The sequence below is a fragment of the Pandoraea vervacti genome, assembly GCF_000934605.2.
Lineage (GTDB): Bacteria > Pseudomonadota > Gammaproteobacteria > Burkholderiales > Burkholderiaceae > Pandoraea > Pandoraea vervacti.
The window spans coordinates 3,452,154-4,374,899 of sequence record NZ_CP010897.2 but is presented as its reverse complement, the minus strand read 5'-3'; the positions used below and the strand labels follow the sequence as shown (position 1 = coordinate 4,374,899).

The 922,746-nt window shown below is 63.9% G+C and carries 740 protein-coding genes, 14 tRNA genes, 3 rRNA genes, 9 pseudogenes and 5 riboswitches (2 of these 771 running past the window's edge); of the genes and pseudogenes, 418 read left to right on the top strand and 348 right to left on the bottom strand.

Translation table 11 applies throughout. The features are described from left to right. Window positions 1-909: the 3' portion of an exodeoxyribonuclease V subunit alpha gene (gene recD, locus UC34_RS18975; RefSeq protein ID WP_052811132.1), read on the top strand. It extends 1,365 nt beyond the left edge of the window; the window shows 909 of its 2,274 coding nt (coding positions 1,366-2,274); the start codon falls outside the window, past its left edge; its stop codon occupies window positions 907-909. On the opposite strand, the gene paeA is transcribed toward recD, so the two are convergent. After that, the gene (gene paeA / locus UC34_RS18970; protein WP_044456790.1) at window positions 857-2,218 is read right to left on the bottom strand and encodes a polyamine export protein PaeA; all 1,362 of its coding nucleotides are present in this window, start codon (window positions 2,216-2,218) and stop codon (window positions 857-859) included. The genes recD and paeA overlap by 53 nt on opposite strands. A 432-nt stretch (window positions 2,219-2,650) precedes the next feature. Here paeA and UC34_RS18965 point away from each other — a divergent pair, with 432 nt between their 5' ends. Continuing rightward, complete coding sequence (locus UC34_RS18965) at window positions 2,651-3,796, top strand: hypothetical protein (protein ID WP_157123239.1); 1,146 nt, start codon at window positions 2,651-2,653, stop codon at window positions 3,794-3,796. 136 nt (window positions 3,797-3,932) lie between these two features. Here the strand turns inward: UC34_RS18965 and thiC are convergent, their stop codons facing one another. Then, on the bottom strand, window positions 3,933-5,849 hold the full coding sequence (gene thiC / locus UC34_RS18960) for a phosphomethylpyrimidine synthase ThiC (protein ID WP_044456788.1): 1,917 nt from the start codon (window positions 5,847-5,849) through the stop codon (window positions 3,933-3,935). Between the two features lie 73 nt (window positions 5,850-5,922). Beyond that, window positions 5,923-6,021, bottom strand: a riboswitch (TPP riboswitch). Between the two features lie 171 nt (window positions 6,022-6,192). Next, on the bottom strand, window positions 6,193-7,896 hold the full coding sequence (locus tag UC34_RS18955) for a hypothetical protein (RefSeq protein WP_052811131.1): 1,704 nt from the start codon (window positions 7,894-7,896) through the stop codon (window positions 6,193-6,195). A gap of 229 nt (window positions 7,897-8,125) precedes the next feature. Between UC34_RS18955 and blaOXA the strand changes: the two genes are divergently transcribed. Beyond that, window positions 8,126-8,995 carry an OXA-62 family carbapenem-hydrolyzing class D beta-lactamase gene (gene blaOXA / locus UC34_RS18950; RefSeq protein WP_063389849.1) on the top strand — a complete coding sequence of 290 codons (870 nt, stop codon included), beginning with the start codon at window positions 8,126-8,128 and terminating at the stop codon, window positions 8,993-8,995. Between the two features lie 110 nt (window positions 8,996-9,105). Here the strand turns inward: blaOXA and wrbA are convergent, their stop codons facing one another. From wrbA to UC34_RS18935, 3 genes are all read right to left on the bottom strand, one after another. After that, window positions 9,106-9,738 (bottom strand): NAD(P)H:quinone oxidoreductase, encoded by a 633-nt coding sequence (gene wrbA / locus UC34_RS18945; RefSeq protein ID WP_044456787.1) that lies wholly within the window; start codon window positions 9,736-9,738, stop codon window positions 9,106-9,108. Window positions 9,739-9,893: 155 nt separating this feature from the next. Next, on the bottom strand, window positions 9,894-10,187 hold the full coding sequence (locus tag UC34_RS18940; RefSeq protein WP_044456786.1) for a hypothetical protein: 294 nt from the start codon (window positions 10,185-10,187) through the stop codon (window positions 9,894-9,896). A gap of 133 nt (window positions 10,188-10,320) precedes the next feature. Continuing rightward, window positions 10,321-11,241, bottom strand: coding sequence for a LysR family transcriptional regulator (locus UC34_RS18935; protein WP_044456785.1), 921 nt, complete (start codon window positions 11,239-11,241; stop codon window positions 10,321-10,323). Window positions 11,242-11,465: 224 nt separating this feature from the next. Here UC34_RS18935 and UC34_RS18930 point away from each other — a divergent pair, with 224 nt between their 5' ends. Both UC34_RS18930 and UC34_RS18925 read left to right on the top strand, forming a co-directional pair. Then, a complete protein-coding gene (locus UC34_RS18930; RefSeq protein ID WP_044456784.1) occupies window positions 11,466-12,560 on the top strand; it encodes a bile acid:sodium symporter family protein in 1,095 nt (364 codons plus the stop codon). A gap of 273 nt (window positions 12,561-12,833) precedes the next feature. Further along, window positions 12,834-14,321 carry a DEAD/DEAH box helicase gene (locus UC34_RS18925; protein WP_044456783.1) on the top strand — a complete coding sequence of 496 codons (1,488 nt, stop codon included), beginning with the start codon at window positions 12,834-12,836 and terminating at the stop codon, window positions 14,319-14,321. A 213-nt stretch (window positions 14,322-14,534) separates the two neighbouring features. Here the strand turns inward: UC34_RS18925 and gluQRS are convergent, their stop codons facing one another. The 3 genes from gluQRS to UC34_RS25215 all read right to left on the bottom strand — a co-directional run bounded on the left by gluQRS (window position 14,535) and on the right by UC34_RS25215 (window position 18,034). Continuing rightward, window positions 14,535-15,380: a tRNA glutamyl-Q(34) synthetase GluQRS gene (gene gluQRS, locus UC34_RS18920; RefSeq protein ID WP_044458400.1), complete on the bottom strand. Its 846-nt coding sequence runs from the start codon at window positions 15,378-15,380 to the stop codon at window positions 14,535-14,537. A 120-nt stretch (window positions 15,381-15,500) separates the two neighbouring features. Then, window positions 15,501-16,379, bottom strand: coding sequence for a sulfurtransferase (locus UC34_RS18915; protein WP_044458399.1), 879 nt, complete (start codon window positions 16,377-16,379; stop codon window positions 15,501-15,503). A 167-nt stretch (window positions 16,380-16,546) separates the two neighbouring features. Then, window positions 16,547-18,034: an anthrax toxin-like adenylyl cyclase domain-containing protein gene (locus UC34_RS25215; protein ID WP_052811129.1), complete on the bottom strand. Its 1,488-nt coding sequence runs from the start codon at window positions 18,032-18,034 to the stop codon at window positions 16,547-16,549. Between the two features lie 232 nt (window positions 18,035-18,266). Here UC34_RS25215 and dnaE point away from each other — a divergent pair, with 232 nt between their 5' ends. Continuing rightward, window positions 18,267-21,848 (top strand): DNA polymerase III subunit alpha, encoded by a 3,582-nt coding sequence (gene dnaE, locus UC34_RS18905; RefSeq protein WP_044458397.1) that lies wholly within the window; start codon window positions 18,267-18,269, stop codon window positions 21,846-21,848. Window positions 21,849-21,993: 145 nt separating this feature from the next. Beyond that, window positions 21,994-22,845 carry a glycosyltransferase family 2 protein gene (locus UC34_RS18900; RefSeq protein ID WP_044456782.1) on the top strand — a complete coding sequence of 284 codons (852 nt, stop codon included), beginning with the start codon at window positions 21,994-21,996 and terminating at the stop codon, window positions 22,843-22,845. 98 nt (window positions 22,846-22,943) lie between these two features. Here UC34_RS18900 and UC34_RS18895 read toward each other — a convergent pair whose 3' ends face one another. Both UC34_RS18895 and recQ read right to left on the bottom strand, forming a co-directional pair. Next, window positions 22,944-23,696 carry a glycosyltransferase family 2 protein gene (locus UC34_RS18895; RefSeq protein ID WP_044456781.1) on the bottom strand — a complete coding sequence of 251 codons (753 nt, stop codon included), beginning with the start codon at window positions 23,694-23,696 and terminating at the stop codon, window positions 22,944-22,946. Window positions 23,697-23,765: 69 nt separating this feature from the next. After that, window positions 23,766-25,577, bottom strand: coding sequence for a DNA helicase RecQ (recQ, locus tag UC34_RS18890; protein ID WP_044456780.1), 1,812 nt, complete (start codon window positions 25,575-25,577; stop codon window positions 23,766-23,768). 173 nt (window positions 25,578-25,750) lie between these two features. On the opposite strand from recQ, the gene msbA reads away from it, so the two are divergent. The 5 genes and pseudogenes from msbA to rfbC all read left to right on the top strand — a co-directional run bounded on the left by msbA (window position 25,751) and on the right by rfbC (window position 30,928). After that, on the top strand, window positions 25,751-27,502 hold the full coding sequence (gene msbA, locus UC34_RS18885; RefSeq protein ID WP_044456779.1) for a lipid A export permease/ATP-binding protein MsbA: 1,752 nt from the start codon (window positions 25,751-25,753) through the stop codon (window positions 27,500-27,502). 175 nt (window positions 27,503-27,677) lie between these two features. After that, window positions 27,678-28,259 (top strand): peroxidase-related enzyme, encoded by a 582-nt coding sequence (locus UC34_RS18880; RefSeq protein WP_044456778.1) that lies wholly within the window; start codon window positions 27,678-27,680, stop codon window positions 28,257-28,259. A gap of 30 nt (window positions 28,260-28,289) precedes the next feature. Continuing rightward, window positions 28,290-29,351 (top strand): annotated as a pseudogene (rfbB, locus tag UC34_RS18875) (dTDP-glucose 4,6-dehydratase); the annotation flags it as partial. Between the two features lie 77 nt (window positions 29,352-29,428). After that, on the top strand, window positions 29,429-30,316 hold the full coding sequence (gene rfbA / locus UC34_RS18870) for a glucose-1-phosphate thymidylyltransferase RfbA (protein ID WP_044456777.1): 888 nt from the start codon (window positions 29,429-29,431) through the stop codon (window positions 30,314-30,316). 63 nt (window positions 30,317-30,379) lie between these two features. Then, window positions 30,380-30,928 carry a dTDP-4-dehydrorhamnose 3,5-epimerase gene (gene rfbC / locus UC34_RS18865; protein ID WP_044456776.1) on the top strand — a complete coding sequence of 183 codons (549 nt, stop codon included), beginning with the start codon at window positions 30,380-30,382 and terminating at the stop codon, window positions 30,926-30,928. 86 nt (window positions 30,929-31,014) lie between these two features. On the opposite strand, the gene UC34_RS18860 is transcribed toward rfbC, so the two are convergent. The 16 genes from UC34_RS18860 to UC34_RS18785 all read right to left on the bottom strand — a co-directional run bounded on the left by UC34_RS18860 (window position 31,015) and on the right by UC34_RS18785 (window position 47,572). After that, window positions 31,015-32,352: a cation diffusion facilitator family transporter gene (locus UC34_RS18860; RefSeq protein WP_044456775.1), complete on the bottom strand. Its 1,338-nt coding sequence runs from the start codon at window positions 32,350-32,352 to the stop codon at window positions 31,015-31,017. A gap of 146 nt (window positions 32,353-32,498) precedes the next feature. After that, window positions 32,499-33,536 carry a methyl-accepting chemotaxis protein gene (locus UC34_RS18855; protein ID WP_044456774.1) on the bottom strand — a complete coding sequence of 346 codons (1,038 nt, stop codon included), beginning with the start codon at window positions 33,534-33,536 and terminating at the stop codon, window positions 32,499-32,501. Window positions 33,537-33,739: 203 nt separating this feature from the next. Then, the gene (rng, locus tag UC34_RS18850) at window positions 33,740-35,209 is read right to left on the bottom strand and encodes a ribonuclease G (protein ID WP_044456773.1); all 1,470 of its coding nucleotides are present in this window, start codon (window positions 35,207-35,209) and stop codon (window positions 33,740-33,742) included. Between the two features lie 42 nt (window positions 35,210-35,251). Then, window positions 35,252-35,896 carry a Maf family protein gene (locus tag UC34_RS18845; RefSeq protein ID WP_237165153.1) on the bottom strand — a complete coding sequence of 215 codons (645 nt, stop codon included), beginning with the start codon at window positions 35,894-35,896 and terminating at the stop codon, window positions 35,252-35,254. Window positions 35,897-36,021: 125 nt separating this feature from the next. Beyond that, window positions 36,022-36,807, bottom strand: a complete 786-nt coding sequence (gene ugpQ, locus UC34_RS18840; protein WP_044458395.1) for a glycerophosphodiester phosphodiesterase — start codon at window positions 36,805-36,807, stop codon at window positions 36,022-36,024. A gap of 5 nt (window positions 36,808-36,812) precedes the next feature. Continuing rightward, on the bottom strand, window positions 36,813-37,907 hold the full coding sequence (locus tag UC34_RS18835; RefSeq protein ID WP_044456771.1) for a sn-glycerol-3-phosphate import ATP-binding protein UgpC: 1,095 nt from the start codon (window positions 37,905-37,907) through the stop codon (window positions 36,813-36,815). Window positions 37,908-37,909: 2 nt separating this feature from the next. Continuing rightward, complete coding sequence (gene ugpE / locus UC34_RS18830; protein WP_044456770.1) at window positions 37,910-38,755, bottom strand: sn-glycerol-3-phosphate ABC transporter permease UgpE; 846 nt, start codon at window positions 38,753-38,755, stop codon at window positions 37,910-37,912. Further along, a complete protein-coding gene (gene ugpA, locus UC34_RS18825) occupies window positions 38,752-39,648 on the bottom strand; it encodes a sn-glycerol-3-phosphate ABC transporter permease UgpA (RefSeq protein WP_044456769.1) in 897 nt (298 codons plus the stop codon). The genes ugpE and ugpA overlap by 4 nt, the downstream gene beginning before the upstream one ends. A gap of 136 nt (window positions 39,649-39,784) precedes the next feature. Then, window positions 39,785-41,053 (bottom strand): sn-glycerol-3-phosphate ABC transporter substrate-binding protein UgpB, encoded by a 1,269-nt coding sequence (gene ugpB / locus UC34_RS18820; RefSeq protein WP_237165346.1) that lies wholly within the window; start codon window positions 41,051-41,053, stop codon window positions 39,785-39,787. 413 nt (window positions 41,054-41,466) lie between these two features. Continuing rightward, entirely contained in the window at window positions 41,467-41,937 is a 471-nt protein-coding gene (rlmH, locus tag UC34_RS18815; protein WP_044456767.1) for a 23S rRNA (pseudouridine(1915)-N(3))-methyltransferase RlmH, read from the bottom strand. 23 nt (window positions 41,938-41,960) lie between these two features. After that, complete coding sequence (rsfS, locus tag UC34_RS18810) at window positions 41,961-42,413, bottom strand: ribosome silencing factor (protein ID WP_044456766.1); 453 nt, start codon at window positions 42,411-42,413, stop codon at window positions 41,961-41,963. Window positions 42,414-42,476: 63 nt separating this feature from the next. Beyond that, complete coding sequence (locus tag UC34_RS18805; protein WP_072617506.1) at window positions 42,477-43,223, bottom strand: nicotinate-nucleotide adenylyltransferase; 747 nt, start codon at window positions 43,221-43,223, stop codon at window positions 42,477-42,479. A 13-nt stretch (window positions 43,224-43,236) separates the two neighbouring features. After that, window positions 43,237-44,172 carry an oxygen-dependent coproporphyrinogen oxidase gene (gene hemF, locus UC34_RS18800; protein ID WP_044456764.1) on the bottom strand — a complete coding sequence of 312 codons (936 nt, stop codon included), beginning with the start codon at window positions 44,170-44,172 and terminating at the stop codon, window positions 43,237-43,239. Window positions 44,173-44,319: 147 nt separating this feature from the next. Continuing rightward, entirely contained in the window at window positions 44,320-45,228 is a 909-nt protein-coding gene (locus UC34_RS18795) for a mechanosensitive ion channel family protein (RefSeq protein WP_044456763.1), read from the bottom strand. A gap of 339 nt (window positions 45,229-45,567) precedes the next feature. Then, entirely contained in the window at window positions 45,568-46,845 is a 1,278-nt protein-coding gene (gene purD, locus UC34_RS18790) for a phosphoribosylamine--glycine ligase (protein WP_044456762.1), read from the bottom strand. A 1-nt stretch (window position 46,846) separates the two neighbouring features. Then, window positions 46,847-47,572, bottom strand: a complete 726-nt coding sequence (locus UC34_RS18785) for a YebC/PmpR family DNA-binding transcriptional regulator (protein ID WP_044456761.1) — start codon at window positions 47,570-47,572, stop codon at window positions 46,847-46,849. Between the two features lie 473 nt (window positions 47,573-48,045). On the opposite strand from UC34_RS18785, the gene UC34_RS18780 reads away from it, so the two are divergent. Beyond that, the gene (locus tag UC34_RS18780; RefSeq protein WP_237165345.1) at window positions 48,046-49,539 is read left to right on the top strand and encodes a helicase HerA-like domain-containing protein; all 1,494 of its coding nucleotides are present in this window, start codon (window positions 48,046-48,048) and stop codon (window positions 49,537-49,539) included. Window positions 49,540-49,678: 139 nt separating this feature from the next. Continuing rightward, window positions 49,679-50,596, top strand: a complete 918-nt coding sequence (locus UC34_RS18775) for a DMT family transporter (RefSeq protein WP_044456760.1) — start codon at window positions 49,679-49,681, stop codon at window positions 50,594-50,596. 83 nt (window positions 50,597-50,679) lie between these two features. Here UC34_RS18775 and upp read toward each other — a convergent pair whose 3' ends face one another. Then, window positions 50,680-51,330 carry a uracil phosphoribosyltransferase gene (gene upp / locus UC34_RS18770; RefSeq protein ID WP_044456759.1) on the bottom strand — a complete coding sequence of 217 codons (651 nt, stop codon included), beginning with the start codon at window positions 51,328-51,330 and terminating at the stop codon, window positions 50,680-50,682. Window positions 51,331-51,544: 214 nt separating this feature from the next. Between upp and UC34_RS18765 the strand changes: the two genes are divergently transcribed. From UC34_RS18765 to UC34_RS18755, 3 genes are all read left to right on the top strand, one after another. Continuing rightward, entirely contained in the window at window positions 51,545-52,324 is a 780-nt protein-coding gene (locus tag UC34_RS18765; RefSeq protein ID WP_044456758.1) for an SDR family oxidoreductase, read from the top strand. A gap of 69 nt (window positions 52,325-52,393) precedes the next feature. Further along, a complete protein-coding gene (locus UC34_RS18760) occupies window positions 52,394-52,837 on the top strand; it encodes a methylglyoxal synthase (protein WP_044456757.1) in 444 nt (147 codons plus the stop codon). Window positions 52,838-52,871: 34 nt separating this feature from the next. Beyond that, on the top strand, window positions 52,872-53,846 hold the full coding sequence (locus UC34_RS18755; protein ID WP_044456756.1) for a quinone oxidoreductase family protein: 975 nt from the start codon (window positions 52,872-52,874) through the stop codon (window positions 53,844-53,846). Between the two features lie 97 nt (window positions 53,847-53,943). Here UC34_RS18755 and UC34_RS18750 read toward each other — a convergent pair whose 3' ends face one another. After that, entirely contained in the window at window positions 53,944-54,225 is a 282-nt protein-coding gene (locus tag UC34_RS18750; protein ID WP_044456755.1) for a YkvA family protein, read from the bottom strand. Window positions 54,226-54,639: 414 nt separating this feature from the next. Here UC34_RS18750 and UC34_RS18745 point away from each other — a divergent pair, with 414 nt between their 5' ends. Beyond that, complete coding sequence (locus UC34_RS18745) at window positions 54,640-56,205, top strand: gamma-glutamyl-gamma-aminobutyrate hydrolase family protein (protein WP_237165152.1); 1,566 nt, start codon at window positions 54,640-54,642, stop codon at window positions 56,203-56,205. A gap of 136 nt (window positions 56,206-56,341) precedes the next feature. On the opposite strand, the gene UC34_RS18740 is transcribed toward UC34_RS18745, so the two are convergent. Then, window positions 56,342-57,505 (bottom strand): porin, encoded by a 1,164-nt coding sequence (locus tag UC34_RS18740; RefSeq protein ID WP_044456752.1) that lies wholly within the window; start codon window positions 57,503-57,505, stop codon window positions 56,342-56,344. A gap of 889 nt (window positions 57,506-58,394) precedes the next feature. Continuing rightward, entirely contained in the window at window positions 58,395-59,663 is a 1,269-nt protein-coding gene (locus UC34_RS18730) for a sigma-54-dependent Fis family transcriptional regulator (protein WP_084070808.1), read from the bottom strand. A 182-nt stretch (window positions 59,664-59,845) separates the two neighbouring features. On the opposite strand from UC34_RS18730, the gene UC34_RS18725 reads away from it, so the two are divergent. Next, on the top strand, window positions 59,846-60,790 hold the full coding sequence (locus UC34_RS18725) for a LysR family transcriptional regulator (protein ID WP_044456750.1): 945 nt from the start codon (window positions 59,846-59,848) through the stop codon (window positions 60,788-60,790). Window positions 60,791-60,855: 65 nt separating this feature from the next. Here the strand turns inward: UC34_RS18725 and UC34_RS18720 are convergent, their stop codons facing one another. The 3 genes from UC34_RS18720 to UC34_RS18710 all read right to left on the bottom strand — a co-directional run bounded on the left by UC34_RS18720 (window position 60,856) and on the right by UC34_RS18710 (window position 64,604). Further along, window positions 60,856-61,611 (bottom strand): SDR family NAD(P)-dependent oxidoreductase, encoded by a 756-nt coding sequence (locus UC34_RS18720; RefSeq protein ID WP_044456749.1) that lies wholly within the window; start codon window positions 61,609-61,611, stop codon window positions 60,856-60,858. 95 nt (window positions 61,612-61,706) lie between these two features. Next, entirely contained in the window at window positions 61,707-63,569 is a 1,863-nt protein-coding gene (locus UC34_RS18715; protein WP_044458392.1) for a TRAP transporter large permease, read from the bottom strand. A gap of 15 nt (window positions 63,570-63,584) precedes the next feature. Further along, window positions 63,585-64,604, bottom strand: a complete 1,020-nt coding sequence (locus tag UC34_RS18710) for a TRAP transporter substrate-binding protein (protein WP_044456748.1) — start codon at window positions 64,602-64,604, stop codon at window positions 63,585-63,587. Window positions 64,605-65,314: 710 nt separating this feature from the next. Here UC34_RS18710 and UC34_RS18705 point away from each other — a divergent pair. The 4 genes from UC34_RS18705 to UC34_RS18690 are packed head-to-tail and all read left to right on the top strand — an operon-like array spanning window position 65,315 to window position 69,022. Continuing rightward, complete coding sequence (locus UC34_RS18705) at window positions 65,315-66,481, top strand: acetyl-CoA acetyltransferase (protein ID WP_044456747.1); 1,167 nt, start codon at window positions 65,315-65,317, stop codon at window positions 66,479-66,481. A 20-nt stretch (window positions 66,482-66,501) separates the two neighbouring features. Continuing rightward, complete coding sequence (locus UC34_RS18700) at window positions 66,502-68,079, top strand: acyl-CoA synthetase (protein ID WP_157123238.1); 1,578 nt, start codon at window positions 66,502-66,504, stop codon at window positions 68,077-68,079. Then, a complete protein-coding gene (locus UC34_RS18695; RefSeq protein ID WP_044456746.1) occupies window positions 68,076-68,612 on the top strand; it encodes a PPC domain-containing DNA-binding protein in 537 nt (178 codons plus the stop codon). The genes UC34_RS18700 and UC34_RS18695 overlap by 4 nt, the downstream gene beginning before the upstream one ends. Beyond that, window positions 68,609-69,022: a PPC domain-containing DNA-binding protein gene (locus UC34_RS18690; RefSeq protein WP_044456745.1), complete on the top strand. Its 414-nt coding sequence runs from the start codon at window positions 68,609-68,611 to the stop codon at window positions 69,020-69,022. The genes UC34_RS18695 and UC34_RS18690 overlap by 4 nt, the downstream gene beginning before the upstream one ends. Before the next feature lie 106 nt (window positions 69,023-69,128). Here the strand turns inward: UC34_RS18690 and alaC are convergent, their stop codons facing one another. Together alaC and rocD are read right to left on the bottom strand one after the other, a co-directional pair. Next, window positions 69,129-70,346 (bottom strand): alanine transaminase, encoded by a 1,218-nt coding sequence (gene alaC, locus UC34_RS18685; protein WP_044456744.1) that lies wholly within the window; start codon window positions 70,344-70,346, stop codon window positions 69,129-69,131. A gap of 113 nt (window positions 70,347-70,459) precedes the next feature. Further along, window positions 70,460-71,683: an ornithine--oxo-acid transaminase gene (gene rocD / locus UC34_RS18680; RefSeq protein WP_044456743.1), complete on the bottom strand. Its 1,224-nt coding sequence runs from the start codon at window positions 71,681-71,683 to the stop codon at window positions 70,460-70,462. A 217-nt stretch (window positions 71,684-71,900) separates the two neighbouring features. Here rocD and UC34_RS18675 point away from each other — a divergent pair. The 8 genes from UC34_RS18675 to UC34_RS18640 all read left to right on the top strand — a co-directional run bounded on the left by UC34_RS18675 (window position 71,901) and on the right by UC34_RS18640 (window position 79,017). Beyond that, window positions 71,901-71,977, top strand: a tRNA-Arg gene (locus UC34_RS18675). Between the two features lie 131 nt (window positions 71,978-72,108). Continuing rightward, the gene (locus UC34_RS18670) at window positions 72,109-72,435 is read left to right on the top strand and encodes an EthD family reductase (protein WP_044456742.1); all 327 of its coding nucleotides are present in this window, start codon (window positions 72,109-72,111) and stop codon (window positions 72,433-72,435) included. Window positions 72,436-72,539: 104 nt separating this feature from the next. Beyond that, window positions 72,540-73,442: a LysR family transcriptional regulator gene (locus UC34_RS18665; RefSeq protein WP_044456741.1), complete on the top strand. Its 903-nt coding sequence runs from the start codon at window positions 72,540-72,542 to the stop codon at window positions 73,440-73,442. A 178-nt stretch (window positions 73,443-73,620) separates the two neighbouring features. After that, window positions 73,621-74,634 carry a succinylglutamate desuccinylase/aspartoacylase family protein gene (locus UC34_RS18660; RefSeq protein WP_044458390.1) on the top strand — a complete coding sequence of 338 codons (1,014 nt, stop codon included), beginning with the start codon at window positions 73,621-73,623 and terminating at the stop codon, window positions 74,632-74,634. Window positions 74,635-74,654: 20 nt separating this feature from the next. After that, complete coding sequence (locus UC34_RS18655) at window positions 74,655-75,959, top strand: MFS transporter (protein WP_044456740.1); 1,305 nt, start codon at window positions 74,655-74,657, stop codon at window positions 75,957-75,959. Beyond that, complete coding sequence (locus tag UC34_RS18650) at window positions 75,956-76,867, top strand: MBL fold metallo-hydrolase (RefSeq protein ID WP_044456739.1); 912 nt, start codon at window positions 75,956-75,958, stop codon at window positions 76,865-76,867. The genes UC34_RS18655 and UC34_RS18650 overlap by 4 nt, the downstream gene beginning before the upstream one ends. 63 nt (window positions 76,868-76,930) lie before the next feature. Then, the gene (locus UC34_RS18645; RefSeq protein ID WP_044456738.1) at window positions 76,931-77,809 is read left to right on the top strand and encodes an RNA polymerase sigma-70 factor; all 879 of its coding nucleotides are present in this window, start codon (window positions 76,931-76,933) and stop codon (window positions 77,807-77,809) included. A gap of 254 nt (window positions 77,810-78,063) precedes the next feature. Further along, entirely contained in the window at window positions 78,064-79,017 is a 954-nt protein-coding gene (locus UC34_RS18640) for a LysR family transcriptional regulator (protein WP_044456737.1), read from the top strand. On the opposite strand, the gene UC34_RS18635 is transcribed toward UC34_RS18640, so the two are convergent. The 6 genes and pseudogenes from UC34_RS18635 to cobA (UC34_RS26135) all read right to left on the bottom strand — a co-directional run. After that, the gene (locus UC34_RS18635; protein ID WP_044456736.1) at window positions 79,010-79,489 is read right to left on the bottom strand and encodes a carboxymuconolactone decarboxylase family protein; all 480 of its coding nucleotides are present in this window, start codon (window positions 79,487-79,489) and stop codon (window positions 79,010-79,012) included. The two genes, UC34_RS18640 and UC34_RS18635, sit on opposite strands and share 8 nt — an antisense overlap. Before the next feature lie 166 nt (window positions 79,490-79,655). Beyond that, window positions 79,656-80,300, bottom strand: coding sequence for a 5,6-dimethylbenzimidazole synthase (bluB, locus tag UC34_RS18630; protein WP_044456735.1), 645 nt, complete (start codon window positions 80,298-80,300; stop codon window positions 79,656-79,658). Continuing rightward, a complete protein-coding gene (locus UC34_RS18625) occupies window positions 80,284-81,582 on the bottom strand; it encodes a cobyrinate a,c-diamide synthase (protein WP_044458389.1) in 1,299 nt (432 codons plus the stop codon). Before UC34_RS18625 ends, bluB begins: the two co-directional genes overlap by 17 nt. Then, the gene (gene cobO, locus UC34_RS18620) at window positions 81,582-82,184 is read right to left on the bottom strand and encodes a cob(I)yrinic acid a,c-diamide adenosyltransferase (protein ID WP_044456734.1); all 603 of its coding nucleotides are present in this window, start codon (window positions 82,182-82,184) and stop codon (window positions 81,582-81,584) included. The genes UC34_RS18625 and cobO overlap by 1 nt, the downstream gene beginning before the upstream one ends. Before the next feature lie 7 nt (window positions 82,185-82,191). Further along, entirely contained in the window at window positions 82,192-82,515 is a 324-nt protein-coding gene (locus UC34_RS26140; protein WP_335645764.1) for a cobalamin biosynthesis protein, read from the bottom strand. Window positions 82,516-82,596: 81 nt separating this feature from the next. Beyond that, a pseudogene (cobA, locus tag UC34_RS26135) lies at window positions 82,597-83,322 on the bottom strand (uroporphyrinogen-III C-methyltransferase); the annotation flags it as partial. 293 nt (window positions 83,323-83,615) lie between these two features. Next, window positions 83,616-83,919, top strand: a riboswitch (cobalamin riboswitch). Window positions 83,920-84,086: 167 nt separating this feature from the next. On the opposite strand from cobA (UC34_RS26135), the gene cobW reads away from it, so the two are divergent. The 5 genes from cobW to UC34_RS18590 all read left to right on the top strand — a co-directional run bounded on the left by cobW (window position 84,087) and on the right by UC34_RS18590 (window position 91,991). Then, window positions 84,087-85,190 carry a cobalamin biosynthesis protein CobW gene (gene cobW / locus UC34_RS18610; protein ID WP_044456732.1) on the top strand — a complete coding sequence of 368 codons (1,104 nt, stop codon included), beginning with the start codon at window positions 84,087-84,089 and terminating at the stop codon, window positions 85,188-85,190. 31 nt (window positions 85,191-85,221) lie between these two features. Next, the gene (gene cobN, locus UC34_RS18605) at window positions 85,222-89,025 is read left to right on the top strand and encodes a cobaltochelatase subunit CobN (protein WP_044456731.1); all 3,804 of its coding nucleotides are present in this window, start codon (window positions 85,222-85,224) and stop codon (window positions 89,023-89,025) included. A gap of 14 nt (window positions 89,026-89,039) precedes the next feature. Further along, the gene (locus tag UC34_RS18600) at window positions 89,040-90,161 is read left to right on the top strand and encodes a magnesium chelatase ATPase subunit I (RefSeq protein ID WP_044456730.1); all 1,122 of its coding nucleotides are present in this window, start codon (window positions 89,040-89,042) and stop codon (window positions 90,159-90,161) included. A 143-nt stretch (window positions 90,162-90,304) separates the two neighbouring features. Continuing rightward, window positions 90,305-90,862, top strand: coding sequence for a vWA domain-containing protein (locus UC34_RS18595; RefSeq protein ID WP_044456729.1), 558 nt, complete (start codon window positions 90,305-90,307; stop codon window positions 90,860-90,862). Between the two features lie 73 nt (window positions 90,863-90,935). Then, window positions 90,936-91,991, top strand: a complete 1,056-nt coding sequence (locus UC34_RS18590; RefSeq protein WP_044456728.1) for a HoxN/HupN/NixA family nickel/cobalt transporter — start codon at window positions 90,936-90,938, stop codon at window positions 91,989-91,991. Between the two features lie 126 nt (window positions 91,992-92,117). Here UC34_RS18590 and cobJ read toward each other — a convergent pair whose 3' ends face one another. From cobJ to UC34_RS18570, 4 genes are read right to left on the bottom strand one after another with little or no spacing between them, the layout of a single operon-like run. After that, on the bottom strand, window positions 92,118-93,845 hold the full coding sequence (gene cobJ, locus UC34_RS18585) for a precorrin-3B C(17)-methyltransferase (RefSeq protein WP_044456727.1): 1,728 nt from the start codon (window positions 93,843-93,845) through the stop codon (window positions 92,118-92,120). Beyond that, window positions 93,833-94,564 (bottom strand): precorrin-2 C(20)-methyltransferase, encoded by a 732-nt coding sequence (locus tag UC34_RS18580; protein ID WP_044456726.1) that lies wholly within the window; start codon window positions 94,562-94,564, stop codon window positions 93,833-93,835. The genes cobJ and UC34_RS18580 overlap by 13 nt, the downstream gene beginning before the upstream one ends. Further along, window positions 94,564-95,190, bottom strand: coding sequence for a precorrin-8X methylmutase (locus UC34_RS18575; RefSeq protein WP_044456725.1), 627 nt, complete (start codon window positions 95,188-95,190; stop codon window positions 94,564-94,566). The genes UC34_RS18580 and UC34_RS18575 overlap by 1 nt, the downstream gene beginning before the upstream one ends. Continuing rightward, window positions 95,187-96,656 carry a precorrin-3B synthase gene (locus UC34_RS18570; protein ID WP_237165151.1) on the bottom strand — a complete coding sequence of 490 codons (1,470 nt, stop codon included), beginning with the start codon at window positions 96,654-96,656 and terminating at the stop codon, window positions 95,187-95,189. Before UC34_RS18570 ends, UC34_RS18575 begins: the two co-directional genes overlap by 4 nt. 271 nt (window positions 96,657-96,927) lie before the next feature. Here UC34_RS18570 and UC34_RS25910 point away from each other — a divergent pair, with 271 nt between their 5' ends. The 7 genes from UC34_RS25910 to UC34_RS18535 all read left to right on the top strand — a co-directional run bounded on the left by UC34_RS25910 (window position 96,928) and on the right by UC34_RS18535 (window position 103,401). Beyond that, window positions 96,928-98,157 carry a bifunctional cobalt-precorrin-7 (C(5))-methyltransferase/cobalt-precorrin-6B (C(15))-methyltransferase gene (locus UC34_RS25910; protein WP_044458387.1) on the top strand — a complete coding sequence of 410 codons (1,230 nt, stop codon included), beginning with the start codon at window positions 96,928-96,930 and terminating at the stop codon, window positions 98,155-98,157. After that, window positions 98,157-98,927: a cobalt-precorrin-6A reductase gene (locus UC34_RS25905; RefSeq protein WP_044456724.1), complete on the top strand. Its 771-nt coding sequence runs from the start codon at window positions 98,157-98,159 to the stop codon at window positions 98,925-98,927. Before UC34_RS25910 ends, UC34_RS25905 begins: the two co-directional genes overlap by 1 nt. Beyond that, window positions 98,924-99,670, top strand: coding sequence for a precorrin-4 C(11)-methyltransferase (cobM, locus tag UC34_RS18555; RefSeq protein WP_044456723.1), 747 nt, complete (start codon window positions 98,924-98,926; stop codon window positions 99,668-99,670). The genes UC34_RS25905 and cobM overlap by 4 nt, the downstream gene beginning before the upstream one ends. After that, complete coding sequence (gene cobF, locus UC34_RS18550; RefSeq protein ID WP_044456722.1) at window positions 99,667-100,428, top strand: precorrin-6A synthase (deacetylating); 762 nt, start codon at window positions 99,667-99,669, stop codon at window positions 100,426-100,428. Before cobM ends, cobF begins: the two co-directional genes overlap by 4 nt. Before the next feature lie 33 nt (window positions 100,429-100,461). Beyond that, window positions 100,462-101,448, top strand: a complete 987-nt coding sequence (locus UC34_RS18545; protein ID WP_044456721.1) for an AraC family transcriptional regulator — start codon at window positions 100,462-100,464, stop codon at window positions 101,446-101,448. Window positions 101,449-101,655: 207 nt separating this feature from the next. After that, complete coding sequence (locus tag UC34_RS18540) at window positions 101,656-102,843, top strand: FAD-dependent oxidoreductase (protein ID WP_044456720.1); 1,188 nt, start codon at window positions 101,656-101,658, stop codon at window positions 102,841-102,843. A 99-nt stretch (window positions 102,844-102,942) separates the two neighbouring features. After that, entirely contained in the window at window positions 102,943-103,401 is a 459-nt protein-coding gene (locus UC34_RS18535; protein WP_044456719.1) for a YaiI/YqxD family protein, read from the top strand. A 42-nt stretch (window positions 103,402-103,443) separates the two neighbouring features. Here the strand turns inward: UC34_RS18535 and UC34_RS18530 are convergent, their stop codons facing one another. Together UC34_RS18530 and UC34_RS18525 are read right to left on the bottom strand one after the other, a co-directional pair. Further along, complete coding sequence (locus tag UC34_RS18530) at window positions 103,444-104,229, bottom strand: ankyrin repeat domain-containing protein (RefSeq protein ID WP_084070804.1); 786 nt, start codon at window positions 104,227-104,229, stop codon at window positions 103,444-103,446. Window positions 104,230-104,313: 84 nt separating this feature from the next. Further along, entirely contained in the window at window positions 104,314-105,186 is an 873-nt protein-coding gene (locus UC34_RS18525) for a LysR family transcriptional regulator (protein ID WP_044456717.1), read from the bottom strand. Window positions 105,187-105,501: 315 nt separating this feature from the next. Here UC34_RS18525 and UC34_RS18520 point away from each other — a divergent pair, with 315 nt between their 5' ends. Genes UC34_RS18520 through UC34_RS18510 form a run of 3 tightly spaced genes read left to right on the top strand, consistent with a single transcriptional unit; the run spans window position 105,502 to window position 111,493 of the window. Beyond that, on the top strand, window positions 105,502-106,788 hold the full coding sequence (locus tag UC34_RS18520) for an efflux RND transporter periplasmic adaptor subunit (protein WP_237165150.1): 1,287 nt from the start codon (window positions 105,502-105,504) through the stop codon (window positions 106,786-106,788). Between the two features lie 2 nt (window positions 106,789-106,790). Next, a complete protein-coding gene (locus UC34_RS18515) occupies window positions 106,791-110,033 on the top strand; it encodes a multidrug efflux RND transporter permease subunit (RefSeq protein WP_084070803.1) in 3,243 nt (1,080 codons plus the stop codon). Further along, window positions 110,030-111,493 (top strand): efflux transporter outer membrane subunit, encoded by a 1,464-nt coding sequence (locus tag UC34_RS18510; RefSeq protein WP_084070801.1) that lies wholly within the window; start codon window positions 110,030-110,032, stop codon window positions 111,491-111,493. Before UC34_RS18515 ends, UC34_RS18510 begins: the two co-directional genes overlap by 4 nt. Before the next feature lie 133 nt (window positions 111,494-111,626). Here UC34_RS18510 and UC34_RS18505 read toward each other — a convergent pair whose 3' ends face one another. Beyond that, on the bottom strand, window positions 111,627-112,226 hold the full coding sequence (locus tag UC34_RS18505) for a nitroreductase family protein (RefSeq protein ID WP_044456716.1): 600 nt from the start codon (window positions 112,224-112,226) through the stop codon (window positions 111,627-111,629). Window positions 112,227-112,386: 160 nt separating this feature from the next. On the opposite strand from UC34_RS18505, the gene UC34_RS18500 reads away from it, so the two are divergent. Continuing rightward, window positions 112,387-113,340 (top strand): LysR family transcriptional regulator, encoded by a 954-nt coding sequence (locus tag UC34_RS18500; protein WP_044456715.1) that lies wholly within the window; start codon window positions 112,387-112,389, stop codon window positions 113,338-113,340. Here UC34_RS18500 and UC34_RS18495 read toward each other — a convergent pair. Continuing rightward, window positions 113,240-114,415 carry an MFS transporter gene (locus tag UC34_RS18495; RefSeq protein ID WP_044458383.1) on the bottom strand — a complete coding sequence of 392 codons (1,176 nt, stop codon included), beginning with the start codon at window positions 114,413-114,415 and terminating at the stop codon, window positions 113,240-113,242. The genes UC34_RS18500 and UC34_RS18495 overlap by 101 nt on opposite strands. Before the next feature lie 217 nt (window positions 114,416-114,632). Between UC34_RS18495 and UC34_RS18490 the strand changes: the two genes are divergently transcribed. From UC34_RS18490 to UC34_RS18480, 3 genes are all read left to right on the top strand, one after another. Beyond that, window positions 114,633-115,526, top strand: a complete 894-nt coding sequence (locus UC34_RS18490; protein WP_044456714.1) for a LysR family transcriptional regulator — start codon at window positions 114,633-114,635, stop codon at window positions 115,524-115,526. A 147-nt stretch (window positions 115,527-115,673) separates the two neighbouring features. Beyond that, a complete protein-coding gene (locus UC34_RS18485; RefSeq protein ID WP_044456713.1) occupies window positions 115,674-116,441 on the top strand; it encodes an autoinducer binding domain-containing protein in 768 nt (255 codons plus the stop codon). 380 nt (window positions 116,442-116,821) lie between these two features. Beyond that, the gene (locus tag UC34_RS18480) at window positions 116,822-117,085 is read left to right on the top strand and encodes a DUF4148 domain-containing protein (protein WP_044456712.1); all 264 of its coding nucleotides are present in this window, start codon (window positions 116,822-116,824) and stop codon (window positions 117,083-117,085) included. 315 nt (window positions 117,086-117,400) lie between these two features. On the opposite strand, the gene UC34_RS18475 is transcribed toward UC34_RS18480, so the two are convergent. From UC34_RS18475 to UC34_RS18455, 5 genes are all read right to left on the bottom strand, one after another. Beyond that, window positions 117,401-118,870, bottom strand: coding sequence for an efflux transporter outer membrane subunit (locus UC34_RS18475; protein ID WP_174556772.1), 1,470 nt, complete (start codon window positions 118,868-118,870; stop codon window positions 117,401-117,403). A gap of 68 nt (window positions 118,871-118,938) precedes the next feature. Then, complete coding sequence (locus UC34_RS18470) at window positions 118,939-119,913, bottom strand: efflux RND transporter periplasmic adaptor subunit (protein ID WP_044456711.1); 975 nt, start codon at window positions 119,911-119,913, stop codon at window positions 118,939-118,941. Continuing rightward, window positions 119,910-120,119 (bottom strand): DUF1656 domain-containing protein, encoded by a 210-nt coding sequence (locus UC34_RS18465; protein WP_044456710.1) that lies wholly within the window; start codon window positions 120,117-120,119, stop codon window positions 119,910-119,912. The genes UC34_RS18470 and UC34_RS18465 overlap by 4 nt, the downstream gene beginning before the upstream one ends. After that, a complete protein-coding gene (locus UC34_RS18460) occupies window positions 120,116-122,116 on the bottom strand; it encodes an FUSC family protein (RefSeq protein ID WP_044456709.1) in 2,001 nt (666 codons plus the stop codon). The genes UC34_RS18465 and UC34_RS18460 overlap by 4 nt, the downstream gene beginning before the upstream one ends. 6 nt (window positions 122,117-122,122) lie before the next feature. Next, complete coding sequence (locus tag UC34_RS18455) at window positions 122,123-122,596, bottom strand: MarR family winged helix-turn-helix transcriptional regulator (RefSeq protein ID WP_044456708.1); 474 nt, start codon at window positions 122,594-122,596, stop codon at window positions 122,123-122,125. A gap of 211 nt (window positions 122,597-122,807) precedes the next feature. Here UC34_RS18455 and UC34_RS18450 point away from each other — a divergent pair, with 211 nt between their 5' ends. The 7 genes from UC34_RS18450 (at window position 122,808) to UC34_RS18420 (ending at window position 133,128) form a co-directional block, all read left to right on the top strand. Then, the gene (locus UC34_RS18450; protein WP_044456707.1) at window positions 122,808-123,974 is read left to right on the top strand and encodes an acyl-CoA dehydrogenase family protein; all 1,167 of its coding nucleotides are present in this window, start codon (window positions 122,808-122,810) and stop codon (window positions 123,972-123,974) included. Window positions 123,975-124,475: 501 nt separating this feature from the next. After that, entirely contained in the window at window positions 124,476-126,938 is a 2,463-nt protein-coding gene (gene nirB / locus UC34_RS18445) for a nitrite reductase large subunit NirB (protein ID WP_044456706.1), read from the top strand. A gap of 47 nt (window positions 126,939-126,985) precedes the next feature. Next, window positions 126,986-127,375 (top strand): nitrite reductase small subunit NirD, encoded by a 390-nt coding sequence (nirD, locus tag UC34_RS18440; protein ID WP_044458381.1) that lies wholly within the window; start codon window positions 126,986-126,988, stop codon window positions 127,373-127,375. A gap of 36 nt (window positions 127,376-127,411) precedes the next feature. Then, on the top strand, window positions 127,412-130,138 hold the full coding sequence (locus tag UC34_RS18435; RefSeq protein ID WP_044456705.1) for a nitrate reductase: 2,727 nt from the start codon (window positions 127,412-127,414) through the stop codon (window positions 130,136-130,138). 165 nt (window positions 130,139-130,303) lie between these two features. Next, on the top strand, window positions 130,304-131,080 hold the full coding sequence (gene cobA, locus UC34_RS18430) for a uroporphyrinogen-III C-methyltransferase (protein ID WP_044456704.1): 777 nt from the start codon (window positions 130,304-130,306) through the stop codon (window positions 131,078-131,080). A 272-nt stretch (window positions 131,081-131,352) separates the two neighbouring features. Then, window positions 131,353-131,928 (top strand): ANTAR domain-containing response regulator, encoded by a 576-nt coding sequence (locus UC34_RS18425; protein ID WP_044456703.1) that lies wholly within the window; start codon window positions 131,353-131,355, stop codon window positions 131,926-131,928. Window positions 131,929-131,937: 9 nt separating this feature from the next. Next, window positions 131,938-133,128: a CmpA/NrtA family ABC transporter substrate-binding protein gene (locus UC34_RS18420; protein ID WP_044456702.1), complete on the top strand. Its 1,191-nt coding sequence runs from the start codon at window positions 131,938-131,940 to the stop codon at window positions 133,126-133,128. Between the two features lie 111 nt (window positions 133,129-133,239). Here the strand turns inward: UC34_RS18420 and UC34_RS18415 are convergent, their stop codons facing one another. Continuing rightward, entirely contained in the window at window positions 133,240-133,500 is a 261-nt protein-coding gene (locus tag UC34_RS18415; RefSeq protein WP_157123236.1) for a hypothetical protein, read from the bottom strand. A 271-nt stretch (window positions 133,501-133,771) separates the two neighbouring features. Beyond that, window positions 133,772-134,113 carry a zinc ribbon domain-containing protein YjdM gene (locus UC34_RS18410; protein WP_044456700.1) on the bottom strand — a complete coding sequence of 114 codons (342 nt, stop codon included), beginning with the start codon at window positions 134,111-134,113 and terminating at the stop codon, window positions 133,772-133,774. Window positions 134,114-134,368: 255 nt separating this feature from the next. On the opposite strand from UC34_RS18410, the gene UC34_RS18405 reads away from it, so the two are divergent. From UC34_RS18405 to UC34_RS18395, 4 genes and pseudogenes are all read left to right on the top strand, one after another. After that, entirely contained in the window at window positions 134,369-134,776 is a 408-nt protein-coding gene (locus tag UC34_RS18405; protein ID WP_044456699.1) for a hypothetical protein, read from the top strand. Between the two features lie 426 nt (window positions 134,777-135,202). Continuing rightward, a pseudogene (locus tag UC34_RS26195) lies at window positions 135,203-135,577 on the top strand (IPT/TIG domain-containing protein); the annotation flags it as partial. Further along, complete coding sequence (locus UC34_RS18400; RefSeq protein WP_418303947.1) at window positions 135,572-138,829, top strand: autotransporter domain-containing protein; 3,258 nt, start codon at window positions 135,572-135,574, stop codon at window positions 138,827-138,829. The pseudogene UC34_RS26195 and the gene UC34_RS18400, both read left to right, overlap by 6 nt. Before the next feature lie 425 nt (window positions 138,830-139,254). Then, window positions 139,255-140,223, top strand: a complete 969-nt coding sequence (locus tag UC34_RS18395) for a bifunctional helix-turn-helix transcriptional regulator/GNAT family N-acetyltransferase (protein WP_044456698.1) — start codon at window positions 139,255-139,257, stop codon at window positions 140,221-140,223. A 54-nt stretch (window positions 140,224-140,277) separates the two neighbouring features. Here UC34_RS18395 and UC34_RS18390 read toward each other — a convergent pair whose 3' ends face one another. From UC34_RS18390 to UC34_RS18375, 4 genes are all read right to left on the bottom strand, one after another. Then, window positions 140,278-140,814, bottom strand: coding sequence for a cysteine hydrolase family protein (locus UC34_RS18390; RefSeq protein ID WP_044456697.1), 537 nt, complete (start codon window positions 140,812-140,814; stop codon window positions 140,278-140,280). 307 nt (window positions 140,815-141,121) lie between these two features. After that, window positions 141,122-141,958 (bottom strand): class I SAM-dependent methyltransferase, encoded by an 837-nt coding sequence (locus tag UC34_RS18385; RefSeq protein ID WP_044456696.1) that lies wholly within the window; start codon window positions 141,956-141,958, stop codon window positions 141,122-141,124. Window positions 141,959-142,352: 394 nt separating this feature from the next. Continuing rightward, window positions 142,353-142,429: transfer RNA gene (locus UC34_RS18380), tRNA-Met, on the bottom strand. 165 nt (window positions 142,430-142,594) lie between these two features. Then, window positions 142,595-143,323 (bottom strand): transporter, encoded by a 729-nt coding sequence (locus UC34_RS18375; RefSeq protein WP_044456695.1) that lies wholly within the window; start codon window positions 143,321-143,323, stop codon window positions 142,595-142,597. A gap of 339 nt (window positions 143,324-143,662) precedes the next feature. On the opposite strand from UC34_RS18375, the gene UC34_RS18370 reads away from it, so the two are divergent. After that, window positions 143,663-144,121 carry a metal-dependent hydrolase gene (locus UC34_RS18370; protein WP_044456694.1) on the top strand — a complete coding sequence of 153 codons (459 nt, stop codon included), beginning with the start codon at window positions 143,663-143,665 and terminating at the stop codon, window positions 144,119-144,121. A gap of 80 nt (window positions 144,122-144,201) precedes the next feature. Here UC34_RS18370 and UC34_RS18365 read toward each other — a convergent pair whose 3' ends face one another. Next, entirely contained in the window at window positions 144,202-145,212 is a 1,011-nt protein-coding gene (locus UC34_RS18365) for a serine/threonine protein kinase (protein WP_044456693.1), read from the bottom strand. 615 nt (window positions 145,213-145,827) lie between these two features. Here UC34_RS18365 and UC34_RS18360 point away from each other — a divergent pair. From UC34_RS18360 to rrf, 5 genes are all read left to right on the top strand, one after another. After that, window positions 145,828-147,360, top strand: a 16S ribosomal RNA gene (locus UC34_RS18360). Between the two features lie 64 nt (window positions 147,361-147,424). Then, a tRNA-Ile gene (locus UC34_RS18355) sits at window positions 147,425-147,501 on the top strand. A gap of 111 nt (window positions 147,502-147,612) precedes the next feature. Then, a tRNA-Ala gene (locus UC34_RS18350) sits at window positions 147,613-147,688 on the top strand. Window positions 147,689-147,980: 292 nt separating this feature from the next. Then, a 23S ribosomal RNA gene (locus UC34_RS18345) occupies window positions 147,981-150,858 on the top strand. Window positions 150,859-150,987: 129 nt separating this feature from the next. Beyond that, window positions 150,988-151,100: ribosomal RNA gene (gene rrf / locus UC34_RS18340) — 5S ribosomal RNA — on the top strand. The 16S, 23S and 5S rRNA genes sit together here with 2 tRNA genes alongside, the layout of an rRNA operon. A gap of 174 nt (window positions 151,101-151,274) precedes the next feature. Here the strand turns inward: rrf and UC34_RS18335 are convergent. The 12 genes and pseudogenes from UC34_RS18335 to UC34_RS18275 all read right to left on the bottom strand — a co-directional run bounded on the left by UC34_RS18335 (window position 151,275) and on the right by UC34_RS18275 (window position 165,493). Further along, the gene (locus UC34_RS18335) at window positions 151,275-151,523 is read right to left on the bottom strand and encodes a hypothetical protein (protein ID WP_157123235.1); all 249 of its coding nucleotides are present in this window, start codon (window positions 151,521-151,523) and stop codon (window positions 151,275-151,277) included. 727 nt (window positions 151,524-152,250) lie between these two features. After that, window positions 152,251-153,380 (bottom strand): annotated as a pseudogene (locus tag UC34_RS26190) (CMD domain-containing protein). Next, a complete protein-coding gene (locus UC34_RS18320) occupies window positions 153,377-154,732 on the bottom strand; it encodes an acyl-CoA thioesterase/bile acid-CoA:amino acid N-acyltransferase family protein (protein WP_044456690.1) in 1,356 nt (451 codons plus the stop codon). Before UC34_RS18320 ends, UC34_RS26190 begins: the two are co-directional and overlap by 4 nt. 15 nt (window positions 154,733-154,747) lie before the next feature. Next, window positions 154,748-156,325 carry an ABC transporter substrate-binding protein gene (locus UC34_RS18315; protein WP_044456689.1) on the bottom strand — a complete coding sequence of 526 codons (1,578 nt, stop codon included), beginning with the start codon at window positions 156,323-156,325 and terminating at the stop codon, window positions 154,748-154,750. Window positions 156,326-156,376: 51 nt separating this feature from the next. Then, complete coding sequence (locus tag UC34_RS18310) at window positions 156,377-157,375, bottom strand: ABC transporter ATP-binding protein (protein WP_044458379.1); 999 nt, start codon at window positions 157,373-157,375, stop codon at window positions 156,377-156,379. Window positions 157,376-157,461: 86 nt separating this feature from the next. After that, window positions 157,462-158,478 (bottom strand): ABC transporter ATP-binding protein, encoded by a 1,017-nt coding sequence (locus UC34_RS18305; RefSeq protein WP_237165149.1) that lies wholly within the window; start codon window positions 158,476-158,478, stop codon window positions 157,462-157,464. Between the two features lie 8 nt (window positions 158,479-158,486). Then, a complete protein-coding gene (locus UC34_RS18300) occupies window positions 158,487-159,368 on the bottom strand; it encodes an ABC transporter permease (RefSeq protein ID WP_044458378.1) in 882 nt (293 codons plus the stop codon). A gap of 89 nt (window positions 159,369-159,457) precedes the next feature. Then, window positions 159,458-160,432 (bottom strand): ABC transporter permease, encoded by a 975-nt coding sequence (locus tag UC34_RS18295; protein WP_044456687.1) that lies wholly within the window; start codon window positions 160,430-160,432, stop codon window positions 159,458-159,460. Beyond that, entirely contained in the window at window positions 160,429-161,940 is a 1,512-nt protein-coding gene (locus UC34_RS18290) for a flavin-containing monooxygenase (RefSeq protein ID WP_044456686.1), read from the bottom strand. The genes UC34_RS18295 and UC34_RS18290 overlap by 4 nt, the downstream gene beginning before the upstream one ends. Continuing rightward, window positions 161,937-162,917, bottom strand: coding sequence for a LysR family transcriptional regulator (locus UC34_RS18285; protein WP_044456685.1), 981 nt, complete (start codon window positions 162,915-162,917; stop codon window positions 161,937-161,939). Before UC34_RS18285 ends, UC34_RS18290 begins: the two co-directional genes overlap by 4 nt. A 294-nt stretch (window positions 162,918-163,211) precedes the next feature. After that, window positions 163,212-164,975, bottom strand: coding sequence for an exonuclease domain-containing protein (locus UC34_RS18280; RefSeq protein ID WP_084070795.1), 1,764 nt, complete (start codon window positions 164,973-164,975; stop codon window positions 163,212-163,214). Further along, on the bottom strand, window positions 164,972-165,493 hold the full coding sequence (locus tag UC34_RS18275; protein WP_044456684.1) for a DUF2471 family protein: 522 nt from the start codon (window positions 165,491-165,493) through the stop codon (window positions 164,972-164,974). Before UC34_RS18275 ends, UC34_RS18280 begins: the two co-directional genes overlap by 4 nt. A gap of 157 nt (window positions 165,494-165,650) precedes the next feature. On the opposite strand from UC34_RS18275, the gene UC34_RS18270 reads away from it, so the two are divergent. Beyond that, window positions 165,651-166,352, top strand: coding sequence for a glutathione S-transferase C-terminal domain-containing protein (locus UC34_RS18270; RefSeq protein WP_044456683.1), 702 nt, complete (start codon window positions 165,651-165,653; stop codon window positions 166,350-166,352). A 140-nt stretch (window positions 166,353-166,492) separates the two neighbouring features. Here the strand turns inward: UC34_RS18270 and UC34_RS18265 are convergent, their stop codons facing one another. Beyond that, a complete protein-coding gene (locus tag UC34_RS18265; protein ID WP_044456682.1) occupies window positions 166,493-167,671 on the bottom strand; it encodes a GGDEF domain-containing protein in 1,179 nt (392 codons plus the stop codon). A gap of 211 nt (window positions 167,672-167,882) precedes the next feature. Between UC34_RS18265 and UC34_RS25205 the strand changes: the two genes are divergently transcribed. Continuing rightward, window positions 167,883-168,425, top strand: a complete 543-nt coding sequence (locus UC34_RS25205) for a DUF4019 domain-containing protein (protein WP_052811126.1) — start codon at window positions 167,883-167,885, stop codon at window positions 168,423-168,425. An 81-nt stretch (window positions 168,426-168,506) separates the two neighbouring features. Here the strand turns inward: UC34_RS25205 and UC34_RS18255 are convergent, their stop codons facing one another. Then, complete coding sequence (locus UC34_RS18255; RefSeq protein WP_167370671.1) at window positions 168,507-169,145, bottom strand: GntR family transcriptional regulator; 639 nt, start codon at window positions 169,143-169,145, stop codon at window positions 168,507-168,509. Window positions 169,146-169,900: 755 nt separating this feature from the next. On the opposite strand from UC34_RS18255, the gene UC34_RS18250 reads away from it, so the two are divergent. Beyond that, on the top strand, window positions 169,901-171,016 hold the full coding sequence (locus tag UC34_RS18250; RefSeq protein WP_044456680.1) for an alpha/beta fold hydrolase: 1,116 nt from the start codon (window positions 169,901-169,903) through the stop codon (window positions 171,014-171,016). Between the two features lie 45 nt (window positions 171,017-171,061). Here the strand turns inward: UC34_RS18250 and UC34_RS18245 are convergent, their stop codons facing one another. After that, the gene (locus UC34_RS18245; protein WP_044456679.1) at window positions 171,062-171,610 is read right to left on the bottom strand and encodes a GNAT family N-acetyltransferase; all 549 of its coding nucleotides are present in this window, start codon (window positions 171,608-171,610) and stop codon (window positions 171,062-171,064) included. Beyond that, entirely contained in the window at window positions 171,610-172,200 is a 591-nt protein-coding gene (locus UC34_RS18240; protein WP_044456678.1) for a helix-turn-helix domain-containing protein, read from the bottom strand. The genes UC34_RS18245 and UC34_RS18240 overlap by 1 nt, the downstream gene beginning before the upstream one ends. Before the next feature lie 267 nt (window positions 172,201-172,467). On the opposite strand from UC34_RS18240, the gene UC34_RS18235 reads away from it, so the two are divergent. The 6 genes and pseudogenes from UC34_RS18235 (at window position 172,468) to UC34_RS18205 (ending at window position 180,049) form a co-directional block, all read left to right on the top strand. Beyond that, window positions 172,468-172,959: a GNAT family N-acetyltransferase gene (locus UC34_RS18235; RefSeq protein WP_044456677.1), complete on the top strand. Its 492-nt coding sequence runs from the start codon at window positions 172,468-172,470 to the stop codon at window positions 172,957-172,959. Window positions 172,960-173,402: 443 nt separating this feature from the next. Beyond that, window positions 173,403-176,521 (top strand): annotated as a pseudogene (locus UC34_RS18230) (xanthine dehydrogenase family protein molybdopterin-binding subunit). Then, the gene (locus tag UC34_RS18220) at window positions 176,518-177,210 is read left to right on the top strand and encodes a (2Fe-2S)-binding protein (RefSeq protein ID WP_084070789.1); all 693 of its coding nucleotides are present in this window, start codon (window positions 176,518-176,520) and stop codon (window positions 177,208-177,210) included. Before UC34_RS18230 ends, UC34_RS18220 begins: the two are co-directional and overlap by 4 nt. Window positions 177,211-177,383: 173 nt before the next feature. Continuing rightward, window positions 177,384-178,604, top strand: coding sequence for a cytochrome c (locus UC34_RS18215; RefSeq protein WP_044458374.1), 1,221 nt, complete (start codon window positions 177,384-177,386; stop codon window positions 178,602-178,604). A 181-nt stretch (window positions 178,605-178,785) separates the two neighbouring features. Next, window positions 178,786-179,469: a helix-turn-helix transcriptional regulator gene (locus UC34_RS18210; protein WP_044456676.1), complete on the top strand. Its 684-nt coding sequence runs from the start codon at window positions 178,786-178,788 to the stop codon at window positions 179,467-179,469. Between the two features lie 205 nt (window positions 179,470-179,674). Beyond that, window positions 179,675-180,049 (top strand): VOC family protein, encoded by a 375-nt coding sequence (locus UC34_RS18205; protein WP_044456675.1) that lies wholly within the window; start codon window positions 179,675-179,677, stop codon window positions 180,047-180,049. Window positions 180,050-180,162: 113 nt separating this feature from the next. Here UC34_RS18205 and msrA (UC34_RS18200) read toward each other — a convergent pair whose 3' ends face one another. The 3 genes from msrA (UC34_RS18200) to msrB all read right to left on the bottom strand — a co-directional run bounded on the left by msrA (UC34_RS18200) (window position 180,163) and on the right by msrB (window position 183,808). After that, window positions 180,163-180,960 carry a peptide-methionine (S)-S-oxide reductase MsrA gene (msrA, locus tag UC34_RS18200; protein WP_084071045.1) on the bottom strand — a complete coding sequence of 266 codons (798 nt, stop codon included), beginning with the start codon at window positions 180,958-180,960 and terminating at the stop codon, window positions 180,163-180,165. 71 nt (window positions 180,961-181,031) lie between these two features. Further along, window positions 181,032-183,017 carry a cytochrome c biogenesis protein DipZ gene (locus UC34_RS18195; protein ID WP_044456674.1) on the bottom strand — a complete coding sequence of 662 codons (1,986 nt, stop codon included), beginning with the start codon at window positions 183,015-183,017 and terminating at the stop codon, window positions 181,032-181,034. Window positions 183,018-183,187: 170 nt separating this feature from the next. Then, window positions 183,188-183,808, bottom strand: a complete 621-nt coding sequence (msrB, locus tag UC34_RS18190) for a peptide-methionine (R)-S-oxide reductase MsrB (RefSeq protein WP_084070788.1) — start codon at window positions 183,806-183,808, stop codon at window positions 183,188-183,190. 238 nt (window positions 183,809-184,046) lie between these two features. On the opposite strand from msrB, the gene UC34_RS18185 reads away from it, so the two are divergent. Both UC34_RS18185 and UC34_RS18180 read left to right on the top strand, forming a co-directional pair. Beyond that, on the top strand, window positions 184,047-184,790 hold the full coding sequence (locus UC34_RS18185; protein WP_044456673.1) for a response regulator transcription factor: 744 nt from the start codon (window positions 184,047-184,049) through the stop codon (window positions 184,788-184,790). Beyond that, window positions 184,787-186,277: a sensor histidine kinase gene (locus UC34_RS18180; protein WP_044456672.1), complete on the top strand. Its 1,491-nt coding sequence runs from the start codon at window positions 184,787-184,789 to the stop codon at window positions 186,275-186,277. The genes UC34_RS18185 and UC34_RS18180 overlap by 4 nt, the downstream gene beginning before the upstream one ends. On the opposite strand, the gene UC34_RS18175 is transcribed toward UC34_RS18180, so the two are convergent. Together UC34_RS18175 and UC34_RS18170 are read right to left on the bottom strand one after the other, a co-directional pair. Beyond that, a complete protein-coding gene (locus UC34_RS18175) occupies window positions 186,261-187,511 on the bottom strand; it encodes an RHS repeat domain-containing protein (RefSeq protein ID WP_044456671.1) in 1,251 nt (416 codons plus the stop codon). The two genes, UC34_RS18180 and UC34_RS18175, sit on opposite strands and share 17 nt — an antisense overlap. Before the next feature lie 135 nt (window positions 187,512-187,646). Next, entirely contained in the window at window positions 187,647-189,035 is a 1,389-nt protein-coding gene (locus UC34_RS18170) for a DASS family sodium-coupled anion symporter (protein ID WP_084070785.1), read from the bottom strand. A 463-nt stretch (window positions 189,036-189,498) separates the two neighbouring features. Between UC34_RS18170 and UC34_RS18165 the strand changes: the two genes are divergently transcribed. Both UC34_RS18165 and UC34_RS18155 read left to right on the top strand, forming a co-directional pair. Beyond that, entirely contained in the window at window positions 189,499-192,552 is a 3,054-nt protein-coding gene (locus tag UC34_RS18165) for a hypothetical protein (RefSeq protein WP_157123234.1), read from the top strand. A 179-nt stretch (window positions 192,553-192,731) separates the two neighbouring features. Beyond that, window positions 192,732-193,942, top strand: a protein-coding gene (locus UC34_RS18155) for an IS3 family transposase (protein WP_157123312.1) whose coding sequence is annotated in 2 segments (ribosomal slippage) — window positions 192,732-193,047 and window positions 193,047-193,942 — 1,212 coding nt in all. Because the reading frame shifts where the segments join, the coding sequence is not laid out codon by codon here. 83 nt (window positions 193,943-194,025) lie between these two features. On the opposite strand, the gene UC34_RS18150 is transcribed toward UC34_RS18155, so the two are convergent. Continuing rightward, window positions 194,026-194,229 carry a hypothetical protein gene (locus tag UC34_RS18150; protein WP_044456669.1) on the bottom strand — a complete coding sequence of 68 codons (204 nt, stop codon included), beginning with the start codon at window positions 194,227-194,229 and terminating at the stop codon, window positions 194,026-194,028. 712 nt (window positions 194,230-194,941) lie between these two features. On the opposite strand from UC34_RS18150, the gene UC34_RS18145 reads away from it, so the two are divergent. The 3 genes from UC34_RS18145 to groL (UC34_RS18135) all read left to right on the top strand — a co-directional run bounded on the left by UC34_RS18145 (window position 194,942) and on the right by groL (UC34_RS18135) (window position 200,678). Further along, window positions 194,942-198,511: an autotransporter outer membrane beta-barrel domain-containing protein gene (locus tag UC34_RS18145; RefSeq protein WP_157123233.1), complete on the top strand. Its 3,570-nt coding sequence runs from the start codon at window positions 194,942-194,944 to the stop codon at window positions 198,509-198,511. 182 nt (window positions 198,512-198,693) lie between these two features. Beyond that, entirely contained in the window at window positions 198,694-198,984 is a 291-nt protein-coding gene (gene groES, locus UC34_RS18140) for a co-chaperone GroES (RefSeq protein WP_044456668.1), read from the top strand. Between the two features lie 47 nt (window positions 198,985-199,031). Further along, window positions 199,032-200,678: a chaperonin GroEL gene (gene groL, locus UC34_RS18135; protein WP_044456667.1), complete on the top strand. Its 1,647-nt coding sequence runs from the start codon at window positions 199,032-199,034 to the stop codon at window positions 200,676-200,678. 116 nt (window positions 200,679-200,794) lie between these two features. On the opposite strand, the gene UC34_RS18130 is transcribed toward groL (UC34_RS18135), so the two are convergent. Next, a complete protein-coding gene (locus UC34_RS18130) occupies window positions 200,795-201,724 on the bottom strand; it encodes a LysR substrate-binding domain-containing protein (protein ID WP_044456666.1) in 930 nt (309 codons plus the stop codon). Window positions 201,725-201,825: 101 nt separating this feature from the next. Between UC34_RS18130 and UC34_RS18125 the strand changes: the two genes are divergently transcribed. After that, window positions 201,826-203,037 carry an MFS transporter gene (locus tag UC34_RS18125; RefSeq protein WP_044456665.1) on the top strand — a complete coding sequence of 404 codons (1,212 nt, stop codon included), beginning with the start codon at window positions 201,826-201,828 and terminating at the stop codon, window positions 203,035-203,037. A 113-nt stretch (window positions 203,038-203,150) separates the two neighbouring features. Here the strand turns inward: UC34_RS18125 and UC34_RS18120 are convergent, their stop codons facing one another. Next, window positions 203,151-203,765 (bottom strand): MarR family winged helix-turn-helix transcriptional regulator, encoded by a 615-nt coding sequence (locus UC34_RS18120; RefSeq protein WP_084070783.1) that lies wholly within the window; start codon window positions 203,763-203,765, stop codon window positions 203,151-203,153. 78 nt (window positions 203,766-203,843) lie between these two features. On the opposite strand from UC34_RS18120, the gene UC34_RS18115 reads away from it, so the two are divergent. Then, window positions 203,844-204,716 (top strand): EamA family transporter, encoded by an 873-nt coding sequence (locus tag UC34_RS18115; protein ID WP_044458368.1) that lies wholly within the window; start codon window positions 203,844-203,846, stop codon window positions 204,714-204,716. Window positions 204,717-204,828: 112 nt separating this feature from the next. On the opposite strand, the gene moaC is transcribed toward UC34_RS18115, so the two are convergent. After that, window positions 204,829-205,308 (bottom strand): cyclic pyranopterin monophosphate synthase MoaC, encoded by a 480-nt coding sequence (gene moaC, locus UC34_RS18110; RefSeq protein ID WP_044456664.1) that lies wholly within the window; start codon window positions 205,306-205,308, stop codon window positions 204,829-204,831. Between the two features lie 281 nt (window positions 205,309-205,589). Between moaC and UC34_RS18105 the strand changes: the two genes are divergently transcribed. After that, window positions 205,590-207,329 carry a M48 family metalloprotease gene (locus UC34_RS18105; RefSeq protein WP_237165147.1) on the top strand — a complete coding sequence of 580 codons (1,740 nt, stop codon included), beginning with the start codon at window positions 205,590-205,592 and terminating at the stop codon, window positions 207,327-207,329. Between the two features lie 75 nt (window positions 207,330-207,404). Then, a complete protein-coding gene (locus UC34_RS18100; protein ID WP_044456663.1) occupies window positions 207,405-207,674 on the top strand; it encodes a hypothetical protein in 270 nt (89 codons plus the stop codon). Window positions 207,675-207,678: 4 nt separating this feature from the next. Here UC34_RS18100 and UC34_RS18095 read toward each other — a convergent pair whose 3' ends face one another. The 5 genes from UC34_RS18095 to UC34_RS18075 form a co-directional block, all read right to left on the bottom strand. Next, window positions 207,679-208,320: a DUF2946 family protein gene (locus tag UC34_RS18095; RefSeq protein ID WP_044456662.1), complete on the bottom strand. Its 642-nt coding sequence runs from the start codon at window positions 208,318-208,320 to the stop codon at window positions 207,679-207,681. 43 nt (window positions 208,321-208,363) lie between these two features. Then, window positions 208,364-209,395, bottom strand: coding sequence for a YheT family hydrolase (locus tag UC34_RS18090; RefSeq protein WP_044456661.1), 1,032 nt, complete (start codon window positions 209,393-209,395; stop codon window positions 208,364-208,366). A gap of 16 nt (window positions 209,396-209,411) precedes the next feature. Beyond that, the gene (locus UC34_RS18085; RefSeq protein WP_044456660.1) at window positions 209,412-209,867 is read right to left on the bottom strand and encodes a nuclear transport factor 2 family protein; all 456 of its coding nucleotides are present in this window, start codon (window positions 209,865-209,867) and stop codon (window positions 209,412-209,414) included. 60 nt (window positions 209,868-209,927) lie between these two features. Then, a complete protein-coding gene (gene waaF, locus UC34_RS18080) occupies window positions 209,928-210,953 on the bottom strand; it encodes a lipopolysaccharide heptosyltransferase II (protein WP_044456659.1) in 1,026 nt (341 codons plus the stop codon). A gap of 134 nt (window positions 210,954-211,087) precedes the next feature. Beyond that, window positions 211,088-211,282 (bottom strand): zinc-finger domain-containing protein, encoded by a 195-nt coding sequence (locus tag UC34_RS18075; protein WP_044456658.1) that lies wholly within the window; start codon window positions 211,280-211,282, stop codon window positions 211,088-211,090. Window positions 211,283-211,755: 473 nt separating this feature from the next. On the opposite strand from UC34_RS18075, the gene UC34_RS18070 reads away from it, so the two are divergent. The 5 genes from UC34_RS18070 to fba all read left to right on the top strand — a co-directional run bounded on the left by UC34_RS18070 (window position 211,756) and on the right by fba (window position 217,146). Next, window positions 211,756-212,649: an AzlC family ABC transporter permease gene (locus tag UC34_RS18070; protein ID WP_084071042.1), complete on the top strand. Its 894-nt coding sequence runs from the start codon at window positions 211,756-211,758 to the stop codon at window positions 212,647-212,649. Further along, a complete protein-coding gene (locus UC34_RS18065; RefSeq protein WP_044456657.1) occupies window positions 212,646-212,969 on the top strand; it encodes an AzlD domain-containing protein in 324 nt (107 codons plus the stop codon). Before UC34_RS18070 ends, UC34_RS18065 begins: the two co-directional genes overlap by 4 nt. Before the next feature lie 86 nt (window positions 212,970-213,055). Further along, window positions 213,056-214,261: a phosphoglycerate kinase gene (locus UC34_RS18060; RefSeq protein ID WP_044456656.1), complete on the top strand. Its 1,206-nt coding sequence runs from the start codon at window positions 213,056-213,058 to the stop codon at window positions 214,259-214,261. 251 nt (window positions 214,262-214,512) lie between these two features. Further along, complete coding sequence (gene pyk / locus UC34_RS18055) at window positions 214,513-215,946, top strand: pyruvate kinase (protein ID WP_044458365.1); 1,434 nt, start codon at window positions 214,513-214,515, stop codon at window positions 215,944-215,946. Between the two features lie 135 nt (window positions 215,947-216,081). Next, window positions 216,082-217,146, top strand: a complete 1,065-nt coding sequence (fba, locus tag UC34_RS18050; RefSeq protein ID WP_042112359.1) for a class II fructose-bisphosphate aldolase — start codon at window positions 216,082-216,084, stop codon at window positions 217,144-217,146. 23 nt (window positions 217,147-217,169) lie between these two features. Here the strand turns inward: fba and UC34_RS18045 are convergent, their stop codons facing one another. Then, the gene (locus UC34_RS18045; RefSeq protein ID WP_157123232.1) at window positions 217,170-217,688 is read right to left on the bottom strand and encodes a hypothetical protein; all 519 of its coding nucleotides are present in this window, start codon (window positions 217,686-217,688) and stop codon (window positions 217,170-217,172) included. A 288-nt stretch (window positions 217,689-217,976) separates the two neighbouring features. Between UC34_RS18045 and UC34_RS18040 the strand changes: the two genes are divergently transcribed. The 5 genes from UC34_RS18040 to UC34_RS18020 all read left to right on the top strand — a co-directional run bounded on the left by UC34_RS18040 (window position 217,977) and on the right by UC34_RS18020 (window position 223,743). Beyond that, window positions 217,977-219,800, top strand: a complete 1,824-nt coding sequence (locus tag UC34_RS18040) for a hypothetical protein (RefSeq protein WP_157123231.1) — start codon at window positions 217,977-217,979, stop codon at window positions 219,798-219,800. 237 nt (window positions 219,801-220,037) lie between these two features. Next, window positions 220,038-220,928, top strand: coding sequence for a phosphoribosylaminoimidazolesuccinocarboxamide synthase (locus UC34_RS18035; protein ID WP_044458364.1), 891 nt, complete (start codon window positions 220,038-220,040; stop codon window positions 220,926-220,928). Window positions 220,929-220,945: 17 nt separating this feature from the next. Further along, complete coding sequence (gene purE / locus UC34_RS18030) at window positions 220,946-221,452, top strand: 5-(carboxyamino)imidazole ribonucleotide mutase (protein WP_044456653.1); 507 nt, start codon at window positions 220,946-220,948, stop codon at window positions 221,450-221,452. A gap of 41 nt (window positions 221,453-221,493) precedes the next feature. Further along, window positions 221,494-222,687 carry a 5-(carboxyamino)imidazole ribonucleotide synthase gene (locus UC34_RS18025; RefSeq protein WP_044456652.1) on the top strand — a complete coding sequence of 398 codons (1,194 nt, stop codon included), beginning with the start codon at window positions 221,494-221,496 and terminating at the stop codon, window positions 222,685-222,687. A 3-nt stretch (window positions 222,688-222,690) separates the two neighbouring features. Continuing rightward, window positions 222,691-223,743 (top strand): L-threonylcarbamoyladenylate synthase, encoded by a 1,053-nt coding sequence (locus UC34_RS18020; protein WP_044456651.1) that lies wholly within the window; start codon window positions 222,691-222,693, stop codon window positions 223,741-223,743. 132 nt (window positions 223,744-223,875) lie between these two features. Here the strand turns inward: UC34_RS18020 and UC34_RS18015 are convergent. Together UC34_RS18015 and dacB are read right to left on the bottom strand one after the other, a co-directional pair. Continuing rightward, window positions 223,876-224,703, bottom strand: a pseudogene (locus UC34_RS18015) (sterol desaturase family protein); the annotation flags it as partial. A 245-nt stretch (window positions 224,704-224,948) separates the two neighbouring features. Further along, a complete protein-coding gene (dacB, locus tag UC34_RS18010) occupies window positions 224,949-226,637 on the bottom strand; it encodes a D-alanyl-D-alanine carboxypeptidase/D-alanyl-D-alanine endopeptidase (protein ID WP_237165146.1) in 1,689 nt (562 codons plus the stop codon). A gap of 288 nt (window positions 226,638-226,925) precedes the next feature. Between dacB and UC34_RS18005 the strand changes: the two genes are divergently transcribed. Both UC34_RS18005 and UC34_RS18000 read left to right on the top strand, forming a co-directional pair. Beyond that, on the top strand, window positions 226,926-227,618 hold the full coding sequence (locus UC34_RS18005; RefSeq protein WP_044456649.1) for a response regulator: 693 nt from the start codon (window positions 226,926-226,928) through the stop codon (window positions 227,616-227,618). Continuing rightward, a complete protein-coding gene (locus UC34_RS18000; RefSeq protein WP_044456648.1) occupies window positions 227,618-229,042 on the top strand; it encodes an ATP-binding protein in 1,425 nt (474 codons plus the stop codon). The genes UC34_RS18005 and UC34_RS18000 overlap by 1 nt, the downstream gene beginning before the upstream one ends. 51 nt (window positions 229,043-229,093) lie before the next feature. Here the strand turns inward: UC34_RS18000 and UC34_RS17995 are convergent, their stop codons facing one another. Continuing rightward, window positions 229,094-229,483: a hypothetical protein gene (locus tag UC34_RS17995; protein WP_052811124.1), complete on the bottom strand. Its 390-nt coding sequence runs from the start codon at window positions 229,481-229,483 to the stop codon at window positions 229,094-229,096. A gap of 302 nt (window positions 229,484-229,785) precedes the next feature. Here UC34_RS17995 and UC34_RS17990 point away from each other — a divergent pair, with 302 nt between their 5' ends. Both UC34_RS17990 and UC34_RS17985 read left to right on the top strand, forming a co-directional pair. After that, the gene (locus UC34_RS17990) at window positions 229,786-231,339 is read left to right on the top strand and encodes a DegQ family serine endoprotease (protein ID WP_044456647.1); all 1,554 of its coding nucleotides are present in this window, start codon (window positions 229,786-229,788) and stop codon (window positions 231,337-231,339) included. Between the two features lie 101 nt (window positions 231,340-231,440). Next, window positions 231,441-231,890: a hypothetical protein gene (locus UC34_RS17985; RefSeq protein WP_044456646.1), complete on the top strand. Its 450-nt coding sequence runs from the start codon at window positions 231,441-231,443 to the stop codon at window positions 231,888-231,890. A 347-nt stretch (window positions 231,891-232,237) separates the two neighbouring features. On the opposite strand, the gene UC34_RS17980 is transcribed toward UC34_RS17985, so the two are convergent. Continuing rightward, a complete protein-coding gene (locus tag UC34_RS17980; RefSeq protein ID WP_044456645.1) occupies window positions 232,238-233,263 on the bottom strand; it encodes an XdhC family protein in 1,026 nt (341 codons plus the stop codon). A 492-nt stretch (window positions 233,264-233,755) separates the two neighbouring features. On the opposite strand from UC34_RS17980, the gene UC34_RS17975 reads away from it, so the two are divergent. From UC34_RS17975 to UC34_RS17955, 5 genes are all read left to right on the top strand, one after another. Further along, a complete protein-coding gene (locus UC34_RS17975; protein WP_044456644.1) occupies window positions 233,756-234,382 on the top strand; it encodes a CoxG family protein in 627 nt (208 codons plus the stop codon). After that, window positions 234,372-234,881 (top strand): winged helix-turn-helix domain-containing protein, encoded by a 510-nt coding sequence (locus tag UC34_RS17970; protein ID WP_084070782.1) that lies wholly within the window; start codon window positions 234,372-234,374, stop codon window positions 234,879-234,881. The genes UC34_RS17975 and UC34_RS17970 overlap by 11 nt, the downstream gene beginning before the upstream one ends. 251 nt (window positions 234,882-235,132) lie before the next feature. Next, window positions 235,133-235,768, top strand: coding sequence for a cytochrome b/b6 domain-containing protein (locus tag UC34_RS17965; protein WP_044458361.1), 636 nt, complete (start codon window positions 235,133-235,135; stop codon window positions 235,766-235,768). Between the two features lie 60 nt (window positions 235,769-235,828). Beyond that, entirely contained in the window at window positions 235,829-236,647 is an 819-nt protein-coding gene (locus UC34_RS17960; protein ID WP_044456643.1) for a molybdopterin-dependent oxidoreductase, read from the top strand. Between the two features lie 105 nt (window positions 236,648-236,752). Then, window positions 236,753-237,037 (top strand): hypothetical protein, encoded by a 285-nt coding sequence (locus tag UC34_RS17955; RefSeq protein ID WP_044456642.1) that lies wholly within the window; start codon window positions 236,753-236,755, stop codon window positions 237,035-237,037. A gap of 111 nt (window positions 237,038-237,148) precedes the next feature. Here the strand turns inward: UC34_RS17955 and UC34_RS25745 are convergent, their stop codons facing one another. The 5 genes from UC34_RS25745 to UC34_RS17935 form a co-directional block, all read right to left on the bottom strand. Then, window positions 237,149-237,442: a TOBE domain-containing protein gene (locus UC34_RS25745; protein WP_052811123.1), complete on the bottom strand. Its 294-nt coding sequence runs from the start codon at window positions 237,440-237,442 to the stop codon at window positions 237,149-237,151. Further along, window positions 237,414-238,292 (bottom strand): molybdenum ABC transporter ATP-binding protein, encoded by an 879-nt coding sequence (modC, locus tag UC34_RS17950; protein ID WP_052811122.1) that lies wholly within the window; start codon window positions 238,290-238,292, stop codon window positions 237,414-237,416. Before modC ends, UC34_RS25745 begins: the two co-directional genes overlap by 29 nt. Next, a complete protein-coding gene (gene modB / locus UC34_RS17945; protein WP_044456641.1) occupies window positions 238,282-238,980 on the bottom strand; it encodes a molybdate ABC transporter permease subunit in 699 nt (232 codons plus the stop codon). Before modB ends, modC begins: the two co-directional genes overlap by 11 nt. Window positions 238,981-239,004: 24 nt before the next feature. Beyond that, entirely contained in the window at window positions 239,005-239,865 is an 861-nt protein-coding gene (gene modA / locus UC34_RS17940; RefSeq protein WP_237165145.1) for a molybdate ABC transporter substrate-binding protein, read from the bottom strand. Between the two features lie 499 nt (window positions 239,866-240,364). After that, complete coding sequence (locus UC34_RS17935; RefSeq protein WP_044456640.1) at window positions 240,365-241,030, bottom strand: TetR family transcriptional regulator; 666 nt, start codon at window positions 241,028-241,030, stop codon at window positions 240,365-240,367. Between the two features lie 480 nt (window positions 241,031-241,510). Between UC34_RS17935 and UC34_RS17930 the strand changes: the two genes are divergently transcribed. The 8 genes from UC34_RS17930 to UC34_RS17895 all read left to right on the top strand — a co-directional run bounded on the left by UC34_RS17930 (window position 241,511) and on the right by UC34_RS17895 (window position 251,229). Then, window positions 241,511-242,743, top strand: coding sequence for an efflux RND transporter periplasmic adaptor subunit (locus UC34_RS17930; RefSeq protein WP_044456639.1), 1,233 nt, complete (start codon window positions 241,511-241,513; stop codon window positions 242,741-242,743). 15 nt (window positions 242,744-242,758) lie between these two features. Next, window positions 242,759-245,938: an efflux RND transporter permease subunit gene (locus UC34_RS17925; RefSeq protein ID WP_044456638.1), complete on the top strand. Its 3,180-nt coding sequence runs from the start codon at window positions 242,759-242,761 to the stop codon at window positions 245,936-245,938. A 3-nt stretch (window positions 245,939-245,941) separates the two neighbouring features. Beyond that, the gene (gene adeC / locus UC34_RS17920; RefSeq protein ID WP_044456637.1) at window positions 245,942-247,438 is read left to right on the top strand and encodes an AdeC/AdeK/OprM family multidrug efflux complex outer membrane factor; all 1,497 of its coding nucleotides are present in this window, start codon (window positions 245,942-245,944) and stop codon (window positions 247,436-247,438) included. A 505-nt stretch (window positions 247,439-247,943) separates the two neighbouring features. After that, complete coding sequence (locus UC34_RS17915) at window positions 247,944-248,207, top strand: acyl-CoA-binding protein (RefSeq protein ID WP_044456636.1); 264 nt, start codon at window positions 247,944-247,946, stop codon at window positions 248,205-248,207. Window positions 248,208-248,800: 593 nt separating this feature from the next. Continuing rightward, window positions 248,801-249,124, top strand: coding sequence for a hypothetical protein (locus UC34_RS17910; RefSeq protein ID WP_044456635.1), 324 nt, complete (start codon window positions 248,801-248,803; stop codon window positions 249,122-249,124). Further along, window positions 249,121-250,089: a PilW family protein gene (locus UC34_RS17905; RefSeq protein WP_084070779.1), complete on the top strand. Its 969-nt coding sequence runs from the start codon at window positions 249,121-249,123 to the stop codon at window positions 250,087-250,089. The genes UC34_RS17910 and UC34_RS17905 overlap by 4 nt, the downstream gene beginning before the upstream one ends. After that, window positions 250,068-250,709, top strand: a complete 642-nt coding sequence (locus tag UC34_RS17900) for a pilus assembly PilX family protein (RefSeq protein WP_044456633.1) — start codon at window positions 250,068-250,070, stop codon at window positions 250,707-250,709. Before UC34_RS17905 ends, UC34_RS17900 begins: the two co-directional genes overlap by 22 nt. Window positions 250,710-250,731: 22 nt before the next feature. Further along, a complete protein-coding gene (locus tag UC34_RS17895; RefSeq protein WP_052811121.1) occupies window positions 250,732-251,229 on the top strand; it encodes a GspH/FimT family pseudopilin in 498 nt (165 codons plus the stop codon). Window positions 251,230-251,339: 110 nt separating this feature from the next. Here the strand turns inward: UC34_RS17895 and UC34_RS17890 are convergent, their stop codons facing one another. From UC34_RS17890 to UC34_RS17880, 3 genes are all read right to left on the bottom strand, one after another. Continuing rightward, window positions 251,340-251,876, bottom strand: coding sequence for a DUF3318 domain-containing protein (locus UC34_RS17890; protein WP_052811120.1), 537 nt, complete (start codon window positions 251,874-251,876; stop codon window positions 251,340-251,342). 13 nt (window positions 251,877-251,889) lie between these two features. After that, window positions 251,890-252,273, bottom strand: coding sequence for a phage holin family protein (locus tag UC34_RS17885; RefSeq protein ID WP_044456632.1), 384 nt, complete (start codon window positions 252,271-252,273; stop codon window positions 251,890-251,892). 95 nt (window positions 252,274-252,368) lie between these two features. Continuing rightward, a complete protein-coding gene (locus UC34_RS17880; protein WP_044456631.1) occupies window positions 252,369-252,677 on the bottom strand; it encodes an ElaB/YgaM/YqjD family protein in 309 nt (102 codons plus the stop codon). Window positions 252,678-252,890: 213 nt separating this feature from the next. Between UC34_RS17880 and UC34_RS17875 the strand changes: the two genes are divergently transcribed. Then, on the top strand, window positions 252,891-253,529 hold the full coding sequence (locus UC34_RS17875) for a peroxiredoxin (RefSeq protein WP_044456630.1): 639 nt from the start codon (window positions 252,891-252,893) through the stop codon (window positions 253,527-253,529). A gap of 354 nt (window positions 253,530-253,883) precedes the next feature. On the opposite strand, the gene UC34_RS17870 is transcribed toward UC34_RS17875, so the two are convergent. Then, window positions 253,884-255,077 carry an acyl-CoA dehydrogenase gene (locus UC34_RS17870; protein WP_044456629.1) on the bottom strand — a complete coding sequence of 398 codons (1,194 nt, stop codon included), beginning with the start codon at window positions 255,075-255,077 and terminating at the stop codon, window positions 253,884-253,886. A gap of 163 nt (window positions 255,078-255,240) precedes the next feature. Between UC34_RS17870 and UC34_RS17865 the strand changes: the two genes are divergently transcribed. Then, a complete protein-coding gene (locus UC34_RS17865) occupies window positions 255,241-256,089 on the top strand; it encodes an IclR family transcriptional regulator (protein ID WP_237165144.1) in 849 nt (282 codons plus the stop codon). A 635-nt stretch (window positions 256,090-256,724) separates the two neighbouring features. Here the strand turns inward: UC34_RS17865 and kynA are convergent. From kynA to UC34_RS17840, 5 genes are all read right to left on the bottom strand, one after another. After that, entirely contained in the window at window positions 256,725-257,708 is a 984-nt protein-coding gene (gene kynA / locus UC34_RS17860; RefSeq protein ID WP_044456628.1) for a tryptophan 2,3-dioxygenase, read from the bottom strand. 16 nt (window positions 257,709-257,724) lie between these two features. Continuing rightward, a complete protein-coding gene (kynU, locus tag UC34_RS17855) occupies window positions 257,725-258,978 on the bottom strand; it encodes a kynureninase (protein WP_044456627.1) in 1,254 nt (417 codons plus the stop codon). A gap of 88 nt (window positions 258,979-259,066) precedes the next feature. After that, window positions 259,067-259,702, bottom strand: coding sequence for an arylformamidase (gene kynB, locus UC34_RS17850; protein ID WP_044456626.1), 636 nt, complete (start codon window positions 259,700-259,702; stop codon window positions 259,067-259,069). Window positions 259,703-259,962: 260 nt separating this feature from the next. Then, complete coding sequence (locus tag UC34_RS17845) at window positions 259,963-260,415, bottom strand: MarR family winged helix-turn-helix transcriptional regulator (protein ID WP_044456625.1); 453 nt, start codon at window positions 260,413-260,415, stop codon at window positions 259,963-259,965. An 8-nt stretch (window positions 260,416-260,423) separates the two neighbouring features. Next, the gene (locus tag UC34_RS17840) at window positions 260,424-260,942 is read right to left on the bottom strand and encodes a flavin reductase family protein (protein ID WP_150627150.1); all 519 of its coding nucleotides are present in this window, start codon (window positions 260,940-260,942) and stop codon (window positions 260,424-260,426) included. Between the two features lie 145 nt (window positions 260,943-261,087). Here UC34_RS17840 and UC34_RS17835 point away from each other — a divergent pair, with 145 nt between their 5' ends. From UC34_RS17835 to msrA (UC34_RS17790), 10 genes are all read left to right on the top strand, one after another. Then, window positions 261,088-262,134 carry a 2,5-dihydroxypyridine 5,6-dioxygenase NicX family protein gene (locus tag UC34_RS17835; protein ID WP_044456623.1) on the top strand — a complete coding sequence of 349 codons (1,047 nt, stop codon included), beginning with the start codon at window positions 261,088-261,090 and terminating at the stop codon, window positions 262,132-262,134. Beyond that, a complete protein-coding gene (locus UC34_RS17830; protein WP_044456622.1) occupies window positions 262,131-262,946 on the top strand; it encodes an alpha/beta fold hydrolase in 816 nt (271 codons plus the stop codon). Before UC34_RS17835 ends, UC34_RS17830 begins: the two co-directional genes overlap by 4 nt. A 57-nt stretch (window positions 262,947-263,003) precedes the next feature. Beyond that, complete coding sequence (locus UC34_RS17825; RefSeq protein WP_044456621.1) at window positions 263,004-264,248, top strand: acyl-CoA dehydrogenase family protein; 1,245 nt, start codon at window positions 263,004-263,006, stop codon at window positions 264,246-264,248. 66 nt (window positions 264,249-264,314) lie between these two features. Then, window positions 264,315-265,874 (top strand): class I adenylate-forming enzyme family protein, encoded by a 1,560-nt coding sequence (locus UC34_RS17820; RefSeq protein ID WP_044458356.1) that lies wholly within the window; start codon window positions 264,315-264,317, stop codon window positions 265,872-265,874. Between the two features lie 245 nt (window positions 265,875-266,119). Further along, the gene (locus UC34_RS17815) at window positions 266,120-266,866 is read left to right on the top strand and encodes an IclR family transcriptional regulator (protein ID WP_044456620.1); all 747 of its coding nucleotides are present in this window, start codon (window positions 266,120-266,122) and stop codon (window positions 266,864-266,866) included. A gap of 39 nt (window positions 266,867-266,905) precedes the next feature. Beyond that, complete coding sequence (locus UC34_RS17810) at window positions 266,906-267,643, top strand: transporter substrate-binding domain-containing protein (RefSeq protein ID WP_052811119.1); 738 nt, start codon at window positions 266,906-266,908, stop codon at window positions 267,641-267,643. A 150-nt stretch (window positions 267,644-267,793) separates the two neighbouring features. After that, complete coding sequence (locus UC34_RS17805) at window positions 267,794-268,462, top strand: amino acid ABC transporter permease (RefSeq protein ID WP_039396703.1); 669 nt, start codon at window positions 267,794-267,796, stop codon at window positions 268,460-268,462. Continuing rightward, on the top strand, window positions 268,459-269,241 hold the full coding sequence (locus tag UC34_RS17800) for an amino acid ABC transporter ATP-binding protein (RefSeq protein ID WP_044456619.1): 783 nt from the start codon (window positions 268,459-268,461) through the stop codon (window positions 269,239-269,241). The genes UC34_RS17805 and UC34_RS17800 overlap by 4 nt, the downstream gene beginning before the upstream one ends. Before the next feature lie 123 nt (window positions 269,242-269,364). Then, complete coding sequence (gene hutG, locus UC34_RS17795; protein ID WP_044456618.1) at window positions 269,365-270,321, top strand: formimidoylglutamase; 957 nt, start codon at window positions 269,365-269,367, stop codon at window positions 270,319-270,321. A gap of 293 nt (window positions 270,322-270,614) precedes the next feature. Further along, a complete protein-coding gene (gene msrA / locus UC34_RS17790; protein WP_044456617.1) occupies window positions 270,615-271,187 on the top strand; it encodes a peptide-methionine (S)-S-oxide reductase MsrA in 573 nt (190 codons plus the stop codon). Between the two features lie 37 nt (window positions 271,188-271,224). On the opposite strand, the gene UC34_RS17785 is transcribed toward msrA (UC34_RS17790), so the two are convergent. After that, window positions 271,225-272,187, bottom strand: coding sequence for a hypothetical protein (locus tag UC34_RS17785; protein ID WP_044456616.1), 963 nt, complete (start codon window positions 272,185-272,187; stop codon window positions 271,225-271,227). Window positions 272,188-272,249: 62 nt separating this feature from the next. After that, window positions 272,250-272,981 (bottom strand): hypothetical protein, encoded by a 732-nt coding sequence (locus tag UC34_RS25465; RefSeq protein ID WP_157123228.1) that lies wholly within the window; start codon window positions 272,979-272,981, stop codon window positions 272,250-272,252. Between the two features lie 112 nt (window positions 272,982-273,093). Here UC34_RS25465 and UC34_RS17775 point away from each other — a divergent pair, with 112 nt between their 5' ends. Together UC34_RS17775 and fabV are read left to right on the top strand one after the other, a co-directional pair. Further along, complete coding sequence (locus UC34_RS17775) at window positions 273,094-274,632, top strand: MFS transporter (protein ID WP_044458354.1); 1,539 nt, start codon at window positions 273,094-273,096, stop codon at window positions 274,630-274,632. 201 nt (window positions 274,633-274,833) lie between these two features. Further along, window positions 274,834-276,027 (top strand): enoyl-ACP reductase FabV, encoded by a 1,194-nt coding sequence (gene fabV / locus UC34_RS17770; protein ID WP_044456614.1) that lies wholly within the window; start codon window positions 274,834-274,836, stop codon window positions 276,025-276,027. Window positions 276,028-276,086: 59 nt separating this feature from the next. Here fabV and UC34_RS17765 read toward each other — a convergent pair whose 3' ends face one another. The 3 genes from UC34_RS17765 to pdxH all read right to left on the bottom strand — a co-directional run bounded on the left by UC34_RS17765 (window position 276,087) and on the right by pdxH (window position 279,263). Next, complete coding sequence (locus UC34_RS17765) at window positions 276,087-277,361, bottom strand: DUF72 domain-containing protein (protein ID WP_472462593.1); 1,275 nt, start codon at window positions 277,359-277,361, stop codon at window positions 276,087-276,089. Then, a complete protein-coding gene (locus tag UC34_RS17760; RefSeq protein WP_044456613.1) occupies window positions 277,292-278,503 on the bottom strand; it encodes an SAM-dependent methyltransferase in 1,212 nt (403 codons plus the stop codon). Before UC34_RS17760 ends, UC34_RS17765 begins: the two co-directional genes overlap by 70 nt. 112 nt (window positions 278,504-278,615) lie before the next feature. Then, window positions 278,616-279,263 (bottom strand): pyridoxamine 5'-phosphate oxidase, encoded by a 648-nt coding sequence (gene pdxH / locus UC34_RS17755; protein ID WP_044456612.1) that lies wholly within the window; start codon window positions 279,261-279,263, stop codon window positions 278,616-278,618. 155 nt (window positions 279,264-279,418) lie between these two features. Here pdxH and UC34_RS26005 point away from each other — a divergent pair, with 155 nt between their 5' ends. Next, a complete protein-coding gene (locus tag UC34_RS26005; protein ID WP_257786670.1) occupies window positions 279,419-279,544 on the top strand; it encodes a hypothetical protein in 126 nt (41 codons plus the stop codon). Between the two features lie 30 nt (window positions 279,545-279,574). On the opposite strand, the gene UC34_RS17750 is transcribed toward UC34_RS26005, so the two are convergent. After that, a complete protein-coding gene (locus tag UC34_RS17750) occupies window positions 279,575-281,686 on the bottom strand; it encodes an AsmA family protein (RefSeq protein ID WP_237165143.1) in 2,112 nt (703 codons plus the stop codon). Here UC34_RS17750 and tcdA point away from each other — a divergent pair. Then, complete coding sequence (gene tcdA, locus UC34_RS17745; protein WP_044456611.1) at window positions 281,685-282,521, top strand: tRNA cyclic N6-threonylcarbamoyladenosine(37) synthase TcdA; 837 nt, start codon at window positions 281,685-281,687, stop codon at window positions 282,519-282,521. The genes UC34_RS17750 and tcdA overlap by 2 nt on opposite strands. Before the next feature lie 291 nt (window positions 282,522-282,812). Here the strand turns inward: tcdA and UC34_RS17740 are convergent, their stop codons facing one another. Then, window positions 282,813-284,465 carry an AMP-binding protein gene (locus tag UC34_RS17740; protein WP_044456610.1) on the bottom strand — a complete coding sequence of 551 codons (1,653 nt, stop codon included), beginning with the start codon at window positions 284,463-284,465 and terminating at the stop codon, window positions 282,813-282,815. A gap of 397 nt (window positions 284,466-284,862) precedes the next feature. On the opposite strand from UC34_RS17740, the gene UC34_RS17735 reads away from it, so the two are divergent. Continuing rightward, window positions 284,863-284,939 (top strand) — tRNA-Arg (locus tag UC34_RS17735). 142 nt (window positions 284,940-285,081) lie between these two features. Then, window positions 285,082-285,158, top strand: a tRNA-Arg gene (locus UC34_RS17730). 145 nt (window positions 285,159-285,303) lie between these two features. On the opposite strand, the gene UC34_RS17725 is transcribed toward UC34_RS17730, so the two are convergent. From UC34_RS17725 to UC34_RS17715, 3 genes are read right to left on the bottom strand one after another with little or no spacing between them, the layout of a single operon-like run. After that, entirely contained in the window at window positions 285,304-286,797 is a 1,494-nt protein-coding gene (locus tag UC34_RS17725; RefSeq protein WP_044456609.1) for an efflux transporter outer membrane subunit, read from the bottom strand. A gap of 6 nt (window positions 286,798-286,803) precedes the next feature. Further along, entirely contained in the window at window positions 286,804-288,405 is a 1,602-nt protein-coding gene (locus UC34_RS17720; protein WP_044456608.1) for an MDR family MFS transporter, read from the bottom strand. After that, the gene (locus tag UC34_RS17715) at window positions 288,398-289,762 is read right to left on the bottom strand and encodes an HlyD family secretion protein (RefSeq protein ID WP_044456607.1); all 1,365 of its coding nucleotides are present in this window, start codon (window positions 289,760-289,762) and stop codon (window positions 288,398-288,400) included. Before UC34_RS17715 ends, UC34_RS17720 begins: the two co-directional genes overlap by 8 nt. Window positions 289,763-289,865: 103 nt before the next feature. Here UC34_RS17715 and UC34_RS17710 point away from each other — a divergent pair, with 103 nt between their 5' ends. Next, window positions 289,866-290,630: a CerR family C-terminal domain-containing protein gene (locus UC34_RS17710; protein WP_044456606.1), complete on the top strand. Its 765-nt coding sequence runs from the start codon at window positions 289,866-289,868 to the stop codon at window positions 290,628-290,630. 183 nt (window positions 290,631-290,813) lie between these two features. Here the strand turns inward: UC34_RS17710 and UC34_RS17705 are convergent, their stop codons facing one another. Next, window positions 290,814-292,280 (bottom strand): amino acid permease, encoded by a 1,467-nt coding sequence (locus UC34_RS17705; protein WP_044458351.1) that lies wholly within the window; start codon window positions 292,278-292,280, stop codon window positions 290,814-290,816. A 217-nt stretch (window positions 292,281-292,497) separates the two neighbouring features. Beyond that, the gene (locus UC34_RS17700) at window positions 292,498-293,586 is read right to left on the bottom strand and encodes a porin (RefSeq protein WP_044456605.1); all 1,089 of its coding nucleotides are present in this window, start codon (window positions 293,584-293,586) and stop codon (window positions 292,498-292,500) included. Window positions 293,587-293,853: 267 nt separating this feature from the next. On the opposite strand from UC34_RS17700, the gene UC34_RS17695 reads away from it, so the two are divergent. Both UC34_RS17695 and UC34_RS17690 read left to right on the top strand, forming a co-directional pair. Next, complete coding sequence (locus UC34_RS17695; RefSeq protein WP_044456604.1) at window positions 293,854-294,327, top strand: Lrp/AsnC family transcriptional regulator; 474 nt, start codon at window positions 293,854-293,856, stop codon at window positions 294,325-294,327. A 65-nt stretch (window positions 294,328-294,392) separates the two neighbouring features. Next, window positions 294,393-295,580, top strand: a complete 1,188-nt coding sequence (locus tag UC34_RS17690) for an alpha-hydroxy acid oxidase (RefSeq protein ID WP_044456603.1) — start codon at window positions 294,393-294,395, stop codon at window positions 295,578-295,580. A 172-nt stretch (window positions 295,581-295,752) separates the two neighbouring features. Here the strand turns inward: UC34_RS17690 and UC34_RS17685 are convergent, their stop codons facing one another. Beyond that, on the bottom strand, window positions 295,753-296,184 hold the full coding sequence (locus tag UC34_RS17685; protein ID WP_044456602.1) for a hypothetical protein: 432 nt from the start codon (window positions 296,182-296,184) through the stop codon (window positions 295,753-295,755). A gap of 119 nt (window positions 296,185-296,303) precedes the next feature. Continuing rightward, on the bottom strand, window positions 296,304-297,266 hold the full coding sequence (locus tag UC34_RS17680; protein ID WP_044456601.1) for a LysR family transcriptional regulator: 963 nt from the start codon (window positions 297,264-297,266) through the stop codon (window positions 296,304-296,306). Between the two features lie 324 nt (window positions 297,267-297,590). Between UC34_RS17680 and tcuC the strand changes: the two genes are divergently transcribed. The 3 genes from tcuC (at window position 297,591) to UC34_RS17665 (ending at window position 301,566) form a co-directional block, all read left to right on the top strand. After that, window positions 297,591-298,907, top strand: coding sequence for an MFS transporter (gene tcuC, locus UC34_RS17675; protein WP_044456600.1), 1,317 nt, complete (start codon window positions 297,591-297,593; stop codon window positions 298,905-298,907). Window positions 298,908-299,022: 115 nt separating this feature from the next. Continuing rightward, on the top strand, window positions 299,023-299,763 hold the full coding sequence (locus UC34_RS17670) for a substrate-binding domain-containing protein (protein WP_044458350.1): 741 nt from the start codon (window positions 299,023-299,025) through the stop codon (window positions 299,761-299,763). Window positions 299,764-300,012: 249 nt separating this feature from the next. Further along, complete coding sequence (locus UC34_RS17665) at window positions 300,013-301,566, top strand: amidase (protein ID WP_084070772.1); 1,554 nt, start codon at window positions 300,013-300,015, stop codon at window positions 301,564-301,566. A gap of 55 nt (window positions 301,567-301,621) precedes the next feature. On the opposite strand, the gene UC34_RS17660 is transcribed toward UC34_RS17665, so the two are convergent. The 9 genes from UC34_RS17660 to UC34_RS17620 all read right to left on the bottom strand — a co-directional run bounded on the left by UC34_RS17660 (window position 301,622) and on the right by UC34_RS17620 (window position 310,576). Continuing rightward, on the bottom strand, window positions 301,622-301,876 hold the full coding sequence (locus tag UC34_RS17660) for a DUF3820 family protein (protein WP_044456599.1): 255 nt from the start codon (window positions 301,874-301,876) through the stop codon (window positions 301,622-301,624). 131 nt (window positions 301,877-302,007) lie between these two features. Next, on the bottom strand, window positions 302,008-302,649 hold the full coding sequence (locus UC34_RS17655) for a LysE family translocator (protein WP_044456598.1): 642 nt from the start codon (window positions 302,647-302,649) through the stop codon (window positions 302,008-302,010). 252 nt (window positions 302,650-302,901) lie between these two features. Then, on the bottom strand, window positions 302,902-303,870 hold the full coding sequence (locus UC34_RS17650; RefSeq protein WP_044456597.1) for an ABC transporter substrate-binding protein: 969 nt from the start codon (window positions 303,868-303,870) through the stop codon (window positions 302,902-302,904). 109 nt (window positions 303,871-303,979) lie between these two features. Further along, entirely contained in the window at window positions 303,980-305,254 is a 1,275-nt protein-coding gene (locus tag UC34_RS17645) for a c-type cytochrome (protein WP_044456596.1), read from the bottom strand. 93 nt (window positions 305,255-305,347) lie between these two features. Beyond that, the gene (locus UC34_RS17640; RefSeq protein WP_084070771.1) at window positions 305,348-306,211 is read right to left on the bottom strand and encodes an ABC transporter ATP-binding protein; all 864 of its coding nucleotides are present in this window, start codon (window positions 306,209-306,211) and stop codon (window positions 305,348-305,350) included. Next, complete coding sequence (locus UC34_RS17635) at window positions 306,205-307,326, bottom strand: ABC transporter permease (RefSeq protein ID WP_418303946.1); 1,122 nt, start codon at window positions 307,324-307,326, stop codon at window positions 306,205-306,207. Before UC34_RS17635 ends, UC34_RS17640 begins: the two co-directional genes overlap by 7 nt. Before the next feature lie 79 nt (window positions 307,327-307,405). Then, a complete protein-coding gene (locus tag UC34_RS17630; protein ID WP_044456595.1) occupies window positions 307,406-308,449 on the bottom strand; it encodes an ABC transporter substrate-binding protein in 1,044 nt (347 codons plus the stop codon). A 105-nt stretch (window positions 308,450-308,554) separates the two neighbouring features. Then, entirely contained in the window at window positions 308,555-309,445 is an 891-nt protein-coding gene (locus UC34_RS17625; RefSeq protein WP_044456594.1) for a class II aldolase/adducin family protein, read from the bottom strand. Between the two features lie 33 nt (window positions 309,446-309,478). Then, window positions 309,479-310,576 (bottom strand): LLM class flavin-dependent oxidoreductase, encoded by a 1,098-nt coding sequence (locus UC34_RS17620; protein ID WP_044456593.1) that lies wholly within the window; start codon window positions 310,574-310,576, stop codon window positions 309,479-309,481. A gap of 251 nt (window positions 310,577-310,827) precedes the next feature. Here UC34_RS17620 and UC34_RS17615 point away from each other — a divergent pair, with 251 nt between their 5' ends. The 6 genes from UC34_RS17615 (at window position 310,828) to UC34_RS17590 (ending at window position 320,887) form a co-directional block, all read left to right on the top strand. Next, a complete protein-coding gene (locus UC34_RS17615) occupies window positions 310,828-312,099 on the top strand; it encodes an acyl-CoA dehydrogenase family protein (protein ID WP_052811118.1) in 1,272 nt (423 codons plus the stop codon). Beyond that, a complete protein-coding gene (locus UC34_RS17610) occupies window positions 312,096-312,761 on the top strand; it encodes a cysteine dioxygenase family protein (protein ID WP_052811117.1) in 666 nt (221 codons plus the stop codon). The genes UC34_RS17615 and UC34_RS17610 overlap by 4 nt, the downstream gene beginning before the upstream one ends. A gap of 54 nt (window positions 312,762-312,815) precedes the next feature. Beyond that, window positions 312,816-314,459, top strand: a complete 1,644-nt coding sequence (locus UC34_RS17605) for a rhodanese-related sulfurtransferase (RefSeq protein ID WP_084070769.1) — start codon at window positions 312,816-312,818, stop codon at window positions 314,457-314,459. Between the two features lie 151 nt (window positions 314,460-314,610). After that, window positions 314,611-315,795, top strand: coding sequence for a glycosyltransferase family 9 protein (locus UC34_RS17600; RefSeq protein ID WP_167370670.1), 1,185 nt, complete (start codon window positions 314,611-314,613; stop codon window positions 315,793-315,795). Between the two features lie 336 nt (window positions 315,796-316,131). After that, a complete protein-coding gene (locus UC34_RS17595; RefSeq protein WP_052811115.1) occupies window positions 316,132-318,393 on the top strand; it encodes an autotransporter outer membrane beta-barrel domain-containing protein in 2,262 nt (753 codons plus the stop codon). A 154-nt stretch (window positions 318,394-318,547) separates the two neighbouring features. Then, window positions 318,548-320,887, top strand: coding sequence for an autotransporter outer membrane beta-barrel domain-containing protein (locus UC34_RS17590; RefSeq protein WP_052811114.1), 2,340 nt, complete (start codon window positions 318,548-318,550; stop codon window positions 320,885-320,887). Window positions 320,888-320,990: 103 nt separating this feature from the next. Here the strand turns inward: UC34_RS17590 and UC34_RS17585 are convergent, their stop codons facing one another. From UC34_RS17585 to UC34_RS17575, 3 genes are all read right to left on the bottom strand, one after another. Continuing rightward, on the bottom strand, window positions 320,991-321,527 hold the full coding sequence (locus UC34_RS17585) for a hypothetical protein (protein ID WP_157123227.1): 537 nt from the start codon (window positions 321,525-321,527) through the stop codon (window positions 320,991-320,993). Next, on the bottom strand, window positions 321,524-322,402 hold the full coding sequence (locus UC34_RS17580; protein WP_044456591.1) for a transcriptional regulator: 879 nt from the start codon (window positions 322,400-322,402) through the stop codon (window positions 321,524-321,526). Before UC34_RS17580 ends, UC34_RS17585 begins: the two co-directional genes overlap by 4 nt. Window positions 322,403-322,506: 104 nt before the next feature. After that, complete coding sequence (locus UC34_RS17575; protein WP_044456590.1) at window positions 322,507-324,846, bottom strand: hypothetical protein; 2,340 nt, start codon at window positions 324,844-324,846, stop codon at window positions 322,507-322,509. A gap of 235 nt (window positions 324,847-325,081) precedes the next feature. On the opposite strand from UC34_RS17575, the gene UC34_RS17570 reads away from it, so the two are divergent. The 6 genes from UC34_RS17570 to UC34_RS17545 all read left to right on the top strand — a co-directional run bounded on the left by UC34_RS17570 (window position 325,082) and on the right by UC34_RS17545 (window position 337,748). Further along, window positions 325,082-328,474, top strand: coding sequence for a hypothetical protein (locus UC34_RS17570; RefSeq protein ID WP_044456589.1), 3,393 nt, complete (start codon window positions 325,082-325,084; stop codon window positions 328,472-328,474). After that, window positions 328,374-329,960 carry an RCC1 domain-containing protein gene (locus UC34_RS25640; protein ID WP_044456588.1) on the top strand — a complete coding sequence of 529 codons (1,587 nt, stop codon included), beginning with the start codon at window positions 328,374-328,376 and terminating at the stop codon, window positions 329,958-329,960. The genes UC34_RS17570 and UC34_RS25640 overlap by 101 nt, the downstream gene beginning before the upstream one ends. Window positions 329,961-329,975: 15 nt before the next feature. Next, window positions 329,976-333,533 carry an RCC1 domain-containing protein gene (locus UC34_RS17560; RefSeq protein WP_044456586.1) on the top strand — a complete coding sequence of 1,186 codons (3,558 nt, stop codon included), beginning with the start codon at window positions 329,976-329,978 and terminating at the stop codon, window positions 333,531-333,533. 102 nt (window positions 333,534-333,635) lie between these two features. Further along, window positions 333,636-335,318, top strand: a complete 1,683-nt coding sequence (locus UC34_RS17555) for a hypothetical protein (protein WP_052811113.1) — start codon at window positions 333,636-333,638, stop codon at window positions 335,316-335,318. 84 nt (window positions 335,319-335,402) lie between these two features. After that, a complete protein-coding gene (locus UC34_RS17550) occupies window positions 335,403-336,884 on the top strand; it encodes a hypothetical protein (RefSeq protein WP_157123226.1) in 1,482 nt (493 codons plus the stop codon). A gap of 180 nt (window positions 336,885-337,064) precedes the next feature. Further along, window positions 337,065-337,748: an acyl-homoserine-lactone synthase gene (locus UC34_RS17545; RefSeq protein ID WP_044456583.1), complete on the top strand. Its 684-nt coding sequence runs from the start codon at window positions 337,065-337,067 to the stop codon at window positions 337,746-337,748. Between the two features lie 78 nt (window positions 337,749-337,826). Here the strand turns inward: UC34_RS17545 and UC34_RS17540 are convergent, their stop codons facing one another. From UC34_RS17540 to UC34_RS17500, 9 genes are all read right to left on the bottom strand, one after another. After that, window positions 337,827-338,540, bottom strand: coding sequence for an autoinducer binding domain-containing protein (locus UC34_RS17540; protein ID WP_237165141.1), 714 nt, complete (start codon window positions 338,538-338,540; stop codon window positions 337,827-337,829). A 550-nt stretch (window positions 338,541-339,090) separates the two neighbouring features. Next, window positions 339,091-339,471 carry a DUF1801 domain-containing protein gene (locus UC34_RS17535; protein WP_044456582.1) on the bottom strand — a complete coding sequence of 127 codons (381 nt, stop codon included), beginning with the start codon at window positions 339,469-339,471 and terminating at the stop codon, window positions 339,091-339,093. 157 nt (window positions 339,472-339,628) lie between these two features. Further along, window positions 339,629-340,789 (bottom strand): iron-containing alcohol dehydrogenase, encoded by a 1,161-nt coding sequence (locus tag UC34_RS17530; protein ID WP_044456580.1) that lies wholly within the window; start codon window positions 340,787-340,789, stop codon window positions 339,629-339,631. A gap of 33 nt (window positions 340,790-340,822) precedes the next feature. Further along, window positions 340,823-341,464, bottom strand: a complete 642-nt coding sequence (locus UC34_RS17525) for a branched-chain amino acid ABC transporter ATP-binding protein (protein ID WP_044456579.1) — start codon at window positions 341,462-341,464, stop codon at window positions 340,823-340,825. Continuing rightward, the gene (locus UC34_RS17520; protein ID WP_044456577.1) at window positions 341,457-342,221 is read right to left on the bottom strand and encodes an ABC transporter ATP-binding protein; all 765 of its coding nucleotides are present in this window, start codon (window positions 342,219-342,221) and stop codon (window positions 341,457-341,459) included. The genes UC34_RS17525 and UC34_RS17520 overlap by 8 nt, the downstream gene beginning before the upstream one ends. 10 nt (window positions 342,222-342,231) lie before the next feature. Then, window positions 342,232-343,260, bottom strand: coding sequence for a branched-chain amino acid ABC transporter permease (locus tag UC34_RS17515; RefSeq protein WP_044456575.1), 1,029 nt, complete (start codon window positions 343,258-343,260; stop codon window positions 342,232-342,234). Next, window positions 343,257-344,153 carry a branched-chain amino acid ABC transporter permease gene (locus tag UC34_RS17510; protein ID WP_044456574.1) on the bottom strand — a complete coding sequence of 299 codons (897 nt, stop codon included), beginning with the start codon at window positions 344,151-344,153 and terminating at the stop codon, window positions 343,257-343,259. The genes UC34_RS17515 and UC34_RS17510 overlap by 4 nt, the downstream gene beginning before the upstream one ends. Before the next feature lie 133 nt (window positions 344,154-344,286). Beyond that, complete coding sequence (locus tag UC34_RS17505; protein WP_237165140.1) at window positions 344,287-345,579, bottom strand: ABC transporter substrate-binding protein; 1,293 nt, start codon at window positions 345,577-345,579, stop codon at window positions 344,287-344,289. A 114-nt stretch (window positions 345,580-345,693) separates the two neighbouring features. Next, window positions 345,694-347,142: an NAD-dependent succinate-semialdehyde dehydrogenase gene (locus UC34_RS17500; RefSeq protein WP_044456573.1), complete on the bottom strand. Its 1,449-nt coding sequence runs from the start codon at window positions 347,140-347,142 to the stop codon at window positions 345,694-345,696. A gap of 296 nt (window positions 347,143-347,438) precedes the next feature. Here UC34_RS17500 and UC34_RS17495 point away from each other — a divergent pair, with 296 nt between their 5' ends. Together UC34_RS17495 and UC34_RS17490 are read left to right on the top strand one after the other, a co-directional pair. Beyond that, on the top strand, window positions 347,439-348,299 hold the full coding sequence (locus tag UC34_RS17495; protein ID WP_084070768.1) for an IclR family transcriptional regulator: 861 nt from the start codon (window positions 347,439-347,441) through the stop codon (window positions 348,297-348,299). 420 nt (window positions 348,300-348,719) lie between these two features. Next, window positions 348,720-349,376, top strand: a complete 657-nt coding sequence (locus UC34_RS17490; RefSeq protein ID WP_052811111.1) for a flavodoxin family protein — start codon at window positions 348,720-348,722, stop codon at window positions 349,374-349,376. A 125-nt stretch (window positions 349,377-349,501) separates the two neighbouring features. Here UC34_RS17490 and UC34_RS17485 read toward each other — a convergent pair whose 3' ends face one another. Beyond that, window positions 349,502-350,218, bottom strand: coding sequence for a GntR family transcriptional regulator (locus tag UC34_RS17485; RefSeq protein ID WP_044456572.1), 717 nt, complete (start codon window positions 350,216-350,218; stop codon window positions 349,502-349,504). 185 nt (window positions 350,219-350,403) lie between these two features. On the opposite strand from UC34_RS17485, the gene UC34_RS17480 reads away from it, so the two are divergent. The 6 genes from UC34_RS17480 to UC34_RS17455 all read left to right on the top strand — a co-directional run bounded on the left by UC34_RS17480 (window position 350,404) and on the right by UC34_RS17455 (window position 357,985). Continuing rightward, entirely contained in the window at window positions 350,404-351,624 is a 1,221-nt protein-coding gene (locus UC34_RS17480) for a pyridoxal-phosphate-dependent aminotransferase family protein (protein ID WP_044456571.1), read from the top strand. Window positions 351,625-351,815: 191 nt separating this feature from the next. Further along, window positions 351,816-353,093 carry an MFS transporter gene (locus UC34_RS17475; RefSeq protein ID WP_044456570.1) on the top strand — a complete coding sequence of 426 codons (1,278 nt, stop codon included), beginning with the start codon at window positions 351,816-351,818 and terminating at the stop codon, window positions 353,091-353,093. Between the two features lie 221 nt (window positions 353,094-353,314). Next, window positions 353,315-356,425, top strand: a complete 3,111-nt coding sequence (locus tag UC34_RS17470) for an FAD-binding and (Fe-S)-binding domain-containing protein (RefSeq protein ID WP_044456569.1) — start codon at window positions 353,315-353,317, stop codon at window positions 356,423-356,425. 39 nt (window positions 356,426-356,464) lie between these two features. Beyond that, the gene (locus UC34_RS17465) at window positions 356,465-357,649 is read left to right on the top strand and encodes a DSD1 family PLP-dependent enzyme (RefSeq protein WP_237165139.1); all 1,185 of its coding nucleotides are present in this window, start codon (window positions 356,465-356,467) and stop codon (window positions 357,647-357,649) included. A gap of 170 nt (window positions 357,650-357,819) precedes the next feature. Beyond that, a tRNA-Ala gene (locus UC34_RS17460) sits at window positions 357,820-357,895 on the top strand. A gap of 14 nt (window positions 357,896-357,909) precedes the next feature. Next, a tRNA-Glu gene (locus UC34_RS17455) sits at window positions 357,910-357,985 on the top strand. 253 nt (window positions 357,986-358,238) lie between these two features. On the opposite strand, the gene UC34_RS17450 is transcribed toward UC34_RS17455, so the two are convergent. Together UC34_RS17450 and UC34_RS17445 are read right to left on the bottom strand one after the other, a co-directional pair. Next, window positions 358,239-358,535 (bottom strand): YciI-like protein, encoded by a 297-nt coding sequence (locus UC34_RS17450; RefSeq protein WP_044456568.1) that lies wholly within the window; start codon window positions 358,533-358,535, stop codon window positions 358,239-358,241. Window positions 358,536-358,576: 41 nt separating this feature from the next. Next, window positions 358,577-359,365 carry an AraC family transcriptional regulator gene (locus tag UC34_RS17445; RefSeq protein WP_237165138.1) on the bottom strand — a complete coding sequence of 263 codons (789 nt, stop codon included), beginning with the start codon at window positions 359,363-359,365 and terminating at the stop codon, window positions 358,577-358,579. 156 nt (window positions 359,366-359,521) lie between these two features. On the opposite strand from UC34_RS17445, the gene UC34_RS17440 reads away from it, so the two are divergent. Further along, the gene (locus UC34_RS17440) at window positions 359,522-360,442 is read left to right on the top strand and encodes a DMT family transporter (protein WP_063389894.1); all 921 of its coding nucleotides are present in this window, start codon (window positions 359,522-359,524) and stop codon (window positions 360,440-360,442) included. A gap of 101 nt (window positions 360,443-360,543) precedes the next feature. Here UC34_RS17440 and UC34_RS17435 read toward each other — a convergent pair whose 3' ends face one another. The 7 genes from UC34_RS17435 to UC34_RS17405 form a co-directional block, all read right to left on the bottom strand. Further along, window positions 360,544-360,858, bottom strand: coding sequence for a VOC family protein (locus tag UC34_RS17435; RefSeq protein ID WP_044456566.1), 315 nt, complete (start codon window positions 360,856-360,858; stop codon window positions 360,544-360,546). Between the two features lie 441 nt (window positions 360,859-361,299). Next, the gene (locus UC34_RS17430; RefSeq protein WP_044458333.1) at window positions 361,300-361,803 is read right to left on the bottom strand and encodes a hypothetical protein; all 504 of its coding nucleotides are present in this window, start codon (window positions 361,801-361,803) and stop codon (window positions 361,300-361,302) included. Between the two features lie 269 nt (window positions 361,804-362,072). Continuing rightward, a complete protein-coding gene (locus tag UC34_RS17425) occupies window positions 362,073-362,843 on the bottom strand; it encodes a 3-oxoacyl-ACP reductase (protein ID WP_044456565.1) in 771 nt (256 codons plus the stop codon). 153 nt (window positions 362,844-362,996) lie between these two features. Continuing rightward, window positions 362,997-363,731 (bottom strand): YoaK family protein, encoded by a 735-nt coding sequence (locus UC34_RS17420; protein ID WP_044456564.1) that lies wholly within the window; start codon window positions 363,729-363,731, stop codon window positions 362,997-362,999. 223 nt (window positions 363,732-363,954) lie between these two features. Continuing rightward, entirely contained in the window at window positions 363,955-364,848 is an 894-nt protein-coding gene (locus UC34_RS17415) for a hypothetical protein (RefSeq protein WP_044456563.1), read from the bottom strand. 53 nt (window positions 364,849-364,901) lie between these two features. Then, window positions 364,902-365,741 (bottom strand): hypothetical protein, encoded by an 840-nt coding sequence (locus UC34_RS17410; protein WP_044456562.1) that lies wholly within the window; start codon window positions 365,739-365,741, stop codon window positions 364,902-364,904. Window positions 365,742-365,829: 88 nt separating this feature from the next. After that, on the bottom strand, window positions 365,830-366,546 hold the full coding sequence (locus UC34_RS17405) for a hypothetical protein (RefSeq protein WP_044456561.1): 717 nt from the start codon (window positions 366,544-366,546) through the stop codon (window positions 365,830-365,832). Window positions 366,547-366,774: 228 nt separating this feature from the next. On the opposite strand from UC34_RS17405, the gene UC34_RS17400 reads away from it, so the two are divergent. Further along, complete coding sequence (locus UC34_RS17400) at window positions 366,775-367,296, top strand: DUF1993 domain-containing protein (RefSeq protein WP_044458332.1); 522 nt, start codon at window positions 366,775-366,777, stop codon at window positions 367,294-367,296. Window positions 367,297-367,413: 117 nt separating this feature from the next. On the opposite strand, the gene UC34_RS17395 is transcribed toward UC34_RS17400, so the two are convergent. Continuing rightward, window positions 367,414-367,944 carry a GNAT family N-acetyltransferase gene (locus tag UC34_RS17395; RefSeq protein WP_237165137.1) on the bottom strand — a complete coding sequence of 177 codons (531 nt, stop codon included), beginning with the start codon at window positions 367,942-367,944 and terminating at the stop codon, window positions 367,414-367,416. Further along, window positions 367,941-368,630 carry a type 1 glutamine amidotransferase domain-containing protein gene (locus tag UC34_RS17390; protein ID WP_044456559.1) on the bottom strand — a complete coding sequence of 230 codons (690 nt, stop codon included), beginning with the start codon at window positions 368,628-368,630 and terminating at the stop codon, window positions 367,941-367,943. The genes UC34_RS17395 and UC34_RS17390 overlap by 4 nt, the downstream gene beginning before the upstream one ends. 151 nt (window positions 368,631-368,781) lie before the next feature. Here UC34_RS17390 and UC34_RS17385 point away from each other — a divergent pair, with 151 nt between their 5' ends. Next, on the top strand, window positions 368,782-369,396 hold the full coding sequence (locus UC34_RS17385) for a glutathione S-transferase (protein WP_044456558.1): 615 nt from the start codon (window positions 368,782-368,784) through the stop codon (window positions 369,394-369,396). Window positions 369,397-369,564: 168 nt separating this feature from the next. On the opposite strand, the gene UC34_RS17380 is transcribed toward UC34_RS17385, so the two are convergent. The 3 genes from UC34_RS17380 to UC34_RS17370 all read right to left on the bottom strand — a co-directional run bounded on the left by UC34_RS17380 (window position 369,565) and on the right by UC34_RS17370 (window position 371,845). Next, window positions 369,565-370,326 carry an ABC transporter permease gene (locus UC34_RS17380; RefSeq protein WP_044456557.1) on the bottom strand — a complete coding sequence of 254 codons (762 nt, stop codon included), beginning with the start codon at window positions 370,324-370,326 and terminating at the stop codon, window positions 369,565-369,567. A gap of 8 nt (window positions 370,327-370,334) precedes the next feature. After that, window positions 370,335-371,264, bottom strand: coding sequence for an ABC transporter ATP-binding protein (locus tag UC34_RS17375; RefSeq protein ID WP_044456556.1), 930 nt, complete (start codon window positions 371,262-371,264; stop codon window positions 370,335-370,337). A 152-nt stretch (window positions 371,265-371,416) separates the two neighbouring features. After that, on the bottom strand, window positions 371,417-371,845 hold the full coding sequence (locus UC34_RS17370) for a VOC family protein (RefSeq protein WP_044456554.1): 429 nt from the start codon (window positions 371,843-371,845) through the stop codon (window positions 371,417-371,419). Between the two features lie 249 nt (window positions 371,846-372,094). On the opposite strand from UC34_RS17370, the gene UC34_RS17365 reads away from it, so the two are divergent. Continuing rightward, window positions 372,095-372,748 carry a TetR/AcrR family transcriptional regulator gene (locus tag UC34_RS17365; protein WP_044456552.1) on the top strand — a complete coding sequence of 218 codons (654 nt, stop codon included), beginning with the start codon at window positions 372,095-372,097 and terminating at the stop codon, window positions 372,746-372,748. A gap of 33 nt (window positions 372,749-372,781) precedes the next feature. On the opposite strand, the gene UC34_RS17360 is transcribed toward UC34_RS17365, so the two are convergent. Next, window positions 372,782-373,711 carry a LysR family transcriptional regulator gene (locus tag UC34_RS17360; RefSeq protein WP_044456551.1) on the bottom strand — a complete coding sequence of 310 codons (930 nt, stop codon included), beginning with the start codon at window positions 373,709-373,711 and terminating at the stop codon, window positions 372,782-372,784. Window positions 373,712-373,984: 273 nt separating this feature from the next. Here UC34_RS17360 and UC34_RS17355 point away from each other — a divergent pair, with 273 nt between their 5' ends. Next, entirely contained in the window at window positions 373,985-374,743 is a 759-nt protein-coding gene (locus tag UC34_RS17355; protein WP_044456550.1) for an SDR family NAD(P)-dependent oxidoreductase, read from the top strand. Between the two features lie 28 nt (window positions 374,744-374,771). Here UC34_RS17355 and UC34_RS17350 read toward each other — a convergent pair whose 3' ends face one another. Next, entirely contained in the window at window positions 374,772-375,710 is a 939-nt protein-coding gene (locus tag UC34_RS17350) for a DMT family transporter (RefSeq protein ID WP_044456549.1), read from the bottom strand. Then, window positions 375,703-376,215, bottom strand: a complete 513-nt coding sequence (locus UC34_RS17345; protein ID WP_044456548.1) for an Lrp/AsnC family transcriptional regulator — start codon at window positions 376,213-376,215, stop codon at window positions 375,703-375,705. Before UC34_RS17345 ends, UC34_RS17350 begins: the two co-directional genes overlap by 8 nt. A gap of 321 nt (window positions 376,216-376,536) precedes the next feature. Here UC34_RS17345 and UC34_RS17340 point away from each other — a divergent pair, with 321 nt between their 5' ends. From UC34_RS17340 to UC34_RS17325, 4 genes are all read left to right on the top strand, one after another. Beyond that, complete coding sequence (locus tag UC34_RS17340) at window positions 376,537-377,556, top strand: IS110 family RNA-guided transposase (protein WP_044456547.1); 1,020 nt, start codon at window positions 376,537-376,539, stop codon at window positions 377,554-377,556. Window positions 377,557-377,992: 436 nt separating this feature from the next. Beyond that, on the top strand, window positions 377,993-380,203 hold the full coding sequence (locus UC34_RS17335; protein WP_084070766.1) for a TonB-dependent siderophore receptor: 2,211 nt from the start codon (window positions 377,993-377,995) through the stop codon (window positions 380,201-380,203). Between the two features lie 158 nt (window positions 380,204-380,361). Continuing rightward, window positions 380,362-380,946 carry a TetR/AcrR family transcriptional regulator gene (locus UC34_RS17330; protein WP_044456546.1) on the top strand — a complete coding sequence of 195 codons (585 nt, stop codon included), beginning with the start codon at window positions 380,362-380,364 and terminating at the stop codon, window positions 380,944-380,946. 333 nt (window positions 380,947-381,279) lie between these two features. Continuing rightward, window positions 381,280-381,705 (top strand): organic hydroperoxide resistance protein, encoded by a 426-nt coding sequence (locus UC34_RS17325; protein WP_044456545.1) that lies wholly within the window; start codon window positions 381,280-381,282, stop codon window positions 381,703-381,705. An 80-nt stretch (window positions 381,706-381,785) separates the two neighbouring features. Here the strand turns inward: UC34_RS17325 and UC34_RS17320 are convergent, their stop codons facing one another. Continuing rightward, window positions 381,786-382,295: a DUF1439 domain-containing protein gene (locus UC34_RS17320; RefSeq protein ID WP_418303945.1), complete on the bottom strand. Its 510-nt coding sequence runs from the start codon at window positions 382,293-382,295 to the stop codon at window positions 381,786-381,788. A 312-nt stretch (window positions 382,296-382,607) separates the two neighbouring features. After that, window positions 382,608-382,823, bottom strand: a complete 216-nt coding sequence (locus UC34_RS17315; RefSeq protein WP_044456544.1) for a SlyX family protein — start codon at window positions 382,821-382,823, stop codon at window positions 382,608-382,610. 104 nt (window positions 382,824-382,927) lie between these two features. Here UC34_RS17315 and UC34_RS17310 point away from each other — a divergent pair, with 104 nt between their 5' ends. Continuing rightward, window positions 382,928-383,245: a YnfA family protein gene (locus tag UC34_RS17310; RefSeq protein WP_044458329.1), complete on the top strand. Its 318-nt coding sequence runs from the start codon at window positions 382,928-382,930 to the stop codon at window positions 383,243-383,245. Between the two features lie 92 nt (window positions 383,246-383,337). Here UC34_RS17310 and UC34_RS17305 read toward each other — a convergent pair whose 3' ends face one another. Beyond that, the gene (locus UC34_RS17305) at window positions 383,338-383,985 is read right to left on the bottom strand and encodes a helix-turn-helix transcriptional regulator (protein ID WP_335645747.1); all 648 of its coding nucleotides are present in this window, start codon (window positions 383,983-383,985) and stop codon (window positions 383,338-383,340) included. 86 nt (window positions 383,986-384,071) lie between these two features. Between UC34_RS17305 and UC34_RS17300 the strand changes: the two genes are divergently transcribed. Beyond that, window positions 384,072-385,559 (top strand): MFS transporter, encoded by a 1,488-nt coding sequence (locus tag UC34_RS17300; protein WP_044456542.1) that lies wholly within the window; start codon window positions 384,072-384,074, stop codon window positions 385,557-385,559. Window positions 385,560-385,576: 17 nt separating this feature from the next. Continuing rightward, window positions 385,577-386,692 carry a LysR family transcriptional regulator gene (locus UC34_RS17295; protein WP_052811110.1) on the top strand — a complete coding sequence of 372 codons (1,116 nt, stop codon included), beginning with the start codon at window positions 385,577-385,579 and terminating at the stop codon, window positions 386,690-386,692. On the opposite strand, the gene UC34_RS17290 is transcribed toward UC34_RS17295, so the two are convergent. Next, window positions 386,620-388,152, bottom strand: coding sequence for a sensor domain-containing diguanylate cyclase (locus UC34_RS17290; protein WP_044456540.1), 1,533 nt, complete (start codon window positions 388,150-388,152; stop codon window positions 386,620-386,622). The two genes, UC34_RS17295 and UC34_RS17290, sit on opposite strands and share 73 nt — an antisense overlap. A 74-nt stretch (window positions 388,153-388,226) precedes the next feature. Next, window positions 388,227-388,691 (bottom strand): Lrp/AsnC family transcriptional regulator, encoded by a 465-nt coding sequence (locus tag UC34_RS17285; protein WP_044456539.1) that lies wholly within the window; start codon window positions 388,689-388,691, stop codon window positions 388,227-388,229. Between the two features lie 268 nt (window positions 388,692-388,959). Here UC34_RS17285 and UC34_RS17280 point away from each other — a divergent pair, with 268 nt between their 5' ends. From UC34_RS17280 to UC34_RS25685, 5 genes are all read left to right on the top strand, one after another. Then, entirely contained in the window at window positions 388,960-389,589 is a 630-nt protein-coding gene (locus tag UC34_RS17280; RefSeq protein WP_044456538.1) for a LysE family translocator, read from the top strand. 511 nt (window positions 389,590-390,100) lie between these two features. Then, window positions 390,101-391,156, top strand: coding sequence for a ubiquinol oxidase subunit II (cyoA, locus tag UC34_RS17275; RefSeq protein ID WP_084070763.1), 1,056 nt, complete (start codon window positions 390,101-390,103; stop codon window positions 391,154-391,156). A gap of 15 nt (window positions 391,157-391,171) precedes the next feature. Then, a complete protein-coding gene (gene cyoB, locus UC34_RS17270) occupies window positions 391,172-393,151 on the top strand; it encodes a cytochrome o ubiquinol oxidase subunit I (RefSeq protein ID WP_044458326.1) in 1,980 nt (659 codons plus the stop codon). Between the two features lie 2 nt (window positions 393,152-393,153). After that, window positions 393,154-393,780 (top strand): cytochrome o ubiquinol oxidase subunit III, encoded by a 627-nt coding sequence (locus UC34_RS25690; protein ID WP_044456537.1) that lies wholly within the window; start codon window positions 393,154-393,156, stop codon window positions 393,778-393,780. Further along, the gene (locus UC34_RS25685; RefSeq protein ID WP_044456536.1) at window positions 393,781-394,146 is read left to right on the top strand and encodes a cytochrome o ubiquinol oxidase subunit IV; all 366 of its coding nucleotides are present in this window, start codon (window positions 393,781-393,783) and stop codon (window positions 394,144-394,146) included. A gap of 555 nt (window positions 394,147-394,701) precedes the next feature. On the opposite strand, the gene UC34_RS17260 is transcribed toward UC34_RS25685, so the two are convergent. The 3 genes from UC34_RS17260 to UC34_RS17250 form a co-directional block, all read right to left on the bottom strand. Continuing rightward, window positions 394,702-396,486, bottom strand: a complete 1,785-nt coding sequence (locus UC34_RS17260; RefSeq protein ID WP_044456534.1) for a peptidoglycan D,D-transpeptidase FtsI family protein — start codon at window positions 396,484-396,486, stop codon at window positions 394,702-394,704. A gap of 233 nt (window positions 396,487-396,719) precedes the next feature. Next, a complete protein-coding gene (locus UC34_RS17255) occupies window positions 396,720-397,535 on the bottom strand; it encodes a DUF3047 domain-containing protein (RefSeq protein WP_084071039.1) in 816 nt (271 codons plus the stop codon). A 30-nt stretch (window positions 397,536-397,565) separates the two neighbouring features. Then, the gene (locus UC34_RS17250; protein ID WP_044456533.1) at window positions 397,566-398,192 is read right to left on the bottom strand and encodes a LysE family translocator; all 627 of its coding nucleotides are present in this window, start codon (window positions 398,190-398,192) and stop codon (window positions 397,566-397,568) included. Window positions 398,193-398,579: 387 nt separating this feature from the next. Here UC34_RS17250 and UC34_RS17245 point away from each other — a divergent pair, with 387 nt between their 5' ends. Next, window positions 398,580-399,962, top strand: coding sequence for a hypothetical protein (locus UC34_RS17245; RefSeq protein ID WP_044456532.1), 1,383 nt, complete (start codon window positions 398,580-398,582; stop codon window positions 399,960-399,962). A 138-nt stretch (window positions 399,963-400,100) separates the two neighbouring features. Here the strand turns inward: UC34_RS17245 and UC34_RS17240 are convergent, their stop codons facing one another. Further along, window positions 400,101-400,631: a chromate transporter gene (locus UC34_RS17240; protein WP_044456531.1), complete on the bottom strand. Its 531-nt coding sequence runs from the start codon at window positions 400,629-400,631 to the stop codon at window positions 400,101-400,103. After that, entirely contained in the window at window positions 400,628-401,233 is a 606-nt protein-coding gene (locus UC34_RS17235) for a chromate transporter (protein ID WP_084070761.1), read from the bottom strand. Before UC34_RS17235 ends, UC34_RS17240 begins: the two co-directional genes overlap by 4 nt. A 156-nt stretch (window positions 401,234-401,389) precedes the next feature. Between UC34_RS17235 and UC34_RS17230 the strand changes: the two genes are divergently transcribed. Continuing rightward, entirely contained in the window at window positions 401,390-402,373 is a 984-nt protein-coding gene (locus tag UC34_RS17230) for a LysR family transcriptional regulator (RefSeq protein WP_044456530.1), read from the top strand. Window positions 402,374-402,441: 68 nt separating this feature from the next. On the opposite strand, the gene UC34_RS17225 is transcribed toward UC34_RS17230, so the two are convergent. Then, window positions 402,442-403,041, bottom strand: a complete 600-nt coding sequence (locus UC34_RS17225; protein ID WP_052811108.1) for a TlpA family protein disulfide reductase — start codon at window positions 403,039-403,041, stop codon at window positions 402,442-402,444. Window positions 403,042-403,114: 73 nt separating this feature from the next. Next, the gene (locus tag UC34_RS17220) at window positions 403,115-404,281 is read right to left on the bottom strand and encodes a transglutaminase-like domain-containing protein (protein WP_044456529.1); all 1,167 of its coding nucleotides are present in this window, start codon (window positions 404,279-404,281) and stop codon (window positions 403,115-403,117) included. 258 nt (window positions 404,282-404,539) lie between these two features. On the opposite strand from UC34_RS17220, the gene selD reads away from it, so the two are divergent. Then, window positions 404,540-405,619 carry a selenide, water dikinase SelD gene (selD, locus tag UC34_RS17215; protein WP_044456528.1) on the top strand — a complete coding sequence of 360 codons (1,080 nt, stop codon included), beginning with the start codon at window positions 404,540-404,542 and terminating at the stop codon, window positions 405,617-405,619. A 2-nt stretch (window positions 405,620-405,621) separates the two neighbouring features. On the opposite strand, the gene UC34_RS17210 is transcribed toward selD, so the two are convergent. From UC34_RS17210 to UC34_RS17195, 4 genes are all read right to left on the bottom strand, one after another. Next, the gene (locus UC34_RS17210) at window positions 405,622-406,443 is read right to left on the bottom strand and encodes an alpha/beta fold hydrolase (RefSeq protein WP_044456527.1); all 822 of its coding nucleotides are present in this window, start codon (window positions 406,441-406,443) and stop codon (window positions 405,622-405,624) included. Window positions 406,444-406,457: 14 nt separating this feature from the next. After that, the gene (locus UC34_RS17205) at window positions 406,458-408,029 is read right to left on the bottom strand and encodes a benzoate-CoA ligase family protein (protein ID WP_044456526.1); all 1,572 of its coding nucleotides are present in this window, start codon (window positions 408,027-408,029) and stop codon (window positions 406,458-406,460) included. A 211-nt stretch (window positions 408,030-408,240) separates the two neighbouring features. Then, window positions 408,241-409,824: a 3,4-dehydroadipyl-CoA semialdehyde dehydrogenase gene (locus UC34_RS17200; protein ID WP_044456525.1), complete on the bottom strand. Its 1,584-nt coding sequence runs from the start codon at window positions 409,822-409,824 to the stop codon at window positions 408,241-408,243. A 57-nt stretch (window positions 409,825-409,881) separates the two neighbouring features. Further along, the gene (locus UC34_RS17195; RefSeq protein ID WP_044456524.1) at window positions 409,882-410,352 is read right to left on the bottom strand and encodes a DUF4863 family protein; all 471 of its coding nucleotides are present in this window, start codon (window positions 410,350-410,352) and stop codon (window positions 409,882-409,884) included. Window positions 410,353-410,631: 279 nt separating this feature from the next. On the opposite strand from UC34_RS17195, the gene UC34_RS17190 reads away from it, so the two are divergent. The 5 genes from UC34_RS17190 to UC34_RS17170 all read left to right on the top strand — a co-directional run bounded on the left by UC34_RS17190 (window position 410,632) and on the right by UC34_RS17170 (window position 417,041). Further along, complete coding sequence (locus tag UC34_RS17190; RefSeq protein ID WP_044456523.1) at window positions 410,632-411,546, top strand: helix-turn-helix transcriptional regulator; 915 nt, start codon at window positions 410,632-410,634, stop codon at window positions 411,544-411,546. Between the two features lie 112 nt (window positions 411,547-411,658). Then, on the top strand, window positions 411,659-413,314 hold the full coding sequence (boxC, locus tag UC34_RS17185; RefSeq protein WP_044456522.1) for a 2,3-epoxybenzoyl-CoA dihydrolase: 1,656 nt from the start codon (window positions 411,659-411,661) through the stop codon (window positions 413,312-413,314). A gap of 143 nt (window positions 413,315-413,457) precedes the next feature. Beyond that, window positions 413,458-414,885 (top strand): benzoyl-CoA 2,3-epoxidase subunit BoxB, encoded by a 1,428-nt coding sequence (gene boxB / locus UC34_RS17180; RefSeq protein ID WP_044456521.1) that lies wholly within the window; start codon window positions 413,458-413,460, stop codon window positions 414,883-414,885. A gap of 37 nt (window positions 414,886-414,922) precedes the next feature. After that, complete coding sequence (gene boxA / locus UC34_RS17175; protein WP_044456520.1) at window positions 414,923-416,212, top strand: benzoyl-CoA 2,3-epoxidase subunit BoxA; 1,290 nt, start codon at window positions 414,923-414,925, stop codon at window positions 416,210-416,212. A gap of 247 nt (window positions 416,213-416,459) precedes the next feature. Next, window positions 416,460-417,041, top strand: coding sequence for a DJ-1/PfpI family protein (locus UC34_RS17170; RefSeq protein WP_044456519.1), 582 nt, complete (start codon window positions 416,460-416,462; stop codon window positions 417,039-417,041). A gap of 42 nt (window positions 417,042-417,083) precedes the next feature. Here UC34_RS17170 and UC34_RS17165 read toward each other — a convergent pair whose 3' ends face one another. Then, complete coding sequence (locus UC34_RS17165; protein WP_044456518.1) at window positions 417,084-417,602, bottom strand: 2-thiouracil desulfurase family protein; 519 nt, start codon at window positions 417,600-417,602, stop codon at window positions 417,084-417,086. 268 nt (window positions 417,603-417,870) lie between these two features. Between UC34_RS17165 and UC34_RS17160 the strand changes: the two genes are divergently transcribed. Then, window positions 417,871-419,289 (top strand): hypothetical protein, encoded by a 1,419-nt coding sequence (locus tag UC34_RS17160; RefSeq protein WP_044456517.1) that lies wholly within the window; start codon window positions 417,871-417,873, stop codon window positions 419,287-419,289. Window positions 419,290-419,365: 76 nt separating this feature from the next. Here UC34_RS17160 and UC34_RS17155 read toward each other — a convergent pair whose 3' ends face one another. After that, window positions 419,366-420,298 (bottom strand): LysR family transcriptional regulator, encoded by a 933-nt coding sequence (locus UC34_RS17155; RefSeq protein ID WP_044456516.1) that lies wholly within the window; start codon window positions 420,296-420,298, stop codon window positions 419,366-419,368. 160 nt (window positions 420,299-420,458) lie between these two features. On the opposite strand from UC34_RS17155, the gene UC34_RS17150 reads away from it, so the two are divergent. The 5 genes from UC34_RS17150 to UC34_RS17130 all read left to right on the top strand — a co-directional run bounded on the left by UC34_RS17150 (window position 420,459) and on the right by UC34_RS17130 (window position 431,614). After that, window positions 420,459-421,478, top strand: coding sequence for a zinc-dependent alcohol dehydrogenase family protein (locus tag UC34_RS17150; RefSeq protein ID WP_044458322.1), 1,020 nt, complete (start codon window positions 420,459-420,461; stop codon window positions 421,476-421,478). A 31-nt stretch (window positions 421,479-421,509) separates the two neighbouring features. Continuing rightward, a riboswitch (ZMP/ZTP riboswitch) is annotated at window positions 421,510-421,617 on the top strand. A gap of 99 nt (window positions 421,618-421,716) precedes the next feature. Continuing rightward, complete coding sequence (gene glyA / locus UC34_RS17145) at window positions 421,717-422,964, top strand: serine hydroxymethyltransferase (RefSeq protein ID WP_044456514.1); 1,248 nt, start codon at window positions 421,717-421,719, stop codon at window positions 422,962-422,964. 18 nt (window positions 422,965-422,982) lie between these two features. Continuing rightward, a complete protein-coding gene (gene nrdR, locus UC34_RS17140) occupies window positions 422,983-423,465 on the top strand; it encodes a transcriptional regulator NrdR (protein WP_044456512.1) in 483 nt (160 codons plus the stop codon). Between the two features lie 916 nt (window positions 423,466-424,381). After that, window positions 424,382-427,816 (top strand): autotransporter family protein, encoded by a 3,435-nt coding sequence (locus UC34_RS17135; RefSeq protein WP_157123225.1) that lies wholly within the window; start codon window positions 424,382-424,384, stop codon window positions 427,814-427,816. Window positions 427,817-428,716: 900 nt separating this feature from the next. Continuing rightward, window positions 428,717-431,614 carry an autotransporter family protein gene (locus tag UC34_RS17130; RefSeq protein ID WP_167370669.1) on the top strand — a complete coding sequence of 966 codons (2,898 nt, stop codon included), beginning with the start codon at window positions 428,717-428,719 and terminating at the stop codon, window positions 431,612-431,614. 130 nt (window positions 431,615-431,744) lie between these two features. On the opposite strand, the gene UC34_RS17125 is transcribed toward UC34_RS17130, so the two are convergent. Together UC34_RS17125 and UC34_RS17120 are read right to left on the bottom strand one after the other, a co-directional pair. Continuing rightward, window positions 431,745-432,809: a porin gene (locus UC34_RS17125; RefSeq protein WP_044456508.1), complete on the bottom strand. Its 1,065-nt coding sequence runs from the start codon at window positions 432,807-432,809 to the stop codon at window positions 431,745-431,747. Window positions 432,810-433,363: 554 nt separating this feature from the next. Then, entirely contained in the window at window positions 433,364-434,293 is a 930-nt protein-coding gene (locus UC34_RS17120; RefSeq protein WP_044456507.1) for a LysR family transcriptional regulator, read from the bottom strand. A 209-nt stretch (window positions 434,294-434,502) separates the two neighbouring features. Between UC34_RS17120 and UC34_RS17115 the strand changes: the two genes are divergently transcribed. The 4 genes from UC34_RS17115 (at window position 434,503) to UC34_RS17100 (ending at window position 439,862) form a co-directional block, all read left to right on the top strand. Then, a complete protein-coding gene (locus UC34_RS17115; RefSeq protein WP_044456505.1) occupies window positions 434,503-435,402 on the top strand; it encodes a VOC family protein in 900 nt (299 codons plus the stop codon). Further along, entirely contained in the window at window positions 435,363-436,394 is a 1,032-nt protein-coding gene (locus UC34_RS17110; protein ID WP_335645763.1) for an NAD(P)-dependent oxidoreductase, read from the top strand. The genes UC34_RS17115 and UC34_RS17110 overlap by 40 nt, the downstream gene beginning before the upstream one ends. A 139-nt stretch (window positions 436,395-436,533) precedes the next feature. Continuing rightward, on the top strand, window positions 436,534-438,048 hold the full coding sequence (locus UC34_RS17105) for an aldehyde dehydrogenase family protein (protein WP_044456503.1): 1,515 nt from the start codon (window positions 436,534-436,536) through the stop codon (window positions 438,046-438,048). 446 nt (window positions 438,049-438,494) lie between these two features. After that, window positions 438,495-439,862: a DUF3100 domain-containing protein gene (locus UC34_RS17100; RefSeq protein ID WP_157123224.1), complete on the top strand. Its 1,368-nt coding sequence runs from the start codon at window positions 438,495-438,497 to the stop codon at window positions 439,860-439,862. 124 nt (window positions 439,863-439,986) lie between these two features. Here UC34_RS17100 and UC34_RS17095 read toward each other — a convergent pair whose 3' ends face one another. The 3 genes from UC34_RS17095 to UC34_RS17085 form a co-directional block, all read right to left on the bottom strand. Continuing rightward, entirely contained in the window at window positions 439,987-440,568 is a 582-nt protein-coding gene (locus tag UC34_RS17095) for an EF-hand domain-containing protein (protein WP_052811107.1), read from the bottom strand. 158 nt (window positions 440,569-440,726) lie between these two features. Continuing rightward, window positions 440,727-440,993, bottom strand: coding sequence for a glycine zipper 2TM domain-containing protein (locus UC34_RS17090; protein WP_237165136.1), 267 nt, complete (start codon window positions 440,991-440,993; stop codon window positions 440,727-440,729). A gap of 184 nt (window positions 440,994-441,177) precedes the next feature. After that, window positions 441,178-441,621, bottom strand: coding sequence for a hypothetical protein (locus UC34_RS17085; RefSeq protein ID WP_044456501.1), 444 nt, complete (start codon window positions 441,619-441,621; stop codon window positions 441,178-441,180). A 789-nt stretch (window positions 441,622-442,410) separates the two neighbouring features. Between UC34_RS17085 and UC34_RS17080 the strand changes: the two genes are divergently transcribed. Together UC34_RS17080 and UC34_RS17075 are read left to right on the top strand one after the other, a co-directional pair. Continuing rightward, a complete protein-coding gene (locus tag UC34_RS17080; RefSeq protein WP_052811106.1) occupies window positions 442,411-443,130 on the top strand; it encodes a TetR/AcrR family transcriptional regulator in 720 nt (239 codons plus the stop codon). A gap of 10 nt (window positions 443,131-443,140) precedes the next feature. Beyond that, on the top strand, window positions 443,141-444,097 hold the full coding sequence (locus UC34_RS17075; protein ID WP_044456499.1) for a LysR substrate-binding domain-containing protein: 957 nt from the start codon (window positions 443,141-443,143) through the stop codon (window positions 444,095-444,097). Window positions 444,098-444,218: 121 nt separating this feature from the next. Here UC34_RS17075 and UC34_RS17070 read toward each other — a convergent pair whose 3' ends face one another. The 11 genes from UC34_RS17070 to UC34_RS17020 all read right to left on the bottom strand — a co-directional run bounded on the left by UC34_RS17070 (window position 444,219) and on the right by UC34_RS17020 (window position 454,231). Beyond that, on the bottom strand, window positions 444,219-444,578 hold the full coding sequence (locus UC34_RS17070; RefSeq protein WP_017234237.1) for a helix-turn-helix domain-containing protein: 360 nt from the start codon (window positions 444,576-444,578) through the stop codon (window positions 444,219-444,221). Between the two features lie 207 nt (window positions 444,579-444,785). Continuing rightward, window positions 444,786-445,496, bottom strand: a complete 711-nt coding sequence (locus UC34_RS17065; RefSeq protein ID WP_044456498.1) for an ABC transporter ATP-binding protein — start codon at window positions 445,494-445,496, stop codon at window positions 444,786-444,788. Further along, window positions 445,493-446,263: an ABC transporter ATP-binding protein gene (locus UC34_RS17060; protein WP_044456497.1), complete on the bottom strand. Its 771-nt coding sequence runs from the start codon at window positions 446,261-446,263 to the stop codon at window positions 445,493-445,495. Before UC34_RS17060 ends, UC34_RS17065 begins: the two co-directional genes overlap by 4 nt. Further along, complete coding sequence (locus UC34_RS17055; RefSeq protein ID WP_044458316.1) at window positions 446,260-447,234, bottom strand: branched-chain amino acid ABC transporter permease; 975 nt, start codon at window positions 447,232-447,234, stop codon at window positions 446,260-446,262. The genes UC34_RS17060 and UC34_RS17055 overlap by 4 nt, the downstream gene beginning before the upstream one ends. A 33-nt stretch (window positions 447,235-447,267) precedes the next feature. Further along, window positions 447,268-448,188, bottom strand: a complete 921-nt coding sequence (locus UC34_RS17050; protein WP_044456496.1) for a branched-chain amino acid ABC transporter permease — start codon at window positions 448,186-448,188, stop codon at window positions 447,268-447,270. Further along, window positions 448,185-449,057 carry an alpha/beta hydrolase gene (locus UC34_RS17045; protein WP_044456495.1) on the bottom strand — a complete coding sequence of 291 codons (873 nt, stop codon included), beginning with the start codon at window positions 449,055-449,057 and terminating at the stop codon, window positions 448,185-448,187. Before UC34_RS17045 ends, UC34_RS17050 begins: the two co-directional genes overlap by 4 nt. A 90-nt stretch (window positions 449,058-449,147) precedes the next feature. Continuing rightward, window positions 449,148-450,341: an ABC transporter substrate-binding protein gene (locus UC34_RS17040; RefSeq protein WP_044456494.1), complete on the bottom strand. Its 1,194-nt coding sequence runs from the start codon at window positions 450,339-450,341 to the stop codon at window positions 449,148-449,150. A gap of 212 nt (window positions 450,342-450,553) precedes the next feature. Then, on the bottom strand, window positions 450,554-451,549 hold the full coding sequence (locus UC34_RS17035) for an amidohydrolase family protein (protein WP_044456493.1): 996 nt from the start codon (window positions 451,547-451,549) through the stop codon (window positions 450,554-450,556). A gap of 60 nt (window positions 451,550-451,609) precedes the next feature. Continuing rightward, window positions 451,610-452,158, bottom strand: coding sequence for a 3-hydroxyanthranilate 3,4-dioxygenase (locus tag UC34_RS17030; protein WP_044456492.1), 549 nt, complete (start codon window positions 452,156-452,158; stop codon window positions 451,610-451,612). Window positions 452,159-452,208: 50 nt separating this feature from the next. Next, window positions 452,209-452,643, bottom strand: coding sequence for a RidA family protein (locus tag UC34_RS17025; RefSeq protein ID WP_044456491.1), 435 nt, complete (start codon window positions 452,641-452,643; stop codon window positions 452,209-452,211). A 115-nt stretch (window positions 452,644-452,758) separates the two neighbouring features. Continuing rightward, window positions 452,759-454,231: a 2-hydroxymuconic semialdehyde dehydrogenase gene (locus tag UC34_RS17020; protein WP_044456489.1), complete on the bottom strand. Its 1,473-nt coding sequence runs from the start codon at window positions 454,229-454,231 to the stop codon at window positions 452,759-452,761. Window positions 454,232-454,580: 349 nt separating this feature from the next. Between UC34_RS17020 and UC34_RS17015 the strand changes: the two genes are divergently transcribed. Beyond that, window positions 454,581-455,642: a hypothetical protein gene (locus UC34_RS17015; RefSeq protein ID WP_157123223.1), complete on the top strand. Its 1,062-nt coding sequence runs from the start codon at window positions 454,581-454,583 to the stop codon at window positions 455,640-455,642. Between the two features lie 12 nt (window positions 455,643-455,654). Here UC34_RS17015 and UC34_RS17010 read toward each other — a convergent pair whose 3' ends face one another. Next, window positions 455,655-456,221, bottom strand: a complete 567-nt coding sequence (locus UC34_RS17010; protein ID WP_044456487.1) for an SRPBCC family protein — start codon at window positions 456,219-456,221, stop codon at window positions 455,655-455,657. 309 nt (window positions 456,222-456,530) lie between these two features. On the opposite strand from UC34_RS17010, the gene UC34_RS17005 reads away from it, so the two are divergent. From UC34_RS17005 to UC34_RS16980, 6 genes are all read left to right on the top strand, one after another. Then, window positions 456,531-457,655 (top strand): LacI family DNA-binding transcriptional regulator, encoded by a 1,125-nt coding sequence (locus UC34_RS17005; protein ID WP_237165135.1) that lies wholly within the window; start codon window positions 456,531-456,533, stop codon window positions 457,653-457,655. Window positions 457,656-457,853: 198 nt separating this feature from the next. After that, entirely contained in the window at window positions 457,854-458,867 is a 1,014-nt protein-coding gene (locus tag UC34_RS17000) for an extracellular solute-binding protein (protein ID WP_044456486.1), read from the top strand. A gap of 64 nt (window positions 458,868-458,931) precedes the next feature. After that, window positions 458,932-459,756 carry an ABC transporter permease gene (locus tag UC34_RS16995; RefSeq protein WP_044456485.1) on the top strand — a complete coding sequence of 275 codons (825 nt, stop codon included), beginning with the start codon at window positions 458,932-458,934 and terminating at the stop codon, window positions 459,754-459,756. Between the two features lie 5 nt (window positions 459,757-459,761). Next, a complete protein-coding gene (locus UC34_RS16990; protein WP_044456484.1) occupies window positions 459,762-460,565 on the top strand; it encodes an ABC transporter permease in 804 nt (267 codons plus the stop codon). 65 nt (window positions 460,566-460,630) lie between these two features. After that, entirely contained in the window at window positions 460,631-461,674 is a 1,044-nt protein-coding gene (locus UC34_RS16985) for an ABC transporter ATP-binding protein (RefSeq protein WP_044456482.1), read from the top strand. A gap of 7 nt (window positions 461,675-461,681) precedes the next feature. Next, a complete protein-coding gene (locus tag UC34_RS16980) occupies window positions 461,682-462,509 on the top strand; it encodes a phosphodiesterase (RefSeq protein WP_044456480.1) in 828 nt (275 codons plus the stop codon). A 101-nt stretch (window positions 462,510-462,610) separates the two neighbouring features. Here UC34_RS16980 and UC34_RS16975 read toward each other — a convergent pair whose 3' ends face one another. The 3 genes from UC34_RS16975 to UC34_RS16965 form a co-directional block, all read right to left on the bottom strand. Then, complete coding sequence (locus tag UC34_RS16975; RefSeq protein ID WP_044456479.1) at window positions 462,611-463,813, bottom strand: globin domain-containing protein; 1,203 nt, start codon at window positions 463,811-463,813, stop codon at window positions 462,611-462,613. 194 nt (window positions 463,814-464,007) lie between these two features. Beyond that, window positions 464,008-465,744 carry a hypothetical protein gene (locus tag UC34_RS16970; protein ID WP_157123222.1) on the bottom strand — a complete coding sequence of 579 codons (1,737 nt, stop codon included), beginning with the start codon at window positions 465,742-465,744 and terminating at the stop codon, window positions 464,008-464,010. A gap of 87 nt (window positions 465,745-465,831) precedes the next feature. After that, window positions 465,832-467,103 carry a hypothetical protein gene (locus tag UC34_RS16965; RefSeq protein ID WP_157123221.1) on the bottom strand — a complete coding sequence of 424 codons (1,272 nt, stop codon included), beginning with the start codon at window positions 467,101-467,103 and terminating at the stop codon, window positions 465,832-465,834. A 126-nt stretch (window positions 467,104-467,229) separates the two neighbouring features. On the opposite strand from UC34_RS16965, the gene UC34_RS16960 reads away from it, so the two are divergent. Next, a complete protein-coding gene (locus UC34_RS16960) occupies window positions 467,230-467,904 on the top strand; it encodes a DUF1415 domain-containing protein (RefSeq protein WP_084070756.1) in 675 nt (224 codons plus the stop codon). Window positions 467,905-468,072: 168 nt separating this feature from the next. Here UC34_RS16960 and UC34_RS16955 read toward each other — a convergent pair. From UC34_RS16955 to UC34_RS16945, 3 genes are all read right to left on the bottom strand, one after another. Further along, window positions 468,073-468,148, bottom strand: a tRNA-Thr gene (locus tag UC34_RS16955). Between the two features lie 201 nt (window positions 468,149-468,349). Further along, window positions 468,350-469,363: a class 1 fructose-bisphosphatase gene (locus UC34_RS16950; RefSeq protein WP_044456473.1), complete on the bottom strand. Its 1,014-nt coding sequence runs from the start codon at window positions 469,361-469,363 to the stop codon at window positions 468,350-468,352. 182 nt (window positions 469,364-469,545) lie between these two features. After that, on the bottom strand, window positions 469,546-470,829 hold the full coding sequence (locus UC34_RS16945; protein ID WP_039402605.1) for an aspartate carbamoyltransferase: 1,284 nt from the start codon (window positions 470,827-470,829) through the stop codon (window positions 469,546-469,548). A 208-nt stretch (window positions 470,830-471,037) separates the two neighbouring features. On the opposite strand from UC34_RS16945, the gene UC34_RS16940 reads away from it, so the two are divergent. From UC34_RS16940 to UC34_RS16925, 4 genes are all read left to right on the top strand, one after another. After that, window positions 471,038-471,898 carry a LysR family transcriptional regulator gene (locus UC34_RS16940; protein WP_472462592.1) on the top strand — a complete coding sequence of 287 codons (861 nt, stop codon included), beginning with the start codon at window positions 471,038-471,040 and terminating at the stop codon, window positions 471,896-471,898. A gap of 187 nt (window positions 471,899-472,085) precedes the next feature. Next, a complete protein-coding gene (locus UC34_RS16935) occupies window positions 472,086-474,035 on the top strand; it encodes an aconitase family protein (protein WP_044456471.1) in 1,950 nt (649 codons plus the stop codon). 305 nt (window positions 474,036-474,340) lie between these two features. Next, window positions 474,341-475,759, top strand: coding sequence for an MFS transporter (locus tag UC34_RS16930; protein ID WP_084070755.1), 1,419 nt, complete (start codon window positions 474,341-474,343; stop codon window positions 475,757-475,759). A 45-nt stretch (window positions 475,760-475,804) separates the two neighbouring features. Continuing rightward, complete coding sequence (locus tag UC34_RS16925) at window positions 475,805-475,954, top strand: hypothetical protein (protein WP_174556771.1); 150 nt, start codon at window positions 475,805-475,807, stop codon at window positions 475,952-475,954. A 128-nt stretch (window positions 475,955-476,082) separates the two neighbouring features. Here UC34_RS16925 and UC34_RS16920 read toward each other — a convergent pair whose 3' ends face one another. Further along, window positions 476,083-477,006, bottom strand: a complete 924-nt coding sequence (locus UC34_RS16920; RefSeq protein ID WP_044456468.1) for a LysR family transcriptional regulator — start codon at window positions 477,004-477,006, stop codon at window positions 476,083-476,085. A gap of 136 nt (window positions 477,007-477,142) precedes the next feature. On the opposite strand from UC34_RS16920, the gene metE reads away from it, so the two are divergent. The 3 genes from metE (at window position 477,143) to UC34_RS16905 (ending at window position 481,182) form a co-directional block, all read left to right on the top strand. Continuing rightward, window positions 477,143-479,452, top strand: coding sequence for a 5-methyltetrahydropteroyltriglutamate--homocysteine S-methyltransferase (gene metE, locus UC34_RS16915; RefSeq protein WP_044456467.1), 2,310 nt, complete (start codon window positions 477,143-477,145; stop codon window positions 479,450-479,452). Between the two features lie 222 nt (window positions 479,453-479,674). After that, window positions 479,675-480,292 carry a hypothetical protein gene (locus tag UC34_RS16910; RefSeq protein ID WP_044456466.1) on the top strand — a complete coding sequence of 206 codons (618 nt, stop codon included), beginning with the start codon at window positions 479,675-479,677 and terminating at the stop codon, window positions 480,290-480,292. A gap of 281 nt (window positions 480,293-480,573) precedes the next feature. Continuing rightward, window positions 480,574-481,182: a hypothetical protein gene (locus tag UC34_RS16905; RefSeq protein WP_044456465.1), complete on the top strand. Its 609-nt coding sequence runs from the start codon at window positions 480,574-480,576 to the stop codon at window positions 481,180-481,182. 50 nt (window positions 481,183-481,232) lie between these two features. On the opposite strand, the gene pepN is transcribed toward UC34_RS16905, so the two are convergent. Then, window positions 481,233-483,962 (bottom strand): aminopeptidase N, encoded by a 2,730-nt coding sequence (gene pepN, locus UC34_RS16900; protein WP_044456464.1) that lies wholly within the window; start codon window positions 483,960-483,962, stop codon window positions 481,233-481,235. 278 nt (window positions 483,963-484,240) lie between these two features. On the opposite strand from pepN, the gene UC34_RS16895 reads away from it, so the two are divergent. Further along, window positions 484,241-484,831, top strand: a complete 591-nt coding sequence (locus UC34_RS16895; protein ID WP_167370668.1) for a DUF4136 domain-containing protein — start codon at window positions 484,241-484,243, stop codon at window positions 484,829-484,831. A gap of 120 nt (window positions 484,832-484,951) precedes the next feature. Here the strand turns inward: UC34_RS16895 and UC34_RS16890 are convergent, their stop codons facing one another. The 7 genes from UC34_RS16890 to xdhA form a co-directional block, all read right to left on the bottom strand. Then, window positions 484,952-485,509 (bottom strand): TMEM165/GDT1 family protein, encoded by a 558-nt coding sequence (locus UC34_RS16890; RefSeq protein WP_237165134.1) that lies wholly within the window; start codon window positions 485,507-485,509, stop codon window positions 484,952-484,954. Window positions 485,510-485,521: 12 nt separating this feature from the next. Beyond that, window positions 485,522-485,706: riboswitch (yybP-ykoY riboswitch) on the bottom strand. Between the two features lie 312 nt (window positions 485,707-486,018). Beyond that, window positions 486,019-487,359, bottom strand: coding sequence for a guanine deaminase (gene guaD, locus UC34_RS16885; protein WP_044456461.1), 1,341 nt, complete (start codon window positions 487,357-487,359; stop codon window positions 486,019-486,021). A 15-nt stretch (window positions 487,360-487,374) separates the two neighbouring features. Beyond that, on the bottom strand, window positions 487,375-488,823 hold the full coding sequence (locus UC34_RS16880; protein WP_237165133.1) for an NCS2 family permease: 1,449 nt from the start codon (window positions 488,821-488,823) through the stop codon (window positions 487,375-487,377). Between the two features lie 425 nt (window positions 488,824-489,248). After that, on the bottom strand, window positions 489,249-490,289 hold the full coding sequence (locus tag UC34_RS16875) for an adenosine deaminase (RefSeq protein WP_044456460.1): 1,041 nt from the start codon (window positions 490,287-490,289) through the stop codon (window positions 489,249-489,251). Between the two features lie 100 nt (window positions 490,290-490,389). Continuing rightward, the gene (xdhC, locus tag UC34_RS16870) at window positions 490,390-491,478 is read right to left on the bottom strand and encodes a xanthine dehydrogenase accessory protein XdhC (RefSeq protein ID WP_044456459.1); all 1,089 of its coding nucleotides are present in this window, start codon (window positions 491,476-491,478) and stop codon (window positions 490,390-490,392) included. Beyond that, window positions 491,478-493,817, bottom strand: a complete 2,340-nt coding sequence (gene xdhB / locus UC34_RS16865; RefSeq protein WP_044456458.1) for a xanthine dehydrogenase molybdopterin binding subunit — start codon at window positions 493,815-493,817, stop codon at window positions 491,478-491,480. The genes xdhC and xdhB overlap by 1 nt, the downstream gene beginning before the upstream one ends. Before the next feature lie 12 nt (window positions 493,818-493,829). Next, window positions 493,830-495,302, bottom strand: coding sequence for a xanthine dehydrogenase small subunit (gene xdhA, locus UC34_RS16860; RefSeq protein ID WP_044456457.1), 1,473 nt, complete (start codon window positions 495,300-495,302; stop codon window positions 493,830-493,832). 220 nt (window positions 495,303-495,522) lie between these two features. Here xdhA and UC34_RS16855 point away from each other — a divergent pair, with 220 nt between their 5' ends. Beyond that, entirely contained in the window at window positions 495,523-496,488 is a 966-nt protein-coding gene (locus UC34_RS16855) for a LysR substrate-binding domain-containing protein (protein ID WP_044456456.1), read from the top strand. 28 nt (window positions 496,489-496,516) lie between these two features. On the opposite strand, the gene UC34_RS16850 is transcribed toward UC34_RS16855, so the two are convergent. The 4 genes from UC34_RS16850 to UC34_RS16835 form a co-directional block, all read right to left on the bottom strand. Then, a complete protein-coding gene (locus UC34_RS16850; protein WP_044456455.1) occupies window positions 496,517-497,029 on the bottom strand; it encodes a disulfide bond formation protein B in 513 nt (170 codons plus the stop codon). 164 nt (window positions 497,030-497,193) lie between these two features. Next, window positions 497,194-498,582 (bottom strand): amidase, encoded by a 1,389-nt coding sequence (locus UC34_RS16845; RefSeq protein ID WP_044456454.1) that lies wholly within the window; start codon window positions 498,580-498,582, stop codon window positions 497,194-497,196. 2 nt (window positions 498,583-498,584) lie between these two features. Next, on the bottom strand, window positions 498,585-499,295 hold the full coding sequence (locus UC34_RS16840) for a GntR family transcriptional regulator (protein WP_084070752.1): 711 nt from the start codon (window positions 499,293-499,295) through the stop codon (window positions 498,585-498,587). 14 nt (window positions 499,296-499,309) lie between these two features. Then, window positions 499,310-500,005, bottom strand: coding sequence for a DUF2848 domain-containing protein (locus UC34_RS16835; RefSeq protein ID WP_044456453.1), 696 nt, complete (start codon window positions 500,003-500,005; stop codon window positions 499,310-499,312). Window positions 500,006-500,602: 597 nt separating this feature from the next. Here UC34_RS16835 and UC34_RS16830 point away from each other — a divergent pair. Next, window positions 500,603-502,390, top strand: coding sequence for a cation:proton antiporter (locus UC34_RS16830; protein WP_044456452.1), 1,788 nt, complete (start codon window positions 500,603-500,605; stop codon window positions 502,388-502,390). A gap of 171 nt (window positions 502,391-502,561) precedes the next feature. Here UC34_RS16830 and UC34_RS16825 read toward each other — a convergent pair whose 3' ends face one another. From UC34_RS16825 to UC34_RS16815, 3 genes are all read right to left on the bottom strand, one after another. Continuing rightward, window positions 502,562-503,140, bottom strand: a complete 579-nt coding sequence (locus UC34_RS16825; RefSeq protein WP_044456451.1) for a PaaI family thioesterase — start codon at window positions 503,138-503,140, stop codon at window positions 502,562-502,564. A 211-nt stretch (window positions 503,141-503,351) separates the two neighbouring features. Further along, on the bottom strand, window positions 503,352-504,068 hold the full coding sequence (gene ribB, locus UC34_RS16820; RefSeq protein WP_237165132.1) for a 3,4-dihydroxy-2-butanone-4-phosphate synthase: 717 nt from the start codon (window positions 504,066-504,068) through the stop codon (window positions 503,352-503,354). Window positions 504,069-504,165: 97 nt separating this feature from the next. Then, a riboswitch (FMN riboswitch) is annotated at window positions 504,166-504,342 on the bottom strand. A gap of 190 nt (window positions 504,343-504,532) precedes the next feature. Beyond that, window positions 504,533-504,733: a heavy-metal-associated domain-containing protein gene (locus UC34_RS16815; protein WP_044456450.1), complete on the bottom strand. Its 201-nt coding sequence runs from the start codon at window positions 504,731-504,733 to the stop codon at window positions 504,533-504,535. Between the two features lie 298 nt (window positions 504,734-505,031). Here UC34_RS16815 and UC34_RS16810 point away from each other — a divergent pair, with 298 nt between their 5' ends. From UC34_RS16810 to UC34_RS16795, 4 genes and pseudogenes are all read left to right on the top strand, one after another. Next, complete coding sequence (locus tag UC34_RS16810; RefSeq protein WP_044456449.1) at window positions 505,032-507,509, top strand: heavy metal translocating P-type ATPase; 2,478 nt, start codon at window positions 505,032-505,034, stop codon at window positions 507,507-507,509. Window positions 507,510-507,767: 258 nt separating this feature from the next. Continuing rightward, entirely contained in the window at window positions 507,768-508,574 is an 807-nt protein-coding gene (locus UC34_RS16805; RefSeq protein WP_084071037.1) for an endonuclease/exonuclease/phosphatase family protein, read from the top strand. Between the two features lie 7 nt (window positions 508,575-508,581). After that, window positions 508,582-508,971: pseudogene (gene cueR, locus UC34_RS16800) on the top strand (Cu(I)-responsive transcriptional regulator); the annotation flags it as partial. A gap of 492 nt (window positions 508,972-509,463) precedes the next feature. After that, window positions 509,464-509,604: a DUF3563 family protein gene (locus UC34_RS16795; protein ID WP_072617503.1), complete on the top strand. Its 141-nt coding sequence runs from the start codon at window positions 509,464-509,466 to the stop codon at window positions 509,602-509,604. A gap of 381 nt (window positions 509,605-509,985) precedes the next feature. Here the strand turns inward: UC34_RS16795 and UC34_RS16790 are convergent, their stop codons facing one another. The 3 genes from UC34_RS16790 to UC34_RS16780 form a co-directional block, all read right to left on the bottom strand. Beyond that, window positions 509,986-510,651, bottom strand: coding sequence for a DUF799 domain-containing protein (locus tag UC34_RS16790; protein WP_044456448.1), 666 nt, complete (start codon window positions 510,649-510,651; stop codon window positions 509,986-509,988). Next, a complete protein-coding gene (locus tag UC34_RS16785) occupies window positions 510,648-511,013 on the bottom strand; it encodes a DUF4810 domain-containing protein (RefSeq protein WP_418303907.1) in 366 nt (121 codons plus the stop codon). The genes UC34_RS16790 and UC34_RS16785 overlap by 4 nt, the downstream gene beginning before the upstream one ends. 153 nt (window positions 511,014-511,166) lie before the next feature. Next, window positions 511,167-511,907: a CsgG/HfaB family protein gene (locus tag UC34_RS16780; protein ID WP_084070749.1), complete on the bottom strand. Its 741-nt coding sequence runs from the start codon at window positions 511,905-511,907 to the stop codon at window positions 511,167-511,169. Between the two features lie 304 nt (window positions 511,908-512,211). Here UC34_RS16780 and UC34_RS16775 point away from each other — a divergent pair, with 304 nt between their 5' ends. Next, window positions 512,212-512,619, top strand: coding sequence for a nuclear transport factor 2 family protein (locus tag UC34_RS16775; protein WP_044456446.1), 408 nt, complete (start codon window positions 512,212-512,214; stop codon window positions 512,617-512,619). A gap of 90 nt (window positions 512,620-512,709) precedes the next feature. On the opposite strand, the gene UC34_RS16770 is transcribed toward UC34_RS16775, so the two are convergent. After that, window positions 512,710-514,020: an Nramp family divalent metal transporter gene (locus tag UC34_RS16770; protein WP_044456445.1), complete on the bottom strand. Its 1,311-nt coding sequence runs from the start codon at window positions 514,018-514,020 to the stop codon at window positions 512,710-512,712. A gap of 212 nt (window positions 514,021-514,232) precedes the next feature. Here UC34_RS16770 and UC34_RS25460 point away from each other — a divergent pair, with 212 nt between their 5' ends. The 4 genes and pseudogenes from UC34_RS25460 (at window position 514,233) to UC34_RS16750 (ending at window position 522,098) form a co-directional block, all read left to right on the top strand. After that, a complete protein-coding gene (locus UC34_RS25460; protein ID WP_052811105.1) occupies window positions 514,233-515,150 on the top strand; it encodes a hypothetical protein in 918 nt (305 codons plus the stop codon). Beyond that, entirely contained in the window at window positions 515,107-516,909 is a 1,803-nt protein-coding gene (locus UC34_RS16760; protein WP_052811104.1) for a Y-family DNA polymerase, read from the top strand. Before UC34_RS25460 ends, UC34_RS16760 begins: the two co-directional genes overlap by 44 nt. 169 nt (window positions 516,910-517,078) lie before the next feature. Beyond that, a pseudogene (locus UC34_RS16755) lies at window positions 517,079-520,582 on the top strand (error-prone DNA polymerase); the annotation flags it as partial. A gap of 166 nt (window positions 520,583-520,748) precedes the next feature. Continuing rightward, on the top strand, window positions 520,749-522,098 hold the full coding sequence (locus tag UC34_RS16750) for a hypothetical protein (RefSeq protein ID WP_157123220.1): 1,350 nt from the start codon (window positions 520,749-520,751) through the stop codon (window positions 522,096-522,098). Here the strand turns inward: UC34_RS16750 and UC34_RS16745 are convergent. The 6 genes from UC34_RS16745 to UC34_RS16720 all read right to left on the bottom strand — a co-directional run bounded on the left by UC34_RS16745 (window position 522,095) and on the right by UC34_RS16720 (window position 530,998). Continuing rightward, on the bottom strand, window positions 522,095-523,465 hold the full coding sequence (locus tag UC34_RS16745) for a nucleobase:cation symporter-2 family protein (protein ID WP_044456443.1): 1,371 nt from the start codon (window positions 523,463-523,465) through the stop codon (window positions 522,095-522,097). The genes UC34_RS16750 and UC34_RS16745 overlap by 4 nt on opposite strands. A gap of 598 nt (window positions 523,466-524,063) precedes the next feature. Beyond that, window positions 524,064-525,563 (bottom strand): HDOD domain-containing protein, encoded by a 1,500-nt coding sequence (locus UC34_RS16740; protein ID WP_052811103.1) that lies wholly within the window; start codon window positions 525,561-525,563, stop codon window positions 524,064-524,066. Between the two features lie 22 nt (window positions 525,564-525,585). Continuing rightward, window positions 525,586-527,367, bottom strand: a complete 1,782-nt coding sequence (locus tag UC34_RS16735; protein WP_072617574.1) for a putative bifunctional diguanylate cyclase/phosphodiesterase — start codon at window positions 527,365-527,367, stop codon at window positions 525,586-525,588. A 512-nt stretch (window positions 527,368-527,879) separates the two neighbouring features. Continuing rightward, entirely contained in the window at window positions 527,880-528,608 is a 729-nt protein-coding gene (gene cuyB, locus UC34_RS16730) for a cysteate racemase (RefSeq protein WP_044458301.1), read from the bottom strand. A gap of 85 nt (window positions 528,609-528,693) precedes the next feature. Then, entirely contained in the window at window positions 528,694-529,596 is a 903-nt protein-coding gene (locus tag UC34_RS16725) for a transporter substrate-binding domain-containing protein (protein ID WP_044456441.1), read from the bottom strand. Between the two features lie 145 nt (window positions 529,597-529,741). Next, complete coding sequence (locus UC34_RS16720; RefSeq protein WP_044456439.1) at window positions 529,742-530,998, bottom strand: D-amino acid dehydrogenase; 1,257 nt, start codon at window positions 530,996-530,998, stop codon at window positions 529,742-529,744. 244 nt (window positions 530,999-531,242) lie between these two features. Between UC34_RS16720 and UC34_RS16715 the strand changes: the two genes are divergently transcribed. Continuing rightward, window positions 531,243-532,202, top strand: coding sequence for a LysR family transcriptional regulator (locus tag UC34_RS16715; protein WP_044456438.1), 960 nt, complete (start codon window positions 531,243-531,245; stop codon window positions 532,200-532,202). Between the two features lie 88 nt (window positions 532,203-532,290). Here the strand turns inward: UC34_RS16715 and UC34_RS16710 are convergent, their stop codons facing one another. Both UC34_RS16710 and dbpA read right to left on the bottom strand, forming a co-directional pair. Further along, a complete protein-coding gene (locus UC34_RS16710; RefSeq protein WP_157123219.1) occupies window positions 532,291-532,905 on the bottom strand; it encodes a hypothetical protein in 615 nt (204 codons plus the stop codon). 45 nt (window positions 532,906-532,950) lie between these two features. Further along, entirely contained in the window at window positions 532,951-534,390 is a 1,440-nt protein-coding gene (dbpA, locus tag UC34_RS16705) for an ATP-dependent RNA helicase DbpA (protein ID WP_072617501.1), read from the bottom strand. Between the two features lie 212 nt (window positions 534,391-534,602). On the opposite strand from dbpA, the gene UC34_RS16700 reads away from it, so the two are divergent. Continuing rightward, window positions 534,603-539,672 (top strand): NAD-glutamate dehydrogenase, encoded by a 5,070-nt coding sequence (locus tag UC34_RS16700; RefSeq protein ID WP_044458300.1) that lies wholly within the window; start codon window positions 534,603-534,605, stop codon window positions 539,670-539,672. Window positions 539,673-539,813: 141 nt separating this feature from the next. After that, window positions 539,814-541,070: an MFS transporter gene (locus tag UC34_RS16695; protein WP_237165131.1), complete on the top strand. Its 1,257-nt coding sequence runs from the start codon at window positions 539,814-539,816 to the stop codon at window positions 541,068-541,070. A 132-nt stretch (window positions 541,071-541,202) separates the two neighbouring features. Here UC34_RS16695 and pdxR read toward each other — a convergent pair whose 3' ends face one another. Then, the gene (gene pdxR / locus UC34_RS16690; protein ID WP_044456435.1) at window positions 541,203-542,789 is read right to left on the bottom strand and encodes a MocR-like pyridoxine biosynthesis transcription factor PdxR; all 1,587 of its coding nucleotides are present in this window, start codon (window positions 542,787-542,789) and stop codon (window positions 541,203-541,205) included. 105 nt (window positions 542,790-542,894) lie between these two features. On the opposite strand from pdxR, the gene UC34_RS16685 reads away from it, so the two are divergent. Beyond that, window positions 542,895-543,620, top strand: a complete 726-nt coding sequence (locus UC34_RS16685; protein ID WP_044456434.1) for a GNAT family N-acetyltransferase — start codon at window positions 542,895-542,897, stop codon at window positions 543,618-543,620. Window positions 543,621-543,775: 155 nt separating this feature from the next. Here UC34_RS16685 and UC34_RS16680 read toward each other — a convergent pair whose 3' ends face one another. From UC34_RS16680 to UC34_RS16670, 3 genes are all read right to left on the bottom strand, one after another. Further along, window positions 543,776-545,068 carry an NCS2 family permease gene (locus UC34_RS16680; RefSeq protein ID WP_044456433.1) on the bottom strand — a complete coding sequence of 431 codons (1,293 nt, stop codon included), beginning with the start codon at window positions 545,066-545,068 and terminating at the stop codon, window positions 543,776-543,778. A gap of 103 nt (window positions 545,069-545,171) precedes the next feature. Beyond that, window positions 545,172-546,212 (bottom strand): porin, encoded by a 1,041-nt coding sequence (locus tag UC34_RS16675; RefSeq protein WP_044456432.1) that lies wholly within the window; start codon window positions 546,210-546,212, stop codon window positions 545,172-545,174. 368 nt (window positions 546,213-546,580) lie between these two features. Continuing rightward, a complete protein-coding gene (locus UC34_RS16670) occupies window positions 546,581-547,420 on the bottom strand; it encodes a metal-dependent hydrolase (protein ID WP_044456431.1) in 840 nt (279 codons plus the stop codon). Here UC34_RS16670 and UC34_RS16665 point away from each other — a divergent pair. The 4 genes from UC34_RS16665 (at window position 547,419) to UC34_RS16650 (ending at window position 553,262) form a co-directional block, all read left to right on the top strand. Further along, window positions 547,419-548,204, top strand: coding sequence for a TetR/AcrR family transcriptional regulator (locus UC34_RS16665; protein ID WP_237165130.1), 786 nt, complete (start codon window positions 547,419-547,421; stop codon window positions 548,202-548,204). The two genes, UC34_RS16670 and UC34_RS16665, sit on opposite strands and share 2 nt — an antisense overlap. A 37-nt stretch (window positions 548,205-548,241) precedes the next feature. After that, window positions 548,242-549,849 carry a Na/Pi cotransporter family protein gene (locus UC34_RS16660; protein ID WP_044456428.1) on the top strand — a complete coding sequence of 536 codons (1,608 nt, stop codon included), beginning with the start codon at window positions 548,242-548,244 and terminating at the stop codon, window positions 549,847-549,849. 498 nt (window positions 549,850-550,347) lie between these two features. Next, window positions 550,348-551,550: an arabinose transporter gene (locus tag UC34_RS16655; RefSeq protein ID WP_044456427.1), complete on the top strand. Its 1,203-nt coding sequence runs from the start codon at window positions 550,348-550,350 to the stop codon at window positions 551,548-551,550. A 401-nt stretch (window positions 551,551-551,951) separates the two neighbouring features. Continuing rightward, window positions 551,952-553,262: an MFS transporter gene (locus UC34_RS16650; RefSeq protein WP_052811100.1), complete on the top strand. Its 1,311-nt coding sequence runs from the start codon at window positions 551,952-551,954 to the stop codon at window positions 553,260-553,262. Window positions 553,263-553,472: 210 nt separating this feature from the next. Here UC34_RS16650 and UC34_RS16645 read toward each other — a convergent pair whose 3' ends face one another. Next, entirely contained in the window at window positions 553,473-555,713 is a 2,241-nt protein-coding gene (locus UC34_RS16645; protein WP_044456426.1) for an NADP-dependent isocitrate dehydrogenase, read from the bottom strand. A 631-nt stretch (window positions 555,714-556,344) separates the two neighbouring features. Between UC34_RS16645 and UC34_RS16640 the strand changes: the two genes are divergently transcribed. Then, complete coding sequence (locus tag UC34_RS16640; protein WP_044456425.1) at window positions 556,345-557,718, top strand: surface lipoprotein assembly modifier; 1,374 nt, start codon at window positions 556,345-556,347, stop codon at window positions 557,716-557,718. 196 nt (window positions 557,719-557,914) lie between these two features. Next, the gene (locus UC34_RS16635; protein WP_157123218.1) at window positions 557,915-559,057 is read left to right on the top strand and encodes a hypothetical protein; all 1,143 of its coding nucleotides are present in this window, start codon (window positions 557,915-557,917) and stop codon (window positions 559,055-559,057) included. 94 nt (window positions 559,058-559,151) lie between these two features. On the opposite strand, the gene UC34_RS16630 is transcribed toward UC34_RS16635, so the two are convergent. The 4 genes from UC34_RS16630 to UC34_RS16615 form a co-directional block, all read right to left on the bottom strand. Next, window positions 559,152-559,226, bottom strand: a tRNA-Val gene (locus UC34_RS16630). A 266-nt stretch (window positions 559,227-559,492) separates the two neighbouring features. After that, window positions 559,493-560,230 (bottom strand): DNA polymerase III subunit epsilon, encoded by a 738-nt coding sequence (dnaQ, locus tag UC34_RS16625; protein ID WP_044456423.1) that lies wholly within the window; start codon window positions 560,228-560,230, stop codon window positions 559,493-559,495. Between the two features lie 172 nt (window positions 560,231-560,402). Beyond that, window positions 560,403-560,849 carry a ribonuclease HI gene (gene rnhA / locus UC34_RS16620; protein ID WP_044456421.1) on the bottom strand — a complete coding sequence of 149 codons (447 nt, stop codon included), beginning with the start codon at window positions 560,847-560,849 and terminating at the stop codon, window positions 560,403-560,405. A gap of 11 nt (window positions 560,850-560,860) precedes the next feature. After that, complete coding sequence (locus tag UC34_RS16615) at window positions 560,861-561,727, bottom strand: methyltransferase domain-containing protein (RefSeq protein ID WP_044456419.1); 867 nt, start codon at window positions 561,725-561,727, stop codon at window positions 560,861-560,863. 14 nt (window positions 561,728-561,741) lie between these two features. On the opposite strand from UC34_RS16615, the gene gloB reads away from it, so the two are divergent. The 4 genes from gloB to mdtD all read left to right on the top strand — a co-directional run bounded on the left by gloB (window position 561,742) and on the right by mdtD (window position 568,665). After that, on the top strand, window positions 561,742-562,587 hold the full coding sequence (gloB, locus tag UC34_RS16610; protein WP_084070741.1) for a hydroxyacylglutathione hydrolase: 846 nt from the start codon (window positions 561,742-561,744) through the stop codon (window positions 562,585-562,587). A gap of 382 nt (window positions 562,588-562,969) precedes the next feature. Beyond that, complete coding sequence (locus tag UC34_RS16605; protein ID WP_044456418.1) at window positions 562,970-564,649, top strand: transglycosylase SLT domain-containing protein; 1,680 nt, start codon at window positions 562,970-562,972, stop codon at window positions 564,647-564,649. Window positions 564,650-565,107: 458 nt separating this feature from the next. Then, window positions 565,108-567,009: a propionate--CoA ligase gene (locus tag UC34_RS16600; RefSeq protein ID WP_044456417.1), complete on the top strand. Its 1,902-nt coding sequence runs from the start codon at window positions 565,108-565,110 to the stop codon at window positions 567,007-567,009. Between the two features lie 201 nt (window positions 567,010-567,210). Then, entirely contained in the window at window positions 567,211-568,665 is a 1,455-nt protein-coding gene (mdtD, locus tag UC34_RS16595) for a multidrug transporter subunit MdtD (protein ID WP_072617499.1), read from the top strand. Window positions 568,666-568,703: 38 nt separating this feature from the next. Here the strand turns inward: mdtD and UC34_RS16590 are convergent, their stop codons facing one another. Next, window positions 568,704-569,621 carry a LysR family transcriptional regulator gene (locus tag UC34_RS16590; protein WP_044456416.1) on the bottom strand — a complete coding sequence of 306 codons (918 nt, stop codon included), beginning with the start codon at window positions 569,619-569,621 and terminating at the stop codon, window positions 568,704-568,706. 319 nt (window positions 569,622-569,940) lie between these two features. Between UC34_RS16590 and UC34_RS16585 the strand changes: the two genes are divergently transcribed. From UC34_RS16585 to UC34_RS16545, 9 genes are all read left to right on the top strand, one after another. After that, window positions 569,941-571,338 (top strand): M20 family metallopeptidase, encoded by a 1,398-nt coding sequence (locus tag UC34_RS16585; protein WP_044458295.1) that lies wholly within the window; start codon window positions 569,941-569,943, stop codon window positions 571,336-571,338. Continuing rightward, window positions 571,335-572,702, top strand: a complete 1,368-nt coding sequence (locus UC34_RS16580) for an MFS transporter (RefSeq protein WP_044456415.1) — start codon at window positions 571,335-571,337, stop codon at window positions 572,700-572,702. Before UC34_RS16585 ends, UC34_RS16580 begins: the two co-directional genes overlap by 4 nt. Before the next feature lie 204 nt (window positions 572,703-572,906). After that, window positions 572,907-575,249 (top strand): bifunctional salicylyl-CoA 5-hydroxylase/oxidoreductase, encoded by a 2,343-nt coding sequence (locus UC34_RS16575; RefSeq protein ID WP_044456414.1) that lies wholly within the window; start codon window positions 572,907-572,909, stop codon window positions 575,247-575,249. A gap of 9 nt (window positions 575,250-575,258) precedes the next feature. Then, entirely contained in the window at window positions 575,259-576,098 is an 840-nt protein-coding gene (locus tag UC34_RS16570; RefSeq protein WP_084070739.1) for an SDR family NAD(P)-dependent oxidoreductase, read from the top strand. A gap of 205 nt (window positions 576,099-576,303) precedes the next feature. Then, complete coding sequence (locus tag UC34_RS16565) at window positions 576,304-577,167, top strand: enoyl-CoA hydratase family protein (RefSeq protein ID WP_044456413.1); 864 nt, start codon at window positions 576,304-576,306, stop codon at window positions 577,165-577,167. A gap of 2 nt (window positions 577,168-577,169) precedes the next feature. Next, window positions 577,170-578,354 carry an acyl-CoA dehydrogenase family protein gene (locus UC34_RS16560; RefSeq protein ID WP_044456412.1) on the top strand — a complete coding sequence of 395 codons (1,185 nt, stop codon included), beginning with the start codon at window positions 577,170-577,172 and terminating at the stop codon, window positions 578,352-578,354. A 184-nt stretch (window positions 578,355-578,538) separates the two neighbouring features. Further along, window positions 578,539-580,182, top strand: coding sequence for an AMP-binding protein (locus UC34_RS16555; RefSeq protein WP_044456411.1), 1,644 nt, complete (start codon window positions 578,539-578,541; stop codon window positions 580,180-580,182). Between the two features lie 171 nt (window positions 580,183-580,353). Further along, the gene (locus UC34_RS16550; RefSeq protein ID WP_335645745.1) at window positions 580,354-580,719 is read left to right on the top strand and encodes an acyl-CoA thioesterase; all 366 of its coding nucleotides are present in this window, start codon (window positions 580,354-580,356) and stop codon (window positions 580,717-580,719) included. A gap of 2 nt (window positions 580,720-580,721) precedes the next feature. Further along, a complete protein-coding gene (locus UC34_RS16545) occupies window positions 580,722-581,132 on the top strand; it encodes a RidA family protein (protein ID WP_044458293.1) in 411 nt (136 codons plus the stop codon). A 99-nt stretch (window positions 581,133-581,231) separates the two neighbouring features. Here the strand turns inward: UC34_RS16545 and UC34_RS16540 are convergent, their stop codons facing one another. The 3 genes from UC34_RS16540 to UC34_RS16530 form a co-directional block, all read right to left on the bottom strand. Continuing rightward, a complete protein-coding gene (locus UC34_RS16540) occupies window positions 581,232-581,783 on the bottom strand; it encodes an ureidoglycolate lyase (RefSeq protein WP_044456409.1) in 552 nt (183 codons plus the stop codon). 139 nt (window positions 581,784-581,922) lie between these two features. Then, a complete protein-coding gene (gene alc / locus UC34_RS16535; protein ID WP_044456407.1) occupies window positions 581,923-582,945 on the bottom strand; it encodes an allantoicase in 1,023 nt (340 codons plus the stop codon). Window positions 582,946-583,099: 154 nt separating this feature from the next. Then, entirely contained in the window at window positions 583,100-584,425 is a 1,326-nt protein-coding gene (locus UC34_RS16530; RefSeq protein WP_044456406.1) for a C4-dicarboxylate transporter DctA, read from the bottom strand. A gap of 466 nt (window positions 584,426-584,891) precedes the next feature. Between UC34_RS16530 and UC34_RS16525 the strand changes: the two genes are divergently transcribed. From UC34_RS16525 to UC34_RS16490, 8 genes are all read left to right on the top strand, one after another. Further along, window positions 584,892-585,659 (top strand): SDR family NAD(P)-dependent oxidoreductase, encoded by a 768-nt coding sequence (locus tag UC34_RS16525; RefSeq protein ID WP_044456405.1) that lies wholly within the window; start codon window positions 584,892-584,894, stop codon window positions 585,657-585,659. A gap of 1 nt (window position 585,660) precedes the next feature. Further along, window positions 585,661-587,274 carry an alpha,alpha-trehalase TreF gene (gene treF / locus UC34_RS16520; protein WP_218919549.1) on the top strand — a complete coding sequence of 538 codons (1,614 nt, stop codon included), beginning with the start codon at window positions 585,661-585,663 and terminating at the stop codon, window positions 587,272-587,274. Window positions 587,275-587,402: 128 nt separating this feature from the next. Continuing rightward, window positions 587,403-588,164, top strand: coding sequence for a FadR/GntR family transcriptional regulator (locus tag UC34_RS16515; protein ID WP_044456404.1), 762 nt, complete (start codon window positions 587,403-587,405; stop codon window positions 588,162-588,164). Between the two features lie 194 nt (window positions 588,165-588,358). Further along, entirely contained in the window at window positions 588,359-589,504 is a 1,146-nt protein-coding gene (gene carA / locus UC34_RS16510; protein ID WP_044456403.1) for a glutamine-hydrolyzing carbamoyl-phosphate synthase small subunit, read from the top strand. A gap of 46 nt (window positions 589,505-589,550) precedes the next feature. Beyond that, complete coding sequence (gene leuE / locus UC34_RS16505) at window positions 589,551-590,222, top strand: leucine efflux protein LeuE (RefSeq protein WP_044456402.1); 672 nt, start codon at window positions 589,551-589,553, stop codon at window positions 590,220-590,222. Between the two features lie 18 nt (window positions 590,223-590,240). Beyond that, a complete protein-coding gene (gene carB / locus UC34_RS16500) occupies window positions 590,241-593,483 on the top strand; it encodes a carbamoyl-phosphate synthase large subunit (protein WP_044456401.1) in 3,243 nt (1,080 codons plus the stop codon). Between the two features lie 306 nt (window positions 593,484-593,789). Continuing rightward, entirely contained in the window at window positions 593,790-594,266 is a 477-nt protein-coding gene (greA, locus tag UC34_RS16495; protein ID WP_044456400.1) for a transcription elongation factor GreA, read from the top strand. Next, the gene (locus UC34_RS16490; protein ID WP_044456399.1) at window positions 594,250-594,765 is read left to right on the top strand and encodes a DUF4149 domain-containing protein; all 516 of its coding nucleotides are present in this window, start codon (window positions 594,250-594,252) and stop codon (window positions 594,763-594,765) included. Before greA ends, UC34_RS16490 begins: the two co-directional genes overlap by 17 nt. A 169-nt stretch (window positions 594,766-594,934) precedes the next feature. Here the strand turns inward: UC34_RS16490 and yhbY are convergent, their stop codons facing one another. Next, the gene (yhbY, locus tag UC34_RS16485; RefSeq protein WP_044456398.1) at window positions 594,935-595,444 is read right to left on the bottom strand and encodes a ribosome assembly RNA-binding protein YhbY; all 510 of its coding nucleotides are present in this window, start codon (window positions 595,442-595,444) and stop codon (window positions 594,935-594,937) included. A 147-nt stretch (window positions 595,445-595,591) separates the two neighbouring features. On the opposite strand from yhbY, the gene UC34_RS16480 reads away from it, so the two are divergent. The 11 genes from UC34_RS16480 (at window position 595,592) to phoR (ending at window position 608,408) form a co-directional block, all read left to right on the top strand. Then, window positions 595,592-596,242 (top strand): RlmE family RNA methyltransferase, encoded by a 651-nt coding sequence (locus UC34_RS16480; protein ID WP_044456397.1) that lies wholly within the window; start codon window positions 595,592-595,594, stop codon window positions 596,240-596,242. 119 nt (window positions 596,243-596,361) lie between these two features. After that, entirely contained in the window at window positions 596,362-598,236 is a 1,875-nt protein-coding gene (gene ftsH, locus UC34_RS16475; RefSeq protein ID WP_044456396.1) for an ATP-dependent zinc metalloprotease FtsH, read from the top strand. 502 nt (window positions 598,237-598,738) lie between these two features. Beyond that, window positions 598,739-599,518 carry a dihydropteroate synthase gene (folP, locus tag UC34_RS16470; protein WP_237165340.1) on the top strand — a complete coding sequence of 260 codons (780 nt, stop codon included), beginning with the start codon at window positions 598,739-598,741 and terminating at the stop codon, window positions 599,516-599,518. Between the two features lie 133 nt (window positions 599,519-599,651). Further along, entirely contained in the window at window positions 599,652-600,995 is a 1,344-nt protein-coding gene (gene glmM / locus UC34_RS16465) for a phosphoglucosamine mutase (RefSeq protein WP_044456395.1), read from the top strand. Between the two features lie 500 nt (window positions 600,996-601,495). Beyond that, a complete protein-coding gene (gene pstS, locus UC34_RS16460; RefSeq protein WP_044456394.1) occupies window positions 601,496-602,530 on the top strand; it encodes a phosphate ABC transporter substrate-binding protein PstS in 1,035 nt (344 codons plus the stop codon). Between the two features lie 140 nt (window positions 602,531-602,670). Further along, window positions 602,671-603,645 (top strand): phosphate ABC transporter permease PstC, encoded by a 975-nt coding sequence (pstC, locus tag UC34_RS16455; RefSeq protein WP_044456393.1) that lies wholly within the window; start codon window positions 602,671-602,673, stop codon window positions 603,643-603,645. Window positions 603,646-603,647: 2 nt separating this feature from the next. Continuing rightward, window positions 603,648-604,544, top strand: a complete 897-nt coding sequence (gene pstA / locus UC34_RS16450; RefSeq protein ID WP_044458290.1) for a phosphate ABC transporter permease PstA — start codon at window positions 603,648-603,650, stop codon at window positions 604,542-604,544. Between the two features lie 71 nt (window positions 604,545-604,615). After that, window positions 604,616-605,398 (top strand): phosphate ABC transporter ATP-binding protein PstB, encoded by a 783-nt coding sequence (gene pstB / locus UC34_RS16445; protein ID WP_039397158.1) that lies wholly within the window; start codon window positions 604,616-604,618, stop codon window positions 605,396-605,398. A gap of 22 nt (window positions 605,399-605,420) precedes the next feature. Then, window positions 605,421-606,128 carry a phosphate signaling complex protein PhoU gene (gene phoU / locus UC34_RS16440; protein WP_044456391.1) on the top strand — a complete coding sequence of 236 codons (708 nt, stop codon included), beginning with the start codon at window positions 605,421-605,423 and terminating at the stop codon, window positions 606,126-606,128. Between the two features lie 53 nt (window positions 606,129-606,181). After that, a complete protein-coding gene (gene phoB / locus UC34_RS16435; protein ID WP_010805263.1) occupies window positions 606,182-606,883 on the top strand; it encodes a phosphate regulon transcriptional regulator PhoB in 702 nt (233 codons plus the stop codon). A 184-nt stretch (window positions 606,884-607,067) separates the two neighbouring features. Next, window positions 607,068-608,408 (top strand): phosphate regulon sensor histidine kinase PhoR, encoded by a 1,341-nt coding sequence (gene phoR / locus UC34_RS16430; protein ID WP_044456389.1) that lies wholly within the window; start codon window positions 607,068-607,070, stop codon window positions 608,406-608,408. A gap of 148 nt (window positions 608,409-608,556) precedes the next feature. On the opposite strand, the gene ppk1 is transcribed toward phoR, so the two are convergent. Next, window positions 608,557-610,671, bottom strand: a complete 2,115-nt coding sequence (gene ppk1 / locus UC34_RS16425) for a polyphosphate kinase 1 (RefSeq protein ID WP_044456388.1) — start codon at window positions 610,669-610,671, stop codon at window positions 608,557-608,559. A gap of 152 nt (window positions 610,672-610,823) precedes the next feature. Here ppk1 and ppx point away from each other — a divergent pair, with 152 nt between their 5' ends. Further along, on the top strand, window positions 610,824-612,374 hold the full coding sequence (gene ppx / locus UC34_RS16420; RefSeq protein WP_044456387.1) for an exopolyphosphatase: 1,551 nt from the start codon (window positions 610,824-610,826) through the stop codon (window positions 612,372-612,374). A 131-nt stretch (window positions 612,375-612,505) separates the two neighbouring features. Here ppx and UC34_RS16415 read toward each other — a convergent pair whose 3' ends face one another. Continuing rightward, a complete protein-coding gene (locus UC34_RS16415) occupies window positions 612,506-613,333 on the bottom strand; it encodes a GNAT family N-acetyltransferase (RefSeq protein ID WP_044456386.1) in 828 nt (275 codons plus the stop codon). 197 nt (window positions 613,334-613,530) lie between these two features. After that, window positions 613,531-614,007 (bottom strand): SixA phosphatase family protein, encoded by a 477-nt coding sequence (locus tag UC34_RS16410; protein ID WP_044458289.1) that lies wholly within the window; start codon window positions 614,005-614,007, stop codon window positions 613,531-613,533. Window positions 614,008-614,196: 189 nt separating this feature from the next. Here UC34_RS16410 and UC34_RS16405 point away from each other — a divergent pair. Beyond that, a tRNA-Pro gene (locus tag UC34_RS16405) sits at window positions 614,197-614,273 on the top strand. Between the two features lie 110 nt (window positions 614,274-614,383). Here the strand turns inward: UC34_RS16405 and UC34_RS16400 are convergent. Next, on the bottom strand, window positions 614,384-615,166 hold the full coding sequence (locus tag UC34_RS16400; protein WP_044456385.1) for an SDR family NAD(P)-dependent oxidoreductase: 783 nt from the start codon (window positions 615,164-615,166) through the stop codon (window positions 614,384-614,386). A 137-nt stretch (window positions 615,167-615,303) separates the two neighbouring features. Between UC34_RS16400 and UC34_RS16395 the strand changes: the two genes are divergently transcribed. The 10 genes from UC34_RS16395 to UC34_RS16350 all read left to right on the top strand — a co-directional run bounded on the left by UC34_RS16395 (window position 615,304) and on the right by UC34_RS16350 (window position 624,866). Further along, window positions 615,304-615,798: a MarR family winged helix-turn-helix transcriptional regulator gene (locus tag UC34_RS16395; RefSeq protein WP_052811099.1), complete on the top strand. Its 495-nt coding sequence runs from the start codon at window positions 615,304-615,306 to the stop codon at window positions 615,796-615,798. A 96-nt stretch (window positions 615,799-615,894) separates the two neighbouring features. Then, window positions 615,895-616,926: an ABC transporter substrate-binding protein gene (locus UC34_RS16390; protein WP_237165129.1), complete on the top strand. Its 1,032-nt coding sequence runs from the start codon at window positions 615,895-615,897 to the stop codon at window positions 616,924-616,926. 1 nt (window position 616,927) lies between these two features. Beyond that, window positions 616,928-617,845 carry an ABC transporter ATP-binding protein gene (locus UC34_RS16385; protein ID WP_084070736.1) on the top strand — a complete coding sequence of 306 codons (918 nt, stop codon included), beginning with the start codon at window positions 616,928-616,930 and terminating at the stop codon, window positions 617,843-617,845. A 136-nt stretch (window positions 617,846-617,981) separates the two neighbouring features. Next, the gene (locus UC34_RS16380; protein ID WP_044458286.1) at window positions 617,982-618,788 is read left to right on the top strand and encodes an ABC transporter permease; all 807 of its coding nucleotides are present in this window, start codon (window positions 617,982-617,984) and stop codon (window positions 618,786-618,788) included. A gap of 242 nt (window positions 618,789-619,030) precedes the next feature. Continuing rightward, complete coding sequence (locus UC34_RS16375) at window positions 619,031-620,365, top strand: LLM class flavin-dependent oxidoreductase (protein ID WP_218919548.1); 1,335 nt, start codon at window positions 619,031-619,033, stop codon at window positions 620,363-620,365. Between the two features lie 83 nt (window positions 620,366-620,448). Continuing rightward, complete coding sequence (locus UC34_RS16370; RefSeq protein ID WP_167370667.1) at window positions 620,449-621,489, top strand: ABC transporter substrate-binding protein; 1,041 nt, start codon at window positions 620,449-620,451, stop codon at window positions 621,487-621,489. 2 nt (window positions 621,490-621,491) lie between these two features. After that, complete coding sequence (locus UC34_RS16365) at window positions 621,492-622,301, top strand: ABC transporter ATP-binding protein (RefSeq protein WP_044456382.1); 810 nt, start codon at window positions 621,492-621,494, stop codon at window positions 622,299-622,301. Then, window positions 622,298-623,107: an ABC transporter permease gene (locus tag UC34_RS16360; protein WP_044456380.1), complete on the top strand. Its 810-nt coding sequence runs from the start codon at window positions 622,298-622,300 to the stop codon at window positions 623,105-623,107. Before UC34_RS16365 ends, UC34_RS16360 begins: the two co-directional genes overlap by 4 nt. After that, window positions 623,100-623,918: an ABC transporter permease gene (locus tag UC34_RS16355; RefSeq protein WP_052811098.1), complete on the top strand. Its 819-nt coding sequence runs from the start codon at window positions 623,100-623,102 to the stop codon at window positions 623,916-623,918. The genes UC34_RS16360 and UC34_RS16355 overlap by 8 nt, the downstream gene beginning before the upstream one ends. Before the next feature lie 33 nt (window positions 623,919-623,951). Next, a complete protein-coding gene (locus tag UC34_RS16350; RefSeq protein WP_044456379.1) occupies window positions 623,952-624,866 on the top strand; it encodes a sulfurtransferase in 915 nt (304 codons plus the stop codon). Window positions 624,867-625,006: 140 nt separating this feature from the next. Here the strand turns inward: UC34_RS16350 and ssuD are convergent, their stop codons facing one another. The 10 genes from ssuD to UC34_RS16300 form a co-directional block, all read right to left on the bottom strand. Further along, complete coding sequence (gene ssuD, locus UC34_RS16345) at window positions 625,007-626,137, bottom strand: FMNH2-dependent alkanesulfonate monooxygenase (protein ID WP_044456378.1); 1,131 nt, start codon at window positions 626,135-626,137, stop codon at window positions 625,007-625,009. Beyond that, window positions 626,134-627,348 (bottom strand): sigma-54 interaction domain-containing protein, encoded by a 1,215-nt coding sequence (locus tag UC34_RS16340; RefSeq protein ID WP_052811097.1) that lies wholly within the window; start codon window positions 627,346-627,348, stop codon window positions 626,134-626,136. The genes ssuD and UC34_RS16340 overlap by 4 nt, the downstream gene beginning before the upstream one ends. A gap of 10 nt (window positions 627,349-627,358) precedes the next feature. Beyond that, a complete protein-coding gene (locus UC34_RS16335; protein WP_044456377.1) occupies window positions 627,359-628,570 on the bottom strand; it encodes an acyl-CoA dehydrogenase family protein in 1,212 nt (403 codons plus the stop codon). Window positions 628,571-628,648: 78 nt separating this feature from the next. Continuing rightward, complete coding sequence (locus tag UC34_RS16330) at window positions 628,649-630,100, bottom strand: LLM class flavin-dependent oxidoreductase (protein WP_044456376.1); 1,452 nt, start codon at window positions 630,098-630,100, stop codon at window positions 628,649-628,651. A gap of 16 nt (window positions 630,101-630,116) precedes the next feature. Beyond that, window positions 630,117-631,418 (bottom strand): SfnB family sulfur acquisition oxidoreductase, encoded by a 1,302-nt coding sequence (locus tag UC34_RS16325; RefSeq protein WP_072617498.1) that lies wholly within the window; start codon window positions 631,416-631,418, stop codon window positions 630,117-630,119. 29 nt (window positions 631,419-631,447) lie between these two features. After that, window positions 631,448-632,725 (bottom strand): SfnB family sulfur acquisition oxidoreductase, encoded by a 1,278-nt coding sequence (locus tag UC34_RS16320; protein WP_044456375.1) that lies wholly within the window; start codon window positions 632,723-632,725, stop codon window positions 631,448-631,450. Window positions 632,726-632,762: 37 nt separating this feature from the next. Beyond that, window positions 632,763-633,425 carry a methionine ABC transporter permease gene (locus UC34_RS16315; RefSeq protein WP_044456374.1) on the bottom strand — a complete coding sequence of 221 codons (663 nt, stop codon included), beginning with the start codon at window positions 633,423-633,425 and terminating at the stop codon, window positions 632,763-632,765. Further along, entirely contained in the window at window positions 633,397-634,659 is a 1,263-nt protein-coding gene (locus UC34_RS16310; RefSeq protein ID WP_044456373.1) for a methionine ABC transporter ATP-binding protein, read from the bottom strand. Before UC34_RS16310 ends, UC34_RS16315 begins: the two co-directional genes overlap by 29 nt. 28 nt (window positions 634,660-634,687) lie before the next feature. Continuing rightward, window positions 634,688-635,503 carry a MetQ/NlpA family ABC transporter substrate-binding protein gene (locus tag UC34_RS16305; RefSeq protein WP_044456372.1) on the bottom strand — a complete coding sequence of 272 codons (816 nt, stop codon included), beginning with the start codon at window positions 635,501-635,503 and terminating at the stop codon, window positions 634,688-634,690. Window positions 635,504-635,976: 473 nt separating this feature from the next. After that, a complete protein-coding gene (locus UC34_RS16300; RefSeq protein WP_157123217.1) occupies window positions 635,977-636,915 on the bottom strand; it encodes an alpha/beta fold hydrolase in 939 nt (312 codons plus the stop codon). 175 nt (window positions 636,916-637,090) lie between these two features. Here UC34_RS16300 and UC34_RS16295 point away from each other — a divergent pair, with 175 nt between their 5' ends. Then, the gene (locus UC34_RS16295; protein ID WP_044458281.1) at window positions 637,091-638,023 is read left to right on the top strand and encodes a LysR substrate-binding domain-containing protein; all 933 of its coding nucleotides are present in this window, start codon (window positions 637,091-637,093) and stop codon (window positions 638,021-638,023) included. A gap of 98 nt (window positions 638,024-638,121) precedes the next feature. On the opposite strand, the gene UC34_RS16290 is transcribed toward UC34_RS16295, so the two are convergent. From UC34_RS16290 to UC34_RS16280, 3 genes are all read right to left on the bottom strand, one after another. Further along, complete coding sequence (locus UC34_RS16290; RefSeq protein ID WP_072617497.1) at window positions 638,122-638,319, bottom strand: hypothetical protein; 198 nt, start codon at window positions 638,317-638,319, stop codon at window positions 638,122-638,124. 158 nt (window positions 638,320-638,477) lie between these two features. Then, a complete protein-coding gene (locus tag UC34_RS16285; RefSeq protein WP_044456370.1) occupies window positions 638,478-638,897 on the bottom strand; it encodes an Hsp20/alpha crystallin family protein in 420 nt (139 codons plus the stop codon). A gap of 62 nt (window positions 638,898-638,959) precedes the next feature. Further along, complete coding sequence (locus UC34_RS16280; RefSeq protein WP_044456369.1) at window positions 638,960-639,400, bottom strand: Hsp20/alpha crystallin family protein; 441 nt, start codon at window positions 639,398-639,400, stop codon at window positions 638,960-638,962. Between the two features lie 194 nt (window positions 639,401-639,594). On the opposite strand from UC34_RS16280, the gene UC34_RS16275 reads away from it, so the two are divergent. The 5 genes from UC34_RS16275 to UC34_RS16255 all read left to right on the top strand — a co-directional run bounded on the left by UC34_RS16275 (window position 639,595) and on the right by UC34_RS16255 (window position 644,274). Continuing rightward, window positions 639,595-640,239, top strand: coding sequence for a hypothetical protein (locus UC34_RS16275; protein WP_044456368.1), 645 nt, complete (start codon window positions 639,595-639,597; stop codon window positions 640,237-640,239). 173 nt (window positions 640,240-640,412) lie between these two features. After that, window positions 640,413-640,730, top strand: a complete 318-nt coding sequence (locus UC34_RS16270; RefSeq protein WP_044456367.1) for a co-chaperone GroES — start codon at window positions 640,413-640,415, stop codon at window positions 640,728-640,730. 88 nt (window positions 640,731-640,818) lie between these two features. Then, complete coding sequence (gene groL / locus UC34_RS16265; protein ID WP_044456366.1) at window positions 640,819-642,441, top strand: chaperonin GroEL; 1,623 nt, start codon at window positions 640,819-640,821, stop codon at window positions 642,439-642,441. Window positions 642,442-642,595: 154 nt separating this feature from the next. After that, entirely contained in the window at window positions 642,596-642,850 is a 255-nt protein-coding gene (locus tag UC34_RS16260) for a hypothetical protein (protein WP_044456365.1), read from the top strand. Between the two features lie 248 nt (window positions 642,851-643,098). Beyond that, window positions 643,099-644,274 (top strand): MFS transporter, encoded by a 1,176-nt coding sequence (locus UC34_RS16255; protein WP_044456364.1) that lies wholly within the window; start codon window positions 643,099-643,101, stop codon window positions 644,272-644,274. Window positions 644,275-644,355: 81 nt separating this feature from the next. Here UC34_RS16255 and UC34_RS16250 read toward each other — a convergent pair whose 3' ends face one another. From UC34_RS16250 to UC34_RS16230, 5 genes are all read right to left on the bottom strand, one after another. Continuing rightward, a complete protein-coding gene (locus tag UC34_RS16250; RefSeq protein WP_044456363.1) occupies window positions 644,356-646,335 on the bottom strand; it encodes a tetratricopeptide repeat protein in 1,980 nt (659 codons plus the stop codon). Between the two features lie 475 nt (window positions 646,336-646,810). Next, on the bottom strand, window positions 646,811-647,098 hold the full coding sequence (locus UC34_RS16245; RefSeq protein WP_044456362.1) for a hypothetical protein: 288 nt from the start codon (window positions 647,096-647,098) through the stop codon (window positions 646,811-646,813). A 176-nt stretch (window positions 647,099-647,274) separates the two neighbouring features. Next, window positions 647,275-648,279 (bottom strand): AraC family transcriptional regulator, encoded by a 1,005-nt coding sequence (locus tag UC34_RS16240; protein WP_044456361.1) that lies wholly within the window; start codon window positions 648,277-648,279, stop codon window positions 647,275-647,277. Then, window positions 648,279-649,061 carry an SDR family NAD(P)-dependent oxidoreductase gene (locus UC34_RS16235; RefSeq protein ID WP_044456360.1) on the bottom strand — a complete coding sequence of 261 codons (783 nt, stop codon included), beginning with the start codon at window positions 649,059-649,061 and terminating at the stop codon, window positions 648,279-648,281. The genes UC34_RS16240 and UC34_RS16235 overlap by 1 nt, the downstream gene beginning before the upstream one ends. A gap of 261 nt (window positions 649,062-649,322) precedes the next feature. Next, window positions 649,323-650,480: a pyridoxal phosphate-dependent aminotransferase gene (locus UC34_RS16230; protein WP_044456359.1), complete on the bottom strand. Its 1,158-nt coding sequence runs from the start codon at window positions 650,478-650,480 to the stop codon at window positions 649,323-649,325. 32 nt (window positions 650,481-650,512) lie between these two features. On the opposite strand from UC34_RS16230, the gene UC34_RS16225 reads away from it, so the two are divergent. Continuing rightward, window positions 650,513-651,169 carry a GntR family transcriptional regulator gene (locus tag UC34_RS16225; RefSeq protein WP_044456357.1) on the top strand — a complete coding sequence of 219 codons (657 nt, stop codon included), beginning with the start codon at window positions 650,513-650,515 and terminating at the stop codon, window positions 651,167-651,169. A gap of 24 nt (window positions 651,170-651,193) precedes the next feature. Here the strand turns inward: UC34_RS16225 and UC34_RS16220 are convergent, their stop codons facing one another. Next, complete coding sequence (locus UC34_RS16220; protein ID WP_044456356.1) at window positions 651,194-652,135, bottom strand: LysR family transcriptional regulator; 942 nt, start codon at window positions 652,133-652,135, stop codon at window positions 651,194-651,196. A gap of 108 nt (window positions 652,136-652,243) precedes the next feature. On the opposite strand from UC34_RS16220, the gene UC34_RS16215 reads away from it, so the two are divergent. The 6 genes from UC34_RS16215 to UC34_RS16190 all read left to right on the top strand — a co-directional run bounded on the left by UC34_RS16215 (window position 652,244) and on the right by UC34_RS16190 (window position 659,004). Next, window positions 652,244-653,755 carry a CoA-acylating methylmalonate-semialdehyde dehydrogenase gene (locus tag UC34_RS16215; protein ID WP_044456355.1) on the top strand — a complete coding sequence of 504 codons (1,512 nt, stop codon included), beginning with the start codon at window positions 652,244-652,246 and terminating at the stop codon, window positions 653,753-653,755. A 255-nt stretch (window positions 653,756-654,010) separates the two neighbouring features. After that, window positions 654,011-655,114, top strand: a complete 1,104-nt coding sequence (locus UC34_RS16210; protein WP_237165128.1) for a mechanosensitive ion channel family protein — start codon at window positions 654,011-654,013, stop codon at window positions 655,112-655,114. 181 nt (window positions 655,115-655,295) lie between these two features. Next, the gene (locus UC34_RS16205; RefSeq protein ID WP_044456354.1) at window positions 655,296-655,943 is read left to right on the top strand and encodes a hypothetical protein; all 648 of its coding nucleotides are present in this window, start codon (window positions 655,296-655,298) and stop codon (window positions 655,941-655,943) included. A gap of 533 nt (window positions 655,944-656,476) precedes the next feature. Further along, complete coding sequence (locus tag UC34_RS16200) at window positions 656,477-657,661, top strand: porin (RefSeq protein ID WP_044456353.1); 1,185 nt, start codon at window positions 656,477-656,479, stop codon at window positions 657,659-657,661. A 496-nt stretch (window positions 657,662-658,157) separates the two neighbouring features. Beyond that, window positions 658,158-658,370, top strand: a complete 213-nt coding sequence (gene rpsU, locus UC34_RS16195; RefSeq protein ID WP_044456352.1) for a 30S ribosomal protein S21 — start codon at window positions 658,158-658,160, stop codon at window positions 658,368-658,370. Between the two features lie 160 nt (window positions 658,371-658,530). Further along, window positions 658,531-659,004, top strand: a complete 474-nt coding sequence (locus UC34_RS16190) for a WbuC family cupin fold metalloprotein (RefSeq protein ID WP_044458279.1) — start codon at window positions 658,531-658,533, stop codon at window positions 659,002-659,004. A 99-nt stretch (window positions 659,005-659,103) separates the two neighbouring features. Here the strand turns inward: UC34_RS16190 and UC34_RS16185 are convergent, their stop codons facing one another. After that, window positions 659,104-660,126: a hypothetical protein gene (locus tag UC34_RS16185; RefSeq protein ID WP_044456351.1), complete on the bottom strand. Its 1,023-nt coding sequence runs from the start codon at window positions 660,124-660,126 to the stop codon at window positions 659,104-659,106. A 224-nt stretch (window positions 660,127-660,350) separates the two neighbouring features. Between UC34_RS16185 and UC34_RS25455 the strand changes: the two genes are divergently transcribed. Continuing rightward, on the top strand, window positions 660,351-660,629 hold the full coding sequence (locus tag UC34_RS25455; RefSeq protein WP_157123215.1) for a hypothetical protein: 279 nt from the start codon (window positions 660,351-660,353) through the stop codon (window positions 660,627-660,629). Between the two features lie 101 nt (window positions 660,630-660,730). Here the strand turns inward: UC34_RS25455 and UC34_RS16175 are convergent, their stop codons facing one another. From UC34_RS16175 to UC34_RS16155, 5 genes are all read right to left on the bottom strand, one after another. Beyond that, the gene (locus UC34_RS16175) at window positions 660,731-661,258 is read right to left on the bottom strand and encodes a plasmid pRiA4b ORF-3 family protein (protein ID WP_472462591.1); all 528 of its coding nucleotides are present in this window, start codon (window positions 661,256-661,258) and stop codon (window positions 660,731-660,733) included. Window positions 661,259-661,314: 56 nt separating this feature from the next. Further along, window positions 661,315-662,859, bottom strand: a complete 1,545-nt coding sequence (tnpC, locus tag UC34_RS16170) for an IS66 family transposase (RefSeq protein WP_044456349.1) — start codon at window positions 662,857-662,859, stop codon at window positions 661,315-661,317. 51 nt (window positions 662,860-662,910) lie between these two features. Then, window positions 662,911-663,258 (bottom strand): IS66 family insertion sequence element accessory protein TnpB, encoded by a 348-nt coding sequence (gene tnpB, locus UC34_RS16165; protein ID WP_044456348.1) that lies wholly within the window; start codon window positions 663,256-663,258, stop codon window positions 662,911-662,913. Further along, window positions 663,255-663,692 (bottom strand): IS66-like element accessory protein TnpA, encoded by a 438-nt coding sequence (gene tnpA, locus UC34_RS16160; protein WP_044458278.1) that lies wholly within the window; start codon window positions 663,690-663,692, stop codon window positions 663,255-663,257. The genes tnpB and tnpA overlap by 4 nt, the downstream gene beginning before the upstream one ends. Window positions 663,693-663,912: 220 nt before the next feature. Continuing rightward, window positions 663,913-663,987 (bottom strand) — tRNA-Arg (locus tag UC34_RS16155). Window positions 663,988-664,375: 388 nt separating this feature from the next. On the opposite strand from UC34_RS16155, the gene UC34_RS16150 reads away from it, so the two are divergent. Continuing rightward, window positions 664,376-665,212, top strand: coding sequence for a site-specific integrase (locus tag UC34_RS16150; RefSeq protein WP_335645744.1), 837 nt, complete (start codon window positions 664,376-664,378; stop codon window positions 665,210-665,212). Between the two features lie 32 nt (window positions 665,213-665,244). Here UC34_RS16150 and UC34_RS16145 read toward each other — a convergent pair. Continuing rightward, a protein-coding gene (locus tag UC34_RS16145; protein ID WP_418303906.1) for an IS5 family transposase occupies window positions 665,245-666,053 on the bottom strand; the annotation gives its coding sequence in 2 pieces (ribosomal slippage) (window positions 665,245-665,705 and window positions 665,705-666,053; 810 coding nt in all). 417 nt (window positions 666,054-666,470) lie between these two features. Continuing rightward, window positions 666,471-666,752, bottom strand: a complete 282-nt coding sequence (locus UC34_RS16140) for a hypothetical protein (protein WP_044456346.1) — start codon at window positions 666,750-666,752, stop codon at window positions 666,471-666,473. 94 nt (window positions 666,753-666,846) lie between these two features. Between UC34_RS16140 and UC34_RS16130 the strand changes: the two genes are divergently transcribed. After that, window positions 666,847-668,045 (top strand): IS3 family transposase gene (locus UC34_RS16130; RefSeq protein WP_167370682.1). Its coding sequence is split into 2 segments (ribosomal slippage): window positions 666,847-667,162 and window positions 667,162-668,045, totalling 1,200 coding nucleotides; the frame shifts between segments, so codons are not numbered across the junction. Here the strand turns inward: UC34_RS16130 and UC34_RS16125 are convergent. Then, window positions 668,037-668,849: a hypothetical protein gene (locus tag UC34_RS16125; RefSeq protein ID WP_052811093.1), complete on the bottom strand. Its 813-nt coding sequence runs from the start codon at window positions 668,847-668,849 to the stop codon at window positions 668,037-668,039. The genes UC34_RS16130 and UC34_RS16125 overlap by 9 nt on opposite strands. A gap of 401 nt (window positions 668,850-669,250) precedes the next feature. Continuing rightward, window positions 669,251-670,237 (bottom strand): hypothetical protein, encoded by a 987-nt coding sequence (locus UC34_RS25450; protein ID WP_072617494.1) that lies wholly within the window; start codon window positions 670,235-670,237, stop codon window positions 669,251-669,253. Window positions 670,238-670,932: 695 nt separating this feature from the next. Between UC34_RS25450 and UC34_RS25890 the strand changes: the two genes are divergently transcribed. The 4 genes from UC34_RS25890 to UC34_RS16100 are packed head-to-tail and all read left to right on the top strand — an operon-like array spanning window position 670,933 to window position 672,903. Next, window positions 670,933-671,712, top strand: a complete 780-nt coding sequence (locus tag UC34_RS25890; protein ID WP_237165127.1) for a CBS domain-containing protein — start codon at window positions 670,933-670,935, stop codon at window positions 671,710-671,712. A gap of 13 nt (window positions 671,713-671,725) precedes the next feature. Further along, on the top strand, window positions 671,726-671,896 hold the full coding sequence (locus UC34_RS16110; RefSeq protein ID WP_072617493.1) for a zinc ribbon-containing protein: 171 nt from the start codon (window positions 671,726-671,728) through the stop codon (window positions 671,894-671,896). Next, the gene (locus tag UC34_RS16105; RefSeq protein WP_044456344.1) at window positions 671,893-672,261 is read left to right on the top strand and encodes a hypothetical protein; all 369 of its coding nucleotides are present in this window, start codon (window positions 671,893-671,895) and stop codon (window positions 672,259-672,261) included. The genes UC34_RS16110 and UC34_RS16105 overlap by 4 nt, the downstream gene beginning before the upstream one ends. Window positions 672,262-672,318: 57 nt before the next feature. Then, window positions 672,319-672,903 (top strand): hypothetical protein, encoded by a 585-nt coding sequence (locus UC34_RS16100; protein WP_044456342.1) that lies wholly within the window; start codon window positions 672,319-672,321, stop codon window positions 672,901-672,903. Window positions 672,904-672,979: 76 nt separating this feature from the next. Here the strand turns inward: UC34_RS16100 and UC34_RS16095 are convergent, their stop codons facing one another. After that, entirely contained in the window at window positions 672,980-673,606 is a 627-nt protein-coding gene (locus UC34_RS16095) for a hypothetical protein (protein WP_044456341.1), read from the bottom strand. Between the two features lie 115 nt (window positions 673,607-673,721). Between UC34_RS16095 and UC34_RS16090 the strand changes: the two genes are divergently transcribed. After that, window positions 673,722-675,044, top strand: coding sequence for an Nramp family divalent metal transporter (locus UC34_RS16090; protein ID WP_237165126.1), 1,323 nt, complete (start codon window positions 673,722-673,724; stop codon window positions 675,042-675,044). 28 nt (window positions 675,045-675,072) lie between these two features. Here UC34_RS16090 and aqpZ read toward each other — a convergent pair whose 3' ends face one another. Both aqpZ and UC34_RS16080 read right to left on the bottom strand, forming a co-directional pair. Continuing rightward, window positions 675,073-675,765 carry an aquaporin Z gene (gene aqpZ, locus UC34_RS16085; RefSeq protein ID WP_044456340.1) on the bottom strand — a complete coding sequence of 231 codons (693 nt, stop codon included), beginning with the start codon at window positions 675,763-675,765 and terminating at the stop codon, window positions 675,073-675,075. Window positions 675,766-675,987: 222 nt separating this feature from the next. Further along, a complete protein-coding gene (locus tag UC34_RS16080; protein ID WP_044456339.1) occupies window positions 675,988-677,211 on the bottom strand; it encodes a CaiB/BaiF CoA transferase family protein in 1,224 nt (407 codons plus the stop codon). A gap of 245 nt (window positions 677,212-677,456) precedes the next feature. Here UC34_RS16080 and alaS point away from each other — a divergent pair, with 245 nt between their 5' ends. The 5 genes from alaS (at window position 677,457) to UC34_RS16055 (ending at window position 684,249) form a co-directional block, all read left to right on the top strand. Next, complete coding sequence (alaS, locus tag UC34_RS16075) at window positions 677,457-680,081, top strand: alanine--tRNA ligase (RefSeq protein ID WP_044456338.1); 2,625 nt, start codon at window positions 677,457-677,459, stop codon at window positions 680,079-680,081. Window positions 680,082-680,590: 509 nt separating this feature from the next. Continuing rightward, the gene (locus UC34_RS16070; RefSeq protein ID WP_044456337.1) at window positions 680,591-681,835 is read left to right on the top strand and encodes a YbfB/YjiJ family MFS transporter; all 1,245 of its coding nucleotides are present in this window, start codon (window positions 680,591-680,593) and stop codon (window positions 681,833-681,835) included. Between the two features lie 92 nt (window positions 681,836-681,927). Next, entirely contained in the window at window positions 681,928-682,698 is a 771-nt protein-coding gene (locus UC34_RS16065) for a class II aldolase/adducin family protein (protein WP_044456335.1), read from the top strand. Window positions 682,699-682,834: 136 nt separating this feature from the next. After that, the gene (locus tag UC34_RS16060; protein ID WP_044456334.1) at window positions 682,835-683,023 is read left to right on the top strand and encodes a 4-oxalocrotonate tautomerase; all 189 of its coding nucleotides are present in this window, start codon (window positions 682,835-682,837) and stop codon (window positions 683,021-683,023) included. Between the two features lie 233 nt (window positions 683,024-683,256). Beyond that, window positions 683,257-684,249 (top strand): threonine aldolase family protein, encoded by a 993-nt coding sequence (locus UC34_RS16055; RefSeq protein ID WP_044458275.1) that lies wholly within the window; start codon window positions 683,257-683,259, stop codon window positions 684,247-684,249. Window positions 684,250-684,369: 120 nt separating this feature from the next. Here the strand turns inward: UC34_RS16055 and UC34_RS16050 are convergent, their stop codons facing one another. Continuing rightward, window positions 684,370-685,665, bottom strand: coding sequence for a chloride channel protein (locus UC34_RS16050; RefSeq protein WP_044458274.1), 1,296 nt, complete (start codon window positions 685,663-685,665; stop codon window positions 684,370-684,372). 281 nt (window positions 685,666-685,946) lie between these two features. On the opposite strand from UC34_RS16050, the gene UC34_RS16045 reads away from it, so the two are divergent. Together UC34_RS16045 and UC34_RS16040 are read left to right on the top strand one after the other, a co-directional pair. Further along, window positions 685,947-686,477 (top strand): NUDIX domain-containing protein, encoded by a 531-nt coding sequence (locus UC34_RS16045; protein ID WP_044456333.1) that lies wholly within the window; start codon window positions 685,947-685,949, stop codon window positions 686,475-686,477. Between the two features lie 88 nt (window positions 686,478-686,565). Beyond that, the gene (locus UC34_RS16040) at window positions 686,566-686,793 is read left to right on the top strand and encodes a sulfurtransferase TusA family protein (RefSeq protein ID WP_044458273.1); all 228 of its coding nucleotides are present in this window, start codon (window positions 686,566-686,568) and stop codon (window positions 686,791-686,793) included. A gap of 178 nt (window positions 686,794-686,971) precedes the next feature. On the opposite strand, the gene galU is transcribed toward UC34_RS16040, so the two are convergent. Together galU and UC34_RS16030 are read right to left on the bottom strand one after the other, a co-directional pair. Continuing rightward, window positions 686,972-687,859 carry a UTP--glucose-1-phosphate uridylyltransferase GalU gene (galU, locus tag UC34_RS16035; protein ID WP_044456332.1) on the bottom strand — a complete coding sequence of 296 codons (888 nt, stop codon included), beginning with the start codon at window positions 687,857-687,859 and terminating at the stop codon, window positions 686,972-686,974. Window positions 687,860-687,888: 29 nt separating this feature from the next. Beyond that, window positions 687,889-690,750, bottom strand: coding sequence for a valine--tRNA ligase (locus UC34_RS16030; RefSeq protein WP_044456331.1), 2,862 nt, complete (start codon window positions 690,748-690,750; stop codon window positions 687,889-687,891). A gap of 110 nt (window positions 690,751-690,860) precedes the next feature. On the opposite strand from UC34_RS16030, the gene UC34_RS16025 reads away from it, so the two are divergent. Further along, entirely contained in the window at window positions 690,861-693,179 is a 2,319-nt protein-coding gene (locus UC34_RS16025) for a UvrD-helicase domain-containing protein (RefSeq protein WP_044456330.1), read from the top strand. A 126-nt stretch (window positions 693,180-693,305) separates the two neighbouring features. Here the strand turns inward: UC34_RS16025 and UC34_RS16020 are convergent, their stop codons facing one another. The 3 genes from UC34_RS16020 to UC34_RS16010 all read right to left on the bottom strand — a co-directional run bounded on the left by UC34_RS16020 (window position 693,306) and on the right by UC34_RS16010 (window position 695,622). Continuing rightward, the gene (locus UC34_RS16020) at window positions 693,306-694,121 is read right to left on the bottom strand and encodes a BPSS1780 family membrane protein (RefSeq protein ID WP_044456329.1); all 816 of its coding nucleotides are present in this window, start codon (window positions 694,119-694,121) and stop codon (window positions 693,306-693,308) included. Window positions 694,122-694,152: 31 nt separating this feature from the next. After that, window positions 694,153-695,124, bottom strand: a complete 972-nt coding sequence (locus tag UC34_RS16015; protein ID WP_044456328.1) for a homoserine kinase — start codon at window positions 695,122-695,124, stop codon at window positions 694,153-694,155. Between the two features lie 126 nt (window positions 695,125-695,250). Beyond that, window positions 695,251-695,622 carry a hypothetical protein gene (locus UC34_RS16010; protein ID WP_150622049.1) on the bottom strand — a complete coding sequence of 124 codons (372 nt, stop codon included), beginning with the start codon at window positions 695,620-695,622 and terminating at the stop codon, window positions 695,251-695,253. Between the two features lie 355 nt (window positions 695,623-695,977). On the opposite strand from UC34_RS16010, the gene UC34_RS16005 reads away from it, so the two are divergent. Next, window positions 695,978-697,222 carry a YeeE/YedE family protein gene (locus UC34_RS16005; protein ID WP_052811092.1) on the top strand — a complete coding sequence of 415 codons (1,245 nt, stop codon included), beginning with the start codon at window positions 695,978-695,980 and terminating at the stop codon, window positions 697,220-697,222. Window positions 697,223-697,399: 177 nt separating this feature from the next. Here UC34_RS16005 and UC34_RS16000 read toward each other — a convergent pair whose 3' ends face one another. Beyond that, window positions 697,400-698,134, bottom strand: a complete 735-nt coding sequence (locus UC34_RS16000; RefSeq protein ID WP_044456324.1) for an LOG family protein — start codon at window positions 698,132-698,134, stop codon at window positions 697,400-697,402. Here UC34_RS16000 and polA point away from each other — a divergent pair, their 5' ends adjacent. From polA to UC34_RS15980, 4 genes are all read left to right on the top strand, one after another. Beyond that, the gene (gene polA / locus UC34_RS15995; protein ID WP_044456323.1) at window positions 698,135-700,873 is read left to right on the top strand and encodes a DNA polymerase I; all 2,739 of its coding nucleotides are present in this window, start codon (window positions 698,135-698,137) and stop codon (window positions 700,871-700,873) included. A gap of 233 nt (window positions 700,874-701,106) precedes the next feature. Then, a complete protein-coding gene (locus UC34_RS15990) occupies window positions 701,107-702,513 on the top strand; it encodes an NAD(P)/FAD-dependent oxidoreductase (protein WP_044458272.1) in 1,407 nt (468 codons plus the stop codon). 275 nt (window positions 702,514-702,788) lie between these two features. Continuing rightward, window positions 702,789-703,664, top strand: coding sequence for a dienelactone hydrolase family protein (locus tag UC34_RS15985; RefSeq protein WP_044456322.1), 876 nt, complete (start codon window positions 702,789-702,791; stop codon window positions 703,662-703,664). Window positions 703,665-703,883: 219 nt separating this feature from the next. Next, entirely contained in the window at window positions 703,884-704,723 is an 840-nt protein-coding gene (locus UC34_RS15980; RefSeq protein WP_052811091.1) for a ZIP family metal transporter, read from the top strand. Window positions 704,724-704,777: 54 nt separating this feature from the next. Here the strand turns inward: UC34_RS15980 and UC34_RS15975 are convergent, their stop codons facing one another. From UC34_RS15975 to UC34_RS15965, 3 genes are all read right to left on the bottom strand, one after another. Next, window positions 704,778-705,662: a sulfurtransferase gene (locus UC34_RS15975; protein ID WP_044456321.1), complete on the bottom strand. Its 885-nt coding sequence runs from the start codon at window positions 705,660-705,662 to the stop codon at window positions 704,778-704,780. A 45-nt stretch (window positions 705,663-705,707) separates the two neighbouring features. Beyond that, window positions 705,708-706,562 (bottom strand): DMT family transporter, encoded by an 855-nt coding sequence (locus tag UC34_RS15970; protein WP_044456320.1) that lies wholly within the window; start codon window positions 706,560-706,562, stop codon window positions 705,708-705,710. 260 nt (window positions 706,563-706,822) lie between these two features. Then, a complete protein-coding gene (locus UC34_RS15965; protein ID WP_044456319.1) occupies window positions 706,823-707,938 on the bottom strand; it encodes an aromatic ring-hydroxylating oxygenase subunit alpha in 1,116 nt (371 codons plus the stop codon). A gap of 228 nt (window positions 707,939-708,166) precedes the next feature. Between UC34_RS15965 and UC34_RS15960 the strand changes: the two genes are divergently transcribed. From UC34_RS15960 to folE2, 4 genes are all read left to right on the top strand, one after another. After that, on the top strand, window positions 708,167-708,436 hold the full coding sequence (locus UC34_RS15960) for an exodeoxyribonuclease VII small subunit (RefSeq protein ID WP_044456318.1): 270 nt from the start codon (window positions 708,167-708,169) through the stop codon (window positions 708,434-708,436). A 240-nt stretch (window positions 708,437-708,676) separates the two neighbouring features. Beyond that, on the top strand, window positions 708,677-709,573 hold the full coding sequence (locus UC34_RS15955; RefSeq protein WP_044456317.1) for a polyprenyl synthetase family protein: 897 nt from the start codon (window positions 708,677-708,679) through the stop codon (window positions 709,571-709,573). Between the two features lie 243 nt (window positions 709,574-709,816). Beyond that, window positions 709,817-711,730, top strand: a complete 1,914-nt coding sequence (dxs, locus tag UC34_RS15950; protein WP_044456316.1) for a 1-deoxy-D-xylulose-5-phosphate synthase — start codon at window positions 709,817-709,819, stop codon at window positions 711,728-711,730. 197 nt (window positions 711,731-711,927) lie between these two features. Continuing rightward, window positions 711,928-712,737, top strand: a complete 810-nt coding sequence (gene folE2 / locus UC34_RS15945) for a GTP cyclohydrolase FolE2 (protein WP_044456315.1) — start codon at window positions 711,928-711,930, stop codon at window positions 712,735-712,737. Window positions 712,738-712,837: 100 nt separating this feature from the next. Here folE2 and tsaD read toward each other — a convergent pair whose 3' ends face one another. After that, entirely contained in the window at window positions 712,838-713,869 is a 1,032-nt protein-coding gene (gene tsaD, locus UC34_RS15940) for a tRNA (adenosine(37)-N6)-threonylcarbamoyltransferase complex transferase subunit TsaD (protein WP_044456314.1), read from the bottom strand. A gap of 89 nt (window positions 713,870-713,958) precedes the next feature. Between tsaD and UC34_RS15935 the strand changes: the two genes are divergently transcribed. The 3 genes from UC34_RS15935 (at window position 713,959) to dnaG (ending at window position 718,063) form a co-directional block, all read left to right on the top strand. Continuing rightward, entirely contained in the window at window positions 713,959-715,215 is a 1,257-nt protein-coding gene (locus tag UC34_RS15935) for a BaiN/RdsA family NAD(P)/FAD-dependent oxidoreductase (protein ID WP_044458270.1), read from the top strand. A gap of 448 nt (window positions 715,216-715,663) precedes the next feature. After that, on the top strand, window positions 715,664-716,110 hold the full coding sequence (locus UC34_RS15930) for a GatB/YqeY domain-containing protein (protein ID WP_044456313.1): 447 nt from the start codon (window positions 715,664-715,666) through the stop codon (window positions 716,108-716,110). Between the two features lie 69 nt (window positions 716,111-716,179). Further along, entirely contained in the window at window positions 716,180-718,063 is a 1,884-nt protein-coding gene (gene dnaG, locus UC34_RS15925; protein WP_044456312.1) for a DNA primase, read from the top strand. Between the two features lie 14 nt (window positions 718,064-718,077). Here the strand turns inward: dnaG and UC34_RS25885 are convergent, their stop codons facing one another. Next, entirely contained in the window at window positions 718,078-718,629 is a 552-nt protein-coding gene (locus UC34_RS25885; RefSeq protein WP_044456311.1) for a hypothetical protein, read from the bottom strand. Window positions 718,630-718,660: 31 nt separating this feature from the next. On the opposite strand from UC34_RS25885, the gene rpoD reads away from it, so the two are divergent. The 4 genes from rpoD to UC34_RS15905 all read left to right on the top strand — a co-directional run bounded on the left by rpoD (window position 718,661) and on the right by UC34_RS15905 (window position 722,734). Next, window positions 718,661-720,766: an RNA polymerase sigma factor RpoD gene (rpoD, locus tag UC34_RS15920; RefSeq protein ID WP_237165124.1), complete on the top strand. Its 2,106-nt coding sequence runs from the start codon at window positions 718,661-718,663 to the stop codon at window positions 720,764-720,766. Window positions 720,767-720,794: 28 nt separating this feature from the next. Next, a tRNA-Ile gene (locus UC34_RS15915) sits at window positions 720,795-720,870 on the top strand. 303 nt (window positions 720,871-721,173) lie between these two features. Beyond that, window positions 721,174-722,412, top strand: a complete 1,239-nt coding sequence (locus UC34_RS15910; protein ID WP_044456308.1) for a hypothetical protein — start codon at window positions 721,174-721,176, stop codon at window positions 722,410-722,412. A gap of 43 nt (window positions 722,413-722,455) precedes the next feature. After that, a complete protein-coding gene (locus tag UC34_RS15905; RefSeq protein ID WP_044456307.1) occupies window positions 722,456-722,734 on the top strand; it encodes a hypothetical protein in 279 nt (92 codons plus the stop codon). Window positions 722,735-722,819: 85 nt separating this feature from the next. On the opposite strand, the gene UC34_RS15900 is transcribed toward UC34_RS15905, so the two are convergent. Then, on the bottom strand, window positions 722,820-724,175 hold the full coding sequence (locus UC34_RS15900; protein WP_044456306.1) for an MFS transporter: 1,356 nt from the start codon (window positions 724,173-724,175) through the stop codon (window positions 722,820-722,822). Window positions 724,176-724,452: 277 nt separating this feature from the next. Between UC34_RS15900 and UC34_RS15895 the strand changes: the two genes are divergently transcribed. The 5 genes from UC34_RS15895 to UC34_RS15875 all read left to right on the top strand — a co-directional run bounded on the left by UC34_RS15895 (window position 724,453) and on the right by UC34_RS15875 (window position 730,826). Continuing rightward, complete coding sequence (locus UC34_RS15895; RefSeq protein WP_044458269.1) at window positions 724,453-725,409, top strand: asparaginase; 957 nt, start codon at window positions 724,453-724,455, stop codon at window positions 725,407-725,409. Window positions 725,410-725,428: 19 nt separating this feature from the next. Then, window positions 725,429-726,139 (top strand): GntR family transcriptional regulator, encoded by a 711-nt coding sequence (locus UC34_RS15890; protein WP_084070708.1) that lies wholly within the window; start codon window positions 725,429-725,431, stop codon window positions 726,137-726,139. Window positions 726,140-726,395: 256 nt separating this feature from the next. Beyond that, window positions 726,396-728,288, top strand: coding sequence for a methyl-accepting chemotaxis protein (locus UC34_RS15885; RefSeq protein WP_084070706.1), 1,893 nt, complete (start codon window positions 726,396-726,398; stop codon window positions 728,286-728,288). A 240-nt stretch (window positions 728,289-728,528) separates the two neighbouring features. After that, window positions 728,529-728,885: a GFA family protein gene (locus tag UC34_RS15880; protein ID WP_044456304.1), complete on the top strand. Its 357-nt coding sequence runs from the start codon at window positions 728,529-728,531 to the stop codon at window positions 728,883-728,885. A gap of 333 nt (window positions 728,886-729,218) precedes the next feature. Next, on the top strand, window positions 729,219-730,826 hold the full coding sequence (locus UC34_RS15875) for a methyl-accepting chemotaxis protein (RefSeq protein WP_044456303.1): 1,608 nt from the start codon (window positions 729,219-729,221) through the stop codon (window positions 730,824-730,826). A gap of 242 nt (window positions 730,827-731,068) precedes the next feature. Here UC34_RS15875 and UC34_RS15870 read toward each other — a convergent pair whose 3' ends face one another. Further along, on the bottom strand, window positions 731,069-732,565 hold the full coding sequence (locus tag UC34_RS15870; RefSeq protein ID WP_044456302.1) for an acetyl-CoA hydrolase/transferase family protein: 1,497 nt from the start codon (window positions 732,563-732,565) through the stop codon (window positions 731,069-731,071). Between the two features lie 194 nt (window positions 732,566-732,759). Here UC34_RS15870 and UC34_RS15865 point away from each other — a divergent pair, with 194 nt between their 5' ends. The 3 genes from UC34_RS15865 to UC34_RS15855 all read left to right on the top strand — a co-directional run bounded on the left by UC34_RS15865 (window position 732,760) and on the right by UC34_RS15855 (window position 736,102). Continuing rightward, the gene (locus tag UC34_RS15865) at window positions 732,760-733,710 is read left to right on the top strand and encodes a LysR substrate-binding domain-containing protein (protein WP_044456301.1); all 951 of its coding nucleotides are present in this window, start codon (window positions 732,760-732,762) and stop codon (window positions 733,708-733,710) included. A gap of 290 nt (window positions 733,711-734,000) precedes the next feature. Further along, window positions 734,001-735,593 (top strand): EAL domain-containing protein, encoded by a 1,593-nt coding sequence (locus UC34_RS15860; RefSeq protein WP_044456300.1) that lies wholly within the window; start codon window positions 734,001-734,003, stop codon window positions 735,591-735,593. A gap of 242 nt (window positions 735,594-735,835) precedes the next feature. After that, window positions 735,836-736,102: a hypothetical protein gene (locus UC34_RS15855; RefSeq protein ID WP_044456299.1), complete on the top strand. Its 267-nt coding sequence runs from the start codon at window positions 735,836-735,838 to the stop codon at window positions 736,100-736,102. A gap of 216 nt (window positions 736,103-736,318) precedes the next feature. Here the strand turns inward: UC34_RS15855 and UC34_RS25445 are convergent, their stop codons facing one another. Beyond that, entirely contained in the window at window positions 736,319-736,996 is a 678-nt protein-coding gene (locus UC34_RS25445; RefSeq protein ID WP_157123212.1) for a hypothetical protein, read from the bottom strand. Window positions 736,997-737,752: 756 nt separating this feature from the next. On the opposite strand from UC34_RS25445, the gene UC34_RS15850 reads away from it, so the two are divergent. Together UC34_RS15850 and UC34_RS15845 are read left to right on the top strand one after the other, a co-directional pair. Next, window positions 737,753-739,108, top strand: coding sequence for an MFS transporter (locus UC34_RS15850; protein WP_044456298.1), 1,356 nt, complete (start codon window positions 737,753-737,755; stop codon window positions 739,106-739,108). A gap of 203 nt (window positions 739,109-739,311) precedes the next feature. Further along, on the top strand, window positions 739,312-740,526 hold the full coding sequence (locus tag UC34_RS15845) for a Bcr/CflA family multidrug efflux MFS transporter (protein ID WP_044456297.1): 1,215 nt from the start codon (window positions 739,312-739,314) through the stop codon (window positions 740,524-740,526). A 150-nt stretch (window positions 740,527-740,676) separates the two neighbouring features. Here UC34_RS15845 and UC34_RS15840 read toward each other — a convergent pair whose 3' ends face one another. Continuing rightward, window positions 740,677-743,055, bottom strand: coding sequence for a cytochrome P450/oxidoreductase (locus UC34_RS15840; RefSeq protein WP_174556770.1), 2,379 nt, complete (start codon window positions 743,053-743,055; stop codon window positions 740,677-740,679). Window positions 743,056-743,392: 337 nt separating this feature from the next. Between UC34_RS15840 and UC34_RS15835 the strand changes: the two genes are divergently transcribed. The 3 genes from UC34_RS15835 to UC34_RS15825 all read left to right on the top strand — a co-directional run bounded on the left by UC34_RS15835 (window position 743,393) and on the right by UC34_RS15825 (window position 747,424). Continuing rightward, a complete protein-coding gene (locus tag UC34_RS15835; protein WP_418303944.1) occupies window positions 743,393-744,337 on the top strand; it encodes an IclR family transcriptional regulator in 945 nt (314 codons plus the stop codon). A gap of 402 nt (window positions 744,338-744,739) precedes the next feature. Then, entirely contained in the window at window positions 744,740-745,579 is an 840-nt protein-coding gene (locus UC34_RS15830) for a 4'-phosphopantetheinyl transferase family protein (protein WP_157123211.1), read from the top strand. 231 nt (window positions 745,580-745,810) lie between these two features. Next, on the top strand, window positions 745,811-747,424 hold the full coding sequence (locus UC34_RS15825) for an ABC transporter substrate-binding protein (RefSeq protein ID WP_044456294.1): 1,614 nt from the start codon (window positions 745,811-745,813) through the stop codon (window positions 747,422-747,424). Between the two features lie 90 nt (window positions 747,425-747,514). Here UC34_RS15825 and UC34_RS15820 read toward each other — a convergent pair whose 3' ends face one another. The 4 genes from UC34_RS15820 to UC34_RS15805 are packed head-to-tail and all read right to left on the bottom strand — an operon-like array spanning window position 747,515 to window position 752,305. Next, a complete protein-coding gene (locus UC34_RS15820; RefSeq protein ID WP_044456293.1) occupies window positions 747,515-748,405 on the bottom strand; it encodes an NAD(P)-dependent oxidoreductase in 891 nt (296 codons plus the stop codon). Next, window positions 748,405-750,165, bottom strand: a complete 1,761-nt coding sequence (gene ilvD / locus UC34_RS15815; protein WP_044456292.1) for a dihydroxy-acid dehydratase — start codon at window positions 750,163-750,165, stop codon at window positions 748,405-748,407. Before ilvD ends, UC34_RS15820 begins: the two co-directional genes overlap by 1 nt. A 38-nt stretch (window positions 750,166-750,203) precedes the next feature. Further along, a complete protein-coding gene (locus UC34_RS15810) occupies window positions 750,204-750,983 on the bottom strand; it encodes an SDR family NAD(P)-dependent oxidoreductase (protein WP_044456291.1) in 780 nt (259 codons plus the stop codon). Then, entirely contained in the window at window positions 750,980-752,305 is a 1,326-nt protein-coding gene (locus UC34_RS15805) for an MFS transporter (protein ID WP_044456290.1), read from the bottom strand. The genes UC34_RS15810 and UC34_RS15805 overlap by 4 nt, the downstream gene beginning before the upstream one ends. Before the next feature lie 329 nt (window positions 752,306-752,634). Between UC34_RS15805 and UC34_RS15800 the strand changes: the two genes are divergently transcribed. Continuing rightward, window positions 752,635-753,591 carry a LysR family transcriptional regulator gene (locus UC34_RS15800; protein WP_044456289.1) on the top strand — a complete coding sequence of 319 codons (957 nt, stop codon included), beginning with the start codon at window positions 752,635-752,637 and terminating at the stop codon, window positions 753,589-753,591. 159 nt (window positions 753,592-753,750) lie between these two features. After that, window positions 753,751-754,311: a hypothetical protein gene (locus tag UC34_RS26025; protein WP_167370621.1), complete on the top strand. Its 561-nt coding sequence runs from the start codon at window positions 753,751-753,753 to the stop codon at window positions 754,309-754,311. Window positions 754,312-754,446: 135 nt separating this feature from the next. On the opposite strand, the gene UC34_RS15790 is transcribed toward UC34_RS26025, so the two are convergent. After that, window positions 754,447-755,256, bottom strand: a complete 810-nt coding sequence (locus UC34_RS15790) for an SDR family NAD(P)-dependent oxidoreductase (protein ID WP_044456288.1) — start codon at window positions 755,254-755,256, stop codon at window positions 754,447-754,449. Window positions 755,257-755,670: 414 nt separating this feature from the next. Between UC34_RS15790 and UC34_RS15785 the strand changes: the two genes are divergently transcribed. The 4 genes from UC34_RS15785 (at window position 755,671) to UC34_RS25435 (ending at window position 759,238) form a co-directional block, all read left to right on the top strand. Continuing rightward, window positions 755,671-756,618 carry a GlxA family transcriptional regulator gene (locus tag UC34_RS15785; protein ID WP_044456287.1) on the top strand — a complete coding sequence of 316 codons (948 nt, stop codon included), beginning with the start codon at window positions 755,671-755,673 and terminating at the stop codon, window positions 756,616-756,618. 391 nt (window positions 756,619-757,009) lie between these two features. Next, window positions 757,010-757,669, top strand: a complete 660-nt coding sequence (locus tag UC34_RS25700) for a hypothetical protein (protein WP_179950340.1) — start codon at window positions 757,010-757,012, stop codon at window positions 757,667-757,669. Window positions 757,670-758,092: 423 nt separating this feature from the next. Then, entirely contained in the window at window positions 758,093-758,896 is an 804-nt protein-coding gene (locus UC34_RS15775; protein WP_150622136.1) for a MetQ/NlpA family ABC transporter substrate-binding protein, read from the top strand. Window positions 758,897-759,076: 180 nt separating this feature from the next. Then, complete coding sequence (locus UC34_RS25435) at window positions 759,077-759,238, top strand: hypothetical protein (RefSeq protein ID WP_157123210.1); 162 nt, start codon at window positions 759,077-759,079, stop codon at window positions 759,236-759,238. A 53-nt stretch (window positions 759,239-759,291) separates the two neighbouring features. Here the strand turns inward: UC34_RS25435 and prpR are convergent, their stop codons facing one another. Continuing rightward, window positions 759,292-761,286, bottom strand: coding sequence for a propionate catabolism operon regulatory protein PrpR (gene prpR / locus UC34_RS15770; RefSeq protein ID WP_044458263.1), 1,995 nt, complete (start codon window positions 761,284-761,286; stop codon window positions 759,292-759,294). A gap of 445 nt (window positions 761,287-761,731) precedes the next feature. Between prpR and prpB the strand changes: the two genes are divergently transcribed. The 5 genes from prpB (at window position 761,732) to UC34_RS15745 (ending at window position 769,277) form a co-directional block, all read left to right on the top strand. Further along, window positions 761,732-762,622, top strand: a complete 891-nt coding sequence (gene prpB / locus UC34_RS15765; RefSeq protein ID WP_044456286.1) for a methylisocitrate lyase — start codon at window positions 761,732-761,734, stop codon at window positions 762,620-762,622. 27 nt (window positions 762,623-762,649) lie between these two features. Then, window positions 762,650-763,801 carry a bifunctional 2-methylcitrate synthase/citrate synthase gene (prpC, locus tag UC34_RS15760; RefSeq protein ID WP_044456285.1) on the top strand — a complete coding sequence of 384 codons (1,152 nt, stop codon included), beginning with the start codon at window positions 762,650-762,652 and terminating at the stop codon, window positions 763,799-763,801. Between the two features lie 137 nt (window positions 763,802-763,938). Continuing rightward, entirely contained in the window at window positions 763,939-766,536 is a 2,598-nt protein-coding gene (gene acnD, locus UC34_RS15755) for a Fe/S-dependent 2-methylisocitrate dehydratase AcnD (protein WP_044458262.1), read from the top strand. Window positions 766,537-766,547: 11 nt separating this feature from the next. Further along, on the top strand, window positions 766,548-767,741 hold the full coding sequence (gene prpF / locus UC34_RS15750) for a 2-methylaconitate cis-trans isomerase PrpF (RefSeq protein WP_044456284.1): 1,194 nt from the start codon (window positions 766,548-766,550) through the stop codon (window positions 767,739-767,741). Window positions 767,742-767,870: 129 nt separating this feature from the next. Next, window positions 767,871-769,277 carry a bifunctional 2-methylcitrate dehydratase/aconitate hydratase gene (locus UC34_RS15745; RefSeq protein ID WP_044456283.1) on the top strand — a complete coding sequence of 469 codons (1,407 nt, stop codon included), beginning with the start codon at window positions 767,871-767,873 and terminating at the stop codon, window positions 769,275-769,277. 144 nt (window positions 769,278-769,421) lie between these two features. Here the strand turns inward: UC34_RS15745 and UC34_RS15740 are convergent, their stop codons facing one another. Continuing rightward, window positions 769,422-770,573, bottom strand: a complete 1,152-nt coding sequence (locus UC34_RS15740) for a glycerate kinase (protein ID WP_044456282.1) — start codon at window positions 770,571-770,573, stop codon at window positions 769,422-769,424. Between the two features lie 534 nt (window positions 770,574-771,107). Here UC34_RS15740 and UC34_RS15735 point away from each other — a divergent pair. The 4 genes from UC34_RS15735 (at window position 771,108) to glpK (ending at window position 776,176) form a co-directional block, all read left to right on the top strand. Next, entirely contained in the window at window positions 771,108-771,614 is a 507-nt protein-coding gene (locus UC34_RS15735) for a hypothetical protein (RefSeq protein WP_044456281.1), read from the top strand. 233 nt (window positions 771,615-771,847) lie between these two features. Continuing rightward, on the top strand, window positions 771,848-772,687 hold the full coding sequence (locus UC34_RS15730) for a DeoR/GlpR family DNA-binding transcription regulator (RefSeq protein WP_044456280.1): 840 nt from the start codon (window positions 771,848-771,850) through the stop codon (window positions 772,685-772,687). A gap of 361 nt (window positions 772,688-773,048) precedes the next feature. After that, window positions 773,049-774,536: a glycerol-3-phosphate dehydrogenase gene (gene glpD, locus UC34_RS15725; protein WP_044458261.1), complete on the top strand. Its 1,488-nt coding sequence runs from the start codon at window positions 773,049-773,051 to the stop codon at window positions 774,534-774,536. A gap of 137 nt (window positions 774,537-774,673) precedes the next feature. Next, window positions 774,674-776,176: a glycerol kinase GlpK gene (gene glpK / locus UC34_RS15720; protein WP_044456279.1), complete on the top strand. Its 1,503-nt coding sequence runs from the start codon at window positions 774,674-774,676 to the stop codon at window positions 776,174-776,176. A 922-nt stretch (window positions 776,177-777,098) separates the two neighbouring features. Here glpK and UC34_RS15715 read toward each other — a convergent pair. Together UC34_RS15715 and UC34_RS15710 are read right to left on the bottom strand one after the other, a co-directional pair. Beyond that, window positions 777,099-777,803 (bottom strand): fumarylacetoacetate hydrolase family protein, encoded by a 705-nt coding sequence (locus tag UC34_RS15715; protein ID WP_044456278.1) that lies wholly within the window; start codon window positions 777,801-777,803, stop codon window positions 777,099-777,101. Window positions 777,804-777,907: 104 nt separating this feature from the next. Then, on the bottom strand, window positions 777,908-778,327 hold the full coding sequence (locus UC34_RS15710; RefSeq protein ID WP_044456277.1) for a VOC family protein: 420 nt from the start codon (window positions 778,325-778,327) through the stop codon (window positions 777,908-777,910). A gap of 137 nt (window positions 778,328-778,464) precedes the next feature. Here UC34_RS15710 and UC34_RS15705 point away from each other — a divergent pair, with 137 nt between their 5' ends. Together UC34_RS15705 and folE are read left to right on the top strand one after the other, a co-directional pair. Continuing rightward, window positions 778,465-779,397, top strand: a complete 933-nt coding sequence (locus UC34_RS15705) for a LysR family transcriptional regulator (protein WP_044456276.1) — start codon at window positions 778,465-778,467, stop codon at window positions 779,395-779,397. Window positions 779,398-779,673: 276 nt separating this feature from the next. Further along, the gene (gene folE / locus UC34_RS15700) at window positions 779,674-780,240 is read left to right on the top strand and encodes a GTP cyclohydrolase I FolE (protein WP_044458260.1); all 567 of its coding nucleotides are present in this window, start codon (window positions 779,674-779,676) and stop codon (window positions 780,238-780,240) included. Window positions 780,241-780,416: 176 nt separating this feature from the next. Here the strand turns inward: folE and UC34_RS15695 are convergent, their stop codons facing one another. From UC34_RS15695 to UC34_RS15670, 6 genes are all read right to left on the bottom strand, one after another. After that, complete coding sequence (locus UC34_RS15695) at window positions 780,417-780,995, bottom strand: YbhB/YbcL family Raf kinase inhibitor-like protein (RefSeq protein WP_044456275.1); 579 nt, start codon at window positions 780,993-780,995, stop codon at window positions 780,417-780,419. Window positions 780,996-781,005: 10 nt separating this feature from the next. Continuing rightward, window positions 781,006-781,188, bottom strand: coding sequence for a hypothetical protein (locus tag UC34_RS15690; protein ID WP_044456274.1), 183 nt, complete (start codon window positions 781,186-781,188; stop codon window positions 781,006-781,008). Next, complete coding sequence (gene cydB, locus UC34_RS15685) at window positions 781,172-782,170, bottom strand: cytochrome d ubiquinol oxidase subunit II (protein WP_044456273.1); 999 nt, start codon at window positions 782,168-782,170, stop codon at window positions 781,172-781,174. The genes UC34_RS15690 and cydB overlap by 17 nt, the downstream gene beginning before the upstream one ends. A gap of 32 nt (window positions 782,171-782,202) precedes the next feature. Then, window positions 782,203-783,684 carry a cytochrome ubiquinol oxidase subunit I gene (locus tag UC34_RS15680; RefSeq protein ID WP_044456272.1) on the bottom strand — a complete coding sequence of 494 codons (1,482 nt, stop codon included), beginning with the start codon at window positions 783,682-783,684 and terminating at the stop codon, window positions 782,203-782,205. A gap of 248 nt (window positions 783,685-783,932) precedes the next feature. Then, window positions 783,933-784,604, bottom strand: a complete 672-nt coding sequence (locus UC34_RS15675; protein WP_044456271.1) for a DUF1345 domain-containing protein — start codon at window positions 784,602-784,604, stop codon at window positions 783,933-783,935. 138 nt (window positions 784,605-784,742) lie between these two features. After that, window positions 784,743-786,566: a CPBP family intramembrane glutamic endopeptidase gene (locus UC34_RS15670; RefSeq protein ID WP_052811087.1), complete on the bottom strand. Its 1,824-nt coding sequence runs from the start codon at window positions 786,564-786,566 to the stop codon at window positions 784,743-784,745. A 536-nt stretch (window positions 786,567-787,102) separates the two neighbouring features. On the opposite strand from UC34_RS15670, the gene UC34_RS15665 reads away from it, so the two are divergent. Next, window positions 787,103-788,491, top strand: a complete 1,389-nt coding sequence (locus tag UC34_RS15665) for an MFS transporter (RefSeq protein ID WP_044456270.1) — start codon at window positions 787,103-787,105, stop codon at window positions 788,489-788,491. Between the two features lie 145 nt (window positions 788,492-788,636). Then, window positions 788,637-789,623 (top strand): LysR substrate-binding domain-containing protein, encoded by a 987-nt coding sequence (locus tag UC34_RS15660; protein WP_044456269.1) that lies wholly within the window; start codon window positions 788,637-788,639, stop codon window positions 789,621-789,623. Here UC34_RS15660 and UC34_RS15655 read toward each other — a convergent pair. Both UC34_RS15655 and UC34_RS15650 read right to left on the bottom strand, forming a co-directional pair. After that, window positions 789,607-790,407, bottom strand: coding sequence for a class II aldolase/adducin family protein (locus tag UC34_RS15655; RefSeq protein WP_044458258.1), 801 nt, complete (start codon window positions 790,405-790,407; stop codon window positions 789,607-789,609). The genes UC34_RS15660 and UC34_RS15655 overlap by 17 nt on opposite strands. Before the next feature lie 157 nt (window positions 790,408-790,564). Continuing rightward, window positions 790,565-791,389, bottom strand: coding sequence for an isocitrate lyase/PEP mutase family protein (locus tag UC34_RS15650; RefSeq protein ID WP_044456268.1), 825 nt, complete (start codon window positions 791,387-791,389; stop codon window positions 790,565-790,567). A gap of 384 nt (window positions 791,390-791,773) precedes the next feature. On the opposite strand from UC34_RS15650, the gene UC34_RS15645 reads away from it, so the two are divergent. From UC34_RS15645 to mnmH, 4 genes are read left to right on the top strand one after another with little or no spacing between them, the layout of a single operon-like run. Next, window positions 791,774-792,316, top strand: coding sequence for a cytochrome b (locus UC34_RS15645; RefSeq protein WP_237165339.1), 543 nt, complete (start codon window positions 791,774-791,776; stop codon window positions 792,314-792,316). A gap of 38 nt (window positions 792,317-792,354) precedes the next feature. After that, window positions 792,355-793,914, top strand: a complete 1,560-nt coding sequence (locus UC34_RS15640) for a glycosyltransferase family 2 protein (RefSeq protein WP_084071021.1) — start codon at window positions 792,355-792,357, stop codon at window positions 793,912-793,914. Between the two features lie 23 nt (window positions 793,915-793,937). Beyond that, window positions 793,938-794,591, top strand: coding sequence for a tetratricopeptide repeat protein (locus UC34_RS15635; protein WP_044456266.1), 654 nt, complete (start codon window positions 793,938-793,940; stop codon window positions 794,589-794,591). Next, window positions 794,588-795,691: a tRNA 2-selenouridine(34) synthase MnmH gene (gene mnmH, locus UC34_RS15630; protein WP_044456265.1), complete on the top strand. Its 1,104-nt coding sequence runs from the start codon at window positions 794,588-794,590 to the stop codon at window positions 795,689-795,691. The genes UC34_RS15635 and mnmH overlap by 4 nt, the downstream gene beginning before the upstream one ends. Here mnmH and UC34_RS15625 read toward each other — a convergent pair. The 8 genes from UC34_RS15625 to UC34_RS15590 all read right to left on the bottom strand — a co-directional run bounded on the left by UC34_RS15625 (window position 795,627) and on the right by UC34_RS15590 (window position 803,022). Beyond that, window positions 795,627-796,460: an AraC family transcriptional regulator gene (locus UC34_RS15625; RefSeq protein ID WP_044456264.1), complete on the bottom strand. Its 834-nt coding sequence runs from the start codon at window positions 796,458-796,460 to the stop codon at window positions 795,627-795,629. The genes mnmH and UC34_RS15625 overlap by 65 nt on opposite strands. Before the next feature lie 127 nt (window positions 796,461-796,587). Then, complete coding sequence (locus tag UC34_RS15620; protein WP_044456263.1) at window positions 796,588-798,954, bottom strand: acetamidase/formamidase family protein; 2,367 nt, start codon at window positions 798,952-798,954, stop codon at window positions 796,588-796,590. A 117-nt stretch (window positions 798,955-799,071) separates the two neighbouring features. Beyond that, window positions 799,072-799,263: a DUF1427 family protein gene (locus UC34_RS15615; protein WP_044456262.1), complete on the bottom strand. Its 192-nt coding sequence runs from the start codon at window positions 799,261-799,263 to the stop codon at window positions 799,072-799,074. Window positions 799,264-799,273: 10 nt separating this feature from the next. Further along, window positions 799,274-799,531 (bottom strand): XapX domain-containing protein, encoded by a 258-nt coding sequence (locus UC34_RS15610; protein WP_044456261.1) that lies wholly within the window; start codon window positions 799,529-799,531, stop codon window positions 799,274-799,276. An 11-nt stretch (window positions 799,532-799,542) separates the two neighbouring features. Then, window positions 799,543-800,571, bottom strand: coding sequence for an acetamidase/formamidase family protein (locus tag UC34_RS15605; protein ID WP_044456260.1), 1,029 nt, complete (start codon window positions 800,569-800,571; stop codon window positions 799,543-799,545). A 249-nt stretch (window positions 800,572-800,820) separates the two neighbouring features. Further along, window positions 800,821-801,312: a cupin domain-containing protein gene (locus UC34_RS15600; protein WP_084071020.1), complete on the bottom strand. Its 492-nt coding sequence runs from the start codon at window positions 801,310-801,312 to the stop codon at window positions 800,821-800,823. Window positions 801,313-801,423: 111 nt separating this feature from the next. Continuing rightward, window positions 801,424-801,855, bottom strand: coding sequence for a winged helix-turn-helix domain-containing protein (locus UC34_RS15595; RefSeq protein ID WP_052811086.1), 432 nt, complete (start codon window positions 801,853-801,855; stop codon window positions 801,424-801,426). 276 nt (window positions 801,856-802,131) lie between these two features. Further along, window positions 802,132-803,022 (bottom strand): LysR substrate-binding domain-containing protein, encoded by an 891-nt coding sequence (locus tag UC34_RS15590; protein WP_044456258.1) that lies wholly within the window; start codon window positions 803,020-803,022, stop codon window positions 802,132-802,134. Window positions 803,023-803,193: 171 nt separating this feature from the next. Here UC34_RS15590 and UC34_RS15585 point away from each other — a divergent pair, with 171 nt between their 5' ends. From UC34_RS15585 to UC34_RS15550, 8 genes are all read left to right on the top strand, one after another. Continuing rightward, complete coding sequence (locus UC34_RS15585; RefSeq protein ID WP_072617487.1) at window positions 803,194-804,258, top strand: ABC transporter substrate-binding protein; 1,065 nt, start codon at window positions 803,194-803,196, stop codon at window positions 804,256-804,258. 92 nt (window positions 804,259-804,350) lie between these two features. Continuing rightward, window positions 804,351-805,436, top strand: coding sequence for an ABC transporter ATP-binding protein (locus tag UC34_RS15580; RefSeq protein ID WP_044456257.1), 1,086 nt, complete (start codon window positions 804,351-804,353; stop codon window positions 805,434-805,436). Then, window positions 805,433-806,371 (top strand): ABC transporter permease, encoded by a 939-nt coding sequence (locus UC34_RS15575; protein ID WP_084070703.1) that lies wholly within the window; start codon window positions 805,433-805,435, stop codon window positions 806,369-806,371. The genes UC34_RS15580 and UC34_RS15575 overlap by 4 nt, the downstream gene beginning before the upstream one ends. Before the next feature lie 14 nt (window positions 806,372-806,385). Beyond that, window positions 806,386-807,201: an ABC transporter permease gene (locus UC34_RS15570; RefSeq protein ID WP_044456256.1), complete on the top strand. Its 816-nt coding sequence runs from the start codon at window positions 806,386-806,388 to the stop codon at window positions 807,199-807,201. A gap of 3 nt (window positions 807,202-807,204) precedes the next feature. After that, window positions 807,205-808,305 (top strand): NAD(P)/FAD-dependent oxidoreductase, encoded by a 1,101-nt coding sequence (locus tag UC34_RS15565; protein ID WP_044456255.1) that lies wholly within the window; start codon window positions 807,205-807,207, stop codon window positions 808,303-808,305. Next, window positions 808,283-808,591, top strand: a complete 309-nt coding sequence (locus UC34_RS15560; RefSeq protein WP_044456254.1) for a (2Fe-2S)-binding protein — start codon at window positions 808,283-808,285, stop codon at window positions 808,589-808,591. The genes UC34_RS15565 and UC34_RS15560 overlap by 23 nt, the downstream gene beginning before the upstream one ends. Continuing rightward, entirely contained in the window at window positions 808,588-810,027 is a 1,440-nt protein-coding gene (locus UC34_RS15555) for an FAD/NAD(P)-dependent oxidoreductase (RefSeq protein WP_044456253.1), read from the top strand. The genes UC34_RS15560 and UC34_RS15555 overlap by 4 nt, the downstream gene beginning before the upstream one ends. Window positions 810,028-810,083: 56 nt before the next feature. Then, complete coding sequence (locus UC34_RS15550; RefSeq protein ID WP_044456252.1) at window positions 810,084-810,440, top strand: RidA family protein; 357 nt, start codon at window positions 810,084-810,086, stop codon at window positions 810,438-810,440. Between the two features lie 123 nt (window positions 810,441-810,563). On the opposite strand, the gene panA is transcribed toward UC34_RS15550, so the two are convergent. Continuing rightward, window positions 810,564-811,136, bottom strand: a complete 573-nt coding sequence (panA, locus tag UC34_RS15545) for a pandorabactin biosynthesis sigma factor PanA (RefSeq protein WP_084070702.1) — start codon at window positions 811,134-811,136, stop codon at window positions 810,564-810,566. 386 nt (window positions 811,137-811,522) lie between these two features. On the opposite strand from panA, the gene UC34_RS15540 reads away from it, so the two are divergent. From UC34_RS15540 to fhuF, 4 genes are all read left to right on the top strand, one after another. Further along, window positions 811,523-812,248 (top strand): 4'-phosphopantetheinyl transferase family protein, encoded by a 726-nt coding sequence (locus UC34_RS15540; protein ID WP_052811085.1) that lies wholly within the window; start codon window positions 811,523-811,525, stop codon window positions 812,246-812,248. Between the two features lie 85 nt (window positions 812,249-812,333). Next, window positions 812,334-812,561 carry a pandorabactin biosynthesis protein PanC gene (gene panC, locus UC34_RS15535; RefSeq protein ID WP_044456251.1) on the top strand — a complete coding sequence of 76 codons (228 nt, stop codon included), beginning with the start codon at window positions 812,334-812,336 and terminating at the stop codon, window positions 812,559-812,561. After that, window positions 812,551-813,312: a thioesterase II family protein gene (locus UC34_RS15530; RefSeq protein WP_044456250.1), complete on the top strand. Its 762-nt coding sequence runs from the start codon at window positions 812,551-812,553 to the stop codon at window positions 813,310-813,312. Before panC ends, UC34_RS15530 begins: the two co-directional genes overlap by 11 nt. Next, on the top strand, window positions 813,309-814,214 hold the full coding sequence (gene fhuF, locus UC34_RS15525) for a siderophore-iron reductase FhuF (protein WP_052811084.1): 906 nt from the start codon (window positions 813,309-813,311) through the stop codon (window positions 814,212-814,214). The genes UC34_RS15530 and fhuF overlap by 4 nt, the downstream gene beginning before the upstream one ends. A 129-nt stretch (window positions 814,215-814,343) precedes the next feature. Here fhuF and UC34_RS15520 read toward each other — a convergent pair whose 3' ends face one another. After that, window positions 814,344-815,720 (bottom strand): lysine N(6)-hydroxylase/L-ornithine N(5)-oxygenase family protein, encoded by a 1,377-nt coding sequence (locus UC34_RS15520; protein WP_044458249.1) that lies wholly within the window; start codon window positions 815,718-815,720, stop codon window positions 814,344-814,346. A 325-nt stretch (window positions 815,721-816,045) separates the two neighbouring features. Between UC34_RS15520 and panG the strand changes: the two genes are divergently transcribed. The 5 genes from panG (at window position 816,046) to UC34_RS15495 (ending at window position 844,603) form a co-directional block, all read left to right on the top strand. Beyond that, entirely contained in the window at window positions 816,046-817,737 is a 1,692-nt protein-coding gene (panG, locus tag UC34_RS15515) for a pandorabactin export ABC transporter PanG (RefSeq protein ID WP_044456249.1), read from the top strand. A 79-nt stretch (window positions 817,738-817,816) separates the two neighbouring features. After that, entirely contained in the window at window positions 817,817-818,791 is a 975-nt protein-coding gene (panH, locus tag UC34_RS15510) for a pandorabactin biosynthesis dioxygenase PanH (protein ID WP_044458248.1), read from the top strand. A 123-nt stretch (window positions 818,792-818,914) separates the two neighbouring features. Next, window positions 818,915-832,228, top strand: coding sequence for a non-ribosomal peptide synthetase (locus tag UC34_RS15505; RefSeq protein WP_044456248.1), 13,314 nt, complete (start codon window positions 818,915-818,917; stop codon window positions 832,226-832,228). Between the two features lie 2 nt (window positions 832,229-832,230). Then, the gene (locus tag UC34_RS15500; protein ID WP_044456247.1) at window positions 832,231-840,300 is read left to right on the top strand and encodes a non-ribosomal peptide synthetase; all 8,070 of its coding nucleotides are present in this window, start codon (window positions 832,231-832,233) and stop codon (window positions 840,298-840,300) included. 91 nt (window positions 840,301-840,391) lie between these two features. Then, entirely contained in the window at window positions 840,392-844,603 is a 4,212-nt protein-coding gene (locus UC34_RS15495; RefSeq protein ID WP_052811083.1) for an amino acid adenylation domain-containing protein, read from the top strand. A gap of 126 nt (window positions 844,604-844,729) precedes the next feature. On the opposite strand, the gene UC34_RS15490 is transcribed toward UC34_RS15495, so the two are convergent. After that, on the bottom strand, window positions 844,730-846,952 hold the full coding sequence (locus tag UC34_RS15490) for a TonB-dependent siderophore receptor (RefSeq protein ID WP_044456246.1): 2,223 nt from the start codon (window positions 846,950-846,952) through the stop codon (window positions 844,730-844,732). Window positions 846,953-847,083: 131 nt separating this feature from the next. After that, the gene (locus UC34_RS15485) at window positions 847,084-849,795 is read right to left on the bottom strand and encodes a penicillin acylase family protein (protein ID WP_472462590.1); all 2,712 of its coding nucleotides are present in this window, start codon (window positions 849,793-849,795) and stop codon (window positions 847,084-847,086) included. Window positions 849,796-849,922: 127 nt separating this feature from the next. On the opposite strand from UC34_RS15485, the gene UC34_RS15480 reads away from it, so the two are divergent. The 5 genes from UC34_RS15480 (at window position 849,923) to UC34_RS15460 (ending at window position 855,753) form a co-directional block, all read left to right on the top strand. Continuing rightward, a complete protein-coding gene (locus UC34_RS15480; protein ID WP_084070694.1) occupies window positions 849,923-850,813 on the top strand; it encodes an ABC transporter ATP-binding protein in 891 nt (296 codons plus the stop codon). Then, window positions 850,803-852,908 carry an iron ABC transporter permease gene (locus tag UC34_RS15475; RefSeq protein ID WP_052811081.1) on the top strand — a complete coding sequence of 702 codons (2,106 nt, stop codon included), beginning with the start codon at window positions 850,803-850,805 and terminating at the stop codon, window positions 852,906-852,908. The genes UC34_RS15480 and UC34_RS15475 overlap by 11 nt, the downstream gene beginning before the upstream one ends. Then, window positions 852,892-853,923: an ABC transporter substrate-binding protein gene (locus UC34_RS15470; RefSeq protein WP_084070691.1), complete on the top strand. Its 1,032-nt coding sequence runs from the start codon at window positions 852,892-852,894 to the stop codon at window positions 853,921-853,923. The genes UC34_RS15475 and UC34_RS15470 overlap by 17 nt, the downstream gene beginning before the upstream one ends. Before the next feature lie 100 nt (window positions 853,924-854,023). Next, window positions 854,024-855,187 (top strand): GNAT family N-acetyltransferase, encoded by a 1,164-nt coding sequence (locus UC34_RS15465; protein ID WP_157123206.1) that lies wholly within the window; start codon window positions 854,024-854,026, stop codon window positions 855,185-855,187. Window positions 855,188-855,432: 245 nt separating this feature from the next. After that, complete coding sequence (locus UC34_RS15460) at window positions 855,433-855,753, top strand: hypothetical protein (RefSeq protein WP_150622243.1); 321 nt, start codon at window positions 855,433-855,435, stop codon at window positions 855,751-855,753. A gap of 289 nt (window positions 855,754-856,042) precedes the next feature. Here UC34_RS15460 and panV read toward each other — a convergent pair whose 3' ends face one another. Next, on the bottom strand, window positions 856,043-856,714 hold the full coding sequence (panV, locus tag UC34_RS15455) for a pandorabactin biosynthesis transcriptional regulator PanV (protein ID WP_044456243.1): 672 nt from the start codon (window positions 856,712-856,714) through the stop codon (window positions 856,043-856,045). Between the two features lie 351 nt (window positions 856,715-857,065). Between panV and UC34_RS15450 the strand changes: the two genes are divergently transcribed. From UC34_RS15450 to UC34_RS15420, 7 genes are all read left to right on the top strand, one after another. Further along, window positions 857,066-859,039 carry an AMP-dependent synthetase/ligase gene (locus tag UC34_RS15450; protein WP_044456242.1) on the top strand — a complete coding sequence of 658 codons (1,974 nt, stop codon included), beginning with the start codon at window positions 857,066-857,068 and terminating at the stop codon, window positions 859,037-859,039. 114 nt (window positions 859,040-859,153) lie between these two features. Beyond that, entirely contained in the window at window positions 859,154-859,960 is an 807-nt protein-coding gene (locus UC34_RS15445; protein ID WP_044456241.1) for an ABC transporter ATP-binding protein, read from the top strand. Window positions 859,961-860,026: 66 nt separating this feature from the next. Further along, window positions 860,027-860,941, top strand: coding sequence for a branched-chain amino acid ABC transporter permease (locus tag UC34_RS15440; protein ID WP_044456240.1), 915 nt, complete (start codon window positions 860,027-860,029; stop codon window positions 860,939-860,941). A 53-nt stretch (window positions 860,942-860,994) separates the two neighbouring features. Continuing rightward, complete coding sequence (locus tag UC34_RS15435) at window positions 860,995-862,071, top strand: branched-chain amino acid ABC transporter permease (protein WP_044456239.1); 1,077 nt, start codon at window positions 860,995-860,997, stop codon at window positions 862,069-862,071. Window positions 862,072-862,141: 70 nt separating this feature from the next. Then, window positions 862,142-863,467 (top strand): ABC transporter substrate-binding protein, encoded by a 1,326-nt coding sequence (locus UC34_RS15430; RefSeq protein WP_044456238.1) that lies wholly within the window; start codon window positions 862,142-862,144, stop codon window positions 863,465-863,467. 129 nt (window positions 863,468-863,596) lie between these two features. Beyond that, window positions 863,597-864,409, top strand: a complete 813-nt coding sequence (locus UC34_RS15425) for an ABC transporter ATP-binding protein (RefSeq protein ID WP_044456237.1) — start codon at window positions 863,597-863,599, stop codon at window positions 864,407-864,409. Window positions 864,410-864,531: 122 nt separating this feature from the next. Next, a complete protein-coding gene (locus UC34_RS15420) occupies window positions 864,532-865,770 on the top strand; it encodes a phenylacetate--CoA ligase family protein (protein ID WP_044456236.1) in 1,239 nt (412 codons plus the stop codon). A gap of 198 nt (window positions 865,771-865,968) precedes the next feature. On the opposite strand, the gene UC34_RS15415 is transcribed toward UC34_RS15420, so the two are convergent. The 10 genes from UC34_RS15415 to UC34_RS15370 form a co-directional block, all read right to left on the bottom strand. Further along, complete coding sequence (locus UC34_RS15415) at window positions 865,969-866,961, bottom strand: HEAT repeat domain-containing protein (protein ID WP_044456235.1); 993 nt, start codon at window positions 866,959-866,961, stop codon at window positions 865,969-865,971. Continuing rightward, on the bottom strand, window positions 866,958-867,824 hold the full coding sequence (locus UC34_RS15410; protein ID WP_084070690.1) for an ABC transporter ATP-binding protein: 867 nt from the start codon (window positions 867,822-867,824) through the stop codon (window positions 866,958-866,960). Before UC34_RS15410 ends, UC34_RS15415 begins: the two co-directional genes overlap by 4 nt. Continuing rightward, window positions 867,821-868,678, bottom strand: coding sequence for an ABC transporter permease (locus UC34_RS15405; RefSeq protein ID WP_063389844.1), 858 nt, complete (start codon window positions 868,676-868,678; stop codon window positions 867,821-867,823). Before UC34_RS15405 ends, UC34_RS15410 begins: the two co-directional genes overlap by 4 nt. 9 nt (window positions 868,679-868,687) lie before the next feature. Beyond that, window positions 868,688-870,097: an ABC transporter substrate-binding protein gene (locus UC34_RS15400; RefSeq protein ID WP_044456233.1), complete on the bottom strand. Its 1,410-nt coding sequence runs from the start codon at window positions 870,095-870,097 to the stop codon at window positions 868,688-868,690. Window positions 870,098-870,154: 57 nt separating this feature from the next. After that, on the bottom strand, window positions 870,155-870,400 hold the full coding sequence (locus UC34_RS15395) for a 4Fe-4S dicluster domain-containing protein (RefSeq protein ID WP_044456232.1): 246 nt from the start codon (window positions 870,398-870,400) through the stop codon (window positions 870,155-870,157). A gap of 9 nt (window positions 870,401-870,409) precedes the next feature. Further along, a complete protein-coding gene (locus UC34_RS15390; RefSeq protein ID WP_044456231.1) occupies window positions 870,410-872,167 on the bottom strand; it encodes a fumarate reductase/succinate dehydrogenase flavoprotein subunit in 1,758 nt (585 codons plus the stop codon). Between the two features lie 276 nt (window positions 872,168-872,443). Next, complete coding sequence (locus UC34_RS15385) at window positions 872,444-873,226, bottom strand: GntR family transcriptional regulator (RefSeq protein WP_044456230.1); 783 nt, start codon at window positions 873,224-873,226, stop codon at window positions 872,444-872,446. Between the two features lie 148 nt (window positions 873,227-873,374). Continuing rightward, window positions 873,375-873,989, bottom strand: coding sequence for a 3'-5' exonuclease (locus tag UC34_RS15380; RefSeq protein WP_044456229.1), 615 nt, complete (start codon window positions 873,987-873,989; stop codon window positions 873,375-873,377). 399 nt (window positions 873,990-874,388) lie between these two features. Next, window positions 874,389-876,974, bottom strand: a complete 2,586-nt coding sequence (gene acnB / locus UC34_RS15375; RefSeq protein ID WP_044456228.1) for a bifunctional aconitate hydratase 2/2-methylisocitrate dehydratase — start codon at window positions 876,972-876,974, stop codon at window positions 874,389-874,391. Between the two features lie 256 nt (window positions 876,975-877,230). Beyond that, window positions 877,231-878,034: a helix-turn-helix domain-containing protein gene (locus UC34_RS15370; protein WP_044456227.1), complete on the bottom strand. Its 804-nt coding sequence runs from the start codon at window positions 878,032-878,034 to the stop codon at window positions 877,231-877,233. Between the two features lie 118 nt (window positions 878,035-878,152). Between UC34_RS15370 and UC34_RS15365 the strand changes: the two genes are divergently transcribed. The 5 genes and pseudogenes from UC34_RS15365 to UC34_RS15345 all read left to right on the top strand — a co-directional run bounded on the left by UC34_RS15365 (window position 878,153) and on the right by UC34_RS15345 (window position 881,002). Beyond that, window positions 878,153-878,890, top strand: coding sequence for an aspartate/glutamate racemase family protein (locus tag UC34_RS15365; protein ID WP_044456226.1), 738 nt, complete (start codon window positions 878,153-878,155; stop codon window positions 878,888-878,890). Between the two features lie 132 nt (window positions 878,891-879,022). After that, on the top strand, window positions 879,023-879,682 hold the full coding sequence (locus UC34_RS15360; protein ID WP_044456225.1) for a carbonic anhydrase: 660 nt from the start codon (window positions 879,023-879,025) through the stop codon (window positions 879,680-879,682). A 24-nt stretch (window positions 879,683-879,706) separates the two neighbouring features. Beyond that, a pseudogene (locus UC34_RS15355) lies at window positions 879,707-880,048 on the top strand (ArsC/Spx/MgsR family protein); the annotation flags it as partial. A gap of 359 nt (window positions 880,049-880,407) precedes the next feature. Continuing rightward, window positions 880,408-880,674 (top strand): BrnT family toxin, encoded by a 267-nt coding sequence (locus UC34_RS15350; protein ID WP_044456223.1) that lies wholly within the window; start codon window positions 880,408-880,410, stop codon window positions 880,672-880,674. Further along, window positions 880,661-881,002 carry a BrnA antitoxin family protein gene (locus UC34_RS15345; RefSeq protein ID WP_044456222.1) on the top strand — a complete coding sequence of 114 codons (342 nt, stop codon included), beginning with the start codon at window positions 880,661-880,663 and terminating at the stop codon, window positions 881,000-881,002. The genes UC34_RS15350 and UC34_RS15345 overlap by 14 nt, the downstream gene beginning before the upstream one ends. A 42-nt stretch (window positions 881,003-881,044) precedes the next feature. Here UC34_RS15345 and UC34_RS15340 read toward each other — a convergent pair whose 3' ends face one another. Next, window positions 881,045-881,461 carry a DUF6088 family protein gene (locus UC34_RS15340; protein WP_072617486.1) on the bottom strand — a complete coding sequence of 139 codons (417 nt, stop codon included), beginning with the start codon at window positions 881,459-881,461 and terminating at the stop codon, window positions 881,045-881,047. Between the two features lie 535 nt (window positions 881,462-881,996). Here UC34_RS15340 and UC34_RS15335 point away from each other — a divergent pair. After that, window positions 881,997-882,245, top strand: a complete 249-nt coding sequence (locus tag UC34_RS15335; protein ID WP_044456221.1) for a hypothetical protein — start codon at window positions 881,997-881,999, stop codon at window positions 882,243-882,245. A gap of 45 nt (window positions 882,246-882,290) precedes the next feature. Here UC34_RS15335 and UC34_RS15330 read toward each other — a convergent pair whose 3' ends face one another. Next, window positions 882,291-882,470 (bottom strand): hypothetical protein, encoded by a 180-nt coding sequence (locus UC34_RS15330; protein ID WP_044456220.1) that lies wholly within the window; start codon window positions 882,468-882,470, stop codon window positions 882,291-882,293. A gap of 1,296 nt (window positions 882,471-883,766) precedes the next feature. Here UC34_RS15330 and UC34_RS15320 point away from each other — a divergent pair. The 5 genes from UC34_RS15320 (at window position 883,767) to UC34_RS15305 (ending at window position 890,401) form a co-directional block, all read left to right on the top strand. Next, a complete protein-coding gene (locus UC34_RS15320) occupies window positions 883,767-883,988 on the top strand; it encodes a DUF4224 domain-containing protein (protein ID WP_044456218.1) in 222 nt (73 codons plus the stop codon). Next, a complete protein-coding gene (locus tag UC34_RS25880; protein WP_237165120.1) occupies window positions 883,978-884,451 on the top strand; it encodes a hypothetical protein in 474 nt (157 codons plus the stop codon). The genes UC34_RS15320 and UC34_RS25880 overlap by 11 nt, the downstream gene beginning before the upstream one ends. Window positions 884,452-884,607: 156 nt before the next feature. After that, window positions 884,608-885,063 (top strand): tyrosine-type recombinase/integrase, encoded by a 456-nt coding sequence (locus UC34_RS25875; RefSeq protein WP_237165119.1) that lies wholly within the window; start codon window positions 884,608-884,610, stop codon window positions 885,061-885,063. 220 nt (window positions 885,064-885,283) lie between these two features. Then, window positions 885,284-885,985, top strand: a complete 702-nt coding sequence (locus UC34_RS15310) for a DUF4145 domain-containing protein (RefSeq protein WP_044456217.1) — start codon at window positions 885,284-885,286, stop codon at window positions 885,983-885,985. 639 nt (window positions 885,986-886,624) lie between these two features. Further along, window positions 886,625-890,401, top strand: coding sequence for a hypothetical protein (locus UC34_RS15305; RefSeq protein ID WP_044456216.1), 3,777 nt, complete (start codon window positions 886,625-886,627; stop codon window positions 890,399-890,401). Window positions 890,402-890,715: 314 nt separating this feature from the next. Here UC34_RS15305 and UC34_RS15300 read toward each other — a convergent pair. Further along, window positions 890,716-890,805, bottom strand: a tRNA-Ser gene (locus tag UC34_RS15300). A 325-nt stretch (window positions 890,806-891,130) separates the two neighbouring features. Here UC34_RS15300 and UC34_RS15295 point away from each other — a divergent pair. Beyond that, window positions 891,131-892,870, top strand: a complete 1,740-nt coding sequence (locus tag UC34_RS15295; protein WP_157123205.1) for an acyl-CoA synthetase — start codon at window positions 891,131-891,133, stop codon at window positions 892,868-892,870. Between the two features lie 142 nt (window positions 892,871-893,012). On the opposite strand, the gene hemW is transcribed toward UC34_RS15295, so the two are convergent. From hemW to rph, 3 genes are read right to left on the bottom strand one after another with little or no spacing between them, the layout of a single operon-like run. Next, window positions 893,013-894,233, bottom strand: a complete 1,221-nt coding sequence (gene hemW, locus UC34_RS15290; RefSeq protein ID WP_044456214.1) for a radical SAM family heme chaperone HemW — start codon at window positions 894,231-894,233, stop codon at window positions 893,013-893,015. A gap of 5 nt (window positions 894,234-894,238) precedes the next feature. Further along, a complete protein-coding gene (gene rdgB, locus UC34_RS15285) occupies window positions 894,239-894,856 on the bottom strand; it encodes an RdgB/HAM1 family non-canonical purine NTP pyrophosphatase (RefSeq protein ID WP_044456213.1) in 618 nt (205 codons plus the stop codon). Window positions 894,857-894,858: 2 nt separating this feature from the next. Further along, complete coding sequence (rph, locus tag UC34_RS15280) at window positions 894,859-895,587, bottom strand: ribonuclease PH (RefSeq protein ID WP_044456212.1); 729 nt, start codon at window positions 895,585-895,587, stop codon at window positions 894,859-894,861. A 213-nt stretch (window positions 895,588-895,800) separates the two neighbouring features. On the opposite strand from rph, the gene UC34_RS15275 reads away from it, so the two are divergent. The 4 genes from UC34_RS15275 to UC34_RS15260 all read left to right on the top strand — a co-directional run bounded on the left by UC34_RS15275 (window position 895,801) and on the right by UC34_RS15260 (window position 900,191). Further along, a complete protein-coding gene (locus tag UC34_RS15275; protein WP_044458240.1) occupies window positions 895,801-896,730 on the top strand; it encodes a YicC/YloC family endoribonuclease in 930 nt (309 codons plus the stop codon). Between the two features lie 5 nt (window positions 896,731-896,735). Further along, a complete protein-coding gene (gene gmk / locus UC34_RS15270) occupies window positions 896,736-897,413 on the top strand; it encodes a guanylate kinase (protein ID WP_044456211.1) in 678 nt (225 codons plus the stop codon). Window positions 897,414-897,503: 90 nt separating this feature from the next. Then, the gene (gene rpoZ / locus UC34_RS15265; RefSeq protein ID WP_039397582.1) at window positions 897,504-897,710 is read left to right on the top strand and encodes a DNA-directed RNA polymerase subunit omega; all 207 of its coding nucleotides are present in this window, start codon (window positions 897,504-897,506) and stop codon (window positions 897,708-897,710) included. Window positions 897,711-897,770: 60 nt separating this feature from the next. Next, window positions 897,771-900,191 carry a RelA/SpoT family protein gene (locus tag UC34_RS15260; protein ID WP_044456210.1) on the top strand — a complete coding sequence of 807 codons (2,421 nt, stop codon included), beginning with the start codon at window positions 897,771-897,773 and terminating at the stop codon, window positions 900,189-900,191. 91 nt (window positions 900,192-900,282) lie between these two features. Here UC34_RS15260 and greB read toward each other — a convergent pair whose 3' ends face one another. Then, window positions 900,283-900,840: a transcription elongation factor GreB gene (gene greB / locus UC34_RS15255; RefSeq protein WP_044456209.1), complete on the bottom strand. Its 558-nt coding sequence runs from the start codon at window positions 900,838-900,840 to the stop codon at window positions 900,283-900,285. Window positions 900,841-901,065: 225 nt separating this feature from the next. On the opposite strand from greB, the gene UC34_RS15250 reads away from it, so the two are divergent. Continuing rightward, on the top strand, window positions 901,066-901,965 hold the full coding sequence (locus UC34_RS15250; protein WP_044456208.1) for a pirin family protein: 900 nt from the start codon (window positions 901,066-901,068) through the stop codon (window positions 901,963-901,965). 123 nt (window positions 901,966-902,088) lie between these two features. Here the strand turns inward: UC34_RS15250 and UC34_RS25630 are convergent, their stop codons facing one another. After that, window positions 902,089-904,710, bottom strand: coding sequence for a cation:proton antiporter domain-containing protein (locus UC34_RS25630; RefSeq protein ID WP_052811080.1), 2,622 nt, complete (start codon window positions 904,708-904,710; stop codon window positions 902,089-902,091). 213 nt (window positions 904,711-904,923) lie between these two features. Between UC34_RS25630 and trxA the strand changes: the two genes are divergently transcribed. The 15 genes from trxA (at window position 904,924) to UC34_RS15170 (ending at window position 922,638) form a co-directional block, all read left to right on the top strand. Continuing rightward, window positions 904,924-905,775 (top strand): thioredoxin, encoded by an 852-nt coding sequence (gene trxA, locus UC34_RS15240; protein WP_044458238.1) that lies wholly within the window; start codon window positions 904,924-904,926, stop codon window positions 905,773-905,775. A gap of 34 nt (window positions 905,776-905,809) precedes the next feature. Beyond that, window positions 905,810-906,196 (top strand): cupin domain-containing protein, encoded by a 387-nt coding sequence (locus tag UC34_RS15235; protein ID WP_044456207.1) that lies wholly within the window; start codon window positions 905,810-905,812, stop codon window positions 906,194-906,196. Next, window positions 906,193-906,780 carry a P-loop nucleotide/nucleoside kinase family protein gene (locus tag UC34_RS15230; protein WP_044456206.1) on the top strand — a complete coding sequence of 196 codons (588 nt, stop codon included), beginning with the start codon at window positions 906,193-906,195 and terminating at the stop codon, window positions 906,778-906,780. The genes UC34_RS15235 and UC34_RS15230 overlap by 4 nt, the downstream gene beginning before the upstream one ends. 222 nt (window positions 906,781-907,002) lie before the next feature. Next, complete coding sequence (locus UC34_RS15225) at window positions 907,003-907,977, top strand: amino acid ABC transporter substrate-binding protein (RefSeq protein ID WP_167370665.1); 975 nt, start codon at window positions 907,003-907,005, stop codon at window positions 907,975-907,977. A gap of 98 nt (window positions 907,978-908,075) precedes the next feature. Continuing rightward, complete coding sequence (locus UC34_RS15220; protein WP_237165118.1) at window positions 908,076-909,092, top strand: amino acid ABC transporter substrate-binding protein; 1,017 nt, start codon at window positions 908,076-908,078, stop codon at window positions 909,090-909,092. A gap of 344 nt (window positions 909,093-909,436) precedes the next feature. Then, window positions 909,437-909,529 (top strand): K(+)-transporting ATPase subunit F, encoded by a 93-nt coding sequence (kdpF, locus tag UC34_RS15215; RefSeq protein ID WP_063389843.1) that lies wholly within the window; start codon window positions 909,437-909,439, stop codon window positions 909,527-909,529. Further along, window positions 909,526-911,331, top strand: coding sequence for a potassium-transporting ATPase subunit KdpA (gene kdpA, locus UC34_RS15210; protein ID WP_044456203.1), 1,806 nt, complete (start codon window positions 909,526-909,528; stop codon window positions 911,329-911,331). The genes kdpF and kdpA overlap by 4 nt, the downstream gene beginning before the upstream one ends. A 28-nt stretch (window positions 911,332-911,359) precedes the next feature. Continuing rightward, a complete protein-coding gene (gene kdpB / locus UC34_RS15205; protein WP_044456202.1) occupies window positions 911,360-913,486 on the top strand; it encodes a potassium-transporting ATPase subunit KdpB in 2,127 nt (708 codons plus the stop codon). A 78-nt stretch (window positions 913,487-913,564) separates the two neighbouring features. After that, on the top strand, window positions 913,565-914,149 hold the full coding sequence (gene kdpC, locus UC34_RS15200; RefSeq protein ID WP_044456201.1) for a potassium-transporting ATPase subunit KdpC: 585 nt from the start codon (window positions 913,565-913,567) through the stop codon (window positions 914,147-914,149). A gap of 145 nt (window positions 914,150-914,294) precedes the next feature. Further along, on the top strand, window positions 914,295-917,102 hold the full coding sequence (locus UC34_RS15195) for a sensor histidine kinase (protein WP_044458236.1): 2,808 nt from the start codon (window positions 914,295-914,297) through the stop codon (window positions 917,100-917,102). A 5-nt stretch (window positions 917,103-917,107) separates the two neighbouring features. Beyond that, window positions 917,108-917,818, top strand: coding sequence for a two-component system response regulator KdpE (gene kdpE / locus UC34_RS15190; RefSeq protein WP_044456200.1), 711 nt, complete (start codon window positions 917,108-917,110; stop codon window positions 917,816-917,818). 422 nt (window positions 917,819-918,240) lie between these two features. Next, complete coding sequence (sugE, locus tag UC34_RS15185) at window positions 918,241-918,558, top strand: quaternary ammonium compound efflux SMR transporter SugE (RefSeq protein ID WP_044456199.1); 318 nt, start codon at window positions 918,241-918,243, stop codon at window positions 918,556-918,558. A 271-nt stretch (window positions 918,559-918,829) separates the two neighbouring features. After that, on the top strand, window positions 918,830-919,426 hold the full coding sequence (locus tag UC34_RS15180; RefSeq protein WP_044458235.1) for a DUF4126 domain-containing protein: 597 nt from the start codon (window positions 918,830-918,832) through the stop codon (window positions 919,424-919,426). Continuing rightward, a complete protein-coding gene (locus UC34_RS15175; protein WP_237165117.1) occupies window positions 919,413-922,016 on the top strand; it encodes an ABC transporter permease in 2,604 nt (867 codons plus the stop codon). The genes UC34_RS15180 and UC34_RS15175 overlap by 14 nt, the downstream gene beginning before the upstream one ends. A gap of 178 nt (window positions 922,017-922,194) precedes the next feature. Then, window positions 922,195-922,638, top strand: coding sequence for a group II truncated hemoglobin (locus UC34_RS15170; RefSeq protein ID WP_044456196.1), 444 nt, complete (start codon window positions 922,195-922,197; stop codon window positions 922,636-922,638). 76 nt (window positions 922,639-922,714) lie between these two features. On the opposite strand, the gene UC34_RS15165 is transcribed toward UC34_RS15170, so the two are convergent. Continuing rightward, window positions 922,715-922,746, bottom strand: partial view of a hypothetical protein gene (locus UC34_RS15165; protein ID WP_044456195.1) — the 3' end only. It continues 907 nt past the right edge of the window; the window shows 32 of its 939 coding nt (coding positions 908-939); its start codon lies beyond the right edge, outside the window; its stop codon occupies window positions 922,715-922,717.

Genomic DNA, 922,746 nt, shown 5'->3' with positions numbered 1-922,746 from the left:
ATCGATGCGCGCAGGGAGTTCGCTGTCGCGCAGACCGAGCGCGTCGATGCCGACAATTTCGAGACGCGAGAGACGCTCGAGACGCGAGATGGCCCGCAGGCGAACCATGATGCGTCATCGCCCTCGGCGTCGGCAGATCGCGTGCTGCTCAGCGAGGACGGTGGCCTCCAGTTGTCGCCCCACAACCTCAATGTACTGGCTGACGGCTATGGCGAGTACGTCGAAGCGCTCGGACATGCCATCGCAACGATTCAGCAGTTGGGCGATCCGGCGGCGGCAACGTCGGCCGACGTCGCGATGGTGGCGCAGCCGGTGTTCGCTGCTTTTGGACGATTCAGGGTTCTGTGCGCGACGCGCGGTGGTCGGCGAGGTGTCGAGTTTCTCGGTGCGCAATTGACGGCCTTGCTGGCGCGTCGCGCGGGTGTGGCGCTTGGCGCCGGCGGTGGCGCATGGTTCGCCGGGCGTCCGGTGTTGGTGACGCAGAACGAATACGCGCTCAACCTCTTCAATGGCGATATCGGCATCGCACTGCCGCTTGGACCCGCCGGCTCGCTACGGGTTGCGTTTGCGACGCCGGACGGCGGCTACCGGCTGTACTCGCCGGCCAGTCTGCCCGCGCACGAGACGGCATTTGCGATGACGATCCACAAGTCGCAGGGCTCGGAGTTCGAACGCGTTGCGATCGTGTTGCCCGAGCAGGCGAGTCGCGTGTTGTCGCGGGAGCTAATTTATACGGGGGTGACGCGTGCCCGCAGGCAAGCGTGGCTGTTTGCGCCGTGGCAAGTCGTCGCGTCGGCCATTGCGCGGCCGACGCAGCGCGATGGCGGACTGACCGATCGGCTGACGGAGGTGCTGGCTACGATGTCCGATCCGACGCCGGGTTCGCCGCAGCCTTCGATGCCGCGATAGCCGCCTCGGCCACTGCCCCGATCCGGGTGACAAGCAACTGGTCGATCTTGTAATTGTCGATGTCGACCACTTCGAACTTGTAGCCGGCTGCCTCGGTGGCTTCGGACTTCTTCGGAATGCGCTTGAGCTGGTAGATCATGAATCCGGCGATGGTCTCGAACTCGCCTTCGCCGGGAAGCTCGTCGATATCCAGGGCTTTTTTCACGTCCTCGACGGACGTGACGCCGTCCACGAGCCACGAATGCTCGTCGCGCTGGACAATCTGATCTTCGTCGGCCGGATGCACGACATCGCCCATGAGCGCGCCCACGATATCGTTGAGCGTCACGACGCCGACGACCAGGCCGTACTCGTTGATGATGACCGCGAAGCCTTCACGCGTTTCCTTGAAGCGCGCGAGCGCTTCGGACAGATTGAGGGTGTCCGGGATGACCAGCAGCTTTTTTGCGTAGAGACGATCCAGATTGCGGATCACGCTCGACAGATCTTCGCTCGCGATGCGCTGGAGAAGATCCTTCGAGTCGACGTAGCCGAGCACATTGTCGATTTCGTCGCGGCAAACGAGATACTTGGAGTGCGGGCTTTCCGTGATTTTCTGGCGGATGCTGCGTTCGTCCTCGGCGATGGTGAAGTACACCACATCGTCGCGGAACGTCATGACCGAGCCGACGGTGCGCGACTCGAGCTCGAACACGTTCTCGATCAGATGCAGTTCCTGCTTGCGCAGCACGCCCGCTTGCGCCCCGGCGCCGACCATGGCGGCGATGTCTTCCGAAGTGATGTTGTCGATGGCATGCGTGGGCAGCTTGAACATGCGCAAAAACAGGTTTGCGACCCCGTTGAAAAGGTAGACGAGCGGGCGCAGGACCTTCAGGCAGAAAAGCATCGGGTCGATGATCGCCATCGCCACGCGCTCGGGGTTGACCATGGCGAGGCGCTTGGGAATCAGATCTGCGAACTGGATGAAGGCAATCGTGATGAACAGGAACGAGCCGATTCCTGCCAGACGTAGCGCCAGTGCCTGATTGGTGAAGGGCGACAGCCACTCGAACAGATAAGCGGTGAGAAAGCTCTCACCGAGCACGCCGCCGAGCACGGCGACCGCGTTCACACCGATTTGCACGACGGTGAAGAAGTTGCCTGGCTGCTCCTTGAGCGCGAGGACCTTGACCGCCTGTTCGTCGCCCTTTTCCATAAGCACCTGAAGCTTGGTGCGCTTGGCGGCGGTCAGCGAGATTTCAGATGCGGAAAAGAAGGCGCTTGCCAGCACCAGCAAGAGAATACTGAAAAGAAAACCGTAACCACTCATATTGTTGTCCCTGTAAGTGCGAGTGCGGATACATAGCCGCGACGCAGGCCGGACCGGTTCGCACGGGAGCGAGTCCGCAAGAGCAGGGAGACATTTCAAAACAAGGCCTGCCGGCCATCATTTTGAGATGCCTTCGGGCGAAAGCGCGGGCCGCATTAGCCGCGTCGGCTGTACCGCTGTCCGATAGCATGCCATAACTTTGGGGCACGCCGACAGCGCGTGCCTCGCGTGTCCGTCGCGCCCATGCGGCTGAGCTTGTCCACTCCCGGACGGTCGCGTGCACGAGTCGCGAGAGCCGGTGTGCAGAACCGAAAATTGCCGAACGACCGTTCGGGCATCGTGGACCCCGCTTTGACGTCGGGTCCAGACGGCGTCGAAGCCGTGGCTCACACCGCCACGCCTTTCCTTTTCCATTCTTCAAAGGATCTCCCGATGACCTTCGGTATCCAGCCATTGAACCAGCCGCCCGGCGCAGGCGGTCTTGCGTTCCTCGCCCCCGTTGCACTCAATCCGCAAGCCGGAATGGCCGACGCCGCCGGTATGCCCGTGGTGGAAATTGCCAATGTGGCGAACGTTCGCGCAGAGTCGCCGGTGCATCCGTGGCGTGTTCCCCGGCCATCTCTCGACATCGAGGCCACCGGTCGTGACCATGATGCGTTCGGCAAGTCAACACCGGAATTTCGGGCTGGGTTTGCGTCCGCATCCGCAGTGGCGTCGCCAAACGATGTGACCGACGAGACGGTTTTTGGCGCGTTTTCGCCTGCGCTGGCGGATGTCGATGCCGTCGACGTTTTCGACACCTCGCTGGCGACCGCCCGGCTGAGCGCGCCGCGCACCGCGCAGCCAGTGCTGTGCGCGGCATCGCTTGCGACGCTCCACGTCTGTGCGAGCGCCCAGAATGCCAACACGCGCGTCGTGGCCCTCGAAGGCCGGAATCACCCGGTCGTCATGCCGGACGGGCGCAGCGAGCGCGCCCAGATCTGTCGCGATATCGTCAACGGCTCGTTGCTGGGCACCGACGGCAGAAACGGCACGGTGCCCTTCGACACGAGCCGGACCGACGTGACGAAGACGGTGGCGGACACCGCACGTCGCTGGACGGGCAAGCCTTTGCTCGCCGGCAAGAAGGAGTGGACGACGGCGTGTCTGATGAATACGCCACCGGGAAAATTCGTTGGCGAACTGAACGACCGTCTGCACGCCGGCAAGCGGCTATTGCCGCCGCGCGAGAGCACCGAATGGATGCTTCGGGTAGGGTTTTCCGATGGGTTGCCAATGCATCAGGCGTTCGTGCGGGGCGATCTGCCGGGCACGGTCGGACTGGGAACGGACGAATGGGTCAAACTGGCCCTGGGCATCGAGCAATTGGGCGAGCGTCACTGGGATATGCGCCATGTCGAGGTGGTCGATGCCGCCGCCATGCCTGCAACGAACACCAGGGCGTTCACGGCACTGGCGACATCGTTGTCGTCGACAGCGCCGCATATCGCGACACAGCGTCTGCGAAATCAACTGACGATGCGCGGCATTCCGACCGTACCGGCAGAGGCGACGAGCCGGGCTCCGGACGTCGCTTGATCCTGCGCGTCCACGCCGGCGGGTAGTCGATTGCCGCTGGCCGACGCTGCAAAAAAACGCGCCCGGTGTGACCCGGGCGCGTTTGCTTTGCCTGTGCGTCGAATGCCGGCGCGGCATTCTCGGTTGCCAGGCGGCATCAGGTGCGGCGATAGATCTCGGCGCCGCTCTTGACGAACTCGACTGCCTTGACTTCCATGCCCTGTTTGAGCGCGGCTTCGTCCGTAATGCCTTGCTTCGCAGCGTAGTCGCGCACGTCCTGCGTAATCTTCATCGAGCAGAAGTGCGGGCCGCACATCGAGCAGAAGTGAGCCACCTTCGCGGAGTCCTTCGGCAGCGTTTCATCGTGGAATTCGCGCGCCTTGTCCGGATCGAGGCCGAGGTTGAACTGGTCTTCCCAACGGAATTCGAAGCGTGCCTTCGACAGCGCATTGTCGCGAATCTGCGAGCCGGGGTGACCCTTTGCAAGGTCGGCGGCGTGGGCGGCAAGCTTGTACGTGATGATGCCTTCCTTCACGTCGTCCTTGTTGGGCAGACCAAGGTGTTCCTTCGGCGTGACGTAGCACAGCATGGCGGTGCCGTACCAGCCGATGGTGGCCGCGCCGATACCGGACGTAATGTGGTCGTAGCCCGGTGCGATGTCCGTGGTCAGCGGTCCAAGGGTGTAGAACGGCGCCTCGTCGCAGTACTCGAGCTGGAGATCCATGTTCTCCTTGATGAGTTGCATCGGGACGTGGCCCGGGCCTTCGATCATCACCTGAACGTCGTGCTTCCAGGCAATTTGCGTGAGCTCGCCGAGCGTCTTGAGTTCGGAGAGCTGCGCTTCGTCGTTGGCGTCGTAGATCGAGCCGGGGCGCAGGCCGTCACCCAGCGAGAACGCAACGTCGTACGCCTTCATGATTTCGCAGATCTCTTCGAAGTGCGTGTACAGGAAGCTTTCCTTGTGGTGGGCGAGGCACCACTTGGCCATGATCGAGCCGCCGCGGCTGACGATGCCCGTCATGCGGTTGGCCGTCATCGGCACGTACGCCAGACGCACGCCGGCGTGAATCGTGAAGTAGTCGACACCTTGCTCGGCCTGCTCGATGAGCGTGTCGCGGAACATTTCCCACGTCAGATCTTCGGCCTTGCCGTTCACCTTTTCGAGCGCCTGATAGATCGGCACCGTGCCGATGGGCACCGGGCTGTTACGCAGAATCCACTCACGCGTTTCGTGGATGTGCTTGCCGGTCGACAGATCCATGACGGTGTCGCCGCCCCAGCGGATCGCCCACGTCATCTTGTCCACTTCTTCGCCGATCGACGACGTCACGGCCGAATTGCCGATATTCGCGTTGATCTTCACGAGGAAATTACGGCCGATGATCATCGGCTCGGATTCCGGGTGGTTGATGTTGTTCGGAATGATGGCGCGGCCGCGAGCGATTTCGTCGCGCACGAATTCCGGCGTGATCTCGGCGGGAATGCTCGCGCCGAAATGCTGACCCGGATGCTGGCGCGAGAGCAGCTTGGCCAGACGCTCGCCTTGCGGGCCGGCATTGCGCACGCTTTCGATGTATTCCTGACGGCGCAGGTTTTCGCGAATGGCGACGTATTCCATCTCGGGCGTGATGATGCCCTGACGTGCGTAGTGCATCTGCGTCACATTCTTGCCGGCCTTGGCACGGCGCGGCGTGCGATGCAGGCCGGGGAAGCGCAGATCGGCGGTCGCGCTGTCATCCGCGCGCTCACGGCCATAGGCCGAGGACAGGCCCGGCAGAGCTTCGGTGTCGCCGCGCTCTTCAATCCACTTCGCGCGCAGCGCGGGCAGACCGGAGCGGATATCGATGGTCGCGTTCGGATCCGTGTACGGGCCCGAGCAGTCGTAGACGTAGATCGGCGGGTTCTTTTCGCCGCCGAAGCTCGTCGGCGTGTCGGCTTGCGAGATTTCACGCATCGGGACCTGAATGTCCGGGCGCGAACCCTGTACGTAAATCTTGCGGGAATTGGGCAGCGGTGCGATCGCGGCTTCGTCCACGCGCGCGTTGGCTGAGAGGAACTTCGGATTGGCGTTCATGCAATGTCTCCTGGCGGGGCACGTGTTGACGCCGACAATTTCGGCGCAAAGCGGCTCAGGAGCATGAACGGGGGCGAGGAATTTCTACGCTCCCTGCGCTGGCATTATCCAGATCAGGTTCTAAGGGTATTTCTCACCCACAACTCACGTTGCAGGACCCCTGCGCTTAGCTTTGCGGCAACGATACACCGACATACCCGGCAAACACAAGCGCGATGTGTCCCGAAAAACGTGAACCGGACATGGTGCGGTGCGACATTCCCGCCATCGTCGAAAGCTTGTGCAGCCGCGGTTTCGTGGTGGTTTCGCACCCCGTGCGTGCGTCGTCGCCATGAATGAACGCCTACTGTTGCGCCAGGCGAACCTCGCGCTGAAACTCGCGCGGCATCAGCCGCAAGGCATCGCGGAAAAAGCGCCGGTCGGGCGGCGGGAGCATCGGCAGCACGCGCCCGAGCGACTGGGCGGCATGCAGCGCCTGAGGCGAGTCGCCGTCCTGATGCAGCGCAAACCACAACATCTCGAACCACAGGTTGGCGAGTTGTAACGGTTCGAAGCGCACGCGTCCCTCTTCATGGTCCGCCAGTGTCGTCATGATGACGTCGGTCCAGCGCAGAAACCCTTTGGCGCGGGAGAACGGGGCGCCGAACGGTTGCACCGCATCGAGAAAGGCGTCGACCGCCAGCGGCGTGCTCGCGCGCAGGGTCTCAAGGTCCGGGGCGCGCCGCACCGGGACCGCGCCGCGCGCGATACGCAACAGGAAGACGGTATTCCAGACCGAATTTCCGCCCACGCCGAAGCGGTCGCAGATCCACTCCGACAGGCCGATCCAGCGCAAGGCCTGACGCTGCACGTCGGCTGCGGCCAGACGCCTGCCGGGGTCGATGAGGGCGCTTTGCCAGAAGAGCCAGAGCGACAGGCCGATGTTCGCGGCGACGTGTTGCGCCAGTTCGATGGAATCGGCCTCGAAGGCGGCTTGCAAGGCGTCGGAAAATGCGGCCAGCGCGTCGGCGGCCGATTGCGCTCGTGCCGGCATCGGGCCGTTGCGTGCGGCGTGCGATTTATGCAGCAGCGCTTGCAGATTACGGCTCTCGAAGCGGATTCGCGGGTTGTAGAGGAGGCAGGGGGCGAGCGAGGCGTCGTCGCTGATACGTTGGAGGTGCGCCAACGCGCCTGCTTCGTCGCGCAACGCGTAAGCTTGCCAGCCCTGCACGATCCAGTGCATGGCGCGCAGCGTCGGCGACCCGGACGGGGTGGCGCCGAATGTGGCGGCGAGGGTAGCGAGCGTTTGCTTCGTGCGCAGGGCGTCGCCCATGCGCCGCCACACGATGGTCTCGGCGAGCAGCGCAATGCCGAGTTGCACGTCGTCTACCGCGCAGACCTGCGCTGCGTGAAACGACGGAATCGCCCCCGTACGATGGGCACGTCTGAGCTCGCCGGGCGAGGCGGCTGGCGGCGGCGCGAAGAAGACGCCGTCCTGCATGTCGCGCTTGCCCAGTGTCAGGTGATGCCAGAACGCGATGTCCTGCATGACGTAATCGAGTGCCGGCGTTCGCGTCTCGGGCGCCGCATCGTGGGGCAGACCCAGAAACGTGGCGATGGCCCGACGCGAATCGGCGGGGGTGGTGCCGCCGATCGTGACCTCGATGCGTGACGTCTCATGCGGCGCGAGCCAGAAAGGCCCCTTGCCGCGCCCACGTGTGGGGAGCAGGCGCACGTCCATCTGTCGATCGTCGCCCCATCCGACTGCGACGCCCCAGCGCGCAAAGTCCGAAAACGCGCGGCTGATGAGCATTCGCAGGTCGCCCGCAATGGCCGTCTGGCCAAAACGGACTTTCAGCGACGCCAACGAAACGGGGGCGGTTTCGTACCGCGCCGCGTAGTAGACGCGCATCAGCAACCACAGGCTTTGATAGCGCGCCGGGCGGCCATCGATCTTCTGCGGCGCATCCAGGCGGACGACGAGCGCCGGCGCCGCGGGGGTGGCGGAGGCAGCAGCAGAAGCGGGGGCGGTGTCGGCAGCACGCGGCGTAGCAGCGGTATCGGACATGGCGGGAGGGAAATCCAATCGCTCCGGGCGGGCGGACGACGTCCGCGCCATCCTCGGCATACTCAGAGGGGGCGTGCAGATGATACGGCGGTTACGTCGGTTACGGTAGCGCCGCTTTGCATCTGTCGAAACGCGCACTAAGCTGCAAACGCTCTCGACAGCAGGCGCCTGGCCAGTGCCATCGATACCTGGACAACGTGTTTGTCATTCATCCAATCAGGACTGCTAAATGAAAACAATAATTTCCCATTGGCGGCGCGTGGCATTCGTGGCGCGTCTGAGCGCTGCGCTCGTCTTGCCGGTCGTCTTCACGACGCCGGCGCATGCGGCCGATGTCGTGAAGACCGCACCCGCCGACATGCCCGCCCCCGTGCACATCACCGAGCGCGCCGACTGGGGCAAGTACTTCGCGCAGGAGAACGTGAAGGGCACGATCGTCGTGCTCGATGGAAAGACGCAAACGTATCAGGCGTTCGATTCGGCGCGGGCGGAGCGTCGCGTGTCGCCGGCGTCCACCTACAAGATTTTCAACAGCTTGCTGGCGCTCGAATCGGGGGCGCTCAACGATGAGCGCGAGGTGATTCCCTGGGACGGTAAGCCGCGTCGCACCAAGGCCTGGAGTGCCGCGATGGATTTGCGCACGGCGTTTCGCGTGTCGTGCCTGCCGTGTTACCAGATCGTGTCGCACAAGATTGCACGCGATTATGCGCAATCGAAACTCGACGCCGTCGGATATGGCAATCACACCATCGGTCGTGCAGCCGATGCCTATTGGGTCGACGACAGCTTGCAGATTTCGGCGCGTGAGCAGGTCGATTTCCTGCAACGTCTCGCGCGCGGCACGTTGCCGTTCTCGGCGCGCACGCAGGACATCGTGCGTCAGATGTCGATTGTCGAAGCCAACGCCGATTACGTGCTCCATGGCAAGACAGGTTGGTTCGTCGACAAGAAGCCGGATATCGGCTGGTGGGTAGGCTGGCTGGAGCGCGACGGCAATCTCACGATGGTCGCGCTGAACATGGATATGGGGGGAGACGCCGACGCGCCCAAGCGCGCACGCATCGTACGCAGTGTGCTCAAGGATCTGAAGCTGATCTGAGCGCGACGTGACGTCGTGCGCAGGCCCGCCCGGCGTGCGACGGCATTGATCATCGCGCGGTGCAGACGCCAGTGGCGGTGCAACCGCGCGATGAAAGCCCGGTCGAGCGCTTACAACGTGCGCCCGTGCTTGAGGGCAGCGGCGATTTCCGCCACGTGACGACCTTGTGTCTTCGCGATTTTCAGTTCGTTTTCGCTGGGTTGGCGCGAGCCGTCACCCGCCGCGAGCGTGGTGGCGCCGTAAGGAGTGCCGCCGGTAATCTCGGCCATGTTGGTGAGGCCCGGCTCGGTGTACGGTACGCCGACGATCACCATGCCGTGGTGGAGCAATGTGGTGTGAAAGCTCGTGATCGTCGTTTCCTGTCCGCCGTGCTGCGTGGCGGTGCTGGCGAACACGCTGCCGACCTTGCCGACCAGCGCCCCCTTGGCCCAGAGGCCGCCCGTCTGGTCGAGGAAGTTGCGCATCTGCGCGGTCATGTTGCCGAAGCGAGTGGGGGTGCCGAAGATGATCGCGTCGTAGTCGACAAGCTGATCTACGCGCGCGACAGGCACGTTCGCGAACGCGGCACGGGCGGCCTTGGCGCCGCTTTTTTCCAGGACGTCGTCGGGCACGAGCTCGGGGACTTGCATGATAGTGACTTCGGCGCTCGCGACGCTGCGCGCGCCTTCGGCAACCGCTTCGGCCATCTTGTAGATGTGCCCGTACATGCTATAGAACACCACTAGGATCTTGGCGTTGGCCATGTGAATCTCCTTAGGGGTCGAGAGGAGCCGGCGTTGCGCTCAGACGACTGCACAACGCAAGCCGTTCCATCATAGTCGACCCGTGTGACGAGACCCTGAAGCCGGTGTGCGAGACCAGAAGCCGGAGCGTGATCGCCCGGCAGTGTGCGGGTGGTTCAGCGCAAACGCGAACCGATGAGACAGCCGAGCGCGAGCGCCGCCATCAGCACGGTCACGCTCGCCGACACGCCGCCGGCCAGCGCCAGGCCGGTCGCTGCCAGACCATGCGCCATGACCGCGGCCGGCACGAGCAATACCACGCTCACCACACACCACCGCATGACGTAGCGCCACATGAAGCGGCTCACGATCTGCATACGCGCGTCGAGTTGATGCCGCTGCCAGAACGACAGATCGGCTGCCGCGTGGAAGAGCCACAGCGGGCTGAAGTATTTGATGAACAAGTCCATGACGCCGTACCGGAAACACAATGCCCGCAGGGCGCGGGCATGGCGTCGAGACATGAGGCGGGGCGCAAGCCCGACAGCGCCATCATGCATTTTGGGGGGGAGTCGACGCCCTCGTATTGTAGCAGGCGCTCACTTACTTTGTGGGCGAGCCTTGCGCGGCGGTGAGCTGTTGGATCAGTTCCCAGACCGATTGCGCGGCGGGGGAGAGTGTCCGGTTCTTGCGGCGTACGAGCATGATGGTGCGCTCGATCCGGGGCATCAGCGGCAGGGCGACGAGCCGCTCGCCCGGAGCCTTCAGGCCCGGCATGGTGGGCAACGCCAGCGCCGGCATGATGCTGATGCCGATGCCTGCCTCGACCATGCGGAAGACGGTGATCGCGTGTCCGACCTCCTGTGCGATCTGACAATACGCGCCATGCTCCGCCAGCGCCCGGTCGATCAATGGGCGGCTGCCGGACGCATAGTCCAGCAGCACGAGTTTCTCGCCGTTGAGTTCTTTCCATGTCACGTGTGCTTGCTTCGCAAAGCGATGTGAGCGGTCGCATACCACGAGAAACGGCTCGACCATGATCGGCTCGCCGACCAGATCATCGGTGCCTTCCGAGGCGACGATCACCCCGAAATCGACCTCACCGTGGCGCACGCTGTCGGTCGCCAGCGTCTGGACCTGGTCGCGCAGCATGAGCGTGATGTCCGGATAACGCGCCGCGCAGGCGGAAATGCACTCGGGCATCAGATTCGCGGAGATCGTCGGGGCGCTGGCGACGCGCACCCGGCCGCGCCGCTCCTCGGCCAGGCCGTGCGTGTCGCGCAGGGCGCTCTCTAATTCGTCGAGCACACGGGCGAGGGTGGCGGAGAGGCTAGCGCCCACTTCGGTGAGCGTGACCTCGCGGGTCGTCCGGTCTACCAGCTTGAGACCGAGTTCTTGCTCTAGCTCCCGGATACAGCGGCTTACCGCCGGCTGCGTCAGTCCAATATCCTCGCCAGCCCGGCTGAAACTGCCGTGCGCGGCCACTGCGAGGAACACTTTGAGCTGCCGGAGCGAGATATTCATGCGTCTTTGGTATGAATAAAATTTTTAAATGAATTTGTATTTTAACTACCCTTGCGCTCTAATACGTAAAAACCCGTAGCGCGAGCGCACACTTCGGGTCACCTTCCTGTCCTGAAATTCGGTAGGTGGCCCCGCTGACGGCCTTGCTGCCGTCGCATTCCCGTGTTCTGGCGGACGGGCTTTGGCATTTTTGGACGCATTCGAGACAGTATTTGAGATAGACGATGGCCAGACCGCGTTTCCTTCCCGACAATTTCACGTTGATGCTCATCGTCACGGTGGTGCTGGCGAGCTTCCTGCCGGCGCACGGCGAGGGCGAAGTGGCCTTCAACCTGCTGACCAACGTAGCGATTGCCGCTTTGTTCTTCCTGCACGGCGCGAAGCTCTCGCGTGAGGCCGTGCTCGCCGGCGCCACGCACTGGCGTTTGCACCTGCTGGTGTTCGCCAGCACGTTCGTCGTCTTCCCGATCGTGGGCGTGGCGCTCAAGCCCGTGCTCTCGTGGATGGTGACTCCCGAGCTGTATCTGGGCATCCTGTTCCTTTGCACACTGCCCGCGACCGTGCAGTCGGCCATCGCATTCACATCGATAGCGCGCGGCAACGTGCCGGCGGCCGTATGCAGTGCTTCGGCGTCGAGCCTGTTCGGCATCTTCATCACACCGGTGCTCGTTGGCCTGATCGTCGTGCATCACGACGGCAACGGCGGGGCTTCGCCGTTCGATTCCATCGGCAACATCATGTTGCAACTGCTGGTGCCGTTCATCGCCGGCCAGCTCTCGCGCAAGGCGATCGGCAAGTGGGTCGAGCGCAATCGCGGACTGCTCAAGGTCGTCGACCAGGGGTCGATTCTCCTCGTGGTCTACACCGCGTTCAGCGAAGCCGTGAACACCGGCCTGTGGCATCAGATTCCGCCGCTGGCGCTGCTTGGCTTGTTGGGATGCTGTGCGGTCATTCTGGCGCTCATGCTCGCGATTACGACGTATTCGGCCCGCTGGCTGGGCTTTTCGCGTGAAGACGAGATCACCATCGTCTTTTGCGGCTCGAAGAAGAGTCTGGCCAGCGGTATCCCGATGGCCAAGGTGCTGTTCGCGACCGGCCCGCTGGGCGCCATCGTGCTGCCGCTCATGCTGTTCCATCAGATGCAACTGATGGTGTGCGCGGTGCTCGCCCAACGCTATGCCAACCGTCAGCGCGCGGCGCAGGGAGCGCAGGCCGGCAAGGGCGCGAAGCTGGCCAAATCCACGCCTGGCAAGGCGGCAACCGATGCCAATCCCGGCAAGTCCGACAGTAAAAGCGCCAATGCCGGCGCGGGGCGCTGAGCGCTCATCCGGTGCGCGTCGGCCCGAGCACTTCGCCCGTCCGGGGTCGTTGTCACACGCCGGTCGTGCGCAAGTGCTAGAATTGCGTTTGTTTCGCTTCTTGACGACCACCCCGGTCCGGCGGCGCCCGACGCATCTGTCACCCGACAGGCCCCTCTCGCGCCAGCCCCGAGCATGGCGCGCAGCGCCCCTTGAATCTTCGCGAGTGAGCTTTGATGCGGAAACCCTTCCGCGTGGCGGCCCCCGTTTTTTTAAAAGAGATGTCCCTTCATCATGGCTGATGTAAATGCTGTTCCGACCCCCGGCTTCGATAGCTTTGGGCTGCATGCGGACATCTTGCGCGCCATTGCCGAGCAGGGCTACACCCAGCCGACGCCGATTCAGGCACAGGCCATTCCGGTCGTGCTGTCCGGTCGCGATGTCATGGGTGCCGCGCAAACGGGGACCGGCAAGACCGCCAGCTTCTCGCTGCCGATCATTCAGCGCCTGCTGCCCGACGCCAATACGAGTGCATCGCCCGCGCGCCACCCGGTGCGTGCGCTGATCCTCACGCCGACGCGCGAACTCGCCGACCAGGTTGCCGACAACGTGCGTCTGTATGCGACCCACACGCCGCTGCGCAACACGGTGGTGTTCGGGGGCGTCGACATGAATCCGCAGAAGGATGCCCTGCGACGCGGCGTCGAGATTCTCATCGCCACGCCGGGTCGTCTGCTCGATCACGTCGAGCAGAAGACGGTGAACCTGAGCCAGGTCAAGATGCTGGTGCTCGACGAAGCCGACCGCATGCTGGACATGGGCTTCCTGCCCGATCTTCAGAGAATTCTGAATCTGCTGCCCAAGCAGCGTCAGACGCTGCTGTTCTCGGCAACGTTTTCGAACGAAATCAAGAAGCTCGCATCGAGCTACCTCACGAACCCGGTCACGATCGAAGTGGCGCGTCGCAATGCGACGGCCGATACGGTCGAGCAGGTCGTCTACGAAGTGGATGAAGACGACAAGCGTGCTGCCGTGGTCCAGATTCTTAACGAGCGCGATCTCAAGCAGGTCATCGTGTTCGTCAACAGCAAGATTGGTGCTAGCCGTCTGGCACGCCAGTTGGAGCGCGACGGTGTCGTGACGGCCGCCATTCACGGCGACAAGTCGCAGAACGAGCGCATGCAGGCGCTTGAAGCGTTCAAGCAAGGCAACATTCGCGCGCTGGTCGCGACCGATGTGGCCGCGCGCGGCCTCGATATTTCGGATTTGCCCGGCGTGATCAACTACGATCTGCCGTACAACGCCGAAGACTATGTGCACCGTATCGGCCGCACGGGCCGTGCCGGCGCGTCGGGGGTTGCCCTGTCGCTGTGCGCGCCCGACGAGCGCAAGCAACTCGTGGAAATCGAGAAGCTGATCAAGCGCGAACTCAAGCGTGGCCAAATGGCGCTGGAGCGTCGTAGCCGTTCGCGCGACGATCGGGGCGATCGCTATGAGCGCGGCGACCGTGCCGAGCGCGGTGAGCGTAGCGAGCGCCATGGCCGTTCTGACGGTCTGCGCGTCGGTCGCAGCGGCGGCGCTTCCATGCCGCGTCGCGTGCGCCCGGAGGACGAGTTCTTCTACAAGCCGTACGAGCCGTCGCCGACGGCGAGCGAGTCGCAGCGCGACACACGTGCGTCGCTCGACGCCGGAGTGCCCGGCGCTTTTGGCGCGCCATCCGAGAAGGCGCCGAAGCGTCAGGTTGCCGCCTTGCTCGCAGGCTTTCCCCGCAAGGCCGGCTGAGGTCGGTTGAGGTCGGAGCGAAGTCGCGATAGCGCCACGTCGGATCGACGAAGTCAGACCGACGGAGTCAAACCGACGAGGTCAAACCGACGAGGTCAAACCGACGAGGTCAAACCGACGAGGTCAAACCGACGAAGTCAGGTCGACGAAAGAAGAAGCCAGCGTTTTGACGCTGGCTTTTTTGTCGTTCGTGCCAAGGAAGTCGTGGCGCGTTCAGCGTCCGAAACGTTCACGCCACGCTTGCGTGGCGGCGGCGTAAAAGTCGTCGCGATGGGCGATATCGCGTAGCGCCCCCGGTAATCCGAGATGGGAAGCCGCGTCCTTGAGCGCGGTGAGGACTGCCGCCGGCGTGTCCAGCGACAAGGGCGCGGCGCCATTTTGCTTGCTGAGCTTCTCACCGTCGTCTGCCGTGACCAGCGGCACATGCAGGTAACGCGGCGTCGGTGCGCCGAGACAGGCCTGGAGATAAATCTGGCGTGCTGTCGAGTCGAGCAGATCGGCGCCGCGCACGATGTCAGTGATGTCCTGTAACTGATCGTCAACGACGACCGCCAACTGATACGCCCACTGCCCGTCTGCCCGCTTGAGCACGAAATCGCCGACTTCCGTGGCCAGATCTTGCGATTGCGGCCCCATCCAGCGATCTTCGAAATGCATCAGCGCGGCGTCGCCGTCGGGCACCCGCAGACGCCAGGCGCGCGCAGTCTTGCCGTGCAGGCCATCGCGACAGGTTCCTGGATAAGCGAGCGTGCTGTGACGTGCATGGACTCGCGTGAGTGAGTCGGCGATTTCGCGACGCGTGCATCCACACGGATAGACGAGCCCGTGCGCCGTGAGCGAGGCGAGTGCGTGCTCATAGCGCGCGTGACGTTGGCTTTGCCAGACGACCGCTTCGTCGGAATGCAGGCCGAGCCGGGAAAGCGTGGCGAGAATGTCATCGGCGGCATCTGCCACGCAACGAGGTTCGTCGAGATCTTCCATGCGCACGATCCACACGCCGTCGTGCGCGCGCGCGTCCAGCCAACTGGCCAGCGCAGTGACGAGCGAGCCGCGATGCAGCGGCCCGGTCGGAGACGGCGCAAAGCGCCCACGATAGCGGCGTGCGAGTGACTGGGCTTCGCCACGCGATGCGCAAGGCGAACGGTCACTGCCTTGCCCGGTGGCCCGTTCCACCTGCGCTCAGGCCGCAGGCGTTGCGCTCACGTCATGCGAGACGGCCGCCGCCTGAGCGCCCCCTGCGCATGCCGGGCATTGCTTGCCTTCGATGTAGTCGGGACTGCGCTGTTCCTCGGCCGTCACGACAGCGCGGCACGCGAAGCACTGTCGGGTCGCCGACGGCGCCAGTTCGGGCGTGAGCGCGGTACGGTAGTCGAACACGAAGCAGTCGCCCTGATAGTGTGCGCCGCCCACGTCCTCGAAGTACTTGAGAATGCCGCCGTCGAGCTGATACGTATGTTCGAGCCCGATGTCGCGCATATAGATCGCCGCCTTCTCGCAACGAATGCCGCCCGTGCAGAACGACACAATGGTCTTGCCCTCGAAGTCTGCGCGATGTGCGGCGATGACGTCAGGGAATTCCGAGAATTTCGTAAGACGGTAGTCGATCGCGTTGTCGAACGTGCCCACATCGACTTCGAAGTCGTTGCGCGTGTCGAGCATCACGACCGGCCGACCTTCGTCGTCCTGCCCGGCATCGAGCCAGCGTTTGAGCGTGGCGGGGTCGACCCCCGGCGCGCGCCCGTCCGCCGGCTTGATGACCGGCATCTTCATCGTGATGATTTCTTTTTTCTGACGCACGAGCATGCGGCGGAACGGCTGGTCGTCCGAGAGGCTTTCCTTGACTTCGAGGTCGGCGAACCGGACATCGGCGCGCAGGCCGTGCAGAAAGCCGTCGATGGCCTCGCGCGAGCCTGCCAGAAACAGGTTGATGCCTTCCGGCGCGAGCAGGATGGTGCCCTTCAGGTCGAGCGCCTGGCAGCGTTCGAGCAGGGCCGGACGCAGGGTCGCGATGTCGTCGAGCGTGACGAACTTGTACGCAGCGATATTGACGATGGACATGGCAACGGGATTTCGCAAAAGCGTGAAGCAATAAACCGCCATTATCGCCGATTCGGTACAAGTTCGTGCTTGATTCAGGACAAAGTCGACCGAATGCGCCTATCGCGCCGCGTCCATCGTGCCGCTGCTGGCGCGTCGTTCATTGCGCTTCGATCATCGTGCTCCGCTCATCGCGCATACACGCTGAGCCGCGGGCTCAGCCTGGCGGCGTACCCGAGATCGCGCAACGCCCCCATGACTTGGCTCAGGTCGTCCAGGCTGGCGGCCGTCAACGGCTCACGCTGGCCGGGCACGAAGAATATCGGGGCGTCGGCAATCGAGAAGCCGGCAGAGAACGGGTTGCCATTCTCCGCGTTGTGCCAGAAGAGCTTGCCACCCTGGTAACCGTCCTGAGTCACGGCGGCGTTCAGCGCATCGACAACGGTGCGGTGAAATAACGGAATGTTGCCCATATTGGGGTCCTCAGGCCGCATTGCGTCGGCAGCAATGGCTTTCAGATACTGCGTCGCGAGATTGCGAGAGGGAGACTTCGGCCCGGCCACGACGTGCGGTTGCACGGGCATCGGCGCCTGATCGACATCACGCTGCCAGCGCGGGAACAGGCAGAACAGATCGTAGTCGGCGGTGATCGGCAGTGCGCTGGCCTGCCGTGTCTTGTCCTTGGCGAAGCCGTCGGGCAGTTCCGGGGGATTGGTCAGAACCTTGACGGGGCGGGCGCCAGCGTCGAGGACGTCAAACACCTCGACCCTATTCGATCCGGCGGGTTGCCGCGACGGTGCGAGCGAGAAAGCGAGCCGTCCGACGGGGAAATCGGCGGTGTAGTGCGTACCGCCGGTATGCGTCATGGCCCCCAGGGAGATCAACTCCGTCACCCGGTCAGGGCTGAGCCGCAGGTCGACGGCTTTGGCGCCCGCCTTCAGCGCGCTGGCGACGGATCTTGCCTGCTTTTCCCACTGCCGGACATCGACCTTGGCGTACCTCGGCTCGATAGGCACGAAACCGGCGGTCGGTCCCCTGTCGCTCGATTTCGCCTTGACGTGAAAGTTCTTGGTCGGAAAATCGTCGCGCAGCAGCGACTGGCCGAGTGCGTTCGGACGGCGCAAGCCGATCACGACCTTGTAAAGGTTGGCCACGCGCTGAATGGATTCGCTGAACAGCGGCATCGACGTGACATGGCGGTGAGCGGCCAACGTTCCGACCGCCTTGGCCGCGCTCGCCCTGGCAACGCCCGCTGCCTGACTTGCGTCATTCCTTTCGGACACCGGTCGCAACGTCGCATGAGGCGCACGGATATTGCTGGCATGGACCACGGTGCGGCGCAGGCTGTCGAGCGCAGGATTGCCGACGCGACATGCGTCCGGTTCGACGTCGTTATGGATGTCGTTATTGATGTCGCTATTGATGTCGTTATTGATGTGGTTACCGCTGGCGTCGCCGTCTCCGCTATCGATGCTGTGGTCGCTGTCGTAGCCCGAATCGACACGCACACGTGGCGCGTTGGCGGCCGGTTTGTTGGCCCAGTCGGCCGTTGATTCCTTCGTCGATTTGTCCTCGTGCGCCGGTGAAACCTCGGTTGAGGCGTCCGGCAATGCTCGTGGATGGGACGACGACCCGGCGGGCGTGGTGTGGGCCGCGTTCGGCAACGTCGTCGGCATGGACGTCCGGTGAGGAGATAACTGCATGTCTGGCCCCGTATATGAATTGGCATGATCTGGCCGGTCTGCCGCGTCGGGTGTGAGCGGTGCGTCGGCGTTTTCGACTGGCGCGAAAGTCTGCGCGAGCGCGAGTGAGGGCGATTCCCGGATTCGCTCATGCACAGGCGCCGCACCGACCCGGGGCGGCGTGCGGGCAACGAGAAGGCCATCAATCCGGGGAGGCCGCGTTACAATACGGCCCATGTCAGAACCTCGCTTCGTCCACCTCCGTCTCCACTCCGAATACTCGATCGCCGATGGCATCGTGCGGCTCGACGACGTCGTCAAGGCCGCCGCCAAGGATGGTCAGGGCGCGCTCGCGCTTACCGACCTGGCGAACATGTTCGGGGCCATCCGTTTCTACAAGGAAGCTCGCGGCAAGGGCGTCAAGCCGATCATCGGTTGCGACGCCTGGATCACGAATCCCGCCGATCGCGACAAGCCCTCGCGATTGCTGCTGCTCGCGCGCGACCGGGAAGGCTATCTGAACCTGTGTCAGTTGCTCTCGAAGGCATGGCTGACCAATCAGTACCGTGGTCGGGCGGAGATCGAGTCGTCGTGGCTCGCCGCTGACGGTCTCGCACGCGGCCTGCTCGCGCTGTCCGGCGCGCAGATGGGCGACGTGGGGGCGGCGTTGGCCGCCGGCAACCCCGATCTGGCGTTGCAATGCGCGAAACACTGGGCGAGCGTGTTCCCCGGTGCGTTCTACATCGAGCTGCAACGCACCGGCCAGCAGGGCATGGAATCGTATGTCCAGCAGGCGGTGCAGTTGGCGGCAAAGGCCGGTCTGCCGGTCGTCGCCACGCATCCGATCCAGTTCATGACGGCCGACGATTTCACCGCGCACGAAGCGCGTGTGTGTATTTCGGAAGGCGAGATGCTCGGCAACGCCCGGCGCGTGCGCCGCTTCACGCAGGACCAGAGCTTCCGCACGCAGGACGACATGATCGCCGCGTTCGAAGACGTGCCGTCCGCCATTGCCAACACCGTCGAAATTGCCAAGCGCTGCAATCTGACGCTCGAACTCGGCAAGCCGAAGCTGCCGTTGTTCCCGACACCGGACGGCATGTCGCTCGACGACTACCTCGTGCAGTTGTCCAAGGAGGGACTGGAGACGCGCCTCGCGCTGCTGTTCCCGGACGAAGCCGAGCGCGACAAGCAGCGGCCCGAGTATTACAAGCGTCTGGACTTCGAGACCGGCACGATCATCAAGATGGGCTTCCCCGGCTACTTCCTGATCGTGGCCGACTTCATTCAGTGGGCAAAGAACAATGGCGTGCCGGTCGGTCCGGGCCGCGGCTCGGGCGCCGGTTCGCTCGTTGCGTACGCACTGGGCATTACCGACCTCGACCCGCTCAAGTACAACCTGCTGTTCGAGCGCTTCCTGAATCCGGAACGCGTCTCGATGCCCGACTTCGACATCGACTTCTGTCAGGACGGTCGCGATCGCGTCATTCAGTACGTGAAGGACAAATACGGCGCGGACGCCGTCTCGCAGATCGCCACCTTCGGCTCGATGGCGGCGAAGGCGGCCGTGCGCGACGTGGGGCGTGTGCTTGACCTCGGCTACAACTTTGTCGACGGCATCTCCAAGCTGATTCCGTTCAAGCCGGGCAAGCACGTCACTATCGAGGACGCCCTCAAGGAAGAGCCACAGCTCGCCGAGCGCTACCAGACGGAAGACGAAGTCAAGCAGCTCATCGAGCTGGCGCAGCGCGTGGAAGGGCTCACGCGTAACGTCGGCATGCACGCGGGGGGCGTGCTGATCGCCCCGGGCAAGCTCACCGACTTCTGCCCGCTCTACACGCAAGGCAGCGGCGAAGACGCCAGCGGCGTGGTGAGCCAGTACGACAAGGACGACGTGGAAGCGGTCGGCCTCGTGAAGTTCGACTTTCTTGGCCTGACGACCCTCACGATCCTGAATTGGGCCGAGCGCTACATCAAGCGCCTGCACCCGGAGATGGCGGACTGGTCGCTCGATCAGGTCTCGCTCACCGATCCGGCAGCGTTCAGCATTCTGAAGAAGGCCAACACGGTTGCGGTGTTCCAGCTGGAAAGCCGAGGCATGCAGGGCATGCTCAAAGATGCCCAGCCCGACCGCTTCGAGGACATCATCGCGCTGGTGGCGTTGTATCGTCCGGGCCCGATGGACCTGATTCCGAGTTTCTGCGCGCGCAAGCACGGCCGCGAAAAGACCGAATACCCGGATCCGCGCGTCGAGCCGGTGCTCCAGGAGACCTACGGCATCATGGTCTACCAGGAGCAGGTGATGCAGATGGCGCAGATCATCGGCGGTTATTCGCTCGGCGGCGCCGACTTGCTGCGTCGTGCGATGGGTAAGAAGAAGGCCGAGGAAATGGCCGAGCACCGGGAGATTTTCGCCAAGGGTGCTGCCGAGAATGGACTCACGCGCGAAAAGTCGGACGAAATCTTCGACTTGATGGAAAAGTTCGCGGGCTACGGCTTCAACAAGTCGCACGCCGCCGCGTACGCGCTGCTCGCCTACTACACCGCATGGCTCAAGGCGCACCATCCCGCCGAATTCATGGCCGCCAACATGAGCTTGGCCATGGACGACACGGACAAGGTCAAGATTCTCTACGAAGATTGTCTGTCGCCGGCCAACGGACTGGGCGTGCTGCCGCCGGACGTCAATGTCTCCGCCTATCGGTTCGAGCCGGCGGACTCGAAGACGGTGCGCTATGGCCTGGGCGCGATCAAGGGCAGCGGCCAGTCGGCCATCGAGGAAATCCTTCGCGCCCGTGAGGACAAGCCCTTCACCGATCTGTTCGACTTCTGCGCGCGTATCGACCGTCGCGTGGTGAATCGCCGCACGATCGAAGCACTGATTCGTGCCGGCGCGTTCGACTCCATTCACGAGAACCGGGCGCAGTTGATGGCGTCCGTGCCGATGGCGATGGAAGCCGCCGATCAGGCGAGCGCCGCCGCCAATCAGGTCAGCCTGTTCGACCTTGGCGATGAAAGTCTGCAAGCGCCGCTCGAACTGGCGGACGTGCCGGCGTGGACCGACAAGCGCAAGTTGCAGGAAGAGAAGCAGGCGCTCGGCTTCTACCTGTCGGGCCACATGTTCGATTCGTACGCGGAAGAAGTTCGTCGCTTCGTACGCACGCGAATTCGCGACCTGTCCGAAGGTCGCGACCGGCTCGTGGCCGGTGTGATCTCCAGCATGCGCACCATGATGACGCAGCGCGGGAAGATGCTGATCGTGCAGTTGGACGACGGCACGGGCACGCTCGAAGTGACGATCTTCAACGAACAGTTCGAAGCGAACAAGCATCTGTTCAAGGAAGACGAACTCCTGATCGTGCACGGCAACGCGCGCCCCGACAGTTTTACGGGCGGGCTGCGCTTCACCGTGGAGAGCCTGATGGATCTCGGCCGGGCGCGGGCGCGATATGCGCGGGCGCTCAAGCTGTCGTTCAATGGCAACGCCGACTGGAATCGTCTGCGCGCCACGCTTCAGCCGCACTGCACGATGTACCGTGTCGCAGCGACGGCCGGGGCGGGTGGCGGCGGCTTTAATGGTGGCGGTGGCGGTGGCGGCAATGGCAGCGGCGGTTTCGGTCGACGCAATGGCAATGGCGATGGCGACGCAGACAAGCAGACCGGCTTGCCCGTGCACATCGTGTATCGCCGCCCCGACGCCGAGTGCGAGTCCCGTCTTGGCGACGACTGGAAGGTCCAGCCCGGCGATGAATTGCTCGGCGAGCTTCGCCAGTGGCTCACGACCGACTCGGTGCAGGTCATCTACTGATGCATTGGGGCATTGGGGCATGGGGGCTTGGGGGCGTTGGCCCGCCGGGTGCAGGCGATGACGCCGTTCGCCCTCGGCACTCTACCGTTCGCCGCCCGCCGTACACGGCACGAAGCTCGACGTTCGACACACTAAGGAATTCCGGATGTTCTCCATCATCGTTCCGACCTGGAACAACCTCGCCTTGCTGCAACTTTGTGTGCGCAGCATTCGCCAGAATTCGCGCCATGCCCACCAGATCATCGTGCATGTCAACGATGGGTCGGACGGCTCGCTCGACTGGGTCAGGGCCGAGGGCATCGAGCATACGGCGTCGCCCGACAACATCGGTATCTGCTACGCGGTGAATCAGGCGGCGGCGCTCGCGCGCGAGAAGTACATCGTTTATCTCAATGACGACATGTACTGTTGCCCCGGCTGGGACACGGCGCTGCTCGAACGCGCCGAGGCCCAGCCCGACAAGGCGTTCATGCTCTCGGGCACGATGATCGAGCCGGTCGACACGGGGAACCCGTGCGTGCTGGTGCATGACTTCGGGCGAGACGTGGACAAGTTCGACGAGGCAGGACTCCTTGCTGCGGTGCCGACCTACAACAAACCCGACTGGTTCGGTGCGACCTGGCCGCCGACGCTCGTGCACCGCGACTGGTGGTTCCTCGTTGGCGGCTACAGCACTGAACTGAGCCCGGGCATGAGCAGCGACAACGACTTCTCGATGAAGATGTGGGCGGCAGGCGCGCGACGCTTCGTCGGCGTTGGTGCGAGCCTTGTCTATCACTTCCAGTGCAAGAGCACGGGCAAGGTCGTGAAGAACGACGGGCGCACGCAGTTCCTGCGCAAGTGGGGTATGACGCAGTCGATTTTCGACCGCTACTACCTGCGTCGCGGCTCAGCGGTGCCGGCGGGCAGCGATGGCCGTCTGGCCGAACCGGTCGAAGACAGCAAGCTGCGCTGGCAGTTGTTCCGCTCGCGCATCAAGCGCGCGCTGGCCAAGTAGGGCAGTGCGTCGGTTGACTGACGCTCGATGAAGAACGGACGCCTATGGCGTCCGTTTTCGCATTTGCCGCCCGTGTGCGGAGGCTCCCGTGACCTTCCTCAGACGTCGCCACGCCGCAGCAACGCGTATTTGAGAAAGGCACTTCGGGCATTCATGTGAGCGATGGCCGCGCCGGTCGTGCCGTCGAGAAAGCCGCGTCGCAGCACATAGGTGCGAACGAACGCCCATCCGCCGTTGATCCACGGTTTGAGCGGCGACACCCGTTTGCCCCGCAACGCCATTTCTTTTGCACCGGCACGCGCATACCGCTGCACCTTGTCCTCGACCTGACGCGCTTCGGTATAGCTGTAATGCAGCAGATGGTGGGCGAGCGTGCCGATCTCGCCGTCGACGATCACGCGCTCATGCACGAGATTGTCGGAGAAGCGTCCGGCTTCCCGACGAAAGAGCCGCAGTACGTAATCCGGGTACCACCCGCAATGCCTCACCCAATGGCCGAGAAACTGCGACAGACGCGGCATGCGATAGCCCGTGTGTGTCCCCTGCGCGATGGCAGCGGCAATGTCGGCGGCCAGCGCCGGGGTCACGCGTTCATCGGCGTCGAGCGAGAGTACCCAGGGCTGCGTGGCATGCGACAGGGCGCGATTCTTCTGCGGGCCGAAGCCGGGCCAGTCGGGCGTGATGTGCACTTCAGCCCCTTGTGCGCGTGCGATGTCCGCCGTGCCGTCCGTACTCGCGTTGTCGAGCACCACGATCTGCGTGGCGATCGCGTTGACCGAGGCAATGCAGTCGGCAATGTTGTGGCGTTCGTTGCGCGTGAGAATCGTGACGGTCAGCGGCAGGCGTGGCATGAGCGGGCGAGGTATAAGCGGGCGAAGTATGAGCGGGCGTGAGTCAGTGTGCAATGGGCGTCAGGCAGATCACGCATTGAGCAGTTCGACGAGCGCTTCGCCATAGCGCTCGATCTTCGCTTCGCCCAGACCGGTGATATCCACCAGCCCCTCACGGTGGCGAGGACGGCGCTGCGCAAGCTCCCGTAACGTGCGGTCATGCAGGATAACGTAGGCCGGCACCGCTTGCGTCTTGGCCATGTCCTGGCGCCACGCGCGAAGCTTTTCGAACAACTGCTGGTCGGCAACGTCCAGTTCGATGGCCGGTGTCGACGCGTATCCAGCAAAGCGGCTCTTCTTGCCGGCGGTCGGCCGCTGTTGGCGGCGCAGCGACACCGTAGTTTCCCCCTTGAGTACGGGACGTGCTGCGGCATTGAGCGTGAGCGCGCCGTACTGGCTGCTGTCCGGCTCGATGATGCCGTGGGCGATCAGTTGACGAAACACCGCCCGCCAGCCCTGATCGTCCATTTCGCCGCCCACGCCGAAGGTCGGCAGGCTCTCGTGCCCGAACTGACGGATCTTGTCGGTGCTGCGCCCGCGCAGCAAGTCGACGAGATGCCCGGCACCGAAGCGCTGACCGGTGCGCAGAATGGCCGAGAGCGCCTTCTGCGCCGCGATGGTGCCATCGAAGACTTCCGGCGGATTGAGACACACGTCGCAGTTGCCGCACGGCTCGCTGGCTTCGCCGAAGTACGACAGCAGCACCGTGCGGCGGCAACGCGCGGCTTCACAATAGCCGAGCAACGCGTCGAGCTTCTGGCGTTCAATACGCTTTTGCAACTCGGACGCGTTCGATTCGTCGATGCGGCTGCGGTGCACCACGACGTCGTTCAGGCCATAGGTCATCCAGGCTTCGGCAGGCTCCCCGTCGCGTCCGGCGCGCCCCGTCTCCTGATAATAGGCTTCAAGACTCTTGGGCAGGTCGAGGTGGGCAACGAAGCGCACATCCGGCTTGTCGATGCCCATGCCGAAGGCGACGGTCGCCGCCATAACCAGGCCTTCCTCGCGCAGGAAGCGCTGCTGGTGCGTGCGACGCACCTCCGCGTCCAGCCCGGCGTGATAAGGCAACGCCGGAATCCCCTGCGTTTCGAGCCAGGCAGCGGTCTCTTCCACTTTCTTGCGCGACAGGCAGTACACGATGCCGGCCTCGCCGCGATGCCGCGCCAGGAACGCCAGCAATTGCTTGCGCGGGTTGTCCCGGTCGACGATTTCGTAACGGATATTGGGCCGGTCGAAGCTCGAGACGAACAGACGCGCTTCGGTCAGGCCCAGACGCGTCTGGATTTCCTCGCGCGTGGCAGTGTCGGCCGTCGCCGTGAGCGCGATGCGGGGCACCCGCGGGTAGCGCTCATGCAGCGCGGACAGCTGAATATATTCCGGACGGAAGTCGTGCCCCCATTGCGACACGCAGTGGGCTTCGTCGATGGCAAAGAGCGCCAGCTGAGCCCGCTCGTCGAGCCGATCCAGGAGGTTGAGGAAGCGCTCGGTCAGCAGTCGTTCGGGCGCGACATACAGCAGGTCGAGTTCGCCACGCGAGGCGCGACGCTCGATGTCGAGCGCTTCGTCGAAGGCGAGGCTCGAATTCAGATAGGCGGCGCGCACCCCGGCCTGAAGCAGGGCATCGACCTGATCCTGCATGAGTGCGATGAGCGGGGAGACGACAATGCCGATGCCCGGGCGCAACAGCGCGGGAATCTGGTAGCACAGTGACTTGCCGCCGCCCGTGGGCATGAGCACGAGTGCATCGCCCCCGTCGGCCACATGGTCGACGATGGCGGCCTGATCGCCACGGAATGCGTTATAGCCGAATACGGTACGGAGAACTTCGAGTGCGCTTGCCATGCGCCGGAGTATACCGGTTCCACCCTGCATTCGGCGCGCTGCGGGCCCCCGATGTCGGGCATCGTGGGGGGATCATGGAGATTTTGCGGTGGCGTCCGAGTCCGGTTCGGACACGTCCCGGCGGGAGCGCGCGGTACGTTAGAATAGCGGTTTTCCTGCCGTCCCCGACTTACATGAGCGCACCGCACAAGCCCGCCGGACCGATTCTGCGACGTCTGCTGGGCTATCTCCAGCCGTATTGGCACATGGGCCTGCTGGCCGTTCTCGCCATGGCGCTGGTCGCGGGGACCGAAGCCGCGATTCCGGCAGTCTTGAAGCCGGTGCTGGATAAAGGATTCTCCGGCGGCGATCCGTGGAAGCTCTGGTATGTGCCGGCGGCCGTGATCGGGCTGGCCGTGATTCGGGGGCTGGCGCAGTATTCGGCCAACTACATGCTGTCGTGGGTCTCGAACCGCGTGTTGCTCGATCTGCGTGTGCGCATGTTCGAGCGTTTGCTCCATGCTCCGGCGTCGTACTACCAGCGCGAGACGACCAGTACGCTGATCAATGCGATCGTCTACGAGGTCAATCAGGTGCTCGGCGTGCTGACCACCGTGCTCATCACGCTCGTGCGCGATTCGCTGACCGTCATCGGCCTGCTGGGCTATCTGTTCTATCTGAACTGGCGCCTCACGCTCGTCGTGGCCGTCATTCTGCCGTTCATCGGCTGGCTGGTCGGCAAGATCAATCGCCGCCTGCGCCGTCTGAACCGCGAGCAGCAGACGCTGACCAATGCGCTGTCCTACGTGGTCGAAGAGGCGGTCGGCGGCTATAAGGTCGTGAAGATCCACAACGGCGAAGCGTACGAAAAGTCCCGCTTCGACAAGATGACCAGCACGCTGCGCGGTTATGCCATGCGCGTGACGGTCTCGGGCGGTCTGGCACAACCGGTCACGCAGGCGCTGGCCTCGCTGGCGCTGGCGATCGTCATCACGGTGGCGATGATCGAATCGTCGTCCGGCGAGATGACCGTGGGCGGATTCACCGCTTTCGTCACCGCACTGCTGCTCGTCGTGTCGCCACTCAAGCATCTGATGGACGTGAACCAGCCGCTGCAACGCGGCGTGACGGCCGCCGAGCTGATCTTCGAAGTCATGGACGTGGAGGTCGAGCCGAGCGGTGGCGAACGCACGCTCGATCGCGCTAAGGGCCGTGTAACGTTCGATCACGTGAGTTTTCACTACGGCGCGAGCGAGCGCCCGACGCTGGACAATATTTCGCTGGACGTCGCGCCGGGTGAGATGGTCGCACTGGTCGGCCCTTCGGGCAGCGGCAAGACGACGATGGTCAATCTCGTGCCGCGCTTCTTCGACCCCACGGGCGGCCGTATTCTGCTCGACGGTATTGCGCTGACCGACCTGCGGCTGGCCGATCTGCGCCGTCAGATCGCGTTCGTGAGCCAGGATGTCGTGTTGTTCAACGACACCATCGCGGCGAACGTCGCTTACGGTCAGGAAGTCGATGCCGAGCGCGTGCAGGCCGCATTGCGCGCCGCCAACCTGGCCGACGCCGTCGCCTCGATGCCCGACGGCGTGAACACGATGGTGGGCGACAACGGCATGCGGCTGTCGGGTGGACAGCGCCAGCGTCTGGCGATCGCCCGCGCCATCTACAAGGACGCGCCGATTCTGATTCTGGACGAAGCGACGTCGGCACTGGATTCCGAGTCGGAGCGTCACGTGCAGGCGGCACTCGAGGTGCTGATGGAAGGCCGCACCACGCTGGTGATCGCGCATCGCTTGTCGACCATCGAGCGCGCGGACCGCATCGTGGTGCTGGAGCAGGGGCGTATCGTGGAGCAGGGCTCGCACCAGGAACTCGTGGCGCATAATGGCCTTTACGCCCATCTGCACCGCATCCAGTATGCGCAGCAGCAGGAAGCCTGACGTTTTGTCATTGCGACGTTTCGACAGGCCGATGGTGTGCCGGGCAGGGCGACGCACATGCACGGTGACGCCGAGCCCCGCATCCGACCGTGCGCAATGAGACCCATGAGGCTCATGATGCCCATGAAGCCCATGAAGCCAAGCCCATGAAGCCGATGAGACCGAGGAGATCACGATGAGCCAGCCGCCGATCAGCCGTTTTCCCGTGCCGGACCTTGCCTCGCTGCCGGCGGATATCCGCGCGCGTATCGACGAGGTTCATGAAAAGGCTGGCTTCATCCCGAACGTTTTTCTGACGCTGGCCCATCGCCCGGACGAATTCCGCGCGTTTTTCGCCTATCACGATGCGCTGATGCTCAAGGAAGGCAACTTGAGCAAGGGCGAGCGCGAGATGATCGTGGTGGCGACCAGCGCCGTGAACCAGTGCCTCTATTGCGTGGTGGCGCACGGGGCGCTGGTGCGCATTTACGAGAAGCAGCCGCTGCTGGCCGATCAGGTGGCTGTCAACTATCTGAAGGCGGACCTGACCGATCGCCAGAAGGCGATTCTGGCGTATGCGCTCAAGGTCTGCGAGCGTTCGCAGGACGTGAGCGACGACGATTACGCCACCCTGCGCCGCCACGGTCTGCATGACGAGGACATCTGGGACATCGCCGCGATCACGGCGTTTTTCGGTATGTCCAACCGCATCGCGAACGCGATTTCGATGCGGCCGAACGACGAATTTTTCCTGATGGGACGTGTGCCGCGCAAGTAAGGCCGCTCCCCCACTCATTTTGCATACCCCATGATCTTCGTGACTGGTGGCGCCGGCTTCATCGGCGCAAATTTCGTTCTGGACTGGCTTGCGCAACACGATGAGCCGGTGCTGACCCTCGACAAGCTGACGTACGCGGGCAACCTCGCCAATCTGGCGAGCGTGGAGCACGACGCACGTCACCGTTTCGCGCAGGTCGACATCTGCGACCGGGCGGCGCTCGATCGTTTGTATGCGGAGCATCGTCCGCGCGCAGTGCTGCACTTCGCGGCGGAGAGTCACGTCGACCGCTCCATTCACGGGCCGGGCGATTTCGTGCAGACGAACGTCGTCGGCACGTTCACGATGCTCGAAGCCGCGCGCGCGTACTGGAGCGCGCTCGAGGGCGACGCACGTGAGAGCTTCCGCTTTCTGCATGTGTCGACGGACGAAGTCTACGGCTCGCTGAGCCCGACCGATCCCGCGTTCACCGAGACCACGCCTTACGCGCCGAACAGCCCCTATTCGGCGTCCAAGGCGGGCTCCGATCACCTCGTGCGGGCGTATCACCACACGTATGGCCTGCCGGTGCTCACGACCAACTGCTCGAACAACTACGGTCCGTACCAGTTTCCCGAAAAGCTCATTCCGCTGGTCATCGCCAACGCACTGGCCGGCAAGCCGCTGCCGATCTATGGCGACGGCAGCAACGTGCGCGACTGGCTGTACGTCGGCGACCACTGTTCCGCCATCCGCGAAGTGCTGAGCAAGGGCACGCCGGGCGAGGTCTACAACGTGGGCGGCTGGAACGAGCAGAACAATCTGTCGGTCGTGAAGCACCTTTGCCAGTTGCTCGACGAGCTTTCGCCGCGTGCCGACGGCAAGTCATACGCCGATCAGGTGACGTTCGTCACGGACCGCCCCGGCCACGATCGTCGGTACGCCATCGACGCGCGCAAGCTTGAGCGCGAACTGGGCTGGCGTCCGGCGCACACGTTCGAGACCGGCATGCGCAAGACAGTGCAGTGGTATCTCGCCAACGGCGAGTGGGTGCGTCAGGTGCAATCCGGCGAATATCAGCGCTGGATCGAGACGCATTATCGTGAGCAAAGCGATGAGCAAGCCGGTGATCAAGGCGGGGATCAAACTCAAGGACGGGACGCCAAGGCCGCCCCGACGGGAGGTGCGGCATGACGACGAGACGCAAGGGCATCATTCTCGCGGGCGGGTCCGGCACCCGCCTGTATCCGGCGACGCTGGCGGTATCGAAGCAACTGCTTCCCGTCTACGACAAGCCGATGATCTACTACCCGCTCACCACGCTGATGCTCGCGGGCATTCGCGACGTGCTCGTGATCTCCACCCCGCAGGACACGCCGCGCTTCGAGCAGTTGCTCGGCGACGGCAGCCAGTGGGGGCTGAGCATCCAGTACGCGGTGCAGCCGTCTCCCGACGGGCTGGCGCAGGCGTTCCTGATTGGTGCGGATTTCATCGGCAACGATCCGTGCGCGCTCGTGCTGGGCGACAACCTTTTCTATGGCCACGATTTCGCGGCGTTGCTGAGCGCGGCAAACCAGCAGACCGACGGCGCGACCGTGTTCGCCTACCCGGTGAACGATCCGGAGCGCTACGGCGTGGTGACGTTCGACGACTCGGGGCGCGCGATCGAACTGATCGAAAAGCCCACGCAGCCGAAGTCGCGCTACGCGGTCACGGGCCTGTACTTCTGCGATAACGACGTCATCGAGATTGCGCGCACGATCCGACCTTCGGCGCGCGGCGAGCTGGAAATCACCGACGTCAACAACGAGTATCTGAAGCGCGGCAAGCTCAACGTGCAGATCATGGGGCGCGGTTACGCGTGGCTCGATACCGGCACGCATGAATCGATGCTCGAAGCGAGCACGTTCATTCAGACGATCGAATCGCGCCAGGGGCTGAAGGTCGCCTGTCCTGAGGAAATTGCGTACCGACGCGGGTGGATCGATGCCGCTGCGATCGAGACGCTGGCACAGCCGCTGGCGAAGACGGGCTACGGTCAGTATCTCCTCTCGATGTTGCGCGAGCGGGTGTTCTGATCGCTGCCTGACACGAACCCTGTGCACCCGTTGCTCGCCCCTTGATTCCTACCGGTAATTCCCATGCAAGTCACCCCTACCGCGATCCCGGCCGTGTGCGTCATCGAACCCAAGGTGTTCGGCGATTCGCGCGGCTATTTCTTCGAGAGCTTCAATCAGCGCAACTTCGACGATGCGCTCGGCGAAACGCTCACGTTCGTGCAGGACAACCAGTCGCGCTCGGTGCGTGGCGTGCTGCGCGGCCTGCATTACCAGATCAGGCAACCGCAGGGCAAGCTCGTGCGGGTGTTGCACGGCGAGATCTACGATGTCGCGGTCGATATCCGTGAGGGTTCGCCGACGTTCGGCAAGTGGGTGGCAGAGCGGATCAGCGCCGAAAACAAGAAGCAGTTGTGGATTCCGGCCGGTTTTGCCCATGGCTTCGTAGTGACGTCGGAGACAGCCGAAGTGCTCTACAAGACAACGGACTACTGGGCGCCGCAGTTCGAGCGTTGCATTCGCTGGGATGACCCGACGCTGGCAATTCCCTGGCCGCTCGACGGCATGACGCCGACCGTCTCGGACAAGGACCGCCAGGGCATGCCGTTCGCGCAGTACAAGCACGAGGACTGACGCTCGCGCACGCCGGTCGGGCCGTATTAACGTGATTTGACGGCACGCTGGCCGCAATGGCCGCTAGGGTCCCTTGTTCAGCGAGGTCAGCTAACGGAGGACGACCCGGCGGCCGACGTTTTTTCTACCCTCTGCGCGCCGCGGGTCGCGCTCGGTGATTCGGTGGCGACCGATGTGCCCGATGTGGCTGACGTGGCCGATGTGGCCACTGCCGTCGAGGTTTCCCCCGTCACCCGAAGCACACGTACGTAACGCAGCCCCAGTGGCTCGAAGCGGGCGGCGAGCGCATCGGCGACGGTTTGCGACGCGGCTTCCACGCCGCCATCGCCTGCAAGGTCCGCACCGGCACGCACCGGTTCATCCAGTCCTTCGACGATCACGTCGGCTTCCAGTCCGTTATCGAGGTAATGCAGCTTGACGTCATGCAACGCGAGCGCATTCGCCCGGCACAGCAGTTCGGCCGCGCCGACGACGACCGCGCGCGCAGGCCATTGTTGCAGCGCGGTGCCCTTGGTGTCGCTTTCCGGGTCAACGTGCACCAGTACGTCGAGAATCTGCGGCTCGCCCATGACGGCCGCGCGCGCCTGTTCTGCGATGTAGTGCCCTTCGGAGACCGACAGGCGCGCATCGACGAGGATATGCACATCCACCACGATTTCATCGCCCATGCGGCGCGTGCGCAGCATGTCGATGGCGCGCACGCCGGGGGTGTCGAGCAGGCGCTGACGGATGGAGACGGTGGTCGCGTCGTCGACACCACGATCGATCAGATCCTGAAGCGCGTTCCAGCCGAATTTCCAGCCGGTGCGTCCGATCATCAGGCCCACGAGCGCAGCAGCGAGCGGGTCGAGGATACGATAGCCCGCCAGATTGCCCAGAATGCCGCAGGCGACGACGAGCGACGAGAGGGCGTCCGAGCGCGCATGCCAGGCATTGGCGACGAGCATCGCGGAGCGCACGCGCTGCGCGGCGCGCAGCATGTAGCGAAACAGACCCTCCTTGCTCACGAGCACCACGACGGCGACGACCAGCGCGGTGACATGCACCTCCGGAATCTCTTCCGGATGCAGTAGCCGTTCGATGCCGCGCCACAGCATACCGGCGCCCACGGCGAGCAGGATCACGCCGAGAAAGAGCGACGCGGCGTTCTCGTAACGGCTGTGTCCGTAGGGGTGATCGGCGTCCGGCGCGCGGGCGCTGCCGCGTGCGGCGGCGAGCACCACGAAGTCGGAGACGATGTCCGAGAGCGAATGGATGCCGTCGGCGATCAGGGCCTGCGAACGGGCGAAGACCCCGATGACGATCTGCGCCGTCGTGAGCACCACGTTGACCCAGATACTGACCCAGGTCGAATGGCGTGCGACGGCGTGTTTGTCGAGCGCCTCGCTCGATGCTGCCAGATTGTCGTAGTTCGAATAGGGCATGGCCAGGACGTGCGCGTCGGGCGCGACGAAATCGGATCGATGTCGTATTGTATTGCGGTTGCCCGAATGTGCCAGCCGCGCCGTCCAGTGGTCGCGCCGTCCACCAGGTAGCGCGACCGATTCGCCGTCATCTTCCCCTCAAAGACTCACCGGTGCTGCTGACACACCACGCCGTACCATCCGAGTCCCTTGTAGGTTTCATAGCCGGGTGTCGCTGCGAACGCGACGGTCCTTCGTTTGACAGTGTCGGTATAGAAGCCGCTCGTCGCCCCGTCGGTGCGCAGATGAAAGGTCTCGCTGAGTACGCCTTGTCCGTCCGAGCTGGCAATCACGCGAAACGAGGAGTCCACGATCATGCACCGCGTGCGCGCCCATTCTTCGTCGCTCAGTCGCACGCCCTTGACGACCGCTTCGGCTTGCGGCGCCCAGTCGAAAAAGATGACCAGTGCGCCCAGCACGCGGCCATCGGCCAGTCCGTTCTCCCGAATGGCAGTCGAGTAGGTCGCGACCTGCGCGTGCCTGAGATGCGCGAGCGTCTGAACGTCGCTGGCGACGTAATCGGCGCCGCTGCGTGTCTTGAGCGCGGCCTTGAACCAGTTCGCGTCCGCGACATTGCTGCCCATTACCGGGTAGTCCGAGCGGCGGCCGTTGGCCACGACCATGCCTTGGGCATCCACCACCCAGAGATCCTTGTAGACGGTGTAGCTGTCCAGAATGACGCCGAGGCGGTCCGCTGCATGCGCCGCTGCCTCGGGATGCGGGTCCGTCAGGCACGTCACGACGGCCGAGTCGGTCGCCCACCAGCGCACGTCGCACGATCGTTCGTAGAGATTGCGGTCGACGACGTCGATCATGTTCAGCGCGAGGTCGGCACAGCGTTGACCGTCGTGCCCGCCCATTCGCTCGATCATGAGATCGCCGAGTTCCGTGAGTTCCTTGAGCGACCCGGTGAGCTCCTTGTTGAGCGAATCGGTCACCTCGCCGATGCGCTTCGAGACGAGCTTGACCTGGTTGGCCACGACGGCGAAGCCCTTGCCCGCATTGCCTGCACGGGCCGCTTCGATCAACGCGTTGAGTGCGAGAAATGTCGTCTCACGGTTGATCTCGTTGATGTCGCCGATCTTGCTGACTGCCAACTTCCTCACTGCGTGGGTCAGATCGACAATTGCTTTCGGATTCGCCATTTGTTTGCCCCTTTTTCGTCGTTATATTTAAGCGTTTAAACGCAAGAACCGGGCCACGTGGCGATCATGACCGGTTGTGGTGCAACAGGGACGATGAAAAGCAGGGAGGGGCGCAGGTGGGCGGGTTGGCATGCCCAATGAAGGTGCCTGCGCGCACCGGGAGAGGGAGTGGATACTCCCGGTGCTTTGGTGTCCTGACGTATTTACATCAGAATGATGTCGTACTGCTCCTGATGGAACGACGATTCGACTTGCAGCGAGATGGGCTTGCCGATGAAGTCGATCAGCATGGCGAGATGTTGCGACTCCTCTTCGAGGAACAGATCGACCACTTCCTGCGAGGCAATCAGACGGAACTCGCGCGGGTTGAACTGACGGGATTCGCGCAGGATCTCGCGCAGGATGTCGTAGCACAGGGTTCGCGGCGTCTTGACCTGGCCCTTGCCCTGGCACACGGCGCATGGCTCGCACAGCACGTGGGCGAGCGACTCGCGCGTGCGTTTGCGCGTCATTTCCACCAGCCCCAGTTGCGAGAATCCGTTCACCGTGATGCGGGTGCGGTCTCGCGCGAGCGCCTTCTTCAGTTCGGCGAGCACCGAGTCGCGATGCTCGGCGCTTTCCATATCGATGAAGTCGATGATGATGATCCCGCCGAGATTGCGCAGACGCAACTGGCGCGCAATCATCAACGCCGCTTCGAGGTTCGTCTTGAAGATGGTGTCGTCGAAGTTGCGTGCGCCGACGTAGCCGCCAGTGTTCACGTCGATGGTCGTCATCGCTTCGGTCTGGTCGATCATCAGATACCCGCCGGACTTCAGGTCGACGCGACGCGACAGCGCCCGCTCGATTTCCGTCTCCACGTTGTACAGATCGAACAGGGGGCGCTCGCCCGTGTAATGCGTGAGCTTGCCGAGCACCGCCGGCGTGTAGGTGGTCGCGAACTCGGCCAGCTTCTGATAGGTCTCGCGCGAGTCGACCAGAATCTTGCCCGTCTCCTCATGCACGAAGTCACGCAGCACACGCTGCGCGAGATTGAGGTCCTGATACAGCAGGGAGGGCGCCGGCACGCGCGTGCTCTGCTCGCCGATGGTCTGCCACGACTTGCGCAGATAGGCGATGTCGTTGGCCAGTTCGGCGTCGGCGGCGTCTTCTGCAATCGTGCGCACGATGAAGCCGCCTTTTTCATCGGCCGGCACCAGCGCCTGGATCTTGCTGCGCAACGCTTCGCGCTCGGCTTCACTCTCGATGCGCTGCGAGATGCCGATGTGCGGCTCCTGCGGCAGGTAGACGAGCGTACGCCCGGCAATGCTGATCTGTGTCGACAGCCGCGCGCCCTTGGTGCCGATGGGGTCCTTGATGACCTGCACCATCAGCGTCTGTCCCTCGAAGACGGTTTTCTCGATGGGCGGCTGCGGATGCGGCACGGACGTGTCGTTGCTGGTGCGCGGATGCCAGATGTCGGCCACGTGCAGGAATGCCGCGCGCTCCAGTCCGATATCGATGAAGGCCGACTGCATGCCCGGGAGCACGCGCACGACCTTGCCCAGATAGATATTGCCGACCAGGCCGCGCGAGAGCGTGCGCTCGATGTGCAGTTCCTGCACGGCGCCGAGCTGCATGAGCGCCACACGGGTTTCCTGCGGCGTGATGTTGACCAGGATGTCTTCGTTCATAAATTGTCGACCGGACTCGGAATGCTTGGGCATCGGTTTGCGTCAGAAGTCGACGCCCGCCTGGCGCAACAGCGCGGCGGTCTCGCACAACGGCAACCCCATGATGCCGGAGTAGCTGCCGTCGATGCGCATGACGAATTCAGCGGCCTTGCCCTGGATACCATACGCGCCGGCCTTGCCGCGCGGCTCTCCCGAGGCGACGTAGCGCTCGATTTCCTCCCGGCGAAGGGGGCGGAACCAGACGTGCGAAATGTTGACCGCCTGATGGATCTGTCCGTCCGCACATACGGCAACGGCGGTCAGTACGCGATGGCGGGTGCCCGACAGGCGCGCCAGCACGGCATGCGCGTCGGCATCGTCGAACGGCTTGCCGAGGATGGTGCCGTCCAGGCACACGGTGGTGTCGGCCGCGAGAATCGGGGCGCCCGGCAGCCCGGCGCGGGCCAGTCGGGCGACGGCGGCCTCCGCCTTGGCGCGCGTGACGCGCTGCACGTAATCGTCAGGCGGCTCCCCGGGCAGCACGGCTTCGAGCGCTTCGGCGTCCTCGTCGGCATGAGGCAACAACAGCTCGAAACGAACGCCGAGCTGCTGTAACAGTTCCTGACGGCGGGGGCTTTGCGACGCGAGATAGATGTACGGCATGGCGGCTTGACTTGAATTCGTCCAGCCCGGCACACGTCTTTGCATGGATTTGCAGCACGCGCACCGGGCCGCTGGATGGGCTGGGCGAGGGGAACGCCCTATTATGCCGCCTTGCGCCCGCCCCCGCCAGCGGGTGACGGGGGCGCGGCGTGCCGTTCATTGACGAGGGCTCAGCGCTCGTCGAGGAAATCCGCGCCGATCAGGTCGATGCGGTCGGTGCAGATGGCGTCCACGCCCCACGCCGCCAGCTCGCGAGCGCGTGCCGGTTCGTTGACCGTGTAGACCAGCATATGCAGGCCGGCCGCCTTGATCTGCGCGACTTGCGGACCATCGAGGTGCTTGTGGCTCGCGTGCAGCGTCACGGTGCCCAGCTTGCGGGCATCCTCGCGCCAATGGGGCGGCACGGCCTCGTACAACATGCCGCGCGGCAGTTCCGGCACGGCGGCGGCGGCCGCTTCGAGCGCCTCGTAAGAGAACGAGGAGAGCAGCGGCGCCTGCGGCCGACCCGCCCAAAGCGTTCTGACCGCCTCGGCCACCAACTTGCCGGTCTCGGCTTCGCGGCCCGGACATGGCTTGATCTCGACGTTGGCAGCCAGGCCCAGCGTCAGGCATCGCTCGGCGACCTGCGCGAGCGTGGGCATGACCTGTCCGGCGAAGCGGCCGTCGGCCCCGAACCAGCTGCCGGCGTCAAGCTTTTCGATTTCGGCGTAGGTCATTTGCGCCGCAGGACCCTGCCCGTTGCTGGTGCGATCGACCGTGTCGTCGTGCAGCAGGAAGACGACATTGTCTGCCGAGAGCTTGGCGTCGAACTCGACCATGCGCAGACCGAGCGATGCCCCCATCTCGAACGCCGCCAACGTGTTTTCCGGCGCGAGCTTGCCGCCGCCGCGATGCGAGACGATGCGCGGATACGGCCAGTCGCGCCACAAATGAGCTGTTGCCGAACTGTCGCTCATCGCGCTCATGCCTCGACTCGTTTGCCCGTCGACGGATCGAACAGGTGCAGGGATTTGGCCGAGATGGCCAGCGGCACGATCGTCCCGGCGCCCGGACGCAGTTCGTGGGGCAGGCGTACGGTCACCGGTTGCTCGCCCCAGCGGCCGTGCAACAGATTGTCGGCCCCGAGCAGTTCGAGCTGATCGACGTTGATGCTGGTCTGTGCGGCGAACGCCCCCAGACCGTTGTGCTGCTCGGCCGGCACCAGATGCTCCGGGCGCACGCCGAGCACGAGTTCGCGGTTCGCGTGCGCCATGCTCGTGGGCGGCAGGCGCAGCGCCGGGCCGCCTTCGATCTGGAAGGTGCGGCCTTCCGTGTCGACACGTCCCTTGAGCAGGTTCATTGCGGGCGAGCCCATGAAGCTGGCGACGAACAGCGACGCCGGGCGCTCGTAGACGTCCGTCGGCGTGCCGATCTGCTCGGCGTAGCCCTTGTTCATGACGATCACGCGATCGGCCAGCGTCATGGCTTCGACCTGATCGTGGGTGACGTACAGGCTCGTGGTCTTCAGGCGCTTGTGCAGACGCTGGATTTCCAGACGCATCTGTACGCGCAGCTTGGCGTCCAGGTTCGAGAGCGGTTCGTCGAACAGGAACACGGCCGGTTCGCGCACGATGGCGCGGCCCATGGCCACGCGCTGGCGCTGTCCGCCCGAGAGCTCGCGCGGCTTGCGCGCCAGCAGAGGTTCGAGTTCCAGAATCCGCGCGGCCGCCAGCACACGTTCGTCGATAGTCTTCTTGTCGATGCCGCGAATCTTCAGGCCGTACGACATGTTCTGACGCACGTCCATGTGCGGGTAAAGCGCATAGTTCTGGAACACCATCGCGATGTTGCGATCCTTCGGTTCCAGCTGGTTGACGACCTGCGAGCCGATGAGGATGCTGCCTTCGCTGACCGATTCGAGACCGGCGACCATGCGCAGCAGCGTCGACTTGCCGCAGCCCGACGGGCCGACGATGACCACGAACTCGCCGTCTTCGATGTCGATGTCGACACCGTGCAGCACGTAGTTCTTCTGGTCGTAGGTTTTCTTGACGCTATGGAGTTTGAGATTTGCCATGATTACTTTTCCGAATCGACCAGACCGCGCACGAACCAGCGTTGCATCAGCAGCACCACCGCCAGGGGCGGCAGCATGGCGAGCAGCGTGGCGCTCATGACGAGTTGCCATTGCGTGGCGGTATCACCACTGCCGATCATGCTCTTGATACCCACGACCGCCGTCGTCATCTCGGGCGCATTGGTCACGAGAATCGGCCACAGGTACTGATTCCAGCCATAGATGAACGTGATGACGAAGAGCGCGGCGATGTTCGTCTTCGACAGCGGCAGGACCACGTCGAAGAAGAAACGCATCGGACCGGCGCCGTCGATACGTGCGGCTTCGACGAGCTCGTCGGGCAGTGTCATGAAGAACTGCCGGAACAGGAACGTGGCCGTGGCCGACGCGATCAGCGGCACGGTCAGACCGGCATAGCTGTTGATGAGGCCGAGGTTCGAAATCACCTGCACCGTGGGGAAAATCCGCACTTCGACCGGCAGCATCAACGTGGCGAAGATGAGCCAGAAGAACAGGTTGCGCAGGGGGAAGCGGAAGTACACGATGGCAAAGGCCGACAGGATCGAGACCGAAATCTTGCCGATCGTGACGACCAGTGCCATGAACAGGCTGTTGCCGAGCATCATGCCGAACGGCATGGCGGCGTTGCCCGTGCCCGATCCCCACACCGTGGCGAAGTTCTCGAGCAGGTGCGTGCTCGGAATGAGCGACAGCGGAACGTTGAAGACTTCGCTCTCGTTCATGGTGGCGGCGACGAACGCCACATAGAGCGGGAAGACCACCAGCAACACGCCGATTATCAGCATGACGTGGCAGAAGATGTCCAGGCCGCGACGGTTCTCGATCATGCGTATTGCACCTTGCGTTCGATGAATCGGAACTGCACGACCGTGAGCACGATGACAATGGCCATCAGTACCACCGACTGGGCAGCGGAGCTGCCGAGGTCGAGCCCCTTGAAGCCTTCCGAGTAGATCTTGTAGATCAGCGTCATGGTCGATTGGCCCGGACCGCCGCCGGTCGCCGCGTCGATCACCGGGAAGGTGTCGAAGAACGAGTAGACGAGGTTGACCACGAGCAGGAAGAACGTCGTCGGCGAGATCAGCGGCAGCACCAGTCCGAAGAAACGCCGGATCGGCCCTGCGCCGTCAATCGCGGCGGCTTCCACCAGCGAGCGCGGAATCGCCTGCAAGCCGGCGTAAAAGAACAGGAAGTTGTAGCTGATCTGCTTCCAGATCGACGCGAGCACGACGAGGAACATCGCCTGACCGCCATTGAGCGCGTGGTTCCATTCGATGCCGAGCTTCGCGAGGCCATAGGTGACCAGACCGATACTCGGGTTGAACAGGAAGGCCCACAGCACCGCGGCAATCGCGGGCGCGACGGCGTACGGCCAGATCAGCAGCGTCTGGTAGGTGCGCTTGCCACGCGTGACACGGTCGGCCATGGCCGCGAGCAGCAGCGAGATGACCAGACCGCAGACCGTGACCAGTCCGCTGAAAATCATCGTGGTGCGAAACGATGCGAGATAGAGCGGGTCGCTCCACAGCGCAGTGAAATTGGCGAAGCCGACGAACTCGCTCGACAGCCCGAAGGCGTCTTGCGTGGATGTCGATTGCCACAGTGCCTCGCCCGCAGGCCACAGGAAGAAGACAACGGTGATGAACAGCTGCGGCGCTACAAGAGCGTAGGGCAGCCAGCCGGTGCTGAAGCGAGGGCGTTCTCTGGAGGTATGCGCCATAACATAGTGACCAAAAAAAAACCAACCCGGCCCGCATTCACGCGAGCCGGGGTGGAGTCATTGTAACGTCACGATTCGTGCGTCGAATGCAGGAAAAGCCCCGGCATTGCACGCGTAATCGCGCGTTCGCCGAGCCTTAGCTGCCTTGCTTCGCGAAGCGGGCCAGCAGGTCGTCGCCACGTTGCACCGCCTTGTCGAGCGCGGCTTTGGGCGTTTGCTTGCCGGCCCACACGCCTTCGAGTTCCTCGTCGACGACCGTGCGGATCTGCGGCATGTTGCCCAGACGCAGACCGCGCGTGTACGGCAGCGGATCCTTGTTGAGCATTTGCTTGATGGCCGTGTCGGCGCCCGGGTTCTTCGTGTAGAAACCTTGCTTTTCGGTCAGTTCGTAAGCGGCCTTGGTCACCGGCAGGTAGCCCGTGTCCTGATGCCACTTGGCGGCTACCGCAGGCGAGGCGAGGTAGTTCAGGAACTTGGCCACGCCCTTGTACTCGGTGGCCGACTTGCCGGCGAGCACCCACAGGCTGGCGCCGCCGATGATCGCGTTCTGCGGCGCACCCTTCACGTCGGCGTCGTACGGCATCATGCCCACGCCGTAGCTGAACTTGGCGTACTTGCCGATGTTGGCGAGCGCGCCCGAGGTCGTCATGGCGATACCGCAGTCGCCGCTGTAGAACTTCGAGGTCACTTCGTCCTTGCGGCCCACGTACGTGAACGAGCCTTCCTTGGCCATGTCGGCCAGGAACTGGATGTGCTTGACCTGTTGCGGGCCGTTAAAGGACAGCTTGGCATCGAGACCGCCGAAACCGTTGTCCTTCGTGGCGTACGGCAGGGCGTGCCACGCGCTGTAGTTCTCGAGCTGCGTCCAGCCTTGCCAGCCCATGGTGAAGCCGCACGACATGCCCGAAGCCTTGAGCTTTTCGGCATCGGCCTTCACGTCGGCCCAGGTCTTGGGCGGCTTGTTCGGATCGAGACCGGCCTTCTTGAAGGCGTCCTTGTTGTAGTACAGCACCGGTGTCGAGCTGTTGAACGGCATCGAGATCAGGTGGTTGGTCTTGCCGTCGGTGTAGTAGCCCGCGATGGCCGGCACGAATGCCTTCTCGTCGAACGACTCGCCGGCGTCCTTCATGACTTCCCACACCGGTTTCACGGCCTTCTTGGCCTGAATCATGGTGGCGGTGCCCACTTCGTACACCTGGAGAATGGCCGGGGCGTTACCGGCGCGGAAGGCCGCGATGCCTGCGGCCAGACCCTGCTCGTAGTTGCCCTTGTAGATCGGGACGATCTTGTAGTCGCTTTGCGACGCGTTGAAGTCGGCTGCGATCTGGTTGACGCGATCGCCGAGGGCCGATTCCATCGAATGCCAGAATTGGATTTCCGTGGCGGCGAGGGCCGACGTGCTCATGCCGAGTGCCAGTGCGGCGCCAACGCCGGCGAGGGCGAACGTGCGCAGGGAAGGTTGCTTCATACCAATCTCCGGGGGTTCACGAGAAGTCGAGGGTCCTTTTTTGTCGATGGACCCTGCTTGTTCGCGGTGCGAACTGAGTAGCGCCGCGTAGACTAACACGTCACTGTGATTTTTCCATTCGCGCTGCACAACGGGTGTTGCACGCGAGTGCAATGCGGGGATTGACAGGTGACGCCGTCGCCCGGCCAGCAACGCAGAGAGCGGCCTCGGCAACGCAATACAACGACGCATTGCGCGGCGCCGGCGCCTCGTGACTTATGGCTGTCTTATTGCGCTGTCATATAGAGAAGACGCATAAGACGGCATCAAGAAGACACCCCACAGGGCATCAATAAGATGCCGCATCCGTATCACACGCGATGGTAGGGGTGATTGGCATTGATGCTCCACGCGCGGTAGAGCTGCTCGGCGAGCAAGACGCGCACCATGCCGTGCGGCAGGGTGAGGCTGGACAGACGAATGAGCGTATCGGCGCGGGCCTTGAGCGCCGGGTCCAGCCCGTCGGCCCCGCCGATCACGAAGGCGACGTCACGCCCGTCCTGCTGCCAGGCGGTGAGCGACTGTGCGAGACGCATGGTCGTGAGATCCTGACCGCGTTCGTCCAGACACACGAAACGGCAGCCGCGCGGCAGTGCCGCGTCGATGCGCTGCGCTTCGGCGGCCATGACCGTCTCGGCGGTGCGGGAGTTGGAGCGTTGCTCCGGCTTGATTTCCTTGAGTTCGATGCGCAGCTCGGGGGGCATGCGCTTGGCGTACTCGGCGAAGGCGGTTTCGATCCAGCCGGGCATCTTGTGCCCGACTGCGAGAATGAACAGACGCATATCGGCGAAATCGCGCGGGCGTCTTACTTGCTGGCCTTGCGACGCGCGGGCGCCTTTTGCGCGGGCGCTTCGTCGCCATCGTCGTCCGCGTCTTCGCCGTCTTCGGCGGCGGCTTTCACGCCGGCCTTGGTGCCGGCGGCCTTCAGGCGCACGGGCTTCTCGCCCCAGATTTCTTCCAGGTTGTAGTACTGACGCAGCGCCGGTTGCATGATGTGCACGATGGCGTCGCCCGTGTCGACCAGCACCCATTCGCCCACGTCTTCGCCTTCCATGCTGACGATGTCGCCGCCGGCGGCCTTGACCTTGTCGCGCACGCTGGCGGCAAGGGCCTTGGTCTGGCGGTTGGAGGTGCCGCTCGCGATGATCACGCGCTCGAACAGGGCGGTGAGGTGTTCGGTGTTGAACACCTTGATGTCCTGGGCCTTGACGTCTTCGAGGGCGTCGACGATCAGGCGCTGAAGTTTACGAATATCCATAGTGCGTCTTTTGGGTGAAACAGGGGGCGCCGGACAGCGGCCCAGCCATGTCGTGGCGGGCCGTCAGGCGCGATACAGGTGTTGCGCGCGGATGTACTGCCACACGGGTTCGGGCAGGTTTGCCGGGGGCGTGGCCGCGTCTTGCGCGTGCGCCAGCGTGGCGCGCAACTCGGTGGCGGATATGTCGACGGCCAGTGAGTCGTCGATCAGGATGCCGCCGCATGGCGTGGATTGTACCCCGAGCGCGGACTTTTCCCGTTCGGCGAAGACTTCACGCAGTGGCGCAGACGCTGTCTCGCGGCTGAAACCGGGCCGCGCCGCCGCGCAGATATGGGCGTAGTCGAAGAGTTCGCGCCAGGCGTGCCACGTGTCGAGCCGCACGAGCTGGTCCGAGCCGATGAGCAGCGAGAGCGACGCTTCGGGGCCGAGGTCGCGCCGCATGTCGCGCAACGTATCGACGGTGTAGCTCGGCCCGGCGCGCTCGATCTCGCGGGTGCTGACGATCACCTGTGTCGAAGGATGAGAGACGGCCAGCTCGGCGGCAAGGCCCTGCGCGGCCAGACGCGTCATCGCCAGCCGGTGCTCGGCGGCGGTGCTGCCCTGCTTTTGCGGCTGCTGACCCGCCGGCATCAGCACCAGTTCGTCGAGCGCGAGCGTGCGGGCAAAGAGGGCGCCCAGCGCGAGATGGCCCGTGTGAATCGGATCGAACGTGCCGCCCAGCACGCCGATGCGTTGAACGGCGTGAGGCGGCGTGGCGGATTTCCCGGTCGTCCCGGTCGTCCCGGTCGTCGGAGCAGAAGTAACGGTCATGCGCTGCCGGCCTTCAGACCCACTCGCGACGCACGAGGAAGTCGGTGTAGAGCCTCGCCTCCGGCGTGTCGGGCTCAGGCTTCCAGTCGTAGTGCCATTTCACGACCGGCGGCATCGACATGAGGATGGATTCGGTGCGACCGCCCGATTGCAGGCCGAAATGCGTGCCACGGTCCCACACCAGATTGAATTCGACGTAGCGGCCGCGCCGGTGCGCCTGGAAGTCGCGCTCGCGCTCGCCGTACGGCATGCCGCGGCGGCGTTCCACGATAGGCACGTAAGCGTCGAGGAAGGCGTCGCCCACGCTCTGCATGACGGCGAAGCCCGTCTCGAAACCGCCGCCGGAGAAATCGTCGAAGAAGATACCGCCGATGCCGCGCGGCTCCTGACGGTGTTTCAGGTAGAAATAGTCGTCGCACCACGCCTTGAAGCGCGGATACCAGGTGGCATCGAACGGATCGAGCGCATCCTTGCAGGTCTGGTGGAAGTGCTTGCAGTCGTCTTCGAACGGATAGTACGGCGTGAGGTCCATGCCGCCGCCGAACCAGAACGCGGGCAGTTCGCCCGGGGCGGTGGCAATCAGGATACGCACGTTGAAGTGCACCGTCGGGCAATAGGGGTTGCGCGGGTGCAGCACCAGCGAGACGCCGAGGGCTTCGAAGCTGCGCCCGGCCAGCTCGGGCCGCGACGCGCTGGCCGAGGCGGGCAGCTTGTCGCCGATCACGTGGGAGAAGTTCACGCCGCCGCGCTCGAAGAAGTCGCCGTCGTCGAGCACACGGGTGCGGCCGTCGCCACGCAGGGGGCTATCGGCCGGGCGTTGCCAGTCGTCGACGAAGAAGCGCTTACCGTCGAGGCGCTCCAGCGTTTCGACGATCTTGTCCTGAAGTCCGAGCAGATAAGTGCGTACCGCAGCCGTGTCAGGCGCTTGCGCGGCGTCTTGCGCTGTCATTCTGTGACGTCCCTTGCGTGGTAAATGTGACGAATTTACCCGCGATTGTACCGGGACGGGGCCACAGGCGGGCGGCTGGCGTCTCGGCCGACGCCGCCCGGATGATCTGCGTCAAACGCCGACGCCCGACATCATGACCTCAGCACATCAGGACGCCGGTGCGTTGGGCAGCGTGCCTGCCGGGGCCGTGCCGCCCGCGCCCGGTACGATGGGCGGCACCGCGCTGGCGGCGCCGGCGGGTGCGCCGGGCACGCCCGGCGGCGGCATGAGGATCTGACGCGTCGCGGGCACCGGCCAGTGCGCCGTGCCGCCGACTTCGGCGATGGCCTTGTTGGTGTCGAAATACACCTGCCAGTAATCACGGTTATGGCAATACGGCCGCACCGCCAGCACCGGTCCGGACGGATTGAATTCAAGGATTTCCACGTCCACACCCGGCTTTTCCACCACGTTCGGAATCTGTGCGACGCGCGCCTTCAGCCGTGCGACGGCATCTTGCACGTCGACCGTATGGGCGAGCTGCGCCGTGAGATCCACCCGGCGGTACGCATTGGCGTCATACACCGTGATGTTGTCGCCGAAGACCTTCGTGTTGCCGACATACACGCGAAGGTTGTCTGCCGTGGTCAGCGTGGTGACGAACAGGCCGATCTCCTCGACCACGCCGGTCACGCCACCCGCGCTGATCATGTCGCCGGTCTTGAAGGGACGCAGCACGATGAGGAAGATGCCCGAGGCGAAGTTCGACAGGAGTCCGGACCATGCCGCGCCAATGGCGATACCGGCGGCCGCGAGCAGGGCGGCGAACGAGGTTGTCTCGATGCCGCAAACGCTGAGAATGGACAGAATGAGTGCGATGCGCAACGCAATGCGCAGCGACGACTCGGTGTAGCGAACGAGGGTGGGATCGATGTGGCGGCGGGTCATCGCGCCGCGCACGAGCCGCGCGACCAGATTGATGACGATGCCGCCGATGATCCAGATGACGACGGCCATCACGATCTTCAGGCCGAATGGCACCAGATAATCGTTGACCAGCTTATCGAGGTCGAACATGTAAGTCTCCGTCGAGCGAGGGGTCTGTCGGGAAAACTGCATGAATTCCGCCGGGGCTGGCCGGATGCGGGTCGCCGGGAAGTGAACTTCCAGTGTCACGCGACGCCAGCGTGCCAATTTGGCCTGCGCTTGTCAATCGCAGCGCGCAGCGGATGTGACGGTCCCCAACGCGTCCGGTTTTGCCGATCGCGCCCCGGCGCCCGCCCAAAAGACAACGGCCCGGAAGACGTGAAGTCCTCCGGGCCGTTGTCCTTGTCGCCGAATCGCGTCGCGGTGCATCTACCGACCGACGTTCACGCTCAGCGCGGCTTGTTCCAGCTTATTGCAGCGTGTTTCAGCTCATTCCGGCTTGCGCGCCAGGGCGCGGTTACCGATGTCGTGGCGATACTGCATGCCGTCGAAATTGATCTGGTTGACGGTCTGATACGCCACGCTTTGCGCGCCACGCACCGTATCCGACAGACCAACCACGCACAGCACGCGTCCGCCGGTGACCTGCAGCACGTCGTTATCGAGCTGGGTGCCCGCATGGAACGTCACGCACTCGTCGGTCTCCGCCGGAATCTCCGAGATGCGATCGCCCTTGCGCGGCGTGTCCGGGTAGCCGTGGGCGGCGAGCACCACGCCCAGCGCATAACGACGGTCCCAGTCGAGTTCGATCTTGTCGAGCGTGCCCGCGATCGCATGCTCGACCACCACCGAGAAGTCGCCCTTGAGTCGCGCCATGATCGGCTGCGTTTCGGGGTCGCCCATGCGGCAGTTGAATTCGAGCGTCTTGACGTTGCCGTCTGCATCGATCATCAGGCCGGCATACAGGAAGCCGGTGAAGCGAATGCCGTCGGTCTCCATGCCGCGCACGGTCGGCATGATGATTTCGCGCATGACACGTGCATGGATCTGCGGCGTGACGATCGGCGCGGGCGAGTAAGCGCCCATGCCGCCGGTGTTCGGACCCTGATCGTTGTCCAGCAGGCGCTTGTGATCCTGCGAGGTGGCCAGCGGCAGCACGTTCTTGCCGTCGACCATCACGATGAAGCTGGCTTCCTCGCCCTGGAGGAACTCCTCGATCACCACGCGCGCCCCGGCGTCGCCGAGCTTGTTGTCCGCGAGCATCATGTCCACAGCGTTGTGCGCTTCTTCGAGCGACATCGCCACGACCACGCCCTTGCCGGCGGCCAGGCCATCGGCCTTGATGACGATCGGTGCGCCCTTGGCGTCGATGTAGGCGTGTGCGGCAGCCGCGTCGGCGAAGGTCTCGTAATCGGCCGTGGGAATGCCGTGGCGCTTCATGAACGCCTTGGCGAAGTCCTTCGACGATTCGAGTTGCGCGGCTTCCTTCGTCGGGCCGAAGATCTTCAGGCCACGGGCGCGGAAGATATTGACGATGCCGGCGGCGAGCGGCGTTTCCGGACCCACCACGGTGAGCGCAATGCCTTCGCGTGCGGCGAATTCGGCGAGCACGTTCGGGTCGCTGATCGGCACGTTGCGCAGGCGCTCATCGAGCGCCGTGCCGCCGTTGCCCGGCGCGACATAGACCAATTGGATACGCGGCGATTGGGCAAGCTTCCAGGCCAGCGCGTGTTCGCGGCCACCCGAGCCCACAACCAGAATTTTCATCTTATTCCTCGATGACGGCGTTGGTGAATACGTCCTGCACGTCGTCGAGGTTTTCGAGCGCGTCGAGCAGCTTTTGCATCTTCACGGCGTCATCGCCGGTGAAGACCACTTCGGTTTGCGGCTTCATCGTGACTTCCGCGACTTCGGCCTTCAGACCCGCCGCTTCGAGCTTGTCCTTCACCGCCTGGAAATCGTTGGGTGGGCAGACGACCTCGAAACTGCCGTCGTCGTTCGTGATGACGTCGTCGGCGCCGGCGTCGAGCGCCACTTCCATCAGCTTGTCTTCCGGGGTTTCCGGCGAGAACAGGAACTGGCCGCAATGCGTGAAGAGGAATGCCACCGAGCCGTCGGTGCCCATGTTGCCGCCGAACTTCGAGAAGGCATGGCGCACTTCCGCCACCGTGCGAACACGGTTGTCCGTCATGGTGTCGACGATCACCGCAGCGCCGTTGATGCCATAGCCTTCGTAGCGGATCTCTTCGTAGTTCGCCCCGTCCAGACCGCCCACGCCGCGATCGATCGCGCGCTTGACGTTGTCCTTGGGCATGTTGGCGTCGGCGGCCTTTTCCACGGCCAGACGCAGGCGCGGGTTGCTGTCGGCGTCACCCCCGCCCAGACGGGCCGCGACCGTGATTTCCTTGATCAGACGTGTCCAGACTTTACCGCGCTTGGCATCTGCCGCTGCCTTCTTGTGCTTGATGTTGGCCCATTTGCTATGACCCGCCATGAATTTCTCCGTCGTGCCGCGCTGTGCGGCGAAGTATGCTCTGCCGGCCCGCGCAGTGCGGCGCGGCCAACCGTTGAAACGGGAGCGCCCGCCACCACTGGGGTCGCGGGCGCCGATTGTCCAGCCGCCCCGTCGCCTCACACGGATCCGGTCGATCTCAGGGGGCATTTCGGGACGGTGCAGTCCGAGCGGCGATACCTGCCGCTATAATCGGAGGCAATTTTATCATGCCGCCGCACCGTGCCACGGGTGTTTGCTGCGCCGTGTCACGAGCCGCGCCGCGTCTACCGCCGAGGTCTCGCATGCCCAAGAAGCCCGTGCCGTCGCAAGTGTCGTCTTCCGCGATACCCCCCGCCACGTCGGCGGCAGCCGTTGCCGAACCCGCCGTCGCCTCGGCGAGTCCAGTTCAAGATCCCGGTGAAAGGCTCGTGATCGCGCGCAACGCCCAGCATGTACTGGGATTGCTCCCCGCCATGGGCAACCGCCATGGGCTCATTACCGGCGCGACCGGCACCGGCAAGACCGTGACGCTCCAGGTCATGGCACAGGCGTTCTCCGACATCGGCGTGCCCGTATTCCTCGCGGACGTCAAAGGCGACCTGACCGGCATTACGCAGCCGGGCGTGGAGACGCCCAAGCTCAAGGAGCGCATCGCCAATCTCGGCTTCGATACGCCCGACTGGCATGGCAGCCCGGCCACGCTCTGGGACGTCTTCGGCGAGCAGGGCCACCCGGTGCGCGCCACGGTCTCGGACCTCGGACCGCTGCTGCTGGCCCGCCTGCTCGGCTTGAACGAGACGCAGACCGGGGTGCTCAATCTCGTCTTCAAGATCGCCGACGACAACGGCCTGCTGTTGCTCGACAGCAAGGACCTTCGCGCGATGCTCCAGCACGTGGGCGATAACGCATCGACCTTCACGACGCAGTACGGCAACATCTCGGCGGCCTCGGTCGGCGCGATCCAGCGCGGGCTGCTCACGCTGGAGCAGCAAGGCGCCGACAAGTTCTTCGGCGAGCCGATGCTCAACATCGAAGACTTCATGCAGACGGACGCGCAGGGGCGTGGCGTCGTCAACATCCTGGCGGCCGACAAACTGCTGGCGGCGCCACGCATCTACGCCACCTTCCTGCTCTGGCTGCTGGCGGAATTGTTCGAGCGCCTGCCGGAAGTCGGCGATCCGGACAAGCCGAAGCTCGTCTTTTTCTTCGATGAGGCGCACCTGCTGTTCAACGAGGCGCCCAAGCCGTTGCTCGAACGCATCGAGCAGATGGTTCGTTTAATTCGCTCCAAGGGCGTTGGCGTGTATTTCGTCACTCAAAATCCGGTCGACGTGCCGGACACGGTGCTCGGCCAGTTGGGCAACCGCGTGCAGCACGCCCTGCGGGCCTACTCGCCACGCGACCAGAAGGCGGTGAAGGTGGCCGCCCAGACCATGCGTGCGAATCCGTCGCTCGATATCGAGACGGTCATCGGTGAGTTGGGCGTGGGCGAGGCGCTGGTGTCGCTGCTCGACGAGAAAGGGCGTCCTGCGGTGACCGAACGCGCGTATGTCTCGCCGCCTGCGTCGCGCATCGGGCCGATCACATCGCAGGAACGCGCTGCGTTGATCGCGGCGTCGCTGGTCGCGGGCGTGTACGAGAAGGCGGTCGACCGCGAATCAGCCTATGAAAAGCTCGTCGGACGCACGCAGGCACGGCAATCGGACGGTTCGGTCGCGCCTGACGGCGGTGCGGCCACGTCCGCGCCGGGCGGTGGTGCATCCGGTGGAACCTCAACCGGCACATCGGGCGGCGGCTTGCTCGACGCGCTGGGCGGGCTGCTGGGAGGCAAGGGCGGATCGCGCAGCAAGGACACCCCCGTAGAAGCCATGGTCAAGAGCACGATGCGCACGGTCGGCAGCCAGTTGGGGCGCGAGATCGTTCGCGGCGTGCTGGGCAGTATTCTGGGCGGCAACCGGCGCAGGTAAGGTGCAGATAAGGCGCAAGCGAGGCACAAACAAAGCGCAGGTAGAGTGCTAGGCCGGACTCGGGTGATGCCGCGCCGCCGCCGGGCGCGTGCGGCATCGCCCGTAGAACAAAAATAGGAAAAGGATCCTCCCCCTGACGATGTCCCCGAAATCTTCGCTGGAGCCGGTGCGCACCGGTGTTGCTCACGATCCGCTATGGCTGCGCGCTGCGCCGCTCATCTTCCTGTTCCTGTGGTCGGTCGGCTTCACCGTCGCCAAGATCGGTCTGGACTATGCCGATCCGCTGACCTTCCTGGCGTTGCGCTATGGCCTCGTGCTCGTGCTGCTCGCGCCGCTGGCGATCGTCATGCGTCCCCCGCTGCCGAAGACGGCGGCTGCATGGGGGCATCTCGTCGTGATCGGTCTGCTGATTCAGGCGCTTTACTTCAGCATGACGTATCTGTCCCTGCGGCTCGGTGTGTCGGCGGGCAGCGTGGCGCTGATCACGTCGCTGCAACCGATTCTTGTCGCGTTGGCAGTGCCGCATCTGGTCGGCGAGCGCGTCAGCGGCATGAACTGGCTCGGGCTCGGACTGGGACTGGCGGGGGCGGCGCTCGTCATCGTGGCCCGCTCGGCGGTGGAGGCGACCTCGGCGCTGGGGTTGCTGCTCACGTTCGTGGCGCTTGGGGCGATCACGTGCGGCACGCTGTACGAGAAGCGCTTTGGGCTGGGCCAGCATCCAATTACGTCGAATCTGGTGCAGTACGCCGTGGGTTTTGCGGCGACGCTGCCGCTCGCATGGTGGCTCGAACCGATGCACGTCGACTGGACGTGGCAACTCGGGCTCACGCTGGTCTATCTGGTGATCGGCAATTCCATCGTGGCGATCTCGCTATTGCTGGCGATGATCCGGCGCGGGGAAGCGTCGCGCGTGTCGGCGCTATTCTTCCTCGTACCGCCCGCAGCGGCCCTCGCCGCGTGGTTGATGGTCGGGGAGCACATGCCCCCGCTGGCGTGGGGTGGGATGGCGCTGGCGGCCATCGGTGTGGCGATGGCCACGCGCCGCAAGGGCGCATGAACATGTCGACGACATCGGCGCGACGCATGGCGTCGTCCGGCCGCCCGAAATGAAAAGCCCCGGGAGACCGGGGGCGATTGTCGTCAGTTCTTGGTGCCGAACAGCCGGTCGCCTGCGTCGCCAAGACCCGGGATGATGTAAGCGTGATCGTCCAGACGCTCATCGAGCGACGCGACGTACAACTTCACGCCCGGGTGGGCGTCGTGCAACACCTTCACGCCTTCCGGCGCGGCCACCAGCGCGAGAAATGCAATGTTCTCCTCGGCCACGCCGCGTTTGACCAGCACGTCCACGGCATGGACGGCCGAATAACCGGTCGCCACCATCGGGTCGCACAGAATGAAGCGGCGATCGTTCACATCGGGCAGACGCACGAGATATTCCACCGGGCGGTGCTGTTCGTCGCGATACACGCCGATGTGGCCCACACGTGCCGAGGGCACCAGATCGAGCAGACCGTCGCTCATGCCCACGCCGGCGCGCAGCACCGGCACGATGGCGAGCTTCTTGCCGGCGATGACGGGGGCATCCATTTCCACCATCGGCGTATCGATGCGCTCGGTCGTGAGCGGCAGATCGCGCGTGATCTCGTAGCCCATGAGCAGCGTGATTTCGCGCAACAGGCCGCGAAACGTGCGCGTCGACGTTTCCTTGTCGCGCATGTGCGAGAGCTTGTGCTGGATCAGGGGATGATCGCAGATGAAGAGATTCGGGAAGCGGGTGTCTTGTTTCATGGCAGGCAATGTGAGGCTGGGCCACCGGATCGGAATGTCACGGTATAGCGCGCATGGCCGCGATTTTAGCCGATGCGGGCGACGCCGGTCCGGGTTTTGGTCCGCCGCAGCAAGTCCCGACACTCAGCGCCAGGCGCACGATTCCCTTAGAATCGCTGCAAGACGGCTGCACAGCAGCCCATTGCCAATGCATCACTTGTCTTGAAGGTTGACCATGGATCTGGGTATCAAGGGCCGCACCGCGCTGGTGTGCGGTGCGAGCAAGGGGCTGGGGCGTGCCTGTGCTCAGGCGCTGGCCGAGGCGGGCGTCAACGTCGTGATCGTCGCGCGCACGGTCGGCGCGCTCGAGGCCGCCGCCAGCGAGATCCGCACTGCCACGGGGGTGAAAGTCAGCGCCGTGGCCTGCGACATCACCACACCGGAAGGCCGCGCGCAGGCGCTTGCCGCGTGCCCGCAACCGGACATCCTTGTGACGAACGCAGGCGGTCCGCCGCCGGGCGACTTCCGCGACTGGCAGCGAGACGACTGGATCCGCGCGCTCGACGCCAACATGCTGACCCCCATCGAGCTGATCAAGGCCACCGTGGACGGCATGATCTCCCGGGGCTTCGGACGGATCGTGAACATCACGTCCTCGGCCGTGAAGGCCCCCATCGACATTCTGGGATTGTCCAATGGCGCCCGTTCGGGCCTGACCGGTTTCGTCGCGGGCATTGCACGCACGACCGTGGCGAACAACGTGACCATCAACAATCTTCTGCCGGGCGCGTTCGACACTGATCGGTTGAACGCGACCATGCAGGCGTCTGCGGCGAAGGCGGGCCAGAGCGTCGAAGACGCGCGCGGCCAGCGCGCCGCGGCAATTCCCGCGCGCCGCTTCGGGCAGCCGGAAGAATTCGGCGCGACCTGCGCCTTCCTTTCCAGCGCGAAGGCAGGCTACATCACCGGGCAGAACGTTCTCATTGACGGCGGCGCTTACCCGGGCACGTTCTGACCACGTGCGCTCGGTAACGCCTGCGTTCAACACTTACCTCACCCACATCAAGCTCAGGGAAGCGCATCAATGACGGTTTCAACGGTACCCAAAGTCCCCGCGGTTCGCATTGCTCTCATCGCACACGACAAGAAAAAGGACGAGATCCTGGCCGTCGCGCACGACTATGTCGACGTGCTGCGGCAATGCCGGCTTGTCGCCACGGGCACGACCGGCGGGCGCATTGCCAGCGAGCTGGGCCTCGACGTGGAGCGCATGCTCTCGGGCCCGCACGGCGGTGACTTGCAGATTGGCGCGCAACTGGCCGAGGGCCGCGTCGACATGGTGCTGTTCCTGCGTGACCCCATGACGCCGCAGCCGCATGAACCCGATATCAACGCGCTGGTGCGTGCGTGCGACGTGCACAACGTGCCTTGCGCGACGAACAGCGCGACGGCGCGTCTGTTGTTGGAACAACTGATCGTGCGTCTGGCAAGGGAAGCAACGGAAGCGACGGCGCAGCCATCCGCCTGACGATAAACACCACCCATCGAGGGAGAGAACGAGGATGACAAAAGCAATCCGTATCGAACAGAACGGCGGCCCGGAAGTGATGCAGTGGGTCGATGTCGATGTTGGCGAACCGGGGCCGGGCGAAGCGCGGGTGCGCCATAACGCCGTCGGTCTGAACTACATCGACGTGTATTTCCGCACCGGTCTTTACCCGCAGCCGCTGCCTGCCGGACTGGGCATGGAAGCGGCTGGCGTGGTCGAAGCGGTGGGCGAGGGCGTGACGCATGTGAAGCCCGGTGACCGGGTCGCGTACGCGAGCCGCCCGTGCGGCGCCTACTCGCAGGCGCGCGTGATGCCGGCGGCACCGCTCGTGCGCCTGCCGGAGAACGTCAGCGACGATCAGGCGGCGGCCATGATGCTCCAGGGCATGACGGCGCAGTATCTGCTGCGTCGCACGTATCCGGTCAAGGCGGGCGACACCATTCTGATTCATGCGGCGGCCGGCGGTGTGGGCCTGATCGTGTGTCAGTGGGCGAAGGCGCTCGGCGCGACGGTCATCGGCACGGTCGGCTCGGACGAGAAGGCAGCGCTCGCACGTGCGCACGGCTGCGATCACCCCATCGTCTATACGCGTGAGAACTTCGTCGAACGCGTGAAGGAGATCACAGGCGGCGAGGGCGTGCCCGTCGTCTACGACTCCATCGGCAAAGACACCTTCATGGGTTCGCTCGACTGCCTGCGTGCGCTGGGCATGATGGTGAACTTCGGCAATGCCTCCGGTCCCGTCGCGCAGATCAATACCAGCGATCTGGTCTCACGCGGCTCATTGTTTTTCACGCGTCCGACACTCTTCAACTACACCGCCAAGCGTGCCGATCTGGAAGCCACGGCGAAGGAGTTGTTCGAGGTAGTCGGCAACGGCACGGTGAAGATCGAGGTGAACCAGCGTTATGCGCTGTCCGACGTCGCGCAGGCGCACCGCGATCTCGAGTCGCGCAAGACCACCGGTTCGACCTTGCTCATGCCCTGAGTGTTTGGCCCGTCGGAAAGGAAAGACGAGAAAGACGAGAAAGACGAAAAAGGGACGCCTCGGCGTCCCTTTTTCGTCGCATCTAGCTTGCCCGATATCAGGCGCGCTGCGTGAAAACGTGAGCGCGCGCGTCCTCGCGCACCTCCATCGGCAACCGTTTGATGAGCCAGTGGATGACCATGCCGATCACGACGACATCGTCGAGCAACCCGAACACCGGCACGAAGTCGGGAATCAGGTCGATGGGACTGAGCAGATAGACCGCGAGCAGTACCACGGCAGGCAGGAGCCAGCGTGGACGTCGCGGGTCGCGGGCCGCATGCCACAGCACGCGGAAGTCATGACGGGCGATTTGCCACAGACGAAGAAAACGCTTCACTTGCAAACTCCTGGTGCCAATGGGCTCGCCGGTCGTGGCAAGCCATTTCTCGCAAACGAGGGTAACATCGCGCAAATTCCGGTGTATGTCGCGCAATTTTCTCGATTATACGCGTCGACGGCATGGTTCGCTGCGCCGGCCCGACCGGTGTCTGGCGAGTGTGCGATGCGTCCGTCGCGTAACAAAAATCTTCGACATTGGCCGGGTGAGAGGGTTTCATTGGCGTTTCATCGTTGATTCGGAGCCCGTCGGGCGACGCCGCTCGACGTGCCGGTGTGTGCCGGTGTGCGCCGGTGATGCCGGCAATGCGGTTGCGGCGGGATTGTGGCGGCGGGATAATTCCCGGGCCGACGTGGTCAATCCTTCTTTCCCCTTCGTCCTCACGATCTTTTCAGGACGCACTTCAAAGCCATCATGACCGACGCTCAAGATCCGAAATCGCAGCAGCCAAAGCAGCCGCCGCAGCCAATGCAGCCAACGCCCAAGCCCGAGTCCGACACGAGCAAGCCCACAGCGGCGCCGCCTGCTTCGGCGTCACCCACCCCGCCCGCCGCTTCACCGGCCTCCGGGCCGGAAGCCGGGAAGGCCAGCGGCTCGCCTGCGGATTCGCCTGCCACGAGCGAGTCGGAGTACGTCGAGCCGGCCACGCCGTCGACACCACGTCCGACCGCCAAGCCGGTTGCCGGCACGGCCGAAGGGTCTCCGGACATGCCGCCGAACCCCGATACACTGACACGTCCTGCGCCGCCCACGGAGGTGACCGGTTCGGCCGACGCGCGAGCGGAAAAGCCGACGGCGCCTGCCCCGGCGGCAAAGCCCGCGAGGCAGGGCTCTGCCGCTGAAGTGGCGTCTGATCGCAATCCGATCGGCTCGCCGGTGCCGAAGTCGGGCGACGACGTCAAAGCGGCAGGTCTCGGCAGCGCGGGTGGCAGCATCGGAGAAGCGGGAACGACCGGCGGTGCTTCAGGAACGGCGGGGGCGGCAGGGACGGGAGGGACGGGAGGGGCCAGTGGCGCGGGTGGCGGTGGTGAGCCGCCGCATCAACCGTCGTTCGGTTCGGGCGCACCGCGTCCCGGCAGTCCGGCCTCGATGGGCGGTCAGCCATCGTATTTGCAGGCGGGCGATTCGCCGTGGTCGGTTCTGCGTCGCATCATGTCGGCGCGTTTTCGCGCCTGGTACGACCGCGCCGGGCAGCGTATCACGCAGCGCACGCTGAAGATCGGGATCTCTGCGCGTATTTTCCACCCGGAACCGGGCTCAAAGGGGCTGCGCAGCAAGACGCTGCAATACCTCGAAGAGTCGATCGCCCACTGGGTGATGTCGCGCGACGTGCTGGTGTTCATGATCCCGACGGTCGATACGCAGGGTTTGCTGCATCCGAGCCACATCCGTCTGCACGATTACGCGAAGCACCTCGACGGTCTGGTCTTGCAGGGCGGGGCGGACGTCTCCCCGCTGACCTATTCGGAAGTCGCGACGCGCCACGAATGGCAGGGCGATCGTATGCGCGACATGTACGAGCTTGAGCTGTTGCACGAGTTCGTCGAGCAGGGCAAGCCGATTCTCGGCGTGTGCCGTGGGTGCCAGCTGATCAACGTCGCCTTCGGCGGCACGTTGCATCAGGACATCGCGACGGATTTGCCCGAGGCGATTCCGCACGTGACCGAAACGTATGAACACAACCGTCACACGCTGACGTTCCCCGAAGGCTCGTCGCTCGCGCAAATGCTCGCGCCGGTGGACGTGCCGATCGTCAACTCGATTCACCACCAGTCGGTAAAGACGCTCGGTCGTGATCTGAGTGTGGAGGCCGTGTGCGCGGAAGACGGCGTGGTCGAGGCGATTCGCTATCGCAAAGCGCCGTTCGTGATGGGCTTGCAGTGGCATCCGGAGTTCCACCGTGCGGGCGGTCCGGAGTTTCTGGATTGCACGCCGGTGCTGGATAACTTCCTGCGTGCGGCGCGCGAGACGCGCTTCTGACGTTATCGACTCGAGGGGCGGCGCGTGGGAAATGCGCCGCCGCTTCAAAATCCAGCGCAAAAAAATGGCAGCCGCGAGGCTGCCATTTTCGTGTCAGGAACACCGGAAGACATCTCCGGTGCTCACGCCGCCTGGATTAGAAGCGGTGACGGATACCCGTGCCGACGACGGTTTGCGAGCTGGTCGACGACATACCGCCGGCAGCGCCGACACCAGCCGCCAGGCCCGTGCCTTCGTTGTCGGAGATGTGCTGGTACGAACCCGTCAGGTACACATCGGTGCGCTTCGACAGACGGTAGTCAGCTTGCAGCGTAACGGTGTGGAACTTCGGCTTCTTGTCCGTCGAATCTTGCTTGGCCATCGTGTACACGTACGCGGCCGAAAGCGAGACTGCCGGGGTCAGCATGTAGCGACCGTTGACTTCGAAGTTGTCGAACTTCAGGCCGTCGTTAGCGAACGACACAGCAGTGCTGTTGTAGTTCAGGCCCGTCAGACCTTGCAGTTGGGTGTGGGTGTACACCAGGCCGACCGTTGCCGGGCCGAAGGCGTAGTTACCACCGATACCCCAGACGCGTTGCTTCGACGACTGGAACACCGAGTCACCGCTAGCCGACGTATCGACTGCGCCGGTGGCGTTGTTGTTACCCGGATTGCCTTGGCGCTCCAAGTAAGCAGCAGCGACCGTGAACGGGCCGTTAGCGTAGTTCACGCCAGCGCTGAACGCACGGTTGTTGGCGAAGTCGCCAGCCTTGTTCGAGAAGCCATACAGGCCGCCGAAGGTCAGGCCGTTGTAGTTGGCGCTCGAGTACTTGACCGAGTTGTTCACACGGAACGAGTTGTTCGTGTTGTCGTTGTCATACGGGTGCGAAGCGATCGTGCCGCCGAACGACGAACCGTTCAGGGTCAACGGTGCGAGGTAATCAACCAGCGAGTCGTACTGACGGCCGATCGTCACAGCGCCGAAGCGATCGTTCTGCAGGCCGACGAAGGCTTGACGACCGAACATGCGGTTGCCTTGCAGCGACGAGCCGTTAGCGATCGAGAAACCGTTTTCCAGCACGAAGATGGCCTTGTTACCGCCACCCAGGTCTTCCGAGCCCTTCAGGCCCCAACGGCTGCCGTTGACCAGACCGCTCGTTGCACGGAAGTTCTTCGAACCCGAAGCACCAACGGTGTTGGTCGAGTTGCTCGTGTAAGCGATGCCGGCGTCGATCAAGCCGTACAGGGTGACGCTGCTTTGTGCGTGCGCGGTCATCGAGAACGCGCCGACAACGGCCGCGGCAAGAAGAGTTTTTTTCATGGTTTAAGCTCCAGTAACGTGACACGAATCGCAGAATTCGCGTGTAAACAGAACGCGGCGAAACAGAACATGTCGAGGTGACGATGTGTCACTCGCGGACCCGAACAGCTATCGGCACTGCTCTGTTGACAGGGGGCAGTGTATGAGTCGATGTGACTCCCGCCTATTTCAGAATCCGCAAGAATCTATTTCAGATATGAAAAGAATCTGCGCGACGCGTTGTAAAGCATTGTCTGGCAAGGGATTGGCTTGATTAAGCGTAGGTGAGAAATCACCCTGCAAGCGAAGTTTGTTGCGCCCGGAACACAGTGTGCCGTGCAAGCGAAAGCGCGTGCGAAGCGTTGCCAGCACACGTTTTGCGCGCGACATGCATGTTTCGTTTTGGTTCCGTCGGTGACGAATCGCAACGGATGAGGGTGTCGCGCACATCGCGCATCGAATAAAAACGGTGTGTGAATGGCAATGCGAGGGCGGCATCGTTCGACAGGCCATCACCTTGGCGCAGCCCGTTCCGATACACGGTGTCGGTTATCGCTATACCAATGGCAACGTGAGAGATGTGCTGCGTCGTGTCGGTGCGCTGCCACGTCGCTGACATGTGACCAACGTACACGCGCGCAATGTGCCGAATCCGAGAAGTCGGCAAGCGTGTGAATTTCCTGCGTGCCAAAAAGTGCTTTATTGATGGGGTTTTACGGACTATTGCGAGTCGCCGAATAATTCATTGCGTCGAATGATGACAATGAATTCGAGAGGCAGACCTATACTACGTTCCGCGAGAAGTAGACTTTTGCGTTGAGTGAAAAGTCTCCAAACCTTGGCGCGGCCTCATCGGCCGCGCTTTTTTTTGCTCGTCATTTTCGTACGCCGGTGGATGGGGGATGTGGCGTCAGGCGTAGTGACCCGTCGTGAGTGCCTCGCCGCAATCGCGCACGTGCGGAATGCTCAACTGCTTGAGCTTCCGATACAGCGATGCACGACAGAAACCGAGCGTGCGCGCCGCCGCAGAAATATTCCAGCGATGTTGTGCGAGGGCCTGCAAAATGCGCTCGCGCTCCGAGTCCTGGCGGTCATCGTGCAGGCGATGGGTGGCGTGCAACGTATGAAGGCGCGTCGCACAGACCGTTTCCGTCTCACCTGCCTCGTCGTCGCGACGCAGGGTCGTCGCCACACGCAAGGGCGTTGCGTGCGGGGCGGCTGCCTGCAAAAACTCCGGCGGCAAATCGTTCACGCACAGCGTCTCGCCGCTCATTACCGCACACGCATAACGCAGCGTCGCGCGCATCTGACGCAGGTTACCCGGCCATGCGTGCATGAGCAGCCGCGAGAGGGCGTCGGGCGACACGCGCGTGAGCGCCTGATCGACGGATAGTCCGGCCCACTCGTCGCACAGCATGCGCGCGATCAGCTCGGTCTTGTCGTCGCGCTCGCGCAGCGTAGGCAACGTCAACACGCCCACGGCAATCCGGTAGTAGAGGTCTTCACGGAATGTGCCCTGTGCCACGGCGTCTGCAAGATCCTGGTGCGTCGCGCAGATCAGTTGCACGTCGACCGGCACCGGCTGGCTCGCCCCCAGCGGTGTCACTTCGCGCTCCGATAGCACGCGTAGCAGGCGCGTTTGCAAGGCAAACGGCATGTCGCCGATTTCGTCAAGAAAGAGCGTGCCGCCATCGGCTTGCTGCAACTTCCCTTTCATCCCGCCGGGCAATGCGCCGGAAAATGCGCCGCGCTGATAACCGAACAACTCGCTCTCCACGAGATGCTCCGGCAGCGAAGCGGTGTTGATCGCGACGAACGATTGCGCGCGCCGTTCGCTATAAGCATGCAGCGCGCGCGCCAGGAATTCCTTGCCGGTTCCCGTTTCGCCGAGAATCAGCACCGGCAGTCCCCGGTCGACGAAGCGCTTGCCGCGCGCGAGCAGATCGCGCATGCGCGCGTCGGTGCCGCAGAGATCGTCGATGTCGAGGTAGTCGGGGCGCCACTGACGTGCGTTTGCCGTCAGATGCGCCGTGGGGGCGGCCACAGGCGGCACACGTACGATGCGCTCGGCAAGCGCGGCAATGTTGCTGAACGGGGGATTGGGTTTGGCTGCGCCAAGGGGGCTGGCGTGGCCGACAGGTCGAGCGGGGGCGTGCGCTACAGCAAGGTGAGCGGGCATGACTTGTCTCCTTCTCGTATCGGTACGAAAGGGGCGCCGTCGGTGGCTTGTGGCCTGGCGATTCCTGACGTCTCTTTATGTCGCGACCGGCTCGGGTGGCCAACCGCCAAAGCAGGATACGACCGACGAGTCATAACATCCAATACAATATTGATGCGCCAATAATACCTTTGGGGTATCAAATGATCGAGTTGCGCCATTTCCAGTACTTCGTGGTCCTCGCCCAGACGCTTCACTTCGGTCGTGCAGCCCAGCAATTGCACATCTCGCAGCCGCCCCTGTCACGCCAGATCGCGTTGATGGAGGCCGAACTGGGCGTGCAGTTGTTCGAGCGGACGAATCGCAGCGTGCGGCTCACGCGCGCCGGCACGCGCTTCTATCAGGACGCGGTCGAAATCCTCAACTCGGTCGATCGGGCGCGCCGTAACGTGGTGGCGGCGAGTCGGGGAGAAGACGGGGCGATCACCGTCGGCTTCATGATGTCCTCGGCGTACAACATTCTCCCGGCGCTCACGCGCACGTATGCCGCAGCGTACTCGCGCGTCGACATGAAGCTGGCGGAGACCTTGCCCAATCTGCTCGCGGAGTCCGTGCGCGCGGGGCAGACCGACGTCGGCATCATGTATCGCCCGGAGGATTTGACCGGTCTCGATACGGCGACGGTCTTTCGCGAGGAGATGGTGGCGGTCATTCCCCGCACACACGCGCTGGCGAAGGTGCGGGTGCTCGACGCGGCGCAACTGGCCGAAGAATCGTTCGTGAGCATTCCGCGCGAGATCGCGCCGCTCGTCTATGACCTGATCGTCACGCACTGCCGTCGCTCGGGCTTTTCGCCGCACATCCGGCTCGAAACCAACTTGCAGCAGACGATCATCAACCTCGTGGGCGAAGGGCTGGGCGTGGCGATGGTGCCGATGTCCATGAGCAGCGCGAGCGCGTCGGGCAACGCCGTGTTCAAGCCGCTCAGGAACGCACCCGTGGCCGAGGTGGCGCTGCTATGGAGCCGGGATAACCACAACCCTTGCGTGGCGACGTTCGTGGACAATGCGCGCAGCGTGTGGCGCGAGATGCAGCGTGCGCCGGGGGCGCGACTGGTGCCGGACCTGCCGGACACCCGACTTCAATAGACGTTGGGGGAGCGGGGCGCAAGCGCGCAGGGGAAGCCGACGGCAGATACCGTCGGCGTGTGTCGTCAGATTTCCAGAATGCCGGCGGCGACGAAGCCGCCATCGACCGGCAGGATGTGCCCGGTCACGTACGACGCGTCGTCCGACGCGAGAAAGCTCACGGCGCCGGCAATCTCACCGGGCTGGCCGTAGCGTCCGAGCGGCGTCGTCTCCGTGTAGTGGCGACGCGAAACGTCCGAATGCAACACCTTCGTGAGCGGCGTATCGATGGGGCCCGGCGCGATCCCGTTGGCCGTGATGCCGAACGGCGCGAGTTCGATGGCCATCTGGCGCGTGAGCCCGATCACGGCCGCCTTCGAGGTGCCGTATGCCGTGCGCCCGGCGCTCGCCAGAATGCCCGCCACCGACGCCAGATTGATGATGCGCCCCCAACGCTGCTCACGCATGAGACGCGCCGCATGCTGGCCGCATAGCAGCGTGCCGGTCAGGTTCACGTTCATCACCTGATGCCAGTGGTCGAGCGGGTAGTCGAGAAACGGATAGGTCTTGGCGATCCCGGCGTTGTTGACGAGTACGTCGCAGCGGCCGTGCCGTTTCGCGATCTGCGCGAAGCCGTCGGCAATCGACGCTTCCTCTCCCACATTCATCCCCAGCGCCCACGCCTTGCCACCCGACGCGGTGAGCGCTGCGGCCGTCTCCGCGGCCGCCCCTTCGTTGAGGTCGGCCACCACCACGGTCATACCATCCTTTACCAATCGTTCGCAGATGGCGGCGCCAATGCCCATACCGCCGCCCGTGACTACTGCTACCTTCTCAGTCATGCTATGGACTCCTAAATTTACTGATAGCTACAACACGGGCTCCACCGCCCGCTGTGCGGCGGAGCCCGTCGATGAAAAGCGCTAAGTGACTTGCCTTATTTCAGGAAACCGATCGAGATCCAGGGGATGAACACCACCACGAGCAGGGCAACGAGCAGCGCGCCCATGTAGGTCCACATCCGGTTGAACACCTTGTCGGGCGATGTCTTGCCGATGGCGCACGCAGCGTAGAAGCCCACACCGAGCGGCGGTGCGAACAGGCCCATGCCCATCGACAGGATCACGACCATGGCGTAATGCACGTCGTGAATGCCGAGCGAGCGGGCGACCGGGAACAGCAGCGGTCCGAACAGCACGATGGCCGGAATGCCTTCGAGCACGCTGCCCAGCACGATGAACACGACCATGGAAATGAGCAGGAAGCCGACTTGTCCGCCCGGCACACCGTGCATCAGGCCGACCAGCTTGGCGGAGAAGCCCGATTGCGTGAGCGCCCAGGCCATGGCGGTGGCCATGCCGATAATCAGCAGGATCGCGCCGGACAGGGCCGCAGTCTCGGTCAGCAGCGGATAGAGACGCTTGAAGTTCAGGTGCTTCTTGAAGGCGTGAACGATCAGGCCGATGACGATCGTATAGGCAATGCCGATGGTCGAGACTTCCGTAGCGGTCGCCGCGCCTTCGATCACGGCCGTGCGGATGAGGACCGGCAGCGCGAGCGCGGGCAATGCCACGATGAACGTCTTGCCGATCACGCCCCACGGCGCACGACGCGCCGCATTCGGCGCTTCCTTGCGCGAACGCGCGAAGCACACCACGACGATGGCGAGCGTGGCGATCACCGCCGGCAGCAGGCCGCCGACGAATAGCGCGGTGATCGACACGCCGCACACGGCGCCGATGGTGATGAGCACGAGACTCGGCGGAATCGTCTCCGTCATGGCCCCCGTGGCGGAGAGCAGGGCGACGAGGTCTTCCTGCTTCGAGCCGCGACGCTGCATTTCAGGGAAAAGCGCCGGGGCGACCGCCGCCATGTCGGCGGCCTTCGACCCCGAGATACCCGAGACGAGGAACATCGCGCCGAGCAGCACATACTGAAGGCCGCCGCGCACGTGACCGAGCAGCGAGGCCATGAATTCGATCAGGCTGCGCGCCAGCCCGCTCATTTCGATGAGTGCGCCGAGCAGCACAAACAGCGGTACCGACAACAGCACGAGGCCGGACATGCCCTCGTCCATGCGGCTCACCACGATCTGCAAGGGGGCGTCGGTGACCAGCGCCAGATAGCCGAGCGTGGCCGAGCCGAAGGCGAAGGCGATCGGAATGCCGCCCGCCACACATGCCCCCACGATCAGCACGAAGAAGATGAGCAGGTTGTAGTTGCCCATGGCGATGAGCGCGGGGCGTCCGAGCCAGAGCGCTGCGCCGAGCGCCGCGACGAACAGCACGCCCAGACCGAACTGACGCAGGCTGGAGCAGCGCGCCATGCGCGAGATGGCCGCGATGAGCATCAGCGCCGCGCCTACCGGCAGGGCGGCCGCGCGTATCCCGTCCGGCACTTCGAGCGCGGGTGTGGTGATGTCCATCTGTTCGATGGCATGCGTGTAGGCCGGCATGATGATGAGCGCGACGAACACACATACCGTGAGCGCGGCCATGGTCTGGAACCAGTCGCGCCAGGCCGCAGGGAGTTTGTTGACGATGGCGGACAGACGCATGTGTTCGCCCCGGTCGAGGGCGAGCACGGCGCCGAGCATCGATAGCCAGATGAAGAGGATCTGCGCGAGCTCGTCCGACCAGGTGAGCGGATTGTCGAACCCGTAACGCGAGACCACGCCCGCGAGCAGGATGAAAGTCTCCGCCACCACCAGCAGCACGGCAGCCGCTTCGGTGACTTTCATCACCGCGCGGTTGACGTGGCAGAAGAGGCGGGCGAGCGCGTGCGTCGGCTCGGCCGTCATCGTCAACGTTTCCATTTACGCGAGCTTCCCTGTGTACTTTTCCAACATGGCCCATGCCTCGTCGCCGAACTTCTTGTGCCATTCGGCATAGAAGCCCGCCGCGCGCAGCTTGTCGCGGAATTGCTCGTTGTTCGGTGCGTTGAACACGAGACCCTTCTGCTTGAGCTCGGCGGTCACGCCTTCATTGAGCTTGCGCACGTCCTCACGTTGCGCCACGGCGGCAGCGTTCACGTTGGCGGTGACGATGTCCTGCAAGTCCTTCGGCAGCTTTTCCCACTTCTGCTTGTTGGCGAGGAACCAGAAGCCGTCCCACATGTGGTTCGTCATCGACACGTACTTCTGCACCTCGTACAGCTTGGCCGTGGTCAGCAGCGCGAGCGGGTTTTCCTGCGCCTCGACGATGTGCGTCTGCAAGGCCGAATACACTTCGGCGAAGTTGATCGATGTCGGCGACGAGTCGAACGCCTTGAACATCGAAGTCCACAACGGGCTGGTCGGCACGCGAATCTTCAGGCCTTTGAGGTCCGCGGGCGAGTTGATTGGGCGATTGCTCGTGGTGATCTGGCGGTAACCGTTCTCCCAGATCTTGTCGAACGCGAACACCGACGTCTTCGCGATCTGCCCGCGCACGTGCTTGCCGAGATCGCCGTCCATGGCCGCCCAGACCTGGCTGTAGTCCTTGAACGCGAAGCCCACGCCCGAGATCTGGGCGGCAGGCACGAGCGTGCCGAGAATCAGCGGCGAGAGCGTGAAGAAGTCGATCGCACCCGAGCGGATCTGGCTCAGCATGTCGCTGTCGGAGCCGAGCTGGTTGTTCGGATAGATCTGGAAGTCGACCCGGCCCTTCGACTGTTCCGCGATCTTCTGCGCCATTTCCTTGGCGCGAATGTTCATCGGATGGCTGACGGGCAGATTATTGGCGAACTTCAGCGTGAATTCGGCGGCGTGGGCTTGCGTCTGGTACAACCCCGTAGCGGCAGCGGCCGACGTGGCGGCCACGACCTTGATGAAGTGGCGGCGATCCATGGTGCTCATACTGCATGTCTCCTGATTATAGGTTTGGTGACTGCGTGTGAAGCGCGGGACAGGCAGGCGTGTTGCCTTGCAATGTTCCGGCCAGCTCGGAGGGCGATTCGCGAGAGTCTCGCTGGGTGTTGAAGGTTCGGCTCGCAAGCGGCTGGGTAATCTTACGCAAATCGAATGCCAGTTCGGGGCCCGAACGGGAAAACCCTTACGTTGTTAAGCACTAGTGAAATCCCGTGTTCCTCACGACACGGTTTTCACCAGATACAACAAGGCTTCGCGCCGCACAGACCGGCGCCCGCGAGTTTTGCTGCATGTGCGAAGCATGCTTGGCGTTCCGAAAGAAGGGGGTGTGACACCTGTCGCATTTGGCCGGTGGGCTGCGACACCTGTCGCATCGTGGTGCGCGCGCGGTGCGACAAGTGTCGCAGTCATTGCGCAATGCGAATTCTTGTTGCGGCACAGCAAAGGAAAGTCTCGCGGCATGCGGAAAAATTCGCTTGATGGGGGGGGGAATCCCGCTTTACGCTTGCGTCAATTGCGAATGCACCACAAGTGCATGAGACCTGACGAACTCGCAAGGGAACTCGCAACGACGACTGACCGAGCCGCCGATGTCGCCGACAACGCGGTGCAGCGCGCGTGTTGACGGTCGCTTTGCAGAACTGGCATCGAAATTGCTCACCGGAGTCTGGATGACCCCATTTTTCCGGAGACACTTCATGGTTGCTGCATGCCTTACCGGCTGGGCCCACTCCCAGTTCGGCAAACTCGATAACGTCGACGCCGAAGTCCTGCTCGCCGACGTCGCTCAGGCCGCATTGGACGACGCGGGCCTCTCGCCCGAGCAGATCGATTCGATCCACGTCGGCACGTTCAACGGCGGTTTTCTGTATCAGGACTTCCCGTCCTCGCTCGTCTTCAACCGCATTCCCGGCCTGCGCTTCAAACCCGCCACGCGCTACGAGAATGCCTGCGCCACGGGCTCCGCCGCCGTGCATGGCGGACTGCAATCCATTGAGGCAGGCAAGGCCACGCACGTGCTGGTGATCGGCTTCGAGAAGATGACCGAGCTGGCCACGCCGCAAGTCGGCGAGGTGTTGCTCAAGTGTTCGTATGCGCGTGAGGAAGCCGGCATTCCCGGCGGCTTTGCCGGCGTGTTCGGCACCATTGCGCAGGCGTACTTCGAGCGCTACGGCGACCAGTCCGACGCGCTCGCCCGCATTGCCGCCAAGAACCATCGCAACGGCAGTGTGAATCCGTATGCGCACATGCGGCGCGACTTCGGCTACGACTTCTGCCGCAACGTCTCCGAGAAGAATCCGTTCGTGGCCGGCCCGCTCAAGCGTACCGATTGCTCGATGGTGTCCGACGGCGCGGCCGCGCTCGTGATCTCCAAGGCCGACGTCGCCCGCACGATGCCCAAGTCGGTGGGTTTTCGCGCGGCCGTGCAGGTCAACGATTACCTGCCGCTCTCGCGCCGCGATCCGCTGGCGTTCGAAGGCGGTCAGCATGCGTGGCGTCAGGCGCTGGGCGTGGCCGGGGTGTCGCTCAAGGACCTTTCGCTGGTCGAGACCCACGATTGCTTCACCATTGCCGAGCTCATCGAGTACGAGGCGATGGGACTGGCCAAGCCCGGACAAGGCGCGAGCGTGCTGGCCGAAGGACTGACGGAAAAGAACGGCCTGCTGCCGGTCAATCCGTCGGGCGGCCTGAAGGCGAAGGGGCATCCTGTGGGCGCGACAGGCGTGTCGATGCACGTGATGGCCGCGATGCAACTGACCGGCACGGCCGGGGAGATGCAGATTCCCGGCGCGAAGCTCGCGGGCGTCTTCAACATGGGCGGCGCGGCAGTGGCGAACTACGTGAGCATTCTCGAAGCACGCTGAGTGCATACAGGAGACAAGAGATGCTCAAGAAGGTCATGAACCTCGGTCGTCTGCTGGCCGACGTCGCTCGCCGTCATCCGGACGAACCCGGCCTGATCGTCGGCGACAAGGTCACGACGTGGGGCGAGATCGACGCCCGCGTCAACGCCGCCGTCGACGCGCTGCGCAAGCTCGGTGTCGGCAAGGGCGACAAGCTGCTGGTGCATTCGCGCAACAACCTGCCGATCTTCGAGAGTGCGTGGATCGCCTTTCGCCTGGGCGCAGTGTGGGTGCCGACGAACTTTCGTATTACCGCCCCGGAAGCCGAGTATCTGGGCCAGTCGAGTGGCGCCTGCGTCATGATCTACGACGTGGGCTTCGAGGGCCATGTCGACGCGGTGCGTGCCGCGTCGCCGGCATTGCGGCATGTGATTGCGCTGGGCGCGCCGCGCGAAGGCGAACTGCATTACGAGACGCTGGTGGCAGAACATCTCGGGGCGCCGGGCTATGAGGCGGAGGTCGAGTACGAAGATCCGCTCTGGTTCTTCTACACGTCGGGCACGACCGGCCATCCGAAGGCCGGCGTGCTCTCGCACGGTCAGATGGCCTTTGTCGTCACCAATCACCTGGCCGACCTCATGCCGGGCATCACGTACCGCAGTCGTTCGATGGTCGTGGCGCCGCTCTCGCACGGCGCAGGCATTCACGCCATCGTCAACACGGCGCGCGGGGCGGCCAGCGTGCTGCTGCCGGGCGAGAAGATGGACGCCGCGCAGGTCTGGCAGGCGATCGAGCGTCATCGGGTGGACAACATGTTCACGGTGCCGACCATCGTCAAGATGCTCGTCGAAGACCCCGCCGTCGACCAGTACGACCATAGTTCCTTGCGCTTCGTGATCTATGCGGGCGCGCCGATGTATCGCGCCGATCAGAAATACGCGTTGCAAAAGCTCGGACGCGTGCTGGTGCAGTACTACGGCCTCGGGGAAGTCACCGGCAACATCACTGTGCTGCCGCCGTGGTTGCACACCGATGACGACGACGCGCCCGATGCCCGCGTGGGTACCTGCGGGTTGCCGCGCACGGGCATGGAAGTGGCGATCCTGGACGAGCAGGGGCAGCGTCAGCCTCCCTTCGCGTCGGGCGAGATTTGCGTGCGCGGGCCGGCGGTCTTCATGGGGTATCACAATAATCCGGACGCCAATGCCAAGGCGTTCAAGGACGACTGGTTTCACACCGGCGACCTCGGCCATGTGGATGCACAGGGGTTCCTGTACATCACGGGCCGCGCGTCGGACATGTATATCTCGGGCGGCTCGAACGTCTATCCGCGCGAGATCGAGGAAGCGCTGCTCACTCACCCGTGCGTGTCGGAGTGCGCCGTGCTCGGCGTGCCCGACCCCAAGTGGGGCGAGAGCGGGCTCGCGGTGGTGGTCGCCCGGGAAGGCATGGCTGCACAGGCCGATGAACTGCTCGGGCATCTCGAAGCGCGTATCGCACGCTACAAGTGGCCGCGTCGCTTCGTGTTCTGGAGTGCCATGCCCAAGTCGGGCTACGGCAAGATCGTGAAAAAGCAAATCAAGACGATGCTCGAAGAGCAAGGAGACTATCGACTATGAAACCTGCGCTTTCACGGGTCTATCGACATGCAGGCGTCCCCACGTTACCCCGTGTGGAAGACTGTGTGCTGAGCGGGCAGCACGAACTGCGCGTGACGATCCGGTCTGGTGCGAATCTCGGCGAGTCCATACGCGCGGCGTTATCCCGCTATGCGTACGGTGGCGGCGTCGGGCGTTTCTGTGCGGGTACCGCGCGCGGTCTGCGGTATCACATGATCGAGAATACGACGGATGCGGAGCGCCCGTTCGGGTACGGCGCGCCAGTCGACGAGCTGCGCGAGGTCGATCTGATCGGCGGCTCGCTCACCGTGGGCCGAACCTCCGACGGCGCGACGCTGCTGCATTGCCACGCGGGGTTCTCCGACCCTGGCGGGGAGTTGCATGGCGGGCACCTGATTCTCGATCACACCTGGGCCGGTGACGAGCCCGTGGTGATCCGTCTGTGTCTGTTCGAGCATGGTGGTTATGTGACGGGCGACGATGAGGAAACGCGGTTTCATCTGCTGCGTCCGGTGGCGGGAGATCTCTCATGAGCGTGGCGCTGGATGTTCCCGTAGCCATCGAGAATGGCACATTGGGCAGGTTGGTGGTGGCGCGTCTGAAGCCGAATCAGGATCTGACCGAGAGCATCGAGGCGCTGTGCGCCGAACATGCGATTGCGCGGGCCATCGTGCGCGGTGCGGTCGGCAGTCTGATCGATGCACGGCTGGCGTTCCGCTCGGGCGATGGCTGGCGCGAGCAACTGGTGAGCGGCCCCGGCGTCGAGATCCTCAACGTGTTCGGCGAGGTCGATGCGAGGCCCGACGCCGACAATGGGGTGCCGATGCTCCATGGCATGGTGGCGGACACCGAGGGCCGCATGTTCGCCGGACGCTTCGTGCGCGGCGGCAACCTGTCTTTCATCACCATCGAGGTGACGTTGCAGGAGTGGTTGCCGGCCTGAGTGTTGCGCAATGTCCCTGAAATCAGCGACCGGGCAGGTTGATGGCAATGGGGAGTCTGCGGACTCCCCATTGCTTTTTCGACGCCTGCCGTGAGCGGCTGGCCGGTTATGCAACGCTCGGCTGCACCAGCCCGTCTTCGCGGAACATGTGCTTGATACCGCGCACGGCCTGTCGGATGCGCGACTCGTTTTCGATCAACGCGAAACGCACGTACTCGTCGCCGTATTCGCCGAAACCGATGCCGGGCGAGACCGACACCTTGGCCTGCGCGAGCAGCTTCTTGGCGAATTCGAGCGAGCCGAGGGCACGATACGGCTCGGGAATACGCGCCCAGATGTACATCGACGCCTTCGGCAGATCGACGGACCAGCCCGCTTCCGTCAGGCCCTTGTAGAGCACGTCGCGGCGGCGCTGGTATTGCGCGCGAATTTCCTCGACGCATGTCTGATCGCCTTCCAGTGCGGCGATGGCGGCGACCTGAACCGGCGTGAACGTGCCGTAGTCGTGATAGCTCTTGATGCGCGCGAGCGCGGCGACCAGTTCCGGATTGCCGACCATGAAGCCGATACGCCAGCCAGCCATGTTGTAGCTCTTCGACAGCGTGAAGAACTCGACGCACACGTCCTGCGCGCCGGGCACCTGCATGATCGACGGCGCCTGATAGCCGTCGTACACGATGTCGGCATAAGCCAGATCGTGCACCACGAGAATGTCGTGCTTGCGTGCGAGATCGACGACACGCTCGAAAAATTCGAGTTCGACGCACTGCGCCGTGGGGTTCGACGGAAAGCCGAGAATGATCATCTTCGGCTTCGGATGGCTCTCGCGGATGCCGCGTTCGAGTTCGGTGAAGAAGTCGATCCCCGGCGTCATCGGCACGGAGCGGATGTTTGCGCCCGCGATGACTGCGCCGTAGATGTGAATCGGATACGACGGATTCGGCACGAGCACCGTGTCGCCCTGATCCAGCGTGGCGAGCATCAGGTGAGCGAGGCCTTCCTTCGAACCGATGGTGACGATGGCTTCGCGCTCCGGATCGAGTTCGACGTCGTAGCGATCCTTGTACCAGCGCGTGATGGCGCGACGCAGACGCGGAATGCCGCGCGAGGTCGAATAGCCATGCGTGTCGGGGCGTTGTGCGACTTCGACGAGCTTGCTGACGATATGCGGCGGCGTGGCCCCGTCGGGATTGCCCATCGACAGGTCGATGATGTCCTCGCCGCGACGGCGTGCGGCCATCTTCAGTTCGGCGGTGATGTTGAAAACGTACGGGGGAAGACGATTGATGCGCGCAAAGCTGCGCGAGCCCTGAGAGCTGGACATGATGAACCCTGGAACGTAAGCGCCCGGAACCGTCCGAGCGACGCCGGTGTGCTGGCCACACCGTGACGGCGACTGTAGCGCGACGCCGCTCGCTTGCGCAAGTGATTTTTACGTCACGTGCGACGCGACGACGTCGCCTCCGACTCGGCTTCCGCGAGGACGGCCTTGAGTGCCGAGATACACGTGTCGATCTCGGTGCGTTCGATGACGAGCGGCGGCGCGAGGCGCAGCACCGTCGAGCGCGTTTCCTTCGCCAGCACGCGACGGCGCAGCATGCGCAGCGACAGGTCGTGGGCATCCGCGCGTGCCGGGTCGATTTCGATCCCGGCCCATAGCCCGCGTCCGCGCACTTCCCGAATGAGCGGCGAATGCATCGCGTGCAGGCGGGACAGCAGATATTCCCCCATTTCCGCGCTTCTGCCCGGCAGGTCTTCGTCCGCCATGACGTCGAGCGCTTCGAGCGCGACGGCGGCGGCCAGTGCATTGCCGCCGAAGGTCGAGCCGTGGCTGCCGGGCTCGAACAGATCGATGATGTCGCGTCTCGCCACGAACGCGGACACGGGCAACAGGCCGCCTCCGAGGGCTTTGCCGAGCATGATGCCGTCGGGCACGATGCCTTCGTGCTGGTAGGCGAACCATCGACCGGTGCGCCCCAGCCCGGACTGAATTTCGTCGAGCAGCATGAGGACGTTTTGCGCCGTGCAGAGTTGCCGCAGCGCCTTGAGAAAGCCGTCGGGCGGCACGACGATGCCGCCTTCGCCCTGAATTGTCTCGAAGAGCACGGCGCAGGTGTTGGGCGTGATGGCGGCGCGCACAGCCTCGATGTCGCCGAAGGGCACACGCACGAAGCCGGGGGCGAACGGGCCGAAGTCGGCGCGATACGCCGGCTCGGAAGAGAAGCCGACGATGGTGGTGGTGCGTCCGTGGAAATTGCCGTCGGCGACGATGATTTCCGCCTTTTCCGCCGGAATGCGCTTGACGCTGTAACCCCAGCGCCGGGCGGCCTTGATGGCGGTCTCGACGGCTTCGGCGCCGGTGTTCATGGGCAGAGCGCCGCCGAGGGCGGTGAGGTCGCACAGACGCTCGAGAAAAGCGCCGAGCCGGTCGGTATGGAAAGCCCGCGAGACGACGGCGAGTCGCTGGGCCTGCGCGGTAAGCGCGGCCACCAGACGCGGATGCGCGTGACCGTGGCTGACGGCGGAATAGGCGCTCATCATGTCGAGATAGCGGTTGCCCTCGACGTCCCAGACCCAGACGCCCTTGGCATGCGAGAGCACAACGGGCAGGGGTGAGTAGTTATGCGCACCAAAGCGTTGTTCGCGTTCGATCTCGTTCATGAGCGCGTTCCTCCACGTATGGAGTCTAGATGCGAACGCGATGTCACGCAAAGGGGGACAACTCCCGAAGCCGGGTCGATGAAAATGGCATGCGCGTGCGCTATAATCGCCGATTCCTCGAATGCGACGTGAGTGTGCCTCACGGTGCCGGGGATTTCTCCGGCAGCGATATCCGATCGCCGCCACCGCTGCATGACGGTTGTTACTGAATTACGCACTGCCCATAGCTCAGTTGGATAGAGCATCGGCCTTCTAAGCCGACGGTCGGGGGTTCGAATCCCTCTGGGCAGGCCATCTACATCAGGCGCACCGCTTCACCCCATCTTCCGCCCCCATCGAAGACCATCGACCCGCGGGCAAAACGGATATCATCGGTTCACGGCAACGTTCCAGTCGCCAACCTGCTATCTCCGGGAGTCCAAGCAATGATCAAGGTCAACGTGATGTACCCGTACACGGAAGGCGCGCGCTTCGACCACACCTACTATCGCGACCAGCATATGCCACTGGTGAAGGCCAGACTGGGCGACGCCTGCGCCTACTACACCGTGGAAAAAGGTCTGACGGGCGGCGCGCCCGGCACCTCTCCCGCCTTCGTCGCCATGTGCGCATTCTTCTGCGAGTCGTTCGAAGCCTACGAGGCCGCCATACGCGAACACCGCGCAGAGATTCTGGCCGACATTGCCAGGTACACCGACATCGCGCCCGTACGCCAGGTCAGCGAGGTCGTCGTCGAACGCTCGGATCGCTGAACGGATCGCTGAACGTATCGTTGAACGTATCGTTGAACGTATCGTTGAACGTATCGGTGCGTGTCCGACGCAAGGTCGACTCAGGATTCATTCCAATATCATCCATGGAGCTACGCCACCTCAGGTACTTCATCGCCGTCGCCGAGGCCGGAAGTTTTCGGGTCGCAGCCGAGCGCATCCACATCACGCAACCCGCGATCACCCGACAGATTCACGACCTCGAAGCCGAAGTGGGCGTTGCGCTCTTCGAACGCAGTTCGACGGGCGTGGCCCTGACACCGGCCGGTGAGCATATGCTCAAGGACGCCCGGGCCGTGCTCGGCAAGCTCGAAGACTCGATACGCGCGGCCCGCCATATCGGGGCGGGACTTGCCGGAAGTCTTCGGGTCGGCTTTGTCGAGAACGTCAGTTGGGACGGTGTCGTGCCCACGGCGTTTGCGCGTTTTCAGGCGCAGGCCCCAGACCTGCAACTGCAATTGGTGCCGGCTAATTCGCCCGAACAACTTCGGCAGATCGAAGCCGATACGCTCGACGGCGGCTTCGTCTATGCGTTCGACGCTTTACCCGCCGGACTTCGTCTGCTGCCGCTGCAACACCGGCATGCCGTACTAGCGGTGCCGAAGCAGTGGGGCTGGCCGGAGGATCGGCGCGTGGCCGCGAGGTCGCTGCGTGAGAAGCGCTTCGTCTTGTTTCCTCGTCAAACCTATCCCGCTTACTACGACTACCTCATTCGCTGTTGCCATCGCGCGGGACTCACCCTCGACATCGTCCAGGAAGTCACCACGGAAGCGGCGATTCTCTCGCTCGTGTCCGCTGGCATTGGCGCGGCCATCGTCAATGCCAGCAACCGGAGTCGTCCACCCGACAGAGTGACCTTCCTGGATTTCGCCGATCTGAAGGTCAAGATTCCGCTAGGGTTTGCCTACGCCCCGAAAAATCGCAACCCGGCGCTCCTGCGTTTTCTCGAACTGCTTGAAGCGCTTAGCGCCGAAATGCCGAAAAGCTGACGCATTGACGCATTGACGCATGACGCATGACGCACGACGCGTAACGTCAGTCAGCCAGCCGCGCTGACATCCCGCGATGCCTAAAAGGCATCGACGACAAAGAAATCGGCATTGGCGCGTTTCTTTGTGCGTGTCCATCATGGAGTTCAGCAAAACGAACTCGACGATGGAGACGAACATGAGCTCGCAGCAATCGCGCATCACGACAAGCATCGACTTCGAGCGGGAGGGCTTTCAGACCGGTACGCTCAGAGTGCCGCACTCGGTCGATCGCTCGGGGTATGGTCATATCCCCATTCCGGTGGCCGTGCTCAAGCAGGGCAACGGACCCACCCTTCTGCTCACGGGCGGTAACCACGGCGACGAATACGAAGGGCCTGTGGCCTTGATGAAACTGCTTGGACGACTTCCCGGCATGCAGATCAACGGGCGCATCATCGTTGTGCCGGGCCTGAATTTCCCGGCGTATCTCGCAGGCAGGCGCACGAGCCCCATCGATGGCGCGAACATGAACCGGGTGTTTCCGGGCAAGCGCGACGGCACGATCACCGAGATGATCGCGCATTACGTCGACACGGAGCTGTTTCCGCGCGCCGACGTCATCTTCGACATTCACTCGGGCGGCCAGTCGTTCGATCACTTGCCGACGCTGCTCGTCTATCCGCCACAGGACCCGGGCACCCGTCGTCGCTACCTCGAACTCGTCGAGGCGTTTGCCGCGCCGAACGCCATGATCATGGATCTGCTCGGCGAGGACAGAACGTATGCCGCCGCCGTGGAGCGGCGAGGCAAGCTGTTCCTGTGTGGCGAGTTCGGCGGCTTCGGCACGTGTAATCCGAAGAACCTCCCCATCGTCGAAGGCGGTCTGGACCGGTTGCTTCAGGTGTTGGGCATCACGTCGGCGCCGTCACTCGACTTGCCGGGCGCGACCACGCGCTACTTGCAGGTGAACGGAGAACAACACTACGTGTTCACGTCGGTCGGCGGCGTCTTCGAACCGGCCGTGTCGCTGGGCGACGAGGTCCGTCAGGGCGATGTCGCCGCACGTGTCTTCAACCCGCATGCACCGTGGGCCGCACCGCACGAGTTGCGCTTCGCAGGCAGCGGGCGCGTCGTGTGTCTGCGCTCCTTCGCAGGTGTCGAACCGGGCGACTGTATCGCGGTGCTGGCAGCACCTGCGGACGTGCGCTGAGACAGGAGCGAACCGTGTCCATGACCACGCCGTTGATCGGCGAATCGAATCAGGACGGCCTGTATCGCAAGATATCGCTGCGCCTGTTGCCATTCCTCACCCTGTGCTACATGTTCGCCTTTCTCGACCGCATCAATGTCGGGTTCGCGAAATTGCAGATGCAGTCCAGCCTGGGCCTGTCGGATGCGGCCTACGGTTTCGGCGCAGGCATCTTCTTCATCGGCTATGTGCTATTTGAAATTCCCAGCAATCTGCTGTTGCCCAGGATCGGCGCGCGCCGCACCATGGCGCGCATCATGGTGTTATGGGGCCTGACCTCGGCGGCCATGATGTTCGTTCGCGACCCCGTCAGCTTCTATGTCCTGCGATTTCTGCTCGGCATGTTCGAAGCGGGTTTCGCGCCCGGCATGATTCTTTACCTCACGTACTGGTATCCCGGTGCGCGCATGGGAAAGACGATGGCGATCGTGATGGCGGCCGGACCGATCGGGGGCCTGATCGGCGGTCCGGTATCCACGATTGCCATGACGATGTTCGAGGGGGCTCACGGCCTTGCCGGGTGGCAATGGATGTTCGTCGTCGAAGGGTTGCCGTGCGTGTTGCTCGGCGTCGTTGCATGGTTCTGGCTCACGGACAAGCCGGAGGACGCGAACTGGCTGAGCGCCGAAGAAAAGGCCATCCTTCGCTCGACGACACCGGGCGTGGCGGGTCACGGCAAGACGTTTCGGGGATTGCTTCGCGCTGTCGCCGATCCGCGTGTGTTGGGATTGGCCGTGAGCAATTTCTGCGTGATTTGCGGCATTTACGCCGTCAGCTTCTGGTTGCCGTCGATTCTCAAGGCCGCAGGGCTGAGCGACACGCGCGCCATCGGCTGGTGGTCGTCGTTGCCGTACATTGCTGCGCTCGTAGCGATGTACGGGTTGTCGCTGAGTTCGGATTTGCGCGGCGAGCGCCGACGCCACTTTGCGCTCGCCAGTCTCGTTGGCGCGATCGCCCTGCTGGCGGCGAGTCGCTATGCTTCGCTGTTCGCGATCGCATTGCCCGCCATCACCGTGGCGACGGCGTCGATGTGGGCGGCTTACACCGTGCTTTGGGCCATCCCCGGCGAGTACATGGCTGCGGACGTGGCGCCCGGCGGCATTGCGTTGGTGAACGTGCTGGGGGTGCTGGGCGGGTTCCTTAGTCCGGTGTTGATCGGGCTGATTACGTCGACGACCGGGCGGCTCGAATCGGGACTGTTGCCGATGGTCGGCCTGATGGTGCTCGGTGCGTGTGTGATGTTGCTCAATCGCTTTCCCCAGTTTTCCCGGAGACTTCGAACATGAATAACGTCAGCCTGACCTTTCGCGTTGGCGATGCCACCGTGACCCGTATTGACGAGACGGCGTTCGCGCTTGCGCCCGACGTGCTGTTTCCCGACTGGAGCGAGCCGGCCGGGCACGCCTTGCAGGCTCACCTGTCGTCGGCGAGCCTGGACCTCGACAACGCGCGTGTGGCACTGCGCACGCACCTGTGGGTCGTCGAAGCGAGCGGCCTGACGATTGTCGTCGACACTGCGATCGGTAACGGAAAAGTCAGACCGTTCAGCCAGCTCTTCGACCGACTGGACAATCCTGTTGCGCAACGCTTCGAAGCGGCGGGGTTTCGGCGCGAGCAGGTCGATTACGTTCTGCTCACGCATCTGCACGTCGATCACGTCGGGTGGAACACCTACTGGCATGAGGGGCGATGGACGCCCTTCTTTCCGAATGCGACCTATGTGTTCACACAACGTGAGCACGACTTTTTCGCCACGCCGGCGGGCGAGGCGCGTCGCATGGTGTTCGACGACAGCGTTGCCCCGCTCATCGAAGCGCAGTGCGCGCGAATGCTGTCCGACGCCGATGCCACCGACGCAGGTTGGCCGTTGATCGACGGGATTCGATTTTTGCCGACGCCGGGGCACAGCGTGGGTCACGCCGCCATTGAGGTCGTCTCGCAAGGACAGATTGCGCTGTTTTCGGGCGACGTCATGCACAGTCCGGTGCAGGTGTACCGACCCGAGTCGAGTTCGAAGTTCTGCCTCGACCCGCATCAGGCACGGGCGTCGCGACAATGGCTGCTCGATTACGCGGCGACGACCGGCGCGACCGTCTTTCCGGCGCATTTCCCCGAGACATCGGCAGGCAAAGTGCGACGCACGGCGAATGGGTGGACGTGGGAATACGTCGAAGGTGAGGGGACGTCCTTGTAGCGCTTGACCCGCTGCGGCAAAATGCGGATTCCTTCGGACGTATTTCTCCGGCTTTGTCGCCCGATGACCGATTCCGCACAGCTTTTCGAACGTCACCGCGCCCGCCTGTATGCGATTGCGTATCGCATGCTGGGGGCTGTTGCCGAAGCGGAAGACGTGGTGCAGGAAGCGTGGCTGCGCTGGCACGGCGTCGATCAGTGCGCGGTGGAAAATCCCGAAGCGTGGCTGGTCACGGCCACGACACGCCTGTCCATCGATCGTCTGCGCGCGGCAAAGACCGAGCGCGAAGCCTATACCGGTGTGTGGCTGCCCGAGCCGATGCTAAGCGCCGAACCGGCGAGCCCCGAGCAACTCCACGAACTGGCCGACGACGTCTCCGTGGCGTTCCTTTTCACGCTGGAGCGACTCTCGCCGGATGCCCGCGCCGCATTCCTGATGCGCGACGTCTTCGATGCCGATTACGAGGACATTGCGCAGACGCTGGAGAAGACCCCGGCGGCCGTGCGCCAACTGGTGACGCGCGCCCGGCAGCAGCTACGCGAAGGCACGCCGCGCCAAGCCGTGCCGCGCGCCACGCTGCATCGCCTGGTGACGACCTTCGCCGACGCGATGCAACGCAGCGATTTTCAAGGCCTGCACGCTCTGCTGAGCGATCAGGCCGAACTCATCGGCGATGGTGGCGGCAAGATCCCGAGCTTTCGCAGTCTCGTGGGCGGCAAACGCCTCGCGCAACTGTTCTACGCCGGGAAACGACGCCACGGCGATGCGATGCGCATTGAAGTGGTGCAAGTCAATGGGCAATGGGCGCTGGTGCGCTACATCGACGGTCGGCTGGAATCCGTTCAGTCCTACGAGACGGACGGCCAACGCCTGACGCGGGTTCTCGTGCAACGCAATCCGGACAAGCTCGCGCGCATCGCTGCCGCCATGGCGCAACGCTGACGGCCATCCGTCGGCGGGCGACGACGTCGTTCGCTCGCAGCGGGCGTTTCACTGATGAGACGCCCATTTTTTTCGCGTTCGATGTCACAGAATGTAATCGCGGGCCGTCTTACGGGTAAGGTCAACCAAACGGGGGCTTTGCCATCATGTCGATTTCCCTTTCACCGCTTTCACCGCATTCACCACTTTCGCCGCTCGCGCCAGCATCGCGCCCTTCGTCCGTCACGTCGTGCGCATCGTCTGAAGCACCCACCTTGGCGGTGCGTCGTCCCGATTCGCTTGCCGACAGCTTTGCAACAAGCTACGCGGGCGTCGTCGCTTTTCTGGCCGTGGCCGCCGAAGGCAACTTTGCCAAGGCCGGCGACCGATTGGGCATCGGGCGTTCGGCGATCAGCCGCAGCGTACAAAAGCTCGAAGCGCAGTTGGGCGTGCGTCTGTTCGTGCGCACAACGCGCAGCACGGCGCTCACGGTCGAGGGGCAGCGCTTTTACGACCAGTGCCATCCTGGCGTCGAGCGCATCGTGCGCGCGCTGGACGACATGCGTGAATTGCGCGAGGGTCCGCCGTCGGGGCCGTTGCACGTGAGCTCGACGGTCAGCTTTGGGCGGCAGGTCGTCGCGCCCCTGCTGGCCGGATTTCGCGAATCCCATCCGCACATCTCGATAGAACTGCGGCTAGGCGACAGCCCCGTCGACCTTGTCAACGAGCGCGTGGACATCGCGTTTCGCAACGGTCGCATGGAAGACAGTCAGGTGATCGCGCGCAAACTGATTCCGATGCGGCGAGTGCTGTGCGCGTCGCCTGCCTATGTCGCGAGATATGGGTTGCCGCAAAGCATCGATGCGCTTGCCGAGCACCGATGTGTGAATCTGCGACTCGCATCGGGGCGACTGCACGAATGGGTATTCCGGTCGGAGGGGGAATGGCGCAAGGTCGTGCCCAACGCCATGCTGACCTTCAACGACGCCGATCTGGTGCTGCAATCGGTGCTCGACGGCCATGGCGTTGCGCAACTGGCCGATTATCAGGTGGTCCGGCATCTGCGCGCCGGTGCGCTGGTCGCCTGCCTGCCGCAGGTGGCGCCCGACGACTACGGCCACTATCTGTGTTTCCTGAGTCGTCGGCATTTGCCCGCCCGGATGCGCGCTTTCATCGACTACATGACCGCGCACATCCGCGCGTTGGACCTGCCTGATGCAATCAGTTGAGATTGGCTTTGTCCAGACCGTACGCCTTGTCCGCCGACCCGGGCTCGGTGCGGAAGCCGACGTTAAGGCGATTCCACCCGTTGATCGTCATGATTGCGAAGCTCAGGTCCGAGATTTCCTTTTCCGACAGTTCGGCGCGAACGGACGCGTAGACATCGTCCGGCACGCCGTGCGGGGGCAGGGTGGTCAGCGCTTCGGTCCACGCGAGGCAGGCGCGCTCACGGGTCGAGAAGAGCGGCGATTCCCGCCAGATCGCCACGTGATGCAGGCGCAGCTCGCGCTCGCCGCCGATCTTGGCCTGCTTCACGTGCATATCCAGACAGAAGCCGCAGCCGTTGATTTGCGAGGCGCGAATCTCGATCAGGTGGAGAATGGACGACTCGATGGTGCCGGACTTGAGCAGCATGCCGATCTCGACGAATTTCTTGAAAAGCTCGGGCGACTGCGCGAACGGGTTCAGACGTTGACTCATGGTGGCTTCCTCGATGATGTGGCCCCGGCCGGTCCGCCGGAGCGACGCAATGGAACGATGCCCCAATCGTAGTCGCGAAGCCGCGCGCGCAGAAGGCATTGCGTCGGGCACACCGTGTTGCCGGAAGGACAACAATGACGTCTGCTCGCTGACGCCCGCTAGTCCCTCACGCCTTTGGCCAACCGTTCTCGAACACGTAATCCTCGACGGCGGCGCGCTCGGCCCAGCCTTCCATCGCCAGCATGGGCGCGTCATAGAATTCGGCGACGTGTCCGAGGCAGAGAATGGCCACCGGCCGGGCGCCGTCGGGCATTTGCAGCAGGCGGGCGACGTCGTCCGGATCGAAAAGCGAAACCCAACCCATGCCGAGGCCTTCGGCGCGGGCGGCGAGCCACAGGTTCTGGATGGCGCACGACACCGAGGCCAGATCCATCTCCGGCATCGTCCTGCGTCCGAAGATGTGACGCTCGCGGCCGTCCATCAGCGCCATCACCACTATCTCGGCGCATTGCTGCATGCCCTCGACCTTGAGCTTCATGAACGCATCGCGGCGCGCACCCAGCGCGTCGGCCGTTTTCAGACGCTCGCGTTCCACCGCGTCGTGCAAGCGCTCGCGAAGCGCAGGCGATGTGATCCGAACGATGCGCCAGGGTTGCATGAAGCCCACGCTCGGGGCGTGATGGGCCGCGTCGAGCAGTCGCGCCAGAACGTGGGGATCGACAGGCGTCGGCACGAAATGACGCATGTCGCGCCGCTCATGGATCGCGCGGTAGACGGCGGCGCGCTCGGATTCGCTAAAAGGCTGTGCCATGAAAGAGGGCGGCAGTGAGCGCCGGGTTCGACGGCCAATAGCCATGCAGATAGGACGCAACGATTGCCCCTTCGCGAAACACCGGTTCGCCCCGCGTTTCGCTGCTCGGGCGCACCGCGTGACACACGGGCGTCATCGGGCTCGTCATGGTCGTGTAGTGGAACGTATGGCCCCGCAGCGTGCCGTGCGGTGTGTCGATCGCCTGCATGCCAAGGCCCGCGAGACGTTTTTGCAGTGTGGCATGTCCGGGCAGAACGCCCAGCATGGGCGTCGAGACGCCCGAGGCATCCGTGAGGCTCTCCAGCAGATACAGCATGCCGCCACATTCGGCGACGATGGGCTTGCCTGAGGACGCGTGTGCACGAAGGCTGTTTGCGCTGACCGTGTTCGCCGCCAGCGTCGCGGCGTGCAGTTCGGGATAGCCGCCCGGCAGGAACACGGCGTCGCATCCAGGCGGCAATGCATCGTTGGCCAATGGCGAAAAATAGGTCACATGCGCGCCGAGCGCCGTCAGCAGACGGATGTTCTCGGGGTAAAGGAACGAGAACGCCGCATCGCGCGCCACCGCAATCCGCTTGCCTTCGAGCCATCTCGGATGTTCGACTGACGGAGGGGCATCGAACGTGAGCGCCGGCGGCAAGTCGGCCAGTGCGGTGCCTGCGAGCGCCTGCGCTGCGGCGGCGATGCGCTCGTCGAGCCGGTCGATTTCATCTGCCTGATGCAAGCCGAGGTGTCGCGCCGGGAACGCCATGTGTTCGGACGTTCCCAGATGCCCCAGCCACCGAAGGTCCGGCGGCATGCCTTCTCGCAACAACTGCGCATGGCGCGACGAGCCAACGTGGTTGGCCAGCACGCCGTACATGGGCAGTCCCGCGCGATAGTGGGCGAGACCCGACGCGATTGCGCCAAACGTTTGCGCCATCGACTTCGCCGAAATGACCGTGACGACAGGCACGCCGAACGTCATCGCGAGGTCCGCACTGCTCGGCGTGCCGTCGAATAATCCCATGACGCCTTCGATGAGGATCAGATCGGCGCTCCGGGCGGCTTGCGCCAGCAGACGTCGGCACTGCGCCTCGCCGACCATCCACAGGTCGAGCGTTTGCACCGGCGCACCGCTCGCCCGTTCGAGAATTTGCGGATCGAGAAAATCGGGGCCGGTCTTGAAGACACGGACCGTGCGCCCCTGCTCGCGATGCAGCCGTGCCAGACCGGCGGTGACCGTGGTCTTGCCCTGACCCGACGCCGGGCCGCTGATGAAGAGCGCGGGGCACGCCATGATCAGAACTCGACGCCCTGCTGGGCCTTCACGCCTTGTTCGCGATACGGGTGCTTCACCAGACGCATCTCGGTGACGAGGTCTGCGGCCTCGATCAGTTCGTCCGGTGCATGACGGCCGGTGACCACCACGTGCTGCATGTCGCCGCGCGCGCGCAGAACGCCCAGCACTTCGTCGAGCGGCAAGTACTCGTACTTCAGCACGGTATTGAGTTCGTCGAGAATCACCATGCGGTAGTTGCCGCTCTCGATCATGTCGACGGCCGTTCGCCAGCCCTTGCGCGCCGTGGCGATGTCCGCGTCGCGGTTCTGCGTATTCCAGGTGTAGCCGTCGCCCATCGTGACGAAGTCGCATTGCGGGTGGCTGCCAAGGAAGTCGCGCTCGGACGTGTGCAGCGCCCCCTTGATGAACTGCACGACACCGATGCGCTGGTCGTGGCCCAGCATGCGCACCGCCATGCCAAACGCGGCTGTGCTCTTGCCCTTGCCGTTACCGGTATGCACGATCAGCAGGCCCTTTTCCGTCGTGGCGGCGGCCTGCTTCTTTTCATGCCCTTCGCGGCGTCGCTGGGTCATGCGCAGATGGGATTCGGTGTCGGTCTTCATCGTGTCGTTACTCCGTGGGCGCCCTGGTGGCGATGGCGACGGTGATGCCGTCGCCGGCGTATTTGCCTGCGAGCAGCGTGCTGCCGGGCGCGGCCAGCAGCGCGCATGGCTCGCATATGGCCTGCACGCCGGTGTGTTCGTGAACCGTGGCCGAGCGTGGCAGCAGAGGATGCTCGTCCAGACAGGCTTCGATCTGTGCGGGGGTGAATCCTGTCAACGCAATGCCGTGTCGCTCGCAGAAGGCCGTGAGCGCCGCGTCCTCGGCTTTCCGGTCGAGCGTGCCGATGACGGCGACATCGTCGAGCGAGTGCGTCCCCAATGCGGCACGCACTGCGGCGTCGATCCGTTCGACGCTCACACCCTGACGAAAGCCGATGCCGAGACTCAGCGGGCGCTCGGCGGCGTGTATGGGCGCTGTGTCGTCGGGCCGCGCCAGCGAGACAACGTCCCCGATCACGATGATCGATGGCGAACCGATGCCGGTCGCGCGGACCGCCGCATGCAGGGTGCGCAGCGTGGCGAGCACCTGCCGCTGAGAGGGCAGTGTTGCCGACTCGATGGCGGCGCAAGGCGTGTGCGGCGGCATACCGGCTTGCAGTAACTGGCGGGCAATGTCTTCGAGACGGCGAATGCCCATGTAGACGACGAGGGTGAGACGTGTGGCGGCGAGGGCCTTCCAGTCGGGCTCGTCCTCACCGGCGCCGTGGCCGGTCACGAAGATCGCGCCCTGGGCCAGTCCCCGGTGCGTGACCGGAATGCCGAGCGTCGTGGGGGCCGCAATCCCCGCCGTGATGCCGTTGATGATCTCGACGGGGATGTTCGCCGCTTGCAAGGCAAGCAGTTCCTCGCCGCCGCGTCCGAAAACGAACGGATCGCCGCCCTTGAGCCGAGCCACGCTGCGACCGGCGCGCAAATGGGTGAGCATCAGCGCAATGATTTCCCGCTGCGGGGTCGACGCGTGTCCGCCGCGCTTGCCGACGTGGACGACCTGCGCGTGCGGGCCGGCCATGTGCAGGACGTCGGGATTGACGAGGTCGTCGACCAGCACGACGTCTGCAACGGCAAGCGCGCGCATCGCCTTGACGGTGATGAGTTCTGCGTCGCCCGGTCCCGCCCCGATCAGCCAGGCACGGCTCATTGCCGACCTCGCGCGCACGAGGGAAACGTCATGCGCGACAGCGATGCCGGCAATGCCACAGATGTCGGCGCGACACCCGGCAGGGGACAGGGACGCGCCGCCGGAAGCGGGCCAGGACGATGACTCATAAGGCGGAACGACGGGGGGAGTGCATGCGTGCTCACGGCAGCCCGTTGCCGAGGCGGCTGCGTGAGCGACGCACGGCAACGTCTCTTAGAGGATGAAAAATTTGGTGGCGAGCATACCACAGGCGTTTGGCCGCTCGCTGCCTTGACGGGGCGGTGTCCGCCACCTACACTCGCGGCTAATCTGGTGCTCGCGCGCACGTTCCTGTGCGCGCAGTTAAACGGGAAACAGGAGGGCGGCGCGACCACGCCTCGGTCGTGCGACGCGACGCTCCAGCCTGTGCTGCCCCCGCAACGGTAAAACGAAGGTGTCGCAGTCATGCGGCGCCAGGCCGTCTTCAACCCCGCACATGTTTCATGTGACATGTGTTTCACGGGGCGAGACCACTGCGCGATAGCCTTCGATGGCGGCGTGGGAAGGTGAAGCGGCCATTTCGTCAGCCCGGATACCGGCCGGAGAAGACGATTGGCACTGCGGGTAGGCGGTGTGCAGTCAAACCCTCAGCTTTGCCACGTGTCCCCCGTTTTCCCGATGCGCCCGCCACCGGTGGCGCCGCCATGCCCTGCCGGGCAGGCAGCACGCCATACCGGTCAGGCATCGGAAGCGGCAGAAGCGTGCAACTACGCTTTGTCTTTTCCATGTCGACTTCCATGCGCAAGATCCCCGTGACCGTGATCACGGGCTTTCTCGGCAGCGGTAAAACCACGCTGCTGCGTCACATCCTGTCCAACAACCATGGCTTGCGCGTTGCCGTCATCGTCAACGAGTTTGGCGAGCTGGGCATCGACGGCGAAATCCTCAAGGGTTGCGGCATCGGCTGCGACGAGAACGGCCAGGAAACCGAAGGCCAGTTGTACGAACTGGCCAATGGCTGCCTTTGCTGCACCGTGCAGGAGGAGTTCTTTCCCGTGATGGAAGCGCTCAACGAGCGACGCGACCAGATCGATCACGTGCTCATCGAGACCTCCGGGCTGGCATTGCCTAAGCCGCTGGTGCAGGCCTTCAACTGGCCTTCGATCCGCAATGGATTCACCGTCGATGCGGTCATCACGGTCGTGGACGGGCCCGCCACCGCCAGCGGGCAATTTGCCGAAAACCCGGACGCCGTCGACGAGCAACGCAAGGCCGACCCGAATCTCGATCATGAATCGCCGCTGCACGAACTCTTCGAAGACCAGTTGAGTGCAGCCGATCTGGTCATCCTCAACAAGACCGATCTGCTCGATGCGGCAGCGCAGGCCAGTGTGACGGCGCTGATTCGCGAGGCACTGCCCGCCCACGTGAAGATCGTGCCCGCGAGCAACGGCAATCTCGACCTGAGCGTGTTGCTCGGGCTGGAATCGGCGTCCGAAGCGACCATCGATCAGCGGCCCGACCATCATGGCTCGGGGCACGACGCCGACCACCATCACGACGAGTTCGACTCGGTCATGGTGTCGGCGCCGCAGGCCGCAGCGCTCGCCCCGTTGACCCGCGACAAGGTCATCGCCGCATTGAGCCAGCTTGTCGAAAATCACACGATCTATCGCGCCAAAGGCTTTGCTGCCTTGCCCGGCGCGCCCATGCGTCTGGTCGTGCAGGGGGTGGGCAAGCGCTTCGACAGCTACTTCGATCGTCACTGGCGCGACGGCGAATCACGCGGCAGTCGCTTTGTGCTGATCGGGGAAGATCTCGATGCCGACGCCCTCCAGCGCGAGTTCGATGTGGCGCTTGGCGTCGTGTCGCCGGCCGCAGTGGCCTGAAGCACCCGGCCCAAACAGGAAGACGCTTCGCATGCACTTGTTACGCACGGTCCCCGGCGGCTTTGTCGACGACGCGGCAGGGGTAATCCGCATCGACCAGCAGCCTGCCGACATCGTCGTGCTCAGCTCGGCCGACACGACCTTGTCGTTGCTGGCGAGCGTGGTGGCGCGGCTCGGTGACGATTTCCCGAGTCTGCGGCTGGCCAATGTCACGTATCTTCGGCAACCGGCGTCCGTCGACTTTTACATCGAGGACGTCTTGCAGCATGCGCGCGTCGTCGTGGTCGATCATCTGGGCGGTGAAGCCTACTGGCCGTACGGAATCGAGCAGATCGTGGCGCTGGCGCAGCGTCGCGCCCAGATGCTCGTGATGTTCTCGGGCGACTTGCAGGAGGACCCGAATCTGACGGCGCTCAGCACCGCCAGCCCCGAGTTCTGCACGCGTTTGTGGCGCTATCTGCGCCAGGGCGGCCCGGCCAACGCCGAGGCGTTCCTGAGGGCCATTGCGTGGCAGGCGCTCGGTTGGGGGGGCGATCCGCCGCTGCCGGTGGCCGTGCCTAATGCCGCGCTTTACCATCCGCGCAGCCATCGACCGACGGTCGCTGACTGGCAGGCATGCTGGCACGCGGGGGCGCCCGTCGTCGCGATTCTCTTTTATCGTGCTCATCTGCAAGCGGCTAACACCGTCGTGTTCGACGCCCTGATCGACGCGCTCATGGCGCGCGGGCTGAACCCGCTGCCGATTGCCATCACATCGCTCAAGGACGCGCTCAGCCGCGATGTCGTAAGCCAGCTCTGCGAGGAGCACGACGTCTCGCTCGTGCTCAACACGACGGCGTTCTCGACGTCGACGCCGGAAGACCCCCGCCAGTCGCAGGTGTTCGGCAGCGACGCACCGGTGCTGCAGGTGATCCTGAGCGGCGGCAACCGCGACGATTGGGTCAAGGACAATCAGGGGCTGAACTCGCGCGATATCGCCATGCACGTCGCGTTGCCCGAGGTCGATGGCCGCATCGTCACCCGGGCGATCAGTTTCAAGGGGCTGGACTATCGGTGCGCGCGCACCGAAGTGGACGTGGTGCGTTATCAGCCAGATCGGGAGCGCGTCGCGTTCGTTGCCGAATTGAGCCGACGCTGGTGCCTGTTACGCACCCAGCCCAACGCGCAAAAACGTCTCGCGCTGGTGCTGGCCAATTACCCGGCGAGCGAAGGTCGTATCGGCAACGGCGTGGGACTCGATACGCCTGCGTCGGTTGTCGAGATCCTGACGCTGTTGCGCGACGAGGGCTACCGGGTCGACGAACTGCCGCCCGACGGCGACGCGCTGATGGCGCGCCTGACGAGCGGCGTGACCAACGACGCCGAGATGCGCGCGCTGCGACCGGCCTTCCAGAGCTATGCGCTCGAGGACTATCTGGCCGCGTTCGCCACGTTGCCTGCGCAAGTGCGCGACGCGCTCAACGAGCGGTGGGGACCGGCCGATCAGGATCCGACGATACGGCACGGTCGTTTCATGATCGCGGGCTGGCGGTGTGCCAACGTGTTCGTCGGCATTCAGCCGTCCCGCTCGCGCGTCGACGGCGACTACGCCAGCTATCACGACGCCGAACTGGTGCCGCCGCACGCCTATCTCGCGTTCTACTTCTGGCTGCGTCATGTGTTCGATGTCGATGCCGTCGTGCACGTGGGCAAACATGGCAGCCTCGAATGGCTGCCCGGCAAGAGCGTGGCGCTGTCCGACAGTTGCTGGCCCGATCTCACCCTTGGCCCGTTGCCGCATCTCTATCCGTTCATCGTCAATGATCCCGGCGAGGGAAGTCAGGCCAAGCGCCGGGCGCAGGCGGTCATCATCGATCACCTGATGCCGCCGCTCACGCGTGCGGAATCGTACGGCCCCATGCAGGATCTGGAGCGTCAGGTCGACGAATACTATGAAGCGCTCCTGGTCGACATGCGCCGCGCGAAATGGCTGCGCAGCACGATCCTCGAGACCATCGTTCGACATCGTCTGCACGAAGAACTCAGCCTCGATGCGCCGAACGGTCCGGACGCCGAGGACGAACTGCTCACGCGTGTCGACACGTGGTTGTGCGAACTCAAGGAGACGCAGATCCGCGACGGTCTGCACATCTTCGGTCGCTCGCCCAAGGGGCGAGAGCGTTGCGACACGCTCCTCGCACTGATGCGTTTCCCGGTGCGCGCCGGGCAGGGGCGTGACGCCAGCCTGATCGACGCGCTGGCGAAAGATTTGCAGATCGACATGCACTTCGATCCCCTCAGGGCCGAATGGTCGGCCCCGTGGGACGGACCGCGTCCGCCGATGCTCGCGTGCGTGAGCGACGCCCCGTGGCGTCATCAGGGCGATACGCGTGAACGACTGGAGTTGCTGGGCGCGAATTTGCTGCAAACGCTGGCAAGCGCAGATGTGGCGTCGCTCGCGGCCATGACGGCGGACCTGCCCGCCACGCGAGACGTGCTGGCGCGTGCCGGCGACGAGGTCCTGCCCGCGCTCGACGCGTGTGGCCGGGAGGAACTGCGTCATCTCAAGCGCGGTCTCGAAGGTCGCTTCGTGCCGCCGGGACCCAGCGGTGCGCCGTCGCGCGGGCGCCCCGACGTATTGCCGACCGGCCGCAATTTCTACTCCGTCGACACGCGTGCGATCCCCACACAGACTGCGTGGGCGCTGGGCGTGAAATCGGCGCGCCAGTTGATCGAGCGGCACATGCAGGATCACGGCGATTATCCGCGCGCCATCGGCCTGTCGGTCTGGGGCACGGCCACGATGCGCACCGGCGGCGACGATATTGCGCAAGCCTTCGCCCTGTTGGGCGTGCGGCCAAAGTGGGCTCCCGGCAGCCATCGCGTGACGGACTTCGACATCCTGCCGCCCGGCGGTATGGAGCGTCCGCGCGTCGACGTCACGCTGCGTGTCTCAGGCTTCTTTCGCGACGCGTTCCCCAATGTCATGCATTTGTTCGATGCCGCCGTGCAGGCCGTGGCCGAACTCGACGAGCCGGAAGACATCAACCCGATTCGCGCGCGCGTCGTGCACGAGCGCGACGCATGGATGGCGCGCGGGTTCGACAGCATCGAGGCCAGGAAGCGGGCCGGCTGGCGCGTTTTCAGTTCGCAGCCGGGCACCTATGGTGCGGGGTTGCAGGAGATGATCGACAACGGCCTGTGGCAGACGGACGAAGATCTCGCGCTGGCGTATGGACAATCCGGCGGCTACGCGTACGCACAGGCCGGCGCAGGCGAGCGGGCGCACGACGTGTTTGCGACGCGTCTGGCGAGCATCGACGTCGTTTTGCAGAATCAGGACAATCGCGAGCACGACATTCTCGACTCGAACGATTACTACCAGTTTCAAGGTGGCATGACAGCGGCCGTGCGGCACTTTTCAGGGCAGCAACCCGCGGTGTACCACGCCGACCATAGCCGTGCGGATGCCCCCCGGGTGCGTCCGCTGACCGAGGAAATCGCGCGCGTGATCCGCGCACGCGTCGTCAACCCGAAATGGCTCGATGGCGTGAAGCGTCACGGCTACAAAGGGGCGGCGGAAATTGCGGCGACGGTCGATTATCTCTTCGGCTACGACGCGACCGCACGCGTGATCTCGGACCATCAATACGGCATGGTGACGGACGCGTGTCTGAACGACGCCGACACGCGCGAATTCATGCAACGCCACAATCCGCACGCGCTGCGCGGCGTGTGCGAGCGGCTGCTCGAAGCGATCGGTCGCGGGCTGTGGCGCTCGCCCGGGGCGTACCGCGAGCAGATCGAACATCATCTCCTGGCCGCCGGGCAGGAAATCGAACGGAGAGCGTCTTGATCCCGACCACCGACATGGACGCCACTGCGCTGCCCCCGCCGTTTCCGCTGACGGCGCTCGTCGCTCAGACATCGTTACGCGACGCGCTGTTGCTCGTTGCGGTCGATCCGTCGATCGGTGGGGTACTCGTGAGCGGCCCGCGCGGGACCGCGAAGTCCACCGCGGCGCGCTCGCTTGCCGATCTGTTGCCCGATTGCCCGTTCGTGACCCTGCCATTGGGTGCGAGCGAGGCGCGTCTGATCGGTGCGCTCGATATCGACGAAGCCCTGCGCGGCGGCGGCGTGAAATTCTCGCCCGGGTTACTGGCGCGAGCGCACCAGGGCGTGTTGTATGTCGATGAGGTCAATCTGCTGGCCGATTCGCTCGTCGACGTGGTGCTCGATGTCGCCGCCAGCGGCGTCAATGTGGTGGAGCGCGATGGCGTATCGCACCGGCACGCGGCGCGCTTCATGCTCGTCGGCACGATGAATCCGGAGGAGGGCGAACTACGCCCGCAGTTACTGGATCGCTTTGGTCTCATGGTGGCGCTGGAGAATTGTTTCGATGCGCAGGTGCGCCAGCAGATCGTCAGGACGCGGCTCGCCTTCGATCTCGATCCGGTGGCCTTTCACGCGCGTCATGAGACGGCGCAGGCGGCGCAGCGTCAGCGCGTTCTCGACGCGCGTGCGGCGCTGGACGCCATCGAGATCGACGACGACGTGCACGATGAGGTCAGCACGCTGTGCATCGAGGCGCAGGTGGACGGCATGCGCGCCGACCTGATCATGCTGCGCGCAGCGCGCGCGCTGGCGGCGCTCGAATCATCGCCAGCGGTGACCCGCGCTCACGTCAGGCACGTGGCCGATCTGGTGTTGCGACATCGGCGGCGCGCCGCACCGCAGGCTGCATCGTCCGAGGGATCGAGCGCAGCATCGACTACCGCACCGACTACAGCATCGACTACAGCATCCACCGCAACATCGCGGCACGATACCGGTCACGAAGGGCGGACAGGGCGTGCGTCTTCGTCCGGTGACGAAACGGACACCACGACGCCTTCCGGCAACGAGGCAGCCGATTGGGGCTACCTGCCGCCGGAGGCAACCGGCACGACTCGCGTGAAGGGCGTCGTCCCGCTGTCGTCAAAAAAACGCTGAGCCATCGGGAGGACGCCTCCGTCGACGTGTTCGGCGGCTCCCGATGGTTCCGCGCGCTTGGCGACGCAGGGCAGCGAAGACGATCCAAACGGCGTGGCGAGACGCGCGAGCCGGGGCATGTCATCGCGTGGGAGGCGACGTTGATGTGCAAAGGTCCCTTGCCTCTCGGCAGGACGCATTTGCGTTACGCCGAAGACAAGGCGCCCGGTGGCGAACTGCATTGCTTCCTGCTCGACGGCTCGGCCTCGATGCTGGGCTGTCTCGCGCAAGCGAAGGGCTGGCTGCTCGATAGCTTCGACCGGCTCGCGCGCGAGCGCGCCGAGGCCGCACTGATTCGCTTTGGCGGAGATCGCACACAGGTGCTGTTTGGGCCTGCGGTGCCGCGCTGGTGGAACGAACGCTGGATCGAACCGATCGGCGGCGGCGGCGGCACGCCGTTGCCTGCCGGTGTGGCGGCCGCAGCGCACGTGCTGGACCGGGCGAAGCGTCGGCAGGCGTCGCAAATTCGCGTGCTCTGGGTACTCACCGACGGGCGCGTGCGCGAGCTTCCGCCGAAGCCCGACGCGGCGGACCGGGTGGTCGTGATCGACTGTGAGCCGCGCCGAGCGGGCCGTATCGCGTTGGGCGGAAGCGAACGTCTCGCGCGTGCGTGGGGGGGCGAGTGCGTGCCTCTGGACGACATCGCGCAGCGGGCGCAATGAGGTACATGTGGGGTATATGCAGCTAGCTGCGGGTGCCCGACGCAATGAACGATTTCTCTCGAGGATCGACCGTATGTCGCTTTCGCTTCAGGCTGGACCGTCCTCCGCACGCTTGCGCAATCGGGTGGGCGGTATGTACGCCTTGCTGGTCGCGTTCAATCTCGGTGCGTGGATCTGGGCGTTCATCGCCTTTCGCGGCGATCCGCTGCTGCTGAGCACCGGCGTGCTGGCGTGGGGCTTCGGCCTGCGGCACGCGGTGGATGCCGATCACATCGCCGCCATCGACAACGTCACGCGCAAGTTGATGCAGGACGGGCAGCGTCCCGTCTCGGTCGGCTTCTTCTTCGCGCTCGGTCACTCCGCCGTGGTCCTGCTCGTTGCGGCGGGGGTGGCGATTGCCGCCGTGGCGCTGCAACATCGCGTCGAGCAATGGCGAGGGGTGGGCGGCGTCATCTCCACGAGCATCTCGGCCACGTTCCTGTTCCTGATTGCCGCGATGAACATCGTCATCCTGCGCGGCGTGTGGCGGGCGTTCGACAAGGTGCGCAACGGCCTGCCGTACAACAACGACGACCTCGACATTCTGCTCAACAATCGCGGTTTCGTCTCGCGCCTGTTCCGCCCGATGTTCCGGCTGGTTTCGCATCCGGTATGGATGCTGCCGCTGGGGTTTCTGTTCGGCCTTGGCTTCGATACGGCAACCGAAGTGAGTCTGCTGGCGCTCTCGGCGAGTCAGGCGGCGCACGGCGTGTCGATCGCCACGGTGCTGGTGTTCCCGGCGCTGTTCGCGGCGGGCATGACGCTGGTCGACACGACCGACGGCATTCTCATGCTCGGGGCGTACGAGTGGGCATTCGTGCGCCCGATTCGCAAGCTCTACTACAACCTGACGATCACGCTGGTATCGGTGCTCGTCGCGGTGCTCATCGGCGGTATCGAGACGCTCGGCATGTTCCAGAGCAAGTTCGACCTCACGGGCGGGTTCTGGGACGTGATCGGAGAACTGAACGAGAACTTCAACAATCTCGGCTTCGTGATTATCGGCGTGTTCATCGTGTCGTGGCTGCTGTCGTTTCTCGTCTACCGGGCCAAGGGATACGACAAGCTCGGTCCTGCCGAGCCGGTCTGATCGGTCGTCGCGATCGTGTCCTTGTGCCCTCGTGCCAGCGCGCCAGCGCGCCTGCGGGCAGCGCCTGGCGCTCCCTGCGCTGCCTTCGTCCCCCAAGGACCGGCCGGGGTGCCGGGGGTTAGCGCCTCAGCGTCCGGGCGCTTCACCGTACCAGCGCGGCGTATAGATCCACTCGCCGTGGGGGCCGCCGTCGATCCCGCGCGTCGTCGACGAGCCGATGATGACCATCGTGCGCATGTCCACCTGCTCGGGACGTAGCTCGCCCAAGGTCGTGTTGGTCAGCGTTGCGCCGGGGCGTCCGATGTCGCGGCCCAGCACGACGCGGGTTTGCGGCGCACGCCACTGCCTGACGATATCGAGCGCTTCGCCAAGTTGCCAAGGTCTCGCCCGAGAGATCGGGTTGTAGAACGCCATGACAAGGTCTGCCTGCGCGGCATGTCGCAGGCGCTCGCAGATGACCCGCCACGGCTTGAGATTGTCGGACAGCGACAGCACGCAGAAGTCGTGGCCCAGTGGCGCGCCCGCCTGTGCTGCCGTCGCCATCGCCGCCGAGATGCCCGGCACGATACGCAGGTCGACTGTTTTCCACGCGGGGTCGTCGCTGCCGTCGAGCGCTTCGAACACGGCGCTCGCCATGGCGAACACCCCCGGATCCCCCGACGAGACGACCACGACCTGCTTGCCTTTGCTCGCCAGCGCGAACGCGTGGCGTGCGCGCGCGAGTTCCTCGCGGTTATCGGTCTCGTGCAACGTCTGGTCGTCGCGGAACGGGCCTGCCATCGCAACGTAAGTGGCATAGCCGAGAATATCGGTGGCTGCGCTCAACGCGGCGCTGGCCTCCGGTACGCGTAATGCGGTGTCACCCGGGCCGAGGCCGATGACGCTCAGCGTGCCGCGTGGCTGACCGATGGTCGTCGGATCGATGGGCGAGGCGGTGCGTGCGAGGGTGACGCCGTGCTCCCCCTGGCGGATATCGACGCCGCTGCCGAGCGTTGTCGTCAGCCAATCGCTCACCTGGGGGAATGCAAACTCGGCAAAACGCAACGGCACGCCGAGCGCATCGGCCATCGTGCGCAGGTCGGCATTGCCCATCAGGGCGCGCGGCGCCATCACGACGGCCAGCGCATGCGCCGAGAGGCCTTGCGCCGCGAGCATGTCCCGCACTTGCGTCGCCTGGTTCTCCCCGGTCCGGGTGATGGCGGCGAGCACGCTGCGCGGATGGATGACCAGCGCGTCGCGATGACCGTCGCCGACGAAGGGCGTGACATGAATCGTGCGCGTGGCATTGTCCGCCTGCGGCAGATCGCAGTCATCGAGCCACGGGGCGTCGCCTTCGATGCGCACCGTCTCTCCGGCCAGCAGGTCCGATACGAAATGCTTGCTCTGTGTCAGGTCGGCGAGCACATAGCCGTCGGGGGGATTCAGAAGACAGGTGCCGAATCGCAGTTCGCCGCTCGTGGTGATCGCAGGTGCGACGCCCAGCGTCCGGGCGATTTGGCGTGCCAATACGTTGACCCCCGCCAGCCCCCCGAGCAACGGCACGACCGCGCTGCCGTCTTCCGCCACGGCAAGTACCGGCGGCTCCGTCCCCTTGTTGTTCAGCACCGGCGCTACGCAACGAATGACGATACCTGCGGCGCACAGGGCGACGATCGGCGTCCCCGCAGCATAGAGCGCCTGAAGATGTTCGCCGAGTTGGGTGAAGCGCACGTCGGCGTCGTTGCCGACACGCGCGGCCAGCCCATGGACGGAGGCCTGCGGCAGGCCCGCCTGAAGGCGTCGCGCGGTGTCGAGCGCACTGCGCCCGAGCACGACGATGGCGGGAGCGTTCAACGTCGGATTCATCCCTGCCATTTCTGCCCCGGCACGACAAGCAGCGAGAAGTAGGGCGACGCGCTCGGATCGACCTGCGCGAGCGGCACGATCCGTTCGTTGGGCATCGTTGCCCGTTCGACGTACAGCGCACGCTCGGAAAGGCCGAGGTCGTCGAGTACGCGACGCACCTTATCGAAATTGCGGCCGAGCTTCATGATGACGGCCGCGTCCGTGTCGGCCAGCTTGCGTCGCAATTCGTCTTCGGGCAGCACGCCGGAGAGGATCGACAGACTCTGATTCCGGTAGACGAGCGGCGTGCCCAGCACGGCTGCCCCGCCGAGCATCGAGCACACGCCCGGCACGACTTCGGCGACGAACCGCTCGGCCAGACGGTCGTGCAGGTACATATACGAACCGTAGAAGAACGGGTCGCCCTCGCAGACGACGGCCACGTCGCGTCCGGCGGCCAGATGCTCGCCGATCAGGGCCGCAGCCGTGTCGTAGAAGTCAGCGATGATCGTCTCGTACGACAGGGGCGGCTCAAGCGCTTCCGTCGTCACCGGATAGACGAGCGGCATACGTGTCTGCGCGTCGCGCAGGTGGTCTTCGATGATGCCGAACGCATTACCCCGTTTTCCCTTTGCCACGAAGTACGCGACAACGGGAGCCGCTTGCAGCAGGCGCAGCGCCTTGAGCGTGAGCAACTCGGGGTCGCCCGGGCCGACGCCGATACCGAAGAGTTTGCCGGTGGTTGACATTATTCGGTCTCCGAAGCCAGAGCGTTGATGGCGGCGGCGGCCATGGCGCTGCCGCCACGGCGGCCCGAGACGATCACATAAGGCACGCCGCGACTGTCGGCGGCGAGCATCGCTTTCGATTCGGCCGCGCCCACGAAGCCGACGGGAAAGCCGAGGATCAGCGCGGGGGGCGGGGCGCCCCGATCGAGCATGTCGAGCAGATGGAACAGCGCGGTCGGCGCATTGCCGATGGCGACGACGCTGCCCGCAAGCATCGGACGCCACAATTCGAGCGCTGCCGCCGAGCGCGTATTGCCCATCGAGCGGGCCAACTCGGGCACGGCGGGGTCGGTGAGCGTGCACACGACCGGATTCGCAGCGGGAAGGCGCGCACGCGTCACGCCGTGGGCGACCATGTTGGCGTCGCACAGAATCGGCGCGCCGGCCGCGAGGGCACGACGCCCGGCGGCGCCTGCGCCGTCGGAGAAGTGCAGGTCGTCGACGATATCGACCATGCCGCATGCGTGGATCACGCGAACGGCGAGCTTTTCCAGGTCGGGGGGGATGCGCGAGAGGTCGGCTTCGGCGCGGATCGTGGCGAACGATTCGCGGTAGATGGCCTGTGCGTCGCGGACGTAATCAATCATGGCTGGGCAATCCGGTCTTGCGAGTTCAGTCGAAGCGCAATCGCTTCGAGGGGCATATCGGTGGCGATGCGCTCGCCGAAGCCGCCGAAGCGTTTGCCAACGCCGTCCCCCGGGCACTCGGTATCGTGCTTGGGAGGCAGGCGAGGCTGACGATGGCCGGGCGTGGGCTGCGCCGTGTCCGGCGCGGTCTGCCGGTACAGGTCGTATCGACCCGGACCGACGGCGAGCAGCGTCCACGGCGCGCAGTGGGCGGCGGCACAGGAGCGCGCGCAGCCGCTCAAGTGGGCCTCCACGCTCTGGTGCAGACGCGCTGCAAGTTCGCGGGCATCGGTCTTGGTGTCGGAGAGCGCTTTGGCGCATCCTGTGGCGCCCGCGCAAGCGATCAGGCGACCCAACGGCGTCTCGGGGCTGCGGATCATGCCGAGCGCATCGAGCGCCTGTTCGAGGGGCCGCACGGCGTGCGTCGGTACGTCGGTGAACATGACGCCCTGCCATGGCGTGATGCGCAACGTGCCCGATGCGTGCGCGTCGGCGAGTCGGGCGAGGGCGCGCAACGTCGTGGCGTCGATGCGCCCGAGCGGGGCTTGTGCGCCGACGTGCCACAAGCCACCGCGGCCACCGCGGCCACCGCTGCCATCGTCGCTACCGTCGCTACCGTCGCTACCGTCGCGCTGGGCCCAGGCGCCGAATCGACGCAGCGCGTCGGCCGGCGTGCGTCGCCACGCGCTCACAGCGGCGTCGCGGTATAACGTCACGCCCGCCATCGCTGCGGCACGCTCGGCCACGCCGCTCGCGCAGTGCACGCGCAACAGATCGCGCATGCGCTTGTCGTCAGCCGTTGCGAGATCGACGAACGTGCACAGCACCGAATGCACGAACGCGGGAATGTCCTCCGCCCGAACTGCGGCGAGTGCGCCGCCGGCGGTCGTGGTCGGATGTCCGGCGAAGCCGAACACGAACTTCGGCTGCGCCGCGCCTGCCGCGCACATCGACGACAGCCAGACGTCGTGCGGATGATCGAGGGCGGCGAGGTGTTCGCCGCCGTCGAGCAGAATCGAGAATTTGGGGGAGAGCGCTGCGAAGCAGGGTTCGTTTTCCAGGCGCGCGAGGATGGCGTCCGCCAGTGTGCGCGTGTCGTAAAGCGCTCCGGCATCGACCCCGGCGGTGGCACTGAGCATGAGGTTGCGCACATCGTCGGCAACGGCAATGCGCCCGAGGTCGTTCTCGCCCGGCATCGCATGCAGCATGCGCGGTCCCAGTCCGTCTTCGAGCAGACGCTGCGTCAGACTCAGGTCCGTCTGCGCGCGTGGTTGCACGCCGCGCAATTGAAGATTGGCCCGGTTCGTCAACTCGATCGTGCCGCTGGCGAAGGCCTCGGCAGCGTCGGCGATGGCAACGGCCTGCGTCGCGCTCAGTTTTCCGCCGGGCAGCTTCACCCGGCACAGCCCGCCGTCGCGGCTGTCCACGATGCGTCCGAGCGCAGGGCAGGCAGAGGGCCGTGGTGAAGGAAAAAAGGCGTGATCCAAGGTTCGATGAATGACGGGAGCGGCCGCGTTCGGTGGCATGTCGACGGTTCTGGCCGTCGAGTTGAGGCGACGCTCGGACCGCACAAGTGACCGACGTGGCGACAATCGCCCCGAGGGGCTTCAGCAAAGCGGTATTATGCCTGCTTTGCGCTTTTCGGCCCCGAATTTGCGGGTCGCGAACAGAGGATCGAGAATGACGAGCGGCGATGCGATGACGCCCTGGCTGACGGTGATCGGCATAGGCGAGGACGGGTTTGCCGGCCTGGGCCGAAAGGCTCGCCGGGCCTTGCTCGACGCGCAGATCGTCACCGGCGCGCCACGCCATCTGTCGATGCTGCCGGCGCGCCTTCGCGCACGGCGCGAACCCTGGCCCAAACCGTTCGATGTCGGGCATGTGGCGAGCTGGCGTGGCAAGCCCGTGTGTGTGCTTGCCAGCGGCGATCCGATGCTGTTCGGCGTGGGCGCGACGCTCGCCCGGCACATTCCTGCCAGCGAGATGCATGTGATCGGCGCGCCGTCGTCGCTCTCGCTCGCCGCTGCACGACTGGGGTGGGCGTTGCAGGACGTGCAGCCGGTCTCGCTGGTGGGCAGGTCGCTGGCCACGTTGAACGCGCATCTGCACGACGGCGCGAGACTGCTGGTGCTGAGCCGCGATGGCGCGTCGCCGGCGGAGGTTGCCGCCACGCTGTGCGCCAATGGTTTCGGCCAAACTCTCATGAGCGTATTCGAGTCGCTGGGCGGCACTCGCGAGCGTCGCATCGATGCCACGGCGCAGCAGTGGGGCGCGCAGCAGGTCGAAGCCCTCAACCTCATTGCCCTGACGTGCCGGGTCGATGCCGACGCGCGGGCGCTTCCGCTAAGCGCCGGGTTGCCCGACGACGCTTTTCTCAACGACGGCCAACTCACCAAGCGCGATGTGCGCGCGATCACCCTGTCGCGGTTGGCGCCGCATCCGGGCGCGCTGTTGTGGGATGTGGGCGCCGGGTGCGGTTCCATCGGTATCGAATGGATGCGCTCGCACCCGACGTGCCGGGCGATCGCCATCGAATCGTCGCCCGCACGTCAGGCATTCATTGGCCACAATCGCGACGCGCTGGGCGTGCCCGGGCTGGAACTGGTCGCGGGGCGCGCACCCGACGCCCTGCAAGGGCTGGCTGCGCCGGATGCCATCTTCATTGGCGGCGGCGTCACGGTGCCCGGCGTGCTCGATGCCTGCTGGTCGAGCCTGCGTCCCGGCGGGCGGCTCGTCGCGAACGCCGTGACGTTGCAAAGCGAAGCGGTGCTGGTTGCGTGGCGCGAGCGCCACGGCGGCACGCTCACGCGTCTGGCCATCAGCGAAGTTCAGCCGCTCGGCGGTTTCGACACGTGGCGTGCGGCATTGCCGATCACGCTGTGGGAAGTGACCCGAGCGCGAGTCTCCGACAGCGGAGCCACGTCGTGATGCGCGTTCTGCTCCTTGGCGGGACGGGAGACGCCCTGAAGATCGCTCGCCGTCTCGGTCAGTACGACGTCTACAGTTTGGCGGGCCTCGGCCGGGTGCCCGACGATCTGCCGTGCCGCGTGCGCGTTGGCGGCTTCGGCGGCGCCGAGGGGCTCGCGCGCTATCTCGAATCGGAAAGCATCGACTTGCTCATCGATGCCACGCACCCCTACGCCGCGCGGATGAGTGCGAACGCCGCTGCCGCCGGGCGACAGGTCGGCGTGACGGTGTGGTCGCTGTGGCGCGAGCCGTGGCAGCCCCGAGAGGGCGACGACTGGCGGTTCGTGCCGGACTGGCCTGCACTGTGCGAGGCGCTGGCAGGATTTTCTCGTCCGCTGTTCACCCTGGGACGAGCGCCGCTAAGCCATCTCGACGCGATTCCCTCGCATCAGCGCTGGGTGGTGCGCTGCCTTGACGATCATCCGGGCAACGCGCAGGCGACGGTGATCGGCGCGCGCGGTCCTTTTACCCATGAGAGCGAGCGCGCGTTATTTGTCCGGCACGACATCGACGTCGTCGTGAGCAAGCACAGTGGCGGCGCGGCAACAGAAGCCAAACTCGATGTCGCCCGTGAGCACGGTCTGCCGGTCGTGATGCTTGCGCGTCCGGCGGCGATCGAGACGGACCGCACGTTCGCGTGTGGCGCAACCTTGCTGGCGGCGCTCGACGCCTTGCGCGACACCGCGAGCGCGCATCACATTCAGACCGCCTCACGAAGGAACGAAGCATGACGGTTTATTTCATTGGCGCCGGGCCCGGCGACCCCGAACTGATTACGGTGAAGGGACAGCGTCTGGTCCGAAGCTGTCCGGTGATTCTTTACGCAGGCTCGCTGGTGCCTCAGGCGGTGCTCGCGGGCCATACCGCCGGGCAGGTCGTCAACACGGCGGACCTCGATCTCGACACCATCGTCGCGTTGCTGGCCCAGGCGCATGCGAAGGGGCAGGACGTTGCCCGCGTGCATTCCGGCGATCCGTCGCTGTACGGCGCCATCGGCGAGCAGATCCGGCGCCTGCGGGCGCTGGACATTCCCTACGAGATCGTGCCGGGAGTCACCGCCACGGCGGCCTGCGCCGCGACGCTCGGTTGCGAACTGACCCTGCCGGGCATTTCGCAGACGCTGATTCTCACGCGATACGCGACCCGGACATCGATGCCGGAAGGCGAAGCGCTGGGCGAACTGGCGCGACACGGCGCGACCATGGCGATTCATCTGGGCGTGCGGCACCTCGCGCGCATCGTTGCCGAGCTCCGGCCGCATTACGGCGACGATTGCCCGATCGCGGTCGTGTACCGCGCCAGCTGGCCGGACGAGACACGCGTGACCGGCACGCTGGCGGACATCGAAGCGAAGGTCGGGCAGACCGGTATCGAGCGCACGGCGCTGATTCTGGTGGGGCACGTGCTGGCAGCGGATGGTTTCGCCGACTCGTCGTTGTACGCGACGGCGCGGCATCTGGAGATCGGGCGATGAAGAAGATTCTGATCATTGGCATCGGGGCAGGCAACCCCGATTATTTGACCGTTCAGGCGATCGATGCGCTGAACCGCGCCGATGTGTTCTTCGTGATGGACAAGGGCGCGGCCAAGGAGAAGCTCGTCGCGCTGCGCAAGCACATCATCGAGCGGTTCGTGAAAGGTCGTGACTATCGCATCGTGGAGGCGGCGAGTCCGGAGCGCCGACGCGATGCATCGGACGACGACTACCGGGTGGCCGTCGACGAGTTGAACCGCGACAAGCAGCAGATCTTCGCGCGCCTGATTTCGGAATCGATGCGCGACGGCGAAGTCGGGGCGTTTCTGGTGTGGGGCGATCCGTCGTTGTACGACAGCACGATCCGGATTCTGGAGGCGATTCGTGCGCAGGGCGGCCACACGTTCGAGTTCGACGTCATTCCGGGGATCAGCAGCGTGCAGGCGCTCGCGGCGCAGCATCGCATTCCGCTCAATCAGATCGGCAAGTCCATCGAGATCACCAACGGTCGTGGCATCGTCGACGGCTTCCCGCAGGGAGTCGACACCGTCGTGGTGATGCTGGACGCGAAGCACGCGTACAAGCACCTCGCGCACGAAGACCTGGACATCTTCTGGGGCGCCTATGTTGGCACCCCGGACGAGATTCTCATCGCCGGGCCGCTGCGCGAAGTGATGGACGAAATCGAACGGGTGCGCGATGAAGCGCGCCGCACGCACGGCTGGATCATGGATACCTATTTGCTGCGTCGGCGCTAGAATCTCGCAGCCCCGCCGCCCATTTTCCCATCCATGCATTCCGGTCCTCGCGACGTTCTCAGTCAGATCCTCGGCGCATGCAAAGCCGAGCGTGCCGTGACGGCGAGCTTCCGGTTGCTTGCCCCATGGGCGTTGCACTCGTCGGGCACCGAAGGCGCATTGATCCGGATGTGCACGGGGCAGGGGTATTGGATTCGCGTCGACGGAGGGCAAGCGATGCAGATCGGACCGCGCGACATCGTCATGTTGCCGCGGGGAACGCCCCATACCGTGTCGTCGATGCCTTCGCCGAAGGCACACGATGTCGTGCCCTTTGCCGACGTGCTCAAGACCCACATGGTCGGACGCCATGGCGATCACCCCATTGCACTGACGTACGGGAGCGGGGCTGCCGATGCCGTTGCGACCCAGCTCTATTCGCTTCATCTATGGATGCCCGCGCTCGATGTTGCCAGCGTCCAGGCGGATTTGCCGTCGCTGATCGTGCTGCGTGGCGACGAGCATGCGTTGGCGCACACGCTCGCCGTCACGATGGAACTGCTCGTGCAGGACTCGCTGGCCCAGCGCCCCGGCTGGCAACTGTCGGCCGCACGTATGGGCGATCTTCTGCTGGTGCGCATTCTGGGCGAGCACCTGCGCACGGGCGCGCACACGACAGGGCCGAACGGGACGCCCGGCACGCTCGGAGCGCTCGACGATCCTGGCATCGCCCGGGCCATCGCCGCCATGCACGAGGCGCCTCAACGCGACTGGACCCTTCCCGAGCTGGCCGCCGTCGCTTATCTCTCCCGCACCGTGTTTGCCGAGCGCTTTCGCGCATTGATCGGCGTGCCGCCGATGCAGTATCTGAGCGCCTACCGGATGAATGTCGCGGCAGAGCGTCTGCGTCAGCCGCGAGTGCGCATTGGCGATGTGGCCGAAGCCGTCGGCTACGCCTCGGAAAAAGCCTTCGCCCGCGCGTTTGCGCGTTGGATCGGTGTGTCGCCGACGCAGTATCAGCGCGACGGCAACGGCGGTTGATGCCAGGCTACCCGCTGTGTTCCTCCGCGTGCGCCGGACGCCCCTGACGATCCGGACGATCCGGACGATCCGGACGATCGGTGCCCGAATCCGGCGTCCCGGAGGTTGAGCGCACCGCCCCCGAAGCCAATAATCCCGTCCATACGACGCCGGTATGGCGATAAGCCGTGGGTATCGGGCCTCAGGCGACAGGCAAAGGGAGGGAGCATGAAGCAGGGAAATCAGGGAAGGCGCGTGCTGATCGTCGGCGGCGGGATTGCGGGATGTGCGGCGGCCATTGCGCTGGCGCAGACGGGCGCGCGGGTCACATTGGTGGAGGCGCAACCCGAGTGGAAATTCCAGAGCTCGGGCATCTTCATCTACAGCAATGGCCTCGCGGCGCTGTCCGATCTCGGCGTGCTGCCCGAGATTTTGTCCGGCGGCTTCGCCATTGCCGACGGTCGCAATACTTATCTCGATCAGGATGGCGAGCCCATCGTCGAGACCTTCTATCCGTCGCAATATCCCGGCATTGCCCCCATTGTCGGCATTCGCCGTGCGCAGATGCATCGCGTGCTGGCAGCACGAATCGCGGCGCTGAGCGTCGATATCCGGTTGAATACGACCACGGTGTCCATCGACCAAAGTGCGCCCCACGCAGTAACGGTTGTGCTGTCCGACGGCACGATGGATTCCTACGACCTCGTCGTGGGCGCCGACGGTATCCGTTCGGAGATTCGTCGCCTCGTCGCGGGACCCATCGCACCGGCTTACACCGGGCTTGGCGTGTGGCGCAGCGTGCATCCGCGCCCAAGGGACCTTACCGCGAAAATCATGATGATGGGCATCGGGAAGCGCCTTGGCATCATGCCGATCAGCGACGACCGCCTGTACCTGTTCGGGACGATCGCGGAACCGCACGACGCCTGGTATGCGCGCGCCGAGTGGCCCGCGCTGATGCAAGCGCGCTTCGCCGAGTTCGGCGGCCCGGCGCGGCAGTTCCTCGACACGCTCTCTTGCGAGTCCGAGGTGCTTTACACGGGCGTCGAGGAAGTTGCCACACCGTTACCCTGGCATCGGGGCCGCGTGGTCATCATCGGCGACGCGGCACATGCGTCTACCCCGTTCATGGGACAGGGCGGCGCCATGGCGCTGGAAGACGCCGTGCTGCTCGCTCGAATGCTGGCGTGCAACGACGCCGTCGAACCCACCTTGCAGGCATTCGGTGAAGCGCGTTATCCCTTGTGCAAGTTCGTGCAGGACGTCTCGCGCGCCGTGGGCGAAGCGGGTGCGCAGGAGCATGCGGGCACATCGAGCGCGCGCCGCGATGCCATGCGACGCGAGGCGCAACACAAGGTCGACAGCTTCTATGCGCAGATGGAGGCGCTGCGCCGTTCGCCCGTTGCCGGGAAATGACGCTCATCGGCGTTTGCCGGTGCGCGTCAGGACGTTGCACGGCTCGCGCCTGAGCGCCTTGCCGTATCATGGTCGCCTCTTTCGCGGAAGTGACCTGAAATGCAAGTGCTTGTCGATGCGGACGCCTGCCCCGGCGTGATCAAGGAAATCCTGTTTCGCGCGGCCAATCGTGAGCAGATGCCGGTGACGTTGGTGGCCAATCAGTTTTTGCGCACGCCGCCGTCGCCGTTCATCAAGGCGATTCAGGTGCCCTCCGGCTTCGATGTCGCGGATGCGCGCATCGTCGAGATGGTCGGGGCAGGGGATCTGGTGATTACGGGGGATATTCCGCTCGCCGCCGCCGTCATCGAGAAGGGCGGCAAAGCGCTCGATCCGCGCGGGAGTTGGTTCACGCCGGAGAACATCAAGGAACGCCTGTCGGTGCGGGACATGATGGACCAGTTGCGCAATGCCGGCATCGAAACCGGGGGGCCCGCACCGTTCAGCCAGCGCGACGGCAAAGCGTTTGCCGGAGAACTGGATCGCTTTCTGGCGCGCCAGCGCAAGATGCCACGTTGATCGATTGAGCGATGTATCAGTCGGGGGCCACGCGAAGACGCCTCAGGCAGTGCGCCGAGCCGGCGCTTGCGCATCCGCCTGGCCTTTGATCCGCTCGCGCAACGCTTCGAGCATCGCGACGATATCGCTGGGCAATCGTCGCTCGCGGGCAATATCGACGCAATCGCGCCCACGATCGTCGACAATCGACGGATCGGCGCCGGCATCGATCAACAGACGCAGGGTTGCCAGTCGTTGCAGACGTGCCGCGTAGAAGATCGGCGTCTCGCCATGCGCGCGCAGATTCAGCGTGGGCGTGAATTCGAGAAGGGCGCGGCACATCGCGTCGTCGTCGCGCCAGACCGCGGCCCACAGGGAATGACTCGGATTGGCGCCGCGACGCAGCAAAAACTCCACCAGCGGACGATTCTCGCCGCGCGCGACCGCGTACCAGAGCGGTGTCGCCTGAACGTCGCCCGCGTCCCCGTCCATCGGGACGGCCTGCTCAAGCAGGGCGCCGGCTTCGAGCAACGTCTCCACCGTCTTCAGACCGTTCGGTTCGAGCAGACCGCCGGTCTCCGACGGGCGCACCGAGCAGGCCAGATGCAGCGCCGTGCGGTGTTTCGGATCGGTCGCGGCAATCAGGTCGGGGACATCTCCCAATATTGCGGCGACGGTGCCGCAATCCCACTTCTTTGCTGCATTGAACAACGCGGTTTTCGAGGGTTTTGCCATCACGGCCTCTCCATGCCGACGTCTTGCCGCACCCGGCGCCACAAGACGTGAGGCGCGTTGCGCAAATGCCGTCGTGAATCTATCCCGGTCACGTGGGCATTCGACAATCGGCATGCCTGACGGTTCGCATCGCTGGCGAGGTCGCGTCGTGACATGGCCGCCCGTTCGTCGATGCGACGCGTTCGCGTTACAACGCTGTCAGGCCTGTTCGGTGCTGGCGCGCAGGAGTTCGGCGAAACGCGCTTCGCACCAGCGCATGACGTCGTTCGGCTCGCGCCCGAAGCGCCATAACATCCGCACCGGGAGCTGGGGGAGTCCGAGGTCGTCGCAGCGCAGTTCGTGAAGATCTTCGTATTCCGCAATGTCGATGGGCAACACGGCCCAGCCGAGCTTGTCGACGACCATGCTGGCAATCACGTAAGAACTGTCCGCGCGCCAGATCGAGGGACTGAGTTGCAGTGGCGTGATGTCGTCCATTTGCAACAGAATCTGGCGATATTTGGCAAGGTCGCCCCGGGTGACCTGATCGCGGTAGGCCAGCGGATGGTCGCCTGCCACGAACACGCCCTGCACGGCAGCGCCGACGTACTTGTGACCCAGGGCCGACGAGATCGCGCCGCGGTCCACGTGAAAACCGATGTCGGCGCGCTGCTTCTCCACGTACTCGGCGACTTCCGTCGAGGTGCCGTTGAGCAGCGTGAGTTCGAGGTAAGCGAACTGGTAGGCGAGGTCTCGCACCAGTTCGCTCACGGCCTGATAGGGCAGCGCCTCGTCCAGCGCCAGCGACAATTGCGGCTGCTCGCCGAACGCCAGCGCATTGGCCCGGTGGTTCAGTCCTTCCGCCTGACGAAGCAACTCCTTGGCTTCGAGCAACATGACCTCGCCCTGGTCGGTCAGGCGTGCATTGCGCCGGCTGCGATCAAATAGTTCAAATCCCAAATCGGCTTCCAGCAAGGCGATCGCCGTGCTCACCGCCGACTGCGCTTTGCCCAGCCGGCGGGCGGCAGCAGATATCGAACCCTCTTCCGCGGCCGCCACAAAGTAGCGCAATTGTTCAATTGTCCAGTTCATTCATCCATTTTATAGATAGGTTCCAACTTTTTCTAACATGATTTTCGCGGCAGAATCGCGCTTCTCCAATCTAAAACGCCAGATTGAAACGCCAACATAGGCGAGGCGGCAGACGACCGGATCTCCCGGTCCGGTGGTCTCAGGCATAGACCTCCTACGCGCAACGCGCACCTGCCACCCATGGCGCCGCCTGGAGAGATGCGGGCCCCCGGTTCCCCCATCGCTGACGCCCTTTGCGCCAGCTCGCGCTCGACGCTGCGCACCGAATGCAGCTTCGACACCCCTGTCCGGATGTCGTAAATCAAACGTGCTTACATGTCATCGAAAATCGATTACCGAACCCGTTTCGGACTACTGACTGGTGTGTCCACCAGTCTGATTGCCAGCACTCTGTTGCTTGCCGCTTGCTCGGAGCGTGGCAAGAAAGAGACAGCCGACGCCACGCCGCAGGCCGTCGTGCGCACGGTCGAGCGCCGTGCCGAGCCGCTTACCATGCAACAACCGGGACGCTTGGAGGCTTACCGCAGCGCCGACGTGCGCGCGCGCGCCGGCGGCGTCGTCATCGAGCGTAAATACCAGGAGGGACAAAAGGTTGCCAAGGGCGACGTGCTGTTCCGAATCGATCCGCAGCCGCTATCCGCCGCCCTCGATGCGGCGCGCGGCGCGCTTGCCAAGGCGCAGGCCGAGCACGATTCGGCGCGCGACAAGGTCGAGCGCTATCGCGGTCTGCTCGAATCGCACGCCATCAGCGCGCGCGAAGACGCGGAATCGCGTGCCGCCGAGGCGCGCACGCGCGCCGACGTGCTGGCCGCGCGTGCGGAAGTGCGCAAAGCGGAACTCAATCTGGGCTACACGAGCGTGACATCGCCCATCGCAGGACGCGTGCGCCGCGCTGAAGTCACGGAAGGTGCACTGGTCGGACTCGACTCGCCCACGCTACTCACGCGCGTCGAGCAGATCGATCCGATTTACGTGAACTTCTCGCAACCGGCCGCCGAAGTCTACGCGATGACGCGTGATCTGCGCGCAGGCAAGTTGCAGCAGGGCAATGAGGCCGCTGCGCCGCAGGTCCATGTGACGTTGCCCGACGGTCGGGAGTATTCGCTGCCCGGCAAGCTGCTGTTCACCGATCTGGCCGTCGATCCCGGCACGGACACCATCGCCATGCGGGCGTTGCTGCCCAATCCGGACGGCGTGCTGCTGCCCGGCGCGTTCGTGCAGGTGCGCATGCAGGGCGCGGTGAATCCGAACGTCGTGCGCGTGCCGCGAGAGGCGCTCACCCGCACCGGTGAGGGCGCGATCGTTCGCGTCGTCGACGCGCAAGGCAAGGTGCACGACAGGAAGGTTCGCGCCGAAGCGATCGATGGTCGCGACTGGTTGGTGACCGACGGCCTCAAGGGGGGCGAACACGTCATCGTACAGAACGTCGCGCAGTTCGCCGACGGCATGCAGGTGAAGACCCGGGCGGATGCCACCGACACGGCGAATGCGGGCAAGACCGTCGCGCTTGCTGCCGCGCCCGCCCACGCGAAGACCCAGAACAACGCCGTACCGGTCGAGCCCGCGCGCGCCGGTCCGGCCTCCCAAGCGGAGACGCATTAACCATGGCTCGTTTCTTTATCGATCGCCCGGTCTTTGCCTGGGTGATCTCTCTGATGATTACGCTCGTCGGCGTGCTCGCGATCCGGGCGCTGCCCGTGGCGCAGTACCCCGATATCGCGCCGCCCATGGTCAGCGTGTGGAGCAGCTACCCGGGCGCTTCGGCGAAGGTCGTCGAAGATTCGGTGACCGCGATCATCGAGCGTCAGATGAACGGCGCACCGGGGCTGATGTACACGTCGTCCACGAGCGGCAACGGCGAGTCGTCGGTCAACCTCACGTTCCGTCAGGGCACGAGCCTCGATCTCGCGGCCGTGGAAGTGCAGAACCGCCTGAAGACGGTGGAGTCGCGCTTGCCTGAAGTGGTGCGCCGTTATGGCGTGAAGGTCGAGCGCGCCGCCGACAACATCCATATGGTCGTGACGCTCTCGTCGCGCAACCCCGCGATCAACGAGTTCGACCTGGGGGAGATTGCCGCATCGCAGGTGATGAACCAGCTAAAGCGCGTGCCGGGCGTGGGTCAGGTGCAGTTCTGGGGCACCGAGAAGGCCATCCGTATCTGGCCCGACGCGGCCAGGCTCGTCGCGCTCGATCTGACCGCCTCCGACATTGTCTCCAGGGTGCGTGCCTATAACGCACGCGTCACCATCGGCGACCTCGGCGCGGGGGCTACGCCCACGTCGGCGCCGATCAACGCGAACGTGGTGTCCGACAGCGCATTGTCCACGCCGGAAGAGTTCGCCAACATTCCGCTGCGCGTGCGCGCCGATGGCTCCGCGATCCGGTTGGGCGACGTGGCGCGAGTGGAGTTGGGGGCGTCGGACTACAACTACTCGGCGCGCGTCGACGCAATGCCGGCGACCGCCATGGGCATCAAGCTTGCCGCCGGCTCGAATGCGGTGGAGGTGATGAAGGCCGTACGCCAGGTCATGGACGAACAGGCCAGGCTGTTCCCGGCGGGTGTCGACTATCAGATGCCCTACGAGACCGCTTCGTTCGTGAAGGTCTCGATCCAGAAGGTCGTGAAGACCCTGCTCGAAGCCATCGTGCTCGTGTTCCTGGTGATGTATCTGTTCATGCAGAACCTGCGCGCGACGCTGATACCGACGCTGGTCGTGCCGGTCGCGTTGCTGGGCACCTTCGGCGTGCTGCTCGGGCTCGGCTATTCGATCAACACGCTGACGATGTTCGGCATGGTGTTGGCGATCGGCATTCTCGTGGATGACGCCATCGTCGTGGTCGAGAACACCGAGCGGATCATGGTGGAGGAGGGACTGTCCCCCTATGCGGCCACCGTCAAGGCGATGCGGCAGATCAGTGGCGCCATCGTGGGCATTACGGTCGTGCTGGTGACGGTATTCGTGCCGATAGCGTTCTTCTCGGGCGCCGTGGGTAATATCTACCGGCAGTTCGCCGTAACGCTGGCCGTCTCCATCGGTTTCTCCGCGTTCCTCGCCCTGTCGCTCACGCCGGCGCTGTGCGCTACGTTGTTGCGCCCGATCTCGGCCGATCATCACGAAAAACGCGGTTTCTTCGGCTGGTTCAACCGCACGTTCGCGGTGGGCACCGAGCGCTATACGCGCACCGTCGACAAGACCCTGCGCCGCCCGTGGCGTGCGATGCTGGTCTACGCGCTGGTGCTGGTCGCCGTACCGCTGGCGTTCATGCGTTTGCCCTCGGCATTCATTCCCGAGGAAGACACGGGCAGCTTCATGGTCATGGCGTCGGAGCCGCAAGGCGCCACGTTGCCGGAAGCCATGACGGCGCTCAAGCGCATCGAGCAGTATCTGATGCAAAACGAACCGGTCAAGCACGTGTTCGTGCTCGGCGGCTGGAACGAGTTCGGTGCGGGCCCGGGCGGCGGCATGTTGTACGTCACGCTCAAGGACTGGCACGAGCGCACGTCGAAGCACGACGGGGTCAATGCCATCGTCGATCGCGTGAACGAGAAGTTCACGGGGCAGCCCGATCGCATGATGATCGCGATGAACAGTCCGGCGCTGCCGGAACTGGGGTCTTCGAACGGTTTCAACCTGCGCTTGCAGGACCGGGGCGGGGTAGGCAAGGAGGTCTTTACGGCCGCCCGCGAAGATTTGCTGCACAAGGCGGCCAAGGACCCCGTGCTCAAGAATGTGATCTTTGCCGGACAGGGCGACGTGCCGCAGGTCGACGTGAGCATCGATCGTCGCAAGATGGAAGCGCTGGGCGTCGGCATGGACGATGTGAACACCACGCTGGCGACCATGTTCGGCTCCGACTACGTGGGCGACTTCATGCTCGGTGCGGAAAACCGTCGCGTGCTCGTGCAGTCGGACGGGCGTCAGCGTGTGACGCCCGAGGATGTGGGCAATCTTCGCGTGCGCAACGCCAATGGCGAAATGGTGCCGCTCTCGGCCTTTGTTGCACTGAAGTGGAAGCTCGGTTCGCCGCAACTCAAGCGTTACAACGGCTATCCGTCGTTCACGATCCAGGGCGAAGCTGCACCGGGCAAGAGCAGCGGCGAAGCCATGGCGCGCATGGAGCAGTTGATGGCGCAGATGCCGGCGGGCATCGGCCACGAATGGAGCGGGCAGTCGCTGGAGGAGCGTGACTCGGGCGCGCAGGCGCCGATGCTGTTTGCCTTGTCGGTGCTGGTGGTGTTCCTTGCGCTCGCCGCGCTCTACGAGAGCTGGGCGATTCCCGCGGCGGTGATCATGGTGGTGCCGCTCGGCGTGATCGGCGCGCTCGGCGCCGTCAGTCTGCTGGGCATGCCTAACGACATCTACTTCAAGGTGGGCCTGATCGCGACCATCGGTCTGTCGGCGAAGAACGCGATCCTGATCGTGGAAGTCGCGAACGATCTCACGAAGCAGGGCATGGGCTGGCTCGAAGCGGCGGTGGAAGCGGCGAGGCTGCGTTTGCGTCCGATCGTGATGACGTCGCTGGCGTTCGGCTTCGGCGTGGTGCCGCTGGCGATCGCGTCGGGTCCGGCGTCGGGGGCACAGCGTGCCATTGGCGTGGCGGTGCTTGGCGGCATCGTGACGGCGACCGTGCTCGCGATTTTCCTGGTGCCGTTGTTTTTCCTGATCGTCGGCCGCTTCGTGCGTCGGGCGCAGAAGGCAGGCACGGGTGGCAAGGGCGGTAACGACGGTGCCGAGCGTGGCCACGGAATGGACGGTAAGGCCAGTAAGGACGGCAACAACAACGGCAGCGATGGCAGCAATGGCAGCAACGGCCATCGCGGGCCGGTCGTCGAGGGGAAGGTATGACGATGTTTCGACCCCGCCTTCGCGGGACAACCATTGCCGCGGCGTGCGTTTTCGCGCTGCTCGGGGGGTGCACGTTGGCGCCGACGTACGAGCGTCCGGCAGCACCGATGCCGACGACGTACGAGGCTGCGCCGTCGGGCGGCGACGTGCCGCTGGCGCTCGCTGTGCCGCGCACGGCGGATGACGATTGGGCCGAGATTTTCACGGATCCGCAGTTGCAGGGCCTGATTCGCAAGGCGCTCGCGCAGAATCGCGATTTGCGTCTGGCGTCGTTGCGCGTGCAGGAGGCGCGCGCGCTATACGGTATCGAGCGCGCCAACCTGCTGCCGGGCATTCGGGCGGGCGGGGCGGTCTCCCGTCAGCGCTATTCCGGCTCTGCCGGTCTGCCCGACGGTGCGAGCGCCCTCCCAGACGGGTACGTCGCCAACGACGTGCGGGCAGCGGTGGGCGTGAGTGCGTTCGAGCTCGACTTCTTCGGACGCGTGCGCAGCCTGCGCGACGCCGCGTTGCAGGAGTATCTGGCGAGCGAAGAGGCACAACGCGCGGCACAGGTCAGCCTCGTGGCGGAGGTCGCGAGAGCGTACATCGGCCTGATCGCGGCCAATGAACAGAGCGCTTATGCGTTCAAGGTGCTGGCAGCGCGCGAGGCGGGCATGAAAGTCATCCGTCTGCGCGCCGAGCGAGGACTGATCGACGGCCTCGATCTCAATACGGAGACGACGCAGGTCGAGGTCGCGCGTGCAGCGCTCGCCGAGCGCGAGCGACAGCGCAGCGAGATCGTACATGTGTTGCAGGTGCTCACGGGCGATGTCTCGACGCGGCCGTACACGGAAACCACGCTCGACAGCGCGTTCGTCGTGCCGGTGGCGGCCGGGCTGCCGTCATCGTTGCTCATGCGGCGGCCGGACATTCGTCAGGCCGAAGCGAAGCTGCGGGGTGCGAACGCGAACATCGGGGCTGCGCGCGCGGCGTTCTTCCCCTCGATCCGATTGACGACGGACATCGGCACGGCCAGTTCGCGGTTTTCGGATCTGTTCACCGCAGGCACCGGCGTGTGGTCGTTCATGCCGCAGATTACCGTGCCCATCTTCGAGGGCGGGCGCAACATGCGGGGCCTGGATCTTGCGACCGTCCGCAAGGAGATGGCGGTGGTCTCGTATGAGCATGCCATTCAGACGGCGTTCGCCGAGGTCAACGACGCGCTCGCTGCGCAGCAGTGGCTCGCGCGACAGCTGGAGGCGCAAAAGCGCGTATCGGATGGGGAGCGCGAGCGGCTGCAATTGGCCGAGCGCCGTTATGCCAATGGCGTAGCGAGCTACCTGGAACTGCTCGATGCGCAGCGCAGCGCGTTTCAGGCGGAACAGCAATTGATCGACGTGAAGCAGCGGGTGCTGGTCAATCACGTGGCGCTGTATCGCGCGCTGGGTGGCGGCTGGACGCCGGAGGCCGAGACGTCCTGACGCCCCTGGGGGCTCAAAGTCGTCAAACAAAACCCCGCCGGATCGAGAGACCCGGCGGGGTTTTGTCATGCGATCGGTCAGATGGGATCGCGCATTGGCGAGCGATCGATGACCGAAGCGTGCCGCGTCCGGCTCAGAACGCGAATCGGCCTTCCGCGGCAATCTTGGCGAGCGGGTCGCGCGGGCTGGGCACTTCGCGCGCCCGCAGACCTTCCGGCAGCGTGTTCACATCGCCGCCCGGACGCCCGATGGCGATGGCCGCTTCGATCTTGTACTTCGGCGACAGATCCAGTTCATTGCGGATCTTGTCGTACTCGATGCCCGCCAGACCGTGCGTGGCCCAACCCGAGAGCGACGCCTGCAGCGCGAGGTAGCCCCATGCAGCGCCGGCGTCGAAGCTGTGCGTCGCGGCAGGCACTTCCGTGTCGCTGCCCGGCGGCGTGAGCGTCGACTTCGAAATCACGATCACGATGGCGGCGGCGTGTTTGGCCCAGCTCTGGTTGAATTCGTTGAGAAAGCCGACGAACTGGTCCCAGTGCGGCGTGCCACGGCGCGCGTAGACGAAGCGCCACGGTTGGGCGTTGAAGGCCGACGGGGCCCAGCGCGCGGCCTCGAAGAACGACAACAGGGTGGCTTCGGGAATCGTTTCATCCTTGAACGCGCGCGGCGACCAGCGTGCCACGAATTGCGCGTCGATCGGGTGGTCGGCTTGACGGGTGTTGATATCGGTCATGCGAGTGTCTCGTCGGCAAAAATACAGCGAAAAGTCTTTCGAATCGGCGGCCAATGAGCGCTCAGGGAGCCTCATCGGGCCGCTAGGATACCGTGAGCCTCGCGCGATCCCAACCAATATCGATGCACGTCCATATAACGGGGAGATATCATCCCGTGTCATGAACACCTTGAAGAATATGCGAATCTTCGTGCGCGTGGCCGACGGCGCGAGCTTTGCCGGGGCGGCCCGCGCGCTGGACATGACCACGCCGCAAGTGTCGAAGGCCATCTCCGAGCTTGAGGCGCATCTGCGCACGCGGCTGTTGCATCGCACGACACGCAAGCTCGCGCTCACCGACGCGGGCAAGCGCTATCTCGCCCGTTGCCGGGACATCATCGCGTTGGTGGATGTGTCGGAAGCCGAGGCGGGGGCCGCGAGCGCCGCACCCAGCGGCACGTTGCGTTTGCACGCGCCGGCGAGCTTCGGGCAGGTGTTCGTGGTGCCTGCGCTGGCGCGGTTTCTCGAGCAGTACCCGGATGTCGAAGCCGATCTGCTGCTGTCGTCTCGCGTGCCCGACCTTCTCGAGGAGAATATCGACGTCTCGCTGCGTCTGGCGGCCTCGCAACTGCCCGATTCCGGGCTGGTATCGGCACGGATCTGCCGTATGGCCTCAGTGCTGTGCGCCGCGCCGCAATACCTCGCCGCGCATGGTGCGCCGCGCTCGCTCGACGAGTTGGCGCAGCATACACGGGTGAGACTGCAGGCGCCGCACTACACCGTCGAACATTGGCTTTTCGACGGACCGGACGGCACGACGAAGCTGGCCATTCCCCCGGGGCGGCTGCGGGTCAATACCGCGGATTCGCTGACGGCGGCATTGGTGAGCGGATGCGGCGTCGCCCCGGTCCCCTTGCTTAGCGCGCTGGCGGCCTTGCGTAATGGTTCGCTGGTCCGTGTGCTGCCCGAATATGAGTTGCAGGGCACGAATGTGTACGCGGTCTACGCGTCGCGCCTGTATCTCGATGCCAAGGTCAAGACGTGGATCGAATTCCTTCGGGCGTTTGTGGAGCGAGTGCTGGCGGCGTCAGACGGTGAAGCGATAGCGCGGCTGCCGCGATCAGCAGACCGATGACCAGCGACACCCATAGAATTGCCGTCTCACCCCAATGTTCGCGCGCGAGCGCGTAACCCCACGGCGAGACGGCCGAGAGCGCGAACGCCGGACTCAGCAACGTGCCCAGCGCGCGGGCGTAAGCGTCGTGCGCGAAGAGCTCCAGCGGCAGGCTGGCCCGTAACAGCGTTGCCAGCCCATTCAGGGCGCCGTAGCAAAAGATGAAGACGCCGGCGCTCAGCGCATAAGACATACCGGCCAGACCCAGTACAAAGCACACCGGCAGACCGCAACCGACCACGACATTGAGCCTGAGCGCACTGGCCTGGCGCGGTTGCAGCCATTCCAGCCCTCGGGCGCACACTTGCCCGAGGCCCCACAGGGCCGCGAGCCCCACCGGCAATCCGCGCATGCCGAGCAGCGACGGCAGGTGCGCGGCCAGCCCCGACGACAGTATCGAGACCAGCGCCATGACGGCGCCATAGAGCAGGGCGGGCGCCACGGGCAGCGGGGCGCGCGAGCGGCGCGCCTCGCCGCGCGTCGTCACCCGAGGCGGCGTGGGCGGCAGGCTGCGCAGCAATGCCCAGGCCAGCAGGCCGATCGCCCCAAAGACAAAGACGCCGGTGCGCCATCCCCATCGCTCGCCCAGCCAGTTGCCCAGCGGCCAGAAGACGGTCGTCGCCAACCCGCCGATGAGCGTGATCTGTGTCATGGGGCGGCGCGCAGCGGCGCCGTATAGCGCGGCAAGGGTGGCGAACGCGGCGTCGTAGAGAGAGAGCCGCATGCCGACGCCCAACTGACACCATGCCGTGTAGTACTGCACCAATGTGGTGCTTGCGGCCATCATGACGCAGCCGACAGTGCAGATCAGCGTGCCGAGACACATGACCCGGCGTCCGCCCATGCGGTCGAGCCAACGGCCGGACATCGGGGAGACGACTGCCATCACCAGCATGGCGAGTGACGGCCCGGCAAACACCCACGTCTGCGCCCATCCTGTATCGCGCGCGATTCGCCATGCGAAGGCGCCGGGCAGATAGAAGTTCGCTCCCCAGGTAATGAGTTGCGCGAGGCCGAGGCGGATGACGATGGGCATGAAGACACGCGGGGGAAGTTGGCCAATACCGAATGCATCGAATGCATCGAATGCATCGAATGCATCGAACACACATCTCGCAGGCACCATGCAGGCGTGGACGATGTCGGCGCACAGGCGGGCGAGCGGGACGTCCGGTCACTCACAGCATGGTGCGCCGACGGCATCTCTTGGTAAAGTCTTGGCATCTTATCCGGTTCATAAGGAAAACTTTGAGATGCGCCGCCTGAATCTGGATCAACTGCACACCTTCTCCGAGGTGATCGACGCCGGCAGTTTTTCTGCGGCCGCCGCTCGCCTCGATCTGTCGCAACCGGCAGTCAGCCTTCAGGTTCGCCAGTTGGAGCAGCGGCTGAACGTCAGATTGATCGAGCGTGTCGGCAAGCGGCTCAAACCGACTTCGGCCGGTCTCACGCTGCTCGAACATGCGCGCCGCATCGAGGCGGCCGTGGAAGACGCCATGCAGGCGCTGACGAGCCACGCACGGGGTGTTGTGGGCGAAGTGGCGATCGGCACGGGCGCGACGGCGTGCATTCACTTGCTGCCCCCGATGCTGCGTGCCATGCGCAAGCGCCATCCGTTGCTCGATATCCGCGTGAGCACCGGCAATACCGACGACATTGTGGCTGCCGTCACGGAGAACCGGCTCGACATCGGGCTGGTTACGCTACCGGCTGCCGGGCGCAGCCTGCATATCACTCCGGTATTGCGGGACGAATTCGTGGCCATCGCACCGACCGGGGACCGTGAATGGGCGCAGGACGTCACGCCGCACACACTCGCCACCTCACCGATGGTTGCGTTCGAATCGGGCAGCAGTACGCGGATGCTGATCGACGAATGGTTCTTGCAGGCTGGACTTCGTGTACGCCCGGTCATGGCGCTGGGCAGCATCGAAGCCATCAAGGAAATGGTCGCTGCCGGCCTGGGGTACGGCATCGTGCCGCGCATGTCGGTCAATGCCGTCCATCACCGCCGCGGATTGCGTATGGCCACCCTGACACCGGCGTTGTCCAGAACGCTTGCGATTGTCATTCGGCAAGATAAACCGCTTACGCCGGGATTGCGAAAAGTCTTGTCGGCGTTGGAGGCGCTGGGCTGCGAGGTCTGAAATTCGGTGTGGAAATCTTTCGCACTCCATGTGAAATGTCATTGTTGTTTTATTGGGCAAAATTACTCCCCGCAAAATGCAAAGCTCAGACTACAATGCGCGAATATCGGCATTCCACCGGCAATTATTGAGAACGTGCAACTCGCAATGCATCACAATCTTTATCGATATGAGGGGCTGCTTGGTGCCCGCTCGGTCGAGGCGCTGGACGCCGAGTTTCAGAAACTGACGCAAACGCTGGAATACGATGCGTTGTTCTATGCCCCGCTATTGCCACGTCGTGAACGCGAGGCTGCTGCGTTTCAGATGGACGATCAGTTCATTTCTGCGCAGGGAATGCCCAGCCGCCATATCTTCACGACTTTTCCGCCCGCCTGGATCGAGCGCTATCAGAGTGCGGGATACGCGGAAGTGGATCCGGTGCTCGTGGCTGCGAATCTATCGCCGTTGCCGATCCTCTGGCGTACGTTCCTGACGCAAAAGCGACCGCATCCGATCTTCGCGGACGCGCGCGCGCATGGGCTCGGTTGCGGCGTTTCGATCCCGATTTACGGGGCGGCCGGCGAACGCGCGATCTTCAGTGCCGCCACGGCGAAATCGCCCGAGGACTCGGCCGAACTCGAAGCGCGCATGATCGGTGAAATCTACCTGAGCGCGTTGTATTTCCATCAGGCGATTCAACAACTCGACATGCAATGGGTGGCGAGTCGAAGCACCGGCAAGCTCAGCCCGCGCGAAATCGAGAGCCTGCTTTGGGCAGCGCGCGGCAAGACGGCGTGGGAGATCGGGTTAATCTTGAAAATCTCGGAACACACCGTGACGTTTCATATCAACAATGCAAAGCGCAAGCTCGGCGCCGTGAACCGGCATCAGGCAATCGCTGCCGCAATCAGTACCGGTTTGATTTCTCCCTGAATCGCTGTTGTTCATATCTTCGCCGTGAGCGCTTTTTCCCAGCGCTCACGCGTCTGGTCTTTTCCTTCCGGCTGCAATTGCCACATTCAGGAATTCTCCCGGGGCGCGCATCGTTTTTCGTCTAATGAAATAGCGCAGTCTTCGAGAGATCTGCGCTATTTCACATTTATCGCGGCATGGGATTAACGACCGTTTTCCGTCTTTTTCGAGACGTTTCGGCGTTGGATTCAGCCGATTTCACACCATTTCCGAAACAGTGTGTTGTCGGTTTGTGGCTGGTTCATTTCTAGGGGAAAACTATAATTTACTCAGGGCGAAAACTGATTGATTAGCGGTTTTCGCTCCCCTGAGCGAGATACGAACGATAAAAGGAGTTTTCCATGAAAAAGAACCTGTTGGCCGCCATCGCACTGGTCGGTCTTAGTGTTGCCGCCGGCGCTGCATTTGCCGCCGATCAGTCGAGCGGTGCAACCCGTGAGCATGTCCGTGCAGAACTGCAAGCCGCACGTGAGCTTGGTCTCTCGCCGGTGACGGAATTCAACTTCCCGTACACCTACGAGCAGTCGGTACAACTGCAAAAGCGCACGGCCGAAATCGAAGCCGCACAGCATGCCGCAGTCCCGCAGGCCCCGACGGCAAACTGATGTCGTGGCGTGTGACATCGGGCAACCGATCCGGTTGTCGATGCAGTCTCTGAAGTGTTGTACCGAAGCAGTACCGCGATTCGCCGACGGCCCGCCTGACGCCCGCCAGATTCATTAGCGAGTCTCGCCCGCGCCGCGCGAATCGTTCCAACGACGCCTTGCGCGTCATTTACCACAGCCCCGCCCGAGGATCCCCTCCCGACGGGGCTTGTGTGTTTCTGGAGCACGGCGTCACGAGGACGCGGCCCGTGGTGCGTCCCCGGTCGTCGCATCCCCGGTCGGTGCATCCCCGGTCGGTGCGCCGTCCGTCTCGATTCAATGTGTCTTGGTGGCGGTGTCGCCGTGCGCGGTACCCGAGTGGCTCGATTGCCACCCGCCGCCCAATGCCAGGAACAGGTTGATCTGATCCATCGCCACCTGTGTCTCGGATGCCGCCAGCGCCGCTTCCGCGTTGGCGTGCGTGCGTTCGGCGTCGAGACTCGTCAGGTACGGGGCGCGGCCCGCCTGGTAGAGCTTGTGATTCTGTTGGGCCGCCGCACGCGATTTGTCGCGCGCGGCGCGCAACGCGTCGTCGCGTTGCAGTTCGCGGGTGTAAGCGGAGAGCGACGTTCTGGTCTCCTGCACTGCCTTGAGCACGACGCCGTCGAAATGCGCGAGCGCGGCGTCGGCGCCGGCTTCCATCCCTTTGATGTGCGCGCGTACGCCGTTCGTCGGCAGCGACCACGAGACCATCGGCCCAAGCGTCCATTGTTCGGTGCGCCCCTGTCCGAAGTGTTCGAGCAGGCCGTTTGCCCCGATGGACGCGCCAATGCGAATCGACGGGTAGAGGTCCGCTGTCGCCACGCCGATTTTCGCCGTGGCAGACGCCAGTTCACGCTCAGCCTGGCGTACGTCGGGGCGGCGCTTGAGCAGCGCGGCGCCATCGCCGACCGGCAGGGCTTGGGTGAGTTGCGGAATACGCCGACACTGCGCCACGCTCGCGTCGAGCGTACCCGGCACTTTCCCAAGCATCAGCGCGAGCCGATAGTTGGCGGCTTCGCTTTGCGCCTGGAAACGAGGCAGCGCGGCGCGCAACGTGTCCGCCTGAGCCTGTGCACGTAGCAGATCGGTGGGCTGATCGCGTCCCGCGTCCACGAGCTTGCGGGTAATGGCGACGCTGCGTTCCTGCAACTTCAACTGGTCGTTGGCAATGTCGTATTCGTGATTGGCGGCGCAGCCCTGCACGTAGGCGCGCACGGTCTCGGCAGCCACGCTCACGCGGGCCACGTCGAGCGCGGCCTGACTGGCTTCGGCAGCCGCGAGCGCGGCTTCGTCCGCACGGGCGAGCTTGCCGAAGAAGTCGATCTGATACGAGATGCCCAGTGTGGCGACCGCGAGGTTTGCCACCGGCAGCTTTTCTTCCTTGAGGAAACTCTCGCCTGAAATCTGCGCGCGCAGCGCTTCAGCCTGCACGCCGCCCTGGGGCAGGTTTTCCGACTCCACCTCGTGGTACATCGCGATGGCGCGCTGCACGTTGGCCAGCGCGACGCGCACATTCGTGTTCGCCGCGAGCGCCTCCTTCACGAGCGCGTCGAGCTTGGGATCGTCATAGAGCTGCCACCAGTCCTCGGGCACCGCGTCGATGGCTACCGCGCGGTGCGAGCCATCGGCAAGCGCGCCGTTGGCATGCGGCGAGCGCATCGCCGCGTTATCCGGCAGACGGTAGTCGGGGCCAACGGTCGTGCAGCCGACCATGAGCGCGGCCGTCGCGGCCACGGTGCTCAGCACACGCAAGCCTGACTTCATTGGGGGCTTCATTGACGACTTCATTGACGACTTCATTGACAGCTTCATCAATGGCTTGCGTGGCGGCTTCACTGACGGCCTCCTGCCGTGGCGGTGGCCAGCGAGGTCGTGTTCGCGCGCTGCGATTGCGGGGTCTGCGAGGTCTGCGTGGGATGCGTAGGCTGACGGCCCTCGTCCTTGTCTTCCACCACGGTCACCGTTGCGGTGCGGCCTGCGACGAGGCGCATGTCTTTGGGGACGTCGTCGAGCGCGATACGCACCGGAATGCGCTGGGCCAGCCGCACCCAATTGAATGTCGGGTTGATGTTCGGCAGCATCGACGCGCCACTGGTGCGGTCACGGTCTTCGATGCCCGCGACGATGCTCTGCACATGACCGTGCAGCACGTGACGCTCGCCCATCAGGCGAATCTCGACCTTGTCGCCGATATGGATGCCGCGCATCTTGGTTTCTTCAAAATACCCTTCGACGTGCAGCGAGTTGGCGTCGACCATCGACAGGACGGGGCGGCCGGTACTCACGTAATCGCCCACGCGCGGCAGACGATCGTTCAGATACCCGTCGGCGGGGGCGAGTACGCGCGTGCGTTCGAGGTTGAGTGTGGCAAGACGCACGGCGGCGTCTGCCTGCGCAACGGCCGCCTCGGAGGATTCGACCTTTGCCTGACCGGCTTCGACCACTTCCTTGGCGACGACTTCCGTCAATTGATGATTGCGCGCGTTCTCGCGGCGCGCCTGCGCCAGCGTGGCGCGTTGTGCGGCGGCCGTGGCCTGCGCCTGTTGCAAGGCGAGCGTGTAGCGGTCGCGGTCGATGACGAACAGCAGATCGCCCCGGTGCACCGGCTGGTTGTCCTTGACCTCGACAGCGGTGATGAGCCCGGAGACATCGGGCGCGACCTGCACGATGTCGGCGCGAATGCGACCGTCGCGCGTCCAGGGGGCCACGGTGTAGTAGTCCCACAGATGCAGCAGCACGTAGATCGCAACGCAGGAGACGGCCAGCGTCAGGACGACGGGACCGAGAGAGCGAAGTTTCAGTTTCATGGTTGGCAGGCGCGCGCGATGGCGACGATGCCGCCCAGCGCGATGATGTACACAGCAAGGTTGAATAACGAACGGTGCCAGACGAGCCTGTAGAAGCCCAGGCGCGCCAGTACGAAGCGCAATGCGCCGGTCAGCACGAACGCCACGACCATCAGGGCCAGCAGCGTCGGCACGAATACGCCATAGATATCGATCTCGCCGCTCATTGGGCACTCCCGGTTGTCGTGACGGGGAACAGCGCGACGTGGATGTCCATGAGCGACGCCCGCGCACTGCGTGAGGCCTGATCGCTATGCGCCACCAACGAACGAACGGCGCCCAGCAATTTGTCTTGCAGCGGGCTGTCCGGCGCGCTCGCCTGTTGGTCGAGTCGCGCCTGATAGAAGCGCGCCACGTCGGTGAGCGCGGCTTCGACAGCACTGCGCTGCGCTGGATTCAGATGGGGCAGTTCGCGCTGCAAGGCCAGGGCCGAGAGTTCGACCCGGACTTCGGTGAAGCCGTCGCTCGACGTTTCGCTCTCGCTCGCCGCCAGGCGCGGCACCAGTTGCCCGAGTCGGTCGAGCAACCGCGCGCGCAGGCGGTTGTGCTCGCGCACCCAGCGCCCCACGGCGTTCCTGGCGATATCGCGCCAGCTCGAATGGATCAGACGACGCATGGCGACGCGTGTACCGAACGGACGCGTCTGCAAGGTCCACACCAACGCGAACAACACGCCGGCGAGCCCCGCGAGATTACTGTTGAAGAACGCCGGGAAGTCGGCGCTGTACCCGCCCTGAATGCCGACGAAGCTCGCGGTGTTCACGGCGACGAGCATGGCGACCATGGTGAAGCGCGGCTGCGGTATGAAGGTGCCCAGCAGCAGATACGGCACGGCAAAGAGCGCGACGAGCAGACCGAAATCGTGGGCGTTCGTCAAAATGAAGAATACGTACACGGCGGCGAACACCACACAGACGGCCGTTGCCCAGAAAAACGAGCGGATGAATGGCGCCGGTTCGTCCATCGCGGCGAAGAAGCAGCAGGCCACTGCGCCGAGCGAAACGGCGGCGGCGCCATCGTTCCAGCCCGTGTAGATCCACGCCATGCCCATGAGAAACGTGCACAAGGCGGCGGAGACTGTCGAGAAGAGCAACAGGCCGTGATCGTAGTGGCGCGCGCCGCCCAACTCCCAATAGGGGAACGCCGGTGTCCATTCGGGCGCATCGTCCGGCTGACCGAAGCGGCGTTGCAGCGAGGCGCAGTCTTGCCAGAGTTGCACCAGCGAGCGCAAACGGTCTTCCGTCGCGGCGACCAGCGCACCGTACCAGTCCGACGCTTCGCCGGCAGACTGGGGCGGCTTGAGCAGATGGGCGGGGGCGGGCGAAGGCGCGCCGCGACGCAGCCATGCCACGACCTCGGCCATCTTCGCTTCGAGCGCGTCGGGGGCGCCTTGCGGATGTCGACGCAATGCCTGCACGAGCGACGCCACGGTGGAGAGCACCGGCATCATCATGGTCATGCGTCCGCGCAATTCCTGCGCGTCGCGCACGCGCTCGGACGTATCGGCGTCATAAGACAACTGGCTGATCAACTGGTCGAGCGCCAGAATGTCCGCCGCCATACGGTGACGGCTCATGTGGCGCGTGGCCTTGCCCTCCGGATCGGCGGAGAGCATGTCGGTGGTCCAGCGTGCGGCATCGGTGAGCCAGCGGGTCGAGCGGTCGTGCAGCACCTTCGCGACGCTGGTCGGCAAAACCACGGCGCCGACCACGCTCGCACACACGATGCCCAGAATGATCTCCTCGGCACGCGCGACGGCGATATCGAAAATGCCCGATGGCGTATTCACGGCGGGCAGGGCGATGAGCGGCAGTGTGTATGACGCGAGCAGGAACACGTAGCTGCGCGGCGAACGATGCAGCAACGAGATGTAGAGCAGCGTACCCGTCCATAGTCCGACGGCGGCCATCAGCAATTCGGGCGTGTCGACGAGCGCCGGGACGAACGCGATCGACGCGGCCGCACCCAGCAGCGTGCCGAACACGCGATACAGCGCCTTGGAGCGTGTGGCGCCGGTGAGCGGATGCGACACGATGTAGACCGTCGCCATCGCCCAGTAAGGGCGCGGCAGACCGAGCGCGAGTGCAATGTAGAGCGCGAGCATCGAGGCGACGAACGCCTTGATCGAGAAAATCCAGTCGCGTGAAGATGGCCAGGTAAGCACGGTCTTTTACTTCTGCGGGAGCTCCATCGCGAGGATGGACCCGTCCGGGTCGGCCGCACGGTTAAGCGTTTCGAACACGCGCAACACCGCCTCGAAGTCGTCTCGGGGGATGTTCGCAAATACCTTGGCGCGCAACTGGCTGAGCTCCGATTCGAGCTTTTCGGCGAGGGCTTCGCCCGCCTGCGTGAGCCGCAGCGCGTTGGCCCGCCGGTCGCTGGCATCGACTTCTCGCACCACCAGACCGGCGGCGCACAACTGGTCGAGCAGGCGCACGAGCGACGCGCCTTCGAGCCCCACGTACTCCGCGAGCTCGACCTGACGCACACCCTGCCCGAGACGGCGGATGAACAACAACGGGCCTGCGCTCGCCGCGGAAATACCGTATTCGACGATCGCGCCCTGCGACAACTGGCGCCACTGTTTGCCCGCCAGCAGCAAATGGCTGGTAAAGGCAAAGCGGAGCGATTCTAGGGAGGTCATGGCGAAAGATTATATGTTAACTAATTATTAGGATGCTAGCTAATGGACTGTTGCGTGACCCGTGGAAATGATGGGAGGGCGCGGGCGACAACGCTTGCACAGCCACGTGCGGCGTGCCTTTGGACGATCTGCGCGGGTAAGATAGCGACATTCGCGGCGGGCGTCGCCCGCCCGGCAGACAAGTGTTACGACATATTTCAAGGGACGCCCGATGACATCGAAGGGACTGGATAGCGAATCGTTCGAGTTGCTGATCGCCACTGTGCAGCGCTTCATCCGCGAGCGGCTGGTGCCCGCCGAGAACGATGTCGAGGCGCACGACGAAGTGCCCGCGACCATCGTGGACGACATGAAGGCGATGGGCCTGTTCGGTCTGTCGATCCCCGAGGAATTTGGCGGTATCGGCCTGTCGATGGCGCAAGAGGTGCGCGTGGCCTATGAATTCGGACAGACGTCGCTCGCATTCCGTTCGGTGTTCGGGACGAACGTGGGCATCGGCTCGCAGGGCATTCTGATGGACGGCACCGACGCGCAAAAGCGCGATCTGCTGCCACGTGTGGCGAGCGGCGAACTGATCATGTCGTTCGCGCTCACGGAGCCCGATGTCGGATCGGACCCGGCCGCCCTCAAGACACGCGCGGTGCTCGACGGCGACACCTACGTGCTCGACGGCGTGAAGCGCTTCATCACCAACGCGCCGCGCGCGGGCGCCTTCACGTTGATGGCGCGCACCGGCGGCGAGGGCGCGGGCGGCATCTCGGCGTTCATCGTACCGGCCGACACGCCGGGGTTATCGCTGGGCGAACCGGACAGGAAGATGGGGCAGCGCGGCACCAAGACCTGCGATGTCGTGCTTCAGGGGGCACGCGTGCCGGCGGCGAACGTGATCGGCGGCGTGGCAGGCCGGGGCTTCAAGACCGCCATGAAGGTCCTCGACCGGGGGCGTCTGCATGTGGCGGCGCTGGCGTGCGGCATGGCGCAGCGCATTCTCGACGAGTCGGTGGCTTACGCGCGCGAGCGCAAGCAGTTCGGTCAGCGCATCGGCGACTTCCAGCTTGTGCAGGCGATGCTCGCCGACAGCCAGGCCGAACTGTATGCCGGATGGTCGATGGTGCAGGATTGCGCGTTGCGCTACGACGCAAAACCGGCGGGCTCGCGAGACGCCGACGTCAGCATGCGCGCCTCGTGCGCCAAGCTGTTCTGCACGGAGATGGTCGGGCGTGTGGCGGATCGCGGCGTGCAGGTGCATGGTGGCGCAGGCTACATCAACGAATACAAGGTCGAGCGTTTCTATCGCGACGTGCGGTTGCTGCGTCTGTATGAAGGCACCACGCAGATCCAGCAACTCATCATCGGGCGCGCGCTGATGCAGAACTGACGACCCTGGCACGCAAGGTGCCAGGCCCAACGTTTGCCGGACCCCTGAATGACGTCGATCAGCAATTGCCGTAAGGCGACGGGCAGCCACGATTTGCGATTGCACAAAAAGCGCGTGGATGCGGCATGGACGATCATCCCGGTGCGTTGTGCCCGACGGCGTCATTCTGGTGCGCCCGGCGCAAATATCTCGCACCTTGCACTGGTGCGGTGCAGCAGCGTTCGGCACAAAATCGGACTCTGCCCATAGACAAACGTCTATCTTCTCCTTGCTCCATGTGGCTTTACCGATGACGGAACGTTGCCTGGCACGCTTGTTGCGTTAGCCATAACGCCAGCGGCAAAGGCGTCGCCGGCAACGAATTCAGGTGCGACGTCCCGCATGACAGCGTGCGACGCACCCACAGGACAACGGCGTCCCTCTGTGCCCCGGCACGGATGGACGCCGTTTTGTTTTTCGGGCGCCGCGCGCGACGCGGGCACGGCAACAGGAGAAGACAGCATGCGCAAACCTCGTCTGGTCGTCGTCGGCAATGGCATGGCCGGCATTCGCACGCTCGAAGAGCTGCTCGAGATCGCACCGAACCAGTACGACATCACCGTGTTCGGCGCGGAGCCGCATCCGAACTACAACCGCATCCTGCTCTCGCCGGTGCTCGCGGGCGAGCAGGCGTTTCAGGACATCGTGCTCAACCCGCTCGACTGGTATGCGGAAAAAGGCATCACGCTGCATCTGGGCAAGGAAGTCGCGCAAATCGACCGGCCACGCCGCGTGGTGCGCTGCGCCGACGGCACCGAAGCGCCGTACGACCGGCTGCTGATCGCCACCGGGTCCAGTCCGTTCATTCTTCCGGTGCCAGGCAAGGATCTCGACGGTGTCATTACGTATCGCGACATTCGCGACACCGAGATCATGATCGAGACGGCGAAGGTCAAACGCCACGCGGTCGTGATCGGGGGCGGATTGCTCGGGCTGGAGGCGGCCAATGGTCTGAAGCTGCGCGGCATGGACGTGACGGTCGTCCATCTGGCGCCCACGCTGCTCGAACGTCAGCTCGACGCCACCGCAGGCAAGCTGCTGCAACAGTCGCTTGAAGCGCGCGGTCTCGCCTTTCGCCTGTCGCATCAGACGTCCGAGATTCTGGGCGACGAGCGCGGCGCCGTGCGCGCCGTGAAGTTCAGCAACGGTGAGGAAATCGCGGCGGATCTCGTCGTAATGGCGGCGGGCATTCGCCCGAACACCGCGCTTGCCGAGGCGGCCGGGCTGCACTGCGCGCGCGGCATTGTCGTGTCGGACACATTGCAGACGTACGATCCGCGCATCTACGCCGTGGGCGAGTGCGTAAGTCACCGCGGCGTGGCGTATGGGCTCGTGGCGCCCCTGTTCGAACAGGCGAAGGTGTGCGCGAATCACCTCGCGCTCATGGGCATTGGCAGCTATCGCGGCTCGGTGCTCTCGACCAAGCTCAAGGTCACCGGCATCGATCTGTTCTCGGCGGGGGACTTCCTGGGTGGCGAGGGCACGGAAGAGATCGTGCTGTCCGACCCGGCAAGCGGCGTCTACAAGAAGCTCGTGATTCGCGACGACAAGCTCGTCGGGGCATGCCTCTACGGCGACACCGCAGACGGCGCGTGGTACTTCAAACTGCTGCGCGAAGGGCGCGCGCTGGGCGAGTTGCGCGAGCGCATCATGTTCGGCGAATCGAGCGTGGGCGACGTCGGCACGCAAGGCCAGAACCGCGCGTCGGCCATGGCCGACAGCGACGAAGTGTGCGGTTGCAACGGCGTGTGCAAGGGCGCCATCGTTCGCGCGATCACCGAGAAGGGGCTGTTCACCCTGGATGAAGTGAAGAAGCACACCAAGGCGGCGAGCTCCTGCGGCTCTTGCGCCGGTTTGTGCGAGCAGATCCTGATGAGCACGCTGGGCTCGACGTACGACGCCGCACCGAAGCAAAAGGCGGTGTGCGGCTGCACGGACCTCTCGCATGCGGAAGTGCGTCGCGCGGTGCGCGAACATCGGCTCACCACGCACCGCGCCGCCTTCGACTTCCTGGAGTGGCGCACGCCGAATGGCTGTGCGACGTGTCGTCCCGCGCTGAACTACTACATGCTCAGCACGTGGCCCAAAGAGGCGGTGGACGATCCGCAAAGTCGCTTCGTCAATGAGCGCGTGCATGCCAACATCCAGAAAGACAACACGTTCTCCGTCATTCCCCAGATGAAGGGTGGCGTGACGAATGCGAGCGAGCTGCGCCGCATTGCGGACGTGGCGGACAAGTATCACATTCCGATGGTCAAGGTCACGGGCGGTCAGCGCATCGACTTGCTGGGGGTGAAGAAGGACGACCTCGTGAATGTCTGGCGCGATCTGGGCATGCCGTCGGGCCACGCCTACGGCAAGTCGATCCGGACGGTGAAGACGTGTGTGGGCAGCGAGTTCTGCCGCTTCGGCACGCAGAACAGTACGCAGATGGGCATCGATCTGGAGACGATGCTCGCGAACATGTGGTCGCCGCACAAGGTCAAGCTGGCTGTATCGGGCTGTCCGCGCAACTGCGCCGAGGCCGGTATCAAGGACGTGGGCGTGATCGCGGTCGACTCGGGCTGGGAGTTGTATGTCGGCGGCAACGGCGGCATCAAGACCGAAGTGGCGCAATTTCTCGTCAAGGTGAAAACGGCCGACGAGGTCAAGGAGTACACGGGCGCGTTCCTGCAGTTGTATCGCGAGGAAGCCTACTACCTCGATCGCACGGTTCACTACATCGATCGCGTGGGCCTCGACTACGTGAAGCAAAAGGTGGTGAGCGACGCGGCGAATCGCCGTGCGCTGTACGAGCGCCTGCTGTTCGCGCTCGACGGCCTGCAGGATCCGTGGCAGGCGCGCATCGACGGCGCTCAGGCCAATGAGTATCGCCCGCTCACGGTAGCGGGGACGACGCTCGCCACCGAAACCACGACTGTCTGAGGAGACGCCCCATGACCGCCATGACCGCCAAGACCGCCAAGACCGCTATGGAGCCATGCCAACCGACCTGGCTGCATGTATGCGACGTGAACGCGATTCCGCGCCTGGGTTCGCGTGTGCTCACGCATTCCAGCGGCGACATCGCGCTGTTTCGTACGGAGAGCGATAGCGTCTTCGCGTTGCGCGACCAATGTCCGCACAAGGGCGGCGCGCTCTCGCAAGGCATCGTGCACGGCGAGAAGGTCACTTGTCCGTTGCACGCCTGGAACCTCGATCTGAGGACGGGCGAAGCCTGCGCACCGGATGTCGGCTGTGCACAGCGCTTTCCCGTGCGAATCGATGCCGGCGAGGTGTATCTGTCGTTCGATGAGACGGGGCGCGACGATGCCGCTGAAACGGGTGGCCCGGCCGACGTGGCCGACGGGGTCACCGTCTGACGCACGTTCCTCGATAACCCCCGGCCGGAGTCCCTTATGACCACCATTACGCCAACCACCTGCTGCTACTGCGGCGTCGGTTGCGGCATGCTCGTCGAGAGCGACGGCGAGCGCATCGTCGGCGTACGCGGTGACCCGGCGCATCCGGCGAACCATGGGCGGCTGTGCAGCAAGGGAATGACGCTGCCGCTCACTGCCCAGTCGCTCGCCGGGCGTGTGCTGATGCCCGAGATGCGTGCGTCGCGCGATGCGGGGCGTGCGCCCGTGACGTGGGACGCCGCGCTCGAGGCGGTGGCGTCGCGTTTTGCCGATGTCATTCGCCATCACGGGCCGGACGCCGTGGCGTTTTACGTCTCGGGACAGTTGCTCACGGAGGACTACTACGTCTTCAACAAACTGGCCAAAGGGCTGGTGCGCACCAACAACATCGATACGAACTCGCGCCTTTGCATGTCGAGCGCCGTGAGTGCTTACAAGATGGCGCTCGGCGCCGACGGTCCGCCCACGTGCTACGACGACCTCGACGCCGCCCGCACGGTGATCTTCGCGGGCAGCAACATGGCGTATGCGCATCCGGTGCTGTTTCGTCGACTCGAGGCGGCGAAGGCCGCCGATCCGTCGATTCGGTGGATCGTCGTCGACCCGCGCCGCACCGATACCGCTGCCATGGCCGATCTGCATCTGCCGATCGTGCCCGGCACCGACGTCGCGCTATTTCACGGCATGTTGCATCACCTCATCTGGGAAGGGCGCATCGACCGTGGTTACATCGAGGCGCACACCGAGGGGTTCGACGCGCTCAAGCAAACCTTGCGCGCCTATGCGCCGCAACTCGTTGCGGACATCTGCGGCATCGAGGAGTCGGCGTTGCGCCAGGCCGCCGACTGGTTCGGTGAAAGTCCGGCGGCGCTGTCGCTCTATTGCATGGGCCTGAATCAGTCGAGCCATGGCACGCAAAAGAATCTGGCGCTCATCCATCTGCATCTGGCGACGGGGCAGATCGGCCGCGCCGGCGCCGGGCCGTTTTCGTTGACCGGCCAGCCCAACGCCATGGGCGGACGCGAAGTCGGCGCACTGGCGACGATGCTTGCTGCCCATCGCGAGATCGGCAACGCCGCGCATCGCGCCGAAATCGAGCAGCTCTGGGGCGTGACGAGCCTCTCGGACAAGCCGGGCCTGCCGGCGGTGGAGATGTTTGACGCCGTGCGGGACGGGCGCGTCAAGGCGATCTGGATCGCCTGCACGAACCCGGTGCATTCGATGCCCGACAGCGCACGCGTGCGCGAGGCGCTGGCCAATGCCGAGTTCGTCGTCGTCCAGGAAGCGTTTCATCAGACGGACACGGTGCCGTATGCCGACGTGCTGCTGCCCGCAGCCAGTTGGGGCGAGAAGGCCGGCACCGTCACGAATTCGGAGCGCCGGATTTCCCGCGTGCGCGCGGCGGTGGCCGCGCCCGGTGCGGCGCGTGCGGACTGGTGGATTGCGAGTGAAGCGGCGCGGCGACTCGCGCCGAAGCTCGGTGTGTCGCCCGAGCCGTTCTCGTTTTCGTCCATCGAGGCGATATTCGACGAGCATCGCGCGCTCACCGTCGGTCGCGATCTCGATATCGGCGGTATCGATTACGCCTTGCTGGACGCGCGCGGACCGCAGCAGTGGCCCTTCCCGGCGGGGGCGGCGCAGGGTGCGCCGCGTCGCTATGAAGATGGCGTTTTCGCGACACCCGACGGTCGGGCCAGATTTCATGCGTTCGACTACCAGCCGGTTGCCGAGCCGATCAATGCGCGGCATCCGTTGCGTCTGATTACCGGACGTTTGCGCGATCAATGGCACGGCATGAGCCGCACGGGGCGCATCGGGCAGTCGTTCGAGCATGCACCGGACCCGTCGCTGACGATGCATCCGGGCGACGCCGCGCGGCGTGGTCTGCGCGCGGGCGACCTCGTACGGTTATCGAGCCGTCGCGGCGAGCGTGTGCTCACGCTTGCCGTGAGCGACGACGTGGCATCGGGCACGGTGTTCGTCGCGATGCACTGGAGCGGCCAGTTCCTCGGCGGCGGCGGCGTGAACGACACCACGACGGGCGTTGTCGACCCGTATTCGAAGCAGCCCGAACTCAAGCACGCGGCCGTGCGCGTCGATCCGCTGACCTTGCCCTGGCGCGTGGCGGCCGTGCGGCGCGGCGATGCGCTCCGGCTGCACGCGGCGGTGCAGCCGCTGCTGGCCGAACGGCGGTTTGCGGCGGTGCGCCTCGAAGGCGACGACCGTCTGGTGGTGACGGTCGCTGACGACCAGCCGGATACGGAATGGCTGGAGCGTCTGCATACGGCGTTGGCGTTGCCGCGCGACGCGTCGTTGCTCGAGTATCGCGATGCGCGCCGTGCGATGACCAAGCGTGTGGCCTGGCGCGAGACGCTGATCGACGGCGTGCTGGTCGCGGGCAGCGAAGCGGATGTGACGGGATCGGCGTCGCTGCTCGCCCGTGTGCGCGAGGCATTGCCGTGGACGCGGGCGCGTCACGCCGTATTTGCGGCCGACAGTGGCCCGACAGCGCCGCGCGATCGCACCGTTTGCCAGTGCAATTCGGTGACGGCGTCGAGCATTGACGCGGCCATCGCGGCGGGCGCCGACGTCGGCCAGCTCAAGGCAACGCTCGGTTGCGGCACGGTCTGCGGTTCGTGCCTGCCGGAGTTGCAGCGCATGTGCGCGGCGTCTGCGTTGTCTTGCGCGCCGGCGTCGACGTCGATGGCAACGAGCGCAGCGTGAGTGCAAAGATGGTGACCGATGAGGTGGGTGTCGAGCGGGACGAGAGTGGCGTGAGTGGCGTGAGTGCCACGGAAGATGGCGATGCTTCAACGAACAGGCGGCTCGCGATGCGTCGAGCGAACGTGCGTGATATCGACAGGACTGAAGACGCAAGGGAGAACGATCATGAAACATGGGAAAGTCACGCTGCTGAGCGCCGGGCCCGGCGCACTCGACTTGCTCACGCTGCGCGCGGCGCGCGTGCTCGGCGAGGCCGATGTGTTGCTTGTCGACGATCTGGCCAACCCCGAGATCGCCACGCTCGCGCCGCAGGCGCGCGTGATTGCCGTGGGAAAGCGCGGCGGGTGTCGCTCCACGCCGCAGGCCTTTATCGAGCGGATGATGTGTCGCTTTGCGAAGTGCGGCGCGCATGTAGTGCGGGTCAAGGGCGGCGACGCGTTGATGTTCGGCCGCGCGGGCGAGGAGATGGCTGCGCTGCGGCGAGCGGGCGTGCCGGTGGAGATCGTCAATGGCGTGTCGGCCGCATTCGCGGCGGCGGCCGGTCTCGGCATGTCGCTCACGCATCGCGATCATTGTGCGGGTGTGACCTTCGTCACCGCGCACCGCCAGGACGGCAGTGCGCCGAACTGGGCGGCGCTCGCTGCGACGGGCACCACACTGGCGATCTACATGGGGCTGCACCGGGTCGAGGCACTGAGCGCGACATTGCTGGCGCATCTCGACGCCGACACGCCGGCCGGGGCGGTGCAGTGGGCGGGCACGCCGCAGGAGCGCCGAATGGTGACGTCGCTCGGACGGCTGGCCAGCGACGTGCGGGCCGAAGGCTTCGGCAGTCCCGCCATTCTGCTCGTGGGCGGCGCGGTCGGTGAGGCGGCAGTGAGTGCGCCGAGCGGAGATGCGCCGGCAGCGCCGGACGAGCGCGTCATCGCCAGAGCGGCATGAAGCGTTGTATCGTCAGTGTCTGTGCGGTGACGTCGTTAAAACGTCTCGAGCGCGCGAATCCACGGGGGAGCGGCGCCGAGGCCAGGTGGCCCAGGTGGCCGTCTTGCCGACGATGACCTGACCCTCGTCTCGAGTCGCGATTCTCATTGACCGGCCGACTGTGTCGGCCCTTACGAAACTTGCCAAAAACACCGGATGCCGGGGACATCGATCCACCGGCCGACCCTTCCCGCAAGACCCCGTCCCATGCGCATGCGCCGGGGGCGCAGGGCATGCTGCGCGTGCTGCTCGTCACGGACACCGACAAGCCGATCGGTGAGTTGCGGGCGGCGCTCGCGCGTCTGGGCTGCGAGATGCTCGCCGAGGTGGCCAAACCGCAGGCGTTACCGCGCGTCGTCGAAAACGAGCGTCCCGACCTGGTCATCATCGACACTGAATCGCCGTCGCGCGACACGCTCGAACAACTGGCGGTCATGAACGCAGCGGCGCCGCGTCCCGTGCTCATGTTCTCGGCCGACGGCAACCAGTCGCTCATACGTGCTGCCGTCGATGCCGGCGTGACGGCGTACTCCGTGGAGGGATTGGCGGCCGACCGGCTCGCGCCGATTCTCGAAGTGGCGCTCGCGCGCTTCGCACACGAGGAGAAATTGCGGGCCAGGCTGGCGAAGGCCGAGAGCGAGCTGGCCGACCGCAAGCTGATCGACCGGGCAAAGCGGTTGCTCATGGACCGGCGCAGGATTTCCGAGCAGGAGGCGTACGCCCTTTTGCGCAAGCGGGCGATGGATCAGGGCGAGAAACTCGTCGAGGTCGCGCGCCAGCTTGTCTCGATTGCTGAGTTACTGGGATAGACACCGTTCATGTCGACGTCATCATGGTTGGCTTCCGGCGCGCCGTCACCGGACCGTATTTCGGACGATGCGCCGGAGAAGCGTCATTTGCGCGTGGGGTTCATCGCGCTCTCGGATGCGGCGCCGCTGGTTGTGGCGAAGCGCCTTGAGCTCGGCCACGAGCATGGGCTGACGCTGGAGTTGAGTCGCGAGTCGTCGTGGGCGGCCATTCGCGACAAGTTGCTCACCGGCGAGCTGGATGCCGCCCATTCGCTCTACGGGCTGGTGTACGGGGTGCAACTGGGCATTGGCGGCCCGCGCGAGGACATGGCGGTGCTCATGGTGCTCAATCGCAACGGGCAGGCGGTGACGGTGACACCGGCGCTGGCCGACGCGATGGCCGATACCGGCGATCTGCGTGCCGCGCTGGCGTCGCTCGGTCGCAAGCCGGTTTTCGCGCAGACGTTCCCGACGGGCACGCATGCCATGTTCCTGAATTACTGGTTTGCGGCGCAGGGCATCGACCCGCTCACGGACGTCAACAGCATCGTGATTCCTCCCGCGCACATGGTCGCGGCGATGGAGGAGGGGGGACTGGACGGCTTTTGCTGCGGCGAGCCATGGCATGCGGTCGCGCAGGCGCGCGGGCTGGGACGCACGGTCGCGGTATCGAGCGACATCTGGCCGGATCACCCCGAAAAGGTGCTGGCCTGCCGACGCGATTTCGTCGCGCGCTATCCGAGAACGGCGCTGGCGCTCGTGCGCACCCTGCTCAGCGCGTGCCGATGGCTGGACATGCCCGGGCACCGCGCGGAGGCTGCGGGCTGGCTGGCCGAACCGGCCTGGGTCGGTGCGCCGCGCGATCTCATTGCAGCGCGGTTGCTGGGGGACTTCGGTCGTCTGTCGGGGCGGCACGCATTGCTGCCCGTGAGCTTTTTCGACGAGGGTGTGGTGAATTACCCGCATCCCACCGACGGCATGTGGTTCGTCTCGCAATATCGACGTTGGGGGATGGTCGACGATGAGGCGCTCGCGCACGCGGCGCAGACCGCGGCCGCGGTGAGTCAGACGGCCTTATTTGAGGCGGCGGCACGCGCCGAGGGCGTACCCGTGGTGTCGTCGGCTGCGAGCGAAACGCTGTGCGATGCGCGGGTCTGGGATGCGGCGAGTGCGAAGGATCTGCGTGCTTACGTCGAGGGATTTCCCATCCGGGCCCGATGAAGCGTCCCAGGCCTGAACCAGGCCTGAACCGGGCCTGAACGGGCAGGCGGCACGTTGGCGTGGTCGGTCTGCGGGCGCGGGGCGCAAACGAGGGGAGTGAAGGGCGTCGGATTACTGCGCGAAGGCGTCGCAATCGGCGCCGCCGCGGGCCAGACAGGCGTTCAGGGCGCGTTCGCGGTGGCGATGGTGCATGTTGAGGTGATAGACGAGCGCGAGCAGCACGACCTGTCGCGATACGTTGGCAAAGACGGGTTCGAGGCCGGCGGCGCGGGCCAGTTCGCGACGCAAGACAGGGTGCAGACAGGCGAGGGCGAGGACCGCGAAGGATCCGGGCACTGCGAGAAACGCCGCTAAAGCAATCTTCTTTTTCATGGCCGTCATGTGGGGTTTGGGCGTTTGCGAGGACGCACCTGCTGGAGACGGTTCGGGGTCTGAACGGAAACCGGCGCACGCCTGTGCGCCGGTTTTTTCTTGCTGGCGGGCGTCTCCTCCCGTCTCACTGCATGTGAGACAGTGTAGGGACCCGAAGGGATTCGATATACACGAGAAACGGAAAGCCTTTCTTGTGCAAAGTGAGGGGAATGTCGGCGTGCACGCCTGAGACGCTGGTGCCCGCCGGGGGATGACCCGGCGGGCGTTCCGGTTACACCTTCCGGACGAACTCCGTCTTCAGGCTCATGGCGCCGAAACCGTCGATCTTGCAGTCGATGTCGTGATCGCTGTCCACCAGACGGATGTTCTTCACCTTGGTGCCCATCTTGATCGTGCCGCCGCCGCCCTTGAGCTTCAGGTCCTTGATGACGGTGACGGTGTCGCCGTTTTGCAGGATCGCGCCAGTGGCGTCGCGATAGACGCGCTCGGTCGGCTCGCTCGCCGCTTCGGTCTGTGTCGACCATTCATTGCCGCATTCCGGGCAAATGCACATGCCGCCGTCTTCATACGTGAATTCGGAGTGGCATTTCGGGCAAGGAGGCAGTGTGCTCATCTGGAATTTCCCCTGAAGTGATGCGATGGCGTTAAGAGCGCGAGAGTATAACCCTTGTAGCAGTGGGGGTGTTCGCGTTGGCGCAGGCACGATGCGGGTATTGGGGAGGCGTCAGGTCCGAGCCGGGGCGACGTTGGGGCGGTTGAAACCCCTAATGGATGGGTGGCGTTACCCGGGCGATACTGGTTGCGTTGATAATGGGCGACCGCCTGTTCCCGAAACCTGCTAAACGCCCAACCCGGTGCTGTTCTCGTCATGGCCGCCGAGATCCAGATTGTCATTCGCACGGAGTGTCCGCCCGGTGCCTGCACCTGCGAGCGGGAAAGTCTCATGCAAGACCCGCATGGCGACCGGCGCATCCTGATGCTCACGCAAACCGAGGAGAAGCGGCTGATCGCGCGAATCGAGGCGATTTCCAGCTACCCCGAACTGAACCGCATCATTGGCCTGATGCATGCGCAACTTGGCATTCAGTTGCGAATTACCCCCAGCCCGAACGAAGTCAAAACAGTGCGCGGCATCATCATTCAACTGGACGCGCAGCCCGGGCTGTGTCGAAAGACCCGCTCCGCCATTCCCGCCGCCATTCGGCGCTGCCTCGATGCGCGCCCGGAGATCGCCTACGCGATTCTCGATTCGCACGATTTGTTGGGTGGGATTTGACGCTCCAGCTTGCACGCGTTCTGTCTTGTTACGTGGCAATGCCGCGATTTTTTTGAATAGTTATTGGCGAGAATGGTGCCGGGAATTGGCGAATTAAATGCGTCTTTCCGGCATTTTTTGGTTTTCTTGTCTGAAACGTTCGCAAGTGGTTTCTTGGGAGGTGGGAATAAGTGACTTAAAACGTAAGTAATTACCCTTGAATTTTTTTCTGTGTGTTTGACTTTTGTAAGTAGTCCTTGACATAAAATTTCATGTTTTTTACCTTTGCCCACGCGCTCGCAGGGTGTTTGGGGATGTCGGTAACGATTAATAAGAAGTACGGAATGGTGTGATGAATCGCTTTGGCGATTTTCTGGGTCGACACCGCTGCGATTGGAAAAAACAATGTGATCCCTGCGCGGCGTGTGTCAGGGATTCGGGGAAAACATGTCGTCCAGCATCCGCCTTCGCTACGGCGAGCCGCGCGCTCGTCCAGAACCTTCCACGCTTTGGATTTTATGGCTGAAGATCTTGCTGGTGATGGCGGCGTGCTTTGGTGGGTCGTCGGCGTCTGCCGCAGCGGACTTCGGTAACGTGCGCGTGACAGCGGCCGGCGGCACGAGTGCTGTGAGCGCGCCAACCGTGATCGGCGTGACGCCTAACATCGGCCCGGAGGCCGGAGGCGGACAGGTGACGATCAACGGCACAGGCCTCGACGCCGTGACCGATGTGACGTTCGACGGTACCAGCGCCGCATTCAATCTCGACACAGCAACGTCGATGACCGCAACGGTGCCTCCCGGGACGGCGGGGACGGTGGACGTCGTTGTCACGTCCCCGAGCGGGAGCAGCGCCCCGAATGCTGGGGACCGATATACCTACGTCGCAAAACCCACGGCGGTCACCATTTCGATGACCATCGCGTTCAACAGTCCAGCAACGCCGGTCAACGTCGATCTCTCGAACGGCGTCACCTCGGTGGCGGTCGACGCGCAGGCGTCCAACGGCACGGCCACGGCCGCCGGCACATCGTTGACTTACCAGCCGAATGCAGGATTCTCGGGCACCGATTCGTTCAAGTACACGTTGACGAACGCCGGCGGAACGTCGGCAGCGGGGACCGTGACGGTGACCGTTTCGGCTCCGGCGCTCACCTACGCGCCGACAGCGCCAGCGGCTGGCGCTGTCGGTGTGACCTACACGTCGGATTCGCTGAAGACGGCCTCTGGCGGCACGGGACCTTACGCGTACTCTGTTGTGGGCACGTTGCCACCGGGTCTGACCCTCGATCCGAGCGGCAGGTTGTACGGCACGCCGACGACAGTAGGCAACTACTCGTTCCAGGTGACGGCCAAGGACTATCTCTCGGCGGGCGGCCCGTACACGGTCACGAGCGGCACCATCTCCATGGCGGTGACGCCGCCGTCGATCACGTTCAACCCCTCGTCGCTGCCCGATGGTGTTGCAGGCGTCGGATATGCGCAGACGATTCAGGCGAGCGGCGGGGGCGGGCAGTACACCTATACCTTGACGACGGGCACCTTGCCCGCAGGGATCACCTGGAACCCCGCAACCGGCGTCATCAGCGGTACACCGACGCAGACGAACACCGGCGCAGCTTTCACCATTATGGCGACCGACCGCAACAATTTCTCCGCGACCTTGTCGCTGACGTTGCGCATTGCCCCGCCGGTACTCGACCTCAACCCGACGACGCTGCCCGCGGCGGTATTGGGGCAGGCGTATTCGCAAGTGGTCACAGGCATCGGGGGCAACGGTCCCTACACTTTCGCGGTGACGGGCCTGCCGAACGGGCTGTCGTTCGTGTCGGGGCCGGCCGGGGTCACGATCTCGGGCACGCCGACGGCTGCCGGCGCGTTCCCGGTCACCGTCAAGATCACCGACAGCACGAGTGGACCGGGCGCGCCGTTCTCCGTGAACAAGTCGATCACCCTGACGGTCAACACGTCGACGATGACGCTGAGCCCGACTACGTTGCCGACGCCGGTCGCCGGGCAGGCGTACAACCAGACGCTGACGGCAGCGAACGGTGTTGCGCCTTATCGCTACAACGTCACGACGGGCACCTTGCCCAACGGCCTGACGCTCGATCCGGCAACGGGGATCGTGTCCGGCACGCCGACCACGACCGGCAACAGCACGTTCACCGTCACCGCGACGGATTCGAGCACGGGGCCGGGCACGCCGCTCACCGCGACGCAGACCTACAACTTCAACATCACGGGCCAGGTGGCATCGGCTCCCCCCGTGCAAATGCAAACGCTCTCGAACGCACCCGTCACATTCCGGGCGACGGCCAATGCCGCGGGCGGGCCGTTCACGCGCATTGCGATTGCGACACCGCCGTCGAGCGGCACAGCGGTGGTCAATGGCGAGGACATCGTCTACACGCCGACACCGAGCACCAACGGCGACGTGACGTTCGCCTACACGCTGACGAACGCCATCGGCACCTCCGCGCCGATCAGCGTGACGGTGACGGTGCACGCGGTGCCGGTGACGGTCGCATCGCTCGAATCGTCCGTCGCGGCCAACGGTACTGCGGATCTGGACATTACGTCCGGTGCGACCGGCGGGCCGTTCACTGGCGCGAACGTCGTGTCGATCTCGCCGGCGAATGCGGGCACCGTGACCATCGTGAGCACGCCAGCCACGGTAGCGCCCGCAGCGGCTGGCACAGCGCGCTTCGCCCGCGCAGCCGCCGTCCCGACCGGCAACAACTACACGTTGCGCTTCGTACCGGCGGCAGCGTTCGCGGGTGTCGCGGTGATCACGTACACGATCTCGAATGCCAATGCGACGTCGGCACCGGGCACGGCGAGGGTCACCGTCGCGCCGCGTAAAGACCCGACGACCGACCCTGACGTCACCGGCCTCATCGGCGCGCAGGTCGAAGCCGCGCGACGCTTCGCCACCACGCAAATCGGAAACTACAACCAGCGTCTCGAAATGTTGCATGGCAAGGGGCGTGCACCGTCGAGCAACGGGTTGAACGTGGTGCTGCCATCGGCGGACCGTGGCGCGAATCGCGACCTGTCGCGTTGTCAGGACATTGCCGGTATTGCGGACCGCGACGCGTGTCTGCGCGGCGAGGCGAGCCCCACGGCGTTGCGTCAGGCCAAGCGCCTCGACGTGCGCGATAAGTCGGACAAGCATGCGGGCGCGAGCGGCGTTGCCACGGGCGATGGTCCCGACCTGCCCGGCGAAGGCGAGAACGGCGACCAGCGTTTCGCCTACTGGACGGCGGGTACGGTCGACTTCGGTTTCGCGAACACGGCGGCCCAGCGTTCGGGCTTCAAGTTCACGACCGGTGGCGTGACGATGGGCGCGGACTATCGCTTCTCCGACCAGTTCTCGCTGGGCGCGGGCGTCGGTTACGGACACGACTCGACCGACATCGGTAGTTCCGGTACGCGCAGCACCGGTGACAGCTACAGCGGTGCGTTGTACGCGAGCTATCGTCCGATTCCGACGCTCTTCGTCGATGCCGTCGCAGGCTTCGGCACGCTGAGCTTCGACTCGCGTCGCTGGGTCGTCGATGCGAACGACTTCGCGCAAGGCAAGCGCAACGGCCAGCAATTCTTCGGCTCGTTGTCCGCCGGATACGAATACCGCACCGATGACTGGCTGTTCTCGCCGTACGGACGTCTGACGGCGTCGCGTTCCACGCTCGATCAGTACAGCGAGACGGGCGCCGGATTGAACGCGCTCACGTACTTCAAGCAGAACGTAAATACGCTGTCCGGTACGTTGGGCGTGCGCGCGGGGTTCGCGAAGGCGACGGCCATCGGTACGTTCTCGCCCTACATTCGCGTGGAGTTGCAGCACGATTTCAACGGGCAGAGTCTTGCGGGGCTGGCGTACGCGGATATCGCGCAGAGCGGGCCGGTGTACTTCGTGCCGGGCAGTCCGTATGGCAGCGATCGCGTGCAGGTCGGCGCGGGCACGAAGCTGCGCACCGGTGTGCTCGTCTTCGGGCTGGATTACAGCGTGACGACGGGCATGGGCGGCCTGCAGCAGGGCTTCCGGTTGACGTTCACCGCGCCATTCTGAGTGCTGGCGTTGGCCAGTCCCGGGGGACCGGGCTGGTCGGTGTCATGGCCCGTCGATCGAGAGGTCGGCGGGCCATTGGCTTTTGCCCGGCCCATCATTGCTTCGTTGGTTCATTGGGCCTTTGTCAGTTGATGCATCAGCATCCACCAGGAGGGCGTCGTCACGAGCGCGAGACCGTCGCGGCATACCTGCGGCATATCTGCTGCAGACGTGAGGCATCGATGCGCCCGCCGAACACGTTTTTCTTGTCGGCGGGGCGCAGCAAGGCCTGGACGTGGTGGTACGAACGGCATTGCGCGCGGGCGACCCGACTGGTGGCCATCGCGCGAGGTCGTGCTTGCGTAAGTTGCGATGTGCAACTATATTGGTTGCGAATCGCAACTGATGTCGTGCTGAAATTCACCCCCTGCTCTGTGAGATGACCTATGGACATCGTCGACCTCCCCGGTAAGTCCCGCGATGCGGAGATTCTGGAACTGCGCGACTTTTCGCGCCGATTGGTTCGAGAACTCGGCTTCATGCGTAACACGCTGGCGGACAGCGGCCTCGCACCGTCGGCGGTGCACGCCATCATCGAAATCGGCGCAGCGCCCGGCATCAGCGCCAAGGAACTTGGCCATATTCTGCGGCTCGACAAATCGAATACCAGCCGCCAGGTTGCCAAGCTCGAAGCCAGCGGGTTCGTGCGCCGCACGACGGCGACTGACGACGCGCGTGCCTCCGAGCTGTATCTGACGGACGAAGGGCAGAAACTGCGTCGCAAGATCGATCGCTACGCGACGGATCAGGTCTCCAGTGCGCTGCGCCGTATCGTGCCGGCGGATCAGGAGGCGTTGGTCCGTTCGCTGGCGCTTTATGCGGACGCGCTGGCGCAGGACAACGCGTCGAGGCGCGATGGCGAGGCCGACGTTGCCGCGCAGATCACGCAAGGGTATCGGCCCGGATGCATTGGCGACATCGCGAGTCTTCATGCGCGCTATTACGCGGAGCATTGGGGGTTCGGTGCGTTTTTCGAGAAAAAGGTCGCAATGGGACTGGCAGAGTTTGCCGGCGCCTTGCCCGTCGATGGCAAGGCGTTGTGGCTTTACGTCGAGAATGGGCGCACGCTCGCATCCCTGGCGATCGATGGGAATCTCGAGACGGGTGTCGCGCATCTGCGTTGGTTCATCGTCGACGACGTGCTGCGCGGCACAGGTGTCGGGCGACGCCTCATGTCGACGGCCATGGAATATGTCGACGCGCGATTCCACGAGACGTACCTGTGGACGTTCAAAGGGCTCGATGCGGCCCGTCATCTGTACGAGTCGTTCGGCTTTGGTCTGGCCGAGGCATTCGAAGGCGATCAATGGGGCAGCAAGGTCACCGAGCAGCGGTTTGTCCGACGCAAGCGTTGATGCGCCACGGACTGTGGCGCGTCGCTATGTATTGCCACGTGCTGCCATCTGCTGCTACGTACTGCGTCGTTCGAGCAGGGGGAGCGCGTCGGATAACGACAGGACAGTCGTTCGCGAGTCGAATGCCGTGGCAAACAGCCGATCGTGCACGACGGGGTCAGGGTCGTAGCAGCAGTCTTTCACGGTGAATAAACGGTAGTCGGCGTCGCTCGCGTAGGCGACGCTTGAGAGCATCACGCCGGTCGAGGCAATGCCCGCCATGATCAGCGTGTCGATTCCCCTTTGGGCGAGTTGTGCCTGCAAGTCGGTGCCGAAGAAAGCGCTGGCGCGGTGGGCGACGACGCATGGCTCGTCAGCGCGCCGACCGAGCTCGGGGGATATCTTGTCGTGTACGAACAGTCCCAGGCGTTTGACGCCTTGTCCGTTCCGGTTCATCGGGCTGACTTCCGGATAACCTTCGCTGAAGTGAAATTTGACGAAGTAGACGGCAACGCCACTGGCGCGCGCGGCGTCGCACAGGGCCCGCGTATGGCTCAGCAGCGTTGGCGCAACCGATGGAAACAACGCGAGAATGTCCGTCTGGTAATGCATGACGATCAACGCGGTCTTTGCCGGGTCAATCGTCCTGCTGTATGCGTCGTACTCGCGGTCCGTCGAAGCCGCGATGGTGCCGTCGTTGGAAGAGGACATGAGCGGGAAGTCGTGGGAGTCGTGGGAGTCGTAGGGGTGATGGCGCGACTCTAGCACGAGGAGAGTCGAGGATTTGTCCACGCGCAAGCGGCGTCTGCCCGTCATCGCTTTGCCGTTGCGGTATTTCGTTACCCCGTTACCCCGTTACCCCGTTACCCCGTTACCCCGTTACCCCGTTACCCCGTTACCCCGTTACCCCGTTACCCCGTTACCCCGTTACCCCGTTGCGACGATGCGACGATGCGACGATGATGTGCGCCTGAATCTTCCCGCTCACTCGCCCGTAGCCATGCCGCGCGGAGATGGCGTTTGTGGCGGCGTCGGTCGCAAGCGACAGCGCAGCGGCGCCGCGCGCTTCGAGCGCATGGCGCAACGGCGTGCCGTGGCAGTAGGCGATTGCGGCATCGCGCGCCGAGGCGGCGACACTGGTTCTGGCTCGTGTTTCGATGTCGATCTGCGTGAAGCCGGCGCGCTGCAAGTCCTCCCGAATGCGCGCCGGGTCGTGGTATCCGTGTGGCGTGCGCGCCAGAAAGCGCGGCGGATCGTCAGGGAACAACGTGGCGACGGCGTTGGTGACTTCATCGGCAAATTCATTCGTCTCGATGCGGTCCCAGACACTGAAGATGAAGCGTCCGCCCGGTTTCATAACACGAAGGGCTTGTGCAAAGCCCTGCGTGCGATCGGGGAAGAACATCGCACCGAACTGACACACGACGACGTCGAAGGAGGCGGCGTCGAACGGCAACGCAAGGGCGTCGGCCTCTCGCCATTCGATGCGAACGTCTTCGGGTTGGCGACTGGCGGCGTAGTTGAGCATCGGCACATTGAGGTCGGTGACGACGTAACGTGCGTGCAAGACAAGTCTCGGGGCAAGTGCCCGCGTGAGCGCACCGCTGCCGGCGGCCGTTTCCAATACCGTGTCGGGAGAACTCGCTGCGACGAGTTGCGCCGTGTCCTCGGCATACGCCGCGAAGATCAGCGGCACCATCAGCGTGTCGTAGCACTTCGGGATCGAGCCGTCGAATACCTTGTCATGGTCGGACATCTTGCGCTCCCGGTGGGGCATGCCGTGGCAGTACTTCCTGAATTCTAGGTGCTCGGTGCGACGTTGGCGGTCCTGGGCAATCTGCGGGCGGTCGTAGCGGATGTAGCGGTCGTAGCGGTCGTAGCGGATGTCATGCTGTCCCGTGCTTAATATCCGACGGTACTTTTGAGTTCGGGATGCCGGATGTGGCGCTGGCGGTTGAAGGCAACCGTGTGATGGCTCGATCGCGCGGGACGCGGAGCGAAGCCTGCGAGACCGGCCTCCGGGAGGTGTGCCCCTCGACAATGCTTTCGGGGCGAGGGATAGGGAGGAAGGGCGGTCGCCTGGGGCGCTGCGGACGCCCAAAAGCAAAACGCCTTGATTTCGTCGTGAAATCAAGGCGTCAGCATGAAACTGGTTGCGGGGACAGGATTTGAACCTGTGACCTTCGGGTTATGAGCCCGACGAGCTGCCAGACTGCTCCACCCCGCGTCTGAGAAGAAGAATAATACGGGTATTCTGCGCATTGTGTCAAGCATTTATGACATTAAGTTTAATGCGCATCCGAAATTCATGCGCGACACATGCGCTATTCCGGCCTGAGGCGCGTGCGCCGACGCGCTGCGTACGTCCCGGCATTGCGTGACGCGACGGCGTTTACCAGCGAATCGTGACACCCGCCTGCACCGAATGCGCGAGCGATGCGGGATTCAGGCCGCGCTTGTAGCCGACGTCCAGATCGAGGTCCTTGGTCGGACTGTAGATAGCGCCGACCAGTGCGTAGGCAGGCTTGGTTTGCGAGCGGCTGTCGGGATTCGTGGCAAGGCCGACGTCGGCCACGAGCCGCAACTGATCCGTGACGCTGAACAGGACAGCCGTCGAGGCATTCCACAGACTTTGCCGATTGCCCACGCTATTGTTGTTCCACGTATAGCCGGCGTTGGCGAGGAACGTCCAGCGCTCGAGGTTGTACTGCATCAGCAGGTTGGCGCCCGTCGTAGCGCGTCCGTTGCCCAGGCCGCGCTCCTGGCTCGCGGTGGGAAGCGTGACGAACGGTTTCAGGCCGAGGCTCCATTGCTCACTTTCGAGAAAGCGCCATTTGGCCTGCAACAGCAGATCGGTGAAGCCGCTGGTCCAGCCGTCGCCGTCGGGGCGCGAGCGTTGGTACGGGGCCTGAATGGCGACGTCGAGCGTGGGAAGCACGCCGTAGGTCAGGGTGTTGGTCCATTGTTGCTGGCGCGACGTCGGAAACGTCAACCACTCGCTGTTGAGCTCAAGCTGCCAGTTGCCCGTGTCCTGCGTGCCGGTGTCATCCGTGACGAGCGGGTTTGCGGCGTGCGCGGCAAGCGGCGCGATCGCGGCGGCGAGCATCAAAAACTTCTTCATCGAAAACTCCTGCGGGGTCTTTGGCTTTTTGGTCTGCGGGCGTCATGCGACGAGCGTCGGCGATCATGTGATCAGGCGATCGGACGGCCAAGAGATCGGTCGGGCGGATCGTAAAGTCCGCGTGTGACAGCGTCAATCGAATCGTGCGCAAAGTGATACAGCCGTGACGGAACGTGTCGAATTTGCCGCTGTCTTTGCGATGTCTCTCAAATGGCGTTGCACATTTGTTCTTAATGTGGTGACGCGGTGCCCGGGCGTGACTCAGGCAGGCGGTGGTAGACTGCGCCGCCCTTTTTGCGCGAAGCCGAATCGCTATCGCGCGTCGACTCGAGTTTTTCAATGCAAGCCAGAAGTCATCTCATATTCGGCATTGGTGCGACTTGGCTGATGCATCGCACCGGCTGGGCGGCAAGCGTCCATGCGTGGCCGCTGACGCTCGTCGGTGCGTTACTGCCCGACATCGATCATCCGAAAAGTATGCTGGGGCGGCGCGTGGCGCCGCTGTCGCTTGCGATATCCGGACTGTTTGGACATCGCGGCATGACGCATTCGCTCATATTGCCCGTGCTTGCGATCGTCGGCTGTATTTACGGATGGGGTCACGTGCCGCCCTGGATGCTCGCGCTGTGCGCCGGATATCTGTCGCATCTGCTGGCCGATTGGCTGACACCCTCCGGTGTGCCGCTTTGCTGGCCGTTGCGCACGCGTTTTCGCTCGCCGCTTTTTGTGAGTACCGGGTCTGCCGCGGAGTGGTGCGTGGCGGCGGCGCTCGCTTTCGTCATGTGGCGATGGTGGTAACGGCGCGGCCATCGTCGCAGGGGGAGACGACGGATGGCGGCGATGTCTGCGTATGTCGGACGATTTGCGAGGCGTGACGCTCAGCGCCAGGTGAGGGGCGGCTCGTCCATCAGGGCGACTTGCTCGCGCAACTCCAGGATGCGGTCCTGCCAGTAACGCTGCGTGTTGAACCATGGGAAGGCAGCGGGAAATGCCGGATCGTCCCAACGTCGTGCGAGCCAGGCGCTGTAATGCAGCAGGCGCAGCGTGCGTAAGGCTTCCGTCAGATGGAGTTCGCGCGGATTGAAGTCGGCGAAGTCGACGTAGCCCGAGAGGACTTCGTCAAGTTGCATCGTCATTTCCGCCCGCGTTCCCGAGAGCAGCATCCAGAGATCCTGCATGGCCGGCGCTGTGCACGTGTCGTCGAAGTCGACGAAATGCGGTCCGGCATCGGTCCACAACACGTTTCCGCTGTGGCAGTCGCCGTGCACGCGCAGCAGGCGGATGTCGCCGGCGCGTTCATAGGCGCGCGCGATGCCATCCAGTGCGAGATCGACGATGCTGCGCCAGGCGTCGCGCAGGTCGGCGGGGATGAAATCGTTCGTCCACAGGTAATCGACGGGGACGCGGCCGTAGGTGTCGATGTCCAGCGTGAGGCGGTGGTGAAATGATTGCGTGGCCCCCTGGGCGTGAATGCGTCCGAGAAATCGGCCTAGCCAGTTGAGTGTGTCCGGGTCTTGGAGCTCGGGCGCGCGGCCGCCACGTCGGGGAAAGAGCGCGAAGCGGAAGCCCTCGTGGTGATGCAGGGTGCGCCCCTGGATCTCCAGTGGCGCTACGACCGGAATTTCGCACTCGGCGAGGGATTGGGTGAATGCGTGCTCTTCCAGAATGGCGTCGTCGGTCCATCGTTCGGGACGATAAAACTTGGCGATTAATGGAGGACCGTCCTCCATGCCTATCTGGTAGACGCGGTTTTCGTAACTGTTGAGCGCAAGCAGGCGCCCGTCACTATAGCTGCCGAGTTGCTCGATAGCGGTAATGACCGTGTCGGGCAGCAGGGCTGCGAAGGGATGTGAGTGCCCGGAGGCGTCGTGAGGCAGTTCTGTGTTCATGGCCACTATTGTGCCCAAACAGCGCGACGGCGGTGTAGGGGATGACACAAGCTGTCCTCTCTATCTCTATATATAAGAGACGCGTCGACTGGAACGGGACTGCCAGTCGGCCGAGATCCTTGGGCGTCAAAATAGTTTCACAAAGGGCTTGCGCGATTCGAGGAAGGTCATTAATATCTCGTCTCTCGCAACGACAGCGACGCAGCGAAAGCGGCGACGAGGTTGAAGCGAGGGGCTGAAAAGCCCGGTGGTTAGTGGTTTTGGAGCTTGTGAGTCGCTACGGCGACGAACGAAGAAAGCGAAAAAAACTGTTGACGACGACGAGAAGCTGCGACATAATCTCACTTCTCTGCTGCTGATGCAGCGACGCAGAAAACGAAGCGACGGCGCGGTAAGTAAGCGACGAAGCGAAGTTGGATGCGATTGATCTTTAAAAATTAAACAACCGATAAGTGTGGGCACTCGATGAATGGTGCGTCTGCTTCGGCAGATAAGCTTTAAATTTATTGAGGCTCACATAGTAATAGGTAAGTTAAGTAATTAACTTGTCAGCATACTTTGAGAGCGACCGGTTCTAGCGATTTATCGCGAAAAACCGAAAACAGTAACAGGTTTAAACTGAAGAGTTTGATCCTGGCTCAGATTGAACGCTGGCGGCATGCCTTACACATGCAAGTCGAACGGCAGCACGGGTGCTTGCACCTGGTGGCGAGTGGCGAACGGGTGAGTAATATATCGGAACGTACCTTGTAGTGGGGGATAGCTCGGCGAAAGCCGGATTAATACCGCATACGCTCTGAGGAGGAAAGCGGGGGACCTTCGGGCCTCGCGCTACAAGAGCGGCCGATATCAGATTAGCTAGTTGGTGAGGTAAAAGCTCACCAAGGCGACGATCTGTAGCTGGTCTGAGAGGACGACCAGCCACACTGGGACTGAGACACGGCCCAGACTCCTACGGGAGGCAGCAGTGGGGAATTTTGGACAATGGGCGAAAGCCTGATCCAGCAATGCCGCGTGTGTGAAGAAGGCCTTCGGGTTGTAAAGCACTTTTGTCCGGAAAGAAATCCTCTGGGTTAATACCTCGGGGGGATGACGGTACCGGAAGAATAAGCACCGGCTAACTACGTGCCAGCAGCCGCGGTAATACGTAGGGTGCAAGCGTTAATCGGAATTACTGGGCGTAAAGCGTGCGCAGGCGGTTTTGTAAGACGGATGTGAAATCCCCGGGCTCAACCTGGGAACTGCATTCGTGACTGCAAGGCTAGAGTATGGCAGAGGGGGGTAGAATTCCACGTGTAGCAGTGAAATGCGTAGAGATGTGGAGGAATACCGATGGCGAAGGCAGCCCCCTGGGCCAATACTGACGCTCATGCACGAAAGCGTGGGGAGCAAACAGGATTAGATACCCTGGTAGTCCACGCCCTAAACGATGTCAACTAGTTGTTGGGGATTCATTTCCTTAGTAACGTAGCTAACGCGTGAAGTTGACCGCCTGGGGAGTACGGTCGCAAGATTAAAACTCAAAGGAATTGACGGGGACCCGCACAAGCGGTGGATGATGTGGATTAATTCGATGCAACGCGAAAAACCTTACCTACCCTTGACATGTACGGAATCCTGCTGAGAGGTGGGAGTGCTCGAAAGAGAACCGTAACACAGGTGCTGCATGGCTGTCGTCAGCTCGTGTCGTGAGATGTTGGGTTAAGTCCCGCAACGAGCGCAACCCTTGTCCTTAGTTGCTACGCAAGAGCACTCTAAGGAGACTGCCGGTGACAAACCGGAGGAAGGTGGGGATGACGTCAAGTCCTCATGGCCCTTATGGGTAGGGCTTCACACGTCATACAATGGTCGGTACAGAGGGCTGCCAAACCGCGAGGTGGAGCTAACCCCAGAAAACCGATCGTAGTCCGGATCGCAGTCTGCAACTCGACTGCGTGAAGCTGGAATCGCTAGTAATCGCGGATCAGCATGTCGCGGTGAATACGTTCCCGGGTCTTGTACACACCGCCCGTCACACCATGGGAGTGGGTTTTGCCAGAAGTAGGTAGCCTAACCGCAAGGAGGGCGCTTACCACGGCAGGATTCATGACTGGGGTGAAGTCGTAACAAGGTAGCCGTAGGGGAACCTGCGGCTGGATCACCTCCTTTCTAGAGCATGCACTGGAAGTTGAGTGTTCACGCTTATCGGTTGTTGACTGCGTAGATCTAAGTCGGGTCTGTAGCTCAGGTGGTTAGAGCACCGTCTTGATAAGGCGGGGGTCGAAGGTTCAAGTCCTTCCAGACCCACCAACTCTTTCCACTGACGTCCGGTAGAAAGAAATCTGGCTGAGGCAAGGCACAAAGAGCCGCTGCATACATGGGTATGCAAGGTTTTTTGTAACGCTGAATCAGGCTGATTTTGGGGGATTAGCTCAGCTGGGAGAGCACCTGCTTTGCAAGCAGGGGGTCGTCGGTTCGATCCCGTCATCCTCCACCACTTCTTAGATCACATCGATGTCAGTCAAAAGCAAGTTATCTCAGTGGTACTTCTGAAGTAAATCCCTGAATGTGAATGCTTTTGAATGACAGCAATGTCATGCAGTATTTGTTCTTTAACAATTTGGAAGAAGAAGTAGTACAACGGAAGCGCGTTAGAGATGGCGCGTGGAAATTGTACGGGTTGTGATTGTATCAACCAGTATTTAAAGTGATCGAAAGATGACTTGGAATACGGCACAACGCTAATACTCAACCTATAAAGGATGTGTCGAGAGACGCACTCGTTATAGGGTCAAGCGAATAAGTGCATGTGGTGGATGCCTTGGCGATTACAGGCGATGAAGGACGCGATAGCCTGCGAAAAGTTGTGGGGAGCTGGCAAATAAGCATTGATCCACAAATGTCCGAATGGGGAAACCCGGCCTTTTAGGTCATCCTAGACTGAATACATAGGTCTAGCGAAGCGAACGCGGCGAACTGAAACATCTAAGTAGCTGCAGGAAAAGAAATCAACCGAGATTCCCAAAGTAGTGGCGAGCGAAATGGGACCAGCCTTCAAGATTTAGCACCGGTGTTATCAAAACGGAATGGAAAGTCCGGCCATAGTGGGTGATAGCCCCGTATGAGAAAACCCTGGTGTGGAACTAAGCTTGAGAAAAGTAGGGCGGGACACGTGAAATCCTGTCTGAAGATGGGGGGACCATCCTCCAAGGCTAAATACTCGTAATCGACCGATAGTGAACCAGTACCGTGAGGGAAAGGCGAAAAGAACCCCGGGAGGGGAGTGAAATAGATCCTGAAACCGCATGCATACAAACAGTCGGAGCCTCGTAAGGGGTGACGGCGTACCTTTTGTATAATGGGTCAGCGACTTACATTCAGTGGCAAGCTTAACCGAATAGGGAAGGCGTAGCGAAAGCGAGTCCGAATAGGGCGTTCAGTCGCTGGGTGTAGACCCGAAACCAAGTGATCTATCCATGGCCAGGTTGAAGGTGCGGTAACACGTACTGGAGGACCGAACCCACTAACGTTGAAAAGTTAGGGGATGAGCTGTGGATAGGGGTGAAAGGCTAAACAAACTTGGAAATAGCTGGTTCTCTCCGAAAACTATTTAGGTAGTGCCTCGTGTATCACCTTCGGGGGTAGAGCACTGTCATGGTTGAGGGGTCCATTGCGGATTACCTCGCCATAGCAAACTCCGAATACCGAAGAGTGCAATCACGGGAGACAGACATCGGGTGCTAACGTCCGGTGTCAAGAGGGAAACAACCCAGACCGCCAGCTAAGGTCCCTAAATATTGCTAAGTGGGAAACGAAGTGGGAAGGCTAAAACAGTCAGGAGGTTGGCTTAGAAGCAGCCACCCTTTAAAGAAAGCGTAATAGCTCACTGATCGAGTCGTCCTGCGCGGAAGATGTAACGGGGCTAAGCAATATACCGAAGCTGCGGATGCGAGCTTGCTCGCATGGTAGGAGAGCGTTCTGTAAGCCTGTGAAGGTGTCTTGTAAAGGATGCTGGAGGTATCAGAAGTGCGAATGCTGACATGAGTAGCGATAAAGGGGGTGAAAGGCCCCCTCGCCGTAAGCCCAAGGTTTCCTACGCAACGTTCATCGGCGTAGGGTGAGTCGGCCCCTAAGGCGAGGCAGAGATGCGTAGCTGATGGGAAGCAGGTTAATATTCCTGCACCGTCGTATGATGCGATGGGGGGACGGATCGCGGAAGGTTGTCCGGGTGTTGGAAGTCCCGGTCCCTGCAGTGGAGAAGGCGCTTAGGCAAATCCGGGCGCGTAATTCAAGGCTGTGGGGCGAGCGAACTTGTTCGCGAAGCAATTGGAAGTGGTTCCAAGAAAAGCCTCTAAGCTTCAGTCATACGAGACCGTACCGCAAACCGACACAGGTGGGCGAGATGAGTATTCTAAGGCGCTTGAGAGAACTCGGGAGAAGGAACTCGGCAAATTGGTACCGTAACTTCGGGATAAGGTACGCCCTTGTAGCTTGACTGGCCTGCGCCAGGAGGGTGAAGGGGTTGCAATAAACTGGTGGCTGCGACTGTTTAATAAAAACACAGCACTCTGCAAACACGAAAGTGGACGTATAGGGTGTGACGCCTGCCCGGTGCCGGAAGATTAAATGATGGGGTGCAAGCTCTTGATTGAAGTCCCGGTAAACGGCGGCCGTAACTATAACGGTCCTAAGGTAGCGAAATTCCTTGTCGGGTAAGTTCCGACCTGCACGAATGGCGTAACGATGGCCACACTGTCTCCTCCCGAGACTCAGCGAAGTTGAAGTGTTTGTGATGATGCAATCTACCCGCGGCTAGACGGAAAGACCCCATGAACCTTTACTGTAGCTTTGCATTGGACTTTGAACCGGTCTGTGTAGGATAGGTGGGAGGCTTTGAAGCAGGAACGCTAGTTTCTGTGGAGCCGTCCTTGAAATACCACCCTGGCTTGTTTGAGGTTCTAACCTAGGTCCGTAATCCGGATCGGGGACAGTGCATGGTAGGCAGTTTGACTGGGGCGGTCTCCTCCCAAAGTGTAACGGAGGAGTACGAAGGTACGCTAGGTACGGTCGGAAATCGTGCTGATAGTGCAATGGCAAAAGCGTGCTTAACTGCGAGACTGACAAGTCGAGCAGGTGCGAAAGCAGGTCATAGTGATCCGGTGGTTCTGTATGGAAGGGCCATCGCTCAACGGATAAAAGGTACTCTGGGGATAACAGGCTGATACCGCCCAAGAGTTCATATCGACGGCGGTGTTTGGCACCTCGATGTCGGCTCATCTCATCCTGGGGCTGTAGCCGGTCCCAAGGGTATGGCTGTTCGCCATTTAAAGAGGTACGTGAGCTGGGTTTAAAACGTCGTGAGACAGTTTGGTCCCTATCTGCCGTGGGCGTTGGAAGTTTGAAGGGGGCTGCTCCTAGTACGAGAGGACCGGAGTGGACGAACCTCTGGTGTACCGGTTGTCACGCCAGTGGCATCGCCGGGTAGCTATGTTCGGAAGAGATAACCGCTGAAAGCATCTAAGCGGGAAACTCGCCTTAAGATGAGACTTCCCTGGGAACTCGATTCCCCTTAAGGGTCGTTCAAGACCAGGACGTTGATAGGTCAGGTGTGGAAGCGCAGTAATGCGTTAAGCTAACTGATACTAATTGCCCGTGAGGCTTGATCCTATAACCAGTGTGTTTTTCCTGGTGTGAGTATCGCTGTGCCGATACACTCACAACCCACAAGTTGTTGTACTACGCTTCTTCCGAATTGGTTTTGTTGGGATACCCTCCCAGCAGAACATACAAGTTATGCCTGATGACCATAGCGAGTTGGAACCACCCCTTCCCATCCCGAACAGGACCGTGAAACGACTCCACGCCGATGATAGTGCGGATACCCGTGTGAAAGTAGGTAATCGTCAGGCTCCCCTTAAAAACCCCTTGCTACCCGGTAGCGAGGGGTTTTTGCTTTTGGGCGCGCATTCTTTGCGTAATCCGCGACCGCAGCCGCAAGCTGCGCCAAGGTTGATCTCGCGTCCACGCGCAGCGTAACGGTACTTCTAGGCTTCCGCTCTGCCCGCTCGACAGACTCGGACTGATCACGTCTCTAGACGCCAGACGCCAGACGCCAGACTCCAGACGCCAGACGCCAGACTCCAGACTCCAGACGCCAGACGCCAGACGCCAGACTCCAGACGCCAGACTCCAGACTCCAGACTCCAGACGCCACACGCCACACGCCACACGCCACACGCCACACGCAGGGCGATGCCGCGAGTAATGTCGGCAACGTCCGCCGTTCGCGCTGGTGCGAGGGCTGAGGAGCGACGATTCTTTTGTGCGCCCATCCATTTTCTACAGTGCAGTGCCCACAAACTCCGGTTGGGGCCCGCGCTAGTCGGCATCTGGCGATACAACGTCTGCGTTCGCGATCCTCCGTGCATCATCCCCGAGTAATCTCGTTGGGGTCTGCGCGCGCAGATCGCGCTGATTTTGGTTCTTCTTCCCCGGTGGGGGACCGACACCCGACAATGGTTGCGCAAACCGGTGTCGAGCCACTGACCCTTTCAGCGCCACTTCACTCCATCGCATGGCGAGTGCGTCAGGAGCGCTCTACCTCCCGAGGCCGTGCGCTCGCCTTTTGCGCCATGTCGCTGAGAGATTCGATCTTGGGAGACCGAGGCACTTGGGTTGTATCGTTGGGATCCGCTTTCTGTTTTGCGGCTTCCGGCCAGGCTGCATTCGTCGTCGGGGGTGCCCCTCCGCGCCAATCACTCAATGTTTTGACGCCACTTCGCTCCATCGCATCGCGAGTGCGTCAGGAGCGCTCTACCTCCCGAGGCCTTGCGTTCACCTTTGGCGCCATGTCGCTGAGAGATTCGATCTTGGGAGACCCAGGCACTTGGTTTGTATCGTTGGGATCCGCTTCCTGCTTTGCGGCTTTCGGCTACGCTGCATTCGTCGTCGGCGGCGCCCTCCGCGCCAATCACCTGATGACATAAAAAACGCGCTGCCCAGACGGACAGCGCGTTTTTTCGTGAAGCGTCACGTTGCTTATCAGAAGCGCTGCGTGGCTTACCCCGCCGATGCCTCCGGGAATACAGGCTCGCCCAGATTCAACATAAGACGGTTCGCCCACGCGAAGATGGCAATCGAGTGAATGAGGTCCAGAATCTCCGCATCCGTCAAACCCACGTCGCGCAACGCCTGCAACTGCTCCGCACGCACATCGCCCGGTTTTTCCGTCAACGCGATCGAGAACTGGGCGATCGCTTTTTCGCGATCGGTCGTCCCGGCCGTGCGGGGTTCGTCGAACACTTCACGGATCACATCATTGCGCTTCGCCAACTGCTCGAAACGCTGCGCATGCACCGACGCACAATACACACATCCATTGATACGCGAGACAACCGTCGTCGACAACTCACGCTCGGCGCGCGGCATTCCTCCCGGCGCGTACATGATGGCGTTGAACGCCGCCGAGCGTTGGCGCAAGATCTCGGGTTGATGCACGAGGAAGAGGTAATAATCCGATGTCTTGGCCTTCGGATGGCTTTCTTCCAATACCGCCACCTGCTCCGGCGTTGCCTTGTCGAGTTCGACGACGTCGAGCCACGCATCCCAGTCGAGCGACTCGTTGGTAAAGCCATGCGAACGAATGATGTCACTCATGCTGTCGTCTCCTGCGGAGCCAGTTGTTTGAGCGCTTGCAGACCCGCGACCAGACGCGTCTGGTACGACAGAAATGCAATCAGTTGTGCCAATGCAACGATGGCCGGCGTCGTCAGTCCAGCCGCCGGCAGCTTGTGCAAGGCTGCCTTGTCACCGGCGACGGGGTTCTCGATGAGCGTCTTCGTGAACGTCAGGATCGCGCGCAGACGCGCATCCGTCACATCCTCCGGCGAGCCGGCTTCGACGGCCTTCAACTGCGCCGCATCGACGTCGTGCTTGCCCAGTTCGCTCCGGTAGTGCGCCGCAAGCGCAGCGGACGGCGTCAGACGGCTCGCATACAACGCCACGAGCAAACGCTCGACGAGCGTAATGCCCGCGAGCGCCGGATCGAACAGTCCTTCGTAACTTCCCTGCGTCGCCGCAGCGACCTTGTCGCGTGCGTGACGCAACGTATGCGTTGCCGACCCCGGCGTCAATCCCGCTACGCGGTCGACGAGATCGCTGGCAATGTCGTATTGATGGCTGACAGTCATGATTGTCCTTGTGATTGGGCGCGCTCGGCCACCGCCTGCGCGAGGAATGCCTGCACGCCGGCCCACGAACGCTCGTCGGCGTACGCATTGGCTTCGGGGTCTCCACCACTGGTGCTGATCTTGCCGGAGACCGGATGCGCGTAGATCAACTGTGTTGTTGGCACGTACGGAAAGACGATGGCATGTCCCGCATGGTCGAAATCGAGATGCTCGACAGCATACGGATGGGAGTGGGCGGCGAGCCGCTGCGTCACCATCCGAGAGTAAAGGCTCGACGGCCAGGAGCCGTCATCCTCCGCCGAGAGCAACATCACCGGCCCGCGAATCTTCTCTACGGGGATACGGGCGCGTTCGACGGCCTGCGGGTCATCCAGCGCTGTGAGCATCGCCTTGGTGTGACGGTGCGGCGGCGGGCCTTCATCGAACGGCGCCCACGACGCAGTCCGATTGTTTTCCCAGATATGCGGCAGCGGCTTGCCATCCAGCAACCAGGTCGGACCTTCCCGTCCAATGGCCGGATCGCAGGCATTCTGCGCACTGTGAATCAATGCGCTCGGCACGTAACCGATCACCGCGGAGACGGCCTCGGGGAACGTCGCGCCGAGCAACAGCACCAACTCGCCCCCACGCGACTGGCCCGACAGCGCCACGAAGTCATGCGCCGGCTGCACGGTGCGCCGCAACCAGTCCATGCCGTTCTTGAAGTACTCGAGCGGCGTATTGGAGATGTAATCGGGCAACCCCGGACCCTTGAAGTATCCGAGCGCAAACGCCGCATAACCATGCGATGCGTACAACGCCGCACGGGGCTCGTTGATCCCGCCGCCCGACCCATTGAGGATCATGACGGCAGGGTGAGGCCCGTCGTCCGGCGGCAGATACAGCGTGCCGACGAGCCCGTCATCACGCACTTCGCGTCGCGTCACGCCCTCGGCGGCGAGTCGTTGGGTGAACGATACCGACGACGATTCCCCGCCGCCGGCCTGCGCCACCACCGTCGTCAGTAGCGGCGCCATGACCGGTTGCGGGAACACGTCGCGGCTCTTGCCGTCTTCCGGCACCTGAGACCAGACCAGACCCATCGCGGACACGCCGCGATAGCTGCCGCTCACCGGCGCGTCACGCGCGACGTCGACGACGCCGTCGGCGTCCGCGACAAAGGTCGCCTGTGCGTGCCAGACCACACCCCCCGCCCGCGCGGTGCGAGCGGTGAGCGTGACGTGCGCGCCGGGTGCCGCACCGCGCACCACGAGGTGGCGCGGCACGTCGATCAGCGCATCGGCGGGCGTCGCCGTTAATGTCAGCGACGAGGACAGAGACGAAGCGCGCGACGAAGTTTGCGATGACGTCATAACGTGGCGACCGGCTTACTTCGCCGCCTTGGTCACTTGCATCGCAACGGTGCGATCGCTCGTGAACGGCGTGACCTTCAGGCCCTTACGTGCGGCCCAGATGTTCTGGTAGTGATACAGCGGAATCGTGCCGACGTCGTCCGTCTCCACCTTCACCGACTGACGCAGGATCGCTTCGCGCTTGCCTTCGTCGAATTCGGCGGTCGACGCATCGAGCGCCTTGTCGATCGCCGGGTTGCTGTAATGCCCCCAGTTCGACGCACCGAGGCCCTTCTTCGGGTCGACGGTCGCCAGCACGTTCACCAGCGCGTAGCTCGCCTCGCCCGTGCCGTTACCCCATGCCAGCATCGTCACAGCGTACTCGTTCTTGTTCGCACGGCTCGAATACACCGCCCAGGGCACCACTTCCACTTGCGTCTTCACGCCGATGCGCGTCCAGAACTGCGCCACGGCCTGCGCCGTTTCCGGACCCAGCGGGTAGCGGTCGTTCGGCACGTGCATCGTCAGTTTGAACCCTTCCGGGAAACCGGCTTCGGCGAGCAGCTTCTTGGCCTGCGCGGCATCGAACGGAATGTCCTTCACGTCAGGGTTGTAGCCGAACGTATCCTTCGGCATCCACTGGTTGGCCACGCTGGCCGTGCCTTGCATGATGCGCGAGACGATGGCTTCGCGATTGATGGCGAGCGAAAGCGCACGACGCACGCGCACGTCGAGCAGCGGGTTTTTTGCCAGCGGCTTGCCCGCGTTATCGGTGATGTACTGGTTGGCGCCTTCGCGGAACGTCGGCTGGAGCAGCATCACGCGCAGACCCGGGTACGGATAGACCGTCACGTTCGGCGCCTTCTTCAGGCGCGGAATGTCCGACGCCGAGACCTTGTCGATCACGTCGACGTCGCCGGCGAGCAGCGCGGCGGTACGCGCCGCACCGTTGTTGATGTAGCGGTAGTCGACCTTCTCCCACTCCGACTTGCCCGCCCAGTAGTTGTCGTTGCGCACCATCTCCACACGGTCGCCCGGCACGTACGAGACATACTTGAACGGCCCCGTGCCGACCATCGCACGACCGGCGTTGTAATCGTCGGTATTCGACTTCTCACCCACATGCTTGCTGACGATATGCACCGAAGCGAGGTTGAGCGGCAGATCCGGGTTCGGGATCTTTGTCTTGACGACGAGCGTGAGCGGATCGGGCGAGCTCATCGTGTCGATGGTGCGCAGGTAGCCGGCGTACGTAGCCACGCTGCCCGGCACGTTGCGGGCGCGCTGGTACGAGAAGATGACGTCGGCCGCCGTAAAGGGCTGACCGTCTTGCCACTTCACGTTCGGGCGCAGCTTGAATTCCCATGTCTTCGCGTCGAGCGCCTTCCACGACACGGCCAGACCCGGCTGGAGCTTGTTCCACTTGTTCTCGACGAGCAGATCCCAGAAGTGCAGGCCGACGGAACGGTCGCCCGCATGATTGTTCAGTTGCGGGTCGAGCGAGGACAGCGGGTCGGCAAACGCGATGCGCAGCGTCTGATTGTTTTGGGCAGACGCCGCCGCGCTCGTCACGAGCAAGGCCGCCGCCAGAGAGGACAACAAGAAGCGTTTCATTATCAATCGATCCTGGTCGTTGGGGAGGAGGTGAAAAGTCAGTGACGTCGGTCACTGATCGTTAAGGTGACAAGCACTCACGTGATTGATGGCCACACCGCGCAGCGTGGGCACTTCCGTGCGGCATCGCGGCATGGCATGCGGACATCGCGGATGGAAGTGGCAACCGCTCGGCGGCGCGATCGGGCTCGGGATCTCGCCCCGGATCGCAGAAAAGGTCTTGTGACGCACGTCGATGCGAGGAATCTCGGCGAGCAACGCCTGCGTGTACGGATGGTTCGGGCGACGGAAGACTTCCTCGACCGGTGCGCTCTCGACGATGCGTCCCAGATACATGATGACCACGCGATCCGAGAGATGCTCGACCACGCCGAGGTCATGGCTGATGAAGACGTAGGTGAGCCGCAGTTGCTCGCGAAGATCCATGAAGAGATTCAGGATCTGCGCCTGAATCGAGACGTCGAGCGCGGCGACGGCTTCGTCGCACACCAGCAGATCGGGGTTGACCGCCAGCGCCCGGGCGATGCCGATGCGCTGACGCTGCCCGCCGCTGAACTGGTGCGGATAGCGATGACGCAACGCCGGATCGAGGCCCGCACGCTGCAATTGCGCGCTGACGTAATCGTCGAACCCGGCGCGGTCCGTGAGCCCATGCACGAGCGCGCCTTCGCCGACGATGCGATCGATGCGCAGGCGCGGGTTCAGGCTCGCGTACGGATCCTGAAAGATCATCTGGATCTTCAGACGCGCGTCGCGCTGTTCGTCCGCGCTCAGCGACTGCGCGGGGCGTCCATGAATCTGCACTTCACCGGCGGACGGCTTGAGCAATCCGGCGAGCATGCGCCCGAGCGTGGACTTGCCACAGCCCGATTCGCCCACGAGACCGACGACTTCGCCCGGCTTGACGATCAGATCGACGTTGTCGACCGCGCGCACGACGGCAGGCGGGTGCGCCAGTCCGACGCGCTCGAGCAGGCGCCCGGTCGCGCCGACCTTGCGCTCGCCGAAGCGCTTGCTCACGCCGCGCAGCGACACGATCGGCGCCGGCAGTGTCGCGCTCGGGCTCGTCGTCTTGCCGTAGCCGGCACCGGCCGGGTGGCCAGTCTGGCCCGACTGACCTTGGGGCAGCGGCGAATTCATACCCTCTCCTTTTGCAGCGCAGCGCCCGGATGGAAGCAACGCACGAGGCGGCCCGGCGACGTTTGCGTCATCTTCGGACGCTCGCCGCAGGCGGCCGTGGCATAGGCGCAGCGCGATGCGAACGCGCAGCCCGCCGGCATGTTCAACAGATTCGGCGTCATGCCAGGGATCTGACGCAGGCGCTGTCCACGCTTGTTCAGGCTGGGCAAGCTGCCGATGAGGCCCGCGGTGTAGGGGTGTTGCGGCGCGTCGAGCACGGCGTCGACCGCGCCTTGCTCGACGATGCGCCCGGCATACATCACCGCCAGCGTGTCGGCCAGACCGGCGACGACCGACAGGTCATGCGTGATCCAGATGAGCGCGGTGCCGTTCTGGCGCGCGAGCTTCTGCACTTCCGAAAGAATCTGCGCCTGAATCGTGACGTCGAGCGCGGTGGTGGGCTCGTCCGCGATGATGAGGTCGGGGCGATGCAGCATGGCAATGGCGATGGCCACCCGTTGGCGCATGCCGCCCGAGAGCTGGTGCGGATAAGCGCGCAAACGCTCGTCCGGGCTCGGAATGCCCATCATGCCGAGCGTCTCGCGAGCAAGATCGCGTGCCTGGGATTTCGACACCTTCCGATGCGCGCGCACCGCTTCGATCATCTGCGCATCGACACGCAGCACCGGATTGAGCGTCATCATCGGATCCTGAAGGATCATCGCAATGCGATTGCCTTGCAGGTGGCGCAACTCGCCAGCGGACATCTTCGTGAGATCGCGGCCCTGGAACAGCACTTCGCCGCCGACGACGCGACCCGGCGCATCGACCAGACCCATGATCGAAAAGCCGGTTACCGATTTGCCCGAACCGGACTCGCCGACGAGGCCCATGATGTGACCCGGCGGCAGCGAGAACGACACGTCGTCCACGGCGGGCAAGGTGCCGGCTCGCGTGACGAATTGTGTGCGCAGGTTCCGCACTTCCAGTGTGAGTGGCGACGATGCCGCTGCCGGGGTGGAGGGAGATGACACAGCGCCGCTCATTTCTGCAACCTTGGATTGAACACGTCGCGCAGGCGATCGCCCACGAGATTGATGGCGACGACGGTGACGAGCAGCGCCAGGCCGGGATACACGCTGATCCAGTATTCGCCGGAGAGCATCGTCTGATAGCCGTTGAAGATGAGCAGGCCGAGCGACGGCTCGGTGACCGGCACGCCGAGACCCAGGAACGAGAGCGTGGCTTCAAGCGTGATCGCGCGGGCGACCTGGAGTGTGCCGACGACGATCAGCGACGGCAGGCAATTCGGCAGGATGTGACCGAGCACGATGCGCCAGTTCGGAATGGCCTGGCAACGTGCGGCTTCGACATACTCGCGACGCGATTCGACCAGCGCCTGCCCGCGCGCCGTTCGCGCGAAATAGGCCCATTCCAGCACCACGAGCGTGAGCACCACGTTGCCAATGCCTTTGCCGACATAAGCGAGGATCATCAGCGCGACGAGGATCGACGGGAACGACAGCAGCAAATCGACGAGTCGCATGAGGGTGGCGTCGACGCGTCCGCCGGCGTAGGCGGCCACCAGTCCAAGGATCGTGCCGAGAATGCCCGCGATGAGCGCCGAGCCGACACCTACGCTGAGACTGATGCGCAGCCCGTAGATGATGCCGGAGAGCAGGTCGCGGCCCTGGCCGTCGGTGCCGAGCCAGTAGGTGTAATGGCCGTCGACGTTCTCCGTACCCGGCGCGAGACGCGAATCCAGAATGTTGAGCTGCCCCAGATCGTACGGGTTTTGCGGCGAGATCCATGGCGCGGCGAGGGCCGCAAAAATCAGGACCACCAGCATCGCGAGGCCAAGAATGGCGCTCTTCGAGCGCAGGAACTCGCGCAGCCCTTGCTGCCAGGGCGTTTCGCGACGCATGGGCACCGGATCCGTCACGAGCGCGGAGAGCGGATTGCCGGGATTACCGGGATTACCGGGGGTGCCGTTAGAAGATGGATTGAGCGACATCAGGCGGCGGCCTCCACGCGCACTCGCGGATCGAGCCATTTGTAGAGTACGTCCACGATGAGGTTGAGCGACACGAACAGGCACACCACGACGATGAGATACGCCACGATGACAGGGCGGTCGATCGAGTTGATGCTGTCGAGAATGAGCTTGCCCGCGCCGGGCCACGCAAACACGGTTTCCGTCACGACGGCGAAGGCGATGGTCGAGCCGAATTCGAGACCCAGCACCGTCACCAGGGGAATCAGCGTATTGCGCAGCACATGCATGAGGACCACGCGCAGCGGCGACAGGCCCTTGGCGCGTGCGAACTTCACGAAGTCCTGCGGCAGCACTTCCGTCACGCCGGCGCGGGTCAGGCGCAGCACCAGCGAGGTCTTGAACATGGCCAGGTTGATCGCAGGCAGAATCAGGTGGCGCAGCCCGTCGGCGGTAAGAAACGACCACTGCACCCCGAACAGACTCGCCGTCTCGCCACGACCGCTCGCGGGCAGCACGCCGAAGTGCACGGCGAAGACCATGATGAGGATCAGGCCCACCCAGAACGTCGGCAGCGAGAAGCCCACGATGCTGCCCGTCATCAGCAGTTTCGAGATCGGATTGCGGGGATAGAGGCCCGCGAACAGCCCCAGCGGAATGCCAACGACCACCGCGATGATGAGCGCGGCGAAAGCCAGTTCGAGCGTGGCGGGCAGGCGTTGCAGAATCAACTGGATCGCCGGGACGTTGTACACGTAGCTGTTGCCCAGATTGCCATGCAGGGCGCCGTTGAGGAACGCCAGGTACTGACGCCACAACGGCTGATCGAGACCGAGTTGCGCGATGATGCGCGCACGGTCGATCTGGTCGACGTCCTGACCGATGAGGATGTCGACCGGATTGCCGATCGCATGCAGGCCGACGAACACGATCAGCGTCATCAGCCACACCACGAACACCGCTTGCAGCGCGCGGCGCAGAATCCATGCGGTCATGATGCGAGGTGCTCCTTGTCCGCCGGGGCGGCGGCAGGCGCATCGCCTGTGGCCGTCACCGCAGGCGGTGGCGGCGCAGGTGTCCATTCGTCGCCATAGACTTCCGGCTCGGCATACGCCTCCATGTTGGCGTAGTGATGCGCCACATCCTCACGATAGAACGTGCCTGCGAGCCCTTGCGCCAACCGCTTCGCGCCTTCGCTTACCGCAGGAATATCGCCCGAGACGGCGCCGTGCGACAGCGTGGCCGGTGCGCAGAAGCAATGAATGCGTTCCAGTCCCGGGCAGGCGCCGGGCGTTTTTTCCTGAAACTCGAAGGTCGGGCCGAGGTCCGGCGAATCGGACAGCTCGACATCCTCGTCGCCCGGTGCGGGCGTGTAACGGTCGCTCCACTTGCGAACGAACTTCGAGAACGATGCGAACTCGGGGCGCCCTTCGATATCGATGCGAAAGCCCGTCGCGAAGACGAGGAAGTCGAGCACGAAAGTGCCCTTTGCCGTGCGCACGTGCAGGGCTTCGCCGACCGGGGTGACGTCGAGAATCGGTGCGCCAAGGTTGAAGCGCGCGTTTTCGTGACGGGACACGCGCAACGTGCTGCCACGCGGTGGCGGCACTTGCTGAACGTTGACGTAGTGACGGATGCGCCACTTCCATTCGTCCGGCAGATGGATGTGGCCGTGCGTCAGACCGGGGTTGCCGGCACCTTTGCCTTTGTTGACGCGCGGGATGTCGGCACGGCGAATCAGCAGGTCGACGCTTGCGGCGCCGGCTTCGAGCGCGGTGGCGGCGCTGTCCATCGCAGACGCCCCGGCGCCGACCACCCCAACGCGCTTGCCACGCAGCGTCGCGTAATCCATCACGTCCGAAGAGTGCGCCCAGAAGCGGCGCGCAAGCCCCCGGGCAAAGGCGGGGACCGTGGGGCCGCCAAGGCCGTCGCGGCCCGTGGCGAGCACAACGTGACGTGCGTAGACGATTCGATCGCCTTCTGGCGACGTCACCGACAGTTCGACAACACCGTCCGCCCCGAGCGGCGTGACGCTGTTGATGCGGTGGTCGTTACGCACGTCGATGGCGAGCACGTCGCGATACCAGCGCAGGTAGTCCATCCATTGCAGGCGCGGAATCTTGTCGAGCGCCTCCCATGCCTCTAGCCCGAACTGCGCTTCGAACCACGCCCGGAAGGTAAGCGCGGGCAGACCGAGCGCCGGGCCGGTGAGTTGCTTGGGCGAGCGCAGGGTTTCCATGCGCGCCGTGGTGACCCACGGCCCTTCGAAGCCGCGCGGCGATTGATCGAAGATCACCGCGCCGACCCCCAGGTGTGTAAGCGATGCGGCCGCTGCCAGACCGGCCATGCCCCCGCCGATGATGGCGACGTCGAGCACGGGCTGGCCGCGATAGGTGCGCTCCGGTACCCAGTGCCTGGCGGGCAGTTCGAGCCAGGCGAGGTCCTGGCGCAGACGCGCTTCGAGCGCGGGCAGGCCGGTGGCGATGGTCGGGGACGTGGTCATGACGACTGGGCTTCCTTGGGGGCGGGCAGGTCGCCGTAAAGCGACTGCAAGACTTGGGCGTGTTCGGTAGCGGCGCGCTGCACGAAGCCGGGCAGCAGGTCGCGCGCGGCATTGGCCAGCGCATCGACGAATGCGAGCGCGGCGGGCGACGGTTCGCGGGCGTCGCGGGTAATGACGCCAAAGAAAAACGGGATATCGGCATCGATCGGGCGCACGGCCACATCCGCGAGCGGCAGTCCGTACGCGGTGACGGGTTCGAGCACGGCCACGCCGAGCCCCGCGCGAACGGCGGTCATGGCATTGATCGACGCGTTGGTCTCGATGAGGCCGGCCGGCGCGACGCCTGCCTGCGAGAACGCCTGATCGAGGCGGCGGCGCAGGCGGTAGGGGTTCTGCATCGTGATGATGCGGCGACCGGCGCAGGCAGCCAGCGGCAAGCGTTCATGCGCGGCGAGCGGATCGTCGTTGCGCACGGCCGCGACGCACGCCGATTCGCCGATCCAGTGCACGACGATGCCACGGTGTTCCAGTGGCAGGCTCGTCACGCCGATGTCGGCGGCGCCCGTGAGCACGGCGTGCACGACCTGCTCCGGCGAGGTGCTGCGCATCTGGATCTGGTGCGTGTCGCGCGCGGGGCCTGGCAGGGCAAGTGCGGCGGGCACGAGCCCGGCGGCCAGTGCCGACGTGGCCGCGACATGCAACGGACGGGTCTGCCCGCGCGCGATTTCATCGGCGCGGGCGCGGATCTGCTGCAAACCGGCCAGCACATGCTCGACATCTTCGAACAGCAGGAAGCCCTGTTCGGTCGGTGTGACGCGCGGACCGCTGCGCGCGAACAGGGCGTAGCCGATCTCGGCTTCGAGCTCCTGAATCATGCGGGTGATGGCAGGTTGCGAGCGCCCGAGCAAACGCCCGGCAGCAGTGATGCTGCCGGTCGACATGACCGCCGCGAAGGCTTCGAGTTGGCGTAATTCCATCTGGCTCGGTGTGGGGACGAGGATATGGCGCGTACCCCACGCCCCAAACCCCCGGTGATCGACGCCGCTACGGCCGTCGAAGTCGCAATACCTGCTGTATTCGGATTGCGTATTCTTCGGCTACAAGCATGCGTCCTGCAAATACTTAATATTTATATGCTCATGACCCGAAGTGGATAGGAGGGTTTTGCCTAGGTGGCACAAGGCGGAAAGAAAATTAGTGCGGGGTGGGGAGTTGCGGCGGTTTCTCGCGTAATGAGACGGTGGCCGAACCCGGTGGATGCCCGCGTAGCGCTATGCGACGCGTCCGACGCTGTCCAGCGGCAGGCGCAACTGGTTTGGATCGTCGGGGCGCGGCTGGCGGCGGCGCAACAGTGCGACGCCGCGGGGCTTTTTTCTCAGCGTCGCGTCGTCCGGTGGCTCGACGTGACTCAGGCGGAACGCCGGGCGGGTCAGTTGCAACACGGTGAGCGGCGCGCACGGACGACGTGCGCTGCCAACCTTGGGCGGTTCGGCGAGGACAGTATTGGCGTCTGCCGCTCTGCCTGCTGCTTTGTCCGTCGGTTCGCCCGTCGGTTCGGCAGGCTGCGACGCCGCAAGACGCCTGCCCAACAACCGATAGATGTCGGGATCGAAACCTGTCGCGGCGGGCATGGTGTCGATGAAGGTGTCCAACGCCTCGCGCGAGGCCACGCTGCCGAGATACTGCCAGCGATCGATCACGTGGTACTCGACGTTGTGCCCATCGAGGTCGCCATGGGCGTTACCGTCGAGAGTGCCGCCGCCATGACCGATGACGCTGTCCTTCCCGTCGCCATCCTCGCGCATGCCGTGTTCCTCGATGGCGATCGGGCCGTCATACGGCCAGGTTTTCAGTTGCAGTGTCGCGAGCGCTTCGCGAGTCCGCTCGGTGTGTGCCGCGAGCGGGGTGTCGCCCACGCACACGCCATCGCAGCGCTTGACCTGATAGCCGAAACACGGACGCCCTTTGGCCGCCTTCTCCAGCCCCAGTTGCGCACAGCACAGACGGTGCTCGTCAGCCAGCGCGCGCAACGCGGCTTCTGCACTCGCGCGCGAGGAAAACGTGCCATAGAGCGCTTCGGCGCTGGCGAAGTCGACGGTTCTGGCGCTCACGAGCTGCGGCACATCGCTGTCCTGCGTCAGTTGCCAACTATAGAGACTCGCAGCGCGACGCAGCATACGGTTGTGTACCGGCTGCAATTGCTTGACGAGTTGCGATTCGCGCAGCAATGCCCCCAACTCGCCGACCGTTCGATGCACCTCGACCCGGCGAATCTCCTGAGAGATGCGCAAGTCCTTGGCCACCTGATGGTCGCTGGAGAAATGGGAGCGCACGCGGGCGCGAACATCCACGCTCTTGCCGACATACAAGAGTATGTCGCCTTCGCCATAGAACAGGTACACGCCGGGGGTGTCGGGCAGTGCATCGATGGCCTCATCCGGCAACTGCGGCGGCTGACTCGATCGCTTCGTGACTCGCTGTACCGCCTGTCCGATAAGGTCCGGCGTGTAGAGCGTATGAAGCTTCTGCCAGAACTGCCAGAGCAGATCGGCATCGGCGAGCGCCCGGTGACGGCCCTGCGGCATCAGGCCGAAGCGGGCGATCAGTGCATCGAGTCCGTGGCGGGCGGCCGACGGAAACAGCAGGCGCGACAGACGCACGGTGCACAGCACGTCCGCCTGAAACGCAATGCCGGCGCGTCGAAATTCGTTCTTGAGAAATCCGTAATCGAAGCGGGCATTGTGCGCGACGAAGAGTTTGCCGTGCAAACGCTCGGCCAGGCCCTGGGCTAGCGTGCCGAACGACGGCTGGCCCTTCACCATCTCGTTGGTGATGCCCGTGAGCTTCTGAATGAACGGCGGAATGGGTTCGGCCGGGTCGAGCAAGGTGCTCCATTGCTCCACGCCGTGGGGGCCGACCTCGACCACGCCAATCTCGGTGATGCGGTCTTCGAGCGCATTGCCGCCGGTCGTCTCCAGATCGACGAACACCATCGGGGCGGGCAGCGAACGGGCGAGCGCGTCGGGGTCGATCATCGCGGGGATGATGTCCCGGGTAGCATGCCACGTTGGCGAATCTGCGCCTTCGACCCCATTGTCGAACACTTCGACGGTGACGCCAGCATCGAAGCCCCCGCGTAGGCGCCGGCATCGTTTGCCGACGAGTCGTCGTTGGCGAAGGCGGCCACAATGGCGCGGAAAACCGCCGGCGCAGCCATGTCGGGCCATTGCAGATCGACCGCAGCGTCGAGCGACGGCAGTTCGCCGTCGCGTCGCAGGGCTTCGTCGCCGGGCAGACGCAGCAAGCGCGCAAGTACCCACGGCTCATGCCGCGCGTGAAGGCCGATATCCGCTTCCGCTTCGTCTGCGATGGCGATCAGCGTGCGCCAGTCCAGCGGTATGGCCGACACGTTGTCGCTCGCCTCCCACGCTGGTGCGCCATGGGGTACTTCGGGTGCTTCACGTGAGTAGCGTGCGGCGATCTCGCGCACGACGCTGGCCAGATCGCGCTCGGCGGCGCTTAGCGCCAGTTGATCCCAGTCGATGGTTTCCATGAGATGTTCCTCGATTGGGGTACATGATACTGTATAAAATCACAGTGCGCGAGTCACGTATGTGGTGCAGTGTGCGTCCCGACTGCGACGGACTCGTCGTGCCCGCTCGCGCGTGTAATACTCTGCGCCATTCTTCCCGCACAGGAGCGCGCGCCCGATGTTGACCCTGTATACCTTCGGCCCGGCGTTCGGGCTGCCTGACGCCAGCCCGTTCGTCGTCAAGGCGGAGATGCTGCTCAAGCTGGCCGGTCTGCCTTACCGTACGGATCGCGGCGGGTTTCGCCGCGCGCCGAAGGGTAAGCTGCCCTTTATCGATGACGATGGCGAGATCGTGCCGGACTCGACGCTGATTCGCCTGCACATCGAGCGCAAGTACGGGGTCGATTTCGACGCCGGACTCACGCCCGAGCAGCGCGGTGCGGCATGGATGTTCGAGAAGGCGCTGGAGGACCATTTCTACTGGCACGTGGTGCAGGCGCGCTGGTGCGACGACGGGAATTTCGCCAGAGGACCGGCGTCGTTCTTCAAGTCGATTCCGTGGCCGGTGCGCCCGGTCGCGCAAAAGGTGATTCGCCGCAAGATCCGTAACACGCTACATGGGCAGGGCACGGGTCGTTATCGGCCGCCGGAGCAGCAGCAGTTGCTCGCGCGCGGCACGCAGAGCGCCGCACAATTGCTGGGCGAGAAGCCGTACTTTTTCGGGGACAAGCCCTGTGGCGCCGATGCCACCGCGTTCGGTTTCATTTCGGGGGCGCTGACACCGAGTTTCGATCACCTGCTGCGTGATGAAATCGAAAAGCACGTGAACTTGACCGAGTACGTCGCCCGCATGCGTCGCGAGTTCTTTCCGGAAGTCTGAACGGATAGGTCGACAATGACGGCGCGCGCGATGGCTCGACGTCGCGCGTGACCCGTATCGCCCGACTGCCGGGCGTCATGGTCAATCCCCGTCCGCGTTCGGGTCCTTGCCGCGTTTGCGGCTTCGGGCCGTTGATCGCCTCAGCCTGCCTCTGACGCCGTTTCGTCGCTGGAGAGCACGTCCGAGAGCACGAGGTTGCGCCCGGAAATCTTGGCGGCGTACAGCGCACGATCGGCGCGGACGCAAAGGGCTTCGAGGCTCTCATGTTCGAGCCAGGTGGCCACACCGCCGCTCAGGGTGTAGTGGCAAACGCCAAACGGACCCGCCACGAGATGTCGGCTTGCCTGGGTGCGCAGGCGCTCGGCAATGCGAATCGCACCCGCCGTGTCGGTGCCCGGCAGCAGCACGGCGAATTCTTCGCCGCCCAGTCGCCCGAAGACGTCGCCCTCACGCAGGCTGTCGCGCACCAGTTTCACGAACTCTCGCAGTACCGTGTCGCCACCCGCATGTCCGTGGGTATCGTTGATCGCCTTGAAATGATCGAGATCGATGACGACGATCGACAGCGGCCAGCCGCGCGCCACCGCACGCGCCATCTCCTGACGCGCTAGCAGGTCGAAGTGCTTGCGCGAAATTGCGCCCGTCAGATAGTCGCGATTGGCGGCCTCTTCGGCGGTGGCGAGCATGGCGTCGTGAATCATGAGCACCGAGCCCATCGTCATGGCGGGCATGACGACTGCACCGATCGTGAGCATGACCGTATTGAACATCGTCGGTGCGTAGACCTCCGGGCCGGGCGCAGGGGCCCAACCAAACGCGACCCCGCGTACGATGTGCCCCACGGCAAAGGCGGCGGCCATGCCGGCCGTCAGCCAATAGTTGTAAGGGTGACGGCGCGGCGGGATATGACGAAGGATCAGCACCGAGATAGCGAGCAGCAGGCTCGCGTGGTATGCGGAGACGACCACGACACGCCGTTGCGGATTGTCGACGCCGTAGTGCCAGAACAGGATCGCGGCGGCGAGCACGCCCAGCGATGCCCCCAGCGCATGCCAGTGGGGCGGGCGTCCGAGAAAGCGCGCGCATCCGGCGTAATAGAGCAGCAAGCCGCCGGCCAGTGTCAGATTGGCCACCGGAATCGACAGAAAATCGGGTACGACGCCGCGCAGGGCAAACAGCGGCAGGGCAATCAGCACGGCGACGTTGGCGAAACACCATTCGCGCACCCCCGCCACGCGCGAGCGTAACAGCGAACCCACGATCAGCAGCATCATGAAGCCGAGGAGTGAGGTGATCGCGAGCAGAGACGTCGTCAACATGGCGTTGGCCAAGGGAAAGACTGACATGTGTTGAGCATTGTAATGTACTGCGCGATGCGCGTTACAGTCCTTCGAGTGTCACGCCAGTAAAATGGCCGGGTTGGCGAGTCGCGTCCTTCATGTCCTTCGCGTCATTCATGCGGTTCATGCGTCATGCCGCGTACGGACAGCGCGCATGGCTCGCCCCCTTCGATTCAAGGAGTTTTCGTCCATGTCGACGACCCGACCCAATTCGTCCCCTCGCTACCGCTTGCTGAACGCGGCAGCGCTTGCCCTGAGCATCGTTGCCGGCCTTGCTGTGTTGCCCGCACACGCGCAACAAGAGCCCATGCAGCGCCGTTCGGCGCAACCGCCGCTCTTTGCCGCGCCCGCGAGCAACGTCGCGGCCCCGGCCACCGACATCGATCGCGACGTGCGTCCGGCCCTCGAAGCGGCCGGTCTCTGGCTCGGGCTTGCCGATGTGAACCGCGCGCGGCAAAGCTGGGAGCAGGCCGCTCCGGTATTTCAGCGCGCTATTTCGGCTGACGACTGGGCGCGAAGCCTGCAAGACGCACGCACCCCATTGGGCAAAGTGAAGTCGCGCAAGACGCATGACGCGGTCTTCACCCGCTCGCTGCCTGGCCAGCCGGATGGGGAGTACGTGGTGATCCAGTACGACACGGTGTTCGAGCACAAGGCCGAGGCGCACGAAATGGTGACAATGGCGTTCGGCATCGACGGCCGCTGGCGCGTGGCCGGTTATCTGGTGCGGTGATGTGGTGAGGCAGTGACGCGGGAGGGAAAGGTGCGAGCGTGCAGCGGGGGACGGTCTGTTGCGCGCCCTGTGAACGTCGGCTTAGCGCGGCAATGCAGGTTCGACGATATGCATCGTCGTCTCGACGTGCGCGCGGGCAATCGCTCCGGCGAGCGCTTCGTCGCGGGCGCGCAGTGCGGCGAGCAGTTCCCGGTGCTGATCGTTGGTGGTCCGCAATTGCTCGTCGGAGAACATGACCGGCACGCGCAGCGCCCAGTAGTAAAACTGGGTACGTTCGTGAAATTGCGCGATGATGATGTTATCTGCCGCCTTCACGATCAGATCGTGAAATTCCGTGTTGAGACGATTGAGCGTCAGGCGGGGCAGGTTCGCGTTCGGCTCCATCTGGACGATGAGGGCGTCGAGCGCATCACAGATCTCGGGCGTGATCTTGCGGGCCGCCAGCCGGGCGGTTTCGGACTCGATGGCCATGCGGCTCTCGAAGATGGCGCGCACGGGAAGATGGTCGGCGCCTTGCACTTCCCAGCCTCGATTGCGGGCGATGAAGCCCTCACCCTGGAGAATCAGCAACGCTTCGCGCACTGGCGTGCGGCCCACGCCCAACAACTGGATCAGGTCGTCCTCGATGAGGCGCTGCCCGGGCTTGAGCTCCGAGGCGAGAATCATGCTGCGGATTTTGGTCCGCACTTCACCAGTAATCAGGTTGCTGGGCGCTTTCATCTGATGCTTGTCTTCCATTGAGCGGCGCGCGCGCCGTTTACTTCGACTTCGGCGAGAGGTATCCGCCGTGCCGGCGCTCTCGTGCATGCGGTGGCGTCGCCTATGTATGGGCGCCTGTCCGTGCCGCTGCGGATTTTACCGAGTTTCTCCGGACCCCCTGAAAACCGTTCCCAAAGCGTCAAAGTTGCTGCGAACCGGCACACAACGCAGGGTTGCCGTCGAATTTTGCGCAATTCTTTCGGCTTCCGAAGCGAGGACTCGCTTATACGCTCGTTTGAAGTCTCCGAAAAACACCATAACGCCCGAGCGGGCGGGGTTCGCGCTCACTCACTTGTGATGTGAGCACCCACCGCCTTAGCGTTGCGGGTACCGAAACATGCGCGGTGCGTTGGGCTTCGGGAAATTGGTAAAGATGTGAAACATGACGGGGGAATAACCCCTCATTTATGAGGGGCTTTGCTGGCGTGTCGCCAATGGATTCGCGTGCCTGGTTGATCTTTTGCGTTCCGCTTGCATTCCGTTGCATTCCATTTCCCGGCACACGGGATTCGGGTTGCCCGGAATGAGTGCGATTCGGGCGATTCATTCCGGAAATCCGGTCAATCGCAATAAATCGCTGTGATTGTTGTTGTCATCGGCGCAAACCGGTTGCCCGCGTCGGCGACGTCGCTTGCTGTTCGCAACGTCAGGGCGCGTGGCAGAATCTGGACATCCTCATTTGTCCCACTTTGCGTGCCGTGGCACGCCTACCTCCCATGCCGTCATCGCTATATCGGCGCATGCGCCGTATTTCGTATCGGGCCATCGTCGGTCTGAGCTCGCTGGTTGCCCTGGCGACGTTGCCCGGCGCGGCGCTGGTCTCGTCTGCTTACGCCGCGGATACCCCAAGCGCTCCCCCGCTCACCAGCGCGGCCGATACCGAGAGCAACGCCGGTCCGGCGTATGGACCGGAGTTGCAGGGCTTTGCATATCCGTATCCGGTGAACCGCTTCGACTTCACGTCGCAGCGCACGCCGTTGCACATGGCGTACATCGATGTGAAGCCAGCGCAAGCGAATGGCCGCACCGTGGTGCTCTTGCATGGCAAGAATTTCTGCGCGGCTACGTGGCAGGAGACGATCGATACGCTGGCAGGCGCGGGGTACCGTGTGATCGCGCCGGACCAGATCGGCTTTTGCAAGTCGAGCAAGCCTGCGCAATACCAGTACAGCTTTCAGCAACTGGCGAACAACACGCATGCGTTGCTGGCGTCGCTCGGCATCACAACCGCCACCGTCATGGGGCATTCGACCGGCGGCATGCTGGCCGTGCGCTATGCGCTGATGTACCCAAACGAGACGCAGCAACTGGTGCTCGTCAATCCGATCGGCCTCGAAGACTGGAAGGCACTCGGTGTGCCATCGAAGACGGTCGACGAATGGTTCGACCGCGAACTTCGCACGAGCGCGCCGGGCATTCGTCGCTACGAGCAGGCGACGTATTACGCCGGCCAGTGGAGCGAGCGGTATGAACCCTGGGTGCAGATGCTCGCGGGTATGTATCGCGGGCCGGGCAAGCGAATCGTGGCGTGGAACTCGGCGCTGCTCTACGACATGATTTATACGCAGCCGGTCGTGTACGAACTCGGCAGGATTCGCGTGCCGACACTGCTGATGATCGGCGACAGAGACACCACGGCGATCGGCAAGGACTTCTCGCCGCCGGAGGTCCAGGCGCGCCTCGGACATTACGCGGAACTCGCCAGGACGACGCAGGCTGCGATCCCGAACGCTTCGCTCGTCCGATTCCCCGAACTTGGACATGCGCCGCAAATGCAGGACCCGGCGGCGTTTCACAAGGCATTGCTCACCGGGCTGGCGGCGCTGCGTTGATGCTGCATGATGCAGCCCGACGCCGGGCGCTCGGCTATCCGCAGTTCAGAGGTGCTTGTAATAGAACGTGGTCGCGCAGAAGGCGCCGTCGGGCATGAGCGCAAACTTCGGCACATCGCCTGCGCGCTGCCAGCCGGCGCGCTGGTACAGACGCTCGGCATCGCCGCCGGTTACGGTGTCGAGCACCAGCACGTGGCGTCCATGCGCGCGGGCTACGTCGTCGACGGCTGCCATGAGTTGTTGTGCCACGCCCTGACGTCGTGCGCCGCGATGCACGAGCATTTTGGCAACGTCGGCGCGATGCGGCTGGTTCTCGGGCAGATCGAGGATCAGTTGGACGGTGCCGACGATGTCGCCGTGGCCATCGGCGCCGGGGTTTTGCCGACGTGCCACCAAGAGCGCGCGCTCGCCCCGGCCGACGCTCGCGGCGACCTTGCCCCAGAACGCCGTCGCTCGCTCGCGCGTGAGCGGCAGCATGAAGCTCACCGAGGCGCCTCCTTCGACACAATCGATGAGCACGTCGGTGAGCGCGTCGACGGCGGCGAGCGCCTGTGCGCCGTTCAGCGTTTCGAGCAGGATCGGGACGGAAGACATCAGGACATTCTCCTTGCGGCGACAAACGGCAGTGTCACGAGGCCGACGAGATAGCGGGCGGTGGCCGACGTGGGGTTATGAAAGCCGATGGGCTGATCGAGGCGCATGGCGAGGCAGTCGCCGGTGTCGAGCCGCCACGTGGTCGCGCCAAGCGTGATCTCGATGGCGCCTTCGATGACCCAGATCTGCTGCCAGACTTCGCTGTCCCTGGGGCCCGTGTCGTACGCAACGCGCTCGCCGGCGGGAAACCGCACTTCCACGAACTGCAGCGGTGATGGTTGTGACGGCGACAGGTTGCGCCTCACGTAGCCCGAGTCCGGATCGGTCCATACGGGCTGATCGGCATATCGCGACACAGGCGAGGGCAGGGCGTCCGTCTCGGGTTGTTCGTCGAAGAGCGATGCGAGCGTGACGTCGAGCGCCATGGCGAGCTTGTCGAGCACGTTCGCCGTGGGGCTCGTCTGTGCGCGCTCGATGAGCGAGATACTTGAGCGGCTCACACCGCTGCGCTCCGCGAGCGTGTCGAGGGAGTAGCCTCGCTCGCTGCGCAGATCGCGCACACGGCGGGCGATGCGTTCGTTGATGTCCATGGCATCCAGTTTACTGGAAAATAATTTCTAGTAAAATGGACGTCATGGCGACGGTGGCGGCGACGCACCGCGTCGTTGCGACGCTTGCCATCGCAGGCGCCACTCACGCCGTGAGTTTGCGGCAACTTAGCGATAACGCAGCGTTAACTTGTGCGCGGGATCTTCGACATGACTGCTCCATCTTCACCTTCTTCCTCATCGCCTTCGTCGCCTTCGTCGCCTTCATCGCCCGCACGTCCCGCGAATTCCTCCGCGCCGCGCGCTACGTTGACGATTCGCGACGCGACCGATGCCGATCTTCCCATCATCCGCGACATCTACAACGATGCCGTCGAGCACACGACCGCCATCTGGAACGACATCCTCGTCGATCTCGACAACCGTCGCGAGTGGCTGGCAGCGCGACACCAGCGCGGATATCCGGTGATCGTGGCCGAGCGTGACGGCACGACCATCGGCTATGCATCGTTTGGTGACTGGCGTGCGTTCGACGGTTATCGCCATACCGTCGAGCATTCGATCTACATCGACAAACGCGCGCGTGGCGCCGGCGCCGGCGAAGCACTGATGCGCGCGCTCATCGAACGGGCGCGCACGCTCAACGTGCACGTGATGATCGCGGCCATCGAAGCGCAGAACGCACCGTCGATTCGCCTGCACGAAAAGCTTGGTTTTCGTACGGTCGGCACGTTTGGCGAAGTGGGCACGAAGTTCGGCCGCTGGCTCGATCTCACGTGCATGGAGTTGCGTATCGACTAACCGACGCATGCGCTGCACAACGCATGCGATGCCGCTGTGTCCTGTTGGATATAGCGGCATTTCTTGTTTGGCATCGCCAACATCACGCAGCGCCAATACCATCGGCTCACGCCCGTCGCGCGGTGCGCAATGCGTTGCCTGTTCCCCGTGTTCTCACGCAGTGCGTCATGTCCAACCTTGTCATTCCGGGAGTCGGCGTGTAGCCTTGAGACGTCCGGTGTCACTCATGAAGCGTGCTCTTATCGAACTTCACGAGCGCATCAACGGCGCGCGCATGTCACGGATCGTGCCCCTTGCAATGCGAACACGCATCGTGGGTCCGCGACGACGCGAGCGTCGTGGTGAGCGCACGAATGTTGCCGTGCCGTTTTGTCGTTCGGGAGTTGCAGGTTCGTCTTCGTGATCGCGACACGTCCCCCCAAAACAAGACGGACGGAACGCTTATGCCGCGCCTGCCAAGAAAACACAGTCCAACCGCGGCAGTGTCGAGCGACGACGCTCGTCATGACGCCGCGTCCGTCACCTCCTCTCATCCCCCCGGCGGCCAGAGCCCCGATGCTTCGCCCGGCTTCGCGCTGACGCGTCGCGGGTTCCTCAAGGCGTCGGCGATCGCGGGCATTTCCGTGTACATCGCGCCGGTGGGCAGCCGCGCTTTCGCAGCGCTGTTCGAAGACAGGAATCTCACGCCGGTGGCGTGGGACGCCGCCAAGGGCCAGGCCAGATTCCGTATCGACGGCACCGCCAAGGTCACCGGCAGCAAGATCTTCGCCCGAGACATACGCGCACGCGACATGCCGGGCTGGCCGACGCAACAGGCACACGCGTTCGTCTTGCGCACGACGCTCGCCGACCGCCCGTACCTCGGCTTCGACCTCTCGCGTCTCGATGACGGTTTGCAGCCCGACCGTATCGTGACGGCCGACGATCTTGCACGCGACGGCATTGCCTTTCCCGAGTTCTACGGCGACGACATGTTGCTGCCCGCAGGCAAGACGCCAGCCTATCTCGGGCATGCGGTCGCCATCCTGATTTATCGCGACTTCCATCGTTTCCGCTTCGCGAAGGACAAGCTCAAGTTCCATGACGAGATCATTCGGTATGGCGACGTGAGCGGGCCTTTGTCGCGCGATCCGTGGGGCAGCTTCCGTTACGTGCGCGTGGGCGGCAAGACCGCTTATGACGATGACGTGTACTCCAGCCTCAAGGACGCACCGATTTTCCCGAGCATGATGCGCAAACACTTGCCCGTCTGGCCCGATGGAAACGATCACGGCAAGCTCGACGAGCAAGGCATGGCGTATGCCGCCAGGATCGGTGAGTCGCTGACACATCCGCCGGCAAACTGGCTGGTGATGTCGCGCGAGTACCGCACGCAGTCCGTCGACACGGCCGCGCTCGAGCCCGATAACGCCAACTGCTGGTACGACGCGGCAGCCCAAACGCTGCACATGGTCGTGCCCACGCAGTCGCCGTCCGAAGTGGCGGAGAACGCCGCCGCCATGGTGGCAAAGGGGCGCTTTCCTGTCAGACGCCTGATCGTGTATCCGTGCTACACGGTGGGCTACGGCTCCAAGGACCACTACAACATGCCGTTCTACGGGCTGGCCGCCGCGATGTATGGCGACGGCTTGCCGGTGCGACTCGCCAACGACCGGTACGAGCAGTTCCAGACCTCGCTCAAACGTCACGCGTTCACGATGCGCTATCGCATGGGCGTGGACAAGGAGACGGGCATGCTCCAGGCGTTCGCGGCGGACATGGAATGCAACGGCGGCGGGCGCATGAATTTCTCGCCATCCGTGGCGATGGTCGGCGCGACGGCCGCCCAGTCGATCTATTACTTCCCGCAAAGCGATCTGGCGAGTGTGGCGATTGCCTCACGTGCGATCGACGCGGGGTCGGCGCGCGGCTACGGCACCTTGCAGTCGATGGCGGCGACCGAAATGATGATCGACGAGATGGCTGCGCAATTGGGCGTCGATCCAATCGACTTCCGGCTCAAGAACGCCCTGCGCTCGGGCATGAAGAACACGCAGGGAGCGATTCCTGCCGGTGCCGTGCGCGTGGACGAAGTGCTCGCCCGGGCGAAGGCGCACCCCTTGTGGACGCAGCGCGACAAGAAGAAGGCAGAGTACGAAGCCGCGCACCCGGGGCGCCGTTACGGCGTGGGGTTCGCATGCGTGCAGAAGGACTTCGGCACGGGAGCGGAGACGTCGTTCGCGCGTGTTGAGTTCGACGAGACGGGCAAGATTTCCCTGTATCACACTGCGGCGGAGATCGGCACGGGAACGTCGACATCGCAGGCCGTTGCCGTGGCCAAATGGCTCGGCATGCCTGCCACCGACGTCCATATCGCCATCACCGACTGGCCCGAATTGCCGGTGCTCACCAGTGGCGATCCGTACCTGATGTCGCAGGCCGATCAGGACAAGCTCGCGGCCAATCCACGCTGGTCGCCGGGTTACGCCTCGCCGTCGAGCGCGACGAACTCCGCGTTCTATTTCACCCACAGCACACGCGAAGCGGCGCGGCTGGTCTTCTTGCAAGGGCTGTGGCCGGCAGCGCTGTCGATCTGGCGTCGCGGGTTGGGGGGCGGGCAGGCTGCGCCGCTCGTGGTGCGCGCCGAAGATGCGCGCTGGGTCGAGGGCAAGCTCACGGCGGCGGGGCTCGAAGCACTGCCGTTCGGCATGCTTGCCAAAACCGCGTACGACCTGGGGCTCGTGACGGGCGCGACCGTGCACGTGTTCAACCGCTGGCAGTGGGCCGAGGCCGATTGGGATCTCGGCGACGGGGCGACGCAGCGTCTGCCGGTCGACGGTATCGCGCTGCGCTTCGGCAAGGGCGGCACGCAGCCCAAGGCAGCGGTGGCAGCGCAGACGAACGCTACACAGACGGTGTCGGCCAGGACCGCGCATCGCAGCGGGAATGCGCCCGCAAAGTCGGCGTCGCCGGCCGTGGCGGCAGCTGCCGCGAACGGTGCGCGTGCCGCGAAGGGCGCACCCGCCCCCGACTCCGGGCACCCCGGCATGCAGGTCGCCGCGCCCGTGCCCGCGACCGGCTATCGCACCATTGACCGCAAGCGCGTGTATTACCCGCCCGTGCAGCGCAACAACGCAGCGGTGACTTACTACAGCGCAGTGGGCACGCTCGTCGAGTTGTCCACGAAGCGAGCGGCAAGGTCGAACTGCTCACGCATCACTCGATCATGGAATGCGGCAACCAGATCTCGCCGCAACTCGTCTCGGGGCAATTGCAGGGCGGTCTTGCGATGGGCATCGGTCATGCGTTGCACGAGTATCTGCCGCTGTACGAGGACGGCCCCGGCAACGGTACGTGGAACTTCAACCGCTACCACTTGCCGCGCGCGGTGGACGTCGCCGTATGGACCCAAACCGGAGAAGTGCTCCCGCCGATTTCCGAGACCGACGTGCCCAAGGGGATCGCCGAAGTGGTGATGATTCCCGTGGTGGGTGCGATTGTGAACGGCCTCGCCCACGCGATCGGCCATCGATTTACGGATTTGCCGGTGACACCGGAGAAGATCCAGGAGGTACTGGCATGACGGATACGACCCACGCGCCACAGACGGCCTCCGACGCGATGGCGCAACCGACGAACAACGCGAGCACGGTCGCTGCGCCCGATGCAGCAAGTGCGGCAAGTGCTGCTGCTGCGGCGTCGCCGGCACCCTCGAATGGCAGGCAGCCGTGGGAGACGCTTCCCGTCACGGTGAAGATCAACGGTGTCTCGCACGGCCCGATGGCGGTCCCCGCAGGGCTCATGATGATCGACTTCCTGCACGAGACGCTTGGCCTGACCGGCTCCCGGCTGGGCTGCGGGCAGGGCATCTGCCACGCATGCGTGGTCATCGTCGACCATGCCGACGGCGGTAGCGAAACGGTGCGCACCTGCATTACCGGAGCGAACTATTTCGACGGCAAGACGGTACGGACGGTGGAGGGCCTCGCGACCCGGGACGCCGACGGCAAGGTCACGCTCACACCGATTCAGCAGGCGTTTCTCGATCACTTCAGTTTCCAGTGCGGATACTGCACGCCGGGGTTCGTGAACGCGGCGACGGTGCTCATCGAGCGCCTGAAGCGCAAGCCGGTCGCGCGCGCGGACCTCGACGCGGCGATCACCGACGGGCTCAACGACCAGATTTGCCGGTGCACGGGCTACGTGCGGTATTACGAGGCCGTGCGCGATGTCATTCTCAAGACGCCCGGGTGCGTGAAGGACGCGAAATGAACGCCGCCGCCATGCCTTTGCATCGCGTCGTCCGGTGGAGCCTACGTGGCGTTTGCATCGCCGCCGTGCTGCTCGTTGCCGGCTGCAACGACTCGAACGCGCCGAAGCCGCCCGAACCGGTTCAGCCGCCCAAGCCCAAGACATCCCTGGCGCCGTCGCTCGTGGCGAGCGCCATGGCGGCCGACGCGCCTGCGCAGGCGAGCGGGGCAGCATCGGCTGCGCCCGCTGCCTCGAGTGCCTCTGCTGCACCGGCGCCGAAGGCGCCCACCGAACTGGTCGCGCGAGGCAAATATCTCGCGCGCGCCGCGGACTGCGCGGCCTGCCACACGAGTGCGGACGGCGCACCGTTCGCTGGCGGCGTGCCGCTCAAGTCGCCGTTCGGTACGTTCTACGGCACCAACATCACGCCGGACAAGACGCACGGCATCGGCGGCTGGACGGCCGACGACTTCTACCGCGCCTTGCATGACGGGGTGGCGCCCGACAAGGTGCTGTACCCGGCCATGCCCTACACGTCCTATCGTCAGATGACGCGTGCGGACAGCGACGCCATCTATGCCTATCTGATGTCGGTGAAACCGGCGGCAGTGCCCAACCGCAAGCACGACCTTTCGTTCCCCTACAACATGCGCTTCGCTATGCGAGGGTGGGACTGGATGTTCCTGACCGACACGTTGCCCGATGCGTCCCGCGGACAGTCCGCCGACTGGCTGCGCGGACGTTACCTCGCCAACGCGCTGGGCCATTGTGCGGAATGCCACACGCCGCGCGGCACGTTCGGCCAGCTCGACAAGGCCAGACCGCTCGGCGGGGCGGCGCTCGCCCGCATTGCCGCGCCGGACCTCACGCCGGAGGCACTGGCCGCACGCGGGTGGACGCTCAAGGATCTGCAGACGTTCTTCGGCACGGGGATCGCGCCGCAAGGCTCGGCGTTCGGCGAGATGTATCCGGTGGTGCATCTGAGCACGCAGTACCTCACGCCCGACGATCTGCGTTCGCTCTCGACGTACCTGTTGGGCGATGCGCCGCCCGCGCCGAAGCCGTTGCCGCAGATGCCGGATACGAGCCAACTGACGGCGGGCCGCAACCTGTATCTCGCCGTGTGCGCCGGCTGCCACGCGGCGGACGGCGCCGGCAAGCCGCACGTGGCGGTGTCGATGCTGGGCAATTCGACCGTGCGCCAGAAGGACCCGCGCAATCTGATCGTCACGATTCTCGACGGCGTCGAAGCGCAGAAATTTCCGGGACTCGAAGCGATGCAGGACATGCCGGGCTTCGACAAACGCCTCACCGATGCGCAGGTCTCCGAGTTGTCGAACTACCTGCGCGTCGCGTACGGTGGGCAGGCGGGCGATGTGAACTCAGAGGTCGTCAGGCAACTGCGTCAGAAGTGAGGCGGCGCTCGTAAGCTGGTCGGAACGTCGCCGCAACGTGGCGGTTGTCATGCGGCAGTCATTACGTAGCAGACATTACGTAGCAGTCGTAACGTAGCAGTCATAAAGCAGCAGTCATATAGCAGCAGGCGGTTCTGCCAACGCTGCGTCGCCCGGCGGACATGGCGCATAATGACGCGCCATGTCCCGCACACAACGCCTTTTCTCCCTGATGCAGTTGCTGCGCCGTCACCGCTACCCGGTGGCGGGGGCGGCGCTCGCCGCTTCGCTTGGCGTCAGTCTGCGCACGCTCTACCGGGATATCGCCGAATTGCAGTCGCAGGGGGCGCACATCGAAGGGGCGCCGGGATTGGGGTACGTCCTCAAGCCGGGTTTCATGCTGCCTCCGCTCATGTTCTCGGAGGAGGAGATCGAAGCCATCGTGCTCGGTTCGCGCTGGGTGGCCAGGCGAACCGATGGCGCGCTGGCCGATGCGGCGGCCAATGCGCTCGCGAAGATCGCTGCCGTGCTGCCTTCGGATCTGCGCACGTCGCTCGAAGCGTCCACGTTGCTCATCGGTCCGGGCGATCCGTTGCCGCCGATGATCGTGGAACTCACCGACATCCGCGAGGCCATTCGCGCCGAGCGCAAACTGCATCTTTCCTATCGCGATGAAGCCGGGCGAACGTCCGAGCGGGTCGTCTGGCCATTCGCGCTCGGCTTTTTCGACCGGGTGCGGATGATCCTCGCGTGGTGCGAACTGCGCGACGACTTTCGCAGCTTCCGCTGTGATCGCATCGAGGCGATGACCGTGACCGGCACGCGCTATCCCCGTGGGCGTCGTTCGCTGCTCAAGACGTGGCGCGAGACGACCGGCAAGGGCTGAGCGCCGCGCTTCTTCTGTGGGCGCGACCCGCGCCGAAACCTGCCCCGGAAGCGTTTCAATTCAGCGTTCGACTGCTGACAAAAGCTGACAGCATCCCTTCGTACGATGGCGTCACGACAACGCGCAACGGCGCTCGGCAATGAGCGATCGGTGCGTGTGCGTCCTTGAAAAATAACGTATCGATAACGAACGACAGGAGCTAGTCATGACGCATCCGAACATGATCAATCTGTACGTGGCCAGTCCGCCCGAGAGCGCCGGGTTTTATGCCGATCTGTTCGACGTGGAACCGGTCGAAGCGTCGCCCGGATTCGCGTTGTTCACATTTCCCTCGGGGCTGAAGCTGGGATTGTGGGCGCGCTACTCGGTATCGCCGACGGCGATCGCGCCGCCGGGCGGCAGCGAAGTGGTGATTCCCGTGACGTCGAACGCGCACGTCGATGCCACGTGGGAGGATTGGAGTGCACGCGGTATTACGATTCTTCAGGCGCCCACGACGATGGACTTCGGTCGCACGTTCGTCGCCTCGGACCCGGACGGTCACCGTCTGCGCGTGTACAAGCTGGCGGAGCCTCGATAGGCGGTAGTCGATGATCGATAGGCGATAGTCGAAAAGGAGGGCGGGCAAGGCGCGGGCGCTGCTGGGCGTCCAGCGCTAGCGACGCCCTCCGGGGCCACCTTGACGTCAATGACTTATCTGTCCGACGCCGTTTTCACCAACACCGGTGTGTCGCGATACAGCGCGGGGAAGAGGCGTTTGAGATCCCTTACTTTCGGCATATCGTTGATCACGATGTACGGATAGTTGGGGTGATCGGTCAGGAAATCCTGGTGATACGCTTCGGCCGCATAGAACCCCGTGTACTTCTCGACCTTCGTCGCGATCGGCTTGCTGTAGACACGCGAGGCGTCGAGTTGTGCGATGTAGGCGCTCGCTACCTGACGTTGTGCGTCGCTCATCGGAAAGACAGCCGAGCGATACTGCGTGCCGGTATCCGGTCCCTGGCGATTCACTTCCGTGGGATTGTGCGCCACCGAGAAGTAGATTTGCAGCAGCTTGCCGTAAGACACCTGCTGCGGATCGAACGTCACCTGAACCGATTCGGCATGGCCGGTCGAACCGGTGCTCACGGTTTCGTAGTCGGCCGTTTTGGCCGTGCCGCCGGCATACCCGGACTCGGCCTTCGTCACGCCCTTCACGTGCTGGAAGACGCCTTGCACGCCCCAGAAGCATCCCCCCGCGAATACGGCGGTTTCGGTGCGAGCGCCGGTCGACGGTTCGTCGAGCTTCGGTGCGGCGATGACCACGGCGTCCTGCGCGCCGAACGCGAATGCGCCGCTTTGCCATGCGAGCGCGCCGGCTGCGATCGCGGTGGCGCCCAGCAGGGCGCGTCGCACACGGGAGGCGGGCGGCGTCGTGCCGCGAGGTGCGACGATGTCATGTCCAGCGTGTTGCGATGCTTGCGGTGATTCCTTGTCGAGCTTGCTCATGTGAAGGCTCCCGGCGTCGACGGACGCCTCGATGACGATGTTGAGGGGGATGTTGATCGAATCCACTGCGATCAGCCGAACGTGAAGGCATAAGCCGATACGCCCGGATCGAGAAATTCGATGCGGAATGTCCGGTCGCGTATCTCCCCGGTCTGACGAACCAACTGGTACAGCCGCTGCGAGGTGACGGTGCCGGTGCCATCGGCGGCGACGTCGGTGCCGTGTGCGTCGCCGGGCGCCTGCGCGTCGAGCGTTACGCGAAAGCGCACGGGTTTGCCGCTGGCATCCGGGCCGAGCACGAGGTGCAGGTCGCGGGCGTGAAAGCGGTACACGATGCGAGCGCCTGCCTGTGTTGCGGTTGCCTGCTCCGGGCCGACCTTCCACTGCCCGGCAAGCGCCCAGGTGTTGAGTGCCGGAGGCGACTGGGGCGTTTGTGAGAGGACTGCGGACGGCGCGTGGTAATCGTTCGGGGCGTCTTTCACCACGCCGCCCGGCGAGCTGAAGTTCTCGGCACGAGCGTAGCCGATGTAGGTCTCCGGCGAACGAACGTCGCCCTTGTCGGCGGCTTGCTGAACGCCGCTGGCCTTCACGTCGGTGATGCCGTCAGCGACCTGAGCGGCGCCCGCTTCTCGCAGCAACTGCTGAATCACGCGCTCCGACTCGGTGTAATTGCCTTCGCCGAAGTGGTGATAGCGCACGCGACCCTGCGCATCGACGAAGTAATGCGCCGGCCAGTACTGGTTGTTGAAGCCGCGCCAGATCGCGTAGTTGTTGTCGATGGCCACCGGGTAGCGCACGCCCAGATCCTGCACCGCCTTTTTCACGTTGCCGATGTCGCGCTCAAAGGCAAATTCCGGTGCGTGCACACCGATGACGACGAGTCCCTGATCGCGATACCTCTCTGCCCAGGCCTTCACATAGGGCAGCGTGCGCAGGCAGTTGATGCAGGAGTAAGTCCAGAAGTCGACGAGCACGACCTTGCCGCGAAGCGCCTGTGCCGTGAGCGGCGCTGAATTGAGCCATTGCACTGCGCCGTCGAGCGAGGGGAGTTGGCCTTCGATGGGAAGCGGTGCGGATTCGCTCGATGCCGTGCGGACCATCGCCCGATTTGCGGCCGACATCGCTTGTCCGCTGCGCTCGGCGCTGTCTGCTGCCGCAGTCTCTTGCGAGGACGCGATGGCCGTATTCGCAGCGTTTGCCGCAATCGTAGCGTCAGGCGCGTCAGGTGCGTCAGGTGCGTTAGGTGCGTTAGCAGCGCCAGGTGTAGCGGGCGCAAGGACAGCATTACCGCCGGGACCGCCCGAATTCCGGCGGCCGCCCAACCGTTCGACCAGACGTTGTTCGATGCCGCCGGTCGATGCGCTCGAAAGCTGGGCGAGCACGCCGGTATCGAGGCCCAGCGCGATCGCGGCGACACCGGCGAGCATCAGGCCGCCGAGCCCGCGGCGAATCCATTCGCCCGCGCCCAGCGAGCGCTTCATGGTGGCAAAGACGCGTCCGCCGACGAGCAGCGCCAGCGCGAGCGATGTGGCGGCGCCCGCCGCATAGGCGAGAAGCAGCAGCGTGGTGCCCACGCTCGCCCCTTGCAGCGCAGCACCCGTGAGCACGAGACCGAGGATCGGGCCAGCGCACGGCGCCCAGAGCAGGCCGGTGGCGATGCCGAGCAGGAACGACCCGCCCGCGCCAGCGCTCCGGGCCTGGTGGCCGCTCGCGGCGCCGTCGCCTTGCGCGGACTGCGTCAGACGATTGCCCAGCGTCACGAGCGGATGCGTCAGGCGTTCCGCGAGCTTCGGGAACAGCAACGTCGCGCCGAAAACGGCGACGAGCGCGAGTGCCAGCCAGCGCCCGTACTGGTTGGCCTGCACGACCCAGTTGCCGCCCACGGCGGCGAGCGTGGCCACGAGGGCGAACATCAGGACCATGCCGGTGAGCATGGGCAGCACGCTGCGCGAGAACGACTGACCGGCACGCGAGAACACGAAGGGCAGCACTGGCAGGATGCAAGGGCTGACGATCGTCAGAATCCCGCCAAAATAGGCAAGGATGAGCAAAGTCATGAAGCACTCCCTGGGCGGCATCCGACACCGATGGTCGGATAACGCGAGTTTCGATTGCCGGGTGTCGTAAGGTCGGCCTGGAGCATCGGCGCACCCGGGGCACGGGGGGCGAGAAGCATGCGCTCCTGGTGCGCCCCTCATGGGCCCCTCATGCGCCGGTCACACGCCGATTAGGCGGCCTGCGGATGAAACGTCATCGCCAGACCGTTCATGCAGTAGCGCAGGCCGGTCGGTTTCGGACCATCGTCGAACACATGGCCCAGATGGCCGCCGCAGCGACTGCAATGGACTTCGGTGCGAACCATGCCGAAGGTCGTATCCCTGTGCGTGCCGACGGCTTTGTCGAGCGGGGTCCAGAAACTCGGCCAGCCCGTGTGGCTGTCGAACTTGGTGCGCGACGAGAACAGCGGCTGGGCGCAACCGGCACACGCAAAGGTGCCGGCACGATGCTCGTCGTTCAGCGGGCTGGAATACGGGCGCTCCGTGCCTTCCCGACGCAGGATTTCGTACTGGCCGGGCGTGAGGCGCTTGCGCCATTCGGCGTCGCTGTAAGCGACTTCGAAATGCTCGGGGGCACTGCCATGACGGCTATCGGCCGCCCGCGCCGGGCGCACCAGTCGCGGCGCCAGCCCGGCGGCGACGGCCGCCGCCGCAGCGGTGGCGCTTAGCAGAAACACGCGTCGGGCGCGCGCCGGAGCGTGGCCGGTGGCGCCCGCGCGGGCAGACTGCGCGGGCTTGAGCGGCTCATGCGGCTTGGGCGGCTTGGGCGGGTACAAATCGGACAATCTCATACATCCTCCGGTCAGTGGGACGATCCGGCGCGGGCTGGCCCCGCCGCAGCAAAAAACGGGGAGCGCGACGGCGGTGGTACGGCACAGCGGGGATCCACGCCGGATCGATGACTGAAGATTAGTGCGCGGGCGATGGCGAAGTCCTCACGTAAAATTAAACAATTCGTGATACCTCTGGCGGCGTGTTCTGCGCACAATGGGGGCCTTCAAGTCTCATTTTCCGGGAGTTGTTCGCCTGATGGAATCGCCGCGCCGTGTCCTGCTCGTCGAAGACGACGCGCATATCGCCGATCTGCTCACGCTGCATTTGCGCGATGAGCGCTTTGAAGTCGTGCATTGCGCCGACGGCAACGAAGGTCTGCGCCGTCTGGCCGAAGGCGGTTGGGACGCGTTGATTCTGGATCTGATGCTGCCGGGTGTGGACGGGCTGGAAATCTGCCGCCGTGCCCGTGAAATGACCCGCTACACGCCGATCATCATCACGAGCGCCCGCTCCAGCGAAGTGCATCGAATTCTCGGGCTGGAACTCGGGGCCGACGACTATCTCGCCAAACCGTTCTCGGTGCTCGAACTGGTGGCGCGGGTCAAGGCACTCATGCGCCGTGTCGATGCGCTGGCGCGCAACGCCCGGATGGAAGCCGGCAGCCTGGCGATCGCCGGGCTGTTCATCGACCCGATCGCGCGCGAAGCGTCGCTCGCCGGCAAATTGCTGGATCTCACGCCGCGCGAATTCGACCTGCTGTACTTCTTCGCCCGCCAGCCCGGCAAGGTGTTCTCGCCCATGGACCTGCTCAACGCCGTGTGGGGATACCAGCACGAGGGGTATGAGCACACCGTCAATACGCACATCAACCGGCTGCGCGCCAAGATCGAAGCCGATCCGGCGCAGCCCACGCGCATCCTGACCGTATGGGGTCGTGGCTACAAATTCGCGAACGACGGCGCGCCCGAGGCACAGGGCACCGACGTGGGAGCGGCATGATGCGTCGCTGGAATCTCACCCTGACGCAACGCCTGTCGGTCGTTTTCGCCGTGCTGCTGCTCATATGCAGCGGTACGTCCGCGTGGATGCAGGTGCAGGCGAATCGAATGCACGAGGCTGAAGTGATTCAGGGACTCTCGCGCGGGTTGGCCGAGCACATCGCCGCCAACGCACAGTTGATGGACGCGAACGGCATGAAACCGGATGCCGTGCGGCGTTTGTTCGGACAACTCATGGTGGTGAATCCGAGCGTCGAGGTCTATCTGCTGGATGCGCAGGGACGCATTACCGGACATGCGGCGCCGGAGGGGCGTCTGCGGCGCATGCAGGTCGACCTCGGGCCGGTACACAAGCTGCTCGACGGCGAGTCGCTGCCGATCTACGGCGACGATCCGCGCAACGCCGACGTCCGCAAAGTTTTCAGCGCGGCGCCGTTGCGCGTGGACGGGCGTGAGGTCGGCTACGTGTATGTCGTGCTGTTGGGCGAGGCGCACGACCGCTTCGCCGAGCGCGGCGCGACGAGTGCGGCGCTCAATACGGCGCTGTGGTCCATCGGGCTCGTGGCGGCGCTGTGTCTGGTCGCGGGGCTGGCGGCGTTTGCGCTCATCACCCGGCCGTTGCGACGTTTGACGGATACCGTGCGGGATTTCGACATGGATGCGGCGCCGCCGCCTGTGCCCGCCATGTCCGCCGATGCGCTGGCCGCGCAACAATCGCGACCGAACGACGAAATCATGGTGCTGGAGCGGGCGTTCCGTCAGATGGTCGAGCGGCTCGGCACGCAGTGGCGTACGCTCACACGTCAGGATCAGGAGCGCCGCGAACTCATTGCCAACATCTCGCACGATCTGCGCACGCCGCTCTCGTCGATGCACGGCTATCTCGAAACGCTCTCGCTCAAGGACGCGACGCTCACGCCCGAGGAGCGGCGGCGCTATCTGGGCATCGCGCTGGATCAGAGCCGCAAGGTCGGGGCGCTCGCGCAATCGCTGTTCGAGCTCGCACGTCTGGAGCATGGTTTCGTGCAGCCCGAAGCCGAGCCGTTCTCGGTGACGGACCTGATTCAGGACGTCTTCCAGAAATTCGAACTGAGCGCCGAGTCGCGCGGTGTGGCACTGCGTGCGCAGCTTGCACCGCAGATTCCGGCGGCGCGCGCGGATCTCGGACTGATCGAGCGCGTGTTCACCAATTTGCTGGAAAACGCGTTGCGTTATACGCCGTCGGGCGGGGAGATCACGGTGGCGGTCGCGCCGGTCGGCTCGGAGATCGAGGTGCGCGTGAGCGACACCGGGCCGGGCATTCCCGAGAGCGCAAGAGAAGGGTTGTTCGAGCGTCCCTTCACCGTGGGTGGTGCGCGTCGCGAGGGCGGGCTGGGGTTGCGGATCGTGCATCGTATCCTGCAGCTGCACGACCGGCGTATCACCTTGGTGGACACGTCCGGTCAGGCAGGGCAGGGCGCGACGTTCCGCTTTACTTTGCCGACGTGAGTTTGTCGGTCGAGGGCGATGTCGGGGGCGACGCAGCGTCAGGTGCGCCAGTTGCGTGAGATGCGTGAGATGAGGCCGAAGCAGGCGCGGTCGGCGCCGCCGCTGCCGTGGTGTCGAAGTACGTCAGCTTGCGCACGAAGACATTCGCGAACGGATCGACTTTGTCGCCCGACTTGTCGCTGGGCGATGTGATGACGATACGTACGATGTTGCCGTGACTGTCGTACTTGTAGTGATATTCGGACACATGATGCTCGCCGGTGGCCGCGTCGGTCCGGGTTACGCGCACCAGTTCGTGGCGCGGCGAATACTCCGATACCTCGTTGTCCCACGCCAGCGGGAGCCATTGGCCGTCGATGAAGGCGGCGGCACCGTTGTCGCGCACGATGCGGCTGCCATCGGGCTTGCGCTCGACGGTGGCGAACGTACGGTACGACACCATCCTGGGGGCCGGACGCGCACGGCCATCGGCCGTGATGACCCGACGCGCCTCGTTCGGGGCTTCCCACTGACGCGACAACGCGAAACACTCGTCGTCGAACTCACGCACCTGCACGGCCCCGGGGCGGCGCTGATGCAGGCCGCCTGAATTCGACACGACCGTGCGCGTCCATTCGAGATGCCCGTCTTCCTGACGGACCTGCTCCCGCCATGCCGGATGCCGCACGGCGTGCACGACCCAGGCGTCGGGAGTCTGCCAGTCGACACTCGCACCGTTGATGCTGTGCAGCCGTCCTTCGGCGTCGTAGGTGTAGCGGCCGCGGTCGGTGCTCGCGAGCAGGCGACCCTGCGCGTCGAACTCCATGACGATGCGATTGCCGTTATCGAGCGGGCCGACCTTGCCGGTGCTACGGTCGTAGCTCGCGATGAAGCGCGTTTCCTCGATCTTGCGAACGCCCACGGGAATGCCGCCGAAATTGCGCATCAGGTCGTCTTCTTCGCGCAGCGAGGCTTGCACGCACCACGGCAGCGGCGTGGCGGCTTGCGAGCCGCCGCTGGACGGAGCCGACGAAGCAGAGGCCGGTGAAGAAGATGCCGGTGAAGCAGGCGCGGCGCCGTTGGCGCTCGCGGCGACCGCAGCGTTGGCAGATTGGCGGCTGGCTGAATTGGTCGAATTGACCGAATTGACCGAGTTGGCCGGGGTGGCGCCCGGCGGCGTGCTGGCGCAGCCGGCCAGCACCGCTGTGAGTGTGGCGAGCGCCAGAGCGCCGCGCACGGGACGTAAGGAAAGCATGGACTGGACAGTTCGGGCAGGTGAAGCAGACATCATCGCAACGGATTGCCGGAGGTATTTTTTCACGATTGTACCGGCTCTGTGTGACGCGCCTGCCTCAGGGGCATCCCGGATGCATACCGGAGGGCGCAGCAGTTACTGCCACAACACCCATGCGAAGGCGGTAATCACCAGAATGCACACGACGTTGATGCCCAGCCCGGCGCGCACCATCGCGCGTTGCGGCACGCTGCCGGTGCCGAACACGATGGCGTTGGGCGGCGTCGCCACGGGCAACATGAACGCGCACGACGCGCCGATGCCGATCACCATCGTCAGGAGCGCTTCGGGCATGCCCAGCGACACGGAGATGGCGGCAAAGATCGGCACGAGGATGGCGGCGCTGGCGGTGTTGCTCGTGAGTTCGGTGAGAAAGACGATGAACGCTGCCGTGATGAGCAGAATCACCAGCGTAGGGCTGGTCGCAAAGGCGCTCGATACCCCCTGCGCGAGCACGACGCTCGCGCCCGAGTCGCGCAACACCACGCTGAGCGTCAGGCCGCCGCCGAACAGCAACAGCACGCCCCAGTCGGTGTGCGCCTGAATCTCTTTCCAGGAGGCGACGCCGCTCGTGGCGATGAGGATGGCGGCCAGCAGTGCAATTAGCGTGTCGAGCTGTTTTACGCCGCCCAGCCACGCCGAGATCTGCTGGCTGAAGATCCACGCGACGACAGTCGCCGCGAAGATGCCGACGGCGGCGATGCGCGGGCCGGTCCATGTCAGAGGCTCGGTGTCAATGACGACCGTCTGGTCCAGTCGCGGGCGCAGCACGACATAGGTCGTTGCAATCATGAGCGGCAGCAGCACGGCGACGAGGGGCACGCCGAACTTGGCCCACGTCAGAAAATCGATGCCGAGATGGGTGGCTACCATCGCGTTGGGCACGCTGCCGACAATGGTGCCGAGTCCGCCGATGTTGGCGCTGTAAGCGATGCCCAGCAGCAGGAACGTGACGGTCTTGCGGTCGCGGGTGGTATCGAGTTGGGACAGGATGCCGAGTGCGAGCGGCAACATCATCGACGTGGTCGAGGTGTTGTTCACCCACATGGACAGCAAGGCCGTGGCGACGAACAGCATGAGCGCAGCACGGCCCATGCGTCCGCCTGCCAGATGCAGGAGCCGGTTGGCGAGAAAACGGTCGAGCCCCTGAATGCGCATGGCGGTGGCGAGCGCAAAGCCGCCGAAGAACAGGAAGACGATCGGATGGGCGAATGAGGTGAGCGCGGCCGGTGTCTCCAGAATGCCGAGCACGACCGCGAGCACCGGCACCATGAGCGCGGTGGCCGTCAGATGGACGGCCTCCGACAGCCACAGCACGGCGATGAAGGCGGCCAGCGCCAGTCCGCGATTGGTTTTCTCGTCGAACGGCAGCACAACGATGAGCGCCACCATGAGGAGGGTGTTGGCCAGCAGGACCCAGGCGTCGCGGGCGGACATCGCCCAATGCCGGGTGAGGGTTCCAACGGTGCCAGCAAGTTCGTTCATCTCCTGATTTCCTCGATTTTCGATGGTTTTTCCCTCGGGCTTCCCATCTTGTTAGGGGGATGGGTGCGGGACGGGGCGGGATAGGGTACGGGATGGCCGCCGGGTGTCCATGCCGGTCGATCCGACGTGGAATGGACGGCGCGCCGTCCGTCATTCGCGCACCCGCTTTGATGCCACGGATTTCCGGGAGGTGCCTTAGGAAATCGCTCATACGTGAAGCCGGGACGTGGGAATTCGGCCGCGCGTGAAGCGGGGGCGTCGCGCGGGTGGGCGCCTTTGCCTGTCAACGTTGACAGTAGGCGGGCGTCGATTCGTGTGGCGAGATGGGGAGGCTGATGCCTGCTGCGATGCGTGGCAATGCCGATATGCCGCAGATTCCACGCATTCCACCGATCCCACGGATCCCACGGACATTCGGGATGTCGCGAAGCCTCAGCGCCCGAGTCATCTTCCGGAGGCCATCATGGATAGCCGAGATCCCCTTGCTCTAGAAGCGCCTGTTCCCGCGCAGGGCGCGCCGTCGTCTGCGCGGACCGTGGATACCGACCCGTCGAATGGCGATCGGGGCGGTGTCCTTGCCGAATTGACGGCACCGATCGTCGAAGGCGAAGTCAACGGCGAACTGGACCCTTCGCTGGTGCCGGACGGTCCGACGCTGCAAATCTTCGTGTGGCCCGATATGACGCCGGGCGACACGCTGACCTGGTTCTGGTTGGGGACGTCGGACGGTGGGCAGGCGACGGGCACCGAGACCGTGCTCACCGTCGATGGGATTACCGTCACGGTGCCGCGTGGCGTGATCGAGGCCAACGCCAACGGCGGCGATACCGTGACCGTGTTCTACATGGTCACAGGTGTCATTGGCACCGAAGTCCAGTCGGAACATGTCACGCTGCGCGTGCTGCCGTTGCCGTCCGGCATTTACGCGCCAGAGGTGCTGGAGGCCATCGACGACGTACTCGACCCGGATGACGCCGATCCGACGGCGACCGTACGGGTGAATCCCTATGAAGGCATGGCACGCAACGACGTGCTGACGATCCGTTTCGCCTTCGGTACACCGGACGAATACGTCAAGCAGATTCCGGTGTCGGACAATCTGGTGGGCCAGCCGGTGGACATGTTCGTGCCGCAGGAGGTCGTCGAGCGGGTTGAAGGGCAGACCATCACCGTGAACTACACGGTCACCAACCTTGCCGGAGAGAAAGCGTCGGACGATCTGCTGATCGAGGTGCGTCGAGCCGCGCTGTGGCTCAAACCGGTGGTAGAGGAAGCCGAAGGGCTTGAGGGCGATTACCTGCCCGAGGACGCCTATCTGAACGGTGCGACCACGATCGTGCGGGAGAACGACGACATGCGTCCGGGTGACGAAATCGATGTGTACTGGGGCGATGACGACGACCCGCAGCAGTATCACGACGGCGTTGGCATCGTGATCCCGATGGACTTCCCGTTCTGGGTCCCGAAGGCGGTGGTGGATCGCTGGATCAACGTCACGGTGCCGGTGTACTACACCATCACGCGCGGGAATCGTGTCTTCCGCTCCGACGTGCTGAACCTGCGCGTGGCGTTCGACCTGCCTGCCGTTGGCGCGCCGAGCGTGGAAGACGCGCCGGACGGGGTGCTCAAGCCGGTCGACGCGAAGCAGGGCGCAACCGTTCACGTCACGTACGACGGTATGCTGCCGACCGACTCGATTCAACTGAACTGGGATGGCGACGAGAGTTTCGCGCCGGTCGCGGGAGACGCGAGCGGCACGGTGAGCATCGTCGTGCCGCCGGCGAAGGTCGCGCCGACGGTCGGGCGCACGATTTCCGTGTCGTACACCGTGAAGCGCAACGATACGGACACGCCGTCCGGGGTGCTGTCGCTGACCGTGAGCGCATTTCTGCCGGGCAATTTGCCGATTCCGAACATCGTCGAATCGAAGAACGGCGTACTGAACCTGACGGAGTTCGACGGCGACGCCACCGCGCGGTTGACCCCATGGCCGTTGATGGCCGCAGGCCAGCGGCTCTGGTGGCGAGCCTTCGGCACGCAGACGACCGACCGGCCGATCACCTTTACGCTCGAGAGCGGGTATGCGATCACCGAGGAGGAAGCCGGCAGTCGACTCGACCGCCGCTTGCAGCGTGTGAATCTGGAAAAGCTCAAAGACGGCTCGACGTTGCGCATCGAAGCGAAGGTGACGTTCGACGGCAGCAGCGACGAAGCCGAAGCGGTGACGTTCCGGGAGCGGACGTTGCTGGTCTCGCACGGACTGTCGTTGCCCGAACCGCATGTGCTCGATGCACCCGATGGCGAGCTTGAGGCCATCGACGCGGTCGATGGGATGACGGTCCGTGTGAGTTACGAGGACATGGAACCGGGCGACATGATCGAGCTGGAAATCGACGCGAAGCCGGACTTCGGTCAGGTGCCGGGCGATGCATCCGGTTCGATCGACATCGAGGTGGCCCCCGAGGCCATCGTCCCTTTCATCGGCAAGACGGTGCCGGTGAGCTATCGCGTGTTGCGAAGGGGGCACTACAGTGCGTCCGGGATTTTGATGCTCACCGTCAACTCGTTTGAGGAAGGGCAATTGACGCCGCCCACCATTCCGCAAGCCACGAACGGCCAGTTAAGGCTCTCGTCATTCACTGGCGATGCGCAGGTCGATGCGGCGCCGTGGCCGGGCATTGCGGCGGGGCAGCGAGTCTGGCTGCGGTGTTATGGCACGCTACCCGGCGGGCAGGCCGACGTCATCGAGCTGGCGCTGGCGTCAGCGGTGACGCAGGACGAAGTGACGAAGGGTGTGAGCCGGAGTCTTTCGCGCGCCCGGCTCATGGCGTTACAGAACAACACGGCGCTGCGCGTCGAGTTGAAGGTAACGTTCGATAGCGAGAACGATGAGTCGAAGGCGATTCTCTTCCCCACACTCACCGTGTTGGTGCAACAGACGCCGGAGTTCGTGATTTCGCCGTCGCAGATGACGCTGAATGGTATGGCGGTCAAGAATCCGGACTGGCCACAATATGCAGACGCGACGGGCAATACGCAGACTCGCTCTGCGAGCGGTGGTGTTCCACCGTATTCCTATACGTCTAGCAGACCGACGGTTGCCAGCGTCAATGCAAATGGGAAAGTGGTCGGGGAGGGGAATGGGAGCGCCACGATTACGGTTCAGGACAGCGTTGGCAATAAGGGGTCGTTTCCCGTTGTAGTGAGTAATGTGTATGGCGTGGCGTGGAACAACACTGTTGGTCTGACGATTGCTCAGGCCTACGCATGGCGCGACAGTATTGGCGGGCGGGGAATCGCTTATGCCGAGGCTGCCGTGATCAATCAGACCCTTGTTGTGGGCAATTGGCAAGGAGGCTCTTATCCGCACTGGGGCTGCACGCCGTCAAACTGCGGGGCGGGAAAATCGGGAACCGCATATACGAGTCTTGTGGCAAATGAAATTGTCGTTGGGTGTCGGGGGCAAACTAACCCCAATGTGTCCAAGGCCGTGTGTCTGGTACCCAAGAATGGTTGATCGGCTCCTTCATCATCGGTCGGACTAACTTTGATTTGTGTCTGCCGAAAACCTGGCGCTGCGAGCCCTCCGCTCGCAGCGCGATTGGAGCGGCCCCATGAAACACCGGACACAGCGACCCACTTACAATAACGGGTAGGCATAAGACTGTGTTTTTGACTAACACCAAGCAGGAAGTGATGGAAGTATTGACGGGCCCAGAGCGCCGGCGTCGCTGGACGGCGGAGCAGAAACTGTCGATGGTTCGCGAGAGTTTCGAACCGGGAAAATCGGTTTCAATGGTCGCGCGCCATTACGGCGTGAACCCGAACCAGCTATTCCACTGGCGCAAGCTGTACCAGGACGGTAGCCTGTCAGCGGTCAAGGCTGGCGAAGAAGTGGTTCCGGCATCGGAGTTGGCTGATGCGCTCAAGCAGATTCGCGAGCTGCAACGGATGCTCGGCAAAAAAACAATGGAGAACGAGATTCTCCGGGAAGCAGTTGAATACAGCCGAGCAAAAAAATGGATAGCGCACTCGCCCTTGCTGCCGGAGGACGGCCAGTGAAACTGGTCTGTGAAGTTCTCGGCGTGTCGCGCTCGAACGTATCGGCACGACTGTCGCGTCCGGCGACGTGGCGCGATGGCCGGCAATCAAGGCCGACCGACGACGAAACTGTAGTCGAGGAAATCCGCCGTGTCGTCGGCGATTTGCCCAGCTATGGCTACCGGCGGGTTTGGGGCACGTTGCGCAACGAGCGCGTTGCAGTTGGACTGGCGCCGTTCAATGCCAAGCGCATTTATCGCGTCATGCGAACGCATGGGCTGCTGACGCAGCGCCGACCGATTGCGCCGCGAGCCCACCGTCGACATGATGGCAAAGTGGCCGTCGCGCGCAGCAATCAGCGATGGTGCTCGGACGGCTTCGAGTTCCGCTGCGACAACGGCGAGCCGCTGCGTGTGACGTTTGCGCTGGATTGCTGCGACCGAGAAGCGATGAGCTGGGCGGCGACGACAGCAGGCCACAGCGGCGACATTGTGCGCGACGTGATGCTGGCCGCAGTGGAAAATCGGTTCGGCAACGAGGTGCATACGCCGTCCGAAATCGAGTGGCTGAGCGACAATGGTTCGGGCTATACGGCTGACGATACGCGCCGGTTTGCGATGAACATCGGACTAAAGCCATTGACCACGCCCGTGTGCAGTCCGCAAAGTAACGGCATGGCCGAGAGCTTCGTGAAAACGATGAAGCGCGACTACGTCGCCTTCATGCCAAAGCCGGATGCTGCAACCGCTGCTCACAATCTGGCCATTGCATTTGAGCATTACAACGAGAAACACCCCCATAGCGCGCTGAAATACCGCTCGCCTCGCGAGTTCCGGCGCTCGATGGATTCAGCAACCTTAGTGTGATGGTGTGTCCGGTTTTACAGGGTCAACTCCAGCGATATTTTGTCCCCCCCTCCACCCCACGCTTACCGTCCCTCCAGCGGCACTTAGGCGCGCAGCGACTGTTCGTCGGCGATAAGTCCGGCAAGCATCCGCTTTGCACGCACGCCACCGCCGTCTCCGACGGTGAAGTTCGCGGTCGGTACATCGCCTTCGATGTCGAACTGACGCTGAATCGCCTCGATGATCGGCTTGTCTTCGCCGGTAAAGGTTTGCTGAAAGGCGTCGTTGATCGCTGATGTCAGGTGCATATCTACAGCATGGGATCGTACGACAGTTTCATTCCGAACCCGTGTAACGACAACGGCCTTGCCTATAAAGGCGTGTTCAACGGCCCGACGGTCGGGGCGGAGTACTCGACCGGTCGCGACTCGACGAGTTGTGCCGGCCAGACCGCAGGCATCTTTCTCGCGTGTCGGGAAATCTCGGCGATGCTCAAGTACAACGCGGCGAAATGGGGCGCCGCGGTAGCGTTCGATGAACAGCGCGGATGCCCGGCGTCCGGCGGATCGCCGCCCAATCCGGACGATCCTCGTCCGGGGACCGGGCCAATTTGTTCATGCCGCAGGGCATCAGCCAAACAGATTCTGAGCGTCGCGGGGCGGGCATCGCCTTGCCATCGGGCGAATTCGGCTAGCGAATTACCTTTCGTTGTATTACATTCGATTTCCGATGCATCGGGTGAACAGGTTGCATCGCCCCAGTGCTCAATCAATTCAAATCGAACGGCATCTCACAGCACTGGTGTTCGAGAACTGCCGTACTGCGGGGGAAAGGCCGAATCTTCTCGGTCGCCGGTCGCCATGCACGGCCCAATACGAGAGGATATTTGTGGTCTCACGCAAACTCAGGCGTGCTTCGCGCCGTGCCCAAAAGACGCAGTTCCCATCGACCTTCACGCTGGCATCGCCTGGCGCACACGGTGCGCCTATGTCGTTGGTCAGACGTCCGTTTGGTATGCGAATGGTTCGAACTGCTGGCAGTACGGCGGTCGCATTGGCGCTCGCCGGGACCGCGCCCGCGCTATGGGCCGCCGGGACATGCAGCACGGGGGACATCCGGGGCTGCGGCGCACCGGGGGGCGATGGTGGCTCGGCACGAGGCGGCGCAGGTGGCGTCGGCAACGGGCAGGGCGGCGGTTCGAGCGCGCTGGACGCCAACGGCGTGACGGTGCCGATTCCCGGCGCCTGGGGGCTACAGGGGATGGGGAGCACTGGCGCGTCCGGCGATAGTGGTGCGGCGTCGCCGGGATCTCCGACAAATGTCTACTTCTCCGACGGCATATCGATCAATGTCCCGACGAGCGGCCTCGACGGCAACACCGGCCCCGATGGCACCAACTTTGCCAGCGGTGGCAACGGCGGAAACACCGGTATCTACTATTTTGGCCGCGACATCAACGTGGCTGCGGCGATCACCGGCGGTGCAGGTGGCCACGGTGGCAATGCTGTCGGTGGCGTAGGCAATGGCGGCGGGGGTGGCGGCGGCGGGGCGGGGCTGATGTCTTACGCAGGATCGGCGTCGATCTCCAATTCGGGAGCAATTACCGGAGGGGCCGGCGGTGTGGGCGGCTCCGGCGCCTTTAGCGGTGGCGGGGGCGGGGGCGGCGACGGGTTGCTCGCGCTCGGTGGGCGCGCCAACATAACAAACCTCGGTACGATCTCGGGCGGTGTCGGAGGCAGCGCCGGTACCGCGACCGTCACCGGCGGGACGAGGGGCAGTGGCGGCATCGGCGTTAATCTCGCGGGAACGAACAACACGCTTGCCAACGCGGGAACCATCTCGGGCGGCGCCGGTTTGACCGGTGGTGTTGGCATCCGTACGGGCGGGAACGACACCGTTGTTAATGACGGCCTCATCATGGGCGGGATGAACAGCGGTGGCACGACACGCGCCGCGGCTATCGAGTTCGGTGGCCTGAACAACGCGCTGAATCTGCTATCCGGCTCGGCGATTCTCGGCGATCTGCTATTCGACGCAGGCGCAAGTGCCACCATAGCCGCCCTCAATTCCGGGCTGACGCTGAACAATGCCATTGTGCTGAGCGACGCCGCGTCGAACGTTATTTTCTCGACCGCGAGATCCGGAGTGACGATATCCGGCGTTGTGTCGGGCGCAGGCAAACTGACGCTCGACGGCACCAACTCGAATGTCCTGACGATGGCGTCGGTCAATACGTACACGGGCGCTACGACCATCGGCAGCGGCACGCTGGCGCTATCGGGCAACGCCAGCATAGCGGCATCGTCGGGCGTGACGGTGGCCGGTGTGGGCGGCGTGGGCGGTGTGTTCGACATTTCGGGCGTGACGGCTGGCACCTCGATCAAAGCGCTTGCCGGCGGTGGTGCCGTGCGACTCGGCAGCCAGACGCTATCGCTCACCAATGCGAGCGGGGCATTCGATGGCGTCATCGACGGCGCCGGTGGCATACACCTGGTCGGCGGCACGCAGACGCTCACCGGCGTGAATACCTATTCCGGCGCGACGACCATCGATAACGGCGCGGCGCTGGCCCTGACCGGCGCCGGAAGCGTTGCGTCGTCGAGCGGTGTGGCGAATAACGGCACGCTCGACATTTCCGCAACAACGACTGGCGCCTCACTCACGGCCCTGACAGGACTCGGGACGGTCTCGCTCGGGGCGCGAACGCTGACGCTGACGAAGGCGGCGGGCGTCTTCTCGGGCACGATCGCCGGTACAGGCGGCCTGACGCTGAACGGCGGCACGCAGACGCTGGCGGGCGTGAACACCTATACCGGCGCGACGACAATCAATGCGGGCACGCTCGCGCTCATCGCTGGCGGACGGTTGTCGCCGGCGACGACAGTGACGCTGGTCGGCAGTGACGCTACGTTCGATGCTTCCGCCGCCGGCGCGCTCACCCTCTCCGGCTTGTCCGGTGCGGCGGGCACGCGCTTCGCCGTTGGCACGAGCACGCTGACGGTCGATGCTGCGAGCGACGCCACCTACGCCGGCGACCTCACCGGCAACGGGGTTTTCGTCAAACGGGGCACCGGCATGCTGGTGCTCAATGGGACAAGCACCGCTTTTACCGGCACGACCACCGTTGCGGCGGGCACGCTGGAGATCGGCGACGCCGCGCACGCGCGCGCGGTGCAGGGCGGCGACGTCGCGGTCGGTTCCCTGGGCACGCTGCGCGGGCACGGCACGATCCTCGGCAATGTGACCAACGGCGGCATCGTGGCGCCGGGCGGGTCCATCGGTACGTTGAGCGTCGCTGGAAACTACGCGCAAGCGTCGAACGCTACGCTGGCGATCGAGGTCAGCCCGACGACAGCGTCGCTGCTCAAGGTATCGGGCAGCGCGACATTGAACGGCGTGCTGGCGATTACCTACGACCCGGGCACCTATCGGTCGACGCGATACACCTTGTTGAGCGCCGCGAACGGTGTGAGCGGGCGATTTTCCTCGGTGACCGAGGCGGTGTCGGCCGGTGCCGATCTTGGCAATCTGCGCTCCGCCCTGAGCTACGGCGCAAACGACGTGACGCTCGCGCTCAACGATCCGGCATCCGGCGGTCCGGGCGCTTCGGATCCGTCGGGGGGCGTGGTCGTTGCGCCGAAGAACACGAGCGTTTTTACTGCCCTGGGCACGGCAGCGGTGATGAACGCCCAGTCAACGACGGCAGCGGTGCTCGACCAGGCCACGAGGCGGTCCGCAGGGACGGGGCTGTCGAGCGGCGATGCGGTCGCGCACGGCCCCACGGTCTGGGCGAGCGCGACGGGACTTCACGGGCGTTTGTCGGGCGCCGATGGTCAGCCAGGGTTTCAGGAAAACCGTTACGGCTTCCTCGCAGGCGCGCACAAGCGCATGGGGGACAATACCGTCGGGTTGGCAGGCGGCTATTCCCACGCGGATCTCTCGGAGGCGGGCACGGCGAACTCAGGCACGATCGACACCCTGCGGCTGGCCGCCTACGGGAGTCGCGAAATCGGTCCGGTCGATGTTGCGGCCTCGGTAGGTTATGGCCTTGATTTCATGTCACAGAAGCGCCCCTTCGCGGGCATCGGCACAGCGCAAGGCGATCATATCGGGCAGGAGTTCACGGCCGCGGCACAGGCGAGCGCGCCGTTGTCGGTTGCCGGGGTGGCGGTTACGCCGCGTGTCGGCTTGCGCTACGCCTACTTCCACGCCAACGGCTTCGACGAAAGCGGGGCGGGCGGACAGAATCTGCGCGTTGCAACGGACAATACGCGCAGCCTTCAGCCGTTTGTGGGCGTAACGTTCGACAAGGCGTTCGGAGAGGCGTGGCGACCGATGCATGCGCAATTTCGCGCCGCCTATGCCTACGAATTGCTCGATGCAGGACGGGCCATCAACGTGGCCTCGCAGGACGGCACGATTTTCGTGGCCCCCGGCACTCCCCTGGCGCGCGGCTATCTGACGCTTGGCGCGAGCTTCGGCGTGACGCTCGCAAAGCATCTGGACGTCTCCCTCGCCTACGATGCGCTCGTCAACACCGCGCGCGCATCCGCGCAGGCGGGCAGCCTGAAGGTGCGCTACCGGTTCTGAAGTGCCCGCAGATCGAAGCGTTTTCGACATCCGGGAAAACCCCGCGTCTTGAAATCGTAAAACCCCGTCCCTATAATTAGCACTCGTTGGCGCAGAGTGCTAACAACGCCATGAATTCCCCAATATGCAAATGATTGCATATTTAGTTTTGACGATCTCACTGAGAGAAAGAGGAGCTTGTAATGAATCTTCGTCCCTTGCATGACCGCGTTATTGTCAAGCGCCTGGACAACGAAACGAAGACTGCTTCGGGCATCGTGATCCCGGACGCCGCCGCTGAAAAGCCGGATCAAGGCGAAATCCTCGCGGTCGGCCCGGGCAAGCGCGACGACAAAGGCGCGTTGATCGCACTCGACGTGAAGGTGGGCGACCGTGTTCTGTTCGGCAAGTACGCCGGCCAGAGCGTGAAGGTGGATGGCCAGGAACTGCTGGTCATGCGCGAAGAAGACATCATGGCTGTCGTGGCCAAGTAAGTCTGTCCCCCCAGACATCTACGTAAAGAATTCAAGGAGTTAATGCAATGGCAGCTAAAGAAGTCGTTTTCGGCGACGCCGCTCGTTCCAAGATGGTCGAGGGTGTCAACATCCTCGCGAACGCAGTCAAGGTGACCCTGGGCCCGAAGGGCCGTAACGTCGTGCTCGAGCGCAGCTTCGGCGGCCCGACCGTGACCAAGGACGGTGTGTCGGTCGCCAAGGAAATCGAACTCAAGGACAAGCTCCAGAACATGGGCGCGCAAATGGTCAAGGAAGTGGCTTCCAAGACCAGCGACAACGCCGGCGACGGTACCACCACCGCAACGGTGCTGGCCCAGTCGATCGTTCGCGAAGGCATGAAGTACGTTGCCTCGGGCATGAACCCGATGGACCTCAAGCGCGGTATCGACAAGGCCGTTGCTGCCGCCATCGAAGAACTGCGCAAGATCAGCAAGCCCTGCACCACCAACAAGGAAATCGCGCAAGTCGGCTCGATCTCGGCCAACAGCGACACCTCGATCGGTGACTACATCGCCAAGGCGATGGACAAGGTCGGCAAGGAAGGCGTGATCACCGTCGAAGACGGCAAGTCGCTGCAAGACGAGCTGGACGTCGTCGAAGGTATGCAATTCGACCGCGGCTACCTCTCGCCGTACTTCATCAACACCCCGGAAAAGCAAGTCGCGATCCTCGAGAACCCGTTCGTCCTGCTGTTCGACAAGAAGGTGTCGAACATCCGTGACCTGCTGCCGGTTCTGGAACAAGTCGCCAAGGCTGGCCGTCCGCTGCTGATCATCGCCGAAGACGTCGAAGGCGAAGCCCTCGCAACGCTGGTGGTCAACAACATCCGTGGCATCCTGAAGACCTGCGCCGTCAAGGCTCCGGGCTTCGGCGATCGCCGCAAGGCCATGCTGGAAGACATCGCCATCCTGACGGGCGGCCAGGTCATCGCCGAAGAAATCGGTCTGACGCTCGAAAAGGCAACGCTCGCAGAGCTGGGCCAGGCCAAGCGCATCGAAATCGGCAAGGAAAACACCATCATCATCGATGGCGCCGGCGAAGCTGTGAACATCGAAGCACGCGTCAAGCAGATCCGTGCCCAGATCGAAGAAGCGACCAGCGACTACGACCGTGAAAAGCTGCAAGAGCGCGTGGCCAAGCTGGCCGGCGGTGTTGCCGTGATCAAGGTCGGCGCTGCGACCGAAGTCGAAATGAAGGAAAAGAAGGCACGCGTCGAAGACGCGCTGCACGCGACCCGCGCTGCCGTGGAAGAAGGCATCGTCCCGGGCGGTGGTGTTGCACTGCTGCGCGCTCGCGTGGCTGTGTCGGACCTGAAGGGCGCCAACGCTGATCAGGACGCCGGTATCAAGATCGTGCTGCGCGCGATGGAAGAGCCGCTGCGTCAGATCGTCACCAACGGTGGCGAAGAAGCCAGCGTCGTCGTGGCCAACGTGGTCGCCGGCAAGGGCAACTACGGCTACAACGCATCGACCGGCGAGTACGGCGATCTGGTGGAAATGGGCGTTGTGGACCCGACCAAGGTCACCCGCACCGCACTGCAAAACGCCGCTTCGGTGTCGGGCCTGCTCCTGACGACCGACTGCGCCGTTGCCGAACTGCCGAAGGAAGATGCTCCGATGGCCGGCGGTATGGGCGACATGGGCGGCATGGGCGGCATGGGCATGGGCATGTAAGTCTCGCAAGAGACTGCATGACCGGGGTGCCGTAAGGCGCCCCACAGTGTCTGCCTCAGGGAACGGCAACTCAGTCTTCGGACCGGGTTGCCGTTTTTTTTCACCTGGCGGTTTGTTTATCCCTTGATGGGGGAGGGCTTCAGCGGCGCGGTGTTCGCAATTTCTTCCTGCATCCAATCCCAGAACGCGTGAATCGCGCGCTCGCGCGGATGATTTTCCCGCCAGTTCACGTGATATTCGAGGCTCGGCGGAATGCACACGTCACCGATTTGCACCAGATCGCCCGCAGCCAGTGCGTCGCGCACCAGCAAACTTCTTGCGGTGGCAACGCCGTGTCCCGCGAGGGCTGCCCGCAGCAGCAGACCCGAGTCGTCGAAAATCGGTCCGCGCGTCGGCTCGTGCGCTGGCAGGCCAGCGGCGACCTGCCAGTCGCGCCACGACCGGTAAGCGAAGCGCAGCATCGGTAATTTTGGGGTATCGGCGAGCGTGAAGCCCGGCACGCGAGCGATCAGATCGGGGCGGCAAACCGCGATCACGAAATCGTCGAGCAGCTTGCGCGTGACGAATCCCGGCTCCTCCACCCGCTGATGCCAGATGCCCACATCGACCGAATACGGATCGGGGGCGGCGATATCGGCGTGAATCCGTACCACGAGATCGATGCCCGGATGCAAGTCGCTAAAGCGCGACAGCCGCGGAATCAGCCATTGCGCCGCGAGATCGGTCATCACGCTGATCTCCAGACGGACGATGGCGGGCGTCGCATCGGGGGTGATGCCCGCTTTCGCCTCGGTCATCGCCTCGTCGAGTTCCGACATGCCGATGCGCACGCGCTCTGCCAGGCGCGCGCCCACGCTCGTCGGTATCATCCGGGCGCCTACGCGGCGAAACAGCGGGGTACCAAGTTGCTGCTCCAGCGAACGCATGTGATGACTCACGGCACTGTGCGTCAAATTCAACTCTTGTGCGGCGCGCGTGAAGCTGCGATGACGGACGGCCGCCTCAAGTGCACGTAGGGACTGGAGAGGAGGGAGGTGTGGGAACATGATGTCAAATTTTACTCACAATGCGAGCGCAAAGGTTTCGTTGGCCTCGACGGGCAGTTCCGCCGACAATCGAGCCCAGGCAATTTGCTAGGGTTGACTCCATGTCGAAAGCATTCAGAATTTTCGTGCTGTTCGCCTGCGGATACTTCGTCTCATACGTGTATCGCGGCGTGAATATCGGATTTGCGCCGTTCATGACGCGCGAATTGGGCCTTTCGTCCGCCGACCTTGGACTGCTCACGAGTCTCTACTTTCTCGGCTTCGCCGGCGCGCAGTTGCCGGCAGGGGTGTTACTCGACAAGTTCGGTCCTCGTCGCGTGGCGTCGCTCGTGTTGCTGCTGGCCGCCGCCGGCGCCGCATTGTTCGGTCTGGCGCAAGGCATAGCCGCGCTCATGGTCGGCCGTCTGCTCATTGGCGTTGGGGTGTCGGTCTGTCTGGGCAGTGCGTTCAAGGCGCTCGCGCAATGGTTTCCGGTTGCACGGTTGCCGTTGGTCAATGGTCTCGTGATGGCGGTGGGCGGCATGGGCGGCGTCGTCGTCGGAACACCGTTGAACTGGCTGCTGGGGCTGACGGACTGGCGCGTCCTGTCATTCGGCCTTGCGGCGCTCACCGTTTTCATGTCGGCCGCGTTGTGGTTCGGTGCGCCGGAGAAGCCGGGCGCTCACGCGCAGGGCGGGTTGTCGGAGGCGCTGCAAGGGGTGCGTCAGGTGTTGGGCAGCGCCATGTTCTGGAAAGTGACGTCGCTCTCGGGGATCACGCAAGGCGTGTTCTATGCGATGCAGTCGCTGTGGATGGCGCCGTTCATGCGTGACGTCGAAGGGCTGTCTGAGGCGCAGGCCGCCTCGGTGGTGTCGGTCGTCGGGCTCTCGATGATGGCGGGCAGCGTGGTGTTCGGCGCGGCGGCTCGCTCGCTGGAGCGGCGCGGTGTGAGCCTCTTCGCCTTCTCGGGCGTGGGCATGGTGCTGTTCGTCGTCGTGCAGTTGCTGCTCATGCTGCGAACGCCGATTCCGCCCGGCTGGCTGTGGGCCGCGTACGGGATCTTTGGCGGCACAGGCATTCTCTCGTACGCGGTGCTTGCCGAGTACTTCCACGGCACGCTGATCGGCCGCGTGAATACGTCGCTTACCCTCGTCATCTTTGTGCTGATCTTCCTGTGCCAGGTTGGTGTGGGTGCGATATTGGGGGCGTACGCGGCGCAAGGCGCGCAAGGTCACTTCGTCGCGTGGACGGTGCTGGTCGTGCTGCAAGTGATTGGGGCGGTGTGGTACTTCTGGCCGCAACGTCAGCGTGTTGGCAAGGCCGTTGCGGCGTGACCGACAGATCCGTTAATTTGGCTTGACGTCAAGAAACAGGGTCGCCATGGCGGCCCTGTTTCATTTTCAGCGTCGCTTTCGATGGGATGCCAACTCGCGACTTGCCCCGCGGCCTATGCGCCGCTTGTCTGCGACTTACTCGATTCGAGTACACGCAACCAGTCGCACAGCCCGGCATCGATTTGGGTGAGCGATGCCTTCGTGAGCGGCGCCAGCATGCGGTGCTCATTGGCGACGTGAGCCTCCACGGCGCGTTCGATCAGCGCGAACCCTTCATCCGTCAACTGGACAAGCGTGCTGCGCGCGTCATCCGGATTGGCCACGCGGATGATCCATCCCCGGCCTTCCAGGCGCTGTAACCGGTGCGTCATCGTGCCGGAGGTCACCATCAGCGTGGAGAACAGCGCCGTCGGCGCCAGCCGATACGGGGCGCCGGAGCGACGCAACGTCGCCAGCATGTCGAATTCCCAGCCGCTCATGTCGAATTGGGCGAACGTTGCGTCGAGTTGCTGCTGCACGAGCGCAGCGCAACGTTTGAGACGACCGATCACGCCCATGGGCGAGACGTCGAGGTCAGGGCGCTCGCGGCGCCACTGCGCAAGAATCGCGTCGACGGCATCGCCGTTCACTGGCGTGCGAGGCGGACTGCCCGTGCGACGCGCGCGTGCCGCGCCGTGTGTGTCCTGCGCTCGCTGCGTCGCTTCATCTTCTGTCGACCCGTTGGCCATACGTCCTCTCAAGTTGTCTTGACATCAAGATAAAAGGATACCAAACTCCAATTTATCTTGAATTGAAGATAAATGATCATGACAACGACGTCGCCCTCGAAAGGCACCTGGTTGGATATCGTGTTGACGGCGCTCGCGCCGGTCATCTGGGGATCGACCTACATCGTGACGACACAGATTCTGCCGCCCGAGCGCCCCTTCACCGCCGCGCTGATTCGCGTGTTGCCTTCAGGACTATTGCTGCTGATATATGCGCGACGGCGGCCTGCGCGTGGGGACTGGGGGCGTCTGCTGGTGCTCTCCGCGCTGAATATCGGTGCGTTTCAGGCGCTGCTGTTCGTGGCGGCGTACCGGTTGCCGGGCGGGCTGGCGGCGGTGGTGGGCGCCATTCAGCCGTTACTCGTGATGGCGCTGGCGTGGGGCGTGGAACAGCGGCGTCCGCTGGCGAGCACGGTCTGGGCGGCGGTGGCAGGGGTCGTCGGGATGGGGGTGTTGCTATTGTCCCCGGGCACGGTGTTCGAGCCGATCGGTATCGTTGCGGCGCTGGCCGGTGCGGCGAGCATGGCGACGGGTACGTATCTCACGCGTCGCTGGCGACTGAACATGCCAGTACTTGCGCTCACGGGCTGGCAGTTGCTGCTGGGTGGTTTGATGCTGGTGCCGGTGACACTGATGGTCGATCCGGCGTTGCCCTCGCTCACCGGCTTGCAGATCGCGGGCTACGCGTACCTCTCGATGGCCGGCGCGCTGCTGGCGTATGCGTTGTGGTTCCGGGGCATTGCACGTCTGGCGCCGGTGGCCGTGTCGTCGCTGGGACTGCTGAGTCCGCTCACGGCCGTCGTGCTGGGCTGGGTGCTGCTCGGGCAGGCGATCAGGGGCCCGGCATTCGTGGGACTTGCGATGGTGTTCGCGAGCATACTGGCCGTGCAGTGGACCGCGTCGCGAACCTGATCGGTGCTCGATCGGTGCTCCATCGGTGCCCCATCGGTACCCCATCGGTGCATGAAGCCGTCCGATGCCGGACGGCTTGCCGTCGCGTTTTCCCGCGAATTTTCCCGTGGGTTTATTCCGCGACGACCCAGTCACCCGACTTGCCGCCGTGCTTCTCGAGCACGCGAACGTCGGTCATGGTCATGCCGCGATCGACTGCCTTGCACATGTCGTAGATCGTCAGCAGGCCGACTTGCACGGCGGTGAGGGCCTCCATCTCCACGCCGGTGCGACCGATGGTCTCGACCTGCGCGCGGCAATGTACGGCGTTCTCGCCCTCGTCGATCAGAAACTCCACCGTAACGCGAGTGAGCGCCAGGGGGTGGCACAGGGGAATCAGGTCGGCCGTGCGTTTCGCCCCCTGAATGGCGGCGATACGGGCGATGCCCAGCACGTCGCCCTTTTTTGCCGTGCCGCTGCGAATCAGCGCCAGCGTGTCCGGCTTCATGCGGATGGTGCCGCGCGCGACCGCAATGCGATGTGTGCTGTCCTTGCCGCCGACGTCAACCATGTGGGCCTGTCCGGCGGTGTCGAAGTGGGTGAGTTCTGCCATGAGTCGATGCTGAGAAGGTGCTGGGATGATGACCGAAAGTGCGCATGAGCGCGCGTCGGATGCGCCGGATCTGCGAGGCGCGCAAGCGCGATTCGCTGATGCCCCGGACGTTCGGGCGATGGTGCGGAACGTGCACGTCTGGCTGCTATCATAGCAGCAGCCCAGAATGATCAGCGCCGCGCTGCGCCCCTATCCATGACGTTCTTGACGTCCATGAAGCCGATCACGTCAATCACGCCGACTACGTCGACCACGCTGCTCACGATGCTCCGGTCGCTCCGGTGGGTTACGCCCAGGCGTCACTCGCTGCGTTCGTCGCGATCCTCACGCGCGTGGTACGCCACGTGCTGTTTGTCCCGCGCGACATTCCCATCCCATTCGGTACGCTGGCGCCGTCTGCTTCAGCCACTTCAGGCGCCTTGCCTCGCATGATGCCCATGCCGACGCGCGCCCGACTCGCCAACACCGCCATCGCCCGCACGACCCACGTCGCGCGCTGGCGACGCACCGTCGCTTTGGCCATGTTGCCCGTGATGACGGCAATGACACTAGCGAGCGCCGTCGTGCCGACGCACGCCGCAGCGCAGGGACTGCCGACGCTGGGTCAGAGCTCGGCCTCGGACCTTTCGCCGGCGATGGAGCGCAAGCTGGGCGAGCGCGTGATGCGCGAGATTCGCGCCGACCCGGACTATCTCGCGGATCTGCTGCTCTCGGACTACGTCAATGCGCTGGGCAGCCGGCTCGTCGCGGCGACCCGCAAGGTCGGACTGGACGCCAGTCAGAGCTTCGAATTCTTCGTTGTGCGCGATGCGGCAATCAACGCTTTTTCGTTGCCCGGCGGGTTCATCGGCATCAACACCGGATTGATCGTGACGACGCGTACCGAGTCGGAGCTGGCGTCGGTGGTCGGTCACGAAACCGGCCACGTTCTGCAACACCACATCGCACGAATGCTCGGCCAACAGGCGCAGAACTCGTGGATTGCGCTCGGTGGGCTGCTGCTCGGGCTGCTGGCCGGTATCGGCGCGAGAAGCTCCGATCTTGGGATGGGCATCGCGATGGGCGGGCAGGGGCTGGCCGTGGACCGGCAACTGCGATTCTCCCGTGACGCAGAACGTGAGGCGGATCGGGTCGGTTTCCAGTTGCTGCAGGCGGCGGGCTTCGACACGTATGCCATGCCGACGTTTTTCGAGCGCCTGCAACGCGCCGACGCCATTAACGAAGCGGGGGTGCCGGAATACGTACGAACTCACCCGCTGACGACCGATCGCATCGCGGACATGCTCAATCGCTCGCGCGGCGCCGGTTACCGGCAGCCCGAGCAGTCGCCGGAATACGTGTTCGTGCGTGCCCGCTCGCTCGTATTGCAGCAAAAATCGGCCAGCGACTTCGCCGCGATTGCCGAGGCCCAGCGCACCGCCATCCGAACGCAGACCGCACCGAGCGTGGCCGGCGCGTGGTACGCCGTGGCGCTCGCCGAGTTCAAGCAGCGTCGCTGGGAGCCCGCGCGCGATGCGCTCGAGAAGTCGCGCTCGGCATTTGGTGGAACCGGGCCGGGCACACCCAGCCTTGCCGTACTTGGTTCGGACATCGCGCGCCTGTCGGGCAGAGCCGACGAAGCGCTGCGCATTGCCACGCAGGCACGTGCCGCCTTTCCGCTCTCGCAGGCGGCCGACATGGCCTATGCGGATGCCCTCGTCGCCAGTCAGCGCATTGCCGACGCCACGAAATTCCTGCAGTCGCAGGTCGAGCGCTATCGCAGCGAGCCGATCTGGTGGCGGGCGTTAGCCGGGGCGTGGGCTGCGGGCGGCAAGCGAGCGCGTCAGCATGAAGCGCTCGCGGAACAGTACGCGTTGCAGGGCCAGTGGATGGCCGCCGTCAGCCAGTTGAAACTGGCGCGCGACGCGGGAGACGCCGATTTCTACGAAATGTCGACCATCGACGCGAAACTGCACGAGTTCCAGCGTCGCTTCCGGGAAGACAAGGAAGACGAGAAGGACTTCAATAAGCAGTTCGGGTGAGGTTCGATTCGCTGCCTCCCCAAACCCGTAGTTGCTTTAACAAGCGCCACCCTGTTGACCGGACAATTGACGAGCATGTTGTCGTTCGCGTTTTATGGCACGTTTCATGGCACGTTGCATGGCGCGTCATATGCGTGGAGCAACACGTGGCGCGACGTGGGCGGGCCCTATGGTTGGTATGTCGGTTTGGCTTGCATCGCCGCGCTGGCCGCCTATTTCGCACGTGAGCCCTGGCGGTTGCTCAATCCGAATGACGCCCACGACGATATCGAGACGTTCTATATGCGCCGGTATCCCGACCTGTTCGATGAAAGTCGGCGTGTCCGGGGGCACACCGTTGTATAGCGCGTCAATCGTCGTGGTCGGTTTGCGGCTCGCGCTCAAAGCCGTATGTCTGCGGGAGCGTGCCCGCATGTACGGTGGAAAAGGGCAAGCTGTCGCCGTTCTTCCAGTGGAGATGGACGGCGGCGCGGGCATCGGCCGTGTCGTCGGATGTCTGCGCAATCTCGAACGCCTGTGCCAGATCCGATACCTGCGTGAGCAGGTCGATATCGTGGTCGTGAAGCAATGCCAGCGGTGCACGGGTGTCGCCATGGGCTGCGCCCGCAAACGCAACGCTGCCGTCCTCGTCGAGCAGGCATGCCTGCGGCACGAAGGGCTTGCCCAATTGATCCGTCAGCACCGGCGCGCCACGCCCTTCGTTCGCTGCGGCATCCCACGTCAACCGCACGACGAAGGGCGCATACGCGAGCGAAACATACACGCGTTGCGGACCGTTCTGGAAGTACCAGCGGCCGGCGTCGTCGCTGGCGTAGTTGCGTGCGATGAACGCGATCAGTGCCGTGTGACGAATCGGGTCGCCTGCAGCTCCCGCGGCTTGCGCGGCTTCGTCGCGCATGCGCCACTGCCCGCGACGATCCAGCGCGAGCCAGCCGTAGCAATGCGGCACGTTGGGCCACTTGGCCATCGCCTGTCGAACGATCTCATCCATTCGGAATCCTTAATATGTATCGAGCGCAAGCCGGCGCCTGTACTCAGGCGGCATTCGGCACGAACTGACGGAAATAGTCGACGACCGTGCGCGGCATCCACGTCAAGCCGCCCGGAAACGGGCCGCTCATGAAACCGACGTGTCCGCCGTGCGCCGGTTGCAGCAGTTTCACGAAGCGGCCGACGTCGTCTTCGCCAGGCAGGGCGCTCGCGGGCTGAAAGGGGTCGTTTCGTGCGTTGATGACGAGGGTCGGGACTTCGATGGCCGGCAGAATCGGCTTGCTGGACGCGCGGGTGTAGTAATCGAACGCGCTATGGAAGCCGTGCAGCGGCGCGGTCACCACGTGGTCGAACTCGCCCAGATCGCGCGCGGCCATCATGAGCGCACGGTCGTAAAGTCCGGGATACTGGTCGAGCTTGGCCAGCGCCTTCTTCTTGAGCGTGCCCAGGAAGTTGCGCGTATACACCATGTTGAAGCCGCGCGAGAGCGCCAGACCGCCGGCGCGCAGATCGAGCGGTGCGGAGATCGCGCAGGCGGCGCTCACGACCTGCGTGGCATGTCCCTCACGCTCGCCGAGCCAGCGCAGCAGCACGTTGCCGCCGAGCGATACGCCCGCTGCGAAGATCGGCCCTGACGCGCTGGCGCGCAGACGCTGGAGCATCCAGTCGACCTCGGTACTGTCGCCCGAGTGGTAGAAGCGCGGGGCGCGGTTCATGCGACCGCTGCAACTACGGAAGTGAGGGATGACGCCGCGCCATCCCTGCGCCTGGACTTCTCGCATGAGGGTGCGGGCATAGTGACTGCCCGAGCCGCCCTCGAGCCCGTGAAACAACACGACGAGCGGTGTCTCGATGAGCCCGTCGGGCGCGGGGGGAGACTTTTCCATGGCGGGCGGCGCCACCAGCCAGTCGACGTCGACGAAATCGCCGTCGGGGGTGTCCCAGGTCTCGCGACGGAATTCGATGAACGGGCGTCGGCCCAGCAGCGCCGGATAGATCGTCTGACTATGCCCGTCGGGCAGCCACCGGGGTGGCCGGTAATCCTCGGGAAGAAAGACGGCCGGGCGCGCTGTCATCCGGGCTCCGGATCGATCAGTGCAGCCCGTCCGGACGCGCGTGCATCATCAGGCTGAATTGCTCGACGGCATGCGGCGGCAGCGGGCTGGAGTGGATGTGGGCAAAGCGCCAGTCGCCTTGCTCGTGGACCAGCACGTAGGTCGTGTGGATGAGCTGGGCCGTGTTCTGTTTGGCGTCTTCGTTGCCGACGCGCATGGCCTCGGTCGCCGTGTGCACGACCGTGCCGACGGTGTCGTACTCGGTCGTATCGAGCGAATCGAGCAATACCACGCTCTGTGCGAACTGCGCGACGAGGCCGCCGCGGATCTGTTCGAGGCCATCCCAGCGGGTGCCGTCGGCGCGAATGTAGCTCACGAAATCCTCATTCGCCCAGAGCGCCATGGCGCGGTCCGTCTGGCCCCGGCGCAGTGCGTCATAAAAGGCCGTGATGGTTTCACTGGCGGCATCGAACAGACGGACGAAACGTGGCATGAGGATTTACCGTTGAGTGTTACCGGGATCGAACTGAGGCCTTTCGGTGTCTCGCTCGGTTCAGCGCTGCGTGAGCAGGATGTTGCGCAGATTCGCGAACACGTGCTCGGGCATCAGCTCGTTCAGGCAGCGCGTGTGTCCCAGCGGGCATTCGCGGGCGAAACACGGACTGCACTCCAATTGTAGCCACAGGACATGCGCCTGATCCGACAATGGCGGGGTGTGGCGCGGATCGGACGAACCGAACAGGGCGATCTGCGGGCGGCGCAGGGCGGCCGTCACGTGCATCAACCCCGAGTCGTTGCTCACGACGGCGTTGGCCCGTGCCAGCAACGCGCACGCTTCCGCCAGCGACGTCTGACCGCAAAGATTGCGCACGAACGGGGCGTCCGCAGCGATCTGCTGCGCGAGCGCGCCATCTTTGCCCGAACCGAGGGCAACGATCTGCGCGTACGGGAACGACCGGCGCACCAACTGGGCCAATTGGGCGAAATGGCCCGGCGGCCAGCGCTTGGCCGGACCGAACTCGGCGCCCGGGCAGAAGACGACCAGCGGCACGCGCAGATCGAGCCCGAAGCGCGCGAATACGCGGGCCGATTCGTTGAGGTCGGCTTCGATACGCGGCGTGGGCAGCGTCTCGGGCAGCTTGGCCCCTGGGGCGAACGCCAATGCCGCGTAGTGCCGCACCATCGGCGGACGCTCGTCCTTGCGCGGATTGGCATGGCGCACGTTGAGCAGGCCGTAGCGCTGCTCGCCCTTGTAGCCGATGCGCAGCGGAATGCGCGCGAGCCACGGAATCAGGGCCGATTTCAGCGAATTCGGCAGCACGTAGGCGGCGTCGTAACCCTCGTCGGCCAGCACGCTCGCGAGCCGGTAGCGCTCGAGCGGCTGCAATTTGCCGTGCGCGAGGTCGGTGGCGACGACGCGCGAAATCTCCGGCATGCGTTCCAGCACCGGGGCGACCCAGCCGGGCGCGATCGCGTCGATGGTCAGACGCGGATGCAGACGCTTGAGCAGGGTAAACAACGGCTGCGCCATCAGCGCGTCCCCAATCCAGTTGGGGGCGATCACCAAGGCTTTATGCATCGTGGCGGAGACTCTGTACGTTAAGCGTGACGATGAAGCGGACGGAACACGGGGTGGGCCATGCAGTCACGGCGCTTGCAGCGCGTCGGCTGCGCGCTGGCTGTGTCGGGTCCGTCTCGCGAGGCAAACAGCGGTCAGTGACCCTTGAGCACGGTGCCGGGCTTCAGGCGATAACGCGTGCCGCAATAGGCGCAGGCGGCTTCGCCGTGGCTGACGTCGATGTACACGCGCGGGTGGGTGCTCCACAAGGGCATCTTCGGATTCGGGCAGTGGACCGGAATTTCGTCGGCGCCGACTTCGACGACCGGCATTTGTTTGACTTCGCTCATGGGGTTCGGACCGTGATGGGTATTCGTTTGGTGTTGCGATTGGTCTTGCTATTAGTTTTGCAATTGGCGTAGCGGGCATCCGTCCGCTTACCAAAAGTCGCTATTGTAAAGCAGCAGCAGCCCTTTGCGGATGGCTCCCGGGTTCTGCGCGCAGGCGTGGTGCCGTATCAAGGGCACGGACGCTTACCCGTGCGCGTGCGCGTGGTGCGTACGCGACAACGGTCCGGTTGCGTCAGAAAAAACCGGCGGGCGACGGTGTTTTACCAACTAAGCAACCATTTACCGTGGCTATAATGGCCTGTCGTCCGCCGCCAAAGATGAACAACGTCAAGAGACACTCCGGCAACCCTGGCGGGCGCCGTGGCCCCTAGTGGCCATATCGGGCGTGCCGGGCGCCGTCGGGACCGCTTTGCCCCGCAATGCCAGACACCGCGTCGTTCGCCACGACGCTCGCCCCCCAGCCGACCATGTCAATGCTTCGTTTGCCTGCCGCTGAACGTGAAGGGTTCGCGGCCGGGTTTCGCATTATTTCGCCGCTTTTGCCCGCCATCTTTTCATGGGGCCTCGTCACCGGCGTCGCCATGAGCAAGTCGGTGCTCACGGTGCCGCAGGCCATCGGCATGAGCCTGATGCTCTACGCCGGATCGGCGCAGCTGGCGTCGCTGCCGCTGTTCGCCGCCGGCATGCCGCTTTGGACGATCTTGCTCACGGTCGGCATCGTCAATCTGCGCTTCGTCATTTTCAGCGCTGGGTTGCAGCCGCATTTTTCCTATCTGTCGCTGCCGCGGCGCATCGCCCTTGGCTACGTCAACGGCGATCTCGGGTTCGTGATGTTCATGAACCAGAACTTCGCGAACGGCTACGTGCCGGGCAAGGAGGGCACGTACTACGGCATCACGCTCAGCAACTGGGCGGTGTGGCACGTGTCGTCGATCCTGGGCATCGTGCTGGGCGCCCTGGTGCCCGACAGCTGGGGGCTCGGGTTCGCCGGCACGCTCGCCCTCATCCCCATGATGGTCCACACGATCAACAGCCGCTCCACGATGCTGGCCGTGGCGCTCGCGTCGCTCATCGGCGTGCTGGCGTTCGATTTGCCGTATCGCCTCAACCTCGTGCTCGGTGTGCTGGGCGCGCTCGCCGCCGGTATGGTGTGCGACGAAATGGCCGCGCGGCATGCCAGGCGGCTCGCGCTGGCCAATCCTGTCAGGGTGCCGATTGCGACGCCGCCCGGCGCCGGAGCGGAGGCGGGGGAGATCGTCGAGGCGCAGAAAGGGATGCAGAAAGGGATGCAGAAAGGGACGCAGAAGGAGGTGCAAAAAGGGGCCGTACATGAGGAACGTCGTACGTCGGGGGATCGTCGCGCATGAGCACCTTTGACATCTGGTTCGCCTTCGTGGCGATGACGGCCATCACCATCGTCACGCGCACCTTCTTCCTGCTCGCCGGCGACCGGGTCACGTTGCCGCAACGTCTGCAACGCGCACTTCGTTACGCGCCAGCTGCGGCGCTTGCCGTGATCGTGGTGCCCGAAGTGGTGCTGCTCGATCACCAGTTCGCAATGCACCTGGGCAATCACAAGCTCGCGGCAGCGGTCGCGGCGACGGGCTGGTTCATCTGGCGGCGCAACATGATCGAGATGATCGTGATCGGCATGATCGTCTACACGCTCGGGCGGTTGTTCCTGTAGGCGGAACGGCCAGCCGTGAAAATGGGCATCCGGTGGGTCGGATCAGTTAAAATGCATGTTTTTCCCACTATTTATTCCGGATTCTCATGGCTTCCGTCGTACGTCTTTCCGATTTGATCGCTCAGGGCCGCCTCGCGGGCAAACGTGTCTTCATCCGCGCCGATTTGAACGTGCCGCAAGACGATAACGGCCGAATCACGGAAGACACGCGGATCCGCGCCTCGGTGCCGGCCATCCAGATGTCGCTCGACGCCGGCGCTGCCGTGATGGTTACCTCGCACCTGGGCCGCCCCACCGAAGGCGAATTCAAGGCTGCCGACTCGCTCGCCCCCGTGGCGCAACGTCTGTCGGAACTGCTCGGCCGTGACGTGAAGCTGGTGGCCGACTGGGTCGACGGCGGCTTCGACGTGGCCCCGGGCACGGTCGTGCTGCTGGAGAACTGCCGGGTCAACAAGGGCGAGAAGAAGGACAACGACGAACTGGCGCAGAAGATGGCCAAGCTGTGCGACGTCTACGTGAACGACGCGTTCGGCACCGCCCACCGCGCCGAAGCCACCACGCACGGCATCGCCAAGTACGCACCGGTCGCCTGCGCAGGCCCGCTGCTTGCCGCCGAGCTCGAAGCGCTCGGCAAGGCGCTCAACGCCCCGGCGCGTCCGCTCGTGGCCATCGTGGCCGGTTCCAAGGTCTCCACCAAACTCACCATCCTCAAGACGCTGGCCGACAAGGTCGACCAGCTGATCGTGGGCGGCGGCATTGCCAACACGTTCATGCTGGCCGCAGGCCTGCCGATCGGCAAGTCGCTCGCCGAGGCCGATCTGGTCGAAGAAGCGAAGGCGATCATCGACGCCATGGCCGCGCGCGGCGCGTCGGTGCCGATTCCGACGGACGTGGTGTGTGCCAAGGAATTCAGTGCGAACGCCGAAGCCACCGTCAAGGCAGCAGCGGACGTGGCCGACGACGACATGATCCTGGACATCGGTCCGCAAACGGCTGCCAAACTGGCCGAGCAGCTCGGTCAGGCCGGCACCATCGTGTGGAACGGCCCGGTCGGGGTGTTCGAGTTCGACCAGTTCGGTCACGGCACCCAAACCCTGGCGCGCGCCATTGCGGCAGCCAGGGGTTTCTCGATCGCCGGCGGCGGCGACACGCTCGCGGCCATCGCCAAGTACGGTATCGCCGATCAGGTCAGCTACATCTCGACGGGCGGCGGCGCGTTCCTGGAATTCCTGGAAGGCAAGACGCTGCCGGCTGTGGACGTCCTGCAACAGCGCGCGGCGCAGTCGAACTGATCGCGCACGCTGCGCGAATCGTGCAAAGGCAGGTGGGGCGGGGCTTGCGAGCAGGTGGAACGGTCTGCAATGCGTTGGCGGACGGCGATTTCGGTCGCTTTATTGCGAACGTATGAGATCGAATCAAACGATTTCGTACTGACAATACGAACTTTTTGGTTAACCTGCGGCGGCCTAATTGCGTTACAAACCTCTAAGCGCCAGTAATGTCGAAAGCGCTGTTACCAAAAGAGGATGAAGAGATGGATGTAATGAACCGCTCCACCAAGATCGTCGCCACCATCGGTCCGGCATCGAGCACGCCGGAAGTGCTTTCGCGCATGATCGCCGCAGGCGTCGACGTCGTTCGCCTGAACTTCTCGCACGGCAAGGCGCAGGACCACATCGAGCGCGCCGAAATGGTGCGCGCGGCCGCCAGAGCGGCGGGCCGCGAAGTGGCCATCATGGCCGACTTGCAGGGCCCGAAGATTCGCGTCGGCAAGTTCGAGAACGGCAAGACGACGCTCGAAGCCGGCGCCCGGTTCATTCTGGATGCGAACTGCGAGCTCGGTAACGACGAGCGCGTCGGGCTGGACTACAAGGAACTGCCGCGCGACGTGCGCCCGGGCGACGTGCTGCTGCTCAACGACGGGCTGATCGTGCTAATCGTCGATCGTGTGATCGATCAGGAGATTCACACCACCGTGAAGGTCGGTGGCGACCTGTCGAACAACAAGGGCATCAACCGCCAGGGCGGCGGCCTCACGGCGCCGGCGCTGACCGCCAAGGACATGGAAGACATCAAGACCGCGATGGCGCTGGGCGCCGATTACGTCGCGGTCTCGTTCCCGAAGAACGCGACCGATATGGAAATGGCGCGACGTCTGGCGAACGTGGCAGGCGAGCCGTACGGCATCAAGCCGCTGATGATCGCGAAGATCGAGCGTGCCGAGGCGATTCCGGCGCTCGAAGAGATTCTGGCGGCGTCGGACTGCATCATGGTCGCCCGTGGCGATCTGGCCATCGAAGTCGGCAACGCGGCGGTGCCGGCGCTTCAGAAGCGCATGATCCGGCTCGCGCGCGAGATGAACAAGACGACCATCACGGCCACGCAGATGATGGAGTCGATGATCCACAATCCGGTGCCGACCCGCGCCGAAGTGTCGGACGTCGCCAATGCGGTGCTTGATGGCACGGATGCCGTGATGCTGTCGGCCGAGAGCGCCGCGGGCAAGTATCCGGTCGAGACGATCGAGACGATGGCAGCGATCTGCGTCGAAGCCGAGCGCTCGGAGACGGTGGAACTCGATCGCGACTGGCTGGACCAAACTTTTACGCGCATCGATCAAACGATTGCCGCCGGTGCGCTGTTTACCGCGTATCATCTTGGCGCGAAAGCCATCGTGGCGCTCACCGAGTCGGGCGCGACCGCGTTGTGGCTGTCCCGTCACAAGATCCACGTGCCGATTTTTGCCCTGACTTCGCAACTGAGCAGTCATCGCAAAATGGCGCTGTATCGCAACGTCTACGCCATGCGCGCGGACGCCGCGCACGACCGCGACAGCGCGCTCAAGCAAGCAGAACAACTGCTGCTCTCGAGCGGTGTGGTCAAGCGCGGCGACACGATCGTGCTGACGGTCGGCGAGCCGATGGGACAACCCGGTGGCACCAATACGTTGAAGATCGTCCAGGTGGGTCACGCATGACGAAGCAGGCCGCGCGGGGACGGCGGGGTGGGAGTGCCATCAGGCACACACCGCGCCGCGCGCGAGCTGTCGTCATGAGGGGCGCCTCTGGATCGAGGAAAGATTTGCTTAGTTTTTGATTCCAAGGAGAACATCATGCCCCTAGTCTCTATGCGACAGCTGCTCGACCACGCCGCCGAAAACGGCTACGGTCTGCCGGCCTTCAACGTCAACAATCTTGAGCAGGTTTCCGCGATCATGGCCGCCGCCGACGAAGTCGGTGCGCCGGTCATCATGCAGGCTTCGGCCGGTGCCCGTAAGTACGCTGGCGAAGCGTTCCTGCGTCACCTGATTTCGGCGGCCGTGGAAGCCTACCCGCACATCCCGGTGGTGATGCACCAGGACCACGGCCAGTCGCCGGCGGTCTGTATGGCCGCGATCAAGAGCGGTTTCTCGAGCGTGATGATGGACGGCTCGCTCGAAGCCGACGGCAAGTCGGTTGCCAGCTACGAATACAACGTCGAAGTGTCGAAGAAGGTCGTCGAGTTCTCGCATTACATCGGCGTGACGGTGGAAGCCGAGCTGGGCGTGCTGGGTTCGCTCGAAACGATGAAGGGCGACAAGGAAGACGGTCACGGCGCCGACGGCACGATGACCCGCGAGCAACTGCTGACCGACCCGGATCAGGCCGCCGACTTCGTGCAACAGACGCAGTGCGACGCGCTGGCCATCGCGATCGGTACCTCGCACGGCGCTTACAAGTTCAGCCGCAAGCCGACGGGCGACATTCTCGCCATCGACCGCATCAAGGAAATCCATCGCCGCATTCCGAACACCCACCTGGTGATGCACGGTTCGTCGTCGGTGCCGCAGGAACTGCTCGCCGAGATCCGTGAGTTCGGCGGCGACATGAAGGAAACGTACGGCGTGCCGGTCGAAGAGATCGTCGAAGGTATCAAGCACGGCGTGCGCAAGATCAACATCGACACCGACATCCGTCTGGCCATGACCGGCGCGATCCGTCGCTATCTGTTCGAAAACCCGAGCAAGTTCGACCCGCGCGACTATCTGAAGCCGGCGCGTGAAGCCGCCAAGCAGGTTTGCAAGGCGCGCTACCTGTCGTTCGGCTGCGAAGGCCAGGCAGGCAAGATCAAGACCGTCTCGCTGGAGAAGATGGCCGAGAAATACAAGAGCGGCGACCTCGCTCAGATCGTGAAGTAAGCAGACTCGGGCGGCGTTGCCGCTCAGGTCGCCGGCCCGGCTTTTGCCAGCACTCGCTGGAACAGAAGCCGGGCCTTTTCTTTGGGCAACTGCAACTGAAACTTGCCGCCGAGTTCCGAGCGGATCGTCGCGGTGAGCATCTCCACGCCATCGACGATCAACGTCATCGGCTCGTTCATGTGCTGCCGTGAAAAGTCTCGCATGCGCGAGGTCGCGCCGTCGCGCAGGCGCATCGTGATGACGACCTCCGTGTCCGGCGCGGCGTTGGCCGCTTGCGCCGGAAACTGCAAACCCAGCTGCTCGATGTCGCGTGCTGCGTAGAGCGCGAAGCGGGCGATGTCGTCATCGTTATCCGGCGGGGTGATGGCGACGAGGCGGGGCAGTGCAGGCCGTTCCGTGATGGCGGGCGGGGTGGTGGATGCCCCCGATGCGCCTGGTGCGCCTGGTGCGCCGGTGCCCGGGGCGGAGTGAGGCGTGGCGGCGCGATGCGGTGCCGGGCCGGGCGTGTGGGGGGACGGTTGGGACGCGCCGGTTTGCGCCATGAGGCCCGCGCTCGCCAACGTCAACGCCACCGCAAGCGATGCGTGGGCGACATCTCGTGATAGGCGTCGTGTGACGTTCGGCTGCCGGACATGGCTTGGTTTTGGCGTGGTTGTCATGGCAGCCCCTTGTTTGTCGGGTGTACGTTTTCATTCTAGGCAACATCCGTGGGCGTCGATGGCGGCCCGTGAAATCCCGGCCACGGGGCGTGCGCGGACGCGGGGCGATGCCCGGTGCCGACGTGAAACGACAGGCGTGCGGTCGATATCGCAAGTCCGGTGGCAAGGCGCGTGGCAGTCTCCGGGCCTCCCGCCAACCTGCCCATCATGGGCCACCCGGAGCTATCGATGCCGTTCACCCGCTTGCCAAAGTCCGTCACCCGGTGTCTTGGGCTGTCCAGTCCCGAGGCGTCGCCCCCGCCGTCCCGTACCAACGCCATGGGCGGTGCGCTGACAGGGGCCGCCAACCGCACGTTTGCGGTGCGGGGCGCCGGAGGCATTTCTCGCGCTGCGGCGTCAACTCCTCAAACGCAAGGCGCACCCGCCTCGGCAGCGATCCGTGCGGCGCCCTCGACAGACACGCCGGTCGACGCGCCGACAACTCTCCTCGACGGTGCACCGACCGACATGCCGATGACGCTGGTCGCCGACTGGAAAAATCCGGCCAGATCCCGCACGCGATCCGGCGCAAAGGCGGAGGTGCCGCCGATTCCTCTCTGGGGTTACGACGACCCGACGCCGGACTGGGTGTCGCCGACCCGCGCGATGGCGCAAGACTGGGCCGACCGATACGGCGTGAATACCGCACAACTCGTTCGCGTCGGCGGCGAATGCACGCGTTATGGTCTGCTGGAGTTGGGCGGGCACCGCTTCCTCGTCGGGCCGACGGCCGCCCCGGCTGAAGCGCGGGCGCTCACGCGTATGCTCAAGACGCACCCGCAAATCGGCGCGATCTTCTGCGTTGAGCCGGGCGCGATGCAAGCGCAAGGCGAGTCGGGAGGCGCTGCCGGTGGACCGGGCGGGAAGGAGGGCAAGGGCGTGCAGGGCTATCGGGAGCGACCGATCAGCGCCTATTTCTCCATGGTCGTGCGGCGAAACGCCGGGCGGTGGGACGCCATCAGTGCAACGAATGCACGGGATGCCGCGAATACAGCGAATACAGCGAATGCAGCGAATGCAGCGAATGCCGTGGCCGCAACCGATTCGACAACGCCGCCGACGCGCTCGCCATCGGCGTCCGGCGGCCCGCTCGACGGTGGCCTGTCGCACGTGCAGTTCATGGAATTCGAGGGCATGGAGCGCTTCGACACCCAAATCGACGGCGCAACGCTGTGGCGTGCGGGCAAAGGCGTTGCGGACTTCATGCGAAGCCACCCCGGCAAGATCGCGCTGGTGTGTTCCGAGCATGGCATCGCCCGGCCGTGTGCGGTGATCGCGAGTGCGGCGCTGCAACTTCGCGACGGCGACGCGCGGCTGCGCAGCCAGCTTGCGACCGAGGCGGTTCGCCAGCGCGCCGAAGCCAGCGATCACCATATCAACGTGGCGTCGCGTGCACTCGACCTCGTTGCCGAGTTGTCCCGCCTGACGGCCATGCTGCGGATGCCGGGGCGCGGCGATCCGCGCTGGGAGCGCAAGGTCATGCTCCTCAGGCAGCGTTTGCCCGAACTCTCGCCCGGTGCCGGTGTGGACTGGCAGGGCCGTGACGGGCGTCGCCAACTGGCGGGCGTCCTCGAGGCGAATTTCGACCGTGTGGCGCCCCTGCTGGCCTCGGGCGGCTTGCCACCGGGCACGGCGTTGCTCTGGTTTCGTCACGAAATCGATGTGCTGAGCGGCGTGCGCTTCCTCAGTCCGGGCTACGTCGGCACGCATATCGACCGCATCTCGCAGGACGACATCGATCCGCAAAGCCCGGATGCCGTGCGTCTCGTGTCGATCGACGATTACGGGCTGACGTGCGACAACAAGTATTACGACGTCGACTCGGTGGCGCGGTGGTTCCAGCAGTGCGAGCGTCATGGCACGTTCATGACGAACCCCGTCTCGCGCTCGACGGTCGTCGCCCTGCTCGTCAAGGACACCGAGAAAGCACGTCTCGCAAAGGTGTTCCGGCGCTGAGCGCCAGACGGCGGTCGGCCAGGGTGCGTCGTCGAGCCGTGTGCCGCCTCGGGCGAGGCGGCGTGTGCGGGACATGGGGCATGAGGCATGGCCGAGTCCATCTCCGGCGGCGCGTCGGGCAAGATGTCGCGCCCCGACGCCTTGCCCGACCGACATCTTCGTGAAACGCTCCCCGACGCGCGTATAATTACGCCTTTGCCCTTCCTGATATTGGGTCCCGCCGTGACTACCCCCGCTCTGAACGCCCTGTACGAATCCTCCCTCAAGAGCCTGCCGCTGCTCTCGCGCGGCAAAGTGCGCGATAACTACGCCGTTGGCGACGACAAGTTGCTGATCGTGACGACGGACCGCCTCTCGGCGTTCGACGTGATCATGGGCGAGCCGATTCCGGGCAAGGGTCGCGTGCTCAACCAGATGGCCAATTTCTGGTTCGACAAGCTCGCACACGTCGTGCCGAATCACCTCACGGGCGTGGCGCCCGAGACGGTCGTGTCCGCCGACGAAGTCGCGCAGGTGGCCGGGCGCGCGGTCGTCGTCAAGCGTCTCAAGCCGATTCTCGTCGAAGCCGTGGTGCGCGGTTATCTGGCCGGTAGCGGCTGGAAGGACTATCAGGCAACGGGCGCCGTCTGTGGCGTGAAGCTGCCGGCCGGTCTGCAAAATGCGCAGCAACTGCCGGAGCCGATCTTCACCCCGGCAGCCAAGGCCGAACTGGGCGAGCATGACGAGAACATCAGCTTCGAGGACATGGTGAGTCGCATCGGTCGTGAGCTGGCCGAGCAGATCCGCGAGATTTCGATCCGTCTGTACAAGGAAGCGGCGGCTTACGCGGCCACGCGCGGCATCATCATCGCCGACACGAAGTTCGAATTCGGACTGGACGACAACGGCAAGCTGCACTTGATGGACGAAGCGCTCACCGCCGATTCGTCGCGCTTCTGGCCGGCCGATTCGTACGCTGTGGGCAGCAACCCGCCGTCGTTCGACAAGCAGTTCGTGCGCGACTGGCTCGAAACCCAGCCGTGGGGCAAGACCCCGCCCGCGCCGGCGCTGCCGGCCGAAGTCGTCGAAAAGACGGCTGCCAAGTACCGCGAGGCGCTCGAGCGTCTGACCGGTCAGCAACTGGCTTGAGCGGGACGACTGAAGACATGAGCGATAAACAAGCCGTGGCTCCGCGCGTCGGCGTGGTGATGGGGTCCAATTCGGACTGGGAAGTGATGAAGAATGCGGCGGCCATTCTGGCCGAGTTCGGCGTGCCGTACGAAGCGCAGGTCGTCTCGGCGCACCGCATGCCGGACGACATGTTCCGTTACGCCGAAGCCGCACGCGAGCGCGGTCTGGTCGCGATCATCGCCGGTGCCGGCGGTGCCGCGCACCTGCCGGGCATGATCGCCGCCAAGACGACCGTGCCGGTCCTGGGCGTGCCGGTACCCAGCAAGTACCTGCGTGGCGAAGACTCGTTGCTGTCCATCGTGCAGATGCCCAAGGGCGTGCCGGTCGCGACCTTCGCCATCGGGGAAGCGGGCGCGGCCAACGCGGCGCTGTTTGCGGTCTCGATGCTCGCGGCCGACGACAAGTCGCTCGCCGACAAGCTCGAAGCGTTCCGTGCGAAGCAGACCGAAGCGGCGCGCGGCATGACGCTGCCTGCGCTGTAAAAGAAAACAACGTCCCCGCCACTGTCTGCGCTTTCACGAAGATGAATTCTGCCTCCGCTGCGCCTGTCCTTCCCGGCCAATGGCTGGGCATGCTGGGCGGCGGCCAACTCGGCCGCATGTTCTGTTTTGCCGCCCAGTCGATGGGTTACAAGGTCTGCGTGCTGGATCCGGACCCGCGTTGTCCGGCCGGCGCCGTGGCCGATCGTCTGATCGTCGCCGACTATCGTGACGAGGCGGCGCTCACCGAGTTGGCCACGCTGTGCCCGGCCGTCTCGACCGAGTTCGAGAACGTACCGGCCCAGTCGCTCGATTTTCTCGCCAAGACCACGACCGTGAGCCCCGCCGGGCGCTGCGTTGCGATTGCGCAGGACCGCGTGGCGGAAAAGCGCTTCATCGAAAGCTGCGGCGTGCCGGTCGCTCCCCATCTGGTGATCGAGTCGAACGACGCGCTTGCCGCCATTGGCGATGCGGCCATCGAAAGTGTGTTGCCGGGCATTCTGAAAACGGCGCGTCTCGGCTATGACGGCAAGGGGCAGGTCCGCGTCAACACCGCCGCCGAGGCGCGTGAGGCATACACCGCGCTGGGCGGCGTGCCGTGCGTGCTGGAAAAGCGTCTTGCGCTGGCGTTCGAAGTGTCGGTGCTGAGCGCACGCGGTGCGGATGGCGCGGTTGCCACCTATCCGCTTGCCCAGAACGTGCACATCGACGGCATTCTCGCCACCACCACCGTGCCCGCTCCCGATGCGGCGCCGGCCATCGCCGACGCTGCCCGTGCGGCGGCCGCGGCGATCGCGTCGCAAATGGATTACGTGGGCGTGCTGTGCGTCGAGTTCTTCATTCTGAAAGACGGCTCGCTCGTGGCGAACGAAATGGCGCCGCGCCCGCATAACAGCGGCCACTACACGATCGATGCCTGCGCATCGAGCCAGTTCGAACAGCAAGTGCGCGCCATGGCGGGGTTACCGCTGGGCGAAACGCGTCAGCACTCGCCGGCCGTCATGCTCAACGTGCTGGGCGATGTGTGGTTCGAGGGGCCCGCGAAGGATCAACCGCGCACGCCTGCATGGGGGGACGTGGTCGCGCTGCCGTCCGCTCGCCTGCACCTGTATGGCAAGGAAGACGCTCGCGTCGGTCGCAAGATGGGCCACATCACGTTCGCCGGCGCCTCGCTCGACGAAGCGCGCAATGCGTGCGTGACGGCGGCTGCCAGTCTCGATATTGCGCTGGAAGACTGAACGATGAACCCGCCCGACGTGCCGCGCATCGTCATGCCGCCGGCTGACGCGATTACGCAAGCTGCCGAACGACTGGCCGCGGGCGAACTGGTCGCGTTCCCGACGGAAACGGTTTATGGCCTGGGCGGCGACGCCGAGAATCCGGCCGCCGTGGCGGCCATTTACGCGGCGAAAGGGCGTCCGGCCAATCATCCGGTCATCGTGCACTTTTCGCCGGATGGCGATCCCGGCTACTGGAGCGACGACGTCACGCCTGCGGCGCGCAAGCTGATGGACGCGTTCTGGCCCGGCCCGCTTACCCTCATTCTCAAGCGCGCGCCGCATATCCCCGACGCTGTTTCCGGCGGCCAGGATTCGGTCGGCCTGCGTTGTCCGTCGCATCCGGTGGCGCAGGCGTTGCTGCGTGAATTCGAGCGCATCAAGGGCGGGCAGGGCGGAGTGGCCGCACCGTCGGCCAATCGCTTCGGTCAGGTAAGCCCGACCGCTGCACAGCACGTGCGTGACGAGTTCGCCGGCCTGCCCGGCGTGAGCGTGCATGTGCTCGATGGTGGCGAGGCCGCCGTCGGCATCGAATCGACGATCGTCGATCTGTCGCGTGGCTTCCCGGCGTTGCTGCGCCCGGGCCATATCACCCCGGCGCAGATCGCCGAGGTGCTTGGGCAAATGCCGCGCCTGCCGGGGCAGGACAACGATGCGCCGCGCGCATCGGGCACGCTCAAGGCGCACTATGCGCCACGCACGCCCCTGTATCTGTGCGACGCCGGCCAGTTCGCGGCAGCCCTCGCGGTACACCCGGCGGGTGAGCGTGTCGCGGTGGTGGCCTTCGCGCCCACGCTGGCGACGCTGCCGGCCGCCATTGCCGCCTCCGACGATGTCGTGAAGATCGTATTACCGGCCACGCCCGCCGCGCTCGCGACCGATTTGTACGCGATGCTGCGACGCCTCGATCGCGCCAACGTCACGCACATTCTGTTCGAACGACTGCCCGACACGCCCGAGTGGGCCGCTGTCGGCGACCGGCTCGGACGCGCCGCCGCCGCCTTCGAACGCGCCTGAGGCGCTCGTCAACGTCCCGATTCCGGCGCGCTTTCCCGCGCCGCTTTCGTGACTGATCGCGTCACGGCTTCCGACGCCGCTTCCGTCACCGCTGCCGGCATGGGTTCCGTCGCGCCCCTGCGTGCCCGCTCTCGCACGTCGCCACTCCGGTGGCCCGAACAGCGCCATCCCCTTGTTGCGCCAGCCCGGCATCGTGACGACGTCGCGTGCCATCGCACGCCATTCGTGAAACGTCAGCGTGATCGGATTGTGCGTATGAATCGGGTCGACGATGCCGAACTCGCAAGGCTCGGCGTCGCTCTCCTCGACGTAGGACCCGAACAGACGATCCCAGATGACGAGCACGCCCGCGTAATTCCGGTCGATATAGCGCGGATTGCGCGCGTGATGCGCCCGGTGGATCGAGGGCGTGTTGAGCACATACTCCAGCCAGCCCAGCTTCGGAATCGCCTGCGTATGCACGAAGAACTGAAAGGCGAGATTCAGGAGCACCACGCCCACGATCTGGACCGGCGTGAAGCCGATGAGCGCCATCGGTGTCCAGAACAGCCACATGCCCGCCACCGGATACATCAGGCTCTGTCGGAAGGCCGTCGACAGGTTCAGGCGCTCCGAGGAGTGATGCACCACATGTGCAGCCCATAACCAGCGGATGCGATGGCTTGCGCGGTGAAATACGTAGTAGAGGAAGTCCTGCACGAGGAACAGGAGCACGAAGCCGACCCATCCGGCGGGCATCGTGTAGACGCGGTAGTGATCGTAGAGCCACCCGTAGAAGGGCACGATGAGCAGCCATGCCAGCTTGTCCGCCCCCTGATGCATGAGGGCGAGCGTGGCATTGCTGAGCGTGTCGCGCAGACTGTACATGCCGGGGCGCCGACGCCGCCAATACCAGGCCTCGATGCCGATGCACAGCACGAATACCGGCGCGAGCGCCAGCAGAATCAACTCGACGTTCATGACCTCGCGTCTCCTCACGATGGGGTCATCTGAACCGGTGTCCCCGCATCTCGTTGGGCTGGCGCGGGTGACACCGGTGGAGCGTCTATTCTGACGCGAATGCGGGGTGTCGGCGTGGTGGTTAGAAGGAAACGTCAAATGTCCGGAGGGCGGGGCCTGTCCGCCCACCCCCGATCCTTGGTCACGATGACGTCAGGGAGAGGGGGGAGCTGGGGGAGAGGGGGGCATGGAGCCGTAAGACTTTGTCACGGGGCGTTTTCGTACACCCACGAGATGAGCGCGTCGTTGAAGCCGCGTGCGTTGCTCGCGCGGGGATCGTTGACCAGCGACACCACGACATACGTGCTGCCCGAGCGGGTGGCCACGTAGCCCGCGACCGCACTCACATCGTCGAGCGTGCCCGTCTTCACATGGGCGTTGCCCGCCACGTCGCGATTGGTCAGACGGTTGCGCATGGTGCCGTCCACGCCGACGGTCGGCATCGACTCGACGAGCACCTGCCCGGTCGGACTGTTGATGCCGTGTTGCAGCAGCCGCGCCAGCTCCATGGCGCTGATGCGTTCCACGCGCGAGAGTCCCGAGCCGTTCTCCACGACGAGGCTGGGCATGGCGAGATCGTTCTTGTCGAGCCAGCGACCGAGGACGTCGCGCGAGCGCGCGATGCTCGCCGGCGTCTTGCCGTCGGCGGCCAGTCCCAGCGTGAGGAAGAGTTGCCGCGCCATGACGTTGTTGCTGAACTTGTTCATGTCGTGCACGACTTCGGCCAGCGTCTGACCGCGATGCGTGACGAGCAGTCGCGCGCCGGGCGGCACGACCCCGGTACGCACATTGCCGTTGAACTGTCCGCCGGAGGCCTGCCACAAGGCACGAAAGCCACCGAGGAAGAAGCGGTCGCGATCGGGGGCGGCAATATTCCATCCCTTGTCTTCGCAAGACGCCGGGTACGGTCCCGAGAAGTGCGCGAGATAAGCGCCGTCGGCGGTCGTGCTCACGGAAGGATGGATGCGGGCCAGCCAGTCGCCGCAATTGCCGGCAGCTGCCGACGACATCTCGTTGGCGACCTGCAAGTTCGCCAGCGGCGGCAGCACACCGACGTCGACCGTGCCGTTGGGATTGCTCGTGAACGTAAACGACATCGCCTTGAACGAGTACAGCAGCGGGTCCGGCGCCACGTTGTAGGGACGATCGGCATCGCCATCGATCGGACCCTGCGCGCCGATATCCGCGCTGTAAGCCGAGCGGTCGAGCACGATGTCGCCGTTGAGGTTCGTCACGCCCGCGTTGTGCAGTTCCGCGATGAACTTCTCCATCTCTTCCGGCACCAGCTTCGGGTCGCCTGTGCCCTTGAAGTACAGATTGCCGTTGAGCGTGCGGCCGTCCGACTGACCGTCGGTGAACGCCTGCGTGCGCCAGCGGTAATCGGGACCCAGCATGTCCAGTGCGGCAATCGTCGTGACGAGTTTCATCGTCGAGGCCGGATTGCGAGGCACGTTGGGGTTGAGCGCGAGCATCGGGGCGGGAATCGCGCCGCGCGTCTGCAACGGATTGTCGACCTTCGCAACGATCACGCTGACATGCGAGGGCGGGACCTGGCTCGTGGCGAGCGCGCGCGCCAGCGGTGGCGGCAGCGGGGTGGCGTGCGCCGCAGTGACCGGCACCCTGGGGGCCTTCTTCGCAATCTTGGCCGGCTTGGCTTGCGCCGGCGCACTTACGGCCATAGCCACGGCCAGCGCTGCGCTCAGTATCGCCACTGTCGTCACGCCCGCACGCGCGATGCGAGTGGCATCGGCAAGCCCACCCATGGCGGCGCCGGTGCGAGACGAACCGGAGGCGGGAAGGAAGGGACGCGAGTCGGGGCGGGAGGTGCTGGATAGGCGGTAAAGGCGGTAAAGGTGGTAAAGGCGGTAAAGGCCTGTGAAGTGGGACACGCGCATGACGGGCGAATTTCTCCAGTGTTGCGCACAGCGAGACCGCAGGGCCGAATGCGCGAGTGGCACGCACATCCCTGGGCGAACGCGGCGACGCAGCAATCTTAAGCAATGAGGGCAGCCGCGCGTGCGTCTGAGCGCGCGGCGCATGCGTGACATTGTAAGTCCGGCCTGCAACGAACTGTCGCTACAATGAGGCGAATTCGGACGGAGTGTCACTCGAAGGCAACATCGTGCGAGATGGCATGGATTTTCGAAGACGTCCCGAGCAACGCATATAACGGTGCCTGATTCATGCGAATTCTGTTGGTGGAAGACGATGCGATGATCGCCACGGCCGTCGCGAAGGGGCTGCGTCAGGACGGTTGGACCGTCGACCATGTCGGTGACGGGCAGCGCGCACTCGATGCGCTCGCCGTCGAGACGTACGACGCGTTGTTGCTGGATCTCGGTCTGCCGCGTCGTGACGGCATCGACGTGCTACGCACCTTGCGTGCGCGCGGCCAGACGCTGCCGGTGCTGATCGCCACCGCGCGCGACGCGGTGGCCGATCGCGTCAAGGGTCTCGACGCGGGGGCCGACGATTACCTCGTCAAACCGTTCGATCTCGATGAACTCGCCGCACGCCTGCGCGCGCTCGTGCGGCGCCAGGCAGGGCGCAGCGAACCGCTGTTGCGTCATGGCGGGATCGTGCTGGATCCCGCTACGCGTCAGGTATCGTGCGACGGCACGCCCGTCGCGCTCTCCGCGCGCGAATACGCCGTGCTCGAAGCCTTGCTCAATCGTCCGGGGGCCGTGTTGTCGAAGACCCAACTCGAAGAGCGCATCTATGGCTGGGGCGAAGAGGTGGCGAGCAATGCCGTCGAAGTGCACATTCACGGCTTGCGCAAGAAACTCGGGCCCGATGCGATTCGTACCGTGCGTGGCGTCGGATACATGATGCCGGCCAAAACGAGTGACGCGGACAACGCCTCGGAGGCGAACTGATGCGCTCGATACGTCGCCGCCTTCTCGTTGGCCTGTTGCTGACGCTGACCCTCGCGCTGGTGCTCGCAGGCATCGCGATCTTCCGTCAGGCGCGCACCGAGGCCAATGAGCTGTTCGATTTCCAGTTGCAGCAGATGGCCTTGTCGTTGCCGGCCGAATCGTTTTCGAGCGTACCGGGCGAGCATAACGACACGGAAGGTCTCGTGATCCAGATATGGAGCCGCAACGGCGTGGAGCTGTATTACTCGCATCCGCGCACGCCGTTGCCGCCGCGCGCGGAACTCGGCTTCACCACCGTGCAGACCCCGGCGGGCGACTGGCGCGTCTACGCGGCGCGCGTCGGCGACAACGTCGTGCAGCTCGCGCAGCCGATGGTCATTCGCGATTCGCTTGCCGTCTCGATGGCGTTGCGCACCCTGCTGCCGCTGGTTGTGGCGATGCCGCTGCTCGGGTTGCTCGTGTGGATTGTGGTGGGGCGCGGACTGCGTCCGCTGCGTCGGGTGACGAAGGCGCTCGACGCCCGTGCACCGGGGGCGCTCGAAGCGTTCCCCGAAGCGGGACTGCCGGACGAAGTGCGGCCGCTCGTGCGCGCACTGAACAGTCTGCTCGGTCGGCTCGATGAGGCGCTGGTGCAGCAAAAGGCCTTCGTAGCGGACGCCGCGCACGAACTTCGAACGCCGCTGGCCGCGTTGCAGCTTCAGGTGCAGTTGCTCGAGCGCGCCGATACGGAAGCGGCGCGCGCCGAAGCGATGCGCGATCTGCGCGAGGGCGTGCGACGCGCATCTCACATGGTGGCGCAATTGCTGACGTTGGCGCGTCAGGAGCCTGACGCCGCGCGCGCTGCCGCCGCATTCGTCGATTTGCCGTTAGTGCCGCTGCTGCGCGACGTGGTGGCCCATCATGCGGCGCTCGCTGTCGCGCAAGGTATCGATCTGGGGCTCGATGCCCCGGATGCACTGGCCGCCGTCGCCCGCGTGCACGCCGATGCCAACGCGTTACAGACGCTCTTCGGCAATCTCGTCGATAACGCACTGAAATACACACCGCGCGGCGGGCATGTGGATGTGCGTCTGGTGTCGGCGCTGCCGTCGCCCGTCGTCGAAATCGAAGACACCGGTCCGGGCATTCCATCTGCCGAGCGAGAGCGGGTGTTCGACCGTTTCTTCCGCGGCGGGGCCGCGACGGCAGAGAACGCGCCGTCGTCAGCCATCTCATCGTCAGCTACCTCGTCGGTCATCTCTGCGTCGGCTCACGAGGAGGTCGCCGCGCCGCGCGCGCAAGGCAGCGGTCTTGGGCTTGCCATCGTGCGCAACATTGCCCGGGCGCATGGCGCGCACGTGGAGTTGTTCGATGCCCGCAACGGCCACGGGCTGCGCGTGCGGGTGAGTTTCGGTGGCGCGACCTCGGCGCCTCCCGCGCTTTGATTTCGGTGCCGGCGTCGCCACCGGCACCCCATTGACGGTTGGCCCAGACGCTTATCCGCGCGTGACTTCCGTCACCTTGTCGTGCTCGATGGTGAGCGTGCGGCGATCCGGGCGATGGTCGCGTGTGGTCGGCATGGCCTTGCCGTCTTGCATGCCGATGCGCCACGGGCATCCCCGCAGCATTGATTTCGCTTCCGTGAGCGACTTGCCCACGAGCGCCTGATCGGCAGGCGCATCGGTCGGGCAGGTGTTCTGCCCCTGCATCTGGCCTGACATCGGTCCCTGCGTCGGCATCGACTCAGCAGGGCCTTGCGTCCCCGTGCCGTTACCGTTGCCCGACGCCGCGTGTGCGGTCGTGACGAATGCCAGACACACGACGGCGCCGGCGGCCCCCGTCCAGCGGAGCATTCGGCAAACGTGACGATCGATTTGCATAGCCATAGCGACTTCTCCTGAAGACGAATACTTGCGGCGCGGGATTGCGCCACTACGCCACCGTAGGCAACGGTGGCCCTCATCCGCAAGGCGAACCACGCGAGTTGCGCCTTCAAACGCATGCAGTCGTCACGCATAGCGCGCAATGATTGCGCTTGTCCTCGCTCGATGCGTGACCTTCGCACGTCGACGCACGAAAGTGGCCGCGTGCAATGAATCTCGGCTCGGTGCGCTTCTTAAGGTTCTCTTAAGGGAGCCTCTCTACGATGGCAGTCATATTCAAACGTGGTTGTCGGAAGGAGAGACTCATGCGGACCTCGAAGCTCACTCGTACGCTGGTTGCCAGTGCCGTACTCGTCGCACTGACGGGCGGTTACGTCGCCGGACGTCAGCACTGGCAGGCGCCGCTCGCCTCGGAAATGGTCACCGACGCCAGTGCCGCCAGCGCTGCGACCGCGACCCCCGTGGCCAACGTTCAGAATGCCCCCAATGCGCCGAATACCGCGCCACGCATGCTTGTGCCGGACTTCTCGCAACTGGCGGAACAATACGGACCCGCCGTAGTCAACATCAGTGTGACGCACGATGGGAAACCTTCGGCGCAACGAGGCTCGGCGGCCAATCAACTGCCGCCGGGCATGGATCGGAACGACCCGCTGTTCCAGTTCTTCCGTCACTTTTATGGCGCGCCGGGCAACGATGGCGGCGACAACGATGACGGGGACGACAGCGGCGGGCCGACGCGCAGCCTCGGTTCGGGTTTCATCGTGAGTCCGGACGGCTATGTCCTGACCAACGCTCACGTCGTGGACGATGCGAGTCAGGTGACGGTGAAACTCACCGACAAGCGCGAGTACAAAGCCAAGGTGGTGGGCAGCGACAAGGCGAGCGACGTCGCGTTGCTCAAGATTGCCGCCACGGATTTGCCGACGGTGAAGATCGGCGATCCGTCGAAGTCGAAGGCGGGTGAATGGGTTGTGGCGATCGGCTCGCCGTACGGCTTCGACAATACCGTGACCGCAGGCATCGTGTCCGCGAAGGCGCGGGCGTTGCCGGACGAGAACTACACGCCGTTCATTCAGACCGACGTGCCGGTCAATCCGGGGAATTCGGGCGGTCCGCTGTTCAATCTGAACGGCGAGGTCATCGGCATCAACTCGATGATCTACTCGCGCACCGGCGGGTTCCAGGGATTGTCGTTTGCGATCCCGATCGATATGGCCATGAAGGTCAAGACGCAGCTTCAGCAGTACGGCAAGGTGAGTCGCGGCCGCATCGGCGTGGCGATTCAGGAAGTGAATCAGTCGCTGGCGAAGTCGTTCGGCCTACCCAAGCCCACCGGGGCGCTTGTGTCGTCCATCGACAAGAACGGCCCGGCGGCGAAGTCGGACCTGAAACCGGGCGATGTGATTCTCGCGGTCAACGGCACGACCATCGACGATTCGGTGCAATTGCCGGAAAAAATTGCGGATATGCGTCCGGGGCAGACAGCCACGCTCACGGTGTGGCGCAATGGCGCGAAGCAGGATGTGAGCATTAAGGTCGCGGCGCTCAACGAGACGAAGGACGTGGCAAGTGCGGACGATTCGGCGACGCACGGCCGTCTGGGACTCGCCGTTCGCGAACTCTCGCCGCAGGAAAGGCGCGCGGCGCAGGTCACGAACGGCCTGCTGGTCGCACGGGCCGGCGGTCCGGCGGCGCAGGCAGGTGTGGAGCAGGGCGACATCATCCTCTCGCTCAATGGCACACCGGTCACGAGCGCCGCGCAACTGAGCGAGAAGCTCAAGAAGGCGGGCAATAATGTCGCGTTGCTCGTGCAACGCGACGGGCAACAGATTTTCATCCCGGTCGATCTCGGCTGAGCACACGGCGCATGCCTTGCGCCTCGAGCCTCACGCCGACACGACCGCCATGGGATGCCATGGGCTTCCAGTATCGTGAATTCACGCAAGGGAGGTTGACTATGTGGCAGAAACAATGGCAACGCTGGACGGTGGCTGCGGCCACCGCCGCAGCACTGACAGGAAGTCTGGGCGGTATCTCCATCGCCCACGCGCAGGACGGCACGCTGCCGCCATCGATGCAGCAGGGCAATGTGACCTACGTCTCGGGCGGTATCGACAGTGACGAATCGGGCACCTTCAAACGCGAAGCCTCGCGCTGGCCGCTGTCCATCGAGATGGCCGCACGCGGCGACGGCAAGAACGAATACATTGCCGACGCACAGGTGCAGATCATGCAAGGCGGCACGACGGTGCTCGACACGCGCTCGAAAGGCCCGTACATGCTGGTGAGGTTGCCCGACGGCAATTACACCGTGAAGGTCACCTACAACGGCAAGCCCATGACGAAGGATGTGAAGGTGTCCGCCAAGGGGCACGCCGTCGCATCGTTCCTGTGGCCGCACGACTGATGTGCCGATCGGTCGGACGAGTGCAATACCACAGACGATGAGGTAACCCAGGCAATACCCAGGCAATACCCAGGCAATACCCAGGCAATACCCAGGCAATACCCAGGCAATACCCAGGCAATACCCAGCAGTAACACTCTGCAACGAGTGAGCGAGTTGCGCCGCCATGTTTATCGTGGCGGCGCTTTTTTTCGTGGATGCCAACGCGGCGCGCGATGCGCAGTAGGTCTGAGATGCGGCAGACGCGAGAGGTGCGAGCGGTGTGCGAGAGGTTTGCGAGAGGTTTGCGAGAGGTGCGACACGCCACGGCTTCAGCGCAGCAGGTGCGGCGTTCCCGTCGACGACGCTCAGGCCGCGCTACGGCACTCGTCGGCGGCTGCCTGCTCGGGGGACGCACGCTCGCCGGTGTGCATGGCGAACGTCTGCGTGACCGCGATACCGTTCTTGATAGCGGTCATTTCGGCGAGAATCGCGACCGCGATTTCGGCAGGCGTACGGGCGCCGAGATGCATGCCGACCGGGCCGTGCAGCCGCTCGATTTCGGTCGTGCTCAGATCGAATAGCGAAAGACGTTCGCGACGTCGCGCGTTGTTCACGCGCGAGCCGATGGCGCCGATGTAAAACGCCGGTGACTTGAGCGCTTCGAGCAGCGCCATGTCGTCGAGCTTCGGGTCGTGCGTGAGGGTGAGCACGGCACTGTGCGAGTCGAGTTGCAGACGCACGATGAGGTCGTCGGGCATCTCGCGGGAGAGTTCGGTGCCGGGCACCTGCCATTCGTCCGCGTACTCGCTGCGTGGATCGCACACGATCACGTGATAGTCGAGCGCGCTGGCCATGCTCGCGACGTACTTCGAGAGCTGCCCCGCACCGATCACGATCAGCCGGTGGCGCGGGCCATGCGATGTGATGAGCCGCTCGCCGTCGAATTCGACCGACGGCGTGTGGTGTCCCGGCGCCATGCGCACGGCGCCGGTCTTCATGTCCAGTTCGCGAACGACGAGACGAAACTTCCCGATGGTGTCGAGCAGCTCCTCGATGCGCGAGGTGTCCCGCACGGGTTCGAGCACCAGTTGCAGCGTACCGCCACAGGGCAGGCCGAAGCGATGGGCTTCCTCGGCGGTGACGCCATAGCGGGTGACCTGCGGGCGGTCCTGCGGCCAGTCGCCCGCGCGGATGCGGGCAACGAGATCGTCTTCGACGCAACCGCCCGACACGGAGCCGACCAGATGACCGTCTTCACGGATCGCGAGCATCGAACCCACGGGGCGGGGGGCCGAGCCCCAGGTGCGCACAACGGTGCCCAGCGTGACGAAAAAGCCTGCGCGGGTCCACTGTACGGCGGACTTCAGCACTTCCAGATCGACACTGTCCATAGCACTCGTTTCCTTCGCCAATTCGAGAACGGCCGTTGATCCAATCATTTTCGAGTCAATCCCGATGTCGCCTCGAAGCCGTCGGAGGACGCCGACCTCGTTGCATCGCGGATGCATGGGTTGCCCATAGGAGGCCACTCGATGTGATTCGGCGAGTATATCGCGCCTTGGCGTGCGCTGTATTCAAGCCGATATTCCGGTCATCGGGCCTCTCGGCTCTCTAACCACACACGGCCCACACGGCCCGCATGGGCCACACGGACCAGTGCGCCCACACGGACTACACAGACCACGCGGCCCAAACGGCGGGGTAAGCGTCGGACCGACAGCCTGTGCGCTGCTGGCGACCGGTCTCGTAATCTGACGAGCGGTAACTCATGTCACAATACTTCGATGTTCGAGACAACGCCGCATCACTCCACCGCTTTCCTTCACAATCGCGACAACGGTGCCCGTTCACAACGGACCTGAGCACGCCAAGGAGACGAAGCCATGGAACTACAGAGCAGTCGGCAACTTCCGGTCGCCCGGGACGTCGCGTGGATCGCGTTGAACGATCCGGGTGTTTTGCAGGGGTGCATTCCCGGTTGCGAGTCGATCGAGCGCGTGGACGAGACAACGTGGACCATCGTCATCGCCGCCGTGCTCGGCCCTCTCGCCGGGCGCTGGACCGGTCGTATCAAAATTACCGACGTCGTCGTGCCCACGGCCTACACCTTGGACTTCGACGGGCTGGGCTCGTCTGTCGGGCACGCGCGCGGCCGCGCTGCCGTTACGCTTCACGCGCAGGGACCGATGAGCACATTGCTCACATATGACCTCAAGGCGCAGATCGGCGGCGAAGCCGGAGATCGCGCCGGCCTCGATTCCCCCGCCATGGAAGCGGCAGCGCGCAAGCTCGCCGACGAGTTCTTTCGCCGCCTGACGGCGGCTGTCGCGCCGCATCACGCGCTGAACGACCCCGTTGCCGCCGACGGCGAGATCGCGGCAGCGCTCGCCACGCACGCCGCCACGCGCGACATGCCGTCGACACGCGGCAAGATGGCGCGCTGGTGGCCATGGGCCGTCGCGTTGCTGGTACTGATCTTCATCGTGATGTGGGGCAACCATGCCAGCTGAACGGCGTCAGGCAAAACCAACCCAAATCGTCGCTACGCCCGACGCGTCGCAAGACGCGCACGCCAGGGAATGGCTCGCGAGCGCGCAAGCGCTGGAAGCCGCCAGCAAGGCGCCCGGCGTCGCGGGGGCAGCGGGCTACGACGTTCGCGTACGTATTCGCGATGGGGAAACGCCGGTGTTCGGGCCCGGGCGTCTCACCCTGCTGCGCGCCATCGAGGCGAACGGCTCGATCTCGGCGGCGGCACGGCGCATGAACATGTCTTATCGACGCGCCTGGCTGCTGGTCGAGGCGATGAATCACGAGTTTCGCGAACCGCTAGTCACGCGTCATATCGGCGGCGTATCCGGTGGCGGGGCGCAACTTACGCCCTTCGCGCAAAATCTCGTCGCCCATTACGACACTCTCATTAACGAAATTCGCTCATTGCTCGACGCCCACGTGCCGACTTTCGACGCGTACCTCAAAAGCGGAAAGCCGGTCGATCCGGACGACGTCTGATCAACGTCTGGTCAACCTCTGATTCTCCCGATCCACGCCAGCTAAGGGTTCGCGGGCATCCCGCCCGCGAAACCGAAGGACTTTGCGCGCACACGCCGACGCATTCCCAGCGCATAGTCGACGCGGATTACCGCCCGAGATCCGAATATTTTTACGATCCTCACAAAAACGTTATTTTTTCGTGAGGACTTCGTCACTGGCCCGACGCAACACTAACTCCATCGAACGCAATCGCTGCGATGGAGATTCCGATGTCCACCTTGACGAAGACCGCACCCCCTGCGACACAGCCGCCCGCACGGCGTGCGCCCGTCCAGCCGGTATGGCTGCGCGTGACCCACTGGCTCAACGTGCTGGCGGTCGTCGTGATGGTCATGAGCGGCTGGCGCATCTATAACGCCTCGCCAATCTTCGCTTTCCGTTTCCCCAACGAGATGACCCTCGGCGGCTGGCTCGGCGGTGCGCTGCTATGGCATTTCGCCGCGATGTGGCTGCTGGCTGCCAATGGCCTGATCTATCTGCTCACGAACCTTGCGAGCGGACGTTTTGTGCGTCGTTTCTTTCCGCTCACGCTGCGTGGCGTGGTGAGCGATCTCTTCGCCGCTGCGCGGGGTCGACTTGCGCACGACGATCCCCGTCACTACAACCAGGTGCAGCGCGCCGCTTATCTCTTCGCCGTGCTCGATCTCGTGCTGCTCATCGCCTCGGGGCTTGCGATCTGGAAGCCCGTGCAACTCGGCTGGCTGTGCACGCTTTTCGGCGGATTCCAGGGCGCGCGTCTCGTTCATTTCATTGCGATGGCCGGGCTGGTGGGTTTTGTCGCGATTCACGTGGTGATGGTGGCGTTGGTGCCACGCACGCTGCGCACCATGCTTACCGGGCGCTGAGCGTCGACGTCACCCTCTGAATCGTTACGACGCGAGATCACACATCAGGACGGCACTGTCATGAGCCTTGAACGTAAATCCAACATCGTCACGCCCGATGCGCCGCTCGTTCGCGACGGCGACGCGATTCTCCACGAAGCCCGCGTGCTGATGACGCGTCGTGTGGCCGAACCCTCGCGCAGGGCGTTTCTCACGCGCACGTTGTCGCTCGGTGGTGTGGCGCTGCTCTCGGGCTGCTCGCTCGACGACAACGCGAGCGTGGAGTCGGCGCTGAACAAGATCTCGCGCTGGAACGATCGGGTGCAGGCCGCGCTGTTTCGTCGGAACGTGCTTGCCCCGACGTTTCCCGCGTCGGCGATCACGCGCCCGTTCCCGTTCAATGCGTTCTACTCGATCGACGAGGCGCCGGTCGTGGAAGAAGCCGACTACCGGCTGGAACTGTCGGGGCTGATCGCGGACAAGGCCCCGTGGCGGCTCGACGCGTTGCGCGAGTTTGCGGCGCCACGGGCAGCGGAGCAAATCACGCGCCACGTCTGTGTGGAAGGGTGGAGCGCCATCGGCCGCTGGGGCGGTGTGACGTTCGCCGATTTTCTGCGTCGCATCGGCGCGGACACGACAGCCAGGTACGTCGGCTTCAAATGCGCGGACGATTACTACACGAGCATCGACATGCCGACGGCGCTGCACCCGCAGACGCTGCTCGCGCTGACCTACGACGGCCAGACGCTGCCGAGGGAGTACGGCTTCCCCATGAAGCTGCGCATTCCCACGAAGCTCGGCTACAAGAATCCCAAACATATCCAAGCGATCTACGTGACCAACACGTACTCGGGCGGGTACTGGGAGGACCAGGGCTACAACTGGTTCGGCGGCAGTTGATGTGACAGCCGGGGCGGCCCGACCGACCCCGATGCGCATGGCTGCACGATCACGGGACGGACAGGAAACGTCTCACTAAAAATTCTCAATCTTGGAGTCATAGCAATGAAGACGCGATATCTGGCAGTGATGGCAATGGGTCTGGCGCTCGGCACCGGCGCAGCATTTGCGCAGGACGCCATGAGCAAGGGGGACGCGATGGGCAAGGGCGACGCCATGGCCAAGCCCGACGCCATGGGCAAAGGCGACGCCATGAAGAAGGGCGATGCGATGGCCAGGCACGATGCCATGGGCAAAGGCGACGCCATGAAGAAAGGCGACGCGATGGGCAAGGGCGATGCGATGAAGAAGGGCGACGCGATGGGCAAAGGCGACGCGATGAGCAAGTAAGCCATTGCAGCTGTGCAGTCGTGACGAGGCGTCGCAGCGCATTGCCGTTGCGACGCCTCGTGTTTTGCGCGATGGGTCGATGGGGACCCGGCGCATCGGCGCATGCGTGGACTACCGGGTCAGCGCAACCGATTTGATGAGCAGATAGACGTCATGGCCCGGTGCGAGGTGCAACTGATCGGCCGAGAATCGCGTGATGCGCGCACGAAGCACGGTAGGCGTACCGTCGCCATGCAACGTCGCACTCACTTCGACCGCGTCGCCCATGTCGCGCAGCGTTGCGACCCGTGCATGCAACACGTTGAGCACGCTGGTGTCGACCGGCGCCGAAGTGGCAACGGCGACGTCGCGCTCGCGAACGAGGATGCGGCAGACGTCACCTGCCTGTCCGCCCGCGCGCGGCACACGCAGGCGAACGGTGTCGCTGCCGCCTACGGCGAGTTCGGTGAGGCCATACCTTGCTGCCGCCTACGGCGAGTTCGGTGAGGCCATACCTTGCGTCGTGTGCGACGATGCGCGTCTCCAGCACCGTGCCGGGCGCCTCGGCAGCACTATCGAAGGCGTCACGATGCACGTTCAGAACGTCGGCCGGCGCCCCTTGGGAGATCGTGCGGCCGTCCTTGAAGAGCACCACCTGATCGGCCAGCCGCATCACTTCGTCGAGCGAGTGCGTGACGTACAGCACCGGCAATTTCAACTCGTGCCGGATGCGATTCAGATAGTCGAGCACTTCCAGACGCCGCGCATGATCGAGCGACGCGAGCGGCTCGTCCATGAGGAGCAGGCGCGGGCACGACAGCAACGCTCTGCCGATACCCACGCGCTGCTTTTCCCCGCCCGACAAGGCGCCCGGGCGCCGGTTCAGCAAATGAGCGAGGTCGAGCACGTCGACCACATGCGCTGGCGCGATGGCGCCGGTGCCCGCAGCCGCCACGTCGCGGCGTCGCAGCCAGCGACCGAAGAGCAGGTTCTGACGGACGGTGAAATGCGGCAGCAGGCGAGCGTCCTGAAACACGTAGCCGATGCGCCGGCGCCAGGGGGGCAGGGCAATGCCGGCGGCGCTGTCGAAGAGGACATCGTCGCCCACGACGATGCGCCCGGCGTCGGGCCTGAGCAGGCCGGACACCGCATTGACCACGGTGCTCTTGCCGCTGCCGGACGGACCGAACAGTGCGCTCACGCCCATGCCGACGGCGAACTTGGCGTCGAGGGTGAAGTCGCCGAAGCGATGTTGGAGGCGAACGTCAACCGTCATGACCGAGCGCCTTGCGATTGCCGAAGCGGATCATGACTTCGGAGAAGATGAGCGTGGCGACGGCCAGCACGACCGATATCGCGCACAGGCGCCAGACCATGGCGTCGCCGTCGGGGACTTGCGTGGCGGTGTAGATCGCGAGGGGCAACGTCTGCGTTTGCCCGGGAATGTTCGAGACGAAGGTAATGGTGGCGCCGAACTCGCCGAGCGCGCGCGCAAATGCCAGCACGAAGCCGTGCAGCACGCCGGTGGCCGTGAGCGGCAAGGTGACGGTAAGGAAGGTGAGCCAGGGGCCCGCGCCGAGCGTCTGCGCGGCTTGCTCCAGCTTCGTGTCCGACGCCTCGAGCGCCTGCCGGATGGCGCGCACGAGCAGCGGGAATCCCATCACGCCGGCGGCGAGCGCAGCCCCCGTCCAGCGAAAGGCAAAGGTGAAGTGAAACCACTCGCGCAGCAGTTTGCCGATGGCGCCTTGTGCGCCGAACAGCACCAGTAGCGCGAAGCCGACCACGACGGGCGGCAGCACGAGGGGCAGATGCAGAACGGCATCGAGCAGCGCCTTGCCGGGGAAGTGCCGGCGGGCGAGCAGCCAGGCGGCGGCGTAGGCGAAGGGCAGGCTGCAAAGCGTGCCCCACAGACCGACGCGCAGGCTGAGTTCGACGATGCCCCACTCGTCCGGGGTCAGGCCCATAACGGTAACTTCCTCGATGGGAGATCAGGGACGGCTGAAGCCGAAACGCTGGAACGTGGCCTGCGCCGTGGGCGTTTGCAGGAACTTGTAGAACGGATCGGCATCCGCGCGGTTGGCCTGCTTCGTCAGGGCAACCGGGTAGACGATCGGCGCGTGGCTGCTCGCCGGGAATGTCCCGGCGATGCGCACCCGCTTCTCGGCGTTGGCGTCCGTCTTGTAGACGATGCCGTACGGCGCTTCACCGCGCGCGACGAGCAGCAGCGCATTGCGTACGTTATCGGCGGCAGCGACCTTGCCTTGCACCTTCGACCAGACGCCGAGCTTTTCGAGCGCGGCCTTGCCGTAGAGGCCCGCGGGCACGTGCGCGGGGTCGCCCATTGCGAGTTTGCCGTTCGGTACGCTATCGAGCTTCGCCGCGAGGTCGGCGCCCGTCTTGAGATCGACGTCGCCGGTGGTCGTGGCCGGCGCAACCAGCACCAGTTCGTTACCCAGCAGATTGCGGCGCGTGCTCAGGTCGATCAGGTCGTGCTTCTGCGCGTAGTCCATCCAGTCCTGATCGGCCGAGATGAACACGTCCGCCGGTGCGCCTTTTTCGATCTGGCGGGCGAGCGTGGAGCTTGCTCCGTACACCAGCACCGGCTTCTTGCCTGTTTCCTTTGCGTAGCTGGCCGAGAGGTCGTCGAGGGCATCTTTCATGCTGGCGGCAGCAAATACCTGCTGGGCGGCGGCGTGTCCGGCAAACAACAGGCTGGCGCCCAAGGCGGCCACACTCAGCGCGCGCCGCAGCCCTTTGCCGGCAGCTTCGCTGGATTCGGTGGCTTCAGTGACCTGTGAGGCGGGGGACTTCGGGCAAATGTCGAGGGAAAAGGCAGCAGCGGCTTTCACGAAGCGGGTCTCCAGCGTGGGGTGGCAAGGCTCATTTGTGGTCCGGCAGCAACGATCCGTGGCAATCCAACGTGCCACAGCCTAACTGACGCGAGCGGCCGGACCGCCGGTCGCCCGGGGTGCGTCATGCGTGGCGCAGCGTTGTGTAGGATTATATATAACGGTGTGACGCTGTACAGGCATATGCCATATCAGGGCACCCGAATGGGCGTCGGTGCGGCGATTGCGCGTAAAGAAATGGAGATATCGGGACAGCGTGCGCACGCGAACGGCGCGGCGGCACGGAGGCACGGCGACGCGACGGGGCGAAGGGGAGCGGGAGAACGAGAGTACGAGAGAGTACGAGAGTACGAGGGGATGAGGGGATGCGGGGATGCGGGGATGCGGGGATGCGGGGATGCGGGGATGCGGGGCGCGGCCGTCCGTCACCCGCTGCGTGCCCGCTAATTAATATATGTAGTAAATGGCGGCGCGCGTCCGAAGCGAGGCCACCCGAGGCTCAGACAGTCACCGGCAATACCGGCTTGCCGCCCGGGTGCAACATTGCCGGGCTCGTGCGCAGCATATCGAAGAAGCCGTCGACCACGGCGTCGCACTCGGCCCCGAGGTCGTAGTCGGGCAGAAACAGCCAGTCGGACATCATGCCGACGACCAGCGCGTGCAGCATGATGGCCGCGCGCCGTGTATCGAGCGCTGCCGGCAACTGCCCACGCTCGATGGCGCGCTCCATGTCGCGCATGATGCGCTGCTTACCGTCGGCACAGGCCTCGCGCTGGCGCTCCAGCACCGAGAGCATCTCGTTCGTGTATTCGCACTTGTGGAACAGAATGTCGAGCACGCGGCGGCGGCGCTCGTTGCGGGCGGTTTCCTTGAGCACGAGCTTGCAGATCTCGTGCATGCGCTGCACCGGATCGCCGTCCTCCGGCTCGGCGCATTCTTCGTCGATCATGCGCTCCATCGGCAAGCGGATGCGATCCGTCATGGCGTTGAACAGGTCGATCTTGTTCTTGAAGTGCCAGTAAATGGCGCCGCGGGTCAGGCCGGCGGCTTCGGCGATGTCGGCAAGCGACGTGCGCGACACGCCCTTCTGAGCGAATACCGTCTCGGCGGTATCCAGCAGCAGATTGCGGGTCTCGATCGCTTCTTCTTTCGTTCTGCGGGCCATCGTCGTGTCACAGGGGCAGCGGAAATTGTGAAATGTGATGTAAACGGCGCCGCATTATGTTGCGACGCAATGTGATTTACATACATTCATGAATGTATCTATAATAGCAGCCGCTTGCTCTATTGCACAGGGACCATTTAAGCTGCCTCCTCTAGGGGAAACCTCCCTGACCGGGGAAAGCGAATTGGGGAAGGCGCGCCGCCTCACAGGATGTTAGGTGCGTATCTCAAGGTCGCCTGATGTCCCGGAGCCTGTTCGACGATCTCACTCGAGTGCCAGCGTGCGCGGTGACCACCGCGCCCGGGGACGTCTTGTTGGCCCGCCACACGGGCTTGTCTCCGATGGCCCGCACACCACGGGCCCTATTGGCACTTGCCGCCCGCCTTTGTGCGACGGGATTGCGGACCGGCCTTCGCCGTCGCAATCGTCGCAACGTATTCGTCATTTTGTTTGACCGCATTCCATTTATCGGGGGCGTATATGCACGTCAAGAGAAGTTCACTGGGGATGGTCACTGCCGTAGCATTCGCGGTATTGACCCTGGCCGCGTGCGGCAAGAAGCCGCAGCAGCCGCAGGGCATGGTGCCGGAAGTCGGCGTCGTGACGCTGCAACCCCAGAGCGTTACGCTGACGACCGACCTGCCCGGGCGTACGGCGCCTTTCCGCGTCGCCGACGTGCGTGCGCGCGTGGACGGCATCGTGCTCAAGCGCGATTTCACCGAGGGCGGTGACGTCAAGGCAGGCCAGCGTCTGTACAAGATCGATCCGGCAACGTATCAGGCCGCGTACGAAAACGCCAAGGCAACGCTGGCGAAGGCCGTGGCGAATCAGGCGTCGACCAAGCTGCTGGCCGATCGCTACAAGCAACTGGTCGCCGTCGAAGCCGTGTCGAAGCAGGACTACGACAACGCCGTCGCCGCTGCGCTGCAAGCCGATGCCGACGTTCAGGCCGGCAAGGCCGCCGTCGATACGGCGAGGATCAACCTGGGCTACACCGACGTGCCGGCCCCGATCTCGGGCCGCACCGGTCTGTCGCAAGTGACCGAAGGCGCGTACGTGCAGGCGGGCGCCGCGACGCTCATGACGACCGTGCAGCAGATCGATCCGATGTACGTGGACGTGACGCAATCGGCCGCAGACGGCCTGCGACTGCGCCGTGCGCTTGCCGACGGCAAGCTCCAGAGCGCCGGCAAGAACGCCGCCAAGGTCGAACTGACGTTGGAAGACGGCACGGCATACCCGCTCGAAGGCAAGCTCCAGTTCTCGGACATCACCGTCGATCAGTCGACCGGTTCGGTGACGGTGCGCGCCATTTTCCCGAACCCGAATCGTGAGTTGCTGCCCGGCATGTTCGTGCACGCCAAGCTCCAGGAGGGCGTGAAGGAAGGCGGACTGCTCGTGCCGCAACAAGGCGTGACGCGTGACCAGAAGGGCCAACCCACGGCGCTGATCGTGAACAAGGAAGGCAAGGTCGAGCTGCGTCAGCTCGTCACCGACCGTGCGGTCGGCGACAAGTGGCTGGTGAGCTCGGGTCTGGCGGCAGGCGATCAGGTGATCGTGTCCGGTCTTCAGAAGGTGCGCCCGGGCGCACCGGCGAAGGCAGTCCCGGCGCAGTTGCCGGGTGCCCAGGCGCAAGCCCCGGCAGGTGCGAGCGCACCGGCCGCCGCGAGCGCATCGCAGGCCGACGCCGCCTCTAGCGCCAAAGCCCAATAACGCGGAGCCTCATTCATGGCAAAGTTTTTTATTGATCGCCCGATCTTTGCTTGGGTGATCGCCATTGTCATCATGCTGGCCGGTGCGCTGTCGATTCTGAAGCTGCCGGTCTCGCAGTACCCGCCGATCGCACCGCCGTCCGTGCAGATCACCGCGACCTATCCGGGCGCTTCGGCGCAGACCGTGCAGGATACGGTCACGCAGGTGATCGAGCAGCAGATGAACGGTATCGACCACCTGGAATACATGTCGTCGACGTCGGACGGCTCGGGTACCGCTCAGATCACGCTGACGTTCGCGCAGGGGACCAACCCCGACATCGCTCAGGTGCAGGTGCAGAACAAGCTGCAACTCGCCACGCCGCTGCTGCCGCAGCAGGTGCAACAGCAGGGTATCAAGGTCGCCAAGGCGACCAAGAACTTCCTGCTGGTGATCGGCGCGTATTCCGATGACGGCACGATGACCGACATCGACCTGGCGAACTACATTGCGGCCAACGTGCAGGACCCGATCAGCCGTGTGAACGGCGTGGGGCAGGTCCAGCTCTTTGGTTCGCAGTACGCCATGCGCGTGTGGGTCGATCCGCAGAAGCTCAACGGCTACAACCTGACCGTCATCGACGTCTCGAACGCCATTCAGGCGCAGAACGTGCAGATCTCGGCCGGTGAGCTGGGTGGCGCGCCTGCGGTGAAGGGGCAGCAGCTCAACGCGACCGTGACGGCACAAAGCCGTCTGCAAACGCCGGAGCAGTTCCGCAAGATTCTGCTCAAGGTCAACAAGGACGGCTCGCAAGTGCGTCTGGGTGACGTGGCGCGCATCGAGCTGGGCGGCGAATCGTATCAGGTGGTGGCGCGTTACAACGCCAAGCCTGCCGCCGGTCTGGCCATTACGCTGGCCACGGGCGCGAACGCGTTGCAAACGGCGACCGCAGTCAAGCAGCAGGTCAAGGAACTCGAGCCGTACTTCCCGCAGGGCATGAAGGTCGACTATCCGTACGACACCACGCCGTTCGTGAAGATCTCGATCGAGGAAGTGATCAAGACCCTCATCGAAGGTATCGTGCTGGTGTTCCTCGTGATGTATCTGTTCCTGCAAAACCTGCGGGCGACGATCATCCCGACGATTGCCGTGCCGGTGGTGCTGCTCGGTACGTTCGGCATCATGGGCGCAGCGGGCTTCTCCATCAACACGCTCTCGATGTTCGGCCTGGTGCTGGCCATCGGTCTGCTCGTCGACGATGCCATTGTGGTGGTCGAAAACGTCGAGCGGGTGATGGCCGAGGAGGGGCTGAGTCCGAAGGAAGCGACGAAGAAGGCGATGGATCAGATCGTCGGCGCGCTGGTGGGTGTGGCGCTCGTGCTCTCGGCGGTGTTCGTGCCGATGGCGTTCTTCGGCGGCTCGACCGGCGCCATCTATCGTCAGTTCTCGCTGACGATCGTGGCGGCAATGGCGCTCTCGGTGCTTGTGGCTATCGTGCTGACGCCGGCCATGTGCGCGACGATCCTCAAGCCGATCAAGAAGGGCGAAGTCCACGAAAAGCGGGGTTTCTTCGGCTGGTTCAACCGCAAATTCGACAGCGGCTCGAAGGCGTATCAGGGACAGGTGGAGCGCATTCTGAAGCGCACCACGCCGTTCGTGGTCGTCTACGTGGTGATCGTGGCCGTGGTGGGCTTCCTGTTCGTGCGCATGCCGACCGCGTTCTTGCCGGACGAAGACCAGGGCTACTTCTTCAACCTCGTGCAATTGCCGCCGGGTGCGACGCAGGAACGTACGCTCGACGTCATGAAGCAGGTCGAGAAGCACTACCTCGAGAAGGAAAAGGATTCGGTTCGTTCGATCTTCACGGTGACGGGCTTCGGCTTTAACGGCCGGGGTCAGAACGTGGGTCTGGCGTTCACGATGATGAAGCCGTGGGAAGACCGCCAGGCATCCGACCTGAAGGTGCAGGCCGTGATCGCGCGTTCCTACCAGGCATTCGCCAGCGTGAAGGACGCCATGATTTTCGCCATCAACCCGCCGTCGGTGCCGGAACTGGGTAACGCGGGCGGTATCGACTTCGAGTTGCAGGATCGCGCGGGCCTCGGCCACGACGCGCTCATGGCAGCCCGGAATCAGTTGCTCGGCATGGCCGCGAAGAACCCGAATCTTGCGAACATGCGTCCGAACGGTCTGGACGATACGCCGCAGTACAAGGTGGATGTCGACGAGGAAAAGGCCGCAGCACTGGGTCTGTCGATCTCGGACGTGTACCAGACGCTCTCGGCATCGTGGGGTTCGTCGTACGTGAACGACTTCATCGACCGCGGTCGTGTGAAGAAGGTCTACGTGATGGCGGAACCGAAGGACCGGATGCTGCCGCAGGACATCAACAAGCTCTACGTGCGTAACAGCAGTGGAACGATGGTGCCGTTCTCGGCCTTCGCCACGGGCAAGTGGACGTACGGCTCGCCGCGCCTGGAGCGCTACAACGGCGTGCCTGCCGTGGAAATTCAGGGCATGCCTGCACCGGGCAAGTCGTCCGGCGACGCGATGAAGGCGGTCGAGGAAATCGCAAAGCAACTGCCGCCGGGCATCGGTCTGGAGTGGACGGGGCTGTCGTTCGAAGAGCGCATCTCGGGCTCGCAGGCGCCGGCGTTGTATGCGATCTCCATCCTGATCGTGTTCTTGTGTCTGGCAGCCTTGTACGAAAGCTGGTCGATCCCGTTCTCGGTGATTCTGGTGGTGCCGCTGGGGGTTCTGGGCGCACTGCTGGCTGCCACGCTGCGCGGATTGTCGAACGACGTGTACTTCCAGGTGGGTCTGCTCACGACGGTGGGTCTGTCCGCGAAGAACGCGATTCTGATCGTGGAATTCGCCAAGGATCTGCAGGAGCAGGGACGTACGCTGATGGAAGCGACGATGGAGGCGGTGCGGTTGCGTTTGCGTCCGATTCTGATGACGTCGATGGCGTTCATTCTCGGCGTGTTGCCGCTGGCGATTTCGAACGGTGCCGGCTCGGCGTCGCAGCACGCGATCGGTACCGGCGTGATTGGCGGTATGCTGGCCGCGACGTTCCTCGCGATCTACTACGTGCCGGTCTTCTTCGTGCTGGTGCGCAAGCGCTTCGCACATGAGGATCTGGACACGGTGGAGCATCCGGAGGCACGTCATGAAAACCCGGACGCAACCAACGGTCCCGCCAAGGAAGGAAACTGACCTATGAAGCACAAAGCATTGCCGATTGCCTTGGCGGCAGCGTTCCTGGCAGGCTGTACCCTCGCGCCGACCTATGAGCGGCCCGAGGCGCCGGTCGCCACATCGTTCCCCACCGGCCCGGCTTACAAGACGCCCGCCGCAGCGAACCAGAACGGCGCCACCGACAGCAATGTCGTGGCGGCCGAGCTGGGCTGGCGCGAGTTCTTTACCGACCCGCGTTTGCAAAAACTGATCGAGATCGCGTTGCAGAACAACCGCGACCTGCGCGTCTCGATGCTCAATGTCGAAGCGGCGCGTGCGCAGTACCAGATCCAGCGCTCGGCGCTGCTGCCCTCGGTGGGGGCGGCAGGTCAGGCGTCGGTGCAGCGCTCGCCGGCGGACTTGTCGTCGTCGGGACGTGCGGGCATCAGCCGCAGCTATCAGGTGGGCGTGGGGTTCACGTCGTACGAACTCGACCTGTTCGGTCGTATCCAGAGCCTGAAGGATCAGGCGTTGGAGACGTATCTGGCGAGCGAGGACACGGCCAAGGCAGCGCATATGACGCTCGTCTCGGAAGTGGCGACGGCCTATCTCACGTGGCTGGCCGATCAGGAGTTGCTCAAGCTCACGCAGGACACGCTCAAGAGCCAGCAATCGTCGTATGACCTGACCAAGCGCAGCTACGAGGTGGGCACGGCTTCCGGGCTGGATCTGCGTCAGGCGCAAACGCCGGTCGATACGGCGCGGGCGAACTTCGCGCAGTACACGCGTCAGGTGGCGCAGGACGAGAACGCGCTGGCGCTGCTCATCGGCCAGCCGTTGCCGGCCGATCTGCCGCCGGGGCGTCCGCTCGACGGGCAGGGCCTGCTGGCCGATCTGCCCGCCGGGCTGCCGTCGGACCTGCTCCTGCGACGTCCGGACGTGACGGCGGCCGAGCACACGCTCAAGGGCGCCAACGCGAATATCGGCGCAGCACGCGCGGCCTTCTTCCCGTCGATTTCGCTGACGGCGAGTGCAGGGACCGCGAGCGCGTCGCTGAGCAACCTGTTCAAGGGCGGGCAGGGCGCCTGGTCGTTCGCGCCGACCATTACGTTGCCGATTTTCGCGGGCGGGCAGAACATCGCCAACCTCGATCTGGCCAAGGTGCAAAAGCGTATCGAGATCGCCAACTACGAGAAGTCGATTCAGACGGCGTTCCGCGAAGTGTCCGACGGGCTGGCCGCACGCGGCACGCTCGATGATCAGATCGCGGCGCAGGAGTCGCTGGTCAAGGCGAGCGACGAGAGCTACAAACTCTCGGACATGCGTTACCGCCGGGGCGTGGACAGCTATCTGAACGCGCTTGTGGCACAGCGCTCGCTGTATGCGTCGCAGCAAACGCTGATCGCGACGCGTCTGGCGCGCTGGACCAATCTGGTCACGCTGTACAAGGCGCTCGGCGGCGGTTGGGAAGAGCACAGTGTGCCGGCGAATGCCGGCGGTGCATCGGAACCCACGGCGTCGGCGGCATCGTCGTCGTGATGTCGTGATGTCACGGCGGGAGGGGGCGAGCAAGTCCGTTGCCCCCGAGCCTCCCGCAGTGATGTGAGCTTTGCAAATCGGAACGCCCGGCGTGTCACTGCGCCGGGCGTTTTGCATGGTGCGTGATGTCTGGCCGACGTTCGCGTTATGGTGTCGCAATGGGCTCGCTATGGACTCGTTACGGTCTCGATATGGGCTCGAGATGGGCTCGAGATGGGCTCGAGATGGGCTCGAGATGGGCTCGAGATGGACCCGTTATGTTTGCGCGGTTTTGTCTCGTCGCTTTGCGGTCGTGTTCACTGAAAAATCGGCTCAGTTCCCAAGAGGTTTAGACGCGGGGTTCTACGCTGGCCCCTACCTTGCTCAAGCCATCGTCGCTATCCTTGATTGCGTTGTATTCGCAACACCCCGAGCGTCGACGCCTCTGCCACCAATGTTCTTCTGACATCGCCTGGTCGTCGCGCGGGTCACTTATAAGCTGACAGTTTTTCCAGGGAGAGACACCATGAGCGATCTTCAAGCGCGTTTCGACGAAGCGGTAGCCCAATCCAAGACGCTGCCCGAACGCCCCGACAATCTCACGTTGCTGCGCATTTACGCGCTGTTCAAGCAAGGCACCGAAGGCGACGTGACCGGCTCCCGCCCCGGCGCGATGGATTTCGTCGCGCGCGCCAAGTTCGATGCCTGGGACGCGCTCAAAGGCCAGTCGAAAGAGGAAGTGCAGGAGGCTTACGTCGCGCTCATCGAATCGCTGAAGGTCAAGGGCTGACGATGCGCGCGGTGTTCGCATTGAGTGAGGCCTGAGCGCTGCGCATGTCTCGTGAGGCATGGTCGCGCAACATGCCAGGAACGGCGACTTCGGTCGCCGTTTTTTTATGGGCGAGCGCGTCGTTGCGTCGGCCTTACGTCATGTTCCGGCATATGGCATACGGCGTGCGGCATGCAGTGTGTGAAGAGTGAGGTGGCCGATAACGGGGGCGGTTTTGCGGTGTCGTCCGATTGGCGTGGTGATGGTGGTGCGCGACGATGGGCACGTCGTCAACGATCAACGAGATGAGGACTCGCACCATGCAACAGGATCGCCACCACGTGATGCACATGACCGGCCAACATACGGCGCGCGACACGCGCGCCGCAGTGCGGATGAAACGCGCGCGACCGCTCGAGTCACGAGTGCTCGGCGCGCCGGGGAGGCCCGGAGGGGCGTTTCAGGGGGCGGGGCAACGGCGGGGACCATTGGGCGTGACGCGCGTATGCACATCGTCGCGCAAGACGTCGTGCGACACGTCTGTCTCGCGGGTTTGCTGCGCACGGGAGGCGCCCGGCCGACGTCGTACGCGAGGGGCGGCGTTGCTTGATGTGATGTTCACGCTGACAGCGCTGATGGCCGGGGCACAGGGCTTCGCGCACTGGCAGGCCGCCGGCGGCATGTCGTCTGCGGCGCTCGTGGCACGGCCGCAGGCGATGACGATGGCGATGCCACCGGTCTCCGTCGGCGAAGGCGCTGCTCAGGGGCATGATGGGCGTGATGGGCATGATGGGCGTGATGGGCGTGACGGGCGTGATCGCTCGCGCTCGCCTGCCGATTTGTCGGTGGCGTCGATGATCGTCGATGGTCACCAGGGCGAGATCACGATGTCGTCGCTCGGGGCTGAGGTGATGCCGGTGATGGGGCGTCGTTCATGACGACATTGCACAGGCGCATTCGCCGGGCAACGCCAATGCGCGACGCCAGTGGTTTTACGTTACTCGAATGGGTGATCGCCATGCCGTTGGGGCTGCTGATCGTCATGGCGGCGACGGCGATTTATCTCGCCGGCATTCGGTTGTGGCGGGTGCAGGCCGAGCGATACGACGTGAACGAGCGTGCCATCTTCGCGTTGACGCAACTCGGGCGCGCGGTCGGCATGGCGGGCTACCGGAACTGGGATCCGGCAGAAGGGTTGATCCGCGCACTGGACGACGACGGCAAGCGTGACTGGCCGTCGCTGCGAGCGAGTGCCGAGTGCGCGAGCACGATCGACACATGTCCGAAACGCGGTTGGCAGGGCAGTTCGATCCTTGAGGTGCAATTCCACGGTGCAGGCTTTGGCGACGACAACGGCAACGGCAGCGGCGCCGTGCAGAACTGTGCGGGCATCAACGTGCGCGCGCGCAGTGGTGGTGATAACCGCAATCTCAGCATCTTCTACGTGGACAAGGGCGAAGACGGCATTCCGTCGCTATTTTGCCGTTACGGCGAACGTGCGGCGCATTTCACCGATCTGCATCCCGCCCAGGCGTTGGTGATCGGTGTCGAGGCGATGTACGTTCGCCTCGGGATTCGGGCAAATGGCACGGGGCCGTTACGTTGGGTGGCGCCGCTCAAGAGTGCGCGACGCAAGCCGCCCAATGCGCCAGTCGGCTCGGGCGGTTGGGAAAACGTCAGTGCCGTAGCGTTCTCGCTGGTGCTGCGTGGTGCGCCGCGTGCAGGCGGCAAGCAGCGTGCGGGCCGCACGGTGGAAGTGTTCGACAAGGCGACGGGAGGCCGCGAATACAAGTGGTTCTCCAATGCGGGCAATGTCCACCTGCATGTGTTCAATGCAGTGGCTTATCGCCGCAATGACGGTGGTGTCGGCCAGGAGGCACGATGGTTGGCGTCTTCATCGTGATGTGGCTGGCGGCGCTTATGGCGCTGGCGGCTTCGGGCATGCAACATCGGCAGATGGCAACGCGCTTCGTCGCGTACACGAACGACCGGGTCGAAGCGTTCACCGCTGCCGACCGGGCACTTCTGGTCGCGCGCGACAGGCTCGTGAACGGCGACGAAGCCGCCGACATTGCGGCATTGTCCGAGTTCGACGCCGGGCCCCACGGCGTGATCGCGGCGAGCTATCGCGACAGCGCCCGGGTGCCGAATCTCGCGGCGGGATGGGGGAAGGTCGACTGGAACGGTCATGCGGTCGTTGCCGTGGATAACGCACGGTACTTCATCGAGCGAATTGCCTTTACCGGCGTTTTCCCCGATGCCGCGCTGGCAAAGATTGCGAGGGAGTCGTCGATCCGCCGTTATCGGGTAAGTGCGATGGGATGTGGCAAGTTGCCCGGAACGCGCGTGTTTTTGCAGGCCGTCTACGAGGTGAGCGCGTCACGCACGCGTGCGGGTCCCCGTGGTGCGAGCGCTAACGCATTCTCATCGCGGATGCTGAACTGGCGAGAGGTCGTGGCCTGGCACGACAGCTCGATCGTCAATGCCGAACCCGGAAGGCGTCGCGAGCGTTGCGATGTGTGAGCGGCGGCGCGGGTATCGTCCAATGCGCGGCCTCACCTTGATCGAATGCCTTGTCGCAATGGCGATACTGGCGATTGCGTTGCTGGCGGTTGCGCCGTCGATAGAAGCGGTGCGTCGCCGGGTCAGCGTGGACGTGACAGCTCGGGCGTTTCTGGCAACGATGCAGTGGGCGCGCGCCGAGGCGTTGGGGCGGCACCGGCGCATTGCGATCGCGCCGCACGACGGCGCCAGCCTGAGCGGCGGCTGGGTGACGTTCGTCGACGAGAACCGGAATCATCGGTTCGACGACGGCGAATTGCTGTTGGCGCGGCATGCCCCCTTGCCGCAAGGGGTGTCGGTCGAGGCGAAGTGGGGCTTGTATTACACCGAGGGACTGGCGTTCTCGGAAAGCGGATTCATACGAACGGAGGCGCGTAAATGGCTGTCGGGGACGGTGCGTATTACCGGGCACGATCGACGCGTCTGCTTCACCATCAATGCCTACGGTCGGGCACGTGTGGCGAAGCGCTGCGATGCGTAGCGAGCGGCCGATGACCGTGGGCGGCGATGGACGACAGCGGTCTGCGGTGGTTTGCTGCGGTCTGCGGTCAGCTAGTGGGCACGATGACCCACTGAGCATGACCTGGATCGTTACATCAACGGCGGGGCGCCGCGATCGTCCCTTTTGGATTCGGGCGTAGGCGTCGTGCCCGAAGCGCGCGGCACCGAGGGAGCGCTGCTACCGGGCGCGTCGCTCGGCTGGGGCGACGACTTCGTCGATTCCTGCCAGAGCTTGATGCCTTGCCAGGCGAGCACGCCGAGGCTGCCCCACTTGAGGCCCCGTCTTGCGAGGCGTCCGACAGGGGTATGCGACAACCCGGTCAGGGCGATCGATGCCACCGAACTCACGAGCGGATAGCGCTCGAGCAGGCCGCCGAGTTTGAGGCCCGAACTGGCGAGTCCGCCGAGGCCGGTGATGTTGGAAAAACCTCCGGGCAGCAGATAGCGAACCCAGCGGAAGTTGCGCAGACGTTCGCGCGTGACATGTGACGCCTGAATCAACTCGGCGCGTTCGACGGCGATACGCGTGAGCACGAGTTCCTTGCGAATGGCGAGGAGTTCGTGACGCGAGCGCCGCGACTGCCGAGGGCGACGCGGACGTTGAGAGCGGTTCGGTTCCAGCGGCACGGGCAGATCTCCTTCAGTCCGGACGCAAGGCGTCGCGGTCCTTTTCGAATTCGGCCAGTGTGGCTTCGAACGGCATTGGCGCATCGCGCAGGATATTGCGCGCGCGCATCGCACACCAGCTCGCGAGCAGCAGATACACGATGAAAACGCCGGACATGGCCTGGAGGCGGTAGGTGTCCCAGAAAATCACGATCACCAGCGCGGTCAGCGACACCAGGGCGAGAGCGCCGAAGAGCATTGCGGCAAGGCCGAGAAAAGCCACGCCCATCAGGCGTTCCTTTTCTTCGGTCAGTTCAACGCCGATGAGTTCGATGCGCGACTGTACGATCTCGAGCAACGCACCGGCGAGGCGCCGCAGCGAAGGCCGCGGCGGGGTCGTGCGATCATTGTCGGTCATGGGCTGAGCTGGGCGGCCCGCCTGACCCGTCGCACTGGTCAGGCAGGCTCCGCCTCGGGCAAAGTAGGCGAGAGAGTGACTTGCGTCGGCGAAGCTTACTTGCGATTGAGCAGCAGGCCGATCACCACGCCGATGCCGGCGGCGATGCCCACGGCCTGCCACGGATGATCATGCACGTAGTCATCGGTTGCGCGAGCGGCCTGCTTGCTCTTTTCCACAACGACGACCTGAACGTCCGAAGCCTTTTCCTTGGCTTGCTTGAGCAGCGCGAGGGCCTTGTCGCTCAGCTCGGAAGCGCGCTCGCCAGTCGTATTGGCAGCTTGCTTGAGCAGGTCTTCGGCGTCGGCGAGTACGGATTTGATATCGGTCATGAACTTCTCCTTGTTGGTATGCACTTGCGACATAGTCGTTACCCGGTTCGGGGAGGAAAATGCGTAAGGAATGTGCGGTATACGGGGCTTATCGTACCGCTTTCAACGCGTCGTTGCCAGAAAACAACACCCGGTTCACGGTATATTTCGAATGGTTATTTGGAACAAATTTTTTATTCGTTCTGACTAAGCTTAGCATCCTTTAGTCTTGATCCCACTGAGTTTTAGGTTCTCAAGGAGACCGTAATGACATTGCGTTTGGGTGATATCGCTCCCGATTTCGAGCAAGATTCGTCGATCGGCACGATCAAGTTCCATGAGTACCTTGGCGATGGCTGGGGCGTCCTTTTCTCGCACCCGGCCGATTACACGCCGGTGTGCACGACCGAACTCGGTCTGACCGCCAAACTCAAGGGCGAGTTCGAAAAACGTAACGTCAAGGCCATTGCGCTGTCGGTGGACGACGCCGAGTCGCACAAGGGCTGGATCAACGACATCAACGAAACGCAGAACACCACGGTCAACTTCCCGATCCTGGCCGACAAGGACCGCAAGGTCTCGCAGCTGTACGACATGATTCATCCGAACGCCAGCGAGACCGTGACCGTGCGTTCGTTGTTCGTGATCGATCCGAAGAAGAAGGTGCGTCTGATCATTACGTACCCGGCCAGCACCGGTCGTAATTTCGACGAGATCCTTCGCGTGATCGATTCGCTGCAACTGACCGACAATTATTCGGTCGCCACGCCGGGTAACTGGAAAGATGGCGAAGATGTCGTGATCGTGCCCTCGCTCAAGGACGAAGCGGTGCTCAAGGAAAAATTCCCGAAGGGCTACAAGGCAGTGCGTCCGTACCTGCGCCTGACGCCGCAACCGAACAAGTAAGCCGTTGCCCGACGCTTGCGCGTTGGTCAATAGAGAAAGCCAGCTCCGATGGGCTGGCTTTTTTGTTTGGTACGCGCCGTCACTCGTGGGATTGACGGCCCGCGGCATGCGGCTCGAGAACGACGCGTACCAGACAAGCGCATTGAAGGACTAAAGGGCTGAAGCACTCAAGCACTCAATCACTCAAGCACTAGAGCACCAGTGCACTAGTACACCGGTGCGCCACTGCAACGAAGTCTCGATACGTCGAACCGGGGCGCTTGTGACGGCGTGGGCGCGCTCAATCCCTCACGGTGCTATCGCCGTACGGCGTTCCGGTCCAACGTACCGCTTCCCTGCGGTGACGGTCTTCGATCAGAAGAACGCCTGAATGCCGGTTTGCGCGCGTCCGAGGATCAGGGCGTGAATGTCGTGGGTACCTTCGTAGGTGTTCACCACTTCGAGGTTCACGAGGTGACGGGCGATGCCGAATTCATCCGAGATGCCGTTGCCACCGAGCATGTCGCGTGCGAGACGTGCGACGTCGAGCGCCTTGCCGCACGAATTGCGCTTCATGATCGACGTGATTTCGACGGCGGCCGTGCCTTCGTCCTTCATGCGGCCCAGACGCAGGCAGCCCTGAAGACCCAGCGTGATTTCCGTTTGCATGTCGGCCAGCTTCTTCTGGATCAACTGATTGGCCGCCAGCGGACGACCGAACTGCTGGCGGTCGAGCACATACTGACGTGCCATATGCCAGCAGAATTCCGCGGCGCCCAGCGCACCCCAGGCAATGCCATAGCGCGCGGAGTTCAGACACGTGAACGGCCCCTTCAGGCCTGAGACGCCCGGCATCAGGTTCTCTTCGGGCACGAACACCTGATCCATCACGATTTCACCCGTGACCGACGCGCGCAGACCGACCTTGCCGTGAATGGCCGGTGCCGACAGACCCTTCCAGCCCTTCTCCAGAATGAAACCGCGAATCTTCTCGTCGCCGTTTTCATCGGTGAGCTTGCCCCACACGACGAAGACATCGGCGATGGGCGAGTTCGTGATCCACATCTTGCCGCCGCTCAACTCGTAGCCGCCGGCGACCTTCTTGGCGCGCGTCGTCATGCCGGCCGGGTCCGAGCCATGGTTCGGTTCGGTCAGACCGAAACAGCCGATCCACTCGCCGCTCGCGAGCTTCGGCAGGTATTTCTGCTTCTGTGCTTCGCTGCCGAACTCATAGATCGGCACCATGACCAGCGACGATTGCACCGACATCATCGAGCGATAACCCGAGTCCACGCGTTCGACTTCGCGGGCGATCAGACCGTAGGCCACATAGTTCAGGCCGGGGCCGCCGTATTGCTCGGGAATCGTGGGGCCCAGCAGGCCGATCTCGCCCATTTCGCGAAAGATCGACGCGTCGGTGCGCTCGTGACGGAACGCTTCGAGCACGCGCGGGGCGAGCTTGTCGTTCGCATACGCCGCGGCAGCGTCGCGAATCATGCGCTCGTCGGTGGTGAGCTGTGCGTCGAGCAACAGCGGATCTTCCCAGTGAAACTGTGCATTGCCTGCCATGACCCATCTCCTCCGTTCAACTTGACGAAAGTTCCGCAATGCGGAACAATGTTCTGAAATCGAAGTTAGTTTAACACTAAAGTTTTTTGCCCGGCAACGACCGATGTGTGCTTTGGCGTGAGCCGATTGTCGGGCGGAAGCGAAACGAGTTGCGGAGCGCGCGATGGCTGTGATCAAAACGTCCCTGTCTTCCCTGACCGGTGCACCGGCGCATGGGGTGCCACCGTCGCACGATGAGCGCAAGTTCGTAACTGCGCTCGCACGCGGACTGGATTTGCTGCGCGCGTTCGGGCCGGACGACGTGTTGCTCGGCAACCGCGACTTTGCGGCGCGCACGGGATTGCCGAAAGCTACCGTCAGCCGGCTGGCATATACGCTTACCGAACTCGGCTATCTGCGCTACGACGCGGAGCTTGGCAAATACGCGCTCGATGCCGGTGTACTCGCGCTGGGCTACGCCTTCCTTAACGGCACGGACTTGCTGACGCTTGCCCGCCCGCACATGAGGGCTCTGGCCCGGGAGATGGGATGTTCCATCTCGCTGGGTTGCCGCGAAGGCATCGACATGATGTATCTGGAGACGATCCGCAGCGACTCGGCGCATCTCACGCTGGGTCTTACCGCAGGATCTCGTCTGTCGATGTTGACCAGTTCGATGGGGCGCGTCTACCTCGCGGCCATGACGCCGACGGAGCGCGAGACCATGCTCTTGGACCTGCACGATGCCTACGACGCGAATCCGGCCGCATTGCGCAATGTCGGATGGGATGTCTTGCAATCGGGCGTCGACAAAGGCATCGAGTCATACAAACGGGAAGGATGCTGTTACTCGTTTCGCGAGTGGCACGAAGGGGTGAACGCGGTCGCGGTGCCGCTAAGAGACGTGCGGCAGAATCGCTGGCTGGCGATTAGTTGCAGCGGGCCGTCTTCGTCAATCCCCGACGCGGTGTTTCGCGATGAGATCGGCCCCCGTCTCAAACAACTGGCTGCGCGGCTGAGCGGGCAAGCCTGATCGGATCGAGTGGCCTGATCTGTCCGTGCTTGCTGTCCGCAATGTCCGTGGTCAATCGGCTCGGGTGTCGCCCGCGGCGCTCCACTGCCTTTTAAGTCGCACCGCGGGCGACACCCGAGCCGATCCGCAACCGCCATCGATGCGACGACACCCACCGAACAGGACAATGGATGGCGGTGATTGTCCGGCCCCTGACGTAGCGACTTAACAAGCATTGGAGCGGAGTCAGGGGCCGGGCAAGCGCCGCTGCCCCGGGCAGGAGATGAGGGCGTGGGACGCGTCTTTGCGAAGGTTTCCCGACGAGCGCAACGAGCTTAACCGACGCGGCCTGAGGTCAATCGGCTCGGGTGTCGCCCGCGGCGCTCCACTGCCTTTTAAGTCGCACCGCGGGCGACACCCGAGCCGATCCGCAACCGTCATCGATGCGACGACACCCACCGAACAGGACAATGGATGGCGGTGATTGTCCGGCCCCTGACGTAGCGACTTAACAGGCATTGGAGCGGAGTCAGGGGCCGGGCAAGCGCCGCTGCCCCGGGCAGGAGACAAGGGCGAGGGCGGCGTCCACACGAGGGTTTTCCAACGAACGAGCGCAGAGGCACCGACACACGCCCCGGCCAAGGGCGCGAGTCAAGTCACAGCAACGTCCGCACGTGCCACAACTCCGGGAACAACACGACATCGAGCATCTTGCGCAGATAAGGCGCACCGTTCGTGCCGCCCGTGCCCTGCTTGAAGCCGATGATGCGCTCGACGGTCGTCACGTGACGGAAACGCCATTGACGGAAGGCGTCTTCGAGATCGACCAGTTCTTCGGCCATCTCATAAAGCTCCCAGTACTGCGACGGGTTGCGGTACACCTCCAGCCAGGCCGCCTCCACCGTCTTGTCGTGCGGCGTCGGCTTCGTCCAGTCGCGCTCCAGGCGTTGCGGTGCGATCGCAAAACCGCGGCGCGCGAGAAGGCGGACCACTTCGTCGTAGAACGAGGGCGCCTTGAGCGCCGCTTCGACCTGCTGGTACAGATCGGGACGATGCGAATGGGGCGCGAGCATCGCCGCATTCTTGTTGCCCAGCATGAACTCCAGAATGCGGTACTGATACGACTGAAAACCCGACGAGCTGCCCAGCGACGGACGCATCGACGAATACTCCGACGGCGTCATCGTTGCGAGCACACTCCACGCCTGCACCAGTTGTTCGAGAATGCGCGATACGCGTGCGAGCATCTTGAACGCGGGCGGCAGTTCGTCGTTGTGCACTGCCGTGCGTGCGGCCTGCAACTCGTACAAGGCCAGCTTCATCCACAGTTCGCTCGTCTGATGCTGAATGATGAACAGCATCTCGTTGTGATCGGTCGAGCGCGGATGTTGCGCGTTCAGAATCGGATCGAGCGACAGGTAGTCGCCATAGCTCATGCTCTTCGAGAAATCGAGCTTGGCGTCATGCCATTGTGTCGCGTTGGCCGACGTCGCAGAAGTCTCCTGGGCTGCCGGCGCCCCGCCCGGTACCCCGGGCGTGTCGTCGCTGCGATGACCGAACGGGCACCCACCCTGTGCGGGCGTGGCGGACTCGCCGCCCGGCAGCGAGGTGTTGGAGGACGTGGGGGATGTCTTGCTCATGCTGACCACTCCTTGCTCAGGTCACCGCACCACGGCGATGGAACTCCGGCTTGTCCCACGACTCCGTGCTCAGCACGTCGCGCAGAATCTCGACCGAATCCCACACGTCGGCAAAGCTCGTGTAGAGCGGCGTCATGCCAAAGCGCATGATGCGCGGCTCGCGATAGTCGCCGATGACGCCGCGCGCGATCAGCGCCTGAATCACGGCAAATCCTTGCGGATGCTCGAAGCTCACCTGCGAGCCACGCGCGGCGTGGTCGCGCGGCGTCACGAGCGTGAGCGGGAATTGCGCGCAACGCGCTTCGACCAGTTCAATGAACAGATCCGTGAGCGCCAGCGATTTGCGACGCAGCGCCTGCATCGACGTCTGCGCGAAGATGTCCAGACCGCATTGCACCAGCGAGAGCGAAACGATCGGCTGCGTGCCGCACAGATAACGACCGATACCGTCGTCCGGTGTGTACTCCGGCGTCATTGCGAACGGGGTGCGGTGGCCCCACCAGCCCGACAGCGGCTGCCAGAACGTGTCCTGATGCTTCTTGTTGACCCACACGAATGCGGGCGCCCCGGGACCGCCGTTGAGGTACTTGTACGTGCAACCCACCGCGTAGTCTGCGTTTGCGCCGTTCAGATCCACCGGCACCGCGCCTGCGGAGTGGCACAGATCCCACACGGCCAATGCGCCCGATGCGTGAATCTCGGCAGTGCGCGCGGCCATGTCGTACATCGCGCCCGTGCGGTAGTTCACATGCGTGAGCAGAACCACCGCCACGTCGTCGCCCAGCGCACCGGGCAAATCGTCCGGTGAATCGATCAGGCGCAGCGAGTAGCCGTCGTCGAGCAGACGCGTGAGGCCCTGCACGATGTAAAGATCGGTCGGGAAGTTGCTGCGCTCGGAGACGACAACCTTGCGCTGCGGGGCGCGCGTGCGTTGTGCGTCGAGCGCTGCGGCCATCACCTTGAACAGGTTGCTCGACGTGGTGTCCGTGACCACCACTTCGCCCTTGCCCGCGCCCACGATCGGGGCGAGCGCGTCGCCCAGCGTGCGCGGCAGCGCGAACCAGTCGGCTTCGTTCCAGCTGCGAATGAGGCCGACGCCCCATTCGGCCGTAATCACCTCCTGAGCGCGTTTGGCCGAAGCGATCGGGCGGGCGCCCAGCGAGTTGCCGTCGAGGTAAATCACGCCCGGCGGCAGGTCGAACTGCGCGCGCAGCGGCGCAAGCGGATCGGCCGCGTCGAGGGCCAGACAATCGTTGCGGGAAGACGTCATGGTTTGCGTTGTCGAGTAATGGAACTGCAATGAAAGGAAAGGCAATGGAAAGGCGGAAAGGCTTTGAAGCGCGGTGCAGGCGCGAGGCTCAGAGCGAACGCAGCGCGGCGCGCACGGGGCTCGCGTCGAGCCGCATGAACTTCAGCGGCAGCGCGATGAGTTCGTAGTCGGCGGGCTCGATGGCGTCGAGCACCAGTCCTTCGAGAATCGCCATGCGGTGGGCGCGAATCCGGTGATGTGCGTCCATCGTCTTGCTCTGCTGCGGATCGAGCGACGGCGTGTCGATGCCCACGAGCGCCACGCCGCGCGAGGCGAGCAGATCGATGGTTTCAGGTGCGACAGCGCAGAACTCGCTGTCCCAGCGGTCCACAGGCGCTTGCGCATACGTACGCAGGAGCACTCGCGAAGGCACATCCGTCAGATAAGGCTCGACCATCTCGGGAGTGACGAGTGGCGACGCGCCGAGGCAATGAATCACGCGGCACGGACCGAGATAGGTCTGGAGATCGACTTCGCCGATACACACGCCTTCGTCGTCGTAATGACGCGGCGCGTCGGCATGCGCGCCGGTGTGCGGCGAGAGCGTGATCCGACCGACGTTGACGGGGCAGCCCGGACCGATCTGCCAGACGGCTTGCTCCGTGAAGGGCGTATCGCCGGGCCACACGGGCGTGTCGGCGCTCAGTGGTGCGCTGATATCCCACACGCGACGCTCGCGAGTCATGGAGGTATCTGCGGTGCTAGCCGCAGCGTTCGAAACGTTCATACGCAAGCGCTTTGTGAGGGCGAATCATGGAAGGAGAAATCCCAGATAGTGTAGGAAATTCCTCGCCGCAGGTGCTTGCGTATTCGAAGGGCGTGAAACGCTAAATTGAAATTCGGAAGGCGATTTTGCCGATTTCTCGGTGGATTATTTTAATTTTCGTGAAATTGATCGAATTCGATGCGAGTTCGTCGGAACTTGAAGCCGGGGGGCGAAAACATCTACGGCTGGCGGCAATCCGTCATCTGGTGGATGAGTTCGCGCAGCGCGTCCTTGAGTTGCGCCGATTGGGTCTGGCCGAAGCGGGCGAGCACACGCGCTTCGTGGCGGCGGGCGCTGTCGAGCAGTGGCTTGACGTGAACGATGCCCGCCCCCGTGAGCGAGACGAGCGACTGGCGTCGATCGGTCGCGCTCTCCCCCCTGAGAACGTAGCCCGAGGCTTCGAGTCGATCGATGACCTTGGTGACGGTCGGTTGCTTGGCAAGCACGATGTCCGCCAGTTGGTTGACGGTGCGTGCCCGGTCGTCGGAGAGCGTGGCGAGCACGCGCCACTCCAGCACGCCGAGACCTGCCGCGGCGACTTCGCGATGGAATTCGTCCGAGACCAGTGCGCTCGCGCGCGCGAGCAGGTACGCCAGATAGTCGTCGACGAAGGGCGCGCTCGCAGCAGACATGATGCGTCTTAGCCCAGCGATTGGGGTTTGTGGAAACTGCCGCCGTGGAAGACGAGCGGCGTACGATCGCCTGCCTGCGCATGCACGCCGCACCGCTCGACTTCGCCCACGAAGATCACATGATCGCCTTCGTCGTAACGGCTGCGGTTGTGGCACTCGAACCACGCCAGCGCACCGTCGAGCACAGGCGTGCCCGAGGCGGACAACGTGTACGGTACGCCCGCGAACCGGTCGCCCTTCATCGTCGCAAAACGCTTGCAGATGTCCAACTGATCGGCGGCCAGCACGTTCACCACGTAATGCGAGTTTTCACGGAAGACGGGCATGCTTCCGGCGCGCGTGGCGAGACTCCACAGAATGAGCGGTGGCGTGAGCGAGACCGAATTGAATGAGCTCGCGGTGATGCCGATGAGCGAACCGTCTTCGGCTCGCGTGGTAATCACAGTGACCCCGGTCGCAAACTGACTGAGCGCATTGCGAAAAGCCGTGCTGTCGAAATCTGGCGTTGCGGCGCGTTTGGCGTTCACTTTCCCTGCACTCCCGTCCGGCAAATTTGATCGGGTTGATTTGTATGAATATTCATATACTATGGCACGAACAACAGATCGACAAGACGCGTGATGGCCAACGGAGCCCCGCAGGGGCGCAAGGGTCAGACGCTCAGGAGACGATATGCTGATCGAGCGAATCGAGCATAAGTGGATCGACGTATTTGCCGAGACTTTGCGGCGCTGCGACATACGACCCGGTGATGTGGTGGCGATTGTAGCCGAAACGCAATCCCGGCCTGTCAACGTGGAATTAGCGCAACTGGCCGCCGAGTCGCTTGGCGCAAGGCCTTTCCGGCTGATCGTGCCCAGCCCGCGACTGGCCGCGCCGGTGCCCGTGCGCTCGACCGGCGCAAGCGACGCGTTGGGGCAATTGGCCCCGGTCGTCGCCGCGCTGAAGACGGCAACGCTCGTTGTCGATTGCACCGTCGAAGGCCTGCTGCACGCCCCCGAACTGCCGGAAATTCTCGGCGGCGGCGCACGCGTGCTCATGGTGTCGAACGAACATCCCGAGATTCTGGAGCGCTGCGCCACCGATCCGGCAATGGAGCCGAAGGTGCGCGCCGCCATCAAGCGTTTGCGCGGCGCAGCGCAGATGCACGTGACATCGGCCGCCGGGACCGATCTGCGCATCGGACTGCGCGACGCGCGCGTCGGCGGTGTGTGGGGCTGGTGCGCCAAGCCCGGCCAGGTGGCGCACTGGCCCGGCGGCCTGGCGCTGGCGTTTCCCGCCGCGCACAGCGTGAACGGTCAACTCGTGCTGGCGCCCGGCGACATCAACCTCACCTTCAAACAATACCTGCGCGACCGTATCGCACTGACCGTCGAGGATGACTACGTCGTGGCCATCGACGGCGAGGGCGTCGACGTGGATCTCATGCGCGATTATTTCGCGGCATGGGGCGATCGCGAGGCGTATGCCGTCTCGCACGTCGGCTTCGGCCTGAACCCGCGCGCGCGCTGGGATGCACTCGCCTGCTACGACAAACGCGACTGCAACGGCACGGAGCAACGTGCCTTCGCCGGCAACTTCCTCTACTCGACGGGCGCCAATGAGGTCGCGGGACGCCATACGCTGGGTCACTTCGACCTGCCGCTGCGCAAGTGCACGATCGCGCTCGATGGCGATGTCGTGGTGCGCGACGGGCAACTGCAAGGCGAATTCGCATGATGGCGTGCACCACGCTTGCCTGCCCCTCCTGTCGCGTGGAAGGCGACGGCCCGCTCACACTCGTGCTGCTGCACGGCATCGGCGGCAATCGCAACGTCTGGCCGGCGCAGTTCGAGACATTCGTTGCGGCGGGGTATCGCGTCGTGGCGTGGGACATGCCGGGGTACGGCGAGAGTGCGATGCCCGCCGCGCCGACGATGGCGGCCCTCGCGGACAGTCTGCGTACCTTGCTCGACTCGCTCGCGCCGTCGCGCTTCGTGCTGGTCGGTCACAGCATGGGCGGCATGGTGGCGCAGGAGTTGATGGCGCGTGGCGAACCCTTCACCCGCGATGTCGCCGCGCTCGTGCTTTGCGGCACGTCGCCCGCATTCGGCAAACCGGACGGCGACTTTCAGCGGGAGTTCGTGCGACAGCGCACCGCGCCGCTCGACGCGGGCAAGACACTGCGCGAGATGGCCGACGCCATCGTGCCGGGCATGCTGGGCGAGCCTGACGACGCCGCGCGCGAAGCAGCGCACGCGCTGGCCGTGGAGGCCATGGGCGCGCTCACGCCCGAAGCTTACCGCGCCGCCTTGCAGGCGCTGGTGGGGTTCGAACAGCGCGCAGCGCTGGCGCGTTTGTCCGTCCCCGTGTTGCTTGTCGCGGGCGAGCACGACAACAACGCGCCGCCGAAAGTCATGGCCCGCATGGCCGAGGTCATTCCGAACGCCCGCTACGTTTGCCTGCCGGGCGCCGGCCATCTGATGAATCTCACGCACCCCGCGGCCTTCGACGCCGAGGTGCGAGCGTTCCTCGCCGATCTGCGAGCCTGACTGCACGCCAGTCCTCCCTCACTTCCGTCCATCCCCAGAACACATCAGGAGACAACCGTGGCCTATCAGCCCCCTTCGATCGTCGGCGAGCACTATCCGCTCACGGACAAGCAACGGCGCCTGCTGGCGCTGGCAGAACAGGTCGGGCGCGAATCGCTCGCGCCGCGCGCCGCGCGCTGGGATCGCGAAGCGTCGTTCCCGTTCGAGAACTACGACGACATGCGCGCCGCCGGATTGCTGAAGTTGTGCATCCCCGAGGCGGAGGGCGGTCTGGGGGCGGACTTCGCGACCTATATGATGGTCTCCGCCGAACTGGGCCGTCATTGCGGCGCCACGGCGCTCACGTTCAACATGCACACGTGCTCGATGATGTGGACCGGCATTCTCGCCGACGATCTCGACATGACGCCCGAACAACGCACCGAACACGCGGGCTATCGCAAGCATCACTTCGCACGTGTCATTCAGGATGGCGCGATCTACGCCCAGCCCTTCTCCGAGGGCAGCGCGGCCGCCGCCGGCAAGGCGCCGTTCGGCACCACCGCGACGAAGGTCGACGGCGGCTGGCTGATCAATGGTCGCAAGATCTTCGCGTCGCTCTCGGGCGCCGCCAATTACTACGGCGTGCTGTGCACGGAAGACAAACCCGAACTGTCGATGAAGGACACGTTCTACATCGCGGTGCCGGGCGACGCCCCGGGCGTGACCGTCACCGGCGACTGGGATCCGCTGGGCATGCGCGGTACCGTCTCGCGTACGTTGCTCTTCAAGGACGTGTTCGTGGCGGACGAGCTGCAACTCATGCCGCGCGGCGTCTACTATCAGGCCGCCAGCCGCTGGCCGCACATGTTCATGACGCTCGCGCCCACCTATATGGGCATTGCGCAGGCAGCGTACGATTTCACCGTTCGCTATCTGCGCGGCGAAGCCGAAGGCATGGGGGCGCCGGTCAAGCGTCGGATGTATCCGACCAAGCAGATCGCGGTCGCTCAGATGCACATCATGCTGGAGCAGACGCGGGCCTTGTTCCTGCGCGCATTGCAGGACGGTCGGGCCGACCCGGGCAAGGAGGCGCGGCTGCGCGCGTACGCGGCGCAGTACACGATCATGGAGAACGCCAACGAGTTGTGCCGCCTCGCGATTCGCACCTGCGGCGGGCAGTCCATGCTCAAGACGCTGCCGCTCGAGCGCATGTATCGGGATTCGCGTTGCGGCGCGTTGATGCTGCCGTGGACGGCGGAGTTGTGTCTCGATCGTATCGGCCGCGAAGCGCTCTACGAACCGGGCGAGCGCGACGAGTAATGCGCGGCGTGGGCGGTATGGGGAGGTAGGAGGGTATGGGTGGTGAGTAACGTCACGGAGACCAAGTTGACGCCTTTTGTAGAAGCGCTCGCCCGTCACGCGCGCGCCACGCCCGAGCGGCTGGCGCTGCGGTGCGGTGTTGGCGAGCAAGCCCTGACGATCGACTATGCCGCACTTTGGCGACGCATCGAGCGCGTCGGCGGCCATCTGCGTGAGACATGGCGTATTGCGCCGGGGGATCGCGTCGCCTGTCTCGGTCTGAACGACGAACTGCAACTGGCGCTGCTCTTCGCCTGCGCACGTGCCGGTGCCATTTTCCTGCCGCTCAATTTCCGCCTTGCCGTGCCGGAGCTCTCGGCGATTGTGCGCCATGCGGGGGTGCGCGTGCTGTGGTTCGATGCCATGCATCGCGATACGGCGCGCCAGATCCGCGACACGCTGGAGCACGATCCGATTACCGATCTGCCACCGCCGGCCATCGCGCCTATCGACGGGCTGATCGCGGTGCCGTCCGTCAAGCCGGTCGCGTACCCCGACGTGCCTGCCGACGCGCCGGTGCTGCTGGCCTATACGTCCGGTACGACGGGCGAGCCGAAAGGCGCGCTTCACACGCAAGCCGGACTGCTCGCCAATGCCGAAGCCAGTTGGTGGTCGCACGAGATGCGCGCCGACGATCATGTCCTGTCGACCTTGCCGATGTTTCACGTCGGCGGGCTCTGCATTCAGACGCTGCCCGCGTTGCTTCGTGGAGCGAGCGTCACGCTGCACCCGCGCTTCGATCCGGCGGCGTGGCTGGCGGATGTGGCCAGACACCGTCCCTCGCTGTCGCTGATGGTGCCTGCGACCCTGCGCGCGGTGCAGATGCACCCCGCGTGGGCGACGACCGATCTCTCCTCGCTGCGCGGCGTGATGGCCGGATCGAGCGTGGTGCCGATGTCCGCCATCGATGCGTTTCATGCCCGCGGCATTCCGCTGGGACAAGTCTACGGCGCGACGGAGACCGGACCGGTGTCCATCGCGCTGCGTTTCGGCGAAGCGAAGGCCCATCCGGGGGCGGTCGGGCGTGCCTGCCCGGGCGTCGAAGTGCGATTGGTCGACGGGGCGGGGCACGACGTTGCGCCGGGCGAGGTCGGCGAGATTCTCGTGCGCGCGCCGAACGTCATGCGGGAGTATTGGCGCACTCGGCACGCGCCCGGGAACCTCGGCCTCGAGGACGGCTGGTTTCGTTCGGGCGATCTCGCGCGGCTTCGCGACGACGGATGCTTCGAAGTCGTTGGCCGGAGTAAGGACATGATCATCTCGGGCGGCGAGAACATTTATCCGGCGGAGATCGAAAACGCGCTGGTCGATTGCCCGGGCGTGCTCGAAGCGTCGGTGGTAGGCGTGCCCGACGAGCGCTGGGGAGAGGTGCCGGTGGCGGTGGTTGTACCGACGTCCGATGCTCCGGCCACGCCGCAGGCCGTTCTCGACTTTCTTGCGACCCGCATCGCGCGCTTCAAACTGCCGCGCCGGGTCGTCATCTTCGACAGCCTGCCGAAGAGCGCACTTGGGAAAGTGCAGAAACCGATTCTCATCGAGTGGCTATCGACCGCCTCGGATTCGCAAATGGCTACCAATATTCGGTAATCAGAGTCTTTATTCGGTTTTTGCTTAAAAACGCCGATACCCTTTATTCATAAGGGTTTCGGCGTTTTTTTATGCCTCGATTCCGCGGTGCATAAGGGAAAGTCCCTATGCGTAATCTCCCAATTTGTTACCATCCGGTAAGAATCGCATTTTTTACTTTGGGAATTGCATCGCAAGATAGCGCCCATGTCGTCATCAGCGGCACATTCCGCTGATTTTTTTGCTTTCTTTGGTTTTTGAAGACGATGGACACCACCGAAGCTCATTCGGTCTCCGAGCGCGTTCTGCAAGTCCTTGTGACTGTGGCGCGTCATGGACGACCGATCGCGGCACGCGAGATCGCCGCGCAAACGAGCCTGCCGCTCTCCACGGTTTACCGCCACCTCGTGCCGCTCAAGAAGTGGGGCCTGGTGCAGGAGCACGCCCATGAGGCGCTCTACGAACCTGGTCCGGTTGGCGTGCAATTGGCGTGGGGTTTCGACCACAACTCGCATCTAGTTACCCAGGCACGCGAAGAAATCGACGCCCTCGTGCAGCGCACCGGCGAGACCGTTGGTCTGCTTGTGGCCGCGAACGGCCAGGTCGTTTGCCTCGACATGCACGAGAGCGAGCAATCGCTGCGTTGCTCGTTCGCCAAGGGACGCGCACACCCGCTGGTGCACGGCGCATCGGCCAAGGCCTTGCTCTCCTTCCTGCCCCAGACCACCCGCGACAATCTGATCGGGCGCCAATTGGCGGGTCAGCCGGTTGCGCAGGAGCGTCTCGTCGCGCAGGTCGAAGAGATTCGCAAGCAGCGCTACGCGGTGTCCGAGAGCGAAGTGGATTTCGGCGTCTGGGGCGTGTCGGCTCCCGTCTTTGCCGCGAAGGAACGTCTGGAAGGCACCATCACCCTGATGGCGCCGGCCGTGCGTGTGGCGCAGCGCCACGAAGAGCTGATCCGTCTCACGGTGGCGGCAGCCGAGCGTATTTCAAATCGATTGCAGTACTTTTAACCGGTTTTTCCGAACCGAGACTACACGAAGGAGTACCAGATGAAATTGCGTCACATCCTGTTCACGATGGCGCTGGCCGTCACCTGCTCGACCAAAGTTTTCGCTGCCGACGACGTGCTGCGTGTCGCGACCGACGCGACCTTCCCGCCGTTCGAATACGTGGAAAACGGCAAGCGCACGGGCTTCGACGTCGAAATGATCGAAGCGCTGGGCAAGGCCATGGGCAAGAAAGTCGAGTGGACGGATATCGATTTCAAGGGGCTGATCCCGGCCGTGCTGTCCAAGCGCGTCGACGTGGCCGCTTCGGCCATCTACATCACGGACGAGCGTCTGAAGGCCGTGAACTTTACGCACCCGTACTACACCGGCGGTCTGGCCATCATGGTCAAGGCGGATAACACCAGCATCAAGGAACCGGCCGATCTGAACGGCAAGAAGGTCTCGGTGCAGGTCGGCACGAAGTCGGTGCAGTTCCTGACGGAAAACTATCCGAAGGTCTCGCGCGTGGAAGTCGAGAAGAACGACCAGATGTTCGAACTCGTGAAGATCGGCCGTGCCGACGCCGCCGTGACCGGTAAGCCGGCCGCACTGTTGTACGCCAAGGCCAACCCGTCGGTGAAGGTGCTCGACAAGACGCTCACGATCGAGCGTTATGGCTTCGCCCTTCGCAAGGAAGACAAGGCGCTGACCGAAGAAATGAACAAGGCGCTGGAGAAGGTCCGCGCCGACGGCACCTACGCCGCGCTCGTGACCAAGTACTTCGGTACCGCGAAGTAAGGCATTCGCGAACGTCGTCTCGGCGCAGTCCCGAGCGACGTCGGGCAATACCAAAGCAAGACCGGGCGGGCTGGCCGTCACCCTGATACGGGGGACGTCGTCCGCCCAAGTAATAAGCAATAGCGCAGTAGAGCAACTGACGGAGTACGCATGGAACTCGATTTTTCGCCGGTGTGGGCAAACTGGACGGATCTGGCGCGTGGCGCGCTGGTGACCGTTGAAGTGACTGCCTGCGCCCTGGCCCTGGGCTGTGTGCTGGGTTTGCTGGTCGGCATGGGCCGCCTCAATCCGGCGAACCGCATTCGCTACGGCATCTGTACCGCTTACGTCACGTTCATTCGTGGCACGCCGCTGCTGGTGCAGCTCTTCATCCTGTTCTTCGGCCTGCCGCAGTTCAACATTCTGCTGCCGGCGTTCGTGTGCGGCGTGCTGGGCCTGGGCATCTATAGCGGCGCCTACGTGTCGGAAATCGTGCGTGGCGCCATCCAGTCGATCGAACGCGGTCAGATGGAAGCCGCCCGTTCGCTGGGCATGCCCTATGGTCAGGCCATGCGCTCGGTCATTCTGCCGCAGGCGGTGGTTCGCATGATCCCACCGCTGGGCAATGAATTCATCGCGCTGATCAAGAACTCCGCCCTCGTGTCGCTGCTCACGATTCATGACGTGATGCACGAAGGCCAGAAGATCATCAGCGTGTCGTATCGCTCGCTGGAAGTGTATCTGGCGATTGCTTTTGTTTATCTGATTCTGACCGGTGTGACCACGCTGTTGCTGCAGCGCGCCGAGAAGTCCCTGCGTGCCGGAGGTGCCGTGCAATGAGCGAAGTCAAGAAAGTCACCGGCGCCCCGATCCTGAAGATCGAAGGGCTGGGCAAGGCCTACGGTAGCCATCAGGTGCTCAAGGGCATCGATTTCGAAGTCGACGCCCGTCAGGTCGTCGTGGTCATCGGCCCGAGCGGGTCGGGCAAAAGCACGTTCCTGCGCTGCTGCAACGGTCTTGAGACGGCAGAGCAGGGCACCATCGAGATCGTGGGCAAGAAGCTCGTCGATCACGGCAAGATGATGGGCGAGAACGCGCTCAACCATTTGCGCACGGAAGTGGGCATGGTGTTCCAGTCGTTCAATCTTTTCCCGCATCTGACGGTGCTCGACAACGTCACGCTCGCACCGCGCAAGCTGCGCGGCATGAAAAGCGCCGAGGCCGACAAGCTCGCACGCGAACTGCTCGCCAAGGTGGGCCTGGCGGCGAAGGCCGACGTCTACCCGGGCACGCTCTCGGGCGGCCAGAAGCAACGTGTGGCAATTGCCCGCGCATTGGCGATGCAGCCGCAGGTCATGCTTTTTGACGAGCCTACCTCCGCACTCGATCCGGAACTCGTCGGTGAAGTGCTGCAAGTCATGAAGGCGCTCGCGAACGACGGTATGACCATGCTCGTCGTGACGCATGAAATGGGCTTTGCTCGCGAAGTGGCCGACGTGGTGGTCGTGATGGATCAGGGGCGCATCATCGAAGCCGGTCCGCCGGACCAGATTTTCACTGCGCCGCGCGAAGCGCGCACGCGTGAATTCCTTCAGGCGGTGCTCACGCGATCCGCGTGATCCCGTGTGAATGGTGCCTGCGCGCGAGACATGCGAGACATGCGTTAGCGAGATTTAGCAAGATTTAGCAAGCGCATGCGCAGGCATTCGGTAACGATCAGGTAAGGCAAGGCAGGAATACGTATGACAATCGATCGAGCGGTCTGGCAGGGCCGCGTGGATACCGGCGAAGCGGGCCATACGCTGCGCCTGCATCAGGTGCTGCGTGACTACGACGCCTGTGAGGCGTCGGAAGTCGCAGGCGGCGCTGTAGTGCTGGGCTTTTGCAGCGACGAGGGCGTGCGCCGCAATCATGGCCGTCAGGGCGCCGTTGCCGGCCCCGACATGCTGCGTCGCGCGCTGGCGAGTTTGCCGGTGCAAGGCACGCCTGCTGTGTTCGACGGCGGCAACATCGTTTGCGCCGACGATCGCCTCGAAGCCGCTCAGGCCGCGCTGGGGCATCGTGTGGCCGAAGTGCTGGCTGCCGGCGCGCGCCCCGTGGTGCTCGGTGGCGGGCATGAGATCGCCTACGGCACGTTCCTCGGAGTGGCGGAACATTTCGGCGATCGCCTGCGCGACGAGCCGATGCTGATTCTCAACTTCGACGCGCACTTCGATCTTCGCGCCCAGCCGACGGCCAGCTCGGGCACGCCGTTCTGGCAGATTTCGCAGTTGCTGGCAGGGCGCCAGGCACCGTTCCATTACGCGTGTCTCGGCGTGAGCCGTTACAGCAACACGGAAGCGCTCTTCGAGCGCGCGACGGCGCTGAACGTCGACTATTGGCTCGACGAGACGATGCTCGCGCACCGTCTGCCGCAGATGTGCGAGCAGTTGGAGAAGACGCTCGCGAAAGTGAATCACGTCTACCTGACGATCGACATGGACGTGTTGCCGGGCGAGAAAGCGCCGGGCGTTTCGGCACCGGCCGCGCACGGCGTGGCGCTCGAAGTGATCGAGGCGCTCATCGGCGTGGTGCGTCGCTCCGGCAAGCTGCGCGTGGCGGACATCGCCGAGTACAACCCGACGTATGACCGCGACGGCCTGACGGCGCGTGTGGGTGCACGTTTGCTGCATCCGCTGATCACGCAACTGGACGTCTGACGTTTGCCCGGGAAGTCCGGGCTGCGAGTCGGATCAGTGACGAGACGGCACGGGACGGCTACGAGCACTTGAAACTTCTGGGCTTTGATGCCCCAGAGCCTCGGCGCCTGGGAGTGTCAGCGTTTCAGAGGGGCTGGGGCAGTGACACGGTGCAACAGGTAATTTGCGCCGTTCGCGAGACTTCTGCGCGACAATAGGGCGGGCGATCGACCATCGATCGCCCGCCCTATTGGTTTGGTGCGGTGCGACACGCGTTTGCGCGCGCATCAACGCAGTCGACAAGCGAGGTCAAGATGACAGAGCAGACGAAATCCCCGAGCGATACCCGTACCGAAGTCGCCACGCTGGCCGGTGGTTGTTTCTGGTGTCTCGAAGCCTGCTATCAGCAACTGGACGGCGTGAAATCCGTCGTCTCCGGCTACGAAGGCGGGCATGTCGACAATCCGACCTACGAGCAGGTTTGCGAAGGCGATACCGGTCATGCCGAAGTCGTGCAGGTGACCTACGATCCGGACGTCGTCACGTTCGAGGAGATTCTGGTCGTGTTCTTCCAGATCCACGATCCGACCACGCTCAATCGTCAGGGCAACGATATCGGCACGCAATACCGCTCGGCGATCTTCTATCACGACGAAGCCCAGAAGACGGCGGCGGATCATCTCATCGCCGAGTTGATGGCCGAGATGACGTATCCGCATCCCATCGTCACGCAGGTCGTGCCGACGCAAACGTTCTGGCCTGCCGAGGCCTATCACCAGAACTACTTCCGTCAACATCCGGACCAGGGCTACTGCGCTTATGTCGTCGCCCCGAAGCTCAAGAAATTCCGCGAGAAGTTTGCGCGTCGACTCAAGCCTGCAGCCTGAGGGGGACCACGGATGGGACGGCCGACTTGTCGGCCGCTCAGAGCAGTGTGCAGTTGTAGAGAATGTCGTGCTGCGGCGAGAGCGGGTAGGGCGGTGGCTCGACTTTCGTCTTGCGGCGCGAACGCTGAGCGTCGACGTTCTGAGGAATCGGGATGCGCCCTTTGGCCCGCGTGGGCGTGCGCGTGGGCTCGACGCGCTGCTGACATCGCGCCAGATGTTCGATGAATGTGCCGATTCGCGGCTCGGGACCCTCGTGAGCGCCTCGACTGTTGTCGCTCGCGCGTTTCACATGTTTCACATCGCCGTCGTGGAACTCCCGGTCTTGTTTCTCCCACGTCGTGACCCCCGCCGCGCCGTAGTGAAAATCGAGAATTCGCTTGTGATCGAGTGCGACCTGCGCCGCGTGCGGACTCTCGCCATTCAGATAAGACAGCTCCCGTTCGCCTGCCGCATGCAAGGCCAGGTCGTCCGGCGCGCCAAGGTTTGCCAGATCGGGTAGTTTGCTTCGCCCGATGGCCACGATTCGAGACCCGACATCGTACCGAAGGGCTTCCAGCGTGCCGGGCCGATATTGCGGTTCGTCGCGAAGCAGCGAGGGCAGTCCCAACGCCTTGAGTCTCGCTTCGAGCAACGCGTCGCCGTCGTCCGGGTGGAGTGCCAGTGCGATGGCGACCGAGGTGCGCAAATCGGCATTGCGCGTGTAGCGACGAGACGCACATCCGTCCTGCGGCGTAACCAAGGCCGTGAGCACGTTGTGCGTGAAGTCGTCGACATGAACGCTGCGGCATTCGCGACCCGACGCCATGACTTCGGCGACCTCGGCGACCTCTGCTTGTGTGTTCATCGATGCCATCCGAATCGTGTGCCCCTCGGGCAGCCGGTTCCGGATACTCGTGAACGTCGCCGCGGCATTCTGGCCGGCGGAGACCTCGCCCGCCCTGACTTGCCAGTTCGACAGTTGCGGCCAGTAACCGGGTAGCGGTTGGGATGGAACGTGCATGCAATGACTCCTTGGGGCACCTCGGGCGCCGTCCGAACGAATGGTGGGAACGTGACAAACCATCAGCCTGCAACACTGACGGGGCCGCCAGGGTGTGCGGCGTACAGGATCAGGCACGGCGCTTCGGCATCTGTTGCGTGTCCATATGCGGCGTCGAGATGATCGAAGTAAAACGCTTCGTCGGCGGTTTCCACCGACTGCGTGACGATGGCAAAGCGCTGGTGATCGAACCGGATGTCGAGATAAGCCCGGCGTAGAGGGAACCAGACGACATATCCGGCAAACGGCAAGGTCGGCGGAAGTTCGGGCCGAGCGAGCGTCGCCGGGTCCCGGGCCTGCCCATGTGCCGATGCGGCGCCGTGCTGTGCGTCCAGCCAGCATCGATAGTCTTCGCGCACAGGGCGATGTTTCATGGGCGGGTCTCCAGATAAGTGACGATGACGCTTTTCACAGCGTCGAGCGATGGTGCGGCTGTTGTTCGGATGCGGTTTTGGCGAATGCGCCCGGGATTGAGGCATTTGCTTCGATGCGCGGCGATGGCGATGGATATGGCGATGGAAAGATGATGCCCGGACGGGCCGGGCATGGGGTTGAGGTGCGTCCGAAAGGGGTATCGGATAACGCCCGATTTCGCGGGATCGGTACATCACGGCCACGCGCGCGATCGCATCGCGTTGAGTAATTTTTAGGCCGCCGTTGAAAATTCGTATCAGTCGATTCGTTGTCGGATCAAGCATTGCGGACCGGCGCACGGCAAGGCATTCGACGCGGTTTCGCCGGAGAATGCGCGCCACGCATGAACGTTCATATATTCATTATTTTTCGCATAGAATGGCGGCTCCCCTCCATGAAGTCTTCAGGTAGTCCGCCGTGCGCCCCCTGCCTTTTCGCGATGCGTTGATGGCCATGATCGGCATCGCGCTCGTCAATATGCTGGTCGCTCTCGACCAGACCGTCGTCAGTACGGCACTTCCCTCCATCGTCGCCGAGCTCAAGGGTTTCGAGTACTACGCTTGGATCGCGAGTATCTATCTGCTGGCGTCCGTTGTGACCGTGCCCGTGTTCGGGCGGCTTGGCGACTACTTTGGCCGACGTCGCTTCGTCATCGCCTCGGTGCTCACGTTTACCTTCGCCTCACTGTTGTGCGGACTGGCGCCCAACATGCCATTCCTCGTGTTCGCGCGCGGCTTGCAGGGCATCGGCGGGGGCATGATGGTCGGCACGGCGTTCGCTTCGGTTCCTGACCTCTTTCCCGACGCCCGCTCGCGCGTGCGCTGGCAGGTGGTCATCACCACGGCGTACGGCATCGGCACGGCGGCGGGGCCGTCGCTGGGCGGATTGCTCTCGGAGCACTTCGGCTGGCGCTCCACGTTCTTCGTCAATCTACCGGTCGGTCTGGCGGCGCTGTATTTCGTTTGGCGTTATCTGCCGAAATTTCCGCCTGCCCACAAGGGCGACGTGCGCGTGGACTGGCGCGGTGCGCTGTGGATCGCGGTGGTGCTCGGCGGATTCCAGGTCTTTATCGAGAATGTGCCGTCGCACGGCGCGTCGTCCGGCAACCTGCTGCTGATCGTTGCAGTCGCGCTAGGGTTTTTCGCGTTGCTGCGCACCGAACGCCGCGCAACGCATCCGATCGTGCCCCTCGACATGTTCCGTCACCCGCAACTCGTGGTGCTGTTCACCCTCTCGGTACTAATCGGTTTCGTGATGTATTCGCTGATCTTCTTCGCGCCGCTGTTGCTGCAAGGGGGATTCGGGCTGAGTCCGCAGGCGGCGGGCCTGATCGCCACGCCGATCGCCGCATGCATTGCGCTGGGCAGCTTCATCAACACGCCGATCGTTGTGCGCCTGGCCCGGCCGACCAACATGCTGGTCATCGGGTTCTGCCTGCTGGCGGTTGCGGCGACGGGGGTGGGGCTGTCTCATCGCGACACCCCGCACGGTCTGCTTGCCATGGCGATGGCCTGCGCGGGGATCGGCATCGGCTTCATCCTGAACAATATGAACGTGTTCGGTCAGGAGATTGCCGGGAGGGAACGGTTCGGCATTACGACCGCGTTGCTGCAATCGACCCGTATGGTTGGGGGCATGTTGGGTACGACTATCGTGGGCACGCTGGTCAATCACTGGTATGCGCGCGGCGTGGCCGGGGCCGTGTCGGGTTTCGACGGCACGCTGGCATCCCACGCCGTGGCGCGCGCGCTCGACCCGCGTATTCTCATCGATCCCGCCCTTCGCGCCGATTTGCTGACGGATCTGCGGGCGATGGGCATCGACGGCATGCCGCTGGTGGAAACCGCACGTCAGACGCTCGTGAGCGCCGTCCATGCCGGCGTGTTGCTCACCGGTGTTGGCGCCATCGTCGCGGCACTGCTGGTGCGCCGTATTCGGCAGATTCAGTTTCCGAAACGCATCGACCGCACGGTCGTCGTTGCGCCGGAATAGTCCGGCCGCGACACCGGGCAGACACCGGGCAGACGTCGGGCAGACGTCGGGCAGACGTCGGGCAACCAACGAGCAGACATCGAGCCCACGGGCATCGCACCTACGACGGGCGCAAAATGCCGGCCCGCGCCCGACCTCGTTTACAATGCGCGGTGTTTGCCGGGTGAGCCGGCATCATCGAATTTTGTGAACGAGGTTTCCATGATCATCAAGCCACGCGTGCGCGGCTTCATCTGCGTCACCACCCATCCCGTCGGCTGCGAAGCCAACGTCAAGCAACAGATCGATTACGTGAAGGCACAGGGGCCGATCGCCAACGGCCCGAAGAAAGTGCTCGTGATCGGTGCCTCGACCGGGTATGGTCTTGCCGCCCGCATCACGGCGGCGTTCGGTAGCGACGCTGCCACGCTCGGCGTGTTCTTCGAGCGACCGGGCACCGACACCAAGCCCGCAACGCCGGGCTGGTACAACACCGCCGCCTTCGACAAATTCGCCACGGAAAAGGGCCTGTACGCCAAGAGCATCAACGGCGATGCCTTCTCCAAGGAAATCAAGGCAAAGACCATCGAGACGATCAAGCACGACCTCGGACAGGTCGATCTGGTCGTGTACAGCCTGGCGGCGCCGCGTCGCACGCACCCGGAAACGGGACAGGTGTTCAATTCGGTGCTCAAGCCGGTGGGCAAGTCGGTGACGTTGCGCGGCATCGACACGGACAAGGAAGTGGTCAAGGAGTCCGTGTTCGAGCCGGCGTCTCAGGAAGAAATCGAGAACACGGTCGCTGTCATGGGCGGCGAAGACTGGCAGATGTGGATCGACGCGCTGGCCGATGCCGGTGTGCTCGCCCCGGGCGCCAAGACGACCGCGTTCACGTATCTCGGCGAAAAGATTACGCACGACATCTACTGGAACGGTTCGATCGGCGCGGCCAAGAAGGATCTGGATGAGAAGGTGCTGGGCATTCGCGCCAAACTCGCCGCAACCGGTGGCGATGCCCGCGTGGCCGTCCTCAAGGCGCTGGTCACGCAAGCCAGTTCGGCCATTCCGATGATGCCGCTCTACCTGTCGTTGCTGTTCAAGGTCATGAAGGCCAAGGGCACGCACGAAGGTTGCATCGAACAGATCTACGGTCTGTACAAGGACAGCCTCTACAACGTCTCGCCGTTGCTCGACGAAGAAGGCCGTGTGCGTACCGACCAGAAGGAGCTCTCGCCGGACGTGCAGGGCGAGGTCTCGGCACTGTGGGACAAAGTGACCAACGAGAACCTGTATGCGCTGACGGACTTCGCAGGCTACAAGCACGAATTCCTGCGACTGTTCGGCTTCGAGATCGAAGGCGTGGACTATGAAGTGGACGTGAATCCGGACGTCGCGATTCCCCACCTCGTGGCGTAAGCTTCGCGCCCTCACCGGCGCGCGAATGACGATGGCCTGAGTTCGGCTTGCCCGCCGGCTCAGGCCATCGTCGTTTCCGGAGGCATGTCGTCGAGGGGCGCTTCCTTGTCCGCTTCCCCGTTGCTTTCCCCGGATGCCGCCGACAACGCCGAGATGCGCTCGGCGAGCGCGTGACAGGACAGCGGCGAGGAGCCCTCCGCCTTATTGTTCACGATGACGAAGACGGGGTGGCCTGCGAGCGCGTAGTGGGTGGCCAGCGCGGCGAGCACCTCGCGCGTGGTGGGATCGGGATCGACGATCTTGTCGAACGGCGCGTATTTCGCTTTCGCCTGTTCGTACTTGTGACCGCTGTTCAGGTTCCAGCGCACCACGAGCGGCCCGGCGCCCGTCTCATCGAGTAACGCCAGCGCTGCGGCCTGACGTTCCACGTGCGGCATGCGTGCATGCAGACCGATGCAGTAGCGCACCCCCAGTTGCCCCAGCGCACGCATGAGACGCGGTGTGAGCAGCGCGCCGTCGCGTATCTCGAGCGCGTAACACGGACCGGGGGCGACCGTGCCATCGGGCAGCGCTTCGCCAAGCGGTAGCGGCGGGAGTGCCGAGAAAAACGCTTCGATTCGCTGGATCAGCGCCGGTACGTCGCGCAGCAACGCCACGGGCAGCGGCGAGATCTGGAACACCAGCACACCGGCCTTGGGGCCGAGTCCGGCAAGGCAGGGGGCAATGAACTGTTCGTCGGCGATCCGTGCGTCGAGAAAACAAGGATTCGCGCTCAGCCCTTCGCCCTTGTCTCCACGCACGACGGCATCCGTCACGACACTCGGCGCCTTGACCAGAAAGCGGAAATCGCGTGGGACCTGTTCGGCGTACTTCTGGTACTCGACAATCGACATCGGCTTGTAGAAAGACCGGTCGATCCCGACGCAACGCAGCACCGGATGACTGGCGTAAGCGGTGAGTCCCTGCCGTGAGAGTTTGGTGTCGCTGTAGTCGTCGTCCCAGACGATGCCCCTCCAGCCGGGAAACGACCAGGATGACGTGCCCAGACGAACGTTGGCGGGCAGCCGCTCGCCGAGCGCGCGGGTGGCCGGCGCGATGTCGGCGGCGCCGACGCCACGGCGTGAAGCACCGCTGCGGCGGGAGGTGTCGGCGTCGTCCTGAGCCGCCTCGTCGGAACGGGAGGCGGCCGACTTGCCATCGACCTGCCTGGCACGTCCGCCTGGCGCAGGATCGTCAGGCGGCGTGCCAAACAGATCGAACTGGCTCATCGATTCTCGTACATGTAACGGCGCGACCAGGGCAGTTGCTTGGCCGATTGCCCCGCCTTGCGGCAAACGATTTGATAGATCGAGACGTGATCGTGCTCGAACGCATACGCGCAACCGGCGAGATACACGCGCCATACGCGGAAGCGCTCTTCGCCGGCCAGCTCGCGCAGACGCGGGGCATGGGCTTCGAAGCGCTCCGACCAGAGCGTGAGCGTGCGCGCATAGTGACGACGCAGGCTTTCGACGTCGCTCGCCTCCAGTCCGCCGCGTTGCATCGACTCCAGCGCCAGGCTGATGTGCGGCAATTCGCCGTTCGGGAACACGTACTTGTCGATGAATTCACCGCCGCCCATCGCCGTCTCGCCGCTATCCGGATCGGTCGACGTGATGCCATGGTTCATGGCCACGCCGTCGTCCTTGAGCAGCGACGCCATCTTTGCGAAGTAGTCCTTCAGATGCTTGCGGCCCACGTGCTCGAACATGCCGACGCTCGTGATACGGTCGAACTGACCTTCGACGTCGCGGTAATCCTGAATGCGAATCTCGATCTTGTCTTCCAGTCCGAGCTTGCGGACCCGCTCGGTGGCCAGATCGAACTGGTTCTGCGAGAGCGTGACGCCCACACACTTCGCGCCGAATTTCTGCGCGGCGCGAATGACCAGCGCACCCCAGCCGCAGCCGATATCGAGCAATGTCTGCCCGGGGCGAAGGCCGATCTTCGTGAGGATGTGATCGATCTTCTTCTCTTGCGCCGTATCGAGATCTTCGTCGCCATTCTCGAAATAGGCACACGAATAGACCATGTTCTTGTCCAGCCAGAGCTGGTAGAACTCGTTCGACACGTCGTAGTGAAACTCGATCGAGCGTTTGTCGGACTTCTTGCTGTGATTGAAGTGGCGCACGGCACGCTCCAGCGGGCCGATAGTCGTCAGACTGCTACCGGCGAGCGCATAGCTCATGTCGATGACGTCGGCGAGCTTGCCCTCGACGTCGATTTCGCCCTTCACGTACGCCTCGCCGAGATTATCGAGGCTGGGACTGAGCAGGCGCGTCATGGCCGCAGGGCCGTTGATGCGCAACGTTACGCTGGGATTGTCGAAGGCGCCGAAATCGTATTGCTGTCCATTCCAGAGCGCGAGGCGGATGGGCAGGTTCGACGATGTCTTGACACCGCTTACCCAGTTTTCGAGTTTTTTCTCCCACAACATGGATGTGCTCCAAGTGTCACCAAAAAAACTGCAATCCGTACCGTCGGCACGGTGACGTCTCCTCGTCAAAAACGGGCGGGCAGGCGTACCGCGTCGGCGTAGCCGACAACGTTCAGGGGGACAGGCGCGCAACGCGCCAGGCGCCATCGGCAAGCCGGAAAAATTTGATGCGATCGTGCAGGCGCGATTCGCGACCCTGCCAGAACTCGATGGCATCCGGCACGAGCCGGTAGCCACCCCAGTGTGGCGGGCGCGGCGGGGCGTCGCCAAACTGGCGCCGGAACTCCGCTTCGCGTTGCTCGATGATGGTTCGGTCCGCCACTTCGGCGCTTTGCACCGAGGCCCAGGCGCCCAGACGGGAGCCTACCGGGCGCGAGTGGTAATAGGCGTCGCTTTCCTCTGCACTCACTTTCTCGACACGCCCCTCGATGCGCACCTGACGCTCGAGCTCGATCCAGTGAAACAGCAGGCAGCCGTAGGGCGTTGCCGCCAGTTCCTGCCCCTTGCGCGATTCGTAATTCGTGAAGAACGTGAAGCCGCGCTCGTCCACGCCCTTGATCAGCACGATACGCGCATCCGGGCGGCCCTCAGGCGTGACGGTGGCGAGCGTCATCGCGTTCGGCTCGGCCAGTTGGGCCGTGAGCGCTTGCTCAAACCAGAGTCGGAATTGGTCGAACGGGCTGGACGCCACGTCGGTCTCGGAAAGGGAGCCGAGGGCGTAGTTTTTGCGCAGGTCCGCGAGAGAAAGCGTCTGAGTCACGACGATCGTAGTCGGTCTGTAGCGGTTGGGGGTTGCGACACAGTATAGCGAAGAGTCGGCAAATGTGCGCACGTGACGATTTGTCGCGTCGGCCGAATATCAATCCTCCGAATGCCCCGTGGTTCGGGCGTTTCGCGCTATGTGCTTGATATTTAATGAGTGAAGTAATCGGGTGGCGTGCCGTTGTCGTTCCGAAAATCGCTCGCAGCGACAACGGCAAATCCATCACGTTGGCATGGGCATTGCTTTGCCAGTTGCAGGCAACGAGCGACGCCACGTGAGTGGGGGCGCGATGGTTCAGGACCCAGGGCTCAGGGTTTTTCGCGGCCGTGGTCGACGCCCGATGCTGCTGCGGCCGCTGCGGGCCGGCTCGCGCGTCCCGTGGCGCCGGAGGCGGGGCCTTGGCCGGTACCGGCGCCCGTGCCGTTGGCGTCCGGCACGGGTTTGACAGTGGCCGGGTTGCGGCTCGGCGGATGTTGCAGGCTAGCGAGCAGCTCGCCACACGGGCTGTCCTTGCCGGGACCCAGTTCGAGCAGCGGCACGAGCGCGGTGTACGGAGCGAGCACGCCCAGGGCTACCGCGCCGCCCGCGCGCGCGACGAGGGTCGGTACGTTCACGCCCACGTCCGGGTGCTTGAACGTTCCCTTCACATACAGCGGCGAGCGCAAGGAGAGCAGGCCGAAGTGCTTCGGCTCCGGGCGGATGGTCAGGTTGAAATGCTCTCGCTTGAGATCGACCTGACCGGTCACGCCAATGCTCGTATCGTCGGTGTCGATCACGAACGTGCGGGTATCCATGACCCCGTCGCGCACCGCAAAATCCGCCGCTGCGCAGCGCATCTCGACCTGCTTGTCGCCAAAGAGCTTGGTCAGCACGATGTTGCCCACGTTCAGCCCCATGTATTGCAGCAGCAGCTTGCTCACGGATCCCCGGTCGATCAGTGTCTTGATCTCGCCGTTGGACGAGCCCGCCAGCGCGGCAATCGAGTTGCCGGTCGCGGTGAGCGCCGCGTCGCCATTGACTTCGCCCACGCTCGTCTTCATCAGGTCGACTTCGGGCAGCAATTGCTTCATCTTCAGGTGTCGCAGCGAGACCTGCGAGTCGACCTTCATCGGTTCGGTCTGCCCGTTGAGCACCAGTGTCGACGTGATGCGCCCGCCTGCCACGCCGAATTCCAGTGGACGCAACGAAAGCACGCCGTCGTCGAGCACGAGGTGGGTGACGAGATTGTCGATCGGCAAACTCTTGTCCCTGATGATCTTGCGGCCCGTGAATTGCACGTCCGCGTCGATGGCTCGCCAGCGGTCGGTCTTGAACGGATCGACCGGCAAGACCTTGTCGGACGGCGGCGCTTTCGGCTTGCCCGACAGATCGCTGCCGCCGGACGGATTCTGGCCGCCAATGGCCGGGCCGAGATCGGCGAGCCGCAACTGATTCGATACGACGGCGCCTTGCAAAACGTTGCGCGGGGCTCGCTGACGGAAGACGAGTGTGCCCGACAGATCGCTTTGACCAACCTTGCCCTGGAAGCGCTCGTAGCGCCACACGCCCGCCGTGTGCAACAGATGGCCGTTGGTCTCGTAGGAAGGGGTTTCCGGCAACAGCACCCCGGTGATCGGATACAGGTCGGCCATGGTCGGGCCGGCCAGACGCAGATGCATGTCGAGGGCCGAGAGCGTCGCCGGATTCGTGAACGTGCCGTTTGCGGCGATCTGCGTGCGCCCGATGCGCACGCTCGCGTCAAGCGGATAGGGCTCACCGGCGTCTTCCAGCGAGAGCACATCGCCTGCGCGCGCCTTGCCCGTGACAGCGACTTTTCGGAACGTGCCCTTGAGCGTGACGCCAATGCCATACGGCGCCTGACCGTCGATCGTGGCGATGTTGGCGCTCAGGTCCAGTTGCTGCGGCACGAGATTCGCGCGTATCACACCGTCTTCGAGGATCAGACGACCGATGCGCAGCTTCCAGGGCGATGGCTTGCCGTCGCCCTTGGTAAACGTCCAGTTGTTTTGTCCGTCGGCCCGTTGCTCGACGATCACCTTCGGCGCGGACAGTGCGACTTCGGGCAAGACGACGTGCTTTTCGAGCAACGGCAGCCATTCGAGCGAGAAGGTGAGCCGGCCGACCGAGATCATGTTCGGCGCATCGCTCCACGCGACGTTGCCTAACACGATATCATTCGCGATCAGGCGAGGCCGCGGTAGCCAGCGCCCCAGACCTGGGGCCTGTGCATTCGGGGCCAGCCAGTGCAGCGAGAGGTCGCCCCGAATTTCGAAGGGGCGCCCAGTCGCGGTGCTCACTTCCCGGTTAATGAAGGGCCGGGCGTAGTTCCAGTCAAACCACGTGATGAACGCCGCGAATGCCAGCACGATGGCGACTATCGTGATCGCCAGCCATTTCAAGGACGTTACCCATCGCATCATGAACAGTACCCCGTCGATCGTTGTTGCTCCGGTGCCTGCCACGCCATCGGAGGTGGATTATGACGCGAACCGCCGTTTCGGCGGTCTCGCGCGTTTGTACGGTGACGACGGTCTCGCGCGTTTGCGTGAAGCCCACGTGGCCGTCATCGGTATCGGCGGCGTAGGTTCGTGGGTGGCCGAAGCGCTGGCGCGAAGCGCCGTGGGACGGCTCACACTCATCGATCTCGATAACGTCGCCGAAAGCAATACCAATCGTCAGGTGCATGCCCTCGATGGCAACTACGGCAAACCGAAAGTTGCCGCGATGGCCGAACGCATCGTGGCCATCAATCCCGGTTGCCAGCTTACGCTCGTCGAGGACTTCGTAGAACTCGAAAATCTCGACGCCCTGTTGGCCGGCGGCTTCGACTGGGTGGTCGACGCCATCGACAGCGTTCGGGTGAAGACGGCGCTCATCGCATGGAGCGTGGCGCACAAGCAGCGCCTGATCACCGTTGGCGGTGCGGGCGGTCAGATCGATCCGACACGGATTCGTATCGATGATCTCGCCCGCACGATTCAGGATCCGCTGCTTGCGAAAGTGCGTGCGCAATTACGCAAGCAACATGGTTTTGTCCGTGGCCCGAAAGCCAAGTTCAACGTGCCGGCCGTGTACTCGGACGAACCTTTGCACTATCCGGAAGCGGCGTGCGCGCCGGGGGAAGCGCCCGAAGCCGCTGCGGGCCCACAAGGTCTGAATTGCGCCGGTTTCGGCTCGAGCATGTGTGTCACAGCGACATTCGGCATGGCAGCCGCCGCTCACGTTTTAAAGCAGGTAACGAAGGTCGGACGTTGAGAGGGCACTCACGTGCCCGAGATTTTCCCGCGCCTTGCGCGCGGCGTCTGTAACCAAAAGTTACGAATTGGGTGGTCGGTAGAACAAGCGAATTGCACGGGGGCGCCGATCCGGCCTCATCCGAACGCACCGCTGCGGGATCCATCGACGTCCAAAACAACAACGGCCGGGAGTGTCCCGGCCGTTTCATGTTTACCGTTGTCGTTTCGACGCGCGATGTGTCGTTATGCATGCCGAAACATCGGACGGGCAACGCGTTGGGGTGAGCGCCGTTAGCGCATCCCCCCAGACTTACCGCAATTCGCGGCGCAACACCTTGCCGACCGGCGTCTTGGGCAGCTCGGTGCGGAACTCGATCACGTGCGGCACCTTGTAGTTCGTCAGATGCTGGCGGCAGAAGTCGATGATGGCCTTCTCGTTGAGATCCGGCGACTTCTTCACGATGACTGCCTTGACCGCTTCACCGGTGCGCTCGCTCGGCACGCCCACCACGGCGGATTCGAGCACGCCCGGACACATCGCGAGCACGCTCTCGACTTCGTTCGGATAGACGTTGAAGCCGGACACGATGATCATGTCCTTTTTGCGGTCGGTGATGCGCACGTAACCCTGGTCGTCCATGGTGCCGATGTCGCCGGTGCGAAGCCAGCCGTCCGGCGTGATGGTCTTGGCGGTCTCGTCGGGACGGTTCCAGTAGCCCTTCATGACTTGCGGGCCGCGGACACAGATTTCGCCTTCCTCACCAAAGCCCAGCGCTTCGTTGGCATCGTTGCGGATGCTGACTTCCGTCGACGAAATCGGCAGCCCGATGGAGCCGTTGAACTCGCTGCCCAGCGGGTTGATACACACGGCGGGCGACGTCTCGGTCAGGCCGTAGGCTTCGATCAGCGGATGCCCGGTAACCTTCTGCCAGCGCTCGGCCACAGCACGTTGCACGGCGGCGCCGCCGCCCAGCGCACACTTGAGCGCACTGAAATCGAGCTGGTCGAATCCCGGCGTATTGAGCAGTCCGTTGAAGAGCGTGTTCACCCCTGTCATGAACGTGAACTTCCACTTGCCCAGTTCCTTCACGAAGCCCGGCATGTCGCGCGGATTGGTGATGAGCAGATTGAGGGCGCCGAGTTGGAGAAAGACCAGGCAGTTCGCCGTCAGACAGAAGATGTGATACAGCGGCAACGCCGTAACGATGATCTCCTTGCCTTCTTCGAGTCCCGAGCCGATCCATGCCCGCGCCTGCAGCATATTCGCGATCATGTTGCGATGCGTGAGCATGGCGCCCTTGGCCACGCCCGTGGTGCCGCCGGTGTATTGCAGGAACGCGATGTCGTCGTGCCCCAGTTGTGCTTCCTGCAACTTCGCGCGCGCGCCCAGCGCCAGGGCGGTGCGCATCGGTACCGCGTGCGGGATGTTCCACTGCGGCACCATCTTCTTCACGTGACGCACGACGTAGTTCACGATCCAGCGCTTCGGCGCGGGGACCAGATCGCCGATCGCCGTCGTGATGACATGCTTGACCGGCGTATTGGGCAGCGCCTTTTGCAGCGTGGCGGCGAAGTTCTCGATCACGAGAATCGCCGCGCAGTCCGCATCCTTTAACTGGTGTTCGAGTTCGCCCGCCGTATATAGCGGATTGACGTTCACGACGACCATCCCTGCGCGCAGAATGCCGAACACGGCAACCGGATATTGCAGCAGGTTCGGTGACATGATTGCAACACGCGAACCGCGTTGCAAACCGGGCAAACTTTGCAGATACGCGGCGAAGTCACGCGACTTACGTTCGAGCTCGGCGAAGGTCAGCGTGACACCCAGATTGGTGAACGACGGACGGTTCGCGAACTTCTGGCAGCTTTGCAGGAACAGGTCGTTCAGCGAACGATACGTGTTGACGTCGATCTCGGCCGGCACGCCGGGCGGATAGCTCTTGAGCCAGACTTTTTCCATGAGCGCCTCCTTGAGTGTGGTTTTTATCGCATCGTGAGCGCCGGGGGAAGAGCGGGGGCGGCTCGATGCGTCGTTTCATCGCATGTCGTGTGGGGGCGCGAGCGGGGCGTCTCCTTGCCCGATTCTGTCTCGCGGCGCAGCGGGTGCGCCATTCGATGCGTTGCAAAAAGCCGTAGCATACCGTGCCGTATCCGGGCCGAGCACATGGAAAGCCCTGATTTGATGCGGGTTTGCGTGGAGTAATTGTTCTAGCGGCAAAGGCTTGCCAGTGAGGGCGATTCCGCGCTAATCCCGCATGGAAAGCCGGATGCGGCGGGCAAATCGGGGATATGACAAAAGAATTGCAAAAAACACTTGCGTGGCTCGTTGGTTTCTTACATAATTCTGTTCTCACAGCGCGGCTGTAGCTCAGTTGGATAGAGTACTTGGCTACGAACCAAGGGGTCGTGGGTTCGAATCCTGCCAGCCGCGCCACCTATTTCGAGGGTCTCCTCACGGAGACCCTTAGTTTTTCGGGAGAGTCCTTCCCAGTGACGTGCCGAGTGTCTTGCACCGGTGGCGTTGTCGAGAGGGATAAGTCGACAGATTCGTCTGATCGGCATCTCGTGCAGTAAGTGCGGCTGTAGCTCAGTTGGATAGAGTACTTGGCTACGAACCAAGGGGTCGTGGGTTCGAATCCTGCCAGCCGCGCCAACTCAGTTGGCAAAAACGCTCCAGAGGCGAAAGCTTCTGGAGCGTTTTTCGTTTACCTCTTGCCTCTTGCTTCTTACCTCCTGCGGGGAAGCGGGGCGCCGTGCTTGAGATGCCCGCCGTTCCCGCGCGACTCACGCAACGAACCTCAACCTGTCTTCGACTCAGTTGACCCGGTTGAGCCGGTTGAGCCGGTCGAGCCGGTTGACTCCGTCTGCCATCCCAGGCCCAGCGCCTTTTGCAGCGTCACGAACGACTTGAGCAACTGGGCGTCGCCGGCGATGCGGTCCTGCTCGGCCGAAAAGCGCGTGCGTTCGGCATCGAGCCAGTCGAGCGTGCTGGCCGTGCCTGCGCGATAGCGTTGACGCGTCAACGTCGCTGCGCGCGATGCGGAGCCCTCCACGCTGCGCAGACGATAGACGTTCTCGCGCTGATGTCCGTAACGGGCAAGCGCCACGTCGGCATCGCGCAGCGCGGTGAGTACCGCACTTTCGTACTTCGCCTGCGCCTGATCGCGGCCTGCTTTCGCACCGTCTACGCCAGCCTGCACACGGCCGAAGTCGAGTACGTTCCATTGCAGTCGCGGCAACGTCATCCAACTGAAGTTGTCCTTGCGCACGAGATGGCCGGGGTCCAGCGCCGAATAGCCGAGCTCGCCCATGATCGAGAGCTTGGGAAACCAGTTTGCCGTCTGCACGCCGATTTGTGCGTTCTGCGAAGCCAGGCGCCGCTCGGCCGCCCGAATGTCCGGCCGGGCTTGCAGCAACGCAGACGGATCGCCGATGGCGACCTTCTCGGGCACGCTCGGCAGCGCCCTCGGTGTCTTGAGTTCGTCGTCCAATGCTCCCGGTGCGCGGCCGGTAAGCAGCGCCAACTGATCGAGCGATTCGATGACGTCTGCCTCCAGTGGCAGCACGCGCGACTGCGTTTGTTCGACTTGCGTGAAGATTCGCTCCACATCCAGTTCCGAGGCGACGCCGCCTGCACGTCGTTGGCGCGTCAGGTCGAGCATTTCGCCTTCCAGTTTCGCCGAGTCGCGCACCAGCGCAAGGCGGGCCTGCTGATCGCGCAGCGCGACATAGGTCTGTGCCACTTCGGCGGCCAGTTGCACGTGGGCATCGGCCAGATCTTCGGAGGCGGCGTCGGCATCCGCGCCCGCCGCTTCGACCGCTCGACGCGTGCCGCCGAACAGATCGATTTCCCAGCTCGCGTCGAAACCCGCGATGTAAAGGTCGATCGGGCCGCGCCCACCGCCGCCGCCATTGCCGGTCAGTGCCCCGAGATCGGGCGAGCGCGTGCGCAGGGTGGCAAGGTCGACGGTCGCCTTCGGCAGCAGATCGGCCTGATGGCTGCGCAGGCTCGCTCGCGACTGACGCACCTTCGCCTGCGCCGCACGAATATCCGGGCTGTGGGCGATGGCGTCGTCGATCAGTGCAGTGAGTTGCGGATCGTTCAGTGCCGTCCACCAGCGTGCGACACCGGGCGCGTGCGGCTCGACGCCTTCACCCGCGTGGGCAAACGTGCCTCCGGTGCGAAGGGCGTTGCTCGCAACCTCGGGCGCGCCGCGATAGTCGGGGCCGACGGTGCAGCCTGCAACGAGAAAAGCGGCCGCAACGGCCAGCGTTCTGAAATGAAAAGTCATGATCGATCAGTGCCCGCCGGAGGAGAAGCCGGCCGGTTGCTTGAGCATCAGGGCGAGCGGCACGCACAGCAGCAGCGCAATACCCAATGCGTAGAAAGTCTCGGAAAACGTGATCACGCTCGCCTGTCGCGCGATCTCGGCAGCAAGCTGCGCGCTGGCCTGCAACTGCGCATGCACCATGTCGCCGGTTTGCGCGAAGAAGCCTGCGGCATTCGCAGACAAATGCGCCTGTCCCATCGGATTGTTGGCGGTGAGCGACTCGCGAAGGACGGCGTCGTGGTAGTCGGTACGACGGTCGATGAGCGTGCCCAGCAGGGCAAGCCCGACCGAGCCGCCGAGGTTGCGCGCCATGTTGTAGAGTCCGGCGGCGTCGCCGGCATCCTGCGCGTCCACGGCCGCCATCGACGCCTGATTGAGCGGCATCATCGCGAGCATCTGCCCGACACCCCGCAGCAGTTGCGACAAGGTGAAGTCATGCCCCACGCTTTGCGCCGTCAGATCGATGTCGAGCATGCAACTGGCGAAGAAGCTCAACAGCCCGAGAATCACCAGCAGACGAATGTCGACGCGGCTGATGAGGCGCGGCAGGAAGGGCATCATCAGAAACGCCGGTAGCCCGGAGAGCAGCATGATGTTGCCCGACTGCTGCGCGTTATAGCCCGCAATGGTCGCGAGGAATTGCGGCAGCAGATAGGACACGCCGTACAGTCCGGCCCCGACGGTGAACACGATGTAAATCACGCTCGCGTAGTTCTTGTTGCCGAGCAGCGAGAGCTTGACGATGGGCTTCTCGGCGGTGAACTGCGCGACCAGCATCATGCCGATGCCGATCACCGACAGCACCGACAGCCAGACGATCATGTGCGAGTCGAACCAACGCTCGCGCTGGCCTTCTTCGAGCACGACGGTCAGCGAACTCAGGCCGATCGCCAGGCCCACGATACCAAGCCAGTCGGCCTTGAAGAACGCTTCGAGGTTGGTCGGCTCGCGCTTGAGGCCGAGCATGAGCAGCGCCACGATGGCGACCGAGAGCGGCAGGTTCAGAAAGAAGCACCAGCGCCAGTTCGCGTTTTCCGTCAGCCAGCCGCCGACCACCGGTCCGAGCAGCGGGCCGAGCAACACGATCAACCCGAACATCGCCATGCCGACGCCCATCTGGTGGCGAGGCAGACGCGTGCGAATGATCATCTGTGCCGTGGGAATCATGGCGCCGCCGGCAAACCCTTGTCCGATGCGCCCGACGACCATTTCCGTCAGACTGCCCGACGCACCGCACATCATCGAGAACAGCGTGAAGAACACGGCGTTGAGCATCAGAAAACGCCGCAATCCGAGCACGCGCGTGAGCCACGCCGCGAGCGGAATCATGACGATTTCCGACATCAGATAGCCGGTGGAAATCCACGTGCCCTCGGTGCCGGAAGCGCCGATCTGTCCCTGAATCTGCGGCAGCGCCGAGTTCGTGATCGAGATGTCGAGCGTAGCCAGCAATGCGCCGAGCGCCCCGGCAGCAACCGCAATCCAGTCCGAGGCCGATGCGTTGGCCGGGGTGGCTGCGCGAACCGGGGTAACGTGCCTGGCGTCGTCGGCGGCGTCCGACCTAGCCATGGCGGACTCCCATACGCGATGCGGTGGCATCGGCGTTCGTCGGGGCATTCATGACCGGACCCACGCCGAAGCCCAGCGGCGCGCTCAGCGAGAGTTGTGCCGGGGTGTCCAGCGGCATGGTCGCGTGTTTCGCTGGCGCTGTTGATATCGGCGATGCCAGGGATGCCGGAGGTGCTGTTGATGCCGAGGATGCCGGGGATGCCGCAGCACCATGCGTGTCGACGTCTGCCGTTACCGAGAGACCCGGCAACAGTACCGCGCGCATCGATTCCGGCGCTTCGAGTCGAATGCGCACCGGCACGCGTTGAACGATCTTCGTGAAGTTGCCCGTCGCGTTCTGCGCGGGCAGCAGCGCGAACTGCGATCCCGTGCCGGGCGACAGCGAATCGACGACACCGTGGATCCGCTCGCCAGGCAGGGCGTCGACATGAATCGTGACCGGTTGACCGGGGCGCATGTGGCCGACCTGTGTTTCCTTGAAGTTTGCCGTCAGATAGACGTTCTGCACCGGCACGACCGTGAGCAGGCGCGTGCCCGGCTGGGCAAACTGGCCCACACGTACCGCGCGATCGCCAACGCGTCCGGCCAGCGTGCTCTTGACGACCGTGTCGGCGAGATCGAGCTCCGCCTTGCGCGCGCTCGCCTGTGCGACGGCCAACTGCGCCTTTGCCTGAGCCAGCGCGGCGCTGAGGGTATCCGTCTGACGCTCGGCCGACTGGAGGCTGGCTTCGTTGCTCTTGAGCGACGCTTGCGCGCGAGTGCTGGTGTTGCGCAACTCGGCCAGTCGTTCGTCCGTCTCCGCCCCCGTGGCCACGAGCGGCGCGTACCGCGACACCTGCCCGGCGGAGTACGCGGCATTGGCACGCGCGCTATCGAGTTCGGCGCGAGCCTGCGCGATGGTCGCTGCGTGCTGCGACAGCTCGGCCTGTGCGCGGGCGACATCGGCTTCGCGCGCGACGACGGTCGCGGCGGCCTCATCGTACGCAGCCTGATACTGACGCCCGTCGAGCCGCACCAGCGGCTGACCGACGCTGACCGTTTCGTTGTCGCGCACGAGCACTTCCGTCACGTAACCGCCGACTTTCGGCGCGACAGTCATGCTGTCGGCCTGCAGATAGGCGTCGTCCGTGGACTCAATGAAGCGCCCCACGAACCACCAGTGCGCCCCCCATCCGAGGCCGGCGACGACGCCCAGCGCCAGCGCGCCCAGCAGAATTTGCTTGCGACGCGGGTTCGCCGGCGGCGTTGTCTGGCCGGGCGTTCCGGTGTGCCGCTGCGCTTTGCCGGACGGGGCCTGTACCGGGCCGCCTGGCGTCTTTACCGAATCGGAAGACGTGACCTGTGCTGCGTTGGTCATGGGGGATTTCCTCAAATTATTCCAGTTGGCAGAATTATTCCAGTTGATCGATTTATGTCAAGTGTTATATTTTTGACGAAAGTTTTTGCAAGCAAGGGGAGACATGACAGGGACTTCACGTGCCGGGCGGGTTCAGAGCACTGCTGCGCGACCGCGCCATGCGGTCGACACCGGGTATCAGCGTGGCGAGGAAACGCGTGCGCGCATCATCCTCGCGGCGATCAAGTGCTTCGGCGAGTACGGATTTACCGGCGCGTCCACGCGCGACATCGCGAACGCCGCAGGGGTGAACGCGCCCGCGCTTCAGTATTACTTCGATAACAAGGAAGGGGTGTACAAGGCGTGCGTCGAGTACATCCTGGAACTGGTGCTTGCACAGATGGGCGAAGCCATCGACGCGGCCGAGTGCGTCGTGGCCGACCCGAACGCCACCGACAAGCAGCTCATCGACGCCTTCTGCGAGCTTCAGCACCGCAAGGGCGGTTTCATGGAGAAGGGGCCCGAGATCGAAGGCTGGCACATGTTCATGGCGCGTGAGCAGGCCGGGCTCGGGCCGGAAGCGGGGTTCAAGGTGTTTCACGAACGGTTCTCGAGCCGCCTCGCGTCGGTCGGCGCGAACATCGTGACGCGGCTCGCAGGCGTTTCCCCGAACGACGAAGCGATGCGTATTCGTGCGGTGTGCATCAGCACGCTGGGCATGGCGTTTCGCGTGATGCGTCGCTCCGTCGATTGCTCGATGGGGTGGGGCACGGAGCCGAACCCCGAGCGCAACCGGATGGTGCGCGAAGCCGTGCTGGAGCAAACGCGCTATCTTCTGGAGCGCACCGTCAAGGAGCGCAAGGCCGCCGCGAAGTCAGCGGCAAGGTGAGTGGCAAGCCAATAGCAGGCCAATAGCAGGCCAATGACGGGCGAGCCATGAAGCAGGCCGATGCCAGCCAGACCATACCGCATGAAAATGGGGCGCCGTGTATTGACCGGTGCCCCTTTCGTTTTGTGTCGACGCAGGCTCAGGACTGCGTCATGAACGCCTCATGGACGCCTCATGCACGCCTCATGCACGCGTCATCGTGCGTCCCTGCGGCTGGCTGTCGTGTTTGCGATACCAGAGGAAGTAGACGAGCAGCACGGCCACCACGAACGGCACGCCGAAAATCATCGTCATGCGGAACACGCCGGTGAAGAGCGTCGTGATCATGATGGCGGCCATCAGCCCCGCGCCCAGCAACGTGAGCCACGGGAAGCCCCACATGCGAAACGCGAGCGGCGCGTGATGCTCGCGTCGCCACGCACGGCGGAAGAAGAAGTGCGTGACGAAGATCATCATCCACGTGAGCATCGCACCGAACATCGAGATCGCCATCATGAACGTGAACGAGGATTCGGGGTACAGGAAGTTCACGAGCGTGGCGAGCGCGATGCCCAGCGTCGAGAGCAGCAGGGCGGCGAGCGGCACGCCACGCCGGTTCACTTCGCCGAAGCGCTCAGGGGCGTAGCCGGCGCGCGAGAGCGAGAACATCATGCGCGTGGTGATGTAGAGCTGGCTGTTCATCGACGAGAGCGCGGCAATCAGCACCACAAAGTTGATGACGCCGGCCGCGCCTGGAATGTTGATGGCCTGCATTGCTTTGACGAACGGGCTTTCGTCCTGACCGGCGGCAGTCCACGGCACGATGGCGAGCATCAGCGCGAGCGTGAGCAGATAGAACAGCACCAGGCGCACGACCGTCGAGCGGAAGGCGCGCGTGACCGCACGCTCGGGATGCTCCGCTTCACCCGCGGCCACGGCGATCATCTCGATGGACAGGTAGCTGAAGATCGAGATGATCACGGCCACCCACATGCCCCAGAGTCCCTTCGGGAAAAAGCCGCCGTGCGCGGTGTAGTTCGCGAACCCGGCCGGCGCATGCCCCGCGCTCGCGACCGAGTTCGGGGCAATGAAGACCACGTACGCGCCGATGAAGATGAAGAGGACGATGGCCGTGATCTTGATGAGTGAAAAGCCGTATTCGATCGCGCCGAACAGATTCACCGACATGGCGTTCACGAGCACCAGCGCAGCGGAAAAACCTGCGACCCAATACCAGCCCGGCACTTGCGGGAACCAATACTTCATGTACACGGCAATGGCGCTCACTTCCGTGCCCACGGCCAGCACGATGCACGACCAGTAGGCATAGCGCACCAGAAAGCCTGCCCAAGGGCCGATGTAGTGCTCGGCGTAAGCGCCGAACGAACCCGATGTGGGGTGCGCGACCGTCATCTCGGCGAGGCACCCCATGAGCATGAGTGCGATCAGCGCACCGATGCCATACGAGACGAGCACGCTCGGTCCGGCGAAGCCGATGGCAAAGCCGCTGCCGAGAAACAGGCCGGTGCCGATGGCGCCGCCAATGGCAATCATCGCCATCTGACTGGCGGTGAGCGAGCGTCGCAGACCCTGCTCGCGCCGGGTGATGTGCGAGAAGTCGCGGGACTTGCCTGAAGACGAAGACTGAGGGGGCTGGGGAGTACGCGTCATGTCATACCTCTTGGACACCGCGGCGCGCATCTGGCGGCGCACACGATATCGCGTGAGTGCTGCATTGCTTGCCATCGCCCGCCGGTGCGACGCCCACATACGCAAACGCCGGCACGAACGGGCCCCGCCGCCCCGGTCGAAGCCGGGGCGGGTCATACGAACCGCAAGACGCTGACGTCTTCCGGTGGCAAAGGCGCGAGCGCGTCGCGCCTGCCGTTCAGAAGATGTGGCGGATGCCCGTGCCTACGCCGACTTGCGTCGAATTACCCGGCAGTTCGACGCGAGCGGCGCCGCTGACCTTGTTGTAGTCGACGGTGCCGTACAGTTGCGTGCGTCGGGACAACGCGTACTCCGCGAGCAGCACATACGTATAGCGACGGCCCGAACCGGCGTCGCCTGCCTGTGCGTTGATGTTCTTGATGTCGTCGAAGTAAGCCGCGCCGGTAATGGCGAGATTCGGCATGGCCTGAATGGTCGTGCCGAGATAGAACGTCATGTCCTTGCGCGGATTGTCGTTCAGGTTGCCGGTGGTGACCGGGTGGGCCGGATCGTTGAGCGTGCCGTCGAGCCAGCCGCTGCGGTCGCGTCCGCCCATGTAGCCTACGAACACCTTGGCGATGGAGACGCTGTAGATGCCCCCCAGCCCCCACATCTGTTGCACGCGCTTGGCGGCGTCGCGCGCTTGCTGATAGACGCCGGCGACCTGGAACGGTCCCATCGCGTAAGCGGCGCGCGCACCCCAGTAGTTGCTGGCGGCCATCGTGCCGGCCGTATTGCCGAAGCCGTAGGTTGCGCCGACCGACAGGCCGCCGAACGTGCCCGCATAGCTCACGGCGTTATCCACGCGGCCGCGCGTGATGTTGTACATCCACGAGTTGTTCGCGTAGTTGCCGATGGTCAGCGGATCGAAGTCGCCGTAGACGTTGAACGCCTCGGTCGCCTGGCGGCCGATCTTAATCGTGCCGTACTGGTTTTGCAGGCCGACAAACGCATAGCGATCGAACAGACGCGGGCTGTTCGCGAGCGTGCCGTTCTGCGGGTTGATGCCCGATTCCAACTGGAAGATCGCCTTCATGCCGCCGCCGAGATCTTCCGAACCCTTGAAGCCGAAACGGCTGTTGGTGACGGCGCCATTGGTGACTTGCCACAGGGCGTCGTTATTGGCATTGGCGTTCGTTTGATACCTAACGCTCTGATCGACGATTCCGTAGAGCGTTACGCTGCTCTGTGCGACGGCGGTGCTGCTCAACGCAAGGCCGCAGGCGGCCGAGAGAACGGCCAGACTGGCCGGAATTGCAGACTTCATGGGTCTCCTTGTTGCGTCTTGTCAACGTTTTATGAATGCTCTTTAAATCGATTCGCAGCGCCTTCCGATTTAGGAGACTGCGAATTTCTCTCACACGACGGCTGCAATATCTGAATCGACCCGACGCCGGAATGCCTCACCCATTCGGCCAGAGTCGAGGGCTATCATATCAACGCAAAATTTGAATTTGCTTGCTATTTCTATCAAGCAACTGGCGGGGAATCGAAGGATCTGCCAGAATCCCGGGAAACTTGATGGATTCTGCCAATGAACCTCGACCTTGCCGATCTGCGCATCCTTCGCCATCTGGAACTCAATGGCCGCATCTCCAACCAGGAGCTGGCGGACGCCGTTGGCCTGTCGCCGTCGGCATGCCTGCGCCGGGTGAAATTGCTCGAGGATCGGGGGGTGATTTCCGGATACCGCTGCATCGTGGACGCACAGCATATCGGTCTGGAGTTTGAAGCGCTAGTGCAGATCACGTTGCGTCCGGACGTCGATCAATGGCACGAAAAGTTTCTGGCCGCCGTACAGAACTGGCCCGAAGTGGTCACGGCGCGCATCGTCACCGGCTCGGCGAATTACATCTTGACGGTAAGAGCGCGTAACCTCGCGCATTACTCCGACTTCATCGTCAATGAGTTGTACCGTGCACCGGCGGTAATGTCGATTCAATCGAACATTGTCCTGAAGACAATTAAGCACACGCAGTCGCTCGTCGACCTCGTGAAGCAGAAATAAATAATCTAGAAGATATTAACTATTCTCGAATCGCGAGAATGCATTCTTAAAACAAGAGACGCAGCATGGCAGTGATTACCACCATCGAGGACTTGCGGGTTCTCGCACAACGGCGCGTACCGCGCATGTTTTATGAGTATGTCGATTCCGGTTCCTGGACCGAGTCGACGTATCGCGCGAACGCCGCAGATTTTGCCGACATCGCGTTTCGTCAGCGGGTTGCGGTCAACATCGAGCATCGCAGCACGCGAACGACGATGCTCGGGCAGTCGGTGGCCATGCCGGTCGCGCTTGCGCCCACCGGCATGACCGGCATGCAGCACGCCGACGGCGAGATTCTTGCGGCGCGCGCCGCTGAGGCGTTCGGCGTGCCGTTCACGCTGTCGACCGTCTCGATCTGCTCCATCGAGGACGTGGCGGCGCACACGAAGGCGCCGTTCTGGTTCCAGTTGTATGTCATGAAGGATCGCGACTTCATCGAACGTCTGATTGATCGGGCGAAGGCCGCAGGGTGTTCGGCCTTGATGGTGACCATGGACCTGCAAATCAGCGGCCAGCGTCACAAGGACATCAAGAATGGTCTGTCGGCGCCGCCGAAGCTCACGCTGCCGAACATCGCCAACATGATGACCAAACCGCGCTGGTGCATGGGCATGCTAGGCACGCGTCGGCGCACGTTCGGCAACATCGTGGGGCATGCGAAGGGCGTGAACGATATCGGATCGCTCGCCGCGTGGTCGGCGGCGCAGTTCGATCCGCGACTGTCGTGGGACGACGTCGAGTGGATCAAAAAGCGCTGGGGCGGCAAGCTGGTGCTCAAGGGGGTGCTCGATCCCGAGGATGCGCGCGCTGCGCGCGACACCGGGGCGGACGCCATCGTCGTCAGCAATCACGGTGGCCGTCAACTGGATGGCGCCGTCTCGACGATTCGTGCATTGCCGGACATCGTCGCGGCGGTCGGACGCGATACGGAGGTCTGGCTCGACGGCGGCATTCGCTCGGGGCAGGACGTGATCAAGGCGATGGCGCTCGGGGCGAAGGGCACGCTGATCGGGCGTCCGTTCCTGTACGGACTGGGCGCGATGGGCGAGGCCGGTGTGCGGCGTGCGCTGGAGGTGATCGCGAAGGAGATGGACGTGACCATGGCGCTGACGGGCCGCACGACCATCGACCGTCTCGATCCGTCGATGCTCATTCCCGGCAGCTACCCGACCGGCATCGGCCCCTATCCGAGCGAACCGGGCAACCCATAACGTCTTGCGCGATCACGCAAAAAGCCGCAGCTTCGCGCTGCGGCTTGCGGATTGCTGGCTGCCGTAGGAACGGGGTAATTGCGCCAAACGTGCGAGACGCGGAGCTGGCGAGGCGCATGCACGTGAAGCCGGGGCGACCCCGCCGCTATCGCAGTTCGTCAGCCCAGTCGGATCAATGATGATGCTTGTGATGACCACGACGCTTGCCATGGTAATGACGATCGTCGTCATACGAACTGGAGCGGGACATGTTGCCGCCCAGCGCCGCACCGGCGCCGCCGCCGACGGCCGCGCCGATCAGGCCGCCCGAGCGGCCGCCCATCGCGTTGCCGGCGGCCGTACCCGCACCACCCCCCAACGCGCCACCGATGATCGCGCCCGTGCGTTCGCGACGGTTCGACGTCATGGCGCCACCGGCGCCACCGCCAACCGCGCCGCCCACCACTGCACCGGTACTGCCGCCCAGCGCGCCGCCAACGGCCGCGCCTGCCACGCCGCCCAGCGCACCGCCAAGGGCGTTATTCATATCACTGGCCGTCGCCGTCAGGGAAGTCGTTGCAGCCAGCGTGGCGATCGCCACCATCGGGAAAATTCGCTTGAACATGAGTCTTGAAAGAGATTCGGATTGACGCGACGCAAGTATAAAGACGCCAGACACTGCCGCCATCGCCCCATTGTTTCGCGCGGCGTAAGACAGGTAACAAAGTGTTTCCGCACGTGCAATCACGGCACGTCGACGCTAACGGCGACATCGCCCGCATCCGCCACCATGCCGCCGGCCCGCCGGCGCGCGGGCGCCTTCATCTCCGCGACGAAGCGATACAACTGTGCGGCGGCCGGGGAGAGTGCTCGTGCCTTGCTACGGATCATGCCCACGCGCCGCGTGACCACCGGGTCGACCAGCGGCACGCTCGTGAGCACCGGATGGTCGGCGCCGGGCATGGCCATGGTCGGCACGGCGGCCACCCCCAGCCCGGCTTCCACCAGCCCGATCATCGTCGTGACGTGTTGCGTCTCGCAGATGCTGGGCGGACGCTGTGGCAGGCCGGTGAGCGCCTGATCGAGCAACAGACGATTGCCCGAGACCTTGCCGACGGTGATGTAGTCGTGCTCGTAAAGCTCGCGCCAGCTCACCCGCTTCTTGCCCGCGAGCGGATGATCGCGACGGCACGCAGCGACATACCGTTCCTGCAACAGCAGCTTGAATTCGATGTTCGGCTCCTGGCTGCCGATGAAATTGAGGCCGAAGTCCGCGTCGCCGTTGACCACGGCTGCGAGCACCTCGTTGGCGCTTGCGTCGAGCACCGAGATCCGGATGCGCGGGAACGCCTTGTGATAGCGCGAGATGACCTGCGGCATGAAGTAATAGGCGGCAGACGGCACGCAGGCGATCGTGACATGCCCGAGGCTCGACGAGGCCACGTCGCGGATGCCGAGCAACGCGTTGTCCAGATCGTCGAGAATGCGCTCCGCATCGCGCGCGAAGGCGCGCCCGACGTTGGTCAGCGCCACGCGCCGCGTGCTGCGCTCGAAGAGTTTGACGCCCAGCGCGTCTTCGAGCTTGTCGATGCGGCGCGACAAGGCCGGCTGCGAGATATGGATCGATTCGGCCGCGCGGCGAAAGCTCGCGAGTTGCGCTACCGCGCGAAAGGCCTGCAAATCGTTCAGATCGAAGTTGATCGCCATGACATGGTGGGATGAATGCCGTTAGAACACCGGCGGTGTCCGGAAAAACCGGGAAACCCTTGACCGCACGGGCTGGCAAGCCGCGACGGCGCGGCCAGGAGTGTACCGTGTTACCGCTCGGTCGGTGCATCAGACATCCTACGATTGATAGCGTGTGCGCATCAATCCTTCCAAAACTTGCAATTCACAAGCGTGGAACTTCCGGCGCAACATTGGCGGCTTCAAAAAAGCGTCCGCGACGGCCTGACACGTCCCTGGCAGAGACGCATGCGACGATCATTTGCGGTCCTATCCCCGGGGCCGCAGGCAACACGGAGACAGCGCATGTCACAGCGCCCCAACGACGCAGTTTCGCGTCGCCCCTCAAAAGCCGGTGCAGTCCTGCGCGTCACGGCTGGCAATTTCCTCGAGCAGTTCGATTTCTTCCTGTTCGGTTTCTACGCGACCCAGATCTCTCGCGTCTTCTTCCCGACCGACAGCGAGTTCGCCTCGCTCATGCTGACCTTTGCCGTATTCGGCGCGGGCTTCCTGATGCGACCGCTCGGCGCCATCGTGCTGGGCGCGTACATCGATAACGTTGGCCGCCGCAAGGGTCTCGTCACGACACTGGCGATCATGGCAAGCGGCACGATCCTCATTGCGTTCGTGCCCGGCTACGAGACGATCGGCCTCGCCGCACCCGCACTCGTGCTGATCGGCCGTCTGCTGCAAGGCTTCTCCGCTGGCGCCGAACTCGGCGGTGTGTCCGTCTATCTCGCAGAAATCGCCACGCCGGGCCGCAAGGGCTTCTACACGAGCTGGCAGTCGGCCAGTCAGCAGGTCGCCATCGTCGTGTCGGCGGCGCTCGGCTTCACCCTGTCGCTCACGTTGACCGCGCAACAGATCGCGTCGTGGGGCTGGCGTCTGCCGTTCCTCGTGGGCTGCCTGATCGTGCCCGTGATCTTCGTGCTGCGCCGCTCGCTGCAGGAAAGCGACGAATTCAAGCAACGCAAGCGTCACCCGTCGGTCAAGGAAGTGTTCCGTTCGATGGCGTCGAATCTCGGCGTCGTGATCGGCGGCACCATGCTCGTGGCGCTGACCACCACCGCGTTCTACCTCATCACCGTCTACGCGCCGACGTTCGGCAAGAGCGTGCTGCATCTGTCGAGCGCCGATGCGCTGCTCGTCACGCTGTGCGTTGGGGTGTCGAACTTCATCTGGCTACCGGTCGGCGGCACGCTGTCGGACCGCATCGGTCGGCGTCCCGTGCTGCTGCTGTTTGCCGGTCTGACGCTGGTGAGCGCTTATCCGGTGCTCTCGTTCCTGGTGCAGGCGCCGAGCTTCACGCGCATGCTGGTCGCGCTGCTGTGGCTCTCGTTCCTGTACGGCATGTACAACGGCGCCATGATTCCGGCACTGACGGAAGTCATGCCGCCGGACGTTCGGGTTGCGGGTTTCTCGCTGGCTTACAGCCTCGCAACCGCGCTCTTCGGTGGCTTCACGCCGGCGCTGTCGACCTACCTGATTCACGCGACGGGCGACAAGGCCGCACCGGGTTACTGGATGAGCTTTGCCGCGCTGTGTGCGATCTGCGCGACGCTGGCGCTGTACCGTGGCCGCCGCGGCGGGCAGGGCAGTCGCGCCGAACTGGCTGCCGGCTGAAGCCGACGGTGCCGGATCCACAATATTCACAATAACGAACGGAGACAACACCATGACAGTCACTTCGATGGGACGTCTGCACCGTGCGCTGGGCCTGCTGAGCGCCGGCGTCGTCATGACGGCGCTGCTTGGCGCCGCCCCCGCCAGCGCGGAAGATCTGCGCGTGATGAACTCGGGCGGTTTTACCGCCGCATACAAGCTGCTGCTGCCGAAGTTCGAAGCGGCCAGCGGCGATCACGTCGACACGGCATGGGGTCCGTCGATGGGCAAGGCGCCCGAGGCGATCCCCAATCGTCTGGCGCGCGGCGAGTCGGCCGACGTCGTCATCATGGTCGGTTACGCGCTCGACGATCTGATCAAGGCGGGCAAGGTGCGCCCGGATTCGCGCGTCGATCTGGCCGATTCACGCATCGGTGTCGTGGTCAGGGCGGGCGAGCCGGTGCCGGACGTCGGCACCCCCGAAAAGCTCAGGGCGGCGCTGCTGGCAGCGAAGTCGGTGGCGTATTCGGATAGCGCCAGTGGCGTCTATGTCGAACGCGAACTGTTCAAGAAGCTCGGCATTGCCGATCAGATGCAGGGCAAGGCCGTGATGGTCCAGAAGACGCCCGTGGCCGAAAAGGTCGCGGCAGGCGACTACGCGATGGGCCTGCAGCAGGTCAGTGAACTGCTGCCGGTCAAGGGAATCGCCTACGCAGGCAAGATTCCCGAGTCCCTGCAATCGGTCACGCGCTTTGCCGGCGGCGTGCCGGTGACGGCGCCGCATCCGGAAGAAGGCAGGAAGCTGCTCGACTATATGGCGGCGCCGGCGGCGTCGAAGGATGTCGCGTCGACGGGGCTCGATCCGCTGGCGCACTGAGCGGCGGCAGTTTGGTGATCAGGTGAGTGGTTCGGTGATCCGCCGATCCGCCGATGCCACGATCCGGGAAGTGAAGCGCGGTCCGATGAACGTCGGGACCGCGCTTTTTTGTGCGCGCCATTTCGTTAATGTGTGAATAATATATGCCGACCTCGGCACGGCGCGCAGGTTTGGTCGACAATGTCCGCCAGCAGGCGCGCATCGCGTGCACCGGAACGCATCAGCACATCACCCGCCAAGGAGACAGACATGGCCGCAGCGCCGAACGTGCCGAACGTGGCAGAAGTGCCCGACGGGCTGAATGAGCCCATCGAGTCCATCGAGTCCATTTCCCGCACGCCACGACATTCCCTCGACGACATCGTCGCCCTCGACGCGCTCGCATTGTCCGACGCCATCCGCGAGCGGCGCGTGTCCTGTCGCGAAGTGATGCAGGCGTATCTCGGACACATCGCGCGGTACAACCCCACCGTCAACGCCATCGTGTCGCTGCGCGATGCCGACGCGTTGCTGGCCGAAGCCGACGCCCGCGACCGCCAGCTGGCCAATGGCGAGTATCTCGGCTGGATGCACGGCATGCCGCATGCCGTGAAGGACATTGCGTCTTGCGCGGGGCTGCCCACGCGCAAAGGTTCACCGTTGACCTCGGCGGCGCCGGATACACACGACAGCATCAGCGTGTCGCGCATTCGCGCGGCGGGGGCGATCTTCATCGGCAAGACGAACGTTTCGGAGTTCGGACTCGGCTCGCACAGCTACAACCCGGTGTTCGGTACGACGCGCAACGCCTACGATCCCACGCGCATCGCCGGTGGCAGCAGCGGCGGCGCGGGCAGCGCGCTGGCCATGCGCATGTTGCCGGTGGCCGACGGTAGCGACTTCATGGGGTCCCTGCGCAACCCGGCGGCATACGGCAACGTCTACGGTTTCAGGCCATCGCAGGGCCGTGTGCCTTATGGGCCCGCAGCGGAAGTTTTCGTCCAGCAGATGAGTACCGAAGGTCCCATGGGCCGCACGGTCGCCGACGTCGCGCAACTGCTCGCCACGCAGGCGGGCTACGACATGCGCAGTCCGCTGTCCATTGCGGGCGACGCGTCGCACTTCCCCGGCGCGCTCCAGCGCGACGTGACGGATGTGAAGGGTGTGAAGCTCGGCTGGCTCGGCGACTATGGCGGCTATTTGCCGATGGAAGACGGTGTGATGGCGCTTTGCGAGGCGTCGTTGAAGGATTTCGCCGCGTTGGGATGCGAGATCGAAGCGTGTGCGCCCGACTTCGCGCCCCAGCGGCTGTGGCAGACCTGGCTGACGCTGCGTCACTGGATGGTGAACGGCTCGCTCGGCGAGTTCTACGCGGACCCGTCACGTCGCGGCAAGCTCAAGCCCGAGGCGCAGTGGGAGGTGGAAGGCGGAGAAGGACTGCGCGCGACCGACGTGTTTCGCGCCTCGGCCGACCGTAGCGAGTGGTACCGCGCGCTGGCGCGCCTGTTCGAGCGTTACGACTTCCTGCTACTGCCGAGCGCACAGGTTTTCCCGTTCGAAGCCGAGACGCACTGGCCGAAGGCCGTCGCTGGCCGGCCGATGGACACGTATCACCGCTGGATGGAGGTGGTGATCGGGCCGACGCTGGCCGGGCTTCCGGCGATCAGTGTGCCGGTCGGCTTCGATCCGCGCGGGTTGCCGATGGGCATGCAGATCATCGGCCCGGCGCAGGCCGATCTCGCCGTGCTGCAACTCGCGCGTGCGCATGAACAGTGCACACAGTGGGTCAGCCGCCATTTGCCGCCAATGCTTGCTGCACGCTGACGCAAAGCGACGCCTGCATCAGACGCCGCGAGCCGCAGGGGCCGCTCGCCGGCCGTCAGTCGCTTGCCGTCGATGACCTCGCGCGCGCGGCCTGCACGCGCAACGGCTTGAGCAGTTCACCGAGCGCGTTGTGATCGATCTCGTGCATCAGCGCGAGCAGGCGGCCGATATCGCCCGGCGGGAAGCCCTCCCGGGCGAACCAGCTCAAGTAGTTCCCGGGCAGGTCGGCAATCATCGTGCCCTTGTGTTTGCCGTAGGGCATGGGCGTGGTTACGAGACGCATCAGCGCGTCGGCGTCGAAATCGAGCATGGGCGAACGTGTGCGCAGCGCTTGCAGCCGGGCGGCAGAGTGTCGTCAGGCTGTCATGCCACGAAGGTGGAGGGACGTAGGGCGTCACCCTAGCACAGGCGAAGCCCGTTCGTCCTTCGGGGGCTTGCCGCTTACATACGCGAGGTCAGCAACTGCCACCCGGCGGTGCCGAAGACGACCGCGAGACATCCGTCCAGCCCGCGGCGAATGCGCAGATGGACACGCCGCGCCGTGCGTGTGGAGAAAAGCATGGCGTAGCCGCAGAAGATCGTGAGGCCGAGCGCAGCGCAGCCGGGCACGACCGCCACGGGCAAGGCGCCGTCCGGTCCCGACGCCAGCGCTACGACCGACATCCATCCGAGCACGGCCTTCGGGTTGGTCAGGTGCAGAAGCGTGCCGCGCAGATAAAGGCGCCTGAGCGACAGGTTGCCGTTGGCATCCGTCGGTACGAACGTCGCCGAGGACGAGGGCCGCAACGCAGCGCGCCCCGACTTGAAGGCCAGCCACAGAAGATACGCACCGCCGAAAATCTTGAGCGCCACGAGAAATTGCGCGTATGCCAGTAGCGTTGCCGAGATCCCGAGCATGGCGACCATCGCCCAGAAGAGCGAGCCGGACATCACCCCGAGCGCAAAGGTCAGCGCCGGGCGTCGGCCGTGATTGGCGGCAATGGACATGATCGCCAGGTTGCTCGGCCCCGGGCTGGCGGCATTGACGAAATACGCTGTGAAGGCGATCAGAAGATGGGTGTCGAGCGTGGCGTTGGCGATCATGGCGAGCCTGGGGCCCGATGGGGCAAGGACACGAGAGTCCCCAGTGTCCGGGCGCCTTGGCGCAGGCGCCAGAGACACTTCGTCAAATTCCCGCCAAGCCACTTGGCGCCGGGCGGCGCATCGGGCGACTCGACCTCCCGTGCGTCCGGACCGTCTTGGGCAACCGTCGACCGCGCCGTCGACCGCGCCGTCGACCGGACCGTCGCCGAACGGTCGACCGAAGGATCGACTGAACCGCTGATCGAACCCTGGTCAGACCTTGATGGGGAAACGCCGGTCGAACGTCGGTTTGACGTCGAGCGGTTGACGCAGCAAACCGACCTGCGAATAGAAGTCTGCCGTGCGCTGTTGTTCGGCGATGAGCGCGTCGTCGATGTTGCGCCATTTCGTGGCGCGTCGCGAGAACTGCAGCTTCGCGGCTTCGGGCGGAATGCCGATGATGCGCGCCATGGCGGCGGAGAATGCGTCGACATGCTGATACGACCAGACCTGGGCGCGCACCACACGCGCGAGGAAGTCGCGCAGCACTTCCTGTTTGGCGGCGACAGCGGCGTCCGTCGCAGCGAGATAGCTCAGCCCCGACCAGAGGCTTCGCCCATTGACGAGCACGCGTGCGCGTCCGGTCGTCTCCGCCACCGCCGTGTAGGGCTCCCACGTTGCCCATGCATCGACCGATCCGCTCGCGAGCGCTGTGACCGTGTCGGCCGGCGGCAGGAAGCGGAAGTTGACGTCGCTCGGCGAGAGCCCTGCCGCCGTGATTGCCTTGAGCGTGACGAAATGGCCGATGGAGCCCCGTGTCGTTCCGACGTTCTTGCCCTTGAGATCGGCAGCGGTGCGCAGCGTCGAGTCCGGGCGCACCAGCACGGCGGTGCCGTAAGCGTCCGAACGGTTCGCGCCGATGATCTTGATCGCGGCCCCGGAGGACAACGCGAAAATCACGGGCGCGTCGCCGATCGGACCGCAGTCGAGCGCGCCGGCGTTGAGCGCTTCGGCCAGCGGCGCTGCCGCCGGGAATTCCGTCCACTGGATGTCGTAGGGCAGTTGCCTGAGTTCGTCGGCGGCTTCGAGCAGAGCGCGCAGCCCGCCTTTCTGATCGCCGGCCTTGAGTACCTGACGGCCGGATTGCGCGAAGGCGGTGCCCGGCGGGGCGAGCGCGGTGAGCGTGCCTGCGGCGCTGGTCGTCGTAACGTATTGCAAGAAGCGTCGTCGGGAAATCGTCATGGTGTGGAGCCTGTGGTGGATCGGAAAGGGTGGGAATCCGCGCGTCAACCGCGTGTTGCGCGTGCTGATCCTGAATCGAAGACGGCGGGCAATGTGCGCGTCGCCTGCGCTAATGCACGAAGCCGCCTTTGACGAAGCGCACCGGGTCGTCGTCCATCCGGCGCAGCGTGGTGCTCAGCGGATCGGGGCCGTTGCGGCCATTGGCCGTGGCATCGTCGGGCGCCGAAGTCGAGGTGGTGCACATCAGTCCGCCATCGGCCCAGCCGCGGCGACCGGCCGGTGCCAGCGCGCGCAGCCAGCCGTCGCGATCGGCCAGCCATTCGGTGCCCGCCAGCGACCCCGGCGACGCGCCTGCAATCTGTGCGAAGACCTGCCATGCCTCTGGCGAGTCGGCAATACAGTCCGCCCGTGCGCCGAATAGCGGCGTGACCTGCGCCGCCTTGCCCGACGACGTGACGGTGCGCACCGCCCGCACGGGCTGCCCTTGCTCCTGCTCCTGCCCCTGCTGCCTCGACGCCAGCACGTTCCCGTCGCGGATCAGCAGTGTGAGAAAGCGCGGATCTTCGAAGGGGGGCGGATGCGTGGCGTCCACGGCGACGACCCGAACACGCTGACGACCTCGCCATGCCGCGACCTGACGCGCCGGGCCATCGGCGCATTTGACGGTAAGGGAGGGCAGTGCGATCGGCACCGGCCAACTGCCGCCGGCGGCCATCCCGGCAGAGGCCGAGAGCACACGCATGTAATCGAGCGCAGCCCATATTTCACGGTCGCTGAGACGTCCGGCAAACCCCGGCATCGTGACACCCTGTTCGCGACGCATGCCATACAACACGTGCCAGAACAGTTCGCCATCCGCGCGGCGGCTCAGCAGTGCGCTCGCCATCGTCGGCGGCCAGCGATCGAGCGTCGCGGCAAGGGGGCCTTCGCCGCGTCCGTCGGCGCCGTGGCATGCCGCGCATTGCGCCGCGTACACACGCGAGCCGCGCGCGATGCTCTGCACCGTGAATCCCGTCGGACTCGAATGGAAGCTCGTGGGCACGGCCGCCGTGAGCCATAACGAAGGCGATGGCCACGGCGCGACGAGCAGCGCACCGATGGCGGCGAGCGCGAGCCAGCGCCAGGCGCGTCGCCACAGCAGCGCGATCAGCAGGCAGGCAACGGCGAACGCAATCGCCGCGAGCATCCATGCAAACTGCCGGGCGAGCGAGACATCGATGACGAGATTCTCACCGGCGATGCGAGACGCGAACGGCCAGGCAGGCGCGCCATGCGAGTCGTCGGTGATGCCGAGCGCATAAAGGGCCTCAAGCCACGCGGATTGCACGAACTGCAATGCCTGCAACAGGGCGTTCAGCCAGAGATGAGAGGGCGGCGAGGTCATCGACGCCGCTCCGCTGGGGAACGGGCCGACGACCGCAGGAAGGACGACGTGACAGGCATATCGGGACTGCGCACAGCGAATGCGGGAAGAGACTTACCAACTGGCATCGAGCCCCAGATGTCGGAGCGCTTCGTGGCGCAGTTCGGTGATACGGGCGTCGCCACGATGTCGCGGATACGGCAAGTCGACCCGCAACTCCGCCACGATCTTCGCCGGACGCGGGCTGAAGACGATCACGCGTTGTGCCAGAAACAGAGCCTCTTCCACGTCGTGCGTCACGAGCAGCGCCGAGAAGCCCGCGCGTTGCCACAGGTCGACCAGTTCGCTTTGCATGGCCAGTCGCGTGAGCGAGTCCAGCTTGCCGAGCGGCTCGTCGAGCACGAGCAGACGCGGATCGTTCACCAGCGCACGCGCCAGCGCCACGCGTTGCGCCATGCCGCCGGAGAGTTGGTGCGGAAAGGCATCGGCGAATTCCGACAAGCCCACGCGCGCCAGTGCAGCGTCGACGCGAGGCCGCTCCCTGGCCAACACGCCGCGCGCCTGCAAACCGAGCGCGACGTTATCGCGCACCGTGCGCCATGGGTACAGCGTGGGGTCCTGAAACACGACGATGCGCGACGGATCGGGACGCGTAATCGGTGCGCCGTCCTGCGTAATCGCCCCGCGCGTGGCTGTCTCCAGTCCGGCGACCAGACGCAGCAACGTGGACTTGCCGCAGCCGCTCGGGCCGAGCAATGCGACGAATTCGCCGGGGGCGACCTTCAGATCGACGCCATCGAGCACCTGCAACGGCGCCTGTCGCGAGCCGAACCAGTGGCTCACACCCTGAATGTCGATTTGTGCGCCGGTGTCGTTGGCCGACGATTGACGATCGGTCACTGTTGGCGCTTGCCGGGCGTGCTGCGCTTGGGCATCTGCGCCGGCGAACGTCGGGGAAGAGGTGGCGGCGCTTACCATTTGACGGTTCCTTTCTGCCAGGCGAGGGCGCGGTCGCGTACGGTGAAGAGCAGCGTGATCACGCCGGAGAAGAGCAGAGCCATGACGATGAGCGCGGCGTACATGTTCACGTACGACGCCCAGCCCTGAGCCCACGTGAGATACCAGCCAAGGCCGGACTTCACGCCCATCATCTCGGCGGTGACAAGCACCGAGAACGAGGCGCCCAGTCCCATGAACAGGCCGACGAACACATTCGGCAGCGCGGCCGGAATCGCGACGCGCAGCACGAGAAAGGCTTCGGAAGCGCCAAGCGTGCGCGCCACGTCGTAATAGCTCTTGTTCACGCCTGCAACGCCCGACCACGTGAGCACGGCCACGGGAAATGCCGTCGACAGCGCAATCAGAAAGGCCGCTGCCGAATAGCTCGACGGGAAGAAGTAGAACGTGAGCGGCAGCAGCGCCGTGGCCGGTACGGGACCGAGCACGCGCAGCACGGGATGCACCCAATAGCCGATCGCCCGCGACCAGCCGATCGACACGCCGATCAGAAAGCCGGCAATTGCCCCGAAGCCGAAGCCCAGCCCCAGCAGCTTGAGCGTGTTGACCGCACTGTCGCCCAGACGTCGCCAGTCTTCCGTGTAGACCTCGATGAGCGCTTGTGGCGGTGCGAAGAACGGCGTGGGCAGTGTGCCGGTTTTCGCCGTGAGGATCTCCCATGCCGAGAGCGCCACCGGGATCGCCACGAGCCATGGTCCCGCGCCCGTCAGGGCTTCACGCAGACGTAGCAGCGGCGGTGTTGCACGACCGGACACCGACAAGACGGCGAGCAGCGCGGCCACCACGAGAGCGAACACGCCCAGCTCCTCCGTAAACGCCCAGTCGGCGAAGCCGACGACCTTATTCGGCCAGCGCAGCGTGAGCGAGCCGAACGCCGCCCATGCGAGCGCGGCGGCGAACCCGACGCCCCACAAGGCCGGGGTGCGCGGTGCGGCGAACAGTTGATCGATTTGCGTCTCGTCGAAGCGGGGCAGGGAGGGGGCTGACGCCGAAGCGTAAGCAGAGGCAGAAGTGGACGCCGGCGCCGACGCAGGCAATCGCAGCGTCGATCCTTCGGCGTGTTCCGTCAATTCCAGCGCGCCGGCCGGGGACGCCCCGCGCAGCGCTGCGTTGTCGAGAATGGCACTCATGATCGTTTATCCATGGGGCGCAGGGTCAGCCGAGCACATTGGCGTAGACGTGCTGCGCGAGTTTCTGCGGATCGGTCGTCTTCTTGAGCACGCCGATGCGACGGAAGTCGTCGGCGAAGTACGCGATTTCGTCGCGCAGATCGACGCCGGTCGGATGATGGGAATACGTGAGCGTGGCGTACAGCTTGCGCAGGTCTTCGGTGCTGATCTTCGGCGAGTACTTGGCGAAGATCTTGGCGGCCTCGTTCGGATTCTCGTTGACGAACTCGGTGGCCTGCACGATGGAGCGCGCCAGCGCACTGGCCGCTGCCCGGTCGTTGCGCACCAGATCGCCGCGCGCGCCGACCACGCAGCACACCTTGCGGGCGTACTCGCCACTGAGGTTGGTCGCCAGTTCGACGTAGGCGCCGTTGGTGCGCTTCTCCAGCAGGTACAGGTTCGGATCGCCGTCGGCAATCGCCTGAATCTCACCCTTGTCGACAGCCACGCCCAGCAGGTCCGCCGGATATTGACGCCACGTGATGTCGCGCTCCGCGTCGATACCGTTTTTCGCGAGCAGAATCTGGAAGAAGTGCTTACCCGGTGCGGCCAGATCCGACACGCCGACGGTCTTGCCCTTGAGCGCGGCGAGCGACGTGATGCCCGCCGCCTTCGAGCCGAGCAGCCGCACGCAGCCGCCGTGCGAGCTGCCGATGATCTTCACGTCGAAGCCCGATTCAAGCGGCTTGAGCCAGCGATGGATCATGCCCACGGCGGTGTCGGCCTTGCCGGTGGCGATGGATTCGAGCAACTGGTCTGTCGAGCCGCTGTAGTTGATCAGATCGACTTGCAGGCCGTTCTTCTCGAAGAAGCCACGCTCCTGCGCAGCGACGATGGGCGTGAGGCAGAACGAGTTCTGGTTCCACGCGAACGTGAGCTTCCTGGGCTGCGACCAGGCCTGACGCCCGAGCAACAGCGCGGGGGCGGCCAGCGCTGCGGCGGCGCCTGCGCGCAGCACTTTGCGGCGACCGGCATGCACTTCGTTCGGCGTGACGACGCGGGTGGTCTTGTCGGTGTGGCGGAACTTCATGGATACGACTCCCCTGTTGATTTCTGATGTTTGTGTGCGTGCTTGCGTGCGTATGAGTGCGCGGGCGTGCCAGTCGGGCAGCGCCACGGCGCCGAGCGAGCCATGTCAGTCGAGCAGATCCGGCTCGGCTTCGACGAGACCTTCATAAAGGCTCTCGAACGAATACAGTGCGCCTTCGGGGCCGCCGACCTGACTGTGCGTGTGTCGTGCGGTGGCTTCATCGATCGGTTGCGGCGTACCTGCGGCCTGCGCCAGCAACTGCGTGTGCGCCGCGTTCTCCAGCGCGATGTACCACCACGCGGCGGCCTCCACTGTCGGGCCGGCGGTGAGAATGCCGTGGTTCTTCAGAATCACGCCCTTGACCGTGCCGCTGCCGTCCGGCTTGTTCAGCGCCTGCGCAATGCGCTCGCCTTCGCTGCCGTCGACCACCATGCCGGTGAAGTCATCGAACAGGGCGTGGTCTTCGAAGAAGCCGCACGAGTCCTGGGTGAGCGGGTCGAGCGCACGGCCCAGCGTCGACCATGCCTTGCCGTAGGTCGAGTGCGTGTGCGCGGCGGCGACCAGATGCGGATGCGCCTCGTGGATCGCCGCATGAATTGCGAACGCCGCCTTGTTCAGCGGGCGGTCTCCCACGACCGTTTCGCCCTTCGCGTTGACGAGCAACAGGTCTGAGACTTTGATGCGCGAGAAGTGCACGCCGAGCGGGTTCACCCAGAAGTGATCGGTCAGTTCCGGGTCGCGTGCGGTGATGTGTCCAGCCAGTCCCAAATCGAAGCCATGCCGCGCGAAGATGCGAAACGCGGCCGCCAGACGCGTCTGGCGATGACGACGCTCCGCGAGAATGTCGCTGCGCACGGGCGGCGCGTCGAACCAGAATCGCTGTTGCGGCGCTGCGTTGAGCACGAGACCGGTCGGCGTGGTGCGGGTGTTCGGGGGGGAGGTCGTCGAATTCGTACGGCCGAAGCCATGGGTGTCGACGGGCAGAACGGCAGCCATTGGGTTTCTCCTGTGCGTCGAAATCAAGTCAAGTCAGGCCGCGCGGCGCGTGGCCTCGTTCTGGCGATCGCGCTCGGCGACCAGCGTGCGCAAGCGCGGAATCAGTTCGCGGCCGTAATCGATGGCGTCGCCCAGCGGGTCGAAGCCGCGGATGAGGAACGTCGTCACGCCCAGATCGTAGTAATCGAGCAGGGCGTCGGCGACCTGTTCCGGGGTGCCGACGAGGGCCGTGGAATTCGAGCGACCGCCGATGAGCTTGGCGATCTCCGTCCACAGGACCTTGTCCAGTCGCGCGCCCTTTTCGGCGGCGGCCAGCAGACGTCGCGCCCCTTCGCTTTGCAGTGCCGAGCCTTGCGGCAGGCCGGCGGCTTCGCGGATCGCCTTGGCCTGCGCGAGGATCTTGTCGGCGCGCTCCCATGCCTTCGCTTCGGTCTCGGCCAGCACCGGGCGGAACGACACCGAGAAGCGCGGCACGCGACCATGCGCGGCGGCGGCTGCACGCACGCGCGTGGTGATGTCGCGCACCTGATCGAGCGATTCGCCCCAGAGCGCATAGATGTCGGCATGCTTGGCCGCGACGGCGACGGCCGCATCCGAAGCGCCACCGAAGAAGATCGGCACATGCGGCTGCTGCACCGGCTTGACTTCGGAGAAGCCTTGCTTGAAGCGGTAATACTTGCCGTCGTGATCGAACGGCGTGTCCTCCGTCCAGATCCGGCGCAGAATGCTCAGATATTCGTCGGTGCGGGCGTAGCGCTCGTCATGCAGGAGAAAGTCGCCGTCGCGCTGCTGTTCTTCATCCGAGCCGCCCGAGATGAAGTGAACGCCAAGGCGTCCGCCGCTGAACTGGTCGAGGGTGGCGATCTGGCGCGCCGCCAGCGTCGGTGCGACGAAGCCCGGGCGGTGCGCGAGCATGAAATGAATGTTCTCGGTCACGGTCGACGCGTAAGCGATCGTGAGCGTGGCCGACGGGCTGGTGGAGTGATGCGGCACGAGAATGCGGTCGAAGCCCGATTGCTCGTGAGCCCGCGCGAAATTGCGCACGTAATCTCGGTCGACGGCAGCACCGCTTTTCGGGTGTATTTCGGATTGCTTACTGCTTTGAATCATGCCGATGATCTCGACGCTCATGACGCTCTCCTGATGTAGGGTAGGGGACGCGTGCACGGCGACGTGGGTCGGTTTGCGCTACACGCCCATCGATCGGAACAGACGGTGAATGGGTGGGAGCGTACGCAAACAATCTTCGGTCGTTAAATAATCATTTACGCAAAGATTATTCGATATGGATGGTTGGGCACGCGCGTGCCGGGCCTTACGCTATGGGCACTGCGTAGAGCGGCGCACCCTGCGTCGAACGCATATTTGCTTATTCCAAAATCATGGCTTCTTCTGGTCTCGCACCTTCCGGGGCGGTGCTGCCGCTGCCGCGTGCCGACGGCCCCGTGCGCGCGGCGCAACTCGACACGCTGCTCCCGCCCATTACGCGCGCGCTGGCCGAAAGCGCAGCGTCGCTCGACCGCGATGCGCGCTTTCCTTTCGACAACTTTGCGCTGTTGCATCGCCACGGCCTGATCTCGGAGATCGTGCCGCGTGCTGCCGGTGGCGGCGGTGGCGGGCTGGTCACGGCGCGCCGCATCATCGGGGCGGTCGCTGCCGGGGAGTCGGCCACGGCGCTCGTCCTAACCATGACCTATCTCCAGCATCGCTCGCTCGTGCGTACCAGCACGCGCTGGCCGCAAGCGCAGCGTCAGGCCGTGTTCGAGAGCGCCGTGCGCGATGGTGCGTTGATTAACGCGTTGCGCGTCGAGCCCGATCTCGGCACGCCCGCGCGCGGCGGGCTGCCGTCGACGATTGCCAGGCGCACCGAAACCGGCTGGCGGCTGTCCGGCCGCAAGCTTTATTGCACGGGGATTCCCGCGCTGCGCTGGCTGTGCGTCTGGGCGCGCACCGACGAAGCGGAACCGCGCGTCGGGGTTTTTCTCGTGCCGCGTCCGGCGGGCTCCGAAGCATCGCCCGATCGGCCCGGTATCCGCGTCGTGCAGAACTGGGATCATCTCGGTCTGCGCGCGTCTGCGAGCCACGAGGTCATCCTCGAAGACATCGATCTGCCGTTCGGCAACGCAGTGGACATCCGCCCTCCCGGCGAATGGGCGCCCGCGGGCATCGGCCAGCGTGACAACGATGCGCATATCGAACAGCAGGCGTGGATGAGCGTGCTGCTCGGCACGTTGTACGACGCGGTGGCGCGCGCCGGCGTCGACTGGCTCGTGACGTTCCTCAACACGCGGGTGCCGGGCAATCTCGGCGCGCCGCTCGCCACGTTGCCGCGCGTGCAGGAGACGGTCGGCGAGATCGCCACGCTGCTGCATGTCAATCAGCGTCTGCTCGATGCGGCGGCGCAGGCGGCCGATGCGGGAGACCCCGATGACGACATTGCCAGCGGTGCGCTAAAGTTCACGGTAACGGGCAATGCCATCCGGGTGCTGGAACTGGCCCTGCAGCTTTCCGGCAACCACGGTCTCTCGCGCAACAACCCGCTGGAGCGCTATCATCGCGACGTGCTGTGCAGCCGTATCCACACGCCGCAAAACGACACCATTCTGAGCGCTGCCGGACGGCAGGCGCTCGCAGCTTTCCGGGAATCTGCATGACAGGCACTACCGAAGTGTTGGATGGCATCGCCTTGTCGCGCGATTTGCCTGCACAGGATTACGACGCGCTCGACCCGCTGCGCACGTTCGTCGCGGCCTTCTCGCGGCTGCTGGAACGACGTCCGCACGAAACGACCCTGCTCGAAGAGGGCGCTGGCCTGCTCGCCCAACTCGTGGCGCGCGACGACTGGCTGCCTGACGCGTTCGCCACGCCCCATCCCGATCATTACCAGCAATTCCTGCTGCATTGCGATTCGGCCCAGCGATTTACCATCGTGAGCTTCGTCTGGGGGCCGGGGCAGCGCACGCCGATTCACGATCACACCGTGTGGGGGCTGATCGGTATGTTGCGCGGCGCAGAGCACTCGCAACCGTATGTGCTCGACGCGAAAGGTATCCCCGTCGTGGCGGGCGATCCGGTGCGCCTTGCCCCGGGGGACGTGGAAGTGCTGTCGCCGCGCCTGGGCGATATTCACCGCGTGAGCAATGCGTACGACGACCGGGTGTCGGTCAGCATTCACGTGTACGGCGCGAATATCGGCGCGGTACATCGTAGCGTCTTCACCGAATCCGGCGAGCGCAAGGGCTTCGTATCCGGCTACGCCAACGCGCAGTTGCCGAACCCATGGGGCAAGGCCGCGCCGCCCGCCGACAAGCAATGATGCGGCGATAGCCAAGACAAGCCACACCGCATCGACTTCAGACGAATTCAAGGAATGACCGTGTCCGTTCAATTGACTGACGTGCCGCCGCAGGCCACAGACGCCCCCTTTCCCGAACTGACCTACGCCGACGTGCGCGCCGCGCTGCTCGCACGCGAGGAAATCGCATTGCTCGACGTGCGCGAGGAAGATCCGTTCGCGCAGTCGCACCCGCTGTGGGCCGCGAATCTGCCGCTCTCGCGCGTCGAGATCGAGGCCTGGGCGCGCATTCCGCGTCGCGATACCCGTATCGTGCTTTATGGCGTCCATGACGGCGAGGACCTCGCCCCGCGCGCGGCGGCCGTGCTGCGCAAGCTCGGCTATACCGACGTCAATCTGCTCGCGGGTGGACTGGACGGGTGGATTGCCGCCGGTGGCGAAGTCTTCCGCGATGTGAACGTGCCGAGCAAGGCCTTTGGCGAGTGGGTCGAAGGACTGCGCCATACGCCGTCGCTCTCCGCTCAGGAAGTGAAGGCGCTGCTCGATGCGGACGCCGACGTAGTCGTCGTCGACGCGCGTCGCTTCGACGAATACCAGACGATGAATATTCCCGGCTCGACGAGCGTGCCCGGCGCCGAACTCGTGCTGCGCGTGCGCGAACTCGCGCCGGACCCGGCCACCCGCGTGATCGTGAACTGCGCGGGCCGTACCCGCAGCATCATCGGCACGCAATCGCTCGTGAACGCCGGTCTGCCGAACCCGGTCGCGGCGCTTCGCAACGGCACCATCGGCTGGACGCTCGCCGGGCAGTCGCTGGAGCATGGTGCCGACCGTCGGCATCCGACCACGGTACGCGAGGCGACGCTGGCGGTCGCCCGCGAAGGGGCGCGTGCCGTCGCGGATCGGGCGGGGGTGCGTCGTATCGCGTTGGCGGATGTGCCGTCGCTCAATGTTCCCGGGCGCACCGTCTATCGCTTCGACGTGCGCACGCCGGAGGAGTATGCCGAGGGCCACCTTCCCGATTTTGCGAGTGCGCCGGGCGGGCAACTCGTGCAGGAAACCGACCATCAGGCGCCGGTGCGCGGCGCGTGGATCGTGCTCGCCGACGATGACGGCGTTCGCGCCGACATGACGGGCTCGTGGCTCGCGCAGATGGGTTGGACGGTCTACGTGGTCGAGCCGCACGGCGCCGAAGCGCGCAGTGCACAAGGCGGCTGGCCGCTGCACACGCCGAGTGCGCCGGATGTCGCCACGGTCACGCCCGCGCTGCTCGCGCGCTGGATCGACGAAGCGGCCCCCGGACAGCTCGCGGTGCTCGATTTCACCTCGGGCGTGAACTACGTCAAACGACACATTCCCGGCGCGTGGTTCGTGATTCGCGCCCGGCTCGGGCAGGCGCTGCGCAAGGTCGGACCGGTGCAGCGTTATGTGCTGACCTGCGGCTCGAGCTTGCTCGCGCGCTTCGCCGCCGCGGATCTGCGGCGTCTGACTGACGCGGAAATCGTGGTGCTGGAAGGCGGCACGCAGGCCTGGATCCATGCGGGATTGCCGCTGGAGTCCGGTGAAACGCGACTGGCCAGCGCCCGCGACGACCGGTATCGTCGCCCGTACGAAGGCACCGACAACGCGGCGCAGGCGATGCAGGCGTATCTCGATTGGGAGTTCGGCCTCGTCGATCAATTGCGTCGCGACGGCACGCACCACTTCCAGGTGGTGTAGGCGCGGGCTGCGCGCGTGGCATACTTCCGAACTTCAAGCGTCGCCGCGCGTGCCCCCGTAAGTCGGTCTGCTGATTCACCGGATTGAATCGGGCGGCCGAGTGATGCATCGGGCAGGTCCGCACGGCGGCCGATTCGCCTTCGACCCGACCATGTCACAGCAGCGCCGCTTCGCCAGTCTCATCGATCCGTGCACCCGTATCCCGTATGAGTGGGTGTATCACGAACCCGACGTCTTCCTGCAACGCACGTCGAAGTTCAAGGTCGCCAAGAAGTACCTCCACCGCCGTTTGCGTCTTGCGCTGAGCGGGCAGGCGAGTCGCGAGGTGCGTCATGTCGCACCGGATGCGCGCGTGCTGTGGATCTACGGCGGCAAGGCATCGGTCGGCGACGCCGTGATGGACCTGTCCGGACGCGCGTTGCTGCGCGATCGCGCGGGGCCTGTCGATCTGCTCATCGGCCCGGGGCTGATGGCCGTGTTCGAGGGCGACGACATCTTTCGCCACGTCTACGACGATCCGGCGGCGGTGAATCCCGCTGACTACGACGTGGTCGTGCTGCAAGAATTCAACTACCCGACGCTTCGCATCAAGCGCCGTTTTTTCGGGGCGCTGCCGTTCGCGTGTCTGTTTCGCTTCTTCCACGGCCCGGATCGCAATCAAACGCAATTCAGTCTGGCCGCCGTCAACGACGTATTCGGCTTGCAACTCGGCCCCGACGAACTCTTCGCGCGCGCCAAGCCGTATTTGCGGGAAGAGACGGCGTTGCCGCCGGCCGTGGTGAACCGACTGCCGTCGGGACCCTATCTCGTACTGGCGATGGGCGGTGTCGAGCCGCGTCGCACCTACGCGCATTGGCGCGAATGCCTCGAAGCGTACGACGCGGCGCATGCGCCCGGCTTGCCGACCGGCATCGTGCTGTTGGGTTCCGGCAACGGGGTGGACGCGGCCAAAGCGCTTAGGGAAGCGAAGTTCCGACACCTTGAGATGGTGTCGTTCGTTGGCGAACTGACCTTGCGCGATGCCAAACGGGTCATCGCGAATGCGTCGCTGTTCGTGGGCGCGGACGGGGGGCTGATGCACGTGGCGCACACCACCCGCGCGCCGAGCGTCACCCTGTTCGCCGCTGCCGAGCCGCCCTATCTACGGCTCACACCGCGTTGCCAGTCGACACCCTTGCAGACGCAGAGCGACGTGAGCGCTGTCGATCCGGTCGAGCTTGCCGAGACCATCATCGCGACGTTGGCGGCGACGCCGTCGTTCGTACCGAATGTGCCGAATGTGCCGAAGTTGGCGTCCGAATCGCCGTCTTCCTCTGTGCCCGACGCTTCACGCTAACGTCCATTTTTCCTTCCTGCGTCGTCCCTGCACGCTTCGCGCGCCGGGACGACCGCGTCCCGAGCATTACACGAAAGTTCTGTCACGACACCTGTCAACGTTGACAGGTGCGGTTTGGCTCGTCTGAATCTAACGTTCAATCAATAAAGACGCTGCAACCTCATGATTACATAGGGGTTTCCCCTTGTGATTTTCGAGCGGCGCGACAGTCCGCCGGGTTGGATGAATCAGGGCTGCGGAGGTCAGGGGCTTGGTTTTCGGCGGAATGCTTGGTGGGGGCATCCGCCGGTCTTGTCGCATCCGTCGGTTTGTCATGCCGTTGCGTAGGAGGACCGTATGAAAACGTCAAAGCCCGTGACGCCTCGGCGTCATCAGATTGCGCAGGCCATCGGCGTTGCGCTGGCTTGTCTTGCTGCTCAAGCGCATGCCGGGATCGTGGACGGGGTGTCGCAGACCGTGACCGCGCCGGGAGATCCCAACGAGCAATGGCAGGTGCATAACTCGGGTTCGCTCACGGTGGAGCCGGGCGCGGCGACAAATGCCATCGTCGTCGATACCGATAGCACCCTCACGCTCAACGGTGCGACGGTCACGGCAAGCGGGAATAACGCGGGCGTACAAATGCTGAACACGTCCGCGATCATCACAAACTCGACGCTTAGCAGCCCAGGGGCGCAGGGGCTTACGCTTGGCGGGATTGGCGGGAATCCGGTTGCGCCGAGCGCGACCGTGACCAACAGCACGATCACCGGCTTCGCAATTGCGGCGCAAGTCAGCCTGAAGGGAACGCTGACGCTGAACAACAGCACCATGAGTACCGGCACTGGCTCGGTCGGTGGCGGGTTGTTCAACGCAGGTGTGGCCAACTTCGATTCGACCGTTGTCATGAACGGCGGGTCGTCGACAGGTCGTTACGGCTTCTGGGTGGCGACGGGAACTGGCGGAACGTCTTCGACAACGACGCTTAACGGCACGACCATTGTCGGTACGGGCGGCGCCGGGATACTGATTCAACCCCAACCGGGGCAAACCGGGAACCGCTCCGCAACGCTTCTGATCGAGGGGGGTACCAAGGTTTCAGGATCGGACGGCAATCTGATCAGCGCCGTCGGCCCGATCACGTCGGCCGTCACGATCGACAACTCGCCGCTCACCGGTAACGTCACCGGAGACGGTACGGCAGTCGTCAATTTGACGTTGCAAAACAATACGACGCTGACCGGATCGCTTACCAACCTGACTTCGCTCGCGGTGAATTCCGGTTCGCAATGGGTGCTCACCGCCAACAATTCGGTGCCGACCGTCACAATGAACAGCGGCACCATCGACATTTCCGGTACGGCAGCGGGCACGGGGACCTTCCATACACTCACGCTTGGCACGCTCTCCGGCAACGGCGACTTCAAGATGAATACCAATATCGCCACGCACAGTGGCGATCTGCTTGCGGTAACGGGCAACGCGACGGGCACTTATCAGTTGCACATCCGCAATTCGGGCGCGGAACCATCGGCGATCGCACCGCTCACCGTCGTGACGACGGGCGGCGGCGGCGCGGCGTTCTCACTCGTCGGTGGCAAGGTAGACGCCGGCGTCTATAGCTACGATCTGCGTCAGGACGGGAACAACTGGGTGCTTGCCACGGACGCCCATGACCCCGGCGATCCCGGCGGTCCCGATTTGACGCCGGGTACGCAAACGGTGATCGGCATCTCCGGTGTGGCGCCCTCGGTCTGGGCGGGCGAACAAGCCATCTTGCGAACCCGTCTCGGCGACCTGCGGATTGCCGATCAGGGCAACAGTGGCGCTTGGGTCCGTACCTTCGGCAAACAATTCCACGCGACCCCTGTCTCCGGGGTGGATTACCGCCAAACGCAATACGGCGTCATGGGCGGCGCCGATGCTGTCGTTGGCAAGGCCTGGGGCGGCACATGGCTCGTTGGTGCATTGATGGGCACCAGCCATAGCAAGCTCTCCTTTGGTGGCGGATCCACGGGCGGCGTAAACAGCTATACAGCAGGTCTGTACGGTACGTGGCTGAGCGCCACCGGGTACTACTTCGAGACGGTAGCCCGCTACAACCACTTTCAAAACGACGCCAACGTCATCATGAGCGACGGCGAAGGCGCTCACGGTAGTTTTGGGGAGAACGGCTTCGGTGCGACGTTTGAATTCGGTCGTCACATGAAGTTTGCCAACGATTGGTTCCTCGAGCCGTACATACACCTGGCGCTCCTGCGCGTGGGCGGCGATAACTTCACGCTGACCAACGGCATGGTGTCCAACACCGACCACACGGGCTCGGTACAGGCACGCGTTGGCGCAGCGTTCGGCAAAACGATGTCGCTCTCGGGCGGGGGTGTCATTCAGCCATACCTGAAGCTGGCGCTGGTGCAGGAGTTCATTTCGAGCAATCGCGTCACAGTCAACGGTATTTCGTTCAACAACGATCTGTCGGGCACGCGATTCGAGTTCGGTGCCGGTGTGACGGGGCAACTGCGCAAGAACCTTCAGATTTACTCGGAAGTCGAGTCCAGCGTTGGACATCACATCAATCAACCCTGGGGATTTCAGATCGGTGCACGCTATACGTTCTGATCGTTGGAACGGTGGGGAATGCGAAAAACTCGATGATTCCTGGGGAATATCGATGAAATTCGATGAATATTGGTGTTTTTCTGTGTAGATATGCAGAATCGTTAGGGGCTTGACCTACGCTGCGCGTCGTTATCTTTTTTGGGAAACGACAAACATGCGTACGACAAGCAAGGGCATGACGCCCGCCTTGCATTCTGTCCGGGCCATCAGTCTCGCGGTTGCCGTGGCGCTCGGCGGTTTTGCCGCGACGGCCGGCGCGCGCGATCTGGACAACGAGCACGTTGTCCTCGAAGGCGATTACGGTGACGAAGGCTGGTACCTGCGCAATGGCTCGACACTGACGATCAAACCGGGCGCAACGGGCAACCCCAAGTACATTCACTTGGGACGGGCCTCGAACAGCGTGGCAGACATCGATGGTTTGCGAATGGTCGGCAAGACCTTGGGCGGAACTACGCCGGATACCCAGGGCCTGTTTTATCTCGGCGTTTCCAGTCAGGCCTCGCTGCGCAACGCCTACATCGAATCGCTGGATTACTTCGCCATGATGGTTGGTGGTCAGTCGGGCGTAGAGATTCCGGGCGATGGGCCGATTCTCCATATGGAAAACAGCACCGTGAAGGGCATCGGTCGCGCGATGCTCATCCGTGAAGAGGCGATGGTGACCGTAGAAGGATCGACGATCATCGGTCAGCACGACGGCAACGACAACAACCATCGCACCAACAACGGTATTCAGTTGCAGAGCGCCACGCTCAACGCTTCGAATTCCACGATCGCCGGGGGCAACCACGGCATTGCGATGATTACCGAAGGGCTCACCGACGGATCCGGCGTGGAAATCGCTCACAGTCGACTGAATCTGTCGAATACACGCGTGGAAGGCGAGCGCGGCGCGGCCATTCAGATCGACGACCTCGAACAGAGCGCCCCGCTCATCGCGAGTCTGGTGATCGCTAACGGGAGCGAGCTTCACGGGGGCAACGGCAAGTTGATCGAGGCAGGTTACGGCTCGGTGGCCGACGCGCCGATCACTGTCGACGTCGAAGTCAACAACAGCCAACTGACGGGCGACTTCGATTTTCACGATCGCGTCGACAACGACGTGACCATCACCAACTATGGGTCGCTCACCGGTCGCCTGATCGGCACCGACAAGCTGACGCTGTCCGACAACGGTGCGTGGAATCTCGTCGAAGACAGCAGCATCGCCGATCTGACCATGAAGGGCGGCATCGTAAACATTCATGGCACTGCAGCCGAAGGCGCGTGGCATACGTTCAATGTCGACAAGCTCTCGGGCGAGGGCACGTTCGCGATGCAAGCGAATCTGGACACCGGCGAAGCGGACAAACTCAACGTGAACGATGCGCAGGCTTCGGGAACCTACGAACTGCGCGTGAGCAGCAGTGGCAAAGAGGGTCTCGTCGACACGCAGTTGCTGGTGGATCAGGCGGGGGGCGACGCGACCTTCTCGCTCGTCGGCGATAAGGTCGATGCGGGTGTGTACACCTATGAACTCAAGTCGTCCGGTGAGTCGGGCGGCGAACAGTCCTGGTATCTCGAACGCACAGACGAACTGTCATCGGGCTCGGATACGGTGCTCGGTATTCACAATGCATTGCCCACGGCCTGGCTCGGCGAACACAGCGTGCTGCGTTCACGTCTGGGTGAGGTCCGCCTGGGCGAGGGCGACGCGGGAGGCGCGTGGGCACGCACGTTCGGATCGAAGTTCAACGCGAAGCCCGCGCTGGGCAAGGGTTACAGCCAGGACCAATGGGGCGTGATCATGGGAAGCGATGCCGTTGTGTTGCGCGGCGAGCATGGTCACTGGCTGGTCGGCGGCATGGTGGGCACGAGCAACAGCCGTCTTCATTTCAATTCCGGTTCCAACGGCAATATCGAAAGCCATACGGCGGGGGCTTATGCGACGTGGCTCGGCAAGAACGGCTATTACTTCGACGGTGTGTTGAAGTACAACCGGTTCGCGTCCGAACTCGATGTGCGAATGGCCGATGGCGTGCGCAGCAAGGCCAACTTCGTGACGCACGGCGTGGGCTTGTCGGCGGAACTGGGCCGCACCATTGCATTGCAGAACCAATGGTTCGTGGAGCCGTTTGCACAAGTCGCCGGCATGTGGGCTGGCGGCACGGACTTCGTCCTCGATAACGGCATGCATGCCAAATCGGATCGCACGCTGTCGGTGCTGGGTACGGTGGGCGTGAACATCGGTAAGACGTTGGAAACGTCGAAGGGCACATTCCAGCCGTATATGAAGCTTGCCGTGACGCACGAGTTCGCCAATGGCAATTCCGTGACGGCCAACGGCATCAGCCTGCGCAACGACATCTCAGGCACGCGCTTCGAAGCGGGCGCCGGTCTGGCCGCGCAGATGACGAAGCAGCTTCAGGCTTATGCCGACGCCAGCTACTCGATCGGCAAGCGACTGGATAAACCGTGGGGCGTCAACGTGGGGGTGCGCTACCGCTTCTAAGTCTCCGAAGGGTGTAGTGCATACGAGCGCCCCTCATCGTGCACCGTTGGTGCACTTCGGCCTGACAGTCTTACGGCTGTCAGGCCTTTTTTAATTTTTGCAATCAGCGAGGATCGGTCGTCGGGGGCGCAGCGCAGAACACGCGAGGCTGATCGTTGAATCCGACACTCATGCCGGAACCCGTTCGCATGGCCTGAAAGTAGTCGGTATGCCCGGCGCGAAAGCCGCCGTAGACGTATTGGAAAACAAGATCGTCCGGCGCGTCGTCGGTCGCCAGCCGGCTCGCGCGAACCGTATTCACACGCATCATGCTGTCGAGCGCGACATACTCGAATTCACTCATCCGGTGAACGACGTTGACCGTGTCGACCTGACGAATACGCCCGGCAAAGCGCGCCGTGCCTGTGCCGTTGCGGGCGTAGTCCGACGCCATCGTGCCGACGACCTGCACCAGCTTGCCATCGGCCGTGACGGTGTCGAATTCGATATCGGAAAGACAGCGCCAGTCGATGCGCTTGTCCGGCACCAGCGACCACGCAGCGACCCAGGGCACGACGACAGCGGCGACCATGCCGAGCCAAAGCGTGCGTCGGGAGATGCGCCGGCGGTGCGTTGGATTCGGGAGAGGGGTAGAACTCATGGCGTCAGATGATTGATCAGCAGGTACGACACGCAATCGGGATCTTGCTGTGTGATGGGCGCGAGACAAAGGAAATAACTGGCGACATCCTTGCCCTGCGATCCGTTGAGGTACACGAGACGCCTCTCGAGATCGTCGACCGATGTCGGCGGCGTGCGAGCCAGTCTTGCAAGCCGGTCGTCGATGAACGCCTTGTCGTGTTTCATTTGGGGGGAGATGAAGACCCGATTGTCCGAGGTCGTGTCCAGCGCTTCCCATCGAACTTCGGGCGCGTTCGAGCGCAAATCGCCATGAATGGCGGGAATGACCCATAACGCCAGACCGGTGCTCAATGCGACACCGGCCAGCCATGCAAAAATCGCACTGTCCAGACGCACCCGATGGTGCGACGACGCGTCGATTTTCTCCGCCTCGACAACGGCCACGTCAGCGAGCGGAATTTCATCGGATGGCGTCGACTTTTGGGTGATTTCCCTGGCGTCGGAGGGGGGAGGCGGCTCGGTAGCGTCGTGAACGGGCACGTGCAACTGACCGATCGTGTGCGGTGAGACACGTTCGACGCTCGTGATCCGATAGCCGATACGAGGTAACGTGATCAGTGCGGCGGGGTCGACACCGAGTTGTTGCAGCGCCTTGCGAATGCGAACGATGGACTGACTGAGATTGTTGTCGGAGACGACCGCACCGTACTGTTCCCAGCCCTGCGCGAGTAATGATTTTTTGGTGACGATTTCGCCGTCGGCTTCCAGCAGGACCTGGAGGCAGCGCCCTGCTGCGGCACCGAGCGGCACGCTTTGTGTGTCGTCCAGCCGCGAGACCAGCGCGAAAGTATCCGTATCGAAGCCGGCGATCCCGCCGATCAGGAACTTGACCATAGAAAGCGCCAGGACGACGCGCGTCCCGGCGGAGTGGGAAAGGTGGATATGGTGCGCAGTCCGGCATGAATCGCATTGGGCTGCGCACTATGTTTCACCTGATGTTACGCTTTTTGCTCCGTTTTTGGGATTGGACGCAACGCGATATGGCGGAGTCTCTTCTCGACCGACGTGAGTTTTCTGCCCGCCGGCGGCGCGACAGGACGTGCCTTGAGCGCTGCCATACGACGTTGCCGCAACCGCTCGGCAGCCCCTGGACTGGAGCGATACTGCCTGACGAATTCCGAGAGCGCGGCCAGACGTTCGGGAGAGTTTCTTGCCCCGGCCTTTTTCGCTTCCGAATACGTCATGCGCCCCGACCTCGACCCGGCAGGTTCTTCCGGCGGTTTTCCGCGCCCGGACATGTCCGTGCGCTGATCGGTGTCCGCCGGGGCCCGTGCCCGCGTGCCATCCGGACGCGTGACGGTGTAAGTGATGCGCGCCTTGCCGTAATCGTAGGTCCACTCGGCGCGTTCCAGCGGCCATCCGAATTTCAGGTCCTTATCGAGATTTTCCGGTGTGACGACGAGCTCGAACAGATAGAAATCGTGCGGGTTCAACCCTGCATCCCCACCCCATTCGGCCCGGGGATAGGGAGGGCCGTCTACCCCCGTCGGCGGATCGTATTCGTTTGCCGTGACGTGGACGCGAACTTTGTCGTCCAGCCGCATACCCACATAGGCTTTCACCGTGAGCGGCGCATGCAATTCCTCGCTTACATGGCCCCAGACCACGTGCTGCCTGTCAAAGCGAGCGGGCAAAAGTCCGTCAGGCCCACCCGGAATGTCCGTGCTATCTTCGACTTCGACATCGGCTGGCCGGGAGACGGAGACATTCTCCTCAAGGTTGACACCGACGTAGCGAATGACCGAATACTGAATCGGCATTATCCCGCTGCCGGCGGCCTTGACGGTCTGCCACGGCAGATCGAATTCCATGTCCTGCTCCGCAATCTCCTCTGGCCCGGATACCGTGCGCTCGTCAAATGCGGTGCCGTTGTACGTGACGATCACATTGTCGCCCCGCTTCAGCGCGGCAATACCCGAAGGTGTGCCGTCGGGGTTCACCGTGAAAAATGGCACGTAAAACTTATGATCCTCTTCGAGGGTCGCGTCGGGAATGTGATTGACACGATCACCGTCTTGCCAGCCGAAGTTGTGTACATAAGGGAATCCGAGTGCCTCGTTTTCCGGGGTTTCCGGGTCGGGGTCCACACCGCCGGCCTGACTCAGATTCACCACAACATCGTGCGGTGCGGCGGGGCGGCCGAGTTCCTTGTTGGCGCGATAGACGACATAGGTCACCGGAATGGTTGCGAATCCGTCCTCATCCTGTTGCGCATCGCCCCACTCGCCACTGACTTCACCGTAAGGAATCGGGATTTGCAGGATGACGTCCTCGTCGCCATCCGCACCGGTAAATGTCACCTGCGGTTGTTCGCGCGTTCCCCACCACACGACGAATACGTCGCCTGTCTCGATTTCTGCGTGCCCCGGAATATGGACTTCGACGGGGGTGCGGGCATCCGCTTCGTCGATCAGTTTGATGTTGGGGGCGGTATCGTCATCGTCGTCGAAGAGCGGAACAATCGGCGGTTCCAGATCCTCAATGCCGGGGCGTAGGAAAACTTCAAGGGTCACCGGCTCCGATTCTTCGCTGGTGTTGCCAGCGATATCGGTGATCTCGTAGGTGAAAGTCAGCAGTCCGTCGCCCAACGTCGTCAGCATCGCGCGGGTGAACTCAAGCGCGAACGGCTGGGTCGACTCTCCCCACTTGATTTGATGCGGCGCGGTCCGTTCCTCTTCGTTGTCGAGATTACGCACAATGCCCACCGCAACGTCGCCCGGCAGGCGGTCATAGTACCCCGGCACTTCGCCGGGGAGGACATTGCCCAGCTCGGTGAGCCGGACATCCGACAGGCCGTTTTCATGGACGTCGTCCGGGAATTCCAGCTCTCCCAACATGGGCAGGCCGGGCGCTTCGGTGTCGAGCGTGTAGAAGGTGGGAGGGGCCGCAGGGCTATAGTCAAATTCGATGTCGCTATGGCAGTCCCATGTGAAGGAGTGCAGGCCGTCTTCCTTTACGTACACATCGGGCGCGAGCTGCATCGCAACATAGTTGTTCGCGATGTCGTCATCCGTTACGAAATGCTCGGTCTGGTCCAGTTCGCCATCGCAGTAGACCCGGAAATACCATCCGGCGTACATCTTGGGGTAAAGCGGTCCCCGGAATTGCAGCGGTTCAGTCAATTTTTCGATCTTAACCAGATTGAAGGGAGGTGCGTCGTCCGGGAAATCGGGAGGTTTCGGTGCAACGAATGTCTGGTCGATGTCGGCCTGTGGTGCCGGTTCGGTCGGTGCTTTCGTCTCGTCTTTCGTTGCCGGTGCCTTGCGCTTGATATTCATGTGAACCTCCACTCGGTGGGCAAATCGTTCGCAGAGTGTCGCGCCGAGCGTGTCGATTGGTAACTGTCAACGTTGACAGGCGCATGCCAGCCTTCCCCATTTCACGACCTGTCAACGTTGACAGTTGGCGGGCGACGTTTCCGGTGGCGAGATAGGAACTCTGTGTCTCTATTCGCCGGCCTCGGTGCAATCGCCGTCGGGCTCGCTTCTTCTCGCAGCACACCGGAGGTCGATCATGAACACCCGCGACAAGTTTTCCCGGCGCGAAGCCAGTGGCGCCAACGAGAGCCGGCAGCTTCAGGCGCCGGTCGTGCCGCTGGCGGAGGCAAACGGCGGGATTCGCCGCAAGGACGTCTACACCAATCTCGACGAATCCATTGCAGTGAATGTGCCGTGGAACGAGCTGATGCTGCCGGGCGACACGCTGGAACTGTATTGGGGCGATAAGGAACTGGCGGTCGACGTCATCATCATTGAGTTTCACACCGATCCGAACTGGCAGATGCACGTTCCTGTGACGGACGTGATTCGGGTCGAGGATGGACTCATCGATGTCTGGTATCACCGGATTTCGTCGTTCGGCGATCCGGTGCCACAGCCGTCCCCGGTCATACAGGTCCTCGTGAAAACGACTGTCCCCGGCGGCAACGATCCCGATCCGTCGACCTTTCCGCTGAACGAAAACTTGCCGAAAGTCATCCTGCCCGATGGGCCGATCGAAGCGCCGATTCCGGACGAAGGTATCCCGGTCACGATCCCTGTCTGGGACAACATGACGGCAGGGGATCGGGTGAAACTGTTCTGGGCAAGCGAGGGAACGCAGTTCGACCCCATCGACGAGACGCAAGTCGACCAACCGCTGACATTGCTCGTGCCGAAGGCCGTGATCGAGAAAGTGGGCGATGGTACTAACGTTGCGGTGACTTACGAAATTCTGGACGTGGTGTCGAACTGGTCGGGGCGCGCCGCACCGTCGTTCATCGAAGTAGACGTCGGTGGCACGCTCTACATCGCGCCCTTGCTACCGGATTTGAATAATGGTGTGCTGGACTACGACGCACTGAACGGCGAGGACGTCCAGACAATCGTCACGCAGAACGGGGACATGGCCGAGGGTGACGACGTAACGATCATCTTCGAGGGGCGCTCGTTCGATGGATGGGAGGTCTCGCATTCCGAGACGAAGACGTTGGGCGGGGACGGTATGGTGAGCTTCGACATCCCGAACGTTAAGGTCGGAGAGGCTGTTCCCGGAGATGGATCCGTGTTCTACCGTGTCGAAGTCGGTGGCGTGGATAAAGGCCGCTCAAGACGTCGGGCGTTCACCATCGAGGGCACGGCTCAGGCGCTGCCGGCTCCCGATGTGCGCGAAGCGAGCGACAGTACGCTCGATCCCGCAGCGGTATTGGCCGGCGCAAATGTCGATGTCGCGCCGTGGGTCGGCATGGCGATCGGCGACCTGCTCACGTTGCGCTGGGAGGGAACGACGGCAGGCGGCGATCCGTTATTGCATACGGAGCCGAAGCGCCTCGAACCCCAACATATCGGCAACACGGTGAGTTTCAATGTGCCCTACTCGAAAATCGCGCCGATTGCGGGCGGGAGCGTCGATGTGCTCTACACCGTGGAGTCGGGTGTGAGCACACGAACGTCGGACCATTTGGCGCTCACCGTGCTTGCGCTTCAGGCGTTGCCGCAACCGATCGTGGAAGGCGAGCGTGGTGGCGAACTGGATCCGGCCGATGTGCCGAATGGCCCGCAATTGACCCTCCCGGAATGGCCGCGCATGGCGGTGGGCGACGAGGTTCGGTGGTTCTGGCTTGGCACGTCGCCCGGCGGTCAGCAATCGGACCTGGAGGACGTGACAGCCGTGGGCGACGTCACGGTACGGGTCGACCGGAACGTGTTGGAGATCAATGCCAACGGTGGCGATACGGTCAACGTTTTGTACGAAGTCACCTACGCTGGCGGCGGCCGTTCGGCATCGCTAACCAAGCAGGTCAGAATCTTGCCGCTATCCGATGCCCTGCTGCCGCCCCCGGTCGTGGAAGAGGCGGTGGGCGATTCGCTCAATCCGGACGACATCGATGAGTTCGCCACGGTCAGAGTGGACCCCTATCCGGGTATGGCAAGTGGTCAGACGGTGTGGGTCTACTTCGGCGAGGGCACCGGAGGCGGCGAGAAAATCGAGAGCTTTCTGGTGTCCGACCAGAACCTGAACCAGCCGATTCACATGTACGTGCCCAAGGCCAAGGTGGAGTACTTCGATACGTCGACGGTGACGGTGTATTACAGGGTCGTCAAGGCCCCTGGCGTGGAGGAGCGCTCGGAAGACCTTGTGCTCAACGTCAGCCGACCCGTGCGCTGGGGTGCGCCGAGCGTGCCGCAATCCATCGATGGCAATCTGCCCGAGGGGGCCTATGAGCGGGGCGTGCAGACCATCGTGCACCAACATCCGGACATGCAGGCCAACGACGTCATCGATCTCTACTGGGAGGGGGCGGGCAAGCCAACGTACCCGGACCGTGTGGTCGTGGGCGTACCGATGGATTTTCCATTTCGCGTGGAGAAGGCGATTGTCGATCGCTGGAAGGGAGAAACGGTCACGATTCGCTACACGGTCACTCGGGCAAGCGGCATCATCCACTCCGATCATCTGACGCTGAATGTGGGATTCGTGCCGACGGATCTGGCCGATCCGGAAATGGATCAGGTGATCGACGACAAGCTCAATCTGTCCGATCTCACCTATGGCGCGGACGTGCGGGCGCTCGCGTACGACGGCATGCGAATCGGCGACTACGTGCACTTTGACTGGGCGGGTGGCGAGGAGAACGATGGCGTTACCGTTAAAGTGCAAATCACCCAGAACATGGTCGGCCAGCCAGTCGAGGACTACTTCCGCCTCGTCGACATTGAACCGTATATAGACCAGACGGTGGACGTGTCGTATCGGGTGCTCCGGCAGAATGTCCCGGTAGGGCAGTCCAATCCGATCACGTTCGGGGTCGTGCGCGATGCCGCGACGTTCGACCCGCCACGCATTCCTGCCGTCGTCAACGGTGAACTCGATCTGCGTCAGGTCACGGGCGGTGTCGAAGTGATTGTGGACGTCAACGAGGCGATGGCGCGTGGCGACGACGTGGTGCTGACGTGGGATTGCTCGAACGATGCTGGCGACTATTCCAATACAGTGCCCGTTGGCGGTGGCGCCACCGTTGAGTTCACCGTGCCGTTCGAGTACCTCGAGGCCGGGATCGACGGCACCGTGAACGTGTCCTATGAAGTGCGGCGCGGCGGCGGCCTTCGTCATCCGCATGACCGAGTTGCCTGCGGTGGTGATGACGCAAGCGAACGGCGGCAATCTGGACCCGGACGCCGTGCCGCCGCAAGGTGCGACGGCATCGATCGATGCGTCGGCCAGGTTCGAAGTGGACGACGTTGTCACGCTCAACTGGCAGGGCGTTCCGCCGTATCAGGTACCGCATACGATTCAACCGACCGATATTGGCAAAGACCTGCTGCTGATGGTGCCGAAGAGCAACGTCGAGAGCAGCGACGGCTCCGTCGTCAAGGTCTACTACACGATCCTGCGCAAGATTGGGGGAGAGACGGAAACGTCACCTGATGCCACTTACACCGTCGGGCGCGAACTGGGCAAGGGCGACCTGACGGTGTTGGGGGCGCGCAATGGCAGCGCGGCATATCGTGCATCGAGCTCTCCGCGCTACCTGCGCGCCATCAGCACGGCGACGCGCCAGGACATTACCGCGGAGTGGCGTTACGAGGGCGATCTGTCGGGCGCGACGGGCACGTCGTTCCTCGATACCCAGCCGTGGCGTGTGATCCATGCGCGCACGGCGGATGCCGCTACGTCGGTTTTGCCGGTGCATTTCTCTGGCAGCGGCACCGACAGTGCATCGACCACGGGAGCAGCGGCGTTCGGCGCATTGCTGACTTTGGGACGGCCGTACGCGTGGGGACATCGTAGCTGGGGCGCGAACATCGACCCCAACCTCATCGGCAATGCCGGGTTCGTCGAGATCAGCACGTCCCCTTCGTCGATGGCGGCGCGTCACAGCAACGGTACGGTCTCCGTGTGGGGACAGTCGAACACCGGAGGTGTAGTCACGCCGATACCGGTCAACATTCGACGCGTGGTGGGCAATGCGGGGGCCTTTGCCGCCATCCGGGACAACGGCACCCTGCAGGCGTGGGGTAGCGAGAGTCAGGGCGGTAAGCTCAACGACGCCGCCAGTCTTGTCAACGATGCCGATCGGGTCGTCGGCAGCGGCTGGGCGTTCTGTTGCCGACGCGTGGGTGGTGAGCTCGTTCCGTGGGGACCGGCCACGCACGGCGGTGAACTGCCGCCGGCGCTGATTGCGCAGAAGTTCAAGGATGTGATGGGCAACTTCGGGGCGTTCTGCGCCTTGCGCGAAAACGGGACGTTGGCCGCGTGGAAGGATGACGCTTTCGGCGGGGTATTGAAGAACGGCGCCGAAACTGCAACGAACGTCGCATCGCTTGGCAGTGCGACGTCACGCGCGTTTTCCGTCATTACTACCGACCGGAAGATCATCGCGTGGGGGCCGGACACCCACGGCGGCGCGCTCTCGGAGGCCGCCAGGCTCGTTTCCGATTGCGTCGAAATCGTCGCCACCTGGGGCGCGTTCTGTGCGCGTCGGCAGAACGGCAACGTCGTGTGCTGGGGAGACCCGAACCGGGGCAACAACTTCCCGCCTGCCTGGGCCGCCTACGACTTCATTCAGGTGGTCGGCACGGCCCGCGCATTCGCCGGCCTGCTCAGAGACGGGCGGGTCGTCACGTGGGGCGATCCGACCTTCGGCGGCAATTCATCGGCGGTCGCGCACCTTCTGGTGGGCATCCGCGCGGTGTACGCCAACAGCGAGGCGTTTGCGGCGATTCGTGACGACAACGTGGTCGTGACATGGGGGATTCCGAATGGCGGTGGCACACCGACGTCAGAGCAGCAAAACGCACTCAATCAGAACATGAGCTACGAAGCGCCGGGAAACGCGTTGTCCGAGACGTCGGCGCAAGGCAAGGCGCTCGCGATCTACCGTCGCAAGCACGAAACGCTGGTCGTCGGCTAATCGGGAGGCATTGCGATGGACACGAAAAGCAAAGCACCAACGCGCACGACGCCACGCTCGGCCTCCCCGCAGGCATCGCCTTACGTTGCCCCCACGATCGAGGGTGTCGTCGACGGAAAGCTCGACCCGGCTCAAGTGCCCAACGGCCCCAAGTACACCATTCCCGAATGGGACGGCATGGCCGTGGGCGATCGTCTGGAGTGGTTCTGGCTGGGCCAGTCGGTGGGTGGTCAGGACGCCGGTGACTTCAACATCGAAACCGTGGGCGACGTTGAAGTCACCGTGTCGCGCGGCGTGCTCGAAATCAATGCCAATGGAGGTGATACCGTGACCGCAATCTATGCCGTGACTCCGCAAGGCGGAACACGTGAAGAGTCCGAGACAACGCTGGTCGAAGTCAAGCCGCTGAACGATGGCGACACGTTGCCGCCGCCTTGGGTCAAGGAGGCGCCCGACGGCGTGATCGATCCGGACGACATCAACGTCGATATTACCGTGTGCGTTGATCCATACGAGGGCATGGCGGAGGGTCACACGGTTTGGATTTACTTCGGCGAAGGCACGGAGGCCGAGGAGAGCGACGACTTTTACATCTCACAGAACTACGTGGACACGGTCACCGAGATGTACGTGCCCAAAGCCAAAGTCGAGTTTTTCAAAGACTCGACGGTGACGGTGTACTACAAGGTCGAGAAAATCAAAGGTTCCGGTGTGTTCGACGTCTCCGATGAACTCACCCTGATCGTGGGCGAACCGGAAACGGAGCCACGTTGGCCCGCCCCCTATGTCGAGGAGGCAGACGGCGACTATCTGCCCGAAGAGGCTTATCAACGGGGCATTCGAACGGTGATTCCGCTCCATGCGGACATGCAGGCGAACGACATCGTCGATATGTACTGGGGGGAACCCGGGGACGATGGCTATTACCCCGATCGGGTCGTCATCAGTGTGCCGGAAAATATTCGATTGCGAATGACCAAGGACAGAGTCGATCCCTGGCTCGGACGCATCGCCCCCGTGCGCTACACGGTCACGCGCGGCAGCACGGTCATTCGCTCGGAGGTGTTGAAACTTGGCGTGGGCATCGAGCCGCAAAAAATGCCGGCGCCCACGATGGCGCAAGTCAACGAGGCGGGGGAGCTAAACCTTGGTGCATTGACGAAATACGCCGACGTAACCGTGCCCGTGTACGAGGGAATGAGCAGTGGCGACAGGGTCTGGATCGACTGGGGACCAGGCTCCGGGAACGAAGACGACGGACTCACGCTGGCGAACCATGTGAGCGATGAGACCGAAGGCAAGCCGATCGACGATGCGTTCGAAGTCGTAGCGCTTCGGCCGTTCGTGGGGCAGACCGTGCCGGTGACCTATCGCGTGGAGGGCAAACTGGTCAACGACACGTCGGATGCCCTCTGGGTGACGGTCGTCGACGCAGGGCTCGAACTGGCGCCGCCGCGAATTCCTGCGGTCGTCGACGGCAAGCTGGATCCGCGGCAGGTCGCGGGTGGCGCTAAGGTGGTCGTGCCGTTCGACGCTGAGCATATGGAACTCGGAAACACTATCCGATTGACGTGGCGCAGCACGAACGCCGATGCGGATTTCACGCAGGAAAAGCCAGTCGGCGGGGGCGCGAAGGACATCGAATTTACCGTGCCCTTCGACATCGTCGACGCTGGCCTCGACAGCACCGTGACTGTCACTTACGACCTCATCGTCAACGACGATGTGGTGGCGTCGGGCGCGGCGGTTCCATTCGTGATCGAACAGTCCGAGTTACCCGCCGTGGTGATGACGGACGCCAATGAGGGCAACCTGAACCCGGACGATGTGCCCGCCGATGGGGCGACCGTACGCATTGACGAGACCGCGCTCTTTGCGCTGGACGATATCGTCATCGTGTATTGGAAAGGCGTAACGGATCATCAGGTTCCCGACTACACGATCAAGGCCGAGGACGTCGGGGGCGCCATCGAGTTGCGGATTCCGAAGGCCACCGTCGAACAGAGCAACGGCACGGTCGTAGAGGTGAAGTATTCGATTCTGCGAAAGGCGTCGGGGTTGACCGAAGATTCGCCTCGGGCGACGTACGAAGTCGGCCGTGAACTCGCGCAAGGGGACCTGATCGTGCTGGGCGCGCGCAATAGCACCGGGGATATGCGCAACTCGGGCGGATCGAAGTACATGCGCGCCGTGAGCGCCGACAAGCGCGAGGACATCATCGCCGAGTGGCGGTATGACGGCGATACGGCTTCCAAGTCCGGCGCCTCTTTCCTCGATAGCGAACCGTGGCGCCTGCTGCATGTGCGAACCGAAACGGCGTCGACGTCCATTCTTCCCGCGCATGTGGCCGGGTCGGGGATCGACGCCAATACGGCGACGGGGACGGCGGCGTTCGGTGCGCTGTTCTCGACGGGTGCTCCCTACGCGTGGGGAAACGATCTATACGGTGGCGATATCGACACGGCGTTCATGGGCATGACAGCCGTCGAGTTGAGTACGACGCATCACGCGATTGCCGCGCGTCTGGCGGATGGGCGTGCCGTGATGTGGGGCAATCCCGCGAACGGCGCCCCGGTAATACCGTATCCGGCCAATGTGGCTCGCGTTGTCGGCAACCTCGGGGCCTTCGCCTACGTGCGCACCGATGGGACGTTGGGCGCATGGGGCAACGCCGCGACAGCGGGCGTGGTGGAAGGCGATGCCCTGACGGTGAACGATGCTGACAGAATCATCGCGAACTCTCACGCCTTTTGTTGCCTGCGTAAGGGAGGGGAAATCGTGGCATGGGGAACCGTCGCAAACGGTGGCGTTATCCCGGAGCTCATCGAGAATGAAATCGTGACGGATGTGCTCGGCAATACACAGGCTTTTTGTGCGCTGCGCCCCAACAACACGCTCATTGCATGGGGCCTGGGCGACAACGGCGGGGAGTTGAAGGACGATGTCGCCCTGGCACGTGATATTGCCGAACTGGCGGCGGCAACGTCGTGCGCATTTGCCGTCATTACTACGGAAAACAAAGTGATGGCGTGGGGGAAGCCCGATTTTGGCGGGGCGGTCGAAGAAGCCGTCAAGATCTACAACGACATTGTCGAGGTCGTGGCCAACACTCGGGTCTTTTGTGCGCGACGCGCCAACGGGCAGGTCGTGACGTGGGGGCCTCCGAAAGCGACGATCGACTACGGACACCCGCTGCCCGATGGCGTGGCGCTCGAACAGTTCGTTCAGGTTGCCGCATCGTCTGCGGCATTTGCGGGACTCAAGCGAGACGGCACAGTCGTCGTGTGGGGCGATCCGGCGCGAGGCGGAGACGCCTCAGCGGTGGCACATCTGCTGGTCGATATCCGCGCGATCTACGCCAACAGTCAGGGGTTCGCGGCGATTCCGGCAAAGGGCGGGATCGTGAGTTGGGGCGTCGCCGCCGGTGGCGGGACACCTACGCCAGCGCAACAGGATCTGCTGAACCGATACGTGCGTTACGAAGTCGCCGGTTCCACAGTCGATCGGACTTCGCCGCAAGGCCGCGCACTGACCCGATATCAAATGCGTCGCGCTGCGTTGGAGAGGGTGTGAGCATCGCGGTTCGCCACGATTACGGCGGTCGTCGGTGTCGCGCGCGCAGAGGTGCGGCACCCGACAGCGACGGTTGAGAGTCCAGTCTCAGGAGAGAGCATCATGGCAACGACGATTCCAACGGCGCAACGCGCCAAGGCAGCGGCATCGGGTGAGGCCGCAGGCACAGGTGCGCAGATGACGCAGGTGAGCACACGTCGGGCGGTCATCACGGCGGATCACCCGCCGCCGGAGTTCCCGGACCTGGAGGATGGCATCCTCGATCCCGATTTGCCGAGAACCATCGTCAGGGTGCCCGCCTACGCGGGCAGTCAGGCGGGCGATTGGGTCTGGATCCTGTGGGACGCGAAGGTCACCGGTCTTTACGACGATGCTTTTCCCGTGACCGCGCCTGCCGCGGATTTTCCCATCAGATTTCGTGTGGAAAACACCGAAATCAAACCGAACGAAGGCACCACGGTTTCCGTATGGTTCGAGGTCAGGCGCGACGGCGTCGTCGTAGAAACGTCGGACGTGGGGCTCGTTCCCATCGGTGAACAAGTGCCCGAGCCGGGCGATGTCGACCCCCCGGCGATCCAAGGCGTCGTCAACGGCGTGCTGAATCTCGCGGACGTACCCGAGGAAGGCGTGCTTGCAATCGTTGAGCCGTATGCGGGAATGAATGTCGGGCAATACGTCTTCATCGATATCAACGACTCCACGTGGGAAGCGTACGTTCGCATCGCCGACGCCAGTCAGGTCGGACAACCGGTGCCCTTCACGATTCTCAGAGAAGATTTGCAGAAGTTCTCCGGCACGACGATCACGCTGCACACCGTGGTGACGGGGCATGAGAATGGCACGATCAAATCGAATCCTCTGCAAATTCGCGTGCTGGAACCGGTGGGAGAACTGCCTCTGGTCACCGTGCCGGAAGCGGTCGGAAATTCGCTCGTGCCGGAAGATATCGTCGGCGATTTCATCGAGGTCGTGATCGGCCCGTATCCGGGCATTGCCGAAGGCGACAAGATCTCGTTTCGCTGGGTCAATGCGAGTGGCGCGCCTGCACCGTTCCAGAGGGAGGTTACCGTAGGCGGCACGCCGCAACAGGACTATGTCTTCGATGTACCGCGCAATCACGCGGACCTCAACAAGGAGAAGTCCGCGACGCTCACCTACACCGTGACGCGCGGCACGTCGCAAAGCCCGTCCGAGCCGTTCGTTCTGTACATCGGGGAAGCGTTCGAAGCGCCGCTGAGCGTCGACATGTCGAAGTACCGATACATCGTGGGAAACGAGAAGCCGCCGGTGGCCGTGCCGGACTACGCAAGGTTCCTGCGCGAGGCGAAATTCGGTACGCCGCCGTACACCTATGCGAGCGCGGATGCTCAGGTTGCGATTGTCGATAGCGCGGGCTTCGTTACGGTCATGGGCAATGGGTCGGCGCAAATCTCCGCGACCGACAGCCGCAACGAAACGCGATCGTATGCGGTGACGGTCGCCAACCTGAAGACGATGCACTTCGTCAGTCCGTCACAGAACTTTGCGGGCGCCGCCGTCGCTTGCGCCGCCGCCGGACTCAATGTGCCGACGGTGGCGGACATGCAGGCATTCTGGACGACCTATTTCCATAGCTCCGGCCCCGTGGCGCAATACATGGGCTGGCTGTCGTACCAGTTCTGGACCAGCCAGCAGATCGGCGCGGGCACAGCGAACGCCTACGACCTCAATGGACCGGATGAACAGCAGAACGTGAAGGGACGCAACGAAGCGGACTACCTTCAGGTCATCGGTGTGACGCCCTGAACATCGCACGCGCGTCGGGCGCAACGCTCCCTCGAAACCGTCGAAATCACGTTTAGGGAGCGTGGCTCCCACGCGAGGTGTTCCATGTTGATCCGGATGGGGAAAACGGCACGGCGGTTCATGACGCCGGTGCTGGCGATGTCGTTCGCCTGCACTGGCGCGCCTTTCGCGAAAGAACCGGCGCCAGTAGTGTGGGTGCCGACGTCGGCGGCTGCGGCCACACCGCATTTGCCCGGCGCCGAAGTTGCGTTTGCCATCAATCGGCGCTACGCCCAAACGCCCGGGAAGTGTTTTGTCGGCGGCCCTGCGTTCGATTGCTCCGGGGTCATGCTGCGCACGGCGCCGGCGGGCGCACCCGGTACCGATTTCTGGCGCATTGGCTCGGACGAGACGGCCGCCGGCTACGCGCGCATGTATTTTGCGCGACAGGATTTGCCCGCCGTGAATCCGTCCGACGCCGTGGGCTTCATTCTCACCGACCGGCCAACGGCAGCCGGCAACGGACAGCCCTACGACTTCGTTTGCGGTCAGGCGCCGTTGGCCCAGTCGTTGCCGCCATGCGCCAACCCTGCCGACGCTGTCGGCGTGAGCCTCTGGAACGTGACCGATCCGGCGGCGCTCGCGGTGCAGGCCATCTACTACGACGCGGCCAACGGCGGCCAGCTTTCGCAGGCGCTGCGCTATCAGAAGCAGTACTACGACCGCACGGGCCAGTGGATCCCTATCCTCAAGGCAATGCTGGGCGCGGGCGCGGCCACGGCGTTCGGCTTCGACGAGGAAGATCAGCTCAGCTATGGCTTCACGGTGGCGAGCCGACTCGAACAGCGTCATGCCGACACACGCATGACCTGTCCGGACAATACGCCCGGCTATCGCTGCGCGGGCGTGCTGGTTCGCATCACCGGGTATGGGAATTTCAAGTCATGGAACCCGAGCGACCCCTCCCAGGCGCGCAATGGCGTGTCGTTCTCATACGCGCGCGCGGACATGAACATGCGAACGACACACCGGGGCGATCCCGGCGTCATCATGGCCGAATTGCAGGCGCCGACGGGGCACCCGCTGGAGTGGCGTTGCTCCTTTCCTGCCAATGCGGCGTCGAGCGGTCGTCCGGGCGCTTGCGGCACGACCAATGGCGATCTTCGCCTTTGCGACGCGCGGGGTATCACCACGGCCGCACAGTGGATTGCCGCGCACGGTAGCGCGCCGCAAGCGGGCTGCGGACTGTCGCCCAGCGTTGCACAGTTTGCCGTGCTCAAAGACCTGCGACAGACGATCAACAGCCAGCATAACGAAGTCATCATCGCTGCCTGGCCCCCGGATATTCCGGAGCTGCTCCCCATCGAGGCGTGGTTCTATCCGACGCCGGAGGACAAGGGCGGCGCGCAGTACATTCAACAGGACTACATGGCAACGACCGGGCATTTCAAGCCGGTGCTGGCGGTCACGCTCACGAATCCTCCCGGCACCATCTACACCTATCGGGTCGAAGATCAGGAGGGCGCAATGAACCTCGATGCGGTGCTCGCGGTGCCGCGAACCGGACGTCAGGATCCGGACTGGTGACCGAAAGATCGGACCAAACGCCGGACCGGAAATCGCCTTCGGAATCTCACGCAATGAGCGATCTTTGAAGGCCTTTTTCCGCGGTTTGCTTGATGATTTTCGTACCTGTCAACGTTGACAGTTTTCGCTGCTTTTCGGCGTCGCTAATCTGCCTTCATCTACTAACGATGGAGGTTTGGAATGCGAGTCGATGTTATGCGCGGTGCTCAACTGATCCCTTCCGCACGAGGCGAAATTGCGCGCTTTCGCCATCGGGTTTTCGTGGAAAAACTCGGATGGGAAATGAAATCGTCGTCACAGCACGGAATGGCCGCAGATGGTGAGGAATCCGATGAGTATGACCGTGACGACACGATATACGTCACGCTTCGTCACGAGGACGCCATCGTGGGGTGCGCCCGGTTGCTGCCGGCCACGCATCGCTATTTGCTCGGCGATCACTTCCCCCATCTCGTAGACGACCTTCCTGCCGCCGTACACATGGGAGACGGTTTCGACATGGGGGAGGGCGCTTACGCGCATGGCGCGTCGCCGACGCCCGTCTGGGAGCTTTCTCGATTTGCCTGGGAGCCGCCGCAGGCCGAAGGCATTGCGCCGGATCACGTGGATGGCCAGCAGTCGATTCAGGGCGCCCGCGAACTGTTGCGGGCCGCCGTCTTCACGGCGAGTTCATTGGGGGCGCGTCGGCTGATCGGGGTGACCTTCGTCAGTCTCGCGCGCTTGTTCGTCCGTATCGGTGTGCCGACCCACAAGCTCGGCGCGGCGTATCGCATCGATGGTCGTCTGGTGGCGGCTTACCGTATCGACATCGACGATACGACGCGTGCGGCACTCGGCCTGTCGGACGATCGGTCCACGAACTGAGTTAGACCTGCGTGGGGCGAGGCCCTTTCGGGCCTCGCCTGACAGCCGCCGGTTTTCAGCGTCGCGAAGCGGTGGACCTCAGCGCCACATTACGAGCCGAATCGCGCTTTGCACCTTGTTTCGGCAACCTGTCTTGTCGAGGCAGTTGCGAATGTGGAAGTTGACCGTGCGCGTCGAGATACCGAGGATGTCGCCGATTTCATCCGCGGTCTTTCCCTCTGCCGTCCACAACAACACTTCACGCTCACGGCCGGACAACGACGCGAGATCGAAGGGCGGGTGTTGCGGGCGCAGCAGCCGGCTCATCGACTCATGGGTGTAATTCGCCAGTGCGCCCATGCCGACTTGCAGCGAGTTCAGCTCGATGGGGGTCAGGTGCTCTGTCGACCGGCTGAAACTCAGCAGGCCAAATTCCCCGTGCGGCCCCCAACTGGAGCGGGCCACGCCGTGATTCAGGCCGAAGTCGTTGGCGTCACGCCAGAGCGCATCCGCTTGCGGCAAAGCCGGATCACGCCAGGACAGAAGCCTGTCGGTGTGGGCGCCGACGGCAACGGTCGGGTCGATGTCCAAATATCCGCTTGCGCCGTAGTGCGACATCCATCCGGTCGGGTAGCTGTCGAAGACCCGCACTTCCGATTGGGTGGCGCTGCGATGATGACGAAAACCATAGCTGCAATATTCGAAGCCGATACGCTTTGCGAACGAGTCGATTTGCAGGAAAAGCTTCTGTGAGTCGGTGATTCCGTGGCAATGGTCGTGAATAGTTTCAAGCAAATGCATCAAGGCAGACATGATGTCTCCAGGGGGAAGTCGATGCTTGTGCGTTTAACTGTTTTTTCAGAAACACCAGTTCCTCGGGCGCGAGCGACGCCACCACGACGAATTTCGCCGTGTCGGCCCCTGGGTCACTTCAACGCGTCGGAGTTTTAAAATGAATGCGAATACAAGTTGGTGTCGCTGACGTTGGCAATCGTTTCGCACGCCGTGGCAATGCAACTATCGAAAGCTACGCATCGGGATCGGGTGGCTTGGCCACGTGTTTGAATTTCATTCCGTATGCCGATGGGCTGAAGAATATCAACCGGTTTGCGGGTTTTCAATGTCCGCATCGAAAATATCGGAAAACGAGACTCTTAGAATTTCAAGATATTTTTTTGTTGGATTTTGCGACGTATTATTGATGGTTTTTTTATTAAAAACGTATCTTGCTTCGAGGTATTTTGATTGGAATTCGGCCATATTTTTTATTGAGAATAATTATCGATGGCGCGAATGAGTTTCCGTTTTGGGATGTCGAAAAGCGGCAAAAATAGTTAAGTGGTTTCTTAAAACGAATCGCAAGTCAGCCTTGATTCGCCTTGATGGCAGCTTGGATGAGTTGGGTCAGTGCCTTTTCGTCGACCGGATCGCCCTCATGAAAATCGATGGCGCGGCGCGTATTGCCTTCGAGGCTGGCGTTGAAGAGGTGGGTTGGATCCGGGAGCGAGGCGCCTTTGGGGAAGGTCATCTTGACGGTGGCCTTGTAGGCCTCGCCGGTGCAGAGAATGCCGTGGCACGACCAGACGGGCACGCGCCACTTCCACTCCTCGACGATATCGGGAGACGTACGCGTGACGATCTTGCGCAGGTGCGCGAGCAGATCGCCGCGCCAACCGGCCAGTTCGGCGATGCGGGCGTCGATGAGGGTAGCCGCTTCGGCGGCGTCGGGGAAGGTCTTCTTCATGGCGGTGTCCCGGTCCTGAGCGAAGCAACGAGATCGAAGCAACGCGAACGATGAAGCACCATTGTAGCGGGGCGCCGTTAGCAATGAACGACGCCCGCCTGCCCCCCTGCACCCGCCCGCACCGTCAGTCACGGCGATGCAGGCGATGCAGGATGAATCAGAACGCAGCGCTATATATCGCGAACGCGTCCGCCTCGGTGACTTCGCGAGGGTTGTTCACGAGCAGACGCGTCTGGCGCATGGCGTCGCTCGCCATGCGCGCGAGGTCGTCCTGCTTGACGCCAACTTCGCGCAGCGTGCGGGGAATCGCCGTCTCGATGATCATCGACTCGATGTGGGCAATGAGCGCATCGGTTTTCGCCTCGTCGCTACCGGCGGTCTTGCCCGGCAGAACCACCTCGGCCAGTTCGGCGTACAGTCGGCTCGCCGCCGGCGCGTTGAAACGCATGACGTGCGAGAGCACGAGCGCATTCGACAGCCCGTGAGCGACGTGGAAAATGCCGCCGATCGGGTAGGCGAGGGCGTGAACGGCGGCCACCGGCGAGTTGGCAAACGACTGTCCTGCAAACATGGCGCCGACGAGCATCGCCTCGCGGGCGCTGCGATCATTGCCATCGTTGCAAGCCGGCAGGAGATTGCGCGAGAGCAATTCCAGCGCTTTGACGGCCAGCATGTCGGAGATCGGATTCTTCAGATGCGCGGACGTATAGGCTTCGATGGCGTGGACCATCGCGTCGATACCCGTGGCGGCCGTGGCCGCACGCGGCAGGCCCAGCGTCAGTTCCGCGTCGAGGATCGCCAGATCCGCGAAGAGCTGCGGCGCCACCACCCCCATCTTCGTTGTCTCGCCGGTCGTGACGATGGACACGGCCGTCACTTCCGAGCCGGTACCGGCCGTCGTCGGCATTTGCACCAGCGGCAGGCGAGTGCCTGTCACCTTCCTGACGCCGTACATCTCCTTGAGCGACTGCGTGCCGGGCAGCAGCACGGCAAGCAGCTTGGCCACGTCCATCGACGAGCCGCCGCCCAGACCCAGCACGATCTCGGCGTCGGCGGCGCGTGCGCGCTCGGCGGCTTCGAGCACGACATGCTCGGGCGGATCGGCGATCACGTCGTCGATCACCGAGACCTGCCAGTCGTGTTTAGCGAGATCGGCCAGTGCGGGGGCGAGCAAACCGCTCTTGTGCAGAAAGCCGTCCGTCACCACGCACAGACGCTTGCCCGCCGGGAACTGCTCACGCAGCAATGCGCCGAGACGGCGCGCGGCGCCGAATTCGACGACGACGGTGGGAACCGTCTGGAAACGAAACGCGTTCATGATCGTTTTCCTCTTGAAACCTGGTGTTGAAAGCTACGCGACCATCTGGCCGCGATCGATTCGGTAGACGTTGTCGAGCACCGCACCGGCGTGCTGCAAGTCCGCCCCGGAGAGAATCACGGCGAGGCCTTCCCCGCGCATCTGGCCGATCACCTCGGCAATGCGCTTGGACAGCGCGGGGGCCACGCCTTCGAACGGTTCGTCGAGCATGAGCAGGCGCGAGCTGGTCATCAGGGCACGGCCGACGGCCACCAGTTTCTGCTGGCCTCCCGACAATTGCAAGGCACGGCGCGGCGCCCATTCTCGGGCTTCCGGAATGATGCGGTAGACCTTGTCCAGACGTGCCTGCACGTCTTTCGCCTTCAGTGCCCATGCCGGCACGCAGAGATTCTCTTCGACGGTCATGTCCGGGATCAGGCGGCGATCCTCCGGCGCATAGCCGATGCCCAGCGACGTTCGCTCGTGCGAAGGGGCTTTCATCAGATCGACGCCGTCGAACGACAGCGAGCCGCCGTTGGCCTTCACCAGCCCCATGATCGCGCGCAGCGTCGTCGTCTTGCCAGCGCCGTTACGGCCGATCAGCCCGACGATAGCGCCTTTGGGCACCGAGAACCGCACCCCGCGAAGAATGTCCGTCGCGCCGAAGCGCACATTCAGATTTCCGACTTCAAGCATGGGCCACCTCGCCTGCCGTGTGACCGGTGCCCGGCACTGCCGCCACCGTCTCGCCAATGATCAACTCGCGCACCTGCGGGTCGGCCAGCACCACCTCTGGCGTGCCGTCCGCCAGAATGCGGCCGTCGCAAAACGCCAGCACGCGGTCGCTGTAGCGGCGCACGATTTCCATGTCGTGCTCCACGAACAGCACCGTGATGCCCAGCGCGCGTGCCGCGTCGAGCACGCGATTCATCACGTCGAACTTCTCTTCCGCCGCTACGCCCGAAGTCGGTTCGTCGAGCAGCAGGACCTCGGGCTTGCAGACCATCGCCAGGGCGATATCGAGCAGCTTGCGCACGCCTTCGGGCAATGTTCCCGAGACCATGTCCGCAAACTCCAGTACGCCCAGTCGGGCCAGACTTTCGTTCGCGAGGTCTGCCGACAGTCCGGAGATCGCCAGCGCGATTTCGATGTTCTCGCGGGCCGTTTGCGTGCCGAAAAGCTGCGGAATCTGAAACGAGCGCGCAATGCCCAGTCGCGTGATCTTGCGCGGGGCCAGACCCGTGATGCGCTTGCCGCGGAATACGATCTCGCCGCGATCCGGCTTGATGTAGCCCGTGAGCATGTTGACGAACGTCGTCTTGCCCGCGCCGTTCGTGCCGATGAGGCCGACCACGCTCTGCGCGTCGATGTTGACCGTGATGTCCTTCGCGGGCGTTACGCTCCCGAAGGTCTTGTGCAGGCCGGTGGCCTCAATGATGTGTGTCGATGCCATCTCGTGCCCCTTATGCTGCGTCGCCCGAGGCGCTTGCTGTCTTGGCGGCCGTATTGGCGGCCGTTTGCGTGACCGGATGGGCGGCGCCGGACTTGCGACGGCCCAGCCCCAGGCTCGTGAGACCGCCGGGCAGGAACGCAATGATCGCGAGCATGATCGCGCCCATCACGATCTGCCAGGTGTTCGGCGCATAGCGGTAGGCCATTGCGCGTGCCACCTCGAGCAGCAGCGCGCCGATGAACGGCGAAAATGCGAAGCGCGTGCCGGAGAGCACGGCGATGAAGACGAACTCGCCCGAGGTCGTCCAGAACGCCATGTCCGGATCGATGTGGCCAATGTTGAACGCCTGCAACGCACCGCCCAGACCGGCGAGCGCGCCGGCGATCACGTACGTCAGATGAATGTTCGTGCGGGCCGACGTGCCCAGATACTCCACGCGGATCTCGTTGTCCTTGATCACGGGGCCGAGGCGTCCCGGCGTGGAGCGCATGTACAGCGCCACGACCATCACGCACACGATGGCGGCGATGAAGCCGACGGCGAACAGATTCGTGCCGGCGAGTTGCCACGGCTCGGCGCTGCTGCCCAGCGTCGGGGCGTTGACGTTGAAGCCGTCGCTGCCGCCGAGTTCGACGTTATTGAGCAGCAGCCCGTAGCAGATCATCGAGAGCGCGAGCGTGAGCATCGCGAAGAAGATGTCGCGATAACGGGCCAGCAGGAAGCCGAGGACGAACGCCAGCGCGGCCGAGACGACCATCGAGATCGCGAGCAGCGCGAAGAGCTCCGTCAGTCCGTAGTAGTTCATGCCGAGACCGACGCAATAAGCGCCGACCGCGAAGAACAATGCCTGACCGAACGAGGCGAGGCCCGTGCGAAGCAGCAGCGCGAGACCGAGCGCGACGATGCCCTTGGACAGCGCGACGGACACCAGGAATTGCCACTGCGGCAGTGCAAGACCCGCTGCACCGATGGCGACGAAGCCGGCGACGGCGAGCCAGGCGCCCGGCGCACGCACGGCGGAGGAGATTGCGGAACTCATATCTTGCGGGCCTCCAGCGGAGCGAAGATGCCTTTCGGACGCACGGCCAGCACCAGCGCCATGACGATGTAAATGGAGAACAGTTCGCCTTGCGGCCAGTAATGCACGGCGCTCGCGCGCACCAGCCCCACGAGCAGTGCGCCGAACGCGGCGCCCGGCAGCGAGCCGAGCCCGCCGATCACCACCACGGCGAAGGTGAGCACCACGATCTCGACGCCCATGCCGGGCGCGACCGACACGGTCGGGGCGGTGAGTGCGCCGCCGATGGCCGCGAGCACCGCGCCGGCCATGAACGTCACCACGAAGTAACGGCTCACGCGAATGCCCATCGCCTGACTGACTTCCCGGTCGTGAATCACGGCGCGCAGCAAGCGGCCGCTGCGAGTGAACTTCAGGAATGCGCTCAGGCCGACGCCGGCCACCAGCGCCACGCCCACGATCAGAAAGTTGTAGTTCGGATAGGAAAGGTCGCCGAGCTCGAAGTTGCCGAGGAAACTGTAGGGCTCCGAGACCGTGTACGGGTCGACACCCCAGACGAGCTTGATGGCGTCTTCCATGATGAGAAAGAGCGCGTAGGTCACGAGCAACAGCACCACCGGGTCCTGTCCGTAGAAGCGCTTCAGAAGGCCGCGCTCCATGATGAAACCGATGGCCCCGCCCGCGACGATGGCCGCAAGCACGAGCAAGAGGTAGCTCACGTAAAGGTTGCCGCCCTGGGCCACCCACGGGCCGATGAGCGTCACGCCGGCGTACGCACCGAGTGCGTACAGGCTGCCGTGCGCCATGTTCAAGATTTTGAGCACGCCGTAGACGAGGGTCAGTCCCAGAGCAACCAGGAACAGCCACGCGGCGTACATCACCCCGTCCACCAGGACGGCGTAGATCTGCGACATCTCGCATTCTCCTTGGAACGCAACACGGCGGGTGGCACGCGAGCCACGGCGCCGGTGTTGCGGGTACCGCTTATTGCGAGGAGGACGGATGCACCTCGTCCTCCCGGTCTTGATGCTTGCTACACGCGCGGGCTTAGTGCTTCAGGCCGCCCTTGATCCACTCGGCGGACTTCACGCCTTCCGGAGGCGTGACTTCGGCAATCGAGTACTGCTTCACGTCGGTCACGGTGACCTTGCCGTTCACGTTCTTCACAATGCCGAACGCCGTGCCCTGTGCGGCCTGGTGACCCTTGCCCAGGGTCAGACCAATCTTGCCTGCGGGGGCGTCGAAGGCGAGGTGCTCGAACGAGGCGATGACCTGCTCCGGTGTCGGCTGCTTGCCGCCATTGGCCGCCTGCGCCTTCTCGTACGCTGCCTTGAGCGCGAGAATGCTCTGGTTCATCTTGTACGACGGGTAGCTCGGGGTGTCGTTGAACTTGGCGCTGTAGGCCGCGCGCAGCCAGCGGTTCAGGGCGTTATCCGGGGCGAACATGCCGTACATGCCGCGTGCGCCGATGATCACGCCGTCCGGCAGACGGGTCTTGCCGTGCGTGGCCGTCTCACCGGCGGTGAGCACCGTGAGCGACTTCTTGAAGAGATCGCGCGGGCCTGCCTGCACCACGAGGCCTTCCAGATCGCCGCCCCAGAAGCTCGAATGCAAAACGTCCGGGTGGGCGGCGAGCAGGCTCGAAATGCCGGCGTTGTACTGACCCGCGCCCAACTGCGGCATTTGCGAGCTGACTGCCTTCGTGTTCGGCTTGAGCGCCTTGAGCGTGCCTTCGAAGTCGGCCCAGGCGTCCTGCCCCCATGCGTAGTTCTGGTTGATGCCGGCGTACGTTTGCAGATCCGGCTTGCGCTCGGCGACGTAGCGCGCCGCACCCACGTTATCCATCGTGGCGGTGGCGACCGGGCGGAAGACGTACTTGAAGCTTGCGTCTTCGAACACGCGCGGGGTGCCGCAATCGAAGAACAGCGTGACCTTCTTCATTTCTTCGGCGACCGGCGCGATCGCCAGGCAGTTGCCCGAGGACGTGTAGCCGACCACATAATCCACCCCCTGATTGAGCAGGTTGCGGTATTCGCTCACTTGCTTGCTGGTGCTGCCCGCTTCGTCGATGTAGACGAGTTCGATCGGCGCACCGCCGAAGCCCTTCGTGGCGTACGGCGCAGGCACTTTTCCGGCGTTGAGTTCGGCAGCGGTGATTTCCGCGGCGTTCTTCGCCGGCACGCCGAACGGGCCGGCGGCAGCGCCCGACATGAACGTCACGACGCCGATCTTGATCGGCTTGGCGTCGGCATGGGCCGTGGTGGCAACCGAGGCGATGGCGGCGCCGGCCGCAAGTGCGAGAGCGAGCGGCTTCATGCCGCGCTGGATAACGCGCTTCATACTGGTTTCCTTTGGTGGTGTTACGACAGGGATGTCGATTTATGGTCGTGCGGAGTCTGATGCCCCGGTGCGGTGCCTGAGCCTGCCGGCAAGGTCTCCGGCAGGCTCCTTACCTCACACTTGCAGGCACAGGTACTTCATTTCGAGGTATTCCTCGACACCGTAGCGCGAGCCTTCGCGGCCCACCCCGGATTGTTTGATGCCCCCGAACGGCGCAACTTCGTTGGAGATCAGGCCGGTGTTCAGGCCGACCATGCCGTATTCGAGCGCTTCGGACGTGCGCCATGCACGTGCGATGTCACGCGTATACAGATAGGCGGCGAGGCCGAATTCGGTGTCGTTCGCGAGCGCGATGGCGTCTTCGTCTCGGGTGAAGCGAAAGAGCGGGGCGACCGGGCCGAAGATTTCTTCACGCGCCACGCGCATTTGCGCGGTGGCGTCGGCGATCACGGTCGGTGCGTAGTAGGTGCCGCCCAGCGCATGTGCTTCGCCGCCGACCAGCACGCGCGCACCGCGCGATTTGGCGTCTTCGACCAGCGTCACGACCTTGTCCACGGCCTTGCCTTCGATCAGCGGGCCGATGACCACACCGTCCTCGAGGCCGTTGCCGACCTTCATCTCGGCAACGCGTCGGGCGAACTTCTCGGCGAAGGTGTCGTAGACGCCGTCCTGAATATAGAAGCGGTTTGCGCATACGCACGTCTGGCCGCCGTTGCGATACTTCGCGGCGAGCGCGCCTTCGACGGCGGCATCGATGTCGGCGTCGTCGAACACGATGAACGGGGCGTTGCCGCCCAGTTCCAGCGACAGGCGCTTGACGGTCGGTGCGCACTGCGCCATGAGCAGGCGGCCCACGCCGGTCGAGCCGGTGAACGAGAGTTTGCGAACGCTCGGATGCGAGCTCAGCACGCCGCCCACGGCGCGTGCATCACCCGTGACGACCTGGAATACGCCAGCGGGAATCCCCGCGCGCTGCGCGAGTTCGGCCAGCGCGAACGCCGACAGCGGGGTCAGTTCGGACGGCTTGACGACGATGGCGCAACCGGCGGCCAAGGCGGGCGCGACCTTGCGCGTGATCATCGCGGCCGGGAAATTCCACGGCGTGATGGCCGCGCAAACGCCCACGGGCTGCTTGAGCGTGACGAGTCGCTTGTCGACGGCGGGCGTTGCAAGCACGTCGCCATCCACACGTTTGGCTTCTTCCGCGAACCACTCGATGAAGCTGGCCGCATAGGCAATTTCACCGCGCGCCTCGGCGAGCGGCTTGCCCTGCTCGCGGGTCATCAGGTAGGCGAGGTCATCGGTGTTCGCGATCATCAGATCGAACCAGCGACGCAGGACGTTCGCACGGTCTTTGCCGGTACGAGCGGCCCACGCCTTCTGCGCCACTTCGGCGACGGCCACGGCCCGCGTGGTTTCTTCCGCACCGAGTTCGGGCACCTGGGCGAGCACTTCGCCGGTCGCCGGGTCAAGCACATCGAAGGTCTTGCCGCTGTCGGCGGCGATCCATTGACCGTCGACCCAGGCGAGCGTCTTGAAAAGGTTGGTGTCTTTGAGTTGCATGGCAATTGGCCGGGGGTGCCGGCGTTTCCGACAAGGGATGCGGATCGATCACGAGGGAACGGCGTGGCAGTGTCTCGTCTGTCACTTGTCGTTCTATCTATTGAACGATATTCTATGTATTGAATGTGATTCTACGTATTGAACGTTTCAGGTGCAACTAAGGGGTTTTCCTAGGGCGGAATGGGCAGGCGTTACCCGTACCATGCTGGCGGCGTCGCGCCCCGCGCCGGCCGTCTCAAGGCCCGAGACGCCCGCTTGACGACCCCGACTTCCGTGATTCCTGAGACTCCCGATTCATGCCAAAGCGCAAACTCGATCTGCCTGCCAATGCTTCGCTCGCGGCCGCTGGTGCTGCCCATGCCCCCCATGCGGCCAACGCCGATGAACCGCTCAAGACCACCGCGCCCGCCGTGGTGCGCGCCGTGCACATCCTCGATGTGATCGCGGCGGCGTCCGAGCCGGTGGGGCTGGCCGATCTGGCGCGCGAGACGGGGGTGCCCAAGAGCACGCTGCACGGGCTGTGCGACACGCTGGTCAAGTTGCGACTGGTGAAACGTCATGCCAATGGCGGCATGACGATGGGCTCGTATGTGATGGGGTGGGCGAATGCGTTCCTGTCGCAGACCAATATCACCGAGGAATTCCGGGCGGTCTGGGAGGCATCGCGCGCGTTTGCGCAGGAGACTGTCACGCTGTCGGTGCTCGACGGCGCCGAAGTGATCTATCTCGCCTGCCACAACGGCAATCGACCGCTGGGCGTGACGTTCCGGATCGGTATGCGTCTGCCCGCGCCTTATACGGCCACCGGCAAGGCGATGCTCTCGACGCTGCCACCGGGCGAGGCGGCCGATCTGCTCGCGGGGGCGTGGCCCGCGCCGCTCACGCGGGCGAGCGTCAGTACTTATCCTGCACTGGCCGAGGAGATGGCGCAGGTGCGTCGCGACGGCTATTCCATCGACAACGGACAGATGCGCGAAGGGATGATCTGTTTCGGCGCGCCGGTGTTCGACGCTAGCGGCGAGCGTGCCGTTGCCGGTCTGGCGGTGAGTTTTCTGACCAACGAGATCGATGCCCAGACGGGCCAACGCATCGGTCGGCAAATGCGCGAGCTGGCCGATCAGTTGTCGGTGCGCCTTGGAGCGCCTGCACGCCGTTGAGCGTTCGGCGCGAGAGCGTCGCCTGCGCCGAATATGATCTTCGTGAGCCGTTGCGCGGATCTCACGCCATATTCGGTGAAGGGGCTTCGAACTGCACGCAATCTGCTGTGCCTGAAGGCGTGAATGTCCCGATAATCGCCCCGCGCGCCGTGGGGCTTTGGACGTGACACGGTGACGGCCTCGCTGTCAGCGGGGCGCCATATTCCTGTTGGTTTCGCGCCCGCGGGCCGACAGCGTCTTGCCGACATTCGATTGTTATCTTTGGCGGAACAGTCATGTCCATGAATGCGGGCTATTCCCTAGGGGTTATCACTGGCATCATTTGGACCTGACTGATGTCCAGACAAGCCAAAGGAAGCGAAGGGAAGCGCGATCCGGGCGGTGCCATGGGGCGGACATCCAATAGGGAAGCACTACGCCATGTCCAATATCGCAATCGTTTATTACTCGCAGGGCGGCGCGACCGCCATGATTGCCCATTCCGTTGCGCAAGGCGTCAACGACGCCGGTGCGCACGCACAACTGTTCAGCATCGAGCCGCACCAGCTCGTCGACGGGCAATGGCACGACGAAGCCATGCTGTCGCGTCTGGCCGCTGCCGACGCCATCATCTTCGGTGCGCCGGCATTCCAGGGTGGAATTGCCGCAACGTTCAAAGCCTTCGCAGATGCGACCACCGGCATGTGGCGCGCCCGTAGCTGGCGCAACAAGGTCGCAGGGGGCTTCTCGTTTAGCTGCCGCTCCAGCGACGACAAGCGCAACACGCTCGACTACTTCGCCGCGTTGGCAGCGCAGCACGGCATGGTATGGGCAGATGTGGATGCCGATGACACCGGTTTCGAGGTGCGCGGCGCGTCGGCGTCGCCGGTCATGCGCTTCGCGGGCGATTTCCCGGCGGTGACGGCGCCGGGCGTGGAAGTCGACGCGGCGTACGCGCTCGACCCGGCGGACGTCATCGCGGGTAAGCAGTACGGACGCAACGTCGCATCGCTGGTCGCGCGTCTGGCCGGGGAAGTCCTGGAGTCTCCCGCCGTATTGGCGCGTCGTGCGCGCGAAGCGGCCGAGCGTCGCCTCTGACGCATCGCTGAAGTGATCAACGGCACGTCGAGTGATTGCACTCGCGTGCCGTTTGTCTTTTGTGCGTCGATCGGTAAATAGGTGAGGGCCGTGGCATGTGCCGGGCCGCGCCTCACACGGCGACTTCAGTTGCTCGGCGCATCGCTCGCCGGATCGGCGTGGATTTGCAGCACGGCGTCGCGCTTGGCGAGCAAGTGCTTGCGCAGAATTTCGCCGAGTCGCTTGCCGTCGCGCTTCTCGAGAGCATCGATCATTTGCTCGTGCTCGTCGATGGCGCGATCCCACTTGTCCGAATGAAAGTTCGAGCGAAAGCGCAGCGCCATCAGGCGACGGTTGATCGACACATAAGTCTGGCGCAACGCACCGTTGCGGGCCGCTTCGTTGATGCGGTCGTGAATGGCCTGGTTGCGTGCGTAATAGCCGGGAAGATCCTGCTGGGCGCGGCATGCAAGCATGGCGTAATGCAACGCCTTGATTTCGGCAAGCTCTACCGCCGTCATCCGTTCGGCCGCCAGTTCTCCCGAAAAGGCTTCGAGCGCACTCATGAGCTCGAACATCTCCCGGATTTCCTTCTCCGTCATGCGCGCGACACTCGCGCCGCGATTCGGCGCAATCTCGATCAGTCCCTCGGCGGCAAGCACCTTGAAGGCCTCGCGCAACGGGGTGCGCGAGATACCGAGCGTCTCGCACAACTCGCGTTCGTTGAGTTTGACGCCGGGGCTGAGCACGCCCTCGATGATGAGGCGGCGCAGGTGCTCGACGACCGTGTCATGCAAACGCAAGCGCTCGACACGCGGAATCTCGGGGGCGGCAATCGTCGACGTGTTATCCATTTTTTGCATTCAAAATCATCAAGGCATCGTCAAAGCGCGTGACCGGGATTGTAACGCACGGTATCAGGCGTCCGTATCTCTAGGGTAAACGACTGTATTGAAAGCGCTTCTCACCTCTTGCGAAAGCCATCGGCTCTGCTAAAGTATTTTGAATGCAAAATTCAAAACGAATTTTCAAGAGGAGAGAGACGTTCATGCTGAAGCTCGATTTCCACCCCTCGGGTCGCCATTTCTTGCAGATCCCCGGCCCGAGCCCGGTGCCGGATCGCATTCTGCGCGCCATGAGTTATCCGACGATCGACCACCGTGGTCCCGAATTCGGCGCGTTGGGTCGCAAGGTGCTTGCCGATATCAAGAAGATCTTCAAGACGGAACAGCCGGTCGTGATTTACCCGGCCTCGGGCACCGGCGCGTGGGAAGCCGCGCTGTCCAATACGCTCTCGCCCGGCGACCACGTGCTGATGTTCGAGACCGGGCACTTCTCGACGCTCTGGAAAAAGATGGCCGAAAACCTTGGCCTCAAACCGGAGTTCATCGGCCTGCCCGGCACCGAAGGCTGGCGCCGTGGCGTTCAGCCGGACATGATCGAGGCGCGCCTGCGCGCCGACACGGCACATGCCATCAAGGCCGTGTGTGTGGTGCATAACGAGACCTCCACCGGCGTGACGTCGGACATCGCGACGGTGCGTCGCGCGATCGACGCCGCGGGGCACCCGGCGCTGCTGCTCGTCGACACCATCTCGGGCCTCGGCTCGGCGGACTATCGTCACGACGAATGGGGGGTGGACGTGACCGTCTCCGGTTCGCAAAAGGGGTTGATGCTGCCGCCGGGCATCAGCTTCAATGCGGTGTCGCAGAAGGCGCTCGAAGCCGGAAAGCAGGCGAAGCTGCCGCGGGCGTTCTGGGGCTGGCAGGAGATCATCGAAGCGAACAAGAACGGCTACTGGCCTTACACGCCGAACACCAACCTGCTGTACGGCCTGTCCGAAGCGCTCGACATGATTCTGGAAGAAGGGCTGGACAACGTGTTTGCGCGCCACCAGCGTCTGGCCGAGGCAACGCGCCGCGCGGTCAATGCCTGGGGTCTCGAGATCCAGTGTCAGGACCCGGCGGTGTACAGCCCGGTGCTCACCGGTGTCGTGATGCCGCAGGGCGTGGACGCCGACGAGGTGCGCAAGCGTATCTACGAACGCTTCGACATGTCGCTCGGTCAGGCGCTCGGCAAGATTCGCGGCACGATGTTCCGAATCGGCCACCTCGGCGACTGCAACGATCTCACGCTCATGGCCACGCTCTCGGGCTGCGAAATGGGGCTGCAAATCTCCGGCGTGAAGCTGGCTGCCTCCGGTGTCGTCGCCGCCATGGACTACCTGGCACAGGCCAAAACTGCGCCGTTGCTCAAGGCCGCTGCCTGACGTGCCGTTAGTAGTCCTTATCAGGGGACAAGAGGGGATGTTGCACGGCGAGCATCGCCTCTGAAGTGAACGCTTTTATTGTCATTCACGCGTCACAGGGCTTCAGGACAGAAAGGCCCGTGGCGCAGCAACACCTTTGCGCTGGCCGCATGCCGCGGCCGCGCTTCACGGGATGTTTCAGGAGACATGCAATGAAGCTTTTCAGAGCGACAAGGGTCGTGCTGGTGATGCTATGCGTCATGTATTTCATCACCTACCTCGATCGTGTCAACGTCAGTACGGCTGCGGCCGGATTCGGCAAGGAATTCAACCTCTCCAAGACTGAAATCGGTCTTGTCTTCTCGGCATTTGCCTACCCCTATCTGGTCTTTCAAATCATCGGCGGCTGGGTCAGCGACCGCTTCGGCGCCAAACGCACGCTGCTCGTTTGCGGCGCGCTCTGGGCCGTGGCGACCATTCTGACCGGCATGGCCGGCGGACTCGTCACGCTGCTGCTCGCGCGTTTGCTGCTGGGGCTGGGCGAAGGGGCGACGTTCCCGGCAGCCACGTCGGCCATGTCGCGCTGGATTCCGAAGGAAAAGCGCGGCTTCGCGCAGGGGATCACGCACGCGGCGTCGCGTATCGGCAACGCCGTGGCACCGGCCGTGGTGGTGTTCATCATGGCTACGCACGGCTGGCGCGAGTCGTTCTACCTGTGCGGTATCGTCAGCCTGATCTGGGTTGCGTTGTGGGCGCTGACCTTCACGGAGCGCCCGCAGGATCACCCGCGCATCACGACGGAAGAACTCGCCGTGTTGCCCGCACTCAAGGCCAAGAGCGGTTCGGTGCCGTGGGGCCCGCTGTTCCGGCGCATGATGCCCGTGACCATCGTGTACTTCTGCTATGGCTGGACGCTGTGGCTCTTCCTGTCGTGGATTCCGCAGTACTTCCTGCACAGCTATGACCTCGATCTGAAAAAGTCGGCATTGTTTGCGTCCAGCGTGTTCTTTGCCGGTGTGGTCGGCGACACCCTCGGCGGGATCGTCACCGACAAGCTGTACGAGCGCACGGGCAATCTGAAGCGTGCGCGCAGCTGGATGGTGTCGGTGTGCATGCTGCTCACGCTGATCTCGCTCGTGCCGATGATGTTCACGCACCATCTGTATGTCTCGATGGCCTGCCTGGCGTTCGGGTTCTTCTTCGCCGAAATGACAATCGGTCCGATGTGGGCGATCCCGATGGACGTGGCGCCGGAGTATTCGGGCACGGCCAGCGGCATGATGAACACCGGCTCGGCACTGGCGGCGATCATCTCGCCGGTGCTCTCCGGCTACCTCATCGACCGCACGGGCAACTGGGAACTGCCGTTCGTGGGCAGCATGATCCTGATGGCCGTGGGTGTGGTGCTGGCCTTCCGCATGCAACCCGAGAGCAAGTTCTCGATGGCCGGCGATGCCGCCAAGGCAAGCAACGCTCGCCAGCCCGCCTGACATGTGCACGACCTGTGAATGCAGGAACGTATGACGCTCGCCTGATCGCCGCGCACGCCGGAAGTTTCCGCGTGCGCGGCGCCAGGCGATGCCGACCGAAGTCGACCGACTTCCCCGCAACATCGCGGCCGGGCGGCTTCGCCCGCGTCGGACGCGCCGTCGATCCGGCCGTCGCGTCTGCGAAGCCTTCTGCCCCCTGCCAGCTCAATGCCAGCCACGCCATGAATTCCCAACCGAACGCCCGTGAATCCCATCTCCCGGCCCATCCGAAGGTCGTTGAACAGCCCGTGCATCTGATGCCGATGCAGCGCGCCGGCGTAGCGCTCACGCCGTTGCAGGAACGACTGCGCCGTGAACTCCGCGGTGACGTGCGCTTCGACCGCGCGAGCCGTGGCCGCTATGCGACCGATGCGTCGATCTATCAGATATTCCCCATTGGCGTGGTCGTGCCGCGCGATCAGGAGGACCTGATTCGCGCACTGGACATTGCCCGCGACCAACACGTGCCGGTGCTCGCGCGCGGCGCGGGAACGAGCCAGTGCGGGCAGACCATCGGCGAAGCACTCGTCATCGACAACAGCAAATGGCTCAATCGCGTGGTGTCGTTCGATGCCGAAGCGCGCACGATTACCGTCGAGCCGGGCATCGTGCTCGATCACCTGAATGCGTGGCTCAAACCGCACGGCCTGTGGTTTCCGGTCGACGTGTCGACGGCGGCGCAATGCACCATCGGCGGCATGACGGGCAACAACTCATGCGGATCGCGCTCCATCGAGTACGGCAACATGGTGCACAACGTACTGTCCATCGACGCTGTGCTGGCCGATGGCGCGCAACTGCACTTCGGCGCGTTGCACACCCCGCCCGCAGATTCACGCACGAAGGCGCTGCTCGCAAGCGTTCACGAGATCGCCATGCGCGAGCAGGAGGAACTGCGCGAGCGCGTGCCGCGCGTGCTGCGCCGCGTGGCGGGCTATAACCTCGATCTGTTCGATTGCCTGAACCCGCGCGCGTACACCGACGACGGCGTGGCCAATCTCTCGCATCTGCTGGTCGGCTCCGAAGGCACGCTCGCCTACAGCCGACAGATCACGCTCAAGCTCGCACCGCTGCCGCAGCACAAGACGCTCGGCGTGGTGAACTTCCCCACGTTCTATCAGGCGATGGATCTCACGCAGCACATCGTCAAGCTCGGGCCGGTGGCGGTGGAGCTCGTCGATCGCACGATGATCGATCTGGCCATGGACAATGCGGCGTTCCGGCCGGTGATCGAGAAGGCGCTCACAGGCGATCCGCAGGCGATCCTGCTGGTGGAGTTCGCGGGCGACGACCCGGCGGCGCTGCGGGCCCGGCTCGACGATCTCGCCACGCTGATGGGCGATCTCGGATTGCCCGACAGCGTGGTGAAGATGCCCGATGCCGGGCCGCAAAAGGCCCTGTGGGAAGTGCGCAAGGCGGGCCTGAACATCATGATGAGCATGAAGGGCGACGGCAAGCCGGTGTCCTTCATCGAAGACTGTGCGGTGCCGCTGGAACATCTGGCCGAGTACACGCGACGCCTGACCGAAGTGTTCCATCGCAACGGCACCGAGGGCACCTGGTATGCGCACGCGAGCGTGGGCACGCTGCACGTGCGTCCGATTCTGGACATGCGTCGCGACGGCGCGGTGAAGATGCGCGAGATTGCCGAGGAGGCCGCCGCGCTCGTGCGCGAATACAAGGGCGCCTACTCGGGCGAGCACGGCGACGGTCTGTGCCGGGGCGAGTGGGTGGCCTGGCAATACGGACCGCGCATCAATGCGGCGTTCGGCGAGATCAAGCAACTGTTCGATCCGGAGAACCGCTTCAATCCGGACAAGATGGTGCGCCCGCCGAAGATGGATACGCGCGAGCTGTTCCGTTTCGCGCCGGGCTATGCGGCCCGGCCCATGACGCCCGCGCTCGACTGGACCGCATGGAACGTCAGGCGCGACGCGCTGAGCGGCGAGCAGAGCGCGCCGGATACCGGCAGCGACGCCACGCACGGTCTGGCGTCCGCCATCGAGATGTGCAACAACAACGGCCACTGCCGCAAGTTCGACGCGGGCACCATGTGCCCAAGCTACCGCGTGACGCGTGACGAACAGCATGTGACGCGTGGGCGGGCGAACACGCTGCGTCTGGCCGTCTCCGGTCAGTTGGGGGAGGACGGGCTCGCGAGCGACGAGGTCAAGGCCGCGCTCGATCTGTGCGTGTCGTGCAAGGGCTGCAAGCGCGATTGCCCGACGGGCATCGACATGGCGCGGTTCAAGATCGAAGCGCGCCACGCGCGCGCGAAACGGCACGGCGTGTCGCTGCGCGACAAACTGATCGCTTACCTGCCGCGTTACGCGCCCTGGGCCAGCCGTGTGGGCGGGCTGCTCGATGCGGCGCAGCGTCTGCCGGGCGGCAACGCGGCAAAGCGCTGGCTCGGCCTTGCGCTGGAGCGCTCGGTGCCCGCGCTGAAGCGGTCGTTCCTCGACGAGCAGAAGCCGCTCGGCAAGTGGGAAGACGCGTTGGACAGTGCATTGGACGGCGCGCGCACCGGGCGCCACGTGTTGCTCTTCGTCGACACGTTCAACAACTACATGGAGCCCGAGAATGCACGTGCGGCCAGACAGGTGCTCGAAGCGGCGGGCTACACCGTACACGTGAACCGGCGTGCCGGCGAGCGGCCGCTGTGCTGCGGGCGCACGTTTCTTGCTGCCGGGCTGGTGGACGAAGCGAAGGCGGAAGCGCGTCGCCTGCTCGATGCGGTGATGCCGTTCGTCGAGCACGGTGTGCCGATCGTGGGGCTGGAGCCGTCGTGCCTGCTGTCGTTGCGCGACGAGGTGCTCGGGTACGGCTTCGGCGATGCGGCCCGCAGGTTGGCGGACAACGCGTTCCTGTTTGAGGAATTTCTGGTTCGCGAGAAAGCGGCAGGGCGTCTGGACATCGTCTGGCAAGCGCTGCCCGACGGCGTTGGCGAAGCGCTGGTGCACGGTCACTGCCATCAGAAGGCGTTCGATGCTTACTCGCCGGTCACCACGGTGCTTGGATGGATGCCGGGGCTGAAGGTATCATCGATCGAGTCGTCATGCTGCGGCATGGCGGGCAGCTTCGGTTACGAGGCCGAGCATTACGACACGTCGCGCGCCATGTCGGAACTCACGCTGTTGCCAGCGATTCGACAACGCAGCGAAAACGCCATCGTGGTCGCGGACGGCACCAGTTGCCGTCATCAGATTCATGACGGTGCGCAGGCGCAAGCGTTGCATGTGGCGTGTGTGCTGGCGCGTGCGTTGCCGGCGAGCGCTCGCGCCGTGCCTGCCTGATTGCCGACATTTTCTGCGAACGCCATTCGAAGGATTGTGATGCCAGATTCCGTCAATACGATGTCGATAGCCGTCAACGCTGCCGCCGGCGGCATTGCGGTGCCGCCGGTCGCGCGCGTGGGCGATTCACTCGCGCAGGTGGCGACGCCCGCGTTGCTGCTCGATCTCGACGCATTTGAGGCGAACGTCGAGCGGATGGCCAGTGCGGCGGCCGCGCGTGGCGTCGCGGTGCGCCCGCATGCGAAGGCGCACAAGTCGGTGAGCATTGCGCGCGCCCAGTTGGCGGCGGGCGCCGTGGGAATCTGCTGCCAGAAGGTGACCGAGGCGATCCCGTTCGTCAATGCAGGCGTCGGCAACATCCACATCAGCAACGAGTTCGTTGGTGAAGCGCGTGTCGCGCTGGCCGTGGCGATGGCCTCGCGTGTGGCGCTGTCGGTCTGTGTCGACGATGTGCGTCAGGTGGGGCCGCTCGGCAAGGCGGCAGAGCGTGCCGGGGTTCGCATTGCCGTACTGCCGGAGGTCGACGTGGGGCAGGGGCGCTGCGGCGTGGACTCGACGGATGCCGTGGCGCAACTGGTCGATGCCATCGATCATTACGAAGGTCTGCGCTTTGGCGGTTTGCAGGCCTATCACGGTAGCGCGCAGCACGTCGAAAGTTGGGACAAGCGTCGCGATACCGCGCGGCTGGCGGCGGATCGCGCTTCGGCCTACGTGCGATTTCTCGAAGCGCGGGGAATTGCCTGCCCGGTGGTGACGGGCGGCGGCACCGGGACGGCGGAGTTCGATATCGAGAGCGGCGTCTACACGGAGATTCAGCCCGGATCGTACGTGTTCCTCGACGGTCATTACGGAGCGCTCGAATGGCGTGACGACTGGCGCTTCCGGCACGGCCTCTTTCTGGCGTCCACGGTCATGAGTACCGCCCGCAAGGGCATCGTCGTTTGCGACGCGGGACTCAAGAGCGTGGCGACCGATTCCGGGCTGCCCGGCTTCTGGTCGTCGCAGCAGGCAGGCAAGCCGCATTACCGGACGGCGTCCGACGAGCATGGCGTGCTCGAACTTGCGTCGCCCGGGGAGGATGGCGCCGCATGGCTGGGCGAACCCATTCTGCTGGTGCCGGGGCATTGCGATCCCACCGTGAATCTGTACGACCGCTATGTGACAGTGCGGCACGGGCGCGTCGAGGGACTGTGGCCGATCGAGGCGCGCGGCCTGAGCCAGTGACGTCGCGGGGCGGGCGCGGCGGCGCGGGAGGTCGGTGCCGTGTTCGCCGGCGCTAGGGAAACGAATGACCGTCGGGTGGCTGTCGTCACGTCAGCCCTCGTCAAAATATTTTTGGCGAGGGGCTTCCCAATTTAGAAAAAGCACGCTATAGTCTCACTTCTTCGCGGTACGGGGGTATAGCTCAGCTGGGAGAGCGCTTGCATGGCATGCAAGAGGTCAGCGGTTCGATCCCGCTTACCTCCACCAAAACGAAGATTTAGGTCCCCTTCGTCTAGAGGCCTAGGACATCACCCTTTCACGGTGAGTACAGGGGTTCGAATCCCCTAGGGGACGCCAGATTTAGTGGCGTGGTTTCGGAAAATTCCGGAAACGCGACGCGCAATCGGTTGTCGACAAACGCGCTTGGTTTCATCGCCAAGCGCGTTTTGTTTTTTGTGCGACGGATTCCCTGATGCGCTGCCTTCAGCCGTCATGACGATCGCAAGGAACGCCCAGGCGACACCTTCGCCGAGTCCATGCCTGGCCTGCGGCACGCCTTGCCTCCACGCCGTACTCGCCCCCCGACTTCCATGCTGACTTCCACGCCGGCTCACCGCACCGGCGTGCTCGCCGTCTTCCCGACCACGGTTTTCCACGGCCGCACGCGCCACGACTTCACCAGACCATTCACAACGTACGGATCCGCCGCAGCGAAGGCTTCCGCAGCCGCTGGCGACTCGCCTTCGAACAGCAACGCTGCGGCGTCGACGGGCGATTCGAGTGCGCCCGCCAGAAGCAATTCCCCCCGGTCGGCCGCCGCCCAGGCCAGCGCCAGATGCGCATCGCGATATTGGCCTCGACGCGTCAGATAGTCGTCGACGAGTTCATAAGTGAGCAGGTAATGCATAGGGATGTCTCCTGACGAGGCGTTCCCGTCATTATCGATAATTATCGGTAAAACGACGATGGCGGTACGCCGAAATGGCGCTTGAACATGGCGGCAAAGGCGCTTTGACTTGCATACCCATGGTCGAGCGCCACATTCACGATCTTCTCTCCGCGCGCGAGCGCCTCCAGGGCTTGCAGCAGGCGGCCCTGCTGACGCCAGCGCCCGAAGGTGAGTCCGGTTTCCATGGAGAAGCGTCGCTGAAACGTCTTCGCGGAGAGTCCGGCTTCGCTGGCCCAATGCTCGATGGTGGCGTCGTTGCATGGGGTCTCCATCAGTCGCTCGCACACGCGTGCGAGACGCGCATTCCTTGGCCATGGCAGGTAAAGCGGCAAGACGGGCAGGGCGATCAGTTCGTCGAGCAGCAGACGCATGAGGCGGGCATCCCGCGAGTCGGCGGCGTAATCCGGCCGAATCTCGATGGCGGCGAGTATCAACTCGCGCATGAGCGGCGTGATCTCGACCACGCAACTCTTGTCGGGCAGCGGCTCGCTGCCGGGTTCGACGAACACCGTGCGCATCTTCACGTTGCCGCTCATGCGCACCGTATGCTCCAGCCCGGCGGCGATCCAGACCCCGCGCGTCGGCGGCACGACCCAGCGCCCCGAGGCCGACGCAATGATCATCACGCCTTCGATCGCATAGAGCAGTTGCGCACGCCGATGGGAGTGCGACGCGATGAACTCGTTATGTGCATAGTCGACCGCCATCGCCGCCATGGGCATGGGGGTGCTCTCGAAGCGCAGATGGTCGGTGAGTCGAGGATCGATGATCCGCCGGGCGGCCTTCATGATCGAATGGGGCGACGCGTTGGATGAAGTGACGCAAGAGGGCGTGGCAAAAACGACGTGTCCTTTTTGAGACAGGTTCTGTGATTTTAGCGTGAGACGGTCTGGTTCGCATCGCGGACGATGGCGTTTCCTTTGTCAAACCTGTGGGAATTCGTCATGGGGTATTTTCTGTATCCGCTCGGCGCCATGCTCTTGTGGGCCGGTAATGTCATCGTCTCCAAACTCTCGGCCACGACCATCGCGCCGTCGGCCATCACGTTTTACCGGCTGGTGCTGGCGCTTGTCGTGATGACGCCGTTCGTGATTCGCCCGCTGGCGCGCAACTGGCATCACGTGAGACCGCAACTGGCCAAGCTCGCCTTCCTCGGCTTCCTGAGCATGTCGTTTTATCAGAGTCTGTCGTACCTTGCCGCGCATAGCACGACCGCGACCAACATGGCGATCGTGACCGCGCTGGCGCCGCTGCTCACCCTGCTGTGGAGCGTGGTGCTGCTGCGCGAGCCGCCCACGCTCGGCATGCTCGTGGGCGGTCTGCTCTCGCTCGCGGGACTGGTGTACCTGATCGGTCAGGGACATCCGTCGACGTTGCTCGATGGTGGCGTACATCTGGGCGACATCCTGATGCTGATCGCATCGGCGTCGTATGGTCTGTACAGCGTGCTGCTGCGCCGCTGGCACGTGGCCGTGCCGCCCGCGCAGTCGACCTACGTGCAGGCATGGGCCGCACTCGTGACCATGATCCCGATGCTGGCGCTGGTCCCCGCCGGTCAGGCGCAGCTCAATGCCGCGACCGTGCCGCTGGTGCTGTATGCGGGGCTGGGGGCGTCGATCGTGTTGCCGATTCTGTGGATTCAGGGCATCCGGCATCTGGGGCCGAACCGGTGCAGCATGTTCATCAACGTGCTGCCCGTCATGACGGCTGCGATCGCGGTGGTGCTGCTGGGTGAGCAATTACACACGTTCCATGTGATCGGTGGCGGTGTCGCGCTCGTTGGCGTGTTCATCGCACAGCGCTGGCAGCGTCCGTTGCCGGGCTATGGCGGTGTGGTCGACGATTCGGACGAAGTCCCGGCCTGATTCGGCGCCGATGGCGTCCTGATGTCTGAGAGGCACGCACTGTACGTGCGTGCTTGCAGCAGGCGGGGTGAAGGGGGATCGCGGTCCCTCTTTGGTTTTGGTCAGTCGCGGATCGCCACCCCGTAAGTGCTCACTATGCGACGGTCCTGTTCGGCGGCGGAGAACGCCTCCCACAGCAGGCCATTGCAATCCGTGCTGCTCGAATAACCGGGCGTGTCGTCGTCCTCGAAGCCAACGTGTCGCAGTTCTCCCGCACGCGAGGGCGACTGATTGATCGAGAAGTTGAGCAAATCGGTGCGCCACATGGCGTACGCGCCCGGCACCACGGCCGACGGCGGCTGGCCGAGGCGGGTGGAGTAATCGGTGATGGACTCGTCGAGATCGCGCACGGCGAGCGCGATGTGAAAGCGTTTCATGAGGTCTCCTGACGTCTCGGATGTGCTGGCAAGGACGCGTAAATGCCCGCGTGCCCGCGAAGACGCCGCGCTGTGTGAGCGCCCGCTCGCACGATGCCTGCCGTGTGAGCGGGCGTTCGGGCACACGGTGTCCTCGTCGGTGAGGCGCATCTTAGGTCGTGTCGGAAAGGGCAGCCAGACGGGCAGTTATCCCGGTATCTGCAGTGATGGGATAACGGGAATCCCCGGGATCGTTCGGATCGTCAAGCGAGTGCGCAGTCGGATCAAAGGGGACGGTGGGCCGTGCTGTGCGGCACAGGCATGACGTCGCACAAAGGCGCAAGGCGCACAAATGCTCACGAAGGCGCGCGAAGGCGCACGACGTCGAAGGTGCCCGCACGTGGCCGCGAGCGCCGCGGCGTTAGTGAGCGTCGGCGGGCGTTAGCGGGTGTTAGCGGGCGCTTACTGGGGGCGTTGGAAGTCGTTGTCGACCCAGGCGCGAGCGCTGTTGCGCGAGAGCTTGAACGACGGCGGCACCTTGACCGTCGCGATGGTCTCGCCAAACCGGTCGATGGCGCTCAGCATGGCATAGGGGTCGTAGTCATCCGGCACGATGTCCAGCGTGACTTCGATGTCGCCATCCGGACCCTCGACGCTCACCCGCTTGTGCAACTGGGCGCGCAATTGCTGCTCGTGACGTCGCAACACTTCGGCTGCCGTTTTCACCAGCGTGTGGAAAGCGTTGACGTCCAGAGGTTTCGGATTCTTCTTGTCGCGCCCCATCGTCCACGGACCCACCAGCGCCGGTTCCGATTCGCCGTCCTTGTACATGGCGACGGCCCAGCCGTCGTCTTCCTCGTTCTTGACGACCTTTGCCGTCCATCCGTCGTCGCGCCAAAGGCGGTCTTCGTGGACAGTTTCCTGGCTCTCGGTGGCGTCGTCAGTGGCGGGAATGTCGGCAGGGATGTCGGCAGGGATGGCGGAAGAGGCGGTCACTGTCTGATGTCGGGGAAGGGGATGAGAGAGGGGCGCGGCTTCGCCGGATCGGAAACGGAAGCGGGCGCTTACAAAGGTCGCAATTTTACCGCGTCCGGCAAATGCATGGACGCGTTCAGCGCATTGCGTAGAGACGCCGGTGTTTTCGGCGTCCCTTATTGTGCTTCCGTGCTTCCGTGCGTCAGCGCGTCAGGCGCGTCAGGCGCGTCAGGCGCGTCTGGCGCGGCGCGCTGCCGCCTTCAGCCTTTCACCAGCCCGCCGTCGACGATGAGGTTCTGCCCCGTGACGGCGCGCGCCCAGGGGCTGAGGAAGTACAACACCGCATCGGCGAACTCCTTGGGCGTGGTGACCCGGCGCAGCGGCGTGAGGCTGGCGATCAGATCGAACACGGCTTCGGGCGTCGCCGAGCTGGCGTCCGTCACGCGCAGCAGGCCGCCCGAGACCATATTGACGGTAATCCCGTCCGGGCCGAGATCGTTGGCAGCGGTACGCGTGAGCGAGAGCAGGGCGGCCTTGGCGGTCGTGTAATCGTGGTATGGCACCACCGGATTCTGAAACAGGTTGGTGCCCACGTTCACGATGCGTCCGAATCCGGCTTCGCGCATTCCCGGCAGGGCCGCCTGCATCGTATTGAGTGCACCCTTGACGGCCCCTTCGAGTTGCTGGGCGAAGCGCGTCCACGAGATGTCGGCCAGCTTGGGGCGTGCGTCGCCGTCGAAGCGGAAGTCGGCCAGCGCATTGTTGACGACCGAGACGATCGGCGCGCCGATGCGCTCGCGGGCTTCGGCGAAAAGACGGGCGACGGCTGCCGCGTCGGTCACATCGGCCTGCAAGGCGATGGCGCGCTGGCCGAGTGCGCCGAGCGAATCGACAAGTTCGCGCGCGGCCACATCGCTGCGCCGATAGTTGATGACGACACCGGCGCCTTCATGCGCAACGGCGCGTGTGATCGCGGCGCCCAGCCCTCGCGCTCCGCCGGTGACGAGGACCCACTGTGAATCGAGCTTCATGACAAATTCCTGTGACGTGTACGCCCGCGCGCAGCGAGTGCGATGCCGGCAATTCGTCGGTGCGCGGCCTGGGCGGACACCGACTGTGCGCCCGCGAACGTTGGCGAGCGTGAAAGACGCGCATTATCGCCCACTCGCGCGGCCACGGCAGCCTTACTCGTTGGCGATCGCGAGCGCGACGAGCAGCACGACGGGCAGCAGCACACACCAGAACCCGGCGCCGTGGTAGGCGAAGCCGCCGAAGACGGCGCCCACGGCAAACGCGGCCAACGCGGGCAGCATCTTGCGCAGTCGCGCCTTCGCGGCACTGCCGTCGCCGCAATTCCCGCTCGCCAGCTCGACCATGTCGATCACGATCTGCGTGGTGTTGCCCGTCATGATGGTGGTGGGGGCGAGATCGGAGAGCACCAGCCGTCCGATAGCATTCTGAATCGCGAGCGCCGCCACGCCGAACATACCGGAGAGGATCGCGAGCGGCGCGTCGGCCGAGACGATCGGCTGCGCCGCCATGCCCACGACCATGAATCCCAGCAGCAACAGCGTTTGTACGACGAGCAGGAGTCGCAGCGGACGTCGATCGGTGTTCGCGAAGCGCTGCACGATGACCTTGACGATCGCAACGAAGATCACGAACACGGGCAACGCCAGCAACTTCGCGAGCACACCGACATGCGTGCTTGCCACGAGTTGCACGCCGATCATGACGAAGTTGCCGGTCACATGGGCCGTAAAGAGCCCGAACAGCGCGATGAAGCCAACCACGTCGACATAGCCGGCAACGAAGGCGAGCGTCATGCCGATGGCAGCGGGTTTGGAAAAGTGACCGACCCACGCGCGGGCGAGTGAGGCGGCTTCGGTCGCAGAGGGGATGTGGCGGGGGGTACCCATGGCGGCTCCTGTGTCGGCATGCGTGGCGGATATTGCGCCCCCTTGCAGGGCAGACAGCGCAAAACCGGGAAGCCCTGGACGCTGATGCAGCATATCACCTGTGCGCGACGCAGGGCTTCGCGTCGACCCGCCATACTGCAACGCGCCGACGCCATGCGGCCACTGTCCGAACGTCTTATTGCATTCGTTCTCGCCGATCAGGACGGACGATCCGTCGCGTCAGCTACGCCGCCGACGACCCTCCGGCAGCACCTTCGATCACACTGCCGACCGGCATGCGGTCGTGGGACTGCGAGGTGTTGAGCGGCAGATTGAGGGCGAGCCGAACACGCATGAACGCGTCGCGATCGCGGACCATGTGTGTGGTCAGACGCACCAGCGCGTTGGCATAGGCGCCGGCGACACCCGCGATCTGGCGCAGGTCCTCGTCGGAGGTGTCGATGCCGCTGAGCAGCGTCTGCGTGACGGCCTCTTCGACGTTATCGGCCAGCCCATCGCGCTCGTCATTCCATTGCATGCCGATGAGCTCCAACGCATGGATGAGCGCTGGTTTCTGAATCAGATCCGGTAATTGCCAGCGCAATGACTCGAATATCGTCTCGGCGTTCAGCGCGACATCGTCGGTGCCGGACATGCGCATCGCACGTTCGGCAAGCGCGTTCAGGCAGGTGTCGCCCAGCTCACTCAAGGCGGGCTTGCCCCGATAGTGCAGGGACAACAACAACCGCGCCATGTCGGGCGCTGCCTTCTCTGTCCATTGCTGGGCACGCCAGTCCTGCGGCGCATCGAACGAGTAGTCGTCCACCCTGAAGCATGGCGCCTTGTTCTCTTCGACGTGCCACGTCAATTTGCCGCGGTCTTGTGGCGCAACGTATTCGAGCAACCTGGCGAACGCGTCGAACTGCGCCTCTGGCGACGTGGGATGCGCCAATTGATGCAGCGCGCGCTTTGCCGCTTCGGCATGCGTGCCGAAGAACCAGTCCTTGATCTTGCCCCAGAGACTGGTCAGCGCGTCGGCGTCGTGGGTCGTTGTGCATTTCTCGAGGGTCGTTGCGTCGAGCATGCAGCCGTATCCGCCACTCAGATTGAGCGTGATACTCGGAATGGGAGTTGCCATCTCGGTGGCTCCTTGAGATTACGGACGGGGAGATTCGGTCGGCGTCGAAGGTGTCATGAGCGCGATCGCATCGAACCGCTTCCACCAATGCCCTGTGTGGCATTGCGCTTCATTTGCTGATGCTCGTGGAACAGGTCGGTCGTCACGACCATCACGTTTTGCGCCATACCGCCCATGGTGTCGGCGCCCTCCGTAGGCTCGCCCTCGGCGGATTCGACGAGGTAAAGCCCCATCGATTGCCACTGGGCCGCGACCTCATTGCCGAGACCGCGAGACATTTTGAAGTCTTCGTCGTTGCGGTGCATGCCGATGAACTCCAGCGCGTCCCTGAGCAGCGGGGCGTCGCGAAGAAAGTCGGTATGGGCGTCCATGTCGACGTACACGACGTCGTCTTCGTCCTCCGGCGTTATGGTCGCGCGCGCTTGCGGGGCGGCGCTCACATCGATCTGGAGGAACGTCAGCAGCAGCGGCGTTTCGCGGTGATGGGTAGCGAGCAGCATTCGGGCCATGTCCGGCGGGCTTAGCTCCATCGGTGTGCGCGCCGACCAGTCCTTCGCCGACGCAATCACGGTGTCGCCGATCATGAAGTAGGGGGCTTCGCCTTCTCCGGCACACCACTTCAACTGATCGCGATGCTCCGGCCTGACATGGCCGATCAGATCGAGGAAAGCGCCGATCTGCGCACTGACCGAGGTCGTCGTCGCCATCGTATGGATGGCTGTGGTGGCGGCGACTTTGTGCGTGCCGAGAAACCAGTCCTTGATCCGCTCCCACAACGTATTCAACTGGTATTGAATGTCGTTCTTCGTGCACGCTGCGACGGTGTCCGCGCTGAGGCTGCGCGGCACAAGACCGAGCAGACCGATCGAGGGCGTTGCCGGTGATACTGACATCGGGTTATCTCCTTTGGCTTTTCATGTTGCGTATTGGGGGGGCGATGGATGGGGGCGATCGCACGATTTCGGTCCTGAGCGCTGTGCCTCAGTGGCGATCGCTCATTGCCCGGGTCAGGCGAACCAGGTTCACCACGTTGGCCATCATCCGTCCCCCAAACAACACCGGTCGCGATTGTGAGAACTGCTCCTTGAGCTTGTCGGCGACGTCCTCCGGCGTTTCGCGATGCAGACCGATGACTTGCAGCGTGTCGCGCAAGGCCGGCAGGCCTCTCATTTCTGCGTCGCGTGCCTGCATTTCGTATAGGAATTCGTCGCTTTTCGGAGAGCTCGTGACCTGATCGATGTTCAGACCGAAATGCTCCGGCGTTGCCAGTGCCTGAAACTCTCCGACGCGAATCGTGCGCAACAAGCGGCACATCGCATCGAGATTCAATGGCATGACGTCTTTCATGAAATCCTGCGTATCGCTGGTCGCAGGGAAGTGGTTCTCGCCGATCTGAAAGCCCACGACCTTGTTGGCGTCGAGCATCCACGACACGCGATGGAGATCGCCCGGATCGATGCAACTCACCACCACATTGAATGCCTTGGCCTGATCGCTGAATTCGGTGGCGTTGGCCAGCGTGTAGATCGCATGCTTGACGTCGCTTTTGTGGGTGCCGAGAAAGTAATCCTTTACGCGGCTCCAGAGGCTGTCCAGCGACTTCTCGTTAGCGGCGAACATGCACTTCTCGATCGTCTCGTCGCTCAACGAGCGCGTATGGTTGCCGTTCGGTGAGATGAGGGTCAGCGGACTCGTCATACAGCAGGATCCTTTTCCGGGTTTGAGGGGTTGGGGGTTTCGGGAGACGTTCGGAGCCGGACTTGCAAAGCGATGTCCCATCGCGAACGATAGGATTTTCCCTAGAGGAAGCCCACTTGTATTTCAGGAATCGCTTCGTTGCCCGGCAGGAATTTGAGGGCGCTGATAGCATGGATGCGTGACACGCCCCCGCGTGCTGCGTGCTATGCCACCTTCGAGGAGTTCCCGATGTCGATTTCCCTTTATCGCGCCACCATTCCCGTGTATCTGCGCGGCCTGACCGTCATGGCCGACTACATCAAGAAGGCTCGCGCGCATTGCGAAGCCAGATCCGTCGATCCGGATTCGATTCTCAAGGCCAGACTGGCGCCGGACATGCTCGATTTCATCGGGCAGATCCAGCGCGTGAGCGATACGGCGAAATTCGCGGTGGCGCGTCTGACGGGTGTGGAGGCGCCGAAGTTCGAAGACAACGAAACGACGTTCGATCAGCTGCGCGATCGCATCGCGAACACGGAAGCCTTCGTCGCTGGCATCCTGGAAGACCGCTTCGACGGTGCCGAGTCGCGCCAGATCACGTTGAAGTTCAAGGCATATCAGACCACGATGGATGCCGTCGATTACCTGTTCAAGTTTGCGTTGCCGAACTTTTATTTCCACGTGACGACCACGCATGACCTGTTGCGTGCGCAAGGTGTGGAAGTCGGCAAGACGGATTACCTGGGGCCGTTCGAGATGCAGTCCGTGTGACGCCCGCAAGGCGCGTGCGAGCGCTTGAATGACGAAGGCGGCAGCGACGGTGAATGCCTCGTCGCTGCCGCCTTTGGTGCTTTCGCCGACGCACTGGGCCGGTAGCCTGCGCTGAGGTTAATGCGTGGCGATCGGCAGGTACATGCGGATGTCGTCGCAAAAGCCGTTGCCCACGCGCATGGCATCCGGCTCGCGCCCGATTTCGACGAAGCCGAACGACTGATACAGGGCGATGGCCGCGCGATTGTCGGCGTTGACCTGCAAGGTGACGTGGCGCAGTCCGGGCTGCGAGCGTGCAAGGGCGAGCGCGGCTTCGAGCAGCCTGCGCCCGACGCCTCGCCCCCTGGCGCTCGCATGAACGTACATGCCCCATAGAAAGCCCACATGCGCGAAGTTTCTGCGGGTTTGACGTCCCAGCCCGAGCACCCCGATGAGCCGTTCGTCTTCGAAGGCGCCGAACACGCCGGCGTCCGGGCGCGCGATCAGCCATTCGCGCACGCGCTCGAGGGGCCAGTCTTTCTCCTCCTCGTAGCTCGATCCGAACGCTTCCGGGTGCGCTTGCAATCCCGCGAGACGCAGCGCCTGAAACGCAAGCGCGTCGGTGGGAACGAGGCGCCGGATGTCCACGGCTGCCGAGGGTTGTCTCATGGCAGACGCGGCTCCATCATCGCGAGCACCGTGCGCGCCGCCTCTTCCGAAGACGCCGGATTCTGACCCGTCACGAGGCGCCCGTCGCCGACGACGTGCGATTCCCAGTTGCCTGCCTTCTCATACAGGCCGCCCAGACGCCTGAGTTCGTCCTCGACCAGAAACGGCACCACGTCGGTCAGGCCGACGGCCGCTTCTTCATCGTTGGTGAAGCCGGTGACATGGCGTCCGCGCACGAGCGGCTCGCCATTGGCCGCGCGCACCTGACGCAGCACCCCCGGCGCGTGGCAGACGAAACCGATGGGCTTGCCTGCGCGCTCAAAGGCTTCGATCAGATGAATGGAGTGCGGGTCTTGCGCCAGATCCCAGAGCGGGCCGTGGCCGCCAGGGTAGAAGACGGCGTCGTAGTCGTCGGCGTTGACGTCCGCGAGCCTGAGCGTGTTGGCAAGCGCCGTCTTGGCTTCCGTGTCGTCGCGAAAGCGTCGGGTGGCTTCCGTCTGGGCGTCGGGCTCGTCGCTCTTCGGGTCGAGCGGCGGTTGGCCGCCGGCGGGCGATGCGAGCGTCACGGCAAGCCCTTCGTCGATGAACACGTAGTAAGGCGAGGCGAATTCTTCGAGCCAGAAGCCGGTCTTCTTGCCCGTGTCGCCGAGGCGGTCGTGCGAGGTCAGAACCATCAGGATGTTCATGAAACGTCTCCCTGTCGAATCGGCCATGCGATCCATTCTACCCGTCATGTATCATCGGCGAAACCGGTTGCCAGCCGGTAACAAGCCGTCTACAAGCCGTCTACAAGCCGTCCCAAAGCCGTCCACAAGCGCCATAACAAGGAGAAAAGAGATGCAGTTGATAGGAATGCTGGATTCCCCGTATGTTCGCCGTGTCGCGATTTGTCTGAAGTTGCTGGGCCTGCCTTTCGAGCACCGTCCGTTGTCCGTATTCCGGACGTTCGACGAGTTCGCCGGCATCAACCCTGTCGTGAAGGCGCCCACGCTCGTGACCGACGACGGTACGGTGCTGATGGACTCCACGCTGATCCTGCAATACCTCGAATCGCGGGTCGATCCTGCGCAGCGGCTGGTGCCTGTCGAGCCGGCGGCGCATGTGCGCTCGCTGCGTTTGAGCGGACTGGCGCTCGCGGCATGCGAGAAGTCCGTGCAACTCGTGTACGAGCGTGAACTGCGCCCGAGCGAAAAGCGCCATGCGCCGTGGACAGACCGCGTGCGCACGCAGGTCCATGCGGCGTTTCATGCGTTGGAAAAGGAACTGGCGCAAGTGCCGGTCGTGGCAACGCCCGATCAGATTGGCGAGCACGGCGTCACGATCGCCGTGGCGTGGCGTTTCCATCAAATGATGCTGCCGGAAATCGATTTCAGCCGCGACTTTCCGGAGATCGAAAAGTTTTCGGCGCAGGCCGAAGCCTTGCCGGCGTTTCGCGAGACGCCGCCGGTGTGACGACTGGGAGGTAACACCGAGATGCTGCCGAAATACCGCTGAAATGCTGCTCATGTGTCGCTCATAGGCGCTCATAGGCGCTCATATGGCGCTCATATGGCGTACGGCAACGGTATGAGGGATGAGGCAAGGAACCGCGCCGGGCGACCCCGGCGCGATCATGAGGCGTCAGTTCTTGAGTCGGTAGCCCGTCTTGAACATCCACGCCACGATGGCGAGGAAGATCGCGAGGAACAGCAGCGTCATGCCGAGACTTACGGCAACGCTCACGTCCGCCAGTCCGTAGAAGCTCCAGCGAAAGCCGCTGATGAGATACACGACCGGATTGAACAGGGTGACCGCGCGCCAGAACGGCGGCAGGATGCTCGTCGAATAGAAGCTGCCGCCGAGGAACGTGAGCGGTGTGATGATGAGCAGCGGCACGAGTTGCAACTTCTCGAAGCCATCCGCCCAGATCCCGATAATGAAGCCGAGCAGGCTGAACGTGACCGCCGTGAGCACCAGAAAGAAAATCATCCAGATCGGGTGCTCGATGCGCAACGGCACGAACAGGGCGGCCGTGCCGAGCATGATGACCCCGAGAATGATCGATTTCGTGGCTGCGGCGCCCACATAGGCGCACACGATTTCCATGTACGACACAGGGGCCGACAACACCTCGTAGATCGTGCCGGTGAAGCGAGGAAAGTAGATGCCGAACGAGGCGTTCGTCACGCTTTGCGTGAGCAGCGAGAGCATGATGAGGCCCGGCACGATGAACGCGCCGTAAGGCACGCCTTCGATTTCCGGAATGCGCGAACCGATGGCCGCGCCGAACACCACAAAGTACAGCGAGGTCGAGATGACCGGGGAGATGATGCTCTGCATCAGCGTGCGACGCGTGCGCGCCATCTCGAAGTTGTAAATCGCCCTGACGGCGTAAAGATTCATGGCGCGGCTCATCCTTCTTTCTTGTGCACGAGCGAGACGAAGATGTCTTCGAGCGAGCTTTGCGTCGTGTGCAGGTCCTTGACCGAAATACCGGCGCGCTCCATGTCGCGCAGCAATGCGGCAATGGACGTCTGCTCGATATTGGCGTCGTAGGTGAGCACGAGTTCGCTACCGTTCTCACTGAGCGTGAGGCCGTAACCGGCAAGCGCCTCGGGCACTGCAGGGATCGGCTCGGTCAGTTGCAGCGAAAGCTGCTTGCTGCCCATATGGCGCATCAGTTCGGTCTTTTCCTGCACGAGCGTGATCTGCCCGCCGGTAATGATGCCCACACGGTCGGCCATTTCCTCGGCTTCTTCGATGTAGTGCGTGGTGAGGATCACCGTTACGCCGGTCTCGCGCAGCGATTGCACGAGACGCCACATGTCGCGGCGCAACTCCACATCGACACCGGCGGTCGGCTCGTCGAGAAACAGCACGCGCGGCTCATGCGAGAGCGCCTTGGCGATCAGCACGCGTCGCTTCATGCCGCCCGACAGTTGCATGATGCGGCTGTCCTTCTTCTCCCAGAGCGAGAGCGAGCGCAGCACCTTTTCGATATACGCGGGATTCGCCGGCTTGCCGAACAGGCCGCGCGAGAACGAGACGGTGGCCCACACCGATTCGAACGAATCGGTGGTCAGTTCCTGCGGAACGAGGCCGATGGCTTCACGCGCGGCACGATAGTCCGTGACGATGTCGTGTCCGTCGACGGTGACTGCGCCTTCGCTGGGACGCACGATGCCGCAGATGATGCTGATGAGGGTCGTTTTGCCGGCGCCGTTCGGGCCGAGCAGGGCGAAGATCTCGCCGCGCTGGATTTCCAGGTCGATGTTCTTGAGCGCCTGGAAACCTGTCGCGTACGTCTTCGACAGATTTTTGATTGAGATCACGGATGGCATGGCGGCGACGATAGCACAGGCGTGACGAACTTGTCGGACACGTTGGGCGGCGCAAAAAAAGCGGGCGTCGGGACCGCCGTCGATCCCGATCCCGCATGCTTCGGCGTGCTTCGGCGCGGTGTCCCGCAGCCGAACATCCCCGCGCCTGCGCCTTAGCCCTTGGGCATTTCCTTGGGCACGATCACCATCCAGTTCATGCCGAAGCGGTCCTTGACCATACCGAACGTTTTGGCGAAGAAGGTTTCGCCCAGCGGCATGTTGATCTCGCCGCCTTCGGCCAGTGCGTGAAACGCCTTTTCGGCGGCGGCGACTTCAGTGAAATCCACCGACAGCGCGAAGCCGTCGAACTTCGGCTTGCCGCTCACCATGCCATCGGAGCCCATCACCATCGATTCGCCGATGAAGAACTCCCCATGCATGATCTTGTTTTCGCTGCCCGGCGGCAGCATGCCTTCGGGGCAAGACTCCGGGCTTTCGCCATACCGCATCAGCATGCCGGGCTTCGCGCCCAGCGTCTTGACATAAAAATCGATCGCTTCTTCACAACGGCCTTCGAAAAACAGATAGGAATGAACTTGCATGGAGCGCTCCTCGATGTGTCGGAATCAAAAGGGGCCGGAAGGGGACTAGGGAGTGACGGCACCCGGCCAGGAACCTGTCATCGGTCCTACGTCGTCGATACCTCGGTACATAGACACACCATAGTGCCTATGCTGCCGGGTCGCGAATGTGACGTGGTCCACGGACCGATGACGCAGTGCAACTTGCCTTTGTGGACAGTGTACACAAACAATAGCAGACATAATGGACACTGTCCACAAGAGGTAGTCATGTCAGAACAAGAAACAACGTCCGGCCCGGCGCGCGCGACATACCGTCACGGTGACCTGCGTCGGGCATTGCTGGAAGCGGGGATTGCGCTGGCGCGCGACGGCGGTCCGGATGCCGTGATCCTACGGGAAGCGACGCGCCGCGCCGGGGTCGTTCCCAATGCCGCGTATCGGCACTTCGCAAATCGTCAGGATTTGCTCGACGCGGTGCGCGCGGCGGCGCTTGCCGAACTGGCGGTGGCCATCGAGCACGAGCAGGCGATGATCGATGCGACTTCGCTGCCCGATGGCGAGGCACGTTCGCGCGCCGTGCTGCGAGCGGTGGGTATCGGCTATCTGCATTTCGCGCGACGTCAGCCCGGGTTGTTCCGCACGGCGTTTGCACCTTCGGAGAATGTGCGCTCGGCCGGTGGTCCCGAGAAGGCCGGGGCGAGCGGACTGAATCCGTTCGAACTGCTCGGGGCTGCGCTCGACGGTATGGTCGAGGCGGGCATCATCGATGCGACGCAGCGACCCGGCGCGGAGTACCTGGCGTGGGCGGCCGTGCACGGTCTGTCGGTGCTCGTCATCGACGGCCCGTTGCGCGATTTGCCCGATGCCCAGGTCGACGCGCTGGGGCAACGACTCGTTGCCATGGTCGAGCAGGGGCTGTAGACGTTCGCTAAACGTTTGCCAACCGCACCGATGTCATCGACGCGTGGCCGGGTCGCCGCCGAATGTCGTCAGGCGAGGCGTCAGCAAATCCGCAAGCCAGTTCATGAAAGCCTGCACGCGGCGCGGCAGATGTCGGCGGTTGGCGTAGAGCAGGGATACGGCCAGCGGCTCGGCCTGAAACTCGGGCATCACCTCGCGCAGTGCGCCATCGGCAAGCAGGGCGCGCACGCCGCCTTCCGGCGCCTGAATCAGGCCGAGTCCGGCAAGGCACGCCGCCTGATAGGCATCGGCGTTATTGACCGCGAGCACGCCGTCCATCGGCCATTGCGTGTAACGCTCGCCGTCGTGGTACTCCCAGCCTGTCGGACGGGTGCCCAGCGTCGTGGTGTAGTGAATCAGGCGGTGTGCGCTGAGGTCTTGCAACTTGGTAGGCACGCCGTAGCGCTCGAGGTACGCCGGACTGGCCACGTTGATCTGACGCATATGGCCGAGCGGTCGGGCGATCAACGTCGAATCGGCAACTGCTCCCACGCGCAGCACGCAATCGAACCCTTCGCGCACGAGATCGACGCGCCGGTCGGTGCTCGACAGTTCCACGCGCAGCGCGGGATGCTGCGCCAGGAACGTCGGCAACTGCGGGATGACGGTCGTGCGCGCAAGCGTTGCCGGCAGGTCCACACGTAGCCGTCCCGTCAGCGCCTCGCCGCGCGGCACGAACATCGTCTCCCACTCTTCCATGTCGGCGAGCAGGTCCTTGCAGCGCTCGAGACACGCCTGTCCGTCCTGCGTGAGTTGCACGCGGCGCGTGGTCCGGTGCAGCAAGCGCGTGCCCAGTTTCGTTTCGAGTTGCTTGATGGCGTTGGACACGCTGGCGCGCGGCAGGCCAAGGCTGTCGGCCGCCTGGGTGAAACTGCCGGTCTCGGTAACGCGCACGAAGATGCGCATGGCGTCGATCTGATGCATGGCGGCAAGCAGGCAATCCGTGGGACCGGATGCGTCATTGTTATTGGAATTTGATCAGTGCAATCAGATTCGATGGATTTATTGGTGAAATTCGATGCAATAGCATGTTGAACATACCGCGACATTTGAGGTGAGCGCCCCGTCCGGCGGTCCCCGACGAGCGCAGACAGCCGCGGCAGACGAGATCGATGGCCCGAGTGGCCGTCCGATGTGTTCAACGAAGGCGGCACCGACCTGTGGCGCCCAACGCAACCCGCATTCAGGAGAATCACCATGACCCGCAAGATCGCGCTCATTACCGGCGGCAGCCGCGGCCTTGGCCGCGCTTCGGCACTGGCCGTGGCGCAACGAGGTACGGACGTCATCCTCACTTACCGCAGCCAGCGTGCCGAAGCCGAAGCGGTGGTCGCCGAGATCACGCGAATGGGCGCGAAGGCCGTGGCACTTGCGCTGGACGCCTCGGACTCGACCCAGTTCGCCCCGTTCGCCGCCGACGTCAAACGCCGGCTCGGGGAGGTGTGGCAACGCGACACATTCGACTTCCTCGTGAACAACGCAGGCACGGGGCTGCACAAGTCGATTATCGAGACGACGGAAGACGAGTTCGACTTTCTGGTGAAGCTACACCTGAAGGGGCCGTTCTTCCTCACGCAGACCTTGCTGCCGATGATCGCCGACGGCGGACGCATTCTGAACGTGTCGAGCGGGCTGGCGCGCTTCACGCTGCCGAATGCCTCGGCGTACGCCATGATGAAGGGCGGCATCGAGGTGTTCTCGCGTTATCTCGCGAAGGAACTGGGCGCACGCGGCATTCGGGCCAACACGATCGCCCCGGGCGCCATCGCCACGGACTTCAATGGCGGCACGGTGCGCGACAACCAGGGCGTCCATCAAATGGTCGCGAGCAATACCGGGTTGGGGCGCGTGGGCGAAGCCGATGATATCGGCGGTGCCGTGGCGGCGTTGCTGAGCGACGAGACGGGCTGGATCAATGGCCAGCGCATCGAAGCATCGGGCGGCATGTTCCTCTGAGAGGTTGCCTGCATCGCGCGCGAGGCGCTCAGTGAGCCGGGCGGCGCGAGCGCATCGAGCCGGACCAGGCAACGGCGCCGACGATGCACACGCCGCCGATCGCCATCTTGAGCGTCGGGGCGGTACCGAACAATACCCATGCGAAGGCGATCGCGTAGACCGGTTCGAGCGCAATCACCACGGCGGCCTGACTGGCTTTGACGGCGCGCAGTGCGTGAATGAAGAGGGTGTAGGCGAGTGCCGTGCAAACGACGCCCAGACAAGCGAGCCACCCCCACTGTACGCCGGGCAAGGCGAGCGCCTCACGCCAGGAGAACGGACCGAGCACGACAAGAATGCCCAGGCATTGCCACCAACTCGCCTGCAATGGCGACGCCTGCGCGCCAAGCACCCGGTTCGACAGCGCGATGACGGCATAAAGCGCCCCCGAGAGCACGCCCCACGCCAGCCCGAGCGTTGCGCCCGCCTGCCAGTCGAACGCCGGTGTGACGAGCGCAAGTCCCAGGCAAACGAGCGCGATCACGCCGGCGTCTCCCAACGAGGGGCGTTCCCGGCGTAGTGGCCACTCCATCAGGATCACGAACGCCGGGAAGCATGCGAATCCCAGCGTGCCGACGGCAACGCCCCCGGCCTTGATCGCGAGAAAGAAGGCGAGCCAGTGCATCGCGAGCCATCCACCGGCGACCATCAGACGGGCTGCTGAGCGCACCGGTAGGCCATGCCACGGCGCGCCCCCCGAGAGTCGCGCGACGCCTCGTAATCCGGCCACACCGGCGAGCGCAATCACGGTAAGCGCGAGCCACGAAAACAGTCCGCGTCCGAAGACGATCAGCGTGCTGCTTGCGGCAATGTGTTCGCCGAACAGGGCCGACGCGCCAAACAGCATCGCCGCCACATGCAGCGCGACCTGCTGACTCGCGCCGCCCGGCGCGGTCGGGGGCGTGACAGCGCGAGACGCCTCAGGCATCGCCCGTGCTGTCGGGGCCGCCCGGGCCGCCGGCGCCGTCGTGGCCGGGCACCGGCACGGCCGTGGTGTACATGACCTGCTTGAGCGCGAAGCTCGAACGAATGTTCCGGATGCCCGGAATGCGCGAGATACGATCGGTAATGAGCGTTTCGTATGCGGCCATGTCGCTGACCATGACGCGCAGCAGATAGTCGGCGTCGCCCGACATCAGGTAACACTCCATGACGTTGGGCAGCGCGGTTACGGCGGCTTCGAAGGCGTCCAGCCCGTCGCGGTTCTGGTTTTCCAGCGTGACGTGGATGAAGACGTTAATGTGCAGCCCGAGGCGGGACGGATCGAGCAGCGTCACGCGCTGACGGATATAACCGGCTGTCTCGAGCGCCTTGACGCGCGCGAGACACGGTGAGGGCGACAAATTGACCCGCGAGGCGAGTTCCACGTTGGTGAGGCGGGCGTCGGCTTGCAGCTCCCGCAAAATCTTCAAATCAATGGCGTCGAGTTCCATACCACACTACGCGCGCACCCCGGATAAGGGTCGGCGTTCCGTTCGATTAGCCGCTCGGTAGGCGACAGTGCCGCGATATTAGCCTATTTGGCTGCGTTGTCGGTGCGGGGGCCACAAGGATCTTCAAAACCGGGCCGAATTGGCGTCGCCGCGTCCCGCCCGGGGGGGCGAAGCGTGTAAGGAAATGATATGAACGCCTCCCACCCGTGAGCGGTAGGAGCCAGCAGAAAGGAATCGAAGGCGGAGCCTCACGGGCCAACGGCATCAGAGTGCCCAGATGGAAGACCATAGAGGTTTTCCTAGCAAACCGGAGGCTCCGAAATGAAGCATACGACAGTGGGTGTGGACATTGCAAAGAACGTGATGCAGCTCCATTACATCGACGCAGAGACGGGCGAAATCGTGAACAAACCGGTGAGACGGGGCGCGTTTCTCGAACACTTCGCGAATTTGGCTCCGTGCCTGATCGGGATGGAGGCGTGCGGTGGCTCACAGCACTGGGCCCGCAAGCTCACGACGATGGGCCACGAGGTGAAGCTGATGCCGGGGAAATTTGTGAAGGCGTTTGTGATGGGCAACAAAAACGACGCAGCCGACGCGAAAGCCATCTGGCTAGCCGTGCAGCATGCAGGCAAATCGGTTGCGGTAAAGACGGAAACACAACAGGCGGTACTGGGACTGCACCGGATGCGCGAACAGTTGGTGAAGTTCCGCACAATGCAGATCAACGGCTTGCGCGGCCTGCTTGCCGAGTACGGCGAAGTGACGGGCAAAGGCCGGGCTGCGCTCGATAAGGCGATCCCTGGTGTACTGGAGCGACTGGTCGATCGTCTGCCGGCGATTCTGATCGACACGTTGCGCGAGCAATGGAACGGGTTGGCGGAGCTAGATAAACAGATTGCGAGCATCGAGCGACGTCTGCAGACGTGGATGAGAGAGGACAAAGCGAGCAAAGCGATTGCGGCGATACCGGGCGTTGGTCTGCTGACGGCGACGGCGGCTGTTGCGACGATAGGCGATGCGAAGACGTTCAAATCTGGGCGAGAGTTCGCGGCTTGGATTGGATTGGTTCCGAGGCAAACGGGTACGGGTGGCAAGGTGCATCTGCACGGAATCAGTAAGCGAGGCGATATATACCTACGCAAGCTGTTGATCCACGGTGCGCGCAGCGTGCTGTGTCTGGCGAAAGAGCCAGGGCCGTGGGCCGAAGGAATCAAAAAGCGGCGACCGCTAAACGTCGCAATCGTGGCTCAGGCCAACAGGATTGCCCGCACGATCTGGGCGATCCTGGCGCACGACAGGCAGTACGAACGGGGTTACGTGAGCGTGAAGCCGGTTTAACCGATGAGCGCTGGGTAGCACGACGATTAATTTTTACAGGATGACACGTCGAAAGGTTGCGCTGGCAATCGTATGTAATGACAAGACAGGTCGGACCAGGACTCGCTAAACCTGAATTTTCGGATGAGCTTCGAGCTCGCTAAGGAAATGAGGTGCGGGTCCGCGGATTTCATGGTGGGCCGCAGCGTATCAGGCTGCAACAAGCCCGGATATAAAGCTGCAACCCATCCTGTCGCAGTCAGAGCACGCGAAAAACCGTCGCAAACGGGAGGCGTTCATATAGACGGAAATGTTGTATTTCGGTGTTGTCCGTGCCAGCGGATGACAACATTTGTTGACGGGCGGCGACGGTTTGCTAATATCCCGAACCTGTGAATGAGAACGTTAACGATTCTCATTAAATAAGTGGTTTCTCTAGACACACGGGGTTTCAAGCATGTCGTTTGTTCCGGCTTACCGGGCTCGCCGCACTGCGGCTGGCCGTCTCGCTGCGCGCCCGCTCGCGCTTGCCGCCTTCCTGACCTTCACTGCTGTGGGCGCTGCGCCGGTCTTTGCGCAGCCGTCCGCCGAAGCTGCCGGGACTGCCGGCAGCACCGGCACCACCGGTAGCGCGTCCCCCGTCGATACCGCAGCACCCGCGACGCTCAAGGCCACCACGGTGACGGACTCGGCGCTGCGCGAGACGCCGCAGAATCTGAAGCAATCGGTACAGGCCGGCGCGCTGGGTTCGCGCAGCCAGCTCGACACGCCGTTCTCGACGACGGTGGTCAGCCAGGAGCAACTGGAACAGCGTCAACCGGCCAAGCTTGGCGACGTGTTCGTGACGGACGCCTCCGTGACCGACGGCAGCAATGCCTTCGACGCATGGGCCGGCTACATCTATGTCCGTGGCATGCCCATCGACTGGCAATCGGGCTTCAAGCTCGACGGCATGCCTGTCATGACCTACGGCGTGACCATGCCGTACGAACAGTTCGACCGCGTGGAATTGCTCAAGGGGCTCTCGGGCTTCATGTACGGTTTCGTCGCGCCGGGCGGCGTGGTGAACTACGTGACGAAGAAGCCGACGGACGAGCGTGTGGCAAGCGTCGACGTGGGCTTCCAGTCCGAAGGCATCTGGCGCGAGCACGTCGATCTCGGCGGTCGCGCCGGTCCCAACGACATGTTCGGTGGGCGACTGAACTACACGCACGAGGAAGGGCGCACGTATACCGACGGCAACCTCAACCGCGATACGGTCTCCGTGGCGCTGGACGCACGCATCACGCCCGACCTCACGTGGAACTTCGGCGCGATGTATCAGGACCGCCGCGCCACGGGCACGTCGCCCTCGCTCTCCACGTTCAGCTTCACCGGCAACCAGTTGCCCGGCCCCATCAACGTATCGAATGCCAACCTGCAAACGCAGGCCACGCACCTGAACACGATCACGCAGTTCTACACGACGGGCCTGCAGTATCAGATCAATCCGGACTGGAAGGTGTCGGCCAACTTCGCCTACAACAAGTCCACGCGCGACCGCAACGAAGCCACGCTGAATCTGCTCAACGGGGCGGGCGACTTCCGTGGCCAGAACGATCTGGGCGACGAGGTCAATACGTTCCATGCGTGGCAAGTGAGCGCGGAAGGCAAGGTCCGCACCGGAGCGCTGACGCATCAACTGACGTTCGGATATGCATCGCAATATCAGACGAACGACTATGCGTACGTCTATAGCCCCACCTATACCGGCAACCTCTATCAGGGCACGTCGTATCAGTTCTACGGCGACGGCACGCCGCTTCAGGCCCAGCGCTCCAGCGCCATCGAACAGAAGTCGGTCTTTGCATCGGACACCGTGCAGATCACGGACCGCTTCTCGGTGCTGGCCGGCGGCCGCTTTACGAACTATGACCAGACCAACGCGCAAGGCGTGTCGACGTATTCGACGAACGGTGTTTTTACGCCGACGCTTGCTGCCATGTACAAGCTCACGCCGAACACGACCGCTTATGTGAGCTACGTGGAAGCGCTCGAGGCCGGTGAAGTGGTCGGTTCGAATTACGCGAACGCCGGGGCCGTGCTCAATCCGTTCAAGAGCCGTCAGTACGAAGTCGGGGTGAAGACGGAGCAGGCGACGTGGAGCACGACGGCGGCGCTCTTTCGCATCGAACGCGGCGCCGTCTACACGAACAGCGCCAACGCGCGCGTGGCCGACGGCCAGTCGATCTACCAGGGCATCGAGCTCGCCGGTTCGGTCAAGCTGGGTCCGCAGTGGACATTGGGCGCGAGCGCCATGGCGCTCGACGCGTGGTACGCCCGTACATCCGGCGGCTTCGACGGCAATCGCGTGGGCGGCGCGCCGCGCTTCGTGCTCTCGAGTAACGTCGAATACAAGATTCCGTACGTGCCGGGGCTGTCCGTCGGCGGCGACATTCGTTACAACGGTCGCACCGCGCTCAATCCGCAGAACTCGCTGACGGTGTCGGGCTATACGTTGATCAACCTGGGGGCGACATACCGGACCCGCGTGTCGGGCAAGGACGTGACGTTGCGTGCTGCCGTGAGCAACCTCACCAACCGCAAGTACTGGGAATACCAGTACGACAACTACATCAAGCCGGCCGACCCGCGCATGGTCAGCCTGAACGCGAAGATCGACTTCTGATCGTGTGCCGGGGGCACCGTGCGTGAGCTTGAGCAGCGGCCTTCGGGCCGCTGTTTCGATTGCGGCGGCCGCTCGGCTATCGACGCCATCGAAAAAATCCATCGACGCTTCGAAAAATACGCTTGACTATCTATCTACTGATAGATAAAGTTCGTCACATGAACCGCACCACGACATCGCCCGCTGCACCAACCGTCAGAGAGCAACTGCTCACGCAGGCGCAGACGTTCCTCATGACGCGAGGCTATAACGGCTTCAGTTACCGGGATCTGGCCGAGCGCGTCGGGGTGAAGACATCGAGCATCCATTACTACTTCCCCGCAAAGGAAGATCTGGTGCTCGAAGCGATCAAGGCTTACGACGCTTTCATCGGCGAAGGGCTCGCACAGATCGACGGGTCATTGTCCGCACCGGAAAAGCTGGCGCGGTACTCGCAGGGGTTTGGGCGCATCGTCGAGGACGGTCACCGGATTTGTTTGTGCGGCATGCTCGCGGCCGACATCGAAACATTGCCGGAAACGGTGCGCGTGGCCGTACAGCAATTCTTCGCGTACCACGAAGCGTGGCTCACACGTGTGCTCACGCAGGGCGAGGCGGAAGGGACGCTGAAACTCACGTCGCCGCCCGAGGCGACGGCCCGTGCGCTGTTTGCCGGGTTTCAGGGCAGTGTGATGGCATCCCGATTGTTCCGGGCGCCATCGAGGCTGGAGGATGTGGTCGCGTCGGTGTGCGGCGTAGCTTGAAGCCGCAGCCGGTTGGCAGCCTCGTGTGGTTAGCCCCATGTGGGCAGCGCACGTGGGCAGAGTTATGAAGACAGCATCACTGCGGGAGCGCGTCTCCCGTTTATTTGGGGTAGCTTATCTATCTATAAGTAGATAGATCGTGCGAGCAATAGGCGGGACAATCAGCAACATCATGCGGGACGAACGACGATTGCGATTGAATCGACGTTCACGAAAGGTGTCCCACAGGGGTATTAAGATGGCCGCTTGGCTACCAGGCAACGCCGCGACGGTGTGGCCGGTCAGGGGGTCGAAGTTTGGCAGTGAAATTTCTCTACTTACCAGGAGTTCGTCATGTCGATCGAAAAAGTGCTTTACACCGCCCATGCCACCGCCACCGGAGGCCGTGATGGCCGCGCCGTCTCGTCCGACGGCGTGCTCGACGTCAAGCTGGTCGTGCCCAAGGAAATGGGCGGCCCCGGCGTTGGCGGCACGAACCCGGAACAACTCTTTGCCGCTGGCTACTCGGCTTGTTTTCTCGGTGCGCTGAAGTTCGTCGCGGGGAAGGAAAGGGTGGCGCTGCCGGCTGAAACGAAGATTGACGGCGCCGTCGGCATTGGCCAGATCTCGACGGGCTTCGGCATTCAGGCGGAACTGAAAATCAGCGTGCCGGGCGTGGATCGCGCCGTGGTCGAGGATCTGGTGCAAAAGGCGCACGTCGTCTGCCCGTATTCGAACGCCACGCGTGGCAACATCGACGTGACGCTGACGATCGTGTAAGACGTGAGTCGCCGTGCGGCGAATCGGCAACGGGCAGCCTTCGGGCTGCCCGTTTTGCATGATGCGGTTCGCGCCGCAGACTACTTTGTCTTCACTTCGACCTTGATGCCGTCCGGCAGCACGGTGATCGCGCCGGGTTCGACGTCGCGTCCGCCATATTTGAGCTGTTCCGGCTTGAACGTGTAGATCGGATACTGGTTGAGCACCTGTTGCGCCACGGTGCCGCCGATGGCGGTCAGTTGCTGGCCGTAGGCAGGCGGCATGCCGTTCACGTCGACTCGCTCGACGCTGGGGTTGTCGAGCAGCACGGCGCGCCGCGCGGGGTCGTACTTCAGCGCGCTGGAGATCGCCAGCACCCCTTTGAGCGGCTGGCCTTGCAGCAACACGTTCTGCACCTGGGCATCGACCTGGGTATTGACGCGATTGGCTTGCGGGTTGAAGCCGATCTGCGGATGCGTCAACTCGACCGAGAGTAACTGGCCGTAGTTGAGCGTGGTCGGAAAGCGCTTGTCGACGGCGCTCTCGATCTCCTTGCGCGTCATCGTGTACTCACCGGTCCAGATGTTGTACGCGGCGCGGGCAGGGCGCATCCAGGGTGTGAGCGCCAGCGCGAGCCAACCACCGACCACGAGCCGCAGGCTATCTCGCCTGGAGAAAGTCAGCGCGCCGTCGGTGTCCGTGCGGGCGTCGGCGCGTACAAGCCCGTGGCCTGGGTTATCTGTGCCGCGTGGGGTGAGGATGTCGCGTTGCGAAGTCATGTCACGAGCGCCCGGGTGGCGGGCGTGTCCGAATCGTCGATGGTCATGTGACCCGCGAGGCGTGGAATCGTTCTGAGCGCCGCGTTGGTCCGGGCGGCAGGCGCCCTTGAGCGCCGCAAAAACGGTATCGAACGGGGAGGGACTTCAATAATGCGGCGGAATTTCGTGACGAGGATTGCCGTCGTTGCCGCCGCTTTGTCCTTGCGATTGCATCTGCTGATAAAGCGCCTTGAACTGCTTTTGCAGCAGATCGATTTGCTGTTCCTGGCGGGTGACGATCTCGTTGAGCGTTTCGAGCAGATCTTCCTGAAACGCCGCTTTGATTTCGAGTTCGACGACGCGTGCTTCCAACGATTCCATGAGCTTCTCCGGTGAACGCGGCATTGTAGGTCATTGCAGGCTCCGCGCCAGCCTGCATGGATCGCAAAGTCACGCCTCACGCGCGCGACGGGCATAATCGCAGCATGAAAACCTTTCTGCTGTATGTCGCAACCGCAGTGGCGGAAATCGTCGGCTGCTATCTGCCATGGTTATGGCTCAGGCAGGGGCGCAGCGCATGGTTGCTGGTCCCCGGGGCGATGGCGCTGGCGCTCTTTGCATGGCTGCTCACGCAGCATCCCTCGGCGGCCGGGCGCGTCTACGCGGCGTATGGCGGCGTGTATATCGGCGTCGCCATCGTATGGCTGTGGTTGGTGGACGGCATACGTCCGACGTCCTGGGACATCGCCGGCGTGGTCGTGGCGCTTGCGGGCATGAGCCTGATCGCGTTTCAGCCGCGTTAGGCTCGATGCATCCGGTGCATAGGGTGCATAGGGTGACGTTGCACTGCCGACGTCGGCGACTTCGCACGACCCCAAGCCTCAGCCATGCTGCCTCAGGCCGACGTCTTCACCCGATACGTGCAGCGCTGCCCGCCCGCGAGAATGTGCGTCTCGCGCGACACGGTGCCACGCTCGCCGATCAACGCCTGAAACAGTTCCAGTTCCGTGCGGCAAAATCCCTGACAGGTTTTGGCCGCCGCACAGATCGGGCAGTGATCCTCGATGAGCAGCCAGTCATCGCCATCGCGCTCCACGCGCGCCATATAGCCTTCCGCCGACCGGATTTCCGCAAGTTTCTCCATACGTGCCTCCAGTCCCGGGAGGGGATCGATGGCCCGCTTGTATTGCGTGTGCGTCTCGGCGGCGCGCTGCGTAATCAATCGGTCGAGTCCGTCGTCACCGAAGATCTGGCGGATCGAGCCGATCAGCTGAATCGTGAGCGTGGAATGCGCGTCGGGAAAGCGGCTGTGACCCGCCTCGGTGAGGGTCCATGCCTGACGCGGGCGTCCCGCGCCGCGCGTCGGCATCGTCTCACCCGCGAGCAGGCCATCCGCCACCAGCTTCTGCACTTGCTGACGGGCGGCTTCTGCCGTAATGCCCAGTCCTGACGCGACCTCCGCCGTCGATGCCGGTCCCTGCGTCTTCAGCCAATGCAGCACACGCTCGTGGCCAGCGCCGGGCGTGCCTGCCCTATTATCCAAGTGGTTATTTGGGTAATTCATTGTGAGGCATGTAATATCCAAGAACTTTCTTGCATATTAGTCTCCCGACGGGAGGCTGTCTATCCATGACGACGAGCACGACGATTTCTCATGCGCCGGGCTGGCGCGATTTGCTGAGTGGCAACAACGGCTGGCGTTCGCTGGCGCTGGCGGGCGGGGTGGCGTTGCATGCGACCAACGTCTATGTGGCGACGACGGTATTGCCTTCCATCGTGAAGGACATCGGCGGGCTCGATCTGTACTCGTGGAACACGACACTGTTCGTGGTCGCGTCGATACTGGGGTCGGTGTTCGCGGCGCAGATGCTGTCGTCGCTCGGCCCGCGCGCCGCCTATATCGGCGCACTGCTCGGTTTCAGCGCGGGAACGATCCTTTGCGCGGCGGCGCCGACCATGCCGTGGATGCTGGCGGGACGCACGTTGCAGGGCTTCGGTGGCGGCATATTGCTGGCGCTGAGCTATGCGCTGATCCGACTCGTTTTCGCCCCGCCTTTGTGGTCGCGCGCCATGGGACTGGTCTCCGGCATGTGGGGAGTGGCAACGCTTTGCGGCCCGGCCGTCGGCGGTGTCTTCGCGCAGTTCGGTCACTGGCGCTGGGCGTTCTGGTCGTTGCTGCCGATCGTTGTCGGGCTCGGGCTCATCATCCGGGCACAGGTGAGCGCCGGACGCACGGTGGCGAGTGCCGACGGCGCCTCGCAAAGCCAGGGCGAAGCGCATGCGGTGCCGTGGTTCAAAGTCGTGCTGCTGTGCGCGTCCGCCGTCGCGATTTCCCTGGGATCGGTCGTGAGTTCGCACGCCATCGCGGCGGTCTGGATGCTGGCGGGACTCGTGCTCGCGTGGTGGCTCGCGCACCGCGAGCGTAGCGTGCGGCATGCCCTGCCTCGCCTTATGCCCACGGGCGCGTATTCGTTACGAACGCGTCTCGGTGGTCTTTACGCCGTCATGAGCCTGCTCGGGCTGGCGATGACGAGCGAGATCTATATCCCTTATTTCCTTCAGACCGTGCATGGCCAGACGCCTTTTGCCGCAGGCTACCTCGCCGCGCTGATGGCGGCAGGCTGGTCGGTCGGCTCGATGACGAGCGCCGGGCGTCAGGGCGACGCGGCCGAGCGTCGCGTGCGCCTCGGACCGGTCATCGTCACGCTCGGCATGTTCGCGTTGGCGTGGCTTCTGCCGCAGGCGTCGCTTTTCGCGAGTGCGGCGGGCGTCGCCAGCCTGTGCATCGCGCTGTTCGGCGTGGGTGTCGGCGTGGGCATTGGCTGGCCGCATCTGCTCACGCGGGTGATGACGGCTGCGCGTCCCGGCGAAGCGGGGCTGGCATCGGCCTCGATCACGACCGTGCAGTTGTACTCGATGGCGCTTGGTTCGGCACTGGCAGGATGGGTGGCGAACTCGGCGGGACTGGCGGATGGCGGACTGGCCGAAGTGCAGCGCGCGTCGATCTGGCTGTTTGCGCTTTTCGCGCTGGCGCCGGCGGCGGGCGTCGTCATCATCCTGCGCGGGAAAGTGACGGCGCCCCCCATAAATGCGGGTGGGACACGGGAAGCGAGCTAGGAAGGGGGGCAAGCATCATGATCGATCGCATCACCGCCATGCGTACCTTTGTGCGTGTGGCCGAAGTGGGCAGCTTCACGAAGGCGGCGCTGTCGCTCGACATCCCGCGTGCCACGGCAACGACGCAGGTCCAGCATCTCGAGCGCTGGTTCGGCGTCGCGCTCTTCACGCGATCCACGCGACGCGTCGCGCTCACGATGGAAGGCGCTGCCTATTACGAGCGATGCTCGGCCATTCTCGCGGACGTCGAAGAGGTCGAGTCGGGCCTGTTCGGCGCGCACGCGCAACTGCGCGGTCGCTTGGTCGTTGTGCTGCCGCCGGTGATCGCGCGTGAGGTCGTCATGCCGTCGCTCGCCGAATTTCAGACACGCTATCCGGGACTGGAAATCGCGCTGGACGCGACGCCTGCGCATGGCGACTGGCGCGGTGACGGTGTCGACTGCGGCGTGGTGCTCGGCGAGCTGCCGGACTCGCGTCTGGTGGCGCGCCGTCTCGGCGATCTGCCTCGGGTGACGTGCGCGAGTCGTCGCTATCTCGCCTCGCACGGCACGCCTGTCGACCTCGACGATCTGGCAACGCATACGTCCGTGAAATGGCTGACGGCGCCCGCAGAGTCGCTGGCGTCGCTCGGCGCTGCTGCCGGGCCGTCAGCAGGGGAGGGTTCGAGCATGCCGGCACGCTGCGGCGATCTCACGATGGTGGTAAGCGGCAAGGCCACTTGCGTACGCACGCGCGGGCAATTGCATGTCGGCGACGAGGCCGCATATCTGGCGGCAGGGCTCGAAGGGCTTGGGCTGATTCAGCCGACGTTGCTCGCGGCCGCCCCTTACCTGGCTTCGGGGCGTCTGGTGCCGGTGTTGCCCGAGTGTCCGCCGCCACCGTTGCGGCTGTCGGCGGCCTATCCGGCGCAAAAGCGCGTGTCGCCGCGTGTGCGGGCGTTCGTCGATTGGCTTGCGCTGGTCTGCGAGCCGTTGGGAAGCGCGAAGGCGCAGTCGGGCGCTGATGTGAAGACCGACGCGCGCGAGCATGCCGCTGCCATCCCCCCAGGGGCCCCGGGGGATTATGCGCCGCTGCCGGTCCTGCCCGAGGCGCCACCGTCCGGAAACCGGCGTTCGTTCACGCTGCCGGCGTAGTGATTGCGCTTCTCTTCGTACATGAGCAGGTCGGCGCGCTGAATCGTGGCCTCAAGTCGCTCGCCCGCTTCGCACGTTGCCATGCCCATCGAGAATGACAGCGGCGTCCCCGGGTAGAACGAGTTGTTCAGTTCCACCAACTGACGAATGCTCTCGATGATGGCTGCGCCGCCGGTCGTGTCGGTGGACGGCAATAGCAGTGCGAATTCGTCACCCCCGATGCGTGCCGCGATCTGCGGCGCGACGACGGCCTTGCCGAGGACTTCGCCCGCGCGACGCAACAACGCGTCGCCTGCCGCATGGCCCAACTGATCGTTGACCGACTTCAGGCCATTCAGGTCCGCCACGACCACCGTCACCGGATAGGGGCCCTTGCGTTCGAGCCGGTTGAGTTCGTCCACGTAGAACGAACGGTTGCGCAGCTTGGTAAGCACGTCATGCTTGCCAAGGAATTCCAGATACGACTCCGCCTTCTTGCGCGCCGTAATGTCGGTGAGTGCGACGAGCACCAGGTCCCAGCGCGCCTCGTGACCGGGCAGCACCGCGAACTGAAGATGCACGTTGATTTCGTTGCCGTCGAGTGCGTAGTTAATGACTTCGCGTTGCTGGAAGAGTTTGTTCTCCCAGAGATCGATCAACTGTTCGCGAAAGTTATGCCGCATGTCGTCGCGAAAGACGTCGGGCAGACGGCTGAGCAGCGTGCCCTTGTCCGGTGCGACGAACATGGCCAGCGTGTGGCGGTTCACGTCGAGCACGTCGATTTCCTGCATGCAGCGCTCGACGAACTCCGGGTGCACGTCGGTAAACGTGCGGAAGTCGGTGATGCCGCGTGCGCGCGCATCGTCCAGAAGCAGCTTGATTGCGCTGAAGTCTTCGACCCACAGGGAAACCGGCGAATATTCGAACAGGCCGCGAGCGTATTGCTCGCCCATGGTGACGCGCTCGCGGGCGTGCTCCAGTTCCGTCACGTTTTCCAGCGAGATCAGCACGCGATCGAGCGACGCCTCGTGTCCGGGCAGCACCGAGCCGTTGAGCAATACGTCGAGGCGACGGCCGTCGAGCGTGTAGTTCACCGTCTTGCTGGTGAAGTGAGTCTGGCCGTCCCAGAGCTGGCAAAGCTCTTCGATGTGCGTCTTGAGCATGTCGTCGCGGAATATGCGAGACAGGTTGCCCACGAGCTCGTCGAGCGAAGGGGCGTTGAACATCGTGAGCGTGCGCCGGTTGACCTTGATGACGCGAATGCGTTGCGAGCACTGCGAGACGTGCGCCGGGTCGGCTTTGAAGTGCGCGCGCAGATCGACCACGCCTTGTGCGCGCCATTCGTCGAACAGCCGCTTCACGCCGCTGAAGTCTTCCAGCCAGAGCGAAACCGGCGCGAGATCGAACATCAGGGCGTCGTCGGTGGCGCCAACGGACGACGATGACTGCGAAGAGGGAACGGCGGGCAGAGCGTCCGGCATGTGTCACCTGGTCTGGTTCTGTTTTTAGCCCGCCATTTTACGGTGAAACCCGCTGCATGCCGTGGTGAATCGTTTTACAACAGGGGGGCGCCCGTGTCGCGTTTGACTTCACGCAAGGAAAGCATCGACTCGATGGCCGTGACGCCGGGCAGGGCGCGCAGGACATCGCGCGTGAAACTGCCGTAGTCGTCCAGATCCGTGGCGACTACGCCGAGCAGATAGTCGGCGCTGCCCGAGATGTTGTGGCACGAGACGATCCGGTCGATGGCCTGCACCTCGCGCTCGAATTGTTCGGACAACGCACGGTCGTGCACGGCGAAGCGCACGTGAACGAACGCCGTCACACCGAGACCTAGCGCGCGGTGCGAGAGCTCGGCGCGGTAGCCGGTGATATAGCCCTCGGCTTCGAGACGTTTGAGACGTCGGGCACAGGGCGTCTCGGACAGGGAGACGCGCTCGGCAAGGCGGGCGTTGGAAATGCGGCCATCGCGTTGCACGATGGCAAGAATGGCCCGATCGATGGCATCGAGTTCGTTCATGGTGGGTATCCCGCTACGAAAACAGCTTCAAAGACGGCATTCCACCACGATCCGCGTTGTGCGGGAAGTGTTTCCCTCATCCGTATGGCTTAGGTCGACCGGCAGCGGGTTCGAGGCGGTGGCAGCGCTTTTGTTAGAAAATTCAATAAATATGGAGAAATACGCCAAATATATGGACATTGATGGGAGGAAAACGCTATCTATCACTCACTGAATGGAGAGATCATGAATTGCAATTTCACTCGCGTTCACCCTTCGGAGAAAAGTCATGGTCTCGCTGCATTTGCTCACGGTCTTCATCGGCGCACTCGTTGTCGTCTATGCGCTGCCCGGACCGGACATGGCGGTGGTCATGCAAACGAGCATGACGCGAGGCACCCGGCACGGACTGGCGACCGCCGCCGGTCTGGCGCTAGCACGCGCCGCGCACGTCACGCTCTCGGCCTGCGGCGTGGCGGCGCTGTTGCGCGCGGCGCCGTGGCTGTTCGAGACCGTGCGGATCGTGGGCGCGATCTATCTGGCGTGGGTGGCGATCCAGATCTGGCGCTCGCCCGCGTTTGGCATGGACGTTGAGGCCGCATCGAACGACACCGCGCCGCCGCTCTCACACGCCTTCCGCCGCGGCGTGCTCTCGAGTGTGCTCAACCCCAAAGCGCTGCTGTTCTGTTCGGTACTGCTGCCGCAGTTCGTGCGTCCCGAAGCGGGGCCGGTGTGGTCGCAAGTGCTGGAACTCGGCGTGCTGCTGCTGATCGTTGGCGCGATTTTCGACGTGACCCTTACCTTCGGCGCGGCCCGTATCGCGCGCTGGTTGCGCACCCGCCCGCTTGCACAAAAAGTACAACGCTGGTCGTTCGGCGCAGCCCTCATGGCATTCGCCGTACGGCTGTCGCTCGACTGAAATGGCGGGCACAATACCGCTCACCGACATCGCCTGCCAGTTAATGCACCGACTTGGTGTGTTTCGCTGCGACACCGCAAATCGGGGTGCGACACAACGTCGCACCCGTTGAATTCCCAGAACCTTCCCGCATTGCTGCATTGCACAGCGTTTACCGCCAAAAAGGTGTCGATCTGCCGGGAAAACGTCGCGCGCGTACGCGTGAGAGTCGCGCGACACATTGTCGCGCTACTGGGTGGGCAATGTCCGGCCTAATTAAACTTCGGCATAATGCCGCACCGTGATGGAAGTAAAAGACAAGAAGTCGGACAGTGACTTGAGGTCTGCGGGCGGCAATCCGCCCCGGTTCCCGTCTTTTCGATGACACAGTCGTCGTAGTTCAACCGGTGCAATACCGGCGTGACGACTGCTCCCGTCCCACCTTAACCCTTGCCAACCTCCTGCGACCCTGCATCAGGCCGGTAAGCCCGTGTTGCGCCGTTCGCTGGCCAACTCAACCCTGTCGTGTGACATGAAGAAACACAGAAACCCGCGATTGTTTAGGCTCCTCGCCTTGTGCTCGCCGCTGCTTTTGGCTGGCTGCGACATGACGCTGCTCGACCCTAAGGGGCAGATCGGAATTGAGAACAAGAACCTGATCCTCACGGCCACCTGGCTGATGCTGATCGTGGTGATTCCGGTCATCCTGATGACGCTGTGGTTCGCGTGGAAGTACCGCGCAACCAACAAGTCGGCGCGCTATGAGCCGAATTGGTCGCACTCGACGGCCATTGAGGTCGTGGTCTGGCTCGTGCCGATCATCATCATTGCGATCCTCGCGCGCATCACCTGGGTCTCCACCCACGAACTCGATCCGTACAAGCCGCTGGAAAGCGAAGTGAAGCCGATTACGGTCGAAGTCGTGGCGCTGAACTACAAGTGGTTGTTCATCTACCCGGAACAGGGCATTGCGTCGATCAACGAACTGGCCGTTCCTGTCGATGTCCCGGTGAATTTCAAGATCACCTCGGAATCGATCATGAACTCGTTCTTCATTCCGCAATTGGGTAGCCAGGTCTACTCGATGGCCGGCATGGAAACGAAGCTGCACCTGATCGCCAACCACGTCGGCGCGTACGACGGCATCTCGGCGAACTACAGCGGCGGCGGCTTCTCGGGCATGCGCTTCAAGACGCTGGCGATGACCGATGGCGACTTCCAGCAATGGGTCACGAAGGTGCGCGAGTCGAAGAAGGTGCTCGACCGCGACGCTTACGCCTCGCTGGTGCCGATGAGCGAGAACACGCCGGTGACGTATTACAGCTCGGTCGACGCGAACATGTTCCAGTCGATCGTGCACGCCCCGATGGCATCGGGCATGGCGCAGAAGCACGAAGGCCATGAGAACCACGGTGCCATGGAAATGAAGGGCATGGACATGAAGATGGAAATGAAGGGCGCGGGCACCGATGCCGCGACGGCTCCGGCCGCCGCCGTCAACGTGCAAGGCCAGTCGATGACCATGGCCATGGACGCCGGTGCGCACGCGATGCACGCCGGTACGGCTGCGCACGCGCATAAGGAGTAATCAACCATGTCAGCACTGTTTGGCAAACTGACTCTCGAAGCCATCCCGTACCACGAGCCGATCATCGTCGGCGCGGTCGGCATGATGGTGCTGGGCGGGCTGGGCATCATTGCTCTGCTCACCTACTTCGGTAAGTGGAAGTACCTTTGGAACGAGTGGGTGACGTCGGTCGATCACAAGAAGATCGGTGTCATGTACGTGCTCGTCGCGCTCGTCATGCTGCTGCGCGGCTTCGCCGACGCCATGATGATGCGTACCCAACTCGCGCTTGCGCACAACTCGGGCGGCATTCTCCCGCCGGATCACTACGACCAGATCTTCACCGCCCACGGCGTGATCATGATCTTCTTCGTGGCGATGCCCTTCATGACGGGTCTCGTGAACCTCGTGGTGCCGCTGCAGATCGGCGCACGCGACGTGGCCTTCCCGTTCCTGAACACGCTGTCGTTCTGGCTGTTCGTGGCCGGCGCCGCGCTGGTCAACCTGTCGCTGGGCGTGGGTGAATTCGCGCGCACGGGCTGGCTGGCTTACCCGCCGCTCTCGGGCATTCAGTACAGCCCCGGCGTGGGGGTGGACTACTACATCTGGGCCTTGCAGATTTCAGGATTGGGGACGTTGCTCACCGGGGTGAACTTCGTCGTCACGATTCTGAAGATGCGCGCACCGGGCATGAACCTGATGAAGATGCCGATCTTCACCTGGACTTCCCTGTGCACGATGGTGCTGGTGTGCGCCGCGTTCCCGGTCCTGACCGTGACGCTGGCTCTGCTTTCGCTGGATCGCTACCTCGACTTCCATTTCTTCACGAATGAGTTGGGCGGCAATCCGATGATGTACATCAACCTGATCTGGATCTGGGGTCACCCTGAGGTGTACATCTTGATTCTGCCGGCGTTCGGCATCTTCTCGGAAATCATCTCGACGTTCTCCGGCAAGAAGCTGTTCGGCTACAAGTCGATGGTGTACGCCACGGCCGCGATCATGGTGCTGTCGTTCCTCGTGTGGGCGCACCACTTCTTCACGATGGGCTCGGGCGCCAGCGTGAACGCCTTCTTCGGTATCGCGACGATGATCATCTCGATCCCGACCGGCGTGAAGATCTTCAACTGGCTGTTCACGATGTACCGCGGTCGCGTGCAGATGACCACGCCGGTGCTGTGGACGCTGGGCTTCATCGTCACGTTCGTGATCGGTGGTATGACCGGCGTGCTGCTGGCCGTGCCGGGCGCGGACTTCGTGCTGCACAACTCGCTGTTCCTGATCGCTCACTTCCACAACGTGATCATCGGTGGCGTGCTGTTCGGCTACATCGCCGGTATGAACTACTGGTTCCCGAAGGCTTTCGGCTTCAAGCTCGACGAGCGTCTGGGCAAGGCAAGCTTCTGGTGCTGGCTGATCGGCTTCTACCTCGCGTTCATGCCGCTGTACGTGCTGGGCCTGATGGGTATGACCCGTCGTCTGAACCACTACAGCAATCCGGAATGGCAACCCTGGCTGATCGCCGCGCTCATCGGTGCACTGTTCATTGCCGCGGGTATTGGCTTCCAGGTGCTGCAACTGGTCGTGTCGATCAAGAATCGCAAGGCGCTCGCCGACACCACGGGCGATCCGTGGAACGGCCGCACGCTGGAGTGGATGACGTCGTCGCCGCCGCAGTTCTACAACTTTGCCGAAGAGCCGCGCGTGCATGACATCGACGAGCTGGCCTATCGCAAGGAACACGGCATCAAGAGCGATCTGAAGACGAGCTACGCCCCGATTCACATGCCGAAGAACACCGGCGCCGGTTTCATCATCAGTGCTTTCTCGCTGGTGTTCGGTTTCGCCGCCATCTGGCACATCTGGTGGCTCGCCATCGTTGGCTTCGTGGGCATGATCGTGACGTTCATCTGCCGCAGCAACAACGATTCGATCGACTACTACGTGCAGTCGCCGGAAGTGGTGGCCATTGAATCGGCGCACCATCAGGCACTGGCCGCAGCAGCAAAGGCTTAATCATGACGAGCGAAGTTCTCAAACACACTGGCGCGCATGCCGATGCGCATGCGCATGACCACGCGCACCACGACACCGGGGGCAACACGATCTTCGGTTTCTGGGTGTACCTGATGACCGACCTGGTGCTGTTCGCCAGCTTGTTCGCCACGTTCGCCGTACTGCGTGACGCCACGGCGGGCGGCCCCACGGGCAAGGAACTGTTCGACCTGAAGTTCGTGCTGGTCGAAACGTTCATTCTGCTGTTCTCGTCGATCACCTATGGCTTCGCCATGATCGGCCTGCACAACGGCAAGAAGGGTGCCGTGATGGGCTGGCTCGCCATCACGTGGATTCTGGGTGCGGCGTTTATCGCCATGGAACTGTACGAGTTCCACCACCTGATCCTCGAAGGCGCAGGTCCGAACCGTAGCGGCTTCCTGTCGTCGTTCTTCGCCCTGGTGGCAACGCACGGTCTGCACGTGGCCTCGGGCCTGCTGTGGATGGCCGTGCTGATGTACCAGATCGCCAAGAAAGGCCTGAGCTCGACCAACACCACGCGTCTGCAGTGCCTCTCGCTGTTCTGGCACTTTCTGGACGTGGTGTGGATCGGCGTGTTCACGGTCGTGTACCTGATGGGAGCGATGTAAATGAGCAATAGCAAATCGGTGCAATCGCACGGCCACGAAGCTGGCCACAATGCGGCCGGGGGTAGCCACGGCAGCGTGAAGTCGTACCTGATCGGCTTCGTGCTCGCAGTCATCCTGACGGTCGTGCCGTTCAAGCTGGTGATGGATGGCACGATGCCGCCGTCGACGGTGCTGCCGTTGATCCTCGGCGCTGCCCTCGTGCAGATCATCGTCCACCTGATCTACTTCCTGCACATGGACCGCTCGTCGGAACAGCGCTGGAATGTGATGGCGTTCCTGTTCACCGTGCTGATCGTGGCCATCGTGCTCGTCGGCTCGCTGTGGATCATGCACAACGCCAACTCGTTGATGATGCCGGGGATGTAAGTCTCCGGACTTGCCCTGGATGTTTGGGCGAGTGAGAAAGGCGGCTTCGGGTTTCCGGGCCGCTTTTTTTTGTTGGCGTTTGTGCGGGGGCCGGTGTTGGGTGGTGCGGCTTTGCCGGTGCGGTATGCAAAAAGGGCAATTCGAATCATCGAATCGCCCTTTTTGCTCACGCCGCGTCGCTACGTCGACACCGCCCGCTATTCAACCCCTTCCGCCCCCGCCGACCTCCATACCCGCGGCGCTTGCCGGTACCCTGACTCCGTTCCAACTTTAAAGTCTCTCCGTCAGGGCACCGACAATCGCCGCTCATGCATCCTGTAGCGTCATCGTCCACGTACTGGCCCGTGGCGTCGAATCGTTCAGGGAGCAGTTGCAATGGACTTCACTGAGTCGCACCGATAGGTGTCGTCGCATCGCGAACGTATGGGGATCGGGGTGGGGGTCGCCCGCGGTGCGACTTAACAGGCATTGGAGTGCCGCGGGCGGCCCCCACCCCGATCTACCGCTGACGTGGGAAGTGGGGTAGGCGCGTCAACGATCCACTCCGCAAAAAAATCAACCGTGAGGCGCTTTATCGTCGGGCGGCGTGTCGGAAGTCGGCGCCGCCAGAATCACGCCGGGCCGTACCGGCAGATCCGGACGAATCCCGAGCAACGGCAACGCTTGCGACGCGATTTCCGCAAACGCCGGACCGGCGGCCTGACCGCCAAAGTGCTGCGATGCCTTCGGCTCGTCCACGGACACGGCAATCACCAGACGCGGCGCCGATAACGGCGCAATCCCGACGAACGAGGCGCGATATTTCGAGTGATCGTAGCCATGGGCACCGGCCTTGTACGCCGTGCCGGTCTTGCCGCCGATGCTGTAACCGGCCACCTGCGCCGTCGTTGCGGTGCCGCCGGTATCCACCACGCTAGCCAGCATCTTGCGCATCTCTACTGCCGTGCGCGCATCGATCACCCGCACTCCCTCGGGCTGCGCCGGCGTGTCGGGCTTGATGATGGAGATGGGCACGAGCACGCCGTCGTTCGCGAAGATCGTGTAAGCGCGGGCCAGTTGGAACAGCGAGGCGGAAATTCCGTATCCGTAGGCCATGGTCGCCTGCTCGATCCGTCGCCACGATTTGTAAGGACGAAGACGCCCCGACACCGCGCCGGGGAAGCCCAGCTTCGGCTGTTGCCCGAGGCCGATCTCGGTGAACATGTCCCACATCTCTTCGGCGCGCAACATCGTCGACACCTTCGTCATGCCGATGTTGCTCGACTTCTGAATGACGCCCGCCGCGGTCAGCACGCCGTTGGCACTGTCGTCCGAGATCGTCGCGCCTTCGAAGACATAACGGCCCGGTCCGGTATCGATGGTCGTGGTCGGCGTCAGGCGGTGCAGATCGAGCGCCAATGCCATCGTGAACGGCTTGAGAATCGAGCCCGGTTCGAAGACGTCAGTGAACACCCGGTTGCGCAGTTGTTCGCCGGTCAGATGCTCCCGGTCGTTCGGGTTGTACGTCGGCAGATTCGCCAATGCCAGCACCTGGCCGCTCTTCGCATCGATGACGACGGCCATCGCGGCTCTCGCGCCAGTGCGATCCAGCGCATGCTTCAGCGCTTCGTGGGCGATGTACTGCACCCGCGTGTCGAGCGTCAGACGAATGTCCTTGCCGTCGCGCGGCGGGCTGGAGTCGTCCAGGTCCTGAATCGTGCGTCCGATCCGGTCCTTGATCACGCGCCGCACGCCAGCCGTCCCTTCGAGCAACGGCTCCTCGCCGAGCTCCATGCCTTCCTGACCTTTGTCCTCCACGTTCGTGAAACCCACGACATGTGCCGCGACTTCGCCTTCGGGATAGAAACGCTTGTATTCACTGCTCTCGTAGACGCCGGGAATGCCCAGCGCTTCGACTTGTTTGCCGATCTCGGGCGAGACCTGACGCTTCACGTAGACGAACTTCTTCTCGCCGATGAGCTTGGCGCGCAATTCCTTTGTCGGAATGTCGAGCAGCTTGCTGGCTTTCTGGATGTCGCTCTCGGAGAGGTCGTCCGGCACTTCGGCCGGCACTGCCCAGATCGTGCGCATCGGCAGACTGGTGGCGAGCACGCGGCCATCGCGATCCTCGATCTTGCCGCGTACGCCCGGCATGACGATGGCGTGCTCATAACGCTTTTCGCCCTGCGCGATGTAGAAGCCGTTACCCGGTCCGGCAATCCAGAACGCGCGCACGACCAGACCGATGAAGGCGAGGGTGATGACGATGACGACGAATTTGGATCGCCATAACGACATGCGCGATTGCAAAACAGGACTGGCGGCGAACGTAACGTCCTTGGGCTGGCGGTTCTTTTGCATGGCGCTCGCGGGGCGATGAGAGGCTGAAACGACGATGAGTTGCGATGAGCCCGTCTACCACTTATGGCTCAATTTCCAGGCGAGATAGCGTAGCACGCAAGCGAGTGTTGCAGTAGCGCAAAAGCCCCGTCACACGGGGCTTTCGACGTTTTTTTCAAGGCTTTCGACACGTCTTTTCGCGTGAGTGTCGGCTGATGAAACCGGAAGCGAATTCCGTCCCTGGAATCGTCGGATCACTTCGCCGGATCGAAGCGCAAGTCACCGTACCAGGCGTGGGCGGTGGCGTGCGTGTTGTCGCTATCGGTGAATATGCCGTAGCCGAGCAGCTTGCCCGGTTTTTCCTTGTAGACGCGCTCGAAGTCGGCCGCGAGATTGCGTGAGAAGGTTTGCCATTTGCCGAGCGACGCCTCGCCGCTGGCGACGACAAGCATTTGTACCCGGTCGGTGTGCGGGTTCTGGATCACGCTCCCCACGGGCGCATCGTTGGACCAGATATACATCAGGGTGGCGTAGGGCAGGTCTTCGCCGCCCGCCTTTGCCAGCGTCATGGCGGCGCGGTCGCCGAACGGCAGCGACGACTTGTCGCCATCGAAGAAGAATACGACTCGTGCCGGCGCATCTTCCTTGTCGCTCACCCGGTTGTCCGCGCCGGGAATCGCCGCGTCCACCTTCCAGCGCCACGCGACGACGGGCGTCGCACTCAGGTCGATGCCGTCACCCTTGGCTACGAGCGCCGACGCCGAGTCGGCCGAGTTCGCCTCGATGACATTGCGCCTGCCATCGGCCACCACGGTGTAGGCGGTGAGCTTTTTGCCGGTGACGACCGGCAGGTTTTGCCATCCCGTCGGCAAGGCACTGCCCGGTGGCGCTTTGGAAAACGCAATGGCCGCCGGTCCGGGCGGCGATGCGTCGGCGGCCACGGCGGGTGTCGCGTGTGCGCCGATGGTGGTCAGACATGCGATCAGGGTCGTGGCGGCCACGCCGCGGGAGCGCAAGCGGGACAGACGTCGAGAAAACGATGAGCGAAGCGTCGGGACAATGCATGGCATGGCGAACGACTCCCACATTGAAAGGCGAACTCAGCGTTGCTGCATGGCGACCCGCAGCCCCAGACCGATGAAGAGGGTGCCGACGATCTTGCCTTGCCAGCGCAGCAGCCACGTGAAGCGGCCCACGAATTTTCCCAGCGGGCGCACCGACAAGGCGATGGCTGCGGTGTACAGCGCACTCATCGCAACGAACACCATGCCCAATACGAGGAACTGCAGGAAGGCGTTCCCTTCGCTCGCATGCACGAATTGCGGCATGAATGCGAGGAAGAAGAGGGCTGTCTTGGGGTTGAGCACCTCCGTTGCCACGGCCTGCACGAAGGCTCGGCCCGGCGAGACCCGGGGCGGTGTCGGCAATTGCGGATCGGCCGGGCGCTCGCGCAGCGCCTTGATGCCGAGATAGATCAGGTAGGCCGCGCCGACGTATTTCACCACGTCGAACGCCAGAGCCGAGGTCATGAGCACGGCAGACAGTCCGAGCGCCGCGAACAGCGTGTGCACGAGGTCGCCGAAGGCGATCCCCATGCCGGTCATGACACCGGCGCGGCGTCCGCCCTGCACGGTGCGCGTGATGGTCAGCAGAACGGCAGGCCCGGGAATCAGAAAAAGTCCGAGTACGACAACGACAAACGTGGCAAGCGTGGCCAGGGTCGGCATGACGGCCTCCTCCAATAGGGACGAGCGAGTTTTCAGTGAGTCGGGACGATGCAATGCCGACATCATCCCAGATTCTGCGAGAGGCCGCCCGAAAGGGCCGGGAGCGAATCCTGAAGCCGGGCGGGCGCCGGTGGCGGACCATGCCCGCTCTTCCGGTCCGCGCGTTCCGTGCACATGCTTTGCATTTCATGCCTGCTTTCTGCCCGCTTTCTGTCTGCGTTTGGCCAGCTTTCGCCTGCTTCGTGCGTTCCTCGTGCCTGCTTCTCGCCCGTCATGGCGGGCAGGACCCTGCGGACCGGCACGGACTGGTGTGGATGGGTGCGGATCGGCGTGGATCGGCGTGGATCGGCGTGGATCGGCACCACGACTCATCAAGGAGCCTGCGCCATGTCAATTGTGTCCGATGCGCCCCGCACTTCCCACTCGCTCTCGACCGGCACGCTGCCCGGTGTGAGCACGGTCCTTCATCTTGCGACGGACGCGATGCATTGTGTTCTCGACAGCTTCCGGGCGGACTTCACCGGCGCCCTCGCCTGTGTGCGCGACAGTGGGTTACGTCATCTGCTCGCCGATGCCTGGCATCAGGCAGGCCGACGATTCCGTCCTCAGGCCGGCGCGCAGCCCGGGGTGGCGGGCGTTACGAATGTCGCGAATGTCGTGGACGTTGGCCTGGCCTGCGCGCTGAGTGCCCTCACGCTCGGCGCGACATGCAGTTACCTCTGGCCGGAACTCAGGGCGCTGGAGCGGGCAATCGGGGGCGGTGGCGAGGCGCGGCGCGCGTGGGCCTTGCAGACGGATTCGCAACTGCGTCGGCGCACGCTCGCGGATGTGACGGCAATGCGTCAGTGTCTCGCGGTGTTCGATGCGACAGCGCCCGCTGCCAACGCGCAGCAGGGCGGCGCCTCGCTGCCGCGTCGCGCGCTCGCGGAAATGCATATCGCCGAGGCGCTGTTGCTGCACATTGCCGACGCCCCGCAATCCGATCTGGCACGCAGTGACCGCGTCTCGGGCCTTTGCCAACTGATGGCCCACGGCCTCGGGTTCAAGCTGCCCAAGCCCATGCGCGAAGCCCTGCTCATCACCGACGAACGCCGGTCACTCATTCGCGATGACAGCGCCTTCGCGTTGCTCAGAGACCGGCTCGAACCGGATTGGCGTCACGACGCCCCCGGATCGCCGACGTTCACCGTCCACCCCATCGACGTGCAGGTGTTCGATCCTGCCGAAACCACGGACGATCTGTCCGCGAAGACGCGAAACGACCGCCGCTTGCTCACGCACCCTACGGCGTTAAGACGCGTCCGTACCCGACTCACGGAACTGTTCGCCGCCAGTGTGCGCGACGACTGTGGCGGCACCGGCGATTGGCGTGAGCTCGCGCAACGCGCGATGGCGGTCGCGGCGCAAGAAGGCTTGACGTGTCGCCAGGTGCTCGACGCACTCGGCGTTGCGACGCGCGCCGGCATCAGTGCCCGCTACGCCTGGCGCTGGTCGGATGAGCCGGCGCCGGCGCCCGGCGAGACGATCCGTCCAACGATTCCGTTGGACGTGGCCCGCTGGATCGCCCGGGTGATGATCGTGGCGGGCCGGCCTGAGTCCAGCGCCGTCAACGTTCCATGTCCGGCTCGCCTTGCCGCATTGGTGCGCGGGGACACGCCGCCCTCGCTGAAGATCGGCAGCCCTGACTGGGTGCGTCTGGTGGACGGCATCGGCGCGATGGGCCGGGATCACTGGCATGCGTCGTTGGCTCAGGTGAGCGCGCGAGGCTAAACCCATCCTCTGGCGTCAGCCGCCGGAGCCGCCCACGAGAATGGCGCTGTCTTGCGGTCCATCTGCGCTGCCCATGCATGTGTTGGCCCGATGCCACCGTACAACGCGTTTCGGCCACTCATGTCGTTGCGATCCGTCTTACAGATAAGCGCCACCGAGCAGCCCGGCCACGCTGCCGAGGGCGAGCCACCACAGCGGATGGACTTTCGTGCGAATGGCCAGTACGGCAACACTGGCCGTAATACCGGCGAGCAGCCACGAGGTGGCCGATGCCTGGGCGATCAGCGCTGCGCTCGCAGCCACCAGCCCGGCGGTCATCGGCATCAGGCCCGCCTGCACGATACGGCGCCACGGCCGGTCTCGGAAGCGTTCCCAAAGATGCAGCACACCGGCCGTGATGAGCGACGACGGTCCGAACTTGGCGATCGACGTGACGAGCATGCCCTGCCAGCCGGCGACATGCCAGCCGACGAGCGTCACGATCATGAGGTTCGGACCGGGCGCCGCCTGTCCCAGCGCGAACAAGGCGCTGAATGCTTCGGAGGTCATCCAGTGGTGCAGATCGACGACCTGACGCTCCATCTCCGGCAGGATCGTGTTGCCGCCGCCAAAGGCAAGCACCGACAACTGCGTGAAGATAAGGGCGAGGGAGATGAGCGTGCCGGTCATTGCGAGACTCTCCAGGTGGCATAGATGGAGATCGGCGTCATCACCAGCATGGTGAGCACGAGCGGCACGCGCAGCACGGCAATCGCGATGAAGCACGCTACCGCCACGCCGCCGAGCGCCAGCGACTTGCGCAGCGGCCACGAAACCTTCCACGCCATCTGAATCAGCAGACCGGCAGCAGCGGCCGCCAGCCCGGCGAAAAGATGCTTCACATGCGCATCGTTCTGAAAATGCTGATAGATCGAGCCGAGGACGATCACGACCGCGGACGGCGCAGCAATCAGCCCGAGGATCGAAGCCAGCGCGCCGCGCCAGCCATGAAAGCGCATGCCGAGCGCGACCGAGAGATTGATGATGTTGCCGCCCGGCAGAAACTGGCACAGACCGAGCAAATCGGTGAACTCCGCAGACGTGATCCACCGACGCTTCTCGACGATCATGCGTCGCGCCAGCGGCAACGCCCCGCCGAACGCGGTCATGCCCAGGCCGAGAAAGCCGAGGAACAGTTCGCGCACGCTGGGCGCCTGAGTGACGGGGGAGGGGATGGCTGTCGGATCCGCGGTGGCCGGTGTGACGGCGGTAGGTGGGGCCGGAATGTTCATGGCGGGCAAATTCGAAGAGCGGTATTGCTAAGGGGCCGCCCGGCAGAGAGTGTCTTCGATGGAGGGGCACGATTGCCGCGCGGGACCCCTTGAGATTAGGCGGATTGCGCTATATTGTCCAATATATGGAAGTGACTTGAATCATATCGAAGCAATATGGCAAACGTCGACGTACGCCTGCTCCGCTATTTCATTGCGGTGGCTGAAACCGGACACATGACGCGTGCAGCGGAGCGTCTGGGCATCGGGCAACCGCCGCTCTCGCAACAGATCCGGGTGCTGGAGACGCAACTGGGCGTGACGCTGTTCGAGCGTCTGCCGCGCGGCATGGCGCTCACCGATGCCGGGCAGGCATTTCTTGCCGACGCCTACGAGGTCGTGCGCAAGCTCGATCAGGCGGTCGACGACGTGCGGCGCGTTGCCGCCGGCGTGAAGGGACGCCTGTCCGTAGGCTTCACCAGTTCGGCAGCGCTGCACCCGTTCGTGCCGACGGTGATTCGCGCCTTTCGCAGCGACGCCCCGTCGGTATCGCTCATGCTCGACGAATCCAGTACGGGCGAATTGCTCGACGGATTGCGCGACGGCCACATCGATGTCGCCTTCATTCGGCAACCGCAAGGCAATACCGGAGAGATTGCCGTGGTGCAGGTGCTGGAGGAGCCGATGGTGTTGGCGGTGCCCTCGGCGCATCCGCTCGCGCGCACGGGCCGCGGGGCGAAGGTCACCAAAGCCGCCAAAGCCGCCAAAGCCGCCAAAGCCGCCAAAGCCGCCCAAGCCGCCAATGCCCACGAAGCGGCCGTGCCGATGACGGCAATCGCCTCCGAGAAGCTGATTCTCTATCGCCGTCGCGCCGGGCAGGGGCTGTACGACGCCATCATCGCCGCATGTCACAGCGCAGGCTTCAGTCCGGCGATCGAACAGGAGGCGCCGCGCCTGCTCACTACGCTCTCGCTCGTCGCCGCAGGGCTTGGCGTGTCGGTGGTGCCCGCGTCGCTCATGCGCATGCAGATCGAGGGCATCGTGTACCGACCGCTCGCGCCGCCGCCTCGCGCACCGCTATGTTGCGCCTACCGGGACGGAGTGCTTGCCGGGCCGACCGCGCGCCTGCTGGAGCACGTTCGTGCGGTCGCAGGGGCATAACGTGCCGTTAGCGATCAACCATCAGCCGACAGCCGACTGCCATTCGCCAATGGCGTCGCAACAGCGCGTCAGGCCGCCGCGCCGCCTTTTTGCGTGAGCAACGCTTCGATGTGCCCGTGTAATCCCACGTCGGTCCATTCCAACTCGCCCATGCGCCAGAAGCGCGCATTGCCTGCGCGGTCGACCAGATAGGTCGCGGGCAGGCCAAGCGAGCCGAAGCGCTTGTACACCGCGCCGTTCGCATCGAGCAGGACGGTGCCGTCGATGGGCAACTTGTCGACAAAGGGCTTCACGGTCGCGGCCGGTTCCTTGTAATTGACGGCCAGCAGCGTGAGGCCGCGCGCACGGTATTGACGCACGACCTCGCCCATCGCCGGGATCTCGTTGCGACAAGGTCCGCACCACGTCGCCCAGAAGTTCACGATGACCACGCGCCCGCGATACTGCGACAAGGCATAGGTCTTGCCATCGAGCCCTTCCAGGGCGAAGGCGGGGGTCGCCCCTCGCCATGCCGACAGCGTGCCGCCGGAGGTGCCGGCGAGCGCGCTGTCGTCGACTTCCGACGCGCCCTTTACCGGTCCGGCCGCTAACGCCGGGGTGCCGGTCCCGCCCAGTGCCGAGGCGGCGCCGAGCGCGCCGAGCGTATGAAGAAAATGACGGCGTTGCATGGCAAAAGCTCCCTGGGGGCGTGGGGCGAGCGATGACGATCAGGCCACCGCTCAGGTCGTGCTCAGGTGGTGCTCAAATTGTGATTTCGCGCGCGTGCATGCGATAGCGGAAGGTGTCGGGATTGAGGCTGTCGAGCCGGGCACTTGCCACTTCACCGTTCGGGTACATGAGGAAGGGCACGGCGCTCGTGTGCGTGCCGTGCGCGCCGGGCAACGGGATGTCGGCGCCGTGATTGAACGCGACCCAGTTCATTTCCCATTGGCCGAACAGCATCGCGCGCGCCGCGCGAACGCGCAGATCGTCGAGCGGCAGGCCGCCCGGGACTTCTTCGAGCACGACCTTGCGCACGTCCGCCGGATCGACCGGCACCCAACCGTAGCCGGCCGCATAGAACTCCGCGCGACAATGCTGGGCGCGCGTCACGTCGCCTGCCTTACCGAGGCTGTTGAAACCGTGACGCGACGTTGCGACGCGCACGCCGTACGCGTCGCGCGCGGGAATGCCGACCGAGCGCGCCAGGGCGGTAAAGAGTGCATTGATGTCGGCGCACTTGCCCGCGAGATCTCCCGTGGTGAGCATATAGCGCACGTCGCCCGTGCCGCAGCCGCGCACGGAACCCTCGCGGCGACAGTTCTCCACGATCCACTGATAAATGGCGCGCGCCTTGTCGACGTCGCCCTTTTCGCCACGCGTGATTTTCTCGGCGGTCTCACGCACCAGACCGTCGGTCGGCTGCAACTCGGTCGGCTGGAGATACTGACGCAGCACCGCCGGCGGTTCGTGCGCCGCGTTGGCCGACGGCGGTTGGGACAAGTCGACGCGCCGGTCGCGCGTGGCAAAGGTGTTCGTCAGCGTGACGGTGCGAGCCCCTTGCGCCGCGCCGCCCGGCCACGCCACGGCGAGCATCGGCACGCCAATGCCCGACGCACCGCGGACCATGCGCAGGTCCGCCCTGGCGCCCGGCGCTTCCCAGTGGGCGCCCAGCGCGGTCTGATAGGCGCCGGACGGCGTCATTGCCACGGGCAGCCAGACGTTCGCCGGGCCGTTACCGGCCGGCAGATCGACCTGTGTGGTCAGCTCGAAGGTGCGCCAGCCGTCGGCAGGATTGGGCGTTGCGACGCCTGCGGCGCTCGATGCCGCGCGTGCGGCGCCCGGCAGCAGCGAAGTGGACAGCACGGAGGCGGGCAGGGCGCAAGCGCCCAGAGAAGCGCCCAAAGACAGGAAGCGGCGGCGTTGCATGGTGGTCCCCTTAGGCTTCAGCGCTCACGGCGCACATTGGTTAGAGGGTAAAACAAGGTGAAACGCGGTGTCTTGATGCGACATTCCCGAATGCAGGGACGATGTGAAACGGTAGCATTGGCGCATCGTCCGCCATGTCAAGACTGCAAGACTTCGGGTTTCGAGACATGGCAGGCGCGGCGACACGTCGCAAGACATGGCGATGCGCCAAAGCTGCTTCATAATACGTCGACTTCAAGAAAACGAACACTCACGATCATGACCGCAAACGATGCAACTCAATCGGGCGAAGCCCCGGCAGTGCCGCGTCTGACTTCGCTCTCGCACGGCGGCGGCTGCGGCTGCAAGATCGCGCCGGGCGTGCTGTCCGAACTGCTGGCCCGCAACGATACGCCCCTGCCCGCGCCCGCTGCGCTGCTGGTCGGCACCGAGACCGCCGACGACGCGGCTGTCTACCAGCTCAACGACGAGCAGGCGATCATTGCCACGACCGACTTCTTCATGCCGATCGTCGACGACCCGTTCGACTTCGGCCGCATTGCCGCGACCAATGCGCTGTCCGATATCTACGCGATGGGCGGCAAGCCGATCTTCGCGCTGGCCATCGTCGGCATGCCGATCAACGTGTTGCCGCGAGAGACGATCCGCGACATTCTGCGCGGCGGCGAGTCGATTTGCGCGGAGGCGGGCATTCCGATTGCGGGCGGTCACAGCATCGATTCGGTCGAGCCGATCTACGGTCTGGCCGCGCTGGGCGTCGTGCATCCGAAACGTCTCAAACGCAACGCCGACGCGCAGGCAGGCGACGTGCTCGTACTGGGCAAGCCGCTCGGCGTCGGTGTGATGTCGGCCGCGCTCAAGAAACACCAGCTCGACGAGGATGGCTATCGCCGCATGATCGATGCGACGACGCGCCTCAATCGCGTCGGCCCGGCGCTCGCCGCGCTGCCGGGCGTGCATGCGCTCACCGACGTGACGGGCTTCGGTCTGCTCGGCCACACGCTGGAGATGTGCCGAGGCGCGAACCTTGCAGCCTATTTGCGCATGTCCGACGTGCCGTTGTTCGACGGGGTGCGCGAACTGGCGGACCAGGGGTACATTACCGGCGCGTCCGGTCGCAACTGGGCGTCGTATGGGGCGTCGGTAGCGTTGGGAGAGCGCCTGACGGCGCGCGATCGCGATTTACTGTGCGATCCGCAGACCGCAGGCGGTCTGCTGGTGTCGTGCGCGCCGGGCGCGGTCGACGACGTGCTCGCCGTCTTCCGTGCCGACGGTTTCATCGAAGCGGCCATCGTCGGCGCCATGCGTCCGGGTACGCCGGGGGTGCGCGTCATCTGAGATCAAGCTGCCCGAAGCGACGTATGCGAACCGATGAACGCGACGATGGCTTCGCCGAGCGGTCCGGGCGCGTCGCGATGCGGCGAGTGACCGCAATCGGCCAGCTTCACCACCCTCGCGTGCGGCACGTGCGCGGCAATGCTGTCCATCTGCGCCATCGTGCCGTACTCGTCGTCCTCGCCCTGAATTGCCAGCAGCGGCTTCGAGATGGTAGCCACGGCGCCCACGAGATTCCATTCGCGAAACGCCGGGTTCAGCCAGATATCGTTCCACCCCCAGAACGCGGAATCGACGTCGTCGTGATAGCGGCCGAGCTTGCTGCGCAAATCGGTCGTCTCGTAGACGGTCTTCGTTTTGGCGATGCTCTCGACCGATACGTCCTCGACGAACAGATGCGGCGCGAGCACGATCGCCCCCGCGAGCCGGTCGGGGAACGCGGCGGAGAACAGCAGCGAGATCGAGCCGCCGTCGCTGTGCCCCACGAGCCACACCCGATCCGCCTCGTCCGGCCCGACGCCCACCGCGTCGAGAAACGCAGGCAGCACCTCGCGCGCCTGGCGGTGCATGAAGTCCACCGGCCAGGCTTCGTCGTGCGGTCGCGGGGTCGAGCGGCCATATCCGTTGCGTGAGTACACGAGACCGCGATAGCCGCCCGCGTCGCACAACTGCTGCGGCCAGTCCTTCCACATGGCGACGGAGCCCAGCCCCTCATGCAGGAAGACCAGCAACGGCGCGTGCGTGCGCTCGCGATTGAGCCATCGATACTCCAGCGAGAGCGCGCCATGCGAGGGCGTCTCGATCCGGGCGAACTGTACGTCCGACATGCTATGGGTGTCTCCTAGAGCATTTCACGTAGCTTGAAGCGTTGCACCTTACCGGTGGCCGTCTTGGGCAGATCGTCGACGAACACCAGCTCGCGCGGGTATTTGTGCGGGGCCAGACGTGCCTTGACGAAGGCCTTCAACTCGGCGGCCATCGCGTCGGTGGCGTCGAGCCCCGGCTTGAGCACGACGAACGCCTGTGTCTTGGTGAGGCCATTGTCGTCGCGTCCCACGACGCCCGCCTCGAGCACCGCATCGTGCTGCATCAGCACCATCTCCACTTCGATGGGCGAGACGTACTGGCCGCTGACCTTGAGCATATCGTCACTGCGTCCCGCATAGACGTAATACCCATTGGGCAGGCGCTGGTACTTGTCGCCGCTCTTGAGCCAGTCGCCGAGGAATGTCGAGCGTGACTTCTCGCGGTTGCACCAGTACATGAGCGCCGCGCTCGGCCCCTTGATGTACAGGTCGCCAATCTCGCCATCGGGCACCGGCTGGCCGTGTTCGTCGCGCAGTTCCACCGCGTAACCCGGCACCGGCTCGCCTGTCGTGCCATAGGCCACGCGGCCCGCGCGATTCGACAGGAAGATGTGCAGCATTTCGGTCGAGCCGATGCCGTCGAGAATTTCCGCGCCGAAGTGCGCGGTGAAACGCTCGCCGATCTCGCGCGGCAGCGCTTCGCCGGCCGACGTGCACAGACGCAGCGCCACGTCCTCGCGCGCGGGCAGATGCGGCGAGGCGAGCAGCGTGGCGTAGAGCGTGGGCACGCCGTAGAAGATCGTGGGGCGATGCTGGCGAAGACGCTGCGCCACGGCCTCGGCCGTGGGACGCTCGGCCATCAGCACGACGCTTGCACCGCCCGAGAGCGGGAACGTCAGTCCATTGCCCAGTCCGTAGGCGAAGAAGAGCTTGGCGGCGGAGAAGACAATGTCGTCCTCGCGAACGCCCAGCACGTGGCGACCGTAAGTCTGCGCCGTCCAGTACAGATTCGCGTGCGTGTGGACGGTGCCTTTGGGCTTGCCGGTCGAGCCGGAGGAATACAGCCAGAAGGCGATGTCGTCGGCCGCCGTATCGGCGGGCAGGGCGCTGGGCGGGCCGTCGACGAGCGCATCGAACGTGGGCAATGCGCTCGCCGCGTCGGTTTGCGCCGCAATCGGTTGCGAGACGATGCAGGGCGGCGGCGTAGTCGTCTCGCCGACCTTGTCGAGCGCGGCCTGGACCGTCGGCATCAGCGCGCCGGAGGCGATCACGAGCTGCGCCTTGCTGTGCGCGATCATGTACGCATAGTCGTCGGCGGTGAGCAGTGTGTTGACGACCACCGGCACCACGCCCGCGTAGAGCGCGCCGAGGAACGCAACCGGCAGGTCGACCGTGTCGAGCATGATGAGCAGGATGCGCTCCTCGCGATGCACGCCCGCGCGCACGAGGCCTGTGGCGAAGCGTCGGCTTTGCTCGGCCAGTTCGCCATACGTCAGCGTTCGCGTGTCGTCGAGATAAGCAGTCTTGGCGGTGCGCTCACGGTTGAGCGCCTCCAGATGCGCAGCGAAGTTGAAGTTCGCCGGCGGTGGGGTGAGTACGGCTTGCATGTTGCCTCCGGTGGATCACCACGCGGCCTGCACCCGCAAACGGATAAGCGGGCGGGCACGCGTGGCGTGAGTTCTTTTCCGCGCTCTGACGGCGCCTCGTTGAATCACCTTGACTGCGACGGCTTGCGGCTACTGCGGGGTTGATACTGGATAACACGGCCCGCGATGCGCGAGCCATAGGGTCGGATGGTTCGATGCTCGGATGGTCCGATTACCGAGGCAGTTCGACAGCGTCCTGCGTCAGCGCTTCGACGAGGGCCGCCGGGCCCTGAACGGCCGAGCGCACGTGGTAGAAGCGCAGCGCGCGCAGGCCGCCGAGTTCTTCGCCGCCACCGGCGCGTCCCGGGCCGCCGTGCAGCGACTGAGGCATCACGTTGCCATGGCCGGTTTGCGTCTTCGCCACCGACGGATCGACGGCATGCACGCGACCGTGCGCATCCGCCAATGCGATCGCAGGGGCACGCATGGCGGCGGCGTCATTGCCATACAACGAGACGACGAGCGAGCCCTGCCCGCGTCTGGCGAGCGTCACGGCGTCGTCGAGGTCGCGATAGCCCACGAGTGTCGCCACAGGGCCGAAGACTTCCGTGTCGTGAATGCGGTTGCCTGCCGCGCCGTCACGCAGGCCCAGCAGCACGGGCGCCACGCAGGCGCTGTTCGCCTCGGCATCGACGAAAGCGGCTTCGCGATTGCCGTCGTAGAGCGTTTGCGCTTCCGATTGCAACTCGGCGATGCCTTCGAGCACGGCGCGTTTCTGGGCGACGCTCACGAGCGAGCCCATCGTCACCGTGTCATTACGCGGGTTGCCCACTACCGTCTTCGCCAGCCGCTCGACAATCGCGCTCGCCGCAGCATCGAAATACGCGACGGGCACCATCGCGCGGCGAATCGCCGTGCACTTCTGTCCCGACTTGACCGTCATCTCTCGCGCCACTTCGCGCACGAACTGATCGAATGCGGCGGTGCCCGGCGAGGCGTCCGGCAGCAGGATCGCGCTGTTCAGACTGTCCGCTTCCACGTTGATGCGTGCGGAGCGTTCGGTGAACGCCGGATGTGCGCGCAGCGTGGCGGCAGTGCTGGCCGAGCCGGTGAAGGAGACGACGTCGAACGGGCCGATACGGTCGAGCAGTCCGGCGGCGCTGCCGCAGATCACCGACAGGCTGCCGGGCGGCAGGATGCCTGCTGCGACAACGTCGGTCACCATGCGCTGGGTGAGCCAGGCGGTCGAGGTCGCCGGTTTGACGATCACGGGCACGCCCGCGAGCAGCGCCCCGGCCGCCTTCTCCCACAGTCCCCACGACGGGAAGTTGAACGCGTTGATGAAGAGCGCAACGCCCGGTGTCGGCCGTAAAACGTGGCGCACGGCGAACGAGGCGTCTTTGGCGAGCGGCACGGCGGCGCCGTCGAGCAACAGGTGCGCGTCGCCTAGCGACGCACCGAGCTTCGCGTAAGTGGAGAGCGTATAGATGGCGCCGTCGATGTCCACGGCGGAGTCGGTTGCGACCGTTCCCGAATTGGCGGCGGCAATCGCATAGTAGTCGTCGCGATTCGCTTGCAACGTGGCAACGATCTGCGAGAGTCGTTGCGCACGCTCACCGTACGACAGCGCACGCAGCGCCGGACCGGCCGTCTCGCGTGCGAAGGCGAAGGCCGCGTCGAGGTCGAGCCCGGCGCTCGAGACGTAGGCAAGCGTGTCGCCCGTGACGGGATCGGTCAGCGTGGTGCGCTCACCGTCGCCGGCCACCCATTGGCCAGCGACGTAATTTTCCAGCAAGGCAGCAGTACTCATGTCCATCAACCTGAAGCGAGCAGAAGACCCAAATGGCAAAGGTGCACGTGTAGCGATGACGGCTTACGCGTTGCGCGTGAACTCGATCGCGCCATCGGGCAGGAGGTACAGCACGAGGGCGCGCCCTTGAGCGACCGTTGGCCGATGTGCCGTGCCCGGGCCGTACACGCACCAGCCAGCGGGGTGACCATCGAAGGTCGCACCCGGCGTGAGCGGCATGATCAGGTCGATCTCCCCATTGGGATGCACATGATGCGGACCCGCCAGATCGGCCATGTCGACGACATCGACGGAAAAGCCGTGCGTGTCGGGCGTGGGCTTGATGACGCGGCCGTAACGAATGCCGCCGCCTTCGCGATTGCACAGCCAGCCTTCGGCCACGCCGGTGCGGCACGCCTCGGCGAGCGCTTCATAACCCGGGGAGCCGGCGCCATACCGGGCGTTGAGCCAGTCGGCGAGCGAGGCGTCGAGCGCGCGAGCGTCGAGTTGACGGGTCACCTCGGCAATCAGCGCCTGAAATTGGGGCACATCCATCCATGTCTCCTGGGGACGTCGCAGTGGCGATACCGTTCGCGCCGACCGACGAGGCCTGAATTCCTGCAGGCCGGCATCGTCACTTCCATGCCCTGTCGTCAGCGCGAGCGCCGCTCGGCGCACTGTCTGTTGAGCGATTGATATGACGCCGATCAATGACGATGCACAGGACACCCGGCTCGCGTTTGCTTTTTTATCGACGCATGGTGAAAATTAGAGCATGCAAATTTGGCTGTCAAGCAATATATTACATGTTATCTGCTTCGAGGACTTCCTCCGATGAATAAGAGTGCGCAAGCCGATGGGGTGCCGACGGCCCGTGGCGCCGGTGACAAGGACCCGTTCCTGGTAGCGCTGGGCGAGCGTGTCCGTACCCTGCGCGCCCGTCGTGGCCTGACGCGCAAGGCGCTGGCGCTGGACGCAGGGGTCTCGGAGCGCCATGTGGCCAATTTGGAGTCGGGCGTCGGGAACGCCTCCGTCCTGTTTCTGCGCCAGCTTGCACAGGCACTAAATTGCACTTTGGCGGAAATCGTCGGCGACGAAACGACGTCCTCCGCCGAGTGGCTGCTCATTCGCGAGATCCTTCATGGCCGCGACGGCGAAGCACTGACGCGGGCGCGGCAGGCGCTAAGCGAATTGTTCGCGGGCAGTGAGCGCGACCCCGACCGGCGCGGGCGTATCGCGCTCATCGGCCTGCGCGGCGCAGGCAAGTCGACGCTGGGCCGCATGCTGGCCGACGACATGCATGTGCCGTTCGTGGAACTCAACCGCGTGATCGAGCAACTGGCCGGTTGCCCGCCGTCCGAGATCTATTCGCTATATGGCGCAACGGCTTACCGACGCTATGAATTGCGGGCGCTCGAAGCGGTGGTGGCCGAGCATCCGCGTGCCGTGATCGCCTCGCCGGGCGGCATCGTGAGCGACGCTGCGACATTCAACTTCCTGCTCACGCATTGCTATACGGTGTGGCTCCAGGCGTCGCCGGAGGAGCACATGAAGCGTGTCGTGGCGCAAGGCGACCTGCGTCCGATGTCGGGCAATGCGGAAGCGATGGACGACCTGAAGCGCATTCTGGCCGGGCGCACGGACTTCTACGCCAAGGCCGACATGAGTTTCGACACCGGCGGAAAAGCCCTCGCAGACGCCTACCTGCAACTGCGCGGACGCCTCGCAGTGCAACTGTCGTCCGACTAAGGGATGTCATTCTGCAAAATAATTCATTTTTATTTCGGTAAACGGTTGACGGTGGGTTTGTGCTGCACTATATTGCAATTCAACAAGATCATTATTCGAGTTGGAGGCAATCATGTTCGGCAAACCCCACGTCGACTACCGTACGGACCCCACGCAGTACAAGCACTGGAAACTGAGCTTCGACGGCTCGGTGGCAACGCTTGCCATCGACATCGCGGAAGACGGCGGCATTCGTGAAGGCTACAAGCTCAAGCTCAATTCGTACGACCTGGGCGTGGACATCGAACTGCATGACGCCATCCAGCGCATCCGCTTCGAACACCCGGAAGTCAAGACGGTGGTGGTCACGAGCGCCAAGGACCGCGTGTTCTGCTCGGGCGCGAACATCTTCATGCTGGGCCTCTCCTCGCATGCGTGGAAGGTCAACTTCTGCAAGTTCACCAACGAAACGCGTAATGGTCTGGAGGACTCCAGCCGTCACTCGGGCCTGAAGTTCATTGCCGCCGTGAATGGCGCTTGCGCCGGCGGCGGTTACGAGCTTGCGCTGGCATGCGACGAGATCTATCTGGTGGACGACCGTTCGTCGTCGGTCGCATTGCCGGAAGTGCCGTTGCTGGGCGTCTTGCCGGGCACCGGCGGCCTCACGCGTCTGACCGACAAGCGCCATGTGCGCAACGACCGTGCGGACATCTTCTGCACCATCGTCGAAGGCATTCGCGGCGAGCGCGCCAAGCAATGGCGTCTCGTGGATGAAGTGGTCAAGCCCGCCCAGTTCGCGCAGGCCGTGGCGGCCCGCGCGGCGGAACTCGCGCAAGGCAGCGACCGTCCGGGGGGCAAGGGCGTGACGCTCACCCGCATCGAGCGCACCGACGAGCCGGACGCGATCCGCTACGAATTCGTGGAAGTGGAGATCGATCGCGCGAATCGTACCGCCAGCGTTACGGTTCGGGCGCCGAAATCTGCGCCGCCGTCGGACATCGCCGGAATCGAAGCGGCCGGCATCCACTGGTGGCCGCTCAAGATGGCGCGCGAACTCGATGACGCCATTCTCAACCTTCGCACCAACGAGCTCGACATTGGCACGTGGCTGCTGCGCACGGAAGGCGATGCGAAGCATGTGCTTGCCGCCGACGCGTCGTTGCTCGCCCATCGGGATCACTGGTTCGTGCGCGAAACCATCGGCATGCTGCGCCGCACGTTCGCGCGTATCGATGTGTCCTCACGTTCGCTCTTCGCACTGATCGAGCCGGATTCGTGCTTTACCGGCACGCTCGCCGAATTCGCGTTCGCCGCCGATCGCACGTACATGGCTTCGCTGCCTGCGAGCGAAGAGGACGAGCCGGCCATCACGCTCAGCGAAGTCAACTTCGGCCTGCTGCCGATGGTGACCGATCAATCGCGTCTGGCGCGTCGCTTTTACGAAGATGCCGCCGAACTGGAGGCCGTGCGCGCCACCATTGGCCGCCCGGTGCGTCCGGACGAGGCGGAGCGACTTGGACTGGTCACCGCAGCCGTCGACGATCTCGACTGGCCGGACGAAATCCGTATCGCCATCGAAGAGCGCGCGGCCATGTCGCCCGATGCGCTCACCGGCATGGAAGCGAACCTGCGCTTTAACGGCAAGGAGACGATGAACACGCGCATCTTCGGGCGCTTGTCCGCATGGCAGAACTGGATCTTCATCCGTCCGAACGCCGTGGGCGAGAAGGGGGCGCTAAAGGTCTACGGCAAGGGCAACAAGGCGCAGTTCGATCTGAACCGCGTTTGACACAGGCAAGCACCGGCAGGCACCGGCAGACACCGGCACGTACCGACACCCTGGTGGCGCGTCGTCACCGGGCGACGACGCGGCCGACGTGACGAGACGACACGTTTTCCAAAGCATACGCACGAGACACGAGGATTCCCACGATGACTTCGATCAACTACAGCGAGAAGATCCCCAACAACGTCAACCTCTCGGACGACCGCACGCTGCAACGCGCGCTCGAACAGTGGCAGCCGAATTTTCTGTCCTGGTGGGGTGACATGGGTCCGGAAGGCTCGCATGGGTTCGACGTCTATCTGCGCACGGCGGTGAGCGTCGATCCGAGCGGCTGGGCGCACTTCGATCACGTGAAAATGCCGGACTATCGCTGGGGCATCTTCCTCACGCCGGGCGAGGCCGATCGCAAGATCCACTTCGGCGAGCACAAGGGCGAAGCCGCGTGGCAGGACGTGCCGGGCGAGCACCGCGCGAACCTGCGCCGCATCATCGTCACGCAGGGCGACACGGAGCCGGCATCGGTCGAGCAGCAGCGTCACCTCGGGCTGACCGCGCCGTCGATGTACGACCTGCGCAACCTGTTTCAGGTGAACGTGGAGGAAGGCCGTCACCTGTGGGCCATGGTCTACCTGCTGCATCGCTACTTCGGTCGCGATGGCCGCGAAGAAGCCGAGGCGCTGCTCGGCCGTCGCTCGGGTGACGACGACAATCCCCGCATTCTCGGCGCGTTCAACGAGAAGACGCCGGACTGGCTGGCGTTCTACATGTTCACGTACTTCACCGACCGCGACGGCAAGTTCCAGCTCTCGGCGCTGGCCGAGTCCGGCTTCGATCCGCTGGCGCGCACTACGAAGTTCATGCTCACCGAAGAAGCGCATCACATGTTCGTGGGCGAGTCGGGCGTCTCGCGCGTGATTGCCCGCACCGCGCAGGTCATGAACGAACTGAAGACGGACGACGTCTCGAAGTTGCGCGCCGCCGGTGTGATCGATCTGCCGACGATTCAGCGTTACATCAACTTCCATTACTCCGTGACGATCGATCTGTTCGGCGCGGACCAGTCGTCGAACGCGGCGATCTTCTACAGCTCCGGTCTGAAGGGGCGCTATGAAGAGAGCAAGCGCGACGACGATCATCAACTCAATGGCCAGATGTATCGTCTGCTCGACGTGGACAACGGCAAGCTCGTGGAGCGCGAGGTGCCGATGCTCAACGCCATGAACGAAGTGCTGCGCGACGACTACATCAAGGATTCGGTGGCCGGCGTGAACCGTTGGAACAAGGTGCTGGAGAAGGCGGGCATCGACTTGCGCCTGACGGTGCCGCACAAGGCGTTCAATCGTCAGATCGGTACGTTCGCGGGCGTGCGCGTTTCGCCGGACGGTCGTGTCGTGAGCGAGGCCGAATGGGCCGCCCATGAGCGCGAGTGGTTGCCGTCGTCGGAGGACCGCGCGTATGTCGCGTCGCTCATGGGGCGCGTGACCGAGCCGGGCAAGTTCGCGAACTGGATCGCGCCGCCCCCGCTGGGCATCAACCGCCAGCCGATCGACTTCGAGTACGTGCGTTTCAACTAAGCGGCCGCAAGCGCCATCCCCACAAGGAGACAGCATCATGAACGGCCCCGTTCCGGTCGAAGTCCTGAGGCAGCATCTGATCGATCCGGAGATCTGCATTCGCTGCAATACCTGCGAGGAGACGTGTCCGATCGACGCGATCACGCACGACGAGAACAACTACGTTGTGCGCGCGGACACATGCAATGGGTGCATGGCGTGTATCTCGCCCTGCCCGACGGGGGCCATCGACAACTGGCGCGACGTGCTCAAGGCCGAAGCCTATCCCGTCGACGAACAGCTCACGTGGGACGAACTGCCCGTGCAGGACGACGCGCTTGCCGGGCAGGGCTCGATCGGCGAGGCGGCGCAAGGGGCGCAAGGGGCGTCCAGCGGCGGGGCGGGCGCCGGGACGAACGGCATGACGGCCGAGTCGTCGGCGCCGGTCATTGGCGGCTCGGACCTGGTACGGGGCTCGGTGGTGCCGCCGTGGTCCGCCGCGAAGCCGTACGTCAATCTATACAACCACAAGGCGCCGGTGCAGGCGAGCGTGGTGGGCAACTATCGTGTGACGGATGCGAGCACCGAGAGCGACATCCACCACATCGTGCTGGACTTCGGCAAGCAGCCGTTCCCGGTGCTCGAAGGGCAGTCCATCGGCATCATTCCCCCGGGCACGACGGCCGACGGGCGAGCGCATCACGCCCGGCAATACTCGATTGCGTCGCCGCGCGACGGTGAGCGTCCGGGCTACAACAATCTGGCGCTGACGGTCAAACGCGTGACGAAGGACCATCAGGGGCAGGCTGTCGGCGGCGTGTGCTCGAACTATCTGTGCGACCTGAAAAAGGGCGACGTGGTGAACGTGATGGGGCCGTTCGGCAGCACGTTCCTGATGCCGAACCATGCCGATTCGCATCTGCTGATGATCTGCACGGGCACGGGGGCGGCGCCGATGCGGGCGATGACGGAGTATCGCCGTCGGCGCCGCATGAAAGGTGCGACCGGCAAGCTGATGCTGTTCTTCGGTGCGCGCACGCAAGGCGAGTTGCCGTACTTCGGGCCGCTGTTGAATCTGCCGAAGGACTTCATCGATACCAATCTCGCGTTTTCGCGCACGCCGGGGCAGCCCAGGCGCTACGTGCAGGACGCGATGCGCGAGCGCGCAGCAGATGTCGCCGCGTTGCTGCGTCACGATCACACCTACATCTACGTGTGCGGGTTGAAAGGCATGGAAGACGGCGTGCTGCAAGTGCTGCAAACCATCGCGGGCGAAGCCGGCCTGGACTGGCAGACACTCTGGCAGCGGATGAAGACGGAAGGGCGTCTGCATCTGGAGACTTACTGACGGTGAGGGGCAGGCGAGTGAACTGCCGCCGTCGACGTAACACGTCACTTTGTTGTGAACTCAGGAGGGCCGCGTCGGTGGATTGACGTGGCCCCGTACGATTGACCGACGGCGTTTTGCGCCGACTTGACGCCGCGTGCTCAGGCACGCGGTTTTTTTTGCCCGCGTTGTGCCGGGGGCGTCACCGGAATTGAGTAACATGGAGGGGCTGTTTCCCTTTCCATTTTTTCTCTGAACGGAGAGTCACATGGGCAAGAAGCGGATTCTGGTGTTGGCAGGCGATTACGTCGAAGACTACGAACTGATGGTGCCCGTACAGGCGCTCATGGCCGTGGGACATCGTGTGGAAGTCGTCTGCCCCGGCAAGAAGGCGGGCGACAAGGTGCGCACTGCCATCCATGATTTCGAAGGCGATCAGACGTACAGCGAGAAGCGTGGCCACGACTTCACGCTGAACGCGACATTCGACGGTCTCTCGCCCGCCGACTTCGACGCGCTGGTCATTCCCGGCGGACGCGCGCCGGAATATCTGCGGCTCAACGACGCCGTGCTCGCCGCCGTGCGGCATTTTGCGGAAAACGACAAGCCGATTGCCGCGATCTGCCACGGTGCGCAACTGCTCGCCGCCGCCGGTGTGATCGAGGGGCGCGAGTGTTCGGCGTATCCGGCATGTGCGCCGGAGGTGCGTCTGGCCGGAGGGAAATACATGGACATCGCAATCGACGATGCCCATACCGACGGCAAGCTCGTGAGCGCGCCCGCCTGGCCTGCGCATCCCGCATGGATCGCACAGTTTCTTGCCGTGCTCGGCACGAAGATCGAGCTCTGAGGCCGGACCGGGACGCGCAGTGCAACGCTGCGCGTCCAACGCTTATGTATCGGAGTAGAGGCCGCGCAGCCTTGCATCGGCGAGTGCGATGGTGTGCTCGCTGAAGACTTCGACACCGTGCTGCCGCAACCAGGCGGCAGTCACCCCCTCGCCTGAGACCTTCGCGCCGCTAAACGAGCCGTCGTAGATCGACGCGCTGCCGCACGACGGGCTGTCCTCTTTCAATACCGCAACACGAATGCCGTGACGCCGCGCGAGCGCGAGCGCCCGACGTGCCCCCTCGAGAAACGGCGCCGTGACGTCGGCGCCGGTGTCATCCATCACGCGCGCGCGCCGCTGCCAGACCGCATCGCCGCTCCGGGCGTGCTCGATCTCCGCGGGCGGGCGTGGGGTCGGCAATCCCCCGGCGACTTCCGGGCAAATGAGCGCTATCCATCCGGCAGCGCGCCAGCGCGCCAGCACGGCGTTGGCGTCGGCTTCGCAGGCGGCAGGGCGTCCGTGATAGCGCACGGGATGACCCAGCAGGCAACTGCTGACGAGGACTCGGACAGACGTGGACATGCGGCGAGCCTATCACACCGGACTCCATGCGAATACACGCGAATCGCGCAGCGATCGGACACGGTCGCTTTGCCCGAGATTGCTTCATTTTCGAAAGCTGGAAGTCCGGGGGCGCAGCAAGATTTGCCGATCTTAACTGGGGAGTCCGACGTTCGCGTCGTTCGCGAAGCTTGCGAAGTTGCCTACCGCGTGCACGATGCATGTCGCGCGCCGGAGGGTCTGCGCAGAGAACGTCTCCATCCCCGTGCTACGACCAGGGAGAGTCGTGATGCGCGCCAACGCCTATAAGGCTCAAGTCGACGTCAACCACAATTGGCTGCATAGCGATGTCCCCGCGAGCGGGCGCCTGCTGCCTGAAGCGGGTCCCTCCGGGGTCTTCGGCGCCGTGATCGGTCATGACGGTAGCGGCGCGCCGTTGCCGGACATCGGTCCTTACGATTTCTCGTCGGCGACCCGTGTGCCCGATGCCCCGGCGTTGGGAAGTAGCGAAGGCGCGGTCCGCATGTCGCTCATGCCGCTCGCCGACGCGCCGCAGTACGTCGTCAAGGCATACCCGAGCCCGGCACATGCGGCACAGGCGTGGCTCGCCTCGCGGCTCTTTGGCGCGCTCGGTCTGGCCACGCCAACCGCGATGCTGGTAAAGGGTTGTTCGCAGGCATTCGATTGCACGCTCGAGCCCGATCGCGTGTATCTGGCCACCACCTTTCTGTCCGGGTATCGCGATCTCGGCGAATGGATCGAAGGGGACGACGCCTGGCGCGTTTTCGAAGGTGCGGGTCAACCCGCGCCGCCATGGTTGCGCCACGCACGCGCCGAAGCGATCGACGCGCGGGCGCGCATGGCGCAGGTGCTCGCCGATGCCGGGGGGCTGCCGTTTCATGCGCTGCGTGGCGAGTCGGCGCGCGCGTATGCCGACGCATTGGCGCATCGCAACGCCATGCGTCTGCGTCTGTGTCAGGCGCTGCCTGACGTCTATCAAAGTGCGCTGGAACGTCATTACATTGCCGGACTGTGGCTCGGCAACTGGGACATGTGCAATGTCTTCATGGAGAACATCGGCGTGTGGCGGGACATGAACGACCTGCCGTGCGCGATGTCGCTCGACTTCGACGCGTGCCTGCATCTGGGATTTCAGGGGCGGCTCAAGGCGCAGGCGTATGACCTCGCGCTCGCGCAGCGCGAGGCGGTGCCGTCGCTACCCGCACTGACATCCACGTTTCGTCGCGAGGCCGCCAATTTCGACGCTACGTTGCCAGACGACGCACTGGCCGATCTTTCGCAATTTCCTTACGGCGAACATTGCGCACCGTTCGTTCGTCGGCTTGCGGGGTTCGCACGAGACGCATCGACGAAAACGCGCGGGGACGAATTGCGAAATCCGACGAGCGTGCGGGCGGTGGCTGCCGAGATGGCGTATCGGCTGAGCAGGCTGTCGGCGCGGGAAGTCAGGTCGTGGGTCGAAGCCGCCTGCCGGGTGGGGCGCGCCGGCAGTGATGCGGCGTCCGGGGAGGATATGCGGATGTTGGACCCGCAGACGCTCGCGAGTCACCTTCTGGACCGGCGCGACAGCCTCGTTCGGCTGCTCGGCGGTCTGTGGGCGGCGCAGACCTGGGCATATATGTACGGCACGCGCGCGCAGGCCGTCGATGCCCAGCAGGAACCGTTCTTGTACCGAAGCGAGCGTTGAGCGTGCGTCGCCGTCAAGGTACGCCGTCGGACATCGCGGTTCGCCCCCGGCGCGCGAACGGGGAGGGCGGGCGCCATCACGGCATGCCGAGCAAAGCGGGGACGGCGCCTACCAGCGCGTCGATCGCGGCGCGCAGCTTGGGCGACGGGTGCCGTGTATCGGGCCAGACCAGATGCAGCGGCGTGCCGGGCGTATAGGTCTGCGGCAGCAATTGCACGAGGGTACCGGCGCTGAGCGATTGCATCGCCACCCAGCGCGGGATGCATGCAATGCCCAGTCCCAGCTCTGCCGCTTCCACGAGCGCGACGAGGTCGTCCAGTACGAAGCGCGGCGTGCGACGTGTGGCGGCAGACGCTTCGGGAAGTCTCGGCAAGGTGGGCCATTGATAGAGATTGGCGCCGCGCCCGTACATCAGACGCTCATGGTCGGCGAGATCCTCGACCGTTTGCGGCGTGCCGTTGGCCGCGAGGTACGCGCCGGACGCGCATAGCAACATCGTCTGTTCGCCGAGCGGGCGCGCCTTGAGTCCCGGTGTGTCATCGAGACGTCCGCTGCGAACGGCGAGATCGAAGCCTTCTTCGATCAGATCGACACGGCGGTCGCTGAACGCCATTTCAAGCCGCAACTGCGGATGCGTCCCGGCCAGCGCCAGCAACACCGGCGCGATGCACTGGCGTCCGATCTGCACGGGCATGGTCACCCGAAGCTTGCCCATGGGCGTCAGGGCGCCGGCGCTCAATTCGTCCTCGGCTTCCGACAACTCCGCGAGCACCTTCGTGCAGCGCTGATAGAACGTTTGCCCCGCGTCGGTCAGATGCTGACTGCGGGTGGTGCGGTGAAACAGGCGTACGCCAAGACGCGTTTCCAGACGGCCGATACGCTTGGCCACCGCAGAGCGTGTGAGATGCAACCGTTGCGCCGCGCCCGCGAAGCTGCCCGCATCCACCGCCGCCACGAAGGCCGAGATGCCCGAAAGCCGGTCAGGCGTGTAGGTCTCATTGGTTCTCATAAGTCGCCAATTAGTGGATAAATTGCCATCACTGCCGCGAAGTATTCTCCAATAAGCTAATCGTGTCCATGTCCCTCGGACAGGCAGGGCCTGCCGGACATACAAGGATCCCCGTCGGGGATGCGTCGATACAAGGATTGGAGAACTGGCAATGGCAACGATGCAGCAATGGCAAATGGCGACTTTGGGCGAGGCGGCGCTGGAACTGGCGACGGTGGACGTGCCGACACCCGGCCCCGGAGAAGTCCTCGTCCGCGTGAAGGCGGTATCGCTCAATTACCGTGACGCCCTGATGATCGATACCGGCATGGGATTGCCGGTGTCGTTTCCGTTTGTGCCGGGCTCGGACATGGCCGGGGAAGTCGTCGCGGTGGGCGCGGACGTGACGCGCGTGCGCGTTGGCGAGCGCGTCGTCAATACGTTCTGGGATCGCTGGTTCGACGGAGAACACGCGCCGGCGGGCCTGAAGCTCTTCGGCGGGACGTTGCAGGGCGTATTGCGTGAATACGCCGGGTTCGACGAAGCGGCGCTGGTGCGCGCCCCGTCTTCGCTCGACGACGTGGCCGCGTCAACGCTCACTTGCGCAGGGTTGACCGCCTGGTTCGCGCTTTTCGGCGCCGGCCGCAAGCTCGTGTCCGGCGAGACGGTGCTAATGATCGGCACAGGCGGCGTGGCGCTGTTCGGCGCGCAACTGGCGCTCGCTCACGGTGCGACGGCAATTGTGGTGAGCGGTAGCGCAGACAAACTGGCGCGTGCGGCGGCGCTCGGCGTCACGCATGGCATCCCACGACAGGAAGGTTGGGCGGAGGAAGTGCGCAAGCTGACGCAGGGCAAGGGTGTCGAGCAGGCGCTCGAGCTCGCTGGCGGCGACATGCGCGAGACCATGACGGCGCTGGCGCCGGGCGGCAAGGTGTCGGTGATCGGCACGCTGGGCGGCGACACCCTGCAATTGCCCGTGTATTCGATGCTGCTCAAGCGGGCGCACGTACAGGGCATTGGCGTTGGGCACCGCCAGGGGCTGGAGGCGTTGGTGACGGCGGTCGACCGGCACGGCATTGCGCCGGTGGTCGACGCCGTCTACGATTTCGCCGACTTCGCTCAGGCGCTCGCGCACCTGCGCCGCGGGGCGTTCGGCAAGGTGGTGGTGCGTGTCTCAACGGGTTCGGGGCCGGTTGCCTAACGCCGCAACCTCGCATAAACTGTCGACGCCACAAACCCCGCGTGACTGGCGATTAGGGTGCACAGCCTTGTGCGCCCGAGGTGGAGCAACCCACCGGGAAGCGCCGGGGTCTTATTTGCCGTTCGCCTGGGCAGCCGTGATGGTTGGTGCTGCCCTGTCTATCGTCTTCCGAAGCACAAAGGAAGGCGCGCCGCAGCATCCCCCTCCCGGAAAACCTGTTCAATTCAACGGAACCGCCATGTTCGACAAATCGAAATCTACCGTTGCCTCCGTCGATCCCGACGTCTGGGCAGCGATTCAGAAGGAAAACCAGCGTCAGGAAGATCACATCGAACTGATCGCTTCGGAAAACTACACCAGCCCGGCCGTAATGGAAGCGCAGGGCTCGCAACTGACCAACAAGTATGCGGAAGGTTATCCGGGCAAGCGCTATTACGGCGGTTGCGAGTATGTCGACGTCGTCGAACAACTGGCGATCGACCGTGTGAAGGCGCTGTTCGGCGCGCAAGCCGCCAACGTGCAGCCGAACTCGGGTTCGCAGGCCAACCAGGGCGTGTACTTCGCCATGCTCAAGCCGGGCGACACGATCATGGGCATGAGCCTGGCGCACGGTGGCCACCTCACGCACGGCTCGCCGGTCAACATGTCGGGCAAGTGGTTCAACGTGGTGAGCTATGGCCTGAACGAAGCCGAGGACATCGATTACGACGCCGCGCAAAAGCTGGCCGAGCAACACAAGCCGAAGATGATCGTGGCGGGCGCCTCGGCCTTCGCGCTGAAGATCGATTTCGAGCGCATGGCAAAAATCGCCAAGTCGGTTGGCGCCTATTTCATGGTCGACATGGCGCACTACGCCGGTCTGATCGCCGCCGGCGTGTACCCGAACCCGGTGCCGCACGCCGACTTCGTCACCACGACCACGCACAAGAGCCTGCGCGGCCCGCGCGGTGGCGTGATCCTGATGAAGGCGGAGTTCGAGAAGGCCATCAACTCGGCCATCTTCCCGGGTATCCAGGGCGGCCCGCTCATGCACGTGATCGCCGGTAAGGCCGTCGCGTTCAAGGAAGCCGCAACGCCGGAATTCAAGGAATACCAACAGCAAGTCGCCAAGAACGCCCGCGTGATGGCCGAAACGCTGGTCAAGCGCGGCCTGCGCATTGTGTCGGGTCGCACCGAGTCGCACGTCATGCTGGTCGACCTGCGCGCGAAGAACATCACCGGTAAGGCTGCCGAAGCCGCGCTGGGCGAAGCCCACATCACCGTCAACAAGAATGCGATTCCGAACGATCCGGAAAAGCCGTTCGTGACGAGCGGTGTGCGTCTGGGTTCGCCGGCCATGACCACGCGCGGTTTCAAGGAAGCCGAAGCCGAGCTGGTTGGCAACCTGATCGCCGACGTGCTCGACAATCCGGAAGACGCAGAAAACCTGGCCCGTGTGCGCGCACAAGTGGCCGAGTTGACCAAGCGTTTCCCGGTCTACGGCTAAGCCACAGGCGTCGCACGCATGCGCTGCCCGTTCTGCCGGCACGACGACACGCAGGTCATCGACTCGCGTGAAGCGGAAGACGGCGCTGCCATCCGGCGGCGCCGGAAATGCCCGTCGTGCGACAAGCGTTTCACGACGTACGAGCGTGTCGAGCTCGCGATGCCGGTCGTCGTCAAGAAAGACGGCAGCCGCGCCGAGTATGATCGCGCGAAGGTGCGCGCCAGCATGCAGTTGGCCATTCGCAAGCGTCCCGTGAGCGCCGAAGCGATGGACGCCGCGATCGCGCGCATCGAGTACAAACTGCTGGCCGGTGCGGAGCGCGAGGTGATCAGCCAGCGCATTGGCGAATTGGTGATGCGCGAGTTGAAGCGCCTGGACAAGATCGCTTACATCCGTTTCGCATCGGTCTATCGGAGCTTCGAGGACATTGCGGAATTTCGCGACGTGCTCGAAGAGATCGACAGCACCGATATCAAGCCAAAGCGCAAGCCGGTGGCGTGAAGTGGATGAGCGCGTGAGCGTTTGCGTGACGACTGTGCATGCGACCGTGACAGGCTCAATGGCTTGACTGGTTGCAAGGACAAGCTGTTAGGACAAGCAAAAAACCGTCGTGCCCGAAAGGGCGCGACGGTTTTTTTATGGCCGTGAGCAACGCAACGGCGTTCGCGGCTCAAGGGGGCGCCCGTCACACGAAACCCATGGCACGCGAGCATGGGCCGTGACTGAAAGGAGGCGGTGCGGTGTTGTGCACATGCCGCACTTGACGATACTTTTGGGCGATTCATGACGGGTATTCTGATTATTTTGGGAAGCGTCTATGTTTTTTAAATCAATAAAATTAAGAATTGCCCCAATCATAAATGTTGATGTCATTATGGGGTAAGTACCAAAAAATGATGAGGTTGATCAGAATTCGATAGTTAATCTCTAGAATTCGCGGTCTTGACGGCGGTGTGATTTTCGTCGTTGGGGAGGCAGTCGAATTGACTGCTGTTGAAAGCGAATTGAATAGGGAAATTGTCGAATGCAGGCGAAGGTTAAAAAAGAGAGAACGTTTTATCGATCCAAAATATGCCTGGCGGCCGCTACGATGGTAGCGGCAATGGGGCTGCCGGCGCAGGCGGCAGTGAGCTTGGGCAACGTTGCCGAGATCGCGTCCTGGAACCACAAGAGAGACGACGTCGTTAAATTTCTGAATGATCGTCTATCTCAGGTGAAAACCGAATTTGGCAGAAAAAGCGATATTTTCGATAATCTATCCGCCGTGAAATCGATGAATTCGGATATTTTGTCGGATATCTCGCGTCTCGGAGATGTTGCGGAGATCGATGAGAAGCTGCGAGAGTATTCTGAAAAAATCGATGCGGCAATTCGTGTTGTCGGTGTGAAGGGCAGGGAAAGCAAAGTGCAACCGTGGATGAAAGATCTCCGGAAGCAGGACCTTGAAAAGATTCGCGAGAAGGTCAAGGACGTATTGACCGCGCCCGAGCAAGACAAGGCGGCAAGGCATGAAGCGCTGTCCGTCTATCTCGCGGACCGCTCGGCCCACGACCGTGTACGCGACGAAGCCTTTGCGCTGAGCCAGGCGGCAAGCGCATTGGAGGCGCGGATCGATCGCCTGAGGCAAGCCGACGAAACGGCCTTCCGTCGAATGGCGAATACCAACGAGCTTGTCTCCCGGGCATTGCCTGACCCCGAGAAATTCACTGCGCTGTCATGGCGCGACGAGAACCTGTTCAACGCCGACTTCGATACCGGATATCCGGAAGGGGCCAGTGTCGTTGGAAAAGATACGTCACTGGAACTGACCGCACGGTCCGGGCCCTGGTCCGAGGCGTTGAAGGACACCGTCGGCGGGGTTCGTGACGTCGGCACGATCCGTGTAAAGCCGGATGCCAGGCACGTCATCGGCGTGGCGGGGGGGACGTTGAACGTGCATCATGCGCTCGAGGCGGACACAGGAACCATGATCGCGGTCGGTACCAACGGCGTGCTGAACTTCGTTGCGAACGGCAAGGGCGTCGACAGCGCGGCGCATGACGTGATTCTCATGGCCGGGCGAGGCGCCGATGCACTCGAAGTAACCGATGGGGATCGCCCTGGCGAACGCGCTTCGGGTGAGGTCGCCAGCAAGCACCGCCCGGGAAAAATCGTCTTTAATGCCGGGACGAGCGCGGGCAATGCGCGTATTGCCGTTTTGGATGGCGCGCAGGTCCGTTTCGAAAAGGACTCGGATGCCGGTGCAAGCACGCTTCTCGTCGAAGGCGGTAGCGCACATTTCGAGAGCGCGCGCGCCGCAAGCGCAACGATCAGGAACTCGGGCGAACTGGTGGCGAACGACGCTTCCATGGGGACTAGCCAAGTCGTGAACTATCGGGAAGGCCACGCCGATTTCCTGAACACGCGTCTCGAAGACATGCAACTGACCAACACGGGGTGGGCGGCATTGACCGAGGTGCATGGGGGATCTGCACATGTGACGAACGGCGCTGACGCCGACCTTCGCATTCGCGACGCGAATCTCGGCAACATGGCGCTCGTCAACATGGGCGAAGCCACGCTCTCGCAATCCCGAGGCGGGAATGCGCAACTTCGCAACGGCGCGCACGGCTATCTGAGCGTTCTGGATACCGCGCTCGACAATGTCAGCCTGACGAATCAGGGAAGCGTCGAATTCATCGGTGCGACTACCGCTCACGCCGCACGCATCGCGCTCGACAATGGGGTGCTCGACGTTGCCCAGGTCGAATCACCCTCCGAGGCCGGGCAGCGCAAGATCACCATGGGCTCCCTGACGGGCAACGGCGATCTGGTGACGGGCGACACGACGGTCGAGTTAGGGGCGCTGGGACTGAACGACACGTTCGACGGTCGGATCGTGGCGGTAACGGAATTGCCGGATGCCCGCGTCGCGCGCAAGCGCATGACGCATCTGTCGTCCGGCGTGACGCCGAAGCGCGTGCCGGACGCATCCCCCCGGTCCGTTGCCGCAGGCGCTCGTCTGGTCAAGGTGGGGGCGGGCAATTTGACGCTGACGGCCGACCAGAGCGGTGTGGCATCGCTGGACGTGCAGGGCGGCAACCTGACGGCCGCGCACGAGGGGGCGCTCGGCTCGGGAGCGGTGACGATCGGCAAACACGGGGCCATCGCGCTCACGAGGTCTGTGGCTGGCGTCCAAAGCGTCGACAACGCGGGTCGGATCGATTTGGGGACGAACAAGCTCGTCGTGGGGCGGTATACGTCGCAGCCCGGCGCGCAGATCACATCGCGCGTGTCGAAAGTCGACGGCGGCGTGAGCGGTGGCGCTATCCAGGTAGCCGAGAATAGTGATTTCACCAACACGGAGATCCACGTTTCGGTCGCGCACGATGTCGTGCTTGCCGATGTGCAGGACAAGCTCGGCGTGGTGAGCGTTGCCGACGGCAAGTCCGCTACGCTCGGCAAGGTGACGCTCGGCAGCATTACCGTGGACAAGACTCCGGACCCGACCGACCCCACCGACCCCACCGACCCCACCGACCCCACCGACCCCACCGACCCCACCGACCCCACCGACCCGACCAATCCCATCGACCCAACGGACCCGACTGACCCCGACACGAAGGACCCCGTCGATCCGGCAAACCCGGATACGACGTCCCCTGTCGAGCCCGACACGACGCGCCCGACCGGCGTCGTCACGGGTCAGAGCGTGGTGCAGTACCTGGCGGCGGATGGCGTCTATCGCGCGAACGAACGGGCCATGCTGGCATCGGTCGACGGTATCGCTGTGGGCGACCTGACGTCCGCTCGGATCGGCGGCAAAGTGCTCTCGGAAATGGCGCTTCAGATCGCCGGCTCGCCCGAGCAACGCCGCGCGGCAAGCCTGCTTTCGGGGGAATCGCTGCTGAACAACGCCACGGCGGCGCAAGGGGCGAATACGGCGTTCCAGCGTGGTATGCAGGCACGCATGCTCGCGGGCGGCGCCATGTTCGACGACCGCACCGTCAACGCAGCCCAGGCTCCCGACAACGGGATCGCCGCATGGGCGTCGTTCGCGGGCGGCAACACACGCCAGCGCGGCAACGCCCTGTCGTTCGACGTTCGCGGTATCGACGGCGCCATCGGCGTGGACAAGCGCATTGGCCACGACACAGTCGTCGGTGCCGCATTGGGCATGGGCAATCAGCGCTCGAAGGCCGACGGCATGCCTGGCGAATCGAAAATCAACAGCGTCAGTCTGGGGCTCTACGGCTCGCACCTGAACGACGCGAACGTGTTCGTGGGCGGCGGCGTGTCCTACACGAATCACAGCGTGACGACCGAGCGCACGGTTGGCGCCCGCGGCGCATCGTCGCGCCTGTCGGGCAAGACCGGTGGCAACACGTTCGGTGCGTTCGGCGAGATTGGCAAACGTTTCGACGTGGCTGGCTTTAACGTCGATCCGTCGGTGGGCGTGCGCATTGCCTCGACGCGTCTGAACGGGTTCGACGAGACGAGTCGCGACGGTGCTGCCGGCAACGATGGTCTGCGGGTCGGTGCGCAGTCGCAAACGTCGGCGCGCAGCGTGTTCGGCGTACGTGTCTCGCGCGACGTGTTCGACTTCGAGGGCGGCAAGCTCACGCCGACACTGCGTTTGGCCTACGAGCACGAATTCGGCAATCCGCAGAGTAGCCTGACGAACACGCTTTACGGCGCACCACGTGCGTTCAATGTGAAGGGGCCGACGTTGGGACGGGACATTCTCACCGCCGACCTGGGCGTCGATCTCCGATTCAGGAAGCAACTCAACGTGCATCTCGGCGCTAACGCGAGCGTGCGGCAGGGCGAAAGCGCCGTTGCCGGCGGGATTTCGGCAAGGTATCGATTCTGAGATCTTGTCGTCGTTCGGTGGGGCAGCGGCCCCGGACGTTGAGCACGCCGTAATGGGTGACGCCGGTGCTGGCCTGTGCTGTCGGGGCCGGAAAGAAACCCGTCGAGTCCGAGAGGGCTCGACGGGTTTTTTGTTGTTCGTTCTCTGCGCGCGGGCATTCGGGCGTACCCGTACAAGGTAAGGAAAAGCCTCAATCGTGGTGATCGCCTCGCCGGGTTTGTGCCCCGGTTTCGTCTGCGTTTGGGATAGGGAGATGGTAATGAGATATGGGGGTGAGCGATTTTTGAAAAAAGAAAATTATCCTTTTGCAATTTGACGTTGATTTAACGAAAATTAACGCCGGTGGGTTAAGTATCAAAGCGATATTGAATAACGAAGATTGAGATAAATCGACTCCTAGAATTTGCCGGAACGAGGGTGGCTTTCAAGTCATCGTCTGAAGCGTGATGAGGGAAATCATCATTTGAGGCGAATTGAAAAAGGAGTTGTCCAATGCAAGGGAACCGTCCGAAGTCTAATGCTCGTTGTCAGACAAGTATCTGCTTGGCTGTGGCGGCGGTGGTGATGGCAGGGACGCCGGTGTATGCATTTTCTCAAGCGCCCCAAAATGGTTGGGAGAATGAAAAGGAAACGAGAGTCAATGATCTGAATGCGAAAAACGAAATTGCGAGCGCGAATGCGAAAGAAAAGGAAAATTATAAAAAGAGTAACGACGTATTGCAGGATTACGGCGATCAGATAAAGATCGTCATGACAAGCTCCGAGTCCGTGGATAAAAAGATTGCCTTGCTCAGGGAGCTTGCCAAAACAATCAAGGAAAAAGCGGATGCCCTGGCAAAAGGAAATCCGCCGGCCTGGGACAGGCAATTGGCAACGGACCTCGATAGTTTGTCGAAAACCGTGAATGCAGTGGGAAAGAGCGGCGACACCTTCGACGAAACGACAAGAAACGCGCTTCTCGGGGAGCTTTCCAACAACGACGGGAAATGGCACGACGCCAACAAGGCTTTCGATATCGCCGAGCGCGAAAAGGCGCTGATCGCATACAAGCGGGACCGGTGGAATGCCGTTGGCAGCGAAACCGACCTCGATACGCTCAAGGCGACCTATCAACTGAACGCTGCCACCACCGACGCCGCCAAGAGCGCCGACGGCGTGCTGACGTGGAACGACAAGAACCAGATCGACTTCAAAAACGAAAACGTTCCGGCGCCGGGCGAGACGTTCATCGGCAAGGACGCCACGCTGGAAATCACGTCACGCTCGGCAGAGGTGTCCGACGCCATTGCCGGGGCACAAAACGCCACGCGAGACGTCGGCACCGTTCGCGCGATCGAAGCCGCGAAGCACACCGTCCTGGTCAACGAAGGCACTTTGAACGTTCATCGGGGCATCGAGGGCGATGCCTCGCTCACCGTCGCCGTCGGTACCAACGGGGCACTTAATTTTGCGGCGGGCCAGGGCATCGACGCCAACGCCGAAGGCATTGTTCTCACCGCGGGCGCCACACAGGACAAGCCGTTCGCCGAGGGCGACAAAGGCGGCCAGATCGCCTTTCAGGAAGGCACGAGCGCAGGGGGCGCCAAGATTATCGTCGGCAAGCATGGCGAGTTGAATTTCGAAAAGGGATCCGACGCCGGCCACAGCAAGATCGCGATTCTCAAGGACGGCGTTGCCGGCTTCCACGAGGCCGATGCTCGGAATGTCGTCATTTCGAACGATGGCGCACTAGGCTTTCTCAAGGCGAAAGTGAGCGACGCGGACATCGAGAACCACAAGGGCGCGATCGTCGTTTTCCACGACACCGCTCTGGACCGGCTGCATCTGCACACTGCCGGGACGACCAACCTGTCCGGCGCCACGACGGCCGATTCGGCCAGCATCGACATGGATGGCGGTTCGCTCACGCTGGCGGATACGAAGTCGTCAGGCGCAGGCGCGCCCGACACCATCAACGTTGTGACGATCGGATCGCTGTCGGGGACGGGCGAGGTTGTCACTGCCGGCAAGACGCTCAAGCTGGGTGCGCTCAATCGCGATGACATGTTCGGCGGCAGCATTCACGGCGGTGCAGTGGTAGAACACGGCGCTCACGTGGCCAAAGTCGGCACCGGTCACCTTGTTTTCAGCGGGGACCAGCGCGGCATCGATACGTTGAACGTCGAGAACGGTACGCTCACCGCTGCTCACAGGAACGCACTCGGCACCGGTTTGCTGACGCTCGCCGAGCCCGCCACGATCTCGCTGGCCAATGACGTCTACGACGTCAAGAAATTCGAGAACGCCGGCACGCTCAGGCTCAACGGTTACAAGCTCGTGATCGATTCCTACGAGTCCAACGGCGACAAGGCCAAAATCCTGTCCGACGCCAGGAAAGACGCCGACGGTATCCAGCGCGGCACGCTGGAAGTGAACAAGGACGGCGACTTTACGAAAACGAAAATCGTGCTGCGGCCCGCCGATGCTTCGGTGACTCCCGAAGAACTTTACGAGAAGAAGATTCAGGTCGTCGTTCCCGGCAAGGACGCCAACGTGAAACTTGGCGAAGTCGACTACGGCAGTATCCCCACGCGACCGGACGACGACGGCGGTGGTGACGACGGTTCGGTCATCATCGACCCGAACAAGGGGATCGGCTTCCTCGATCCCAACGCACCCTACACGGGCAGCGAGCAGGGCGTGCTCGCGTCGCTTCAGGGTGTCACGCTCAACGACATCGTCTCGGGCCGCGTCGGCGGAAGCGTGCTTGGGCAGATGGTCCTGCTGCCCGCCGGTTCCCCCGAGCAACAGCGCGCCGCGCGCATGCTCTCCGGCGAATCGCTCGTGAACAATGCTACCGCGGCCGACAGTGCCGCCGACGCATTTCGCGCGAGCATGCAGACCCGCATGCTCGCCGGGGGCTCGATGCCCGATTGCAACACGACGACGGGCCAGCGTGCCGGGGACGTCGCGAACCACGGGACAGCCGTCTGGGGCGCATTCAAGGGAGCGGGCGCGAATCAGGAGGGCAACGGCATGGCCTTTTCGACCAGCGGCATCGACGGCGCCTTCGGTGTCGACCGGCGACTGAACCGCAACGCGCTGATCGGTGCCTCGTTCGGTCTGGGCACGCGAACGTCTCGGGCGAACGATCTGCCCGGCGACACGCGTATCCGAAGCGCCAGCGTCGGCCTCTACGGCTCGTATCTGAGCGATGCCCGCTGGTTCGCCAACGGCGGCGCGTTCTTCGCCAACCACAACGTGACGAGCGACCGGAGCGTCGCCGCGCGTGACGCCGTGGCGCGCGTGTCCGGCAAGACCGGTGGCCGTACCCTCGGCATCTTCGGGGAAGTCGGGCAGCGCGTGATCGCGGGTGGGATGAACGTCGATCCCTTCCTTGGCATGCGACTCGCGTACACCAGATTGGGGGGCTACGACGAAACCGACCGCGACGCCGGTCAGGGAAACAACGGCCTGCATGTCGGCCCGCAGGTCAGCAACTCGCGGCGCGTCATCGCCGGCGTGCGGCTATGGCGCGAACTGGTCAACACGGCAGGCGGCAGCGTGATCCCGTCGTTGCGTCTGGCCTACGAACATGAGTTCGGCGATACGCAGGGCAGTGTGACGAACGCCATCTACGGCGCGCCGCGCGCGTTCACCGTCAACGGTGTCAAACTCGGTCGCGACATCTTTACGGCAGACCTTGGGGCCGACATCCGCGTGACCCGGCAACTCAACATGCACGTCGGTGGCCATCTAAGCCTGCGTGCCGGTGAAACGGCCGTCGCCGGCGGCGTCAGCGCGAGGTACCGCTTCTGACGTACTTTCCGACGCGGCTGCTTCGGACCCCGCCGTCCGAAGTCCATCGACAAAAAGTCACCGCCCGGTGAACGCCGGGCGGTTTGTCGTTGGGCGAACGACGCAGGATTGCGCGCGATGCCGCGTGAGCTCAGAACGAATGCGAGATCCCGATGTACGCGCCAGTCTGACTCTTGCCCGCGGGCGGGTTGTCGAGCGAATCGCTGGGAATCGCCGCGACCGAGAAGCTCTGGTTGGCGCTGTTCTTCACGTACGCGATGGTGCCGTAGAAGAAGGTGCGTTTCGAGAGGTTGTACGTCGTGCCCAGTTCGAACATGGTGGCATGCCCGAAGCCGCCGGGCACGTTCACGTGGTACACGGCGGCATTCGCGGCCCACACGGGCGTCGCCTGATACTTCACACCGGCCCAGTAGTGGTCGGCGCGCGTGGCGAAGTCGGGCGCGGGGGCATCCGGCGCGGCCATGTGCGTGTAGCCCAGCGAAATCGTGAAGCGGTTCAGGAACACGTTCGCGCCCGCGAAATACTCGCGCGACGTGGCGAACACGTCGGTAAAGCGGCCATTGGTGTCGCGAATTTCGTCGTATAACGCGCGCAACTGGAAGCGGTCGTGCGTATAGGTCAGTTGCGCCCCCATGCCGCGTCCGTTATTGAACTGGCCGGCGATGTTGGAGAATGCGTACTGGCCCACGACATCGAAGCCGTACCAGTTCGGGCTTTGATAGTTCACGGTGTTGCTCGCCTGCGGCCAGTTACGCCCGCGTACGAGCGAAGCCGACGAGAAGGCCTGCTGCTGGAACGGATCGAAATCCCAGACCCCGTTGCTGATGAAGAGGTTGCGACCGAGGGTCAGTTGCCCCCAGGAGCGCGAATTCAGGCCGACCAGCGCGCGGCGGTCGAACAGCGAACCCGAGCCGTTATTGTTGAAGCCGTTCATCAACTGGAAGCCGGCTTCCAGGTTGAATACGGCATGCAATCCGCGTCCGAGGTCCTCATAGCCGCGCAGGCCGAACAGGCTGGTGCCATAGTCGCCTCCCTGCGCGCTCCAGCGCGAGGCAGTGCCGCCGTTACCGTCCTGCAAATTGTTCATGAACTGAAAGCCGCCATCGACGCGGCCGTAGAGTTGCACGCTCGATTGCGCGTGCGCAAACGTGCCGATGCTGCAAAGCAGGCTCGCTGCAATGAGCTTCTTCTTCATGATCTGCTCCCCAGGTTGCGTTTTTGCCCCGCACCTCTTTGCGTGGTTATGACCGTCGTCGTCGCGCGTTGCCCGAGCGGGGGCGGCACGCAACATCGTCGGTAAAGCCTGAAATTTCGTTACGAGTGACGAGAAATCGGCAAGCGGGAACGCCGGGGCAACGGGCGCCGCATGGGGGAACGCGGCCGGTTGCGAGTGATGCCGTCACGCTCTGGTTTTCAGAGATCGTATTCATGGCAGTCCACTGGCGTAGGGTCGGCAGCCGAGCGCGGTTCGCGCATGGTCATGCGACCGGAATGAATGTCGGGACGGGGTTGTCTCGTACTGCGACGCAAACAACGCCCGTTCGCCTGATTGGCTTCTTTATATCCGAATTTTTCGGTCCGCAATATAAGGGAAAGGCTTAGTGCCGCGTTTGTTGCGCGCCAGCAACCGAAACGACCTGAGGCGCGCGCCGTCGGGCCGGCAATTTCGGTCGACGGGTTTCAGTCGGGCGTTTCAGTCAGCGTTGCAGTCAGCGTTCCGGTCTGCGTCAAGCCTGCCCGACTTCAGCGTCAGTCAGGCGCGCCGAAGGCTTCCATTTTGCTCGCCAGATGGGTCAGCAGGCGATTGGCCGCGCCCGACAGGCGGCGTCCGGCGCGGGTGATCAGGTGGGCCTCCGCACGATTCAGAATGGGATGGTCGATGGCAACGGCGCTCAGTAGGCCGGCGTCGATTTCCTGCGACACGGCGAAGGTGGGCAGGAAGGTCGCGCCGAGCCCGGCCCGCACGAAATGCTTGAGCACCGAGATGGAGTTGGTCGTGACGGCGGCGGCGAGCCGATGCTTCTCGGACTGTTCGGCCAACGCCATCAATTGACGCGTGCCGTACGAGCCATGCATGAGGGCAAGCGGCGTGTCGTACAGCGCGTCCAGCGTCACGGCGCCGGTGGCTTTCGCCTTGGCAACGAGCGCAGAGCCGGGCGCGACGATCGCGTGAACCGGCTGTGCCATTTGCGCCCGGGAGACGATCTTGGACTCGGCGGGCGGGTTGTAGACGAGGCCGATGTCGGCGTCGTCCTCCGCGACAAGGCGCATGACTTCGTTCGTGCCGGCCAGATCGAGCGTCAGGGTGATGTCGGGGTAGCGCTTGCAGAAGTACTGCAACGGCGCGCCCATCAGGTCGCTGACGAAGCCTTCGCCGACGGCGAGCCGGATGTGCCCGCGCCGCAGCCCACGCACTTCCTGCAGTTTGGCGAGCAGGTCTTCCTGGTGGGCGCGTTGTTCGCGGTAGTACTCCATGAGCAGGCGTCCGGCCTGCGTCAGATGCACCCCACGCTTGTGGCGCTCGATCAGCGGCAGGGCCAGTTCCGCCTCGAGCAAGGCGATCTGGCGGCTGACGGCGGAGGGCGCGATGTCGAGTTTGTCGGCGGCCGCGCGCACCGTGCCGCACTGAACGGCCTCGTAGAGATAAGACAGGCGGCTTTCATTGATGGCAGGTGTCATACCCTAAAGACTAATAATTAGAACAAAAATCTTCAAGCGTTGTCATTGAGCGTCCTTTTTTTTCACTCCACACTGCGATGCATGCGGATCGGCCCCGACGCCGGGCAACGAACCCAGGCGAGGCCCGGTGTCGGTGGCCCGATTCCGCGCCAGTTTTGATGCGGCCCGAGCTCACCTGTCGTGACTCGACGGCCCCTCGGAGACACCCGATGATTCCTCCGCGCAATACGCGATTCGGTATCGATCATCCGCTGGTCACCGTGCATGACCACCCGCGGCGCCTGGCGCATTACGCGCGCATGGGCTTCGCGCCGTCGCCGGTGTCGTATCACCCGTGGGGCACCGTTACATCGCTCATGATGTTCGGCGAGAACTTTATCGAACTGATCGGCGTGGACAACGCCGGCAAGTTCGGCGCCCACGCCGTCGGCGACTTCTGCTTCGGACGCTACCTCGGCAGTTTTCTCGCCCGCGAAGAGGGCGTGTCGCTCGTCGCACTCCACAGTCAAGACGCCCGCGCCGACCACGGCCGCCTCGTGCAGGCCGGGCTACGCACGCAAGGCCTGCTCGATTTTCGGCGTGCGATGTGCAAACCCGATGGCACGCCCGACGAGGCCGTCGTCTCGCTCGGCCTGTTCATCGACGAATCGCTGGGCGACGCGTCCAATGTCATCTGTCATCAGCATCGCCCCGACCTGATCTGGATACCCGAGTGGCAACGCCATCCCAATGGGGTGACGGGCATCGTCGGCATTACCTATGTGACGCCGGATGCCGTGTCGCTGCGCGCCCTCGCCACACGCTGGCAGCAACTGTACGGCGCGCGTCACGTCGATCTCTATGAAGGCGGCGCCGTGGCGGACACCGGGTGCGGGGAACTGCGCGCCATGTCGTTGCAGTGGGCCGAAGCGCGTTACGCTGCGGTGGGGCTGCCGATGGCGCAGGGTATGCGTACCCATGCGGTGGCGATCACCCTGCTGGCGCCGGATCTGGCGCACATCGAAGCCTTGTGGCGGGCGCACGGCGTGCCTTACGGCTATAACGAGCATGGGCTGGTGGTCGAACCCGAATTTGCCGGAAACGTGGTGCTGGAGTTCGTGAACCACTAGCGCGGCGATTCCCTGACATATCCACGCGTCGGCCGGATGTCCCGGCGGACGAAGCAACGCGGCGCCGCCCGTGGGGGCGGCGTCATCTTCGCAGTCAATCTGGAGTGAACATGAAAATCATCGGAGTGGTCGGACTGGGCAACATGGGACGCGGCATGGCGCTGTCGTTGCAGCGCGGCGGTTTCACGGTGCTCGGTTTCGACCCGTCGCCGGCTGCCGGCGCCGCGCTGGCCGAGGCCGGGATCGGCCTGCGGGCGTCGGTCGCCGAACTCGCTCGCGAAGCCGACGCCCTGGTGCTGTCGCTACCCACGTCGCAAGTCGTCGAAGCCGTGGTGAACGGTGCCGACGGTATTGCCGCGAACGGCCGTGAAGGCCTGATCGTGGTCGACACGTCGACGGCCGATCCGGAAAGCACGCGCAAGCTGGCGCTCACGTTGCGCGAGAAGGGGATCGCGCTGGTCGACGCGCCGGTGTCGGGTGGCCCGAAGGGCGCACTCAACGGCGCACTCACGATGGTGCTGGGCGGCGCTGCCGACGACATCGCCCGTATCGAACCGGTACTTGCTGCCATGTCGGCCAAGCGGGTGCATATCGGTGACGTGGGCGCAGGTCACGTCACCAAGCTCATCAACAACCTGATGTGCGCCGCGCACCTGGTGGTGGCGGGCGAAGCGATGCGTCTGGCGAAGGCCGCCGGCGTAGCTCCGGAGCAGGTGCTCGAAGGGCTCAATGCCGGTTCGGGCCGCAGCGGCGTGACGCAAACCAACTATCCGACGTGGATTCTCAACGACGCCTTCGACTCCGGTTTCACGATGAAGCTCATGCGCAAGGACGTGCGTCTGGCCATGGCGCTGGCCGAGCAAACGGGTACGCTGGCCACCGGGCCATTGTCGGCCGAAGTCGGCCGACTGTGGGCCGCAAGCGCCGCAAGCGTGGGCGACGACGAAGACTTCAACCGCATCGTGCAGTTCATCGAGCCGGGCCGCGCGTAGCCGAGACGTTCACCCCTGCATTCCTTTTTGTTTGACGACATGACGCGTCGCTGAGGATGCGCTGTCGGTGTATGGCACCGAAGCGACAGCGACAATAGCAACGATAGCGACGCGCCATTCTGTGAGTACGGAGTTTTTCATGGCAGACCAACAAGCCGCCGCTTTGCTCGGCGCATTCGCGAAGTTCTTCCCCAACGCCACCACCCTCGGTTCGTTCGTGAACGGCGAACTGGTCGAAGGCCGCGGCGAGACGTCCATCGAGATCGTCAATCCGGCCACCGGCCAGGCGGTGTTGACCTATCGCGACGCCGGCGCCGATGTCGTGGCGCAAGCCGCCGACGCCGCGCAAGCCGCGCAAAAGACCTGGTGGGCGCTTACGCACGCCGCCCGGGGCCGTGTGATGCAGGCCGTGGGCGCGAAGATTCGCGAACACGCCGAGGCGCTGGCGCAACTCGAATCCATCGGTGCGGGCAAGCCGATCCGCGATTGTCGTGGCGAAGTCGGCAAAGTGGCCGAGATGTTCGAGTATTACGCCGGCTGGACCGACAAGTTCTTCGGCGATGTGATTCCCGTGCCGAGCACGCACCTGAACTACACGCGCCGCGAAGCGATGGGCGTAGTGTTGCAGATCACCCCGTGGAATGCGCCCGTCTTCACTTGTGGCTGGCAGCTGGCGCCCGCCATCGCCATGGGCAACGGCGTGCTGCTCAAGCCCTCGGAACTGACCCCGGCCAGCTCGCTCGTCGTGGCCGCACTGGCCGAGCAGGCTGGCGTGCCGCGCGGTCTCATCAACGTGCTCGCCGGTTACGGCCACACCACGGGCCAAGCCGCGATCTCGCATCCGGTCGTCAAGAAGGTCGTGTTCGTCGGCTCACCGGCCACGGGCAGCAAGATCGCCACGGCCGCCGCGCAGCGTCTGCTGCCGAGCGTGCTGGAGCTGGGGGGCAAGTCGGCCAACATCGTGTTCGACGACGCCGACCTCAAGCGCGCATGCCTGGGCGCACAGGCCGCCATCTTCTCGAGCGCGGGTCAGAGCTGCGTGGCCGGCTCACGTCTGTTGGTGCAACGTGGCGTGTACGACCAGATGATCGACATGCTCGCACGCGGTGCGGAGAAGATCCGCGTGGGCAACCCGCTCGACGACACCACTGAAGTCGGCCCGATCTGCAATCGCACGCAATATCAGCACGTGATGAACATGATCGACGCCGGCGTCGAAGGCGGTGCGCGCCTCGCAGCCGGTTCGCAGCAACGCAGCGAGGGCGGTTTCTTCGTGCGCCCGACCGTGCTGGCCGATGCCAATAACGCCATGGGCGTGGCGCGCACGGAAATCTTCGGTCCGGTGGTGGTGGCGATTCCGTTCGACACCGAGGAGGAGGCGCTGGCGATTGCCAACGATAGCGAATTCGGTCTGGCAGGCGCCGTCTGGACGCAGGATGTGGCCCGCGCGCACCGTGTCGCGTCGCAAGTGAACGCCGGTACGTTCTGGATCAACGGTTACAAGACGATCAACGTCGCGTCGCCCTTCGGTGGCTACCACCACAGCGGTTACGGTCGCTCCAGCGGCGTCGAGGCGCTGTACGAGTACACCCAGACGAAGAGCGTGTGGGTTGAGACGGCCGCCAATCCGGCCACGCCGTTTGGCTACGTCTGAGCCGGGTGAGTCGTTTTGCCTGGGGGCGGCGGCGAGGCGTCGCGTCGCTGCCAACTCCCTCGGCGATGTGCTGCCATCATGCGTTCAGTTCGTGAGAATGTGGTGTGAACGCATCGTAAAAGCGTAGAAAGTGCGCCGGACGCCGGTCGTGAGACCTCGTTCGGCGTGCGACCGTTTCAGCCTGCGGGATTGGCGGCCGAAACGGGGTTTTTGACCGCGTATAATGCCGCCCTCGGGTGGTTCGGCGCGGCGTGCTGTTGCTGTCACCAAGGCGTGCCAACATGGCGGGGTGTACATTCCCGTTGTGTGGGAAAAGTCTGCGGGTCTCGGGGCCTGACGGATGGCGTGCCGAACTTCCTTCATCGCCGAAATGTTCGCCAAAGCGCCGGTTAGCCGGGCGCGTCAGGCATCGGACCGGTTCAATAGCAAGTGCAGTGGAGACCCAGATGGCAGTCATGGAACAAAAAGCGGCCAAGCCGCAAGGGGGCGCCTTCAGCGATGGCGTGCGCCTGTATGTGTGGGCGATCGTGATCCTCGTGATTGCGGAGCTCATCGGTGCGATCAGCATCAAGGCCGGTCACGGCAAGATCGTGTTGTTGCCGATGGTCTGGGCGTTGTTGCTCGGCGCGGCATTGGGCCTGTCGCAAGCGCGTTTGCCGCGCTTCGCGCAGATCGACCTGCCGATGCAGCACAAGGCCGCGGCCATTTTGCAACCGGCGCTGCTGCTGTTCGTCGCCAAGCTGGGTCTGCTCGTGGGCGGCTCGCTGCCCAAGCTCGTGGCCGCCGGGTGGGCGCTCGTGTTCCAGGAGTTCGGCCACTTCGTGGGCACGATCATTCTGGGGCTGCCGGTAGCGCTCATGCTCGGCATCAAGCGTGAGGCCATTGGCGCGACGTTCTCCGTGGGCCGCGAACCGAGCCTCGCGATCATCGGTGAAAAGTACGGCTTCGATTCGCCGGAAGGGCGCGGCGTGCTGGCCGAGTACCTGACAGGCACCATCTTCGGCGCCGTGTTCATTTCGCTGTTCGCCGGTTTCGTCGCCAGCCTGAATCTGTTCCATCCGCACTCGCTCGCCATGGGCGCCGGTGTGGGCTCGGGCTCGATGATGGCGGCCGCTGCCGGCGCCATTGCCGCACAGCAAACGCCGGAAGTCGCCAAGGAAGTCGCCACCTTTGCTGCGGCGTCGAACCTGATCACGACAACCATCGGCACCTACTTCACGTTATTCATCTCGCTGCCGCTCGCCGTCTGGGGCTATCGTGTGATGGAACCGGTGCTGGGTCGCATGAGCAAGCGCGGCCGTGCCAACGCCGAAGCCGCTGCCGTGGAAGACGCCGAAGCCGCCAAGGAACTCAAGGAAGCCAGCAAGGCGCATACCGTTGAAATGAACTTCGGTGCGCGTTTGTTCGCGTGGGTTTTCTCGGGCGCCCTGGCGCTGGTCGGTAACAGCATGGCCTTCAAGACGCCGTTCCTCGACGGCGTGCCCGGCATGCTGATCATCATCGGGGCCGTGATCGTCGGCGAGGTGCTGTACTTCGTCACGCGCCGCAAGGTGCCGGCCGTGTGCTGGGTGTCGCTGATCGCCATGTTCCTGACTTCGCCGGCCTTCCCGTTCGCGCCGGTCGTCGAGCAGTTCACGGGCAAGATCAACTTCCTGGCGCTTGTGACCCCGATGCTGACCTACGCCGGTCTGTCGGTCGCCAAGGATGTGCCGGCATTCCGTCGTCTGGGCTGGCGCATCGTGGTCGTGTCGTTCCTCGCGAACGCCGGCACGTTCCTCGGCGCCGCGATCATCGCCGAGTTCTTCCACGTTTAAGGCGTGGCCGCCAGCGCGCAACGGTGACAGGTTGCGCGCAGCGTGAAAGCCGAAGGGCCGGAACCCGTATCGAACAGGTTCCGGCCCTTCTTGTCTGTGTGGCTTGCGCTGTGGGGACGATCGCCTACGGCTTGGTCGTCGCTGCGTCCGCTTGCTCTCGCTCGTGGTAGTAGCGGCGGAAGAAGCTGCGGATTTCGGCGGGCGAGAGCTTGCCGTCGTGATTGGCGTCGATCTCGTCGAAATGCTGATAAAGGAATGGCTCTGAGGCTGCCGCTTCCTGACGGCTCAGGTACCCGTCACCATCCTTGTCGGCTGCCTTGAAGTAGCGCTCGAACGTTGCCCGGCGAGCCTGCAACTGGCTGCGTTGATAGGCGGCCCATTCGTTGCGGTCGATCCGGCCATCGCGGTTGGTGTCGATGGCATCGAACGAACGTTGCAGGTACAGCCCCAGGGCCGCGTTCTGGTCTGCGGCGTCGCCATAGTCCGGGCCGCTGGTGGGCGGCGGCGGGGGCGGTGACGGTGTCGTCGGCACGACGCCGTTGATCGGCGGGGTGCCCTGCGCAAAGCTCGGCATGGCCGCGAGCGAGAGGGCTGCGGCGCCGGCGCATAGTGTCGCGGCGGCGAGCGCCCGACGACCGAAGCGTCGCTGATCGAGTGCACGGAGCGTTCGAAGCGTACGTTGGCGGAGTGTGTCTTGGGGTGTCATGTCTCGCTTCTCCTTATGTCTTGAGCTATGACGTCGGCAAGGGCCATGGCTTCGACGCCCCGCAAAGGGGCCATCGTGGGACGCCATGGCCGAGATGCCGTGTGAAAGACCGCAGGGATACGACGCGTGGGCGCGAGGCGCCCGCGCGTCGAACACGATCAGCGGCGGTGGCGATCGTCGGTGATGACGTTACCGATCACGCCACCCACCACGGCGCCGCCCACGGTCGTGCCCAGATCGCCGCCCGAGATGAGGGCGCCGCCCAGCGCGCCCACACCGGCGCCCACCGCAGTATTACGGGATTCGCGTGGCGTCATACCGCCGCACCCGGCCAGCGTGCCGATGAGCGCGGCCCCGGCGATGACGGGCGCCGCCGAGCGCGAAAGTTTCGAGATGTGCGAGACCCATCGTTGTTTGGTTTTCATGACGTATGGCTCCTTCAATGGGGCGTTTTGCCCCGGGTAATCGCAGGCCGCACCAACGATCCGGTGCGGTCTGTCATTCACTCACTACCGCTTGCGCGGTGCTGCGCGGTGCTGCCTGGTGCCACGCAATGCCGTGCGATGCACCCTGGGCGCCGCGCCATTCAGCTTTGCGTTGTCCTTGCGCTCAATGCGCGGTCGCCGACCCGTTCTCCGGCACGGGGGCACCGTTGGCAGGATTCGACTCGCGGTACGCCGGCGGCGGTGGCGCATACGGACGGCCCTGCGCGTCGGTCGGGTAGGGGCGGCCGTAACCATCGGTCGGCGGATAAGGGCGACCGTACGCATCGGCGCCTGGCGCGCTTGATGACGGCGGCGCCGCATAGGGGCTGCAAGCGGAACCCGGTGCGTATGGCGGCGGCCCGCAATTGGGCTGCGACGGGTACGACGGATTCGTACTCTCGGGGCCGCGATACGGCAGTCGCGGCTGCGGCGGTGCGTCGTACGCGCAACCCGCCAGCGTGAGCACCATCGTGCTCAGTGCGAGTGCCGCGGATACTTTCGCAACCGCTAACCGCTTGTCGCGTGTCGCCACTCGATTGACAGCCCCTGCATGGTTCACTTTCATCATGACCTCCTCTCGAGAGCGGTGTTCGTCCCGCCCGCCGTCATCATGGATTTACGGAAATTGGACGCAAATTGCGGGTTTTGGATCGCTCGATCTTGTAAGTCTTTGTAATCGCCCGTGAATGCGCCGCATGACGGGCCTTGGCGAGCATGTTGCGGTGCACATCTCATTCGAAAGGTACGATGGACTCCGAATTAATGTAGGAATGCGCTGTCGGCAATGTCTTACATCTGCGCGCTGAGATGGGCAGGTGGGGCACTTCATCGTGCTGCACGCGAGGAGGCAAGGGAGTGAGGAATGGGAGCTCGTGCCCACCGGCGAGGGGCAGCGGTAAGCGGTAAGCGGTAAGCGGTAAGCGGCAAGCGGTAACGCATAGTGCGTACTGGCACTGACGCTCGGCGCGCGCACATCGATGCATATTCGCCGTGGTATTCGCTCGCGTATATGAAATGACCGGCGATGCGAACGTCGTCGGACGCACCAATGCATGACATCGTAATTGTTCAATTTTGAAATATATGCGTATCAAAACTCTCCTCATCGCCTGACCTGCCCGCGTGCGTGGACTGTGCGATCAGACGACGCATAACGCGATGTCTGTCATCGCAAACCACGCGGTATGCGTTGAACTATCGGGAAAGTCCGGGGGAGTGTTTGCGCTTAGTTTTCGCCGCAAGCTGCGTTTGCGCTGGCATACTGTGCGCGCTGACCCTCCCGTCGGCGCTGGTGGAAGTTGAGGGAAGTTGAGAATTTTTGTTTCGAGGTGCCCGGCCCAACCGTGCAGGCTCACATATGCCACAAGTCAAGAAAGAAGACATTCGTCTCGCCATTCTCGAAGCCTCGCATGCCCTGTTTCAGGAACGAGGGTATGTCGACACCACAATGGTGCAGATCGCCAAGCGTGCCGGTATTTCGCACGCGAACATCTACAGCTATTTCACCGCGAAGCTGCAAGTCTTCTTCTGCGTCTACGACAAATGGTTCAAGGCGCGCATTTGCGCGCTCGAAGCCGAGGTGATGGCGCTCCACGGCGCACACGAGCGCATGCGCACACTACTCAACGGCCTGCTGGTCGAGACGCCGAGGCTCGACAATGGCTTCTCGCACAATCTGGTGCAGGCGCTGGCGACCGTGAGTCCTGGCGATCCCTACGATCCGTCGCTGCTCCAGTGGTTTCGGGAACGTCTGTCGGCGATGCTCGCGGCAAGCGCGCCGAGTCTGGCGCGTGACAGCGTGCGGCGGGCGCGTCTGATCGATATGCTCGTGCTGACCTTCGATGGCTGCCTCGTGAACTATCACGTGAACCCCGCCTCGCTGCCGGATGTGGCCATGCTCGAAGAGTACGTGGCGGCGTTCCTGTCGGGGGAGGGCGCACAAGCGTCGCCCTCGACTGAAGCGACTGGGGCGACCGGGGCGACCCAGGTGACCGAAGTGGGCAAGTCCGGTGATTCGGCGTCGATGACGCAGGGAACGGATCCGGTTGCGGCATCCGGTTCCGCGGCGGCGGCCTGACATACCGCCGATGCGATCCCTTCCCTGGGCAGCCCTCAATCTCGGACGAAAGCTCAAGTTTCACCAGCTTCAGGTCTTCGACCGCGTGCTCGAAACGGGGTCGCTCGTGCGCGCCGCCAACGAAACCGGTCTCACGCAGCCCGCGGTGAGCAAGATCGTGCATGAGCTCGAAGCCTGCTTCGAAGGACCGCTCTTCGTACGGAGCAATCGCGGCATGCAGCCCACGGAACTGGGCGAGCTGCTGGGCCACCGCGTGAAGTCGCTCATGGCCGAACTGCGGTATCTGACGGACGAGGTCAACGCGTTTAGCGCGGGCACCAGCGGTCACGTGATCGTCGGCACCCTCATTTCGGCCGCCGCCGATTTGCTGCCACGCACGATTGCCATGCTCAAGGCGCGCACGCCGGGCGTGCTCGTTACCGTGCGGGAGGCCACCACGGCGCAACTGTTCCCGGCGCTGGCGAGCGGCGATCTGGATATCGTCGTCGGCCGGTTGCCGGAGCGCTCGCTGCCGGTGGCCAACGCCTTTGCATTGACGCACGAAATTCTCTTTAACGAATCGCTCAGTGTGATCGGCGGCGAGCGCCACTGGTCGCATTTGCCGGAGCGCGTGCCGCTCGCGCAATTGCGCGAGCAGGCGTGGATTCTGCCGGTGCCCGAGTCGCCCTCGCGCCTGGCCGCAGAGCGACTGTTTCACGATGCCGGACTCGCGCTGCCCGAGGATGTCGTGGAGTCGCTCTCTGTGCTGACCAATATCGGTCTGATGCTCGAGACGCCTCGCGTGGCGCTGATGCCGCGCGCAGCCGCTACGCCGTTCGTGGAATCCGGGTTGCTGCGGGTGCTGGCCGACACGATGCCGGGCAGCTTCGGCGACGTGGGCTATTCGTTGCGCGCCGACAAGTCGCCCAGTCCCGCATGTGCGCGATTCGTGGCGTGTCTGCGCGAGGTGTGCGGACTCGAGCCGTAGCCATTCACCGGTATTTCGGAAAATCAGGTCAAAAGAAAAGGGGCGTACCGACGATCGATCGGTATGCCCCTTTTCGTCGTGGTCCGCCACATGCGCCGGACCACGGCGGCCCCTGCATGATTCAGAGACGCGCGAGCGACGAAACCAGTCCGGGGTTCTGCTGCACGAGCCGGATCAGGCAGGCGGCCTGCGCGTTCGGCCGCGCCCGGCCTTGCTCCCAGTTCTCCAGCGTACGGGGATTCGTGCGCAGGTAATGCGCGAAGACGTTGCGCGACATGCCGAGATGTTTTCGTAACGCCAGCAGTTCGTCGGGAAACACTTCCAGCTTGGGAAGCGGCGTGCGTGGCAACTCCTTGATATTGAGCGGAAGATCCGCAGGCAGACCGTTCTTGACGTGCGCCGGCTCGGCCGGCGGCGGCGCGCCGGTGTCCTGTGAGAGCAGCCAGCGGAAGGGATTCGAAGGCGTGTTCGAGTAAGCCATAGTCCTGACCGGTGTCGTTAGTTGTGGATCGGGAGTGCTTGCAAAGTCAATCAAGCGGAGCCGATTGCACCACAGACTTTTGCTGGGTGCTTTCACAAAACACTCCCGATTTTTGCGTCTGACACCTATCGAGTACTACGCACCTCGTGTAGACGAGGTGCCGTAGAGTGTACGCAGAAATGGGACATATGCGGTCGGACGGCGGCGTCAGACGCCCAGATACGCCTGCAGTTCGGGCAGCGACCGACGCAGCTTCGACGAGTCGCCCTGCCAGGCCACACGGCCTTTGTCGACGATGTAGTGCTGGTCGCCGAGTTCGAGCATCGGCGCCAGATTCTTGTCGATGCACAGGATCGACAGGCCGCTGCCTTTGAGTTGCTTCAGACATTGCCAGATTTCACCGCGAATGAGCGGTGCGAGCCCTTCCGTCGCCTCGTCGAGAATGAGTAATTTCGGATTCGTCATCAATGCACGACCAATGGCGAGCATTTGCTGCTCGCCGCCGGACAGGTTGCTGCCGAGGTTCTTTTCGCGCTCGCGCAGTCGCGGGAAAAGTTCGTAGATACGCGCGAGCGTCCATGGCGAACTCGCCCCGTGACGATTGCCGGCGGTGGCGACGAGGTTCTCGCGCACGGTCAACGTGGGGAAAATCTGTCGGCCTTCGGGCACAAGCCCCATGCCGGCGCGCGCGATGCGGTGCGACGGACTCGCGTGCACCGGCTGTCCATCGAACACGATTTCGCCGCGCGCGGGCCGCATCAGTCCCGTCATCGATTTGACGGTCGTGGACTTGCCCATGCCGTTGCGGCCGAGCAGGGTGACGAACGCGCCGCGCTCGATCTCCAGATGCATGCCGAACAGCGCCTGACTCGCGCCGTAGTACGACTCGACGCCGGACAAAGACAACAAGGTGCTCATGCCGTCGCTCCCAGCATTTCGTTGCGGGTTTCGTCCCCGAGATAGGCTTCGCGAACGCCCGCATCGTTGCGGATCGTATCGGCGTTGCCGCAGGCGATGGCGCGTCCGTACACCAGCACGGTAATGCGATCGGCGAGTGCAAAAACGGCATCCATGTCGTGCTCCACGAGCACGATGGCGTAGTCGCCCTTGAGCTCGGCCAGCAGGTGCGTCATCTGCTCGGACTCCGCCTGCGACATGCCGGCCATCGGCTCGTCGAGCAACAGCAGTTTCGGACGGCCTGCCAGCGCCATCGCCAATTCCAGTTGACGGTGTTCGCCATGCGCCAGTGCGCTGGCCGGCACGTTCATCCGCGCGGCCAGGCCGGTGCGCGCCAGAATCTCGCGAGCCGGCTCGACAAGCGCGGCGTCCCGAATCGCGGGACGCCAGAAACCGAAGCTATGTCCCTGCATCGCCTGCACGGCCACCAGCACGTTCTCCAGCGCAGTGAATTCACGGAATACCGAAGTGATCTGATACGAGCGCGCCAGCCCCGACCGGGCACGTTGCTCGATGGGCATCGACGTGATGTCGTGCCCGTCGAAATGAATGCTGCCTTCGTCGGAGCGCAGCTCGCCCGCCAGTTGGCCGATGAGCGTGCTCTTGCCTGCGCCGTTCGGACCGATGATGGCGTGCAACTCGCCCGGTGCGACGTCGAGACAGAAGTGATCGGTGGCGGTCAGTCCGCCGTAGCGTTTGACCAGTTGGTCGACACGAAGCAGGCTCATGCTTTGCCCTCCACGGCGCGCGTGCGGCGCGAAAGACGCACTTGCAGGTCACCGAGCAGGCCGTAGAGGCCGCGTCGCGACACCAGCACGGCCACGACGATGAGCGGCCCGAAGATGATCATCCAGTGCTCCGTCATGCCCTTGAGCCACTCTTCGATGAGGAGCATGGCCGTGCTGCCGAGCAGCGGCCCGAAGAACGAGCCCAGACCGCCGAGCACCACCATCACGATGAGCTCGCCGGAGGCGGTCCACGCCATGTAGGCCGGCGAAACGAAGTGCGTGAGATTGGCGTAGAGCATGCCGGCGACGCCGCAAACCATCGCGCTGATGATGTAGGCGACGAGCTTGTAGCGCAGCGTCGGGTAGCCGAGCGCGCGCATGCGGCGATCGTTCTGACGCGCACCGCGAATGACCATGCCGAAGCGGGCTTCGACCAGGCGGCGCCCGCCCCACACGCACAGGCACAACACGGCGAACGCCACGTAGTACAGCACGGCGGGGTCGTCCAGCGTCACGCTGCCGAAGCGGCTGCCGGCCGACACGGGCAGGCCGTCATCGCCGCCGTACTGCTTCAGGCTCACCGCGAGGAAGTAAAACATCTGGGCGAACGCGAGCGTAATCATGATGAAGGCGATGCCGGTCGTGCGCAGTGAGAGCAGGCCTGTAATCGCGCCGACAATCGCGCACAACAGCAACGTCGCGCCGAGGTGAACGAAACCGTTGTCGATACCGTGAAAGCCCATGATGCCCACGACGTAGGCGCCGAGACCGAGATACAGCGCGTGGCCGAAGCTGACCATGCCGCCATAGCCGAGAATCAGATCGAGCGAGACGGCGGCGATCGCGAACACCACAATGCGCCCGAACAGGGTGAGGAAGAACGGTTGCTGGGCAAACGTCGCGTAAATGGGAACCAGCGCCAGCAGAACCAGCAGCAGTATCGGCACGGCGGTGCGTAGATTGAGTTTCATTTCCATCGTTTCTCGTTGGCCATCAGCCGTGGGTCAGCCATGTTTTACCGGGAAGAGCCCTTGCGGACGCACCGCAAGCACCGCCGCCATGACCAGATAGATGAGCATCGACGCCAGCGCCGGCCCGGCCGTATCGGCGGTGCTGCGCTCCATCAGGCTGCGCAGCAGCGTGGGCAGGGCGGTACGCCCGACGGTGTCGACCACGCCGACGATCAGCGCTGCGAGAAATGCGCCACGCACCGAACCGATGCCCCCGATCACGATCACGACCATCGTCAGAATCAGGATCGGTTCGCCCATGCCCGGCTGCACCGAGAGGATCGGACCAGCCATCAGCCCGGCAATGCCGGCGAGGATCGCGCCCAGACCGAACAGCAACGAGTTGAGCAGAACGATGTTCACGCCGAGCGCGCCAACCATCTGACGGTGCGTCGAGCCCGCGCGAATCAGCATGCCGATACGCGTGCGGTGAATCAGCAGATAGCAGCCGAGCGCGACCACAAGTCCCACCACGATGATCAGGAAACGATAGGCGGGGTAATCGAGACCGAAGAGGTTCACCGTACCGGACAGCCACTCGGGCACTTCCATGTAATACGGCGACGGGCCCCAGATCATGCGCGCCAGTTCGTTGAAGAACAGAATCAGCCCGAAGGTGGCGAGCACCTGATCGAGGTGATCTCGGTCATAGAGGGTCTTGAGGGCGACGAATTCGACGATCAGGCCGAGCACGAGCATGGCCGGCAGCACCGCAAGCGCCGCGAGCGCGAACGAACCCGTGTGGTTGTAGACGGTCGCGGCGATGAACGCGCCCATCATGTAGAGCGAGCCGTGCGCGAGGTTGACGAAGTTCATGATGCCGAATACCAGCGTCAGTCCGGCCGCCATGAGAAACAGCAACACGCCGAGTTGCAGCCCGTTCAGGCACTGCATGATGAAGAGGGTGAGGCTCATGTCGTCTCCCGGGGCAGGCCCATCTGGCGGAAGATGGCTTGCGTGAGCGGGCTGGCCGCGTCATTGAGCGTGAGCACGATGTCGAAGTGATTGGTCCCCGGCATGGCCACGTACTCGCCGGGGAAGCCCTTTTCACGCCACGCGGCAAGATAATCGTCCGTCTGACGCTTGAACTCGGCCGTCTCCGTCTCGCCGTAGGACACGACGATAGGGCAGCCATGGTCGGGCAAACGGAAGTACGGACTGTTGCGACGCGCATCGTCCGCCGACATCTTCATCCATTCGTTGATGTGCGTGTACGGAATCGGTGTGAGGTCGAAAAGACCGGACAACGGCGCCGCGCCGGCCACGACATGTTCCGGCACGCCATAGTCGGCATGCCATCCCTTCGCGAGGAGCATGCCGACGAGATGACCGCCCGCTGAACTGCCGCAGATGTGGATGCGGCTGGCGTCGCCATGATGCTCGCCGATGTGACGGTGCGTCCACGCCAGCGCGCGGCGCGTCTGATCGACGATCGTGTCGAGCGAGGCGCCGGGGGCGAGCGAGTAGTTGATGGTGACGACGGTGGCGCCGGCACGCACGAACGCGGGCGCCATGTTGCTCGAATCGCTCTTGTTCAGCGCACGCCAGTAGCCGCCGTGAACGAAGAAAAACACCGGCGCGCCGGGCTCGGCGGCGGGAAAGATATCGAGTGTTTCGTCGGGGTGGTCCCCATAGGCAACATCCAGAACGCAAGGCACGGTGGCGCGGGCGTGGGCGCTTTGCTCGGCGTACTGCGTCAGGATATCGAGAATGTTGGGCGTGGTGGCGCGAGCGTTGTACTGAACGTCCAGCTCGGCGTCGTCGAAATTGCGGTAGCGCTTCATAAAGCCTCGGCAAAGCTCAAATACAGAGCTCAATGACAGAGCTCAAAGACGGCGGGGGCCGATTGCCCCCGCCTTGCAACGGCCGGCGACTTACGAACGGATCTTGCACATCGACGCCAGGTTGGCGCGCGTCTTGATATCGATCTGTCCCTTGTTGGCAAACGCCGCGCCGCTGGCGTCCTTCACGACATCCACGCGATAAAACGGTGCGATCGGGAACTGGTTGCTGGCGAATTTGAACGAGCCGCGCACGGACTGGAAGTCGGCGGCCTTGAGCGCTGCGCGCAGCGCTTCACGGTCGGCCACGCTGCCCTTGGTCTTCGTGAGGGCGGAGTCGATGAGGTTGGCGGCGTCGTACGATTGCGCCGCATACATCGACGGCACGCGGTTGTACTTCTTCTGGAAGGCCGCAACGAATTGCTTGTTCTGTGCGTTATCGAGATCCGGCGAGTAGGGGGCGCTGGTGATGCTGCCGATCGCCTGTTCCTTGAGCGCGGGCAGGGTCGAGCCGTCGATGGTCGACACGGAGATGAGCGGAATCTTGCCCAGCAGACCGGCCTGGCGGTATTGCTTGACGAAGTTCACGCCCATGCCGCCCGGATAGAACACATAGACGGCGTCCGGTTTGGCGGCCTGGAGCTGGGCGATTTCCGCCGAGTAATCGGGCTGGTTGACCTGCGTGTAGACCTCATCGACGATCTGGCCCTTGTAGTCGCGCTTGAAGCCGTTCACGGCGTCGCGCCCGGCCTGGTAGTTCGGGGCCATCACGTACATCTTCTTGTAGCCGAGATTGGTCGATAGCTGACCGCCGGCTTCGTGCAGTTCGTCGTTATCCCACGATGTCGAGAAGAAGTTTGGCGAGCATTGCTCCCCTGCAATGGGCGCCGGGCCGGCATTCGAGCCGACCATGACCACGCCCGCGTTCGTCACGTTCTTGTGAATGGCCATCATCACGTTCGAGAACGTCACGCCGGTGATGAGTTGCACCTTGTCGCGCTCCACCAGCTTTTGCGCCGCCTGCACGCCGACGTCGGGCTTGAGCTGATCGTCTTCCTTGATTACCTGCACCGGCACGCCGCCGAGCTTGCCGCCCTTTTGCTCGATGGCGAGCATGAACGCGTCGTACTGGTCCTGGCCGAGCGCGCCGCCCGGACCGGAGAGCGTGCCGATGAAGCCGATCTTCACCTGCGCGTATGCGCCGCCGGACGCGAGCATCGCCGCGGCTGCGGCGACGGCGCCAAGGACTGCGATGGCCTTGCGTTGCGTGGTCTTCGTTCCCGTCATCATGGTCTCCAAACTATGAATTCAAGCACTGTCATCTGTGGACTCGCGCCGGGACACCTGACCGCTTCTTCACGTCGGTCATCGTGGGCCAGGCGCGTCAGACTATTTCAAATCTTAGCCAATTGTTTAAGCATCAAGTATTTCAGGGTCCAGCCTAAACGACGCCTATTGCGTAGGCAAGCGTTTTCAAAAACACTTCGGGAAAGCACCAGTTACAGCCCGAAGAACTCGAGGGCATTCCCGGCCAGAATGCGGTGTCGGGCGGCGTCGTCCAGCCCGGGCTGCTGCGCGACCAGTTGGCCGATGTCCTGTTCGCCGAGCGGGAACGGATGGTCCGAGCCAAGCATGATGCGCTCGGCACCCATCGTATCGACGAGCAGGCGCAGGGCGCGCGGGTCGAACACGGCGCTGTCGACGTAGAAGCGCTCGAGATAGTGCGACGGCGGGTGGGGGCTGTCGGCGCGCACGATATCGCGGCAATGCCAGGCGTTTTCCGCACGCCCGAGCAGGTACGGGAACGCGCCGCCACCGTGCGCGAAGCATAGCTTGAGCGAGCGCGGCAGACGCTCGAATGCCCCGGACAGGATCAGCGACAGGATGGAGAGTTGCGTCTCGGCCGGCATGGCCACGAGCCACGGCATCATCCATTTCTTCATGCGGCCGTCGGTCATCATGTCCCACGGATGCACGAGCACCGGAATGTGCTCGTTGCCGCAGTGCCGCAAAAACGCCACGAGTTGTTCGTCGTCCAGATCCTTTTCGCCGAGATGGTTGCCGATCTGCACGCCCACGTGACCGGTGGCCTTGGCGCGAGAGGCTTCCGCGCAGGCCAGGTCGAGGTCCTGGAGCGGCACCTGCGCCATGGCCTTCAGACGGTGGGGCGCATAGGCGCAATGCTCCAGCGCGAGGTCGTTCATGCGCTGCACCCAGTCCATGACGGCGTGGCCGTCGTAGCGGTAGCCGAACATGATGGGCGTGGCGCACACGACTTGCAGGTCGACGCCGTGGCGGTCGAGTTCTTCGACGCGCAATGCCGGATCCCACAGCGCGCGGTAGACCGGTCGGAAGGCGCGATTGTCGAGCATGATGTTGCCGGTCTCGCCGCCTTCGTCGATGCGCAGCCACGGGGCGGTGGCGGCGTCCAGACGGGCCGCTTCCTCCTGCGCGATGCGCGGGAAGAAGTGGGCGTGCATGTCGATTTTCTTCATGACGTGAGGTGTGATGGGTGTTGAGTGCGAGGCGACAGGAGACGGGCGACAGGCGATAGCTCAGGCGGCCGTCGTGGTCTTGGGCTGGGCTGCGCGCCCCGGGTGAATCTCGCCGCAGTTCGGACACCGGCGCAGCGATTCGTCGCCGTAGAAGGCCTCGAACAGCGGCGGCAGATCCTTCACGATGCTCTTGAGCTGGACTTCCACGCGATGGACCTGCGCGTTGCAGTTCAGGCAGTACCACTCGAAGCCGTCGAGGAGTCCTGCGGGGCGTTGACGCTCGATCACCAGACACAGGCTGCCGTCTTCCGGGCGCTGCGGCGAGTGACGCACGTGCGGCGGCAGCAGGAAGATGTCGCCCTCCTTGAGATCCACCCGCTCGGGGCGGCCGTCGATCCACAGATTGACCCAGGCGTTGCCCTTGAACTGATAGAAAAACTCTTCGAGCGGGTCGTCGTGATAGTCGGTGCGGTGGTTCGGTCCGCCCACGACCGTCACGATGAAGTCGCTGTCCTGCCAGACTTGCTGGTTGCCCACGGGCGGCTTGAGCAAATGCGCGTGATCGTCGATCCAGCGCTGGAAATTGAAGGGCTTGCCATACGTCAACATGCTGTCTCCTGGGTCATGCCGCGTCGGATGTCGGTGGGAGGGCCAAGCGTTCAGCGTGCGCGCGGCGCGTACGCCACGCACTTGATTTCGATGAGCAGCAACGGGTGCGGCAGTTGATGCACGGCGACCGTCGTGCGCGTCGGGCCGTTCTCGTCGAAATATTCGCCGTACACCGCGTTGTAGCCGCCGAAGTCGTTCATGTTCACGAGGAACGAACTCACTTCGACCACGTCCGCGAGTGTCGCGCCTTCGCTGGCGAGAATATCGCGAATGTTCTCGATCACCGCGCGGGTCTGCTCGCGAATGTCGAGTTGCGTCACCCCCAGCGCATCGACCTGTGCGCCGGCGTACGAGTTGTCGGGACGGCGCGAGCTGGTGCCCGAGACGAACAGAAAGTCGCCGGCACGCTTGATATGCGGAAATTTGCCGCGCGGCTTGGCTTTGCCTTCGACCACACGGGCCTGGGTGTCTTGCGATGCGCTCATGGTGTGACGTCTTCCGTGTTGGCTTGAATGGGGTTGTCCGGGGGTGTCCGGACGTGTCCGGACGGCGCGCGGGTGCGACAACCTCGACCCCCATCGAGATTGCCGCACCGTCGCCTCACAGCTTGATGCAGATGTTCGTGATTTCCGAGTAAAAATCGAGCGAGTGGCGTCCGCCTTCGCGCCCCAGCCCGGAGAGCTTCACGCCGCCGAACGGCGTGCGCAGGTCGCGCAGGAACCAGGTGTTGACCCACACGAGCCCGGTCTGGAACTGACGCGCCACGCGATGCGCGCGCGACAGGTTGGTGGTCCACACGCACCCGGCGAGACCGTAATCGCTGTCGTTCACGCGGCGGATCACTTCGTCCTCGCTGTCGAACGGCGCGATGTGGCACACCGGGCCGAAGATTTCCTCGCGCACGCAACGTGCCGTGTCGGGCAAGTCGGTCCAGACGGTGGGCTGCACGAAGGCGCCCTCGTCGCGCGCGTCGCCGAAGCTCGGCACGCCGCCGCCGGTCACGACCGTCGCCCCTTCTTCGACGGCGAGGCGATAGTACGAGAGGACCTTCTCGCGATGCTTGCGAGAAACGAGCGGACCCATTTGCACGCCGTCGGCGTCGGGGGCATCGATGCGCAGCGCAGCGGCGCGTTCGGCAAGGGCTGCGACGAATTTGTCGAAGATCGGGCGCTCGACGTAGACACGCTCCGAGCACAGGCACACCTGGCCCGCGTTCGTGAACGACGAGCGGACCACGCCGTCCACGGCCTTTTCGAAGTCGGCGTCGGCGAATACCACGGCGGCGTTCTTGCCGCCGAGTTCGAACGAGATTTCTTTCACACCGTCGGCCACGGCTTTCATGATGGCGCTGCCGGTGCGCGATTCGCCGGTGAAGGTGATCGCGGCCACGTCCGGGTGCTTCGTGAGGAATTCTCCGGCCGAGTCGGGACCGAAGCCGTGCACGAGATTGAAGACGCCGGGCGGCACGCCTGCGGCGTCCATGACTTCGGCCAGCAGCGTGGCCGACGAGGGCGTTTCTTCGGACGGCTTGGCGACCACGCAGTTGCCCATCGCCAGCGCCGGGGCGACTTTCCACGTGAAGAGCAGCAGGGGCAGGTTCCACGGCGAGATGATGCCGATCACGCCGAGCGGCTTGCGCGTGACGTAGTTCATCACGTCGTCGCCGTCGGCCGCGCGCATTTCGTACATCTCGCTGCCTGCGGTCTTGACGAGGTCCGCAAACATGCGGAAGTTGGCGATGCCACGGGCGATGTCGAGCGTGCGCGCCTGTTCGATCGGGCGACCGGTGTCGGCGACTTCGGCGGCGACGAAATCGTCGAAGCGCGCCTGAATGCCGTCGGCGATACGATGCAGCACGGCAGCGCGCTCGGCGGGCGTGGTCTTGCCCCAGGGGCCTTCGTGCAGCGCGCGACGCGCGGCGCTTACCGCGCGGTCCACCGTCGCGGCGTCGGCTTCGCAGACCTTCGCGACGAGCCGCCCGTCCACCGGGCTGAGGTTATCGAACTGGCGGTCGGTGGCGACGAACGCGCCATCCACGTAATGCCGCAGCAGCGGCGCAGTCGCAAGGCTCACGAGATCTCCTGGAGCTAAGTATTTTCCGGCGGGGCGGCAGGCGAGCGCGGCGGTTCGCACCACGGCATGCACGCCGAATGCTCACCAGTCTAGGCATCCGTCGATATAAAAAATAATGAATTGTGCGTGATCGTCTATTCCTGAATGGAATAGACGATCACGCGGTGACGTGTGCAGAGGAAAAATGTGCGATGTCTGAGAGGACATCGAGGCGCATCCCGACGATTCGCTGGGACACTCCCCGACCCGCATCGGGGGCGGACCGGAAACCGAAGGATCGCGATGGCGCCTGAAAGTGATGTGCCGCATAGCGACCACGATGAAAGCCCCAATCCGATGGAGAGCCATCATGATCGAAAGCACAGCGCAGCACACGATTCCCACCGCGACAATGGGTCAGGCGTCCTCGCTGACGCCGTCTGAAACCCCGGGGCGAATGCCCGAAGGCTTCCCGGGTGCGTTCACCCGGGCAGGCCATCCGGCGGCGGACCTGCCGACAGCCCCATCGGTCTCATCGACCGATCCATTGCGTCCATTGCGTCCGTTACCCTACGGCGGACCTTCGGCCGGATTCGCCGACGCCAGAGCTCCCTATGGCCCTGCCGATCTCACTCATTTCGTTGATCGCGCGCAGTGGTACCCTCAACCTTCCCCTCAGTCGTACCCCTGCACGCCAGGCTGTCCTCAGGAATCGCGTGGCGCGCAAATGGCGCTCACCGTGAGCGGGAATACGCGGCTGAACGTCGCGTTCACCGCCGTCGGCAGCCCCGCAACGGCCATGAGGCCTTACGCCCAGGCGCCGCTCGAGGCCGCCACGGCAGACCACTGCTCGCTGGCGGCGCCCGGTGCGTGCGGCGACGATGCCGAACCGCCGATCCGGGCGCGAAGCTTCGTCGAAAAGATCGCCGGGGGATTTGTCGGTGGCCTCACTGACGGCAAGCTGAAGATCAAGGATGCCGCCATGCTCGTGGGACGCCGCAGCACGCTCACCGACGGGAGCGAGGCGTTTTTCCCCGTGCACGACGAGGCGATACAGGAGTGGTCGAACGTGGCTCGCAACGGCGATGCCGCCTGGAATGCATTCACCAATCAGAACGTCGCGAGGATCATCGATGCGTTGCGACCGCGTATCGTGGCGACGGTCATGTCCGAGTTTGTCGCGAGACTTGCCCTGTTGCCGGAGGCCGACCGGCTTCCCGCGTTGAGGTGCATTCTGAACGACACGGCAAGGGGCGGCGTGGAGGCGGTGCGGGCGTGGCGGCCGCAACTGCCATTGTCCTTCCCGGCGAGTCAGCACGACGCGTTGGAAAAGCTTCTGCTGGAATACAACATCGCGCCGCAAGCGCCGACGCCAACACCCATGCCGACCCCGACCGATGACACGGTCAACGCCAGCCTCAGCATTCGCTAACCCGAGGCCCGGTTAGTGACGCGGGCCGTGACTCACGCGTGCCCGCGCTTCGCGCAGTTCTCTCGGATCGCGCTCGGTCCCGAGCGCGGCGGGCGGCAAGTCCGTGTCGAGGCATTCGACCAGATGCGCGTTGAGAATGGCTGCCAGTCCTTCGCCGCCGCGTCGCATGACGTAATTGTGGTTCCAGCGAAAGAGCGGGCGCGCGAGCGGCGCCAGCTTGTTCATCCACTCGCGTTTCGTATGCACGTCCCACGCATATCGAACGACGGTGATCGAACCTTCGGTGTCGAAGCGCCAGACGCCCGTGCCCTCGGCTTCGCCGGTCGCCACGCTGCGCACTTCGCGCATTGGATCGATATGCGTGATGCGGGTCTCGAAGGTCAGCGAGTAGGGCAACGCGCCGTGCCAGGTCAGTTCGCGCACGGCGCCCACGCCCTCGGCATCTCCCGGGTCGAGCGTACGGACTTCCCGGACGCACGGCCACCAGCGCGCCCAGTGGTCGACATCGCGAAGCGTGTCCCAGACTTCGTCCAGCGGCGCAGTGAGCCGCCACAAGGTGAGGAAGTGATAGTCGTTCATGGCCGTTCCCGGTCGTGGATGGAAGGGGTGCCGTCATGCCCCCTCGGACTGGGCCGATAGGGGGAATTTCAGTATAGGCGGCATCGCGCCGATCGGCGCGATGTGACCGACGACTGCCTCGATGCAGCATCGAAGATGTCCAGCGAGCGGGGTGGCCATCGTGGCCATCGCGGCCGACGCGCATCCGTTGTCATGAATTCATCACAATTCGTCCATAGAATCCCTGAGTGAAAACGTTTTCGTAAACGTTTACATTTGCATAAAATCCGTCAACTTCGAGAACGACGGCCAGAACAAAAGGAGCGGAGTGTGGCAGATATCCGGGATGTGGCGCAGCGTGCAGGGTGTTCGATTGCGACCGTGTCGCGCGCCCTCAATTCGCCGCATCTGGTGCGCCCCGAAACGCTGGCTCGGGTCCAGGCGGCCGCGCTCGAACTCAAATTCCGCCCCAATGCCCTCGGCCGCCAACTGCGCGGCGAGCGCACGGGGTTGATCGGCGTCATGCTGCCCACCCTCGGCAATCCCGTGTTCGCCGACTGCCTCGAAGGCATCGAAGCGGCCATCGAGGGGACGGGGCGACGGCTGCTGCTCGTGACCACCCAATACGACCCCGAGCGCGAACGCAACGCCATCGAGACCCTGCTGCAACAGCGGGTCGACGGTTTGCTGCTTACCCTCGCCGACGCGGAACACAGTGCGCTGATCGACGATCTTGGGGCAGAGGGAGTGCCGTGCCAACTCGTCTATAACGACGCCCCGCAGCGTCCGTGCGTCTCCGTCGATAACCGTGCCGCCGCCGCGCAGGGCGTGGCGATGCTCATCGAAGCCGGCCACCGCGACATCGTGATGGTGACGGGGGCGCTGCACGCCTCCGATCGCGCCAAGCGGCGCTACCTCGGCTATGGCGACGCGATGCAGGCCGCTGGCCTCACGCCGTTGCCCGCCTTCGAAATCGATTTCAACAGCGGCGGGCGCGGCGAACGCGTTCGCGAGTGGCTCGCCCGGCGCGAGCGAGATGGCGCGCGTCCCACGGCACTGTTCTGCTCGAACGACCTGCTTGCCCTGGGCGTGATGCGCGCGCTGCGCGAAGCCGGATTGCGGGTGCCGGACGACATGTCGGTGCTGGGCTTCGACGGCCTGGCCGTGGGCGAACTGCTCTCGCCCACGCTGGCGACGGTCGTGCAGCCGAGCGTGGAGATCGGCCGTCACGCCGCGCAGCGTCTGCTTGCCCAGATCGATGGTCGCGGCGATGGTCGCGGCGATGGTCGACCCGGTGCCGGCGTGGGTGCCTCGCACGATGCGTCGCTCGCCCGCGCGCTGATTCTGCCGCACGAGATTCGCCGGGGCGGTACGGTGTCGCCGCCGCCACCACATAGCACGCAAGGCGCGCGCGGTCCGCACGCCGGTCCCGGCGCGTCGCAAGTTTCGAAGTAATGCAGTAACCGTGCCGTAACTCGCAAGAAAGCAAGGCAGCAAGCAGCAAGGCGTTGGCTGGCGACTGGCTCCGTAGAGAGCGCGCAGCGCCCGTTGAGGCAATCAGGCATCCGGCCGTAAGGCCCGTACCCGACGGTAGAGAACCCACCTGCGGCGGCAATGTATGCCGCCCACGCTCAGACTTTCAGGAGCCCGGAAATGAAGCTTTGGATTACCCGCGCCGCGCGCACATTGGCGGTGTTCACCTTGCTCGGCGCTGGCGCCGCGCATGCCCAGCAGAGCGCCATCTGCTACAACTGCCCGCCGGAGTGGGCGGACTGGGCCGGACAGGTCAAGGCGATTGCGCAAGACACCGGCATTCGCGTGCCGCTCGACAACAAGAATTCCGGTCAGGCGGTCGCACAACTGATCGCGGAACAGAAGGCGCCGGTCGCCGATATCGTCTATCTGGGCATCACCTCGGCCATCGAGGCCGCGAAAAAGGGCCTGCTCGCCCCGTACAAGCCGGCCAACTGGGATCAGGTGCCGGCCAACCTGAAGGATCCGGGCGGCATGTGGACGACCATCCACTCGGGCACCGTCGGCTTCTTCGTGAACCGCGACGCCCTGGAAGGCAAGCCGGTGCCGCGCTCGTGGGCCGACCTGCTCAAGCCGGAATATCGCGGCATGGTGGGCTATCTGGACCCGAGCAGCGCGTTTGCCGGCTACGCCGCCGCCATTGCCGCCAACCAGGCATTGGGCGGTTCGATGGACAATTTCAGCCCGGCCATCGGCTTCTTCCAGAAGCTCAAGGCCAATGCCCCGATCGTGCCGAAGCAAACGGCGTACGCTCGCGTGCTCTCGGGTGAGATCCCCATCCTGATCGACTTCGATTTCAACGCTTACCGCGCCATCTACAAGGACCGCGCCAACGTGCAGTTCGTGATTCCGATGGAAGGCACTGTGTCGCTGCCGTATGTGATTGCGCTCGTGAAGAACGCGCCGCATGGCGATAACGGCAAGAAGGTCATCGACTACACGCTGTCGGACAAGGGGCAGGCCCATTGGGCGCAGGCGTTCCTTCGCCCGGTGCGCGCCGGCACGATGCCGGCGGACGTGGCCGCCAAATTCCTGCCGTCGTCCGATTACGCCCGCGTGAAGCCGGTCGATCTGCAAAAGCTCGCCGCGCAGCAGGACGCGTTCGGTCAGCAGTATCTGAAGAACGTGCGCTAAGTCGTTCGCCGCACACCGTAACAAGTCGTACAACGACCAACGAGGAAGAGGAGCAAAGCAAGCGATGCGCGACCTGACTCTGCCGCGCGGCTGGCGCGTGGCACTTCTACTACCGGCACTGGCGGTCTTTCTGGCGTTCTGGCTGTTGCCGATGGCCGCACTTGTGCAGGTGAGCGGCGACGGTCACGCGTTCGAGACCTATCGCGCGATTCTCACCAACGCGCGCTATCTCGACAGCCTGTGGCAAACCGTGGCGCTCTCGGCACTCGTCACGCTGGCCACACTGGCGTTATCGCTTGTGGCGGGCCTCTTCCTCACCCGCCATGACTTTCCCGGGAAATCGGCCCTCGTGTCGATGCTTACCCTGCCGCTGGCGTTCCCCGGCGTGGTGGTCGGCTTCATGGTCATCATGCTGGCGGGACGTCAGGGCCTGATCGGCGATCTGAGCGCGAAGCTCGTCGGTCACAAGCTCGTGTTCGCCTATTCGCTCGCCGGTTTGTTTCTCGGCTATCTGTATTTCTCGATTCCGCGTGTGATTCTGGCTGTGATGGCTGCGGCGGAATCGCTCGATCATTCGCTCACGGAAGCCGCAGCGTCGCTTGGCGCCGGCCCGTTCGCCATTGCGCGCGACGTGACGTTGCCCGCACTCGCGCCCGCGTTGATCGCGTCGGGCGCAATGTGCTTCGCGACCTCGGTCGGCGCATTCGGCACGGCGTTCACGCTCGCCACCGACATCGACGTGCTGCCCATGACCATCTACACCGAGTTCACGCTCAACGCCAATGTGGCGACGGCGGCGGCCCTCTCGGTGATTCTCGGCATCGTTACCTGGGCGGTGCTGATGCTTGCCCGCAATTTCGCCGGGCAGGCCGTCGCCGCCGGAGGTTGATCCGCATGCTCAAGAAAATTCTGTTCACGCTGCAACTGCTGCTCACGCTGCTCATGTGCGCGTTTTTGCTGATTCCGGTCGGGATGTCGATTCTCGCCGGGCTGTCGGTGAACTATTTCCGTGGGCCGTCCGCCGGCCTGACGTTCAAATGGGTGATTCAGGTCTGGCAGGACTATCACGACGCCATTCTGAATTCGCTCTATGTGGGCGTCGCCACGCTGGTGCTCGTCGCGCTGCTTGGCGTGCCTGCCGGTTACGTGCTCGCGCGCTGGCAGAGCCGCTACGCGCGCTGGATCGAAGAACTGCTCACGCTGCCCATCGCGCTGCCGGGACTGGCGAGCGCGCTGGCGCTGATCAGCGTATACGGGGGCATGCGCGGCTTTCGCGAGAGTCTGGCGTTCATCATCGTCGGCCATGTGATTTTCACGCTGCCGTTCATGGTGCGAGCCGTGGCGGCGGCGTGTGCCGACACGCGCATCAAGCTGATGGAAGAGGGGGCGGCGAGCCTCGGTGCGAGCTTCCTGCGACGCTTCGTGACGGTCGTGCTCCCGAACATTCGTAGTGAAATCGTGGCGGCCGCGCTGATCGTCATTACGCTTTCGCTGGGTGAATTCAATCTGACATGGATGCTGCATACGCCGGATACCAAGACGTTGCCGGTGGGGCTGGCGGATGCGTACGCGTCGCTGCGTCTGGAGATCGGCAGTGCGTACACGGCGGTGTTCTTCATGCTGATCGTGCCGCTGCTCATCGTCATGCAGATGACGGCGCAACGGGCCAAGGTCAGGAATGCGCGCGGTCGCACCTGAGTGCCGCTGATCGCCTCCGATTTCGCGGTTGCGCTGCACGCACACCGAATGCCAAGGATTTGACGATGAAACTGACTTCCATCCCGATTCACCTCGAACGCTGTGCCAAGACCTTTCACGGCAATACCGTTCTGCAACCGCTCGACCTGACCATCGGCGCGGGCGAAACACTGGTGCTGCTCGGCCCGTCCGGATGCGGCAAGACCACGACGCTGCGCATGATTGCCGGTCTGGAGCGCCCCGATGCCGGCGGCCGTGTGCGTTTCGGTGATGAGGACGTGACGCGCCTGCCGATCGAAAAGCGCCGTGTCGGCATGGTTTTCCAGAACTACGCCCTGTTCCCGAACTTCACCGTGCGCGGCAACGTCGCGTACGGCCTCAAGCTGCGCGGTCTGCCCTCGGCGCAGATCGACAAGCGTGTGGACGAGTTGCTCGATCTGGTGCATCTCACGCCTTACGCAGACCGCGCCATCGCACAGCTCTCCGGCGGACAGAAGCAGCGCGTGGCGCTGGCGCGCGCGCTCGCGCCGGAGCCGCGCGTGTTGCTGCTCGACGAACCGCTCACGGCACTGGACGCCAAGCTGCGTGAAACCGTGCGCGCCGATATGGACCGCCTGCTGCGCGGGCTCGGCGTGACGACGGTCTACGTCACGCACGATCAGGACGAAGCCATGGCGCTGGGCGATCGCATCGTGGTGATGAGCGCCGGGCGAATCGAGCAGATCGGCGCGCCCCGCGACATCTACTACCAGCCCGCCTCGCGTCATGTGGCGAACTTCGTCGGCACGCTCAACCGTCTGGCGGGCGTGTGGCGCGACGGTCATTTTCATCTCCAAGGCGGTCGTCTGGCGTGTCCGGCGGTGCGTGCGGATGTGGAAGAACTTTACTTCCGTCCTGAGGACGCCGTCGTCGTCCCCGCAGACGACGCCACGCTCACAGGCCAGGTCGAAGCGGTGCAGTTTCTTGGCGATCGTACGCGTCTGACGCTCACCGGCGTGTCCGCTGCCGGTTCGGTGCTGGTCGAAGTCTCCAGCCGTCGCGAGTGCCGCGTCGGCGACAAGGTGGGGCTGTCGCTGCCCGCCGCCCATGTCTTTTCGCTTCACGGATAAATTGCTCATGCTGTTCGCGCAAATCAGCGACCTTCACATCAAACGCCCCGGCAAGCTGGCGTACCGCCGCGTCGATACCGCCGCTTACCTCGAACGCTGTGTGGCGCGCCTCAATACGCTGGAACCGCGTCCCGACTTCGTGGTGCTCACGGGGGATCTCGTCGACTTCGGCGCTCGCGAGGAGTACGCGCACTTGCGTCGCCTGCTCGCGCCGCTGCAAATCCCGTACTACCTCGTGATCGGCAATCACGATGGGCGTGACGCGCTGCGTGAAGTCTTCCCCGAGCATACCTACCTCGGCAACCCGGGCGAGTTCGTGCAATACACCGCGATGCTCGGGCCGCTGCGGGTCGTGGCGCTCGATACGCAAGATCCGCCCAACGGCGGCGGGAAATTGTGCGACGCGCGTCTCGACTGGCTCGACGCGACGCTGGCGAGCGATACCCGAACGCCGACGGTCATCGCCATGCACCATCCGCCGTTTCTGTGCGGCATCGAGCACATGGATGTCCAGGCACTCGATCCCGCCGCTGCGGCAAAGCTGGCCGCCATCGTGAAACGTTTCGACAACGTGGAGCGGGTGATTTGCGGACACGTGCACCGACCGATTCACACGCGTTTCGCGGGCACCGTTGCCAGCGTGTGTCCGTCACCTGCGCATCAGGTGGCCCTGGATCTGCGTGACGGGGGGCCTTCGGCATGGGTGCTCGATCCGCCTGCCTTCCAGTTGCATCGGTACACGCCGCAGACCGGGCTCGTCTCTCATCTGGCCTTCGTCGACGACGCAGGCGGCGCGCATCCGTTTTACGATGCGTCGGGCGCGCTGATCGACTGATCGATCCTCGCGCGCGAACGAAATAACGAGGCCCCCGGCGGATCGTCCGGGGCCTCGTTCGTTCGATGCTGTCCGAAGCGGCTTGCGATGGCGTCTGGCGATTACAGCAAGTGCTCCAGTGCATCCGGGCCGAAGACCTCGCGGTGCATGCGCTGCGCGGGCACGCCGGCATCGCGTAGCGCACGCCATTGCGTCTGCATGAAAGCGGATGGGCCGCACAGCAGGTAATCGGCATCGCTTGGCAGGGCGAGGCGCGCAATGTCCATGCGCCCGGCAAAGGTGTAGTCGATGCCTTCGCGCTCGTTCGGCAGCGGCGTTTCAAAGAATGTCGCGACGCGCAGATGCGGCAGTTGCCGGGCGGCGTATGCCAGGTGACGGCGAAGCGCGACGTGCGCGCCGTTGCGTCCCGCGTGCGCGAACAGCACTTCGCGACGCGAGCCTTGTGCGGCCAGCGCCGCGACCATCGACATCATCGGCGTGATGCCCACACCGGCGCTCAGCAACACGAGCGCTCGGGTATCGGACTGCGGCAGCGTGAATTCCCCATAAGCGGGGCTGACCAGAAGACGGTCGCCCGCCTTGAGATTGGCGTGCAGCCAGTTCGATACCTGACCCGCAGGTTTCGTGTCGTTCGCCGCTTCACGCTTGACAGTGATGCGCCAGTGCGGCGCTTGCGGCGCATCGGACAGACTGTACTGGCGGCGCTGCTGCGCACCGTCCGGCAGGGTGACCGAGACGCTGACATATTGCCCCGGCGTGAACTCGCCGGGGGAGCCACCTTCCGGAGTCCGCAGATAGTAAGACGCGACGTGCTCGGTTTCGCGGTCGACGTCGGCCACGACCAACTCGCGCAGACTGCCCAGCGGGGCGTGCGTCTTCTCCGACAGGCGTGCTTCGGCGGCGATCAATGCGCCGGCGAGCAGCCAGTAGGCTTCGTCCCAGGCGGCAATGAGCGCGGGGGTGGCGGCGTCGCCGAGCACGGCCTTGATGGCGCCAAGCAAATGGCGTCCGACAATCGGATAATGCGCCGGCGTGATGCCGACCGACACGTGCTTGTGAACGATACGCTCGAGTACCGGTGCCAGCGCGGCGGCATTGTCGATGTTCGCCGCGTAAGCAAACACGGCCGAGGCCAGCGATTGCTGCTGCGCGCCGCTTGCCTGATTGCCCATATTGAAAAGATTGCGCAGCGCCGGATGAGCTTCGAACATGCTCGCGTAAAAGTGGCGCGTGATCGCAAGGCCGTGTTCGCGCAGGACCGGGACACTGGCGTCGATGTAGGGGCGGGAAGCGGCGGAAAGCATGAAAAGACTCCTGAGTTTTAAGATGCAAGTGAAATGCATCTTTTTGGTCGAACTTATGGCTGTGGCATCGGCACCGCGACAGCGCTGCATCGATTCGCGGTGCGGCATTCGGACGCCGGTCCCCAAAGCTCCATTCACGATCACTACATTCAAGGGCCCGGCGAGGTCATTATAAGATGCAAATAAAATGCATATTAAGAGGTTGCGACGGAATGCCGCACGAGGGAAGCGTCAGGAGACGCTTGCGTCATCGGCGTGGCGCGCGCGTAGGAGGTGTGGCGGGCGTTGACCGTCAGCGTCGCGCTCTTGCGTGTCTGGGCGATGAAGGCCATCCCCGCACGGATGAAGCGGGCCCGCTCGGCGCTCAGCGACGCGATGGCGGAATGCCCGGCGTGATTGCAGATCGTGGGGTCGCCGCCGTAGCGAAGCGCCGTGTTGAGCATGTAATCGGCATAGATGGCATCACCGGGACGGCGTGTCGCCACGGCGAGGAAGTGCATGAGCGTATTGCCTTCGAACCGGGGCACGTTGCAGTCCGGCGCCAGCGCGAGCAGGACTTCGGCCGCGCCGCAGTAACCGCGCAGCGTGAGCCAGAGCACGGGAGGCGATCCGTCCCGATGCAACTGCGTCATGTCGACGCCCTGCTGCTTGAGCGACTCGACCTGTTGGAACAGCGCTTCATGCGGGCGCAGCGGGTCGTGCCCGCCGTCGCACAGACGTTTGGCAAGCGACATGAGGGAAGCACTGACGGTCGGCAGCGTGCCATCCGATTCCTCGGCGGACTTCGGTCGGGGATTGGCAATGACGTGCAGCGCGCGCTCGCGTGCCTGGGAAATCATCTTCTGGCTAATACGCACGTAGTGCGAAAGGCTGTCCGGTAGCAGCGAGATGGCGGACACGCCAGCGTGGTTCTTCTGGTCGGGGTCGCCGCCGTAGCGTAAGGCGATGCTCAGGAGGAAGAACGCCGTGAACGAGTATGTCTTTTGGCGGGTGGCCGCTGCGAGCTGGTGCATCAGCGTGTTGCCGCTCTGATTGCCTTCCGATGTGTTGCACGCGGCGCCCAGTCCGAGCAGGACCTCGGCGGCGGCGCAGTAGCCGTTCAGGGCGAGCAGCATGGCGGGCGGGGAGCCTTTGCGGGACGGTGTGGCGAGACCCGCGCCGTGCGAGTACAGCGTCTTGCCCAGACGGTAAAGCGAGTCCTGCGCGATCAGCAGGTCATGCCCCTGCGAATGAAGGCGCTCGGCTTCTGCGGCCAGCGCCGTGGCGACCAGGGGCACGCCGCCAGCCGTCAGTTGATTGGGGTTCACACCGAAATTCAGCAGCGATGGCAGCCATTGCACGGCGACGTGGCTGCACAGATGGGAGAGCGGTGGATATACATCGCCGGGCAATTCCGAAATGGGGACGTCGGTGGTCGTGTCGCGCCCGCAGGCCACCAGCACGCGTAATGCGCGCTCCACCGTGGGCGCCGGTTCGGTGCCTGGGGCGTGCGCCATGATCGTGTCGACGAATAGCGTCGGGTAGGCCGAAGGGGCCGCCGCGTAGCGAAGCCAGAGTCGGAGGCCGTCGTCGCTCATCAGCAGAGCGGCGTCTTTGGGGGCCAGTCGTGCGCTGCGCGAGCGATCGACGAAGATGCCTGCGCTGTCGAGATCGGCAAGCGTTCTACGCCGTTCAGGCTTGCAGAATAGCGTCGCCATCGAAAATGCCAGCCCTTGCGGGTCGGTCGGACGCGCGATCAGACAACTGTCGCGCAGTTCGCGGCCCGCGGCGCTGGTGAGGCTCATCAACGTCTCCCATGCGACCTGCGACGAGCATTGCCCTTCGCGCAGCGTCCGGAGCAAATCGTCGAGTGTGAGGTTGCGCAGCGATGTCGTGGCGATGTCCGGCGACGCAACGTTATGGGGCGGGACGTCGTTCAGAGGCGATGTCATCGTGGACGGCGGCGTCATCGACGGGAAAGGGGAGAAGGGCATGGCGATTGGAAGTGGGCGTTGCCTGACAAAGGTCTGAAAACGGGATCAGCCGAGCGTCTTGATGCGACGAAATGCCGTGGCGCGTGTCGTGACGAGAAACGCAATGTCGATCTGCGTGCCGAGCGAAACGGTCTCGGGCACCCATTCGCGTGCCGTGTACCCGGCGCCGTTCACGCGGTCGAGATCGGCGCCATAACGCAAGGCGACCCGCAGCATGTAGCGGGCGAGTTGCGCGTTATCGGCATGCGCCGGGTCTTGATGAAGTCGGGAGGCGTGGGCGAGATGGTGCATCAGCGTATTGCCGTTCGGGTCCGGCGCGTTCGGATCGGCGCCGCAGGCAAGCAGCGCTTCGGCCGCGCCGCACAGCCCGTGGAAGGTGAGCAGCGCGACGGACGGCACGCCGCGACGGTTCTGCGCCATCAAATCGCCGCCGTAACGCTTCAGAAGCTCCGCGAGGCGATGCAGCGAGCCGTGGGCATGCATCACGTCTTGTCCGGCGTTGTGCAGGCGCACTGCTTCGGCGCGCATGGCGGCCACGGTCAGCGGCATGCCGCGCTGGCTACGTTGATTGGCATTCACCCCGAGTTCGAACAGACGGCGCAACCAATGCGGCGCGACCTGACTGCACAGATGGGCGAGCGGATTGAGCGGTGGCATTTCCAACATGGCCGACGGCGCGGTGTCGGTCCGGTCGCGCCCGCACGCGACCAGAATGCGCAGGATCTTACCGATCCGTGTCCGGTCGCTGACGGCGGTGGTGCCGAAGATGTCCGACCCGTCGAACACGTTGAGGTATCCGGTCGGGGTGGCCGCGTATTGCAGCCAGAGCAGCAGCCCTTCGGTGCTGCGGAGCAGCGCCGCGTCGTCGGCCCGCAGATTTCGCGCGAGATCGGGCATCAGAAAGATGCCGGCATCGACCAGTCTGTCGACGGTGCGCTCGCTTTCCTGCGTGGTGAGCAGCGTGACCATTTCAAGAAACAACGGTCCATTGGGCGACGCCTTGTCGCATGCGTCGCGCAACTCCCGGCCGGCGTACGTCTGCGCGTTGACCAGAACGTTCCAGATGTCTTGCGTGCGATAGCGGGGCGGTCGAAGCGGTTGTGTGTGCTGCGTATCGAGCAGTTCGGCGAGCGACATCGCGGCAAGCGGCTCCCTGCCGGCCTGCCAGTTGGGCGCTGCGGAAGAGGAGGAAGAGGAGGAAGACGAGGACGAGGTGACGTCGTCGCGCGAACTGGTGCTGTGGGCACAGGTGGGGATGGGTGGCGTTCCGGGCATGGTGATGAGCGCTGTTGGCGGCGTGTGGTGCAAAGGCGGCATGGTTGCGCATAAGACGAGGCCGCGTTTTGGCATTCACGCCGGGAAGCTATCGACCGCGGACATGCCGATGCGGGCGCGCAGGCGAACTACAATGCGGTATTCACGATTCGTTGCGATGCATTTCACATGTCGGACAAGAAAACTTCGGCGCCCGCTTCGGCGACAGACGTAGCGGCTCACACGGCGAGCGCACAGGACAGCGAGGCCGTGATCGCGGCGACGCGTCACTGGCTCACGCGCGCGGTGATCGGGCTCAACCTCTGCCCGTTCGCCAAGGCCGTCCACGTCAAGGATCAGGTTCACTACGTGGTGAGCGCGGCGCGCGACATGGAGGGCGCGCTGCTGGATCTGGAGAGGGAATTGCAGTGGTTATCGGAGGCGGACCCGCAAGACGTCGACACGACGCTGCTGATCCTGCCGCACGCCTTGCTCGACTTTCATGAGTACAACGACGCGCTGTTCTTCGCCGAGCGCATGCTCAGGCAGTTGCATCTGGAAGGCGAACTACAGATCGCGAGCTTTCATCCCGACTATCAGTTCGAAGGCACTGCGCCGGATGACGTCGAGAACTTCACGAATCGGTCACCGTATCCGATTCTGCACTTGCTGCGCGAAGCGAGCATCGACCGCGCTGTCGCCGCGTTCCCGGACGCCGAGACAATCTACGAACGTAACGAAGCGTTGATGCGCAAGATGGGTTCCGCGGGATATCACGAATGGATGGCGCAGCCCGCCGAGGACGAAGAGGGCGCGAACGACAACGTCATCGATGAAGCAGGCGAGGACGGTCGCAAAGGATGACGGCGTGAGGATCGGATCGCCGTGGGCCGTGGCGGCGCCATGCACGCGCGGACGATCCCCGACGACAAGTACGAAACGGCAAAAACAAAAAAGCCGCACGATAAATTCGGGCGGCTTTTTTGTTGACGACTGCGTCTTGCTTGCATGACCAGGGACTGCGTAAGTCGCTGGTGCCGGAGAGAGGAATCGAACCCCCGACCTTCTCATTACGAATGAGCTGCTCTACCGACTGAGCTACTCCGGCGCTGCGAAGAAGTGAGATATTAGCAGACTTTCCGGATTTGTCACTACTTTTTTCAAAGATTTTTTGTGATGCTTGCGGGCATTACGCGTAAATCCTTGAAATTCCAGCGATCCTGCGCTCTCGTCGTCGCGAAAATTTTTCGGCGTGCGTGGCTTGCGCGACGACGATCGTCCGACCGGGTGTCGTGCCTTGCGCTGCGCGTTACTTTGCGCTCGCCTCGCGGTGATAACCGGTCACGCGTTCGACCTCGTTTTTCGAGCCGAGGAACACGGCCACACGCTCATGCAGCTTCTGCGGCTGGATGTCCAGAATGCGTTGCACGCCGTTGGTGGCGGCGCCGCCTGCCTGCTCCACGAGGAAGCTCATCGGGTTGGCCTCGTACATGATGCGCAGCTTGCCCGGCTTGTCCGGATCACGCTTGTCGGCCGGGTACATGAATACGCCGCCGCGCGTGAGAATACGATGCACGTCCGCCACCATCGACGCGATCCAGCGCATATTGAAATCCTTGCCGCGCACGCCTTCCTTGCCTTGCAGCAACTCGCCGATGTAGCGCTGCACCGGCGGGTACCAGTGGCGCTCGTTCGACATGTTGATGGCGAACTCCTTGGTGTCTTCCGGGATACGCATACCTTCCTGCGTCAGCACCCACGAGCCCATCTCGCGATCCAGCGTGAAACAGTTCACGCCATGACCCGTGGTGAGCACCAGCACCGTTTGCGGGCCATACACCGCGTAACCGGCCGCGACCTGTTGCGTGCCGGGTTGCAGGAAGTCCTTCTCCGTCGGATCCGTCACGCCGTCCGGGCAACGCAGCACCGAGAAGATCGTGCCGATCGACACGTTCACGTCGATGTTCGACGAACCGTCGAGCGGATCGAACATCAGCAGATATTCGCCTTGCGGATAGCGGTTCGGAATATGAAAGACATCTTCCATTTCTTCCGACGCCATGGCTGCGAGATGACCGCCCCATTCGTTCGCTTCGAGCATGATCTCGTTGGAGATCACGTCGAGCTTCTTCTGCACTTCACCCTGCACGTTCTCGCTGCCGGCGCTGCCCAGCACGCCACCGAGCGCGCCCTTGGACACGGCATGGCTGATGGACTTGCACGCGCGTGCGACGACTTCGATCAGCAGGCGCAGCTCGGCGGGAATGTTGTTGTATTCCCGTTGCTGTTCGATGAGATATTGAGTAAGGGTCTTGCGCCGCATGAGGGCCTCCGGAAATGCAAAAAAACGTACCTATTCGTGATGGACGCAATTTTACTCGTAAAGCGACACTGCCCCCGCGAAAAATCCGTGGGGGCAGTGCAATGTCGAATGTGCGCGATCCGTTGCCCGGCTTCATCCGGGCCGCCGGCCCGTCGCGCCGGGGTAGGGACAAGGACTGACGATCAGTCGAGGCCGTCGAACAGCGCGTCGTCCGGACCGATGTGCGACGGCGAGCGCCATGCAGCGTCGCGCATGCTGTGCTGCACTTGCTTGTCCACGCCGAGCAGGATGGCGAAGATCGCCATACGCACCGGAATTCCGTTGTCCGTCTGACGGAAGATCGCAAGACGCGGGTCGTGATTCAGGTCGGTCGACAGATCGTTGGCGCCCGGACGGCTGTCGCGCGGCAGCGGGTGCATGATGATCGTGCGGCTGTCGCAGTACTGGTTGATGAGCGCTTCGTTGATCTGGAAGTCGGGGGTGTAGCCCTCGATGGCCTCGTCGGCAAAGCGCTCCTTCTGAATGCGTGTCGCGTAGACGACATCGGCGCCGGCCAGATCGGCCAGCGAATTGCTCTGCACGATGACGTGGCCGTTCTGCGAGATCTGATCGAGAATGTACGTCGGCATTTCCAGCGACGGCGGCGAGATCAGCGTGAACTTCAGGCCGCGGTACAGCGCGAGCAGCTTGATGAGCGAGTGCACCGTGCGACCATAGCGCAGGTCGCCGACCATCGCGACGTGGGCGCCGTCGACCAGCTTGCCCAAACGCGAGAACTCGCGGCCGATCGTGTACAGGTCGAGAATGGCCTGGCTGGGGTGTTCGCCCGGACCGTCGCCGCCGTTGATGACGGGGATGTTCGTGGCGCGGGCGAATTCGGCGACCGAGCCCTTTTCCGGGTGGCGCACGACCAGTGCGTCGACGTAGCCGCTCATGACGCGGCTCGTGTCGTAGATCGATTCGCCCTTGGCCATCGACGAGAACGTGAAGCCGGTCGTGTCGCACACCGAGCCGCCCAGACGGCAGAACGCGGAGCCGAAGCTCACGCGGGTGCGCGTACTGGCTTCGAAGAACAGGTTGCCGAGCACAGCGCCTTCGAGCACGCGCGAGATCTTCTGGCGGCGTGCGATCGGCTGCATGATGTCGGCGACGTGGAACAATTCTTCGAGCGAGTCGCGCGAGAACTGGTCGACGGAGATCAGATGCGGCTTGCCGTCGAGGCCCATGCGTTCGCGCAACGGCTTGTGTGCGCTTTGCGTAGATTCCGCGGACGGTGCCTCGCGACCGAGAATTTCGCCGACGAATTTCTCCACGATACTCGGCATCGTGCGATATTCGCTCGAATCTTCCGGCAACAGCCAGGTGTCGAGGGCGCGCCGGCGAACGCCGATACGCTCGGCGAAGGTGTCGCGGGTCATGTTCAGGCGACGCATCGCGTCGCGCAGGAAAGTCTGCTGTGCACTCATGGTCGGGTCGGCAGGTATGTGTACGCGATGCGTATAATAGGCGTCGATTCGTTGTTTGTCCAGCAAAAGACGTGCTCCTCGCGGGGCCGCGCCAGCCGGGCGTTTCCGGCATTTCCGGTGTATTGCCGTACGGGTTATGGAAAACCTTCTCCGCAAGCTTGATCTCACATCTTTGCGTCTTTTCGTGGCCGTTTGCCAGGAGCGGAGCATGGCGCGCGCCGCCGAGCGGGAATTCATCGCGCCCTCGGCGATCAGCCGCCGCATTGCCGACATCGAAGCTATCGTCGGACTTCCCCTCATCCAGCGTCATCAGCGCGGGATCACCGTCACGCCGGTCGGTGAGACGGTGCGCCGCTATGCCGAACGGATTTTAGGCACGATCGAATCGTTGGGCGCCGAGCTGTCCCAATTTCATGAAGGCGCGCGCGGCAGCGTGCGCATTGCGGCCAATCTGTCGGCCATCGTGCAGTTTCTGCCGGAAGACCTCGCGGCGTTCGGGCGCGTGTTCTCGGCGGTGGACGTCGAGCTCGACGAGCAGCACAGCAACGAGGTGCTGCAGCGTGTGGCCGAACGGGCGGTCGATGTGGGCATCTGTAACGCCGTCGAAGGCATTGAGGCCTTCACGATGGTGCCGTACCGCCGCGACCGGCTGGCCGTGATTCTGCCCGCGAGCCACCCGTTGGCCGCGCGTACCGGCGAGATTCCGTTCTCGGCTTGCGCAGGCGAGACGCTCGTCGGCCTGCAAGGCAACAGCGCGCTCACGCAGTTGTTGCGCCAGCAGGCGAGTGCCGCCGGGGAATCGTTGCGTATCAAGATTCGCGTGTCGAGTCTCGATGCCCTGTGTCGCATGGCGCACGCGGGGCTGGGCATCGCCATCGCGCCGGAGCAGGTCGGCCAGTTGTACGTTGGCAAGCTCGACATTGTTGTGCGTCCGCTTACCGACGAATGGGCGCATCGCCAGTTGTGGCTCGTTTTCCCGTCGCGCGAGCAATTGAGTGCGACGGCGTCGGCCGTGGTGAATTTTCTGGCGCAAGGGCAGCAAGGGCAGGGGGCGACGACCGGTGCGTAGCGCGACACCGTGAAAGCGTCCGTATCGCCCGTCGTCTCCGTCGTCACCACTTGTCTCCCTGGTACCCCCTCGTACCGACGCGGCTTCAAGATCTCGTCGCTTCGCAAACGGTCACGCCCGGCTTGCCGAGACGGCACGGCAGGGCGATGACGCGGCCGCTATGCTGTCTTCCGGAGGCAATTACCGCATGGAAGACATCATTCGTTTCGACGGCCGCGTGCTGTTCCTGTCCGACGACCCGGACATCGTGCGTCGTCAGATCGGGGGCGAGTCCATCACCCGCGCGCAGGCCGGCGCGTTGCGCGATAACGTCTCGACCGACGAAATCACGCCCGTGACCGTCATGCTCACGTACGACGAGCGGCTCGGTCGCTATCCGTACGTCGGTTTCAAGGCGGGAAACGAGATGCCCATCGGCGAGCACGACGTGCGTCGCGGCGGCTTTCAGGTGACGGTCGCGGGCAAGCGTTACGGCAAGGGCTCGTCGCGCGAATCGAGCCCGCTCGCCGAATTGTCGGCCGGCATACGGCTGATCGTGGCCGAGAGCTTCGAGCGCATCTATCAGCAGAACTGCGACAACATCGGCATTCTGACCACGACCGATTTCGGCGTGCTTGACCGCATTCTGGCCGGTGAGGCCATTCCGATTACCGAGTTTCTCAAAGGGCGAGATGCCCTCACGCAGCAGATCATTCGCAGTGGCGGTCTGCTCGCGTACAGCAAGTTCGCCGAATGGCCGGCGCCCGTGGCGCGTACCGACGCGCGAGCGCGCACGCTCGTCGAAAAGATCATGGCGCAACGCCTGCACCCGGGCACGCCGGGCACCGAGCATGGTGACGGGGTGTTCGTGAAAGTGGACTGGCGTTTCTCGCACGATTACTTCACCGGTATGTGCGCGCACCTGATGCATCGCGCCTTCGGTGAACCGGCGGTGCTGCACGATCCCGCGCGCATCATCGCGTTTCAGGACCATCTGGTGCTGGCCGGGCAGAGCTTTCCGCACGTCTCGCAGGGCCTGTTGCCCGATGTGGCGAATCTGACCAGCGGACATCGCGAGTTCGTCGCCCGATATCCCGTGCTCGCGCACGGTCAGCTGACCGACGATGGCGAGCCGGGGGCCGAGGGCGCCGACGGCATCTGCCATGCGCTCATGGCCGAACGCTACGCGCTGCCCGGCCAGATCGTCATTGGTACGGATTCTCATACGCCTCACGCGGGCGCGCTGGGTTGTCTCGCCTTCGGTGCAGGCGCCACCGACATCGCGAACAGTTGGGTGACGGGGTATGTACGCTGCAAGGTGCCGCAGACGCTTCGCATCGAGATCGACGGTGAGCTCGCGCCAGGCGTGACGGCCAAGGATGTGGTGCTCCATTTGCTGCGCCTGGACACGATTCGCAGCGGCGGCGCCATCGGTCTCGTCTTCGAATATGCGGGCAGCGCGGTGCGCGCCATGTCGGTCGACGAGCGCGCCACGCTCACCAATATGGTCGCGGAACTGGGCGGTTTCACCGGCATCGTGGCGCCGGATGAAAAAACGGTGGCGTTTCTCAAGGCGCGTCGCGGCATCGATTTCACGCTCGAACCGTGGATGACGAGCGATGCCGACCCCGCCTATCACGACGTGATCCGTATCGATGCCGCATCGCTCACGCCGATGCTCGCGCGCCCCGGCGACCCGGGCAACGGTGTCGCGCTGGCTGAGCTGGACACGCCCGTGCCGATCGACATCGCCTATGGTGGCTCGTGTACCGCCGGCAAGCGCGATGACTTCGACGCGTATCACGACGTGCTCTCGTGGGGGCTGGCCAGAGGCCTGCGCGTCGCGCAGGGCAAGCCGCTCTTCCTGCAATTCGGCACCATGGACGTGCGCGCCTATTGCGAGCGGCAGGGCTATCTGAAGACGTTCGAGGAAGCGGGCGTGACGCTCATCATGCCCGGATGCGGCGCATGTGCGAACTGTGGCCCCGGACAGTCGACATCCGCCGGGCAAGTCACGATCAGCGCGATCAACCGCAATTTTCCGGGGCGCTCGGGCCCCGGCAACGTCTGGCTGGCGAGCCCTTACACGGTGGCCGCAAGCGCGCTTGCCGGGCACATCGTCAGTTTCGATGAACTGAAGGCGACGGCAACGCCGTAATCGGACACGCTCAGGGATGCGGTTTCGACAGGTGTGACGAATACCGCTGTAGGGGCTTCTCTCGGAACGTCATGCTGCGCACTGCGGCCTCTCATGCTGCACCGTGCCGTTGTCAATGAACATCGCAAATTTTCGTAGTACGTGGCAAAGGTGACTGGCGCGGTGTCATTCGTGGCACAATTTCGGCCTCGTGCCTGTCGATTCATGGTGTATCCGACGTCCGTCAGCGATGTCGGTCAAGTGAGCAGTTCGGCCATGACCGAACGGGCCCGGAGACGATTTCCATGCCATCCCCCGACGTATCGATGCCTTCCATTTCCCACGCCGCACACGCCACGCCTGCGGCAACCCGCCTGAGCGCAGGCGAGATTTCCGCCCGACTCGACCGACTGCCGCCGACCCGCACCGTCTGGAAGCTGGTGGTGCTGCTCAGTCTCGGCTTCTTTTTCGAACTCTACGATCTGCTCTACACCGGCTACATTGCGCCGGGGCTTGTGAAGAGCGGCATTCTGACCCCCACGACACCCGGCCTGTTCGGGACCACCGGCGTGGCGAGTTTCATCGCCGCGTTGTTCTCGGGGCTCTTCATCGGCACCATCGCGTGCGGCTTTCTTGCCGATCGCTTCGGACGACGCGCGGTATTCACCGGCTCGCTGCTCTGGTACACCATGGCCAACGTCATCATGGCGTTTCAGGAGACGGCGACCGGCGTGAACTTCTGGCGCTTCGTCGTCGGCCTGGGCATCGGCGTCGAACTGGTCACGATCGGCACCTACATCGCGGAACTCGTGCCCAAGCAGATTCGCGGGCGCGCCTTCGCTTGCGAGCAGGCCGTCGGCTTCACGGCGGTCCCCGTCGTTGCGTTCCTGTCCTACTGGCTCGTGCCGCGTGAGTTCCTGGGGCTGGACGGCTGGCGCTGGGTGGTGCTCATCGGCGCACATGGCGCGGTGTTCGTGTGGTGGATTCGCCGCGCATTGCCGGAAAGTCCGCGATGGCTCGCGCAGAAGGGACGTCTGGACGAAGCCGCACGCGTGCTTGCCGCGCTCGAAGCGCAGGTCGAGCGCGAGTACGGCAAGCCGTTGCCCCCGCCGGGCGAGCCGGACCCCGTGGTGACGAAGCGCGCGTTTCGCGACATGTGGGTGCCGCCATATCGCAAGCGCGCCATCATGATGATCCTGTTCAACATCTTCCAGACCGTCGGCTTCTATGGCTTTGCCAACTGGGTGCCCACGCTGCTCATCAAGCAGGGCATCACAGTGACGACGAGCCTCGCATATTCGAGCGTGATCGCGCTCGCAGCACCGCTCGGACCGATCATTGGTCTGTGGATGGCCGACAAGGTCGAGCGCAAGCACGCGATCGTGTGGACGGCCGGCATCGGTATCGTGTGCGGCATCGTGTTCTCGCAGGTGACGTCGTCGTATCTGCTCATCGCCATGGGCATCGGCCTCACGCTCGCGAACAACATCATGTCGTATAGCTATCACGCGTATCAGACGGAACTGTTCCCCACCGGCATTCGCGCGCGTGCCGTCGGTTTCGTCTATTCCTGGAGCCGCTTCTCGGCAATTTTCACGGCGTTTCTGATCGCGTCGGTGCTGCGCAATTTCGGAGTGACGGGCGTGTTCGCGTTCATCTCGTGCGCCATGCTGATCGTCATGCTCTCTATCGGTTTGATGGGGCCGCGCACGCGCGATATCGCGCTGGAGAAGATTTCGCAATAAGCTGGCGATGCCGAAGGTTCACGCGCTACCCCGGAGCTTCCCATCATGGCTGACCTGCAAACCGAAGCGGCCTACGAGGCCAACGCCCGACGTTACAGCGAGGAGTGGCTGAACCAGCCGCCGCCCGACGACATGTATGCGCTGCTGGTGCGTCATTTCGTGCCGGGCGGCCGGACGTCGCGTTGTGCTGCATGAAGAGGACGTGACGAGCGCGAGTTCAGGAAAGCGCGTGTGCCGGATCATCGTACGCCGGCCTGCCTGATGACGCTCGCCGTCGGCGAACGGTGCGCATCCACGCACCGGCGCAACGAGGTGCCGGGCGATTACAGCAACTCGATGGCCGGCAACGTCAGCAGACTCGTTTCCCGCATGATGGACACGAACTCGCCAATGTAGGGCCGCACGGTAACGCCCGGCAGCGTTGCCGCCCATAACTCGGCCGTCAGCCCCCGGGGCGTGATCGGTCGTGCACTCACGTACTTGCGCTCCAGATACCCCGTGACGGCCCAAAGCGGCAGCGTGGCCAGCCCGCGGCGACTCGCGACCAGTTGCAGCATCGCCACCGTCAATTCGGTCGTGCGGCGTGTGGGCTCGATCCCGGCTGGGCGCAGCACCTGGCGCACGACATCGAGCATGTCGTCGGGCACGGGATAGGTAATGAGGGTTTCGTCGCGAAAATCCTCTGCATCGAGATGAGACTTGCCGACGAGCGGATGATCGTTCGCCATGAGCGCCATCATCTGAAAACGGAAAAGCGGATGGAAGTCGACGGCTTCGGCTTCGTCATGTTCCGACACGATCGCCAGATCCGCCCGGTCCTGATGCAGCAGCCCGATCGGGTCCGCGTGAAAGCCTGACACGATATCCAGTTCCACTTCCGGCCACCGTTGACGAAACGCGTCCATCGCCGGCATCAGCCAATCGAAGCACGTGTGGCATTCCACCGCGATGCGCAGCGTGCCCTGCGTGCCCTGCGCGAGCCGCACGAGGTCACGGCCCGCCTCGTCGACTGCCGGCACGACTTCCTCGGCCAGTGCCAGCAGGCGCTTGCCCGCCGGCGTGAACACCAGTGGCGAGGACTTGCGCACGAACAGCGGCAGTCCGTAGAAGTCTTCCAGCGCCTTGATCTGATGCGAGAGGGCGGACTGCGTGAGGTGGAGCCACAGCGCCGCACGTGAAACGCTGCCGGTGTCGCGCAGCGCCAGCAACGTCTGCAAGTGACGAAGTTCGATGGGAGTTCGTTGCATGAATAAAATTAATAATGATTTGCAAAAACTTTCGTTTGAATAATACATGCGCGACCGGGATACTGCCAGCCTGCGCGGGCAGTGCCCGCAGGCCATTTCATCGACATCATCGTCAGCACCGGTAAGGACGCATCTCATGGCTCAGGCCCACGTACTCGGATTGCCGCGCATTGGCGCGCAGCGCGAACTCAAATTTGCCGTCGAGGCGTTCTGGCGCAGTCCGATGGCGAGCCGTGACGAAGCGGCATTGCAAGATACCGGCCGCAACATCCGCGCTGCGAACCGGCGCGCTCAGCGCGACGCCGGTCTGGACTGGATCACCGTCGGCGACTTCCATTGGTACGATCAGGTGCTCTCCACGCTCGCCCTCGTCGGCGGTTTGCCCGAGCGTTTCGGTTTTGCCGCCGAGACGCTGACGCTCGCGAACTACTTCACGGCTGCGCGCGGCGATGCCCGGCACCGCGCGATGGAGATGACGAAGTGGTTCGATACGAACTATCACTACCTCGTGCCGGAGTACACGCCGCTCACGCGCTTCGGCGAAGGCACCGAATGGCTTTTCGACGAAGTGGGAGAAGCGCAGGCGCAGGGCAGCAACGTCAAGCCGGTCCTGCTCGGCCCGGTGTCGTTGTTGTATCTCGGCAAGGAGAAGGGCGGCCTCGCCGATCGGCTGTCGCTGCTGCCCGATCTGCTCGTGCAATACGAGCGAGTGTTGCGCCGCCTCCGGTCGCAGGGCGTGGCGTGGGTGCAGATCGACGAACCGGTGCTCGCCCTCGACCTGCCGCAAGCGTGGCGCGACGCGTTCGCCCCGGCCTACGCGCGTCTGTCGCCCGTCGCCCCGTCGCTGCTGCTCGCCACGTACTTTGGCGACGTCAGCGAACATGCCGCCTTGCTGAGGTCGTTGCCGGTGTCAGGCGTGCATGTCGATGGCGTGCGTGCGCCGTCGCAACTGGAGACGCTCGCCGCGCAGTGGCCGGCGGACAAAGTGTTCTCCGCCGGTGTGGTCGACGGCCGCAATGTGTGGCGCACCGATCTCACACGCGTGCGCGAGCCGCTCGTCCGACTGGCGCAAACGCTTGGGGACCGCCTGTGGATCGCGTCCAGCTGCTCGTTGATGCATTGCCCCTTCGATCTGGCGAACGAAGCGCGTCTGGACAAAGAGGTGCGCACATGGCTCGCGTTTGCCGTGCAGAAGCTCGCAGAAGTGGCGTTGCTGCGTCGTTCGATGGACGCCGCCGAGTTCGCGAAGCCCGACCTGCAGGCCGCCTTCGTGGCCGATGCCGCCGCTCAGCATGCGCGCCGCACATCGCCGCGCATTCACAACGCCGTTGTGCACAAGCGCCTCGCTGCGCTGACCGATGCGCATGCGCGTCGCGCGTCGCCGTATGCCGTGCGTGCAAAGGCGCAGCGCGCGTGGCTCAAGTTGCCGCTGCTGCCCACGACGACCATCGGTTCTTTTCCGCAGACGGCGGAGATTCGCACCGCACGCGCCGATTTCAGGCGTCACGCGATGTCGCATCTCGACTATCTGGAGACGATGCGCGCGCAGATTCGCCTCGCCATCGAGAAGCAGCAAGCCTATGGTCTGGACGTGCTCGTGCATGGCGAAGCCGAGCGCAACGATATGGTCGAGTACTTCGGCGACCTGCTGTGGGGCTTCGCGCTGACCGAGCACGGCTGGGTGCAGAGCTACGGCTCGCGTTGCGTGAAGCCGCCGGTGCTCTATGGCGACGTGTACCTGCCCGAGCCGATGACGGTGACGTGGAGCGCTTACGCACAGCAACTCACTGACAAGCCGGTCAAGGGCATGCTCACGGGGCCGGTCACCATGCTGCAATGGTCGTTCGTCCGCGACGACCAGTCGCGTGAGCGCACGGCGCTGCAAATCGCGTTGGCGCTGCGAGAAGAGGTGGCGGCGCTGGAGAAGGCAGGCGTGCGCGTGATTCAGATCGACGAACCCGCGTTGCGCGAAGGACTGCCCTTGCGCAAGGGCGAGTGGCCGTCGTATCTGGCGTGGGCGGTGCGCGCGTTTCGCGTGTGTTCGTCGGGGGTGGCCGACGACACGCAGATTCACACGCATATGTGCTATTCGGAGTTTCAGGACATTCTGCCGTCCATTGCTGCGCTCGACGCGGACGTGATTTCCATCGAGACCACGCGCTCCGACATGGCGTTGTTAGGGGAGTTCGAGGCGTTCGAGTACCCGAACGAGATCGGCCCGGGCGTGTACGACATTCACTCGCCGCGCGTGCCGTCGCAGGAAGCGATGGAGCGCCTGATCGAAGCGGCGCTGGCGCGGATTCCGGCCGAACGTCTGTGGATCAATCCGGATTGCGGCTTGAAAATCCGTGACTGGATGCAGGTCGACGGGGCGCTGACCAACATGGTGGCTGCCGCACAGGCGGTGCGTGTGCGGCTCTCGAGGGCACGGGCGCGCGCTGCCTGAGATGCGTGTTGCCTGAGCGGCGCCGTATCGCGCGACATCCCCGGGGACAGTGCCTGGCGTCGCGCACGCCTGTCAACGTTGACAGGTTCGCTCCGGTGCGTCGGCTTCTATACTCGAACCCCGGACCCCACCCGCCTATTGGCGGGGACGCCATCCGCCCGATCGGTGGCATGCGGCATGCGGTCCGATGTCCGCGGCGGCGTATCTACCGGAGGGCTTGCCATGAGCATCCTCGTCGAGCAACTGAAGCGCATCGGCGCACTGCAACACCCCATACCCGCCGATGCCGGTGCCGATGCCGATGCCAATGCCAATCGCGCGAGGGTGTGGCGCGTGGAACGTCTGCCGCCGGCGCGTGCTGACGTGGGCAATGTGTCAGCCGTGCTGAAGCGGACCGCCGGCGGCGAACGGCGCGAATACGTTGCCGAGCGCATACAGGTCAGTGACGATCCGATTTTCGGCTTCCGTGGTGTGATGGGCCTGCATTTCGCGAGTCCGCCGCACGAGGCGCATGAGGAACGTGTCTCGGTCTTGTTTCGCCGGGACCTGCCAAATGGCTCGTATCTGGTAGGCGACGCGATGGCCGACGCGCCCGCCGCAGTGGACTACGGGCTATATTTCCGCAACCCGCCGTACTACCCGGATGGGGACATGCTTATCACGTTTGAAATCGTCACCGGGAAGCTCATTCTCGAAAACCGCCCTGAGGCGCAGGTATTGGCGGGCAGATTCGAGAACGTCCTCGTCAAGATTCACAAGGTCGATCACCTGATCGGCATCGGTCCGGACACGCCCTACGAACTGACGATGCTCGACGGGCGGTTCGAGGCCGCGCTGTAACCTCGCAGCTTGCCCCGCCGGGGCTGCGGCATTCATAGGAACTCCTGCGCGCGCACCTGTCAGGGTTGACAGGTGCGCAATGCTGTTTCCTTGACTAGACTGCGCACCAAATAGCACGCACACGAAACAGCGCGACGATGTGGCGATGTGGCGATGTGGCGTGCCTGATGCGGGTGGCGGCGTGGCGGGCACGGCGAACAGCAGGTCGCCCGTACACGGACCAACGGCGGCGCGCTCGCGGCAACGACTCAGGTTTGCAGACCAGCAGTCGGAGGTGGCGCATGGAAGAGTTCATACTACTTTCGCGCGGTGATCTCGTGCCGCCCGTTGGCGTCGATGCGTGCGTCGACACCCGTTATCCCCGTCTCACGATCGACGAACAGGGCGCGCCGGAGCGAGGGGCGTTGCACTACGACGGTTGCATGCGCGCCTGGTGCTACGACGGCGAAGAGAAGCGGCGGTTTCTGCCCGTCGACGTCAAGCTCGATTCCCTCGAGGGCGCGCCCTACTGGTGGAGTGTGCGCGGCGAAGTCCGCTCTCCGGTTGCCTCGCACGCGGCCTTCGACGAAGCGTTGCGACTCACGTTTCGCTCGAATCTGTGCAACGGCACCTACGATGTCGAGAGTCCGCCCGACGCCAACGTCATGATGATCTATCAATTGACGTTTCGCGATCCGCCGAACTACCCCGGGCAGGACGTGCATCTCACGATCAGTGCGATGAGCGGCAAGGTGACGCTTTGCAACGATCCGGTGAACTATCTGATGGCAGGCGCGTTCGACGAGGTGGTGATTCCGGTGCCGGCGCTACGTCCGTTGATTGGCGCAGGGCCGCGATGGCCCTACAAGCTCTATGTCCGATGTGGGTATTTCGAGGTCATGCGGCCCTGACGCCGACGTGCTGAAGCGTCGGGGTCAGGGCCGCATGACCGGTTCGTCGATCAGGCCAGCGCCTTCTCCACGATCTCACGCACGTCCTTCGACAACGCCGTGTGCTGCGCGACTTGCTGCAAGGCTTCACGCATCCGCTCGCGCAGCGCCGGGGTGTACTTGCGCCAGCGATCGAGCACACGCGCCAGGCGTGCGGCGACTTGGGGGTTGAGGGCGTCGAGCGCCAGCACTTGTTCGGCCCAGAACTGATAGCCCGATCCGTCCGCCGCATGGAACTGCGCCGGGTTGCCGCTGCAGAAGCTGAAAATCAGCGAGCGCGCGCGGTTCGGATTCTTCAGGGTGAACGCCGGGTGACGCATGAGCGCGCGTACGGCGTCGATCACGCAGTGGCTGCCGTCGCCGCGTTGCATCGCCTGCAGCGCGAACCACTTGTCGATGGCGAGCGGTTCGTTCTCGAAGCGTTGATAGAAGTCCACCAGCGCTTCGGCAGCGTGGTTCGGCCCGTGGGCGGCGTCGCCCTCGCGCGCGGCGCCGCCGCGTTGCACGAGCGCCGTGAGCGCGGCAAAACGATCGGTCATGTTGTCCGCCGAGTCGTATTGCGTGCGTGCCGTTTGCGCAACACCGGCATCCGACAGTTCCATCAGATACGACAGCGCCAGGTTCTTCAACGCGCGTTCGCCCGCCGATGCGGCATCGGGCTGATACGGGCCCGGCACACGATGGTTGTGATACGCCGCGAGCCACTCGGTGTGGAGCGACGCGGCGAGGCGCTGACGCAGATATTGGCGCGCGGCGTGAATCGCCGCCGGATCGATTTCCGACATCTGCTCGCCGAGATACGACTCGGCCGGCAGCGTGAGCGCCTGTGCGCGGAAGGCCGGATCGAGCGTTTCGTCACGCAGCACCTGACGGAACGCTTCGAGCACGTAGCTATCCACGCTCGGCAGTTGACCCATCTGAATCGATTCGACGAGGGCGAGCAACTGGCGCGTGGCCAGTCGTTGACCCGCCTCCCAACGATTGAAGGGATCGCTGTCATGCGCCATCAGGAACGCGAGTTCGTCGATGGTGTACTCATGTTCGACGATCACGGGCGCCGAGAAGCCGCGCAGCAGCGAGGGCATCGGCGTGTGCGCCACGTCCACGAACGTGAAGCTCTGACGCTCCTGCGTGAAGTCGAGCACGCGCGTGGTGGCGGGCGGGGCGTCAGCGGCATCGGCGGCATCGGCGGCTTCGCCGGCCAGACGCAACGTCATGTCGCGACCGTCGCGATCGAGCAGGCCGACGGCGAACGGAATGTGAAACGGTTGCTTGACGAGCGCCTCGTCCTGCAATTCGACACCGACCTTCGGGCAACGCTGCGTGAGCGTGAGCGTGTAGGTTCGGGCGGCTTCGTCATAGACGGCATCGACCGTCACGCGCGGGGTGCCCGCCTGGCTGTACCAGCGGCCGAATTGCGTGAGGTCGCGCGCATTGGCGTCGGCCATCGCGGCGCGGAAATCGTCGCAGGTCACGGCCTGGCCGTCATGGCGCTCGAAGTAGAGATCCATGCCGCGGCGAAAGCCTTCACGCCCGAGCAGCGTCTGATACATGCGCACGACTTCCGCGCCTTTCTCGTAGACGGTGACGGTGTAGAAGTTGTTGATCTCGACGTAGCTTTCCGGGCGCACGGGGTGCGCCATCGGGCCGGCGTCTTCGGGGAACTGCGCCTGACGCAGCACGCGCACGTCGTCGATACGCTTGACCGCACGGCCCGATTCGGAGCCCATCATGTCGGCGGAAAATTCCTGATCGCGGAACACGGTCAGGCCTTCCTTCAGGCTCAACTGGAACCAGTCGCGGCAGGTCACGCGGTTGCCGGTCCAGTTGTGGAAGTACTCGTGGCCCACGACGGCTTCGATGTTGCCGAAGTCGTCGTCGGTTGCCGTCGCCGCATCGGCCAGCACGTACTTCGTATTGAAGATGTTCAGGCCCTTGTTCTCCATCGCTCCCATGTTGAAGTCGCTCACGGCAACGATCATGAAGCGATCGAGATCGAGCACGCGGCCGAAACGCTCCTCGTCCCAGCGGATCGAGTTGATGAGCGAGTGCATGGCGTGCTCGGTCTTGTCCAGATCCTGCGGCTGCACCCAGACCTGAAGCAGTTTCTCGCGGCCGTCGCCCGCAACGATGCGCTCCTCGCGGCAGACCAGGCGGCCTGCAACCAGCGCGAACAGGTAGCTCGGCTTCTTGAACGGGTCGTCCCACACGGCAAAGTGACGACCGTCGGGAAGGTCGCCCTTGTCGATCAGATTGCCGTTGGCGAGCAGCACCGGATAGGCCTCACGATCCGCGCGCAGCGTGACCGTGTAGGTGGCCATCACATCGGGACGATCGAGGAAGTAGGTGATCTTGCGAAAACCCTCGGCTTCGCACTGCGTGAAGAAGTTGCCACCGGAGACGTACAACCCCATGAGCGAGGTGTTTTCCTGCGGACGGCAACGGGTCACGAGCGTGAGTTCGAACGTTTGCGGCGGCGCTTGCACCGTCAGGGTTTCGTCGCCGGTCCGGTAGCCGGGCCACGGTTTGCCGTCGAGTTCGAGGCTGACCAGTTGCAGCCCTTGTCCCACGAGCTCGAGGTCGCCACCCAGCCCGGAAGGATTGCGGTGAACGCGCAATCGGCTGGTCACGGTGGTCACATCGGGGGCGAGATCGAAGTCGAGTTGGACGGTGTCGATGAGATACGCCGGGGGCGTATAGTCGGAACGTTGAATGACACCTGCGAGGTCGGTTCTGAGCATGGACGGTAGTTTGCGGACGGCCAGGGATTCACAAATTGTAACGGAGTGGCGTCACCTTAGTGTCCGAGCCGCAAATTTGCTGAATTTTCGCCTCATGTGCCCGTCAAATGATTCGGATGCGCGCAAGACGCCGTCCTATGCTTAAATCGTTGCAGTTTTGCCGCCGTGAAGGGCGCATTGACCGCGTCCGGCAGTCGGTTTTCAGGGGCGCGCCCCCGTCGGCCGCCGCTGTGTTCGTTCGATCTCGGGAGTTGCAAATCATGTGGAAACGATGGGGAATGGCAACATTGGCCGTCGCCAGCGTATGGCTGGCCGGGTGTGCCAGCACGGTCACCAGTCAGGTGACGGCGTTCGGCAGCGCGCCGGGATTCGAAGGCCCCCGCACCTACGCGCTTACGCGCACGCCCGAGCAACAGAACAATCAGGAGCATGCGACTTATGAGCAGTGGTTGCGCAACCGTCTCGCGGGGGACGGCTTCAGCGAGCAGAGCGCTTCCAGTGCGCACTATCTGATCGGCATGACCTACGGCATTCAACAGCAGATGATGCGCGTGACGGAGCCGGCGTACGATCCGATGTTCGCCCCCGGCCCGTGGGGGCCGTGGGGCCGCCCATGGGGCTGGTATGGCTATCCCTACGCCGGGCCGCCCGCGTATGTGCAACGCGACTATCCGTACGCACTCGCCGGTTTGCAGTTGCGGTTCACCGACCGCGCCAGCGGCAAGGAGGTCTACCGCGTGCAGGCCAACACGAGCGATGCCGGTACCTCGATGGCGTCGGCCATGCCGTTTCTGATCGACGCGGCACTCCGGCAATTGCCGTTCCCGAGCGGGCAGACGGTCAACGTGCAGCAAAAGGTCGGTAAGTAAGTCCGGTCGCAGGTCTGCTCATCATTTCCGCGTTCCCGCCATAAGCCATACCAACGGCGGTCATACCAACGGCGCGAGTGCTCGACCGGTTGCGGGCCGATCACTCGCGCCGTTGGGGCATTACTGCATCAACGTGACGATGCCGAGCACGAGGAAGATCACGGCGGCCACCGCGTGCACCGCGCGCGTGGGCAGGCGTCCCGAGAACTTGTGGCCGACGAGCACCGCAGGCACGTTCGCGAGCATCATGCCGAGCGTGGTCCCTGCCACGACGCCGAAGAAGTCCTGATAGCGCGCGGCTAGCATGACCGTCGCGATCTGCGTCTTGTCCCCCATTTCGGCGATGAAGAACGTGATGATGGTCGACACGAACACGCCAAACTTGCGGCGCGTGTCGGCCTCGTCGTCGTCGAGCTTGTCGGGAATGAGAATCCAGATCGCCATGCCGATGAAGGAGGCCACGACGGCCCATTTCATGATGGCGGGATTGATCGCGGTGGAGAGCCATTCGCCGACGGCGCCGGCAAAACCGTGGTTGACGAGCGTTGCGACGAAGATTCCGAGAATGATCGGCACGGGCTTCTTGAAGCGCGCAGCGAGCACGAGGGACAGCAGTTGGGTTTTATCGCCGATTTCGGCAAGCGCGACCACACCGGTCGATACGAGGAAGGGGGACACCTTTTTTTCTCCGCCGGGCCGTGTAATTGCGAGCCAATGACAATGCATCCCGGCCCGGTTGGCGGAAGCATCGTCATCGGTCTCGCCAGGCCCGAGGGCTGCGCACGCCATAGCCGGAACCGGCCAAGTTTGTTGACGTACGCCCCCGCCGAAGACAGATGTCTATGACAGGGCGGCTACTCCCCAATGAATCGGAGCGGATTATAGCACTGGCGAGCGGCACTCGCGCAAGCGCGGCATTCGCTGGATGGGGAGCCGCGACGCCGTGCCCCTGTGATGCCGTGATACCCGGGGAAAAAGCAAAAAAGGGCAGCCAGCGGCTGCCCAAGGAGATCCCCGACCGTATGCCCCTTGCGCACGGTCGGCGACCGCGTGGGAGCGGATGCGAGCCAAGGCGCCGTATCCGCGCCCACGCGTAAGCCATCAAACCCTTGCCGAAGGCGCTCAGGCGCACTTAGGTGCACTTAAGTGCACTAAGACGCACTGGGTCGCCGACGACCCACCGAGGGTCAGTGCGCGGTGCGTCGATGCACGGGCTTGCCAGCCGCGTAGGTCGTGGCAATGGCGCGGTCGTCGCCCAGCATCGCGAAGGCGAACAGCAATTCCTCCAGCGACTCGGCCAGTGCGGTACGACGCGCGAGCAGCGGCGTCGCTTTCGGATCGAGCACCACGAAATCGGCCTCGGCGCCGACGGCCAGTGTGCCGATCGCGCCATGCAGATCCAGTGCATGCGCCGCGCCTTCGGTCGCGAGATAGAACATGCGTTCGGCCGAAAGATGGTAGCCGGACAGTCGCGCCACCTTGTGCGCCTCGTTCATCGTCTGCAGCATCGAGAAGGTCGAGCCGCCCCCCACGTCGGTTGCGAGCGTCACCGGCATGCGCGTAGCTTGCGCGGCGGCGAAGTCGAACAGACCGCTGCCCAGGAACTGGTTCGACGTCGGGCAGTGCGCCGCCACGGCCCCCGTCTCGAACATGCGGCGACGGTCGTGCTCATCGAGCCAGATGCAATGGCCGTACACGGCACGCTTGCGCAGCAGCTTGTAGTGATCGTAGACGTCAAGGTAGCTGCGATGGCCCGGGAACAGCGAGCGGACCCATTCGACCTCGTCGGTGTTCTCCGCAACGTGGCTCTGGATGAACACGTCCTGATACTGTTGCGCGAGTTCGCCGCATACGCCGAGTTGCGCTTCGGTCGATGTCGGCGCAAAGCGCGGCGTGAGTGCGTACAACTGACGACCCTTGTTGTGCCAGCGCTGGATCAGCGCCTCGCTGTCGCGCGCACCGCTCTCGGCCGTGTCGCGAAGGAACTCGGGGCAGTTGCGGTCCATCATCACCTTGCCCGCGACCATGCGCAGATTGCGCGTGTCGCTTTCCTTGAAGAAGGCATCGGCGGAGCCCGGGTGCACCGTGCAATAGACGAGTGCGCTGGTGGTGCCGCCGCGCAGCAGTTCGTCGAGGAAGAACCGGGCGACGTCCGCCGCATATTCCGGATTCTCGAAGCGGCGCTCGGTCGGGAATGTGTACTTCTCGAGCCACGGCAGCAACCCCGGCGCAGGCGACGCGATCATGTCCGTCTGCGGATAGTGGATATGCGTGTCGATGAAGCCCGGCGTGACGAGCTTGTCGCGCAGGTCGTCGATGGGCGTGTCCACGGGCAGCGTGGGAGCCACTTTGGCGTAATCGCCCACGGCGACGATGCGCCCGTTCTCGAACGCGACGATACCGTCGGTGTGGTGCACCGTGCCCGGCGTGCCGTCGAGGTAAGCACGCGCGGGATCGTGCGTGAAGTAGACCAGTTGTGCACGCACAGCGCGTACGCCCTGCGTGGCTTCGTTTGCGGTAGACATCATCGGGGCCTTCTGTCGTTACATTTGCGTGAGCAGCAGCACGGCGAGCGCTGCCACGACCCACATCGCGGGCTTGATCTCTTTCACGCGTCCCGTGAACAGCTTGAGGACGACGAACGCGAGGAAGCTGTAGGCGATGCCGTCGGTAATCGAGTACGAGATCGGAATCATCACGAGCGCGATGAAGCTCGGGATGGCTTCGTCCATTCTGTGCCATTCGATGCGCGCCACGGATTCCATCATAAACACACCGACGAGAATCAGCGCCGGGGCGGTGGCGATGGCGGGCACCAGCGAGAGCATCGGCGAGAGAAACAGGAACGGCAGGAACAGCAGCGCGCAAACCACGGCGGTCAGTCCGGTGCGGCCTCCCTGTGCAATGCCTGCCGCCGATTCGATGTAGGCATTCGCCGGGCTCGTGCCGAGCGGGCCGGAGATCAGCACCGAGAACGAGTCGACGATCATCGCCTGACGCATGTTGCGCGGGTTGCCGTCGCGATCCTTCATGTTGCCCGCTTCGGCAATGCTCATGAAGGTCGAGAGGGTATCAAAGAACGCAGTGAAGAGCATCACGAAGATGAACGGCAGGTAGGCCACCTTCAGCGCGCCGAGCAGGTCCAGCTGGCCGATGCCCGAGAAGTCCGGTGCGGCGAAGAAGCCCTGGAAGTTCACCAGCGTGGCCGTCGCGATTTCCTTGGGGAAGTACCCGCTGCCGTCGCCCCACAGCCGCCCGATGGGCACGGCCATGAGGGTGGTGACGACGATGCCGATCATCAGTGCGCCGTTCACGCGGCGGGCAACGAGCACGGTCGTGAGCGCCAGACCGATGAGGAAGGTGACCGTCGGCGGCGACAAGTGCGCCAGACGCACCACCGTCACCGGATCGCTCACCACCAGCTTGGCATTGACAAGACCGATGACGGTAATGAACAGGCCGATGCCGCACGAAATCGCGTAACGCAGGTTCGCCGGAATCGCTTCGACGACGAAGCGTCGCACGTTGAGGGCGGCCAGCAGTGCGAAGAGAATGCCCGACCAGAAGACGCAACCGAGCGCTGTCTGCCAGGGCATGCCCACGCCGAGCACCATCGTGAAGGCGAAAAGCGCGTTCAGGCCCATGCCGGGGGCGACCAGAACCGGGTTGCGGGCGTAGAGCCCCATCGCGCAGCTCCCGAAGAAGCTGATGAGCACCGTGGCGGTGAGGGCCGCCGGGAAGCCCATGCCCGTCTTGGACAGAATCGCCGGATTCACGACGATGATGTACATCGCCGCAAGAAATGTCGTGATACCCGCGATCACTTCGGTCCGAAACGTGGAGCCGAGCGCCGTGATGCCGAAATAACGGTCAAGCACGGAGGCCGGTTGCGCGCCCGCCACGCGCGTGTGATCGGGGGCCGCGTCGGGGGCGGCAGAGGTCTGGGCCGGGGGCAGGCCATTACTCGCCGGGGGGCTGAGCGATGAGTCCATGGGGTGTTGTCTCCGATATGTTCTATGTTGAGTGCGCCTGAGGTCAATGGGTGTGGGGGCACCTTGGAGGTCCGGCAGGGCACGCTCGAAAAATAGCATCGGGTCCCGGTGAAAATATTCCCCATGCGGAATGTTCCACATCATCGCGAGGTAATGTGGCGAGCGAATCGGAAGCGATCAGCGCCACCCTGCGCCAACCGGAGACATCCGGAGACATCCGGAGACATCCGGAGACATCCGGAGACATCCGGAGCAAACCGGAGCAAACCGGAGCAAACCGGAGCAAACCGGTGTGCAATGCTGGCCGCGCAGACACAAAAAAACGCCCGAGTGATTCGGGCGTTTGCGGGCTGTGCGGCGAGAGTCCTTCCCGGCGCCTTATGTCGCAGCCGTCACGGCCTTCCGGCCGTCCGACGTTCATGCATTCATACGGTCTGCGCGGCGCGGAACTGCGCCAGTTCTCCTACCAGTCGACGCTTCTCGCTGTCGTCGATGAACGATGCTTCGAAGCTGTTCCTTGCCATCGTGTAAGCGTCGTCGAGCGTCATGTCGAGGGCGTCGAAGGTGGCAAGGAAGTTCTCGTTCAGGTAGCCGCCGAAATAGGCAGGGTCGTCCGAGTTGATCGTCACCGCAAGACCGCGTTTGAGCAGTTGATGCAGCGTGTGCTGCCCCATGTGGTCGAACACCTTGAGACGCACGTTCGACAGCGGACACACCGTCAGCGCAATCTTCTCGCGGGCCAGACGGTCCAGCAGCGCCTCGTCCTCGATGGCGCGCACGCCATGATCGACGCGCTCGACGCGCAGCATGTCCAGCGCTTCGTGGATGTACTCGGGCGGCCCTTCTTCACCGGCATGGGCCACGATTCGCAGGCCGAGCGCGCGGCAGCGCTCGAACACGCGGGCGAACTTGTTGGGCGGATGGCCTTGCTCGGACGAGTCGAGTCCCACGCCCACGAGACGGTGCCCATGGCTGTTGAAATACGGCAGCGCCGTTTCCAGCGTTTGCAGCGCATCGTCTTCGGGCAGATGGCGCAGGAAGCACAGAATGAGGCGGCTCGTGATGCCGTTGCGCGTTTCGGCCTCGGCCAGCGCGCGCTCGATGCCATTGACGACGGTCGCCATCGATACGCCGCGCGATGTGTGCGTTTGCGGATCGAAGAAGATCTCGGTGTGACGGATGTTATCGGCGGCCGCGCGCGCCATGTAGGCGCGCGTCATGTCGTAAAAGTCGTCCTCGGTGAGCAGCACGCTCGCGCCCGCGTAGTAGATGTCCAGGAACGACTGGAGATCGGTGAAGGCGTAGGCGTCGCGCAGGGCCTGCACGCTGGGGTACGGGAGCTTCACCCGGTTTCGCTCGGCGAGCCGGAAAATCAGCTCGGGCTCCAGCGTGCCCTCGATGTGCAGATGCAGTTCCGCCTTGGGCATGGCGCAAAGGGTCTTGGCAAGTTCTGGCGTGAGTGGCATGGAAATGTCTGGTTCAGGGGGGGAATGGGCGGGATTTTACCGTCGCAGGCGCTTGCCGGTCATCCGGTCACCGTGGGTGAGGTGAGCGGGGCGCGCGCGATCAGACCGCGACGCCGTCGTCAGGTGTCGGCGCCGGTGCGCTCAAATGCGTCTGCTGCACCTGCTGCTCGCGCACGCGCAGCAACTGCGCGACGACCGCAATCGCTATCGTCGCTGGCGCCTTGCCCGTGATGCCCGCCACGCCGATGGGGCAGATCATCTGTGCGAAGCGCTCGGGCGGCACACCGCGATCGCGCAGGCGATGCTCGAACTGCCGACGTTTGGTCATCGACCCGATCAGCCCGAAATAGGCGAAATCGTCTCGCCTGAAAATGGCTTCGCACAGGCGTTGATCGAGCGCATGGTTGTGCGTCATCACCAGAAAAAATGTGCCGGGTGGCGCTTCGGGGACGATTGCCTCGGGCGTGTCGGTCGATTCGACCGAAGTGTTCGGCGGCACCGATTCGGGGAACGTCTCGGTGCGCTCGTCGGCCCATGTCACGCGGCATGGCAGTGTCGCCAGCACCTGCACGATGGCCTGTCCGACATGCCCCGCGCCGAAGAGCACGATGTGAAAGTCGCTCGGCGCGAGTCGCTCGCTCAGCCACAACCAGCCATCGCTGCCCTGCCAGAAGGAGCACGCGGCATCGTCGGCGTCGCGGGTGAGGGTGTGCGGATGCGCCAGCGGCTCGTCGGCGTCGAGCTCACTGAGCAGTACCGGGCCGCCCTGTTGCTGACTGGCCGCCGCATCGGCTCCCGGCGCACCGAACGCCACACTGCGCAGGCTCGCTTGACCGGCTGCCAGACGCTTGTGCAGCGCGCTCACCCAGGCCAGATCGGCCAGCGTGAGCACTTCGAAGGCAAGGGTGACGGCACCGCCGCAGCATTGCCCGAGACTGGGGCCGAGCGCGAAGCGCTCGACGTGTCGCGCACCTTGATGTCCGTATTGACGCAGCAGTTGGCGGGCCACATCCATGGCCCGCCATTCCAGATGACCGCCGCCGATCGTCTCCCATACCTGTTCGCGCGTGACGAGCAAATGGGTGCCGGCTTCGCGTGGCGCCGAACCCTCCACGCGTGCGATCGTCACCAATACGGCCGCTTCACCGCGAACGAGCAGCTTGTGAGCGGCGTCGACCCAACGGTGCATCAGGCGGCGCTCCGGCTGCGAAGTTCGGTGATCGCCATAAGGAGCGCCTCGGACGTGGCCGGTGCATTCAGTACCGGCTCGTCGCGATAGTCGTTGACGCTCGCCACCGCATCGCGCAGCGCGTTGAACACCGAGAACGGCAGCAGCAGCGGCGGCTCGCCGACCGCCTTCGAGCGATGGATCGAGTCCATGACGTTGGCGTTTTCATACAGCGCGACGCGAAAGTCCGTCGGGCAATCGCTGATGCCGGGAATCTTGTAGGTGGACGGCGCGTGCGTCATGAGCCTGCCGTCCTTGTTCCACCACAGCTCCTCCGTCGTCAGCCAGCCCATGCCCTGAATGAACGCACCTTCGACCTGACCGATGTCGAGCGCCGGATTGATCGACTTGCCGGCGTCGTGCAGCACATCGGCGCGCAGCAGACGCCACTCGCCGGTGAGCGTGTCGAGCATCACTTCCGAGACCGCGGCGCCGTAGGCAAAGTAGTAGAACGGATTGCCGTTCATCGTCTTGGCGTCCCATGACAGGCCCGGCGTGGCATAGAAACCGTCGGACCACAGTTGCACGCGTGCCCAGTAGGCGGCTTCCACGAGTTCGGGGAAGGGGATGTCGTTGCCGTTCACGCTGACGATGTCGTTGGCGAAGCTCACGTCCTTGGCCGAGCCGCCGTACTTTTGCGCGGCGAACGTGGCCAGACGCTCGCGGATCTGCCATGCGGCGTTCTGCGCGGCCTTGCCGTTCAGGTCGGCGCCGGTCGACGCGGCCGTCGCCGAGGTGTTCGCGACCTTGCTCGTGTCGGTGGCCGTCACACGCACGTGCGAGAGGTCCACCCCTAGCTCGTGGGCGACGACCTGCGCGACCTTCGTGTTCAGGCCCTGACCCATTTCGGTGCCGCCGTGGTTCACGAGCATCGAACCGTCGCGGTAGACGTGCACCAGGGCGCCGGCCTGATTGAAGGCCTGCACGTTGAACGAGATACCGAACTTGAGCGGCGTGAGCGCCAGCCCCTTGCGTAGTACCGGGCTCGTACGGTTGAAGGCGCGAACCGCGTCGCGCCGCGCGCGGTAGTCGCTGGTGCGCTCCAGTTCCGAGACCAGTTCGTGAATGATGTTGTCCTTCACGAGTTGCCCGTACGGCGTGACGTTGCGCTCGGTCTTGCCATAGAAGTTCACCCGGCGAACGTCGAGGGCATCTTTGCCCAGACGCCGCGCGATGGCGTCTTGCAGCACTTCCATGATGAGCGCGCCTTGCGGGCCGCCAAAGCCGCGAAACGCGGTGTTCGACTGGGTGTTCGTCTTGCCGCACAGGGCGCGCAGATCGGCATCCGGCACGTAGTAGGCGTTGTCGAAGTGGCAGATGGCGCGTGTGGCGACGGGGCCGGACAAGTCCGCCGAGAAGCCGGCGCGCAACGTCATGTCGACCTTGGCGCCGGTGATGCGGCCGTCGTCGTCGAAGCCGACGTCGTATTCGAAATAGAAGCCGTGACGCTTGCCCGTCATCATGAAGTCGTCGTCGCGATCCAGACGCAGCTTCACCGGCCGCTTCAGACGCGTCGCGCACAGCGCGGCGACGCAGGCGAACAGGCCCGACTGCGACTCCTTGCCGCCGAAACCGCCGCCCATGCGACGGCATTCGACCTGCACCTGATGGCTATGCCAGCCCAGCGCGTGCGAGACCAGCGCCTGCATCTCGCTCGGGTGCTGCGTCGAGCAATAAATCTGCAGACCGTCGTTTTCCTTGGGAATCGCGTACGAGATCTGGCCTTCGAGATAGAACTGCTCCTGCCCGTTGCATTCGAACGTGCCGGTGAGACGGTTCGGCGAAGCCTGCAGGGCGGCATCGGCGTCGCCGCGACGCAGTTGCATCGGCGGGATCACGCCTGCGCCGGCGGCTTTGGCGGCTTGCGGCGTGAGGATGGCAGGCAGGTCTTCGAATTCGCCCCTGGCCAGACGTGCGGCGCGGCGGGCGGCGTCGTGCGATTCGGCCACCACGGCGAACATCGGCTGCCCGATGTACTGGACGATGCCGTCCGCGAGAATCGGGTCGTCGTGCACGACGGGGCCGCAGTCGTTCACGCCGGGGATGTCGGCGGCGGTGAGCACGGCGACCACACCCGGCGCACGACGCACGGCGTCGAGATCCAGCGACAGGATGCGGGCGTGCGCCTTGGGCGACGGGCCGAGCGCGCAGTGCAGCGTGCCTTGCAGTTCGGGGATGTCGTCGGTGTACGTGGCCTCGCCGGCCACGTGAAGCTCGGCCGACTCGTGCGGGCGCGAGCGGCCGACCTGTGCGGCGGTCTGAGCGGTCTGCGTCATGAAGCCTTCAACTTGCGTGTTCATGGGCGGCTCCGGTTAGACGTTGGCGAACGCGTTGACTTCGTGCGCCGCAAGCGGCGCGTCGGTGCGCGTTTCCAGGAAAAAACGATACAGCAGATTCTGTGCACCGGCCAGACGATAAGCGCTCGTCGCCCGCATGTCGGACAGCGGCTGATAGTCGCTCGGCACGGCGGCCATGGCCGCGCGCACGGTGGCCTCCGTCCACGGCTGACCGGTCAGCGCCGCTTCGATGGCGTTGCCGCGCTTGGGCGTTGCCGCCATGCCGCCGAAAGCGACACGGGCGCAGCGCACGGTGTCGCCGTCGAGCTCGAGCGCGAACGCGGCACACACGGCGGAGATGTCCTGATCGAAGCGTTTGGCGAGCTTGTAGGTCCGAAAGCGTTGTGCGGCGGCTGGCAGCGGCACGCGAATCCCCTGCACGAATTCGCCCGCTTCGAGTGCGGTCTTCTGATAGGCGAGGTAGAAGTCTTCGAGCGGCATTTCACGCACGACGCCTTCGCGGTGCAGCACGATGCGGGTGCCGAGCACGATCAGCGCGGGCATCGAATCGCCAATGGGGGAGCCGTTCGCGACATTGCCCCCGAGCGTGCCCGCGTTGCGGATCGGGAACGACGCGAAGCGCTGACGCAATTCGGCCAGATCCGGGTAGTGCCTCACGAGCGCGTCGAATGCGTCGTTGAGCAGGGCGCCCGCACCGATATAGAGGCCGTCCGGACCTTCCGAGATCTCTCGAAGCTCAGTCACCTGGCCGAGGTAGATGAGATGCTTCAACTCGCGGAATTGCTTCGTGACCCAAAGGCCGATGTCCGTGCTGCCGGCCAGAAGGCGGGCATCCGGGTAAGCCGCGCGCAGTCGGCCCAGTTCGGCGAGCGTGCGCGGTGCGTGGAAGATCTGAGCGTCGTGTTCATAGGTGAGGGTGTCGCCGCGCTGCAACGCTTGGAGTTGTTCGGCCAGCGCCTTGCGATCGAATTCGCGGCGCGGCAGGTCGAACATCTTTTGTGCGGCATCGACGATCGGGCGGTAGCCGGTGCAGCGGCACAGGTTGCCGGAGAGCACGTCGTCGATTTCGCGGCGGCTCGGGCATCCCGCCTGCACCGGGCGATTTTCGTACATGGCCCACAGCGACATCACAAAGCCCGGCGTACAGAAGCCGCACTGCGAAGCGTGGCAATCCACCAGCGCCTGCTGCACCGGATGCAGCGTGCCGTCGGCGGCGCGCAGGTCTTCGACCGTGAAGAGGGCCTTGCCGTCGAGCGTGGGCAGGAACTGGATGCAGGCGTTGACCGCACGCAGCGCCACGCCGCCATCGTCGGCCAGCTCGCCGATCACGACCGTGCAGGCGCCGCAGTCGCCCTCGGCGCATCCTTCCTTGGTGCCGGTGCAGTGCAGGGCTTCGCGCGTGTACTGAAGCACGGTGCGGGTCGTGGCTTCGCCAGTGACCTCATGCACCTTGCCGCGGTAAAAGAAGCGGATGGCTTGTGTCTCCATGGTTCTCAGTGTAGTGCAGTGTGATGGCTGGAGGGCCGGGCGTATCTTGTATCGGAACGGCCGGCAGAGGGATGCGCCGAAGATAGCACCGGCGGCATGGGGAAATATTTCGCTGCCATGATGATGGCTATTCGGGCGCCCCGATGACGCGCCATTGTCATAAACTACCGCTCAACCCGCCGTTTCCCGGTGTTCGACACGCCACCAGAGCGCCCCACCCATGCAAAGACCCCGCGAACAGATCGACGCCTACCTGCTGCGGGTGCTTCATACGCTGCTGACCGAACAAAGTGTCTCGCGCGCCGCGCTCAAGCTGGGCCAGTCGCAACCGGCCATCAGCAACTCGTTGCGCCGCTTGCGCGAGATCACCGGCGACGCCATTCTGGTGCGGGGCAAGAGCGGCATGGTCGCCACCGAACGCGGCCGGGAACTGCTGGGCTACGCCACCGATGCGCTGGCCGCCATCGAGCGTATCACGCATCCCAGCACGGAATTCGCGCCTCAGACCACCACACGGGCGTTCCGGCTGGGCGCGCCCGACTATCTCGACGCCGTCTTCCTGCCGAATATCGCCGAAGTGCTGCGCCGCGACGCACCCTCGGCGCGACTGCATGTCCAGCCAATCAATGCCGGGTTCGATTACGCCGGGGCGCTGGAGAACGGTTCGCTCGACGTGGTGATCGGCAACTGGCTGGAGCCACCGCCGCAATTGCATATGTCGCGTTTGTTCGACGACGAAGTGGTCTGCATGCTCGGCGCGCAGCATCCGCTCGCCAACAAGGGCATCTCGCTAAAACACTACCTCGAGTTGCCGCATCTGGCGCCGATGCCTTACGTGGCCGAGCGCCAGAGCTTCATCGACGGCTATCTGGCCGAGCAGGGCCTGCGTCGCAATATCCAGATGACGATGCCGTACTTCGGACTGGTGCCGTACGTGCTCATGCGCACCGATCTGGTGTTCACGACGGGACGCCAGTTCGCGCAGCATTACGCGCGCTATCTGCCGATTCGCGTGGTGCCGTCGCCGATCGACTTCCCGCCGATGCGTTTCTATCAGCTATGGCATGAGCGCACCCACGCCGCCCCGGAGGTGACGTGGTTGCGGCGGCGCATTGCCGAAGTGGCCACGGAACTCGACGCCGCGACCCGGGCTGCAACGGATGCGCCGGCGCTGGTGAGACCCTGAGAGGAAGGCGTTCTGGTGTCTTAGCGTCTTAGCGCAACGAAATGGCGCGGCGGGGGCGATGCAACGCGAGCGACAGGAAAATCACGACGAACGCGGTGAGCGACCACATCGGCAGCGTCAGGCCGAGGATCGGCGGATACAACGTCTGGCACATGCCCTGCACCCGGAAGACCTGCGGCAGCAGTCGCGAGGTCGGCAGGTTGTCCACGAACGCTTCGACGACGTCGTAACCGCAACTCACCATCGGATTGGCCTGCACATAGATCAGATAGGCCGAAGCGGCCATGCCGCCAATGGCCGAGAGTGCAGCGAGCACGCGCGCGACCTGAATGCCCGCCCATCCGCGCGAGAGCGCGCCCACCAGCCCGAAGATCGCGATCAGCACGAGCGCGTAGCGCGCCAGAATGCATAGCGGACACGGGTCTTCGTGAAGCACGTACTGGAAGTACAGGGCGCCGCCGAGCAAGGCAAGGCAAACCACGGTGAGCAGGAGATACAGCAGACGTTCGCGGCGCAGGGCCGGGTCGATTTGAGCGTTCATTTCACTTCGGGGCGGTAGACCGTCACAAATCCCGCAGATCCCCGCATGACGCCGGGCGGCAGGCACTTGGGCTGGGATTGTAACCCCAGCCCAAGCCGCGTGTGAGTTGAAAAGTTACGGAACTTTTCACCCCGAAATCAGACGCTTGCGTTGCCCTTCGAGGGTCAATGGACGACAAGTCCGGCCGAGCGCAGCGCGTGTTCGATGGCGCGCGCGACGGGGAACAGACGTGCATCGTCGCCCGACGCGCCGCTGGCCATCAGACCGATTGGGGCGTCTCCCGGCGCGTGGCACGGCAGCGAGAACGCACAGCCGTCGATCATGTTGATGGCGGTGGGGTTGCGCAGGACCAGCGCGTTGGTGGCGGTGAAGGTCTCGTCACTGGCTTCGAGCGCGGCAATGGCCGGAGGCGTGAGCGGCACGGTCGGGCACAGCACGGCGTCGAAGCTTTGCCAGACGGGGTTCGCGGCGGCAATGAGGGCGGCCCGTGCATTGAGCAGGTCGATGTAGTCGGCCGCGCCTGCCGGCTCCCCCTTGCGAATGCGCACGAGCACGCGCGGATCGTAGCCGTCTGCGCGTTCGGCCAGCAGCTTGCGATGCCAGGCATAGGCCTCGATGGGCGAGAAGCCGAAGCGGTTGATGACGGGCAAGTCATTGAACGGGGCGAAGGTGAACTCGACTAACGTGGCGCCGGCTTTGGCGAGCGTGGCGAGGGCACGTTCGTAGGTGGCGAGGGCTGCCGCCTCGGCGCCGTCGAGCACCACGTTGGTCAACACACCGAAGCGCAGGCCGCGCACGTCGCGCGCCATGGCGGGCGATTCATCCACCGTGTGGCCCGAGAGAATGGCATCGACCCTGGCGCAGCAATCGACCGAGCGGCCGATGGGCCCGACGGAGTCGAGCGACGTCGACAGGGGGAGTGCGCCGTCGCGCGGCGTGCGAGCTGCCGTCGGCTTGAAACCTGTCAGCCCGCAAAATGCCGACGGGATGCGGATCGAGCCACCGGTATCGGTGCCCAGACCGACGGCGGCCATGCCATCGGCCACGGACGCCGCAGCGCCCGACGACGACCCGCCGGCGATATGTCCGACCTCACGTTGCCACGGCGAGCGCGGCGTGCCGTAGTGCGGATTCAGGCCGAGCCCCGAGAAGGCGAACTCCGTCATGTTGGTACGCCCGACGATCACCGCCCCGGCCTGACGCAGGCGCGCGACGGCAAGGGCGTCACGCGTGGCGGGGGCTGCGTCGGCGAGCACCGTGGAGCCGGCACGCGTGACCTGCCCTGCCACGTCGAACAGATCCTTGACCGAGACGGGGATGCCCATCAGCGGCGACAGGCGTGTGCCTGCACGGCGCAATGCGTCGAGTCCGTCGGCAGCCTCGCGCGCGGCTTGCGCGTCGACATGCGTGAACACGACCTTGCCCTGCCCGGCCGGGTCGGCGATGCGCGCGAGCGCCTGCTCGGTGAGGGCGCGGCTGGTGGTGCGTCCGGCGTCGAGCGCGGCGGCGAGTTCGGACAGGGGGCGTTGCAGATCGATGGCGTCGATGCTCATGTTCAGATCGCTTTCAGAATATGGGTGCGGAATTCTTCGATGTGACGGGCGATGGCCCGTCGGGCCCGCTCGCCGTCGTGCGCGGCAAGCGCTTCGAACAGTTCGAGATGCTCTTCATAGACGCCCTCCAGATGGCTGGGCGTCGACAGGGCGAGAAACCAGAAGCGCAGCGAGCGCTCGTGCAGACCGCGCAGCAACTCTGCGAGTGTATGGTTGCGCGAGGTCCGCGAGATCGCGAGATGGAAATCGCGGTCGATACGCATCATTTGCGCGACATCTCGCGTTGCAATGGCCTCGCGCGACCCCGCCAGGACGGCGCGCATGGCGGCGAGGTCGCCCGGGGTTGCCGCTCGCGCCGCGAGTTCAACGCAATACGTCTCGTTGATCATGCGCACGTCGATGATCTCGAGGGCGTCGTTCAGCGAGACGGGCGCGACCATCGCGCCTTTGCGCGGCAGGATCACCAGCAGCCCCTCGAGCGCCAGCCGGTGCATGGCCTGGTGCACCGGTGTGCGTCCGAGTCCCGTCGACTGCATCAGTTGCGCTTCGTTGAGGATCTCGCCAGGGCGCAGACGCAGCGTGATGATGTCGTACTTGATCGCTTCGTAAGCGCGCTCGGTCAGGCTGCGGCCATCAGGCGTCGTTGGCGAAATGTCGGTGGCCGTTACTGCATCGGCATTGTGACGTGACTCGAAGGCTGTGTCGTTGGGCATGGGAGCAAGGGCAGTCAGTCGGCGATCGCCAGCGCCTGCGTGGCGTAGCGATGCCGGATCGTGCGGCCGAGGACCGGGTCGTGCAGTTCGATCTCGAACTGCTCGCCGCCCGCTACGCCGCCAATGGCAGCGAGTGTGCCACAGAACATTGCCGCGCCCGACGGCAAGCCCGCCGCACCGAGCTTCGCCATCAACTCCTGGGGCGAGAGCAGACCGGCGACGGTGCCTTCCTGATACAGGCGCCGCTCTCCATCGCGTGTCACCCAGGAGCGCAGTTCCAGTCGATCCCAATGGGCGGCGACATCGGCAAGGTGCCACGCGTCGCGGGCGAGCGGCTTGGCGCAGACCTGCTTGGAGACGGTCACGCCATAAGCCTCCACTTCGCGGTCGGTGTGATCCGAGCCCACGCTCACGAGCAGCGTGTCGCCCTGACGCACGAGCACGCATTCGGCTTCGCCGCTGCTCGTCTGCCCAACGACGTCGATGGCGTCGTCCTGAGAGAGCAGGGCGGGTGCGAGACGGTAGAAGCACGGCGTGCTCGACGGGCGGCGCACGCCCAGCGTGGCCAGCTCGGCGATGTGATGCTCGACGGCTGCCGCGTCGCGTCCGGCCCATCCGGCCACGATCAACGTGTCGAGCGCGACGTCGACATGGACAGCGACGGCGTCACGTGAAATGGCGGGCACCGCAAAGGACAAGCGAGAACTCATACGTCGACAACTCCTGTGAAAGACACACCGACGCATAGCGGCGCCGGGAACGACGGGAACGCACCTGCGTACGCCGGCATGGCGGTGCAAGTGAAATTCGTTTGATATATTTGTGATATTTCACATGCGGAGGAGACAAAAAGCAAGAAAAAAAATTTCAGACAACAACGTGAAAAACGGGAATTTTTTATGAAAAGCCCCGTCAATCTTGGGTTGCACGCGTGTCCAGCCATCGCGTATATTGATTCGGCGCCGGTTTCCGGCCGAATATTCGTCTGATTTGCGGTTCCGGTGTGCGAACCGGAGGCCCCACTGGGGTTCGCAGAAGGTCGTTTCGGTGGCAAATCTGCCCGGGCATTCGGAAGCGGAAAGCGGGAAGCCGCAATCAGGATTCGCGATCCGGGCGGACGGGGCAACCCGGGCGAGCGAACGCAACGTCTATCAAGTCGGCAGGGGGCAACACCTGACCGGCTTCCCACCTTCATCAAGCATCACGCCTTGTATCTTCGCAGCGTCTTTATCGGGATGCGGCGCGTTCCGGGCGTGGGGTCAAGAACATCAATATCGGCGCAACGCGCTGCGGGGAGAACGTATCGGATGCATCACGCCATCGACTTCATTCAGGATCTGGCCGTCATCATGCTGCTGGCGGGCATCGTGACGGTCATCTTCAACCGGTTCCGGCAACCGGTCGTGCTCGGCTATATCGTGGCTGGCGTGATCATCGGGCCTTACACGCCGCCGTTTGCGCTCATCCATGACGAGAAGACCATCGGAATCCTTGCCGAACTCGGTGTCGTGTTCCTGATGTTCTCGCTGGGTCTGGAGTTCAGTCTGCGCAAGCTTGCGCGGGTGGGCGTGACGGCGTTCGTCGCGGCCATCACCGAGATTGTGCTCATGCTCTGGATCGGCTACGAGATCGGCCGCTTCTTCGGCTGGAAGGCGATGGACTCGATCTTTCTGGGCGCCATGCTGGCCGTCTCCTCGACGACCATCATCGTCAAGGCGCTCGATGAACTCGGCATGAAGCGGGAACGTTTCGCGCAACTGATCTTCGGCGTGCTGATCGTGGAAGATGTGCTCGCCATCGGCATGATCGCGCTGCTCTCGGGTATCGCCATCAGCGGTCAGGTCGACGCCGGCGAGGCCACCTTCACGCTGGGCAAGCTGCTGCTATTCATGGTCGTGTCGCTGGTCGTGGGCATCTTGCTGGTGCCCCGCATCCTGGCCTACGTGGCGAAATTCAAGAGCGACGAGATGTTGCTGGTCGTCGTGCTCGGCCTGTGCTTCGGCTTCTGTCTGCTCGTCATCCAGATGGGGTACAGCGTGGCGCTCGGCGCGTTCCTGATCGGCGCGATCATGGCCGAAGCGCGTGAACTCCACACGATCGAACGGCTGGTTGCACCGCTCAGAGACATGTTCAGCGCGGTCTTCTTCGTCACGATCGGCCTCTTGCTGGATCCGCACGTTCTGGTCACGTACGTGTGGCCGATCCTCGTGATCACGGTGGCCGTGGTGGTAGGCAAGATCGTCTCGTGCGGGCTCGGTTCCTATCTGTCGGGGCAGGACGGGCGAACGTCCATGCGTGTCGGCATGGGACTCTCGCAGATCGGCGAATTCTCGTTCATCATTGCGTCGCTCGGGCTCTCGCTCAAGGTCACCAGCGACTTCCTCTATCCGATTGCCGTGGCCGTCTCGGTCATTACCACGCTGCTGACGCCGTATCTCATCAAGAGCGCCGATCCGTTCACCGGCTGGCTGGGACGGGCGATGCCGGGCCGTCTGTCGTACGTGCTCGGGCAGTACACCCAGTGGCTGCAAAGCATTCAGTTGACGGGAGACAGCGCCACGATCGTGACGATCGTGCGTCGCATCGTCGTGAGCGTGGCGATCAATCTGGCGCTTGTCGTGACGATTTTCCTGGGCGGCGCCTTCTTCTATCGCCGTCTTGCCGAACTGATGAAGCCATGGGTCTCGGATCCGAGCCTGCAAAGTGCCGTCGTGTGGGGCGGCGCACTGGTGCTGTCGTTGCCGTTCCTGATCGCGGTGTATCGCAAGCTCAAGTCGCTGTCGTTGTTGCTGGTGGAACTGTCGGTACCGCCGAGTCTGACGGGGCGCTACACGTTCCAGGTGCGGCGCGTGGTGGCCGAGATCCTGCCGATTGCCGCCATGGTCGGCGTCATTCTCCTGGTGGCGGCGCTCTCGGCGAGTATCCTGCCGTCCACCGAGATGATCGTGCTGATCGTGGCAGGGACGGTGGTGCTGGCCATCCTCATGCGCAGCTGGTTCGTGCGGATGCACGCCAAGCTGCAGATCGCCCTCAAGGAAACGCTCGAACACCAGCCCGACGGCGAGCATGGCGGTGGCGGATCGTCGTCGCATTGAGGCTGCATGAGGGTTTGACGATGTGCCAGCACGTCTGAAAATGAAAAAGCCCGCCAAGGTCATCCTTCGGCGGGCTTTGTTCCTTTGACGAACGCAAACGCAGGAAGCGCGCGTCGGTGTCGGCCACCGATGCGCTTCGCTTTCCGTCTTCGCTTCGCTTTCCGTCTTCGCTTACGCCTTCTTCGGCGGGAAATCGAAAATCAGGCAAGTCGTCGTGGCGTGAGCGTACAACGTGCCGTCCGGCCCGACGATACGGCCTTCGGCGATACCGACCTGACGCCCCGCCTGGATGACTTTGCCTTCGGCGCGCACGAGCGGAATGTCGCGCGTGAGGGCGCGCACCATGTTGGTCTTGAGCTCCAGCGTGGTGTAGCTGCGACCGGCGGGCAGCGTCGAGTGAATGGCGCAGGCAACGGCCGAGTCCAGCAGGGTGGCGAACCAGCCGCCGTGAATCGAGCCGAGCGGGTTGTAGTAGGGCAGCGCCGGGCGTCCCTGGAAGACGGCCCGGCCGTTGGCGACTTCGACCGCAATGAAGCCGAGCGTTTCGCTGATCGGCGGCATCGGGAGCTTGCCCGCGAACATCGCATCGAAGATCTCCTGACCGGACAGGCCGATCACGTCGGACGGCGTCGCCACGCCGTAGCGCGCAGGACCCGCTTTCGCGATGCGACTGCGCACGGCGGCTTCGTCGGCTTCCCATTGCGCCAGAACAGCGGCGGCATCCGTGGCGTTGTCCGGCTTCGTGTTCATGATCCCTTCCTCGTAACTTTTATGATGCTAGGCATTCGGCTTGTCTGGGCGATTATAGGAGTGCCCGCGCTCGATGGCTCATTTCGCGTTAGAGGGAAGCGTCGACGGCAAGCGCGCTGGACGCGCTTGCCGTCGGGCCTCGAGACCGAAGGGGGCAAACCGGCCGGATCGACTGCATCGGCCGGGCCGCGCCGTTGGGTGACTACGCGGATCAGGCTGCCTGCGCGTGGCCGAGGCGGTAGTTCGCCAGTTCGTCGATGGTGAGGATCGGCAGATCGTGCTGCCTGGCAAAGCGCTCGATGTCGGCGCCGCGCGTCATCGTGCCGTCCGGGTTCATCAACTCGCACAGCACGGCAGCGGGCTTCAGACCGGCGAGAATCGCCAGATCCACGGAGCCTTCCGTATGACCGCGACGCGTGAGCACGCCGCCCGGCTGCGCGCGCAGCGGGAACACGTGACCCGGGCGCGACAGGTCGGACGGTTGCGCGTCGTCGGCGATCGCTGCGCGAATCGTCGTTACGCGGTCGGCGGCCGACACTCCGGTGCTTACGCCCTGACGCGCTTCGATCGTCACCGTGAACGCGGTGCCGTAACGGCTCTGGTTCTGCTCGACCATGGGCGGCAGATCGAGGCGTCGGAGCGTCTCGTCAGGCAGGCAAAGACATACGATGCCGCTGCATTCGCGGATCAGCAGGGCCATCGTGGCGGAGGTGATTTTCTCGGCGGCGACGATCAGGTCGGCCTCGTTCTCTCGATCGAGATCGTCCATCAGGATGACGGGACGGCCTTCGCGCATGGCGTCGAGCGCGGCGCTCAGGCGGACCTCGACCGGCGGCAGATCGGCGAACGCCGGGTAGGCGTGCAGATCGTCGGTCGATGCGGTGTCTTGCGATGCCGCTTGGGGATTGCGGTTGGTGCTGGTGGACATGAAACGCTCCTCGCGTAAGTCAATCGGGCGAAAAACGTTTTCGGGGCATGCGAACGGACGTGACCATGGAACGGCATCCCATAGCACGCGGGTGTCGACGCATCTTCTCTCATCCGGACTATGACCGTCGGCTCTGGCTTCGCACCAGATCTGCTGACCCCGCCGATGTCGCTCAAGCAACGCTGGCAGGCGCTCGCGGGCTCATGACGGCGCAGCGAACTGCGCGGCGTCACATACCGCCGGTGGGGACTTTCACCCCGCCCTGAAGACGTGTATTGCCGGACGTATGTCGCTTGGCGGTGAATCCTGGTGACTCATTGCGCGGCGTCATTGCGTATTCGGCGAGACAGAGCGTAGCACAAGGTGTTACGGCTTTGCAGCGAAGGCCGCGCGGCGCGCGTGGGAATGGACCGACGCCGGACATTCATCCGGCGCCGATCGCGCCGACCGCGCCGATCGGGGACTTAGTCCTGCGTGCCTTTCACCGTGTAACCGGCTTCCGTAATGGCGGCGCTGACTTCGGCGGGCGACAATGCACTTTGCACGTCGACACGTCCGGCGCCGAGATCCACGTTGACCTTGGCGTCGGCATCCCGCTCGGTGATCGCACGCGTGACGGCCTTGACGCAATGACCGCAGCTCATCCCTTCGACTTGCACTTGCATGTTGCTCTCCTTGAAAGCGTTTCGGTTGCACGAATGTCACTGATCAGTGACACAAATCATAGACCTTCCCACGGCAGTAAGCTCAAGCGCTTTTTTCGGATGAATCGGGTAACGGGTCAGACGTCCCCCAAACATGGGCGGTTCCGGTGGCGCTATCGTGGTGGACGAGTGCTTCATGAGTCGAGCTGGGAAGGCCCGGAACGTGACACGCAACAAGGTGCCAGACAGGGCTTGACCTTCCTGTCATGGCAAGGTCTATGCTGTGACGCATGATGACAGTCCTCACGGAGGCTCATAAATGACTCAGAACTGGTCGGTCGGTATCGAAGGCATGACCTGCGCGTCTTGTGTGACGCGGGTGGAGAAGGCGTTACGGCGTGCCCCTGGTGTGGCAGATGCCAATGTGAATCTCGCTACCGAAACGGCAGCCGTCGAAGCGAGTGCCGACGTCACGCCTGCGGCCTTGCTGAGCGCCGTCGAGGCGGCAGTGAGCGACGCCGGATATCAGATCGCAGAGCAATCGTTCGAACTCGCCGTTGGGGGCATGACCTGCGCGTCCTGCGTGGGACGTGTGGAAAAGGCGCTGCGTAACGTGCCGGGCGTGATCGAAGCGAACGTCAATCTGGCGACCGAGCGTGCGGCGGTGCGAGGCGTGCGCGGGGTCATGGACATCGCCATGCTGACTGCGGCAGTCGAGAAAGCGGGGTATGAGGCGTCTGTGGTGTCCGATCCGGCACAGGTCCACGCGACCGAACAGGGCCCGGCATGGTGGCCTGTGGCCGTGGCGGCGGTGTTGTCCCTGCCCTTGTTGTTGCCGATGCTCGTCGAGCCGTTCGGTGTGCATGTCATGCCACCGCCGTGGGTGCAGTGGCTGCTTGCCACACCGGTGCAGTTCTGGCTGGGCGCGAGGTTCTACCGCGCGGGCTACAAGGCGGTGCGGGCCGGCAGCGGCAACATGGATTTACTCGTGGCGCTGGGCACGTCGGCGGCATATGGTCTAAGCCTGTACGAATGGTGGCGTGCGCCTTCCGGCGCCATGCCGCATTTGTATTTCGAAGCGGCGGCGGTGGTCATCACGTTGGTGCTTTTGGGCAAGTGGCTCGAAGCGCGCGCCAAGCGGCGCACTGTGGAGGCCATTCGGGCGCTGGCGGCGTTGCGTCCCGAAACGGCGCGGGTGCTGCGCGATCCGCACGGTGCCGCCAGCGAGGTCTCGGTCCCGCTTGCGCAGGTCAGTGTGGGGGATTGGGTGGTGGTGCGCGCCGGTGAGCGAGTGCCGGTCGACGGCGTGATTCGTGAGGGCGCGAGCCAGTTGGACGAGTCCTTGCTGACCGGAGAGCCGTTGCCTATCGACAAGGCCGATGGCGACAAGGTCGTGGGCGGTTCGATCAACGGTGCGGGCACCCTGCGTGTGGAGACGACGGCAGTCGGGTCGGACACCGCGCTGGCGCGCATCATCCGCATGGTCGAAGATGCTCAGGCCGGCAAGGCACCGATCCAGCGTGCCGTGGACCGGGTGGCGGCAGTGTTCGTGCCGGTGGTGGTCCTGATCGCCATCGCCACTGTCGTTGGCGGGTGGCTTCTCGGCATCGGGCTTGAGGCGGCATTGCTCAATGCCGTAGCCGTGCTGGTGATTGCGTGTCCGTGCGCGCTGGGTCTGGCAACGCCTGCGGCCATCATGGTCGGCACGGGCGCGGCGGCACGTCAGGGCATTCTGATCAAGGATGCCGAGGCGCTTGAACTGGCGCATCGCATCAATGTCGTGGCCTTCGACAAAACCGGAACGCTAACGGAGGGCAAGCCACGTCTGGTCGCTTACCTGCCTGCCGAAGGGACAACGGCCGAAAGGCTGTTGCAGTGGGCCGCCGCGGTGCAGTCCGGCAGTTCGCATCCGTTGGCCAAGGCAGTCATGTCGGCGGTCGAAGAGGCCGGGCAGACGTCGGCGGTGCCGGTGGCATCCGACATTGCGGCATTGCCGGGCCGTGGCATGCGGGCGACGATTCGGATCGCATCGGAGGCCGGTGCACAGCGTGCGCACATGCTCCAACTGGGAAATGCGCGCTTGCTCGATGAAGTCGGCGTCTCGCAGGGGGCGCTGGCGCCGGAGGCAGCCAGACTGGCTGATGAAGGGCGTACGGTGTCCTGGCTGATCGAGACGGGCGGTGAGCAGATGGGCGAGTCCGCCCGGGCGCGACTGCTTGGGCTGCTGGCGTTCGGCGATACGCTCAAGGCAAGCGCCCGGCCCGCCATCGATCGTCTGCATGCGTTGGGCGTGCGTTGCGTCATGGTCACGGGCGACAACGCGGGAAGCGCCCGGGCGGTGGCGCGCGCGCTGGGCCTCGACGAGGTGCACGCCGACGTACTGCCGGAACACAAAGCCGACGTCATCACGCAACTCAAGCGCGACGGCGCGGTCGTAGCCATGGTCGGTGACGGCATCAACGATGCCCCGGCGCTGGCGGCGGCCGATGTCGGTATCGCCATGGGGTCGGGTACCGACGTGGCGATGCAGACGGCGGGCATCACCTTGATGCGCGGCGATCCGTTGCGCGTGGCGGATGCCATCGACGTATCTCGTCGCACATGGTCGAAGATCCGTCAGAACCTGTTCTGGGCGTTTGCCTACAACGTCGTGGGGATTCCGCTGGCGGCGCTTGGGTTGTTGAGTCCAGTGATTGCCGGGGCGGCGATGGCGCTTAGCAGCGTGAGTGTCGTCAGTAATGCGCTGCTGCTGCGTCGGTGGCGTCCCGCCGACCAGGGCGGGGGAGCAGCGGGATAGTGCAATAGCGTGGCAGGGGGAGTTTGGCAGACGGAGCCGGGCGACCGGAACAGGCTCGTGAGCCCCGCCGCGTCGGCGTTTGAGGGCGGTTTGCCCCAGCACAAGGGGAACGGCGCATAATGAAATTTTGAGGGGCGACGCACCTGCGGATACCGTAGATTGCGTTGCCTAAATCTTTACCTGTCTTGAAATTCGCCGAAAGCGGCATCATCTAGTTGATATCGTCTGTCTTCCGGCACGGAGTCGATGCTGCCGAATATGAATAGTCTGCATATCGCGAGTTACAACATTCACAAGGGCTTTTCCGCGTTCAACCGCTTGCGCGTTCATGAGTTGCGCGCGGGGTTGGAGGGGCTTGCCCCGGATCTCGTCTTCCTTCAGGAAGTCCAGGGTATGCACCAGCGGCATGCGGTGCGTCATAACAATTGGCCGGTGCAGCCGCAACACGAGTTCCTGGCGGGGGCCATGTGGCGCGACCACGCTTATGGCCGCAACGTCGTCTACGAACACGGTCACCACGGAAACGCGATTTTGAGTCGTTATCCGATCGTTAAATCGGACAATCACGACATCACGACCTATAGTTTCGAAAAGCGCGGCATGCTTCATTGCGAAATCGCCGTGCCGGGATTGTCACAGCCGCTGCATTGCCTGTGTGTGCACTTGTCGCTTGCCGGGCAGGGCCGCCGGCGCCAGTTCGAAATGCTCACGGAGCGGGTCGCCGACGCGATTCCTGCGGATGCCCCGCTGATCATCGCGGGCGACTTCAACGACTGGAGCAATCAGGCAGACCGTTTGCTGGCCGAAAAGCTGGCGTTGACGGAAGTGTTCCAGAATAGTGTCGGCCGTCCGGCTCGCAGTTTTCCGAGCGGATTGCCGCTTTTACGACTTGACCGCATCTATGCGCGCGGTTTTCATATCGAAGGGGCGCAGGTTTTGCACGGGCGCCCCTGGTCGCGGATTTCCGATCATGCGCCTATCAGTGCACGACTCGTGCTGTCGGACACCGAAAAGGCCGTGAACGGCTCCTCTCTCCCGTCGTTCAACCCTCGTTCCCCCCAGTGAGGTCGCCATGAACATCGGACAAGCGGCACAGGCCAGCGGCGTTACGGCCAAGATGATCCGGTACTACGAAAGTATCGGCCTGATGCCCCCGAGCCCGCGCTCCGAGGCAGGTTACCGACGTTATGGCGAACAGGATCTCCACCTGCTGCGCTTCATTCGTCAGGCGCGTCGCCTGGGTTTCGGCATTGACCAGATTCGCCAGTTGCTGGCGCTGTGGCAGGATCGCGGGCGCTCCAGTGCGCAGGTGAAGGCGCTGGCGCAATCGCACGTCGACGACCTCAATCAGCGCATTGGCGAACTGGTCGCCATGCGTGACACGCTCTCGCATCTCGCCATGCACTGTCACGGCGACGACCGGCCGGATTGCCCGATTCTGGAAGGGCTGGCAGCCGCGGAATTGCCTGGCAACCCCGCGGTGAAAGGCGAGGGCGGCTCGAATACGATGGCCGCTTGTGGCACTGCGGCACATTCGACCTCCGCACCCGATCCGGGCGCTACCGGTGCCGCAAACGGTGGGCTGGTCGGCGAGGGCGACGCGCAGGTGGCGCGGCACGTCCCGTGAGGGGCGAAGAGGATGCAGGGACATGACAGGGATGTCATGACGCCCGCGATTCTTTTCCATGACGCGCCGCACCAGCGGCGCTTTTTTTGTCTTCCGGATTTTGATCGTCCCCTGCGACAGCGTGCCGCGGAGCCTTGTCCGGATGTGGTGTGAGTTATTTAAGTATTTGATTTTAATAAAAATTTACAGGAATCGACTCCATTCGAAGTGACGCTCTAGCAGATTCTGTTGGTTTTTCCCATATAGGGGCTAACCCTTAACGGGAAAACCCTATATAATGCGAAACACTGCTGCGATGCAGCACACTAATTGAAATGGAGAAACGTCATGTTTGCCGCCCTGTTTGAAGTCGTGAACACTTGGTTCGAAACTGCTGAGCGTCGTCGTCGTGAAGCGTTCCTGGCTGAGTCGAAGGACATCATTGAGCTGGAACAACGTATCCGCGCGCTCGAAACCGCCGGTTACTAAGCAAGTCTGAAGTCCTTCCGGACGAACGGTCGTCGCTGGCGCAGCCAGGCAAGTCGATCGTCTCATCGGGCGATTCCCGTCATTGTGTAATGACGTGCGACGGCGCCCAGCCGTGAGTCCGGATGCCGTCCTGCCGTTCCGGGATTGGCACGAATAAGCCCGCCGTTTTGGCGGGCTTTGTCGTTTACGCTTCTTCCAGGCTTCATTTCCGCCTCGTTTCCGCCTCGTTTCCGGCGTCCACACGTCCCGGTGTGCGTTCTTCCCCAAATCAGCACAAATCAGTGCAGGTCAGCGCAAGCCATGGTGTGCCCCGGCGCTGTTCCCCCGCCGGGGCATGTTTGTTGACATGCGAAGGCCTCGCATCCGCGAGAGAGCAGGGGCTTAGTCGGTGCCGTACTTTGGCGAGCGTGGGCCGTAAAGCATGCCATTAGGACGTCCGGCAGACAGCAGGCGTGCGTTGGCGGTGCCCGCGACCGCATAGCCCGCGTTCGACACGCTGTTGACGATCTGCTTGACGGCCGCAGTGATCAACATGCCGATCAGACCGCCCCCACTGTTGTTGTTGCCTTCGTTGTTCGACGCGCTGGCTGCGCCGCTCCAGAGCTTCGCCCCATTGCGCAGATCGATGAGCTCGGCGGAGACCGTCACGACCGTAGCGCTGTCGAGCACCATGTACTTCGTGCCGTACTGCGAAATCTTGATGTAGAGCGCGGCGTCCGCCCCGAAGATTTCGCGTAGCTTGGCAGGGCTGATCTGATGGATGTCGCCAGCCACGCTCAGGCCGTTCTGACGGAACGACTCGTCGACCAGTGCGACCGGCATCACGTAGTAGCCAGCTTCGCCGAGCGGCACGGTGACCTGCGACAACACACTGTAAGTCGCGTCGATATCCGGTGATTCATTGAGAGGCGGCAGCACCAGAATCGACTTCGGTTTGCTTTCCTTGAACGCGGTGTAGTCGTACGGCCTGGCTTGATGCACGGCGCAGCCGGTCATCACGGCGGCCAGCGCGGCGACCATCATCCATTGACACAGTCGGGCGATCATTGCTTGGCCTCCGTGGTCTTGTTCTTGAGCAGGAAGTCGATGTAGTTGGCAGACTCGGGGAACAATTGCTTCTCGATCCGGAATTGCTCGACCATCTTGTCGGACTTGCCGACCGACGCATAGAGCAGGCCCAGGTGAGCGTGGTAGCCGGGAGGCGCTGCGTTATTGGACGCCTTGATCTTTTCCAGATCACGCTCCAGGGCAATGATCTGCGCTTCCTTCGGTTCACCCTTGAAGTACTCGTAGACCTGCGGCTGGTAGCTTTCCCAGTCGTAAAGGGGTTTGGGCTGCGTGGCGCAGCCCGATAGTGCGACGATTGCGCCGCAGGCGATGGCCGCCACGGCAAGGCGGCCAAATGACATGGTGCGATTCATGACAATAGAGATCCTGGCAGACATGCCGCCGCTTGCGCGTCGATCGCATCGCGTTCGAACCCGCATGATGTATTGACGTGCGAGATCGGGCGCATGAGATGTCACGCGCTGCGGCATGCGGCAAAAGAGGCGTCGGTCGGTTTACTTGCCGGGCTTCCAGGCGCCGCTTTCGATGCCGGCGACGAGGTTGTTGACGGCTTCACGCATGGCGAGGTCGAGGACCTTGCCGTTGAGCGTCGAGTCGTAACCCGCCGTGCCGCCGAAGCCGATGACTTCGCGGTTGGACAGGGCAAACTCGCCGGCGCCGCCGCTCGAGTAGACAACTTCCGACGTGGCGATGTCGACCACGTTCAGGTTCACCTTGGCATAGGCGATTTGTTCGCGGCCGCGGCCGAGAATGCCGAAGAGCTGCTTGTCGCCCACTTCCTTGCGGCCGAACTCGACGACATCACCGGTAATCACGTAGTCGGCGCCCTTGAGCGTTTGCTTCGTTTTCTTGATGTCGGCTTCCTGACGGATCTCGGCCATGTTGTCACGGTCGAGCACATTGAAGCGATTGGTTTGTTGCAGATGGGTAATCAGGATCGTCTTGGCCTGACTGCCGAGGCGGTCGACGTTATCGGAAAAAACGCCGCGCATATAAGCGGAACGGTTATCGAACTTGCCCACGGCGATCGGCGTGCGCACACCGACGTACGGACGGCTGGCACTTTCGACCTTGGCGACTTCCATGGAACGCGAACTTTCGGTAGCGCAACCGCCGAGCACTGCCACAGAGAGCGTGGCGGCGCCGAGCAGCGCAAAGCTGAACTTCTTTTTATGCACGGTGATACCCCTGAGTGTGATGTGGCCCGCCAGGCGATACGTAGCGACATTCGACATTCGTAGCTCGTCGTTCGTACCAGCCCGCGCGGACATCTGATGCCCCCTATCGTTTGTGAGTCACTGTTGTTATAAGACTTGATAAGGGGGGCTGATGGTAGCACGCGTTTTTGCCGTGTTGTGACGGTAGCATCCGTCGCGCCGTACCCTTGCGTCAGGCAGCGAATGTGGCTTGGCGATACACTCGGCGAGTCGTTCCCCTCACACCCCTCACCGTTTCGACAGGAGTCTCGCCGTGGCCGATATCGAAGCACGTCCGCCCCTTCCGCCCTTTACAAAGGAAACAGCAATTCAGAAAGTCCGCATGGCTGAGGACGGATGGAACTCGCGTGATCCTGCGCGAGTTGCGTTGGCCTATACCGTCGACAGCCGTTGGCGCAATCGTGCCGAGTTTCCGCGTGGACGCGATCAGATCGTCGAATTCCTGACACGCAAATGGCAGCGCGAACTCGATTACCGGCTGATCAAGGAGTTGTGGGCGTTCGCCGACAACCGCATCGCGGTCCGGTTTGCGTACGAGTGGCGAGACGATTCGGGCAACTGGTTCCGTTCGTATGGCAACGAGAACTGGGAGTTCGATGCGCAAGGGCTGATGGCCGTGCGCCACGCCAGCATCAACGATTCCCGTATCGCCGAGAGTGATCGCCTGTTCCGCTGGCCGCTGGGACGCCGTCCCGACGATCATCCGGGGTTGAGCGATCTCGGTCTTTGACAGGCGTCGTCCGTCTCCGGGTTTGCAAGACGAAACCCATGGACGGCGTGAAGCGCGATGGCGGCACGACGATACCGTGCCGCCATCGTGTCAATTCAGTCCAAAGATCAGTAACAGGTTGGTGCCGGTAATCACGACGAAAAGGCACCACGCAAACGCCTGCGTCGGGCGTGCGATCGCATGGCCTTTCATCACGCGCGGGTCGCTGACCGAACGAATGAGCGGCCACATCGCGAACGGCAATTGCAGGCTGAGCAATACCTGACTCCACACGAGTAGCTTGCCTACCGCACCGTCGCCGAGCCACAGCACACCGAGCAGCGCGGGCACGAGCGCAAGGCCGCGCGTGATCAGCCGACGCTGATAGCACGGAATCCGGGTGCGCAGGAAGCCGTCCATGATTACCTGTCCTGCGATGGTGCCGGTAAGTGTGGAGCTTTGTCCGGAAGCGAGCAGCGCTAGGCCGAACATGAACGCCGCGGCGCCCCCCGCAATCGGCGTGATCAACTGATATGCCTGTTCGATATCGGTGACGTTGGTCTGCCCGCTGGCATGAAAGACCGAACCCGCAAGAATCAGAATTGCCGCATTCACGCACATGGCGATCAGCAGCGATCCCCAGGTATCGATACGCACCAATGCGAGCGTGTCGCGTACGTCGCCCCGCTTGCCGCCGATCACCCGCCGGGTTTGTACCACGGACGAGTGCAGATACAGGTTGTGCGGCATGATCGTCGCGCCCACGATGCCCAGCGCCAGCACGATGGCGTCGCGCCGGTCATGACTGGGTGCGCCGGGTACGAGACCTGCGGCGACGGCATGCCAGTCGGGCGGCACCATTGCCACTTGCGCGACGAAGCAGAACGCCATTGTGCCGATCAGTCCGAAAACGATCGCTTCGATCTGACGAAACCCTTTGCCTTGCAGGCCGAGCACGATCATCGTGTCGAGCGCCGTGAGGACGATCCCCCACGTGATCGGCACGCCCAGCAGCAACTTGAACGCCAATGCGCAACCGAGCACCTCGGCGATATCGCACGCGATGATGGAAATTTCGGCGGTGATCCATTGCACGAGACGCCCTGTGCGACCGTAGCGTTCGTAGCTGGCCTGGGCGAGATCGCGCCCGGCGACCAGTCCCAGCCGGGCCGCGAGCATTTGAAGAAAGATGGCCGCGAGGCTCGATAGCGCCACGACCCACAGCAACGAATAGCCGAATTGCGAACCGGCCTGAATGTCCGTCGCCCAGTTGCCGGGGTCCATATAGCCGATGGCGACGAGCAGGCCGGGACCGGCGAAGCGTTTGAGTTTGACCCAGCGCGATTGGCGCGCGTCGATGACGATGCTGCCCTTGACCTCCGAGGGGCAGAAGGGGGCGGTGGCGGTAGTCGGGAGCGGCATGAGGGGCGGCTTTCGTGCGGGTTTTCGTGCGGAATTTATGCGGAGCTTGTGCGGAGTCTGTGCGGTTGTCGTGCAACGTCGCTCACGTTAGCCGGGCGGGCGTTCGCCTGCAAGCGGCATCGACGTTATTGCCAGCGCATGGAAAGGCCGTCAAGGCGTCATGAACTGCTATACTGTACATTCATACAGTATTCGGGTGCTTGATTCTCCAGATGGCTCTGCCGCTTTCCTCCTTGCCTGCCGGGTTATGGCGTGCCAGCGAACTGGCACATTGCCATCGCGCGGGCCATACCACCGGTTTTGCGGAACTCGACGCCGAGCTACCCGGCGCCGGGTGGCCGCATGGTGCGGTGACGGAGTTGTTAAGCGAGCGTCCGGGAATCGGGGAGTGGCGCTTGCTTGCGCCGGCACTGCGTGCGCTGACGCAGGCGGGCAAGCCGGTGATGGTCATTGGCCCGCCCATGTTGCCGTATGCCCCGGCGCTGGCGGGCTGGGGCATCGATCTGCGTTGGCTCAGCGTAGTGATGCGTCCGGTATCTGCGGCGTCGGCATCGTCCAGACGCCAGCGCGGCATGAGTCCGCGGGACCTCGGAGACCCCACGGGGGAGATGAGGCACAGGGGAGAGAGGGGGGGCATGGGAGCCAGGAGAGGCATGAGGGTCGAAGACCGCGACATGCTGTGGTGCGCCGAGCAGGCGCTCAAGAGTGCTTGCTGCGGTGCGGTGCTGTCATGGTTGCCGTCGGCTACGCCCGAGCAACTCCGGCGTCTTCAGGTGGCCGCTGGTGGCAGTGAGACGCTGACCTGGGTAATGCGCCCTGCGGCGGCGGTCGCGACCGCCTCGGCAGCATCGCTGCGATTGGGACTGACGGTCGGCGAGGGTAGTCGGCTCGGCGTGCAGTTTCACAAGCGTCGCGGGCCCCCTCGTCTCGAACCGCTTTGGTTGACGTTGCCGGCACCCTATACGCGCGCATCACACCCGGCGGCGGGAAGCCGGGACGACGCCACGCCGTTGCATGCCCGGCCGGATCCCGCTCCTTCGCCCGTGCCGTCCACGGTCTCTTTCATTTCTGCTTCCGGAGTCTTGCATGGCCTGCTGGATCGCCCTGCATCTGCCATATCTGGCGCTTGAGTTGGCATCTGTCCCTGTGAGGGCGGACGGACAAGCCGAGGTATCGCCCGACACGACGGTGGTGCTGGCGCAGTCGCGTGTCTGGCAAGCGAGCGAGGCGGCGCAGGCAGCCGGGGTGCAATCGGGTATGCGTCGCGGCGGTGTGCTGGCTCTGTTGCCACAGGCGCGGTTTCATGACCGTGACGAAGCCGCCGAAGCGCAGGCGCTGGAAGCCCTGGCCCTGGCATTGCTGCGCTTCGGCCCCGATGTGGCGATCGTCGCGCCGCATTGCGTGGTGATCGATGTGGCGCCGAGTTTGCGCTTGTTCGGCGGTCTGGCCTCGCTGGCGGTGCAGGTGCTGGAGAGTGCAGAGGCGCTGGGGCACCGGGCTTCGCTTGGCATCGCGGCCACGGCCAGTGCCGCAGCATTGCTCGCCCGCGCGGCGCAGGCGGTGCCGGCGCGCGTCGATCCCCATGCGCCGACGACGATGGACATGCAGGCGGCGATGAAGTCACGGGCGTCGCGCCGCTCGATCGTGCCGGTGACGGTGCCGTCACCGACGTCGAGGGCGGGGGATGCGTCGTCATCGATGACGGCGTTCGCGCCGGGCAGGTCGAATGTATCGAACGCACCGAACCTATCGAACGCACCGAACGCGTCGGCTTACCCTCCTGAGCGCTTGTTGCCGCCCCCGTTGGCGGCATTGCCCCAGCAACTCGATTCGCTGTCCGTCGCGTTGTTGTCCGAGGCCCGGCCGTGGCTCGACTGGCTTGCCCAGATCGGTTGTGCGACGTTGGGCGAATTGCGGGCGCTGCCTTCGGCGGGCGTGAGACGCCGGTGTGGCAGCGAACTGCCTGCCTCGCTTGCCCGAGCCTATGGCGAGATGCCGGAGGCGCCGACGTGGTATCGCGCACCGCCGTATTTCGAGGCGGTGCTGCCGTTACCGTCGCTCACTCACGACGTCGACGTGCTGCTTTTCGGCTTGCGTCGTCTGCTGGCGCAATTGACGGGATGGCTCACCGCCGGGCAACTGGCAACGCGTGCCCTGACGCTAATCCTCGAACACGAACCGCTCGGCCGGGAAACCCTGGCGCCGACGCACTTCGACATCCGGTTGTCCGAGCCGAGTGCGGCACCGGCGCATTTGCTGTCGTTGTGCAAGGAGCGGCTCGCCCGTTCCCCGCTGGTCGCGCCAGTGCTGACGCTGCGACTCGACGTGACGCAGACGGCGCCTTACGTCCCGCAAAGCGGTTCGTTGCTGCCCGAGCCGGGGCGTGAGCGGCAGGATTTCGTGCAACTGATGGAGCGCGTAGCGGCGCGTCTGGGAGACGAGCACGTGCGACGTTTGCAAGTGCGCGGCGATCATCGCCCCGAGGCGGCGTTCGTTAGCGTGCCATATGGAGGCAATGCGGGATGCAATGCGGGAGGCAATGCGGGAAGCAATCCTGGCGGGCGTGGCGCAGGTCATGCGGCTCAAGGGGCGGCATCGGGGACGAACCGTCATCTGCCGGAGACCGCAAACACCTTGCCACCGCGCCCGGCATGGTTGCTCGATACGCCGCAGCGATTGCGCGTGCAACAGGAGCGGCCGTGGCGGCAGGGGCCGTTGCAACTGGTGAGCGGACCCGAGCGCATCGAGGCGGGGTGGTGGGAGCCGGGTACGGTCACGCGCGACTACTTCATTGCTGCCGATACGTCAGGGGCATTGCTGTGGGTGTTTCGCGAGCGTCCCGTGAAAGGGGCCGATGCCGCGTGGTATTTGCATGGTCTGTTCGGCTGAGGCAGCTGAGGCAGCTAAGGCGGCTGAGGCAGATTGAGACAGGTGGAATGGCTGTCCGATGAATTTCGACGATTTCTTCTCATGGCAAGGGCCCGCCGAAGGGCTGCTCGCCAACGACGACGGCATCGATACGCCTGGTGCCGATCCGTCTCGCCTGCGCGGTGAGGATGACGGCAGTCTGCCCGCGTATGCCGAGTTGCATTGCCTGTCGAATTTTTCGTTTCAGCGGGGCGCGTCGCACCCGGAAGAATTGGTCGCGCGGGCGGTGCATCTCGGATACACGGCGTTGGCGATCACCGACGAGTGTTCGCTGGCCGGCGTCGTCCGGGCGCTGGCGGAAGTGGCGAAACCCGAACACAAGCACATGGCTTTGATCGTGGGCAGCGAGTTTCGGCTGACCCCGGAAGGGACCTCGTCGCCATTACCGGTGGTCCCGGAAGGTCGAACATCGAACCCGCCTGCGTCTCATCTTTCCCAGTCTCATTGCTCCCAGCCTCAGTGCTCTCAGCCTCAGTCCTTCCAGCCTCAGTCCTCTTTACTGCATCCGTCGCTGTCGCCTCAACCGCAGCAGCAGGCTCGGACCCCGCTGTCCGGCGTCGACGCCAGGGCATCCAACCACAGTCATTACAACGACCAAGGCGACCAAGGCGATCACGGCGATCACGGCGATTCCACGGAACTGATCGATCCCGGACACTTCGATGCACTGGGCACGGTGCATCTGGTCGCGCTTGCCCAGCACCGCGAAGGCTACGGTAATTTGTCGGAGATGATTACGCTCGGGCGTATGCGCGGGCCGAACCGCAGTTATCGCCTGCATGCGAGAGACTTCAGCGCCCCGACCGGGGCACACGCTCATCTGCGTGGCTTGCGGGGGTGCCTGATGATTCTCGTGCCCGATCCCGGTGCGAGCCACGAGCGCACGTTGGCCCAGACTCGCTGGGCGGCGCGCACCTTTGGCGAGGGACGCGTCTGGCTGGCGCTGGAGCGTCACCACCGTGCCGATGACGATGCGCATCTGGCGCGGCTGCGCGCAATCTCTCACGAATGCGGTGTGCCGCTCGTCGCCACAGGTCACGTGCTCATGCATGTGCGCTCGCGCAAACCATTGCAGGACACGCTCACGGCGATCGGTCTGGGCAAGCCGGTGCAGGCGTGCGGACTGGCGCTCACTGCCAATGCCGAGCAGCATTTGCGCCCCCGCCTGCGGCTTTCGTGGCTTTATCCGAAAGCGGCACTGGACGAGACGATCACGATTGCGTCGCGATGCCATTTCGACTTGCGCACGCTGCGCTACGAGTATCCGGAGGAACTGGTGCCGGCCGGGTTCACACCGGAATCGTATCTGCATCAGGAGGTCTGGGAGGGGGCGAAACGCCGTTATCCGAACGGTGTGCCGGAGAAGGTGAGGAAGCTGCTGGAAACGGAACTGAAGCTCATTCGGGAGCTTGAATACGAACCGTATTTCCTGACCGTCTACGACATTGTGAGCTTCGCTCGCAGTCAAAATATCCTGTGCCAGGGGCGCGGCTCAGCCGCGAACTCGGCCGTGTGCTACTGCCTGGGCATCACGGCGGTGAACCCCGATGAAGCGCAAGTGCTGTTCGGTCGTTTTCTGTCGAAGGAGCGCAAGGAACCGCCGGATATCGACGTCGACTTCGAGCACCAGAAACGCGAGATCGTCATCCAGTACATCTACAGGAAGTACGGCAACGATCGGGCGGCGCTGGCCGCAACGGTCATCAGCTACCGCATGCGCAGTGCGGTGCGCGACACCGGGCGTGCGTTGGGCATCGATCTGTCCATCGTCGAGCAGGTCGCGCAGAGTCAGCAGTGGTGGGACGGTAAAGAGAATCTGCTCGCACGCATGGCGGCGCAGGGACTCTCGCCGGATGCGCCGCTCACACGTCTGTGGGCCGATCTGGTCGCGCGACTGATCGGTTTTCCCCGGCATCTGTCGCAGCACGTCGGCGGCTTCGTGATCTCGCGCGACAAGCTCTCGCGTCTGGTGCCGATTGCGCCGGCAGCGATGGAAGGTCGCTATGTCATTCAGTGGGACAAGGACGATATCGAGACGCTCAAGCTGCTCAAGGTCGACGTACTTGCGCTGGGCATGCTGAGTGCGTTGCGGCGCACGCTCGATCTGTTGGGCGAATGGCGGGGGGCGCCGATCGAGCTGGCCGACATTCCACGTGACGACCCGGCGACTTACGGCATGATTCGCCGTGCCGATACGGTGGGCGTTTTCCAGATCGAATCGCGTGCGCAGATGAGCATGCTGCCGCGTTTGAAGCCCACGAAGTTTTATGACCTTGTGGTGCAGGTGGCGATTGTGCGGCCCGGGCCGATTCAGGGGGGCATGGTGCATCCGTATCTGAAGCGGCGAAAGCATCCGAGGTTGGTCGACTACCCTTGCGAGGCGATCAAACCTGCGCTGGAACGCACACTGGGCGTGCCGATCTTTCAGGAGCAGGTCATGCAGATCGCGATGATCGCGGCCGACTTCACCGCAGGAGATGCCGACGAATTGCGTCGCTCGATGGCCGCATGGAAACGCAAGGGCGGTTTGGAAAAATTCCAGACGCGCATCGTCGACGGCATGCTCAGGAACGGCTATCCGCTGGAGTTTGCCGAGGCGATCTGCCGACAGATCGAGGGGTTTGGCGAGTACGGCTTTCCCGAGAGTCATGCGGCGAGCTTTGCGTTGCTCGCCTATGCGAGTGCGTGGCTCAAGTGCCATGCGCCCGAGATGTTCCTGTGCGGATTGCTCAACAGTTTGCCGATGGGGTTCTATTCGGCCTCGCAACTGGTGCAGGACGCGCGGCGGCATCGCGTCGAAGTTCGCGCGGTGGATGTGTGCGTGAGCGATGTGGAGTCGCGTCCCGAGGCGAGAGTCAGCCGGTATGGGGATGCACGCGGGGATGCACGCGGGGATGCACGCCGACCGGCGGTGCGACTGGGGTTGTCGCTGGTCAAAGGGTTGTCGGACGAGGGCGCGAAAGCGATCGAGGCGGCGCGCAGGCAACGCCCCTTCACCGATATCGACGATCTGACGGCGCGCGCGACGTTATCGCGCCGGGATCTCGATGCACTGGCCGCGGCGGACGCCCTATCGGCACTGCTCGGTGGGCGACGTCAGGCGCGTTGGACCGTGGCGGCCTGGCAGCCGCCTACCCCGTTGCTGGGGGCAACGGTCCTGCGCGACGCCGCGCCGGGCAGTGCCGACGAGCAGGTCGCGCTGCCGCCGATGGCCGAGGGGCAGGACATCGTGGCCGACTATGCGAGTACGGGGCTGACGTTAAGACGTCATCCGTTGCTGCTGCTGCGAGAGAAGTTGACAAAGATGCGTGTGCGCACGGCGAAGGAATTGCAATCCGACGGCGTGCACGGGCGACGCGTGCGCACGGTGGGTATCGTGACGGGACGCCAGCGTCCGGGAACGGCCAACGGCACGGTCTTCGTGTCGCTGGAAGACGAGACGGGCGTGATCAATGTGATCGTCTGGCCCGATCTGGTCGAAGCGCAGCGCAAGGAATTGCTGGCGTCGTCGCTGCTGGGCGTGGAGGGCGTGTGGCAGCGCGAGGAACGCGTCACCCATCTGGTCGCGCATCGCCTGATCGACCTCTCGTCGATGCTCGGCGAACTCACGATTTCGAGCCGGAACTTTCATTAACGGGCCTCCCGGGGGAAATGACTCGCCTGTGCCGGGCCGAATATTGAAAGTGACTGTCCGGCGTCGGGAGAACGATGTGGGTATCGGTCGGGGCGATGACAGTACCGGTCTGTCTCTTGTTCGATTGCCGCCGACGATGCTCACCTCTACGAACCCGGAGCGCATCATGCCAATCCACTCGCCCTCGCCATCCTCCGTCTCCCTCCATCATTGCCCGATTCCCCCGGCGCAAACCTCATCGACACAGGAAAGCACGCGAACGAGACAGCGTGAGGTATCGGCGGCGCTACCCCAGCCGATGCCCGCCACGGCGATGTCGCCGAGCGCGTTACGCGAGGACGTGGCGTCCATCGCCACCCGCGTCGACACCATCGACGCCAGACTCGACGATCTGCCACGAGACATCTTCTCGTCTCTCGCTCTCCCGCACGACATGAGGCCGAGAGACATTCCGGTCGGCGTCGTCCTCGATGAAGGAAAGACGGACCGGGAGGCGGACCCCGGGCGGCGACAGTACCGCGTGATCGGCTCGGTCGGACAAATCGTCGCCGACCGCCTGATGGGGGCCGGAAATCGGCCGTGGCCGAACGGCAACGACGGAAACAACGACAACCCGTGGATTTGCCCCACGCCTCACCAGGACCCGGCGATGTTCGCGTTGGCGAGGCCATTGATCGATGCGGCGCTCGCGTGGGCACGCACCGGATTGCCGGAAGATCATGGTCGCGAAACCGCGAAGTCGCTCGCCGAAGCGATTCTCGAACAACCGGACATGCTGCAAACGATCGCGGCCTGGAATGCCGAAGTCCTCGCAACTCGCATTGCGAAAGAAATCGACACGACGCTTCCGGCCAAGCGCCTGATCGCCAACCTCATGCGCGCCGTATGCGAGCATCCCACGGCGCAGGGCCGTGTCGATCACCGAGGCAACAAGCTTCTTGCCTACACCGTGGAGATCGGGGTTTGCCTCGACGGTACGCAACGTATTGACCGGCTGACGGTGCCCGGCATGGTGCTCGTCTCCACTGCCGTGATGGGGGCCGACGACCGGAATAGAAAATCGGCGGTGTTGTACTGCGCCGGCATGCAGGATTCGTTCAAGGCGAGGGCGTTCGGCAGCATGGAAAAATCACTGGCCGAATTCGAGAAACGGGCGCAGGCAGCGTCTCTTTTGACATTTCCCGACTCGACGTCGTCGCTCGAAGAGATACTGCCGTTTTACTTGAGATTGATGGTCCCCGACTTTTCCCATGCCACCGATCAGGTCGCGTACGCCAATCTGGTAGCTCATGACGGCGACATATTTCAGGCGATGGGGTGCGCGGCCGCCATCACCATCGGTCGAGGTGCGATGGCCTCGGCACCGCGGGACTTCGCCTCGGAAAGCGTGTTGCGTCGCCTGTGGCGCGAATGGCTCGGCGGCGCGCATGTTGATGAGCGCCCTCCGGCCGGTACCGAGGCGCGTGTCGTCGACGCATCGCGGGAGCCGGCCGGGAATGTCGGCCTGCGCGCCTAATGTGCCGCGTCAGCCTGTCTTCCTGCCTCCTGCGCCAGCGCGCTCGCTTCCGCTTCGCTGCGCAGACCGTTGAAGTGAGCGTTGAGCAATACCGCGCTGATCGAAGCCAGCAGAATGCCGCTGTGGAAAAACGGCGCCAGCGCATGCGGCAGCTTCATGAAAAACTTGTCCGATGCCACCGGAATCATTCCCACACCAATGCTGATCGCGATGATGTACAGGTTGTAACGGTTCTTCGAAAGATCCACCGTCGAGAGAATCTTGATGCCGGTCGCCGTCACCATGCCGAACATCACGATGCCCGCACCGCCCAGCACGAACTGCGGCACCGATGCCACGATGTGAGCAACCTTCGGAAACAATCCAAGCACAATCAGAATCACACCGCCCATGGCACAGACCCAACGGCTTTTCACACCGGTGACGCCGACCAGCCCCACGTTTTGCGAGAACGACGTGTACGGGAACGTGTTGAAAATGCCGCCGATCAACGTGCCGAGTCCGTCGACGCGCAAGCCGCGCACCAAGGTCTTCTGATCGACCGGCCGGCCCACGATGTCGCCCACCGCGAGGAACATGCCGGTCGACTCGATGAACGTCACGAGCATCACCAGCGTCATCGTGGCGATGGCAATCGGGTCGAAGCGCGGCACGCCGAAATGGAACGGCATGACGAAGCCGAACCACGGCGCCGCCGATACCCCGGCAAAGGACACCTTGCCCAACACGATCGCGACAATCGTGCCGAACAGAATGCCCAGCAGCACCGCAATGTTGGCGAAGAATCCACGCACGTATTTGGTGATGAACAGAATGCACAGCAGGACCGAGAAAGACACACCCAGATACAGCGGGTTGCCGTAGTCGGGATTGCCGAACCCGCCCGCTGCCCAGTTGATGCCAACGCCCATCAGAGAGATGCCGATCACCGTGATGACGGTGCCTGTGACCACCGGCGGGAACAGCTGCAGCAACTTGCCGATGAAGGGAGCGATCAGAATGCCGATGACGCCGGCGGCAATCGTCGCCCCGTAAATGTCGAGCAGGCCGAGGTCCGGATTGGCGCCGATGGCGATCATGGGGGTGACGGCGGTAAACGTCACCCCCATCATGATCGGCAGACGCAGGCCGAAGATCCAGAGGCCGAGTGTCTGAATCAGGGTGGCGATACCGCAGGCGAAAAGATCCGCATTGATGAGAAACGCGATCTGATCGACCGACATCTTGAGCGCGCCGCCAATGATGAGCGGCACCGCCACCGCTCCCGCATACATCACCAGCACGTGTTGCAATCCCAGCGTGAACAACTTGGGCAGCGGCAGGCGTTCGTCGACCGGATGCACCGGTGCAGCAGCAGATGGCGTCATGTGTTCTCCTGGTCCGTCCGTACGATTTGATTTACAAGGTTTGATTTACAAGGTGGAACCGAGCGTAAATTTTTTATCGCAGGCCAGCGAGTCGCGTCAAAAAACAGGCGATCGCGCTGAGGGCGACGCACGACCCGCTGTCAACGCGCAGTCATGGAGAAAAACTGCGGTCTGTCGACACGGTTCGCCCGAGCAAAGGCATGAGGTAATACGCAGCAGAGCCTTATGCCGTATGGGCGGCAGGGCATCGGCGAGCGCCGATTCGCGCAGCGCATGGCCGCTCGGGCGCGTTCGAATCATCCAGTGCGCAATGGGCATGGCCAGACGGCTGCCTCGCAACATACAGGATTCGCAATACTAAAGATTGCGTTTGGCATATGAAGCCCGGCGACATCGACAGACGCGCATCTGTCGCCGATAGACGCCGGGGCATGGGTGGCGCTAGTGATATTAGTGATGCTGGCGGATGCCCGTCGATGCCCGGTCGATGCGGGAGGGGGGCGACGTCATGGCGCGGCGCAAACAGCAACGCCCGTCGACGAGAGTCGGACGGGCGTCGGTCAGATCATCGTACGAGGCGTGACGGCGTGTGGCAATCTCAACGCATGCCGGTCGTCCCCGACGGCTTGCGAGCGAGCGAATCGCTTGTGTTCCCTGTGGCGGCATTTTGCTGCGCCGCGCTTTCGAGCTTGCTGGAGATTTCGTCCCCCATGTAATGCAGGAACTCCATTTCCTTCGGACCGATTCCCCCCGCGCACAGCGCACCGCCCCAGTCGCCGTACAGCAGCGCCACGGTCTGGTTGCGCTGGCGCACCGGCAGCAGGAAAAACGACTTCACGTTCGAGAAGTGCTGACGATGCCACAGCGGGATACGCGGCACGATACGCGGCTCGCGGGCATTGTCGATCAGGATCGCGCGACCGTTGGTCAGGGCGAGATGGAAGACGTCCGGTTCGAACGCTTCGGGGAAGGTGAGGCCCAGCAGCGGTTGCACGTCGCGCCCGATGCCGAATCGCATCTCGAAGCACTTGCTGGCCGGTGAACGCACGAACGCTGCGCAGTTGACGAAACCGAGCGATTGCAGAATCGCTTCGAGCGTCAGGTTGAGCAGGCCGACGGCGTCGGTCTCGCTGGTCGCGGCGCGCACTTCCGAGAGCCCGTCGGCCAGACGTCGCGCCGAATCCAGCGGCTTGCCTGCCGGGGGCTGACGCGTATTCGATGCGCCGGTACCGATTGCGATGAATTCCTGGTGGCTCGTGTCGCGCGCCATCTCCTCGCCGACGGAGACCACTTCGCTGATGTCCAGTGCAAGGCGGTCGGCATAACGCTCGGCGAGTTCCGCAAGACGCGCGGGATCGGCGCCGCGGGTGAGTTCCATGACCATCTCGTTGGACATGTTCGCCACGGCGCACAGCCAGTCGGCGTGCGACAACGGGGCGTCGCCCTCCAGATCGATCGGGCGCATGCTGGTCGCAATCGATTCCGGCAGCCCCCACTTGCGGGCTGCCGCTTCGGCCAGTTCCGGGAACGAGATGCCCAGCACCTGTTCGCAGGCATCGCTGTCGCTAATGCCCTGAGCCACGGCGATTTCCTGAATCTGCACCCATTCGTCCGGGAAGCAGTACGTCACCAGCAAGCGCGCGACATGATGCAGCAACGTGCAAACGACGGCTTCCTCACCGTCGCGAATGCCATTCTTCGATGTGATGTCGCGTGCGAACGCGCCGGCCAGCGTGGCGCGCGCGAGCTCGCGCGCCATGTCGTCGCGTCGCGCGGCCACTTCACCGAAGCCTTCGAGCAGCTTCAGACTCAGGGCCAGGTGACCGATCGTATCGACACCAAGAATCATGATCGCGCGCGAGACCGTCGTCACGTTGCAGCCGAAGGGCGCATACATGGCGGAGTTGGCCAGACGAATGACCTTTTGGGTGAGGGCGAAATCGGAGAGCACCGAAGACGCCAGATCGGCGGTGCTGGTGTTCTCGCTCTGCATGGCGGACACGATGCCCGTGACCGAGCGTTGCAGCGACGGGAAGTCGCCGCGCTCGGCCATGCGCTGCCACATCAATTCGAGCGTTTTTTCTTTGGTAAGACTCATGGTAGCTGGCGGGATTGTCCGGTCAGTGGCCGGTATCCACGTTGAGACGCCCGCTCGCAAAGGCCGCCTCCAGTTCTCCCGCAGGCAAGGCCTTCGACACGAGCCAGCCCTGGATGGAATGGCAGCCGCGATCGATCAGCATCTGCCGTTGTTCTTCCGTCTCGACCCCTTCGGCGACCGACGACAAACCCAGCTCGCGCGCCAGACCCAGCACTGCGGTCACGATGGTACGGTCGTTCGGTGATGTCGGCATGTCCTTGACGAAGCTGCGGTCGATCTTGAGCGCGGAGAGCGGGAAGCGCTTGAGGTATCCCAGACTCGAATAGCCCGCGCCGAAGTCGTCGACGGCGAAACGCACGCCCAGCGTCTGCAACTCGCGCAGCACCAGATTGGCCTGCTCCGGGTCGCGCATGAGCACGCTTTCCGTGATTTCGAGCACCAGCCGGTGACCTTCCACGCCGGAGTCGGCAATGGCCTGCCACACGAGGCTCGGGAAAGACGGATGGTGAAACTGCTGTGCCGAGACGTTGACCGACATGTACAGGCCGTCGAGCCGGGTGCGATCCCAGCGCGCGAGCTGCATGCAGGCGGCGCGCAGCGCCCAGCCGCCCAGCAGGTTGATCAGACCGTTGGCTTCGGCCAGCGGAATGAACTCGGCCGGCGAGACCGGACCGAGCGCCGGATGCCAGCGCATCAGCGCCTCGACACCCTTCACGTCCAGCGACATCGGATCGCAGATCGGCTGGTAGTGCAGGCTGAATTCACCGTTGTGAATCGCCTCGAACATTGCCGATTCGAGCGAAAATGCCTTGCGATGCAGGTCGCCCAGATCGTCCGTATAGACGAACAGCCCGTTGCGGCCACGATCCTTGGCGCAATACATGGCGGCATCGGCATGCTTGATCAGCAGACCGGCGGAGTCGCCGTGCTGCGGATAGAACGAAACGCCGATGCTCGTCGTGAGGTGCAGCAACTGGTCGCCGACCTGAAACGGCTGCTGCACTGCCGAGAGCAGTCGCTTCATGATGCCGCCGAGCGCCTGTTCGTTGTCGCAGCCGGGCAGCACCAGAACAAACTCGTCGCCGCCCATGCGTGCGGCCATGTCCGTCTCGCGAATCTGTGCGATCAGGCGCTGACCGGCGTCGCGCAGCAACTGGTCGCCCACGTCGTGGCCGAGCGAGTCGTTGACCTTCTTGAAGCCGTCCAGATCGAGCAGCGCGACGGCAAAGTTCGGCCCGCCTTCACGCGCGTGCTGAATTGTCTCGACGATGCATTGCTGAATATATTGACGGTTGCCGAGGCCGGTCACCGCGTCGCGCACTGCAAGATCGGACAGGCGCGCTTCGTTTTCCTTGAACGCGGTGATGTCTTCGCCGTGCACGATGAACGTGGCGCCCGCGCCGGAAGTCCCGCCGATGCGGGGGGTGTACTGGGCGATGCGCAGCCGCATCCAGACCCGGTCGGTCAGACCGCGCAGCAGGCGAACGGTGCACTGCTGGGGACCGAGCGTCTGCGCTGCGGAAAACGCATCTTGCAGCAGGGGAACGTCTTCAATGCCGGTCAGCTCGAAGAGCGTGGCGTGATCGATGTACTCGCGCGAGTATTCGAGCAGGCGCAGGGAAGCTTCGGCAATGAAAAGGAAACGGCCATCGGCTGCCACGTGTGCCGATAGTCCGCCGGTCAGCTCGACCAGCGCCCGGGATAGCGCCGGGGCCGGCGCCGCGGCATTCGCCTCGGCGATTGCCGATGCCAGGGTCGAAGGCTCGACCAAAGGCACACCGGCTGGGAGTCGATCTGAACTCATTGTTGTTGTCTGTGCATGCATCACGTCGAGCGCGCTGCCGCTCATGTGCTTCCCCGTTCAGGCAAACGCGCTCATGGCCGGACCTTAGTCCGGCAGGTGTCCGATGGATTGTGGGCCATTATAGCTAAAGACGCCAGCGATTTTGGTGACCTCAACTCCCCGTTTCACGCCGCTTTCCAACGGATTTCCCGTGTTGGATTTTTTCCTACAAAGCGATCGGGAATATTTCCTGCACGGCCGGTGGCGTCTGACTGTAGTTCAGTCAACATCGTCCGCCGGAACACCTCCATGCCACCGGTATTTTCACCGGTGCGATCCACTTGCGAGCGCCAGTCTACCCAAGCGCGAGCCACTTGAGGGCACCGCAATCGTGGATTTTTGTCATTGCGATGCAACATCGCAACAACTGCGCCAACGCGGCAATGGCGCGAGGCTTGCGATTCGCGGCGGGTGAGAGTCGAGCCCGGAAATTGAGAATGTGCCGACGGCAACGGCCGTCGCTGGTCGACGCCTCAGGCGTGGGCGGGCGCCTCGTGCGCGAGCGACCAGTCGATGCAGGCGCGCGCGAGTGCGGCGGAGGCATCCAGACCGAAACGTCCGAGAGGCGTTTCGCAAGTGGCCAGCGCCACCGGGATTTCTGTGCAGCCGAGAATGACGCGTTGCGCGCCGGCGGCCAGCAGTTGCTCCATCGCCATGGCAAGCGCCTCGCCGCCACGGCGAATGTCGCCGGCCTTGGTCAGGCGAATGCCTTCATTGACCAGCGTCTGGTGCGCCAGCGGTTCACCCGTCGCGACGAATCGATAACCCAGCGCTTCCAGTCGGGGGCGGTAGACGTTCGCGTGATGGGTGCCTTCGGTGGCCATCAGGCCGATGGGTGCGCCGGGCGGCACGCAGCGGGACAACTCGCCCGCGACGGCTTCCACGACGTCCAGTACCGGCAGCCGGGTGCGACGCCTCAGCGCGTCGAGCCAGGCGTGAGCGGTATTGCAGGCGATGGCGATGCAGCCGACGCCGGACTGCTCCAGGGCATGCACGCCGTCGAGCATGCCATCGAGCGGCGACGCGCCGTCGCGCAGCAGGGCTTCGGTACGGTCGGGAATCTGGGGCACCGAATACAGGATGAACGGGATGTGATCCTGATCGCGGTTGGCCGGGTGCTGATCGACGATCTTGCGGCAAAGGTCGATACCGGCGGCGGGACCCATGCCGCCGAGGATGCCGAGCGTGGCGTGCGAATTCATGGTGATGGCAATCTGCGGGAACAGCAAAAAACGGGATCGCCCGGTGCGGGAGCAGGGCCCCCGCACGACGGACGGTCCGTCAGGATCAGTCGTAAGCCTTCGTGATCGGATCCTTGAACATGGCGCGCATTTCTGCGGTCATCGGGTAGTTCATGTTCTGGTTCTTCGGCGGCACCGGCTGCGTGAACCACTTGTTGTACAGCTTCTCCATTTCGCCGGACTTCTCCATGTCGGCGATGACGGTATCGACCACCTTCGTGAACGCCGGGTCGTCCTTGCGCATCATGCACGCGTAGTTTTCGAACTGAAGGTTCGGGCCAACGATTTCATAGGTCCTGGCTTCGTCCGCCGGCAAGGCAGCACGCTGTCCGTAAAGCAGCGGTTCGTCCATCACGAACGCGACGGCACGCCCACCCTTGACGGACAGGAAGCTCTCCGCGTGGTCCTTGGCCTGAATCAGGTTGAAGCCGATGTCGCCTTTCTTGCCCGACAGGATGCGGTCGGCCGTGGTGCCAGCGGTCGTCACGATCGTCTTGCCCTTCAGGCTGTTCAGGTCGGTGATGCCCGAGCCCGTCTTGGCGATCATCTTGATCGAGTACAGGAAGATGTTGTGCGAGAAGCCCACTTGCTTGGCGCGCTCGAAGGTGTGCGTGGTCGAGCCGCATTCCAGATCGATCGTGCCGTTTTGCATCAGCGCGATACGGTTTTGCGAGGTAATCGGCGTTTCCGTCACTTTCAGATTCGGCGCCTTCAGCTCCTTTTTGACCGCATCGACGATCTTCAGGGCGATTTCCTGCGAGTAACCGATGGTCTTGCCGTTGTTGTCCGCATACGAGAAGGGAATCGACGATTCGCGCACCCCGAGGGCGATCACGCCGGAGTCCTTGATCTTCTTGAGCGTGCCAGTCAGTTCCTGCGCGCTCGCGGTTTGTGCGAACAGGGCGGCAGCGGCGCTGACGAGCAGCAGGGGAGCAAACAGCTTCTTCATGGTCTCTGTCCTATCGGAAATGAATGGCACGGTGGTCCGCGCCGTTGGAATATCAAAAGCCAAAAACACTGATACAACCCGACACGTCCCCCAACGATCCCCGTGGGAGTGATGCCAATGGCCCGTCATGGTCGGATACCGGCCGCTAGGCGGCCAGACGGGCAAACCCTGCAAGATCGACGGCGGGACGCTTGCCGTCGATGGCGTCGGCGATGGCGCGTGCAGCCCCCATCGACAACGTGAAACCCAATGCGCCGTGGCCGACGTTCAGCCACAGATTGCCCAGCGAGTCCGCACGACCAAGAATCGGGCGGCCATGCGGCGTGGACGGGCGCATGCCGGTCCATTCCAGCGGTGCGGGCGTGCCGCGCAACGACGGGAACAACCCCGTAGACAGTGTCCGCAGCGCCTCGATCCGATGGGCGGCGATGCGATAGTCGTACCCCACCAGATCGGCAATGCCCGCCACGCGCAGGCGCTCGCCGAGGCTGGCGTAGACGACCTTGTTGTCCGCGTCCGTCACGGAGACCTGCGGGCGGGCATCGGACGGCGCGCCACGATACGTCAGGCTATAGCCCTTGAGCGGATACATCGAGACCGGCTCGCCCACTGCGCGAAGCAGGGGCATGGCCGCCAGTCCGTTCGCCACGACGCAGGCATCGACCGCGACGTCGCCGACGCGCGTGCGAACCGCTCGCACGGCGCCGCCCCGCACGTCGAACCCGGTCACTTCACGCTCGAACATCAGCTTGCCGCGTACGTTTGCCGCAATGATCCGCGCCAGTTCCTGGCACAGCATGTGGCAATCGCCGGTGCCTTCGCCCGGCGTGTGAATGCCGCCCGCGAGCTCGCCGGCGATCTTGCCCAGCGCGGGTTCGAGCGCGGCGCATGTCGCGGCGTCGACACGGCGCTGCGGGTAACCCAGACCGTTGGCGAGTTCGAGCGAGCGTTCGGCTGCCCCGAGCTTGCCCGCGTCGCGGTACACCACGAGCTTGCCGCTCAGACGGTATTCGAACGACGCCGACTCCTGCGCCAGAAACTCCAGCATCACCTCGCGGCTATGTAACCCGAGCGCCAGAAGACGCAGCGTGGAACTGGCGTTGGCGGCCGCATTGCAATGTTTGACGAAGGCGAGCGACCAGCGCCAGAAGTCCGGATCGAGCGACGGCTTGATGCGCAGCGGCCCCGTGCGCGAGAACAGCAGCGAGGGCAACTGCGAGAGCACGCCCGGCGCGGCGAGCGGCGACACGTAGCCATAGCTGAGCTGGCCGCCGTTGGCGAAACTGGTGCCGACGCCCGGTGCGGGGGCGGCATCGATCACCGTGACTTCGTGGCCTGCGCGAAGCAGCTGATACGCGCTGGCGAGGCCGACGATGCCCGCCCCGATAACTCCAATATGCATGACGATAGATAACAACGAAAAACGCAAGGGAAAGCAAGGTGGAAAAAATTCGCGGCAAGTCACGGCGACAGCATGCTCGACCCGTTGGGGGCGCTTGCGGCGGGGCTTCTCCTCACCCTTTGCTACGCAGTGTAGAGGGAGAAAATTCGGTAACCTATGCGGATTTGAGGCAGCATATGTCTTTTGGCTATAGGGTCGGCGGCGCAGCCGACACGGCATCGACGACAGGGAGACGACGTCAGGCATGAAATTGCGGCATATCGAGACATTTCGCGCGGTGGTGCTGACCGGGTCGGCCAGCGGCGCGGCGCAACTGCTCAACGTCTCGCAACCGGTCGTCTCACGCGTGTTGCAACACGCGGAGCAGCAACTTGGCTTCAAGCTGTTCGATCGCGTGAAGGGACGTCTCGTGCCGACCGCCGAAGCGCAACGGCTCTATCCCGACGTCGAGCGCATCTTCACGGACCTGGAGCGGCTCAGGACCACGTCGCGCAACCTGCGTCAGCACGGCGTGGGGCACCTGCGCATCGCCGTGACACCCAGTCTCGCGCAAAGTCTGTTGCCCGCAGCCATCGAACGCATGCGGCGCGCGCATCCGGATGTGGTCTTCGAACTCATCACCCATCACACCAGCGAGACGATCACCGCGATTCTCACGTCGTCGGTCGACGTCGGTATCGTCTCGGCGCCGCCGATGGCGGCCGGCATCGTAAGCCGTCCCGTGGCGCAGGGGCATATCGTGCTGGCCGTGCCCGCCTCGTGGCCGAAGCTCTCGCGACGGGGTCCCGCCAGCGCCGATGCCCTGGTCGGGCGCGACCTCATCAAACTGCATGACGACACGCCGCTGGGTGCGCTGATCAACGAGCGTCTGGATCAGACTGCGCTGTTGCAGGACGCCGAAGTGATGGTGCAAACCTATTCGCTTGCCGCCGCGCTCGTGGAACACGGGCTGGGGTACGCGCTGCTCGACCAGTTCACGGCAGCGAGCGCGCATGTGCAGGCGCAGCGTCTTTATCGCGTGGCCCCCGCCATCGAGTTTCCCGTGGAAATGCTGCGTCCTGCGCACGCACCCGAGTCGGTGCTGGCGGACACGCTGCGTCGCCATCTGGCGGATGTGGCGTCCGAGCTCAGCGAGCGTGCCGACGCGCTGTGCGAAGGGCGCGAGATCGTGCTCACACCGAGCGACGATCCGCAAGCCGACTGATCGACGCATCCACGCATCCAGGCATCCATGAATCCGCTAATTCAGGCATCCGCGCATGCACGCGGCCCGTGGATCGACCCTCCCGGACTTAGCGGCAACTCGGCTCGCTTTTCACTTCGAAATAGGTGAACGGCTGCGGCTGGAGTTTGTCGACGAGCGAGGGATAGTTCGTCTGCACGAAGCGACGCGCGCCCGCCATGTCGAATTCGGTGCGCAGCCAGAGTTTGCCGTCGTGGCTGTCGAGCACGAGCGTGCCCGCGTAGATCACGTCTCCGCGTCTGACCTGAACCGTCGGCACCTTGCGTCCCTTGCAATAGCGAAAGCGATAGCTGTTGTCGGCGGGCGTGAATTCCATCGGCCCGAAACGCTCGTTGCGCATGAGCGGCGAGACCCGCATGGCGATATAGCCGCGCGTGGGAGGATTGCTATTGAGCGTGCGCGTGATCTTGCCGCCGATGATGCCGTTGACCGTCTGACTGTAATCCGAGAAATTCCACGGACCCCAGGTGCTTTGCAGCGGCGTGTCGAGGCCGACGATGACGAGCGCGTATTCGTCGAGAGTGTCTTCGGTGAGTGCGGGGTTGGGCGGGACGCCCTTCGTGCTGCATGCGGCCAGCAGCGTGGCCATTAGCGCGGCCGTCGCGAGAAGGAGCGGGCGACGCCACGTCGGAGGGAAGAACAACAGGGTACGCAGTGACCTCATTGCAGCCTCCTTGTGGCGCCTGGCGCTCAGGGGACAGTCCGAAAATCAATCCTGAAGGAATCTTACCTTGACCTTGCGGCCTTTGACGCGGCCGTCGGCCATCTTGCGCAATGCGACCGGCGCGATGTCGCGCTCAACCGCAATATACGTGAAGTTCTCCAGCACGTTGATCTTGCCGATCTGCGACGCGGCGAACCCGGCCTCGCCCGTAAGCGCGCCGAGCACATCGCCCGGACGGATCTTGTCCTTCTTCCCGCCCAGCATCTGGATCGTCACCATTGGCGGGAGCAGATGGCCGCTGCCCGTGGGCGTGAGTTCCGAGAGCTTGTGCCACTGAACCTCGGCGCCCATGGCGGCCTCGATATTGCCCACGCGTCCCATTTCGTCCATCGACGCCAGACTGAACGCCCAGCCGTCTTCGTCGGCGCGGCCCGTGCGGCCGATGCGGTGCACGTAGACTTCCGGGTCGGGCGTCACGTCGACGTTGATGACCGCTTCGAGCTGCGCGATGTCCAGACCGCGTGCGGCGACGTCCGTTGCCACCAGCACCGAGCAACTGCGGTTCGCGAACTGGATCAGCACCATGTCGCGCTCGCGTTGCTCCAGATCGCCGTGCAGGGTGAGCGCGTGGAAACCTTCGGCGCGCAATACGTCCGTGAGGTCGTTGCACTGCGCGCGCGTGTTGCAGAACGCGATCGTGCTCACCGGACGGAAGTGGTCGAGCAACTGGCCGACTGCGTGCAGGCGTTCTTCGTCGCGCACCTCGTAAAAGCGTTGACGAATCTTGCTGGCGTCGTGCTTTTCTTCCAGACGGATCTCGCGCGGCGTTTTCAGGAAACGTTGCGCGAGCTTGCCGATGCCTTCCGGGTAGGTCGCCGAGAAGAGCAGCGTCTGGCGCGAGGCGGGCGTTTGGCGCGCCACGGCGGCGATGTCGTCGAAAAAGCCCATGTCGAGCATGCGGTCGGCTTCGTCGAGTACGAGTGTCTTCACACCGACGAGCGAGAGCGTGCCGCGATCGAGGTGATCCATGATGCGACCCGGGGTGCCGACGACCACGTGCGCGCCGTGCGCAAGGCTCTCGGCCTGCGGGCGCAGCGGTGAGCCGCCGCACAGCGTGAGCACCTTGATGTTGTCCTCGGCGCGGGCGATGCGGCGCACTTCCTGTGCGACCTGTTCGGCGAGTTCGCGCGTGGGGCACAGCACGGCGGCCTGAACGGCGAAATCGCGTGCGTCCACACGCTGGAGCAGACCGAGCGAGAATGCCGCGGTTTTGCCGCTGCCGGTCTTGGCCTGAGCAATGATGTCGTGGCCCGCGAGAATGTCGGGGAGCGACGCTTGCTGGATGGGCGTCATCGAGACGTAACCGAGCCGTGCGAGGTTCTCCTGCATGGCAGGCGAGAGCGGCAGGCTGGAAAAGGGCGATGCCGGCGTCGCAGACGTCGTGGGGGCGCTGTCGTTGCGCGAATCGGTGGCTTTTGAGTTCATGCGCGATTATACCGACCTTATATAGGGTATAGGCCGGACAGGGCAAGCCGCCGTTGCCAGCGCGGGGCCGCCGGGCGTAGCATGGCTTTGCCTGTCGTTTGCTGGTCCGATGCGGGTCCCATGTTGGTGCTTTTGAGGGATCGTCTGCGTTGCACCGTCGACGGGCAGGCAATCTGCCAGTCGCTGTCTCGTCCATCCCCGCCGAGGTGATCATGCCCGCGAATTCGGAAGAGAAGGTCCGCCATCACATGGCGGAAGTCGTCACGATGGCCCAGGAGCGTGCGCCCGGTGTGGCCGCCTTGTTCGAGCCCTTCGTCCGGCATTACTACGGTCTGGCCGATGCCGAGGAGGTCGTCTCGCGCAGTGTCGCCGATCTTTATGGCGCAGCCATGGCGCACTGGCAACTCGGCCAGAAATTCGTCTCCGGCGAGCCGCGCATCCGCATCTACAACCCCACGCTCGATCAGCACGGCTGGCATTGCAGTCATACCGTCGTGGAAATCGTCAACGACGACATGCCGTTCCTCGTCGATTCGGTGACGATGGAAATCAACCGTCAGGGACTGGCGCTGCATTCGGCGTTCCACCCCGTCTATCGCATTCGGCGCGACGCGACAGGCAAGCGGCTGAGTGTCGCCCCCGGCAGCAGCAATGCCGATCAGGCGACGGACGACGATGGCAGCCGCTTCGAATCGTATATCCATATCGAGGTCGACCGGTTCTCGGAGCCGGAGCGCATTCAGGCGCTCGCCGATGGCCTGCAACGCGTGCTGGGCGATGTACGGGCGGCGGTCGAGGACTGGCGGGCCATGCAGGCCGCCGCGCACGCAGCCATCGAATCGCTCACGCAACGCGCCGCGCGCAAGGACGTGAGCGCCGATGAGCGCACCGAGATCGACGAAGCGCAGGCGTTCCTCGACTGGATGCTCGGGCGTCACTTCACGTTCCTCGGCTATCGAGACTACGAACTGGTCGAGCGCGACGGGGAACACTATCTGCAAGGCGTGATGGGCACCGGGCTGGGGGTGTTGCGCGAGTCGCGGCGCGATGCCAGCACGCCCGACGTGACACGCCTGTCGCCGGGCGCCATCGGCATCGTGCAGGCCAGTGCGCCGATTTTCCTGACGAAAGCGAACTCGCGCGCGAGCGTTCATCGGCCCGGATACCTCGACTACGTGGGCGTCAAACGCTTTGATGCGCAAGGCAAGGTGTGCGGCGAGCGGCGCTTCCTCGGTCTTTACACCTCCACCGTCTATATGGTGCCTGCGGACGAGATCCCGCTGGTGCGCCGCAAGGTCGCCGAAGTCATCCGGCGCACGGGCTTCCTGCCGAACGGGCACCTCGCCAAGACGCTCGCAACGATTCTCGAGCAGTATCCACGCGACGAACTGTTCCAGATCGAGGTCGATCAGCTGGCCGACATCGCCATGGGCATCCTGCGGTTGCAGGAGCGTCAACGCACACGGCTGTTCGTGCGGCGCGATCGCTTCGACCGTTATGTGTCCTGCCTCGTGTTCGTGCCGCGGGAGAAATTCAACACCGATCTTCGCGTCCGTGTGCAGAACCTCCTGCTCGCGGCCTATCACGGCACCAGTGTCGAATTCACGCCGCAACTCTCGGAGTCGATGCTCGCGCGCATCCAGATCACGGTGCGCACCGAACCGGGCAAGGTGCCGGACGTCGACGTCAACGACCTGGAAGCCCGCATCGTCGAGACCACCCGCCGCTGGCAGGACGATCTGTCGGACGCCCTGCGCGAGCAACTCGGCGAAGAACGCGGTACGCGCGCAATGCGTCGTTACGCGCAGGCGTTCCCTGCAGGGTATCGCGAGGATTACGCCGCACGCGTGGCCGTACGCGACGTGGCATTGATCGAGCCCCTATTGAGCGTGCAACCGCCTGCATCGCAAACCGGCGCCTCGGACACGGCCGGCATGGGTAGCGCCACGCCGCTCGCCATGCAGTTGTACCGGCCCCTGGAAGCGTCGCCCGGCACGCTGCGTTTCAAGATCTATCAGGCGGGCGAGCCCATCGCGCTGTCGCGCAGCTTGCCCATGCTCGAACACCTTGGCGTGCGGGTAAACGACGAGCGCCCGTACCGCATCGAGCCGGCCGATACCGGCGTCGTGTGGATGCACGACTTCGGCATGACGAGTCTCGATGGCGCAGATGTCGACCTGGAGCACGCCCGCTCGCGCTTCGAAGACGCCTTCGCGCGTATCTGGGCGGGCGATGTCGAGAACGACGATTTCAATCGCCTCGTGCTTCAAGCGGGCCTGACGTGGCGTGAGGTGCGCATCTTGCGGGCGTACGCGAAGTACATACGGCAGGTCGGGTCGACGTTCAGCAATGCGTATATCGAGAACGCGCTGACCGGCAACCCGTCGATCGCGGGCATGTTGGTACGCTTGTTCCTCGCGCGCTTCGACCCATTGCTCAGTGCGGATGTCCGCGATTCACGTGCCGAGCGACTGCGTGCGCAAATCCATGCGGCGCTCGAAGACGTCCCCAATCTCGACGAAGACCGCATTCTGCGTCAGTTCCTCGGGGTGCTCGAAGCAACGCTGCGTACCAACTACTTCCAGACCGCGAAGGACGCCCCCCAACGCGGCGCGCAAAGCGCGCACGACCCGCAAGACTCGCAGAAGGCGTACCTGTCGTTCAAGTTCGATCCGTCGAAGGTGCCGGGGCTGCCCGAACCCAAGCCGATGTTCGAGATCTGGGTGTATTCGCCCCGCGTCGAAGGCGTGCACTTGCGCGGCGGACGTGTGGCACGCGGTGGCCTGCGCTGGTCGGACCGTCGCGAGGATTTCCGCACCGAAGTCCTTGGGCTGGTCAAGGCGCAAATGGTGAAGAACACGGTCATCGTGCCGGTCGGCTCCAAGGGCGGGTTCGTGGTCAAGCAGCCACCGTCGCCGGGCGATCGCGACGCCTATCTGGCCGAAGGCGTGGCCTGTTATCAGACGTTTTTGCGCGGGCTGCTCGACCTCACCGACAACTACGTCGACGGTCAACTGGTTCCGCCGCCGCAGACGGTGCGCATCGACGGCGACGATCCTTATCTCGTTGTCGCGGCCGACAAGGGCACGGCCACGTTCTCGGATTACGCGAACGCCATCTCCGCCGAATACGGTTTCTGGCTGGGAGACGCGTTCGCCTCGGGGGGCTCCGTCGGCTACGACCACAAGAAGATGGCCATCACCGCGCGCGGTGCGTGGGAGTCCGTCAAGCGGCATTTCAGCGAGATGGGCGTCGATACGCAAACGCAGGACTTCACGGTCGTGGGCATCGGCGACATGTCGGGCGACGTGTTCGGCAACGGCATGCTGCTCTCCCGACACATCCGGCTCGTTGCCGCATTCGACCATCGTCATATCTTCCTGGACCCCACGCCGGACGCGGCAACGTCGTTTGCGGAGCGCGAGCGTCTGTTTCAGTTGCCGCGTTCGAGTTGGGCCGACTACGACGCGAAGCGGATCTCGCCGGGCGGGGGCGTCTTCGCGCGTACGGCCAAGACGATTGCGTTGTCGCCGCAAATCCGGGAATGGCTCGGGGTCGATGCCACCGAGATGGCGCCCAACGATCTGCTGCGCGCGCTGCTCACGGCGCCCGTCGACCTGCTCTACAACGGGGGCATCGGCACCTACGTCAAGGCGAGCGCCGAGACGCACGCCCAGGTCGGCGACCGTGCAAACGACGGCTTGCGGGTCAACGGTGCAGAGTTGCGCTGCAAGGTCGTGGCCGAGGGTGGCAATCTCGGGCTCACACAACTCGGCCGCATCGAGTATGCGCAACATGGCGGGCGCATCAATACCGATGCCATCGACAATTCCGCCGGCGTCGACTGTTCCGACCATGAGGTCAACATCAAGATATTGCTGGGGCTCGTCGTCGCCGATGGCGAGATGACACTCAAGCAGCGCAATGCGTTGCTCGCGGAAATGACCGAGGAAGTCGGCACGCTGGTGCTGCGCGACAACTATCTGCAAACGCAGGCGTTATCGCTTGGCCGGCTACGCTCGGCGGCGGCGCTCGACGCAGATGCGCGCTTCATGCGTTACCTGGAAAGGACGCAGCGGCTTGCGCGCGCGATCGAGTTTTTGCCCGACGACGAGGCGCTCGACGCGCGCCGCGCGGCAGGGGCCGGGCTGACTTCGCCGGAGCGGGCCGTGCTGATGGCTTACAGCAAGATGTGGCTGTACGACCTGTTGCTGGCAAGCGATCTGCCGGATGCGGATTTCGTCGCCCAGGGGCTGCCGTCCTATTTCCCGACGCCATTGGCGGCACGATGTGGCGCGGCAATGCAGCGTCACCCGCTCAAACGGGAAATTCTCGCGACGATGCACGCCAATGCCCTCGTCAACCGGGCCGGGGTGACGTTCGTCCATCGGTTAAGCGAGGAGACGGGGGCGGAGCCTGCGGACGTCGTGCGGGCAAGTCTCGCGGCGCGGGGCGTGTTCGGGCTGGACGCCCTGTGGCGCGATATCGATGCGTTGGACGCCCGTGTGTCGCATGAGACGCAGGCATCGCTCTTCTCGGCGCTCGACCAATGGCACGAGCAGGCGACGTTGTGGTTCCTGCGACGGCGCCTCACCGACGTGCCGCGGACCGTCGCGCGCTTGCGCAGCGTGCTGGACCCCATCTTGCCGACCCTCGACACGCTGGTGAGCGGCGACGCGGCGCAAGCGGCCCAGGCCCGATGTCAGGCGATGATCGACGCCGGGGTGCCACCGCTGCTGGCGCAGACCGCCGCAGGCATCGGGGCGCGTGTGGCGTTGCTCGACATTGCCGAAGTCGCCAGCACCACCGGGTGCGAGCCGACGCTCGCCGCGCAGGTGTATTTCGCACTCGATGCGCCGCTCGGCTACGGCTGGCTGCATAGCGGCGTGCTCGGGCTGCCGATGCAGACGCACTGGCAGCGACTCGCGCGCGCGACCTTGCTCGAAGAGCTGTCGGTCTTGCGGCGGCGTCTGACGGCGAGCGTGCTCGAGCGCACGAGCCGTGGGCCGGGCGACGATGCGCCGTCGGACGAGACCGCGGAGGGCGCGCAGGGCACAGAGGACGAGGAGGGCACAAAGGGCGAAGAGGGCACAAAGGGCGAGGAGGGCACAAAGGGCGAAGCGGGCAGCCCTGCGAGCCGATTGGTGGCGAACTGGCAGACGGCGCATGCCGAAGCGCTCGCCCGCTACCACCGCGTGCTGGCCGATCAGGTCGCAACAGGCAACGCGGACCTCGCCATGTTGTCAGTCAGCCTGAAATCGCTGGCGGAGGTTGGGCGTTAGGGTTTTTAAGCGTTTACACAAAAGTGGCAAACCGGCGTATGATCCGGGAAAACCCTAGGATTGAGTCAACCCGCACGCATGCTTGCCCGTCGTGCGGGTTGTCGCGTCCTGGGGTTTCGTCGATTCCTGATCCCCTGCGCAATGCCTACCGACACCCGCCCTGCGAACGGCCAGTTCGCCACGACGTTGCAGATCGTCTCCACCGTGTTCTTCACGTTCCTCTGCTATCTGACGATCGGCCTGCCGCTTGCCGTGCTGCCGTCGTTCGTTCACGTGGATCTGGCGTATAGCTCGGTGATCGCCGGGCTGGCCATCAGCGTTCAGTATCTTGCCACGCTGCTCTCACGCCCCTATGCGGGACGCACTGCCGATGCGTGGGGCCCGAAGCGCACTGTCCTGTGCGGTCTGGTCGCATGCGGGGCGTCGGGGCTGCTCGTCGCACTGGGCGGCGTGCTCAGCGGCGTGCCGTGGCTGGCGTTGCTCGCGCTGATTGCGGGACGTCTGGTGCTCGGCTTCGGCGAGAGTTGGGTGTCGACGGGCGCAATCATGTGGGGCATCGGGCAGGTGGGGCCGTCGCACACGGCGCGTGTCATTTCCTGGAACGGCGTGGCGACTTACGGCGCGCTGGCCCTCGGCGCTCCGCTCGGCGTGGCGCTCAACAACGCGTATGGCATCGAGGCGGTGGGCGGCGCGGTGGCGGCCTCCGGCATCCTCGGTCTGCTGCTGGCGCGCATGAAGCGGGCAACGCCGGTGATTCACGGCGAACGTCTGGCGTTTCGCGCAGTGCTGGGCCGCGTGCTGCCGTTCGGCATGGGCCTTGCACTGGGCTCGATCGGCTTTGGCGCCATTTCCACGTTCATCACGCTGTACTACGCCAGCCATCACTGGGATAACGCTGCGCTGGCGTTGACGGCATTCGGATTGTGTTTCATGGGCGTGCGTCTGCTGCTGGGCAGCAGCATCGGACGCTTCGGCGGTTATCGCGTCGCCATGGCCTCGTTCGCGCTCGAAGCGTTCGGTCTGATCGTGCTCGGTATCGCGCCGACCGGCTTTACGGCGCTGCTCGGCGCGGCGCTCTCCGGTGCGGGCTTCTCGCTTGTCTTCCCGTCGCTGGGCGTAGCCGCAGTCAACCTCGTGCCCGCGCAAAACCGCGGCGCGGCCCTCGGGGCGTACTCGGTGTTTCTCGATGTCGCGCTCGGCGTGACCGGTCCCGTCGCCGGTCTGATCGTCGGCGCGTACGGTTACGCCGAGGTGTATCTGTGTGCGGCGCTGGCAGCCATTGCCGCTGTCCTGCTCACGCTCTGGATGTCGCGCAACGCGCTCGTCGGCGCGGCGCATGGCACGGAAGCCCCCGGCGAGCCGGGCGGCAAGCCGACGCGCACTGCACCGTCGGCCTGATCGAGCCGCACGTCCGTCTTAGGACGGACGTCGGGCTGATGTCGGATCGATGTCGCTCGGATGATGGCGTGATGTTGTCCCTGAGCTTGTCCCTGACGTCGTCCCCGAGGTCGTTTCGATACCCGCCCAAGGTCACCGCTGCGCGATCGTTTGCCCTGCCTGCGCCGCCACGATTGCCGCCAATCGCCTGACCAACCCGGGTATGCGGGACGCGTCCGTGTCCCCGTAACCGATCACCAGCCCGTTGTCCGCCGGTTGTGGTTCGAGCGCAAAGCTCGACAGCGCGCGAGGGCCGATGCCTTCGCGCTGCGCCGCCGCCACGATCGCCTTGTCCGGAAACGCCGGGTCGAGACGTACCGTCAGATGCAATCCGCAGCGCTCTCCGATGACCGCGTACGCGGGATCGAAGTGCGTGGCCAGTGCCTCGCGCAACGCCGTCTGACGCTCCCGGTACAACCGCCGCATCCGTCCCAGATGCCGCGCGAATTGCCCGCTGCGAATGAAATCCGCGAGCGCCAGTTGTTCGAAGCGATGGCCGCCACGCAGGAGTTCATCGAGCGCGTCGCGGGCTTGTGCGGCGAGCGTCGTCGGCAAGATCAGAAAGCCCAGGCGCAGCGCCGGGAACATCGTCTTGCTGAAGGTGCCGACATAGACCACGGGGGCATCCGGCACCATGCCCTGCATGGCGGCGATGGGTTCGCCCTGATGGCGAAACTCGCTGTCGTAATCGTCTTCGAGAATCCATGCGCCGTGGCGTCGCGCCTGCGCGATCAGATCGAGGCGGCGCGACGCCGACAACACGCTGCCGAGCGGGTATTGATGCGATGGCGTCACATACACCAGCCGGGGGGGCGATCGCTCCCAAAGTCCTTCCGGAATTACGATGCCCTCATCATCGACACGCAGCGCCTGCAAGCGCACGTCGCTCGTATGGAAGGCGGCCTTCGCGCCGCGATATCCCGGGTCTTCCATCCATACCGTATCGCCCGGGTCGATGAGCAGGCGCACGCAAAGAATCAATGCCTCGTGCGCGCCTTCGGTGATGACGACTTGCGACGCGTCGCAGCGCACGCCGCGAGAGATGCGCAGGTGGCTGGCAATGGCGTCGCGCAGCGCCGGTTCGCCGAGCGGGTCGCCGTAATGATAGTGGCGCGGCTGGGCCTCGCGCATCACGCGCTCCAACGTGCGACGCCACGTGCTCGCCGGAAAGCGGGTGAGGGCGGGCACGCCCGGTGTGAAAGGCAGCGGCGTTTCGTCGGCGCGCGCGGCGTGGCGTGTGGCGGGCAGGCGCTGGATGCGGCGCGAAGCGAGCGGCGCGTTGCCGGCTTGCGCCGCGATGGCGGGTGTGGCGTGCGTCGGGACAACCGTTCTGGCCACCTGTGCCGCCTGAGCGGCGATGTCCGGGTCCAGCGAAAGCTGCGCCACACGTGTGCCGAGCCGGTGCGGGACGATGAAGCCCTCGGCGGCGAGCTGATCGTAGACGATCGACACGGTATTGCGCGAGACGGCGAGGTCTTCCGCGAGCGTGCGCGAGGCCGGCAGCCGCGCGCCGGCAGGCAGGCGTCCTTCCAGAATGGCGTGTTTGAGACGCGAGAGCAGTTGCTTCTGAAGCGAGGTGCTGCGACCCGGGCCGGTCGCGAGCGGGCTGTCGAAAAGCGCGGCGACGTTTTCGGGCGCAGGCTCGGCGGGAGTAAGTCGCGATTTGGGCAGCGAAGTCATGGCACCAAGAGATTGACTTTGAGTGGTGCTTTTCATCGTACCACCGAAGCGATAACTTAAGTATCGCCACCATCCTGCCAGCCACTTGCCGGAGATCAGACAGATATGACCGACGCCCCGAACTTCAATGACTACGACCAGCCGATCGGCCCGCCGCTGCCGGACTGGAAGCCGCGTGCGCTCCCGCCGCGCACGCCGATCCAGGGCCGGTACTGTCGTCTGGAGGCGATCGACGTGGAGCGTCACGCGAAAGACCTCTTCGACGCTTACGCCACCGCCCCCGATGGCCGGGACTGGACTTACATGAGCGGGGGGCCGTTCCCGGATTTCGACAGCTACTACGCCTATGCGACCAAACTCGCGGCGTCCACCGATCCGCTGCATCACGCGATCGTCGACACCGTGACCGGCAAAGCGGTCGGGACGTTGGCGCTCATGCGCATCGATCCCGCGAACGGAGTGGTGGAAGTCGGCCACGTGGCCTATTCGCCGTTGCTCAAGCGCACGCGCGCGGGAACGGAAGCCCAATATCTGCTGATGCGTCGCGCGTTCGATGAACTCGGCTATCGCCGCTACGAGTGGAAGTGCGACGCGCTGAACGCGCCGTCGCGTCGCGCGGCCGCCCGCTACGGTTTTACGTTCGAGGGCATCTTCCGACAGGCCATCGTTTATCGTGGCCGAAGCCGGGACACCGCGTGGTTCTCGATCATCGACAGCGAATGGCCGGCCATCAGCCGAGGCTTCGAGCAGTGGCTTTCGCCGGAGAATTTCGACGCGCACGGCCAGCACCGTGCGGGGCTTGCCGCGTTGATTGCCGCCGCCCGGGCCTGAGCCCGTCGCAAGACACAAAGCAATCGGCCCGCCGAACGATGGTTCGGCGGGCCGATTTTTTTGCGACGTTTAGCCACGTTTAGCCACGTTCAGCCACGTTTAGCTACGTGTTGCGACGAAGCCTTGCGTCGGTATGACGTATAGCAGTGCCTCGATCAGCCCGGGAAGAAGATGTACTTCAGCACGAAGAGCGCAGCGATGACCCAGGCGGCCGGATGCACGTCCTTCGCGCGGCCCGTGAACAGCTTGAGTACGGCGTACGAGATGAAGCCGAAGGCCAGACCCGTGGCAATGGAGTACGTGAACGGCATCGCCAGCGCGGTGAGGGCTGCGGGCGTGGCTTCGGTGATGTCGTCCCACTCGACGTCGAGCAGCTCGCGCAGCATCAGGCCCGCCACATAGAGCAGCGCCGGTGCGGCGGCATAGGCCGGCACCGAGCCCGCGAGCGGCGCGATGAACAGCGCGAGGATGAACAGCACGGCAATCGTGAGCGCCGTGAGACCCGTGCGGCCACCGGCCTGCACGCCCGAAGCGCTCTCGACATACGCCGTCGTGCTGCTCGTGCCCAGCAGCGAACCGATGAAGATCGCGATGGAGTCGGCGAACAGCGCGCGTCCCAGTCCCTTGTAATGCGTGCCTTCGAGCAGCCCGGCGCGCTTGGCCACGCCCATGAGCGTGCCCGTCGCGTCGAACACTTCGACCAGCACGAACGCCAGAATCACGTGCACGAAGCCGGCATGCAATGCCCCGGGAATGTCGAGCTGGAGGAACGTCGGCGCCAGGCTCGGGGGCATGGCGAACACGCCCTGGAACTGGTTCAGGCCGAGCACCATCGAGAGCACCGTCACCACCAGAATGCCGATCAGGATGGCGCCACGCACGCGCAGGGCGTCGAGCACGGCAATCAGGAAGAAACCGAAGATCGCGAGCAGCGCCTGCGGCGAATGGAGGTCGCCCAGACCGATCTTCGTGGCCGGATTGGCGACGACCACCCCGGCGTTACCGAGGGCGATGATCGCGAGGAACAGACCGATACCCGCAGCGATGGCGCATCGCAACGATTTGGGTACCCCGGCTATGAGCCAGGATCGCACGCCCGTTACCGTCAGGATGATGAACAGACACCCCGAGATGAAAACGGCCCCCAGCGCTTGCTGCCATGTGTAGCCCATCGCGCCCACGACCGTGAAGGCGAAGAAGGCGTTGAGGCCCATGCCGGGCGCCATGCCGATCGGGTAGTTCGCCACGAAGGCCATCACGACCGAGCCGATGGCGGCGGCAAGACACGTCGCCACGAACACGGCGCTCTTGTCCATGCCGGTCGTGCCGAGAATATTCGGGTTGACGAAAATGATGTACGACATGGTCAGGAAGGTCGTGAGACCCGCCACCATTTCCGTCCGTACATTGGAGCCATGCTCCTCGAGTTTGAAGAATTTGGTCAGCAACGTGCTCTCCTTGTGACTTTGTTATGCCGTTGTCCGTGTGCAGCGGGGGCGCGCGCATTGTACTGCGCGCGCGTGCGCGCCACCGAATTTGCAGACGAGTTTGTCAGAACTTCATGCGCATGCCCACCCCGAAAGTATTCCCGGCTTCCAGACCGGAGACCTTGTCGTTGAGGTAGGCGGTGTACACGTCGGTACGTTTGGAGAGGCTGTAGTCGTAGCCGATCGCCCAGGTGTTGCGGCTGCTGTTGTTCGCGCCCGAGTTCTTCGTATAAGCATAGGACGCCATCACGTTGCCGCCACCCAAAGGCACGGTCAAGCCGAGCTGTCCGCCATTGGATGTCAGGTTGCCGCCGGTGATGGTGTTCTTGATGTACTGATATTGCCCGAAGAGCTTGACGATCTTGAAGTCGTACGTCAGGCCGGCTTGCACCGCCTGCTGATTGCGAAAGCCGGTGATGCCGGCCTGATCGTCGGGCACCGCGTCGAATTTGACCTGCTGGTAGGCGAGGGTGGCGGCGAGCGGGCCGTGGAAGTACATCGCGGCGGCGCTCCACTTGTTTTGTCCCGTCTCGCCCGCCTTGTTGCCGAACGCGTAAGAGAAGCTCGCGCCGAGCCCCTTGTAGTCGGGCGTGGCGTACATCACGGCATTGCTCCAGCCCGAGTCGCCCACAATGCCCTGACCGGCTAGGCCGAGGAACGTGTGATAGACCATCGGGCTGAAAGTATAGGAATCGACGAACGGGTTGAACAGAATCGTCGAGACGAAGTACGACGTGGTGAGCCGGCCCATCGTGACCGTGCCGAGCGTATTCGATTGCAGGCCGACGTAGGCGTTGCGCGAGAAGAAGCTGTCACCGGTGAAGCGGCCGTAACGGCCGCTCTGCGGCAGGAAGAAGTCTTCCAGCGTGAAGATCGCCTTGAGGCCGTCGCCAAGGTCCTCCGATCCTTTCATCCCCCAGTACGAGGTCGACATGCCACCGCCGCCCTGGGTCCACGCGCGTTCGCCGCCGGGGGCCTTGGCCGCGCCGACCCAGGCGTCGACCTGACCGTAAAGGGATACGTTCGATTGCGCCTGGGCGACGCCCGCCGCGCCGCAAACCGCGAGGGCGAGCGCGCCCCGCAGCCAACCTGCTGCCTTGCTCATGAATGTGTCTCCGTCTCGTTTTCGTATGTGCGTGCCTCGAATCTCTCTTTCCACCGAAGAGTGCAAGGGGGCACGCCTGAGTCATTGACACACTGACTTCGCATCGCGCGGTTATCGGTGTTGCGTTGAGGCGTGATCATTATTATCAAGTTGCCTCATACGAAATATCACGCGACGTTGATACTCGGTATTCCGTTGTTACCGTCACACTTTTCGGGTTAACACCGGCGGTTTCGCTATTGCGTAGCGCGATTTGCGGGGGATGGCAGACAAGGAAAAGCCGCTGACCGTGGGCGGTCAGCGGCAAGGGATGAGAGACAGGAGGCGGGCGATGCGCAAGTGGCCGGAAAACCGGTGGCGCCAGGGAATCAGCGAACGGCGCGCCAGTTGGCGTTGTGTGTTTCGAGCCAGTGCTGCGCGAGGGCCGGATCGCCGTGGCGATTCGGATGGAACGACGGCAACACATATTTGAGCATCGGCCCGGCCGTGCGCCAGAAGACGGCGTCGCGCCCGAAGAACATTGAGAAAAAGCCCATCCAGGTACGCGGCTTGAACAGCGTGCCGTCGTGCCAGAGATTGTTGATCGTCTGCGCGTGGCTTTCCAGCGCGAACATGAGCAGGACATAAAGGAACGACAACACGCGCTGCCGCTCGCTGCCGCCCAGCGCACGATACAGATCGAATGCGACGGCCTTGTGCTCGGTTTCCTCCGCCGCGTGCCAGCGCCACATCAGGCGCATTTTCGGCTCGGCGTTCGCGAGCCAGTTGTCGTAACGCAATGCGCCGTCGCCGAAGACCGCCGTGCAGTGTTCGTACGCGGCGGTGATCGCCAGCATGTACATCGGCGAGAAGTTGCGCCGCCGGGCGAACCGGATACGTCGTGTCGCCCAGTTTTCCCAATGGTTCACGAACCCCTGTTTGGCGAGATGCGCGTTGTACTGGCCATGCAGATGGCGATGGGTGGCTTCCTGTCCGATGAATTGGGCGATGTCGGCGCGAAGCTTGTCGTAGCGCGGATCCTGCGGCAGGCGATCCATCGTGTCGCGTACCGAATCGATGAACGATTGCTCGCCGACGGGAAAACTCATCGACAGGGCGTTGTAATACATGGTGCGATAGGCGTCGCCACTGTGCCAGTGACGATCGAAGCCGCTGGCCAGATCGACGCTCAGCTTGCGCACGGTCAGGGCGGAAATGTCGTTGCTCATGATGGCTGGACCTCTCTTCAATGTGACGCCGATGATGCCGATGACGCCGTCTCTTGAATTTCGTAGCGAATGTGAGCATTATTCATTTTCTCGGCGTCCTGCCGCAACTCGCTTCCCGCTCAGGTTTTTTGTTATGTCAGCATCCAAGCCGCCCGCCACGCCGAACGCCGCGTCCACCATGCGAAAGCGGCCCATGCAGGCGCGCGCACAACACACCGTCGAGACCATTTTCGAGGCAACCGCTCAGGTTCTCGACGAAGAAGGCGAGGCCGCGCTCACCACCAACCGCATCGCGAAAAAGGCCGGTTTCTCTATTGGCACGCTGTATCAATATTTCCCGACCAAAGAGGCCATCCTGCTGGCGATGATTGCGCGCGAACGTCGTCGCGTCATGGACGAAATGAACGAGCGTCTCGCACAAGCCGCCGCGCAGGGGGACGATCCGGAACGGGTGATCCGGGAACGGATCCGGATGCTGGTCGAAGCGTTTGGCTCGGGCGGGCGTGTGAAGCGTTCGCTCATCAAGATGGCGTGGCAGATGGATCACCACGAGAATGTCATGCAGGCGATGCGCGAAGCCGCCGAACACATTGCCATTGCCATGGCGAGGCGCGACGCTCCCGAGATGCGCAAACCCACGGCCGCCACCGTCTTCGTGCTGACGCGCGCCTTCATGGGCACACTCCGCTCGGCCGTACTGGAAGACTCGCCATTACTTGGCACTCCGGAGTTCGAGGACGAGCTTTACCGGTTATGCTGGGGATTGTTGCGCGCCGATAACTGACGCCTCAAACGGGGCGTCTCACGAGGGGACGCTTTGCATGGGTGAAATCGTGGGGGCGGTAAGCATTCTGGCAGGTGGCGTCGGTATCTTCCTCATCGGCATGTCGATGATGACCGATGGCCTCAAACTCGCAGCGGGCCCCGCGCTGGAGCGTATTCTCGCCGGTGCAACGCGAACGCGCTGGCAAGCCTTTGCCTCGGGCGTGCTTGTGACCGCCATCACGCAAAGCTCGTCGGTCGTGACGATTGCGACGATCGGCTTCGTGAACGCCGGATTGCTCAAACTGGGCGGTGCGCTCTGGCTCATGTTCGGCTCCAACCTCGGCTCCACCATGATGGGGTGGATCGTTGCGGTCATCGGCCTCAAGTTCAATATCGACGCCTTCGCATTGCCGATGATCGCCGTCGGCGTGGCGATGCGCCTGAGCGGTGCGGGCTCTCGACGTGGCGCCATCGGCAACGCCCTCGCCGGTTTCGGCCTGCTCTTCTTCGGCATTTCGTTGCTGCAATCGGCGTTCATCGATATGGCGAGCATGATCCGCATGCCCGATGGCGACGGGCCGCTCGACGTGCTGATGCAGGTCATCGTCGGTTTCGTGCTCACGTGCATCGTGCAATCGTCGGCCGCTGCGATGGCCATTACGCTGACGGCGGCGCAAAACGGCCTGCTGAGCGCGCAAGGCGCGGCCGCCGTCGTGATCGGCGCCAACATCGGCACCACGCTGACGGCAGTGATCGCGGCGATCGGGGCCACGCCGAATGCCCGCCGCGCCTCGATGGCGCACGTGGCGTTCAACGTGGTTGCCGCCGTGGTCGCGCTGCTGCTGTTGCCGTGGATGATCCGCGCCATCTCGGCGGGTATGGCGTGGATGGGATACGAAACCGATCCTGCCATCAAGCTCGCGATCTTCCATACGACATTCAATGTGCTGGGCGTACTGCTGATGATTCCGCTCGCCACGCCGTTGCTTCACTGGTTGCAGCGGCGCTTTCGGACCCGTGAGGAGGACGAAGGTGCGCCGCAGTTTCTCGACGACAACGTGTTGCAGGTGCCGCAACTGGCGGTGGACGCGCTCAAGCGCGAAGTCGAGCGCCTGGGCGCCATGAGTCGGCATATGGTGCGCGGCGCGCTCACGGGCATGAGTCCCGGCGTGCTGGCGCAGGAGCATGCGTCGGTGACACGACTGGGCAGCGTATGCCAGTCGTTCGCAGAGCGCATGAGTCGCGTAGCGATGGAGGCCGCCGCCGCCGAACGACTCGCCGATACTCTGCGCACACTGCGGTATTACGAGAGTGCCGCGGAGCAGGCGATCGCCGCCGCGGCGTTGCAGGATCAGACGACGACGGCCACGGGACTCTCCGATGTGTACACGTCGTTCCTGCGTGAGTCGACCGCGTTGCTCGATCACATCGAAAGCGATGCGTTGCCCTCGGACGGCGGCGACTCCCTCGGCACGCATGCGGCGGCGATGGAAGCCGCCTACGGCGGCCTCAAGGCCAAGTTGCTCGCCGACGGCGCTGCGGGCAATGCGCGCATCTCCGTGATGGAAGAGGCGTTGCGTCGCTACAGCGCGCTGCGACGCGCGCTGCAACAGACGATCAAGGCCAGCACCCGCAGGGCGAAGGGCACGGATCCGATCGACTGATCGTGATGTCTTGCCAACGGTGGGTGGTATGTCGGGCGGCGCTCGACGGCGACATCAGACGTGTCCAATGCATCGGCGTGTCCGCGGTGTCCGCGATGTCCGCGATGTCCGTTTCGTGCGGCCTGCACGACGCTTGCGCAACGCAACATGCGTGGCTAGAATAACGACAGATTTTTGGCATTGGCAGTGCATCGCCCATGTCACGTAAGCGTTCACGTCATCCAACGCATTCCCCGCGACGGCGGCCGGTGATCCGGCGACTCGGTCGAGGGGCGTGCGTTCGCTGGTGAACGGCCGGTCAGCCCATTCAGCGCTGTTCCGGGTTCTCTGAGCGCCACAAGCGCCGTCTCTTCCCGATTTGCCTGTTTCGATCCGATCCCCCGTTGCGGTTGTTCGTCTGCCGGCTGGCGTCTGTCGTTTCTCGTTGGGCGTATGCGTTACTTTTCGACTTTCCGCCCTTCGTTCAGCGCCGCGCGGCAACCCTTGGAGTCTTTTCGTATGTCGTCCACCGCTGCATCGGCCCATCCGACGGCCGCCGCGCCCGCCAACGCCACGGCGTTGCTCCTGCGCTTTTCGTTAAACGTTTTTCTCGCGTGCCTGACGATCGGCATGTCGCTATCCGTCGTGCCGCTCTTCGTGCATAACACGCTGGGTTATCACAACGTCATCGTCGGTTTTGCCGTGGGCGTGCAGTCGCTCGCCACGGTGCTCACCCGCAAGTTCGCGGGCCGCACGGCCGACCAGCGTGGCGCACGCATTGCGCTGATGCGCGGTCTGTCATTCGTCGCGCTGTCCGGCCTTGCGCTGCTCGCTACGAGTCTGTTGTCGATTGCGCCGGCGCCGCGCCTGGCCACGTTGACAGCGGCGCGTTTGCTGCTGGGCGTGGGCGAGAGTCTGGTCATCACGGGCACGCTCACGTGGGCCATCGGCAGTCTCGGCGCACCGCAATCGGGGCGAGTGATGTCATGGACCGGTGCCGCCGTCTTTGGCGGGTTTGCGGTCGGTGCGCCGCTCGGACTGGCGTTATATGGATCGACGACACTCGTGGGCGTCGCCATCGCCATCTGCTTGCTGCCGCTGGCCGGCTGGGCTGTCATCGCGCGTATTCCCGGTGTCGCGCCCGCGCATCATGCGGGCGGCGCGTTGCCGTATTCGCAAGTGCTGCGCATCGTGTTCCTGCCCGGCCTGGCGCTCGCGTTGCAGGGCGTTGGCTTTGCGGTGGTCGGTGCGTTCGTCGTGTTGTACTTCGAAGCGTCGCGCTGGACCGGGGCAGCGATCGCGTTGTCTGCCTTCGGCGCGGCATTCGTGCTGATGCGGCTCATCGGCGGACGCTGGCCCGAGCGCCTCGGTAATCTGCGTGTGGCGCAGGCGTCGCTCGCCGTCGAGGCGATCGGTTTGCTCATCGTCTGGCAAGCGCCCGTGGCGTGGCTGGCGCTGCTCGGCACGGCGTTGGCGGGTGCGGGCGCGTCGCTGATCTTCCCGTCGCTGGGCATCGAAGTGGTCAAGCGCGCCCCGGCGGCGAGCCGTGGCACGAGTCTGGGGACATACGCCGCGTTTCAGGACGTCGCCATTCTCGCCACCGGGCCGCTCGCGGGCGCCGTCGCCAACCCGTTCGGTTACCGCGCCGTGTTCCTGTGCGGCGCCATCGCAGCGGTCATCGGGGTCATGGTGGTGGTCTCGTTGCGCGCGCGGCAGCGCTGATTGTTGGCGCGCAGCAACGGTGTCGCTGCGTGCCAATTTGCCCACGGCATTACCACGGCATCACGTCCTTACGACATTCCCGACGATCTAGATTTAAGAAAACGCTGAAAGATTGAGGAAGCGTTCCATATCGGGAGGTGTCCTATGGTTTACAATCCGGCTCGGCCTCCCAATCACAGAAGGGGATGGCAGGGTGAGAAACGTCGCAAACGGCTGATGGGCCGGTCGCGACGTCCGGAGACAATGCCCCCGGGCCCCGCGAAATCGATTCTCGTACGACGGGAATCGTGAGGTCTTCAGAGCGGTCGAGTAGGTAAGGCAGCGTGATCGGTGCGAGTGGTCCGGGTGCAGCGTTGCAGTCAATTCAGGCTGCTGGGCAGCCGAGGTTCGAAGTGGAGACCATGAGTACTATCGCTAGCGGTGTCAAAGCCAACGCGCAAACGCGCGAGATCGAGGCGAAAGCCTACGCAAAAGCGACCTGGCGTTTGTTGCCGTTCCTTTTCCTGTGTTATGTCGCGGCCTACCTGGACCGCGTGAATGTCGGCTTCGCCAAGCTGCAAATGCTGAACGACCTCCAGTTCAGCGAGACCGTCTACGGTCTGGGCGCCGGCATTTTCTTCATCGGCTACTTCTTCTTCGAAGTGCCGAGCAACATCATCATGCACAAGGTCGGTGCGCGCCGCTGGATCGCGCGCATCATGATCTCGTGGGCCGTCCTTTCGGCAGCGACGCTGTTCGTGACGACGCCCACGCAGTTCTACGTCGTGCGCTTCTTCCTCGGTGTGGCCGAAGCGGGCTTCTTCCCCGGCATCGTGCTGTATCTCACCTACTGGTTCCCGGCGCAGCGCCGTGGCCGCATGAACGCGCTGTTCATGATCGGCATTCCGGTCGCTGGCGTGTTCGGCGGTCCGCTCTCGGGCTGGATTTTGCAAGCGTTCAATGGTGTGGGCGGCTGGAAGGCATGGCAATGGCTGTTCTTCATCGAAGCCATTCCGTCGGTCATCCTCGGTGTGATCACGCTGATGTACCTGCCCAACGGCATTCGTGCGGCGAAGTGGCTCACGGAAGACGAAAAAGCCGTGCTTGAGCACAACATTGCGCAGGACAGCGCGGGCAAGGCCCCGCAATCGGTCGCGTCGGTGTTCGCGAACGGGCGCGTGTGGCTCATGGCCGTGATCTACTTCTGCTGCATGATGGGTCTCTACGGCATCGGCTTCTACCTGCCGACGCTCATCAAGGCCAGCGGCGTGAAGAGCGCGCTCGACGTCGGTCTGCTGACCGCCATTCCTTACGCGTGCGCCGTCGTCAGCATGATCGGTGTGGCGCGCAGCTCGGACCGCACGCGTGAGCGTCGCTGGCACTTTGCCGTGGTGTCGTTCGCCGGCGCTGTCGGTCTCTACCTGAGCACGGTGTGGGGCAACAATGTGCCGCTCGCCATGGTGGCCCTGTCGGTCGGCACGGCCGGCATGCTCGCGACGATGCCGGTGTTCTGGACGTACCCGAGCGCGCTGCTCGTCGGCGGTTCCGCTGCAGCGGCCATCGGCATGATCAACTCGATCGGTAACCTGGCGGGCTTCGTCAGCCCGTTCGTGATCGGCTGGCTCAAGGACGTGACGCAAAGCACGAACGCAGGCATGTACTGCGTGTCGGCCGCGCTGGCACTGGGCGCCGTGCTGGCGCTGACGCAGTCGAAGGAACAGGTCAATCGCTGATCGTTGCGTAGGGGCGGTGAAGGGCGGCGTCGCCTGCACTTCCCCCGGCGGCTTTCGCCGCACGCGGTACTTCGGTAAAGCGAAGTCAAAAAAAGCGGGTCCACGCAAATGGACCCGCTTTTTTATTGGCAACCGTCGGCGCAGTCCTTGCGGACTTGCGCCGACAGCGCCGTCTTACCCGTCGTGCTGCAGCGACTGTCGGCTGGCGACTTACGCCTTGGCGACGCTTGCCAGCGCAGCGTTGAACGTCTTGCTCGGGCGCATGACTTGTTCGAGCTTCGCGAAGTCCGGCTTGTAGTAGCCACCGATGTCGGTCGGCTTGCCCTGCACGTCGGCGAGTTCGCCCACGATGGTCTTCTCGTTCTCGGTCAGTTGCTTGGCGAGCGGGGCGAAGACCTTGGCCAGTTCGGCGTCGTCCTTCTGCTCGGCAAGTTCCTGCGCCCAGTACATCGCCAGGTAGAACTGGCTGCCACGGTTGTCCAGCTCGCCGGTCTTCGGCGACGGACCCTTGTTGTTGTCGAGCAGCTTGCCCGTGGCAGCGTCGAGCGTCTTGGCGAGGATCTTGGCGCGTTCGTTGCCCGTCTTGATGCCGAGGTCTTCCAGCGACACGGCCAGCGCCAGGAATTCACCCAGCGAGTCCCAGCGCAGGTGGTTCTCTTCCACCAGTTGCTTGACATGCTTCGGTGCCGAACCGCCGGCGCCCGTTTCGTACATGCCGCCACCGGCCATGAGCGGCACGATCGAGAGCATCTTGGCGCTGGTGCCCAGTTCCATGATCGGGAACAGGTCGGTCAGGTAGTCGCGCAGAATGTTGCCGGTCACCGAGATGGTGTCCAGGCCGCGGATCACGCGCTCGAGCGTGTAACGCATGGCGCGCACTTGCGACATGATCTGGATATCGAGACCGGTGGTGTCGTAATCCTTCAGGTACTTTTCGACCTTCTTGATCAGTTCGGCTTCGTGCGGACGGTACGGGTCGAGCCAGAACACGGCCGGCATGCCCGAGTTGCGCACGCGGTTCACGGCGAGCTTCACCCAGTCACGGATCGGGGCGTCCTTGACCTGACACATACGCCAGATGTCGCCGGCTTCCACGTTCTGCGAGAGCAGCACTTCACCCGTGGCGATGTCGACGATGTTCGCCACGCCGTCTTCGGCAATCTCGAACGTCTTGTCGTGCGAGCCGTACTCTTCCGCCTTCTGCGCCATCAGGCCGACGTTCGGCACCGTACCCATGGTGGTCGGGTCGAATGCGCCGTTCGTCTTGCAGAAGTTGATGATTTCCTGATAGATGCGAGCGAACGTGCTTTCCGGGATCACGGCCTTCGTGTCCTTCGGACGGCCGTCGGCGCCCCACATCTTGCCGCCGATACGGATCATGGCCGGCATCGAGGCGTCGACGATCACGTCGTTCGGCGCGTGCAGGTTCGAGATGCCCTTGGCCGAGTCGACCATCGCGAGTTCCGGACGGTGCTCGTGGCAGGCGTGCAGATCGCGGATGATCTCTTCGCGCTGCGTGCTCGGCAGCGCTTCGATCTTCTCGTACAGGTTCACGAGACCGTTATTGACGTTCACACCGAGTTCGTCGAACAGCTTGCCGTGCTTTTCGAAGGCTTCCTTGTAGAAGATCTTCACAGCGTGGCCGAACACGATCGGGTGCGAGACCTTCATCATGGTGGCCTTCACGTGCAGCGAGAACATGACGCCGGTCTTGCGTGCGTCTTCCATCTGTTCTTCGTAGAACTCGCACAGCGCCTTCTTGCTCATGAACATGCTGTCGATGATTTCGCCGTCGAGCAGCGAGACCTTCGGCTTGAGCACGATCGTCTTGCCGCTGTTGGTGACGAGTTCCATGCGGACGTCGCGGGCCTTGTCGATCGTCATCGACTTTTCACCGTGGTAGAAGTCGCCATGCTTCATGTGCGCGACGTGCGTGCGCGAAGCCATGCTCCACTCGCCCATGCTGTGCGGGTGCTTCTTGGCGTAGTTCTTGACGGCGAGCGGTGCGCGGCGGTCCGAGTTGCCTTCGCGCAGGACCGGGTTGACGGCCGAGCCGAGGCACTTCGAATAGCGCTTCTGAATGGCTTTCTCTTCGTCGGTCTTCGGATCTTCCGGATAGTCCGGGACCTTGTAGCCCTTCGACTGAAGTTCCTTGATGGCGCTCTGGAGCTGGAACACCGATGCGCTGATGTTCGGCAGCTTGATGATGTTCGTGTTGGGGTCCTGCGTGAGGCGGCCCAGTTCGGCGAGGTTATCCGGCACGCGCTGCTCTTCGGTCAGGAATTCGGGGAATTCGCCGAGGATACGGCCCGAGACCGAAATGTCGCTCGTCTCGATCGCCACGCCCGCTGGAGCGGTGAAGGTGCGGATGATCGGAAGGAAAGAGCCGGTGGCCAGAAGCGGGGCTTCGTCGGTCAGGGTGTAGATGATGCTGGGTTGCTGCGTACTCATCGCTGGTCTCGGATTCAAGAATCAGGAAAAGGTGGGGGAACGCCGCCGACTGGGGTGACAGTCCGCTAGCCATGACGAATTTCTCCGATTGTGACACGGGTCGGGGGCAAAACTGAAATGCCTTTTCGTAATGTGAATGCTTGGGTCTTATATAAGACTGCCACGGAAGTCCCCATAACGCCGTCGAAAACCCCGCAGGCCGGGGCGGGCGTGGGTGGCAGGCAGCGGCCCGGAAGGCCTTTGCCGTCGGTTTTTGTGATGGCTTGTTTTTATTGATAGCAAAAATCTATGAAAAACCGGCGATGAATTCCGCAGCGCGTCCCTGACGCTGGTCGGAAGCCGCTCGCCTGTATCCGCGACCCAACAGGCTGATTTCCCGCTTGTCAGCGATTGTGCCTTGCGCTCTAATGGCGCCCAACGCACCGGCCCCGGCCGATCTCATGCCCAGGTGCAGTCATCCCCCCCCGACTGCCGCCGGACGTTCGCCATTGCGTCGCAAGCACAAGAGATAGACGCGCGACGGCGGTTCGGCCATGCGGTTGCAATAAGGTTGCAATAAGCAAAACAAATAACAAGCCAGCAAGAAGCTACCGGCAATGCCGGAGGCTTCGTCGTACCGGGGATTCACTGAATGTCTGTGCTATCGAGTGGCCGACGCGCAATCGTCGCGGCGGCGGTTTCCGTTGTCATGATGTCGGTCGCGCATGCTGCCGACACGCCGGCGTCGTCTGGCGCGAATACCCGCGATCCTGCCATCACGCAGGCCCGCGCCTTCATGCAGGCCAAATCGCCGGACGAAGCGTACGCGGTGCTGGCGCCGCTGGAAGGGCGCCTGGCCGGGGATGCGGAGTACGACTACCTGCTCGGCATTGCGGCGGCCGACACGCGTCACCTCGACGTTGCCGAGCGTGCGTTGAAGCGAACTGTGGCGCAGCGCCCCGGGGACGGGCCTGCGCGACTCGAACTCGCTCGCGTCTATTTCGTGCTGGGCCAGCGGGAGGACGCGCGACGAGAATTCGAGAGCGTGGCGTCCGGCGATGTACCGGAGGGTGTCAGGCCGGTGATTCAGGCCTATCTGAATGCCATCGACGTGCCGGTCGGGGAACGCACGGCGGTGACGGGTTATGTCCAGGGCAATTTCGGACGCGATACGAACGCCAACAATGCCACGACCAATTCGTCCATCGCCATTCCGTCGCTGGGCGGTCTCGTCTTCGTGCTCGACGGCACGGCGCGCGGCACGCCGGCGAACTTTGGGGACGTGAGCGGTGGCGTGCTCGTGCGTCACGCGGTGACGGACCATCTCGTCGTCTCGGGCGGCGCGGATGTCGACATTCGTCGGTATGGCGGCAACGCTCGCGCTTTCGATCAGGGCAGCTATACGTTGCAGCTCGGCGCGAACTGGTTGTCCGGCGCGAACAACTTCGGCGTGCAGTACGTCAATCAGCACATGTGGCTCGACGCCGAGAGCTATCGCAATCTGAACGGTTTTTCGGCGCAATGGACGAGGGATCTTGGCAATGGGCTTCAGGCAGCGGCGTTCGGGCAATACACGCCGCTGCGCTACATGGGCACGAATGTGCGCGACGTCAACCGGGCGATCGGCGGGGCTTCGGTGGTCAAGGGTTTCTCGACGGTTTATGGCGCACCCGTGGTCTTTGCGTCGATGTACGCCGGACGTGAAAGTCCCAAGGACGGCAATGCGGCGGCGTTCGGCAACGATCTCTGGGGCGGACGCACCGGTGGCGAGTGGCGCGTCATGCCCAATCAGGTGCTGTTCGCGAGCGTGAGTTTCGAGCGGCGCGATTACGACACGCTCGACAGCATGTTCCTGGTGGAGCGGCGTGACCGCCAGCTCGATGTGCGGGCGGGCTACTCCTACTTCGTCACGAAAGCTCTCTCGATCACGCCGCAATACAGCTTCACGCGAAATCGTTCCAGTCTGACGTTGTACGACTATCACCGGAGTGTTTATGAAATCGTCGCTCGCTATGACTTCCGCTAAAACACGTCGTGCGCCGCGTGGACATCGGGCTGCGATGTCGGTCGATGGCTGTCTGTCGAACATCGGGTTCACGCGACCGATGACAAGGTTCGCGCCGCGTACGGCATGCACGCAATGCGATGTCCGCTCGGCTGCCGTTGCCAATCGGGATTGGACGCGACTCGCGAATTCGCTTCGCGTCATCGCGGCGACGGCGATGATTGCATGTGTGTCGCATGTGAACGCGCAAACCACCGTGTTCGATCCCAGCCGCTATGCTGGGCCGACATCGCCGATCGTCGGCGCGGGGGGCGGTGACGGTGCGCGGCCCGTAACGCCGGGGGTTCAGCCCGGGCTCTATGTCTCTGTGCTGGAGGGTGCGATCGCCGTGACTTCCTCCGGCTCGCGCGGCTTTACGGCCGGACAGTTCGGCTTCGTTCCGCCAACGACGACGCCGCCGATTATCTTGCCTCAGAATCCGGGGCTGGCGTTCGCGCCGCCGCCGTCGCCGTTTTCGCCGCCGACGGCGCACAACGACACCATCCCGCCGCCCCCGGTCCTGGTGGCGCCACCGATAACACAATTGCCGGGCGGCTCGGGCGGCTCGGGCGGCGCGCGGGACCCGGGGCCTATCGTTCCGTCACTTCCCTCGGGGCCGACGCTGCCGCCCCCCATCGTGCTGCAAAGCGGACCGGGTTACACATTCATGAATTGGGGCTCGGACGGACTTGCGAGCCTTGGCGCGGGCACGGCGACGTTCGATTCGCAGAGCGCGCTGACGAAGTTTGCGAACGGGGCGATGCCATTCGTGGTGAACTCCGCGGTGACGGTTACCGACGCTGGCAAGCTGGACGATCTCGGCTGGGGCCGCTGGACGGCGGGCACGGTGACAGATCACGGCGTGCCGATGGACTTGTCGACGCGATTGGCGGGCATGCCATTCGTCGTGGGCAAACCCACATTGGATGCGAACTTGCCGGTGTTAGGCACGATGACTTACGCACTCGTTGGCGCGACAAGTGCCATCGATATGGTCGCGGGCGCGACGGGCACGGTGTCGGGTTCCCTGAGTATCGCTTATCAGAATGCGCAGTACAACGTGACGCCTAATCTGACGATCGCGATGCCGGGACGAACGTATGTGACCGGCGCCGGGTCGACGACGGTGGGGCCGGATGGCGCACGTGCGACGTTCAGCACCATGACGCAGAACGTCACGGGCGGCACATGTTCGGGCGGTGCGTGCACGTTCTCGACGCAGGGCGTGCTGACCGGCGCGGCGGCGAACAATGCAGGGATCGTCTATTCGCTGAGCGGTTCGGACGTGAGGGTGATCGGCGCGGCAGGATTCAAGCGCTGAGGAATGGGAGAGGATGGGGCGCGTCGGATGTGCCCCATCGCCAATTCGGACGCCAAATGCAAAAAGGGCCGACGCATCGTCGGCCCTTCGAATCTGGTGGGTGGTACAGGGATTGAACCTGTGACCCCTGCCGTGTGAAGGCAGTGCTCTACCGCTGAGCTAACCACCCAAATCATTAACTAAATCAATGATTTAGTGTCGATTGCTGAAGTTCTTCTTTCGCAATCAGGAGCAGAACTTTAACTGTTTTCGCAGAAGTCTGCAACTTTCTTTTTGATCTATTTTGCTGCCGTCGTGACGATATCTCTCGATCACTTCACGCCGTTTCTTGCGATGACTCGCAAGCAGCAAAGACAGCGATTATAGGGACGTTTTCTTCATTTGGGAAGGGCCTCGCGCGAAAATTTCGCAAGCCGTTCCCCTTCGTCCCAAGATTCACGCAGCGGCGACTTCACCTTCGGACGGTTCCGGTTCCTTGCGCCACACGCAGGTGCCCTTGATGCCTTTGTCGATACCGTTGAGTACGCCGTCATGCAGCTCGATTTCTTCCGCGGCGGCAAGGATTACCGGCAACTCGAACTGGCGCAGCGAAATCTTCTCGCGCGTCACGCCGTCGTTCCCCTGATCGCTTTCACCTTCATCGATGACGAGGCTTTCCTGACCGCGCGTCATCGCGAGATAGACATCCGCGAGCAGTTCCGCGTCAAGCAGGGCGCCGTGCAACGTACGGTGCGCATTGTTCACGCCGAGTCGTTCGCACAGCGCATCGAGCGAATTGCGTCGGCCGGGGAACATCTCACGCGCGCGCAACAGGGTATCGATCAGTCCGGCGCAATGCTCCATGAAAGGGGGCCACCCCAGGCGGCTGTACTCCATGTCAAGGAAGCCAAGGTCGAACGCCGCGTTGTGAATGATGATTTCGGCGCCGCGACAGTACTCGCGCAACTGCTCGGCAATCTCGGCGAACTTGGGCTTGTCGGAAAGGAATTCGGTCGTCAGCCCGTGCACCGCCAATGCGCCCGGATCGCTGTCGCGCTCGGGGTTGATATAGAAGTGCAGGTTGTTGCCGGTCAGGCGGCGATTGACCAGTTCGACACAGCCGATTTCCAGCAGACGGTCGCCCGTCCTGGCATTCAGGCCTGTAGTTTCGGTATCGAGGATCAGTTGTCGCATGAGGTTCGATCAGGTTGATGGACTTTCGAAATTGGCACGCTGTCGGCCGAATGGCCTGGCGCAGCGCGCAGGTAGTGCTGGAGACGGGGAGGGCGCGTCGTCATCTTGCCGTAACCGCGTCGTTATCGCGTCGTTGTCGCGTCGTCGTTCGTCGCATCCCCGTCGCTTTGCATTAGCCGCGGCGCAGACTCTCCACGCCGCGATTGGCCAACTGGTCGGCCGCTTCATTGCCGTCGTGGCCCGCGTGGCCCTTCACCCAACGCCAGTCGATGTCATGCTTTTGCGAGACGGCGTCAAGCGTCTGCCAGAGGTCGGCGTTCTTTACCGGCTCTTTGGCCGCGGTCTTCCAGCCCCGCGCTTTCCATCCGTGTATCCACTCGCTGATGCCCTTCTGGACATATTGCGAATCGGTATGCAGCACGACATGGCACGGCTTGTTCAGCGCTTCGAGCGCGCGAATGACAGCCAGCAACTCCATGCGGTTATTCGTGGTATTCGCTTCGCCGCCAAACATTTCCTTGCGGTGTTTGCCCGCGACGAGCAGGGCGCCCCAGCCGCCGGGGCCAGGATTGCCTTTGCAGGCACCGTCGGTATAAATCTCAACTTGCGGCAAGGTCATCTCTCAAACGTTCAATCGGACGCGTCGGTCGCTTCTGCCATCTGGCGGTGGGTCGTGTTGGGTGTCGCGACCGGGGCCGCCGCCGGCTGGAGGCCGAGTATACGCTTGCGAACTTTGCCGACCAAGCGCATGCCCTTGACGCGCTTGACGGCGCGCACGGCGTAAAGCGCCCCGAAGATTGGCCACCACCGGTCGCCGGCAGGTTCCATGAATTCGAAGCGCTGTAGCCAGTGCTCGCCTCGCAAGGGCGGACGATAACAGCCGAAGCGGCCACGGTCGATGTCGAACGACAGCAGCTTGAGCCAGTCCTTCAAGCGCGTGAACGCGATCAGGTCGGCGCCCGGTGGCAGGAACGGCGTGCCCGCCAGTCGCCCCAACTCCTCGCGCGCGCCCCAAAGGCTCAGGTTGTTGAACCCGGTGATGATGACCTGCCCCTCCGGCACCAGAATGCGCTCGACTTCACGCAGAATGTCGTGCGGATTCTCGGCGAACTCCAGCACGTGCGGTAGCACCACGAGATCCGTGCTGGCGGTCGCGATGGGCAACTCGTCGAAACGGCTCACGAGAATGTCGCGCGCAACCATGTCGGCGACCCCGGCCCCGGAATCGCAGGACGTCCCGACGGCGGTCGTGTCGCTGGCGGCCTTCGTCATGAGAGGGGGCGCTTGCGGGCCCCGCGCGGCAGGAAGAATGAGGCCGCGGTAGGGCATGCGGTTTTCGCGCAGCGTATCGAGCTCGGGACGCCCCAGTTGCAGCGCGTGATAGCCGAACAGATCCCCGACCCATTGGTCGAAAAGGGCCTGTTCCCATGCGAGCGCGTAGCGGCCTGGCGGTGAGACGAGCCAGACGGGCCAGTCTATAATCGGACGTTCTGACATGGTGGCGAGTATATATGGATGCGCACGCAGATGCGGTGAGTACGGTGAGTGAAGTCAGCAAGTCGTCGGCCGGAACACTGACCGTTTTTCCCGTCCCCGCGTTCCAGGACAATTATCTCTGGGTGATCGATGACGGCAAAGACGCCGTTGTGGTCGACCCGGGCGACGCCGCCCCTGTGCTCGCCTATCTCGACTCGCGTGGTCTCACGCTGCGCGCCATTCTCATCACGCACAAGCATGCCGATCACATTGGCGGCGTCGACACATTGCTGGCGCGTTTCGACGTGCCGGTGCATGGCCCTGCGCAAGAAGCGATTGCCTGCGTCGATCATCCACATCACGGTGGGGAGACGGTGCACATCGAGGCGCCTGCCATGACGCTGGAGGTGATCGATGTTCCCGGCCATACGTCCGGTCACATTGCTTACTTTCTTGGGGCAGGGGCGGCCGGTGCGCCGCGTCTGTTCTGCGGCGATACGCTGTTCTCGTGCGGGTGCGGCCGTCTGTTCGAAGGCACCCCGGCGCAAATGCTCGCCTCGCTGGACGCGCTCGCCGCATTGCCGCCCGCCACGCTCGTGCACTGCGCACACGAATACACGCTGTCGAATATCCGGTTTGCGCTTGCCGTGGATCCGGAGAACGCGGCACTCAACGCGTGGCACCAGGAGGCGACGGCACTGCGCGCCGCGGGTCGCCCCACGCTGCCGACGACACTCGCACAGGAGCGTGTGACCAACCCCTTCCTGCGCAGCGATGCGCCTGCGATCATTGCGGCCGCTGAGCAGCACGTCGGCCAGACCGGACTCTCCCGCGAAGCCGTTTTCGCCGCCGTGCGCGGTTGGAAGGATACCTTCCGCTAGACGGTGTCGGTCCGTCCCCGGGCGCAAGCATGTAATGTTGCCGACGCAAACTGTCAACAGCACGACGCGCGACGCGTTCTGTCACAAAGCGGATATTGACAGGTTCCGTGTCACCTGCTCCTGCCCGACGAATCATCCCCGGTGTGAAGATTGCCTGTCGTGTCGATGACATCGTATACGGAGGTTGCGTGACAAAGCCTCGCGAAAACGCGTGTCGGTTCGGCCACATTTCGTCAAATTGTCTTCAGGGATAACCCTTATTTTTGGGGCCTTTTTGCGTAAAATTTGCAAAAAAATTAGGCAGAATGGTTGACGCATCTGAAGGGTTTCCTTACCATCCTTGCCAATTTCATGAAGATGTAACCCAAATCGAGCCCGATCAATGCGACTTATCGTTAGCTTGCTCCTGACGCTGCTCCTGGCAGCGTGTGCCAGCACAGCGCCGACTACAGGTGCATCGAATTCCTCACCCACGGCGCAGAGCAAGTCGCCCGTCGCTTCGACCGCAAAAGGCAAGCAGCGCGTCTCCAGCGACCAGCCCATCGACCTCGACAACGACTCGATCAACGATCTGGCGTACGGCAGCGACGATGCCGATCTCTGGTCGCGTATTCGCCACGGTTTCTCCATCCCCAATCTCGACACCGACCTCGCGCAGGACCGCACGCAGTGGTACGCGCAGCGTCCGGAGTACGTCGAGCGCATGATTCAGCGCTCGGAGAAATACCTGTTCCATATCGTCGAAGAACTCGAGCGTCGCCATATGCCGACGGAGCTCGCGTTGCTGCCGTTTGTGGAAAGCGCCTACAACCCGCAAGCGCTTTCGACGGCCAAGGCGGCCGGCATGTGGCAGTTCATTCCGAGCACGGGCAAGACGTATAACCTCAAGCAGAACATGTTCCAGGACGAGCGCCGCGACGTGCTCGCCTCGACGACCGCCGCGCTCGATTACCTCTCGAAGCTGTACGCCATGTTCGGCGACTGGCACCTGGCGCTCGCTGCCTATAACTGGGGCGAGGGCAACGTGCAGCGGGCCATCGACCGCAATCAGGCACAGGGTCTGCCGACCGACTACCTGAGCCTGCGCATGCCGACGGAGACGCGTTACTACGTGCCGAAGCTCCAGGCCATCAAGAACATCATCGCGCACCCGGATATCTACAGCGTGAAGCTGCCGGAGATCCCGAACCACCCGTACTTCGTCAGCGTGACCACCAAGCGCGACATCGACGTGGCGCTGGCCGCCAAGCTGGCCGATCTGCCGCTCGACGAATTCCGTGCACTCAACCCGTCGTTCCGCAAGCCCGTGATTCTGGGCGCTGCGCAAACGCAGATTCTGCTGCCCTTCGACAGTGCCGAAGTTTTCCAGCGCCGTCTGAAGAGCTACGACAAGCCGCTGTCGAGCTGGACGACTTATACGTCGGCCTCGCGTGAGCGTCCCGAAGACGTGGCGCGCAAGCTCGGCGTCGACGCCGCCGTCATCCGCTCGGTCAACAACATTGCCCCGCGCATGCGCCTGAAGGCTGGCTCCACGCTGCTGGTGCCGCGCTCGGACGACATCGATCAGGATATCAGCGCGTCGGTGGCCACCAGCGCCGTGCTGGCGCTCGAACCCGATTTGCCGGATACGCGCAAGGTAATGGTGCGTGCTCGCAAGCACGACACGCTCGCCGGTGTTGCCGCGCGCAGCGGCGTGAGCGTGGCGCAGATCAAGAGTTGGAACCGTCTGCGTCGCGATACGCTCACCTCAGGTCAACTGCTGGTGCTGCACGTGCCGGTCAAGGACGCGTCCCGCGTGCTCGCCGCATCGGCGCCGGAACCGGTCGCCGCGAAAAACGACGACGATGCACCGCGCACTCGTTTGGTGAAGGGCAAGAACGGCAAGATGATCCGCGTGGTCGACCACCGTCCGGCGGCCAGCCCGACCACCTCGGCGAAGTCGACCAAGACCGCACCGGCCGCGAAGGTAGCGTCGAAGACGCCGGCCAAGGCGTCTGCCAAACCGGTTGCCAAGGCCGCCGCAAAGCCGGCGACGAAGGTCACCAAGACCGCTCAGCGCTAAGCCGAGGCCGCGCAGTCGCACAGTCTGCAAAACGCCCGTGAGGTTATTCCTCACGGGCGTTTTGCTTTATGCGCCAGATGTGTGCGGGGAGTATGGGCGTGCGACATACGCCGGAAAATTCCTCCCGGTTTAGGGGGCTTCGCTTACCGGGATGAAGATCCGAAAGTTTGCGCTTATATAAAAAGGAGTGCTAAATAAAGAAGACAAAGAAGTGGACATTAGCACCCGGTAAGATGCGACCGGGTAGCCCCAGCCCAAATCCGGTCCCCACTGGTGTTCTGCATCCTCTTGATCTCGCCTGACATACGTCTGCCGCCCATACGATTTTTGATCTCGCTCAATCTTCCTGCTATCTCCGCGTAATCCCCTAGAATTCCCGGGATCGCGCGCTGCCTCCGGTAAGCCTTCCGTAAGCGTCAACGCGCACACTGGTTGCAAAATAAATGGAAGGAGACACCATGACTTCATATGCGTCGTTTCATGCCCGTTCGATTGCACCGGACTCGCGTGCGGCCTTCTGGGAGGAGCAGGCCAGACTGATCGACTGGGAGACCCCGTTCGACCGGGTGCTCGACTACGACAATCCGCCCTTTGCGCGCTGGTTCGTCGGCGGACGGACCAACCTCTGTCATAACGCGATCGACCGGCATTTGCCGTCGCGCGGCACACAAAACGCACTCGTCTGGGTGTCCACGGAAACCGAGCAGGAGCGTGTCTTCACCTACGACGAGCTCGCGGCGGAGGTCAATCGCATGGCCGCGTCGCTGCAATCGCTGGGCGTCGCGCGCGGTGAGCGCGTGCTGATCTACATGCCGATGGTGCCGGAGGCATTGTTCGCGATGCTCGCTTGCACGCGGCTCGGCGCGATTCACTCGGTGGTGTTCGGAGGCTTCGCGTCCGTGAATCTGGCCGCGCGTATCGACGACGCGCAACCCAAGGTCATCGTCTCCGCCGACGCCGGCTCACGCAACGGCAAGGTTGTGCCGTACAAGCCGTTGCTCGATGAAGGCGTTGCGCTGGCGCAGCACAAGCCGTCGAGCGTGTTGCTGATCGACCGCGGACTCGCGCCGATGGCGCGCGTGGCGGGCCGCGACGTCGATTACGCGCCGCTGCGCGAGCAGCATCTCGACGCGTTCATTCCCTGCGAATGGATGGAATCGAGCGATCCGTCGTACGTGCTCTACACCTCCGGGACCACCGGCAAGCCCAAAGGCGTGCAACGCGACACCGGCGGCTACGCGGTCGCGCTGGCCTCGTCGATGCAGCATATCTTCTGCGCGAAACCGGGCGACACGATGTTCTGTGCGTCGGACATCGGCTGGGTGGTCGGCCATAGCTACATCGTGTACGCGCCACTGCTCGCCGGAATTGCGACCGTCATGTACGAAGGCACCCCGATTCGCCCGGATGGCGGTATCTGGTGGCGCATCGTCGAAAAGTACAAGGTGACCCAGCTCTTCACTGCGCCCACGGCGATTCGCGTGCTCAAGAAGCAGGATCCCGCCTACCTGACGCAGTACGACCTGTCGTCGCTGCGTCTCATTTTTCTGGCGGGCGAGCCGCTGGACGAACCGACCGCGCGATGGCTCACCGAAGGCGTGGGCAAGCCGGTCGTCGACAACTATTGGCAGACGGAGACGGGCTGGCCGATTCTCGGTATGGCGCGTGGTGTCGAGGTGCTGCCCGGCAAGCTCGGGTCCCCGGGCAAGCCGGTGTATGGCTACGACGTGAAACTCGTCAACGAGGCGACCGGCGAGGACTGCGGGCCGAATGAAAAAGGCGTGCTGGCGATCGAAGGCCCGATGCCGCCGGGCTGCCTGAGCACGCTTTGGGGCGACGACGACCGCTTCGTCAAAACTTACTGGCAGACGGTGCCCGGGCGCATGCTGTATTCCAGTTTCGACTGGGGCGTGCGCGACGAGGGCGGTTACTACTTCATTCTCGGCCGTACTGACGACGTGATCAACGTGGCCGGGCACCGGCTCGGTTCGCGCGAAATCGAGGAGAGCATTGCGAGCCATCCGGCGGTGGCCGAAGTCGCGGTCATCGGGGTGCAAGACGCCTTGAAGGGGCAGGTCGCCATGGCCTTCGCGGTGCTCCGACGCCCCGACGACGTGCAGACGTCCGATGCGCGTCTCGCGCTCGAGGGCGATGTGATGAAGACGGTGGACAAGCAATTGGGGGCGGTGGCGCGTCCGGCGCGCGTGTTTTTCGTCTCGATGCTGCCCAAGACGCGTTCCGGCAAGCTGTTGCGGCGCGCGATTCAGGCGATCTGCGAGGGACGCGAGACGGGCGATCTGATAACGCTCGAAGACCCGGCGGCGCTCGAGCAGGTGCGCGATGCGGTGAAGGGAAAGTAGGGGCTTGCTCGGCAAGGCGCGACAAAACCCAATAAGGCGCAATGAAGCAACCCTGCGGCGCATCCGATTTTCGGATTGCGCCGCAGTGCATTAGGCACCCGAACAGGTTTCGATATCGACAGCCGATGTCGCATTCCGACAAGCGTCGACGCAACGCCGGTATGATGCGTACGTGCTCATGCCCGTTCATCGCTCATCGACATGACATCTTCCGATTCGGCCGCGTGGCGGCGCAAGGCAATGCTCTTCGTGGTCTCCGTCGGCTTCTTCATGCAGACGCTGGACTCGACCATCGTCAACACGGCGCTGCCCGCCATGGCGCGCGATCTTGGTCAATCGCCGCTGCACATGCAGGCCGTGGTCATCGCCTACGCGCTGACGATGGCGGTGACCATTCCCCTGTCGGGATGGCTGGCGGACCGGCTTGGCACCCGTGTGGTGTTCTCCAGCGCCCTCACGATCTTCTCGCTCGGCTCGGCCATGTGCGCCTATTCCAGCACGCTCGATGCCCTCGTCGCGTGGCGCGTGATCCAGGGCATCGGGGGCGCCATGCTGTTGCCGGTCGGACGTCTGGCCGTGTTGCGCACCTTCCCGCGCGAACAGTATTTGCAGGCGCTGGCATTCGTGGCGGTGCCGGGCATGATCGGTCCGTTGATCGGGCCGACGCTCGGCGGCTGGCTCGTGAAAGTTGCGTCGTGGCACTGGGTGTTCCTGATCAATGTGCCGGTGGGCATTGCGGGTTGCGTTGCGGCGCACTTCTTTCTCACTAACGCCCGGGCGCCGCATCAAACGGCGTTCGACATCAAAGGGTATCTGCTGCTGTGCGTGGGCATGGTCGCCACGTCGCTGGCGCTCGATCGTCATGCCGACATGGCCGGGGCGCATGCGCTGATGCTCGTGCTGCTGGTGCTGGGGTTCGCCGGTTTCGTCGCGTACGGCCTCTATGCGAATCGCACGCCGCAACCGTTGTTCTCGCTGGCAATGTTCAAGGTGCACACGTTCAGTGTCGGCTTGCTCGGCAATCTGTTCGCGCGTATCGGTATCGCGGCGGTGCCGTATCTCGTGCCGCTGCTGTTGCAGGTCAGTCTCGGCTATTCCGCATTCGAGGCCGGGTTGCTGATGCTGCCGATCACCATCACCGGCATCTTCGCGAAAAGCCTGGCGACGCATCTCGTGATTCGCTACGGCTATCGGCCCGTGCTGGTCTGGAACACGATTCTGGCGGGGTGCGTGATGGCGAGCTTTGCGGTGGTCACGCCGAATTACCCCGTCCCGCTGCTCATCATCCAGCTCGGCATTCTCGGGGGCATCAATTCGATTCAGTTCACGGCCATGAACACGCTCACGCTCAAGGATCTGAATCCGGACGAGGCGAGCGGCGGCAACAGTCTGTTCTCGCTGGTGCAAATGCTGGCCATGAGCTTCGGTCTGACGGTCGGCGGCGCGTTGCTGGTGACCTTCACCGGCACGTTCGGCGAGAGCGCCGGTGTGGGGGCGTTGCCGGCATTCCGTGCGACGTTCGCGTGCGTGGGGCTGATTACCTGTTGCTCGTCGTGGATATTCGCGCAACTGACCGACCGCGAGCAGATGGCCTCCGACGACGGCGATGCCCAGGCGAAAGCGGCCGCCGCGACGCCACCGCCGCCGGCGAACTAGCGCGCGTCGTCAACGTCGTCCGGCAACGGCCTGCGGTGTCATGAGAAGGGCTTGTCGAGAATTTCCGGCGCGCGAATGGCATCGATGAGCAGGCCGAGAAACGCCTCGACGGGCGCGGGCAGCGTGCGTGCGGCCATGGTTTGCACTTGCAGCGACCGTTGATGCAATGCCGGATTGCGGATCGGGATCGCCACGAGGCCTTCCGGTGCGAGGCGGCTGCGTACGGTGAGCAGGCCGGTGAGCGTGACGGCATTGCCCGAGCGCACGAAGCTGTGTAGTGCGGCGTGATAGTTGCTGATGAACACCGGCTCGAACAGCAGGCCTTCGAGCGAGCAGCACAGATCGAACATCTGACGGATCGTGACGCCGGCGTTCGACAGGGCGATCGGGTACGGGAGCAAGTCGGCCAGGGCGACGTTGCGTCGTTTGGCAAGCGGGTGTTTTTTTGCCATCAACGCATAAATGGGCGCGGGTTGGGTGTGGACCACCTGCACGCCTTTCTCGGGCGCGACGCTGAAGCACACGGCGATATCCGCGTCGCCGTCGCGCACACGCTCCGTTGCGACAAATGGGGAGACGACGTCCAGCAGGAAATGCGCGCCCGGATAGGTTTCCCGAAAGCGCGCGAAGACCTGGGGCAGGAAGTCGCGCGCCACCCCTTCCGCACTCGCCACGCGAATCGTCGCGCGGCCCACTTCGGTCAGTCCCCGAATTTCCGACGTGATGCGCTCGGCATCGAGCAGGACCCGACGCGCATGATCGGCAAGCAACACGCCAGCCTCGCTCAGGACCATGCCACGCGGGCGCCGTTCGAACAGCGGCGTGCCGAGATCCTCTTCGAGCTTCGCGATTTGTCGGCTCAGTGCGGATACCGCCACATGCAGGCGCTCCGAAGCGCGACTGAGCGAACCGGTGCGGGCAACTTCGAGAAAATAGCGCAGTGCATGAGTCTGCATGGAAAGCACCTGAGAAGTCGGGAAGGGCGGAAGGGGTGCCCGTTGAATCAGCCGCAGCAGACACGTCCGCCGCGTCAGCCACGTGAGTGCGAGCGGCGTCGAACGCGTCCGAAATGCTGCAAATGCTCCAAATGCGCCGTTATGCCGGTTTTTTTGCTTTGCCGAAACGGCAACGAAACCTTCGAAATATTATCATTGTTGTCAAAAATACCCGCTCCTAGAATGGCCTGAACGGTTGTGCCGCAGCGTGCCGCCGACACGCGTCGCAGCGATGTGCGAGACCGGCAACCGTGTCCACAACGCCATCTGGAGACATGCAGTGACCCGTAGCGCAGCGATTTCCCAAGCCACCGCCCAATACGATTCGGGCGCCTTTCTCGACACTCTCAACCGCCGCGTCGCTTACAAGACCGAGAGTCAGGAGCCCGACAGCGGCGACGTGCTCCACGCGTACCTATCCGACGAAATGACGCCAGCACTCGCGGCGCTCGGTTTCACGTCGCGCATCGTGCCGAATCCGGTGGCGGGAGGCGGCCCGTTCCTCATTGCCGAGCGTCGCGAAGGCGACGATTTGCCGACGGTGCTGACCTATGGGCATGGCGACGTGGTGCGTGGCTACGACGCGCAGTGGCGCGACGGGCTGAAGCCGTGGGAGATCGTTGTCGAAGGCGATCGCTGGTACGGACGCGGCACCGCGGACAACAAGGGCCAGCACACGATCAATCTGTCGGCGCTCGCGCAGGTGCTGGCCGCGCGTGGCGGCAAGCTCGGCTACAACGTGAAGATGATCGTGGAGATGGGCGAGGAGATGGGGTCCCCCGGACTGCACGCGATTTGCGAGCAACTGCGAGACGAACTGCGTGCCGACGTGCTGATTGCGTCGGACGGCCCGCGCCTGTCGGCGGCGCGACCGACGGTTTTCCTCGGCTCGCGCGGACTCGTGAACTTCAAGCTCAGTCTGAATCTGCGCGAGGGCGGTCATCATTCGGGGAACTGGGGCGGCTTGCTGCGCAATCCGGGCGTCGTGTTGGCCAACGCGATTGCGTCGATGGTCGATGGCAACGGCAAGATCCTCGTCGAAGGGTTACGTCCGCCCGAGTTGCCCGCGTCGGTGCGTCGGGCGCTGACCGGGCTGGAAGTCGGCGGCGGTCCCAACGACCCGGCGGTCGACGTCGACTACGGCGAACCGGGGCTGACGCCGACCGAGCGCGTCATCGGCTGGAACAACATCGAAGTGCTCGCGTTCAAGACCGGCAATCCGGAGAAACCGGTCAACGCCATTCCGCCGTATGCGTACGCGCACATGCAGATTCGCTTCGTTGTCGGAACGGATTGGGAGCGTCTGGGCGACATTGTCCGCGCGCACCTCGACGCCCACGGTTTTCCGATGGTGGAGGTCGAGGTGGAGCGTGGGGTCATGGCGACGCGTCTGGATCCGGAAGACCCGTGGGTGCTGTGGGCGCTGGCGTCGATGCGCGAGACCACCGGCAAGCCCCCGGTATTGCTGCCGAACCTCGGCGGCACGTTGCCCAACGATGTCTTCGCCGACGTGCTGGGACTGCCCACGTTGTGGGTGCCGCACTCCTATCCCGCCTGTTCCCAGCATGCGCCCGACGAGCACCTGCTCGGCTCTGTCGCGCGTGAGGCGCTGCAGATCATGGCCGGGCTGTTCTGGGATCTTGGCGAAGTGAATCTGAAAGAGGGGAAGCCGCGATGAACAGTTCTGCCGCCGCCTCCGGGGCGGATCACGTCCACGATGCCTCCGGCGATGCCAAGGCCGGCGCCCGCGCGGAGGTCCCGGTCTACAAGCTGATCGTCGCGACCTCCATCGGCAACGCGCTGGAGTGGTACGACCTGATCGTGTACGGCTACTTCGCCGTGACGATCTCGAAGCTGTTTTTCCCGGCGCACGACGAGACGGTGTCGTTGCTCATGGCGCTGGGCACGTTCGCACTGTCGTACCTGGCCCGCCCTCTGGGGGCGTTCGTGCTCGGCGCGTATGCCGATCGCCGGGGCCGCCGCGCGTCGTTGATGCTGTCGATTGCCATGATGACGGTCGGCACGGGGCTGATTGCGTTCATGCCGACGTACGCCGCAATTGGTGTCTGGGCGCCGATCGGCATCTTCGCGTCGCGCCTGATGCAGGGGTTTTCCGCGGGCGGCGAGTTTGGAAGTTCGACGGCGTTTCTGGTCGAGCACGTGCCGCATCGGCCGGGCTTCATGTCGAGCTGGCAGTTCGCAAGTCAGGGGGCGAGCACGCTGCTGGCGTCGGCGTTCGGGGCGGTGCTCACGGGCGCGCTGACGCAGCCTCAACTGGAGTCGTGGGGCTGGCGCATTCCGTTCCTGTTCGGCATGCTGGTCGGGCCGATCGGTTTGTATATCCGCAAGTATGTCGACGAGACACCGGCGTTCGCCAGGGACGTCGCCCGTCGGCAGGCCGCAGACGCGAGCGCGGCGGGGGAGGACGCCGAGGTCGCCAAGTCGCCGGTATGGGAAGTGCTCGCGACGCAAAAGGCGCGTCTGCTCGTCTGCATCGGTGCGCTCATTCTCACGACCACGGCGAACTACATGATTCTGTATATGCCGACGTATGCCACGAAGCAGCTTGGTCTGCCGCCGGCGCAGGGTTTCATCGCCACGCTGGTGACGGGATTCGTGATCATGACGCTCACGCCGTTCGTCGGGCACTGGTCGGACAAGGTCGGCCGCATTCGTATCATGCTCGCCGCCGGGGTGTTGTTCCTGTGTACGGTGTACCCGGCATTCGCCTTCATGAACGCGCATGCATCGCTCGCGACGATGATGATCGTGATGTTGTGGGTCGGCACGTTGAAGGCGGTCTATTTCGCACCGATTCCGGCGCTGATGTCATCGCTGTTTCCGACCCGAACGCGGGCGACCGGCATGGCGGTCGGCTACAACCTGGGCACGACGATCTTCGGCGGATTCACTCCGTTGGCCGTGGCATGGCTGATCGCGGCCACGGGAAACAAGCTGGCGCCGGGGTTGTATCTGATGGTGGGTGCGGTGATCAGTCTGACGACACTGTTGATTGCGCGCGTGAGGATGGGCGCGCGCTGACCCAAAGCGGGCGTGGGAGGGTCCACCCTCCCGCGCCTCTCTCGTCTAAGTACTTTCCCTCCCAATTTCGTCTCGCCGCCGACCTTGCCGTCGGCAATTTTTTTCGCTAGTATTTTAGGCATAAACTATTTACGATTTAACAAAGATCGACCGATGGCGAGCCTGCTGCGCGCTGTGGCGATCCAGTGAATCCGGAGGCTGGAGATGAATATCGTCTGTATCGGTGGCGGTCCCGCGGGCCTGTATTTCGGGCTGTTGACGAAGCTGCGCGAGCCGTCCCATCGCGTGGTGGTCGTGGAGCGCAACCGGCCTTACGACACCTTCGGCTGGGGCGTGGTGTTCTCCGACGCCACCATGGACAACCTCCAGGAGGCCGACCCGACGAGCGCCGCGCAGATCAACGCCGCCTTCAACCACTGGGACGACATCGACATCCACTTCGAAGGCCGCACGGTCACTTCGGGCGGGCACGGCTTCATCGGCATCGGCCGCAAGAAGCTCCTCAATATTCTGCAAGCGCGTTGCGAAGCGCTCGGCGTCGAACTCGTCTTCGAGACCGACGTGAGCGACGATCAGGACATCGTCCGCCGCTATCAGGCCGATCTGGTGATCGCCTCGGACGGCCTCAACAGCCGTATCCGCACCCGCTATGCCGAGACCTTCCGACCCGACATCGACACGCGTCAGAACCGCTTCGTCTGGCTCGGCACGCACCAGCGCTTCGACGCCTTCACGTTCGCTTTCGAGAAGACGGAGCATGGCTGGTTCCAGGCGCACGCCTACCAGTTCGATGCCGACACGTCGACGTTCATCGTGGAAACTCCCGAGTCGGTCTGGCGTGCGCATGGCATCGACCAGATGAGCCAGGAAGAGGGCGTCAAGTTCTGCGAAAACCTCTTCGCCAAGTATCTCGGCGGCAATCCGCTGATGAGCAACGCCAAACATTTGCGTGGCTCGGCCATCTGGATTCAGTTCCCGCGTGTGATTTGCGAGCATTGGGTTCATTGGCATGACGTGGACGGCAAGCGCGTGCCTGTCGTGCTCATGGGCGACGCTGCGCACACTGCGCACTTCTCCATCGGCTCGGGCACCAAGCTCGCGCTCGAAGACGCCATTGCCCTTGCCGACGGCCTTGGCACGCAAGGGGTCGACGCCTTGCCGGGAGTGCTGGCCGATTACGAAGCCGCGCGCAGCATCGAAGTGCTCAAGATCCAGAACGCCGCACGTAACTCGACGGAATGGTTCGAGACCGTCGACCGGTATGCCCGCTTCGCGCCGGAGCAGTTTGCTTACTCGCTGCTCACGCGCTCGCAGCGTATCTCGCACGAGAACCTGCGCGTGCGTGACGCGGGCTACGTCGAGGGATACGAGGACTGGCTCGCCGAACAGGCAGGCGTTGCGCGCGCGGCAGGGCAGCACGCCATTCCGCCAATGTTCACGCCGTTTCGCGCGCGCGAACTCACGCTCAAGAATCGTATCGTGATGTCGCCGATGGCCATGTACTCCGCCGTCGACGGCGTGCCCGGCGACTTTCACCTCGTTCACCTCGGCAGCCGCGCGCTCGGCGGCGCCGGCATGATCGTCGCGGAGATGACCTGCGTGTCGCCCGACGCACGCATCACGCCGGGCTGTCCCGGTTTGTGGAACGATGCGCAGCGCGACGCGTGGAAGCGCATCGTCGACTTCATCCATTCGGGCAGCGACGCCAAGATCGCCATGCAGATCGGTCACGCCGGTCGCAAGGGGTCCACGCGCCTTGCCTGGAACGGCATCGATCAACCGCTCGACGACGGCAACTGGCCGCTGATTTCGGCCTCGCCGCTGCCGTACATCGAAGGGGTGTCGCAAACGCCGCGTGAAATGACCCGCGCCGACATGGATCGCGTCAGGGACGACTTCGTGCAAGCGGCGCGCCGCGCCGCCGAGGCCGGTTTCGACTGGCTCGAACTGCACTGCGCGCACGGCTACCTGCTCTCGAGCTTCATCTCGCCGCTCACGAACCATCGCCAGGACGAATACGGCGGCTCGCTGGAGAACCGGTTGCGTTATCCGCTCGAAGTGTTCGCCGCGGTGCGCGACGTGTGGCCTGCCGCCCGACCGATGTCGGTGCGTATTTCGGCGCACGACTGGGTCGAGGGGGGGATCACGCCCGACGACGCCGTCGCCATCGCCCGCGCCTTCAAGAACGCCGGTGCGGACCTCATCGACTGCTCGTCGGGGCAGGTCAGCAAGGAAGAAAAGCCGGTCTATGGCCGCATGTTCCAGACGCCGTTCGCCGATCGCGTGCGTAACGACGCCGGCGTGGCGACGATGGCCGTCGGCGCGATCTTCGAGGCGGACCACGTGAACAGCATCATCGCGTCCGGGCGTGCCGACCTTTGCGCACTCGCGCGTCCGCATCTGGCCGACCCGTTCTGGACGCTGCACGAAGCGGCGAAGATCGGCTACAAGGACCTGCCGTGGCCGGCGCAGTACTATGCCGGCAAACGTCAGTACGAGACCAATCTGGAGCGTGCTGCCGCCTACGCGCAACAGATCGGTAAATAAGGACAGTTCATGACGGCTACGGAATCCTCGACGACCTCAGTTCCCACGGCAGCGGCCACCGGTGGGGCGCCTGCATCGATCAACGGTGTGCACGCGCTGGTCACCGGCGGTGCGCGCGGTATCGGCGAAGCGGTGGCGGCGGCGCTGCTCGCCCAGGGCGCGCGCGTGACGCTGCTCGGGCGCAGCGAAGCCCGACTGGCTGAGGGCGTGCAGGCACTGGCGGCGCTCGGCGAGGTGGCTTGGGTGGCGGCTGACATTGCCGACGCGAGTGCCGTAGAAGCGGCATTCGCACGCGCGGCACAGCGTTTCGGCCCGGTGCAGGTGCTGGTGAACAACGCCGGGCAAGCGGTGAGCGCACCGTTCGGCAAGACGCACGCACAGCTCTGGCAACAGATGATCGACGTCAACCTCACGGGCACCTATCACTGCATCGCGGCGGCGTTGCCCGCCATGCTCGGTGCCGGGTGGGGCCGTATCGTGAACGTGGCGAGTACTGCGGGACTGATCGGCTATCCGTATGTCACGGCGTATTGCGCGGCCAAGCACGGCGTCGTGGGCCTCACGCGCGCGCTGGCGCTCGAAGTGGCGAAGAAAGGGGTGACGGTCAATGCCGTGTGCCCGGGCTATACGGAAACGGACATCGTGCGCGATGCGGTGGCGAACATCGTGGCCAAGACGGGGCGTAGCGAAGACGAAGCGCGTGCCGAGCTGGCCAAACGCAATCCGCAAGGCCGTCTCGTGCAGCCGCAGGAGGTCGCCGACGCGGTGCTGTGGTTGTGCCAGCCGGGCGCCGGTGCCGTCACGGGCCAGTCGATCGCCGTGGCAGGCGGGGAAGTGACCGTCGGGTAATCCACGGAAGACGCCGGGCAGCAAGACAGAGGACACAGTATTTCGGGATGTCGAGGCGGTGCGATGCCGCACGACATCATTCCAGCCAGCACGACCGCCGGGCGTCATCGGCACACGATGCCGAAATGAGGATGCCGGGCGATGTCAAAGCGATATCAAAGCGATATCAAAGCGATGACAACGCGATAACAAAGGAGATCGGCCAATGAGTGACGTGAAACTGACCATGGCGCATCACAAGCGCCCGTTCGCGAACTATGAAGCCAAACACTTTCTGTGGTCGGTGTCGAACGATGCGCAAGGGCGTCCGAGCATCGGCACGATTACGCTGAACCGTCCCGACAAGAAGAATCCGTTGACGTTCGACTCCTATGCCGAACTGCGCGACCTGTTTCGCGGGCTGGTCTACGCAACGGACATCAAAACGGTCGTGGTGACGGGCGCCGGCGGCAATTTCTGCTCGGGCGGCGACGTCCACGAAATCATCGGCCCGCTCACGCAGATGAGCATGCCGGAACTGCTGGACTTCACCCGCATGACGGGCGACCTGGTCAAGGCGATGCGCGCCTGTCCGCAGCCTGTCATCAGCGCCATCGACGGCATTTGCGCCGGGGCGGGCGCCATGGTGGCGCTGGCCTCGGACATGCGTCTGGGCACGCCGCAGACGAAGACGGCGTTCCTGTTCGTGCGCGTCGGTCTCGCCGGTGCCGACATGGGCGCCTGCACGTTGCTGCCGCGCATGATCGGACAGGGGCGCGCCTCGGAACTGCTCTACACCGGACGCGTGATGACGGCGGATGAAGGTCTGCAATGGGGCTTTTTCAATGCGCTGCACGACGGCGGTGCCGTGCTCTCGGCAGCGCAGACGCTGGCCGATCAGATCGCATGCGGCCCGACCTTTGCACACGGCGTGACGAAAAAGTTGCTGCATCAGGAATGGAACATGGGCGTTGACGAGGCCATCGAGGCCGAAGCCGAAGCCCAGGCGATCTGCATGCAGACGAAAGACTTTCGTCGTGCCTACGACGCGTTCGTGGCGAAGCAAAAGCCGGTTTTCAAGGGCGACTGACGATGAGCGACCTCACCCCTCACAACGCCCGGAACGCCGACTTTCTCGCGTGGCCGTTTTTCGACGCGGCACATCGGCGTCTGGGCGCGGACCTGGACGACTGGTGCACGCGCGGGTTGAGCGTCGACCATCACGCCGATACGGACGCGACGTGCGTGTCGCTGGTGCGTCAGCTTGGCCGTGCAGGCTGGTTGAAGTACTGCGTGCCGCAAAGCCACGGGGGCGCGCTGGACAAGCTCGATTCGCGCGCGCTGTGCGTGCTGCGCGAGACGCTGGCCCGCCACGACGGCCTCGCTGATTTCGCCTTTGCGATGCAGGGACTGGGCAGCGGTGCGATCACGCTCGCGGGCAGCGACGCGCTCAAGCAGCGTTATTTGCCACGTGTGGCGTCGGGCGAGGCGATCGCCGCGTTCGCACTCTCGGAGCCGAACGCCGGGTCCGATGTTGCGGCGATGGCGTGTACGGCCACGCTCGACGGCGACCAGTATGTGCTGAACGGCGAGAAGACTTGGATTTCGAACGGCGGCATTGCCGACTTCTATTGCGTGTTCGTGCGCACGGGAGAAGCGCCGGGCGCACGCGGGATCAGCGCGTTCGTGGTGGACGCCGACACGCCGGGGCTGACGATTGCCGAGCGCATCGACGTGAGCGCGCCCCATCCGCTGGCGCGCCTGAAGTTCGACAACTGCCGCGTGCCGGCGTCGCAACGTCTGGGCGAAGCGGGGCAGGGGTTCAAGGTGGCGATGATGACGCTGGATATTTTCCGCGCGTCGGTGGCCGCAGCGGCGCTGGGTTTTGCGCGGCGTGCGCTGGACGAAGGGCTGGCGCGCGCGAAGTCGCGCGAGATGTTCGGGCAGACGCTGGCGGACTTCCAGCTCACGCAGGCCGCGCTGGGCGACATGGCGACCTCGGTGGACGCCGCCGCATTGCTCACCTATCGCGCCGCTTGGCAGCGAGACGTGCTGGGCCAGCGCACGACGCGTGAAGCGGCGATGGCCAAGATGTATTCGACGGAATCGGCGCAGCAGGTGATCGACCGCGCGTTGCAGATGTTCGGCGGTGCGGGTGTGGTGTCGGGCGCGGTGGTGGAGCGCCTGTATCGCGAGATCCGTTCGCTGCGTATTTACGAAGGGGCAACGGAAGTACAAAAACTGATCATCGCGCGCGAACTGCTCAAGGACGGTTGATCCGGGCCTGGCGTTCGACGTGCGGGGCATGTTGGACATGTTGGATGGGTTTGTGATGTGCGCAGTGGCAACCCACGGAGACAGGGATGGCATGGCGTCTTGCAATAACACTTGGAAGCACTAGGACTGCGTGCGGCGCGATGCGTCGACGTCATGCTTGATTACCGGGGGCAAGGAGAAGCACATGGAACGATCTGGACATCTCGACACTTTCGCACGCGACAATCTGCCGCCTGCCGATCAGTGGCCCGAGTTTCTGCTCGACAATCCGGACGTGGCATACCCGGCGCGCATCAATTGCGCCGCCGAATTGCTCGACCGCGCGATTGCCGATGGACGCGGCGACGCACCCGCGATCTACTCGGTCGAGAACGGCAAGCCGACCGTCACGACCTATCTCGGCCTGCGCGAGATGGTCGATCGCATCGCCCACGTGTTGCGTAACGATATGGCGCTGGTGCCGGGCAACCGTGTGCTGCTGCGCGGACCGAACAATCTGTTCATGGCCGCCGCATGGCTGGCGGTGATCAAGGCAGGGCTGGTCGGCGTGCCGACGATGCCGCTGTTGCGCGCGAAGGAACTCAAGCAGATCGTCGACAAGGCGCAGGTGAGCGCCGCATTGTGCGATGGCCGGCTCAAAGAGGAGCTGGAGTTCAACCGTCAGGCCGGGCACGAGTACCACTGCCCGGTACTGTCGAGCGTGGTGTACTTCCATGACGTTGGTGAGGACTCACTGGAGGCGCGCATGGCGCGTCAGCCGGCGAGCTTCGAGGCCTGTGACACGGCGGTCGACGACGTCTGTCTGATCGCCTTCACGAGCGGCACGACCGGACAGCCGAAGGGCACGATGCATTTTCATCGCGACGTGCTGGCGATGTGCGATCTGTTCCCGCGTCACGTGCTCAAGCCGGGGCCGGACGACATCTTCTGCGGCACTCCCCCGTTAGCGTTCACTTTCGGCACGGGCGGCCTGCTGACGTTTCCGCTGCGCGTCGGTGCGGCGACGGTGCTGCTGGAAAAGCTCACGCCGGACAGTCTGCTGCAAGCAATTGCCGACTATCGCGCGACGATCTGTTTCACGGCCCCCACGTTCTACCGTCAGATGGCGGCGCTAGTCGGCAAGTACGATCTGTCCAGTCTGAAGAAGACGGTGTCGGCGGGCGAGGCGTTGCCCGATGCGACGCGTCAGCTCTGGAAGCAAGCGTCCGGCATCGAGATGATCGATGGCATCGGAGGCACGGAGATGATTCATATCTTCATCTCCGCGGCCAACGGCGATGTGGTGCCCGGGGCGATCGGCAAGCCGGTGCCGGGCTACATCGCGATGATCGTGGACGAGAAAATGCAGCCGGTGCCCCCGGGCACGGTGGGCAAGCTGGCGGTGAAAGGGCCCACAGGATGCCGCTACCTGGCGGACTCGCGTCAGAAGAATTACGTGAAGAACGGCTGGAATCTGCCGGGCGACACGTTCATGTGCGACGAAGCGGGCAATTACTACTATCAGGCACGCTCGGACGACATGATCGTCTCCGCCGGGTATAACATCGCGGGTCCCGAAGTGGAGTCGGCGCTGTTGCAGCATCCGGCGGTTGCGGAGTGCGGCGTGGTCGGCGCCAACGATGACGCACGCGGCCAGATAGTGAAGGCCTACGTCGTGCTCAAGGCAGGCCAACCGCGCGACGACGCCATGGTGAAAGCGCTGCAGGAGTATGTGAAGGCTAACATCGCGCCCTACAAATACCCGCGCGCGATCGAGTTCGTCGACACGCTGCCGCGCACGGAGACGGGCAAGTTGCAACGCTTCAAGCTGCGTCAGATGGCGCAGTAAGCGGTCGTGATGGGGGAGTGGGTGCTCCAGTGGGCGCCCACTGACTTTAGGTGAGAAAGACGAATGAGGACGGGGGCTGACGTGGCGCAACACGCTTTCGTGAAGCCATTGCTGGTGCGGTTCAAACACTGCGATCCGGCGGGCATTGTGTTTTATCCGCGCTATTTCGAGATGATCAACGATCTCGTCGAGGACTGGTGCGCCGAAGGGCTGGGCCTGTCGTTCGGCGAGATGCATCTGCGCGAAGGCATGGGCGTGCCGACGGCAAATATCGAATGCCGATTCAGCGCGCCGAGTTTTTTGGGCGACACGCTCGTGCGCTCGCTGGAGGTTACGCGCCTTGGTCGCTCGTCGATGACGCTGCGTATTCGATTCGCCGGCGCGAACGACGAGACGCGTCTGCAAGCGACGCTGGTGCTGGTCTGGGTCGCGAAAGGCGAGGGCGGCCGGCCCGCCCCGATCGCCGTGCCTGCCGCCCAGCGCGAAGCGATTGTGCGCTTTGCCGCACCTGATTCTGACATTGAAGGAGTGTCCTGATGCTGCAAGTTCTGCAACCGCCCGAATGGGCGAAACCGCGCGGTTACGCCAATGGCATGGCTTTCGAGATGACGGTTGGTAGCCGCATCGTGTTCGTCGGCGGCCAGATCGGCTGGAACGGGCAGCAACGTTTCGAAACCGACGATTTTGCGCTTCAGGTGCGTCAGACCCTCGAGAACATCGTTGCGATTCTGGCCGAGGGGAATGCGAAGCCGGAGCACATCGTTCGCATGACCTGGTATGTGAAGGACAAACGCGAGTACGTGGCCAACTATCCTGCCATCGGTGAACACTACCGCGCCGTGATCGGCCGTCACTTTCCTGCGATGACGGCAGTGGAAGTCGCCGATCTGGTCGAGGACGAGGCCAAGGTCGAGATCGAAGTGACGGCTGTGGTGCCGCCTGCCGCCTGAGGCGACCGCGACATCGTCGGTTCCATGAAAAACGCCGGGCGTGAATGATGAACTGACCCGGCGTTTTTTTTCATTTCTGCTCCGTCCGCTCCGGCTGAATCACGCCGCTTTCGGTCTGGCCTGTACGGCGTCCAGTTCGGCCTGCGTGAGCCAGTACGTCGAGGGCAGATCCAGTTCGTCGCAGTTGTGCCCGTCGCCGCCTCGGTCCACGACGATGAAGTCGCTCACCTCGTGCAACGCCAGCAGCGGGTGGTGCCATACGCCTCTGGCGTAGTTCACACCCTGCCAGCCATCCGAGACGAACGCGCGGATCCGGCTCACGTCCAGCTCGCCCGCGGGCGCAACGACGACCAGATACGGCGTGGTCTTGAGCGGGATGAACGCCTGGCTGCCCAGCGGGTGACGCTCCAGCATCTTCACCTCGTACGGCAGCTGCCGCGGCTGACCTCGGAAGACGTTGACCAGCGTGCGCCCGCCCTCCGGGCCCAGGTCCACCGTCGCCAGATCGTGGAATCGCTCGGTCGTGCCGCCATTGATCGCGAAATGCTTCGCCCCTGCCAACTCGATCACGTCGCCGAACGGAGCAAATGCCTCGCGCGTGAGTCGCTCGATTTTCAATGCCGGTGCTGCCGTATCGCGCACATCGCGCATACCCTGCTCCTTTTTTGCCTTGTTCGTTGCGCCCCCCTCGCGCCGCGCGTCGATGGTCTGTCGTCGACTGCGAGAGGGCGTAGTGCTGCTACTTTCCTGCTACTTTCCTGCTACTTGCCTGCTAATTCCGCCATGCGGCTTATGCCGTCTTCTCGCTCAGGCGACCCCACAGCCGCAGACGCGACACCCCGCCGTCCGGAATGATGTTGAAGCGGATGTGCGTGATCGCGCCCAGCTTCTGCACCGGCTCGTCGAAAGTGAATTGCCTGTCCATCGCGAGCTTTTGCTCCGGCAGCAACACGGGCCAGAACATCGACTGCGTGATGAGCGACTGCTCGGTGCCGCCCGTGACGAACGCGGCCTGAATCGAGCAGCGGTCCGGGAAGTTGCCCTTGAAGTGCGCCGTGTCGACTTCGATCTTGCTGATCTCGCCCGGCTGCGCGAGCGCGATGATGGCCCAGTCGTTGCCCGGCTCGCGACGACGGCGTGTCTCCCACCCGTCGCCCATGTTCACGCCGCGCCCGGGCATCAGCAGGTTGGAGGCAAGGCCGAAGTGCTGGTTGTTGGCCGCCACGACATAGCCGCCGTTTTCCATCGCGATCAGATCGATGAGTTCGTCGCCCGAGCGTGCGGCCCAGTCGCTTTGCGGCAGGCCGTACAGACGCAGGCGGGCGAGGCCGCCGTCGGGATACAGGTTCACGCGCACGTGCGTGACGGCGCGCTGCTGCGCGATGTCATGGTAGTGGTGCGCGTTGCCCTGCAACGTGGTCGAGGGCAGCAACTCGAACCAGTCGGCCGAGTCCGACGGCGCGCCGTTCGGGCTGTAGCAGCCTTCGAGCGATGCGGCGGGCGGGAAATTGCCGGTGAAATGGCTGGTGTCGAGATCGACCCCGAACAGCACGCCCGGGCGCGCGAGCTTGACGATGCACCAGTCGTAGCCGTTCACGCGCTTGCGACGCGTCTCCCAGCCGTCCATCCACTTGCCGTTCTCGTCGTACTTGCCGGGAATGAAGACGGCAGGCTCGGGACTGAGCATGCGCTCCTTGGCCGCAAAGAATTCGTCGCTGGCGACGAGCGCCTGAGCGCCCAGCCGCGGGTCGGCCAGGTTGACGTAACGGCGCACGAATTCCGGTGCGTTCGGGTCTTGCGGGGCGAGGGCCATGTTGCGAATCACTCCAGAGGAAGATGCCGACGTGCTATCGATATGGCGTCGGCGGAAAATACTTGGCTTGCGATGAAGACCACGGCGCCCGCCATGCTCCTCAAGTCGATTGGCACGATGCTCAATGCGTCATCACCGTGTCATCGACCGGTTGTCAACGCGTCAGTGCCGCGTTGGCCGGTGCCGCTTCGCTACCGTCTTCGGACGGCGCAATCGGCTCGTACGGCAGCAGGCCGTCCAGCACTTTGTGCGCTCGCGCAAAGTCGACATCCTTCTCCCATGCCGCCACGACAAGCGTTGCCACGCAATTGCCCAGCAGGTTCGTGATGGCGCGCGCAATGCCCACGAACCAGTCCACCGGCAGGATGAGTACGAGACCGATCACGGGGATGGCGGGAATGGCGGCAAGCGTGGCGGCCAGAATCACGATGGCCGATCCCGGAATGCCGTGCGCGCCCTTGGAGGTCAGCAGCGATACCAGCACCACGAGAATGAGGTCGTGTGTAGACAGCGGCGTATTCGTCGCCTGCGCAATGAAGATGACCGCCAGCGTCAGGTAGATCGAGAAACCATCGAGATTGAAGGAGTAGCCCGTCGGCACGACCAGACCCACCGTCGACTTCTTGATGCCCATCCACTCGAGCTTGCGCATGATGGTCGGCAGCACGGCGTCGGACGATGCGGTGCCCAGCACGATGGACAACTCTTCCCGGAAATACTTGATGAACTTGAAGATGTTGAAGCCCGCGAGCCGCAACACGCCGCCCAGCACCACCGTCACGAAGACAAAGCAGCTTGCATAGAACACGAGCACGAGCAAGCTGAGTTGCTTGAGCGACGACGCGCCGTATTTGCCGGTGGTGAATGCCACCGCCCCAAGCACGCCCAGCGGCGCGAGCCGGATGATGAAGGCCATCACGCGGAAGAAGACGTGGCTCAGATCTTCAATGAACCGCGCCACAGGACGACCCCGCTCGCCCAATGCCGCCAGGGCGCATCCGAACATCACCGAGAACACCAGAATCTGAAGGATGTCGCCCTTGGCGAACGCGTCCGTAATGGTGTTGGGAATGATCTTGAGCAGGAAGCCCGCCGTGTCTTTCAGGCTCTTGGCATTCTCGGCATACGCGGCCATCGAACTCGCGTCGAGGGTGCGAACGTCGATGTTCATGCCCGCGCCGGGGCGGGTGACCCACGCGAGCACGGCGCCGATGACCAGCGCGAAGGTCGTAATGATCTCGAAGTAGATGATGGCCTTGACGCCGACACGACCGACCTTGCGCAGGTCGCCTGCGCTGGCCATACCGCTTACGACGACGCAGAAAACGATCGGGCCGATCACCATCTTGATGAGCTTCAGGAAGCCGTCGCCCAACGGACGCAACGACTCTCCCAACTGCGGAAACCAGATGCCTAGCGCCACACCCACAATCAACGCAATGACGACTCGGCCAAACAACGAACGGAACAGCTTGGGCATGGTTTGTCTCCTCTGCCTGCGCAAATCACTCTCTCGGATTTCGCGATCTCAGTATCGAATGGACTGCTCTTGGGGGGCTGATTCTGTACAGCGATACAGCGGTAAGGCGGATTGCAGATGCTGCATGGCGACGTGTGACATCGCCCACACCAGCGTCCATCAGGATATGTCGACAAGTCATACCGGTCTGACCAGTGGTGTTATGGAGAATATTAGAAAGCCAATATAGTCAGGTCAAGCGGTGTCTTTTGAGGGGAATCCCTAGGGAGCGAGGTTTCGCTGCGCTTCGCGTTCCACGTTGGTGGTTTGGCGTGGAAGTTCTTGTTTTACTGGGTGAATCCGCCGAAATCTTCGTGAACTTCGCATTCCCGCGCGGAGTCGCACTGGCATCTGACGCGCCGTGCGGAACGCGAAGAAAGGGGGCCACCGGCGCGCAGATTCCCAGGGCAAACTTCAGGGAGGCGCCATGCGAATGAAGGACATGGTGGTACTCGTGACCGGCAGTGCGCAGGGTATCGGCCGTGCCATCGCGGTTCGTTTCGCGCAGGAAGGCGCGCGTATCGTGGTGGAGGACCGCCTCGACAATGCGATGGCCGAGCAGACCCTCGATGCCGTGCGAGCGGCGGGCAGCGACGGTTGCGTGATTGCGGGCGACGTTGGGCGCGTGGATGAGGATCGTGCCGTCATCGAACGGGCCGTAGCGCAAATGGGGCGCATCGATGTGCTGGTCAACAACGCCGGGGTCGAGCGGCGCGCCGCGTTTCTCGATGTGACCGAAGCCGACTACGATCTCGTCATGAACGTCAATCTGAAAGGGGCGTTCTTTCTCACGCAAGCCTTTGTCAGGCACTTGCGTGAGACGAAGCGCGGCGGGCGTATCGTCAACGTCAGCTCGGTGCACGAGGAATTGCCGTTCCCGCACTTCACCAGCTATTGCGCGAGCAAGGGCGGCATGAAGATGATGATGCGCAATCTCGCCATCGAGCTCGCGCCGCTCGGCATTACGGTGAACAACGTCGCCCCGGGCGCCGTGGGCACACCGATCAATCAGCAACTGCTCGCCGACAAGGCGCAACTTGCCGCGTTGGTGGCGAACATTCCGCTCGGACGCCTCGCCAATCCCGCCGAGATCGCCAATGCCGTGCTGTTCCTTGCCTCACCCGAATCCAGCTACGTGACCGGCACGACGCTGTTCGTCGACGGCGGACTGCTGTGGAACTACGCGGAGCAATGACATGACGGACACCGCGCAACGCACCCTGGCTCAGGGCGGCATGACGCCCGACGTGGCGCACAGCGCGCCGTCCGATGTGCTCACGCCCGCCGATCGCTATGGGGACCTCTTCGTGGCGGTTCAGTCGCAACGCATTTTTCCGGACAGCAAGACGTTCGTGGATTGCGCACCGTTGCGCGCGCCGCAGGAGATCATGCGCCGGTATCGTGAAGACGCGGCCAAGCCCGGCTTCGATCTTGCGCAATTCGTGGTGACTCACTTCACGCTGGAACGCACGCCGCCGAGCGCCTATGTCGCCGACCCGGCGCAGGGTCTGGTCGCGCATATCGACGGGCTTTGGGACGTGCTCATGCGCGAGCCCGACGCGCATCCGGCCGACAGTTCGCTGCTGCCGCTGCCGCGCGCCTATGTCGTGCCCGGCGGACGCTTTCACGAACTCTATTACTGGGACTCCTATTTCACGATGCTCGGGCTCGCGCACAGCGGCCGTCACGACCTGCTCGTGAGCATGGCGGACAATTTCTCCTTCCTCATCGATACGTACGGCCATATTCCGAACGGCAACCGAACTTACTATCTCAGCCGCTCGCAGCCGCCGGTGTATGCGCTGATGGTGGCGCTTTTCGAGTCGCACGGTGTGGCGCGCGCGTTACGGTATCTGCCGCATCTGCGCCGGGAATACGACTATTGGATGGCAGGCGAGGCGTCGCTCAGGCCCGGTGATGCCTATCGCCATCTGGTGCGTTTGCCCGATGGCGCATTGCTCAATCGCTATTGGGACGAGCGCGAAACGCCGCGTGAGGAAGGCTATCTGGAGGACGTGACGACCGCGCTCGATGCGCCGCGTCGTCGCGCCGGTGAGGTTTATCGGGATCTGCGCGCCGGTGCGGCGTCGGGCTGGGATTTCAGCTCGCGATGGCTCGCGAACGCCAACGACCTGTCGTCCATCCGCACGACAGCGATTTTGCCGGTCGACCTGAACAGCTTTCTGTATGCCGCAGAGACGCAGATCGCCAGACTCAGCGAGGCGGGCGGCGATGCCGAGACGGCGCGCGCGTTCGCCTTGCGCGCGCAGGCGCGGCGCGATGCCATGACCCGTTATCTCTGGTCGGACGCGCAGGGGGCGTTCGTCGACTACGACTGGCAACTTGGCGCGCCGCGTCCGCAATTGTCCGCAGCGATGGCCGCGCCGTTGTTCGTCGGTCTGGCGTCCCGGGAGCAGGCGCACCGCTCGGCGGCCACGATGGCGCAACGCATGCTGGCCGCCGGCGGGCTGCGCACGACCGAGACATCCAGTCTTCAGCAATGGGACCCGCCCAATGGCTGGGCGCCGCTGCAATGGATCGGTATCCACGGGCTGCGCAAGTATGGGGAGCATCGGCTCGCGAACGACATCGCGCATCGGTGGTTGTGCACGGTCAGTTCGCTCTACGCGCGTGAGAGCAAGCTCGTGGAGAAGTACTCGCTGCATACGAGCGACGCGATGAGCGCGAGCGGCGGCAGCGGGGGCGAGTACCCGCTGCAGGATGGGTTTGGATGGACCAACGGTGTGGTGCGGCGCCTGATGGGCGAGCATCCGGATCACCATGCGCATCGGGTGAGAGCACGGCAATAGTGCGCGTCGGTGTTCGGTGGCGCTCCCGTGGGGCGGGGCTTCTGCGGCCGCGAGGGCAGGCTCGCGTGGCGGGAAATTTGGCGTCGTACAATGCGCCATACGCACATTTGCATTTCCTGTGAGGCCCCATGAAGCATTCGGCGCATGCCGTAACCGACGCCGCCGTCGCCACGATTCGCGAACGCATCGAACGTCAGGTCTATCCGGCCGGTGCGATGCTGCCCTCGCAACGTCAGCTCGCCGAGGAACTCTCCATCAGCCGCGCCTCGCTGCGCGAAGCCCTGTCGACGCTCGAAGCGCTCGGCATGGTCGCGATACGCCCCGGCAAGGGCGTGTACGTGAACGACGCGTCGTCGCGCATCGGCGTCGCCTGGCGCTTTGCGGACCAGATCTCGCTCGCCGATACGTACCAGTTGCGCTATGCGCTGGAGGGCTTCGCCGCCCGGCTCGCGGCGCTCGCGGCCAGCGTGAGCGAGATCGAGTGGCTCACGGACAACGTCGAATCGATGAAGGGCGCGCTCGTCGAGGGCGATGTCGACACCGCCGCCCAACTGGATTTTGCCTTTCACTTGCGCATCGTCGGGCTCGCGGGCAACGCGGCCATTGCCGACATTCTGCGCGGCAGTACGGAAATCGTGATGGAAAGCCAGCGTTTGCCGTTCTACCAACGGGAACTGGTGCTTTCCACCTATCATGAACATCTGGAGATCCTGGACGCCCTCAGGCGGCATGACGGTGCCGCCGCAGGCGCCGCGATGGAGCGCCACATCGTGCTGGCGGCCCAGCGGGCGGGCATTCACTTCCCTATCCCCTCTGCGTATCCGTCCGGCGGCGCCTCGCCCCTCAGGGAGAACGCAGAGCGTACTGGTGCCCCACACGTTCAGCTTTGAGATGAACCGGAAATGCGCTATACTTTGAAGGTTTTAGTCATTTAACCCTCACCCTAGCGCCTACCCGCCTGACATCTCGTCCGCAGTCCGAGCATCCGCTGTGCGCATATTCCGCGCAATTCCGGTGCCCGCGCTGATGTCATCGCGAGCGGACGATGGGGCTGGCAGCAGGGTGAACCCTTCAGGAGTTTCCCGTGCTGCCGTCATTCCCACCCGCCATTCTCGCGCTCGCTGACGGCACGGTCTTTCGTGGGTACGCCATCGGCGCTGCCGGTCACACCATCGGTGAAGTGGTCTTCAATACGGCCATTACCGGCTATCAGGAAATCCTCACCGACCCCAGCTATGCGCGCCAGATCGTCACACTGACGTATCCGCACATCGGCAACACGGGCGTCAACGGTGAAGACGTCGAAGCCACGAAAGTCCATGCCGCCGGCCTGATCATCAAGGATCTGCCGATCCTCGACTCGAACTTCCGCGCCGACAAGACGCTGTCGCAATACCTGAAGGACGAAGGCGTCGTCGCCATCGCCGGCATCGACACGCGCCGCCTGACCCGAATCCTGCGCGACAAGGGCGCCCAGAACGGCTGCATCCTCGCCGGAGAAGAAGCCGACGAAGCCAAGGCCATCGCACTCGCCCAATCGTTCCCGGGCCTCGCCGGCATGGACCTTGCCAAGGTCGTCTCGACCGCGGCGTCGTATTCGTGGACCGAGACGGAATGGCGTCTGGGCGAAGGCTACGGCGAGCAGAAGGCGCCGAAGTTCCACGTGGTCGCCCTCGACTACGGTGTGAAGCGCAACATTCTTCGCATGCTCGCCGAGCGTGGCTGCAAGGTCACCGTATTGCCCGCGCAGAGCTCGGCCGACGACGTGTTCGCCCTGAATCCGGACGGCGTGTTCCTCTCGAACGGCCCCGGCGACCCGGAGCCGTGCGATTACGCCATCGCCGCAACCCGCACGTTCCTGGAGCGCCGCATTCCGACCTTCGGCATCTGCCTGGGCCACCAGATCATGGGCCTGGCCGTGGGCGCCAAGACGCTCAAGATGAAGACCGGTCACCACGGTGCGAACCACCCGGTGAAGGATCTCGACACGGGCCGTGTCGTGATCACGTCGCAAAACCACGGCTTCGCAGTGGACGCAAATAGCCTGCCGGCCAACGCGCGTGTCTCGCACGTCTCGCTGTTCGACGGCACGTTGCAGGGCTTCGAGCTGACGGATCGCCCGGCATTCTGCTTCCAGGGTCACCCCGAAGCATCGCCCGGCCCGCACGACATCGGCTATCTGTTCGACCGCTTCGTCAAGTCGATGGCCGACGCGAAGGCGTCCGCATAAGCGCGTACGCGACGGGATCAGGAAACAGGAAAGGAACACACGCATCATGCTCGGAAACTCGATCGGCATCCTCAACCTCTGGACGTATCTGGCCGGGGTCGTGGTCGTCATTTTGCTGCCGGGACCGAACTCGCTCTACGTGCTCGCCGTGGCCGCACAGCGCGGCGTTCGTCAGGGTTACGCGGGCGCTTGCGGCGTGTTCCTCGGCGACACCATCCTCATGACGCTGTCGGCGGCCGGTGTGGCGTCGCTGCTGCATGCGCAGCCGGCGCTGTTCTTCGTGGTCAAGTACCTCGGCGCCGCCTATCTTTGCTGGATGGGCCTGAACATGCTGCGCGGCGCCATTGCCAACGCCCGCGCTGCCCGCGCCAATCCGCAGGCATCGGCCGTTGCCGCGCCGAAGCAGGTCGACGCGGATCAGCCGTTCCGGCGCGCACTGTTCATCAGCCTGCTCAATCCGAAAGCGATCCTGTTCTGCGTGTCGTTTTTCATCCAGTTCGTCGATCCGGGCTACGCCTACCCCGCGGTGTCGTTTGCCGTGCTGGGCGTGATCGTGCAGACGTGCAGTTTCCTGTATCTGAGCACGCTGATCCTGGCCGGTTACCGCCTGGCCGAGCACTTCCGGCAACGTCGCCGGTTGAGCGCCGGGGCAACCGGCGGCGTGGGCGCGTTGTTCGTCGGCTTCGGTGTGAAGCTCGCGACCGCGACGCTGAGTTAAATTTTTGTTGAGAACGTTATGCCAAAGCGCACAGACATCAAGAGCATCCTCATCATCGGCGCCGGCCCGATCATCATCGGTCAGGCATGCGAGTTCGATTATTCCGGCGCACAGGCCTGCAAGGCGCTGCGCGAGGAAGGCTACAAGGTCATCCTGATCAACAGCAACCCTGCCACGATCATGACCGACCCGGATACGGCCGATGTCACCTACATCGAGCCGATCACCTGGGAAGTCGTCGAGCGCATCATCGCCAAGGAGCGCCCGGATGCCATTCTTCCGACGATGGGTGGCCAGACCGCGCTGAATTGCGCGCTCGACCTGCACCGTCACGGCGTGCTCGACAAGTACAAGGTCGAGCTGATCGGCGCGTCGCCGGAAGCCATCGACAAGGCCGAAGACCGTCAGAAGTTCAAGGACGCGATGACCAAGATCGGTCTCGGTTCGGCCAAGTCGGGCATCGCTCACTCGATGGAAGAGGCGCTGGCGGTGCAGGCGCAGATCGTTGCCGAAATCGGCGGCAGCGGGTATCCGATGGTGATTCGTCCGTCGTTCACCCTCGGCGGCTCGGGCGGCGGTATCGCTTATAACCGCGAAGAGTTCGAAGAGATCTGCAAGCGCGGTCTCGACCTCTCGCCCACGCGCGAACTGCTCATCGAAGAGTCGCTGCTGGGCTGGAAGGAGTTCGAGATGGAAGTCGTGCGCGACCGCGCCGACAATTGCATCATCGTGTGCTCGATCGAGAACCTCGACCCGATGGGCGTGCACACGGGCGACTCGATCACCGTGGCCCCGGCGCAGACGCTGACCGACAAGGAATACCAACTGCTGCGTAACGCATCGCTCGCCGTGCTGCGCGAGATCGGTGTGGAGACGGGCGGCTCGAACGTGCAGTTCTCGATCAATCCGAAGGACGGCCGTATGGTCGTCATCGAAATGAACCCGCGTGTGTCGCGTTCGTCGGCACTGGCCTCGAAGGCCACTGGCTTCCCGATCGCCAAGGTCGCAGCCAAGCTGGCCGTGGGTTATACGCTCGACGAATTGCGCAACGAAATCACGGGCGGTGCGACGCCGGCTTCGTTCGAGCCGACGATCGATTACGTCGTGACCAAGGTGCCGCGTTTCGCCTTCGAGAAGTTCCGCGAGGCCGATGCCCGCCTGACCACGCAGATGAAGTCGGTCGGTGAAGTGATGGCCATGGGGCGCACGTTCCAGGAGTCGTTCCAGAAGGCCATGCGTGGCCTGGAAGTCGGTGTGGACGGTCTAGATGAGAAGTCGACCGATCGTGACGAAATCGTGGCCGAAATCGGCGAGCCGGGCCCGGACCGTATCTGGTACGTGGGCGACGCCTTCCGTCTGGGCATGAGCCTCGAAGAAGTGTATGCCGAGACCGCCATCGATCCGTGGTTCCTGGCGCAGCTCGAAGCCATCGTCAAGAAGGAAAAGGCGCTCGCCGGCCGTACGCTGGAAAGCCTGTCGACCGAAGAGCTGCGCTTCCTGAAGCAAAGCGGCTTCTCGGATCGCCGTCTGGCCAAGCTGCTCGGCACCGATCAGACTGCCGTTCGCAAGGCGCGTATCGCCCAGAAGGTGCGCCCGGTCTACAAGCGCGTGGACACGTGCGCCGCCGAATTCTCGACGAACACCGCATACATGTACTCGACCTACGAGGAAGAGTGCGAAGCCCAGCCGACCGACAAGAAGAAGATCATGGTGCTGGGCGGTGGCCCGAATCGTATCGGTCAGGGTATCGAGTTCGACTATTGCTGCGTGCACGCCGCGCTCGCGCTGCGCGAAGACGGGTACGAGACCATCATGGTCAACTGCAACCCGGAAACGGTGTCGACGGACTATGACACGTCCGATCGCCTGTACTTCGAACCGGTCACGCTCGAAGACGTGCTGGAAATCGTGGATCTGGAAAAGCCGGTCGGCGTGATCGTCCAATATGGCGGTCAGACCCCGCTGAAGCTCGCGCTCGATCTCGAAGCGAATGGTGTGCCGATCATCGGCACGAGCCCTGACATGATCGACGCCGCAGAAGACCGCGAGCGCTTCCAGAAGCTGCTGCAGGACCTCGGACTGCGTCAGCCGCCGAACCGTACGGCCCGCGCCGAAGACGAAGCCCTCAAGCTGGCGGCCGAGATCGGCTATCCGCTGGTGGTTCGCCCGTCGTACGTGCTGGGCGGTCGCGCGATGGAAATCGTGCACGAGCCGCGTGACCTGGAGCGCTACATGCGCGAGGCCGTCAAGGTGAGCAACGACAGCCCGGTGCTGCTCGATCGCTTCCTCGACGATGCGATCGAGTGCGACGTCGACTGCATTTCGGACGGTAAGGACGTCTACATCGGCGGCGTGATGGAGCACATCGAACAGGCGGGCGTTCACTCGGGCGACTCGGCCTGCTCGCTGCCGCCGTACTCGCTGTCGGCCGAGACCATTGCCGAGCTCAAGCGTCAGACGGCCGAGATGGCCAGGGCGCTGAACGTGGTCGGCCTGATGAACGTGCAGTTCGCGATTCAACAGGGCAACGGCGTCGACACGATCTATGTGCTGGAAGTGAATCCGCGCGCCTCGCGTACGGTGCCGTACGTGTCGAAGGCGACCGGCCGTCAGTTGGCCAAGATCGCCGCGCGCGCGATGGCCGGGCAGTCGCTCACGTCGCAAGGCGTGAACGGCGAGGTCGTGCCGCCGTACTACAGCGTCAAGGAAGCGGTGTTCCCGTTCGTGAAGTTCCCGGGTGTCGACCCGGTGCTTGGACCGGAAATGCGCTCGACGGGCGAAGTGATGGGGGTTGGCCGCACGTTCGGTGAAGCGCTCTTCAAGTCGCAACTGGCGGCGGGCTCGCGCCTGCCCGCGTCGGGCACGGTGTTGCTCACGGTCAAGGATGCCGACAAGCCGCGCGCTGTCGAAGTCGCCCGCATGTTGCACGCGCTGGGCTACCCGATCATCGCCACGCGCGGCACCGCCGCCGCAATCGAAGCCGCCGGAATCCCCGTGCGTGTGGTCAACAAGGTGAAGGACGGCCGTCCGCACATTGTCGACATGATCAAGAACGGCGAAATCGCGCTGGTGTTCACCACGGTGGATGAAACCCGCACCGCGATTGCCGATTCGCGCTCGATCCGGATGTCGGCACAGGCGCACAAGGTCACGTATTACACGACGATCTCGGGCGCCCGCGCCGCCGTGGAAGGCTTGAAATACCTGCAAAACCTCGAGGTCTATGACCTTCAGGGGCTGCATGCGCAACTGCCGGCGTAAGCTGGCGCGTTGCGGTGGGTGCGCCCGGGATGGTCGGTGGTTGTCGCCGTTCCGGGCAAAGACGCAAAACAAATGGCGCGCCCGTCGGGGAACTGATCCCTGTTGGGGGCGCCAAATGCTTTAAACGCGCACCGATTGTGCTCTGCGTAGGGTGCCGCGCCGCACGACCGGTCCTCCGGTTGGCAGCGTCGGCAACTCTGCTACACTAGCGCAACACAGGTGTCACAGCCGCGGTCGAGCGGCGTTCGCAAAAAGTGCGAATGCGGCTTAGCTGCGGCAATTTTTTTGTCTTTCGGAACAACGCGCATGAGTACCATTCCTCTGACCAAGCGGGGCGCTGAGCTGCTCAAGGAAGAGCTGCACCGCCTGAAGACCGTCGAACGTCCGAACGTGATCACTGCGATTGCTGAAGCCCGTGCGCAGGGCGATCTGTCGGAAAATGCGGAGTACGACGCCGCAAAGGAAAAGCAGGGCTTCATCGAAGGTCGCATTGCCGATCTGGAATCGAAGCTCTCGGCAGCCCAGATTATCGACCCGGCGGCGCTCGACGCCGAGGGCCGCGTGGTCTTTGCTGCGACCGTCGAGCTCGAAGACCTCGAGAACGGCGGCACGGTCGAGTATCAAATCGTCGGTGACGACGAAGCGGACCTGGAGCACGGCAAGATTTCGGTGAGTTCGCCGATTGCCCGTGCATTGATCGGTAAGTACGCAGGCGATGTGGCCGAAGTGCAGGCCCCGAGCGGCGTGCGTGAGTACGAGATCATCGATGTCCGCTACGTCTGACGTGACGTCTACCGGCGGCGCGCCACGGCTCGAACGTCTGTTCCGGCTGATTGCGACCGTCTGGTGCGGCAGCCAGTGGGCCATCGGTTACCTCGTGGCCCCCACGCTCTTCGCCGTGCTTGAGTCGCGCATGGTGGCCGGCACGGTCGCCGGGCGACTGTTTCACTCCCAGGCCTGGCTGAGTCTGGTCTGTGGTGTGTTGCTGGTCTGGCTGGCGACGGCGCTCATCTCGCGTACGGCCGATGCGTCGGTGGCGCGTAGCTACCGGGTGCTGCGCTGGCTGGCGGTGGCGATGATGGTGTGCGTGCTGATCAGCTCGTTCGCTTTGCAGCCTTTCATGGCACAGCTGCGCGCGCAGGCGGAAGCGTCCGGCGTGGACATTGGCCAATCGGCCCATGCCGCACGTTTTGGCATGCTTCACGGCATTTCGAGCGGTATCTATCTGCTGCAAAGCCTGCTTGGCGTTGCGCTGATCTGGCGACAGCCGGTGCGCGGCTAAAAGCCGCAGCGGTGGGCGAGCGTGGCCGACCCATGCCCGTTTCCTGTCCGTTCCGTACCCGTTTTGTACCCGACTTTGCCGTTTCACCAACAAAAAACGCGCCCGACGATGTCAGGGCGCGTTCTTTTGAGGGCGGGCGAAACGCGTTGAGTGCGTCGCGTTTGGCGACTTAGTCGTTGCGCTGGCGCTTGACGCTGGTCTGGCGTTTCTTTGCGCGCTTGACGATGCCACCCGCCGTCATGCGTTCGTTGCCGGCGACCGTGACTTTCTTGACGGTCGGGCGACGACCGGCGTTGGTGCTGGTCTTGACGACGGTCACGGTGCGCGGGGCGCGGCCCTTGACCGTCGTGCCGGTGCCGCCGGACCGGGCGCGAACGGGCGTCGGTTTTTCATCCGGGGTCGGACGAGTCGGACGATACAGCACCAGCAACTTGCCGATGTGTTGTACGGGCGCCGCGCCCAACTGGTCGCAGATGGATTCGTAAATGGCCACGCGTGCGTCACGTTCGTCGCCGAACACACGCACTTTGATCAGTTCGTGGGCCTTCAGGGCGCCGTCGATTTCCTTGAGCACCGCCGGCGTCAAGCCATCGGCGCCGATCAGAACGACGGGATTCAGCGCATGGGCGGCAGAGCGCAAGTCGGCGCGTTGCGCCGGGGTCAGGGTCAAAGCGGGCATAGAAGACAGACGAGACAAACGAGTTAGGATGCGCCCGCAAACCGTGGTATCCAGCTTACGAGGCCGGCGGCATCTGCCGACCGGCTAAGGGATTTTGGGCGCGCAAGGGCGTATTATCCTGCAAATTCGCAGTGTTTTTGAAGAATTATGGCAAAAAACCGTTTCAACCACGCGTGGTTGCACGATCACATCAACGATCCCTACGTCAAAATGGCGCAGCGCGAGGGTTATCGCGCCCGTGCGGCCTACAAGCTCAAGGAGATCGACGAACAGGACCGGCTGATCAAGCCGGGTCAGGTCATTGTCGACCTCGGATCGACGCCGGGCAGCTGGAGTCAGTACGCTCGTAACAAGCTGGCGGCGGGCAAGCGCGTCGACGGCGGCATCGACGGGACGATCATCGCGCTGGATATTCTGCCGATGGAGCCGATTGCCGACGTCCATTTCCTGCAGGGCGACTTCCGTGAGGACAGTGTGCTCGAACAGCTGGAAGAAATCGTCGCTGGCCGGAAAGTCGACCTTGTAGTTTCCGATATGGCCCCCAACTTGTCCGGTGTGGCGTCGGCCGATGCGGCGCGGATCGAGCATCTATGCGATCTGGCGCTGGATTTTGCACAGCGACACCTGAAACCGGAAGGAGCGTTACTGGTCAAATGTTTCCACGGCAGCGGCTATAGCCAGATTGTCGAAAAATTCAAACACCAGTTCAAAACCGTGGCGCCGCGCAAGCCGAAGGCGTCCCGAGACAAATCCTCCGAAACGTTCATTCTGGGTCGGGGTTTGAAAAAACCGGCTTGATGCCCGTCAAACCAGCGCACCGGCGCTATGGTGGCGGTAGAGAATCACTATAGCGGTGCGCCTGCGAGTGGATTAGAATGAATTCCTGGCGCGAAGCGATTTCATGAAGGAGCAACGCTTTGAACAATAATATGTTTTCCAAAGCGGCGGTGTGGTTAGTCATCGCGCTGGTCTTGTTTACTGTTTTTAAACAGTTCGACAAGCCGCACGTCCAGGAGGGCGTGACGTACTCCCAGTTCATGGACGATGCCAAGAACGGCAAAATCAAGAACGTGGTGGTTCAGGGGCGCAGCCTTCAGGTGACGCCCAGCGACGGCCAGAAATATACCATCGTGTCGCCGGGCGACATCTGGATGGTTGGCGATCTCATGAAGTACGGCGTTCAGGTCTCGGGTAAGGCCGACGATGAACCGAACGTGCTCATGTCCGCCCTTTACTACCTCGGTCCCACGTTGCTGATCATCGGCTTCTGGTTCTACATGATGCGACAGATGCAGGGGGGAGGTAAGGGCGGTGCCTTTTCCTTCGGCAAATCCCGCGCGCGCCTCATCGACGAGAATGCCAATCCGGTCACATTTGCCGACGTCGCGGGTTGCGACGAAGCCAAGTATGAGGTCGGCGAACTGGTCGACTTCCTGAAAGATCCGCAGAAATTCCAGAAGCTGGGCGGTCGTATTCCGCGTGGCGTGTTGCTCGTCGGCCCGCCGGGAACCGGTAAGACGCTGCTCGCGCGTGCGATTGCCGGCGAAGCCAAGGTGCCGTTCTTCAGCATCTCGGGCTCGGACTTCGTGGAAATGTTCGTCGGCGTGGGCGCTGCCCGTGTTCGCGACATGTTCGAAAATGCGAAGAAGCAATCGCCCTGTATCGTGTTCATCGACGAAATCGACGCCGTGGGTCGCCATCGTGGCGCCGGCATGGGCGGCGGTAACGACGAGCGCGAACAGACGCTGAACCAGATGCTGGTCGAGATGGACGGCTTCGAGGCCAACTCGGGCGTGATCGTGATCGCGGCTACCAACCGTTCGGACGTACTCGACAAGGCGCTGCTGCGTCCGGGACGTTTCGACCGTCAGGTCTATGTCGGTTTGCCGGATATCCGTGGCCGCGAGCAAATTCTGAAGGTGCACCTGCGCAAGGTGCCGATCGCGAACGACGTCGACGCCTCGGTTATCGCACGTGGTACGCCGGGGATGTCGGGCGCCGATCTGGCCAACCTGGTGAACGAAGCAGCGCTGTTCGCCGCGCGCCGTAACAAGCGCATCGTCGAGATGCTCGACTTCGAAGACGCGAAGGACAAGATCTTCATGGGTCCGGAGCGCAAGTCGGCAGTCATGCGCGACGAAGAGCGCCGTGCCACGGCTTATCACGAGTCGGGCCACGCCGTGGTTGCGATGCTGCTCCCGGGCGCCGATCCGGTGCACAAGGTGACGATCATTCCGCGTGGTTGGGCACTCGGCCTGACGATGCAGTTGCCGGAGCACGACAAGTACTCCGAGTACCGCGACACGATGCTCACGCAGATCGCGATTCTGTTCGGTGGCCGTGCAGCAGAGGAGGTCTTCATCAACAAGATGTCGACGGGCGCTTCGAACGACTTCGAGCGCGCCACCAAGCTGGCGCGCGACATGGTGACCCGCTACGGTATGTCGGACGCGTTGGGCCCGATGGTCTACGTCGACACGGAGCAGGATTCGGTGTTCGGCCGTATGTCGGCCAAGTCGGTATCGGAAGCCACGCAGCAGAAGGTCGACGCGGAAGTGCGCCGCATTCTGGACGAGCAGTACGCGCTGGCCAAGAAGCTGCTGGAAGACAACCGTTCGAAGGTCGAGTCGATGACCGAAGCCCTGATGGAATGGGAAACGATCGACGGCGAGCAGATTGGCGACATCATGGAAGACCGTCCGCCGCGTCCGCCCAAGGGTGGTCCGACGAATGGCGGTGCTTCGGGTGGCAACCCGCCGCTCAAGCCCAGCAACACCCCGGCGACCGTCTGACGAGCGCCACGACAGGGGGAAGTACCCTGTTACCTGGAAAGGCCGGCATCTTGCCGGCCTTTTTGCATTTTGCATTATGTATTTCAGACGGCGGTGACAAGTCACTTCAGCGCCCGCCGGGCCGATCGGCGCGACGAACGGAACGTTCCATCCGGCAGGCAAGACCGTGAATTTCGGTGTTACCGAGTGTTTCCATGGTCGAAGTGACAGACGATTCCGGTAACATTACGGCCATACGGGCGTCCGGCACGCCGGAGCGCCGGGCCAGCCCCGAGCCTTCGACGTGCAGGCTGCCATACGGGTTTTTGGGTTTTATTGAGCTACGAGCTTTCGCATGTCCACCGAGCAGTCGCAACCCCATTCTCATAACGCTCCGAACGCTGTGTCGGCCGACGCAGCGCAGGAAATCGTCTTGCCGGCAAGTGCCGTACAGGCCCCGGTCAAACCCGACACGCTGGCGCTGGGACCGCGTTTCCGGCTCGACGCCCGTCGCGTGCACGTCATGGGTATCCTCAACGTGACGCCCGACTCGTTTTCCGATGGCGGCAAGTTCGTGGCGCGCGACGCGGCGCTGCGCCATGCCGAACAATTGCTGGCCGACGGCGTCGACATTCTGGACATCGGCGGCGAATCGACCCGTCCGGGCGCCGAAGCCCTGCCGGAAGACGCTGAACTCGCGCGCGTGGTGCCGATCGTCGAAGCGCTTCGGAACTGCGGCGTGCCGCTCTCCGTAGACACCTACAAGCCCGGCGTAATGCGCGCCGTGTTGGCCGCGGGTGCCGATATGATCAACGACATCTGGGGATTCCAGCAGCCGGGCGCGATCGATGCCGTGCGAGACAGCGAAGCGGCGCTGTGCATCATGCACATGCTGCACGACCCGAAAACCATGCAGGACGCCCCGATCTACACGGACGTCGTCACCGAAGTCGCCGCATTTCTCGACGGCCGCGTGGACGCCATGCTCTGCGCCGGTGTGGCGCCCTCGCGTCTTTATCTCGATCCGGGATTCGGTTTTGGCAAGAATCTCGCTCATAATCTCGCCTTGCTCAAGCATTTGCGAGTGCTGTCGCGTGACGGTCTGCCGTTGTTGGTCGGCATGTCGCGCAAGCGGATGCTGGGCGAGATCACCGGTCGTCAGACGCCGCAGGATCGCCGGGTGGCAAGTGTTGCAGCCGCCATGTGCGCCGCCGAACGGGGCGCGGCGATCGTGCGGGTGCACGACGTCGCGGAAACCGTCGATGCCCTCAAGGTCTGGCAGGCGGTGCGCGAGGCCGACTGAGGCATTCGCCCCGTCCAGACCCGATATCGCCATACGCGACACGACACGACAAGTACAAGACACAAAGAACGCGCGCGCGAACGGACCTTCACCCGTCAACCCGCGCGCCGCTTCAATTGGGAACGATGCAACGATGAAACGACGCTATTTTGGGACCGATGGAATTCGCGGCACGGTGGGCGAGAGCCCGATTACGCCGGAGTTCGTGCTGCGCCTGGGCTACGCGGCAGGGCGCGTATTGGCGGGTAACCAGACGCTGGGGCGTCCCACGGTACTGATCGGCAAGGACACGCGTGTCTCCGGTTACATGCTCGAAGCCGCGCTGGAAGCCGGCTTCGCCGCGGCGGGCGTGGACACCATGCTGGCCGGCCCGATGCCCACACCCGCTGTCGCTTACCTGACCCGGGCGCTTCGTCTGGCGGCCGGTGTCGTGATCAGTGCATCGCACAACCCGTATCACGACAACGGTATCAAGTTCTTTTCGGCGGACGGCAACAAGCTGCCGGACCAGACCGAGCTCGCCATCGAGGCCGAACTGGACAACCCGATGACCTGCGTGCGCTCCGAGCAACTCGGCAAGGCGCGCCGTCTGGATGACGCCGCCGGTCGCTACATCGAGTTCTGCAAGAGCACGTTCCCGAACGATTTCGATCTGCGTGGCATGAAGATCGTGGTCGATTGCGCCAACGGCGCGGCGTATCACATCGCGCCGCACGTGTTCCACGAACTCGGCGCGGAAGTCATCGCCATCGGCAACCAGCCGAATGGATTCAACATCAACGAAGACTGCGGCGCCACCGCCCCCGACGCGCTCATGCGCGCGGTGCGGGCGAACCATGCGGATCTCGGCGTGGCGCTCGATGGTGACGCCGACCGTCTGCAAATCGTGGACAGCGCGGGCCGTCTCTACAACGGCGACGAACTGCTGTATCTCCTGGTGAAGGATCGCCTGAGCAATGGCGGCGTACCGGGTGCCGTGGGCACGCTCATGACCAACATGGCCGTCGAAGTGGCGCTCAAGGAACTGGGTGTCCCGTTCGTGCGCGCCAAAGTCGGCGATCGCTACGTGCTGGAGCAGTTGCACAAGCACGGATGGCAGATCGGGGCGGAAGGCTCCGGGCATATTCTGTGTCTGGACAAGCACACGACGGGCGACGGCATCGTCTCGGCCCTCCAGGTGCTCGCGGCTATCCGCCGTGCGGACAGCAAACCGCTCGCCAGGCTGCTCGAGGGCGTGCGTCTGTTCCCGCAGCACATGATCAATGTGCGCACGCCCGCCGGGTACGACTGGCAGGCTGATGCACGTCTGGCGGCCGAGCGCGAGATCGTCGAGTCCAAGCTGGGCGATTCGGGCCGCGTACTGATTCGCGCGTCGGGCACCGAGCCGGTGCTGCGGGTGATGGTCGAAGCGCGCGACGAGTCGCAGGCTTCCGGGTTTGCCCAACATCTGGCTAACGTGGTAAAAGCAGCGGCTTGATGGCCTGACCGCTGAACCCTTGGACCGTCGGTCCACCGGCCCATCGATTGGCCAACCCGTGCGGCGGGTCCTTGCATTTCCCCACCGGCGACGTCTGCTCTGACGTCGCCGCCCCCACCGCCAGGAATCGCCTGGCGACGTCGATCTCCTCAACCTTCCCTCGATGGCAACCAGAGCGCGGCATCGTACACATTTGTGACAGTGCCCTCGACGTCGTCAGACGGATTCCGACATCGTTTCGTCACTGTCACAGGGCTGACACAGACCGAAAGCGGGGCCTTTCACGCGCCCGATTTCCGTGCAATCGCGCCGAAACCCGCGTCAATTCAAGATTCTTCCAAGGCTGCGAGGCACGCCGGGCATCGCATGCAATGTGACGATTTCGAGGCGACTCCGTGACATTCCCATTGTGAGCTTTCGAAAATGACACATTACTGTCACATTCGGAATCTATTCTTCGAGCCATCCACACGCTGTACCACACCAACTCGGAGAGATCCATGAAGCTGATGAAGACTGCGATTGCCGGCCTGGCTGGCGTTCTGTTCGCCGCTGGCGCGATTGCGGGCGAGATTACGGGCGCTGGCAGCACGTTCGCCGCACCGATCTACACCAAGTGGGCTGACGCTTATCAGAAGTCGACCCAGAACAAGGTCAACTACCAGGGTATCGGCTCGTCGGGCGGCATCAAGCAGATTCAGGCCAAGACCGTCGATTTCGCCGGCTCGGACGCCCCGCTGACCGATGAAGAACTCGCCAAACAAGGTCTGTTCCAGTTCCCGACGGTCGTCGGCGGCATCGTGCCGGTTGTGAACGTGCCGGGCGTGAAGCCGGGCGAACTCGTGCTGTCGGGCGAAGTGCTGGGCGACATCTATCTGGGCAAGATCAAGAAGTGGAACGATCCGGCCATCGCCAAGCTCAACCCGAAGGTCAAGCTGCCGGATACCGACATCGCCGTGGTTCGCCGCGCCGACGGTTCGGGCACCAGCTTCGTGTTCACGAACTACCTCTCGAAGGTCAACGCCGAGTGGAAGAGCAAGGTCGGCGAAGGCACCACGGTCAACTGGCCTACGGGTACGGGCGGCAAGGGTAACGACGGCGTCGCGGCCTTCGTGCAGCGTCTGCCGGGCGCCATCGGCTACGTGGAGTCGGCCTATGCCAAGCAGAACAAGCTGACGTACACGGCCCTGACCAACGCCGACGGCAAGACGGTCGAGCCGACCGCCGAGACGTTCGCCGCTGCCGCCGGCAAGGCCGAGTGGTCGAAGACGTTCTACCAGATCCTGACGAACGAGAAGGGCGACAAGTCGTGGCCGATCGTGGCAGCGACCTTCGTGCTCGTGCACCAGAAGGCTGACGCCGGCAAGGAAGCGCAAAGCGCCGACGTGCTGAAGTTCTTCGACTGGTCGTTCAAGAACGGTGTGAACACGGCTAAGGAACTGGACTACATTCCGCTGCCGGAAGACGTCCTGAAGCAAATCCGTGCCGGCTGGAAGGCCAAGGTCGCCGAGTCGGCCGCCAAGGCCGGCGTCTAAAGCGCCCTGCAATGAGGCACCCGACGATGCGAATGTGCGTTCTCGGGCGCCTTGATACCGGCATCATCCGCGCCGCCTGCGCCGAAGCCCGAATCATGATCTGGCAACGGCTGGCGGCGCGCTCACGCTGAGACGACATCATGGCAGAAGCCACCAGCCCCCTCGCAACACCGGGCGCACAGCGCGCCCCGTCTTCCGTTGGCGACTTTCTCTTCGCGCTGCTCACCCGCGCCGCCGCCCTCATTACGCTGCTCCTGCTCGGCGGCATCATCGTGTCGCTGATCATCAGCGCGTTGCCGTCGATCGAGAAATTTGGCTTCGCCTTCCTGTGGACCAAGGACTGGGATCCGCCCGCAGAACAATTCGGTGCGCTCGTGCCCATCTACGGCACGATCGTCACCTCGGTCATTGCCCTGATCATCGCCGTGCCGGTCAGCTTCGGCATCGCCCTGTTTTTGACCGAACTCTCGCCCGTGTGGCTGCGTCGCCCGCTCGGCACCGCCATCGAACTGCTCGCGGCCATTCCGAGCATCGTCTACGGGATGTGGGGCCTGCTGGTTTTCGCCCCGATCTTCAGCCAGTACTTCCAGAAGCCGCTGGGTGCGCTGCTCGGCAACGTGCCGGTCATCGGCGCGCTGTTCCAGGGGCCGCCGCTCGGCATCGGTATCCTGCCCGCCGGCGTGATCCTCGCGATCATGATCATTCCGTATATCGCCTCGGTCATGCGCGACGTGTTCGAAGTCACGCCCGTGCTGCTCAAGGAATCGGCTTACGGCATCGGCTGCACGACCTGGGAAGTGATGTGGCGCGTCGTGCTGCCCTTCACGAAGACGGGCGTCATCGGCGGCATCATGCTGGGTCTTGGCCGGGCGCTCGGTGAGACCATGGCCGTCACGTTCGTGATCGGCAACACCAACCTGCTCGACAACGTCTCGCTCTACTCGCCGGGCAACAGCATCACCTCGGCGCTGGCCAACGAGTTCGCCGAAGCCGGCCCGGGCCTGCACACGTCGGCCCTGATGGAACTCGGCCTGATCCTGTTCTTCATCACCTTTGTGGTGCTGGCGCTGTCCAAGCTGATGCTGCTGCGCCTCGAAAAAAGCGAAGGTAAATAATGATGACCCAACAAGCGCTCGAACTGGAATCGCCCGCCGTGAAGCCCACCGACGCCTTTACCCGCGTGCGTCTGCAAGCCTATCGCCGCCGCAAGAACATGTTTGCGATCGCCATGTCGCTCGCGGCCATGGCATTCGGTCTGCTCTGGCTGCTGTGGATTCTGTACACCACGCTCTCGCTGGGCATCGGCGGCCTGTCGCTGTCGCTGTTCACGGAAATGACGCCGCCGCCGAACACGGCCGGCGGCGGTCTGGCCAACGCCATCATGGGCAGTCTGGTGATGGTCGGTGTGGCGACGCTGGTGGGCACGCCGCTGGGCATTCTGGCCGGTGTGTATCTGGCCGAGTACGGCCAGAAGTCCTGGCTCGCGAGCATCACGCGATTCATCAACGACATTCTGCTCTCGGCGCCTTCGATCGTGATCGGCCTGTTCGTGTACGCCCTGGTCGTCGCGCAGATGGGGCACTTCTCGGCATGGGCCGGCATCATCTCGCTGGCGCTCCTGCAAATTCCCATCGTGATCCGCACGACGGAGAACATGCTCAAACTGGTGCCGAACAATCTGCGCGAGGCGGCTTTCGCGCTGGGCACGCCGAAGTGGCGAATCATCGTGAAGATCACGTTGAAGGCGTCCATCGCCGGTATCGTGACGGGCGTGCTGCTGGCCGTGGCGCGTATCGCGGGCGAGACGGCGCCGCTGCTGTTTACGGCGCTCTCGAATCAGTTCTGGTCGATGAACCTGAACCAGCCCATGGCCAACCTGCCGGTCACCATCTTCAAATTTGCCATGAGCCCGTTTGCCGAGTGGCAATCGCTTGCGTGGGCGGGCGTATTCATCATCACCCTCGGGGTGCTGTTCCTGAACATTCTGGCGCGCACGTTGTTTGCCAAAAAGTAAGCGGCAACGACACACGACACGACGCGACCATAACGCCACGACAAACGCCTACCTGACGGTTGAGACAGACCATGACGAACCCGACGCAAGAAATCAAGCTGCCCTCGAAGATCGAAGTCAAGAACCTGAACTTCTTCTACGACAAGTATCACGCGCTCAAGAACATCAACCTGCGCATTCCCGACCGCAAGGTAACGGCCTTCATCGGCCCGTCGGGTTGCGGCAAGTCCACGCTGCTGCGCACGTTCAACAAGATGTACGCCCTGTACCCGGAGCAACGCGCCGAGGGCGAGATCAACATGGACGGCGAGAACCTGCTCACCGCCAAGCAGGACATCGCACTGCTGCGCGCGAAGGTCGGCATGGTGTTCCAGAAGCCCACGCCGTTTCCGATGTCGATCTACGACAACATCGCCTTCGGCGTGCGTCTGTTCGAAAAGCTCTCGCGCTCGGAAATGGACGATCGCGTGGAGTGGGCGCTGACCAAGGCGGCGCTGTGGAGCGAAGTGAAGGACAAGCTGCAACAGTCGGGCTACGGCCTGTCCGGCGGTCAGCAACAGCGTCTGTGTATCGCGCGCGGCATCGCGATCCGGCCCGAAGTGCTGCTGCTCGACGAACCGTGCTCGGCGCTCGACCCGATTTCGACGGGCCGTATCGAAGAGCTGATCGCCGAACTCAAGGACGATTACACGGTGGTGATCGTGACCCACAACATGCAGCAGGCCGCCCGTTGCTCGGACTTCACGGCCTACATGTACCTGGGCGAGCTGATCGAATTCGGCGAGACCGAGAAGATCTTCATCAAGCCGGACCGTAAAGAGACCGAAGACTACATCACCGGCCGTTTCGGTTGATGCCACGAGGAAAACCCGCGACATGAACGATAAACACCTCTCCAGCCAGTTCGATTCCGACCTGAATCAGGTTTGCTCGCGTGTGCTCGAAATGGGCGGCGTGGTCGAGTCCCAGATCGTGACGGCCATGCAGGGCCTGAACACGTTCGACCGTACGCTCGTCGACGAAGTGATCGCCAACGAGCACCGTCTGAACACGATGGAAGTCGAGATCGACGAAGAGTGCAGCAAGATCATCGCCCGCCGTCAGCCGACTGCGCGCGACCTGCGTCTGCTGCTCTCGATCTCGAAGACGATCACCAACCTCGAGCGCGCTGGCGACGAGGCCGAGAAGATCGCCAAGCGTACCCGTCATCTGCTCGAAGACGGCGCGGCGCAGAGCGTGAATTTCGCCGAAATCAAGCTCTCCGGCGAGATGGCCGCGCAATTGCTGCGCCGCACGCTCGATGCGTTCGCGCGTCTCGATATCGTGGCGGCAGCCGAGATCGTGCGCGACGACAAGGCCATCGACAATGAATTCCGCGGCTTCGTGCGAAAATTGGTCACGTACATGATGGAAGACCCGCGGACCATCTCCGCCGGTCTGGACTTCCTGTTCATCGCCAAGGCGATCGAGCGGATCGGCGATCATGCCAAGAACATTGCCGAGTTCATCATCTACATTGTCAAGGGCACCGACGTCCGGCACATTTCGCGCGAGGATCTGCAGCGCAAAGTGCAGGGCGAGTAAGGCACAACAGCGGACAACGCGCCTGACATTACTGAAGGTTTGAGAGGGAACCGATGCCTAGCAGCATTCTGATCGTGGAAGACGAGCCGGCAATTTCCGAGCTGATCTCCGTTAATTTGCAACACGCGGGTCACTATCCGATCCGGGCGTACAACGCTGAGCAGGCGCTCACGTTGATCAGCGACGTCCTGCCGGATCTCGTTCTGCTCGACTGGATGCTGCCGGGCAAGTCGGGCGTGACGTTCGCGCGCGAGTTGCGCGCGAACGAGCGCACGAAGCATGTGCCGATCATCATGCTCACCGCGCGCAGCGAAGAGCAGGACAAGGTGATGGGCCTGGAGATCGGTGCGGACGACTACGTCACCAAGCCGTTCTCGCCGAAGGAATTGATGGCGCGCATCAAGGCCGTGCTGCGCCGCCGCGCCCCGCAGTTGACCGAAGACGTGGTGAGCGTGAACGGTCTGAAGCTCGACCCGGCCACGCACCGCGTCACGAGTCATCAGTCGAGCGGCGACATCAAGCTGGACCTCGGCCCGACGGAGTTCCGTCTGCTTCACTTCTTCATGACCCATCCGGAGCGCGTGCACAGCCGCTCGCAGTTGCTCGATCAGGTGTGGGGCGATCACGTGTTCGTCGAGGAGCGTACGGTGGACGTGCATATCAAGCGTCTTCGCGCGGCGCTCAAGCCCGCGGGCCACGATGCTATGATCGAGACCGTACGCGGCAGCGGCTATCGTCTGACGAAGTCCGTCTGACAAGGCGGGACCGGCGCGCCAGAGCGTGTCGGTCGCGTCCGGCTCGTCCGAGCCGTTTGGTTCGTCTAGTTCGTCCGGTGCGCCTGTTCCCGTCGGCGCCATCGAACGCCGGGACCAGGACCTGCCGTGCCCATGCCGCGTCCGCCCGTGGGGTACCCCGCGGCAACCTTCCTGTGCATCGTCTATGAATATCATCTGGGCCCGCGCGCTGGCGTTTCTCATTCTGCAAGCGGCCATTTCGGTGGCTGTCGGCTGGATGTTGGGTGCGAGCGCAGGTTACGTCACCGCGGTCGTTCTGCTGGTGATACAGCTTTTCTTTAACGTCTATCACGCACAACGACTCTGGCGTTTGCTCGAAGCGCCGGTCTACGGCGAAGTGCCGAGCGCACTCGGGTTGTGGGGCGAAATCTATTACCGGCTGCACAAGCTGGCCAAGCGCTGGCATAACCAGGTCAAGCAGGTGGAACAACAGCACGCACGCTTCATTCAGGCGATCCAGGCATCGCCCAACGGCGTGATCATGCTCGACGAACAAAATCAGATCGAGTGGTGCAATGCGATCGCCGAGATTCACTTCGGTATCGACGCTCGGCGAGATCTGCGTCAACAGATCACCCATCTTCTGCGAACGCCGGCCTTCGTGCATTACTTGTCGTCGGAGCGTTACGACGAGGCGCTGCTCATGCATCACATGGGCGAGAAGCGCAACAACGTGCTCTCGATGCAGGTGTTTCCCTACGGCGACAATCGCAAGCTGATCATCTCGCTGGACGTGACCGATCTGGAGCGCACCGACGCGATGCGCCGCGACTTCGTGGCCAACGTCTCCCATGAACTGAAGACGCCGCTCACGGTGCTCTCCGGCTTCCTGGAGACGGTTGGCGAGCTGCCGCTGTCGCCTGACGAGATTCAGCGTTACGTCGAGATCATGCGACAGCAGGCGGGCCGCATGCAGAACATCGTGAACGACTTGCTGACGTTGGCGAAGCTCGAAGGCAGCGGCAAGCCGCCGCCGGACGACCGCATCGACATGGGCATGCAAATGCGTTCGCTGCGTGGCGATGCCGAGGGGTTGTCGCAAGGTCAGCACGTGATCGAGGTAATCGGCGCGGACGGACTCGATTTGCGCGGCGCGGAAGGCGAGTTGCACAGCGCGTTCAGCAATCTCGTGAGCAATGCGGTGCGCTACACGCCGCAGGGCGGCAAGATCCGCATCGAATGGGGTGCGACGGAAGACGGGGGCGCTCGTTTCGCTGTCGTCGATTCCGGGCTCGGCATTCCCGCCGAGCACATTCCCCGGCTGACCGAGCGCTTCTATCGCATCGACCGCAGCCGCTCACGCGACACCGGGGGCACAGGACTCGGACTTGCCATCGTCAAGCACGTGCTCACGCGCCATCAGGCGGATCTGCGTGTGACCAGCGAGGAAGGGCGAGGTAGTACGTTCGCGATTCACTTCCCGCCGACGCGCGTGGTGCATCGCGCGCCGATCGAAGCGCCGAAGCAGGTATCGGTGGACGGTTGACGCGGGGCAGTAAGCGGAGCAGTCCGCGGGGCGGTCGGTGCGGCCGACCCCCGGCAGAAAAAAGGCGCTCGACTTCGCGGTCGAGCGCCTTTTTCGTTGGGCGTTGCGGCGCGTGTCCGTCCGTTCGTCCGTTCGTCCGTTCGTCCGCTCAGTTCCCCGTTTGCACGTGCTGCGTGATTTCCTGCATCAGCACCATCTGGCTGTTGTATGGCGTCTTGCCCGCCTTGCGTCGCACGTAGCTGCCGTCTGCCCGCATGAGCCATGACAGCGTGTTGTCGCGCAGATGCACCATCAGCCCCTCGCGTATCACGCGTGCCTTCAGGCGCTTGTCTCGCACGGGGAACGCGACTTCCACGCGGCGGAAGAAGTTGCGCTCCATCCAGTCGGCGCTGGAGAGCATGACGTGCTCGTCGCCGTTCGCGTAGAAATAATAGATGCGATGGTGTTCGAGAAAGCGGCCGACGATCGAGCGCACGGTAATGTTCTCGGACAGGCCTTTTACCCCGGCGCGCAGTGCGCAAACGCCCCGCACGATCAGATCGATCTTCACGCCGGCGCGCGACGCCTTGTAAAGCTCGGCAATGATCGTCGGCTCGAGCAGCGCGTTCATCTTGGCAATGATGCGGGCCTTCTTGCCGGCCATCGCCGCTTCCGTCTCACGGCGAATCGCTTCGAGCAGGTGCGAATGCATCGTGAACGGCGACTGCCAGAGACCGTGCAGGTGGGTCTGGCGACCAATGCCGGTCAGTTGCTGGAACACGACGTGGACATCGGCGCACAGCGCTTCGTCGGCGGTCATCAGGCCAAAGTCGGTGTACAGACGCGCCGTGCGCGGGTGATAGTTGCCGGTGCCGAGGTGGACGTAGCGCTTGAGGAACGTCTTCTTGCCCTGGCGCGTGCGACGCACAACGAGCAGCATTTTCGCGTGGCACTTGTGGCCGACCACGCCATAGACGACGTGCGCGCCAACCGCTTCGAGGCGCGCCGCCCAGTTGATATTCGTCTCCTCGTCGAAGCGCGCCAGCAGTTCCACGACCACCGTGACTTCCTTGCCGTTGCGCGCGGCCTCCATGAGGGCGTCCATGAGCGCCGACTCGTTGCCGGTACGGTAGATGGTCTGCTTGATGGCCACGACATCGGGATCGCGCGCCGCTTGCAGCAGCAGTTCGAGCACGGGCTGGAAGCTGTCGTACGGATGATGCAACAGCAGATCGCCCTGATCGATGAGATCGAACATGGCGGGTGAGGCGCTCATGCGCTTGGGCAATGCCGGAACGAATGGCACGAATTTCAGGTCCGGCCGGTCGACCATCTCCGGCAGCGGCATCAGGCGCACCAGATTGACGGGCCCTTTGACGCGGTAGCAGTCCGAGTCGGCCAGTCCGCACTCCGTCTGGAGTCGGCGCACGAGGCGCGCAGGGGCGCCGGCGTCGACTTCGAGCCGAACGGCGTCACCGAGGTGGCGCGCGGGGAGCTCGCCTTGCAGCGCGGTGCGTAGATTGGTGATTTCGTCTTCGTCGACGAACAGATCGCTGTTTCGCGTGACCCGAAACTGATGGCACGCCTTGGCGGTGAGGCCGGGGAACAGCTCGCTGGCAAAACGCAGCATGAGCGAGCTGAGCAGCACGAAGCTGTTCGGCAACGGCGCGAGCGCTGCCGGCATGGGGACCAGACGGGGTAGGGCGCGAGGCGCCTGAACGATGGCGAGCTCCGCGTCGCGGCCGAAGGCGTCCTTGCCTTCGAGTTCCACGGCGAAGTTCAGGCTCTTGTTGAGCACGCGCGGGAATGGGTGCGCGGGATCCAGCCCGATGGGGGTGAGTACGGGGACCAGTTCGCGCAGGAAATAGTCGCGCGCCCATTCGACTTGCGCGTCGTTCCAGCTGCCGGACGGGTGAAAGGCGATGCCTTCGGCCTCCATGAGCGGGAGCAGGCTGTCGAACATGGCATATTGCTTCTCGACGAGCGCCTGTGCCCGGGCGCAGACTTGCGTGTAAACTTGCTGAAACGTCATGCCGTCGGGCGTGAGCATGCCCGGATTCTCGCGCATCTGCTCCTTGAGTCCGGCGACGCGAATTTCGAAGAATTCATCCAGATTGCTACTCACGATACAGACGAAGCGCAGGCGCTCGAGCAATGGCGTGGCCGGATCGGCCGCCTGGGCAAGCACGCGTTCATTGAACGCGAGAATGCCCAGCTCGCGGTTGAGCAGCGGGTAATTCATGTTGAACGTGCGAAAGACATGGGATTGGCGTGAATTCTTCATTCGTATTGTTACAGTTATATGACATTCACATTTGTCAACGACGTGTCATATTCGATTTGTAACGTATTCGTCATTTATTTGTCGAGTGCCCGTCATGCTTTTAAAGTTAAGCATCGGGCTTTTCGGCCTTCTTCGCTTCGGCGCATTCCCACATGAGCACCCCATCGCCATTGTTAGCGGCCGTCGACCTCGGCTCGAACAGTTTCCGCCTGATCATCGGCCGCGTGGAGGAGACATCCGCGGGGACGCAGATCTATCAGGTCGATGCGCTACGCGAACCGGTGCGGCTCGCGGCAGGACTGAATGCGGAGAAGTACCTCGATCATCCGTCCCAACAGCGGGGCTGGGAGGTACTCAAGCGTTTCGGCGAACGACTGCGCGGCTTTCATCCCGATCAGGTGCGGGCGGTGGCAACCAACACGTTGCGCGTTGCCAAGAACGCGCAGGACTTTCTGGGCGAAGCGCAGCGTGCCCTGGGGTTTCCCATCGAAGTGATTGCCGGACGTGAAGAGGCGCGACTGATTTACGCCGGGGCGGCGCACTCCGTGCCCACATGCGCCGGCAATCGTCTCGTCGTGGATATTGGCGGCGGCTCGACCGAGTTCATCATTGGTCAGGACTACGAGCCATTGATCATGGAGAGTCTGTACATCGGCTGCGTGAGCCACAGTCGGCAATTCTTCCCCAGCGGCAATGTCGACGAGTATGCGATGAAGCAGGCCGAACTGGCTGCGCGTCGCGAAATTCAGATCATTTCCGCGACGTATCGAGAGGCGGGATGGTCCCAGGCGATCGGGTCGTCCGGCACGGCGCGCGCTCTGGCGGAGTTGCTCGAAGCCAATGGTTTCAATGACGGCGGCGTGCACGGGCTGACCCGTGGCGGCCTTGAGCGTCTCAAGCGAGCCCTCATCAAGGCGGAAAACGCCAATCGTCTGAAACTGGCCGGGCTCAAGCAGGATCGTATTCCGGTGTTGCCGGGCGGCCTGTCGATCATGTTGTCCGTCTTCAACGAACTCGAAGTCGATCATATGGAGACGACCGACGCCGCGCTGCGTCTCGGGGTAATGTACGACCTGCTGGGGCGTACACAGCATCAGGACATGCGCGCGGTGACGGTCGAGCAGTTCGTGCGCCGGTACGGCGTGGATCGTGCGCAGGCCGAGCGGGTCGGGCGTCTCGCCATTTCGCTGTATCGCCAGTTGCCGCTCGACGTGGCGGGCGCGAACGCCAAGGATGCCGACGACGAAGCGAGCGACGTGGACGATGGTCGTGAAGAAGGCGAGGCCTTGCTCAACTGGGCATCGTCGCTGCACGAGATGGGGCTCTCTATCTCCCATAGTGCCTACCACAAGCACTCGGCCTACATTGGCAGCAATGCGGATATGCCGGGCTTCTCACGCCCGGATCAGGCGCGTCTTGCCGAGTTGCTGCTGGGGCACGTCGGCAAGTTGGGCAAGCTCGCCTCGCAGGCGCAGCAGGTCGACTGGCAATTGCTGTTTTGCCTGCGGCTGGCGGTCCTGTTCTGTCGTCGCCGTACAGACGCACTGCCGGACAGCATCGAGGTCGAACGTCTGGGCGACGGCTTTCAGGTGTCGGTGCCGCGTCAGTGGATCGATGCCAATCCGCTCACCGATTACAGCTTGCAGCGCGAAGCGCAGGAGTGGGAAAAGATCGGAATGCGCTACAAGGTCGTGTACGCCTGAAGTGCGCATTGCCATCGGCATGCGTGTTGCAGCAAACGAAAAGCCCGGCATTTGCCGGGCTTTTCGTTCCTCTGGACGTTAGCCTGTAAGACTGCAACGCTCAGGGGCGGAGTATCTTGGGGGAACGCCCGTCAGGCTTGTTGGAGCTTGCTCACGAGTTCCGGTCCGAGGAAGTGACGCGCGTAGCGCGGATTCATGTCGGAGAGGCGGAACAGGGTGAGGAAATCCGCAGTATTGAAGTCGGGGTCCCAGGCCGGTGCGCCGCAGATACGGGCACCGAGACGGAGGTAGCCTTTGACCAGGGCAGGCGGCTCGACGTCGAGCGTCGATTGCAGCTCGTCGACCGGCAGGGCGATACGGGGCACGGCGTGGTACTCGGCCGGGGCCATGGAGGTGTCCTGGAGCTTGCGGTAGAGGCTCGCGGCGTAGTGGCCGCCATCGGCCATCGGCACGCTGGCGCAACCGAGCATCGTCTCCAGTCCGTTGCGCAGCATGTACTCGGCCAGGCCGCTCCAGAGCGCCATGATGACGGCGCCGTTGCGGTAGTCGGTATGCACGCACGAGCGGCCGGTCTCCAGCATCTTCGGGCGCAGATGGTCGAGGCGCGACAGATCGAATTCGCCTTCGGAGTACAGGCGGCCGAGGCGTTTGGCCTGGGACGGGGGCAATACGCGATAGGTGCCGACAACCTTGAGCGAGTCCTGATCGCGCACGATCAGGTGGTCGCAGTATTGGTCGTATTCGTCGACGTCGAGGCCAGCCGGGCCCTTGACCGATGCACCCATTTCTTCGGCGAAGACCTGGTATCTCAGGTGCTGCGCTTCACGAAGCTCGCTTTCGTCGCGTACCCACGCCACAGCCAGATTCGGTTTGACAGGCGTTTCAGGGCGAGGAAGACGCCTCCGCGACGTGGGGGTCAACGAAGAGAGCGGCATAGTGGGGTTCGGCAGGTCGCGCATAAAAGCCCTTTTTGTGACGGTCGCGTTGCGACGTACTTTAAAAAGCATCAATGTCGATTCCGTGAACGGTAGACGACAATTCTATGACAAAACGTTCGCTGTCATGAGGCAGCCCCTTAATTCGTCGCCTTACGAGGTCCATTTCGCGGGGCTTTCGGGGTTTTGGGATGGCGAGTGCGCAGGGCGCACGAAATGTGTCAGATCAGGTCCGGATTGATGACGGCGCGCACCACGACCTGGCTTTCGTCTTCCCGGCGGCGGGAAGCGAGCCACCAGATGCCTCCCTTTTTGATGGTCCAGTAGGCCTCCTGGCCGCTGAGCAACAGTGCGGCGAGCTGACCGAGGGCGGGTTGATGGCCGACCAGCACGATGGTCTGGGCGGTGCCTGGCCAGTCGATGGCGCCGAGCAGTGTGACGGCGTTGGCGCCCGGGGCGAGGTCGCGCACGATGCGGGGCGTCGGCGTGAGCGCCTGAGCGGTTTGAACGGCGCGAACGGCGGGGCTGGACAGAATGAGCGCATCGTCGGGCAGGCGGGGGCGGAGCCACTGAGCGGCCTTGTCGGCCTGTTTGCGGCCCCGATCGGTCAGTTCGCGGGCCAAATCGGCCTGGGCGCTGAGGGCGAGGGTGGCGGGCAGGTTTTCGGCGTCGGCGTGACGCCAGAGAATCAGATTCATCGACACGGGTTCTGGCATGGTGAACCTCCCACTATGGCGGGCTTTCGTGGCGGCGGCATGACCGCCGGCAAAGCGGGGACGAAGGTGTCATTGTGCACCGCCAATGCAGTGGGCACTGCGAAAATGCCGGGAATCTGCACAACCATTTGACGTGGCGCAAGGAAACCTCTAGAATTCGTCCTCTTTCGTCGGAGCGTAGCGCAGCCTGGTAGCGCATCTGATTTGGGATCAGAGGGTCGTAGGTTCGAATCCTATCGCTCCGACCAAAAAACCCTGTCGTATCAAGCAGTTGCAAAGCGCCCCATTGGGGCGTTTTTTGTTTGTCCGATATACCCCGCTAACGCCCATAGCCCATTTCGGGGCGAACCCCCGGCGCCTAAGACGCCAGAAACCCGCCATCGGCCGCCAGAACATGGCCGACGATATAGGAAGCCTCATCCGAAGCCAGCCAGATGACCGCTTCGGCGACTTCTTCCGGTTGGCCCATCCGTCGTAACGGCAGTGCTGCGGCAACGCTCGACATGTCGGCGATGCCAGACGCCAGCATCATGTCGGTGACGACGCGCCCCGGCGCGACGGCATTGATTCGAATGCCTCGTGGCGCGCATTCCATCGCCGCCGAGCGCATCAACGAGATGACGGCTGCCTTGGATGCCGAGTAAAGCGCCAGACCGGGATTGGGATTTCTCACGCCACTGACCGAGGCGTTGATGACGACGCGTCCGCCCCCGCTTTTTTCCATCGCCGGGATTTGGTGCTTCAGGCAAAGAAACACTGATCGCACGTTGGTATCGAATACGCTGGCGTACACCGAAGCATCCTGTGCGTCGATGGGGGCGCGTCGTTCCTGAAAACCGGCATTGTTGAACGCAACGTCCAGTTGTCCGAATCGGTTCGTGACAGTTTGGATGAGATGCGCGATGTCCTCCTCACGCGTCACATCCGTTTTCACGAACATGGCCTCGCCCCCCATTACCCGGCACTCCGCCGCCACGGCGTCCCCTTCCTCCTCGCGCCGCCCGGCGATGACCACGGCCGACGCGCCCTCGGCGGCCATTTGGATCGCCGTCGCGCGACCGATACCACTGCCGCCACCCGTGACCAGCCCCACCTGTCCCAGCATGCGCGCACGTCGAAAACCACGTTTCTCGGACTGCATAGGGCCTCCGGGCTGTATGCGCTCGCCTGAGTCGTCAGCGTCCCATCTCCGGGGACTCCGACCTTCCGAGATCGTGAAATTTCGACAGGGCGCAAGATATTAGTTGTATCGTACAACATTAATCCGAGATATCAACCATGCCAAAATACGACATCGAACTGCTCGACAGCATCCGGGCAGCCTCGCGGCAAATGGTGCGTGAGCTGGGATTCATGCAGGCGACGCTCGCGGATACCGGGTATTCCGCGTCGGCGGTTCACGCGATTATGGAAATTGGCGCGCGACGCTCGGTGACATCCGCTTATCTGGGCGAATATCTGATGCTGGATAAGTCGAGCGTTAGCCGAATGCTGCGAAAACTGCTGATTGCCGGGGAGTTGAAGGAGACACCCAGTCGAGACGACGCGCGCGAAAAACTGTTGTCGTTGACGCCACGCGGCAGACGCACGCTCGCCGCAATTCATGCGTTCGGAAGACGTCAGGTCAGTGGCGCGCTGGACCGTATGAGCGAAGCGGAGCGGGGCGCTGTGGTTCGAGGACTGACAGTTTACGCACGGGCGCTGCAAGAGGTCGGGCTGGGGGAGCGCACGGCACGCCCGCCGAAATCGAGCCGTCGGAAGGATCTCGCATAAGCATATGCGGGCATAACCTTGTGTGATTTGCTTCGTTGACCTTCGAGAGAGGCGTCGCTAATTTCGCTTCTTTGTCCTCCACAGGTCATGCTCGCCATGCGCTTCGTTCGTGACTCGCTGCTCTCACTGCTTTCGCCGGTTCGCCTGCTGGTCGTCAGTCTCTCGTTCGCGATGGCGGTGCCAGCAGCGCATGCGGAGGGACGGATTCGGATCGCGGAGCAGTTCGGCATCGTCTACCTGTTGCTCAACGTCGTGCGCGACCAGCAATTGATCGAGCAGGAGGGCCGCAAGCTGGGCGTTGAAGTGAAAGTCGACTGGGCGCGCCTGTCCGGCGGCGCCGCGATCAACGACGCGCTCCTGTCCGGCGCCATCGACATCGCCGGTGCAGGCGTCGGCCCGCTCATCACCGTCTGGGATCGTACCTACGGTCGCCAGAACGTACGCGGCGTAGCGTCGCTGGGCAGCCTGCCGTATTACCTCGTGAGCAACAATCCGAAGGTGCGCACCATCGCCGACTTCACGGAGAAGGATCGTATTGCGCTGCCCGCGGTGGGCGTGTCGGTCCAGTCTCGTGTGCTGCAATACGCCGCCGCCCGGCAATGGGGAGACGCTTCATTCGATCGTCTGGACAAATGGACCCAGACGATGGCGCATCCCGACGCCGCGGCGGCAATCATCGCGGGCGGCACCGAGATCACGGGGCACTTCGGCACCCCGCCGTTCCAGGAACAGGAACTCGCCGCGAACCCCAACGCGCACATCGTGCTCGATTCCTACGACGTGCTGGGCGGACCGAGTTCTGCCACGGTGCTCTACACGACCGAGAAATTCCGCAACGACAACCCGAAAACCTATCGGGCCTTCGTACTGGCGCTCGCGCGCGCCGCCGATTTCGTCAAACGCCAACCGGAGGCGGCCGCCGATACCTACCTCCGCGTGAATCAGTCGAAGACCGACAAGAAACTGCTGGTGAGCATCATCACCGACCCCAAGGTCAATTTCTCGATTGCGCCCCAGAACACGCTGGGCCTTGCCCAGTTCATGCAACGTGTGGGCGCCGTTCGTCACAAGGCCACGTCGTGGAAGGACTACTTCTTCGACGAGCCCGCGTTGGGGCAGGGGAGTTGAGATGGGGACGTCGAGCGCTCGGTCGCTGGCGCGTGCGGATCTTGCCGATCTCACCGATATCACCGATATCGACACAGCCGCGCAGACACACGCGCTCGCTGCCGCCGACGCCGCCGACGCCGGACCATCCGCGCATGCGCACGGGCCAGGCAGTTCGCGCGTGCTTGAAGTGCGCGACCTCGGCATCGAGTTCCGGCATCGCGCACGCCTCGTGCCCGTGTTGAACGACATATCGTTCGATGTCTACAACGCCGACCGTTTCGTCTTGCTTGGCCCATCCGGCTGCGGTAAATCGACGCTGCTCAAGGCGATCGGCGGCTTCGTCAAACCGGCACGCGGCGAGATTTCGCTCGACGCGCAGACGGTGAGCGGCCCGGGCATCGACCGGATGTTCGTGTTCCAGGAATTCGATCAACTGGCGCCGTGGAAAACGGTGCTGCAAAACGTGATGTTTCCGCTGCGCGTCGCGAGGGGGCTGTCGCGTCACGAGGCGCGCGAGCGCGCGAGAGAGACTCTGGACAAAGTGGGGCTGTCCCGATTTGCCGATGCCTATCCGCACGCGCTCTCGGGCGGCATGAAGCAACGCGTGGCCATCGCGCGGGCACTCGCCGTGCGACCACGCGTGCTGCTCATGGATGAGCCGTTCGCCGCGCTCGACGCGCTCACTCGCCTGCGCATGCAGGAGGAATTGCTTCGGCTGTGGGACGACACGCACGTCACGCTGCTGTTCGTCACGCACTCGATCGAAGAGGCGCTCATCGTGGGCAGCCGTATCGTGCTGCTGGACGGCCAACCCGGACGATTGCGCGCAGAACTGGACGCCGGCGACTTCGTCCCGGGCGACGTCGCGTCTGCCGAATTCAGACGTGCTGGCGAGCGCATTCACGACCTGCTCTTCGGCGAGCACGAAGCGGCGTGAGACCGAGGAACCTCAAGTGAATCGACCATCGACGGAAGTCGCCAGACTCAGTGCTCGCCAGGGATCGCCGCGACGCCCGGAGCGCATTTTTCCGCCCGCGCCACGCAGGGACGCCGATACGCCGAAGACGGCACAAGTGTCACGAAGCGAAGACGCGACAAGCGCGTGGCGCGGCACGCCGACCGTCTGGCGCAAGCTCGCCATCGGCATCGTCCTGATCCTGATATGGGAGCTGGCCGCACGCTGGGTGGACAACGACCTGCTGTTGCCGGGCGCCGCGGCGACGGCACACGCGTGGTGGAGCAGTCTGCTCAATGGCGAACTCGTCGCTCGCACGGCCACTTCCCTTTGGGTGCTGTTGCGTGGCTATGCGCTGGGCGTGCTCTGCGCGTTCGTGCTCACGTCGCTCGCCATGACGACCGCCGTCGGGCGAGACCTGCTGTCGCTGCTCACGGGCATGTTCAATCCATTGCCGTCCATTGCGCTGCTGCCGCTCGCACTCCTGTGGTTTGGTCTGGGCACCGGCAGCCTGCTGTTCGTGCTCGTGCATGCGGTGCTGTGGCCGCTGGCGCTGAGCGTCGCTTCCGGATTCGACGCCGTGTCGCCCACGCTTCGCATGATCGGACGCAACTACGGTCTCTCGGGACTGCGTCAGGTCGCGTGGATTCTCACGCCGGCGGCGCTGCCCTCGGTGCTCTCGGGGCTGCGCGTCGGGTGGGCCTTTGCATGGCGCACATTGATTGCTGCGGAACTCGTGTTCGGCGCGAACACCGGCGCTGGCGGACTGGGCTGGTACATCTATCAGAACCGCAACGAGCTCTACACCGACAAGGTCTTCGCCGGGTTGCTGACGGTCATTCTCATCGGCCTGATCGTCGAGCATCTCGTCTTCGATACGCTTGCCCGGGTGACCGTGCGACGCTGGGGAATGCAGACCGTCTAGGCGATCGCGTCGATGGCGGCAGGCCGTCTGACGACATGACGCGGCATCGGTTTTCAGTATTTGCTTAGCAGCGATTCGAATTTGTTAACACGTCAGGCACCCATATACTGTTTTCGAACAGGCGGCACCGATCTGCGGTGCTGCCGCAAAGTATTGGCAGTGCTTCGGGAAGACTGAGACAGGCGTAGCCCAAGGCTCTTCCGCGCGCCGATTGTCGAACACGTCTTTTCGGATATTGCAGTATGTCGAACGCCTCCTCGCGTCAAATGCATCTGGCCGCCTATGTCATGGCCGGCCCGGTTTCCGGCCATCACGGCGGCTGGCGCTACCCGTCCGCGCAGCATGACATTCTGTCGGTGCGCTTCTATCAGGAAATCGGTCGTTTGCTCGAAGCCGGACGCTTCGACATGCTCTTCCTGCCCGACATCCAGGCGCTGCCACGCCGACTGGGCGACAGCCTTGACTCGCAACTGCGCCATGGCGCACTCGGCGCGCTGCGTCTCGACCCCATCGTCGTACTCTCGGCGCTGGCCGGAAGCACGCGTCATCTGGGGCTTGCGGCGACGATCTCGACGTCCTACTTCACACCGTTTCACGTGGCGCGTGCGCTCGCGTCGCTCGATCATCTGAGTGCCGGACGCGTCGCATGGAATATCGTCACGTCGTTTCAGGACGCGGAAGCCCGCAACTTCGGGCTTGAGGAACAACTCTCGCGCGAAGACCGCTATGACCGCGCGGACGAGTTCGTCGAAGTCGCGTGCAAGCTGTGGAACAGTTGGCGCGATGGCGCCCTCACGCTCGATCGCGAGACGCCCCAGTTTGCCGATCCCGCGCAAGTCAGCCCGATCTCGCACCGGGGCAAGTGGTTCAATGTGGAGGGGCCGCTCAATGTCAGCCGTCCGCCGCAGGGCAGACCCGTCTTCATTCAGGCCGGCGCATCGAGTCGCGGACGCGATTTCGCGGCAAAGTGGGCTGACGTCATCTTCGTCACGCACTCCTCGCAGGACTCGGCGCAAACTTTCTATCACGACATCAAGGCGCGCGCTGCACATCACGGTCGCAACCCGGATGACGTGAAGATCCTGCTGGGCATGGTGCCAGTCGTCGGCGAGACCGATGCGATTGCGCGCGACAAGCAGGCGCTGCTCGACGATCTCTGCGATCCCGAGGCGGGTCTCTCGACCCTCTCTTACCAGCTCGACATCGATCTGTCGCCGTTCCCGCAGGACGGCGTACTGCCCGATCTGGAAGTCGGCGGCGTGCAGGGCCATTACAAGGAGGTGGCGGAACTCACGCGCAAGCAGGGCCTGTCGCTGCGCGAGATCGGCAAGCGCTACGGGATCGGGCCGCTGCGCGACTTCAATGGCACCGGGGGCGCGGTCGCCGAGGTCATGCAGCAATGGTTCGACGCACGCGCCTGCGACGGCTTCATGGTGCAGATGCCCTATCTGCCGGGGGGTGTCGAAGACTTCGTGCGCCTGGTCATTCCCGAGCTTCAGTCGCGAGGCGTGTTTCGCCGGGAGTACGCGGGCGACACGCTGCGCGATCACCTCGGCATTGCCCGCCCGTCGCACTGAACGGATGCACGTCGCAGGGCACGGCGACCCGAATGGCGACCTGAATGCGCCGCAATTTCAAGCTTCTCGCACGACAACATCTCATGGCACACAACGACACCCAGCGGCACTCGCGCCGCCAATTCATCAAGCAAAGCGCAGCGGTGGCGACCGCCCTGTCGTTTCCCATGATCGCGCGCGCCGCGCCACCGCTGATTCGCTATGCGACGGCCGGCGTGGTCGGTCCCGGTGAGCTCGAAACCGTCATTACCAGCGACTGGTTCAAGGCCAACGTGCTCAAGCGTCATGGCAAGGAGTATGTGATCGAGACGATGACGGCGCGCGGCACGCCCGGCGTGGCGACATTGCTCGCCGCCGAGCAGGCCGACATCGGTACGCTGGCCTTCACGAGTCTGGCAACCGCCGTCGCGCAGGACGCGGTACCGGGCGGCGTGACTGCCATTGCCGAAATCCATCGCGACGCGGTGCAGGGCTATGCGTCCAACCCGTTCGTCGTGCTCACGGACAGCCCGGTGCGCACCATTGCCGACCTCAAGGGCAAGAGCGTGGCAGTGAATGCCTTTAACGGCAGCGTCGACATCATTCTGCGCATCGCGCTGCAAAAGCATGGCCTCGATCCACGTAAGGACGTCCGTGTGGTCGAAATGCCGTTCGGCAATATCGGGCCGGCGTTGCGCCAGAAGCGCATCGACGTGGGCGTGCTCGCCATGCCGTTTCAGGTGGACGAAGCGAAGAAGGGCGGCATTCGTACGGTGTTCGACGCGGTCGGCGTTGTGCCGCCGTATCCCGTGCTGTTCCAGAGTGCACGCACGCGCTTCCTTACGGAAAAGTCCGCAGCCGTACGTGCGTGGCTGGCCGATTACGTCGACGCGCAACGCTGGATTTACGATCCGGCCAATCGCAAGCAGGTGGTCGCGCTGACGGCGGAGCTCGCCAAAACGCCCGCCGCGTCGCTCGATGAGTATTTCCTCACGCCCAAGGACTTCTACCGCGATCCGAACGCGACGATCTCCGCCGCGAGCCTCCAGCCGCCCATCGACGCGATGGCGCAACTGGGACTGTTGCCCAAGCCGGTCAGGATTGCGGCGAACGTGGACGCGTCGTACCTCCCGCGCCGGGTCTGACGATGAGCAGCCTGCAAGACACCGCGGCGGCCATCCATGTCGCCGGTCTGTCGAAGGTTTTCGACAAGGACGGCGAGCGCGTCGTCGCGCTCGACAATATTGCGCTGGATGTCCCGGCCGGCAAGCTGGTCTCGCTCGTCGGTCCGTCCGGTTGCGGCAAGAGCACGCTGCTCTACATCCTCGGCGGGTTCGTCGAAGCCTCTCACGGCGTGTGCGCGACCTTTGGCGAGCGGATTACGGGGCCGGGTGTCGACCGTGGGGTGGTCTTTCAGGAATACGCGCTGTTCCCATGGCTCACCGTCGCGGAGAACATCGCTTACGGCCTGCGCCGCAAGGGCACGCGCAGCGACGAGATCGAACGTACGGTCGCGCGCTATGTCGATCTCATCCATCTCAAGGGCTTCGAGCGGCGTTATCCGCGCGAGCTGTCGGGGGGCATGCGTCAGCGTGTCGCGCTCGCACGCACCTTCGCGAGCGATCCGAAGATTCTCCTGCTCGACGAACCGTTCGGCGCGCTCGATGCGCAAACGCGCGAGTTCATGCAGGACGAGTTGCTGCGTCTGTTCGAGCGTTCGGGCAAAACCGCGTTACTCGTCACGCATGACATCGACGAGGCGGTCTATCTGTCCGACACCATCTACGTCATGTCGCGGCGGCCCGGACGCATCGTGAAGCGCGTGGATGTCGATCTGGATCGCACGCTCGGGCGCGAGGCGACCATGCTGTCGCAACGCTTTTCCGAACTGCGCAACGACGTCTGGCTGTCGGTGCGTGAGCAGGTGAGGGGCGTACCCACGGAGGAGCCGTCATGACTGCCGCGCTTGCGCTCGGGCAACGCTGCCTGCCCGCCGTGACCGGTTTGCTGGCCGTCGCTGTGTTGTTCGTCGCCTGGCAGGCTGCCGCGTCGGCCCACTGGCTGGCCGACGGCTTTGTCCCGTCGCTCGCTGACATCTGGCGTGCGACGAGGCATCTGGTTCGCACGGGCGAGATCGGGGGCAACCTGATGACGACGTTGCGCGCCAGTGCCTGGGGACTTGCCGCCGGCATTCTGACGGGCGTGCCGCTTGGCCTGTCGATGGCGTTGCTGCCCGTCTTCGATCGCATTGTCACGCCCGTGGTGCGCTGCACGTATGCGTTGCCGAAAACGACGCTGATTCCGTTGCTGGTGCTGTGGTTCGGCGTGGGCGGCGCGACCAACGTCATCGTCATTGCGATTACCGCAGCGTTGCCGCTGATCGTCTACTCGCTGCGTGGCGCACGCGAAGTGCCGCGTGTGTTGCTATGGAGCGCGCGCTCGCTGGGCACGTCGCGGGCGGGCTTGCTTTGGCGTGTCGTGTTGCCTGCGGCGTTGCCTCAGATCCTGACGGGCGTGCGCGTCGCCTTGGGGTTCACGCTGCTGGTCGCCATTTCGTGCGAAATGATCGTTGCGAATCAGGGCATCGGGAAGTTGATCGGCCAGTACGGCGATCAGGGCAGCTACGACTATCTGTTCGCGGCGCTGTTCGTGACGACGGTAGTCGCGTACGCGCTCGATGCGTCGCTGCGCTGGTCGACCGGTGCGCTGTTGCGCTGGCACGAATCGGGGCAACGAGGACAACGAGGACGGCGGCATGGCTGATACGCTGAAATTCACGGAAGTCGCCGTCCCGTCGGGATCGCGCAGCGCGCGCACGATGGCGCGTCGGCTATGGCGTCTGTCGCAGCCCTGGCTGGTGCTGCTCGCGGTACTCGCCGGGTGGCATTTCGCCACTGCCCAGGAGTGGGTTCGGGCGGTATTTTTGCCCTCGCCGGGCGTGGTGTTCGCGACACTCGCGCATCTCGTCATCTCGGGTGAGCTGTGGTCGACATTGGGCACGAGCGTGCTGCGCGCGGTGCTAGGCGTTGTCGCGGCGGGCATAGTGGGCATTCCGCTCGGATTCGCCATGGCCGAATTTCGCGTTTGCCGCTGGTGGCTCTCGCCTTATGTGGCGTTCGGTTTTCCGCTGCCCAAGATTGCACTGATCCCGGTGTTTACCGTCTGGCTCGGCATGGACAGTCTTTCGAAGATCGCGCTCGTGTTCGCCACGTGCGTGTTCCCGTTCATCGTGGCCGCCGAGTCGGGCGCGTCGCTGGTCTCGCCGAAGTTGCGATGGGCTGCGCAGTCCCTGGGCACCCGAAAGCACGCGCTGTTTCGCCACGTGATTTTGCCCGCGACGGTGCCGGCATTGCTCTCCGGCGTTCGCATTGCCTTGCCGATCGGTCTGATTACCGTATTCACCGCGGAAATGGTCACCGGCGGCGGATTGGGCGAAGCCATCGTGCAGGCGCAGCGCTATTTTCAGTCGGCGCAGGTCTACGCCTACGTGCTGGTCACCATGCTCGTCGGCTATCTGGCCGATGCAGCGATTGCCCGCGTGCAGCGCCGCTTCGCAGCCTGGGCCGAGGCATGACTGCCGGGGCGGGCTGCACTACTGGAGTTTTCGATGTCGCATGACACCTCTTCCGCCGGGATCGTTCCGGGGTTCCTGGTCTCGACACAATGGTTGTCGGAAAATCTGCACCGACCGGAATTACGTCTGTTCGATTGCAGCGCCACCATGGTGGTCGATCCGGTGATCAAGCAGCGTGTGCAGCCGGAGCGCGCCGCTTTCGAGGCCGGTCATATCCCGGGGGCCCGATTCATCGATATCGATGCGCAGCTCTCTGACCGGCACCATCGGTTCCATTTGATGCTGCCGCCGCCGGCGGCTTTCAAGGCTGCCGTCGAGGCGCTGGGTATCGGCAACGACAGTCTGGTCGTGATCTACAGCACCGGCTCGATCTGGTGGGCGACGCGCGTGTGGTGGATGCTGCGAACGTATGGATTCACGAACGCGCACGTGCTCGACGGCGGGTGGTCGCGATGGATTGCCGAGGGGCGTGCGGTCGAGGCAGGCGCTGGCGCTGACCCCGAAAACGCAGCAGGCGTCGAATTCACGCCGGCGCCGATACAGCCCTATGTCGCGCAGCGCGAAGACGTCGAACGTGTCGTGAATGGCGACGCCGCGACGCGCTTGATCAACGCGCTTCGTCCCGCGCAGTACAGCGGCGAGGAATTGCCGCGCAAGGGGCGGGCCGGCCACATCCCCGGGAGCATCAATATTCCGGCCGCCAGCCTGCTCGACGCCGACAGCGGGCGTTTTCTCGATGACGACACGCTGCGCGCACGCTTCGCGGCGGCCGGCATCGACGACGAGACGTCCGTCATCGCTTACTGCGGCGGCGGGGTATCGGCGAGTCTCGTGGTCTTTGCGCTCATGAAGCTCGCGCATCCGAACGTGCGCCTTTACGACGCATCGCTCGGGGAATGGGGCAGTGCACCGGAGCTGCCGATGCAGCTTGAGGTGACGGCGGGGTAGTGTAAGGGTACTGACAGGGTAGTGACGGCTTAGCCACGGCTTAGCGACGCCACTCGATACTGCGCTGTTCTCCCGTTGGCTTCGCTTCGTCAGGCAAGGCCGTGACGAAGCGGATTGCGGAACGACGCCAATGTCACGAATCACGACGTGCGACCTGCCCGCACGTCGAATGCGCCGCCGGTCAGCGCGCGGTCGCGCAGGGTGACGGGCGCCTTGCCCGGTAGTAGCGGGAACACCAGTTCGGCGAAGCGGATCGCTTCTTCGAGATGCGGGTAGCCCGAGAGCACGAAAGTGTCGACGCCGATGTCGACATACTCCTTCAGGCGCGCGGCGACCTCCTCGGCATTGCCGACCAGCGCGGTGCCCGCGCCGCCGCGAACGAGTCCCACCCCCGCCCAAAGGTTGGGGCCGACGACGAGTTTGTCGCGGCGTCCTCCATGCAGCGACGCCATGCGCGCTTGTCCCACCGAGTCCATGCCCGCGTAATTGCGCTGCGCCGCCGCAATGTCGTCGTCGGTCAGATGACTGATCAGACGGTCGGCATCCGCCCACGCCTCGTCGCTCGTCTCACGCACGATGACGTGCAGCCGCACGCCGAAGCGCAGCGTGCGGCCATGCCGCTGCGCACGCGCGCGAACATCGGCGATCTTCGCGGCCACGGCATCGGGCGGCTCTCCCCAACTGAGATACGCATCCACATGTCTGGCCGCCAATTCGTGCGCCGCCGGTGACGAACCACCGAAGTACAGCGGGGGATGGGGCTGCGTGGCCGGTTCGAAGAAATTCTGCGCGCCGGTCACTTTCAGATGCTGGCCTTCGAAGTCGACTTTCTCGCCTTGCAGCAGACGGCGCCAAACGCTCAGAAACTCGTCACCTGCCGTGTAGCGTTCGTCGTGCGAATAGAACACGCCGTCCGCCGCCAGTTCGGTCGCGTCGCCCCCGGGCACGACATTGAGCAGCAGGCGCCCCGCACCGAGCGCCTGGTCCAGCGTTGCCGCCTGCCGGGCCGATGCGGTTGGGTTGCCCAGCGACGTGCGCAGCGCCACGAGCAGCTTGATGCGTTGCGTGACGGGAATCAGGCTGGCGGCCGTCACCCACGGATCCAGACACGAACTGCCGGTCGGAATGAGCAGGCCGTCGAAACCCAGTCGCTCGGCCGTTTCCGCGATCTGGCGCATGTAGGCGTTGGTGGCAGGGCGTCCGAAATCGGACTTGCCGAGATAACGTGTGTCGCCCGAGGTGGGCAGAAACCAGAAGATGTCGGGGTTCATTGCAGTTTTCGCGTTTCGATATCGAGAGGTGTGTCGGTGTGGGGGGCATCGCACGCGGTCTTGCGTGGCGGGCCGATCTCGCCGAGACGGATCAGGCGGGCGCGCACCACGTTGCGGCTGATGCCCAGCAGGCGGGCGGTTTCGCTCTGGCTGTAGTGACTCACGCGGAAGACTTCGCGCAGCAGGGTGTCTTCCACGAGCTGATGCAGATTCGCGCCCCGCGATTCGCACAACCGCAGGATGGCGCGACGCAGTGCCGCCATGTCCTCGTCCGGCGCGGGGCGCGAGCCGCTTGCGGCGACGTTGTACTGGTCTGTGGCTGGCGATGCCTGGGCAATCGACGCGGCTGAGGACGAGGTGGCGGACGCGGCGGCGGAAGGGGCTGCCGGCAGGCGAAGGCTCGCCGCGTCGATCTCGCTTTGCTCGCACAGCAGCAGCGTGCGATGGATGACGTTCTCCAGTTCGCGCACGTTGCCATGCCATGGCGCCTGTATCAGCTTTTGCTCGGCATCGGGCGTGAGGGCGAGCTTCCGGTAACCCAGCCGCTTGCTGTAGGTGTCAATGAAGTAGCGTGCGAGCGGCACGATGTCGCCCGGACGCTCCCGGAGCGTGAGCACATTCAGGCTGATGACGTTCAGGCGGTAATACAGGTCCTTGCGAAAGCGTTTCTCGCTCACGAGCCGTTCGAGATCGGTCGAGGCGGCGGCCAGCACGCGCACGTCGACCGGCAACGACTGTCGCCCGCCCAGGCGGCTCACTTCGCGCTCCTGCAACACGCGCAGGAGCTTGTTCTGCACCGACAGCGGCAGGTCGTTGATCTCGTCGAGAAAGATGGTGCCGCCGTTGGCCTGCTCGAACCAGCCCGGCTGCGCGCCAAACGCGCCGGCAAACGCGCCGTTTTCATAGCCGAACAGTTCGGCATCGACGAGCGACTCGGAGAACGCTCCGCAACTGACCTTCACGAACGGTCCGGCACGGCGCGGGCTGGAACCGTGAATGTGCCGGGCGATCAGTTCCTTGCCGGTCCCTGTCTCGCCGGTGATGAGAATGCTCGCATCGCTGGGCGCGACCTGCTCGACTTCCATGAGCAGGTCGCGCGAGCGCGGATCGACGAAGATCCAGTCGGCAGCGCTGTCCCGGGATGCGTGATCCGCCGCGCCCGCGGGTTGCGAGCGCTGGGGCAGCGGGGGCCATACCGGCAGGGTTGCCATGCGCGTGACCTCAGGAATAGAAGGACGGGGCCGGCGCCTGAGCGTTGAGCGCCCAGTTCCCGATGTCCTGAAGCTTGTAATCCACCGGATCGTGCAGCGTTTGCACGCGCAGGTTTCGCCAGTAGCGATCGAGGCGCAACGCGCCGTGAGTGGCGCGCGCGCCGGTCGTCTCGAACAGTCGGCTAGCGACGTCGAGGCCGTGGCGCGAGGCGGCTACCTTTGCCGTGGCGACGGCCACCGCGACACGGCCGCGCCCGTCGGCGTCGAGCGAATCGCCTTGCTGCCATGCTTCGTCGAATAGCGTCGCCGCCTGCCGCGCCAGCAGTCGCATACTCTCCAGCGCGACGTGGAATTCGCCGTAGTGGGCGAGGGTGTAGGGATCGTCGCTGGCGTTTGCGACGCCCGAGCGGAACCAGGGCCGCGCTTCGTGCAGGGTGTAGTGCTTCGCTTCGGCCAGTGCACCCTGCGCGAGCCCGAGGAACATGTGGACGAACACCAGTTGCGCGAGCAACGGACGCAGCGACGCGCGCGGCGTGGTCAGCGGCCCGGGGTCGAGCAGCATCTCGGCGGCGTCGACCCGCACGCGTTCGAACAGGGCGCTGCCGCTGTCGGTCTGGCGCTGACCGAAGCAATTCCAGTCGCTGTTGATCGTGATCCCTGCGCGGGCCGTCGGTATGGCGGCGATGAGCAACTTGCCGCTGCGCTCGTCCTTGCCGGAGGCAATCAGCATTTCGGAGTCCAGTGCCCCGGAACAAAAACTCTTCTTGCCGGAGAACTCGAACCATTCCTGCGTATCGCGCATGCGGCGCACGACGGTTCGCTCGTCCAGCGGATTGAGGGCGTTACCCCAGAACCAGTGGTTGCGTGCGGTTTGTTCGACCCACGGCACCCACTGCTCGGGCTTCGAGAAAAGCTGGACGGTCGCGAGCAGCAGGTGGTGAAAACCGTAGACGTGAGCGACCGAGCTATCGGCCTGCGCCAGGATCCGCACGGTCTCCAGCGTCTGAATCCACTGGGCGCCCTGACCGCCGTAGTCCGCCGGGATGGAAAGGGAGAGCAGGCCGCTTTGACGCAATGCGTCTCGCTCGGCCTTGGGCGTGCCGCCGGCGGCGTCGCGGGCGATGGCGGTCTCGGCAAAGCGCGTCGCCAGGGTCTGAGCGCGTTGCAATGCGTCGCCGCGATGCGAGGGCGGCGCTGAGGAAGAGGCTGACGTCGATGTCATGGGACGAGTAGGGAGCGAGGTAGCGGCGCTGGGGCGTTGGGGCGCAGGACGGACGTTGACTGACGATTTCCGCACGCTTCATGCAGTTCGGGCACTACTGGCACTACTGGCACTACTCGCCCTATGGGGGCCAGAGGTGTCTTGCGCACTCTCGGGCACGTGACGGAAACTCGCCCCTGCATGATGTGCGGGCAGGCGGTCGCCGCGACCGAAGAGCCGCTGGCGGAACGTTTCAGAACCGGAGGCGCCGCCGTACTGCGTCCGGTAGCGCCCACGGTTTTGCAGCTCGGGGACGATGAGATCGGTGAAGTCTTCCCACGTCTCGGGCACCACGACGCGCGTGAGGTTGAAGCCGTCGATCTCGCCGATATCGATCCACCGCTCCAGTTCGTCCGCGACTTGAGAGGCGTCGCCCACGATGGTGTGATATCGGCTGCCCAGGGCAAACTGCTCAAGCAATTTGCGACGCGTGGTCCAGCCTTGTTGCTGCGCGGTCTGCGTGGCGGACTGGATGGCGTTGGCGTTGCCGAACTGGATCGGCTCGTCCAGCGCGAATCGGGCGAAGTCGACACCGGTGCTGGCCGCAAAGTGCGCCAGGCCGCTCTCCGCACTGGCATGGGCCAGATATTCGGCATGCTTGTCGCGGGCCTCGGCCTGTGTGCGCCCGGGCACCACGGCGATGCCGGCATAGATCTTGATATCCTCCGGGCGGCGACCCGCCTCCACGGCAGCCTGCCGCAGCTTGCGCGATGCCGCACGTGCGGCTTCCGGCGAGTTCGCGCCAATGAAGACGCCTTCGGCGTGGCGTCCCGCAAAGCGCAGCCCGCGCGACGAAGTGCCCGCCTGAAACAGCACCGGCGTTCGCTGCGGCGATGGCGCACTCATGTGGATGGCGTGGGCGCGGTAGAACGGCCCGTCGTGTGTCACGGGACGGACCCTGTCGGGCAGCGTATGAATGCGCCGCGCCTTGTCGGCGATGACGGCGTCGTCGTCCCAGCTCCCTTCCCACAGCTTGTAGCTGAGTTCGAGAAAGTCCTCGGCGCGGTCGTAGCGACTGTCGTGCTCGGCCAGCCCGTTCTGGCCCAGACCGCGCGCGCCGCTATCCACGTACCCCGTGACGATGTTCCAGCCGATGCGCCCGCCGGTGAGCTGGTCGAGCGTGGTGACATCGCGCGCAAAGGTGTACGGGTTGTGCGCACCGACCATCGCCGTCAGGCCGAAGCCAAGGTGCTTTGTGGCCGCCGCCATGGCCGAGACGATCAGCCACGGATTGTTGACCGGCAACTGGATGCCTTCGCGCAGCGTCAGATCCACGCTGCCCTGGTAGACGTCGTAGTAACCGATGACGTCGGCAATGAAGAGGCCGTCGAACAACCCGCGCTCAAGCACTTGTGCGATGTGGGTCCAGTACTGGAGGGAGTGGTATTGCGTCGACTGGTCGCGCGGGTGCGTCCACAGGCCGTGGTGAATGTGGCCGACGCAGTTCATGTTGAACGCGTTGACGTGAATGTGTCGCTTGGCTTGGGTCATGACGGGATTCCTGGCGTCAGATCGCGCCGTGGCGCGGCGGACGCACGCCGTTGAGGACATAGTTGCCCACTGCGTGATACTTCCAGCGCACCGGATCGTGCAGCGTATGGGTGCGGGCATTGCGCCAGAAGCGATCGAGACCGAGCGCCACCGATGTTGCGCTGGTGCCGCAGAGCTCGAACAGTTTGGTGCCGGCGAGCAGACTGGCGCTGGTGCTGAGGGCTTTGGCCTGCGCCACGGCAATCGACGCGGCGGCCACACTGTCGTCGTCCGGTGCGCGTTGCGCCGCGTCGACGGCACGTGCGGCGCGGGCGATGAGCGCGTCGGCGGCGCGCAGGCGCAGGGCAACGTTGCCGATCTGTTCGAGCAGCAGCGGATCGTCGGCCGCGCGCTGCACGCCCGAGTCGATCCAAGGCCGGGCATGCTCGCGGACAAACGGCAGCGTGGCCTGCAAGGCGCCATGACCGATGCCGGCGTCGAGCGCGGCATGAATGATCTGGGCGAACGGGCCGATCGTGGTCGCGCGCTCGAACGATGCGGTGAAGGGTACGATCCATTCCGGTTCGACACGAACGTGCTCGAACTGTACCGAACCGCTGCCGGTCACACGCTGCCCGAAACCGTCCCAGTCGTCGGTCACGGTCACGCCCGGCGCGCTGCGGGGGATGAACACCAGATAGGCGCGCTGGGCCGCATCTTCCTGCGCGACGGCAAGCGTGGGAATCCAGTGCGCGTACACAGCGCCGGTGCAATAGAACTTCGCGCCTTGCACGAACCAGCCGCCCGCCTCGCGTCGCAGTTCCGTACGACGCTTGAAGTCACGCTGACCCACTTCGGCCAGCGCGTTGCCCAGACGCTCGCCGCGCAACACCCGGTCGTAGAAGAACGTCTTTTGCTCGTCGGTGCCGCCAACGCGTAGCACTTCGAGCGAGTAGTAGTGGTTTTGCGGAATGTGCCCGAAGCTGCCGTCAGCGGCGGCGATGACGCTCACCACTTTGGTGAGCGTATCGGTGCTGACCTCGGCGCCGCCGTAGGCCTTTGGGACTGTGATGCCCCACAAGCCGGATTGGCTGAATCGGTCCACTTCGCGCCACGGAAGACGGCGGTCGTGATCGCGTTGCCGCGCGCCGGGCGCCAGATCGCGGGCGAACGCGTTTGCGACGTCGAGCGCGTGTGCATCGTCGCGAATCAGGTCGGCCCGCCGTTGCGGGGCAGGCGCGGGCGCAGGCCGATCCGGTTGTCGCGCCGGGTTCACCGGGGCGGAAGGTTCGTGCGGTGCGCTCGCTGTGGGGCGCACCGGTGTCGAGGCATGTGTCATGTCGGGGATGTGGGGCAGATGCCGGACGGTCAGTTCCACTGATGACGCTTTGGAAGCGCACCGTTGAGCACGTAGTTGCCGAGCAGGTGATATTTCCAGCGCACCGGGTCGTGCAGCGTGTGAACGCGCGCATTGCGCCAGTGACGGTCGAGGTGGTGCCCGGCACGACTCGATGCCGAACCGGCAAGCGCGAACAGGTGCTCGCTGACGTTGAGCGCCGCTTCGGTCGTGAGGATCTTGGCCTGCGCCACGGCGACCGAGGCGCTCGCGCAGATCGCGTCGTCGATCGGGCCGAGTGCGAGCGTATCCAGATGGCGCGCTGCGTCGAGCAGCACGGCGTGTGCGGCGTCGACCTCGATTTGCAACTGGCCGATCTCGTGAATGATGTAGGGGTCGTCGCTCGCCTGACTCACGCCCGAATCGATCCACGGACGGCTCTTGTCGCGTACGAAGTCGATCGCGTCGCGCAGCGCACCCTGCGCAATCCCCGCGTCGATGGCGGCCTGAATCAACTGGGACACCGGGCCGGAGAGCGTGGGCACTTTCTCGAAGCGCCAGACGGGAACGACATCGTTCTCGCCGATGGGGACATTCTCGAAAATCACACTGCCGCTGGCCGTCGTTCGCTGGCCGAAGGCATCCCAGTCGTCAAGGATGGTCACGCCCGGGGCGTCGCGCCGCACCCACACCTGAACGGGGCGGCCCTGATCGTCGACTGCGCGAAACGGAATCCAGTGCGCGAACGCGGAGCCCGTCGAGTAATGACGTGTGCCGCTCACGCGTAACTGGCCCTCGGCGTCGCGTGTGAGATGCGCGGTCGGCGAGGACAATTGGGCGGCTTTCGCTTTACGTTCGGGACCGGCGTTGCCGATTCGCTGCCCGCCAAGAACGTCGGCGAACCAGCGTTGCCGTTGCCCTTCGTCGCCCATGTCCGAGAGGTTCTGCAACACGGCGAAGTGATTTTGCGGAATTTGTCCGAGCGACGGGTCGGCCGCGCAGATCGTGACGAACAGTTGGGCCAGCGTGACGTATGACGCACCGAGGCCGCCGTACTGCCGGGGAATGGTGATGGCCCACAGGCCGCTTGCCGTGTATTGCTCGATCTCGTCCCACGGCAGGCGACGTGCGCGGTCGCGCTCGGCGGCGCTGGCGCGGAAAGTGTCGGCCAGCGTTTGCGCGATCGTCAGCGCCTCGGCCTCGCTCGCGACGCGATGTGGCGGGCGCGGCGGCAACGGCACGCGCGTGAGCGCACGCGGGTGGGGCGTGGGAGCGGTGGGCGTCGAGACGGTGGTTTCGGGATGATTCATGGGTTTTCTCGATGTGCGACGGCTTCGCGTGCCGCGTTCAGCGGCTGCGCAACCAGCGCGCGTAGCGGTCGCCCGCTGTCTGCACCAGCGTGACGAGCAGGATCAGCACGGCGATCACGATCACCATGACCTGTGTATCGAACCGTTGATAGCCGTAGCGGATCGCCAGGTCGCCCAGCCCGCCGGCGCCGACGGCGCCTGCCATGGCCGACGCGCTGATGAGCGCCACGAGCGTAATGGTGAAGCCGCCAATCACGCCCGGCAGCGCTTCGGGCAGATAGACGTGGCGCACGATGTCCCACTTCTCGCACCCCATGGCCTGCGCCGCTTCGATCAGGCCGGGGTCGACCTCGCGCAGGCTGACTTCGACGATGCGGGCGAAGAAGGGGGTTGCACTGACGGCAAGCGGCACGATGGCGGCCCACACGCCGATGGTCGTGCCGGCAACGATGCGCGTGACGGGAATCAGCGCCACGAGCAGCACGATGAACGGCGTCGCGCGAAACCCGTTGATCATGCTGCCGACCACGCGATTGCCGCGCGGCCATGCGAGGAAGCCGTCGGGCGCCGTGATGATGAGCAGCACGGCCAGCGGAATGCCGGCGACAAAGGCAATGGCGCCGGACACGCCCACCATCATCAGCGTGTCGACGAACGCATTCCAGTAGCGATCAATGGAGATGGACAGTGTCAGAGACATATCCCAGTACCTCGATGTCATGCGCGATGGCATTCGGCCCGCGCGTGAGAGTTTGCCAATCCGGTTGCGGGCCGTCGTCCGAAGCGCCTTGCGTGCCCGGTGCGGCCTGTGCGACATGTCCGCCATGTCCGTCTTGCGCGGGTCTGAGCGAGATCAGCAATTGCCCTTGCGAGTGGCCCTGAATGCGATCCACGCCGCCATGCAGCAACCGGACGCTTCCTCCCAGCGCCTGCGCAATGCGCGGAAAGTCGGGCGCCAGTCCGTCGGTGCCGCGATACGTCAGTTGAAGGATTTGCGCGCAGGGCGTTGCAGGGCGCTCGGGCAGCAGCGCTTGCTGGAGATCGTCGGGCATGTCGTATTGCAACGGCGCCAGCAGGGCGCGGGTGGCGTCGTGCCGGGGCGCACCGAACACGCGCCAGACGTCGTCGAGTTCGGCGATGCGCCCTTGCTCCAGTACCAGCACCTGATCGGCAATCTCGCGAATCACGCGCATCTCGTGCGTGATGAGCACGATGGTGATGCCCAGCTTGCGATTGATGTCGCGGAGCAGCCGCAGGATCGCGTGCGTCGTTTCCGGGTCGAGGGCCGACGTCGCCTCGTCGCACAGCAATATCTCCGGGCCGGTGGCAAGCGCCCGGGCGATGCCCACGCGCTGCTTCTGTCCCCCCGAGAGGCGTCCGGGATACGTGCCGGCCTTGTCCGAGAGGCCCACGAGCGCGAGCAGCTCGCGTACGCGCGCATCGACCTGGGCTTTCGGCACGCCGGCGACGCGTAGCGGTAACGCCACGTTGTCGTACACGGTCTTGGCCGAGAGCAGGTTGAAGTGCTGGAAGATCATGCCGATGCGCCGGCGCAGTTGCACGAGTTGCGCGTCGTTGAGCGTGGCGATGTCGACACCGTCGACCAGCACCTGTCCGCTGGTTGGCCGCTCCAGTCGATTGATGGTGCGCAGCAGGCTCGATTTGCCGGCACCGCTGCGCCCGATGATGCCGAAGATGCCGCCGGGACGGATGTCGAGATCGATGGCGTCGAGCGCCGTCACGGGGCCGGCGCTCGACACGTAGGTCTTCGTCACGTTGCGAAACGCCACGGTGCCCTTGGGATGTGCAGCGGGTGCTGCATCGTGCGGGGCGGGCGCTGCCACAGGATGTGGCGGGCGGCCGAGTGCCGCGCGAACGCCGGGCGTCCCGGCGGGTTCGGTCAGCGTTTGTCTTGCGGTGGCCGTTACGCGCATGGGCCAGCTCCTTTCGCGGGGACGCGCGTCATTGTTTGACCCACGACAGCGAGTACAGCCGCTTGTCGTTGTTGAACGCCTGATTCACGGTCGTCTTCACGGCGTCCGAGTTCTGATAGATGCGGATGAACTTCTGGATCACGGGGTCCTTGACGCGGTTCGCCTTCACGACGAACTGGATCGAGAACTGCGCGTCTTCGATGCCCGAGTAGGCCAGTCCGCTGGAGGGATCGAACGCCTTGGCGGCCACGATGAAGTGCGGATAGCCCTGTGCGAGGTCCACGTCGCCCGTGATGCGCACGAGCTGAGGGCCTTCGACTTCGACGAAACGCAGCTTCTTCGGGTTGTCGACAATATCGTTGAGCGTGCCGAGGAAACCGACACCGCTCTTGAGCTTGATGAGGCCGACCTTTTGCAGCAGAAGCAGCCCGCGTCCCTGATTGACCGGATCGTTGGCGATGCCGACGGTGCCGCGCTCCGGCACTTCGGCAATGGTCTTGTGCTTGAGGGAATACAGACCCACGTTGGCGAGCACACCGGTGCCCGCACTGGCGAGCGTGAAGCCGTTCTTCTGGATCGCGTTGTTCAGAAAAGGCTGATGCTGGAAGTAATTGATGTCCAGATCGCCCGAATTCAGGGCAATGTTCGGGGTCGTCCAGTCGGTGAATTCAACGACATCCACGTCGATGCCCTGACGCTTGGCCTCCTTGGCGGCGACGGCAACGGAGTCGCCGTAAGCGCCGGGTACGACACCGATGCGCAGTTTGTCGGCGGCGCCGGCGTTGAGCATCACGAGGGCAGCCAGCGGGGCAAGAGCGGTGCGCAGGACGAGCGAAAGCTTCATGTATGACTCCGAAAACAGGGTAGCGTGGGCAAGGAGATACGTCGCGTGGGTAGCGCTCGTTTTTTCAGCCTGAGGCGGCTGTGGAGTCACTTGTCATCGGGTGCCGGGCGCCAATGCCCGACGTGACTCGGTTGGGTCCCGGTTCGTTGCGTGACTTCCTGAGTCGCAATTTCCAGGGAGTATTAAAACCTCGTCGCCGCGCGGCTACTACGAAGCAAAAATGGTTTGCATATGCACATCCGGGATGTGGCGCAAGTCATTATTTTTTAATGGTATTTTTTTGACTGGCGAGTCATTGCGCGAGCGCGCCGGCGTCGTTGCGCGCCGGTCGGCATCGTCAAAAATGAACAATCTGCTGACCGGCTGTGCGGATTTCAACAGGGGGCGGCCGCGGTGGACGGCCTGTCCCCCGACCTCGGTCGACCAGGCCAGGAAGGATGGCGGCGCGATTTGCGAGAATCCGTATCGTTGCGTTAAGCGTGCTTCTGAACGGGGCGATTTTCGTCAGCCGCCAGCCATTGGCGCAGCACGTCGAAGATTTCGCTGCTGTTACGTTCGATCATCAGGCCATGCCCATTCCCTTCGATGCCGATATCCGGGAGCCACAAATGGGTGGCGCCAACAAATTGGGCCACGGCTGCGTCAATGCTTCTGGGATGTCTTGGATCGTCGCTGCCCGTAACCACAAGGCTTCTGATACGCCGGATTCGCTCCGGCGAGCCAACGCGTGGCGAGCAACCTCCAATGTTGAATCGTTCGTTCAGAATTCGCGGGCTTTCGGGCACGATGGTTTTCTCGTAGGCGTCAATCGCTTCGAGGGGAAAGTGCTTGCTATTGGCCCAGTAGCGCCGAATGAATTCGCTTGAGAAATACACCGGCGCCGTTTCCGGGTGATAAACAGGGTGGCCCAGATCTCCGCGGGCGGCGAGTGCTTCGAATTCGAGGGGATCGGATGGCAGCACAGGAAGCAGATTGCCGGGCGGTCCGGGCGCAATGCCCAGGATCGCGCAAACGCTGTCGGGCCGTCTGTCGGCCACCGTCCACGCCACGGTCCCGCCGGCGCTGTGGGCAACCAGGATCGCCGGCCCGATCTGATCCAGCAAGTCGACGAGCGCGGTGACGACGGCATCCATCGACAGGGTCGCAAAGTCGGGAAGCGAAGGCGATCGGCCATGGCCCGGCCAGTCTACGACATAGGCCGTATATCCACTTTGAACAAAAAGGGAGGCCCAGCCCGGACGGCCATCCGGCGTATGGCGATAGCACGAGCCGGTGTGACCCCCGCCGTGAATCAGGACGACAGGCGGGCGTTCCGACGCGCCGGACATGGGTGCCCAACGCTCGACATACATGGGGTGAGCGCTCGACCCGACATGAAACGAGTCAAGAGCGTGGCTGACGCTTGGCAGCATTTTGTCTCCTGTATTGTCCATGTTTTCCCCGGAATTTTTCGGGGAGCAGACTTAGGATTAGTATCGCGGTACGTCACTGCACGGGCCATTGCCAAATGTCGACGCCTCTCTTGCCGGATCGAGAACACCCTTCGGTTCGTGCGCCGTCGCCGGGATGCGTTTCGAGAAAGTTGCCATGCCACAAACGATCAAACAACTTGATTTGACCTCGCTTCGACTGTTCAGGGCGGTTCAGGCGGAAGGCGGGGTCGTAAGGGCGGCGACGGCCGAGCATATCGCGCCGTCCGCCATCAGTCGGCGCATCTCGGAGCTGGAGAGTGCGCTGGGTACCAAGCTGATGTTTCGCGACGCTTCCGGGACGCGACTCACCCGCGCGGGCGAGGTCGTGCTGGCTTACGCCCTGAAGATCGATGTGGATCTTCAGCGCATGATTGCGGAAATCGCGCACGTTGACTCCGGCGTCTACGGCACTGTTCGTGTGCTCGCCAACCTCTCGTCCATGGTCCAATTCGTGCCTCGCGATCTTGTGGCGCTGGAGCAGGCGTACCCCGACGTCGTCGTCAGTTTCGAGGAGCGATTGAGCGCGGGGATCCTTCGGGGTATTGCGGACGACGTTGCGGATGTTGGCATTACGCACGTCGTTCATGAAGGATGCAAACTGTCGACGGTGCCTTATCGTCAGGAAGTATTCGCCCTGGTCGCAGGAGCCGGGCACCCGTTGGCGAACCGTGAGGCGATCCGCTTTAGCGAGACACTCGAGCACGTGCACATCGGATTCTCGGAAGGGAGCGCGCTGGAACAAATTCTTGCCATGAAGGCGGCCGAGCTCGGCCGCTCGCTGACGTACCGTATTCGCGTTTCCAGCTTCGATTCGGCTTGTAGCCTGGTGGCAGCCAAGGCGGGCATATGCATCATGCCGACGAAAGTCGCCGAGGTATATCGGTCTCGCTTGCAGTTGAGGATCATTCCATTGTCGGATGACTGGGCGGCCCGCCATCTGATGCTGGTGTTCAAACGGTATGACTCGCTTTCTCCGCAGGCAAGAGCCTTTGTCGATTTCATGAGCGCCAGACGCAATGTCGGTGACGATTCTGCGGACGATGAATGATGACGATTTGTGGTGGCGAACGGCGGGCGGCATTGCTGCTTGTGCTGCGTTGAGGCGGGCGGTCGGCGTCCACCGATGGACGCTGACCGCCTCTTCGGTCAACTTCCGGCACTTAGCGCCTTCAGCAAAGATCGTCCCCTGTCGGTCAACTGCGGGTGGCGCCGACCCTCGGCAGATTGCTCGAGCATCACCAGTTGTCGTTCGAGCAACGCGTCAAGCTCTGCGCGGTTCATGTCGATCTGTTCGGGCGCATGCCGAACCAGCATCAAGGTGGCAAATTCGTGTGGACTTAGCATCGTCTAACCCAGTAAAAACAAGCCATCACCGGGGGCTCGGTACAAAAAATCAAGCGTGTGGCCTCCGACCACACCGTCAGGCAAATTGCGATTCCAAGCGAGCGGGCGGCCAGACGCGGTCGGCGGCTCAGCGCCCGTTCGCTCTCTCCCGAGGCCCCTTAGCCTGCGGTAATTTCGATCCGTCGAGGCCTTGCCTCGTCGCGACGCGGAATCGTCAACTTCAGTACGCCGTCACGCAATTGGGCGTCGATGCGCGACACGTCGAAATCCGAGCTCAGCGTGAACGCGCGCGCGAAGTGGGGGTTGCGAATTTCCCCGTGGTGGAGTCGCAGACCCGATGGCGCGGGCACGACCGCCTGCGCCTCGATGCTCAGATTCCCGTCCTGTACCCGCACGTCCAGCGTCTCGCGCGCCACGCCCGGCAAGTCCGCATACAGGGTGATGCCGTGGCCGTCCTCGAAGATGTCGACCGCGGGCGCGAGACGAGTGCGCGATTCGCTGGCCTGCCCGCTATCGTGCTTGGCGGTCGCTGTGCCGGTGTCTTTTGTCGGCACGCTCAGTTCGGTGTTGCTGTTCATGATGTCCTCCGTGATTCATTGGGCGGGCGTCATGCCCGTTAGCCTCGATACCTGCGATGGGTTTACTGCACCGCAATCGCGCGAGGCTTCGACGCCTCCGAGCGCCCGATGCTGATCTTCAGGCACCCGTTCACGTATCGGGCTTTCACGTTGTCCGGATCCGCGTGTGGCGGCAACTCGATCACGCGCCGGAACGCTCCCGTGAAACGTTCTGCGGCATATACTTTCACGTCGTCGGACGTCTCGCGTGCCGGCGTTTTGCGTTCGCCGCTGATGGTGAGCAGCCCCTTGTCGATCGATACGTCGAGGCGCTCGGGATCGAGGCCCGGCGCAAACGCGACGATCTCGATCGAGTCGTCGGTGCTGCCGATGTTGACGGGTGGGAACAGGCCGGTGCGCGTCGCGCGCAGGCTGGCGGGAAAACCCGTGAAAAGACTGTCCATCTGCCGTTGCAGGCGGTTGAGTTCGCCCAGCAGATCGGTGCCGAAAAAGAGATCACTCATGGCTGGCTCCTTACAGGGGCCTGTACGGAGGGCGAACCGGACTACGCGCTCCAGTTCACCTGTCCGCAACAGACCGCAGACTGACAAATCGAAACACGCAGCGCGTGAACCGCGACTGCCTGAGCGAGAACTAAAATAGGTCAGCGCGCGAAAATTTCAAGAGGTAGCAATGTAGGTTGTTGCAAGGAGGCTTCATGAATTTTTTCGATACCCTGCACGAGCAGATTAATACCGTGAGACTGCCGCTTTATGCGGTCACCGTCACCGCCGTGGCGCGGGTCAATACCCCGCTTGTCGCCATCCTCCACTGGCACGGATTCCGACGAGCGACGCCGCTTACGCTGCCCGGCGTCGAGATTCCCGCACGACCGGTGCCGGGCTCCGCACTCCAGTTGGCGGAACCCTGGCATCGCTTCGAGACCGTCGATGCGGCACTCCTCGACGCCGCATGGCGACTCGGCGCGTGGGAGGTCGAGCGCATCGAGCGGCGTGCTTGTACCGTGATCGGTGCGTCCGCCGCCGAAGCGCTCGCCTGTCGTCAGGCATTCGGGGACTACGGGGACTATGGCGACGATGGCCCTGCGGATCAGCACCTGATCGACGCCGCGCCCGAGCGCGAAGCCCTCATGCAACTTGCCGCGCGCAAGGGCTACTTGCGGTGGTTGTTTCGCCCGGTCAAGGGCGGCATCTGGCGCACGCTCGACGAACCGGACGACACGCTCGACGCCGATGGCGGCCGCCGGTCGCCTTGCCCGGTGCTGCCGAAACCGCGGCGTCCGGGCGTGTCGGGTCGCACCGTCTACCGGTTGGGGGCTGTTCGGCGCATCCTGCTGCGCTGAAACATTTTGTTACAAATTCATCGTTTTGCGGCCTCTTGAAGCGTGCGTGACGCGCCTCTATTTTGCTTCTCGCCAGACATTGGCACGGCCTGCGCGCCGTGGCAGCGCACTGTGTTGCCGCTGCGGCGCGAGGCTGGATTCCCTTTTGGTGATCTATCGCTTAGGAGATGGAAATGCAGATTCGTCCCCTCTACGACCGGGTTATCGTCAAGCGAATCGAACAGCAGCGCACGACGGCCTCCGGTATTGTGATTCCCGATTCCGCCGCGGAAAAGCCCGAACAGGGCGAAGTCATCGCCGTCGGCAATGGCAGGTTGCTGCAGGACGGCACCCAGCGCGCGCTTCAGCTCAAAGTCGGTGACCAGGTGATTTTCGGCAAGTATGCCGGCCAGGCCGTCAAGGTCGATGGCGAGGAACTGCTCGTCATGCGCGAAGAAGACGTGATGGGCGTGCTCGAAGCCAATCAGGGCGCCGAGCGCAAGGCCGCCTGACATCGCGAACGGTCGCGAACATCCTCGTTATTCCATGCATCGGTGCTTCGCGACGTGTTGGGTCAACGACTTTTCCCGGAGCTACGACATGAGTGCAAAAGACGTCAAATTCCATGACAGCGCCCGCAGCCGAATCGTCAAGGGCGTGAACGTGCTGGCCGACGCAGTAAAGGTGACCCTCGGCCCGAAAGGTCGCAATGTGCTGATCGAGCGCAGCTTTGGCGCGCCGACCATCACGAAGGACGGTGTGTCCGTTGCGAAAGAAATCGAGCTGAAAGACCGCTTCGAAAACATGGGTGCGCAGGTGGTCAAGCAGGTGGCGTCGAAAACGGCCGACGTGGCTGGCGATGGCACCACGACGGCTACCGTCCTCGCCCAGGCGATCGTGCAGGAAGGCATGAAGCACGTCGCGGCCGGCATGAACCCGATGGATCTCAAGCGTGGTATCGACAAGGCGGTGGCCGCCGTGCTCGAAGAACTGCGCAAGCTGTCGAAGCCGATTTCGACCAACAAGGAAATCGCGCAGGTCGGTTCGATCTCTGCGAACTCGGATGAGGCGATCGGCAAGATCATTGCCGACGCCATGGAGAAGGTCGGCAAGGAAGGCGTGATCACGGTCGAAGACGGCAAGTCGCTCGAGAACGAACTCGACGTTGTCGAGGGCATGCAGTTCGATCGCGGCTATCTGAGCCCCTACTTCATCAACGATCCGGAAAAGCAGGCGGCGTACCTCGACGACGCATTGATCCTGCTGCACGACAAAAAGATCTCCGCGATCCGCGACCTGCTGCCGATTCTCGAAGCGGCCGCGAAGGCCGGCAAGCCGCTGTTGATCGTCGCTGAGGACATCGAAGGCGAAGCGCTCGCCACGCTCGTGGTCAATGCGATGCGCGGCATCCTGAAGGTCGTCGCGGTCAAGGCGCCGGGCTTCGGCGACCGTCGCAAGGCGATGCTCGAAGACATCGCGATTCTGACTGGCGCGACCGTGATTTCCGAGGAGACCGGCAAACAGCTCGAAAAGGCCACGCTCGACGACCTTGGCAGCGCGAAGCGCGTGGAGGTGCGCAAGGAAGACACCATCATCATCGATGGCGCGGGCGACGCGAAGCGCATCGAGGCGCGCGTGAAACAGATCCGCGTTCAGATCGACGAGGCGACTTCCGACTACGACCGTGAAAAGCTGCAGGAACGCGTGGCGAAACTTGCGGGCGGTGTTGCGGTGATCAAGGTCGGCGCAGCGACCGAAGTCGAGATGAAGGAGAAGCGGGATCGCGTGGACGACGCGTTGCACGCCACGCGCGCGGCCGTCGAGGAGGGGATCGTGCCGGGCGGTGGTGTTGCGCTGTTGCGTGCGCGCTCGGCCGTGTCGAATCTGAAAGGCGCGAACGCCGATCAGGACGCGGGTATCCAGATCGTGTTGCGTGCGCTCGAAGCCCCGTTGCGCGTGATCGCATCGAACGCAGGCGACGAGCCGTCGGTCGTGATCGCGAAGGTGCGCGACGGCAAGGGCAACTTCGGCTACAACGCGGCCACCGGCGACTATGGCGATCTGGTCGAAATCGGCGTGGTCGATCCGACCAAGGTTACGCGCACGGCGTTGCAGAACGCGGCGTCCATCGCCGGGCTGATCCTCACCACGGATGCGACGATCGCCGAAGCGCCGAAGGACGAGAAGCCCGCGCAGGTACCCGCGCCGGAGCTCGACTACTGAGGCTGAATCGTCTGCTCTGCCATTCACCGTCAGTGTGGCGGCCGGGCTGGCGGGGCTGACGTTCGTTTCGTTCTTCCCGTTTCGTTCTTCCCGTTCCCTTCGGCGCGGCCCGCGGTTTTCCGCGCGTCGCGCCGTTTTTGTTTCGGTAAGGGCCATGCAGCTGAAACTCATCATCGACGCGAAGCCTCTCGATATCGAGATCGACGACGTGATCGCCGGGCTGCTCGCAATCCGGCTGAATCTTCCCGCGCATGCCGATCAGCAGGCGGCTATCGTTCAATACCTCAGCGAGAAGGGGGCGCCATGGTTGCTCGACGAGGAACATATGCGAAAGCGGATTTTCCGCCGTCTCATCCTCGACGTCGCCGACCCGGCGCTCATCATTCGGTATTTGATGGTCGATAGGTAATGTGCGCGCAGTGCTGGCGTCGTACGTAGCGGTGCTGAGACGGGGCTCTGTCGTCCCCCGCCTATGCGTGGGTTCCTGAGGGCGAGCCGCTGGCTGTCAGATCGCCCGGTGGTTGGCGCTGGTACCAGGATTGAGAAGCCTACAAGTGGCCTCTTGCTGATCGGCCACGGACTTCTATGGAATACTGACGGAGTCCGTTTGCCGGACTCAGGGCGCCTGCCACGAGACATTTCTCTTCCCGTTCCCACATGTCCCGAGATCGTTGGACGCTGGCCGCAATTTCCTTGCTCTCCTTCTTTCTGGTGGGGACAGGCATTGTTCTGCCGTCGTGGATAGCGTTCCAGCTTGGCGGGTCGAAACTTGTCGGGTTAGTGCTGTTATCGTCGAGCCTGGCCGGCCTTTTGTTTGCCCCTTTGGCTGGCCACATTGTCGACCGAACGGACCGGCGACTTACCGGTATCAGGGGGCAGACGGTCAGGGCATTGGGTTTCTTGCTGGTCGGATCGAGCCAGCATCTCCCGCCCGATGTCGGTGCGACCGTCCTCATGTTTGGCAGCGCCGTGGGTGCAGTGGGATTCACACTGCATAACGGTGCGTTTTCCGGACGATTGCAATCCATCATCCCGGTCAACGAGCGGGTGTCGTTCTTCATGCGGCTATCGGTCGCTCGCCAGATCGGCATCGCCGTCGGTACCGGCATTGCCGGCGTGTCGATTGACTGGCTTGGAAGCTCCGCGTCGGCGTTTGCACTCGCAGCAATCGCGCTCGCCTGCGCAGGACTCGAATGGCGCGTCCGGGGCGGTACGGATCGGACAGTCTCGGCGAAGTCCGGTGTGGCGGCGGGCATTGGGGAGGCTGCACGCTATCTGGCGGCAAACCCTGCCAGCCTGATCGCCTCGATCACGGTAGGCGTATCGTTTGCAGTCATCAAGACGACCAATCTTCTTCTTCCCGGCTTCGTGGTGGATACGCTCCGGGGCGATAGCGCACTGTTTGGCACGCTCGAAATGGTGTCAGCCATTGTTGGCACGGTTGCCGTTGCTACCGCCAGCTTTCGAGCCATTGCGAAGCGGATCGAGCGGCGTCCGCTGGTGTTGCTCGCCTTTGCCGGTCTCTCGCTCGTCGTATTTTCATTTTCCCGCAGGAGTCTCGCGGCGCTTGTCCTGTACAGCATCTCCGGGGCCGCCTGGAGTCTTGCCCGTTCTGCAGCAAATGGACGTATGTTGGAGGTCGTCGATCCGCACCTGATCGGACGAGTGCAGGCGATCACGACTGTCCTGACGGGACTGTTCGGGATCGTGATTTTCCTGATGCCACAATGGCTCACCCTCGGCACCGAAGCGACCCTTTACTGGATCTGCGGTGTCGCCGTGGTGGGGGCATCGTTGCTCCTCGCCGCGTGGTCTGGGTATCGGGGCACGTGAGCGATTGCGGAAAATCGAGCGGCAGATTCGGATGGTCAGCGGGGTACTCGGGCACGATCAGAATTGATACCGGACGTGCAGTTACTCTCCAACCCGCTTCAGCCATGCCTTGTATGCAGGATTTGTATCGGCGGGCGAATGTCCGATATGGGCGTGGATTTCGTCTTGCATGTCGAACGTTTTCCACACCAGCGGCGCCAATTGGGCGACTGGACTGTTGGCTTGCCGTGCATCGCGTAGCAATTGCAGGCTGCGCTCCTTGTATTCCGCCAGTATCTCCGACTGGTAGTCCAGTGCCTTACCCAGCCCGGAAATGTACATTAGCTTGGGGACCTCCGCAGCAGGCCAGCGAAGGGCCATAGTGAGGGGCCAGTCGAGCATGGCGCGCTCGCTCCATATCGCAGATTTGGGCAGGAGGTTGTTGGCTAGCAGCGTCAACATGAAGCTCTGACCCAGTTCCGCCAGATACGCGGACATGACCTCGGCCGTGGGCCGCTGGTAGAACGCGTCCAGCGGCTGTTCTCGCTTCCGGCCGATGCGCTCAAGCAAGCGCTGCTCGAGCGTGGCGACCAATGCCCCGATCTCAGCCTGCGCTGTTTTTCCGGTTTCGCTCGCCTGTTTTGTTCGGGTTTCGCAGCCCCAGAGGTGCAAAGATATCTGCCATTGAGCCTGATCGCCTTCCCCTGAGCGCCCGATCTCGCCGGTTACAAAGTACTTCATTCGCGGTGGTGCCGTATCGAAGAGCGCGTTGCCATCGGTTTCGCCCCCCGACACGACCGGACCGCCGCCCTCCACGATCTGAATGTAGCAGTTGGCCGCGTAGTCGCTCCAGTAGTGAGCAGCTTCAGCCAGATAGAGAGGGATGGCGCGCGTCAGACGTCCAAGCTCATTTTCACGTTGCGATTCGGCGCGTTCAGATCCGTCCAGGGTCTTCGAAAGCGCAAAAAAACCGACCACTTCGGCGTCTTCCGCCTTCTGCGTGAAGAGCCAGTCGGCATCGCGCAGACCGTAGTGCCAGATCGGTTGACGCAGCGCCAGCGTACTGATTTTCAGGCCGTCGGGGTCTACCGGTGTGGTTTGTTCCGTCTGATTGCGCATTTCCTGGAATGCTTGCGCGAACTGGTCCAGATGGTGCTTGATAGGCGCGATACCCAAGGGGTACATTCGCGCAAGCAGCGCTTCGCCCTCATCGACCTTCCCGAGTTGCTGGCAGGCACGTAGCAGATTGAGACCGGTCATCGGGTCATGCTTGCGCTCATCATAGACTGGGCCAACAAGTTCGAGCATCAGCGCAATTTGGCCGTGGTTTCCCAAGTCTCCAGATATCATCATTAGCGCACTGCCGTCGAACATGCCCGCTTCCAGGACTTCCGCGTAGAGCGCTCGCGCCGCCTCGACGTCTTTATGTTCCAAATGGTGGCGCGCCAACCACAACTGCGCGCGCCAACTGTCGGGCAGGGCTGCCACGGTGCGCAGCGCCTGTAGATAGGCATCTTCGCCTCCTCGCTCGCGCTGAATGGCCGCCCACCACAGCACTCCGTTGTCCTGATTCGGTTCGGTCTGCACCGCGCGCCAAAGCGTTTCATCTGCGCGCGTCTCGTCGCCGCGCTCGGCAAATACTTTGGCCAGATTGGTCAACAGGGGGCCGGTCTCGCCAGCCTTCGCCATGCCGGCACGAAGTGTCGCCTCGGCAGCATCGAGCTGGTTGTTTTTCATTTGCACGATGCCCTGGATGACATGGCTGCGCTCCGGGATCGCGTCGATCTCCACGAGACGAGCGGCGGCTGCCGACAGGTCCGTGGCAAAGCCATCGTCAAGGCCAGAAACAATCTGGCTGTATAGCTCCGCCGGGTTGTTCCACTTTTGTTGGAGGTTGGGAAGGAACACCTTCTCGCGCCACTCACTACGCGGGATCTTCATCTCGCGGCCATAGGCGTCGTAGACGGTAATGAGTTCTGCGTGGGTCGTTTGCGCATCCGACGCTTGGGAGGGGGCGGGGGAGGGGGTTGTGGTGGCATCGCGCGTGTTGCCGCGCAGTGCTGACAGGATGCGTTTGAACATGAATGAATTGACAAGGTCGGTGATTGGCCGAAACGACGCGCGGAGCCCCGCCTAAGACCTCATTAGCGGGCACTGTATGAGGCGTTCGACATCAGGAAATGAATCTACCCGGAACCCGGCTTAACGGCAGTCGTTGGCTGCAACTTTAACGATCGAATCGGGGAGCGCTTTCGGATGAGCCAACGATGTTCGAATGGTTGGGATTCCTTTCCGATGAGCGACGAATTTCGGCCGGTGGCAGACGGTGATGAGGCCTCGCCCTGGATGCCTGGCGATCTGAGCTAGACATGCATCTAGATTGTCGATTGAAGTGAAGGTCTATGTCGGTTCATCGACGATCGCAATCGGACCATACTTCGTATCTAGATTCGCTCGCACTTTTCGCTTCTGGTTTCCTGCAAAAAGGGAAGTCAATTGAGGCAGTCATCAGCGTTGATGGAGACGCGAAGCACTTAGCCGACCAAGTCGCCAGTCGTTAATCTTCTGATGACTTTGGCAATAGTTTGACGTCTGCATTTGTGTAGCCAACGGACGACTGGTCTCTCTGAAGGACGCGTCGGGCGCAGTCAATCCATTGAGGAAATATCGCAGCATCCATCGGAACGCCTTGACCATTCGGCTCATTCCACAATGAAAGGCTGCCGAGGAGCGCGCCGAGTTCGTCCGGGTGGCCGGACTTCTCCCACTCACTCTCGAGAAAGTCGAACATGATGAGATACGCTTGGCGCAACGTGACGGGCGTTTCCATTGACGGATCGTCCATTTTTTTACTTCTTTATCAAAACGGACACTCTAACCTGAACGGCTTTTGAAGGCCTGTCACGGCCCTCCGTCGGCTGGCCGTTTTCGACCCGTAGCGGTCAGTCGTAGCGCAACGCTCGCATGGCCGCTCCCACGAGTCACCCGCCGGCCGATTCCGTTGGCTGGAGTGTGTCGGCATCAAGCCGGATGAGCGTGCAAATTGCGGTATTCCCCCGGCGTAACCCCCGTCCAGGCCTTGAACGCGCGCAAGAACGAGTTGGTGTCCTGAAAGCCGATCAGAAAGGCGATCTCGCCAGGCGAGATTGTCGAGTGGGCAAGGTAATAACTAGCCAGCTCCTGTCGTGTGCCGTTAAGCACGTCCTGATAGCTGATGGCCTCGTCGGCGAGATGACGCTGCAACGATCGCTTGCTCATTGCCAGGCGACTCGAAATATCGTCGATGCTGCTCTGACCACTCGGGAGCATGTCAAGTAGCGCGCTGCGCACACGTTCGCGTGTGCTTGCTTCGGCGTCGAGCTTCGAGAGACGCGCTTGAAGTTCCGGCTCGAAGAAGCGCCACATGGCAAGGTTCTCTGTCAAGAAGGGGCGCCTTGCGTCTTCTGCCGAGAATCGAATGCGGTTGGAGCTGCCCTGTGCCAAGCGACAGCCGAGAAAATTTTCGCATGGGCCGACCTGGCTCGGCAGCACCGTTAATTCGGCCTCGATCGGGTTGATGGCTTGTCGTGTTGCAAGGCGCGCCAGCTGCGTGAAAAAAGCCAATTCCGTTGCGCATAAGCTGCATGGCAGCGGGCCGTCATGGCCGTAGCATTCGATGAATACCTCGGTGTAGTTCTCGCCGATGCAGACGTCTAGCGACAATGGTCCACACAGGCGCTTGTATGCGGCGAGCCGGGTGAAAGCGACGTTGAGATTCGGACTGCACAGGCAGGCGAACAGCGCAGCATCAAAAGCCTCGACCGAGATGCCCGCGCCGAGCCGCACCGGCAACTCTGCGTCACCGACCAATTTTTCGAGGCCCAGAAAGAATCGAAAATACTGGGCAGGCGTCAGGACGGCATCCTTGCGGCCGAACAGATCCGCAGGCAACTCCGCCAGCGCCAGCAAGTCGCCGGGAGCGACCCCGAGATCGAAGACGATCAGTTTCCAGCCGGGATGTAACGTGAATTGGGTTGCATGCTTCATCAAGCGGCCTTTTCCATCGCCTGTCGCGACATCTTCAGCGCCATCTTGCGCGGCAGCAACGGCACAATCCAGTCGAGCATAATCCGAAGCTTCTGTTCGTTGAACGCGACCAGGTCACCGCGCATCATCGCCTCGTAGCCGCAGCGCGCCACCGATTCGGCCGACTTGGCATTCTTCCAGACGTCCACGCCCTGTAGGTCACCGGCAGCAACGAAACCGGTAGCGACTGCTCCCGGGCACAAAGCCGTGGCAGTTACGCCGTATTCGCGCACTTCTTCTGCGACAGCCTGAGTGAACGAGGTGACGTAAGCTTTGGTCGCGTAATACACGGCCTGCAGCGGGCCCGGCATAAACGATGCAGTCGACGAAACATTGAGGATACGTCCGCGCCGGCGGGCCACCATGCCCTTCAGGTAGTGATGCGTCAGGTTGGTCAGCGTCGCCATATTGACCTGCATCATCGCCTGCTCGGCTTTGAGATCGCGTTCGACAAACTTGCCGTGGCCGCCAAAGCCGGCGTTGTTGATCAGCACATCAATAGAGAGTCCCAGCGACTCTGTCGCAGCGAAGATTCGATCCGCGGAAGCGGGGTCGGCGAGGTCCTCGGTAAGGACGTACGCCTTCACGCCGTATTTCGTCTCGAATTCTTGCTTGATAGATTCGAGCTTGTCGCGCGAACGCGCAACCAAAACGACATCGCCGCGTTTGCTTGCATGGATGCGTGCCAGCTCCAGACCAATGCCGTTCGAAGCACCAGTGATCAGCGCAGTTGAAAGGTTCATGACTGCTCCTTGGTTCGATTGAATAGGCAGATGGTAGGCGTTCGAACCATTGGGCGCACTAGCATAACGCGCCAAGATCAATTCCGATCGCGCCAATCGTGCTGCGTAGAATACCCCTGCGCTCTGGCAAGCTTGAGACGGAAGTCGCTGCTCGAATGACAAACCTGCGCAGACGCCGATGGCTGAAACTGGCCGATTGCCGTCATTCATAGCGGCGACTTCGCCTCGTCATTCCCACCCCATCAAAGAGATCGCTCCCAATCACACTCCCCAAGCACGCCGCACACGCTCGCGAATGTCCTGCAAGCGGTGCACGGGCTCGTTGGCGAAGACAAAGCGCAGATAACGATCCGCTTCGGGGCCCCAGCCGGTCATCGGGGTGGCCGCCACCTTGCCGAGCGCGAGCAGTTGCCGCGACGCCTCGGACGGTTCGATGCCCAGACGTCGGGTGTCGATCAGCATCGACCAGCCGCCGTGGGGACGAATCACCGGCAGATCGGCCAGGGCTTCGATCAGAAAGTCGCTGCGGCGCTCCCATTCGGCAACGGCGGCGGCCACGCCGTCTTGCGCGGTGCTTAGCGCCGCAGCCGCGCCGTCCATGGCGATCCCGACCTGACAGACCACGTTGGACAGACTGACGAGCCGCACATCGTTCATGATCGATTCGGGACCGACGATCCAGCCCACACGCCATCCGATCATCCGGTACTCCTTCGACACTGCGCCGACCGTGATCGTGCGTTCCCGCATGCCGGGCAGCGACGCCGGGTGAATGACGCGGCGTCCGCCAAACAGCAGCCGCTCCATCGCCGCGTCATAGACGAGCCAGATCCCGCGCGTCTCGCAATGCGCGGCGATGGCCAGCCACTCGTCCTGCGTGGGGACGTAGCCGCTCGGCATCGAGGGCGACATGATCAACAGCGCTTTCGTGCGCGGCCCGACGGCGGCGGCAAGACTGTCGAGATCGAGACGCCAGCCGTCAGCGTTGGGAATCAGGCGGGCAAACTTCGGGACACCTCCGCTCAGATGGACGCGATTGATCAAGCCCGCATAAGTGGGATCGGTCAGCACGACTTCGTCGCCCGGTTCGAGGATCGACAGCAGCACGTTCAGGATGCCCGCGAGGCCCCCGGCGGATACGATGCACTCGGTCGCCGGGTCATATCGGGTGCCTGCCGAGCGTCCGACACGTTCGGCGGCCGCCTCGCGCAGTGATCGCAGACCCGTAAAGGGAAGGTAGCTGTTGGCCGCATCGTCGTCTATCGCCTGGTGCGTGCGCATGATCGCGGCGGCCGGCGGTCGGAGGTCCGTGTCGAGATTCTCGAGTCTTAGAATGTCGGGATCCGCCAAAGCGTCGGCTGCGTCGCCGATTCGATCTACGCCAATGCCGGGGATTTTTTGCAATCTGGATACCGTCATATGGGCCTCCGTAAATGTTTTAATATATTAAAATGAAAAAATCAGCAGAAAGCAAGCTATCTTCCGTGTCGTTGGCGGACCAGTTGCGTGAACGGATTGCGGACGGACGGTGGGCGCCCGGGACACAACTTCGTCAGGATTCGATCGCGAAGGAGTTCGGCACCAGCCATATCCCGGTTCGGGAGGCCTTCGTGCAATTGCAGGCGAGCGGATTCGTGACGATCGTGCCCAATCGCGGGGCGTTCGTTTCGGCGATGACGACGTTCGAGGCGTCGGAACTGACGGAAATGCGCGTGGCGCTGGAACTGCTTGCCCTGGACGCCGCCATCGACGCTTTTGGCCCGCGCGATGAAGCGGCGGTGCGCGAGATCCTGCGCAACGACGAAACAGCGCCGGACGTCGACGCCTGGTCGGTCGACAACTGGGCGTTTCACCGCACGATCTATCAGGCCAGCGGCAGGCGCTATCTGATGGAGACGCTCGAAGCGATCTGGCGCAAGACCGATCGCTATCTACGGCTGGTGTGGCAACTGGAGCGCTATCAGGACGTGTCTTTCTCGGAGCACGTCGAGATACTGGAGGCTGTGGTGGCGCGCGATCGTCGCACGGCCAAGCGTTTGACGAAGGCGCATATCCTGGCTGCGGGGGACGTCATGCAGGTCGCGCTGCGCGAAGCGCGGGCGATGTGATCCGACTGAATCGGCATCCGCCCCCTAGCACGGAAATCCTCCGGCAAACGCCTCACGCAAGTAATCCACGAACAGGCGTACGGCCTGTGGCACGTGCGAGGTGTAAGGGCGCACCACGTAAATTCGTTCCGCAAAAGCGCCGACCGGACGCCATTCCGGCAGCAGCACGATCAGCTTGCCGGATTTCACGGCGGCCTGTGCCGTGAAGTCCGGCACGAGTGCGATGCCCAGATCGTCGAGCGCCGCGTCGCGCAACGCTTCACTGTTGTTCGCCGTCACCGGCCCGTTGGCGTTGATCGTCACCGGTCCCGTGGCCGATTTCCGAGGGCCCGTGGGCTCGAACGACCAGGTAGTCGCCACCTGCGCACGCGGGTACGCAAGGCAATCGTGCTCGGCCAGATCAGCGGGGGACGCCGGCGTGCCCCGTCGCTTGAGATAGGCCCGGGTCGCCACGATAAGCGAGCGCGTGTCGCACAGTTTCCAGGCCACGTGCGTTTCCGGAGCGTTCGTACTGTGACGGATCGCCAGGTCGAACCCTTCCGAGGCGATCGAACTCAGTCGGTCGGACAAGTCCAGTTGCACTCGAACTTCAGGATGTGCGCGCAGAAAGCCGGACAACCTCGGGATGACCTGCTGCCTGCCGAGCGCTACGGGGGCCGTGACACGTATCAGTCCTCGCGCGACCCCGGCCTGATCCCGCAGGTTCGAGAAGCTCGTCGCGATTTGCGCATACTGCCCCCGCGTGTCGTCGACGAGCTGTTGCCCGGCCTCCGTAAATCGCACGCTGCGAGTTGTGCGTTGCACCAGCGATACGCCTGCCGCACGCTCCAGTTCGGCGATGCGCTGACTCATCGCCGCTTTGCTCACGCCCAGCCGGGTCGCGGCGGCGGTAAAACTTCCCTGCTCGGCGAGCACCGTCAGCCAATGCAGGTGCGTCCACAGGCCTTCAATTTTTTCCGAATCCATGGATCGATTGTTCGTATTTGTAAACAATAAATTCAATAATAACGTCTAGGCGCGGTGCGCGGCGATTCATACACTGCATGGATCGTTCATCCATCATGAGGAATTGATATGCAAGCGTTTAACGATACCGCCGACGTCGTCCATTACATCCATGGTCAACGCGTGAAGGGCGACGCCCAGCGGACTCAGCCGATTTTCAATCCGGCGACGGGCAAGCGCGCTCGCCAACTCGTGCTGGGTAGCGTCGCGGACGTCGATGCGGCGGTCGCGAGCGCCAAGGCAGCATTCCCCGCATGGAGCGACACGCCGCCGATTCGCCGCGCGCGCGTCATGCTCAAGTTCCTCGAACTCATGAACAAGCATCGCGACGAACTCGCCGCGATCATCACCGCAGAGCACGGCAAGGTGTTCTCCGACGCACAGGGCGAGGTCACGCGCGGCATCGACGTGATCGAATTCGCCTGCGGTATTCCGCAATTGCTCAAGGGCGATTACACGGAGCAGGTCTCCACCGGCATCGACAACTGGACGACGCGTCAGGCGCTGGGCGTCGTGGCCGGCATCACGCCGTTCAATTTCCCGTGCATGGTGCCGTGCTGGATGTTCCCGGTGGCCATCGCTGCGGGTAACACCTTCATTCTCAAGCCCAGCGAGCGCGATCCGTCGGCGTCGTTGTTCATGGCCGATCTGCTCAAGCAGGCCGGCTTGCCGGACGGGGTTTTCAACGTCGTGCAGGGTGACAAGGAGGTTGTCGACGCACTGCTCACGCACGCGGACGTCAAGGCGATCAGCTTCGTTGGCTCGACCCCGATTGCGAACTACATCTACGAAACCGGCGCCAAGCATGGCAAGCGCGTGCAAGCACTGGGTGGCGCGAAGAATCACATGGTCGTGATGCCTGACGCCGATCTCGACCAGGCCATCGACGCGCTGGTCGGCGCCGGGTACGGTTCGGCCGGCGAGCGTTGCATGGCCATTTCGGTCGCGGTGCTCGTTGGCGACGTGGCCGACAAGATCATGGATCGTCTGGCCGAGCGCGCTCGCACGCTGGTCGTCAAGAACGGCATGGAACCGGACGCCGAAATGGGTCCGATCGTGACCCGTCAATCGCTGGAGCGCATCGAGAGCTATATCGCGCTGGGCGTGGAAGAAGGCGCGAAGCTGGTGGTCGACGGCCGCGGTCTGAAGGTGCCGGGCCATGAAGAAGGCTTTTTCACCGGCGGCACGCTGTTCGATCACGTGACGCCTGACATGCGCATCTACAAGGAAGAAATCTTCGGGCCGGTGCTCTCGTGCGTGCGCGTGAAGGACTTCACGGAAGCCGTGGATCTCATCAACGCCCATGAGTTCGGCAACGGTGTGGCCTGCTATACGCGAGACGGCCACATCGCTCGCGAATTCGGTCGTCGTATCGAGGTCGGCATGGTCGGTATCAACGTGCCGATTCCGGTGCCGATGGCGTGGCACGGCTTCGGCGGCTGGAAGCGCAGCCTGTTCGGCGATATGCACGCTTACGGTGAAGAAGGCGTGCGCTTCTACACCAAGCAGAAGTCGATCATGCAACGCTGGCCGGAAAGCACGGAGAAGGGTGCCGAGTTCGCGATGCCGACAGCGAAGTAACGCGTCGCCATTCCAGGCGTAGCAGTGCAGGGCGGTACAACGGCTGGTCCGTTGTGCCGCCTTTTCATTTCCGGGCATTTCCGCGCGAGGGCAGCGCAAACCGCGCGCATCCATGTCATTTCTTCCCTCCATTGAAAGATCGGGTATGGCGGCCGGGCGCCCGTTGGCGTCGTCCGGTCGGCCAGATGGCCGCTGGCGAGTCGGCACGGACCTTGCTGAGCAAAAGGTTTCGACCAAGACGCAGGGAGGATTCGCTTGCACTTCAGCACGCTCACATCGCTAAAGGCCTTCGAGGGAATCGCGCCCGCCGACTGGGCATTTGCCGCGATTGCCATGTTGTTAAGCTACGGCATCCTGACAGGCGTATTGCGTCTCGTGCTCGGACGCTTCGGGGCGCTGTCCAGACGATTGCGCTCGCCAGCGGCGGGCATGCTGGCTGAAGTGCTGGGCGCGACGCGACACTTCGTACTGTTCGTCGCCGCGTTGCTCATCGGGCTGAAGATTCTCGATCTGGGCACCCGATGGGATACCGCCATCGTCCATGGCTGGACGGTCCTGTTCTGCCTCCAGCTCGCGCTCTGGGTGAACCGGGCCGTCAGCGTGTGGTCGACACGACGCATGCAGCATCGCGAGAGTGCGCCGGACAACCCCGTCATCGTCACCATGACCGCCTGGACGGCCCGGGTACTGGCCTGGGCGGTGTTGCTGCTGGTCATGCTCGCGAATTTCGGCGTGAACATCACTGCCTTCGTCGCGAGCCTCGGTATTGGCGGTGTGGCGGTCGCGCTGGCCGTGCAAAATGTGTTGAGCGACCTGTTCGCTTCGCTGGCCATTGGGCTGGACAAGCCGTTCGAAGTCGGTGACTTCGTCGTGTTCAGCGATGTGTCCGGCACGATCGAGCGCATCGGGCTCAAGACAACGCGTATTCGCAGCCTGAGCGGCGAAGAGATCGTTTGCGGCAACACCGAACTGCTCAAGAACACCCTGCATAACTACAAGCGTATGTCCGAGCGGCGCATCGTGTTCACGTTCAGCGTGACGTACCACACCGTGCCGGACAAGCTGGCAAAGGTGCCGGCGATGGTGAGGCAGGCGGTGGAAGCCTCCGGCAAGACGCGCTTCGATCGGGCCCATTTCAAGCAGTTCGGGGCCAGCTCGCTCGACTTCGAAGTCGTCTATTTCGTGCTCAGTCCCGACTACAACCTGTATATGGACTTGCAGCAGGACATCAACCTCGCGCTCATGCGTGCGTTCCTGGCGGAAGACATTCGTTTCGCCATACCCGCGAGCGTGCAGTACTTTGCGCAGGCGCCCGAGCCGCCCGAGGCAGCGTCCGCGGCCAAACCCAGGGCTGCGTGATGGCAGTGAGGCAAAAGTGACGCGAAAGTGAAGTGACAGTGAGGTGAAAGCCGCCTGAAAGCCGCATGCCTGCTGGGTACGTTCATTGCGGCGTGATAGGATCGATTGCATCCACGTGATTCAGATCGTGGCTTCTATCCAATCCGGGCCCGTCGAGAGACGGGGACTTCAGGAGGCCAGTATGTCTGCAGAGCAAAAGACGTTGCATCGCGGGTTCACCATCATTACCGTTCTCGAACGTCTCTCGAAGGGCCGCGCACGGCTGTCCGCCAAGGTGATTGCGAGCGACGAGGACCACAAGCGACGCCTCGGCGGAAAGAAGCTCTTGCAGGCGAAGCGCTGGTTCGATCACTTCGCAGACGATCTTGCGGCACCGGTGATCGCCGGTCTCAAGCACACCATCGACCTCGAACTGGCCGCGGCCGCGAAGGCGGGCACGACGCCTGCCGTCGGCGCGAAGTCGCCGAAAGCTGGAAAGGTTGCCAAGGTAGAGAAGTCTGCGAAGGCTGGGAAGGGCGCAGGCAAAGGCACGGAGAAGGGCGCCGAAAAGCACGCCCAAAAGCGCGAAGAAAAGCACGCCGAAAAGGACGCGAAGGCGCTCAAGGGCGAGAAAGCAAAATCATCGATTGACGCCATGAAAACCGCGGCATCGACGAAAGCGTTGAACGGCGCCATGGCGGGCACGGCGAATGGCGCTGCGCCGGGCGGATCCTCGCGCGTCTCGATCGCCGCACGCAAGCGCGCGAAGCTCGCGACCAAACCGTTGCGCGCCGAAGGACGCAAACCGGTTCGCACGGCATCCTCGCGTATTGTTACGAAATCCGCTTAGCGGGTGAGGGAGGCGGAGCGCAGTAGCGCATCCGGCCGACGTCTGACACGCCACGCGGCGGTGGCGCTCCCGATATCGATTCAGGGCGCGCTCGGAATACTTGTAGGCATACATGACGGCGCACGTCTCGCGGACGGAGCGCCGTTTTTCATGGTGTCGCCTCTCATTGCATCGTTGAACGCCGATGTGCGTCATTACGTTGAACGAATCAATCTTTGCGAGTGCTGCAAATACCGCCTATATGTCCTGTATTTCATGTGTTGCAAATGCACCACTCGCATGCGACGCGCGTGACTAACGTGTCAGAATGCACCCGCTTGCGGAGAACCGGCGGTGCTATTTCTGAATAAGAAAAGCACCGCTAGTCATTTGGTAAGCACTCCATTGCATATGCGGTTGCAGCATCCGGGTCGGACCATCTGTGGACCGACGATGGACCGACTGCGGATCGGCCGATGTGGCCTGCGCATCGCCAATGGGCGCCTGCCTGCGCAGGTCAAAAAAATATAAGACCACTAACAAAGAGGATAAAGATGAAGCGCTTCCCACTCACGGCGCTGGCCGCCGCCAGCTTTGCCGTTGCCGCGCCCGCAGTGGCGCAGACGTCGACCACCAACGTCACGCTGTATGGTGTGATCGACGCGGGCGTTGCCTATGTCAATAACGTCGCCAGCGGTCTGAACGCCAAGGGCGCCCACAACTTTCAGGCCGTGAGCGGCATCGGCCAGGGCAACCGCTGGGGGTTGAAGGGGTCGGAAGACCTGGGCAGCGGTCTGAAGGCTGTTTTCGTGCTGGAAAATGGTTTCAACCTGATGAACGGCACGATGCTGCAAAACAGCCGCATGTTCGGTCGTCAGGCGTACGTGGGGCTGCAAAGCGCGCAAGCCGGCAGCGTCACCATCGGCCGTCAGTACGACTCCGTGGTGGACTTCGTGAGCCCGCTGACGTCGGCCAAGCAGTGGGCCACGCAGTATGGTGCGCACATTGGCGACATCGACAACCTGTACAACTCGTTCCGCGTCAACAACTCGGTCAAGTACACCAGCGCGAACTACGGTGGCTTCTCGTTTGGCGCGCTGTACGGTTTCAGCAACGAGCCGAACACGGGTAACGGCACGGGCTTCTCGCATAACAATGCATTCAGCGTCGGCGCGTCGTACGCCAATGGCCCGCTCACCGCCGCCGCGGGCTACATGCATCTGGCAAGCCCGGGCACGGCAAATGGCAGCGGTGCGGTATCGAACGATTACGCCAGCGCGACCGACATCTTCTACACGAGCGCCGTCGACAAGCACGACATCGCTGCCGCAGGCATCTCGTATCAGATCCAGGCGGCGACCGTCGGCTTTGTGTACAGCTACGCCAAGATCAACTACGCCAACCAGTCGTCGATTCGCGTGAACACGTTCGAGCTGAACGGCAAGTACCAGATCGCCCCGAACCTGCTCGGCGGTCTGGCGTTCATCTACAGTGACGGCAGCGTGAGCGGCGCTACGGCATTGTCGGGAATCACCAAGGGCACCAAGCCGCGCTGGTTCCAGGTCAACGCGGGCACGACCTACGCATTCAGCAAACGCACCGAAACGTACCTGAACGGCGTGTACCAGCGCGCCACGGGCGACGCCGTGGTCGCGGCCATCGACAACGTTGGCGGCCCGACCGGTACCGGCGCCCAGTCGCAGATCGCCGTGATCGCTGGCGTTCGTCACAAGTTCTAAGCGGGTATTCGGGCGGAAACCGGCGATTCCGTGCGGCATGGGGCGGATCGAGGCAGGTGGACGCCCGCCCGCTTTGCGCCCCAAACGGGCTCCGCGAAGGACTGGCGGGGCCCGTCTCACAAGGAGGGTTGCCAAATCGTGTGCATTTGACGCCCTTTATGTGTATAATCACGACCTTGTCCAAAATTCGGGCATTGCGGGAAGCGGGGCTCACTGACGAACGATGAGTCTGCCGCTTCGCCAAATCAACCGTTCAGCCAGTCTGGAAGGCGCGGCGCGAGGTTCCCCGTTGAGGGTGAGCCGGGTGTCGAAAGCCAATCGGGAGATCGCAGAGGAGGTGAGTCGCGGTCCCGCCGGATGTGGTGTAGTGCAGTCCGTTGCAAGTCCGTTCGTCGCGCTTGGCTGGAGGATCTCCGGCGGGGCGGGGAATGGTGTCTTTGCGCGGTAAATCAAATTTATGGCTCCGATGGGGCCGAATCACTATTCGAGATATTGCATGACCAAGATCGTTATCAAGGACAACGAACCCGTTGAAGTCGCACTGCGTCGTTTCCGTCGCGCTATCGATGGCACGGGCCTGATCAAGGAAGTCAAGGCACGCGCTGCTTACGAAAAGCCGACGGCCGAGCGCAAGCGCAAGAAGGCCGCTGCCGTGGCCCGTCTGCGTAAGCGTCTGCGCAGCCAGACCCTGAAGAAGAAGATGTACTAAGCACGCCGTTGCGCCACTTGTGCGCAATGTGTAGTGCGAAGTCGAAAAACCCGCCGAACGGCGGGTTTTTTTATGGGCAGCACTGGCGCATCGATTTGCTAAACTCGTGGCCATTGCCGTTGGCAAGCGCCTCATTTTCTCTATTCCCCACAAGATCTCCATGAAAACGTTGACCTTTGCTGCGCTCGACGCGCTGACCGGGCAAGCCACGCAATCGCCTCGCGCCCGCATGAACCAGAATCTGCATGAATCGCTGGACGATTCCATCCAGCGACTGGCCATTGCGATGGAGCCGGCGACCTATATCCGTCCGCATGTGCACCACCACACGTGGGAATTGCTTACCGCGTTGCGCGGCCGCTTTGTTGTGCTCACCTTCGATGAAGCGGGTGTCGTCATTGACCGTAAGGTGCTGGGCGAGGACACCAGCGTGATCGAGAGTCCGCTCGGCACGCACCATACCGTGTTGTCACTGGACCCGGGCGCGGTGATTTTCGAAGTGAAGCACGGACCGTATCGCCCGTTCGTCGAGGCCGATTACGCGAGCTGGTCTGCCCCGGCGGATACGCCCGAAGCGGCGGCGTTCATGGAGTGGGTCAAGACGGCGCAGGTCGGCGATCGCTGGGCCGCCTGACCCGTTTCGCTAGCGCGCGCGTGTGACGCCCGACGTCCGGACGGCGCCCGGAAGGGGCGGTGGCCTGACCGGGCCGTCGTGCGCCAAAGCATCAGCGCATCAGCGCGTCCATCCCTGAAATTCGGTCGCCATCGCCTTTAGGGCTTTGGCTGCCGCATTCACGGCGCGGGGCCAATCCTCTTCTGTTGCCGGCAATCGGAAGGCATCCCAGTCGGCCAGTTCGTCCGGTCCGGCCAGTGGTGTTGATTCCCAATGGGAATCGCCTCGTCCATGACGCGATGCGGCGTGGCGTGCCGCTCCCAATCGCCAAGCCGATACGCCGAGCCCTTCCGCCAGATCCGCATGGGCGGCGTCCAGCGTAATCACCAAATCGAGATTGTCGATGAGCGAAGCCTCGTCCGCCAGATCGTCGCAATCCGTTCGCCAGTCGATCCAGTCGACCGATTCCGGAGGCATGGCGTGAGCGCCCTCTGGTCCGGTCATCGGTCGGCCCAGCGGTATCCAGGAGACACCGGGCACGCGCAGTAGCGGGGCGAGCGTCATGAGGCTGGCAGCGTGGCTCGTCAGACCTTTCGATGCGACGTCGTCGAGAATGTCGAGGCCTGCCAGGCCGACGCAAAAGCCGTGTTGCGCGGCGGCGGCGAGCCGATCGCGCCAGTGTCGGGCGGTGGACGTGGCCACGCGCAGGAAGGGGCGTCCTGCATGCGCGTGAGTGGCTTGCGGGCCCAGCGCTCGCGCCAGCGACCCGAGCGGGCACCGCAAATCCCAGTCCGACACGTCGCGCGGCATGCGCGAGAGGACGACCACGCGTTCTCCCATCGACCATTCGATCAGGCGGCGCGTGCTGGCCGGGCCGACGAATCCGACCTTGCCGAAACGGGCTGACGCGGTGTCCAAATGACGGAGTTGGCTCACGAGCTCGTTGTCGTTACCGCTACCAATGATCAGAAGATGCTGATGAAGCGTGTCGCCCCCGCCTGTCCAGTCGGGCAGCGGACAGTTCGGATGTGGGCTGAGCGCCGCGTCGACCTTTGCCCATGCGTGAGCAATAGCGTTGGCGGCGATGGCGTCGCCAGGGGCAGACGTCATGGGCGGCACGGCGCGCTGCAAAGGCTTCGTCATACGAATCCTGGCGTCGGGAAGAAACGGGCAATGGTGGGATCGCGGCGCGCCACGGTTGGCGCGGCGAATCAAGGCCTGGGAAAACCCAAGGCGTGCGGGGGGAGGCACGCGACGATGATAGAGGAGCCGGGGCGCGAGGACGGGCCGATGCCTTTGCCGACGAGACGGATTCGTTTGCTGGGCGGCAAAATATTTGACGTTCGATGTGCGCAGGCGAGGCGGGCGTGGTCTCCGCGCGATTTCTTACCCGCCTTGAACCGTGGCCGGGGCTCGGGTCGAGCGCGCCGAAGTCCATCGCCGTGGCACTGCCTTCGGCGGCGGCGATCTGCACGCTGGAACGGTTATCGCTGACAGTCAGCAGGGTGCTGGCCTCTTTCGAGTTCATGCTGCCGGCGAGTGCGCCGATGGCTGTGCCGATACCGCCGGGCAGAAGACCGGCAAGGTTGGCGCCGGCGCCACCGGCATTGTTGTTCGTGAGCGTGATCGACGGGCTGATCGCGTAATCGGCGGCCACCAGCTTGCCCTTGCCGAAGTCCGACTTGGCGCGCCGTTCGCCGGACGCTTGCAGGTTCGCCTGAACGTTACGTCATGTGCATCGTAAGCGTCACTCTAAGGCCGTCTTGACGATCAGAACTTGACCTGTGAGAGTCGCTGATTCGCGAGCACGAGATCGAAGGCGGCGGGATTGAAGCTGCCGCCGCACCACTCGAGGAGGTGGTCGTGCTCCTCGTGCGTCGGATCGGCGATCGCGTCGAGGAAGTCGGCATATCCGGGCACACCTCCGACGCATGTCCGGATCGGGCACGAGTGCCTTCTCGACCTTGATCCGATGCTGCCAGTTGTCGCCGTAGTCATAGATGTAGGTGAATGACTTCAAGCCTCCCAGCGCCTTCGCCAGCGTGACCCGTGCTTCATTGAGCATCGGTGGATCGCTCTGGAATCCGAAGTCATCAGGTTCACCATAGTTGGTTTCGCCAAAGACGAATTCGTGCAGGTGCCCGCCCTCCCAGCCTATGGCCAGCAGTAGCACGACATGCAGCTTGCTCAGCCGGATCGAACCGGGAACGATGATTCGGCGCCAAATCGCGGGCTTGATGTACTTCAGCTCAACGCGCAGTACGTAATCGGGCACTGGCGCCTTGACTCGGCGCACAGCAGGTCTGAGGGGGTGGACCATCGAATTGATTCTCAGGCGGCGTGCTGCTCGACGTGTTCGGCTGACATCAGGCTCCACGGCAGCAACTCGTCGATGCGGTTGATGGGATGATCGGCGATGCGCTCAAACACCGTGCGCAGGTACGCAAACGGATCGAAGCCGTTCAGGCGTGCAGTACCGATCAGGCTGTAGATCACCGCCGCGCTTTCGCCACCGCCGTCTGAGCCTGCGAACAGATAATTGCGCCTGCCGAGAACCAGCGGCCTGATCGCACGCTCCGCCGTATTGTTGTCCACCTCGACGCGCCCATCTTCGCAATAGTGTGTGAGTGCGTGCCAGTGCCCCAGCGAGTATCTGATCGCCTTGGCCAACCCCGACTTCGTCGAGACCTGTGAGAGCGAGTGTTCGAGCCAAGCCTTCAGCTCGGTGAGCAACGGTGCCGAGCGTTGCTTACGCGCAGACAGGCGCACGTCCGGCGTCTGGCCGCGAACCTCGCGTTCAACAGCATATAGCGCCCCAATGCGGCGCAATGCTTCTTCGGCAATCGGTGAGCCGTCCAGCTTGTACAGGTCGAAAAACTTGCGCCGCGCATGTGCCCAGCATCCAGCCTCGATGACCGTGCCGTCACGATACAGCGCGTCATACCCGCTGAAGGCGTCTGCCTGCAGGATTCCCGTGTAGCCCGCAAGATGTTCCCGAGGTCGCTCACCCTTGCGGTCGGGTGAGTACCGGTACCAGACTGCTGGTGGTGCGCGGCTTCCTGCCGGGCGGTCATCCCGCACATAGGTCCACAGGCGCGCCGTGCGTGTCTTGCCACGCCCTGGCTCCAGCACAGGCACGGGTGTATCGTCGGTATGGATCTTTTCCGCGTCGCGCACGTAACGACCGAGTGCATCGGACAGCGGCCGCAGCAGCGCAGCCGCTTCACGCACCCACGAAGCCAGTGTTGCCCGGTCCAGTTCGATGCCCCCGCGGCGATAGATGCCGGCCTGCCGGTATAGCGGCATATGGTCAGCGTACTTCGCGACGACGACCTGTGCGAGCAGCCCCGCACCCGCCATCGAGCGTGCTATCGGCCGCGAAGGTGCCGGCTCCTGCACGACTGCGGCACAGCGCGGGCAGCTGAGCTTCGGACGGACGTGACGCAGTACCTTGAAGTAACCGGGCACATAGTCGAGCACCTCCGAGACGTCTTCGCCGAGCGCCCGCATCTGTTTGCCGCATTCCGGGCATCCGCAGTTTGACGGCGCATGCACAACCGTTTCGCGAGGAAGATGTGCAGGGAAGTGCCGCGACTTGCGGCGCAGCGGGACAACGTTCGTTGTGGCCGATGTATCAGCAGCCGTATCAGCATCGGGCACCTTCGACGTCGCGGTCATGGCCGATTCAGCAGCGGGCAGTTCACCGAGCGCGAGCTGTAACTGGTCCATCAGTTCGGTCATGCGCTCCGATGACCGGCCATACTGCCAACGCTTGAGTTGCGAGATCTCGGCCAGCAACTGTGCGATGGTCTCGTCGCGCGAAGCAACGATTCGCTTGAGTGCGGGGATGTCATCGGGCAGATGGCTAGCTGGCATGCGTGCCAGTGTAAATGAAGCCCACGGGTTTGTGGACCCTCGCTTCCCCCTTTACGCCGCGTGCGTCGGCTGCCACGTCCGCTCGGGATGCCGCCAATCAATCCCCTCGAGCAGCATCGACAGTTGGGCAGCAGATAGATGGACCGTTCCTGAATCCGCTTGTGGCCACACGAAGCGTCCGCGCTCGAGTCGTTTCGCGTACAGGTTCATGCCGTCGCCGCTCCACCATAAAATCTTGATGAGGTCACCGCGACGCCCGCGAAACAGGAAGATGTGCCCCGAGAAGGGGTCACGTCCGAGTGCTGACTGCACCAGTGCGGCAAGCCCATCCATGCCACGGCGCATATCGGTAATGCCCGCTGCCAGCCAAACGCGAGTACCGCCTGGCGGCGCAATCATGCTGGCATCAGGCAGCGCAGCACGAGGCGCAACTGCACGGGGTCGACCATGCCCGTGACACGTACACGGGCACCGTTTAGTTCAATTTCGATGCCCGATGCTGCTGGTACGCTCTCGCGATGTGGCTCGACAGGCTGTGGCTGTAGAGCGAGCGACGCCGGTTCTGCGGTCTCGCCGGTCGGTGCATCCGGTAGCGCTACGGGCAGCAACACCGCTGTGCTGTTCGCCACTCCTTCAAACAGGCCCGCCCGCAGTTGCCGGCGCCACTTGAACACCATATTGGGATTCAGTCCGTGCGCCTGCGCAAGCTTGGCCACCGAAATACCCGGCCCGCACGCCGCGACGGCAACTTGCCGTCGGTACTCTGGTGTGTAGTTCGGTCTGCCTTTACGGTTCGAAGGCTTTACATTCCGTGTGTCCAAAGTAGTCCCCACCACTTGAAGTAACGGACATCACTTTGGACACCGCAGGAACCTTTGTCCATGCGGCCTTCAAGCCACGCTTACTGTGCATCTGGCAGTGACCGTTTCATGACGAGAGGATTGGCGCGGTGTGGCGGCGCAGTGGAAAACAGAAAGCCCCGGCAGCGTCGGCTGAGCGGGGCTTTTTTCGTTTGGCGGCTTTCAATGAGCGCGCCCGAGGATGCGATGGGCTTGGTCCCCCCGACAGGAATCGAACCTGTATCTAGCGCTTAGGAGGCACTCGTTCTATCCATTGAACTACAGGGAGAGACTGGATGCTATCCAGTAGCGCGATGCCCTCAAGGGCATCGCCTTATTCCACGGGGCTTTCCGGGATGTTGTGATACCCCTAACGTATCACTCCGAATCACTCCGCAACCTGCTGTTTCACGTCGCCATTGCTACAATTTTGCTACAGCAAGGAGGGCGACAGTGGCATCGATTGTGCAGGTAGGAACGCGTTGGCGCGGTCAGGTCCGACGCGAGGGCAAGAGTATATCAAAAACGTTTCGAACGAAGGCGCAGGCCTCGACATGGGCACGCAAAATTGAGGTAGCGGTTGATGAGGGCCGGAATCTGGACAAGGTGTCCGCCAAGACGCTGGTGCCATCGATCATTGCGCACTACCGGTTTTGCGTGAGGAATCGAAGCGGCCGGTGCGGGAGAAGTCTACTGAGGATTACACGCTGAAGCAGCTCGCCGAGCACTTCAATGCGGTCACGATAGCTGAGCTCACGCCGAAGACGCTTGTGAAGTTCGCTCAGGCACGGCATAGGGCCGGGGCAGGGGCGGCGACCGTGAATATGGATATCTCGAAGCTCGGGACGGTGCTGCGGCATACGGCGAGTTTCTTGGACTTCGACTTGCCGGATGTGATCGGCAAGGCTCGGCCAATGCTTCATCACCTAAGGTTGATCGGCGCTGCGGGAAAGCGGGAGCGTCGGCCGACGGCTGGTGAGATCGCGAGGATTATGGCGTGGGCTCGGGAGTATCCGGAATACACGTTGCCGCTGGCTGATGTCATTGAGATCAATGGGCAATCGGGGTTCCGGCGCGGCGAGATTTTCCGCATCGAGTGGCGTGATCTAGATGAAATCAATCGGATGGTGCTTGTGCGTGATCGCAAGGATCCGCGCAACAAGGTCGGGAATCATGAATGGGTGCCGCTGATCGGGACGTCGCTGGATGTGATCAAACGGCAGCCTAAGGCCGACGGCGAGCAGCGCATCTTTCCGTTTTCGCCTCAGACGGCCAGTAAGTATTTCAAGATGGCGTGCGACGCCAAAGGTATTCACGACCTGCGCCTACACGATCTCCGCCATGAGGCAACGAGCGCACTATTTGAAGCGGGTTGGGGTATAGCCGAGGTAGCCGGTGTTACCGGTCACAAGGATTGGCGGCATTTGAAGCGCTACACGAACCTTCAACCTGAAGATCTTGCAGAAAAGGGCAAACTGCTTCCCTTTAAGAAGAATCGTTGTGCCAACGGTTAGTGCGCGTCTGATTAAGAGGCCAGTTCAAAAAGTCAGTTGAGTGTTCTGAGGATGTTCCAGCAGACGAGAGAACAGCCGAGTTTGAGGAATGCTTCGTGAATATCGGCGCGCCGATCGAAGCGGATGCGAAGCCGCCGGAAACTATGGAGCCAGGAGTGGGTGCGCTCAACGACCCAACGATATTTGCCCAGCCCGCTGCCGTGTTCGGTCCGACGCTTGGCGAACATAGGTTTGATGCCTCGCTCGCGCAGTGCGCGCCGGTGCCGGGTGGAATCGTAGCCGCGATCGGCATAGACGATACCGGGCTTCTGAAGCGGGCGGCCGCGAACACCGCGAATCGGTGCAATCTCGTCAACGAGGGGCAGCAGCTGGGTGACGTCGGCGGCGTTCGCGCCGGTGAGGATCGCGACGATTGGGATACCGTTGGCGTCTACGAGGAGGTGGTGCTTGGAACCGGGTCGCGCCCTATCCGTGGGGTTCGGGCCAGTTTTTCGCCCGCCCCAACAGCACGCACCGACGACGAATCGACGGCGGCATGTGAGAGATCGATTTGGCCAGCTGCGCGCAGTTTGTCCAGCAGTAACTCGTGTAGCTGCTCCCATAAGCCGGCCTTCTGCCAGGCGTTCAATCGTCGCCAGCAAGTGGCTCCTAAACCGAAGCCCAGGCGGGTCGGCAAATGGTTCCGGCGAATGCCGGTCTTGAGCACGAACAAGATGCCGTCGAGTGCTGCTCGATCGGGCACGCGCGGGCGACCAGGATCGCTTTTCGCGCGAGGCTTCACCTCTGGCAGTAACGGTTCGATCAGTTGCCACAAATCGTCGTCAATGATCGGCGCTTGCATTCCCTCAGTCCCCGTTGCCTGGATACATGAGGTTAACAGGTCGCCTCGAAAGTTAACAGCCCCTCTCGGGATTTTTGAACTGGCCTCTTAGTAAGCGCAACGGACGTCAATCAGTGCCGGAGTGGAGCTGGAAAAGGACTTGCCGGACGCTATGTGCTAGCGCCTTTCTGCGAGAGGACTCGGGACCGAGGCCATGCAGCTAGTGCCAAATTCCCATGCACTCGTACGTTCGTCCTGCACGCCAACGCCCTAGAAGGTATGGGGGCGTTTAGGAAAAAACGGATTGCAAGTGCTGAATCCTGCGGCAGATACGTCCTAATTTCTTGCGCATCGTCATCATGTCTTGCCGTGGTATTCGCTGGCCGACGCATCGTGTGCGGCTGACTGTAAGGGCACATCACGGCGTGCGCTCGGCAGTCACCATTTCCGCTCAAGTGTCAGAATATGGCCTTCATATGTGCCGTCGTCCTTAGGCGCGATCCGCACATGAATCTTCGACAGATGTGTGGCGGGTGTCGCGAGCCACTTCAGAACTGCCAACTTTTCGTTCCCACCAGGAATTTCGCCCCCAGTGTCCTGCCCGGTGAGGAGGTCCTGCAACATTCCTGCGGCTAGATCAGGCACGCTCAGTAAGTCGTCAAGATAACTTTTTTCCTGAAAGGATTTTCCGAACCCGAGCACATCGAAGTTGTGTGTCATTGGAGCGGCCCCACGTATCTGAGGACACGAGGACTCTCTTAAAATAAGGGATAGTCTTGTGCCTATCAGTAAGCCTAGTCATTACGTGGAAAGCATCGAAATTCTGACCGAGCCGGAGCGCCGTCGTCGGCGCACGGCGCAGGAAAAAATCGCCATCGTGCAGGAAACATTGGAGCCGGGAGCGTCGGTGTCGGCCGTTGCACGTCGGCACGGCGTCAATGCCAACCAGGTGTTCGGCTGGCGCAAGCAATACCAGGAAGGCAGTCTGGCGGCGGTGAAGGCGGGTGAAACCGTTGTACCGGCATCTGAGCTAGCCGCCGCCATCAAGGAAATCAAGGAGTTGCAACGGCTACTCGGGAAGAAGACGTTGGAGGTCGAAATCCTGAAAGAAGCCGTGGAATGGGGCCGGTCAAAAAACCTGATTGCGCGCTCGCCCTTGCTGCCGGGGGACGACCGATGAAGACGGTCTGCGAAGTTCTCGGCGTGGCGCGCTCTGCCGTGGCGGTCAAGCGAGCTCGCTCGTCCGACTGGCGCGATGGTCGCCGTGCCCGCGTGACCAACGATGCCGGGCTGGTCGAGGAGATTCAGGCCCATGTGGCGCACCTTCCTACCTATGGCTACCGGCGTGTCTGGGCGCTGCTGCGCCGCAGTCGGGAGCAGAGCGGTGCGCCGTGCATCAACGTCAAGCGCGTGTATCGGGTCATGCGGGAGCATCAGTTGCTGCTGCGCCGCCCCGGCGTGCGGCAAGACAAGCGGCGGCATGACGGTCGCGTTGCCGTGGAGCGCAGCAACACCCGCTGGTGCTCCGATGGCTTCGAGTTCCGGTGCGACGATGGTACGCCGCTGCGCGTGACGTTTGCGTTGGACTGCTGCGACCGCGAGGCGATTAGCTGGGCCGCAACGACCGGCGGGCATAGCGGTGATGTGGTGCGAGACGTGATGCTGGCCGCCGTCGAACAGCGCTTCGGCACCACGCAGGCCGCGCACCCCATCGAATGGCTGACGGACAACGGCTCGGCCTACATCGACTACCGCACGCGCAGCTTCGCTCGCGAACTGGGTCTTGAGCCGCTGACCACGCCGGTCCGTTCGCCGCAGAGCAATGGCATGGCCGAATCGTTCGTGAAGACCATGAAGCACGATTACGTCGCCTATATGGACAAGCCTGACGCACCAACAGCGCTCTCGCGTCTGGCAATCGCGTTTGAACACTACAATGAGCGCCACCCGCACAAAGCCTTGAAATACCGCTCGCCTCGCGAGTTCAGGCGTAATGCGGTGTCATCAACCTAACAGTGTCCGCCTGTCCTGAGTTACAGGGGCAACTCCAGTCATGTACATCGCGCCTACGCTTCCGAAAAGCTTCTGAGTGTCGGCGAATGAACGATCCTTCGCATCTTCGTTGATTTGATCGGTGTCGCTGTACCACAGTAACCGCTGCTGCTCATATGTCAATGCCGCTGTGAAAGCTGAGAGGATATGCAGCACGCGCAAGACTTTCTCTCCAACGCTGCCAGGCCAATTTCCGAATCCCCCATCACGAAGCTGTTGTTCGACAAATGCGTGTGCTTCATGTATTGTCATCCCAAAGACAGAGCCGACCTTCTTATCGATCGCGACGGTAACAATAGCTCCGTGAATCAAATTGTCGATCAGTTCCAAATACTCAGGGAGCGCCCGACTTCTCGGGCCATATTTGAGGTCTTTGTATTTGAACTCACTGTATGGATTGCTAATCCGGTGCTTCCGCCGTAGCTTCTGCATGTGCGATTGAAACGGTCCATTCTTATCCAGTGCGACGAACAGAAACGAATATGTCGCGTATAGCGCATTGCCATGCTCACCGCCATAGTCGGACATGACGGCAATCTTCTTGTCTGCGGAGAAATCCGGGAGCTCAGGGATTGAGTCCAATATTCCTGCCAGCACATGGCAAAAATAGTGATGATCGGACTTGATGCCTGGCAGTTTGAAAGGACCACGCTTCCGTATTCTTTTCTGCAAGGTCCCGATGGTGACAAACTTGGTCCGAACGTGTGTCCCAATAGATTCGTCGATGAGCGTTTTGATAACGTGCTTCTTAAACGGTGGTTCCATTGGATCTTTCGTTGCGCATCGATTATCTGGACTTACGCGGTAATCATTTGCCGTAGCCTCGCCGCTCGCGTCAGACTTCACGTCTACATAGCTGCTTTGAACCGTTGAAGCTTAACAACAAATGCTACCGAGCGCGGGCCGGTGAGGGGCTGAGACGACTTCCTTGAATTGACCTCGTGAACGAGGGGAAGGAGCGGGCGCGACGGTAAGAGTAGTAATGCGTTTAGAAACGCAGCGGCACAACCAACTCACATCGAAATAGCATGCTGCCTGATTTGAGTTGCGTGGTCGCTACCGGCTGTCCGAGCTCGTGCTTGCCATCCTGTGGACGCTGCACTTTTCCATGGATTCACAATCGCAGCGCTGACTCCAAATTCAGCAACGTCGCGTGAACGGACGTGTTAGACAACCAAAGGAATTTGAACCCACGGAGCTACGAATTCACTTGCGCGAGTGCAGATAAGGGCCTTCGTGTACGTGCTGGGCAAACTTATCAGAGGTACATAGAAAGAGTGCAGGTCCGGATCACGAAGTTGTATCGTAACGTGCTGTCGTACTAACGCTGAGAGCGAGCTTTGCTCCGCAATTAGAGGGAACGGACTATACCGGACACAGAACAGCGCGATGGCCGCTGCGAGCGCATGCAGGCAGTTCTCCAGTGTGGCTAAAGAGAAGTGCGTAGCACGATCATGCTTTGTCTTGTTATATGCGTCATACCAAGGCAATGTCGCCGTTGGACTGGTAGACGACCAGCCGAGGAATGGACGAAGTGCAGGTAGCCCATCGAAAAGGGCGAATGCGATCTCGTAATCAGCGAGGTGCAATGGTCCAAGCAATCGCACGTAATGATTTGTCGTGAATCGACCTGTGGAGTGCCCGGCAAGCGAAAGATAGCGGACCCAACTGTTTTCGATCTCGGTGCAAGCGAGGATCAGCAACTCTCGGGTTTTATGACCGTATGACTTGAGTCCGGTCGGCGATGGCTCAATGAACAGGAGTATCTCATCGAGTTTTTCTACAAGTATCCGTAACGCCTGTTCGGCAGTGCGCTGTTCGTAATGGCTCGTCTGTAGTGCCTGATGTATCTCAGTCGGCGTCAGCAACCCCGGTCTCCAAACACCAGTTGTCACTTCGCCAACCGCGTGTTGCATCCGAGACGGATTTGCTGAGCCAAATGCCTTCCTTGCCCAGTCCTCAACTGGACCAACCGAAACACCTTGGCTTGCGGTTAGACCAGTGGAAATCGTGTATAGCGAATCCCCCTTTCCGTAGATGTGGATGTTGTAACCGGCGTTTGCATAGGCGTAGCCTCGGGGCTGCTCCTTATGAACAGTAGGTACCCAGTTCGGAAGTGTTGTCGTCGTGTTTTCGTAGCCGATGGCCTGCATATTTGGGTGTGGATCAGTCCGACTTCAAAGTCCAACTCGTTCGCAATCACATTGCGCGGATGGTCCGTAGCAGCATATCGTAATCGTCGCAACTTAGGCGAGCGGTAGGCGGGTTCCGCATGAACGGTTCATCGAGCAGAGCGTTGATGAAATCGTCGCGAATGCCCCAGATTAGGGGGGGCTTGGGGAATCCGTGCGTATGTTGGACGTCTTTGATTGCGTCCAATGTCTGAACCAATAAGGAAACGTCTTAGATTTGTAGTCAGGGAAGGCAAAGCCAATGCTTATAAATTCTGGATTTAGAGCACCCCAAACCGGAAGCTTTCAGCCCAGAAAATAAAGCCATTTCCGCTGTCACATACACAACCCACAGCGAATTACAAGTGCTACAAATTTGCTACAGCAAATTGGAAATCCCTTAAAAATCAGTTATTTATCTTGTCATTCTATTAACTGAACTACAGGGAGAGACTGGGTTCTATCCAGTAGCGCGATGTCCTTTGAAATCAAAGGCATCGCCTTATTCCACGGGGCTTTCCGGGATGTTGTGATACCCCTAACGTATCACTCCGGATCGCTCCGCGAGCAGCCATTTCGCGTCGCCGCTGCTTTATTTTCGAGACGCCGGCGACGCGCTTCGGCATCGCGCGCCGTTCCGGACTCGCGAGCGCAAGAGTATAGCAAAAACCGCTCTCTTGACGACGCCTGCGCCGCTCCAGATGCGAAATAGGCGGTTCGCTCGCGCTTTGCGGCAGATCTGCCTGTGGACGCACGACGACGACCTCGCGCAACACGACCTCATCGTCATCTCACGCAAAATCTGCAACGCGGTGCAAATTCCGCATGTCCCGGCTTCTGACGGCGCCTGCGTAGTCGTCTCCCGGCGATGGCATACAAACTGCATGCCTCCGATTGCGGGGCGGACCGACGCCGGTGCGCCCCACGTTTGCGCGAATCCCAGGAAGCGCGCGCATCCCACGCATCGATATATAGGAGGTTTCACCATGCAGCAACATGCATCGCATCATTCCCATGCCGCATCGAACCAACGCCTGCGTGACGTCATGACCCGCGACCCCGCCTTCGTGCGCAATGGCGACACGATTCAACACGCGGCCAAACTGATGGCGGACCTGAACGTCGGTGCGCTCCCCGTCTGTGAAAACGGTCACCTCGAAGGCATGATCACCGACCGGGATATCTCGGTACGCTGCGTCGCCGCCGGCAAAGGCCCCGACTCGAAGGTCGGCGACGCCATGTCCGAAGGCGCTCACTGGTGCCGCGAAGACGACTCCGTAGAAGAGGCCTGCGACACCATGTGCAGCGAGCAAATTCGCCGCTTGCCCGTCGTCGATAGCCAAAAGAAGCTCGTCGGCATGGTCTCGATGGGCGATATCGCCACGAAGGCCAGCGACGATGCTACCTGCGGCAAGATAATCAGCGAGGTGTCCACGCCTTCGGAACCGAATCGATGAGGGCAGGAAAGCCATGTCCGCCACCGCCGGTGAACGCGCCGAAAAGTCAGGGGACTTCCGATGTGCCCGCTGCCATCGCACGACGCATGTGACCAAGGGCCACGTCATACCCAAATGCCCGCACTGCGGTAACGCCGAGTTCGACGCGCGGCGCAACGAGCCCTGGCACGACAGACACCCATGACCAATCCGAAAAAGAAGGGCTATCTCCTTCAGGACGAACCCGTCGACCCGCCGAACACGACGGCATCCGATGGTCAGGGGCCCACACCCATGCCCCACTCGTCTTCGCAGGACAGCGACGCAGACATCGGCCCGGGCGGGCAGGGCAGCCCTGTCGCGGGGCGCCTCCAAAGCAAGATCAGTGAAATGCTGCGCGACCCGGCGGATGGACGTTATGCGTTCGTGACCTTCAGCATCGACGACGGCGGCATCGTGACGCTCGACGGATGGGTGGTCCATCCCGACATCCGTGACGGACTCGTCAGCAAACTGCGCGCCATTCACGGCGTCACAGACGTGGCGTGTCGGCTGCGGATCGATGGTTGACAGAATGATTGGCAGCCGGTTGGCAGACCATTGGCGCCGGGGTTGGCGGAGGACGTGATGGGAGTCGCCGATTTCATCGATATGTACATCCGCTACGGGATCATTCCCGTGTGGCTGATGGCCGGCTTCGCCGACTGGCTCTGTCACCGACGCACGCACATCGAAGCCAACGCCGGCGCCAAAGAGTCAGTCATGCACCTCGCGCAGATGCTGGAAGTCGGCATTCCGCTGATGATCGCGCTGATCTTCGAGATCGATCCGGGCGTCATCCTGATCATGGTCGTGGGGCTGGTCCTTCATGAGGTAACGGCCTTGTGGGATGTGAGCTACGCGCGCCAACGGCGCGATATCACCGCCATCGAGCAACACATCCACAGTTTTCTGGAACTGCTCCCCATCTGCGCCGTAACGTTGGTCATCGGCGCCAATCTCGAGACGGTCCGGAACGCCATTTTCAGTAGCGGGCCGCAGCCCTTCGCGTTGACGCCAAGTCACGTTCCGCTGACCTACGTCGGCGGCGTTCTCGCCGCTGCGTTGCTGTTCGCAGCGTTGCCGTATGCCGAAGAGCTGATTCGCTGCCTGCGCTATTCACGTGGCTCGCGCTCGCGCGTCGGCGCCAAACATTTACCCGACGTGTCGTAACGCAGCAAACTTTCCGCCATCGATTGCCGGGGCGAGACGGCCCCGGCAATCCGCATCACACGCCGGTGCCTGTGGCTCAATGGCGCTTTTGCACCATGCTGTCTCGCGCCTGTTCCGCGCGGGCAGCGCCGATGGCGGACTCGACGTGCTTTCGTTCTTCCGGCGGCGGCAACACAGCCGGGAAGCCGAGCGTATCGATCCAAAGTTCTCTGGCCCATCCCATCGTGTGATAGAGATGGTGATCCTCCTGCGTCTCGACGGCAGACACCGCGTCCTGCAACACCTTGCTCAGTTCGCCGGTCGATTTCTCCGCAACGGTGGCGAGCAGTTCCCAATTCTGATGATCCTTGGTCTCCGCCAGCACCACACACTCGGCCGCTGCAATTTCCGCGAGCGCCGGATCGCCAGCCTGACCGGCCAACTCGATTGCCTTGACGAGCGAAGCCCCATGATGCGCGACGACTTCGCGCCCCGGTGTGCGGGCGTCAGGGTCGAGTCCTAACGCCGAAAATACGTCGAGCAGCACCTGCTGGTGATGTCTCGTCTGTTCAAGGTATTCGTTCCATTCTTTCTTCAGGTCTGTATTTTTTACACACTTGAGTGCCGCCTCATAAACCTTCTCTCCGCCCAGTTCAGTCTCGTACGCCTGAAACAAAAGCTCTTGAAGGCCGTGCTCGTTGGGTTGCTTCTTGCTGGCTGCCATATTTCTCTCCTGCGGAGGTTGAAGAGGGACTGCGTCAGGCATGGAAGCACGCAATTACCGTGCCTCGTTGCTGGCGCGAATTTTGCTGGCAGTCCGGTAAATGGGAGAGGCCGCAATGAAAACAACACGAATGAAGACGACTCAGGCGACGTCGGGAGAAAAGTCGCTGACGCAATCCGACGAGCGCCCCCGCTCCCTGCTTCGCAGGCTCGGGCCGGGACTGTTGACCGGCGTGGCGGACGACGATCCGAGCGGCATTGGCACCTACACGCAAGCCGGTTCGCAATTCGGCTACCACGTGCTGTGGTCGGCCGTCGTCACCGTGCCGCTGATGGTGTGCATCCAGGTCGCCTCGGCGCACATCGGTCGCGGGGCAGGGCGCGGCATTCTCGCCGAGGTCAGAAGGCACTATTCGCGAAAGGTCGCCACGGCGATGGCGATACTGATCATTCTCGCAAACGTCATCAACGTGGGGGCCGATCTGGCGGCCATGGGCGATGCGGCGTCGATCCTCCTCGGGGGCGCGAACTACTGGTACGCCGTGCTCTTCGCCGCGATTACGCTCACGCTTCAGATACGCCTGAAATACGAGGCTTACGCGCGATATCTGAAATGGCTGACGTTGGCGCTGTTCGCGTACATCGCCAACCTCTTCGTGCTGCATACCGACTGGCACACGGCCATGCGCGCCGTCGTCTGGCCGACGATTACACCGACGAAGGAATATGCCACGACACTCGTTGCGATTCTGGGCACGACGATCAGCCCGTATCTTTTCGTCTGGCAGTCCGCGCTGGAAGTCGAAGAAATCGAGTCGCGCGAGAGCGAGCGTCCCATCAAGAAGGCCGCGAACCAGCGCAAAGCGCAGGAGGCGCGGATTCTTGCCGACACGTGGATCGGCATGCTCGCGTCCAACGTCGTGGCCGTGTGCATCATGATGACGGCCGCCGCCGCGTTCTTCGTTCACGGCGTGCATAACGTCGAGTCCACGAGCCAGGCCGCCAGCGCCCTGACACCGGTGGCGGGGAAAGCCGCGACGCTGTTGTTTTCTCTCGGACTGGTCGGTTGCGGGCTGCTGGCCATTCCCTCGCTCACAGGCAGCGCGGCGTACGCGTTGACCGGCGCGCTCAAGCTGCCCAGCGGCATGAGCAAAACGCCCCGCACGGCCGGCACGTTCTACGCCGTGATCGGGCTCTGTACCGTGCTTGGGGCGATCGTGTGCTTCAGCCCGATCAATCCGATCAAGGCGCTCTACTGGAGTGCGGTCATCAACGGCGTCGTCGCGGTGCCCTGCATGGTGATCGTCATGCTGCTGTCGTCGCGCGAGACGGTCGTGGGCAAAATGACCAACTCGCGTGCCGTCTCGATTGGCGGATGGGTCGCGACCGCTCTGATGACCGTCTCGGTGGCCGTGATGGTGTACACCATGGTCGTTTGACGGTCGCGAGAGCGGCGGTCGTCTCTCGTCAGGCCGGCGCGCGCAGCGCGCGAGACACGATGCCCCCCACCGCGCCGCCGACGATGGGCGCCAGCCAGAACATCCACAACTGCTCGATGGCCCATCCGCCCTGGAACAGCGCCACGCCGGTGCTGCGAGCCGGATTGACCGAGGTGTTGGTCACCGGAATCGAAACGAGGTGAATGAGCGTGAGCGCCAGTCCGATGGCGATGGGCGCAAACCCGCTCAGTGCCGGGCGCGACGCTACGCTATTGATAATGACCACAAACATCGCCGTCAGGACGAACTCGATCGTGATACCGGCAAGCAAGGAATAGCCGCCGGGCGAGTGCGCGCCGTAACCGTTCGATGCGAACCCCGAAGTCGTTGCCGAGAAATCCGCCACACCGCTGGCGACGGCATACAACACGGCGCCGGCCGCAATACCGCCTGCGACCTGCGCCGCGAGATAGGGGGCGACATCTTTCGCGGGGAACAAGCCGCCCGCGTATTGCCCGATGGTCACCGCGGGGTTGAAATGGCCGCCGGAAATGTGTCCGACCGCGTAGGCCATCGTGAGTACGGCAAGGCCAAAGGCGAGCGCCACACCGACAAAGCCGATGCCCAGTCCGGGAAACGCCGCGGCGAGCACTGCGCTGCCGCAACCGCCGAAGACGAGCCAGAACGTGCCGAATCCCTCAGCCAACAATCGTCTGCACATGATTTTCTCCAATGAATAAAGTGCTGCCCCGGCCGCACCAGACTCAAGGGCTGCACTGCATTGGCAGATCACGCGTCAGACAGCGCGTCAGCGCGCGGCGAAAGGCGCTGTGCATGGTAATCACAACGCAGGTGACGGCGTGCTGGCGGACCGATATTTGGGATTAGTCCTCAGATTGCGTAGTGGCTTGACGCGACTGTCGGTGCCGCGATGCCGTCGCGTTCAAATGACACCGTCGGTACGCAGCTGCGCAATTCTTGCGTCATCGAAGCCCAGACGCTCTCGCAGAATGTCGTCGCTATGTTGCCCCAGCGTGGGCGGTGCAGTGCGCGCCAGCGGTGGCGTCTCGCTCATCTTCATCGGACTGGCCACGACTTTGGCGATGCCGCCCGATGCATGAGGCAAATCGACCTCCATGCGACGGGATTTGACCTGTGGGTGCGCGAACACCTCGGGCAACGTATTGATCGGGCCACATGGCACGCCTGCCGCTTCGAGTCTGGCGATCCAGTCGTCCTTGCCGAACTGGCGGACCATCTGCGCGAGCAAGGGCGCCAATGTGTCCCGATGGCGCACTCGCTGGGGATTGGTCGCGAAGCGTTCGTCGTCCGCCAGCGCCGGTTCGCCGCCTGTCTCGACAAACTTGCGGAACTGGCCGTCGTTGCCGACTGCCACGATGATCCAGCCGTCGTCGCCCGTCTGAAACGTCTGGTAGGGCACGATGTTCGGGTGCGCGTTGCCCCAACGTACCGGCGTCTCGCCGCTCGCGAGATAGTTGGTGTTCATGTTGGCGAGCATGGCCACCTGCGTGTCGAGCAGCGCCATGTCGATGTACTGACCTACGCCCGTGCGGTCGCGATGCGTGAGCGCGGCCATGATGGCGACGGTCGCGTACATGCCCGTCATCAGATCGGCGATGGCGACGCCAGCCTTCTGCGGCCCGCCCCCGGGCAGGCTGTCGCGCTCGCCGGTAATGCTCATGAAGCCGCCGATGCCCTGCACGATGAAGTCGTAACCCGCGCGCGAGGCGTAGGGGCCGTCCTGCCCGAAGCCGGTGACCGAGCAATAGACGAGGTCCGGTTTGATCTCCCGCAGCGACGCGTAATCGAGTCCGTACTTCGCCAACTGTCCGACTTTGTAGTTTTCCACCACGACGTCGCTTTGCGCGGCGAGCGCCCGGACGATGGCCTGACCTTCGGCGCAGGAGATGTCGAGCGTCAACGACCGCTTGTTGCGGTTCGCAGCGAGGTAATACGCGGCCTCCGCCGTGTCGCGGCCATCGGCGTCACGTTGATAAGGCGGCCCCCACCGGCGCGTATCGTCACCTGCGCCGGGGCGCTCGACCTTGATCACGTCTGCGCCCAGATCGGCCAGATTCTGCGTGGCCCAAGGGCCCGCCAATACGCGCGAAAGATCCAGCACCCGAATATGACTTAGCGCGCCCATCGTTCATTTTTCTCCTTTGGTGTCGTCATCCGAGAATGGGTCATGATGCATGTGCGAAACATTGTTTTGCAACGCGGAACTCATGGGCGGCAGTCTACGTCGCGAGATCCGCGCCTGACTAGCGCCGTTTCGCACTGCGGTTGGCGCGCGGACGCTGTGGCCAGACCGATTTCCCGTATAATCAAAAGTTTGCAAAATACCCGCCAGGCTTAGCTTGCCCGGTCCCCACGCTTCCAACGCACGCTATGAAAGTCGCAGACATTCGGGAAAAATTCCTTAACTTCTTCGAGTCGAAGGGGCACACGATCGTGCGCTCGTCGAGTCTCGTGCCGTCCAATGACCCCACGCTGCTGTTCACGAACTCCGGCATGGTGCAGTTCAAGGACGTCTTCCTCGGCCTCGAAACGCGCCCCTACAAGCGCGCGACCACGGCTCAGCGCAGCGTGCGCGCCGGCGGCAAGCACAACGACCTGGAGAACGTGGGCTACACCGCCCGCCACCATACGTTCTTCGAAATGCTCGGCAACTTCTCGTTTGGCGACTACTTCAAGCGCGAAGCGATTCAGTACGCGTGGGAACTGCTGACGACGGTCTACAAGCTCCCCAAGGAAAAGCTCTGGGTCACGGTCTATCAGGAAGACGACGAGGCTTACGACATCTGGGCCAAGGAAGTGGGCGTGCCCACGGAGCGCATCATCCGCATCGGTGACAACAAGGGCGCGCGCTACGCATCGGACAACTTCTGGCAGATGGCCGATACCGGCCCGTGCGGTCCGTGCTCGGAAATCTTCTTCGACCACGGTGAAGATGTGTGGGGCGGTCCGCCGGGATCCCCGGAAGAAGACGGGGACCGCTACATCGAGATCTGGAATCTCGTGTTCATGCAGTTCAACCGCGACGAGCAGGGCAACATGACGCCGCTGCCCAAGCCGTGCGTCGATACCGGTATGGGCCTTGAGCGTATCGCGGCCGTGCTGCAACACGTGCACAGCAATTACGAAATCGATCTGTTCCAGCACCTGATCAAGGCGGCCGGGCGCGAGACGGGGGTGACCGATCTCACCGCGAACTCGCTCAAGGTGATCGCCGATCACATTCGTGCTTGCTCGTTCCTGATCGTCGACGGCGTGATCCCGGGTAACGAAGGCCGCGGTTACGTGCTGCGCCGTATCATCCGTCGCGCCATTCGCCACGGTTACAAGCTCGGCTGCAAGAAGCCGTTCTTCTACAAGCTCGTGCCGGATCTCGTCGCCGAAATGGGCGTCGCCTATCCGGAACTGGCACAGGCGCAGCAGCGCGTGACCGACGTGCTCAAGCAGGAAGAAGAGCGCTTTGGCGAAACCATCGAGAACGGCATGGAAATTCTCGAAGGCGCACTGGCGGATCTCGCCAAGCGTGGCGTGACCACGCTCGACGGCGAACTGGCATTCAAGCTGCACGATACGTATGGCTTCCCGCTCGATCTGACGGCCGACGTGTGCCGCGAGCGCAGCATCTCGGTCGACGAAGCCGGCTTCGACGCTGCGATGGCGCGTCAGCGCGAGCAGGCGCGTGCCGCAGGCAAGTTCAAGATGGCCACGGCGCTCGAATACACGGGTGACAAGACACGTTTCCAGGGCTACGACCAACTCGCGCTCGAAGGCGCGAAGGTGACGGCCCTTTACGTCGACGGCACCAGCGTGGGCAAGCTCGTCGCTGGCCAGCAGGGCATCGTGGTGCTCGACACCACGCCGTTCTATGCAGAGTCGGGCGGTCAGGTGGGCGACCAGGGGCTGCTGGTCACGGCCGGCGCGCGTTTCGGTGTCTCGGACACGCAGAAGATTCAGGCCGACGTGTTCGGTCACTATGGCACGCTGGAATCGGGTGAACTGAAGGTGGGCGAGACCGTGACGGCGCAGGTCGATGCCGTGCGTCGTGCGCGCACTGTGCGCAATCACTCGGCGACTCACCTGATGCACAAGGCGTTGCGTGAGGTGCTCGGTGGCCACGTGCAGCAAAAGGGTTCGCTCGTCGACGCCGACAAGACCCGCTTCGACTTTGCACACAATGCCGCGATGACGGCCGACGAAATCCGTCGCGTGGAAGATATCGTGAACGCCGAAGTGCTGGCCAATGCGCCGACGCAAGCCGCACTGATGTCGTTCGACGACGCCGTGAAGGGCGGTGCCATGGCGCTGTTCGGTGAGAAGTACGGCGACGAAGTGCGCGTGCTCGACATCGGCACGTCGCGCGAACTGTGCGGCGGTACGCACGTCTCGCGCACCGGCGATATCGGTCTGTTCAAGATCGTGATGGAAGGTGGCGTTGCTGCCGGTATCCGGCGGGTCGAAGCGATCACCGGCGACAACTCGGTGCGCTTCGTGCAGACGCTCGACGATCAGATCAACGAAGCCGCCGCCGCGCTCAAAACGCAGCCTGCCGAACTGACGCCGCGTATCGCGCAGGTGCAGGAGCAGGTCAAGTCGCTGGAGAAGGAACTGGCGGCGCTCAAGTCGAAGCTCGCATCGAGTCAGGGCGATGAACTCGTCGAGAAGGCTGTCGATGTGAACGGTCTGAAGGTGCTGGCCGCGCAACTCGAAGGTGCCGACGTGAAGACCTTGCGTGAGACGATGGACAAGCTCAAGGACAAGCTGCGCAGCGCCGCTATCGTGCTGGCTGCTGTCGAAGGCGGCAAGGTCACGCTGATCGCCGGGGTAACGGCCGACGCGACCGCCAAGGTCAAGGCCGGCGAGCTCGTCAACTTTGTGGCGCAGCAAGTCGGCGGCAAGGGCGGTGGTCGTCCCGACATGGCCCAGGCTGGCGGTACCGACCCGTCGCAATTGCCGCAGGCGCTTGCCGGTGTGCAGGGCTGGGTGGCTGGCAAGCTGTAAGCGTTCCGTGACCGGGATGAGGTGTGGCGGCGACGCCACCCTCGGAAGATCCGGCTGCAAAGACAAAGCGCGCACTTCGGTGCGCGTTTTGCATTTCGGGCGCCACAATGCCACAACGCCACGCCACGCCACGCCACGCCACGCCACGACTTCGGCCGACTGCCGATGCCCATCGACGACGCCAGACCGACAGCGTACCCACGGGACATCGACGCGATGCCTCATCTGGCCTGGTGCGCAGACGATACGGTTTCGATATCCGAAAGGATGGGGCGCCGAATGTCCGGAATGTTTCGCACGCGAGAGCCAGTAGCCGGGGGCCTGATGCGCGTTCGGCGTATTGCCCTGCGTTGCAAAGGGGAACCATCGCTGTGGGCGATGGTTTGCATGTAAAGTATTCGGCATGTGACTTGCGTCGCGTGAGCGCGTCCGGCCGCAGGTTTGCCGTGCACCTTGCTTTGCGCCGATGCATGACGTTCGCTCCTCCCTCCAACGGGCCAGCCATTGCCATGCCAGCCACCGTCGCCAATACCGACCCCACCGTTTCGTCTCATTTACCGTCGCCCGAGCGCGCGGCCTGGCGCATTGCGTTGTCGTGCATGCTGGCGTTGTCGATCGCCATGGGCATCGGCCGCTTCGCGTTCACGCCGATGTTGCCGCTCATGCTGCACGAGCATCTCACCGACATTCAGCATGGCAGTTGGCTTGCGTCGCTGAACTATGCGGGGTACTTCGTCGGCGCGCTGATGTGCATGTGGTTGCGCCTCACGCCGACGTTCATCATTCGATTCGCGCTTGCCGCCACGGTCGTGCTGACGCTGGCGATGGGGCTGCTCGAGTCGTTTGCCATCTGGGCGGTCGTGCGCACGCTGGCCGGCGTGATGAGCGCCTGGGCGATGGTGTTCTCGGCGGGATGGGGCTTTCGCAAGCTGGCCGAACTGCGCATGCCGAGCCTTGGCGGCGTGATGTTTGCGGGGCCGGGCGCTGGCATTGTCGTGACGGGGCTGCTCGCCAGCCTCAACGAGTGGCTCGCGTGGCCCGCGCGCGGCGGCTGGCTGCTTTGCGGTGTGCTTGCCCTCGTGCTGCTTGCCGTCATCTGGCGCACGTTTGCCGCCGATGCGCCCGAGGCGTCGAAGGCAGGGGCGTCGGGGGACGATGCCAAGCTCGCTGCCGCGCCTGCCGTCAATCATGGCAGTGGCGAGAGCGTGATTCCCGTGACGATTCTCTATGGCCTCGCGGGGTTCGGCTACATCATTACGGCGACGTTCCTGCCCGTGATCGCACGGCAGGCCCTGCCGGGCTCGCCGTGGCCCGATCTCTTCTTCCCGTTGCTCGGTCTTATGGTGATTCCGGGCGCGATCGTCGGTGCGCGTGCGCCAATCACCTGGGATAACCGTCTGTTGCTGGCCGCCTGCTATGTGATGCAGGGGCTGGGTGTCGGCATCGGTATCGTGATGCCGAATGTCGCAGGTTTCACTGTCGGAAGCGTGCTCGTCGGATTACCGTTCACGGCGATCACGGTGTATGCCGTGCGGGAGTGCCGCCGTCTGCGTGGGGACAACGCCAATGGTCTGATCGGCCTCGTGACGGCATCCTACGGGATCGGGCAGATCGTCGGGCCGCTGGTCGCGGCGCCGCTCGTGGCCGCGACCGGCGGCTTCACGATGGCCTTGCTGTGCGCGAGCGGCGTGCTCGCGCTCGGGGCGATCGGTTTCGTGTGGGATTGGCGCCGCTCACTCGAACGCGCCCCCTGATCCGGGACCGTCACGACGCACGCGATCTCCTGCCCGGCGATTGCGCCATCTCCACCACTCTCCGTTCGCCGGACTTTCCTGAACGAGCGCGTATGTCTTTTACCTTGAAGGCGGGCAGAAAATCCGCCACCACAATCAGCGACGAAGAACGCCGGATGCGCGTGGATCTCGCCGCCTGCTACCGTCTCGTGGCGCTCAACGGCTGGGACGATCTCATTTATACCCATATCTCCGCCATGGTGCCGGGCGAGCCGGGGCACTTCCTCATCAATCCGTTCGGCCTGTCGTTCGATGAAGTCACCGCCTCGAATCTGGTGAAGATCACGATGCGTGGCGAGATCGTGGGCGAGAGCGAGCATCCGGTCAATGTCACGGGTTTCGCGCTGCATGGCGCAGTGCACGCGGCGCGACCCGATGCCGTATGCGTCATGCATCTGCACAATACGGCCGGCATCGCCGTGTCGATCCAGCCTCATGGCTTGTTGCCGATCTCGCAACACGCGCTGCGTTTTCATGAGCGAATCGGGTATCACGACTATGAAGGGCTGGCGTTTTCGCCGCCGGAAGGGGAGCGGCTGGTGACGTCGCTTGGCACGCATCCGGCCATGCTGCTGCGCAATCACGGTACGTTGACGGTGGGGCGCACGGTGGCTGAAGCGTTTGTGCTGATGGCCACGCTCGTCAAGGCGTGCGAGATCCAGTTGCAGGCGCTCGCCGGTGGGGTAACGCCAACGCTGCCCAGCCCGGCAGTGCAGGACAAGACCGCGATCCAACTGGAAGACGGCGGTGCGTTAGAAGGCGTGATGGAGTGGCCCGCGCTGTTGCGCAAACTCGATAGAATAGACGCCTCGTTTCGCGATTGACGACCCGGCGGGTTTCCCCGCGGGCGCGCGCGGAGCGTGTGGTGGCGCGGCGGATCATGCCCTTTGCGCGTGGCGTGGCGGCGCGGCGTTGCCGATTCCAATCAATTCCAATAACGACATCAGGAGATTCATCGCAATGCCAACATTTCATGTCGAGATGTTCGAAGGGCGTACCGTCGAGCAAAAGCGTGCGTTCGTCAAAGCGGTCACGCAGGCCGCCGTCGAGACAATCGGGTGCACGCCGGAATCCGTCGATATCATCATCACCGACGTGAAGCGGGAGAACTGGGCCACGGGCGGCACGCTCTGGTCGGATTCGCGCTGAGCGGGTAGCCGGTCAGTGGCGTTCGGGTAGGCCGGCTGTGGCCGGCGCGTCTGGGGCGGGGCGTCTGCATGGGGCCCCGCCGTATTGAAGAGGTCGTCATGTCGCAAGTCCCCTCCGTATCGAATATTTCCCCCAACGCGAGCGCCGGTTCCGCAGCGCCTGCCGCCGTCGATGCGCCGCAAACGCCGCAACACTTCGCGTCGGACAACTATGCCGGGATTTGCCCCGAAGCGATGCGATATCTCGTCGAGGCGAACGCCAGCGGTCACGAGGTCTCTTATGGCGACGATACCTGGACGCAGCGCGTTTGCGACGGTATTCGTCAGTTGTTCGATACGGATTGCGAGGTCTTCTTCGTCTTTAACGGCACGGCGGCGAATTCGCTGGCGCTGGCTTCGCTGTCGCAGTCGTATCACTCCGTCATTTGCCACGAACTGGCGCACGTCGAGACGGACGAATGCGGCGGCCCGGAATTCTTCTCCAACGGCGCGAAGCTGCTCACGGCGCGCGGTCGGGAAAACAACGGCAAGCTCACGCCCGAGGCGGTGGAGTCCGTGATCAACCGTCGTTCGGATATTCACTTTCCGAAACCCAAGGTCGTGACGCTCACCCAAGCGACTGAAGTCGGCACGGTCTATACCGTGGACGAGGTCAAGGCGATTTCCGCCGTGGCGAAGCGGCGCAATCTTCGCGTGCATATGGACGGGGCGCGATTTGCGAACGCGGTGGCGACGCTAGGCTGCCATCCTGGCGACGTGACCTGGCGCGCGGGCGTGGACGTGCTGTGCTTCGGAGGTACCAAAAACGGCCTGCCGGTGGGCGAGGCCGTGGTGTTCTTCAACCGTGCACTGGCGGAAGATTTCGCTTATCGAGTGAAGCAGGCAGGGCAACTGGCGTCGAAGATGCGGTTTATCTCGGCACCCTGGCTCGGCATGCTCGAGAACGATACGTGGCTGCGTCATGCGTGCCACGCGAACGACATGGCGCAATTGCTCGCGAAACGCATTCGTGACGTGCCGGGCGTATCCGTCATGTTCGAGACGCAAGCCAACGGTGTGTTCGCCGAATTGCCGGCCTACGTGATCGAAGCATTGCGGGCGAAGGGCTGGCGCTTCTACACATTCATCGGTGCGGGTGGTTGCCGCTTCATGTGCGCCTGGGACACGCGGGTAGACACGGTGGAGCGTCTGGCTGCCGATATTCGCGAGTTGAGCGGGAAGGTCTAACCGCCTGAACGCTTGAATTCCTGAACGCTTGAACGTGTTGGCGCCTTAGCACCGTAGCGCCTGAGCGACGTGCCGCCTGCGCCGCGAGGTTTGCGTGGCGACCATGGGCGGTTCGTCACATCAGCCCTGCCGCGGCGCCGGGACCGTTGGCGTCAAAAAGCGGTGCGCCAGCGTGTGGTAGAACGACGGCGCGATGGTCCGCGAGACTTGCGTCGAAAGCAAGGCGACGGCCATGAGCGGTATCACCATCTGGTGGCCGTCGATCATTTCCATGACGATCACGAACGAGGTGATCGGCGACTGCGTCACCGCCGCCAGATAGCCGACCATGCAAAGCGCGGCGAGCGCCGGCAGCGGCACGACCGACGTGACGTGGGCCATGACGTTGCCCAGCCCGGCGCCGATCGCGAGCGACGGCGCGAAGATGCCGCCGGGAATACCCGACAGGTACGACGCGCTCAACGCCGCAAATTTCAGCACGGCGTAGAGCGGCGAGAGCGCCGTGTGCGATTCGAGCAGACCACGCGCCTCCGCATAACCGCTGCCGAACGTGGTGCCGCCGGACGCGATGCCGATCACCGCGATGGCCACGCCACACAGAAAGGCGAAGCGTACCGGATGCGCGCGGCGCAGATCGACGAGTCTTGCGGGCATCCAGCGCGGCACGTTGAGCATCAGCCAGCCAAAGGCGCCACCGGCCGCGCCGGTCAGCAGGCTTGCCGCGATGACCACGGGTACCAGCGTCCAGTGAAAGTCGCCGATCGCCTTGATCTGGCCGAAATACAGATAATTGCCCTGCAACCCGAGCGCCACGATCCCGGAAAAAATAATCGCGGTAATGAGTGTGCCGCTGTTGCGCGCGACGAAGCTGCGGCTGAGTTCTTCGATGGCGAAGACGACACCGGCGAGCGGCGTGTTGAATGCGGCGGCCAATCCCGCTGCGGCGCCGGCGAGCGTCAGTTGACGTTCGATGTGCACACTGCTTCGCCGGTAGCCGCGTCGCATGGCGTACATGAGCGACGCCCCGATCTGTACCGTTGGCCCCTCGCGACCGATCGTGAAGCCGCACAGGATGCCGAGAAACGAGATTGCAATCTTGCCGACCATGATGCGCAGCGTCAGCAGCGACTTCGACAGTCGTGAGTCCTGAAGCGTGGCGATCACCTGCGGAATGCCGCTGCCTTCGGCGCCCCGGAAGCATTTCTGCGTCAGCCAGATCGCCAGCGCGGCGCCCAGCGGCGTGACGATGAGCGGAAGCCATAAGCCATGCGACAACAGGCGCTGGAACAACTCGAAGCCGAAGTCCACGAGTTTGGCGTAGCCCACCGAGACGAGGCCCACGAGCACGGCGCCGAGCCAGAACACGCCGTAGTTGTGCCACAGGCGACGGGAGCGGCGCACACCGCGCTGCGTCAGTCGCGTCGAGAGTCGGGGAGGCCGGGCGGGGCTGGCAGGCCTGGCAGGCGTTGGGGGCGTGGAAGCTTCGGACGGCTGCCCGGACGCAGGAGGAGGGGAGTCGTGGGGCTGCGCAGCGTTCGGCGGAATATCAGACACAGGCCGTGAGCGAAATTTGGAAGACGTCAGGCGATTATACGCGCGAGCCCCCGTGGGGCTGGTCCGAGCCGGTCTCGGAATTCGCCGAATATGCAGCGCTTCGCGAGTTCATTTAAGATGTTCGAATTCGCTGAAGAACGATCATGAACGACCTAATTTTTTGTCCTCGCTGTGCTTCCCCTCTCGACTCGCGCGAGGTCGCCGGCCGAACCCGCCGGGCCTGTCCCGACGACGTCTGCGGTTTCGTCCACTGGGATAATCCGCTGCCGGTGGTGGCCGGGCTGGTGGAGTATCGCGGTCAGATCTTGCTGGCACGCAATGCCGCATGGACCGAGGGCATGTTTGCGCTCATCACCGGCTTTCTCGAGCGCGACGAGACGCCGGAAGACGGCATCCGCCGTGAAATCAAGGAAGAGACGAATCTCGAGACGGACGCGATTTCGTTGCTGGGCGTGTACGAATTCATGCGCAAGAACGAACTGATCATCGCCTATCACGCGGTGTGCGACGGCGATATTCGTCTGTCCGAGGAGTTGGCCGAGTTCCGTCTGGTGGCGCCGCATCACGTACGTCCGTGGCGCGCGGGCACCGGCCATGCCGTGGCCGAGTGGTTGCGACGGCGGAATCTGCCGATCGAATATGTCGATTCTGCCCGGCTATCGATCGCTGGGTGAGGGCGTGGCCTGGCGACTACGGTAGAATCGCAGCTTGCGGGGCAATCCCGTTGAGAGATTCGAACGAGACGAAGTGAGGGACATGAGCATGGAATTTCAGAAAGAAGTCGACGCGAGCGGCCTGAACTGCCCGCTGCCGATCCTGCGCGCAAAGAAGGCGCTGGCCGAAATGCAAAGCGGTGAGGTGTTGCACATCATCGCCACCGATCCCGGTTCCGGGCGTGATTTCAGCGCCTTCGCCAAGCAGACCGGCAACGAACTGATCCAGACGCGCGAAGAGGGCAAGACGTTCCACTTCTGGATGCGCCGTCGCTGATTGCGACATGTCATCGCTGCGCACCGCCCCGTTTACGACCGACACCGACACCGACACCGATAGCGATACCGATACCGATACCGACTCGCGTCACGGCAGGCACAAAAAAACCGACGGACACGCCGTCGGTTTTTTATTTGGCGCTGCGTTACTCGATCTCGCAACGCCGCCCGGCTGCTCAGGCCAGATCGCCGTGCACCTCGTCTTGCAGATACTGGCGGAAGGCGTCCTTGAGTTCCGGGTGGCGCAGCGCGAACTCCACCGTTGCCTTCAGATAACCCAGCTTGCTGCCGCAATCGAAGCGCTTGCCGTCGTAACGATAGGCGAGCACGACTTCGTCCTGCATGAGTTTCTGAATGGCGTCGGTCAGCTGGATTTCACCGCCCGAGCCCGGGTCGATCTCGCGGATGCAATCGAAAATGCGCGGACGCAGCACGTAACGGCCCACGACGCCCAGATTCGACGGCGCATTTTCCGGCGCCGGCTTCTCCACGATATCCGTGAGCTTGACGATGGCCTTCTCACCCCATTCGGTGCCCTTGACGATCCCGTACGAGCGACTTTGCTCGATGGGGATCTCTTCCACGCCGATGATCGAGTTGTGATACTGGTTGTACAGATCGACCATCTGCTTGAGCACTGGGGGCTGACCGTCGAGCAAGTCGTCGGCAAGGATCACCGCGAACGGTTCGTCGCCCACGAGTTTCTCCGCGCACAGGACCGCATGACCCAGGCCCAGCGCCTTCGGCTGGCGCACGTAGAAGCAATCGATGTGCGCCGGCTTGATGGAGTGCACGACGTCGAGCAGCGCCTGCTTGTTTTTCGCTTCGAGTTCCGCTTCGAGTTCGAACGCCGTATCGAAGTGATCTTCGATAGCGCGCTTGTTGCGGCCGGTCACGAAAATCATCTCCGTGATGCCCGCCGCAGCCGCTTCTTCCACCGCGTACTGAATCAGTGGCTTGTCCACGACCGGCAGCATTTCCTTCGGGCTCGCCTTGGTCGCCGGCAGGAACCGGGTGCCGAGGCCCGCGACCGGGAACACGGCTTTCGTCACAACGGTTTTCATTGGTTTCTCCCTGATGGATATAGAGCGTCTCAGCCGGGCAGGCGGGCGAGCTGTGCCTGCAATTTGCCGAGAACCGCTTCAAAGTCGACCAGTCGTTGCTTCTCAAGTTCCACCACGTTGGCGGGCGCGCGTGCCACAAAGCTCTCGTTGGACAGCTTGCCATGACACTTCGCGATCTCGCCTTCGAGACGCTTCACTTCCTTGCCGAGGCGCTCACGCTCGGCGGCGACGTCGATTTCGACCTTGAGCGCCAGCTTGTTCGCGCCCACGACGGCGAGCGGCGCGCCCGCTGCCTGGGCATCGAGCGTCGCTTCGTCCGCCAGGACCTGCACTTCGGAGAGTTTGGCAAGCGTTTGCAGATACGGTGCGATGGACGTCAGGAACGGCACGTCGCCCGCCACCAGCAACGGCACACGCTGCGCCGGCGACAGGTTCATTTCACCTCGCAGGTTGCGGCAGGCGTCCACCGCGGCCTTGAGCTGCTGCATCCACGCTTCGTCATCCTCGTCGATCTTGCTGGTATCGGCCACCGGATACGGTTGCACCATGATACTGGCTTCGCCCGGCGCCTTGTCCGCCGGATAGCGGCCGGCCAGCGGGGCCACTTTCTGCCACAGGGCTTCGGTGATGAATGGGATGATCGGGTGGGCCAGACGGAGCACCGTTTCGAGCACGCGCAGCAGCGTGCGGCGCGTGGCGCGCTGCTGGGCCGGCGTGCCGTTCTGAATCTGCCACTTGGCCAGTTCGACGTACCAGTCACAGTACTCGTCCCACACGAACTTGTAGATGGCGCTGGCGATGTTGTCGAAGCGGTAGTCGGTGAAGCCCTTGGCGACATCGGCTTCCACGCGCTGGAGCAGCGACACGATCCAGCGGTCGGCGCGCGAGAAGTCAAGTTGCCCGTCCGGACCGCAATCGCCCACGCACGGTGCGAGACCGCAGTCCTGCCCTTCGCAGTTCATCAGCACGAAGCGCGTGGCGTTCCACAGTTTGTTGCAGAAGTTGCGATAGCCTTCGCAGCGCGCCAGATCGAAGTTGATGTTGCGACCCAGCGTGGCCATCGAGGCGAACGTGAAGCGAAGCGCGTCCGTGCCGAAAGGCGCAATGCCGTCCGGGAACTCCTTGCGCGTCTTCTTCTCGATGCTTGCCGCCTGCTTCGGGTTCATCAGCCCCGTGGTGCGCTTGGCGACCAGAGCCTCGAGCGACACGCCGTCGACGATGTCGATCGGATCGAGCGTGTTGCCCTTCGACTTCGACATCTTCTGGCCTTCGGCGTCGCGCACGAGGCCGTGCATGTACACGGTCCTGAACGGCACCTTGCCGGTGAAGTGCGTGGTCATCATGACCATGCGCGCCACCCAGAAGAAGATGATGTCGAAGCCCGACACGAGTACCGACGACGGCAGGAAATGCTTCAGTTCAGGCGTTTCCTGCGGCCAGCCGAGCGACGAGAACGGCACGAGTGCCGATGAGAACCACGTGTCGAGCACGTCTTCGTCGCGCTTGAGCGGGCCGGTCGAGCCGGCAGCACGTGCCTTCTCGATGGCCTCCGCTTCCGAGCGGGCGACGAACACGTTGCCGGCGTCGTCGTACCACGCGGGAATCTGATGGCCCCACCAGAGCTGGCGGGAGATACACCAGTCCTGAATGTTCTCGAGCCACTGGTTGTAGGTCGTCGTCCAGTTCTCCGGCACGAACTTGATTTCACCGCTGCGCACGACGTCGAGTGCGGTTTCGGTGATCGACTTGCCGGGATGGAACGTGCCTTCGGGCGCCGGCTTGCTCATCGCCACGAACCACTGATCCGTGAGCATCGGCTCGATGACCGTGCCGGTACGGTCGCTGCGCGGCACCATCAGCTTGTGCGGCTTGACCGATTCGAGCAGGCCGAGGGCCTCCAGGTCGGCCACGATCTGCTTGCGGGCGTCGAAACGGTCGAGGCCGCGGTACTTTTCCGGGGCGTTCTCGTTGATCTTCGCGTCAAGCGTGAGGATGTTGATCTGCGGCAGGTTGTGGCGCTGACCGACGGCGTAGTCGTTGAAGTCGTGCGCGGGCGTGACCTTCACCACGCCGGTGCCGAATTCGCGATCGACGTATTCGTCGGCAATGATTGGAATTTCACGATCGGACAGCGGCAGCATGGCCGTCTTGCCGATCAGATGCTTGTAGCGCTCGTCTTCCGGATGCACCATCAGCGCTGTGTCGCCGAGCATCGTTTCCGGGCGCGTGGTGGCGACCGTGAGCGTGCCCGAACCGTCGGTGAGCGGGTAGCGAATGTGCCACAGCGAGCCTTCTTCTTCCTCGCTGACCACTTCCAGGTCGGACACGGCGGTGAGCAGGACCGATTCCCAGTTCACGAGACGCTTGCCGCGATAGATCAGGCCCTGCTCGTAGAGCGTGACGAACACGTCGCGCACCGCACGGGACATCTTTTCGTCCATCGTGAAGTACTCGCGGCTCCAATCGATGGAAGCCCCGAGGCGACGAATCTGGCGCGTGATCGTGCTGCCCGACTGCTCCTTCCATTCCCACACGCGCTCGACGAACTTCTCGCGACCGAGGTCGTGGCGCGAGACCTTCTCGGCGTCCATCTGACGCTCGACGACGATCTGGGTGGCAATGCCCGCATGGTCGGTGCCCGGCACCCACAGGGTGTTCGCGCCCTTCATGCGGTGGTAGCGCGTCAGACCATCCATGATCGTCTGGTTGAACGCGTGACCCATGTGCAGCGTGCCGGTGACGTTCGGCGGCGGCAACTGGATGCTGAAATCTTCGCGGGCGTCGTCGAAAGTCGGCCGGGCATAGCCGCGGCGCTCCCATTCGGGGCCCCAGTGGGCTTCGACGTCCTGCGGCTCGAAGCTCTTGGCAAGCGTATTGTCGCTGTCGCTCATGGATTGATGGACCGTGTAATGCGTGAAACCCTGAATTATAAAAGATTCGGTGCCATTTCCGCGCCGCAGCAGGATTTATAATCGGGCTTCATTCGAAATCCGTATCCGACATGCCCGATCTGCTCGCCAACCTGAACCCCGAACAACTGGCCGCCGTCACCCTCCCGGATGAGCCGGCCCTCATTCTCGCGGGCGCGGGTTCCGGCAAGACGCGCGTGCTCACGACCCGTATCGCCTGGCTGATCCAGCAGGGACACGTCGGTCCGGCGGGCATTCTGGCCGTGACCTTTACCAACAAGGCCGCCAAGGAAATGCAGGCCCGGCTTGGCGCCATGCTGCCGATCAGCACGCGCGCCATGTGGATCGGCACCTTCCACGGCTTGTGCAACCGCATGCTGCGCGCCCACTTCCGGGACGCCGGGCTGCCACAGAGCTTTCAGATTCTGGATCAGGCCGACCAGCTCTCCGCCATCAAGCGGATGATGAAAGCGGCGAATGTGGACGACGAGAAATTCCCGCCCAAGAATCTCCAGTACTTCATCAATAACGCCAAGGAGCAGGGCCTTCGCCCGCACGAGGTCGAGGCCAACGACGCCTTCAACCAGAAGTTCGTCGAACTCTACGCGAGTTACCAGGAACAATGCCAGCGCGAAGGCGTGGTGGACTTTGCCGAACTGCTGTTGCGCTGTTTCGAGCTGCTCAAGCATAACGAACCGCTGCGCGTGCATTACCAGACGCGCTTTCGCCACATTCTGGTCGACGAGTTCCAGGACACCAACAAGCTCCAGTACGCCTGGCTGAAGATGCTCGCCGGCGCGAACGGCGCGGTGTTCGCCGTGGGGGACGACGATCAGAGTATCTACGCGTTTCGTGGTGCCAACGTCGGCAATATGGCGGACTTCGAGCGCGAATTCCGTGTTCGTCATCTCATCAAGCTGGAGCAGAACTACCGCTCGCACGGCAACATTCTCGACGCGGCCAATGCGCTGATCTCGAACAACGCGCGGCGTCTGGGCAAGAATCTGCGAACCGACGCCGGGCACGGCGAGCCGATTCGTGTGTACGAAGCCGCGACCGATCTGCAGGAGGCGAGCTGGCTCGTCGAGGAAATCAAGGCGCTGGTCGCGCAAGGGCTGTCGCGTCAGGATGTCGCCATCCTTTACCGCAGCAACGCCCAGTCGCGTGTCATGGAGCACGCGCTCGTGGGCGCGGGGATCGCCTATCGCGTGTATGGCGGTCTGCGCTTTTTCGAGCGTCAGGAAGTCAAGCATGCGCTGGCGTATCTGCGTCTGATCGAAAATCCGAACGACGATACGGCGTTTGCGCGGGTCGTCAACTTCCCGACGCGTGGGATCGGTGCGCGCTCGCTGGAGCAACTGGCCGATGCGGCCCGCCTTTACAACTGCTCGATGTACGCCGCAGTGCCTTACATGACGGGCAAGGCCGGGACGAATCTGCTGGCGTTCGTGCGGCTGATCGAGCAGATGCGCCATGACACCGAGCGTCTCACGCTGCCGGAAGTCGTCACGCATGTGATCGACGCGAGCGGCCTGATTGCGCACTACCAGACGGAAAAGGAAGGGCAGGACCGCATCGAGAACCTGCAGGAACTGGTACATGCCGCGACGGCCTTCATTGCCGAGGAGGGCTACGGGCTCGACGCTCCGGCGCGTCTCATCGCCATGCGCCCGGCATTGCCCGGTGCGCCCGACGTGCTGGCGTCGCCCGATGGCGTGGTGGACGCCGATACGCCGGTCGAAATGACGCCATTGGCGGGCTTCCTGTCGCATGCGTCGCTCGAAGCCGGCGACAATCAGGCCGAGGCGGGGCAGGACGCAGTGCAGCTGATGACGGTGCACGCTGCCAAGGGGCTGGAATTTACCGCCGTGTTCGTCACTGGTCTCGAGGAAGGTCTGTTCCCGCATGAGAACAGCGCGATGGAGCTCGACGGGCTCGAAGAGGAGCGTCGCCTGATGTACGTGGCCATTACGCGCGCGAAGGAGCGTTTATACCTGTCGTTCACGCAAAGCCGCATGCTGCACGGCCAGACGCGCTACAACGTGCGATCGCGTTTCTTCGATGAAATCCCGGAAACGGTGCTTAAGTTCCTCATGCCGCGTGCGCAACCGGGCGCGCGTCTGGCGCAAGCCGAGCCGGCGTGGGGGCGGGACTGGTTTGCTCGTCCGCAAGTGAGTGCCCCAAAGGACGAGTGGGCCGCAACGAAATCCGAAAAGGCGCTCGCCGATCGTTCGCGTGCGTCGGAGACCGGTTTCAAGCTCGGGCAAGGCGTGTTTCACACCAAGTTCGGCGAGGGTAAGATCATCGGGCTCGAAGGCACGGGCGACGAGGCGCGCGCCCACGTCAAATTCGGCCGTCATGGCGAAAAATGGCTCGCGTTGGCGGTCGCCAAGCTGCAGCCGATCGAGTGATCGCCTGACGCGGCGGTGTGGGCAGGGTCTCCGCCAACGCGGGACACAAAAAAAGCACCCGCGGGTGCTTTTTTTGTGGGCGCTCGACATTGCGACATTGCCGAGGCGTCGTGCCTATGTAGCGGCTTATGCGCCGTCGGGCGGGGCGACGTTCGGGTCGATGGCGCCGATTTCCTGCACGCCGAAGCAACCGCGATAGCTCGCGTAAAACGAGCAGTAGACGATGGCGGCGAACAGCAGCGACAGCGGCCACAACAGCAACATCGCGTATTGGAAGACACCCAGCGCGGCCATGATGATCACGAGGATCATCGACGACACCATCGCGAGGAGCATGACGCACAGGCCATAGACGACGAACGCGCGGAAGTTGCGGGTGCAGGCGGTCCAACTGAAAAAGATCGCCTTGACCGGCGTGATGTCGTGCCACGCCACGAGCACCGGCGCAAACCAGAACAGCATGGCCACGGGAATGTAGGCGACGGCGAACGCCATGGCCGCCACCAGCCCCGCGGTGCTGTTCATGACCTCATCGCGATTCACGTTACCTTCGAACAGTACCTTGTTGATCAGGTCGCTGCCATTGAACAACGATGAAACCAGATACGCGATGACCGTTGCACCCATGTAGTAGGCGCCGAGCACCAGCAGGCGGCGCGCCACTTCCTTGCCGTGTCCGCGAAAACCATCGAGCAGGACCTGCGGCAACACCTGCTTGTTCTTGATGATGTCGCGGCAGGCGGCCATGAAGCCCACCGACAGGCCCGGGACGAGCACCAGCGACACGAGCCCGCCAACGACGGGCACGAGGGAGATCACCAGCGTGCCGAACAGGTAGGCGAACAGCAGGCTCATGATGGCGAGCGGGTTCTTGCGGAACAGCCAGATCCCCTGGCGCAGCCACACATAACCACTCTTCGGCGGGACTTCAAGCAATTGCATAGGGTTCGAATGACTCCGATGGAGCGTCGGGTTACAGCCAGGGAATGGAAACGGCTTCGATGCGTTTGCGCAGGATTCGTTCGAAATGCCCCGGATCGTGCGGCTTGAGCATCTCGGCCGCGCGCGGCAAGTGAAAATCATACAGGCGCGATAGCCAGAATCGCAGTGCGCCGGCGCGCAGCATGTCGCCCCAGTGCGCCGCCTCGATGGCCGTGAGCGGGCGCACCGTCTCGTAGGCACGGAGCATCGCGTGCACGCGCGCGTCGTCCAGCGTACCGGTCGCGAGGTCGCAACACCAGTCGTTGACCGTCACGGCGAGATCGAAGAGCCACTTGTCGCAGCCGGCGAAGTAAAAGTCGAAAAAGCCGCCCAGTCGGGGCGTGCCGTCTTCCGTCCTGTCGAACAGCACGTTATCGCGGAACAGGTCGCAATGGCATGGGCCGGATTGCATCGTGCGGTAATCGTCCGACGCGAAAAATGCTTCCTGATGCGCCATCTCGCTCTCGAGCAGCGCGCGCTCGGCGTCGCTCAGGAACGGCAGCACGGCGGGCGCTGCTTCGCGCCACCATGGCAGGCTGCGCAGGTTGGCTTGCTCCAGCGTGAAGTCCCGTCCGGCCAGATGCATGCGGGCAAGCATGGCGCCCACGTGTGCGCAGTGCTCGGGCGCGGGGGCGAGTTCCGAGCGCCCCGCCAGCTTGGTGACGATGGTGGCCGGCTTGCCGTTGAGCTCGCCCAGAATCTCGCCCGTGCGATCCGGAATCGGATCGGGGACCGGCACGCTGTGATGGGCCAGATGCCCCATCAACTGAAGGTAGAACGGCAACTGCGTGGCCGTGAGTTTCTCGAACAGCGTCAGGACGAACTCGCCGCGCTCGGTCGTCAGGAAGTAATTGGTGTTCTCGATACCCGAGCTGATGCCGCGGAAGTCGAGAACTTTCCCCAAATCGTAGCGTTGCAGCCACTGTTGAAGCTGCTCGGGCGAGACGGAAGTAAAAACGGCCATGCGTGCGTTGAGTGGATAAGACTCAGACAAACGGCCCGTGCGTGTGCAGCGGGCCGCTGGTTCGAGACAGACAGGAAGCGCGCGCGCCGCAAACCGGCACGCGAAGGCATCAGATTACCAGAGACGTCAGAACTTCAGTCCGACGGACGGCAGACGGTCGTTTTGCGACGTGTTGTCGCGCGTGCGCGGCGAATTGTCCGGCGGCGTGGTCAATTGATAGTTGGTGCCGAAGCGAGAGTGGACGTCGATTTCCGTCGGCTTGCCGCGATCGCGATACTCGGTCACGGTGGTGCCCTGGTCGTTCACGTAATAGCTCGGCTTGCGCTCCTGATTGACGTCGACCGACTGGGTGCTGGTAGCGGCCGCGCGGGCGTCGGCCTCGCGCTTGGCGGCTTGTGCGGCGGTTTCCTTGCCGTCCTGGGCAAACGCCTGGCCGGCGAGCAGCAGGCCGGCGCCGATCAACAGGGGCAGGGCACGGGAAAAGCGCGTTTTCATCATTATTCTCCGAGGGCGGGAACGCATCTGTGGCGAACGGGGCATGCCGGGCCGGCGCAGCGGGTTCCAATGTCTCCATTCTATCAAACGTGTTCCGCTTCGCATTGTGGAATCTGGCGGAATGCGGCGTGGTGACTTGCCTGTGAGGCGTGGGAGGTGTCCCCGAAGGGCGTTTCGCAACGGGGCGACTGTCTGAATTCGTGGGCTGAGAGGGATGGCGACAATGTTCTTATATTTCTTATGGTAATAAGAAAATCACCAAACGGTAGTTTTCCTGAGTGTCGCGTTCTGGCACCCTGCTACATTGTCTCAATGGGTGGCCACGTGCCACCCATCTGCATTCTGGAGTCAGAAAGTCATGTCGTCTTCCGCCGCCCCGGCCGCCGTCAAAACGGCGCCGCCGACCCCTTCTTCCCCCTCTTCATACAACGCCCGACCGCTCACGGTCGCGCTGCTGCTCATCGTGCTGGGCATTGCCTATCTTCAGGCGACGGTCGGACCGAAGCAGGCGGCGCTCGCAGGCGTTGGCGCATTGCTCGGTCTCGCGCTTTATCACGCTGCCTTCGGCTTTACGTCCGCGTGGCGCGTGTTCATTGCGGATCGTCGCGGTGCGGGGTTGCGCGCACAGATGGTGATGCTGGCCGTTGGCGTCGCGCTGTTTTTCCCGGCGCTGGCCGACGGCATGCTGTTTGGCAACAAAGTGGTCGGCCTTGTCTCGCCGGTCGGGGTGTCGGTGGCGTTCGGCGCGTTCATTTTCGGCATCGGCATGCAGCTTGGCGGCGGGTGTGCCTCCGGCACGCTCTATACGGCGGGCGGCGGCAATACGCGCATGCTCGTCACGCTCGCGGCGTTCATCGTCGGCTCGGTGGTCGCGACCGCGCACATGCCGTGGTGGGAGTCGCTGCCCCACATCAAGCCGGTCTCGCTGGTAAAGGTATGGGGGCTGTGGCCGGCGCTGATCGCCAATCTTGCTTTGTTTGCGGCGATTGGCGTGTTCACATTGTGGGCGGAGAAGCGCCGTCATGGCCGTATCGTCGGTGTGCCGATGACGCGTAGCACCAAGGGCACGCCGGCCCTGCTGCGCGGTCCGTGGCCGCTCTTGTGGGGCGCTTTGGCGCTCGTGTTGCTCAACTACGCAACGCTCGCGCTGGCAGGTCGTCCGTGGGGGGTGACGTCGGCGTTTGCGCTCTGGGGCGCCAAGGCCTTCATGGCGTTGGGGATCGACGTCGCCTCGTGGCCCTACTGGGCCAAGCAGGTGAATGTGCTCAACGCGCCGGTCGCGCAGGATGTGACCACGGTCATGGACCTCGGCATCATTCTCGGTGCGCTGGTCGCCGCCTCGCTGGCAGGCAAATTCGCGCCGGTGTGGAAGATTCCCGCACGTTCGCTCGTCGCCGCGGTGGTCGGCGGTCTATTGCTCGGTTACGGCGCACGTCTGGCGTACGGCTGCAATATCGGGGCGTACTTCAGCGGCATCATTTCGGGCAGCCTGCATGGCTGGCTGTGGCTGGTGGCGGCGTTCTTCGGCAATGTATTCGGCACGCGCCTGCGTCCGTTCTTCGGTCTGGAAGTCGAAACCACGCCGCGCGAGAGCGGCTGCTGAACCGGTTCGGTTCATCCGTTATCGGCCGACGGTGCGCATCTGATCGCATCCGGTCGCAGCTGGTCGATGCAAAAACGGCGCTTGCGATGAAGTCGCAGCGCCGTTTTTGCGTCGATCAGGGCATCGCCAAAGACGTGAACGATGTATTTCGATGTTCTCGGACGTTCGCGTCGGCAATTACAGATAAAACATCTTTTCGCTGGTCTCCGTCTCGGGCTCGATGTGACCGTCGTAGAACGCGAACACCGCCTTGAGAATTTCGTCCGGATCGTCGATCACCTGCACGAGATCGAGGTCTTTCTCGCTGATCAGGCCCATCGGCAGCATCGATGTGCGCACCCAGTCGAGCAAGCCTTTCCAGAACTCGGAACCGACAAGAATCACCGGTACGCGACGCGATTTCTGCGTCTGGATGAGCGTGAGCACTTCAGACAGTTCGTCGAGGGTGCCGAAGCCGCCCGGCATGATGACGAAGGCGTCCGAGTTCTTTACGAACGTGACCTTGCGTGTGAAGAAGTGACGAAAGCGCAGCGAAATGTCCTGCCACTGATTGCCTTTCTGTTCGTGCGGCAGTTCGATGTTCAGACCGACGGTCGGCGACGCGCCGCCGTGCGCACCCTTGTTGGCGGCTTCCATGATGCCGGGGCCGCCACCGGAGATGACGGCGAAGCCGTTGTCCGAGAACTTGCGCGCGATGGTCATCGTCAACTTGTAGAACGGCGACTTGGGCTTGATGCGTGCGCTTCCGTAGATGCTCACGGCCGGCCGGATCTCGGACAGGTACTCGGTCGCCTCGATGAACTCTGCCATAATCGTGAACATCTGCCACGACGCGCGCGCCTTCTTGGCCGTGGCGCGCTCATGGTCTGCCAACATGCGCAGACTCGGTATCTCTTTTCTTCTCTTAGTCATATGTCGGAACAGCAAAGTCTGGAAGGTAAGACGCTCTTATTGGTCGATGGTTCGAGTTATCTTTATCGAGCCTATCACGCCCTGCCGGATTTGCGCGGGCCCAGCGGCGAGCCTACGGGCGCGCTGCACGGCATCGTCAATATGCTGCGCCGCATGCGTAAAGACGTTCATGCAGAGTACAGCGCTTGCGTTTTCGATGCAAAGGGCAAGACGTTCCGCGACGACTGGTATCCCGAGTACAAGGCGAACCGTCCGTCGATGCCAGACGATCTGCGTGCGCAGATCGAACCGATTCACGAAGCCGTGCGCGCGATGGGCTGGCCGCTTCTCATGATCGACGGCGTCGAAGCGGACGACGTCATCGGCACGCTCGCCAGGCAGGCGGCCGAGCGCGGCATGCGCGTGGTCGTCTCGACCGGCGACAAGGATCTGGCGCAGCTCGTGAACGACCGTGTGACGCTCGTCAACACGATGACCAACGAAACGCTCGACGCTCCCGCGGTCCTCGCGAAGTTCGGCGTGCCGCCCGAGCGCATCGTCGATTACCTGACGCTGGTGGGCGACACCGTCGACAATGTGCCGGGCGTCGAGAAGTGCGGCCCGAAGACGGCCGTCAAATGGCTCACGCAATACGGCGATCTGGATAACCTCGTCGCGCACGCGGCGGAAGTGAAGGGCGCCGTCGGCGAGAACCTGCGTCGTGCGCTCGACTGGCTGCCCATGGGGCGCAAGCTTGTCACGGTGGCGCTCGATTGCGATCTCGCGCCGCAGGTCACCTCCATCGAAGCCAGTCTGCAAACCCAGCCCGAAGACGCTGAAGTGCTGCGCGATTTCTTTTCGCGCCACGGCTTCAAGACGTTGCTGCGCGAAGCGGAAGCGGCCGTGGCATCGCAAGCCGGCGAGCCAGCGCCGGCGCCGATGGCCGACACTATCGAGCGACAGTACGAGGCTGTGCTGACGTGGGAGCAATTCGATGCGTGGCTGAAGACCATCGAGGCTGCCGAGTTGACGGCATTCGATACGGAGACGACATCGCTCGACGCGATGCAGGCGCAACTCGTCGGTCTGTCGTTCTCATGCGAGCCGGGGCGCGCCGCATACCTTCCGGTCGCGCATCGCGCACCGGGCGAAGTCGAACAGTTACCGCGCGACGAAGTGCTCGCACGCCTGAAGCACTGGCTCGAGAGCCCCGATCACAAGAAGGTTGGACAGAACCTGAAGTACGACGCGCACGTGCTGGAGAACTACGGCATCGTGTTGGGCGGCATCGCGCACGACACACTGCTTCAGTCGTATGTGCTCGAATCGCACCGCAGCCACGATATGGATAGCCTCGCGTCGCGCCATCTCGGTGTGACGACGGTGAAGTACGAGGACGTCTGCGGCAAGGGCGCGAAGCAGATCGGCTTCGATGAGGTCACGATCGAGCGGGCCACCGAATATGCCGCGGAGGATGCCGACATCACGCTGCGTCTGCATCGTGCGCTGTATCCGGACGTGGCGCGCGAGGCCACGCTCGAATTCGTTTATCGCGATGTCGAAATGCCGACGGCGCGCGTGCTCCAGCGCATGGAGCGAAACGGTGTGCTGGTCGATACCGCCCGGCTGGCGGCGCAAAGCGACGAAATCGGTCGCAAGCTGATCACGCTCGAGAATGAGGCCTATACGCTGGCCGGTCAGCAGTTCAACCTGAATTCGCCCAAGCAGATCGGCGATATTTTCTTCACGCAATTGCAACTGCCCGTCGTCAAGAAGACGGCCAGCGGTGCGCCGTCGACCGATGAGGAAGTCCTGCAAAAGCTTGCGGAGGACTACCCGCTGCCGAAGGTATTGCTCGAGTATCGGGGGCTGGCCAAGCTGAAGTCGACGTATACCGACAAGTTGCCGAAGATGGTCAATCCGGCGACCGGTCGCGTGCATACGAACTACGCGCAGGCAGTGGCGATCACGGGGCGGCTGGCGTCGAACGATCCGAACCTGCAAAACATTCCGGTGCGCACGGCCGAAGGCCGTCGCATTCGCGAAGCGTTCATTGCGCCGCCGGGCAGCCAACTGGTGTCGGCTGACTACTCGCAGATCGAACTGCGCATCATGGCCCATATTTCGGGCGACGAAAGCCTGCTGCGTGCATTTGCGAACGGCGAGGACATTCACCGCGCGACGGCAGCGGAGATCTTTGCCGTGACGCCGCTGGAAGTCTCGTCCGAGCAGCGGCGCTACGCCAAGGTCATCAACTTTGGCCTGATCTACGGCATGAGCGCCTTCGGTCTGGCGGCGAACCTCGGCATCGAGCGTGACGCCGCCAAGCAGTACATCGACCGCTACTTCATGCGCTACCCCGGTGTGGCGCGCTACATGGACGAGACGCGCAAGAGCGCCAAGGCGCGCGGCTACGTCGAGACGGTTTTCGGCCGTCGTCTGTGGCTACCGGATATCAACGGCGGCAACGGGCCGCGCCGTCAGGCGGCCGAGCGCGCCGCCATCAATGCGCCGATGCAGGGCACGGCCGCTGACCTCATCAAGCTCTCCATGATTGCCGTGCAGCGCTGGCTCGACGATAGCGGCCTGCAAACGCGTCAGATCATGCAGGTGCACGACGAACTGGTGCTCGAAGTGCCCGACCATGAACTGGCGGAAGTTCGCAAGCGCCTGCCGGAGTTGATGTGCGGCGTGGCTAAGCTCAAGGTACCGCTCGTGGCCGAAGTCGGCGTGGGGGAGAATTGGGAGCAGGCGCACTGACGGTGCGCGGCGTATGCCGCAACGGCGTGCGGGGTTCGTCCGGTTCGTTCGGTTCGTCCGAAGCGATGCCGGGCATACGTCGGACGGCACGACGATCAGGATCACGCAATAGCGGGAATAGGGCGGCCGGAATACCCGAAGTCCGCACTCTGCGGTAAGGTAATCGATATCGCCGGTCGGGCAGTTCGTCGACCGGCCGGACGGTTTTCCAAGCACGGGGAGTTATCGTGAGTGTGCATCGTATCGTTGTGGTCGGCGGTGGCGCCGGCGGTCTCGAACTTGTCACCCGCCTGGGCGACAAGTACGGGCGTGGCAAGGACGTTCGGATTACGCTGGTCGACCGTTCGTTGTCGCACATCTGGAAGCCGTTGCTCCATGAGGTCGCGGCCGGTGTCATGGATACGGCGACACATCAGCTCTCGTACGTCGCTCAGGCGAACTGGCATCACTTCGAGTTCGCGACCGGCGAGATGATCGGGCTCGATCGCGCGGCCAAGACCATCCGGCTCGCGGCCGTGCCGGCGGCGGCCGACGAAGGCGAGGGCGATTTGCTGCCCGAGCGCACCTTGCCTTACGACACGCTCGTGCTCGCCATCGGCAGCACCACCAACTTCTTCGGCGTGCCGGGCGCGCAGGAACACACCATCGCGCTCGATACGGTCGAGCAGGCCGAGCGCTTCCGCCGTCGATTGATGGCGGCGTGCGTTCGCGCGCAGAATGCCGCCGACACGCCGCTTCAGGCGACCCTGTCGGACGCGGCGGATGCAGCGGACGCAGCTGTCCCTTCCGATACACCGGACGCCCCCGCCGGCGCGTTGTTGTCGCCGCCGAAGGCCCAGCGTCACAAGGTCAATCTCGTGATCGTGGGCGCCGGGGCGACGGGCGTGGAGCTTTCGGCCGAGTTGCGCAATACGGCGGAAGTGCTTCGCTCGTACGGGTTGAAGCTCGACCCGCGCAAGGACGTGCGCATTACCATCATCGAATCGAGTCCGCGCATTCTGAAGGCGTTGCCCGAGCGGGTATCTGGCGCGGTGGCCGGCTTGCTCACGAAGCTCGACGTCGACATCCTTTGCGGCGATTCGGTGGCGGAGGTGCGTCCGAACGAAGTGACCACCACGAGCGGCAAGGTGTTGCCGGCCGACATTACGGTCTGGTCGGCGGGCATTACGGCGCCGCCGGTGCTCGGCAAGTTGGGGCTGGCGGTCAACCGGTTGAATCAGATCGAAGTGTTGCCCACGCTGCAAAGCAAGACCGATCCCGACATCTTCGCGTTCGGGGATTGTGCGAGTTGCGAGTGGCCCGAGCACGGCTTCGTGCCGCCGCGGGCGCAGGCAGCGCACCAACAGGCCAGTTTTCTCGTCAAGGCCATCGATGCGCGTCTGAAAGGGCAAAGCCTGCCGACTTTCACCTATCGTGACTTCGGCTCGCTCGTCTCGCTGGGCAAGTTCAGCGCAGTCGGCAATCTGATGGGCGGTCTTATCGGCGGCAGCATGTTTATCGAAGGATTGTTCGCTCGGGTCATGTACACTTCGCTCTATCGTATGCATGTGGCGGCGCTGCATGGCGTGTGGCGCATGATGCTCGACACGGTGGCGAACCGTCTGCGGCGCTCCACGGTGCCGCGCGTGAAGCTGCATTGATATCGCGATGTGAGCCGGGTCGCGCGACGGTTCCGCGCGCGCGACCCGCATCGTGTCCCGGGTTTTCTTCTCCTTCCGATCCCTTTGCCAAGTCGATTCGGAATGATCCGAGTGCGTTTGCGCGCGCGTCCGAGTGCAAGCGGGTACCCTCTCTAGTAATATCCGAACGTCCGGCCTCGGTCGGCGGCTCGCCTTGCCGTCTGATTGGCGGTTTTCCGGCGTTTTTCTAACAGTCTCTTTTGTTCTTTTTTCGACGTTTTCACCTGGAGTGCGACATGTCGCAAGCGGATCTGGATAGTCTCGTGCCTGAAGTGGCGCCGCGTAACCGGCGTGATTTTCTGAAGACGGCGGTCGGTTCGGCATTTGCGCTGGCGGCGCTGCCGGTGGCCGCCGAAACGATCACGACGGACACGCAAGGGCTGGACGCAGGCGAATACCTGCTCGATGTGCCCGGCATCAAAATGCCGGTGTACTACGCGAAGCCGGCCGGAAAGACCCATTTGCCGACGATTGTCGTCGTTTCGGAAATTTTTGGCGTGCACCAGCACATCGCCGATATTTGCCGACGTTTCGCCAAACTCGGTTATCTGGCGGTAGCGCCGGAGTTGTTCGCACGCGCGGGCGATCCGCAGTCGCTGGGGACCATTGCCGAGATTCAGTCGCAGATCGTCGCCAAAACCCCGGACCAGCAGGTCATGAGCGATATCGACGCGACCGTGAAATGGGCGGCGGCGAACGGCGGCGACGACAATCGTCTGGGCATTACCGGCTTTTGCTGGGGCGGGCGGGTGGCGTGGCTGTACGACGCCCACAATCCGAAGGTCAAAGCGGCGGTCGCCTGGTATGGGCGCATCGTCGGCGACAAGAGCGAGAACTTTCCGCGTAATCCAATCGATATCGCAGGCAAGTTGCACGGACCGTTGCTTGGCCTGTATGGCGGCAAGGACACGGGCATTCCGGTCGCAAGCGTCGAGCAGGCGCGCGAAGCGCTGGCCAAGGGCGACGCCGCGTCGAAGGCTTCCGAGCTCAAGGTGTTCCCGAACTCGGGGCATGCGTTTTTCGCGGACTACCGCGCGAGCTATGTCGAGGCCGACGCAAAGCAGGGCTGGGCTCTGGCGCAAGACTGGTTCCGCAAGCACGGCGTGGCCTGAGAGGCCGATGTCCGGGCGAGTCGCCGAGGGTTGCCTGACGAGCAGTCGTCGGCGGCCATCGCCTTGTCTGGCGCAGTGGCGTTGCGCACGTCATCGCGTCAGGCGGCCTGACGGTTTGCCTGTCACGGTAAAAGCTGGTTAAATCGCCGGCTTGCCTGCGGGAGAAACACCATCGACGCCATCTTTCTTTTCATCGTAATCGCCACGCTGGCTTCCGGCGTGCTGAGCCTGTTCGGCGCAGCATCGTTGTCGCTCGGCCTGCTCTCGAAGCTCATCGACAAGATGGTCAGCTTCTCGGCGGGCGTGCTGCTCGGCACGGCGCTGCTGCATCTGCTGCCCGAGAGTCTGGAGTCGCATGTCGACGCCCATGTCATTACGCGCTGGCTGCTTGGCGGGTTACTGGGTTTCTTCCTGCTGGAAAAGCTCGCGTTGTTGCGTCACAGCCATCACCACGAGGGCGACGGGCATCATCACGAGCATGGCCACGACGCGCATGAAGCGGGCAGGGGCGGATGGATGATTCTGGTCGGCAGCGCCATCCACAATTTTGCCGACGGCGTGGTGATCGCTGCGGCGTTCCTTACCGATCCGCGCCTGGGTGTGGCGGCGACGGTGTCGATTACGGTGCACGAAGTGGCGCACAAGTTGGGCGACTTCATGGTGCTGCTGAACGCCGGGTTCAAACGCCGCAAGGCGCTGGTTCTGACGCTGGCGTCGAGCCTCACGGCATTGCTGGGCGGTGTGCTCGGCTATTTCATGCTCGACCGTCTGCAGAGCCTGATTCCCTATCTGCTGGCATTGGCGGCGAGCAGCTTCATCTACATTGCGGTGTCGGACCTGATGCCGCAGATGCAGCGCCGCACGTCCCCGCGCGACGCGCTGCCGCAGATTCTGCTGATCGCTGTGGGTTTGGCGCTGGTCGTCTGGCTAAACGGTCACGACCACGAGCACGATCATGGTCACGGCCACGATGAAGGCGGCAGGGCGCTCGCGAGCGTGCCAGGAGATGGGGCATCTCGACAGGACATGGCGCCGGTCGCCGCCAACGCCCGTCGGTAACGCTGGCTTGGCGACAGGCGCCGACAGGGGAGCCCTGCAGCGCTGCGTGCCTGCTTAGGGCTGAGGGCCGGTCGCCACCGGGCGACGCTTGTCGGCACACCATTCGCTCCACGACCCCGGATAGAGGCTGGCGCCGTGCAGACCGGCGACCTCCATTGCCAGCAGATTGTGGCAAGCCGTCACGCCTGACCCGCATTGGGCGATCACGCGCTCGGGCTGGCGTTCGTGGCCGATGATCTGTGTGATTTCCTCGCGAAGCGTCGCCGCTGGCTTGAAACGACCGTCGGCACCGAGGTTGTCCTTGAAGAAACGATTGACTGCCCCGGGGATATGGCCGCCAATGGGGTCGAGCGTCTCGTTCTCGCCGCGATAGCGATCGGGAGCACGGGCGTCGATGACCAGACGCTCATGCGACGTAAGATTGCGTTCGATGGCCGCCGCATCGGCCGTGGTCGCCAGCGGTTCACCGGGCGCAAAGTCGCCGGGCGGCGGTTCTTCGGGCGGTGCGGCGTCGAGTTTGAAGCCGGCGGCTTCCCACGCTTGCAATCCGCCGTCGAGTACGGCGACCGACTCGTGTCCAAGCCAACGCAACAGCCACCAGAGACGGGCCGCGTACATGCCGCCCTGTGCGTCGTAGGCGACAACCTGCTGGCCCTTCGACAGACCACAAGCCGCGAGATGACGTACGAGGGTGTCGCGATCGGGCAGTGGATGACGGCCGTTCTTGCCGGTCGTCTTGCCGGAAAGGTCGCGTTCGAGGTGTGCGTAAAACGCGCCGAAAATGTGGCCGTCCACATAGGCGGCTTCGCCGGCCGCGGGGTTGGCGAGATCGAATCGGCAATCGAAAATGACCACCGGGGCGCCGCCGCCGGCGGCGGTTTGCATCAGCGCATCGAGATTTTGCGGACTGATGAGCGTGGTGAAGTGGGTATGAATCATGACGTCTCCGCAGACGGGCGTGGGGGAGGAATCGTCCGGCGGCGATCAGGCGGAGGGTGACGGTCGGCGAAGCGCGGTCATGCCGCTCGCCACGATGAGCAGCATGCCGATCCAGCCGGCCAGCGCAGGCCAGTCGCCCCAGACAAGCATGCTGATCAGTGTAGCGAAGATTACGCCCGAGTATTGGAGATTCGCAGTGACGAGCGTGTTGCCCAGACTAAACGCCCGTGTGAGCGCGGTCTGTGCGATGAGCGCCGCAAGGCCAACGCCCAACATCAGGCCGGCACCACGCCACGTCACGGCGTGCATGCCCTCGATAGCCACCCACCCCAGGCCCAGCAAAACCCCACCGAGCGAGAAGTAAAAGACGATGCGCCAGTCGGGTTCGCCGGCGGCGCCCAATTCCTTGACTTGCATGTAGGCAATGGCCGAGAACACCCCAGAGACCACGCCTGCGACACCGCCCCCCCAAGCCTGACTGTCGATCGTGGGCTGTAAAAGCAGGGCAACGCCGACGAACCCCGCGAAAATCGCAGCCACGAGGCGGAAGTCGGTGCGCAAACTGCCACGCATCGCCGCGGTGCCCATCACGATCAGCGAAATCCAGATCGGCGACATGTAATTGAGGGTCATCGCCGTCGAAAGCGGCAATTGCGTGAGGGAATAGAACCACAGGCCGAGCGAGATGACGCCGGCGGTACTGCGTTTGACGTGCGCGCCGAAGTGACGCGTGCGGATCGTCTGGCCTCGCACGAACGAAATCGCCAGGAGGACGATCACGCCGATCAGGCTGCGATAGAGGACGATTTCGCCGGTGTTGTATTCGTTTGCCGCCAGTTTGATGAAGAGCCCCATCAACGTGAACATGAAGGCGGAGACCAACATCCAGAGCGATTGCATGGCGAGTGGCGGCCGAATAACGGCGAGGAGACAAACAGGCGCGTTTTGTGCTGAACGCAGGCGACCCGTGCGGCACAAACGCGTTGTGCACGGTCATATCGAAAGCATGGCGACGATTCTAACGAAAACGGCGGGCACATGGCCCGCCGTTTCGCGAATTTTTCGGCAAATATTTAATTCAGTTCCGCCAGCGCCACAGTCCGCCTTCGGGGGCACTTACGGTGCTTCTCATTCAGTGAGAGTCGGTCGCATGCCCGCGTTCAGAAGTCACCCATCTGTCGACGCAGGAACTCGTGGAAGTGCTGCATGCCGTCTTCCATCGGACTCTGGTACGGCCCAACTTCCGAAACGCCGCGCTCGAACAGAGCACGACGCCCGGCGTCCATGCGCTCGGCGATCTCGTCGTCCTCGCGAGCCGTTTCCATGTAGGCAGCCCGCTCCGCCTCGATGAATTCGCGTTCGAAGAGCGCGATTTCCTCCGGATAATAGAATTCGACGATATTCGTCGTCTTCTGCGGGCCACGGGGAATCAGCCACGACACCACCAGCACGTGCGGATACCACTCGATCATCAGGTGCGGATAGTACACCATCCAGATCGCGCCGAAGTCCGGTGGCACGCCCTCCCGATAGCGCAGCAGCACGTCATGCCACTGACGGTAGATCGGGCTGCCGGGCTTGGCGAGACCTTCGTGAACGCCAACGGTCTGCACGCTGTACCAATCGCCGAATTCCCAACTGAGGTCTTCGCACGAGACGAAGCTGCCCAGGCCGGGGTGGAACGGTACGACATGGTAGTCCTCGAGGTAAACCTCGATGAACGTCTTCCAGTTGTAGTTGCATTCATGCACTTCGACGTGATCGAACATGAAGTTCGAGAAGTCGAGATGGTGCTTCACGCCAAGGCGTGCGAGATCGGCGTGCACATCGCGGCCTTCTGCTTCAAACAGCAGCCCGTTCCAGCGTTGCAGCGGGAACTTGCCGAGATTGAGGCACGGTTTTTCCGGGAAATGCGGCGCGCCGAGCAGTTCGCCCTTCGTGTCGTAAGTCCAGCGGTGAAGCGGACACACAATGTTGGGCGTGTTCCCGCGCCCATTGAGCATGACCGCCTGACGGTGACGACAGACGTTCGAGAGCAGTTCGATACCGTCATGCTCGCCAGCGCCATTGCGCACCAGCATGCGGCCTTCCTGCTCGGCCGGGAGGGCGAAATAATCGCCGGCTTCCGGCACCATCAGTTCGTGGCCCACGTAGCGTGGGCCGTGTTTAAAGAGGACTTCACGCTCGCGGGCGAGGAGCGCCTCATCGAAATACGTGTAGACCGGCAGTTGGCTCGAGGCCGGTTTGAGTTGCAAAGCGCTGCTTAGATTGGACATTCCCACTCCCGTCTAGCTTGAAAGCAGTGAACAACCCAACCATCGAAAAATCGATTTAGGGGAACCGACGATTATACCCGGTCTAGACATTCGGGGGCTGCTAAGTCCATGATTTACGTTAAATAATGTCCGAAAAATGTCATCCCGACCGGTTTTGAGGCAATTTACGCTCTGCGAGCTAGTGTGCTTTTGCCGTAAAATGGAACATTCGACCCGAATTTTGCGTTTATGGCCAAGACTGCAAAGTCGCAAGACGCGGCGCCCGACGCGCCGCAAGACCTGCCCGAGACCTATGAGGCTGCGCTAGCCGAGCTGGAAAAGCTTGTCGGACGCATGGAAGGTGGTGAGCTGGGACTCGAAGAGTCGCTGAGCGCCTACCGCCGGGGGGCTGTGCTGGTGAAATACTGCCAGGGTTTGCTCGAGAAGGTGGAGCATCAGGTGAAGGTGCTCGAAGGCGAGACGCTCAAGCCGCTCGACGTCGCGCGCGACGAGTTCTGAGTTCCGGGTCCGACCGAGCTTACGTTATGGCAACACCGCAAGGTGACCCACGACCCAGGGCGTTCCGCGATGCCGGGGCGCCTCGATAACACGCGTTGGCAAACGCTGACGAACGTTAATCAACGTTAATGAACGTTAGCGAACGTTGACAGGCGAAACGCTCACAAGCGTTAAGCGCATTAACACGTATTAACGCGCACTAACACACACGGCCCAAAGGGCACGTGCAGGACGAAGACGATGGCGGATCAGAATATCAAGGCCTGGATGCAGGCAGTACAGGCCCGTGTGGAACAGGCGCTCGACGCGGCCCTGCCCAAGGCGACCGATGGCGGCTCGGCGCGACTCAACGAATCGATGCGTTATGCCGTGCTCGGCGGCGGCAAGCGGGTGCGTCCGCTGCTCTGCTTCGCGGCGGGGGAAGTGACGCAGGCGAGCGAGGCGGCATTGGACCGTGCGGCATGCGCCGTCGAAATGATCCATGCCTATTCGCTGGTGCACGACGACCTGCCGTGTATGGACGACGACGATCTGCGTCGCGGCAAGCCGACCGTGCACGTGCAGTACGACGAAGCGACGGGTTTGCTCGCCGGCGACGGGCTGCAAACGCAGGCATTCGCCTTGCTGGGCGAAGCCACGAGCGATCTGAGCGCCGCGCAATCGCTGGCGCTGGTGCGCGAACTGGCCGTGGCCTCGGGTGCACTGGGCATGGCGGGTGGCCAGGCCATCGATCTGGAAAGCGTCGGCATCAAGCTGACGCAGTCGCAACTGGAAAACATGCACCGCCTGAAGACGGGGGCTCTGTTGCGCGCGTCGCTGCGCATGGGGGCGATTTGCGGTCGTGCACTGTCGGACGACGAGACCGTCGCGCTCGATGCTTACGCGGCAGCGGTCGGACTCGCATTCCAGGTGGTGGACGACATTCTCGATACGACAGCCGATTCGGCCACACTGGGCAAGACGGCAGGCAAGGACGCCGCTAACGACAAGCCCACCTACGTGTCGCTGATGGGCCTCGAAGGGGCGCGTGGCTATGCCGAGAAACTGCGTGCGGACGCCCACGCGGCGAGCGCGTCGCTCGGCAACGCCGACCGGCTGCGTGCGCTGGCCGATTATGTGGTCGATCGCATTAATTGAGCGTGACAAGGTAAGAGAAGTTAGCCGCTTGTTCGCAGCCGTCAGGATGCGATGGCGGTTGAAGTGAGGTTCTGAACGGTCCCGGCAGACTGGCCGCAACGCGTTTGCGGGGCCGCATGCAACAGAAATATGCAAGGGGCATGGAGGGTCGGCGCGATCTCCCCACAGAACGCACCGGCAGGAGATCGGGGACAGCTCACAGGGGGCGCTGCCCGGTAAAGAACGCCTATATATGGAACGACGATGTACGAACTTCTAAATACTATCGATGACCCGGCCGATCTGCGGCGTCTGGAGCGTCGCCAACTCGCGCCGCTGGCCGAAGAGCTGCGGGCTTTCGTGCTCGAGAGCGTGTCGCGTACGGGCGGCCACCTGTCGTCCAACCTCGGCACGGTCGAACTGACGATTGCGCTGCACTACGTCTTCAACACGCCGGAAGATCGCATTGTCTGGGATGTGGGCCACCAGAGCTATCCGCACAAGATCCTGACCGGTCGTCGCGACGCGATGGGTTCGCTGCGTCAACTGGGCGGCATCTCCGGATTTCCGAAGCGCGACGAGTCGCCGTACGACACGTTCGGCACGGCGCATTCGAGCACGTCGATCTCGGCGGCGCTCGGCATGGCGCTCGGCGCACGCACGAAGGGCGAGAACCGCTTCGGTATCGCTGTGATTGGCGACGGTTCGATGACGGCCGGTATGGCGTTCGAAGCGATGAACAACGCCGGCGTGCACGAAGATGTGCCGCTGCTGGTCATCCTGAACGACAACGACATGTCGATTTCGCCGCCGGTCGGCGCGCTCAACCGCTATCTCGCCCGCCTGATGTCGGGGCGCTTCTACGCGGCAGCGAAAAAGGGCGTGGAGAAGGTGCTAAGCGTGGCGCCGCCGGTGCTGGAGCTGGCGCGCAAGTTCGAGGAGCATGCGAAAGGCATGGTGGTGCCGGCCACGATGTTCGAGGAGTTCGGCTTTAACTACATCGGCCCCATCGACGGCCATGATCTCGACTCGCTGATTCCGACGCTCGAGAACATCAAGAATCTCAAAGGGCCGCAGTTCCTGCACGTCGTCACGCGCAAGGGTTACGGTTACAAGCTCGCCGAGGCGGATCCGGTGCTGTATCACGGTCCGGGCAAGTTCAATCCGGCCGAAGGCATCAAGCCGAGCACGAGTAGCAAGAAGACCTATACGCAGGTGTTCGGGGAATGGCTCTGCGACATCGCGGCCGTCGACAAGCGCATCGTGGGCATCACCCCGGCCATGCGCGAAGGCTCCGGCCTCGTCGAATTCGAAAAGCGGTTTCCCGATCGCTACTACGACGTGGGCATTGCCGAGCAGCACGCGGTGACGTTCGCGGGCGGTATGGCAACGGAAGGTCTCAAGCCCATCGTCGCCATCTACTCGACGTTCCTGCAACGCGGCTATGACCAACTGATCCACGATATCGCCCTGCAAAATCTGCCGGTCGTCTTTGCGCTGGATCGTTCGGGGCTCGTGGGCGCAGACGGTGCGACGCACGCCGGGGCTTATGACATTCCGTTCCTGCGTTGCATCCCGAACATGGTCATCATGGCCCCGTCGGACGAGAACGAATGCCGTCAGATGCTCTACACGGGCGTGCAGATCGACGGACCGTCGGCCGTGCGCTATCCGCGTGGTGCAGGAACGGGCGCCGCGATCGAGCAGACGATGACGGCACTGCCGATCGGCAAGGGCATTGTGCGTCGCGAGAGTCAGGCGCAAGCCGGACGCCGCGTCGCGATTCTGGCTTTTGGCAGCATGGTGGCGCCGTCGCTGGCAGCGGCGCAGACGCTCGACGCCACGGTGGCCGACATGCGTTTCGTCAAGCCGATCGACGACGAACTGATTGCGCGTCTGGCGAAGACGCACGACTACCTCGTGACGGTCGAAGAGGGCAGCATCATGGGTGGCGCGGGTTCTGCTGTCGCAGAATCCCTGCTCGCCGGCGGGGGTAACCGACCCGTACTACAATTGGGCCTGCCTGATCGTTTCATCGATCATGGCGACCCGGCACTGCTGCTCTCAGGAGTGGGTCTCGATGCCGCAGGCATCGCCAAGTCGATCTGCGAGCGGTTCGATCTCCAGCCGGTCGACACCTCGCAGGCGGCCGGCAAGACGACGAAACTCGTCGCCTGAATCGCCCGGAAGTCCTGAGTGTCCAAACGATCCGGCTCGCGCGCCGGATCGTTTCGTTTTTCATAGCGCATCCCATCCCGTGCCGGGGTTCGCCGGCACATCCCCGGTGGCGTCCGCGCAGGCTCGCAAGTCGCGCATCGGGTACGTTTTGCCCATTGCCTCCCCCCAGTCGGCTTGCCGGCAAAGAAGGAAACTAGATGAACCAGATGAATCCCGCTTTCGTCATGCCGGATGTGCAGAGCACCGTCGACACCCGGCAGATTCCGATTCAGCGCGTTGGTGTGCGCGGTGTCCGTCATCCGTTGTCGGTGCGCCTGGCCGACGGCGATGTGCAAGCCACTGTCGGCCTGTTCAATCTCGACGTCCATTTGCTGGCCGACCAGAAGGGCACGCACATGTCGCGTTTCGTGGCATTGCTTGAAGCGAACCGCGCGCCGCTGGACGTCGCCGGCTTCCGCGCGATGCTCGCCAGCATGCTCGAGAAGCTGGAGGCCGAAGCCGGGCGGATCGAGGTCACGTTCCCGTACTTCATCAATAAGACGGCGCCGGTCTCCGGCGTCCAGAGTTTGATGGACTATGAGGTGACGCTGATGGGCGACGTGCGCAACGGCGAGACGCGCGTGTGGCTCAAGGTGCTGGTGCCGGTCACAAGCCTGTGCCCGTGCTCTAAGAAGATTTCGCAGTACGGTGCGCACAACCAGCGCTCGCACATCACGATCGATGCCGAGATCACGGGCGATATCGCCGTCGAGGATCTGGTGCGTATGGCCGAGGAAGAAGCGTCGTGCGAACTGTGGGGGTTGCTCAAGCGCCCGGACGAGAAGTACGTGACCGAGCGCGCGTATGAGAATCCGAAGTTCGTGGAAGATCTGGTGCGTGACGTGGCGACGCGTCTTAACAACGAACCGCGTATCGTGGCTTATGTGCTCCAGGCCGAGAACTTTGAGTCGATTCACAATCACAGCGCGTATGCCGTGATCGAGCGCGATAAGCGTATGGGTGCCTGATTGGGCCTGATTGGGCACTGATTCGGCGTGGATGACGCGTCGCTCGCAAAAAAACCGCTCTTCAGAGCGGTTTTTTTATGGGCAGCGCCGGACGCCGACGTCAGACGCTTCGCACGATATCGGCGAGGTCCCAGCGCGGCCGTACGGTGTAGGCGTATTCGCTGTCGGCTTCGTCGGGCCAGTGTTTGAGACGCATCGCGCCGGCAAAAGCGATCATCGCGCCGTTGTCGGTGCAAAACGCGAGGTCCGGGTAATGCACGCGATAGCCGCGACGTCGTGCGGCTTCGTTCAATCCGGCGCGAAGCTGCGCGTTGGCGCCCACACCGCCGGCCACGACCAGCGTTTTCATGCCTGTCTGCTTGAGTGCCGCCATCGATTTGGCGACGAGCACTTCGACGATGGCGTCGACAAAGCCTCGGGCGAGGTCGGCCTTTTCCTGCTCGCAGACGTTGCCGCCGAGATTGCGCACTTGGGTGAGCACCGCAGTCTTCAGTCCGCTGAAGCTGAAATCGAGGTTGCCCGAATGCTTCATTGGTCGCGGCAGGTCGTAACGCCCCGGGGTGCCGAATTCGGCCAGGCGCGAGACCGCCGGGCCGCCCGGATAGCCGAGTCCCAGCAGCTTGGCCGTTTTGTCGAAGGCCTCGCCCGCCGCGTCGTCGAGCGTCTCGCCGAGCATGGCGTATTGGCCGAAGGCGCGAACTTCCATCAACTGCGTGTGCCCGCCTGAGACCAGCAGGGCGACGAACGGGAAGTCGGGGGCGTCCGGTGCGAGCAGTGGCGACAGCAGATGGCCTTCGAGGTGGTGCACGCCGACGACTGGACGATCGAGCGCAAACGCCAGGGCATTGGCAACGCTTGCGCCGACCAGTAATGCGCCCGCGAGGCCGGGGCCTTGGGTGTAGGCAATGGCGTCTACGGCGCTCAGCGGCTTGCCGGCCTGCGCGAGGACTTCCTCGGCAAGCGGCAGGGCACGGCGGATATGGTCGCGTGACGCCAGTTCGGGCACCACGCCGCCATACTCGCGATGCATGGCAATCTGCGAATGCAGCGCGTGCGAGAGCAGCCCGGCCTCGGTGTCGTACAGGGCGAGCCCGGTTTCGTCGCAGGAGCTTTCAATGCCTAAAACCAGCATGGCGGGAGGGGAGGCGCGCGGCGTCATGAATGGGGAGAACCGGGAAGTATACCAGTCGGTCCTGTCGGCTGCCGGTTACAATGCGCGCCATGGAAAAGTTCGATGTAGCGATTGTAGGGGCTGGCGCAGCCGGCCTGATGTGCGCGGCCGTGGCCGGGCAGCTTGGGCTGCGCGTGGTGCTCATCGATCACGCGACACGTCTGGCGGAGAAGATCCGGATTTCAGGCGGCGGGCGCTGCAATTTCACCAATATCAACGCAGGGCCGGCGAATTATTTGTCGGAAAATCCCCGTTTCTGCCGTTCGGCGTTGGCACGCTATACGCCGCGCGATTTTCTGGATCTGCTCAAGCGTCACCGCATTGCCTGGCACGAAAAGCATCGCGGACAGCTGTTTTGCGACGAAAGCGCGGAAGACATCATCGACATGCTGCGCAAGGAGTGTGCTGCCGGTCATGTGCACTGGCGCATGCCCTGCGCGGTCCATACCGTGACCTATACGGAGGCGGGTGGGCTGCATCGCTATCATTTGACGACAGATGCGGGGCATATCGCAGCCAAACGTCTCGTGATCGCGACTGGCGGACTCTCGATTCCGAAGATCGGCGCGACGGATTGGGGCTACCGCATCGCGCGGCAGTTCGGCCTCGACATTGTCGAGCCGCGTCCGGCGCTCGTGCCCTTGATGTTCGATGCGTCGACGTGGGCGCCTTTCGCGGGCCTGTCGGGATTGTCGCTCGAGGTCGAGGTCAGCACGGGCAAGGGTAAGGACGCCGGGCGTTTTCTCGAAGACTTGCTGTTCACGCATCGCGGGCTTTCGGGACCGGCCATTCTCCAGATATCCAGCTTCTGGACGCCCGGACAGCCAATTACGCTCGATCTGGCGCCATCGTCGGACATCGAGGCTGCATTGCTTGATGCCAAGGCGACATCCAAACGTCAATTGAGCAACTTGCTGGCGCAATGGGTGCCGGCGCGCTTGGCCGATGCATGGGTCGCCAATAGCGGCCTGTCGCCGCAAGCCCGCGTACAGGAGTTGCCTGACAAGGCGTTGCGTGCGCTCGCGCAGGCGTTCTCCGGCTGGACGCTCAAGCCCTGTGGTTCGGAAGGTTGGCGCAAGGCGGAAGTCACGCGCGGGGGGGTGGACACTCGGGCGTTGTCGTCGGCCACCCTGGAGGCGCGGTCCCAACCCGGGCTGCACTTCGTCGGCGAGGTGGTCGACGTCACGGGTTGGCTCGGCGGTTATAACTTCCAGTGGGCATGGGCGTCGGCGGTGGCGTGTGCCCACGCCATGTCCGAGAGCATTCGGTCGCCGTCGGCGCAGGGAACTGGCGGCGCTGCCATGTAAGGGCTCGGGGGATGGGGCGCCGATGGTCGACGGTTGAATGCCCTGCGAGAAGGCGACGCGCTGGCATAGACGGCCACTCGACGGCTATGCTACGCTCTCTCCTTCGTGGAGACGACGCCAAATCGGCAGCAACCATCGTTTCGGCGCTTGTTGGTAGACCTGCCTGTGACGGCTCCGGCGCACTATGGTGCGTTGAGCGTCCGACACGTCAACGGAGGCAAGCGCCCACCCGGCGTTTGGCCGGGGTGGTCCGAGTCTCCGGCGAGCCCGCTTGTGATCACATCCGTGGTCGTCTCCCCAAGCGGGTTTTTGTGCTTTGTGCCTCGCTCAATCCTGCGCCAGTGCAGCGGCGGCGGTTTCGGGCGGCAAACGGCGCTCCGTCGCCGTCCTTTTCTTTGGGGCGGCATGCACTACACTGAAACGTAATCGAATTCCGGAATCCCTGCTCATGAGTCTGAAAGAACGCATCAACGAAGACATGAAGACGGCCATGCGTGCCAAGGCCGCCGATAAATTGGGGACCATCCGTCTGTTGCTTGCGGCAATCAAACAAAAGGAAGTCGACGAGCGCATCGAGCTTGACGATGCCGCCACCGTCGCTATCGTCGACAAGCTGATCAAACAACGCAAGGATTCCATCAGCCAGTTCCAGGCTGCCGGCCGCACTGATTTGGCCGACAAGGAGGCCGCTGAACTCGAAGTGCTCAAGGTCTACATGCCGCAGCAGCTCTCGGCAGACGAAGTCGCGCAGGCCGTGAAGGCGGCGGTGGCACAAACGGGTGCCGCCGGACCGCAGGACATGGGCAAGGTGATGGGCGTGCTCAAGGGCCTGTTGGCCGGTCGCGCCGACATGACCGTCGTGTCGGCGCAAGTGAAGGCGGCGTTGGCTGCGTAAACCAGTGGTGCGGTACGGGGCCGTCGCGCTTGCGATGGTTCGGCGCCGCGCTGCGATGGCACCGATCCAGTGATTCCCCAGTCGTTTTTGCAGGACCTGCTCAACCGCGTCGACATTGTCGAGGTGGTGGGTCGTTACGTTCAGCTGAAAAAGGGTGGGGCGAACTTCATGGGGCTGTGCCCCTTTCATAATGAGAAGTCGCCCTCATTTACGGTAAGTCCCACCAAGCAGTTCTACCATTGCTTCGGGTGTGGCGCGCACGGCAGCGCGATCAGCTTCCTGATGGAGCATGCCGGACTCGGTTTCGTCGAAGCCGTCGAGGAGTTGGCCCGCAATGTCGGGCTCGATGTGCCGCGTGAGGCGCCGATGCCGGGCGCCCCGGCACCGGCAGCGCAGCGTGCGCAAACGCTCGGACTGGTGGACGTCATGACGCGTGCCTGCGACTACTATCGCAAGCAACTGCGCGGCTCGCCGGTGGCGATCGAGTATCTGAAGCGACGCGGACTGACGGGTGAGATTGCCGCCCATTTCGGCTTGGGTTATGCCCCCGATGCATGGCAGAACCTTGAGGCCGCGTTCGAGAACTACCGCGACGACCAGTTGCTCGATGCCGGACTTGTCATCGAGAGCGAAAAGGCAGAGGCGGGTAGCGTGAAACGACGTTACGACCGTTTCCGTGACCGGATCATGTTCCCGATCCGCAATACGAAGGGCCAGGTGATTGCCTTTGGCGGACGCGTGCTGGACAAAGGCGAGCCCAAGTACCTGAACTCTCCGGAAACCCCGCTCTTTAGCAAGGGGAGCGAGCTTTACGGACTTTTCGAAGCGCGCCTCGGGATTCGCGACGCGGGGTACGTGCTGGTCGTCGAAGGCTATATGGATGTCGTGGCGCTCGCGCAGCTCGGCTTCCCGCAGGCCGTGGCCACGCTGGGCACCGCCTGCACGCCGATGCATGTACAAAAGCTGTTGCGTCAGACCGAAACGGTGGTGTTCAGCTTCGATGGCGACGCCGCGGGCCGACGCGCTGCGCGCCGGGCACTCGAAGCCTGCCTGCCGCACGCCGACGACAACCGGAGCTTCAAGTTTCTGTTTTTGCCGAGCGAGCATGATCCGGACAGCTATGTGCGTGAGCACGGCACACAGGCGTTTGCAGACGAAGTCGCGCGCGCCATGCCGATGTCGCAGTTCCTGATCGGCGAGGTGACCGCAGGCAAGGAAATGCATCAGCCGGAGGGGCGGGCGCGCGCGTTGTTCGAAGCCAAGCCGCTATTGCAGCAAATGCCGGCGAACGCGCTGCGCGGTCAGATCATCCATGCGCTCGCCGAGCGGGTGGGCAGTTCGGTCGAAGAGGTGGCGGAACTGTGCGAGTTGCATATCGGCGCGGCACGCCGTCAGAACCCGTGGGATAAGGCGCCAGCCAAGCGCGAGAAGCGTCGTGTAGTGGGCACCGAGCACCGGGCATTGCAGAATTTGCTGATGTTCCCGGCGCTTGGAAACGAATTGACGGAAGAAGAGACCAAGATTTTGCGCGAAATGAGTCATCACGGCGAGATTTTCTCGGAAGTGTTGACGCTTTGCCGCGAAATGGGCGCGCAGGCCGACTTTCGCTATCTGTCCGACCGGCTGAAGATTTCACCGAATTGGGCGAGTTTTGACGACATCATCCGCGAAATCCTCTCGTTCGAGGAAAATGCGCGCGATCTGATGTTGTTCGACCCGGAAGACGAGGCGCAGGTCGAGCGTCGCGAAGAGCAGATCGCGTTGCGGCTCACCGAGTTGCGCAGTGCGATCCAGCGACTGCACTACGACCGGTTGTGCGAGGAACTGGAGTCGATTTTCAAGCGGACGTCGTTGACGTCCGATGAATTGCGCCACGCTCAAGCGCTGTCGCGCGAACGCGACGAATTGAAGCGGTGGCTGGCTACGGCCGGCACAGGAGGCACGCGAAGTTGAGGTAAGCCCGCGTGCTACAATAGAAGGTTTTCAGTGGGCTGTTTTCTGGCAAGCGAGATCGCTATGGCAAAGATGACAACGACCAGCGGAAAAAAGGCGGTAACCCCTTCACCGAAGGCAAAGCGCACGGCCAGTGCGGCGGCGGCATCTGGTGGGAAGGGGGCGTCTCGATCTGCGAAAAGTGTCGTTGCAGCAAAGGCCGGTGCGGCGTCGCAAGCCAAGAAGGCAGCCAGCCAGGCAAGTTCGGCGAAACGTACTACGCAAACAAAGGCAGCTGCCGGTGCCACGAAGGCGACCGGCAAGACGGCTGCGAAGGTGACCGATGTCACCAAGCGCAAGAGTGCGACCGCCACGACGGTGGGGGCTGCGAAGGCAGCCAGGCCGACGGTGAAGTCCGAGCCGCCCGTCAAGGTCAAGGCGACCCGAGCGGCAACGGCCACGAAGGCGACGGCAGGCGGGAAACCGCAGGCCCGACAACCCGCTGAAAAAAGCGCGAAGAGCGCAACTACCGCCAAGGCTTCGAGCCTGGCGGGCCGCAGTACACCTGCGACGAAAGCCTCACGCAAGACCGGGGCTTCCAGCAAACCGGAGGCAGTGGTGGAGGTTACGCCGGCAGCAGTTGAGCCGGTCGTGCCTAAAGCACGCGGCAGGGCCGCGAAGACCAAGGTCCCGGTGGAGCAGAACGTCGCAGCGAATACTAATGATCAACCCGTGAACGAAGATCAGACCAAAGTGGAAAAGCAGAAGGCGCGTGATCGCCGGGCAAAAGAGAAAGCACTGCTCAAGGACGCATTTTCCTCGCACCAGCCCGGTACGGCCGAGGAACTTGAGGAACGTCGCGGCAAGCTGCGGACACTGATCAAGCTGGGCAAGGAACGAGGCTTCCTGACCTTTGCAGAGATCAACGACCACCTCCCCGACGACGTGGTGGAAGGCGACGCGCTGGAAGGCGTGATCGCAACGTTTAACGACATGGGCGTTGCCGTGTACGAGCAGGCGCCGGATGCCGAAACGCTGCTGCTCAACGACAATGCGCCGAATGCGGCAACGGACGACGAAGTCGAGGAGCAGGCGGAAGCGGCCCTGTCGACCGTCGACTCCGAGTTTGGTCGCACGACCGACCCGGTGCGTATGTACATGCGCGAGATGGGGACTGTCGAGCTGCTGACGCGCGAAGGTGAAATCGAGATCGCGAAGCGCATCGAAGAGGGCCTCAAGCACATGGTGCAGGCCATCTCCGCATGCCCGACGACGATCGCCGAGATCCTCGCGATGGCCGAGAAGGTCGAGCGCGAGGAAATGCGTATCGACGAAGTGGTCGACGGCCTGATCGATCCTAATGCGGAAGCCAATGCGGCTGCCGCAGCCTCCGAAGACGAAGACTTCGACGCCGATGCGGAAGAAGACGAGGAAGAAGAGGAAGAGGAGGAAGGCGACGAAGAAGAGGATAGCGGCGGCAGCGGCGGCGCGGCTTCGGCAGCGCAGGTCGAACAGCTCAAGCGTGACTCGCTCGCCAAGTTCGCAGTGATCGCCGACTGGTTCGGCAAGATGCGCCGCGCGTTCGAGAAGGAAGGCTACCAGTCGAAGCCGTACGTGAAGGCTGGCGAGTCGATCCAGGCCGAGTTGATGACGATTCGCTTCACTGCGCGTACGGTCGAGCGTCTGTGCGACACGCTGCGTTCGCAAGTGGACGAAGTGCGCAACATCGAGCGTGCCATCCTGAACATCGTGGTCGACAAGTGCGGTATGCCGCGCGCGGATTTCGTGTCGCGTTTCCCGGGCAACGAAACCAATCTCGATTGGATCTACACGGTCGTGGCCGATAACAAGGCCTACAGCTCGGTGGTCGAGCGTAACGTGCCGGCCGTGCAGGAACTGCAACAGAAGTTGATCGACCTGCAGGCGCGTGTGGTGTTGCCGCTGGCGGAACTCAAGGACGTCAATCGCAAGATGTCGGAAGGCGAGCGCCGTGCCCGCAAGGCAAAGCGCGAGATGACCGAAGCGAACTTGCGTCTGGTGATTTCGATTGCGAAGAAGTACACGAACCGCGGTCTGCAATTCCTCGATCTGATTCAGGAGGGCAACATTGGCCTGATGAAGGCGGTGGACAAGTTCGAATACCGTCGTGGTTACAAGTTCTCGACGTATGCGACGTGGTGGATCCGTCAGGCCATCACGCGTTCGATCGCGGACCAGGCGCGTACCATCCGTATTCCGGTGCACATGATCGAAACGATCAACAAGATGAACCGGATCTCGCGTCAGATCTTGCAGGAAACCGGTGTCGAGCCGGATCCGGCGACGCTGGCCGAGAAGATGGAAATGCCGGAGGACAAGATCCGCAAGATCATGAAGATCGCGAAGGAGCCGATCTCCATGGAAACGCCGATCGGTGACGACGACGATTCGCATTTGGGCGACTTCATCGAAGATACTGGCACGGTAGCCCCTGCCGACGCGGCATTGCATGGTAGTATGCGCGACGTCGTGAAGGACGTGCTCGATTCGCTGACGCCGCGTGAAGCCAAGGTGCTGCGCATGCGTTTCGGTATCGAGATGAGCACGGACCACACGCTCGAGGAAGTGGGCAAGCAGTTTGACGTGACGCGTGAGCGTATTCGTCAGATTGAAGCCAAGGCGCTGCGCAAGCTGCGTCACCCGAGCCGTTCCGACAAGCTCAAGTCGTTCCTCGAAGGCAATTGATTGCTGCTGAGCGAGCGCCGGTAGTTGAGGGCCGTTAGCTCAGCGGTTAGAGCAGGGGACTCATAATCCCTTGGTCGCTGGTTCGAACCCAGCACGGCCTACCAAAGAAGTAGATAAGCCCCTGACGGTGACGTCAGGGGCTTTTTGCATTCTTTCGACTGAGAATTCAAAGATGGAATACTTGCGAGTCCTCGAGATCAAGTCACAATGGGGCGACGAATCGGGCGTTCCGCCCGTGACGGTCTGCTGATCCAGCCGACGGTTCCATGTAACTGCGGGGTGGGGGGGGGCGATGCGGCATCCCGTGCCACCTCACGTCACATTTGCTTTCAAGTTTTCACTATGATTGTCCGGTTACGTCCGTTACGCTGACTTCGGAAAAAATTCTGCAAGAATAAAGTGACGCTATGGGGCGCTTCTCTCGTTGTGAGCTTGCATTCTTTTTGATCAGTGCCGGATATGTTCTTTCGATCTATGGCAATTTGTATCGACTGCTGCTGATCTGCTTTTTCATCGCTGTCCTCCTTGTTTTCACGCTCTCGGGCTGGCAATTTAAGGACGTCGCTGCCGTCGGAAAGGGCGTTCTTATCGTTCTGCCACTGTATCTTTACATGGCCCTGTCGGCGCTGTGGACATCCAATCCCCGGTTCGGTGTCGAGTACGCGGCCTATGCGGTGTTGTCGGTCTTGCCTGCGCTCAGCCTTGGAATCCTCCTTGGCAGGCACAACGTTCTGGATCGATTGCCGAATGGCTTCGCATTGCTGATCGTGACGTTTCTCGCAATGGCCGTTGTCAATTTCTACCAAGGCGGTGATGCGATGCTCTATCGAGAGGGCTCGTCGATACGGACGGTGTTTGCGATCCTTCTTTGCGTATCCACGCCCATGCTGATGGCTAATTGGCTTGCAGGGCCAAAAGGTGCGAAGTGGTTCAGCGCCATATTGCTTTTGGTGGCCCTATATGCAATGCGAGAGTCGCGATCCGTAGTGCTGCTCACCATCCCTGTCGTGGCCGTTATGTTGTATGTCTATCGGCGGCAGCAATTTCTCGAATATATGAAATTCGCCGTTCCGATCGCCGTGCTGGCCGCGTTGCTGCCGATACTCATTTACGGTTCGGAACCACGTATCGATCTAGGAAGATTGACGTCCGGGACAAGTTTTGACGTCGAAGACGTTCCGGGAGAATTTAAGCTCCCGCCAGAGCAACGCATCGACTTTGCTCGACGCCTCACTACCTACACCGCCCTCCAGAATCTGGCGAGGGCGCCAGTCTTCGGCGCTGGTTATACCGCTGTTTGGCAAGAGAACATGCAAAAGTACGCATACAGCCTCTCCGCGCACGGGTATATCGGCAATTTGGCAGAGACTGGCATTGTCGGGATGGCGATGTTTTTTTCCATCATTACGTACGCGATGATCGTATTCCGGCGGAGCGCACTCGGGAGTTTCTCTCTCCTGTGGACCGGCAAGGTGCCAGTGACGGAGGCAGCGCTGTTCCTTTCATTTGTTGAGTTGCTTTTGCTAGGATTCGTCCATCAAATATTTGAGTCGGCCATTTTCGGGCTTCTCCTGGGGTTGATACTGGGGGTCGCCTGGCGGACGTCGGACAGGTCATTCGCGTTACAAAACGAACGCCGGTCGTGATCTGTAACGTTGCGATCATGCCGGCAGGTGTGGAGAAGGATGCATGACAGTAGAAGATGGCGTGGTCGATGTCGTTGACGAGTCACGCGGGCGATTTGTTGTGCGCTTCGTATCGGGAAGTTGCGCGGTGTTCGAACTGCTGCGGCAGCCGGGGCAGGAGGCCGCTTCGGTGCGCCTCGCGGTAGGCGACACGGTGCGGGCTGCGCCCGGAGGCGTTGGCAAGCTTGTCATGTTGAACATGACGCGAAAGCTGCCGCTGCTCGTGAGCGGCATCACGGGCGCCGCCGACCGTGACCATTGCCTTCGCGCCATGGGCGACTAGCGCCAGAAACTCCGGATCGCCCGATCTCCCCGGACGCCAGGGGGGGCGGTAAGCCCCTCAGCGCCTGGGATCACAGGCGCCGGTATCAAACCGTCACCGTCTCCGCTTTGGAACGCCCGATTTTCGGGCCGACGCCGGGCTTGACCTGCAACATGGCGAAAACCCCGACAGCCGTCGCCACCGCCGTCGCAACGAACATCGACGAGTAGCCGTATTTCGCCGACAGGATGCCGGCCAGCGTCGGCGCGAGCACCGAGGCAATGTTCGCAATGAAGTGCATCAATCCGCTGAATGTGCCCACGCGCGTCGGTGCCGTATCGATCACGACGGCCCAGTACACCGAGTTTGGCAGCGCATTGAGCGCGTTGCCCAGCGTCATCAGCGCAATCACCGCCCACACGCTTTGTGCCTGGGACACCATCAGGAAGCACAAGGTCGTGCATGTGAGCGAGGCCGCCGCGAACCAGCTGCGTGCAATCACCAGCTTGCCCGTCTTGCGGTACAACCAGTCGGAAATGCGCCCGCCGAGCAGCACCGTCACGCATGCGCCCGTCCAGGGAATCATGCCGATGTACCACAGCGACGACAACGTGAAGTGAAACTCGTCCGCAAGATACTTCGGCGTCCAGGTCAACAGCATGAAGTTGACGTAGATAAACGCGAAATATCCGATGGAGTTGAATACCAGCGTGCGACTCCTGAAGAAGCTCCACCAAGGCATTTCACTCGCGGCCGCAGCCGACGACGAATGCTGTGCAGGACGTCCCGCCTGAATCAGCGCCACTTCCGCCGCATTCACGCGCGGGTTGTCTTCCGGACGGTTCGTATAAACGCGTGCGAACAGCGCAATCAATACGAAACCTGCCACGCCAAGCACGATGTACATGGTGCGCCAACTATCGGTCAGCAGCAGCAAGCCGACGGCCACCGGGGCAGTGAGCAACGCGCCCAGCGGCGTGCTCAGCAATCCGATCGACACGGCAAAGCCGCGCTCCGACGGTGAGGCCCAGGCCGACATCGTCTTGTTGATGATGGAGTAGGCCGGCCCTTCGGCAAACCCGAACAGCACGCGAATCGTGGCGAAGCCCGTGAGTGCCGAGCCGCCGAACACCGCGATGCCGATGTCGCCCGCCCAGATCATGGCGATGGCGAACGCCGACCACGCAATGCCCGCGATCACCCATACCTTCTTTGCGCCCAACCGATCCGCCAGCGCGCCGCCGAACAACGCCCCGAACATATATCCGTAACCGAAATAGCCAAGGACTGCGCCCCAACCGGCCCGGTCGAATCCGTACTCCGATGTGATTTGCGCGGCCGAATACGAAATCGCACCCCGGTCGATGTAGTTGACAAGGGCGATCACCACGATCAGCGCAAAGACCGCGAATCGGTAGCGGGTCGCTCCGGCGACCGGATGGCCCGAAGAGGTTGGGTGCATGACATCTCCTGAACGTTGATTGTGCTTTGGGGGACGAGAACGAAGGGGGAATGGCCTTCGCAAACGATTGTCGATTATATATAATGCACAATGCATATCAACTGAAATCAAAAATTCGCCCACCATGACCCAAATCCCCGCCGCTTCCGCCGCTTCCGCTGTTCCCCCTGTCCCCGCAGATTCCATCGCGCCTACGCCGGCCGGTAGTGGGGGGGCGCCCTCTCCGCATGCGTTATTGCCCGTGGTGGCGGTAGCGTCGCTTGGCGGCACGATCAGCATGACGCCCTCCGACGCCGCCGGTGGTGTGGTCCCGACGCTCGACGCCACGCAACTGGCCCGCTCGGTGCCCGGCCTGTCCGAGGTGGCGGAGATCCGGACCGAATCGTTGCGCCAGTTGCCGAGCGCCTCGCTTGGCTACGACGATCTGATGGCTGCGCTCGCCTGGGCAGAGCAACAGATCGCAGCGGGGGCGAGCGGCGTGGTGCTCACGCAGGGCACCGACACGCTCGAGGAGACGGCCTTCCTGCTCGATCTGTTCTGGACGTTGCCCGCGCCGCTCGTGATCACCGGAGCGATGCGAGCGCCGCAGGCCGCCGGCGCAGACGGACCGGCGAATTTGCTCGCGGCGGTGCGCACGGCATGCCATCCCGAGAGCGCGGGGCGCGGTGTGCTCGTCGTGATGAACGACACGGTCCATTACGCACGCTGGGTCAGCAAGAGCGATGCGCTGGCCGTGCAGGCGTTTACCTCGATCGATGGTGGGGTTGCGGCACGTCTGGTGGAGGGGCGGCCAACGTACTTTCACGGCTGCCCGGCACGTACGGAGCCGTTGGCGCGTCCGGTGCGCGCGTGGCCGAAGGTGGCGCTCGTGACCGCCGTACTGGGAGACGACGGCGAACTTGCCGAGATGGCGGTCAAGGCCGGCTACGAGGCGGTCGTGATTGCGGCGCAGGGCGCCGGGCATGTGTCGTTCGGATTTGCACAGCGCATCGGTGCGTTGAGCGCGCAGGTCCCGATCGTGATCGCCAGCCGGGCCGCCGCAGGGTCGACGGCCTCGCAGACCTATGGCTACGTGGGTTCCGAAATTGACCTGGCACGTCGCGGGGCGCACTTGTCCGGCTGGCTGTCGCCGCTCAAGTCGCGACTGCTCGTGACCGCGCTTCTGGCCTCGGGCACGACGGCCGCTGACCTCGGGGACGCACTGGCAAATTGGAGTAAACTCACGCGTCGATAAATCTACACACGGCCTTCCTTTGAAAAGCACGTCCCCCGCATCCGCTTCGGTGACCGGCACCGCTGGCCGCCGCCGGCTCACGGCGTATCAGTACGCCATCGAGACTTTGCGCACCGAGATTCTGCAGGGCCGCTTGAAGGCGGGGGACCGGCTGCGCCAGGACGATCTGGCGCGTCGGCTCGACATGTCGACCACGCCTGTGCGCGAAGCGTTGCGCACGCTGGTCTCCGAGGGGCTCGTGTTTTTCGATGTGCACCGGGGCGCGGTGGTGCGCGGCCTGACGATCGACGACGTCAATGAGTTGTACCGGCTTCGCATGACGCTCGAGCCGATGATGGCCGAGCAGGCAATGGCGACGATTCGCGAGGAAGACATCGCGCAGGCGCAAGCACTGCATGCCGAGATGCTCGCCACGACGGACGTCGTCAAATGGACCGAGCTGAATCAGGCGTTCCACGCGGCGTTGTGGGCCTCGCAGGACGAGTCGCGACTGGCGCATCTGATCAAGACCTTGCGCGACGCGTCGGGACCGTACATCGCCTTGTCGCTTTACATGCGGCCTGTCCACGTCGACGTCAGCAATCAGGAGCACAGCAAGATGCTCGACGAATACCGCGTCCGCGACATCGCGGCTGCACGCAAGCATACCGAAGCCCATCTCGACGCCACGCTGCGCATCATCGTCAAAGCCATCGAGCAGACCGAAGCCCAAGCCGCGGCAAACGCTTGATACCTACCTTGCGCAGGCAGCGTGCTTTGCGGCATCGGCCGAGTGTTGCAAACCTCGCGCGGTCCGTTCGTATCCCTGACGTTTCGCTGTCCATAACGATGGGGCGCGTGTCTTCACCGATTCCGGGTTAACACCTAAAGTTTTCTCGCCGCCTGCCGTAACTTCTGAAGTGGGATCTCCCACCTCGTGGAGCCGGTAGCCTGGGTGCCGGTCTCCTGTCTTCGACCCCCCCTAGCCGCAGGCCTGCCTCGACAGCATGACAGTCTCTTCCCTTAGAACACGCATCATTCTGATTGCGTGTGCCACCGTCATTGGTGCACTGATCCTCTCCGGCATTACCACTTACCTCATCGTGCGCAACAGCATGATGTCCACCATATCCGATACGCTCGACGCCGTGGCGCGTGGCAACACGCTGGCGGTCGAACGCTGGGCTGCCGCCAAGGGCCAGTCGGTGGTGGGCACCGCGGCCGCCGTCGAAAAGGGTGAGCAGGGCGTGGCGCTCACGAAATTGCTCGGCGCCACCAATGGCTTTCCGATCTCCAGCATCGGCTGGAGCGACAAGTCGTATTTCTCCAGTGGCCCCACGCCGCCCGATTACGATCCCACGGCACGCCCCTGGTACAAGGGCGCTACTGCCGCAGGCAAGCTGACCGTCGTCAAGCCGTACGCCGACATCGCCTCGGGCAAGCTGTATGTGTCCTTCGCCGCCCCTATCCTGCGTGATGGCCAGACGCTCGGTGCAGTGAGCGGCGCGGTGCCGCTCGACGCCGTGCAGGATGTCGTGAAAGCCGTGCACCCCACGCCGTCGAGCCTCGCCTTCGTGGTCTCGCGTGACGGTCTCGTGATCGCGCACCCGGACGAAAAGCTTATGCTCAAGGCATCGAGCGATCTCGCCCCTGCGCTCACGTCCGACGCCCTCGGCAAGATGGAGCACGCGACGCAGCCGACGCAAGTCGAACTCGGCGGTGCAGCAAAGCTTGTCAAGGCACAGCCGGTGCCCGGCACCGACTGGCTTTTCGTCGTGGCCCTCGACAAGGCGGAGGCGACTGCCGGCCTCTCGAGCGTGCTCAGCGGCACGGTCGTCTCGCTCATCGTCTTGACGCTGTGCGCTATCGGTATCGCCAGTTTCTTCACGTCGCAGGCGTTTCGCCGCCTGTCGCAGGTGCGCGATGCGATGGACACCATCGGTTCGGGTGGTGGCGATCTGACGCGTCGTCTGGACGTCATCGGCCATGACGAAGTCGCGCAGATCTCGAAGTCGTTCAACGCGTTCGTGGACAAGATCAGCACGGTCATGCTCGACGTGCGCTCGGGCGTTCACGGCATGACGTCCGCCACGAGCGAAATCGAAATGGGCAACCGCGATCTCTCGCAGCGCACCGAGGCGTCCGCCGGCACATTGCAGGAGACGTCGGCGGCGCTCACCGAACTGACCGCGAGCGTCAAGCAGACGGCAGAGGCTGCCGAACATGCCACGCGCCTGGCCAACGAGGCCAGCGACGCCGCTGCGCGCGGCGGGGACGTCGTCACCGGCGCGGTCACGACGATGAGCGAGATTGCGCAGTCGTCCGAGCGCATTACCGAGATCATCAGTGTGATCGACGGCATTGCGTTCCAGACCAACATTCTGGCGCTCAACGCGGCGGTGGAAGCGGCACGTGCCGGCGAACAGGGACGTGGCTTCGCCGTCGTTGCCGGCGAAGTGCGTACGCTGGCGCAACGCAGCGCTGCTGCCGCCCAGGAAATCAAGACGCTCATCGAAGCGTCGGTGCAGAACGTCAGGAGCGGCACGCAACGTGTGCAGGCGGCAGGCGACACGATGGGCGAGATCGTCGATGGCATTTCGCGCGTGCGCCGCCTGATCGGCGAAATCCACACGGCGATGACGGAACAGAGCACGGGCATCAGCCAGATTGACCGCAGCGTGGCCGAGATGGACCAGTCGACGCAGCAAAACGCGGCGTTGGTCGAGGAGTCTGCGGCGGCGTCCGCCATGCTCAGCGAGCAGGCGCGCAACCTCGCCGCCACGGTGGCGCTCTTCCAGTTGCGCGAACATGGCCGTCACGGCGTCACGGTCATGCACGCGTCGCAGGGTACGCGTGGCCCTCGCGACGCACAGCGAGACGAACCGGCATTGGCCGCCTGAGTCGGCGCTGTCTCACGCCGCTGTCTCACGCAACGTGAACTGCGGTGACACCTTTTTCCGTCGCCCTTCCTTAACCTTCTTCGGCACGGCCGGCGCACTGCCGCCGGTCGCTGCCCGCCCGCCGGATTTTGTCGCACAATGGAGCGCACGCCGGCGGCGCTTCCGATATTCCCCAAACCATCCCCAGGCAAGCGGTTCGCGTGGTGTCGGCGACATCCCTATCCCCGGAGGAGATACGTCATGGCGAATCAACAATACTCAGGCGGTTGCCACTGCGGCGATTTGCGCTTCACGGCAAATATTGATTTGTCCAAAACAATTACGTGCAATTGTTCTATCTGCAAAAAGCGCGGATTGATTCTCGCATTCGCGCCGATTGCGGATTTTTCACAAACCGCCGGTGAAGGAAAGGCGCGCGAATATCTTTTCAACAAGCACGTGATACGTCATCAATTCTGCCCAAATTGCGGCGTTGAAGCGTTCGCCTTCGGTCAAATGCCTGACGGCGCCAAAATGGCGGCCGTCAATGTGCGCTGCATCGACGGTATCGATCTCGATACGGTGCACCCGACGCCCATTGACGGCGCGAGCCGTTAGGCGCGGCAGTCAGTGAACGGACACATGGGCCGGTCGCCATGTTGCCGCGTCAGTTCGGCAATGTGGCGATGTGGCGGGTCGCATAATATTCAATCGATAGATTGCAAAATATATTATAAAAAATATTAAAACCCTTGCGCAATTTCCGGTTTGTTTCTGGTTTGTTCGGTAAAACCGGCGTCGGTGGAATTGGCTGGAATTGGCTTCGTTTGGCGAAATCGAAGCATTTCAAAAGCCATTGGATGAGAATCTCACGATTATTGGCTCAAGTTTCTTGAATGGTCGCCCGTTATGGCATGCGATTGTTATCGTTTTGTCGCATATGGAGCGGGCATGAAGTTCTTGAGTCGTCTGAAAATCGGCACACGGCTGACCCTGGGGTTCGCCATCACGTTGGTGCTGTTGTGTATCGTGGGCGGTATGGCGGTGTTTCAGGCGTCGCGAATCTATGCGGGCACACGCGATCTTGCCGACAACTGGCTGCCCAGCGTGCAGACGCTCGGCACGGCGCAGGTCGCCGCCAATTCGGCGCGTCGCGCATCGCTCGCCATGTTGCTGGCCGCCGACGAGAATTCGCATCGGGAAGAGGCCGCCAAACGTCAGGCCGCCATCGATCTGATGGGCAAGACGCTCGACGGCTACACCCGAATGATTGCGTCGGACGAAGACCGCCGCGCTTACGATGCGGTCAAGGCGGCGTGGGCCGACTACGTCGCCATCGACAATCGGGTGGCGTCGCTCGATCAGGGCGACGAGGGCGCGAAAGCCCAGGCACGCGCGCTACTCACGACAGATGCCGTCAAAAGCTTCGCCTCGCTCAGCGAGCGGATCGCCGCTCACGTGGCGCTCAACCGTCAGGGCGCCATGGCCGCGACCGACGCCGCTGCGGCTAACTATCGCGCCGCGTTCATTGCAGCGATCGTGTTGATTTTGCTGGCGCTCGCCGTCGCCACGGTCATCGCATGGCTCATCACGCGCTCGATCACCGTGCCGATCGGCCGCTGTGTCGACATTGCGCAGACTGTCGCGCGTGGCGACCTCAGTTCGCGCATCGACGTCGAAGGTCGAGACGAACTCGCCCAACTCCTCGGCTCGCTCAAGGACATGAACGCGAAGCTCGCGCAAGTCGTGGGACAGGTGCGCACGACCAGCGAGAGTATTGCCACCGGTTCGGCGCAAATCGCGGCGGGCAACACCGATCTGTCCTCGCGTACCGAGCAACAGGCGGCGTCGCTGGAGGAAACGGCGGCGAGCATGGAAGAGCTCACGACCACCGTCAAACAGAATGCCGATAACGCCGAGCAGGGCAACGTGCTCGCGTCGAATGCATCGCACATCGCCCAGCGCGGTGGCGAAGTGGTGCGTCAGGTGGTCGAGACGATGCGTGAGATTTCCGACGGCTCCGCACGCGTGGCGGACATTACGAGCGTGATCGAGGGCATCGCCTTCCAGACCAACATTCTCGCGCTCAACGCTGCGGTCGAAGCGGCACGCGCGGGCGAGCAGGGACGTGGCTTCGCCGTTGTCGCGGGCGAGGTGCGCACCCTCGCGCAGCGCAGCGCCAACGCCGCAAAGGAGATCAAGGAGTTGATCGATGCATCGACGCGTCAGGTCGGCGAGGGGGCAAAGCTGGTGGGCGAGGCCGGGGGAACGATGGACGAAGTGGTGCGCGCCGTCAAACAGGTGACCGATCTGATGGCGGAGATTGCCGCAGCGTCGACCGAGCAGCGCACGGGCATCGAGCAGGTCAATCAGGCGGTCATGCAGATGGATACCGTCACGCAGCAGAACGCGGCGCTGGTCGAGGAGGCGTCGGCGGCGGCGCAATCGATGGCCGCGCAGTCGAGCGGCCTGCGCGAGCTGGTGTCGATTTTCCGTATCGATGGCGCGCAGGGCGCCGCCCATCATGCGGCAAATCGGGCGCAGCGCATGATCGCATGAGTCGGGTGTCGGTGCCCGACCAGACGCAGGCGCGACAGACAAGCGTGAGCGTCGCGTAAAAAACGGCTCGCCCGCGAACGCCGGCGAGCCGTGAATGCCGCAACGCTCTCACCCGCGTTCGGCCCATGAGACCGCATGCGTCTCACGTTCTTCTCGGCGCCGACGGTGTGCGTCGGTGCCGGCCAATCGGCGTCCGCTCGCCCGCCCCCCGGCGATGGCGTTCGGCGCCGATGTCGGTTACCTCACTTACCCAACAGCATCGAGCCGCGCTCGCGCAAATTGACGTGCAGGTCGAATGCGCGCTCCAGCGCATGCGGCGTGTGACCGCCGTAGCGCTGCGCGTCACGGTAGTACTCGCGCAGCACGTCGCGGTAGCTCGGATGTGCGCAGTTGTCGATGACGAGATTCACCCGCTCGCGCGGCGCAAGCGTGCGCAGATCGGCCAGCCCCTGTTCGGTCACGATGATGTCGACGTCGTGCTCGTTGTGGTCGACGTGCGGCACCATCGGCACGATGCTCGAAATCTTGCCGTCCTTCGCGACGGACTTGGTGGCGAAGATCGCCATGCGGGCGTTGCGGGCGAAGTCGCCCGATCCGCCAATGCCGTTCATCATGTGCGTGCCGCCGACGTGCGTCGAATTCACGTTGCCGTAGATGTCGACCTCAAGCGCGGTGTTCAGCGCAACGAGCCCCAAACGCCGGATGACTTCCGGATGGTTGCTGACTTCCTGCGGACGCAGCACCAACTTGTCGCGATAACGCTCCAGATGCTTGAATACGCGGTCCTGTACGGCCTGCGATACGGTGATCGACGAGCCCGAGGCGAACACCATCTTGCCGGCGTCCATCAGATCGAAGGTCGAGTCCTGAAGGACTTCCGAGTACATCGTCAGGTCTTCGAACGGCGAATCGATGAAGCCCGTGAGCACGGCGTTGGCGATGGTGCCGATGCCCGACTGAATCGCGGGCAGCGCGCGCGGCAGTCGGCCGCGCGAGACTTCGTGCTGGAAGAACTCGATCAGATGCCCCGCAATGCGTTGCGTGTCGGCGTCCGGCGGCAGCGCGTTGGACGCGCTGTCCGGCGTTTGGGTAATGACGATGGCCGCGATCTTCTCCGGCGCAATCTTCACCACGTTCGTGCCGACACGGTCGCGCACGTCGACGATCGGCAGCGGCCCGCGGTGCGGGCGTTGCCCCGGAATCCAGATGTCGTGCATGCCCTCGAAAGCGAGGGGCTGCGCGAGGTTGATCTCCACGATCACCTTTTCGGCGAGGATCGCGAAGCTCGCCGAATTGCCGACCGACGAGCTTGGCACGAGGCCGCCGTCTTCCGTGATGGCGACCGCCTCGATCACGGCCACATCCAGCTTACCGAACTGGCCGGTGCGCAGGAATTCGACTGTCTCGGAGAGGTGCTGGTCGACGAACATGACTTCGCCGCGATTGATCGCGCCGCGCAACGTGGTATCGACCTGGAACGGCAAGCGCTTGGCGAGCACGCCGGCTTGCGTGAGGGTCTTGTCGGAGTCGTGCCCCAGCGATGCCCCGGTAATCAGCGTGATTTTCATCGGGCTGGCTTTCGCGCGCCTGGCCAATGCAATCGGCATGTCCTTGGCGTCGCCGGCGCGGGTGAATCCGCTCATACCGACCACCATGCCGTCGCTCACGAGCCTGGCGGCGTCGTCAGCGCTCATCACCCGGTCGCGCAGCGACGCCAGGCGAATGCGGTCTTCATACATCGTGAGGCTCCTCGTCTCTCTTCTTCGAATCTCTTGAATTCTTGGCGCCCCGCTATGGATGAGCCGGTTTGCGCTTGACTCGAAGTGTATTGACCCATCGGTCACATTTCCAATATATTGAACATGGTGTTTTCATACTTTTCATGTATTGATGTCGGAGAAGCCGGTAGTACCGGGCTGACGGAGGAGTGCCGATGGAATTGCGACATCTGCAATATTTCATTGCTGTCGCGGAAGAGCGTCATTTCACGCGTGCTGCGGCGCGTGTGGGGATCCAGCAGCCCCCGCTGAGCTTGCAGATCCGGCAACTCGAAGCGGAATTGGGCGGACCCTTGTTCGTACGTCTGCCACGCGATGTAGCGTTGACGGAATTGGGCGAGGCGTTCCTGCCCGAGGCGCGGCAGATTCTGGAGCGGGTGGCGCGCACGAAGCGCCGCATGCAGCAGATCTCACGCGGCGAGGCGGGCCATATCCGCATCGGCTTCGCCGGCGCGACGTATTTCGAGCCTCGCATTCCCGCCTGGATTCGTGACTTTCGATCGCGTTATCCGGACGTGCAACTCCATCCGCAACAGAGCAACACGGCGAGTCTGCTAACGGCGCTCGTCGAGGAATCCGTCGATGCGGCATTCATCCGCACGCCGTTCGAGGTGCCCGAGGGCATCGTCAGCGTGCTGGTCGTCGATGAGCCCATGGTGCTGGTCTTGCCGCTGGGGCACCCGATGTGCTCACGCGAGCGGGTGCCGCTTGCGGCGCTGGCGCGCGATGAGTTCATTCTGCTGCCGCGCGACATCAGTCCCGCGTTGTACGACCGTACGATCGCCGCCTGCGAGGCGGCGGGCTTTCGACCGCAACTGGGACAGGAGGCGCCGCAAATCACGTCCATTGTGCCGATGGTCGCGGCGGGATTCGGGGTGTCGCTGGTGCCGGCGTCCGTCAGTCAGATCCGCACGCCCGGCATGGGGTTCTGGCCCATCGACGCCCCGCAGGGCGAGATGCCGTTAGCGCCGATCAGTCTCGCGTATCGCGCCGATCACGGCTCGGCCGCGCTCGAGCGTTTCATTGCGATGATGCCCTCGCAAGGGACGCAAGGGACGCAAGGGACGCAAGGGACGCAATGGGCGCAAGGGGTGCATGGGGCGTGAGCGCCAGTAGCGACGCTTTCCAGAGGAGTGCCGGGCCGATGGCCAGCAGCGACCAGAGCAGTGCGTGCCATGCAAATCCGTAGGCGAGCAGGTAGAGCGGCCCGAGGAAAAACGCTGCAATGCAGGACAGGTACGAAATCTCGATGACATCCGCGTTCGTCCTGCACCACGCGCTGCGCGTTCGCACCCGGGCGACTGGCAGGTGGCCGGCACGCCCTCGTCGGGCATGCCGAGTGCGCTACACTGCGCTCAAGCCCCGCCCCGGGGCACCACCGTGGACGCCACTTCCCATGCACACGCTCAGAAGGCTGACCCGCTGGTTGCCAGTGCTCATCGGCGCTATCGCGGGCATGCTGGTCATGTTGTTCGTCGGACAGATCGCGCAAACACGCGTGGACGACTTTCGTCTGCGCGCCTACGTGCAGGACATCATGGGGTTCATGGGCGACGCGTCGCTCTCCAGCCGTAGCGCATTGCACGACGCGATGTACAGCGGCGCGGTGCCATGCACCGACGCGGACATTCTCGCGCTGCGCCGCGTCGCCATGCGCAGCCCTTACTTTCACGACATCGCCCGCGTTCACGATTCCCGCTTGCTATGTTCCGCGGTGGTCGGGCGGTTCGATCCGGAGCCGGAACTGCCGCCGCCCAGTCATGAGACGCGAACGGGCGTGAAGCTCTGGCATACGATCACGGGGATCGTCACGCCGGGCGTGCAGGTCAACGCCATTGGGCTTGGGGATGTCGTGGTCTTCAGCCCGCCGGTGCTGCCGGCGCGTCTGAGCATGCCAGACGCCGGCTTTGCGTCGGTTGCGTCCACGAGCGACATGCGCTTTCAGTTCTGGCGTGCGGGCAAGTTCGAGGTTCAGCAGCGCATTACGTTGGGAAAAACGTCGCGCTGGCTCGACATCGGACCTTTACGGCAATTCGCGCTTTGCTCGGACAGCGTCGACGTGTGCGCTTCGGCCATTTATACGTCCTCACGTATTCTGACCAATCCCTGGGGGCTGGTCATGGCGCTCTCGATCGGCGCCGTGGCCGGGGGCGCGGTAGGGCAGTCGTGGCGCTCGCGTCGTCGCTATCGCATGTCGATCGACTGGGTCACGCAGCAGGCGGCGGAGTCGGGCGGCATTCATCTCGTGTATCAGCCGCTGGTGCGTTTGCGCGACGGCAAGATGATCGGTGTCGAGGCGCTCGCCCGCCTGAACGACAGCGCCGGTAATCCGATTTCGCCCGACATGTTCATTCCCATTGCCGAGCGACGGGGTGTGATCGGGCTGATCACCCGTCAGGTCGCCCGCAAGGCGCTGGTGGAAATGCATGCGCGCATGCTGGCCGACCCGGAGTTCCACGTCAGCATCAATCTTGCGGCCACGGATGTCGTGGATCAGACCTTTCATACCTACCTGAATCACATTGCGGCGTCGTTGCGCGTGCCTCGGGCGCAGATCGCGCTGGAAGTCACGGAGCGCTCCACGGACAACATGACCCGACTGCGCGAAGCGCTCGACCGACTGCGGGTGGATGGCTATCAGATTCACATCGACGATTTCGGTACGGGCTTTTCCAATCTCGCTTATCTGTCGACACTCAATGTCGACGCGCTCAAGATCGACCGCATGTTCACACAGGCCATCGGAAAAGACACGGTGGGTAGCGCAATCGTCGACCAGATCTGCAAGATGGCGACGCTGCTTCACGTGGATGTCATCGTCGAAGGGCTGGAGACGCAGGCACAGGCCGACTACATGCTGACGATTCATCCCGACGCCATCGGGCAGGGCTGGCTGTTCGGCAAAGCGGTGGCCGCCGAGGACCTGATGCCCGGGCTCGATGCAGTGAAGACGGCCGACGCGACTGACGCAGCGCACGCGCGACAGTAGGTAGTTTTCCTGCATGCGCATCAGGCAAATTACCGAGAATAACGACAACGATTCGGGACTAGAGTGAAATCACCGTGGTCCTGATGTGCCCCCGACCTCCACGGACTGTCCGGCTCGCCGCCCTGGCGGGCCGCTTTTTTTTTCGAACGGGAGTCGGAATTCGTGAACATGTTACGATTCCTCCAAAAAACAGCATCGGGTTTTCGCGCACCTGTAGCTGGCGCTTGAAAGAAAGGGGACTTATGACAGATTCGTACAAATTTAGCTGGCGTTACGTTAGTCATACGCCACCGGGACGTCCGTTCGAGCTGGCGGGCGCGATCACGCCACGCGCCGACAAGCGCTTCGATGGCGCGGTAGACGCCTACTGCGAGGGGGCCTACATCGGCCGTTGCGAGTTCTCGAGCATCGACGCCGACTGCGCGTCTTCGGCCGCAGCGCAGATTCGAAAACGCATCGAGTTACGCATTGAGGATCGCGTCGCGAAGGAAAGTCAGGCGTCGCACTGATCCGCCTCGTGCGCAACACGTTCGGGTCAGCCCGAGTTGTTTCCCCGGTTTGCGTAGTACACCGCCATGCTTAAGCGCCATGCTTAAGCGCCACGTTTGAGCGCCGCGTCTGAGCGCCATTACCGAGCGCCTTGTTCGGCGCTCGACACGTGCGCACGCCGCAGATGCCGCAGATGCGGATCGCACCGCGCGCATCGAACACGCCCTGAACGCCACTCAGCGCCAGCGGCCGCAGCAACGACCTCCCCACCCGCCCCAGCCCCGTCCCCACGACACGGAGAACGACACGTTGCCGAGCCACGGTGACGGCGCGAATGCCGGGTAGATCGGCGCGTACACGGGATAAGCGGGATAAGCGGGATAAGTCAGATAACCCGGGTACGTGGCATATGTCGGGTACAGGGGATAGGCTGAATAGGCCGGAGTGGCCGGAGTGGCCGGATACGGTGGATAGGCAGGGGCGCTCGCCGGATGTTGCGAGGTGCGTGACGGCACATAGTCCGGCGGAACGGGAGAGCCGTTCGGGGAGTTCGGATAGCCGGATGGAGGTGTTCTCGCCGGTGGCGCCGACGGGCGGTAATCGGGTGGGACCGGCGAGCCATTGCCCGGCGGGAAGTCGGGGGGCACGGGCGAATTGCCGGGGTAGGGCGGCGAAGGCGGTGAAGGCGGCGGCAGTGCCGGCCGGACCGGCGTGGCCGCAACGTTCGGTGTTGGAATCGGGGTGAGGGCAGGCGTCGAACTGTCCGCACTGCCGATCGAACCCGGCGCGGCGCGCATTGCCTGCGGTGCAACGGGCGTTGGCGAGAGCGTTAGCGCGCCTCCCGGATACTGCACGACATAACAGCCGGCGAGCGGCAAAACACAAAGCAGGGTGGCGAGCGGCGCGGTTTTCATGGCGTCGAGTGTAGCGCAGGCGATGCCGTCTTCCGCATGGCGGCGCGCTCGACACCCGCAGGACTTCCTTACGCCGCGTTAATCAAGCCGCGTTGATTAAGCCGTGTTGATTAAGCGGCGCTAATTCCCAGCCCATCCCGCTCGGCCCATTCCGTTGCATCCCGCCGCATGGCCTTCGCGTTTTCGACAGGCAAAAAAAACGGCCAGCGCGTTGCTGGCCGTGAAATCCACCAGGAGGAGGTGGAGGAGACAGGTGCAACTATATCAGGGAAATCCCTAGACGGGTAAACCTTTGTCAAAAAAATCTGTAGAAAAACCACATCTGCGACAATTCGCCGCTTCTCGATGGGTAAATCGCCCAATTCCCCGCCCCGCAGGGCCGAACGGCACACATCCAGGGCATGGTCCCACGGCAGATATGGAGAAAAACCACAAAGTCATGTGATGTTCGCCAAGGCAGGCGAGTTTTCCGCTCGTACAGGGTGGGTTGCCCGGAATTCCCAATGACAGCCAATCCATGAGAATCATGCGCGCATCTAAGTGTTTACACTGAGCATTGATTTACGTTGGGAGATATAAACTTCCGCAAAGCGTAATTTGTGTCGGGGTCGCCGTGTGGGTCATATGGCACTCCCTTGCATCGAATGCTTCGCCGTCTGGACCAGACGGCGCGGCGCCTGCGAGGCAACGTCAAGACAAACCGGCGCCTCGACCGGAACGCAATACCACGAAGTTGCGAGAACGTTTGGAGACAGCATGAAAGCAGCAGAAGTGAATGTGGGTGCGCTGATCGACGAGAGTCGTCTGGGCGCCTATCAGTGGTGGGTGATCGCATTGTGTGCGATGTGCCTGGTGGTCGACGGTTTCGACGTTCAGGCCATGGGCTATGTAGCGCCGGTGGTCATTCGCGAGTGGGGCATTGCCAAGGAAACGCTCTCGCCGGTCTTCGGCGCCGGGCTGTTCGGCATGCTCGTCGGCTCGCTCACGTTCTCCGCGCTTGCCGACAAACTGGGGCGCCGTCCGGTGCTGATCGGCGCCACGCTGTTCTTTTCGGTGTGCATGATCGTCACCGGTTTTGCGAACACGATCACGGAACTGGTCGTCTGGCGCTTTGCTGCCGGCCTGGGGCTGGGCTGCATCATGCCCAACGCCATGGCGCTTGCCGGTGAATACAGCCCGCGTCGCATTCGCGTCTCGCTCATGATGATCGTGTCGTGCGGCTTCACGCTGGGCGGTGTGGTGGGCGGACTGATCACTGCCGCCATCATTCCGAGCCTCGGCTGGCGCGCAGTGTTCTATATCGGCGGCGCCATTCCGCTGGTGCTGGGCGTGCTGATGTGGCTCTCGCTGCCCGAGTCGATCCAGTTCCTCATGTTCAAGAAGAGCGACACCTCGCGCATTCGCAAGCAATTGCTGCGAGTGGCGCCGCTCGCGAACGTACCGGCAGATGCCCGCTTTGTGCTCGACGAGCAAAAGGCCAAGGGCGTGCCGTTCATCGAACTCTTCAAAGACGGCCGCGCCCGCGTGACGCTGTTGCTGTGGGTCATCAACTTCGCCAATCTGCTCGACATGTACTTCCTGTCGAACTGGCTGCCGACGGTGATTCGCGACGCCGGTTATTCCACGCAAGTGGCCGTGATGGCGGGCACCGCATTGTGGGCGGGCGGCGTGATCGGCACGCTGCTGCTCGGCCGCGTGATCGACCGCGTGGGCTTCACGAGCGTGCTGGCCGTCACGTTCCTGATCGCGATCGCAGCCACGGCGGCCATCGGCAACCCGGTAGTGATGGTCTCGATGGTGGCGGTGTTCATCGCAATTTTCTTCGCGGGCTTCTCGATCATCGGCGGCCAGCCGGCGCTCAATGCGCTGGCGGCGACCTACTACCCGACATCGTTGCGCTCGACGGGCATCGGCTGGAGCCTCGGTATCGGCCGCATCGGTTCGGTGCTCGGGCCCGTGCTGGGTGGCGCGCTGATGCATCTGCAATGGTCGTCGTCGTCGCTGTTCCTCGCGGCGGCCGTGCCGGCGTGCGTCTCCCTGATCGGTGTGCTGGCTATTGCCCGCACGCAGCGCGGTGACGGTGGCAATCTGCGCGCCGCCACGGCGAGCTGAAGACCGCGTGACGATGGATGTCGACGCATGACGAATCGGCGCCGCCGGCTGCGGTCAATCATGGCATAAGCAGCGGTTAGGTTTGCGATAACCATCGAGTATGAAAGTGCGACGCCCGCCAGCGTTATCATGGCGGGCGTCGTCGTTTTTTGCGGTGCTTCGCGCGACGCGGCAGGATTCGCACCGAAAAATCAGAACGATAAATGACCACGACGTCCGAACTCTCTCCCGCTTTGCCTTCCGAACGCGTGCTGCTCGGCATTCTCGGCCTGTTCATGATGATCGCGCCGGCGTCCACCGACATGTACTTGCCCGGGCTGCCCACCATGCGCCACGAACTGGGCGCGAGTGCCGCGGCCACGCAACTGACGCTGTCCTACTTCTTCCTCGGCTTTGCCTTCGGCCAATTGTTCTGGGGGCCGCTTGCCGACCGGTTCGGACGTCGCAAGCCCATGGCCGCCGGTATCGTGTTGTATATCTTCGGCAGTATCGGGTGCGCGTTTGCCGACAGCATCGATCACATGATGATGTGGCGATTCGTGCAGGCGCTGGGCGGATGTGCGATGCCGGTGATCGCGCAGGCCATCGTGCGCGACGTCTATGGCCCGCGCAACAGCGCCCGCGCGTTCTCGATCATGCTGCTGGTCATGAGCGTGGCGCCGATCGTCGCACCGCTGGTGGGCGGGCAGATGCTGCGCTTTACGACATGGCGCGTGATCTTCGGCATCCTGGCGGTGTTCGGTGTCGTGGCGCTGGTGGCGTTGTGGCGTTTGCCCGAGACCGGCGCGATGAATGGCCGTCAGGCGGGCGGCCCGCGTGCGATTCTGGGGTCGTACTGGCAGTTGCTGCGCGATCCGCATTTCGTGGGTTACATGGTCGCGGGCGGGGCCGTGTTCGGTGCGTCGTTCACCTACATTACCGGCACGCCCCTCGTGTACATGGAGTACTTCCACGTCTCGCCGCAGTGCTTCGGCGTGTTGTTCGGCATCAACATCGTGGGCATGGCGGCCATGACGATGTTCAACTCGCGCCGTGTGGGACAGATCGGGCCTTACCGGCTCATGCGTACCGGCATCGTCGGATGCGCGATCGTCACGACGGTGTTGTGCGCGACGGTGTGGCTCGGCTTTGCGCTGCTGCCGCTCATGGTGGTGATGCTGTTCCTGTTCATGTCGCTGCGCGGCATCATCACCGCGAATTCGGTGGCCGGGGCGCTGGCGAATCATCCGACGCGCGCTGGCGCTGCGGCGGCGCTCGTGGGCAGCGTGCAGTACGGCTTCGGGTTCGCGGCGGGGGGATTGCTCGGACTGCTCAACGACGGTTCACCACGCCCGCTTGTGACGGTGATGTGCGGTTTCGCAGTCCTGGCGTTCGTGGCGCTGGTCACGATGTTGCGGGCGCCGCAAGGCGTGCGTTGAGCGATCAATCCGTACGCGCCAGGCGATTCCGTACGCGCCAGGCGATTCCGAGCGCGATCGCCAAGGCGCAGCACAGAAACAAGAAGGGGCGCCGCAGCGCCCCTTCTTGTTTCAGCAAACTTCAGCCGACCTGTTTTCGTACTGCGCGCCTTACAACGCCAGCATCAGCTTCTTGCCGCAGGCGCGCGAGCAGCACGACATCATCTTCGTATTGGCGTCGCGCTCGGCGCGCGTGAGGACCACGTCGCGGTGGTCCACGTCGCCTTCGAGCACCTGCACCTCACACGAGCCGCACAGGCCTTCCTCGCAGTCGCTTTGCACGTCGATGTTCGCCGCGCGCAATGCCGTGAGCAGCGTCTGGTCCGCCGGTACCGTCACCGTAATGCCCGAGTCCTTGAGCACGACTTCGAACGCATGCTCCTTCTCCGGATCGAGCGTGCCGAGCTGCGACTGGAAATGTTCCACGCGAAGCGTGTCTTCGGGCCAGTGCGCGCAGCATTGCGCCAGGGCGTCGAGCATGCGCACCGGACCGCACGCGTACACCTGCGTGCCCGCTTGCGGCGTAGCCAGCAGGTTCGCGTAGTCTGCGCGCCGCCCCTCATCCTTGACCCACAGATGCAGACGCTCGCCATGCAGCGCCTGAAGCTCGTCGATCAGCGCCATCGTGCGACGGCTGCGACCGCTGTAGTGAATCTCGTAATCTATGCCCAGCGCTTTGGCCCGGCGCGCCATCGCCGCAATCGGCGTCACGCCGATGCCGCCGGCGACGAAAATCGCGCGCGGCGTGGTTTCGTCCAGACGGAAGTGATTGCGCGGCCCGCGAATGCGCAGGCGCTCGCCCACGCGCAACTGCGTGTGCACCCAGTTCGAGCCGCCGCGACCCTCCGGCTCGTGCAGCACGGCAATTTCCAGCGCGCCGGCGTCCGCCGGATCGCCGCACAAGGAGTACTGACGCGACAACCCCGTCTCGCCACACTCGATATCGATGTGCGAACCCGGCGCCCAGCGCGGCATCGCGCGACCGTCCGGGGCGACCAGCCGCAGCTTGACGATGCCCTGTGCGACCGGCGTCACGGACTCGACCACCACGGGACGCGTGACACTGTGTCCCGACGGCTCGCCAATGCGCACCGGCGCATGACGCGTGAGCACGCCCGGATCGCGACGCTCCGGATTCTGTGCCGGATCCCATTCGACGAAGAGATGCTCCGGCCCTCGGAACGACGTGTTCGGCACGTACGTGAACTTCTGCTCCGCCAGCTTCATGTGCGGCAGACGGCGCGTGAACTCTTCGAGGAAGATCTGCATCTCCATGCGGGCGAGATTCTTGCCCATGCACTGGTGCGAGCCGTAGCCGAACGTCAGTTGATCGCTGGCGTTCTCACGGCGGATGTCGAACAGATCGGCGTCGGCGAAATGCCCTTCGTCGTGATTGGCGGACGACGTCACGATCAACAGCTTGGATCCAGCCGCGATCTCGATGCCGCCGATGTTGACGTCCTTCGTTGCCAGACGGCGCCACGCCGCCACCGAGCCGTTATGACGCAGGCACTCTTCGACCGCGTTCGGAATCAGCGACGGGTCTTCGCAGATTTCGCGCCACACGTCGGGGTGCGAGAGCAGCAGCTTCATCGCATTGGCGGTGGCATTGGCGGTCGTTTCGTGCGCGGCGACGATACCCGCCATCATCATCGAATGCAGGTACGAGTCGGTGACGACTTCGGGGTACTCCTTTTGCTTGCGAATGCCGTACTGCATCCAGCCCGGACCGTCCGGGTTCTGCCGCATCTTGTCGAGAATCTTGCCCGCGAGTTGCCAGAAGTTGCCCACGGCGTGCGCCACGGCCACCTGCTCCTCCGGCTTCGGTCGTCCCCATGTGTTCACGGTGTGCGCAATGGAGTATTCGCGCAGCTTGTCCATGTCCTCCTCGGGAACGCCGAGGAAGTGCAGCGCCACGGTCAGAGGCACTTCCCACAGCATCTGGTCGACGAGATCGGCGCGTCCGTCATTGACGAAACGGTCGACGTATTCCCGGGCGAGCTGGCGCACCAGCGGTTCGTGATGCTTGAGATGCTCCGGCGTGAACGGCTCCATCAGCACACGACGGCGCGGCATGTGCGCCGGCTCGTCTTCGTTGACCAGCGTGCGGTTCAGGGCGAAGCCGTAGGATGCAAGCACGGCATTGGCTTCCGGCCCCGTGGGGGTGATCTTCTCCAGCGCAATCGATGGGCTGAACGTGATGTTGTCGCGGAAGATCGCCTTGATGTCGTCGTAGCGCGTCACGACCCAGTAGCCCAGCTTCGGACTGTAGAACACCGGCTCCTGCTCACGCGCCCAGCGAACGTACTCCGGCGGATCCTGCTGATATCCGTCCTCGAACGGGTCGAACTCGGCGGCGCGAGCGCTGACGGGGCAGCCGTTCGGCGCCTTCTCGGTGGACGTTTCGGCGGCCTTTTCGGCGGCCATCTGATGAAATGGGCAGCCGGCGGCGGCCGCAGTATTCGGGGTGGGGGAAGTCGACTGGCTCATCCGCTCGCTCTCTGAGGCTTATCTGCCTATCTGTGTTTGCGCACCGGCGGCCATGGCAGGATTCGCCGAACCCGGGCGGTGCACATCATGAATCAAGTGTAGAGGAGCGTTGCCATCCGGGTAGCGCGCGTCAGACGATATCTGGCGGTTGCCCCAAAGTCGGGCGGGACGTCTCCTCAGTTCGATGTGATGCGACGCGCAGGCGAGTGTTACGCCATCGCGCTCTCACATTCTTGAGATCTGTTAAGCGTAAATATAATACGCATTGCGTAAATTAGTGGACTGGGGTTAACCTCTAGACGCGTCGCCACCGGGCGATGACGATTTGCATCTTAAAATCTCGCCGATGACGACAAGCAAACGACCCACAGCAGGCCGCCCGCGAAGCGCGGCGCCGCTTTCCCGCACGCCGGGCGCACCCGGCGTGGCTGCCCACGAGCACGCCATCGATGCGCTCGACGCCACCGACGCCAGTGAAGCGCCACGCGAGCGCGGCCGCAGACAGCGTGTGCAGTCGGCCGAGACCGGCATGGTCGTGCTCAAGGGACTCGCCCGGCTCGGCGGACGTGCCAGCCTGACCGCGCTGGCACTGCACGTGCAGCAGAGCCCCGCCAAGGTTCACCGCTATCTCATGAGTCTCGTGGAAGAGGGGCTGGTCGCGCAGGATGCGGACTCGCAGCACTACCATCTTGGCCTAGAAGCGATGCTCATCGGCGTGGCCGCCATGCGGCAGGCCGATCCGGTGCGCGCTGCGGAGCCGGCGCTGGTGCGTTTGCGCGAGGCGTTCGACGTGACGTGCTTCATCGCCGTGATGGGTAACAAAGGCCCGACCATCGTGCGTTTCGAGGAACCGGGACTGCCGGTCACGATCAACGTACGGATCGGGTCCGTGATGTCCGTGCTCTGGTCCGCCGCCGGTCGTGTATTTCTCGGCCTGCTGGATGATCCGCAGGTGCTGGCCATGGCCGAGAGCGAGTGGACGCAGGCGAGTCCGGAGCATCGCGCACAACTCGATGCCGCCGACCCGATCGGCTCGCTGAGGGCATCCGTGCGTACCGCGCAGGGGGCTTGCGTGCGAGACACCAACCTGACCGGCATCAGCGCCATTGCCGCGCCCGTATTCAATTACGACGGGCGGCTCGTCGGTGTCATTACGGCGCTCGGTGCGACCGGCGGTTTCGATGCGCGCATGGACAGCCCTATCGGGGAAGCGGTGCGCCGCGAAGCGATGGCGGCAAGCTACGCCCTGGGTTACCGTCCGCCCCTGCCTGCGGACGCGTAACGATTGACCCGGGATTCACCCGCGATTCACCCGCCGCGCGGACATTTCCCAATCTGCCGACGGCATGCCTCAGCCGCTCCGACGGCTGAGCGCCGTCGGGTCCGGGCTTCATCGTCATCTCGCGCAAACAAGCCAATTCCCACGCGTTTGTCACTCCTTTAGCGTAGACGCTTGTGTTATCATTTGATAATGATTCTCATTACCAAATGAATGATTGCCAACGACGGTGTCGTGCGCAAACCGGTGTGCGACCCAGTATCGACGTGGTTTCGAGGTGGCTGCGAGGGCGTTGCATACCGCCAGCGGCGTCGGCGGCAGTCATGTTCGTGGAGGTCGTAATTGTTGATGTTGAAACGAACGGTCGAATCGACACCGCGCGTCGCATCGATTCCGACACCTTCCATGACTTACGTGCCGCTTGGGCAGTTTGGACAGGGCGACCGCAAGCTCACGGGAGGCGCGCAGAACCGCGCGCTGGCGAGCAGCGACATCGATGCAACCCGCCAGGAAGCCGGTCGGGATCGCGCGACTGTCCTGCCGTCGCCGCAATGTGGCAGCGACGAACTCTGGCTGTGGCGCTTCCTGCTGGCCGGGCGTCCCTTCGGTGCGACGGGGGCGGCGGCGGGCGGGCCGGACGACGGCGCGACCTGGCTCAGCGCCGCAGAACATGCGCTGGCCAGACGCTTGCCCCGCACGCAGATGCGCCATCGCTTCCTTTCGGAGCGCATTGCGCTGCGCTGGATATTCGGCCGCTGGTTCCGCTGCACGCCCGCGCAGGCGCCGGTGCCTACCGCGACGCCGGGCGTGGCATCGCTGGCCTGTGACGGCCCGCACGGCAAGGTATGGATCGACATGGCGCACGCCGGCCTGTGGCTTTTCGTCGCCATGGGGCCGGGGCCGGTCGCACTGGCAGCGCACGCCCCCACGCCGGTCGGGCCGGACGACGGCGTATCCGCGCTCGCGCATTCCGGCGGGTCGGTCGGTGCATCCCTAGGCACGCCCGATCCCTTTGCTGTCGCGCGCGATGCGGCGCATCGGCTATGTCTTGCGCGGCTGGCGGGCGAAGGGGACGCGCTGGCCCGCGATGCAGACGTGCCGCTGCTTGCGCACCCTTACGTGAGCGTGCCGTATGCGGGGCGCACGCGCTACCTCTACGATATGTCCGTCAGCTCGCGATTGACCGTCGTGGCGGCGCGCGACAGCATCGTCCACCGGATGCGCGCTTTCGGTTGGCAGAACTGACGTACGCTTTCGGCATTTGGCATGTCGCATATATGCATATGCTGCAGCGCAAGGGCAGGCGGGGCAAATTTGCGCTATTCTGGCCCGTTGTTTCGTCGTCCTTGATAGCGGTGAGTCGTTAGCCGTGTCATCGCGCGTATCGCTTCGCCTGACTTGCCTGACCCACCTACCGCATCCATCGCATCCACCACATCCATCCCACCCGTCATCGACTTCCTGGAGAAGAAGCTCATGCGCCGTCGCTCGCTTGCCTCGCGTCACACTCTCGCCGCCGCACTTACTGCGCTCGCCCTGCCGCTGGTTCCGCTCGCGGCCCAGGCCAAGCCGCTCACCGTTTGCACCGAGGCCAGCCCGGAAGGGTTTGACGTGGTGCGTTACAACTCGCTCACCACCACCAACGCGTCTGCCGATCCGGTGTTCAACCGTCTGGTCGAGTTCGACGCTGCGCAGGCCAAGGTCGTGCCGAGTCTGGCCACCCGATGGGAGGTTAGTCCGGACGGTCTGACCTACACGTTCACGCTGCGCCCGAACGTCAGTTTCCACAGCAACGATCTGTTCAAGCCGACGCGCGCGTTCAATGCCGACGACGTCATCTTCACGTTCGATCGCATGCTCAACGACAACGCGCCGTGGCACAAGCTCACGCCGTCGGGGTTCCCGCACGCGCAGTCGCTCTCGCTGGGCAAGCTGATCAAGTCGGTGCAAAAGGTCGACGACAACACCGTGCGCTTCACGCTCGCCGAGCCGGACGCCGTGTTCCTGTCGATGCTGTCGATGGCCTTCGCGTCGATCTATTCGGCGGAATATGCGGACAAGCTGGTCGCCGCGAACAAGACGGATGAACTCAACGCGCGCCCGATCGGTACGGGACCGTTCGTCTTTCGCAGCTATCAGAAGGACAGCGTCGTGCGTTTTGACGCGAACAAGTCGTACTTCGGCGGTGCGCCGGTGGCCGATCGCCTGATCTACACCATCGTGCCGGACGCCGCCGTACGTGCGCAGAAGGTCAAGGTCGGCGAGTGCCAGATCGCGTTGTCGCCCAAGCCGCTCGACGTGCAGGCCGCACGTGGCGACAAGGCGCTCAAGGTGGTGGAGACGCCTGCGTTCATGACCGCGTTCGTGGCCATCAACACGCAGCACAAGCCGCTCAACGATGTGCGCGTGCGTCAGGCGCTGAACCTCGCGTTCGACAAGCCGAGTTATGTGAAGCAGGTGTTCGAAGGCACTGCGACGCCGGCGGTCAACGTGTATCCGCCCAACACCTGGAGCTATGCCAGGAGTGTGGCGGACTATCCGCATAACATCGAGAAGGCAAAGAAACTGCTGACCGAGGCCGGGTTCCCGCAAGGCTTCGAGACGACCATCTGGACGCGTCCGGCCGGCAGCCTGCTCAACCCGAATCCGCGCGTGGGCGCCGAAATGCTGCAAAGCGATCTGGCGAAGATCGGTGTGAAGGCGCAGATCAAGACGGTGGAGTGGGGCGAGCTGATTCGTCGCGGCAAGGCGGGCGAGCACGATCTGCTGTTCATGGGCTGGTCGGGCGATAACGGCGATCCGGACAACTTCCTCACGCCGCAATTCAGTTGCGCGGCCGTCACGTCGGGCACGAACTTCGCGCGGTTTTGCGACGCCAATCTCGACAAGCTGATCAGCGACGGCAAGCGCACCCATGACATCGCCGCGCGCACGGCGAAGTATCAGGCTGCACAGAAGACGATCAAGGACGATGCGCTGTGGATCCCGCTGGCGCATCCGATCGCCTCGGTCATCACGCGTGCCGACGTGACCGGCTATCAGGTCAGCCCGTTCGGTCGTCAGGACTTCTCGAAAGTCGCTGTAAAGTAAGCGCCTCGGCGCCGTACGACGGTGTCCGAATGACAAAAAGCCATGCCCGTCGCAGGGCATGGCTTTTTTGTCGGCGAACGCAGCGCACGCTCAGGCGTCCGGTGCGCTCTCCGCTTCCCCGATACGGAAGACTTGCGACAGGTCCCAGTCCGCCATGCCGCGCTCGGCGGCGTCCTTGAGCAGACGGCGCACCTCGGGCAGCACGCGCTGCACCGTCGCGGTAGTGTGTGCGAGTTCGGCAATCGCGTCGAGATCTTTCAGGATCACGCGCACCGTGCCGGTGGCGAAGTCGGGCGGCGTCACCATGCGCGGCCACAGCGTTTGCATCAGCACGGAATCGGCCCAGCCGCCTTGCAGCGCTTGCGGCACCGCGCCCGTATCGATACCGGCGCGCTTGGCGAGCACGAAGGCTTCAGCCAGTCCGGCGAGTGTCGTGGCGACGATGGCCTGATTGGCGAGCTTCGTCGTCTGACCTGCGCCGACGTCGCCCATGCGTGTCACGCGCGACGAAAACGTGCGCAGCACCGGCGTCACCGCCGCGATGGCATCCGGCGGGCCACCCGCCATGATGGCCAGCGTCCCGGCCTGCGCGCCGCCCGTGCCGCCTGACACCGGCGCGTCGATCCAGACGCTGCCGGTGGCTTCCTGCCAACGCCGGGCGAGGTTGCGCGTGAGTGCCGGAGAGAGCGTCGAATGGTCGACGAGAAAGCGCGGGGGTGTGGCGGCATGCACCAGTCCGTGCTCACCGAACACCACGTCCTCGACGGCCTTGCCGTCGCCCAGACACAGCAACACGATATCGACGCATTCGCCGAGCGCCTGCGGCGTGACGCAGGCAATGGCGCCGGCGTCGGTCAGGGCGCCGAGCTTGGCGGCGGAACGGTTCCAAACGGCGACCTCGTGTCCGGCGGCCAGCAGCCGCTGCGTCATCGGTTCGCCCATGCGGCCGATGCCGCAAAAGCCTACGCGTGGGGTTGTCATCAATTCGGGTCCTCGTGGTTCTCGTGGTCCTCGTGAGTTGGCGTCTCCCCGATCACGGCCTCGTAGGGCCATGGCACGGCCCCTGAATGGGTCACCGCGCCCAGTTTGGCGGGCCGCACCAGCGCTTCGTACTTTTCGAGCACGCCGCCCAGGCGGCCTCGCACGAACGGTTTGGCCCCGGCGGCGCGCGCGGCGAGTTCCTCGTCGGAGAGTTCGACGTCGAGCTTACCCTTGATTGCATCGATGTGGATGATATCCCCGTCACGAAGCAGACGAATCGGGCCGCCGGCGGCGGCTTCCGGCCCCACATAACCGATACACATGCCGCGCGTCGCGCCCGAGAACCGGCCGTCGGTGAGCAGCGCGACTTTCTCGCCCATGCCTTGTCCGTAGATCGCGGCAGTCACGCTCAGCATCTCGCGCATGCCGGGGCCGCCCTTGGGACCTTCGTTGCGAATCACCAGCACGTCGCCCTCGCGATAGCGCTGCGCCGACACGACGGCCATGCAGTCTTCTTCCGTCTCGAACACGCGCGCGGCGCCCGTAAAGGTCAATTGTCGGAGACCGGCGGTCTTGAGCGCCGCGCCGTCCGGGGCCAGATTGCCGCGCAGCACGACCAGCCCCGCGTTGGGCGAGAGCGGTTCGGTGTGCGGCTTGACGACACGCCCGTCCGGGCCGGGGAAGGCGCGCAGGGCGTCTGCCAGCGTCTCGCCGCTTTGCGTGAGCGTGTCGCCGTGGATGTGCCCGCCGGCGAGCAGCGCGTTGAGCACCGCGGGCACGCCGCCCACATGATGCAGGTCGACGGCCAGATAGCGTCCCCCCGGTTGCATGTCGCCGATGAGCGGGGTGCGGGCAAGGACTTCGGAGACGTCGTCGAGCGTGAATTCGATGCCGGCCTCATGCGCAATCGCCGGAATGTGCAGCATGGCATTGGTCGAGCCGCCGGTGGCCGCCACGGCGGCGCAGGCATTTTCCAGACTCTTGCGTGTCACGAGATCGCGCGGCAGCGGCCCGCCGTTGCGCAGCGCGCGCATCACGTTCTCGCCCGCGCGACGCGCAATCGCGATGCGTTCGCTATACATCGCGGGCACCATCGCGGAGCCCAGCGGCGCGAGGCCGAGCACTTCCGCGACCATCGCCATCGTGTTCGCCGTGAACTGGCCGGGGCAGGCGCCGGCCGTCGGCGTACAGCGCTTTTCGATGCCGCGCAGCGTCTCGGCGGACATGTCGCCGCGCTGCGCCGTACCGACCGCCTCGATCGCGGTGAGGATCGTCGCTTGCGAGCCATCCGGGGCCACGCCCGGCAGCATCGCACCGCCGAACAGAAACACGCCGGGCACGTTCACGCGCACCATGCCCATCAGAATGCCGGGCAGCGTCTTGTCGCAACCGGCCACGCCCACGAGCGCGTCGTAGCAATGGGCGCGCACGAACAGTTCGACGCTGTCCGCAATGGTCTCGCGCGAGACGAGCGAGAAACGCATGCCCGAGTGATTCATCGACGTGCCGTCCGAGACCGAGATGGCGGAGCCGCGAATCGGCACACCGCCACCGGCAGCCACGCCCAGACGCACGTTGTCCGAGATCTGGTTCAGCGACATGGAGCAGGGCGTGTTCTCGCCGAACGTATCGACAATGGCGACGAACGGCTTGTCGATGGCCGCATCGTCGAGACCGGTGGCGCGCAGGAACGCGCGGTGCGGCGTGCGGGTGACGCCCTCGGTGACGGTGCGGGAGCGATGCTTGTGCAGATCTGTCATGGGGACTTCCTTTTGCATTTTTTGGCAGGGCCGCAGACTCAGGTGTTGAGCAGCAGACCGTTCTCGATGGCGAGCACCTGACCGGTCATCGCAGGCGCGCGCGCGGCGAGGAACCAGATGAGCTCGGCGATCTCGGCTGGTTGCGAGACGCGCTTGAGCGGCGAGTTCTCGCGCATGCCTTCGACCACCCGCCCATAGGCGTCGTCGCCGAGTACGCGGCGCAGCAGACCGTCGTCGACCATGCCGGGGGCGATGGCATTCACGCGCACGTGCGGGGCGAGACTGCGGGCAAGCGAGAGCGTGAGCGAATTGACGGCGCCCTTGGAGGCCGCGTAAGCGATCGACGATCCCGTGCCATTGAGCGACGCCAGCGACGACACGTTCACGACCGAAGCGGCGGCCGCCCCCGCCGGGCGTTCACGCAACAATGGTGCGGCGGCGCGCGTCATCTGAAACATGCCGATGAGGTTCACGCGATAGATGCGCTCGAACTCGGCGGCGTCGATGGCTTCGAGATCGCTGTGCGCAATTACGCGCGTGGTGCCTGCGCTATTGACGAGGGCGTCGAGTCGGCCCCATTGGCTGCGCACGGCATCGACCAGACGTCGGCAAGCGCCGTCGTCGCCCACGTCGGCGTCGACGACGAGTGTCTGGGCGCCGGCGTCACGGCACTGCGCGGCGACGGATTCGGCCGCCGCACGTGTGCTGTCGTCGAAGTTGTTGATGGCGACGGCCCAGCCATCCTGCGCAAAACGCAGGGCGGTGGCCGCACCGATGCCGGTCGCGGCGCCGGTGACGAGACAGACGGGGAAACTCATGCGTGACTCCGTTGCGGCTTGAGCGACATCACGATGCACGCGCCGCCGACCAGGGCACACGCCAGCACGATCATGCCCGGCAGCAGTTGCCCGGTGCTGTCCTTGAGAAAGCCGATGACGTACGGGCTGACGAAGCCCGCGAGGTTGCCGGTCGAGTTGATCAGCGCGATGGCGGCGGCGGCGCCGGCTCCGCCCATCATCGCCGTGGGAATGCCCCAGAAGACCGGTGCAATCGAATTGATGCCGATCGCCGCAACGATGAGCGCAGCCATCGACCACCACAGATGATCGGCCAGCAGCACGGAGGCAAGCATGCCGAAGGCGCCGAGCAAACAGCACACGGCCACATGCTTGCGACGTTCGTTGTGACGATCGGCGTGACGCGCAATCAGAATCATCGCGACCGCGCTCACCAGCGACGGCACGGCCGAGAGCAGTCCGATATTGCCGAGGTTGGCGACCCCTGCCGCGCGGATCATCGTCGGCAGCCAGAAGACGAGGCCGTAGTTGCCCATGGCGATGCAGAAGTACAGCAGGCCGAGCATCCATACCTTCGCGCTGCCGAACACTTCGCGCACGCTGTGGTTCGCGCGCGTGTTGCCGTCGGCGGCAAGGTCCTGAGCAAGCAGGCGTTTCTCGGACGCACTCAGCCACTTCACCGTTTCGATCTTGTCCTGCAGGACGAAGAATGCCGCGATCCCCACGAGCAGCGAGGCGATGCCTTCGATCAGGAACAGCCATTGCCATCCCGAATAGCCGTGCATGCCGCCGAAGTGCTGCATGATCCAGCCCGAGAGCGGGCCGCCGATGGCGCCCGATACGGGGATTGCCACCATGAACAGCGCGATGATCTGCGAGCGCTTGTTCGACGGGAACCACGACGACAGATACAGCACGATGCCCGGGAAGAAACCTGCCTCGGCCACGCCGAGCAGGAAGCGCAGCACATAAAACGAGGTCGGTCCCTGCGTGAACATCGTGAGGCAGGAAATGATCGACCAGGTGACCATGATGCGGGCGATCCACATGCGGGCGCCCACGCGATGCAGGATGAGGTTGCTCGGCACCTCGAACAGGAAGTATCCAAGGAAGAACACGCCCGCGCCTGCGCCGTAGACGGTCTCGGAGAGCGACAGGTCGGAGAGCATCTCCAGCTTGGCGAAGCTCACGTTCACACGATCGATGTACGCGACGATGAACGAGAGGAACAGGAAGGGAATGATGTGCCAGGTCAGCTTGCGATACAGCGCATCGCGCTGCGCCGGATCCAGCGTGGCGTTGGCGGCATGCGGCTGCGCGCCGCCGGAAAGGGACGTGCTCATGGGTGTTGTCTCCGAGGTGCGTGCCATGGGGCACGTCGAGTTATTGGGCAGCGCGGCGCGTGCGGGACGTGGGTGCGGACCCGTGAGTCCGGTGGTTTTTTACCGTGCCCGGTTATGTGCTTTCGGCGTTGGTGGTGATGGTGGATATCGCCATGACCCCCTCGGTAGATCGCGAACGCCCATACATGCCGGTGCTGCTCGTTCGAAGGGTAAGGGGAGTGCGGGCGCAACGGCAAATCACACTTTGCGCGCGCGACATTACCGTTTGGTTATGATGGTGGCGATTCGGCCTGCGCCGACGGCGCGCCAACCGCTTTTTTCCGAACGTCATGACAACGACCGACAACGCGATAGAACGCTTTTTCCGCAGCGGACTGAAGCTCGGCCATCTGCGCATTCTGGTGTCCCTGGGCGAATTACGTCAGGTCACGCGCGTCGCCGCGGCGTTTCACGTCACACAGCCTGCCATCTCCAAGCAGATCGCGGAAATCGAGGAGGCGCTGGGCGCGCCCGTGGTGCGCCGCGTCGGCAATGCCGTGGAACTGACCGGGATCGGTCGTGTGCTCGTCGAGCGCGGGCGCGAAATCCTGCGGCAAATCGAGCTGGCGCGCCGGGACGTCAGCGCGCTTACCGCCGGGACCGCCGGTCATGTGCGCTTTGGCGCCGTGGTGACGATCCCTCAGCCGCTGATCGCGCATGCGGTGGAGTTGTTCACGCGGCGTGCCCCGAACGCCTCGTTCTCGTTCGTGGAAGCCACGCTGGACCGGCTGCTCAAAATGATGGACGAAGGCAACCTCGACCTGGCGCTCGGGCGCAATCGCGTGACGGGGAACTTGCCGGTCATGCGCCATGAGTCCTTGCATCATGAACCATTCGTCTTTGTCGTCGGCGCGCACCACCCATTGGGCGCTGCGCAGGCGAGCGTCGATTGGTGCGATCTGCACGAGGTGCGCTGGATCACACCGATGCGCGGCTCGCCAGCATTCACGACGATGGCCGAAATCCTCGCCGAGCACGGCGTGACGTTACAGCGTCCGGCCATCGAATCGAGTTCGCTGGCGCTGAATCTGTCGTTGCTGCGCAGCGGCGATTTCGTCTCGATCCTGCCGCTCTCGCTGGCGCGGCGCTATGTGCAGCGCGGCAGCATGCGCGTGCTGCCGTTGCCGCCGTTGGGACCGCTTGGCGAGGCGATCCTGTACTGGCGGGAAGACACCACGACGCCCGCGGCGCAGTTGTTCGCCGAGTGTCTGCGAGAGTCGTCGGTGGAGTTGATCGACGCGAGTTGATCTGGCATGCGCGTGCGGCAGGGCAAGGCGGAAAGGGCAAGGGAGGCGGGAGGGCTTGGGCGACTTCGGGCCGCGTTGAGGGATTTGGGATGTTGGGAGATGTCCCGCACAGGTGTGCCTAGACTGGGCCGTTCACACATTCGACCCGGAGGTCCCCTAGTGAATTTGCATTCCCCTGCCGCTGTTTCGTATGTCGCTTGGACGTTGCGTGCCTGTGCACTGGCTGCGACGCTTGTCGCGACCGGTTGCGCGATGCCTGTGAAGGCGCCGAAGCCGGTGACGTTGCCTGCGACGTCGCCTGAACCGAAGCCCGCCCCTCAGCCCGCCCCTCAGCCCGCCCCTCAGCCCGCCCCGAAGCCGGTAACGTTGCCTGCAACGTCGCCTGCGGCGAAGCCGACGACACTCCCGGCGACGTCGCCCGCCACGCAACCGACGCCCCGCCCGTCGACCCAACCCCCCGCCGCGCCGGGGTCGGTTACGCGAGCGCCGCTGCCTTCGGCATTGGACAATCCTTCGCGTCGTCCTTGCACCGCCGAATGGTTCGCTTATTTGCAGACGCATTACGCGACCGTTGGCGACGCGCAGGGCCACGGCCCGGATCCTGGCAGTGACGAGTGGCTGAACGCTTTCGAGCGTCGCCGCAATCTGCCGTCGACAAGCGCCTTGCCGCGCGAGCAGCGCTGCGCGACGCTCGCACGTGAGCTCGATTACCGCAACTGATCATGTCCGTGCGTGCCGCGACGAACGCCGTGGTGCGCACGGATGTCGCCCGTGAGGCGGCATTCCGGTCACCCTTCCGGTCACCCTTCACGTCACCCTTCACGTCACCCTTCACGTGCCCTTTCACAGCCGCCGTTACCCGATGACGCCGTAACGCTTGCCGGGCGCACGATTGCTCAGGCCCTGCGACATCCTGCGACGCAAGGCGTCATACGACGTCCACTCGTCGCCGTCCTGCAGCGGCGGGATCGTGATGGCTTCGCCCTGATCGAGACCTGACAGCGCTGCGTCGACCAGATCGGCGGACGTCATCAACCACTCCGGTGGCAATTCGTCATGCGACTTGCCTGCCAAGTCCCAGAACTCGGTCACCGTTGCGCCCGGCAGCACGGCCTGAACGCGTACGCCGGTCTCGGCCAACTGGTGTTGCAGCGATTGCGAGAACGCCAGCACGAAGGCCTTCGAGCCGCCGTAGACATCGTTGAGCAGCTCCGGCGCAATCGCGACGATCGACGCGATGTTGATCACCGTACCGCGCCGGCGCGCCACGAAGCCGGGAACGGCCGCGTACGTCAGGCGGGTGAGCGCCGTCACGTTGACCTCGATCATGTCGGTCAGGTGTTCGACGTCGGCTTGCAGGAGCGGGGCGACGGCGCCGAAGCCCGCGTTGTTCACCAACGTGTCAATGGTCGCGTCCTCGCGCAGACGCGTCTCGACGAGGGCCTGACCTTCGCGGGTCGCAAGGTCCGCGCTCAGGATGTCGACCTTGCGGCCGGTCTCGGCATAAAGCCGCGCGGCGACGTCGCGCAAACGGGCGGTATTGCGCGCGACCAGGATGAGGTCGTGACCCCGGCGGGCGAGGCGATCGGCGTAGATCGCGCCGATGCCGGACGAGGCGCCCGTGATGAGGGCAGTGCCCGGCGTGGCTTGATGGATCGGGTTCATGGAGATTCGGTTCCTGTGTGATGGTGTCCGGCGGGGTGTCCGATGGAGTGTCCGCGGGGGGCGCGTGTTGTCCGTACGCAGACGACCCACTAAGGCGATAAAGCGGTTATGCGGTTATGCGGTTAAGTGGTTAGGCGGTAAAGCAGTTAAGGTCCACAAGACGGTGACGCGGCTATCGCTGGCGGGTTGCCATGAGGCAAAGCTGCGCCGTCCAATGACAGGTAGTGTGGTCGACATTGCTCATGTCTCAAATGACTGGAAAGCCACTTTTTAGGACAATCTTGTCCGACACCTCCCGACCTCGTTCACTACAATCGACACATCGGTCACGGCCCGCCCCTGATGTGGCGTGTTGCTGCGGTGCGATAGCGTTGCCGTCCCCTCCAAGCTGTGGCCTTTGTGCCTGACTCCGTCATGACGAAACGTATTGCGTTGGTGGTCTACCCGGGTTTTCAAATGATTTCGCTGGCGGCGATGTCGGTGTTCGAGATCGCCAATTTCGGTCGCGACACACCGCTGTACGAAGTACTCACTGTGTCCGTCGACGGTGGGCTGGTGAAGGACTCTGCGGGGATTTCCGTGGCGACGGAGGTGATCGGGCGAAGCCACTACGACACGGTGCTGGTGGCAGGTGCGACGTACGTGGCGCCGACCGAGCCGGATCTGGTCGACGCGCTCAAACGCCTTGCTCCCAGGGTGCGACGCATCGGGAGCATTTGCTCGGGGGCCTTCGTGCTGGCGGATGCAGGCTTGCTGCAAGGGCGGCGCGCAACGACGCATTGGGGGCAGGCGAGCGCATTGCAGCGGCAGCATCCCGATGTCGTGGTGGAGGATGACCGCATTTACGTCAACGATGGCGCCGTGTGGACGTCGGCGGGCATGACGGCGGGCATCGATCTGGCGCTTGCTCTGGTCGAGGCCGATTACGGCGGCGAAATTGCTCGTGAGACGTCTCGCTTGCTGGTCGTGCACTACCGGCGCACCGGCGGTCAATCACAGTTCTCGACGCTCTCGACGCTCGAGCCCAGCTCGGACCGGGTGCGCACAGCACTGGCCTATGCGCGAGAACATTTGCGCGAACCGCTCTCGGTCGAGCAACTGGCTGCGCACGTCCACTGGAGTGCCCGGCATTTCAGTCGCGAGTTCACGTTGCAGACCGGCCTGACGCCGGCCAAGGCCATCGAGAAGTTACGGCTCGAGGCCGCTCAGGCACTGGTCGAAGCAGGCGAAGCCTCGATCGCACGCGTGGCCGCTGTCACCGGATTCGGTGACGAAGAACGTATGCGCCGGGCCTTCGTGCGCACGCTCGGCAAGCCGCCGCAAGCGTTGGTGCGCGAAGCGCGCGAGCGCATGCGTGCCTGAAACGAGGGGCGCGTGCCGTCGACATATGGCCATATCGACATGCCGATGTAGGGGCGTACCCGCCTTTGCCAAGGTGGCGTTGTAAGCGTTTCATGAACGATACATTTTCGACGCCTCACGCTTCGATCTCTCGTAAGTTGAGTTATTAATTCTTTTTAAATCAATGGGTTGATGCGTCTGGCACGGAATTCGCGTATGTGAATCGTGTATGGCGAAGCGCCAACCCGGATTCTCCGCAGGCTGTTGGTCGCAGACACCTGTGCATCGATGCACGGGCGGAGCCCCTGTTGCCCGCGTTTTCCGCAAATGCGTTGTCGCCGTAACGCCGAACCTTATGGCGGGGTTCGACGTGAACCGAAGGAAATGTGTGCGCGTGCGCGGGGAGGGGACCATGAACGGGTTCAAGGCGACTTTGGTGGCAGCCGCCGCAACGGCGATGCTTTGCGGCATTTCGATCAACGCGTCGTACGCTGCCGGTGGTGGTGGCGGAGGGCGTGGCGGTGGGGGCGGCATCGGTTTTGGCGGTGCCGGCGGCGTTGGCGGCTTAGGCGCATTCGGTGGTCCCGGCGGTCCGGGCGGCGGTGTTGGTATTGGTGGAATCGGCGGCGCAGGCGGTTGCGGTTGCGGCGGTCACAGTGGTGGCGGCGGCGGCGGCGGTGGCGGCGGCGGTGGTGGCGGTGGTGGCGGTGGTGGCGGTGGTGGCGGCGGCGGCGGCGGCGGCGGCGGTGGCGGCGGCGGCGGTGGTGGTGGTAGTGGTGGTGGTGGTGGTGGTGGTGGTGGCGGCGGCGGTGGCGGTGGCGGTGGCGGCGGTGGTGGTGGTGGCGGCGGCAGTGGCACCGGCGGCGGCAGTGGTGGCGGCACCGGCGGTGGCGTGGGAGCAAGCAGCGGTGGCGGCGGAGGTGTCGGCGTGGGTGGCCCCGGCGGTCGCGGCATCGGCGGCGCTGCGGGTGGCAATGGATTAGCGGCATTCGGTGGTCCCGGCGGCTTGGGTGCGGGCGGGGGCAGTGGATGCAACATGAACGGCCAGGCGGGCGAGGAGCCCTGTCCCTGAGCCAGTGGTGGGTGGGGGCCTGCATGCGTTCGGCACAGCGCATGCAGGCACTGGCCCTCGGCATGTCGAGAACGTCATGCGTTTCGCAGGTTATTCGTCGGTTCCTGACGCGACCGGCTGACGGCTCAGCCGTCGGCCGTGCCACCCCCCCGGCCCGTGATCAGGCTGTTCTCCCGGCGAAGCGCCCCTTCGGTGATCCGAGGGGGCGTTTTTTTTGATTTGCTTCGCCTACCGGAGCGAAACGCGGGATATGGAAATGCCGATTATGTATTTCGTGTAAACCCGCATTTGTGGCAGCATCCCGATTCCGGTCGCGCACCCTGGCTGTCCGCCGCGCGACCGTAGCGAATCCATCAGGTTCGCGCTCACTCGCACAGGCGCTCAACAGGCGTTGGCATCTATAAGCACAAGGAGAATTCGCACATGCTGTCCCGTCAACTGATCAATGCGTTCCTCGGCGCAACGTTTGCGCTGGCATCCCTCGGCGCCTCGGCCCAGACTGCCGACAAGCCCCTGAAGGTCGGCACCATGGCCGGCTCGGACGCGCAGATCTTCGAAGTCGTGAAGAAGGTTGCCGAAAAGCGCGGCCTGTTCATCAAGATCGTCGAGTTCAGTGACTATGCACAGCCGAACGCCGCGCTCGACGCCGGCGATCTGGACGCCAACGGCTTCCAGCACAAGCCGTTCCTCGACAGCCAGATCAAGGACCGCGGCTACAAGATCGCCACGGCCGGCCTGACCTACGTGTCGCCGCTGGGCTTCTACTCGAAGAAGTACAAGTCGCTCAAGGATCTGCCCAATGGTGCGCAAGTCGGTATCCAGAACGACCCGTCGAACGGCAATCGCGCTCTGCTGCTGCTGCAAAAGGAGGGCCTCATCAAGCTGAAGGCCGGTCTGGAAGGCAAGAACGCCACGCCGCTGGACATCGCGGAAAACCCGAAAAAGCTGAAGATCCGCGAACTGGAAGCCGCGCAATTGCCGCGCGCCTTGCCGGATCTGGATGCGGCGTCGATCAACACCAATTTCGCCGCGCAGGCCGGTCTGGTGCCCAAGCGCGACGCCATCGCCATCGAAGATCTGAAGGGGCCGTACGCGAACCTGATCGCCGTGCGCACGCAAGACCTCAACAAGCCCTGGGTCAAGCAACTGGTCGACGCTTACCACTCGGACGAAGTGAAGCAATTCATCGATGCCCAGTTCAAGGGCGCCCTGATTGCGACGTGGTAATCGGCCATCCGCCATCGACAGACCGGACATCGGTGTGCCTTGTGCGCATCGTTCGTTGTCAAAGGGAAACCGGGGTTTCGACCCCGGTTTTTTTACGCCCGTCGCGCGGGGCTACCTCGGCGCCGGAACCCAACGGTTTGACTAGAATGGAAGCGTGATTCCTATCGACGGGAGGCCGCCATGTCCATGATCAACGTTTCGATGATGCTCGTTGCGCTGTTCGTCGGCTTCGCCATTGGCATGCTCTTCGATCATTTCTGGGTGACGCATCACGACGAGCCATCCCGGCACAAGCGGCTTGACTGGCACGAGATGTGGGAGCGCATTCGCCATCAGCATTGAGCCGGATGAGGCCTTATCCGAGTGCTTGGGCGAGACGCGCCTGCGCGCGACGGTTAGCCGCCCGCGCGAAGCTTTCGCCACAGGGTTGAGCGGCTGATGCCGAGGGCTTCGCATGCGGCGTGACGGTCGCCGCCGCAAGCTGCCAGCGTCGAGTGAATGCGCGCGAGTTCTTCGGCCGTGCGTCGCGCGCGGCCCGTGAGCGGCGCGTCGCGCAATACGTCGTCCATCGGCGTCATGCCGGTTTGTCGTTCCGCGTTCGTTTTTGAAACGTCTGTCGCGGCGGCGTGGCGTGGCATTCCCAATTCCGGCGCAATCTCGATGAGTCGAGCCCGGCTGATTTCCCGGGCGTCGACCACATCCGCGCAAACGACTGCGATGCGCTCCAGCAGGTTTTCCAGTTCCCTGACATTTCCCGGCCAGCGGTAAGTGGCGAGCAGTGGCAGCAGCGACGCCTGCAAGGCATCGACACTCATGCGCGCGCCTGCGCGAGCCAGGGCGCGTTCCAGAAACAGCGGCGTGAGTCGCGGCAGGTCTTCCATGCGCTCGCGCAACGGCGGCAGCACCATGCGCAGGATGTTCAGGCGGTAGTAGAGGTCTTCGCGAAACAGCCCGGCGGCGACTTGCTGGCGCAGGTCCCGGTGTGTCGCGGCAATCACGCGCACGTCGCATGGCACGGGTTCGTTGGCGCCCAGGCGCAGGACTTCGCGTTCCTGCAATACGCGCAGAAGCCGCGTTTGCAGCGGCATCGGCATCTCGCCGATTTCATCGAGGAAGAGGGTGCCGTTGTGCGCCGTCTCGAACAGCCCGGCCTTGCCGCCGCGACGCGCCCCGGAAAACGCGCCATCTTCATAGCCGAACAGTTCGCTCTCGAGCAGCGTCTCGGGAAATGCCGCGCAGTTGATCGCGACGAACGGATAGTCGCGTCGTCGACTGGCATTGTGAATGCCTTGCGCGAGCAGTTCCTTGCCGGTGCCGCTCTCGCCGTGCACGAGCACCGTCGAATCCGTCTGCGCATAGCGTCGGCCCAGCGCGCGAACTTGCGTCATGGCGGCCGAATCGCCGATCAGGTCGTCCAGCCGATAACGCGCCACGAGATGTCTCGGACGATGCCGCGAGCGTAGCGAACGATCGACACGCGAGAACGACTGCGAGTCCTGACACGTCAGCAGCGCGCCGGTGAGCGTGCCCTGATCGAGCATTGGAATGCGGTTAATGACCCAGGTCTTGCCCGCCATCGACACAATGGCTTCGAGCTCGGTGCTCGCGCTCTCGAGCGTTCGCGCGATGTCGAGCGCCGGCGCGATGGCGTCGAGCGCGCGCCCGACGGCGTCTGCCACCGTCACGCCAAGCATGCCTGCCATCGACGCGTTGATCGCCTCGATGCGCCCGTTCAGGTCGACGGCGGCCACGCCCTCGTGCAGGTGACGCAGTACCGTGTCGAGACGTTCCCGCCGTTGCGCTTCGATGCGCCCGAGACGCGCCACTTCCAGTGCCGTGTCGAATGCCGCACGAACCGAGTCCTGCGAATAGAGGAAGATGCCGGTGAGCCCGGCGCGCTCGGTCAGTTGCGTGACGAGGCCCGGGCCGACGATCACTTGCATGCCTTCGTCGCGCAGCCGGTGTACGAGGTCTTCGGCATTTTGCGCGTCGACATAGGTGTGCTGGGGGATATCGATGTGAAAGGCGCGCTTGAAGCGCTCGAACTCCGGGACCGGGCGGGCATAGGACACCAGCGCGATGCGCGAGTCGGGAGACGGCGAGGGCAAGGCCCGGCGGGCGCGGGCGAGCGCATGCAGGACGTCCGAGCCCGTCACCTTCACCAGCACCACCGGCAGCGCGAGGCGCTCGCGCAGGAAGTCGCCGTTCGATCCGGCAGCGACGATGCCGTCAACGCTCCCCGCAGGCAGGCGTTCGAGCGCTTCGATGACCGCCTCGTAGCCCTTGTCGACGATGTGCACGTCGGCCTGTGCGGCATAGTCGGGCACGATATCGCGGTACAACTCGCCGAGCTTGCTGATGCCGACGGCCCAGATGACCGGCTTGCGCATGGCGGGCATGGCGCGCGTGCGCGTGCCGACGGCGGGTAGTGTCGGCAACGTCGGCAATGTCGGTAATGTCGGCAGCTGGGGGGGCAATTCGGAAGGGATCGAGTTCGGCATGACGGCGTGGCGGATTTCACTGGGTGACGTCGCATCGTAGCATGTTGCGATAAAACGTTTCATTTTTCGTTTCAAAGTGAAAAAAAATGAACGCGACAGACGCTCGACTTCCCGAAATTGCGTGACATTGACCTTGACGTAAACGTCACGTGGGCGAAGAATTTCTCTCGTGAAATGAAGGCGTTAGCAACATTGGAAGGTTTGGATGACGCGAATGCCGGTCTGGCTGGCACGCGCATTGCTAATGAAGTGACCGCTACTCATCGCTATTTCACCCACGCGTGAGCGTCGGCATCTGCCGGCGAGTCGCGCAAGACACGACCGAGGGACTCAAGTGACGCAAACCATTCGTTCGGCCGGCGCCGCCTTTCGCGAGGCCGTCAAGACCGAGCAACCGTTGCAGGTTGTCGGTGCGATCAACGCCAACCATGCCCTGCTGGCCAAGGCGGCCGGTTTCAAGGCGATCTATCTGTCGGGCGGCGGCGTCGCAGCCGGCTCGCTCGGTCTGCCCGATCTGGGCATTTCGACCCTCGACGACGTGCTGACCGATGTGCGCCGCATTACCGACGTGTGCGATCTGCCGCTGCTGGTCGACGTCGACACGGGCTTCGGTCCGTCGGCTTTCAACATCGCACGGACGGTGCAGTCGCTGATCAAGTTCGGCGCGGGCGCGATGCATATCGAAGATCAGGTCGGCGCAAAGCGTTGCGGCCATCGTCCGGGCAAGGCCATCGTGACGCAGCAGGAGATGGTCGACCGCATCAAGGCGGCCGTCGACGCGCGCACCGACGAGAACTTCGTCATCATGGCGCGCACCGATGCGCTGGCCGTTGAAGGATTGCAGGCGGCCATCGACCGGGCGTGCGCGTGCGTCGAAGCCGGCGCCGACATGATCTTCCCGGAAGCCATGACCGAACTGCCCATGTACCGGCAGTTCGCCGACGCGGTGAAGGTCCCCGTGCTCGCCAACATCACCGAGTTCGGTTCGACGCCGCTGTTCACCGTCGAAGAACTCAAGAGCGCGCAGGTCGGACTGGTGCTCTATCCGTTGTCGGCCTTCCGCGCCATGAACAAGGCGGCGGAAAACGTCTATCACACGATTCGTCGTGACGGCACGCAAAAGGCGGTGCTCGACACGATGCAAACACGCGCCGAACTCTACGAGAGCATTGGCTATCACGCTTACGAACAGAAGCTCGACGCCCTGTTCGCCCAACAGAAATAACGAATCCCTGATCCTGGAGGAATGAGCATGAGCGAGACGACTGCCACCGGCTTCAAGCCGAAGAAATCCGTTGCCCTGTCGGGGGTGACCGCGGGCAACACGGCCCTGTGTACCGTGGGCCGTTCGGGCAACGATCTGCACTATCGCGGGTACGACATTCTGGATCTGGCACAGGCCTCGGAGTTCGAAGAGATTGCGTATCTGCTGGTCTACGGCAAGCTGCCGACGGTAGCCGAACTGCGTGGCTACAAGGCCAAACTCAAGTCGCTGCGCGGCTTGCCCGCCGCCGTGAAAGATGCCCTCGAAGCTGTGCCCGCCGCCGCCCATCCGATGGATGTGATGCGCACGGGCGTGTCGGTGCTCGGCACCGTGCTGCCGGAGAAGGACGACCACAACATTCCGGGCGCGCGCGACATCGCCGACCGTCTCATGGCAAGCCTGGGGTCGATGCTGCTTTATTGGTATCACTACAGCCAGAACGGCGTGCGCATCGATGTGGAAACGGACGACGACAGCATCGGCGGCCACTTCCTGCATCTGCTGCATGGCGAAAAGCCGTCGGAGCAGTGGGTGCGCGCCATGCATACCTCGCTGATTCTGTACGCGGAGCATGAGTTCAACGCCTCGACCTTCACGGCGCGCGTGATCGCCGGTACCGGTTCCGACATCCACTCCGCCATCACCGGCGCCATCGGCGCGTTGCGCGGCCCGAAGCATGGCGGCGCAAACGAGGTGGCGTTCGAAGTGCAGAAGCGCTACAACTCGCCGGACGAAGCCGAAGCGGACATCCGCCGGCGCGTCGAGAACAAGGAAGTGATCATTGGCTTCGGCCACCCCGTCTATACCGTGAGCGATCCGCGCAACAAGGTCATCAAGGAAGTCGCCCACGAGTTGTCGAAGGCGCAGCAGAACACGGCGATGTACGACATTGCCGAGCGGCTCGAGTCGGTCATGTGGGACATCAAGAAGATGTTCCCGAACCTCGACTGGTTCAGCGCCGTGAGCTATCACATGATGGGGGTGCCGACCGCGATGTTCACGCCGCTGTTCGTGATCGCCCGCACGTCGGGCTGGAGCGCGCACATCATCGAGCAGCGCATCGACAACAAGATCATTCGCCCGAGCGCCAACTACACCGGTCCGGAAGATCAGCAGTTCGTGCCGATCGAGAAGCGCTGAGTCCGTACCGCGCTCGCACCCGGCGAGCCCGGAGCGTCGGCGGCGGGATTCCCGCTGACGCTCCGTTCCCGGGCGCGACGCGCCATCCTTACTTCGCGCCACACCGCAACCGGCCGGGCCGACACTTTCCTCACATGATGAACACCGAATATCGCAAATCCCTGCCCGGGACGTCGCTCGACTACTTCGACGCCCGTGCTGCCGTCGACGCCATCGCGCCGGGCGCGTACGACACGCTGCCGTACACCTCTCGCGTGCTCGCGGAAAACCTCGTGCGCCGCTGCGATCCGGCCACGCTCACCGATTCGCTCCGGCAGCTGATCGAGCGACGCCGCGATCTCGATTTCCCGTGGTTCCCCGCCCGTGTGGTCTGCCACGACATTCTCGGCCAGACCGCGCTGGTCGATCTTGCCGGTCTGCGCGACGCCATCGCGGCGCAAGGCGGCGATCCGGCACTGGTCAACCCGGTGGTGCCGACGCAACTCGTCGTGGATCACTCGCTGGCCGTCGAATGCGGCGGCTTCGATCCGGATGCCTTCGCGAAGAACCGAGCCATCGAAGACCGTCGCAACGAAGACCGCTTCGACTTCATCAACTGGACGAAGAAGGCGTTTCGCAATGTCGACGTCATTCCGCCGGGCAACGGCATCCTGCACCAGATCAACCTGGAGCGCATGAGCCCGGTGATTCAGGTCACGGACGGCGTGGCGTATCCCGACACGCTCGTGGGCACCGACTCGCATACGCCGATGGTCGACGCGCTGGGCGTAATCGCCGTTGGCGTTGGCGGACTCGAAGCGGAGAGCGTGATGCTCGGTCGCGCGTCCTGGATGCGTCTGCCCGATATCGTCGGCGTCGAGCTCGCGGGCAAGCCGCAGCCGGGCATTACGGCGACGGACATCGTTCTCGCGCTCACCGAGTTTCTGCGCAAGGAGAAGGTCGTCTCCGCCTATCTGGAATTCTTCGGCGAAGGCGCTGCGAACCTGACGCTGGGCGATCGCGCAACGATCTCGAACATGGCGCCGGAATTCGGCGCGACCGCAGCCATGTTCTCCATCGACGCCCAGACGATCAAGTACCTGAAGCTCACCGGCCGTGACGATGCCCTCGTCGCGCTGGTCGAGACTTACGCGAAGCACACGGGCCTGTGGGCCGACAGTCTGACGAAGGTCGAGTACGAGCGCGTGCTCAAGTTCGACCTGTCGAGCGTGGTGCGCAACATCGCCGGGCCGTCGAACCCGCACAAGCGCGTGCCGACCAGCGAACTGGCCGCGCGAGGTATTAGCGGCAAGGTCGAGAACGAACCGGGGCGCATGCCGGACGGCGCCGTCATCATCGCGGCCATCACGAGCTGCACGAACACCAATAACCCGCGCAACATGATTGCGGCGGGTCTGTTCGCACGCAATGCGAACCGTGCGGGCCTCGTGCGCAAGCCGTGGGTCAAGAGCTCGCTCGCCCCGGGCTCGAAGGCCGTGACGTTGTATCTGGAGGCCGCCGGCCTGCTGCCGGAGCTCGAAAAGCTCGGTTTCGGCGTGGTGGCCTATGCGTGCACATCGTGCAACGGCATGTCGGGGGCGCTCGATCCGGTGATTCAGAAGGAAGTCGTCGAGCGCGATCTGTACGCCACCGCCGTGCTCTCGGGCAACCGCAACTTCGACGGTCGCATCCATCCGTATGCCAAGCAGGCGTTCCTCGCCTCGCCGCCACTGGTGGTGGCCTATGCGATCGCCGGGACGATCCGTTTCGATATCGAAAAGGATGTGCTCGGCGTGGACGCCAACGGCAAGCCGGTGAAACTCGCCGACCTGTGGCCGAGCGACGAAGAAATCGACGCGATCATCGCGAGCAGCGTCAAGCCGGAGCAGTTCCGCCGCGTGTACGAACCGATGTTCGCCGCGTCCGTCGAGCCTGGCGAGCGCGCCGAACCGCTGTACGAGTGGCGCGAGAAGAGCACGTATATCCGCCGTCCTCCTTACTGGGAAGGCGCGCTGGCCGGTGAGCGCACGCTGCGCGGCATGCGTGCGCTGGCGGTGCTTGGCGACAACATCACGACCGACCACCTGTCGCCGTCGAACGCCATCATGGCCGATAGCGCAGCGGGCGAATATCTCGCGAAGATGGGGCTGCCCGAAGAGGACTTCAATTCATATGCGACGCATCGGGGCGACCACCTGACGGCGCAACGCGCCACCTTCGCCAACCCGACGCTCAAAAACGAGATGGTCGTGGTCGACGGACAGGTCAAGGCCGGTTCGCTCGCGCGCATCGAGCCGGAGGGCAAGATCACGCGCATGTGGGAAGCCATCGAGACCTACATGGCGCGCAAGCAGCCGCTGATCGTGATCGCCGGGGCCGACTACGGTCAGGGCTCGTCGCGCGACTGGGCGGCCAAGGGCGTGCGTCTGGCGGGGACCGAGGCGATCGTCGCGGAAGGCTTCGAGCGGATTCACCGCACCAATCTGGTCGGCATGGGCGTGTTGCCGCTCGAATTCAAGCCGGGCACGAATCGCAAGACGCTCGGCATCGATGGCAGCGAGACGTTTGACGTCGTCGGCGAGCGTACGCCGCGTGCCGATCTCACGCTGGTCATTCACCGGAAAAATGGCGAGCGCGTCGACGTGCCCGTGACCTGCCGTCTCGATACGGCCGAAGAGGTGTCGATCTATGAGGCGGGTGGGGTGTTGCAGCGCTTCGCGCAGGACTTTCTGGAATCGTCGCAGGCCGCTGCCTGAGGAGAGACGTGATGGCGCATCAGCCACAAATCCGTATTCCCGCCACGTATATGCGTGGCGGCACGAGCAAGGGCGTGTTCTTCCGCTTGCAGGACCTGCCCGAGGCCGCGCAGACACCGGGCGCCGCGCGCGACGCGCTGCTCATGCGTGTCATCGGCAGCCCCGACCCGTATGGCAAGCAGATCGACGGCATGGGCGGGGCCACGTCGAGCACCAGCAAGACGGTCATCATCGCCCGCAGCGAGCGACCGGAGCACGATGTGGACTATCTGTTCGGGCAAGTGTCCATCGACCAGAAGTTCGTCGACTGGAGCGGCAACTGCGGCAATCTGTCGGCGGCCGTCGGCCCCTTCGCGATCAGCAGCGGTCTCGTGGACCCGGCGCGCGTGCCCCGCGATGGCGTGGCGGTCGTGCGGATCTGGCAAGCGAACATCGGCAAGACCATCATCGCGCACGTGCCGATGACGGACGGTGCGGTGCAGGAGACGGGCGACTTCGAACTCGACGGCGTGACGTTTCCCGCCGCCGAAGTGCAGCTCGAATTCCTCGACCCGGCCGCCGAGGAGGACGGTGAGGGCGGCGGGGCGATGTTCCCGACCGGCAATCTGGTCGACGACCTGGAAGTCCCCGGCGTGGGGACGTTCAAGGCGACACTCATCAACGCCGGCATTCCGACCATCTTCCTCAATGCGGAGGACATCGGCTATAAGGGCACCGAGCTGCAGGACGCCATCAACAGCGACCCCAAGGCGCTCGCGATGTTCGAGACGATCCGGGCGTACGGCGCGATCCGCATGGGGCTGATCAAGGACGTGTCGGAAGCGGCGACGCGACAGCACACCCCCAAGGTGGCTTTCGTGGCGAAGCCCGCGGCGTATACGGCGTCTAGCGGCAAGGCCGTGAACGCAGACGATGTCGACCTGCTGGTGCGGGCGCTGTCGATGGGCAAGCTGCATCATGCGATGATGGGTACGGCTGCGGTTTGTATTGGCGCCGCCGCGTCGATTCCGGGCACGCTCGTGAATCTGGCGGCAGGCGGCGGCGAGCGCAACGCGGTGCGCTTCGGTCATCCGTCGGGAACGCTGCGCGTGGGCGCGCAAGCGAAGGAAGACGGCGGCGAATGGACGGTCACCAAGGCCATCATGAGCCGTAGCGCCCGCGTGCTGATGGAAGGCTGGGTTCGCATTCCTGCAGACGCCTTCTGATCGTCAACGGTTCCGCGTCATAGGAGGTCGTCGATGTCCGCAGGTCATTCGAATCCATCCGGCCCATCCAGCCCATCCAGCCCATCCAGCCCTTCAGGGCCATGGAATGGGCCGCCTCCGCCCGACGCGGTGCTTAGCGATATCGCAGACTACGTTCTGACATACGAGATCGGCAGCGATCTCGCCTTCGAGACCGCGCGCTACTGTCTCATCGACACGCTCGGATGCGGTTTCGAAGCGCTGTCGTATCCCGCGTGTACCAAGCTGCTCGGCCCCATCGTGCCGGGCACCATCGTTCCGAACGGCGCGAAGGTGCCCGGCACGCCGTATCAGCTCGATCCGGTGCAGGCGGCGTTCAGTCTGGGCGCGATGATCCGCTGGCTCGATTTCAACGACACGTGGCTCGCCGCCGAATGGGGGCACCCGTCTGACAACCTCGGCGGCATTCTCATGACGGCCGACTGGCTCTCGCGTACGGCGATTGCGCAGGCACAGCCGCCGCTGACGATGCGTCACGTGCTTGCGGCGATGATCAAGGCGCATGAAATTCAGGGCTGTCTGGCGCTGGAGAATTCGTTCAATCAGGTCGGGCTCGATCATGTGGTGCTGGTCAAGGTCGCGTCGACGGCGGTCGTCGGCGAGATGCTGGGGTTGTCGCGCGACGAACTGATCAACGCGCTTTCGCTGGCCTTTGTCGACGGTCAAAGCCTGCGGACCTACCGGCATGCACCGAACACCGGCAGCCGAAAGTCGTGGGCGGCGGGCGACGCCACGAGTCGCGCCGTGCGTCTGGCGCTCATGGCGCGCGCGGGCGAGATGGGCTACCCGTCGGTGTTGACGGCCAGGACGTGGGGCTTCTACGACGTGCTCTTCAAAGGCAAGCCGTTCGTGTTCCAGCGACCTTACGGGTCGTATGTGATGGAGAACGTGCTGTTCAAGATCGCGTTTCCCGCCGAGTTTCATGCGCAGACGGCGGCCGAGGCGGCGATGACGCTGCACCGTCAACTGGCGGCGATGGGACGCAGCGCGCAGGACATCCGTTCGGTGAAGATTCGCACGCACGCGGCGGCCATTCGCATCATCGACAAGCAGGGGCCGCTCGCCAATCCGGCCGATCGCGATCACTGCATTCAGTACATGGTGGCCGTGCCGTTGCTGTTTGGCCGATTGACGGCGGCGGACTACGAGGACGATGTGGCCGCCGATCCCCGTATCGATGCCTTACGGGCGAAGATCGTGTGCGAGGAGGACCCGCAGTTCACGCGCGACTATCACGATCCCAACAAGCGCTCGATTGCCAATGGCCTGAGCGTCGTCCTGAACGACGGCACTGCACTCGATGAGGTGCTCGTCGAATATCCGATCGGTCACAAGCGGCGTCGCGACGAGGGGATCCCGTTGCTCGTGGAGAAATTCAAAACGAACCTCGCCCGGCGCTTTGCCGCCCGCGCGCAGGCCCGCATTCTCGACGTGGCACTGGACCGGCAACGGCTCGAAGCCATGCCCGTGCACCAGTTTGTCGATTTGATGGTGTGACGCGCCGACACGCATGACATCCGCACAGGTGACGCGGGCGCCACTGCATGCGGACAACGAACAGGCCGCCGACTTTCTGCGGATCGTGATCGGTCGTCACGATCCGCGAGTCGAATGGGAAATCTCTGCGCTACCGCCTGCGCGTCAACCCTTATGCGTATAACGCAGACGCGTCATCTGTTCCGCGCTGTCGGCGAGCAAGCCGGCGGCGTCGGCGATAGCCTTTTCCAGCGTGGTCGGACCGAACGTCAGCGAGAAGCACCCGGAGAACACGCGTGAGAGGCTCTCCAGCGCGCTGCGGTCGATCGCGCCCGAGAGCAGCGACGCCGTGGCGCCGGCCTTGATGGCGACCTGTGCGGCGATCATCGGCGTCTTACCCGACAGCGTCTGGCCATCGCTGCGACCTTCGCCGGTAATCAGCCAGTCGGCGCCTTGCACGGCTTGCGGCAGCCCCACGCGCTCGGCCACCACTTCCGCACCGGAGCGGAACTGCGCGCCGAGCAGATGCAACGCGAAACCCAGCCCGCCCGCCGCACCGGCGCCTGCGCGGCTCGCGGCTTCACTGGCGTTGAACGCACGATGCGCATGGCCGGCGAAATGCGCGATGGCGCGGTCGAGCGGTTCGACCTGCGCTTCGCTCACGCCCTTTTGCGGCCCGAAGATTGCCGTCGCGCCTTGCTTGCCATTGAGCGGGTTGTTCACGTCCGACATGGCGATCAGTTCGCAATCCTTCAGGCGGGCGTCGAGTCCGTTCAGATCGATCGACGCCACGCGATGCAGTGCGGCCGGCACCGGTTGGACTTCCGCGCCGGCCTCATCGAGCAGGCGTGCGCCCAGCCCGACAAGCAGACCCGCGCCGCCATCGTTCGTGCTGCTGCCGCCCAGACCGATCAGCACGCGGCGCGCGCCCGTATCGAGCAAAGCGCGCAGCAACTCGCCCAGTCCCAGCGTCGAGCGTTCGGCCACCGGCGTCTGCATGCCGACCGGATCGGTGATGCTCACGACGTTGGCGCTTTCCAGCACGCCCGTGCCGTCCGGCATGACGCCGTACTCAGCCGTCACCGAGGCGCTGCCCGCACCGCGCACCGACAAGGGCACGCGGCGTCCGCCCGCAGAGAGCAGGGCGTCGAGCGTGCCTTCGCCACCGTCGGCCATCGGACGCAGGCGCAGATCGGCCTGCGGCAGCACACGCGCAATACCGGAGGCGATGGCTTGGGCTACTTCGGGCGCACTCAGCGAACCTTTGAACGAATCGGGGGCGATGACGATGATCGGGGCTTGCGCATTGCTGGACATGGAAATCGGGACAGTCGCAAAAAGGGGTTGGCAGGGTTCACGTGCGCCGCAGGGCAAACTCGTTCCGCTTGTGGTTTTCGCTTATGGCGTGTCGGCAGGACCGTGAGTCCGGTCTCCGGTGAGCGGGCGCACGCCGGCTCGCAATGGGTGGGACGCGAGGCGGTGCGGCGCAGTGTGACAGAAACCAGCAATATACGCGATTCGGGCCTGCGCGCATTGCGCGAATTGCCATGCTATGAATAACACGAGTAAGATGAGCGCCTACTGGCAGTATGTCGCCCGATAGGCTGCACGGCGTGCGAATCGCTTCGCCGTGCGAGTGCAGACGCAGGCGACGGCGCGCCAGCCAACATCAATGAACAACACGGCGCGTGGGCGACCCGGCACGGATGCATCAAGACATCCCCAGGTCGTCGGGCATGACGCGCCTCGATCAGATACCGCATGAGATCACCCGAAGGCCCCGCCGGTTATGGCGGCGGGCGATGCCGGGCTGAGGCGTGCGATAACGATTTGCCAGTGTGGAGCGGGGCCATGGACCGGGGCATCATTACGAATTCCGACGCGATGCGCAAGGCGCAGCGTGGTGTCGCACGTGCGACGGCGCTCGCCGGCGTGACGCTGGTGGTGCTGCTTGGCGGGTGCGCGCAAACGGCGCCCGTGTCGGCGTCGCCTGACGATCCGCCTGTGGGCAGCGTGGCCGACGTTGCACCGGAAAACGTAAAAGTCGAGACGCTGCCCGCATACCGCGACACGATCGACGACGCCCGCAACAACGGCGCGGTCTGGCAGGGTTCCTCGAAGAAAACGCTCGTGCGGGTGAGCGCCTGCACCGCCCGGCTTTGGAAGAAGCAATTGCCGTATGCCCGTCTTCAGCGAACGAAAGCAGGCACTGGCCAGACGCTCGAACTGTCGTCGAACGACGATGGCATCCTCGCCATTCTCGATCTTGCCCCGCACAAGCCAGGCAGCGAAGGGGCGCTCTACCTCGGCTCGACCGGGCCGCAATCGCTCGCAGACGCTGTGCGTCAGTGCCTCTGAGGCAAGGCGTTCCCGGCCGCGAGTAAGTCGGCTGGTCGGCCCATTCGTTCAATTCGGCCGATTTGTTCACTTCAGTCGTTCTGCACCCCCTTCCCGCCGGCCTCACGGGCCCAGGCTTCGCCGCGCAACGCCGTCATGCTGCTGTCACTGTGGCGTCATACAACGGCGGAGTATCATGACGGCGAACGCGCGGCCGCCCGGCTGCGCGAGCGCTTTTATCCGCGTGCGTGCCGATGTCCCATACCGAATCCGCTGACTCACTCGAACCCGCAGAATCCGCCGACTCTGTCGAATCCGCTGACGCCGCTCAGGCCTCGCTCAATGCCCGCCAGCAGTCGCTCTTCGACGCCGTTCGCCGCGACGGTTTTCTGACGGTCGACGAACTGGCTGTGCGCTTCGATGTCACGCCGCAAACGATCCGCCGCGACATCAACTTCCTCGCCGAGCGCAAGTGGGTGCGGCGTTACCACGGAGGTGTCGGTCTGCCGGGCGGCGCCGAGAACGAGGCCTACGACGCCCGCCAGACGCAACTGGCCGATGAAAAACGTCGCATCGCCGTGCGTCTTGCCGAACAGATTCCCGATCACGCCTCGCTGTTCATCAACCTGGGCACGACGACGGAGGCCGTGGCGCGGGCGTTGTCACGTCATCGGGGCTTGCGCGTCATCACGAACAACCTGCACGTGGCGGCCATGATGAGCAGCTATGCCGATGCGGAGGTCATCATCACGGGCGGTGTGGTGCGCGCGCGCGACCAGGGGGTGACCGGCGAGGCGACGCTGGATTTCATTCGACAGTTCAAGGTCGACTTCGGCATCGTCGGGATTTCCGCCATCGATGCCGACGGCACGCTGCGCGACTTCGACTACCGGGAAGTGCGGGTCGCCGAAGCCATCATCGCGCAGTCCCGCACGGTGTTTCTCGCGGCCGACCATAGCAAATTCGGTCGCCCGGCGCTTGTGCGGCTCGGGCATCTGTCGCAAATCGACGCGCTATTTACCGACCGCCCCGTGCCGCCCGCCATGCAGGCCGTGATCGACGAGGCGGGCACGCTGGTGCACGTGGCGCACTGAACGACCGGGTGATTCGGTAGGTCATTCGTCGGGTCATTCGGCGAATGCAGGACGTCTACGGAAGGCGCACAGGAAGCAGAGGGCACACCGAATCACGCGAATTCGCACATTGGCCCAATGAAATGTGCGAATTCGAAACTCATTTTGCGTGATCTGTTAGAATTCGAAGACCGATGTTCGTAAACGAACAGTAATTCGTCAAAAACGAACATTTCCGAACTTTTCTGAATTGACCCGCATCGCTCGGAGTAGCGTCGTGCAGACATCCGCCCAATCGTCTTCGCCCCTTGGACTGGCCGCTCAAGCGCAGGCCGTCCCTTCTGCCTCGTCGACCGCTGCCGTTCCCCCAGCCCCTTATGACCTGCTGGTCGTGGGCGGCGGGATCAATGGGACGGGCATTGCGCGCGACGCCGCCGGACGCGGTCTGCGGGTGTTGCTCGTCGAGCAGGACGATCTGGCGTCGCACACCTCGTCTGCCAGTACCAAGCTGATTCACGGCGGTCTGCGCTACCTCGAATACTACGAATTCGGGCTGGTACGCAAAGCGTTGCAAGAACGTGAAGTGCTGCTGCGAGCCGCGCCGCACATCATGTGGCCGCTGCGCTTCGTCATGCCCCACATGCCGAATCTGCGTCCCGCGTGGATGATTCGCGCGGGCCTGTTTCTCTACGATCACCTCGCCCGCCGCGAAATCCTGCCGGGCTCGCGCGGCATCGACCTGCGCCAGCACCCGGCGGGCGCACCGCTGCGGCGCGATCTGACACGTGGCTTCGTCTACTCGGACGGCTGGGTGCAGGACGCCCGTCTGGTCGTGCTCAACGCGCAAGACGCTGCCGAGCGTGGCGCCACGATCCTCACGCGCACGCGTCTGGTCGGTGCGCAGCGCGGCGAGCATTCGTGGACCGCGCAGCTCGAAACGACGACAGGCGAGCGTCAGACCGTGCGCGCGCGCGCCATCGTCAACGCGGCCGGGCCCTGGGTGGGACATTTGCTGGGGGACGTACTGCGTCAGAGCGCGACGCATCGCATCCGCAACGTCAAGGGCAGCCATATCGTCACGCGCAAGCTGTTCGATCACGACCACGCGTACATCTTCCAGAATCCCGACAAACGCATCATCTTCGCCATTCCGTACGAGCGCGACTTCACGCTGATCGGCACGACCGACATCGAGTATCTCGGCGACCCGGCCAATGTGGCGATCAACGATGACGAAGTCGCTTACCTCTGCAAGTCGGCCAGCGAGTACTTCACCCGGCCGATCACGCAAGGCGATGTCGTGTGGACGTATGCGGGCGTGCGCCCGCTGATGGAAGAGGACGTCTCCAATCCGTCGGCGGTCACGCGCGACTACAAGCTCGAACTCGACGCGCCCGGCACGCGCGCGCCGCTCCTGTCGGTGTTCGGCGGCAAGATCACGACGTACCGCCGTCTTGCGGAAGAAGCCATGTCCCACCTGCATGGCGCGCTCGGCTTCACACATGGCGACTGGACGGCGGGTGCGCCGCTGCCGGGCGGCGACATGGCCCAGCCGGACGCGGGCGTCTTCGAGACCTCGCTGCGCGCGCAAATGCCGTGGCTGCCGGCGTCGCTGGCGCACCGTTACGCCCATACTTATGGCACGCGCACGCATGTGCTGGTGGGCGACGCCGATTCGCTCGACGGCCTCGGCCAACGCATCTGCGGCGAGCTTTACGAGGCCGAACTGCGCTATCTGGTCCAGCATGAGTGGGCACGCACCGCGCAGGACGTGCTGTGGCGCCGGACCAAACTCGGTCTGCACGTCGGCAAGGAAGGCGAGGCAGCGGTGGCGAAGTGGTTCGCGCAGCATCTGGAAATGGCGGCCTGAGCGGCTGCCACACGGCAATCACCGTGCAATCGCCGTGTAGCAGCCGCACCGCCGCCGCACCGTAGCCGTATTGCCGCCGTATTGCCCCCCACAGCGCGCGGCGCACAAAACCATAACGATCCAAGGAGACGAAGGCTATGTCAGCAGGCGCGTACATCCTCGCGTTCGACCAGGGCACGACCAGCTCGCGAGCGCTGCTGTTCGACCGTGACGGTCATGTGGTGTCGACCGCACAAAAGGAGTTTCGCCAGATTTACCCGCACCCGGGTTGGGTCGAACACGATCCGCGTGAGATCTGGGCGACGCAGGCCGGCGTGGCCGCCGAAGCGCTGACGCACGCCGGTATCGGCGGCGCGGACATCGCTGCCATCGGCATCACGAATCAGCGCGAAACCACCGTCGTCTGGGATCGCCGCACGGGTGAGCCGGTGTACAACGCCATCGTGTGGCAAGACCGGCGTACCGCCGATTTTTGCGAGCAACTGCGCGCGCAGGGTAACGAGGCGCTGGTCGCGAGCCGCACCGGTCTTCGTATTGACTCCTACTTTTCCGGCAGCAAAATCCGCTGGATTCTCGATCACGTCGACGGTGCACGCGAGGCGGCCGAGGCGGGGCATCTCGCGTTCGGCACGGTCGATAGCTGGCTCGTGTGGCATCTCACCGGCGGCAAACTCCATGTCACCGATGTGTCGAACGCCTCGCGCACGATGCTCTTCAACATCCACGCGCTCGACTGGGACGACGAACTGCTCGCGCTCCTCGACGTGCCGCGCGCGATGCTCCCCGAAGTGCGTTCGTCGAGCGAAGTGTATGGGCACACCGCCACGCCGCTGTTCTCCGCGCCGGTGCCGATTGCAGGCATCGCGGGCGATCAGCAGGCCGCCCTGTTCGGGCAGATGTGCCTCTCGCCGGGCATGGTGAAGAACACTTACGGCACCGGCTGCTTCATGGTCATGAACACCGGCGACAAGCCGCAGGCGTCCAGCCACAATCTGCTCACGACCGTGGCATGGAAGATCGGCAATCGTGTCGATTACGCACTGGAGGGCAGCATTTTCATCGGCGGCGCCGTGGTGCAGTGGTTGCGTGACGGCTTGGGCATCATTCGCCATTCGCGCGACGTCGAAGCGCTCGCCACGAGCGTGCCCGATGCGGACGGCGTGGTCCTCGTGCCGGCCTTTGCCGGACTGGGCGCGCCGCACTGGCAACCGCACGCACGCGGCACGCTGTTCGGCGCCACGCGCGGCACGACTGCGGCACACGTCGCGCGCGCCGCGCTCGACAGCATCGCTTTTCAGACGCTCGACGTATTGCGCGCCATGGAAGCCGATGCCGGTCTGCATGTGTCGGAGTTGCGCGTGGACGGGGGCGCCGCCGCGAACGATCTGCTCATGCAATGGCAGGCCGACCTGCTCGGTGCAGACGTCGTGCGTCCTCGCGTGATCGAGACGACCGCCGCCGGCGCCGCCTATCTGGCTGGCCTCGCAGTGGGATACTGGCCGGACATCGATACGCTCCAACGGCAGTGGCAGTTGCAGCGGCGCTTCGCGCGCCAGCTCTCCGAGAGCGATGTCAGTCGCGCGGTCGGCGGGTGGCAACGCGCGGTGCGGGCCGCGAAGGCGTGGGCCGAAGATAGCTGAGCGCGGACATCCGTCCGATCCGACCGATATCCGTGCGCCACCGAGAGATGCTGAACTCGCCTGACGAGGGAAGATTTCAGCGCAGCGCCCGACCGGGCGCGACATGACGGCGGTCACCGATGGCGTCGTGCCGGCGGTGCCGCCAGCTGGCGCACCGCTCGCGCGGATGCCGACGGGCCGACTTGGCCGGACTCGCCGGAGCGAGCGACCTCACGCAGGGACTCAGGGCGCAAGGCCCGGTGCGGCGCATTTGCATGATCCTCTCCCCGTAGATTCCCCTCATCCAAGCGCATCGCGTCGCCAATGTCGTGCGCGATGACTGGTGCAAATCCGTCCACACCCGGGGCGCTCCCGGCAAGGGGATAGGCATCGGGCGTGCCGGGGCCATGTGGCGTGCATGGCGTGATTCCCGAGGCGGTCGGCCTGGCGAAGAGACTTCCCCGAGTGCGGACGGCTTGCCCCTTCGTTGATGCGAGAAGCATGCCAATGCACGCAACTCCTTGAATCGTCAAAGAAGTTCGTTAACTGAAACGGGGGTGCTCGCGCCGTTCGGTGAAAAACGTTTCAGGTTTGAACGCGTGATGCCCTCGCCGGGGCGTGCGAAGGTGCGTTGCCGTCGCGAGGCGACGTGGACGGGGGGCAGGCGAACGATGTCTCGGCTGCCCCCGCGTTCGTGCGTCGATGGCAAGCATGACGGCCAAAGTGACGGCAATTTAGGCAAGGCACTTGACAGTCAATGCCGACGTGCGATTGCGCCGCCGACATGCGACTTATGCAAAGGGTTATCAACAGTTGCTGTGGATATCCTTGCCATCATGCGAGGCGCACTTGAAGCGCCCGCAAGGCATACGAGAGGCACATGCAAGGCACCCGCAACGCGACGAGGACGACATGTCGAAACGTCATCCTCGCGCGGATGCGCTCAGGCAGCGGGTTTCTTGCCGACGGTAAAGGCGATCTCGCCAACGCCTGCTACGCCGGCGCTCACCTTGTCGCCGGGTTCCAGCGGGCCGACGCCGGCTGGCGTGCCGGTGAAGATCAGGTCGCCGGCGGCGAGCTTGACGCTGCGAGAGATCTCGGCAATCAGATCGGGCACCGACCAGATCAGCTCGTTGAGGTCGCCGGTCTGACGGTTTTCCCCGTTGACGTCGAGCCATACACGGCCTTCCTTCGGATGCCCGACATCCGCCACGGCGTGAAGTGGGCCGCAGGGCGCCGAGGCGTCGAAAGCCTTGCCCCAATCCCAGGGGCGTCGTGTGTCCTTGGCTTGCTGCTGAAGATCGCGACGCGTCAGATCCACGCCAACGCCATACCCCCACACCAGCGACAGTGCGTCGCGTGCATCGACATTCTCGCCGTCGGCGCCGATGGCGACGACCAGTTCGATCTCGTGATGCAACTCGCTCGTGAGCGGCGGATAAGGCAGTGTCCCCTCGGCGGGCACGACGGCGTCGGCTGGCTTCATGAAGAAGAACGGGGGTTCACGGTCCGGGTTGCTGCCCATCTCGCGGGCGTGCGCGGCGTAGTTGCGGCCAACGCAGAACACGCGGCGAACGGGGAAGCGGGCGTCGCTGCCGGCGACGGCGACCGACGCCTGAGGCGGGGCCGAAATAACGAATTGACTCATGAGAAAACTCTCGGCGGATGTAAAACGAAAATCGACGACAAGCACTTACCCACATCAACCGATGTGCTGCGGGAGTCGGTCCCGGAGCACGCCGGAAATTTCACTTACTTGGCAAAGACCTGCGACATGTCGGCAAACGCCTTGAACTCCAGCGCATTGCCCGACGGATCGTAGAAGAACAGCGTAGCCTGCTCGCCCACTTGCCCGGCGAACCGAATATGCGGCTCGATCACGAAGCGTGTGCCAGCGGCGCGCAGTCGCTCGGCCAGGGCATGCCATGCAGGCATGTCAAGGATAACGCCGAAATGCGGGACGGGAACGTCGTCGCCGTCGACCGGGTTCGTGATGCGCTTGCCCGCCTCGTCCGGCGAGAGATGCGCGACGAGTTGATGCCCGAAGAAATCGAAGTCGATCCAGTGATCCGAGCTGCGACCTTCGGCGCAGCCCATGACGTTGCCGTAGAACTGGCGTGCGGCGGCGAGGTCGTGAACGGGAAAGGCGAGATGGAAAAGCGGCGTGGCCATGGAAGTCTCCGGGCGCATGTGGGGTTGAACAATCCGGTGGGCGCCGATGAAGGCGCGGATTTGCTGTAAATTCTATCCATCGATAAAAGTAATGAAAAACGAATATTTCGACCGCTCAGACACAAAATTTTCGATACATGATCCGCTACCTGAAAACCTTCGTCACGGCTGCCGAAACAGCGTCGTTCTCGGCGGCCGGCGCGCGCCTGGGTTTGACGCAGTCAGCCGTGAGTGCGCAGATTCAGCGTCTGGAAGACGATCTCGGCGTGCAGTTGTTCGAGCGCACCGGGCGCGCGGTGACCTTGTCCGACGACGGGCGTCGCCTGCTCACCCAGGCGCAAACGGTCATCGCGGGATACCAGGCGATGCGAGGCGACACGGGGGCGTTCGGTGCACAGGCGGCGCTCGCACCGATTCACGTGGGCGCGATTCTGACCGTTCAGCTCGGTCTGTTGCCCGGCGCGGTACGCCGATGGACGGCGCTCGGCGCGATGCCTCACTTGAACATCGTGCCGGGCATGTCGGTGCAGTTGCTCGCACAACTCGACGCTAAGGAACTCGATCTGGCGGTGATGATCCGGCCGCGCATCGGGGTGCCGGCGGACATGAAGTGGGTCACGCTCATGAACGAGCCGTACGTGGCCATTGCCCCAAAGGGCACGCGTGGCGAAGTGGCGGACTGGGCTTCGACGTTGCCGTTCGTGCGATACAACCGGCGCTCGTACGGGGGCGACCTGGTCGACCGGTATCTGCGGCGACACCGGCTTTGGGTGCGCGAAGGGGTAGAACTGGACGAACCGGAAGTCATTTTGCGCATGGTGCGTGCGGGACTGGGCTGGTCCATCGTTCCGGCCACGCTCATCGGTTTGCCCGTCGAAGCGAGGACGGCGCCGGGCGCCTCGTCGAGATCGGGGAGCGCCTCCGGCGGGCATGGCGTTCGGATACTGCCACTGACGGGCACGCCGCTCACGCGTGAACTCGGCGTACTGGTGCGTCAGTCGGCGCTCAAGCGGGCGCCGGTCGACACCTTGATGAAATGCCTTGCGAATGAAGCAGCCGCACGGATCTGAATCCGTGTCCGAACCCGTGCCTGAGTTCATGTCTGAGCGCGCCTCCACGCGCATACCGGAGCACTCGCTTGAGCCGGTACCTGAGCGGATACCCGAGCCGATACCTGAGCCGATACCCGAGCCGATACCTGAGCCGGCACCTTAGCCGACACCCTGAAGGGGCTTCATGCGGCCGGTGAGACTCTCTGTTATTGTGCGCACATGTCCGCGGGCGCGGGGGTGCGCGAGTACGAGCGGCGCAGCGCTACGGATCCAATGCAATGGAGCTTGATTGATATGTCCCACGACACGTTCGACGAAAACGACTGGAAGCGATTCCTGAAACACATCGGCGAAGATCCGAACCGTCCCGGTCTGCATGAAACACCGGCGCGGGTACAAAAAGCGTGGCGTCAATGGACGGCAGGTTACGACCAGGATCCGGCGGAGGTCCTGAAGGTCTTCGAAGACGGGGCCGAGCAGTACAACGAATTGATCGTGGTGCGCGGTATTCCTGTGTACAGCCATTGCGAGCACCATCTCGCGCCGTTCTTCGGCAAGGCGACCATCGGTTATTTGCCCAACGGCAAGATCGTCGGACTGTCGAAACTCACGCGCCTGGTCGATTGCTTCGCACGTCGCTTGCAGGTGCAGGAGCGTCTCACCACTCAGGTCGCCGAAGCGTTGATGACGCACCTGCAACCGAAGGCTGTCGGCGTGGTCGTGTCATGCCGTCACATGTGTATGGAAAGCCGCGGCATTCGCACGGCGGGCGAGGAGACAGTGACCTCTGCCATGCTCGGTGAATTGCAGCCCAACCTGGCGTTGCGCACGGAATTCCTCGCGCTCGCGCGGGACAAATGATCGCGCGGTGAACCGGGCAGACCAGGGTAGACCGCTGGGTTCATTCTGGACGGAACGCACCGTGAGCCGGAGAACGACAACGCCAGCGGTGTGACGCTGGCGTTGTCGTTTTTGTGTCTGCAACGTCCGGCGATCTTCAGCGACCTTCAGCGACCTTCAGCGACCGTCTGCGGCCCTTAGCGACCGTAGCGCGCCACGATGGTCGAACCATTGAGCGTGTGACCGGCAAGCGCGACCGCGAGGCCTGCCGCATCGAGTCCCGGAGGCAGACGCCCCGGTTCGAGATCGGTTGCCGTCACGGTAATGACGTAATGGTGCGGCGTATCGCCGGGGGGCGGGCAGGCGCCGCGATAGGCTTCGGCGCCGGCGACATTCTTGCCAACGGTCATGTGATCGCCCGACTTGTCGCCCGCGCCGGCCGGCAACGAGAGCACCGACGCCGGAATGTTGTAAGCCACCCAATGCACGACGCCGCCGCCCTTCGCCCCATCGGGATCGGTCATCCTGATGACGACGCTGCGCGTGGCTTGCGGCAGATTTTTCCATTCGATGGGCGGGCTCGTATTCGCCCCGCCGCATTCGCCCGCACCGGCGTGAATGGCGGGCAGCAGACCGCCGTCGGCAAACGCGCTGGACGAAACGCTCATGCCTTGTGCGTGCGCCACGCCGGCACCGGTAACGCCAGCGACGAGTGTCATGCCAACGAGCGCAGCACCGCCAATGCGCTTCACGTTCGGAAAGGAAAGCCGATTCATCGCGTGTCTCCTATTTGGCCGTTGCAATGATGAGTTTGAATGGTAGTGCAAGCAGTGCCGCGCCCGCCACGCCTGCGCACCACAGCGCGACGAACCATCCGCAGCGAATCAACACCTGTTGCCACGGTGCGCGCGCCGCACGTGCATGTCGCCGGCGCACGCCGGGCCGGACCAGATCAGTGATAGTGCGCATCGTGTGTCACCTTGCCGCGAAAGACCCAGTACGCCAGCATCGTGTAGGCGAGGATCACGGGAATGATGAAGGCCGCGCCCCACATCGTGAACGACAGGCTCGAGTGCGGTGCGGCGGCATCCCATAAGGTAACGCCCGGCAGAATGGCATAAGGATAGGCGCTGATGAGCAGGCCGCTATAGCCGAGAAAGACGAGGCCGATGGCAAGCCAGAACGGGGTAGCGTCATGGGCACGCTGCAACACGCGCCGCATGGCCAACGTTGCCCCAGCCACGACGAACGGCACCGGCAGGCAGCGCCAGAACCATTGATCGTCGAACCAGCGCTCGGCCACGAGCGGCAAGCGCAGCGGTGTCCAGAGCGAGACGATGGCCATCGTGACGACAAGCGCGATCGTCAGCGGCCAAGCCAGCACGCGCAAGCGACGTTGCAGATCGCCTTCGGTCTTGCCGATGAGCCAGCAAGCGCCGAGCAGCGCGTACGTGACGAGCAAACCGAGGCCGGTGAACAGGTTGAATGCCGTGACCCACGCGAACGCATCGCCCGCGAATTGTCCGTTCTCGACCGGGATGCCCGACAGATACGCGCCGAGCGCCACGCCCTGAAAGAACGTCGCGCCGGCCGATCCGCCGATGAACGCGAGATCCCACCATTGGCGCGTGCGACGCGACTTGCCGCGAATTTCGAACGCCACGCCGCGAAAGATCAGACACACGAGCATGAGCACGAGCGGCAGATACAGCGCGCAGAGCAGCACCGAGTAGACCATCGGAAAGGCAGCGAGCAAGCCCGCGCCGCCGAGCACGAGCCACGTCTCGTTGCCGTCCCAGACGGGCGCGACGGAGTTCATCATCGTGTCGCGCTCGTGTGCGGCGGGGAAGAATGGAAAGAGAATGCCGATGCCGAGGTCGAAGCCGTCGAGCACGACGTAAAGAAACAGGCCGAGCGCAATGATGGCGGCCCAGGCTAAGGTCAGGTCCATGAGAACTCTCGAATGAATCGGTGTCGGGAAAATCAGCTCGCGTGGGCGCGCTCGGGGTCGACGCGACCGGACACGCCAGACACCGCGGGCACTGCCTGCGGCGTGAAATGGTTTGCCGCATGGCCTGTCTTGTGCGCTGTCTTGAGCCCTGTCTCGTGGCGCGTCGCAAGCGCAGGCGAACCGTTCGACTGCCCGCAAAACACGGGACCGCCACGCAGAATTTTCAGCAGGTAATAGACGCCGGTGCCGAACACGAGGAAGTAGGCAAGTACGAGCACCAGCAACGACACCTGCACTTGCTGCGCGCTCACGGGCGACATGGCGTTTGCCGTACGCATCACGCCGTACACGACCCACGGCTGACGTCCCGCTTCGGTCGTCACCCAGCCGGCGAGCAGCGCGATGAACCCGGTCGGCGAGAGCGCCAGCATGATGCGTGCAAAGTTGCGCGAGGAAAACAGGGTGCCGCGACGGCGCAGCCATAGCGCCGCGAGTGCCGCACCGATCATCGCGAGGCCGAGCCCGACCATGACGCGAAAGCTCCAGAACACCAGCGGCACGTTGGGGCGCTCGTCCTTCGGAAATTCCTTCAGGCCGCGCACTTCACCGTCCCAGCTATGCGTGAGGATCAGGCTGCCCAGATGCGGCACTTCGAGCGCGTAGCGCGTGGTCTCGGCCTCCATGTCGGGCCAGCCGAACAGGTTGAGCGGTGTGCCGCCGGTCTTCGTCTCCCATAAACCCTCCATGGCGGCGAGCTTCGCGGGTTGATGCTCCCGCGTATTCAGCCCGTGCAGGTCGCCCACGAACGCTTGCAGGGGCGCAAAGATCAACAGCAGCCACATCGCCATCGAGAACATCGTCCTGATGGCCGGGTCGCGCCGCCCGCGCAGCAGATGCCAGGCGCCGGTCCCGGCGACGACGAGCGCGGCAACCACGAAGGCCGCGATGCTCATGTGGGCGAGGCGGTACGGGAACGAGGGGTTGAAGATGACATCCCGCCAGGACAGCACCACGACACGCCCGTCGACGATCTCGTAGCCTTGCGGCGTTTGCATCCAGCTGTTCGACGCGAGAATCCAGAACGTGGAGATGAGCGTGCCGATCGCCACGCACAAGGTCGCCGCGAAGTGCGCTCGCGGACTCACGCGGTTCCAGCCGAAGAGCATGATGCCGAGGAAGCCCGCTTCGAGGAAGAAGGCGGTCATCACCTCGTAGGTGAGCAGGGGCCCGGTGACCGCACCGGCGAAACTGGAGAAGCCCGACCAGTTGGTGCCGAACTGATAGGCCATCACCACGCCCGAGACGACGCCCATGCCGAAGCAGACCGCGAACGCCTTCGACCAGAAGCGACACAGATCGAGGTAGTGCTGCTGGCGCGTCTTGAGCCAGAGTCCTTCGAGCACGGCGATGAAGCTCGCCAGACCAATGGATACGGCGGGGAAAACGATGTGAAACGAGACCGTGAACGCAAATTGCAGGCGCGCCAGGTCGAGAGCTTCCGGAACGGCAGTCATGATGCACTCTATGTATGCAATTAAACCCTGTCTTGTATGGCGATAATCGACGGATTTCACCATTCGTTTGCATGCATATTAGGCAATGCTGCGTCGCAGCACGCGTGACAAGTCGTCACATGCGGCGCATTGACGCGGCAAGACCGGTCGTCCGAGGTCCCGTTAAATGTATGTTTCCAAAGAAGATAATGTCGGCAGATGGTGCGACTTCATGTCACACGTTTTTCGGTATGTCCGGCGGGCAGAGCCTAACTGAGGAGTCCGGCGCCGATGTTGATCGACAGACCGAGCACCGCCAGATTGAAGAAGAACGAGAGGATGGCCTGCGCGAGCGTGCCGCGCCGCATGCGGCGAGACTTCAGTGCAATGTCGGCGGTTTGCGACGCGACGGCGATGGTGAAGGAGAAGTACAGGAAGTCCCAGTAGTCGGGATCGCAATCGCGGTCCGGCCATGCCAGTGCATAGGGCGATTCGGTATCGGTGAAGTAAAGCCGGGCGTAGTGCAGCGTGTAGATCGTCGGCACGAGAAACCAGCCGGCGATGAGCGTGGCGGCAGCGAACAGCACGTGCTCCGACGCGTGGGTCGATCCTCCTGATTTGGCGCTCGCGAGCACGTGAACGATCGCTGCTACGCTGGCAATGGCCGACAGGCTGACCAGCGTCAGCACCACGACGGCACTCTGGTCTTCCTGCTCCGCAAATTGCTCGATGCTGCGCTTGGGGGCGGTGACCATCATGAGCCAGATCATGGCGAGATAGGACCAGGCGCCCGCGTTCCAGCCGATCAATATCCGGGTGATGGTGGTGAACTCGCCCTTGACGAACACCTGCACGAACGTGCCCGCGAGCCCGCCGATCACGATGGCGATGAGAAGCCGTGGGTGGAAGCGAACGAGATGCGGGAAAAGCTTGGCGTTCATGAGTGAGTTCCGGACGGCGGTCAGCGGGGCAGCGGGTGAGTCGATTATCGCTCACGCCGCCGCGCAGCGGCGTCATGTGTCCGGCTATGCTGCGACATTGAGCGGTGCCGAACGGTGTCGCGTGCTGCCGAGGGGCGCCTATCGCGAGAGCACCATCGCGACGAAAATCGCGTTGTTGATCGCGTGGATCACGATAGGCGCCGCCAGCCCGTGCGTCTTCTTCGCCAGCCAGCCGGTCGTGAGCCCGAACACCACGAAGAAAAGGAAGTGCTTGGCGTCGAAGTGCACCGACGCGAAGATCAATGCTTGCCAGACGTTGGCGGCGGCGAAACTCATGTGGCGCGTCAGTCCGCCAAGCAGGCACCCCCGGAATACGAATTCTTCGACGATCGGGACCGCCACCGCGATGAGCAGTAATGCGAGGCCTGGGCCTCCCAACTGCGCGGCGCCATGCACGATGACTTCGTTCCACAGCGGGCTGTCGGCGGGCGCGCCGGGCACAGCGTGACGGGCCATCACCCACGCGCTGATCGCTGCCACGGCGAGCAAAATGGCGGGCCAGATGAACCACCGGGCTTTCCAGTTCCCGTAACCGGGCCACTGACGCCATCCGAACTTCCCGACGGTGTGTGCGAGCAGGACCGAGACGACACCAAGCGTGACCAGATGCGCCATCGCAAGTTTCGGCTGCAATATCTGCAATTCGGCGCTCGCGCCGGTGCGCATCAGGGCAAGCTGGCCGATCAGCAACGCGGGAATGATCCAGGTCGCCAGGCAGAATGCGGCCAGTCCGTACCACGCATGGCGCAGGCCGATGCCCTCGAAAATGGCGATCGTCGGACGACCCTTGCGCGCCCGCACCGTGCCGACATAGTGCGCGGGAAACATCAGCAGGCCGGGCAGCAATACGATGGACAGACCCGCCAGAAGCAACGTGAGCATCAGCGAGGCGAAGGCCGGTCGCATGGCGGCTGCCGGATCGATGCTCAGCAGCACGGCATACGATTGGGCAAGTGGCCAGCGGTTGTTCGTGTCGTGTTCGAGCGACGCGCGGATGGCGGCCGAGGCGGCTGGGCCATCCCCGGCGGCAAGCGCGACCGAGACTCGCAGCGCACGGTTCTGGGCGCTCTCCGGGCTATCGGGCTTGACGTCCGCGAGGGCGCGCTGGGCGCCGGGCGCGTCTCCCGCTTGCAGCAAGGCGCGGGCGCTCGTGTACGGATCGATCTTCAGCCCCGCCTTTTGCATGCGCAACACCAGATCGCGTGCCAAGGTGCCGGGCAAAACGTCATGCGCCGTATTGATGCGGGCGTTCGCTTGCCAGGGCGTCTTCGGCACCGGCGCATCCATCAACAGACGTCGCGCTTTCGTTGTTTCCCCAGTCAATGCGAGGTGGCGAACGGCGAGCAACAGCACGGGCGTGTCGGATAACAGCTCGGCAGCCTGCACGGCCTGTATTCCGGCATTACGCCTGTCCTGCGTGGCTTCGTAGGCATTGGCGAGTGCGGCGTGCAGACGGGCGCGATCCGCCGCAGGCCAGGTCTTCGCCTTCGGCAACAGCGCCGACCCCTGTTCGATGGCGGCCTTGCCAAAGGTGCTCTGAAGCACGTACAGCGCCACTTCCGGTATGTCGCCGAATTGGGCCTTGAGCGCCTTTTGACAGGCGTTCAGGTCCGTTTGCGCCTGCTCGCCCCAGCGCAGATCTTCCGACCACGAGTAGTTCTGCATGAACCGGCAGCGGGCAAGGGCCAGGGCCGAGTCGTTCGGGCGGGCGCGTACCGCTGCGTTGAACGTGCCGACGATTTCGCGATATTTGGCAAGCGATGCGGCGTCGACCTGTGCGGTCATGGCCTCCTGGCTGAGCAGTGGGTCGGCTGGGGAGCTAGTGGTCGGTGCCGCGAGGGCATGGGTGACGCACACGAAGCCAAGCGCGGCCAGCATGCGACGAAAAAGAATGCGATACACGCGAGATTTCCCGGAATGTTGTTGTCGCCGACGGCCGCAGCGAGGCTCGGCAGTCCGCCAAATTGGCTTAACGACCGGAGCGTGCCGGAACTGTAGTGTGCGCGGCTATCGAGAAACGTTGCGCGGCGTCGAGGAAATCCTCGGAAACCGCGGCTGCCCCCGGCGCACGCTAATGGTGCGTCGCCGCATCGCGATGCGGCATTGTGCCCGTTGCGATGTCACGCGGCGGCATGCTGCGGCAGCGTCGCATGACTCGGCAGGCCGTCGCCGACACTGTGCCGTATTGCCCCGGCAGCCATGCTGCACGGGGTTGCGCGGCTTTCGTCCTCCGACAGGCGATCCCCTTGGCACGCCAATTGCTAGCTCTGGCATAAGGCCAATGGCGGCCGAGTGAAGACAAGCGAATTTTCTGCACCGCATGCAGTACCCCGCCTGCGCGGGGGATTTCGGGGCAACGGCGTCCCGAAGCCACGGGTCCGATATGGGACCCCCGGCTTCGGGACGCCTTTTTTTGGCATACGAACACGAGGGTATCCATGAGCACGCTCACGCAATCGTTGAAAAGTGGCAACTGGCGCGCGCTGGTTGCGTGTTTTCTCTACTTCGACACCGGCTTTACGGTCTGGGTCATGCTAGGACCGCTGGCGCCGTTCATCGGCAAGGACATCGCGATGACGCCCGCACAGACCGGCTTCCTCGTGGCGGTGCCGGTGCTGGGCGCGGCTATTCTTCGCGTCACGCTGGGCAATCTGTATCAAGCGTGCGACGGCAGAAAAATCGCCTTGATGGGGCTCACGCTCTCGGCAATTCCGTCGGTCGTGTTGTTGTTGATGCCGGGCACACCGTCTTACACGCTGCTGCTCGTGCTTGGCGTGTTCCTGGGCGTCGGCGGTGCGAGCTTTGCGGTCGCGTTGCCAATGGCCGGCAGCAATTATCCACCGAAGGTCCAGGGCCTGGTGCTGGGGCTGGCAGCGGCGGGCAACGTGGGCGCCGTGCTCGACGGCTTCATGTTCCCGGGACTGGCCGAACACTATGGCTGGGCGCATGCCGCCGGCGCCGCGCTGCCGCTGCTCGTGCTCACCGCGCTGGCGCTCGTGTTCTGGGCGAAGGATCAGGGCGTGAAGTCGGGCAGTGCGCCGCGCGCGTTCTCGAGCTTCTTCATCACGGTGTTCGGGCTGATTGCCCTCGTGCTGTGCGTGCATGCCGGCGCGTTCGGCGAAGGCAAGGCAGGCATCTTGCTGCTCCCCGTGTTGGGGGCCCTGCTCGCCATCGCTGTGCTGCCGCGTCATTACCGCGGCGTGCTGGGCGAGCGCGACACCTGGGTCATCATGCTCGTCTACAGCATTACGTTTGGCGGCTTCGTGGGAATGTCTTCATACGTGACCACGCTGTTGATTTCGCTGTACGGCATGCCGCGTCTCGAAGCCGGTCTGTTCATGTCGTTGCTGGCCTTCCTCGGCGCACTGGTGCGGCCCATCGGCGGTCTCGTGGCCGATCGCATCTCCGGGGTGCGCGCGCTCGTGCTGCTGCTCGCCGCCATCTCCGTGATCGACTTCGTGTTCGCCGCGTGGATGCCCCCGCAAGGCGCCGGCATCGCGTTGCTCGTGCTCGTCTACATGTGCTTCGGTCTGGGCAACGGGGCGACCTTCCAACTCGTGCCGCAACGCTGGCAAGGCAAGACTGGCCTGATGTCGGGCATCATCGGCGCAGCTGGCGGAATCGGCGGCTTTTACCTGCCGGTGATCATGGGCATGGCCAAGGAGTCGACCGGTAGCTATCAGATGGGGTTCGCCACGTTCGGCGCGCTGGCGGCGCTCGCCTTCGTACTGGTCGTCGCGCTTCGGACTCGCTGGATGTCGTGGGCGCTGCCCCGCGAAGTCGCTGGCGGCGCGGTGCTCGCCGGTGGTGTGGCGCACGTGGAGTGATGGCGCGCATCCCTTGCATGCTTCACATTGTTGTGCGACCCAAGGTCTCGCGGCCCGTCGACGCTCCGGCTCGGCGGGCCGCCTGGTGGCTGCGCGACGCATCGCATAGACTGTCGGGCAACATCGTTTTCCCGCAGGAGCCACCATGCGTCTGGGCGTTCCCAGCCTCTCGGCGTTGCAGGCCTTCGAGGCGAGCGCCCGTCATCAGAACTTCGCAAGCGCTGCGCAGGAACTTGCGCTCACACACGGGGCGGTATGCAAACGCGTGGGAGAGCTCGAGAAGCATCTGGGGGTGGCGCTGTTCGAGCGCGTCCGGCAACGACTGGTTCTCACGCCGGCGGGCGCGGAATACGCCAAACGCATTCGCGTGCATCTCGATCAGATTCGCCGCGATACGCTCGATGTGGTGCAGCAAGGACGAGAGACGGAACTCGAAATCGCGGTCGGCGTAACGTTTGCGGCGCAATGGCTGATCCCGCGGCTCGACGACTTCTACGCCAACACGCGTGATGTTCGCCTGCACATTCTGGGGCGCGATCAACCGGTCTTTTTCGACGATTCGGCGTTCGACGCCGCGATCTACTTCAGCACGCGCCGCTGGCCGGGCATGCCGGGAACCGCGCTCATTACCGACGATTCGCTGTGGCTCGTTGCCGCACCCCGGCTGCTCGCGCAGCACACGCACGGGGCGTCGATGACGCTCGAACAGATCGCGGCACAGTCATGGATCTGTGCGCGCGATCTGCCGCGCGCCTGGGACGACTGGTTCGCCTCTCAGCGCCTGACGGACCCGATGGACCCGATGGACCCGACGGGGCTGACGGGGCTGACGGGACCTGCGCCGGAGCATGGCGGGGCGATCAAGCCGCAGCGCCGCACACAACGCTACGACATGTTCATCATGGCGATCAACGCGGCCGTTGCGGGGTTGGGGGTGGCGTTGCTGCCGCGTGTGCTGATCGAGCGCGAACTGGCCAGCGGTGCGCTGGTGCAAGCGCATCCGCATACACTCGCCAATGCGCAGACCCTCTATTTTTCGTATCCGGCGCAGCGCCGCGACTGGGCGCCGTTGCGGCAGTTCGACGCCTGGCTACGGGGTGCCGTCGACACGTATCTCAGCGAGCGGGCCTGAGCTCCGGACACTCGCGCAACACTTGTTCGTAGAGTCCCTGATAACCCAGCCATGCTACGTAGTCCGAACCGAGCAGACGGAAGACTTCACGGGCTTCGGCATCGGAGAGGACTTCAAGCGGACCGGCCGCCTCGGCGAGCAACTGGACCTGGGCGCACCGTTCCATCGCGAGAAAGCGATAGGCGGCAGCGTCGACCGACGAGCCGACCGTGAGCAGTCCGTGGTTGAGCAGGACGGCAGCGCGTTTGTGGCCCATCGCCCGAGCGATGCGACGGCCCTCGTCCGCCCCGAGCACGAGCACGTCGCCACGGAACAGCACGTGGTCCTCGAAGAACAGGCACGCTTCCTGATTGATCGGCGCGAGTTCGCGCGTGCGTGCGGAGAATGCGCGGCCGTGTGTCGTGTGCGTGTGGGCAGCGGCCGTGACATGGGGCAGGGTGGCATGAATGCCGGCGTGGATCGCCATGGCGGCCGCGTTGACGGGGCCGTCGCCGTGGTGCAGACGTCCGGTTTCATCGACCAGAATCAGGTCGTCGGGATGGATCGACGAGAAGTGCTGCGCGTATCGGTTCACCCAGAACCGGTCGTGAAATTCGGGGTCGCGTACGGTGATGTGCCCGGCGATGCCTTCGGCCAGACCGAAGCGGGCAAAGATCCGGAACGCGACCGCCAGACGTAGTTTCCGGTCCGCGCGCTCGTGCGCAACGTTATCGAAGACCTGAGGCTTGGGCAGCGGCGCGCCGAGCGGTGTGGGAATGGCAAAGGCGTCGTGCGGGGAATTCATGAGGGGTGCTCCGTCGAATGAGATGCCGTGTTCGTCGTGCATTCTCCACGCGCCGCCACGGCAACGTCTATCGACGAAAAGTCACTGGCGATCCACCGGTCATCGCGCTCGGCGGCGTCCGATGCCGCCGTGGATCCTCAGCTGACCCGCTGGCCGGTCACTCGCCCTGACGGAACAAGCCGTTGAGCGTGGCGCCGCTCGCTGCCCCGTCGAAGCCATCGAAGCGGCCCTGTGCGAGCGCCTGCGCGGCGTGCATGAAGCCGCCCCACGCGGCGCGCGCGAGGGCGCCGCCAACGCTCACCCGTCGCACGCCGAGGTTCGCCAGTGTCTGCAACGTGAAAGGCGACGTCGCGCCAATGAGCACGTTGACCGGCTTCGGCGCAACCGCCGAGACCACGGCGCTGATCTGTTCGGCCGATGCAATGCCCGGCGCATACAGACAATCGGCGCCGGCTTCGGCATACGCCTGGAGGCGTTTGATCGTGTCGTCGAGATCGGGCACGCCGGCGAAGAAGTTCTCGGCGCGCCCGACGAGCAGCGTGTCGCCGCCGGTCTCGTCGATGGCGCGGCGCGCGGCCTTCAGGCGGGCAACCGCCTCTTCGACAGGGAAAAGCGGTTCGAGGTCGTTGCCGGTCGAATCTTCGATGGACAGGCCGGCCACGCCGGTCGCCACCGCCATCTTGACGCTGCGCGCCACGTCCTCCGGGGTGTCGCCGAAGCCGCTCTCGAAGTCGGCATTGACGGGCAGATCCGTGGCGTCGACCAGCGTGCGCAGGTGGGCGAGTACGGTGTCTCGCGTCACGCCGTTGTCAGGCCGCCCCGTCGACCAGGCGAAACCGGAACTAGTGGAGGCAATCGCCTGGAAACCGGCATGTTCGAGATACCGTGCGCTGCCGGCGTCCCAAGGATTGGGGATGACAAAGCAACCGGCAAGGTGGAGTTCGCGAAATGCGGCGCGTTTTTCGGCGGTGCTGCGAGGCATGGTGTGTCTCCTGTAGGGGCGCAGTGCATCGCACGCTGCGCACGCAATGCCCGATCATCGCGGTTTTGCGACAGGCCTGCAAGGCAGTCGCCGCGCGCCTGAGAGACGGGTTTGGGGTTTGCGACAAAGGCGACCGTAATACGGTTTTCGTCGGTTCCGTAAGCGGCCGGCCCCCCGGCGGGCGTCGTAATGCCCGGTAACAACTTTTTTGCGGTAATGCGGGAATAAGCGCGCTTCAATTGGCGTTATGCCATCATCTTCCCGCGTATTCTCAGGACGTCCAACGTGAATTCTCTTCCTCCTTGCGCAGCATCCACGGCATCCGCCCCGGCCGGCAAACCGCCCGTGGCGCTGTACGAAGACCCGAAATACACCCGCGTGGCCATGCTGCTGCATTGGGTCGTCGCATTGCTGATGCTCGGCAACGTGGCGATCGGCCAGACAATTGCCTTGTTGTCCGACGCGACGCTCGAAAAGATCGACGTACGCTTCTGGATCGACCTGCACAAGTCCGTCGGCATCTCGGTGCTGGGCCTTGCAATCCTGCGGGTGCTTTGGCGCGTGACGCATCGCCCGCCCGCGTTGTCGCATGTCTTCGCATCGTGGGAGCGCGCCGCAGCACATCTGGCGCACTGGTTGCTGTACGTGCTGATCTTCGCGATTCCGCTCTCGGGCTGGGCGCACGATTCGGCGTGGGTCGCCGCCTCGACCCATCCGCTGGTGCTGTTCGGCGCCATTCCGTTTCCGCGTATCGGCTTCCTGATGGCAATGAGCGATGCCGGCAAGGACTACTGGCACGGCGTGCTTGGCGACGTTCACACCTATTGCGCCTACACCCTCTACGTGTTGCTGGCGCTGCATGTCGGCGGTGCGCTCAAGCATCAGTGGATCGACCGTCACCCGGTGATCGGCCGGATGCTTCCGTGAACGCGGCGATGTGCACAAACATGCGCACGGACGCGGACATGGGCCCGAACATCAGCAGGGATATCGAGACGGGCGTTGCGCGACTGGAAACGTTACGCGCGCAGCATTCGCCGCGCTTCACACTGCCGCGCACGCCAATGGCCAGTTGGCTCGTGCACAGTGGCGTGGCCCTCCTGTGGTGCCTGTTGTTCGCGCAGGCGTTCCTGCTCAAGGGCGTTTTTGCCTGGGGCGCCGGGGTGGCCTATGTCGTGTACGACACCCTGCTGCTGGCGTTCGTCTTCTGGCAGGCATGGCGGTTGATGCGCCCCGATCCGGACGAGATGTGCGCGAGCGTCGGGCACGTCGGCAATGTCGGCAATGTCGGTAGTGCCGACGATGCGGGCGGCAGGGTGTCCCCGGATCTCACGCTGGGCGTCGTGGTCGCGGCGCACAACGAAGCGGCGGCCTTGCCCGTGATGCTGCGTGCGCTGATGGGCGGACGTCGCGTGCCGGATGCGATCGTCATTGCAGACGACGGCTCGCAGGACGACACCGTCGCGTGGCTCACCCGCGAGTACGGGCTGGTGGACCCGGGCATCGGCGCGCTGAGCGCGCCGAGCACCCGCTATCCGAATTTGCGATGGCTGCGTGTGCCCCATGGCGGCAAGGCGCGCGCGCTCAACGCCGCGCTCGTCGGCATGGACACCGATATCGTCATGACGGTCGACGCAGACACTTTGCTCGACGCCGGGGCATGTGCGGCCATGCATGACGCGTTCGCCCGACGCCCGCGTCTCGTTGCGGCGACCGGCGTGCTGACCCCTGTGTGCGGCGACACCGCGGGCGCACGTGTCTTGCAGTTTTTCCAGACGTACGAGTACATCCGCAACTTCATCTCGCGGTTTGCCTGGATGCGCGCGGACGGCCTGTTGCTGATCTCCGGCGCTTTCGCGTGCTTTCGTCGCGAAGCCGTGCTGGCGGTCGGCGGGTTCGACCCGGCGTGTCTGGTCGAGGACTACGAGTTGATCCACCGTCTGCGTCGCGACTCGGTCGCACATGCGCGGCACTGGGAGGTGCGTGTGGTGGGCGCCGCACAGGCGCTCACCGATGCGCCGGGCACCATCGCGAGCTTCCTGCGGCAACGTCGTCGCTGGTTCGCCGGTTTCCTTCAGACGCAATACTGGTATCGCGACATGGTCGGCAACGGTCGATATGGCAACCTTGGCCGCTGGATGCTGCCGGTCAAGGCCTTCGACACGCTGCAACCGATCTACGGTCTGACCGCCTTCGCGTTGCTCGTGACCTTCGTCTGCGAAGGGCACTACGGTGTGGTGCTGCCGGTCTCGGGCATCATTCTGGGCAAGATCGTGATCGACCTCGGCTTTCACCTGTGGTCCGTGCACGCCTATCGCCGCTGGACCGGCCGCCGCACCGGCAGCAGTTTCGGACTGGCGTTCGTTGCCGCCCTCCTCGAGCCGTTTTCGTTCCAGTTGATGCGTCACGCCGGGGCCGCCATGGGCTGGGGACACTTCCTCACGGGGCGCCAGCGTTGGGGTGTGCAGGTGCGACGAGGTATCCTGTCGGGCGAGCGCAGGGCGCAGGTGCCCCGCGATAGGTAATTTCCGGCGGTTTTCCTTTTCCGATGATTCGATTTTCAACGTGGTGGGCGGGGGCGTTTGCGTGGGGTGGCGCGATGATCGCTGCCGGGTGCACGACAACCCCACCGAAGCCGCTCGGCCCCGACTACGCGGCACAAGGCGGCGCCGCCGAAGTGCGCGGCGACTGGGACACCGCACGCCGGGCCTTCGGGCAGGCGGCGCTCGTGGCGGACCAGTCCGGCTGGCCGGCGGCGCAACGGGCCGCGATCCACTTCGACTACGGCCGCGCGCTCGGCGTGACCTGCTATTACGCGGAAGCCGAGCGCGAACTCAGTCAGGCCTATGACCTCGACATCCTGACGGCCCGCTATCGCTATCCCGCGCTGGTGGAACTGGCGCGTCTCGCGCTGGTACAACGGCAATACGCCGCGTCGGCCGGATACTTCGGACGTGCGCTCGGCACGCTCGATCGTCTGGAGGCCGCGCGTAAAGTCCCATACGCCTACGCCGAACTGCTCGACGACTACGCGCTGGCGCTAGGGGGTGCAGGCGACGCCGAAGGCGCAACCCGAATCATCGATCGTGCCGCCAAAGTGCGCGCCGGTCTCGTTGGCGATGCACATGGCAAGCCGACACCGCCCACATCGCGCACGCCCTACGGCGCCCACTGCGCTCAACTTGCAGGGGGGGCGCAATGAATCATCTAAGGGTACCGCTCGCCAGCGTGGGCGAGTTCGATGAAATCATCGACGTCCGCACGCCGCTCGAATTTGCCGACGACCACATCCCCGGCGCGATCAACGCACCGGTGCTCAGCAACGAGGAGCGCGTGACGATCGGCACGATGTACAAACAGGTGTCGCCCTTTGACGCCTCGCGTGAAGGCGCCGCCATGGTCGCGCGCAACATTGCCCGGCATCTCGAGACGGTCTTTGCCGATCGGCCACGCAACTGGCGCCCGCTCGTGTACTGCTGGCGCGGCGGCATGCGCTCCGCATCGATGACGCTGATGATGAACATGATCGGCTGGCGCGCCCGTCAGCTCGACGGCGGGTACAAGACGTATCGCACCGACGTGGTGGCGGCGCTCCAGACCTTGCCCCCGAAGTTCGAGTTCGTGGTGCTGGCCGGTCATACGGGCAGCGGCAAGACCCGGTTGCTGCACGCACTGGCGCAGGCGGGCGCGCAAACGCTCGACCTCGAAGGGCTCGCGGTGCATCGCGGTTCGTTGCTCGGCGCCATGCCCCATGCGCCGCAGCCGTCGCAAAAGTCGTTCGATACCGCGCTGATCGGCGCGTTGCGCGGATTGGATCCGACTCGCCCGGTGTTCGTGGAGGCCGAGAGCCGACGCATCGGACTCGTGACGTTGCCCGAGTCGCTGATGACGTCGATACGCGGCACGCCGCGCTGCGTTGAAGTGAGCGTGTCTGTCGACGAGCGGGTCGAGTTGTTGACGCAGGAGTACGGTCATCTGCTGGCGCAGCCGGACTATTTCAGGACGCAATTGCTGCGCCTCGTGCCGCTGCATGGGAAGGCCGTCGTCGATCAGTGGCTCGCCTTGCTCGACAGCGCAGAGCAGCGCGCGCTCTCGCAGGCGCTGATCACGCGTCACTACGATCCGGCATACACGCGCAGTTCGCGCAAGATGTTGCAGGGATTGACGACGGCGCTGCCGTTTGCATTTCACCCGATGGCGCAAGACCTGCGCGCCCAGGCGCAGGCCCTGCTCGCGCTCACTTCAGCGGCAGACAGATCTTCGTCTGAAGCTGCGCCGGCGGGGTCGAACGCGGATCGTTGAGGTACTGCTCGAACATCGGGAAGTCGGCCGGTTCGAGCCCGCTGCGGGGCAGCCATTCCGAAAACAGCCATTGGTACGGCTGGCTCATCTCGTTGTACGGGCCGGTGTAGGTCAGCACCGCGCAGCGCCCGGCCGGGATCTCGAAGCGCTCCAGATCACCGCCGATGGGGGCGTCGTGGGCAACCGATACACCGGCGAGCGAGCGCAACTGCGCGACGGGCACCTGTTCCGGGTCGTCGAAGTAAATGCCGAAGCCGATGGAATCCGGCCGGGCCAGGCCGTGCGCGGCGGCTAGCATGAAGACGCGCGCGAAGACGGTGCCGATGTGTTGATAGTCGCCGCTGTGTTTGAGCACGGCAAGCGTGGTGGCGGGAAAAGATTCAACCGAGATCGGGTACATGTTGGGCTCCTGAGGGTCGATGGGCTCGGAGCGGGAATCCCGGTAGCGTCCCGGCGGCATGCCGAAGAAGGCGCCGAAGGCCCGGTTGAACGTCGCGTCCGACGCATAGCCGGCCCGCGACGCCACAACACGCATCGAATCCTCCGATTCCGCCAGCGCGATGGCCGCACGATGCATGCGAAGGCGCTGCACCGTGCCGTTCACCGTCTCACCGAGCAGCGCGCGGTAGACCCGGTGAAAGTGGTACGGCGACAGGCAAGCCAGTTCTGCGAGGTGGTAGAGATCCGGCGCACTGTCCGGATGACTGGCCAGCCAGCGCAGCACAGGTTCCATACGTTGGGCATAGCGAAGACGGGTTTCGGGTTTCATTTGCGCTCCTTGGACGCCAAGGTATCGACCGGCGCTTTGCCGATTTTGCGAATAATGTACCCGAGTCTTCGCCGCGCCCTTCGGAGCCGGCGTCCGGCCTCTCGCTCCGAGGTCGTCGGGCGGCCGGTCAATCGTTGAACATCCCCTTGCGGATGATCGCGTGAACGCCCCAGTTGCCGTTGACGACCTGCGTCACCCCAAAGTCCACCGAGACCGACAAGATCGCGGTGGCTTCGTCTTCGGTCAGGCGTTTGACCTGCATGAGAAAGCGGCGGGCCTTCAGGAAGGCGTCGCGCAACGCGCTGTCGAGCGTCGATTTCATGTAGATCTGGCTTTGCGCCTTCTGCCCAAGTTCGGCGAGATGATTCGGCGAGCTGAAGCCGTGGATGATCCACTCGGTTGCCGTCTCGACCAGCGGATACGTCAGATCGGCGTACGGCGCATTCGCCTCGATGGTCGCCTTCTTGTGAAGAATCAACTGGAGATTGCCGGTGAGCGAACATTCGATGGCCGTGCCGCCGAGTTCGGCGTCGCCTTGCGCGGCATGCGGATCGCCGATGGACAGCAAGGCGCCGGGCACGGCGACCTTGAGGAAGACGCTCGCGCCGCGCGTGACGCGCCAGTTGTCGAGATTGCCGGCATAGCTCGACGGCGGAATCGAGTCGATCAGGCCTTCCTGGGCGGGCGCCACGGCGAGCACGCCGAAATGCGGTCGCAGCGGAATCTCCACGTTCTTCAACGCGCGGAAGTTCTTGGTGATGCGGGTGTGGTCGACCGGCACGCCCGGGTAGTCAATGGTCGGATGCACGATGCCAAACGGGTCTTGCTGCGGCGTCCATCGAAAGCTGTAGATCGCGCGCGCGACATCGCTGCCACGCGTGTGATCCGCCGGGTCCTCGTGGCAATCGATCTCGAATACCGTGACCACCTCGCGCTCACGCGGCAAGGTCAGCATGTCCTGATAGTGAAAGCCCCACCAGGTCGACGCATGGCTGCCGAAAGCCTTGCCTGCATACTCGGGGTTGGCGCTCGGACGCGGGTGCAGATCGAGGATGCGGACTTCGAGCACGTCGCCCGGCATGGCGTCCTCGACGGCGATGGGGCCTGTGCAGATATGCACACCGAAGCCTTCGCCCGCGCCGCGACCGTAGACCGACGCATCCATCGGTCCCGCCCCGCGCCGGTCGACGTTCTTGCGCGTCGCGGTCCAGTGAAACACGCTCTCGGCGCCCGGGTCGCCTTTGACCATGCGGTCCCAATCGTCGGTGGCGTGCTGCGTCAGCGTCTCGATGGTCACGGTGTCGCCGGACGCGACGGTGAGCGCGGGCGGAATATCGTGACTCAGGTAGCCCCAGTGAACGGTGTCGCATGTGGCGCGAAGATAGTGATGCTGCCCGGCGTCATGCGCCAGCGTGCGGTGCAGGGCGGCGTCGCGCTCGGGCATTCCGGTGTGGGCGACGATGCCGGTGCGATGCGCGAGACCGGCGGGCACGTCGGGGTGACCGCGCGAAATTCGGGACCGCTCGGGCAGGGCGCGGGCGCGCAATGCCTGATCGCGACTGGCCTTGGGCGACACGCCGAAGCGCTCGCGAAAGGCCTGACTGAAGTACGACGGATCGTTGAAACCCCAGCGATAGCAGATGTCGGCGACCGATAGCTGCTCGTACGCCGGATTCTGCAAGTCGGCGTGGCAGCGTTGCAAGCGGCTGTTCCGCAGATACGACGAGAAGCTCTGGCCGGCGTCTTCGAACAGTTTTCTCAGGTAGCGATCCGACACGTGCTCATCGCTGGCAATGGCCGAGAGCGAAAGATCGGGCTCGGCAAGTCGCGCCTGAACCCGGTGGCAAATACGCGTGAAGACAACGGCGCGCGAGCTCGACAGCCGGGACGTCGCCTGGGGTTTGACGGTTGCGAGCGCACAGGCCAGACATTCGAGAATCACGCTCTCGACGGGTTCGAGCGCGTTCGCATCGGCGTCGTGCATTGTCTCGAGCTGGCGTGCGAGGCCACCGAGCAGGCCGCCGAAAAGTCGCGACAAGTCGTCCGGCAATTTGCACGCATGCGAAGGCGGGGCGCTGGCCAGACGCGGCGCGATCGTGGCGTGGCGCACATGCACCGAAATCAGGCGGAACGGCGTTCTGGCGATGAGATCTGCGCTTTGCGTGCCGGGAATGCAGGCAATGTCGCCGGCGGCCAGGGCGTCCCCTTCGACGCCAGGCGCCCCGGCGCCGGCGAGTTCGGCCTGACCGTCGAGCAGCATGACGAGTAAAAAGCCACGTTCGCCGCCTGCGCGAGCCGACACGGTTTGCGGCGTGGAAGCGATCACCGACAGTTCGATCCCGCCGGGTGTGCGATGTGTGAGCAGCGTGCCGTGCAGCGGCTGTCCTGCCTCGGTGGCCCGGAAATGCAGGCGCGCGTCGAGCAATCGGGCCTGCCATGCAGGCCCGCGCTGGTCCTGAGCGTAGGACTCGGTGGAGAAATGCGCGCGATCCAAAACCGGCCTCCTTCAGAAGTGACGATGGGCCGTGCGCGGCAGGCCCGGATGACTGCCGCGCGACGGCCACTGACGGTCGTCCATCGATGCAACAAATCGGCGCGGCGCGCCGGCACGCTAGCCGAAGTGTAGCTGCCCGCGCATTGCCGCCACGAACGCGAAGCCGACGAACGTGCCGACGATGGCGAAAATGCCGCCAAGGACGTTTGGCGCGGGAATCGGCGCACGAACGCTTGTGTACAGCACGCCGGTCACGAGTCCGACGGCGGCAGCCTGCAACTCCGTCGCGCCAAGGGTGATTTCTACCATGGTGGCTCCCTCAGGATTGACTGGCCGAGCGAGGCGAACGGGACGACGCAGCGCCGAGCGAGACGTCCGCCGGCGGGCGTCCGAACGTCACCGAGCGACGCCACGCGTTCACAATCAGATAGCCGAGGTAAGTGAAGATGATGGCGAAGATGCCACCGAGCACGTTCGGTGCGGGAATCGGCAGATTGAGCCACGAGTACAGCGTGCCCGTCACCAACCCGACGATCAGAGCGACAAGCTCGTTGCGCCCCACATAGACGTATTGCATGAGCGAGTCTCCTATGACTTCGACGCCTTGGGCGGGAACATGCCGCGCGGCATGGTGCAGTGCACGCCTTGCGTGCCGTCGACAACCTGCGTGACGCCGAAGTCGGCCGCCACGCTCATGAGCGAATAGGCGTCGTCGCGCGATAGGCCTTGCTGGTCCGTGAGTAGCCGGATCATGTCGCGCGCGGCGTTCTTGCCGGCTTCGTCCAGGTCCTGGTGGAAGCCGTGCACGATCCAGCAGTCGGGCGTTTCGAGCAGCGGCGACGGAAACTCGAAGTCCTTGCGCAGCACGACCTGAAAGAGCACGTTGAGCGACGCTTCGATGGCCGTGCCGCTGATTTCGCCATCCCCTTGCGAGATATGCGGATCGCCAATGGAGAAGAGGCCGCCGTCGACCTGCACCTTGTAGTACATCGTGGCGCCCGCGCCGATGCGCCAGTTGTCGATGTTGCCGCCGTGCAATCCCGGCTCGACGGTCGTGACACGGCCCTGCGCGTCGGGCGCGACACCCGCCGTGCCGAGGTGCGGACGCACGGGCACCCGCACGCCGGCCAGCGCAGGCTGCTTGCAGCACTCGCGGTGATCGACGACCTTGCCCGGCGTGGTGAGCTTGCCCGGGTAGTCGAACGCGTAGAGGGCATGGGCCGTGTTCGAACTGTTGTCCAGTTCGTAGATCGTCACGCGTTCCTTCTGAAAGTCGTCGTAGAGCTGCCCCCAGTGCGCCGCAACGTTGGCGCCGAAGCGAAAGCGCGGAATCATCTGGAGGTAGCGCACTTCGAGCATGTCGCCAGGCTTGGCGCCTTCCACGTAGATGGGGCCCGTCATGATGTGCACGCCGGGATGGCGATCCTCGTGCGCAATCCGGTCGTAGATGGCGCGTACGGCGTCGTCCATCATGAGATCCGGGGCGTCGCCGGCGTGATGGGTAACCGCTTCTGCGCGAATGAAGTCACCGCTCCTGATCGTCAGCGCGGGCTTTTGCGTCGCGTCGAAATAGCCCCAGTGCACCGTGTCGGGCCGTGCGGGAAGGTCGTGAAGCATGCCATGTCTCCTGAGAATTTTTGTCGGACTGCCCGCAAACACTGTTCACGGTGAAGTCATGGTAGTGCGCGACAAAAACTCGCCATTAGGAGCGTTTGACACCTTCTCTATTGCTGGGAGGAACTAACGTTTACCCCGGCCCCGCATCGGCTGGCCCGTCCTCCGATGCGATGTTTACCCGGGGAGGGGCGCGCCGATCGGTCTCGGCGCAGGGCCTGCTGTCGGCGCCTCGGCGTCGGTAGCGGATGCTCACTGTCCGATGTGAGACGGCGCGTCCGTGTCGTACACGGCGTAGAGCTTGGTGTAGCCCTTCGATTCGAACACGCCCGTCCAGCCCTTGGGCAGGGTGACGGCGTCTCCTGGGCCCGCGTCGACGACCGTGCCGTCGCTTGACGTGAACGTTGCGCCACCGCTGAGGAAGACCAGCAATTCGGTGTACGGATAGCCGGGTGATGAACGGATTTCCTCGCGCACCGGGCCAGACTTGAAGACACCGGTCTGGAATGCCTTGTCGGGCGACGTGAAAGTGGTGACGTCGACCGTGTCATTGCCGTCTTCGTTCTCATGTACGGCGTCGGCACTGTCGAACACCGGACCGGCCAGCGCCTGTTGGTCGACTTTTACGGGGTGGAGCGTTTCGGCGTTTGCGCTGCCGATGCCGATGCCGAAGGCGCAGGAGGCGAGCGCCATGAGCACGACGGCAGCGGTATGTGCCGTCCGAGGGGTACTGCGTTGCGACATGTCGTTGTCTCTGTTGTTATGCATCTGCCCGGCCTTGGCGCCGGGGAACCCGCGAGTGGGGCGCATTGGCCGACGGCGGGCCGGGCGAGAGCATATCAACCGCCTGTGACTTCAGGCAAGGCCCTTGCGCGCGGCGCGCACAGTCCGTGTCGGCCGGCGCGCGCGGCCGGGCGCGGGGCGTGCGGGGCGTGCGCCGAGGCAATAGCCGCCGCCGTACACGGCGCGCAGCACAAATCCGTGTTCGCCACGCAGGCCCAGACGATTGCGCAACAAATAGATGTGCTGCTCGATGCTGCGTGCGGCCGATGCCTCGTCGCTGCGCCAGATCAGGGTGGCGATGCGCGCACGGCTAACGCGCGTGTCCGGCGCGCTGAACATCAGCCACGCGAGAGCGAACTCGCGGGCCGTGAGTTCGACTGCAATGCCATTCATGACCACTGTTTCGCGGCGGCGGTCGAGCTGATACGCGCCGACCTCGATCCAGTCGTCGCTGCGCGCCGCGCCTTCGAGCGCGCCCTCTGACGTCAAAACTGCAAAATTCACTTCATGCTCCCGTTGCCGAACCCGAATCCGGTCGTTCCTGTCTCGGCGTACCCGAAAAAGAGGATGTCGGGAATCGCGTTGTCATTCATAAAACGCTTCAGGGCGCAAAAGGAAACTTGAACAATTTGCATCAGGCTGTTGAGCATCCGGATGACCCGTCAGCAGGCCGGACGGCGGACACCTCGCAACCCATGCCCACGGATGCACGCCCGCTGAACCACGTTCAATGTCGGGCGACGCCGATTTGCGACGGCGCCGGTTTTCCCTCCGCCCGGCTCAGTCTTCGAGCAGTTCGTCCATGCGCTGCCTGGTGTATTCGACGAACGCCTGCGCGAGCCGCGAGGGCGGATGCTGCGTGGAGGTGACCAGCGAAAAGCCTGACATGACGACGGGCTCAAAGGGTTTCACGACCACGCGCCCCGCGGCATACCGGGCCGTGACCTGATCGATGATCGCCACCCCGGCGCCGTGCTGCACCAGCACGCAGATCGCCGCCGAGAGTTGCGACTCCGCACTCATCACGCGGTCGATCTGACGTTCGGCGAAGAGCCGGTCGATGTACATCCGGTTATCGAACTCCTTCGGATACGAGATGAACGATTCGTCGCGCAGGTCTTCGGGACGAATCACGTCGCGATCCGCCAGCCGGTGTCCGATGGGCAGGATGCAGCGCATCGGCGCACGGTGCAGGGTCTGCACATTTACGCCCGCATGGGTGAGCGGGTGGGCGATGAAGCCCACGTCGCAGCGTCTGCCCACGACCATGTCGACCACAATGCTCGACGCGTGAATCAGCAGCGTCGTGCTGACCCCCGGATGCTCCCGCATGAAGCCGGTGAGCGTGGTCGGCAAGAACTCCAGCGCCAGCGCCGGCGCGCCGGCAATGTGGAGCGAGCCGCGCCGCAGCGATTTGATCTGCTCGGCGGTCTGCGCAATGCGGTCGATGCCGGCGAACGAGCGTTCGACTTCCTCGAACAACACCATCGCTTCGGGCGTGGGGTTGAGGCGACCGTTGCTCCGGTCGAATAAGGAAAACCCTACGTCGGCCTCCAGATCGTTGATGAGCCGGGTGACGGCCGGTTGCGAAATGTGAAGCATGTCGGCTGCGCGAGTGACCGTCTGGCGCAGGATCAGCGCCCGAAATGCCTCCAACTGCCGGATCTTCATCGAAGCCTCGCTATCGAGCCCATAACATTTACGTATGGCCGAGTAAAAAAATGTGATTTGACCGTAGGTGTGTCGAAAATGACCCTACGAAAACTACGCAATAGTTTGATTTTTTATCGTAATGCCGGGCCATAACATCACATAACACTGCATCACGCAAGGAGCTTCCCGATGAAGACTGTCGTTCCTCACATGCTTCGCAAACTGGGCCGTGCCGCCGCGATTTCCATGGCGGCCGGGCTGACCTTTGGCGCGGGCGCTGCGCACGCCGACACTACGCTGTACGTCGGCGCGTATGGCGGCTCGTTCGAGCAGATGCTCAAGAAGGACGTGATTCCCGGCTTCGAGCGAGCCAACCCGGGCACCAAGGTCGTGATCGTGCCGGGCGACTCGACGACGACGCTCGCGAAGCTCCAGGCGCAAAAAGGCAAAGCGGGCATGGACGTGGTCTTCCTCGACGATGGTCCGATGTATCAGGCCATTCAGATGGGCTTTTGCGGCAAGCTTGCCGACGCACCGGTCTATCAGGATCTCTACGACATCGCGAAATTCAAGAACGGCAATGCCGTGGCCGCCGGCCTGATCGCCACCGGTATCGCCTACAACACCCGTCTGTTCCAGGCCAAAGGCTGGCCGGCGCCCACCTCGTGGAAGGAACTGTCCGACCCGAAGTACAAGGGCAAGCTGGTGATGCCGAGCATCAAGAACACGTACGGCCTGCACGCATTGCTCGTCGAGTCGAAGCTTAACGGCGGGTCCGACGCCAACATCGATCCGGGCTTCAAGGAGATGGAGAAGATCGCACCGAACGTGCTGTCGTTCGACCCCTCGCCGGGCAAGATCGCCGAGCTGTTCCAGGCCGACGAAGTGGCGCTCGCCGTGTGGGGCAATGGCCGCGTGCAGGCGCTGCGCCAGCAGGGCATTCCGGTCGAATTCGTCTATCCCAGGGAAGGCGCGGTCGCGCTCGGCATGGGCATGTGCGCCGTCGACAAGTCTGCCAACGACGCGCTCGCGCAAAAATTCATCCAGATGATTCTCTCGCCGCAGACGCAGGCCGTGCTCGCGGAGAGCCAGGGCGTTGCGCCGTCCAACAAGAAGGCGCAACTGTCGCTGGCCGTGGCCGCGCGCGTGCCGTCGCCCGCGCAGATCGACAAGCTCGTGCGCGTCGACTGGGATGTCGTGAACGCGAAGCGCGCCGAATGGACGCAGCGCTGGAATCGTCAGATCGAGCGCTAAGTCGATGCCGGCGTTGTGTACCGGCGTTATGACACGCGCCGGTATCGCCGCCGTTCAGTCCGAAGTCGAGCAGCAAGGAGATCACAAGCGTCATGAGCACCAGCACCCCATATCTACGCGTCGAACAACTCGGAAAGCGCTTCGGAGACACCGTCGCCGTCGAGGGCGTCGACCTCTCGATTGCACAGGGCGAGTTCATCTCCCTGCTCGGCCCGTCCGGTTGCGGCAAGACCACGACGTTGCAGATGATTGCCGGTTTCGTCACCCCGACGTCCGGCCGGATTCTGCTCGAAGGCCGCGACCTGACGCCGGTGCCGCCGGAAAAGCGCGGGCTCGGCATCGTCTTTCAGAGCTACGCGTTGTTCCCGCACATGACTGTGGCGCAGAACGTCGCGTTCGGTCTGGATATGCGCCGCGTCGATCCCGGCGAGAAACAACGCCGTGTGAAAGACGCGCTGGAACTGGTGCATCTCGGTCAGCATGCGCAACGCTTCCCGCGCGAGCTCTCGGGCGGTCAGCGTCAACGCGTGGCGCTCGCCCGCGCCATGGTTATAGCACCGCCCGTGCTGCTGCTCGACGAGCCGCTCTCCAACCTCGACGCCAAGCTGCGCGAACAGATGCAGGACGAACTGCGCGCCATTCAGCGCAAGGTCGGCACGACGACGATCATGGTCACGCACGATCAGGCCGAAGCGCTCGCGATCAGCGACCGTGTGGTCCTGCTCAATGCCGGACGGGTGGTGCGCATCGATACCCCGCATGAAGTGTACGAAGACCCGCGCGCCACGTTTGCCGCGAACTTCATCGGGCAGACCAATCTCATCACCGGTCAGCTCGACGTGCGCGGTGGCGTGGCGCTGCTCGAAGTGCAGGGACTGCGGCTCGTGGTGTCGCCCGCGCAGGCCGGGCTCGCATCGACGCAGGCGGCCAACGCCGCCGTCACCTTCTGCCTGCGCCCCGAGCGCATTCGCCTCACCTCGGCCACGACCGGGCGCGTGGCAGGCCGGGTGGCGCAACGCAGTTTTCACGGCAATCACTGGATGCTGACGGTCTGCACGGCATTGGGCGACTTGCGGGTGCTGGTGTCGAACGACGGCGTGGTCGCCGCCAACGATGGCGACGCGGTCGGGCTCGATTGGGCCGACGACGCGCTGCGTCTGGTTCAGGAGAGCGCATGAACGCCGCGACATCCACGCCACCGGGCGTGTCGCCCGCGCCGTCGCCCAAGCAAACGTCCGTGCTGTCGCCGGAAGTTGCCGGCCAGCGGCGCGCGGCCTGGACGCTCGTTCTGCCGGCAACGCTGTATTTCCTCGTGTTGCTTGCCGTGCCGCTCGTGCTCACGTTCGTGCTGAGCCTGCACGATTTCGACCCCAACTCGGGCGGCATCTTGCCGACGGTGTCGTTGCGGCATTATCTGGACATCGTCAGCGACAGCTATTTCTACGAGATTTTCCTGCGCACGTTGCTGCTGTCGATCGGTGTGACGTTGCTGTGCGTGCTTGTCGGCGTACCGGAGGCGATCTTCCTGTTTCGCATGCGTGACCCGTGGCGTTCGCTGTGTCTGGTGCTCGTGCTCGGTCCGCTGCTCATTTCGGTGGTCGTGCGCACGCTGGGCTGGTCGATCCTGCTCGGCCGCGAGGGGCTCGTGAATGCGGTGCTCACGCGGCTCGGCCTGATCGATCATCCGTTGCAGATGCTGTTCACGATGGGGGCCGTCACGGTGGCGCTGGTGCACGTGCTCGTACCGCTGATGGTGCTCTCGGTGTGGACCTCGCTCACCCGACTCGACCCGGCCGTAGCGCACGCCGCGCGCTCGCTCGGTGCGGGGCGCGCCACGGTGATGTGGCGTGTGGTGTTGCCGCAAATCACGCCGGGCATTCTGTCGGGCAGCCTGATCGTGTTTGCGCTGACGGCGAGCGCCTTCGCCACGCCGGCACTGATCGGCGGGCGTCGCCTGAAGGTCGTGGCGACCACCGCGTACGACGAATTCCTCGGTACGCTGAACTGGCCGCTGGGCGCCGCCATCGCGATTGTGCTGCTCGTCGTCAACGTGCTCATCATCAGCGGGTATAACCGCGCCCTCGAGAAGCGCTTCACGCGCCGTCTCGGCTGACGGGAGACGATCACATGACTTCGCAAGACTCCCGGTACGATCGCAACGGCTTCGGCGCACTCGCGTTTCACGCGGTGTTCCTCGTCTTCATTCTCGCGCCGCTGGTGGTCGTGTGTCTGGTGGCGTTCACACCCGACAACTTCCTCTCGATTCCGACGCAGCGCTTCTCCCTGCGCTGGTTCCGCTCGCTCATGGGCGACGAGGACTTCCAGTCGGCCTTGCGCACGAGTTTGTGGCTCGGCGTGATGTCGGCCACCGTCTCGACGGCGTTGGCCGTGCCCACCGCAATGGGACTCGCGCGCTACCGTTTTCCGGGGCGCGATGCGGTCAACGCGTTTCTGCTCTCGCCGCTGATGATCCCGCCGGTGGTGCTGGGCATTGCGTTCTTGCGGCTGTTCACATTGCTCGACATGGGCGGCTCGTTCGAGAGCCTCGTGGCGTGCCACGCGCTGCTGATCTTCCCGTATGCGCTGCGGCTCATCATGGCGGCGCTCGTCGGGCAGGCGGACGAGGGCGAGCGTGCGGCGCGCTCACTGGGCGCCGGGCGCTGGACGACGTTTCGCCGTATCACGTTGCCTGCCATCTTGCCGGGGGTGGCGGGTGGCTGGGTGCTGGCGTTCATCAACAGTTTCGACGAGCTGACCGCGACGATCTTCGTCACCTCGCCCGAGACGATCACGCTGCCGGTGCGCATCTACATGAACATGAGCGAGACGGTCGACCCCAGCGTGGCGGCGATTTCGACGCTGCTCATCGGGCTGACGCTGGCCGTGATGCTGGTGCTCGATCGCATCTACGGATTGAACAAGGTTCTGGTTGGAAATCACTAAAACATGCAAAAGACATACGATATCGCCGTGATCGGCGGTGGCCTCGTCGGCATGGCGATCGCCTACGGGCTTGCCAAGCGCGGACAACGCGTCGTCGTTTGCGATGGCGAGGACAACTCGCTGCGTGCCGCTCGCGGCAACTTCGGGTTGGTCTGGGTGCAGGGCAAGGGAGGTACCTGCACCGACTATGCGCGCTGGTCGCTGCACTCTGCGAACACGTGGCAGCGCCTGGCCGACGAGTTGCTCGCACGCACCGGCGTGAATGTCGGCTTTCAACGGCCGGGCGGATTCAACATTGCGCAGACGGCCGATGAACTCGCCGTCAAGGTCGAGAGCATGCGCAAGCTCAAGGAGGCCGAGCCCGCGCTGGTCTACGAAGTGCTCGACCATGCAGCGCTCGCGCAGCGCTTGCCGGCCATCGGTCCCGAGGTGTACGGCGGCATCTATTCGCCCAACGACGGTCACGTCAGCCCGCTGTACACGCTGCGCGCATTGTTTGCGGCGTTCGAGCAGGCGGGGGGCGAGTATGCGCCGAATCTTCGCGTGACCGACATTCGCCATCTGGGCAATGCGTTTCGCGTGAGTATGGGCGACATGTCGTTCGAGGCCGGCCGCGTGGTGCTGGCCGCCGGTCTGGGCAATCGCGATCTCGCGCCGATGGTGGGACTCGATGCGCCGGTCAAGCCGTTGCGCGGCCAGATCGTGGTGACGGAGCGCGTCAGGCCGTTCCTCGATTACCCAACGATATACGTACGTCAGACCGTCGAAGGGTCGGTCATGCTCGGCGATTCGGCCGAAGATGTGGGCTTCAACGACGGCGTCACGCCCGATGTACTCGCGGACATTGCGCGCCGCGGCATCGCGCCATTCCCGATTCTCAAAAACGTGCGTGTGGTGCGCGCCTGGGGCGCGTTGCGCGTCATGACGGCTGACGGCCTGCCGATCTACGAGGAGTCGCAAGCCTGTCCCGGCGCATTCCTCGCGACCTGCCACAGCGGCGTAACGCTTGCCGCCGCGCATTGTGAAACCATCGCGCCGTGGATTCTCGGCGCCGAACGCCCCGCGCTTCTGGATCATTTCTATGCCAAACGTTTCGCTGCTTAAGTCGCTGGCGCGCAAGGATGGCGCGACGGTGCGGATGTTTATCGAGGGAGCGCCGGTCGATGTGCCGGCGGAGATGAATGTGGCCGCAGCACTGCTGTTCGCGGGCGTGACGGCATGCCGCACGACGCCCGTGACGGGCAGTGATCGCGCGCCGTTCTGCATGATGGGCGTGTGCTTCGATTGCCTGGTGGAGATCGATGGCGCGCCGAACCGGCAGGGGTGCATGACGCCCGTGCGCGAGGGAATGCAGGTGCGCCGAATGGACGGTGCAAGGAGCGTGGCATGAGCACGAAGCGCGTGGATTTGTTGATCGTCGGCGCCGGTCCTGCGGGGCTTGCGGCGGCGCTCGAAGCGAAGCGACATGGGCTGACGCCGCTCGTCGTGGATGAGAACGTGCTGCCCGGCGGGCAGATTTATCGCAGCGTCAGCCGCTCGCCGCTGGCCGATCCGGGCGTGCTCGGGCCGGACTACCTGCGCGGGCGCGCGCTGGTGGATGGCTTCACCGAGGCCAACGTCGACTATTGGCCACAAACGCTGGCGTGGCAGATCGGTACGGACAGACGTGTCTGCGTGACCCGGCAAGGGGGGCAGGGGGCGGGCGGCACCTTGCAACTCGAAGCCGGTGCCATTGTGCTCGCAGGCGGGGCGCAGGAGCGTCCGTTCCCGATTCCGGGCTGGACGCTGCCCGGCGTCATGGGCGTGGGGGCGGCGCAGACGCTGCTCAAGGCCTCTGCACTGGTGCCGGATACGCCGGCCGTGCTTGCCGGCTGCGGACCGTTGCTCTACCTGTTCGCATGGCAGCTCATCAACGCCGGGGTGCCGGTGCGTGCCATTCTCGACACGGCAGAACCGGGCGCCCGTCGCGATGCGTTGCGCCACGCGGGTGGGGCGCTGCGCGCACCGTCCTATCTGCTCAAGGGCTTCAGGCTGCTGCGTGCGATTCGTGCGGCGGGCGTGCAACACGTGAAGCATGTCTCGTCATTGCGGGTGCTCGGCAAGACGCAGGCGCAAGCTATCGAGTATGTGGCGCAGGGCAAGACACAGCGTATCGACACGGCGCTGGTGCTCTTGCATCAGGGGGTGATTCCAAACACGCAGGTCACGCGCTCGATCGGGTGCGATCACGTGTGGGACGACGCGCAGTTGTGCTGGCGTCCGAAGACCGATAGCTGGGGCGAAACGAGCGTGCCGGGCATTTTCGTGGCCGGCGACGGCGCCGGTATCGGCGGTGCGCTAGCCGCAGAGCCGTCCGGGCGCCTCGCCGCCGTGCAGGCCGCGGTGGCGCTTGGGAAGATCGATGTCGCGCGGCGCGATTCGCGCGCGCTGTCGCTGCGTCGAGAACTGGCCTCGCACACTTCGATTCGTCCGTTTCTCGATGCGCTTTACCGTCCGGCCGACGGTTTTCGTGCGCCGGCCGACGACAGCACCATCGTGTGCCGTTGCGAGGAAGTCACGGCAGGCGACGTGCGTCGCATGGCCGAGCTCGGCTGCATCGGACCGAACCAGACGAAGAGCTTTTCGCGTTGCGGCATGGGGCCGTGTCAGGGCCGCTTTTGCGGCATGACGGTCGCGGAACTGCTCGCGCAGGCGCAGGGATGCCCGGTGCCGGAAGTGGGCTACTACCGCATTCGTCCGCCGATCAAACCGGTCACGCTGGGCGAACTCGCGTCGGCCATCGAGGCGCCCGAATTTCTGAGTGAACGCGCAGGTTTCCCCAAGTAGGTGAGACGGTCCGGGACTCTCATCTACTCTTTTTTATTCCCTTTGGAGACGTGGTAATGAACGATATTCAACGTCATCACACGAATGCTCGGATGAGCCGTGTTGTGGTGCATAACGGAACGGTCTATATCGGCGGCCAGACGGCCGACGACCGCAGCCAGGACATCACTGGGCAGACGCAGCAAGTGCTGGCGAAGATCGACGGGTATCTCAAGGATGCCGGTATCGACAAGTCGCGTCTGCTCTCGGCACAGGTCTGGCTCAAGGACATCGAATCGGATTTCGCCGGCATGAACGCCGTGTGGGATGCCTGGACGAGCCCGGGCAACACGCCCACCCGCGCGACCGTGGAGTCGCGACTGGCCGCGCCGGACTTGCTCGTCGAAATCGCCGTCATTGCTGCGGCAAAGTAACCGGCGACGGTTGCGTCGTCAGAGGATGGCAGGCAAGGCCCTGAGCCCGCAAATGATCGCGGGCTCTTTCTTTTCCGCGTACGACGGTGAGCGGGAGGCAAGCTTGTAGGAATCGGTCCGGATTCAGACGGTGTCTTCGCAGGTGCCGCTGATCCAAGGCGTGAGCGCCTGACGGGCGTCCTGCATCATGAAGTTCACGAGCGTGGTCGACACGCCCAGCGACTGGGCGATTTCGCGCTGCGTGCAGTCCTGGAAGTAATACATTTCGAAGACCGTGCGGGTGCGCTCGGGCAACGTCTTGAGCCGGTCGAGCATGCCGCCGATCATCTGGCGCGCGGTCACCTGAGCTTCGGGCGACGCCGTGCGATCGGGCATGTCGATGGCCTCGTCCTCCACCGTGAACACCCGGTTCTCGATCTGCTGACGGCGATAACCGTCCAGCGCGAGATTGCGCACCACCTGCATCACATAACTGGCCGGATGCCGAACCTGGCATGTGCTGCGTGCGTCACACAACTTGATGTAAGCGTCCTGCACCACGTCTTCAGCGCGACACGGACACCCGAGAATGCGCATCGCCAGGCCGACCAGCGCGCGTCGGTGAGTCACGAAGACCTGACCGACGACACCGTCCTGCGTGTCGTCGCCCGCAGGCGTCCAGCCGGGACACCCGGCGTAACCTAACTGCTCGCTCATGCTTTTTGCCTCCGGATCGGCATCTAACGCACGGCTGTGCGGCAAAGCGTCGCGTCGTCACTTTGGCGCCACACTGGCGTGCCCGGACGGGCGCCGTCGCAGCCGATGACAAAGTGACGGACGAACGCCGCCGGGAATGACGCCCATGGCGCATTCCGACACAACAGTGCAGGGAGAAAAGACAGGACTGCAGAACTTCTGGTGCTTCGACCGTGCGGGCGCGCCGCCCGGCGCCGGGCCGGTGCGCCTATTAATTTCCGCAGGTCGCGCAGCAAATTTGTCGTAAACAATAGTGAAAATGAGAATGGTTTGCAATTAATATTTTGATATGCGATTCGTCTAACGATTGATGCGCCTTTCATTTCGTTATGCCAACGAGCCTTGCTTTGCAATTCGTCAACGTCGATGACGGCTTCCGGAATCCGGCGCGCGTGCTCGCCCGCTTGTCGTCGGACGAGCATCTCCGTATGGCCCGCTTTCACAAGGAAGCGGACCGGGCTCGCTTTGCAGTCGTGCGGGCATCGCTGCGCGACGCGCTCGGCAAGGCGCTGGCGGCGCCCCCGGGCGATGTGGCGTTCGAGGTCGATGCCAATGGCCGCCCGCGTCTGGCGGGGGGCGGCCCGCCGGACTTCAATGTCAGCCACGCCGGGCAATGGGGGCTGCTCGCGCATTCACCGGACGTGCGCGTGGGGGTCGACATCGAGCGGCTGGATGCCGTGGCCGACCCGCGCATCCTGTGGGGTGTGTGTTTGCACCCGGAAGAACAGCGCGCAATGCTGATGCGCAGCTTGCGGCTCGCGGGACAGGGCGGCGGCACACAAGCCGTCTTCCACTGGATCTGGGCACTCAAGGAAGCGGCGCTCAAGGCGCTGGGCAGCGGCGTGCAAGACCATCTGACGGCGCTGAGTCTGGATGTGGACGCCGTGGCGTCCGCGGCGAGCGCCGTCAACGGCAAGTTCCACGACATGTTCTGCGCGGCGCCCGTGGGACAGCCCATCGCGTGGCGGGCCGACGAGCCGGGACTCGCGCAGGCGTTGCATGCGATGGAGTTGCGCCTGCTGCCCGCGCCGCCGGGGTATGCCGCCGCATTGGCATGGTTGCCCGAAGGGTAAATTGCGTCGCGGCTGGACCGTCTGTCAGCCAGAGGAGGGCGCAGATCGCGCTGTCCGGACGTCACAACGCTTACAGGAGTGATCGATGAGTTTCGACGACGAGAATGGCGTGTTCCGAGTGGTCATCAACGACGAAGCGCAATACGCCATCTGGCCGGATTATCGGCCGGTGCCTGCCGGTTGGCGCGAAGTCGGCGTGAGCGGCAACAAGGCGACGTGCCTGGCGCATATCGAAACGGTGTGGACCGACATGCGCCCGCGTAGCTTGCGCGAGCATTTGGCCAGGCAGGGTGACGGGCGCAATGGCGTTTGAGGCTTGCCGCCTGCTGTGTCTGCCCTGCGCGGGAGGAAGTGCGACGGCGTACGCCCGCTGGGCGCAGGTCGCGCCGTCTTGGCTCGCGGTGCGACCGGTCGAATTGCCGGGGCGCGGCACGCGCCATCACGAACCGCTGCAACGTGACCCGCACGTGCTGGCGGACCAGTTGGCCGAGGAGTGTTTGCGCCAGCATATCGCGCATCGCGGGGCGGGCTCGCGCTTTGCGTTGTTTGGCCATAGCCTCGGAGGGCTGCTGGCCTTCGAGATCGCGCATCGCCTGCATGCGCGCGGTCATGCGCCGGCGGCGTTGTTCGTGGCGGCGAGCCGTCCGCCCGCCACGCGCGACGACAGCCGATATGCGGCGCTGGTCGACGATGCCGACGTGCTTGCCGAAATGCGTGCGCTGGGCGGCACGCCGCAAGCGCTGCTTGCCGAGCCGGAGCTGATGGCGATGGTGTTGCCCGTCATCAAGGCGGATTTTCAGCTATGCGGTCATTACCGGCGTCCTTCGCCCGAGATGCGCGGGCCGCTGAGCGTGCCCATCCACGCGCTGGCCGGACGCCGCGACAGTTTCCCCCCGGAAGTGCTCGACGACTGGCGATGCGAGACACGCAGCAGCTACACCCGCACCGATTTCGACGGCGACCATTTCTTCGTTCGCGACGACCCCGCGTATCTGCTGGCGGTAATCGCCGGTACGCTCGCGCCCGCCATCCATGCGTCGCGCGCGCTTGCGGCGGCCCAATGAGCGAGCGTGCAAACCCATTGCGTTGGCCGGACGCCGCGCATTTCGACCTCGCGGCCAGTTTGCCGGCGGCCGTGCGGGGCGATCTCGGGCCGTTGTGTGCCGGTCTGGTGTTCGGCGGGCACGACCCGGAGGACGCGGACGATAGGCTTCGCAGCGGGGAGACGACGATCGGTCTGACCGACCTCGGCGCGCATGTGCCCGCGCTGTTCGACGGCGTGCGCCGCATCGTTCCCGGCGTGGAGCCGCGTGCGCTCATGTCGCAGTGGAGCAAGTTCTACTTTCGTGCGATTGCCCCGGGCGCGCTGGCGATCACTATCGTGCACGGGCGGACGCTGACGCTCGATCCGGCGACCTGTGCCATTGTGCTGCGAGGGGGGTTGCCGCTCAGGGTGCGCTTTGCGTCGAACAGTTGGGTACCGCCTTCGCCCGGCGACGATGCGTCAGACGTGCCGTCGGCGTCCGCGCGTTTCGCATCGCTGATTCACGTTCATCTCCCGGCAGCGATTTCCGCCATGCACCGTGCCTCGGGGGTATCTCAGCGGGTGCTCTGGAGCAATGCGGGAAACCTGCTGGAGTTCATCGTCGCGCAGATGCGCAAGGTGCCGTCGCTGGCCGCGCGCGCCTCGGACGATTACACGTGGCTCTTCGATGGCGACGCCGGGTTCGGCCAGACGGCCGACAACCCCCTGTATCGTACGGTGCGCTACGTGACGCCGCCTTCTGCCGCCATACCCGCGCCGATGCGCGCGCGGCGCGTATGCTGCTTGCGTTATCAACTGGCGGGCAAGGGCACCCGATGCGACGAGGCGTTGCTGTGCGGGTCCTGTCCGTTGATCCTGACGATGACGCCGCAGCAGCTCCAGCGTCAATTGTCGATGCAAGCCGGCGGCGCGCCGCAGTAGGCCGGCGCGTCGGCGCGTGGGCGTGTAGGTGTGTAGGCGTGTAGGCGTGGCATGGCCCGGACGGGAACGGCACCGCAGCCAGGCTGCCGGCGCCGTTTTTTCGTGCTGCCGCATCGTGCCGGTTGCCTGTCATCCCGCCAGCGCGGTGATGCGGGCGGTGGATGTCGGCTGTGCGCAGGTGTCGTGTTGCGAAGCGCCCCTTGCGAGGAGCGAGGTGGCGATCTCGGAAGCACGCGTGGCCAGAATCGAGAGCAGGGTGTCGGACAGCCCGTGCGTCGGCTCGCAATACCCTTGCAGATAAATGCCCGGCTGAAAGTTGTTTTGTGCGCGCAGCCGGTAGTCGCGCTCGCCTTCGAAGCCGTCGAGCCAGGGCGCCACATCCGCGAGCAGGGCCTCATGCGTGCGGCGCTCGTAGCCGGTCGCCAGCACGACGACATCGTAATGCTGCGTCACCGCGCGTCCCGAAAGGCGTTCGTGCATATGCAGCGTGACGTGATTGCCATGCGCGCGCGCTTCCTGAATGTCGTGGCACGAGAGCAGCGCGTGATGCCCGTGACCGCCCACGCGTTGCTGGTACAGCACGTCGTAGATGCGGGCGATCAGATCGTCGTCCACCACGGCATAGTTGGTGTTGCGAAACTCGTCCAGAATCCGCTCGCGCTGTTCCACCGGTTGCGCGTAGATGAAGTCGGTGAATTGAGGATCGAAGATCTCGTTGACGAAGGGGCTGCTGTCGGCGGGTTTGAGCGCCCGGCCACGCATGACGAGATCCACCTGGGCCTGCGGCCACTGCTCCGCCAGGTCGAGAAAAATCTCGGCCGCGCTTTGCCCGCCGCCCACGACGGCGACGCGGCGAGGCTGCGTGTCGTTCAGCGCGGCGACGCGCGCGAGATACTCGGAGGAGTGAAACACTCGGGCGTGTCTGGCGCCATGAAGCGAGGCAAAGACAGGTGGCACGTGCGGTGTGCCGCCTGCGCCCAGAATCACGTTGCGCGTACGGCGCGACTGCGCCTCGCCCTGCGCGTTGCGCGAATGCACCTGAAGGGCGACGACCTGATCGCGCTCGCGCACCGGTTCGATGCCCGTCACGGTCTCGCCATAAGCGCATTGTCCATGGAAGTGCGCGGCCGCCCAGCGCAGGTAGTCGTTGTACTCGCGGCGCGTCGGGTAGTGGCTTTGCAGGTTGATGAAGGCCGACAGGCGCGCCTTCTCGTGCAGGTAGTTGATGAACGTAAAGCGGCTGCGGGGATTGCGCAGCGTCGCCAGATCCTTGAGGTAGGCGATCTGCATGCGACTGTTCGAGAGCAGCATATTGCCGTGCCAGGTGAACTCGGGCTGCTTTTCCAGAAACAGAAAGCGCGCCGGACCGAGCCGCTGGCCGCAGTGCTCTTCGAGTGCAATGGCGAGGGCGAGATTGGACGGGCCGAAGCCAACGCCGATCAGATCGTGGGGCGCCGCGTCGGGGAGGGCGGGCGTCGTCGTGGACGGTTCTGTACTTGCGTGCATGAGGGCCTCGGCAGGGTCATCCGGCAAAGTCATCCGGATCCGGAATCGGGGGGAATGCGTACAAAGCATCCGTTTCCCAGAAGACGATGAGCTTTTCGTGAAATTTACCCCTGGCCGATGGCGATAGCGAAGCGGCGCCAGGATGGGCTGCGTACCGAAAACTTTCCGTGTCCTGAATCGTCTTTGAGCGGTGGAGCCGAAAATGCGGCGCTGTGCCGTGTCATGTCGTGTCGTGCCATCTCACGCCATGCCATGGCGCGCGCGGGCTCCCATGTCCCTTCATCGAGACCTGCCGGGCGACGGCGGGTCACCCGCGGAGAGTCCCGTGTTCCTGTTTCTGTTCCTGTTGCGCGCCTCGCGCTGGCTGCTCGCGGCGGCGGTAGTCGCCTCGCTCGCCTGCGGCGTGGCGAACGTCATGCTGATTGCGTCGATCAATCGCGCGCTAGGCGCCCCGGCGGCCGAACTCGGCGCGCTGGCCTGGCGGTTCGCCGCGCTCGCCGTGCTGTCCATGCTCGCGCAGATGTGTGCCGGGGCGCTGTTCACCCGGCTGGGGCAGCGCACGCTGGCCGAACTGCGACGTCATGTGTCGCGCATCATCGTCAACGCGCCGCTGCGTGTGGTCGAGTCCACCGGCGGCGCTCGCGTGCAGTCGGTGCTGGCCGACGACGCCAACCACGTCGCGAATTTTTTCATCGGTCTGCCCACGCTCGTCATGAACGGCGCCATCGTCACGGGCTGCTTTCTGTATCTGGCGATACTGTCATGGCCGATTTTCCTGATGGCGTGTGTCGCGATCGGTCTCGGCGCGGTGGGATATCACATCAGCCACACCAAAGTGATTCGGTATTTGCGCACGGCAGGGCAACGTCAGGATGAACTGTTCGGCCATTTTCAGACGCTGGCCTCGGGCGCCAAGGAACTCAAGCTCAATCGTCGTCGTGCCGATGCGTTCCTCGCGCGCGTGCTGGGTGCGGCCATCGAAGCCGTGCAGGAGAACCGTTCGCGCGGTCTGACGCTGTTCATCTTCTCGGTCAGTTGGGTGCGTTTCCTGTTCTTTGCGCTGATCGGACTCGTGCTGTTCGTGATGGTCGGCGCTACCTCGGGCAGCACCCACGTGGCGACCGGCTACGCCATTGTTTTCCTGTACATGGTCACGCCGCTCGAAGCGATGCTTAACAACATTCCGCTGCTGACGATGGCGCGCGTGGCGAGCGAGCGCATTCAGAAAGTGACGGCGTCGATGCGCAGCGATGAAGTCACGTCGGCCGACATGGCGACGACGGGCGCGCCGCTGGTGCGTCTGCACGGCATCACGCATAGCTATTACCACGAGCAGCAGGACGAGATTTTCCGTATGGGGCCGATCGATCTGACGTTCCGGCCGGGCGAGATCACGTTCCTGATCGGCGGCAACGGCAGTGGCAAGACGTCGCTCGCAAAACTCCTTACGGGGTTGTATGTGCCGCAGAGCGGTGAGATCGTGTGGAACGGTCAGTCGGTCGACCTCAAGAATCGCGATCGGTACCGTCAGTTGTTTTCGGCAATTTTCTTCGACTTTCATCTGTTCGAAACCCTGCTCGGCGCGGACGATGCGCAAACCGATCCTGCCCGGATCGATGCCTTCGCCGCGCGCTGGCTCGCGCGTCTTCATCTGCAACACAAGGTGAGCGTGACGAATGGCGCCTTTTCCACGCGCGATCTGTCGCAGGGACAGCGCAAGCGTCTCGCGCTCGTGGCTGCGTGCGTCGAGGATCGCCCGTTCCTCGTATTCGACGAGTGGGCGGCCGATCAGGACCCGGTGTTCAAGGAAGTTTTCTATCGCGAGATTCTCCCCGAGCTCAAGGCTCAGGGTAAGACCGTGCTGGTGATTTCGCACGACGACCGCTATTTCGGACTCGCCGACCGGCTGGTGAAGATGGAAAACGGCCAGTTGATCGTCGACGGCGAACCGGGCGTCGCGCCGCCTGCGACTGTCCATGCCGATGTGCATGGAGAAAAACCGCAGTCATCCGCGTAAACCCCTTAAATTGCGGGCACGAGGATCGTCAATGAAAGTGCGGCGCGTTTGGCGCCGCGGTTTCGTTGAGGATCCAACCATGCTCGATACGATGCTCGATGTGCGCGCCCTGCGCACGGATGGCGACCTCCCGATGGTGGTCGAACCGCGAGATGCCGGTGTGCCGATCGAGGCCGCCGCCAGTGCGCTGCACGCGCTGGTGGATGAATATCTCCCGACTTGCGGTGGCGTGCTCTTCCGCGGTTTTCGCGTCGACGGCGATGCGGCGTTCCGCGAGTTCGCCGCGTCGTTCGGTCATTCGCTGCTGACCTATGAATTCGGCTCCACGCCGCGCAGCAAGGTCTCGCAAGGCGTCTATACGTCGACCGAATATCCGCCGCATCAGCACATTCCTTTGCATAACGAACAATCGTACACGCGCGATTGGCCGATGAAGATCTGGTTTTACAGTGTCCTGACGGCGCAGGAGGGCGGCGAGACGCCGATTGCCGACAGTCGTCGCATTTATGCGCGGGTGCCGCAGGCGCTGCGCGAGCGCTTCGCCAGCAAGGGCCTGATGTATGTGCGCAACTTCGGCAATGGCTTCGATGTGCCATGGACACAGGTCTTCAACACGGAAGATCGCGCGGAGGTGGAAGCCTATTGCCGGGCGCATCGCATTGCGTGCGAGTGGAAGGACGATGGCGAGTTGCGCACGCGCCAACTGTGTCAGGCAGTCGCGCAGCATCCGGTGACGGGCGAGTGGGTCTGGTTCAATCAGGCGCATCTGTTCCACCTCTCGAATCTGGCGCCCGACGTGCGCGAGACATTGCTCGATGTCGTCGGCGAGGAAGACCTGCCGCGCAATGTGTACTACGGCGACGGCAGCCCCATCGAGGAAGACGCCCTGGCGACGATCCGTCACGCGCTGGAGGCCGAGAAGATCAGCTTCCCGTGGCGCAACGGCGATGTGCTGATGCTCGACAACATGCTCGCCGCGCACGCGCGTTCTCCCTTCAAGGGGCCGCGCAAGGTGATCGTGGCGATGGCGCAGGCGCACGGCGCCGATCGTTGATTTCGGCCGATGGTGCCTCGCTGGCGCCGATTGATATTCCCGATCATGGCCCGGCGCCTTTGCCGACGGCGCAGCCCGCGCCGGTCTTTTGATTTCGTTCCCGCTTCGTGAGTCGCTACCGTCATGAACGACGCTCTTCGCTTGCCCGTCCCCTTCGATTTTGTCCCGTCCATGGCCGCTTCGTCCGGTGCTGCGGTCGAATCGATCGGCCCCATCGAACATATGGTCGACCTGCTGCGCGCACGCGCTCGTCTCGAGCCTGAGCGCGAGGCGCTGCGTGCACTGTCCAGCGACGACGGCGAGGGGCAGGCGCTGACCTGCGCGGGGCTCGACACCCGTGCCCGAGCGGTCGCAGCCACGCTGCAACGTCTCTCGGCGGGCCGCACGCATGGCGAGCGCGGAGTGTTGCTCATGCCCACGGGACTGGATTACGTGGCGGGGTTCTTCGGTTGTCTCTACGCGGGGGCGATCGCCGTGCCGGCGTTTCCGCCGGAATCGGCCCGTGCGCAACATCTTGCCCGCGTGCGCTCGATCCTGTCCGATGCGAACGCGCGCTTCGTGCTGACCGACCGTCGCCATCGCGACGCCATGCTGGCGTTCGGCGACGCGGCGCCGGAACTGCGCGACGTGGAAATCGTGGTGGTCGATGAGATCGACGACGCGCTCGCCGCGCAATGGCAGGAGACGAGCGTCTCACCTTCCGATCTGGCCTTCCTGCAATACACCTCGGGTTCGACATCGACGCCAAAGGGCGTGATGGTCAGTCATGCCAACCTGATGGCCAACGAAGCGGCCATCGTGGCGGGGCTGGGCATGACGCGCGACGACACCATGGTGAGCTGGCTGCCGCTTTATCACGACATGGGGCTGATTGGCGGACTGTTGTCCCCCATTTATCGTGGGGCGCGTCTGATACTGATGTCGCCTCAGTTCTTTCTGGAGCGACCCGTGCGGTGGTTACGCGCCATCGACAAGTTCGGCGGCACCGTCAGCGGCGGCCCTGACTTTGCGTATCGGCTGTGTGCCCAGCGCATCGACGCCGCGACCATCGGCGCACTGGATTTGCGCAGGTGGCGTCTGGCCTTCTCCGGCTCGGAGCCGGTGCGCCATGACACGCTGGTCGAATTTTGCGAGGCATTCGCCCCGGCGGGCTTCGATCCGAAGGCGGTGTATCCCTGCTACGGCCTGGCCGAGGCGACGTTGTTCGTCACCGGGGGGCGGCGCGGCGACGGCATGACCGCCGTCGAATTCGACCCTGGCGCGCTGGCGCGGCAACGCGCCGACGTCTGTCGCGACGCGGGGACGATGCTCGTGGGTTGCGGCGCGACGCCGCTCGGGCACGACGTGCGCCTCATGACATGGAGCGATTCGTCCGACGTCGCCCCGTCGCCTGTGGCGCAGGGGGAAGTGGGGGAGATCTGGGTGAGCGGGCCGAGCGTGGCGCAAGGCTACTGGCGCAACGAGGAGGCGAGCGCGCGTACGTTCGTGCAGGCGAGTGAGGAGAGTGGCAGGCGTTGGCTGCGCACCGGCGACCTCGGGTTCGTTCACGAGGCGCAGCTCTACATCACGGGCCGTTGCAAGGACGTCATCATCATGCGCGGCCACAATCTGTACCCGCAGGATCTGGAGAAGGCCATCGAGGCCGACGTCGAACTCGTGCGCAAGGGCCGCGTGACGGCCTTTGCCGTGGACATCGACGGCGAGCCGGGCATCGGCGTCGCGGCCGAAGTGGGACGCGGCGTCCAGAAAATGGTGCCTGCGCAAACGTTGGCGGAAGCGATTGCCGTGGCGGTCGCCGACGTCTGCCAGCAGGCCGCTGCCGTCGTGGTGTTGCTCAACCCGGGGGCGCTGCCGAAGACGTCCAGCGGCAAGTTGCAGCGCAGTGCGTGTGCGAAGGGCTGGCGCGACGGGACACTCGACGCGTGGGCGACCTGGCGCAACGGCGTGATCCTCGATAAGGACGCCGGGACGCCGCCACCGTCTGCCGTCGGGCACGACAGCGCCCGCGCGCACGATACCCTCTACGAGACCGTCGCCAGCATCTGGTGCGAAGTGCTTGGGCGGACGTCGATCGGCGCAGACGACCATTTCTTCCTTTGCGGCGGCAGTTCATTGCTTGCGATGCAGGTGCTGGCACGCGTGCGTGAACGGCTCGGGCGCAAAGCGACGCCGGCATCGCTGTACGAGCACGCGCGGCTGGGCGAGTGGGTGCAAGCGCTGGCGAAGGTGCCCCCGGCGTCCGACACGCAAGACGCCACCGCTTCGCGCACCATTCCGAGCGCGACACCGCTGGCAGAGACGTCAGACGTGCGGGTGTTTCGTCAGTCGTTCGCGCAGTCGCGACTGTGGTTCGTCCATCGCCTCGATCCGGCCAACAGTGCGGCCTATCACGTCGGCGGCCAGTTGCGCATCAACGGGTGCTTCGATGAAGCCGTGTTTGCGCAAGCGCTGGACATCGTCACTGCGCGCCACGACGCCTTACGCACGACGTTCGACGAGCGTGACGGCGTTGCGGTTCAGGTCGTCCACAGGCGCGCCGATATCGCGCTCACCGTGCACGATCTGACGGGCGATCCGAATCCCGAAGCGGCCGCCGCATCCCTCACGCGTACGCTGCTCGCCGAACCCTTTGCGCCCGAGTCGGCGCCGCCGTGGCGCGTGGCTTCGCTGCGCATGTCGCGCGATGTCCTGACCGATCAGCACGATCAGCACCGGATCGTCTTCGTCCTGCACCACTTGTTGACCGACGCCTGGTCGATGACATTGCTCGTCGATGAACTCGCACACGCTTACCGCGCCTATGCGAATGGCGCCACGCCCGATTTCGAAGCCGTTCCGGTGCAGCCGGGCGATCACGCGCACTGGCAGCATGCGCACATCGGCGGCGCCGCGCTCGAGCGCCAGCTCGATTGGTGGCAGGCACGTCTGCCCGAACCCTCGCCGTTCCTCACATTGCCGTTCGACCGGGCGCGCGGTGCGTTACGCAGCGGGACGGGCCGCACGCTGGCGTTCGATCTTCCGGCCGGTCTCACGCGCGACGTGCTGACGTACGCCGCACAACGCAAGGCCACGCCTTTCGTGGTGCTGGCAGCCGCATTCCAATGGTTGTTGCATCGCTATGCGGGCGAGACCGACATTCGGATCGGTGTGCCGATCGCGCAGCGCGACATCGCAGGGCTCGAACGTATGCTCGGCTGTCTCGTCAACACCCAGGTCTGGCGTGCGGAGGTCGACCCGACGGCCGGCTTCGACCAGTTGGTCGCACAGGTGCGCGACGGGGCACTGGCTGCGCAGGCGCATCGCGACGCGCCGTTCGAGCGTGTGGTGGAGCGTATCGCGCCGCAGCGCAGTCTTGGCCAGTCCCCGCTCTTTCAGGTGATGCTCAATCATCATGTGGCCAACGCCGCATCGTCGCGCGTCGCAGCCGGTTGGCCAACGGAGCTGAATGTCGTTGCCGAGCCGCTGACCGGCGGTGCGCAATACGATCTGGCGCTGGACATCGACGAGTTCCATGACGGGGCGGCCGACGGGGACCGTCCGATCGGCGCGCGCCCCGATCCGCTCGACGGCGTGAAGCTGCGTGCCCGTCTGACATTCCCGACCGATCTGTTCGACGTCGAGACCATCGAACGACTTGGCGCGCACTGGTGCGCCGGGCTGGCGACATTGCTGGCGATGCCGACGCGGCCGCTGGCGGCGCTCGACGTGGCGTTCGAAGGCTCGCTGGACGGCAACCGTCGCACGGCGGCGCCCGAGGTGTCGCAGTCACTGGCGTTTCAAAGTGTGCCCGCACTCGTCGACGCGCAAGCCCGGCAACAGCCGGCGGCCATTGCGCTGCGTGACGAGGCGGGCACGCTGACCTATGCCGAACTGGTGTGCGCGGCGAATCGCGTCGCCCATTGGCTGCTGTCGCACGGCGCAACGCCCGAGGCGCGCATCGGTCTGGCGATGTCGCGTCAGACGGCCATGATCACCGGCCTGCTCGGCATTATGAAGGCGGGCTGCGCGTTCGTGCCGCTAGACCCATCCTATCCGGCGCAACGGTTGGCGCAAATCATCGAGGACGCCGGGATTTCGCTGGTGCTCACCGAGACATCGTTGATGGATGCGCCATGGATGCCAGCGCGCCATGCCGCCCTGACCGACATCGTTGCCGAGCGCACGCTATCGAGCGATACGCCGCCATTGAGCCTGCACCCGGACCAACTCGCCTATCTGATCTATACGTCCGGCTCGACGGGCGTTCCCAAAGGCGTGGCGGTCGCGCATGGACCGCTCGCCATGCACTGCGTGGCGACGGGCGCGCAGTATCGTCTCACGCCGCACGTCTGCGAGCTGCACGTGCTGTCGATCAACTTCGACGGTGCGCACGAACGATGGATGGCGCCGTTGATCTGCGGGGCGTCGTTGTTCATCGCCGACGAAAGGCACTGGGCGCCGCAGACGATGCTCGACGTCATGCGCCGTCACGGCGTGACCAACGCCGGCTTCCCGAGCGCTTACCTGAGTCGTCTGGCCACCAGTGCCGCGACCGGGGCGCCGGCGCTTCGGCTGCTGTCGTTCGGTGGCGAAGCGATGCCGTGGCCTGCGCTGCGCGCGGCGCAGGCGATGTTCCGTCCTGCGCAGACGATCAATGGCTATGGCCCGACCGAATGCGTGATGACGCCGGTCGCGTGGTCCATCGACGGCGATCTTGACGCGCAACCGGCGGTGCAACGTACCGCGCAGGCCTATGCGCCGATCGGCGTGCCTGTGGGCCGGCGTCGCGCGTGGGTGCTGGATCCGTGGCTGGGCGAAGTGCCGCCTGGCGCCGTCGGAGAGCTGTATCTGGGCGGCGAGGGTATCGCGCGAGGCTACTTCGGTCGCCCGGGGCTGAGCGCCGAGCGTTTCGTGCCGGACCCGCGCGGCGAGCCGGGCGCGCGGATGTACCGCACCGGTGACCGTGTGCGACGTCTGGCCGACGGCACGCTCGTGTACCTCGGGCGTTTCGATCAGCAGGTGAAGGTGCGCGGCTTTCGCATCGAACCCGGCGAAGTCGAGACTCAGTTACTGCGCGAAGCGGGCGTCGACGATGCGCTGGCCGTCGTGGTGGCCGGACCGACGAGCGACCAGCTCGTGGCATACGTGGCGGGCAAGGGGCTCGATGGCGAACTGCTGCGCATGGCGTTGGCGGACCGGCTGCCGGACTATCTCGTGCCGTCGCTCGTGATCGTGCTGGACACGTTGCCGAAGCTGCCCAACGGCAAGCGGGACCGTGCCGCGTTGCCGGCGCCGGTGTGGGGCAGTGCGGGCGGACAAGCGCCGCAGGGCGCGACGGAGATTGCGCTCGCCGCCATTTGGCAGACGTTGCTGCACGTGCCCTCGGTCAGTCGCGACGATAACTTCTTCGCGCTGGGCGGAGACTCCATCGTCGCCATGCAGATGGTCAGTCGCGCGCGTCAGGCAGGCTGGCAAATCGGCGCGCAGGATGTTTTCCGTCATCAGACGCTAGCGCGCGTGGCCGCACAGGCGCTTCCCACGCGCAGCGCCGGGGATGAAACCCCTGCGCCGGAGCCGATGCAGGGCGATGTTCCGCTCACGCCCGTGCAGGCATGGTTTTTCCGACAGGACGTGGCGAGTCGCGATCACTGGAACCAATGGATCGAAGTGCGGTTGCCTCATGGAGCGGACGGGACGGACGTGTCGACGCTTCGCGAGGCGCTGGCGCGCGTGGCGACTCATCACGATGCGTTGAGACTGCGCTTCACCGAGCGCGACGGCCGTTGGCATGCCCGGTACGTCGCGCCGCACGCGGCCGACGATCTGCTCTGGCATGCCGCCATGTGCGACGAAGCGCAGTTGGCCGAGCGCCTCGCGCAAGCCCAGCGGAGCCTGTCGCTCGCCGACGGCCCGCTGTTGCGTGCGCTGCTGGTGCGCACCGAGGACGGACGACTGCGTTGCTTCCTCGTGGCGCATCATCTGGTGATCGACGGGGTGTCGTGGCGCATTTTGCTTGCCGATCTACAAACGGCCCTCGATCAGCGCAAGCATGCTCCGGACGAGGAGGGCGCGTTGCCTGCCGCGGGCGAGTCGATGCGCGCCTGGGCGCAGCGCTGGCACGACTGGACGCACACCGAGGCGGCGCAGACGGCGCTCGGCGTCTGGCAGCAATCGCTGCAAGGGGCGCTCGACACGATCGACATCGCGAAGGACAACCTTGTCGAACGGGGCGCCGGTGAGATCGAACAGACGTGGCACGCGGACATTGCGCAGCCACTGACAGGATTGCGCCGCGTTCGCCTGCACGAGGTGCTCGGTGCCGCTGTGATCCATACGCTGGGTAAGCGTGTCGATGCCGCGCGCTATGTCGTTCACGTAGAAGGTCACGGTCGCGGCGGCGAGGGCGCAGGCGACCTGTCCCGCACGCTGGGCTGGTTTACGGCGGCCTGGCCGCTCGCCGTCGACGTTGGGGCGACGCCTCACGCGACGTTGGCCGCCGTGCGCGCCGCCTGGCGACGCGCGCCGCAGGCGGGCGCGAGCTATGGCGCACTCCGCTATCTCGGCACCCCGGTTGCGCAGCAAACGCTGGCGGCGCTGCCGCAGGGACTCGTCACCGTGAACTTCGTGGGGCGCACCGTCAGCCGTGAGCCCGAGGATGGCGTCGTCGCCATTGTCGACGGCGGACTCTCGCATGCGCCGGAGGTGGCCCCCCCCAATTGGCTGACGTTCGACGTCTGGCAACGTGACGACACGCTGCATGTGGTTTGCCGCTATGACCGTTCGCGTCTGGCCGGTGAAGACGTGCAGACGTTGATCGACGACATCGGCGCGACGCTCCTCGCATTTGCGCAGACGCTGCCCGGCAACGAGCCGATCGTCGCTGAGGATTTCCCGCACGCGGGGCTGACCGGCGAACAACTGGCGGCGCTGCCCGCGCCTGCGCAACAGCTCGAAGCCGTAGTCCCGGCCACATCGATGCAGCAGGGCCTGCTCTTTCACGCGCAGCAACAAGGCACGGCTGACCCGTATTTCTATCAGAAGGGCTTCGTCATCGAGGGCGAACTCGATGTCGATGCGTTCGCGCAGGCGTGGCGCGACACCATCGTGCGCCATGCGGCGCTGCGCACCGCTTATGCGACCGACGTGGGCGAGCAGCCGCTGCTGCTGGTCTATGCTAAGGAAACGGTCACGTCCGGCGCCGGGTGGCTGCCGCAGGAGGACTGGCGTGGCCTGACGGCCGCCGAACAGCATGCACGTCTCGACGCGCGTTTCGCGGCCGAGCGCGCCGCAGGCTTTTCGTTCGCGCAGGCGCATCGTGTGCGTATGGCGCTGGTGCGTCTCGCGCAGGCCCGCTGGTGGCTGCTCTGGAGCAGTCACCACGTCGCGCTCGACGGCTGGAGCACCGGGTTGGTTCTGAGCGACGTCATGTCGCGATATACCGCATGCGCGCGTGGCGGCGGGCAGCCTCAAGCCGATTTGGAAGCGGCCCCATCGTTCGCGGAATTTGCGGTCTGGCAACGCGAGCGCGACGCCACGGCGTCGTTGGCGCACTGGCGTCAGTTGCTCGACGGCGTGGGCGCGCCGACGCCGCTGCCCGCAGCGCACGCGATAGCCCAGGGCGCGGCACGACCGACGCCCACGTCGCGCCACGGCGAGGTGGCATGGACGCTCGCGCCAGGGCAATGGGAGGCGTGGTGCGACGCGGCGCGTCGCGCGGGGGTGACGCCGGGCGCCTTGTGTCAGGGCGCGTGGGCGATGCTGCTGGCGCGTCACGCGGGTTTGCGCGACGTGGTGTTCGGCGTGACGGCCTCGGGACGCTCGGCGGCCGTGCCCGGCATCGAACGGATGGCGGGATTGTTTATCAACACCTTGCCCGTGCGCGCCAAACTCGAAGCGCACCGCACGGTCGCGCAGTGGTTGCGAGCGTTGCAGACGCAGACGGCGCAATCGCGAGACCACGAGCATGTGGCGCTGTCAGCGATCACCCGCGAAGCGCAACGCGAAGGCGAGGGCGCCGACGGCGCATTGTTCGAGAGCATCGTCGTCTTCGAGAATTATCCGCTCGACGCGGCACTCCTCGGCCAGCGCGCCGACGGCCTGCGTCTGTCGTTACTGGAACGTGAGCCGCAAGCGCGCAACAACTATCCGCTCTCGCTCATCGTCGAGCAGCACGACGGTCTGCGCCTCGTGCTCGCCTTCGCTCGCGAGCGGTTCGACGAGGCTGCCGTGCGCATGCTCGGCGAGCAGTTCGTCGCGTTGCTCGGCGCGTTGGCGTCAGGCATCGATGGCCCGTTGGCGCGCATCGGGTTGGGCGACAGCGTTGCGCAGACGACGGATGCCGTGGTCTGGCCGACGCTGGATTTGCTGGATGTGTGGGAGGCGCACGTGGCGCGTGACGGCCACGCGCTGGCTGCCGAGGGCGAGGATGGCGCTTTGCGGCGTGCCGAACTCGATGGGTTGGCGAATCGTCTGGCAGCGGCGCTTCAGGCGCGTGGCATCGGACCGGAGGATCGTGTCGCCGTTTGCCTGCCGCGCAGTGCCGCATGGGTCGGCGCGATTCTGGGCATCTGGAAGGCGGGAGCCGCCTACGTTCCGCTCGATCCCGCGCAGCCCGTCGAGCGTCTTGACCGGCTCGTGAACGCCAGCGGTGCGAAGGCCGTGATCGTCGACGAGCACGCACCCGCAATCACGCAGTCGCCGACGATCCGCTGGCATGCGCTGACGTCGACTGCGCCCCCGGATGGCTCGGCCACGCCCAGGCCCGTACGAACTCATGCGTCGCAAGCCGCCTACGTCATCTACACTTCGGGATCGACGGGCGAACCGAAGGGTGTCGTGGTCAGTCGGGGTGCGTTGCACAACTACGTGCAAGCCGTGGCAACGCGTTTGTCCGAGAGCGGTCCGGATGCTGGCGATCGGCCGGCGGGCGGTTTCGCCATGGCGTCGACCGTGGCTGCCGATCTGGGGCACACGACGCTGTTCGGCGCACTGGCGCTGGGACGTCCGCTCTATCTCGTGCCGCAGGCGTGCGCGTTCGATGCGCAACGATTTGCGCAATGGTGCGCCGCGCGTCCCATCGACGTGCTCAAGATCGTGCCGGGCCATCTGAAAGGTCTGCTCGACGCGGCGGGCGAATCGGTATTGCCACGCGCCGTTCTGGTAACGGGCGGCGAGTCGCTCGATCCGGACTTCGTTGGACATATTCGGGCAGCGCGCCCCTCGCTGGCGGTGCTCAACCACTATGGGCCGACGGAGACGACCGTCGGCGCATTGACGTATGCGTTGCCGCAGGGCGCGTTGACGACGTCGGTGCCGGTCGGATATCCGCTGGCCAACCTTCATGCGTACCTGCTCGACACCGACCTCAACCCGGTGCCGCCCGGTGTTGCCGGCGAGCTCTATCTCGGTGGGGCGGGGCTTGCACGAGGCTATCTCGGGGCGCCGGGGCAGACCGCCGAGCGTTTCGTGCCGGACCCCTGGCGCGCCGGGGGGCGACTGTATCGCACCGGCGACCGGGCAGTGCAACGTGCCGATGGCGCGTATGTCTATCTCGGCCGCATGGACGATCAGGTCAAGATTCGCGGCTATCGCGTGGAACCCGCCGAAGTGGCACAGGCGATGCGTCGGGTGCCGGGGGTGACGGACGCAGTCGTGGTGGCGCGTCATGACGGGCCGGGGGGCGCGTGGTTGCACGGTGTCTATACGGGCGGGGCGTCGGCCGACGTCGTACGCGCGGCGCTGAGCGCGGCGTTACCGGCCGCGTGGGTTCCCGCGCGACTCGATGGCGTCGACCGATTGCCCCTCACCGCGAACGGCAAGGTGGATCGTCGCGCGCTGGCCGCGCTCGGCGATCCAGGCGAAGCCACGACCGAATTACCGCACGACGGCACGGAAGCCGAGATCGCTTCGATCTGGTGTCAGGTCCTCAAACGCGATCGGGTGGGACGCCACGACGCTTTCTTCGACATCGGCGGTGACTCCATTCTTGCGCTGCAAGTCATTGCCCGTCTGCGCAAGCGCGGCCTCAAGGTCGGTCCGCAGCACCTGGCGTCGCATCCGACGATTGCCAGACTCGCGACGCTGGCCGCGCCGGTCCCCGCTGCAGCGTCGTCTGACGCGACGCCCGTTCAGGTCGGGTCGCCGGGCCCCACACGCGGCGATGCGCATCGCACCCGATTCCCGTTGTCGTCGTCGCAGCGCCGCGTTTGGCTGGAGACGCAATTGGCGCCACGTGAGGGCGCGTATCACATCGCCGGTGCGCTGCGTCTGGAAGGGCCATTGCAGGCGCATGCGCTGGAACGCGCGCTGCACACGCTGTCGGAATGGCACGACGCCTTGCGCACCACTATCGTGGTCAACGATGTCGACGGCGCGCCGCAGCAGTGCGTACATGCCACGCTGCCGGTCGCGTTCACTCGCGACGCCGACATTCCCCCGGGCGCCGGCGACGCCGCCGTCCAGGCGCGTCTCGATGCCCTCACGCGGGCGCCGTTCGATCTGGTGGCCGGGCCGCTCTGGCGCGTGCATCTGATGCCGCTGGGCCAGCACTCGCATGCGCTGATGCTAGTCATGCATCACCTGATCTCGGACGGCTGGTCGATGAACCTGTTGATTCGCGATCTGGCACACGCCTATCGCGCCCATGCGAGTGGCGTGTCGCCAGCGCGCGCGTCGGTGGGCGCCCCGGCACCGCAGGTGCGCTACGGCGATTACGCGGTGTGGCAGCGTGAGCAACTGGCGAGTCCCGCGCAGGCGGAGCAACTGGCGTACTGGCGTGCGCAACTCGGCACGACACACCCCGAATTGGCGCTGCCGTTCGATCGGGCACGCCCGGCGACGCGTGACGGCGCGGGGGCGAGCATCGACCTGACGGTATCGCCCGACTTGCCTGCGCGGCTGGACCGCTTCGCGCGCGAGCACGGCGTGACGCGCTTCATGGTCATGGCCGCCGCGTTCCATCTGCTCTTGCATCGCGTCACCGGCGACATGGACATCCGAACGGGCCTGCCGGTCGCCGGGCGCTCGCACGAGTCGGTCGAGCCGGTGGTGGGCTTTTTCGTCAATACACAGGTGCTGCGCTCGCAGATCGATACGCCCACGACGTTTGCGTCGCTCGTCGCGCAGATTCGCGATGGGTTGCTGGCGGCGCAACAGCATGCGGATGTGCCGTTCGAGCGGTTGGTGGAGCATCTCGCACCGGTGCGCAGCGTTTCGCGTCATCCGCTGTTCCAGGTGTCGCTCAATCACCAGAAGCGCGCCTTCGCCCCATTGAGCGATCTGGCGGGCCTGACGATGCGGGCCATCGAGCGTCGCGCGCATCACGTGCAGGTCGATCTCGCGCTGGACACCGAGGAGGACGACGCCGGCGCGTTGCGCGGCTGGCTGACGTATGCCTGCGATGTCTTCGACGCGGCGACGGTGCGCCGCCTGGGCGACCAGTGGCTGGCGCTGCTCGACGTGGCCATGGCACAGGCGCAAGTGCCTGTGGCGCGTCTGGCCATGTGCGGGCACGACGCCGCGCCGCCGTCCCGTCGCCACCCGCGCACGAGGGTGGCCGTGCCGATGCCGGTCCATCTGGCCATCGACGCGCAGGCCGCAGCGCATGGCGATGCCATTGCCGTGAACGACGGCCAATCGCAATTGACCTACGCCGAACTCGTATCGCGCGCCAATCGCGTCGCCCATGCGCTGATCCGCGCGGGGGTTGCCCCGGAAGCGCGTGTCGGGCTGGCTATGTCGCGTGGCACGGACCTGATCGTCGCGATGCTCGGCATCCTCAAGGCCGGGGCGGCTTATGTGCCGCTCGATCCGGCCTATCCGGCGGACCGGCTGTGTTACATGGTGGCGGACGCCGGCGTCACCCATGCAATCACGCAGGCGTCGCTGATGCACGCCCCATGGCTGCCGTCGGGCGCGCAGACGATCGAGTCGTTGCTTACGGACGACACGCTGCCTGTGTGCGCGCCGGCCCGTGAAGTCCACGTCGATCAGCTGGCTTACGTGATCTACACGTCGGGTTCGACGGGCCGCCCCAAGGGGGCGCAACTCACCCATCGGAACCTGATGCAGCTGCTGCTCGGCACATCTCGCGACTTTGCGTTCGATGCTGATGACGTCTGGACGATGTTCCACACGTACGCGTTCGACTTCTCCGTCTGGGAGATCTTCGGTGCGCTGGTGCACGGCGCGCGGCTGGTCGTCGTCTCGCACGACACGGCGCGCGATCCGGTCGCGATGTGGTCGCTCGTCCGCCGGGAGGGCGTGACGGTGCTCAACCAGACCCCCTCGGCGTTCTACCAATGGCTCGGCGCCATGCCCGACGACGTGGTCACGACGACCTTGCGCCATGTCGTCTTCGGCGGCGAAGCGCTCACCCCGGCGCGGCTTGCTGCGTGGTGGCAACGCTTTGGCGACGCGACGCGCCTGACCAACATGTACGGCATCACCGAGACGACGGTGCACGTGAGTCGGCGCGTATTGCGGGCCGAGGACACCGCCGGCTCCCCCATCGGCGAGCCGATTGCCGACCTCGACTGGCGTGTGCTCGACGCGGGTCTGAACGACGTGCCGCCGGGTGTCGCGGGTGACTTGTACGTGTGTGGCGAGGGACTGGCGCGCGGTTATCTCGGGCAGGCGGGGCTTACGGCCGAGCGCTTCGTACCGGACCCCTACGGCGCGCCCGGCGAGCGCATGTACCGCAGTGGGGACCGCGCGCGACGTCTTGTCGACGGCACGCTCGATTACCTCGGTCGCGGCGACGCGCAGGTCAAGTTGCGCGGCTTCCGTATCGAACCCGGCGAGATCGAGGCACACCTGCTGCGCCACGACGACGTGACCGATGCGGCCGTCGTCGTGCGCGACGACGGTGCGGGCGAGCAACTGGTGGCGTACGTGGTGTCGCCAGTGGACGCGTCCGAGCTATGGCCGCGCCTGCGCAGTCACCTCGAAGGACAGTTGCCGACGTACATGGCGCCGGGCCTGTGGATGCGTCTGGACACGCTGCCGCTCACGCCCAACGGCAAGCTCGATCGCCGAGCGCTGCCGGTGCCGGAAGCCGTCGGTGCGACGTGTTTCGAGGATCCGCACGAGGGCAGCGAACAACTCGTTGCCTCGATCTGGCAGGACGTACTGGGTGTGCCGCGTGTCAGTCGCCACGACGACTTTTTCGTGCTGGGCGGCCACTCCCTGCTTGCCACGCAGGTCGTGTCGCGTCTGCGAGACGCGCTGTCGCTCGATGTGCCGCTGCGCACACTGTTCGAAGCCAGCCGCCTGAGCGCGCTCGCCGAAACGCTGGACGCGCTGGTGGCGCAGGCACGGACATCGGCGTCGCATCCCGACATCAACGCTGCGGCGGACCTCACAGACGCCACCGATGGCGCGCTGCAAGCCGCCCTGCGCGAAATGGAATCCCTTTCCCCCGAGGCGCTGCAGGCGCTGCTCGGTTCGGAGGCACGATAGACATGGACGATATTCAAACGACGCTCGCGCGCCTGGCCCCCGCGCAACGGCAAGCGATGATCGCGCTGCTCGAGCGCAAGGGCGTGGCCGTGCGCGAGCACCTTCCGCTTGAAGGGTGGGTACAACCCGTAGAAGGGCACGAGGGCGAGCGAGCGCCCGCTTCGTTCGCGCAGCAGCGCATGTGGACGTTGCTGCAATTGGACGCGCGACACGACACTTATCACATCACCGGCGCCGTGCAACTGGACGGCGCACTCGATACGACGGCGCTGGCGGGGGCCTTCGCCGCCGCCGTCGCCCGCCATGCCGCACTGCGCACGACGTTCGCGCTAGAGGACGGCAAGCTCATGCAGCACGTGCATGCACACGTCGACGTGCCGCTCGATGTCGTGTCCCTGTCCGACGGGGCAGACGGCGCGCACGAGGCTGACCGCGCCGACGAGGCTGACGTAAGCGAGGCGCTAGCGAAGGTCAGCCGTGAAGTGTTCGACCTGACGCGCGGGCCGCTGGTGCGCACGACGCTGCTGCGCACGGCGCCCGATCGCCACGTGCTCGTGCTCACGCTGCATCACCTGATTGCGGACGGTGGGTCGCTGGAGGTGCTGATCGACGAGATCGCCCGGGACTACGCGCGCGTGCGCAACGGCCAGACCCCGGTCGCGCCTGCGAGCGGGCCGACCTACGGCGATTATGCGATCTGGCAACGCCTGCGCCTGGGCGGCGATGCGCTTGCCGGGCAACTCGACTACTGGGCGACGCAACTGGCCGGTGCGGACGATCTGCTGCCCTTGCCGCTGGACCGTCAGCGTCCGGCCCAACGCGATGGCGAGGGCGGGCGCGTGGCTTTCACGTTGCCCGAACCGCTCGCGCAACGTGTGCGAGCCATGGCGCGCGAGGCACGGACAACGCCGTTTGCGGTGCTGCTGGCGTCGTTTCAGGCATTGCTCGCGCGCTACGCCGCCGGGCAGGGTCACCGGGACACGAATGACGCGGACGATGTCCCTCCGGACACCGTCGACGTTCGTGTCGGCGTGCCGGTCAGTCACCGCAGCCGTACGGCGCTCGAGCGCGTTGTCGGTTGTTTCGTCAACACGGTCGTGGTGCGCACGCAAGTGGATCTGACGGCCGGATTTGCGGCGTTGCTCGCGCAAGTGCGCGACACGCTGCTCGACGCACAGCGTCACGCCGATGTGCCGTTCGAACAGGTCGTCGAGCGTCTGTCCCCGGCCCGGAGTCTGAGTCACAGCCCGCTGTTTCAGGTCATGGTGAACCACCAGCGGCGTCAGGCAACTGCGGCGCTGCAATTGCCCGGGGTGACGGCCACGGTGCTCGAGGCCGAGACGACACAGGCAAAGTTCGACCTCGATCTGGGGATCGTCGAATTGCCGGACGGCACGCTCGCGGGCGGGCTGGGATATGCCACCGACGTCATTTTCCCGCAGACGGCGCAACGCATCTGCGCGCACTGGCAAACGCTCCTTGCGGCACAGATCGCCCAACCGTCGGCACCGCTGTATGACCTGCCGCTCGCCGACGCCGCCGAGTGCGCGGCCATCGCGCGTTGGGGGGCGCCGGAGGCCATGTCCCCGACCGACGACCGTCTGCTGCCCGGCATGATTGCATCGCATGCGGCGCAGCGACCGGATGCGCGCGCCATCGAGTGTGATGACGAGGTGCTGACCTACGGCGAACTGCTGCGTCGCGCGGACACCGTCGCGGCGCACTTGCTCGCGGGGCAGTGGCGACCCGAAACGCGTGTCGGTGTGCGCCTTGCGCGCTCGGTCAATGCGCTCGTGGCAATGCTGGGCGTGCTGCGCGCCGGCGGGGCCTATGTGCCGCTGGACGTCGACCATCCGGACGAGCGCGTGGCCGAACTGTGCGCGGATGCCGACATTGCGCACGTGATCACCGACGCTGACGGAATGGATCGCCTGCCCCCGGGCGTCAAAGGGTTTGACATGGCGATCATCGCATCGACCGGCGCGTCCGCCGCGGCGCTGCCCGCGTTGCATCCCGCACAACTTGCCTATGTAATCTTCACGTCCGGCTCCACGGGGCGGCCCAAGGGCGTTGCCGTCCCGCACGGTCCCCTCGCCATGCATTGCCGTGCGATCGCCGGTCTCTTTGGCATGACGCCGGCGTTTCGCGAACTGCATGTGGCGTCGCTCTCGTTCGACGGCGCGCATGAGCGCTGGCTGACGTTACTCTCGCACGGCGCATGCGTCGTGCTGCGCGGGCCGCGCCAGTGGACGCCCGAGGAAATCTGCGAACAGATCGTCGCGCGACGTGTCACGAACGCCGGGCTGCCCACGGCGTTGCTGCGCCATGTTGCGCAGTGGGTCGAAGCCCATCCGGGCGCGGTGCCGCCCGGATTGATCTACTCCTGCGGCGGCGAGGCGCTCTCGCGCGACACGCTCGCGCTCGTCATGCGCACGCTTGAGCCGGTGCGCCTGCTCAACGGCTACGGGCCGACGGAAACCGTCGTCACGCCCGTGAACTGGACGGCGCATGCGGGCATGCAAAGCCCGACGCCCTACGCGCCGATCGGAACGCTCGTGGGGCAGCGTCGCGGCTATGTGCTCGACGTCCGTCTGCAACCGGTGCCGGTCGGCGTGGCAGGCGAGTTGTACCTCGGCGGCGAAGGCGTGGCGCGCGGTTATCTCGGACGCGCCGCGCAGACTGGTGAGCGCTTCGTGCCCGATCCCTGGGGCGCGCCGGGGGCGCGCATGTATCGCACGGGCGATCGCGTGCGGTGGCTGAGCGACGGTACGCTCGAATACCTGGGACGCCGCGACCAGCAGCTCAAGGTGCGCGGGTTCCGCATCGAGCCGGGGGAAGTCGAAGCCCAGTTGCTCGCGCTCACGGGCGTGCGCGAAGCGGTGGTTGGCACGGCGCAGGGGCCGGCGGGCGTGCAACTCGTGGCCCACGTGAGCGCGACGCCGCCTGTCGGTGTCGCTGCGTCCGAATTCGGCGAAGGACTGCGTCAGGCGCTCGCCGCGCGCGTGCCCGCCTATCTGGTGCCCGCGCAGGTGCTGGTCCTCGACGCGCTGCCCAAGCTCGTCAACGGCAAGCTCGACCGCAAGCAGTTGCCCGAGCCGGGGTGGCAAAGCGCGAGCGCCGAAGCGCCACGTGTGGGCGCCGAGGCCGAGCTGGCCGTCATTTGGGGGCAACTGCTCGGTGCCGGGCAGGTCGGCCGGGGCGACAACTTCTTCGCGCTCGGGGGTGACTCCATCATCGCGCTCCAATTGGTGAGCCGTGCGCGTGAATCGGGCTGGCGTATCACGGTGCGCGACGTGTTCAGGCACCAGACGCTGGCCGAACTCGCCGCTGCCGCTGTGGTGGCGAAGGCCGCGCCATCCGCGACGTCTGTGGATGCCCCCGGCATCCGCGCCGCTATCGATCCCGCTATCAACCCCGCTATCGACCCAGACGCGCCTCTGCTGCCGATCCAGTCGTGGTTCTTCGCTGAACCCGTCGCGCATCGCGATCACTGGAATCAGTGGGTGCAGTTTGACGTTCGCGATGTCGGCCGTGCGCTGGATGGCGCGATGCTTCGCGACGCGCTGCACGCGGTCGCCAGGCACCATGACGCGCTGCAAATGCGATATCGGCAAACGGGCGGCGAATGGCGGCAGTGGCGGCAAGATGGGGCGTCTGACGATACAGCGCTCGTCGGGCTGGAGATCGTCGATGCGGCGGATGAGACGCAGGCACTTGCGGCCGCGCAGCGAGCGCAACGCGGACTATCGTTGTCGGACGGCCCCTTGCTGCGCGCCGCGCTGATCAATCTCGCAAGCGGCGGGCAGCGATTACTGCTTGTGTGTCACCACATCGCCATCGACGGGGTCTCGTGGCGCATCCTGCTCGGCGACTTGCAGCGTGCGCTCGCGCAGCGAGACGCCGGGCAGCCCATCGTGCTGGCGGAAAACGGCTCGTCATACGGCGCATGGACGACATACTGGCGCGATTGGGCCGCGTCGCCCGAGGCGGCGAAGGAAGTGCAGTTCTGGACGGAATCCCTGCAAGGCGCACACGGCACGCTACCGGTGGATGCGACACCCTTGAGCGGCGACCGGCAGGCCGAGGCCACGGAGGTGACCGTTGCGCTCGACGCGAACGCAACGCGTCGTCTGCTGAACGCCGCCAACGAACGGGCGCGAATTCATGAACTGCTCGTCGCCGCACTGGCGCAAGCCGTGGGCGAGTGGACGGGAGCGTCGCGTGTCGCCCTGTGTGTGGAAGGCCATGGCCGTGACGCGTTGCCCGGCATGGAGGCCTTCGATCTCACGCGCACCCTGGGCTGGTTCACGTCGGTGTATCCGCTGGCGGTCGACGTCTCGGCGTCCCCGCGCGAGACGCTGTTCGCGCTCAAGCGGATGTGGCGAGCGGTCCCGCGCGCCGGCCTCGGATTCGGGGCGCTCCGGTACCACGGCGACGCCGAAGCGCGGCGGACGCTGGCCGCGTTGCCACAGGGGCGCATCACGTTCAACTACCTCGGACGTATCGACGCCGGATTCGCCGACGGGCGCTTTGCGCCGAGCGACGCCCCGGCGGGGGATGCCCGGGACGCTTCGGCGCCGCTCGGCAACTGGCTGTCGGTCGACGGCGCCATCGCCAACGGTTGCCTGCGACTGCAATGGCGTTTCTCGCGCGAGCGCTTTCACGAGGCAACGATTTCCGGGCTCGCTGCCCGCATGCAGACGGCGCTCGGGGCGCTCGTGAACGCAAGCCTCGACGCGCCGCTTACGAGCGCGGCCGACTTCCCGTTGGCCGATCTCACAGAGGGCGAGCTGGCCGAACTGGGCGTGCCCGCCGCGACGCTGGAAGACGTGTATCCCTTGTCGCCAATGCAGCAGGGCATGGTGTTTCATGCGCGTCTGGCGCCGGGTAGCGCCTCATACGTCAATCAGCTTCAGATCCGTCTAGAAGGCCTGCGAGTCGATGCTTTCGCTGCGGCATGGCAAGCGGCGGTACGCCGTCACGCGATTCTGCGCACGAGCTTCGTCTGGCGAGACGGCGCGCCGCCGCTGCAACGGGTGCATCGCGAGGTGCCGCAGGCGCTGCGCGTGTTCGACTGGCGTGCGCGCGTCGCGCAGCAAGGCGAGGGCGTCCTGACGGCGCTCGCCGACGAAGAGCGTGCCAAGGGATTCGATCTCGCGAGCGCGCCGTTGCAGCGCGTGGCCCTGGTGCACGTGAGCGACGCTGCCGGGGGCACGTGGCAACTGATCTGGACACTGCATCATGTGCTGCTAGACGGCTGGAGCAGCGCCCAGCTCATCGGTGAAATTCTTCAGGCGTATCTGACATCGGTGTCGGGCACATCGGATTCGTTGGACGGGACGCGTACATCCAACGTGCCCGGCGTGCACGGCGTGCCCGAGGCGCATGGGAACGTGCCCCGATTCCGCGACTACATCGCATGGCTGGCGACTCACGCGCCGCAGGACGGCGAATCGTTCTGGCGCGAGCGACTGGCCGCCTTCGAATCGCCGACGCAATTGCATGAGGCCGTGCTGCGCACGCTGCCGCCGGCGCGGGGGCACGGCGAGCGCACCTTCCGCATCGAGGCCGCCGACGCTCAGGCATGGCAGCGCGCGGCCAGAAGCCGACGTCTGACGCTCAACACGCTGGTGCAGGGCGCATGGACGCTGCTGCTCCAGCGTTATACCGGCAAGCGGGACGTCTGCTTCGGCGTGACCGTCTCGGGGCGTCCCGCCGAGCTTCCCGGCGCCGAGCGCATGATGGGACTCTTCATCAACACGTTGCCCGTGGTGCAGGGCCCCAGACCCTCCGACGGGCTCGACGACTGGCTGCACCGCTTGCAGGAAGACAACCTCGCGCTGCGCGAAGCCGAGAGCACCCCGCTCTACGACATTCAGCGTTGGGTCGGCTGGCCGGGGCAGGCGCTGTTCGACTCGCTCATCGTCTTCGAGAACTACCCGGTGGACCGGGCGCTACGTACGCAGGGCGCGCAGGCGCTGCGTTTTGGCGAGATCGTGAACGTGGAGACGACCCATTACCCACTCACCGTGGGCATTGCGTCGGGCGAGACCATCGATGTCCGCATGAGCTACGACCGGCAACACTTCGACGACGGCGCCATCGAGCGCCTCTGGACGCAACTGCACGACCTGCTCGGCCAGCTTTGCGCGCCGCCGAGCGCGACGAATCTGCGCGTTGCCGACATTGTTCTTCATGCGTCCGATTCCGCGGGCGAGTCGTCGCGTGGACCCTGCCACACCTTCGCGGTGACGACGACCGTCGACCGGATCATCGCCGCCTTCGCGCATACGCAGCCGGAGGCCATTGCGGTGACCGACGGGGAGCGTTCGCTGACGTACGCCGAACTCGAAGCGCAGGCGAATCGCGTGGCCCATGCATTGTTGCGCCGGGGCGTAGCGAGCGAGGATCGCGTTGGCATTGCGCTGACGCGTCGCGTCGAGTTGATCGTCGCCATGCTTGGGGTGATGAAGGCGGGGGCCGCCTACGTGCCGCTCGATCCTGCCTATCCGGACGAGCGGTTGAGATACGTGGTCGAAGACGCCGGCATCGAGGTCGTCGTCACCGAGGCCGCGCTCGGCGCGCCCGTGTGGCTACCGCCGCACAGCCTGAGCATCGACGCGCTGGCGCGCGACACGACGTTGCCGCAAACACCGCCGGACGTGGCGGTTCACGTCGATCAGCTGGCTTACGTCATCTACACCTCGGGATCGACGGGGCGGCCCAAGGGCGTGCAGGTCGCGCATCGCCAGTTGATGCGGCTGCTGCATGCGACGGAAGACCGGTTCGGCTTTGGTGCGCACGACGTCTGGACGATGTTCCACTCCTATGCGTTCGACGTGTCGGTTTGGGAGGTCTTCGGCGCACTCTCGCATGGCGGACGACTCGTTGTCGTGCCGTACTACACCAGCCGCGAGCCGCAGGCGCTATGGCAGATGATCGAGCAGCAGCGGGTGACGGTGCTGTGCCAGACGCCGTCAGCGTTCTATCAGCTTCTCGCCGCGTTGCCGGAGGCGGCGTCGGAGACGACGTTGCGCCACATCGTGCTGGCGGGCGAAGCGCTTGCGCCGCGTCGGCTTGCGCCGTGGTGGTCGCGCTTTGGCCAGCAGACCCGCATCGTCAATATGTACGGCCCCACGGAGACGACCATCTATGTCAGCTTCGGCGTGGTATCGCCTGAGCCCGGCATCGGCCACTCGCCGGTTGGCGAGGCGTTGCCCGACATCGCGTGGCGCGTGCTCGACGCGTCACTGGCGCAGGTGCCCATGGGCGTGCCGGGCGAGCTCTACGTCGGTGGGCAGGGGCTAGCGCGCGGCTATCTGGGGCGTCCGGCGCTCAGCGCCGAGCGCTTCGTCCCCGATCCGTGGGGGCCAGCCGGGGCGCGCATGTACCAGACGGGCGATCGTGTCCGATGGCTGCCGGACGGCACGCTCGACTATCTGGGACGCGGCGATCAGCAAGTGAAGTTGCGCGGCTTCCGTATCGAACCCGGCGAGATCGAGGCCCACTTGCTCGCTCATGCGCAGGTAAGCGACGCCGCCGTGCTGGTGCGCGACGACGGGCTCGGCGAACAACTGGTGGCGTATGTCGTGACAGATGCCGATGACGAAGGCCTCTGGGCGCGTCTGCGCGAACACCTCGCCACCCGCGTGCCGGTGTTCATGCTGCCGGGGCAGTGGCTACGTCTGGACGCGTTGCCGCTCACCCCCAACGGCAAGCTGGATCGCCGCGCGCTGCCTGCCCCGCAGGCGGCGGGCGCCCGTTTCGTGCCGCCCGCCGACGGGGTGGAGACTGACGTCGCCCGGATTTGGCAGACGGTGCTGGGCGTGGCACGTGTCGGGCGTTACGACAACTTCTTTGCGCTGGGCGGGCATTCGCTGCTCGCCACCCAGATGGTGGCGCGTCTGCAAGCGGTGTCGGGACGCCCCGTGGCGTTGCGCCAGTTGTTCGAGACGCCGGTGCTCTCGGACTTCTGCGCGGCGTGGTCGGCTGCCGCCCCGGCGGCGCTCGACGCGAGTGTCCGGCGCCGGCTCGACGATCTGCTCGGCGATCTCGAGGCGGACGCGGCCTGACAGGGCACGGTCTCGCGTTGCTCGCTCAACAACGGGCGACGCGAGACTTTCTCAATTTCGATAGGTAGTGGTTCGACAGAAGGAACTCGCGATGTCTCTGGCCAATTCCCCCAACGCCGATGATTCGGCATTGATGCGACGCTTTCTTGCCTTGCCGGCCGACAAGCGCCGTGTGTTTCAGACCCGCGCCCGTGAGCAAGGCATCGATCTGGCCAGTCTGCCGATTCCCGCCGGTCTGCGCGAGGGTAGCGACGCACCGCTGTCGTACGCACAGCAGCGCCTGTGGGTCGTGGAACAACTCTCGCCGGGCACGGGCGCGTACAACATTCCGGCGGCGGTGCGCCTGCATGGCAAGCTCGATGTTGACGCGCTCTCGCAGGCCTTTGCCGCCATCGTCGCGCGGCATGAAGCGCTGCGCACCAGTTTTCACGACGGGGCGAACGGCGCGGTGCAACGCGTGCATGCCGACGTGCCGTTCTCCATCGACTACGAAGACTGGCAGGGCGCTGCCGGGAGCCGGGCCGAGCAGGACGCGCGCGTGCAGGCGTGCGCCCGCGACGAGGCGCTGCGCCCGTTCGCGCTGGACGCGGCACCCTTGATGCGCGCGCGCCTGATGCGTCTGGCCGCCGACGAGCACGTGCTGTTGCTCACGCTGCATCACATCGTGGCGGACGCGTGGTCGATGACGCGTCTGGTCGAAGCCTGCACGCGCGCTTACGCGCATTTTTGTGACGCGTCAGGCGTTGCTGGCGCTCACGTCGCGCCGCTGCCGGCGTTGGCGATTCAATACGCCGATTACGCGATATGGCAGCGCGGATGGCTCGAAGCCGGGGAGCTGGCGCGCCAGCTGGATTACTGGCGAGGACTGCTGGGAGACGAGCATCCCGTGCTGCCATTGCCGACCGACCGCGCGCGTCCCGCCGTGCCGAGCGGCCGTGGGGCGACTTACGTCATGGAGGCTGACGCCGCATTGACCGCGCGCTTGCGCGATCTGGCACGGACTTGCAATACCACGCTCTACACCGTGTTGCTCGCCGCCTACGGTGTCTGGCTCGCGCGCCTGTCGGGCGTGCGCAACGTCTGCGTCGGTGTGCCTGTGGCGGGGCGCGCAAAGCTGGAAACGGAGCCGCTCATCGGTTTCTTCGTCAACACGCAGGTCATGCGCGTACCCGTCGATCCGACGGCGACGTTTGCCGGTCTCGTCGCCACGATGCGTGCGCAGGCCATCGAAGCGCAGGCGCATGCAGACGTGCCGTTCGATAAGCTCGTCGACGCGCTGCAACCGGCCCGCGATGCCGCCGTCAACGCGCTGTTTCAGGCGAAGTTCAATCACGAGATCGCGCGTGATGCATTGCCGGAGATGGCAGGCCTTCGCATCGAGCCGATGGCTGTGGCGGGGCAAAGCTCGCATTTCGATCTTTCACTCGATACGCTGGAGCGCGGCGACACACTGCAGATCGCAGTGACCTACGCGACGGATCTGTTCGATGCCGACACCATCGAGCCGCTCGCTCGCGCGTTCCATGGTTTGCTCGGGCAACTGACCCGTTCGCCTGGCGATCGTCTGGCGGATGTGTCGTTAGGGGAACAGGCTCTTGCCGTGCTGGAAGGAGAGCGTCGCGCATGGGAGACCGGGGACTGGATGGCTGTCTGGGCGTCGCGCGTTGCACAGGACGGCGACGCGCTCGCCGTCGATGGCGAAGATGGCGTCTGGTCGCGGCGCACGCTCGACGCCCACGCCAATCGTGTGGCGCACGCCTTGTCGACGCGGGGCGTGGGCGCAGAGGATCGCGTGGCGCTGCTGATGCCACGCAGCGCGGGGTGGGTGGCGTCGATGCTCGGGGTCTGGAAACTCGGCGCAGCGTATGTGCCGCTGGACCCGACGCAGCCGCGCGCGCGCCTGGAACAACTGATCGACGCCAGTGGCGCCAGGGCGCTCATCGTCGCGCCGGGGCTGGCGTCGCTGCCGCAGGTCGAGGCGTGCGAGACGCTGTCCATCGAGGCGTTGCTCTCGGGGGAAGACGGGGACGTCGTCTACCGCAACGTGCATCCATTGCAAGCGGCATACGTCATCTACACGTCGGGCTCGACCGGACAGCCGAAGGGGGTCGTCGTGGCGCGTGGGGCGTTGCATAACTACGTGCAGGGCGTAGCGTCACGGCTGAGCGATCTGCCGGAGCACGCGGGCATGGCAATGGTCTCGACCGTTGCCGCCGACCTCGGGCACACCGTATTGTTCGGCGCGCTCGCGATGGGGCGACCCCTGCATCTCATGCCGCAGGACGATGCCTTCGATGCGGGCCGCTTTGCGCAGTGGATGCGCATGCGCGATATCGGTGTGATGAAGATCGTGCCGAGCCATCTCAAGGGCCTGCTGCTCGCGGCCGGGCCGGACGTGCTGCCGCGCGACTGGCTGATCGTCGGCGGCGAGGCGGCCGATGCGGAACTGCTTTCGCTGTTGCGCACGCTTCGCCCGTCGCTGCGAGTGCTCAACCACTATGGCCCGACGGAGACGACCGTGGGCGTGCTCACGCATCGCGGCGTGTCGCAGGATGCCCCGCTGCCGGTGGGCGCGCCGTTGCCGAACGTGAGCGCCTACGTACTGGATAACGATCTCAACGCCGTGCTGCCCGGCGTGAGTGGCGAACTCTACATCGGCGGCGTGGCGCTCGCGCGTGGGTATCTTGGCGAGCCGGCCAGGACAGCGGAGCGGTTCGTGCCGGACCCGTGGCGTCCCGGGGCGCGGATGTATCGCACGGGCGATCGCGTGAAACGTCGGGCGGATGGCGAGATCGTTTATCTGGGCCGTGCGGACGATCAGGTCAAGATTCGTGGCTATCGCGTGGAGCCGGGCGAGGTGGCCCACGCGCTGCGTGCGCTGGCCGGCGTACGCGATGCGCTCGTGCTCGTGGAGCGCGACGCCCGTGGGCAGCCGCAACTTCTGGGTTGCTTCACGGGGGCGGCAACCGAGGCCGACGTGAAGGCTGCGCTTGCCTCGTCGCTGCCCGCTGCGTGGGTGCCGGCGCGCCTCGTACGTCTGGACGCCTTCCCACTGACCCCGAACGGCAAGGTCGATCGCCGCACATTGCTGACGACGGTGGCGGCGACGGTGGCATCTTCCCGCGCTGAAGCGGTGGCGCAGGCAGCGCCGGGCAAAGCGCTCGAAGCGCATATCGCCGACGTCTGGAAGACGGTGCTCAAGGTCGAGCACGTGAGCCGTGAAGCCAACTTCTTCGAAATCGGCGGCGACTCCATCCTTGCGTTGCAAGTGATCGCTCGCCTCAAACGCGGCACGCCAGCGCTCAAGGTCACGTTGCGAGAGCTGATGCAGCACGGCACCGTAGCGAAGCTGGCCGCGGCGCTTTCGCCCTCGGACGCCATGCGTGAGGCGAGTCGCGATCTGCTGGTGCGCCTGAATCACAGCGACTCGGCGGCGCCCGCGTTGTTCTGTGTGCATCCGGCGGTGGGAACGGTATTCGATTACCGGCCACTGGCGCAGGCGCTCGTCGGGCAGCGACCTGTCGTCGGCATTCAGTCGCGCATGCTGCTCGATCCGGCATGGTCGGACACGTCGCTCGACGCGATGGCCGCGTGTTACGTCGACGCCGTTCGTGCCGCGCAACCGCGGGGGCCGTACCACCTGCTCGGATGGTCGCTGGGCGGCCCGATTGCGCTGTCGATGGCCGACCGCCTGCGTGCCGATGGCGAAACCGTCGCCTTTCTCGGACTCGCCGATGCGTTCGTGCCGCAGGAGGATGATGCGGCGACATCGCCGTCACCATCGAAATCACCATCGTCGCGCGACTGGACGGGCGACTTGCTCGACTATCTGGTCACGATCCTGCCGCAGGTCGATGCGCAAAGGCTGCGCGAATCGCTGGCGCCGCATGCGGGCAAGCCGCTCGACGAGGGTGTGCTTGCCGCTGCCGTCGATGCTGCGCTGACGATGCATCGGGGCGAGCAAGAGGAGGCGCCAGGCGCCGGGGCGGACTACGCGTCGCTCGGCCGTGACGAGCTTGCCTACATGTTTCGTGTAACAGCCCATCTGCGCGCGCTGGCCGATGCGCATCGGATGCGTCCGGCTGGCGTGCCCGTGCATGTGTGGTGGGTCGAGCAGCGAGCTTTGGTCGATCGTGCGCGGCTCGCACGTGCGGTCGGTGCACCCCCGGCCTACGAGGCAACGGTAGCGTCGAGTCACATGCAGCTGCCGCGCGCGAAGCCGTGGATCGACGACGTTGCACGTGTATTGGGCGAAGTGAGTACTTCCGGGAGAGCAGGCGGGGCCTGGCGGCTCGCGTCTTGAAGGTGGGGTGCGGTGCGCCCGCCACGCATGGATCACGCGTGGCGGGCGGGGTGCCTAAATCAGCCTAAATCAGCCTAACTCAGCCTAACTCAGCGCATCGAGCCAACGACTGACTGACCTGCTGACTTACCAACTGTACTTCGCGGTTCCCAGGATGGTGCGACGCGCACCGTAGGCGCATTGCGAGGTCGTCACACACACGACGTAGGTCTTGTCGAAGATGTTGCTGCCGTCGAGCTGGAAGCGCCAGTGCTTGTCGTATTGGTAGTGCAGGCCAAGATCGACCAGCGTGCGCGACGGCGCCTGTCCGGCGGTATTGGTGGCGTCGATGTAGGTGGGCCCGACATAGCGGACACCGCCATTAAATCCAAATCCCTTGAGCACGCCGGTGTGAAACGTGTAGTCGGCCCACAGCGCCGCGGCCGTGCGCGGTTGCTGCGGCGGCACCTTGTCGAGCAGCGTCGGATCGTTGGTCTTCGAGTTGACGATGTTGGTGTTCGTGTATGAGCCGATCACCTTCAGGTTGTCGGTGATTTCCCCGACGGCTTCCAGTTCGAAGCCCTTCGAGTGCTGCTCGCCCGTGGTGACCGAGAACGCCGTGTTGGCGGGGTCCGGCGTGAGCACGTTCGTCATACGGATGTCGAACAGCGACAGCGTGACGAAGCTGTTATAGCCCTTGGGCTGATACTTCACGCCGATTTCATACTGCTTGCCCTTCGACGGATTGAACTGGTTGCCGAAGCGGTCCACGCCGACGTTCGGCTGGAACGACTCGGAGTAGCTGAAGTAGGGGGCGAGCCCCATGTCGAACAGGTACGTCAGACCGGCACGATAGGTGGCTTGCGAGTCCGCCTGACTCGACGAGCGGTTCGTCAGACGGTTGTAGACGTTCTGCGCCGCCCAGTCCTGACGTACGCCGAGCGTGAGCAACCACTTGTCGTACTTGATCTGGTCCTGAAAGTAGAGCCCGCCCTGCGTGTAGCGCGAGTCGGTATCGGCCGCCTGACGCGTCAGACCGAACACCGCCGCGCCGTAGTTCGGCGCGAAGACGTCGAGCTGGTTGGCCGCACTGGCGACGCCCTGACGCATGCTGCGATGCTCGTTGTAGTAGTAATAATCGAAGCCGAACAGCGCCACGTGCGAGAGCGGGCCGGTCTGGAACTTCGTCTGCAACTGGTTATCGATGGTGACCACGTCCGTCTGACGATAGTCCGCGAACGGCAGGCGATTGATCATCCGGGTGCTCCCCGGTGCGTATCCGAGCCCGTAGGCATCCGTGTCGACCTTGTAGTCGAAGTACGAATAGCGCGTGGCTTGCCTGAATGTGACCTGATCGTTGAAGCGGTGCTCGAGCTGATAGCCTGCGAAGACTTGTTCGCGCTTGATGTTGTCGTAGTTCGGGTCGCCCACGAAACGGCCGACAGGAATCTGTCCGTTGGGATTGGGCAGCACGGTGCCCGACGCGGGCAGGAACTGGCCGAAGCCGAGCTTGTCGCGCTGGTAGCTCGCCTCGAACGTAATCGTGGTCTTGTCCGTGGCTTTCCAGGTGAGCGACGGTGCGATGTAAATACGGTCGTTGGGCGTGAAGTCGACCTGGGTGTTACTGTCGCGAAACAGACCGACGAGGCGGTAAAGCACCTTGCCGTCGGCATCGAGCGGGCCGCTGAAGTCGAATGCGGCCTGCTTGTTCTTGAAGGATCCGGCCGAGAGCTGGATTTCGTGCAGCGGAGTGTCGAGCGGCTTCTTCGTGACCATGTTGATCAGGCCGCCGGGCGTGTTCTGCCCGTAAAGCACCGATGCCGGGCCGCGCAGAATTTCGATTCGCTCCAGTCCGTAAGGGTCCAACTGATACTCGGTGGCCGATTGCAGGCGAGTGCCGTCCATGTACATGCCGAGCGTGGACGCCGAAAAGCCGCGAATATTGATCCAGTCGAAGCGGGTTTCGAAGCCCGCGTTGTCCGGCAGCACGCCGGCGCTGTAGCGCATGGCCTGACTGACCGACTGGGCTCCCAGATCCTGAATCATCTCTTTCGGGATGACCGACACCGACTGCGGGTTCTCGATGAGCGGCGTGTCGGTCTTCGTCCCCGTGGTGGTGCGCCTGGCGACGATCCCGTCGACCGGACCGGCGCCGTTTTCGTCGGCACGCTCGGCGTTCACCTGTGTGGGGGCGAGGGCGACGTCGCCCGCCGCGCCGGCGGTCTGCGCCCACGCGCCGCCGCCAAACGTCAGCGGTGTGAACGCCAGGCCGGCGGCCATGGCGATATGACGGTGGATCGGGCGGATCGAACGATGGATCGATGGCTGGCGACTGGCCCCCCGGCCAAGGACGCTCCCGTAATGCTTCATCTGAGACTCCTGGTGTTTTTCGGAAACTGAGGCGACGTGCGCACTCGTTTCCCCGGGGCGACGGCGCCTATCGAGTAGTGGACGAACCATGGCAACGGATATTTAGGCGCGGGGGCATCGTCGTGCCCCGCCTACCGGGACGATGGGGACGATGGGGACGCCGGGGCCGATTGAAACAAGTGCTGCACGCTGAGCATGTCGCGCGCCTCATTCACCTCATTCGTCTCATCTGCTTCGTCGAACGGAGCCATTTGCCAACGCTTGTCCGCCCATGCCTGAAGTGCGGCGGCGTTGCGCGCATCGGTGCGCTCGTCGGCAGGGCCCGACGCATCGAGTGTCGTGGCGTCTACGCCCCGCGCGGGATCGTCCGGGAAGGAGATGACCTGCAGATAGGTGTCGCCGCGCGGCGTGGCGTCCATCGCGTAACGCCCCGGTCCCATGCGCGCGTCGGCGCAAACGATGGAGAAGTAGCCCGCGATGTCGCATCCCCCGGCAAGACCGATGCGTCGCCCGCCGCGCGTCGCGAAAAGCGCTTCGTCGCGACGGCTGTCGAGCGCGAGACCTACGTGTTGCATTTGCAGCACGGCGGCGGCGAGCGCCTGCGAGAGCGCGGTGCGCTCACCGGCGAGCTGACTGGGGGAGGTGGCGGCCTGCGACGGCACGAAGGCGTCGGCGAAGGCGCGACGTCCTGTGACATCGACGCCCGTGAGCCGGATCCAGACGGCATCCCACAGGTTGGCGCCCCGCGCGGCACGCTCGCCGGTGCCGTCCCATGCGCTAAGCACGCGGCACGCCGGTGCAATGTCCACGCTCAGGCCCGGTGCGAGTGGCTTGCCGTCGAGTGGGTCGTGCGTGAGGGTCACGTCGATGCGATGGGTGCGCTCGTCAGCCCCGGTACACACTTGCGCCAGCAGCGCCTCACGCGCTAGCCGCGCCGACAACGGATCGGCGCGCAGCACCGTCTCGCGCACGGCCTGCGTCGTGATCGGACCGGCGGCGCGCAGTGCGGCAATACGACGCAGACCTTCGCGCGTGCGCAGCGAGAGCGGCGCGTTGCGGCGACCGAGCACGCCTGCGAGCGACCTCGACTCGGCGTCGGGCGCGGCGAGCCACGCGCTGTCGTTCATGTTGGCCACGACCGTCGTGCTCATGATGTCCGGCATCGCGTGACGACCCAGCGTGCCGGGCAGCGGGCTGTCCGCTGAGGTTTGCCATGCGCACGCGCTGCGGCTGCCGTCGAGCACCGGCAGGCCCGGCGCCTGCCTGGCGAAGGCGTCTCCTGCGGGCCTTGCCGTACATGCGGTTGCCAGCGTATCGGGCACGCCCGGCGCCGGACCGATGTCGCCGAACCACACGCGCGGATCGCGCCGGCCGATGGCGATGGTGTTGACCCATGGACTGGCGGCGTCGACGCGCATGCGCTCGGCCAATGCGTCGAGCGAGCTGGCCTGCGCCATGCGCAAGTAGTGCTCAAGCAAGCCGAAGTTGCCGGCATTCGCATCGCGCAGCACCATCGCCTGATGCGTTGTCCAGCCGAGCGCCGGGGACAGGGCGGAGAGGTCGACGAGCGGGCCATCGGCCGTGCGATAACGGATTCGGGAGACGACAGACGGGTTGCCCTGCGCGTCGCGCACCGGCACGTCGACGCGCACGCGCTGCATGGCCTCGGTACGGTCGTCGAGCCGGTAGCGGGTGGGGTCCAACGGATCGAGGGTCAGGGCCATCAGGCCAAAGCGCCGGGCGCTCGACACCGTGTGCGTCCAGGCGACGTTCCGGGTGAAGCCGATCATGATGAACGGCGCACCGAGCATGCCGACGCCGGACACGTCGAGCTGGCCGGGAATGGTCAGGCGCGCCGGGTAGAGTCGGTCGGGGCCCTCCCAATACCAGTGCGGGCTGCCGTAGAGGATCGACTGGCCCGTGGCGGTCAGGGCGGCCCCGAAGGCGATTGCGTTGCTGCCGAGGCCCGCATCGCTCAGTGAAGCCAGGGTGACGGATGGTGCTGCCCGTAGTGTCGACACGGGGTCGGGCAGGGTCGTCGCAGTGCCGGCCGTCGGCGGCTGGGTGGTTGCGATGGCGGTGACTTGGGTGGCGGCCCCCGCCGCCAACGTGGCCGCGTAGAGCCGCCGGTAGATGTCGTCTTCCGTCACGGCGCCTAGCGTGCGCAACCAGCCGGTGTCGCGGCAGGCGGCGTGACGGCCGGGATCCGCGCCTTGTCGCACGTCATGCACATAGCGGTCGATGCCTGCCGCGAAGCCCTGCGCGAGTGCGCGGCTGCGCGCGGATTGGGCCGCACGATATCGCGCCATGGTGGGCGCATCGAACGTCAGGCGAAAGAATACGTCGGCATCGAGATTGTTCGGTTGGCCGAAGGTCGTGCGTTGGGTAACGCTGTTGTCTGCCCCAAACGTGAGCGATCGCTCGCCGCGAAACGTCACCAGACTCTCGGCGAGCGTACAGAGATTGTCCTGTGCCTGCGCGTAGCCGAACCCATAGCCCAGACTGCCCCAGTCGTTCGCGCGGACATGGGCGGTGCCATCGGCGGTGCGACGCAGGTCCGCCGAGTAACCGGCGTCGTCGGGGGCATCATGGCTGGCCTCGGAAGGCGCCGTCACGTTTGCGGTCGTCGAATCTCGATCGGAAGCGGTGTGTTGAGCGATTTTTGCAAACGCCGATGCCGGTGCGCTGGCGGCGAGGACCAGGGCAAGCGCCGTCAGCCCGGCGCGAGCGGTCAGAAACGGCAAGCACCGGGAACGGGAACGGGGAGGGGCGACGCCTACGACGGAGCGGGCCAAGGCGGAGCAGGCACAGCGCAGGCGGAAAGGCAGATGCGATCGGGACATGGGTAAATATGCCGGTTGGTGATACGTCTCTTGAGCGACGAACCACTCGGTCCGGTGTTTAGGCGAGCGACGGTGCGCTTCCGGCCCCCCTGCGCCCCCCTTGACCCTACGGACCTCCGGACTTCTTATGCCCGATACCCGTATTTCGACCGATCCAGCCATCGCCAGACCGGCTTCCCCCGCGACCGACTCTCCGACGCCTGGCGAGGGCGCATCGCTGCGCGCGCAAGGCCTGCATGTCGCCGTCGGTGCGCGAAACGTGCTCACGCAGGTCGACGTGACTTTCGCCGCCGGTCGCGTGAGCGCCCTGTGCGGCCCCAACGGCTGCGGCAAGAGCACTTTGCTGCGCACCCTCGGCGGGTTGCTCAGGCCCGCTGCCGGTCGCGTCTGGCTCGACGACACGCCGCTCGACACGCTGCGCCCGCGCGAGCGTGCGCGACGCATCGCCCTGCTCGCGCAGACCCCGGGCATGCCGTTCGGCATGACCGTCGCCGAACTCGTTGCCTGCGGCCGTTACAGCCACACCGGCATGGGCGGGCGGCTTGGCGAGCGCGACAACGTGGCCATCGAGCGTGCCCTGCACCTGATGGAACTGGAGGCGCTATCCACGCGCGACGTGAGCGCGTTGTCCGGCGGCGAGCGCCAACGGGCATTCATTGCGATGGCGCTCGCGCAGCAGGGCAACGTGCTGCTGCTCGACGAACCCACGACCTATCTCGACGTGCGTCATCAGATCGACATCCTCGCGCGTATTCGTGAGCTCAACCGGGAAACCGGCATGACGGTCGTATGGGTGCTGCACGACCTGAATCAGGCCGCGGCGTTCTCCGACGCCATGTTGCTCATGCGCGAGGGCAAGCTGGTCTTCTCCGGTACGCCGGACGAAACCATGAACCCGGACCGTCTGATGGACGTGTTCGCCACCCCGATGCAGCGCATCGACTTCCAGGGCTTGCCGATGTGTCTGCCGATATTGGAACGCGCAGGCGGTGCCGGCGGCGATGGGTATGCAAGCTGAGCACGCCATGGCGAGCCTGAACCTCACGCGTCGGCTGACGGTGCCTGCGCATGCCGCGCCGCAGCAGTACGGGCGTCGCACGCGCGCGCTGTGGGGCGGATGGCTGGCGCTTGCGCTGGCGGTGGTCGTGCACGCGTGGGCGAGCGATGCATGGCCGGGCTTCGGTTCGGTCGTGCGCGCCCTTGCGACGTCGGCGATGCCATCGACGAACGGCGCGTCGCTCGGGTGGCTTCTGTTCGTCGACGCATGGCTGCCTCAGATACGCGCCGGGCTGGCGGCGGGCGCATGCCTCGGACTGGCGGGAGCGCTGCTGCAAACGATCACGCAGAACCCGTTGGCGTCCGGCGAATTGCTCGGCGTGTCGGCCGGCGCGCAAATGGGGTTGATCGTCGCACTGCTCGTGCCGGGACTCGCCGTGCTGCCGATGATGCTTGCTGGCGGTGTGCTGGCGGCGCTGTTCACGTTTGCGTTGGCCGGTGGCACGCGTACCACGCCGTTGCGCCTGACGCTCGCCGGGGCGGCCAACGCGCTCGCGCTCTCGGCGTTGTGCATGGTCGCGCTGACGTTATATACGCGCGCTGCCGTGGGCGTTGTGCAATGGAGTACGGGCTCGTTGCAGCAGTTCGGCAAGCGCGGCGCCGGTGAGGCGATGTGGTTGCTGTTGCCTGCGGCCGCGGTCCTTTTGACACTGCTGCACCCGCTCGGTCTGGCGCGTTTTGGGCAGGCGCAGGCGTTAGCGCTCGGGCAGCGCGTGGGGGCGGTGCGTGTCGGCGCGATTCTGCTCGCGGCGGTGCTGTCGGCGATCGCCATCGCGCTGGCGGGGCCGGTCGGGTTCGTCGGACTGGCGGCGCCGAACCTCGTGCGCCTCATGGGCGTGCATCGACCGGCATGGCTGATTCCGCTCTCGGCGTTGTGGGGCGGCGCGATGCTCATCGTGACCGACGCCGTCGCCCGTGCGCTGGTGAGCTTTGGCGCGCTGCCGGTCGGTGTCATGAGTGCTGTCATCGGCGCCCCGGTGCTGTTGCTGTTGTTGCGCTACGGGTTGCCCGCGAGCACTGCCGAGATGACGGCCCCGATATCGACGGCCAGCGGGACGTCGAGCCGGCGTTCGCTCGCGCTGATCGTCGCGCTGGTGGCCGCGGCGCTAATGGCGCTTGCCGGGCTGACGCTCGCGATGGGCGTGTTGCCGTGGCCGTCCACATGGCAATGGCGCGATGTGTTCGATCCGCATACGGCTGCCGGGATGCTGGTGGACTTGCGCCTGCCGCGCAGTCTGATTGCGATGGGCGCGGGCGCATTGCTGGCGGGCAGCGGGGTGTTGTTACAGGGCGCCTGCCGCAATCCGCTGGCGGGACCGGAGTTGCTGGGGGTCAATCAGGCGGCGGGGCTGGCCGTGCTCGCGCTGCTGCTCGTCTCGCCCGAGGCCGCCGCACGCGGGTCGATGCCCGCGGCGTGGGCGGCGAGCGCCGCGGTGCTCGCCATTGTGCTCGGCGTGAACGCCCGCTGGGGACTGGCCCCCATGCGCGTGATCCTGACGGGGATGGCGCTGGCCGGATTGCTGGCGGCGTTATCCAACCTGCTGGTGTTGCAGTTCCACGTGCATGCCACGCAGGCGCTGGTCTGGCTCGTGGGCAGCAGCTACGGGCAGTCCTGGCATGGCGTGCGGGCGTTGTTGCCGTGGCTGGCGATCTGTCTGCCGTTGGCCGTGTATGCGTCGCGATGGCTGGATCTGCTGAGCCTTGGCGACGAGACGGCCGAGGCGCTGGGCGTGCCGGTAGTGCGCGTGCGTCTGGGCTTGCTGGTGCTGGCCAGCGCGATGGCGGCGGCCGCAGTGGCAACGGTGGGGCCGGTGGCCTACGTCGGGCTGATCGTCCCCAACGCCTTGCGCGCGCTGCCACTGGCCGGCACCCGCGACAGGCTCGTCGTCGCGGTGCTGGCGGGCGCTGTGTTGCTCGGCGTGGCCGACCTGTTCGGGCGAACGTTGTTTGCGCCGCTCGACTTGCCGCTGGGCATCGTGACGGCGGCCGTCGGCACGCCGCTGTTCCTCTGGCTGCTCTCCCGAACGTTCCTGAGGTCGCATGCCCATGCCGGCTAATACGATCGCAGGCATGCCGTGTCAGCCGGGGCGCCGCCACTGCCTGAAGTCTCTCGTTGCCGGTGCCGCGACGGCGCTCGGCGTCGTGCCGTTCGACGTGCGCGCGCAGCACTATCGCGGGCTGTTCAACCGCGCATCGCCTGAATTGCCGACGCATGCAAAACGGGTCGTCTCGCTGGAGTTTCTGTTTACCGAATCGCTGCTCGCGCTCGACGTCACGCCGGTGGGCGTGGCCGATGCGCGGGGTTATGCGCAATGGGTCAGGTACCGGGCGGACCGAATCGATGCGGGGGCGTCCGTCGGCACGCGCGAGCAACCGAATCTGGAAGCGATTGCCGCATTGCGTCCCGATCTGATCGTTGCCTACGCCTATCGGCATGAGCGCCTGTTTGACGCGCTCGCACGCATCGCGCCGACGGTCGTCTTCAACGTGCAACCCGCACAAGGCGAGGGCGACGCGCTCGACCGAATGCTCGCGATTTTCCGCGCACTGGGTGGCATGACGGGGCGTGTGGAGGCAGCCGCACAAGTCGTTGCGCATAGCGAAGCGCGTATTGCCGCGGCACGGGACATGGCGCTGCGCGACGGATTTCGCGACGCGCCGATTGCGCTGCTCAATGCGAACGCGGGCGGGGGCAACTTCTGGGCCTACGACAACAAGGACATGATCGGCGCGCTGATCGGGCATCTCGGCGCGCGCAACGCGTTGGGCTGGCTCGACGCACGTCAGTCGATGGTGAACCTGTCGCTCGGCGATCTGGCGCGGCACCCCGAATGGTCGCTGATCGTCGTCGATAACGGCGCGGCGCCTGCCTACCAATTGCCCGTATGGCGTGCGCTACCGGCCGTGCGAGACGCGCGGGTGGCATTCCTGCCGCCGTCGTGGGGGTTCGGAGGCCCGGTGTCGCTCGACCGGATTACCGGCCTTGTCGGCGCCGCGTTCACATCGATGGCGCCTGCCATGCGCTCACGTGCCGCGCTCGGTACATCAAGCCGAAGTGAGCGCGGAGCATAAAGCCGGGCGTGAAGCCGGGTACGAGGTTGCACCTGAGCTCGGTGAGTGAATTCTGACGGATGCCATGGCGGCGTCCGGCTTGTCTTGAGGAGATCGAATTGTGTCAATTGCCATGACGGCGCATGCCAAAACGTCGAACGCGACGGCGGCCCCGGCGGCCCCGGTGGCCCCGGCGGCATTGGATGCTCTGGATGCCCCCGACATTCCCTACGCGCTCACACTGTCCGATGGCCGTCGCTATCACGCGAGCGGGCCCGACGACGCGGTCGCGCGTGCAGGTCAGGACCTGACCCTTTGGTGCGATGCGCGCCCCGTCGCGGTCTTTCGCGTGAGCGAGGCCGACGACGGCATGATGTTGCAGGCAACGGCGCCCCACGACGGTCATCTTCCGGTGCAGGCATTGCTGCCGGTGCTGGCCGCCGTCTTCTGCCACCACAAGGCCTGCCGTCACGCGAGCGTGGTGTGGCCGGTCGCACAGTTCGAGGCGTTGCACACGACATGGGTGGTCGGCGCGGTGCGCGACGGTGTTGGGGAACGGTTCTCGCAAACCGACGGTGCGCAAGTGCTGCATGTGTCGCGCCAGACGTTCTGGCAGCATCCGGCGCTGTGGCTGCGAGGTCCGTCGTCGGCCGGCATGGCGCAGCAGTATGTCGTGACGCAGGGAAAACGCCATGCGCTGCGCGCGCCCAAGCCGGTGGGCGAGGTGTATCGACGCCACATCGCGCGCCTTGGCACGCATTTCAGCCTGCGAGCCATCGACCAGCCCGGCGACGTGGAACGCTTTCACGAGTGGATGAATCTCGACAGCGTGGCGCACTTCTGGGAGCAGACGGGCACGTTGGAGGAGCACGCCGAGTATCTGAAGAAAATGCACGACGACCCGCATACGGTCACGCTGTTCGCCTGTTTCGACGACGAACCGTTCGCCTACTTCGAGGTGTATTGGGCGAAGGAGGACCGCATTGCGCCGTTTTGCGACGCCGCGGACTACGATCGCGGGTTTCATCTGCTCGTCGGCTCCACACGTTTTCGGTCGCCAGGGCGCACGGAGGCCTGGCTGCGCTCCATCATCCATTACATCTTCCTGGACGATCCCCGCACCCAGCGAATCGTGGGTGAACCGCGCATCGATCACGACCGCTGGATCGCCTACATGCAGGGGCAGGGCGCGGCGCGGCTGCGCGAATTCGATTTCCCCCACAAACGGGCGGTGCTGATCGCTTTCGAGCGTCAGACGATCTTCGAGCAATACGCCCCGTGGTGAGTGCGTTTGCCGGGATGCGTGACCTCTGGCGGGCAGATCCGTGTGGATATTGGGCAGGTGGACAGCCGCGAGTCCACCCGCTGCGCGAGCCAAAGCCCAACGAATTGTCGATTCCGGTCGCGCGTCTTTTGGTTGACGTATCGCGAGTCGCGGTGATTCGGACGTTTCCGTAACTCTTGTCGCGTGTTCTTCCCCATCATGACGAATCGCCCCGGCCCGGGGCTTTTCGCCAAAGGAGGATGAAGATGAATGCGACGCGTGTGGACTATCAGCGCTGGATATCGCTCAGACGACGGGTGCCCGCCAATGAGTATCCGGTGCATCCGCTGCCCGAAAAGTTGCCGCGACGCGGATATGTGGTCTGGTTCTACTTCCGCAACGAATTCTTCGGCGCCCATTACGACAAGAAGCTGAACGTCTATGTGAGCGACCACGTCAGGAACCCGTGGGAAGCGTCTTTCCTGGAGACGAAAACCGAAGCGCTCGATATTGCGAGACGCATGGTCTGCCCCTGTCTGGTCCTGTACTCGGCTGGACCGCTGGGATCGGTGAGCGCCGTGGCCTGAGGCATTGGGCGCGCTTGCGGCCATCGGGCATGATGCGCTCGTGGCGCCCCTTCAGTGCCCTGTGGATGTAGGCATCCACGGTGTTGGCGTTCGGCACGACCGTTACCTTCGGATTCCAGAGTTCACCGTCGGCAGCCGCGGCGACGAGGTCCGGCGCATGATGACGTTCGAGGGGAAGGCGTGCTACGCTGCTGCCCGCGCAGTGTCGGGCGAGAATCGATGGCCGGGATCGGGGCCGCGGGCATGGAGTTTCGTGGCGGAAGGGGGCGGTAAACGCAAGATTCTGCGCTCACATGCCGAATTCCCGCAATCCCTCCAGGTCGAGAATCGTCAGCACGCCGTAGTCGACTTTCACCAGCCCCGCCTGTTCGAGCACCTTCAACGCAAGATTCACGCGCTGGCGCGACACGCCGGCGAGATAGCTCAATTCCTCCTGCGAAATCTGCACGGTGTTGTCGTCAGACGGATAGAGATTCGGATTGAACATCGACGACAGCGAGCGCGCGACCCGGGCGTCCGTGTCGAGCAGACGCTCATGCTCGACGGCGGCAATGAACTGCCCCAATCGCTCATTGAGCTGCAGCGTGAGAAAACGATTGAACGGGATGCTGGTGTCGAGCAGCCAGTCGAACGTGGCGATCGGCATGTGCGCGAGCACGGAATCGCGCAACGCCATCACGTCGTACTTCCGGATCTCGTGCTTGAGCACCGACCCTTCGCCGAACCACGCGCCGGCAGGCACTCCCGTGAAGGTGACCGATTTTCCGTTGGCCGAAGCCGTCGTGATCTTGACCAACCCTTCGATGACGCCGAACCACGCATGCGTGGGGTCGCCCTTGCGGCACACGTAACCGCCGTTTTCCACCGGACGCACCTGAATTTCCGCCACGACGCGCGCGCGTTGCTCGGGCGTCAATCCCTGCGCCCATACGCTGCGCTGCAACAAGGTTTCGAGCGACATATAGGGACTTTCCCTTGATTGTCATCCTGGTGACAAACCCGCCGTGAGCCATGAGGTATCTTCGCCTTGCCTGGTAAGCGAGACAAGCACACACGGTGGTCCTGCACGACGCCGAAACACAAGTATAGAAGCTGAGCCTTGCCGGGCATATCGGTAGTCGCAGTAGTCGCTGGCCGCAGGCATGTGTTGTAGCCACCGGTTGAATTCGTAAGATCGCATTCCAAACAAAAAGAGCGTCGCGCGAAAGACGCTGCGAGCCACAAGGAGCGTGCCGCAAGCACGTGCGCCGACCGAGCCACGCCACTTCCCCCTCGACGAACGTCGACAGGTGGCGAGACACAGGAGACTGGCATGCAGGAGCGGACTACCTTCCCGCGATTGTTGTTGGCACACGCCGCGACACGGGGCGCCCGTACGGCGTATCGGGAAAAAGATCTCGGGATATGGCAAAGCTGGAGCTGGCAGGAGGCCGCGCACGAGGTGCGCATGCTCGCCTGCGCGCTTGCGGCGGCGGGCTTCCGGCGGGGCGACAATCTGGCCATCGTCGGCAATAACCGCGTGCGCTTGTACTGGGCGATGACGGCCGCGCAGGCGCTCGGCGGCGTTGCGGTGCCGTTGTATCAGGACGCCGTGGCCGCCGAGATGGCGCACGTGCTCGAAGACGCGGAAATCGATTTCGCCATCGTCGAAGACCAGGAGCAGGTCGACAAGCTGCTGGAGCTGCGCGCACAGGTGCCGCGCCTGTCCCACATCATCTATGAAGACCAGCGCGGCCTGCGCAACTACGACGCGCCCGGCCTGCAATCCTACGCGTCGGCGCTGGAGCAGGGGCGCACGTTCGATGCGCAGCATCCGCGCTATTTCGACGAAGCAGTGGCTGGCGTCGATCCCGACGACACTGCCACCATCCTCTATACGTCCGGCACGACCGGCAAGCCCAAGGGCGTGTGTCACTCGCACGCCGGGCTGATCGGCGCCGCCTACCATGGCAGCCAGTTCGACCGGCTCGGCCCGGGCGACGAAGTGCTGTCGTATCTGCCGATGGCATGGGTCGGCGATCATCTGTTTTCCTATGCGCAGGCACTGGTCGCCGGCTTCACCGTCAACTGCCCGGAATCGCCCGACACGATCGCCACAGACATGCGCGAGATCGGCCCGACGTATTACTTCGCACCGCCGCGCGTGTACGAGAATGTGCTCACGCAGGTCATGATCCGCATGGAAGACGCCAACCGTCTCAAGCGGAAAATGTTCGCGCATTTCATGAATGTGGCGAACCGCTGTGGCGCCGCCGTGCTCGATGGCCGTCCCGTGCCGCTGCTCGATCGTCTGCAGTACGCGCTTGGCAACCTCTGCGTGTACGGGCCGCTGCGCAACACGCTTGGCATGAGCCGCATTCGCACGGCCTACACCGCCGGAGAGGCCATCGGCCCGGATCTGTTCCGGTTCTACCGTGCCATCGGCATCAACCTGAAGCAGTTCTACGGACAGACGGAGACATGCGCTTACGTCTGTCTGCAACCGGATCGTCAGGTGCGGTTCGATAGCGTGGGGCCGGTCGCGCCGGGCATGGAAATCAAGATCGCAGAGAACGGCGAGGTGCTGGTGCGCGGCGTCGGTTTGCTCAAGGAGTACTACAAGCGTCCCGACGCCACACGCGAAGCGCTCGACGAAGCCGGCTACTTCCGCACGGGCGATGCGGGCATCATCGATGCCGACGGCCACCTGCGCATCATCGACCGCGCCAAGGACGTCGGCAAACTTGCCTGCGGATCGCTGTTCGCACCGAAGTACATCGAGAACAAGCTCAAGTTCTTCTCGTACATCAAGGAAGCCGTGGCATTCGGTGACGGTCGCGACGGCGTGTGCGCCTTCATCAACATCGACATGGATGCCGTGGGCAACTGGGCCGAGCGGCAAAACCTCGCCTACGCCGGGTACATCGATCTCGCGGGCAACCCGCTCGTGGCCGAGCTGATTCTCGGTTGCATCGAGCAGGTCAATGCGGATCTCGCCCGCGAGTCGGCGTTCGCCGCCGCGCAGATCCAGCGCTTCGTGATTCTCCACAAGGAGCTCGACCCGGACGACGACGAACTCACGCGCACGCGCAAAGTGCGTCGCGGCTACATCGCGCAGAAATACGGCGAGCTGATCGACGCGTTCTACACGGGCAAGTCGACGCAATTCATCGAGACGCGTGTGAAGTTCGAAGACGGACGCGAGGGCAGCGTGAGCGCCACCCTGACGATTCACCCGGCGCGCGTCGTTGGAGTGCGCGCGCCCGTCGACGACCCTGCGCCTGCGAAATTTCGCTGTGCGGCGTGAGCGATGAAGACCCATTAGCGCCATGCGCACCATGCGCGCGCCCGGACCGCAGAAAACGCAGAAAACGCAGCGACGACGAACCGACCTCAGCCCGGCACTGCCGCAGGAGACGTGATGAGTGAGCACCGCAAGACCGGCGACGTTTTACTCGATTTGCAGCACATCAGCCTGTCGTTCGGCGGGGTGAAAGCGCTGACGGATATCTCGTTCAACGTGATGGCGCACGAGATTCGCGCCATTATCGGTCCCAACGGGGCGGGCAAGAGCTCGATGCTTAACGTCATCAACGGCGTTTATCATCCGCAGCAGGGGACCATCGTCTTTCGCGGCGAAGTCCGTCAGCGCATGCATCCGACGGCAGCGGCGCGTCAGGGCGTGGCGCGTACGTTCCAGAACATCGCGCTGTTCAAGGGCATGTCCGTGCTCGATAACATCATGACGGGGCGCAACACCCGCATGCGCGCCGGGCTGCTCGCCAGCGCGCTCTGGTGGGGCAAGGCACGCCAGGAGGAGAAGGCCAATCGCGCCAAGGTCGAAGAGATCATCGACTTCCTCGAAATCCAGCACATCCGCAAAACACCGGTCGGGCGTCTGCCTTACGGGCTGCAAAAACGCGTGGAACTCGCGCGCGCTCTGGCGGCAGAGCCGGAGTTGCTGCTGCTCGACGAACCGATGGCGGGCATGAACCTCGAAGAAAAGCGCGACATGTGTCGCTTCATCCTCGAAGTGAACGAGGAGTTCGGCACAACGATCGTGCTTATCGAACACGACATGGGCGTGGTCATGGATATTTCCGATCGTGTTGTGGTGCTCGACTACGGCAAGAAGATCGGCGACGGCACGCCGGACGAAGTGCGCGGCGACCCCGAAGTGATCCGCGCCTATCTTGGTGCGGCACACGGCGTGCCGGCGGCGGCATGACATCGCAACGACGGTGCAAAGACAGCGCAGGACCGCTGGCGACGCGTTGACAACCTGGAGACATCGATGCAGTTCTTCTTTGAAATCCTGATCGGCGGCCTGCTCTCGGGCGTGATGTATTCGCTCGTGGCGCTCGGCTTCGTGCTGATCTTCAAGGCGTCCGGGGTGTTCAACTTCGCGCAGGGCGCGATGGTGTATTTCGCGGCATTGTCCGTTGTCGGACTGATGGAGCGTGGCTTGCCGTTGTGGGCGGCGGCCATCGGCGCGTTCGTGGTCATGGTGCTGGTGAGTGTGGCCACGGAGCGCTTCGTGCTGCGCAAGCTCGTGAATCAGTCGCCGATCACGCTGTTCATGGCGACCATCGGGTTGTCGTTCTTTCTCGAAGGCCTGGCGCCGCTGCTGTGGGGCAACGAGGTGCGCCCGTTGTCGCTCGGCATTGTGGATGAACCCATCGAATCGATCATGGCGTCGACGGGCGTGCTGGTGAGCAGCTTCGACCTCGCGGCAGCCGGCATTGCGGCGGTGCTCGTGGCGCTGCTGGCGCTGTTCTTCAAGGCGACGAGCATTGGCCGCGCCCTGCGCGCAGTGGCGGACGACCATCAGGCGGCGCTCTCGCTCGGGATTCCGTTGCAGCGTATCTGGGTGGTCGTGTGGAGTGTCTCCGGCTTTGTGGCGCTCGTAGCCGGCATGCTCTGGGGCTCGCGCAACGGCGTGCAGTTTGCACTGACGATGACCGCGCTCAAGGCGCTGCCCGTGCTCATTCTGGGCGGTTTCACGTCCATTCCGGGGGCCATCGTGGGCGGGCTGATCATCGGGGCTGCGGAAAAGCTTGCGGAGATCTACGTGCCGCAATTACTCCAGGCGCACTTCGGCGGGAATTTCGGCGGCATCGAAGGCTGGTTCCCCTATGTGTTTGCGTTGCTGTTCCTGCTGGTGCGCCCGGAAGGGCTCTTCGGCGAGCGGCACATCGACCGCGTCTGACGACCGGCACTCAATCCGAACATACGCGCAAGCATTCATCGCAGAGGCCATCCATGTTCTATCGCGAAGCCGGGCAGTTCAAGACGTCCTACGTCGCCGACAGTCAGATTTTCCCGATCCGTCAGGATCGGATCGCCGTAGGGACCGTGCTCGTCGTGGCGTTCGGCGTGTTGCCGTGGGTCGCCTCGGAGTACTGGCTCACCGCCATCCTCGTGCCGTTTCTGGTCTTTTCGCTGGCGGCGCTCGGACTGAATCTGCTCACGGGATACGCCGGGCAGTTGTCGCTGGGTACGGCCGCATTCATGGCCGTGGGGGCCTATGCCTCGTACAACTTCCAGCTTCGCATCGACGGGATGCCGATTCTGGCGTCGTTTGCGCTCGGCGGCGTGTGTGCTGCGATGGTCGGCATTGCGTTCGGCTTGCCGTCGTTGCGCATCAAGGGGTTTTATCTGGCGGTGGCCACGCTCGCCGCACAGTTCTTCGTGCTGTGGGTGCTGACCAAATTCCCCTGGCTGTCGAACAACAGCTCGTCCGGCGTGATCACCGCGCAGAAAATCTCGTTGTTCGGTGTGGACGTCGATACGCCGGTGCGCAAGTACCTGTTCGTGCTCGGCGTGGTGAGCGTGATGGCGCTAGTCGCGAAGAACCTGGTGCGCTCGCACATCGGTCGCGCCTGGATGGCGGTGCGCGACATGGACGTGGCGGCCGAGGTCATCGGTATTCCGCTCATGCGCGTGAAGCTGCTCGCGTTCGCCGTCAGTTCCTTTTACTGCGGTGTGGCCGGCGCGCTCTACGCCTACTGTTACCTCGGCTCGGTCGAGCCGGACGGCTTCTCGCTCGATCTGTCGTTTCGCATTCTGTTCATGATCATCATCGGCGGTGTCGGCAGCATTCTCGGTAGTTTTCTGGGCGCCGCCTTCATTCTGCTGCTGCCGATCCTGCTCGACAGCACGTTGCCCACGATCGCGACGTTCCTGCATCTGCCCTTCACCAACGCCACCGTCTCGCATATTCAGTTGATGGTATTCGGCGGTCTCATCATCTTTTTCCTGATTGCCGAACCGCATGGGCTGGCGCGGCTCTGGCAGATAGCCAAGGAGAAGCTGCGCATCTGGCCCTTCCCGCATTGAGGTTTGCCAAACCGGCGTGCACTGCCGGTGCAAGTTCGGTCACACACAAAACCACAGATGGAGACACAGCATGAACACGAAACAGTTGACGGCATCGTTGGGTCTGGCGCTCGCCCTCGGCACGGGGGCGACGGGTTCGGCGTTCGCGCAATCGAACGATCAGTTCATTGCGCTGGCTGACTATCGCGTCGGCCCGTATGGCGCGAACGGGCAGTCGTTCTACGGCGGGTTCATCGATTACCTGCAATACGTGAACATGAAGCAGGGCGGGGTGAATGGCGTCAAGCTCACGTGGGAGGAGTGCGAGACGGAGTACAACAACGCCAAGGGCGTGGAGTGCTACGAGCGTCTCAAGGGCAAGAATCCGGTGACCAAGGGCACTGCGTATCACACGATGGCCACGGGGATCTCCTATGCGCTCATCGACAAGACCGCAACCGATCAGGTGCCGCTCGTGATGATGGGTTATGGTCGTACCGACGCGGTGGACGGCACCGTGTTCCCGTGGGCCTTCCCGCTGGTGACCACGTATCAGATGCAGGCCTCCGCCATCATCAAGTTCCTCGCCGACAAGAACGGCGGCTCGCTGAATGGCAAGAAGATCGTGTTCCTGTACCACGACTCGGCGTACGGCAAGGAGCCGATCGTCGCCATGCAGGCCGAGTCGAAGATCCACAAGTTCAACCTCGTCGAAATTCCCGTGGCTCACCCGGGCAACGAACAGGGCGCGCAGTGGTTGCGCATTCGTCAGGAGAACCCGGACTACGTGGTGTTCTGGGGCTGGGGCGTGATGAATCAGACCGCGCTCAAGGCCGCGCAAAAGGTCGGCTATCCGCGCGAGAAGATCATCGGCAGCTGGTGGGCGGGATCGGAGGAGGACACGATTCCGGCAGGCCCGGCGGCCAAGGGTTACATGAGCGCGACGTGGAACGTGGCGGGCAAGCAGGTGCCGCTCATCGCCGACATCGAAAAGGTGGTCTACGGCGCGGGCAAGGGGAATATGCAGGACCCTTCGAAGGTCGGCTCGGTGCTCTACAACCGGGGGGTGTCCGCTGCGGTGGCAACCGTCGAGGCGCTCAACACGGCCCAGAGCAAATTCGGCAAGGGCAAAGTCTCGACGCCGGTGCAGGTGCGCTGGGGGCTCGAGAACCTGAACATCGACGCCGCGCGTCTCAAGGCGCTCGGTGCGACGGGGCTGCTGCCTGACATCAAGACCAGTTGCGAAGACCACGAAGGCTCGGGCAAGGTGCGCATCCAGCAATGGGACGGCGCCAAGTGGGTCATGGTCTCGGACTGGATCGAAGGCAATCGTCGTCTGATTCACCCGTTGTTCGAAGCGTCGGCCAAGCAATACGCCAAGGAGAAGGGCATTACGCCCGCCTGCTTCAAGGGATGACGAACATGACGGACGGCGTTCCCTCGCGATGCGCTGTGTGGCGCATCGCGAGGGGAGCGCCAGACGTCAGGCCATCCGACAATTGAACGCCGGTCAGCGATCCCGGCAGCACCGATTCCGGAGTCACGCATGGAAGCGAGTTTGCGCGTCAACAATATCGAAGTCATTTACGACCACGTCATTCTGGTGCTCAAGGGCGTGTCCCTGATCGTGCCGGACGGCAAGATCGTGGCCTTGCTCGGGGCCAACGGGGCGGGCAAGAGTACGACGCTCAAGGCCATCTCGAACTTGCTGCACGCCGAGCGCGGTGAAGTGACGAAGGGCACGATCGACTATCGGGGCGAGCGTGTTGAGAAGCTCACACCCAATGGTCTGGTCAAGCGCGGGGTGATTCAGGTGATGGAGGGGCGTCACTGCTTCGGTCATCTGACCATCGAGGAGAATCTGCTCACGGGCGGCTACGTCCGGCACGCATCGCGAAGTGCCCAGCAACATGCCCTTGAGCGCATTTACGCCTATTTCCCGCGCCTGAAGACGCGCCGCAAATCGCAGGCGGGTTACACCTCCGGTGGCGAGCAGCAAATGTGCGCCATCGGGCGCGCGATGATGGCGCAGCCCTCGATGATCCTGCTCGACGAGCCTTCCATGGGCCTCGCGCCGCAGATCGTCGAAGAGATCTTCACCATCGTGCGCGATCTGAACCAACGGGAGAACGTGAGCTTTCTGCTGGCCGAACAGAACACGATGGCGGCGCTGCGTTATGCCGACTATGGCTACATCCTGGAGAACGGACGTGTGGTGATGGACGGCGACGCGAGCGCGTTGCGCGATAACGAGGACGTGAAGGAGTTCTATCTCGGTATCGCCAAGGACGGCGCAAGCAGCGCGGGGAGCTTCCGCAACGTCAAGAGCTATCGACGTCGCAAGCGCTGGATCGCCTGAGTTCGCACGTCGGCGCGGGCCGGCAGCGGCCTGGCTGCCGGACGTGCCAATGCATGAATGCGCCATCACCGCACGGCCCCATAGACCCCTAGCACCTCAATCCCGATCGCTTCTCCGTTGCCATGAACGAATACTTCGATACGCTGGAAACCCGTGCACCGGCGCTTCGCGAGCAAGCCTTGCTTGCCGCCCTGCCGGGACAGGTCGCGCATGCGCGCACGCACGCCGCTTACTTCGCCGAGGCGCTTGAGGATATCGACGCCGGCAAGATCGGTTCGCGCGACGCGCTGGCGCAATTGCCCGTCACCCGCAAGTCCGATCTGGCGGCGTTCCAGCGGCGCAGTCCGCCGCTGGGCGGGCTGAACGCCACGCCGGTGAGCGGGCTGGCACATGTTTATCAGTCCCCGGGGCCGATCTACGAACCGGACGGCCGTGGCAGCGACTGGTGGCGCTTTGCCCGCGCCATGTTCGCCGCAGGCTTGCGGGCGGGGGATCTGGTCTACAACACCTATTCTTATCACTTCACGCCCGCCGGCATGATGATCGAGACAGGCGCGGCGCGGCTCGGTTGCTGCGTGTTTCCCGCCGGCGTCGGACAGACGGAATTGCAGCTGGAGGCGATTCGTCACCTGCGTCCGGTGGCCTATGCCGGAACGCCGTCGTTCCTCAAGATTCTCATCGAGAAGAGCGAGGCGGCGGGGGCCGACATCAGCAGCATTCGGCGCGCGACCCTCTCCGGCGAGGCGTTGCCGCCATCGTTGCGCGAGTGGTTCAACGGCAAAGGCATTACGGCCCGGCAGTTGTACGGTACGGCAGATCTCGGTCTGATTGCGTTCGAGAGCGACGCGCAAGCCGGGCTGATCGTCGACGAGAATGTCCTGGTCGAACTGGTGGAGCCGGGCGGCACGAAGCCGGTCGCCGAGGGGGAGGTCGGCGAAGTCGTCGTGACGAACTTCAATCCGGACTACCCGCTGATTCGTTTTGCCACGGGCGACCTGTCGGCCGTGGAGGCGGGTATCAGCCCGTGTGGCCGCACGAACATGCGGCTCAAGGGCTGGCTGGGGCGTGCCGATCAGACCGTCAAGGTGCGCGGCATGTTCGTGCATCCGGGGCAGATTGGCGAGATCGGCAGACGCTATCCGGAACTGGTCCGGGTGCGTTTGCGCGTGGAGGGGCGGGTCGGGGACGACCGGATGCGCCTGCTGTGCGAAACGACGGACGCCCCGCCCGAGGGATTGGCCGCTCGTGTGCAGGAGACGTTGCGCGACGTGACGCGACTGCGCGGCGAAGTCGATTTCGTGGCGGCCGGATCGTTGCCAACCGATGGCAAGCTCGTGGAAGACGCGCGGGCGTACGACTGAGTCGGGACCCACCGATGACAGTACGGCGCGCGGTGCAACGCCATGCGCGCGCCTTCTGTTTTGGAGGGGGATGCTTCGCTTCCTGTTCGGTCTGGCCGGGCCTGTCCCGCGAGACGCTCAGACCTTCGATAACCCCGGCCTTGCCGGGCATCGTCAATGACTTCCGGCCGGTCGTGACGTGCCGCGCGGCATGACAGGTCACGCCGCCCCGATTTGCGCGATGGCAATGCGTGCGGCCTTGCGCACTTCGGGGTCGGCGTCGGCGAGAGCGGCTTCCAATACCGGCAGTGCCGAAACGTCACCGATCTCGCCAAGCGACAATGCGGCTTCCTTGCGCACGTTGCTGATCGGAAACGTGAGCAGCGCGCTCACCGAGGCGGTGCTCGCGGGGAGCTTCAGCCGGCCGAGCGCCCGAGCGGCCTGCAACGTGACCTGCCAGTAGTCGTCGTCGAGCGCGAACGCCAGCGCGTCGCGCGCAGCGGTCAATCGCAGTTTTCCCAGTGTCGCTGCGGCCTCTTCGCGGACCTGCCATTCCCCGTCTTGCAGCGCGCCAATCAGCGTGTTCAACACGCTGTCGTCGGCGGCAAACCCCAGGGCGCCCGCCGCCGCCTTGCGCACCTCGGGCGCAGGATCCGTGCGCACCAGGGCGGCCAAGGCGGGCAGGGCGGCGGTGTGTCGCAACCATCCCAGCACGCCCACCGCTTCGCGACGCACGGCAGGCGACGTATCGCGCAGGGCGTCGAGTGCCGGTGATGCGCTTTGGGCAAGGCGCAGTTCGCGCAATCCCCGCAGCAAGGCGGTGCGCGCAAAGGTGTCGTGCTCCGCGTGCAGACGTTGCACCAGCGTTGCGCCGAGATCGGCCTGTTTGAGCGCGGACAGGCTCTCGGCAGCGCCGACGCGTGTGGCTTCGTCGGCATCGTGCAGCGCGTCGCACAGCGCTGCCACTACGTCGACGGTCTCCCATCCGGCAAGGCGCTCGGCGGCGGTGCGGCGCACATGGGCATCGAGGTCGTGGCGAAGCCGCTCGACAAGCAACGGCAGCCACGCATCGTCCTCCAGTTCGGCGACCTCGAGTATGGCGAGGCGTCGCACGGTGGCGTCATCGTGAGACAGGCGTGCCAGCAATTCGGCATTGGAGGCGTCGGCGGTATCGAAGTCGAGGGCGTCGCGAGACGCAAGGGAAGACGTCATGAGGCAAGGGGGGCGGAGGAGGATCGAAGGTCGCCCAGCGGGTTGAGTCGCGCAGCGGGCAGGGGGCTTTGCTGATGGCGCAGTCTTGCGAGCAGATGGCGTTTGAGTGCGACGAATTCGGGTTGCGTCACGAGATCCTGTTCGTCGTCGCGCAGGCGCGGTCTGGCGAACGGCACGCGAATGTCGTCGATGATCGTGCCCGGCCCGGGGCTCATCACGAGTACGCGATCGCCGAGAAAGAGCGCTTCATCGATGTCATGTGTCACGAACACGACCGTGGGGCGTTGCACGCTCCACACGTCGAGCAGCAGCGCCTGCATCATGGCTCGGGTCTGCGCATCCAACGCACCGAAGGGCTCATCCATGAGCAGGACACGCGGCTCCGTAATCATCGCGCGGGCGATTTCCGCGCGTTGCTGCATGCCGCCGGAGAGCTGTGACGGATAGCGTTGTGCGAAGTTGCCGAGCCCCACACGTTCGAGCCATTGAGCCGCGAGCCGGCGACGTGTGGATTTGTTCACGCCCTGCATCTTCAGGCCAAATGCCACGTTCTCGAGCGTCTTGCGCCAGGGAAACAGCGTGTGGTGCTGAAACACCATGCCGCGCTCGGGGCGAGGCCCGTCGATGGGCGCGCCGTCGAGCGTCGCACGGCCGTGACTCGGTGCAATGTGTCCGGCCAGCACACCGAGCAGCGTGGATTTGCCGCATCCCGACGGGCCCAGCAGGCAGACGAACTCGCCCGGCGCGATGTCGATGCTGACATCCTGGACCGCGACAAAGCGCCGCTCGCGTTCGCCCAGCGTAATGCGAACGTTCTCGATGGCGACATGCCCGCCGACGCGATCGGAGCGAAGCGAATTCATCGACGCTCTCCGCTTGAATGGCGCCAGGGCGTGAGGCGCTCGCCGATGACTTTGACCACTGCGCTACTGCCCATGCCGAGCAAGCCGATGACGAGCATGCCCACCACGATATCGGGGTAGCGTTGCACGGTATAAGACTCCCACGTGTAGTAACCGATGCCGAATTGCCCGGAGATCATTTCAGCGCTCACGAGGCAGAACCACGACGTGCCCATGCCGATGGCCAGCCCGGTGACGATGCCGGGCGTGGCGCCGGGCAGCACGACTTCGCGCAGCACGCCCCAGCGCCCGGCCCCCAGACTGCGCGCCGACGCGACGAGGCGGGCATCCACCGATTCCGTACCGTGAATGGTGCCCAGCAGGATCGGAAAGAATGCGCCCGTGAACGTGATGAAGATCATTGGCAGTTCGGCGGACGGAAACATCAGGATCGCCAGTGGAATCCACGCGACTGCGGGAATCGGGCGCAACACCTCGAGCGGCGGCAGCAGCGCAATGCGTGCCCACGACGAGCGTCCGATGGCAAGGCCGCACACGATGCCCGTGGCCGCCGCGATCAGATAGCCCCAGGCCACGCGCTGGAGGCTGCTTGCGAGGTGACGCGCGAGCTTCGGCGATTGCAGCAGCGACCAGGCGGCGTCGAGCGTCTGCGAGGGAGAGGGGACGTTCTCGAAATTCACGATGCCCAGATGGATCCGATGCGTCGTCATCCAATGCCAGAGCGCCACGCATAGCGCGAGCGATATGCCTTGCAGCGCCACCTTGAACGACCTGCCGCCGACGAGGGGGCGGCCACTTGGCGCTGTGGGCGCCGTACGCGCGAGCGCGATCTCGGATACCAGGTTCGATGTCATGACTGCCCCTTAGCGCGCGGCGAGCGGTGCAGGCTGGCGTGCACCTGCGAAGTCGACGACCTGCGCACCGTGCTTGTCGGCCCAGGCCTGTGCTTGCTGTTTGAGCAAAAAGGCGCTCAATCGACCCTGCTTGTCGCGGGCGAACCACGCCTGATCGCCCAGCAGCTTGATGCCGGAGTCGCGATCCTGCACGTAGAAGGCCCGCACCGGCTTGTTGTCGTGCGACAGCCTGGCGAGCGCCTCGAAGGCTGCCTCAGGCGACGCGTAGTTGCGCACCTTCGGCTCGCCGCGCACCCAGATCTGGGCGACGCGCTCGACCTGGGTAATCGCCTTGCCCGTCGCAGCATCGTTGGCCTTGAGGGGCAACTGGGCGTAGTTGCGCAGTGCGGCGTCGTAGTCGAGTTTCTCGGCTCTGAACGCGGCGCGCACGTAGCGATCGTCGATGACGGCATTGGCGTCGAAGCTGCCTTCGGTACGATTGAGCAACTTGAGGGTGTCGAACGACGTCTGGACGGCCTTGCGATACTCCGGCTTCCACGTGAGGTCCCGGGTTTGCAGCCCGAGCGGGCCGTGGAACAGGTAATCGACCTCAGGCTCCACGCCGGTCACCCTGGCGATCAGCTCGCTGTACTTTTCCGGCTCGGCGTCGATCAGGCGATTGGCCTCGATGACGGCACGAAGGTACGCCACGACGACTTCGGGATAGCGCTCGGCGTAGGCTTTTTCCACGAGCGTGCCATGCAGTGTCGGCGCATTGGCCTGAGCGCCGTCGTAAATCTTGCGGGCAAATCCGCGGTACGGAAACAGCTCGGCGAAGGGGACGAAGTCGGCGTGCGCCTCGATCTTGCGCGCCTGCAACGCCGGACCCGCGACTTCCGGGGCTTGCGTGATGATGTTCACGTCCTTGTCCGGATCCCAGCCTTGCGCCGCGACCGCGCGCAGCAGCATGCCATGGGCGGTCGACGCGAATGGTACGGAGATGGTTTTGCCCTTGAGGTCGGCGAGCGACTGCGCCGGTGAGTCGGTCGGCACGACGATGCCGTTGCCGCTGCCGCGCACACTGCCCGAAAGCACGTTGATGAAGACGGTGGGCTTGCCGGCTTTGGTCGTGGCGACAATGTTGTTCACGCCCGGGAAGTCAGCCATCGATCCGAAGTCCAGCTTGCCCGCAACCATCTCGTTGGTGATCGGTGCGCCGCTGGTAAAGTTCTTCCATTGCACGTCATACGTCACGCCCGCGTATTTGCCGTCGTGCGGCAGATACTTTTCGAGCAGCTTCAGTTCGCGGATCAATGCGCCGCCCGTGGCGGTGTTGATCGTGGTGTCCTGGGTGCCGATCGCCACCCGGACGGTTTCGGCGTGCGCACCGACGGCGAGCAGCGCCGCGAGCGCGAATGTGCTGAGGTGAAGGCGAGTCATCGGGTCATCCTTTTTTTGCGTGGTGGTGTGTGCGCGCCTTTGCGGCACGCCGTCTTGTCAGCGAAGCAGATAGGGAATGGCGACGTGTACCGCGCCGGTCGGACAGTCCTTCTCGCAAGGCATGCAGTACCAGCACTCGTCGAATTTCATGAACGCCTTGCCCGTCTCGGGATCGATGGCGAGCAAGTCCATGGGGCAGACGTCGATGCACACGGTGCAGCCCTTGTCGGCGATGCACTTCTCTTCATCGATCGTCACGGGAACGCTCGAGCGCAATTGCGCCTCGCGGGGAACGAAAGCCATAGGCGTGTCCTAGACGGTGGCGGCCTGAGCCGCAGCGGGTTGCATTGCCGGCGCGCTCGCAACGCGCAGGCGCGAGTAAGCGGTGCGCTCCGTGTCGTCGAGCGCGATGAGGTAAGGCTCGACCGGCTTCTTGAACGAGGTCATGGCGCCGTTGTCCCCCTTCTTCAGATGCGCGTGACAGAACCATTCGGCATCATTGCGCTCGGGAAAGTCGACACGGTGGTGGTACAGCCCCCAGCGGCTTTCCGTGCGGAACAACGAGGCGCGTGCCGCCATTTCGGCGCAATCCCGAATGGCCGACACCTCGGCCGCACGCATCAGTTCGTGCGGATTGCCGGCGCTGAGCTGCTCGATGTCTTCGCGGATCTCGTCGAAGCGCTGCAGGCCGATCTCCATGCGGCGCGTGACTTTTGGCGGTTGCAGGTAATCGTTGACGAAGCGCCGCAGCTTGTACTCGACCTGCGCCGGGGGAAGGCCGTGCGCGCGGTGCAGCGGTGCGAAGATGCGCGTACGCTCGGCGTCGACCTGCGCGGCATCGAGCGCGGCGAAGTCGGCGCCCGTCACGCGCTCGGCAGCGTGTTCGCCCGCGAACCAGCCATACGTGAAGGCGCCGAGCATGTAGTTGTGCGGCACGGCGGCCATGTCGCCCGCGCTATACAGGCCGGGCACCGACGTGGCGCCGTGCTCGTCGACCCACACGCCGGACGCGCTGTGGCCGCTGCAAAAACCGATTTCCGAGATGTGCATCTCGATCATGCGAGTCCGATAGTCGTTGCCGCGACGCGCATGGAACCGCCCCCGGCTGGGCCGCTCGTTCGTGTGCAGAATCGTTTCTATCGTCTGAATGGTCTCTTCGGCAAGATGGTCGAGCTTCAGGAATACCGGCCCGTTGCCGCTCTGGAGTTCCTGATAGAACTCCCACATCATCTGACCGCTCCAGTAATCGCACTCGATGAACCGCTCTCCGCTTCCATTGGCGGTGTATCCGCCAAGCGGCCCGGTCACATACGCGCAGGCGGGGCCGTTGTAGTCCTTGATGAGCGGGTTGATCTGGAAGCACTCGAGATTGGAAAGCTCGGCCCCGGCGTGATAAGCCATGGCATATCCGTCGCCGGCATTGGTGGGGTTTTCGTAGGTGCCCATCAGATACCCGGAGGCGGGCAGTCCGAGGCGGCCGGCGGCGCCGCAGCACAGAATGACGGCCTTGGCCCGAATCACATAGAAGTCGGCCGTACGGCAATCGAAGCCCATGACGCCGGCGATTTCGCCCGACGCGCCGGTAAGTAAGCGCGTTGCCACAATGCGATTCGTGATTTCCACGCGCGCACGCTTGAGCTGGCGATAGAGAATCTTCTTGACGTCGTGCCCCTCGGGCATGGGCAAGACGTATGCCCCCATGTGATGGACCTTGCGCACGGCGTAATCGCCGGTCTCGTCCTTTTCGAACTTCACGCCCCAACGATCGAGCTCTTCGATGGTCCGGAAGCTGTGGCGCGCATAGGCCAGCACCGTCGCCTGATTGACGATGCCATCGTTGGCGACGGTAATTTCCTTGGTGTATTGCTCGGGCGTGGCGTGCCCGGGAATGATGGCGTTGTTCAGGCCGTCCATGCCCATCGAGATGGCGCCGCTACGTTTGACGTGCGCCTTGTCGAGCAGCAGCACGCGCAGGTTGGGGTTGCGCTGCTTGGCCTTGACGGCCGCCATCGGACCGGCGGTGCCGCCGCCGATGACGACGATGTCGTATTCGAGTTCGTGGGTCTGCATGGTCCTTGAGCCTTGAGCCGCCACCGCTGTCGCTGTCGCTGTCGCTGCAACGGATCGTTTTCGGCAACTTGTTATAACAAGTAAGGACCTGATTGTAGGAGGACGCCCCGCGCAGATAAATGAATTGTTTTTGCTTAGCTTTCGCCGGGAGGTGATAAGCCTTTGGGGAACGGACTGCGGCGCTCGGCCGCATGAGCCGTATCAGTCCCATCAACCGCTTCAGCGGCTTGCGCCGCTTACGCCGTGTCTGGCGGTCTTGAGCCGCCTTGGCCGTGTCTAACGGCGCGTGCGCGACGGCTTGGCCGCAGCGGCACGCTCACGGTCGACGCGCAGCCGATACTGAAACGTGTCGCCGCGGAAGTAGAGAAACTCGAAATCGATGGGGCGGCCGTGCCGATCGTGGGTAAGCCGTTCGATGCGCAGCAGGGGCGCGCCTTCGGTGGTGCTGAGCGCGCCAGCGAGCGCCGCATCGGCCTGCACGGCGTCGATGCTCAGATCGGCCGACCCCAAGGGCACCGCGCAGTCGTTCTCCAGGATCAGAAAGATATCGCGCGTCACGAGATCGGCTCGCTGCAACTGTCGTCCGAGGACTTCGGGCAGATAGGTGATTTCGTAGGACACCGGTGCGCGATTGAGCAATCGTACGCGATGGATTTCCGTGACGGTTTCGCCTTCCGCGACGTCCAGCCGAAGCGCAACATTGGCCGGCGCCGGAACGAACCGGAAGTGCGCTACACGGTTGACGATTTCATGGCCCTGACGCGACATGGCTTCGGCAAAGCCCTGGAGCGACGTCACATTCTGGAATGCCTTCGGCTGGGACACGAACGATCCCTTGCCGTGCACCTTGAAGATCAGTCCCTCCTTTTGCAAGTCGCCGAGGGCTTGCCGGATGGTGATTCGGCTCACGTCGAACATGGCTTGCAACTCGCTTTCCGAGGGCATGCGGCTAAGCGGCGCGTAGTGCCCGTCGAGGATGCCGGTGCGCAGCATGTCCTTGATCTGGGTGTAGAGCGGTACCGGCGAGTCGGGTTCGAGTTTCAGGCGGCGAGTGGGCATTGCGTGACGGGCGGGGTGGGGGCGTGCCGTCCAGGGGCGTCACGCACGGAGCAGTTCGCTGCGGGATTATAGCGGCACGTCTTTGGCGAAAGGTCGTGTTTCGCTGCGCTGGAGGATTGCCGTGCGCGCCAGGTTGAAGCGGCGGGTGTCAATGGGCTTGTGCGAGCGATCTGAGCAAGGTCGGCACCTTGTCCTTGCTGGTGGCTTGCACGCGTGACATGAGCGCGTGGTCGACCCGTTTCAGGCCGTAGGTGCGCGTAATGTCGTCATGCATGCGATGCCAGAGGTGCACCGTCATTTCAGCATCCACCATGGCCCGGTGGGCGCGGCCGGTCTGCGGTAGCCGGAGCAGTTGCGCAAGGCTCGAGAGCCGGTGATTCGGCGCGTGCGGGTAAAGCCGCCGGGCGCTGAGCATCGTGCAAGCGAAGGCGTGATCGGCACGTGCGCCCAGCATGGCGAGTTCTGCCTGCCAGAAGCGTTTGTCGAAGCCGGCGTTATGGGCGACGACCGGGCAGTGGCCGACGAATGCCGCCGCCTCGCGCATGACCTGTGCGACGGGCGGCGCCGAGGCGATCATGTCGTTCGTGATGCCGGTCAACGCCGCGACGTCGGAGGGAATGCGGCGCCCGGCATTCATCAGGCTTTGGTAACGATCCACGATCTGACCGTCGCGCCACAGAATGACGGCAATTTCCGTTGCCCGGTCGCCTTGCGCAGGTGACAGGCCGGTGGTTTCAAAGTCGAGGATCGCTACTGTCTGCATGCCGCTTCTCAGGGGTTGTCGCCCGGCAGACGACACGAGGATGGGTTAGGAATCAGCCCGGGATTTTACATGGCTTCGCAGACGATCTTCGCCATCGTTGCCATCGCTTCCGTCCTTACATAGCTTCCGTTCTTATACGTGCCGTCTTCACCCGCTTACGAAGACGTGTCCGGCGGGTTGAAGCAGGCCAGCGACGGCCATCTCCCGAAAATGTGCCAGTGTCCGATGGTGCAGGTGATGCGCGCAAAACGAGAACGGTCGCGATGCCGATGAACAAGCCGATTGGCGCTGGCACTCGGTAGGTTGCCGCAGGCGCAAAAAAAACGCCGCGAACCTGAGCTCGCGGCGCTTTCTTTGCCGGTCGACGGTGCAGACTTCGCAGCGCTATCCGGACAAGCCTTACACCTGGACCGTGTCGGCGACTTCCTTGAAGTCTTCGATCTGGTCGAAGTTCATGTACTTGTAGATCTTGTCGCCATTGCTGGCGAGCACGCCCATGTCGGCCATGTACTCTTCCTTGGTCGGGATCTTGCCCAGACGCGAGCAGATCGCTGCCAGTTCCGCCGAGCCGAGGTACACGTTCGTGTTCTTGCCCAGACGGTTCGGGAAGTTACGGGTCGACGTCGACATCACCGTCGCGCCTTCGCGCACTTGTGCCTGGTTACCCATGCACAGCGAGCAACCCGGCATTTCGGTACGGGCACCCGCCGTGCCGAACACGCCGTAGTGACCTTCTTCCGTCAGTTGCTTCTGGTCCATCTTGGTCGGCGGGGCGACCCACAGCTTGACCGGAATGTCGCGCTTGCCTTCGAGCAGCTTCGATGCGGCACGGAAGTGGCCGATGTTCGTCATGCACGAACCGATGAACACTTCGTCGATGGTGGCGCCCGCCACGTCCGACAGCGTCTTTACGTCGTCCGGGTCGTTCGGGCAGGCCACGATCGGCTCGTGAATATCGGCCAGGTCGATTTCGATGACGGCTGCGTATTCGGCATCGGCGTCCGGGGACAACAGTTGCGGATCGGCCAGCCATTGCTCCATCGCCGTGATACGGCGTTGCAGGCTGCGCGGGTCCTGATAGCCCTGGGCGATCATCCACTTGAGCAGCGTGACGTTGCTGTTCAGGTACTCGATGATCGGCTCCTTGTTCAGATGCACCGTGCAACCGGCAGCGGAACGCTCGGCGGACGCATCCGAGAGTTCGAACGCCTGCTCGACCTTCAGGTCGGGCAGGCCTTCGATTTCCAGAATGCGGCCCGAGAAGATGTTCTTCTTGCCTTGCTTGGCCACGGTCAGCATGCCTTGCTTGATGGCATACAGCGGGATGGCGTTCACGAGGTCACGCAGCGTGACGCCCGGCTGCATCTTGCCCTTGAAGCGAACCAGCACCGATTCCGGCATGTCCAGCGGCATCGTGCCGGTGGCGGCGGCGAAGGCGACCAGACCCGAGCCTGCCGGGAAGCTGATGCCGATCGGGAAACGGGTGTGCGAGTCGCCGCCGGTGCCCACGGTGTCGGGCAGCAGCATACGGTTCAGCCACGAGTGGATCACGCCGTCGCCCGGACGCAGTGCGATACCGCCACGGTTGCTGATGAAGTTCGGCAGCGTCTGGTGCGTCTTCACGTCCACCGGCTTCGGATAGGCGGCGGTATGGCAGAACGACTGCATGACGAGGTCGGCCGAGAAGCCGAGGCAAGCCAGATCCTTGAGTTCGTCGCGGGTCATCGGGCCGGTCGTGTCTTGCGAGCCGACCGAGGTCATCTTCGGTTCGCAATACGTGCCCGGGCGGATGCCCTGACCTTCCGGCAAGCCGCATGCGCGACCCACCATCTTCTGTGCGAGCGAGAAACCGCGACCATTGTCGGCCGGTTGCTGCGCCAGACGGAACAGCGTCGAGGGGGGCAGACCAAGGGCTTCACGTGCCTTGGCGGTCAGGCCACGGCCGATGATCAGCGGAATACGGCCGCCGGCGCGCACTTCGTCGAACAGGACGTCGGACTTGACCTGGAATTCGGCGATGACGGCGCCGTTCTTCAGTGCCTTGCCTTCGTACGGACGCAGTTCGACCACGTCGCCCATTTCCATCTGCGACACGTCGAGCTCGATCGGCAGGGCGCCGGCGTCTTCCATCGTGTTGTAGAAAATCGGGGCGATCTTGCTGCCCAGGCACACGCCGCCAAAGCGTTTGTTCGGAATGAACGGGATGTCTTCGCCCGTGAACCACAGCACTGAGTTGGTGGCCGACTTACGCGAGGAGCCCGTGCCGACGACGTCACCGACGTAAGCCACCAGGTGGCCCTTTTCCTTGAGCGATTCGATGAACTTGACCGGACCGCGCTTGCCGTCTTCTTCCGGCGTGATGCCGGGGCGTGCGTTCTTGAGCATCGCCAGGGCGTGCAGCGGAATGTCCGGGCGGGTCGTGGCGTCCGGTGCCGGCGACAGGTCGTCGGTGTTGGTCTCGCCCGTGACCTTGAACACGGTGATGGTCAGGCTTTCCGGCACTTCCGGGCGGCTCGTGAACCATTCGGCGTCGGCCCAGCTTTGCAGCACGGCGCGCGCGTTGGCGTTGCCCTTGTCGGCGAGTTCCTTGACGTCATGGAACTGGTCGAACATCAACAGGGTTTTCTTGAGTGCATCGGCGGCGACGGCGCCGACTTCGGCGTCCGACAGCAGTTCGATGAGCGGGGCAATGTTATAGCCGCCCAGCATCGTGCCGAGGAGTTCGGTGGCGCGGGCGCGCGAGATCAGTGCGCAAGCGGTCTCACCCTTGGCCACGGCGGCCAGGAAGCCGGCCTTCACGCGGGCGGCTTCGTCCACACCGGCGGGCACGCGGTTGGTGATGAGGTCGACCAGCGTCGCTTCTTCGCCGGCGGGCGGATTCGTCAGCATTTCGACCAGTTCGGCGGTCTGCTGAGCCGTCAGCGGCAGGGGAGGAATACCAAGCGCGGCGCGGGCGGCCACGTGAGCACGATAGTTTTCAAGCATGAGGAGACCTGCTGATGTTGCGTTTCGGGGGAGGTTTTGAGGCCTCCGAGGCTTGTTCCAGTACTGCTTTTGCGGAGATTTTAGTCCCTATGGCAGGTAAGGTCAAATGTCTTATGTCTTATATAAGACTCGGGCGATGAAGATGCGTCGATATGATGGCGGGGACGTGGCCGGGAGGGGCGGGCAAGGGCAGCCACGGCGCTGCTGCATCGACGGCGTGTGCTGTGGCGCAGGCGGTGCCGGTAGCGTCAGGCCGTCAATGGCGGCGATGCGTCTGGCGATATTGCTGTGGCGTGAGGCCCAGCGAGGCGCGGAACATGCGACCCATATGGGATTGATGGGAGAAGCCGCACTCGGCAGCGATGCCGGCAAGCGGCGCGTCGGTGCTTGCCACCATCCTGCGCGCTGCTTGCAGCCGGATTTCCATGAGATAGGCGTGCGGGGTGATGCCGGTCGCCCGTGTGAACTGTCGCAGAAACTGAAGTTCGGTCTGGCCCGCGTCGGCCGCGAGTTCGGAAAGGGCGAGCGGCCGCGAGAACTCATCGTGGATTTTCGTCAGAACGGCGCTCGGCACGACCCGAGTTTCGCGACTTGTCGGTCTTGTCGCGCTTTCCTGCGCCACGAGGGCGGGCGACATGGCAAGAAATCGCAGAACGGTTTCGTCGAGCTGTAAGGGGTCCGGGGCCGGGGCAAGCAGTTGGTGTCGAATCGCGAAAGCCAGCGCCAGCGCCTGACGCTGTCCCGGGGCTTCGATGCGAGTGCTGACTTGCATTCGGGCGCCGACGTCGGTCCCGGACGACCACCGCATCACGAGATATTCGCCGCCTTCGCCTGACTCCGAGAACACATGGGTGCCCGCCGGCGCGTAAGCCAGCACGCCGGGCGGCGTATCGAAATCCGAACGACGATCGGCGTTGATGGCATGGACTCCGCGCTGACGACTCAGCGAAATGCCGAGTGTCTCGCATTCGCTCGGATCGCTGACGCTGTAGGGGGCAGCCGGAAGTAGCCGGACCGTGATGTGCCCCGCCAGTGCCTGCCTGGTTACGCTTGCCGTCATGCGTCGTTCCTGAGCATGCGCCCGGCGTATCGGCCCGGCGCGGAAATTTCGTGATAGACCGGCATTGCCGACAGGGGCAAATTGCCGCGCATCGACACATTCGACGACAGGAGTCCTTATGCGAACGATCGGTCTTATCGGTGGAATGAGCTGGCAATCCAGTGCCGAGTACTATCGCATAATCAATCAGGCCGTTCAATCGAGGCTGGGGCCGCTGCGATCTGCGCAAACGCTCATGTACAGCGTCGATTTCGGCCCGATCGAGCGCGCCCAGCACGAAGGGCGATGGCACGACGCCGGCGTCTTGCTGGCCGACGCGGCGAGGCGTCTGCAAGCGGGCGGTGCGCAATGCGTGGTGCTATGTACGAACACCATGCACAAGCTAGCCGCGCAGATCGAGGGGGCGGTCACGATCCCGTTCATTCATATTGCCGATCCGGTGGGCGAGGCGGCGCAATCGGGTCGCATCGAGCGCATCGGGTTGCTGGGCACGGCCTTCACCATGGAGCAGGACTTCATGAAGGCGCGGCTCACGCAGCGGTTCGGCCTGGACGTCATCGTGCCGGATGCCCCGGATCGCGAGGTCGTTCATCGCATCATCTACGACGAACTTTGCGTCGGCGTTATTCGCGAAGCGTCGCGAGACGCTTACCGGAAGATCATGGCAAAGCTGGCGTCGGCGGGCGCGCAGGCCATCGTGCTCGGTTGCACGGAAATCACCCTGCTGGTCAATGCCGGGGACAGCGCGCTGCCTTTGCTCGACACGACCACGCTGCACGCGCTTGCGGCGGTGGACTTTGCGCTGCAAGGCAACGGCAACGGCAACCGCGACGCGCACGCCGGACCCGCAAGCTGACGCCGCCGCCGGTATCCGGTGAAACCGTTGGGCTGGCATGGCAAAGGTAGGGGATAATGAGCGACCGGCAACCGGGGCGTGGTTTGCACCACGGAGCCCGCCAGTGTCGGCGTCTTAACTCAGAGATTCGCTATGCGTGACATCATCGATGGCTTCCTGCGATTTCAGCGCGAAGCTTTTCCTCAGCGTGTCGAGCTATTCAAACGGCTCGCTACCAGCCAAAACCCCAAGGCGCTGTTCGTGACATGCTCGGACAGTCGCGTCGTGCCGGAACTGCTGACGCAGCGTGAACCCGGTGAGCTGTTCGTCATTCGCAACGCTGGCAACATCGTGCCGTCTTATGGCCCCGAGCCGGGCGGGGTGTCCGCCACGGTCGAGTATGCGGTGGCGGTATTGGGCGTGCAGGATATCGTCATTTGTGGGCATTCCGACTGCGGGGCCATGGGGGCCATCTCGCGTTGCACGTGTCTGGACCATATGCCGGCGGTGGCCAACTGGCTGCGTCACGCCGATGCAGCCAAAGCGATCAATGCCGCGCATTCGTTCGATACGCCGGACGCGAAGCTCGATGGGCTGGTGCGCGAGAACGTCATTGCGCAATTGGCAAATCTGCGCACCCATCCGTCCGTGGCGCTCGCGCTGGAGCAGGGGCGTATGAACCTGCACGGTTGGGTCTACGACATCGGCACTGGGGGCATCGACGCCCTCGACGGCGCTACGCGCAAGTTCGTGCCGCTGGCCGATTCGCCGAGCACCGTGGCGGTGGCGTCGCGCAAAGCTGACGGCCGCTAGGACCCAATAACGCCCCGCCGGCGACCGACGATCGTCGAATACCTGCGGTCGCCGCCGGACCGCGCGACATTGCGACGTCTGATTCTGGACGCGGGTCTCTCGGTCCGTGAAGCGATTCGCGAGAAGGGTACGCCTTACGCCGAACCGGGGCTGGATGATCTGTCGCTTTCCGACGACCGGCTTCTTGATGCCATGCTCTCCCATCCCATTCTGATCAATCGTCCGTTTGCGGTGACACCGCTCGGCGTGCGCCTGTGCCGTCCCTCCGAGGTCGCGCTCGAGATCTTGCCGGCCCCCCAGAACGGACCGTTCGTAAAGGAAGACGGGGAGGTCGTGGTTGATGGTGAGGGGCGGCGGGTCAAGTGACGGGCGCGTGTTTGGTTGGCGCGTGTCAGCCGCGTTGCGGCGTCTGCGGGCGTCGCTACGAAAAAATCGGGAAATTCTGGCGGAGGCGGTGAGATTCGAACTCACGGAAGGGTTACCCCTTCGCCGGTTTTCAAGTCTGGCTGGGAAAACGTTGTGGGGTAAGGGGTTAGGTGGTGGATTGCTTCGAAATCGGCGGGACGTGATCGGCTGGAAACCCGCGTGTTTGCTGGGGGTGGGGGAAGCGTTGCGGAGCGGTAATTGAGGGGATTGAGTAGCAGGAGGTCGGGAAATTTCTTGATTTTTTGTCGCCACAAAAAATAATTGCCGATTGAGAATTTTTGTGGGTACAATAAATGCCCATGGATATCAGTTTCGACCCAGCGAAAAGTGAACGGAATGTGCAGGAACGGGGTTCGCCGTTCACGATGGCCCAAGACTTCGAATGGGACAGCGCTGTGATCGAAGAGGATGTCCGAGTCGACTACGGCGAACGCCGCTACCGAGCTTTCGGGTACATCGGTGATCGGTTGTTCGCATTGGTCTTCACGCCTCGCGCAGAAAAAATACATGTCATCAGCTTGCGCAAGGCGAATTCGCGAGAGGTGAAACGCTATGCCGAAACTTAAGCCGGGAACGATCCTCCCCACTCGGGTCGAGGATGCCAAACTCAAAAAGCAGAGCCGTCAGGATTTAGATAATCCTGAATGGACGAAAAAGGGCTTCGCTAAGGCGAAACCTGCGAGTGAGGTATTGCCGGGGATTGTTGGCGAAGAAGCGTCTGAGAAACTGCTGCGGCCTCGTGGTCGACCCAAGGCCGATCAAACGAAGGAGCGAATCAACATTCGGCTGTCGCCGGAAGTTGTCGAGTACTTCAAGGCATCCGGTCGCGGCTGGCAAACGAGAATCGACGTGGCGTTGCAGCAGTTCATCGCAGAGCATCCGCATTTGGTGTGATGCAGACCTCTGAGTTCTGCCGTTGCTCGCAGTGCAGGCGTGTCACATTGATTTTCCGGCGCTGTTTTCATACTGAATGAATTGCCTGCCGAACCCAAGTTTACGGACAATTCGGTGGGTACCAGTATTGATGACTATGTTCGCGGGCAACTGCGTAGAACGGCCTGCGTTGTATACAGCGATCAGTTTGCTTTGGTATGTCCTGAAGCCGAATCTTTTGAGCACTTGTGGCGCAAGAACTTCGATCGGACGAACGGGGATTGGTCTGCCTGATAGGGCGCTGCGTTTTGCCTTCGCGTACACCCCGAGCCCCAGTCTGACGATTACCCCCGAGTCTATGAGTTCTCGCAGCGCACGACTAAGTTGCGCTGCACTTCCCAATGACGAGAAGTCGGAGCGCAGGAAAACATTTGCTCTGCTCTTGCGTACCAAAGCTGCCAGTTCGTCTTTTGGGCTCATAGTCGTTCTTATGATGCTTGAACATTCGGCCCTCAACTGTAAGGGCCGAAGGGGGCTCGATTGCCGCTTCACGCTCACTTTGCAGATACGTTGCTTGGGTACGATGGTTGATTAAACCGCGTTGCGAAAGCATTTCGGTTCGGTTGATGAAGATGCTCGCGCGCTCAAAAAGTGCTGATTCGTCAGATACGTCCCAAGAGTTTTCTAAGGATCTGTCTGAATAGCGCGAAGTCATGTAAAGTCGCGCCTCCTAGCCGTTGTCATGCGGTTCGCGGGCCAATATTCTCTAATCGTCACGTCCCAAACGTGACCGGGATTTGCAGCCCGACAACGAGTTCGAGGGCACACGGCCGCGATGTTTGCGGCCATCGTGTGCATGACCACCGCACGTCTTCTGTGGGTGGGCTTGGATTGGGACACCGTAAGGTGTGCCGTTGAACCTTGTTCGTTGCGGTCTGCAAACCTAGTCCAATGCCCGCCCACCCTCTTATTGAACGTGTGTGCGGGATTCAAACGGTTAGCAGGAGTGCCCCGCATGAAATCCCTCGTATCTACCTCCCACGCAGTTCGCGACTCTCTCGACAAAATTCAGAGCCTGTCCGAACGTCTCGTCGCACTCTGCATGGTCGCGGCAAATCAAGAAAACGCTGAATCCATTCCGCAGGAATTTGCGAACGCTTACTTCGAGCAAATGGGCGATCTTGCCGATGAGGTTCTCGACGTAGCTCAACGATTGGACGACGACCTGAGTTTCGCGGATACGTCCGCGCTTATGCCCAGTTGAACTCGCTGGGTGGTCGCCATGCCCGCGGTTGTGGACAGAGGGGCGTTACGCGTCTCGTTTGTCGGAAGCGGCGGCCGTGGCGACCTGATCCGAAGTGATATCTGAGCGATAGACGGCAAGTGCCGCAAGTACGGTCGATGTGGCCGGACGCATCTTCGTGAACGCGTGGTCACCGTCCGCACTTCTGGCATCCACGCGGACATCTTGCTTAGAGTGTTGCGTCATTGCAGTTATCCCGCTTTCCGACCTCCCGGGTGTTCCTAGCCGCTTGCTCGGCTGCGGGAGATGTGTGTCCACTGCCTTCGTCGGTGCGTCCTGTCACTAACCAGAACGCGAACTGCGGCCACACTCTGCCGATGGCCTCGAACATTTCAGACGTTGGACGTTGCAGGCATCGGCAAACGTTTTGCCACCGCTTCGACGGTATGCCCGTGAAGTCCTCCATATCGCGCCAACATCGGTCTGCGTCGGTGACGTGCTCGATGAGCTCGCAAATACGCTCACGCATATCGGAATATCCCCAAATACCTTTCAAGCATGGAAACCTACAATTTAGGCTGGCCTAATTTTTAGATGTCGCTGGCTCGGTGCTGTGCCGTTGAACCTGCATGACTGAGCGTCGCGTCGCTATCGAACAGGGTTTGTCCATGTTGACGTGAGGTCATGCGACTCAATGTTGCTGTCACCGAAAACGCGGAGTGGATGGCATCTGCGCACCGGACGACATGCGCTGTACGAAAGCTGAAGCTCAGCGCCTTCGGTGGTGGTGGCACGACATTCATCTGTGACATAGAAACGACCAAAGGCGAATGCCTTCCGGAATTCGCCTTTGGACCGTGGAGAGACGATTGCTTGGGTGCCCGTATTGTAGCGTTACACCTCTACGCAACTAGCGCATGCCCGACGGTCTTAGCGAGGCGGTCATTGTGACGTGTGCGTTTTTCCTAGCTGGTGCGTGGCTGCCCACATCCTTTTCTCACACATTTGGCTCCTGCCATTTCCGCTGCGCAGTCGCCATTGATTTCCTGAGTTCGAAGTTAGAGGGCTGTGTGTTCGATCGGTTGTTGTCTTGTCGACTGTACGGAGTCCGCGCAGGGAGGTTCAGGTAAAGACCTTTGCGTCGTTTTTCCATGCATGTGCAGACGTGTCGCATCGCCATAGGTTTCAGGTGGTCCAGGCAGATATGGCAGAGAAGGGCGTCCAGCGTCGGGAGTGTCGCTGCCGTGGCCGAAGCCGCGATTTTTTACGAGTGCTTCTGCAGCGTCGGGGCCGTCGACGCGCGGCCCAGCGCGACTCGCGCGACCGAGCAGCGGGTAGTGCCGATGACGTTAGCCGGAGCGCTGCCGTCTGTGCGACCGCAGTTCAATGGCAAACGGTTTTTCCTTTCGACTTTTGGAGTGGCACAGATGGTGATGATTAGGACGCTTCGGGCGACCGCCGCCGCCCGCAGGGTCGAGGACGGCGGGGGCGCGCGAAGCGTGCCCTAAATTTATATCCGTAACACTTAACGAGATAACGAGAATGGAGACATTTTTAGCCCGGGAAGAGGTTCAGTACCTGACTGGCAGGCAAATCAAAACCAAGCAGGCAGAGGCTCTCAGACGCATGGGTGTTCCGTTCTTTCTGAACGCAGGTGGGCGTCCCATAGTGGCGCGAGTGGCTATCGAAGGCCGAGGTGGCGAGGCAGTAGTTAGCACGCCTCGATGGGTGCCTCGTGTACTGGAGGGCGAGCATGGGGCGTAAGCCGAGTGTGAATTTGAATTTGCCGAAGGGCATGCGTGCACGAACGCAACGAAGCGGACGAGTTTTCTACTACTACTACGACGCTGGCGGCAAACCGCGCCGCGAAATTCCCCTTGGTTCCGACTTCGTACAGGCGGTGCGAAAGTGGACTGAGTTTGAAGCGGACGCAAAACCGATTCATCGAAAGCTGATTACGTTCCGCTACGTTGCGGAGCGATACGTGCGGGAGGTTTTGCCGACGAAGGCGCTCAAGACCCGCGAGGGAGATCGGGCAATGTTGGCAAAGCTCTATGCGTTTTTTGACGACCCACCGGCTCAGTTGGACGAGATCAAGCCGATCAATGTCCGTCAATATTTGGACTGGCGAGTGCGAAGTACTGTGGATGCCCTTCGGGCGAGCGGCAAGGAAGCTAAGGGCACGGAAGGTCAGGTGAGGGCGAACCGAGAGAAGGCTCTGTTTTAGCACATCTGGAACAAGGCGAGAGAGTGGGGAAACACGGATCAACCGAATCCCTGCGCAGGAATAAAGGGCTACAAAGAACGTCCGCGCGACGTTTATATCGAGGACGACGAATATCACCTAATCCACACCAACGCTCACCAGCCGTTACGCGATGCGATGGATCTGGCATATCTGACCGGCCAACGCCCGTCCGACGTTTTAAAAATGAGCGAATGCGATATTGCGGATGGATGCCTGATAATCCAGCAGGGCAAGACAAACGCCAAGGTTAGAATCCGAATAACGGGGCGACTAAAGGAAACGATTGATCGGATTTCTAAGCAAAAAATGAGTCATAATCCGCGAAGTCTTTTCCTTGTTGTGAACGAGCGTGGGCAGCGTGTTGGCTTAAAGTCGATTCAATCGATGTTTGTGGAAGCGCGCCAGGAAGCTGGGTTGGCCGATCCGAAAAAATATCAGTTTCGTGACCTGAGAGCGAAAGCAGGTACGGACAAGGCCGATGATGTTGGCGATATACGTGCTGCGCAGAAGCAACTTGGGCACACGAATATTGCGACCACAGAGCGGTATATGCGGAATCGTCGAGGCGCTAAAGTCGAGCCGACGCGCTGACTATCTTGGATCGCCTATATCTATACGCAACTGCGTTGATAGCGGCTGCAGAGCGTTAAGGTAGCTTTTTTGGGGGGGGCATATATGCGAAACCGCTTTCGGTCAGAAGCGGACGTTCGAGATCGACGGCCGAATCGTAGATAATCGGATAGCCTCTCCTACGGGATGAGTTATGTTTGCGTGTGAGCCTGACACCCAACAAGACAAAGGAAAAAAAGAGATGGCGGAACTGGTTGCCGATTGTCCGCGCTGCGGGGCTGGACACATCACATTGGATTTGGCTGGTGAAAACTTTTCTCGAATCGAATATGGCTGGCAGCACTGGTATGAAGCGTTCTGCATTTGCCGGAAGTGCCACGACGGCAGCGTCATTATTTTGGCGCAAACCTCAGCCGCATCTCAGGTCAATGTTCGTAATATCGGTCTTGGAGCCCTTGCCGGCACCCTGAACGACTACTTTACGGTCGAAGGATACCTAAGTCTTAAGGACGAAAACGCCGAGCAGCCTCCAGAATATCTTCCGGCAGATATCGAAGCTGCGTTCAAGGAAGGTGCCACCTGCATGGCCGTGAAGTGTTACAACGCGGCGGGCACAATGTTCCGGTTGTGCCTCGACTTTGCAACGAAATCGCTGATGCCTGCCGACGACGTCGATGGCCTTACTAAACGAATACGCGGGAGCCTTGGGTTTCGGCTGGCGTGGCTCTTTGACACAGGGAGGTTGCCAGAAGCGTTGCGCGAGCTTGCTGCCTGTGTCAAGGACGATGGCAACGACGGTGCCCACGATGGAACGTTAACAGAGGTGGATGCAGAGGACCTGCACGAATTTGCTTATGAGCTGCTCGAGCGTTTGTATACCGAGCCAAAGCGCCTTCAGATAGCCAAAGAGCGAAGGGCAGCACGGCATAAGGACGTTGGGTAGCTTCGCGTTATGTCATTTCGAATGGTCGCTTTACGGGCACACAAACGTCTCTTCAGGGTCGGAGGCCGACGTTTGTGATCGGCGGTATTCGGCCAACAGCTGACATTCGGCGATCACCAAGGCGATCTAAGGGAAAAGGAAAAAACTGGGCTGGAAACACACTGGCAGCTTCTGAGCCGCAAATCGTGCTGAATGGACATTTGTTCAGGCTGGCCCTTTCGAGGCCGCCGATCATTCTCGAAGAAATAGCATAGGCAGCACCACCGGCGGGGGCGATGCCAACGCCACCGTCAATCGGTTCAAGAAGTTCTTCGGCGACGTAAAAGGCAAACGCTTTTTCTTCACGAACGGCCTAGATAGCGCGGCGCTAAAGCATCTCGAGACGATTCAGGTGCTCAGCACCTAGAAGAAATCGCGCGGATGGCGACCCAACAGCCTTTCTGCCGGATCGCGCGAGTTCGCGCTCGTGCCGTGGCCACCGGCGCTGGAGCGCCAGCTCAGCAAGCCAGTCGCAGGCACCATGCGTGGCGACGGAACAACTGGCAGTTCGGTCGCGGCCGTGGCGGACCAACTATCGCTTGACCGCTCTTTGTTCTCCCGCATGCTCTCCTATACTTGATGAAAGGGTGTTGAAGAACGATGTTCGAAATTACTGGCGCACAAGTCGCCGAGCTCAATGACGCCGATCTGCGAACACTCGTCGCACGTCTCGCCTTGGCAGAATTGCGGGCGCAGGGTTGCCCCAGTTCGTCGGTAACCTCTGGCGGCAATCAGGATGCGGCCGATGGCGGGCTTGACGTCCGGGTCGAGTGCCGGCCCGCACTACCGAGGCCGGATTTCGTGCCGCGCCAGCACACAGGGTTTCAGGTAAAAAAGCCCGACATGCCAGCGAGCGCAATCCGCGATGAGATGCGTCCTCGCGGCGTACTACGGCCGGTCATCGCCGAACTCGCCGCTCGCTCCGGCGCTTACATTATCGTCAGCGCGCAAGGATCGGTCGCAGACAAGCGGCTGAGCGATCGTCGCGATGCGATCCGGGCGCAGCTCGACGATTTGCCTGAGGCCGGGCAGTTGCATAGCGACTTCTACGATCGCGACCGGCTGGCGACATGGGTCAATCACTATCCCGGAATCGCCGCTTGGGTCCGCACGCGGCTCGGCATCGGTATGTCGGGCTGGAGCAGCATCGGCGATTGGTGCGGCGTCGGCGTGAGCGAGGAGACGCCCTATCTCTTCAACGACAAGGCCTGCCTAACCGATGAGAGAACTAGCGACCGCGAGCAACTCACTATCGGCGAGGGTATCGCCCGGCTTCGCGTCTCTCTGACCAAAGCTCGCCAATGTATCCGGTTGATCGGCTTGTCCGGCCTCGGAAAGACTCGTCTCGTGCAGGCACTGTTCGAGGAAGGTGTGGGCGAGGTGCCGCTCGATCCGGGGTTCGCCGTCTATACCGACTATTCGGAGGAGACTGACCCGACCGCACGGGACATGGCGCGCCAGCTGGTGATCGCAAGACGACGCGCGATCCTAATCGTCGACAACTGTAACCCGGCGACGCACAGCGAACTGGCCCGCATCTGTTCGGAAGCTGGGAGCCAAGTCAGTCTCTTAACTGTCGAATATGATGTTCGCGACGACGAGCCCGAGCGTACCGAGGTCTTCCGCCTGCAATCGGCATCGCCCGAAATGGTGGCGCAGTGGCTGGAAAAGACCTTCCCCAATGTGACGCAGGTCGACCGGCGAACCATATCGGAGTTCAGCGGAGGAAACTTCCGCGTGGCGCGCGCTCTCGCCGACACGCTCGGAAAAGGCGAAACCTTGGGAAAGCTCAAGAGCCGCGACCTCTTCGAGCGGATTTTTCATCAACGCAACGAGCCTGACCGGGATCTGCTTTCCGCTGCCGAAGACCTTGCCCTGCTCTATTCGATCGATGGCGAGGACACTTCGGAAGGCGGTGAACTCGCGCGGGTCGCCGCTATTCGCGGTGTTCCAGTGGCGGCGATATATGCGGCGCTGAACGCGCTTCGGCAGCGGGGGATCGCGCAACTGCGGGGACGGTGGCGCGCTATCCTGCCGCATGCGATCGCCAACCCGCTCGCCGGGTTCGCCCTTGAACGCATACCGCCGGCCGATTTCGATCGCTTCTGTGCGTCGCTTACAACGCGGATGCAGAAGTCCCTTTCGCGCCGCCTCGGCTATCTGCACGACAGCGCCGAGGCGCGGGCCGCGGTCGAGCGCTGGCTCCGTGCCGACGGGCCACTCGGCGATCTTGCGGCATTGGGAGAAGACGGCCTTCAGATCATCGCTAACATCGCCCCGGTCGAGCCCGATGCCGTGCTCGCGAGGATCGGGCGTGATATTGCCGGCCCAGATGGCGGCGAGATCATCGATCCGCAGTCGAGCAATCGGCGGCAATGGATACGGTTGATCAAGCTCCTCGCTTACGATCCGCCGCTGTTCGACCGCGCGGCAACCTTGCTTGCGCGGTTCCTTTCCGCTGAATCGCCCGACCACCACAACAACTCGGCGTCGGACATGTTCGCCGAGCTGTTTCACCTGCACCTGTCCGGCACCAAGGCTTTACCAGATCAGCGGCGAGCGCTCGTTCGCCGGTTCGCTCAATCGGGTGATCCGGCTTTGGTGCGCTGCGCCGGCGTCGCCCTCGATGCGCTGCTGAAGGCGCACCATTTCAGTTCATCCAGCGACTTCGACTTCGGCGCCCGGTCACGGGACTATGGCTGGCACCCGCCGACCTACGGTGACATCTGGGCCTGGTACAACGGCGCGGTCGACCTGGCGGTCGAGCTATCGCCAATCATCGAAAACGCCAGAGACCACCTTGCCCGCCGCATAAGAGAGCTGTGGCGCTTCGGCGCCTCCCACGATGCGCTCGAACGGGCAGCGACCCATTTTTCTTCCGAGCGACCTTGGATCGAGGGGTGGATCGGCTTCCGCACAGCGCTGCGCTTCGCGGGCGACGCGATGCCGGATGAGGTGCGCGCCCGTCTCGTTGCGCTCATCGAACACCTGAAACCCACCGATCTTCTCCATCAGGCCCGTGCGGTCGTACTGCGGGGCAACAGTTTCGGTTGGGATGTGGCTGATGGCGATGCGGATGACGGCGACGTCATGAAACCCTATGAGCGCGCCTCCCTGCAGGCGAAAGAGATCGGCACCGCACTCGCGCACGACCCGGAGACGCGCGCCACCTTCATTGCCGAACTGCTCGTCGAACAAAATCCGCAGCGCGCCTATGAATGCGGCATTGGTCTGTCGGATGGTGCCGCCGATCTTGATGCGATGTGGTGTGAACTGCTGGACCTCTTCTCCGCCGCCGAGGCGGACAGCCGGAATGCGACGGTGCTGGGCGGGTTCATCCATGGCGCGCACGCCAAGGCTTCGGCCTTTGCCAACGCTACGCTAGAGAATGTGATCCAGAATCCCGATCTTGCCGCGAGTCTGCCGTATCTTCAGGCGCGTGTTGCTATAGATGCCCAAGGCATAGCGCGGCTTCGGCGTGCGATCGAACGTGGCGTCCTTTCGGCGCGGAATTTTCAAAGCATCGCCAATGGCAGTGTTGTGGAGTCTCCACCCGACGCGCTTGGCCTGCTACTCACCGACATCGGCAATTTGGCCGACGGCGTCGAGATCGCGCTTGATATATTGCACATGCACTTCTACCGCGATCGGGAAGAAGGCCGTCAACGTGCGCCATCCTTGATCATTATTGGCCGTGAGCTGCTACTGCGCGCTGACTTTGGAAAGAATCAGTCTTTACGCGATTTTGGGCTGCATACCGTTATTCGGGTCTGCTGCGCCGGACCTGATGGGGAGGCGACGTTGCGGGAAATCTGCGTTCGCGTCCGGGCCGGACTGGAGACCGACTATCTCTCGTCCTACGATCTTGGTTATGTCCTCAAGGCGATCTTCGAGATCCATCCCCTGGTCGCACTCGACGAACTCCTGCTCCCCGAACTCAGGCCGAGAAATCGGAGGCTGTTTGAGGGGGGCTTCGGGTCTGGCACGCCGGTGGAAGATGTCGGCGCCGAGACCCTTGTTCAATGGGCGAATATCGATCCGGATCGGCGCTATCCGCTGCTTGGCAAAAGCATCCCCATGTTCAAGCGGCAGCAGGGCGAAGAGGAGAACGGTGTCTCCACGCTTTTCCTGGAAATATTGGACCACGCGCCAGACAAGCTGGCGTTCCTCGGTGATATCTGGTCGCGGCTGCATCCGCGCAGCTGGAGTGGCTCGCTCGCCGATATCCTGGTTCGGCGTCGCGCGGCTATCACAACGCTGGGTGACAATGTTGGAGGCGAGGTTCGGCAACGGGTCACCGACATGCTGCCCGAACTCGAACGCTGGATCGAACATGAGAGCAAGCGCGATCGGAGAGGCGAGCAGAGTTTCGAATAACCACTGATCCGTGCATCCCCAGCGGGGTTCTGACGCCGATCGCGGCTTTCGCGGAGCTTAGGCTAGGCCCGCCGACCTTTGCGTTTCTTCCTGACCGCTTCGCGCTGGGCGAATGGCCGGTTTTGGCACACCGCTGCCGAACAGCTGCTTAGGGTCGGAAGCAGCTATTGATTACGCATTTGGGCGCCGACGAAGGACCTCATCCAAAAGAGCACATACGGTGCAATTTCGCCGTTTTGCGGAGCATCCCCAAAAAAATTGCGGAGCACCGCCTACGGATGTCAGTAGGCACTACCGTGAAAACACGGAAATTCTGGCGGAGGCGGTGAGATTCGAACTCACGGAAGGGTTACCCCTTCGCCGGTTTTCAAGACCGGTCCATTAAACCACTCTGGCACGCCTCCGGGGCGTTGTGCACGACGCAAGGTCGTGGCTTCGAGGTGCTGTCGTGACGACAGCTTGAGATGCGTGCGGTCCGGGAGGATCGGCGCCGGAATCGCTGGCGCTCCGGCGCAGGCCAGTACCGCACGGCAGCGCGCATTATACCCGCTCATGCCATGATGTGAAGCCATCTTTGCATCGAAATCACGCTACACCCCGCTAATTTCCTAGTGTTTCCCCCGTCACCCCTTGTCTTGTCCCCGTCCCGCATGCATCATTCCCGAATGACGTGCGGTGTACGCCCCCGGCGTTACCGTGCGAGGCCAGACATGACCCGGAGACAACCGCATGGATGCCGACACCTCCCGCGCCCCCGCCCAAGAGACGTCAAATGACGCCAGTGGCGAGCGCAAGGCACTCGCCCCGACCGACGACGCCCCCACCGCCAACGCATTCTCCTGGCAGATTCCCACGCTCTACAACATCGGCGTCGACGTTTGCGATAAATGGGCCGACGGGACCAACCGGCTCGCCCTCGTGCACGAGAGCGCAGACGGCTCGCACGTGCGACTCACGTTCGATGTCCTGAAACAACTCTCCAATCAGCTCGCCAACGAATGGCGCGCCCAGGGCGTGAAAGCGGGCGATCGCATCGGCATCTTTCTGCCCCAGTCGCCCGCCACGCTCGTCGCGCACGTCGCCGCCTACAAGCTCGGCGCCATCGCCGTGCCGCTATTCACGCTCTTCGGTCCCGAAGCGCTCGCCTATCGCCTGCAAAACTCGGGCGCCGCCGTGCTCGTGACCGATCTGGCCAGCATCGGCAAGATCGACGACATTCGCGCCGAGTTGCCCGACCTGCGTCTCGTGTACGTGGTTCACGACGACCTGCCCGAAGCACATCACCATGTGGCGGACGATCAGGATTGGGGCGTCGCCGAGGACGGGCTGCTCGCGCTGTGGCCCGCCATCGCGTCGCGCGATGCGCATTTCGAGCCCGTTCAGACACGCGCCGACGCCCCTGCGCTGATCATCTACACCTCCGGCACCACCGGCAAACCCAAAGGGGCGTTGCACGCGCATCGGGTCCTGCTCGGCCATTTGCCCGGGGTCGAGACGTCGCATAACGGATTCCCGCAGGAAGGCGACCTGATCTGGACGCCAGCGGACTGGGCATGGATCGGCGGACTGCTCGATGTTCTGTTGCCGGCGTTGCATCACGGCGTGCCTGTGTTATCCAGACGGTTCGAGAAGTTCGACCCCGTTGCGGCGTTCGATCTGATGGCGCGTCACGGTGTGCGCAACACGTTCCTGCCACCCACCGCGCTCAAGATGCTGCGCACCGTGCCGTCGCCGCGTGAGCACTGGCCGTTGCAATTGCGCTCGGTCGCCAGCGGCGGCGAATCGCTCGGCCCGGAATTGCTGGCATGGGGGCGCGAGCATCTCGGCGTCGACATCAACGAGTTCTACGGGCAAACGGAATGCAATATGGTCGTGTCGTCATGCGCGGCGGAGTTTCCCGCATTGCCGGGCGCGATCGGGCGCGCCGTGCGCGGACACGCCGTGACCATCGTGGACGACGACGGCACGCCGCTGCCCACCGGCGCCGTCGGCAACATCGCCATTGCGCGACCGAATCCGGTCATGTTCCTCGGCTACTGGCACAACCCCGACGCGACGATGGAGAAATATCGCGGCGACTTTCTGCTCACGGGTGACTCGGGATTCGTCGATGAAAACGGGTACATCACCTTCACCGGCCGCTCGGACGATGTGATCACCAGCGCCGGCTATCGCATTGGCCCGGGCCCCATCGAGGACTGCCTGATCCGACATCCGTCGGTGCAGTTCGCCGCCGTCATTGGCGAGCCCGACGAATTGCGCACGGAGATCGTCAAAGCGTTCGTTGTGCTGCGCGAAGGGCACGAACCGTCCGATGCGCTTGCCAGGGAAATCCAGACGTTCGTGAAGCGCCGTCTGGCCGCACACGAGTACCCGCGCAAGGTCGTCTTCCTGCCGGAGCTTCCGATGACGGTGACCGGCAAGATCATTCGCAAGGCGCTCAGGGAAATGGGGGCGGCGCTGGGGTGACTTGAGCGGTCTGGGGCAAACTCAAGCGACCCGCCTCAAGTGATTTTCAGCCAAGGCATCCAAATCAAACCATCCAAATCAAACGGCGGAACATCCTCTGTAAAGATGTCCCGCCGTTTGGGTTCGTGCCGTTGCCCGACGCTTACTTGTCGTCGCGCTCCAGAAACATCCCTTGCAGGTCGTTGAGAAAGCGTTGCCCCAACGCCGTGGGGGCGATGCGTTGCGGGTCGTCGACGAGCAGCCCCTTTTCGACGCCGGCAGCAAGCGCCCTGGCGATTTTCGCCATCGGCAAACCCGTGCGATCGGCGAAAAGTTCGCTCTTCACGCCATCGGTCAGACGCAAGGCGTTGAGCATGAACTCGAACGGCAGATCGCGGGCATCGACCTCGCGTTCTTCCTGAATCGCATTGCCCTCGGTCACCGTCTCCATGTATCGCTGCGGATGCTTGTGACGCACCTGACGCAGCACGCGATGCGGAAACGAAATCTTGCTGTGCGCTCCTGCGCCAATGCCAAGGTAGTCGCCGAACTCCCAATAGTTCAGGTTGTGCTTCGCGCGTCGATGCGGCTGCGCATAGGCGGACACCTCGTAACGCCCATAACCGGCTGCGGCGGTGCGCTGCGCAATCCAGTCCTGCATATCGGCGGCGGTGTCGTCGTCCGGCACGGTGGGCGGGTACTTGTGGAATTGCGTGTTCGGCTCGAGCGTGAGGTGGTACAGCGACAAATGGGGCGGGGCGAACGAGATCGCCGTTTCCACGTCCTGCTGACACTGCGCCAGCGTCTGGTTGGGCAGCGCGAACATCAGGTCGAGGTTGAAGTTCTCGAAGTTCGCCTGTGCAATCTCGATCGCATGACGGGCTTCGTCGCCATCGTGAATGCGCCCGAGCGCCTTCAGATGCTCGCCGTTGAAACTCTGAATGCCGATCGACAACCGGTTGATGCCGCTCGCGCGGAAGCTTCGGAACTTGTCCGCCTCGAACGTGCCGGGGTTGGCTTCCATCGTGATTTCGGCGTCGGCGTCGAGCGGCAGCAGGGCGCGCAGATCGGACAACAATCGATCCAGTCCTGCCGCCGACAACAGGCTCGGAGTGCCGCCGCCGATGAAGACGGTGTGCACCGGACGCCCCCAAACCAGCGGCATCGCCTGTTCGAGGTCCTGCCGCAATGCGTCCAGATACGCCTGCTCGGGAAACGCCTGCGCGCCCCCTTCGCCGCGCCACTCATGCGAATTGAAGTCGCAATACGGGCATTTGCGAACGCACCACGGAAAGTGCACGTACAGCGACATCGGCGGCAATGCCGGCAGACTGATCTTGCAGGGCCGAAGGAAGTTCTGCACGGGCAGCGCTGACTGACTCATACCGCTTACGCCTCCCGTCCCAGCTTTTCGAGCAGGACACGCAACGCGCGCGCCCGGTGACTGTGAGCGTTTTTCACGGCAGGGTCGAGTTCGGCGGCCGTCTGATTCAACGAGCGGATCAGGAAGTGCGGGTCGTAGCCGAAGCCATGCGCTCCGCGTGCGTCGTCGACGATTTCGCCGTCCCAGCGGCCTTCCGCGATGATCGGCTGCGGGTCCTGTGCGTGACGCACGAGCACGAGCGCGGCGAAGTAGTAGGCGTCACGGTAGCCGGGCGTGTCTGCGTGCGGCGCGAGCTGTTCGATCAGGTGACGGTTGTTCGCGGCATCCGACTTTTCGCGTCCGGCGCGTGCGGCGTAGCGCGCGGAATAGACACCGGGCGCACCGCCCAGGATCGGCACGCACAGCCCGGAGTCGTCGGCGAGCGCGGGCAGGCCGGTGGCGGCGGCCGCATGGCGGGCCTTGGTCAACGCGTTCTCGATGAAGGTGACGTGAGGCTCCTCGGCCTCGGACACGCCGAGCATGCCCTGCGGCACGAGTTCGATGCCGAGCGGTTCGAACAGCGAGGCGAACTCGCGCAGCTTGCCCGGATTATTCGAGGCCAGCACGATTTTCTGCATGGCCATCGTCAGACTCCGAGGGCGCGCTTTTGCGCGTCGATCAGTTGACGGATGCCGGCGTCGGCCAGATCGAGCAGCACATTGCTTTGCGCACGCGTGAACGGCTCGCCTTCGGCCGTGCCCTGAATTTCGACGAAACCGCCTGCGCTCGTCATGATGACGTTCATGTCGGTGTCGCACGCCGAGTCTTCGGCGTAATTGAGGTCGAGTACCGGCTGGCCCTGATACAGGCCGACGGAGACCGCGGCGACATGGGCACGGATCGGGGACGTTTCGAGCTTGCCGTCGGCGATGAGCTTCGAGACGGCGTCGTGTGCCGCCACGAACGCGCCGGTAATCGACGCGCAACGGGTGCCGCCATCGGCCTGGATGACGTCGCAGTCGATCTGGAGGGTGCGCGCACCGAACTTTTCGAGATCGAAGACGGCGCGCAGCGAGCGGCCGATCAGGCGCTGGATTTCCTGCGTGCGTCCGCTTTGCTTGCCACGGGCGGCTTCGCGATCGCCGCGTGTGTGCGTGGCGCGCGGCAGCATGCCGTACTCGGCGGTCAGCCAGCCCTGGCCCGAATCGCGCAGAAAACCCGGTACTTTCTCTTCGACGCTGGCCGTGCAGATGACCTTGGTGTCGCCGCATTCGATCAGCACGGAACCTTCGGCGTAGCGGGTGTATTGGCGGGTGATGCGCACGGGGCGCAGTGCGTCTTGCGCACGGCCGTCCGGGCGGGTGATCTGGGTCATGAGTGAGTGTCCTGCGAGGTGAATTAATGCGGTAATACCCGAATGGTATCGCTAAACGCCTTTGGCATGCCGGCAGTGCGCCGCCACCGTGTGCGGATTCGGGAGCGCCGGGCCGGAAAATGCGATAATCGCCTTTCATCCATTGCATGCGAAACCGGTTGCTGCATGGCCCCGCTGAAAAAGCTGCGCGGCGCTGTGGTGCCGGTCACCCCGATGAAAGACAACAACATCTACAGTATGACCGGCTACGCCAGCGTCACGCGCGACATTGCGCATGCCGATGGAGCCGCAGGCGCGAGCGTGTCGGTCGAATTACGTACGGTCAATTCCCGCTTTCTGGATCTGGCATTTCGCATGCCCGAAGAAGCGCGTGCGTGCGAGCCCGTGCTGCGTGAAGCGCTCACCGGCAAACTCTCGCGCGGCAAGGTCGATATCCGCATCAACGTCCAACGTCCGGAGAGCGGCGCCAACGGTGCGCTCAATCTCGACGCCGTCAAACAACTCGCCGATCTCGAACAGCAGGTGCTTGCGATTTTCCCCGATGCCGAGCGCATGCGCACGGGCGAGATTCTGCGCTGGCCGGGCGTGCTCGGCGAGGAGTCGGTGACGGCCGAAGCGCTGCGCGATGCCGTGATCGACGCCGGTCGCGCGGCCATCGGCGATCTCGTCGAAGTGCGCAAGCGCGAAGGCGCGCAGCTCAAGGCGAGCCTGATTGAGCGCATCGAAAAGATGGAAACGATTCTCACGGGCCTGCAACCGCTCGTGCCGGAGCTGATTGCGCGCCATCAGCAGAAGATCGTGGACCGTCTGCAGGAAGCGCTGGGCATCGTCGTGCCGGAAGGCTCGGCTGCCCCTGGCAAGGAAGAAATCGCAGAACGTATTCGTCAGGAAGTGACAATGTATGGCGTGCGTATCGACGTGGCGGAAGAGCTCACGCGTCTCGATGCCCACCTGAAGGAAACCCGCCATATCCTCGACAAGGGAGGATTGGTGGGCAAACGGCTCGACTTCATGATGCAGGAGCTCAATCGCGAAGCGAATACGCTCGGCTCGAAGGCGGCCTCGAAGGAACTCGCCGATGCGTCGATGGAGCTCAAGCTCTACATCGAGCAGATGCGCGAGCAAGTGCAGAACCTGGAGTAAGTCGTATGTCCTCGCAATCACACCCCCCGCAGCCCCCCTTGCACGCCGAGTATCCCGGCAATCTGTTCATGGTGGTCGCCCCCTCGGGCGCGGGCAAGTCCACGCTGGTGAACGCACTGCTCGCGCAGGATCGCGACGTTCGCCTGTCGATCTCGTGCACCACGCGTGCGCCGCGTGCGAACGAAAAAGAAGGCGTGCATTACAACTTCATCTCCGTCGAGGAATTTCTGGAGCGTCGCAAGCGCGGCGAGTTTCTGGAGAGTGCCGAAGTCCACGGCAACTATTACGGCACCTCGCGCGTGTGGATCGAAGAACAGATGCGCGAGGGCCGCGATGTCTTGCTGGAAATCGACTGGCAAGGTGCGCAGCAGGTGCGCAAGCGCTTCTCGAATGCCGTCGGCATTTTCATTTTGCCGCCGTCCATCGAAGCGCTCGAAGAGCGGTTGAAAAAGCGCGGCACGGACGAGCCGAAGGTCATTGCGCGACGCCTGCTCGCTGCCGGTGGCGAGATCGCGCATGCGCCGGAGGCGGATTTCATCATCATCAATGACGAATTCCAGCGCGCGCTCGACCAACTGCAATCGGTGTTCACGGCAGTGCGCCTGCGCTTTGCTTCGCAGTACGCACGTCACAAGACGCTGTTCACCGATCTGGACATCCACGCACCGAACGAACACGAGTAACACCGTCGCATTCGCCGACGACCCTCGTGTTTTGCGCGAGTGCGCGCCGGCTGCGATAGAATACGCCTTATATTGAGAAGGAACCTCCTTATGGCCCGAATTACCGTTGAAGACTGCCTGAAACAAATTCCGAATCGCTTCGAGCTCGCTCTCGCTGCGACCTACCGCGCCCGCCAACTGGCGCAAGGTCACACGCCGAAGCTCGAGAACAACAAGGACAAGCCGACTGTCGTCGCGCTGCGCGAAATCGCGGCCGGTCAGGTTGGCATCGAGATGCTCAAGAAAGTGCCGCTCTGATCGGGAGACTGCACTGATGCGATGTGACGTTCCGGGCCGCTCGACGATGCAGGTACACGTATGAGTCATGCGAAATCACCGGCCGCGTCCATCGCTGCGGATGAACCCAAAGCGGGGGAGCCCAAGCCCGAGCGAAAGAAGAAAAAGGGCGAGAGCGCCACACGACAGTACATCGATGCGCTGCTAGAGCAGTCCTACCGGCACCTGTTCGGTCCGACGGCAACGCCTGAGCAGCCACGCAAGCACGAGGTCGTCTCGATCGCCCGTCTGAAGGGCATGCTTGGGGAATACCTCAAGGAAAGCGACCTCGCGCAAATCAAGGAAGCCTTCCAGTTCAGCGACGAAGCCCACCTGGGGCAATATCGTCAGAGCGGACAGCCTTACATTACCCATCCCGTCGCCGTTGCCGAGATTTGTGCCGAGTGGAAGCTCGATGCGCAGTCGATCATGGCCGCGTTGCTGCACGACGTGATGGAAGACCAGGGGGTGACTAAAGCCGAACTCGCCGAGCGATTCGGACCGAAGGTTGCGGAACTGGTCGACGGCTTGTCGAAACTCGACAAGATGGAGTTTCGAAGCCGGGAAGAAGCGCAAGCCGAGAGCTTTCGCAAAATGTTGCTGGCGATGGCGCGCGATGTGCGCGTCATTCTCGTCAAGCTGGCGGACCGCCTGCACAACATGCGCACGCTGGGTGTCACCTCGACGGAAAAGCAGCGCCGTGTGGCGCGTGAAACGCTCGACATCTACGCGCCCATCGCGCACCGTCTCGGTCTGAACAATACGTATCGCGAGCTTCAGGATCTGAGCTTCGCGAATTACCACCCGCGCCGTTATGCCGTGCTCGACAAGGCCGTGAAGGCCGCGCGCGGCAATCGGCGCGAAGTGGTGGGCAAGATTCTCGACGCCGTTGAGAAGGCGCTCAAAGACGGCGAGGTGAGTGCCGACGTCTTTGGCCGCGAGAAGACGCTCTTCAGCATCTACACCAAGATGCAGGAAAAGCAGCTCTCGTTCTCGCAGGTGCTGGACGTGTACGGCTTCCGTGTCGTCGTCGAATCGAATGCACAGTGCTATCTCGCGCTTGGTGTGCTTCACGCGCTCTACAAGCCGGTGCCCGGCAAGTTCAAGGATTACATCGCCATTCCGAAGGTCAACGGCTATCAGTCGTTGCACACGACGCTCGTTGGTCCCTTCGGCACACCGATCGAATTTCAGATTCGCACGCGCCGCATGCACGAGATCGCGGAAGCGGGCGTGGCCGCGCACTGGCTATACAAGAACGGCGGCGCGGACATGAACGACGTGCAGAAGCACGCGCATCAGTGGCTCCAGTCGCTGCTCGACATCCAGAGCGAGACCGGCGACTCCACGGAATTCCTCGAACACGTCAAGATCGACCTGTTCCCCGACGCCGTCTACGTCTTCACGCCCAAGGCGCGCATCATGGCGCTGCCGCGCGGCGCGACGGCGCTCGACTTCGCATATTCGGTCCACAGCGATCTGGGCAACCAGTGCGTGGCCGTCAAGATCAACAACGAATTGCTGCCGCTTCGCACCGAGTTGAAGAACGGCGACATCGTGGAAGTCATTACCGCGCCGTATTCGAAACCGAACCCCGTGTGGCTCGGCTTCGTGCGCACCGGCAAGGCGCGTTCGGCCATTCGTCATTACCTCAAGACGATGCGCTTCGCCGAGTCGGTGCAGCTTGGCGAGCGTCTGGTCGAGCAGGCGCTCAAGGGCTATGGCCTGACGATGAGCGAGATTTCGCCGGAGACGTGGGACAAGCTCGCGCAATGGACCGGCAACAAGGATCGTCAGGATATCTTTGCGGACATCGGGCTGGGGCGTCGCGTGGCGGCCGTCATGGCCAAGCGCCTTGCGGTGCTCTCCTCGGGCAAGGAAGGCGAGAACGACGATAGCCCGGACGATCCGGATTCACCGCGTCCGGGCGACGAGAACGTCGGGCCGCCGGTGCTCATCACCGGCACGGAAGGCATGTCGGTGCAGTTCTCGGCGTGTTGCCGCCCGATTCCCGGCGACGCCATCATGGGGTACATCGGCATCGGCCTCGGCATGGCGATTCACACGACGGACTGCCCGGTTGCGCGCCGCGTTCATCGCAAGGACCCGACTCGCTGGATCGATGTGGCGTGGGCGCCGCAACCGGGCCGTTTGTTCGACGTCGGCATCAAGGTGCTCGTGCATCACAACCGGGGCGTGTTCTCGCGTGTGGCTGCCGACATTACGGCTTCCGATGCCAACATCGTGCACATCGGCATGGACGAAGTGGTGCCGGACGAATCGGCAACGTTGCGCTTCCTCATTCAGGTGAGCGACCGTGTGCATCTCGCGAACGTGATGCGCCGTATCCGTGTGAATCCGGACGTGATGCGCGTGGCGCGTGAGCGCCCGAGTGAGCGGCATCAGGAAGAGATCCACGCCAACCACGCCATGCGAGTCGCACGCGAGCGCGGCAATTACTGACCGCCGTCGCGTGCCGCTTCCGCGTGAAACGCCTCCCTCGGGAGGCGTTTTCGTTGAGCGCGACGACATGCGTCGAGGCGAGACGTTTTCGCTATTCCGAGGGCGGATAGCGCACGTCGAGAATCTCGATCTGATCGAGTCCGGCCGGCGTGCGCAGCGGTACGGTGTCGCCGATCTTCGACTTGGTAATGGCCCGGGCGATCGGTGAAATCCAGCTGACGTGCCCGCGTTCCAGATCGACCTCGTCGATCCCGACGATCATGATCGTGTGCTCGTCGCCCTTGCCGTCGGCATAGGTCACCTGTGCGCCGAAAAACACCTGATCGACGTTTTCCTGACGACGCGTGTCGACCACTTCGGCGTTATCCAGACGTCGCGTCAGAAAGCGAATGCGACGATCGATTTCCCGCAGACGCCGCTTGCCGTAGATATAGTCGCCGTTCTCCGAGCGGTCGCCATTGGACGCCGCCCAGGACACGATTTTCACCACTTCGGGACGCTGGTTGTCGATCAGATCGAGCAGTTCGTCCTTCAACCGACGATAGCCCGCAGGCGTAATGTAGTTCTTGGTGCCCGCCGGAATCTCCGGGGCGCCGGCGTCGAGATCGTCGTCGTCGCCGTTATCTTCCTTGACGAAGGCCTTGTTCATAAGTCGATGCACACGTCGCGCGCGTGCCAGAAGCGTTTCACAATCCCTGCATTATAGGAGCGATGCCGCACCAGCATGCGCCCGCGTGCCCGCGGCCACATTCCCGACAGGGCAATCATGCGCAAGTGTCATGGAGTGCGCCGTCAATGTCCTCTACAATCGGGCGGCAAGCCCACGTGATCATGACGACCACGACAAACACGCAGACCGCAGGAGAACCGCGCCATGACTGATTCCACGAGTCCCTTCCTTGCCGTGCTCAAGCCGCACCTGAGCGACATCGGCGCTTTCACCGTGCAACGCAGCCTGCCGAGTCTGGCGTTCAAGACCGTCGGCCCGTTCATTTTCTTCGACCATATGGGCCCGGCCACGCTTTCACCCGGGCAGGGCATGGACGTGCGGCCGCATCCGCACATCGGGCTGGCGACCGTCACCTATTTGTTCGATGGTGAAATCTGGCACCGGGACAGCCTCGGCAGCGACCAGCGCATCACGCCAGGGGCGGTGAACTGGATGACCGCCGGGCGCGGCATCGTGCACTCCGAGCGCACGCCGCACGACGTGCGCGAGCGTGGTGGCGACGTGCATGGCATCCAGACGTGGGTGGCGTTGCCGCAAGCGGACGAAGAGACCGAGCCCTCGTTTTCGCATCATGAGGCGGCGTCGCTGCCCGACATCTTCCTGCCGGGCGTTCACATGCGTCTGATTCTCGGAGAAGCATTCGGCGAGAAGGCCCCGGTGAAGGTGTTCTCGCCGATCTTCTATCTGGCCGTCGACATGGAGCCGTGTGCGGCGTTCGTGTTGCCGCCCGAATACGCGGAACGCGCGATCTACACGGTGCAGGGCGAGGTGACGGCGAACGACGAGACGCTGCCGGAACACCGCATGGGGGTGCTCGCGCAAGGAGGGGACGTGCGCATCGTGGCGGGCGACAAGCCGGTCCGGCTGATGCTGCTCGGCGGCGCACCGCTGGATGGCGAGCGCTTCATCTTCTGGAACTTCGTATCGTCGAGCCGTGAGCGCATCGAGCAGGCAAAAGCCGCGTGGACCGCCCAGGAGATGGGCAAGGTGCCGGGGGAGACGGAATGGATTCCGTTGCCGGAGCGCAAGCCGTCGGCGAACTGACCCCGGCGCGCCAAACCCACCAACGCCTGTTGCCGGAGATCGGCAGCAGGCGTTTTTTTGTCGATGCAGGACGCCCAGGTGAGGTGGAGGAGCGGGGGGGCGCCCTGAAGGCGCGCAGTAAGATCAGGCGCTCAACACGATCACCGAGCAATGCCGTTCTTCGAGCAGGCGATGCGATACGGCGCCGAAGTTCAGGCGGTCACCGAAGCGCGGTTGCACGCCCAGCACGAGCAGATTGTGTTTGCCGTGGTGAATCTGATGAAGCACGGCCTCCTCGATCTTGCCGCTGGCGAGCAGCCGCGTACGAAGCTTCACGCCATTGCGCTCGGCCAGCGCGTGCAGGTTGTCCATCATGGCGGCTTCGGCGGTGTCTGGGCGCAGAACCCGCGGGCGCCATTGGCGGTGCAGCATGCCCGGCGCCACGCGCGCCGAGACGTGCAGCGCCGTGACCGACGCGTCGGCGGCCCGCGCCAGAGTAATGGCCAGTTCGGCGGCGTGACGCGAGTAGTCGGTTCCTGAGACTGGCACGAGGATGTCGAGCGGCGCATCCGGTCTGCGCACGTGCTCACCGTGCGCGAGCACGATGGCGATCGCCCCGTCGAATGCCTTGGTCAGTGGCAGCACGCCCGTGGGCAGGGGCAACGGCGGGACGTCGGAGTCCGATTCTTCGCCGGGCGCGTCGAACCCTGCGATCACGAAACCGTACCCCTTGGCGATCTCGTCCGAGATGCGCGTCGCTTCATGGCTGCTGTCCGGTTGCGCCGCCTCCTGCTCGCGTGCGGCATCCGACGGGTCGCTCGCCACGAACTCGCCTTCTTCCCTGGCTTCGCTCACACGCTTGTCGTCATGCGCTTCGCCCACGGGTTCATGTTTCGGCGCGGGCGCGCCCGACGCACGTGACTTGCCGTCGCCCGAGGTGTCGTGTGTGTCGTCCTTGATGGGGCCATGTGGCAATTCGGGCGTTTTCTGAGGCGCTTTGCCTGTGCGTTCTCGCAGCACCAGACGCGCCGCCTTGCGGGCCTTGTCAACGGGCTTGTCCTCCTCGACACCCGGCGTTGCAGGCGCCCGGCCGATGGCGCGTTTCGCGGCGGCGAGGGCGATGTCGTAAGCGTCGCGGCTCGCGCCCTCGTCGTCACGGGTGCGAGCGGCGTCCTCCGCCTTGTTGCCTTCCTTGCCGTCCTCTCGATCCCCGAGAGCCTTGCGCCGTCCGTCTGTCCAGGACGATGCGGTCGCACGCGGCTTCGCCGACGCGGCCACCTCAATCTCCTCGATCTCCTCGGCCTCGCGCACCTCGCGGGCTGCCTTTCCGCCATCGGTCGGCGTCGGCGTGGGCGCAAGCACGGTCGTGAGGGTGCCGCGCACGCCGGCGGTCAGCCCGGCGATCCAGGCGGCGAAGCGTCCGTTGGCGCTGCCATCCACGGCAGCCAGAATGCGTTCGACGTTCGGCAGGAAGTCCCTTTCCTCGGCAGCTTCCTTCTCCAGTCGCGCTTTTTCCTCGTCGGAGAGCGGAATGCGAACCAGCGCGCGGCGCAGCACCGGCGGCATGATCAGCGTGGTGATGAGCGCCATGATGACGACCATCGTGAACAGGTCCTTGCTCAGCACGCCGAGCGACAGGCCGATGCTGGCCACGATGATTTCGGTTGAGCCGCGCGCGTTCATCCCGGTGGCCAGCGCCAGGGCTTCGGCCGAGGACATGCCGCCCAGACGCCCGCCGATGAAGCAACCCGCGAACTTGCCCACGCTGGCGATCAGAATCAGGCCGGCAACGAGGCCGAGCATGCGCCAATCGAGCAGAATGGTCAGATCCACCGACAGGCCGGCAACGCCGAAGAACACCGGTGCGAAGAGCGCGACGATCAATCCTCGCAGTTGCGCCTCGATCTTTTCCGACAAAATGGGGGACTGTCCGATCATGACCCCCGCCATGAACGCGCCCAGCGCGGTGTGCACGCCGAGCTTGTCCGTCGCGAGAGCCAGCACGAAGGTGATCACGAGAATCGCGCTGAGCACGGGCATCTCGATGGTGAAGCGATCGTTCGTCCACCGAATCGCCACCGCGACCGCGCGTTTGCCGACCGTAAAGCACAGCACGATGAACAGCAGCGTGCCGCCCAGACTGATCGACAGATGTCCCAGGTCGATGGAGCCGCTCGCGCCCAGGCCCGCGATCGCCGCGATGATGATCCAGCCGGTGGTGTCGTCGAGGATGGCTGCGGCGAGAATGATCTGGCCGATGTTGCGTCGCAGGTAGTCGACTTCGCGAATGACCATGGCCACGACCTTGACCGACGAAATCGACAGCGCCGTGCCGAGAAACAGGGAGGTGACGAGTCGCGCTTCCGGATGCGGCAGCAGCTTGTCCGGAAGATGCCACCCGAGGGCGAAGCCGCACACGAACGGGATCATCATGCCGCCCGCCGAGGCAAAAATGGCCATGCGTTTCATGCGTCGCACGAGGCCAAGGTCCGTTTCCAGCCCCGTCGAGAGCAGAAGCAGCAGTACGCCCAGCTCCGAGACGGCCTCGAGCATTTTTTTCTGCGCTTGGTTGTCGGGGAAGACGGCGTGTTGCCAGGCAGGCAGGAGCGCGCCGAAGATGGAGGGGCCGAGCAGCACGCCGGCGAGCAACTGGCCCATGACCGCGGGTTGACGCAGTCGCTGCATCACCTCGCCGAGCAGACGGCCGACGAGAACCAGCAAGAGCAGTTGGGTGAAAAAAATCGCCGTGCCGTGGCCTGCGTGCATGTGTCTCCCTGCCGGATGTCCGACGGGCGTCGGACGGTTCGGGGCATGTGACGAGACGCGTGGCCGAGGCGGGAACCCGGGGCGCTGTCGCGCGTCCGTACCGTTTTGCCCAGTTTTGCGATTACCATGCTTCCAGCGGACGGCCGTTTTCCATGACTTTGCATGCACGACGGCCGCCATTCACGCAATTTACCACGCTCGACAAGACCTATGATCGATACCAATCTCGCCAGCTTCGACACCGACGTTCTGGCCGTCTCGCATCAGGTGCCCGTGCTGGCCGACTTCTGGGCGCCGTGGTGCGGCCCGTGCAACACCCTCGGGCCGATGCTCGAAAGGCTGGAAGCCGAAGCCCAGGGGCGCATCCGGCTCGTCAAGATCAATGCCGATGAGAACGCGCAACTGTGCGCCGACTACGGCGTGCGCAGCCTGCCCACGGTCATCGCGTTCGTCGATGGCGAACCGGTCGATCAGTTCGTCGGCGCGCTGCCGGAGGGGCAACTGCGTGCGTTCATCGATCGCATCGTGCCGAATCCGGCCGAAATGGCGCGCAAGGTGGCGCGCACGGCGCTGGCCGACGGGCAGCCGACGGTGGCTCGCGACGCGCTCCAGGCCGCATTGGCCCTCGATCCCGCGCACGACGACGTGCGCCTCGATCTGGTCGACGTGCTGCTCGGCATGGGCGACACGCAAGGCGCACGCACGGAGCTCACGCTGTTGTCCCCACGCACGGCTGCCAGCGGCGACGCGCGTATTGCCGCCCTGACCACGCGCATCGAAGCGGCCGAGCAGGCGAGCCAACTGCCGCCGGCGGCGCAATTGCTCGACCGTGTTAACGCCGAGCCCGGGAATTTGCAGGCGCGTCTCGATCTCGCCAACCGTTATCTGGCGGATCGGGCCTATGAGCCCGCTTTGCAGACGCTGCTCGACATCGTGCAGCGCGACCGTTCGTTCGGCGACGACGCCGCACGAAAGTCGATGTTGGCCATCTTCGATGCGTTAGCCGAGAGCGACCCGTCGACGGTGTCCGCATGGCGGCGCAAGCTGAGCGCGGCGCTCAATTGAGCGACGCATTTCCTTACGACTTCCGACCCGACCCATGACGACATCTTCTGCGCCTTCTCTCATCACCTTTTCCCCCGATCAGGCGGGGGAGGCCGTGTTCGACCACCCGGCCCAGGCACGCCGTGTGAGCGGCAACCCGCAACGGATGACACGCACGTTCTATACCGATGCGCTCGGCGAATTCGATTGCGGCGAATGGACGTGCGAACCCGGCGCGTGGCGCATTGCTTTCGGCGCCCATCGTCAGGAGTATTTCTCCGTCATCGAAGGGCGTATCCGGATCAGCGATCTCCAGGGCAATGCCTCGGAGTTCGGGCCGGGCGACGCCTGCGTGATACCGGCGGGCTTCGAAGGGGTCTTCGAAGTCGTGGAGCCGGTGCGCAAGCACTTCGTGATGTTCGAGCGCAAGGCGGCGGCATGACACGACTCATCTTCTTCTGTGGTCATGCCGGGGCAGGCAAGACAACGCTTGCCAAGCGACTCATCCGCCCGCTGATCGCACGCAGCGGCGAGGCCTTCTGCCTGCTCGACAAGGACACCCTTTACGGCGCGTACAGCGCGTCGGTGATGGGCGCGCTGACCGGCAATCCGAACGACCGCGACAGCCCGCTGTACCTGCAGACGCTGCGCGAGCCGGAGTACGCCGGTCTGCTCGAGACGGCACGCGAGAATCTGCGTCTCGGTGTGAATGTGCTGGTCGTCGGCCCGTTGTCGCGCGAGCTGCGCGAAGGACTCCTGTTCGACCGCGCCTGGCTCGATGTCGACGACGACGTGGGCGTGCACGTGGTGTGGGTCGATCTGGACGAAGCGCATGCGAGGGAGCGTATCGTGAGTCGGGGTAATCCGAACGACGCCTACAAGCTCGAACATTGGGACGAGTACCGGGTGCGGCGCTACCTGCCGCCCGCGGCGGCGTTCCCGGGGCTTGTGCGTTTCGACAATACGTCGCCGACACCGGAGGACGACGAACGGTTGTTGCAGACGCTGCTGGCGCACACCCGTTGAGGCAAAGGGATTTTTCCGAATAGTAGAGCAGGGCGAAAATTCGACGGGTAGCGATGACTAAGGTACGGGCATTTTCCATCCTGTTCGAGCCCGACCATGTGCCATCCGTCTGCCTGCGCATTTCTCCGAGATTGGCGTCGCCGCGTTATTGCCTCACTGAGCGCCGCGCTGATCGTTTTGGCGTCGCACGCGACGCACGCTGGCGGCCCGCCGATGCCCGGTATGCCCCGTTTGAGCGCGGTAGCGGCAACCGCTCAGGTCACACCGTCGGTCGCTGGGGAAGGGGCTTGGGCAGCGGATTCACCTGCTGACGACGCACCGACGATTGCACGCATCCGCGAGCGCGGCCGTATTCTCCTGGGCTACCGTCAGGCGGCCATTCCGTTTTCTTATGTCGATGCCAACGACCAGCCGATGGGACTGTCGTGGGCGCTGTGCCAGCGCATTGTCCCGGCATTGCAGCGGGCCATGGCGATGCCGGAACTACGCAGCACACCCGTGCGGGTGATCGAGCAGATGCGCGGGCCGCTAATCAAAGGCGATGCCATCGACATCGATTGCGCCCCGTCGACCGTGACGGCCGAACGGGCGCAACGTGTGGCGTTCAGCCTGCCGTATTACGCGGCGCACATCCGGTTGATGGTCCGACAGGGAACGGGCATCGAGTCCATCGGCGACATGCGCGGGTTGCGTCTGGTCGTGGTGCAGGGCACGACCGCCGAGCGGATCGTGCGTGCCCAACACGCCCGTACGGGATTTCAGCTTCTGATGGCCCGTGACTACGACGATGCGTTTCGCATGCTGCGCGAACGGCGTGCGCAAGCGCTGGCGCTGGACGACGTATTGCTCGAAGGCCTGCGGGCCACGAGCAGAGCGCCGAACGCCTACCGCATCGTCGGAGCGCCGCTCTCGGACCAGCCTGAATACTACGCACTGGTGCTGCCCCCGGACGACCCGGCGTTCAAGGCGCAAGTCGATGCCGTGCTCGCGTCGATGTTTCGCAGCGGCGAGATGGCGCAGCTCCAGCGTGAGTGGTTTCAGGCGGCGCTCCCGCCCTACGGACATCGGCTGGCGCTCGAGCCCGGCGCCGAAGTGCTGACGCTGTGGGAAAACGGTGCCCGAGAGCTCGAGGCAGAGGGAGACGGCAACGCTGCAGCACAGGACGCCACGGCATCCTCCCCGCAACCGGGGTCCTGATGCGGCGCGACGCATAAGCTAATGACAAAGGTTTCTTTGTGCGAAACGCTGTGAATCTGTAAATTCCTATCATGCTGTTAATCCGATAGGAATTTGCTGTGAAAGCTGTGATGGGTATCAAGGAAGTCGACTGGAAAAGCGCTGCGCGGCGCTTCGCGTTCGGTCTGTCAGTCTGGCTTGCCGCGCAGGCAAGTGTCACGAGCGTAATGGCCGCACCGGCTGCACCGGTCGCACCGGCTGCTGCGGTAGCCCCGGCGAAGGCTGATGCCGTGGTAGCGCTGCCGACGGTGAGCGGCGATCTGACCGGTACGCTCAAGAAGATTCACGACACCGGGCTGATCACGCTCGGTTATCGCGAGGCCGCCATTCCGTTCGCTTACGTGAACGACAAGGGCAAACCCGTCGGCTACACGATGGACCTTTGCTACGCCGTGGTCGATGCCGTGAAGACGGCGCTGAACCTGCCGAATCTGCGCGTGCGCGAAATGTCGATTACGCCGCAGAACCGTATCCCGCTCGTGAAGAACGGCACGGTCGACCTCGATTGCGCGCCGAACACCATCACGCCGGAACGCGCGGAGCAGGTCGGCTTCAGCAATCCGTATTACGTCTCGGAAGTGCGCCTGCTGGTCAACAAGAAGGACAACATCCGGGGGCTGGAGGATTTGAAGGGCCAGAATCTGGTGGCATCGGCGGGTTCGACCGGTGAGCGCCTGGCACGCATGCAAGCCGAGAAGATCGGTTATCGCGTGATTCCGGCGCGCGACCACGGCGAGTCGATGATGACGCTGGAAACCGGCCGCGCCAAGGCATTCGCGCTGGACGACGTGCTGCTCGCAGGGTTTCGCGCCAACGCCCGCGATCCGGAGTCGTTCGCCATCGTCGGCGCACCGCTGGAGACCGAACTCAATGCCCTGATGTTGCGCCGAGACGATCCGCAATTCAAGCGCTTCGTGGATACGACGCTGGCTCACCTGTACACCTCGGGCGACATCCGACGCATCCAGCGCAAGTGGTTCCAGCAGCCGATTCCGCCGCGCAACGTGAACCTGAACCTCGAGCCGAGCAAGGAAGTGATCGAGGTCTGGCACAAGGGTTCGCGAGTGACCGAATGACTTCCGTCTGAAGGCCGCGCGGGGACGCCCCCGTAACGCCATACGAGGCAAGGCGACGCGCCCGCCGATAGCGATATCGGCGGGCGTTGTCGTTTACAGGTCTGCGCCCGCGTTTACGCGTTGTTTACACCCCCTTTCCCCCTTTTGTCCCCGTCTTTACGCGCCCCTACGTATCGTTCAGGGCACGGCTGGCATGCGCATGCGAGGGCGCGTCGCGCCCGTGGCGTGCCGGCCGCCACACGATAGGGAGTTGTCATGGACTGGTTATATCTCGGCGTGATCGTGGCGTTCGTTGCCACGACCGTCGGCTTTGTCGCGTTCTGCGCGTCGGTAGGGGGGCAGCAATGACAGCCATGTACTGGCTGAGCGGCGGACTCACGCTCGCGCTGCTCGCTTATCTCGTCTACGCGCTGTTCAAGCCGGAGGATCTCGCATGACACTCAATGCCTGGATCCAGCTCGGCGTGTTCCTCGTCGTGCTGCTCGTACTCGCGCGCCCGCTCGGCCGCTTCATGGCGGACGTGCTCGCCGGTGAATCGCATGTCAATCGCTGGTTCGCACCGCTTGAGCGCGGCCTTTACCGCCTGTGCGGGGTGCGTGCCGAACAGGAAATGCATTGGCGCACTTACGCCATCGCGCTGGTTGGCTTCAATGCTGTGGGCGCGTTCTTCGTCTATGCCCTTCAACGCTGGCAAGTCTGGCTGCCGCTCAACCCGCAGGCGTTCGGCAATATCACGCCCGATTCGTCGATGAACACGGCAGTGAGCTTCGTCGCCAATACGAACTGGCAGGGCTACGCCGGGGAGTCGACGATGAGCTATCTCACGCAGATGCTCGGACTCGCCGTACAGAACTTCCTGTCGGCCGCGACCGGTATCGCGGTCGTCGTTGCGCTGATTCGCGGTTTCGCGCGTCACACGGCGCAGACCATCGGCAACTTCTGGGTCGACATGACCCGCATCACGCTCTACATCCTGGTGCCGCTGTCGGTGATTTTCGCCGTCGGTCTCATGAGCCAGGGCGTGATCCAGAACTTCGACGCGTACAAGGACGTGACGACGCTGCAGGTCACGCACTACGACAATCCGGTCCTGGGCCCGGATGGTCAGCCGAAGCTCGACGCCGCCGGGAAGCCGGTGAGCACGCCGGCACAGACGCAAACGCAAACATTGCCGATGGGCCCGGTGGCTTCACAGGAAGCGATCAAGATGCTCGGCACCAACGGTGGCGGCTTCTTCAACGCGAATTCGGCTCACCCGTATGAGAACCCGACGCCGCTGACGAACTTCCTGGAAATCCTCGCGATCTTCCTGATCCCGGCGGCGCTGTGCCATACGTTCGGACGCATGGTCGGCGACCGTCGTCAGGGACTGGCGATTCTTGCCGCGATGACGATTGCGTTCTCGATCGCGACCGTCGCCACGGTATCGGCCGAACAGGCGGGCAATCCGACGCTCGCGACGCTTGGCGTCGACCAGCAGGTGAGCGCCGCACAGTCGGGCGGCAACATGGAGGGCAAGGAAACGCGCTTTGGGATCGTCGCTTCGGGCATTTTCGCCACCGTCACGACCGCGGCGTCTTGCGGCGCGGTCAACGCGATGCACGACTCGCTCACGCCGCTGGGTGGACTGGTGCCGATGCTGTTGATGCAACTGGGCGAAGTGATCTTCGGCGGCGTGGGTTCCGGCCTGTACGGCATGCTCGTTTTCGCCATGCTCGCGGTATTCGTCGCCGGCCTGATGATCGGCCGCACGCCGGAATATCTGGGCAAGAAGATCGAAGCTTACGAGATGAAGATGGTCGCCGTCGCCGTGCTGATGACGCCGCTGCTGGTGTTGCTCGGCACAGCGCTTGCCGTGCTGGTGCCCGCAGGCCAGGCCGGTGTAGCGAACCCGGCGACACACGGTTTCTCGGAAATCCTCTACGCGTACAGCTCCGCGGCGAACAACAACGGCAGCGCCTTCGCGGGTCTGTCGGCCAACACGCCGTTCTACAACACCACGCTGGGTATTGCGATGTGGTTCGGTCGCTTCTGGGTGATCGTGCCGGTGCTGGCGATCGCCGGCGCACTGGCGCGCAAGAAGCGTATCGCCGCGACCTCGGGCACGTTGCCCACGCATGGTCCGCTGTTTGTCGTGCTGCTGCTCGGCACGGTGCTGCTGGTGGGCGCGCTCACCTACGTGCCGGCCCTCGCGCTCGGTCCGGTCGCCGAACATCTGGCGATGATCGGTGCGCATTGAATAATGAAATGAGGCATTCGAGGCACTCATGAATCAACCCTCAGGAAATACCGTCACCCGGCCGTTGGGCGAGGGACATACATCGGCGACGAAGTCGATGTTTGACCCGGCCATCGTGAAGCCGGCCATCGTGGACTCGTTCCGCAAGCTGCACCCGCTCACTCAGGCCAAAAACCCGGTGATGTTCGTGGTGTACGTCGGCAGCCTGCTCACGACCGTGCTGTTCGGCATGGCCGTGGCGGGGCATGCCGAGGCGAGCGCGCCTTTCATCCTCGCGATTACGCTGTGGCTGTGGTTCACGGTATTGTTCGCGAACTTCGCCGAAGCGCTGGCCGAAGGCCGCAGCAAGGCGCAGGCCGCGTCGCTGCGTCAGGCGAAGAAGAACGTGCCCGCCAAGCAATTGCGCTCGGCGCGCCGCGACGCGCAATGTCTGGTCATCGACAGCGCCAGTCTGCGTCGGGGCGACTTCGTGCTGGTCGAAGCCGGCGACGTTATCCCTGCCGACGGCGAGGTGGTCGAAGGCGTGGCGTCGGTCGACGAATCGGCCATCACGGGCGAATCCGCGCCGGTGATTCGGGAGTCCGGTGGCGACTTCTCTGCCGTGACCGGCGGCACGCGTGTGCTCTCCGACTGGATCATCATGAAGGTGACGGTCAACCCGGGCGAAGCGTTCCTCGATCGCATGATCGCGATGGTCGAGGGCGCGAAACGGCAGAAGACACCGAACGAGATCGCGCTCACGATTCTGCTCGTCGCGCTCACGCTGGTGCTGCTGCTCGCCACGGCCACGCTGCTGCCGTACTCGATCTACAGCGTGTTCGTCACCCACGCGGGCAATCCGGTCACGATCACGGTCCTCGTCGCGCTGCTGGTTTGTCTGATTCCGACGACCATCGGCGGATTGCTCTCGGCCATCGGCGTGGCCGGCATGAGCCGCATGATGCAGTCGAACGTGATCGCCACGTCAGGGCGCGCGGTGGAAGCGGCCGGGGACGTCGACGTGCTGCTGCTCGACAAGACCGGCACCATCACGCTGGGTAATCGTCAGGCGTCCCAGTTCGTGCCCGCGCCGGGCGTGGACGAGCGCACGCTGGCCGACGCCGCGCAACTCGCTTCACTTGCCGACGAGACGCCGGAAGGCCGCAGTATCGCCGTGCTCGCCAAGCAGCGATTCAATTTGCGTGAGCGCGAGATGAGCGGTCTGAACGCGCTCTTTATCCCGTTCACGGCGCAAACGCGTATGAGCGGCGTGGACCTGGCCGACAAACAGATCCGCAAGGGTGCGGCCGAGGCGGTGAAGCGCTATGTCGAAGCGGCCGGCGGCACATGGCCGACCGCGCTGGCCGCGTCGGTGGACGACATCGCCCGTCGCGGCAGCACGCCGCTGGTCGTGGCAGAGCACGACGCCAATGGCGCTCGCGTCCTGGGCGTCATCGAACTCAAGGACGTGGTCAAGGGCGGTATCAAGGAACGCTTCGCCGAACTGCGCCAGATGGGCATCACCACGCTGATGGTCACGGGCGACAACCGCCTGACCGCGGCGGCAATCGCGGCCGAAGCCGGAGTGGACGACTTCCTCGCGGAAGCCACGCCGGAGGAGAAGCTCGCGACGATCCGCAAATATCAGGCCGAAGGCAAGCTCGTGGCGATGACCGGCGACGGCACGAACGACGCCCCCGCGCTGGCCCAGGCCGACGTGGCCGTGGCGATGAACTCCGGCACGCAGGCGGCGAAGGAAGCGGGCAACATGGTCGACCTGGATTCGAACCCGACCAAGTTGATCGAGATCGTGGAGATCGGCAAGCAGATGCTGATGACGCGCGGCAGCCTGACGACGTTCTCGATTGCGAACGACGTGGCGAAGTACTTCGCGATCATTCCGGCGGCGTTCGCCACAACGTATCCGCAGCTCGATGCGCTCAACGTCATGCGCCTGGCGAGTCCTTCATCGGCCATTTTGTCGGCGGTGATCTTCAACGCGCTCATCATCGTGGTGCTGATCCCGCTGGCGCTCAAGGGCGTGAAGTACCGCCCGCTCGGGGCCGCGACGCTGCTGCGCCGCAACCTCTTCGTCTACGGTCTTGGCGGGATTCTGGTGCCGTTCGTCGGTATCAAGGCCATCGACATGATCATTGCCGCGCTGGGCTGGGCCTGATAAGCGCGGCGCCCGGACGCAGCGGCCAGGGGGCCGTACGTCCGGGCCACACTGCTGACCCTCTAAGGAATCGATGTCATGAAAACCCTCTTGCGCCCGATGCTGAGCCTGTTCGTGGTGCTCTCGGTCATCACCGGGCTGGTGTATCCATTGGTCGTGACCGGCATTGGCCGGACGGCGTTCTCGCGCGAAGCCGCCGGCAGCCTGATCTACAAGGACGGCAAAGCGGTTGGCTCGTCGCTGATCGGTCAGAACTTCGACGAACCGAAATACTTCTGGGGCCGCCTGTCGGCAACGTCGCCGAATCCGAACAACGCTGCCGCGTCCGGCGGCTCGAACTTCGGCCCGCTCAACCCGGCGTTGACGGATGCGGTGAAGGCACGCATCGCCGCCCTGCGCGATGCCGACCCGTCGGCGCAACTGCCGGTGCCGGCTGACCTGGTGACGGCCTCGGGCAGCGGCCTCGATCCCGACATCAGCCCGGCGGCGGCCGAGTATCAGGTCGCGCGCGTTGCCAAGGCGCGCGGGCTGAGCGCGGACGCGGTGCGTGAGCTCGTGGCGCGCAGCACGCAGGGCCGTCAATGGGGAATTTTCGGAGAGCCGCGGGTGAATGTTCTGAAGCTCAACCTCGCGTTGGATGGATTGGCACGAGGCGCCGTCTGAAAGACGACGCCGCAGGCAGGGCAGACCGGGAATCGCTGGTTTTGCCCGTCGGCCTGCGGTAGATTGGCGGCACGCCCGGCGCGTGCCGCGTTTTTTTGTATCGACGTGGCTCGCGTCTTCATAGTGGACTGACCCGATGGCTGGTATCGAACGCCCTGATCCCGACGAACTGCTTGGCAAGCTGCAACGCGACGAAGCGCGCGAGCAGCGTGGCCGCCTGAAGATTTTCTTCGGCGCGTCTGCCGGTGTGGGCAAGACCTTTGCCATGTTGCAGGCTGCGCGCAAGCTGCGCGAGGAGGGCACCGACGTCGTGGTCGGTGTGCTGGAGACGCACGGTCGGGCAGAGACTGCGCGTTTGCTCGAGGGTCTGGAAGTGCTGCCGCAAAAGTCGGTCGAATATCGCGGGCGCGTGCTGCGCGAATTCGATCTCGACGGCATGCTCGCGCGCAAACCGGCCGTCGCACTCGTGGACGAACTGGCCCATGCGAACGTCGCCGGAGAGCGCCATCTCAAGCGCTGGCAGGACGTGCACGAACTGCTCGACGCAGGCATCGATGTGTACACCACGCTCAACGTGCAGCATCTCGAACGGCTTAATGACGTCGTCGGTCAGATCACCGGCATTCGTGTGTGGGAGACCATTCCCGACCGCGTGTTCGATCTGGCCGATGAGGTGAAGCTCGTCGACTTGCCGCCGGACGAACTGCTCGAACGCATGCGCGAGGGCAAGGTGTACATGGCCGCGCAGGCCGAGCGCGCCGTGCGTAACTTCTTCCGCAAAGGCAATCTGATCGCATTGCGCGAGTTGGCGCTGCGTCGCACTGCCGACCGGGTCGATGCGCAAATGCGTGAGTACCGTGCGGACCAGTCAATCAGTCAGGTCTGGCAGGCGCGCGAGCGGTTGCTTGTTGCTATCGGGCCGGGGCCGGAGGGCGTGGCGCTGGTGCGCGCGGCCGCGCGGCTCGCGGCGAGTCTGCGCGCCGACTGGCTTGCCGTGCATGTGGAGACACCGGCGATATTGCGGCAGTCGACGGCGCGTCGCGAGAGCGTGTATGCCACGCTCAAGCTGGCCCATGAGCTTGGGGCGGAAACGCTGACATTGGACGGTGCGCAGGCCGCCACCACACTGCTGGCCTATGCGCAAATGCGTAACGTCTCGAAGCTGGTGGTCGGCGCGAGCGGCGCGCGACGCTGGTGGACGGCCCGAACCCCGCTGCACGAGCAATTGGTGCGGCTCGCGCGTGGCGTGGACGTCGTGCTCATCGGCCCCGCTGCCGGGGATACGTCGGCCGACAAGCGTGTGGTGCGGGGCGACTGGCGCGACTGGTTCGATACGGCGCCGGAGTTGGGACTCGTGGGGCGGCCCTGGCGGGCCTATGCGTGGGCCGTCGGTATTTGCGGGGTTGTGTCGCTCGCCGCTGCGGAGCTGACCTCGTTCCTCGATCTGGCCAACATCGCGATGTTGTATCTGCTTGGCGTGATCGTCGCGGCGATGCGGTTGGGACGCGGACCGGGCGTGCTGGCCTCGTTTCTCTCGGTGGTCGCATTCGACTTTTTCTTCGTGCCGCCGACGATGTCGCTGTCGGTCTCCGACACGCAGTACTTGCTCACGTTTGCGGTCATGCTGACCGTGGCGCTGGTCATCAGCCATCTGACGACGAGTCTACGCTTTCAGGCGCGGCTGGCAACGTGGCGCGAGCGGCGCACGGGGGCGGTGTATGCGATGGCCCGCGAACTGGCGGCGGCGCTCACCACGCCGCAGATCGTGGAGATTGGCGCCCGTCACGTGCGCGAGGTGTTTCAGGCACGTGTGGCGTTGCTGTTGCCCGATAGCCAGGGCAGTGTGCGTCAGCCGGTGGAAAACGCGCGCGCCGAAACGATGCCCGAGCACATCGATACCGACGTCGCGCAATGGGTGTACGACCGTCAGCAAGCGGCAGGGCGCGGCACCAATACCCTGCCGGGCTCGGATGCCTACTATCTCCCGCTGCGCGCGCCGATGCGCACGCGCGGCGTTTTGGTCGTCGCGCCCGCCGTGGGCGACGGCAGCGATGGTCGCTCGGATGGCGGCATGATCGGCACGCCCGAACAGCAACGCCTGCTCGATACGTTCGCCGCCCAGATCGCGCTCGCGCTGGAGCGGGTGCATTACGTGGAAATCGCACAGGACGCATTGGTGACGATGGAGTCCGAGCGTCTTCGCAATTCGCTGCTCTCGGCCATTTCGCACGACCTGCGAACACCGCTGACGTCCATCGTCGGATTCGCCAGCATGCTCAGCCGCAATGCGCAGACGCCCGGGCCGCTGCGTATCGAACTCGTCGATGCGATCCACGAGGAGGCGCAGCGCATGACCGGTCTCGTCACGAACCTGCTCGACATGGCGAAGTTGCAGGCGGGCGGTGTGCAGCTCAATCGTCAGTGGCAGATGCTCGAAGAGGTGGTCGGCACGTCGCTGCGCGCTTGCCGACGCATGCTCGCCGGTCACCAGGTCACGACCCGACTGCCCGCCGATCTGCCGCTGTTGCGCGTGGATGCCGTGCTGCTCGAACGTCTGTTCACGAACCTGCTGGAAAATGCCGCGAAGTATTCGCCGGTGGGTTCACACATCGAGATCGCAGCCCGCGTGGCCGGCGAGGACGTGGAGGTGAGCGTGAGCGACGACGGGCCCGGTCTGCCGCCCGGCATGGAAGGCCGGATCTTCGAGAAATTCATGCGCGGCGAGAAGGAGTCGGCCAAGCCGGGGATCGGGCTCGGCCTGGCGATTTGCCGCGCCATCGTGGAAGCGCACGGCGGTAAAATTCACGCGACCAACGTGACCGGCGGACAGGGCGCCCGATTCATCTTTACGCTGCCGGTAGAGACCCCGCCGGTCGCCCCGGACGCCGCGGAGGATGTCCCCGAACCGCCCCTTCGGGACACCGACGCAAACGCGATACAACGACATGAGTGAGCCACATGAGTGAGCCGACCATCAACATTGTGGTGATTGAAGACGAGCGCCAGATCCGGCGGTTTCTGCGCACGTCGCTGGAAGCCGAAGGCATGGTTGTGCATGAGGCGGAGGCCGGCCGACAGGGCATGGTCGAGGCGGCGACGCGCAAACCTGACCTGCTGATCGTCGATCTGGGATTGCCGGACATCGATGGCGTCGAAGTCATTCGCGAAGTCCGCAGCTGGACCGACATGCCGATCATCGTGCTGTCTGCGCGCAACGAAGAAGCGGAGAAGGTCGTTGCACTCGACGTGGGGGCCGACGACTATCTGACCAAGCCGTTCGGCGTGTCGGAGTTGCTCGCACGCATTCGCGCGCAATTGCGCCGCCATCATCGGGGCGGAAACTCGGAGACGCTCGACGAAGCGTTTTCGTTCGGGGACATCCACATCGATCTGGCGCGTCGCAAGGTGACGCGCGGCGGCGAACCGGTGCACCTCACGCCGATCGAGTACCGCTTGCTCGTCACGCTCGTGCGCCATGCCGGGCGCGTGCTCACGCATCGTCAGTTGCTCAAGGAAGTGTGGGGGCCGTCGCACGTCGAGAGCAATCACTACCTGCGCATCTACATGGGCCACCTGCGCCAGAAGCTGGAAGCCGACCCGGCGCAGCCCCAGCACATTCTCACGGAGACCGGGGTGGGCTATCGGCTCGAGGTCGACGCCGCAGGCTGAATGGTTGAAACGGGGGAGGGGGCTGAGGTGGGCCGCCCGGGCCTGTATCGGCTCGCGTAGACGTGCCTGGGGGCGTGCAGGGTCGCTTCGGGACGCAGGGGCGAACGGGCGAACGGGCGAACGGGCGAACGGGCGGAAGGGCGGAAGGGCGGAAGGGCGGGACAGCAGGTGATAGCCGGTGACGAGGACCCGAGGATCACACAAGTGTCAAAAGGCCCTGCTGACAACGAGGAGAAAATCGGCGCCAGCACGGCGAATGGGCGGCTTTGCTAAAATCGCGCTGCTCCCTGTGCAGCGTCCGGCGCTCCGCCATTCATTCGACGTTCGATGGGAGACCGTTGCCGGGACGACCCGGCCATCGGTTCGTGCGGGTACCGCATCGTTTCCCGGGGACGACCCCGTCTTTCTCATCGAAGTCTGCCATGGCCTGGATTCTGCTGGTTTTCGCCGGTCTGCTCGAAGTGGCTTGGGCCGTCGGCCTCAAGTACACGCAAGGATTTTCACGTCTCATTCCCTCCGTTTTCACCATCGTGTCGATGATCGGCAGCGTCTGGCTGTTGGCGCTTGCGGTGCGTACGCTGCCGCTGGGCACCGCCTATGCCATCTGGACGGGCATTGGCGCGGTCGGGGCATTCGTGCTCGGCATCGTGCTCTTCGGGGAGTCGGCATCGGCCGCGCGCATCGCCAGCGTCACATTGATTCTGGCGGGGTTGGTCGGACTGAAGCTTACTGCGGCCTGATGGCGATAAATACCGCGCGAATACTGCGACAACTACCGCGACAGATTCAGCACGAATGTGCTGGTCGTTTGCCCCGTAGGGTCACGGGTGGTGCGTTGCCGTATCGCGCGGCATAATGACGCGGTAGCAGTCGAGTTACCTGCCGGGCAACGTTTTGCCGGATACCGGACAATACCGGGACCCGGGCTGTGTGCCAGGTGACTGTTGCCGCGTCGGTGGTATGAGACGCGTGATCGTGCGACGCCGTCATGTCGGCGGCAGCGAGGTCACCATGCTTGAATCGATTGCACTCGGCGCAGGGCTGTCCTGGGGCAGCGGCCTGCGGTTGTACCTGACGGTGTTCTGTGCAGGGCTTGCGGCGCGGCTGGGCTGGTTGCATCTGCCGCCTTCGCTCGTCGTGCTGGGGTCGACCTGGGTGATTGCCACGGCGGGTGTGCTGGCAGCCATCGAGTTCTTCGCAGACAAGATCCCCTTCGTCGACAGTGCGTGGGACGCCGTGCACACGTTCATCCGCATTCCTGCCGGGATCGTGTTGGGCGCGGCGGCGCTCGGGCAGATGGATCCGACGGTCACGGTGCTGGCCGGTCTGGCCGGCGGCGCGCTCGCCGGCACGGCGCATCTGGCCAAAGCGGGCAGTCGCGCGCTGATCAATACGTCGCCGGAACCTTTCTCGAATGTCGCGGCCTCAGCCGGCGAAGATGTCTCCACGGTAGGCGGACTGGCGCTCGCGTTCTTCCTTCCGGCTGTCTTTCTCGTGATGTTGTTGGTGTTCGTCGTGCTGGCGTGGTGGTGGTTGCCGCGCGTGTGGCGTGGATGGCGCTCGGTACTGGCGCGGGTCAAAGGATTGAGGAACGATGGGGTTCACTGAAGTTGCCCGCCAGGCATGGCGGATGTTCCTGCGCGATTGGCGCGCAGGTGAGTTGCATCTGCTGCTCGTTGCGTTGCTGCTGGCGGTGGGCGCACTCTCCAGCGTCGGTTTCCTCTCCGACCGGATGCAGGGCGGGCTCGAGCGCGATGCGCGCCAGATGCTGGCCGCCGATCTCGTCGTTCGCAGCGACGCTCCCCTCGCCCCCGAATTCGCGCACCGGGCGCAGTCCGAGGGGCTGGCTACCGCAGTCATTGCCAATTTCCCGAGCATGGCGAGTGCGATGGGCGGCGCAAAGGCGATGGGCGACGGGAGCGGTCGGACCGACCCGCCGAGGGACGCGCCGAGCGCGAGCCGTCTGACGTCGCTCAAGGCGGTGAGCGACGGGTATCCGTTGCGTGGACGCGTGCGTATTGTCCCCAATGCGGTCCCCAATGCCGGTACAGACACGCCGGATATCCCCGCCTCCGACATTCCGGCCCCGGGCACGGTGTGGGTCGACGCCGCCTTGCTCGATGCGCTGCACGTCAAACCCGGCGACGCGATCCGGGTGGGCAATCGCTCGCTGCGCATCGCGGCCGTCATCACTCGGGAGATGGATCGCGGCTACGGCTTCGGCTCGCTCGCACCGCGCGTGATGATGCGCTTTGACGAACTGCCGTCCACCGGCCTCGTGCAGTTCGGCAGTCGAATTACGTATCGCTTGCTGGTCGCGGGCACGGACGCGCAGGTCGCCAGATTCGCCGCGTGGGCGCGTCCGGCCGCCGAGCAGGCGCGCGGCGTGCACATCGAATCTCTCGAAGACGGTCAGCCTCAGATGCGCCAGACACTCGAGCGCGCCGAGCGCTTCCTCTCATTGGTGGCGTTGCTCGCCGCAGTGCTGGCGGCCGTCGCCGTGGGGATTGCGTCACGTCGCTATAGCGAGCGTCATCTCGATGCCTGTGCGGTCATGCGTTGTCTGGGCCTGCCGCGTCGTGCCCTGCGCGGCATGGTGACGCTCGAATTCATCGGTCTCGGTCTCATCGGTGGGGTGCTGGGCGTAGCGCTCGGCTATGCCGCGCACTGGGTGTTGCTCGCGCAACTCGGCGACGTGATTCCTGCGGGGCTGCCTGCGCCGACATGGCGTCCGGCCGTGTTCGGGCTGGCCAGTTCGCTCGTCATGCTGCTCGGCTTTGCGCTGCCGCCCTTGTTGCCGCTCTCGGAAGTCGCGCCCTTGCACGTGCTGCGTCGGGACGTTGTCGGCGGCGCGCGCCGGCAAGGCTGGCTTGCCTACGGCGCCAGCGCGCTGGCCTTCGGGGCGCTGCTGCTCTTTGCCGCGCGCGATCTGCGCCTCGGCGCAATGGTGGCGGGCGGGTTCGTGGCCGGTGCGCTCGTGTTCGGCGTGCTGGCATGGCTGGCGATCCGCGGGCTTGCCGTGTGGGCACGTCGGCACGGGCCGGCGGGCGGTGCGATGGGGGGCATCGGGTGGCGCTATGCGGTGGCCGGACTGCGACGTCGCGGCCTGGGCAGCGCGCTGCAGGTGGTGGCCCTGGGCCTGGGCCTGATGGCATTGCTGTTGCTCGCGGTCACGCGTAACGATCTGGTGGCCGGATGGCGCCACTCGACGCCGCCGGATGCGCCGAACCGGTTCGTCATCGATATTCAGCCGGGACAGGACGCGCCGGTGCTGGCGCAACTTCGTGCAGCCGGGCTGCCCGATGTGCAACTCTCCCCGATGATTCGCGCGCGTCTGACGGCAATCAACGACAAGCCGGTGACGGGCGAGCGCTACACAGACGAGCGCGCGCGACGTCTTGCCGAGCGCGAGTTCAACCTGTCATATACCTCGGCGTTGCCCGAGGGAAATCGGGTGACGGCAGGTCAGTGGTACGGCAACGCGAGCCAACCGCAGATTTCCATGGAAGAGGGTATTGCAAATACGTTGGGACTCAAGCTCGGCGACGTGCTGCGTTTCGAAGTCACCGGACAGACCATCGACGCGCCGATCACGAGCTTGCGCAAGCTGGACTGGGGATCGATGCGCGTGAATTTCTTTGTGGTGATGCCGCCTGCGGCCTTGCGCGACTTCCCGATGACGTGGATCACCTCGTTCCATCTCGAAGCGCAACAGCAGGGCGTGGCCGACGCGCTCGTGCGCCAGTTCCCCAACGTCACCGTGATCGACACGGGCGCGTTGCTCGCGCAGATCCAGCAGATTCTGTCACAGGTGATCGACGCGGTGCAGGCGTTGTTCCTCTTCACGCTGGCCGCCGGGGTACTGGTCCTGTACGCAGCGCTGGCCGGCACGCGCGACGAACGGATGCGCGAAAGCGGCATTCTGCGTGCGCTGGGGGCATCGTCGCGACAGCTTCGGGATGTCCACCTGGCGGAGCTGGTGACCGTGGGGGCGCTGGCCGGGCTGCTGGCCTCGTTCGGTGCCGGTGCGCTGGGCTGGGCGCTGGCGCGGTACGTCTTCGAATTCGCGCTGACGTTCAATCCGTGGTTGCCGGTGCTCGGCATCGGCGCGGGTGTGCTCTGCGCGCTGATCGGTGGGTGGAGCGGCCTGCGGGCGGTGCTGCGTCAGTCGGCGCTGCGCACGTTGCGCGACGTCTGAGCGCGGGCGCGTTGGCGTCGTGTAGGCGGCGTGGGTAGGCGGCGTGTGTGGGCGTCGTGCGGAGCGCATGCGGGCGCTTAGGGCAAAGCGCGGCGTTGTGCTGCATCCCCCGCGGCCCCGCGCCTCTCGCGAGCCCCAATCGTGGCGGACCTGCCGAGCGTCGGGCACAATATCGGCCATGACGACCGAAAATACCCCTCAAAACGCTGCGGCGGATGACGACGTGCAGGACGCACCTGCCCAGCCGACCGCCTTTTCCCTGCTCGGTGGCGAAGCACGCGTACGCGAGCTTGTCGACCGCTTCTACGACCTGATGGACCTGGAGCCCGAATTCGCGGGCATCCGAGGCATGCATCCGGCGTCGCTCGACGGGTCGCGCGACAAACTCTTCTGGTTCCTGTGCGGCTGGCTTGGCGGGCCCAACCACTACATCGAGCGCTTTGGGCATCCGATGTTGCGTGCCCGCCATTTGCCATTCCCCATCGCGTCGAGCGAACGCGATCAGTGGCTGCGCTGCATGGCGCTGGCGATGCAGGACATCGGCGTTGCGCCGACGTTGCAGGAACGTCTGATGCAGGCGTTTTACGGCACGGCGGACTGGATGCGTAACAAGGCGGGCTGACGACGGGCTAACGACGGGCCCATGGTGGGCTAAATGAGGATTTCGCCCCACGCCATCTGCCGCTTCCCCGGCAACATCAAACGTTCATGACGTGTGGCACGCTCGACG

Excerpts from the sequence above, each read along its gene's own strand:
- tcdA (WP_044456611.1), top strand. The coding sequence starts at position 281,685 with ATGAACAGTACCCCGTCGATCGTTGTTGCTCCGGTGCCTGCCACGCCA.
- UC34_RS16940 (WP_472462592.1), top strand. The coding sequence starts at position 471,038 with ATGGCGCGCGCCGCCGAGCGGGAATTCATCGCGCCCTCGGCGATCAGC.
- UC34_RS15635 (WP_044456266.1), top strand. The coding sequence starts at position 793,938 with ATGATTCGATTTTCAACGTGGTGGGCGGGGGCGTTTGCGTGGGGTGGC.
- ppx (WP_044456387.1), top strand. The coding sequence starts at position 610,824 with ATGAGCACCCCATCGCCATTGTTAGCGGCCGTCGACCTCGGCTCGAAC.
- hutG (WP_044456618.1), top strand. The coding sequence starts at position 269,365 with ATGACAATCGATCGAGCGGTCTGGCAGGGCCGCGTGGATACCGGCGAA.
- panH (WP_044458248.1), top strand. The coding sequence starts at position 817,817 with ATGCTCGATACGATGCTCGATGTGCGCGCCCTGCGCACGGATGGCGAC.
- UC34_RS17250 (WP_044456533.1), bottom strand. The coding sequence starts at position 398,192 with ATGCCGACCCTGGCCACGCTTGCCACGTTTGTCGTTGTCGTACTCGGA.
- UC34_RS17385 (WP_044456558.1), top strand. The coding sequence starts at position 368,782 with ATGCAGTTGATAGGAATGCTGGATTCCCCGTATGTTCGCCGTGTCGCG.
- ugpE (WP_044456770.1), bottom strand. The coding sequence starts at position 38,755 with ATGATCGAGAACCGTCGCGGCCTGGACATCTTCTGCCACGTCATGCTG.
- pyk (WP_044458365.1), top strand. The coding sequence starts at position 214,513 with ATGAACCGCTCCACCAAGATCGTCGCCACCATCGGTCCGGCATCGAGC.
- UC34_RS17170 (WP_044456519.1), top strand. The coding sequence starts at position 416,460 with ATGGGCAAGAAGCGGATTCTGGTGTTGGCAGGCGATTACGTCGAAGAC.
- UC34_RS17995 (WP_052811124.1), bottom strand. The coding sequence starts at position 229,483 with ATGGCTATGCAAATCGATCGTCACGTTTGCCGAATGCTCCGCTGGACG.
- pstB (WP_039397158.1), top strand. The coding sequence starts at position 604,616 with ATGACGAACCCGACGCAAGAAATCAAGCTGCCCTCGAAGATCGAAGTC.
- UC34_RS15865 (WP_044456301.1), top strand. The coding sequence starts at position 732,760 with ATGGAATTGCGACATCTGCAATATTTCATTGCTGTCGCGGAAGAGCGT.
- UC34_RS17355 (WP_044456550.1), top strand. The coding sequence starts at position 373,985 with ATGACCCGCAAGATCGCGCTCATTACCGGCGGCAGCCGCGGCCTTGGC.
- UC34_RS17390 (WP_044456559.1), bottom strand. The coding sequence starts at position 368,630 with ATGAACATCCTGATGGTTCTGACCTCGCACGACCGCCTCGGCGACACG.
- UC34_RS18180 (WP_044456672.1), top strand. The coding sequence starts at position 184,787 with ATGATGCGTCGCTGGAATCTCACCCTGACGCAACGCCTGTCGGTCGTT.
- UC34_RS17225 (WP_052811108.1), bottom strand. The coding sequence starts at position 403,041 with ATGCAACGCCGTCATTTTCTTCATACGCTCGGCGCGCTCGGCGCCGCC.
- UC34_RS16540 (WP_044456409.1), bottom strand. The coding sequence starts at position 581,783 with ATGCGCGATGTGCGCGATACGGCAGCACCGGCATTGAAAATCGAGCGA.
- UC34_RS18165 (WP_157123234.1), top strand. The coding sequence starts at position 189,499 with ATGGATAGCCGAGATCCCCTTGCTCTAGAAGCGCCTGTTCCCGCGCAG.
- treF (WP_218919549.1), top strand. The coding sequence starts at position 585,661 with ATGACGGACACCGCGCAACGCACCCTGGCTCAGGGCGGCATGACGCCC.
- UC34_RS18930 (WP_044456784.1), top strand. The coding sequence starts at position 11,466 with ATGGCCAGACCGCGTTTCCTTCCCGACAATTTCACGTTGATGCTCATC.
- UC34_RS16480 (WP_044456397.1), top strand. The coding sequence starts at position 595,592 with ATGGCAAAAAACCGTTTCAACCACGCGTGGTTGCACGATCACATCAAC.
- UC34_RS17480 (WP_044456571.1), top strand. The coding sequence starts at position 350,404 with ATGCTGAAGCTCGATTTCCACCCCTCGGGTCGCCATTTCTTGCAGATC.
- UC34_RS17105 (WP_044456503.1), top strand. The coding sequence starts at position 436,534 with ATGGCAGACCAACAAGCCGCCGCTTTGCTCGGCGCATTCGCGAAGTTC.
- UC34_RS16580 (WP_044456415.1), top strand. The coding sequence starts at position 571,335 with ATGAACAGTTCTGCCGCCGCCTCCGGGGCGGATCACGTCCACGATGCC.
- UC34_RS16290 (WP_072617497.1), bottom strand. The coding sequence starts at position 638,319 with ATGCTAAGTCCACACGAATTTGCCACCTTGATGCTGGTTCGGCATGCG.
- UC34_RS15880 (WP_044456304.1), top strand. The coding sequence starts at position 728,529 with ATGGCGAATCAACAATACTCAGGCGGTTGCCACTGCGGCGATTTGCGC.
- rfbC (WP_044456776.1), top strand. The coding sequence starts at position 30,380 with ATGCAAGTCACCCCTACCGCGATCCCGGCCGTGTGCGTCATCGAACCC.
- UC34_RS18505 (WP_044456716.1), bottom strand. The coding sequence starts at position 112,226 with ATGACCGATATCAACACCCGTCAAGCCGACCACCCGATCGACGCGCAA.
- UC34_RS17050 (WP_044456496.1), bottom strand. The coding sequence starts at position 448,188 with ATGAGCCTCACCCTCTTCATCATGCAGTGCCTGAACGGGCTGCAACTC.
- UC34_RS16190 (WP_044458279.1), top strand. The coding sequence starts at position 658,531 with ATGAAAACGTTGACCTTTGCTGCGCTCGACGCGCTGACCGGGCAAGCC.
- UC34_RS17750 (WP_237165143.1), bottom strand. The coding sequence starts at position 281,686 with ATGATGCGATGGGTAACGTCCTTGAAATGGCTGGCGATCACGATAGTC.
- UC34_RS25205 (WP_052811126.1), top strand. The coding sequence starts at position 167,883 with ATGTCGACGACCCGACCCAATTCGTCCCCTCGCTACCGCTTGCTGAAC.
- ssuD (WP_044456378.1), bottom strand. The coding sequence starts at position 626,137 with ATGAACCCCGACATCTTCTGGTTTCTGCCCACCTCGGGCGACACACGT.
- hemW (WP_044456214.1), bottom strand. The coding sequence starts at position 894,233 with ATGAGTCAGTCAGCGCTGCCCGTGCAGAACTTCCTTCGGCCCTGCAAG.
- ugpA (WP_044456769.1), bottom strand. The coding sequence starts at position 39,648 with ATGGCGCATACCTCCAGAGAACGCCCTCGCTTCAGCACCGGCTGGCTG.
- UC34_RS16530 (WP_044456406.1), bottom strand. The coding sequence starts at position 584,425 with ATGCCCAAGCTGTTCCGTTCGTTGTTTGGCCGAGTCGTCATTGCGTTG.
- UC34_RS18075 (WP_044456658.1), bottom strand. The coding sequence starts at position 211,282 with ATGAGCGAAGTCAAACAAATGCCGGTCGTCGAAGTCGGCGCCGACGAA.
- UC34_RS15235 (WP_044456207.1), top strand. The coding sequence starts at position 905,810 with ATGACGACATCTTCTGCGCCTTCTCTCATCACCTTTTCCCCCGATCAG.
- UC34_RS17440 (WP_063389894.1), top strand. The coding sequence starts at position 359,522 with ATGGGGTATTTTCTGTATCCGCTCGGCGCCATGCTCTTGTGGGCCGGT.
- UC34_RS17120 (WP_044456507.1), bottom strand. The coding sequence starts at position 434,293 with ATGACACCTGCCATCAATGAAAGCCGCCTGTCTTATCTCTACGAGGCC.
- UC34_RS15970 (WP_044456320.1), bottom strand. The coding sequence starts at position 706,562 with ATGCAATCGCTCTGGATGTTGGTCTCCGCCTTCATGTTCACGTTGATG.
- UC34_RS16735 (WP_072617574.1), bottom strand. The coding sequence starts at position 527,367 with ATGAGTTCAGATCGACTCCCAGCCGGTGTGCCTTTGGTCGAGCCTTCG.
- UC34_RS17365 (WP_044456552.1), top strand. The coding sequence starts at position 372,095 with ATGTCAGAACAAGAAACAACGTCCGGCCCGGCGCGCGCGACATACCGT.
- UC34_RS16320 (WP_044456375.1), bottom strand. The coding sequence starts at position 632,725 with ATGAATCATCCCGAAACCACCGTCTCGACGCCCACCGCTCCCACGCCC.
- UC34_RS15665 (WP_044456270.1), top strand. The coding sequence starts at position 787,103 with ATGAGCACGCTCACGCAATCGTTGAAAAGTGGCAACTGGCGCGCGCTG.
- UC34_RS16365 (WP_044456382.1), top strand. The coding sequence starts at position 621,492 with ATGAGCAGCCTGCAAGACACCGCGGCGGCCATCCATGTCGCCGGTCTG.
- UC34_RS18060 (WP_044456656.1), top strand. The coding sequence starts at position 213,056 with ATGGCTTCCGTCGTACGTCTTTCCGATTTGATCGCTCAGGGCCGCCTC.
- UC34_RS17510 (WP_044456574.1), bottom strand. The coding sequence starts at position 344,153 with ATGTCGCAGATCTACGCCGTCCTGGTGGACGGGGTGATGTACGCCGCG.
- UC34_RS17975 (WP_044456644.1), top strand. The coding sequence starts at position 233,756 with ATGGAACTACAGAGCAGTCGGCAACTTCCGGTCGCCCGGGACGTCGCG.
- UC34_RS16660 (WP_044456428.1), top strand. The coding sequence starts at position 548,242 with ATGGGTGAAATCGTGGGGGCGGTAAGCATTCTGGCAGGTGGCGTCGGT.
- paeA (WP_044456790.1), bottom strand. The coding sequence starts at position 2,218 with ATGAGTGGTTACGGTTTTCTTTTCAGTATTCTCTTGCTGGTGCTGGCA.
- rfbA (WP_044456777.1), top strand. The coding sequence starts at position 29,429 with ATGACGACGAGACGCAAGGGCATCATTCTCGCGGGCGGGTCCGGCACC.
- UC34_RS16370 (WP_167370667.1), top strand. The coding sequence starts at position 620,449 with ATGGCACACAACGACACCCAGCGGCACTCGCGCCGCCAATTCATCAAG.
- UC34_RS17605 (WP_084070769.1), top strand. The coding sequence starts at position 312,816 with ATGACCGTGTCCGTTCAATTGACTGACGTGCCGCCGCAGGCCACAGAC.
- UC34_RS17345 (WP_044456548.1), bottom strand. The coding sequence starts at position 376,215 with ATGGAACTCGACGCCATTGATTTGAAGATTTTGCGGGAGCTGCAAGCC.
- UC34_RS18490 (WP_044456714.1), top strand. The coding sequence starts at position 114,633 with ATGCGCCGCCTGAATCTGGATCAACTGCACACCTTCTCCGAGGTGATC.
- UC34_RS17320 (WP_418303945.1), bottom strand. The coding sequence starts at position 382,295 with ATGCGCCCTGCCCGCGCCGCGTACAACATCTGGACCGGTGAGTACACG.
- UC34_RS17665 (WP_084070772.1), top strand. The coding sequence starts at position 300,013 with ATGGCCGCAGCGCCGAACGTGCCGAACGTGGCAGAAGTGCCCGACGGG.
- UC34_RS15555 (WP_044456253.1), top strand. The coding sequence starts at position 808,588 with ATGAGCACGAAGCGCGTGGATTTGTTGATCGTCGGCGCCGGTCCTGCG.
- UC34_RS17095 (WP_052811107.1), bottom strand. The coding sequence starts at position 440,568 with ATGACACCCCAAGACACACTCCGCCAACGTACGCTTCGAACGCTCCGT.
- UC34_RS18700 (WP_157123238.1), top strand. The coding sequence starts at position 66,502 with ATGCTCAAGAAGGTCATGAACCTCGGTCGTCTGCTGGCCGACGTCGCT.
- UC34_RS18720 (WP_044456749.1), bottom strand. The coding sequence starts at position 61,611 with ATGACTGAGAAGGTAGCAGTAGTCACGGGCGGCGGTATGGGCATTGGC.
- UC34_RS17475 (WP_044456570.1), top strand. The coding sequence starts at position 351,816 with ATGAAGCTTTTCAGAGCGACAAGGGTCGTGCTGGTGATGCTATGCGTC.
- UC34_RS15475 (WP_052811081.1), top strand. The coding sequence starts at position 850,803 with ATGCAAGCTGAGCACGCCATGGCGAGCCTGAACCTCACGCGTCGGCTG.
- rng (WP_044456773.1), bottom strand. The coding sequence starts at position 35,209 with ATGAACGAAGACATCCTGGTCAACATCACGCCGCAGGAAACCCGTGTG.
- UC34_RS17685 (WP_044456602.1), bottom strand. The coding sequence starts at position 296,184 with ATGTTCAAGCGAATTTTCCCGATGGTGGCGATCGCCACGCTGGCTGCA.
- UC34_RS17535 (WP_044456582.1), bottom strand. The coding sequence starts at position 339,471 with ATGAAGAAGACCTTCCCCGACGCCGCCGAAGCGGCTACCCTCATCGAC.
- UC34_RS25875 (WP_237165119.1), top strand. The coding sequence starts at position 884,608 with ATGGATCTGGCATATCTGACCGGCCAACGCCCGTCCGACGTTTTAAAA.
- UC34_RS15260 (WP_044456210.1), top strand. The coding sequence starts at position 897,771 with ATGAGTCATGCGAAATCACCGGCCGCGTCCATCGCTGCGGATGAACCC.
- UC34_RS17595 (WP_052811115.1), top strand. The coding sequence starts at position 316,132 with ATGAAAACGTCAAAGCCCGTGACGCCTCGGCGTCATCAGATTGCGCAG.
- UC34_RS16400 (WP_044456385.1), bottom strand. The coding sequence starts at position 615,166 with ATGCAGTCCGAGAAACGTGGTTTTCGACGTGCGCGCATGCTGGGACAG.
- kdpE (WP_044456200.1), top strand. The coding sequence starts at position 917,108 with ATGAGTGAGCCGACCATCAACATTGTGGTGATTGAAGACGAGCGCCAG.
- UC34_RS18195 (WP_044456674.1), bottom strand. The coding sequence starts at position 183,017 with ATGACTTTGCTCATCCTTGCCTATTTTGGCGGGATTCTGACGATCGTC.
- UC34_RS15385 (WP_044456230.1), bottom strand. The coding sequence starts at position 873,226 with ATGCCCACTCGCCGCCTGAAACTCGAACCCGACTCGCCGGTACCGCTC.
- UC34_RS18540 (WP_044456720.1), top strand. The coding sequence starts at position 101,656 with ATGAAGCAGGGAAATCAGGGAAGGCGCGTGCTGATCGTCGGCGGCGGG.
- UC34_RS18295 (WP_044456687.1), bottom strand. The coding sequence starts at position 160,432 with ATGACCGCATGGATTCTGCGCCGCGCGCTGCAAGCGGTGTTCGTGGTG.
- UC34_RS18645 (WP_044456738.1), top strand. The coding sequence starts at position 76,931 with ATGACCGATTCCGCACAGCTTTTCGAACGTCACCGCGCCCGCCTGTAT.
- UC34_RS16235 (WP_044456360.1), bottom strand. The coding sequence starts at position 649,061 with ATGAACCTTTCAACTGCGCTGATCACTGGTGCTTCGAACGGCATTGGT.
- UC34_RS15395 (WP_044456232.1), bottom strand. The coding sequence starts at position 870,400 with ATGGCTTTCGTTCCCCGCGAGGCGCAATTGCGCTCGAGCGTTCCCGTG.
- UC34_RS18880 (WP_044456778.1), top strand. The coding sequence starts at position 27,678 with ATGAGCCAGCCGCCGATCAGCCGTTTTCCCGTGCCGGACCTTGCCTCG.
- sugE (WP_044456199.1), top strand. The coding sequence starts at position 918,241 with ATGGCCTGGATTCTGCTGGTTTTCGCCGGTCTGCTCGAAGTGGCTTGG.
- UC34_RS16325 (WP_072617498.1), bottom strand. The coding sequence starts at position 631,418 with ATGACACATGCCTCGACACCGGTGCGCCCCACAGCGAGCGCACCGCAC.
- UC34_RS17205 (WP_044456526.1), bottom strand. The coding sequence starts at position 408,029 with ATGCAAGCCGTACTCACCCCACCGCCGGCGAACTTCAACTTCGCTGCG.
- UC34_RS25445 (WP_157123212.1), bottom strand. The coding sequence starts at position 736,996 with ATGAAAACCGCGCCGCTCGCCACCCTGCTTTGTGTTTTGCCGCTCGCC.
- UC34_RS16205 (WP_044456354.1), top strand. The coding sequence starts at position 655,296 with ATGTCTGCAGAGCAAAAGACGTTGCATCGCGGGTTCACCATCATTACC.
- UC34_RS16385 (WP_084070736.1), top strand. The coding sequence starts at position 616,928 with ATGGGGACGTCGAGCGCTCGGTCGCTGGCGCGTGCGGATCTTGCCGAT.
- UC34_RS17720 (WP_044456608.1), bottom strand. The coding sequence starts at position 288,405 with ATGGCTAGGTCGGACGCCGCCGACGACGCCAGGCACGTTACCCCGGTT.
- UC34_RS16745 (WP_044456443.1), bottom strand. The coding sequence starts at position 523,465 with ATGACGCCATCTGCTGCTGCACCGGTGCATCCGGTCGACGAACGCCTG.
- UC34_RS18965 (WP_157123239.1), top strand. The coding sequence starts at position 2,651 with ATGACCTTCGGTATCCAGCCATTGAACCAGCCGCCCGGCGCAGGCGGT.
- UC34_RS16945 (WP_039402605.1), bottom strand. The coding sequence starts at position 470,829 with ATGAGTGCACAGCAGACTTTCCTGCGCGACGCGATGCGTCGCCTGAAC.
- UC34_RS18290 (WP_044456686.1), bottom strand. The coding sequence starts at position 161,940 with ATGACCACGTCCCCGACCATCGCCACCGGCCTGCCCGCGCTCGAAGCG.
- glpK (WP_044456279.1), top strand. The coding sequence starts at position 774,674 with ATGTCAGCAGGCGCGTACATCCTCGCGTTCGACCAGGGCACGACCAGC.
- pstS (WP_044456394.1), top strand. The coding sequence starts at position 601,496 with ATGAAGCTGATGAAGACTGCGATTGCCGGCCTGGCTGGCGTTCTGTTC.
- UC34_RS15735 (WP_044456281.1), top strand. The coding sequence starts at position 771,108 with ATGGACCGGGGCATCATTACGAATTCCGACGCGATGCGCAAGGCGCAG.
- phoU (WP_044456391.1), top strand. The coding sequence starts at position 605,421 with ATGAACGATAAACACCTCTCCAGCCAGTTCGATTCCGACCTGAATCAG.
- groES (WP_044456668.1), top strand. The coding sequence starts at position 198,694 with ATGAATCTTCGTCCCTTGCATGACCGCGTTATTGTCAAGCGCCTGGAC.
- UC34_RS18485 (WP_044456713.1), top strand. The coding sequence starts at position 115,674 with ATGCATCACAATCTTTATCGATATGAGGGGCTGCTTGGTGCCCGCTCG.
- UC34_RS18170 (WP_084070785.1), bottom strand. The coding sequence starts at position 189,035 with ATGAACGAACTTGCTGGCACCGTTGGAACCCTCACCCGGCATTGGGCG.
- UC34_RS15715 (WP_044456278.1), bottom strand. The coding sequence starts at position 777,803 with ATGAGTCAATTCGTTATTTCGGCCCCGCCTCAGGCGTCGGTCGCCGTC.
- UC34_RS16605 (WP_044456418.1), top strand. The coding sequence starts at position 562,970 with ATGCGACTTATCGTTAGCTTGCTCCTGACGCTGCTCCTGGCAGCGTGT.
- UC34_RS16760 (WP_052811104.1), top strand. The coding sequence starts at position 515,107 with ATGGCCTGCTGGATCGCCCTGCATCTGCCATATCTGGCGCTTGAGTTG.
- msrB (WP_084070788.1), bottom strand. The coding sequence starts at position 183,808 with ATGAGATTGTCCGATTTGTACCCGCCCAAGCCGCCCAAGCCGCATGAG.
- cobM (WP_044456723.1), top strand. The coding sequence starts at position 98,924 with ATGACGGTTTATTTCATTGGCGCCGGGCCCGGCGACCCCGAACTGATT.
- UC34_RS16670 (WP_044456431.1), bottom strand. The coding sequence starts at position 547,420 with ATGAGCAACGACATTTCCGCCCTGACCGTGCGCAAGCTGAGCGTCGAT.
- UC34_RS15900 (WP_044456306.1), bottom strand. The coding sequence starts at position 724,175 with ATGCACCCAACCTCTTCGGGCCATCCGGTCGCCGGAGCGACCCGCTAC.
- UC34_RS15345 (WP_044456222.1), top strand. The coding sequence starts at position 880,661 with ATGCCGAAACTTAAGCCGGGAACGATCCTCCCCACTCGGGTCGAGGAT.
- UC34_RS17690 (WP_044456603.1), top strand. The coding sequence starts at position 294,393 with ATGGCAGTGATTACCACCATCGAGGACTTGCGGGTTCTCGCACAACGG.
- UC34_RS18575 (WP_044456725.1), bottom strand. The coding sequence starts at position 95,190 with ATGATTGATTACGTCCGCGACGCACAGGCCATCTACCGCGAATCGTTC.
- UC34_RS17835 (WP_044456623.1), top strand. The coding sequence starts at position 261,088 with ATGCTGATCGAGCGAATCGAGCATAAGTGGATCGACGTATTTGCCGAG.
- UC34_RS15975 (WP_044456321.1), bottom strand. The coding sequence starts at position 705,662 with ATGATTCATACCCACTTCACCACGCTCATCAGTCCGCAAAATCTCGAT.
- UC34_RS16280 (WP_044456369.1), bottom strand. The coding sequence starts at position 639,400 with ATGAGTGATCTCTTTTTCGGCACCGATCTGCTGGGCGAACTCAACCGC.
- UC34_RS17375 (WP_044456556.1), bottom strand. The coding sequence starts at position 371,264 with ATGCCATCCGTGATCTCAATCAAAAATCTGTCGAAGACGTACGCGACA.
- UC34_RS17670 (WP_044458350.1), top strand. The coding sequence starts at position 299,023 with ATGACGGCGCTGCTTGGCGCCGCCCCCGCCAGCGCGGAAGATCTGCGC.
- acnD (WP_044458262.1), top strand. The coding sequence starts at position 763,939 with ATGAACACCGAATATCGCAAATCCCTGCCCGGGACGTCGCTCGACTAC.
- nirB (WP_044456706.1), top strand. The coding sequence starts at position 124,476 with ATGCGCAAACCTCGTCTGGTCGTCGTCGGCAATGGCATGGCCGGCATT.
- UC34_RS15640 (WP_084071021.1), top strand. The coding sequence starts at position 792,355 with ATGGGCCCGAACATCAGCAGGGATATCGAGACGGGCGTTGCGCGACTG.
- UC34_RS16895 (WP_167370668.1), top strand. The coding sequence starts at position 484,241 with ATGGCAACATTGGCCGTCGCCAGCGTATGGCTGGCCGGGTGTGCCAGC.
- UC34_RS18545 (WP_044456721.1), top strand. The coding sequence starts at position 100,462 with ATGCATTCCGGTCCTCGCGACGTTCTCAGTCAGATCCTCGGCGCATGC.
- UC34_RS17960 (WP_044456643.1), top strand. The coding sequence starts at position 235,829 with ATGAGCCTTGAACGTAAATCCAACATCGTCACGCCCGATGCGCCGCTC.
- UC34_RS17300 (WP_044456542.1), top strand. The coding sequence starts at position 384,072 with ATGACGACGAGCACGACGATTTCTCATGCGCCGGGCTGGCGCGATTTG.
- UC34_RS16845 (WP_044456454.1), bottom strand. The coding sequence starts at position 498,582 with ATGAGCATCGACGCCATCGATCTGCAACGCCCCCTGTCCGAACTCGCC.
- UC34_RS17985 (WP_044456646.1), top strand. The coding sequence starts at position 231,441 with ATGTGGCAGAAACAATGGCAACGCTGGACGGTGGCTGCGGCCACCGCC.
- UC34_RS18785 (WP_044456761.1), bottom strand. The coding sequence starts at position 47,572 with ATGGCGGGTCATAGCAAATGGGCCAACATCAAGCACAAGAAGGCAGCG.
- UC34_RS25905 (WP_044456724.1), top strand. The coding sequence starts at position 98,157 with ATGCGCGTTCTGCTCCTTGGCGGGACGGGAGACGCCCTGAAGATCGCT.
- prpR (WP_044458263.1), bottom strand. The coding sequence starts at position 761,286 with ATGCGCAAGCCGGTCATCTGGGCCGTCGGCATCAGCAAGCTCGGCGAG.
- UC34_RS15505 (WP_044456248.1), top strand. The coding sequence starts at position 818,915 with ATGAACGACGCTCTTCGCTTGCCCGTCCCCTTCGATTTTGTCCCGTCC.
- rocD (WP_044456743.1), bottom strand. The coding sequence starts at position 71,683 with ATGAACGAGATCGAACGCGAACAACGCTTTGGTGCGCATAACTACTCA.
- UC34_RS15930 (WP_044456313.1), top strand. The coding sequence starts at position 715,664 with ATGAGTCTGAAAGAACGCATCAACGAAGACATGAAGACGGCCATGCGT.
- UC34_RS15885 (WP_084070706.1), top strand. The coding sequence starts at position 726,396 with ATGACAGTCTCTTCCCTTAGAACACGCATCATTCTGATTGCGTGTGCC.
- pstA (WP_044458290.1), top strand. The coding sequence starts at position 603,648 with ATGACCCAACAAGCGCTCGAACTGGAATCGCCCGCCGTGAAGCCCACC.
- cobF (WP_044456722.1), top strand. The coding sequence starts at position 99,667 with ATGAAGAAGATTCTGATCATTGGCATCGGGGCAGGCAACCCCGATTAT.
- UC34_RS16550 (WP_335645745.1), top strand. The coding sequence starts at position 580,354 with ATGATCAACGATCTCGTCGAGGACTGGTGCGCCGAAGGGCTGGGCCTG.
- polA (WP_044456323.1), top strand. The coding sequence starts at position 698,135 with ATGTCGGAACAGCAAAGTCTGGAAGGTAAGACGCTCTTATTGGTCGAT.
- UC34_RS17715 (WP_044456607.1), bottom strand. The coding sequence starts at position 289,762 with ATGACCAACGCAGCACAGGTCACGTCTTCCGATTCGGTAAAGACGCCA.
- rpsU (WP_044456352.1), top strand. The coding sequence starts at position 658,158 with ATGACCAAGATCGTTATCAAGGACAACGAACCCGTTGAAGTCGCACTG.
- UC34_RS18600 (WP_044456730.1), top strand. The coding sequence starts at position 89,040 with ATGGACGCCACTGCGCTGCCCCCGCCGTTTCCGCTGACGGCGCTCGTC.
- UC34_RS17240 (WP_044456531.1), bottom strand. The coding sequence starts at position 400,631 with ATGACCGGCACGCTCATCTCCCTCGCCCTTATCTTCACGCAGTTGTCG.
- UC34_RS16950 (WP_044456473.1), bottom strand. The coding sequence starts at position 469,363 with ATGCGGCGCAAGACCCTTACTCAATATCTCATCGAACAGCAACGGGAA.
- UC34_RS15460 (WP_150622243.1), top strand. The coding sequence starts at position 855,433 with ATGAATGCGACGCGTGTGGACTATCAGCGCTGGATATCGCTCAGACGA.
- UC34_RS15520 (WP_044458249.1), bottom strand. The coding sequence starts at position 815,720 with ATGCACGCAAGTACAGAACCGTCCACGACGACGCCCGCCCTCCCCGAC.
- UC34_RS16100 (WP_044456342.1), top strand. The coding sequence starts at position 672,319 with ATGGGAGTCGCCGATTTCATCGATATGTACATCCGCTACGGGATCATT.
- UC34_RS18595 (WP_044456729.1), top strand. The coding sequence starts at position 90,305 with ATGTGCAAAGGTCCCTTGCCTCTCGGCAGGACGCATTTGCGTTACGCC.
- tnpC (WP_044456349.1), bottom strand. The coding sequence starts at position 662,859 with ATGCCAGCTAGCCATCTGCCCGATGACATCCCCGCACTCAAGCGAATC.
- UC34_RS18895 (WP_044456781.1), bottom strand. The coding sequence starts at position 23,696 with ATGCCACGCCTGCCGCTGACCGTCACGATTCTCACGCGCAACGAACGC.
- msrA (WP_084071045.1), bottom strand. The coding sequence starts at position 180,960 with ATGAGCAAGCTCGACAAGGAATCACCGCAAGCATCGCAACACGCTGGA.
- UC34_RS16720 (WP_044456439.1), bottom strand. The coding sequence starts at position 530,998 with ATGCATATTGGAGTTATCGGGGCGGGCATCGTCGGCCTCGCCAGCGCG.
- UC34_RS16415 (WP_044456386.1), bottom strand. The coding sequence starts at position 613,333 with ATGCGCGACCTGCCGAACCCCACTATGCCGCTCTCTTCGTTGACCCCC.
- wrbA (WP_044456787.1), bottom strand. The coding sequence starts at position 9,738 with ATGGCCAACGCCAAGATCCTAGTGGTGTTCTATAGCATGTACGGGCAC.
- UC34_RS15415 (WP_044456235.1), bottom strand. The coding sequence starts at position 866,961 with ATGACGTCTTCCCTTGCGTCTCGCGACGCCCTCGACTTCGATACCGCC.
- UC34_RS17580 (WP_044456591.1), bottom strand. The coding sequence starts at position 322,402 with ATGGTCAAGTTCCTGATCGGCGGGATCGCCGGCTTCGATACGGATACT.
- UC34_RS16775 (WP_044456446.1), top strand. The coding sequence starts at position 512,212 with ATGGCTGAGGACGGATGGAACTCGCGTGATCCTGCGCGAGTTGCGTTG.
- UC34_RS16285 (WP_044456370.1), bottom strand. The coding sequence starts at position 638,897 with ATGAACAGCAACACCGAACTGAGCGTGCCGACAAAAGACACCGGCACA.
- UC34_RS18650 (WP_044456739.1), top strand. The coding sequence starts at position 75,956 with ATGAATAACGTCAGCCTGACCTTTCGCGTTGGCGATGCCACCGTGACC.
- UC34_RS18900 (WP_044456782.1), top strand. The coding sequence starts at position 21,994 with ATGTTCTCCATCATCGTTCCGACCTGGAACAACCTCGCCTTGCTGCAA.
- groL (WP_044456667.1), top strand. The coding sequence starts at position 199,032 with ATGGCAGCTAAAGAAGTCGTTTTCGGCGACGCCGCTCGTTCCAAGATG.
- UC34_RS16640 (WP_044456425.1), top strand. The coding sequence starts at position 556,345 with ATGTCTGTGCTATCGAGTGGCCGACGCGCAATCGTCGCGGCGGCGGTT.
- xdhB (WP_044456458.1), bottom strand. The coding sequence starts at position 493,817 with ATGAACACGCAAGTTGAAGGCTTCATGACGCAGACCGCTCAGACCGCC.
- UC34_RS16270 (WP_044456367.1), top strand. The coding sequence starts at position 640,413 with ATGCAGATTCGTCCCCTCTACGACCGGGTTATCGTCAAGCGAATCGAA.
- UC34_RS17040 (WP_044456494.1), bottom strand. The coding sequence starts at position 450,341 with ATGACGGGAACGAAGACCACGCAACGCAAGGCCATCGCAGTCCTTGGC.
- leuE (WP_044456402.1), top strand. The coding sequence starts at position 589,551 with ATGCTCGGAAACTCGATCGGCATCCTCAACCTCTGGACGTATCTGGCC.
- UC34_RS18690 (WP_044456745.1), top strand. The coding sequence starts at position 68,609 with ATGAGCGTGGCGCTGGATGTTCCCGTAGCCATCGAGAATGGCACATTG.
- UC34_RS15570 (WP_044456256.1), top strand. The coding sequence starts at position 806,386 with ATGACTTCGCAAGACTCCCGGTACGATCGCAACGGCTTCGGCGCACTC.
- UC34_RS15365 (WP_044456226.1), top strand. The coding sequence starts at position 878,153 with ATGCGAACGATCGGTCTTATCGGTGGAATGAGCTGGCAATCCAGTGCC.
- UC34_RS16305 (WP_044456372.1), bottom strand. The coding sequence starts at position 635,503 with ATGAAGCTTTCGCTCGTCCTGCGCACCGCTCTTGCCCCGCTGGCTGCC.
- galU (WP_044456332.1), bottom strand. The coding sequence starts at position 687,859 with ATGAAAACCGTTGTGACGAAAGCCGTGTTCCCGGTCGCGGGCCTCGGC.
- prpF (WP_044456284.1), top strand. The coding sequence starts at position 766,548 with ATGGCGCATCAGCCACAAATCCGTATTCCCGCCACGTATATGCGTGGC.
- UC34_RS17400 (WP_044458332.1), top strand. The coding sequence starts at position 366,775 with ATGTCGATTTCCCTTTATCGCGCCACCATTCCCGTGTATCTGCGCGGC.
- UC34_RS18000 (WP_044456648.1), top strand. The coding sequence starts at position 227,618 with ATGCGCTCGATACGTCGCCGCCTTCTCGTTGGCCTGTTGCTGACGCTG.
- UC34_RS16815 (WP_044456450.1), bottom strand. The coding sequence starts at position 504,733 with ATGCAAGTGCAAGTCGAAGGGATGAGCTGCGGTCATTGCGTCAAGGCC.
- UC34_RS15175 (WP_237165117.1), top strand. The coding sequence starts at position 919,413 with ATGGGGTTCACTGAAGTTGCCCGCCAGGCATGGCGGATGTTCCTGCGC.
- UC34_RS16645 (WP_044456426.1), bottom strand. The coding sequence starts at position 555,713 with ATGAGTACGCAGCAACCCAGCATCATCTACACCCTGACCGACGAAGCC.
- hemF (WP_044456764.1), bottom strand. The coding sequence starts at position 44,172 with ATGACAGCGCAAGACGCCGCGCAAGCGCCTGACACGGCTGCGGTACGC.
- UC34_RS15625 (WP_044456264.1), bottom strand. The coding sequence starts at position 796,460 with ATGAAACCCGAAACCCGTCTTCGCTATGCCCAACGTATGGAACCTGTG.
- UC34_RS16020 (WP_044456329.1), bottom strand. The coding sequence starts at position 694,121 with ATGCAATTGCTTGAAGTCCCGCCGAAGAGTGGTTATGTGTGGCTGCGC.
- UC34_RS15575 (WP_084070703.1), top strand. The coding sequence starts at position 805,433 with ATGAACGCCGCGACATCCACGCCACCGGGCGTGTCGCCCGCGCCGTCG.
- UC34_RS16330 (WP_044456376.1), bottom strand. The coding sequence starts at position 630,100 with ATGACCCAAGCCAAGCGACACATTCACGTCAACGCGTTCAACATGAAC.
- dacB (WP_237165146.1), bottom strand. The coding sequence starts at position 226,637 with ATGCGCGTGTCCCACTTCACAGGCCTTTACCGCCTTTACCACCTTTAC.
- UC34_RS15330 (WP_044456220.1), bottom strand. The coding sequence starts at position 882,470 with ATGACGCAACACTCTAAGCAAGATGTCCGCGTGGATGCCAGAAGTGCG.
- UC34_RS17710 (WP_044456606.1), top strand. The coding sequence starts at position 289,866 with ATGACAGGGACTTCACGTGCCGGGCGGGTTCAGAGCACTGCTGCGCGA.
- UC34_RS16315 (WP_044456374.1), bottom strand. The coding sequence starts at position 633,425 with ATGTCTCTGACACTGTCCATCTCCATTGATCGCTACTGGAATGCGTTC.
- UC34_RS17465 (WP_237165139.1), top strand. The coding sequence starts at position 356,465 with ATGCCAGATTCCGTCAATACGATGTCGATAGCCGTCAACGCTGCCGCC.
- UC34_RS16700 (WP_044458300.1), top strand. The coding sequence starts at position 534,603 with ATGCCCGCGAATTCGGAAGAGAAGGTCCGCCATCACATGGCGGAAGTC.
- acnB (WP_044456228.1), bottom strand. The coding sequence starts at position 876,974 with ATGCTTGAAAACTATCGTGCTCACGTGGCCGCCCGCGCCGCGCTTGGT.
- UC34_RS17485 (WP_044456572.1), bottom strand. The coding sequence starts at position 350,218 with ATGCAAAAAATGGATAACACGTCGACGATTGCCGCCCCCGAGATTCCG.
- fba (WP_042112359.1), top strand. The coding sequence starts at position 216,082 with ATGCCCCTAGTCTCTATGCGACAGCTGCTCGACCACGCCGCCGAAAAC.
- UC34_RS17015 (WP_157123223.1), top strand. The coding sequence starts at position 454,581 with ATGATCGAAAGCACAGCGCAGCACACGATTCCCACCGCGACAATGGGT.
- UC34_RS18205 (WP_044456675.1), top strand. The coding sequence starts at position 179,675 with ATGACGCATCCGAACATGATCAATCTGTACGTGGCCAGTCCGCCCGAG.
- UC34_RS25690 (WP_044456537.1), top strand. The coding sequence starts at position 393,154 with ATGACGAGCGAAGTTCTCAAACACACTGGCGCGCATGCCGATGCGCAT.
- UC34_RS18670 (WP_044456742.1), top strand. The coding sequence starts at position 72,109 with ATGATCAAGGTCAACGTGATGTACCCGTACACGGAAGGCGCGCGCTTC.
- UC34_RS15820 (WP_044456293.1), bottom strand. The coding sequence starts at position 748,405 with ATGACAACCCCACGCGTAGGCTTTTGCGGCATCGGCCGCATGGGCGAA.
- UC34_RS15710 (WP_044456277.1), bottom strand. The coding sequence starts at position 778,327 with ATGGCCACGCCGCTTTTCCATCTCGCCTTTCCCGTTCACGACCTCGCC.
- UC34_RS16555 (WP_044456411.1), top strand. The coding sequence starts at position 578,539 with ATGGAACGATCTGGACATCTCGACACTTTCGCACGCGACAATCTGCCG.
- mnmH (WP_044456265.1), top strand. The coding sequence starts at position 794,588 with ATGAATCATCTAAGGGTACCGCTCGCCAGCGTGGGCGAGTTCGATGAA.
- UC34_RS16725 (WP_044456441.1), bottom strand. The coding sequence starts at position 529,596 with ATGAAGAAGCTGTTTGCTCCCCTGCTGCTCGTCAGCGCCGCTGCCGCC.
- UC34_RS17420 (WP_044456564.1), bottom strand. The coding sequence starts at position 363,731 with ATGGGTACCCCCCGCCACATCCCCTCTGCGACCGAAGCCGCCTCACTC.
- UC34_RS17410 (WP_044456562.1), bottom strand. The coding sequence starts at position 365,741 with ATGTCAGTATCACCGGCAACGCCCTCGATCGGTCTGCTCGGTCTTGTG.
- UC34_RS17230 (WP_044456530.1), top strand. The coding sequence starts at position 401,390 with ATGGCAAACGTCGACGTACGCCTGCTCCGCTATTTCATTGCGGTGGCT.
- UC34_RS16030 (WP_044456331.1), bottom strand. The coding sequence starts at position 690,750 with ATGAGCGACAGCGACAATACGCTTGCCAAGAGCTTCGAGCCGCAGGAC.
- cobJ (WP_044456727.1), bottom strand. The coding sequence starts at position 93,845 with ATGGCAGGGATGAATCCGACGTTGAACGCTCCCGCCATCGTCGTGCTC.
- UC34_RS17090 (WP_237165136.1), bottom strand. The coding sequence starts at position 440,993 with ATGAAAACCAAACAACGATGGGTCTCGCACATCTCGAAACTTTCGCGC.
- UC34_RS17775 (WP_044458354.1), top strand. The coding sequence starts at position 273,094 with ATGATCGGCATCGCGCTCGTCAATATGCTGGTCGCTCTCGACCAGACC.
- UC34_RS17600 (WP_167370670.1), top strand. The coding sequence starts at position 314,611 with ATGTCACAGCAGCGCCGCTTCGCCAGTCTCATCGATCCGTGCACCCGT.
- UC34_RS16010 (WP_150622049.1), bottom strand. The coding sequence starts at position 695,622 with ATGATGAAAACGCGCTTTTCCCGTGCCCTGCCCCTGTTGATCGGCGCC.
- UC34_RS17645 (WP_044456596.1), bottom strand. The coding sequence starts at position 305,254 with ATGACCTCGCCGCCCTCTCATCTCTGGCTGAACGCCCTGTTGCAGGCA.
- UC34_RS16925 (WP_174556771.1), top strand. The coding sequence starts at position 475,805 with ATGGCTGACCTGCAAACCGAAGCGGCCTACGAGGCCAACGCCCGACGT.
- UC34_RS16220 (WP_044456356.1), bottom strand. The coding sequence starts at position 652,135 with ATGGATTCGGAAAAAATTGAAGGCCTGTGGACGCACCTGCATTGGCTG.
- UC34_RS16655 (WP_044456427.1), top strand. The coding sequence starts at position 550,348 with ATGTCGTCCACCGCTGCATCGGCCCATCCGACGGCCGCCGCGCCCGCC.
- UC34_RS15895 (WP_044458269.1), top strand. The coding sequence starts at position 724,453 with ATGACGCCCTCCGACGCCGCCGGTGGTGTGGTCCCGACGCTCGACGCC.
- UC34_RS18370 (WP_044456694.1), top strand. The coding sequence starts at position 143,663 with ATGCAAGCCAGAAGTCATCTCATATTCGGCATTGGTGCGACTTGGCTG.
- UC34_RS15400 (WP_044456233.1), bottom strand. The coding sequence starts at position 870,097 with ATGACTCGCCTTCACCTCAGCACATTCGCGCTCGCGGCGCTGCTCGCC.
- UC34_RS17100 (WP_157123224.1), top strand. The coding sequence starts at position 438,495 with ATGGCAGTCATGGAACAAAAAGCGGCCAAGCCGCAAGGGGGCGCCTTC.
- ilvD (WP_044456292.1), bottom strand. The coding sequence starts at position 750,165 with ATGACAGATCTGCACAAGCATCGCTCCCGCACCGTCACCGAGGGCGTC.
- UC34_RS15550 (WP_044456252.1), top strand. The coding sequence starts at position 810,084 with ATGAACGATATTCAACGTCATCACACGAATGCTCGGATGAGCCGTGTT.
- UC34_RS17065 (WP_044456498.1), bottom strand. The coding sequence starts at position 445,496 with ATGAGCACCTTGTTGTCTTTGTCCGGCGTCGAGTCGTACTACGGCGCG.
- UC34_RS25700 (WP_179950340.1), top strand. The coding sequence starts at position 757,010 with ATGAACGGGTTCAAGGCGACTTTGGTGGCAGCCGCCGCAACGGCGATG.
- moaC (WP_044456664.1), bottom strand. The coding sequence starts at position 205,308 with ATGGCAGAACTCACCCACTTCGACACCGCCGGACAGGCCCACATGGTT.
- UC34_RS16395 (WP_052811099.1), top strand. The coding sequence starts at position 615,304 with ATGCCAAAATACGACATCGAACTGCTCGACAGCATCCGGGCAGCCTCG.
- UC34_RS18805 (WP_072617506.1), bottom strand. The coding sequence starts at position 43,223 with ATGACCGTTACTTCTGCTCCGACGACCGGGACGACCGGGACGACCGGG.
- UC34_RS15430 (WP_044456238.1), top strand. The coding sequence starts at position 862,142 with ATGAACACGAAACAGTTGACGGCATCGTTGGGTCTGGCGCTCGCCCTC.
- dnaQ (WP_044456423.1), bottom strand. The coding sequence starts at position 560,230 with ATGCGACAACTGATCCTCGATACCGAAACTACAGGCCTGAATGCCAGG.
- gmk (WP_044456211.1), top strand. The coding sequence starts at position 896,736 with ATGTCCTCGCAATCACACCCCCCGCAGCCCCCCTTGCACGCCGAGTAT.
- carB (WP_044456401.1), top strand. The coding sequence starts at position 590,241 with ATGCCAAAGCGCACAGACATCAAGAGCATCCTCATCATCGGCGCCGGC.
- UC34_RS15730 (WP_044456280.1), top strand. The coding sequence starts at position 771,848 with ATGTCCCATACCGAATCCGCTGACTCACTCGAACCCGCAGAATCCGCC.
- UC34_RS16615 (WP_044456419.1), bottom strand. The coding sequence starts at position 561,727 with ATGTCAGAACGTCCGATTATAGACTGGCCCGTCTGGCTCGTCTCACCG.
- UC34_RS17335 (WP_084070766.1), top strand. The coding sequence starts at position 377,993 with ATGTCGTTTGTTCCGGCTTACCGGGCTCGCCGCACTGCGGCTGGCCGT.
- waaF (WP_044456659.1), bottom strand. The coding sequence starts at position 210,953 with ATGCATAAAGCCTTGGTGATCGCCCCCAACTGGATTGGGGACGCGCTG.
- UC34_RS17785 (WP_044456616.1), bottom strand. The coding sequence starts at position 272,187 with ATGCACGTTCCATCCCAACCGCTACCCGGTTACTGGCCGCAACTGTCG.
- UC34_RS16840 (WP_084070752.1), bottom strand. The coding sequence starts at position 499,295 with ATGCCCAACGACACAGCCTTCGAGTCACGTCACAATGCCGATGCAGTA.
- UC34_RS18270 (WP_044456683.1), top strand. The coding sequence starts at position 165,651 with ATGTTGACCCTGTATACCTTCGGCCCGGCGTTCGGGCTGCCTGACGCC.
- UC34_RS15230 (WP_044456206.1), top strand. The coding sequence starts at position 906,193 with ATGACACGACTCATCTTCTTCTGTGGTCATGCCGGGGCAGGCAAGACA.
- UC34_RS17870 (WP_044456629.1), bottom strand. The coding sequence starts at position 255,077 with ATGGCAGGCAATGCACAGTTTCACTGGGAAGATCCGCTGTTGCTCGAC.
- UC34_RS18285 (WP_044456685.1), bottom strand. The coding sequence starts at position 162,917 with ATGGAATTACGCCAACTCGAAGCCTTCGCGGCGGTCATGTCGACCGGC.
- UC34_RS15680 (WP_044456272.1), bottom strand. The coding sequence starts at position 783,684 with ATGACTGCCGTTCCGGAAGCTCTCGACCTGGCGCGCCTGCAATTTGCG.
- UC34_RS17895 (WP_052811121.1), top strand. The coding sequence starts at position 250,732 with ATGCGCGGCCTCACCTTGATCGAATGCCTTGTCGCAATGGCGATACTG.
- pstC (WP_044456393.1), top strand. The coding sequence starts at position 602,671 with ATGGCAGAAGCCACCAGCCCCCTCGCAACACCGGGCGCACAGCGCGCC.
- UC34_RS15445 (WP_044456241.1), top strand. The coding sequence starts at position 859,154 with ATGAGTGAGCACCGCAAGACCGGCGACGTTTTACTCGATTTGCAGCAC.
- UC34_RS15740 (WP_044456282.1), bottom strand. The coding sequence starts at position 770,573 with ATGTCCAGCAATGCGCAAGCCCCGATCATCGTCATCGCCCCCGATTCG.
- UC34_RS17450 (WP_044456568.1), bottom strand. The coding sequence starts at position 358,535 with ATGCATTACCTGCTCACTTATGAACTCGTCGACGACTATCTGACGCGT.
- UC34_RS16125 (WP_052811093.1), bottom strand. The coding sequence starts at position 668,849 with ATGGAACCACCGTTTAAGAAGCACGTTATCAAAACGCTCATCGACGAA.
- UC34_RS18660 (WP_044458390.1), top strand. The coding sequence starts at position 73,621 with ATGAGCTCGCAGCAATCGCGCATCACGACAAGCATCGACTTCGAGCGG.
- UC34_RS17280 (WP_044456538.1), top strand. The coding sequence starts at position 388,960 with ATGGTCTCGCTGCATTTGCTCACGGTCTTCATCGGCGCACTCGTTGTC.
- UC34_RS15470 (WP_084070691.1), top strand. The coding sequence starts at position 852,892 with ATGCCCATGCCGGCTAATACGATCGCAGGCATGCCGTGTCAGCCGGGG.
- UC34_RS18515 (WP_084070803.1), top strand. The coding sequence starts at position 106,791 with ATGGCTCGTTTCTTTATCGATCGCCCGGTCTTTGCCTGGGTGATCTCT.
- alaC (WP_044456744.1), bottom strand. The coding sequence starts at position 70,346 with ATGTCCAGCTCTCAGGGCTCGCGCAGCTTTGCGCGCATCAATCGTCTT.
- UC34_RS17200 (WP_044456525.1), bottom strand. The coding sequence starts at position 409,824 with ATGGACATGAGTACTGCTGCCTTGCTGGAAAATTACGTCGCTGGCCAA.
- msrA (WP_044456617.1), top strand. The coding sequence starts at position 270,615 with ATGACAGAGCAGACGAAATCCCCGAGCGATACCCGTACCGAAGTCGCC.
- UC34_RS15800 (WP_044456289.1), top strand. The coding sequence starts at position 752,635 with ATGACAACGACCGACAACGCGATAGAACGCTTTTTCCGCAGCGGACTG.
- UC34_RS15965 (WP_044456319.1), bottom strand. The coding sequence starts at position 707,938 with ATGTCCAATCTAAGCAGCGCTTTGCAACTCAAACCGGCCTCGAGCCAA.
- UC34_RS18860 (WP_044456775.1), bottom strand. The coding sequence starts at position 32,352 with ATGCCCTATTCGAACTACGACAATCTGGCAGCATCGAGCGAGGCGCTC.
- UC34_RS18095 (WP_044456662.1), bottom strand. The coding sequence starts at position 208,320 with ATGGATGAGATCGTTCGACAGGCGATGGCCAAGTGGCCCAACGTGCCG.
- UC34_RS16335 (WP_044456377.1), bottom strand. The coding sequence starts at position 628,570 with ATGACATCGACGTCAGCCTCTTCCTCAGCGCCGCCCTCGCATCGCGGC.
- UC34_RS17800 (WP_044456619.1), top strand. The coding sequence starts at position 268,459 with ATGAGCGAAGTCAAGAAAGTCACCGGCGCCCCGATCCTGAAGATCGAA.
- adeC (WP_044456637.1), top strand. The coding sequence starts at position 245,942 with ATGAAGCACAAAGCATTGCCGATTGCCTTGGCGGCAGCGTTCCTGGCA.
- UC34_RS18250 (WP_044456680.1), top strand. The coding sequence starts at position 169,901 with ATGCCGTCATCGCTATATCGGCGCATGCGCCGTATTTCGTATCGGGCC.
- UC34_RS18450 (WP_044456707.1), top strand. The coding sequence starts at position 122,808 with ATGACATCGAAGGGACTGGATAGCGAATCGTTCGAGTTGCTGATCGCC.
- UC34_RS18130 (WP_044456666.1), bottom strand. The coding sequence starts at position 201,724 with ATGTTCCCACACCTCCCTCCTCTCCAGTCCCTACGTGCACTTGAGGCG.
- UC34_RS17930 (WP_044456639.1), top strand. The coding sequence starts at position 241,511 with ATGCACGTCAAGAGAAGTTCACTGGGGATGGTCACTGCCGTAGCATTC.
- UC34_RS17970 (WP_084070782.1), top strand. The coding sequence starts at position 234,372 with ATGCCAGCTGAACGGCGTCAGGCAAAACCAACCCAAATCGTCGCTACG.
- UC34_RS16060 (WP_044456334.1), top strand. The coding sequence starts at position 682,835 with ATGCCAACATTTCATGTCGAGATGTTCGAAGGGCGTACCGTCGAGCAA.
- UC34_RS16410 (WP_044458289.1), bottom strand. The coding sequence starts at position 614,007 with ATGAATCTGATTCTCTGGCGTCACGCCGACGCCGAAAACCTGCCCGCC.
- UC34_RS18780 (WP_237165345.1), top strand. The coding sequence starts at position 48,046 with ATGGGCAACCGCCATGGGCTCATTACCGGCGCGACCGGCACCGGCAAG.
- UC34_RS17760 (WP_044456613.1), bottom strand. The coding sequence starts at position 278,503 with ATGTTGTGGGAGAAAAAACTCGAAAACTGGGTAAGCGGTGTCAAGACA.
- upp (WP_044456759.1), bottom strand. The coding sequence starts at position 51,330 with ATGAAACAAGACACCCGCTTCCCGAATCTCTTCATCTGCGATCATCCC.
- UC34_RS17865 (WP_237165144.1), top strand. The coding sequence starts at position 255,241 with ATGGCTGTGATCAAAACGTCCCTGTCTTCCCTGACCGGTGCACCGGCG.
- boxA (WP_044456520.1), top strand. The coding sequence starts at position 414,923 with ATGAACGGCCCCGTTCCGGTCGAAGTCCTGAGGCAGCATCTGATCGAT.
- UC34_RS15935 (WP_044458270.1), top strand. The coding sequence starts at position 713,959 with ATGGAAAAGTTCGATGTAGCGATTGTAGGGGCTGGCGCAGCCGGCCTG.
- UC34_RS15675 (WP_044456271.1), bottom strand. The coding sequence starts at position 784,604 with ATGAACGCCAAGCTTTTCCCGCATCTCGTTCGCTTCCACCCACGGCTT.
- blaOXA (WP_063389849.1), top strand. The coding sequence starts at position 8,126 with ATGAAAACAATAATTTCCCATTGGCGGCGCGTGGCATTCGTGGCGCGT.
- UC34_RS18415 (WP_157123236.1), bottom strand. The coding sequence starts at position 133,500 with ATGAAAAAGAAGATTGCTTTAGCGGCGTTTCTCGCAGTGCCCGGATCC.
- UC34_RS17925 (WP_044456638.1), top strand. The coding sequence starts at position 242,759 with ATGGCAAAGTTTTTTATTGATCGCCCGATCTTTGCTTGGGTGATCGCC.
- UC34_RS16960 (WP_084070756.1), top strand. The coding sequence starts at position 467,230 with ATGTCGGACAAGAAAACTTCGGCGCCCGCTTCGGCGACAGACGTAGCG.
- modB (WP_044456641.1), bottom strand. The coding sequence starts at position 238,980 with ATGGGCCTGACCCCGGACGAGTGGGGCATCGTCGAACTCAGCCTGCGC.
- UC34_RS17695 (WP_044456604.1), top strand. The coding sequence starts at position 293,854 with ATGAACCTCGACCTTGCCGATCTGCGCATCCTTCGCCATCTGGAACTC.
- UC34_RS16340 (WP_052811097.1), bottom strand. The coding sequence starts at position 627,348 with ATGGCAACCCTGCCGGTATGGCCCCCGCTGCCCCAGCGCTCGCAACCC.
- UC34_RS16015 (WP_044456328.1), bottom strand. The coding sequence starts at position 695,124 with ATGGCCGTTTTTACTTCCGTCTCGCCCGAGCAGCTTCAACAGTGGCTG.
- UC34_RS18455 (WP_044456708.1), bottom strand. The coding sequence starts at position 122,596 with ATGACCTCCCTAGAATCGCTCCGCTTTGCCTTTACCAGCCATTTGCTG.
- UC34_RS25460 (WP_052811105.1), top strand. The coding sequence starts at position 514,233 with ATGGCTCTGCCGCTTTCCTCCTTGCCTGCCGGGTTATGGCGTGCCAGC.
- glyA (WP_044456514.1), top strand. The coding sequence starts at position 421,717 with ATGTTCGACAAATCGAAATCTACCGTTGCCTCCGTCGATCCCGACGTC.
- cobA (WP_044456704.1), top strand. The coding sequence starts at position 130,304 with ATGAAACATGGGAAAGTCACGCTGCTGAGCGCCGGGCCCGGCGCACTC.
- UC34_RS15655 (WP_044458258.1), bottom strand. The coding sequence starts at position 790,407 with ATGAATTCCCCGCACGACGCCTTTGCCATTCCCACACCGCTCGGCGCG.
- alaS (WP_044456338.1), top strand. The coding sequence starts at position 677,457 with ATGAAAGTCGCAGACATTCGGGAAAAATTCCTTAACTTCTTCGAGTCG.
- panA (WP_084070702.1), bottom strand. The coding sequence starts at position 811,136 with ATGAGCGAGCAGTTAGGTTACGCCGGGTGTCCCGGCTGGACGCCTGCG.
- UC34_RS17290 (WP_044456540.1), bottom strand. The coding sequence starts at position 388,152 with ATGCCGGACGCTCTGCCCGCCGTTCCCTCTTCGCAGTCATCGTCGTCC.
- UC34_RS16375 (WP_218919548.1), top strand. The coding sequence starts at position 619,031 with ATGTCGAACGCCTCCTCGCGTCAAATGCATCTGGCCGCCTATGTCATG.
- kdpF (WP_063389843.1), top strand. The coding sequence starts at position 909,437 with ATGACAGCCATGTACTGGCTGAGCGGCGGACTCACGCTCGCGCTGCTC.
- ppk1 (WP_044456388.1), bottom strand. The coding sequence starts at position 610,671 with ATGAAGAATTCACGCCAATCCCATGTCTTTCGCACGTTCAACATGAAT.
- UC34_RS18745 (WP_237165152.1), top strand. The coding sequence starts at position 54,640 with ATGACCGACGCTCAAGATCCGAAATCGCAGCAGCCAAAGCAGCCGCCG.
- yhbY (WP_044456398.1), bottom strand. The coding sequence starts at position 595,444 with ATGCCCGCTTTGACCCTGACCCCGGCGCAACGCGCCGACTTGCGCTCT.
- UC34_RS17525 (WP_044456579.1), bottom strand. The coding sequence starts at position 341,464 with ATGCTTGAAGTCGGAAATCTGAATGTGCGCTTCGGCGCGACGGACATT.
- UC34_RS17165 (WP_044456518.1), bottom strand. The coding sequence starts at position 417,602 with ATGTCCACGTCTGTCCGAGTCCTCGTCAGCAGTTGCCTGCTGGGTCAT.
- UC34_RS17490 (WP_052811111.1), top strand. The coding sequence starts at position 348,720 with ATGTCCAATATCGCAATCGTTTATTACTCGCAGGGCGGCGCGACCGCC.
- UC34_RS15480 (WP_084070694.1), top strand. The coding sequence starts at position 849,923 with ATGCCCGATACCCGTATTTCGACCGATCCAGCCATCGCCAGACCGGCT.
- greA (WP_044456400.1), top strand. The coding sequence starts at position 593,790 with ATGAGTACCATTCCTCTGACCAAGCGGGGCGCTGAGCTGCTCAAGGAA.
- UC34_RS18955 (WP_052811131.1), bottom strand. The coding sequence starts at position 7,896 with ATGTCCGATACCGCTGCTACGCCGCGTGCTGCCGACACCGCCCCCGCT.
- purE (WP_044456653.1), top strand. The coding sequence starts at position 220,946 with ATGAGCGATAAACAAGCCGTGGCTCCGCGCGTCGGCGTGGTGATGGGG.
- UC34_RS16665 (WP_237165130.1), top strand. The coding sequence starts at position 547,419 with ATGATGGCTGGACCTCTCTTCAATGTGACGCCGATGATGCCGATGACG.
- UC34_RS18335 (WP_157123235.1), bottom strand. The coding sequence starts at position 151,523 with ATGGGCGCACAAAAGAATCGTCGCTCCTCAGCCCTCGCACCAGCGCGA.
- UC34_RS18530 (WP_084070804.1), bottom strand. The coding sequence starts at position 104,229 with ATGCCGATTGTCGAATGCCCACGTGACCGGGATAGATTCACGACGGCA.
- UC34_RS17810 (WP_052811119.1), top strand. The coding sequence starts at position 266,906 with ATGAAATTGCGTCACATCCTGTTCACGATGGCGCTGGCCGTCACCTGC.
- phoR (WP_044456389.1), top strand. The coding sequence starts at position 607,068 with ATGAATATCATCTGGGCCCGCGCGCTGGCGTTTCTCATTCTGCAAGCG.
- UC34_RS15870 (WP_044456302.1), bottom strand. The coding sequence starts at position 732,565 with ATGTATGAAGACCGCATTCGCCTGGCGTCGCTGCGCGACCGGGTGATG.
- folE (WP_044458260.1), top strand. The coding sequence starts at position 779,674 with ATGTCCCACGACACGTTCGACGAAAACGACTGGAAGCGATTCCTGAAA.
- UC34_RS16575 (WP_044456414.1), top strand. The coding sequence starts at position 572,907 with ATGAATATCGTCTGTATCGGTGGCGGTCCCGCGGGCCTGTATTTCGGG.
- UC34_RS15790 (WP_044456288.1), bottom strand. The coding sequence starts at position 755,256 with ATGAACCCGATCCATCAAGCCACGCCGGGCACTGCCCTCATCACGGGC.
- UC34_RS18755 (WP_044456756.1), top strand. The coding sequence starts at position 52,872 with ATGACAAAAGCAATCCGTATCGAACAGAACGGCGGCCCGGAAGTGATG.
- UC34_RS15405 (WP_063389844.1), bottom strand. The coding sequence starts at position 868,678 with ATGACATCGAACCTGGTATCCGAGATCGCGCTCGCGCGTACGGCGCCC.
- UC34_RS15610 (WP_044456261.1), bottom strand. The coding sequence starts at position 799,531 with ATGCAATACGTCTATGTGGGGCGCAACGAGCTTGTCGCTCTGATCGTC.
- boxB (WP_044456521.1), top strand. The coding sequence starts at position 413,458 with ATGACTTCGATCAACTACAGCGAGAAGATCCCCAACAACGTCAACCTC.
- UC34_RS18635 (WP_044456736.1), bottom strand. The coding sequence starts at position 79,489 with ATGAGTCAACGTCTGAACCCGTTCGCGCAGTCGCCCGAGCTTTTCAAG.
- UC34_RS17285 (WP_044456539.1), bottom strand. The coding sequence starts at position 388,691 with ATGAACGAACTCGATGCCATCGATCGGGCCATTCTTGCCATCGTGCAA.
- UC34_RS17125 (WP_044456508.1), bottom strand. The coding sequence starts at position 432,809 with ATGAAGAAGAAGCTCATTGCAGCGAGCCTGCTTTGCAGCATCGGCACG.
- UC34_RS17680 (WP_044456601.1), bottom strand. The coding sequence starts at position 297,266 with ATGGCGATCAACTTCGATCTGAACGATTTGCAGGCCTTTCGCGCGGTA.
- UC34_RS16490 (WP_044456399.1), top strand. The coding sequence starts at position 594,250 with ATGTCCGCTACGTCTGACGTGACGTCTACCGGCGGCGCGCCACGGCTC.
- UC34_RS16255 (WP_044456364.1), top strand. The coding sequence starts at position 643,099 with ATGTCCCGAGATCGTTGGACGCTGGCCGCAATTTCCTTGCTCTCCTTC.
- UC34_RS18425 (WP_044456703.1), top strand. The coding sequence starts at position 131,353 with ATGCTGCGCGTGCTGCTCGTCACGGACACCGACAAGCCGATCGGTGAG.
- alc (WP_044456407.1), bottom strand. The coding sequence starts at position 582,945 with ATGGCCCTCGCCCCGCAAGACCCGAACGCACCGGAATTCGTGCGCCGT.
- UC34_RS15615 (WP_044456262.1), bottom strand. The coding sequence starts at position 799,263 with ATGGTAGAAATCACCCTTGGCGCGACGGAGTTGCAGGCTGCCGCCGTC.
- UC34_RS16685 (WP_044456434.1), top strand. The coding sequence starts at position 542,895 with ATGACCGACGCCCCGAACTTCAATGACTACGACCAGCCGATCGGCCCG.
- UC34_RS17935 (WP_044456640.1), bottom strand. The coding sequence starts at position 241,030 with ATGGCCCGCAGAACGAAAGAAGAAGCGATCGAGACCCGCAATCTGCTG.
- UC34_RS15360 (WP_044456225.1), top strand. The coding sequence starts at position 879,023 with ATGCGTGACATCATCGATGGCTTCCTGCGATTTCAGCGCGAAGCTTTT.
- UC34_RS17035 (WP_044456493.1), bottom strand. The coding sequence starts at position 451,549 with ATGAAGAAAATCGACATGCACGCCCACTTCTTCCCGCGCATCGCGCAG.
- UC34_RS17885 (WP_044456632.1), bottom strand. The coding sequence starts at position 252,273 with ATGACCGACAATGATCGCACGACCCCGCCGCGGCCTTCGCTGCGGCGC.
- UC34_RS17500 (WP_044456573.1), bottom strand. The coding sequence starts at position 347,142 with ATGCAACTCAAAGACACCAACCTTTTCAAGACGCTCGCCTGGGTCGAC.
- UC34_RS15955 (WP_044456317.1), top strand. The coding sequence starts at position 708,677 with ATGGCGGATCAGAATATCAAGGCCTGGATGCAGGCAGTACAGGCCCGT.
- UC34_RS18480 (WP_044456712.1), top strand. The coding sequence starts at position 116,822 with ATGAAAAAGAACCTGTTGGCCGCCATCGCACTGGTCGGTCTTAGTGTT.
- UC34_RS18715 (WP_044458392.1), bottom strand. The coding sequence starts at position 63,569 with ATGACGGCCGAGCCGACGCACGCGCTCGCCCGCCTCTTCTGCCACGTC.
- UC34_RS18255 (WP_167370671.1), bottom strand. The coding sequence starts at position 169,145 with ATGAAAGCGCCCAGCAACCTGATTACTGGTGAAGTGCGGACCAAAATC.
- metE (WP_044456467.1), top strand. The coding sequence starts at position 477,143 with ATGGCTCAGGCCCACGTACTCGGATTGCCGCGCATTGGCGCGCAGCGC.
- UC34_RS16965 (WP_157123221.1), bottom strand. The coding sequence starts at position 467,103 with ATGCCGCCTTTGCACCACACGCCGCCAACAGCGCTCATCACCATGCCC.
- UC34_RS18240 (WP_044456678.1), bottom strand. The coding sequence starts at position 172,200 with ATGGACATCAACGAACGCATCGCCCGCCGTGTGCGCGATCTGCGCAGC.
- UC34_RS17655 (WP_044456598.1), bottom strand. The coding sequence starts at position 302,649 with ATGATCGCCAACGCCACGCTCGACACCCATCTTCTGATCGCCTTCACA.
- UC34_RS17640 (WP_084070771.1), bottom strand. The coding sequence starts at position 306,211 with ATGGTAAGCGCCGCCACCTCTTCCCCGACGTTCGCCGGCGCAGATGCC.
- UC34_RS16740 (WP_052811103.1), bottom strand. The coding sequence starts at position 525,563 with ATGAGTCTTACCAAAGAAAAAACGCTCGAATTGATGTGGCAGCGCATG.
- UC34_RS15840 (WP_174556770.1), bottom strand. The coding sequence starts at position 743,055 with ATGAGCCAGTCGACTTCCCCCACCCCGAATACTGCGGCCGCCGCCGGC.
- UC34_RS16080 (WP_044456339.1), bottom strand. The coding sequence starts at position 677,211 with ATGGGCGCGCTAAGTCATATTCGGGTGCTGGATCTTTCGCGCGTATTG.
- UC34_RS16990 (WP_044456484.1), top strand. The coding sequence starts at position 459,762 with ATGCTCAAGAAAATTCTGTTCACGCTGCAACTGCTGCTCACGCTGCTC.
- selD (WP_044456528.1), top strand. The coding sequence starts at position 404,540 with ATGACCGCAAACGATGCAACTCAATCGGGCGAAGCCCCGGCAGTGCCG.
- UC34_RS17700 (WP_044456605.1), bottom strand. The coding sequence starts at position 293,586 with ATGAAGTCTGCAATTCCGGCCAGTCTGGCCGTTCTCTCGGCCGCCTGC.
- UC34_RS16275 (WP_044456368.1), top strand. The coding sequence starts at position 639,595 with ATGAATTTTTTCGATACCCTGCACGAGCAGATTAATACCGTGAGACTG.
- msbA (WP_044456779.1), top strand. The coding sequence starts at position 25,751 with ATGAGCGCACCGCACAAGCCCGCCGGACCGATTCTGCGACGTCTGCTG.
- bluB (WP_044456735.1), bottom strand. The coding sequence starts at position 80,300 with ATGGCACAGCCTTTTAGCGAATCCGAGCGCGCCGCCGTCTACCGCGCG.
- UC34_RS17520 (WP_044456577.1), bottom strand. The coding sequence starts at position 342,221 with ATGGCATCGACACACATCATTGAGGCCACCGGCCTGCACAAGACCTTC.
- UC34_RS17195 (WP_044456524.1), bottom strand. The coding sequence starts at position 410,352 with ATGGATGTGCCCCAATTTCAGGCGCTGATTGCCGAGGTGACCCGTCAA.
- UC34_RS18925 (WP_044456783.1), top strand. The coding sequence starts at position 12,834 with ATGGCTGATGTAAATGCTGTTCCGACCCCCGGCTTCGATAGCTTTGGG.
- UC34_RS15660 (WP_044456269.1), top strand. The coding sequence starts at position 788,637 with ATGCGTCTGGGCGTTCCCAGCCTCTCGGCGTTGCAGGCCTTCGAGGCG.
- UC34_RS18500 (WP_044456715.1), top strand. The coding sequence starts at position 112,387 with ATGAACACCTTGAAGAATATGCGAATCTTCGTGCGCGTGGCCGACGGC.
- UC34_RS17115 (WP_044456505.1), top strand. The coding sequence starts at position 434,503 with ATGATTCCTCCGCGCAATACGCGATTCGGTATCGATCATCCGCTGGTC.
- UC34_RS17190 (WP_044456523.1), top strand. The coding sequence starts at position 410,632 with ATGAATAAGAGTGCGCAAGCCGATGGGGTGCCGACGGCCCGTGGCGCC.
- UC34_RS17235 (WP_084070761.1), bottom strand. The coding sequence starts at position 401,233 with ATGAACATTCCGGCCCCACCTACCGCCGTCACACCGGCCACCGCGGAT.
- UC34_RS16045 (WP_044456333.1), top strand. The coding sequence starts at position 685,947 with ATGAACGACCTAATTTTTTGTCCTCGCTGTGCTTCCCCTCTCGACTCG.
- UC34_RS15645 (WP_237165339.1), top strand. The coding sequence starts at position 791,774 with ATGCTGCTGCATTGGGTCGTCGCATTGCTGATGCTCGGCAACGTGGCG.
- UC34_RS17425 (WP_044456565.1), bottom strand. The coding sequence starts at position 362,843 with ATGAAGCTCGATTCACAGTGGGTCCTCGTCACCGGCGGAGCGCGAGGG.
- UC34_RS15410 (WP_084070690.1), bottom strand. The coding sequence starts at position 867,824 with ATGAATTCGCTTCGCTCCGATCGCGTCGGCGGGCATGTCGCCATCGAG.
- UC34_RS25910 (WP_044458387.1), top strand. The coding sequence starts at position 96,928 with ATGACGCCCTGGCTGACGGTGATCGGCATAGGCGAGGACGGGTTTGCC.
- rlmH (WP_044456767.1), bottom strand. The coding sequence starts at position 41,937 with ATGCGTCTGTTCATTCTCGCAGTCGGGCACAAGATGCCCGGCTGGATC.
- UC34_RS15275 (WP_044458240.1), top strand. The coding sequence starts at position 895,801 with ATGAAAGACAACAACATCTACAGTATGACCGGCTACGCCAGCGTCACG.
- UC34_RS17310 (WP_044458329.1), top strand. The coding sequence starts at position 382,928 with ATGAAAACCTTTCTGCTGTATGTCGCAACCGCAGTGGCGGAAATCGTC.
- UC34_RS16055 (WP_044458275.1), top strand. The coding sequence starts at position 683,257 with ATGCGATATCTCGTCGAGGCGAACGCCAGCGGTCACGAGGTCTCTTAT.
- UC34_RS15180 (WP_044458235.1), top strand. The coding sequence starts at position 918,830 with ATGCTTGAATCGATTGCACTCGGCGCAGGGCTGTCCTGGGGCAGCGGC.
- UC34_RS15490 (WP_044456246.1), bottom strand. The coding sequence starts at position 846,952 with ATGAAGCATTACGGGAGCGTCCTTGGCCGGGGGGCCAGTCGCCAGCCA.
- UC34_RS17370 (WP_044456554.1), bottom strand. The coding sequence starts at position 371,845 with ATGCAAGTTCATTCCTATCTGTTTTTCGAAGGCCGTTGTGAAGAAGCG.
- UC34_RS18125 (WP_044456665.1), top strand. The coding sequence starts at position 201,826 with ATGTCGAAAGCATTCAGAATTTTCGTGCTGTTCGCCTGCGGATACTTC.
- UC34_RS16910 (WP_044456466.1), top strand. The coding sequence starts at position 479,675 with ATGAGCATCCTCGTCGAGCAACTGAAGCGCATCGGCGCACTGCAACAC.
- UC34_RS15560 (WP_044456254.1), top strand. The coding sequence starts at position 808,283 with ATGCCAAACGTTTCGCTGCTTAAGTCGCTGGCGCGCAAGGATGGCGCG.
- UC34_RS16215 (WP_044456355.1), top strand. The coding sequence starts at position 652,244 with ATGCAAGCGTTTAACGATACCGCCGACGTCGTCCATTACATCCATGGT.
- UC34_RS18405 (WP_044456699.1), top strand. The coding sequence starts at position 134,369 with ATGGCCGCCGAGATCCAGATTGTCATTCGCACGGAGTGTCCGCCCGGT.
- UC34_RS17830 (WP_044456622.1), top strand. The coding sequence starts at position 262,131 with ATGATGGCGTGCACCACGCTTGCCTGCCCCTCCTGTCGCGTGGAAGGC.
- pdxR (WP_044456435.1), bottom strand. The coding sequence starts at position 542,789 with ATGACTTCGCTGCCCAAATCGCGACTTACTCCCGCCGAGCCTGCGCCC.
- UC34_RS18005 (WP_044456649.1), top strand. The coding sequence starts at position 226,926 with ATGCGAATTCTGTTGGTGGAAGACGATGCGATGATCGCCACGGCCGTC.
- UC34_RS18315 (WP_044456689.1), bottom strand. The coding sequence starts at position 156,325 with ATGAAACGCTTCTTGTTGTCCTCTCTGGCGGCGGCCTTGCTCGTGACG.
- UC34_RS17625 (WP_044456594.1), bottom strand. The coding sequence starts at position 309,445 with ATGGCTGCCGTTCTGCCCGTCGACACCCATGGCTTCGGCCGTACGAAT.
- UC34_RS18070 (WP_084071042.1), top strand. The coding sequence starts at position 211,756 with ATGCTTCGTTTGCCTGCCGCTGAACGTGAAGGGTTCGCGGCCGGGTTT.
- UC34_RS17395 (WP_237165137.1), bottom strand. The coding sequence starts at position 367,944 with ATGAGACAACCCTCGGCAGCCGTGGACATCCGGCGCCTCGTTCCCACC.
- UC34_RS16225 (WP_044456357.1), top strand. The coding sequence starts at position 650,513 with ATGAAAAAATCAGCAGAAAGCAAGCTATCTTCCGTGTCGTTGGCGGAC.
- UC34_RS18175 (WP_044456671.1), bottom strand. The coding sequence starts at position 187,511 with ATGCTTTCCTTACGTCCCGTGCGCGGCGCTCTGGCGCTCGCCACACTC.
- UC34_RS15250 (WP_044456208.1), top strand. The coding sequence starts at position 901,066 with ATGACTGATTCCACGAGTCCCTTCCTTGCCGTGCTCAAGCCGCACCTG.
- UC34_RS15910 (WP_044456308.1), top strand. The coding sequence starts at position 721,174 with ATGGGGCGCTTCTCTCGTTGTGAGCTTGCATTCTTTTTGATCAGTGCC.
- boxC (WP_044456522.1), top strand. The coding sequence starts at position 411,659 with ATGTTCGGCAAACCCCACGTCGACTACCGTACGGACCCCACGCAGTAC.
- UC34_RS18855 (WP_044456774.1), bottom strand. The coding sequence starts at position 33,536 with ATGGCGAATCCGAAAGCAATTGTCGATCTGACCCACGCAGTGAGGAAG.
- UC34_RS18695 (WP_044456746.1), top strand. The coding sequence starts at position 68,076 with ATGAAACCTGCGCTTTCACGGGTCTATCGACATGCAGGCGTCCCCACG.
- UC34_RS18765 (WP_044456758.1), top strand. The coding sequence starts at position 51,545 with ATGGATCTGGGTATCAAGGGCCGCACCGCGCTGGTGTGCGGTGCGAGC.
- groL (WP_044456366.1), top strand. The coding sequence starts at position 640,819 with ATGAGTGCAAAAGACGTCAAATTCCATGACAGCGCCCGCAGCCGAATC.
- UC34_RS17530 (WP_044456580.1), bottom strand. The coding sequence starts at position 340,789 with ATGAACGCGTTTCGTTTCCAGACGGTTCCCACCGTCGTCGTCGAATTC.
- UC34_RS15705 (WP_044456276.1), top strand. The coding sequence starts at position 778,465 with ATGATCCGCTACCTGAAAACCTTCGTCACGGCTGCCGAAACAGCGTCG.
- cobW (WP_044456732.1), top strand. The coding sequence starts at position 84,087 with ATGTCGACTTCCATGCGCAAGATCCCCGTGACCGTGATCACGGGCTTT.
- UC34_RS16805 (WP_084071037.1), top strand. The coding sequence starts at position 507,768 with ATGAATAGTCTGCATATCGCGAGTTACAACATTCACAAGGGCTTTTCC.
- UC34_RS17610 (WP_052811117.1), top strand. The coding sequence starts at position 312,096 with ATGACAGGCACTACCGAAGTGTTGGATGGCATCGCCTTGTCGCGCGAT.
- UC34_RS18940 (WP_044456786.1), bottom strand. The coding sequence starts at position 10,187 with ATGGACTTGTTCATCAAATACTTCAGCCCGCTGTGGCTCTTCCACGCG.
- UC34_RS16985 (WP_044456482.1), top strand. The coding sequence starts at position 460,631 with ATGAAACTGACTTCCATCCCGATTCACCTCGAACGCTGTGCCAAGACC.
- UC34_RS18085 (WP_044456660.1), bottom strand. The coding sequence starts at position 209,867 with ATGCCACGTTTCGTCCGTCTGTTCGATGCCGCCAGTGAAACCATCACG.
- UC34_RS15805 (WP_044456290.1), bottom strand. The coding sequence starts at position 752,305 with ATGAGCACGTCCCTTTCCGGCGGCGCGCAGCCGCATGCCGCCAACGCC.
- UC34_RS17875 (WP_044456630.1), top strand. The coding sequence starts at position 252,891 with ATGACATTGCGTTTGGGTGATATCGCTCCCGATTTCGAGCAAGATTCG.
- UC34_RS16875 (WP_044456460.1), bottom strand. The coding sequence starts at position 490,289 with ATGCCACTCACGCCAGAACTTGCCAAGACCCTTTGCGCCATGCCCAAG.
- UC34_RS18845 (WP_237165153.1), bottom strand. The coding sequence starts at position 35,896 with ATGCAAAGACGTGTGCCGGGCTGGACGAATTCAAGTCAAGCCGCCATG.
- dxs (WP_044456316.1), top strand. The coding sequence starts at position 709,817 with ATGTACGAACTTCTAAATACTATCGATGACCCGGCCGATCTGCGGCGT.
- UC34_RS17325 (WP_044456545.1), top strand. The coding sequence starts at position 381,280 with ATGTCGATCGAAAAAGTGCTTTACACCGCCCATGCCACCGCCACCGGA.
- UC34_RS16855 (WP_044456456.1), top strand. The coding sequence starts at position 495,523 with ATGCAAAGACCCCGCGAACAGATCGACGCCTACCTGCTGCGGGTGCTT.
- greB (WP_044456209.1), bottom strand. The coding sequence starts at position 900,840 with ATGAACAAGGCCTTCGTCAAGGAAGATAACGGCGACGACGACGATCTC.
- UC34_RS15605 (WP_044456260.1), bottom strand. The coding sequence starts at position 800,571 with ATGCTTCACGACCTTCCCGCACGGCCCGACACGGTGCACTGGGGCTAT.
- UC34_RS16140 (WP_044456346.1), bottom strand. The coding sequence starts at position 666,752 with ATGACACACAACTTCGATGTGCTCGGGTTCGGAAAATCCTTTCAGGAA.
- UC34_RS15690 (WP_044456274.1), bottom strand. The coding sequence starts at position 781,188 with ATGCGCACTATCACTGATCTGGTCCGGCCCGGCGTGCGCCGGCGACAT.
- UC34_RS26005 (WP_257786670.1), top strand. The coding sequence starts at position 279,419 with ATGAGTGAAGTAATCGGGTGGCGTGCCGTTGTCGTTCCGAAAATCGCT.
- UC34_RS17955 (WP_044456642.1), top strand. The coding sequence starts at position 236,753 with ATGAAGACGCGATATCTGGCAGTGATGGCAATGGGTCTGGCGCTCGGC.
- UC34_RS15170 (WP_044456196.1), top strand. The coding sequence starts at position 922,195 with ATGACGACCGAAAATACCCCTCAAAACGCTGCGGCGGATGACGACGTG.
- UC34_RS16835 (WP_044456453.1), bottom strand. The coding sequence starts at position 500,005 with ATGAGTTCTCGCTTGTCCTTTGCGGTGCCCGCCATTTCACGTGACGCC.
- cobN (WP_044456731.1), top strand. The coding sequence starts at position 85,222 with ATGCACTTGTTACGCACGGTCCCCGGCGGCTTTGTCGACGACGCGGCA.
- aqpZ (WP_044456340.1), bottom strand. The coding sequence starts at position 675,765 with ATGTGCAGACGATTGTTGGCTGAGGGATTCGGCACGTTCTGGCTCGTC.
- UC34_RS16590 (WP_044456416.1), bottom strand. The coding sequence starts at position 569,621 with ATGCAGACTCATGCACTGCGCTATTTTCTCGAAGTTGCCCGCACCGGT.
- UC34_RS18215 (WP_044458374.1), top strand. The coding sequence starts at position 177,384 with ATGGCGGCCGACGCGCCTGCGCAGGCGAGCGGGGCAGCATCGGCTGCG.
- UC34_RS17025 (WP_044456491.1), bottom strand. The coding sequence starts at position 452,643 with ATGAGCGCATCGCAAGACACCCAGGCCCGTGTGGTCGAAGGCAAAGCC.
- ugpQ (WP_044458395.1), bottom strand. The coding sequence starts at position 36,807 with ATGAGCGACAGTTCGGCAACAGCTCATTTGTGGCGCGACTGGCCGTAT.
- UC34_RS16970 (WP_157123222.1), bottom strand. The coding sequence starts at position 465,744 with ATGACATCGCCTCTGAACGACGTCCCGCCCCATAACGTTGCGTCGCCG.
- UC34_RS17495 (WP_084070768.1), top strand. The coding sequence starts at position 347,439 with ATGCCAAAGCGCAAACTCGATCTGCCTGCCAATGCTTCGCTCGCGGCC.
- UC34_RS18410 (WP_044456700.1), bottom strand. The coding sequence starts at position 134,113 with ATGAGCACACTGCCTCCTTGCCCGAAATGCCACTCCGAATTCACGTAT.
- rdgB (WP_044456213.1), bottom strand. The coding sequence starts at position 894,856 with ATGGCCATGCAGAAAATCGTGCTGGCCTCGAATAATCCGGGCAAGCTG.
- UC34_RS15370 (WP_044456227.1), bottom strand. The coding sequence starts at position 878,034 with ATGACGGCAAGCGTAACCAGGCAGGCACTGGCGGGGCACATCACGGTC.
- UC34_RS16560 (WP_044456412.1), top strand. The coding sequence starts at position 577,170 with ATGAGCGACCTCACCCCTCACAACGCCCGGAACGCCGACTTTCTCGCG.
- UC34_RS18935 (WP_044456785.1), bottom strand. The coding sequence starts at position 11,241 with ATGAATATCTCGCTCCGGCAGCTCAAAGTGTTCCTCGCAGTGGCCGCG.
- UC34_RS18795 (WP_044456763.1), bottom strand. The coding sequence starts at position 45,228 with ATGTTCGACCTCGATAAGCTGGTCAACGATTATCTGGTGCCATTCGGC.
- UC34_RS17295 (WP_052811110.1), top strand. The coding sequence starts at position 385,577 with ATGATCGATCGCATCACCGCCATGCGTACCTTTGTGCGTGTGGCCGAA.
- UC34_RS17905 (WP_084070779.1), top strand. The coding sequence starts at position 249,121 with ATGACGACATTGCACAGGCGCATTCGCCGGGCAACGCCAATGCGCGAC.
- UC34_RS15495 (WP_052811083.1), top strand. The coding sequence starts at position 840,392 with ATGTCTCTGGCCAATTCCCCCAACGCCGATGATTCGGCATTGATGCGA.
- UC34_RS16975 (WP_044456479.1), bottom strand. The coding sequence starts at position 463,813 with ATGCTTTCCGCCGCTTCCCGCCCCTACATCGACGCCAGTGTCCCGGTC.
- UC34_RS18475 (WP_174556772.1), bottom strand. The coding sequence starts at position 118,870 with ATGAAGTCAGGCTTGCGTGTGCTGAGCACCGTGGCCGCGACGGCCGCG.
- UC34_RS16830 (WP_044456452.1), top strand. The coding sequence starts at position 500,603 with ATGCATCACGCCATCGACTTCATTCAGGATCTGGCCGTCATCATGCTG.
- UC34_RS16795 (WP_072617503.1), top strand. The coding sequence starts at position 509,464 with ATGTTTGCCGCCCTGTTTGAAGTCGTGAACACTTGGTTCGAAACTGCT.
- UC34_RS16810 (WP_044456449.1), top strand. The coding sequence starts at position 505,032 with ATGACTCAGAACTGGTCGGTCGGTATCGAAGGCATGACCTGCGCGTCT.
- UC34_RS25685 (WP_044456536.1), top strand. The coding sequence starts at position 393,781 with ATGAGCAATAGCAAATCGGTGCAATCGCACGGCCACGAAGCTGGCCAC.
- UC34_RS15335 (WP_044456221.1), top strand. The coding sequence starts at position 881,997 with ATGAAATCCCTCGTATCTACCTCCCACGCAGTTCGCGACTCTCTCGAC.
- UC34_RS18365 (WP_044456693.1), bottom strand. The coding sequence starts at position 145,212 with ATGAACACAGAACTGCCTCACGACGCCTCCGGGCACTCACATCCCTTC.
- UC34_RS16105 (WP_044456344.1), top strand. The coding sequence starts at position 671,893 with ATGACCAATCCGAAAAAGAAGGGCTATCTCCTTCAGGACGAACCCGTC.
- UC34_RS18775 (WP_044456760.1), top strand. The coding sequence starts at position 49,679 with ATGTCCCCGAAATCTTCGCTGGAGCCGGTGCGCACCGGTGTTGCTCAC.
- UC34_RS16715 (WP_044456438.1), top strand. The coding sequence starts at position 531,243 with ATGAAATTGCGGCATATCGAGACATTTCGCGCGGTGGTGCTGACCGGG.
- UC34_RS15500 (WP_044456247.1), top strand. The coding sequence starts at position 832,231 with ATGGACGATATTCAAACGACGCTCGCGCGCCTGGCCCCCGCGCAACGG.
- fabV (WP_044456614.1), top strand. The coding sequence starts at position 274,834 with ATGATCATCAAGCCACGCGTGCGCGGCTTCATCTGCGTCACCACCCAT.
- UC34_RS17055 (WP_044458316.1), bottom strand. The coding sequence starts at position 447,234 with ATGAAACTCAATCTACGCACCGCCGTGCCGATACTGCTGCTGGTTCTG.
- UC34_RS18145 (WP_157123233.1), top strand. The coding sequence starts at position 194,942 with ATGGTTCGAACTGCTGGCAGTACGGCGGTCGCATTGGCGCTCGCCGGG.
- UC34_RS17650 (WP_044456597.1), bottom strand. The coding sequence starts at position 303,870 with ATGACGATTTCCCGACGACGCTTCTTGCAATACGTTACGACGACCAGC.
- UC34_RS16930 (WP_084070755.1), top strand. The coding sequence starts at position 474,341 with ATGCCTTCCATTTCCCACGCCGCACACGCCACGCCTGCGGCAACCCGC.
- glmM (WP_044456395.1), top strand. The coding sequence starts at position 599,652 with ATGAAACGACGCTATTTTGGGACCGATGGAATTCGCGGCACGGTGGGC.
- UC34_RS17545 (WP_044456583.1), top strand. The coding sequence starts at position 337,065 with ATGCGAGTCGATGTTATGCGCGGTGCTCAACTGATCCCTTCCGCACGA.
- UC34_RS17740 (WP_044456610.1), bottom strand. The coding sequence starts at position 284,465 with ATGGAAAAAGTCTGGCTCAAGAGCTATCCGCCCGGCGTGCCGGCCGAG.
- UC34_RS17515 (WP_044456575.1), bottom strand. The coding sequence starts at position 343,260 with ATGAGTTCCGCAATCTCCTCCGCCGTGCGTGCGCCGGGCGCCTGGCTC.
- UC34_RS17350 (WP_044456549.1), bottom strand. The coding sequence starts at position 375,710 with ATGCCTGAGGCGTCTCGCGCTGTCACGCCCCCGACCGCGCCGGGCGGC.
- fhuF (WP_052811084.1), top strand. The coding sequence starts at position 813,309 with ATGAGCGAGCGTGCAAACCCATTGCGTTGGCCGGACGCCGCGCATTTC.
- UC34_RS16790 (WP_044456448.1), bottom strand. The coding sequence starts at position 510,651 with ATGATCGCCCGACTGTGTCAATGGATGATGGTCGCCGCGCTGGCCGCC.
- guaD (WP_044456461.1), bottom strand. The coding sequence starts at position 487,359 with ATGATGTCTACCGCAAACGAAGCCACGCAGGGCGTACGCGCTGTGCGT.
- UC34_RS17880 (WP_044456631.1), bottom strand. The coding sequence starts at position 252,677 with ATGTCGCAAGTGCATACCAACAAGGAGAAGTTCATGACCGATATCAAA.
- ribB (WP_237165132.1), bottom strand. The coding sequence starts at position 504,068 with ATGTCCACCAGCACCAACCGCAATCCCCAAGCGGCATCGCAAGACACC.
- gloB (WP_084070741.1), top strand. The coding sequence starts at position 561,742 with ATGGATGCGCACGCAGATGCGGTGAGTACGGTGAGTGAAGTCAGCAAG.
- UC34_RS16850 (WP_044456455.1), bottom strand. The coding sequence starts at position 497,029 with ATGAACGCTCAAATCGACCCGGCCCTGCGCCGCGAACGTCTGCTGTAT.
- tcuC (WP_044456600.1), top strand. The coding sequence starts at position 297,591 with ATGTCACAGCGCCCCAACGACGCAGTTTCGCGTCGCCCCTCAAAAGCC.
- UC34_RS17330 (WP_044456546.1), top strand. The coding sequence starts at position 380,362 with ATGAACCGCACCACGACATCGCCCGCTGCACCAACCGTCAGAGAGCAA.
- rnhA (WP_044456421.1), bottom strand. The coding sequence starts at position 560,849 with ATGACCTTGCCGCAAGTTGAGATTTATACCGACGGTGCCTGCAAAGGC.
- UC34_RS16185 (WP_044456351.1), bottom strand. The coding sequence starts at position 660,126 with ATGACGAAGCCTTTGCAGCGCGCCGTGCCGCCCATGACGTCTGCCCCT.
- modC (WP_052811122.1), bottom strand. The coding sequence starts at position 238,292 with ATGACGGTTGACGTTCGCCTCCAACATCGCTTCGGCGACTTCACCCTC.
- kdpB (WP_044456202.1), top strand. The coding sequence starts at position 911,360 with ATGAATCAACCCTCAGGAAATACCGTCACCCGGCCGTTGGGCGAGGGA.
- rsfS (WP_044456766.1), bottom strand. The coding sequence starts at position 42,413 with ATGGATATTCGTAAACTTCAGCGCCTGATCGTCGACGCCCTCGAAGAC.
- UC34_RS15485 (WP_472462590.1), bottom strand. The coding sequence starts at position 849,795 with ATGTCCCGATCGCATCTGCCTTTCCGCCTGCGCTGTGCCTGCTCCGCC.
- mdtD (WP_072617499.1), top strand. The coding sequence starts at position 567,211 with ATGACATCTTCCGATTCGGCCGCGTGGCGGCGCAAGGCAATGCTCTTC.
- UC34_RS17435 (WP_044456566.1), bottom strand. The coding sequence starts at position 360,858 with ATGAAACGCTTTCACATCGCGCTCGCCGTGCGCGATCTCGACGAGTCC.
- kynU (WP_044456627.1), bottom strand. The coding sequence starts at position 258,978 with ATGACGTCTTCCCGCAACGATTGTCTGGCCCTCGACGCGGCCGATCCG.
- UC34_RS18520 (WP_237165150.1), top strand. The coding sequence starts at position 105,502 with ATGTCATCGAAAATCGATTACCGAACCCGTTTCGGACTACTGACTGGT.
- UC34_RS16710 (WP_157123219.1), bottom strand. The coding sequence starts at position 532,905 with ATGAGGTCACTGCGTACCCTGTTGTTCTTCCCTCCGACGTGGCGTCGC.
- UC34_RS25215 (WP_052811129.1), bottom strand. The coding sequence starts at position 18,034 with ATGCCGACGACGTTGCCGAACGCGGCCCACACCACGCCCGCCGGGTCG.
- UC34_RS15845 (WP_044456297.1), top strand. The coding sequence starts at position 739,312 with ATGACCACGACGTCCGAACTCTCTCCCGCTTTGCCTTCCGAACGCGTG.
- purD (WP_044456762.1), bottom strand. The coding sequence starts at position 46,845 with ATGAAAATTCTGGTTGTGGGCTCGGGTGGCCGCGAACACGCGCTGGCC.
- UC34_RS15380 (WP_044456229.1), bottom strand. The coding sequence starts at position 873,989 with ATGCAGACAGTAGCGATCCTCGACTTTGAAACCACCGGCCTGTCACCT.
- UC34_RS15585 (WP_072617487.1), top strand. The coding sequence starts at position 803,194 with ATGAAGACTGTCGTTCCTCACATGCTTCGCAAACTGGGCCGTGCCGCC.
- UC34_RS16110 (WP_072617493.1), top strand. The coding sequence starts at position 671,726 with ATGTCCGCCACCGCCGGTGAACGCGCCGAAAAGTCAGGGGACTTCCGA.
- pepN (WP_044456464.1), bottom strand. The coding sequence starts at position 483,962 with ATGCTCAGAACCGACCTCGCAGGTGTCATTCAACGTTCCGACTATACG.
- UC34_RS17415 (WP_044456563.1), bottom strand. The coding sequence starts at position 364,848 with ATGGCAACTCCCATTCCGAGTATCACGCTCAATCTGAGTGGCGGATAC.
- UC34_RS16880 (WP_237165133.1), bottom strand. The coding sequence starts at position 488,823 with ATGGACTCATCGCTCAGCCCCCCGGCGAGTAATGGCCTGCCCCCGGCC.
- UC34_RS17445 (WP_237165138.1), bottom strand. The coding sequence starts at position 359,365 with ATGAAGGCCGCCCGGCGGATCATCGATCCTCGACTCACCGACCATCTG.
- UC34_RS17805 (WP_039396703.1), top strand. The coding sequence starts at position 267,794 with ATGGAACTCGATTTTTCGCCGGTGTGGGCAAACTGGACGGATCTGGCG.
- UC34_RS16980 (WP_044456480.1), top strand. The coding sequence starts at position 461,682 with ATGCTGTTCGCGCAAATCAGCGACCTTCACATCAAACGCCCCGGCAAG.
- UC34_RS17585 (WP_157123227.1), bottom strand. The coding sequence starts at position 321,527 with ATGAGTTCTACCCCTCTCCCGAATCCAACGCACCGCCGGCGCATCTCC.
- UC34_RS15320 (WP_044456218.1), top strand. The coding sequence starts at position 883,767 with ATGGAGACATTTTTAGCCCGGGAAGAGGTTCAGTACCTGACTGGCAGG.
- panV (WP_044456243.1), bottom strand. The coding sequence starts at position 856,714 with ATGTCGCTCGAAACCTTGTTGCAGCGCAGCGTATGGGCGCAGGGATTG.
- UC34_RS17260 (WP_044456534.1), bottom strand. The coding sequence starts at position 396,486 with ATGCAAAAGAACCGCCAGCCCAAGGACGTTACGTTCGCCGCCAGTCCT.
- UC34_RS15850 (WP_044456298.1), top strand. The coding sequence starts at position 737,753 with ATGAAAGCAGCAGAAGTGAATGTGGGTGCGCTGATCGACGAGAGTCGT.
- UC34_RS18275 (WP_044456684.1), bottom strand. The coding sequence starts at position 165,493 with ATGGAAACCATCGACTGGGATCAACTGGCGCTAAGCGCCGCCGAGCGC.
- UC34_RS15310 (WP_044456217.1), top strand. The coding sequence starts at position 885,284 with ATGGCGGAACTGGTTGCCGATTGTCCGCGCTGCGGGGCTGGACACATC.
- UC34_RS16025 (WP_044456330.1), top strand. The coding sequence starts at position 690,861 with ATGCCCGATCTGCTCGCCAACCTGAACCCCGAACAACTGGCCGCCGTC.
- tnpB (WP_044456348.1), bottom strand. The coding sequence starts at position 663,258 with ATGATTGCGCCGCCAGGCGGTACTCGCGTTTGGCTGGCAGCGGGCATT.
- folE2 (WP_044456315.1), top strand. The coding sequence starts at position 711,928 with ATGAACCAGATGAATCCCGCTTTCGTCATGCCGGATGTGCAGAGCACC.
- UC34_RS18150 (WP_044456669.1), bottom strand. The coding sequence starts at position 194,229 with ATGCACCTGACATCAGCGATCAACGACGCCTTTCAGCAAACCTTTACC.
- UC34_RS17380 (WP_044456557.1), bottom strand. The coding sequence starts at position 370,326 with ATGAATCTTTACGCCGTCAGGGCGATTTACAACTTCGAGATGGCGCGC.
- UC34_RS17340 (WP_044456547.1), top strand. The coding sequence starts at position 376,537 with ATGAAGCATACGACAGTGGGTGTGGACATTGCAAAGAACGTGATGCAG.
- UC34_RS15875 (WP_044456303.1), top strand. The coding sequence starts at position 729,219 with ATGAAGTTCTTGAGTCGTCTGAAAATCGGCACACGGCTGACCCTGGGG.
- UC34_RS17210 (WP_044456527.1), bottom strand. The coding sequence starts at position 406,443 with ATGTCGGACGTACAGTTCGCCCGGATCGAGACGCCCTCGCATGGCGCG.
- UC34_RS18390 (WP_044456697.1), bottom strand. The coding sequence starts at position 140,814 with ATGCATTACCAGACGGACATTCTCGCGTTGTTTCCATCGGTTGCGCCA.
- UC34_RS15650 (WP_044456268.1), bottom strand. The coding sequence starts at position 791,389 with ATGCCTCGCAGCACCGCCGAAAAACGCGCCGCATTTCGCGAACTCCAC.
- UC34_RS15960 (WP_044456318.1), top strand. The coding sequence starts at position 708,167 with ATGGCCAAGACTGCAAAGTCGCAAGACGCGGCGCCCGACGCGCCGCAA.
- UC34_RS17630 (WP_044456595.1), bottom strand. The coding sequence starts at position 308,449 with ATGAAGTTCCGCCACACCGACAAGACCACCCGCGTCGTCACGCCGAAC.
- UC34_RS15530 (WP_044456250.1), top strand. The coding sequence starts at position 812,551 with ATGGCGTTTGAGGCTTGCCGCCTGCTGTGTCTGCCCTGCGCGGGAGGA.
- UC34_RS18020 (WP_044456651.1), top strand. The coding sequence starts at position 222,691 with ATGAACCCGCCCGACGTGCCGCGCATCGTCATGCCGCCGGCTGACGCG.
- UC34_RS25450 (WP_072617494.1), bottom strand. The coding sequence starts at position 670,237 with ATGCAGGCCATCGGCTACGAAAACACGACGACAACACTTCCGAACTGG.
- UC34_RS15580 (WP_044456257.1), top strand. The coding sequence starts at position 804,351 with ATGAGCACCAGCACCCCATATCTACGCGTCGAACAACTCGGAAAGCGC.
- UC34_RS17000 (WP_044456486.1), top strand. The coding sequence starts at position 457,854 with ATGAAGCTTTGGATTACCCGCGCCGCGCGCACATTGGCGGTGTTCACC.
- UC34_RS15425 (WP_044456237.1), top strand. The coding sequence starts at position 863,597 with ATGGAAGCGAGTTTGCGCGTCAACAATATCGAAGTCATTTACGACCAC.
- UC34_RS15590 (WP_044456258.1), bottom strand. The coding sequence starts at position 803,022 with ATGAAGATCCGGCAGTTGGAGGCATTTCGGGCGCTGATCCTGCGCCAG.
- UC34_RS16650 (WP_052811100.1), top strand. The coding sequence starts at position 551,952 with ATGAGTACTATCGCTAGCGGTGTCAAAGCCAACGCGCAAACGCGCGAG.
- UC34_RS17990 (WP_044456647.1), top strand. The coding sequence starts at position 229,786 with ATGCGGACCTCGAAGCTCACTCGTACGCTGGTTGCCAGTGCCGTACTC.
- UC34_RS18025 (WP_044456652.1), top strand. The coding sequence starts at position 221,494 with ATGAATTCTGCCTCCGCTGCGCCTGTCCTTCCCGGCCAATGGCTGGGC.
- UC34_RS18100 (WP_044456663.1), top strand. The coding sequence starts at position 207,405 with ATGTTGTCGTTCGCGTTTTATGGCACGTTTCATGGCACGTTGCATGGC.
- UC34_RS15695 (WP_044456275.1), bottom strand. The coding sequence starts at position 780,995 with ATGAATCGGCTTTCCTTTCCGAACGTGAAGCGCATTGGCGGTGCTGCG.
- kynA (WP_044456628.1), bottom strand. The coding sequence starts at position 257,708 with ATGAGCAAGACATCCCCCACGTCCTCCAACACCTCGCTGCCGGGCGGC.
- UC34_RS18580 (WP_044456726.1), bottom strand. The coding sequence starts at position 94,564 with ATGTCAACCACCGGCAAACTCTTCGGTATCGGCGTCGGCCCGGGCGAC.
- UC34_RS18435 (WP_044456705.1), top strand. The coding sequence starts at position 127,412 with ATGACCACCATTACGCCAACCACCTGCTGCTACTGCGGCGTCGGTTGC.
- recQ (WP_044456780.1), bottom strand. The coding sequence starts at position 25,577 with ATGGCAAGCGCACTCGAAGTTCTCCGTACCGTATTCGGCTATAACGCA.
- UC34_RS17220 (WP_044456529.1), bottom strand. The coding sequence starts at position 404,281 with ATGCAACGCCGCCGCTTCCTGTCTTTGGGCGCTTCTCTGGGCGCTTGC.
- UC34_RS17080 (WP_052811106.1), top strand. The coding sequence starts at position 442,411 with ATGCCACAAGTCAAGAAAGAAGACATTCGTCTCGCCATTCTCGAAGCC.
- UC34_RS17245 (WP_044456532.1), top strand. The coding sequence starts at position 398,580 with ATGTCAATTGTGTCCGATGCGCCCCGCACTTCCCACTCGCTCTCGACC.
- UC34_RS17160 (WP_044456517.1), top strand. The coding sequence starts at position 417,871 with ATGCGCGCCAACGCCTATAAGGCTCAAGTCGACGTCAACCACAATTGG.
- panC (WP_044456251.1), top strand. The coding sequence starts at position 812,334 with ATGAGTTTCGACGACGAGAATGGCGTGTTCCGAGTGGTCATCAACGAC.
- UC34_RS16350 (WP_044456379.1), top strand. The coding sequence starts at position 623,952 with ATGTCGCATGACACCTCTTCCGCCGGGATCGTTCCGGGGTTCCTGGTC.
- UC34_RS16600 (WP_044456417.1), top strand. The coding sequence starts at position 565,108 with ATGACTTCATATGCGTCGTTTCATGCCCGTTCGATTGCACCGGACTCG.
- UC34_RS16240 (WP_044456361.1), bottom strand. The coding sequence starts at position 648,279 with ATGAAGCATGCAACCCAATTCACGTTACATCCCGGCTGGAAACTGATC.
- UC34_RS17705 (WP_044458351.1), bottom strand. The coding sequence starts at position 292,280 with ATGACGCGTACTCCCCAGCCCCCTCAGTCTTCGTCTTCAGGCAAGTCC.
- UC34_RS17660 (WP_044456599.1), bottom strand. The coding sequence starts at position 301,876 with ATGCTCGATTTCGACGCCGACGCGCTGATGCGTCTCGTAACCACGCCC.
- UC34_RS16090 (WP_237165126.1), top strand. The coding sequence starts at position 673,722 with ATGAAAACAACACGAATGAAGACGACTCAGGCGACGTCGGGAGAAAAG.
- UC34_RS18465 (WP_044456710.1), bottom strand. The coding sequence starts at position 120,119 with ATGAGCGGCGAGATCGATATCTATGGCGTATTCGTGCCGACGCTGCTG.
- UC34_RS17965 (WP_044458361.1), top strand. The coding sequence starts at position 235,133 with ATGTCCACCTTGACGAAGACCGCACCCCCTGCGACACAGCCGCCCGCA.
- rpoZ (WP_039397582.1), top strand. The coding sequence starts at position 897,504 with ATGGCCCGAATTACCGTTGAAGACTGCCTGAAACAAATTCCGAATCGC.
- dbpA (WP_072617501.1), bottom strand. The coding sequence starts at position 534,390 with ATGAACTCAAAAGCCACCGATTCGCGCAACGACAGCGCCCCCACGACG.
- UC34_RS25630 (WP_052811080.1), bottom strand. The coding sequence starts at position 904,710 with ATGCACGCAGGCCACGGCACGGCGATTTTTTTCACCCAACTGCTCTTG.
- UC34_RS15985 (WP_044456322.1), top strand. The coding sequence starts at position 702,789 with ATGTCGCAAGCGGATCTGGATAGTCTCGTGCCTGAAGTGGCGCCGCGT.
- UC34_RS15350 (WP_044456223.1), top strand. The coding sequence starts at position 880,408 with ATGGATATCAGTTTCGACCCAGCGAAAAGTGAACGGAATGTGCAGGAA.
- UC34_RS17075 (WP_044456499.1), top strand. The coding sequence starts at position 443,141 with ATGCGATCCCTTCCCTGGGCAGCCCTCAATCTCGGACGAAAGCTCAAG.
- UC34_RS16065 (WP_044456335.1), top strand. The coding sequence starts at position 681,928 with ATGTCTTTTACCTTGAAGGCGGGCAGAAAATCCGCCACCACAATCAGC.
- UC34_RS17980 (WP_044456645.1), bottom strand. The coding sequence starts at position 233,263 with ATGGACAGTGTCGATCTGGAAGTGCTGAAGTCCGCCGTACAGTGGACC.
- UC34_RS16070 (WP_044456337.1), top strand. The coding sequence starts at position 680,591 with ATGCCAGCCACCGTCGCCAATACCGACCCCACCGTTTCGTCTCATTTA.
- UC34_RS18705 (WP_044456747.1), top strand. The coding sequence starts at position 65,315 with ATGGTTGCTGCATGCCTTACCGGCTGGGCCCACTCCCAGTTCGGCAAA.
- UC34_RS16200 (WP_044456353.1), top strand. The coding sequence starts at position 656,477 with ATGAAGCGCTTCCCACTCACGGCGCTGGCCGCCGCCAGCTTTGCCGTT.
- UC34_RS16570 (WP_084070739.1), top strand. The coding sequence starts at position 575,259 with ATGACGGCTACGGAATCCTCGACGACCTCAGTTCCCACGGCAGCGGCC.
- UC34_RS17315 (WP_044456544.1), bottom strand. The coding sequence starts at position 382,823 with ATGGAATCGTTGGAAGCACGCGTCGTCGAACTCGAAATCAAAGCGGCG.
- UC34_RS15905 (WP_044456307.1), top strand. The coding sequence starts at position 722,456 with ATGACAGTAGAAGATGGCGTGGTCGATGTCGTTGACGAGTCACGCGGG.
- nrdR (WP_044456512.1), top strand. The coding sequence starts at position 422,983 with ATGCGCTGCCCGTTCTGCCGGCACGACGACACGCAGGTCATCGACTCG.
- UC34_RS15295 (WP_157123205.1), top strand. The coding sequence starts at position 891,131 with ATGGATGCCGACACCTCCCGCGCCCCCGCCCAAGAGACGTCAAATGAC.
- UC34_RS17620 (WP_044456593.1), bottom strand. The coding sequence starts at position 310,576 with ATGAGCGTCGAGATCATCGGCATGATTCAAAGCAGTAAGCAATCCGAA.
- UC34_RS17915 (WP_044456636.1), top strand. The coding sequence starts at position 247,944 with ATGAGCGATCTTCAAGCGCGTTTCGACGAAGCGGTAGCCCAATCCAAG.
- UC34_RS18590 (WP_044456728.1), top strand. The coding sequence starts at position 90,936 with ATGTCGCTTTCGCTTCAGGCTGGACCGTCCTCCGCACGCTTGCGCAAT.
- UC34_RS18395 (WP_044456698.1), top strand. The coding sequence starts at position 139,255 with ATGGACATCGTCGACCTCCCCGGTAAGTCCCGCGATGCGGAGATTCTG.
- UC34_RS16525 (WP_044456405.1), top strand. The coding sequence starts at position 584,892 with ATGCGAATGAAGGACATGGTGGTACTCGTGACCGGCAGTGCGCAGGGT.
- UC34_RS17045 (WP_044456495.1), bottom strand. The coding sequence starts at position 449,057 with ATGAAGCGCTACCGCAATTTCGACGACGCCGAGCTGGACGTTCAGTAC.
- UC34_RS15305 (WP_044456216.1), top strand. The coding sequence starts at position 886,625 with ATGTTCGAAATTACTGGCGCACAAGTCGCCGAGCTCAATGACGCCGAT.
- UC34_RS17725 (WP_044456609.1), bottom strand. The coding sequence starts at position 286,797 with ATGACTTTTCATTTCAGAACGCTGGCCGTTGCGGCCGCTTTTCTCGTT.
- prpC (WP_044456285.1), top strand. The coding sequence starts at position 762,650 with ATGAGCGAGACGACTGCCACCGGCTTCAAGCCGAAGAAATCCGTTGCC.
- UC34_RS17360 (WP_044456551.1), bottom strand. The coding sequence starts at position 373,711 with ATGCATCAGATCGACGCCATGCGCATCTTCGTGCGCGTTACCGAGACC.
- UC34_RS17255 (WP_084071039.1), bottom strand. The coding sequence starts at position 397,535 with ATGCCATGCATTGTCCCGACGCTTCGCTCATCGTTTTCTCGACGTCTG.
- UC34_RS18730 (WP_084070808.1), bottom strand. The coding sequence starts at position 59,663 with ATGCCCGCTCACCTTGCTGTAGCGCACGCCCCCGCTCGACCTGTCGGC.
- UC34_RS16360 (WP_044456380.1), top strand. The coding sequence starts at position 622,298 with ATGACTGCCGCGCTTGCGCTCGGGCAACGCTGCCTGCCCGCCGTGACC.
- UC34_RS18245 (WP_044456679.1), bottom strand. The coding sequence starts at position 171,610 with ATGTCTTCCGTCCCGATCCTGCTCGAAACGCTGAACGGCGCACAGGCG.
- UC34_RS18510 (WP_084070801.1), top strand. The coding sequence starts at position 110,030 with ATGACGATGTTTCGACCCCGCCTTCGCGGGACAACCATTGCCGCGGCG.
- UC34_RS16245 (WP_044456362.1), bottom strand. The coding sequence starts at position 647,098 with ATGGACGATCCGTCAATGGAAACGCCCGTCACGTTGCGCCAAGCGTAT.
- UC34_RS15860 (WP_044456300.1), top strand. The coding sequence starts at position 734,001 with ATGCACACGCTCAGAAGGCTGACCCGCTGGTTGCCAGTGCTCATCGGC.
- UC34_RS18420 (WP_044456702.1), top strand. The coding sequence starts at position 131,938 with ATGTCGACGTCATCATGGTTGGCTTCCGGCGCGCCGTCACCGGACCGT.
- UC34_RS16515 (WP_044456404.1), top strand. The coding sequence starts at position 587,403 with ATGAAGCATTCGGCGCATGCCGTAACCGACGCCGCCGTCGCCACGATT.
- UC34_RS15440 (WP_044456240.1), top strand. The coding sequence starts at position 860,027 with ATGCAGTTCTTCTTTGAAATCCTGATCGGCGGCCTGCTCTCGGGCGTG.
- UC34_RS15855 (WP_044456299.1), top strand. The coding sequence starts at position 735,836 with ATGACAGATTCGTACAAATTTAGCTGGCGTTACGTTAGTCATACGCCA.
- UC34_RS15390 (WP_044456231.1), bottom strand. The coding sequence starts at position 872,167 with ATGCAGACCCACGAACTCGAATACGACATCGTCGTCATCGGCGGCGGC.
- UC34_RS16675 (WP_044456432.1), bottom strand. The coding sequence starts at position 546,212 with ATGAGCAAGGCAGCAGGTTGGCTGCGGGGCGCGCTCGCCCTCGCGGTT.
- UC34_RS17570 (WP_044456589.1), top strand. The coding sequence starts at position 325,082 with ATGAACACCCGCGACAAGTTTTCCCGGCGCGAAGCCAGTGGCGCCAAC.
- UC34_RS15565 (WP_044456255.1), top strand. The coding sequence starts at position 807,205 with ATGCAAAAGACATACGATATCGCCGTGATCGGCGGTGGCCTCGTCGGC.
- UC34_RS15830 (WP_157123211.1), top strand. The coding sequence starts at position 744,740 with ATGACTTACGTGCCGCTTGGGCAGTTTGGACAGGGCGACCGCAAGCTC.
- UC34_RS18760 (WP_044456757.1), top strand. The coding sequence starts at position 52,394 with ATGACGGTTTCAACGGTACCCAAAGTCCCCGCGGTTCGCATTGCTCTC.
- UC34_RS18320 (WP_044456690.1), bottom strand. The coding sequence starts at position 154,732 with ATGACGTCATCGCAAACTTCGTCGCGCGCTTCGTCTCTGTCCTCGTCG.
- kdpC (WP_044456201.1), top strand. The coding sequence starts at position 913,565 with ATGAAAACCCTCTTGCGCCCGATGCTGAGCCTGTTCGTGGTGCTCTCG.
- UC34_RS15340 (WP_072617486.1), bottom strand. The coding sequence starts at position 881,461 with ATGAGCCCAAAAGACGAACTGGCAGCTTTGGTACGCAAGAGCAGAGCA.
- UC34_RS15775 (WP_150622136.1), top strand. The coding sequence starts at position 758,093 with ATGCTGTCCCGTCAACTGATCAATGCGTTCCTCGGCGCAACGTTTGCG.
- nirD (WP_044458381.1), top strand. The coding sequence starts at position 126,986 with ATGGAGCCATGCCAACCGACCTGGCTGCATGTATGCGACGTGAACGCG.
- UC34_RS16565 (WP_044456413.1), top strand. The coding sequence starts at position 576,304 with ATGAGTGACGTGAAACTGACCATGGCGCATCACAAGCGCCCGTTCGCG.
- UC34_RS16750 (WP_157123220.1), top strand. The coding sequence starts at position 520,749 with ATGCCAATCCACTCGCCCTCGCCATCCTCCGTCTCCCTCCATCATTGC.
- UC34_RS18710 (WP_044456748.1), bottom strand. The coding sequence starts at position 64,604 with ATGAGCACCATGGATCGCCGCCACTTCATCAAGGTCGTGGCCGCCACG.
- UC34_RS16995 (WP_044456485.1), top strand. The coding sequence starts at position 458,932 with ATGCGCGACCTGACTCTGCCGCGCGGCTGGCGCGTGGCACTTCTACTA.
- UC34_RS15450 (WP_044456242.1), top strand. The coding sequence starts at position 857,066 with ATGCAGGAGCGGACTACCTTCCCGCGATTGTTGTTGGCACACGCCGCG.
- UC34_RS18470 (WP_044456711.1), bottom strand. The coding sequence starts at position 119,913 with ATGAAACTGAAACTTCGCTCTCTCGGTCCCGTCGTCCTGACGCTGGCC.
- UC34_RS16005 (WP_052811092.1), top strand. The coding sequence starts at position 695,978 with ATGTCGTCTTCCGCCGCCCCGGCCGCCGTCAAAACGGCGCCGCCGACC.
- UC34_RS16935 (WP_044456471.1), top strand. The coding sequence starts at position 472,086 with ATGGAAGACATCATTCGTTTCGACGGCCGCGTGCTGTTCCTGTCCGAC.
- UC34_RS18655 (WP_044456740.1), top strand. The coding sequence starts at position 74,655 with ATGACCACGCCGTTGATCGGCGAATCGAATCAGGACGGCCTGTATCGC.
- UC34_RS18375 (WP_044456695.1), bottom strand. The coding sequence starts at position 143,323 with ATGAAGAAGTTTTTGATGCTCGCCGCCGCGATCGCGCCGCTTGCCGCG.
- tsaD (WP_044456314.1), bottom strand. The coding sequence starts at position 713,869 with ATGCTGGTTTTAGGCATTGAAAGCTCCTGCGACGAAACCGGGCTCGCC.
- UC34_RS17845 (WP_044456625.1), bottom strand. The coding sequence starts at position 260,415 with ATGTCTGCTGCGAGCGCGCCCTTCGTCGACGACTATCTGGCGTACCTG.
- UC34_RS17550 (WP_157123226.1), top strand. The coding sequence starts at position 335,403 with ATGTTGATCCGGATGGGGAAAACGGCACGGCGGTTCATGACGCCGGTG.
- thiC (WP_044456788.1), bottom strand. The coding sequence starts at position 5,849 with ATGAACGCCAATCCGAAGTTCCTCTCAGCCAACGCGCGCGTGGACGAA.
- UC34_RS17555 (WP_052811113.1), top strand. The coding sequence starts at position 333,636 with ATGGCAACGACGATTCCAACGGCGCAACGCGCCAAGGCAGCGGCATCG.
- UC34_RS17010 (WP_044456487.1), bottom strand. The coding sequence starts at position 456,221 with ATGAACGACTATCACTTCCTCACCTTGTGGCGGCTCACTGCGCCGCTG.
- UC34_RS16040 (WP_044458273.1), top strand. The coding sequence starts at position 686,566 with ATGGAATTTCAGAAAGAAGTCGACGCGAGCGGCCTGAACTGCCCGCTG.
- UC34_RS15225 (WP_167370665.1), top strand. The coding sequence starts at position 907,003 with ATGCCCCGTTTGAGCGCGGTAGCGGCAACCGCTCAGGTCACACCGTCG.
- UC34_RS17150 (WP_044458322.1), top strand. The coding sequence starts at position 420,459 with ATGCAGCAATGGCAAATGGCGACTTTGGGCGAGGCGGCGCTGGAACTG.
- UC34_RS18115 (WP_044458368.1), top strand. The coding sequence starts at position 203,844 with ATGACAACGACGTCGCCCTCGAAAGGCACCTGGTTGGATATCGTGTTG.
- ugpB (WP_237165346.1), bottom strand. The coding sequence starts at position 41,053 with ATGAGCACGTCGGCCCTCGCCGCCACGGAAATCCAATTCTGGCATTCG.
- UC34_RS17060 (WP_044456497.1), bottom strand. The coding sequence starts at position 446,263 with ATGAGCCTGCTTCGTGTCGACCAACTGGTCAAACGCTACGGCGGACTG.
- UC34_RS18740 (WP_044456752.1), bottom strand. The coding sequence starts at position 57,505 with ATGAAAAAAACTCTTCTTGCCGCGGCCGTTGTCGGCGCGTTCTCGATG.
- rph (WP_044456212.1), bottom strand. The coding sequence starts at position 895,587 with ATGACCCAGATCACCCGCCCGGACGGCCGTGCGCAAGACGCACTGCGC.
- UC34_RS17560 (WP_044456586.1), top strand. The coding sequence starts at position 329,976 with ATGGACACGAAAAGCAAAGCACCAACGCGCACGACGCCACGCTCGGCC.
- UC34_RS15785 (WP_044456287.1), top strand. The coding sequence starts at position 755,671 with ATGACGAAACGTATTGCGTTGGTGGTCTACCCGGGTTTTCAAATGATT.
- UC34_RS17030 (WP_044456492.1), bottom strand. The coding sequence starts at position 452,158 with ATGTTGACGTATGGCAAGCCCTTCAATTTCCAGCGCTGGATCGACGAT.
- UC34_RS16770 (WP_044456445.1), bottom strand. The coding sequence starts at position 514,020 with ATGCCGCTCCCGACTACCGCCACCGCCCCCTTCTGCCCCTCGGAGGTC.
- cobO (WP_044456734.1), bottom strand. The coding sequence starts at position 82,184 with ATGAAGACCGACACCGAATCCCATCTGCGCATGACCCAGCGACGCCGC.
- UC34_RS16300 (WP_157123217.1), bottom strand. The coding sequence starts at position 636,915 with ATGCTGCCAAGCGTCAGCCACGCTCTTGACTCGTTTCATGTCGGGTCG.
- UC34_RS17085 (WP_044456501.1), bottom strand. The coding sequence starts at position 441,621 with ATGATGAAAGTGAACCATGCAGGGGCTGTCAATCGAGTGGCGACACGC.
- UC34_RS18835 (WP_044456771.1), bottom strand. The coding sequence starts at position 37,907 with ATGGCAAATCTCAAACTCCATAGCGTCAAGAAAACCTACGACCAGAAG.
- UC34_RS16695 (WP_237165131.1), top strand. The coding sequence starts at position 539,814 with ATGCCTACCGACACCCGCCCTGCGAACGGCCAGTTCGCCACGACGTTG.
- UC34_RS15810 (WP_044456291.1), bottom strand. The coding sequence starts at position 750,983 with ATGAGTTTCCCCGTCTGTCTCGTCACCGGCGCCGCGACCGGCATCGGT.
- UC34_RS16230 (WP_044456359.1), bottom strand. The coding sequence starts at position 650,480 with ATGACGGTATCCAGATTGCAAAAAATCCCCGGCATTGGCGTAGATCGA.
- UC34_RS18725 (WP_044456750.1), top strand. The coding sequence starts at position 59,846 with ATGATCGAGTTGCGCCATTTCCAGTACTTCGTGGTCCTCGCCCAGACG.
- UC34_RS16825 (WP_044456451.1), bottom strand. The coding sequence starts at position 503,140 with ATGAACACGAAGCCGGACAACGCCACGGATGCCGCCGCTGTTCTGGCG.
- UC34_RS17405 (WP_044456561.1), bottom strand. The coding sequence starts at position 366,546 with ATGACGAGTCCGCTGACCCTCATCTCACCGAACGGCAACCATACGCGC.
- UC34_RS17910 (WP_044456635.1), top strand. The coding sequence starts at position 248,801 with ATGTTCACGCTGACAGCGCTGATGGCCGGGGCACAGGGCTTCGCGCAC.
- UC34_RS17615 (WP_052811118.1), top strand. The coding sequence starts at position 310,828 with ATGGCTTCTTCTGGTCTCGCACCTTCCGGGGCGGTGCTGCCGCTGCCG.
- UC34_RS18300 (WP_044458378.1), bottom strand. The coding sequence starts at position 159,368 with ATGCGTCGCGAAACGCCCTGGCAGCAAGGGCTGCGCGAGTTCCTGCGC.
- UC34_RS16260 (WP_044456365.1), top strand. The coding sequence starts at position 642,596 with ATGCAGCTGAAACTCATCATCGACGCGAAGCCTCTCGATATCGAGATC.
- UC34_RS15420 (WP_044456236.1), top strand. The coding sequence starts at position 864,532 with ATGAACGAATACTTCGATACGCTGGAAACCCGTGCACCGGCGCTTCGC.
- UC34_RS18280 (WP_084070795.1), bottom strand. The coding sequence starts at position 164,975 with ATGATCGACCCCGACGCGCTCGCCCGTTCGCTGCCCGCCCCGATGGTG.
- UC34_RS16920 (WP_044456468.1), bottom strand. The coding sequence starts at position 477,006 with ATGCAACGAACTCCCATCGAACTTCGTCACTTGCAGACGTTGCTGGCG.
- UC34_RS16390 (WP_237165129.1), top strand. The coding sequence starts at position 615,895 with ATGCGCTTCGTTCGTGACTCGCTGCTCTCACTGCTTTCGCCGGTTCGC.
- UC34_RS25435 (WP_157123210.1), top strand. The coding sequence starts at position 759,077 with ATGTCCATGATCAACGTTTCGATGATGCTCGTTGCGCTGTTCGTCGGC.
- UC34_RS18385 (WP_044456696.1), bottom strand. The coding sequence starts at position 141,958 with ATGTCCGACCATGACAAGGTATTCGACGGCTCGATCCCGAAGTGCTAC.
- UC34_RS15825 (WP_044456294.1), top strand. The coding sequence starts at position 745,811 with ATGCGCCGTCGCTCGCTTGCCTCGCGTCACACTCTCGCCGCCGCACTT.
- UC34_RS16905 (WP_044456465.1), top strand. The coding sequence starts at position 480,574 with ATGGAAGAGTTCATACTACTTTCGCGCGGTGATCTCGTGCCGCCCGTT.
- UC34_RS17505 (WP_237165140.1), bottom strand. The coding sequence starts at position 345,579 with ATGAAGCGCGTTATCCAGCGCGGCATGAAGCCGCTCGCTCTCGCACTT.
- UC34_RS16310 (WP_044456373.1), bottom strand. The coding sequence starts at position 634,659 with ATGCGCGTAACGGCCACCGCAAGACAAACGCTGACCGAACCCGCCGGG.
- UC34_RS18525 (WP_044456717.1), bottom strand. The coding sequence starts at position 105,186 with ATGAACTGGACAATTGAACAATTGCGCTACTTTGTGGCGGCCGCGGAA.
- xdhA (WP_044456457.1), bottom strand. The coding sequence starts at position 495,302 with ATGGAGACACAAGCCATCCGCTTCTTTTACCGCGGCAAGGTGCATGAG.
- UC34_RS25640 (WP_044456588.1), top strand. The coding sequence starts at position 328,374 with ATGGTGCCGAAGAGCAACGTCGAGAGCAGCGACGGCTCCGTCGTCAAG.
- UC34_RS18915 (WP_044458399.1), bottom strand. The coding sequence starts at position 16,379 with ATGTCCATCGTCAATATCGCTGCGTACAAGTTCGTCACGCTCGACGAC.
- cyoA (WP_084070763.1), top strand. The coding sequence starts at position 390,101 with ATGAAGAAACACAGAAACCCGCGATTGTTTAGGCTCCTCGCCTTGTGC.
- UC34_RS18090 (WP_044456661.1), bottom strand. The coding sequence starts at position 209,395 with ATGACAGCGCGCCCGGCCGTCTTTCTTCCCGAGGATTACCGGCCACCC.
- UC34_RS16295 (WP_044458281.1), top strand. The coding sequence starts at position 637,091 with ATGCCACAAACGATCAAACAACTTGATTTGACCTCGCTTCGACTGTTC.
- UC34_RS15600 (WP_084071020.1), bottom strand. The coding sequence starts at position 801,312 with ATGTCGCAACGCAGTACCCCTCGGACGGCACATACCGCTGCCGTCGTG.
- UC34_RS16355 (WP_052811098.1), top strand. The coding sequence starts at position 623,100 with ATGGCTGATACGCTGAAATTCACGGAAGTCGCCGTCCCGTCGGGATCG.
- UC34_RS16000 (WP_044456324.1), bottom strand. The coding sequence starts at position 698,134 with ATGACTAAGAGAAGAAAAGAGATACCGAGTCTGCGCATGTTGGCAGAC.
- UC34_RS15435 (WP_044456239.1), top strand. The coding sequence starts at position 860,995 with ATGTTCTATCGCGAAGCCGGGCAGTTCAAGACGTCCTACGTCGCCGAC.
- UC34_RS17470 (WP_044456569.1), top strand. The coding sequence starts at position 353,315 with ATGAATTCCCAACCGAACGCCCGTGAATCCCATCTCCCGGCCCATCCG.
- UC34_RS25880 (WP_237165120.1), top strand. The coding sequence starts at position 883,978 with ATGGGGCGTAAGCCGAGTGTGAATTTGAATTTGCCGAAGGGCATGCGT.
- UC34_RS17575 (WP_044456590.1), bottom strand. The coding sequence starts at position 324,846 with ATGAATATCAAGCGCAAGGCACCGGCAACGAAAGACGAGACGAAAGCA.
- UC34_RS18045 (WP_157123232.1), bottom strand. The coding sequence starts at position 217,688 with ATGGCGCAAACCGGCGCGTCCCAACCGTCCCCCCACACGCCCGGCCCG.
- folP (WP_237165340.1), top strand. The coding sequence starts at position 598,739 with ATGGGTATCCTCAACGTGACGCCCGACTCGTTTTCCGATGGCGGCAAG.
- UC34_RS18665 (WP_044456741.1), top strand. The coding sequence starts at position 72,540 with ATGGAGCTACGCCACCTCAGGTACTTCATCGCCGTCGCCGAGGCCGGA.
- phoB (WP_010805263.1), top strand. The coding sequence starts at position 606,182 with ATGCCTAGCAGCATTCTGATCGTGGAAGACGAGCCGGCAATTTCCGAG.
- UC34_RS18210 (WP_044456676.1), top strand. The coding sequence starts at position 178,786 with ATGTCCCGCACACAACGCCTTTTCTCCCTGATGCAGTTGCTGCGCCGT.
- UC34_RS18535 (WP_044456719.1), top strand. The coding sequence starts at position 102,943 with ATGCAAGTGCTTGTCGATGCGGACGCCTGCCCCGGCGTGATCAAGGAA.
- UC34_RS17135 (WP_157123225.1), top strand. The coding sequence starts at position 424,382 with ATGAAAGATCTCCGGAAGCAGGACCTTGAAAAGATTCGCGAGAAGGTC.
- UC34_RS16785 (WP_418303907.1), bottom strand. The coding sequence starts at position 511,013 with ATGTCATTTGGCCGCCTTGCCGTGGCGGCCATCGCCTGCGGCGCAATC.
- UC34_RS17900 (WP_044456633.1), top strand. The coding sequence starts at position 250,068 with ATGGTTGGCGTCTTCATCGTGATGTGGCTGGCGGCGCTTATGGCGCTG.
- UC34_RS17590 (WP_052811114.1), top strand. The coding sequence starts at position 318,548 with ATGCGTACGACAAGCAAGGGCATGACGCCCGCCTTGCATTCTGTCCGG.
- xdhC (WP_044456459.1), bottom strand. The coding sequence starts at position 491,478 with ATGCACCGTTGGGTCGACGCCGCTCACAAGCTGCTCGTTCGCGGTGAA.
- UC34_RS18120 (WP_084070783.1), bottom strand. The coding sequence starts at position 203,765 with ATGGCCAACGGGTCGACAGAAGATGAAGCGACGCAGCGAGCGCAGGAC.
- UC34_RS16095 (WP_044456341.1), bottom strand. The coding sequence starts at position 673,606 with ATGGCAGCCAGCAAGAAGCAACCCAACGAGCACGGCCTTCAAGAGCTT.
- UC34_RS18065 (WP_044456657.1), top strand. The coding sequence starts at position 212,646 with ATGAGCACCTTTGACATCTGGTTCGCCTTCGTGGCGATGACGGCCATC.
- UC34_RS17070 (WP_017234237.1), bottom strand. The coding sequence starts at position 444,578 with ATGGCTTACTCGAACACGCCTTCGAATCCCTTCCGCTGGCTGCTCTCA.
- kdpA (WP_044456203.1), top strand. The coding sequence starts at position 909,526 with ATGACACTCAATGCCTGGATCCAGCTCGGCGTGTTCCTCGTCGTGCTG.
- UC34_RS18495 (WP_044458383.1), bottom strand. The coding sequence starts at position 114,415 with ATGCCCATCGTCATCCGCCTCGGCCTCGCGCAACTCATTACCTGGGGA.
- UC34_RS17540 (WP_237165141.1), bottom strand. The coding sequence starts at position 338,540 with ATGTCTGCCTTGATGCATTTGCTTGAAACTATTCACGACCATTGCCAC.
- UC34_RS16780 (WP_084070749.1), bottom strand. The coding sequence starts at position 511,907 with ATGTCGAATGTCGCTACGTATCGCCTGGCGGGCCACATCACACTCAGG.
- UC34_RS16250 (WP_044456363.1), bottom strand. The coding sequence starts at position 646,335 with ATGTTCAAACGCATCCTGTCAGCACTGCGCGGCAACACGCGCGATGCC.
- UC34_RS16635 (WP_157123218.1), top strand. The coding sequence starts at position 557,915 with ATGATTGCATGTGTGTCGCATGTGAACGCGCAAACCACCGTGTTCGAT.
- UC34_RS18185 (WP_044456673.1), top strand. The coding sequence starts at position 184,047 with ATGGAATCGCCGCGCCGTGTCCTGCTCGTCGAAGACGACGCGCATATC.
- kynB (WP_044456626.1), bottom strand. The coding sequence starts at position 259,702 with ATGACTCGCGAGCGTCGCGTGTGGGATATCAGCGCACCACTGAGCGCC.
- cuyB (WP_044458301.1), bottom strand. The coding sequence starts at position 528,608 with ATGAATTCGCACGCCACGCTCGGCATCCTCGGCGGCATGGGTCCCGCC.
- UC34_RS18265 (WP_044456682.1), bottom strand. The coding sequence starts at position 167,671 with ATGTTGACGACGTCTCTGCTCGCGATCACCTCACTCCTCGGCTTCATG.
- UC34_RS17155 (WP_044456516.1), bottom strand. The coding sequence starts at position 420,298 with ATGAGAACCAATGAGACCTACACGCCTGACCGGCTTTCGGGCATCTCG.
- cydB (WP_044456273.1), bottom strand. The coding sequence starts at position 782,170 with ATGGACCTGACCTTAGCCTGGGCCGCCATCATTGCGCTCGGCCTGTTT.
- UC34_RS17815 (WP_044456620.1), top strand. The coding sequence starts at position 266,120 with ATGGACACCACCGAAGCTCATTCGGTCTCCGAGCGCGTTCTGCAAGTC.
- UC34_RS18220 (WP_084070789.1), top strand. The coding sequence starts at position 176,518 with ATGACGGATACGACCCACGCGCCACAGACGGCCTCCGACGCGATGGCG.